We start from the raw sequence: 797,065 nt of genomic DNA on the forward strand, positions 1-797,065 counted from the left end.
CCATTATGCAAGTTCGTCAGGGCCTGGCAAAAGGTCTGGGACACGCGGTGCTTTGCGCCCATCCGGTGGTGGGTGATGAGCCGGTCGCAGTTATTCTGCCAGACGTTATTCTGGATGAATATGAATCCGATCTGAGCCGCGATAACCTCGCAGAGATGATCTCTCGTTTCGATGAGACCGGCGCCAGCCAGATTATGGTTGAGCCTGTCGACGACGTGACCGCTTACGGTGTCGTTGACTGCAAAGGTGAATCTCTCAAGCCGGGAGAAAGCGTGCCGATGGTAGGCGTGGTCGAGAAGCCAAAAGCTGACGTTGCGCCGTCCAACCTGGCGGTGGTGGGGCGCTATGTCCTCAGCGCCGATATCTGGCCGCTGCTGGCGAAGACTCCTCCGGGTGCCGGTGATGAAATTCAGCTGACTGACGCGATTGATATGCTGATCGAAAAAGAGACGGTCGAAGCTTATCATATGAAAGGCAAGAGCCATGACTGCGGTAATAAGCTTGGCTACATGCAGGCGTTCGTCGAATATGGTATTCGCCACAAAACGCTGGGTGACGATTTTAAAGCCTGGCTGGAAACCGCGGTTGCGAAGTAATCCGCAGCGCTGCTGAAAGCACAAAACCGGGAGTCGCAATGCGCTCCCGGTTTTTTATATCGGCCCCTGGGGGCAAAAAAAATCCCGCCGCAGCGGGATTTTTTATATCGTAACAACGGAGATTAGATCAGGAAATCGTCCAGTGATTTACCTTGCTCATCCATTGCTTTTTTGATCACCGCCGGGGTACGGCCCTGGCCGGTCCAGGTTTTGGTTTCGCCGTTTTCGTCGACATAGCTGTATTTAGCCGGACGTGCAGCACGCTTGGTTTTGGTACCGGCTTTAACGGCTGCCATGGTGCTCAGCAGTTCATTCGGATCAATACCGTCAGCGATCAGCATTTCACGATATTGCTGCAGCTTACGCGTACGTTCTTCAATTTCTGCCGCGGCGGCGTTTTCTTCTTCACGGCGCTCGTTAACAACGACTTCTAATTTTTCCAGCATTTCTTCGAGCGTTTCCAGGGTGCATTCTCTTGCCTGCGCACGAAGAGTACGGATGTTGTTCAAAATTTTAAGTGCTTCGCTCATTGTAGTAATCTCAAACTTATATTGTGGGGTGGTTTGTTGAACTAATAATAGAGCGATAAAATGCGTTGTGCAATAGGGGGGAATGTAAGGAATTCAAAATTACTGGTTATTTGTCGCGAGAATTAATTAATTTAAGTTAAAATTCCCGTGCCGCTTCACATCTTTCATCCTTATAGCGATGAGCAGAAGGTAAGCTAAAACACTGAGACGGTATGCTTTTTCTGAGGTTCGGTGAGAAAAATTATCCTTTACATGGGTAAATAACCCTTGTCAGTATTAGCGCATTTTTGGTTATGAGGCTTAATATAAAACAACGCGCGGCGCCGCTTATAGCCCCATAGGTAACCGCCCTATAAGCACGAAAAGACAATGGTTACCCCGCCAGTAGCGTAACGGGGCGTACAAATAATGGCCCTGAAAATTCAATTCATCCTCTTAATCCTTTGGCTTTGCAGGCTCTTCAGCTGCGATACAATACCCCTGTCGAATGGGCGGCTGTACGCATAAAATATGGTACAATCGCCGCCGCGATAAAACACTTTGATTGGGGTCACGCAGCCGATGGCACAACTTTATTTCTACTACTCTGCAATGAATGCAGGTAAGTCGACCGCTCTGTTGCAATCTTCGTACAATTACCAGGAGCGGGGGATGCGTACCGTCGTTTATACCGCTGAGATTGATGACCGCTTTGGCGCCGGAAAAGTCAGCTCGCGTATCGGTCTCTCCTCGCCGGCCCGATTGTATAATCCACAGACGTCGCTATTTAACGATATTGCCGCAGAGCACAAGCTAAAGCCGATTCACTGCGTGCTGGTGGATGAAAGCCAGTTTCTGACGCGCGAGCAGGTTCATGAGCTGTCTGAAGTTGTCGATACGCTGGATATTCCTGTGCTTTGCTATGGCTTGCGGACAGACTTTCGCGGTGAGCTCTTTACCGGCAGCCAGTATTTACTGGCCTGGTCAGATAAGCTGGTGGAGCTGAAAACCATCTGTTTCTGCGGCCGGAAGGCCAGTATGGTGCTGCGCCTCGATCAGGAGGGGCGTCCTTACAACGAGGGCGAGCAGGTCGTCATCGGCGGCAATGAGCGGTACGTGTCAGTTTGTCGTAAGCATTATAAAGAGGCGCTGAGCGTCGGCTCGTTAACTCAGGTACAAAACCAGCACCGCCCCAGCTAATACGCGCAGAAGCTCGTCCAGGCGCCTGTGGGCGCCTTTTTATTGCCTGCGCTCCGTTGGGCCAGCAGGCGTTAAAGCTTGGCTGTCGGTGGGCAAAAAAAAGCCCCGTCAGATGACGGGGCTTGCAGAACGTTTATGCTTGTCGATTAAGCGGATTTTTTCGCTTTTTTCTCAGCTTTCACCGGAGCTGCTTCGGCTTTCGCGGCTGCTTCGCCTTCGACGAACTCGCGACCGTAGTAGGTATCCAGCAGGATCTGTTTCAGCTCGGAGATCAGCGGGTAGCGCGGGTTAGCGCCGGTGCACTGGTCATCGAATGCATCTTCAGACAGCTTATCAACGTGGGCCAGGAAGTCAGCTTCCTGAACGCCAGCTTCGCGGATAGATTTCGGAATACCCAGCTCAGCTTTCACGCTTTCCAGCCATGCCAGCAGCTTCTCGATTTTCGCTGCGGTACGGTCGCCCGGTGCGGAGAGACCCAGGTGATCGGCGATTTCAGCGTAGCGACGGCGAGCCTGCGGACGGTCGTACTGGCTGAACGCAGTCTGCTTGGTCGGGTTGTCATTCGCGTTGTAGCGGATAACGTTGCAGATCAGCAGGGCGTTGGCCAGACCGTGCGGAATATGGAACTGGGAACCCAGTTTGTGCGCCATGGAGTGACACACGCCGAGGAAGGCGTTAGCAAACGCGATACCGGCGATGGTGGCGGCACTGTGTACGCGCTCGCGGGCAACCGGGTTCTTGGAACCTTCGTGGTAGGAAGCCGGCAGGTACTCTTTCAGCAGTTTCAGCGCCTGCAGAGCCTGGCCGTCAGAGAACTCAGAAGCCAGCACGGAAACGTAAGCTTCCAGGGCGTGGGTCACGGCATCCAGACCACCGAACGCACACAGCGATTTCGGCATATCCATCACCAGGTTGGCATCGACGATGGCCATATCCGGGGTCAGCGCGTAGTCTGCCAGCGGATATTTCTGACCTGTCGCATCATCGGTCACAACGGCGAACGGCGTAACTTCAGAACCGGTACCGGAGGTGGTAGTGATCGCCACCATCTTGGCTTTAACGCCCATTTTCGGGAACTTGTAGATACGTTTACGGATGTCCATAAAGCGCAGCGCCAGTTCTTCGAAGTGGGTTTCCGGATGTTCGTACATGACCCACATGATTTTTGCCGCATCCATCGGGGAACCGCCGCCCAGCGCGATGATCACGTCTGGTTTAAAGGAGTTCGCCAGGTCGGCGCCTTTGCGTACGATGGTCAGCGTCGGGTCAGCTTCAACTTCGAAGAAGACTTCAGTTTCAACACCCGCTGCTTTCAGTACGGAGGTGATCTGATCGGCATAGCCGTTGTTGAACAGGAAGCGGTCAGTCACGATCAGCGCGCGTTTGTGACCATCAGTAATCACTTCATCCAGTGCGATAGGCAGGGAGCCACGACGGAAGTAGATAGATTTCGGAAGTTTGTGCCACAACATGTTTTCAGCTCGCTTAGCAACGGTTTTCTTGTTGATCAGGTGTTTCGGACCAACGTTTTCAGAGATGGAGTTACCACCCCAGGAACCACAACCCAGAGTCAGGGAAGGAGCGAGTTTGAAGTTGTACAGGTCACCGATACCACCCTGAGAAGCCGGGGTGTTGATCAGGATACGCGCCGTTTTCATCATCTGGCCGAAGTAAGCCACGCGAGCCGGCTGGTTATCCTGGTCGGTGTACAGGCAAGAGGTATGACCGATACCGCCCATGGCGACCAGTTTTTCAGCTTTGGTCACGGCGTCTTCGAAATCTTTCGCACGGTACATCGCCAGCGTCGGAGACAGTTTTTCGTGAGCAAACGGCTCGCTTTCGTCAACGTCGGTGACTTCGCCAATCAGAATTTTAGTCGTGGCCGGTACGGTGAAGCCTGCCAGTTCAGCGATTTTCGCCGCAGGCTGACCAACGATAGCGGCGTTCAGCGCGCCATTTTTCAGGATAATGTCCTGAACGGCTTTCAGCTCTTTACCCTGCAGCAGGTAGCCGCCGTGGCTGGCGAAACGTTCGCGAACCGCGTCATAAACGGAATCAACCACCACAACGGACTGCTCAGAAGCACAGATAACGCCGTTATCGAAGGTTTTAGACATCAGAACGGAAGCAACGGCGCGTTTGATGTCAGCCGTTTCATCAATCACCACCGGGGTGTTACCGGCACCTACGCCGATAGCAGGTTTACCGGAGCTGTATGCTGCTTTCACCATGCCTGGACCACCGGTCGCAAGGATCAGGTTGATGTCCGGGTGGTGCATCAGGGCGTTAGACAGTTCAACAGACGGCTGATCGATCCAGCCAATCAGGTCTTTCGGCGCGCCGGCAGCGATGGCAGCCTGCAGAACGATGTCAGCCGCTTTGTTGGTGGCTTCTTTAGCACGCGGGTGCGGAGAGAAAATGATGGCGTTACGCGTCTTCAGGCTGATGAGCGATTTGAAGATGGCTGTTGAAGTCGGGTTAGTGGTCGGTACGATACCGCAGATGATGCCGATAGGTTCAGCGATAGTGATGGTACCAAAGGTGTCGTCTTCTGACAGGACGCCACAGGTTTTTTCGTCTTTATAAGCGTTGTAAATGTATTCGGAAGCGAAGTGGTTTTTGATCACTTTGTCTTCAACGATGCCCATGCCGGATTCGGCAACGGCCATTTTGGCGAGAGGGATTCGAGCATCTGCAGCGGCCAGCGCGGCGGCGCGGAAGATTTTGTCGACTTGTTCTTGAGTGAAACTGGCATATTCACGCTGGGCTTTCTTGACACGCTCAACAAGCGCGTTCAGTTCAGCGATATTAGTAACAGCCATAATGCTCTCCTGATAATGTTAAACTTTTTTAGTAAATCAGTCGCTCGATTCGACATTATAGACAGGCTGTAAACAGCTTGCATGTAAATGTTTATGTAGGAAAATCAGGACGCTGTTTTACCGATTTACTAAAAAAGCTTTCTCTTTATAACTTTCAGGTACTGCTGCCTTCCACTCTGTTGGTGTCATCAAGATTACTCACTTCTGAGTACAAATTACGTGATTTAGATCAAGTATTGGCACTGCTGATACCTTTCAGCTGGCTGCTTTTTGACCGGTTCGATCAAGTGTAATGGGAGGGTTTTGAAATTAAAAAAACGATTAGCATTAAAACTACAAATAGCTAACATTCGATACATATCACCGGGTTATGCATATTTATAATGAATATTGCATGCAAAAAGCGTATGTTTCGCGCAGTTATTTTATGCTGTTAACAGTCAACCGCCAATTTTGATGATGCTGCGGAGCCCATTGTGACTCAATCACTGTTCGATTTTTCTGCATATTTCAAGTTTTTCATCGGCTTATTTGCCCTGGTTAACCCGGTGGGCATTATTCCGGTATTCATTAGTATGACCAGCTACCAGCCGGCAGCAGTGCGCAATAAGACCAACCTGACCGCCAACCTGTCGGTGGCGATCATCCTCCTGACGTCACTGTTTCTCGGCGATGGCATTCTGCAGATTTTTGGTATCTCCATTGATTCCTTCCGTATCGCCGGCGGCATCCTGGTGGTGACCATCGCGATGTCGATGATCAGCGGTAAGCTCGGCGAAGATAAGCAGAACAAGCAGGAGAAGTCGGAGACGGCGGTAAGGGAGAGCATCGGCGTCGTTCCTCTCGCGCTACCGTTAATGGCCGGACCGGGGGCAATCAGTTCCACTATCGTATGGGGTACGCGGTATCACTCCTGGGTGCATCTCGTCGGTTTTTCACTGGCGATTGCGGTCTTTGCCCTCTGCTGCTGGGGGATTTTCCGCATGGCGCCATGGCTGGTGCGTCTGCTGGGGCAGACAGGGATTAACGTTATCACCCGTATTATGGGCCTGCTGCTGATGGCTCTCGGCATTGAGTTTATTGTGACGGGGATTAAAGCGCTCTTCCCGGGGCTGCTGAGTTAGTTCGTTGCCACGCAGGCGGGGAGGCTCCCTTCACGCCTGCGCGATTATTAGCAAAACCTATTAACCAGCGCGGAACCGGCGGTAGGAATACTATTTTGCGATATTGCTATTAATTTCATGTTTTTCATTAAGATATGAAATATTTCTCTTAACATTCCCCTCACGTCTCTACCTCCTGTGATGTTATTTTCTTCACATCATTCTCTGGCGCTTGCTGTCGGATCATCGAAATGATATTAGTAATTTTAACAAGGCTGCAGATGAATGTGCTAAAAAGTAATCTATTGTTAAATTTTTGTACAAAAAATCATCTCGCGGTCACTGCTCAGTATCATGACTGATGGAAATTTAGTAACTATATGATTAATAAAAACATTTTTCTGTCGGCATATTGTGGCAACCGCTAGTGACGCTGGCAAAGCCGGCAATAAAAGAGAATCCGGTAACATATTTGCAAATTGCATTGGCGGAGGTGTTTACCTTTTGGTACTTTCCGCCGTTATCGTCTGCTGAATTATGCGTGTAAATGAGAATCATTTTTAATCGTCTCATTGCGCCTGAACTGCCCTCCAGCGAGGGGGAACGAATCGACGTTAAGACTGCCGTTCGAGCGGTCGTAATAAATAAGTCGGTGATAGCAATCTGCCAATCGCAAACACTCCTGCGTTGGACAGATCCCGAAAACGGGGAAAAAAACAGGCTGGTTAAAAAACCAGTAATTATAATGACTGGAGTTACAACACAATGACCATCATCACTAAAAAACGTTTGATCGCCGCAGGAGTGCTATCCGCGCTCATGGCTGGCAATATGGCTATGGCAGCGGATGTCCCGGCCGGTGTGCAGCTTTCGGATAAGCAAACGCTGGTGCGAAATAGCGGCGCCGAGCCGCAATCGCTGGACCCGAATAAAATTGAAGGGGTGCCCGAGGCGAATATTAGCCGCGACTTGTTCGAAGGCTTGCTGAATACCTCGCCGAAAGATGGCCACCCGATCCCTGGTGTGGCAGAGAGCTGGGATAATAAAGATTTCAAAGTCTGGACCTTCCATCTGCGTAAAGATGCGAAATGGTCTAACGGCGAGCCGGTTACCGCCCAGGATTTCGTTTATAGCTGGCAGCGTCTGGTAGACCCGAAAACAGCGTCTCCTTATGCCAGCTACCCGCAGTATGGTCATATCCTCAACGTTGATGAAATCATTGACGGCAAGAAAGCCCCAGGCGAGCTGGGCGTAAAAGCCATTGACGACCATACGCTGGAAGTCACCCTCAGCGAGCCGGTACCCTATTTTTACAAACTGCTGGTTAACCCGGCGATGTCTCCTGTCTATAAACCAGCGATTGAAAAGTTTGGCGAGAAGTGGACGCAGCCTGGCAATATCGTCACCAACGGCGCCTACACCCTGAAAGACTGGGTGGTCAACGAACGTATCGTGATGGAGCGCAACCCGCATTACTGGGATAATGCCAAAACCGTTATCAACACCGTCACCTGGCTGCCGACCTCTTCTGAAGTGACCTATGTTAACCGTTATCGCAGCGGTGAACTGGATATGACCTATAACCAGCTGCCGATCGAGCTCTTCCAGAAACTGAAAAAAGAGATCCCGAACGAGCTGCACGTTGACCCGTATCTGTGTACTTATTACTACGAAATTAACAACCAGAAAGCGCCGTTCACCGACGTGCGCGTGCGTACCGCGCTGAAGCTGGGTCTGGATCGCGATATCATTGCCAATAAGGTGAAAGGACAGGGCGATCTGCCGGCCTACGGCTACACCCCGCCGTATACCGATGGCGCGAAGCTGACCGAGCCGGAATGGTTTACCTGGTCGCAGGAAAAACGGAATGAAGAAGCGAAAAAACTGCTGGCCGAAGCCGGCTATAGCGCCGATAAACCGTTGACCTTCAACCTGCTGTATAACACCTCTGATTTGCACAAGAAGCTGGCGATTGCCGCCGCCTCGCTGTGGCGTAAAAACCTGGGCATTGACGTGAAGCTGGTCAACCAGGAGTGGAAGACGTTCCTCGATACCCGTCATCAGGGCACCTATGACGTGGCGCGTGCGGGCTGGTGCGCTGACTATAACGAGCCAACCTCTTTCCTGAACACCATGCTTTCTGACAGCTCAATGAACACTGCGCACTATAAGAGCCCGGCGTTCGACAAAATTATGGCTGAATCCGTAAAAGCATCCGATGAAGCACAGCGCACGGCGGCCTATGCGAAAGCAGAGCAGCAGCTGGATAAAGACAGCGCGATCGTACCGGTCTATTACTATGTTAACGCCCGCCTGGTGAAACCGTGGGTCGGTGGCTACACCGGTAAAGACCCGATGGATAACGTCTATACAAAAGACCTTTACGTTATCAAACATTAATGGCAATACGTGGAGCGGGCCAGTGCTCGCTCCATCGTGTCTTATTTGAGAGCAGTGCAAAGGCACACGCCAGAAGGTACGGGCAATGTTAAAATTTATCTTACGTCGCTGTCTGGAAGCGATTCCGACGCTATTTATTCTTATTACCATCTCATTCTTCATGATGCGTTTGGCTCCGGGAAGTCCTTTTACCGGGGAACGCACGCTACCGCCGGAAGTCATGGCGAATATTGAAGCAAAATACCATTTAAACGACCCCATCATGACGCAGTACTTCAATTACCTGAAGCAGCTGGCGCATGGCGATTTTGGTCCCTCCTTTAAATACAAAGATTATTCGGTCAACGATCTGGTGGCGGCCAGCTTCCCGGTTTCAGCGAAACTGGGCTTCGCCGCCTTTTTGCTGGCGGTTGTGATCGGTGTCGCTGCGGGCGTTATTGCCGCTTTGAAGCAGAATACCCGCTGGGACTATGCGGTGATGGGGGTAGCCATGACCGGCGTGGTTATTCCGAGCTTTGTGGTGGCGCCTCTGCTGGTGATGATCTTTGCCATTACCCTGCACTGGTTGCCGGGCGGAGGCTGGAACGGCGGGGCGCTGAAATTTATGATCCTGCCGATGGTGGCGCTTTCCCTGGCCTATATCGCCAGTATCGCGCGTATTACCCGCGGCTCAATGATTGAAGTGCTGCACTCTAACTTTATCCGCACCGCGCGGGCGAAGGGGCTGCCGATGCGCCGCATTATTTTGCGCCATGCGCTGAAGCCGGCGCTACTGCCGGTGCTCTCCTATATGGGACCAGCTTTCGTGGGCATCATTACGGGCTCAATGGTCATTGAAACCATTTACGGCCTGCCGGGGATTGGCCAGCTGTTCGTTAACGGAGCGCTTAACCGTGACTACTCGCTGGTGCTCAGCCTGACGATCCTGGTTGGCGCCCTGACTATCCTGTTCAACGCCATCGTTGACGTGCTGTACGCCGTTATCGATCCGAAGATTCGCTACTGAAGCCGGAGTTCGCCATGATGTTAAGTAAGAAAAATAGCGAGGCGCTGGAAAACTTCAGTGAGAAGCTGGAAGTGGAGGGGCGTAGCCTCTGGCAGGATGCGCGTCGCCGCTTTATGCACAACCGCGCCGCGGTCACCAGCCTGATTATGCTGGTGCTTATTGCGCTGTTCGTGACCTTCGCGCCGATGGTGTCGTCATTCTCCTATTTCGACACCGACTGGGGCATGATGTCTAACGCCCCGGACATGGCCTCTGGCCACTACTTCGGGACCGACTCCTCCGGTCGCGATCTGCTGGTGCGCGTGGCGATCGGCGGGCGTATTTCGCTGATGGTCGGGGTGGCGGCGGCGCTGGTGGCGGTGATCCTCGGCACGCTGTACGGTTCGCTTTCCGGTTATCTCGGCGGCAAAGTGGATTCGGTGATGATGCGTCTGCTGGAGATCCTCAACTCCTTCCCGTTTATGTTCTTCGTTATCCTGCTGGTGACCTTTTTTGGCCAGAATATCCTGTTGATTTTTGTCGCTATCGGCATGGTCTCCTGGCTGGATATGGCGCGTATCGTACGCGGACAGACCTTGAGCCTGAAGCGCAAAGAGTTTATTGAGGCGGCGCAGGTCGGCGGGGTCTCCACAGCGAGCATCGTGCTGCGCCATATCGTTCCTAATGTGCTGGGCGTGGTGGTGGTGTACGCCTCGCTGCTGGTCCCCAGCATGATCCTCTTTGAATCCTTCCTCAGCTTCCTGGGGTTGGGGACGCAGGAGCCGCTCAGCAGCTGGGGGGCATTGCTCAGCGATGGCGCCAACTCAATGGAAGTCTCGCCCTGGCTGCTGCTGTTCCCGGCGGGTTTCCTGGTGGTGACCCTGTTCTGTTTCAACTTTATCGGCGATGGTCTGCGTGATGCCCTCGACCCGAAAGACCGCTAAGGAGCGCTGCCATGACCATGATTGAAACGGCAAAAGCGCCGCAAGCGCAGAGCCACAGCGGCCTGCTGCTGGACGTGAAAGATCTTCGCGTCACCTTTAAAACGCCGGATGGCGATGTCACCGCCGTCAATGATCTGAACTTCACCCTGCAGGCGGGGGAGACGCTCGGTATTGTCGGGGAGTCCGGCTCCGGTAAATCGCAGACCGCCTTCGCCCTGATGGGACTGCTGGCGGCCAACGGCCGAATCGGGGGTTCCGCCACCTTTAACGGTCGGCAAATCCTCAATTTGCCTGAGCGTGAGCTGAACAAACTGCGCGCCGAGCAAATCTCGATGATTTTCCAGGATCCGATGACCTCTCTGAACCCGTATATGCGGGTGGGCGAGCAGTTAATGGAAGTCCTGATGCTGCATAAAGGGCTGAGCAAAGCCGAAGCGTTTGAAGAATCGGTGAAGATGCTCGACGCGGTAAAAATGCCGGAAGCGCGCAAGCGCATGAAGATGTTCCCACATGAATTCTCCGGCGGGATGCGCCAGCGCGTGATGATTGCCATGGCGCTGCTCTGCCGGCCCCGGCTGCTGATTGCCGATGAGCCGACCACCGCCCTGGACGTCACCGTGCAGGCGCAGATCATGACGTTACTGAATGAGCTGAAACGCGAATTTAATACGGCCATCATTATGATCACCCATGACCTCGGAGTGGTGGCGGGGATCTGCGATAAAGTGCTGGTGATGTATGCGGGCCGCACCATGGAGTACGGTCAGGCGCGCGATGTCTTCTATCAGCCGTCTCACCCTTACTCTATTGGGCTGTTGAATGCGGTTCCTCGTCTGGATGCCGAAGGCGATGCGTTGTTGACCATTCCGGGCAACCCGCCAAACCTGCTGCGTTTGCCGAAGGGCTGCCCATTCCAGCCGCGCTGTCCGCACGCAATGGAACAGTGCAGCAGCGCGCCGCCGCTGGAGTCGTTCGCGCCAGGCCGCCTGCGCGCCTGCTTTAAACCGGTGGGGGAGCTGCTATGAACGCCGTAACTGAACAACGAAAAGTCCTGCTCGAAATTGCCGACCTGAAGGTGCATTTCGATATTAAAGATGGCAAACAGTGGTTCTGGCAGCCGTCGAAAACGCTGAAAGCCGTAGATGGCGTGACGCTGCGTCTCTATGAAGGTGAGACCCTCGGCGTGGTGGGGGAGTCCGGCTGCGGTAAATCGACTTTCGCCCGCGCCATTATTGGTCTGGTGAAGGCTACCGATGGCAAAGTGGCCTGGCTGGGTAAAGATCTGCTGGGCATGAAGCAGGAAGAGTGGCGCGACGTGCGCAGCGATATCCAGATGATCTTCCAGGATCCGCTGGCCTCGCTGAACCCGCGTATGACCATCGGAGAAATCATCGCTGAGCCGTTGCGTACCTATCATCCGAAGATGCCGCGTCAGGAAGTGCGCGATCGCGTGAAGGCGATGATGATGAAAGTCGGGCTGCTGCCTAACCTGATCAACCGCTATCCGCACGAGTTCTCTGGCGGTCAGTGTCAGCGCATCGGCATTGCGCGGGCGCTGATCCTCGAGCCGAAGCTGATTATCTGCGATGAGCCGGTGTCCGCGCTTGATGTGTCCATCCAGGCTCAGGTGGTCAACTTGCTGCAGCAGCTGCAGCGTGAAATGGGACTGTCGCTGATATTTATCGCCCACGATCTGGCGGTGGTTAAGCACATCTCCGATCGCGTACTGGTGATGTATCTGGGCCATGCGGTGGAGCTGGGAACCTACGATGAGGTGTACCATAATCCGCTACACCCCTATACCAAAGCGCTGATGTCGGCGGTGCCGATCCCCGATCCGGACCTCGAAAAAACGAAAACCATCCAGCTGCTGGAGGGCGAATTACCCTCGCCGATTAATCCGCCGTCGGGCTGTGTCTTCCGCACCCGCTGTCCGCTCGCCGGACCGGAGTGCGCCAAAACCCGCCCGGTGCTGGAGGGCAGTTTCCGCCATGCGGTTTCCTGCCTTAAGGTAGACCCGTTATAATCTCAGGGGCTGACGCAGGTCAGCCCTTTTTTTTGCGAGGTTAACGAAGTGGGTATGCTTTCTGCCGCTCGCCTGCGGCTTTATCATTTGCTTTTCGATCAAAACCGACGTTCCGGCCGCCGCTTCGAAGGGCTGTGCGGACTTTTCGCCTTGCTCAGCGTGGTGGTGATATTTGTCGAATCGGGGCTGGGCACGCAATATCATCTGACATTAGATGAATGGCATTTATTCGTCTGGCTGGAGCTGATGGTGACCGCGGTCTTTACCCTGGAGTATCTGCTGCGTATTGCGACATGGCCCAATCCGCTCCACTACATTTTCAGCTTCTGGGGGTTTATTGACTTAGCGACCATCCTGCCGCTATACGTGATGTGGCTGTGGCCGGAAATTAGCCTCAATTATGTTTTTGCCTGGCGGGCAATGCGGGCGATCCGCGCGTTGCGTATTCTCAAACTGTTGCGCTTTATGCCTTCGCTCAATGTGTTCTGGCGGGCGATTGTCAGCGCGCGCCATCAGCTGATCCTGTTCTATTCGTTTATCGCCATTGTGATGGTGATTTTCGGCTCGTTAATGTACCTGATAGAAGGGCCAGAGTATGGTTTTACCACGCTCAACGCTTCGGTCTATTGGGCCATTGTGACCATCACCACCGTCGGCTACGGGGATATTACGCCGCACACGCCGCTGGGCCGCATCCTGGCCTCCATTCTCATCCTGATCGGCTACTCCATTATTGCCATTCCGACCGGGCTTATCACCACCCATATGACCAGCGCCCTGAACCGGCGGCGCCAGCAGCGGGTATGCCCGCAGTGCCAGCAGGGCGACCATGACGATAACGCCCGGTTTTGCCACGCCTGCGGTCATGTCTTACCGAAGTAAACTCTCGGCATAAAAAAAGCCTGCCGGGTGGAACGCGGCAGGCTTTTCACTGACGGGTCAGCGTTATTCACGCCACAGAATATGACACAGCTTGTGATCTTTCTCGCGGCACAGCAGCACGCGGGCGAAGATATCATTGATTTCCCCGCCGTCGGTATCCGCCAGGCCAATCACCACTTCGGCGAAGAAATCCGGGTTCAGATCGTAATCCACATGCTCTTCCCAGTCTGCGGATGGGTCGAACAGCTCGGCGCCGCCGCGCTCCTCAAACTGCAGGTTAAACAGAATGATGTCCGCCGGGTCGAGGTTATCGGCCGCCAGTTCGAGGAAGATGTCGTATGCCTGCTCAAGCGTTTCGTCTTCGGTCAGGCGGTTGTTTAAATCCATATCCATGATTGCTACTCATTCGGTATCTGATGGGCACGTTTTACAGCAACGGGCTGAAGAAGTAAAACAGTCGCTCGGCGATCCGCTGCCACAGCGGACGTTTTAACCAGAGACGGGCGTCCAGCAGGCGCGAGCGCGAGATATAGTCATCCTGAACCGCCGCCAGATCGCTGCCGAAGCCGGCGTCATCAATGACCAGCGTGATTTCAAAATTGAGCCACAGGCTGCGCATATCCAGATTCACGGTTCCCACCAGGCTCAGTTCGCCATCGACCAGCACGCTCTTGGTATGCAACAGGCCGCCTTCAAACTGGTAAATCTTCACCCCTGCCGCCAGCAGCTCGGTGAAAAAGGCCCGGCTGGCCCAGCCCACCAGCAGCGAATCGTTCTTGCGCGGTAAAATAATACTCACGTCCACGCCGCGCTGGGCGGCGGTACAGATCGCGTGCAGCAGGTCGTCGCTGGGTACGAAGTAGGGCGTGGTCATGATCAAATGCTCTTTCGCCGCGTAGGCGGCGGTGAGCAGCGCCTGATGGATCAGATCTTCCGGAAAGCCCGGACCGGAGGCGATCGTGTGGATGGTATGCCCACTGGCCTCTTCAAACGGCATGATATTGACGTCCGGCGGCGGTGGCAGAATACGCTTTCCGGTCTCGATCTCCCAGTCACAGGAGTAGACGATGCCCATCGAGGTCGCCACTGGGCCTTCCATGCGCGCCATCAGGTCAATCCACTGCCCGACCCCCGAGTCCTGCTTAAAGTAGCGGGGATCGACCAGATTCATGCTGCCGGTGTAGGCGATATAGTTATCGATCATCACCATTTTACGATGTTGGCGCAGGTCCATCCGGCGCAGAAACACACGCATCAGATTGACCTTGAGAGCCTCGACCACTTCAATGCCGGCGTTACGCATCATCGCCGCCCATGGGCTACGGAAAAAGGCCACACTGCCCGCGGAGTCGAGCATTAACCGGCAGTGAACCCCGCGACGGGCGGCGGCCATTAGCGATTCGGCGACGCTGTCGGCCATACCGCCTGGCTGCCAGATATAGAAGACCATCTCTATGTTATGGCGAGCCAGTTGAATATCGCGGATCAGGGCCTGCATGACGTCGTCAGATTCCGTCAGCAGCTGCAGCTGGTTGCCTTTTACGCCGCCAATGCCCTGGCGCCGTTCGCAAAGCTTGAACAGGGACTCGGCCACCGGGCTGTTATCTTCGGCAAAGATATGTTTGCAGGCTTTGAGGTCGTTTAACCATTTGGCCGTGGAAGGCCACATCGCCCTCGCGCGTTCTGCCCGCCGCTTGCCAAGATGCAGCTCGCCAAAGGAGAGATAGGCGATGATCCCCACCAGCGGCAGGATATAAATGATCAATAACCATGCCATGGCGGACGGCACAGCGCGGCGTTTCATTAGAATTCGTAATGTTACACCGGCGATCAACAGCCAGTACCCCAGAATGACCAGCCAGTTCACCACCGTGTAAAAGGTTGTCATAGATGTAAAATCCTTTTGAATGACGTTATGTGATGAGTTTACGCATCAGTATTTTTCTGGCAAATAAAAACGCAGCGAAAGCGGTGGTCAGTCGCCGGCAGAGGTTTATAATGGGGGCTGTTTTCACTCGTAGAGTCGTTGCAATGAAGCGTAGTAGAACGGAAGTAGGGCGCTGGCGCATGCTGAGACAGGTGAATCGCCGTAAAGCGCGCTGGCTGGAAGCCCAATCACGCCGCAATATGCGGATCCTCGCTATCAGGAAGGGACTGGTGAAACGGCAGCGTCATGCTCTGCTGTTTATCTTCCCCGACTGTTAAACGAGCAGAACAACGGCACCGAATGCGGTGCCGTTGTCGTTTTCCCGCTCTGCGCGGCATTCCCTTTTAACATCGCCAGATCGCCTATTGAAGTATCTATGCGATGCCTGTCAGGGTATGACGGGGGATTATCGACAGAACGCCTTTTTCCGCAACAGGTATTCACCGCCGTGTAGAAGTCCGGACAGGGCGTGGGGTCGTCGATCGTTTTTCAATGTCATGCTCACTATCAGGATATCCACCCTGAATAAAACGCACCGCTTTTGCGGGCGGTAATTTATTTGGCATAGGCTTCCGTGGATAACGTGATAGTCACGTTATCACTCACCGCCGGAACATATTTATCAAGCTTGAAGTCTGAACGTTTTATTACCCCTGTGGCATCAAAACCAATGGCCTGTTTTTTCACCATCGGATGCATATCCTGTTTATTCAAAGTGGCATGCAATACAACCGGTTTGGTGATGCCCTTAATGGTCAGGTTACCTTCAACATCATATTTATTGCCGCCTTTACTTTCCACTCGGGTGCTCTGAAAAGTGGCCTCAGGATACGTGTTGACATCGAAGTACTCTTTGCCTAAAAACTCATCCGTTAACGCTTTGACATGCGTGTCAATGGTTTTGACTGGCAGCGTGACGTGCACAGAGGATTGCTCCGGGTTGTCTTTGTCAAAAGACAGTTTACCTGAAACATCAGAGATATACGCTGTAGGGTTAGAGAAGCCAAAATGGTTCCAGGCAATAACAACGGAAGTATGCTGCGGATCCAGACTATATTCTGTCGCTGCGGCTTGTGACACAGGAATATATAAGGCAAGCAGAGAAAGCAATGCGGTTTTTTTCAGGGTATTCACACAAAAATCCTCATAAGCGTCAGGTACATAAATGGTAGCCCAAAAAAATGCGGCACTTATTGAAAACATTTGTTATTCCCGTTCAATTTTTTTAATCAACCTAAAATCACCCTACAATTACTCTGCGTGAAGTTTACCCAGCGAAATTAATCGACTTTAAAAAATGATCATCTGCAACGTAAATCTGGTTGCGTAGTTTTATACGTTCATTCCATATTGATATGTGCCTGTATCAGCGCACTCCATTTATTTTCAGACGCTTTCAAGCCACCGCGTTTCTGAATGCAGTAAGATGGTGATATGGGGTCCCATACCTACGGAACGGGATATGCATGCTTATTTACTCCAGGCCTTTATATCTGTTGATCAGCATCTATCTCTCTTTAACGATCTTCTTTCAATTGTGTTTTGGATTTACCGGGCGATGTCAGGATGTGCTGGCTTGTAAAGCAAGCGCTAAATCCAATGCAAGACCTCTGTTGCAGACTGATTCAATACATTAGCAATTCAAAATCATGCCCGGCGTCGACGTTTGGTCAGCATTTTCTATGGCCGCAGAAGGCGAGGTGAGGGTCGATGATGTCGTCGAAGGAGAAGGGATGTGCTCATCTTCATGGCGTCTCCGGCGGATAACAGACAACGCTTGCGTGCGGTTAAAAAGGGCGACATTTTAATGTGATGTAGCAAAATGCGCCCTTTCATCTGATGGCCTGGTGCGTTGTTGTTAACCAGAAAAATCGAAGGGAATATTTTTCAAAACACTTTTTTGTACGGCTTCACCGAGACCTGGCGGTAGACGCCGGCGGCGATATACGGATCGTCATTAGCCCAGGCCTGAGCCGCTTCCAGCGATTCAAACTCAGCGATCACCGTTGAGCCGCTGAATCCGGCTGCGCCCGGTTCGTTGCTGTCAACGGCCGGCATTGGCCCGGCGGTAAGCAGCCGACCTTCATCATGTAAAAGTTGTAGACGCGCAAGGTGCGCGGGGCGAACCGAGAGCCGCTTTTCCAGAGAATCGGCGATATCTTCAGCGTAGATAACGTAAAGCACGGCAAAGCTCCTTATCATTAAACAGGCGAATTACGTTAAGTTAAACGACGATGGACTGCAATGCAAAGATGCGCCCCGGCGTCGAATGCCCCGCTGACGCGGCTTTTTTCCGCAAATGGTGGCAAAAATTGACTCAGGTTAAGACGGCTTATTGAATATGATTGCTATTTGCATTTAAAATCGGAGCATCATTTTTCAACAGAAACGACTATGAGCGCAATGACCCTTGATTTACCTCGCCGCTTCCCGTGGCCAACGCTGTTATCCGTGGCTATCCACGGTGCCGTTGTGGCGGGGCTGCTTTATACCTCGGTACATCAGGTTATTGAACAGCCTTCCCCGACGCAGCCGATAGAGATCACGATGGTGGCGCCGGCCGATCTTGAGCCGCCCCCGGCGGCGCAACCCGTCGTGCAGCCCGTTGTTGAACCTGAACCGGAGCCGGAGCCTGAGGTGGTCCCGGAGCCGCCGAAAGAGGCGCCGGTGGTGATCCATAAACCAGAACCTAAGCCGAAGCCCAAACCTAAACCGAAGCCCAGGCCGGAGAAAAAGGTTGAGCAGCCGAAGCGGGACGTCAAACCGGCCGCGGAGCCGCGTCCGGCTTCACCGTTTGAAAACAACAATACGACGCCAGCGCGCACCGCGCCGAGCACCTCCACCGCAGCGGCCAAACCCACCGTCACTGCCCCGAGCGGCCCGCGGGCGATCAGCCGCGTTCAGCCGACCTATCCGGCGCGCGCTCAGGCGCTGCGCATTGAAGGAACGGTGCGGGTGAAGTTTGACGTCACGCCTGATGGCCGAATTGATAATCTGCAGATCCTCTCCGCCCAGCCGGCGAATATGTTTGAGCGCGAGGTGAAAAGCGCGATGCGCAGATGGCGTTACGAGCAGGCAAAACCGGGAACCGGCGTGACGATGACCATTAAATTCCGTCTCAACGGCGTCGAGATTAACTGATAATGCAGGGCGGCGGACCGGGGAGGTCCGCCGTAAACCTTGTCTAACGCGTTTTTTCCATCAAGACATCGTCCAGCGCCTGCTGGACCGTCACCAGGTGCTGGCCACCGAACAATATCGCCCGGTTCAGCAGGGTATAAAGCTGGTAGATCGGCTGACGCTCGAGAAAACCAGCCGGCAGCGGTGAGACGGACTGATAGCCGTCATAGATCTGCGGAGGTTGTTCCGGGTGCATCGGCAGCATAGCTAAATCACATTCGCGATCGCCCCAGTAGCAGGCCGGGTCGAAGATGTAGGGGCCATCCGGCCCTAAGGCGCAGTTGCCGGACCACAGGTCCCCGTGTAGCAGCGAAGGTTGCGGCTGATGGTTGGCCAGCCGCTGCTGTACCACATCGACTAAGGTATCGATATCGCCAAAGCGCAACCCTTTCTCCGCCGCCAGCTCCAGCTGCCAGCCGATACGTTGCTCGGCGAAAAACACCGACCAGCGACGTTGCCAGGCGTTGGGCTGCGGCGTGGTGGAAAGATCGTTATCAAAATCCAGACCGAACTGCGGCTGATCGCTCCACTGATGCAGGTGGGCTAACTGCTGGCCAAGCAGGAAAGCGTTATGCGCATCCAGCGGACGGGGAGGGAGGTATTCCATGACCACGAAGCTGTAGTCGCGATCGCTGCCGACGGCAAATACCTGCGGTACGCGAACGGTTTTGCTTCGCGACAGCAGCTCCAGCTGATCGGCCTCGGCGGTGAAGATAGGCAGGAGTTCCCGTTCGTCGCATTTCACGAAGTAATCTTTGCCGCCGAAACGCAAATGCCAGGCGGAATGGATCTCTCCGCCGGGCAGCTCGGTTTTCAGTTCGATTTCAGCGTCTTCGGTATGCCAATCGCGTAAAAGAGTACTGATTGCTTGCCACATGCTGTCTCTCCCCATGTTTTCCACCATATCATAAGGTTAGCGCATTACTACCGGGTAAACCTGGAACTGACGCACAACTGACGCTTTACGTTGCGCTAAACGCACTTATTGAGCTTTTAACCATTCAGCGAATGTGCTGACGGCGATCTCCGCAGGGCGGCCAAGGGCCGCTTCCGCCAGTCCGGCGCTAAGGGCCTTCACTTCCTCGGCTGCCTGGGCGCTCAGCAGGCCAAAGGTATTGGTGCCCAGCTCATGGGGAGTGCCCTCTTCATCATTGAGCGTCAGTACAAACCCTGCCCGGGTAAAATGGTTGCTGACCTCATTGATCTCCGTTAGCGCCTGTTCGTGGAAGTTCACGCTGACGACCCAGGCGGTAATATCATTGCTCATTTCTACACCCCGTTGTTATGCATGGCCTTTCCAGCATAGACCATCCTGCAAATATCGTGGTTCCCCTCCGCCAGCGCGGAGGGGCAGGGGAGATCAACGCCCGCAGAGATAATCGTAGATTTTTTGCGTATTGGCCTGCGAGCAGAGGCGGGTGCCCTGGTTGATGGTCGCGGCGCTACCGGCGGCAACGCCAAAGCGTACCATGTCTTCGAGGCTGGCGTTCTCCGCCAGACGTAAGGTCATGGCGCCCACCATGCTGTCGCCGGCGCCGACGGTGCTCTGGCTTTTCATTGGCGGCGGCACCACCTGAACACTGCCGCTGGCGTCAACCCCCAACGCCCCCTGCGGACCAAGGGAGACCACCACCCGGCGAACTTTACCGGACTGGATCAACGACTGAGCGGCAAGGCGAACGTCATCGGGCTGGCTCAGATCGCGCTGCACGAGGGCGCTGAGCTCTTTCTGGTTTGGCTTCACTAATTCAATATTGCCGACGTCCAGCGCGGCGGCCAGCGCGTCGCCGGAGCTGTCGATAATGCAGCGCAGGCCCTGCTGTTGCGCATGCTTAACCAGCTGCATCAGATTTTCGACGCTGATACCTGGCGGCAGACTGCCGCTGATCACTAGCAGAGAGCCGGGATCGATGGTCAGGACTTTCTCTTCCAGACGGCGGAATTCATCGTCTGTCAGCGCGGCGCCGGGCATCACAAAGCGATACTGTTCGCCGCTGGCGGCTACGTGAACGTGCAGGTTCTGTCGCGTCCAGTCGCGGGTTTCGACGGTCTCGACCGGCACCTGCTCATCGGCCAGCAGGGCGGCAAGATGCTCGCCGGTGGCGCCGCCAATAGGGAAAATGGCGGTAGCTTTCCCGCCGAGAAAGGTCACGGCGCGGGCGACGTTGATCCCGCCGCCGCCGGGTTCAAATACCGGCGCGCTGCAGCGGAGTTTCCCTTCCGGGTAGATCTGCGGGGTCTGGGTGGCGCTATCCAGCGAGGGGGCCAGCGTGAGCGTATAAATTTTGGTCATTCCTTCTCCTCCTTAATACGGCGACTGTACTTTATTTAAGCATGGCACGATGATCCAGGGAGGGAAAGTGCTGTCCCTGAGAGATTTGCAAAGAAGCCTGTATTTTCATTATGAAATAAAGATTGTTTCCGGAGCTGTCTTATTCAAAAAACGAAAGAGTAAGTGATTGCTATGTTATTCGTGCTTTTTTATAATTTGCTACCTTTCTTAGGACCTGCACTCCGCGATCCTCGCGAAAGTTTCCGGGACCCACAGGTCTCTTTTATGTTGTACGGACGCTAAATTCAATGAGCCGGCAAAGTGACGCCTGTTCATCATTTGTACTGTCCTAAAAAATGTATTTTAGAGAGTTATAATGAAGCTTTTAAAGACAGTACCCGCAGCGGTCATGCTGGCGGGGGGGCTTTTTGCGTCTGTTGGCGCAATGGCCGATGATTCTGTATTTACCGTCATGGATGACCCTTCCGCTGCCAAAAAACCGTTCGAAGGAGTGGTCAACGCAGGTTACCTGGCGCAGTCCGGCAACACCAAGAACTCCTCAATGACGGCCGATTCCACCCTGACCTGGTATGGCAATACCACCGCCTGGTCGCTGTGGGGCAACGCCAGCAACACCTCGTCCAACGATGAACGCTCCTCAGAGAAATATGCTGTCGGTGGCCGTAGCCGCTATAACCTGACCGATATGAACTACGTCTTTGGGCAGGGCAGTTGGCTAACCGACCGCTACAACGGCTATCAGCAGCGCGATGTTCTGACGGCGGGCTATGGTCGTCAAATCCTCAACGGACCGGTGCATAGCCTGCGGTTCGAATTTGGTCCTGGCGTCCGCTATGACGAATACACCGACGGGGATACCGACACTCAGCCGCTGGGTTACGCCTCCGGAACCTGGGCCTGGCAGATGACCGACAACGCCAAATTTACTCAAGGGGTATCGGTGTTTGGCGCCGAGGACACCACGGTCAACTCAGAGAGCGCGTTAAACGTGGCGATTAACGCCCACTTTGCGCTGAAAGTGGCGTACAACGTCACCTGGAACTCGGAGCCGCCTGCGTCTGCGCCGGAGCATACCGATCGCCGGACCTCGCTCTCCCTCGGGTATAAGATGTAATATTTTCAGGCCGGGTTTCCCGGCCTGATCGTTTTAGATTTAGCAATAAGTGACATTATTTTTTCTGGCAATTCGTTTTAGTTTTTATAAAAAGAAACGGGCCTCCATCTTTTCTCCATTATTCTCCGTTTGCTGACAAATATTCATTCTATTTGACACGAAAAGCTAAATATTCGACGGACAAATATGTGATCTGGATCTATACTAAGAGTCACTGACCGAATGGCGACATTGTTCGGTCCGTCTTCCGAAATAAGAGAATAAACATCATGAAAAACAGCCAATTTACCATCGCAGCCCTGGCGCTGTGCGTGCTTTCCTTTGGCGCATCAGCCGCCACGCCAGTTCCGCCGTCGGGTAACCAGGACCATGCACAGGTAGGTATCGCCAAAGCAACCGACGTTGAGGCCGGTTCGAATATTGCCCCCGGTTCCCATAGCACCGGACAATCCATGAGCGATGCCTTTAATGTGCATACGCTGGTAGCAGGCGAGTGGTCTTAATATCGCAGGCTACTGCTTCACGGGCAGACTATTAAGCCGGGTAGAGTGGTACCGGTTTAACGACCCGCGCTAAACATCACGCAGGCAATATCAAGGCGTCTCTTTTAGTTTGTCCGCATAATATCATCCGGCTTCGCTGGTGATTATTTTCGCGTCTTCCTGGCGGATATTCTGCTTTTATCCGCGCGGCTCTTGTTTTCTCCACATTCCGCCATCATTTATGCTATTACGGCTTTAATCACGTACCAATGATGTGTAAACTACTCCCCGGTGTTATCAGCAGGCGGCAGCAGGCGGGAACGATCGCTCCGGTCGTGCTCCTCTTTTCGCAGAGTGAAGCGGGAACTGCGCCTTAACCTGATGATAATGATGATTATATAGTTTTGTATGTGCTCTTTCGTGCGGGGCACCACTGCAAATAAGGACATAAAATGCCTGTAATTACGCTTCCTGATGGCAGCCAACGCCATTTTGATCACGCTGTCAGCCCGATGGACGTCGCGCTGGATATCGGCCCGGGCCTGGCGAAAGCCACCATCGCCGGGCGGGTAAACGGTGAACTGGTAGACGCCTGCGACCCGATTGAAACTGATTCCACCCTCTCTATTATCACAGCTAAAGATGAAGAAGGGCTGGAGATCATTCGTCACTCCTGCGCGCACCTGTTAGGTCATGCCATCAAGCAGCTGTGGCCCAACACCAAAATGGCTATCGGTCCGGTTGTTGATAATGGCTTCTACTATGACGTAGACCTCGACCATACCCTGACTCAGGAAGATATCGACGCGCTCGAAAAACGTATGCATGAGCTCGCCGAGAAAAACTACGATGTCATCAAGAAGAAAGTGAGCTGGCACGAAGCGCGTGAAACCTTCGTGAAGCGCGGCGAAAGCTATAAAGTTTCTATTCTTGACGAAAACATTGCCCATGATGACAAGCCTGGCTTGTATCATCATGAAGAATATATCGATATGTGCCGCGGTCCGCACGTGCCGAACATGCGCTTCTGCCATCACTTCAAGCTGATGAAAACCGCCGGTGCCTACTGGCGCGGCGACAGCAACAATAAAATGTTGCAGCGTATCTACGGTACCGCGTGGGCAGATAAAAAAGCGTTGAATGCTTATCTGCAGCGTCTGGAAGAAGCCGCCAAGCGCGACCACCGTAAAATCGGTAAGCAGCTCGACCTGTATCATATGCAGGAAGAGGCGCCTGGGATGGTGTTCTGGCACAACGACGGCTGGACTATCTTCCGTGAACTGGAAACCTTTGTCCGTTCGAAACTGAAAGAGTATCAGTACCAGGAAGTCAAAGGTCCGTTCATGATGGACCGTGTGCTGTGGGAAAAAACCGGCCATTGGGACAACTACAAAGATGCGATGTTCACCACCTCTTCTGAGAACCGTGAATACTGCATTAAGCCGATGAACTGCCCGGGCCACGTGCAGATCTTCAACCAGGGGCTGAAATCCTACCGCGATCTGCCGCTGCGTATGGCGGAGTTTGGTAGCTGCCACCGTAACGAACCATCAGGCGCGCTGCACGGTCTGATGCGCGTTCGCGGCTTTACCCAGGATGATGCGCATATCTTCTGTACTGAAGATCAGGTTCGCGATGAAGTGAACGCCTGTATTCGTATGGTTTATGATATGTACAGCACCTTTGGCTTCGAGAAGATCGTTGTCAAACTGTCGACTCGCCCGGAAAAACGTATCGGCAGCGACGAGACCTGGGATCGCGCGGAAGCGGATCTGGCGGTGGCGCTGGAAGAAAATAATATCCCATTTGAATATCAACTGGGTGAAGGGGCGTTCTACGGCCCGAAAATTGAATTTACCCTGTATGACTGCCTCGATCGTGCATGGCAGTGCGGTACGGTACAGCTGGACTTCTCTCTGCCGCAGCGTTTAAGCGCCTCCTATGTGGGCGAAAACAACGAGCGTCAGGTGCCGGTCATGATCCACCGTGCGATTCTCGGTTCTCTGGAGCGCTTCATTGGCATCCTGACCGAAGAGTTCGCTGGCTTCTTCCCAACCTGGATTGCACCAGTGCAGGTGGTGGTCATGAATATCACCGATTCTCAGGCTGAATACGTTAACGAATTGACGCGTAAACTACAAAATGCGGGCATTCGTGTAAAAGCAGACTTGAGAAATGAGAAGATTGGCTTTAAAATCCGCGAGCACACTTTACGTCGTGTCCCGTATATGTTGGTCTGTGGCGACAAAGAAGTCGAAGCCGGCAAAGTGGCCGTGCGCACCCGTCGCGGGAAAGACCTCGGCAGCATGGACGTAAATGAAGTGATCGAGAAGCTGCAACAAGAGATTCGCAGCCGCAGTCTTCAACAACTGGAGGAATAAGGTATTAAAGGCGGAAAACGAGTTCAAACGGCACGTCCGAATCGTATCAATGGCGAGATTCGCGCCCAGGAAGTTCGCTTAACAGGTCTGGAAGGTGAGCAGCTGGGTATTGTGAGTCTGAGAGAAGCTATCGAAAAGGCTGAAGAGGCTGGAGTAGATTTAGTTGAAATCAGCCCTAACGCCGAGCCGCCAGTTTGTCGTATCATGGACTACGGCAAGTTCCTTTATGAAAAGAGTAAGTCTTCTAAGGAACAGAAGAAGAAGCAGAAAGTTATCCAGGTTAAGGAAATTAAATTCCGCCCTGGTACTGATGAAGGTGACTATCAGGTAAAACTCCGCAGCCTGATTCGCTTTCTCGAAGATGGCGATAAGGCCAAAATCACGCTGCGTTTCCGCGGTCGTGAGATGGCCCACCAGCAGATCGGTATGGAAGTGCTTAACCGCGTGAAAGACGATCTGGTTGAACTGGCAGTAGTCGAATCCTTCCCAACGAAGATCGAAGGCCGCCAGATGATCATGGTGCTCGCTCCTAAGAAGAAACAGTAAGGCCATCAAGAAACATTCCGGTGGGCTTCGGCTCACTGGTTTTGTTCGCCTTTGTTTCGTTTATTAACAATGCGAAGTGGAAGTTATTAAAATGCCAAAAATTAAGACCGTACGCGGTGCTGCTAAGCGCTTCAAAAAAACCGGTAAAGGTGGTTTTAAGCACAAGCACGCTAACCTGCGTCACATTCTGACTAAAAAAGCTACCAAGCGTAAACGTCACCTGCGTCCGAAAGCCATGGTTTCCAAAGGCGATCTGGGCCTGGTTATCGCGTGCCTGCCGTACGCATAAGTCGTTAACGTTTAACTTTTTTAACTTAGAATAGATACAGGAGAGCACACATGGCTCGCGTAAAACGTGGTGTAATTGCACGTGCACGTCACAAGAAAATTTTGAAACAAGCTAAAGGCTACTACGGTGCGCGTTCTCGCGTATACCGCGTTGCCTTCCAGGCTGTTATCAAAGCTGGTCAGTACGCTTACCGTGACCGTCGTCAACGTAAACGTCAGTTCCGTCAACTGTGGATTGCACGTATCAACGCAGCAGCACGTCAGAACGGTATTTCTTACAGCAAATTCATCAATGGCCTGAAAAAAGCCTCTGTTGAAATCGACCGTAAGATCCTGGCTGACATCGCCGTATTCGACAAAGTAGCGTTCACCGCTCTGGTCGAAAAAGCGAAAGCAGCTCTGGCATAAGCCAGTTGAAAGAGGGAGCTTGTCTCCCTCTTTTCGTTTCAACACCATCAATACATTGACTTTTATCGGCGCAGGCTTTTCAATACAGGTCTGACGTTTCTTACCAGACAAGGTAATGCAAGCATGAATGCTGCTATTTTCCGCTTCTTTTTTTACTTTAGCACCTGAACTCAGGAGGCTAGCGCGTGAAAGAAGAAACGGAAAACAGCGCCAGAAAGCCTCCCCTGTGGAGGCTTTTTTCGTATATGGATTCGGAATATTAATTTCACTATAACCGGTGTCTGCACCGACATAATGAGGAAAACCATGTCACATCTCGCAGAGCTGGTTGCCAGTGCCAAGGCAGCCATTAACGAGGCATCAGATGTTGCTGCGCTGGACAACGTCCGCGTGGAATACCTGGGTAAGAAAGGGCATCTGACCCTGCAAATGACCACCCTGCGTGAGTTGCCGCCGGAAGAGCGTCCGGCAGCCGGTGCGGTCATCAACGAAGCGAAAGAGCAGGTACAGCAGGCGCTGAACGCGCGCAAAGCCGAACTGGAAGGCGCGGCGCTGAATGCTCGTCTGGCTGCAGAGACCATCGACGTTTCGCTGCCGGGCCGCCGCATTGAGAATGGCGGTCTGCATCCGGTCACCCGCACCATCGACCGTATTGAAAGTTTCTTCGGTGAGCTCGGCTTTACCGTGGCGACGGGCCCGGAAATCGAAGATGATTACCACAACTTCGATGCGCTGAATATCCCTGGCCACCATCCGGCGCGCGCTGACCACGACACTTTCTGGTTCGATGCCACTCGCCTGCTGCGCACCCAGACCTCCGGTGTGCAGATCCGCACCATGGAAAACCAGCAGCCGCCCATCCGTATTATCGCGCCGGGCCGCGTCTATCGTAACGACTACGATCAGACCCACACCCCGATGTTCCACCAGATGGAAGGTCTGATCGTTGATAAAAACATCAGCTTCACCAACCTGAAAGGAACCCTGCACGACTTCCTGAACAACTTCTTTGAAGAAGATCTGCAGGTACGCTTCCGTCCGTCCTACTTCCCGTTCACCGAGCCGTCCGCGGAAGTTGACGTGATGGGTAAAAACGGCAAATGGCTGGAAGTGCTGGGCTGCGGGATGGTGCACCCGAACGTGCTGCGCAACGTGGGTATCGATCCGGAAGTGTACTCCGGCTTCGCCTTCGGCATGGGCATGGAGCGTCTGACCATGCTGCGCTATGGCGTCACCGATCTGCGCGCGTTCTTCGAAAACGATCTGCGTTTCCTCAAACAGTTTAAATAAGGGCAGGACAGAACAATGAAATTCAGTGAACTGTGGTTACGCGAGTGGGTTAACCCGGCGATCGACAGCGAAGCGCTTTCCGATCAGATCACCATGGCGGGCCTCGAAGTGGACGGCGTTGAGCCGGTTGCCGGCAGCTTCAACGGCGTCGTTGTCGGTGAAGTAGTGGAGTGCGGTCAGCACCCGAACGCCGACAAACTGCGCGTCACCAAAGTCAACGTCGGCGGCGAACGCCTGCTGGACATCGTCTGCGGCGCGCCAAACTGCCGTCAGGGGCTGAAAGTCGCCGTGGCGACCATCGGCGCGGTGCTGCCGGGCGATTTTAAAATCAAGGCCGCGAAACTGCGCGGCGAGCCGTCAGAGGGGATGCTGTGCTCCTTCTCCGAGCTGGGCATTTCCGATGATCATAGCGGAATTATCGAGCTGCCGGCGGATGCGCCGATCGGTACCGATATTCGCGAATATCTGAAGCTTGACGATAACACCATCGAAATCAGCGTCACCCCGAACCGTGCCGACTGCCTGGGCATCATCGGCGTCGCGCGCGATGTGGCCGTGCTGAACAAGGCGCCGCTGAACGCGCCGGAAATCACCCCGGTAGCCGCCACCATTGACGATGTGCTGCCGATTCAGGTTGACGCCCCGCAGGCGTGCCCGCGCTATCTGGGCCGCGTGGTGAAAGGCATCAACGTCAAAGCGCCGACGCCGCTGTGGATGAAAGAGAAACTGCGCCGCTGCGGGATCCGCTCCATCGACGCGGTGGTTGACGTGACCAACTATGTGCTGCTTGAGCTGGGCCAGCCGATGCACGCCTTTGACCGCGACCGTATCGAAGGCGGGATCGTGGTGCGCATGGCGAAAGAGGGCGAAACCCTGGTCCTGCTCGATGGCTCCGAAGCGAAGCTCGACAGCGATACCCTGGTCATTGCTGACCACAACAAAGCGCTGGCAATGGGCGGGATCTTCGGCGGGGAACACTCCGGCGTTAACGACGAAACCCAGAACGTACTGCTGGAGTGTGCCTTCTTCAGCCCGCTGTCCATTACCGGCCGCGCGCGCCGTCACGGCCTGCACACCGATGCCTCTCATCGCTATGAGCGCGGCGTCGATCCGGCCCTGCAGTATAAAGCGCTGGAGCGCGCCACGCGTCTGCTGATCGACCTCTGCGGCGGCGAAGCCGGCCCGGTGATTGACGTGACCAACGAAGCGACCCTGCCACAACGCGCCACCATCACTCTGCGTCGTAGCAAACTGGATCGCCTGATTGGCCACCATATCGACGACGCGCAGGTCACTGACATTCTTCAGCGCCTCGGCTGCGAAGTGACGGTGGGCGAGGGCGAATGGCAGGCGGTGGCCCCGAGCTGGCGTTTCGACATGGAGATCGAAGAGGATCTGGTCGAGGAAGTGGCTCGCGTTTATGGCTACAACAACATTCCTGATGAGCCGGTGCAGGCGGGTCTGATCATGGGTACCCACCGTGAAGCCGACCTGTCGCTGAAGCGCGTGAAAACGCTGCTGAATGACAAAGGCTATCAGGAAGTGATCACCTACAGCTTCGTCGACCCGAAAGTCCAGCAGCTGATCCACGCCGGTGAAGAGGCGCTGATCCTGCCAAGCCCGATCTCCAGCGAAATGTCGGCCATGCGCCTGTCGCTGTGGACTGGCCTGCTGGGGACCGTGGTCTACAACCAGAACCGTCAGCAGAGCCGGGTTCGCATCTTTGAGAGCGGTCTGCGCTTTGTGCCGGACACCAATGCGCCGCTGGGCATTCGTCAGGATGTGATGCTGGCCGGGGCGATCTGCGGCAACCGCTACGAAGAGCACTGGACACTGGCGAAAGAGACGGTCGATTTCTATGATCTGAAAGGCGATCTGGAAGCCGTTCTGGATTTAACCGGAAAATTAGCGGATATTGAATTCCGTGCTGAAGCGACCACCGCGCTGCATCCGGGGCAATCCGCAGCGATTTATCTTAAAGGTGAACGCATTGGTTTCATTGGGGTTGTTCATCCTGAGCTGGAACGTAAACTGGATCTGAACGGTCGCACTCTGGTGTTTGAACTGGAGTGGAACAAGCTCGCAGACCGCGTGGTGCCTCAGGCGCGCGACATTTCCCGCTTCCCGGCGAACCGTCGCGACATCGCGGTGCTGGTCGCGGAAAACGTGGCTGCCGCCGATGTTTTAGCCGAATGTAAGAAAGTTGGCGTAAATCAGGTAGTTGGCGTAAACTTATTTGACGTGTACCGTGGTAAAGGTGTGGCGGAAGGGTATAAGAGCCTTGCGATTAGCCTGATCCTGCAGGATACCAGCCGTACACTCGAAGAAGAGGAGATTGCCGCTACCGTTGCCAGATGTGTAGAGGCATTAAAAGAGCGATTCCAGGCATCATTGAGGGATTGAACCTATGGCGCTTACAAAAGCTGAAATGTCAGAATATCTGTTTGATAAGCTTGGGCTTAGCAAGCGGGATGCCAAAGAACTGGTCGAGTTGTTTTTCGAAGAGATCCGTCGTGCTCTGGAAAACGGAGAACAGGTCAAACTCTCCGGGTTCGGCAACTTCGATTTGCGGGATAAAAACCAACGCCCGGGACGTAACCCGAAGACGGGGGAGGATATTCCCATTACAGCCCGGCGCGTGGTGACCTTCAGACCCGGTCAGAAGCTGAAAAGCCGTGTCGAAAACGCGTCGCCTAAAGACAAATAATCTGAACTAATTAAAAAGGCCGCATTGCGGCCTTTTTCTTTTCTGTCGAATCTTACGCTTTAACGGCGGTGAGCATGATCTCCACCAGGATGTCTGGTCGCGCCATCTCCGCCTGCACGGCCGCGCGCGCCGGGCTATGGCCTTCCGGCATCCACTCCACCCACGCCTCATTGAACGCGGCAAAGTCACGCTTGATATTTTTCAGCCAGATCTGCGCGGAGAGAATGTGCCGCTTATCGCTCCCGGCCGCCGCCAGCAGGGCGTCGATTTTCTCCAGCACTTCGCGGGTCTGCAAGGCGATGTCCTCCTCGTTGCTTTTCGGCGTCTGTCCGGAGAGGAACAGCAGATTGCCATACGCAACGCTGGCGGAAAGACGAGGTTGAGGATGATTGCGAATGACTGTCATGCGGTTTGTTTCCATGTGAGACCTTCTAAAGAAATGTCTGGCATCTGATTGTCGATTAACGCGCCCAGCACCACCGCGCTGCCGGCGGCGAGGGTAAAACCGAGGCTGCCCTGGCCGAGATTCATCCACAGGTTGGGGTAGCCGGCGCGTCCCAGTAGCGGTGGCCCGGCTGGCGTTGAGGGGCGCATGCCGGTCCAGGCTTCGGCCTGGTCCAACCCCTCGAGTTCGGGAAAGCTGCGGGAGACGATTTTTTTCAGCGCCTGAATGCGGCTCTCGCGCAGTTTGTCGCCGTCGTAGCCGATGTCCACCATCGCCGCGATGCGCAGCTGCTGGCCCAGGCGGGCATAAACGATTTTGTGCCCGTAATCGGTGACGCTGATGTCCGGCGCAATGCCCGCCTGCTGCGGATAGGGAAGGGTCAGGCTGTACCCCTTCAGGGCGCAGAGCGGCACGCGAACGCCCATGTGCCCCAGCAGCGGACCGCTGCCGTTGCCGGCGGCGACGACGTACTCATCGCCGGTGATGGTCCCGCGGCTGGTCTCCAGGGCGCTGACGCGTCCGCCGCGCCTGGCGAGCCGCTGCACCTCACAGTGGGTCAGCAGGCTGAAGCGGCTGCTGGCGGTGAGCTTGTCGATCAGCGCAAGGCAAAACTGATGGCAATCCGCCGTTTCATCCCCCGGCGAATAAATTCCGCCCTGCAGCGAAGGGCTGATATGTTTTAGCGCCGGTTCCAGCTGCAGGCAGGCTTCAGCATTCAGCGCCTGCTGATACTGAGGATCTATCCCTTTTGCCGCTTTAGTAAAATCATATTCCCGGCGATGGATAATTAATTTTCCGCTGCGCCGCCAGTGAAAATCGGCAAGATTATCCTCTTCCCGCCACGACTGCATGACCTGCCGGCTGAGCAGCGACAGACGCAATATATGAGCGCCGTTTATTTTATTGGTCTGGCTATTACAGGCGCGCAGGAACTGCAGCAGCCAGCGCCACTGCTGTAAAGAGATATTGAGACGCATATTGAGCGGCGAATCGGCTTTGCCCATCCATTTTATCCCCTGCAGGGGAACGCCGCTGTCGGCAAGGGGGGCGACGTAGCGGTAACTTAATTGTCCGCCGTTGGCAAAACTGGTGGCGCTGGCCGGTTCGCCGTTGCGCTCCAGTAATTGCACCTGATGGCCGCGCTTGATCAGTTCCCAGGCCGTGGCCAGACCGACCACGCCGCCGCCGATAATGACAATGCGTTTGTTCATAACCCGATATATCCACCGCTGTTCAATTTATCGGGTTATGTCAAAGCATTTACCCTGGCGGCGCAATTGACTTTTTATGGTCAGGGTATAACCGCAGGTTAATCTCCTTGAGCTGCTGGCGCAGGCGCTGGCAGAGAAAATCGACGAATTTTTGCGCCATCGGGCTCAGGGAAACGTCGGCCCGACGCAGCAGGCAGAGGTTAATGGCCATCGGCGGCGTAATGGGATGGATCATCTCGGGAGCCAGGTTGTGCTGGGCGGAAAAGATATCGGTAATGCTGCAGCCCATGCCGCGCTTCACGAACTCGGTGGCCATGTAGTAGGTCTGGACATTCAGCCGGGTAGTGGAAAAGTCGCGACGGGTGGCGATGGCGGCGGAAAGCGAGTGCGGCCCCGGCGAGATCCAGCGCTGCTGGTCGATCTGGCTGATATCCACCGCTCCCTGACGATAATGACGGTCGATATAGACCAGCGGCACTTCGGCAATCAGGGTGGTAAGGATCTCTCCCTGCTGCACCGGCTGCAGCGTCAGCGCTAAGTCTATCTCGCGTAAATCCAGTTTTCTGACCAGCGTCTCGGTGTGCTCGGTGGTGAGCGTCATCACCAGGTTGCTGTTTTGCTGATAAAAATCGGTCACCAGCTCCGGCACCAGGCTTAACCCCAGGCTCGGCAGACAGCCTAAGGTGATTTTGGCGCGCGGATCGCGGGCCAGGTTATCGGCCAGCAGGCGCAGGTTATCAAGGTCCTGATAAATAGTCTGCGCTTTTTCGAAAAGTGTGATCGCCTCGCTGGTCGGCAGCAGCTTGCCGCGCACCCGCTGAAACAGGGTAAAGCCCAGCTTCAGTTCGGCGCTTTTTAACGCTTTGCTGGCCGCTGGCTGGGAGATATTGAGCGATTCCGCCGCCCGTGACAGAGAGCCGCAGGTCATGACGGCATAGAAGATTTCCAGATGACGCAGTTTCATGAACAGTTAACTCAGGGTTATAGCCTACCGATAAAAAGTCATTTTCTACTAACACTAAGTTAACATAAATTTAATCACCAATCAGCGCATTGGTTACATATTGTGCTGCTGGCCCCGCCTGATGGCGGAATAAAACGCTCTCAGAATCGTTTCCTTTGTACCCCAACAGACCCTCAGGCCGCGGCCAATAATGAAAAAGAGGGAGGATATTTTCTGAGCAGGCCCCCATACACCACCTGACCATCATGGTCGGATTGATTGGCATTAAGGAGTGTTATGAGTGACTCAACGCTCGCAGGCAATACGCCTGTCAGACGAAATATCACGCGAAAAAACGTTATTACCGGTCTGTTATTGCTGCTGTTCGTGTTGATTGCGCTGTGGTGCCACGGTCGACCGGGCAGCGAGCTTGGCCTGCTGGGATTTACGCCGCTGGTGGCGTTAGCGATATTATCGCTGATCGGCGTCGATATAGTGCTGGCGGTCATCTCCTCGATTATTATCGCCATGATCATGACCTCGACCGGTCTGCCGGAAATGGGCGCGATGCTGGCGAAGTCCACCGGGTCATTTATTGCCACCGTCGGGCTTATCATTATGCTCGGCGCCGGCGTGGGGGAAGTGGCCACCCGCACCGGCGCGGCGGTTGAACTGGTGAAATTCGTGGTCCACCGTATTGGGCTGTCGAGCCAGACGCGGGTCAAGTTCGGCATTGTGGTGTCATCGATTTTAATTTGCGGTTCGCTGGGCACCATGGCCGGCGGCAATGCGATTATTGTCGCAGTGATTATCCCCGTAGCGGCGGCGGTACGCTTAACGCCGCCGACGGTAGCCGCGCTGATGATGACCGCCGGTTCCGTTGGACTCTTTACCGGGCCCTTCACCCCCAGCACCGTGACGATCCTCAGCCTCGGCGGTCTGAGCTATCCGGATTATCTGCTGTTTGTCGGCCTGCCGATGAGCGCCGTCACTCTGTTAGCCGGCTGGATCATGGCCGGACGGATCCAGAAGATGACCGAAGGCAAACTGCGCTATGAGGTCGATCTCTCGGAAAAGCCGCAAGAGGACCTTAGCGCCGCGCAGCAGCGCCGGCGTAAATTAAGCGCGCTGGCTTTCGCCGCGACCATCATCGTGATGGCGGTGGTTGGGGTGGTGATTAAAGCCGGCTTCAGCTTTGCGATTATCGTCATGCTGCTGGTGGCACTGATGACCGGGCTGGTGGGCGGCCTGCGGCCGACGCAGATCCTGCAGGCGCTGTATCACGGCTGCGGTCGTCTGGTGTGGATGTTTATTCTCTACTGGCTGTATAACCCGATCCTTGAGCTGATGGATGGCCTGCACGCCTATCAGGGGCTGCTGGAGTATACTCAGCCGCTGCTGGAGGGGATCTCCCCGGCCTGGCTGTGCTTTAGCATCTTCGCGTTCAATATTATCGGCCATGTGCCCGGCGCGGCGGTAGCCCAGATGACCTTTACGCATAAAATCTTTGGCCCGATGCTGATGGCCGCCGGCGTGCCGCCGCAGGGGACCACCGCGGTGCTGCTGGCTTCGTCTCAGGTGGACTGGTTCGGGCCGTTCCCCTCATCGGACATGTTCGGCCAGATGGGGTTGGCGCAGTCTACTCATCTGAAGTATATGCTCTATAACGGCTGGGCAATCGTGGTGGCGAACATCATTCTCTTCGCGCTGCTGTTTCAGATTCTGGTGTAAAGCGGGATGGTCGACGGGGGGGAGTGTCCTCCGCGTCGACGTTTGGTCGTGAGGTTTTCCTTTTCTCACCGCGACACCCACCGTAAAATCAGCCTCTTGTTCCCACTGCGTAATGGAATCTATGCTGACTCTCGCCCATCTTCAACAGCGCCGCAGCCGGCGTTGGCTCCTTGGTTTAACGCTGTTGCTGCTGGTCACCCTGCTGATCAGCCTGTGCGCGGGGGATCAATGGATCCCGCCCGGCGAGTGGCTCAGCGCCAAAGGTCAGCTGTTTATCTGGCAGATCCGCCTGCCGCGGACCCTGGCGGTGCTGCTGGTGGGGGCGGCGCTGGCGCTCTCCGGGGCGATAATGCAGGCGCTGTTTGAAAATCCGCTGGCGGAACCGGGTCTGCTGGGCGTCTCCAACGGCGCGGGCGTCGGGCTGATTGCCGCCGTCCTGCTGGGTAAAGGCCTGTTACCGGGCTGGGCGCTCGGGCTGTGCGCGATCCTGGGCGCGCTGCTGATCACCTTTATTCTGCTGCGTTTTGCCCGCCGCCATCTTTCCACCAGCCGCCTGCTGCTGGCGGGGGTGGCGCTGGGGATCATCTGCAGCGCCCTGATGACCTGGGCGGTCTACTTCTCCACCTCTTTTGATCTGCGTCAGCTGATGTACTGGATGATGGGCGGGTTTGGCGGCGTCGACTGGCAGCAGCTGTGGCTGATGATAGCCCTCCTGCCAGCGCTCTGCTGGGTCTGTCTGCAGTCGCAACCCCTGAATTTACTGGCGCTGGGCGAAGTCTCCGCCCGTCAGCTCGGGCTGCCGCTGTGGCTGTGGCGTAAGCTGCTGGTGATGGCGACCGGCTGGATGGTCGGCGTGAGCGTGGCGCTGGCGGGGGCGATTGGCTTTATCGGCCTGGTAATTCCGCACATTCTGCGGCTATGCGGCTTGAGCGATCACCGGGTCTTGCTCCCGGCCTGCATGCTGGCAGGGGCAAGCGCCTTGCTGGGGGCGGATATTATCGCCCGGCTGGCGCTTTCCGCCGCTGAGCTGCCGATTGGCGTGGTGACGGCGACGCTGGGCGCGCCGGTCTTTATCTGGTTGCTGCTGCGCTCGCGGTGACGGGGATAGCGCGACGCCGTCTGCAGGGACGGCGCCGGCTCGGGCTTACCAGCCTTTGATCGCGTCACCTTTGTAGACTTCCTTCGCTTTTTCCGCGACCTCACTGGTCTGGAAGGCGGCTTTCAGTTCCTGAATTTTCTTGCTGTCCTTGTTATCCTCGCGGGCGACAATCGCATTCACGTAAGGGGAATCTGGTCCCTCCATGAACAGGCCGTCGCGGGCGGCCGACAGGCCCGCCTGGGCGGAGAAGTTGGTGTTAATGATTGACAGGCTGACGTTCGGGTCATCCAGGGTGCGGGTCAGCTGCGGGGTATCCACCTCCACAATCTTCAGCTGTTTCGGGTTGTCGATGATATCCAGCGTGGTGGGTAAATAGCCGACGCCCGGTTTCAGCTTGAGCAGCCCCTGCGCCTGAAGCAGCAGCAGGCTGCGGCCCAGGGTGGTGGTTTCATTAGAGATGGTCACCGTCGCTCCCTCGGGGAGCTCGCTGATATTTTTGATGCGATGTGAATAGGCGGCGATAGGGAAGACAAAGGTTTTACCGACCACCGCGAATTTATAGCCGCGCTCTTTCGACTGCGCCTCAAGGTACGGCAGGGTCTGGAAGGCGTTGGCATCCACATCTTTGTTGTTCAGCGCTTCGTTAGGCAGCACATAATCATTGAAGGAGACCACTTCGACGTCGAGGTGATATTTATCCTTCGCCACTTGCTCCACCACTTTCCAGATGGCTTCGTCCGGCCCGGTATTGATAGCGACTTTCACTTTATTATCTTCATCCGGAGAGCAGGCGCTCAGCAGGGCGACAGAGGCGGCGATTAACGCCAGGCTAAACAACTTCTTCATCAACAAAACTCTCTTAAATTAACAAGTAACGAAACCATATTACATTCATGGAACACTGTACACGTAAATAGGTGCCTGCCCAATTGAGAGGATTTCATGTTGCCGACGGGCAGCGAAGCGCTGTTACATCATGCGACAACTCGCGGGGATTGGCAGTAGAATGGCGGGCGCTGAATCCGCTACAGTAGATAGGGATCACCTTCACCGGAAACCGGTTTATCCATTGAGGACAGGCTATGCAACATGACATTCTGAATACTGAAGTGACGACCATTGATGGCGAGAAGACCACCCTGGCATCCTTTGCCGGCAAGGTACTGCTGATCGTCAATGTGGCCTCCAAATGCGGCCTGACGCCGCAGTATGAGCAACTGGAGGACCTGCAAAAGCAGTTTGCCGGCGAGGGCTTCAGCGTGCTGGGCTTCCCCTGCAACCAGTTCCTCGGCCAGGAGCCTGGGAGTGAAGAAGAGATTAAGACCTTCTGTAGCACCACCTACGGCGTCACCTTCCCGCTGTTCAGCAAGATTGACGTCAACGGCGAGCATCGCGCACCGCTCTATCAAAAGCTGGTTGCCGCCGCGCCGAAGGCGGTGGCCCCGGAAGGTAGCGGTTTTTATGAGCGGATGGCCAGCAAGGGCCGCGCGCCGCTGTACGTGGACGACATTCTGTGGAATTTCGAAAAATTCCTCATCGATCGCCAGGGCAACGTCATTCAACGCTTCTCTCCGGATATGACGCCGGACGATCCGCAGCTGGTGGCGGCGATTAAAGGAGCGCTGGCGAAATAATGTCGTTTCTGATGCAGCTACAGGATGTAGAAGCGGCGGGGCGTCTGGCCCCGTTTTCTGCGGCCTTTCGCGCCGGGGAGATCGTCCACCTGGTGGGACCGAACGGCGCAGGGAAGAGCACGCTGCTGGCCCGCATGGCGGGGCTGTCCGACGGTCCCGGCACGATTCATTTTAACGGACGGTTGCTTGACGAGTGGCCGGCGACGGAGCTGGCGCGCCGCCGCGGATACCTGTGCCAACAGCAGACCCCGCCGTTCGCCATGCCGGTGTGGCACTATCTGGCGCTGCACAGGCAGCAGCAGGGCGACAGCGCCCGGGTGAACGATATCGCGGCCAGGCTTGGCCTTGACAATAAGCTGGGCCGTCAGGTCAATCAGCTGTCGGGCGGCGAGTGGCAGCGCGTGCGGCTGGCGGCAGTGATCCTGCAGATCGATCCCTTAAGCAATCCCGCGGGTCAGCTGCTGCTGTTGGATGAGCCGATGAACAGTCTGGATGTGGCCCAGCAGGCGGCGCTGGATCGGTTGTTACGCGAGCTGAGCGCGGCGGGAATCGCGGTGGTGATGAGCAGTCACGATCTCAACCACACTTTGCGCCATGCCGGACAGAGCTGGCTGCTCTGCCAGGGGGAAGCCATCGCCTGCGGGGAGACCGCCGAGGTGCTGAACGAGGAAAATTTAACCGCTGCCTATGCGATCCCGTTCCAGCGCGTGGAGGTGGCCGGTCATATTATGCTCATCGCGTCACAGTAGCACGCAGTTATCTTGTCACTATATTGATAAACAAGCTAAATTATTGCGATAAAGAGACTAGGGACAGAGGGATCATCTGAAATGCGCTTCTGGTTCATGTTGGCGGCGGCGTTAATTTTAGCCGGCTGCAGCAGCCATCGGGCACCGCCGCCGAATCCTCGGCTGGCTGACTCCATTACGGTGGTGGCGAATCTGAACGAGCAGCTGCGCAGCTGGCGCGGCGCACCGTATCGCTACGGCGGCATGACGCCGCGCGGCGTCGACTGCTCCGGCTTTGTGGTGCGCACGTTTCGCGATAAATTTGCCCTCCAGTTGCCGCGCGAAACCCGCGAGCAGGCGGAAATCGGCACCCGAATTGATAAGCGCGATCTGCTGCCCGGCGATCTGGTGTTCTTCAAAACCGGCTCAGGCGAAAGCGGCCTGCACGTCGGCATCTACGATACCGATAACCAGTTTATTCATGCCTCCACCAGTCAGGGCGTCACCCGTTCCTCGCTGGATAACGTCTACTGGAACAAAAAATTCTGGCAGGCGCGGCGTATCTGACGTCATTCAGCGGCCGGAGGGAAGCGAGCGCTTCCCTTTTTTTATGCCGATAACCCTGCACTCCGCCCGTGTTAATCCGCTGTTCCAGGCACTACACTGGAAAGAGGAGGAACCATGACCCTTTCTTTTACCACCCACTGGCGGGATGAACTGCCGGACTTTTACACTTCCCTGTCACCGACGCCGCTCGATAACGCCCGACTCATCTGGCGCAACGCTCCGCTGGCGCAACAGCTGGGCGTCCCTGACGCGCTGTTTGCGCCGGAAAGCGGGGCCGGCGTCTGGGGCGGCGAAGCGCTGCTCCCGGGCATGTCGCCGCTGGCGCAGGTCTACAGTGGCCATCAGTTTGGCGCCTGGGCCGGCCAGCTGGGCGACGGACGCGGGATCCTGCTCGGTGAGCAGCAGCTGGCGGATGGCCGCCGTTACGACTGGCATCTGAAAGGCGCCGGCCTGACCCCCTATTCACGGATGGGGGACGGCCGCGCCGTGCTGCGCTCGACGATCCGGGAAAGCCTGGCGTCGGAGGCGATGCACGCCCTGGGGATCCCGACGACGCGCGCCCTGGCGATGGTCACCAGCGATACCCCGGTCTACCGCGAGCGCGTGGAGCCTGGCGCGATGCTGATGCGGGTGGCCGAGAGCCATGTCCGCTTTGGTCATTTCGAACATTTTTACTATCGTCGCGAGCCGCAGAAGGTTCAGCAGCTGGCCGATTATGTCATTCGTCACCACTGGCCGCAGTTGCAGGATGAAGCGGACAAGTACCTGTTATGGTTCCGTGACGTTGTCACGCGTACCGCGCAGACCATCGCCAGCTGGCAAACCGTGGGCTTTGCCCATGGGGTGATGAATACCGACAACATGTCAATTCTCGGTTTGACCATCGACTACGGGCCGTATGGCTTCCTTGACGATTTTCAGCCGGACTCTATCTGCAACCACTCCGATTACCAGGGGCGCTACAGTTTTGAAAACCAGCCGGCGGTGGGGCTGTGGAATCTGCAGCGTCTGGCCCAGTCGCTGTCGCCGTTTATCAGCGCCGAAGCGCTGAACGCGGCGCTGGATGAGTATCAGCACGCCTTGCTGACCGCCTATGGCCAGCGGATGCGCGACAAACTTGGCCTGTTCACTCAGCAGAAAGGGGATAACGATCTGCTCGACGGTCTGTTTGCCCTGATGATCCGCGAGAGAAGCGACTATACCCGAACGTTCCGCCTGCTGAGCCACAGCGAACAGCTCAGCGCGGCCTCGCCGCTGCGCGACGAGTTTATCGACCGAACGACATTCGACAGCTGGTTCGCCGGATATCGCGCGCGGCTTCGTGATGAACAGGTGGAGGATGCCCAGCGCCAGCAGCGGATGCAGGGCGTCAACCCGGCGCTGGTGTTACGTAACTGGCTGGCGCAGCGGGCGATCGAGCAGGCTGAGGCTGGCGATATGGGGGAGCTGGAGCGTCTGCATGCCGCGCTGGCCGATCCCTTCACCGATCGCGAGGACGACTACGTCCGCCGGCCGCCGGACTGGGGTAAACGTCTGGAAGTCAGCTGCTCGAGCTAACTCGCCTCGCCCCGCGCGCTGCGGGGCGATTATTTGGTCAGGATCAACTTCCCGGCGTGGGTCTGGCGCAACAGATAGCGCTGGCCGCCATGCTCAATGACTACCCGTCCTTCGCTGCCTAACAGAACCCGACTGCTGATCTGTCTGTCCGTCGCCACGGGATAGGGGGCATTGTCTTTTGGTTTTTCAGCTGTGGCAGTGTTATCCATACGCGTCATAGCTCTCAAAATAAAAATCAAAGCAACAATGATAATCATTATCAATAATGTTGTTTTTGACGGCAAGCGTTATTTATCGCGTTACCGAATTTGGTAGGGGAATGGCAGAAGGGGATCGCCCACCGCAGGCGCGGCGGGCGGAGCGGTCACAGACGGGTGGCCGTGGCGGCCGCCAGTTCGCTCAATAAACGTTCGCTGTCTTCCCAGCTCAGGCAGGGATCGGTGATCGACTGGCCCCAGGCCAGCGGCTGGCCGGGAACCACTTTCTGGGTCCCTTCCTGCAGGAAGCTCTCCGCCATAATGCCGGCGATGGCGGTAGAGCCCGCGCGAATTTGCTGACAGATATCGGCGCACACCTCCAGCTGACGGCGATGCTGCTTCTGGCAGTTGCCATGGCTGAAGTCGACCACCAGCTGCTCCGGCAGGTTGAATTCACGCAGCGCCTCGCCGGCGGCGGCGATATCCTCGGCGTGATAGTTCGGCCGTTTGCCGCCGCGCATAATGATATGCCCGTACGGGTTGCCGCTGGTCTGGTAAATCGTCATCTGCCCCTGCTTGTCCGGAGAGAGGAACATATGGCTGGCGCGGGAGGCGCGGATGGCGTCTACGGCGATGCGCGTATTGCCGTCGGTACCGTTTTTAAACCCGACCGGGCAGGAGAGCGCCGAGGCCATTTCACGGTGGATCTGGCTTTCCGTGGTGCGCGCCCCGATGGCTCCCCAGCTGATGAGATCGGCGATAAACTGACCGGTCACCATATCGAGAAACTCGGTGGCCGTCGGCACCCCCAGCTCATTAACCTGCAGCAGCAGGCGCCGTGCCAGTTCAATACCGTGGTTGACCCGATAGCTGCCGTTGAGGTCCGGGTCGGAGATTAAGCCTTTCCAGCCCACCACGGTACGGGGTTTTTCAAAGTAGGTGCGCATCACGATCTCCAGCTGCGGCTGGTAGCGCTCGCGCATGGTCTGCAGGCGGCGGGCATACTCCATCGCCGCGTCGGTGTCGTGAATGGAGCAGGGGCCGATAATCACCAGCAGGCGGCGGTCTTCGCCGTTGAGGATTTTTTCAATGCGGCGACGGGAGGCCGAGACGTGGGCGGCCACGTCGGCGGTGACGGGATGGCGCTGGGCCAGCTCCGCGGGCGTTACCAGGCTTTCAATGCGCGCGGTACGCAATTCGTCTGTTTTATTCATTGGGGTCTCAAAAATCTGTTTCTTCGCCAGCGAAAATGCCGGGAAGTGATGCGCATCACGATAAACCAATCCCTGCTTATTGCAAGAGCAGGGCATGATCCTGTATAGGCCACGGGTGATAGCATAAACAAATTTTTAATAATGTACTAGTGTATTAGTACATCCTGCGATTCAGCCCCATGATGTCCATGATTTTTGTCGCTATTTCCTCAACGGAATAGTTGGTGCTGTTCAGGCAGGGAATTTTATTCTTACGATACAGCGCCTCCACTTCGGTCACTTCCATCCGACACTGGCGCAGCGAAGCGTAGCGGCTGTTCTCCCGGCGCTCCTCGCGGATCGCCGCCAGACGCTCCGGATTGATGGTCAGGCCGAACATCTTATGCTGCAGGGGTTTCAGCGACGCCGGCAGAACCAGATTGTCCATATCGTCGGCGATAAACGGATAGTTGGCGGCGCGAATGCCGTACTGCATAGCGAGGTACAGACTGGTGGGCGTCTTACCGCAGCGCGACACGCCGAGGAGGATCACCTGCGCCTGGTCAAGGTTGCGCAGCGAGATGCCATCGTCATGGGCGAGGGTGTAATCGATGGCGGCGATGCGCGCATCGTATTTGATCAGGTTCCCGGGGTTCAGGCCGTGGGTGCGGTGGGCCACTGGCGTCGGGTCGAGGTTGAGCTCCTGCTGCAGCGGGGCCACCAGCGCCTGAACGATATCCTGACAAAAGCCCTCGCTTTGCAGAATGATATCGCGGATCTCCGGAATAACGATGGAATAGAACACCAGCGGGCGGATGCCCGTTTGCTGATAAATGGCGTCGATCTGCTCTTTCACCGCCCGCGCGCGGCTGATATTTTCCACAAACGGCAGGGTCACGCTGCTGATGGCGACCGGGAATTGCGACATGACGGCATGCCCCAGCACCTCCGCCGTAATGGCGGTACCGTCAGAAATATAAAATACGTGGCGATCTACAGCACTTTCCATTTTGACCATCCGGTATAATGAGTTTAATTGCCTGAAAGCAGATATTAAATTTAAGCATATCCCTGTTTGATTTGTCTCTTCTTAAAATTGAAACACTATTTTTGTTTTTTATGAAAAGGGTGGTTCATTTTCTTTTTTTTGCCGTAATTTCCAGCGTTTTTTGTCATAATTCCTAAAAATCATTGAGTTATCTATATCGGGGGAACAGTCCGAAAAAAGAAAAAATAATTTGCTTGAACGATTCACCGTTTTTTTCAGCACCATAAATATGTCAGGATAATCTTGCAGTCGATCGTGAAATTTTTTTCACTGGTATTAAATCACAAAAGGATTGTCTCGATGTCCAACAATGGCTCGTCACCGCTGGTGCTTTGGTATAACCAACTCGGCATGAATGATGTAGACAGAGTTGGGGGCAAAAATGCCTCCCTTGGTGAAATGATTACGAATCTGTCCGGTATGGGTGTGTCCGTACCTAACGGGTTTGCCACCACCGCTGATGCTTTCAATCAGTTCCTGGACCAAAGCGGTGTTAACCAGCGCATTTATGCGCTGCTGGATGAAACCGACATTGACGACGTTTCCGCATTAGCGAAAGCGGGCGCGCAGATCCGACAGTGGATCATCGATACCCCCTTCCAGAGCGAACTGGAAAACGCGATTCGCGATGCTTATGACCTGCTGTCCGCCGATGACGCCGAGGCCTCATTCGCCGTGCGCTCTTCCGCCACCGCGGAAGATATGCCGGACGCCTCCTTCGCCGGGCAGCAAGAGACATTCCTCAACGTGCAGGGCTTTGACGCCGTGCTCGTTGCCGTGAAGCACGTGTTTGCTTCACTGTTTAACGATCGCGCGATCTCCTATCGCGTGCATCAGGGTTACGATCACCGCGGCGTGGCGCTCTCCGCCGGGGTGCAGAGGATGGTCCGCTCCGATCTGGCCTCCTCCGGCGTCATGTTCTCCATCGATACCGAATCCGGCTTTGACCAGGTGGTGTTTATCACCTCGGCGTGGGGGTTGGGCGAGATGGTGGTGCAGGGCGCGGTGAACCCGGACGAATTCTACGTCCACAAACCGACGCTGGCCGCTGGCCGCCCGGCGATCGTGCGCCGCACCATGGGGTCGAAAAAGATCCGCATGGTTTACGCGCCGACTCAGGAGCACGGCAAGCAGGTACGTATCGAAGATGTGCCGCAGGCGCAGCGCGATATCTTCTCGTTAACCAACGAGGAGGTGCAGGAGCTGGCGAAGCAGGCGGTGCAGATCGAGAAGCACTACGGCCGTCCGATGGATATCGAGTGGGCGAAAGATGGCCACACCGGTAAGCTGTTTATCGTCCAGGCGCGTCCGGAAACCGTGCGTTCCCGCGGCCAGGTGATGGAGCGTTATACCCTCCACGCTCAGGGGCAGATCATCGCCGAAGGGCGCGCCATCGGCCACCGCATTGGCGCCGGTCCGGTGAAGGTGATCCACGATATCAGCGAGATGAACCGCATTGAGCCAGGCGATGTGCTGGTTACCGATATGACCGACCCGGACTGGGAACCGATCATGAAGAAAGCCTCGGCGATCGTCACCAACCGCGGCGGACGTACCTGCCACGCGGCGATCATCGCTCGTGAGCTGGGTATTCCGGCGGTGGTCGGCTGCGGCGATGCCACCGATCGCATTCAGGAAAACCAGAACGTGACCGTCTCCTGCGCCGAAGGCGACACCGGCTATGTCTACGCCGAGCTGCTGGATTTCAGCGTCAAGAGCTCCAGCGTCGGCGACATGCCGGATCTGCCGCTGAAGGTGATGATGAACGTCGGCAACCCGGATCGCGCCTTCGACTTCGCCTGCCTGCCGAACGAAGGCGTGGGTCTGGCGCGGCTGGAATTTATCATCAACCGCATGATTGGCGTTCACCCGCGCGCGCTGCTGGAGTTTGACGACCAGGAGCCGGGCCTGCAGAACGAAATCCGCGAGCTGATGAAAGGCTACGATTCGCCGAGAGAGTTCTACGTTGGCCGCCTGACCGAAGGGATCGCCACCCTTGGCGCCGCGTTCTATCCGAAACGGGTGATTGTGCGCCTCTCTGACTTCAAGTCGAACGAATACGCCAACCTGGTGGGCGGCGAGCGCTATGAGCCGGAAGAAGAGAACCCAATGCTCGGCTTCCGCGGCGCCGGACGCTACGTTTCCGAAAGCTTCCGCGACTGCTTCGCGTTGGAATGTGAAGCGATGAAGCGCGTGCGTAACGACATGGGGCTGACCAACGTCGAAGTGATGGTGCCGTTCGTCCGTACCGTCGCCCAGGCGAAAGCGGTTGTCGAAGAGCTGGAGCGTCAGGGGCTGAAGCGCGGCGAGAACGGGCTGAAGATCATCATGATGTGCGAGATCCCGTCGAACGCGTTGCTGGCCGAGCAGTTTCTCGAGTACTTCGACGGCTTCTCCATCGGCTCGAACGACATGACCCAGCTGGCGCTCGGTCTGGACCGCGACTCCGGCGTGGTCTCTGAGCTGTTTGATGAACGCAACGACGCGGTGAAAGCGCTGCTGTCGATGGCGATCCGCGCGGCGAAGCAGCAGGGTAAATACGTCGGCATCTGCGGCCAGGGGCCGTCTGACCATGAAGATTTCGCCGCCTGGCTGATGGAGGAGGGGATTGATAGCCTGTCCCTCAACCCGGATACCGTGGTGCAAACCTGGTTAGGTCTGGCGGAACTGAATAAATAAGTTCGCCCTGACAGTACATATCCCCGGCAGCGATGCCGGGGATTTTTTTTGTTGGTGTCAGGCCGCCCGGCGTCGCGATGCGCAGGACAAAAAAAAGCCCATCGTGGGAGATGGGCAAAGACTACACACAGCAATTCGTTGTTTCACTCAGGGGATTTCCATGCTTATAAATCAAGGTGTTGATTTATAACCGTGAGCTAATAGTAGGCAGCGGGGCCTTTGCCGTCGATCAGATTCCTCTCAATAGTTAAATTGTTGTGAAGGACCGGGAGGGTAAAAGCGGGTGAGGGGCGTACAAGGCTGGCGTTTTGCCGCCGATCAATAAATTTTGCTTAACAATTGTCCAGGGGGGAGACAGGCGGGTCCCCCCGCCTGACAGGGCATTACTTGCGCCCGGCCTCCAGCTCGCTGAGCTCTTCGAGCACGACATCGGGGTCTTTCGGCGGCGGCGGCACTTCGTGCACCCAGGCGTCATACAGGCGCCAGGAGACGGCCAGCAGCACCGGACCGATAAACAGGCCGATCATGCCGAAGGCGATCAGGCCGCCAATGACGCCGGTAAGAATGAGGATCATCGGCAGGTCGGCGCCCATACGGATAAGCACCGGACGGATAACGTTGTCCATGGTGCCGACCACGCAGCTCCACACCAGCAGCACGGTGCCCCAGGTGGTGTCCCCGCTCCAGTAAAGCCAGATAATCGACGGCACCAGAACCAGCAAAGGCCCGAGCTGGACCAGACAGGTAAAGATCATCACCACGGTCAGCAGGGCGGCGTAGGGCACGCCGGAGATGGCAAGGCCGATCCCGCCCAGCACCGCCTGAGTGAGGGCCGTCACCACCACGCCCAGCGCCACGGCGCGCACGGCCTGGCCGGCCAGCAGCACGGCGGCGTCACCGCGTTTAGCCGCCAGGCGCGTGGCGAAATAGCGAAAACCGTAGGCTACCTGCTCGCCGCGCCAGTAAAGCAGCGCGCTGAACAACAGCATCAGGCCGCAGTAGACCAGCAGCTTGCCGATGTGCGCCGCCTGACCGACAAACCAGCTGGTGGTGGTGCCAATGTAGGGGCGAACCTTGGCCATAATCGCCGAGCCGCCCATATCCAGCAGGCCATGCCAGGCGGCGTAGAGCTTATCGCCGACCAGCGGCACGCTGTTGAGCCAGGCGAAATCCGGCAGCGTCACATTTCCGCTGCTGATGAGTTTGATCAGCGGAACGCTGTTATCCACCAGGCTGTTGACCAGCAGAGCGATAGGAATCACGAATAGCAAAAACAGCAGCAGGGTCATCGCCAGCACCGCCAGCATCCGTTTGCCGAACAGCACGCGCTGCAGACGCAGCAGCACCGGCCAGGTGGCGATCACCACGGTGCCGGCCCAGGCGAAGGACAGAATAAACGGCTGCACAACCCACAGGCAGGATATGATAATCAGGGCCAGGAACAGCACCGACAGCAGTATTTGCGGTATGTCCCGAGGCTGATGGGGGTTAATCATAGAGAATTTTTACCTTTCCAGTCGCGCCAAAAAGCTGGCGCCGCGTAAATCCATGTACTGATAATAATATCAATAATTTTGCCGGGCTGATTTTGCACAGAAAACACGTGGGCGCATATGAAAAAAATGTGATAAAAAGTTGAATGCGCTACGCAAACGTTTAGTTAGCACCAACACAATATTTTCAAACACAACATAGTCAGGCAGGGTCAAGTGTGATGATCCCACAAATTTCTCAGGCGCCAGGGGTAGTTCAACTGGTGCTGAATTTTTTGCAGGTACTGGAGCAACAGGGTTTTACCGGCGATACCGCCACCAGCTATGCCGACAGGCTGACGATGGCCACCGACAACAGCGTCTATCAGCTGTTGCCGGATGCGGTCCTGTTTCCACGTTCCACGGCAGACGTAGCGTTACTGGCGCGGGTCGCCGCCGAACCACGCTTTAAATCGCTGATCTTCACCCCGCGCGGCGGCGGCACCGGCACCAACGGCCAGGCGCTGAACGGCGGAATTATCGTCGATATGTCCCGCTATATGAACCGCATTATCGAAATCAACCCCGAAGAGGGTTGGGTGCGCGTCGAAGCCGGAGTCATCAAAGATCAGCTAAACCAGTTTCTTAAACCCTATGGTTACTTCTTTGCGCCTGAGCTCTCCACCAGCAACCGCGCCACCCTGGGCGGGATGATAAACACCGACGCCTCCGGTCAGGGATCGCTGGTGTATGGTAAAACGTCGGATCACGTGCTTGGCCTGCGGGCGGTGCTGATGGGCGGGGATATCCTCGATACCCAGGCGGTGCCGGTGGCGCTGGCGGAGACGCTTGGCAATACGCCCTCGACGATAGGGCGGATTTACAATACGGTCTACCAGCGCTGCAAGGCGCAGCGCGAGCTAATCATTGATAAGTTTCCCAAACTCAACCGCTTCCTCACCGGATACGATCTGCGCCACGTCTTTAACGATGAGATGAGCGAGTTCGACCTGACCCGTATTTTAACCGGTTCGGAAGGGACGTTGGCGTTTATCACCGAAGCGCGGCTGGATATTACCCGCCTGCCGAAGGTACGCCGGCTGGTCAACGTCAAATATGACTCCTTTGACTCTGCGCTGCGAAATGCGCCCTTTATGGTGGAGGCCAAGGCCCTGTCGGTGGAGACCGTCGACTCTAAAGTCCTCAATCTGGCGCGCGAGGATATCGTCTGGCACTCGGTGAACGAACTGATCACCGACGTACCGGATAAAGAGATGCTCGGGCTCAATATCGTCGAATTCGCCGGGGATGACGCGGCGCTGATTGACCAGCAGGTCGCCACCCTGTGCCAGCGTCTGGACGAGCTGATGGCTCGCAGCGAGGCGGGGGTCATCGGCTGGCAGGTTTGTCACGATCTTGATGGAGTGGAGCGCATCTACGCCATGCGCAAGAAGGCGGTAGGCCTGTTGGGCAATGCCAAAGGCGCCGCCAAGCCGATCCCCTTTGCCGAGGATACCTGCGTCCCGCCCGAACACCTGGCGGATTATATCGTCGAGTTTCGCGCGCTGCTCGACAGCCACGGCCTGAGCTACGGCATGTTTGGCCACGTCGACGCCGGGGTGCTGCACGTGCGCCCGGCGCTGGACATGTGCGATCCGCAGCAGGAGGTGCTGATGAAGCAGATCTCCGACGATGTGGTAGCGCTGACGGCGAAGTATGGCGGTCTGCTGTGGGGGGAACATGGCAAAGGCTTCCGCGCCGAGTACAGCCCGGCATTCTTTGGCGAGGCGCTGTACGGCGAGCTGCGGAAGATCAAAGCGGTCTTTGATCCGGATAACCGACTGAACCCGGGGAAAATTTGTCCGCCGGAAGGGATTGACGCGCCGATGATGAAAGTCGACGCGGTGAAGCGCGGCACCTGGGATCGGCAGATCCCTATCGCGGTGCGCAGCGCCTGGCGCGGGGCGATGGAGTGTAATGGCAACGGGCTGTGCTTCAACTTTGACGTAAAAAGCCCGATGTGTCCGTCGATGAAGGTGAGCAACCAGCGCATCCACTCGCCGAAAGGGCGGGCGACGTTGGTCCGCGAATGGCTGCGTCTGCTGGCGGATCGCGGCGTCGACCCCAATCAGCTGGAGAAGGCGTTGCCGGAGCAGGGCGTTAGCCTGCGCTCGCTGGTGGCGCGCACGCGCAACAGCTGGCATGCGCGCAAAGGGGAATATGATTTCTCGCACGAGGTCAAAGAGGCGATGTCCGGCTGTCTGGCCTGCAAAGCCTGTTCGACCCAGTGCCCGATCAAAATCGATGTCCCGGAGTTCCGCTCACGCTTCCTGCAGCTTTACCACAGCCGCTATCTGCGGCCGGTGCGCGATCATCTGGTGGCGTCGGTGGAATCCTATGCGCCGCTGATGGCCCAGGCGCCGAAGACTTTTAACTTCTTTATGAACCAGCCGTGGCTGAAAAAGCTGTCGGAGAAGCATATCGGGATGGTCGATCTGCCGCTGCTCTCGGCGCCGTCGCTGAAGCAGCAGATGGCCGGCCACCGCTCCGCCAACATGACCCTTGAGCAGCTCGAAGCGCTAAGCGCCGAGCAGAAAGCGAAGATGGTGCTGGTGGTACAGGATCCCTTTACCAGCTATTACGACGCCCAGGTGGTGGCTGACTTTATCCGTCTGGTTGAGGCCTTAGGCTATCAGCCGGTGCTGCTGCCGTTCTCGCCGAACGGCAAGGCGCAGCATATTAAAGGATTCCTGACCCGCTTCGCGCGCACCGCGCAGAAAACGGCAGACTTCCTTAACCGCGTGGCGCAGCTGGGTATGCCGCTGGTCGGCGTCGATCCGGCGCTGGTGCTCTGCTACCGCGATGAATACAAGCAAACGCTTGGCGACAAGCGCGGCGATTTTCAGGTGCTGTTAGTCCATGAGTGGTTGCCGAAGGTCCTGACCGCCGACGCCCGTCCCGATCCGGGCGGCGAGCCCTGGTACCTGTTCGGTCACTGTACGGAAGTGACCGCGCTGCCGGCGGCGACGAAGCAGTGGGCAGAGATTTTTGCCCACTTCGGCGCGAAGCTGGAAAACGTCAGCGTCGGGTGCTGCGGGATGGCAGGCACCTATGGTCATGAAGTGAAAAACCATGCCAACTCGCTGGCCATTTACGCGCTCTCCTGGCAGCAGGCGATGCAGCGGCTGCCGCGTAACCGCTGTCTGGTGACGGGCTACTCCTGCCGCAGCCAGGTGAAGCGCATTGAAGGCAGCGGCGTTCGCCATCCGCTGCAGGCGTTACTGGAGATAATCGGATGATTTGGAAACGTCAGGCCACGCTGGAGCAGCTCAACCGACTCGGTGAGGGAAACATGGTAGGGCTGTTGGATATTCGCTTTGAGACCTTTACCGACGATACGCTGGAGGCCACCATGCCGGTGGATGGGCGCACACAGCAGCCGTTTGGCCTGCTGCACGGTGGGGCGTCGGTGGTGCTGGCGGAGACGCTGGGGTCGGTGGCGGGTTATCTGTGCAGCGAAGGCGAACAGAAGGTGGTGGGGCTGGAGGTTAACGCCAACCACATTCGTTCGGCGCGCGGGGGCCGGGTGCGGGGCGTGTGCAAAGCGCTGCACGTCGGGACTCGCCACCAGGTCTGGCAAATTGAAATCTTCGACGAACAGTCGCGATTATGCTGTTCATCGCGGCTAACCACCGCGGTAATATAAGTCATGACCGGGAGGCGAATAGCCTCCCTTTTTTCAGGGGAATAAGCGGGGGCGGGGCCGCCAGCGCGAAACATCAGGCCAGCAGCGCTACCGCGCGGCGGCAAGAAATTATCTAATAAATAGATTATTACCGATCCAATCTCGTTATATATGCTACTCTTTTCAATACGAAATGCTTAAAGGTAACAAGAGGACGGTTAACCATGGGTATTCTTTCCTGGATCATTTTTGGACTTATTGCCGGTATTTTAGCCAAGTGGATTATGCCGGGGAAAGACGGCGGCGGGTTTATTGTAACCATTATTCTGGGGATCATCGGCGCCGTGGTCGGCGGCTGGATCAGTACCTTCTTTGGTTTTGGCAAAGTCGACGGGTTTAATTTCGGCAGCTTCGTGGTGGCGGTAATCGGTGCGCTGGTCGTGCTGTTTATCTACCGTAAAGTGCGCAGCTAATTTTCAGCATTCTGTTTTATTCAAGCTAACAAAAGCTGCCGCGATAAGCGGCAGCTTTTTTATTATCGCAGGACTCATGCAGAGCGCCCACGCCAGGGCTATTTCCCGTCGGCATCCTCCGCAACCGGCACCACCTCAACGTGAACTTCGTAGTGCTTCGCCTGACCGGTGGGGATCAGGGCGGTCAGTTTGTTAATGGTTTCCGCCGGCGTATCGGTCGCGACCGTTGCTGAAAACAGCACCGGCTTGCGCGGCGGAAACGGTGGCGGGAACGGCGGTTGGGGGCCATGACCCATCTCCAGCGGAGGACGACCGCCGTTGTCGACAACGGGCGTCGGGGCGTCGGTTTTATCGGCGGCAAACGCGCTGGCGGCGGCCACGGCGGCGATAGCGAACAGGGCAAGGAGAGCTTTTTTCATCTGGTATTCCTCGATTAACAAGTACCAAAAGAGTAGAGGGCAGCGGCAGGCGGGACAATCCCGTGCGGCGCGAATCCTCTGAATCTCCTTTATTCCTCGCGAATGTGAAGGTCAGATGAGAGCGGGTGTCATTGTGTTCGGGAGCCTCTTAATTCAGCAGTACGCTCATAATCAGCAGCACGGCCATGCACATCGACATAATACTGATATCAACAATCATTCTGTACGACAAAAGCTCCAGCTAAACGGGTACGACGGCTATGTTAAAGCACGTATTATAGTGGTTAAAGATTGTACCCTGGCATACATTCACACCACAAACGTTTATTAGGCTGACGTGGCCTGAACTGCCGCCCCTGATCATGGCATCATGACGATACCTCGAGTACACCTGGCGCTTAGCGGAGCAACATGAGGATAGCTCATGTTGCAATGAATTTAAGTCGCTTTCCCTCCATCACCGACTCTGGCAAAAATAGACCCATTAACGAATCAACAACATTTACCGGTTGAAGCGCGCCAGGTCTGACTCTGCGTCGCCTGTGGAAAATACTCCGCTTATTCCGCTTTATGCCCGACACCAGGATGGACAATCGCCATGAATAACGAATTTACCTATACGATTAAGCGCAGCCGGTTTGATGAAAATTATAACCCTGCGGAAAATACGCGTATTACCACCAACTTTGCCAATTTGGCCAGAGGGGAGAGCCGTCAGGACAATCTGCGCAATACGTTAATCATGATGAATAACCGGTTTAATACCCTGGCGCACTGGGATAATCCCTACAACGATCGCTATGCGGTGGAACTGGATATTATTTCTGTCGAGATGAATATTGCTCAGGATGCCGCCAGTTTTCCGGTGATAGAGATCCTGCAAACGCATATTGTCGATAAAAAAACCGGTGAGCGCCATGCCGGTATCGTCGGCAATAACTTCTCTTCGTATGTGCGGGATTATGATTTTAGCGTGCTGCTGCTGGAGCATAATAAAGACCAGAACCGCTTCAGCGTGCCCGAAAACTTTGGCGAGCTGCACGGCAATATCTTTAAGGATTTCGTGCAGTCCAGCGCCTATAAGACCAGCTTCAGCAAGGCGCCGGTGATTTGCCTGAGCGTATCCAGCAAAGATGTTTACCGTCGCACTGGCAACGAACATCCGGTCCTCGGCATTGAATATGCCCAGGAAGGCGTCTCGCTGACCGAGCGCTATTTCAGCAAAATGGGGCTGCAGGTGCGCTATTTTATGCCAAAACATAGCGTCGCGCCGTTGGCCTTCTATTTTTCCGGCGATCTGCTCAGCGATTACACCAGCCTGGAGCTGATCGCGACCATCAGCACGATGGAGACGTTTCAGAAAATATACCGACCGGAGATCTACAACGCGAATTCTGCGGCGGGGCAATACTATCAGCCCAATCTCAATCACCTGGATCATTCCGTCACCAAAATTGTTTATGACCGGGAAGAGCGCAGCCTGTTGGCGATAGAGCAGGGTAAATTTACACAACAACATTTTATCAACCCGCACAAGACGTTGCTTGAGCAATGGTCTGCTAACTTCGCGCTTTGCTAAACCAAAATAAAAGGCTACTGATTATGAAAACATGGCTTCCGACATCGACCGCCGGCAGTTTACCGAAACCTTCCTGGCTGGCGCAGCCAGAGACCTTGTGGTCGCCCTGGAAACTGTCCAGCGAAGAATTACTGGCCGGCAAGCGCGACGCCCTGCGTTTGTCCCTCGACGACCAGCTGCGGGCCGGGATCGATATTGTCAGCGACGGCGAGCAAACGCGGCAGCACTTTGTCACCACCTTTATTGAGCACCTCAGCGGCGTTGATTTTGCCAAACGCGAGATCGTGAAAATTCGTAACCGCTATGAGGCCAGTGTTCCAACCGTGGTGGGCGCCGTGGAGCGCCAGAAACCGGTCTTCGTTGAGGACGCGCGCTATCTGCGTCAGCTCACCAGTCAGCCGATTAAATGGGCGCTGCCGGGCCCAATGACCATGATCGACACGCTGTATGACAACCACTATAAAAGCCGGGAAAAGCTGGCCTGGGAGTTCGCCAAAATCCTCAATCAGGAAGCGAAAGAGTTAGAGGCCGCCGGGGTCGATATTATTCAGTTCGATGAGCCGGCCTTCAACGTCTTCTTCGATGAGGTGAACGACTGGGGGATCGCCGCGCTGGAACGAGCCACCGAAGGGCTGAAGTGCGAGACGGCGGTGCATATCTGCTACGGCTACGGCATCAAGGCCAATACCGACTGGAAAAAAACGTTGGGCTCTGAGTGGCGTCAGTATGAGGAGGCCTTCCCACAGCTGCAGAAATCGTCCCTCGATATTATCTCTCTCGAGTGCCACAACTCGCGGGTGCCGATGGATCTGCTGGAACTGATCCGCGGTAAAAAGGTGATGGTCGGAGCCATCGATGTGGCCAGCCATGCTATCGAAACCCCGGAAGAGGTGGCCGCTACCCTGCGCAAGGCGCTGGCGTTCGTCGATGCCGACAAGCTCTATCCGTCCACCAACTGCGGTATGGCGCCGCTGCCGCGCCAGGTTGCGACCGGCAAACTTCACGCCTTAAGCGCCGGCGCCGAGATCGTTCGCCGCGAGCTGGCGGCACAATAAGGCGGGCTGGCCTCCGTGCGCTTCTCCCGGTTAACTTCCTGAGCGGGCCGTTGCCCGCTCAGCGTCAGGTTGCCGCCAGCGGGCGGCAGATCGCCCGCAGGGCCACGGCGCTGCACAACGGAAACAGCGCCAGCAGAAGCCAGGGATAGACCGCCTGCGGCGTGGGGGTGAGCGCCTGGTCCAGCATATGGCCGAGCAGCAAATTCCCGGCTAACACCGCGCAACCCCCCGCCGTGGCGAGCGCCCCGTAGTGGGCGCCCAGCGTCGACTCCTCGGCGAACAGCGGGATCAGGTCCTTGGCTGAGGGGACCAGCAGCATCTGGCCGAGGGTGAGCAGCGTGACAAAGCAGGCCGACGGCAATAATCGCAGCCAGCCTTCGGCGGGCGACGAGGCGGCGAATAACGCCACGCTGACAAAAGAAGCCGACAGCAGCAGAAAGCCCACCGGCAGAATGCGCACGGCGCCAATACGTCGGGCGAAACGGGCGAGAGGAAGCTGCAGGGTAATAATCAATAGCGAGGCCAGCATAAAAAGCGGCGCCAGATCCTGCTCACGGCCGCCGGCGCGTTGGATCTCCACCGGCAGGGCGAGGTACAGCTGGTTATAGCTCAACAGCCATGAGCTGTAGGCGATAATAAACGCGACAAAGCGCGGCTGACGCAAAGGGGTCCACCACGGCACCCGGCTGCGCGTTTGTGTCCGCTGCCCGTCGGCGGGCAGACAGAAAAAGAGCACCAGCAGCGCCAGAAGAAACAGCCCCGCGCCGGCGAGGGCGATATGCCGAAAGCCGATCCCGCTCAGCAGCCCTCCGGCCACCGGGCCGATAACCGCCCCCAGTTCACCGCACACCGCAAACAGCGCAAACCACTCGGCGCGGCTGCGGTTTCCGTTGGCCTGGCTGTGGGTACCGGTCCGCGCCAGCAGAGCCTCGATCGACGGGGAAAACAGCGCTCCGCCGACGCCGGTCAGGCAGGCGCCGAGGATAATAGGCTCCAGCGTTGTGCCGCACGCCAGCAGCAGATAGCCGGCGACGCGAACCACGCAGCCGGCGAGGATGATCGCCTTAGCGCCACAGCGGTCGGCCAGCGTCCCGCCGATGATAAACATGCCCTGCTGGGAGAAGGTGCGCAGCCCGAGGATCAGGCCGATAAGCCCGCCGGAGAGCAGCATCTCGTCGCGCAGGAAGAGGGCAAGGAAAGGGACGACCGCATAAAAGCCAATATTAAAAACGAACTGGCTTCCCAGTAAAACGGGAGGCCAGAGGGTCGCCGCAGGGCGCAGGGAGAAGAGAGGCATATACGCCAAACCTAAACGATGAAATGAATGTGCTTTTTACCGTGGTACGGGGAGATCTCGATTTTGGTTTTCACCCGGAAAACGTCCCACAGCAGCGCTTCGGACAAAATCTCCTCCGGCGTCCCGCTGGCGAGGATCTGCCCCTGCTGCATCACGATCAGCGAATCGCAGAACATCGCGGCATGATTAAGATCGTGAATGGCCACAATGCTGGTCACCGGCAGCTCGCTGATCAACTGCATCAGCTGCATTTGATGGTGAATATCCAGATGGTTGGTGGGTTCATCCAGCAGGATCTCGCTTGGGTTCTGCGCCAGGGCGCGGGCGATATGCACCCGCTGCCGCTCGCCGCCGGAGAGGCTCAGCCATCCCTGGTCGCTTTTCTCCAGCATCGCCACCCGCTGCAGCGCGGCGGTGACCGCCTCGTCATCCTGAGCGCTCCAGTTTGAGAACGGTGAGTGATGCGGAATACGCCCCAGGCGCACGACGTCGCGCACCCGCATATTGGCCTCGGTCATGCCGTGTTGCTCGACGAACGCCACCCGGCGGGCGAGCTGCTTTTTCGCCATCCTGGCGATGTCCTGGCCGTCGAGGGTGACGCGACCCGCATCCGGGCGGCGCAGGCCCGCCAGAACCCGTAGCAGCGAGGATTTGCCGCAGCCGTTGGGCCCCAGCAGTCCCACCGTTTCGCCGCGCGACACCCGCAGCGAGACCGTATTGACGATGACCTTTTTGCCTGCCTTCCAGGTGATATTTTCAGCGCAAATACTCATCACTTATTCCTTGAGCGGTAGATAATCACGGCGAAGAAAGGCACCCCAACCAGAGCGGTCACCACCCCGACCGGCAGACTTTGCGGGGCAATCAGCAGGCGCGAGGCAATGTCCGCCAGCACCATCAGGATCGCCCCCGCCAGCGCGCTGGCGATCAGCAACGTCCGGTGCAGCGGGCCAAAGAAGAAGCGCATCACGTGGGGCACCACCAGGCCGACAAAGCCGATCGAGCCGGCCATGCTGACGATGGTGGCGGTGATCACCGCCGCGGTGGTGAAGAGGATCAGGCGCACGCGCGGCACGGCAATGCCTAGCGAAGCGGCGGCATCGTCGCCGAAGGTGAACGCGTCCAGCGCCCGGGCATACCACAGGCAGACCGCCAGGCCCGCGAGAACCACCACCAGGACCAGCTGGAATTCGGGCCAGCGGACGCCGCTGAAGCTGCCCAGCAGCCAGAACATCACATCGCGCGCCTGCTGCGCGCTGGCGGAGGTGCTGATGGTGTAGGCCGTGAGGGCGTTAAATAACTGCGAGGCGGCGACGCCCGCCAGGATGGTGCGCTCATTGCCGCCGCGCGCGCCGTTGGTCAGAAAGGCGACAAAGGCGAAGGCGGCGAAGGCTCCGGCAAACGCCCCGGCGGAGAGGGAGATCGCCCCGGCGCCAAGGCCCAGCACCACGATTGATACCGCGCCGGTGGAGGCCCCGGCGGAGACGCCGAGGACGTAGGGCTCCGCGAGGGCGTTCTTCAGGAGGCTTTGCAGCACGGCGCCGCAGATAGCCAGGCCGGCGCCGCAGCAGGCGGCGACCAGGGCGCGGCTGAGGCGGAAGTCCCAGATGACGCTCTCGTAGATACGATTGAGAGGCACCGCGGTTAAGCCGGTTTTATTGCTGATAGCGTAAAAGACGTTGTGCAGCGGGATGGGCAGTTCGCCAACGCTGACGCCTACCGCTATCACCAGCGCCAGCACGAACACTGCCACGACGCACCAGCCGGTGAGCAGCATGCTGCGGCGCGTCTGAAGCACGGCGACGCTCATCAGTTAAGCCCCATTTTTCTCAGCTGTTCGCCCACCTGTTCCGCGCCGTAGAGGGTGCGGATGGTCGGATTCATCGCCTGGCCGTCCATCACCACGATATGGCCTTTTTTCACTGCCTCCAGCTGGCTGACGGCGGGATCGCTTTTGAGGAATTTGATCTTCTCCTCGGCCTTATCCAGCGCCCAGCGGTTACGATCCAGGCTTGAGACCACGATCACGTCCGGGTTGGCGGCAATGATGCTCTCCCAGCTCACCGTGGGCCATTCGGTCTCGGCGGTAATGGCGTTATGTCCGCCCAGCACGCTGGCGATAAAGCCGGAGGCGCTGTTTTTGCCGCCGACATAGGCATCGGCCGACGGCGAGGCGCTGGAGAACCAGAAGACGAAGGAGAGATCTTTTTTGCTTTTACCGAACTCCTGACGCAGGTCGGCTTCACGTTTTTTGAAATCGGCGATCAGCGCCTGGCCACGATCTTCCACGTTGAAAATGCGGGCAAAATCGCTAATTTCCTGATACAGCCAGGTCATGTCCCACAGCTTCTGCCGGCTGCCGTACATATCGCCGGTAGCCTTTTTGGTGGCGCACATCCCCGGCGACACGTAGCTGTTCACGCCGACGGTCGCGAGATCTTCACGCTTGGCGACTTTGCTTTCCGGCCCCAGCAGCAGCGGCAACTGGGCGGGAACGAAATCGGGATTTTGCGCCAGTACGGATTCCAGGCTCGGGATTTCCACCGTCAGGGTTTTAATCTTCGCGTTTTGCTCAGCCAGCTGCGGTAATACCCTGGTCGGCCAGAAGGCGCTGGCCACCACCTGCTTTTGCAGCCCAAGCAGCAGCAGGATTTCGACCGTATTTTGCCCCAGCGCGACCACGCGCTCCGGCGGCCGGGTGAAGGTCTCCTGATAGCCACAGTTTTCAATCGTCAGGGGGTAGGTTGTTGCCAGCGCGGAACTGACGGCGGTGAACATCAAGCCTAACGCGCAGAGGACCTTCTTCATTAAACGCTATCCTTGTAAACAGGCGAGTGGATGACCAGCAAATGGAAGTAATGCAAATGAAACTCATTATTGAGGCGGGGTTTTATACAATGCCGTATTTACAGTGTCAATGAGTGACTATTTCAGCAGGGAAGGAGTTACCCGCGAGGCGGGTGGCTCAGCGCGCCAGTGGGCCGCGAATATACGCCTGCAACCCCTCGGCGAGGAAATCAAATACTCGCTTACAGGCGGGGCTATGGCGCAGGTCCTCATGCATCACCAGCCAGGTCTCGAGATACAGAGAAAAGTCGGCCGCCAGCACTCGCCGCAGGGGAGTGATGCCGTCGGCAAGGGGCGCCTGGCAGATGCCGATCCCCGCCCCGGCGCGGATCAGGCTCAGCTGGGCGAGGTCGCTATCGGTGCGCATCGCGAACGCCTCGCGCTGGAAACGGGGGTAGCGCTCAAGCGCCCGGCGAACGAGGGGCGTGGCGCTGTCGAAACCAATCAGCGCGTGACCGTCAAGCTCCTCAGGCGTAGCGGGCCGACCCCGGCGGGTCAGATAGGCATCGGCGGCATGCAGCCCGAGCTCGATCCTGCCGAGACGCCGCGCGATAAGCTGCTCCTGCTGCGGAGCGACCATCCGCACCGCGATATCCGCCTCCCGGTGAAGCAGATCCTGAAACCGATTGGAGAGCATCAGTTCGATGACGATATTCGGGCACGCCTGCCTGAGCCGGGCAATCAGCGGCGGCAGCACCTCGGCGCCGACCACCTCGCTGGCGGCCACGCGCACCACGCCACGCAGATCGGTTCTGTCGCGACTAAAGTTGGCCGCCGTGCGTGCCAGCGCCCGGGCGGTGTTGGCCATCGCCTCGGCGTGCACCCGCAGCGCCAGCGCCGCGTCGGTCGCCAGCAGGCCGGTCTGCGAACGGGTAAATAAGGCCTGGCCGAGGGCGGCTTCCAGCCCGGCGATATGGCGCCCCGCCGTCGGCTGGGTGATGTTCAAAGTGCGCGATGCGCCCGATAAAGAGCCTTCCTGCAGGACGGCGAGAAAGGTTCGGTACCACTCCCAGGGAATAGAGGTATTCATACAAAAATGTATAGCCGCTCGATGATGATATGCAATTTCATTTGATATGAGCGGCAGGTAGGCTGTCAAGCATCCATTAGCGAACGGGGAAAGACGATGAACAGCAGCGGCAAGGTCCTTATTCTGGGAGCAAGCGGGGGCATCGGCGGGGAAGTGGCCCGCCGGCTGGCGGCGGACAACTGGCAGGTTCGGGCGCTGAAGCGCGGCGCCCAGGTGTGCAGCCCCGAAGAGGGGATGCAGTGGATAGCCGGCGACGCGCTGGATGCCGGGCAGGTGGCGGCGGCGGCTGCCGGTTGCGACGTGATCGTCCATGCGGTCAATCCGCCGGGCTACAGGCACTGGCGGCAGCAGGTACTGCCTATGCTGCGCAACACCCTGCAGGCCGCCGAACAGCAGCGGGCGTTAGTTGTCCTGCCCGGCACGGTCTATAACTATGGACCGGATGCCTTTCCGCTGATTGCGGAAGAGGCCGCACAACAGCCGGTGACCCGCAAAGGCGCCATCCGGGTGGAGATGGAGCAGGCGCTGGAGGATTATGTGCAGCGCGGCGGCCGGGCGTTGATTGTCCGGGCGGGGGATTTTTTTGGTCCGCGCGCCGGGAATAGCTGGTTTTCCCAGGGGCTGATCAGGCCCGGTCAGCTTCCCGGCGTCATTCGCCGCCCGGGGGGGATCGGCGTGGGGCACCAGTGGGCCTGGCTGCCCGACGTCGCCGCCACCATCGCCGCGCTGCTGGCCCGCAGGCATGAGCTTGAGCCGTTTGCCCGCTTCCATATGCAGGGCCACTGGGACCCGGACGGCAGCGAAATGAGCCAGGCGATCCAGCGGGTGGTCGCCCGCTATGGCGGCAGGGCGGTAGTGAAGTCCTTTCCCTGGTGGCTGGTGAAGCTGGCGGCGCCCTTCAACGCCACCTTGCGCGAAATGGTCGAGATGCACTATCTCTGGCGTCTGCCGGTACGCCTGCGCAACGATAAGCTGGTGGCCTTTTTAGGCGCGGAGCCGCATACCCCACTCGATCGTGCCGTACATATGACGCTGCAAGGCCTGGGCTGTCTGCCTGCCGGCGCGATAAATAATGAGGCGCGTGAGGCGTAACGCGGCGAGAGAGAGGATCAGGGCGGGGCGTTATTGTGACCAAATCATAATAACGTCACTCGTTGTCAAACGATAGCGATCGCATTAAGCTAAACGGATGACGAAAAATACCTCCACCCCAGCAAGCCGTGGCCCCCTTGACCACAGCGTTCGCGACCAGATACTTGACGCGGCCATGGCGCATTTTAGTCGCTATGGCTATGAAAAGACCACGGTCACCGATCTCGCCAAAGCAATAGGCTTTTCCAAAGCCTATATCTACAAGTTTTTCGACTCCAAGCAGGCGATTGGCGAAGCAATCTGCGCCAGCCGGCTGGAGAAGATCATGGTGGCCGTCAGCGAGGCCATCGCCGATGCGCCCTCCGCCAGTGAAAAGCTGCGCCGACTCTTCCGGGCGCTGACCGAGGCCGGCAGTGAGCTGTTTTTCGAGGATCGCAAACTGTACGACATCGCCGCCGTCGCGGCGCGCGATAAATGGCCCTCAACGGAGCAGTATGCCGGTCATCTGCAGCAGCTGATTGGTCAAATTCTTGTCGAAGGCCGCCAGGCGGGCGAGTTCGAGCGCAAAACTCCGCTGGATGAGGCGACCCTGGCGGTCTATATGGTGATGTGTCCTTTCATCAACCCGGTGCAGCTGCAATACAATCTCGACACCGCGCCTACCGCGGCGGTGCTGCTTGCCTCCCTGATCCTGAGAAGTCTCTCCCCCTGATTAGTGACTATTGACTTTATTGGTCACTCGTCTGAGAATGCGTTCACCAACCGGTCTTTTCATTAAGGTGACCCATGCTCAGGCTCAACGCCGTCCATTTTGCCGTCTGCCTCCTGCCGTTGGCCCTCACGGGCTGCGGCGAACCTGCCGACCATGACGATCCCCGCACGCGGCCGCCGCTGGTGCGGGTGGCCACCGTCGAGCGCGCGGAGGCCAGCTCGCGGGCCTTTACCGGCGTGGTGGTGGCCCGTACCCAAAGCGACCTCGGCTTCAGGGTGGCGGGAAAAGTCCTTGAACGGCTGGTAGAGACTGGGCAGAGCGTCCGGCGCGGTCAACTGCTGTTGCGCCTGGATCCGGCTGATCTTGCCTTGCAGGCGCAGTCCCAACAGCGGGCGGTCGACGCCGCGCGGGCACGAGCCAAAAAGGCGGCTAACGATCTGGCCCGCTATCGCGGCCTGGTGGCCAGCGGCGCCGTCTCGGCGGCGGAGTTCGATCAGATCAACGCGGCGGCAGAGGCGGCGAGAGCCGACCTCAGCGCGGCCCAGGCGCAGGCAAACGTGGCGCAAAACGCCACCGGCTATGCCGGACTGCTGGCGGACGCTGACGGTGTGGTAGTGGAAACGCTCGCCGAGCCGGGGCAGGTGGTCAGCGCCGGGCAGGTGGTGATCCGCCTGGCGCGGGCGGGGCAGCGCGAAGCCCGGGTGCAGCTTCCGGAGACGCTGCGCCCGGCGGTCGGCAGCGAGGCGCTGGCGACACGCTATGGCAGCGAATCTCAGCCGGTCACCGCAACCCTGCGCCTGCTTTCGGACGCGGCTGACGCCGCCACTCGCACCTTTGAAGCGCGCTATGTGCTGAACGGCGCGCTGGCGAACGCCCCGCTGGGGTCTACCGTAACCCTGCGCATCGGCAACGACCAGAGGCCAGGCGAGGTGCTGGAGGTGCCCCTGGCGTCGGTCTACGATCCGGGCAACGGCCCTGGCGTCTGGCGCGTTGCCTCCCGCCCGGCCACCGTCTCCTGGCAACCGGTGACGGTGATCGGCCTGAATGATGAAACGGCGCGGGTGACCGGTCCGCTGAAGCCCGGGGAGCCGATCGTCGCTCTGGGCGCCCATCTTCTGCACCAGGGCGAGACGGTGCGGCTGGCGGAACGACGCGAGCATACTGCCGCCGGGAGCCAGCCATGAGCGACGGACGTTTTAATCTCTCCGCGCTGGCCGTCCGCGAGCGGTCGGTGACCCTGTTTTTGATTATCCTTATTTCGGTCGCCGGGCTGGTGGCCTTCTTCGGGCTCGGGCGGGCGGAAGATCCGCCCTTCACGGTCAAGCAAATGACGGTCATCACCGTCTGGCCGGGCGCCACCGCGCAGGAGATGCAGGATCAGGTCGCCGAGCCGCTGGAGAAACGGCTCCAGGAGCTGAAGTGGTACGATCGCACCGAGACCTATACCCGCCCCGGGATGGCGCTAATCACCTTATCGCTGCAGGATCAGACCCCGCCTTCCGAGGTGCCGGAGCAGTTTTATCAGGCGCGCAAGAAGCTGGGCGATGAGGCGAAAAACCTGCCTGCCGGCGTCTCCGGTCCGATGATGAATGACGAATTCGCCGATGTCACCTTTGCCCTTTTTGCGCTGAAGGCGCGGGGAGAGCCGCCCCGGCAGCTGGTGCGTGACGCCGAAACCCTGCGCCAGCAGCTGCTGCATGTTCCCGGGGTGAAAAAAGTGAATATTCTCGGCGAACAGGCGGAGCGCATTTATCTCGCGTTTTCTCATGACCGTCTCGCCACCCTGGGGCTCTCGCCGGAGGCGATTTTTGCCGCGCTGAACAGTCAGAATGTGCTGACCGCGGCCGGGGCTATCGAGACCCGCGGCGGGCAGATCTTTATCCGCCTCGACGGGGCGTTCGACCGCCTGCATCAGATCCGCGACACGCCGATAATTGCCGGGGGCAGAACGCTGAAGCTCGCCGATGTCGCCACGGTTGAGCGGGGGTATGAAGATCCCGCCACCTTCCTGATCCGCAATCAGGGCGAACCGGCGCTGCTGCTCGGCGTGGTGATGCGCGAGGGCTGGAATGGACTGGCGCTGGGGAAAGCGCTGGACGCCGAAACGGCCAGCATCAATCAGAGCCTGCCGCTCGGCATGTCGTTGACGAAAGTGACCGATCAGTCGGTGAATATCAGCGCCGCGGTCGATGAGTTCATGATCAAATTCTTTGTCGCCCTGCTGGTGGTGATGGCGGTGTGCTTTGTCAGCATGGGGTGGCGCGTGGGGGTGGTGGTCGCGGCGGCGGTGCCGCTCACCCTGGCCGTAGTGTTTGTGGTGATGGCGGCCACCGGCAAAAACTTCGACCGCATCACCCTCGGGTCGCTGATCCTCGCCCTGGGGCTGCTGGTGGATGATGCCATTATCGCCATCGAAATGATGGTGGTCAAAATGGAGGAGGGGTACGACCGCCTCAAAGCCTCGGCTTATGCCTGGAGCCATACCGCGGCGCCGATGCTGGCCGGCACCCTGGTGACGGCGGTGGGCTTTATGCCCAACGGGTTTGCGCAATCCACCGCTGGGGAGTATGCCAGCAATGTGTTCTGGATCGTCGGTATCGCGCTGATTGCCTCCTGGATTGTGGCGGTGATTTTTACCCCCTGGCTGGGCGTGCACCTGCTGCCGGAGAGGAAGTCCGCGGCGGCTGGCCACGCCGCGTTGTACGACACCCCGCGCTATCAGCACTTTCGCCGGCTGCTGACCCGGGTTATCGCCCGCAAATGGCGCGTGGCCGCCGGGGTGGTGGTGCTGTTTATGGTGGCGTTACTGGGAATGAGCGTGGTGAAAAAGCAGTTTTTCCCCACCTCCGATCGCCCGGAAGTGCTGGTTGAGGTGCAGATGCCTTACGGGTCATCGATTATCCAGACCAGCGCCGCGACGGCGAATATTGAGCGCTGGCTGCAGCAGCAGCCGGAGGCGAAGATTGTCACCAGCTATATCGGCCAGGGCGCGCCGCGCTTTTACCTGGCGATGGCCCCGGAGTTGCCGGACCCCTCCTTTGCCAAACTGGTGGTATTGACCGACGGTCCGGCCTCTCGCGAGGCGCTTAAGCTGCGGCTGCGGGAGGCGGTGGCTAATGGCCTGGCGCCGCAGGCGCGGGTGCGCGTCACGCAGCTGGTTTTTGGTCCTTATTCGCCGTATCCAGTCGCCTGGCGGGTGATGGGGCCCGATCCGCATACCCTGCGCGACATCGCCGATCGGGTGAAATCGGTGCTGCAGGCCAGTCCGCTGATGCGCACCGTCAATAGCGACTGGGGTTCGCGCGTGCCGGTGATGCATTTCAGCCTCAATCAGGACCGGCTGCAGGCGAGTGGGCTCAGCTCCCAGGCCGTCGCCCGGCAGCTGCAGTTCCTGCTGTCAGGGATCCCCATCACCACCGTCCGGGAAGATATTCGCGCCGTGCAGGTCATCGGCCGCGCGGCGGGGGATATCCGTCTGGATCCGGCGAAAATCGCCGATTTCACCCTGGTGGGCAGCGACGGGCAGCGAGTTCCCTTGTCGCAGATCGGTGAAGTCGAGATCAGGATGGAAGAACCCCTGCTCCGTCGTCGCGACCGCACGCCGACCATTACCGTCCGGGGCGATGTCGCGGATAACCTGCAGCCGCCGGATGTCTCCACCGCGCTGATGACGTCGCTGCAGCCCATTATCGACTCCCTGCCGCCGGGGTATCGCATCGAGACGGCGGGGTCAATCGAGGAGTCCGGCAAAGCCACCCGGGCGATGGTGCCGTTATTTCCGATCATGATCGCCCTCACGCTGCTGATCATTATCCTGCAGGTGCGCTCCCTGTCGGCGATGGTCATGGTCTTCCTGACCGCCCCGCTGGGGCTGATTGGCGTGGTGCCGACGCTGCTGCTGTTCAATCAGCCGTTTGGCATCAATGCCCTTGTGGGCCTGATCGCCCTGTCGGGGATCCTGATGCGAAATACGCTGATCCTGATTGGTCAAATCCACCATAACCAGCAGGCGGGGCTCGATCCGTTCCACGCGGTGGTGGAGGCGACGGTGCAGCGAGCCCGTCCGGTTCTGCTGACCGCGCTGGCGGCGATCCTGGCGTTCATTCCGCTGACGCATTCGGTTTTCTGGGGGACGCTCGCCTATACGCTGATTGGCGGGACGCTGGGGGGAACCATCATGACCCTTATCTTCCTGCCGGCCATGTATGCGATCTGGTTCCGCATCCGCCCGGAGCGCCCGGCTGACGCAGCGCAACGGCCGGCGCTGGACCCGCAGGGGTAATTTCGGTTGCCGGGCCAAGGCACGCGGTCAGGCCCGGCCCCGGGCTGCGTCAGGCAGATAAGGATACCGGGACCGCACGGCTGCGCTGTTGATCTTTTTCCAGCCGGTCGAGGCAATCGAGGCTGATGGCCGAGGGGGAGGTGGCGCCGGTGAGGGTCATGGTGACCTTCATATCCTCGGCAAATAAGCGCAGCAGGTGCGCCACGCCCGCTTCGCCCGCGGCGGCCAGGGCATAAATATAGGCTCGACCAAGCAGGACCCCCTTCGCGCCGAGGGCGAGCAGGCGAATAACGTCCACGCCGGAGCGCACTCCGGAGTCGGCAAGGACCGTCAGATCGTCGCCGACCGCCTCCGCCACCCGCGGCAGCGCCCGGGCGGTGGGGATGGCGCCATCGAGCTGTCTGCCGCCGTGATTGGAGACCACAATGCCGTCGGCGCCCAGCCGCACGGCATTGCGCGCATCCTCGGCATCGAGGATCCCTTTGATGATCAGCTTTCCTGGCCAGCTGTCGCGGATCCACTCCAGATCGTGCCAGGCGATGGACGGGTCGAAGTTGTTGCTGATGAACCCCATATAGTCGTCCATGGTCATTTTGTGGCCGGTATAGGCTTCGATATTACCGAACGACAGAGGCCTGCCCGCCAGGCCGACGTTCATTGCCCAGCGCGGGTGGGTGCAGGCCTGAAGATACTGTCGCAAGGTGGCGTGCGGCCCGGACATTCCTGAGCGGTTGTCCCGATATCGTGAGCCGGGGATCGGCATATCGACAGTGAATACCAGGGTTTTCATGCCGGCGGCCCAGGCGCGCTCCAGCGCATTACGCATGTAGCCGCGATCTTTCAGGACGTACAGCTGGGACCAGAGTGCGCCGCTGGCGTGGCTCGCCACCTCCTCAATGGAGCAGACCGACACGGTGGACAGCGTGTAAGGGATCCCGGCGCGGGAGGCGGCGCGGGCCGCCTGGACTTCGCCGCGGCGGGCATACATGCCGGTGGCGCCGACCGGCCCCAGCGCCACGGGCATCGCCCATGGGGCATCAAGGATGGTGGTGGCCAGCGTCGGTTCACCCGCCCCGCACAGCACGCGCTGGCGAAGGGCGACCGAGGCAAGCTCGGCGGCATTGGCGTTCATGGTATTTTCCGCCACCGCGCCACCGTCAATATAGTCAAAAAGGAAACGGGGCAGACGGCGACGAGCGGCTTCGCGATAATCGCTGGGGGCTGAAACAATCATAATTATATCCTTATGTCTTTTAACCTAAGTGGATGTTCTGCAGGCAAAAAAACTATAGGCTTCTTAAAATCGTTGGGGAAATGAAATATTAGCATCTCAGCCATTCCCTAATGGAATAATCTGGATTTGTCGCTTAAATAGTTATTTCTTTTTTTGCCTCAGGCACGCGCGTTATTTTTATTTATTTCCGCGAAGCGTGAATTCGGCCAAATAAAAGACCCGACGTGGTGCGACAGCGTTATACGCTATCGCCATAGCAAGGAAGCGTGGTCAGCGCGGCGCCTGCCTTTTCCAGCAGGCGTAAAGAAAGTGAATTTGAAATGGAGCAGTGGCTATCTTTTGCTAGCCTTTCTGAGGAGGACAGACGGAGCGACACCATGAAAGATAAAGATGAACAAACGGCATTGATTGGCATGGCTATCGGCGCGGCGGTCATTAGCTTAGTGGCGACCCAAAAGCAGATTAATCAGGGGAGTATCGTGGATGAGCTGGTGCGGCTGGGCAGACAGAAGGGGGATGGGGTGGAGGATGAGGTCTTTGTCCAGGCCGCCCGCCTGGTGAGAAAAGGGACCTAGCCAACCGATAGCCTTCCTGACTACCCGTTTCATCGCGGTTTACATCCCCCCGATCGCGGCCACGTCCCCGCCAGGCCGCGACCGCCCCTGCCGAAAGCGTCGCGCCTTGACGCTTTCTTCTCACGCTTTCTCATTCCGCAGGCCAGCGCCTGTTCAGCGCGCATGGCCGCTTAGTGACGCCGTCACCAGATGCGAAGCCCGAAGAGGTAATCGACGAGCTGCGAAATCAGCAAGTCGCGCTGGCCGGCGGACTGAGTAACCCGGGTGGTGCAAATGGCAACGGTGAATGAAAAGCTTCAGGATTAATCGATAGCGCATGCGATATGGATAGCCGGGACATAATTACCGCGGCGACGAAATGCCTCGATGCAGTCTGGCGAGACGGGCATCGCTATCAGAAAGCAGGCGTTATGCTTGGGGAATTCTACAGCCAGGGCGTAGCGCAACTTAACCTCTTCGATGATAACGCTCCACGGAGGAACAGCGAGAAACTGATGAAAGTTCTCGCCCAACTCAACGCAAAGGACGGAAGGGGAACGCTGTATTTTGCAGAACAGGGGATCCAGGCTGCCTGGCAGATGAAGCGAGAAATGCTCTCGCCTCGATATACGACAAGATTTGCCGATTTACTTAAAGTGTGATGAGTTAATGTGCCCTCTAAAATTAGAATTATTATTTAGCACTCAGGATTGAGTTTTCGATATTCATTTGCCTCAATATCGTAGCGCTTTAATTTATTGTAAAGTGCTCCACGTGAAAGATTAAGTGCGATAGCAACCTGTCGCAGATTACCTTTTTTCTCTATCAGACAGCGTTCAATGATCATTTTTTCACTATCCTTAAGATTATAGTTTTTTGTGCGTCCATCATGAACAGCCAAAGCATTACAGACAGAATTCTGTAATTCATCGGGTAAGTCTTTATCATTTATTACCTCAGCTTCTGTGAGGTTTATTGTTCGTTCGACGATGTTCTCCAGTTCTCTAACATTACCTGGCCAGTCGTAGTTTTCCATATGACTAAGGGCTGAATCTGAAAATTTCACGCAGTTTCGATTGAATGCTCGACTGATTTTTTCGCAAAACCATTCTACTAGTTCTCTAAGATCTTCTTTTCTTGCTCTTAATGGTGGAATAGGCAAGCTAATAACATTAAGACGAAAATAGAGGTCACGGCGGAAGGAACCATGTTCGATATCTTTTTTTAGATCCCGATTGGTTGCAGCAATAATTCTGACGTTAACCTTCATCGGACGCTTGCCGCCTATACGCATCACTTCACCTTCTTGCAATACTCTCAAAAGGCTAGCCTGCGCTTCAAGTGGCATATCGCCTATTTCGTCCAGAAATAGTGTACCACCATCAGCAAGCTCGAATTTCCCCGCTGCACCACCTCGCTTTGAACCAGTATATGCACCATCCTCATAGCCAAATAATTCACTCTGCACGAGATCTCGAGGAATAGCACCACAGTTAACCGCGAGAAAAGGTCCTGAATTACGATGACTACCGTTATGAATTGACTGAGCAAAAAGCTCTTTTCCTGTTCCGCTTTCTCCAGTCAGGAGAACAGTACTATCGCTTCGCCCGACGCTTCGGGCCTTATTGCGTGTATCCTGCATCACACGTGACTCACCGAGGATCATATCGAAGTTGTAGATGGCGGTACTACCAATAACACGATGAGCCATGTCGCGTACGCGTCGGTTGTCACGCATCGAAATCACTCGACCACCTTCAGGCGTGATGACTACAGAGATCACACATGAAATACGAGAATCAGATACGGGGCAGAACGTAATATTACGGTCTTTACTGGCTGGTAATGCTTTAACTGAACAGCCATCTGGGCATAATACTTCGTCAACATCGCGAAAAAGGACATCTTCCTGAATACCTAATACCTTACGGGCATAACAATTTAACTGACGAATCACCCCCAACTCGCTGATAACCAAAACCCCTTCATTAAGTGACTCCATCACCGACTCCTGCTCGTTTACCAACCGACGCAGAATAAGTTGCTGAGATATCGCTTCTGCGGCAGCCTGAACTGTGCCTAACGTATGGTAATGGAAACAACCAGGATCAGCAGTAAGGGTCAGAATGCCAAGCATTCCACCGTTTTCATCTCTGATGGGAGCTGCCGCGCAATGTTTACCTCGTACGCGTAGCGCTTCTTTATAGTTCTCAGCGCTCAGCAAATAGACCAGCCGGTTCTCTTTGAGACAACGTCCAGTACAGTTTGTACCTTGTACCGTTTCGCAAAGAATACTACCGATCGGCGTCAAGTCCTGGCCGCAATAATGTAGGGTCACTCCGTTAGCATCTGTCAGGTTGATATGTCCATCAGGGTTGTAGGCCAGCAAGTTACGCATGATTTCACGAGCGATGGAAATCAGTAGTGAATTTCTCGCCATTATTCGGCGCAGTTCCCCCTGTTCGCAAAATTGATATTCGAAGTGATGCGCATCTATGCCATTGGTATGGCTTCGTAGCCATGATGCATGAACAACAGAGCGTAATCCTTTAGGTTTTTCCCCCTTTTCGAACTCTGCCCAGGCTCTATCCAGTTCATCGGTGTACTGAGCAAAACCTTGTTCATGGTTAAGCCGGGCAATCCGCTCGCATTCTTCATCCCAGATATCACTGATGCTTTGGCTCATCTATTTCATTCTCTGTAAATTTTAATATGTTCATTCTATATACATGTTGTGTCATTGTGTCTTTTTTATGAACATATTGTGATCGTTATCTATTTTTATTTCTTTATGAAACATCGAGATGCGATTTGGCACATCTGTTGCTATTAGAGCAGTGTCTCCCTACAAAGACATAAACTAGAAAAATCAATATGGAGTAAAATGAAATGTCTACACGAAAGCACAACGTGCCTTACCTCATATTCATATGTGCCATTGCATCTATTAGCGGGATCATACTCGGTTACGATGCTTCCGTTATTTCTGGCGTCATAGATCCGCTTACTGAACATTTGTCACTCTCACCAGCGGAAAGCGGATGGGCAGTTTCAAACGTCATTCTGGGTTGTATTGCGGGTGCCTGGGGGGTCGGACGCTTCACAGACCGTTTTGGCCGCAAAGTAACCTTGATCGTCACAGCTATTCTGTTCACCATTTCCGCTATCGGGTCGGCATTAGCCAATGATCTCACCTGGTTTGTTATCTACCGTATGATTGGCGGATTGGCCGTGGGTATGGCATCAGCTGTTACCCCTCTCTATATCGCGGAAGTATCCCCGAAAGACCTTCGTGGTCGGATGCTGGGAATGCAGCAGATGCTGATGGTAGGCGGTCAATTAGTTGTTTACATCGTAAATTACCTGATTGCCAGAGGAATGGCGCATGAATGGGTCGTGTCTATGGGCTGGCGTTGGATGCTGGCATCTGCACTCATTCCCTGCGTGCTATTCCTTGTGATGGCTTTCTTTATGCCAGAATCGCCACGCTGGTATGCGATGCGCAACCAGAGAGAAAAGTCACTGAAGGTACTGACCTCGCTGTCCAACCCAGGACATGCCGAGCGCTTATATGCTGATATTCGCATCTCCATCGCCACCGATTCTGCTTTGCAGAGTACACCAACATCTCATGGCATTCTGCGGGATAAAAAATCGTCTTTCATCCTGTGGATAGGCTGCGCTATCGCCGTCTTACAGCAGGTCTCCGGCATCAATATCCTGATGTACTTTGCGCCTTCACTTCTACAAAACGTTACCGGAAACACACAGGATTCCCTCTTTCAGAGTATTTTCCTTGGCCTCGCACTATTGGCTGGAGTGAGCATTGCGCTGGTGGCCTTTGACCGCGTCGGACGAATCCCGTTGCTACGCTGGGGGGCATTGGGCTGTGCTGCCTTCCTGTTATTCACCTCATGGGCCTTTATGAGTGAAGCAAAAGGATATCTCCCGGTCTTCGGCTTAGTCGGATTTATTTTTGTGTTTGGTATGTCCTGGAGCCTCGGAGCCTGGTTACTGATATCTGAGATCTTCCCTAATCGCATGCGGGCCGTTGCCATGGGTTATGCGTTTTGCTCCCTGTGGATTTCGAACTTCATCGTTACTCAGAGCTTCCCGATGATGAACCGCAATCCTGTATTAATGGAGCATTTCCATGGGGCATTCCCTCTGCTGTTATGCAGCGGATTCAGCATTATCGCTTTTTGGTTTGTTGGCCGTTTTCTGCCGGAAACCAAGGGTGTTTCGCTGGAACATATCGAACCGTTAATGCTTTCAAAATCCCGTCGGTTTGGCGGCGAGCAGGAGATGCTCGTCACGCCAAAATCTGTTTCGCAAAAATAATTAACCAATACCCTATATCTAAGGAGAATGAGATGTCAGTTAAAAACATTGTACGCATCGGTCTTATTGGCGCAGGTCGTATGGGCAGTTTTCATGGTGAAACTGTTGCTCAACGTGTACCAGGCGCAACTCTGATTGCCGTTGCCGATCCGGTTCCGGGCGCAGCAGAAAAATTAGCCGCCAGACTGGGAGCAAAAAAATCGTATACGGATCCGCAAGATCTGCTGAACGATCCTGAAATCGATGCCGTTGTGATCGCTTCTCCGGCACGTACCCACGCTGAACTGGTCGTCGCCGCAGCCAAAGCGGGTAAAGGTGTATTTTGTGAGAAGCCAATGGCAGTCACCCTGGAAGATGCAGATAAAGCCATTAATGCGGCTAAAACAGCCGGAGTTGCTCTACAGGTAGGTTTCAACCGTCGATTTGCTAGTGGTTTTGCTACAGCGTATGAAGAGATAAAAGCGGGTAAAATTGGCGTACCACAACTGTTGCGTTCAACGACTCGCGACCCCGGTCTGGGGGATCCAACGCCAATCCCGCACTGGACCATTTTCCTTGAAACACTGATCCACGATTTTGACATCCTGCTGCACCTTAATCCGGGCGCGAAACCCACCCGTGTTTATGCGGTTGCCGATGCATTAGTGCGGCCCGATTTTAAAGATCGTGGCCTGCTGGACACCGCAGTCGTGAATATTTGCTTCGACAATGGTGCGTTCGCCACTGCTGAAGCTAACTTCCAGGCAGTGTATGGCTATGACGTTCGTGGTGAGGTTTTCGGTAGTAAAGGTATGTTACAGGCAGGAAATATCAATATGAACAACTGCGTGCGTTACACCGCTGACGGTATCTCTATTGACACAGCACGTCGTGATACTGACCTACTTCATGATGCCTATGTTGCAGAAGTGACCGACTTCGTACATTGCGTTGCAACGGGCGCCACGCCGAAAGCATCCGGTGAAGATGCACGTAATGCATTGGAAGTCGCGCTGGCATGTATCGCATCTGTTCAACAGTCTCAGCCGATTAAGCTCTAAGGATTAAAATATGTCTACTTACTCACTGTCGGTCTGCGCTGAAATGGTATTCCTTGATCTGCCATTCATTGAGCGCGTTGAACGCATTCACGCTATGGGATTTGGCGTGGAGATTTGGGACTGGACCCAAAAAGATATTGATGCGCTGGTGAAAACCGGTGCCCGCTTTACCTCAATGACAGGCTACATCTCTGGCAACCTGACCGATGATGAAGCAATTGATCACCTGCTTTCCAGCGCCAGTCAGTCACTCGAGGCCGCTCGCCGCCTTGGCTGCCCGTCTCTCAACTTGCACGGCACAGGACTGAACAATGTTGGTCTCCCGGTGAAACCAGTTGAAATTGTAACGGGTGAAATGTGGCTGAAAGCGAAAAAGACGCTGGATGCCCTTGCAGCTATGGGGGAGAAAACAGGCAAGGTATTCACTTTGGAAAACCTGAATACCGCCGTTGATCATCCGGGAACACCTTTCGCTAAAGCAGAGGATACTATGGCCCTGGTGAGCGCAGTGAACAGCCCATACCTGAAAATGAATCTGGATATTTATCACGCGCAGATCGGTGAAGGTAACCTGGTCGAGCTTATCCGCAAATGTGAGAAACATATCGGTGAAATTCAAGTTGCCGATGTTCCGGGCCGTAAAGAACCGGGTACCGGTGAGATCAACTATAAGGCTGTAGCCCGCGCATTGAAAGGGATTAACTATCAAGGCGTGGTCGCGATGGAAGGTTGGGCATCGGGTGATTCCGTCGTCGCACTTGAAGCCTTCCGCGAAGCGTTCACGCTATAAGAGTTAACATCCTTAAGCGCTCATTTTGCATCGTTTCTAAGCTAAGGAAGCGATGCATTTATTGTAAAGGATAGAATGATGAACGTATCAACACGTATTCATGTTGGCGTTAGCCCGCTCTCCTGGACTAACGATGTACTCGAAGATCTTGGTGGCGACATCCCACTGGAAACCTGTCTGGCAGAAGCGGCGGTGGCTGGCTACAAAGGAATTGAACTTGGCCGAAAGTTTCCGCGATCCATCGACACACTTGAGCCATTACTGAATCAAGCTAAGCTGAAGCTTGCCTCTGGTTGGTATAATGGCCTGATGGCTGAACGAAGTTTTGAGGATGAGTTAGCAGCGGTACACGATCATGCCATGTTATTGAAATCACTGGGTGCAAAAGTCATGGTATATGGTGAGTGCGGCGCAATGCCCGGACTCACGCCACTCGATGAGCCCCTGTCGAAATCTCCTGCCTTAGGACATATTAATCTGCCTCAGTACGCAGAAAAAGTGAATAAGTTGGCCGTCTCTTTATTGAAGAACTATGGTTTACGTCTGGCTTATCATCACCATTTGATGATGGTTGTTGAAACCGACGATGAGCTGAAAGCCTTCCTGAAAGCGACTCATGACTTAGTCGGCATCGTCCTGGACTGTGGGCATGCAACCGCGGCAGGCGTAGATATCGAATGGGTACTTGAAAAGTATGGCAACCGTGTGGCACATGTCCATCTAAAAGATGTTCGTGGTGAAGTACTCGATAACGTCATTAACAATAACCTGAGCTTCAATGATGCAGTAAGAGCCGGTCTTTTTACTGTGCCAGGCGAGGGGATAGTTAATTACGCTCCGGTTATTCATTTTCTTAAAAACTCAACCTACGAAGGCTGGATTATCATAGAAGCCGAACAGGATCCTGAAAAAGCACCACCTTTAGAGACAGTAAAAAAAGCGCGCGCATGGGTTAAAAGCGAGCTGGGTATTTAGCATTTGAACAGGTTTGCTGTAGGTTTTTGGCGCTCGTTGAGCGCCTTTTTTGACCTTTGGCCACACCCACCCGTATTTCATTATGTTGAACCGACTAGTTTGTAATAACGATCCCACTGGCCCGGAGGCTGCGACGGGTTGAATTAATTGATTCCAGAAAACGCTTACGACTGTCGCTCAGATCTCGGGAAAGTAATGCTGCCGCTTTATCTGTTTCCTGATCCCTGAGGGCGCTAACAATCTCTACGTTCTCTTTCCAGGCTGGGTTAGTGGGCTCTTTATCCTACCATCCTGGCGCGTAGCCCCATTGGACCGGATCGAGGTGCAGCTGTTCATAGCGTTCGTTCACGAGCAAAACTTTAGTCCCCGGCGCCACGTTGTAACGCCCAATCGGCTCAGGTCGTATGCAATGTCGCGCTCGGCTTCATCCGCCAGGTATGCAAGATATTCTTCACGGGTTTGTGATTGAGCAAAGCGTCCGCGCATGGTTACCTCCAGTCTTCAGACTGAAAGTATAGATGTTGGAATAGAGTCGGACAGTACAGCAGTGGTTTATGACGGAATCACATCCCCGGTAGAAAAAAAGTGGGCGTCAATCAGGCTGTTTTTCGGGGCATAACGGGGGCAGCAGAGTTGATGGGGACACATTTGGGGACACCAGAATGTCCATTCACGGCCTTGATCGTCCGTCTGTGTAATAGTGTAACTCATTGAATATCCGCTAAGTCACTGAAAGGCGGTTTTTTTCATCTCCTATCTCATAAATCGGTATTTTCGATACATCTTTGCCATTGCGTGCGGTAACGGAACAATATCAGAATAACATATTATAAATCATATGATTAGGTTCGACTTGCGTACCCTGATAATCCCCGGGCAAGGGTCTATGCTTATAAAAAGCGCTAAATGAGGCAATACCCCTGCTGCAGAAGGGTTGAAGTGATAATCATTATCATTAACATGGCGGTATGCCTTGATGGCGCCAACCTGGAGGTCTATCGATGGAAGTACAAGCAGGAACCTTTAATCCCGCCGATTTCAGCTGGCAGGGACTGACCATGACGCCGGCCGCTGCCGCGCATATTCGCGATCTGATGCGTAAGCAGCCGGACAAAAAGGGGCTACGGCTGGGTATCAAAACCAGCGGCTGCGCCGGTTTTGGCTATGTGCTCGAAATGATTGCCGAGCCGGCGCCCGACGATCTGCTCTTTGAATCTGACGGGGCGAAGCTGTTTGCGCCGCTGCAGGCGATGCCGTTCATTGACGGCACGGAGTTGGATTACGTCCGGGAAGGTTTAAATGAAATCTTTAAATTTCATAACCCGAAAGCGCAGCACGAGTGCGGCTGCGGCGAAAGTTTTGGGGTGCAGGCGGAGTAACTATGTCGCGTAATACTGAAGCAACAGACGATGTCAAAACCTGGACCGGCGGCCCGCTCAATTATAAAGAGGGCTTTTTCACTCGCCTGCAGACCGATGAGCTGGCCAAAGGCATTAATGAAGAGGTGGTTCGCGCCATCTCCGCCCGTCGCAATGAGCCGCAGTGGATGCTGGAGTTCCGGCTCAATGCCTACCGGGCGTGGCTGGAGATGGAAGAGCCGCACTGGCTGAAGGCGCATTACGATAAGCTGAATTATCAGGATTACAGCTACTATTCCGCCCCCTCCTGCGGCAACTGCGATGAGACCTGCGCCTCCGAGCCCGGCGCGGTGCAGCAGACCGGGGCCAACACCTTCCTGACCAGCGAGGTGGAAGAAGCCTTTAACCAGCTGGGCGTGCCGGTGCGCGAAGGGCGCGAGGTGGCGGTGGACGCGATATTCGACTCGGTGTCGGTGGCGACCACCTACCGTGAAAAGCTGGCGGAGCAGGGGATCATCTTCTGCTCTTTCGGCGAGGCGATCCACGACCATCCGGAACTGGTGAAAAAGTATCTGGGGACCGTGGTGCCGGGCAATGACAACTTCTTTGCCGCGCTGAACGCCGCGGTGGCTTCGGATGGCACCTTTATCTATGTGCCGAAGGGCGTCCGCTGTCCGATGGAGCTGTCGACCTATTTCCGCATCAACGCCGAAAAGACCGGCCAGTTCGAACGCACCATTCTGGTGGCCGATGAAGGCAGCTACGTCAGCTACATTGAGGGCTGCTCGGCGCCGGTGCGCGACAGCTATCAGCTGCACGCCGCGGTGGTGGAAGTCATCATCCATAAAGACGCGGAAGTGAAATACTCCACGGTGCAGAACTGGTTCCCGGGGGATAACAACACCGGCGGGATCCTCAACTTTGTCACCAAACGCGCCCTGTGCGAAGGGGAGAACAGCAAAATGTCATGGACCCAGTCGGAAACCGGCTCGGCCATCACCTGGAAATACCCCAGCTGCATCCTGCGCGGCGATAACTCAATCGGCGAATTCTTTTCGGTGGCGCTGACCAGCGGCCATCAGCAGGCGGACACCGGCACCAAAATGATCCATATCGGCAAGAACACCCGCTCGACCATCATCTCGAAAGGGATCTCCGCCGGACACAGCCAGAACAGCTATCGCGGGCTGGTCAAAATCATGCCGACCGCGACCAACGCCCGCAACTTCACCCAGTGCGATTCGATGCTGATCGGCCCGGACTGCGGGGCGCATACCTTCCCGTATGTGGAATGTCGCAACAACAGCGCCCAGCTGGAGCACGAAGCGACCACCTCGCGGATCGGTGAGGACCAGCTGTTCTACTGCCTGCAGCGCGGGATCAGCGAAGACGATGCCATCTCGATGATCGTCAACGGCTTCTGTAAAGACGTCTTCTCCGAACTGCCGCTGGAGTTCGCCGTCGAAGCGCAAAAATTGCTGGCCATTAGCCTTGAGCATAGCGTCGGCTGATAATTAAGGAAAAAAGATGTTAAGTATTCAAGATTTACACGTCGCCGTCGAAGATAAAGCGATCCTGCGCGGGCTGAACCTTGAGGTGCGTCCGGGGGAGGTCCACGCCATTATGGGGCCGAACGGCTCGGGGAAAAGCACGCTTTCGGCCACCCTGGCCGGGCGCGAAGATTACGAGGTCACCGGCGGCAGCGTCGAATTTAAGGGCAAAAACCTGCTGGAGCTCGCCCCGGAAGATCGCGCCGGGGAAGGCATCTTTATGGCCTTCCAGTATCCGGTGGAGATCCCCGGCGTCAGCAACCAGTTCTTCCTGCAGACCGCGCTGAATGCCGTGCGCAGCTATCGCGGCCAGGAGCCGCTGGATCGCTTTGACTTTCAGGATTTAATGGAAGAGAAAATCAGGTTGCTGCAGATGCCGGAAGATCTGCTGACCCGTTCGGTGAACGTGGGTTTCTCCGGCGGCGAAAAAAAGCGCAACGACATTCTGCAGATGGCGGTGCTTGAGCCGGAGTTGTGCATTCTCGATGAATCGGATTCCGGGCTCGACATCGATGCCCTGAAAATCGTCTCCCAGGGCGTGAACGCGCTGCGCGACGGCAAACGCGCCTTCATCATCGTCACTCACTATCAGCGCATCCTTGACTATATCAAGCCGGACTATGTCCATGTGCTGTATCAGGGGCGGATTGTGAAGTCGGGGGATTTCACTCTCGTCAAACAGCTGGAGGAGCAGGGCTATGGCTGGCTTACCGAACAGCAGTAATGCGCTGCAGCAGTGGCACCATCTGTTTGAAGCGCAGGGCGACCAGCGTACGCCGGAGGCCAGCCAGCATCTGCAGCAGCTGTTGCGCCTGGGTCTGCCGACGCGCAAGCAGGAGGACTGGAAATACACCCCGCTGGACGCGCTGATTAACGGCCGCTTCGTCGCCGATGAGGGAGCGTCGATCAGCGCCGAACAGCGTGACGCGCTGGCGCTGCCGCTGGACGCCTGGCGACTGGTGTTTATCGACGGTCGCTATCATCCTGAGCTGAGCGACGATCTCGCCGCCAGCGGCGTGGAGGTCAGTGTCGATAACCAGCGCCAGCATCTGCCGGATGCCCTCCAGCCGGAGGTGTTTCTCCATCTGACCGAAAGCCTGGCGCAGACGGTGACCCGCCTGCGCGTGCCGCGCAACCGCCGCCTGGATAAGCCGCTGCTGCTGATGCATATCACCCGCGGCCTGGCCGGCGATGCGCTGAATACCGCCCACTATCGTCACCATCTGGCGCTGGAGAGCGGGGCGGAGGCGACGATTATCGAGCACTATCTTAGCCTTGATGAGCAACCGCACTTCACCGGCGGGCGGCTGACCATGACGGTGGCGGACAACGCGCGCCTTCAGCACATCAAGCTGGCGTTCGAGAACGCGCACAGCTACCACTTCGCCCATAACGACCTGCTGCTGGGCCGCGACGCCTCGGCTTTCAGCAGCAGTTTCCTGACCGGCGGTCAGGTGCTGCGTCATCACACCAGCACGCGTCTGGGCGGTGAAAACAGCGACCTGCGTCTTAACTCGCTGGCGATGCCGGTGAAAAATGAGGTCTGCGACAGCCGCACCTGGCTGGACCACCAGGTGGGGTACTGCACCAGCCGCCAGCTGCATAAAACCATTGTCAGCGATAAGGGCCGGGCGGTGTTTAACGGGCTGATCAACGTCGCGCCGCATGCGCTGAAAACCGACGGCCAGATGACCAACAACAATCTGCTGCTCGGGCGGCTGGCGGAGGTCGACACCAAACCGCAGCTGGAGATTTACGCCGATGACGTGAAATGCAGCCACGGGGCGACGGTAGGGCGCATTGACGAAGAACAGCTGTTCTATCTGCGCTCGCGCGGGATTGAACAGCAGGCGGCGCAGCAGATGATCCTCTACGCCTTCGCCGCCGAGCTTACCGAAGCTATCCACAGCGACGCGCTCAGAGAGCAGGTGCTGGCGCGGATTGGAGAGCGTTTGCCGGGAGGCACAGCATGACATTTTCAGTAGAACGGGTTCGCGCCGATTTTCCGGTACTGAGCCGGGAGGTCAACGGCCAGCCGCTGGTCTATCTTGACAGCGCCGCCAGCGCCCAGAAACCGGAGGCGGTGATTGGCGCCGAAGCGGAATTCTATCGCCACGGCTACGCGGCGGTGCATCGTGGGATCCATACCCTCAGCGCGGAAGCCACCGCGCGGATGGAGGCGGTGCGCCAGCAGGCGGCCATCTTCCTTAACGCCGGCTCGGCGGAGGAGCTGGTATTCGTGCGCGGCACCACCGAGGGCATTAACCTGGTGGCCAACAGCTGGGGAAATGCCAACGTCGGCGCCGGGGATAACATCATCATCAGCGAGATGGAGCACCACGCCAACATCGTACCGTGGCAGATGCTCTGCGCCAGGGTAGGGGCTGAGCTGCGGGTGATCCCCCTCAACCCGGACGGCACCCTGCAACTGGACGTGGTTCCCGGGCTGTTTGACCAGCGTACCCGCCTGCTGGCGATAACCGAAGTCTCCAACGTGCTGGGGACGGAAAACCCGCTGTCGGCGCTGATTGCCCTTGCGCATCAGCATGGCGCGAAAGTGCTGGTGGACGGCGCCCAGGCGGTGATGCACCACCCGGTGGACGTTCAGGCGCTGGGCTGCGATTTTTATGTCTTCTCCGGCCATAAACTGTACGGCCCGACCGGGATCGGCGTGCTCTACGCCCGGGCCGAGCTGCTGCAGACAATGGCGCCATGGGAAGGGGGCGGGTCGATGATCGCCACCGTCAGCCTGACGGAGGGCACCACCTGGAACCTGGCGCCGTGGCGCTTTGAGGCCGGCACGCCGAATACCGGGGGGATCATTGGCCTCGGCGCGGCGCTGAGCTACGTCAGCCAGCTGGGACTGACCCAGATCGCCGAATACGAGCAGACGCTGATGCGCTACGCGCTGGAGGCCCTGCGCGCGGTGCCGGATCTGATCCTCTACGGTCCGGCGCAGCGCAAAGGGGTGATTGCCTTTAACCTCGGCCAGCATCACGCCTATGACGTCGGCAGCTTCCTCGATAACTACGGGATCGCCGTGCGGACCGGGCATCACTGCGCCATGCCGCTGATGGCCCGCTATCAGGTACCGGCCATGTGTCGGGCGTCGCTGGCGATGTACAATACCACGGAAGAGGTGGACCGCCTGGTGGCCGGCCTCCAGCGGATCCACAAACTATTAGGGTAAAGGACGTGACGATGGCGGCATTACCGGACAAAGACAAACTGTTGCGCAATTTTAGCCGTTGCGCCAACTGGGAAGAGAAGTATCTCTATATCATTGAGCTGGGCCAGCGGCTGCCGCCGCTGAGCGCCGAGGAGCACAGCCCGCAGAACATTATTCAGGGCTGTCAAAGCCAGGTGTGGATCGTGATGGCGCAGGATCCTTCCGGCGTTGTCACCCTGCGCGGCGACAGCGATGCGGCGATTGTCAAAGGGCTGATTGCGGTGGTGTTTATCCTTTATGACCGGATGACCGCCCAGGACATCACCGAGTTCGACGTCCGCCCGTGGTTTGAAAAAATGGCCCTCACCCAGCATCTTACCCCCTCCCGCTCGCAGGGCCTCGAAGCCATGATCCGCGCGATACGCGCGAAAGCCGCAAATATTAGCTAGAATAAACAGGTAGATTTCATTCTGTTACGTCCGGCAGGGCGCTGACCCTGCCGCCGTTCAGTCTCCTGGCGTTTTATCAGCGAAAGAAGGAATCTCAGTATGAAACGCAAAACGATGATCGCTTTAGCCCTTCTCGGCGCCCTTGGCGCCACCCCGGCCGCCTGGGCCGTCGATTACCCGCTGCCTCCGGCCAACAGCCGGCTGATTGGCCAGAACCAGTACTGGACGGTTCAGGAGAGCGATCGCAACCTGCAGGCGATTGCCCGCCATTTCGATACCGCGGCGATGCTGATCCTTGAAGCCAACGATACCATCGCGCCGGTGCAGCCGAAGCCCGGGACTCAGGTGCTGATCCCTTCCCAGATGCTGCTGCCCGACGTGCCGCGGGAGGGGATTGTCGTCAACCTCGCGGAGCTGCGGCTGTACTACTTCCCGCCGGGAGAGAATCAGGTCCAGGTTTATCCCCTGGGCATCGGCCAGTTAGGGCTGGAAACGCCGGAGATGACCACCCGCGTCGGGCAGAAGATCCCTAACCCGACCTGGACACCCACAGCCGGCATCCGCGCGCGCTCGCTGGAGAAAGGGGTGACGCTCCCGGCGGTGGTGCCGGCCGGGCCGAATAACCCGCTGGGCCGCTATGCGCTGCGTCTGGCCTACGGTAACGGCGAATATCTCATCCACGGGACTAACGCGCCGGACAGCGTTGGGCTGCGCGTCAGCTCGGGCTGTATGCGGATGAACGCCGATGACATCAAGGCGCTGTTCAGTCAGGTGAAAACCGGGACGCCGGTGCGGATCATCAATCAGCCGGTGAAGTTTGCCGTCGAGCCGGATGGTAAACGTTATGTAGAGGTCCACAGGCCGCTGTCGCAAACGGAAGGGGAAAACACCCGGACCATCGCTTACACGCTGCCAGCGGCGTTTCACGCCTTCGCAGAGGATAAAGCGGTGGATGACCTGCAGCTGAAAAAAGCGATGTCGAGAAGGGCGGGCTATCCGGTGGTGGTATCGACGGGGGCGGGTAGCGCGGCGACGTCGCTGTCGGCGCAGAACAGTTCGTCTGACAACGGCCTGCTCACCCAGTAGCCCTCAGCGCGAGGGCAAAAAAAATGGCGCACAGAGTGCGCCATTTTTATTACCAGAACTCTTACTTACGGTAAGAGTGAGCCTGGTTGTCCAGACGCTGGTTAGCGCGAGCTGCGTCGTCTTTAGCAGCCTGAACGTCGGAACGCATTGCGTTCACGTCGTTGCTCAGCTGGTCAACTTTAGCGTTCAGAGTCTGAACGTCAGAAGACAGCTGATCGATTTTAGCATTGCTGGAGCAACCAGCCAGCAGAGTAGAACCCAGGATTACCGCGCCCAGTACCAGTTTAGTACGATTCATTATTAATACCCTCTAGATTGAGTTAATCTCCATGTAGCGTTACAAGTATTACACAAACTTTTTTGGGATGAGAATATTTTTTTTACCTGAACGCACTTATTTTTGATCGTTCGCTCAAAGAAGCATCGAATTGGTCAAAATCGCTGAAAAAGGCGAGTGAAAACAGCACGCTTCCATCGGATTCATCTTAGATAATCTCTTATTAAATAGTAAATTCCGATTTGCATTTTTAATAGGAAGAGCTAGTCGATGAATAAAAAAAAGCGCCCCGAGAGGCGCTTTATTAAAAAAAAACCAATTAACCTGTAAATTATTACAGCACGTGCACGGAAGCGGTATTAGTGGTGCCGCTCGGGACTAATGCGCCAGAGACCATCACCACCACGTCGCCTTTGCGCGCGAGGCCGCTCTTCAGCGCCAGATCTTTACCCAGGTGATAGAAATCATCCGTAGAGGCAATCTCTTCCACCAGCTGCGGCACAACGCCCTTGCTCAGCACCAGCTGGCGAGCAGTGGTTTCGTTGGTGGTCAGCGCCAGGATGGTGGCATCCGGGAAGTATTTGCGCACAGCGCGTGCGGATTTACCGCCCTGGGTGGCGACCACGATCAGCGGCGCTTCCAGTTTCTCAGCGGTTTCTACCGCGCCGCGGCACACCGCTTCGGTGATGCGCAGTTTACGGTTGTCGTTGTTGAAATCCAGACGGCTGGTCATGACGCGGTCGGTACGTTCGCAGATGGTCGCCATGATGGTGACCGCTTCCAGCGGGTATTTACCTTTCGCCGATTCGCCGGACAGCATTACCGCATCGGTGCCGTCGAGGATGGCGTTGGCCACGTCGCCGGCTTCAGCGCGGGTCGGACGTGGGTTTTTGATCATGGAGTCCAGCATCTGGGTCGCGGTGATAACCACTTTGCGCGCGCGGATACATTTTTCGATGATCATTTTCTGCGCGAAGATAACTTCTTCAACAGGGATCTCAACGCCCATGTCGCCACGAGCAACCATGATGCCGTCAGAGGCTTCGAGGATTTCGTCGAAGTTGTTCAGGCCTTCCTGGTTTTCGATTTTGGAGATGATCTGGATGTTTTCGCCGCCGTGGGCTTTCAGGTGCTCACGGATCTCGACGACGTCGGAACGCTTACGGATGAAAGAGGCCGCGACGAAGTCCACGCCCTGTTCGCAACCGAAGATCAGGTCCTGTTTGTCTTTTTCCGCCAGCGCCGGCAGGGCGATAGAGACGCCCGGCAGGTTCACGCCTTTGTTCTCGCCAAGGTCGCCGTTGTTCAGCACTTTACAGATAACTTTGTTGCCTTCGATAGCGGTCACTTCCATGCCGATCAGGCCATCGTCCACCAGAACGGTGTTGCCGACGCTCAGGTCGGAGGTGAAGCCTTCATAGGTTACCGCAACGATTTCGCTGTTGCCGATGACCGATTTATCGGTGGTGAAGGTGAAAGTCTGGCCCGCTTTCAGGGAGACGTCGTTGCCGCCTTCCAGCTTGATGGTACGAATTTCCGGTCCTTTGGTGTCCAGCAGAATAGCGGCTTTCTTACCGGTTTTGCTCATCACATTGCGCAGGTTCTGGATGCGCTGACCGTGTTCCGCATAGTCACCGTGGGAGAAGTTCAGACGCATCACGTTCATGCCGGCTTCCAGCATTTTGGTCAGCATCTCTTCAGATTCGGTTTTCGGACCGATGGTGCAAACAATTTTGGTCTTTTTCATGACAGTTTTAGTCTTTAAGTTGTGAAGGATATGGAATTCTCGCTCCGCGGGCGCACTGCCGGGGAGCCAAACCTGTATTACGAAAGTTGCTAAGCCACGCCCTAAGGATAGGTGACAACCCCGAAGCGTGCAGAAGAATGTGTGCTGGCGGTTCAGCCCATGAAATGTGGCAAGGTGTTATGCGTTTTATCATGCAGTCCAATGCGCTGAAACCATTCAAGAAAGAATCGAAGCGCATTATACGCTGGCGAAATCAAAAAGGAAAATAAAAACCTCGTTTCAAATTATGGACAAAACGCGTAACAAAACCGGCACGTTATGCATAAAACTATGCAACACATTTTTTCATCAGGCGGGATGAAAAGGGGCGGCGGAAAGGGAATTTTCTCCCGTCATGAGGCGGTAAAATGCGCCATTGACCCGGTAACGGGAGGATGATTTGCGTTGCCGGAAAAATCTATCAATAATGATTTGATTGATAATGAGAAAATGCGAGCCAGACTCAATGGGAAATAAAGCGAAAGACGACGAGCTGTACCAGGAAATGTGCCGCGTGGTGGGCAAAGTGGTGCTGGAGATGCGTGACCTTGGCCAGGAGCCGAAACACATTGTCATCGCCGGCGTGCTGCGCACCTCGCTGGCGAACAGCAAAATCCAGCGTTCACCGCTCACCGAGGAGGCAATGGCGAAGGTCATTCACGCCCTCTCCGGACACTGACGCCTTTCGCCGGCGGGTCAGGAAATCACGAAGCGGACCACCGCCCGGACGGCAATGTCGCAGTGGTGGGCCACCATCGCTTCATCGTCAATGGCGGGCAGCGGATCGTCAAGGTACAGACTGCTGAAGGTGTAGAAATTCGACACCTGATAAAAGCTAAAGCTGCTGATTAACCGGTGAACATCGCGCGCTTCCAGCCCCGCCTGAAAGACCCCCTGCTGCTGGCCGCGCTGCAAAATGTCTTCCAGAATCGACAGCGCGGTACGATTCAGCGGCTTCAGCTCTCCCGAGGTCTTCAGCCACTTGCCGCGCTGCATGTTCTCCATGCAAATCACCCGCATATAGTCCGCGTGGGTGGCGTGATAGCGCACGCTCCAGCGCACCAGCCGCACCAGCGCCTCTACCGGCGGCACATTCTCCAGCCCCAGCTGCTGCTCGGTTTCGCGGATCCGCGCATACACATGCTGCAGCACCTCCTGATAGAGCTGCTCTTTGCTTTTGAAGTAGTAGACCACCATGCGCTTGGTGGTCTGCGCCTCGGTGGCGATCTGCTCCATGCGGGCGCCTGAAAGCCCGTGTTCGGCAAAGACGGCGATAGCGGCGCTGAAGATCCGCTCCTTCAGCGATTGTGCTTCATCATGAGCAACGGCGGTCATGGCAACTCCTTTTTCTTGGGTGACAAAAAATACACATAATGATCACAATTTAGCAACCTGGTATGGCGCAAATGAACCAAATGATACATATTCAAGGCTCACGTCAGCTGTTGACCCGAGGACCTTATGCTGCGCTCTATCGCCACCGTTTCGATTTCCGGCACCCTGCCAGAGAAGCTGCACGCTATTGCGGCGGCGGGGTATCAGGCTGTGGAAATTTTCGAGAACGATCTGCTCTATTATACGGGGACGCCGGCGGAAATCCGCCAGCTGGCCGCCGATTTAGGGTTAAAAATCACGCTTTTTCAACCCTTTCGCGATTTTGAAGGTGCCAGCCGGGCGCAGTTTGCGGCCAATATGGCCCGCGCCAGACGCAAATTTGCGCTGATGCGCGAGCTGGGCTGCGACACGCTGCTGCTGTGCAGCAATGTGCAGCCGGACTGCTCGGCGGATAGCGAACTGCAGGTGGCGGACCTGCGGGCGCTGGCCACGCTGGCGGAAGAGGAGGGGATCGCTATCGGCTATGAGGCGCTGGCCTGGGGAACCCATGTGAACCGCTGGCAGCAGGCCTGGGAGCGGGTGCAGCGGGTGGACAGCCCGGCGCTGGGCCTGGTGCTCGACAGCTTCCATATCCTGGCCCGGGGCGACACCCTCGACGCGCTGCCATCGGTGCCGGTGGAGAAAATCACCTTCGTTCAGCTCGCCGATGCGCCGTATATGAAAATGGATCTCCTGGAGTGGAGTCGCCATTTCCGCTGCTTCCCCGGGCAGGGGGAGCTGCCGCTGGAGGCGTTTGCCGAGCAGATCACCCGCTGCGGCTATCGCGGCCCCTGGTCGCTGGAGATCTTTAATGACGGTTTTCGCGCCTCGCCGAACGGCGCGACGGCCAAAGATGGCTATCGTTCGCTGCTGTGGCTGGAGGAGCAGACTCGTCGCCGGCTCCCGGCGTGCGATGCCGATCTGTTTTCACCGCCGCCACCGCCGGTCTGTCACGGGCTGGAGTTTATCGAATTCGCCGCCAGCGTCGCCGAGGCGCAGCGCCTGGGGCAGCACCTGCAGGCGCTGGGTTTTCAGCACGAGGGAAGCCACCGCTCCAAACAGGTCACGCTGTGGCGCAACGGCGGGGCGCGGATCGTGATTAACCATCAGCCGCACAGCTGGGCCGATCACTTTTATCAACGCCACGGGGTATCGCTCTGCGCGATGGCGCTGCGGGTCGACAGCAGCGCGCCGATTGTCGCTCGCGCCCGCGCGCTGGGGTATGCCACCTGGCAGGGCGACGCCGGGCCGAACGAAACGCCGATCCCGGCGATCTGCGCCCCTGACGGCAGCCTGGTCTATCTCATCGATGCCGGGGAGGCGATCTACGAGCGCGACTTTCTCCTGCGCGATGGCGTGACGGTGCGCGAAGATTACCTCGGCATCGACCATCTGGCGCTGGGGATGGAAGCCGACAGCCGCGACAAATGGGTGATGTTTTTCCGCACGGTGTTTGGTTTTACGCTCGAACATGAGCAGACGCTGCCGGATCCCTATGGGCTGGTGCGTAGTCTGGCGGTGCGCAGCCCGCAGGGGGAGATCCGCCTGGCGCTGAATATCTCCCAGAGCCGGGCGACGCAGATCGCCCGCTCGGTCGCCTGCTACCAGGGGGCGGGGCTGCAGCATGCCGCCTTTGCCTGCCGCGATCTGCCGGCCACCTGCGACCAGCTCGCCGCGGTTGCCGATCATGCGCTGCCGATCCCGGCCAATTACTATGACGATCTGCTGGCGCGCTTTGGCGGCGAGCTGGACGTCGGGCAGCTCCAGCGGCGGCAGCTCCTCTACGACCGCGATCCGCAGGGCGGTGCGTTCCTGCATCTGTATACCCGGCCCTTCATCGCCGGGCGCTTCTTCTTTGAATTAACCGAACGACGGGCAGGCTACGCGCTCTATGGCGCGGCGAATGCGGCCGTCCGTCTGGCGGCGATGCAGTATTGTTAGCCTGAATCAAATGGTTCATTATGCCTGAAACACAATAACAACACCCTCTGTACCCGAGACAGGAACCGACTATGAGCTCATATAGCCCTAACCCGACGGCCGCCGCCCAGCCAGCCGTCACCGCGCGCCGCTCCCGGCGGCGCATCGGCATTCTTGCGCTGCTGGCCATCGGCACCATGATCAACTACCTCGATCGCACCGTGCTGGGGATCGCCGCCCCAAAGCTGACCGGTGAGCTGGGGATCGACCCTGCGCTCATGGGGATCCTCTTCTCCGCTTTCGCCTGGACCTACGCTCTGGCGCAGATCCCCGGCGGGCTGTTTCTCGACCGTTTTGGCAACAAAGTGACCTATTTTCTGTCGCTGACCCTGTGGTCGCTGTTTACCCTGTTCCACGGCATGGCGGTGGGGCTGAAGACGCTGCTGCTGTGCCGTTTCGGGCTTGGCGTCAGCGAAGCGCCGTGCTTTCCGGTGAACAGTCGGGTGGTCAGCGCCTGGTTCCCGCAGCAGGAGCGCGCGAAGGCCACGGCGGTGTACACCGTGGGGGAATACCTTGGGCTGGCCTGCTTTGCCCCGCTGCTGTTCTGGATCATGGACGGCTTCGGCTGGCGGGTGCTGTTCGTCAGCGTCGGCGTGGTCGGCATTCTGTTCGCCCTGGTGTGGTGGCGCTGCTACCGCGAACCGCATGAAGACCCTCGTCTCAGCCAGCAGGAGCGCGAGCATATCGAAAACGGCGGCGGCCTGAGCGCCCCAGCCGACCAGCAGGTGGCGTTCAGCTGGCCGCTGGTCCGCCAGCTGCTGAGCAAACGTCAGATCATCGGCGCCAGTATCGGCCAGTTTGCCGGCAATACGGTGCTGGTGTTCTTTCTCACCTGGTTTCCCACCTGGCTGGCCACCGAACGCCATATGCCGTGGCTGAAGGTCGGTTTCTTTTCCATCCTGCCGTTTGTCGCCGCCGCCGGCGGGGTGATGTTTGGCGGCTGGATCTCCGACAAGCTGCTTAAAGCCACCGGGTCGGCCAATCTGGGGCGTAAGCTGCCGATCGTCGCCGGCCTGCTGATGGCCAGCTGCATCATCTCCGCCAACTGGCTGCAGAGCGACCTGGCGGTGATCCTGGTGATGTCGTTTGCCTTTTTTGGCCAGGGGATGGTGGGCCTCGGCTGGACGCTGATCTCCGACATCGCCCCGAAGGGGCTGGGCGGGCTCACCGGCGGCCTGTTCAACTTTTGCGCCAACCTCGCGGGGATCCTCACCCCGCTGGTGATCGGCTTTATCGTCGCCGGGTTCGGCAATTTCTTCTACGCGTTGATCTACATCGGCGGCGCCGCGCTGCTGGGCGTGGCGGCCTATCTGTTTATCCTCGGCGACGTCAAACGTATCGAGTTATCGCAGTAAGCAAAGGAGCAAGGCATGGTGATTAGTGGGAATACGCGGCTGATAGCGCATCTTGGCTATCCGACCGCCAGTTTTAAGGCGCCGATGATCTACAACCCGTGGTTTGTCGACCAGCAGGTGGACGTGAAGGTGGTGCCAATGGGCGTCAGGCCGGAGGACTATGCCGCGTTTATTCCGCCGCTGTTTACGATGACCAATATCATCGGCGCGCTGGTGACGATGCCGCATAAAATCGCCACCTGCGATCTGGTGCAACGCCTGAGCCCGACGGCGGCTATCGCCGGCGCCTGCAACGCCATCCGTCGCGAGGCGGACGGCAGCCTCTCCGGGGACATGTTCGATGGCGACGGCTTTGTGCTGGGCCTGCGCCGTAAGGGATTTCAGCCTGAGGGGACGCGGGCGCTGGTGGTCGGCAGCGGCGGGGTGGGGTCGGCTATCGCCGCCTCCCTTGCGGCTGCAGGGGTCAGCGCCCTGACCCTGTACGATACCCGTCCCGAGGTGGCGCACGCTCTCGCTGGACGGCTGCATCAGCACTATCCCCAGCTCGATATCACTCTGATGCAGCACGATCCTGCCGGACACGAGCTGGTGGTCAACGCCACGCCGCTGGGGATGAAGGTCAGCGATCCGCTGCCGCTGGACGTTGACCGCCTGGCGCCAGGCACCTGGGTGGGGGAGGTGGTGATGACCCAGGAGTATACTCCGTTGCTGAGAGCCGCCCAGGCGCGACAGTGCCACATCCAGCGCGGGACCGACATGCTGTTTGAAATGATCCCTGCCTATCTGCGCTTTTTCGACCTGCCGGTAGCCACCCCCGAACAGCTGCGGGCGCTGGCGGAAATTCGCTACTGACGCGACGCCCATCCGGCCGCACCGCGCAGTGTGGCCGGGTTTATCATCACGTTATCTGCAGGCGGTTTCTCACATGCCAGCGGACGTTCAGGGCATTTCGTACCACACTTCTTCATCCTCCATGCGGGCTTCTATCTGGCCCGCCACCCTCTGCAGCGCGGAGAGATGCTTCTGCGCCGCCTGCTCAATGGTCATGGCGCTGGCGATATAGACCAGGTTGAGGCAGCCGATGACCCGCTGCTGGCTGCAGACCGGCACGGCGATAGAGGCGATTTTCTCCTCCTGCCGCCAGCCGCGGAAATTTTCGCCATAGCCGTTCTGGCGGGTGCGGGCGAGGAGCGCCGCCAGCCGTTCCGGTTCGCGAGCCAACTGATATTCCGCTTCCGGACGGGCGGCCAGCATGCTGAGTATGGCGTCGCGCTCCGCGTCGGGGGCAAAGGCCAGCCACGTCAGACCGGAGGCGGTGAGCAGCAGCGGCAGTCGCCGTCCGACCATCGCCCGGTGAAACGACAGCCGACTGAAGCGGTGGGTGGTTTCGCGCACCACCATGGCGTCGACGTCGAGGGTGGTGATATCCGTCGGCCACTGGACCTCGCGCAGCAGCTCCCCGAGCAGCGGCGTGGCGAGGGCAGAAATCCAATGTTCGTCACGAAATCCGTCGCTCAGCTGGCGGACGTTAATGGTCAGACGAAAGCTGTCATCGGAGCGGCTGCGGCGGACAAAACCTTCCTCCTGCAGCGTCTCCAGCAGCCGGCGCACGGTGGTGCGATGCAGGCCGCTAAACTCCGCCAGCAGGCCGGGCGTCGCGCCGCCGTCGAATTTATTTAACAATTTTAATAACAATAAACCCCGGCTTAATCCGCGCACCGTTTTGTACTCAGTGGCCCCATCATCACGCATAAATCCTTCCTTAAAATGCTTTATAAACAGCGATGTGCACCTGATGCACATTCAGCGATGTTTTGATTGTAGCCGAAAACACCCGCCCTATACTCAGCCCATTATAAAAATACGTTTACACATGATTAACAAATTGCCTGTCAGCCGGGCAGTTTCCGAGTCGTGAGGTCGCTGAGAATGACAACATCTACACCCGATATTCAACCCGCCGTGCAGCATACCGCCCAGGTCGCCATCGCCGGCGCCGGTCCGGTAGGCCTGATGATGGCCAACTACCTTGGCCAGATGGGCATCAGCGTGCTGCTGGTGGAAAAGCTCGACAAACTGATCGATTACCCGCGGGCCATCGGTATTGACGATGAATCGCTGCGGGCGATGCAGGCGGTGGGGCTGGTGGATGACGTGCTGCCGCACACCACGCCGTGGCACGCCATGCGCTTTCTGACCCCGAAGGGCCGCTGCTTTGCCGACATCCAGCCGATGACCGATGAGTTTGGCTGGTCGCGGCGCAATGCCTTTATTCAGCCGCAGGTGGATGCGGTGATGTATCACGGCCTGCAGCGTTTCCCGCAGGTCCGTTGCCTCTTTTCCCGCGAGGTGGAAGCCTTTAGCCAGAGCAGTGACAGTGTCACGTTAAATATCAAAGGACCGGACGGCGAGCGGGAGACGGTGCGCGCTGACTGGCTGGTGGCCTGCGACGGCGGCGCCAGCTTTATTCGCCGCACGCTGAACGTCCCTTTCGAAGGCAAGACCGCGCCGAACCAGTGGATCGTCATCGATATCGCCAACGATCCGCTGGCCACCCCGCACGTCTACCTGTGCTGCGACCCGGTGCGGCCCTATGTTTCCGCCGCGCTGCCCCACGGCGTGCGCCGCTTTGAATTTATGGTGATGCCCGGGGAAACCGAAGCCCAGCTCAGCGAGCCGCACAATATGCGCCGTCTGCTGAGCAAAGTGCTGCCGGACCCGGATCGCGTCGAGCTGATCCGCCAGCGGGTCTACACCCATAACGCGCGCCTTGCCGAGCGCTTTCGCATTGACCGGGTGCTGCTGGCCGGCGACGCCGCGCACATCATGCCGGTCTGGCAGGGCCAGGGATACAACAGCGGCATGCGTGACGCCTTCAACCTGGCGTGGAAGCTGGCGCTGGTGGTCAACGGCAAAGCGGGAGAGGCGCTGCTTGACAGCTACCAGCAGGAGCGTCGCGACCACGCGAAGGCGATGATTGACCTGTCGGTCACCGCCGGTCACGTGCTGGCGCCGCCGAAGCGCTGGCAGGGCGCGGCGCGCGATGGCCTCTCCTGGCTGCTGAACTACCTGCCGCCGGTGAAACGTTACTTCCTCGAAATGCGCTTTAAGCCGATGCCGCAGTATCGCGAAGGGGCGCTGCTGACCGACGGCGCAGGCAAAGCCTCGCCGGTGGGCAAAATGTTTATTCAACCGCAGGTGACGCTGGAGAACGGCGAGAGTCTCCTGCTCGATGAGGTTATCGGGGCGAATTTCGCCATTATCGGCTGGGGCTGCAACCCGCAGTGGGGGCTCGACGCCGGGCAGATCGCCCGCTGGCGCGCGATAGGGGTGCGCTTTATCCAGGTCGTGCCGGAGGTGCAGATCCATCGCGAGCAGGATAACGCCCCGGGCACGCTGCGGGTGGGGGATAAGCAAAACCGTCTGAAGAGCTGGTTTGCGCAACATAACACCGCCATCGCCGTGGTCAGGCCGGACCGCTTTGTCGCCGCCCTCGCTATCCCGCAAACCCTCGGCGCGCAGCTGACCGCCCTGGCGGAAAAAATGACCCTTGCGGCCGGGGATACCGGCCACGCTGAAGAGAAGGTGGCCTGATATGCATGCCTATTTACACTGTCTGTCGCACACCCCGCTGGTGGGATTCGTTGACCCGGAGCAGGCGGTCCTTGATGAGGTGAACGGGGTGATTGCCGACGCCCGGCGGCGGATCGCTGAATTCGATCCCGAGCTGGTGGTGCTCTTCGCCCCCGATCACTACAACGGTTTTTTCTATGACGTGATGCCGCCGTTCTGCCTGGGCGTCGGCGCCACCGCCATCGGCGACTTCGCCAGCGCCGCCGGCGACCTGCCGGTGCCCACCGAGCTGGCGGAAGCCTGCGCCCACGCCGTGATCAACAGCGGTATCGACCTGGCGGTGTCGTACAACATGCAGGTGGACCATGGCTTCGCCCAGCCGCTGGAGTTTTTGCTGGGTGGGCTGGATCGCCTGCCGGTGCTGCCGGTGTTTATTAACGGCGTCGCCGCGCCGCTGCCGGGGTTTCAACGCACCCGGCTGCTGGGCGAGGCGATGGGCCGCTTCCTCAACACCCTCAATAAGCGGGTGCTGATCCTCGGCTCTGGCGGGCTTTCGCACCAGCCGCCGGTGCCGGAGCTGGCGAAGGCGGACGCCCATCTGCGCGACCGCCTGCTCGGCAGCGGCAAACAGCTGCCGCCGGACGAACGCGAGCTGCGCCAGCAGCTGGTGATCAGCGCCGCCCGACGGTTTACCGAAGACCAGCGCTCGCTCCATCCCCTCAACCCGGTCTGGGACAACCGCTTTATGAGCCTGCTGGAGCAGGGGCGGCTGAGCGAACTGGACGCGATCGGCAACGACGAGCTGTCGGCGATGGCCGGCAAATCGACGCACGAAATTAAGACCTGGGTGGCCGCCTTTGCCGCGCTATCCGCTTTTGGCCACTGGCGCAGCGAAGGCCGCTATTACCGGCCGATCCCCGAGTGGATCGCCGGATTCGGCTCGCTGAGCGCCACCACCGAGATTTGATTAACCGGGAGACTAACATGAGCTATCAACCGCAAACCGAAGACGCCACCAGCCGATTCCTCAACGTCGACGAGGGAGGCCGCACGCTGCGCATCCATATCAATGACTGCGGCGACGGGAAAGAGACCGTGGTGATGCTGCACGGCTCCGGGCCGGGGGCCACCGGCTGGGCCAACTTCAGCCGCAACATTGACCCGCTGGTCGAGGCGGGCTATCGCCTGCTGCTCCTGGACTGTCCGGGGTGGGGGAAGAGCGATTCGATCGTCAACAGCGGTTCGCGTTCGGATCTCAACGCCCGCATTTTGAAAAGCGTGGTCGATCAGCTGGGGATCGATAAAGTCCATCTGCTGGGCAACTCGATGGGCGGTCACAGCGCGGTGGCCTTCACCCTGAGCTGGCCGGAGCGGGTGGCGAAGCTGGTGCTGATGGGCGGGGGAACCGGCGGCATGAGCCTGTTCACGCCGATGCCGACGGAAGGCATCAAACTGCTGAACGCCCTGTACCGCGAGCCGACCATTGAAAACCTGAAGAAGATGATGAGCATTTTCGTCTTCGACACCCGTGACCTCACCGACGCGCTGTTCGAGGCGCGGCTGAACAATATGCTGTCGCGCCGCGACCATCTGGACAACTTCGTCAAGAGCCTCGAAGCCAACCCGAAACAATTCCCTGACTTTGGCCCGCGGCTCGGCGAGATCGCTGCGCAAACTCTCATCGTCTGGGGACGCAATGACCGCTTCGTGCCGATGGACGCCGGACTACGCCTGCTCGCCGGGATCGCCGGCTCTGAGCTGCACATTTACCGCGACTGCGGCCACTGGGCGCAGTGGGAACATGCCGACAGTTTTAATCAGCTGGTGCTCAATTTCCTCGCACGGGCTTAAGGAGTGATGATGACTATTTCTCTTGACGCGCTGGCGCAGCAGTTGCGCGACGCCGAACGGACCGGCCAGGCGATCGCCCCGCTGCGCGATATCCTCGGCGTCGACAACGCCGACGCCGCCTACGCTATCCAGCGCCTGAACGTGCAGCACCATGTGGCCCATGGCCGACGGGTGGTGGGCCGCAAGGTAGGCCTGACCCATCCCAAAGTGCAGCAGCAGCTGGGGGTCAACCAGCCGGATTTCGGCACCCTGTTTGCCGACATGTGCTACGGCGACAACGCCGATGTGCCGTTTGGCCGCGTGCTGCAGCCCAAGGTGGAGGCCGAGATCGCCCTGGTGCTGAAACATGATCTGCCCCATGCCGATACCACTTTTGATGAGCTGTATAACGCCATCGAATGGGTGCTGCCGGCGCTGGAGGTGGTGGGCAGCCGCATTCGCGACTGGTCAATCGGCTTTGTCGACACCGTCGCCGATAACGCCTCTTGCGGCCTGTACGTCATCGGCGGCCCGGCGCAGCGACCGGCGGGTCTGGATCTGAAAGCGTGCGCCATGCAGATGACCCGCAACCAGGAGCTGGTCTCCAGCGGCCGGGGCAGCGAGTGCCTGGGGCATCCGCTGAACGCCGCGGTGTGGCTGGCGCGCAAGATGGCCAGCCTCGGAGAACCGCTGCGGGCGGGGGATATCGTGCTGACCGGGGCGTTAGGCCCGATGGTGGCGATTAACGAGGGGGACAGCTTTGTCGCCCATATTGAAGGTATTGGCTCAGTCGCGGCACGCTTCGTCGCCGCCGGAGAAGGACATCGTGATGCGTAAACGTAAAGTCGCCATTATCGGCTCCGGGAATATCGGCACCGATTTAATGATTAAAATTCTGCGCCACGGCCAGCAACTGGAGATGGCGGTGATGGTCGGCATCGATCCGCAGTCGGATGGCCTGGCCCGCGCCCGGCGCATGGGCGTCGCGACCACCCACGAAGGGGTCGGCGGCCTGATGCAGATGGCGGAGTTTGCCGATATCGACTTTGTCTTCGACGCCACCAGCGCCGGCGCGCACGTCAAAAACGATGCCGCGCTGCGCGAAGCGAAGCCAGGGATCCGCGTCATCGACCTGACGCCGGCGGCGATTGGCCCGTACTGCGTGCCGGTGGTCAACCTTGAGGCCAATCTCCACCAGGGCAACGTCAATATGGTGACCTGCGGCGGTCAGGCCACTATCCCGATGGTCGCCGCGGTCTCGCGGGTGGCGAAGGTGCATTACGCGGAGATCGTGGCCTCCATCGCCAGTCAATCCGCCGGGCCTGGGACGCGAGCGAATATTGACGAATTCACTGAAACCACCTCGCAGGCGATTGAAAAGGTCGGCGGCGCGGGCAAGGGCAAGGCGATTATCGTGCTGAACCCGGCGGAGCCGCCGCTGATGATGCGCGATACCGTGTATGTGCTGAGCGAGATGGCGTCCCAGGAGGCGATTGCCGCCTCGATCGCCGAGATGGCGGCGGCGGTGCAGGCTTACGTGCCTGGCTACCGGCTGAAGCAGCAGGTGCAGTTTGAGGTTATCCCCGAGGATAATCCGGTCAACCTGCCCGGCGTGGGCCGTTTTTCCGGACTGAAAACCGCGGTTTACCTCGAAGTGGAAGGGGCGGCGCACTATCTGCCGGCGTACGCCGGCAACCTCGATATTATGACCTCGGCGGCGCTGGCGACGGCGGAGAAAATGGCCGGGGCAATGAACAGCGCGGCGGGAGCGACAGCATGAACGGTAAAAAACTCTACATTTCGGATGTGACGCTGCGCGATGGTATGCATGCGATTCGTCACCAGTATACCCTGGCGCAGGTGCAGCAGATTGCCGGCGCGCTGGATAAGGCGGGGGTGGACTCCATCGAAGTCGCCCACGGCGATGGGCTACAGGGATCGAGCTTCAACTACGGCTTTGGCGCCCACAGCGATATCGCCTGGATTGAAGCGGCGGCGGAGGCGGTCAGCCAGGCGAAAATCGCCACCTTGCTGCTGCCGGGCATCGGCACCCTGCACGACCTGAAAGCCGCGTATCAGGCCGGGGCGCGGGTGGTGCGGGTCGCCACCCACTGCAGCGAAGCGGACGTCGCGGCGCAGCATATTGCCTTTGCCCGCGAGCTGGGGATGGACACCGTCGGTTTTCTGATGATGAGCCATATGATCTCCCCGCAGGCGCTGGCGCAGCAGGCGCTGAAGATGGAATCCTATGGGGCGACCTGCATCTACGTGGTGGATTCCGGCGGGGCGATGAACATGAACGACATTCGCGATCGCTTCCGCGCGCTGAAGGCGGTGCTGAAGCCGGAGACCGCCACTGGGATGCATGCCCACCATAACCTGAGCCTCGGGGTGGCTAACTCTATCGCCGCGGTGGAAGAGGGCTGCGACCGGATCGACGCCAGCCTGGCCGGGATGGGGGCGGGGGCGGGCAATGCGCCGCTGGAGGTGTTTATTGCCGCCGCCGACAAGCTCGGCTGGCGGCATGGCACCGACCTCTACGCGCTGATGAATGCCGCCGACGAGCTGGTGCGGCCGCTGCAGGACCGCCCGGTGCGTGTCGACCGCGAAACGCTGGCGCTGGGCTACGCCGGGGTCTACTCCAGCTTCCTGCGCCACAGCGAAGCGGCGGCGGCGCGCTATGGCCTCAGCGCGGTGGATATTCTCGTCGAGCTGGGCAAACGGCGGATGGTCGGCGGCCAGGAGGATATGATCGTCGACGTCGCGCTGGATCTGCTTAACCGCCAAAAATAACAACGGGCGGCTGACCATGCATCAGCCGCCCATCACCTGCTCCGCTTGTCCGGCTATCGCAAAGGTACCCTATGACCAAGATAACGACCGCAAACTCCTCGCGCCTGGTGGCCACCATCGGGCTCTGTTTTATGGTGGCCCTGATGGAGGGGCTGGATCTGCAGGCGGCGGGGATCGCCGCCGTCGGCATGGCGCAGGCCTTCGCGCTGGATAAAATGCAGATGGGCTGGATCTTCAGCGCCGGGATCCTCGGCCTGCTGCCCGGCGCGCTGGTGGGCGGCATGCTGGCGGACCGCCACGGGCGCAAACGCATCCTGCTGGGCTCGGTGCTGCTGTTTGGCCTGTTCTCGCTGGCCACCGCGGTGGCCTGGAGCTTCCCGACGCTGCTGCTGGCGCGCCTGCTCACCGGCGTCGGGCTGGGGGCGGCATTGCCGAACCTGATTGCCTTAACCTCGGAAGCCGCTGGCCCGCGTTTTCGCGGCCGGGCAGTGAGCCTGATGTACTGCGGGGTGCCCATTGGCGCCGCGCTGGCGGCGGCGCTGGGGTTCTCTGGCCTTGCCGCGGCCTGGCAGACCATCTTCTGGATTGGCGGCGTGGTTCCGCTGCTGCTGATCCCGCTGCTGATGCGCTGGCTGCCGGAATCGCAGGCGTTTCAACGCGTGGAGACCAGCGTGCCGCTGCGCACCCTGTTTGCCCCGGGGCATGCCGCCCCCACGTTGCTGCTGTGGCTGGGCTATTTCTTCACTCTGCTGGTGGTTTATATGCTGATCAACTGGCTGCCGATGCTGCTGGTAGGCCAGGGATTCAGCGCCAGCCAGGCGGCGGGGGTGATGTTCTCTCTGCAGATCGGCGCCGCCTGCGGCACCCTGCTGCTGGGGGCGCTGATGGATAAGCTTACTCCGTTGCGCATGTCGCTGCTGATATACAGCGGCATTCTGGCGTCGCTGCTGGCGCTGGGCAGCGCGTCGTCGCTGAGCGGGATGCTGCTGGCGGGGTTTGTCGCCGGGCTGTTCGCCACCGGCGGCCAGAGCGTGCTCTACGCGCTGGCGCCGCTCTTCTATCCCGCGGCGATCCGCGCCACCGGGGTCGGCACCGCCGTGGCGGTGGGACGCCTGGGGGCGATGAGCGGTCCGCTGCTGGCCGGCAAGATGCTGGCCCTCGGCACCGGCACCGTCGGGGTGATGGCGGCCTCAGCGCCGGGCATTGTGCTGGCCGGCGTGGCGGTGTTCTGGCTGATGCATCGCCAGCAGCGCGCGGCCATTGTCTGAAGCCTGTCCGGCGGTCCGGCGAAAAAATGCCGGGCCGCCGCCTTGCCTCTGCGCGTGCCCTGGCCTAAGGTAAGACATCATTCTCTGTCGCTTATCGTCTCTATGGCTTACCGCTCCCGCTTGCTCGACGCTATCCCTGGCATCCGCCACGCGTTTCTCGATGTCCACGAAACCGCCGCCTTTCCCTATGCCGAAATGGCGCCGGTGAAGCTGGTCCATGGCAATGAGGTTCATCATTATCAGCAGCCGCTGCCGACGCGCCCGCATGCCGACGCGGTGTTTACCGCCGTCGCCGGGCAAAAGGTGGGGGTGGTAACCGCCGACTGCCTGCCGATACTGATCGCCTCGCGCGACGGTCGCTTCATCTGCAGCGTGCATGCCGGCTGGCAGGGGCTGGCCAGCGGCATTGTCGACAACAGTCTGGCGACTTTTCGCCAGCAGGGGGCGGCGCTGGCCGATCTGGTCATCGCCGTGGGGCCGCATATTCACCCTTGCTGTTACGAAGTCTCCGCCGGATTTTATCAGCAACTGCTGGACCAGCCCGGCGGTGACCGGGTGGCCCGGCACCGCCAGCGGCTGTTCCATTCCCGTTCTGGTCCGGTCAGCGATCCGCTCAAAGCCGCGGCGCGCGGCAGCGATAATCTGTGGTTTGATCTGCGCGCTTTCGCTGAAGCGATCTTCGCAGAGGCGGGGGTGGCGTCAACGAGCGTTGAATGGCTGGGGAGCTGCACCTATTGCACGCCGCAGTCGCTGGGCTCCTACCGGCGCCGGACCCATTTTCCGGCGCCGAAGAGCTTTCAGTACTCGTGGATCATGCGTGAGGCCTGAGTCGCGCTGGCGTTAGATCACCCGAAAACCGTGGGTGCCGTCGCGGGCAAGCTGATCCACCAGGCCGTACTCCCACTCCAGATAGGCCTGCATGGCCTCTGCGGAATTATCGGTCCCTTCATAGGGTCGGCGATAGCGGTCCCGGCGCTCGACAGCGAGGCCGGCGTCGCCATGGGCCAGCGGCAGACCGGCGGCGATCCACGCCAGCGTCCCGCCGCGCAATATCTGTACCGGCTTACCGGTTAAGGCCGCCACCTCGGGCGCCGCGTAGCGGGCCAGCAGGCTGCTGCCGCAGGTCACCACGTAACGTTGAGCGGGAGGGATCGCGTCCAGGGCCTGGCGCAGATGCGAGCGCGTCAGCCACCACGCGCCGGGGATATGGCGGGCGACAAAGTTGGCGCTGGTGGTGAAATCGAGCACCACCGTACCGGGGTCGTCCAGCTGTTGCGCCAGCTGCGCCGGGCTTATCTCCTCCGCCTGCGGGGCGGGGGGCACTTCGGCGGCTGGTACCCCGCGCTCGCTCAGCTGGCTGGCCGACAGGGCGCTCAGCCGCGCCGTCTCCCAGCCCATCTGCGCCAGCCACGAGCCGGTTATCGCCGCCCGGACGCCATCGTCATCCAGCAGCACCATTCGCGCCCCTCGTACGCTGGCGAAGTGATCGGTCTCCTGCACCAGCTGGCCGCCTGGCGCGCTCAGGCTGCCAGGATAGTGGCCCGCCGCGTACTCCTCAGGGCTGCGCACATCAAACAGGAAGGTGGTGCGGTCGCTCTGCTGCAGCCAGCGTTGCAGGGTCGCCTCATCGATGACCGCCACCCCGGCCCGTTCGGCGAGATGCGCCACCTCGGCGGCCCGGGCGCCAGAGGCGCGGGCGGAGGGATCGTATTGCCGCTGCTGCTGGTGCGCCAGCGTCTGGCCGGCCAGCGTCCAGCCAATAGTGCCATTGCGCAGGGCATGGACCGGGTTCGGCACGCCGGCGTTGATCAGCGACTGGGTGCCGATGATGCTGCGGGTGCGTCCGGCGCAGTTGACGATCACCGGCGTTTGCGGGGAGGGCGTCAGGCTCTCCACCCGCTGGGCCAGCTCGCCGCCGGGCACGCTGATGCTGCCGGGGATGCTCATGGTCTGGTACTCATCGAAGCGCCGGGCGTCGACGATCACCACCTCCTGTCGGCTGTCGATGAGCGCCTGAACCTCCCGGGCGCTGAGCGACGGCGTGTGACGCACGCTTTCCACCAGCTCGCCAAAGGCTTTACTGGCGGAGTTGACGTCCTGAAACAGCTCGCCGCCGCTGCGGCGCCAGCCGGCGAGACCCTCGGCCAGCAGGGCCATATCCTGATAGCCCCAGGTCCGCAGTCGTTCGACGGCGATCTCCGCCAGCCCTTCGCCATTGTCGTAGACGGTGATCGGGGTGGTGAAGCGCGGTATCCGCCGGCGCACCTCCAGCTCCAGTTTGCTGAGCGGCAGATTGACGGCAAACAGCGGATGAGCGGTGGCGAAATCGGCCTCTTCACGGACGTCGATCAGCGCCAGTTCACGACGGTCGAGCAGCGCCTGGCGGATCCCGGCGGCCTGTCGGTAAGCGTAAGTGGACATAATGGTTATCCTTGGTGTTCGCGGGAGGGATCCCAGATATTGGGCACATGGCGGTTGGCGTAGCCGGAGATAAACGGTTTTTGCTGGCCTTCCGGGGTATACACCGCGCGCTTCACCGCGCCGATGTTGCCGCCGTAAACATGAATGCTGATGGAGACGCGATCCGCCAGCGCATTGCTGACGCGATGAATATCGCCATCGTCAACGGAGACTTTCTCCACCTGGCCTGCCTGCAGGAGCGTGACGGCGCCCAGCGGCCGCGGTATGCCGTCTGCATCCAGCTGGTAGCGTTGATTCTCCTCCGCGCCGCGCAGCATACCAATGGCCCCCCATACCCGGTGGTCATGGATCGGCGTCGCCTGTCCCGGCCCCCAGACGAAGCTGACGATCGAGAAGCGCTCCCCGGAGTCGGCATGCAGCAGATACTGCTGGTAATGGTGCGGGTGCGGCAGGGTGTACTCTTCCGGCAGCCAGTCGTCGTGACGTACCAGCGCCGCCAGCCGTTGGGCCACGGCGTCAAGCAGCGGCGCGGTCTGGTGGTGTTCACGGTGCAGGCGATCAACCGCATGAATAAAATGGCGTAATTTTTCCAGTCGTGGTCCAGTCATGTGCGGTTCCTGTAAGAGGGACTGGTCAAAACGCTAACAGAGGCGTTAATATTATTTAAATGCAATTTACGCATATATTAATATGCAAATTACACATAAGGATCCTATGCGCATCGACGATATTGACGCTCTGCTGGCCACGGTGCAGTTTTCTTCCCTTAATCAGGCGGCGGACTATCTGGGGATCACCCAGTCGGCTATCACCCGGCGCCTGCAGCGTCTGGAGCAGGAGCTGAACGTCACGCTGTTGGCGCGTCAGACCCGCCCGCTGACCCTGACCGCCGCCGGTCAGCGGGTGTACGAGCAGTGCCTGAGCATTAAGCGCGAGACGAAAAAGCTTTACAGCCTGTTGGATCCGGAAGGCGAGCCGCGCGGCGCGCTGCGTCTCGGTGTACCGCAGAGTATCAGCGAGATCGCGCTGCCGGCGGCGCTGGCGGCGCTGAGCCAGCAGTTTCCCGCACTGTCCCCGCAGGTCGCCTGCGGCTGGAGCGGAGAGCTGCAGCGTCGGCTGGAAAACGGCGAACTGGACGGCATGCTGGCGATGGGCCCCGCCCAGCAGACCCTCGCCGAGGGCTACAGCGGGCGGCTGCTGTGTCCCCTGGAGGTGGTGCCGATTGCCGCCCGGCGTCTGAATTTGCGGGCGTCGTCGCTGCGGGAGTGCGTCGAACAGGGCTGGATCCTTAACCCCGACGGCTGTGGACTACGCGCCGGGCTCATCCGCGAGCTGCAAAGCCAGGGTCTGCGCCTGAAGCTTAACGTCGAGAGCGCGGGCGCCCAGCTGCAGATGGCGCTGGTGGCGCAGGGACTGGGGCTGGGTCTGGTGCCGCGGGCGGCGCTGGCGGCCAGCCCGTGGCGGGACGAGCTCGAGGTCGTCAACCTCAGCGACTTTCAGCCTGCGGTGTCGCTGTGGCTGATCCACGCCCGGTATCTGGCAAACCTGCAGTCGCCGCTGACCTTTTTCGCCAGCAAAGTGGTGCAGCAGCTGACAGTATCCGACTGAAAGTACTATGTATTTTTGTTTAATGCCAGTCTTGCATATTAAGATATGATAAAAATGCATTTTGTTCATTAACACACCCTGTATAGGGTAATGAGCAGCGCCGCCGTCGCGGCCACTCCATTACCCTGACGCAAGGAGTTGTTCATGAGCATTCAGTTTCTCGGCATGATTGGCCATCGCCTCTCTTCCGAAACGATTGCCCCGGTGGGGCCGATCTTTGACCGCGACTATATCGTTCGCTTTGCGCAAACCCATGAAGCCGCCGGGTTCGATCGCCTGCTGGTGGGTCACTGGTCCGATCAACCCGACGGCTTTCTGGTGACCGCCCTGGCCGGACTGTCGACGCAGAAAATTCAGTACCTGCTGGCCCATCGCCCCGGTTTTGTCTCGCCGACCCTTGCCGCGCGCAAATTCGCCACCCTTGAGCATCTGCTGGGGGGCCGACTGGCGGTGCATATCATCAGCGGCGGCAATGACGCCGAGCAGCGCCGGGACGGCGATTACCTCGATCACGACCAGCGCTATGCCCGCACCGACGCCTTCCTTGACGTCGTACGCCGGGTGTGGACCAGTGAGCAGCCGGTAGATATTCACAACGATTTTTATCAGGCCGAACAGGCCTGGTCAGCCATTCGTCCACTGCAAAAGCCGCACCTTCCCATCTACTTCGGCGGTTCGTCGGAAGCGGCCATCGCTGTCGCTGGCAAACACGCTGACGTCTTCGCCCTGTGGGGCGAGTCGCTGGCGCAAACCGGGGAGACCATCCAGCGCGTGCGCGCCGAAGCGGCGAAACACCAGCGTGATATTGGCTTCAGCGTCTCGTTCCGGCCGATTATCGCCGACAGCGAAGCCGAGGCCTGGGAGAAAGCCGAGCATATCCTGCACGTCGCCACCGAGCAGGCGGCGCAGCGCGGGGGCGGGTTCAAGGCCAAACCGGACAGCATCGGCGCCCAGCGGCTGCGGGCCACCGCCGCGCAGGGCAGAGTGGTGGACAAACGCCTGTGGACCGGCATCGCCCAGCTGGTGGGCGGCGGGCATAACTCCACCGCGCTGGTAGGCACCCCGGAGCAGGTGGCCGATGCGCTGCTTGACTACTACGACCTCGGGGTGCGCAACTTCCTGATCCGCGGATTCGACCCGCTGAACGATGCGGCAGACTACGGCCGGGCGCTGCTGCCGATCGCTCGTGAAAAAGCCGCGCGGCGTGCGGTGGCGGAGCGCGCATCGTGATCCATCCTGAGCGCGACGACTGGGCGCAGCAGCTGACGGCGGTACGCCAACAGATGGCGGAGCAGGCGGCCAGCCTTGACGCCAGCGGCGACTTTCCCTGGCGCAATATCGACCCGCTGCGCGCGGGGGGCTGGTTAAGCCTCGCCGTGCCGCGTGCATACGGCGGCGCGGGCGCCAGCCTGGCCCAGCTGCAGCAGGCCATCGCCGCCATCGCCTGGGGTGAGCCGGCGACGGCGCTGATCGTCTGCATGCAGTATCTGCACCATTTGCGGCTGGCGGAAAACGACGCCTGGCACGCGCCGCTGCGCCAGCAGGTTTTTCATGATGCCGTCGAACACGGCGGCCTGATCAACAGTCTGCGCGTTGAGCCGGATCTGGGCTCCCCGGCGCGCGGCGGCCTGCCGGACACCGTGGCGAGCCGCCGCGCGGACGGCTGGGACATCAACGGCCATAAAATCTATACCACCGGCATTGAAGGGCTGCGCTGGCTGGCGGTTTGGGCGAGAAGCGATGAGAACCCGCCGCGGGTGGGCACCTGGCTGGTGCCTGGCGACAGCCCGGGGATTAGCGTGGTGAAAAGCTGGGATCACGCCGGGATGCGGGCTACCGGCAGCCATGAGGTGATTTTTCGCCACGTGCGGGTGGCGGCAGAGCATGCGGTGGATGTCTGGCCGGTCGATGCGCCACCCGCCGCCCAGGCGGAACCGTTGCGCCTGTTCGCCAACCGACAGACGGCATTGCTGGCGGCGATCTATGACAGCATCGCCCGCGCCGCTCACGACTGGCTGGTGGGGTGGCTGGCGGGGCGGGTGCCCGCGGGTCTCGGCCATCCGCTTTCCCGCCTGCCGCGAGTGCAGGAGAAGGTCGGGCAGATCGCCGAACTGCTGTTGGTTAACCGCAGCCTGCTGGAGCAGGCCGCCGCGCTGCGCTTTTCCGCCATCGAGGCCAACCTGGCAAAAGTCACCATCACCGACAACGCCATTCAGGCGGTGAATATCGCGCTCGAGCTGACCGGCAATAATGGCCTCAGCCGACAAAACCCGCTGGAACGCCACTACCGCAATGTGCTCTGCGGCCGGGTGCATACCCCGCAGAGCGACAGCGCCTGGCTGGCAGCCGGCCACTTCGTCTTTCAATCACAAGGATAATCACGATGCGTCTATCATTCTCAGGCCGGGTGGCGGCAGCGCTGATGCTGCTGGCGCTGGGCGGTTACGCGACGGCGCAGGAGCGGCTTACCCTGCGCATCGCCGATCAAAAAGGCGGCATGCGTTCGCAGCTGGAGGCGGCCAACGCCCTGCAAAACCTCCCCTACGACATTAAGTGGGCCGAATTTCCGGCCGCCGCGCCGCTGGCGGAAGCCCTTAACGCTGGCGCGGTGGACGCGGGGATCATCGGCGATGCGCCGCTGCTCTTCGCCCTGGCTAACGGCGCGCCGGTAAAAGCGATCGCCGTGGACAAAAGCAACCCGGCGGGGACCGCGGTGCTGGTTTCTCCCGGCAGCGCGATAAAAACCGCCGCCGGGTTAAAAGGCAAGCGCATTGCCACCGGCAAAGGGTCGATTGGCCATTTCGTGGCGCTGAAAGCGCTCGAGCAGGCGGGGATTTCACCGAAGGAGGTGCAGTGGGTGTTCCTCGGTCCGGTTGACGCCAAAGTGGCGCTGCTTAACGGTTCGGTGGACGCCTGGGCGACCTGGGAGCCCTACACCACCCAGATGGTGAAGACCAACGAGGGGCAGATCCTGGTGAGCGGCAAAGGGCTGCTGCCGGGGAATACCTTCCTTGCGGCAACGGATTCAGCGCTTAACGATCCGCAAAAGCGCGCCGCGCTGCAGGATTATCTCCAGCGCCTGGCCGGCGCCGAACGCTGGGCCTACGCCAATCTCGACAGCTACGGCAAAACGCTGGGGGAGATCATCCGCTTCCCGGCGGAGATCGCCCGCGCGCAGTTTGCCAACCGCCAGTCGCAGTGGCAGTCGCTGGCGGAGGAAACGGTGACCCAGCAGCAGGCGACGGCGGACTTTTATCTCGCCAACGGCCTGATCCGCACCCGGCTGGACGTGAAGCCGACCTTTGACCCCAGCTTTAGCGTGCCCGCCGGGCCGGCCCACGCGGAGGTAACGCCATGACCCCGTCCGCTTTTTCCCGTCGTCGTTTTTTAAAGCTAAGCGGTGGCCTGGCGCTGGCCGGGGTTTCCCTGCCGCTGTGGGCTCACGATATGGCGGAAATGGCCAGCGGCGATGCTCATCCGGCGCTGCGCCTGCCGCAGCCGTACAAGATCAAGCTGGCGATCAACAAAAGCGCGGTTTGCCTCGCGCCGGTCGCCGTCGCCGAGCAGCAGAAGATTTTCAGTAAATATAACCTCGACGTTGAGTTTGTTAACTTCGGCAACTCCACCGATGTGCTGCTGGAGGCGATCGCTACCGGCAAGGCCGACGCCGGGGTGGGGATGGCGCTGCGCTGGCTGAAGGCGCTGGAGCAGGGCTTTGACGTCAAGCTCACCGCCGGGACCCATGGCGGCTGTCTGAACCTGCTGACGGCCAAAGCGTCGCCGTTCAACGGCCTTGAGAGCCTGAAAGGGCAAACCATCGGCGTCACCGACATGGCCGGGCCGGATAAAAACTTCTTCGCCATCCTGCTTAAGCGCCACGGTATCGATCCGATAAGCGACGTGCAGTGGAAAGTCTACCCGGCGGATCTGCTCAGCGTGGCGCTGGATAAGCGCGAGATCGCCGCCATCAGCGGCAGCGAGCCGTTCAGCTATCGGCTGCTGGAGACCGGCAAGTATCAGCTGATCGCCAGCAATATGACCGGGGACTATGCCAATCTGAGCTGCTGCGTGCTGGGGGTGAGCGGGAGCCTGGCGCGGGACCATAAACCGGCCGCCGCGGCGCTCACCCAGGCAATCCTTGAAGCGCACAGCTATGCCGCCGAACATCCGGAAAGCGTGGCGCAATCTTTCCTCGCCCATGCGCTCAACACCAGTGAAGCGGAGGTAAGCGGCATTCTGCACGGACAGGGGCACGGCCACCACGCGGTGGGTGAGGCGTTTGTGAAAGAGCTGACGCAGTATGCGGTCGACCTGCAGCGGGTGCAGGTGATCAAACCGGGCACCGATCCCCATCAGTTTGCGGAGAGTATCTATGCCAACGTATTCGCCTGAGCAGGCGCTGGCGCGCCCAACCGGCCGCGCGCCGCTGTGGGGAGAAGGGCTGCTGGCCGCCGCGCTGTGGCTGCTGGGCGGTCTGTTCACCCTGGCCTGGCCCGATGCCGGGCGGCGCTGGCCGTTTAGCGAGGGCTGGGCGCTGGCGCAGTTCGCCTTCGGCGGCGGCTTGCTACTGCTGGCGCTGAGCTATCGCTACTGGCGAGCGCGCGGCGCGCGCGTGCTGCATGCCGGCAAGTGGCTGGCGCTGCTGCCGGTGCTGTTCGCTGCCTGGGAAGGGCTGACCGCCAAGAGCGGCGTGCTGCCGGTGCCGTTTTTCGCGCCGCCGCAGGCGCTGATCGAGGTGCTGCACGACGACTGGCCGCGTCTGCTCGACAGCCTGCTGCACTCCCTGGGGCTGCTGGGGCTTGGGGTGCTGCTCGGCACCAGCAGCGGGTTCGTCACCGGTCTGGCCATTGGCTGGTCGCAACGGATAGGCTACTGGGTCCATCCGGTGTTACGCCTGCTGGGGCCGGTGCCGTCCACCGCGCTGCTGCCGCTGTGCCTGTTTATCTTTCCGTCAAGCTTCGGCGCCAGCGTGTTTTTGATTGCGCTGAGCACCTGGTTCCCGGTCACGGTGCTGACCTGGTCCGGGGTCATCGGCATTGACAAGGCGTGGTACGACGTGGCGCGGACCCTCGGCGCCAGCCAGCGTTTCCTGATCCTGCGGGTAGCGATCCCCGCCGCGCTGCCGAACGTCTTTGTCGGCCTGTTTATGGGGCTTGGCGCGTCGTTTTCGGTGCTGATTGTGGCTGAAATGGTGGGGGTGAAGTCGGGGATCGGCTTTTACCTCCAGTGGGCCCAGGGCTGGGCGGCCTATCCCAATATGTACGCCGCGCTGCTGGTGATGGCCTTGCTGTGCTCCGGCCTGATCAGCGGATTATTTATGCTGCGCGATAAGCTGCTGAGCTGGCAGCGGGGAGGGATGCAATGGTAACCGCGACGTCAGGTTCGCAGACGATAGCGCGCGGCGCGGCGGTATCGATAAGCCATCTTCATCACGCGTTTACGCTCGGCAAACAGGCGGTGCCGGTGCTGGAGAATATCAGCCTGCAGCTGCGGCCAGGGGAAAGCGTGGCGCTGCTGGGCCCTTCCGGCTGCGGTAAATCCACCCTGCTGCGGCTGCTGGCCGGGCTGGAAGCCCCGCAGAGCGGACAGATGCAGTTCGACGGCGCGCCGCTCGGCGCTCCGGGGCCGGAGCGCATACTGGTGTTTCAGGACCCGACGCTCTATCCGTGGCTGACGGTGCGGCAGAACGTGCTGCTGGGCCCGCAGGCGCAGGGCAAAAGGGGGCTGGAAGCAAAGGCCGACGCGCTGATTGACCGCATCGGTCTGCAGGCCTTCAGCGAAGCGTGGCCGCGGCAGCTGTCAGGGGGGATGGCGCAGCGCGCCGCGCTGGCGCGCGCGCTGTTGAACGAGCCGCGCCTGCTGCTGCTCGACGAGCCGCTGGGCAAGCTTGACTCGCTGACCCGCATCAGCATGCAGCGGGAGCTGATCGCCCTCTGGCAGCAGCAGGGGTATACCAGCCTGCTGGTGACTCACGATATCGAAGAGGCGCTGCTGCTGTGCGAGCGGGTGCTGGTGATGTCGCCGCGTCCGGGGCGGATTATCGCCGAGTTCGCGCTGCCGCTGGCCTTTCCCCGCCACCGCGATAACCCGCAGCTGCTGCAGCATCGTCAGGATATATTGCGTATCCTCGGCCAGGAGGAGGACTGGTAGGGTAAACGCACTCCCCGGTGGCGGCTGCGCCTTACCGGGCCTGCGAGCTCCACAGAAGGGGAAGGACCGTAGAACGTAGGCCGGTGCAAGCGCAGCGCCGCCCGGCAATGGGCATCCGGCGCCATGCGCCACGTTTTGCCCGGTGGCGGCTGCGCCTTACCGGGCCTGCGAACTCGACAGGAAGGGGGAAGGACCGCAGGCCGGTGCAAGCGCAGCGCCGCCCGGCAATGGGCATCCGGCGCCATGCGCCACGTTTTGCCCGGTGGCGGCTGCGCCTTACCGGGCCTGCGAACTCCACAGAAGGGGAAGGACCGCAGGCCGGTGCAAGCGCAGCGCCGCCCGGCAATGGACATCCGGCGCCATGCGCCGCGTTTTGCCCGGTGGCGGCTGCGCCTTATCGGGCCTGGGAACTCGAGAGGAAGGGGAAGGACCGCAGGCCGGTGCAAGCGCAGCGTCGCCCGGCAATGGACATCCGGCGTCATGCGCTACGTTTTGCCCGGTGGCGGCTGCGCCTTACCGGGCCTGCGAGTTCGAGAGGAAGGGGAAGGACCGTAGGCCGGTGCAAGCGCAGCGCCGCCCGGCAACGGGTATCCGGCGCCATGCGCCACGTTTTGCCCGGTGACGGCTGCGCCTTACCGGGCCTGGGAACTCGAGAGGAAGGGGAAGGACCGCAGGCCGGTGCAAGCGCAGCGCCGCCCGGCAATGGGCATCCGGCGCCATGCGCCACGATTTTGCCCGGTGGCGGCTGCGCCTTACCGGGCCTGCGAACTCCACAGAAGGGGAAGGACCGTAGAACGTAGGCCGGTGCAAGCGCAGCGCCGCCCGGCAATGGACATCCGGCGCCATGCGCCACGTTTTGCCCGGTGGCGGCTGCGCCTTACCGGGCCTGCGAACTCCACAGAAGGGGAAAGAACGTAGGCCGGTGCAAGCGCAGCGCCGCCCGGCAATGGACATCCGGCGCCATGCGCCGCGTTTTGCCCGGTGGCGGCTGCGCCTTATCGGGCCTGGGAACTCGAGAGGAAGGGGAAGGACCGTAGGCCGGTGCAAGCGCAGCGCCGCCCGGCAATGGACATCCGGCGCCATGCGCCACGTTTTGCCCGGTGGCGGCTGCGCCTTACCGGGCCAGCGATCTCTACAGAAGGGGAAAGAACGTAGGCCGGTGCAAGCGCAGCGCCGCCCGGCAATGGGCATCCGGTGCCATGAGAAAGATTAAAAATCCATCTTCACCGTGAACTGTACCTCACGCGGATCGCCAATCTGATTGCCGAGGTTATTGGTGCCGATGGAAGAGGTGTAATAGGTCTTATCAAACAGATTCTTCACATTCACCTGCAGCGTCACCGGATACTGCAGCTTCATCTTATAGGCGGCGAACACGTCCGCCACCGCATAGCCCGGTAGATAATAATCCGCGCCGTTGGTGCCGGAGCGCTTGCTGAGCGCATGGCCGCCGCCGCCCACCGTCAGGGTGTTGCTGTTGTAGACGTTATGAATGTCATAGGTCAGGAACAGCGAACCGGTGTGTTTCGGTACGTTCGGCAGCGGTTTCCCGGCGTAATCCGGATCTTCCAGCACTTTGGCGTCGGTGTAGCCGTAGCTGGCGATCACGCTGAGGTTATCGGTGATGGACCCCGCCAGATCCACTTCCACGCCCTGGGAACGCACCTTGCCCGCGGTTTTGGCCACCGTCTCATCGCCAATGCTCTCGGTGTACAGCACATTGCGCTTATGAATATCAAACAGCGCGATATTGGCGGTAATGCCCTCCAGCAGGTCGAATTTGGCGCCCACTTCGTAGGAGGTGGACTCTTCCGGCGGCAGCTCGCCGATATAGCTGGCGATCGACGACTGCGGCATAAACGACTGGGCGACGTTGGCGAACAGCGACACGTTCGGCGTCACTTTGTAGACCAGGCCGGCTTTCGGCGTCCATTTCTCATCGCGGCTGTCGGTATTGACGTTAAACGGTCGGCCTTTACCGGCGTACTGGGTGTAATACTGGTAGCGCACGCCGGCGACGGCGATCCAGTTGTCGGTCAGGTACAGCGCGTCCTGCACGTAAGCGGCATAGCTCTCCTGCTGGATCCGCTGATCGCTGTCGGACGCGGAGACGGTATTGCAGGTGTCGAGGGTGCCGTAGACCGGATGATAGATATTAAAGCCTTTCACGTTCTTGCAGCGCAGCATATCGGTGCGCAGCAGATCGTAATTCTCATAGGCGACGCCGGTCAGCAGTTCGTTATAAAAGCCGCCCACCACCACGTTGCCCTGCAGGTCGGCGCGGGTCGAGTGCATCTTCTGCGTGGAGCCATGGGTTCCATCGACCCGGCGGGTCAGGTTGCCGGTCGCCGAATCATAAGCCATTACTCGCGCCTGGTTATCGTTATAGTGATCCTGGCTGTAGCTGTAGTCGAAGCGCGCGGTCCAGGCGTCGTTCAGGCGATACTCGGCGTTGAGCTGGGCGAGGTCGGAATAGCCATCGGTAATATTAAACGCTTCATCGAAGCGGGTTTTGCGATCGACGTTCACCGCATGGCCGGTATTCAGATCGAAAATAGTGCCGCGGTCAAAGGGCGCGCTGTAGTCGCGGTGCGAATAGGACGCGGTCACCGTTGCCCGGTCGCCAAACCAGGTCAGGGAAGGGGCGATAAAGCGGCTTTTGTTTTTACCGAAATTGCGCCAGTAATCTTCATTCTGATAGTCCCCAATCAGCCGGTACGCCAGATTTGTGCCTTCGATGGGGCCGGTGACGTCGACGCTGCCGGTACCGCCGCCAAAGCTGGTGGACGTCGCGGAAACCGAACCGGAGAACTGCCGCTCCGGACGTTTGGTGATGACGTTGATCAGCCCGCCGGGGTCGAGAATACCGTACAGCGTCGAGGCGGGTCCCTTCAGGACTTCCACCCGTTCGGTGGCGGCGTTAAAGCTGCGCGGCAGAACGGTGCGCAGACCGTTGGTCATGATCGAGCCGTCGCGGTTAGCGCCGAAGCCGCGGCGGGTAAAGGCGTCCTGGGTGCCGCCGAGGGTGTTGGTTTGCACCACGTTGGCGACGTTATACAGCGCCTCGTCGAGCGAGGTGGCGTGCTGATCTTCGAGAACCCGGTCGCTGACGGTATTCACCACCTGCGGAATATCCAGCAGCGGCATCGCGGTCAGCGTCGCGGTAGAGGAGCTGAGCGGTTGATAGCCGCTGGTGGCGCTCTGCTGGGCGCCATCGGCCACCACGGTGATGGTCTCTTCCGCGTCGTTGTTACCTTTCGCCGCGTTATTTTCCGCGGCCATTAATCCCGGTGAGGCTAAAAAAAGAAGCGAAAAAAGCGCCCGCCCTTGCAACGAGGTGAAGGCGACATGGGGTTGAGTCATTATCTTTTTCTCGTGAACGAATCTGCCTTTGCGGTCAGATAAAGCCAATAAAATCATTGCCCTGAATAATAAAAACACGCGATTTAGCGTCTGAACGCGCCTTTATGTGTGTAATTGAGAATCATTCAACCATGAAGGAATGTAGTAGTAAACGTTATGCAAGATAAAAAATCAGCGGCGGGGTACAGGGCGTTTTAAACACCTCCATCAGGGAATATCCTGTGGTTATCTCTTTGATATTATTTTATTTTGATTCTATTGCGTTGGCGCGGCCTCGCTGTAGTCATCGTCCGCGCCAGAAGACGATGGCGACTATTGACTACTACATTCATCCCCGTCATGATCAAAAGAGAATGAGATTTATTTTGATTTGACTGCAGAATGTCCAGCCATCGCCTGGAACGCTGCGGCGCAGGAGCGAGTTATGCCACAGCGGGTGACACCTGCAGAGCAGGGGATCGTACTGGATGCCCTGTCGGCCGGCTACGGCCAGACCCTGATCGTTGACGACATCAACCTGACCATCCCCACCGGCAAAATGACGGTGCTGGCCGGGGCGAACGGCTCCGGCAAATCCACGCTGCTGTCGACCATCGCCAGGATGCTGAAACCGCTCGGCGGCTGCGTGCGTCTGGACGGGCAAGCCATTCATCAGATGCCGACGAAGGCCGTCTCGCGCCAGCTCGGCATCCTGCCGCAATCGCCGCTGACGCCGGAAGGGTTAACGGTTTTCGAACTGGTCTCGCGCGGTCGCTTCCCGTGGCAGGGGCTGATGCGCCAGTGGTCCGACGCCGATGAGCTGGCGGTGGAAGAGGCGCTGCGCTTAACGGGCACCCGCGAGTTCGCTCATCTGCCGGTGGACAGCCTCTCCGGCGGCCAGCGTCAGCGCTGCTGGATCGCCATGGCGCTGGCCCAGCAAACGGCGACCATTCTGCTGGATGAACCGACCACCTGGCTCGACCTGCGCTATCAGGTCGATATTCTCGAACTGCTCCAGACCCTGACCCGCGAGCATGGCCGCACGGTGGTGACGGTGCTCCATGATCTTAACTTTGCCGTCAACTATGCCGATCTGCTGGTATTCCTTAAACAGGGGCGCATCGCCGGCACGATTAGCGACGGTGAAGTCTGTAGCCCTGAGCTGATTAAACGCGTGTTTGACGTTGACGTGCAGATGTCGATTAACCCGCAAACCGGCAAACCGTTCTTTATGCCGTTTCGCGCCCGCCAGGCGGCGGCACAATGAGCGTGGTTAGCCTGCATCCCGCGCGGCGGCGCGCCCGTCCCCGGCTGGCGCTGCTCCTGCTTACGCTGCTGCTTATTGCCGGCTCGCTGGTGCATCTTGGCCTGGGCGCCCGCTGGATCGCCCCGCAGACGGTGCTGCAGGCGCTGCTGGAGTACAACCCGCGTAACTTCGATCAGCGGATAATCGTCGAACTGCGCCTGGTGCGGCTGGCGGCGGCGCTGCTGACCGGCGCGGCGCTCGGCGTCGCCGGGCTGCTGCTGCAGACGGTGATCCGCAACCCGCTGGGCGAGCCGCATATCCTCGGCCTTAACGCCGGCGCGTCGCTGGCGGTGGTGGCGACCTCTGCGCTGGGGCTCTCCTTCGGCGCTTTCCCCGCCGCGCGGCCGCTGACCGCCGCCTGCGGCGCGGCGCTGCTGTTCGGCGGGGTGATGGCGCTGGCCTCTGCCGGTCGCGGCGGAGCGACGCCGCAGCGCATCACGCTGTGCGGGGTAGCGCTGTCGGCGTTTGCGTCGGCGGTGACGGCGGCGATATTAATTCTCGATGAACAAACGCTGCTGGCGATGCGCACCTGGCTGGCGGGCGATCTGGCCGGGCTGAACTGGAGCACGCTGCGGACGGCGCTGGTCCCGGCGCTGATCGGCCTTGGCGTTGCGCTGTTCCTTGCCCCGCGCCTCAACGTGCTGGCGCTGGGGGATAAGGTAGCGCTGGGCCTCGGCGTGAACCTCGTCCAGACCCGGCTGCTGGGCCTGCTGGCGATTGCGCTGCTCTGCGGCGCGGCGGTGGCGGTGGCCGGGCCGATCGGCTTCGTCGGACTGGTGGTGCCGCACGTGGTGCGCCGTCTGGTGACGGAAGATATCCGCCTGGCGCTGCCCCTGGCGGCGCCGGTGGGGGCGCTGGTGCTGCTCCTGGCGGATATCGCCGCCCGGACGCTGGTCGCCCCTCAGGAGCTGGCCACCGGGGCGATGACCGCCCTGGTGGGCGCGCCGCTGTTTATCTTTATCGCCGCGAGGTTTTTTAAATGATGCGCGCCGTCCATCGGGCCGGCTTTAGGCCGCTGGTTTTCGCTTCCCGCCAGCTGCTGCTGCGCCCGGCGGCGCTTAACATTGCTGCCTTAATGCTGCTGATGCTGCTGGCGCTGGGGCTGTACAGCCTCAGCCGCGGCAGCTATCCGCTGCCCGCGTCGACGCTGGCGCGGGCCCTGCTGGCGCCGCAGGAGATTGGCGAGCAGCCGCGCTTTATTCTGTTTGATATCCGCCTGCCGCGGATCCTGATGGCGCTGCTGTGCGGGGCTATGCTGGGGCTGGCCGGCGCGGCGATGCAGAGCATCACCCGCAACGGGCTGGCCGACCCGGGGCTGATCGGCGTCAAAGAGGGGGCCAGCATCGTGGTCCTGGCGCTGGTGCTGTTTTTCCCGGCGGTAGGCCTGGTCTGGCGGCCGCTGGCGGGAATGGTCGGCGGCGTGGCGGTGGCCCTGCTGGTCCTGACGCTGGCGCGCGATTGCTCGCGACCGCGCTTTATTTTAATTGGCGTCGGCGTCTCCTGGACCCTGGCGGCGGCGGTCGGCATCTTTATGACCACCGCCGACGTTCGCGACGTGCAGACGGCGATGATCTGGCTGGCGGGCAGCCTGCAGGCCGCCACCTGGCCGCTGCTGGCGGTGGCCTTTTGCTGGGCGCTGCCCGGGGCCATCATCCTGTTTTGTACCGCCCGGGCGGCGGACGCGGCGCTGCTGGGCGACCGGACCGCCATCGGCCTTGGGGTGCGTCTGCAGCAGCTCACGCTGCTGCGCTTTTTCGCCCCGGTGCTGCTGACCTCGGCCAGTGTCTCCTGCGTCGGCAGCCTGGGCTTTGTTGGCCTGATGGCGCCGCATATGGCGCGTTTTGTGCTGCGCGGCGGCCAGGTATCGCTGCTGAGCGGTAGCGCGCTGATTGGCGCCTTGCTGGTGCTGATGACCGATACCCTTGGCCGGCTGGCGTTTGCGCCGCTGCAGATCCCGGCGGGGATTGTTATTGCCCTGGTGGGCTGCCCGTTTTTTGTTGTCTTGCTCTGGCGTCGCCGCGATGCCCTTTAACCAGGAAGGTATTATGCGTTGGTTCGTCTCATTGCTGCTGTTGCTGACGGGGGCCGTCAGCGCCGCCGACCCACAAACTCAGACTTTTACCGATGATTTAGGCCGCACGGTCACCGTCCCGCTCCATCCGCAGCGTATCGTTTCGATGCACGATCTCGACATTACCATTCCGCTGATTGAGCTCGGGGCGCCGCCCATCGCCAGCCACGGCCGGACGCGGCCGGACGGCAGCCACTATCTGCGCTCCAGCGCCCAGCTCACCGGCGTCGATTTCGACAATAGCGGTATCCGCTTTATTGGCACCGCCGATATCGATCTGGAAGCGGTGGCCGCCGCCAGGCCGGATCTGATCATCACCGAGCCCAGCCGTCACGTGTCGGTGGAGCAGCTGGAGAAGATTGCCCCGACGGTGAGCATCGACCATCTGCAGGGCAGCGCCCCGGAGATTTACCGCAAGCTGGCGCAGCTGACCGGCACCCAGCCGCGGCTGGCGATCCTCGAGCGTCGCTATCAGGAGCAAATCAAGCAGCTGAAAGCGATGGTCAACCCGTCGCAATACAGCGTCTCGGTGATCCAGGCGAACAACGGCAAGGTCACGGTGCATCATTCTTACCACGCGCTGGGCAGGGTGCTGCGCGACGCCGGGTTCCGCTTTCCGCCGTTGATTGAGCGGATCCCCGACGGCCAGCGAATTGACGTCAGCGCGGAACAGCTGCCGGAGCTGGACGCCGATTTTGTCTTCGCCACCTGGCGGTCGGATACCGGCGGTAAGCCGCAGGATGAGCTGCAGGCGATGGAAGGCGTGATGCCCGGCTGGTGCGACTTTATGCGCGCCTGCCGCACCGGGCGCTATATTTTGCTGCCGCGGGAGGAGGTGATCTCCAACTCCTACGCCGCGCTCTCCCTGATGGTGGCCCAGGTGCAGTCGCATATTGCCGGCAGGCCGATCCCGGCGGAGGCCAAATGAAAAGCGCGGTAAAAAAAGAGAAGGGGCGGGTCGACCTGTTCGGCGAACGCTATCGCGCCCGGGCGCATCAGCTCTCTCCCCGCCTGCGGGCCGTGGTCAGCTATATCAACGACAACCGCGAGGTGGTGCTGGAGCAGACGGCGATGGAGATCGCCACCGCGACCCAGACCTCTGACGCCACGGTGGTGCGCGCCATCCAGGCGCTGGGCTTCGCCGGGCTGCGCGAACTTAAGCAGACTATGGAGCGCTGGTTCGGTACCTCGGTCACCTCGGCGGAAAAGATGCGCTCGACGGTCACCGCACTCGCCAGCGACGTCAATTCCAGTATTGATTTTGTGCTTGAAGGGCACCAGCGGGTCTGCGAGGTCCTGTCGCGGGCCGACAACCGCGCGGCGGTGGCCCAGGCGGTGGCGTTGCTCAGCGACGCGCGCCAGGTGGGGATTTTCGGCATTGGCGCTTCGGGGATCCTCGCCGAGTACACCGCCCGGCTGTTCAGCCGCATTGGCCTGCCGGCTTACGTGATGAACCGCACGGGCTTTAGCCTCGCCGAACAGCTTATCGGCCTGCAGCGCGGCGATGTGCTGATCATGATGGGGCAAAAATCCCCCCATCGCGAAGGGATGACCACCCTGCGCGAGGCGAAGCGGCTGGGAATTCCGACCATCCTGCTGACCCAGGCGGTGGACTCGCGCTTCAGCCAGGAGGCGCAGGTGGTGATCGACGTCCCGCGCGGCGGGGACAGTAGCCGGATGCCGCTGCACGGCACGGTGCTGGTCTGTCTGGAGATGATTGTCCTGTCGGTGGCCTCGACCACGCCACAAAAAACGGTGAAATCCCTGAAGCGAATCAACGACCTGCACCGGGCCATCGGTAAATCCGGCGGTAAACGGGCCAGTTGATAAGATAATTCACCAGCGGGAAGGTTTCCGGTTGCATACAAAAGTAAGTGTGTGTATTTTTATGCAAAATAAATGCATAAAAAGGATATCTCATGGTTAAGAATTTGCTCAAAGCGTGTTTCATGATGGCCGCGCTGACGGCTGCCGGACAGGCGGCTGCGGAAACCTACACCGTCGGCTCCGGCGGCACCTACCGGCCATTTGAATTTGAAAACAGCCAGAAACAGCTGGAAGGTTTTGATATCGACATCATCAAAGCCATCGCCAAAGCCGAAGGCTTTGACGTCAAACTGGTCAATACCCCATGGGAAGGCATCTTCGCTACGCTGAACACCGGCGACCGCGACATCATCATCTCCGGGATCACCATCACCGATAAACGCAAACAGATGGTCGATTTCTCCGCGCCGTACTTCCCGGCCGAGCAGTCTATCGTCGTCGCCCAGGATTCGCAGGTCGATTCCCTCGCGGCCCTGAAAAACGAGAAGGTCGGGGTGGTGAACTCCAGCACCGGCGATATCGTGGTCTCTGAGGTACTGGGCAAAAACAGCACGGCGATCAAGCGCTTCGACAATACCCCGCTGATGCTCCAGGAGCTGTTCGAGGACGGCGTCAGCGCCGCGGTGGGTGACGTCGGGGTGGTGAAGTACTACATCAAGCAGCACCCGGAGAAGCAGTTCAAGCTGGTGCCGGATGCCAAATTTGAACGCCAGTATTTCGGCATCGCAGTGGCGAAAGGCAACAGCGAACTGCTGGGTAAAATCAACGCCGGTCTGCAGAAGATTGTTGCCGACGGAACTTACGCCAAAATCTATAAAAACTGGTTCGACGACAACGTGCCGACGCTGCCAGCGCAATAACCCACCTTTTTCAGTGACCACGGCTATCGCCCAGGCGATAGCCGTATTTTTTAGGGAAGGACTATGACGGGATTCCGTTGGGAGATCATCGAGGAGTACGGCCCGCTGTTTGTGGACGGCGCCCTGATGACGATTAAATGTACCATTATCTGCGTGATCCTCGGGACGCTGTGGGGGTTAACCCTCGGTCTCGGACGGATGGCGAAGGCCGAGCACGGGCCATGGAAATATATTCTCCGCTACCTGGTGCAGTTTCCGGTGCGCTTTTACGTTAGCGCCTTCCGCGGTACGCCGCTGTTCGTGCAGATCATGGTGGTGCACTTTGCGCTGGTGCCGCTGTTTATTAACCCGCGCGACGGCCTGCTGGTGACCAGCGGCCTGATGAGCGCCGACTTTGCCCGCGAGCTGCGCGCCAGCTACGGGGCGTTCCTCTCCTGCATTGTGGCGATCACCCTTAACGCTGGCGCCTATGTGTCGGAGATTTTCCGCGCCGGCATCCAGTCGATCGACAAAGGGCAGATGGAGGCCTCCCGCGCGCTGGGCATGCCGTGGTGGAAAACCATGCGCAAGGTGATCCTGCCCCAGGCGTTTCGTCGCATTCTGCCGCCGCTGGGCAACAACGCCATCGCCATAGTCAAAGACTCGTCGCTGGCCTCGGCGATAGGCCTGGCCGATCTGGCCTACGCCGCGCGCACCGTCTCCGGCGCCTACGCCACCTACTGGGAACCCTACCTGACCATCTCCCTGGTCTACTGGGTGATCACCTTCCTGCTGGCGCAGCTGGTTAACCGTCTGGAAAAGAGGTTTGGCAAAAGTGATTCACATTAATAACTTACATAAGCGCTTCGGCGACAGCCACGTGCTGCGCGGCATCAGCTGCGACATTAAACCGCAGGAAGTGGTGTGCATCATCGGCCCCTCCGGATCGGGGAAAAGTACCTTTCTGCGCTGTATGAACGCCCTCGAGACGGTCAGCGAAGGCGAGGTGGTGGTCAACGGCTTTGCCGCCCACGACCGCACTACCGACCTCAACAAGATGCGCGAAAGCGTCGGCATGGTGTTCCAGCGCTTTAACCTGTTCCCGCACATGACGGTGCTGGAAAACCTGATTATGGCGCCGATGAATCTGCGCAATATGCCGCGCCAGCAGGCGGTCGACCTGGCGGAAGCCTTGCTGGCGAAGGTGGGCTTAAGCGATAAGCGCGACGCCTGGCCCTCGAGTCTGTCCGGCGGCCAGCAGCAGCGCGTCGCGATTGCCCGCGCGCTGGCGATGAAGCCGTCGATTATGCTGTTCGATGAGCCCACCTCGGCGCTGGATCCGGAGCTGGTGGGCGACGTGCTGGAGGTGATGAAAAACCTCGCCAGCGAGGGGATGACCATGGTGATCGTGACCCACGAAATGGGCTTTGCCCGCGAAGTGGCCGACCGGGTGATCTTCATCGACCAGGGCGTGATTCAGGAAGAGGGCAAGCCGGGGCAGATCTTTAGCGCGCCGACCAATCCGCGCACCGCCGCGTTCCTCAGCAAGGTGCTGTAAACCGGGCGGGCTGGCGCCAGGCCAGCCCGCTGAGCTCTGATCAGAAATGCATCACCATTATCGGGTTACAGAGCTTCCATTTTTGCCACAATCCGCATTTCCACAAGGGCATTTTCTGGAATGAACTCTGATACACCGATGGCGGTCCATGCCGGGTATGGCGCTTTTATATACCTATCTTTTACCTTAGAAAAAAGGTCTATATGTTTTTTTAGGTCAATATGAAAAGTCGTCATTTCAAGTATGTTTTCATAAGTTAATCCGGCAGCTTCTAAATAAACCCCCAGCTTATAAAAAGCATCATGAAATTGTTCTTCAGGATGCTGACTAATCGGTTTGTCTTTACGCGCGGCGGTAACGCCTGAAAGGTACACTGTGCCATCTGATTCGATGATGGGGGAGAAGTGCCAGTCATTAAAGTAATGTTGAAACTCTTCAGGAACTATCGACTTTTTCATGATTTTTCTCAAATGGATGATTTAAAAATGACAGCGTGCTCGAAGCGGTGATGTCCAAAAATACGGTTAAACAAGCTTAAACTATCTCTGCGGTCAGGGAGGCTGTTTGAGCATCGCGCATTCAATCAGCCACCTGCCCGTTGCTTTTGCTGCCAGGAAGACGGGCCGCAGTTGAAAATAAACCGGTGGAGCGTCTGATAAGCCGGATACTTAGCCCGGCGCCCATGGCGAGACATACCGCCATCGTTAGCAGGGCGACGATAAAGGCATGCGTGATGTTTGCGCCACTTCTCCCGTTTTCCAACATGCTGTAAAAAATGCCGCCGATGATGGCGACGCTTAGCGCCGTGCTGATCTGGAGCGTCGAGCTGGTCACGCCAGCAATCATCCCTGAAAACTCTGGCGCAACGCGGCCTGTCACCATCCGCACCAGCGTAGGCATCGCCAGTCCCTGGCCAAGTCCGGTGACAAAGAGCAGTAGCGCGAGAGGCAGCATGGGCGGAGACGTGCCTGTCATTGTGTTGGCAATCAACCCTGCAAGGCCTGCTAGCCCGGAAGTCTCGCATCCCATCCCTATTGCACTCAGATAATTTCCGGCAAAACGTCTCAGGAAAGGGGTCAGCAACGGACCGATAAGAAAGCCGACGCCAAAAGGCAGAAAAATCAGGCCCGCGTTCAGGGCGTTTAAATGTAGCGCGTCCTGGAGATAGACAGAAAACAACAGAAAAAAGGCGCCGATGGAATAAAACAGCAAAACGATCGCCAGTCCCTGGCCCAGGCCTGGGGCACGTAACACCGTCGGATCAAGCAGCGGAGAACCGCCATGCTGGCTAAGGCGACGTTCATAACGCCATAACAATGACACCAGTAACGGGAAGGCCAAAAATGACAGCCATGTCCACCAGGGCCATCCCGCCTCACGGCCTTCAATCAGTGGCACAATCAGCGTGCTCAGCATGCCGGTTGCCAGCAGCATACCGACCGGGTCGAGTTTCTGAGCAGATTGCGCCCGTGTCTCTTTTACCAGCGGCAGGCCACAGAGAATGACCAGCAGCGCCACCGGCAGGTTAACGAGAAAAATAGCTCGCCATCCCAGGTGAAACAGGTTCACTGAAATGAGAATGCCGCCCAACACCTGCCCGATAACCGACGCCAGACCAAATACTGCGCCATAGATACTCAGTGCTAGCGGTTTTTCCGCCTCCGGGAAAATAGCCTGTACGGAAGCCAGCGCCTGGGGTGCCATAATCGCGGCCGTGGCTCCCTGTAACACCCGTCCGGTAATCAGTACCCATGGTGACCAGGCTAAACCGCACAGCAGCGATGCGGCAGCAAAACCGACCAGCCCAAGAAAGAACATCTTTCCACGACCATATATATCACCCAGGCGGCCGCCGGTAATTAATGTGACCGCGTACACGGCAGCATAGGATGAAATGACCAGTTGTTCAGCGGAGGATGAGGCACCCAGCTCACCCTGAATGGCAGGCAGCGCAACATTGACTATAAAAAAATCGAGCGGCGGCAAAAACGCGCCGACCAGCAGGATGACAAACATTGCCCAGCGACGCGGCTCGGCTTGCATGATGGTAGGTGTCGACATTGTACACTCCATAGTGAATGGCCGCCGTCCTCGGTAAGAAACGGCTGTCGTGAGGGTGGGGTCAGCGCATGCCGCCAGAGGCCAGAATCACCTCGCCGGTGACCCACCCCGCGTCGTCTGATGCAAGAAATGCGACAATTGGAGCAACATCCTGCACCTGGCCGATGCGTCCAAGCGGCGTCTGCTTTTCATTCCATATCTGAAAATCCGAGTTCATTGCGCCCGAAATATGGCTACCTTCCGTTTCGATAAGTCCTGGGTTGACCGCGTTGACGCGGATTCCTCGTGGGCCGAGTTCTCGTGAGAGTACACTGGTGATGGCGTCAATTGCGCCTTTGGTGCCGCTGTAGATGGCGCTCTCGGGGATAGCGACGCGAGTGACGAACGAACTGATGTTGATTATGCTGCTGCCCTTACCCAGATGCGGGGTGGCGGCGCCAACCAACAGCAGCGGGCCGAGAACATTGATGTCAAACTGCCTGCGATAGAGTGCTTCCGTACTATTTTCAATCCTGGCGAACTGATAGATACCGGCGTTGTTCACTACAATGTCGAGGCGCCCGAAGTTGCCAATGGCTGAGTTAACCAGCGCCTCGACCTCGGATGGATTGGTGACATCTGCCGCTACCGCCACGGCCCGTCCTCCGGCAGCTTCAATATCTGCAACAACCTTATCTGCACTGCTTCTGTTTGACGCGTAGTTGACGATGACCCTCGCGCCGTCAGCCGCCAGCTGACGGGCAATACCTGCTCCGATCCCACTGGATCCACCGGTCACAATGGCCACTTTGTCTTTTAATTTGTTCATATCTAAGCCTCCTGGAATTGTCGCCCTGAGCGGTATGGCTGAGGAGGCTATAGTGATATCGACAAAGTTGTTTTAGAACTGACGATTTTGTATATTCGATGTTCATTTTTGAACGGCGAGGCAATGGCATGGAATGGGGCGACGTCCGGGTGTTTCTTGCTGTCATGCGTAAGGGGTCTTTCGGAGAGGCGGCCCGTAGCCTTGGCGTAAGCCATCCGACGGTGGGTCGGCGAATAAAGGCGCTTGAGGCTGAGGCGCAGCAGGCACTGTTTCGCCGGACAAAGGAAGGGCTGGTGCTGACGGATGCTGGTGACAGAGTGTTGAAGCTGGCAGAGGCGGTCGAAAACTCCGCACTGGCGATGGAGCGACGCCTGGCAGGGAATCACGAACGTCTCGAAGGGATACTGCGGATATCTTGCGCTGAGTGGTTTGCTAACTATGTTCTGGCGCCGGTTCTGAGCGAGTTGACGCGCCGCCATCCAGCGATTGTACCGGAGATAATCGCGAGTTACCGTTTGCTTAATCTGTCGCGCCGTGATGCCGACATCGCGTTTCGCATCGTGCCCTTTACCGAACCGGATATTGTCCAGCGCCGCCTGATGACCATTCCCTATGCGCTGTATGGAACGCCGGATATGGCCGGGATCGCGCAACACGACCCGGCTGCAGTGGGGCTTATTCTGATGAATACGGCGCAATCCCATTTCTCTGACGTCGCCTGGCTGCTCGACAGGTTCCCTCAGTCACGGCGTGTGTTTACCAGTACCAGCCGGGCCGTACAGGCGCAGATGTGCCAGCGGGGGATGGGGATTGCCGTGCTGCCGCGGCCGCTTGGCGATGCCATCACCGGTTTGCAACCCATCAGCATGCCAGAGCCACCGCCATCCAAAAATATATGGGTGGGTTATCACTCTGACCTCCGGCATATGGACCGCCTGCGTGTCATGCTGGATATTGCCGATGTGTTGCTTGCGGATCCCGGGACGGCCGCAACGTGAGCTTACGGTTTACGGATGCCAGTCATGCTGTTGAACACGCCGTCACGTAGCACGAAAGCATGTAGCAACGCAGCCGCCAGGTGAAGCATCACTGTCGCGAATAATGCCAGAGCCACCCAGGTGTGAAGAGGCCGTAGTTCCGCATACCAGTCATTATTGACTCCCAGGATGGGGGGCAGGACGATCCCGTAACCAAGGGTGACGGGATATCCTGCAGCTGAAAGCATGGCCCAACCTATTAACGGTTGGACCAACATCATCAGATAGAGTACCCAGTGCGAAAGGTGGGCAATGCCACGCTGCCAGGCAGGGATGGTGGCGGGCAAAGAGGGAGTAGGCGTGGTTAATCGCACCCACAAGCGAACGATAACCAGGAGCAATATCATCACCCCCAGAGGCTTGTGGATCGACACCAACAGGCTGTGCAAGGAGGATACGGTCGAGACCATCGCCACGCCGATAAATAACATACTGAGGATCGCAGCGGCCATCAGCCAGTGAAGGACGCGCAGAGCCGGATGAAAGTAAGCAACCTGTTTCATAAATGCTCTCCTGCTTGTTGTGCCTGTTCATGCGTACGCAGATTGTAAGATTTGGCATAAGCCGATGAGCGTGCGTTAAGTATCGGGTCATCAGACGCGGCAATGCCATCAGGCAAGATCAAGGGATCGTAGTTAATGTCATTACAGGGTCCTTGCTGTTGAGGGATGGCCTTGTTTAAGACTAACGTTCCGGCATTAATCGTTTTCCGGTCTGCGGGCCAGGCTTTGGTGGAATCGTTACCTTTGTCATCCGCCTGAGCCAGCGTGAAAACTAAATCCCACTCCAGCGCGCCCTGTTCCAGACGTTGCTGAAGATCCTGTTGCAGAAAATCTTTGTTCTGTTTATCGATATCGCTTATGGGGACAAACCTGGTGTGCGGCACCATACTCCAGCGTACCAGATGTTCATTGCCAGTCTGATCGATCAGGCGAAAAGCATTCAGGCTGTTAAAGCGATCGCTGGCCCAGCTTGAAGAGGGGATGTATTGCTTTGCCCAGGCAAAAAAAGGCTTGATTTCCGGATGGCTCATGACAAAAGCATTTACTTTTTCCGGATTCGGCTTGCCGGTTTTGGCGTCTGGCAGCGTCGCGGTTTGAAGCTCATAGAAACTTTCGACGGAACTGACGGGGAAAAATGGCATGGCGTTCATCCCGGTTCGCCACTGTTCACCATTGGCCTGTGTAAAGGACAGCGCCATACTCCTGACAGGCACGGTATAATCCGGAGCTGCCGGATTACCTCCTGCAATAGCCAAGCGTCCTGTTACCGCGGTTTCGCCTTTGCTGAATAGTAAGGCGCGCGATAGCGTGCTGGCATTCCCGTTTGAGATAAAACTCCCCAGCACGCACATGCCTTTAGCATGATTCCGCCGATAGCCTTGATGAACGCCACCCGACTGTTGTAATACCGTGACAAGCTTATCCGACGTCAGCCTTTCAGGCGTAAGCCATCCACCAGCCCACAGGAATAATAAAATAAGGAACAGTGGAATAATGCCGACCAGCGCCAGACGCACTACTGTCTGTTTGTTTACCTGTACTTTGATATTCATAGTGTTAACTCATTCTGTCCACGATTTTTGCTAAACGAGAAGTGCATTCAGCCTGGTTGTTGTGCTTCTCTTTTTTGTCGAACGGTTAGCGACACGGTTGAAATACAAAAATAGAAAGCCCCAAAGGCCGCATAACCAACAATGTTGTCTACAGACGGTGGTTCTATTGTTCGGGACTGAAAAAGAAAAAAAGCACCTGCTAACGTAGACTGGGCGCCACTTAATATCATGCTCCATTGCGCACGATAGTTTTTCCAGCGCTGAACCGCTGCGCCCAACTGTAGTAGGCCTGATAATATTGCCCAGCAACCGAATATCCGAATCACAACATTTATGCTGCTATTGATAGCCAATATCACCGCCAGCGTTGTGACGGCGCTTACGATAATATTGACCGTCTGCATCCGGTTACGGCCGAATCCACCGTTTCTAATCGCATCAATGTAATTCGCTATCGCATCCCAGGCGGGATAAAGAATTAACAAAAATGAGACCCAAAAATAAGAATGCCGGGCAGCGATAAATGTGGAAACAGCCCATAAAATCGAGAAGATGGTGCGGGAAAAATAATACTGTCTGAGCCAGCTCTGCTGATTCCCCTGATGAATACTGTCGGTCATTTTAACCCTCTCAAGCTGGCATGTTGGACAAGCGAAGCATCGGCGTGAGCTTCTTCCTGTTAGTAAACCTACTAGTAGGTAGGTAAAAGATCAACATGTTTTGATGCAATCCAGGTGAGGTCATCAAAGCGGTATCGAGGTGTGAGAGGTAAGGGACCGTTTTGCAACAAGTGTTGCCCGGTAAGTCACCGGGCAATCGTCAGGCGACTTTTATGATTTTGTTTATCAGAGGCCAGGCAATCTGATCAAACACCAGCGGATTATTGAATGCCCGCGCTGCCAGCATGGCACCATGTATACCAGCCATCAGGGCTCTGGCTTCTACTTCCGCCGTTTCATTAAGTTTGAAAACGCCCTGGGTTTCACCCGCCCTAAGTAACGATGCCAGCCAGTCAGTGAGATCGCTGAAATGGCCAGTGACCTCAGCGGCAATATCGGCAGGTAATGTCGGAAGCTCAACGGCAAGCATTACACAGATGCAAAATGACGAAGTACCATCCTTGATACAGGCTGACCAGAAATCGGCGTACCTTTTCACTTTGATCAGTGGATCGTGTATTTGCTGATCCATGGCCTCCATGCCCGCCCGGGCTTCTGCACGGTACTCCTGTACAACAGCATGAACTAAATCTTCTTTGCTGGGAAAATGATGATGGATACTGGCTTTACGAATTCCCACGCGCTCAGCAAGATCGGCATAGCTAAAACTTTTATACCCTCCGACGGTGAGCAGCTGTCTCGTATTTGCCATAATTTCTCGCGCTTTCGGCGAACGTTCGATCATTTCACGCTCCAGCAATCATTGCGGTGAAAAAGTGCGCTATCTACAGCGGGTTCTATTCAGCCGGGACAACCTACTGGTAGGAAGTGAGATTGTCAAATTTCCTCTCCTGCCAGCAGCCCGCAAGCTCCTCAGATCTCAACGTTCAAGCTGCCGAAGCATAATAAACAAACGCCAGCTTATTGCCGTCGGGATCGCGGACGTAGGCGCTGTGAAAGCCGTCGCCATACTGCGGTCGGTGACCGGGCGCGCCTTCGTCACGCCCGCCGAGTTGCAGGGCGAGGGCATGCAGTTCCGCAATATGTTCGACGGAGCGGGCGTTAAGCGCCACCATCGTTCCATTGCCCACCCCGGCAGGCTGCTGATCAAAGGGGACGCCCACGCACAGCCCGCAGGTCTGGTTGCCGTTGAAGGTGCCCCATGAGGCGCCTTGTTCGTTACGGCCGGCTTTGGCGTGCCCCAGCAATGCCATTAACGGGTCATAGAACTCGATGGCGCGTGGTAGATCGTTCGTTCCCAGCATAATGTATGAAAACATAGTGTCCTCCTGTTGCGGGCAAAAAGGTGACTTTCGCCTGCTTACTGCCTGAAGCGGATGGCAACAGACCCGGCGCTGCGCTCAGCCTCGCCATGGTACACCGCCTCAATATTATTCCCCTGCGGATCCAGCACAAAAGCGGCATAGTAACCAGAATGATAGTGTCGTTCGCCAGGCGCGCCGTTATCGCGGCCGCCATGGGTCAGCGCCGCATGATAAAAAGCGTCCACCATGTCGCGATCTCTGGCCTGGAACGCCAGATGGTGGCGCCCTGTCAGTTTCCCGGCGGCCTCCGGGCTGTGGCGTGAGGCCACCACCAGTTCGTCGGCCAGCAAGTATTCATTGGCGGTGGCGATCGCCGGGATCTCCAGCGCCGACAGTACGGCGGTATAGAAGTTTTTGCTTGCCTCAAAGTCTTCGACAACCAGCAGAATATGATCGATCAATCTGCCACGATGTAACGTATTACTTTCCATATGATTTCCTCCTGGCAGGGGGGCCGGCAATGGTTAACAGCAGTGAGCCAGCAAAAACAGGATACCCTCCGGTAAGGGCCATAAAAAAGGCTGGCGCCAGGCCAGCCGTCAGGACTACTGCGCGGACTCCGTCGCTTCGTCCATGTCCTCTTCCTGCTCGCTGGCGAGCAGGGTTTTCTCGTTTTTACACAGACACTGGATCAGCAGGAACAGCCCGCCGCTGGCCACCAGGGTGGCGATCAGGCCATCGTAGCCGGTGATGCCGATCAGCATGCCGCTGACTACCGGTCCGGCGACGCTGCCGGCGGACCAGAAAAAGCCGAACAGGGCGTTAATCATAATCAGCTTCTGTCCGCTAAAGGTTTTCCCCGCCCGCACCAGCGACAGGGTATACAGCGCCCCCGCCGCGGCGCCCAGCAGCAGACAAATGGCCATCAGCTGAATGCGTGAGCCGAGCATCAGCGGCAGGGCCAGCAGCGACAGGCTGAAGACCACCGCGCAGGCCAGATGCACGCGGCGAATGCCGACCCGGTCGGCCAGCCAGCCGAGCGGGGTCTGGAACATCGCATCCCCGGTAAGCACCACGGTCACCAGCAGCACCGCCATTCCTTCATTAAGCCCCTTGTCCATGCCGTACAGCGGCAGCAGGGCGAGGATGCTGGCGTCGAAGAAGGCGAAGCAGAAGACCCCGGAGGCCAGTACCGGCAGGAAGGCGCCGAGGCTGCGCCAGCTGGCGCGCTCCCCAAGGCTTTCTCGGGTGCCGGTGGGCAGATGGCGCAGCATCAGCAGGCAGACGGCGGTGACCGCGACGATCGCCATCAGCGCCGAGGCCTGCCAGGCGGGGCCGACGGAGATCAGCAGCGGCCCGGCCAGCTGACAGCCGGTAAAGGCCGAGGCGTAGATGCCGGTGAGGGTGGCGCGCTGGCTGCCCGCCGCGCCGCCGGTGATCCAGCTTTCGCCCAGTACGATAATGACCCCGGAGGCCAGGCCGGTCAGCAGGCGCGGCAGCAGAAGCAGCGTCATATCGGTGGTCATGCATGAGGCGATGGTCGCCAGCGCCAGCAGGATCAGACTGCCGCTCAGCAGTACGCCCATCTCAACGCGCCGGCACAGCGCAGGAGAGAGGAAAGAGGAGATCATCATACCGGCGGGCGGCAGGGCGGCCAGCAGGCCGACGTACAGCGGCGCAACCTGCTGCTGCGCCAGCTCAAGACTGATTAACGGCACCGTATAGCCGGTGATAAATCCCACGAGCGACGCGGCCATGATCATCGCCAGCGTGGGGGCAAGACGATTCTGGTCTGGGTTAAACATTTTATTTCCGATGACGGAGAGGTCAGTAGTGGATCCTTCGGCAAATTGCCGTCCTGAGTTGCATAATAATTAATCGCCTGGCCGTTGTCACCGTTGAAATCACTACCAAAAAAGGTCCGCCCAGCGGCGGCTGGCGTGTACGCCGCGCCGCCGCCGCATTTCGTGACGTTGTCAGCGTGTTAACGACAGGATATAACGGAGGGAGCGGCAGCGACCCGGCGCCGGTGAGCGACGGGGAAAAACGCAGCGCATGACCCAATTATTCAGCATTACGCTATGCAGGAAAGGAGTAATACATGGCCGTATCGCCGTCACTGATCGCCGAAGCCACAGGCTGGCGACGTGAGTTTCACGCCGCGCCTGAGCTCGGATATCAGGAGCAGGAGACCTCGCGCCGCGTCGCCGAGCTGCTGGTCTCGTTTGGCCTGCAGGTTCATCGCGGGCTGGCCGGCACCGGCGTCGTGGCGACGCTGGAAAACGGCCCCGGGCCGGTCATCGGCCTGCGCGCCGATATGGACGCCCTGCCGATCACCGAGCTGGGGAGCGTCAGCTACCGTTCGCGACGCGCCGGGGTAATGCACGCCTGCGGCCACGATGGCCACACCGCGATGCTGCTGGCGGCCGCGGCTCATCTGGCGCAGACCCGCCAGTTCAGCGGTACCGTCCACTTTGTCTTCCAGCCGGCGGAAGAGAACCTTGGCGGCGCGCGCAAAATGGTGGAAGAGGGGTTATTCGAACGCTTCCCGATGGATGCGATTTACGCGCTGCATAACTGGCCGGGGATCCCCCTCGGCGAAGTGGCGCTCAGCGATGGCGCGATGATGGCTTCCCTCGACGCCTTCGAGATCACCCTGCGCGGCAAAAGTTGCCATGCGGCGATGCCGGAGAGCGGGGCCGATCCCATCGTCGCCGCGGCGCAGCTGATTATGGCGCTGCAGACCATCCCCTCCCGTCGCCTGTCGCCACAGGATTCCGCAGTGGTCAGCATCACCCAGATAAACGGCGGCGAGGCGATCAACGTCCTGCCGGACACCGTGGTGCTGCGCGGCACCTTCCGCTGCCTGAGCAATCGCGTTCGCGCCCGCGTGCGGGAGCTTATCGAAAGCTATGTGGCCACCCAGCCGCAGGTGTCCGATGTCCGGGGCGAGATTAGCTGGTTTCCCGGGTATCCGGTGACCAAAAACCATGCGCCGCAGGCGCAGCTGCTGCGCGAGGTGGCGGTCGCCACCCTCGGTGCGGAAGCGGTGAGCTGGAACCAGGCGCCGTCGATGGCCTCTGAGGATTTTGCCTGCATGCTGGAGGTCTGTCCGGGGGCCTATTTCTGGATCGGCACCGATGGCGAAACGCCGTCGAAGCCGTTGCATAACGCCAGCTATGACTTTAACGACGCGCTGATTAGCCACGGGGTGGCGATGTGGGTGGCGCTGGTGGAGAAACAGCTGCCGGCGGCGTAACCCGCCGGCAGCGGCAGGAGGGAAGGGAGCGCGCGCGCTCCCTGAGGTCAGACGTCGGCGGCGGCTTTCAGTCGCGCCTTCATGTCGCTGTAGGCGGTCCAGGCATAGCGCTCCGCCCACTGCTGGTCGGCAATCGCTTCCACTTTCACCGCACAGTATTTGGTCTCCGGCGTTTTGGAGATTGGGTCCAGGTTATCCTGGGTCAGCTCATTACAGGCGCCCACCCACCACTGATAGGTCATATAGACCGCGCCCGGGTTGATGCGATCGCTGAGGTCGGCGCGGGTGATGATCTTTCCGCGCCGGGAGCTTACCCACACCAGCTGTTTGTCGGCGATCCCCAGCCGTTGCGCATCCACGGGATTCATCTGCACCCGTCCCGGCTCGTCGGCCAGCGACTGCAGCGCGGCGCAGTTGCCGGTCATCGAGCGGCAGGAGTAGTGCCCCACCTCCCGCACCGTGCAGAGCACCAGCGGCCATTCATCATCCGGACGCTCCGCCGGCGCGCGCCAGGCGGTGGCGAACAGCTGCCCTTTACCTGATGGGGTGTCGAAGCGGTTGTCTTTATACAGCCACGGCGTGCCGGGGTGGTCAAGGGTCGGGCATGGCCACTGAACATGGCCCATATCGCCCATTTTCTCCCAGGTCACGCCGTAGAACAGCGGGCAGAGCTCGCGCATCTCGTCCCAGATCTGCTGGTTGCTCTCATAGTGCATCGGATAGCCCATTTCGCTGGCCAGCAGACTGATGATCTCCCAGTCGCGCTTCACATTCCCCGCCGGCGGGATCGCCTGTTCAAACCGCTGAAACCCGCGGTCGGCGCAGGTGAAGACGCCGCCGTGCTCGCCCCATGAGGTGGCCGGCAGCAGGACATCGGCAATCTCCGCCGTTTTGGTCATGAAGATATCCTGCACCACCACGAAGTCCAGCGCCTCGATGCCCTTGCGCACCAGGCCGAGGTCGGCTTCGGTCTGCAGCGGATCTTCGCCCATGATGTAGTAGGCTTTGATCTCGCCCGTCAGCGCCTTATGCGGCACCTCGGTGATGCGGGTGCCGACCTGGTCATCCATCTGCGCCGGGTCGATCCCCCAGGCGGCGGCGAATTTCGCCCGCACGGCCGGGTCGGTGACCTCCTGATAGCCGGGGAACAGGTTCGGCAGCACGCCCATATCGCAGGCGCCCTGTACATTGTTTTGCCCACGGACCGGGCCCACGCCGACGTTCGCCCGTCCCAGGTTGCCGGTGAGCAGCGCCAGGCTTGCCAGGCCGCGCACCACATCCACCGCCTGGCCAAACTGGGTGACCCCCATGCCCCACATAATGGTGGCGGAAGGGGCGGCGGCAAACATGCGCATTGCCTCGCGGATCGCCTGCGCGCTGACCCCGACAATCCCTTCCACTGCTTCCGGGGCGTAATCTTTCACCGCCTCGCGGTAGGCATCCAGCCCTTCGGTATAGCGTTCGACATAGGCTTTGTTGTACAGCTCTTCTTCCAGCAATACATAGCCGAAGGCGTTCACCAGCGCCATGTTGCTGCCGTTGTTAAGCTGCAGATGACGGTCGGCTATGCGTGCGGTTTCAATGCGTCGCGGATCGCAGACGATGATTTTGGCGCCGTTTTCCCGGGCTTTGATCACCCGGCGGGCGACGATGGGATGGGAGTCGGCGCAGTTGTAGCCAAAGACCAACAGGCATTTCGAGTTTTCGATGTCGCTTATCGAGTTGCTCATCGCCCCGTTGCCCAGCGCCTGCTGCAGCCCGGCGACGGAAGGGCCATGGCAGACGCGGGCGCAGCAGTCGACGTTGTTGGTGTTCAGCACCGCGCGGGCGAACTTTTGCATCACATAGTTGGTTTCGTTGCCGGTGCCGCGCGAGGAGCCGGTGGTCATGATGGCGCGCGGGCCATGCTTCTCTTTGATCTCCCTGAGCTTGCTGGCGGTATAGCGAATCGCCTCCTGCCAGCTGACCGGCGTGAAAGCGCCGCCTTTCTGGTAGCGGATCATCGGTTGTTTAAGACGGGGCGTCAGGAGCTGCGTGTCGTTAAGAAAATCCCAGCCGTAATAGCCTTTCAGGCACAGCTGGTTCTGGTTGGTGACGCCGTCGGCGGCTTCCGCGCGAATGATTTTATTGTTGTCGACAACCAGTTTAAGTTTGCAACCCGCCCCGCAGTAGGGGCACACGCTCGTGATTTTTTTCATCAGTAACAGACCTGTTAACAGTGAACAGAGGATCGCTGTCGCGCCGGGCCCGACGGGCAACGATCGCGGTATCGCCTGGTGGTGATGCGGACGCAGGCCCGCTGCGCTATGCAGGTCTCGTGCCAGAATTTAATTTATTGATTTACAATGAAAAATAACAGAGGAAGGATGACGGGAGCGTGACCTCGTCACTAATGACGATGACGCAGAGCGCCGACGTCAGACGCTCTGCAGGGGATAATGCCGCTACGCGAGAGGGCGGCAGCGGGCGATATGCGACTCGCTCAGGCCGACGTCGCGCGCGGCGGCGCAGATTGCCTGCCAGCTGCCTGCATCCAGCGGGATCCCCTCGGCCAGACGCGCTTCGCGGTTGGCGGCCTCCCATTCGCCGGGGGCCAGCACCGGGGCATCGGGATCGTGCGGCGACTGTTTACACCATGCGATAAAGGCCTCCGTCTGCGCCTGGCTGTCCGGGGCATCGAACGCGTCCGGTCGCAGGATCACGGTGGTCATGCAGTTAAAGATGGCGTCGACGCTGGTCTGCAGGCTTTCCTGATGGGTGGTTTGCCCCCCGGAGAGCGCGCCGCCGAGCACTTCGCACAGTGTCGCCAGGGCATAGCCTTTGTGCTGGGCGAAGGTGAGCAGGGCGCCCAGCGGCGAGGTCTGCATCACCGCCGGGTCGGTGGTGGGCAGCCCCTGGGCGTCGATCAGGCAGCCGGGCGCCACGGCTTCTCCTTTGTGCCAGGCGACGCGGGTTTTACCAAAGGCGATGGCGCTGGTGGCGTAGTCCAGCAGCAGCGGCGGATGGCCCGCGCGGGGAAACACCACGCACAGCGGGTTAGTGCCGAAGCGGCTGTCTTTTCCGCGGAACGGGGCGACCATCGGGTCGCCGATCACGCTGACGAAGTGAATGGAGATCAGCCCGGCGGCGGCGCACTGCTCCGCCCAGTAGCCGATGCGTCCGACGTGATGCGCATTGCGCAGGGCGATAGCCGCCATGCCGTGCTGCTTCGCCTTTTCGATGCCTAACAGCATCGCTTCGTGGGCGACCACCTGGCCGAAGCCGGCGTTGCCGTCGAGGGTGACCACGGCGCCGGCGTCTTTGGTGACCGTGGCGTGGCGGTTGAGCTGCAGAAAGCCGCCGGCGTGGGATTTGACATAGCTTGGGATCATCCCGACGCCATGGGAGTCATGCCCGGCCAGGTTGGCGGCGATCAGATGGTCGGCGACCAGCGTCGCTTCTTCTGAGCGGCTGCCGAGATGGGTAAACAGTGAGACGACAAACTGATGCAGATCCGTCGCCAGAAAGCGGTGTCCTGTTGGCACTGATTCTCTCCTGTAGTCTGTTGTTATTTTGTTATGTTTGCCGTTTTATGCTGCGCCGCCCGGCGCAGAAGGTCAAGGGCGGACTCTCCCGGCGACAGGCCACTGCGCCAGCGCCTGCGTTATACGACAGACGATAAAAAACCGGTCCGGGATCGCGTTTTAATTAACGTCATAAACACCACATTTTTAAATTCTGCCACTGTCACAAAAGCCAGAAAAAAGCCAGCCCCGGCGTTGCAAGGGGAGCTGATACCACTATATGTTAAATTTGTGTTTATTAATTGATGATTAAAGGTTGGTATCATGTATAAGAAAATAAGTGGTTTAGTGGTTTCACTGACGGCCGTTTTCGCCTGTGCCGCCTGGGCGGAGGTGCCTGCGGGTTATCCGACGGATTATCAAAAAACGGTTGATGCCGCCGTCAAAGAGGGCAAGGTGGTGATCTATTCCACAACCGATACCAAAGCGGCCGGGCCGTTAATTAAAGGATTTGAAGCGCAATATCCAGGCGTAAAAGTCGAATATAACGACATGAACAGCACCGAGCTGTATAACCGCTATATCAGCGAGCAGGCCGCCGGGGGCGGCAGCGGGGACGTGGTGTGGAGCTCATCGATGGATACGGCGCTGAAATTAGCCACCGAGTATGCGGAACAATATGCCTCGCCGGAGGTGAAGCAATTACCCGACTGGGCGGTGTGGCAGCAGAAAGCCTATGGCACCACCTACGAGCCGGTGGTATTTATCTATAACAAACGGCTGATCCCGCAGAATGAGGTCCCGGACTCGCACACCGCGCTGGCCAAATTGATCGCCAGCCAGGCCGATAAATTTAAAGGCAAAGTCACCACCTACGATATCGAAAAATCGGGCCTCGGCTTTATGCTGGCGGTCCAGGACAGCCAGGCCGACGCGAACTATTTTACCGACCTGGCGAATATCGCCAAAGGCGGCCTGACGGTGCAGTCTTCCACCGGCACGATGATGGAGCGCGTCTCCTCTGGCGAAAACCTGATCGGCTATAACATTCTTGGCTCCTATGCCGAAGCGCGGGCGAAAAACGATCCCTCTTTAGGCATCGCCTATCCGAAAGATTACGTGCTGGTGCTCTCCCGCGTCTCGTTTATTAGCCAGGAGAGCGAACATCCCAATGCGGCGAAATTGTGGCTGGATTATGTCCTGTCGGAAAAAGGCCAACAGATCCTCGCCAGCCAGGCGGATATTCCCTCTCTTCGTCGCGATATTGAAGGCAAAAATGATATCGACGGCATGACCACGCTGCTGGGCAAAGCGTTAAAACCGATCCCGGTCAACGAAACGCTGCTGGATTATTTACAGCCGCAAAAACGTCTGCAGTTTATTAAACAATGGCGCAGCGCCGCCGCGAAATAATCCTCCCCCGGGGCATCGCCGATGCCCCTTATTCACACCCGGCGGGTTTATTCACCTGACCAAAGGGATGAACCATGAATGTATTACGCAGAAAGTGGCAGGGGCTGCCGCGCGGCGTGGTGGTGTGCATCACGGCGCTGGTGATTTACGTCCCGCTGTTATTTATTGTGGTGCAGAGTTTTCTCTCCGCGCCGTTCTTTTCCCGCTCCAAATCCTGGAGTCTGGAAGCCTTCGCCTTTATTTTTACCGACCCGGATTTTTATCTGGCGTTAAGGTCAGGGTTTATTCTGGCCTTTGGCCTGGTGATTATCGCCATTCCGCTGGGCGGTATTTTGGCCTTTCTGATGGTACGCACCGATTTACCCGGCCGGCGGTTCATTGAGCCGCTGATCCTGGTGCCGATCTTCGTCTCGCCGATGGTGCTGGGCTTTGGCTACGTGGTGGCCGCCGGGCCGGTAGGCTTCTTTTCCCAGTGGGCGCAGCAGCTGATCGGCTTTGTGCCGTGGAATATCTACTCGATGTTCAGCATTGTGGTCATCGCCGGCTTAACCCACGTGCCGCACGCCTATCTCTATATCTCCTCGGCGCTGCGCAGCGTCGGCTCGGATGTGGAAGAGGCGGCGCGCACCGTCGGCGCCACGCCGCTGCAGGTGATGACTTCGGTGAGTCTGCCAATGGTGCGGCCCTCCATTCTTTACGCCTGCGTGCTGCTCTTTTTCCTTGGTCTGGAAGTCTTCGGTCTGATGCTGGTACTGGGCGACCCCGAGGGCAACATGGTGCTGGCGACCTATCTCTACAAGCTGACCAATAAGCTTGGCACCCCCTCCTACCATCTGATGGCGGCGGTGGCGGTGGTGCTGATCTGCATCACCATCCCGCTGGTCATGCTCCAGCGTCGGCTGATGCGCACCGCCAACCGCTTTGTCACCATGAAGGGCAAGGCGTCGCAGGCGCGGGCGCTGCCGCTGGGCAAATGGCGCTGGGTGGCCGGGGCGGTGGTGGTGGCCTGGCTGACGGTGACCATCGGCGTCCCGCTGCTCGGCGTGGCGCTGCGCGCCTTTATCTCCAACTGGGGCGTCGGCGTGTCGCTGTGGGATGAGCTGTCGCTGACGACGTTCCACAATATCTGGCAGCAGCCCAACCTGCTGCGGGCGATCGTCAACTCGATGGCTATCGGCATCGTCGGCGGCGCGCTGGCGGTGATCTGCTATCTGTTTGTCGGCATCGCCATGCACCGCAAAGCGGACAACGTCACCCGCTTTCTTGACTACAGCGTGCTGGTCCCGCGCGCGGTGCCGGGGCTGCTGGCCGGTCTGGCCTTCCTGTGGGTGTTCCTGTTTGTGCCGATGTGGCTCGATCAGTCGCTGAAGCATGGCTGGCTCTCGGCGCTGCCGGTAGCGGACTGGCTGCGGGAGCACCTTATCGTGCAGCTGCGCGCGCTGCGCAATACCATCTTCAGCGTCTGGCTGGCCTACACCGTGGTATGGATGGCCTATGGCCTGCGGCTCATCTCCTCGACGCTGCTGCAGGTGGGCCCGGAGCTGGAGGAGGCGGCGCGCAGCACCGGCGCCTCGCGGGGGCAGATCACCCGCCACGTCACTGTCCCGCTGTCGCGCTATGGGCTGATTGGCTCCTGGCTGCTGATGTTTCTGATCTTTGAGCGCGAATATTCCACCGGCGTCTATCTGCTGTCGCCGGGTACCGAAACCATCGGCTCGATGCTGGTGTCGCTGTGGGCGGCGGGGGCCATCGATATCGTCGCGGCGCTCTCCTTTATCAATATTCTGCTGGTGGTGATTGGCCTTGGCATCGCCCTGCGCTTTGGAGTGAAATTACATGATTGAGTTATCGGTAGAAAATCTGCATCTCACCTATGGCGACAACCCGGTGCTGAAAGGGGTGTCGATGACGCTCGGCCGGGGAGAGGTGGTGTCGCTGCTGGGGCCTTCGGGAAGCGGCAAAACCACGCTGCTGCGGGCGGTGGCCGGGCTGGAGAAGCCGACGAGCGGACGGATCGCCATCGGCAATCGCACGGTGTACGACGGCACGCCGCGCAGCGAAATCCCGGCCGAAGAGCGTAACCTCGGCCTGGTGTTCCAGTCCTATGCCCTGTGGCCGCACAAAACGGTGTTCGACAACGTGGCCTATCCGCTGAAGCTGCGTAAAGTCGCCGCCGGGGAGATAAAAGAGCGGGTGCAGCGCGTGCTGGATCAGCTGGGGCTGGGGCATCTTGGCAACCGCCATCCGCACCAGCTCTCCGGCGGCCAACAGCAGCGGGTGGCCATTGGTCGGGCGCTGGTCTACAACCCGCCGGTGATCCTGCTGGATGAGCCGCTCTCTAACCTCGACGCCAAGCTGCGCGAGGAGGCGCGGGTGTTTCTGCGCGAGCTGATCATCAAGCTGGGCCTCTCGGCGCTGATGGTCACTCACGATCAAAATGAAGCGATGGCCATCTCCGATCGTATTCTGCTGCTGAACAATGGCGTCATCGAGCAGCAGGGGACGCCGCAGGAGATGTACGGCAGCCCGGCGACGCTGTTCGCCGCCGAGTTTATGGGCAGCAATAACCGCCTGCACGGCAAGGTGATGGCGCTGGAGAACGGCAGGGCGCGCATCGAAGGCGCCAGCTGGAGCCTGTGGGGGCGAGCGGGCGAGGGGGTCAGCGTCGGCGAGCCGGCGACGGCGGTGATCCGCGTCGAGCGCCTGCGTCTTGACGGCGCGGCGCAGGATAACAGTCTCCAGCTACCGCTGCTGACCAGCATGTACCTCGGCGACCGCTGGGAGTACCTGTTCCGCACCGAGGGTGACGACTTTCCGCTACGCGCCTACGGAACCGCGCTGCGCGATGCTGAACACTGCCATCTGACGCTCCCGGCGGAGGATGTGTGGATTTTTCCGCAGCGGTAACCGTTTGTTAAGACGCCAGATGGCACACGGCTTCAATATTGTGCCCGTCTGGCGCAATCACAAAGGCGGCGTAGTACCCGGCGTGGTAGTTGGGCCGTAACCCCGGCGCGCCGTTGTCCTTTCCTCCGGCGGCCAGCGCCGCCTGCCAGAAGGCATCCACCTGCTCGCGGCTGTCGGCGCGAAAGGCGATATGCAGCGGCGCCGGTTTGTCCGCACTTTGATAGAGACACAAAGAGACATCGCCGCTGCCCGCCAGCTCTGCGCCGTAGGTCGGCTCGCCTTCATCGACCAGCGTTACGCCAAGCGGGGCCAGAGCCTGTAAAAAGAACGCTTTGCTGGCGGCATAGTCGCTGACGCCGAATTTCACATGATCGAACATCTCTTCTCTTCTCCTGTGGACGGGTATCGCCAGCCGAACGCGTTAGCCGGGAAATAGATGCAAAATAGTTAACAACGGGTAGTAACTTTTTTAACAGCTCAAAATGTTTAATTATTCCTAATACGAGTATTTACAGACGTTTAATCTGCCATGTACCATAAACAAAAAATAACATTTGTGATACAAGTCACTCTTTTTTGGCGCATGGGTAAGCTCAGCGCGGTGTGAACGCCGCCGGTTTACCGCCTCAAGGTTATGGCAGCACCCTTCTCACGATGACATTCCGGTGAATTTCTCTCCGATTTCCCGCGTTTCGTTGAGAATCGTCTACTATCCAAACGATAACCCTATAAATGATATCGCCTCTGGCGATGTTTTATCCGACTTGCCGGTCCGGGCCAGACGCTAAGCGGTTTAAAAGCGCAATGGTATCGGTTCCGGCACGACATTCACTGGTTTTGTCAGCGACAAAAACAGTAATTTTCAATGACAGGAATGTGATGATGTCGAGCGAGAAAACTAACAATTCCAGGCGTGATTTCCTGGTGAAATCGATGGCGCTGATCCCGACGGTGGTGATCGGCGGCGCGGGAGCAGGGGCCATTGGCGTGGCCACCAGCGCGACCGCGCAGGCGGCCCCCGCTTCAGAGCCAGCCTCCGGGAACACGGCGGCGGCCAGCGACTGGAAGCCGCAGTTCTTCAACGATCGTGAGTGGGCGTTTATCAACGCCGCTGTCGCTCGCTTAATCCCGGCGGATGAACTTGGCCCCGGCGCTAAAGAGGCCGGCGTGCCGGAGTTTATCGACCGCCAGCTCAATACCCCTTACGCCACCGGCTCCATCTGGTATATGCAGGGGCCCTTCAACCCCGACGTGCCGAAAGAGATGGGCTATCAGCTGCCGCTGGTGCCCAAACAGATCTATAACCTCGGGATCGCCGATGCCGAGGCCTGGTGTCAGGACAAGTATCACAAGACCTTTGCTGAACTGAGCAGCGAGCAGCAGGACGAGGCGCTCGGCCTGTGGGAATCGGGCAAAGCTGAGTTCAAACAGCTACCGGCTTCGCTGTTCTTCACCTATCTGCTGCAGAACACCCGCGAAGGCTTCTTCAGCGACCCGATCCATGGCGGTAACAAAGGCATGGTCGGCTGGACGCTGATTAATTTTCCCGGCGCGCGCGCCGACTTTATGGATTGGGTTGAACGGGGCGAACGCTACCCCTTCCCGCCGGTATCAATTAATGGGGAGAGGGCGTAATCATGGCCACCGTATTGAAAAAAACCGATGTCGCGATCGTCGGCTTCGGCTGGGTTGGGGCGATCATGGCCAAAGAGCTGACCGAAGCCGGGCTCAACGTCGTGGCGCTGGAGCGCGGCCCGATGCGCGACACCTGGCCGGACGGCGCCTATCCGCAGGTGATTGATGAGCTGACCTACAACATCCGCCGCAAGTTGTTCCAGGATCTGTCGAAAAGCACCGTCACCATCCGGCATAACACCAGCCAGCAGGCGGTGCCGTATCGCCAGCTGGCGGCCTTCCTGCCGGGTACCGGCGTGGGCGGCGCCGGGCTGCACTGGTCCGGCGTCCATTTCCGCGTCGATCCCATCGAACTGCGGATGCGCAGCCACTATGAAGAGCGCTACGGCAAAAACTTCATCCCCCAGGATATGATCATCCAGGATTTCGGCGTCACTTACGACGAGCTGGAACCGTTCTTCGATAAAGCGGAGAAAGTTTTCGGCACCTCCGGGACCGCCTGGTCGATCAAAGGCAAGGTCGTCGGTAAAGGCCGCGGCGGCAACGCCTTCGCCCCGGACCGTTCAGATGACTTCCCGCTGCCGGCGCAGAAAAACACCTGGTCGGCGCAGCTGTTTGAAAAAGCGGCGCTCGAGGTGGGCTACCATCCCTACAACCTGCCGTCGGCCAACACTTCCGACTCCTATACCAACCCGTACGGCGCGCAGATGGGCCCGTGCAACTTCTGCGGTTTCTGCAGCGGCTACGCCTGCTACATGTACTCCAAAGCCTCGCCGAACGTGAACATTCTGCCGGCGCTGCGCCAGGAAAAACGCTTTGAGCTGCGGACCAACGCCAACGTGCTGAAGGTCAACCTGACCGACGACAAATCCCGTGCCACCGGCGTGACCTACGTCAACGGCCAGGGGCGCGAAATGGAGCAGCCGGCGGACCTGGTGATCATCGGCGCCTTCCAGTTCCATAACGTGCACCTGATGCTGCTCTCCGGGATCGGCAAACCCTACAATCCGGAGACCGGCGAAGGGGTGGTGGGGCGTAACTTCGCCTACCAGAACATGACCACCATTAAGGCCATTTTCGACAAAGATACCTACACCAACCCGTTTATCGGCGCGGGCGGCAACGGCGTCGGCGTCGACGACTTCAACGCCGACAACTTCGACCACGGCGCGGCGGGCTTTGTCGGCGGTTCGCCGTTCTGGGTCAACCAGGCCGGGACCAAGCCCATCTCCGGTTTCCCGGTACCGCCGGGCACCCCGGCGTGGGGCAGCAAATGGAAAGCGGCGGTGGCCGATACCTACACCCATCACCTGTCGATGGATGCTCACGGCGCGCACCAGTCCTATCGGCAGAACTACCTCGATCTTGATCCGAACTATAAAAACGTCTTTGGCCAGCCGCTGCTGCGCATGACCTTTGACTGGCAGGAAAACGACATCAAGATGGCGCAGTTTATGTTCGATAAGATGGCGCCGATCGCCAAAGCGATGAAGCCGAAATATATCCTCGGCAGCCCGAAAAACGCCAACAGCCACTTTGATACCACCACCTACCAGACCACCCATATGAACGGCGGGGCGGTGATGGGGGAAGATCCGAAAACCAGCGCCGTTAACCGTTATCTGCAAAGCTGGGACGTGCATAACGTCTTCGTCATCGGCGCCTCCGCTTTCCCGCAGGGGCTGGGCTATAACCCAACCGGCACGGTGGCCGCGCTGGCGTACTGGTCAGCGAAGGCGATCCGCGAGCAGTATCTGAAAAATCCGGGTCCCCTGGTGCAGGCATAAAGGAAGGCAGATGATGAAAATGCAATGGTTATCGGCCCTGGTGCTTGGGGCATTGAGCTGCGCGGCCTTCGCCGAAGAGGCGCCTGCGGACAGCAATCTGATTAAGCAAGGGGAGTATCTGGCGCGGGCGGGGGACTGTGTCGCCTGCCATACCAACGGCAAAGCGGGCAAACCTTTCGCCGGCGGTCTGCCGATGGAGACGCCGATCGGCACCATCTACTCCACCAATATCACGCCGGATAAAGAACACGGCGTCGGCGGGTACACCTTCGAAGAGTTTGACGACGCGGTGCGCAAGGGTGTGCGGAAAGACGGTTCCACGCTCTATCCGGCAATGCCGTATCCCTCATTCGCGCGGATCAGTGAAGCGGACATGCGCGCCATGTACGCCTACTTTATGCATGGCGTGGAGCCGGTGAATGTCGCCAACAAGGACACCGACATCCCGTGGCCGCTGTCGATGCGCTGGCCGCTGGCGTTCTGGCGCGGCATCTTCGCCCCGACGCCGAGCGACTTTGTCGCCAACCCGCAGGTTGACCCGGTGCTGGAGCGCGGTCGCTATCTGGTGGAAGGCCTGGGCCACTGCGGCGCCTGTCATACCCCGCGTAGCCTGACGATGCAGGAAAAAGCGCTCAGCGAAAGCGAAGGCGATGATTACCTGGCGGGCAGCAATGCGCCGATTGACGGCTGGGTCGCCTCCAGCCTGCGCGGCGAAAATCGCGACGGTCTGGGGACCTGGAGCGAAGCCGAGCTGGCTGAGTTCCTGAAAACCGGACGTAACGATAAATCGGTGGTCTTCGGCGGCATGAGCGATGTGGTGGAGCACAGTCTGCAGTATCTCTCTGATGACGACATCACCGCCATCGCCCGCTATCTGAAGTCGCTCCCGCCGCGCGGCGGCAAACAGACCCCAGCCCCGGTGGAAGACAGCGTGGCGAAAGATCTGTGGAAGGGTAACGACAGCAAAACCGGCGCCGCGCTGTATGTCGATAACTGCGCCGCCTGCCACCGCACCGACGGCGCGGGCTACCAGCGCGCCTTCCCGTCGCTGAAGGGCAACCCGGTGGTGCAGACCGAAGATGCCACTTCGCTGATCCACATCGTTCTGACCGGGAGCACCACGCCGGCGGTGAAAGATGCGGTCTCCAACCTGACCATGCCGTCGTTCGGCTGGCGTCTGGACGACCAGCAGGTGGCGGATGTGGTCAACTTCATCCGCACCAGCTGGGGCAACAACGCGCCGGCGGTCAGCGCCAGCGATGTGGCGAAGGTGCGTAAGGAGACCGCGGCGCACGATGAGAAGGCGTTAGGCAACGCCGATATCTCGAAGCTGCCGGGGGCCGGACAGTAACCGTCAGGGTTGCGTCGCCCGCGCGACGCAACCCTGACTTAGCCAGGACGTAAAATACTGTCTGAATCAAGGAGTTTGCCTTCATGCTGCATGCAGAGCGACTGACCTGCATCGTTGACGATCGACCGCTGTTTGCGGAGCTGACGCTGTCCCTTGCTGCCGGCGAGCTGCTGCAGGTCGCCGGTGATAACGGCGCGGGGAAAACCTCGCTGCTGCGGATCCTTTGCGGCCTGGCGCGCCCGGAAAGCGGGGTGGTGAGCTGGCAGGGCCAGCCGCTGGCCCAGGTGCGGGAGTCATTTCACCGGCAGCTGCTGTGGCTGGGCCATAAGCCCGGCGTCAAAGCGGCGCTGACCGCCGATGAAAACCTGCGTTTCTTCTTTCCGGCCAGCCGCCTTCAGCAGCGGGAAAGCGCCCTCGCCGCCGTCGGCCTGGCGGGCTATGAAGATCTCCCCTTAAGCCAGCTCTCCGCCGGGCAGCAGCGCCGGGTGGCGTTAACCCGCCTGTGGTTAACCGATGCGCCGCTGTGGATCCTCGATGAGCCGTTCACCGCCCTCGATGCCACGGCGATAGAAACCCTGACCCGTCGCCTGGAGCAGCACGCCCGGCAGGGGGGAAGCGCGATCCTCACCACCCATCAGCCGCTGCGGCCGCTGGGCTGCCCGTTGCGCACCCTGCGCCTCGGCGACGACGGCGGGAGGCGGCAATGATGAGAGCGCTGTTGGCCCGGGAACTGCGCCTGGCGTGGCGCAGCGGGGCGGAGATCCTCAATCCGCTATGGTTCTTTCTGATCGTCATCACCCTGTTTCCGTTCGGCGTCGGCGCCGCGCCGCAGCTGCTGGCGCAGATTGCGCCGGGCGTGGTGTGGGTCGCCGCGCTGCTGGCGGCGCTGCTGGTGATGGATCGGTTGTTTCGCGACGACTGGCAGGACGGTTCCCTGGAGCAACTGATGCTTCTGCCGACGCCGCTGGTGGCGGTGGTGCTGGTGAAGGTGGTCGCTCACTGGATGATGAGCGGCCTGCCGCTGCTGATCGTCTCGCCGCTGGCGGCGTTGCTGCTGGGGATGAATCTGCACGACGCCGGCGTGCTGGCGCTGACCTTGCTGCTTGGCACGCCGACGCTCAGTTTTCTTGGCGCGGTGGGAGTTGGCCTGACCGTCGGCCTGAAGCGCGGCGGCGTCCTGCTGAGCCTGCTGGTGCTGCCGCTGGCGGTGCCGCTGCTGATTTTCGCCACCGCGGCCTGCCAGGCGGCGGCGGCCGGGCTTCCGGTCGGCGGCTATCTGGCGATGCTGGCGGCGTTCTTAACCGCCAGCGCCACCCTGTGCCCGTTCGCCACCGCCGCCGCGCTGCGGCTGACCGTGCAATAATTCGCTGCGCCTGCGGGCGCGGCCATCATAACCGTGTGAGTAAGCGTCTATGTGGAAAGCGTTACATCAACTGGCGATCCCCGAGCGGCTGTACCGCCTGTGCGGATGCTGGATCCCCTGGCTGGCGGCGTTGAGCGCGCTGTTGCTGGTCATCGGCCTGGGGTGGGGCTTTGGCTTCGCCCCCGCGGACTATCAGCAGGGGGAAAGCTACCGGATCATGTATCTTCACGTCCCGGCGGCGATGTGGTCGATGGGGCTGTACCTGGCGATGGCCGTCGCGGCCTTCGTCGGGGTGGTGTGGCAGATCAAAATGGCCGACCTGGCGATCGCCGCCCTGGCGCCGGTAGGGGCGGTCTGCACCCTGGTGGCGCTGGTCAGCGGCGCGGCGTGGGGCAAGCCGATGTGGGGGACCTGGTGGATCTGGGACGCCCGCCTGACCTCGGAGCTGGTGCTGCTGTTTCTGTATGCCGGCGTCATCGCCCTGTGGCACGCCTTTGACGACCGCCGCCTGGCCGGGCGCGCGGCGGGGATCCTCGTGCTGGTCGGGGTGGTCAATCTGCCCATCATTCATTACTCGGTTTACTGGTGGAACACCCTGCACCAGGGCTCGACCAACCTGCAGCAAACCATCGACCCGAGCATGCGTCTGCCGCTGCGGATCTGCATTTTTGCTTTCCTCGCGCTGTCGGTCACCCTGACCCTGATGCGCCTGCGTAACCTGATCCTCCAGCTGGAACGTCGTCGGCCGTGGGTGATGGCGCTGGCTAACAAAGGAGCCGCCCGATGAGCCCCGCTTTTTCTTCGTTCGCCGCCTTCCTGAATATGGGCGGCTATGCCCTGTACGTCTGGCTGGCGGTGGCCGTGGCCATCGCCGCCTTTGGCCTGCTGACGGTTCATACGCTGTGGGCGCGGCGGGCGCTATTCCAGGAGGTGCGACGCCAGCAGGCGCGCGAGCGGCGGATCGCGGCCGCTCGCGAACATGACAAGGAGGCCGCGGATGCAAGCGCGTCGTAAAACCCGGCTGTATATCGTGCTGGCGGTGCTCGCCGGCCTTGGGCTGACCATCAGCCTGACGCTGTACGCCCTGAGCAGCAATATCGATCTGTTCTACACCCCGGGAGAAATTATCTACGGTAAAACGGAAACCCGGGCGCTGCCCCATACCGGGCAGCGCCTGCGGGTGGGAGGCTACGTTCAGCCCGGCTCCCTGCAGCGCGACCCGCAAACCCTCGACGTGCGCTTTAAGCTGTATGACGCCCGCGGGGTCGTGGACGTCAGCTATAAGGGCATTTTGCCGGACCTCTTCCGTGAAGGACAGGGCGTGGTGGCCCAGGGCGTTCTGGACGGCGAGCGGCATATCACCGCTCAGCAGGTGCTGGCCAAGCATGATGAAAATTACACCCCGCCGGAGGTGAAAAACGCCATGACGCCGGCGAAAGCGGAGGCGCAGCCATGATGCCGGAGCTGGGCAACTTTTTATTGTGTCTGGCGGCGGGGCTGGCGCTGCTCCTGAGCGTCTATCCCCTGTGGGGCGCGGCGCGGCAGGACCGGCGGCTGATGGCCCTGGCCCGGCCGCTGGCCTGCGGGCTGTTCGCCTGTATCGGCGGCGCCTTCCTGCTGCTGGTGCACGCCTTCGTGGTCAACGATTTTACCGTCCGCTACGTGGCGGAAAACTCCAACAGCGCGCTGCCGGTGTGGTATCGGGTGGCGGCGACCTGGGGGGCGCACGAGGGCTCGCTGCTGCTGTGGGTCCTGCTGCTCAGCGTCTGGACCTTCGCCGTCGCCCTCTTCAGCCGCCGGATGCCGCTCGACGCCGTCGCCCGGGTGCTGGCGGTGATGGGGATGATCGCCTTTGGGTTTCTGCTGTTCATCCTCTTTACCTCCAACCCGTTCAGCCGCGGCCTGCCGCAGTACCCCATTGACGGCCGCGACCTTAATCCGCTGCTGCAGGATATCGGCATGATTTTTCATCCGCCGATCCTCTATATGGGGTACGTCGGCTTCTCGGTGGCTTTCGCCTTCGCCATCGCCTCGCTGCTGGCGGGGCGGCTGGACACCGCGTGGGCGCGCTGGTCGCGTCCCTGGACCCAGGCGGCGTGGATGTTCCTCACTCTCGGCATCGTGCTGGGCTCGGCGTGGGCCTATTACGAACTGGGCTGGGGCGGCTGGTGGTTCTGGGACCCGGTGGAAAACGCCTCGTTTATGCCGTGGCTGGTAGGGACCGCGCTGCTGCACTCCCTGGCGGTGACCGAGAAGCGCGGCAGCTTCCGCGCCTGGACGGTGCTGCTGGCCATCGCCGCCTTCTCCCTGTGCCTGCTGGGCACCTTCCTGGTGCGCTCCGGCGTGCTGGTCTCGGTGCATGCCTTTGCCTCGGATCCATCGCGCGGGCTGTTTATTCTGGCGCTGCTGATTGTCGCCATCGGCGGGTCGCTGCTGCTGTACGCCCTGAAGGGTGGCAGGGTGCGGGCGCGGGTGGAACATACGCTGTGGTCGCGCGAGTCGTTCCTGCTTGGCAACAATATTTTGCTGATGGCCGCGATGCTGGTGGTGCTCCTCGGAACGCTGCTGCCGCTGGTGCATAAAGAGCTGGGCCTCGGCAGCATCTCCATCGGCGAGCCGTTCTTTAACACCATGTTCACCGCCCTGATGGCGCCGTTTGCGCTGCTGCTGGGGCTGGGACCGCTGATCCGCTGGCGGCGCGATGACGTCGCCAGGCAGATTAAGCGCCTGGTGAACGCCCTGGTGGTGACGTTGTCACTTTCTCTGGCGCTGCCGTGGCTGCTGCAGGATCGTATCACCGCGATGGCGGTCATTGGCCTGATGATGGCCCTGTGGGTGCTGATCTTCGCCCTGATGGAGGTTCACGAACGGGCCACCCATCGCCACGGCTTCTGGCGCGGCCTGCGGACGCTGACCCGCAGCCAGTGGGGGATGGTGCTCGGTCACGTCGGCGTGGCGGTGACCGTTATCGGCATCACCTTTAGCCAGAACTACAGCGTGGAGCGCGATGTACGGATGCGCCCCGGCGACAGTATCGATATCCACCGCTATCACTTCGTGTTTAACGGCGTGCGCAATATTGTCGGCCCCAACTGGACCGGCGGGGAAGGCATCATTGCCGTGACCCGCAACGGCCGCCCGGAAGCGACGCTGTATGCCGAGAAACGCTTTTATACCGCCAGCCGGATGATGATGACCGAGGCGGCGATCAGCGGCGGGCTGACCCGCGATCTGTACGCCGCGCTGGGGGAAGAACTGAGCGACGGCAGCTGGGCGGTGCGTCTGTACTACAAACCGTTCGTTCGCTGGATCTGGTATGGCGGGGTGCTGATGGCCCTCGGCGGTCTGTGCTGCATGCTCGACCCGCGCTACCGGATGCGTAAGAAACTGCAGGAGGCCTCATGAACCGGAAGCTGCTGTTTATCCCGCTGGTGCTGTTTCTGGCGCTGGCCGCCGCGCTGTTCTGGCAGCTGATGCGTAACGCCGATGGCGACGACCCGACGACCCTCGAGTCGGCGCTGATTGGCAAACCGCTGCCGGAATTTCGCCTTGAAGCGCTGGATACCCTCGGCCAGGCGCTGGACCGACGGACGCTGATTGACGGCAAGCCGCTGCTGCTTAACGTCTGGGCCACCTGGTGCCCAACCTGTCGCGCCGAGCATCAGTTTCTCAACGGCCTGGCGCAGCAGGGCGTGCGGGTGGTGGGGATGAACTACAAAGACGATCGGCAGAAGGCGATCAGCTGGCTGCAGCGCCTGGGTAATCCGTACAGGCTGAGCCTGTACGACGGCAACGGCATGCTCGGCCTGGATCTGGGGGTTTATGGCGCGCCGGAGACGTTTCTCATCGACGGTCAGGGCATTATCCGCTGGCGGCACGCCGGCGACCTGAACGACCGGGTGTGGCGCGAGGAGCTCCAGCCGCTGTGGAATCAATACAACCGGGGGGCGGGCTGATGAGAGGTGTCATAGCCATCCTGCTGGCGCTGATGCTTACCGGCCAGGCGTGGGCCGCCATCGATACCTGGCAGTTTAAAGACGAGGCCCAGGAGCAGGCGTTCCGCGAGATCACCTCCCAGCTGCGCTGCCCGAAATGCCAGAACAACAGCATCGCCGACTCGAACGCGATGATTGCCGCCGATATGCGGCAGAAGGTGTACGAGCTGATGCAGCAGGGGAAAACGAAAGGGCAGATCGTTGACTATATGGTGGCCCGCTACGGCAATTTTGTCAGCTACGAGCCGCCGCTGACCGCGGGCACGGTGCTGCTGTGGCTGGGGCCGGGGCTGTTCGTCCTGGCGGGCGCGGGGGTGATTATCGCCCGCGCGCGTCGTCGCGACATCCCTGACGCGGCGCTCAGCGTCGAAGAGCGCCAGCGGCTGGCGGCATTATTGAAAGAAGGAAAAGAACGATGAGCCTGTTGGTGGTTATCGCCGGGCTGCTGCTGGCTGGCGCGCTGGGGCTGCTGTACTTCCCGTGGTCGGGCAAAGGGGCGGTGGACCGCGATACCCTCAACCGCGCCCTGTATCAGTCGCGCCTGCAGGAGCTGGCGCAGGAGCGCGGCGAGGACAACCCGGCGCTGGTCGTCGAGCTGCAGCGCACGCTGCTGACGGATATCCCGCCCCAGGCACAGCCTGGCGAACGGCCGCTAAGCCGCTGGGCGCTGCTTCCGGGCGCGCTGCTGCTGGTGGTTCTGAGTCTGGGCCTGTATCTGAAAACCAGCGATATTGGCCAGGTGCTGCTCTGGCAGCAGGCGGAGCGGCATTATCCTGCGCTGTTACAGCAGGTTAAGGACCCGACCGCGCCGCCGCTGCGTATGGATGAGCTGGCGGAGCTGCGGCTTGGCCTGCGCAGCCATCTGCAGAATACTCCGCACGACCTCGCCGGCTGGCAGTTGCTTGGGCGGCTGGGTCTGCTGTTGAACGATGGCGAGACGGCGATCGGCGCCTTTGGCCGGGCGCATGCGCTGGCGGCGGACGACCCGGCGGCGGCTTTCGATTATGCCAGCGCGCTGGTGCGGGCGGGGGATAGCGGTCAGGTCCGGATGGGCGAGCTGCTGCTGCGCGACCTGCATCAGCGACAGCCGACCAGCCTGCCGGTGCTGGAGATGCTGGCCCTGAGCGCGGTGCGTAATGAAGATTACCCCGAGGCCGTGGCGGCCCTGCAGGCGTTGCTGGCCCGGCTGCCGGAAGGGGATGCGCGACGCGAGGCGATTGTCCGCCAGCTGGCGCAGGCGCAGCAGCAGGCGCAGTAACTGCCCGGCGGCGCTGAACGTGGGGTCTGCCGCGAGGACGGTACGGACAGCCCTGGTTTTGTAGGCCGGGTCAGGCGCAGCCGCCACCCGGCACAAAATCGGCTCCGTGCCCGCTGTCCTTGCCCGGCGGCGCTACGCTTGCGCGGGCCTACGAAGGGCGTGAATAGAGCGCCAAATCGCGGGCAGCCTTTGTAGGCCGGGTAAGCGAAGCGCCACCCGGCAACATGTTGAGCTCGGAGCCTGATACCTTCCCTGCGGCGCTGCGTTAGCGTGGGCCTGGGGATATGAGCTGACGGGAGGCCTTTGTAGGCCGGGTAAGGCGCAGCCGCCACCCGGCAACATGGCGGCCACGGTGCGATATCTTGCCCGGCGGCGGGGGAGACTGTTATCGGTTTTACAGGTTCTCAGCCCGGGGAAAGCGTTTATCACGCGTGACTTCAGCGTAGTTTGCGCTCCCGGTTAGTCTTCTGCGTTATGTCAATCATGGCGCAGGGAGCGCACAGGGGGCGGCCAGTCGCCGCCGCTCCCTGTACCCCCGGGCTCCGGCCAGCAAAATCGCCACTGCGTGGTCCCTTCGACTTATCCCTGCAGGCTTCGGGTCGGGCCGAGGCAGCGTCCGTGCAAAACACGGCCCTCAGCCCGCATCCATGCGGGCTGCCCCGGCCTTCCGGGAACGTCTCAGCGATTTTGAGGCCGCCAGCACCGGCAGTTTCAGTAGCCCCAGCGCCAGCGGTGATTTGGGGCTCCAGGCCGGGTAAGGCGCAGCCGCCACCCGGCACAAAATCGGCTCCGTGCCCGCTGTCCTTGCCCGGCGGCGCTACGCTTGCGCGGGCCTACGAAGGGCGTGAATAGAGCGCCAAATCGCGGGCAGCCTTTGTAGGCCGGGTAAGCGAAGCGCCACCCGGCAACATGGCGGGCACGGAGCGATAGCTTGCCCGGCGGCGGTGGAGACGGTTATCGGTTTTACAGGTTCTCAGCCCGGGGAAAGCGTTTATCACGCGTGACTTCAGCGTACTTTATGCTCCTGCTTCGTGTTGCTGCACCCGGTTTTCCGTGGCGCAGGGAGCAGTATGGCAGCGGCAACGACTGCCGGACGGTTCCCTCTCCCTCCGGGAGAGGGCCAGGGGCGGGAAAGTACTGCTGGGAAGTCTTTTATGTTATCTGTGGCTTCAGCGGGTATTGCGCTCCCGGTTAATTGTCTGCGTTATGTCACTCATGGCGCAGGGAGCGCACAGGGGGCGGCCAGTCGCCGCCGCCCCCTGTACCCCCGGCCTTCCGGGAACGTCTCAGCGATTTTGAGGCCGCCAGCACCGGCAGTTTCAGTAGCCCCAGCGCCAGCGGTGATTTGGGGCTCCAGGCCGGGTAAGGTGTAGCTGTCACCCGGCAAAAATACGGCACAAGAGCGGCACAAATACGGCCCAACAGCGTAGCCGGGATAAGGTCTCACGCATCGCTCTCCGGGATTCTCCCTGCTGGCGCTATGCGCAGCCGCTTCCGTGTTAAGCTCCCAGGTGTCGCAGGAATGACTGAAGAATCTCCCCCTTAGCATCAGCAGCAGGCTGCCGCTTAGGCCCCGGAGATCACTCCATTAACGTTGCAAGCGCGGTAGATCCCGAGCACCGGAGTGAAAAAGGATTAGCTGAACGTCTTCAGCGCGGGACGCGAATCCATGCTAATCACCTGAGGGGGTTAGCTCGCTCATGTTCCCCGACGAGCCGGATAGCGCTGCCGACAACTGGCAAAAGAGTCGTTGATATAGTCGCTCAGCGGCCACTTGTCCTGATAGCCAAACGTCCTCGGGAATGGATGCAGTACGAAGCGCCAAGTAAGGAGTTCAATGTGATTGCCGCTGAAGACGCGGTGTTCACGGATCATCTCATCTGGTAACCTGTCACGCGCGCCGTTGGTAACGTGAATATTCATGGTTAACTTTGGAACTCAGACGATTAATGAAAACTAGCAGACTATTCACTTTAATTTTGCCATTGTTACTGACACTCTGCGTTGGCACAGAGGCCAGCGCCAGCACACCTTCAGGCAGCATTTCCTCTGCAAACACATCAATTACCACTCGTGATAAGAACGGAAACCTACTGCCGAGTTTCCTGCGGATTCAGTACGATGTTGATTCAGATGGCAGAGTTCAGAATGTAAAGATACTTGAATCGACAACGACTCCGGAGTTGGAACATCAAGTCATTGATAAAATGATTAAAAAATGGCGTTTTGAAAAGGGCAAGCCGGGAATAGCTCAAAGATTAGTCGTCAAGATCCAACCCAAATCAGACGGCGGTCCCGCGAATAAGCAGTAAGCACTTTTGAGGATTAATAGCCTGACGCATCATCTACGCCGGTAAAGTCCCCTGGGTGCAAGGAGCGGATAATGGTCCGGATTAATTTCTGTTAATAAAGAAGCATGTCGCTCCATATACTCTCCATGATTTGCAAAAAATAAATCAACAAACCTCTGTCAGAATTTTCTTTCTGAACAGGAGGTACTATGAACAAAATAAACTATCAAATCAAATACATTGAATATTTGTTGAGAAAATGCAGAACCATTTTGACTAATGACATTTCATTTCATGCAGACAGGTTAAGAGAAATATCTGGCACATATCCGGATTTACTCAATCCTGTGACGCTTAATGAGAAAATCTGCCATCGCATTTTATTTATCCACAACCCATTTTATACGATGCTTGCTGATAAACTTCTGGTCAGGGAGTATGTTGAGAAAAGAACTAATTTAATCAAGCTTATTCCTTTAGTAGGTGTTTATAACAGAGTTGATGATATTGATTTCGATAAACTACCCCCTAAATTTGTTTTGAAATGCAATCATGATAGTGGAAGCGCGGTCATATGCACGGACAAAACGAATATTGATCCCGCTAAGGTTAAAAGCAGATTAAAACTATCTCTTAAAAAGAACATGTATTATACGACCCGAGAATGGCAGTATAAAAATATACCACCTGTGGTCCTATGCGAAATGTATCTGGATCTATTTTCCAGTAAACACCGGAGTATAACTCCGGAAATGCTAAGAATACATTGCTTTCACGGTGTGGCATGTTTTATCGAGGCAGACTTTACTGACAGCGATGGAAACGAATTCATTAACGTTTATGACAGAGCGTGGAATTTGCAACCCTTTCAGATGGAATACCCAAATATGCCATTGCCGGTTGATGAACCAGAATCATTTCATAAGTCCGTTATTGCCGCCCAGGACTTAGCAAAAGAAATAGACTACTGCCGCGTCGATCTTATGCTAAAAGGAGAAGATATCTATTTCAGCGAAATAACACTAAGCCCCAAAAGAGGCAAACTTAAAATCACCCCATCAATTTGGGACGCCAAAATCGGCAGTATGTGGGATCTGTCTGTTGCTAAAACAAGTTCAATCGAGCCTGTATATTCATGCCCTTAAACAGGCCATGAGAGTTTGAAAAGTGAGCCATTTTCTGGTGTCATACTATAGCTAACGTCTCCGCCGTGGGCGCACATAATGGCTTTAACTACCGACAACCCCAAACCACAGCCCTCTGGATTAATATTTTTGGCGTATTGTCCTCGCTGAAAAGGCTGGAATAAGGACTTCTGGAGTTCTTCAGGAATTCCAGGTCCTTTGTCCTGAACGATAATAAAATTATCGTTTCCTGTAATACCATTCTTTATTAACAGCGTTTGTGATGTGGAATATTTTAAGGCATTGTCAAAAAGAACGGTGAGGCACTGAATAATGCGTAAGGGATCGCAAACGCAATACTGATGGTTAATCTCAGTGACAATTTTGAAATGCTTTTTATCAAAATCCGGCCAAAAGGTATCAAGCGCATTTGAAATCGTGGACTTGAGATCGACTTCACTCAGCATCAAGGAGTACCCAGCGCCTCCTGACGAACTCACGACGCGGAGATCCTCAATTAAGTTGGTCAGACCTTCAGTTTGTTTAAGAAGGTTCCTGAATAACGACGGTTCTGGTTCGAAAACGCCGTCAACCAGTCCTTGAAGCCTCCCACGTAAGATAGTCACCGGCGTCCGGAGTTCATGAGCAATTGCAGCATTCCATAAATTTCGCTGCGCATCCAGCGTCTGTAATTTTTCAGCCATCTCATTAAAGTCATTGACGAGCCTATTCATCTCTCCCAACTTAGAACTGCTGTTAAATGCTCTGGCACTAAGGTTTCCCTGAGAGATTTGTTTCAGGCTGTATGCGACGTCATTCAGTGGGTTAAATATTCTGGCAGACAGCTTTACGGTAAAGAAAAGTGCAACGACCAGACTGGTAATGGACGCCATCAGAATCCACATCCAGTCAAGGAATGTCATAGCATCTTCACTACCTTCGTTCATTCCACCCGGCAGGTAATAAATCAGGAAACTATAAAATAAGTAGGAACCGAGTATTGCAATGGCAATAATAACAAACGTTAACAATAACATATATGTCAAAATCTGACGGCTCAGAATCGTTTCTTTGGTCATTTTTTGTCACCCAACCGGTAGCCTAATCCTCGGATGCTTTCCGGAATGCCCTTCAATCCGGCATGCTCAAGCTTTTTCCGAAGTTTACTCATATGACTGTCTACAGTACGATCCAGCGAGTCTCCCTCAGGTAAACACGCATCGAGTAACTCTTCACGTGAACAGACTTTTCTCGGGTTTCTCGCCAGATAGGTTAAAAGCTTAAACTCAGTGGTGGTTAATACTGGCGTGGAAACCTCACCTTGTGCAGTGATTTCAACGTAAAACTCATCAGGATAAATCGTTAAAAAAGGCGTTCTTAAAGGCCGTGAATGTGTAGACTCTGCAACCGGTCTGGTTCTGCGAAGCACAGCTTCAACCCGGGCAATAACCTCAGATGGATTAAAGGGTTTTATCACATAGTCGTCCGCCCCGAGTCGTAGCCCCATCAATTTATCAACGTCTTGATCCAGTGCTGTCACCATGATGACCGGTACATTCGTTTCCTTTCTTAACGTGGTGAGAACATTCCAGCCATCGTACACGGGCAGGTGGATGTCCAACAGCAGGAGATCAGGCTTGTTCAGACGGGTAAGATTGATTGCCTGCTCACCGTCTTCAGCTCTTAAGGTTTTCATACCTGCCTTACGTAAATAGCCTGTCAGTATGGCAGCGATGTCATCATCGTCTTCTGCGACGATAATCAGATTGTTGTTGTTCATATTTTCTTCCACAGTGCTGATGACAACATGCATTTTACCCTGAAAGCACTTTTATCGTCATGCTTAAAGTTCTTTAACTCAATTACAAACATGAATTTTCAATTTGATGTTTTTGGACAGATATTTTTTGGAAAAGTTCATCAAGAAATTTTCTTAAAATTTTACCAGCCACGCTCTCCATATTCACTACACATTTTATAAATAATTAATCAACATCGCTAAGTGATAATCTCCAACCAGGTTAAGTGTTGCATGCAATATGTACTTTGTCTTAGGAGGTTTAGGGTGTTGACTAAATGTTTTTTCCGGCGCGAGAATTTGATGGCCTCACTTTTATTTTGCATCGTTTCATATGGGTTGTTATCTACCTGGCTTTACCTTATGCATTCAATTAATGAAAAAGTAGAATCCACATTACCCTCATCTTTACTGATTCGTGTTTTGATAATCATTACAGCATTATCATTTATCATTCAGAAAAAAGCTGGAGTTATTAAAAGCTTCATTGCAATAACATTCGGTCTGATTTTACTGTTTATACACACCATCATTGTATTGCATCTGCTTTTGAATACTTTTCCAGATATTTATGATTTTGTTTTTTATTATGAATTTTTTTTAATGGTTTTCTTTTGCGGACTACCTTTATGCTTATGTATAAGAATGGTTTGATATTATGCAATGTCAACATGATACATAACCTCAGGAGTGAGTACACATATCCTCCATAAAACATCCATTCACGATTGACATCATCACGTTACACTTAGCCCATTGATTTATGACTGCTCTGTTATGCTGTCTCGTTTCATTTAGCTAAAAAATAAACCAACGGCAGAACCTTTTACACCCAAATGTTTAATACAAATTTATCATGATTCATAAAGGCAACAACAAACCTATGGCCCCCGGGGTTGCTATCTCACTTAAGACACTTGCCTGGCGGTACAGAAAGAAATTGTGCATTACTTTCATGCTGGTTATTGCTGAAAACGTTGCATTCCTGCTCTACCCCGTTCTGGCGGGCATGGCGATAAATGCCATCCTGGGCGGACAGCCGTCACATGCGGCCCTTTATGGCCTGATGGTTCTGTTCATGTGGTGCATGGGAGCCACCAGACGTAGTGTCGATACGCGAACGTTTGCACGTATCTACGCAAGTCTTGCTGTGACTGTAGTATTAGCTCAGCGAAAATATTCACTTAATCACTCGACTATTGCTGCGAGAGTCACTCTGTCCCGTGAATTTGTAGATTTCTTCGAGTTGCACCTGCCGGTCTTGATCACCTCAATCATTTCCCTTTTCGGCGCAGCAATTATGCTGTTATGGATTGAGTTCTGGACAGGTATAGCCTGTTTGATCATCGTGGGAATACTGATGTGTTTTGTCTCAAGCTATGCCAGCAAAAATGAGACATTCTACAGACGGCTGAATAATCGCCTTGAGAAAGAGGTCGATTATGTTAATAAGGCGCCTTTTAGTGCTCTTAAGCGACATTATGACACACTTGCCCGTCTGCGCGTGGTGTTATCCGACAGAGAGGCAAGGGGATATTTATCAATAGGCCTTCTGGTTTCGGCTCTCTTTTCCATGACCATTATCAGGATGAGCATGGAATCCGGAATTAATGCCGGACATATTTATTCCGTCATGACCTATACGTGGATGTTTGCAACAAGCCTGGATGACGCACCACAACTTCTTGAGAAATTTTCCCAGCTCAGGGATATCGGTAAACGGGTTTCGACAGACGATGAGACCTCTTTATCAGGATAACCATGCTGAACTTTTACCCTTTGTATGTTGACTGGAAGTACACCTGATGCCGCACTTTTTCATTGAGCGCCCCATCTTCGCATGGGTTATTGCCCTGTTTATTGTTCTGACGGGACTGTTGTCCATACCTCGTTTACCGGTTGCGCAATACCCTGAAGTTGCGCCACCCGGTATTATCATTTCAGTGAGTTACCCCGGAGCCAGCCCGGAAGTGATGAACACATCCGTCGTGTCTCTGATCGAGCGTGAAATTGCGAGTGTTGACAATTTACTCTATTTTGAATCTTCCAGTGACACGACAGGGATGGCGTCAATTACGGTAACTTTCAAACCCGGCACCGACATCAAACTCGCCCAGATGGATCTGCAGAACCAAATTAAAATTGTGGAATCCCGCCTGCCGCAGTCGGTCAGACAGAATGGGATAAATGTTGAGGCAGCTAATTCCGGTTTTTTAATGATGGTGGGGTTAAAATCGCCAAACGGAGACTATCAGGAAGCTGACTTAAGCGATTATTTTGCAAGGAATGTTACTGATGAACTCCGTCGCGTACCTGGTGTAGGTAAAGTTCAGCTTTTTGGCGGAGAAAAGGCACTCCGCATATGGCTGGACCCGATGAAATTACACAGCTATGGGCTCTCTGTTACGGATGTATTAAGCGCCATCAGTCAACAAAACGTGATTGTTTCACCGGGCAGAACCGGAGATGAACCCGCGACGAGCAGCCAAGAGGTGACCTATCCAATAACGGTAAAAGGGCAGCTCTCTTCGGTTGAAGAATTTCGCAATATCACGATTAAATCACAGGTCTCAGCCGCCCGGGTGACACTGGCAGACGTTGCCCGCGTGGAATCAGGGTTGCAAAGTTACGCATTTGGCATCCGTGAAAATGGCGTGCCTGCAACGGCAGCCGCCATTCAATTGTCTCCTGGCGCAAATGCGATTAGTACTGCGTCGGGTATCCGCGCGCGGTTAACAGAACTGTCCGGTGTGCTTCCCGAGGGAATGACATTCACCGTGCCTTTCGATACGGCTCCATTTGTAAAGCTATCGATATTGAAGGTAGTTGAGACATTTGTTGAAGCCATGGTTCTGGTCTTTTTCGTGATGCTGCTTTTCCTTCACAAGATACGCTGTACGCTTATTCCTGCGATTGTGGCACCCGTGGCGCTGCTCGGCACATTTACCGTAATGCTATTAAGCGGTTATTCCATCAATATTCTAACCATGTTTGGAATGATACTGGCCATCGGGATTATTGTTGACGATGCTATTGTTGTGGTAGAGAACGTCGAACGACTGATGGAAGACAAAAAAATGTCTCCACAGGATGCAACGCGAGAAGCGATGCGTGAAATTACGCCGGCAATCATTGGTATTACGCTGGTGCTCACTGCGGTGTTTATACCAATGGCCTTTGCCAGCGGTTCTGTGGGTATTATTTATCGACAGTTCAGCATTTCGATGGCGATATCCATTTTACTGTCGGCATTCCTGGCGCTGACGTTAACGCCTGCGCTTTGTGCAACCCTGCTCAAACCACATGGTATTCATCAGGGTAAAAGCAGCGCATTTTCAGCGTGGTTTAACGCTCACTTTCATCGCCTCATTGCGTTTTACGCCACTGGTCTTGGATTTGTACTGAAGCGTACTGGCCGTATGATGATGATCTACGCTGCATTATGTTTGGCATTGTTTGCCGGGCTGTCCTCCTTACCCTCATCATTTTTACCTGATGAAGATCAGGGTTATTTTATGTCCTCAATCCAGCTTCCTTCTGATGCCACGATGCAGCGGACGCTTAAGGTCGTCGATACATTTGAAGAGGAGATCGCTCATCGGCAGGCGGTAGAAAGTAACATTATGATCCTGGGATTTGGTTTCTCAGGGTCAGGCCAAAATTCGGCCATGGCATTCACCACCCTCAAGGACTGGAAACAACGCAAAGGAACCACGGCACAGGAAGAAGCTGACCATATTCAGTCCCAAATGGCAAACGTGCCGGACGCCGTAACAATGAGTCTGCTGCCCCCGGCCATTTCTGATATGGGAACCTCATCCGGGTTCACTTATTATTTACAGGACAGAGGGGGGAAAGGCTATCAGGCACTCAAAAAGGCGGCCGATGAGCTTATTGTACAGGCAAATCATAATCCTCACCTTGCCGATGTCTATATTGATGGACTTGGTGAGGGAACAAGCCTTTCCCTGCATATCGACAGGGAAAAAGCGGAGGCCATGGGGGTATCGTTTGATGAAATAAATCAAACCATTTCCGTTGCAGCAGGTTCCAATTATGTGAATGACTATACCAATAATGGTCGGGTTCAGCAGGTTATCGTCCAGGCGGACGCGCCATACCGGATGCAGCCTGAACAACTTTTGGTTTTGTCTGTCAAAAACCGTCTGGGGCAGATGCTTCCATTATCCACTTTTGTGTCGCTTTCGTGGAATGTTGCACCGCAGCAACTGATACGCTATCAGGGATATCCTGCCATACGCCTAACCGGGAGTGCCGCACAGGGAAAATCGTCAGGTACCGCAATGGCGGCAATGGACAATCTGGCTAAGCACTTACCACCGGGGTTCGCCGGTGAGTGGGCGGGAAGTTCGTTACAGGAAAAAGAGTCTGCATCACAGCTTCCGGGTCTTATTGTGCTCTCGGTACTGGTGGTATTCATGGTGCTGGCTGCTCTATACGAAAGCTGGTCCATTCCCTTCGCGGTCATGCTCGTTGTTCCTCTGGGGCTGCTCGGCGCTGTGCTGGCCGTATCCGTTACGAATATGACGAATGACGTCTTTTTCAAAGTGGGTCTGATAACTCTGATTGGACTTTCCGCCAAGAATGCGATTCTGATTATCGAGTTCGCGAGACAATTGCTGAAAGAAGGAAAGAGCCTTATTGACGCGACATTGACGGCTGCAAAGCAACGCTTACGGCCAATTCTGATGACATCTCTGGCTTTTACATTAGGTGTTGTTCCGCTGATGCTTGCCAGTGGAGCCAGCGACAGCACACAGCATGCGATTGGTACCGGTGTATTCGGCGGGATGATTAGCGGAACGCTACTGGCCATTTTCTTTGTTCCGGTATTTTTCGTGACGATCACACGATTTACTGGCATGCGAAAAGACAGACCGGGGAATAGCCGGAACGGCTAATCTCAGCCCTGTGTTCCGGCCAGTTTAAAACAGACTTTTACTGAACTGGCTGGCATTACATTTTCAAGGACATTATGAACATTATTACCACGCAAAGGTTAATCATTCGCCATTTTAAGAAAGAGGATGCGCCAGCACTTTTCGATTACCTCTCTTCACCACGTACTCCTTGCTTTAAGGATGAAAAGTTACATTCACTCGCTGAGGCAGAGGTCGACGTGGCTAAACGAGCCTCTGACCCAGCACAGTATGCCGTTTGTCTAAAAGAAACCGATACCGTAATCGGACATCTTTTTGCGGACAATAGCAACGAGCCAGACAGCAATACCTGGTCAGTAGGCTGGCATTTTAATCAACGTTATGAACATCAGGGATATGCAAGCGAGTCAGTTGCTGCACTGTTTGATTATTTATTTAAAGTAAAAGGTGCCAGACGTTTGTACGCCTGGGTAGAAGTTTACAACCTGGCCTCTCAAAAACTCTGTGAACGTTTGCATATGCGACAGGAAGGTTGTTTTAAAGAGTTTGTCTCCTTTGAAAACGACGATGGTAAGGCAAGGTATGACGACACATACATCTATGCGTTACTGCATAAAGAATGGACGAAGTAGAGGGTGAAGAAAAATACATGCTCCTCGCTCAAAGCAGGCCTTCAACCCAGTCAGATTGCCCACGTCGTGCCAGAGACCTTCAAATATCGTTGCTGCGTTTTGCACGATGCTCACACCCAAACCAAAAAAAGCCCCTGCATATCAGCAGGGGCAAGCCATGTCAGAGCTTATTATTTATTAGTTAAACACCATCCCGCCGTCGATCAGCAATGACTGACCGGTCATATAATCAGAATCCGGGCTGGCAAGATAGGAGACGCAGGCGGCGACATCTTCCGGTTCGGACAGACGACCGAGGGTGATGCGTTTGGCGAACTCGGCGGTACCGTAGCCCAGCGGTTTACCGGCAGCTTCGGACACCTGGCGGTCAATTTCGGCCCACATCGGCGTTTTGACGATCCCCGGGCAGTAGCCGTTGACCGTGATGCCCAGCGGCGCGAGGTCGCGAGCGGCGGTCTGGGTTAAGCCGCGTACGGCGAATTTACTGGAGCTATACACCGCCAGCTCCGGGTTGCCGACGTGGCCGGCCTGGGAACAGGCGTTAATGATTTTCCCGCCGTGACACTCTTTCTTAAAGGCCTCAACCGCCGCCTGAATGCCCCAGATCACCCCTTTAACGTTGATATTGTAGACTTTATCGACAATCTCCGGGGTAATGGACTCGATCGGCGTGGACGGCGCCACGCCGGCGTTGTTGACGATGACGTCGAAGCCGCCCAGCGTTTTGCGCGCCTGTTCGACGGCGGCAAACACCTGATCGCGGTCGGAGACATCCACTTTCACCGCCATGGCGCGGCCGCCGGCCTGGTTGATTTCGGAGGCGACCGCTTTGGCGGTGGCGTCGTTATAATCGGCAATGGCCACGGCAAATCCATCCTTCACCAGACGAAGGGCGATAGCTTTACCAATCCCCTGGCCGGCGCCGGTAACAAGTGCGACTTTTTTCATTTTCCTTTCCTTATTGTGATGACTTACAGAATCTGACTCAGATGCAGCTGGCCCATCAGCAGCGGGTTATCGCGATAATCCACCGGGATGGCCACTACCGCCGGGCCGTCGACGTCCATCGCCGCGCGCAGGGTCGGCTCCAGCGCCTCGGCGCTTTCCACGGCAAACCCTTTGGCGCCGAAGGACTCGGCATAGGCTTTAAAATCCATCGGCCCGAACTCGACGCCGGACAGGCGCTGGTATTTTTTCTCTTCCTGGATGGCCACCATGTTGTAGCCGTTATCGACCCAGATCAGGTGCAGCACGTTGGCTTTCAGGCGGACGGCGGTCTCCAGCTCCATGCTCGACTGCAGGAAGCCGCCGTCGCCGGAGACGGAGACCACTTTGCGCTCAGGATTGACCAGCCAGGCGCCGATGGCCCAGGGCAGGGCGACGCCCATGGTCTGCTGGCCGTTGGAGATCATCACCTGACGGGCGCGGAAGCTGTACAGGTAGCGGGCGATCCAGATATGGAAGCTGCCCATGTCCACGGTCAGCGTGACGTCGCTGTTGACGATATCCTGCATCGCGCGAACGATACGCAGCGGATGCAGGGCAAACTGATTCAGCTGCGCGCCGCGGCGGTCCAGCAGTTCGCGCTGGTGCTGGCGGTCGCGGAGGATCTCCGCCGCCTGTGGGGAGAGCACCAGCCGGCGATCGATATTTTGCGCCAGCTTGCTGAGGGTGCCGGCGATATCGCCCACCAGCTCGACGTCCGGGGTATAGTTGCGTTCTTCATAGGCGGGCAGGACGTCGATATGCACCAGCGTCGCGTTGCCGCTGTTCCACATCGCCGGTTCATATTCCACCGGGCTGTAGCCGATGCAGATCACCAGGTCGGCGAGCTGCAGCAGACGGTCCCCGGCCTGGTTGTTAAACAGCCCGACCCGGCCGGCGAAGCGAGAGAAGTTATCCTGATTTACCGCCCCGGCGGCCTGATAGGTGCTGGTGACCGGAATATGGCTGGCCTCCAGCAAACGGCGTAGCGCCGCGCTGTTTTCCGGCTGGCTGGCCATCAGGCCGAGCAGGAAGATCGGGTTCTTCGCCTGAGCGATAAGCTTCGCCACCTGGTCGATGGCGGCATCCGGCGCGGCGCCCATCTGCGGGGCCCCGCTGGCCGGCAGCACTTTGCCGCTGACCGGGCCATCGACCACATCCTGCGGCAGACTGACGAAAGCGCTGCCCGGGCGGCCCTGCTCGGCGGCGCGGAAGGCGTTGGAGACCACTTCCGCCAGCGCGTCCGGCGCGGTCACCTCGACGGCGTATTTCGTCACTGGGCTGAACATCGCCACCGTATCCATACTCTGGTGGACCTGTTTGGCCTTATCGGCGCGTTTCACCGCGCCGCCCAGGGCCACCACCGGGTCGCCTTCGCTGTTGGCGGTGGCCATACCGGTGATCAGGTTGGAACAGCCTGGACCGGAGGTGACTAGCGCCACGCCCGCTTTACCGGTAATGCGCCCGACGGCGGCGGCCATAAAGGCGGCGTTAGCTTCGTGGCGTACCGGAATAATGCGAATGGAGGAATCCAGCAGTGAGTCGAATACCTTGTCGATTTTGGCGCCAGGGATGCCGAACACCTGACGTACCCCCTGGGCTTCCAGCTGGCTGACGACGAGATCGGCGCCGTGCGCCCACTGGCGTACCGGATACTGTTTGTCCATGTGACCCCCTTAACTTTCTACGGAACGGATGGCGGCATCGAGATTATCGGGATGCAGATTGGCCTGCAGGAACGCGCTGTCGGCGGGCAGGTCGATCATCAGCTTGTGAATTTCGCCGAAGGTCAATACCCCGTGGTCGAGCTGGTAATCCAGCAAGTGACCGCCGCCTTTGCGGTCATCGGTAATAAAGTGCTCGTGATACCCGGCGACGTTGATCCCCTGCATATGCTGCGGGGTACGGAAGCCGACCAGCACCCCTTCGCGCTGGTTAAAGCGGAACACCGGCTGATCGTCGAGGACGTCGGTCATCGCCCGGTACGGCGGCGTCTGGCGCGGCACGGTGCGGGTATGGGCATGGCGGAAATGGCCGTCGATGCGCAGGGCGCAGAACAGGTTGTCAGAGGGGATTTGCTGGTCGATCACCTCGTGCAGCTGCTGGCGGCTCACCGGATGGTCGAAGGTTTTCCGGTATTGCGGCTGGAACCAGGTCATCACCGCGAACGGCGTTTTCTGCTCCGGCTGGGCTTTGCGCGCGCTGCCGTCGGCCCGCAGCTGATAGACCTGACTGCTGAAGGCGATCAGCTCCCCGTCCAGCTCATTAAAGGTGCCGAGACCGAAATCGCCGTGCTTCAGCAGGTCCGCGATGGTGGTGCTGCCTTCGTAAACCCCGCTCAGCAGGGCGCTCATGAGCGATGTCTGATAGAGCACGCTCTCGGGATGCTGCGCGGAAAACGCCCGCAGGGTTTCGCACAGACTCTCTTCGCAGGTGCATTCAGCAGAATGATTCATATACCACTTCCTCGTTCAACAAATATAAGAAAGGTTAAATAAATGTTGACCCGATTCAGCTCACAGTTCCAATATAGAAACCATGCTGGTTTGAGACGTTTTCGATATGGAACTTCGTTATCTTCGCTATTTTGTCGCCGTCGCCAGGACGCGGCACTTCACCCAGGCCGCCAAGGAACTGGGTATTTCACAGCCTCCGTTAAGTCAGCAAATTCAGCGGCTTGAGCGCGAGGTGGGGACCCCGCTGTTTCGGCGTTTGACCCGCGGGGTGGAGCTCACCGAGGCCGGTGAGTCGTTCTATGAGGATGCCCGCCAGATCCTCGCCATGAGCGATGCGGCGCTGGAGAAGGCCAAGGGCATTGCCCGCGGGATGAACGGCAGCCTGTCGCTAGGCATTACCAGTTCTGATGCTTTCCACCCGCAAATCTTCACGCTGCTGCACCGTTTTCAGCTCGATCACCCCGGGGTGACCCTGCACCAGATGGAAGACAATATGGCCAATCTGATGACCGCCCTGAGCGAGGCCGAGCTGGACATCGCCTTCGTCCGTCTGCCGTGCGAGAGCAGTAAAGCCTTTAATCTGCGGATTATCGATGAGGAGCCGATGGTTATCGCGCTGCCGCGCGATAACCCGCTGGCGACGCAGCCGACCCTGGCCCTGGAGCAGCTGCGCGACGTGGCGCCGATCCTCTTCCCGCGGGAGGTGGCCCCGGGGCTGTATGAGCTGGTGTACAACAGCTGCCTGCGCGCCGGCATCGATATGGAGCGCGCCTGGCAGTCGTCGCAGATTTCGTCATCGCTGAGCATGGTCAATGCCGGGTTCGGCTTCGCGCTGGTCCCGCAGTCGATGACCTGCATTCAACAGCCGAACGTCAGCTATCACCCGCTCAGCGGGGCGCCGCTGAAGACCGATATCGCCATCGCCTGGCGGCGCTTCGAGCGCTCGCGCACGGTGAAACGCTTTCTGGCGATGTTCTGATCGTCGCGACGCCTGCGGTTTACTGCGCCACCCAGCCGCCGTCCATGTTCCACGCCGCGCCGCGCACCTGGGCGGCGGCGTCGCTGCACAGAAACAGCGCCATTTCGCCCAGCTGCTGCGGGGTGACGAACTCCCCGGAGGGCTGTTTTTCCGCCAGCAGCTGCGCGCTGGCCTGCTGCGGGTCGACCCCTTCGGCGATGCGCTTATCGATCTGCTGCTGCACCAGCGGGGTCAGCACCCAGCCGGGGCAGATGGCGTTGCAGGTGATGCCGCTGCGCGCGGTTTCCAGGGCCACGGTTTTGGTCAGGCCGACCACCGCGTGCTTGGCGGCGACATAGGCCGATTTCTCTTTCGACGCCACCAGACCATGCACTGAGGCAATGTTGATGATGCGCCCCCAGTTGCGCTGGCGCATGCCCGGCAGCGCCAGGCGGGTGGTGTGGAAGACGCTGGAGAGATTGATCGCGATGATGTCGTTCCATTTGTCCACCGGGAACTGCTCCACCGGGGCGACGTGCTGGATACCGGCGTTATTGATCACGATATCGACGCCGCCGAAGGTGCTTTCGGCATAGCGCATCATCGCCTCGATCTGCCCGACGTCGCGCAGGTCGGCGTCGTGATAGCCGGGGATCTTGCCCAGCGCGGCGACTTCAGCCCGGGCGTGGCTGCTGTCGCCGAAGCCATTGAGCACCAGCTGGGCGCCTGCCTGCGCCAGCACTTTGGCGATCCCTAAGCCGATGCCGCTGGTGGAGCCAGTGACCAGCGCCGTTTTACCGTCTAAATTCATTTTATTACTCCTTCAATCTGGTCTCAGACAATGCCGGTCACATAGAACGTGGCAATGACAAACAGCACCGCGAGGCTTTTGATCACCGTGATGGCGAAAATGCCGCCGTAGGCCTGGCGATGGCTCAGGCCGGTGATCGCCAGCAGGGTGATCACCGCCCCGTTATGCGGCAGGGTGTCCATGCCGCCGCTGGCCATGGCGGCGACGCGGTGCAGGACCTCCAGCGGAATATTGGCGGCGTGGGCGGCGGCGACAAAGGTCTCGGACATCGCCGCCAGGGCGATGCTCATTCCCCCGGAGGCCGAGCCGGTGATCCCGGCCAGCACCGTGACGCTGATCGCCTCGTTTAACAGCGGATTGGGAATGGCCGCGAGGGCTTTCGACAGCACCAGGAAACCCGGCAGGGCGGCGATAACTGCGCCGAATCCGTACTCAGAGGCGGTGTTCATCGCCGCGAGAATCGCCCCGCCCACCGCCGTTCGGCTCCCCTCCGCGAGCCGGCCGCGAATATTGCGATAGCCGCAGACCAGCACCAGCACAATGCCGGAAAGCAGCGCCGCCTGCACCGCCCAGATGGCGGTGATTTTCCCCACCTCGGTGACGACAGGCTTCGCCAGACCCGGCAGGGTGAGCTCATGGCTGGCGCCGTACCATTGCGGGATCCAATGGGTAAACAGCAGATTCAGCACCCCCACCAGCAGCAGCGGGGCGATTGCGATCAGCGGATGCGGCAGGTCGATGTCATCCGGGGTCTCCGGCTCATTTTGCAGATCGGTCCCATAGCCTTCGCCGCTGGCCTGCGCTTTGCGGCGCTGGCGCTCCAGCCACAGCAAACCGAAGAGGATAATGAACAGCGAGCCGATAAGCCCCAGCCACGGGGCCGCCCAGGCGTTGGTGCCGAAGAAGCTGGTGGGAATAATATTCTGGATCTGCGGCGTGCCGGGCAGGGCGTCCATGGTAAACGAGAACGCGCCGAGGGCGACGGTGGCGGGGATCAGCCGTTTGGGGATCCCGCTCTGGCGAAACAGCTCGGCGGCGAAAGGGTAAACGGCAAAGGCCACCACAAACAGCGACACCCCGCCGTAGGTCAGCAGGGCGCACACCAGCACGATCACCGGGATCGCGTGGCGGCGGCCGAGGATGCGGATGGCGGCGGCGACAATCGACCGTGAGAATCCCGACAGCTCAATCAGCTTGCCGAACACGGCGCCCAGCAGAAACACCGGGAAATAGAGCTTCACAAAGCCGACCATTTTTTCCATAAACAGGCCGGTAAAGGCCGGGCCGACCGCGCCCGGGTCGGTGAGCAGCACCGCGCCGAGGGCGGCGATCGGCGCAAAGAGGATCACGCTGTATCCACGGTAGGCTGCCAGCATCAGTAACGCCAGCGCGGCCAGGGCTATTATCACACTCATCACGACGTCTCACTCTCATTGTTATTGTAGGGGTACAGAACGCGATACTAGGGTTTCAGGGCGAAGCGCAGCTGGTGTTCCCGGCGCGACTGGATGCGCTGGCGCCGCGCCTCGTCCCAGCGGTAAAAGCCTTGCCCGCTGCGGGCGCCGGTGTCGCCTTGCGCCACTTTCTCCGCCACCAGCGACATCATCTCCGTACCGCTGGCCAGCTCCGGCAGCAGGTGCTGGCAGATATCCTGGACCGTCGCCAGGCCGGTCATGTCCGCCGCCTCCAGCGGGCCGACCATCGCATAGCGACGGCCCAGCGAGGCGCGCATCACCTGGTCCACCACCTCCGGGGAAGCGATGCCGCTGTGGACGATATGCAGCGCTTCGCGCAGCAGGGCGAACTGCAGTCGGTTGCCGACAAAGCCCGGCGCGGCGCGGTTGAGCACCACCGCTTCCAGCGCGCAGCCGGCGCAAAAGTCGCTTACCTGGCGCGCCAGATGGGGCAGCGTGGCGCTCCCGGGCACCACTTCCACCAGTGGGATCAGGTGCGGCGGATGCCAGAAATGGGCGATCAGCAGGCGTTCCGGAAGGCGCATGCCCTGCGCCAGCCGATCCGGCGGCAGGCCGCTGGTGTTGCTGGCGATAATCGCCTCGTCGGCGATCAGCGTTTCCAGTTCGGCATACAGGGCGTGCTTCAGCGCCAGCCGTTCGGGGATCGCTTCAATCAGCAGCGTGGCGTCGGCCAGCGCCTGCAGCGCCGGGGTGGGGATTAAACGGCTCAGCACGGCGTCGCGGTCGGCGGGATCCTGCTGACCGCTCGCCTCCAGCTCGCGCAGGATCGCCCCGGCCACCGTGGGCACCTCGGCAAGACGTTGCGGATCGGTGTCATACAGGCGGACGGCGTGACCGTGACGGGCGAAATGGCAGGCAATGCCGACGCCCATCAGTCCCGCGCCGAGTACCGCCAGACGTGGTGTAAACATAGTGGCTCCTGTTAACGTTGAAGGGTCATGGCGATGCCCTGGCCGCCGCCGACGCACAGGGTGGCCAGCCCTTTACCGGCGCCCCGGCGCTGCATCTCATGCACCAGGCTGACGAGGATCCGGCAGCCGGAGGCGCCGATGGGATGGCCCAGGGCGATGGCGCCGCCGTTGACGTTGACTTTCTCGCTGTCCCATTCGAGCAGCTGACCGACGGCCAGCGCCTGGACGGCAAAGGCCTCGTTGGCTTCGATAAGATCCACTTCGTCCAGCGTCCAGCCGGCGCGCTGCAGCGCCTGGCGGCAGGCGCTCACCGGGCCGATGCCCATCACCGACGGGTCGACCCCGGCGACCGCCGCGCTGACGATGCGCGCCAGCACCGGCAGCCCAAGCTCGCGGGCTTTATCGACGCTCATCAGCAGGACCGCCGCGGCGCCGTCGTTCAGGGATGAGGCATTCCCGGCGGTGACGCTGCCGTCAGCCGGGCGAAACGCCGGGCGCAGCTGGGCCAGCTGCTGCTCGCTGGTCTCCGGGCGCGGTTGTTCATCATCGGTCACGACACGCGGCGGCTTTTTGCCCTGCGGAACGCTGACCGGGACGATCTCCTCGCGAAAGCGTCCGGCGGCGATAGCGGCCGCCGCTTTGCGCTGGGAGCTGGCGGCGAAGGCGTCCTGGCGCTCGCGGCTGATATCGAAGGCATCGGCGAGGTTCTCGGCGGTGATGCCCATGTGGTAGTCGTTAAAGGCGTCCCACAGGCCGTCCTGGATCATGCTGTCCTGCAGGCTGGCGTGGCCGAAACGCAGGCCGTCGCGGGCGCCGTGCATCAGATAGGGAGCATTGCTCATGCTCTCCTGGCCGCCGGCGATAACGATCCCGGCGTCGCCGCAGCGGATCGTCTGCACCGCCTGCTGAACCGCTTTCAACCCGGAGCCGCACACCAGATTGACGGTGACCGCCGGGGTGTCCACCGGCAGGCCGGCCCGCAGCGCGGTCTGGCGCGCCGGGTTCTGCCCGCAGCCGGCGGTGAGCACCTGGCCGAAAATCAGTTCATCGACCGCCGCGGCGGGCAGCTGGCAGCGTTCAAGCAGGCTGCGCACCACCGTCGCGCCGAGGTCGACGGCGGAAAGCGGGGCGAAGGCGCCGCGAAAGCTGCCGACCGGGGTGCGTACTGCAGCAACAATGGCAATATCGGTCATGGTCTCTCCTTAGCTGAAGCGCATTTCGCGCACGTCGTCGGCGACGATCAGCCGTCCCGCTGTTTTACGCATCACCTCGTCGGGGCTGACCCCCGGAGCCACTTCGCGCAGGACAAACGCCCCGTCGACAATGTCCAGCAGGGCCAGGTCGGTGAGCACCCGGCGAATGCAGCCCACGCCGGTGAGCGGCAGGGTGCACTGCGGCAGCAGTTTGGATTCGCCGTTCTTTGAGGCGTGGGTCATCACCACGATGATGTTCTGCGCGCCGGCCACCAGGTCCATGGCGCCGCCCATCCCCTTAACCATTTTCCCGGGGATCATCCATGAGGCGATATTCCCCGCGACGTCGACCTCAAAGGCGCCAAGAACCGTAAGATCGACGTGGCCGCCGCGGATCATGGCGAACGACTGGGCGGAATCGAAGATCGCCGCCCCGGTTTGCGCGGTGACGGTCTGTTTGCCGGCGTTAATCATGTCGGCGTCGATGGTTTCCTCATCGGGAAATTCGCCCATCCCCAGCAGGCCGTTCTCCGACTGGAGCATCACTTCAATACCAGCGGGGATATAGTTGGCCACCAGCGTCGGGATACCGATCCCGAGGTTGACGTAGTCGCCGTCGCGCAGCTCCTGGGCGACGCGCATCGCCATTTGTTCACGGGTTAGCATCTCAGTGCCCTCCGGCGCGCAGGGTGCGCTGTTCAATACGTTTTTCGAATTGCCCGACGATCAGCCGGTCGACATAGATCCCCGGGGTGTGAATGGCGGAGGGCGGCAGTTCGCCCGGCGGCACGATCTCTTCCACCTCCACCACCGTAATGCGCCCGGCGGTGGCCATCAGCGGGTTGAAATTCTGCGCGGTGTGGCGGTAAACCACGTTGCCGTACCAGTCAGCTTTCCAGCCCTTCACGAGGGCGAAATCGCCGCGAATGGCCTGTTCGAGAATGTAATTTTTACCGTCGAACTGGCGCACCTCTTTGCCTTCGGCGACCGGGGTGCCGTAGCCGGTGGCGGTGTAAAAGCCGGGGATCCCGGCGCCGCCGGCGCGGATTTTTTCCGCCAGCGTTCCCTGCGGGGTGAGCTCTACCGCCAGCTCGCCGCTCAGCACCAGCTGTTCAAAAAGCGCGTTTTCCCCGACGTAAGAGGCCACCACTTTGCTGACCTGGCGCGATTCCAGCAGCATGCCGAGACCGAAGCCGTCGACGCCGCAGTTGTTGGAAACCACCGTCAACCCCTGCACCTGGCGGCGCTTCACTTCGGCGATCAAATTTTCGGGTATACCGCACAGGCCGAAGCCGCCGGCGAGCAGCGTCATGCCGTCCGTTAACCCTTCCAGCGCCGCTTCGTAGCTGGCGACGCGTTTATCAAGTCCTGCCATCTTGTCTCTCCTGCCTTGCGATAGCCTTATCATTGGCGCTGGCGACTGATTTGATAATTTTGAATTTATGACCCACTCATTTGGAAATTTTATTAATTTCCTGTTAACTAATTTCTTTCAATTAGTTAACAGGATGAAAAATGAGAATGAGTGTCAAACAGTTACGCGCGTTTTTAGCGGTAGCTCACACTCTCAATTTCGCCCACGCCAGCGAAAGGCTGAATCTGTCGCAGCCAGCTCTCAGCCTGACCATCAAAGGGTTGGAGGAGGCGCTGGGGGGCGCGCTGCTACAGCGCAGCACCCGCAAAGTGACCCTCACCCAGGAGGGGGAACTCTTTCTGCCGATGGCCCGTCAGCTGCTGGCCGACTGGGATAACGTCGAGGAGGCGATGCGTCAGAGCTTTACCCTGCAGCGGGGCAAAATCTCGGTCGCCGCGATGCCGTCGTTCGCCGCCAACGTTCTGCCGGAGGCGCTGAAAGCCTTCCGCGACCGCTATGCCGGGGTGAACGTCACGGTGCATGACGTGATAAATGAGCAAGTGATCGAGATGGTGCGCGAGGGGCGGGTGGAAATGGGTATCGCTTTCGAGCCATCGCCCAGCCACAACCTGCTGTTTACCCCGCTGGCGGTGGACCGCTTCGTGGCGATCGTTCCCCGGCAATCGCCGCTGGCGAAGAAAAAAAAGCTCACCTGGCAGGAGCTGTTAACCCTCGACTTTATTACCCTCCAGCGCCCTTCGGCGGTGCGCCTGATGCTGGAGGAGGCGCTGGCGCGCAGCGGGCGTCAGCTGGACGTGGCCCTGGAGAGCCACCAGCTGGTGACGGTGGGGAGAATGGTGGCCAGCGGGCTGGGGGGCAGCGCGGTGCCAGCGCTATGCAAAACGCAGATGGCCTCGCTGGGGGCGGTGTGCATTCCGCTTAGCGATCCGCCGATTGAAAAGTGCGTTGGGGCGATTTATGCCGGACATCTGCCGCTGTCGAAGGCGGCGCAGGCGCTGCTGGATACGCTGAAAGGGTTTTTACCCAGCTGAGGCGGGCGGGAGGCAAAAAAAAACCGGCCCGCGGGCCGGTTTGATAATCAGATTTTGCAGGCGTCGCCGCAATCGTCATCGGCAACGATCGCCTGGGCTTTTTTGTCCGCTTCTTCCAGACGCTCCGCGTTGCGCTCTTCCGCTTCATCCAGGCCGCTGAAGACCAGGTTGTCGAGATCAATTTCCATAAGTTACCTATCGTTGCTGGTTTTGGATCAGCGTCAAGTATAGGGTAAAACCGCCCGCGGATGTACCCGCGCTTCGCGCCGAACGCACAGAGCGTTAAGTCGCTGGGCGGCGGGCATCACCTACCATAATTAACCGTTGACAGGATGGCGTTAATTTTAATTATCGTCGGCAGAACAATTTCCTGCCGCAATATTAAATGAAAGGACAACGAAGGTGTAATTAAGCGTTGACGAATATCTTTTATGTTAATATGGCCGCGATTATGGATGAATCTATGGATCTTAATCAATGGGACATACTGTTGCAGGCGCCATCAAAGAATGGCGTAAACATAATAAAGTGATCGGTCAGGTCAAAATAAACTATAAAAAAATTTTACGAAAATGCAGAGAGCTCTCGCTCGCAGGAGGTAAGTACAGAGAATATCAAGGACTTTGCGCCAAATATCAGTGCGCGCGGTTGACCGCCGTAACCCAGGGGCTGGTGCCTTTCGAGGATAAACCCTTTAAGGCCTATCTTAATAAACGGATGTCAAAACGGCGCAAGCTGGATATTGCCCACGGTTCGCTGAATTTTATCGAGAAAACATTTCAGCCGGATGTGCTGCCGCAGCTCTATAACGTGGCGGATTTTGGCCGGGCGATGTTTGCTATTCCTTTGAAAAATGGCGATAAGCTTGACGTTAAGCTGCTGGCGTCGCCGTTTCAGGAGGAGGGTGAACTGATGCTGCAGCTGTTTATCGGCGACCGTCGCGTCTATAGCGTCTGTTTTTCCTGTACCGACGATGGCCGCGCCTATATCGGCGGTATTCAGGGCGGGAAAGATATCACCAATGAAGAGGTGAAGGCGCTGACCAAAGAGCTGCATGGCGCGCGGCCGAAAAATATCATCATGAGCGTGCTGTATGGTTTCTTAGGCTATTTCAACATCACCACGGTCTACGCGATCGATTCCGATTACCACGTGAAAAGCGATCTGGTGAAAGCCAGTTACTCATCGCTGTGGCTGGAAATGGGCGGTGAGAAACAGGCTCGCGGCTGGTATAAACTGCCGGCGCAAGAGATCAAAAAAAGTATTGAAGAGGTGAAAAGTAAACACCGCAGCCAGTTTATTAAGCGCGAAGGCATTAAAGAGCTGATTCAGCTCGATATGGCCAACGCCCTGCGGCAAATCACCTTGCGTTCGCGGGTGAATTAACGCCTCTTATACGTCAGGCGGACAGCAGGGGGCTGTTGTCCGCCTGACGATATCCTCTCTTTACTGGCCGCTTTCGCCGACCGGTGGCGACGCGGAGGCGGCGAGCAGCGGGGCGCTGCGCCACCACACCATCAGCGCGACCAGCGCGATAACGCTCAGCACCCCGAAGGCGGTGGCAAAGGAGTAGCGTCCGGCGATAGCGCCGGTTAACGCCGGACTCATTGCCGCCCCGGCCCCCTGCATCAGCATCACCACGCTCTGTCCGGCGTTGACGTGCCCGCTGCCGCGCAGCAGCGAGACGATAAAGCTGGGCACCGCCACCCCCAAAATCCCTGCCGCCAGACCATCAAGAATTTGCACCGGGACCATCATCGCCGGGGCGTCGCTGGAGGCCGCCAGCGCCGCGCGGATGGGCATGATCAGCAGCGCCAGCAGAATGCATCGCCAGTAACCATATTTGTCGATGCTGCCGGCGACCCGAATGGCTACCGGGATCATCACCACCTGCGAAATAATCACCGTAGCGGCGGCAAACAGCCCCGGATTGAGGTGTCCCGGCGCGGCGGCGATCCGCATGCTCAGCATCGGCAACAGCGCGGCGTTGGCGAGATGGAACAGCATCAGGGTCACGCCGGCGATCAGCAGCGGCGTATGGCGGAACAGGATGGCAAACCCAGGCAGAGAGGGCGGGACGGCCGACTCGAGGCCGCGGGCGGCGTCATCGTCGATATCGCTGCCGCGGATCGCCAGCAGGGCGATGAGGGTGAACAGGGTGGTACCGGCCATCAGAATGAAAATGCCGCCGATGCCCCAGTACCAGGCGATGGCCCCGGCAATCAGCGCGGTGAAGAAATTCCCCGCGTGGTTGAAGGCTTCGTTTTTGCCCATCTGGGCGCTAAAACCGCGCTGTCGGGTCAGCCCAAGGGTGATCCCGGCGATTAACGGTCCGACAAAGGCCGCGCAGATCCCGCTGGCGACTTGCGAAAGGGCCACCACGCTGGTCTTCTGACTGAACCAGAGCAGCAGGGTGGTCAGGGTTATCACCAGGCAGACCACGGCCAGCAGCACGCGCTTATGCCGCGAGGTGTCGGTGATGAAGCCGGCGGGCAGGGTCGCCAGCAGGCCAGCAACGCCGCCGATGGTCATCAACAGGCCGATGTCCTCCGCCTGCCAGTGACGCTGGGTGAGAAAGATCCCCAGAAACGGCCCGAGGCCGTCGCGAACGTCGGCGATAAAGAAGCTGGTCAAACATAAAGCCCGCAGTGAACGAAGCGACATTTTCTACCTTTAGCATGAGCGATCCGCGGATCAGCGGCGGACCAGGGCGGTCATGGCATGCGCCACGGATAATGGCCGGGAACGGACCCGGCAGAGAGCGTCATCCTTTATCGCACCGTTCGATGAAAGCAAAATGTCCCGCTGTCTTCGGGTAACGTGGCAATGCAACATACCTGCTCGTCGCGGCTTCCGCCAGAGGTCTACGAAAGTTCTGTAACGGGGCAACCGCGCCGCAGCCTGCGCCGCGGGGCTATCAGCGTTCGTCTGCTTTAACGATCTGCAGCGCGGCGGGATTCGCCACGCTGCCGCTGGCGGTGACGAACCCCGGATGGACGGCCTCGCCGCTGACGCTATCCACCAGCGCAATATGCGGCGCGCTGTGCAGCACCTGCTGGTGGCCCCATTCCATCAGGGCGAACAGCACCAGCGCCAGGCTACGGCTTTTATCGGTGAGAACATATTCATAGCGCTCGCGAGCCCCCGCTTCCCGGTAGGGGACTTTGCGGAGCAATCCCATTTCGGTCATCGTTTTCAACCGGGTGGTGAGCGTCTGGCGGGTGATATGGGTATGCGTCTGCATCGTTTCAAAGCGCGTCACACCGTAAAACGCCTCGCGGAGGATCAGCAGCACCCAGCGGTCGCCGAGTATTTTGGCTCCTTCCGCCAGGCCGCACAGCTCCGGATCGAGGTAGGGCAGTGATTTATTTTTTGACATCGCGAGATTGACCTTCTACTCTGAGTTTGAATTTTAGACTTAGATGCTAAGGAGCATAGCGTGCCATTTGTTAACGTGCAAACCATTAAAGGGATCATGACCGCGGAACAGAAAAGTGAGCTGCTGCGGCGGATGACCGATCTGCTGGTGGAGATTGAGGGGCAGGGCGATCCGCAGTTCCGCCAGTCGGTATGGATCCGCATTGATGAACATGACCCGGAACAGTGGAGCCTGGGGGGCGTCCAGCCGACGGCCGCGATGATTGCGGCTAAATTCGCCGCGGCGCGGCGCGACTGATCCCCTGAATAAACCGGGCTGCGAAGCCCGGCCCGGCGATCTGGCGCAGAAGAGGAGTCAGATCGCCGGGTAATATTGCTATTTGCTATGGTGCAAAAGCGTATTTTGCGGCTAAGGTAACGGTCAGGGAACCCAACAAACAGGGCGCGATGCCAGACGGCCAGCCTGGCGCCACTCTCACACCGGTGAAAACAACGGATGTCTACAGAACAGATGCTGCCGCTGGCGGCGCAGAATAAAAATATCATCCGCCTGGCCGCCGCTCAGGCGCTGGCCGGCGCCAACTCGGTGGTGTTCTACGCCACCGGCGCTATCGTCGGCAATACCCTCGCCCCCAGCCCGTCGCTGGCCACGCTGCCGATCACCCTGTTTGTGCTGGGGATGGCGGCCTCGATTTTGCCTTTCGGCGCGCTGGCGCGAAAGCGGGGCCGCAAAGCCGCGTTTATGGCCGGTACCGGCGCCGGGGTGGTCACCGGTCTGGCGGCCGCTCTGGCGGTGGTGCTGGGCTCTTTTCTGCTGTTTTGCTTCGCCGCGATGCTCGGCGGCGCCTATGCCGCGGTGGCGCTCAGTTTTCGCTTTGCCGCCACCGACGGCGTCGCTCCGGAACGTCGCGCCCGCGCGCTGTCGCTGGTGATGGGCGGCGGCGTGGCCGCCGGGATCATTGGCCCGATGCTGGTCACCGGCACCATGCACCTCTGGCCGACCCATACCTTCGCCTTCACCTTTCTTGCTCAGGCGCTGGTGGCGGCGCTCGCCGCCATTCTGCTGGCAGGCGTGACGTCGGCAGAGCCCGCGGCGGCCAGCGTGCGCGGAGGGCGGCCACTGCGCGAGATTATCCGCCAGCCGGGCTTTGCCACCACGGTGTTCAGCGGGGCGGTGGCCTATATGGTGATGAATTTTCTGATGACCGCCGCGCCGCTCTCCATGCATATGCACGGTCTTTCCCAGCAGGCCGCCAACCTCGGGATCCAGTGGCATGTGATGGCGATGTACGGCCCGGGATTTGTCACCGGCCGGTTGATCCAGCGCTTCGGCGCCGTGCGCATGGCGGCGGCGGGATTGCTGATCACCGGCGCGTCGGTGGCGGTCGGTCTCAGCGGCGTCGGGGTATATCATTACTGGCTGTCGCTGATTTTGCTCGGCATCGGCTGGAACTTTGGCTTCACCGGCGCCTCGGCGAAAATCATTGATTTCCACCGCCCGGAAGAGAAGACCCAGGTGCAGTCGCTCAACGATTTTCTGGTCTTCGGCGTGATGATCGTGGGTTCGTTTTCGTCCGGCGTTCTGCTCAACGCCTTCGGCTGGAACGCGGTGCTGTGGGGCTCCCTGGTGCCGGTGGGGCTGGCGCTGTTCACCCTGCCGCTGCGCCCTTTATCGCCACCCCGCGCTTAGCGCCAGGTCTGCCGCTGCGCGGGCCGTCTTTTTGCGCTTTTCGCAAATGCGTTGCCGAACTTCATCAAAGCCAGCGCGTGGGAAAACGTCACATACGCGACATGCTGTAGTAATGTCTACAGCATGAGAATGCATCTCCTGACCCTCAACCTGACGATGTCTCAAGCCGCTGAACCCTGAAGAGCACGTCGGCACGCGGGTGACCTTCGACGTTCTGGCCCGACGCAGTGCTCTGGAGGCCGCGATCCCCGATACCCTGGGGCGGCTTATCCACTTCCTGGACGTCGGTGGGGAACCGACCCCGGAGGCGGCGGGGGGAGAAAGCATTCTTGCAGGGCTGCGGGAAACCATTACGGACGATGACCAACTGCTGGCGGCAGCCTGCTCGCTGTTCGACGGCCTACTGAGATCCTGTGAAATGAGGTCTGGCAATCATGAGCAAAACGGTGGTTCTTCCGCAGAGTGACAGTCCTTCCGTCGTCGCCTCCGTCTCCTTCTGGCAGGCCTTTCGCTTCTGGCTGAAGCTCGGCTTTATCAGCTTCGGCGGGCCTGCCGGGCAGATCGCCATGATGCACCAGGAGCTGGTGGATAACCGCCGCTGGATCTCGGAAGGACGATTCCTGCACGCGCTCAACTTTTGTATGGTCCTGCCCGGCCCGGAGGCGCAGCAGCTGGCGACCTATATCGGCTGGCTGATGCATAAAACCTGGGGAGGCGTCATCGCCGGGGTGCTGTTTATTTTGCCCTCGCTGGCGTTACTCATCGCGCTGGGGTGGATCTACCTCGTCTGGGGAGATGTCGCGGTGGTGGCGGGGATTTTTTATGGCATCAAACCCGCCGTGGCGGCGATCGTGCTGCAGGCGGCGCACCGCATCGGCTCGCGGGCGCTGAAAAATGGCGCCTACTGGGCCATCGCCGCCGCTGCCTTTGTCGCTATTTTTGCGCTGAACGTTCCTTTTCCGCTGATCGTCCTGACCGCGGCGATCGTCGGGTTTATCGGCGGACGGATGGCGCCGGCGACATTCGGCAAAGCGGACACCCACCGTGCGCAGAGTCACCCCGGCGGGGCCGCCATCATTGATGATGCGACGCCGATCCCGGCCCATGCCATTTTCAGCTGGCGGCGTACCGCCCAGGTACTGATCGCCGGGATGCTGCTGTGGCTGGTGCCGATGGCCGCCCTGGCGCTAATGCTGGGCTGGGCGCATCCGCTGACCCAGATGAGCGGGTTCTTTACCAAAGCCGCCCTGATGACCTTTGGCGGGGCGTATGCCGTCTTACCTTACGTTTACCAGGGGGCGGTAACCCACTATGGCTGGCTGACCGCAGGGCAGATGATGGACGGCCTCGCCCTTGGGGAATCCACCCCCGGGCCGTTGATCATGGTGGTGACCTTTGTCGGGTTTGTCGGCGGCTACACCAAAGCGGTATTGGGCGTCGATGATGCGCTGCTGGGGGGCATCGTGGCGGCGTGCCTGGTGACATGGTTTACCTTTTTGCCCTCGTTTATCTTTATTCTCGCCGGCGGGCCGTTTATTGAAACCACGCATAATAAAGTGGGATTTACCGCGCCGTTGACTGCTATCACCGCCGCGGTGGTGGGCGTTATCCTGAATCTGGCGCTGTTTTTTATCTGGCATAGCGTCTGGGGACCGTCCGGTTTCGACCCATGGTCTGCGGCCATTGCCCTCGCCGCCGCCGGGCTGCTGTTTCGCTATAAGTGGAAGCTGACCTGGGTGCTGGCCGCCGCCGCCTCGGTGGGGCTTATCGTCCATATGGCGGGACTGTCCGGCGCAGGATAAGGTCGGCGTCGGGCTGAAAAGGCCGGAGGCAGGGGCGGTATGGGGAAAGGGGCCGATGTCTGGTGAAACAGTCGTCGGCCGGAAGGTGTGGTAATGGCAATGCCTCTATTTCTCAAATCATCTTTAAGACTTCGCGTTACCAAAAACGAGCTGCGTAAATAAAATGCTTCATCTGATGCTCATCGACATATGAGCTAGTTTCATCGGTGACTACAGGATTTGTGGAGACGGTATTACCTGAGATATATAACGGGATACCTGCCTTATTTTTACCTGTGTAAATCCCAGCGTGATCTCCTGGCTTTTGGCCTTTAGACTGGACGGGATAATCAACTCTTAAAACGATATCGCCAACGGCAATGTCAGATATGGCTATTATTTTCCCGAGCGCTAGTGACGCCTGATAGAATTTCTCTACGCTGGCGGTTTTAGGCAGGCCGGGAATACCAGCCTGACAGCTACACCAGTAGATAAAAGCCATACACCATGGTGAGCCAGGTGTGCTGCCCGCTGATTTGAGATAGGTATTTACCATTGGGCCAGAGTTGCTGTTAAGCGGCTGCTCTTTGACATTAAGCTGACTTCTTGCTGTGTTTATTAAGTCGTTACCATTAGGCATGGCCTTATCCTCATCAGGTAGATTGTTAAATTGTGGATGGAAGAGAATGATTTCCTCGAGTTTCGCTCCTTATCTGGCTGGACTTTTCTAGTTTTTATCTTTGCAGTATTTATTTATTCTTGAAGTATCTATTTAATTTTGCAAGGGGAAGGCTTGTCTGATAAGCGGAAGTAATATCTCGCCTGATTTTTTTGTAATTTTGCCAATCAAAATTAATAAGAAATTGATAAGCTGTTTCTGCGCCAAGTCTAAAAAGTTTAAGTTTGTTGGCGTCGCTCATGCTGAAGTCTAACCAGCCGATGTCTCCAGTGTCTATGAATGATACTAGCTTATTGTAATCAGGGTTTTTTTTAATGAAATCGTAATTCATGGCATGTCTGGCGGTGTTGAAAGATTGAGCAAATATATCAAGGATACTGTTAATTTCGTGACTGTGATCATCAAGTTGCAGTTTGACACCAAATGTGGGTCTTGCTGGAATTTTTGTGGGGTTGTGAAAAACATCAATCGGAAAGTTTGACATGATTCCGCCATCAACAAAACAAGCGATAGGTGGCGGAAATCGAGTCGCTAATCTGCTTTGAAAACTAATGCCGGTATACTTTTGCCATTTCAATTGTAGATTATTATCCATATGAGGTATTTTTACCGTGTAGGGCTGAAAGACAAAAGGGATAGACATAGAGCAGCGGCAGAAGACCGCGGGATTTACATCTTTCGGTTTTTCCCAATATAGATCTGCCATGACAGGAAGTTCAACCTTGTATTCGGTGGCCAAATCCGCCGTTATCAAGCATAAATAGTCATGATTAACATCTAACTCATCAAGGTAAAGTTTACCTTCAAGCTGGGATGCTTTATCGATACTGGTGCTTCTAAGCTTCCATCCGGGTGGAGTTGTCGCCATTCTTTTTCTAAGGTCGCTGACAGTATAAATATTAAAAGATGATAGCTGTTTTTTAAGCCAGGACTCGAATTCATCACCTCTATTAAGTCCATGCATTATTTTTAAGTTGTCCGTTGTCGAAAGGAGTCTCAAAAATGCACGAAAGTATTTAAACCCTGATTTGTTTTCAGCATTCATTAAGCCAGTTGCAGTATCCATAAATTTCTTTGGATCATAATCTCCGTCTTTTTTCCCATCAATAAATGTATTTATAGGCATATTGGCGATCATGTTTATTAACTGCTCGCTTTTTTCTTTTTCAGGTATATCTACTGCAGATAATAGTAAGGCGGCAATTGAACCGGCTGAAGTACCTGCGATACCAATGAATCTTATCCCTGCTTTCTCTAAAATATATATGTAACCTACAAGGGCTAATCCGAGGACGCCGCCACCCTCCATTACCAGATCAACGTATTGATGGCCATTTTCATCAATAGTGTCACTGAATTCTTTATTGGACAGGGCGGTGGCTTTATTTTTTATTTCTTCAACTTCTTTTAGGTAACTATTCACGGATAATGACATTTTAATTTCCTTAGCAACGGATCTGAACATTGTTGGTCATACAAGGGAATTTATTGGCCGTTATCAGAAGACCTCTTTTTTTGCTCAAAGAGAAAATTTAGAAAATGCTGTGAACAATTTTTTAACGACCGTCTCGTCAGCTAAAGAAAAGTATAACGGAGGAAACAGAGACGCCACTCATTCATATGAATGAGTGGCGTAAAAAAACTCGCCGTGCGGGTAGGGGGAAGAGAGACGGGCCCGCTCCGCGTTAGCCTGCACGCGGAGCGGAGCGGGGCGATCAGGTCGCGGGAGTTTCGCGGGTGGCCCGCGCCAGCGGGTTGCTGTCCAGTTCCAGCTGGTCGCGCAGCGCCCAGCCGCGCAGCTTGCCGGGGTTAAGCAATCCCGCCGGGTCGAGAGATTGTTTCACCGCCACCACGTCAGGGCGAATCACCCCTTGTTTGCCGTCCTCAACCTGCAGCACGTGGGGGTTGTTAATTTTGACGTCGTTATCGCGAAATATCTGCATGATCGCGTTGAGACGTTCGGGCGTGGTATAGCGCACCAGCTGCAGACCGCTGGCGGTGAGGTTGCCTTCGATATCGCGCAGAAATTCAATATGAGACATCACCTCCCCGGCGAAATGCTGTTCCATCTGTAAAATTTGCTGCGGATAGCGCTGCGGATCAAACGCTGTCTGCAGATAGGTCAGCGTATTGTCCACCTTGAGCGCATGCAGGGTGGTGTGGTTCCAGCAGTATTCCATTAACGAGCCATTGCGCGCCCGGGCCTCATCGCTGGCCTGGCGGATGGCGTTGGCCCCGCGATGGCGCTGTAACAGGCTGGCGCACACGCCTTCGCTCTCTTCGGCGATCAGGCTGATAACCGCATGCTGCCCGGCGCGGTAACGATCGTTGAGGTGGCTAAAATAGTCAGCGATCGGGGTGGCCAGCAGCGCGACCTGGCGCTTCACCAGCCCCGGCGAGCGGACGCAGGCGTTGGCATAGTTCAGGGCATCGGCGAAATCGTCAAACACGTCCAGGCGTTCTATCCACTGGTGCAAGGGAGCCAGCGCCAGCTCAACCTCAAGAATGATGCCGTTGGTGCCGTAGGCGTGATGTAGCAGCAGCGCTTCGGGAGCCGGGACGGTCAGTACGCGAGGGACCGGCTCGACGGTCATCACTTTGACGCTGAGCACATTGCCTGGCGCCGCCAGCGGCCCATAGTTGATGGAGCCGATGCCGCCGAACCCGCCGCCGTAAAGGCCGCCCAGGCTCGCCAGTCGATAGGTCGACGGCATACAGCGCAGCTCCCAGCCCGTCGGGCGGGCGGCGGTTTCGATGTCCGCCAGGCGAATGCCGGCCTGGGCCCTCACCGTGCCGTTGCCGAGGGCGACGATCTGGTTGAGCCCGGTCATATCCACCAGCATCCCTCCTTCGAGAGGGACCAGCTGTCCATAGTTGCCGGTGGCGCTGCCGCGCAAGGTCAGCGGCAGCTGATGCTGCGCGCAGGCGGCGACCAGCTGGCGCAGCTCCTCTTCATCGCGCGGGCGAACCACCGCGTCCGCCTGTTTTCCCGCCAGCTGCTCGGCGAGTACCGGACTGAACCAGTGAAAATCGCGGGAAAGCCGTTTGAGTTTCGCCGGCTGCAGGGTCCACTCCAGCGCCGGGAGTGCCTGCTGGATCGCCGCGACCGCTTGTTGACGCTGTTCATCAGTCATCATTCTTTTTCCTGTTCGTCAGCAAAACATTAATGAGATTGCACGGCTTCGCTTTCATGCCAGGCGCTGAGCGCCCGGCGCGAGACCCAGGACATCACGCCGAACAGCGCGATCCCGGCGAGAGAGATCAGCAGCAGCGCGGCAAACATCAGCGGGATATCCAGCTGGTAGCCGGCCTGCAGGATCTGATAGGCCAGCCCGGTATTGGTCCCGCCAGTGCCGGCGACAAACTCCGCCACCACCGCGCCAATCAGCGACAGCCCGCTGGAAATACGCAGCGCGCCGAAGAAATAGGGCAGCGCCGAGGGGATACGCAGCCGCACCAGCGTTTGCCAGCGGCTGGCGTGATTGAGGCGGAAATAGCTCAGCAGGCCGGGGGAGACGCTGCGCAGTCCCTGGGTGGTATTGGAGATGATGGGGAAGACCGCCATCAGGGTGGCGCACACCACCAGCGAGAGGGTGGCGTCCTTCACCCAGATGATGATCAGCGGGGCGATGGCGACGATCGGCGTCACCTGCAAAAACACGATGTAGGGAAACAGGGCGGTCTCCACAAAGCGGTTCTGCACCAGGATAAACGCCACGGCGGCGCCGATGACAATCGACAGCAGAAACGAGACCAGGGTGATCTTGAGGGTGAACAACAGCGCCAGCAGCAGCGGCGTGAGATGCGTCCACAGGCTGTCCAGCATCACCAGCGGCGACGGCACCAGAAAAGCCGGGATGCGGAAATAGCTTACCGCGCCCTGCCAGAGGAGCACCACCGCCACCGCGACGAGGGTCGGATAGAGAATTTTGAGAAAACGCGGATGCTGGATCCACGGCGTTGAGGTTGTGGTCTTCATATTATGGCTCCATACCGGACTGGCTGGCCTGCAACAGACTGTCCTGCAGCTGACGGGCATACAGGGAAAATGCCGGACTGACGCGGAACGCCTCGCTGCGCGGGAACGGCTCCCGGATGGCGATATCTTCCACCACCCGTCCGGGACGGGCCGCCATCATGATCACCCGCTGCGAGAGAAACACCGCTTCGTGGATCGAGTGGGTGACGAAGACCACCGTCAGATTCTGCTCCTGCCACAGGCGTAGCAGATCGCTGTCGAGCTTGTTCCGCGTAATTTCATCCAGCGCGCCGAAGGGCTCATCCATCAGCAGCAGCTTTGGCCGGGTGACCAGGCCGCGGGCGATGGAGACGCGCATTTGCATGCCGCCGGAGAGTTCGCGCGGCAGGACGTCGGCGAACTTGCCGAGCCCCACCAGCTCAAGGACTTCACTCACCCGGGTGTTGCCCTCCGCGCGCGGCACGCCGGCCAGATCCAGCGGCAGCCTGACGTTATTGCGCACGCTGCTCCAGGGCATCAGGGTGGCCTCCTGGAAGACGAACGAGAGCGGATGCTGCGCTTTTTCCCGGCTGTCGCGCCGCCACAGCATCAGCTTGCCGTCGCTGGGCTCCACCAGGCCGGCGACCATCTTCAGCAGCGTACTCTTACCGCAGCCGGACGGGCCGAGCAGGGTAATGAACTCCCCCTGGTTGATGGTCAGATTGACGGGCAGCAGCGCCCGGGTGCCGTTGCTGTAGATCTTCTCCGCCGACAGCACCTCGATGGCCGGCGTGGCGGAGGCGGGTATAAAGCGGGTGTCGCTCATCACGGTCAGTTTCGGGGCGGTATTCATGGCATCACTCCGGCGTCTTTGACCATCTCCAGGGTATATGTCTGCTCAAACGGCACCTTGCTGGCGTCGATCAGTTTGTTTTTCACCAGCATGTCCCAGGTTTTCTTCAGCCGCGGCTCGGTGATGATGCCGATGCCGCCGGTCATGGCATCGCCGCCGGTCACCAGCTGGTACTGCTTCATCTGGGCAATGCCAAAGGCGATCTGCTCGGCGCTCATTTGCGGGTTCGCTTTGCCGATCAGGTTGTTGCCGGGGCCAGGATCCTGCAGGTAGCTTTTCCACCCTTCCATGGAGGCTTTGACGAAGGCCGCCACCGCCGCCGGACGTTTGCGGATGGTGTCCGCCATACAGATAATCGAGTTGCCGTAGGGCGGGTAGCCCCAGTCGCTGAGCGGATAGACATAGAACGGCTGCCCGCCTTTGGCGACGGAGAACGGCTCGGAGGTCACGTACCCCTGCTGCACCAGATTTTTATCGGCGAGGAACGGCTGAACGTTAAAGGTATAGGGGCGCACTTTGCTGCCAGCCAGACCCAGCTCGCTCTTCGCCCACGGCCAGAAGGAGGTATAGGCCTCGGTGGCGAGCAGGAAGGTTTTGTCTTTAAGCTGCGCCGGGTTGCTCACTTTGTCATGAGTGATAAACACCGTCGGCGAGTGCTGGAACACGGTGGCGACGGTTACCGCATGCACCCCGGCCTGCCAGGTCTCCAGCGCCTGGCCGTTGTCGCCAAGGGTGCAGTCCGCCTGGCCGGCCGCCATCAGCTGCATGACGTTGATCTGCGGGCCGCCCATTTTAATCTCGACATCAAGTCCGGCGTGCTTATACAGCCCGGTGGCCTGGGCCTGGTAAAAACCGCCATGCTCCGCCTGGGCATACCAGTTGGTGAGAAACGTGAACTTCTCCGCCGCGACGCAGGAGGCTGAGGCCGCGAGGGCGGCCACGGTCAGCAGGGTAAAAACTGGCGTTGATCGGGTATTCATCAGGGCTCCTTGGATTCAGCAGCGAAAGAGGGTGGTAGGGACTGCACAAAGCCGTGCCAGTGCTGTTTGCCCCAGGTCGGTTCGCGACGTTCGACCCAGGCCATGCGGTGGATCTCGATGATTGCCTGCGCCCAGCTGGCGGCGAGGGAGTCGAGAAGCCCTTCGCCTTGCTCCCGCGTCGCCGGGGTTGGGTCGCCAATCACCCCGCTGGGGCCAAAGTCATAGGACGCCCACGCCGCCGCCGGGCGGCCTTTCGACAGGGTCGGGCAGGGGAATTCCGGCGGGAAGTTGGCGACCGCCCGCTCCATATGAACGCACTCCGGCGCCAGCGCCAGCATCAGCGCCGTTTCGCTATGCCCGGCGTGCATTGCCATCCGCTGTTCATGCGGGCTGAGGAACTGTTTTTCGCAGTTGGGCACGTTGAACACGTCGTGCGGGATGGCGATGAAATCCCCGTGGCGCAGGCGCATTTCCCGGCAGGCGATCTGCAGGATCTGCGGCTGGCCGCCGTGGCCGTTGATCATCAGCAGCTTGCGAAAACCGGCCCGATAGAGGGATTCGGCGATCTCCAGCAGGGTATGCAGCAGGGTATCGCCGCTGAGGGTCAGGGTGCCGGGAAAATGCAGATGCTCCTCTGACTTACCGTAGACGATCGGCGGGATGGCGTAGGCCGGGATCGCCGCCGGCAGCCGGGCGAGGGCATGGCCCGCCACGCCGGAGGAGATCACGCTGTCCACCGAGCAGGGCAGATGGGGGCCGTGCTGTTCGATCGCCCCGGTGGGGAGGACGATAACCGTATTGCTTTTATCCGGCAGGGCGGCCACGTCCGTCCAGCTCAGAAAAGGGAGAAAGCGCGCTGCAGGAATGTAACCGTTAATCATCGCGGTGCCTCGGAGTGAATTGGCTGGGGTAACCAGACGGTTGCTTCGACTTCAATCAATACCGTGGCGTCGGGCAGCATTTCGCTGACCTGCACCACGGTGGATACGGGCGGCTGGTCGGGATAAAACAGCTTCCTGACCCGGCTGTAATAGGGAAAATGGTCAAGGTTGCGAAAGTACTGCACCAGCTTGATAACGTCGCTCATCTGCCCCCCCGCCGACGCCACGGTGCGGCGGATGCTTTCCAGTACGTACCAGCTCTGGGCGAGGATCGGCCCCTGCTTCGCATCGGTTGAAAATTCCCCGGTCGCCCCCAGCAGCTCCCGCACCGGCTCAGGCACATCCTGAAAGCCGTTGACGATGGTGCCGGTCAGGGGATTGACCGGAATAATGCCGGAGAGAAAAATAAAATCGCCGGCTCTGCGCCAGGCGGCATACCGCGCCAGCGGCGCCCCCGCGCCTGCTTCAAGACTCATGTGCCATCTCCTCCTGCCACACTCGCCGGTGGGTTAACCTGCCGTGGTTAACCACCAGACGGGCGGCGCTGTTTAAAGGCCAGGTAAAACGGTCGCTACCCGGGAAAATCACCACGCTGGCCGCCGCCCCGACGGCAAAAGGGGCCGCGTCTGCCGGCGAACCGGTTAGCGCCGCGCGATCGCAGATCAGCCGAGACTGCCGGTCGAACGGGTCGCTGAGCTGGGCGCTGAACAGGCCGCAGGCCAGGGTGTCCAGCGGGTCGTAGCTTCCCGCCGGACAAAAAGCGTCCTGCACGTTGTCGCACCCAAGCAGGGTGGCCACGCCGGCGGCCTGCGCCTCGTGCAGCAGGGTGATCCCCCGCTGGCGCGGCGTGCGGCCGAACGTCGCATCCTGCAGCAGCAGGTTGGTCATCGGCAGGGCGATAAGGGTGACGCCGTGCGCCGCCAGCTGGCGCAGGATCAGCGCCGCCTGCGCGTCGCTGCCGGCGGCCAGCGCGCAGCCGTGGCTGCAGCAGATATGCCCGGGGAATGGGTGGCGGGAGAGATGATCCGCCAGCCAGGTCAGCCCCTGAGACACCTCGCTGAGCTCCTCATCGATATGCAAATCCAGATCCAGTTCCCAGCGGGCCGCGCTGCGCAGCAGGTTTGCCATGGCGGCGGCGTCCCAGTTGGAGGAGTGAATGAAGCCCCCCAGCAGGCAGCGCTCCCCGCTGTTGGCGACTGTCCTGGCAATGGCCTCGGCGTCCGCCGGATCGCGAAACAGGGGCAGCGGGACCAGCGCCACCCGTTCCAGGGTGATGCCGCCGGTATCGAGACGGGCGATCTCCTGCCAGGCGTCCGGCGCGTCGGCGGTAAACCAGTCGATATGGCTGCGTAAATGGGTCACGCCATTTGCTGCCGCCCGGGCCAGCGCGGCGGACGCCCGACGTTGAATATCCGCCCTGGTCCAGTGTCGGCGATCCTCGTGCATGGCGTGGATCGCCGCCAGCAGCCCGGCCTGCGCCGGACGGCAGCGTTCAAGGGTAAAGGTTTTGTCCAGATGGGCATGGGGTTCCACCAGGCCGGGGAGCGTCAGGGCCCCCGCCAGGTCCCACAGGCCGGGAGCCGGCTCGACGGACGGCGTCACGGCGGCGATCCGTCCATCGCGAAAGGCCAGGTCCGCCAGCCGCGGTTCATCGTTGGCCTGCGTCGGCCAGCCGTCGGGCAGCGCCCAGGCCGGAAGTCGGGCGCGGCTGATGCCGGCGAGCGGCGCGCAAGAGGAGGGGAACGTCATCGTCAGTCTCCTCACAGATCCAAAACCAGACCCGGCGATTTCGCCCGCGAACAGCAGAGCGTGATCTGGTCGTTGCCGGCTTTCTCTTCCGCCGTCAGCACGCTGTCCCGGTGCTCGGGGAGCCCGTCGAGAACCCCGGTAATACACGATCCGCACATTCCCTGTTCGCAGGAGAGCATCACTTCCACCCCGGCGTGCTGTAATACCTGAGCAATGGTTTGATCCGCGGCGACCTGCAGACGCTGCCCGCTGGAGGCCAGCTCAATATAAAATGCGTTGTTCGCCGCGATATTATTTTCCGCCGCGGGAGTAAAGCGCTCGAATACGAATTGCGACGGCGACCAGCGATATTCCTCCATGACTGACCGCAGTCGCTGAATAAAGCCCTCCGGGCCGCAGGCCACCACTGCGGTATCAGGGTGGGGCGTGGTTAAGCATTCGGGGATCCGCTGGCGAAACGACGCGCTTTCCTCGCTGCAGTGGATCGCCACCGTGCCGCTCGCGGCCAGCTGGGCCAGGCGCGATGTGAAGGCCGTCTGGCGCGAGCTGGCGACATAATAATGCAGCTCCAGCGCCCCTTTTCTGGCGGCAATCGCTTCGGCCATCGCCAGCAAAGGCGTGATGCCGATGCCGCCGGCAAACAGCAGGTAGCGCCTGGCCTCCGGCAGGGGAAAATGGTTGCGCGGCGACGAAATGGAGAGCCGATCGCCGTGTTTGAGCTGCTGGTGCAAGTAGCGTGAGCCGCCGGTGGACGCGTCCGTCAGCCGGACGCAAACTTCATAATGATTACCGCGGTCAGGCATGCCGCACAGGGAATATTGCCGCGGGCCAACGCCGGGAATAATAATATCGATATGCGCCCCGGCGGAGTAGGCCGGTAATATTTCCCCGGCCGCCGCCTGCAATATTAAAGATAGATTTCCCTCGCCGTTGGGGCGTATTTCCCCCACCGAGACCGAAATAAGATCGTGGCTGTGCATTACCGTTTTCTCTCCCTCAATCCGCTGTCTGCAGGGCGGCCAGGGGCAGCGAAGGGATACCCGCTCCTTCGCGGTGACTGTCCGGCGTGCAAAAATGGATGAAACGATCGTTTCTCCGCTATGAATGCTACGGTATTGTGATAAAACTGTTGCGTCCAGAGCTTTGATTCGCACAACCCGTTGCAAAAAAGAGAGCACCCAAACGATGTTTGCCTTCTCCCGATTTCTGCTCTATTTCACCGAAGTGGCCCGTCAGGGGTCGTTTCGTAAAGCGTCAGAGGCGCTGCATGTGTCTGCGTCTTCTATTGACCGTCAGATTTTGCGCGTGGAACAGGAGCTGGCGATGCCGCTCTTCGAGCGCCATCCCACCGGGCTGCGGCTGACCGCCGCCGGGGAGCTGCTGCTGCACGCGGCCAATAACTGGAAAAAGGACTTTACCCGGGTCTGCGAGCAGCTGGATGACCTGCGCGGACTGCGGCGGGGGCATGTGCGCATCGCCACTATCGATGCCATTAACCGGCATTTCTTTTCGACGATGCTTAAAGAGGTGCATAAACATTATCCCAACATCTCTTTTACATTGACCACCATCAACAATATCCACATCCAGCAGGCGCTGATCTCCGGCGAGGCGGATTTCGGCATCATGCTCAATCCGCAGACCTCCCGCGAACTGCAGGTGCGGGCGTTTGCCGAAATGAATATGGGGATCGTAGTGCCGACCGGCCATCCGCTGGCCAGCCGCAGCGCTGTGCGTTTTAGCCAGTGCATCGACTACCCGTTTATCCTGCCATCCGCCCCGTTGATGATCAGCGAACCGGTGGAGGCGCTGGTGAACATCAGCGGCAACGAGGTGAAGGAGGTGGCGGTATCGAATAACATCCACATGATCCGCACCCTGATCAAAGAGCAGATGGGCATCGGCATCCTGTGCCGGCTGGATATTCTCGATGAGATCGAGTCCGGCCAGCTGGCGTTTGTGCCGCTAACCGATCCGCAGCTTAAGCCTTTCACCCTGGCGCTGTGCGTTTCGCCCGCTCGCCAGCTTTCCCTTGCCGCGTCGATGATGCTGAACCAGCTGGAGATGCTCTTCAGCCAGCTGTGAGAGACCGGGCAGGCACTAAAATCATTCATCAACGCACCAAAGTGGTGCATTTATTGTGTGCATGAATCAAAGGTTGCATGCCCATGGGCGGCGGCGCAGGCGATTTTTCGCGGCCGCTCGCGGGCCATCAAATCTGGCATTGTTTTTGTATAGCTGAGTGTGAGTAGAAGCGGTCAGTACGGGTTATCCATACGGGACATTGCTCAGTCACCATGTCGCGGTTCAATGTTGACCGGGATGGGAGGCTGAGCCACATTCGCTCGCTCCCCCTCCCGGCGTAAAGAGGAGAGGGATAATGAAAACAGGCGCACGCCTTCCCCGGGGCTTACGCTGGCTGGGCCTGATGGCCCTCGGCGGTGTCTCGCTGGCCGTTCAGGCCGAGGAAAAAATCGTTCTGCTGACCTCCTGGTACGCTCAGGCGGAGCAGGGGGGTTATTATCAGGCTCAGGCCACTGGGCTGTACAAAAAATATGGTCTCGACGTCGAGATCCGCTCCGGCGGACCGCAGGTCAACGGCATGCAGTTGCTGTTGTCCAATCGGGCCGATGTGATCATCGGTTACGATCTGCAGCTGCTGGAAGGCATTCAGCGCGGCTTCCAGGCGAAAGCCATTGCCGCGCCCTTTCAGTACGATCCCCAGGGACTGCTGACCCACGCCGATGTCAGCTCCCTGCAGGGGCTGAAAGACAAAACCATTCTGGTCTCCAGCTCCGGTCAGGCGACATGGTGGCCGTGGCTGAAGGCGCAATACCAGCTGAGCGACGCTCAGGTTCGCCCCTATACCTTCAATATTCAACCCTTTGTCGTCGACGACGCTGTCGCCCAGCAGGCCTATGTCAGCTCCGAGGTGTTCCAGGTGCAGAAGGCCGGGGTGAAGGCGAACTTCTTCCTATTTTCTGAGCATGGTTACCCTCCCTATGGCGGCATTCTCATCGCCCGCCCGGACACCATCGCTGAGCGTAAAGCGGCGATGGCGAAGTTTGTCCGTGCCTCAATGGAGGGTTGGGTGAGCTATCTCAAGGATCCGGCGCCGGGAAATGCGTTGATTAAGCAGGACAACCCGAAAATGACCGACGATCTGCTCGCCTGGGGCGTGACCCAGATCCGTGAGCATCATCTGATCGACGGCGGGGATGCCGCCAGCCAGGGCTGGGGGACGATGACCGACGCCCGCTGGCAAAAGACGCGCGACTTTATGGTCAGCGCCGGTCTGCTGGCGGCGGCCACCGACTGGAAACAGGCCTATACCACCGACTTTGTCCAGACCATGCAGGTAAAACCCTGAGGAGCGACGCCATGTCATTCATCATTAAAAATGCCCATGCCATCCTCAGCGGTCTGTCCGGAGAGGCGGCGCGGCTGGCCGGGCCGGATATTCGCATCCGCGACGGCAAGATTGCGGCCATCGGCAGCCTGACGCCACTGCCGGAAGAGCGACTGATCGACGCCCGCGACTGCGTGATCTATCCGGCATGGGTGAATACGCACCATCATCTTTTTCAGTCGCTGCTGAAGGGCGAGCCGCAGGGGCTGAACCAGAGCCTGACGGCCTGGCTGAGCGCCACGCCGTACCGCTTTCGCGCGGCTTTCGATGAACATACCTTTCGTCTGGCGGTGCGCATTGGTCTGGTGGAGCTCCTGCGCTCGGGCTGCGCCAGCGTGGCGGATCACAACTACCTGTACTGGCCAGATATGCCTTTCGATACGTCGGAGATTCTCTTCAGCGAAGGGGAAGCGCTGGGGATGCGCATCGTTCTGTGCCGGGGTGGGGCGACCCAGGGTCGGGCGGTGGAGCAGGATCTGCCGGTGGCGCTGCGTCCGGAAACCTTCGACGGCTATATGGCGGATATTGAACGGCTGGTCAGCCGCTATCACGACCCGCGGCCCGACTCGCTGCGCCGGGTGGTGATGGCGCCCACTACCGTCCTGCACTCCGCGCCGGGCGCCCAGCTGCGGGAGATGGCGAAGCTGGCCCGCCAGCTGGGGATCCGGCTGCACAGCCATTTATCGGAAACCGTCGATTATCTTGACGCCGCGCGGCAGAAATTCGCCATGACGCCGGTGCAGTTCTGCGCGGAGCACGACTGGCTGGGAAATGACGTGTGGTTTGCCCATCTGGTGAAGCTTCTGCCGGAGGAGATTGCCCTGCTGGGCCGCACCGGTACCGGCATTGCTCATTGTCCGCAAAGCAATGGCCGGCTGGGCAGCGGCATCGCCGATCTGCTGGCGCTGGAGCAGGCCGGGGTCCCGGTCTCGCTGGGGGTGGACGGCGCTGCCTCCAATGAAGCGGCGGATATGCAAAGCGAAGCCCATGCCGCATGGCTGCTGCAGCGCGCGCGCAAAGGGATGCTGGCGCAGCCGCGCTACGCCGGAGGCACCTTCGAGGGCGGAGCCGATGCGGCCACGGTGGAGGATGTGGTGCGCTGGGGCAGCGCCGGCGGGGCGCAGATCCTTGGCTTAGCGCAGAGCGGCACCCTGCAGGTCGGGATGCGGGCGGACCTCGCCATTTACCGGCTGGACGATCCGCGCTACTTCGGCCTGCATGATATGGCGATTGGCCCGGTGGCCTGCGGCGGCCGCGCCGCGCTGAAGGCGCTGCTGCTGAATGGCCGGCCCATCGTGGAAGATGACGCCATTCCCGGTCTCGACCTTGACGCGATGCGCCACGACGCGCTGGCGGCAGTCCGTACCCTCCAACAGCGCGCCGCTGTTTAACTGATCACAGGATAATGACGATGAACGCAACCACCCAAAATCAAGGCTATGCCTTACAGGAACTGGAAAAAGAGGCGCTGATGGGCGCCCAGGGCGAAGAGACCTTTGCCCGAGAAGTGCGCTGTATCGACCTGTCTCACTTTGCAGAAAGAAAAAATGACATTGCCGAACAACTGTGGGAGGCGGCGGTGGAGATCGGTTTCTTCCAGGTCAGCCACCACGGTATTCCGCTGGCGGCGATCCGCAAGGCGTTCAGCACGACCGAGGCGTTTTTCGACCTGCCCGACGAGGTGAAGCGCCAGTATCCGCTGGCCGGCAACGCCGGCTGGGAGAGCAAGGCGCAGGTCCGGCCATCGACCCGCACGCCGGATCAAAAAGAGTCATATCAGATAACCCGTCCGCTGATGGACGGGCGCTGGCCCAGCGATCGGGAGCTGCCAGGCTTCCGACAGACGATGCTCGGATTTGAATCGCAGTGCTGGCAGCTGGGGATGAAGATCCTCTCCTGCTTTGCTTTAAAGCTCGGTTTTCCGGAATCGTTTTTTACCACCGCGCACGATCCGCAGCGTGACACCTATCAGAGCACCTTGCGCATGCTGCACTACTATGCAACCGAGCAGTCGCAGCAGGGGATGTGGCGGGCCGGCGCGCATACCGATTTTGACTGCCTGACGCTGCTGTTCCAGCGCCCCGGTCAGGGCGGCCTGCAGGTCTGCCCTGGCAAGGACCGCGAAAGCCAGCAGTGGACCAGCATTGAGCCAAGGGAAGAGGTCATCACCTGCAATATCGGCGATATGCTGATGCGCTGGAGCGACGACCAGCTGCCGTCTAACTTCCACCGGGTGAGAAACCCGCAGCCCCACGAATATCAGGGGCCGCGCTACAGCCTGGCGTTTTTCTGCCAGGCCAATAAAGATATCGAGATCCTTGGGCCGCAGAGGAAGTACCCGCCCATCAGCGCCGAGGATTATCTGCAGCAGCGGATCCAGGCCAATTTCGCCAAAGGGTAGGATGTACTCTTGAGTGGTTTTCCTGTCGCCGGCTTTCGCTGGCCGCGCGGCAGGATATCCGGCGCTGGGCTTTTCAGGAGGTCGGTATTGGCGATGCGGGCGACAAGGGTATCTCTGCCGCAGCCATAAAATCGATAAAACAGCGTATTCGCGGCGACAGGTAGCGGCTGGCAGGCCACAGGACGGAGAAATGCCCATCCTTGACGCAACAGCCGGGCAACACCTCCTGCAGGTGTCCCTCATTGATGGCTTCACGCACAACAAAATCAGGGACATAGGCGATACCCATCCCCGCCGCGCTTAAGCGAATGGCAGCCTCAATGTTATTGACCCTCATCACGGAAGCGGCCCTGAAATCCCCCGTCAGCCGCATATCGCGCAGTTCCCAGGGCTGGATCAGCCCCGTCGAAGGGAAGCGAAAAAAAATGCACTTGTGCGCCGCCAATTCCGCTGGCGAGCCGGGAACGCCGTATTCCGCCAGATATGCCGGGCTGGCGCAGAGCACAAAACGAAAACCCCCCAGCTTTCTGGCGATCAAGCGGGAGTCCGCTAGTTCACCGCTGCGGATAGCGATATCAAATCCCTCATCGATCAGATTGACCAGCCGGTCACTAAAATCGAGATCCAGTTCAACCTGCGGATAAAGACGGCTAAAGGCGGTGAGGGCAGGGAGCAGCAGGCGGTAGCCGATGACAGGCAGTGAAATTCTCAATTTGCCGGAGGGCTGTGAGAGACTGCTCGTCAGCTCAGACTCGGCCTCCTGGATCTGCTCCAGGATACTCTGGCAGCGGGTCAGAAACGCGGCCCCCTCCGCCGTCAGGCTGACGTTTCTGGTGCTGCGGTTAAACAGCCGGACCCCCAGCTTATGCTCAAGCCTGGCGACATTCTTACCCACCGCCGAGGCTGAAATGCCCAGCAGCCTGGCGGCCTGAACAAAGCTTAGCGTTTCGGCGGTGCGGACAAAGGACGTTAGCGAGGTGAGGCTGTCCATCGATTATAAACCTTATGTCTCTTAATAAGATATTTTCAGTCTATTTATCGGCATTAACATCCGCAATAGGATGGCGGCAGTTTATTCATTCCTTCCTTGCCGACTGATGAGGGCCGCCTGATGTTACTCACCGCCAGAACACATTGCCGATCCGCCAGCGCCCTGGCCGCGCTTTCTGTCTTTATGGCGGCCATGCTGCTGCCGTTAAGTTTTACCGGCGGCGTCATGACCACCCCGGCGATACAGCAGTCGCTGGGCGGCTCTCCCGCTGCGCTGTCGTGGCTGACCAATGGCTTTATGCTGACCTTCGGCAGCTTTTTGCTGGCCGCAGGCGTGACGGCGGATGCCATTGACAGAAAACGCATCTTTCTCGCCGGCGCCGCGCTGTTTTGCCTGAGCAGTCTGCTGTTTTGCCTGACGGACGATCTCTTCCTGTCAGGCGCGCTGAGGGCTCTGCAAGGTCTGGCCGCGGCGATGATTTTAGCCAGCGGCAGTGCGGCGCTGGCCCAGTTGTATGACGGCGCTCAGCGGACGCGGGCATTCAGCATCCTGGGCACGGTGTTCGGCGCCGGCCTGGCGTTCGGTCCGCTGCTGATCGGCTTCATGACCGACGCGGTGGGCTGGCGCGGCGTATACGCCCTGTTTGCGCTGCTCTCGGCGATGGTTCTGCTTATCGGTCTGGCGTATCTGCCCGCGGCAGAAAAAAGCGAGCCGCGGACACCCGACAATCTCGGCTTAACCCTGTTTACGCTGGCCCTGATGCTGTTCACTGCCTCGCTGATGGTCATTCCGGCCCGCGGTTTTTTATCGCTGACCACGCTGGCCTTGTTCATCGTATCGGGGGGGCTGTTCGTTGCGTTTGCCGTGCGCTGCCGAAGAGTGAACAACCCGGTGCTGGAACTCTCCCTGCTGCGCCATCCGCGTTTTGTCGGCGTACTGTTGCTGCCTGTCGCCACCTGCTGTTGCTACGTTGTCCTGCTGATTATTGTTCCACTGCATTTTATGGGCGGAGAGGGGATGAGTGAGCCGCAGAGCGCGCTGTATCTGATGGCGCTGACCGCGCCGATGCTGATTTTCCCATCCGTTGCGGCCCTGCTCACCCGCTGGTTTTCACCTGGGCAGGTGGCCACGGGGGGGCTGATGATTGCCTCCGTCGGGTTGCTGTTGCTGGGTGATGCTTTTCACAGCCACCGCCTCCCGCTGCTGGTGCTGGCGCTGATCCTGTGCGGGGCGGGGGCGGCGCTTCCCTGGGGATTGATGGATGGCCTGGCGATATCCGCAGTGCCTGTCGCCAAAGCCGGTATGGCGGCAGGCCTGTTCAACACCGTTCGCGTTGCCGGCGAGGGGATCGCCCTGGCGGTCGTCACCGCGGTATTAACGGCAAGCAATAACCTGACTCTGCAGAGTCGCGTTCACGGGTATGCGCCCGAGGTGATTCACCGCGCCGCAGGCTGGCTGGGGGCCGGTAATATGCCGCAGGCGGCTGCGCTTTTGCCTGACTTTTCCCTTCGGGCGCTGCGCGAGAGCTATGACACTGCTTATACGGTACTGTTTAGCGGGCTGGCGGTCGTCACCCTGCTGTGCGCCCTGATGGTCTGGCGGACGCTATGCCGCAAGGGGGGCGCTATCCAGACCCGCAACAGCGGATCCTGAACCCCCATGACGGTGCATTGGCGTCACGCTCCCGGCAATCGCCTTTTCAGGTCTGCTCAGCGCACCGGGACTGTCATTGTTTCGCTGGCGGAACTATGCTGATTAGGGCGGCCACATGCGCCGCTCCGGCAGCGGAAACAGTGACTCACAGGTGGCGGTATGGCGAGCGATCCGGAACTGATTTACATCGAGATCCTTGAAACGGTGCTGATGGCCACCCTGGATCCTGATTTGTGGAAATCGGCGCTGCAGAAACTGGCGTTCCTCACCGGCCATCAGTACGCGGCATTTCTGTTCTACGATAAAGGCAACGCGCACCTGCTGACCGATTCACTCCTGCTGGAGGAGAAGGTTTTCACCGCCTATCGCGACGTGTTTCTGGCCATCGATCCCGCCGAAAAAATACTGACCGCGTTACCGGTCGGGCAGATGTACCGGGACCGCGAGTATTTAGGCGATAAGTTTATTGCCGGCAGCGTCTATTACAATGAGTTTCATCACCCCAACGATCTGAATAATCTTACCAGCGTCAAGCTGTGCACCCTCAATGGCTATGCCACCTATCTGTCACTGATGACGGCCAATACGGCAGCTTATCCGCAGCCGGCGCAGTTTGAGCTGTTCAGGCGCGTGATCCCGGCGCTGAAAACCGCCTGCCAGCTACACGCCCGGTTTGAACAGCTGCGGGACACCATAAAATACCAGAGCGCGGTGATGGACAATGGGATCTACCCGGTATGGCTGGTGGATCATGGCGGTAACATTCTCTACGCCAGCGCGCATGCCGAACGCTACCTGCGCGCCAACGCCCGCCTCTCCTGGTACAGCGGGGGCGATACGCTGTGCCTTGATACCGACAGCAAAAAACTGAAACGGGCTATCGAGCAGGCCACCCGAACGGCAGAGCCGCCAAGGGCAGGGCTGTGCTATACCGCCGGCCGCCAGCCGAAACCGATCCTGGTGATCCCGGCGGCCCGCCTTGCCGGGGTGGCCTGCGTGATTATTCCTGAGCCGTTTCTCACCGGCAGCGCCGTGATGGAGCTGTTTAACGTCAAGCCTGCCGAGAACGCAGTGGCGGAGCTGCTGGTGCGGGGCATGACGCCGGATGAGTGCGCCTTACATCTGGGCGTATCTATCGCCACCATCAGAACCCACCTCAGCGCCCTGTACCGGAAAACCCACACCCGTAATCAGGCAGAACTGTTGCTGATCATCCGCGCGATCCACGGCTGACAGCTTGCTCAGGAATGATGGTCGCGCAGGAAAACGGTCAGCACCTCTTTCGGCGGCACGCCGCCGCATTCGCCAATCATCCAGCCTACCGCGCCGCGGTGATAGGCGCCGTGAAAGAGCATGTGGTTGAGCATCTCCATCGCGGTCATATTGCCGTCGCCGCCGTCGACAAATTTGAAGGCGATACGTTCGTGGAAATCGGCGGGCGTCATGGCGCTGACGTACTGAATGTATTCGTCCGTACAGGCGGTCATGGCCGTTTCCAGCTCATCAACGGTTGGCGTCTCGGGGGTATTCAGCGCGGTGTAACCGTGCGTCTTGCCGCGCAGATTCGCCCGGAAAATCATGTCAACGACATGGATATGGTTCATTAGCCTGAGGGTCAGGTGACGCTTTTCGCCATGTACTGTACCGTCTATCGCGCGGATCGCCTGCAAGGTGGCAAGGTCAATCCAGCGCTTGTATTTCAACAGCGTCACTACGGTGTCTTTGTCCATTGTCGGTCCCGGGTTGGTTGAGCCATTATCTTAGCGATGATGCCAGCGAGTTGTCACTCTCCCGCGCCAGGCACAAAAAAGCCTCGCCGGGGCGAGGCTTTTTAATCAGCAGGCGATTTAGTCAAACACACCGTTAATCACGGCGGTAACGATGGCGGTGCTCAGGGCGACCAGCACCAGATCATCGCCGACCGCGCGCCATTCATAGCCCGGATAATAGGGCAGGTCGTTAATCATAGAAGCGGGCAGGGTCTTTTTCGCGATACCCGGAGGTAACGGTTTGCCGCGGGCGACATTTTTGGCGATACCCGGAGGCAGCGCCTGATAACCGACCAGACCGTAGTTCACCGCAAGGGAGCGCGCCCGTGAGAAGCTAATATCGCTGTCGACGTGGTCGGGCTTGCCGTAGTTTTTGCGGTTGCCATGATCGTCATTGGACTGACCTTTATTTTGTCCTTTATTACCATGGTCGCCGCTGTTACCGCTGTTACCATGATTGCCGCTATTGCCATGGTTACCACTGTTCCCGTGATTACCACCACCGCCGCCATTGCCATTGCCGTTACCCGGGTTGGCATAGGCCGGAGCCGCCATGACGGCGAGAGAAATAACCGCCGCCAGTGCTGTTTTAATAGTGCGACGCTTAAGCATGATCTTGATTCCTTAATGTGGAGTACACGCATAAAAAATAAGATAAAGCTATGCCCCAGGCAATCTCATATAGTCTTATTTTTTGCCGGGCTTTCACGGGAAGGTCACAAAGGGATAGCGGGGCGCGGACGAGCAGTTCCATTGCTGCGTTTTGACAGACGGGCGACCGCGCCCCGCTAAATGTGTCGCCGGCAGGATCGCTCCCGGGCGTGTCGCAAAAAAATGCCCGAAGCCATCGGGCAAAAATGAATAAAAATATTACGCTTCATTCATAACGCGTCTCACAAGACGGAGCGGATAGTAAATCCTGGCGCCGCTGTGCACAATCGGCCGGTTGTTTAGAAATAAATTACCCCCGCCGACCGCGCTCAGGACGCGATCCAATGGCAGGCGACCCGATGGCCAGGGGCTACCTCGCGCAGCGCCGGCGCTTCTCTGCGACACCGCTCGCCGACCTGCGGGCAACGGGATGAAAAACGGCAGCCGGCGGGAGGATTGACCGGATCCGGGATCTCGCCTTGCACCAGCGCCTGCGGTTCGCTGTGCGGGTCGAGGGTCGGCACCGCGGCCAGAAGCGCGCGGGTGTAGGGGTGGAGGGGGCGGCTGAACAGCGCATCGCGGCTGGCGCTTTCCACCAGTTGCCCGAGATACATCACCGCCACATCGTCACATAGATGCTCCACCACCCCGAGGTCGTGGGAGATAAACAGAAACGTGACGCCGCGGTCGTCGCGCAGGTCGGAAAACAAATTGATGATCTGCGCCTGAATGGACACATCGAGGGCCGAGATGGGCTCATCGGCGACGATAAAATCCGGGTTGAGGATCAGCGCCCGGGCAATACCGATCCGCTGGCGCTGGCCGCCGGAAAACTGATGCGGGAAGCGGGCGTAGTGTTCCGGCGCCAGGCCGCAGATCTTCATCACGTCGATCACCCGGTCATACAGCTCATCGCGGGCGCAGAGCTTGTGCTGCAGCATAGCTTCGCCTATCGCCTCGCCAATGCGCAGCCGCGGGTTCAGCGAGCTGTAGGGATCCTGAAAGACCAGCTGCATCTTCGGCCGAATGGCGCGCAGGGCAGGCGCGGTCAGGTCGGCCAGCTCCTGACCGTGAAATTTCACGCTGCCGGCGCTTTTCTCGTGCAGGCCAAGCAGGGTTCGGCCGACGGTGGTTTTCCCGCTGCCGGACTCGCCCACCAGGCCAAAAATGGTGCCCGGACGGATGTTAAAGCTGACGCCGTCCACCGCGCGAAGCACGCCGGTCTGTTGACCAAACAGGCCGTCGCGCAGCGGAAAATATTTTTTCAATCCATCCACTTCAATAACATAGCGTTCGCTCATGCTGTCGCCTCCGCAAATTCGCTGTAAAAGCAGGCGGCCCGCTGGCGCTCGCCGAGCAGCGGTGGAATCGCCTCCCGGCAGCGCGCCGTCGCCCGCTCGCAGCGCCCGGCAAAGGCGCAGCCCGTCGGCAGGGCGGCCAGATCCGGCACCTGCCCGGGAATCGAGTACAGCCGCCGACGCCGCTCGCCCGGCACCGGGCGGGAGGCGATGAGCCCACGCGTGTAAGGGTGCTGCGGATGGCGTAACACCTCCGCGGTGGCGCCCTGTTCCACAATCCGTCCGGCATACATCACCACTACCTGCTCGGCCATCTGCGCGATCACCCCCAGGTCGTGGGTAATCAGCATCATCGCCATCTGGCTGGCCCGCGCCCGGTCCCGCAGCAGGCGCAGGATCTGCGCCTGCACGGTGACGTCAAGCGCGGTGGTGGGTTCGTCGGCGATCAGCAGTTTGGGCTGACAGCTCAGCGCCATGGCGATCATCACCCGCTGCAGCATGCCGCCGGAAAGCTGGTGGGGATAGCTGACCATCAGGCTGTCGCCGCGCGCCAGGCCGACCTCGCTGAGCAGCCGGGTAGCCTGCTGCCAGGCGGCTTTCGGCGAGGCGCCGAGGTGGCGGATCGCTGGTTCGCACAGCTGCTCTCCGATGGTCAACACCGGGTTCAGGGCCGACATCGGTTCCTGAAAGATCATTGCCAGCTGGTGGCCGCGCAGGTCGGCCATCTGTCTGGCTTTTAGCCGCAGCAGATCGCGGTCCGCGAAACGGATCTCGCCGCCGTCGATGCGCGCGGCCTGCGGCGGCAGGAGGCCCATCAGCGCCATCGCGGTGACGCTTTTGCCGCAGCCGGACTCGCCCACCACGCCAACGGTTTGCCCGGCCTGAATCGTGAAAGAGACGTCCTGCACCGCGCGCACGCGATGGCGTTCGCCAGCGAAAGAGACGGAGAGATGATTAAAGGAGACTAACGGTATGCTCATTTCAGCCTCGGTTTCATATTGGGATCCATGGCGTCGCGCAGGCCATCGCCCAGCACGTTAATGGCGATCACGGTGATAAAGATGGCGATCCCTGGCGGCATCCACAGCCAGGGACGGCGCTGGAAATCGATCAGGCTATTGGCGGCGTCCATCATATTGCCCCACGACGGCGTCGGCGGCACCACGCCGAGGCCGAGATAGCTCAGCGCGGATTCGCTGAGGATGGCGTTGGCGACAGCCATGGTCGCCATCACCACCAGAATCGGAATGGTATTCGGCAGCAGGTGGCCAAACAGCCGGCGACGCGCCGACAGGCCCAGCACCTGGGTGGCCAGCATAAAATCGCGTTCGCGCAGGGAGAGACATTGTCCGCGCACCAGCCGCGCCAGTCGGGGCCACTCCAGCAGGCTGAGCATCACCACCACCATATAGATGCGCGAGTCCGGAGAAAAATCGAGCTCGGAAAGCATCGCCCCGGCGACGATCAACAGCGGCAATCCGGGGATGGTCATCACCAGGTCGGCCACGCGCATGATCACTCTGTCGGTTAACCCGCCGACATACCCCGAGAGAGCGCCGAGCAGATAGCCCAGGAACACCGACATCACCATGGTCAGCAGACCGATAATCAGCGAGATGCGCCCGGCCAGCAGCAGGCGGGTGTAAACATCGCGGCCGAGGAAATCGGTCCCCAGCCAGTGTTCGGCACCGGGCGGTTGGTTGATGCTCAGGGCGTCGGTGGCATCCTCTTTCCACGGCGACCAGACGGGCCCCAGCGCGCACCACACCGCCATGACCGCCAGCAGGATCAGGCAGAACATGGCCAGCCGGTTACGGCGCAGCTGTCGCCACCCCTGGCGCCAGGGAGAGGGGGTAATGTGCGCCAGCGCCGGGATAGCCGCCTGCCGCTGGCGACGACGGGTAGCAAAGTAAGACAGAATCATCATGACCTCACCCGAATACGCGGATCGGCCCAGGCGTACAGCACGTCGGCGAGCAAATTACCGACGATCGTCAGCACCGCCAGAAACAGGGTGAACCCCATCAGCACCGGATAGTCGCGGGCGGCCAGCGAGTCGATATGGATGTGGCCCGCCCCCGGCCAGTTGAATACCTTTTCGGTAATGATCGCCCCGGAGAACAGCCCCGGCAGCTCGAAGCCCAGCAGGGTGATGATCGGCAGCAGGGCGTTGCGTAGCGCATGTTTGAGGATCACCGTGCGCTCCTGCAACCCCTTGGCGCGGGCGGTACGGATAAAATCCATTTTCACCACGTCGAGCATACTGGCGCGTACATAGCGCGTCAGGCTGCCCGCCTGCAGCATCACCAGCGCCAGCACCGGCAGCGCCAGGTGGGCCGCCACCTGCAGCACATACTGCCAGCCGCTCTCGTCGCTGCCGGTATTGGTCATCCCGCCTACCGGCAGCCAGTGGAGATCGACGGCAAACCATTTAATCAGCAGCAGGCAGAGGAAAAAGGTGGGGAACGACATGGCGGCAAACACCGCGACGCTCACCAGATGATCAAACCAGGAGCCGGGTCGCAGGGCTGACACCACGCCGACCGCCAGGCCAATGCCCCAGTAAAAGACCAGCGCGACGCTGGCCAGCAGAAAAGAGTTCCAGATGTACTGGTTGAGCAGCTGGCTGACCGGGATCTGATACTGCAGCGAAAAGCCTAAATCGCCGCGCAGCAGATGTCCCAGCCAGTGGACATAGCGGGTGAACAGCGGCTGGTCGAGGCCATAGATCGCCTTCAGCTCCGCGGCGCGGGCGGCGGTCAGGGTGATATTGCCATCGATAAAGTCGCCGGGGGTTTTGGCAAACAGCATAAAAATAATGAACGAGGCCAGCAGCAGCATCGGCAGCGTTTGCAGCAGGCGCCTCAGGATGAAATTTTTCATGACGATCTCGCATCAGCCGCCGGTTAACCCGGCGGCCAGGGGATTTACTTGACGATTTTCACATCCGGCAGGCTGCCGGTCAGGCCGTTGTAGATATCCGGTTTAAAGCCGGTGACGCGGGCGCTGCTGGCGGAAAGAATGTTGCGATAGCCGAGCAGGATCACCGGTGGATCGTCGGCCAGCACTTTGTACAGCTGGTGATAGATCGGCTTGCGCTGTTCGATGTCGAGCACTGCGTTGCCGGCGTTAATCAGCTTATCGACCTCCGCGTTGTGGTAGCCGGACGCTTTCGCTTCGCTGCTGTAGAAATCCCATACCCCATCGTGCGGGTCGTTGAGGGTGCTGGTGCTGAACGAAGCCAGATCGTAATTTCCGGCTTTGCGCTGCGCCATCAGGGCGTTGAAATCCACCACCTGCGGCTTAAGCAGCACGCCGATCTGCCGCCAGTTCTCTTTGGCGATAGGGATCAACGCATCGTTGAGCACCTTCTTGCTCACCAGCAGGGTCAGCTCCAGACGCTGGCCCTCTTTGACGCGGATACCGTCGGCGCCAGCTTTCCAGCCGGCCTCATCCAGCAGCTTTTTCGCCTGCGCCGGATCGTAAGGGTAAGGATTGACGCCTTCTGCGTTAAAGGCCCAGGAGATAGGGGCGATCGGCTCGATGGCGACTTTGCCGTACCCCTGATAGACCACGTCGATCAGCTTTTGCCGGTCCAGGCCGTAAATCAGCGCCTGGCGCACCCGCTTATCCTGCAGCGCCGGGCGATGAACGTTGAATTCCACCTGGCTGTAGTCGCTGGAGCCGTAAAGGTTAATGTTGGCGAAGCCGAGCATCTTCAGCTGTTCGATATCGTCAGGACGTGAGGTAAAGGCGTCGTAGTCGGTCTCCCCGGTCTGGAACAGCTGGAAGTTGGTCGACGGATTGGTTACGCGATAGATAAAACGCGGCGTTGGCGGCGTCCCACGGTAAAAGTGGCTATTGGCATGGAAACGAATTTCCTGACCGGGAATATAGGTATCGTACACGTAAGGGCCGTTGCCCAGTGGCTTGCCGTGCAGTGAGCGCAGATAGTCGAGATTTCCCCGCTGATATCCTTTGCCGTACCAGGTTTTCGACAACACCGGCCCGCCAATTTTGGCCAGCGTGGTGGCGCCTGGCTGGGTGGTGGTCACCTGCAGGGTGAGCGGGTCGATGACCTTCAGACCGCTGACGCGGTCAGCCTTGCCGGCTTTGTATTCTGCGCCGCCGGCGATATTGGCCAGAGTGATGTCGGTATCGCCATCATATTTGGGGTCGAGCAGGACCGTCAGGGTAAAGGCGACATCTTCCGCCGTCAGCGGTGAACCGTCGCTGAAGGTCAGGCCAGGGCGCAATTTGATGGTATAGACTTTATTGTCCGGGCTGACCGTCCAGCTCTCCGCCAGCCCCGGGACCAGCTTGCCCTGGCTGTCCCAGTCGATCAGGCGTGAAAAAATGACGTTAGTGACGTTTTCATCCCAGCCGTTGACGAAAAAGTAGGGGTTGAAGATCCCCTGCGGCTCGGCGATCCCGGCCACTACCGTGTCTTTGCGCAACTTAGCGCTGGCCGGGATCTGACTGGCGTCGGCGGCCGGGGTGATGCCTTCTTTCAGAAGACCCTCAGCAAAGACGGCAGAAGAAAATGCTACCACGCCGCCGAGCAGGGCCACTTTTAGCGCCAGGGCAAAGCGGGTTTTTCTGGTTTTTAATCCTTGTTGTAATCTGGACAAAAGTGCTACCTCATCAAGTGATTGCGTGGTGATTTACAATTCATGACGAAAGATAAGAGGCGCACTTCGCCCTGTCTAACACTGAAACGCTATGATTTATAACCAATTATCCTTAGCAAAGGATCGGCAATATAATCCCATTCTATGGCTATGAAGCAGTGGTTTCCGCTGCCCGATGAGAGTGGGCCAGCATGCTGTCCGCGACCCAGCCTTTCCATCGCGAGGTTCTGAACAGGCGTCACACCTGCGCGGTATTCGCCGGCTGGGCGAGACGATGAGAGTGGACCCGTACCGACCGCCGTGTACGGCGTAAGGCACCGTGACGGTCGGTTCCGGGCAGACGTTAACGCTCCTTCGCCGCAGGGGGAAGCAGTGAGGGGGCGGTTGCGGCTAGCGGCTGCCAGAGCCGCTCGGGGTCGCGAAACCCCTCTTCGATGAGGGCATAAAAGCGGCTGGCGTGGAGACCGTCGACGAAGGCATGGTTAAATCGCCCGGCCACCGGGATCACGCCGTTCTGCAGTTTCCCCCATGTGAGCGCCGGAACCGCGGCGCCCACCGCGTATTCCGCATGGGTCATCGAGGTGAAGTGGAGCCACGGCAGACAGCTGGCGCAGATAAAATGTTCGCCATCGACGATGAGCGGCGCAGGCGATGTCTCTCTTGCCGCGACGATCTTTGGCGTTGCCGCGGCGCTGAAGGTGGTGAACTCGGGGGCGTTGTCGCACCATACCTGGCGGAAGCCCTCCTCGACGGTCATCACCGGCGTCATGACCGCCAGACTGTCATATTCAATCACCTCGCCATTGCGCATGCGCTGTCGGAGCTGCGGGACCCCGTTGGCCGCGCGCAGCAGGGCATAGAGCGCGAGCTGAAAAAACGAGACCCGACGGTCCTTCGCACATTCGTACAGGCGCTGCGCCTCTATCGGAACGCAGAGATTAAAGCTGGGGTTGGCAAATTGTCGGTAAAAGGTGAAATGGTCCCGGCGGGGCCAGGCCGCGGTGTCGATGATCCGGTAATGTGCCATGGATGCCTCCTTATGGCTGGCGGTCTGCTGACTATGCGACGATTTCAATCAGGTTGCCATCGGGATCGGCGATCACCGCCTCATAATAGCCGTCGCCGGTGGTGCGCGGCGGTGAAACCAGTATTCCCGCCGCGCCGGCGCGCTGGGCAAGGGCATCGACCTGTTCTGCGCCGCCCACCGAGAGGGCCAGGTGCGCCCAGCCGGTATGGTTATTATCGGCGCTGGCCTGCTGCAGGCCAGGCTTGGTCATCAGCTCGATCACCACCTCGTCGTCGATGGTGACAAAATAGGAGGCAAAGCCGGGATTGGTCTGGCTGAGGTATTTTTCATTGATGCTGGCGGCAAAGAACTCGACCCAGAAGCGGGCCTGAGCCTCAAGCCGTTGGGTCCACAGGGCGAAATGGGCAATTTTCATGGTAAACCTCCGGGCAGGAACATTGACAATCACGGCAGGGCAGACGATCATGCTTGCTGTTGCTCGTTTATGATGATTTAAGGAGTTTCTTTGCTCGATTATGCTGCTTTTCCTCAACAGCGACAAGCGCTGATTTGCCAGATCCTGCAGGAAAACGGCAGGGTGGTGTGTGCGGAGCTGGCGGCGCGTCTTCAGGTGTCTGAGCATACCATCCGCCGCGATCTGCATGAGCTTAGCCGCGAAGGCGTCTGTAAAAAAGTCTACGGCGGGGCGGTGTTGAGCCTGCCGGAAGCGGGAGATTACAGTGAACGGAAAGATAAAAACCGAGCAACAAAACTCAGGATCGCGCAGCAGTGCGCCCGGCTGGTGAAACCCGGCGGCATCCTTTTCATTGATACCGGCACCACCAATCTGGCGATGGCCGAGGCGCTGCCCGCCGAGCTGGCGCTGACGGTGGTAACGAACTCTCCGGAGATCGCCGCGGTACTGGTGAAAAAGCCGCTCTACGAGGTGGTGATGCTCGGCGGCCAGGTGCAGCGGGCGAGCGGGGGCTGCGTTGGGGCCGCGGCGGTGGCTCAGGTGCAGGGAATGTTATTCGACCAGGGGTTTATCGGCGGCTGCGCCATGGCGCCAGAGTCGGGCCTGACCGGCTTTGACTATGCCGACTGCGAGTTTAAGAAAGCGGTGATTAAGCAGTGCAGCGAAATTATCATCGGCCTGACCTCGGATAAAATTCCGGCGGTGGCGCGATTCGTGGTGGCCGCGAGCAGCGATATCGATGTGCTGGTGGTGGAGGAGAACATCAGTCGCGAATATCGCGTTGCCTTTCAGCAACACGATATTCGCATCCATACCGTGTAGCCGCTAGCGGGTGAGGGAGGTGGCGATAAGCCGCAGTCCCAGCGCCCCCAGCACCGTCGCGGTGGCGATATCGATTCGCCGCTTCAGCCGCAGGTAGACCCGACGCGGACGATCAGCGGAGAGCACCAGCGCCACCAGCGAATACCAGCTGACGTCAATCAGGAAACTCATCAGCGGCACGATGTAATAGAAAGCGGTGGGGATCTGCGCCGGCAACACGGCGGTAAAAATCGAGGCAAACACCAGCGCGGTTTTGGGATTGCTCAACTGAGTATACAGCCCGTCGCGGAAAGTCTTCAGCAACGAACGGTTGCCGTCCATGCCGCTGGCGGAAAAATCCATCGGCTGCGCCGAACCGCGGAAAATCTTATAGCCCAACCATAACAGGTAGAGCCCGCCCGCTACTTTCAAGCCAATAAACAGCTCCGGCACCGCGGTGAGCACCTTCTGCAGGCCCAGCATCGCCATAATAGAAAAAATGGCGGCGCCGGCGCCGGTGCCCAGGGCGGTCACCAGACCGTGCAGACGCGAGCGGGCGACCGCATTGCGCGCGACAAAAATAAAGCTCGGGCCGGGACTGATCACCCCCATGATCAGCACCGCGGCAAGGGCCATCAGGCTGGATAAGAACATAGCAACTCCTGGTATGTCCGCCGCCGGCAGGCGGTCGGCAACGTGGGGACGGTACGAGCAAACAGAGTAACAAACTGGCTCAGGAAAGCACGTGAAAACCCTGTGGAAAAGGCGATGCTGAACGGGCATCCGCGGCGCGCGTTTTCTGCGCAACTGTTTGAATAACGATTCCCATTCCTGTCAGCGATGGTAAACTGAATAACTGTGATCTTTGTCATACCGTAATAACTACAGAGAAGAGACACTGCTATGCAACATATCATTGAGGGCTTCCTCAACTTCCAGAAAGAGATCTTCCCCCAGCGTAAAGAGCTCTTCCGTAGCCTGGCCTCCAGCCAGAATCCCAAAGCGCTTTTCATCTCCTGCTCTGACAGCCGTCTGGTGCCGGAACTGGTTACCCAGCAGGAGCCGGGACAGCTCTTTGTTATTCGTAATGCCGGGAATATCGTGCCGTCTTTCGGGCCGGAGCCGGGCGGTGTATCCGCGACCATTGAGTATGCCGTGGTTGCGCTGGGCGTGACGGATATCGTAATCTGCGGCCACTCTAACTGCGGGGCGATGAAAGCGATCGCCACCTGCCAGTGCCTGGAGCCGATGCCGGCGGTGTCTCACTGGCTGCGCTACGCTGATGCTGCGAAAGCGGTGGTGGAAAAGAAAACCTGGGCCAGCGAAACCGATAAGGTCAACGGCATGGTGCAGGAAAACGTGATCGCTCAGCTGAACAACATCAAAACCCATCCGTCGGTGGCGGTCGGTCTGCGCGACCAGACCCTGCGCCTGCACGGCTGGTTCTATGACATTGAAAGCGGCGAGATTCAGGCGCTGGATAAAAACACCAAATCCTTTGTTTCGCTGTCAGAAAATCCGGACGTCTTTTTCGAATAAAGCCGTTCCCAGGGCATGGAGGCCCTGTTCATCTCATCTCCTCACCACTACCACTCCACGCAAATTTTGCCGAAATGGGCGCCGCTTTGCAGATAGCGGAAGGCGTCTGGTAAGGCAGCAAAATCAAACACTTTATCGATGACTGGCCGCGACGCCTGCAGGTTCAGCGCGTTGACGTAGTCCTGTTGTTGCCGGCGATGACCCACCACCAGCCCCTGCAGTCGGGCCTGTTTACTCATCAGCAAATGGGTGGGCACATGACCTTCGAAGCCAGTCAGGACGCCGATCAGCGCGATGTGTCCGCCAACACTGACGGCCTCGAACGACTGGCCCAGGGTGCCCGGTCCGCCGAGCTCCAGGATAATATCGGCCCCGCGATGACCGGTGATGTCCTGCACCGTCGCGCCCCAGGCCGGGGTGGTGCGGTAATTGATGAGATGGTCAGCCCCCAGGGCGCGCGCGCGGGCGAGCTTTTCATCGGATGAGGAGGTGACGATGACCTGCGCGCCCATGCTTTTCGCCAGCTGCAGGGCGGTTATCGACACGCCGCCGGTGCCGAGCGTCAGCACCGTATCGCCCGCTTTTAGCCGTCCCTCCACCACCAGCGCGCGCCAGGCGGTGAGGCCGGAGGTGGTGATCGTCGCCGCCTCCCTGAAGCTCCATCCGTCAGGCGCATGGGTAAAATGACTGGCCGGTCTGACCACATACTGGCAGGCGAACCCCTCGGCGCCGTCGCCCGGCGTCTGGCTGAAGTCCTTCACCTGCGGGCCCGGACGGCCATCCAGCCACTGCGGGAAAAAGCCAGCGACCACCCGGTCGCCTGGCTGAAACTCGCTGACCCCGGCGCCAACCGCTTCGACCACCCCCGCGCCGTCCGCCATCAGGATCCGCCGATCGGCTGTGGGAATCACCCCCGTCGCTACCAGCAAATCGTGATAGTTCAGGGAGGTGGCGTGTAGCGCTACGCGGATCTCGCCTGCCGCCGGCGCGCCGGGGTCGGCAAGATCGACAAGCTGCAGATTATCCAGCGAACCGGGTTTGTTGACGATCCAGGCTTTCATCATGGGGCTCTCTTTATCCAGGGGATGCGCTAAGTATTGGCCCGTCATCGGCTGAACGCCACAGCGCGCCGGTCAGGAAATCACTGCCCGGAGAAAGAGGCGAAAAAAAAGCGCCGTTTTTGACGGCGCTTTTTTAATCGCGAAAGAGGGAAGAGATTATTTGCTCAGCTCAGCCGTCATATGAACGCGATTATTAAACTGGGCGCTGGTGATTTTATAGGACGCTCCCTGCTCAGCGGCCTGGGCGGCGATTTTGGCTTCTGCACGGTCCAGGGTGGAAGCGGTGGCGCTGACGCTCTGGGCGAAGCTGACGGAAGAGAACAGCGACAGTGCAGCAACAGCAACGAAAGTTTTGATGGATTTCATGGTCATATTCCTTAATCTGGTGTCTGATATAGGGCTTGTCGCCCTGATGTGATAAAGAATACGCGCAAAGCCTGGCGGTTAAAATCAAAACAATTTGCGAAACTCATTCAAATAATATGAATGATTTTCGGCCGGTCGCGATGCAGCACGTCGTTGCCGGGCTGGCCGTACCCCTGGTCTATAGCAACTCAGATCGGCGCAGAGGCGGCTAAACGTGGCCTCCGCGGTCATAAAATGATGAAAATGGGTATGGCTGACGAGGCGAAAATTACTTTTGATCCGCTCCAGTCCGTTGTAAACCCGCTTGCGATTGACGCCCAGCGTGTCTGCCATCTGATTAGTCGACTGTCCGCCGACCACGCCACGGATCATCTGCATCTCCAGGTCATTGAGTGGGGCTCGCAGCCGGGAGGAGCGACTCTGACGCTGATGGCGCGGCGCGAAAGGGCGGCTGCGATCTGCCAGACGGAGCAGAAGGCGGCGGATCTCCTGGACGCTTTCCCGCTGGCTGACCCACAGGAGGGTATCCGCGTAAAAGGCGCGTCCGCGTTTGACGTTGTTGGCGGAGGTAAATCCGACCACCAGGCCGGGATAGCGCTGGGCTAATTCAGCAGCGGCCTGATAATCGTGATAGTTTTCCAGCGCTAAAATAATCACATCCAGCCCGGCCGGATCGGGCAGATGGCTGAGCGGCAGTGAATGAATAATGTTCAGACCGGGCAAGGTTTCCTGAATATCTCTGAAACACTGGGCGAGGCCGATATTAAAATAAATATTATTGCTGTGAATTAAAATATTCAAAGAATAAACCCTGTTACAAGCGATCTAAACGGCGCGGGAAGGAGATTAGCTGCGAACCAGAAGTTTATTCATATCAGCAGGCGAGGTGTTTATATAATTCATCATGCCCGGCGGTTTGAAGGAATAAATTTCGGCTACACAAGCAGGATTAATATAATACCCTGCGCACTTAACGCGGATAATTAACACGCTTTCGACCCCCGCCTGGTTTAAGCGAGATTTTAAGGTCTGAATGACCTGCCATAATCGCTGCGCGGACGGACGGAGATTATTTTTCTCCCAGACGTTAATCATTAACTCTTCATCACTGACCAGACGTTCTCTGCCATGCGCCAGCAAATATTCCAGTAAACACGCCATGGTGCTGCGCAGCTGAACTTGCGTTCGCGTCCCACGTAACGCGATAATTTCCCGATGATGCAGGCAGTAGAAAATATTATCCGCTAACTTATAGCCAAGTAGTTTATAGCCTGTAGTCATCCACCACTCCCTGACAAATCCCCGTATTGCCGGTGCAGAGTACCCGCCTGCGGCGGTCTGACCAAGTGAATTTTATGAGCTAGAATAATCAAAACAATTAACCACATTAGCATACATAACTAGAATAAAAATCTGATAAAATCGCTCACTTCTGTTGGATTATGTGGTATAGGAAAAGTCTTAATCAAGAGGTGTGCGAAGTTAAACGGTTGAAAATATAGGTGGTGGAAACAAAAAATTGCATTTACCTTGATCTAGATCAATTTTATGCCTTTCAGGTGGCAATCACCATTTACATAGCAAAACAAAGATTGAAATAACAACGTTTAAGTGATGATAAGCTGATTCTGAACTTATGGAATTACCCAGGGAACTGTTCATTACTTTTCAGGAGCGTTTTTATGGTCATTGCAACTCGTAAGCCTCTGTGCAACAAACGCTGGGCCGCCAGCCCGGCCTCTCAGGATCTTCAGTTGACCCAGCTGCGTCACCCCTGGGTCGCCACCACAGCCAGCTGCAAAAGTAAAAAAGGCTGGAAGCGCCGCGGTTAACGGCTAATCCACTTCCCCAGACACCACGCCCCGGTCGCGTTAATGCCACGACCGGGGTTTTGCTGTGATCGGTGTTCTGCGTGAAGGTCACACCGGGCGCAGGCAGAAGCCTGAGGCGGTATTCTCCACGCTGGCGAAGCCCGGCAGGCCAAGATGCATACCGCCGACGAGCCACCGCTCGCTGGCGGCCTGGCGCAGGAGACTTTCCCGTGTACGCCGCGCCTGGTCAGGATCGACGTCAAAGGCCACCGATGCCTCTGGCCGGGCGCTCTGGATCGAGGGAAAGTGGACGATATCCCCCCAGATCAGCAGCGACGTTCCGCCCGCCTCGAGGCGATATCCGGTATGCCCCGGCGTATGGCCGGGCAGGGGACATGGTCGGATCCCGGCGATCCGCTCATTTTCATCGATAGCACGAATTTGCGTCGCGCAGATCGCTATTACGCGCCGGACGAGCAGCACGTTGCGTTGTCCACGCTCGCTGGCGTTGTCCAGTGTCGACGGCGCCAGCCAGTAAGCGCTTTCCCGCGAGGGCAGGAACACCGTGGCGTTGGGATAAGCCGGTGTACCGGCGGAGGTCAGCAGGCCGCCGATATGGTCCGGGTGCGCGTGGGTGAGGAGGATGGTGTCAATGTCCTCAGGGCGGACGCCGAGCAGCGCCAGATTGGCGATAAGCGCGCCGCCGACGCCGTTGGCCCCGCCGGTGCCGGTATCCACCAGCACCGTATGCCCGCGTCCGCGGATCAGGTAAGCGCCGATCTCGATGGTTTCCGGCGAGATTACCCCGGCCTGGCGCTGCAGACGCGCCGCCTCTTCAGGGGCAATCCCCGCCAGTAACGTCAGCGGCGCCGTCATCTGGCCATCACTGATGGCGCTTATCGTCAGGTCGCCTGCTGTCAGGGAATAAAAGGGAGCTGGTGTCATGTTGACCTCACGCTTGCTCCGCCGGGTGACGCAATCGGGCGGTAATGGGCTGATAGACAAAGACGGCGGCCGTGGCGGCGTGGTGATGCAGGTCGTCACGCGGGACGATGGCGGCATAGCGGGCATGCCGGGTGGCCAGACCGCCGGGCTGCAGGACGACCGGCGCAGCGACGGGCAGGGCTTCCGCGGTATCGCTCAGCAGCAGCACCTCGTCCGGAGCAACCTCCCGCAGCGCGTTAGTTGTGAGATAGAGGTGGCGATGCCAGTCGGCGATCGCCGATTGCCAGCGGGCAAAATGACCGCCGCCGTTGCGGCGATAGGCGTCGCTGTCGATGACGGCGGCATCGCGGATATCGTGTAGCGCCAGGTAGCGAGGGCAGCCCTCGCTGAGCGCGCAGAAGCGCTGCGAGGCATGAAAACCGGGCACTGAGACCAGCGCCGGTAATTTTTCCAGATTGTAAAAGGTATTCCACGCCGCTTCGCTTTGCGGGTCGGTGTAGGCGCATTCGACGACATAGAGCATAGTGACCTCGAGAGACAGATGATTGAGCGCATAAGGCGCTTCAGTGAATTTACTTCATCCTATCTGGCGAAAATGGCGCTGAAAAACGATGTTTATTCAAGCCTCAGTGATATTCTGTCACTGATTTTCAGTCAGCCCGCACAAGGAGCATTGGCTATGCGTCGTAAAATACCCAGCAGCGCTGCGCTACTGGCCTTTGAGGCCGCCGCCCGCCACGGCAACTTTGCCCGCGCGGCGGCGGAGCTCGCGTTAACGGAAGGGGCCATCAGCCGGCAGATCGCCCGTCTGGAAGCGCTCCTTGACAGCAAACTATTCGACAGAATCGGGAGCCGGGTACGGCTCAATCCGGCAGGCGCCCGCTATGCCAGACAGGTCCGCGAGATCCTCAGCAGGCTGGAGCGGGAAACCCTCGACGTCAGCGGGATGCCGGCCGATGGCCGCAGTCTGGAGATCGCCGTGCTCCCCACCTTCGCCAGCCGCTGGCTCATCCCCCGCCTCGGGCAGTTCACAGCGCAGCATCCGCATATCGTGGTCAATATCGCCGCTCGCAGCGACCCCTTCATTCTGCCGGGCAGCGGATTTGATGCGGCTATCCATTTTGATCACCCGGCGTGGACCGGAATGGATGTGACGTTTTTGTTTGCGGAGTATCTGCTGCCGGTCTGTCATGCTGCGCTGCTGACGGATAACGATCTCCCGGGGCTGCTGAACCGGCTGCCGCGCATTCATCGGCGGCAAAATCCGGATGCCTGGCTGCACTATGCCCGGGAGTGTGGTCTGGCGCTGGATAACCCGGCGCAGGGGCCGCGCTATGATCTGCATGAGATGGCGATCGCTGCGGTACTCAGCCAGCAGGGCGTGGCCCTGGTGCCGAAGATGTATGTGGAGAGCGAGCTGCGTAACGGGACGCTGGTCGCCCCGTGGCCGGGCTCCCCGACGCTGGCCAAGCGCTTCTGCCTGATCAAACCCGGCGGCGGCGAGGGGGAGCCTGCGCTGCAGGCGTTTGAGCGCTGGCTGCAGACGACGATTGCGGCAGGTTAGCTTAAGGCGGGCCCGGGCGTACGCTGCGCCGCCCGCTGGCGGGCATATTTGCCCGGCGATGTCCCGGCATAGCGGGTAAAAGCCACGCTGAACGCGCTGGCCGAGCCATAGCCGAGGCGCTCGGCGATATCCGCCATGCTGATGCCCGACTCTCCCAGCCACCGCATCGCCAGGGTCATGCGCCAGTTCAACAGATAGCCCATCGGGGTCATTCCGGTCAGGCCGGTAAAGCGTTCAAACAACGTCAAGCGAGACAGCGCGCAGTCGGCGGCCAGGGCGTTGACGGTCCAGCGTCTGGCGGGGGCCTCATGCAGCAGACGGATTGCCTGGGCGATCCGCGGGTCGCTCAGGCCGCGCACCAGGCCTGGGGTGGCGAGTGTTTCGCAGGAGCGGATGGCCTCGATAAACAGCAGCTCAACCATCCGCGCCAGAACGAAAGATTTACCTGCGCGATCCGCCTGGGCTTCCTCTTTCAGCAGTCCGACAAAGGTGGCCAGCCGCGGCTGGTCGCGAACCACCACCAGGGCGGGCAGCAGCGAGGTCAGCAGGCTGGCGTTATCCGAATCGGCAGCGCAGTGGCCAATCAGCGCCAGCATCTCCGCCGGCTGGTCGAGGGCTCCCAGGCGAAAGTGTTCCTCCGCCAGTTTCACCGGGGTGGTCTCCAGCGCCGGTGAAGGCGGCGGGGTCAGGCTGGTAAGCGCGAAGCGGTACGCCGCCGGGATCAGCATAAAATCCCCGGCGCGCAGGGTCTGCGGCGGATGCTGGTCTATTTCCAGCCGACAGCCTCCTTCCAGCACCACGCCATAGAACGACATGCCCTGGTCCGAGCGAATGACGCGCCATTCTCCCGCCCCCTCAATGGTTTTGGTCAGCACCGCTCTGAGATTTAGCATCGCAATGATTTCCGCCAGCGGGTCGCTCATTTCCGGACTCCTGCTAAAGAATGATGGATTATTGACCCTATATCGTCCGGAGCGGGCTGTCTATGATGAAAAGGAAGAAGCCAATCGGAGACAGAGAGATGCAAACGATTATGATCACCGGCTGTTCATCGGGTTTTGGCCTGGAGACGGCGCGTTATTTTCTTGAACAGGGCTGGAAGGTTATCGCCACGATGCGGGTTCTGCGAGAGGATCTGTTGCCAGCCAGCGACCGTCTGCGGCTGGTGCGCCTTGACGTCACCTCAGCGCAGAGTATCGCCGAGGCGATTGCCGAGGCCGGAGAGATTGACGTTCTGGTCAATAACGCCGGAGTGGGGATGCTCAACGCCCTGGAGGGGGCGTCGCACGAGGCGATAGCGAACCTGTTTGCCACCAATACTCTTGGGACTATCGCCATGACCCAGGCGGTACTTCCCCGGTTCAGAGCGCGCCGTAGCGGGACGATCGTGAATATCACCTCGGCGGTCACCCTACAGCCGATGCCCCTGCTGGCGGTCTATACCGCGAGTAAGGCGGCGGTGAACGCCTTCACGGCATCCCTGGCGCTGGAGCTGCGGCCCTTCAATATTCGCGTCGGGGTGATCCTGCCGGGACGCGATCCCCAGACCCGCTTCGGGGAAAACGCGCGTCGAACGATGGGCCAACTCCCGGAGAGCTATGCGGCGCTCGGCCAGCAGATCCTCGACAGCATCCAGGAAAACGCCAGCGTGACGCGGGCTGTCGATGTGGCTCAGGCCGTCTGGCGAATGGTGAACGATCCTGATGCCCCTTCGCGGCTGCCGGCAGGGGATGATGCCCTGGCGATGGCGCAGGCCAGTCGGAGTCGCGAATAATCGGCTTTAGCTTTGTCGTTGGCAGGGTTCAATAACGTTCAGGCGGGAAGCGCAGAAGGCGTGCGTTTTCCGGTCAAGATGCTGCAGGGTAATGTTGAGAGGGAATGATAAGAAACAAGATTGGTGCGTCTGAATGGACTCGAACCATCGACCCCCACCATGTCAAGGTGGTGCTCTAACCAACTGAGCTACAGACGCATTATGGTGCGTTTAATTGGACTCGAACCAACGACCCCCACCATGTCAAGGTGGTGCTCTAACCAACTGAGCTATAAACGCATAATGGTGCGTTCGATTGGACTCGAACCAACGACCCCCACCATGTCAAGGTGGTGCTCTAACCAACTGAGCTACGAACGCAATGTTGTGGTGACAACGGGGACGCATATTAGCGGCAGGCAGGGGATGTGGCAAGAGGTAAACGTCACTTTTCTTGTACATTGCTTGCGATTGCGGATCTTTTACCCATTCCGGCGATATTTTACTGAACCACAAGGATATTTCTTCGCCAGCAGGCGCCTCGCCTCTCTATTCTCCGCGGGTCTCAACCTGCGCACAAAGGTTGCCGTTGTGTTAAATTATCGCCCACCAGAAGAGAGGAGTAATAACGAAGATGAAATCGATAGGTATTTTCTGCGGTTCTTCAGCTGGCGAACATCCGCTGTATCTCGACACTGCCCGACGGGTTGGCCACACGCTGGCGCAGCAGGGACTGGCTGTTGTCTATGGCGGCGGCAAAGTTGGCTTGATGGGGGCGGTTGCCGATGCGGCGCTTGAGGCCGGGGGCGTGGTGATTGGCGTGATGCCGCGCGGCCTGGTGGAGCGGGAAATTGCCCATCGCGGGTTGACGGAGCTGCATGTGGTTGAGGATATGCACGAACGGAAAACCAAAATGGCGGCGCTTGCCGACGGCTTTATTGCTCTGCCGGGCGGAGCGGGGACGCTGGAAGAGATTTTCGAACAGTGGACCTGGGCGCAGTTGGGCATCCATGAAAAACCGTGCGCATTTCTGAATATTAAAGGGTATTACGATCCGCTGCAGGCGATGGTCAATAACATGGTGCGGGAAGGGTTTATGCACCCGCGCTACGCGGAGATGCTGCCGTTTGCTGCCTCGGCAGAGGAGATTATCGCCGGTTTTCGCGACTATACGCCGCCGGCGCGTAAATGGGTTCAGCAGCCCGCTATTTAAACATCAAGCGAAGGGTAAACAGCGCGCAGACGATGAGCAGAACCAACAGCAATTCGAAGCGATAGCGTTGCAGCATGATGTCCTCCTGAAAAAAAACCGGCGCTATTCAGCGCCGGTTTATCACCTTAACGCTCTGACCGTTATGCCGCCGGTTGTACCGCCGGTTTGGCTGCGTGGTGCGCCGCTTTGTGGTGCTTCTTCGCCGCCTGGGCTTTCTGCGCTACTGCCGGTTTCGCTGCGGCTTTGTGGTGTTTCTTCGCCGCCTGGGCTTTCTGCGCTACTGTCGGTTTCGCTGCGGCTTTATGGTGCTTCTTCGCCGCCTGGGCTTTCTGCGCGGCCGTCGGTTTCGCTGCGGCTTTGTGGTGCTTCTTCGCCGCCTGGGCTTTCTGCGCTACAGCCGGTTTCGCTGCGGCTTTGTGGTGCTTCTTCGCCGCCTGGGCTTTCTGCGCTACAGCCGGTTTCGCTGCGGCTTTATGGTGTTTCTTCGCTGCCTGGGCTTTCTGTTCGGCTGCTGGTTTCGCCGCCGCTTTATGATGTTTCTTGTGATGAACGGTGGTGTGGCTGGCTGCGGCAGCCGGGGTGGTGGTCGCGGCATCGGCGGCGAAAGCAACAGATGACAGACCCATAGCAGCGGCAACAACCAGAGCTAATACTTTTTTCATGCTGTAATCCTCGAATTGGTTTCCTGAGTAACCCCACTGCGGGGCTGTTGGCCACACTATATGCATCTCCGGGGCGCTCATCAGTGAGTCTTTGGTGTCGGGGAGTAACGGAATGTACAACGCCGGAACAAAACTGAAGAAAGAAAAAGCCCGCCGGGGTGGCGGGCTTTGGCAGGGTTAGCGCGCGGCGCGCTGTAAGATACTGCTGGAGGGCTGGCGCTGCAGAAAACGCATCCGCAGCATCATCATAATGGCGGCGGAGGTCAGGCCGATGATAAATCCGCACCAGAAGCCGGCGGGCCCCATGCGGGGGACAATCACGTCGGTCAGCGCCAGCAGGTAGCCGCTGGGCAAACCCAGCACCCAGTACGCGGTAAAGGTGATAAAAAAGATAGACCGCGTATCCTTATAGCCACGCAGGATACCGCTGCCGATCACCTGAATGGAGTCGGAGATCTGGTAGATCGCCGCCAGCAGCATCAGATGCGAGGCCAGCATCACCACCTCAGGGTTATCGTTATACAGCAGGGCAATCTGCTTACGCATCAGCACGGTAAAGATAGCGGTAAATACCGCCAGGCAGACGCCCACGCCCACGCCCGTGCGGGCGGAAACCTGGGCATCGATCGTTGAGCCCTGGCCGAGGCGGAAGCCGACGCGAATGGTGACCGCGGCCGCCAGCGACAGCGGCAGAACGAACATCAGCGAGCTGAAGTTCAGCGCAATCTGGTGGCCGGCGACGTCAATGATCCCGAGCGGAGAGACCAGCAGCGCGACGACGGCAAACAGGGTCACTTCGAAGAACAGCGCCAGGGCGATGGGCAGCCCCAGCTGCACCAACCGCAGCAGAACGGCGAAATCGGGGCCGCTGAAGCCCTCGGCGCAGCGGATATCGCGCATCGAACGCGCCCGGCGCACCCACCACAGCATGCTGGCGAACATCACCCAGTAAACGGAGGCCGTCGCCACGCCGCAGCCGACGCCGCCCAGCTCCGGCATGCCAAAATGGCCATAGATAAAGATGTAGTTCACCGGAATGTTGACCAGTAAACCGATAAAGCCCATGACCATCCCGGGCTTGGTTTTCGCCAGCCCTTCACACTGGTTACGGGCGACCTGGAAGAACAGGTAGCCCGGCGCCCCCCACAGCAGCGCGCGCAGATAGCCAACCGCTTTCTCCGCCAGCAGCGGATCGATGTTGTGCATGGAGCTGATGATATACCCGGCATTCCACAGCACGATCATGATCAGCACCGAGACCAGCCCCGCCAGCCAGAAGCCCTGACGCACCTGCGGCGCGATACGCTCCCGGCGCCCGGAGCCATTGAGCTGCGCCACCACCGGGGTCAGCGCCAGCAGCAGCCCGTGGCCGAAGAGAATGGCCGGTAGCCAGATGGAGGTCCCGATGGCCACCGCGGCCATATCGGTAGCGCTGTAGCCGCCCGCCATCACGGTATCGACAAAACCCATCGCCGTCTGCGCCACTTGCGCAAGAATGACGGGTATAGCCAGAGCTAATAACTGACGCGCTTCAATGAAATACTTCTGCACGTGAACACCTTTGTATTGTTGTTTTTTTGAGACTAAAAAAGCCGCCGTAACTGGCAGCAAGGGGATAAAAATGAGGAAATTCCAGTCTATTGTAGCGAGGATTAGCCATTAAGCCAGTGAAAAAAGAGTCGAGGCACGAAGCGCGCTGGCAACCGCTCAGCCCTCCTGTTATTGTTCCCGATAGCGAAAACGGTAATGATACCGTCATGATTTTCAACAGGAGCCAAACATGTTTACTGGTATTGTTCAGGGAACCGCGAAAGTGGTCTCCATTGATGATAAACCCAATTTTCGCACCCACGTGGTGGAGCTGCCGGCGCATATGCTGGAGGGGCTCGAAACCGGGGCATCGGTAGCCAACAACGGCTGCTGCCTTACGGTGACCGACATCAACGGCGCGCGCATCAGCTTCGATCTGATGAAAGAGACGCTGCGGATTACCAACCTCGGCGATATTCAGGTCGGGGATGAAGTCAATGTCGAGCGGGCGGCGAAATTCAGTGATGAAATCGGCGGGCATTTGATGTCCGGCCATATTATGACCACGGCGGAAATCGTGAAGATCCTCACTTCCGAAAATAACCGTCAGATCTGGTTTAAAGTACAGGATCCGACGCTGATGAAATATATCCTTTATAAAGGATTCATCGGTATCGATGGCATCAGCCTGACGGTAGGCGAGGTGACGGCAACCCGATTCTGCGTGCATCTTATTCCGGAGACGCTGCAGCGGACCACGCTGGGGGCGAAGAAGCTGGGCGACCGCGTCAATATCGAGATCGACCCGCAAACCCAGGCGGTTGTCGATACGGTTGAACGCGTGCTGGCGGCGAAAGAGGTCGCGGCTAAGGTCAGTGAAGCCTGACAAAAAATCCCCCGCCGGTGAGCGGGGGAGTGTTTTTTAACGGGCGACGCGCAGTCCGTGTTCAATCCCGCGCGAGAACACCACCTGCCAGAGCTGAATGTCGCGGGCGCGGAAGGCGCCGGCGCAGGCGTTCAGGTAATAACTGAACATGCGTTTGAAACGCTCAGAATAGTTATCGGCAATTTCCGGCCAGCTGGCGAGGAAACGCTCATACCAGGCCATCAGGGTGGTGTCATAATCGGCGCCGAAGTTGTGCCAGTCTTCCATCACAAAGTGCTTCTCGCTGGCATCGGCGATCTGCCGTACCGACGGCAGGCAGCCGTTAGGGAAGATATATTTATTGATCCACGGGTCAACGTTATGGTCGGTGACTTTGGAACCGATGGTGTGCAGTAAGAAGCGGCCGTTGGGTTTCAAATTACGATCGGCGACCTCAAAGTAGGTGGCGTAATTTTTGGGACCCACGTGTTCGAACATGCCGACGGAGACGATGCGGTCGAAGCTGTCGTGCAGATCGCGATAATCCTGAAGACGAATATCCACGTCAAGGCCATCGCAGCGCGCCTGGGCCATCTTTTGCTGTTCGGCGGAGATGGTCACGCCGACAACGCTCACCTGGTAATTCCGCGCCATATATTCGGCAAGACCGCCCCAGCCGCAGCCGATATCCAGCACTCGCATGCCTGGCTCGAGCTCCAGCTTACGGCAGATGAGATCCAGCTTATCCTGCTGCGCGGCTTCGAGGGTCTGCGCCTCTTTCCAGTACCCGCAGGAATATTGCATGTAGGGATCCAGCATCCGGCTGAAAAGATCGTTGCCGAGGTCATAGTGCTCTTTGCCGACGATCCAGGCGCGTTTTTTACTTTGCAGGTTAAACAGGCGAGCGCCTGCGATGCGGAGTGTGTCTTTGAAATGGTGAGGGAGTTGTTTTTCCAGCCCGGCGCGGAGCACTTTATGGAAGAATATATCCAGTCGCTCGCAGTCCCACCAGCCGTCCATATAGCTTTCGCCTAAACCCAGCGACCCCTCCTGCAATACGCGTTTAAAAAAAAGAGGGTTTTTAATCCGCAGGTCTGACGGCGCGGAGCCATTGATTTCAATTCCCGCACGGCCCAACAATTCAGCTGCAATCCGGTACCAGTCATTATTTGGTACACTTACTTCTTCTATACACGATGAACTCATAGCTTCTCCATCACGCCCAAGTGATCAGAACCTTAAAACAGCGTAGACGCTTTTTTGGCTTTGTGAGAAATCTCACGGATAATCCGTGAAGTCGCTATCCGACGTAGAACAGAGGAAGGGAGATAACCCTTGCCGAAAGGCCTTCCATGGTGAAACGGAGGCATCCTGCATCCGTTAATCTGTTAAATATTTTTTATTTATGTGAACCCGGATCCAGTATAGGACGCTAAGTACTGGCTTTCAATAAAAATATCTTAGCGTGCTAACCACTGGTCCGGGCTCTGGCGACGGGCGTCAGGCGTGGGAAGAGTGGGCCGCCAGCGCTGGCGTCTGCTGCAGGCGATAACCCACTCCGGCTAACAAAATAGAGACCAGCATCACGCTGGTGGTGGTCAGCAGCGGCGTGGCGATCAGCGCGGAGACTAGCAGGCTGGTCAGGAAGCACAGGCCAAGCTGGAGGGTGTTCTGCAGCGCCGCCGCGCGGCCGGTTGCCTGCGGGAAAGGCTTCAGCGCCTGAGCGACCACGATGGGGTAGATCCCGCCGTTGACCACCGCCATCAGGCAGAACGGGATCATTAACGCTACCAGCGAGGCATGCGTTTGCAGACCCACCAGCCAGGTGGCGGCGACGCTGACGGCGAAGACCACCAGCAGCCACGGGAGCATCTGTTGCCCGGACCATTTTTGCAGCAGCGCGCGACAGCCATAGCCGCCCACCAGAAAAGCGATGGTCTGCGGGATATAGCTCAGGCCGATGGCGGTCGGGCCGTAGCCCATCTCATGTAGGATAAACGGCGAACCGGTAAGCCAGGCGAAGAAGCTGGCGGAGCAGGCGGCGTAGATCAGGACGTTGCCGCTGTATTCCCGGGAGCGCAGCAGCGCCAGAAAAGTGATTTTCTTTTCAGCCACAGTGGCCGACTTAGCGGCGGCCTTCAGGCGCAGGGCAGGCAGCATCAGCAGCAGAGTGATGGCAAACAAGGTGGCGAAGATGGCTTGCCACTCGAAGTGTACCAGCAGCCAGCTGCCCAGCAGCGGGGCCAGCGCAGGGGACAGTCCTACCAGCGGCATAATAGTGGCGAAGATGCGGTTGGTGCGCTGGGCGGGATAGTAATCGGTCACCATCGCCTGCCAGGTGACCGCCGCGGCGCAGACGCCAATCGCCTGCAGAAAACGCAGCGCCAGCATCAGCGTGGCGTTCTGCACCCACAGCATTCCCAGGCAGCCGACCGCGAAAATCGCCAGGCCGCTCAGCAGCACCGGTTTGCGCCCGTAGCGGTCTGACAGCGGCCCCCAGAAGAGCTGGCCCAGCGCGAAGCCGGCGAGGAACAGGCTCAGGCTGGCGCTAATGGATGCGGCGGAGGTGTCGAGATCCTGCTGCATGGCGGCAAATGCCGGCAGGTACATATCGGTGGCCAGAAAGCCCAGCACGCTCAGGCCGGCCAGCCAGACTAAAAATCCTTTCCCAGGTTGTGACATAACGTTCTCATTTTTGGAGTACAGGTACGATGCCGCAGAGTGTAGGGAGTGCATTGTGGCTTGTGAAACGCTAATATTTGTCACATGCATTCAAAAATTTTGCAGGCAGAAAATGTGGTCTGAATACTCTCTGGAAGTGGTTGATGCCGTCGCCCGTAACGGCAGCTTTAGCGCGGCGGCGCAGGAGCTCCATCGGGTGCCTTCCGCCGTCAGCTATACCGTGCGTCAGCTCGAAGAGTGGCTGGCCGTCCCGTTGTTTGAGCGCCGTCATCGTGATGTGGAGCTGACCCCCGCCGGGGTCTGGTTTTTACAGGAAGGGCGCTCTGTTATCAAAAAAATGCAGATCACCCGCCAGCAGTGCCAGCAAATTGCCAACGGCTGGCGCGGGCAGTTGTCGATCGCGGTGGACGATATCGTGAAACCCGCGCGGATGCGCCAGATGATCGTGGATTTCTATCGCCATTTTCCCGACGTCGAGCTGATCGTTTTTCAGGAAGTGTTCAATGGCGTATGGGATGCGCTGGCCGACGGCCGCGTGGAGCTGGCGATTGGCGCAACGCGCTCTATTCCGGTTGGGGGCCGCTATGCGTTCCGCGATATGGGGATGCTGAGCTGGGACTGCGTGGTGGCGAGCGCTCACCCGCTGGCGAAGATGGCGGGGCCGCTGAGCGACGATGTCCTGCGCAACTGGCCGTCGCTGGTGCGGGAAGATACCTCGCGTTCGTTGCCCAAACGGACAACGTGGCTGCTGGATAACCAGAAGAGGGTGGTGGTCCCCGACTGGGAATCGTCGGCAACCTGTCTGTCGGCAGGGCTCTGCGTCGGCATGGTGCCAAGCCATTTCGCCCGGCCATGGGTGGATCGCGGCGAGTGGACCGCGCTGGCGCTGGAAAATCCGTTTCCGGATGCGGCCTGCTGTCTGACCTGGCAGCAGAATGATGCTTCGCCGGCGTTAAACTGGATGCTGGACTACCTGGGGGACAGCGACACGCTGAATCGGGAGTGGCTGCGGGCGCCGGAGTGATCCGCGCCCGCCAGTGCTTTAGCGACGATAGTCGACAAACGGGCCATCCGCCACCGAGCGGCGTTCGACCAGCCGAGGGTGCACTTCAATAGACTGCGACTCTTCGCGCTTGTTGACGATACGATCCAACAGCATATTGAACGCGGCTTCGCCCAGCGAATCTTTCGGCTGATGAATGGTGGTTAACGCCGGGCTGAAATAGCGGGCGTTGCGCACATTATCATAACCGATCAGCGAAATGTCCTGCGGCACGCGCAGCCCCATTTCATCCGCGGCGCAGATAGCGCCCATCGCCATAATGTCGCCGCCGCAGAAGACCGCCGTTGGACGGTGTTGTTGGCTCAGGATCTGCTGCATGGCGCGGTAGCCGGACTCCGGCTCGAAGTCGCCCTGTACAATCCAGTTTTCCGGCACGCTGATATGCGCCTCTTTCATCGCCTGCATGAAGCCGGCCAGTCGCCCCGCGCCGGTGTTGCGCTCCAGCGGGCCCGGGATCACGCCGATTTCGCGGTGACCGCGTTCAATCAGGTAACGTCCGGCGATATACCCGCCCTGGAAGGCGTTATCGATTACCGCATCGGTAAAGTCGGCTTTTGCTTCGCCCCAGTCCATCACCACCATCGGAATATGGCGATACTCTTCCAGCATGCTCAGGACGGAGTCCGGGTATTCGGAACACATCACCAGCAGACCGTCGACGCGTTTTTGCGCCATCATCGACAGATAGGCCCGCTGTTTTTCCGGGTCGTTCCAGGCGTTGCCGAGAATCAGGGTATAGCCCTTCTGGAAGCAGCTCTTTTCAACGGACTCAATGATTTCAGCGAAATAGGCGGCTTCGCTACTGGTCGCCAGCAGGCCAATCGATTTTGTATGATTGACTTTCAGGCTGCGGGCCACGGCGCTCGGCGAGTAGTGCAGCTCTTTAATCGCCGCCCATACCGCATTGCGCGTCTCTTCGGCAACGAAACGGGTTTTGTTAATTACATGTGATACAGTTGTAGTGGAAACGTTTGCGCGCTTCGCTACATCTTTAATAGTTGCCATTACATCTCACTCCATGCCTTGACCTGATCGCCTGATCATCGATACGTAAACGTTTGCCTACACACACCCTGAATACAATTTTCAACATTGCATCACGTCGGGAAAACGACACAGAACGACAGGAAGGGGTCAATGGCCGATACGCTTTTAAATTAGCGTGGGATTTTGTCCGATCTTGGGGCAAAGTGGAAGAGCAAAAATGTGCATCGCCCTAAATCCCGGAAGATTTTTGCGATTTTTTGTGCAAAAATGAGCAAGCTCACTTTTGGTGTGGGGATAACAAGAGGGAAAAATGATGGATACCAATTTAAAGTTTTCGCTGATCACCACGATTATTGCCCTCGGCGTGATCGTCGCATTCAGCCTGACCGCCATACTGCACTAATGTTCCGATGAGGGAGGAGCGCGGCCTCCTCCCCGTATCCCGCCATTATTATCAATTCTGCAAAAATCTTTTGTCATTTCGTTCACTTTTGTTTTTTTGTGATTGATGTCATGCTTTTGGCTTCTGATGTTACGCCGTCCTCCCTGACGGTCTGATGGAGTCATTGAATGAAAATCAACTTTCCTTTACTCGCGCTGGCGATCGGCGCCTTTGGCATCGGGACCACCGAGTTCTCCCCGATGGGATTGCTGCCGGTGATTGCCAAGGGCGTGGACGTCTCGATACCGGTAGCGGGAATGCTGATCAGTGCGTATGCCATCGGCGTCATGGTCGGCGCGCCGCTGATGACCCTGCTGCTGTCCCATCGCGCCCGACGCAATGCGCTGATTTTTCTGATGGGGATCTTCACCGTCGGCAACCTGCTGTCATCCATTGCGCCGGATTACACCACGCTGCTGCTGTCGCGCATTATTACCAGCCTCAACCACGGCGCCTTTTTTGGCCTGGGGTCGGTGGTGGCGGCCAGCGTGGTGCCCAAGCACAAGCAGGCCAGCGCGGTGGCCACCATGTTTATGGGCCTCACCATCGCTAATATCGGCGGCGTGCCTGCCGCGACCTGGCTTGGAGAAACCATCGGCTGGCGGATGTCCTTCCTCGCCACCGCGGGGTTAGGCCTGCTGGCGATGGTGAGCCTGTGGTTCTCCCTGCCGAAGGGCAGCGCGGGCGAACGGCCGGATGTCAAACAAGAGCTTTCGGTCCTGTTACGGCCGCAGGTGCTTTCTGCCTTACTGACCACCGTGCTGGGCGCCGGGGCGATGTTTACGCTGTATACCTACATTTCGCCGGTACTGAATTCGCTGACCCATGCTTCATCGTTGTTTATCACCGCGATGCTGGTGCTGATTGGAGTTGGTTTTTCGCTGGGCAACTATCTGGGCGGTAAATTCGCCGACCGGTCGGTCTCCCGCACGCTGAAAGGCTTTCTGCTGCTGCTGATGGCGATCATGCTGGCGATACCGCTGCTGGCGCAATCCCAGGCGGGTGCGGCCATCAGTATGATCGTCTGGGGCGCAGCCACCTTTGCGGTAGTGCCGCCGCTGCAGATGCGAGTGATGCGCGTGGCGCATGAGGCGCCGGGTCTCTCTTCTTCGGTGAATATCGGGGCGTTCAACCTGGGCAACGCGCTGGGCGCCGCCGCCGGCGGGGCGGTGATCTCCGGCGGACTGGGATATGCGTTTGTGCCGGTGATGGGCGCGATTATTGCCGGTCTGGCGCTGCTGCTGGTCTGGTTTAGCGGACGAGCGCAGCCGGAGGAGGCCTTTGCCAGCCAGTCATAAACGGTGGGGAAGGGGGTAAAAAAAACCGCAGCAGGGGTCACTCTGCTGCGGTTTGTCGTTTATGCGGCCAGGTTAGCGGCAACAAACTTCCAGTTAACCAGCGCCCAGAAGTGGTCCAGATAGCTTGGACGGGCGTTGCGGTAGTCGATGTAGTAAGCATGTTCCCAGACGTCAACGGTCAGCAGCGGCTTCGCGTCGGTGGTCAGCGGGGTACCCGCGTTGCTGGTGGAGACGATAGCCAGGCTGCCGTCGGCATTTTTAACCAGCCAGGTCCAGCCAGCGCCAAAGTTTTTCGCCGCGGCGTCGGTAAATTTGGCCTTAAACTCTGCGAAGCTGCCGAAGGATTTGGCAATCGCGGCCGCCAGCTCGCCTTCCGGTTCGCCGCCGGCGTTCGGCGCCAGGCAGTTCCAGTAAAAGGTGTGGTTCCAGACCTGCGCCGCGTTGTTGAAAACGCCGCCTTCAGAGGTGCGCACGATCTCTTCGAGCGATTGACCTTCGAACGCGGTGCCTTTGATCAGGTTGTTGAGGTTAGTGACATACGCCTGGTGGTGTTTACCGTAGTGGTATTCCAGGGTTTCTGCGGAAATGTGCGGCGCCAGGGCGTCTTTTGCATATGGTAATGCAGGTAATTCAAACGACATTGCTACTCTCCTTATAACTTTTTTGTTTTATCTCACATTGACAAGATGAGGTTTTCACCTGAATCGCGTTCTGACCGCCCGACGCTGTCGCGTCCCGGGCCTGTTATTGTATTGAGAATGTTAACATTTGCCGCAGGCAGTGAAAAGCCTTACAACGATAAAGGCTATTATCGCCGGCGCAACTGCCGAAGGCTTAACCGTTTTCTGCGGAGCGGCGCGTTAATATGCCCGCAGATGTTGCAAAAATGTATAAGTAAAAGGAGGCTGGGTCTCCAGCCTCTCACCGCGATGGTTAATTTCTCAGCAGGCCATCTTAAGGCCCCGCAGCACAAACGACTGAGTGAAAATAAGCATTTTAAATCAAATAATTAATGACGCTATGCTTTCAGGCAATCGCCGCTATGCCAATAATTCATTGTCTATTTTGATATTTGTATGACAAATATAGCCGCCGGCAGTAATTTCCACAGGATGGCTACGATGGCAAAAACAGATGAAGTGGTAAGCCCGAAAATGATCCCGGTCGTGCAGGGGATCGTTGACTGGATCGAAGCACATATTTTTGACACCCTGCCGGTAAGCGCGATAGCGAAAAAGTCCGGCTACTCGCACTGGTATTTCCAGCGGCAATTCGCCATGGTGACCGGCTGCACGCTGGCGAGCTACGTCAGCCGCCGGAAGATGACCATCGCGACAATCTACTTAACGCAGACCGAGGCCTCCATGCAGAGTATTTCCCAACGTCTGGGGTACGACGGGCAGGCGGCGTTCTGCCGCACCTTTCACCGTCACTTTGGCATGTCGCCCACCCGCTATCGTCGGGAAGCGCCGGTCACAGAGGCGAATATGCAGTTTCCCCTGACGGTGGGGGCGGAGAACGCGCAGGTGAAGAGGGCTGCCGCCGTAGCGGCAGACCGGGATCAGCGAATGGTTTTCGGGGTCATGACGCGACGGGCGCCGACGTAATGACGTACCCAGTAATCTTCGCTCAGGGAGGTGATTTGAATATCGCGCCCCGTGCGCGGGGACTGAATGAATTTCCCGTTGCCGACGTAAACGCCAACGTGGTCGGCAGTGCCACGTCCGCGGGTGCGGAAGAAGACCAGGTCGCCGCTCTGCAGTTCGTCACGATCGACCGGACGCGCATCGCGCAGGTGGTACATTTCATTGGCGGTACGCGGGATATGAATCTTGACCAGATCTTTGTAGGCGTAATAGACCAGCCCGCTGCAGTCGAACCCGGTGCGCGGCGAGGTGCCGCCCCAGCGATACGGTTTACCCAGCTGGCCCATCAGTTTGTTCATGGCGGTACTCTGCGCTTTTTGCACCCGGACTTTATGCGCGTCGGCGATCGTCAGATTCGCTTCGCTGGCCTCGGGTTTACAGCGTTTTTTATAGCCCTTACGCACCACGCATTTGCTTTTGACTCTGTTCAGCGCCAGGGTCGGCTCGGCGCTGGCGGCCACCGTTTTTGCGCACTGCTTTTTATACCCTTTACGCAGCACGCATTTTTTCGTGGCGCCGGCGGCCTGACGATGAAGCGCGGTTTGGCTTGCTGCGGTAGAGCGGGTAGGGAGCCGGGTGCTCGAGGATTTTTTACTGGTGGTTTTAGCGGTGGTTTTACTTTTTTGACTGGTTGCTTTTTTCTTGCGCTCTGAGCCGCTTTTCGCGGGCAACGCCTTTGGCGAGGCGGAGGCGTGCGTATGCCCTGAAGCCTGAGCCAGTGGCGTGAATGAGATAGATGTGAACAGTAATGCACAGAGCGATATCGCGATTTTGTTTAGCCGCGCCACTGAGCAATCCCCTGATTAATTACAGACATGTACAAATGCCTGACGATGAATGACAAACCGGAACGATTCTAAAGCATAAAAACCCGGAAAGTTAATATTCTTTTGTATCAAAAATGTCGATTGGTTAACGATTGCAAGAAAACGCGTCAGACATTGACCGCCTCGCACAGAAAATGCGCAACGCGCGCCTGCCCGCGACGGCAAAATGATATTTTTAAGGCAACTTCGCGCAACAGAAGATAAAATATGAATAGTGAAAAAAATGTTATTATCGGTCCTGCCCTCGGGACGCTACAATGACAAGTTACTGCCGTAGAAAGAAGTTTAAGGAAGCACGACAATGAGCTCGACTTTAGAAAAGATCCAACGCCAAATCGCTGAAAACCCGATCCTGCTGTACATGAAAGGTTCGCCGAAGCTGCCAAGCTGCGGTTTCTCCGCTCAGGCCGTTCAGGCGCTGTCCGCCTGTGGCGAACGTTTTGCTTACGTTGATATCCTGCAGAACCCGGATATCCGCGCCGAGCTGCCAAAATATGCCAACTGGCCGACCTTCCCGCAGCTGTGGGTGGACGGTGAACTGGTGGGCGGCTGCGATATCGTCATCGAGATGTACCAGCGCGGTGAACTGCAGCAGCTGATCAAAGAGACAGCGGCGAAATACCACACTGACGAGCCGAAAGCGGAATAATTCCCGCGGTCAGTAAAAAAGCGACTTCCTGGAAGTCGCTTTTTTTTATCACTCCGGCGTCGCCACCGGCAGCGGCCAGCCGCCCAGACGCTTCCAGCGGTTCACTATCTCGCAAAACAGCTGTGCCGTCTGCTCGGTATCGTAGAGGGCGGAGTGGGCCTGCGCGCCGTCGAACGGCATACCCGCGGCAATACAGGCTTTCGACAACACCGTCTGGCCCAAAGCCAGCCCGCTCAGCGCGGCGGTGTCAAAGGTGACAAACGGATGGAACGGGTTGCGTTTTAGCCCCGCCCGTTCGGCGGCGGTCATGGTGAAGCTGTGGTCAAATGTGGCGTTGTGCGCCACCATGATAGCCCGACTGCAGTCGCTCTCTTTCATCCCTTTGCGTACCATTTTGAAGATGGCATGCAGAGCGTCGTATTCGCTAACGGCGCCGCGCTCTGGATCGTGCGGGTTAATCCCGTTAAAGGCCAGCGCTTCGGGCTGAAGGTTGGCGCCCTCGAAAGGTTCAACATGGAAATGCAGCGTTTCATCGGGCATCAGCCAGCCTTGCTCATCCATCTTCAACGTAATGGCGGCGATCTCCAGCAGGGCGTCGGTTTTGGCATTAAATCCTGCGGTTTCAACATCAATCACCACTGGATAAAAACCGCGGAAACGGTCGCACAGACCATTCAGTTGAGCGTTCTCGGACATCAGATTCTCTTAGCTGGAAAAAAGTAGCGCGCATTATGGCAAATTTTGCCACGGCTTGCAGCAGGCAGGGGTGAAAACAACGGGCGCCGCAGCGCCCGGGCGAACGAGGATAATAAAGTCGCTATGGTCGGGGGGGTTAGTTGCCCAGCCCTTTGCCGGCGTCTTTCTCTTCAATCAGCTCGATTTTGTAACCGTCAGGATCTTCCACGAAGGCGATAACGGTGCTGCCGCCTTTTACCGGCCCGGCTTCGCGGGTAACGTTGCCCCCGTTCTGGCGGATCCGCTCGCAGGCTTCGGCGGCGTTGTCGACGCTCAGCGCGATGTGACCGTAGGCGGTGCCCAGCTCATAGCTGTCCACGCCCCAGTTGTAGGTCAGTTCGATCACCGCGGTATCGCTCTCTTCGCCGTAGCCGACGAAGGCGAGGGAGTATTTGTACTCCGGGTTTTCGCTGGTGCGCAGCAGCTTCATGCCCAACACATTGGTATAGAAGTCGATAGAACGTTGCAGGTCGCCAACGCGCAGCATGGTGTGGAGTAAGCGCATAATGTCCCCTATGCAGTTTATTTGATAGATCAGAGCCTTGAGTATAGCGGCGATACGTCGCCGCTATCAATGGAGGGATTACAGCGTAGGATAATCGGTGTAGCCTTCCGCGCCGCCGCCGTAGAAGGACTCCGGGCGCTGCGGGTTGAGCGCCGCTTTTTTCTGCAGGCGGGCCACCAGATCCGGGTTGGCGATGTAATCGCGGCCAAAGGCCACGGCATCAATCAGCCCTTTGCTGATCAGGTCGTTGGCTTTTTCAACGGTGTAGGCGCCAGCGCCAATGATCACGCCCGGGAAGCGGTCGCGAACTTTCTGACGGAAGGCTTCGCTGTACGGCTTGCCGCCCGCCCAGTCCGGCTCGGACATGTGCAGATAGGCGATACCGCGTTTCGCCAGCTCGCTAATCAGATACAGCGCGTCTTCTTCTTCGTTCGGGCCATTATCTACATTCTGGAAGCTGCCAATCGGCGACACGCGGATGCCAATCCGGTCGGCGCTCCACTCTTTGCTCACGGCGTCAACCACCTCCAGCACCAGACGGGCGCGGTTTTCCACGCTGCCGCCATACTGGTCGGTACGCTGGTTTGCCGACGGCGAGAGGAACTGGTGCAGCAGATAGCCGTGAGCCGAGTGCAGTTCAACCAGATCGAAACCGGCGTCACGGGCATTGCCCACCGCCTGACGGAAATCATCGACGATCCCCGGGATCTCTTCGGTTTCCAGAGCGCGAGGCATCGAGGTGTCGGCGCGGATGGCGTGGCCGTTTTCGTCGCGCAGCGAGGTACGGGTGCCGGCGCTCAGCGCAGACGGCGCTACCGGGGCGGCGCCGCCGGGCTGCAGGCTGCTATGGGAAATTCGCCCGGTATGCCACAGCTGCACGGCGATATGGCCGTTTTCCGCGTGAACGCCGGCGGTGATTTTCTGCCAGGCGGCAATCTGCTCCGGGCTGTGCAGCCCTGGCGCGCCGGCATAGCCTTTGGCCTGGGCGGAAATCTGCGTCGCTTCGCTGATGATCAGCCCGGAGCTGGCGCGCTGACGGTAATATTCGCCCATCAGCGGGGTAGGGATATCGCCCGGCTCGATGCTGCGCAGACGCGTCAGTGGAGCCATAAATACGCGATTAGGGACGGTGACGGCACCGACTTTCAACGGGGTGAATAATTTTGATTCCGACATAATGACTCCTGAGTAGACCGGTCGTCTAGGAACTGATGAAATAAAAACGCCTGTTAAACAGCAGGCGCCGCAATAATCTGTTTCGCGTGGGCAAGGGCGCTCTCCAGCGGCGTTGCGCTACGCGTTATTTTGGCCTGCAGGTTGGCGCCGAGCCACAGGGAATAGAGCACCTGCGACAGGGTCATGGCCTCGCCGTCAAATGTCAGACTGCCTTCCTGGCGTCCTTTCTCCAGCGCGTCGCCCAGCAGGGCGATGATCTGGCTGGCGCCGTGGTTCATGGCGGTGCGCATGTCTTCCGACAGATCGCAGACCTCTGCCGACAGCTTGACGGTAAGACACCCGCTAATAATTCCCTGCTGGTAAAACTGATTCAGCGTGTGCTGATAGTAGGCCAGCAGCCGATCGCGATAGTTGCCGTCGCCATGGGCGAAATGCTCGACCAGGCGCTGCAGATATCCGGCGAAATGGTTTTCCAGCAAGGCGACGCCGAAGGCTTCTTTAGAGCGAAAGTAATGATAGAAAGAGCCCTTGGGCACTTCCGCCGTCTTCAGGAGTTCGCTCAAGCCCATGCCGGTAAAGCCGCGATGCATGCAAAGCCGCTCGCCGGTGGCCAGAATATGTTCTCGGGTATCGCAATCGCTGTGTCTGTTCATGGGGCACACTGTAGTAGACCGATTGGTCTAATGCAAGACCCGGCGCAAAAATGTTAGCTGGCGCAGCACGTAGTGAACAAAATTTGCGTCAGCGCGGGGAAACGTCTTCAATGAAAGGAGATGAGGGGACAGGAGGCGTGTGGTGGCAGAGCAGTTAGAATTTTTCCCGGTGCAGAGCCCGTGCCGGGGAATTTGTCAGACCGATGAGCGCGGCTACTGTCGCGGCTGTTTCCGTAGCCGTGAGGAACGTTTTAACTGGCAAACGATGAGCGATGCGCAGAAACAGGAGGTATTGCGTCTGTGCCGTCAACGCCTGCTGCGCAAAATCCGCGCAAACAGGCCAGAGGCGGCGGAAGAACCGCAGCAACCCTCACTGTTTTAAGCCAAAAATTACGTATACTCAGAGCACTTTTTTATTGAGGAAGCGGTTATGGTTCAGCGTATTGCTATGGCTCCCCAGGGGCCGGAATTTTCGCGTTTTGTGATGGGCTACTGGCGTCTGATGGACTGGAAAATGTCGCCAGGCGAGCTGGTCGGCTTTATCGAACAGCATCTCGATTTAGGCATTACCACCGTCGATCACGCCGATATCTATGGTGATTACCAGTGCGAGTCCGCTTTTGGTGAAGCCCTGAAGCTGGCGCCGCATCTGCGTAGCCGAATGGAAATTGTCAGCAAATGCGGCATTGCCACCCGGGCGCGCGCTGAAAACACCATCGGTCACTACATTACCGACCGGGACCACATCGTGCTCAGCGCTGAGCAATCGCTGCGTAATCTGGCGACGGACCATCTCGATCTGCTGCTGATCCACCGGCCGGATCCGCTGATGGACGCCGACGAGGTGGCTGAAGCCTTCCTCGCGCTGCATCACAGCGGCAAAGTACGTCATTTCGGCGTCTCGAACTTTACCCCTGCCCAGTTCACCCTTCTGCAGTCGCGCCTGCCGTTTACGCTTGCTACCAACCAGGTGGAGATCTCGCCGGTGCATCAGCCGTTGCTGCTCGACGGTACCCTCGATCAGCTGCAGCAGCTGCGTATTCGCCCGATGGCCTGGTCCTGCCTCGGCGGCGGCCGCCTGTTTAATGAAGAGGGCTTTCAGCCGCTGCGCGACGAGCTGGCCCAGGTGGCCCACGAGCTTAACGCCGACAGCATCGAGCAGGTGGTTTATGCCTGGGTGCTGCGCCTGCCATCGCAACCGCTGCCGATTATCGGCTCGGGCAAAATTGAGCGCGTGCGCTCGGCGATTGTGGCTGAAAAACTGAGTATGACCCGTCAGCAGTGGTTCCATATTCGCAAAGCCGCGCTCGGTTACGACGTGCCATAACCGGCATTTCGCCTCCGGAAACCTGTTCCTGGTTTACACTTAACAGGGAGACAGCCATCCGGAGGTGTTATGCAACGATGTATTCTCGCTATCCTTTCCCTCGCATTTTGCGCTGGCGCGCAGGCCGTCAGTGAAGATGTGCAACTTAATCTCGTGACCAGCCAGGGCGTTGGTCAATCCATCGGCAGTGTAAAAATCACCGAAACCGACCGCGGACTCGAATTTGCTCCCGATCTGCGAGCGTTGCCGCCGGGCAAGCACGGCTTTCATATCCATGCTGAAGGTAGCTGCCAGCCGGCGATGAAAGAGGGCAAAGCCGTAGCCGCCGGAGCGGCGGGCGGACATTACGATCCGCAACATACCGGTAAACATGAAGGGCCGCTGGGCACCGGACATCTTGGCGATTTGCCCCTGCTGGTGGTCAACGACGCGGGCGTGGCTGACCAGCCGATTATCGCTCCGCGTCTGAAAACGCTGGCGGAAGTGAAAGGCAAAGCGCTGATGGTTCATGTCGGCGGCGATAATATGGCCGACAGTCCGCAGCCGCTGGGCGGCGGCGGCGAACGGTTTGCCTGCGGGGTGATTAAGTAATCTTTTCGCCAATCGTTCCGGCGACCGGAGCCTGTTCCAGCTGCGATAGCGCGCAATACAGTCGCCAGATCGCGGCGGCCAGCTCCCGGGCCGCCGGCTGATGATGGTGGTTCAGAACCTCGCAGATCCGCAGCAGCTCCTGCAGCGTGGTGGCCAGCGGCCGCTGCTGCACGCCGCGCTCGCTCATGACATCGCGCAGCAGGTTGATACACAGATCGCGCACCTGGGCGAGCGGATCGGAGCGGGTTTCCCACTCGCGAAGCTGCCAGACCACGTGGGAGCAGTTCAGCAAGACCACCCCCCAGCGCAGTAGCCAGCGGCGGGCCAGCGCATCCTGGCTCTGACTGAGCTGGCTGACGTGGTGATATACCAGCGATTCAAATTCGTGCTCGCTGTGCTGGGGGCGGCGGCTGAGCTGATCGACAAAGTGACGCCGTAACGCTCTGATGTGCCGTCGCCCTTTGCGGGCGTCCGAGCCGGGACTGAGCACCGCAAAAGCCAGCCACGCAAAGCCCACGCCGACAATCTTGCTTAAATTGTCATTGAAAAAGGCCGCATAGTCGTACACCGGTGGGTTGGTGACGGAGATAAACGAGCCCATAAAGACGATAAGCTGCCCCCACAGGCCGGCAAATTTTGGCCACTGCAGCTTGAGTAACTGCATGGTGGTCAGCAACGGGAACAGAAACAGCAGGAACTGCCACAGGTCGGTGATCTGCACCATCAGGCCAAATTTCACCACAAAACTGAACAGCGACAGCAGGACCAGGGTCTGCATCAGCAGGGTCAGCGAGCGAAACGGCGAGGCCGACACCGAGTAGAGTACGCAGCAGATGGAGGCCAGGGTCAGGGCCGCCGCGCAGCTGGTCCACTGGGTACTGATCCCCCACGCGCCTATCGCCACCAGGGCGCAAAAGGTACGAATGCCGTTGAGCAGGGCTTCCGCCTGGTCCGTGTGGCGGGTCAGCGCGGGTGCGGAAGGAACATTGAACTCGGCGATCGCTGAGGCATTTTCAACCCGGCGGATCCAGCGGCTGCTTTCCAGATAAATGCGACAGAAATAGCGTAACCGCGCCCAGAAGGCGAGGTGGCGGTAATCCGCGCCCGGCGGCGGCGCCAGCGGCGCCAGAATGCGGGCGACGTGATAGCTGTCAGCATTGGCGGTGGCGAGCTCCGCAAGCAACGACTCCAGCACCTGGCGGGTATTGGCCGGGGCGTCAGGCCAGTTCAGCAGCATACGCCGCAGGCTGGAAATGACGCTGGTCATTCGGAGCTGTTGGTGCAGCAGGTAGTTCAGCAGGGGATTCTGCCGACGGAAGCGGTAGTGGCTCCAGAAGGCCTGGATGCGCAGCAGGTTCATGGTCAGGATCTGGCCAATTACGCTTTCATGGGCGGTGCGGATAGCATCCGTCGTTTCCGGTACCCACAGCAGACTGGCGTGCTCCAGCAGGCGGGCGTGCATGGTTTTCAGAGCCGTCAGCAGGTTGCTGCCATCGGAGGTGCTGGGCAGGATCATCATCATCAACCCGCCGCACAGGATCCCGACGATGACTTCGCAGACGCGCGACTGGGCAATCACCCATAGCTCGTAGCTGTCGCTGATATTAATCACCGGAAAGGCGATGATGGCGCAGGTATAGCCCGCCAGCTGAAAGGCGTAGGCCACGTTGTTGGTGAACAGGGCGCAGGCCCAGGTGCAGAGCGCCAGCCAGCCGGAGATACTGAACAGGAACAGCCAGGGATCGTTGAGCGTATGGCCCGCCAGCAGCAGGGCGGCGCAGGCGCCGAGCAGGCTGCCGGCAATGCGGCCGAAACTTTTACTGATCACCCCGCCGACGGTGGGAAAGCTGACCACCGCCGCGGAGGTCATCGCCCAGTAGGGCTCATCCAGATCCAGCGCGTAGGCGATGCTCAGCGCAAGACACATGGCGATGCCGTTACGCAGCGCGTATCGCCACTGCGGTCGGGTAGCTTTAACCCAGGGCAGCGTGCGCCATGACAGGGTCTGCAGATTCATCACTGTCCGCCGATCGAGACGGTGCAGGTGGTGCCGGAGACCAGAGTGACATCGGCCGGCAAGCTATCAAAGGCAATCCGCACCGGGACGCGCTGGGCGAGGCGGACCCAGGGGATATTCGGTTTGATATTGGCCACCAGCCCGGTTCCCTGTTCCACGCTCTGGTCGACAATCGCGCGACCGATGCTGGCGACATGCCCCTGCAGCGTCTGCTGATTGCTGTAGAGAATGATTTGCGCCGGATCGCCGATGCGAATATGGCGCAGTTTGGTCTCTTCAAAGTAGCCCAGCACATAGAACGAATGGCTGTCCACCAGGGCAAAAACCGGATGGCCGGTGGTGGCGTAATCGCCGACCCGAGTGGAGAGGTTAGTCACCCAGCCGTCCACCGGCGCTTTGACTACCGTCTGGCTGAGCTGCCACTGCGCATGCTTCAGCGCCGCCTCGGTGACACCGACTCCCGCTCTGGCGGCCGCCAGGGTGGTGGTGGCGGTATTCAGGGCGGTATTGGCGTTTTCAAGGTCTTCAGCCGAGATGGCATTCTGCGACAGGTTTCTGCGACGGCGGGCCTCGCTGGCGGCTTTGCTTTGCTCCGCCTGCGCTTTCGCCACCTCAGCTTGCGCTTTCGCCAGCTGAGCCTGGGCGTTCAGCACCGCAATGCGGTAGGGGGTGTCGTCGATGGTAAACAAGACTTCACCGGCCTTGACTCGCTGGTTATCGGCCACGTTAAGCTGCAGAATACTGCCGGAGACCTGAGGGGTGATCCCGACCTGCTCGGCGCGCACTTTCCCGTCGCGGGTCCAGGGGGACTGAGTGTAGAAATTCCATAACAACCACGCGGCAACCAGTGCGATGGCCGCCACCAACAGCGTTGACAAATATTTTAATTTTTTCATAGCAGGTAGATCACCAGGCAATCAATAACAGCAGGGCCAGACAGACCGCGAGCGCGAACAGGGAGAGATCCATCAGCAGGGGATGCCAGATGTCGCCCGCATACATCCAGTCACGCAGCTGGCGATGTAAAAACAGCCAGATAAAGAAGCCCAGCAAGACGGCTTTGAACAATGGAGGGAAATAGACGGATGCGCCGAACATCAGGTCCTGCAGCGGCAATCCGGATGAATTAAGACTCAGTTTCACAAGCAAAAATCCTTTGCCATAACAGGGATAACCTCAGGACGTGCTACTCTTTAACAGTGTAAATCATTGTTTTGGTTTTTGTTGAATCAAGTAATTCATTTGTTTTGATTATTCAAATGCTGCACACTATTCTAAAATCAGTATAATAACTTAGCAAGCTAATTATAAGGAGATGAAATTGGAATCGCCACTTGGTTCTGATCTGGCACGTTTAGTTCGCGTCTGGCGCGCGCTAATCGACCATCGCCTGAAACCTCTGGAGTTAACGCAGACCCACTGGGTCACGCTGCATAACATCCACCAGCTGCCGCCTGAGCAGTCGCAGATCCAGCTGGCGAAAGCCATCGGTATTGAACAACCGTCGCTGGTGCGTACGCTCGATCAGCTGGAGGAGAAAGGGCTTATTTCTCGCCAGACCTGCGCAAGCGATCGGCGGGCCAAACGCATCAAGTTGACTGAAAAAGCCGAACCGCTGATCAATGAGATGGAAGAGGTGATAGGCAAGACCCGCGATGAAATCCTCTCGGGGGTCTCGAAGCAGGAAGTGGAGACGTTGCTCCACTTAATTCGTAAACTTGAACAAAATATCCTCGATCTCCAGGCAAAAGATTAATCCTTTTGCGGCCCGGGCTATCCCGGGCCTTTTTTTACCCGCCCTGGCGTCGCCAGATCACCACCCGATTACGTCCGCTGTTTTTTGCTTCATACATGGCTTCGTCCGCACGCTGGACGCACTCCTCCGCCGTCACACTTCTGTCATGGGTGGTATACACCCCCATGCTGATGGTCATCCGCTCTGGCAGAGCGGTCTGCTCGGCGCTGACCGCCAGACGGATGCGCTCGGCGATCGCCTGCGCCTCGTTCTCTGAGGTGTTGACCAGCAGCAGGGCAAACTCCTCACCGCCGATGCGGGCGGCGACATCATCCTTGCGCGAATGGCTGACCAGCACCGAGGCGGCAAATTGGATCACCTTGTCGCCGGCGATGTGGCCGTAGTTATCGTTGATGCGTTTGAAATGGTCGAGGTCGCTGATAATCACCGACAGCGGATGCTGGGCCTTCACCTTCGCCAACTGCTGGTTTAGGGTGTCATAGAAGAAGCTGCGGTTATAGAGGCGGGTTAGCGGGTCGCGGATCGAATTCTGGTAGGAGTTGACATACTTGTGGTTAGACTCCCGATAGAGGATAAAGACGTCGACCAGCAGCACCAGGATCAGGAACAGGGTGCACAGCGTTTCAAAAAAACGCGCCTGATACCAGGCCTGATCGAGTTCCCCAACGGTAGAGAGCAGCCGGAAGAGGGTGAACAAATATGCGCTACAAAAAAAAGCGCCGCTATACCAGAAAATATTGCGCAGTTTGCTCAAGCAAATTATTAATATTAGCGTGATAAACCAGACTGCCATCAGCAGCCAGCTGATAATACTTTGCCACAGCGGGGTGAAAGTATGATTCAGGTCGTCGATAAAATTGATGCTCAGCTTCGGCGAGTGGCTGGAGTACAGCCATGATAAAAAAATAATGGTTAATACAAGAACAATACATGCCGCGAAAGTCATTACATGGGCTTTCCAGGAATGCATGATGCGCCGGCGGAAGTAATACAAAATAATTGATGACATGAATAAGATAGCCATCATTATATTGCGAAAGAAATAATATATGACGGCGTCATTTTGTTTCACCACCGGCGAGGGATTGCAGCTGAGCCAGTCCGGATAGCTGCTGAGCGTGCCCAGCATCAGCAACGCCGAACAGGCAAAGCCGAAAGCGACAGGGGTCAGATACAGGCGACGCTTGCTGCTCCAGTATTTCATGCCCATAAAACAGGCAATAGTGATATGAAACACCATCAGAAAACTGGTCAACAGAGGAAATAGTGTAGATGAAGTGCTGTTAAATCTGGTGTGAAAAAAGTCCGTCAACCCGGTCATGCCGACCCCGGCCAGTAAACAAATACAAATATAAACGATAAGACGTTTAACGATATGATTCATGTGTTTGGGCATAGACAATATTCCACAGGGAAAAGCAAGGGCAACGATATTGCGTCGACATAAAAAGAGTAATGTGCAGAAGAGTAGTCGGGGATGACTGATAAAATATTGCGCAGGCGCAATGATTAATGCAATTCAAAAATTAAGATGTCTGAATGCTAATGCGCAGCTATTAGGGTGTAATAAATGCAGAGGAAAAATACGATGCGGCATAACTGGCCGCATCGTCAGAGGGATTATCGAGGAGAGACGGTGACCTGGCTGCCGCTGCCGGCAATCGCCACGCGCTGACCCACGGAGAACGGGGTGCTGCCCTGTTTCTGCACCACCATAATGGTATTGCCGTCATCCTTACGGATTTCCAGTTCCACGCCCTGGGTTTTATTCATCGCACCCTGCACGCCCTGACCGGCTACGCCGCCCGCGACCGCACCTGCCGCTGTGGCCAGAGAGCGTCCGGTACCGCCGCCGATGGTGTTCCCGAGGAACCCACCCAGCACCGCACCGCCAATCGCCCCGATGGCATTGCTGTCGTCGCCGCTCTGGATCTGTACGGCGCGGGTATGCACGATGGTACCGTATGTCACGCTCTGCACCTGTTTGGCTTCAGATGCGGAATACACATCGCCGGACAGGCCGCTGCTGCTCACGCAGCCTGCGAGCGTGAAACCAATCATCGATACAGCCAAAACACGTAAAATCATTTATGAATCTCCTGTTCACCGAAGGTGTTCAATTGAACGTCCATGCGGTTAATTATATGGCATTTAGTCGTCGGCGGGCATAGCTTCTCTCCGGACTATACAAAAAATAATAATTAATGGTGCTTCAACCTTAACTAAACGCCGGTTCTTTACGATGTTCTCTGAATTGTCGCTCTATTGTTAAAAAGTATTATTACAACATAGCATTAGCGGACACTTTATGGTGGAGTGAAGGATATACAAGGGTCATGGAATGAAGGAACAACGTATGAGATCGGGTCGCTTTATTGGCGTTATGTCTGGTACCAGCCTTGATGGTATCGATGTCGTTTTGGCTGCCATCAATGAAAACATGGTGGCGCAGCAGGCCAGTCTCACCTGGCCCATCCCACACGCCATAAAAGAAGAGATTCTGGCGATTTGCCAGGGCCAGTCATTGACCCTTTCACAGCTAGGTCGTCTGGACACCCGACTGGGGCGGCTGTTTGCCGATGCCGTGCTGGCGCTGATGCGTCAGGAAAAGCTCAAACCCACCGACGTTATTGCCATCGGCTGCCATGGACAGACCGTATGGCATGAACCGCAGGGCGACGCGCCGCATACGATGCAAATTGGCGATAACAACCAGATCGCCGCCCACACCGGCGTCACCGTGGTGGGGGATTTTCGTCGCCGGGATATGGCGCTTGGCGGGCAAGGGGCGCCGCTGGTGCCGGCATTCCATCATGCGCTGCTGGCGCACCCCGTTGAGCGGCGGATGGTGCTCAATATCGGCGGGATCGCTAATGTATCGCTGCTGGTGCCGGGCCAGCCGGTGCGGGGCTATGATACCGGACCGGGAAATATGTTGCTGGACGCCTGGATCTGGCGCCAGCAGGGCAAACCGTACGATAAGGACGCCCAATGGGCCAGCGAAGGCAAAGTGCTCCTGCCGCTGCTGCAGGATATGCTGAGCGATCCATGGTTTGCCCTGCCGGCGCCGAAAAGCACCGGTCGGGAATATTTCAATTACGGCTGGCTGGAGCAGCATCTGGCTCGTTATCCGGGGCTGCGCGGGCAGGATGTGCAGGCAACGCTCGCAGAATTAACCGCCGTGACCATCAGTGAGCAGGTATTGTTAAGCGGCGGCTGCGAGCGTTTGTTAGTGTGCGGCGGCGGCGCGCGTAACCCATTGTTGATGGCGCGCATGGCGGCCCTGCTGCCAGGAACCGAAGTCTCCACCACCGATGAGGCGGGGATCAGCGGCGATGATATGGAAGCGCTGGCCTTTGCCTGGCTGGCCTGGCGCACGATCGCCGGCCTGCCGGGTAATCTGCCCTCCGTGACCGGCGCCAACGAAGCCACGGTGCTGGGCGCCATTTTCCCTGCTAACCCGCCGAAGAATCGGAGTTAACTGAAATCTTAAAGACGACGCGACCGGTAAACTGGACAAGTTAAGCGGAGGGCGGAGTGCCCTCCGTGACCGGGAAAGTCGAAGGCAAACGAATGAAAAAAATTCTTATCGCAGTTGTACCTTTTATGTTGGCGGGCTGTAGCTACTACAACCAGTTTGTCGAGCGGATGCAGACAGACACGCTGGAGTATCAATGCGACCAGAAACCGTTGACGGTCCATCGCAATAACCAACGCCAGCAGGTTAGTTTTATCTATGACAATCAGCAGCTGAATCTGTCAGAGGGGCTGTCGGCTTCCGGCGCGCGCTACACCGACGGCGTCTATGTCTTCTGGTCGAAAGGCGATACCGCCACCGTCTATAAGCGCGACCGCATCGTCCTCGATAACTGCCAGCTGCAGACCGCCAAACGTTGAGATTTCTGTCCGGGGGGCGCACAATAACGCCACCTTTTGACTATATCCTCAATGGCCATGTCTGATAACGACGAACTCCAGCAAATCGCGCACTTGCGCCGTGAATACACCCGTGGCGGTTTGCGTCGCCACGATCTTCCTGCTGAACCTCTGCCGCTGTTTGAGCGCTGGCTGCGTCAGGCTTGCGACGCGAAACTCGCCGACCCAACGGCCATGGTGGTTGCCACCGTCGATGAGCGCGGCCAACCCTATCAGCGCATTGTGCTGCTTAAGCATTACGACGAAAAAGGGCTGGTGTTTTATACCAACCTCGGCAGCCGCAAAGCCCATCAGATTGAAAATAACCCGCAGGTCAGCCTGCTGTTTCCGTGGCATATGCTGGAGCGCCAGGTGATGGTGATCGGCAAAGCGGAACGCCTGTCGACGCTGGAGGTGGTCAAATATTTCCACAGCCGCCCGCGTGACAGCCAGATCGGCGCCTGGGTCTCGCAACAGTCGAGCCGGATCTCTGCCCGCGGTATCCTGGAGAGCAAATTTCTCGAGCTGAAGCAGAAATTCCAGCAGGGTGAAGTGCCGCTGCCGAGTTTCTGGGGCGGATTCCGCGTCAGCATCGAGCAGATGGAGTTCTGGCAGGGGGGCGAACATCGCCTGCACGATCGCTTTTTATACCAGCGCGATAACGGCGCCTGGAAAATCGACCGCCTGGCACCGTAATTGCCGAAATTAGTTATCGAAGCGCTGGCGCTGAAAGGGCCGGCGCTTTATTCTATGTACTTTTCGCATCTGGCGAAAAGTCGTGTACCGGCAGAGGTGCAGTCGTTTATACATGGAGAATTTGATGGCAAGCAGTAACTTGATTAAACAATTGCAAGAGCGGGGGCTGGTAGCCCAGGTGACGGACGAGGAAGCGTTAGCAGAGCGACTGGCGCAAGGCCCGATCGCGCTCTATTGCGGCTTCGATCCTACCGCTGACAGCTTGCATTTGGGGCATCTTGTTCCATTGTTATGCCTGAAACGCTTCCAGCAGGCAGGTCATAAGCCTGTGGCGCTGGTGGGCGGCGCTACCGGTCTGATTGGCGACCCAAGCTTTAAAGCCGCTGAGCGTAAGCTTAATACCGAGGATACCGTGCAGGAGTGGGTGGATAAAATCCGCAAACAGGTAGCCCCGTTCCTTGATTTTGACTGCGGCGACAACTCGGCGATCGCGGCGAACAACTATGACTGGTTTGGCAGCATGAACGTGCTGACCTTCCTGCGCGATATTGGTAAACACTTCTCTGTTAACCAGATGATCAACAAAGAAGCGGTGAAGCAGCGCCTGAATCGTGACGATCAGGGCATCTCCTTTACTGAGTTTTCTTACAATCTGCTGCAGGGTTACGACTTCGCCTGCCTGAACAAGCTGCACGGCGTGGCGCTGCAGATTGGCGGCTCCGACCAGTGGGGCAACATTACCTCCGGTATCGATCTGACGCGTCGTCTGCACCAGAACCAGGTGTTTGGCCTCACCGTGCCGCTGATTACCAAAGCGGACGGCACCAAGTTCGGCAAAACCGAGGGCGGCGCCGTGTGGCTGGATCCGAAAAAGACCAGTCCGTATAAATTCTACCAGTTCTGGATCAACACCGCGGATGCTGACGTCTATCGCTTCCTCAAGTTCTTCACCTTTATGGACATCGCAGAGATCAATGCCCTGGAAGAAGAAGATAAAAACAGCGGTAAAGCGCCGCGCGCCCAGTACGTGCTGGCAGAGCAGGTGACGCGTCTGGTGCACGGCGAAGAGGGCCTGGAAGCGGCGAAACGCATTACCGAGAGCCTGTTCAACGGCAACCTGAGCGACCTGAGCGAAGCTGACTTCGAACAGCTTGCTCAGGACGGCGTGCCGATGATTGAGATGGAAAAGGGCGCCGATCTGCTGCAGGCGCTGGTGGATTCCGAGCTGCAGCCGTCCCGCGGTCAGGCGCGTAAAACCGTCGCCTCTAACGCAGTGACCATCAACGGTGAAAAACAGGCCGATCCGGAATATGTTTTTGCCGACAGCGATCGCCTGTTCGGCCGCTACACCTTGCTGCGCCGCGGTAAGAAGAATTACTGCCTGGTCTGCTGGAAATAAAAAAATACTACCAGGGCGTGGGAAACCACGCCCTTTTTCTTTTTAGGGTTGTGGTAAGAAAATGAAGAACATCCTCGCCATTCAGTCTCACGTTGTGTTTGGCCACGCCGGCAACAGTGCCGCCGAGTTCCCGATGCGCCGCCTGGGCGCCAATGTCTGGCCCCTCAATACCGTACAGTTCTCTAACCACACGCAGTACGGCAAATGGACCGGCTGTGTGATGCCGCCTTCGCACCTGACGGAGATCGTCCAGGGCATCGCCGCTATCGATAAGCTGCAGACCTGTGATGCGGTACTGAGCGGCTATCTCGGCTCTGCTGAACAGGGCGAGCATATCCTGGGCATCGTGCGTCAGGTAAAAGCGGCCAATCCGGCGGCGAAGTATTTTTGTGACCCGGTGATGGGCCATCCGGAGAAGGGCTGCATCGTCGCCCCGGGCGTGGCGGAGTTCCACGTGCGCTATGCGCTGCCGGCCAGCGATATCATTGCGCCTAATCTGGTGGAGCTGGAGATCCTCTGCGGTCATCCGGTCGCCAGCGTGAGCGAGGCGGTGGCCGCCGCGCGGGAGCTGATTGCCCAGGGGCCGGAGGTGGTGCTGATTAAGCATCTTTCCCGCGCCGGCATGAGCATGGACCGTTTTGAGAAGCTGCTGGTGACCGCAGATGAAGCCTGGCATATCAGCCGGCCGCTGGTGGATTTTGGCCTGCGTCAGCCGGTGGGCGTTGGCGATGTGACCAGCGGTCTGCTGCTGGTGAAACTGCTGCAGGGCGCCAGCCTGCGCGACGCGCTTGAGCACGTCACCGCCGCAGTGTACGAGATCATGTTGACCACCAAAAACATGCAGGAGTATGAACTGCAGGTGGTGGCGGCGCAGGATCGTATTGCTGTGCCGGAGCACTGCTTCAGCGCCACCCGACTGTAACTTTCCGACTCTGCCCGGCAGAGCGCCGGGCAGTCTCTGGTCTTACTTTAAGCCTTCCGCTGCCAGTGCGTCAGCCACTGCCGGACGCGCCGCCACCTGCGCCATCCAGCTGCCGATATGACTACAGGCGGCCATATCCAGTTTAATCGCATAGCCCCAGCGCAGCACCGTGAACAGATAACCATCGGCGATAGTGAAGCGATGGCCGGTGAGCCACTGTTTATCCGCCAGCGAGGCATCCACGTACTGCAGTTTCTTCTCGAGCAACGCGCGCGCAACGGGCTTATAGTCCTCCGGGGTGTCCGGGCGGAACAGTGGCGTAAAGCCTTTATGCAGTTCGGTAGCGACGTAGTTCAGCCATTCCAGGGTCTGGTAACGGGCAACGGAGCCCACGGGCGCCAGAAGATGGCGGTCCGGCACCTGATCGGCGATGTACTGCATAATAGCCACGCCCTCAGTAAGCAGGATGTCATCATCCAGCAGCAGCGCCGGCACCTGACCTTTCGGGTTGATCAGCAGATAATCTTCCCCGTTTTCCAGCTGTTTCCTTGCCAGATCCACGCTCTGCAAAGTGAAATCCAGGCCGCTTTCGCGCAGGGCGATGTGTGAGGCGAGGGAACAGGCGCCGGGTTTGTAGAACAGTTTCATGCGATACTCCTCGTGGCTGCAGTTTTCTGTATGTTAGTCCCGCCAGGGGTAAAAAAAAAGCCGCTAACCTAACGTTAGCGGCTTAAAAATAATTGGTTTTCCCTGCGGCGTCAGGCTGCCGCGGTTTCGCGTGCTTTTACGTCCGCGCTGTCGTCCTGAGTCATTCGGTTCAGCTTCGGCGCGGTCAGCAGCATCAGGGCGGCGATGACCGCGGTGACGATACCGATCTGCAGGAACACGTGGCCATACACTTCCAGCGACACCAGCGGATCGGTGACGTTTTCCGGTACCGCCATCAGGTTGGCGATTTTCCCGGCGATGATTGCCGCACCGGCGGTGGTGAGGAACCAGCTGCCCATAATGAAGCCCATCAGACGCTGGGGAACCAGCTGAGCGACCATCGCCAGGCCGAGGCCGGAAATCATCAGCTCACCGATAGACTGCAGCGCGTAGCTCAGAATCAGCCAGTTAACCGAGACGATACCGGCGTCGCTGGCGAACTTCGCCCCTAAAGGCAGGACGAGGAACGCGCCGGAGCACAGCACCATACCGATAGCGAACTTGTGCGGCATCGGCAGGCGGTCGCCCATCTTGTTATAGATGGCGGCCAGAATAGGGCTACCAATCATGATCCAGAACGGGTTCAGCGCCTGATACTGTTCCGGCTCGAAGGCGAGGCCGAGGATCGAGTGCTCCACGTTGCGGATAGCAAAGAAGTTCAGAGAGGTCGGCATCTGGCTGTACAGTACGAAGAAGACGATCGCTTCTACCATCAGCAGGAAGGCGACGATCATTTTGCGACGCGCGGCGCCTTTCAGGCCCATCGCCTCTTTGGCGAAAATCACCACGATACCCAGCGCGATGACGCCCAGCGCCATGCGTGCGATACCCTGGTTGTGCAGCAGCCAGGTAGCGATAGCGACCAGCACCACCACGCCAGCGATGGTCGCCAGCAGTTTACCCATATGCACCGGGGCAAAGTCCGGTTTCGAACCGTACTGTTTCACCCATTTCTGGCAGAAGGCGAAGTTAATGATGGTGATCACCATCCCCACCACGCTCAGGGCGAAGGCGACGCTCCAGCCGAAACGCGCGGCCAGCCACGGAGTTGCCAGCATCGAGAAGAACGAACCGATGTTGATGGACATGTAGTACATGGTAAATGCACCGTCCAAACGCGGATCGTTTTTGTCATAGCAGGTAGAAAGCAGGGAAGACGGGTTGGCTTTAAACAGGCCGTTACCGACGGCGATAGTCGCCATACCCATATAGACGATAGCGGCGTCATGACCGGACCAGGCGACCAGCGCATAGCCGATGGCCAGCACGATAGCGCCCAGCATAATGACGCGTTTGGTACCCAGCACTTTATCGCCCAGCCAGCCGCCAATGGCGACCAGGCCATAAACCAGCGCGCTAAAGGAGGAGAACAGAGTAATGGAATCCGCTTCCGACATACCCAGCTGTTTTACCAGGTAAACGGCCATGATCCCTTGCAGGCCGTAGTAACCAAAACGCTCCCACAACTCGATCGAGAAAATGAGATAGAACGCGCGTGGTTGTTTGAAAGCGTTCAGACTCACGCTTTCTGCTGGTTTATTGTTTGCAGTAGACACATATACCTCTTTTTTTACATCCCATATTTACTGGGGGGTGTTCGGGGCGCAATCTCGTTGGACCGCCGCCTTTATAGTTATTCTTGGAGGGAAAACGGCAGGTAATGTTCACTATCCTGGCGCATCAGGCAAGGCTTTTGTAATAATCTGTTACACATAATCAGGGCGGTATAATGCTCCGGTCATATGAATGTTATCCAGAGTTAAATTTCACCGTTACGTTATCGCTGCTATTTTTATCTTTTTGATTCGCCCATTTTTCCCGTAAAGGCGATATATTCTACTGATTGCGCAATAAAGCAGTGATATGGTCCATTATCCTAAAAATTCATGGCTTATTATCCTGGTGATCTTTGATCAGCCGTTGTATTGCCTGACTTTTATTTCCATTTTAATAACATTCTTTCAACATCGAGTTGCGAGCATGATCTGGATCACAAATGCATAGAAATTTTGCGACGCTAAAAAATGAATGAGCTGGTTGTTTGTTATATAACCGGATAATAGCCCATGAAAATGCGGTTTATGTGGTGTTAACGGCGGGTTAAATAGCTAAATGCGGACCATAACCTAAAGTTAGGCTATGGTCGTGAGTAAGACGATCAGGCGTAAACTTTGTCTTTGAATTCGCAAAGGTCTTCAATCAGGCAGGAGCCACAGCGCGGCTTGCGAGCGATACAGGTGTAACGGCCGTGCAGAATAAGCCAGTGATGGCAGTCGACCTTAAACTCGGCGGGAACCACCTTCAGCAGCTTCTCTTCCACCTGTTCGACGTTTTTCCCTGGGGCGAATTGCGTCCGGTTGCAAACGCGGAAGATATGGGTGTCTACGGCGATCGTCGGCCAGCCAAAGGCGGTATTTAGCACCACGTTGGCGGTTTTGCGGCCCACGCCGGGCAACGCCTCCAGGGCCGCTCTGTCCTCCGGTACCTCGCCGTTGTGCTGCTCCAGCAGGATCCGGCAGGTTTTGATGACGTTTTCCGCTTTGCTGTTAAACAGGCCGATGGTTTTGATATAGGATTTCACGCCCTCCACCCCCAGCGCCAGCATCGCCGCAGGCGTATTGGCCACCGGGTAGAGTTTGGCTGTCGCTTTATTGACGCTCACGTCGGTCGCCTGCGCCGAGAGCAGGACGGCAATCAGCAGCTCAAACGGCGAGCTGAAGTGCAGCTCGGTGGTGGGGTGGGGATCGTTGTCCCGCAGCCTGGTAAGGATCGCCAGGCGTTTGGCTTTGTTCATATTACGCTTTCCCTGTCGCGTCAGACGGTGCGACAGAGTCGGCCCGGGCCGCCTGCGCCTTCCGCTGCTTGCTACGTTCATCGATAAGGTATTTTACCGCCAGCATCATGCCGAGGCCAATAAAGGCGCCTGGCGGCAGCATAGCCAGCAGGAAAGGAGTGTCTGTATGGAAAACCTCGATGCGCAGGACCTTTGCCCAACTGCCAAGCAGGCTGTCGGCACCGTCAAACAGCGTGCCATTGCCTAGGATTTCGCGCAGGGAGCCCAGCACGAACATCGCGCAGGTGGCCCCCATACCGATAGAGAAGCCGTCCAGCGCCGACAGCGCCGGTCCTTTTTTGGCGGCAAAGGCTTCGGCGCGGCCCACCACGATGCAGTTGGTGACGATAAGCGGGATGAAAATCCCCAGCGACTGATACAGACCGAACGCATAGGCGTTGATCAGCATCTGCACCACGCTCACCACCGAGGCGATAATCATCACGTAGATCGGGATCCGGATCTCCGCCGGGGTCCAGCGGCGCAGGCTGGAGATGGTCAGGTTGGTCAGGGTCAACACCAGGGTCGTCGCCAGACCCAGCCCAAGGGCGTTGGTGGCGGTTGAGGTGACCGCCAGCAGGGGACACATCCCTAACAGCTGAACCAGAGCGGAGTTGTTTTTCCACAGACCCTGGACGATGACGTCTTTAACTTCGCTCATGGTTACTCTCCACAGGCGCTGAATTCAGGAAGTTGCGCAGGCAGCGTTTGTGCATACAGGCCTGCGCGCTTAACGGCATTGACCACCGCCCGGGGGGTGATGGTGGCGCCGGTGAACTGGTCAAAATCGCCGCCGTCTTTTTTGACCGCCCAGTGGCTGTCGCCCTGGCCGTGGATGACTTTCCCGGTAAAATGGGTGATCCAGTCCGACAGGCGCAGCTCGATTTTATCCCCCAGACCCGGGGTTTCATGATGCTCGGTCACGCGGGTGCCGAGGACCGTGCCGCTAAAATCGGCGGCCACCAGCAGCTGGATCGCTCCGGAATAGCCATCCGGCGCGGTGGCTTCCATGACCGCGCCGATCGGCTGGTCGTTATTTTTGGCTATCCACACTTTATGCTGGCCTTTGCCCAGCGCCGGGGCGCTGACCAGATAGCAGCTCTTGAGCAGATCGTTATTATAGCGGTCGGCAGGTAAAACCTGGTCGAATAACGCTTTCTGCTGCTGTGCCGCCTGCTGGTCGATGGTGCTTTTGGTCAACTCATTGATCGCCGCCGTTAGCCCGGTGGAGCCGGCGGCAAACAGCGCCAGCGTGACGCCGTGTTTTCGCATGGTTTTTAACATCTTCGCTCTCTCAACGGTGGCCATACGCGCGCGGACGGGTGTAGTAATCGATCAGCGGCACGGTAATATTCGCCAGCAGAACGGCAAACGCTACGCCGTCCGGGTAACCGCCGAAGCTACGAATAAGCCACACCAACAGGCCGGCGAGGGCGCCAAAGATCAGACGGCCGCGGTTGGTTGTCGAAGCCGTCACCGGGTCGGTCAGAATAAAGAAGGCGCCAAGCATGGTGGCTCCGGAGAGCAAATGCATCTGCGGTGAGGCCAGACTCTGCGGCGAGAAGATCCAGCCGAGGGTCGCGCACAGGCCAAGGCTGACGAGGAAGCTGACCGGGATATGCCAGCGGATCGCTTTCTGCCACAGCAGAAATAGTCCGCCCGCCAGCCAGGCGATATTCACCCACTGCCAGCCCAGGCCCGCCAGAACGCCGCCGTAAACCGGCAACTGCAGTACCTGCTGGACGCTATGTCCGGCATGCAGGGAGGTTTTGAAGGTATCCAGCGGGGTTGCCTGGCTGATGCCGTCGATACCCAGCCGCAGGCTGGCCATGTCGCCTCCGGCGGCGGTATGACCGGTAAAGATCATCTGCAGCGTATCGCTGAACGCCGGGATATGGGCGGCAATCTCGTATGAAGGCAGCCAGGAGGTCATCTGCACCGGGAAGGAAATTAGCAGCACGACGTAGCCGATCATCGCCGGGTTGAAGGGGTTATGGCCGAGTCCACCGTACAACTGCTTGGCGATCACTATGGCAAAGGCGGTGCCGAGCACCACCATCCACCAGGGGGCCAGCGGCGGAATACTCACCGCCAGCAGCAGGCCAGTGAGCAGGGCGGAGTTATCCCTCAGGGTGGACGCAACAGGCTGTTTGCGCAGTTTGAGAATAGCGGCTTCCATTGCCCAGGCCGTCAGAGCGGCGAGGACAATCTGCAGGACGGTGCCCCAGCCGAAAAACCATGTCTGGACCACAATGCCAGGTACGGCGGCGAGCAGCACCAGCAGCATAATGCGCGAAGTCTGCCGCTGGTTATGGGTATAGGGGGAGCTTGCGATTCTGAAAACCATTTATTCCTCGTTAACTGCCTGCTGTGTTGCTTTGCGCGCCTGAACGCGGGCGATCGCCGCGGCGACGGCCGCTTTGCGTGGGTCGTCATTGGCTGCGGTTGACGCGATTTCCGCCTGGGCGGCCTGCTGTTCGGCTTTGCGCGCTTTGGCGCGGGCGATAGCGGCTTCCACCGCGGCTTTACGCGGGTCGGCCGGCTCGGCCGACGGGGCTTCCGCCGGCGCGGCCTGCTGTTCGGCTTTGCGCGCTTTGGCGCGGGCGATAGCGGCTTCCACCGCGGCTTTACGCGGGTCGGCCGGCTCGGCCGCCGGGGCTTCCGCCGGCACGGCCTGTTGTTCGGCTTTGCGCGCTTTGGCGCGGGCGATAGCGGCTTCCACGGCCGCTTTGCGTGGATCGGCAGCGTCGGTCGACGGAGTTTCCGCCGGCGCGGCCTGCTGCTGCGCTTTACGCGCCCGGGCTTCGGCCTTCCGCGCTTCGCGGGCGGCGATCGCCTCGCTGTTGTCCGGTCTGGCGCCGGCCTGAATCACGATAGGCTGCGCGGCGTCGCGCTGTTTATCACGTACCCGGGCCAGGGCGGCGTTAATCGCATCCTGATCTTTGGCGGCAGGCTGGACGGCGGCTTTTTTATGCCGCTCGGCGCGGGCCGCTTTCTCACGCTCCAGGCGCGCCTGTCGGGCCTCGAATCGCGCTTTGGCTTCCGCAGCGCGCTGCTCTTCCTGACGAATCGCCGCGATCTCGGCTTTCTCCTGACGGAAGTACTGCACCAGCGGAATATTGCTTGGGCATACCCACGCGCACGCGCCGCATTCGATGCAGTCCGCCAGATTGTGGGCGGTGGCTTTATCGTGCTGCTGGCCTTTGCTGAACCAGTAAAGCTGCTGCGGCAGCAGATCGGCCGGGCAGGCGTCGGCGCAGGCGCTGCAGCGAATGCAGCCTTTCTCTTCCTGCGGCTCGCCCATCTCGCTGGCGGAGGGGGCTAACAGACAGTTGGTGATCTTCACCACCGGGACGTCGAGCCCCGGCAGGGTAAAGCCCATCAGCGGCCCGCCCATGATCACCATCGGCTCGGCGCTGGCGCAGAAGCCGGCGTCGTTCAGCAGATGGCGCACCGGCGTGCCAAGGCGCGCCCAGACGTTGCCCGGCCGGGTTACCGCCTCGCCGGTGAGGGTGACTACGCGCTCGGTTAACGGCTCGCCGTCAATCACTGCGCGTTTCACCGCATAGGCTGTACCGACGTTCTGCATCAGCACGCCAATGTCCGAAGAGCGACCACCGTGGGGTACCTGTTTGCCGGTGAGAATTTGGGTGAGCTGCTTGGCGCCGCCGGAGGGGTATTTGGTGGGGATCACGCGCAGCGAAATGCCATGGGCGTCGCAAAGCACCGCCCGCAGCATCGAGATGGCCTGCGGCTTATTGTCTTCAATGCCGATCAGCACCTCGTCAGGCTGCAGAATATGGGCAAGGATGCGGATCCCTTCGACAATCTGCGCCGCGCAGTCCTGCATCAGACGGTCGTCCGCCGTGATATAGGGCTCGCACTCGGCGGCGTTAATGATCAGCGTTTTAATTTTATCGCCGCCGCCGCGCAGTTTACTGCCGGTGGGGAAGCCCGCGCCGCCGAGGCCGGCAACGCCAAACTGGTGGATGCGCTCAATCAGCGCTTCACGGGTGCGGGTCTGATAGTCGCTCCAGCCGTCGCGTTCGATCCAGCGGTCTTCGCCGTCGGCGTCAATGATCACGCTCATCTCCGCCAGCGCGGACGGATGGGCAGTGGTGTGCGGGGCGATAGCGGCAACGGTGCCGGAGGTGGGAGCGTGAACCGGCAGCATTCTTCCCCAACCGCGGGTCAGCGGCTGGCCGCGCAGCACCCGGTCGCCGACCTTGACGCACAGTTCGCCTTCGGCGCCGATGTGCTGCTTTAGCGGGAGCACAAAGCGCTGCGGCAGGGAAACCTGGCGCAGCGGGGTGCCGTTAGACTGGGTTTTCATCTCCGGCGGGTGAATACCGCCGTTAAAATCCCAGACTTTATCTTTTCGGAAAGCGGAAAATAGCTTAAACATGTTGTTCCACAGGAATATTTCGCACCGGGATCGTATTCAGATCCCATTTCCAGGTTTCCGGGGTCGTCGCCACCGGAACGAGTGAAATGCACTGGGTCGGGCAGGGGGCAACACACAGGTTGCAGCCGGTGCACAGGTCGCTCATCACGGTATGCATGGCGCGGGTCGCCCCGACAATGGCATCCACCGGACACGCCTGAATACATTTGGTGCAGCCGATGCAGTTCGGCTCGTCAATCACGGCGAGCATGCGGGCCGGCTCGGCTGCCTGCTCGTCGCCGTCGACGGGCTGCGGGTCGACGTTGAGCAGGGCGGCGATTTTTAACATCACCGCTTCGCCACCCGGCGCGCAGCGGTTAATTTTCTCACCCTGCACGCCCACCGCTTCCGCATAGGGGCGGCAGCCAGGGTAGCCGCACTGCCCACACTGGCTCTGCGGCAACAGTTCATCAATTTTTTCCACCACCGGGTCGTCCTGCACCGCGAAACGGCGCGACGCGTACCCCAGTATTAAGCCGAAAATCAGCCCTAACAGGCTGATGGCGATCACGGCTATCCAGACTGCGCTCATTACAACTTCACCAAACCACTAAAGCCCATAAAGGCCAGAGACATTAAACCGGCGGTAATCAGCGCGATGGCATTACCGCGGAACGGCGCGGGGACATCGGCCACCACCAGACGCTCGCGGATCGCCGCGAACAGCACCATCACCAGCGAGAAGCCGACGGCGGCGGCAAAACCGTACAGCGCCGACTGCAGGAAATTGTGGCCCAGATTGATGTTCAGCAGCGCCACCCCAAGCACCGCGCAGTTGGTGGTGATCAGTGGTAAAAAGATCCCCAGCAGGCGATAAAGCGCCGGGCTGGTTTTACGCACCACCATCTCAGTGAACTGAACCACCACGGCGATAACCAGAATAAAGGCCAGGGTACGTAAATAAACCAGATTTAGCGGGATAAGGATCCAGGTATCAATCAGCCAGGCGCAAATAGAGGCCAGGGTCATCACGAAGGTGGTCGCGAGCCCCATTCCCATTGCGGTTTCCAGCTTTTTGGAAACACCCATAAACGGGCACAGGCCAAGGAACTTCACTAAAACGAAGTTATTGACAAGGACAGTACCGATAAAGAGCAGTAAATAATCAGCCATCATGCGACCTGAAACGAAAAAAAGCCGCTTATTATCGAATAAAACGATACCGGCGACAACAGGTTAAGTGTGGGGTTTTTACGGATTAACAAAGGTCCGTTTGACCCGCTGTGAACGGCGAAAATAGGGCGCCAGCAGCGCGGCGGCCAGCAGCGGAAACAGTAGCTGACGCAGAGCAAGGGCATCCGAAACGGGGGAGAAGGCAAACGCCTTTATCGCCAGCAGCAGCGTAATGAGCAGCCAGATAATATAGTGTTTCGGCACCAGCGAGCGCCGCTTGAAAAAGGCGATGGTCAGCCAGAGCGTATAAAACCACATGGCGATGGCAAACAGCAGCGAGGCGACCCACAGCGCCATGTGTCCGGTGCTCATGGCGCGCAGCAGGGCCCAGGTCTGCGGCGACATGAGGGCATTGGCAAAAAATAGCAGCGATAACGAGGCGCTCAACAGCGCCAACAGCAACCAGGCCAGCGGTGCCAACAGCCAGCCGCCGATGCGCTCCGCAGATTGAGACGTCATGTTTCTCCCCTATTCAACGCCAGTATATAAAAGCAGGCCGGGAAGTATAAGCAACTGGCGTGAAGGATGACAGCCTTACTGCACGAATCGCCAAACGGATTTAGGCACCTGGCCCACATCGAACAATTTACCACCGGAAACCAGCTCTGCCCGGCGATGGTCGGCGGCGCGATACATATTAACGATCTCTTCGGTGTCAGTCAGGGAGTAGTTAAGGTGATCAAATAGTTTTTCAAGACTTTCCAGCGAACTGATTTTGCGGAATTTTAATAAATAGTCCAGAACGGTCATTTTCGTATCCATTTTATAATCGGAATAATTACGTTGAATATTATCAGCATTCACTAAACCTACTCTCAACCAACGGCGCCTTCTGCCGGGGCCGCGTGGAATAATTCAGGTTATAAAAACCCATGACAAGGAGCAAAGCCAACCTTGAAGAGCAGGGAGATGTTTAAGAATATTCTAAATCAGACCGGGCGCCGAATGGCGCCCGCAGGAGAAGATTAACGCTGTTCGCCGCGGCTGGCAATAACAGATTTGTACCAATAAAAACTCTTCTTTCGTTTGCGTGCCAGATTTTGCTGGTGGTCCACATAGACAAAGCCATATTGCTTTTGATAACCGTTGAGCCAGCTCAGCAAATCGATAAACGACCAGGGATAATAGCCGCGGACGTCCGCTCCCTGCGCCAGCGCCTTTTCCAGGGCGCCAATATGGCTGCTCAGATAGTCGATTCGCGGATCGTCGACCACCTCACCGGCAATAATCGGGTCTTTCGCCCCAAGGCCATTCTCGGTGATATAGATCGGGATATCGCCATAGCGCGCCTTGATCATCATAATGCCGTCGGTCAGCCCCTGCGGCCAGATCTCCCAGCCCCATTCGGTATAGGTGCTTTGCGGATTACGCACGAAATAGAATAACCCCTCCACGCCAGGCTCGCCGCCGGTGGGGATTTCGGGCGGCTGGGCGGATACCGTTTCCCTACGATAGTAATTCAGACCGATAAAGTCGCAGCGGTTGTCTCGCAGCAGCGCGTCGTCCTCTGGAGCAAAGCGCGGTACGCCCCACAGCGCTTGAGTCTGCGCCAGCAGGGCAGCAGGATAGGCGCCTTTTAGCACCGGATCGTACAGCCAGTGGGTATGGATGGCGTCAGCCAGGTCGGTAGCCTGCCGGTCTGCCTCGCTGTCGGTGAGTGGGGTATGCGGCTGCAGCACATTGACGAAACCAATCTCGCCCGCCACGGCCATCTCGCGAAAAGCCTTCACCGCCAGCGCATGGGCGATAAATACGTGATGACAGGCCTGGATGGCGCGCGCCGGATCGCGAACGGCCGGGGGATGCAGGCCGTTAATGTAGCCGTGGCCGATGAAGACAATGGTCTCGTTAAAGGTTGCCCACAGCTTCACCCGCGAACCAAAGCGCGCGTAGCACAGGCGGGCGTACTCGGCGAAGGCCTCGGCGGTGCTGCGTGCTTCCCAGCCGCCCTCATCCTGCAGGGCCTGCGGCAGGTCCCAGTGATAGAGGGTGATCATCGGCTCAATATTATGCGCCAGCAGTTCATCGATCAGATCGCTATAAAACTGCACGCCTGCTTCATTAACCTCGCCGCGCCCGGAGGGCAGCAGGCGGGGCCAGGAGATGGAAAAGCGATAGCTCTGCAGACCCATCTCGGCCATCAACGCCACGTCTTCGCGAAAACGGTGATAGTGATCGACGGCGATATCGCCGGTGGTCCCTTCAAAGGTGGTTCCCGGCAGGTGAGAGTAAATATCCCAGATTGACGGTCCTTTACCGTCAGCGTCGTGCCCACCTTCGACCTGATACGCTGCGGTAGCGGCACCCCATAAAAAATGTTGCGGAAAAGCGGCCATGAAAAAGCTCCCAGTCTGATGATAGAGGGAGTGTAATCAAAGCAAGGAGAGCTGTGCAACCGGTTTCTGAAACCGGTTGCACAGTTGCGAAGCAGGTCACTGTTTTACGGCGGCGCTACTTTGTCTGCACCACATCCGCTGGCGGTGGCGACTGGTAATTATCAATATGGTGCGCGATAACCAAAAGCAGTGCGGAAATCCCAAAAACAATCCAGCCAATAAGTTCTACAATACGGGTAAAAACAGTCGTCATAACACTTCAATATCCTTTGAACACAGTGGGAAATGTTACTCCATGGTCAGCAGATCACAAGGGGTATCTGTCTGATTTTGCACGCATGCGGTAAAACCGTAAGTGGAAAAATGATAAGTTTGAGTCGCGTTTTGTAAGAATATTCTCATTAACCAGATATTAACATCAGCTGAATAAGCGAGGCGGTAACATGAGTGATGCGATCCGGGTGGGGCTGGTGGGCTATGGCTACGCCAGCAAAACGTTTCATGCGCCGTTAATCAGCGGCACGTCGGGCCTGGCGCTGACGATGGTCTCCAGCAGCGACGCGGCCAAAGTTCATGCCGACTGGCCTGGCGTGAAGGTGGTCAGTGCGGCGAGTGAATTGCTGAACGACCCGGAGATCGATCTGGTGGTCATCGCCACGCCGAACGACACGCACTTCCCACTGGCGAAAGCGGCGCTGGAGGCCGGGAAGCACGTGGTGGTGGATAAACCCTTTACCGTGACACTGTCACAGGCTCGCGAGCTGGAGAGCCTGGCGAAGCACTGTGGTCGGGTGCTGTCGGTATTTCACAACCGGCGTTGGGACAGTGATTTTTTAACGGTCAGAACGTTGATCAACGAAGGCCAGCTGGGAGAGGTGGGTTACTTCGAATCACATTTCGACCGTTTCCGGCCGCAGGTGCGCCAGCGCTGGCGGGAGCAGGCGGGCCCCGGGAGCGGAATTTGGTATGATCTTGGACCGCATCTGCTCGACCAGGCGGTGGCGCTGTTTGGTCTGCCGGTGAGCATCACGGTCGATCTCGCTCAGCTTCGGCCCGGCGCGCAATCCACTGACTATTTTCACGCGGTGCTGGCCTATCCCCAGCGGCGGGTGGTGCTGCACGGCACATTGCTCGCCGCCGCGGAGAGCGCGCGCTTTATCGTCCACGGCTCGCGGGCCAGCTATATCAAGTACGGTCTCGACCCGCAGGAGGAGCGGTTGAAAAATGGCGAACGTTTGCCGCAGGAGGACTGGGGGTATGATATGCGTGACGGTACCCTCACTCGCGCCGAAGGCGACGAACGCAGCGAGGAGACGTGGCTGACGCTGCCGGGCAATTATCCCGCTTACTATGCCGCTATCCGCGATGCGCTCAACGGGGTGGGAGAAAACCCGGTCCCGGCCAGCGAGGCGATTCAGATCATGACCCTGATTGAGCTCGGTATCGAGTCGGCCCGGCACCGCGCCACGCTCAGCCTGGTGTGAAAAAAGCCCGGCAGCGCGGCTGCCGGGCCGGTAATCAGCCTTTGGCCACCCGCTGAATGAGCGCGGCTTTTTCCTGTTCGCTGAGAAACGCCTGAGTCAAACCGTTGATCTGTGCCTGGCGGATCTGCTCCCGGCTCAGGCCCGCCGCCGGTGCCGCCACGGTATATTCGTGGATAATGTCGACCCCCTGGACCGCCGGATCGTCAGTGTTGAGGCTCGCCAGCACGCCGTGCTCAAGGAACTGCTTCAGCGGATGCTGGGCCAGAGAGGGCACGGTGCTGGTTTGCACGTTCGAGGTGAGGCAGGATTCAATCCCGATGCGGTGCTCGGCCAGATAGTCCATCAGGGCGGGATCCTGTACCGCTTTTACCCCATGGCCGATGCGCTCGGCGCCCAGTTCACGGATGGCCTGCCAGATACTTTCCGGGCCGGCCGCTTCGCCAGCGTGGACGGTGATATGCCACCCGGCATCGCGGGCCTGGTTAAAATGACTGAGGAACAGCGCCCCCGGGAATCCCAGCTCATCGCCAGCGAGGTCGAGGGCGGTGATGCCATCGCGGTGGGCGAGCAGGGCCGCCAGCTCTTCCTGACAGGCCGCTTCGCCAAAGGTGCGGCTCAAAATGCCGATCAGGCGGGCATCGACCTGGAAATCGCGGCACCCCTCACGTACCCCGGCGATCACTGCCTCTACCACGCCGTCGACCGGCAGCTGGTGGGTCATCGCCATATAGCGGGGGGAGAAGCGCAGCTCCACGTAGTGCAGGCCATTGCGCGCCGCGTCTTCGACGTTCTCATACGCCACGCGACGGCAGGCTTCCAGCGAGGCCAGGACTTTCACCCCCCAGTCGAGCTTGGCGAGAAAACTGACCAGATCGGGCTCCAGGCTGGTGACCTGGACGTGGGGACGCAGCGTGTCAAGGGTGGTAGCGGGAAGGGTGATGTTAAACTCGCGGCCAAGATCGAGGATGGTTTGGGCCCGGATGTTACCGTCAAGGTGGCGGTGAATGTCGGTTAATGGCAATGAGGAATCAATCATGGTCGCACTCTTTTTTTAGTTAAAGTGCACGTCATTATACAACAGATACCTAACGCTTTAAAACGATTGAAAAAAGACAAAAGAAACAAACGCCTGCGCCAGGCCCGGCCGGCGCAGCAGAATGCGGCGCATAATCATTTACATTTATATTTTATTTGAATGTATTCATGTTACATATTAAATTCTGCTTACTTTATCGACGATGAGGCAGGGATGCGGATGTGGAAAGCGTAATCCATAATAATATTGAGGGTTTTCTGCTGTTATTATTAAGCATGTGGCCCATTCTGTTGGTGGTATTCGTTGGTGTCGCCATCTCCTTCTATACCATGCTGTTACGCAAAACGGCGCTGGCCTGCCTGCTGTTCGCCGTCGCCATCGGCGCCGCAGGCTGGAGCTTTGCCTGACGCCAGGCCTCAGGGTTTATCCAGCAGGCTCATACTGGAGGTGGCGGCGCCATCATTCAGATTGGACGGCGAATGCCAGTCGCGGCCCGCCAGGGCGCTGTCTCCCTGACCGCTGCTGGCGACGCTGTCCTGCTGCGTCGACAGCGTTGACCCTTCAAGCGCTTCCTCTGCCCCCGACTGGTCGGGCAGAGAACTGCTATACCCGCCATTGTTCGAATACGTATCCATACCGTTGACTTCATTCGGCACCGTGTCGGTGGTGGTCCCGTCATCGTTAATGCAAAATGAGCCGCCGATGCCGTTAGGCTGACAGTCCGCGGCGAAAGTCGGGCTGGCCAACGCGGTCAGCAGCAATAGCGGTAAGCTAATTTTCTTCATTTTTTATCTCCATACGCAGCGTGGCCGACAGATGTTCTCAACTATAGAGGGGAGAGCGCGGCGGCAGGTAACAAAACTGTTTAATTTTGTAATAGCTCATGGTATCCGGCGCCCGTTCGCGTGGCCCGGGCGCAGCGGCTCGGCACAATGCGGTAATCATTTGTTAATTCAACGTAAAGGTTAATGAAAATTTAAGGGAAGGCCGCTATGTTGGCAGCATCACACTTTCCATTAAGGATATTCCATGCGCGATAAATATTCCGGCCTGCAGATTGGCATCCACTGGCTGGTCTTCTTGCTGGTGGTGGTGGCCTATGCGGCGATGGAGCTGCGCGGATTTTTCCCCCGCAGCGATCGGCCGCTGATTAATATGATTCATGTTTCCTGCGGGATCGCCATTTGCGTGCTGATGGCGGCGCGTCTGCTGGTGCGGCTGAAAACGCCGACGCCGCCGATCGTGCCGAAGCCGTCGCCAATGATGACCGGTTTCGCCCATCTCGGCCATCTGGTTATTTATCTGCTGTTTATTGCCCTGCCGCTGATCGGCATGGTGATGATGTACTGGCGCGGGAATCCCTGGTACGCCTTTGGCCTGACGATGCCGTATGCCCCGCAGAGCGATTTTGAGCGGGTGGACACCCTGAAAGCGATCCATGAATGGTTAGCGAATGCCGGTTACTTCGTGATTGGCCTGCATGCCTTTGCCGCGCTGCTTCATCATTACTGGTGGAAAGATAATACCCTGCTGCGAATGATGCCCCGTAAGCGCTGAATCACTCGCTTCAACATTCAGACCCCGTCCCGCGACGGGGTTTTTTTTGCCTTTGCGGCTAATAAAATATAGTATACCCCCCTATATGATACGGAGGCGTTATCGTGCCACATTCACCTGAAGATAAAAAACGGGCCCTCAGCCGCGTACGCCGCATCCGTGGCCAGGTTGAAGCCCTTGAACGCGCGCTGGAGTCAGGCGAACCCTGTATGACTATCCTGCAGCAGATCGCCTCGATTCGCGGGGCGGCAAACGGTCTGATGGGCGAAATGGTGGAGATCCACCTGCAGGACGAGCTGGTTAGCGGCGACACCACACCGGACCAGCGGGCCGCGAGAATGGCAGAGGTCGGTCATCTGCTACGATCTTATTTAAAATAACATCACGACGAGGAAGAGACAGTTATGAAATCACGCGCAGCAGTGGCCTTTGGCCCCGGTCAGCCGTTAAAAATCGTAGAGATTGACGTCGCGCCGCCGAAAAAAGGCGAAGTTCTGGTGAAAATCACCCATACCGGCGTGTGCCATACCGATGCCTTCACCCTTTCCGGCGACGATCCGGAAGGCGTCTTCCCGGCGGTGCTGGGCCATGAAGGCGGCGGCGTGGTCGTGGAAGTGGGCGAGGGCGTCACCAGTCTTAAGCCGGGCGATCATGTCATCCCGCTGTATACCGCCGAATGCGGCGAGTGCAAGTTCTGTAAGTCGGGTAAAACCAATCTCTGTCAGGCGGTGCGCGCCACCCAGGGCAAAGGGCTGATGCCGGACGGCACCACCCGTTTCTCGTATAACGGCGAACCGATTTATCACTACATGGGCACCAGCACCTTCAGCGAATACACGGTCTGCGCTGAGATCTCGCTGGCGAAAGTCAATCCGCAGGCGCCGCTGGATAAAGTGTGTCTGCTGGGCTGCGGCGTGACCACCGGCATCGGCGCGGTGCATAACACGGCGAAGGTTAAGCCCGGGGATACCGTCGCGGTCTTTGGTCTGGGCGGCATCGGCCTGGCGGTGATCCAGGGCGCCGTGCAGGCGCAAGCCGGGCGCATTTTGGCGGTCGATACTAACCCGGATAAGTTCACTCTCGCGAAAGAGATGGGGGCTACCGACTTTATCAACCCCAACGACTACGATAAGCCCATTCAGGATGTGATCGTTGAGCTGACCGACGGCGGGGTGGATTTCAGCTTCGAGTGCATCGGTAATGTCAATGTGATGCGCGCGGCGCTGGAATGCTGCCATAAAGGCTGGGGCGAGAGCGTCATTATCGGCGTGGCCGGCGCCGGGCAGGAGATCAAGACCCGTCCGTTCCAGCTGGTGACTGGCCGGGTGTGGCGCGGCTCCGCCTTTGGCGGCGTGAAAGGCCGTAGCCAGCTGCCGGGAATGGTGGAAGACGCGATGGCGGGTAAAATTCGCCTCGACCCGTTTATTACTCATCGTCTGCCGCTGGCGCAAATTAACGAGGCCTTTGACCTGATGCATGAAGGCAAATCGATTCGCACCGTGATCCACTTTGGCGACCAGTAATCGCTAACGCGCAAGGCGTTTCGTCAGCAGCAAAAAAGGGCCCGAATGGGCCCTTTTGCTTAGGTCAATCAATGATGGTCAGGAAGCGCGTAGGCGATAATGTAATCCCCGCGATCCGGAGACTGACGGGCGCCGCCCGCATTGATAATGATGTACTGCTTACCGGTTTTCGGCGACACGTAGGTCATCGGGCCGGACTGACTGCCAACCGGCAGACGGGATTTCCAGATCTCCTTGCCGTTAGCGGTATCAAAGGCGCGCAGGTAGAAATCCTGGGTGCCGGCGAAGAACAGCAGCCCGGACTGCGTCGCCAGCGACGCGCCAAGGGTCGGCATACCGATCGGAATCGGCATATGCATGCGGATCCCCAGCGGCCCGGTATCCTCTACGGTGCCTACCGGCACCTGCCACACCAGTTTCCCGGTTTTCAGATCCACAGCGGACATGGTGCCGAAAGGCGGTTTCTGGCACGGAATGCCCAGCGGCGACAGGAAACGTTCGCGCATGGCGCCAAACGGCGTGCCTTCCATCGGCACGATGCCCATCTCAATGCCGCTGGCGTCTTTCGCTACCTTTTCGCGCGGCACCATATAGTTGGCGAGACCGAGACGCATATCGTTAACGAACATCAGGCTGTTGTTGGGATCCACCGAGACGCTGCCCCAGTTCATGCCGCCGAGCGAGCCCGGGAATTGCAGGGAGCGGTCTTCCCCCGGCGGGGTAAAGACTCCCTGGTGGCGCATCTCTTTGAACTGGATACGGCACAGCAGCAGGTCGATCGGCGTCGCGCCCCACATATCGGACTCGGTCAGCGTCTGGTTGCCGATCATCGGCATTCCCACCGAGTAAGGCTGCGTCGGCGAGTAGCGCTCGCCTTTGACGTTGCCCACCGGCACCGGTCGCTCTTCCACTTTCGCCACCGGCTCGCCGGTTTCGCGATTGAGCATAAAGATCATACCCTGCTTGCTGGTCTGCACCAGCACCGGGGTGGTGCCGCCCTTGCCGTCAGGCAGATCGTACAGCAGCGGCTGAGACGGCAGGTCAAAGTCCCACAGGTCGTGGTGGGTGGTCTGGAAGTGCCAGCGTACCTGGCCGGTCGCGGCATCCACAGCGACGATAGAGGAGCTGTATTTGTCGTCCAGCGCGGTTCGTTCGCCGCCGAAGAAGTCTGGCGTAGCGTTGCCGGTCGGCAGATAGATCAGGTTCAGCTTCGCGTCGTAAGACATCGCCGACCAGACGTTCGGCGTGCCGCGCGTATAGGTCTGGCCCTCCGGCGGTACGCCGGTCAGCGCCGGATTACCCGGATCCCACGCCCAGGCCAGTTTACCGGTATGGACGTCAAACGCGCGGACCACCCCCGGCGGTTCGCCGGTAGAGTAGTTATCCGCGACGCGGCCGCCCACCACCACCACATTGCCCGCGACCAGCGGGGTGGAGGTCTGTTGATAGTAGCCCGCTTTGACTTCGCCCATTCCGACGCTGAGGTCGACAATACCGCGATCGCCGAAGCTCTCGCACAGTTTGCCGGTGTCGGCATCAATGGCGATCAGGCGGGCATCGATCGTCGGCAGGAACAGACGACGGGAGCAGGCGGCAGGCTGGGCGCCTGACGCTGGCGTCGTCTGCGCCTGGCTATCTTCGTAATAGCCTAAGCCGCGGCAGCGCTGCCAGTTAGGCGAAGAGGATTTGGAGTCATAGCGCCATTTCTCTTTGCCGCTGTCGACATCCAGCGCCAGCACTTTGCTGTATGGGGTACAGACGTAGAGGGTATCGCCAATCTGCAGCGGGGTATTCTGATCTTCCGCGCCGGAGCCATTGCTCTGCGGAATATCCCCAGTATGCGCCACCCAGGCTACCTGCAGCTGGTTGACGTTGTGCTTGTTGATTTGATCGAGAGCGGCGAAGCGGTCGCCGTGGGTGGTGTTGCCCCAGTGCGCCCAGTTTTTCTGCTCTTCGCCCGGTGCGACGGGTTTCACCGGTACCGCTTCCGTGGCGCTGACCAGCGGTTCGGATTTAAACATCCAGCCAAAGCTTCCCGCCAGCGCCACGGCGAGCACGGCGGCGATGGCAAAAGCCGGGCCTTTTTTCGCCGGCGGGCTGGCGAGGAAAGGCCACACCAGGGCGGCGAGAAAGGCCAGCACGGCAAGGGCGAACAGGCGCGAGAAGAGCGGCCAGAAGTTCCAGCCAGCGTCGCCGATCGCCCAGATCACTGAGGCGATAAACGCCACGGCGTACAGCAAAATCCCGCCGCGGCGGCGACGGAAAATTAGCACTGCCGCGATAACCATCACCACGCCCATCAGCGCAAAGTACAGCGTGCCGCCGACGAGAGCCAGTTTTGCCCCCAGAATACCGATAGCCAGACCGATGATCAGCATCAGTCCGGCGAGAAGCCACTGCAGGATCCGGGGGAATCCGCGCGGCGCGTTGCCAGTTGTCATGAAATCTCCTTAACCACACCAGCCACCTCATTACGAACCAAATGAAACAAAGTTATTTTGTTTTATTTTTGAATGAAGTGGTTTTTATCTTCATAAAGCCAAATTTATTGCCTGCTTTGATTTCATATGAACCATTTGGTGAAATCGCGATATGATAGATCTGTTAAAGAAATTTGCGCAAATGTTAATAAATAATTTCGCACTAAATGATTATTTTGCTGAATGTGTCTCAGTCGGCGTCGGCTCCCCGGCCGCGACGGGCCGGGGGAGCGGCGGATCAGGCAGGCATTGATTTACGAATAGCGCTGAGCAGGGTGTGCGTCCCGGGGGTCAGCGTCGCATCGACGCGGGTTAAAATGCCGATGGGCTCCCCGGCGCCCTGGGTGGCAATCGGCAGGGCGGTCAGTACGCCACGGCGAAGATCGTCTTTAACCGCCCCGGAAGGGACGAACCAGACATAGTCAAAATCAACCGTTAGCTGGCGCGACAGGGAAGCGGACAGAGTCTCGATGCAGCCGGCGGGCATTTTACACCCCTGGCTCTGGAGCAGCGCTTCGGCGTTTTGCCGCGGCACGGTGCCCTTTGGCGAGACCACCACCGGCCACTCCATCACCCGACTGAGGGTCACCGTCTCCTGCAGCAGGGGATGTCCCGGACGAACCACCAGCTTAAGGGATTCCAGGAACAGCAGTTCGTAATGCAGGCCGCTCATCAGCTCCGGATCGGACATCCGTCCGATGCCGATGTCGATCTCCCCGGACTTTAACCCGGCGAGCAGCATGGTGTTGTTCATGGTGGCGACCTGCAGCGTGATATCTTTTTGCTGCTTATGGAACTGGCCGATCACCGTCGGCAGGATCCCCAGCGCGGCGGTAGGCAGCGCGCCGATGCGTACAATATCGTTATTCAGGCCCTCTTTACGATTCAGCGCCTGGCCCGCCGAGTTAAGGGCATCAAGCACCTTCACGGCATGAGTCAGAAACTGTTCCCCGACCAGGGTCAGCTGCGCCCCCAGACGTCCCCGCTCAAACAGACGGGTACCGGTCAGCTGTTCAAGCTCGTTAAGCGTTTTTGAAAGTGCTGGCTGGCTCAGATTTAAAGTTTCAGCCGCGCGCCCCAGCGTTCCCTGTTGAGCGACGGCCACGAAGGTGTGTAGATGGCGCAAGCGAATGCGCTGACTGAAGAGACCATTTTTTTCCATAGTAAGATGATGTTAAAAACACAGCGGTGAAAGAGACAAGCGGCCTTGTTTAAATTTGATAACCAGATAGCAAAATATTTTTAACATTTGAGCTGATTACATTACAAGATCTTTCCCTATGGTTTAACACGCCGCCGCCCCGGCTGTGCGGGGCGACGGCGGTGGTCTGCATGGCCGCTAGATATCGAAAAAGACGGTTTCGTTCTCGCCCTGCAGATAAATGTCGAAACGATAGACCACTTCCGCACCGCGAACTTCGCGCTCAGCGATTAAGGTTTTGCGTCTCACCTCCCACTCGATGAGATTCAGTACCGGGTCGCTGGCGTTGGCCTCGTGCTCATCGGCAAAATACATCCGCGTATTGAGGCCAATATTGATCCCCCGGGCCACCACCCACAGATTGACGTGCGGCGCCATCAGACGGCCATCGCGGCCAACCACCGCGCCGGGCTTGATGGTTTCAAAGCGCCAGACGCCGGAGGTGAAGTCAGAGCAGGTGCGCCCCCAGCCGCGAAAGCCCGGGTCGACCGCTTTCTGCTGCTGACGATCGTCAGGATGGTTATAGCGTCCCGCGGCGTTGGCCTGCCAGATCTCCAGCAGCACATCGCGGACCGGGGTTCCGGAGCCGTCGATAACCCGGCCTTCAATGGTGATCCGTTCCCCGACGGTATCGGCGGTGGTGAGAACCGGACCAAAATTTTTCTCAAAAATATGGAAACCCGCGGCGTCCGGCGCCAGACCGATATGAACATAGGGTCCCGCGGTCTGCGAGGCGGTTTCAGGCAGATACTCTTTCATCGGGCGGCCCCCTGAGTGCGATTTTCAAACAGCGTGGCGCGATGGCCGCGCAGAACAAGGTCGAAGCGGTAGGCCAGACAATCCAGCGGCACGGCGGCGTGCATGTCCAGCTCGGCGATCAGGGTGCGCACGGCGTCGTCATTATTAATGGTTCTGACGATCGGGCACTGCTTGATCAGCGGGTCGCCTTCGAAATACATCTGGGTGATCAGGCGCTGGGCCCAGGCGTCGCCTGAGAGCGAGAAATGAATATGCGCCGGACGCCAGTCGCTGGCCTGGTTGCGCCAGGGGTACGGGCCGGGCTTGATGGTGCGAAAACAGTAATAGCCGTTCTCGTCGGTCAGCACCCGGCCGCAGCCGCCGAAGTTCGGGTCAATCGGCGCCAGATACTGATCTTTTTTATGTCGATAGCGGCCGCCGGCATTGGCCTGCCAGACTTCCACCAGGGTGTTTTTCATCGGTCGGCCGAAGCCATCCCGCACGTAGCCGTGCACAATGATCCGCTCGCCAATCGGCAGGCCTTCTTTGGCATAGTTAAGGATAAGGTCATTATCCAGCGGACCCAGGTCGTCGCGGCTAAACACCGGGCCGGTGATCTCCGACAGCGAGTTCTGCAGGGAGATCAGGGCGTTTTTCGGGGAGCGCAGGACGCTGGTTTTATAGCCCGGGGCGTAAGCGGGCGGGTGACTACTGTAATCGCGATGGATAACCTCGCGCGGGGACCATTTATCGTTCATCGGGTACTCCGTATAGAGGGTAGAGGGGCATGTTGTTGTAATGTCGCCAGAAACAGTGTGTGTAAATGTATTGTTAATTTAAAGTGAAATTACCGGGTGTTTTTCATAACCATCGGTTATGTTCTGCGCTATGCCCGTGACCGGAAGCAGGTTATCGCCATCACAGTTTGTAAATTCTTCCCCCCGCCGGGAGGCAGCTTTCCTACACTCCAGGAAGTATTCACTGGAGGTAACACATCATGGCGAACACCATCACGGCTGATGAGATTCGGGAGCACTTTTCGCAGGCCATGTCGGCCATGTACCAGCAGGAAGTTCCGCAGTACGGGACGCTGCTGGAGCTGGTGGCTGACGTCAACCTGGCGGTACTGGAAAATAATCCGAAGCTGCATGAACAACTGGCCAACGCCGACGAGCTGGCGCGTCTGAACGTTGAGCGCCACGGGGCGATCCGCGTGGGCACAGCGGAGGAACTGGCGACGCTGCGTCGCATGTTTGCCATTATGGGGATGTATCCCGTCAGCTATTACGATCTCTCGCAGGCCGGCGTGCCGGTTCACTCCACGGCGTTTCGTCCTGTCGACGATGCCGCGCTGGCGCGCAATCCGTTTCGGGTATTTACCTCGCTGCTGCGTCTGGAGCTGATCGAAAACCGCGCTCTGCGCGAGCGGGCCGAGGCGATCCTCGCCCGGCGCAACATATTCACTCCCCGCTGCCTGGCGCTGATCGCCCGGCACGAGGCCGAAGCGGCCTTCACCCCAGCGGAAGCCCGCGAGTTTGTGCAGGAGGCGCTGGAAACCTTCCGCTGGCACCGGCATGCCACCGTCGATGAGGAGACCTACCACGCGCTGCATCGCGAGCATCGCCTGATTGCCGATGTGGTCTGCTTCCCTGGATGCCATATCAACCACCTCACGCCGCGGACGCTGGATATTGACCGCGCGCAGGCCCTGATGCCGGAGTGCGGTATTGAGCCAAAGGCCCTGATCGAAGGTCCGCCGCGCCGGGAGGTACCGATCCTCCTGCGGCAGACCAGCTTCAAGGCGCTCGAGGAGCCGGTGATGTTCGCCGGCGAACACCGCGGCACCCACAGCGCCCGCTTTGGCGAAATTGAGCAGCGCGGCGTGGCGCTGACGCCGAAAGGGCGCGCGCTGTACGACCGGCTGCTGCAGGCGGCAGGGACCGGCAAAGACAATCTCAGCCACCAGCTGCATCTGCAGGAGGTGTTCCGCGAATTTCCCGACAGCGAGTTTCTGCTGCGTCAGCAGGGGCTGGCCTGGTTTCGCTACCGCCTGACGCCGGCTGGCGAGGCCCATCGCCAGGCGTTTCGCCCGGGCGACGATCCCCAGCCGCTGATCGAGCGCGGATGGGTGGTGGCCCAGCCCATCGTCTATGAGGATTTTTTACCGGTCAGCGCGGCGGGCATTTTTCAGTCCAATCTGGGTAACGAAACCCAGGCGCGCAGCCACGGGAATGCCAGCCGCGAAGCCTTTGAGGCGGCGCTGGGCTGCCCGGTGCAGGATGAGTTTGAACTGTACCGGCAGGCGGAGGAGCGCAGCAAACGACGTTGCGGTCTGCTGTAAAATCAGTACCCTGCTGGCATCAGCCTTACAGGGAGCAGGTTATGCAACATCCGTCGAAACCGTTGGCGAAAACCCGGCAGGGCACGCTGGCCGGGAGCGCAGAGCAGGGGATCCATATCTGGCGCGGCATTCCGTACGCCGCGCCGCCCGTGGGGCCGCTGCGCTGGCGCGCGCCGCAGCCTCCCGCCCGCTGGCATGGCGTGCGTCAGGCCGACGCCTTTTCCGCCGCCAGCTGGCAGGACATTGACTACTGCCGCGAACTTGGCGGCGGGGATCCCGGCCGCTTCAGCGAAGACTGTCTCTATCTCAACGTCTGGGCCCCCGCCAGCGCAGCGCAGCCGCTGCCGGTGATGGTCTGGCTGCACGGCGGCGGGTTTACCATCGGCGCCGGCAGCCTGCCGCCTTACGATGGCCTGGCGCTGGCCAGCCGCGACGTGGTGGTGGTGACGGTCAACTACCGACTGGGCCATCTTGGCTTTTTCGCCCATCCGGCACTGGAGGAAGAGGCGGGCGAGCGTCTGTATAACTTCGCGCTGCTCGACCAGATCGCCGCCCTGCAGTGGGTCCAGGAGAATATTCACGCCTTCGGCGGCGACGCCGCCAACGTCACGCTGTTTGGCGAATCCGCCGGGGCGCGCAGCGTGCTGTCGCTGATGGCCTCGCCGAAAGCGAAAGGGTTGTTCCATAAAGCGATAATTCAGAGCGGGTATACCTTACCCGACCTGCCGCGAGAAAAGGCGCTGGAGAAAGGCCGCCTGCTGGCGGAACGCTTCGCCTTGCCGCAGGCCAGCGCCGAACAACTGCGGGCGATCCCGGCGGAGGCCTTCTGGTCGCTAACCGCCCCGCTGAATATCGGGCCAGCGCCCATCGCCGGCGATGTGGTGCTTCCGCAGCCGATGCTGGAGACTTTTTTTGCCGGGCGCCAGCATCCGATGCCGGTGATGATCGGCTCCAATAGCGATGAAGCCAGCGTGATGGCGGTGTTTGGCGTCGATATCGCCGGGCAGATCCAGAAACTGCGCCGCGAGCGCCGTCTGGGGCTGGGACTGATCAAACTCCTCTATCCCGGCGTCAAGGGGGATGAAGCGCTGGGGCGGGAAGTCTGTCGGGATATGGCGTTTACCACCCTCGGCTATGTGGTGATGCAAGCCCAGCAGCGCGTGGGCCAGCCATGCTGGCGGTACTGGTTCGATTATGTGGCGGAAGCGGAGCATGATGTCTATCCGCACGGCGCCTGGCACGGCAACGAGGTACCCTACGTGTTTGATAACCTGCGGCTCACCGACCCGGTGCGGCAATATGCCAGTGAAGCGGATCTGGCCTTCGCCGCTCAGGTCGCTGACTACTGGGCCCAGTTTGCCCGCGTCGCCAGCGGCGAGCAGGTGCTTGCCGGCGCGGTGCGCTGGCCGGCGTGCGTGCGCGGACGGGATCGTCTGCTGCGCATTGGCCTGCATAAGCGTGCCGGCTTTAAAGTGGAGAATCGCTTTATGCGCGCCCGGCTGGCGCTGTTTCGCCGGGTGATGAAGCATCACGTGACCCTCGAATAAAAGGGATGGGTCGCGGCTCAGCGGGGCGCGGCCCTGCTGCAGGCCGCGGGCGGCTAAGAAACGCCCCGGCGATGAGACAGGATGAGTGCTGTCCGCTTTGTTTGCAGGCGGGCCCTGGGCTGGATATTGCGCTCTCCCTCCGCCGGTGATGAAAAAACAGCCTGTTCTGGTAGACAGGGCTTTTTTACCGTTTTTCTGCGGGCAACAATTGGATTATTAATCGTTTTTGTCTAGAGTGGGCGGAAATTATCACGCAGCGTGATGACGCGTTGCGAATCAATTCACCCGTGCAGAAGGACGCTTTCTCAGGCATGAACCGCAGACGTTTTCTTAAATCTTCCATGGCTGTTGCCGCCGTATGCGGAACGTCAGGAGTCGCTTCCTTATTCAGTCAGGCCGCGTTTGCTGAAGACGCGGGCATTGCCGACGGGCAGACACGCCGTTTTGATTATGCCGTGCTGCAGGCGATGGCTCACGATCTGGCGCGCCAGCCGTGGGGCGGCGCCCCGCGCGATCTGCCGCCGACGCTGGCCAATCTCACCCCGCAGGCTTATAACAGCATCCAGTATGACGCCAACCACTCGCTGTGGAACAATATTGAAGAACGCAAACTGGATATCCAGTTTTTCCACGTCGGGATGGGGTTCCGTCGCCGCGTGCGAATGTTCTCTTTAGACGCCGCCACCCAGCAGGCGCGCGAGATCCACTTCCGGCCGGAGCTGTTCAAGTACAATGACGCCGGGGTGGATACCCGCCAGCTGGAAGGGCAGTCCGACCTCGGCTTCGCCGGGTTCCGGGTATTTAAAGCGCCTGAGCTGGCGCGCCGGGATATCGTGGCGTTTCTCGGCGCCAGCTATTTCCGCGCGGTAGACAGCACCTACCAGTACGGCCTCTCGGCCCGTGGGCTGGCGGTGGATACCTTTACCGATACCCCGGAAGAGTTCCCCGATTTCACCTCTTTCTGGTTCGAAACGGTCAAAGGAGACGCCACGGTATTTACCGTTTACGCTCTGCTGGACAGCCCGAGCATCACTGGCGCCTACAAGTTCACCATCCACTGCCAGGATACCCAGGTCATTATGGACGTGGAGAACCATCTCTACGCCCGCAAGGATATCAAACAGCTGGGTATCGCGCCGATGACCAGCATGTTCAGCTGCGGCAACAACGAGCGTCGGATGTGCGATACCATCCACCCGCAGATCCACGACTCCGATCGGCTGTCGATGTGGCTGGGCAACGGCGAATGGGTCTGCCGGCCGCTGAACAACCCGCAGAAGCTGCAGTTCAACGCCTTCCAGGACAAGAACCCGCGCGGTTTTGGTCTGCTGCAGCTGGACCGCGATTTCTCCCACTACCAGGACGTGATGGGCTGGTATAACAAGCGTCCCAGCCTGTGGGTGGAGCCGCGTAACCAGTGGGGCAAAGGGGCGGTCAGCCTGATGGAGATCCCGACCACCGGTGAAACGCTGGATAACATCGTCTGCTTCTGGCAGCCGGAAAAGGCGGTGAAGGCGGGCGACGAACTGGACTTCCGCTACCGTCTCTACTGGAGCGCGCAGCCGCCGGTGAGCACCCCGCTGGCGCGTGTGCTCGCCACCCGCACCGGGATGGGGGGCTTCCCGGAGGGATGGGCGCCGGGGGAACACTACCCGGACAAGTGGGCGCGTCGTTTTGCCATCGACTTTGTCGGCGGCGATCTGAAAGCGGCCGCGCCGCGCGGTATTGAACCGGTGATCACCCTCTCCAGCGGCGAAGCGAAGCAGATTGAGATCCTCTACGTCGAGCCGTTCGATGGCTACCGGATCCTCTTCGACTGGTATCCGACCTCCGACTCAACCGACCCGGTGGAGATGCGTCTGTTCCTGCGCTGTCAGGGAGAAGCCATCAGCGAAACCTGGCTCTATCAGTACTTCCCGCCGGCGCCGGATAAACGTAACTACGTCGACGACCGGATCATGAAATAACCCCGTGACAGCCGTGGCCCCCAGGCACCCCCTGCGGGCCCGTAGAGAGCCCCATGACCACAGACATTCCAGCAGTACCTGAGTCGATCCCGGTGACCGAGGGACTGACGCTTACCGCCATTGATGAGCGTTACGTCAGCGACCTGCACCAGCTGGTGGTGAAAAACCAGCGCTGGCTACAGCAGTCGCTCAGCTGGGCTGGAGAGGTGCGCAGCGAAGAGGAGACCCGCCGCCATGTGCAGGGTAACGTGATGCTGCACCAGCGGGATTACGCCAAAATGTTTTTGCTGTTTCTCGATAAGCGGCCGATTGGCGTTCTGTCGTTCAACCAGATCGAGCCGCAGAATAAGACGGCCTATATTGGCTATTGGATCGATGAAGATTGCCAGGGGCAGGGGTATCTGTCCCGTTCCCTGCAGGCCTTTATCCACTATTATGCCCGCAGCGGGCTGGTGCGCCGGTTTGTGATCAAATGTCGGGTGGCGAATACCCGCAGCAACCAGGTGGCGTTGCGTAACGGGTTTGTTCTGGAAGGCTGTCTCCGCCAGGCCGAGTATCTGAACGGCAGCTATGACGATCAGAATATCTACGCCCGCATTATTGACCGCGACGAGGCGCTACAGGGCGCCTAACAGCGGCGTTCGGGTGATCTGCTGCTGGCCGTCGAGGGTCTTCGGGCCGCGCAGGTGAATGGCTTCTCCTTCCCGCGCGGCGATCTGCACCTCGTCCCCAAGCGTGACCTGGTGCTCAACGATCACATCGCCGACGATAACAGCCCGACCCTGGATCAGCACGTCGTCGTCAAGCAGAATCGGTCCACCGCGCAGCTGCGCCTCGCCGCCCACCATCGCCCGGTGCTTTAGCAGACAGTTACCTTCAATCACCGCATTCTCCGCAACCTGGGAACTGTAGCGCACAGTGGGAATGGCATCTTCGCCGCGACCCGCGATCAGACGGGCATGCCCGTAAATCCGCGCGTTATCGCACACCCAAACGTCATTCTCCTCGTTTCCCTCAAGCCTGGCGTGGTCAAAGACTTCCGCCCGATGTTCGACAAAAGCGTGCTCAACGTAGGCCTCGCCATAGATCTGCGCCTGATGGAGAATGCGCGACGCGCTGACGGTGGCTCGCTGATAAATCTGCAGCACTTTGTCGCGGTCGGCGGTCAGCCCGCGGGCGGCAATCACCTGACAGTGGGGCAGAAGACGCGCCTCGTCGGCGAGGCGACAGTCACCGCGCACCGTACTCAGGCTAATCGTGACGTTGTCACCAATCTGCGCGTGATGGCTGATCTGCGAGGCGTGAATGGATGCCCGTCCGCTGATGATAGCCCCATGGCTGACCTCGCAAGGGCCATGGAGTCGGGCATCGTCGAGGATGCGCGCCCCGGCGAAGACCACGCTGTTGGCATCGTAGATCCAGCACTCTCCCTGCTGGCTGAGAGCGCTTTCCTCCTCCACCCAGCCGCCTTCGCTGCCCGCTTTGACGTCAGCGAAATCGATAAGCGCCACGATCTGGCGCAGGATGACGCACTGCTTGCCATCCTCTGCCTGGTAACAATACTGCCGGGTCTGTTCGCTGAGACGGTATTTACGCATTCCCGATCCTCATTACTTATGGTTAACATAAACATAGCAAAGATCGCCGTAGCGCGTGGGATAAGGTTCCTTTAGAATGCAACTTCAAATTAAATTGATATCATCAATAAAATGAACAAAACGCATACGTCGCGGCAGGTGCTGAACCTGCCGGCGGGTTACTTTGGCATGGTGCTCGGCACCATCGGGATGGGCTTTGCCTGGCGTTACGCCAGCACCCTCTGGCCGGTCAGCCGCAGCATTGGTGATGGGCTGGTGACGCTGGCGATGGCGATGTGGGTCCTGCTCAGCATGGCGTTTATCAGCCGGGCGATCCGCTTTCCGGCGAGTGTGCTGCAGGAGATGCGACATCCGGTCAGCAGCAGCTTCGTCAGCCTGTTTCCCGCCACCACCTTGCTGGTATCGATTGGTCTGGTACCCTGGTGCCGGCCGCTGGCCATCGGGCTGTTTGTGCCGGGCGTGGCGCTGCAGCTCGCCTATGCCGCCTGGCAAAGCGGCGGCCTGTGGCGGGGAAACCATCCTCGCCAGGCCACCACGCCGGGGCTGTATCTGCCCACGGTGGCGAATAATTTTATCAGCGCGATGGCCTGCGGCGCGCTGGGGTTTACCGACGCCGGACTGGTGTTCCTTGGCGCCGGGGTCTTCTCCTGGCTGAGCCTTGAGCCGGCTATCCTCCATAGGCTGCGCAGCGCAGGCGAACTGCCGACCGCGCTGCGCACGTCGTTGGGGATCCAGCTGGCGCCTGCGCTGGTGGCCTGCAGCGCCTGGCTCAGCGTCAACGGCGGGGAGGCTGATACCTTTGCTAAGCTGCTGTTTGGCTACGGTCTGCTACAGCTGTTGTTTATGCTGCGTCTGATGCCCTGGTATCTTCGCCAGCCGTTCAATGCTTCTTTCTGGAGCTTCTCGTTCGGTATATCCGCACTGGCCACTACCGGCCTGCATCTGGGCCAGGCTAAGGCGGACGGCTTTTTTCATCATCTGGCGCTGCCGCTCTTTATTTTTAGCAATCTGGTCATCGGCCTGCTGCTGCTGCGCACAGGGCTGCTGTTGGTTAGCGGGAAACTGTTGCTACAGGTCGACCGGGAAACACTCCTGAATAAGAAGGAAGGATCATGACAACGCGTGACGCGGACTATTTTAGTGAAAAATATGGCCTGACCCGCACCCACTCCGAGGTGCTGCATGCCGCGACGATGGTGCCGCCGGGGCGGGCGCTGGATCTGGGCTGCGGCAACGGACGTAACAGCCTTTATCTGGCGGCGAACGGCTTCACGGTGACGGCGTGGGATAAAAATGCGATGAGCATCAATAATCTGGAGACTATTCGCGCCGCCGAAGGGCTGGATAATCTGCAGACCGCGGTGAAAGACCTCAACAGCCTGACCTTTGACGGCGAGTATGATCTGATCCTCTCCACCGTGGTGATGATGTTTCTTGAGGCCGGCGCTATCCCGGGACTCATCGCCAATATGCAGCGTTGCACCGCCGCCGGGGGCTATAACCTGATTGTCGCGGCGATGGACACCGAGGACTATCCCTGCACCGTCGGCTTCCCGTTTGCTTTTAAACCCGATGAACTTCGGGAGTACTACCGGGGCTGGGAATTACTGAAATACAATGAGGACGTCGGTGAGCTGCATCGGACCGACGCCAGCGGCAACCGGATCAAACTGCGCTTCGCCACGCTGCTGGCGCGCAATCCCGCATAATCCTCAGCGGCGCGTGAAATGGCTGAAATTGACCGCGCCGCCTTGCGCTAATACCCATCGGATAAAGACGCGCGAAAAGCCTCGCTGAACAGAGGGTTAAAGGCGACCTGTTCATCTATTAAGTAATTATTTAATAACGTAATGTTGATCCCATCAATATTTGTATATCTTCCTTGACGAAGCCCTCATTTTGTCACAAAACTACTGGGTCTTATCTGCTATAACGTCTGCCGAAAAAACTGCATTTACAGGGATCTCTTTATGCGTACTCGCGTGTTATTTAAAGTCGCCGCTCTGGCGGGGATGTTAGCGTTGACGGGCTGTGCGTCCAAACTGGCGCAGCCGAATCAGTATTCGGGCTTTTTAAAAGATTATTCCAACCTGAAAGAAGCCACCACGGCCTCCGGCAAGTCGGAGCTGCGCTGGATCGACCCAAACTACAATCCGGCTAATTACGATAATGTCGTCTACCATCCAGTAACGTACTATCCGGTACCGAAGCCGACGACCCAGGTCGGTGAAAAGGCGTTGCAGGATATTCTTAATTACACCAATAAACAGCTCAAACAGGCCATTTCCGAGCGTAAACCGCTGGCTACCACCGCCGGTAAGCGTAGCCTTATTTTCCGCGGGGCGATCACCGGGGTGGACTCCAGCAAAGAAGGGCTGCAGTTCTATGAAGTGGTTCCGGTCGCGATGATTGTTGCCGGTACTCAGGCCGCCACCGGCCATCGTACGATGGACACCGACCTCTATTTTGAAGCCGAACTGATTGACGCCAGCACCAACAAGCCGGTGATCAAAGTGGTTCGTAAAGGGGAAGGAAAAACCCTGGCCAATGAAAACACGCCGCTGACCATCGAAACCATGAAGCAGGTGATCGATGATATGGCGGTCGACGCCGTCAAATTCGACCCTTCCCAGCGGTAATCTCGCCAGCGCCGTCTGTCGACGGCGCTGTTTTATCTTCCGCCGTTTCAGGCCAGCTTTCGGCGCAGCAGCAGCTGTTCCGGTTTGGCAAACATCACCAGATTACCCAACAGGATCAGCGCCAGTCCGATAACGGCGTTGCTGTGCCATACATAGCCTTCATAGACGGTGGAGATGGACAGGGCGACCAGCGGAAACAGCAGCGTACTGTAGGCGGCTTTGCTGGCGCCGATGCGTCCCACAAGGGTGAAATAGGCGCCGAAGGCGACAACTGAGCCGAACAGCGCCAGGTAAAGCAGGGCGCCAAGATAGCTGACGGTCCACTCCGGCATAAAATTATCCCCGCGGAGGAGTGCGATGGCGCCCATCACCAGCGTGCCGTACAGCATCGCCCAGCTGTTGGTGGTCAGCGTCTCCAGCCCCCGCCGCTGGTGACGAATACTGAACATATTGCCCAGCGAAAAGCCGTAAGTGCCCAGCGCGCTCAGACCGATCCCCCACAGTAGCGAAGCGTTCAGCCCGTTGGCCAGCAGGTCATCCCAGAACAGGGTGACGATACCGGCCAGACCGAGCGCGGCGGCAGCCCAGAAGCGTCCCGGCGGCTGCTGACGGAAGAAAAGAAAGCTGTTGATGGCGTTAAACAGCACCGCCATGGAAAAGATCACCGATTCCAGACCGGTGTTGATCCAGGCGGCGGCGGTATAAAAGCACCAGAAATTGAAGCAGAAGACGCAGCAGCCCTGCAGCAGGCAGCAGAGATGGTCCTTCGCGCCCAGCGGCCGCAGACGTCGCGTGACGAGCAGAATCGCCAGCATCGTGACGCTGGCCACGGCGAAACGCCAGAAAATCGATACCGGCGCCGCCACCGGCCCCTGCTGTAAAAAAATCGCAATCCACGTTGTTCCCCAGATAACGACAACGAGTGCATAAAGTAATGCGTTCACCTTGGTTCTCCTCTGCCTGTTGAAGGGAGGAGTATGCCGCCTGCCGCAACCTGCGGCTTTCACCCGCTTGTTGTCGGCTTGCAAATTCTTGCGCTTATTTGTCTTTCGCCGGCGGTGAGGACTGGAAACCGCGTCGCAGTCTCCCTAGACTAGAGTTTTTCCAGACAGGACAGATGCGTGAAGGCGATGGGTTACGGGACGTTTGAAACATTACGGCGACAGAACGCGGTGCTGAAGGGCTCCGTGGAGCTGAATTCCGGTATTCAACTGGCCGCCTGGTATAACAACTGCGATACCGTAACGGTACGCAGCGATCATCATACCTTAAGCCTGTACGTCGCCGATGGTTATGAAAGCTATCAAAAGACGCCGCACGGCTGGAAGAATGGCGGCGGCCCGGATCGCTTTTGCCTGATGCCGAAAGGCGATGAAAGCGTCTGGGATATCCGCGGCGATCTGTCGTTTGTCCATCTCTATTGTACCGATGCGCATCTGCGCCGCGTCGGGGAGGAGGTGTGGGATCGCAGCCCGGCGAACTTCACCCTGCAGGAGAAAACCTTTGCCAGCGATGACAAAATCACCACCGTGTATCGTCAGTTTTTGCTGGCTAATGACTGGCGACAGCCGGCGAACCAGCTGACCCTTAGCGCCGCCAGCAGTTTATTGCTCACCCATCTGATCCAGCACTATTCCACCGTGCAGTGGCGTTTGCCGTCGGTCACCGGGGGACTGGCGCCGGGGGTGAAGCGTCACGTGCTGGCCTGGATCGACGCTCACCTCGATCAGCCATTGACCCTGGCCGACCTGGCGCAGCAGGCGGGATTGAGTGAATTTCATTTTGCCCGTATGTTCCGCCAGTCGCTGAATATGGCTCCGCATCAATATGTGATGCAGCAGCGAATGGCGAAGGCGCAAAACCTGATCTGCCACAGCGCGCTGCCGCTCACCGAGATCGCTCTGGCCTGCGGTTTCAGCTCCGCCAGCCATTTCAGCCATCGGGTCAAAGCCGCCACCGGCCTGACGCCGTCCCAGCTACGGGCGGCGCAGCGCGGATAGCACGCCGTAGCTCACTCCGCCGAGCACCACGCCCCAGAATGCCGAGCCAATTCCCGCCAGCGTCACGCCGCTGGCGGTGATCAGAAAGGTCAGCACCGCCGCGTCGCGCTCACTGGCCTGATGTACCGCCTGAAACAGACTACCGCCGATGGTGCCGAGCAACGCCAGGCCGGCCAGCATCTGGATCCACGCTGGCGGCAGGGCCGACATCAGCGCGGTGATCGATCCCCCGAACAGACCGGCCAGCAGATAAAAACCGCCTGCGGCCATGGCCGCCAGCCAACGCTGCTGCGGATCCGGGTGCGCCTCCGGGCTCTGGCAGATGGCGGCGGTGATCGCCGCAATACAGATGGAGTAGACCCCAAACGGCGCCAGCAGTAGCGCCAGCCCCCCGCAGACAACGATCAGCGCGGAGACCGGTACGGCATAGCCTGATGCCTGCAGGGTAGCGAATCCGGGCGCGTTCTGTGAGGCCATGGTCACGAGGAAGAACGGCAGGCCGACGCTGAGCAGCAGCGCCGGGGTAAACTGTGGGGCGATCCATTCCGGCGCCACAAACGTCAGCGGCACAGCGGCGCTGGCCACCTCCCCGGAGGCCGCGGCAATCAGCGCCCCGGCAACCAGCGCGGCGACCACGGCGAAGCGGGGCCACAGCGCCTTACACAGAAGCCAGGCGGCGAGCATGCCGCCGCACAGCAGCAGATGATCCTGGAAGCCGGCGAAGGCCTGCAAACCGAAACGCAGCAGAATGCCGGCCAGCATCGCGGCGGCCAGCGAATGGGGAATGATTTTCATCAGCCGGGCAAACAGGCCGGTAACGCCGCAGAGGACGATCAGCGCATTGGCGAAGATAAATACCCCCACCGCCTCAGGGAGGGTCACCCCCTGCAGGCCGCTGACCAGCAGGGCGGCGCCCGGCGTTGACCAGGCGGTGAGCACCGGCACTTTTCGCCAACCGCTCAGCGCGAGGGTGCTGACGCCCATGGCGAGGCCCAGGGCCGTCATCCAGCCGGCGATCTGCCCGGGCGTGGCGCCGGCGGCAGCGGCAGCCTGCCAGATGATGGCGGCAGAGCTGGCGTAGCCCACCAGCACGGCGACGAAGCCGGCGAACAGGGTGGGAAGCGGAACGGTAAACGAGCGCATAGTTTTCTCTTGTGCGTTATAACGTCCGAATACTCTATCATTGTGCGTTTTAGCGCACAAGGTTCCTGCGTGGTGAGGGCTGCGCACCGAGGCTCTTGTCGCAAACGGCCCGCGATGCCGCTAATCGCCCTGTTGAATCAGGCAAATGGAGGTATACTCTGGGCTGAAAAATCAGGAGGTAGGATGAATATTGCGCAACATCTGGCGGCCACCCTCAAAAATCTGCGTCAGCAGCGCGGCTGGAGCCTGTCGCGTCTGGCGGAAGAGACCGGGGTGTCGAAAGCCATGCTCGGGCAGATTGAGCGGAATGAATCGAGTCCGACGGTCGCGACGCTGTGGAAGATTGCCACCGGGCTGAACGTGCCGTTTTCGGCGTTTATCGTTCCGGATGACGGCGCGGCGCCCTCCGCGTTTGACCCGCAGCAGCAGGCGATGGTGGTGACCCCGGTCTTCCCGTGGGACCCGGAGTTGCGCTTTGATCATTTCTCGATAACCCTTGCTCCCGGGGCGCTGAGCGAATCGACGCCGCATGAGCAAGGGGTGATTGAGCATGTTGTCGTGATTAGCGGTACCCTGGATCTCTGCTTACAGGGGGAGTGGCACTCGCTGCAGGCGGGTGAGGGTCGGCGCTTCGCCGGCGATGCGGCGCATGCCTACCGGAACAGCGGCGCCCAGGCGGCTCATTTCCATTCGCTTATCCACTATCCAAAAGAAAAAACCGCGGGCGAACCCGCGGCCAGACAAGATGACTGATGATAACCACTCACAACGTGACGAGGAAAATCCGGAATACGTGATGACAGTACTCTGTCCGGTGATTTGAGGGAAATATCCTTTCCTTCAATACTTTGCTGAAAACTGAAAATTCGTCGTCCCGCGACGGCGGAAAAGGTTTTCGTCTGCGCCCGGTTCTGACTACAATAGCCGCCATTTCGACCCCCTTATACTGGATAACAACACGCGTATGCGCCTGCACAATCATCGTCTTGAACTTCTTAGTCCTGCCCGCGACGCCGGTATCGCTCGCGAAGCGATCCTTCACGGCGCCGATGCCGTTTATATCGGTGGACCTGGCTTTGGCGCCCGCCACAACGCCAGCAACAGCCTGAGCGACATCGCCGGTCTGGTGCCTTTCGCCCATCGCTTTGGCGCCAAGGTCTTTGTGACGCTGAACACCATTCTGCATGACGATGAGCTGGAGCCGGCGCAGCGGCTGATTACCGACCTTTACGACGCGGGCGTCGATGCGCTGATTGTCCAGGATATGGGGATCATGGAGCTGGACCTGCCGCCGATCGAGCTGCACGCCAGCACCCAGTGCGACATCCGCAGTGTGGAGAAAGCAAAGTTTCTCTCAGACGCCGGTTTCAGCCAGATCGTGCTGGCGCGCGAGCTGAACCTCAGTCAAATCAAAGCCATCTACGATAATACTGACGCCACCATCGAATTCTTTATCCATGGCGCGCTGTGCGTGGCCTATTCCGGCCAGTGCTACATTTCCCACGCCCAGACCGGACGCAGCGCCAACCGCGGCGACTGCTCGCAGGCCTGCCGCCTGCCGTATACCCTGAAGGACGATCAGGGGCGAGTGGTGGCCTATGAAAAACATCTCCTGTCGATGAAAGACAACGATCAGACCGCCAACCTGGCGGCGCTGATCGATGCCGGTGTGCGCTCCTTCAAAATCGAAGGCCGTTATAAAGACATGAGCTATGTGAAAAACATCACCGCTCACTACCGCCAGATGCTGGACGCCATTATTGAAGACCGCGGCGATCTCGCGCGCGCCTCGGCAGGGCGCACCGAGCATTTCTTTATCCCGTCCACCGATAAAACCTTCCACCGCGGCAGCACCGATTACTTCGTTAATGCCCGTAAAGGCGATATCGGCGCCTTTGATTCGCCAAAATTTATCGGACTGCCGGTGGGCGAAGTGCTGAAGGTGGGTAAAGACCATCTCGACGTCGAGGTCAGCGAACCGTTAACCAACGGCGATGGCCTTAACGTGATGATTAAGCGTGAAGTGGTGGGCTTCCGCGCCAATACCGTGGAAAAAACCGGCGAAAATCGCTATCGGGTGTGGCCGAACGAGATGCCTGCGGATCTGCACAAAGTGCGCCCGCATCAGGCGCTCAATCGCAACCTTGATCACAACTGGCAGCAGGCGCTGCTGAAGACCTCCAGCGAACGCCGCATCGCCGTAGACGTCACCCTAAGCGGCTGGCAGGAGCAGCTGGTTCTCACCATGACCTGTGAAGATGGCGTCAGCGTGACCCACACCCTTGACGGGGAGTTCGCCGAAGCTAACCAGGCGGAGAAAGCGCTGGCTAACCTGCGTGACGGTGTCACAAAACTGGGGCAAACCATTTACTATGCGCGCGAGGTGCAGGTCAATCTGCCGCCGCTGTTTGTGCCCAACAGCCTGCTCAACCAGCTGCGGCGTGAAACGGCCGAAATGCTGGATGACGCGCGGCTCAACGCCTGGCAGCGCGGTACCCGTAAGCCGGTCTCTGTGCCGCCGCCGGTCTACCCTGAGACCCATCTCTCCTTCCTCGCCAACGTCTATAACCACAAGGCGCGGGCGTTCTACCAGCGCTATGGCGTGCAGCTGATTGACGCCGCCTATGAAGCGCACGAAGAGAAGGGCGATGTGCCGGTGATGATCACTAAACATTGTCTGCGCTTTGCCTTCAACCTCTGTCCGAAACAGGCGAAAGGCTCCATCAAGAGCTGGAAAGCCACGCCGATGCAGCTGATCCATGGCGATGAAGTGCTGACCCTGAAGTTTGACTGCCGTCCGTGCGAAATGCACGTGGTCGGCAAGATCAAAAACCATATCCTCAAAATGCCGCACCCGGGTAGCATCGTGGCCTCCGTTAGCCCGGACGAGTTGATGAAGACCCTGCCGAAGCGCAAAGGGGCCTGATCCGCGGCGACGCTACTGGCTGTGTGATGCCCGCGGTTTGCGGGCGTCCTGCCAGCGGTGATGCTCGCGCAGGTCGGCGGCGTTCTCTTCGCACCGGCTGCGAAGCTCATCGCTATCCGCCTCGTGCAGCAGCTGCTGCTCGAGGCTCTGTACCGGAAAGTAATCGTGCCCCTGACGGTGGGCCAGCAGATGCCCGGAAAAAAGCGCGCACAGCAACAGCAGGGCGCTCATGCTTCTCCTCAACATATCTTTTCTCTGTGAATCAATGGCGTGGGCTTACTATGCCAGGCGCTGTGCAGGTTTTTTTCCCGGTTTATCAAAGAAGGGCAAGGGTTTGTCAATGTCTGCTGAAAGAGGGTGAAAAAAGCCTGGCGCAGAAGGCCAGGCGTGAGGGATTACGCTTTTGGCGGCAGTGGTTTCCCGCTGTGCTCACCGCCTTTTGGCGGCTGCTTACCACCATGATGCGGTTGTTTGCCGTCTCGTTGCGGCTGCTTGCCGTTGTGTTGCGCTTGCTTACCGTCGTGCTGGCCGTTTTTCGCCGCCGATTTACCCTGATGCTGCGCGCTTTTTTCTGGCGGCGGCGGGTTGTCGGCAGCGAAAGCCCATGACGATATTCCCAGCGTCATCGCGGCAGACAGTAAAGCTAACTTCTTCATAGCAATATCCTTTCTTCTGATGTGTCCGCGTATTTCAGCAGGTAAAAGTGAAGACAAGATGGAGAGCTCCGGATCCGGATGACTCTGCATCCTGGTTCAAACTTTAAGACCTGCGGCGGTCATCAGCAGGCGAAACAGCAGGCTGATGGCGGCCAGCGTCAGCACGCTGCCTCCCCACAGCGCGATCAGCCACAGCAGACGTTTGGACCAGACGGTTTTCATCAATGATAACCCTCCCCTGGCTGGACTTTGCCGCGGAACACGTAATAGCTCCAGCAGGTATAGCCAAGAATAACCGGAATAATCAACAGCGCGCCCACCAGCATAAAGCCCTGGCTTTGCGGCGGGGCGGCGGCCTGCCACAAGGTAATCGATGGCGGAATAATATGCGGCCAGATGCTGATCCCCAGGCCGCTAAAGCCGAGAAACACCAGGCCCAGCGTTAGGGTGAAAGGCGAGACATGGCGGTCGTGCAGAGGCAGTGTGCGCCACAGCCAGGCGCTAATCAGGAGCACCAGCAGCGGCACCGGCAGCAGGAAATAGAGATTCGGCAGGCTGAACCAGCGGGCGGCGATCGCCGGGTGCGCCAGCGGCGTCCACAGGCTGATGACGGCAAACACCGCCAGCAGGGCAACCAGCAACTGTCGCGACGCGCTGCGCATCCGCTGCTGCAGCGCGCCTTCGCTCTTCATCACCAGCCAGGTAGCGCCGAGCAGCGCATAGGCCACGCACAGCCCGAGTCCGCAAAACAGGCTGAACGGGGTCAGCCAGTCAAACATGCCGCCGCTGAAGGCGCGACCGCTGACGGTAAAACCGTCGATCACCGCTCCGACCACCACGCCCTGGCTGAAGGTCGCCAGCAGGGAACCGCCAAAAAAGGCGCGGTCCCAGAATGGCCGGTGCGACGGCGTGGCCTGGAAACGAAATTCAAAGGCCACGCCGCGAAAGATCAGGCCGATCAGCATCAGGGTCAGGGGGATCGACAGGGCGTCGATTATCACCGCGTAGGCGAGGGGAAAGGCGCCAAACAGACCGGCGCCGCCCAGCACCAGCCAGGTCTCATTGCCATCCCATACCGGGGCGACGCTGTTCACTATCACGTCGCGCTCAGTGCTCCCCCGGACCGTGCCGAACAGCATGCCAATGCCCAGATCAAAGCCGTCCATGACGATGTACATCAGCGTGGCAAAGACGATAATCACGAACCAGATCACCGATAATTCGATACCCATTAGCGGGACTCCTTCTGCAGATAACCTTCAGTAGCGGCGGACAGCGGGCGGGCTGGCGTACCGGTTGTCGCGGGTTGCACCTCCTGCGGCCCCTTGCGGATCAGGCGCAGCATGTAGCTGTAGCCGACCCCGAAGACGGCGCTGTAAACCACAATAAAGGTCAACAAACTGACCGACATATGCAGATCGCCGTGGGCGGAAACCGCCTCGGCGGTGCGCTGAACGCCATACACCACCCATGGCTGGCGGCCCACTTCGGTAGTCACCCAGCCGGCGAGAATGGCAATCAGTCCTGAGGGGCCCATCCACAGGGCAAAGCGCAGAAACGGCCGCGAGTGGTACAGCCGGTCGCCGCGGCGCAGCCACAGGGCAAGCGCCCCGAGCAGCAGCATCAGCATGCCGAGACCAGCCATCAGGCGAAATGACCAGAACACCACGGTGGAGTTTGGCCGATCCTCAGGGGCGAACTCCTTCAGCGCCGGCACCTGTTTATCCAGGCTGTGGGTGAGGATCAGACTGCCCAGCGCCGGGATCTCAAGCCCGTAGCGGGTGCGCTCCTGTTCCATATCTGGCCAGCCAAACAATAATAACGGCGTCGGCTCGCCGGGCGGGTTTTCCCAGTGGCCCTCAATGGCGGCGATTTTTGCCGGCTGGTGTTTCAGGGTGTTCAGGCCATGCATATCGCCGATCAGCGCCTGGACCGGCGCGACCAGCAGCGTCATCCATAGCGCCATGGAGAACATCTTGCGGATCGCTGGCGACTGATTGCCGCGCAGCAGATGCCAGGCCGCCGAGGCGCCGACGAACAGCGCGCTGCTGAGAAATGCCGCCACCGTCATATGCAGCAAGCGGTAGGGGAACGACGGGTTAAAGATCACCGCCAGCCAGTCGACGGGCACCACCTGGCCATCGACGATCTCAAACCCCTGCGGGGTCTGCATCCAGCTGTTGGAAGCGAGGATCCAGAAGGTCGAGATGATAGTCCCCAGCGCCACCATGCAGGTGGCGAAAAAGTGCAGCCCCGGCCCCACGCGGTTCCAGCCGAAGAGCATGACCCCGAGAAAACCGGCTTCCAGAAAGAACGCCGTCAGGACTTCATAGGTCAGCAGGGGGCCGGTGATGCTGCCCGCGAACTGCGAAAAACCGCTCCAGTTAGTGCCGAACTGATAGGCCATCACCAGCCCGGACACCACTCCCATACCGAAGTTGACGGCGAAGATCTTCGACCAGAAATGGTACAGCGAGCGCCAGGTGGGATTTTTGCTTTTCAGCCACAGGCCTTCGAGAACCGCCAGGTAGCTTGCCAGGCCAATGGTGATGGCGGGAAAGATAATATGAAACGAGACCGTAAAGGCGAATTGAATTCGCGCCAGATGGAATGCATCAAGACCGAACATGCAGGACTCCACAACAAAATTGATTCAGCGCAATTTTAGGCAGGGTGGCGGCAAGGGGGGCAGAGGCAGTCGGTTCATTTTTTATCATAACAGTTGGCGGCTGTTATGATCTTTTTGCCGGTCTCCGGGGACCGCCAACATGGAAATCCCCCAGGGGAACAGCGTCATTTTTAACGCTGAAAGCAAAGCCAGATTGTTGGCCAGGAAAATATTAATAATCTATTTCACTGTATTATCGTAGTCTTACGGATCAGCTTAGACCTGTAGCTGCGCGGGAAAGCGCGGTCGTTTAATTTTTGTGAGCAATATCCTCTGATTACGACAGATATAGCATTTTATTATCTGTTCTTTATTAATGAATTTAACGTCTGCACACGTTTGTTAGTATGAGAATCAGTAAAAAGGATGAGTCAGTTAATTATGAATTAAATAATTTTAAATTGTCGTGTTTAGCCGTGCTTTGTATTTTATTCTCAGGATATCAATAAAAGGGAATGGTCATGTCAGAAAAAGGATTACATAGCTTATGTATTACCATCGGTATCATGTTCATTTTTTGGTTATGCATCATATCGTTTTTTTGGACAATTTTCTCGTGAACCTTTCCTGCGGGCGTTCTGTGTGACCGGGTTGCGCTGTTTTACATAACAGTTACTTAAAAGTGTTAATTTATAACAACTGATATATGATAAAGGGAGGTTGCAGCAAGGAAAGGGTGACAATGAAAAAGTATCAACAGCTGGCGCAGCAGCTGACCGACCAGATCGCGCTTGGCGTCTGGTTGCCGGGCGATCGGCTCCCCTCGCTGCGCGAGCAGGTGGTCAGCAGCGGCATGAGCTTTATGACCGTCAGCCATGCCTATCAGCTACTGGAAAGCCAGGGGCGCATCGTCGCCCGACCGCAGTCGGGATATTACGTCGCCCCCCAGCCGGTGAAGCTTCGTCAGCCGGCGCCGCCTGCTCAGGTGACCCGCGATGAAGCGGTCGATATCAATACTTACATCTTTGAGGTGCTCCAGGCCAGCCGCCAGGCGTCAATGCTGCCCTTTGCCTCGGCCTTCCCGGACCCGCGTCTCTTCCCACTCCAGCAGCTTAACCGTTCGCTGGCGCAGGTGAGTAAAACCGCCACCGCCATGAGCGTGATTGAGAACCTGCCGCCGGGCAACGCGGAGCTACGGCACGCCATTGCCCGGCGCTATGCCCTGCAGGGGATGAACGTCTCGCCCGACGAGATCGTCATTACCGCCGGAGCGCTGGAGGCGCTAAACCTCAGCCTGCAGGCGGTGACCGAGCCCGGCGACTGGGTGGTGGTGGAGAATCCCTGTTTCTACGGAGCCCTGCAGGCGCTGGAGAGGCTGCGTCTGAAGGCGCTGTCGGTGGCCACCGACGTCAAAGAGGGCATTGACCTGACGGCGCTGGAGGCGGCCCTGCAAAACTATCCGGTCAAGGCCTGCTGGCTGATGACCAACGGCCAGAATCCGCTCGGCTTCACCCTCAGCGCCGAAAAAAAAGCAGCGCTGGTGGCGCTGCTGGCGCGCTATGACGTGATGCTGATTGAAGATGATGTTTACAGCGAGCTCTACTTTGGCCGCGAGAAGCCGTTGCCGGCGAAGTTCTGGGATCAACAGGATATGACGCTGCACTGCAGTTCGTTTTCAAAATGTCTGGTGCCCGGCTTTCGCATCGGCTGGGTGGCGGCCGGGAAACAGGCGCGGCGGATCCAGCAGCTGCAGCTGATGAGTACGCTCTCCACCAGCTCGCCGATGCAGTTAGCCCTGGTGGATTACCTGTCGACCAAACGCTATGACGCCCATCTGCGCCGTCTCCGTCGCCAGCTGGCGGAACGTAAACAGCAGGCCTGGCAGGCGCTGCTGCGCCATCTGCCGCCGGAGGTCACTATCCATCACAGCGACAGCGGCTATTTTCTGTGGATCGAACTACCGGAAGGGGCCGACGCCAGCGTGCTGAGCGCCAGGGCGCTGGCGTCGCACATCAGCATCGCCCCGGGAAAAATGTTCTCCACCTCCGCCAGCTGGACCTCGTTTTTCCGCTTTAATACCGCCTGGGGCTGGGGAGAACGCGAAGAGCAGGGGGTGAAGCGCCTGGGCGAGCTAATTCGTGAGCAGCTTTCCTGATCGCTTTGACTATTTTTCGCCGCGATAAACAATCGCTAAAAATAAACGAAGATGGATTTTTATCGAGGCCGGTCATTATTTTACCGGCGCTCACCATAGGAAATACGCATACCCCTCCTTTTTCTCTAACTCGTTGTCTATAATCCATAAAGTCAGTCTTGTGTTGGCGATTTTTGCGTAATGCGTCCCGGGTCACAACCTGAATAAATTCCCCCGAGGGCGTTAATCCGCTGACTACCCTTATTTCAGGAGATATTTTTACGGCACGGCTGCCGCTAATTCCCTTGTGACAGGAGTAACACCTGATGAGCAAAAAATTGGCCCGTTGCAGCCTTTATGTGCTGGGGATGGCCTGCCTGACCGTCCAGGCGGCTGAGCCACTCACCTCGCTGGATAAACCGGAAGGGCGGCTGGATATTATTGCCTGGCCGGGGTATATCGAACGCGGTCAGACCGACAAGCAGTACGACTGGGTCAGCCAGTTTGAAAAGGAGACCGGCTGTCAGGTTAATGTGAAAACTGCCGCCACCTCTGACGAAATGGTTAGCCTGATGGCCAAGGGCGGCTACGATCTGGTGACTGCCTCGGGCGATGCTTCTCTGCGTCTGATCATGGGCAAACGCGTTCAACCGATTAACACAGCGCTGATTGCCGGGTGGCACACTCTCGACCCGCGCATTGCGCAAGGGGCATGGTTTAACGTCGGGGGCAAAGTTTACGGCACGCCGTATCAGTGGGGACCGAATCTGCTGATGTACAACACCCGCGTATTCCCGACGCCGCCGGACAGCTGGAGCGTGGTCTTCGTGAAGCAGGATCTTCCGGATGGCAAAACCAATCAGGGGCGGGTGCAGGCCTATGATGGCCCGATCTATATCGCCGACGCTGCGCTGTTTGTCAAAGCCACCCAACCGCAGCTGGGGATCGAAGATCCCTATCAACTGACCGAAACCCAGTACAACGCGGTGCTGAAGGTGCTGCGTGACCAGCAACCGCTGATCCACCGCTACTGGCATGACGCCACCGTGCAGATGAACGACTTCAAAAACGAAGGGGTGGCCGCCTCCAGCTCGTGGCCCTATCAGGCCAACGGCCTGAAGGCGGAAGGCCAGCCTGTCGCTACCGTATTTCCGAAGGAGGGGGTGACCGGCTGGGCGGATACCACCATGCTGCACAGCGAGGCGAAGCACCCGGTCTGCGCTTATAAATGGATGAACTGGTCGCTCACGCCGAAGGTGCAGGGCGATGTAGCGGCCTGGTTCGGCTCGCTACCGGTGGTGCCTGAGGGCTGTAAAGCCAGCGCGCTGCTCGGAGAGAAGGGCTGTGAGACCAACGGCTATGACCAGTTTGCCCGCATCCACTTCTGGAAAACGCCGGTTGCCGAGGGGGGGAAATACGTTCCCTACAGCCGCTGGACGCAGGACTACATTGCGATAATGGGCGGCCGCTAAGGATCGGAGGCAAACAATGACGTACGCGGTCGAGTTTCAGAATGTATCGCGCCTGTATGGCGATGTGCGGGCGGTGGACGGGGTCAGCATTGGTATCCGCGACGGCGAGTTTTTCTCCATGCTGGGACCTTCGGGCTCGGGGAAAACCACCTGCCTGCGGCTGATTGCCGGTTTTGAGCAGCTCTCCGGCGGCACCATCCGGATCTTCGGTCAGCCGGCCAGCGAGCTGCCGCCCTGGCAGCGGGACGTCAATACCGTGTTCCAGGACTATGCGCTGTTTCCCCATATGTCGATCCTCGACAATGTCGCTTACGGCCTGATGGTCAAAGGCGTGGCGAAGAAAGCGCGCCATGCCCGCGCCCAGGAGGCGCTGAAGAAGGTGGCCCTCGGTTTTGCGCACCATCGCAAGCCCTCCCAGCTCTCTGGCGGTCAGCGGCAGCGGGTCGCCATCGCCCGGGCGCTGGTGAACCAGCCGCGGGTGCTGCTGCTCGACGAGCCGCTGGGCGCCCTGGATTTAAAGCTGCGCGAGCAGATGCAGGTGGAGCTGAAAAAGCTGCAGCAGTCGCTGGGGATCACCTTCATCTTCGTCACTCACGACCAGAGCGAAGCGCTGTCGATGTCCGATCGCGTGGCGGTGTTTAACAACGGGCGCATTGAGCAGGTGGATGCCCCGCAGGATCTTTATCTGCATCCGAAGACTGCCTTTGTCGCCGGTTTTGTCGGCACCGCCAACGTCTTTGAGGCCGAGGCGGCCCGGCGGCTATGCGGCCTGGCGGGCTGCTGGTCGCTGCGCCCGGAACATGTTCGCCTGCAGGGCGGCGGCGAAGTGCAGGTGCAGGGCGTGGTGCAGGCGGTACAGTATCAGGGGGCGGCAACGCGGATCGAGCTCCGGCTGGCGGATGGCGACAAGCTGCTGGTCAGCCAGGCCAATATCGACGGCGCGGCGGCGGCGAGCGTTCCGCGAACCGGGCAAACGGTGCAGGCGTCATGGTCGCGCGCGGCGATGACCCCGCTGGAAAGCGGAGGCTGAGATGACCATGGCGATTGTTCCTGCGCAGGCCGGACGCGTATCGGGGATCTTCTGGCGCCGGCCGGCGCTGGGCCTGTTTTTGCTGCTGCTTGGGCCGTTGATGTGGTTTGGCATCGTCTATCTGGGATCGCTGCTGACCCTGCTGTGGCAGAGTATCTATACTTTTGACGACTTCACCATGTCGGTGACCAGCGACTTCACGCTGGCCAATCTGCAGGCGCTGTTCAACCCTGCCAACTACGACATTATCGTTCGCACCCTGGTCATGGCGCTGTGCGTGACGCTGGCCAGTGCCCTGCTGGCGCTGCCGATGGCCTGGTATATGGCGCGCTACACCAGCGGAAAAATGAAGGCCTTCTTTTATATCGCGGTCATGTTGCCGATGTGGGCCAGCTATATCGTCAAAGCCTACGCGTGGGTGCTGCTGTTAGCCAAAGATGGCGTGGCGCAGTGGTTTCTCGGCCATCTCGGGCTGGAAGGGGCGCTGAACGCTCTGCTGACCGTCCCGGCGGTGGGCGGCAACACCTTATCCACCTCCGGACTCGGACGCTTCCTGGTCTTCGTCTACATCTGGCTGCCTTTTATGATCCTGCCGGTGCAGGCAGCGCTGGAGCGTATCCCGGGCTCTTTGCTGCAGGCCTCGGCCGATCTTGGCGCCGCACCACGGCAGACCTTCCGCTACGTGGTCCTGCCGCTGGCTATTCCCGGGATTGCCGCCGGGTCGATCTTCACCTTTTCGCTGACGCTGGGCGATTTTATCGTGCCGCAGCTGGTCGGCCCGCCGGGGTACTTTATCGGCAATATGGTTTACTCGCAGCAGGGGGCGATCGGCAATATGCCGATGGCGGCGGCGTTTACCCTCGTGCCGATCGTGCTGATTGCCCTTTATCTGGCGTTCGTGAAACGTCTGGGAGCCTTCGATGCACTCTGAACGCGCACCCTGGTATCTGAAACTGGCGACATGGGGCGGGGTGGTCTTTCTCCACTTTCCGCTGCTGATCATCGCCATCTATGCTTTTAATACGGAAGATGCCGCCTTCAGTTTTCCGCCGCAGGGGCTGACGCTGCGCTGGTTCAGCGAGGCGGCAGGGCGCAGCGATATTCTGGAGGCAGTGACGTTGTCACTTAAAATTGCCGCCCTGTCGACGGCCATCGCCTTAGTGCTTGGCACGCTTGCTGCAGGAGCCCTGTGGCGGAGCACCTTTTTTGGTAAGAACGCGGTGTCGCTACTGCTGCTGCTGCCCATCGCCCTGCCGGGGATTATTACCGGCCTGGCGCTCCTGACCGCCTTTAAAGCGGTCGGCCTTGAGCCTGGGCTGCTGACCATCGTGGTGGGGCACGCGACCTTCTGCGTGGTGGTGGTGTTTAACAACGTCATCGCCCGCTTCCGCCGGACCTCCTGGAGCCTGGTGGAGGCCTCGATGGATTTGGGGGCGACCGGCTGGCAGACCTTTCGCTACGTGGTGCTGCCCAATCTGGGATCGGCGCTGCTGGCGGGCGGGATGCTGGCATTCGCCCTGTCATTTGATGAAATCATCGTCACGACTTTTACCGCGGGGCATGAGCGAACTTTGCCGCTGTGGTTACTGAATCAGCTGGGGCGGCCGCGAGATGTGCCCGTCACCAACGTTGTCGCGCTGTTGGTGATGCTGGTAACAACGATACCAATCTTAGGGGCCTGGTGGCTCACCCGCGACGGCGATAACGTCGCCGGAAACGGGAAATAAAACCATGAAACAGGATAATGCTATGCAACACAACCTCTTGATAAACGGTAAGTTAGTGGCAGGTGAAGGCGAGAAGGTGCCGGTATACAACCCTGCGACCGGCGATGTGATCCTGGAGATTGCCGAAGCGACAGCGGCCCAGGTGGATGCCGCCGTTGAGGCGGCGGATCGGGCGTTCGACGCCTGGAGCCAGACGACGCCGAAAACGCGCGCGGAATGTCTGCTGAAGCTGGCGGATGCCATCGCGGCGCAGGCGGAGACCCTGGCGCAGCTGGAGTCGCTGAACTGCGGCAAGCCGCTGCACTGCGTGCTTAACGATGAGATGCCGGCCATTGCGGACGTTTTCCGCTTCTTCGCCGGCGCCGCCCGCTGCCTGCCGGGAATGGCGGCCGGAGAGTATCTGGAAGGGCATACCTCGATGATCCGTCGCGACCCGGTGGGCGTGGTGGCCTCCATCGCGCCGTGGAACTATCCCCTGATGATGGCGGCCTGGAAGCTGGGCCCGGCGCTGGCGGCAGGCAACTGCGTGGTGCTAAAACCCTCAGAGATCACCCCGCTGACGGCGCTGAAGCTGGCTGAGCTGGCAAAAGATATTTTCCCGGAAGGGGTGGTCAACGTACTGTTCGGCCGCGGCAAAACGGTGGGCGATCCGCTGACCGCCCACGCGAAAGTGCGAATGGTTTCCCTGACCGGGTCGATTGCCACCGGCGCGCATATCATCGGCCATACCGCCTCGTCGATTAAACGTACCCATATGGAGCTGGGCGGTAAGGCGCCGGTCATCGTCTTTGACGACGCGGATATCGATGCGGTGGTGGATGGCGTTCGGACCTTCGGGTTTTACAACGCCGGCCAGGACTGTACGGCCGCCTGCCGGATCTACGCCCAACAGGGTATTTATGAGCAGCTGGTGGAGAAGCTCGGGGCGGCGGTGGCCAGCCTGAAAATGGGGGCGCCGGAGGATGCCGCCACCGAGCTGGGACCGCTGAGCTCGCTGGCCCATCTTGAGCGCGTTAGCGCCGCGGTGGAAGCCGCCAAGGCGCTACCGCATATTAAAGTGGTGGCCGGCGGCAATCGGGTGGACGGCGCGGGCTATTATTTCCAGCCGACGCTGCTCGCCGGCGCCCGGCAGGAAGACGCCATCGTGCAGCGCGAAGTGTTTGGCCCGGTGGTCAGCGTGACGCCTTTCAGCGATGAAGCGCAGGCCCTGAGCTGGGCAAATGACTCCCAGTATGGTCTGGCCTCTTCGGTGTGGACGAAAGATGTTGGCCGCGCCCACCGGCTCAGCGCCAGGCTGCAGTACGGCTGCACCTGGGTCAACACCCACTTTATGTTGGTGAGTGAAATGCCGCATGGCGGCCAGAAGCTGTCGGGCTATGGGAAAGACATGTCGATGTATGGCCTTGAGGATTACACCGTGGTCCGCCATGTGATGGTTAAACATGGCTAACGGATTGACCCATAAGCGGCAGCGAATGATTACGCAATGGGTGTGTTAGTTCGCTAATAGTCACGATGGCAAAAATAGTTAAAACTCGCGGCGGGGAATGTGAGATTATTCTGATACCCCTTCAAGAGCTAAGCCATCGTGAGTGCCGGAGATAAGCGCCGGATGGGGTTCGCCAGTCACCCTGGGCGCGTCGCGCCCGGCGGGTGAGGCGGCAACGTCGCGGTTTGCGACCCAATACCGGCCCCTGCCTGATGGCAGGGGCTTTTTTTATGTCCGCACTAAGCCAGGAAGAGGAGTCTGCCAGCGATGCTGGCGCAGGAAGGAAATCGCGTTAACCGTGTTCAGCGCTTGGTTTTTTTGCTCGGCAAGCTGGCGCTGCGACGGTCCCGTATATAGGAAATAAGATTATACACCGCCGCGACCAGCAGGATCAGCGCGATGACCAGGGTGATGATTCCGGACATATCCACCTCGAAATAGAAAAGCGCACAGCGCTAAAAACATTACCAATAGTTATGAATGTAAGTATTCTCTGAAGAGAAGGCAAATGATATTTGTTGTCATTTAGCGCTATTGGGGGCCCTCGCCAGCGAGGCCTGACATGAAAAGGTTAAGTTACAACGGCTTGTAGCCGCCTTTTATCTTATTAAGATCCAGCGCCTGCGCGGTATATCGCATTTTCGGCCAACGCGCGATAATCTTTTGGTTTGCGATTGGCGAAATATTATCTTTATCAGACGAATCAGATTGCGCTGAACAGAAACTATTTCACGACGATAAATAAGGCTTTTATATTTACGGTTAACGGGTAATATTTATTCGCAATATTTAATAACCGGCGCGTCAATCCGCCATACGCGCCAGCGCGGTGGCGCACGCTCCCGGGTTTGACTTTCCGCCGCCGCTCATGCGATCATTTCACGCATATTCGGTTTTAACGTTGATGTCGCTGTGAAAATTTTTGCTTTTATTCTGCTGGCTGTCGGCACCGTGGCGCTGAGCTATGGTAACGCGCCGGCAAAACGTATTCAGGGCTGTGAGAGCGCGGGAGTGGGGCAGGCCGTTTGCGCCGCCGCCGAATGGGATAGTGAGAAAGTGAATGTTTTGCCTCATTATAACCCTGCGCTAAACAAGGTTATTATCGCAGGCCACTCAGCCCGTATTGTTTATGACCCTAATATAGGCGCGAGCCTCCGCACGTAAAAAAGCAGCCCAGAGGGCTGCTTTTTTAGGTTTCGTTGCTGAGTAAAATGATTAAAACCAGCCAAATCTCACTGACAGCAGGCTGATAAGCGCGAACGCGGCGCAGACATTAATCATAACGACGGTCTTGCTGGAGACATCCATAACGCCACCTTAATGAGTAAGTCCCTAAAGGTATAGTACGGCGGGCGCGGTTGCGCTATCGGATTAAGACGAATCGGGCTTTGTTCTGAATATTCAGCCCGATTCTGAATTTGTTATACAGGTATCTCTGAATCACGACGTCATGGCAGATAATTATCCCACCATGGAACGCTCCTCAGGGAAGGAAAACGAAGAATGACGTTATATCAAAAAATGTTGGTGTTTTACGCCATTATGGGCGTGATCTGCGCCGTAATTAGCTGGTTTTTAACCAAAGAGAGCCGGGTGATCCGCCTGCTGGCGGCCCTGTTGATCGGCGCCACCTGGCCGTTCAGCTTCCCGATGGCGCTCCTCGTCTCGCTGTTTTAACGCTCCGGCGGCGGACGACAGAAAAGGGTGGCGGCATGGATAAGGTTACTGTATAAAAACACAGTAACTTTATCATGGAGGCAAACAGGTGAACGGTTTCTTTTCGTCCGTCGCAGGCGCCACATTGCGTTGGCTCGATCTTCCGGGAGAGGGGCTTCCGCTGGTGTTTATCCACGGCCTCGGCTGCGCGTCATCTTACGACTACCCCCGCGTCGCCAGCGCCCCCGCGCTCAACGGGCGGCGCAAAATACTTATCGATCTACCGGGCTTCGGCTACAGCGATAAACCGCACGACTTTAGTTACAACATACATAGCCAGGCGCAAGCGGTGGAGCAAGTCCTCGACCACCTGCGCCTGCAGCGCTTCGCGCTGTACGGGCATAGCATGGGGGGAAGCATCGCCATCCAAGCGGCAGGGTTGCTGGCGGAGCGGGTGACGACGCTGCTGGTTTCTGAACCCAACCTGTTCGCCGGAGGCGGCGAGTACAGCAGGCGCATAGCGGCGCAGTCAGAGGCGGCCTTTATCGCCGAATGTTACGCCAGGATGCTGGCGGAAGAGCGCTCGCCCTGGGCCGGCTGTTTGCAAAACAGCGCCCCCTGGGCCGTCTGGCGAGCCGCCAGCAGCCTGATACACGGCAGCGACACCCCCTGGTTTACCCAGCTCTGCCAGCTGCGCTGTCAGAAGATGCTGATCGTCGGCGAGCAGTCGCTCCCTTATGCGGATATCGAACGGGTAGAGGCGCAAGGGATCCCGGTCGGGATTGTGCCCCACGCGGGACACTCGATGGCGTGGGAAAACCCGGAAGGGCTGGCGCAGCTCATCGCCAGCCACGGCTAAGGGGGAGTCAGCGTCAGAATGGCAGTTCGCGAGGCTGGGTCTGGAGCGTTATCCAGCGCAGCTCGGTAAATTCCGCAATCCCGGCCCGACCGCCGAACCGGCCATAGCCGGAGGCTTTGCAGCCGCCAAACGGCATTTGCGCTTCATCATGAACGGTTGGACCATTGATATGGCAGATGCCGGTTTGCAGACGTTGCGCCAGGTTCCACGCTCTGGCGCTGTCGCGGCTGTAGACCGCAGCGGAAAGGCCATAGTCGCTGTCGTTGGCTACCGCCAGCGCCTCTTCATCGTTATTAACGCGAATAATCGCTTTTACCGGGCCGAAGGACTCTTCGTTCCACAGCCGCATCTCGCGGGTGACGCCGTCCAGCAAGGTAGGCGCCATGTGGGTATCACTGGCTTTGCCGCCGGTCAGCAGGCGGGCGCCTCTGGCTATGGCATCGTCGATTAACGCGTTGCAGCGGGTGACGGTGTTCATGTCGACCACCGGGCCGGTCAGGCTGGCGGGGAGAGAAGCGGCGCGCCTGGTCAGCAGAGGGATAAAGCGCTCCGCCACGGCGTTGTCGACAATAATGCGCTCGGTGGACATGCAGATCTGTCCGGCGTTGGCGAAGGCGCCAAAAATGGCGCCCGCCGCCGCCTGCTCAATGTCGGCATCGTCGAGGACCAGCAGCGGCGCTTTGCCACCGAGCTCCAGCACCGCCGGTTTCAGATACTGCCCGCAGGTGCGGGCGATAATCCGCCCCACCGGCGTGGAGCCGGTAAAGTTGACGCGCCGCACCGCCGGATGGGCGATCAGCGACTCCACCAGCGCCGGCGCGTCTTGAGGCGCGCAGGTAAGATAGTTCACCACGCCCGGCGGGAAGCCCGCCGCGTCGAGGGCGTCGATAATCAATCCTTGTGTAGCCGGGGAGAGCTCAGCGCCCTTGAGGATCACCGTGTTGCCGCAGGCCAGCGGCGTCGCCAGCGCCCGGGTGGCAAGGATCAGCGGCGCGTTCCACGGCGCCATGCCCAGCACCACGCCGGCACCCTGGCGGACCCCCATCGCCAGATTGCCCGGCACGTTGGATGGAATGATCTGCCCTTCGATCTGGGTGGTCAGCGCCGCCGCTTCGCGCAGGATATCGGCCGCCAGATGGACGTTAAATCCCGCCCAGTGGGCGGTGGCGCCGGTTTCCGCCGCCATGGCGGCGATAAATTTAGCTTCCCGCAGCAGCATATGCTCCGCCGCGTCGAGCAGTAAGCGTCGCCGTTCCGCCGGGGATGTATCGCGCCACTGCGGGAAGGCGCTGGCCGCGGCCTCGACGCAGCGTTTACCGTCGACGAGGCTGGCGGCAGCGGCAACCGAGGCGACGTCATCGTGGGCAGGGTGGCGCCGGGTAAAGGTCCGACGGTCTTCGGCATCGTGCCACTGGCCGGCAATGTACAGATTGCAGGTGATTGTCATGGAGGTAACCTCTTATTCTGCGGTTCCTCCAGTGTACCGGTCGCGGCTGGCGGCGAGCGTGAGCGGGGCGGTTATCGCACATTTTTTTGCCGGAATTGTGCGTAGCTCACAACATCCCAAGCGTACCTGGCGCAAAAAGCAGCGCGACGCCGATTAAACCAGCAAATTCAGCGCGATTGGCATAAGGTGATAGCCATTGATTATTTGCCGGGGGCCAGGGGCTGTGCTGTTATTACGGTTCTTATAATCAATAATCAGGACTTATAACCATGTCTACAGGGAAAACCACGCTGGCGCTGCTGCTGAGCGCGCTGCTGCCGGTCAGCGCCGCATGGGCCGCGGGCAATGACACGCTGGTCTATTGCTCAGAGGCCTCCCCGGAGTCCTTTAACCCGCAGATCGCCAGCTCCGGCCCCTCGTTCGTCGCCAGCTCGCAGGTGCTGTATAACCGCCTGGTCACCTTTGACCCGGTGAAGAACACGCCGATCCCGTCGCTGGCCACCGAGTGGCACGTCTCTGAAGATGGCAAAACCTGGACCTTCACGCTGCGTCAGGGGGTGAAGTTCAACAGCAATAAATTCTTCAAACCGACCCGCGATTTTAACGCCGACGACGTCCTGTTTTCGGTACTGCGCCAGATGGATCCTCAGCATCCTTATCACAAGGTGTCGCAGGGGAACTATGAGTACTTCCACGACGTGGGCCTCGATAAGCTGATTAAGTCGGTGAAAAAGGTCGATGACTATCACGTCCAGTTTGTGCTCAATCAGCCGAACGCGGCGTTTCTTGCCGACTGGGGAATGGACTTCGCCTCTATTCTGTCGGCGGAATATGGCGAGGCGATGCTGAAGAAAGGAACGCCAGAAAACGTCGATAACTGGCCTGTCGGCACCGGACCCTATGCTCTGCAGCAGTATAAAGTGGATTCGCAAATCCGCTATATCGCCAATCCCCACTACTGGGAAGGCGAGGTGCCGACGAAGCACCTGATCTTCTCCATCACGCCGAACGTCGAGACCCGGCTGGCTAAACTGCAGACTAACGAGTGCCAGATTATTCCAGCGCCTTCGCCGGTACAGTTCCCGGTGATCAAGGGCAATAACGATCTGACGCTGCACGCCGTCGAGGCGCTGAACGTCGGCTATCTGGCGTTCAACACCGAGAAGAAACCGTTTGATAATGTGCTGGTGCGCCAGGCGTTAAACTACGCCACCGACAAACAGGCCATCGTCAGGGCGGTGTTCCTCGATTCCGGTACGGTGGCGAAGTCGCCGATCCCATCCACCATGCTCGGGTATAAAAAAGACCTCCCGGACTACGACTACGATCCGCAGAAAGCGAAGGCGCTGCTCAAACAGGCGGGTCTGGAGCAAGGGGCGGAAGTGACCCTGTGGTCGATGCCGGTTCAGCGGCCCTACAACCCGAACTCAAAACGCATTGCTGAAATGATCCAAAACGACTGGGCGAAAGTCGGGGTGAAAGCGAAGATCGTCAGCTATGAGTGGGGCGAATACCTGGCCGGCATGCGTAAAGGCGAACACGACAGCGCCCTGTACGGCTGGATGTCAGACAATGGCGACCCGGACAACTTTGCCGGCACGCTGCTCAGCTGTGATAATATCCAGACCGGCTCTAATGCCGCCCGCTGGTGCGATAAGTCGTATGACGCGCTGGTGAAGAAAGCTCTGCTGGTGAGCGATCCGCAGGCGCGCGCCAAACTCTACGAACAGGCGCAAGAGATCTTTTACCAGCAGGCGCCGTGGATCACCCTGGCGACCGGCAAGACCTTCTATGCCACCCGCAGCAACGTCAGCGGCTACACTGTGAGCATGATGGGGAGCGATTTTTCCAAAGCGAAGCTGAATTAAGTGAAAGGAGAACAGAATGGCACATCTGGATGAGGTCATCGTTAAAGTCGATGACATCCTTGCCGAGGGCGTTATCGCGCATATGAATGAGCTGCTGATCGCCCTGAGCGATGATGCGCAGCTCAGTCGTGAGGAACGCTATACTCAGCAGCAGCGCCTGCGCACCGCCATCGCCCACCATGGGCGACAGCATCAGGAAGAACAGGACGCGCGCCGCGAGCAGTTGACCAAAGGCGGCGCGATCCTCTGAACAGGCGCTCAGAACTGGCGTCTGGCCACCAGCCAGGCGCCCACCACCAGCATCACCGCGCCGCATAATGGCCCGATCAGCGCCCGCAGCGGTACGCCGTGGGCGCGAATTAAATCCATGATCAACCCGCCGACCAGCTGGCTGGCCACCAGTACCGCGATGGTGGTGGCTGCGCCCACGGTCTGATAGCCGCTGATGCTGGCGAAGACGAAAAAGGATCCCAGCATGCCGGGGATCAGCGTCCACCACTTCACGTTCAGGGCCAGCTCATGAAAGCCGGCGACGCCCTGGCGCAGCAGCAACAAGGTCACGAAAATAACGATACCTACCAGCGAATTGAGCAGCATGGCGATGAGGATCGTCGACACCGACTGGGTGATGCGCACCATCAGAGTGTTCTGCACCACCAGCCCTACGCCGGCGGCCACCAGAAAGGCGAGGGTAAGCGACCCATTCATGCCTGGCCGTCCGGGTCCTGGCGCGCATCAAGCTGCAGCTGCATAAAGGTCAGATCCAGCCAGCGACCAAATTTGGTTCCCACCTGCGGCATCTGCCCGGTGGTGATAAAGCCCAGCGTTTCATGCAGGTGCAGCGAGGCGTGGTTCTGCGACTCGATCCCGGCGACCATCACATGTTTATTCAGCCGACGCGCTTCGGCGATCAAGGCGACCAGAAGTTTGCGGCCCAGGCCTTTCCCCTGGTGCTCGGGGTGAACGTACACCGAATGCTCCACGGTGTGGCGAAAGCCGTCAAACGCGCGCCAGTCGCCAAAGGAGGAATAGCCGGTGATGACGCCGTTTTCCTCGCTCACCAGCACCGGAAAGCCTGCCAGCTGGCGGGCTTCAAACCATGCGATGCGGTTGTCGGTATCCACGGTTTTGTCATTCCAGATAGCGGCGGTATGCACGACGGCGTGGTTATAGATCTCGGCGATCGCCGCGCAATCGTCTTTAATGGCAGGGCGGATGGACATAGCAAACCTCAGTTTTCGTACACTATAGTAGTACGATATTATTACAATAATGAACGCCACGCTGTCATCCGTTTTCAGCAAATTTTTTCCTGATGGGCCAGGGGTTATGCGGCCCGACGGGCGGTTGTGTAATGCCTGCGCGCACACTATAGTGTTACGTTATGAATACTATAGAAGACAACCTCAATCAGCGTATCAGCGCGCGCATCCGCATCGAGCGCGAATCCCGTGGCTGGTCGCTGAACGACCTGGCCGAACGGGCGGGCGCCTCGCGGGCGATGATCCATAAAATCGAGCGCGGCGAAAGCAGCCCGACGGCGTCGATGCTGGGCCGCCTTTCCGGCGCCTTCGGCATCAGTATGTCGACCCTGATCGCCAGGGCGGAAATGCAGGAAGGCAAGCTGCTGCGTTTTGCCAGCCAGCCGGTATGGCACGACCCGCAAAGCCACTATCTCCGCCGCCACGTTTCGCCGCGCAGCGATCTGCCCATTGACCTGGTGCAGATCGAGCTGCCGCCCGGCAGCGATGTGCCGATGCCGGCTTCGTCCTATGCGCTGGCCCGCCAGCTGATCTGGCTGCAGCGGGGCGAGCTGGTGTTCCTGGAAGGGAATACCCGCCACGAGATGCAGACCGGGGACTGTCTGGAGCTCGGCCCACCGAACGACTGCCGCTTTATCAATGAATCCGCAGTGACCTGCGTCTATCTGGTGGTGCGCCTTAATCAATCGCCATCCGGCTCTTAATGATAAAGCGCATTGCGCATAAAGCAGCTAGCCTCAGTACTGTCTGCTAACAAGAGGAGTTTGCTATGTCAGAACAACCGCAACGCCATCGCCGCTGGGTACTGGCTTCCCGTCCCCATGGTGAACCGACGGCAGAGCATTTCCGCCTGGAAGAGCGCGAGGTGCCCACCCCGGGGCCGGGTCAGGTTCTGCTGCGTACCGTTTATTTATCGCTGGATCCCTATATGCGCGGGCGGATGAGCGACGCGCCGTCCTATTCACCGCCGGTGGCCATCGGCGCGGTGATGGTGGGCGGGACCGTGAGTCGCGTTGTGACCTCGCAGCATGATGATTTTCAACCCGGCGACTGGGTGCTGGGCTACAGCGGCTGGCAGGATTATGAGCTTTCCGACGGCAGCGGGCTGGTGAAGCTGGGGGACAACCCGCAGCACCCGTCCTGGTCGCTGGGGGTGCTGGGGATGCCGGGCTTCACCGCCTACATGGGATTACTGGACATTGGCCAGCCGAAGCCGGGTGACACGCTGGTGGTCGCTGCGGCCACCGGGCCGGTGGGCGCTACGGTCGGACAGATCGGCAAAATTAAGGGCTGCCGTACCGTCGGCGTCGCCGGCGGCGCGGAGAAATGTCGCTATGCGGTTGACACCTTAGGCTTTGATGTCTGCCTTGACCATCGCGCGGCGGACTTTGCCGAACAGCTGGCCCAGGCCTGCCCGCAGGGCATTGACGTCTACTACGAAAACGTCGGCGGCAAGGTTTTTGACGCGGTGCTGCCGCTGCTCAACACCGCGGCGCGGGTTCCGGTCTGCGGGCTGGTGAGCGGCTATAACGCCACCGGTCTGCCGGACGGGCCGGACCGTCTGCCGCTGCTGATGGCGACCATCCTCAAGAAACGCATTCGGATGCAGGGCTTTATTATCGGCCAGGATTATGGGCATCGGATCGCGGAATTCCAGCAGCAGATGGGGCGCTGGGTGCAGGAGGGTAAAATTAAATATCGCGAACAGCTGATCGACGGTCTGGAGCAGGCGCCGCAGGCGCTGATCGGCCTGTTGAAAGGTGAAAACTTTGGTAAGGTGGTGATCCGCGTGTCGGCGGACGACTAATACGCCGGGTATAGCCTGAACGCGCCTCTCTCCCGGCCGGGAAGAGAGGCGCTGCATCAATATCAGGCGTAAAAGGCTAACCGCTGGGCGAGCAGATCGACAAAGGCTTCGCGGTCCACATCCAGCATCAGGGTGGTATTGGGCGGATTGCCGGTCAGATGGTAGTAATCGACCACCGTCATCCCCTGGGTATATTTGCCTTCCGTTTCCACGCTGACCCAGCGCTCGATAGTGGTAAAGAGCTCCGGCTTGAGGAGCCAGGCGATGGTGCAGGGGTCGTGCAGCGGCGCGCCGTCGAAGCCCCACTTTTCGTCCTTGTGGTAGGCCATAAAGAAGTCGAGCAGTTCGGCGACGATGGTTGATACCGGATTGCCAATCTGGCGGAATCGCTCAATATCCGCAGGAAGGATCTGCGCCCGGTGGGTGACATCCAGGCCTGCCATCACCACCGGGATCCCCGACTGAAAGACCATCTCCGCCGCCTGCGGATCGACGTAGATATTAAACTCCGCCGCCGGCTGCCAGTTGCCCAGCCCCATAGCGCCACCCATGATCACGATGCGGGCGATCTTCGCGTGCAGCTCCGGATGGCTGGCGAGCAGCAACGCCACGTTCGTCTGCGGCCCGGTGGCTACCAGCGTCACCGGCTCCTGACTTTCGCGCAGCACCCTGGCCATCAGCTCGACGGCGGTGCAGTTTTGCGGCGCAAAGGCCGGCTCCGGCAGGTTCGGGCCATCCAGTCCGCTTTCCCCGTGCACGTTATCGGCAATGATCAGATCGCGCATTAACGGCTTCCACGCGCCGCCGGCGACCGGAATATCCGCGCGGTTCAGCAGGGTCAGCATACGCAGCACGTTGCGCAGGGTCTTCTCCGGGGTCTGGTTGCCTGCGGAGGCGGTGACGGCTTTCACCTCCAGCTCCGGCGAGGCGAGGGCGAGGACCAGGGCGATCGCGTCATCATGTCCCGGATCGCAATCAATCATTATCGGCAGTGCCATAGCAGCTCCTTGTTGGCGTTGTTCTGTGACCAGACTAACGCTGAGGCGCGAGGCAGACGAGAAAGTGTGCAGAATAGTGTGATGGCTAGCACGGTTGCAGGGGTAATCGCGCGCTGAGTCGCGGCGGTTCTGCATCATCATGCCTCGCCTTGCGGTGGCGCAAGCTAGCGTCCGGCGCGACGCGATAGAATAAAAATCGCTAATCCTTACGGATATTAATGGTTTGCTTTTCGGCGAGCGGATTCTTATCCTTAAGAAAACTCAAGAGGTTATGACGATGAAAGATGTAGTAGATAAATGCAGCACCAAAGGCTGCGCCATTGATGTCGGGACAATTATTGATAACGAGGACTGCGTCTACCGGGCTGAGAAATTATTCCCGAGCCGCGAGGAAGCGGAGTCAACCGTAGCCGCCGTTCGCGAGCGTGCCGCCGCGGCGGCGCCGGCCAGTGAACCACCGCAGGTTGACTACACGCTCGCCGCCGCCGGCGACGAGGTGAAACTCGATCTGTCCATCGCCTTCTCCTGCCAGGCGGAAAAGATCATTTTCGAATTGTCCCTGAGAAACCTGCTGTAATCAGCGCCCCGGGCGCCAGCGCCTGAGGGTAACGCCTTCGCCCGCCGGTCCGCGGGCGAAGCCGGGCGTTACTCGAAGCGCCAGGCGAGGTTCAGCCCGATACCGTAGTTGCGTCCCGGCGCGGGCTCGTAGTAGCGTCCGTTGGACTCGTTAACGATGACGGACCCGACGTATTCGCGGTCGAACAGGTTGTCGACCCGGCCGAACAGATCCATATCCATCCTGCCATAGCTCCACTTATAGCCGGTCGTCAGGCCGACCACCGTCCAGGAAGGGGCTTTGGCGGTGTTTTCGTCGTTCGCCATGATGTCGCTCATGTAGCGAATATCGCTCCCGGCGTACCAGCCCTGCTCCGGCTGATAGCCGAAGGAGGCGTAACCCATATTGCGCGCGATCCCCGGAATACGGTTGCCGTTGCAGCTGGCGTCGCCGCAGACGTTGGTGCGATAGGTCGCGTCAAGCCAGGTCCAGGCCGCCTTCAGGCGCCAGCTCTCGCCAAACTGCTGATCCAGTCCCAGCTCTATCCCCTGACGACGGGTCTTGCCGGCGTTTTTATAGCTGGTGCGCCCGCCGCTGCTGCTGTCGACCACGATCTCATTATCGGTATCGGTCTGGAACAGGGCGGCGGTGAGCAACCCATTGCCAATCCGCGTCTTGCTGCCGATCTCCACCGTGTCGTTGGTGGAGGGCTTCAGGCCGAAGTTGAGACCGCTCTGGTTATCGGCGCGGTATGACAGCTCGTTAATGGTCGGCGTCTCGAAGCCGCGGCCAGCGGAGAGGTAGACGTTCCAGGCGTCGGTCAGGGCATACTTCAGCGAGCCTGCGGGCAGCCATTTGTGATAGCTGGCATCGCCGCTGTCGTCGCCATTGCCTGGGGTGATGTAGTAATCATTCGAGTCGAACCATACCGAGCTGTAGCGCACCCCGGCATCGAGCGAAAGTTTGTCGGTGAGCTGCCACTGGGTTTGCAGGTAAGGGTCGACGTTCCACATCAGGTTACGTTCGTTACGGCGTAGCGCGCCCTGTTCGCCATACTGCGGCGCGCCGTTGACCATCACAAAGTTTTCATAGCCCTTGCGGCGCTCGCTCATGTTCTCGTAGTCAAGACCGGCGGTCAGGGTGACCGGCACCAGCAGCTCGCCGCGATGGGTCAGCCGGGTATCGATCCCCTGGTAGTGGCGGGTGAGGTCGATCACCCCGCCGGCATGGCTCGGCTTCAGCTGCGGCGCGCGCGGGATCGACTGGTACTGGGTGGTTTCGCGTTCCCCGGCGTACATCATGACGCTGAGATCGTCCTGGGCGCTCAGCTGGCGCTCGTAGCGCAGGCCAGCCTGGGTCTGCCGGGTATCCTTGCGGGTATTATACTGGTCGCCGCGCGGCGACTGGCGCGGGTTATCGCGCCATTCATCGGCGGTTAAGCCGCCGGCGTCATTGGCTTTGATATCAACGCTGTTCAGCAGCAGCGTCAGCTTACTGACGTCGTTGATGCGCACCCCCAGCCGGGCGTTGGCCAGATTTTTGCGCGCGCCGCTGTGATCGCGATAGCCATGGGTGGTGAAGCGGTTAGTCGACACCGTGTAATCCACATCGCCTGCGTGGCTGCCGTCGCCAACGGCGCCGGTGGCTTTCATCCCGTAGTGCCAGGTGCCGAAGCTGCCATAGTAACTGCTGGCTTCCACGGTGGGCGGCTGGGTGCCGGTCTGGCTGGTGACATTGATCACCCCGCCGGACGAGTTACCGTAGAGGGCAGAGAAGGGGCCGCGCAGCACCTCGAGGGTGTCGACGCTACCGATATCGATATTGGAGGTCTGCCCCTGGCCGTCGGGCATGGTCGCCGGGATGCCGTCCACATAGATGCGCAGCCCGCGCACGCCGTAGGTAGAGCGGGAGCCAAAGCCGCGAATCGACAGCTGCAGATCCTGGGCATAGTTTTGTCGGTTCTGCACCTGCAGGCCCGGCACGGCGCCCAGCGATTCAGAGAGGTTGACGCGCGGCGCGGCCTGGCGCATCTCATCCCCATTGACCACGCTGACGGCGGCGGGGGTATCCAGTTCAGAAACAGTGGTTGGCGCAGCGGTCACCACCATGGTTTGTTCATCGGCGGCCTGGGCGGCGGCGATGAGCGGCAGCAGCAGGGCCGGCAGGGCCGCGTGTTGCACGGATAGGATTTTCATCGATAGTACTCGGGAGACGAACCAAATGGAACATATGTATATATGTTACCCCGTTTGTAAAATATTTGAAAATTATTAACTGCCGTTGGTTAACGGATAGTGCTCCAGGCTGACGAATTTACCGGGCAACAACAATTAGCGCTCCACTTTGAGATGATTAATGATTACTATTCGCATTCAAAATAAGGCAGAGCCATGACTTTGCCGCCGGAAGCGATGTCGGGTCAGCACATACAGGTTCATCAAAGGGAGTCGTCATGTCATTACGTCAGTTTGCCGCGCCGCGTCTGCGCCATTCACTGTTATTCACTTCTCTGCTGCTGGCAGGCAGCTTTAGCGCCCACGCCGCGGAAGAGATGCTGCGCAAGGCCGTCGGGAAAGGGGCCTACGAAATGGCCTACAGCCAGCAGGAGAACGCGCTGTGGGTCGCCACTTCGCAAAGTCGTTCGCTGGACAAAGGGGGGATTGTTTATCGTCTTGACCCCACCACCCTCGACGTGACGCAGATTATTCACAACGATCTGAAGCCGTTTGGCGCCGCTATCAACCATGCCACCGGTACGCTGTGGTTTGGTAATACCGTCGACAGCACCGTCACCGCCATTGACGCCAAAACCGGCGCAGTGAAGGGCCGACTGGTGCTGGACGAGCGTCAGCGCAGTGAAACCGTGCGCCCGCTGCAGCCGCGCGAGCTGGCGGTCAATGAGCAGACCAACACTATCTACATTACCGGTCTGGGCAAAGAGAGCGTGATTTGGGTGGTGGATGGCGCTACCCTGAAGCTGAAAACGACGATTACCGGCACCGGGGCGATGGCCACCGGCCTGGCGATCGATCCGCAGGCGAAACGCCTTTATACCACCAATGCCGACGGCGAACTGCTGACCATCGACAGCGAGAGCAACACCATTGTGTCGCGCAAAAAATTGCTGGATGACGGCAAGGCGCATTTCTACCTTAACCTGAGCCTCGATACCGCCGGCCACCGCGCCTTTATTACCGACAGCAAGCAGCCGGAAGTGCTGGTGGTCGATACCCGCGACGGCAAAGTGCTGGAGAAAATCACCGCGCCGGAATCGCTGGCGGTGCTGTTTAACCCCACCCGCAACGAAGCCTATGTGACGCACCGTAAGGCGGGGGAAGTGAGCGTTATCGACGGCAAGAGCTATAAGGTGGTGAAGACCTTTAAAACGCCGACCCATCCCAACAGCCTGGCGCTCTCTGATGACGGCAAAACGCTGTACGTCAGCGTGAAACAAGCATCCAGCCGTGAGAAAGAGGCCACGGCGCCGGACGATGTGATCCGCATCGCCCTGTAAGCTCCCGGGCGCGACGACCATCGTCACCGGTGGTTGCGCCCGGCATCTCACCCTCTGTTACAAACGCGTATTGGCCTGATAAACCTGAAGGTTATACACTTAACGCTTTCCCGCCTCGCGCGGGCAGTGGTAATCAGTGGAGATAAAATGAAAAAACCATTCATGGTGATTTGCGCCGGCGCGATGCTGGCGCTGCTGGCCGGCTGTTCGTCCAACTACGTTATGACCACCAAAAGCGGACAGACGATCGTCACCCACGGCAAGCCGCAGCTGGATAAAGAAACGGGGATGACCAGCTATATCGATGAGTCTGGTAATAAGCGGGAAATTAACAGCAGCGACGTGTCGCAGCTGGTTGAGGATAACTAAGTCCTGACCTCCCGGTTTGCCCGCGATGGACAAACCGGGAGTCCTGCCATTTACTGCTTGAGCGTCGGCGCTGTGCTGTGAATCGCATGCACGCGCTTACGCACGCCAAACCAGCCCGCCACCAGCAGCACCGCCAGCAACGGGATGGAGCCAATGGTATAGGTGCCGTTCGGATAATCGAAGGCCATCAGCACCAGCACGCTAAACAGGAACAGCAGCGTCAGCCAGGAGGTGAACGGCGCCCCAGGCATTCTGAAGCTCACCTGAGCCGCTTTCCCTTCCTTAATCGCTTTGCGCAGACGCATCTGACACACCACGATGAAGCCCCAGGACGCAATGATCCCCAGCGAAGCGATGTTGAGGACGATCTCAAACACCTGCGACGGCACCAGATAGTTGAGGAACACCCCGACCACGTACACCGCCAGCGTTGCCAGGATCCCGGCGTAAGGGACGTGGTGACGGCTCATCTTCGACATGAACTTCGGCGCGGAGCCCCCCATCGACATAGAGCGCAGAATACGCCCGGTGCTGTAGAGGCCGGAGTTGAGGCTGGAGAGGGCGGCGGTTAACACTACGATGTTCATCACGCTGCCGATATACGGTACGCCCAGTTTTGAGAAGAAGGTAACGAACGGGCTCTGTCCCGCCTGGTAGGCGTTCCACGGCAGCAGCAGCACCAGCAGCACTACCGACCCGACGTAGAACAGGCCGATACGCCAGATCACGCTGTTGATGGCCTTCGGCACCATCGTCTCCGGATCCTTACACTCACCGGCCGCGGTGCCCACCAGTTCAATGGAGGCGAAGGCGAAGACCACGCCCTGCACCAGCACCAGCGCCGGCAGAAGGCCGTGCGGGAAGAAGCCGCCGTTATCGGTGATCAGGTGGAAGCCGGTGGCATTACCGTCCAGCGGCTTACCGGAGCCGAGGAAAATGGTGCCAACCACGAGAAACGCGACGATCGCCAGCACTTTGACCAGCGCGAACCAGAACTCCATCTCGGCGAACCACTTCACGCCGATCATGTTCATGGTGCCGACGATGGCCAGCGCGCCGAGGGCGAAGACCCACTGCGGCACATCGCCAAACGCGCCCCAGTAGTGCATATACAGCGCCACGGCGGTGATATCGACGATCCCGGTCATTGCCCAGTTAACGAAGTACATCCAACCGGCCACGTAGGCGGCCTTTTCGCCGAGGAATTCCCTGGCATAGGAGACGAAGCTGCCGCTCGAGGGGCGGTGGAGAACCAGTTCGCCGAGGGCGCGAAGAATAAAGAAAGAGAAGATGCCGCAGACCAGATAGACCAGTGCGAGCGCTGGCCCTGCCATTTGTAAACGTGCCCCGGCGCCGAGGAACAAACCGGTACCGATGGCGCCGCCGATGGCGATCATCTGTACCTGACGGTTGCCCATCGCTTTGTGATAACCCGCTTCATGTGAGTTGAGCCAGTGGCGTTTTGCAGCATGGTGCTCCGCTGCAGTGTCGTGTTTCGTATTCATTGATGTATCAGTTTCCTGTCAATGCCCATGTTTGCAGCCGGCGTGGAGGACGGCTGGCACATTATGCTGGCTTTCTCATCATTCTGACGTAGGAGATAAGCTCAGACATGGCGCTGAATCCTACACGTAACCTAATAGTTACGCACCTAAAACATTTACCGATAGCATTTGACAGATTTATCAATGAGATCAGCGTCGCAGAGTTTCCCGCAACAGAATGAAAGCGCTGGTATGCTGGCGTCGACTGGGGTAAGCGCGAGGTTGTCAGGGGACGGCGGGGGGGCAGTTCGCTGCTTTTGCATCCGTTATCCACGGGCGATGGCCACCTGCTCGCCGGGTCGCAGCCCGGCGTTTAACCGGTCACCCACGACCATTTTTTAGCCATTATCATCAGTGATTTTGATGTTAATATCCGGTTATTCCAGCATAAATGGCTTCCGCGTCGGTCACGGCGCCGCGCAGGCTGAGGAAGCGTGATGCCTGCAGGGGAGCAGAATGAACAGAGCGGTTAACCCTGATTGTTTAATTCATTCTGCCGGGGCAGGTATTGTAAGATGGAAAAACATACCCGTAGCGCCAGGCGACCCCACACAATGACCCCCTTGCACTTTCATAAATATCACGGACTGGGTAATGATTACCTGGTATGCCATCGCGCCGTTGCCGACCAGCTGAGCAACGAGCATATTCGAATTCTGTGCCATCGCCACTATGGCGTCGGTTCTGATGGTCTCCTGATCGACAGCGGCGATCGAACCCACCCCACCCCACGCTGCGTATTATCAATCCGGACGGCTCCGAGGCGGAAAAAAGCGGGAATGGGCTACGGATCTATGCGCGCTATCTGTTTGATATCGGTCGTGTCGGGCATGAGCCCTTTTTAGTGCACACCGCGGGCGGAGACGTCTATTGCACCGTGGAGAGCGATTTTCATCAGATTAGCGTCGACATGGGGCGGGCGAATTTCAATCCGGCGGCGTTACCCGCCCTGGTGAATTTGCCCGAGGCGGTGAATTATCCCTTGCCGCTGGCGGATGAAACCCTGTCCGTCGTGCTGGTCTCTATGGGCAATCCCCACTGCGTTGTCCTCGTGGATAAGCTCGACCTGGAACAGGTTCATCGCTTAGGGCCGCAAATTGAACATCATCCCTTGTTCCCCAAACGCTGCAATGTGCAGTTCGTGGAAGTTGTCAATCGCCATACGCTGAAGATTGGTATCTGGGAGCGGGGCGCCGGGTTTACGATGACCTCCGGGAGCAGCAGCTGCGCGGCGGCCAGCGCCATGCGCCGGTTAGGGAAGGTGGACGATCGGGTGGAGGTCAACATGCCAGGCGGCCAGCTGCGCATCACCTTCGGCGCGGATTTTCAGGTACTTATGCGTGGCCCGGTGCATAAGATCGCCAGCCTGACGCTGGATAAAGACTGCTTTGTCGGCGGCGGCGCTATCTCCACTGGCGCGGGATGACAGGTGGGGCGATCAGCCGGAAATTTTTTGCCTTTCGCTTGCTGGCGTAAGCGGCTGTACATACTGCCTTTTCCCATCCGGGCAAAGGCGGCAAACAACGGAAATGGCTACCTGGGAGAAACAGAGATGAACATCAATGTGGTCGGCACCAGCGGCTCAGGCAAATCCACCCTGGCTCGTCGCCTGGCGCACAGGCTGGGGCTGCCGTGCATCGAACTGGATCGCCTGTACTGGCGGCCGAACTGGCAGGGCGCGCCGGATGAGGCGTTTTTCGCCGCCATTGCCGCCGCGACGGCCACCCCGGGTTGGGTATTGGATGGCAACTACAATCGCAGCCGCGGGGTCAAATGGCGCGAGGTGGATCTGGTGATCTGGCTGGATTATGGCCTCTGGCGCACGCTGCGCCAGGCGGTGTGGCGGGCCGCGAGCCGGGCGTGGCGCCGTCAGGAGCTGTGGCCGGGAACCGGCAACCGCGAGAGTTTCCGCCGTTCGTTCTGCAGCCGGGAATCCATCATCCTCTGGACGCTGAAAACCTGGCGGCAGAATCGCCGACGCTATCTGGCCGATATGCAGGATCCGCAATATCGTCATATTCGCTTCGTCCGGCTACGCAGTCCTCGGCAGGCCGAGGCGCTGCTCCGCGAGCTGGAAGCGCAGCGGTCAGGCGGGCATATCTAATTTTCAGCAGTACACATGTGAATTAATTGTTTCTCAATAGTTAGCAGAGATTTTAATAATGCAGGCACGTACTTTCATATGAGCCTGCGAAATGTCTTATCGAATCAGTATCCTGGATAAAAGTCCGCTTGCCGCCGGGGAAACCGCCGCGCAGGCGCTGGCGCGTACATTAACGCTGGCGCAACACGCCGAAGCCTGGGGCTATCACCGCTTCTGGGTCGCCGAACACCACAATACCGATCAGCTGGCGAGCCCCTCGCCGGAGCTGGTTATCGCCTGGCTGCTGGGCCACACCCGGCGGATCCGCCTCGGGTCCGGCGGCGTCATGCTCCAGCACTATAGCCCCTATAAGGTTGCGGAAAACTTCAACCTGCTGGCCGCCCTCGCGCCGGGCCGCATCGATCTCGGGGTCGGCAAGGCGCCTGGTGGCCTGCCGCTCTCCACCCGCGCCCTGCAGCAGGGCCTGCATCAGGAAGAGAAAGGCGCCTTTGCCGACCAGCTGGCGCAGCTGGATAACTGGCTGTCGCTGACTGAGCCCGGAGGGGAAGAGAGTCTGCGCGCCACGCCGATCCCGCCGCGCCGGGCAGACGGTTTTCTGCTCGGCGCCAGCCTGGAGAGTGCTGAACTGGCGGCCCGCCTTGACTGGAACTTTGTCTTTGCCGCCCATCTCAATGGCGACAGCGCGCTGCGCCGCACGGTGCTCAACCGCTGGCGCGAGCTGAGCCCGCGCGAGGCAATTGTCGCCGTGCAGGTGGTGGTCGCCGACGATCCCGCTACCGCCGCCGCGCTGGCGCAGCAGGTGGAGGCGTGGGGCGTTGAGCTGGAGAACGGCCAGCGGGTGACCGTCGGCAGTGAGGCGCAGGCCGTCGCTTTTGCCCGCCAGGCCGGTAGCCGTCCCACCCGTATCGCCCGCCGCGAATCTTCGCTGATATCGGGTACCCCCGAAGAGGTGAAAGCCCGGCTGGACGCGCTGCAGGCGGAAGATCAGCTGGATGAACTCATCATTGATACCCCCATTAGCGACGGGCCTGCGCGCCTGCGCTCCCTGCGCCTGCTGGCGCAGGCTCACTACGGCAAGGCGGTGCTGAATGTCCTTTGAACAACAACTGATTAGCTGGCGGCGCGAGCTGCACCAGAACCCGGAGCTCTCCCTGCAGGAGGTGGCCACCACTGCGCGGATCCGCGACTGGCTGCAAAGCGGCGGGTTGACCCTGCTGCCCTACGATCTGAAAACCGGGCTGGTGGCCGAAGTCGGCAGCGGCGACAAGGTGATAGCCCTGCGGGCGGATATCGACGCGTTGCCCATCGAGGAGGCGACCGGTCTGCCTTACCGCTCGCAGAATCAAGGGGTGATGCATGCCTGCGGGCACGATATTCACACCAGCGTAATGCTGGGAGCGGCGCTGCTGCTGAAGGATCGGGAAGCGGAACTCCCGGGGCGGGTGCGGATCCTTTTCCAGCCGGCGGAAGAAAATTTCGGCGGGGCGAAAACCCTGATCCGCGCCGGGGCGCTGGAGGAGGTGTCGGCGATCTTTGGCATGCACAATGAGCCCGGCCTGCCGGTGGGTGAATTTGCCACCCGCGGCGGCGCGTTCTACGCCAACGTCGACCGCTTCGTCTTCAAAGTGACCGGGAAGGGCGCGCATGCCGCCCGCCCCCATGAAGGCAAGGATGCGATCCTGCTGGCCAGCCAGCTGGTGACGGTGCTGCAGAGCGTGGCCAGCCGGGAAGTGAACACCCTCGACTCGGTGGTGCTCAGCGTGACGCGGATCCAGGGAGGCAATACCTGGAACGTGCTGCCGGAGAGCGTCGAGCTGGAGGGGACGTTGCGCACCCACAGCAGTGAAGTGCAGCAGCGGGTCAAGGCCCGGGTCAGCGAGATTGCGGCCGGTTTCGCCAGCGCCTTTGGCGCGCAGATTGACGTCTTCTGGTATGCCGGCCCGACGGCGCTGGTCAATGACGCCCGCTGGGCCGACTTCGCCAGCGAGGTAGCGGCCCAGGCCGGGTACCGCACCCACCACGCCGATCTGCATCTCGGTGGTGAAGATTTTGCGGTCTATCTTCAGCATATTCCCGGGGCGTTCGTCAGTATCGGCAGCGCCAGCGAATATGGTCTGCACCATCCGGCATTTAATCCGGACGAACGGCTTATTGCACCCGCAGCGCACTATTTCGCCCGTCTGGCGGAGCAGGCATTACAACACATTTAATGGATGACAGGGGAAGGGGTAGCTATGTCTGAAAATCGACAATTGCGTCTGGGGACGATATTACATGGCGCATCGGGAAATATGTCCGCCTGGCGTCATCCGGCGGCGCAAGCGGACGCCAGTATTAATTTTGATTTTGTTACAGAGACGGCGTTAAAAGCGGAAGCGGGAAAACTGGATTTTATTTTTGTCGCCGACGGTTTATATATTAATGAAAAATCGATTCCCCATTTTTTAAATCGCTTCGAACCTTTAACGGTGCTTTCCGCGCTGGCCGCGGTCACCCGGCGGCTGGGGCTGGTGGGGACCTTATCCACTTCGTACAGCGAGCCGTTTACCACCGCCCGCCAGTTCGCCAGCCTCGACCATTTAAGCCAGGGGCGGGCGGGCTGGAACGTGGTCACTTCGCCGCTGGAAGGGTCGGCGAAAAACTTCTCCCGGGCCCAGCATCCGGATCATGCGCTGCGCTATCGCATTGCCGATGAATATCTGCAGGTGGTGAAAGGCTTGTGGGATTCGTGGGAAGAAGATGCCTTTGTGCGCAATAAAGCGACCGGTCAGTTCTTTGACAAAAATAAGCTGCATACGCTCGATCATCACGGGGATTTCTTTAAAGTGGCCGGACCGCTGAATATTGCCCGCACGCCGCAGGGACGACCGATTATTTTCCAGGCTGGCGCGTCGGACGACGGCAAAAAATTAGCCGCACGCCACGCCGATGCCATTTTTACCCATCAGGAATCGCTGGCCGAGGCGCAGGCATTTTATCAGGACGTGAAAAGCCAGCTGGCGGCCTGGCAGCGCACCCCGGATCAGCTGCATATTTTCCAGGGCGTCAGCGTCATTGTCGGCGATGACGCCGAAGACGCGGAGCGCCAGTACCAGACCACCGCGGCGCTGGTCTCCATCGAGGATGCGCTGAACTATCTGGGGCGGTATTTCGAACACCATGATTTTTCGCAGTATCCGCTTGATGAACCGTTCCCGGATATTGGCGACCTCGGGCAAAACAGCTTCCGCAGTACCACCGACGAGATTAAACGTCACGCCCGCGAGCGCGGATTAACCCTGCGCCAGGTGGCCCTGGAGGCAGCGAGCCCGCGTCCGCGCTTTACCGGCACCGCCAGCGATGTCGCCGACGGGCTGCAACTGTGGTTCGAACAGCGCGCGGCGGACGGATTCATTATTCAGGGCGGCACGCCGGAAACCTTTCCGCGCTTTGTGGATGAGGTGGTGCCTCTGTTACAGGCGCGCGGCCTGTTCCGTCGCGACTATCCGGGCGCCACCCTGCGGGAAAGTCTGGGACTGGCGCTACCCGCTAATCAATTCCAAAAATAAGAAAAGAGAATCACGCTATGCAGAAAACAACACTCTTGCTGGCCGTCGCGTTGGCATTTAGCGCCTCGTCGTGGGCACAGGACGTCAAGATCAATGGCACCGGGGTAAGCCTTGAGGCCAACAAAACGCCCATTCACACAGCGAAAAACCCGCAGGCCATTGCCCTGTTGCCGAAAGATCTGCATCTGGCGGTGCCGGGGAAATTTACCGTCGCGGTGGCGGCCCTGAACTCACCCCCGCTGACGGTCTTCGCCGATGACAACAAAACCCTGCTCGGCAGCGAGGCGGATATCGCCCGGCTGGTGGCGGAGAGTCTCGGGCTGGAGGTGAACGTGGTTCCCACCTCCTGGGAAGACTGGCCGCTGGGGGTCACCTCCGGCAAATATGATGCCGCGATCAGCAATATTACGGTCACCAAAGCGCGGAAAGAGAAGTTCGATTTCGCCACCTACCGCAAAGACTCGCTGGGCTTCTACGTCAAAAGCAGCAGTCCGCTGAGCAAGATTGACAAGGCGGAAGACATCGCCGGGCTGAAGATTATCGTCGGCTCCGGTACAAACCAGGAGGCGATCCTGCTGGCGTGGAACGCGGAGAACGTCAAAAAAGGGCTGAAGCCGTTTACCCCGGTCTACACCAAGGATGATGCCGCCCAGACTCTGGCGCTGCAGACCGGACGAGCCGATGCCTTTTTCGGCCCCAATGTGATTGGCGCGTGGAAGGCGGCGCTGACCGGCAAAACCAAACTGGTGGGCAGCGTTGACGGCGGCTGGCCGAAAGCGGCGCATATCGCGGTGACGCTGAAAAAAGACAGCGGGCTGGTGAATGCCGTCCAGGCGGCGCTGAACGGCGCTATCGCCAGCGGGGACTATGCCAACGTGCTTAACCGCTGGGGAGAGGGAGTGGAAAGCATTCCGCAATCGGAGATCAACACGCCCGGACTGGGCGACTGATAGGAGGCGCGATGAGCGAAGCATTCCGCGATATATCTCCGGACGCACCGGAGCTGCAGCCGATTATTAGCGGGCTGTTTGCCGAATACGCCGCCCGCTACGGTGACTATTTTTCCCGCGATGCGGAAGTGGAGTTGAGCGAGTGGTATTTGCCGCCGCAGGGGCTGTTTATCGTCCTTGAGCGTGAGGGCGAAATTATCGCCACCGGCGCTTATAAGCCGAAGGATCGCCACACCGCAGAGATCAAACGTATCTGGACGCACCGCCGTCTGCGCCAGCAGGGGCTGGCGGCGAAAGTGGTTCAGGAGCTGGAGCGGCGGGCGGTGCTGGCCGGGTACAGCCATATCTACCTGACCACCGGCTTTCGTCAGCCGGAGGCGGTCAAGCTCTATCTCAGCCAGGGGTATGAGGCGCAGTTCGACCTCGCGCGAGACCCCGAAGAGTACAGTCAGCCGCCCTACGATGGCCGACTGCGGTTCACTAAAGCGCTGGCGGTGAGCGCCTTCAGCCACAGCGCCTGAGGAGGCATGATGCATTCATCTGAAACGATCAAAGTGGTGCCGGCGCGCTATCCGCTGCGGGTAGTCGGGGCCCTGGTGGCCCTGCTGGTGCTGGCGGTGGTGATCCAGTCGGTGGCCTTTAACCCGCGCTGGGAGTGGGGCGTCTTCGCCCGCTGGTTCTTCGACCCGGTGATCCTCGAAGGGCTGGGGCAAACCCTGCTTCTGACCCTGCTCGGCACGGTGCTGAGCGTGATCTTCGGCGGCCTGCTGGCGCTGGCACGCTTGTCCTCATCGTGGCTGCTCAGCAGCCTCGCCTGGGGCTATATCTGGCTGTTTCGCTCGCTGCCGCTGATTGTCGTGCTGATCATTCTCTACAACTTCTCCTATCTCTACGACACCCTGTCGCTGGGGATCCCGTTTACCGGCGTCACCTGGGCCAGCTACCAGACGATAAACGTGCTGGGGCAATTCTCCACGGCGGTGGTGGGCCTGACCCTGGTGCAGAGCGCCTATACCGCGGAGATTATTCGCGGCGGCTTCCTCGGCGTTGACCACGGGCAGTATGAAGCCGCCGCCGCGCTGGGGCTACCCGCCTGGCGACGCACGCTGCGCATTATTCTGCCGCAGGCGCTGCGCACCATCCTGCCATCCGGCTTCAATGAGATCATCAGTCTGGCGAAAGGAACGGCGATGGTGTACGTCCTGGCGATGCCGGAGCTGTTCTACACCATCCAGATGATCTACAACCGTACCCAGGAGGTGATCCCGCTGTTGATGGTCGGCGCCGCCTGGTATCTGGTGATCACCAGCGTCCTCTCCGCCATTCAGTACCTGGTGGAACGTGGCCTGGCGCGCAGTGAGCGCCGCTCGGCGGTGAACAGCGCCCGCGGCAGCCGTCTGAATCAACCCGCACGTCAACCACAGCCCCAGGAGGCCGTCCATGCCCAGCTCTCGTAATGGCCATATCTCTATCACCGGGGTCAGCAAATACTATGGCCGCCACAAGGCGCTGGACGATGTGTCGCTGGAGATACCTCCGGGCACGGTGACGGTGATCCTCGGCCCTTCCGGTTCGGGCAAGTCCACGCTGCTGCGCACCATTAATCACCTCGAGCGCGTCGATGAGGGGTTTATTCAGATTGATGGCGACTATATTGGCTATCGCCGCAAAGGCGACAAGCTGTATGAGATGAAAGAGAAGGAGATCCTCCGCCAGCGGATCAACGTCGGCTACGTGTTCCAGAACTTTAACCTGTTTCCGCACCTGACGGTGCTGGAGAACCTGATAGAGGCGCCGATCGCCCACAAGCAGGTCACGCGCAAAGAAGCCATTGCCCGTGCCTGGGAGCTGCTGGACGTCGTCGGACTGCGCAATAAAGCCGACGCCTGGTCGCGGCATCTCTCCGGCGGCCAGCAGCAGCGTATCGCCATAGCCCGGGCGCTGGCGCTGGACCCGCGGGTTATCCTGTTTGATGAGCCCACCTCGGCGCTGGATCCGGAGTTGGTGGGCGAGGTGCTGGATGTGATCAAGAAGCTGGCGCGCTCTGGCACCACGCTGGTGGTGGTCACCCACGAGGTTGGCTTTGCCCGCGAGGTGGCCGACCAGGTGGTGTTTATGGTCGACGGCAGGATCGTCGAGCAGGGCAGCAGCGACGAGGTGCTCAACCATCCGCAGCATCCGCGTACCCGGCAGTTTTTATCCAGGGTGCTGCCGTCATGAACAGAGCGATAGCGACCCTTGTATTCAGCGCCCTGGCGCTGGACGCTCACGCGGCGCTGGATCTGCGCGCCAATGAGCAGCCATTGCCGGTCACCCGCGACCCGCAGGCGATAGCGAAAATTCCACCGGGCTACCGCTTCGTGGAGCCGGGAACGCTGACGGTGGCGATCTCGGCGCTCAATTCGCCACCGCTGGCGCTGCTGGCCAGCGACAACCGCACGCGGATCGGCAGCGACCCGGATATAGCCCGCCTGCTGGCCGGGAGCCTTGGCCTGAAGCTCAGGCTGGTGCCCACCGCGTGGGAGGACTGGCCGCTGGGTATCGCCGCCGGCCGCTATGACGTGGCGCTGATTAATATTGCGGTAACCGAGAAGCGCAAAGAGAAGTTCGATTTCGCCACCTATCGGGTGGACTCTCTGGCCTTCTCGGTGAAATCCACCAGCGACATCGCCGCGGTGCATGGACCTGCGGACCTTGCCGGGCGCAAAGTGATCGTTGGGTCCGGCACCAATCAGGAGCGGATCCTGCTGGGCTGGAATGAGGACAACCGGGCCGCCGGGCGGCCGCCGGCCCAGCCGGTCTACCTGACCGATGATGCATCTGGCAACCTCTATATCCAGTCCGGGCGGGCGGATATTTTTTTCGGCCCGCAGTCGGTGGCCGCCTATAAAGCGGCCCTTAACGGCCAGACCCGGGTGGTAGGCCTGGGGCCGAAAAAAGCGTGGGTGGCGACGACCACTAAAAAAGGCAACGGACTGGTCTTTGCCCTGCAGGCCGCCCTCGACGGGGCGATCGCCCGCGGTGAATATCAACAGGTGCTGGCGCGCTGGGGAGAGCAGGGCGAAGCGGTGGCGCAGTCGGTGGTCAACCCGCCGGGGATCACCTACTAACCGCCAGGGCCAGGGTATGCCGGGTGGGTGAGCGGCAATTTTCTGCCTACACTTAGGCTTTACCCTGGAGGCAGACCATGATTACCGTTTATGGCGTGCCGGGATGGGGCTCGACGATTAGCGAGCTGATGCTCTCCCTGGCCGATATTCCCTACGAGGTGGTTGACGTCGAGGGCTTTGACCAGCCCGGCCCGGCGCGCGAGCGCCTGCGGCAGATTAACCCTCTGTGCCAGGTGCCCACCCTCAGGCTGGCCGACGGCAGCATCATGACCGAAACCGCCGCCATCGCGCTGATGATCCTCGACCAGCGCCCCGATCTGGCCCCCGCGCCGGGGACGCCGCAGCGTCAGCAGTTTCAGCGTCTGCTGATCTGGCTGGTGGCGAATGTCTATCCCACCTTTACCTATGCCGACTACCCGGAACGCTGGGCGCCCGCCGCGGCGGAGCAGCTGGTGGAAAATTGTCGCCAGTACCGGAACAACCTCTATCTCTGGTTCGAACAGCAGCTGGTCGCCGGGCCATGGGCGCTGGGCGCGTCGGTTACCCTCCTGGACTGCTATATCGCGGCGATGTATAGCTGGGGGCCCAGGCAGGCGTGGTTTAACGCCCATACGCCCAAATTTGCCGCCGTCGCCCTGGCGGTCTATCAGCGACCGGAGCTGGCCGCGGCGCTACGACGTAACAAGCTGATTTAACGCACGCGATGCCAACCGCAACCGCCATTCTGTGGTAGCGTTATGGCCTTCACCACAAGGAGTCTTTGCTATGCCGCATGTTGATATTAAATGCTTTCCCCGTGAACTGACTGACGAACAAAAAACCGCGCTGGCCGCCGATATTACCGAGGTGCTGATCCGCCATCTGAACAGTAAAGAGGGCGCGGTCAGCGTCGCGCTCACTCAGGTTGAGCCGGACGCGTGGCAGGCGGTGTGGGACAGTGAGATCGCCCCGCAGATGGCGCAATTGATTAAGAAGCCGGGTTATAGCATGTAACCCGGCGCCCCGGAGGCGATGCTGCGCATCTGTCCAACGGACAAGGTGCTTTGCGCCGCCTCCGGCAGGGGCTTCTCCGGCTACGCACTGAGAGAAACATCATGTTCATCTATCCTTAGCGCCAGAGAGCCAACTGAGGTGTATGTGAAAGACGAATTGTTTGCCGATCTGCTGGCTAGTGCAGAAGAAATGGTCAGAATTGAGAAGGGTGAACAAACGCCGAAGGTGCACCACGTTCATACCTTCAGCGAAGTTGATGTGAAAGCAATACGTGAAGCCACAGGTTTAAAACAGCAGGACTTTGCAGCGGCCGTTGGCGTTAAGTAACAGCGTGTATTTAAATCAACCCGTCCAGGCGTTTGCCCCGGACGGGCTACTTTATTAAAACCAAATCTCCGTCTGCACGCCAAAGTTCCAGTTTCCTCCGGCGGTAAAGCCTTTACTGCCGAAATCATCGTTTATCGCATAGCGATCCAGGTCTTTATCCCAGTTCATCCACGTGACAAAGAAGCGGATCTCCGGCCTCGCTTTGATATCAAACACATCGCCCACTTTGAACGTCGGGGCGAAGGTCAGCTTGTAAAAATCGCCGCTCACCGCCTGGTATTGATACACGTTGTCATTATAGCGATAGGTTCGGCCGTTGGGATTCAGGTCCATATATTGCCAGGACGCTTCGTATAGCAGGGCGAAGTTGCGGGTGATCCCTTGGGAAACCCGCAGGTTAAAGGTTGCCCAATCGTAGCGGTCGCCATCGCGGTAGCGATCTTCGCTATGCTGGGCGATAACCGATGGTGCAAGCTGCCAGTTTTTCCCCAACGGCAAAATGCCGTAGGACGCAAAACGCAGGGACTTAGCGTTCTCGGTAAGATCGCCATCGCTACCGGGCTGGCGCGCCTCGGCGCCCAGCCCGCCGCCATACTGCAGGGCGCTCTCAGATACGCCCGGCGCGAGGCCATAGAATTGCTGTTTGTCGTGATATGCCAGCATCGCGTAGTAGCCGTTTTTCGCCGTATTATCGCTGCGCAGAGCGTAACTGCCGGTGGTCGAGGTATTATCTTTCAGATCATCATTGCCCTGGGCGGTCATCGCCGTGGTCATCAGCTGCCAGTTGTTCCAGAAGTGGTTGGCGGTGAACATCAGGTTCTGTATATCGTTATCCTGGTAGTTATCGCTACCCAGATCGCCGAAGTTACGCGCATAGACCGAGTAATCGCCGCGCAGCGTATCCCCCCACTTCACGTCATTGATCCCGCCGCCGGTACCGCCGAGGAACATAATATCGCTATCGGTAAAGTGGATATCGAAATTATCGCGGTCGAAACGCTTGCCCGCCCAGATGGACGCGCTCCTGAACGGCCCGGAAAAATCGGCGAAATTGCCCATCTCGACGTACAGCTGACGCACGTTCAGGTGGTGGCTGTCGTTATCCTGTACCCATGGATCCGGGTTGGTTGCCCCGTCGGCAAGCATGGTTTTAAAGTGCGCCCATGACCCGTCGCTGAAGGTCATTTTTTTGCCGAAGCTGAGCTCCACGTAGTTATCTTTCTCGTTGCCGAGACGGCCAACGTGGGCATCGCCGTTGAGCGAACTGGCCGGGGAGATTCCCGGCCCGCCGCGCGCGCCTTTACCATGACTGTCAACCAGCATCCCGGAGCGCGCGTAGGCGTTGAACTCGAAGCCATCGCTGAGGCTGCTTTTCGCCAGCTGTTTGTCGGCAGCCTGCTGCTTTTGCTCGGTCGCTGCGGTGCGCTGACTGAGGGTCTGCACCTGCTTTTCCGCTGCCGCCGCGCGTTGTTCCGCGGCGCTGGTGCGCAGCTCCGCCTGCTGCGCCCGACGTTTGGCCTCTCCGGCCTCCTGCTCCGCATGATTAAGCCGGGCCTCCAGCTGCGCCAGCCGTTGTTCGACGGTGAGCGGGGCCGCACTCGCGTCGTAAGCCGAAAAAAGGACGCAGCAAACCGCTGCGCTAATCAAAGAGATACGCATATCAATCCTTATTTTTTTCAGAGGTATGTAGGGGGTGCTGCGCCTTACAGGGCGTGGTTTTCTCCAGCAACGGGCGATGGGTTCGACGGCGCACGGCGTCCAGCGTCAAGGTCGGCGCGGATCTGCTCGTACTGGTCGTCGAGTCGGTAGAAGCGACCCATCCACAGCATTGAGGCGACAATCAGCAGCGCCGGGATATAGAGGTAGCAGGCTTTTATCGCCAGCATCGCGCCGTCGCTTTGCGTCTGATTAGCGATATAACCGCCGGATGAGAGCAGGACCCCGGTAATGGCTCCCGCGCCCGCCATCGCCACCTTGCCAAGAAAGCCGTTGATGGAGGTTAAAATGCCGGCGGTATTGATGCCGGTTTTCCATACTCCGTAATCCACCGGATCGGCTTGCATAGAGAAGTAAATTGCCGTGCGCTGTCCGGCGCCAAGCGAGAGTACGACCGCTCCGGCAACCAGACCCCAGCTGTTAACGCCTGCCGCCATCATCATGACCATGCCGACCAGGTTGATCGCGCTGGCGACCAGATAGACGTGGCGCTTTTTCATCTGGCTGGCGAGCAGCGGAACGGTGAGGGTACCCAGCAGAGGAACGAAGGTGGAGATCCCGGCGACGATCGCCGTGAGATCGTTATTACCGACGTAATAATGGAAGAAGTAGACCAGCGCCCCGGTCTGGAAGAAAAACGCGCCCCACATCAGGAAAATATTGATGGCGAAGACGAACCATGGTTGGTTGGCGCGCAGGCTGACCCAGGCGCGTTTTAAGGTCATGCGCTCCTGAGTAATGCTGATATTTTCCTTAACGTTCCGGAAGCTCACCAGCAGAAAAAAGGTGGCAATAACGCCGAAAACCACCGCAGTATAGAAGAAGCCGTGCTCCTGATTGCCTTTCCCCAGCGCGCCAACCAGCGGCAGCGTGGCGACCGCGACAATAGTCGCGCCGAGCGAGCCGAGCAGAATACGTACCGCCGACAGCGTCGTGCGCTCCCGCGAGTCGTTCGTCAGAAACGGCAGCATGGCGCAGAATGGAATATTAACGAGGGTATAGAGAAACGACAGGCACAGATAGGTGACAAAAGCGTAGATCAGCTTACCGGTGGTGCCGAAATCAGGCACGTAGAAGGCCAGAATACACAGCAGTCCGAAGGGGATCGCGCCAATCAGCAGATACGGACGGCAGCGCCCCCAGCGGGTGGAGGTATTGTCGATAACCAGCCCCATTAGCACGTCGGCAACGCCGTCCACCAGGCGCGTCACGAGGAACATCAGGCCTACGTAATAAGCGGGCAGGCCCATCACGTCGGTGTAAAAGAACATCAGATAAAGAGAGATCATCTGCCACACAAGGTTGCAGGAGAGGTCGGCGATGCCATAGCCAAGGCGCTGCCGCCAAAGGGTAAAGGTTGTTTCTGCCATAAAAGTAAACTCGCTTATCGTTGTTGTTAAAGTCCGTACTGGCGAATAAACCAGGCCGGGGTGCAGCTCCACGCATGGCAATAACTGTTTATCAGCTTGCTGCCATAAGGGGAAAAATCAGGATGCGCCGGGTCGAAGATTTCCCAGAAGGTATCGGCGCCGTAGTCGACCATTGCTCCCCAGTAGGCTTTGATCTGCGCAATAGCGTCGTCGCGCAGCCCGCACTGCAGAAGAGCGGCAATATAGTGGTGACGCAGGTATGGCGTGTTCATGGCGATCGCGGGGGGATTTTGCTCCAGATTATGCATGATCTCCCGGCGCTGCTGAGGAGTACCGACTTCCGCCAGTACCAGCCAGATTTGCGATGCCCATGAGACCTGCCGCTGCTCGCCGCTGATGTAGAAGCCTTGCTGCTCGTCCCATAAGACATCGAGGGCCGCAGCTTTAAGCTGCTGTAAACGCTGGCGATAGCGGACGGCCAGCTCAGGTTCGAAACGCTCCGCCAGCCAGACGGCGCGCTGCAGGCAGTAAATCAGCACGCCCTGCGCTGCAGCCTGTTTATTCAGCGATGCCTGCCAGTCGATAAACACCCACCAGTCGTCGCTATCGCGCACAACCCCGGAGGCGTCGCAGCGTTTCAGCGCCAGTTCAATCTGACGACGGGCCGTGGGCCACAGCTCGCGGGCCGTAGCAATATCCTCCGCGCTTTGCAGATAGTTGTAGAGAACGTCAACAAAAAACAGAGAATAATCAAAAAGAAAGGTATCGTCAGCAATGACATCCGGCTGCACGAACACGTTGGCCGATACCATACCGTCCTCACGAGTATGCCCGGCGAAAAGGTACAGGCAGCGGCGTACTAAATCGTGACGGGCGAAGGTCACATCGTTCACCAGCGCCTGCAAACGTAAATCGCCGAGCCACAGGCGGCGGTCGCGTTTGGGGCCATCCTCAAACACCTCCTGCATGCAGTTTTGCAGGGTCAGAACGGCAACGCTGTCGATGGCCTTGAGCTGCGGGTCGGCGGTTGTCGCTGCCGGGCATGCGCCGCTGGCGGAGGTAACGGCATTCACCTGAATCTGGTTGAATTGCAGACGAAACTTGCGCGACACGGCTTTGACCTCCACCTTCAGATAGCGGAAGCAGTAGCGGCGCGGCAGATCAACGTTGGCCGGCAGGACATCAAGCCACAGATCCTGCTGCTGCAGCCAGCTGCTGCTGAGCCAGCCCTGGTAATCGCTGAACGGCTCACATACTTCGCTCAGCGTTTCGCCGAAGGTGAACTGCAGATGGGCCGGAGCGTCCGGCGGGCTCCCGACGCTCTGACAGAGAAAATGCAGGTAGCCAACAAAGTGGCTGCCAAAATCAATAATGACGCTATCGCCGCTGCTCAGCTCGCGCTGATAAAACGCGGCCAGGGAACTTACCGGCTCAGCGCGCCAGCCAAACAGCGCCGTGGCGTCGGCGTGGGCTTCCACCACGGCGATCGGCGGGTACGCCTGGCGGCGTAGCGCGGGCCGGAGCGTCTCGGCGGTGCGTAGAAAATCCGGGTGGCGGGTCATCGAGACCTGAGAATTATGCTGAATTGCCTGTGACATACTGCGTCCTCTGTATTTATTTGTCCGCAGCATAAGATGCCGGCCAGGGGGGCAACCACTCTGGCAATGCCAATGCATTTGCCAGATTGGCACTGATAATGAGATGGGCGGGTTGCCGATCACAATTCCAAAAATCTTGCTCGTGGCGGTCGGGAAAATGCATTATCTTGCCTCTGCGCCGTAAGCCGTTTTGGACTTTATAGATGATGATGTTGACCGTTGAGTATTATTTCACCCATCCGCAGGATAAGCTGGGCATGTATGCCAGCGATCCGGAAGATAATAGCCATGAACATTGTCATGAATTTGCTGAGCTGGTGATCGTTGAGGAAGGGCACGGTTTACACGTTATTAATGGCAGGCCACTATATATTCAACAGGGCGACGTTTTTTACGTTCAGCCTGGTGACGTTCATTATTATGATGAGCTGGGAACGCTTAAGTTAATTAATGTGCTGATTAATCCGTTGGTAGGCTTTCATTATTTACAGCCTCTCGATACCTTATTACAGACTTTCTCTGCGCAGAATGCGTCCTGCTACGGTTGGCTGGCGCCGGACACCCGCCATATCTGCAAGGAACTGGTGGATAAGATATTTTCTGCCGAGCTGCGGCAGGAGCAAAATATTGCTCTGCGCGAAGCCGCGTTTTTCCAGCTGGTGACGACGATTCTGCATGCCGAAACCGAAGCCGAATATAGCACCACCAAATATAAGCTGCATAAATTGCTGACCTGGTTACAGGAGCACTGTTTTGAAGAGCATAACTGGCAGCAGCTGGCGGAGAAATTCCATCTGACCACGCGTACCGCTTTTCGCCATATTAAAGAGGCGACGGGATTGACGCCGGATAATTATTTAAAGCGTCTGCGATTAGTTTCGGCGCGCGTAAAATTACGCGAGACCGATATGACGATTACCGAAGTGGCCTATCTATGCGGCTTTGCCAACAGTAATCACTTTACCACTTTATATAAAAAGGTTTTTGGCCTGACGCCCAGCGAAGACCGGCGGCGTTTGCAGCGCTAGTTCTCTCCCCGGAGGCGATGCTGCGCATCTGTCCGGGCTACGCGTCCTCAGCGGTCTGCGGCCCGGTAGCCCGGGCAAGGCGCTGCGCGCCGCCCCCGGGAGAGACGCGCAGGGTGGTGAAGGATTGCCCCGGAGGCGAGGAGAGCTACTCTTCCGGAGTATTGGCCCGCACGTGCCGGCCGCTGGCGACAAAATTGCCGGTTCCCAGATGATGCAGGGTATTGATCTTATCGTCATCGAACTGCCAGCGTCCGGTGACAAACGCGCGCTCATCGGCGGCGGCGGAAACCACTTCGCCAAACAGCGTATCGTACTGCTCCTGGGCCGCCGTCGCCGGCAGCAGGCGGCACTCCATCCATGCCAGACACTTCTCCTCGATCAGCGGCAGTCCCAGTTCCGGACCGCTCACCACCGGAATTCCGTAAGCATTGAATTTGTCTTCATCGCGGCCGCTGACGCTGCCGACCGCGTAGGTCCAGCTGGCGGCGGCCACGCCGGGAACCACGATGCCGAAGGTGCCGTTGCGCTCGATGATTTCCCGCGTCCAGGTGCTTTTATCCACCACGATAGCCACCCGCGGCGGGGCGAATTCCACCGGCATCGACCAGGCGGCGGCCATGACGTTGCGCCGGTCGGAGGCAGCGTCGTAGCTGGTGATCAAAATGGTCGGGCCGTGGTTGAGCAGGCGGCTGGCATACTGCAGTTCCACGTGGCGAAAGCGGCTCATAGGCGTTCCTTGAGTAATGGGTCGGTTGGCAGGTAACACGTTAAGCCGCAATGAAAATGTAATCAATACGTCATCTCGTCTGACTATAGTCGCCAGCACAAAGTCCCAAAGAGGATCACAATATGTTGGCTCCCCTGATGTTATCCCAGGTGAGCGCGCCCCGTCGGATGTCGACCGCCGGGCAGGGGTTGCTTTCCCGCAAGGGAGGGCGACAATGCGCGCGCTGACCCCTATCACTCTGCAGGCGGTCTCATTCGCCTTCGCAGAGACCTCCATTCTCGATGGCTTCTCGCTGCATATCGAACCCGGCAGCATTGTGGCGCTGCTGGGCCCGTCCGGCTGCGGCAAAAGCACCTTGCTGCGCCTGCTGGCCGGGCTGACCGTGCCGGCCAGCGGTGAAATCCGCTTTGGCGATCGGCTGGTCGCCCGCGCAGGATGGGGATTGCCCCCGGAACAGCGCGATATCGGCATGGTTTTCCAGGATTACGCCCTCTGGCCGCATATGAGCGTGGCGCAGAACGTCGCCTTTCCGCTGCGCATGCGCGGCGTTGCCCGCGCCGAACGCGAGCGCCGGGTGAGCGAGGCGCTGGCGCGGGTGGGCCTCCACGGCTTTGCGGAACGTAAACCTTCAGGCCTTTCCGGCGGCCAGCAGCAGCGGGTGGCGCTGGCGCGGGCGATCGTCGCCGAGCCGCGGGTGCTGCTGTTTGATGAGCCGCTCTCCAACCTGGACAGCGAACTGCGCGAATCGCTGTGTGGCGAAATGAGCCGTCTGCTGCGACAGCTCGGCACCACCGCCGTGTATGTCACCCACGACCGCCGTGAAGCCGACCTGTTAGCCGACCGGATCGTCCACTTATCCGCGGGCCGCGTGGCCGCTGTCCGCGCCGTTACGCCAACCTCAGGGGAAGTTGCATGAACACCGTTATGACCGTTAAGAAAGGAGTGGTACTCGCGATGGCTCTCTCCGCCATGATGCTCTCCAGCGCCCATGCGCTGACCGTTTACACCGCCGGCCCCGGCTCGCTGGCGAAAAACCTGGCCAGTGGTTTTGAACAACAGACCGGGGTGAAGGTGACCGTTTTCCAGGCCACCACCGGCAAAGTGATGGCCCGTCTGGAGGCCGAGCAGGCCAACCCGCAGGCGGATGTGCTGATCTCCGCTTCATGGGATACCGCGGAGGATCTGCACAACCGGGGCTGGTTGCTGCCTTTTCACAGCGCCAACGCCGACAAGGTACCGGCTAATCTGAAATCGGCGGACTATATCGCCCAGGGAGTCTCGGCGCTTGGCATCGTCTGGAACAGCAAAAGCGGCACTCCGGAGCCGAAAGAGTGGCGCGACCTCACCCAGCCGGCGTTTAAAGACAAGGTGACCACGCCCGACCCGTCGCTCTCCGGCGCGTCGCTGGATCTGTTGATTGGCCTGCAAAACAGCATGGGCGACCAGGCCTGGCAGCTGTTTGACGATCTGAAAAAGAACGGCATGGTGGTCAGCGGCCCCAACGCCCAGGCGGTGACGCCGGTGATGCAGGGGGCGAAAGCGGCGGTGTTCGGCGCGGTGGATTATGTCTCCTACGGCAATATCCAGCAGGGCGAGTCGCTGAAGGTGATTTTCCCGGCCAGCGGGACGGTGATCGCCCCGCGCCCGATGATGATCCTCAAAACCAGCCGTCATGCCGACGAGGCCAAAGCCTTTATCGATTACGTGCTGTCGCCGGAAGGTCAGGCGCGGGTCGCCGACGCCTGGCTGATGCCCGCTCGCCGCGATGTGGCCGCCAAACGCCCGCTGCTGGACGCGCTGAAGGTCTTGCCCACCAGCGGCGAGGGGAGTAGCGAGCGTAGCGCCGTCCTCAGCCGCTTCAGTCAGCTGTATGCCCACTAATTGACACGGTTCTCCGGCGCTGGCCGCCGGAGAACGCTTCGTTTCAGGAACCGCTGTGAAACAAAAATTCCTTTCCGGCGTGACGCTTGCCGCCCTGACGCTGCTGGTCGCGTTACCGCTGTTGTTTATTCTGCTGCAGGCGATTTTCCCCCATTTTAGCGCCGGTTCGCTCCATGACGTCTTTGGAGGCGTCTGGCCGCTGCTGGCCGACCCCCAGCTGCCGTCGATGCTCGGCGGTACGCTGTGGATTGCCGGCGGCGTGGCGCTGGCCAGCGTGATGATCGGCCTGCCGCTCGGTATTCTGCGCGGTATGTTTTCGTTGCCGCTACCCCGGCTGTGGGACCTGTTGTTTTTGATCCCCTTTCTGACGCCGCCCTATATCTCGGCGCTCTCGTGGATGCTGGCTCTGCAAAGCCAGGGCTATCTGCAGCAGCTGACCGGCTGGCAGCTAAACGATCTGCTGTTCAGCCGCAGCGGGATCGTGCTGGTGATGACCTTTAACATTTTTCCGGTGGTTTACTTTGCCGTCTCCCGCAGCCTGCTGGCGAGCGGGCAACGGCTGGCGATGGTCGCCCGGGTCCATGGCGCCAGCGCCTGGCGCGCCTTCTGGCACGTGACGCTGCCGATGCTCTCCCCGGCGCTGGCGGCGGGGATGCTGCTGGCCTTTACTCTCGCCATCGAGGAGTTTGGCGTCCCGGCGGCGCTGGGCAGTCGGGCGGGAGTAGTGATGCTGACGGTGGGCATTGAGAAAAAGCTGGCCGACTGGCCGGTGGATCTCACCGGCGCTGCGCTGCTGTCGCTGCTGCTGATGGCGGTGGCGTTGTTCGCCTGGTGGCTGCAAACGCGGCTGGTGGGTGAGAAGGAGGTCACCAGCGTCACCGGTAAACCGGGAGAAAACCGCGGAGCGTCGCTGGGCTGGATGACGCTGCCCGCGCTGCTGGTGATGGCGGCCGTCGGCGGCCTGGCGGTCGGGGTCCCCGCCGTCTCGATGATGCTCACCAGCCTGATGGGCACCCTCTCGGGCGGGGTGAGCCTGGAGAATGTCACGCTGCGTCACTTCGCGGCGCTGTTCGACCAGCAGGGCGACGCCCTGTCGGCCCTCGGCGTCAGCCTGTCGCTGGCGTTAGGTTCGGCGCTGATCGTCGGCGCGCTGGGGCTGCTGGCCGCCTGGCTGGTAATGGTGCAGAAGATCAAAGGGCGCGGGGTGGTGGATGCGCTGTCGCTGATGCCGGCGGCGCTGCCCGGCGTGGTGGTGGGGGTGGGATTGATCCTGCTGTGGAATCAGCCCTTCTGGCCGCGCTCGCCCTACAACACGCTGTGGATGCTGATGCTCTCCTATTGCTGCCTGCTGCTGCCCTGGCCGGTGCGCTATGTCGGCAGCGCGCTGCGCCAGCTGGGCCCGAACCTTGAGCCCGCCGCCCGGGTGCACGGCGCGTCGCCGCTGCGGGCGCTGCGGTTGATTGTCCTGCCGCTGGTCTTTCCGGCGCTGCTGGCGGCGATGCTGATGGTGTTTGCGGTGGCGTCCCGGGAGCTGGTGACTTCGCTGCTGCTGTCGCCCGCCGGCACGCAGACCGTGGCGGTGTTTATCTGGCGCCAGTTTGAACAAGGATCCGTTGGTCAGGGCATGGCGATGGCCAGCCTGACGCTGTTGACCGGTCTGGTCCTGATGCTGACGGCGCTGGCGCTGATGCAGCGCAGCACGCGCGGTTAACGGCAAGCGCACAAAAAAGAGGGTCGGCGCGGAAAAATAGGCTATAAATGTCGGACACCTACAGCTGGAGACCCTGATGAGTCCCTTTTTACGCGCCTATTTTTCCCGTCTGGGCTGGACGGGCGAACCTGAAGTTTCCATTGATACCTTGCGCCAACTGCATCTGCAGCATAACAGCGCCATCCCCTTTGAAAACCTCGACGTCTTGCTGCCGCGCGAGATCCATCTTGACGACCTGGCACTGGAAGAGAAGCTGATCGCCGGCCGCCGCGGGGGGTATTGTTTTGAACAAAATGGCCTGCTGGAGCGCGCGCTGCGCGAAATAGGCTTTAACGTTCGCAGCCTGCTTGGCCGGGTGGTGCTGGCCAATCCGCCGCAGATGCCGCCGCGCACTCACCGTTTATTGCTGGTGGAAGTGGCGGGCGAGCGCTGGGTAGCCGACGTTGGCTTCGGCGGCCAGACGCTGACCGCGCCGATCAAGCTGCTGGCCGATATCCCGCAGCATACGCCGCACGGCAGCTATCGTCTGGTGCATGAAGGGGATGAGTGGACGCTGCAGTTCAACCATCACGAGCACTGGCAGTCGATGTACCATTTCGATTTAGGCCGCCAGTATGCGTCTGATTATGTAATGGGAAACTTTTGGTCGGCGCACTGGCCGCAGTCCCACTTCCGTCACCACCTGCTGATGTGCCGTCATCTGCCTGACGGCGGCAAAATGACCCTCACCAATTTCCACTTTACCCACTGGGAGAATAACCACGTGGTGGAGAAGGTCGATTTTGCCGATGTCTCCGCGCTGTACGAAGGGCTGCAGACCCGCTTCGGCCTCGGCGTGGACGATCCTAAACATGGCTTCAGCGAAGCGGCGCTGGCGGCGGTGATGGCGGCGTTCGATACCCATCCGGAAGCCGGGAAGTAAATCTCCTCATGCCCGGCGGCGCTGCGCTTGCGCGGGCCTACGGGGTATGAGCTCTGTGAGAGGGCCCTGTAGGCCGGGTAAGGCGACAGCCGCCACCCGGCGAAATTACAGGTACTGAGCCTGATATCTTGCCCGGCGGCGCTGCGCTTGCGCGGGCCTACGGGGTATGAGCCCTGTGAGAGGGCCCTGCAGGCCGGGCAAGGCGACAGCCGCCGCCCGGCGAAATTACAGGTACCGTGCCTGATATCTTGCCCGGCGGCGCTGCGCTTGCGCGGGCCTACGGGGTATGAGCTCTGTGAGAGGGCCCTGTAGGCCGGGTAAGGCGACAGCCGCCACCCGGCGAAATTACAGGTACCGCGCCTGATATCTTGCCCGGCGGCGCTGCGCTTGCGCGGGCCTACGGGGGATGAGCCTGTGAGAGGGCCCTGTAGGCCGGGTAAGGCGACAGCCGCCACCCGGCGAAATTACAGGTACCGTGCCTGATATCTTGCCCGGCGTCGCTGCGCTTGCGCGGGCCTACGGGGGATGAGCCTGTGAGAGGGCCCTGTAGGCCGGGCAAGGCGACAGCCGCCACCCGGCGAAATTACAGGTACCGCGCCTGATATCTTGTCCGGCGGCGCTGCGCTTGCGCGGGCCTACGGGGGATGAGCTCTGTGAGAGGGCTCTGTAGGTCGGATAAGGCGACAGCCGCCGCCCGGCGAAATTACAGGTATCGTGCCTGATATCTTGCCCGGCGGCGCTGCGCCTGCACGGGCCTACGGGGGATGAGCTCTGAGAGAGGGCCCTGTAGGCCGGGCAAGGCGACAGCCGGCACCCGGCGAAATTACAGGTACCGTGCCTGATATCTTGCCCGGCGGCGCTGCGCCTGCGCGGGCCTACGGGGTATGAGCCTGTGAGAGGGCCCTGCAGGCCGGGTAAGGCGACAGCCGCCGCCCGGCGAAATTACAGGTACCGTGCCTGATATCTTGCCCGGCGGCGCTGCGCTTGTGCGGGCCTACGGGGGATGAGCCTGTGAGAGGGCCCTCTAGGCCGGGTAAGGCGACAGCCGCCACCCGGCATAACGGCTGGAGCCGGGTCGATAACTACCCGGACTCGCGCGAAGGCCGCGTCCGGGCTACCGGTTAGGATGAAGGATAACAGCCGCCAGCGCTCAGCGTCGGGAGCGCACCACCTGGTAGCGGCGGGTGAAATATTCCACCGGCGCGCTCCAGACGTGAACCAGACGGGTGAACGGGAAGATCAGGAAGATGGTCATCCCCAGCACCAGGTGGACGCGGTAAATCCAGGCCACGCCGTCCAGATGCGCCGAGGCGCCGCCGTGGAAGGTGACCACCGCCTGCGCCCAGTCCACCAGCTTGAGCATTTCGCTGCCGTCCGGATGCTGGGCGGAGAAGGGGATCGTCGTCAGCCCCAGCGCGCACTGAATCAGCAAAATGCACAGGATCAGAATATCTGCCGTGGTGGAGGTGGCGCGAATGCGCGGGTTGGTCAGGCGGCGAGCCAGCAAGCCGATGCCGCCCACCAGGGTGAGCACCCCACACACGCCGCCGAGGATCATCGCCATCAGCTGCTTCTGCGACATCGGCAGGAACCACGAGTAGACCCAGTGCGGGGTCAGCATGCCAAAGAGATGGCCGAAAAAAATGCCGAGAATGCCGATATGAAACAAGTTCGACCATAGCACCATCCCGCGTTTATCCAGCATCTGGCTGGATGACGCGCGCCAGGTATACTGCCCATAGTCGTAGCGTAGCCAGCTGCCAAGCAGAAACACGGCGCCGCAAAGGTAAGGGTAGATATCGTAAAAGAAGACGTTCAGATACTGGATCATTTCGGGCCTCCGGCGCGGATGTCGACGTACAGCGGCGCCACATCCTGGCTAAAGCGTCGTTGATAAGCTTGCATAGGCGAGCTGTCGCAAGCGGTCGCATTATCTTCAATAAACTTCACCTGCTCTTCTTCCCACACTTCGTCCAGCGCCTGAGAGGTATCGTCGCGCTTTTCTCCCGCCACCTGTTTGGTGACGCTGTCACTGGTGAGCGGGCTTATTGCCAGTTCCAACAGGGCGTCAAATAGTTGATAATACGAGCATTCTCGTTGCTTCAGGCGGCCGCCGATCAGCGCCAGAATCGGCGCGATATTCTGGAGCCCTTCGCGGGCGTCGGCGAGGGGTAAAATACTGAGATACTCCAGATACAGCGGCAGATAGTCGGGCAGTTCACGGCAATCGATCAGCAGACCTGCCTGCTGATACTGATTCATCAGGTCCACCATCGCCTGGCCACGGTCGCGGGACTCAGCATGCACATGTTCAAACAGCAGCAGCGAGGTGGCGCGCCCTCGCTCGAACACCTCGCACCAGTCGGCCTGGCGATCCAACAGCGGCGCCGCCAGCAGCTCCCCGACAAAGGGCGTCAGGGAAGGGATATCGGCGCTGACCAGCGCCAGGGCTTCGTCGCGGTTCTCCCACAGCACCTCGTCGGGATACTCCAGCAGCAGACCGAGCACTTTCAGGATCCGCATCACTCGCCCTCCCCATGCTTACGCACGCCGCTGACGTCGATGGCGTCAATCCGCCGGCTGTTAAACAGGTTGAATTTCGTATCTGACCCGTGGCAGCCGTCGCCGAAGGTAAAGCCGCAGCCGTTGCGTTCCGGGAAGGCATCCTCCGCCAGTTCGCGATGGCTGGTGGGGATCACGAAGCGGTCTTCGTAGTTGGCGATCGCCAGATAGCGATACATCTCTTCGACCTGCTCAACGCTGAGTCCCACCTCTTCAATTGCCCGGGTATCGGTCACGCCCTCGACGGTTTGCGAGCGCTTGTAGTGGCGCATCGCCATCATCCGTTTCAGCGCGCGCAATACCGGTCCGGTATCCCCGGCGCTCAACAGGTTCGCCAGGTACTGGACCGGAATGCGCAGGCTCTCCACCGCCGGCAGGATGGCGCCGTTGTTGGGCAGGCCGCCGGCGTCGGCAACCGACTGGATCGGCGACAGGGGCGGCACATACCAGACCATCGGCAGGGTGCGATACTCCGGATGCAGCGGCAGGGCCAGCTTCCAGTCCATCGCCAGCTTATAGACCGGCGATTTCTGCGCCGCCTCAATGACATTGTGGGGGATGCCTTGTTTTAACGCTTCCTCGATGACCGCCGGATCGTTTGGATTAAGGAATACCTCGCACTGGCGCTCATAGAGGTCGGTTTCATGCTCGGTGCTGGCAGCTTCTTCGATACGGTCGGCGTCATACAGCAAGACGCCGAGATAGCGGATGCGCCCGACGCAGGTTTCGGAGCACACCGTTGGCTGCCCGGACTCAATGCGCGGATAGCAGAAGATGCATTTTTCCGACTTACCGCTCTTCCAGTTAAAGTAGATTTTTTTATATGGACAGCCGCTGATGCACATCCGCCAGCCGCGGCATTTGTCCTGGTCTATCAGCACGATGCCATCTTCCTCACGCTTGTAGATGGCGCCGCTCGGGCAGGTGGCCACACAGCTCGGGTTGAGGCAGTGCTCGCACAGGCGCGGGAGGTACATCATAAAGGTGTTTTCGAACTGGCCGTACATCTCTTTCTGCATGGCTTCGAAGTTACGGTCGCGGGCGCGTTTCTCGAACTCACCGCCGAGCAGTTCCTCCCAGTTCGGGCCCCAGTCAATTTTATCCATCCGCTCGCCGCTGATCAGCGAGCGTGGGCGGGCGGTAGGCAGATATTTTCCCTCCGGCGCGTTGTGCAGATGCTGGTAATCGTAGGTGAAGGGTTCGTAGTAATCGTCAATCGCCGGCAGCACCGGGTTGGCGAATATCTTCGACAGCACGCTAACCCGATTGCCGAGGCGGGGCGTCAGTTTACCGCTGATGCCGCGGATCCAGCCGCCTTGCCACTGCTCCTGGTCTTCCCAGTTTTTTGGGTAGCCAATGCCCGGTTTGGTTTCCACATTATTGAACCACGCGTACTCCATGCCCTCCCGGCTGCTCCAGACGTTTTTACAGGTGACCGAGCAGGTGTGACAGCCGATGCATTTGTCCAGATTCAGCACCATTCCAACCTGAGAACGGATTTTCATTTTTTCGCCTCCTGTACCTGATCGCGACCTTCGTCATCCAGCCAGGCAATATTTTTCATTTTGCGGATCATGATGAACTCGTCGCGGTTGGAGCCGACGGTGCCGTAGTAGTTAAAGCCATAGGCCAGCTGGGCGTAGCCGCCGATCATGTGCGTCGGCTTCGGGCAGACGCGGGTGACGGAGTTATGAATGCCGCCGCGGCGGCCGGTCACTTCCGAACCCGGGATGTTCATAATCCGCTCCTGAGCGTGATACATCATGGTCATCCCCGGCGGCACGCGCTGGCTCACCACCGCCCGGGCGGTGAGGGCGCCGTTGGCGTTGAACGCTTCAATCCAGTCGTTATCTTCAATGCACAGCTCTCTGGCGTCAGTTTCACTGAGCCAGACGATCGGCCCGCCGCGCGACAGCGTCAGCATCAGCAGGTTTTCGCTGTATGTGGAGTGGATCCCCCATTTCTGGTGCGGGGTCAGGAAGTTCAGCGCTTTCTCCGGAAAACCGTTCGGCGGCACGGCCTTCATCTGGCTGACGCTGCGGGTATCAATGGGCGGGCGATAAGCCACCAGGCTTTCGCCAAAAGCCCGCATCCACGGATGGTCCTGATACAGCTGTTGCCGCCCGGAGAGGGTGCGCCATGGGATCAGTTCGTGCACATTGGTATAACCGGCGTTGTAGGAGACGTGCTCGCTTTCCAGTCCGGACCACGTTGGGCTGGAGATGATCTTGCGCGGCTGCGCCTGAATATCGCGGAAGCGGATCTTCTCATCCTCTTTATTCAGCGCCAGATGAGTGTGGTCGCGACCGGTAAATTCTCCCAGCGCCTGCCAGGCTTTCACCGCCACCTGGCCGTTGGTTTCCGGCGCGAGGCTAAGAATAACTTCGGAGGCGTCAATGGCGCTGTCGATCCGCGGCCGGCCTTTGGCCGGACCGTCCTGCTTGAGGTAGTTAAGCTTGCCGAGGAAATCGACTTCGCTTTGCGTATTCCACGAGATGCCTTTTCCGCCGTTGCCAAGCTTATCGAGCAGCGGACCGAGAGAGGTGAAGCGTTCCCAGGTGGCGGGATAGTCGCGCTCCACCAGGGCAATCGACGGAGCGGTTTTCCCGGGGATCAGATCGCATTCGCCCTTGCGCCAGTCAAGCACCTCGAACGGCTGCGCCAGCTCTGCCGGAGAGTCATGCTGCAGCGGGACCAGCACCACGTCGGTCTCTTTCCCGAGATGGCCGACGCAGACCTGCGAGAAGGATCTGGCGATATCTTTGTAAATCTCCCAGTCGCTCTTTGCCTCCCACGCCGGGTCGACGGCGGCGGAAAGCGGGTGGATGAACGGATGCATATCCGAGGTGTTCATATCGTCTTTTTCGTACCAGGTGGCGGTCGGTAGAACAATATCGGAAAAGAGACAGGTACTGGACATGCGGAAATCCAGCGTCACCAGCAGGTCGAGTTTGCCCTCGATAGCCGCCGTCTGCCACTCGACTTCCTCAGGTTTCACCTCATCGCTGGCGCCCAGTTCATCCCCCTGAATACCGCTGTCGGTCCCGAGCAGGTATTTCAACATGTACTCATGCCCCTTACCGGACGATCCCAGCAGGTTAGAGCGCCAGATAAACAGGTTCCGCGGATGGTTTTTGCCGCTGTCCGGCTGCTCGGCGGCAAAGCGGATCTCGCCGGATTTTAGCGACCGCACCGTGAACTCCGAAGGCGATAGCCCGGCGGCCTCGGCCTGCTGCTTGATGGTCAGCGGGTTGACGTTGAGCTGTGGCGCAGAAGGCAACCAGCCCATCCGTTCCGCGCGGACGTTGAAGTCGATAAGGCTGCCGCTAAATTTGCTGGCGTCGGCCAGCGGCGACAACAGCTCCTGCGCGGTCAGTTTTTCATAGCGCCACTGGCTGGCGTGATTGTAGAAATAGGAGGTGCTGTTCATTTGCCGCGGCGGGCGGTTCCAGTCCAGCGCGAACGCCAGCGGCAGCCAGCCAGTCTGCGGGCGCAGCTTCTCCTGACCAACATAGTGCGACCAACCGCCGCCGCTCTGGCCGATGCAGCCGCAGAACACCAGCAGGTTAATCATCCCCCGGTAGTTCATATCCATGTGGTACCAGTGGTTTACCCCGGCGCCGAGGATAATCATTGAACGGCCATGGGTTTTATGCGCCGTATCGGCGAACTCGCGGGCGATTTGTTCGATATGCTGGCGCGGCACGCCGGTGATCTGCTCCGCCCACGCCGGGGTATAGGCTTTAACCTCGGCGAAATCTTTCGCCGCATTGACATCATCAAGCCCTCGGTCCAGGCCGTAGTTAGCCAGAATCAGGTCATATACGCTGACCACCAGGCCGCTTTCGCCACTGGCCAGCGTCAGCTGTTTCACCGGGAGCGGATGAAGGGTTACCGGTGCCTGCGGCACGCTGCGGAAATGCGGGTTTTCATTGCCGCCGAAGTAGGGGAAGGCGACTGACGCCACGCTGTCGCGAATATCCAGCAGAGACAGCGTGAGCTCCACCTTTTTGCCGTCAGCCAGCGGTTCGAGATTCCATTTCCCTTTTTCGCCCCAGCGAAAGCCGATGGAACCGTTTGGCGCCACCAGTTCGCCGTCGGCGGTGCAGGCGACGGTTTTCCATTCCGGATTATTCATTTCGCCCAGTCCATCCAGCAGATCGGAGGCGCGCAGCATGCGGCCTGGCACATAGCTGCCATCGTCGCGCGGCTCAAGCATCACCAGCATCGGCATGTCGGTATAGGTGCGGCAGTAGTTAAGAAAGTAATCGCTCGGGTTATCAAGGTGGAAGGCTTTGAGGATGACGTGGCCCATGGCCATCGCCAGCGCGCTGTCGGTACCTTGCTTCGGCGCCAGCCAGTGGTCGCACAGTTTGGCCACTTCCGAATAGTCCGGGGTGATGGCGATGGTTTTGGTGCCTTTGTAGCGTACTTCGGTGAAGAAGTGGGCATCCGGGGTCCGGGTCTGCGGCACGTTGGAGCCCCAGGCGATAATGTAGCTGGCGTTGTACCAGTCGGCGGATTCCGGCACGTCGGTCTGCTCGCCCCAGGTCATTGGCGAGGCCGGGGGCAGATCGCAGTACCAGTCGTAGAAGCTGAGGCAGGTGCCGCCGATAAGGGATAAATAGCGGGTACCCGCCGCGTAGGAGACCATCGACATCGCCGGGATCGGAGAGAACCCGGCGACACGGTCCGGGCCGTAGTGTTTGATGGTCCAGACGTTGGCGGCGGCGATGAGCTGATTCAGCTCTTTCCAGCTGGAGCGGACAAAGCCGCCTTTGCCGCGCGCCGCTTTATAGCTGGTGGTTTTGGCCGGATCCTGCATGATGCTATCCCAGGCCTGCACCGGGTCGGGAAACTGCGCCAGTGCTTCGCGCCACAACGCAATCAGCCGTTTACGCGCCAGCGGGTACTTCAGACGGTTGGCGCTATAGAGATACCAGGAGTAGCTGGCGCCTCGCGGGCAGCCGCGTGGTTCATGGTTCGGCAGATCCGGGCGGGTACGCGGATAATCGGTCTGCTGGGTTTCCCAGGTCACCAGACCGTTTTTGACATAAATTTTCCAGCTGCAGGAGCCGGTGCAATTCACGCCGTGGGTGGAGCGGACAATTTTGTCGAACTGCCAGCGTTGACGGTAACTGTCTTCCCAGTCACGGTTGTTGTTGTAGACCTGACCGTGGCCGTTGGCAAAGGTTTCGCCTTTCTGCTTAAAGTAGCGAAAGCGATCCAGTAGTTTACTCATGACATTTCTCCTGCTCCGATGATGTCCGGCATCGTGCCACCCGGCCGGATGAGCGAACGAACGCGTACGCCGGATAAGGCGGAAGCCGCCATCCGGCAGATAAATCGTTATGGTTAAGCGGGTTTACGTCGGCCGTAGACCAGCCAGGTCACCAATACGCAAACCACGTAAAAAACGAAGAAGACCTTCATCGCCCCGACCGGCGAACCGGTCATCGCCAGCGAGGTGCCGAAGGCTTTCGGGATAAAGAAGCCGCCGATGGCGCCAATTGCCGAGATAAAGCCCAGCGCGGCAGCGGTATCGGTTACGGCTTCATGCTGCGCTTCTTCTTCGCTGCCGCCGCGCTGCCTCACGCTCTCGATGGTGAGCTGACGGAAGATGACGGCGATCATCTGGAAGGTGGAGCCGCTGCCGAGCCCGGCGGTTAAGAACAGCCCCATAAACACCACGTAGAAGGCGAGGAAGCTACCGGATCCGCTGCCCGGCAGGGTGAGGAACAGCAGACCGGTAAAGAGCGCCATCAGCACGAAATTGACCAGCGTCACCCGCACACCGCCCAGACGGTCGGAGATGATCCCGCCGAATGAGCGCGCCAGCGCGCCGATAAACGGTCCAAAGAAAGCCAGCTTGAGAATGTCGACCGCAGGAAACTGGGTTTTCGCCAGCATGGCGAAGCCGGCGGAGAAGCCGATAAATGAGCCGAAAGTCGCCAGATAGAGCAGGCTCAACAGCCACATATGCGGACGCTTGAGTACGGGAAGCTGATCGCGAATCGAGGCCTTCGAACTGGCGATATCATTCATACCGAACCAGGCGGCAGCGGTGGCAAGCAGCAGGAGGGGTACCCAGACGAGCGACGCATTACTCAGGGCCATGGTCGAGCCATCGGGCTGGGTGACGCCATGGACGCCGAGGAAGGTGAAGATCGGCAGGAAGATCACCGCCGGGGCGACCATCTGCATCACGCTGACCCCGAGATTGCCCAGGCCGCCGTTGACCCCCAGCGCGCTGCCCTGTTTGGCTTTGGGAAAAAAGAAACTGATATTTCCCATACTGGAAGCAAAATTAGCCCCGGCAAAACCGCACAGCAGCGCAATAACAATAAATACCCAGAATGGAGTAGCACTATTCTGGATCGCCACGCCTAACCAAATACAAGGCACAATTAGGATCACTGTACTTAATACGGTCCAGTAGCGCCCGCCGAAGAGGGGTACCATAAAGGAGTAGGGGACCCGTAATATCGCGCCGGAAAGTGAAGGAAGTGCGGTTAATAAAAAAAGCTGGTCGGTAGTGAAATGAAAACCGACCTTATTAAGGTTGACCGCCACGGCGCTGAATAACATCCATACGCAGAAGGCAAGTAGTAAGCAGGTGACTGATATCCAGAGGTTTCTTCTCGCAATGGCCTGACCCTTGTTTTCCCAGAAGGCCTTATTTTCTGGCCGCCAGTTTTTCAAAAGGTAATGATTATCTTTCTCATTTTGTACCGACATATTGCCCTCTAATTGCCCGGAATGGAGTAAATAAATAAGGTCAACAGCTGAATACAAGGTGACGGTGAATAACCCTTAATTGGCGTTATCTAAAAAGCGTAGATAAAAAAAACGTGCTGTCGGAGAGCACGTGGAGAGCGTAGCGGGATTAATTGTTACTAAATGTAAAATTTAACTAAAATAACTCCAGCGTAATCATCTTATTGACGTAACGGCTAAACGCCGTCTCGTCCAGGGTTTGGGTGCCGAGGGCGTAAATCCCGTCGAGGCCGCACACCAGGGCGATAAAACGCCAGGCGATATCCACCGGCGGCTCGCTCGAGTGAAACTCTCCGCAGGCGAGGCCCTGTTCCACGATCGCCACGGTCTCGGCATGCCACATGGTCATGGTCAGCAGGTAGGCCGCTTTGATGTCCGGGTCGCTGTCGGCCAGCACCTGGCCCTCCCGCCACAGGCGGATATAGGGTTCCAGCCGGCCATCCTCGCTGCCGATCATCGAGAATAACCGCTCGCGCCAGCTGGCATCCTCCGCCACCAGCGGCATGTCGAGCATCTCGCGGATAAGACGGATGAACACCTGGGACTTCAGCTCGCCGATGGAGGCGAAGTGGTGGTGCAGTTGCCCGGCGGCCACCTGCGCTTCGCGGGCGATCTGCCGGACGGTCATGGCGCTGAAGCCGCCACGCAGCGCCAGGCGCATGGCGGCCTGCATAATCCCTTCCCGTCGCTCATCCCGCTGTAAATAGTGCATAGAACCCCGCTGATATCTGGCTTTAACCGAGTGTAACAAAAAGTTGGACATGTGTTCAACAATCCGGCAGGATCGCCATCCTGGACATGTGTCCAAGTTCTAACATTGAGGTACACGCTATGTCACGGCAATGGATGACGCTGATGGCGATTTTGCTGGTTTATATTCCGGTGGCGATTGACGCCACGGTGTTGCATGTGGCCGCGCCGACCCTCAGCGTCGCGCTGGGCAGCAGCGGTAATGAGCTGTTGTGGATCATTGATATCTATTCATTGGTGATGGCCGGGATGGTGCTGCCGATGGGCGCCCTTGGCGATAAAATCGGCTTTAAACGTCTGCTGCTGCTCGGCAGCGCTATTTTTGGCATCGCCTCGCTGTGCGCCGCGCTGTCGCCGACCGCCCTGACGCTGATTGCCTCCCGCGCCCTGCTGGCGGTGGGGGCGGCGATGATCGTTCCGGCGACGCTTGCCGGGATCCGCAGCACCTTCGCCGAGGCCAGCCAGCGCAATATGGCGCTGGGGCTGTGGGCGGCGGTGGGCTCCGGCGGCGCGGCCTTTGGCCCGCTGGTGGGCGGCATGCTGCTGGAGCATTTCTACTGGGGATCGGTGTTCCTGATCAACGTGCCGATTGTGCTGGTGGTTATCGCCATTAACGCGAAAGTGGTGCCGCGCCAGCCCGCGCGCCGCGACCAGCCGCTGAACCTGCTGCAGGCGCTCATTTTGATTGCGGCGATCCTGATGCTGGTGTTTAGCGCCAAATCGGCCCTGAAGGGCCAGCTGGCGCTGTGGCTTACCGCGCTGGTGGCGATCGGCGGGGCGGCGATGCTGACCTGGTTTATCCGCAAACAGCTGTCGGCGGCCCGGCCGATGGTGGATATGCGCCTGTTCACCCATCGCATTATTTTAAGCGGGGTGATGATGGCGATGACGGCCCTGATTACCCTGGTGGGTTTTGAGCTGCTGATGGCGCAGGAGCTGCAGTTTGTGCATCAGAAAACGCCGTTCGAGGCGGGGATGTTTATGCTGCCGGTGATGGTGGCCAGCGGCTTTAGCGGGCCGATTGCCGGGATGCTGGTGTCGAAGCTCGGACTGCGCGAGGTGGCTACCGGCGGGATGTTGCTGAGCGCCTTCAGCTTTCTGGGCCTGGCGCTGACCGATTTCAGCACTCAACACTGGCTGGCCTGGGGGCTGATGACGCTGCTGGGCTTTAGCGTCGCCAGCGCGCTGCTGGCCTCCAGCTCCGCCATTATGGCGGCGGCGCCGAAGGAGAAAGCGGCGGCGGCCGGGGCGATCGAAACCATGGCCTATGAGCTGGGCGCCGGACTCGGCATTGCGCTGTTCGGCCTGATCCTCACCCGCAGCTACAGCGCCACCATTGTGCTACCGTCCGGGCTGAATGAGACGATGGCGCAGCAGGCGTCGTCATCGATCGGCGAGGCGGTCAGCCTGACCCAGGCGCTGCCCGCCGGGGTGGCGGAGGCGCTAATGGCGGCGGCGAAGGCGGCCTTTACCCAGGCGCACAGCCTGGTGCTGGCGACAGCGGGGGTCATGCTTCTGCTGCTGGCCGCCGGGATCTGGCGCAGCCTCGCCACGGCGACGAAGCCGCCGTCGGCGCTATAGCTGTAGCGACAGGTCCATCGCCGCGCGGCGTAGCGGGGCGAGGGCCTTCTCTTTTAACGCCGAGGCGCTGACCGTCGCGGCCGGCACCCCGACATTCAGCGCGGCCACCACCTGGCCATGACGCGACAGCACCGGCACCGCCAGCGAGCACAGGCCCACCTCTATCTGGCGGTCGGCGAGGGCATAGCCCTGCATGCGCACCCGATCAATCTCCGCGCGTAGCCCGGCCATATCGCACAGGGTGTGTGGGGTGTAGCGAATGAGCACGGCGCGTGACAGTGTCACCTCCAGCTGCTCCTCCGGCAGCGCGCTGAGCAATACCCGACCCATCGACGTCGCCCACGCCGGCAGACGGCTGCCGCGTCCGAGATCGACGCTCAGTAAATTATTCACCGCGGCGCGGGCGATATAGAGCACGTTATCCCCATCGAGCGTCGCCGCCGAACAGGATTCGCCGAGGGCTTTGCCGAGGCTATCCAGCGCCGTCTGCGCCACTTTCGCCAGCGGAGTGCCGGCGAGATAGGCATGGCCCACCGCCAGCACCCGGGGCAAGAGCTCATAATGGCGGCCATCCGGGCTATGGACCATGCCCAGCGCGGCGAGGGTATACAGGCAGCGGCGTACCGCCGCGCGGGAAATTTGCGTTTTCTGGCTTAACTGGGAAATGGTCAGCCGCTGACGCTGCGGGGTAAAGGCGTTAAGCACCTCCAGCCCGCGAGCCAGAGACAGCATAAAGTTGGGATCGTGCTCGGCCTGCCTGGCGCTTAGGGTGGTGGGGGTATGGTCACGCATGGATTCCCTCTCCGTTGCATTGCAAAGCTCACGGGGCATCACTATACCGTGCGCAAACCGCACCGTCCTGAATTGTGCCGGTTTTACCACCGCGATCACATTATTAACCGCCTTTTAACAAACGTGCCGATAATCGCACAACATTTCGATTATCGCCGTTGACCACCCGCCAGACCGAACCCTATTGTCAATGGCACAGCCCTCCCCGTTATGGATGTGGGTACAAAAAGTTATACATCTCATCAGGAAGCGAAAATGACTGCCACCGTAGAAGGTATTGAGAGCTGGATTGTGGATGTCCCAACCATCCGGCCACATAAATTGTCGATGACCACCATGGGATGTCAGACGCTGGTGATTGTGCGCCTTACTCGCTCCGACGGCATCTGCGGCATTGGCGAGGCCACCACCATCGGCGGCTTGAGCTATGGCGTCGAGAGCCCGGAGGCTATCTCGTCGGCGATAACGCATTACCTGACGCCGCTGCTGCTGGGGCAACCGGCCGATAACCTGAATGCGCTGACCGCCCGCATGAACAGCGCCATTAAAGGCAACACCTTTGCGAAGTCCGCCATTGAAACCGCGCTGTTGGATGCGCAGGGCAAAGCGCTGGGCCTGCCGGTGTCGGCGCTGCTCGGCGGCGCGCTGCAAACGTCCTTGCCGGTGCTGTGGACGTTAGCCAGCGGCGATACCGCAAAAGATATTGCCGAAGGGGAAAAATTGTTAGCAGAGGGCCGCCATCGGGCATTCAAGCTGAAAATTGGCGCCCGCGAATTAGCTACCGACCTGCGCCATACCCGCGCCATTGTGGAAGCGTTAGGGGATCGCGCCAGCATCCGCGTCGACGTCAACCAGGCCTGGGACGCCGCGACCGGCGCGAAAGGCTGCCGCGAGCTGGCGGCGATGGGCGTCGACCTCATCGAACAGCCGGTCAGCGCCCACGACAACGCGGCGCTGGTGCGGTTGAGCCAGCATATTGAAACCGCGATCCTCGCCGACGAAGCGGTAGCCACCGCTTACGATGGCTATCAACTGGCGCAGCAGGGCTTTACCGGCGCTTACGCGCTGAAAATAGCCAAGGCCGGCGGACCGAATAGCGTACTGGCGCTGGCTCGCGTCGCCCAGGCGGCGGGGATTGGCCTGTATGGCGGCACCATGCTGGAGGGGACCGTGGGGACTGTCGCCTCGCTGCATGCCTGGTCGACGCTGCCGCTGCAGTGGGGCACCGAGATGTTCGGCCCGCTGTTGCTGAAAGACGATATCGTCCGCGTACCGCTCTCCTTTGCCGACGGCGAGGTGGCGCTCCCGCAAACCCCGGGTCTTGGCGTCGAGCTGGATGAAGACAAACTGCGTTTTTACACCCGCCAGGCGTAGCGGGTAACAGGAGAAACACATGCTATTTAAAGTGGAGATGACCGTGAATATTCCGCTTGGTTTTCCCGTCGCCGAAGCGGAGGAAATAAAGCAACGCGAAAAAACCTATTCACAACAATTACAGCGGGAAGGCAAATGGCGACATATCTGGCGCGTCGCCGGTCTTTACGCCAATGTCAGTATTTTCGATGTCAACGATGCCGAAGAGTTACATCAAATATTAATGGGATTGCCGCTGTATCCTTTTATGGATATTCACGTCGAGGCGCTGTGCCGTCATCCCTCGTCTGTTCGTGACGACGATAGCTAATAATAATAACACCTGACCTCATGCCGGGGTGACCCGGAAAATACCCTACAACGATAAGAGAGAATAATGATGAGTAATGCTTTCGTACAACAAGAAGCCGTGCAGAAATTATTACGTGAAGGCGCGGGTTTACATGTCCCTGGCGGTAACGAACGTTTTAAAGCCATTATTCACCGTCTGCTGGAGAATATCTGTACGCTGATCGACGACTATAACGTTACCGAAGAAGAGTTCTGGCATGCGGTGAACTATCTGCATGCGCTGGGCGGCCGTCAGGAGGCGGCGCTGCTGGCGGCGGGACTGGGTCTGGAGCATTTCCTCGACCTGCGTCAGGACGCCATTGACGCGGCGGCGCGCCGGGAAACCGGCACCCCACGCACCATCGAAGGGCCGCTGTATGTGGCTAATGCGCCGCTGGCCGACGGCCACGCCCGGATGGATGATGGCGCCGACGCCGGGGAAGTGATGTGGCTGCATGGCCAGGTCAACGATACCGAGGGCCGGCCGGTGGCCAACGCCATTGTCGATATCTGGCACGCCAATACCCTCGGCAATTACTCCTTCTTCGACCCGAGCCAGAGCGAATACAACCTGCGCCGGCGGATCCGCACCGGCGCCGATGGCCGCTACAGCGTGCGCAGCATCCTGCCATCCGGCTACGGCTGTCCGCCGGATGGCCCGACGCAGAAGCTGCTGGATCGGTTAGGCCGCCATGGCAACCGTCCGGCGCACATTCACTTCTTCGTCTCCGCGCCGGGGCATAAACATCTCACCAGCCAGATCAACCTCAGCGGCGATAAATACCTGTGGGATGATTTTGCCTTTGCCACCCGCGACGGCCTGATTGCCGACCCGATCAAAGTGACGGACCGCGAGACTATCGCGCAGCGCGACCTTGAGGGAGAGCACACTGAGGTCTGTTTTGATTTCACCCTGTGTAAAGCGCTCAGCGCCGACGAAGAGCAGCGCGGCGCCCGCCTGCGCGCCAAAGCGTAATCTGCTGTAACGGCCCCGGGCATGCGGTTGCCCGGGCCAGACATTGCACCTGAAAGCAAACAATTCACCCGGTTTCTTTCATCCTGAATACTGCAGGAGGGACTGACTCATGCAAAAAACGCTATCAGCGCTTAAAAACAAAATTAACAACGCCTTAATTGTCGATCGTGAAAACCATATTTACCGCTGCCACCGTTCGATATTTACCGACCCGCAGCTGTTTGAATTTGAAATGAAGCATATCTTTGAAGGTAATTGGGCGTTTCTTGCCCATGAAAGCCAAATAGCCGAGCCGGGGGATTATTATACCCTGACGCTGGGGCGTCAGCCGGTCATTATTACCCGCGATAAAAAGAACGAGCTGCATGCGTTAATTAACAGCTGCGCCCATCGCGGCGCCATGTTATGTCGACGGAAAACCGGGAATAAAAACTCATTTACCTGTCCGTTTCACGGCTGGACCTTCAGCAATAATGGCAAACTATTAAAAGCCAAAGATGAAAGCACCGGCGGCTATCCTGACACTTTCAAACAGGAAGGATCGCACGACCTGCAAAAGCTGCCGCGTTTTCAGTCCTATCGCGGTTTCTTATTCGGTAGCCTCAATGCCGACGTGCAGCCGCTGGAAGCCTATCTCGGGGAAACCTGCAAAATCATCGATCTGATCGTCGACCAGGCGCCGGAGGGGCTGGAGGTGCTCAAGGGATCGTCGAGCTATGTGTACGAGGGCAACTGGAAGCTGGGCGCAGAGAACGGCGCTGATGGCTACCACGTGAGCGTGGTGCACTGGAACTATGCCTCCACCATGTCGCGGCGCAATTATGAAGCGGAAGGCACCCATGCGGTGGACGCCAACGGCTGGTCAAAAAGCCTCGGCGGCGGCTACGGATTTGATAACGGCCATATGCTGCTGTGGACCCGGGCGCTGAATCCGGAGGTGCGCCCGGTGTATGCCCACCGCGAGCGCCTGCAGGCGGAATTCGGCGAACTCCGCGCCGACCAGATGGTCAACGAAACCCGCAACCTGTGCCTGTACCCCAACGTCTATCTGATGGATCAATTCTCCACCCAGATCCGCGTCATTCGTCCGCTGGCGGTGGACAAAACCGAAGTCACTATCTGGTGCTTTGCGCCGAAGGGGGAATCCGACCAGGCGCGGGCCCTGCGCATCCGCCAGTACGAGGATTTCTTTAACGTCAGCGGGATGGGGACCCCGGACGACCTCGAAGAGTTCAGCGCCTGTCAGCGCGGCTATCTCGGCGAAAACCTGGCGTGGAGCGATCTCAGCCGCGGCGCGCTGCGCTGGGTCGACGGTCCGGATGCGCATGCGCAGCACGCCGGATTTCATCCGCGCTTAAGCGGCGTGAAATCAGAGGACGAGGCGCTGTATATCGCCCATCACCATCACTGGCAGACGCTGATGCTGGCGGCGATTGAACAAGAGCAGCAACGCTATGACCAGTCGATCACCCAGCGCGTGGAGGTGGCCTGATGCTGAACCTCGAACAGGTACGCCAGTTTCTCTATTACGAAGCCCGTCTGCTGGATGATCGTCAGTGGGATGAATGGCTCAGCTGCTACAGCCCGCAGGTCGTCTACTGGATGCCCGCGTGGGGCGACGATGACCAGCTGACGCGCGATCCGCAAAAAGAGATTTCGCTGATCTACTATCCCAACCGCGAAGGGCTGGAGGATCGCGTCTACCGCATTAAAACCGAGCGGTCCGGGGCCAGCACGCCGGAGCCGCGGACCACCCATATCATCAGCAACGTCGAGCTGCTGGGGGAGAACGATGAAGGGCTGGAGGTGCGTTACAGCTGGGTGACCTGGAGCCACCGCTATCAGCACACCGACGCCTTTTTCGGCGCCACCTGCTGCACGCTGACCGAGCAGGACGGCAGACCGCAGATCGTGCGCAAAACCGTGCGCCTGAATAACGATTATATCCGTCAGGTGATCGACGTTTACCACATTTAAGAGGCGCTTATGACCTTCACTATTGCTCTTAATTTTGAGGACGGTATTACCCGCTTTATTCAATGCCATGCCGGAGAGAAAGTCCTGGATGCCGCCTATCGGCAGAAGGTGAATTTGCCGATGGACTGCTCGGACGGCGTGTGCGGCACCTGCAAATGCCACTGCGCCAGCGGGGAATACGCTCTCGGCGACGAGTATCTCGACGAAGCGCTAAGCGACGCGGCAGCGCAGGCCCGCCAGGTGCTGACCTGTCAGATGGTGCCCACCAGCGACTGCGTAATCGATGTGCCAGTGGCTGCCGCCCAGTGTAAAACCGCCCTGACGAACACCGGGGCGCAGGTGCGGCAGGTGAATTGTCTGTCCGATACCGCCGTCGAGCTGGTGGTCGCCCTCGATGAACCGCTGGACTTCCTGGCGGGGCAGTACGTCAACATCCAGGTGCCAGGCACGCCGCACGTTCGCGCCTATTCCTTCAGCTCCCGCCCAGGCTCGGCAGAAGGACGTTTCCTGATCCGTAACGTGCCCGGCGGCATGATGAGCCAGTGGTTAACCCGGCAGGCGCGGCCCGGCGATCGCCTGATCCTCAGCGGCCCGATGGGCAGCTTCTATCTGCGTCATGGCGAACGTCCGCTGCTGATGCTGGCCGGCGGCACCGGGCTGGCGCCGCTGCTCTCCATGCTCGAGACCCTGCAGGCGCAGAACAGCTCGCGCCCGGTGACCCTGCTGTATGGCGTCACGCGCGACGGCGACCTGGTGAAGACCGAGGCGCTGGAGGCATTCCGTCAGCAGTTAACCCACTTTCGCTGGCTGCCGGTGGTGGCGGAGGAAAACAGCGCCTGCCCACAGCGCGGCTTTGTCACCGATCATCTTGACGACGCTATGCTGAATAATGGCGAGGTCGATATCTACCTTTGCGGCCCGCCGCCGATGGTCAACGCGGTCGCCACGGCGCTGCGCGAGCGAGGGATCGCCCCGGCGGGCTTCTGGTACGAGAAATTTATCGCCAGCCAGAGCGCGGCGGCATAAGGAGGAAGTATGCGTTTTCGCGATAAAGTGGTCGCCATCACCGGCGCGGCCCAGGGCATTGGCCGCCAGACCGCGGAGCAGGCGGCTGCGGAAGGCGCGGCTCTGCTGCTCATCGATCGCGCGCCCTGGGTGCGCGAGCTGGCGGCGACCCTGGCGCAGTCCGGCAGTCAGGTGCTGGCGCTGGAGGCGGACCTGGAACAGTGGTCGAGCGCCGAGCAGGCATTTTCCGACGGGGTCGCGCATTTTGGCCGCATCGATGTGCTTATCAATAACGTCGGGGGGACCATCTGGGCGCGGCCGTTTGCCGAATACCAGCCGGACCAGATCGAGAAAGAGATCCGCCGCTCGCTGTTTCCCACCCTGTGGGGCTGTCGCGCGGCGCTGCCCTGGATGCTCAAGCAGGGCAAAGGCAGCATCGTCAACGTCTCATCGGTGGCGACGGCGGGGGTCAACCGGGTGCCTTACTCGGCGGCGAAAGGCGGCGTCAATGCGCTGACCCGGTCGATCGCCATGGAGTACAGCGGCAGCGGCATCCGCATCAATGCCGTCGCGCCGGGCGGGACGGAGGCGCCGCCGCGCCTGACGCCGCGTAACGACGAGCAGCCCGATGAGCAGGAGAAGGCGTGGTATCAGCAGGTGGTCGATCAGACGGTGGCCAGCAGCCTGATGCACCGCTACGGCACGCTGGCGGAACAGGCGAATGCGATCCTGTTCCTCGCCAGCGATGAGGCCAGCTATATCACCGGCGTGACCCTCCCGGTGGCGGGCGGCGATCTCGGCTAACGGCGGGTCGCGTACCAGCAGAGCAGGGAGCCGAGACACACCATCCCGGCCCCCTGCCAGAAGGGCCACGATAGCGTGGCGCTAAGCAGGATCGCCGCCAGCGCGGAGGAGAGCACCGGCGTGAAGTAGGAGGCCGCCGCCAGCAGGCTGACGTTGCCGTGGAGGATCCCCACGTTCCACGCGGTGTAGGCCAGACCGAGCGCCACCGCTACCGTCAGCAGCTTGATGCTGACCGGCCAGCTGAAGACCATCGGCGGCTGCGGCGTGGCGAGAAACTTCAGCCACAGCGTCAGCGCGGTTAACAGGACGAACAGGGTAATGGCATTTTTGCCGCGGGCATATTTGGCCGTCACCGTGCAGTAGGCCGCCCAGATAAAGGCGCCGATAAAGGCCAACAGATAGCTGAGCGGACTGGAGATGACGTTGCTGATAATCTCGTCCAGCTGCAGGCCGTGCTCACCCCCCAACACCCAGCCGACGCCAAGCAGGGCGAGAAGCAAACCGGGGATCACCAGCCAGCTGCTTTTCTGACCATTAAACAGGATGGCGAACAGGATGGTCAGGCTGGGCCACAGGTAATTGACCATCCCCACTTCAATGGCCTGCTGACGACTGGCGGCATAGCCCAGGGATAGCGCGAGGCAGATTTCATAGCTGACGAACAGCGCGCTGCCGGCCAGCAGATAGCGGCGCGGGATCTGGCGCAGGTTAGGGAAACCGACGGTAAAAATCAGCAGCAGGCCGCTGAGGCTGTAAATCATCGCCGCGCCGCCGACCGGTCCCAGTCCTTCGCTGACGCCGCGAATCAATCCGACCATGGTGCTCCATAAAATAATGGCGGCGAAGCCGATGGTCGTGGCTCTCTTTTTCTCCATGCTTATCCTGAGGGTTACGCAAATGCAGCCGGCATATATATCATCTTTTTACCGCCGCGGGGCGAAATTTTCCGCCATGGGTAACCCCTAGGGATTAGTGAAAACGGCCGCGGCTGGCGATTAAGGGGGCGTTGGTTTTGCTCCTTGATTTGACGCAAATTTTCCCGGGATTTTGCTGTTAGTTTCCTCCGCGCGATGAATCAACATCCTGCATGGAGGAATGCAATGGACGTCAGCCGCAGAAAGTTCTTTAAGATCTGCGCAGGCGGTATGGCCGGAACCACAGCTGCCGCCCTGGGCTTTGCCCCCAAAATGGCGCTGGCTCAGGCACGCAACTACAAATTGCTGCGTGCGAAAGAGATCCGCAACACCTGCACTTACTGCTCCGTTGGCTGCGGGCTATTAATGTATAGCCTCGGCGACGGCGCGAAAAACGCCAAAGAAGCGATTTACCATATTGAAGGGGATCCGGACCATCCGGTGAGCCGCGGCGCGTTATGCCCGAAAGGCGCCGGCCTGCTGGACTATGTCCACAGTGACAACCGCCTGCGCTACCCGGAATACCGCGCGCCGGGATCTGATAAATGGCAGCGACTCTCCTGGGATGAAGCCTTCAGCCGCATCGCCCGGCTGATGAAAGCCGACCGCGACGCCAACTTTATGGAAAAGAACGAACAGGGCGTGACGGTTAACCGCTGGCTTTCCACCGGCATGCTGTGCGCTTCGGCAGCAAGTAATGAAACCGGCATGCTGACGCAAAAATTTGTGCGTTCGCTCGGCATGCTGGCGGTAGACAACCAGGCACGCGTCTGACACGGACCAACGGTAGCAAGTCTTGCTCCAACATTTGGTCGCGGTGCGATGACCAACCACTGGGTGGATATCAAAAACGCGAACGTCGTGGTGGTGATGGGCGGCAACGCCGCGGAAGCCCACCCGGTGGGATTCCGCTGGGCGATGGAAGCGAAAAACAACAACGACGCCACGCTTATCGTTGTCGACCCGCGCTTTACGCGTACGGCGTCGGTGGCGGATATCTATGCGCCGATTCGCTCCGGTACCGACATTACCTTCCTGTCGGGAGTCCTGCTGTACCTGATCGAACATAACAAAATCAATGCCGAGTACGTGAAGCACTACACCAACGCCAGCCTGCTGGTGCGGGATGATTTTGCCTTCGAAGAGGGGCTGTTCAGCGGCTATGATGCGGACAAACGCCAGTATGATAAATCGTCCTGGAACTACCAGTTCGATGAAAACGGCTACGCCAAACGCGATGAGACGCTCAGCCATCCGCGCTGCGTGTGGAACCTGCTGAAGCAGCACGTTTCCCGTTACACGCCGGAGGTGGTCGAAAACATCTGCGGTACGCCGAAAGCGGACTTCCTCAAGGTGTGCGACGTGCTGGCCTCAACCAGCGCCGCCGATCGCACCACCACTTTCCTGTATGCCCTGGGCTGGACGCAGCACACCGTCGGCGCGCAAAACATTCGCACCATGGCGATGATCCAGCTGCTGCTCGGCAATATGGGCATGGCCGGCGGCGGCGTGAATGCCCTGCGCGGTCACTCTAATATTCAGGGACTGACCGACCTTGGCCTGCTGTCCACCAGCCTGCCGGGCTACCTGACGCTGCCTTCTGATAAGCAGCCGGATCTGCAGACGTATCTGACGGCCAACACGCCAAAAGCGACCCTGCCGGACCAGGTGAACTACTGGAGCAACTACCCGAAATTCTTTGTCAGCCTGATGAAGTCCTTCTACGGCGAGGCGGCGCAAAAAGAGAACGACTGGGGCTTTGAGTGGTTACCGAAGTGGGACCAGGCTTACGACGTGATCAAGTACTTCAACATGATGGATAACGGCAACGTCACCGGCTATATCTGCCAGGGCTTTAACCCGGTGGCGTCGTTCCCGGATAAAAACAAGGTGGTTCGCAGCCTGAGCAAGCTGAAGTATATGGTGGTTATCGACCCGCTGGTCACCGAAACCTCGACCTTCTGGCAAAACCACGGTGAGTCGAACGATGTCGACCCGGCAGCCATTCAGACCGAAGTCTTCCGCCTGCCGTCCACCTGCTTTGCCGAAGAGGACGGTTCGATCGCTAACTCTGGCCGCTGGCTGCAGTGGCACTGGAAAGGTCAGGATGCCCCAGGTGAAGCACGTAACGACGGCGAGATCCTGGCCGGGATTTACCATCGTCTGCGCGAACTGTACCGCACCGAAGGCGGTAAAGGCGCTGAGCCGCTGCTGAAGATGGGCTGGAACTACAAACAACCGGACCATCCGGAATCGGAAGAAGTTGCCAAAGAAAACAACGGCTACGCGCTGGCGGATCTCTACGACGCTAACGGCGCGCCGCTGGCGAAAAAGGGCCAGCTGTTGAACAGCTTCGCGCTGCTGCGCGATGACGGCACCACCGCGTCGTCTTGCTGGATCTACAGCGGCAGCTGGACGGAGCAGGGCAACCAGATGGCGAACCGCGATAACGCCGACCCGTCGGGTCTGGGCAATACGCTGGGATGGGCCTGGGCGTGGCCGCTCAATCGCCGGGTGCTCTATAACCGCGCGTCAGCCGACATCAACGGCAAGCCGTGGGATGCGAAGCGGATGCTGATCCAGTGGAACGGCAGCAAGTGGGTCGGGAATGATATTCCGGACTTCAATACCGCGCCGCCGGGGAGCAACACCGGGCCGTTTATCATGCAGCAGGAGGGGCTGGGTCGCCTGTTCGCACTGGATAAGCTGGCGGAAGGACCGTTCCCGGAACACTACGAGCCGATGGAAACCCCGCTTGGCACTAACCCGCTGCACCCGAAGGTGGTCTCCAGCCCGGTGGTGCGTGTGTATGAAGAGGACGCCATTCGCTTAGGTAAGAAGGATAAGTTCCCGTACGTCGGGACCACCTATCGTCTGACCGAACACTTCCATACCTGGACCAAGCATGCGCTGCTCAATTCCATCGCGCAGCCGGAACAGTTTGTCGAAATCAGCGAAGGGCTGGCAAAAGCGAAAGGCATCGCCAACGGCGACCGGGTAAAAGTCAGCAGCCAGCGCGGCTTTATTCGCGCGGTGGCGGTGGTGACGCGCCGTCTGCAAACTCTCAACGTCAACGGCCAGCAGGTGGAGACCGTCGGGATCCCGCTGCACTGGGGTTTTGAAGGCGTGGCTCGCAAAGGCTATATCGCCAACACCCTGACGCCGAACGTCGGCGATTCCAACTCGCAAACGCCGGAGTACAAGGCGTTTCTGGTCAACATCGAGAAAGCGTAAGGAGCGATTCAATGGCGATGGAAACACAAGACATTATTAAACGCTCCGCGACCAACCCGATCACGCCCGCGCCGCGCGCGCGGGACCATAAGGCGGAAGTCGCCAAGCTTATCGATGTCTCCTCCTGCGTGGGCTGTAAAGCCTGCCAGGTGGCCTGCTCCGAGTGGAACGACATCCGCGATGAGGTGGGGCACTGCGTCGGGGTGTACGACAACCCGGCGGATCTCAGCGCGAAATCCTGGACGGTGATGCGCTTTAGCGAGACCGAACAGAACGGCAAACTGGAGTGGCTTATCCGTAAGGATGGCTGTATGCACTGCGAAGAGCCGGGCTGCCTGAAGGCCTGCCCGTCCGCCGGGGCGATTATTCAGTACGCCAACGGCATCGTCGATTTCCAGCAGGAAAACTGCATCGGCTGCGGCTACTGTATTGCCGGGTGTCCGTTTAACGTCCCGCGTCTCAATAAAGAGGATAACCGGGTCTATAAATGCACCCTGTGCGTGGACCGGGTCAGCGTCGGTCAGGAACCGGCGTGCGTGAAAACCTGTCCGACCGGCGCGATCCACTTCGGTACGAAGAAAGAGATGCTGGAGGTGGCCGAGGAGCGGGTGGCTAAGCTGAAAAAACGCGGCTATGCCAGGGCCGGGATTTACAACCCGCAGGGCGTCGGCGGCACCCATGTGATGTACGTCCTGCATCATGCCGACCAGCCCGAGCTTTATCACAAGCTGCCTGCTGCGCCGAAGATTGATACCTCGGTGGAGCTGTGGAAAGGGATCCTGAAGCCGCTGTCGGCGGCGGGCTTTATCGCTACCTTTGCCGGGCTTATCTATCACTACATCGGTATCGGGCCAAATAAGGAAGTTGACGACGACGAGGAGGAGCATGATGAGTAAATCGAAGATGATAGTGCGCACGACCTTTATCGATCGCGCCTGTCACTGGACGGTGGTGATCGCTTTCTTCCTCGTGGCGCTATCGGGTATTTCGTTTTTCTTCCCGACCCTGCAGTGGCTGACGGAAACCTTCGGTACCCCGCAGATGGGGCGTATTCTGCACCCCTTCTTCGGAGTGCTGATTTTTATCGCCCTGATGTTTATGTTCGTGCGTTTTGTCCATCACAACATCCCAGATAAACAGGATATCCCCTGGCTGAAAGGCATTGTGGAGGTGCTGAAAGGCAACGAGCATAAAGTGGCGCGGGTCGGTAAATATAACGCCGGGCAAAAGATGATGTTCTGGACCATCATGAGCATGATTTTTGTGCTGCTGGTGACCGGCGTGATTATCTGGCGTCCCTGGTTTGCCCACTATTTCCCGATTCAGGTGATTCGCTACAGCCTGTTAATTCACGCGACGTCGGCCATTATTCTGATCCACGCGATCCTTATCCATATGTATATGGCGTTCTGGGTGAAGGGGTCGATTAAGGGGATGATTGAAGGCAAGGTCAGCCGCCGTTGGGCGAAGAAACATCACCCGCGCTGGTATCGCGATGTGGAACGTCTGGAGGCGATCAAAGAGAGTCGCGAAGGGATGAAGTAAGCCGTCTGGCCAGGAGGCCCGCTCCAGTTTTGCTGGAGCGGGTTTATGTGTTAGTGATTAATGCGTCCATCGCTGATATCACGGTCGTTCTTTCTTTAGCCAAATTGCAGATAAAATATTTTTTATCCAGCCTTTGCTTTGCCACGCTGGTGATTGCCGGCGTGTTGATGAACAGTTTCTCAAACTCCATATTAATAACCGGGGCGGCAGTATGATAATGGCCGGTCAAATGAGAATGATAGCTCAGCGGCACAATTAAACGTGTACCAAGGTCATTAAAATAATCATGTTGGATTACCATTAAATAAGGTTGAAACGCATTGGTTCTCGATGATGGGTTACGAAAGATATCAAATTGTGCCGCCATTAAATCCCTCCGAAAAAAGGATCCTCTGACAACAACCCTGCACGGGCAGTAAACTCATTCAGTGCCTTAATGAATTCCTGGTCTTTTCGGCGTTTGTCCGCATCGACGATGGTAAGTGCCTGGTTTTGCGGGTTAACCGTTGTTGTACGATCGCGAGTCTGTGACTTGTTAACGGCATTCTGTTTCATTATCTGCTCCTTGTTGTTGGCGAGCTGATTATCACGCGGTGTGCGATGAAAAGAAATACCTGGTTCGGATTTGTTTTTTATTTTGCGAAGCAACTTCCAGAGGAAAGCAACCGCATGAAATATTCATGGTTATGGTAATAAACCCGGCGCTGGCGTTAGCCAGCGCGGCGGGAAATAATCAGAACTTCTCCGGAATAAAGCGGAAGGGGAAATTGGTCTGTTTCATTTTGCTCATTTTGCGCTTCGGCAGCGTGACATGCTCCACTGGCAAGGCTTCGTAGGGGATCTGCGACAGCAGGTGGGTGATGATATTCAGACGCACCCGCTTTTTATCTTCGGAGCGGGCGACGAACCACGGCGCCCAGGCGGTGTCGGTGGCGGCGAACATGGCGTCGCGGGCAGCGGTATATTCATCCCAGCGGTTGAAAGACTTGATGTCCATCGGCGAGAGCTTCCAGATCTTGCGCCCGTCGTCGATGCGATCCCGCAGGCGCCGCTCCTGCTCCTGCGGAGAGACCTCCAGCCAGTACTTGAGCAGGATAATGCCCGACTCGACCATGCCGCGCTCCACCATCGGCGCGCCGTCGAGGAACTTCTGCACCTCCTCCGGGGTACAAAAGCCCATCACCCGTTCGACGCCGGCGCGGTTATACCAGCTGCGATCGAAAATCACGATTTCGCCAGCCGCCGGGAGGTGCTTGATATAGCGCTGAAAATAGAGCTGACTTTTCTCGCGTTCGGTGGGCGAGGGTAAGGCGACGACCCGGAAAATCCGCGGACTGACGCGCTCGGTGATCGCCTTAATCGTGCCGCCTTTGCCGGCGCCGTCCCGGCCTTCAAAGACGATGCACACCTTCAGCCCTTTATGCACCACCCAGCGCTGCAGTTTTACCAGCTCAACGTGGAGCTTGCGCAGCGCCTTCTCGTACGCTTTATTGTCGAGCGGGGCGATCTTCACCGCCGCGTCGACAGGATGACCGCTTTTCTTATTACCCATCGCCATGCTCCGTGTTGCCGAGGTATCCCTTTGAAGTGTAATCCTTCACTGGCGTGGCGGTGGAAAATATTCGCGCCCGGGACGGGCTAGCTGACGTTCCCCGCGGCAATGACTTCCAGCCCCACCCGATGCCCCCATGACAGCTCCAGGGTGTTACCGTCCGGGTCGGCAAAGAAAGCGAAATAGCCCACAGGATCGCCCAGCTGCTCCGGTTCCCGGCGCAGAACGCCTTCCCGCCGCGCCTGGGCGACCTTCTCATCGATCTCCGCCTGGGTGGCGCAGGCGACGCCGAGATGGCCGAACGGACCCAGCGGCGTGTCGGCAGGGTCATCACTTTGCACCAGCACCAGGGCGAAAGGTCGGGTGCGATCGCTGAGCCACGCCACTTTACGCGCCGAGGGGAGGTTGGGTTCGCGCTGGTGAATAACGGTCATCGCCGTGTAGCGGGTATAAAAATCGATGCTGCTGGCCAGACAGCGGACGGTAAAGGCGACATGGGTAAAGCCAACATCAACATTTTGCATGGATGATTCTCCCGAGGTGAACGATGTCTCGACTTTACAACCTCAAGTTAACTTGAGAACAATCCACAATGTGTCCCTGCGTGCCCACCAATTTTTACAGGGAATTATCCACCGCCAGGCGCCTCTGCCGCCAGCAGGACCGCCAACGGCGGCGCTGGCGAGCGCATGAACGAATCAGGCCGTTGTATGGAGGATACTGTCGTCGGGCGTTTTTAGCTGGTGTGGCGAGGCGGGATGGTCAATAATGCCGGCCGTCTCTCAATACCCCTATAAGATGTATGAAAAAAACGATTTTTTCACTGGCGCTGGGCACTTTCGGACTCGGCATGGCGGAATTTGGCATTATGGGCGTGCTGCCGGACATGGCGCGCGATGTCGGGATTTCAATCCCCGCCGCCGGCAATATGATTGCCTGGTATGCCTTCGGCGTGGTGATCGGCGCGCCGATCATGGCGTTGCTCTCCAGTCGGTTTTCGTTGAAATCGGTGATGCTGTTTCTCGCCGCCCTGTGCATTCTCGGCAATACCCTGTTTACCTTCTCGAGCAGCTACGCCATGCTGGCGCTTGGCCGGCTGGTTTCCGGGTTTCCCCACGGGGCTTTCTTCGGCGTGGGGGCGATCATCCTGTCGAAAATCGCGCCGCCGGGGAGGGTGACCGCCGCGGTGGCTGGGATGATCGGCGGCATGACGGTGGCTAACCTGGTGGGCGTTCCCGGGGGCACCTGGCTTGGGCATCATTTTAGCTGGCGCTATACCTTCGCGCTTATCGCGGTGTTTAACGTCGCGGTGTTTATGGCCATCTTCTGCTGGGTCCCTACGCTGTATGATCGGGCCACCACCCGGCTGCGCGAGCAGTTCCGTTTCCTCGCTTCCCCGGCGCCGTGGCTGATTTTTGCCGCCACCATGTTCGGCAACGCCGGGGTGTTCGCGTGGTTCAGCTACATTAAGCCCTTTATGCTCAACGTTTCCGGCTTTGCCGAAAGCCGGATGATGCTGATTATGATGCTGGCGGGGCTGGGGATGGTGGTCGGCAACCTGTTCAGCGGCAAAATTTCCGGGCGCTACAGTCCGCTGCGCATCGCGGCCATCACCGACGGGGCGATCGCTGTGACGCTGCTGCTGATCTTTGCCTTCGGGGAGCATAAAATCGCTTCGCTGACGCTGGCGTTTTTCTGCTGTGCCGGGCTGTTTGCCCTGTCGGCGCCGCTGCAGATCCTGTTGCTGCAGAACGCCAAAGGCGGCGAGATGCTGGGGGCGGCAGGGGGGCAGATCGCCTTTAACCTCGGGAGCGCCATCGGCGCCTTCTGCGGCGGAATGATGATTGCCCAGGGCTTCGGCTGGAACAGCGTGGCGCTCCCCGCCGCCACGCTGTCGTTTCTGGCGATGAGCGCCTTGCTCATCTACGGCCGCCATCAGCGCCGACAGGCTTGCTAACGACGCTTACTCACGCCAGGGCTCGCCGAGCGTCAACATCAGCCGGTTGGCCCAGGCGAAAAAGGCCGCTGACTGCAGCAGATCCAGCTGGGCCAGAGTATCTAAGCCCTGTTCATCAAGCGCTGCCAGATGGCTGGCATTCAGCGCGGGCGGCGTCACCGATAGCGCGGCGGCGGCGTCGATTTCCGCCTGCCAGCGCGGCGACTGCCCACCGCGCAGATCCTCTCCCGGCGTCACCGCCAGCAGCGTGTCGACGGCGGTCTCGTCCTTCGCCAGCTGCGCCGCTTTGCGGGCATGCACCGAGGCGCAGTAAATACAGCCGTTGATTTTACTGGCCACCGTGGCGGCCAGTTCACGTTCGGCGCGCGGCAATCCCCCCGGGGTATAGAAAATACCTTTATCGGTCAGCGTCCGCTGCTCCAGCACCGGCTGGTTGCGCGCCAGCAGGCGGAAGTAGGGCGAATCGCTATGGCCATATTTGGCCAGAATCGCCTGTTCTTCAGCGCTAAATTCCACCAGCGGTTTATCCGCCAGCCAGGGTTCCCAGTGCAGCTCCTCGCGGGTGAAGCGCACGGGGGCCGCTTTGCCGCTCTGCGCGTGCGGGGTGGTGTGCCAGTACCCGGCCACCACCGGCGTATCGGCGCTGACGATGGGCTGGTGGTTGAGCGCCCGCAGACCCAGCAGCAGGCGGCTCTGGAAGCTGACAAAGGCCACCAGCTGCGCCAGGGTGACGATGCCCCGCAGGCTCCAGCCCGCGTTTGTCAGAGCCTGCAGCGCGCCGGGTGTCGCTTCGACGGGGGTGAAGGTCAGCAGGCGGGCAAAGGCCAGCGCCGGAACCAGACGATCCGTGGTCGGATCGGCCAGGCCGAAGCCGGCATAGTGCGCCGCCAGCGCGTCCGCCTGATGGAGCTTCGCCACCTTTGCCGCCACCGCGAAGCGTTCATCGAGGGGAAAGTCGGCGTCCTGCTGGCTGAACAGCATTTCATAACTTCCCTGCGCATGTCGGGTAGCGGCATCGCGGACTGCGCGCGCCTGGTCGAGCGGGGAACCGGCGGCGATCTCCGCCAGTTCGGCCAGAATATCCTGACTCAGCGTCATGGTGACTCCTTATCTGATGTGGGGGGCAATATGCTGAGCGATCAGCTCAATGGAACGCAGCGTATCCCGGTGCGAAGGCTCCACCGAGTGCACCTGGAACGAAACATCGGTGGCGCGGGCCAGCACGCTGTCCTGCGCCAGGGAGGCAACAACATGCTCAGGATCGCCCACGTGGGCATCCAGCTGTTGCAGATAGTCAGTGACACTGTCACCTTCTATCAGATGACCCGCAGCCCGGTGCTGTGCCGCCTGCTTGCGCAGGCCGGGTTCGGCGACCTGCAGGGCGTGGGCGCGACTGTCGGCGACGAAGGCGGTGCGCGAAGCGAGGATCCGCGGCGCAACGCCGTCCGGCAGCGCCGCCAGATAGGCGTCGACGATCGGGTTCTGAATGGCGTCCAGCGGCAGGCGTGGCTCACCGGGCGGCCGGGGCTGCGTGCGCGACAGCATCAGCCCGTGCCCCGCCTGACCGGCGCGGATGGCGCCTTCCACCGAGAAGGTGGCGATCCAGATGCGCGCCGCCAGCTGCGGCGCGGGCGGATAGAGACGGTTGTCCGGGTGGCTGAGGGTGTCGCCGCGCCAGGCGCTGTGGATCAGGTGCAGATGGTCGGCAAACACCGCCCCGCGCTGCTCGCTGGTCAGGCCGAAGGGCAGAAACGACGTTGGCGTGCCGCCGGAACCAAATCCCACCTCCAGACGCCCGTCGGTGAGTAAATCCAGCACCGCCGCGTCTTCGGCGACGCGCAGCGGATTCTCCATGGGCAACGTGATAATCGCTGTGCCGAGGCGAATGCGGTCAGTCTGCGCCGCCACGTGGGCGAGGAACACCAGCGGGGAAGGCAGGCCGCCTTCCTGTTCATGAAAATGGTGCTGTGCAATCCATGCGCTGTCGAAGCCGACGCGCTCCGCGTGGCGGATCTGTTCGGCCGCCAGCCGGTAGCGCGTTTGTGCGGAGCCCTGATCGAGCAGACGGGTAAAAAAGCCGAGGCGTTTAGGCATTATGCGTTCTCCATGTGGGCCTGAGCCAGGCGTGGGGATACCTGGGGAATGGCGGCGATCAGTTCGCGGGTGTAGGCCTGCTGCGGAGCGGCGAACAGGCGCCCAACGTCGCCATGCTCCACCACCTGGCCAGCGCGCAGCACCGTGACGCTGTCGGCAATCCGCCTCACCGTCGCCAGATCGTGGGTAATGAACAGGTAGCTCAGACCAAGCTGCTGCTGTAGCTGCTGCAGCAGGGCGAGGATCTGCGCCTGAACGGTGACATCGAGCGCCGAGGTCGCTTCGTCAAGAACCAGTATCGCCGGCTCGAGGATCAGCGCCCGGGCAATCGCCACCCGCTGCCGCTGGCCGCCGGAAAGCTCCCGCGGCGTCCGCGACAGTAGCTCCGGGGCCAGCGCCACCCGGGCGGCGACGCTCTCCACACGCTGGCGACGCGTCGCCGCGCTGAGGCGCTCAAAGTTTTTTAACGGCTCTTCGATAATCGCAAACAGCGTCTGGCGCGGGTCGAGCGAAGCGAAGGGGTTCTGGTAGACGAACTGGATTTTGCGCCGCAGCTGACGCTGCGCCTCGCGGCTGAGATGCCCGGCGTCAATACCGTCGATGGTCACCTGTCCGGCGTCGGCGCGCTCGAAGCCCAGCAGGATCCGCGCCAGGGTGGTTTTCCCGGAGCCGGATTCGCCCACCAGCGCATGGGTGCTGCCGCGTCTGACCTCAAAGCTGACGCTGTCGAGCGCCTGCAGGGCCTGTTTGCCCAGCGAGAAGCGTTTGCTGATCCCTTCGACGCGAATGGCCGGCGTGGCCAGCGGACGGTGACGATCCGCCGTCAGCCTCAGCGGCGCGTCCTGCAGATCGTGGAGCAACTGGCGGGTGTAAGGGTGCTGCGGACGCCGGATAATCGCCTCGGTGGCGCCCTGTTCCTGAATCTCGCCCTGGCGAAACACCATGATCCGGTCGGCGCGTTCGGCGGCCAGCGCCAGATCGTGAGTGACAAACAGCACGGCGGTTCCCGACTCGCGCCGCAGGATGTCGAGCAGATCGAGAATGCGCTTTTGCACCGTAACGTCGAGGGCGCTGGTGGGCTCGTCGGCAATAATCAGATCCGGCTGCAGGGCGATGGCGATGGCGATCAGCACCCGCTGTTTCATCCCGCCCGACAGCTGATGCGGGTACTGTTCAAAACGCTGTTCCGGGTGGCTGAGCCCGACTTTAGCGAGCAGGTTGAGGACCTGCTGCCGGCGTTCGGCGGCGGAAAGGGACTGATGCAGCCGCAGGATCTCTTCCACTTGCTGACCAATGGTTTTTACCGGATTAAGCGAATTGCCGGGGTCCTGCGGCACCAGGCTAATGCTCACCCCGCGCAGGCGGTTCAGGCGTTTTGCCGACCAGTCGCTGATCACTTCGCCATTGAGGATAATCCGCCCGGCGTCGCGGCGGGCGTTATCCGCCAGCAGGCCGATAATGGCCTGCGCGGTCGTGGTTTTCCCCGAGCCGGATTCACCGACGAAGGCCAGCATTTCGCCGCGCTGAATGGAAAAGCTGACGTTATGCACCACTTCGCGCCATTCGTCCCGCGACCGGTAGCTGATGCGTAGATCTTCAACAGAGAGAACGTTCATGGGCGTACTCCACTCCACTGGCGGCTAAGACGATTGGCGGCAAGGACCACCGCGACCACGGCGAGGCCGGGGAAGGTGGTCAGCCACCAGGCGGTCGACAGGTAATTACGACCTTCGGCGATCAGTAATCCCCACTCCGGGACCGGCGGCGGGGTGCCGTAGCCAAGGAAGCTGAGGGTGGCCAGCGCCAGCATCGCCTGACCAAACTGCAGCGTGGCGAAGGCGAGTACCGCGGTGAGCGAGTTGGGCAGGATATGACGCCAGAAGATGGCGAGAAAGGTGCCGCCGCTGCCCCGGGCCGCCTCGACGTAATCACTGTGGCGAACGCGCACCACCTCCGCCCGCGCCAGGCGCGCGAAGCTGGCGATGGCCGCCACGCCGACCGCCACCGCCGCATTCACCGTGCCAAAACCCAGCAGAATGATCACCGTCAGCTGCAGCAGCAGGGAAGGGATAGCCAGCAGGACATCCACCAGGCGCATGATGGTTGATTCCACGCGGCCGGCCAGCGCCCCGGCGAGGGTGCCAAGGGCGGTGCCCACCACCAGACCGATGGCGACGGCGATCAGCGCCGCCGACAGAGAATGTACCGCGCCGTAAACCACCCGCGTCCACAGGTCGCGGCCCAGCTGGTCGGTACCCAGCCAGTAGTGCGCCTGCGGCGCCAGGCGCTGAGCGCCGGGGATCCCTTCCAGCGGGTTAGCGGAGGTAAACCACTGTGGGGCAAGGGCCATTAACAGGGCGGTGATCATCACCGCCCACGCCAGCCACAGGCCTGGCTGCAGACGCACTTTGCGCCACTCCGGGCGGCGGCGAGCCGCGATGGCATAGTCGACCAGGCTCATTTCGCACCTCCGGTCTGTAATTGGAGTCGGGGATCCAGCCGCGGCATGACCAGGTCGACCAGCAGGTTGATCAGGACGAAACCGAGAGCTGAGATCATCACCACCGCCTGCAGCACGGCGATATCCTGGTTATTCACCGCCTGCTGGGTCAGCTGGCCGAGGCCGCTGCGGCCGAAGACGGTCTCGGTGATCAGCGCCCCGGCAATCAGCTCGCCCAGCAGCAGCCCGGCTATATTCAGCGCCGGCAGCAGGGCGTTACCCATCACATGGCGCCAGAGGACGCCGGTCTCGCTCATTCCCTTGGCGCGGGCGACCGCGACGAAGGGCTGAACCGCCACCTGATCCATGCTGCGCATCAGGATCTGCGCCAGCGGGGCGGAGATGGGCAGCGCGACGGCGATAACCGGTAAAATCAGCCCCTCCAGCGGACCGGGGTTAATCACCGGGATCCAGCGCAGCTGAAATGAAAAGAGCTGGATCAGGGCGATACCCAGCCAGAAGGTGGGCAGCGAGATAAACAGCACCGGCAGCGACTGCAGGAGGTTGCTGAGCCAGCGCAGCCCCGGCAGACGTGAGGCGAAAGCGAGGGCAAACGCCAGGATCACGGCCAGCAGGAAGGCCGGCAGGGCGAGGCTTAAGGTATCCGGCAGGTTGCTGGCAATCAGGCTACTGACCGCCAGACCCGCCTGCAGGGAATAGCCAAAGTCGCCGTGCAGCATCGCCAGCAGCGTGTGCAGGTACTGGCGCCACAGCGGGCTGTCGGCGCCGTAGGCCAGCCGCATGTCGGCGATTTGCGCCGGGCTCAGACCGAGGTCCGGGTTCTGAAACTTGATCAGCACCGCATCCCCCGGCAGCACCTGCAGCAGGAAAAAGGTGAGGGTAAACGCCGCCCACAGGACCAGCAGCCCCTGGCCGAACCGTCGCAGAAGATAAGCGCTCATATCCGGCCTCTTAGTGTTTATCCAGCCAGGCGCCGTAGAACGACGGACGCCCGACGGCTTCGAAGCTGACGCCTTTCACCCACGGCGCGCCGGCGAACACCTGCGGTTCTTCGAAAATGGGGATCACATAGGCGTTATCGATCAGATAGCGCTGGGCATCGCCGGTTAACTGCAGGCGCTGCTGCGGCTCCACCGCCGCGGAGATGCCGGTCAGCAGGTTGTTCAGCTTATCATCGCGAAAGTGCTGCACTTTATCGCTGGAGCCGCCTTTCTGCAGCAGCGCGTCACGGTTGTTAGGAAAGAACATGCTTTTCACTACATCCGGGTCGGCGCAGCCCACTTCCGAGACGGTGAGCGGGGTTTTCTGCGGGTCGAGGTTGTCGAGCGTACGGCTGCCGGCGTCCCCGGCTTTGACCGTTAACGCTACCCCCACCTGGCGCCATTGCTGGGCGATCAGCTGCAGCACTTCTTTATTCTGCGGCTGCGGGAGCGACTCATAGACCGTCAGCGCCAGCCGCTGCCCGTCTTTGCTGCGAATGCCGTCGGCGGCGGGTTTCCAGCCGGCCTCATCCAGCAACTGCCGGGCTTTGGCCTGGTCGAAGGTGAGCTTATCGCTCAGATTGACATAGCCGGCGGCGGAGCTGGCCAGCACGGAGGTGGCTTGCGGGTAGTTAGCGGAGAACAGCGTCTCCACCACCTGCCGGGCGTTGGTGGCATGGAGCAGGGCCTGGCGCACCCGCAGGTCGGCGACCAGTGGGTTATCCGGGCGGAAGCTGAGGCTGTCGTTGACCCCGCGGGTAGGCGCGGCGTAGACCGTAAATCCCTGATCGGTCGCCTGCTTTTCATCGTAGGCCTGCACCTGGCGAATAAAGCCCGCCTGGCCCGCCAGCAGCGCGCCGATGCGCACGCTGTCTTCCGGGGTGACAATATAGGTGATGCCGTCGAGGTTAGCGGGGCCCTGCTGGGCGATGTTTTTCGGCCCCCACTGATAATCCTTGCGCGCCACCAGCGTCAGCTCGCGACCCGGTTTTTCATCCTGCACCACGAAGGGACCGGAGCCGATGATGTGCCGGGCATCGCCCAGCTCCTCGAAATTGCGCTGCAGGGTGCTGAGGGAGACCAGGCCGGAGCCGATGGTGGCGGTCCCCTGCAGGAAGCCCGGCGACGGCTTGTTGAAGTAGAATTTCACCGTCAGCGGGTCGATCACTTCGCTGCGCTGGTAGTTATTGATCACCTCCGAGACGGGCAGGCGATGGGCTTTATCCCCCAGCCCATAGGTGTCGAAGTTTTTGGCGACCGCAGCGGCGTCCAGCGGCGTGCCATCCGAGAAGGTGACCCCTTTTCGCAGGTGGAAAGTGTACTCGGTTTTATCGGCATTGCTGGTCCAGCTTTCGGCGATCCACGGCTCAATCTCCAGCGTTTTCGGGTTCTGCCAGGTCAGCTTGTCGGTGATCTGATTGAGTATGCCGCCATTGGGATAAAAGCCGCCGGCGGGTGGATAGAGATTGGTGTGCGGTTGCTGCTCCAGATAAATCAAGGTACCGCCTTTAACCGGCGTGTCGGCGGCCCAGACGGAAAAGGCGCCGGAGAGAAACAGCGCGGCCAGCGCGGGCAGGCGAAAATGACGATGCATGGTGAATTCCTTTGTTATCTATTGTGTTGCCATCATCGGGCGCGGCTAAAAACAAAGGAACCAAGGAATTGCGCTAAGCATTTGCGGAAATTGCATTTACTTTACGCGGCGGGAAGCGAGGGGAAGCGCGAAAGGAGAAGCGCCTCGCCCGGGCGGGAGAGGCGCTGGCGATTAGCTACGCAGATCGATAACCATACGGCCGCGGATCTGACCTTGTTCCATCTCTTTGAAGATGGCATTGATATCTTCCAGCGGACGCAGGGTGACTTTCGGCACCACTTTGCCTTCGGCGGCGAACTGGAACGCTTCCACCAGATCCTGACGGGTGCCGACCAGCGAGCCGACCACCTCGATGCCGTCAAGTACCAGACGTGGAATATCGAGGCTCATCGCCTCTGGCGGCAGGCCTACCGCCACCACGCGGCCGCCGGCGCGAACGGCATCCACCGCCGAGTTAAAGGCCGCTTTGGCCACCGCGGTCACCACCGCAGCGTGGGCGCCGCCGGTTTTTTCCTGAATCACTTTCGCCGCATCTTCATTGCGCGAGTTGATGGTCAGGTCAGCGCCCATCGACGCCGCCAGCTCCAGCTGGCCGTCGTTGACGTCGATAGCGATCACTTTGGCGTTAAAGACATTCTTGGCATACTGCAGCGCCAGGTTGCCCAGCCCGCCGAGGCCGTAGATAGCGATCCACTGGCCCGGCTTGATGTGGGAGACCTTAACGGCTTTGTAGGTGGTGACCCCAGCGCAGGTAATGCTGCTGGCGGCGGCGGAGTCGAGGCCGTCCGGGACTTTAACCGCATAGTTGGCGGTGACGATGCACTCTTCCGCCATGCCGCCGTCGACGGTATAGCCAGCGTTTTTCACCGAGCGGCACAGCGTCTCGTTGCCGCTGTTACAGTAATCGCAGTGGCCGCAGCCTTCGAAGAACCACGCCACGCTGGCGCGATCGCCCGGCTTCAGGGAGGCGACGCCAGGGCCGACTTTTTGTACTACCCCGATCCCTTCATGACCGAGAATAACGCCGGTTTTATCGCCAAAATCGCCGTTTTTCACGTGCAGGTCAGTATGACACACGCCGCAGCATTCCATTTTCAACAGCGCTTCGCCGTATTCCAGCGGGCGCAGCGTTTTTTCCGTAACGTTAACCTGATGGTCGTGAGTAACAACAGCTGCCTTCATGCCTGTCTCCTTGAGAGGGGATTGATTAATTTTATTAATGCAATATTACCCAATAAGGATTAGACGCTATGGAGAAAAAAACAAGGCGCTTTAGTACAGGATGTGGTTTTTTGCTACAGCCGTAGCACAAAATTCAGACAATACCTCTAATTTTGGTAGGTAATAATAGTGTCACGGAATGGTCATGTTTTCTTCATCACCCAACTTTATTGTTTTGCGCATCAATTTCTTATAACAACAGAGTGATACAACAATGCATCTGGTCAAAACGCTCCTCACCGCCGGTCTGCTTTTCTCCGCCGCCGCGCAGGCTCACAATGTGCTGGAATTCCCGCAGCCGGAAAACAATCCGGAAGAGTTTTACGCAGTCACCGAGATCCCGGCAGGCGGGATCATTAAGTATGAAACCGACGCTAAAACGGGGTTTATCGTCGCCGACCGCTTTCAGTCGATGCCGGTGGCTTACCCGGCGAACTACGGTTCATTAACCCAGTCGCTGGCCGGGGATGGCGACCCGCTGGACGTGGTGTTTTACACCCGCGCGCCGATGGCCCCGGGCACGCTGATTAAGCTGCGGCCGATCGGCGTCCTTAAGATGATAGACGGCGGTGAGAAAGACGACAAAATCATCGCCGTCCCGGCCAGTAAAATTGATCCGACCTATGACGACATTCTGACCATCACCGATCTGCCGAAAATCGAGCAGCAGCGGCTGGAGGCCTTCTTCCGGGTCTACAAAGAACTACCAGAGGGGCGGAAAAAGGTCGAGCTGGCCGGTTTTAATGATGCCGCCGCCGCGAAGCAGGAGATCAAATCGGCCTGGGAGGCCTGGAAGGCGAAGAACCCGCAATAATACTTATCGCGGGCGCAGTCCGGCGCCCGCGGCACGCCATCATCCGATACGCTACCTTGCCATGCTGAATAGTTTACCCTCTTGACGCGGACTGAAGTATATGGTTGTATAATACAACTATCTACTTCACTGGACGCCTCACGATGTCTGACACGCCTTTAATCCAACAAATTCGTACTGCCTCGCGGTTAATGGTGCGCGAGCTGGGTTTTATGAACACCACGCTGGCCGCCACCCACTATTCACCCTCGGCGGTGCATACCCTGCTGGAGGTGTCGGTCAGGGGGACGATAACCGCCGCGCAGCTGGTCACATTGCTCGGGCTGGAAAAATCGAGCGTCAGCCGGATGGTCGCCCGTCTGCTGGCCGCCGGAGAGCTGGAGGAGCGCCCCTGCGCGGAGGACGCGCGGTCTAAATCGCTGGCGCTGACCGCGAAAGGGCACGACACGGTGGCAACGATTAACGCCTACGGTACCCGCCGGGTGGTGGAGGCGTTAGCGCATCTCGATGAGACGCAGCAGCGGACCGTCGCCAGCGGACTGGCGGCCTATGCTCAGGCGCTGGCGCAGTGTCGGGATGCTGCGCTTGCGGAAACGACGCCGCAAATTTCGCTGGTAACCGGCTATCAGCCAGGGGCGATCGGCCGGATAGCCCAGATGCACGGGGAGTATTACGCCCGGCACCATGATTTCGGCGCTTTTTTTGAAGGCAAGGTTGCCGGCGGCGTCGCGGAATTCGTCACCCGGCTTTCCTCGCAGGTCAACCAGATCTGGCTGGCGATGCGCGAGGGGAAGATTGTCGGTTCGGTGGCGATCGATGGCGAGGATCTCGGCCAGCAGCAGGCGCATCTGCGCTGGTTCATTCTCGATGACAGCTGCCGGGGAACCGGCATTGGCAGGCGGCTGCTCAGTGAGGCGATGGTTTTCTGCGACAGTCGTCAGTTCAGCGCCGTTCAGCTGTGGACGTTTAAAGGTCTGGACGCGGCCCGCAAACTGTATGAGTCCTTTGGCTTCACGTTAACCCGCGAATGGCAGGGGGACCAGTGGGGAAAGATGATGACCGAGCAGCAGTTTACCCGGCCAGGAAACGCCGGCTAAGGGCGTGGTGCCTTAGCCGGCGGGGAGCGCGAAGATTACGCCAGCTGGTTAAGCAGCCGGGCGATCTCCTCTCGCCACTGGGTCTGCAGCGAGGGCTTTTGATGTTTCGGCTTACGGGCCATATCGTCCGCCAGCCATTGCTCCAGGGCTATCAGGCGCGTCAGCAGCGCCTCTTCATCATCAGCCGCGTGTGACGGCTCCTGGGGTGAGGAGGCCGCCGTCAGGGTGGGGGTCTGCGCCTGCAGACGGGCATAGACCTCCTCCAGACTGTGCCACTCCGTTAACCCGGCGCTGTCGATCAGCCAGAAGCGGTTACAGCTTTCGCTAATAAGCTGGCGGTCATGACTGACCAGCAGCACGCCGCCGGGATAGTCGCGGAGCGTCTGCGCCAGCGCCGCTTTGCCCTCCATATCCAGATGGTTGGTGGGTTCATCCAGCAGCAGCAGGCTGTAGCGCGCCAGCGACAGGCCGACGAACAGCAGCCGCGACCGCTCGCCGCCGCTGAGGGTGCAGACCTTCTGTCCATGCCTCGCCCAGCCAAACCCGGCGGCAATCAGCGCCCGTTTACGGGTGTCCGCCGACGGGGCGAACGGCGTCAGGGCGTCGAGCAGGCTGGCCTCGTCCGGCAACTGCGCCAGGGTCTGGTCGTAGTACCCGGGGTGAAGCCGGGGGTGCAGACGCAGCCCCGGAAGCGGCGATGCGTCGTTCATCTGCTGCCACAGCAGGCGCAGCAAGGACGATTTACCGCCGCCGTTGCGGCCCATGATGGCCACGCGATCGCCGCTGCGCAGTCGCGTCACGCCGGTGGTGAACAGGGCCGGTAGTCCCGGCGCGGGAGCCACCGGTAGCCTGTCCATCTCCAGCAGGCGGTCCGCCGGCAGGGCGTCCCCCTGCAACACCAGGCGCCACGGCGGGCCGATGCTGAGCTCGGTCTGCTCGTCTTTCAGGCGGGCGACCTGCTTCTCCATCTGTTTGGCTTTGCGGGCGAGATCTTCGTTGTCATACACCCGCCCCCAGGTGGCCAGCCGCCGGGCGCTGGCGCTGACCCGGTCGATCTCTTTTTGCTCCGCCTTATGACGTAACGCGGCGCTCTCATCCTGCTCCTGCAGTGCCTGACGGGCAGCGCTGCAGGGCAAGGCGAAGCTGTGCAGCGTCTGGTCGCGGAGGATCCAGCTGGCATTAGTTACAGCATCCAGTAAAGCGTTGTCGTGTGACACCAGCACGAAGCTCCCCTGCCAGGTCTGCAAGAAGCTTTCCAGCCACAGCAGGGTGGGCAGATCGAGATGGTTGCCGGGCTCATCCAGCAGCAGCAGGTCAGGCTGGCGGATCAGCGCCCGGGCCAGCAGCAGGCGCGTATGCTGTCCGCCGCTCAGGGTGCTGGTTTGCTGCTCCATCACCGCCGGCGTGAAGCCCATCTGCGCCAGCAGGCGTTCGGCCAGCCAGCGCTGTGCTTCCCGCGCGTCGGCGGGTAACAGGGCCAGCACCGCCTGCAGCAGCGACTGCGAACGCAGCGCCTCCGGCAGATGCTGTTCAACGCGGGCCATCAGACACTGACCGGCGAGTGAGACGCTGCCCGAGGTGGGCGCGAGGGTGCCGTCCAGCACCTGCAGCAGGGTGCTTTTGCCGCAACCGTTATGGCCGATGAGACCGATGCGGTCGCCTTTCTTCAGGGTGAAGGAGAGGGTATTAAACAGCGGCCCAAAGGCAGTCTCCACGTGGAGCGCATGGGCAGTTAGTAATGTACTCATAGTCAACTTACTCAAGAGTTACAGGCATGCGAATGCCTCGTCAAAACTCGCTGACGATAACCCGGTAAGCCGGAGAGAAGGGATTCTGTGAAGGGTCTTCGCTCAAGCCAAAGTTATCGCAGCACGATACCGATAACGCTTGAGCTGGCGCCATTGCCTAAGGCATGTGAAACAATAAACATTTCACAATACAGCATGGGGGGCCTCCTTTTATATTCAGTAAGTGAATGGGTGATGGCAGTGTAGTGGGGAAAGGAAAAGCGCGCCAGTGACAAAACTGGCAGGGTGTGGAGAAGCGTCGGATATCGATTGTCCCGCCACGCGCGGCTGCAGTTTCTGCCTGCGGATTGTCTGCTAGGGGGCAGAGGCCATGATGTTGCGTGGCACAGGGCGCGCGGCAAATGCTATCTGGTTTCTATTTTTACGATAAATGAATATGGGCGAAAAAGGCGTTTCAGTGGCGGGGAATATTATCCGGACGCTAATAATAACCGGGCCGATCGTGCGGCCCGGTGAGCGCGATTAAATTGAGGTGCGGCGGTAATTACGATATTCCGGCAGCCAGAAATTATCGCTGATGGACTGCAGCAGCGCTTCCGCGGACGTTTTCACCGCCACGCCCTGCTCCTGAGCCACCTTACCGACCGCGAAGGCAATCGCCCGCGAGACGGTCTGGATATCCTTCAACTCCGGCAGAACCGGACCTTCGCCGTTGTTCACCAGCGGCGAGTGTTTCGCCAGGGTTTCGCTGGCGGCCATCAGCATCTCGTCGGTGACCCGCGACGCGCCGGAGGCGATCACCCCCAGACCAATGCCCGGGAAGATATAGGAGTTGTTGCACTGGGCGATGGGATACTGTTTGCCTTTCACGGTGACCGGGGCAAACGGACTGCCGGTGGCGACCAGCGCCTCGCCGTCGGTCCAGCTCAGGATATTCTGCGGCGTGGCTTCCACCCGTGACGTTGGGTTGGAGAGCGGCATCACGATCGGCCGCGGGCAATGCTTGTGCATCTCGCGGATAATCTCTTCCGTGAACAGCCCCGGCTGACCCGAAACGCCGATCAGGATGTTCGGTTTCACGTTGCGCACCACGTCCAGCAGGGACAGGACATCGTTAGTGGTATCCCAGCCCTGCAGATGTTCACGCTTCTGCACCAGCTTGTTCTGGAACGGCAGCAGATTAGGCATGCCGTCGGTTAACAGGCCGAAGCGGTCAACCATAAATACGCGCTGGCGGGCCTCTTCTTCACTGAGTCCTTCGCGGACGATCTGGGCGATAATTTGCTCGGCGATGCCGCAGCCGGCGGAGCCCGCCCCGAGGAAGACGATTTTCTGTTCGCTCAGCTGGCTGCCGGCGCCGCGGCTGGCGGCGATCAGCGTCCCGACGGTGACCGCCGCGGTGCCCTGAATATCGTCGTTAAAGGAGCAGATCTCATTGCGGTAGCGGTTGAGCAGCGGCATGGCGTTCTTCTGCGCAAAGTCTTCAAACTGCAGCAGCACGTCCGGCCAGCGGGCTTTAATCGCCTGGATCACGTCGTCAACGAACTGATAGTACTCGTCGTCGGTAATACGCGGATGACGCCAGCCCATATACAGCGGATCGTCCAGCAGCTGCTGGTTGTTTGTCCCGACGTCCAGCACGATGGGCAGGGTGTAAGCCGGGCTGATGCCGCCGCAGGTGGTGTACAGCGACAGTTTACCGATTGGGATCCCCATCCCGCCGATCCCCTGGTCGCCGAGGCCGAGGATACGCTCGCCATCGGTCACCACAATCACTTTGACATTATGGTTCGGGACGTTTTGCAGAATGTCGTCAAGGTTATGGCGATTCTGGTAGGAGATAAAGACGCCGCGGGCGCGACGGTAAATCTCGGAGAAACGTTCGCAGGCGGCGCCCACCGTCGGGGTATAGATAACCGGCATCATCTCTTCGAGATGGTTGCCAATCAGGCGATAGAAAAGGGTCTCGTTGGTGTCCTGGATATTACGCAGGTAAATGTGTTTGTCGATTTCTGTTTTGAATCCCTGATACTGGATCCAGGCGCGTTCCGCTTGCTCTTCGATGGTTTCAACCACTTCCGGCAGCAGGCCAAGCAGGTTGAAACTGCTGCGCTCTTCCATACTGAAGGCGCTGCCCTTGTTGAGCAGAGGGAATTCAAGCAGAACGGGGCCCGCGTAGGGGATGTACAGGGAACGGTTTTTCTTATGGGTAAATTGCATCGCACTAACTCCTTGATCGTGTCCACAGTCCCGGCGCGGCGATAAGCGAAGGGCGGGTGGAAAAGCAGCGGGCAGAGTATAGAGCAGAAGGTCTTCAAGCGGGTAAACAAGCCGTCAATTGCCATAAAAAAACACCATCCTGGCAACAGGACGGTGTTGTTTATCATCACTCAGGCTGAAAATTAACCACCGCGGCGTTTGCGGCCGGTAGCATGGATATGGTTGAGGGTGGTTTCTTCATCGCCTTCCAGCACCACTTTTTTCTGCTGGGAAAGCTTGTAGTTCAGACCGAGAAGATGACGTGCCTGATGGTTCGATTTCATTCTGACTCCTTTATCCTGTTCTGGTTTCAAGGGCAAACCCGGTGGTGACCGGATGAAATGTAACCCAAAGTTGGCCGCACGTTTTTTATGCGGCCTCAGGTAGGGTGGTCCATTTTCAGGGCAATAGCAACCTTAGCGCGCCAGATTAAGAACAGTCTCCCTCGCGCAGCGCCGGCATTACCACTTCATCTCGCCGGTGTTAACTTTGGCGCTAAGCTCCAGCGAGCTGGTTTCCGCCAGCCCCGGCCACTGCGTCTCCATTGCCTTGATCACCCCGGCGGAATCCTTATGTGTCTTCAGCGCCTGCTCAAACTGCTGGAGGTAGGTTTTTGTAAAGCGCACCGCGCGGTCACCCTCCGGCGGCGTGCCGAGGTAATGCCCCGGGATCACCTGCTGCGGGTGCAGGGCAATCATCTGCTCCAGCGTAGTGCGCCACTGCTGGCGACTGGCCGGCGTCTGGGTGTCGGCGGTCCAGAGATGCATGCCCCACGCCACGCCGGTGCCGCCGAGGATCGTTTTGTTCGCCCGGATCCAAACGAACGCCGCGTAGTCATGCGGCTGCATAATCGTCACTGTTTCGCCATCGATGGTAAAGCTGTTGGCTTTCAGCGCCTGCGGGACGTATACCTGCGTCGGCGCGCCGTCTTTCATCTGCGGGCCCCAGTACGCCAGCTTTGCCGCTTTGGTGGCTTCAATATGTTTAACCACTTCCGGCGTGGCGACCACTTCCGCCTGCGGGAAGGCTTTCACCAGCGGCTCAAGGCCAAAGTAGAAGTCAGGATCGCCGGAGGTGATCACAATCCGCGACAGCGGTTTGCCGTTTTTCTTGATCATGTCCACCAGCTTTTCGCCGTCTTTGACGCTGAACTGGGCGTCAAACAGCACCGCTTCATGCGGGCCGGAAACGAGGGTGGAGTTGACGGCAAAAATACCTTTCTCCTGAGGGTTGTAAGTCTGCAGCGTCAGCGGCGCCGCGAAGACCGCGCCGCTGAACAGGGCGGTGGCAATAGCAAGGGCAGATAATTTCATCATTCATTCTCAGTCACAGGGGAATGCGTAGCATTGTACGGATTTCGCTATTTGATAGAATTCCTGAAATAAGAGATGCTGAGTTTCATAAATCGTGCAGATGAAGGGGGCGTGATGGACAGGGTGATTGCGGCGCAGGTATATCTGCGCATTTGCGAACTGGGAAGCCTCAGCGCCGCGGCGCGCGCGCTGGGGATGTCGCGCCCGATGGTCAGCCGCTATCTGGAACAGATGGAGAGCTGGGCCGGCGCCCGGCTGATCCATCGCTCAACCCGGCGGCTGACGCTGACCCCGGCGGGGGAGACGGTGTTGCTCAAGACCCGCGGGTTGACGCGGATCGCCGATGAAATCGCCGGCGAGCGCCAGCGGGCCGACCCCAGCGGCACGCTGCGGGTGGCGTGCGCGCATTTTACCGCGATGCAGCTGATCTCCCCGCTGCTGCCGGACTTTCTCGCTCGCTATCCGCTGTTGCGCCTGGAGCTGGATATCAATAACCATCCGGTCAGCCTGATCGGCGAGCGCATCGACGTGGCCATTCGCATTACCGATAATCCGGAGGCCGGGGCTATCGCTCGCCGTCTCGGCGTGTGCCGGTCGCTACTCTGCGCTGCGCCGCGCTGGCTCCGCCAGCATGGTCCGCTGACGACGCTTGACGATCTGCAACAGCATAACTGCCTGTTATACAGCCATTTTTCCGGCCAGCGCTGGCAGTTCAGCGATGCGCAGGGGCAGGAGGCGTCGGTGTCGGTGAACGGTAATCTGAGCGCGGGGATCTCTTCCTTGCTGCTGGAGGCGGCGGTCGCCGGGTGCGGTATCGCGATGCTCCCCGAACTGGAGGCGCGGGGCGCGATTGCCAGCGGCGCGCTGGAGGTGGTGCTGCCTGACTGGACGCCGAAGGCGCTGAGCGTTTACGGCATCTATCTTTCCCGCGACTATCAGCCCGATGGGCTGCCGCTGTTTCTGGATGCGCTGCAGCGACGTCTGGGGGAGACGCTCGCCGATGCCTGAGCAACGGCGTCGCCTTCAGCGGCAACACCGGCGGGCGGCGGCCCTGCCGGTGAGCTGACGATAAGACTTACTCGTTGCCCCACTGATTGAGGAAGTTAGCGATATCGTCAATACGGCGCTCGTCAATGGCCGCCTCGCGGGCCATCTCCTGCTGCGCTTCTTCGTCGATCTCTTCGTTATGGGTTAACCGCGCGATCAGCAGCTGAAAATAGCGCGCCAGCGCATCGCGTTCCTCATCCTTAACCGGGGCAGCCGCTTCGGTCTCGTATTCGTCCACGATGTCATAAAATTTCAGGGGGATGTCATTACTCATCTGTCGTCCTCAGGATTGGCGTCAGGGCCGGGGTTAGCGCACAGCGGCGGGCGAGTATCATAGCATGCGGCCGGTAGGCTGCAGGAGAGGAAAAATCGCCGCGCCGGCGAGGCGAGAGGGCAGATACCAATCCCCGGGGCGGAGGGTAAAACCGGCGCGCGATGTCGCACGCCGGTCTGCCGGGAGGCTTAGACTACCCCGTCCCCACCGTCAGAGCACCAAACCTGGCCGGAGGTATAAGAGCAGGCATCGGATGCCAGGGTGACGTACAGCGGGGCGATCTCGACCGGCTGTCCCGGACGCCCCATCGGCGTGTCTTTCCCGAACTGTTTCACTTTCTCGTCCGGCTGACCGCCGCTGGACTGCAGTACCGTCCAGTAAGGGCCTGGCGCCACGGCGTTAACGCGAATGCCGCGTTTTGCCACCTGTTTGGCCAGCGATTTAGTGAAGATCGCCAGGCAGGCTTTGGTCTGGGCGTAATCGAGCAGGATCGGACTGGGTTTATAGGCCTGCACCGAGGTGGTGTTGATGATCGCGCTCCCGGCCTGGAGATGGGGCAGCGCGGCGCGGGTGATCCAGAACGGCGCGTAGACATTGGTTTTAAAGGTGGCGTCAAAGTCTTCGGTGGTGAGCTCCTCGAGCGTCTCACAATATTGCTGACGCCCGGCGTTATTGACCAGGATGCTCAGGCCACCCAGCTGTTCCACCGCATCGGCCACCAGCGACTGACAGAAGGACTCGGAGCGAATATCCCCCGGCAGGGCCACCGCGGTGCGGCCTTCGGCTTTAATCAGGGCGATGACTTCATCGGCATCCTCTTGCTCTTCCGGCAGATAGCTTATGGCGACATCGGCCCCTTCGCGGGCAAAGGCGATCGCCACCGCGCGGCCAATGCCGGAGTCACCGCCGGTAATGAGCGCTTTCTTACCGGCCAGCCGCCCGGTGCCGGTGTAGCTGGTTTCCCCATGGTCCGGTGACGGCTCCATTTCAGCATCCAGACCCGGCGGGTTTTGTTCTTGCTCCGGGAACTCCGGACGTGGAGCCGTCTCTTCTGGCAACATGGAGGTGGGTAATTTCTTCATTGGCGGTTTTTCATCTTGCATAGTCATCTCCTTCAGACAGAACGGGCCAGCTGTAAGGATAGGTCAGGTTCTCCCATCGCCAGACCCCGGGCGACTCGCCCAGGGCCAGTGAATGCCCGGGAAAAGAGGTACTGTTATTCCTTAACCGACTGATCCCCGGCGTATTTAAGTGAATAGCGCTGCGTTAATATCGCTGGGGTGAAATTAGGATTATTCCATCAATATTTAACGTGGCTGGGCTATTTTTCTCCCCGGGAAAAATTTTTTAAAGACGGAGAGGAAGACGCGTCGTGAAAAAGGGAATATTAAGTTAACCCGCTACGCATGGCTAATAACGCCATGCCTCTTAGGTGGTATTTTTTGTAAGGGTGGCTGTCCGGGAGTGGAAGAAATATTTATTCATCACTTTATTTTCATTTGTTTACAAACGAGGATCGCTGTCCGCAGAACAGACCATAATGGGCATATAATCCAAAGCGAAGAAGGGGTTGCGGAAAGATTAATTTTTAGTGCCGCTTCGCTGTGGTTAATTTATTTATTGGTAACGCTGATTAATGGCCGGAATTAATTTGACTCCTGCGGGTATTCCTCTAGTGTTAGATATCGAGGGCGATGATTTGTAACAGGGTCATTTTCCATTTACCAACCGATATTGATCAAACCAAAGGTGAACATTATGGCAGAGCATAGAGGCGGTTCAGGTAATTTTGCAGAAGATCGTGAAAAAGCATCCGAAGCCGGGCGTAAAGGTGGGCAGCACAGCGGCGGGAACTTTAAAAATGATCCTGAGCGTGCATCCGAAGCCGGTAAAAAGGGTGGTAAGAACAGTCATGGCGGCGGCCGTAAAGCCGGCGACAGCTAGCGACTGATGACCCGTGACGCCGTTTCGACGGCGTCAGGACAGAAACCTGTGGGCCTGGCGGTCCGCAGGTTTCTGTTTATTTGCGAACGCTTTCACTTACCCATCGTCTATTGTCCGCGACGGAAGAAAAGGAGCAGGATAATTAAATTATAGCAACCTTAATTATTAAGCGCTGTTTACCGCAGCGGCAATGTACCGGCGAAGCGGTAAGGGCGAGTAAATGACGGCACTGTTTTTATGGCTGTGGAAAGGGAAGATATTGTCAGCCGGGTATTAACCGCCGGATGCCAGGGGGTGGGCAGCAACACATCCGCTTGCTAAATATTGTTCAGATCTAAGGTAATAAAATGAAACTGACGCCGGTATTTATTAAGCGTTGTCATCTTGTGGCCGCCGTTATGTGGGTGGGTCTGGCGATACCCTCGTTAATCTGGTGGAAAGACAGCGTCCTGTGGGTCATTCTCATCAGTATTTACGCTAATATTGTTGGGCATTTATCCGGATATAGCGCAGCGCGAGCTGACCAGGCGGCGGAAGAGAATGAAGATTCCCCGTCAAAATAAAAAATTAATGATCAGAGGTGGATATGACGGATAGTGAAAATTACCATAACTGGCTTCGCGATGCCCATGCCATGGAAAAACAGGCCGAGTCACTGCTTATGGCCACCATCAGACGCCTCGATAATGAACCGCAATTACGGACCCGCCTTGAACAACATCTCTATGAAACCCGTCGGCAACTGTCGGCCCTGCAGGACCTTATCGCCCGCAACCACATTTCCCGCTCGGCGCTGAAGGATGCGATGAGCCGGGTCGCAGCCCTGGGCCAGACTATTGGCATCATGCTGCCCGGCGATGAGCTCATTAAACTTCTTATCACCGCCTACGTTTTTGCCCATTTTGAGGTCGCCTGCTATACCGCTTTATTAACGGCGGCGAAGCGAGTGGGGGACCATAGTGCGATGCCTACTCTGGAAGGGATCCTTGCCGAAGAGAGAGGGATGGCTGACTGGCTGCTGCATCATCTGCCGGCGCTGACCGGGCAATATCTGATGCATAACAATCTGCCTGGCGTTGAGGCCGGACAATAAGCCGCCGGAGTCAATTATGGTTAAGCGCCACACCATCGCGCTGCTCGCCACTGAGAAAGCGGTTCCGCTGAAATTAACCGCCAGGCAGCTGGCGCTGGTGGACGCGGTGGCGAACAGGGCCCCTCCTGCAGAGCCCGATCCCGTACCGCCTGTCGGCAAAGCAGACGTCAGGAACAGGAGGGCGCGCTGAGGAAGCTGACAGTGGCGGGCAGAACGCAAGGTGATAGTGATGCAACAGGAAGAGTGGTTTCACAGAGCGGTCATCTATCAGGTGGACAGTTCTCTGTTTTACGATGCCAATGGCGATGGGTTTGGCGATCTTGCCGGTATCCGCCAAAAGCTGCACTACATTCGTAGTCTGGGGGCGACGGTGCTCTGGCTGACCCCTTTCTATCTCACCCCACTGCAGGATGATGGCTATGATATCAGCGACCATCTGCAGCCCGATCCCCGCTTCGGGACCATCGCCGACGTGATTGAGCTGATTGCCCGCGCCCGGGAGCTGGGACTGCGGGTGATCGTTGAGCTGGTTATCCAGCACACCTCCGCCCGGCACCCGTGGTTTCAGGCGGCGCGACGCGATCCCCGCTCGCCGTGGCGGCCATACTATCTTTGGGCCGATCGGCCGCCGGAGAACGACGATCCGCCCATGTTTCCCGGCGTCGAGGAGAGCGTCTGGAGCTGGGACGACCAGGCCGGACAATACTATCGTCACATGTTTTATCGGCATGAGCCCGACCTGAATCTCGCTCATCCGCCGGTGCTCGCCGAAATAGAAAACATCATCACCTTCTGGCTGCAGGCCGGGGTGTCAGGATTTCGCCTCGATGCGGCGTCACATCTGGTGAAGCAGGCCGGGAAGGGCGAAGAGGCGCGGGGCTACCCGCTGCTGACGCATCTTCGCCAGGTCGTGCAGCACCTCAACCCCGACGCGATACTGCTGGGTGAAGTGGACGTGGAGGTGGAAGCGTATCGCCATTATTTCGGCCGCGGCGATCGGCTGCAGATGGTGCTCAATTTCTGGCTTAATAAATACCTCTATGTCAGCCTGGCGCAGCAGCGCGCCACCCCGGTGGTGAAGGCGCTGCAGGCGATGGTGGCCCCGCCGGACGGATGCTGCTTCGTCAACTGGCTGCGTAACCATGATGAACTGGACCTGGAGGGGATTGGCGAACGCAACAAGCGCCAGGTTATCCGTACCTTTGCCCCGGATAAATCGATGTCGGTTTACCAGCGCGGCGTGCGCCGGCGGCTGGCGCCGATGCTGGGTGGCGATACCCGACGCATCGCGCTGGCCCATGCTATCCTGCTGGCGCTGCCTGGCGTGCCGGTGATGCGCTATGGCGACGAGATTGGTATGGGCGACGATCTGCGCTTACCGGAGCGCTACGCGGTCCGAACGCCGATGCAGTGGTCGGCGGCGCCCAACGGCGGCTTCTCCCGGGCGGCGCGGGAGGATTTGCCGGTAAAACCGGTGGCCAGCGGACGGTTTCGCTACCAGCGGATCAATGTCGAAGCGGCGCTGCGCCACCCCCGCTCGCTACTGCATCGGGTGCGCAATATGGTGCTGGCGCGCACGGAATATACTGAACCGGGATCCATCCCTTTTACCCTCCTTACGGTGAAGCCTGCCGCGGTGCTGGGCTTGTGCTATCGCAGTGAATCGCGGGAGGTGTTGATGCTGGCGAACTGCGGCCAGCAGGCGGTAGAGGTGCAGCTCCCGCCGCTGGCCGAGGGCTACTGGAGCCCGATTCTGGAAGATAAGTTCTACCAGGACGGGCTGCATGGCGGGAAAGAGGCGCGGCTGGCGCTCTCAGGGTATGGATACCGCTGGTTCAGCCGCAGCCTGCCTTAGCGCCGTCTCCCCGGTCGACGGAACAACGCCCGCAGGGCCATCGTCGCCACCGCCACGCCGACGCCGGCAGCTACTTTTCCCGGGAGATCGGCGCTGATGGTCACTGCTTTACGCCGCGCGCCCTCGTTAAAAGGGCCGTGTCCGGGATGATTGCCGCGCACCGGCGTGAACAGGTCGTCCTGGTGCTCTGCCGGCTTCGGCTGGCCGGTAAACTGTCCCTCCCACGCTTTCTTCACCATCAGCCGATCGAGCAGACGAGGGAAGAAGACCTGGCCGAGGATCGACTGGATGGTGCTTTTCCCCACCCACAGCTCGTTCACCGGCCGCTGGATCACGCTGTAGATAGCCTCGGCGGCGACCTCCGGCTGATAGACCGGCGGTACCGGCTGCATGGCCTGATCCATTTTGTTGCGCGCCCAGCCAAACTGAGCGGTGTTCATCCCCGGCAGCTGGACCATGGTCAACTGGAGGTGGCTTTTCTCATGCATCAGCTCGGTGCGCACGGCATCGGTGAAGCCGCGAATGGCCGCTTTGGCTCCGCAATAGGCCGACTGCAGGGGGATCGAGCGCCAGGCCAGCGCCGATCCAGCCTGAATAATCACCCCCCGATCCCGGGGCGTCATCACCTCCAGCGCCGCGCGGGTGCCGTTGACATAGCCGAGATAGGTCACCTCCGTCACCCGGCGAAATTCGTCGTCGCTCATCTGACGAAAGGGCGCCAGCACGGTGGTCATGGCGTTGTTGATCCAGACGTCTATGGCACCGAGGGTGGCTTCCACCTCGGCGGCGGCGCGCTGCACAGCCCCGGCATCGGCAACATCGGCGCTAATCGCCAGCGTTTTGACGCCAAACCGTTCGCAGGCCTGCTGCGTCTCCTGCAGACCCGTTTCATCGCGGGCGATCAGCGCCACGTGATACCCTGCGCGGGCGAAACGCAGCGCGGTGGCTTTTCCTGCCCCGGCGGTTCCGCCGGTAATAACCATCACGGACATAGTGACCTCATTCATTTTTTCGCTATCGTAAATTTAAGCTGCACGGATCGAATAATTATTAAGCACCAATAACAACGGTGAGGTGGGAAATATCCTGGAATAAGCGCAGTGTGAATCAGGCGACATATCCTGATGACTCTGGCCTGTTTCTGCATAAGCAGGCGTTGAGGTTCTATAATCTGTAAGGTCCCTGACAACCCGCGAGGAGGAAAAATGTTGACATTAAACACGCGTAGCGTTGAAAAAGAAGAGGATGACGCCACCCGCGCCCCGGAATCGGGGGATAAACAACCGGAGCGCGATAAATAGCTATTCCGGTGTTATTCCTGTTGCGGAATAATGGATATCTGGCCGTTACGTTCGAGAATAGCGAATTTGATCGCTTTCAGTTCATAAATCCCATGGTGCTGCCTGGCCGCCAGCAGGATATCATCGACAGAAATATTGACGAGCTTGATTTTCTCATCGATGACAGCACCATTTTCCACCACGATAACCGGCGTGCCATCAAGGAAATTTTCCGCCTGGGCAAATTTTTTCTTAATATAACCAAATAAAATATCAATACTGACCAGGGTGACGATAGTCAGCATCGAACCGGTGACGGAATAGTCTGTGCTGAGCATCGCCTGCTGGGTAGCTTCGCTGATAATCAGCAGCAATATCAGGTCAAAATTCGTTAACTGCATCAGGGTTCGTCTGCCGGCAATCTTGAAAATAATCAGCAATATCAGATAGATTGCTGCGGCTCTAAGGACCATTTCCATCGCGACTCCTACGGATAGACAAACTGCTGCCAGCTGACGGCAGGGCGATCGTTGACGGCCGCCTGCAGGGAGAGCGTGCCTATGGTTTTGGGGGTAATCGCTAACCACACCGAGAGCGGCGAGCGGCTGGTCGTCCGCTGATACACCAGATATAATTTCCCGTCGGCACTGTACATTTTATCCGGCTGCGGGCGGATATCGCCAAGCTGGTAGCGAGTTAATAACGTGGCGGCGAAGCTGATCGTGGTGTCATTTTCCTGGGTGGGTTTGATCTGAATATTCAGTTCGGTTTCACTCATCAGTCTGGCATAACGCTGGTAATCGACGATTAATTCACCTCCGGCGCTTTCCCGGTGCGCCTCACTGAAATAACCAGAGGACCACAGGCCGCTTAACGCGGTAAGGATAATGAGGCTGAGTGCAATTATCCCATAGCGCCTGAAGCGATATTCAAAGCGGAGGGCTCGTTCATTTTCGTCGACGATAGGACAAGGCTGTTGATTCTCAATCATTATTATTTTCCCCGCGTTTCGTTTCGGCATCAGCGCAACGATAAGGACATTCTTATATTAGACGATATCAGAACAATTGACTTTGTAAAAATGGCCAGCCTCAGCCAGGCTTTATTCTGTTCATCAGCAAAAACAAGGAGGCATGATGAAAAAATTAGCCTTGGCCATGGCCTGTTTGTTTGCCGCCGCTGTCGCGCAAGCGGACGATAAGGGCGGTTTTAGCCAGGATGCCGCGCCGCCGCCGCCGCACAAACTGGATGACGGCTATCGCGGCGTCGAGGAGGGGCGGATCATGACCGTTGAGCAGGCGAAAACCATGCACGACGGCGCCACGATTTCGCTGCGCGGCAATCTGCTGACCCGGCAGGGAGATGACCGTTATCAGTTTCGCGATAAAAGCGGCACCATCACCGCCATTATTCCGGTTGCCGCGTTTAATGAACAGCATGTAGAGCCTGACGATCTGGTCAGTATTAACGGTAGCCTTGATCGCAAAATGACGCCGCCGGTAGTGCGTATCGATCGCCTGCTCAAACAGTCGCCTAAATAAGGGGAGCTTGCCGGTATGAGCATAACATCTCACCCGCACGGCGAGGAGCGCGGGAAGCATCCTGCGCGCGAGGCGCCGGGCGAACAGGGCGAAGTGCCGCGTAAACGGGACGACAGCGAGGATGACAAAACCGATCCTTATCATCCTCACGATGGCCGTTAGCGTCACCCGCAACGGGTACTTTTCGGGAACGCCGGGGTGGCGGGCCGCAGAATAGACGCAGGTTCGGCATCAGGCACTATACTTTTTGTTCGACATCATCACAGGAGGAGTCATATGGCGATTCATAAGAAAGGGCTGGCGCACTGGGAAGGCGATCTCAAGCATGGCAAAGGCACCGTGTCGACGGAGAGCGGGGCGCTGAGCCAGCAGCCCTACGGCTTTAACACCCGTTTTGAAGGGGTGAAAGGCACCAACCCCGAGGAGCTGATCGGCGCCGCGCATGCCGCCTGCTTCTCGATGGCTCTGTCGCTGATGCTCAGCGAAGAGGGCTATACTGCGACGTCCATCGACACCACCGCGGTGGTCACCCTCAATAAAACCGACGGCGGGTTTGCGATAACCGACATCGCGCTGCAAAGCCAGATTGTCCTGCCGGGCGTCGCGCCGGCGGCGTTCGATGAGATCATCCAGAAAGCGAAGGCCGGCTGCCCGGTATCGCAGGTGCTGAAAGCCAATATCACCCTCGACTACCAGCTCAATCCGTAAGCTGTCGTGCCCGCACTCTGCGGGCACCGTTCCCGCGATCTCTTTCCCCGCCACTGCCTCCGCTGCGCAATAGTGGTATCTTTGGTCCTTTCGCAAACGTAAAGGACTCCATCATGATCGGCATTCGCGGGATGATCGAGGCGCAGGTGCTCGGCCTGACCGGCATGGCGCTAAAAGAGATTGATTTTGAACAGCCCAAAGGGGAGCCGGGGCTGTTTGGTCCGCAATCAGCCATCTGGCAGGTGCATGGCGATTTTACCTCTATGTTGTGCGGCGGCATTAGCGCGCTGCTGCTGCAGATGCTGCATCCCCTGGCGCTGGCCGGCGTCTGGGACCACTCCCGTTTTCGCGAGGATATCTTTGGCCGCCTGCGCCGCACCAGTCAGTTTATCTCCGCCACCACCTTTGCCGCCACCCCTGACGCGGAGCGGCTGATCGCCAAAGTGCAGGGGATCCATCAGCGGATCGCCGGGGTGGATAAGGACGGCACGCCGTATCAGGCAAGCGACCCGGCGCTGTTGACCTGGGTGCATGTCGCCGAGTGCAGCCGCTTTATGGCCTCCCACCTGCGCTATAAGCGCACGGTGGTCAGCGTCCAGCGCCAGGAGGACTATTTTCGCGAGTCGGCGGAGATCGCTCGCCGGCTGGGGGCCGAGGATATTCCCCGGACGCCGAATGAGGTCGCGGACTATCTTGAGGCGATGCGCCCGCAGCTGCGCTGTGACGAACGTACCCGGGAGGTGGCCGAGGTGCTGCTCACCACCCGTCTGCCGGGTCGCCTGAGTCAGCCGGTTGGCCAGGTGATGATGCGGGCCGGGATCGATCTTCTGCCGCCATGGGCGCAGGAGATGCTGGGACTGTCGCTGACGCCGCTGCAGCGGCGTACGACGCGTCTGATGGTGCAGGCTATCGCCCGCGTGCTGCGCGCCTCGGTACGCAACGGCGCCTGGCATTGCGCCATGCGCCGGATGGCAGAGGCGTGATTCAGCCCGCCTCGCTCAGGTGCCGGGCAATCAGCGCCTCCAGGCTACCGTCCGCTCGCCATTCGTTCAACGCGTCGTTCACCGCGCTAAAGCGGGCCACGTCTTCCCGGGCGACGCAGATGGCCTGCTGGATCTCGGTAAAATTATCCGCCAGGACCCGCACCCCCGGATGGCGGCGCGCTGTCGCCTCCAGTGGCTGACGGATGCCGGCGACCATATCCCCTTCACCGGCGAGGAAGGCGTCGATGGCCTCCTGCGAGGAGGGGAGACGATTCAGGCTGGCGTGCTGCAGATGGCGGGTTAGCCACAGATCGTAGGCGGCGTTTTGCCCGACGTTAATCGTGGTTGCCGGGCGATCCATATCGGCCACGCTCTGGCAGGGCGAACCGGCTCTCACCAGCGCGGTTCCCTGGATGGTGATATAGGGAGAGGTAAAGCGCAGGGTCGCCTCCCGTGCCGGATCGATGGCCAGAAAGGCAATATCCCAGCGTTCGCCGCCGGCGTCGGCCACCACTTTACCGGCGGCAGGATAGGTGACGAACTCGGCGGCGACGCCCCAGCGCTTCGCCAGTCGATGGCTGAGCTCGGGGGTAATGCCTGTCGGCACGCCCCTTTCGCCAGGATGGGCCAGTACCGCATTGCCCAGATTAATGGCAAAACGCAGCCGGGAGGGTGTGATATCTGACATCGCTGACTCCTGTGGTGGCTAAGAGAAGGCGGCCCGACCTGTCGGCGCCAGTGATAAGATAGTCCATCCGCGCGCGGTTGTACCTCTCCGGCCACACTTTCAGAATCTATTCATTAACGACCGCAGCGAATTCGTTAAACCGCAAGGCAATGGCTTTTATATTGTTAAGCATAAACTTAGCTTGTCAGTTTATTCTTCCCGCTCACTGAGGGAGAGAAATAATGACACAACATAATTTTGAAAATGATAATAAATATCATCAGCGTTCGGAGCAGGCGCGAAAGAGTACCCTGGTTAGCGTGGTGGTCAATATTTTTCTCTCCGCGTTGCAGATTGCGGTGGGAATATTCTCGGGTTCCCAGGGGTTAATTGCCGATGGAATGCACTCTTTTTCCGATCTGCTCGCCGATGGCGTTGTGTTGGTGGCGAATAAAAAGAGTCGCCGGCCCTCTGACCACGATCACCATTATGGCCACTGGCGCTATGAGAACGGCGCCTCTCTGATCCTCGGCGCGATCCTGGCGCTGGTCGGGGTCGGTATGCTGTGGTCTGCAGCGGGTCATCTCGCGCAACCGCAGACGATTGCGCCGGTGCACAGCGTGGCGCTGTGGATGGCGCTGACGGCGCTGGTGGTCAAAGAGGGACTGTTTCGCTATATGCTGGCGGCCGCCAGGCGGCTGAACTCCTCGTTGCTCATCGCCAACGCCTGGCATGCCCGCTCGGACGCCGCGTCATCCCTGGTAGTGGCGCTGGGGATTATCGGTAATCTGGCCGGGTTTGCCTGGTTCGATCCGCTCGCCGCGCTGGCGGTGGGGCTGGTGATTACGCGGATGGGCTATCGTTTCGCCGCCACCGCGCTGCACGATTTAATGGACCGCGCCGTCGATGAAGAGACGCAGCGGGCGATCGCCGGCACGCTGCGGGCCACGCCGGGCGTGGCGGGTCTGCACGATTTGAAAACCCGTAAGGCGGGGGATCTGGTGCTGGTGGATGTCCATCTCGAGGTGGCGGGAGAGCTGTCGGTAGCCGAAGGGCATCAGATTGCCCGGCAGGCGCGGGCGCGGGTCATAGCGCACCATCCGGTGCTCAATGTGATGGTGCATCTCGATCCCAGCGCGGCGGTTGCCGGTTCGCCGGGGGAGGCAAACTGTCTGACGTCATAAGCGGAAAACAGACTGGCTCAGCGGTTATTTAACCTCTGAGCCATTATTCCTCGCGCCACCCGTTCGCACTTTGATTGCCCGAACGATAAATAAGGCTCATACTGAGCCGGCCATGACCATCGCTAAATTATGGCGCAGATCTGCCCGTTGCAGTTAACGATAAAATAAACCAATCGGTTCATCGATACTCTCTATTTTTTATTTAGAGATAATAACCAGAGCGGTAATTCAGGAAGTCAGACAATGATCATTCGGCCAGAACAACACTGGTTTCTTCGCCTATTTGACTGGCACGGCTCCGTGCTGTCAAAAATCATCTTTCGTCTGCTGCTTAATGTGCTGATGTCCATCATCGCCATTATCAGCTATCAATGGTACGCGCAGTGGGGGATCCACTTAACGGTGGCGCCGTTCAGCCTGCTGGGGATCGCGATAGCGATTTTCCTCGGCTTTCGCAACAGCGCCAGCTACAGCCGCTTCGTCGAGGCGCGCAATCTGTGGGGGACGGTGCTTATCGCCGAACGTACGCTGGTTCGCCAGTTGCGCAATATCCTGCCGGCCGAACACGATGCCCATCGCCGCATCGTCAGCTATCTGGTGGCTTTTAGCTGGAGCCTGAAGCATCAGCTGCGCAAAACCGATCCGACGGCTGACCTGCGGCGGTTGCTGCCGGCGGACCAGGTGGCGGAGATCCTCGCCAGCTCAATGCCTACCAACCGGATCCTGCTGCTGGTCGGCAACGAAATCGGCCAGCTGCGCGAGGCGGGCAAGCTTAGCGACATCACCTATGGGCTGATGGACAACAAACTCGATGAGCTGGCGCACGTGCTGGGCGGCTGCGAAAGGCTGGCCAGCACCCCGGTGCCGTTCGCCTATACCCTGATCCTACAGCGCACCGTGTATCTGTTCTGCACGCTGCTGCCGTTCGCCCTGGTCGGGGATCTGCACTACATGACGCCGTTTGTCTCGGTCTTTATCTCCTACACCTTTTTGTCGTGGGATTCACTGGCGGAAGAGCTGGAGGATCCCTTCGGCACCGCCGCCAACGACCTGCCGCTGAACGCGATGTGCAATACCATTGAGCGCAATCTGCTCGACATGACCGGTCAACATCCGCTGCCGGAGACGCTGCGTCCGGACCGGTACTTCAACCTGACCTGAGCCCCTGCGCACCGGGCAGTTTCCGCTGCCCGGTCATCACTTTCCCGCGCCCATGCGACCCGCCGCGCGGAGGGGGCGATAAAAGCAAAATTTGCAAATAAGTTAAATTTAACACCCGATAGATAACATCAATTATACAGATTTGTGGTGTATGTTATTATTCGGTTAACAAACGCAGTACCTACGCTTTCCCATCGTACTATCCTTGAGAAACAGCATTCTTATCAGGTGACGCCGCGCACACCACGCCTCGTCGCCGGGGTCGTCGCACGCTTTTTTTCCGCCGGCGGCGGCCAGAACAGAGCAGCAGGAGTAAAAAGATGACCAATAAAAGACGCGCGGTTCCCGGTGTTCACCCTTATGACGGTCCGGCAGGCGGGTGGGGCGCGTTGAAGGCGACGGCCATCGCCGTGCGTACCCAGATGGATGCCTTTGAAGCGCCCGCCACGCTGCTGCGAACCAACCAGCCTGACGGCTTCGATTGCCCGGGCTGCGCCTGGCCGGATAAAGAGCATAAATCCACTTTTCAGTTTTGCGAAAACGGCGCCAAAGCTGTGACCTGGGAGGCGACCACCAAACGGGTGACGCCAGCGTTCCTCGCGGCTAACACCGTGACCTCCCTGCTGGCGAAAAGCGATTTTGAACTGGAGGGCTATGGCCGCTTAACCCATCCTTTGGTTTACGACCGCGCCAGCGACACGCTGCGCCCGGTGGCGTGGGAAGAGGCTTTCGCCCGTATCGGCGAGATCCTTCGCGGCCTGCAGCCGGATGAAGTTGAATTCTACACCTCCGGACGGGCCTCCAATGAAGCGGCATGGCTGTTTCAGCTTTTTGCCCGCGAGTATGGCACCAATAACTTTCCCGACTGCTCTAACATGTGCCATGAATCCACCAGCGTGGGCCTGCCGCAGTCGATCGGCATTGGCAAAGGCACCGTTTCCCTCGACGACTTTGACCAGACCGAGCTGGTGATCTCTATCGGCCATAATCCGGGCACCAACCACCCGCGGATGATGGGCACCCTGCATGAGCTTTCCCGCCGCGGCGTGCCGATTATCGTTTTTAATCCGCTGCGTGAGCGGGCGCTGGAGCGTTTTGCCGACCCGCAGAACGTGATGGAGATGGCGACATATCGCTCGACGCCGATCGCCTCGACCTACTACCAGGTGCGGGCCGGCGGCGACGCGGCGGCGCTGAAAGGGATCGCCAAAGCGCTGCTGCAGCTGGAGGAGGAGCAGGGCCAGGTGCTCGACCACGCGTTTATTGCGCAACATACCCAGGGGTTCGCCGCCTTCGCCGAGGATCTGCACGCCACCCGCTGGCAGGACATTGAGCAGGAGTCCGGCCTGACGCGCGAGTCGCTGACCCAGGTCGCCGTGGCCTACGCCAAATCCAGGGCCACCATCGTCACCTACGGCATGGGGATCACTCAGCATAATAAAGGCACTTCCAACGTCCGGCTGATTGCCGACCTGCTGCTGATGCGCGGCAATATCGGCAAGCCGGGGGCCGGCATCTGTCCGCTGCGCGGCCACTCTAACGTGCAGGGAAACCGCACCGTTGGGATCAGCGAAAAACCTTCCGCGGCCTTCCTCGACAGCCTGCAGCGGGTGATGGGGATCACGCCGCCGCGGCATCATGGTCACGATGCGGTGAAGGCGCTGGAGGCCATGATCGCCGGCGACGCCAAAGCCCTGATCTGCCTCGGGGGCAACTTCGCCGTGGCGATGCCGGATCACGAACGCGCCTTCCCGGCGATGCGCGGCCTTGAGCTCAGCGTGCACGTCGGCACCAAGCTCAACCGCTCGCACCTGCTGACGGCGAAAGAGACCTTTATTCTGCCGTGCCTTGGCCGCACCGAGCTTGACCTGCAGGCCAGCGGTCGACAGTCGATCACCGTCGAGGATTCGATGTCGATGGTGCATGCCTCGTCAGGCAAGCTAAAGCCCGCCTCGCCGACGCTGCGTTCGGAGCCGGCGATTGTCGCCGGTCTGGCGAAGGCCACTCTGCCGGCCAGCAAAGTGGACTGGCTGTATCTGGTGGAAGATTACGACCGTATTCGGGAGCTGATCGAACAGACCATTCCGGGGTTCGAGAAATATAACCAGCGCATTCGCCACCCCGGGGGCTTTCGCATGCCGCTGCCGCCGACCGAGCGCATCTGGCCTACCGCCACCGGCAAAGCCATGTTCTCGGTTTTCAAAGGTGTGCATGAGAACGTGGTGGTGGAGGGCGAGGAGGTGATGCGCTTAGTGACCCTGCGCAGCCACGACCAGTACAACACCACCATCTACGCTATGGATGACCGCTACCGCGGCGTCTTCGGCCGCCGCGACGTGCTGTTTATGAACGAGCAGGATATGGCCGACCAGGGTCTGGAGCATGGCGATCGGGTCGATATCCACACTGCGCTGCCGGGCAGCTCGCTGACGCTCAGAGATATCACGGTGGTGGCCTACGGCATCGCGCCCGGCACCGTCGGCGCCTATTATCCGGAAGCCAACGTGCTGGTGCCGCTGAACTATCTGGATGAAGAGAGCGGAACGCCCTCCTATAAGTCGGTCCCTGTCCGCCTGACGCTGCGCTCGAAAGAGATCCGCCCGCTGTCCGGTGTGCGTTAAAGAAGGAGGGCGTTGGGCGGCGTCGCGCCGTCCTGCGCCCGTCGCCCCCTCGTCTCCTCGCTTGAATTTATCGGTTATGAAACTAACATTCTGGTAACCTGTGCGCGGCCCCGGGGGTGAACGGCGGGGTTCAAACGGGAAAAAGAATGGACATTAAGCAACTCAAATATTTGATCGCGCTCGATCAGACGCGCCATTTTGGCCAGGCGGCGGCAGCCTGCCATATTACCCAGCCGACCCTCTCCATGCGCATTCGTAATCTGGAAGAGGAGCTGAACCTGACCCTTATCCAGCGCGGCCAGCGCTTCGAGGGTTTTACCCCGGAGGGGGAGCGGATCCTGGCCTGGGCGCGGGCGGTGCTTGCCGCCCATGACGGTCTGGCGGCGGAGGCGGCCATTTGTCGCGGACAGATGGTCGGTCAACTGCGGGTTGGCATGGTGCCGCTGGCGAGCCTCAATCCGATGCAGCTGATTAAACCTCTCGCAGAGAAATACCCGGCGCTGCAGTTCAGCCTGCTGTCAATGACCTCGGAGCAGATTATCGATGGCGTCAGCCGCAACCAGCTGGACCTGGGGATCTGTTACCTGCAGCATCTGGATGAACGTCTGTTTAAGATCGCCCGGCTGCCGCAAACCCGGATGGGACTGTTGCACGATAAACGCCATTTCGACTTCAGCGACGGGACGCCGGGGTGGGATACGCTGGCGACGCTGCCCCTTGGCTTTCTGACCAAGGGAATGTACTACCGGGAATCCATTGAAATCAGCTTTAAGGCCAAAGGGCTAACGCCGAAGTCTGTCTTTGAAAGCGATTCGACGTTTCAGATTATCCAGGCGGTGCAGGCGGGGATCTGCTGCGCCATCATGCCGCTCAACAACGGCCTGGAAGCCCTCAGCGACAATCTTGACATCCTGCCCATCGCCGAAAGCCAGGTCGATTCGCAGTTGGCGCTGATTATGCGCCAGCAGGAGCCGGTCTCGACGCTGGCGGAAAAATGCTTCGCCGAGGCGCAGGGGATTTTTGGCTGAGGCCAGCCTCAGATATTCTCCAGTCGAATGCCCCGGGTTCTCGGGCCGAAGATCCCCACCGACAGCATCACCATCAGCATACTGACGACGATAAAGCTAATCACCCCCGGCGTGCCGGCATATTGCAGAATAATGCCGATCAGGATGCTGGTCACCGCGGTCGAGAGCCGGCTGAACGAGTAGCAGAAGCCGACGGCGCGGGCGCGAATATGGGTCGGGAAGACCTCGGCCTGGTAGGCGTGGTAGCTGATGGTCAGCCAGGCGTTGGACCAGGTGATCATAAACCCGCAGATCACCAGCAGAACCGGACTGTTCTGCAGGGCAAACAGGGTGCCGAAGATCACGGTCATCAGCGCGGAGAGGACGATCTGCCACTTGTTCTCAAAGCGATGCACGAAGCGAGTGCAGAACAGGCAGCCCAGCGGATAGGCGAGGGTGATAAAGAAGGCGTACAGCAGACTGTGGGTAATGCTGGCGCCCTGACCGGAGAGCAATGCCGGCAGCCAGTTGCCAAAGCCGAAGAAACCGATCGCCTGGAAGAAATTCATCACCATCAGCATCAGGGTGCGCTGCCGATACTGCGGCGCCCAGATTTCGCGGAAGGTGCCGCGTTTGACGACGCTCTCCGCCGCCTGCGCATGCTTCGGCGACGGCGTCAGGCCGCAGCGGGCTTCCATCGCGCACATCACCGCATGCGCCTCATCATGCCGCCCTTTGGTTTCCAGCCAGCGGGCTGACTCCGGCAGTTTTTTGCGGATAAACCAGATTGCCAGCGAGAACAGCGCGCCGAAGATGATCACCCAGCGCCAGCCGCTGAGGCCGAAGAGGGTGGTTGGCACCAATATCCAGGACATCAGCGCCACCGCCGGAACCGACAGAAACTGGATAAAGAAGGCAAAGGCGAAGGCTTTATTGCGCAGGTGGGTAGGGACCCATTCGCTGAGGTAAGTATCAATGGTCACCAGCTCAATGCCGAGGCCGATTCCCACCATAAAGCGGAAGAAGATCACCCCTTCCGCGCTGCTCTGGGTCGCCATCAGCAGCGAGAAAAAGCCGTACCAGGCGAGCGCCACCATAAAGGTCAGGCGGCGTCCCAGCTTGTCCGCCAGCGGCGCCAGCAGGCTCGCGCCGATAAACAGCCCCATAAAGGTGGCGGAGGCAAAGGCCGCCTGATCGGCGATGCCAAAGATCCCCGCCGCGCCGGTGTGGAAAATACCCTCCGCCAGCAGGCCCGCGCTGATGTACCCGGTCTGGAACAAGTCGTAGAGCTCGAAGAAGCCGCCGAGGGAGAGCAGGGTGATAAACGACCATAACCCGAAGGAGGCGGGCAGCGCGTCAATGCGTCCGGTTAAGCTGGCGTGCGGTTGTCCTGGCGAAGCATAGGGCGTTTCGCCGAGAACCTGGGTGGTAGACATGGTGTTGTGTTCCTCAGGAAGAATGGTTTGCCTGCTAATGTTAAGTGATTGTTAATAGTTTTAAATTTTTAATCTTCAGCGTTAACGGCAATCTTTAGCGCAAGATCGCGCCGTACAGGAGGAAAGTTGAGATTCATGCTGCTTTTCGCCGCACGCCAGGGGAAGAATTGAAGTAAATCACCGTGGGCGGCAATGTTCCCCGCCTGGCGTTATCGCGCTGCCCAGGGCCCAGGCCAGACAGAGTAAACGAATCCTCACCGGCGGCGTTTTCCCGCTTTACCCGCTATTACGCCGGGCTATAATGTGCCCACTTTCATACAGGAGTCATGCGTTGGACAGTCATCCTTATTGTTATTCTCCGGCAAGCTAACGCGACTGTTTTCGCTGCTTGCCGAACCGGCGGGCAGCAATCTTTGATTATCGGATTGCCTCCCTTAATGTAGTGATTCGCGACCGTACGCGAGAGGCACCGTTATGTTTCTGTTTCCCACCAGCTTATTTCCTCCACCATCACCCGCCCGCTAATTGCCCCGCGTGGCTGAGCGCGACATCAATAATTTTTGGATTTCTGTTATCTGGAGGAAGGCGCGATGGTATTTCCTTATATGACACATTTACTTGCGGCGATGCTGCTGGGAGCGCTGATCGGCGCGGAAAGACAGTGGCGGCAACGTATGGCCGGCTTGCGGACCAATGCGCTGGTGGCCACCGGCGCGGCGGTGTTTATTCTTAGCGCGATGTCGGCGTCGCCGGACAGCCCAGGGCGCATTGCGGCGCAGATCGTCTCCGGTATCGGCTTCCTTGGGGCGGGAGTGATTATGCGCGATGGCATGAACGTTCGCGGCCTCAATACCGCCGCCACCCTGTGGTGCTCGGCCGGTATCGGTGTCCTCTGCGGCCTGGGACAGTTCTGGAACGCGACGGCGGCGACGCTGATTATTCTGTGCGCTAATATCCTGCTCCGCGAAGCGGCGCAGCGCATTCATGCCTTGCCGGGCGCCGGAGACGAAGAGAAACGCTATATCTTGCGCGTCACCTGTTTACGCGAGCATGAAAAAGCCGTGCGTCAGCTGCTGCTGAATATTGCTCAGCAGCAGAGGTTCACCCTGCAGGGGGTGCAGTCGGCGGCGGCAGATACGGCGGATCAGCTGGAGATTTGCGCGGAGCTGATTAGCAATAAGCAGCATCACAAAACGCTGGCGCAGATTATGGCGCAGGTGGCCGGCCAGCAGAACGTCACCTCGGTACACTGGCGCGTCGGAGAAGCGTAGAGACAGGCGGCGGGGCAGCAGACATGGCCGCTCGCCGCGCGATTCGCCAACCCGCGGGAAAGCGGCTAGAATGGCCTCCTGCCGGAGGTTATAAGAATGTTAAATAATGGATGTGTGTCGTCGGAATCTGGCCAGACTATGACGACGGCTGATTTTCGCTTTACCCGCGTGATGGCCGAGCAGGCGGCGCGTGCCCGTCTGACGCTGGACGACGATCAGCTGTCGCTCATCGCCCGCCTCGACGCCCTGGGTCAGCAGCTATTGTCCGCGCCCGGCACGCCGCAGGGACTGTACGTTTGGGGACGCACCGGGCGAGGGAAAAGCTTTATTCTCGACCACTTTTTTGCCAGCCTGCCGCTCGCCGCCAGGCGTCGGGTCCATTTTCATCACTTCTTCCGCGAACTGCATCAGCGGCTGAATGCCCCCGGCGCGCCCGGCCTGCAGGCGGTGATGATGCAGATGACCTCCGGCTGCCGTCTGCTGTGCTTTGACGAATTTCATCTTCACGACCCCGGCGACGCCATGCTGATAAAGGCGCTGCTGGAACACCTTTTTCAACGGGGCATCGTGCTGCTGGCAACCTCTAACTACCCGCCGGAGATGCTGCTGCTTAATCCGCTGTATCACGATCGCTTTTTACCGTCGATCGCGCTGATCCGCGCCCACCTGGCGGTCGTCGCGCTTAACGGCGAGGAAGATTATCGCGAACGGCACCTGAGCCAGGATAACGCCTTCTGCAGCGGGCGGCTATGGGTTAACCCGAGCGAACAACAGCGTCAGCTGTACGATCTGCCCTCGCTGCCTGCCGAACCGGTTCCGCTGGCGGTAGGCTATCGCACGCTGCAGGCGGCCGCGGCGTCACCCGACTTGCTCCATTTCTCTTTTGCCCTACTCTGCCAGGCCGCCACGGCGGTGATGGACTATCTGGCGCTCAGCGAACGTTATGCCGTCTGGTTGCTGGACGAGGTGCCGCCGCTGGCCACGGTAGGGCCGGCGGCCCAGCAGCGCTTTATCAACGTGATTGATGTGCTGTATGAAAAGCAGATCCGCCTGCTGCTGGTGACCCGCTGCGACCTGGAGACGCTGGTGGCCGGGGTGGAACTGGAGGATATTCAGCGAACGCGGAGCCGCCTGCAACAGCTGCCGCGGGCGGTATAAAAAAACGCCCCGGCGGGTGCCGGAGCGAGGGGATCACAGGTCGAAACGGTCGAGGTTCATAACCTTGGTCCAGGCGGCGACAAAGTCATGCACCAGCTTCTGCTGCCCGTCGGCGCAGGCGTAGACTTCCGCCAGCGCGCGCAGGACCGAGTTGGAGCCAAACACCAGATCCACGCGGGTGGCGCTGTACTTCGCTTCGCCGGTTTTACGGTCGCTGCCGGTAAACAGCTCCGCCCGATCATCGGCCGCTTTCCAGACGGTGGCCATATCCAGCAGGTTGACGAAGAAGTCATTGCTGAGCACGCCGACGCGGTCGGTAAACACCCCGTGTTTGCTGCCGTCGTAGTTGGCGCCCAGCACGCGCAGTCCACCCACCAGAACCGTCATCTCCGGAGCGGTTAAGGTCAGCTGCTGCGCTTTATCGATCAGCAGCGTTTCCGTCGACACACCGCCCTCGATGCGACGGTAGTTGCGGAAGCCATCCGCCAGCGGCTGCAGCAGGTCAAACGACTCGACGTCGGTCTGCTCAGGCAGGGCGTCGACGCGGCCTGGAGTAAACGGCACGTTGACGCTGACGCCGGCCGCCGCCGCCGCCTGCTCCACGCCGACCACGCCAGCCAGCACGATGATATCGGCCAGTGACGCTTTGCCGGAGGCGCGCTGGATCGCCTGCAGGGTCGGCAGCACCCGACTGGCGATAGCATTGACCGGCCAGTCTTTCTGCGGGGCCAGCGCCAGACGCGCGCCGTTGGCGCCGCCGCGCTTATCACCGCCGCGGAAGGTGGAGGCGGAGGCCCAGGCGACCGACACCAGTTCACTCACCGACAGGCCGGCGCCGGCGATGGCGGTTTTCAGGCTGGCGATGTCGTCCGCGCTCGGCTGATGGGTCGCCGCCGGCAGCGGATCCTGCCAAATGAGATCTTCTTTCGGCACTTCCGGCCCGAGGTAACGGGATTTCGGCCCCATATCGCGGTGGGTCAGCTTGAACCACGCCCGGGCGAACGCCTCGTTAAAGGCCTGCGGATCGTTGAGGAAGCGACGGGAGATCTTCTCAAACTCCGGGTCGAAGCGCAGGGTCAGGTCGGTGACCAGCATGGTCGGTTTGCGCTTTTTACCCGGGTTAAACGGATCCGGGATAATTTCCGGCGCGTCTTTGGCTTCGAACTGGATAGCGCCCGCCGGGCTGCGGGTCTGCACCCATTCGTATTTAAACAGGTTCTCGAAAAAGTAGTTGCTCCACTGGGTGGGCGTCTGCGTCCAGACCACTTCCAGACCGGAGGTGATGGCATCCGCGCCTGCGCCGCTGCCGTAGCTGGAGTGCCAGCCCAGACCCTGAGCTTCCAGCGGGGCGGCTTCCGGCTCGGCGCCGACGTGGCTGGTCTCGGCTGCGCCGTGGGTTTTACCCAGGGTGTGGCCGCCGGCGATCAGCGCGACAATCTCTTCATCGTCCATCGCCATATTGCCGAAGGTGGCGCGAATGGCCGCCGCGGCGGACAGCGGCTCGCCGCTGGCGTTAGGGCCTTCCGGGTTAACGTAGATTAGCCCCATTTCGGTGGCGCCGATGGCCTGTTTCGCCAGGCTTTCCGGGTGACGGTGGGCCAGCCACTCTTTCTCATCGCCCCAATCGACGTCCAGATCCGGTTCCCAGACATCTTCACGGCCGGCGCCGAAGCCAAAGGTGCGGAAGCCGGCGTTTTCCAGCGCCACGTTACCCGCCAGCATGTAAAGATCGGCCCAGGAGATTTTCTGGCCATATTTCTGTTTCACCGGCCACAGCAGACGGCGGGCCTTATCGAGGCTGACGTTATCAGGCCAGGAGTTCAGCGGCGCAAAGCGCTGCTGTCCACGACCCGCGCCGCCGCGACCGTCAACGGTGCGGTAGGTGCCGGCGCCGTGCCAGGCCATACGAATAAACAGACCGATATAGCTGCCCCAGTCTGCCGGCCACCACTCTTGCGAATCGGTCAGCAGCGCTCTGAGGTCAGCCTTCAGCGCGGAGTAATCGAGCTTTTTAAACTCTTCCCTGTAGTTAAAATCCTCACCCAACGGGTTGGAACGACTGGAGTGCTGGTTTAGCAGATCGACACGCAGCTGGTTAGGCCACCAGTCGCGGTTGCCGGTGCCGCTGCCGGCGCTCTGCTTGGGCGTCTCGGCGTGGAAAGGGCACTTTCCGGCGGATGCGTTGTTGGATGGGTCGTTAGACGTGCTCATATCAGGCTCCGTTTGCTTTTGTGAATGCCGTTACGATATACACTGCTACCAATAAGCGATATTTGAATGAGTCTACGGATTTAATAGCTAATTCCGTTCAACGAAGGGCGAAACACCCTCTTATATGCCCTGGCGGTCCAGGGGTAAAAAATAAACCTCATCATTAACCATAGTCGTAACGAGACGGCAAAGGAAACGATCTGTGTCAAACGGGCAGAAGGAATGCTAATTGTTTGAGATATGACAATTTTACTATGAGAAAAGGATGAGGGTTTTCCGCTGCGCGAGCGTAACGAATGCCCGACGCAGGGGTTGTTGGCAAACGCAGAATAAGCTAATACTTAGACACCATGTGACTGGCGCTAAAGACAGAATACTGTTGGGGAGCATGGTCAACGTCGCCGCGCGCCTGGGCATTACCGCTATCTGGAGATAAGTTATGCCTGAATTAGCTTCTTTAATGGCCTTTGCCGCGGTGGCGCTGGGGTTAGTGTTAACCCCTGGCCCCAATATGATGTATCTCACTTCGCGTTCGATTTGCCAGGGAAAACGTGCTGGCTTTATCTCCCTTGCCGGGGTGGCCGTGGGTTTTTTCTTCTATATGTTGTGTGCCGCTTTCGGCATTACCGCGTTGGTTTTCGCGGTCCCTTACGCCTACGATGCATTGCGTTTGTGCGGGGTCGCTTATTTGCTCTATCTGGCGTGGCAGGCGATTAAACCGGGAGGGCGGCCGATATTCGCGGTGCGCGACTTACCCGCCGACAGTGGACGTAAGCTGTTTCTGATGGGATTTATCACCAGCCTGGCGAACCCCAAAGTTGCCATCCTGTATTTGTCCCTGCTGCCGCAATTTATCACCCCCGGACTCGGCAGCGTGCTCAGCCAGTCGTTGATATTAGGCTGTACCCAGGTATTAATCAGCGTGGCGGTGAACGGCCTGATTATCTTGCTGGCCGGGCAGGTGGCGCTTTTTCTTGGTCGGCGGCCGGGCTGGCAACAATTTCAACGCTGGCTGATGGCGACGGTACTGGCCGGGATGGCGGTTAAGATCGCTTTTGAGGCCAGAAAATAACCGGGTTTACCGGGGAAAGGGGAGCCAGCGAGACCTGTCGCTGGCCAACCTCGCGCCCTGATGCCTTTCTCACACTGCGCAAGGCTCTCCACGCTCTAACATGCTGAAACATTTCTGCCAGATCATTAGCAACCTTTCAGTAGGGCTAACGCCGCGATAAGGCTATGCTTCCCGGCCGTTACGCCGTTGGTTTTTCCCGTGATCCAGGTGATGTACCGCTAATGCCCCTTTTGAGAGATGAAATTCGCGACCACTCCGCGGAAGAGATGCTGTTTATCCGCCGGGCCGCAATCGCCTTTCTGCTGGTGGTGGTCTGCTTTGGCGTGCTGATTTTCAACCTCTACCATCTGCAGGTGGAGCAGCACGATTTCTACCAGACCCGCTCCAACCAAAACGATATCAAAATGTTGCCCATCGCCCCCAGCCGCGGGCTGATATTCGATCGCAACGGCATTCCGCTGGTGCAGAATATTACCCTGTATCGCCTGCAGGTGATCCCGAGCAAAATTCCCGATATGGCCGCGCTGCTGCAAAGCCTGACGCCGATTGTCGACCTGACGCCGGACGACATCGCCAGTTTCCGCGACGATATGCACCACAGCAGCCGCTATAAAGCGGTTACCCTCAAGTCCGACCTCAGCGACGTAGAGGTGGCCCGCTTCGCGGTCAACGAATTCCGTTTCCCCGGGGTGACGGTGGAGAGCTACCAGCAGCGTGAATACCCCTACGGCGCAGAGCTGGCGCACGTGGTGGGCTATGTGTCGAAAATCAACGACAGCGACCTGCAGCGGCTGGCGAAAGACGGTGAAGAGGAGAACTATGCTGCCGACCACAATATCGGCAAGCAGGGGATCGAAGGGTATTACGAAAAAGCGCTCCACGGCACCACCGGCTACCAGGAGGTGGAGGTGGATAACCACGGCCGGGTGGTACGTCTGCTGAAAGAGGTACCGCCGGTGGCCGGGAAAAACCTCTACCTGACCCTTGACCTGCACCTGCAGCAGTATATTGAGTCGGTGCTGAAGGGGCAGCGCGCGGCGGTGGTGGTGGTCGATCCTCGTGATGGCGGGGTACTGGCGATGGTCTCCAGCCCCAGCTACGATCCTAACCCGTTCGTCAAAGGCATCGGCTATCAGGCCTATAAATCGCTGCTGGATAACCCCGACCGACCGTTAATCAACCGTGTCACCCAGGGGCTGTATCCCCCGGCCTCGACGGTGAAGCCCTATATGGCGCTCTCGGCGCTCTCCGCGGGCGTGATCACGCCGAATACCACCTTCTTCGGGGCGCCGACGTGGACGCTGCCGGGCACGCAACGCCGCTATCGCGACTGGCTGAAAACCGGCCACGGCATGCTCAACGTCACCAAAGCCATTGAAGAGTCCGCAGACACCTTTTTCTACCAGGTTGCCTTCGAGATGGGTATCGACCGGATCCATGAGTGGCTGAGCAAGTTCGGCTACGGCCAGTCTACCGGCATCGATCTCAATGAGGAGTATGCCGGGGTGCTGCCGAGCCGGGCGTGGAAGCAGCGGGTGCATAAAAAGCCCTGGTATCAGGGGGATACCATCTCCGTCGGCATCGGCCAGGGATACTGGATCGCCACTCCCATCCAGATGGTGAAAGCGCTCACCACGCTGCTTAACAACGGCAAGGTGCAGGATCCGCATCTGCTCTATTCGATGAAGCAGGGCAATCATGTGGAACGTTATCAGCAGCCGGCGAACCTGCCGCAGGTCGGCGATCCGAAATCCCCGTACTGGGGCATTGTGCGCAACGGCATGTATGGGATGGCGAATCTGCCCAACGGCACCGGCTATAAACTGTTCCATACCGCGCCGTATCAGATTGCGGCAAAGTCCGGGACCTCGCAGGTGTTCAGTCTGAAGCAAAACCAGACCTATAACGCCAAAATGATCCCGGTGCGTCTGCGCGACCACATTTTCTATACCCTGTTTGCCCCTTATCAGCATCCGAAGGTGGCGATGGCGCTGATCCTGGAGAACGGCGGCGGGGACGGGGTGGTGGCCGGACCGACGGCGCGCGCCATCCTGGACCATATTTTTGTCCCGCAGCAGGCGCCGGCGGCGGCCGCCGACGTGCCGCAGCGGGAGAGCGCGGACGCCCAGTAAGCGGCAGGACTTATTCCGCAGGCGCATCGTTCATAGAAATTGGTTATTTGTCCCCTTATCTTCCCGGCGGCATAGTATTTTTAAGGAACATGACGAGTGAGGAGGAAGGGTGACACGTAAGCGATTATTGCTGGTTCAGACCGGGACGCCCCCGGCAGCCATCCGCGAGGAGCATGGCGATCTGCCGCGCTGGTTCCGCACGCTGCTGGCGCCATGGCAGGCGCAGCTCACCGCGGTACGGGTGTTTGAGGACGAGCCGCTGCCGGCGCCGGATCGCCAGACGGTGGCGGTGCTGACCGGCTCCTGGGCGATGGTTTCCGACCGCCTGGCGTGGAGCGAACGGACCGCCGACTGGATCCGTCAGGCGGTGGCTATCGGCATGCCGCTGTTCGGCGTTTGCTATGGCCATCAGCTGATGGCTCATGCCCTGGGTGGCGAGGTGGCGTATCATCCAGCCGGACGGGAAAGCGGCAGCCAAACCGTTTCGCTATCGCCGTGGGGTGTCGACGACCCGCTGCTCCGGGACCTGCCGGCCGCCTTTCCCGCGCATCTGAGCCATATGCAAACCATTACCCGCCTGCCGGAGGGGGCCACGGTGCTGGCCGCGTCCGCACACGACCCCCACCAGATCGTGCGCTACGGGCCGCATGCGGTCTCCACGCAGTTTCACCCGGAGTTCACCGCGCCGATTGCCCGCACGCTGATCCGCTACCGGGAGGCGGTGCTGCAGGCAGAGGGCATCGACCCGCAGCGGTTATACGATGAGGTTCAGGAGAGCCCGCAGGCCGCGGCAATCCTCACGCGCTTCGTCAGCGCCTTTCTGCCCCCTGATGCACCCGGCCATTAATCCCCTGCAGTGAACAGCACCCGCCAGCGGCGACGCCGGCGGGACATCTCGTGGGCCAGGTCAACGACCGCTTCGACGCGCAGCGCGTCAGCCGCCTGCGCCGTCAGCTCCGGTAAAGCATACTTCTGACGCAGGGCGACCAGCGCCTGCGCCTCGGGCGGCGTCCGGGCGCGGACCTGTGCGGCCAGGCGCTGCTGTAGCGGCCTGAAGGCCGCCTCATCCAGCGGCGGCAGCTGGCGCAGAAAGGTTTTGCAACAGCGCAGCAGTTCCACGGCGCGGCGATCCGGGGACTGGAGCGCCATCAGCAGCCCGTCGCGATCGGCGACGCGCTGATAGCGGCAGCTCACCACATAGCCAATCTGCTGCTCTACCCGCATGCGCTGGAAGAAGAGCGGTTCACAGCGCTGCGCCAGCACCCGCAGAGCCGCCAGCGAGGCGCCATCCGGCAGCGGAATAAAGACCAGCAGCGCCGTATCGCCCCCGGGGAAAGCCAGCCGTTCGACGCCGCGCCGGCAGGGGCCGGGGAGGCTGCCCGGCGGGTTGACCGGGACGGTAAGCAGGCTCAGCTGGCGCGCGACCCACCGCGCATCCTCCGCGCTGCCGCCGGCCAGGGCCGCCAGCCAACCAGCCTGATGCTCTGATGTGGCCAACCGTTCGGGGAGCTGGGCCATGAGATGACGGATAGCAATACTCTCCGGCGGCGGGGTCAGCGGGTCGGCCGGGAGCGCGAGCTGCCGCACGATGGCCTGCAGAATAGCCTCCGGCCGCCGGCCGGCAGCTGGCAACTGCAGGAACAGCTGCCAGCTGCCGTCGAAGCGATGCCACTCGCCGTGGCCCCCGGCGTGGCGCAGCGCGGCGAGCAGCGGGCGCAGCTGTTCCCCGCGCGCCAACCCCTCGGCCTGAGTGGGCGAGCAGGAGAAGGGCGGTCGGAGCAGGAGCCTCGGCGGCTCTCCCGGTGACGGGAGGTGGAGCAGCGGCGCGGCTTGCGCCGGACTTTCGGCCACGAGGCCGCCAGCCGCTTGCGGATAAAAAGCGAATTTCAGCGCAGGGGCAGTGACCGGGCGGCGGCACCAGCGGCTGAGCGGAAGGCTAAAGCCCTGGGTGGCAACAGGCTCCCCTGGGGAAAGGGTCTGGCAGGCCAGGCTGACCGTAGGGGCGGCCTGCAGGGCGGCGCAAAAATCGGCGAACCCGACGGGCGGCGCGCCGGGGGCAAAGCCGAATGCCCGCTGGCGCAGCTGATCGAGGGGCGACAGCGCCTGAAAACGGCGCCGGGACAGCTGATAGTAGTGTTGCTGCTGGTCTGGCGTCGTCCGCTGTAGCGTCTGCAGCCAGTGGGTTATCTGCCGGTCGACCTGTTCCGGCTGGTCGCTGGCGAAGACCAGCGCCAGCCAGCCGAGGTGCCGATCCTGATACAGCCAGTTCAGCGCTACCTCTTGCGCCTGACCACGCTGGCGCAGCCCGGCCATCAGGCTGCCGGGGGCTTCATCGAGCAAAAACTCGCGCAGTAAGGTGACGTTGTCACTTAAGGCGATCAGCGGACAGCGCCACAGGGCGGGCCGGGCGTCGACCGCCAGCTGCAGTTCAGTGGTCTCGTCCAGGCGCAGCGGCGGCGCCGGCGGCGGAGCCTCGCCTGCGGCAAGCCCGGCGGCGAAACGGACCGCCAGCTCGCCGAGCGCCTCCAGCGACTGCGGCCCCTGCAGCCAGAGCTGCATCCGCCGGGCGACGTAATGGGTGTGGTGAAAATCGCGTAAGGCCGCCTGCAGCGCAGGGAGATCGCCCGCCAGCGCGTCGGCGCTGCCTACCTGAAAGCGGCGAAACGCCGCGGGCGCGCTGGCGGCGTGACGAACGGCGGCTTCCCGGCGCGACGGCTCATGCTGGTGGATAAGGCGGTACTCGGCGTCAATCACCGCCACTTCGCGCTGAATATCTTCCCTGAGCAGCCGCGGCGCCTGCAGCATCTCCTGTAGACGCGCGACACCGTCAGCCAGACCATCGGCGGCGACCTCGAAAAAGAACGCGCTATGGCGGGCCAGGGTGGTGGCATTCACGCTTCCGCCCTGGCGCTGCACCCAGCCCATCAGCCGGTCATCATCCCGGTAGCGCTCACCGCCGTAAAACAACAGGTGTTCCAGCAGGTGCGCCAGCCCGGGGAAGCGCGAGGGGTCGTGGTGGCTGCCGGCGGCGACCCGCGCCAGGGCCGCCGCGCGTTCGGCCTGCGGCTGATGGACCAGGGTGGCCTGCAGGCCGCCCGGCAGCGTGACGGTGCGGGTCGCCAGCGTCATTACAGGTCCCGGGTTTTGTAGATCAGCTGCGAGCTGGCCCGGTTGCGGAACTGCAGCTGGCTGACTTTTATCTCGCTGCAGGCCGCTTCGCGCCGGGCGTCGAGGATTTTGTGATGATGCGGGGATTTGCTGCACACCGGGTCGGCGTTATCGGCGCTGCCGGTCAGCATAAAGGCCTGGCAGCGGCAGCCGCCGAAGTCTTTCTCTTTTTCATCACAGGAGCGGCACGGCTCCGGCATCCAGTCATACCCGCGGTAGCGATTGAAGCCGAACGAGTCATACCAGATCGACTCCAGACTCTGCTCCAGCACCGACGGAAACGTAACCGGCAGCTGGCGCGCGCTGTGGCACGGCAGGGCGGTGCCTTCCGGGGTGACGCTGAGGAAAATCGATCCCCAGCCGCCCATGCAGCCTTTCGGCCGCTCTTCGTAATAGTCCGGGGTGACAAACAGCAGGTTGGTGAGGTTGCCGCTGGCGGCCATTTTCTGCCGGTAGTCGGCGACCACCTGTTCGGCGCGGGCGATCTGCTCCCGGGTCGGCAGCAGCCCCTCGCGATTGAGGAACGCCCAACCGTAGAACTGGCAGGTGGCCAGCTCAACGTCATCCGCTTCCAGCTCAATGCACAGCGCGATAATTTTATCCAGCTGATCGATGTTGTGCCGGTGCAGAACGAAGTTGAGCACCATCGGATAGTCGCGCGCTTTCACCGCTCTGGCCATCGCCAGCTTCTGCTGGAAGGCTTTTTTGTTGCCGGCCAGCGCGGCGTTGAGCACTTCATCGCTGGCCTGGAAGCTAATCTGGATATGGTCCAGCCCGGCCTCGCTGAAGGCGTCGAGTTTGCTCTCCGTCAGCCCTATCCCGGAGGTGATCAGGTTAGTATAAAACCCGAGGTCGCGCGCGGCGCGGATCAGCTCCGGCAGATCTTTACGCGTCAGCGGCTCGCCGCCGGAAAAGCCCAGCTGTACGCTGCCCATCGCCCGCGCCTGGCGAAAAACCTCGATCCATTGTTCGGTGGTCAGCTCTTTTTCCTGTTGGGCGAAGTCCAGCGGATTCGAACAGTAGGGGCACTGCAGCGGGCAGCGATAGGTTAGCTCCGCCAGCAGCCACAGCGGCGGATTGACGGCGGGTTTACGCTGGCTCACGGCAGGTGATCCACTTCTGTTGACAGGCTATCTGCAGGAACTCGATGACGTCGTCATCAACGCCCCCGGCTTCCGGGAAGCGGTCGTTGAGCATGGCGATAATCGCCGCGACGTCGCGCCGGCCATCCACCAGCTCGAGGATCGCCGCGGCGGTCTCATTGAGTTTGGCCATTCCCTCCGGATAGAGGATCACATGGCTCTCCTGGGCGGCTTCCCACTGCAGGCGGTAGCCGCGACGAAAGGCGACGATGGAGGTATTTTGCATGATTACACCAGTCGGGTCGTGTGCCAGGCCGCCTTGTCGGTGACCGTATGATAGGGCGGGCGCTGCAGGGCATAGGCCATGGTCATGGCGTCGAGCATCGACCATAAAATGTCGAGCTTAAACTGCAGGATCTCCAGCATCCGGTTCTGTTTTTCAGCGCTGTCGCAGTAGGCCTTCGCCAGCGCCAGGCCATGCTCAACGTCGCGGTTAGCCTGGCTCAGACGGCTGCGGAAGTAAAAATAGCCTTCCTCTTTGATCCACGGGTAGTGCTGCGGCCAGCTGTCGAGGCGCGACTGATGGATCTGCGGGGCGAACAGCTCGGTCAGGGAGCTGCAGGCCGCCTCCTGCCAGCAGGCGCGACGGGCGAAGTTGAGATAGGCATCCACCGCGAAGCGCACGCCGGGCAGCACGTGGCGCTCGCTGAGCAGATCGTCGCGGCTCAGACCGACCGCTTCCCCCAGCCGCAGCCAGGCTTCAATCCCGCCGTCCTCGCCGTGGCTGCCATCGTGGTCGAGGATCCGCTGCACCCATTTGCGCCGGGTCTGCGCGTCCGGGCAGTTGGCCATGATCGCCGCGTCTTTCAGCGGGATAGTGGTCTGGTAATAAAACCGGTTCGCCACCCAGCCCTGAATTTGCTCGCGGGTCGCGTCGCCGTTATGCATGGCGATGTGGTAAGGGTGGTGAATATGGTAGAAGGCGCCTTTAGCCCGCAGGGCCGCTTCAAAGGCCTGCGGCGACAGCGTGTCGGTGATCAGCATGCGATATCCTGAAGGGTGATAGCCATCCCGTCCCAGCTCACTTCAATCCCCTGCTGCGTCAGCGCCTGACGCTGGGGAGAGCGCTCGTTAAGGATCGGGTTGGTGTTATTGATATGAATAAGAATTTTGCGTTTTGCCGGCAGGGAGGCCAGCAGGGCCATCATCCCGTGCTCATCGCCGAGCGCCAGGTGGCCCATATCGCGGCCGGTATTGCGCCCGACGCCGGCGGCCTGCAGTTCGTCATCCTGCCAGACGGTGCCATCGATCAGCAGACAGTCCGCTTTTTGCAGCCAGGGCAGAATGGTCTCATCCGGCTCACCGAGCCCCGGAGCGTAGAACAGCGTCTGCCCGTTGCGGCGGTTTTCGATAAACAGCGCCACGTTATGGCCCGGCAGCGGCCGGTCGCGATACGGCGAATAGGGCGGCGCGTTGCTGGCGATAGGCACCGCGGTAAACCGCAAATCAGGACAGGCGTCAACGGTAAAAGGCTGCTGCGGCGCGATGGGGTGATGCACCAGGCCGCCGTTCCAGTGGCGCAGCATGGTAAACACCGGGAAGCCGGTGGAGAGATCCTCATGGACCTCCGGGGTGCACCACACCTGGTGCGGGCAGCCTTCGCGCAGGCTGAGTAACCCGGTAGTGTGGTCGATCTGGCTGTCGGTGAGAATAATGCCGCCGATATGTGTTCCGCGCAGCACGCCGGTTTTATTTAACTCGGGCGTGTGGGCAATCTGCTGGCTGATATCCGGCGAGGCGTTGCACAGCACCCACTCTTGACCGTTATCGCTGACGATGATCGACGACTGGGTGCGGGCGCTGGCCTGGATCGTGCCGTCGCGCAGACCCTGACAGTTGGCGCAGTTGCAGTTCCATTGCGGGAAACCGCCGCCGGCGGCGGAACCGAGGACTTTAATGAACATGAAGACGGACCGGGTAATGAAAAAAGAGGCCCGCGCGAACGGCGGGCGGGGCGATTAGCGGTTAGAAATGTACAGCGTCACTTCCAGACCGAGACGTAAATCGATAAAAGCAGGTTTCTTCCACATGTTTTGTTCCTCTTAAAAATGACGACAGGCCTCACGGATAATGCAGGATCTGTGACGGCCGCCGCATATTGCGCTTCACCGGGAGAGAGATCAACCCGGAATCTGTAAGGATTTAACTTTATGTTTACAATATAACCTATTGTTGCCAAACATTTTTTAATACCCGCAGCCAGTTACGCCACAGCAGCTTATCCAGCACCAATTGATCATAGCCGCTGTCACGCAAGGCATTGATAAGCCGCGGTAAGCCGGCCACATCCCCCAGCGCGTCCGGCAGGGTGACGCCGTCAAAATCCGAACCAAGGGCCACATGATCCTCACCCATTATGTTAATAAGATAGTCGATATGCCGGATGATGGTGGCGAAGGGCGTGTCGCTATCGCGCCGTCCGTCGGCGCGCAGGAAGGCGTTGCCGAAATTAACGCCCACCACGCCGCCGCTGTCGCGGATCGCCCGCAGTTGCCGATCGGTCAGGTTGCGCGGCTGTGGGCACAGGGCGTGGGCATTGGAGTGGGTGGCCACCAGCGGGGCGGTGGAGTGACGGGCGGTATCCCAAAAGGCCTGTTCATTCATGTGCGAAACATCGATCTGCATCTTCAGGGCGTTGGCCTGGGCAATGAGCGCGATACCCTCGCCGGTAAGACCCGGCCCGCTGTCCGGACTGCCGGGAAAGGCGCCGGTGACCCCGCAGCCGAAGCGATTGGCGATGTTCCAGAACGGACCTATGCTGCGCACCCCGGCGCGATAAAAGTCCTGCAGATCTTCGCCCTGGGCGTCGAACCCGCCGGCGCCTTCGATGTGCGCCACCATCGCCAGCGCCTTATCCTGACGGCAGCGTTCGATATCCGCCGCGCTCAGGCACAGCCGTGCGCGGCTGGCGTCATGGGCGCAAATCGCCTTGAGGATAGCCAGCTGCTGCCAGAGGATCGTTAATGGGTCCCACGCCTGACTGGCGTACTGGGGCGCCACGCGGGCGATATACTCCTGCGGCGGTACAAAGAGGGCGAACAGGCCGCCGGCCAGACCGCCCTGGCGAATACGCGGATAATCGAGGTGGCCGTTCTCTATCCCGGCAAAGAAGGCGGTCACCGGATCCTCGCGATGGTGAAGCCAGAGATTCAGCAGCAGGTCATTGTGACCATCAAAAATCGCCACAGCGGGCTCCTGGGTTATCAGGTGGTAAAAATGGCTGTCACGGTAGCGGATTTATGCCCGGGGGCAAGCAGAAATTCACAAGCCAGCAACAATTGCCAACATTGATTATGTATCACACTGTATCCCGCGGCGGATCGCTGACATGAAGAGATAAAAACGGCCCCTGTCGGGCACACGGCGGATACAAATTTCCGCTTAACTGGTTACGTACTCTCTTGATGACGATAAAAGGTGACAAAGCGATGAACAGATTATCCCTGATCCGGTATACCAGCGCCGCGGCGCTGGGGTTATCCACCCTGTGGTCCGCTGCCGTTTGCGCCGCTGAAGACGCGGGGGCGTTCGACAAGATCCACCAGATCCACGCCGGCGATCTGAATATTGGCTACGTGGATATCGGCCCGCGCGACGGCCAGCCGGTGATTCTGCTGCACGGCTGGCCCTACGATATTCAGAGCTATGCCCAGGTGGCGCCGGCTTTAGCGCAGAAGGGCTACCGGGTGATTGTGCCGTATCTGCGCGGCTACGGCACCACCCGTTTCCTCTCCGCCAGCACGCCGCGTAACGGTCAGCCGTCGGCGATGGCGGCCGATATTGTCCATCTGATGGATGCCCTGAACATCAGGCAGGCGGATCTGGCCGGCTTTGACTGGGGGGCGCGCACGGCGGATATCGTCGCCGCGCTGTGGCCGCAGCGGGTGAAATCCCTGGTCTCGGTGAGCGGGTATCTGATCAGCAGTCAGCAGATTGGCGAAAAACCGCTGCCGCCGCAGGCGGAGCTGTCGTGGTGGTATCAGTTCTATTTTGCCACTCCGCGCGGGGAAGCCGGTTACCGGCAGAACACCCATGACTTTGCGAAATTTATCTGGCATCAGGCGTCGCCGCAGTGGCCATTCAGCGACGCAACCTTTGCCAAAACCGCCCGGGCGCTGGATAACCCGGACCACGTGGCGATCACCATCAGCAACTACCGCTGGCGCCTGGGGCTGGAGAAGGGAGAAGCGAAGTATGCCAGCTATGAACAACGGCTGGCGGCGCTGCCGCCGATTACGGTGCCCACCATCACTCTGGAAGGGGCGAATAACGGCGCGCCGCATCCGGCTCCCGCCAGCTACCGGGCCAAATTTACCGGTAAATATGAGCACCGGGATCTGCAGGGGCCGGTGGGCCATAACCCGCCGCAGGAGGACCCGACGGCGTTTGTGCAGGCGGTGGTGGACGCCGATCGTTTGTAACCCGCGCCTTGCCGGCGGCGCGACGTTGCGCTTCCGGCAACACGGCTTATGCTTGTGAAGAGTCTATTTTGCCGCAGGAGCAGCCTTTGGAGCGTATTGACCACATCCTGGTCGTCGATGACGACCGCGACATCCGGGAACTGATTGTCGACTATCTGGAAAAATCGGGATACCGCGCCAGCGGCGCGGCGAACGGCAAAGCCATGTGGTCGGTGCTCAAAAACCATCAAATCGACCTGATTGTGCTGGATATCATGATGCCGGGGGAGGATGGCTTAACGCTCTGTCGCCAGCTGCGCGCAAACCCGCAACAGGATATCCCGGTGCTGATGCTCACCGCCCGCACCGACGACAGCGACCGGATCCTCGGACTTGAGATGGGGGCTGACGACTATCTGGTGAAACCCTTTGTGGCCCGCGAACTGCTGGCGCGCATCAAAGCCATTTTACGCCGCACCCGGGCGCTGCCGCCCAACCTGCAGATCACCGAGGCGGGCAGGCTGATCGCATTTGGCGACTGGCTGCTCGATACCGCCGCCCGCCATCTGCTGGACGACAGCGGGGCGATTGTCGCCCTCAGTGGGGCGGAGTATCGACTGCTGCGGGTGTTTCTCGACCATCCCCAGCGGGTGCTGAACCGCGATCAGCTGCTCAATCTGACCCAGGGACGCGACGCCGAACTGTTTGAACGGTCAATCGACCTGCTGGTGAGCCGACTGCGTCAGCGCCTGCGGGAGGATGCCCGGGAGCCGGCCTACATTAAGACGGTGCGCAGTGAAGGCTATGTGCTGTCGGTCCCGGTCTCCATCCGCGAGAGGCATGAATGAGGTTCTGGCCCGCCTCGCTGCAGTCGAGGCTGATGGCGCTGCTGTTTCTGGCGCTGCTGCTGGCGAATACCTTAACCCTGTCGCTACTGTTTTATGAGCGTATGAGCAGCGCCCGCAGCGTGATGCTGGGCAATCTGGCGTCGGATGTCGCCACCAGCGTGGCGATCCTCGACCGTCTGCCGCCCGCTGAACGCCCGCAGTGGCTGCCGAAGCTGGCGCGCGGCAACTACCGCTATCAGCTGGACGCCGGCGAGCGCGGCGACTACCCGGACAGCTGGCGCGCCCGGGACGCGGCGCGCTCCCTGCAGGAGGCGTTGAGCGCGCAGTATCCGGTGAGTATTGTGGCGATCCCCGGTCCGCGGCAGCATATCCAGGCCCATATTACCCTCCACGATGGCGCCCCCTTAACCCTCGACCTGTGGCCGACACTACCGCCCATCGCCCGCTGGCTGCCGGTGGTGCTGATCGCTCAGTTTGTCCTCCTGCTGGCCTGCGCCTGGTACGCGGTTCGCCAGGTTCTGCAGCCCATCACTCGCTTTACCCATGCGGTGAATGCGCTTGAGCCGGCCAGCGGCACGGCGGGAACCATGGCCGAGCAGGGGCCGGAGGAGGTGCGCCGTGCCGCCCGCGCGTTTAACGCGATGCAGACCCGCATCCACGATCATCTGCAGGAGCGGGCGCGGATCCTCGCCGCCATCTCCCACGATCTGCAAACCCCGATTACCCGGATGAAGCTGCGGGTGGAGATGGCCGACCAGCCTGAACTGCGCGACAAACTGCTGCAGGATCTCGACAATATGACCCGCCTGGTGCGCGAAGGTATCGCCTTCGCTCGCACTTCGCAGCCGCTGGAGGAGGCGCGCCAGCGGCTGAACCTTGACGCCTTTCTCGACAGCATCGCCTGCGATTATGCCGATGTCGGCCGGCCGGTGCGGTTTTGCCCCGAGGCGCGCGCCGGAGTGGTGTGGATCCCACCGCAGGCCCTGCGCCGGGTGATGACCAACCTTATCGATAACGGGCTGAAATTCGGCGCCACGGTAACGGTCGCCCTCAACCGCGACGCCGCCGGGGATATCATCATTCATGTGCTGGATGAGGGGCCGGGGATCCCTGAGGCGTCGCTGCAGGCGGTGCTACAGCCCTTTTTTCGCCTGGAGGACTCGCGCAATCGCGATACCGGCGGCACCGGCCTGGGGCTGGCGATCGCCGCGCAGCTGGTCAGCCAGATGAACGGCACGCTGCGCCTGGCCAATCGCCCGCAGGGCGGTCTGGATGCCAGCGTGCGTCTCACCGCGCAGGGATTGTATCCTGCTGTATCACCGGCGCAGATAGAAAACTAAGCCGACAATTCTCCCGCTTTCCCGACACATCCGCCCTACATCCCCTTGTTGTAATGTCGTGGCTGCCACCTTCGGCAGCGATGGCATAATGAGGAGAAGGCGATGTCGATATTCATTGCATTTTTGGGCGGGATGTTAACCCTGCTAAGCCCCTGCACGCTGCCGGTGATCCCGCTGCTGTTCGCCAGCGTCCGGGGCCGACGGGGGCAACTGGCGATCATGCTGGCGGGCATGGCGCTGATGTTCGGCGCTGTGTCGTGGCTGGTGACGGTCGCCAGCGGTTGGGTCGTGAATCTGACGCTGGCTGGGCGCGGCCTGGCGCTGGCGTTCTTCGCCCTTGTCGGGCTGAGCCTGCTTTCGCCGCGCGTCGCGCAGCGGCTGACGTCACCCCTGGTGGCGCTGGGGAATCAGCTTAACGACGCCAGCTCACGCCAGCGCGGCTGGATCGGTTCGCTGCTGGCCGGGCTGGCGGTGGGGCTGCTGTGGGCGCCATGCGCCGGGCCGGTACTGGGGGCGATACTGAGCCTGGGCTTTGTGCATCCGGGCCAGGCGACCACCGGCGGGTTGCTGTTGGCCTACGGCGGCGGCGGGGCGCTGATGTTATTCCTGCTCGGGTGGTGCGGCGCGGCGTTGATTGCCCGTCTGCGTCGCGGGCTGGCGTTCGGCGAACGGCTGCGCCGGCTGGCGGGGGTGGCGATGCTGGCCTCGGTGGCGCTGATCGCCAGCGGCGGCGACCGCTATTTGCAAAGCGCGGGAGGATGGAGTCAGGCGCTGGAGCAGCGGCTGGCCGCCCGTCTGCCGCAGCCAACGCAGAAAACGGTTCTGCAACCGATCGCGACGCCCGAGCCCAGCAGCGCGATGCCTTCGCTGGCGGGAGGCAGCGCATGGCTCAATAGCCCGGCGTTAACCCCGGAGAGTCTGAAGGGCAAAGTAGTGCTGGTGGACTTCTGGACCCGGGAGTGCATCAACTGTCAGCATACCCTGCCTTACGTGCGCGACTGGGCGAACAAATACCGCGCGGCCGGGCTGGTGGTGATTGGCGTCCATACCCCGGAATATCCCTGGGAGCGCTCTCTACCGCTGCTGCGCCAGGCGGTGAAGGACTGGCGGATAACCTACCCTGTGGTGGCGGATAATGAGTACGCCATCTGGAACGCCTTCGGCAATCAGTACTGGCCGGCGCATTACATTTTCGACGCACGTGGGCAACTGCGCTATACCGCCTTCGGCGAAGGGGATTATGCCCGCCAGGAGCAGGTGATCCAGCAGCTGCTGCAGGAGAGCAAAGCCTGACCCGTGGACGCCGGTAACTGCCGGACGGTTCCCTTTATCCCTTATGCCCATTGCCGGGCGGCGCTGCGCTTGCCCGGCCTGGGGGGTTACGGTGCCGGGTGCAGGCCCGGTAAGGCGGGTTACGTAGCGGGTGGAGACAGAATCTTGGCCGGGGTAACAGACGTTGCCGAACGGTTCCCTCTCCCTCCGGAAGAAGGTTAGGGTGAGGGAAACTGGCGTGACACTGTCACCGAACAACCCACTCCTGCAGGGCCTCGGACATCAGTTCGCCGAGCAGCGTGACCGCGGCGGAATGGGGTTCCTGACGCGGGGGTTGTTGCAGACTGACGGCCAGGTTGCCGGGGGATGGCAGTGATCCGCCGGCGGGGCGCAGATTGCCTGGCATGCCGATGCGGCTGCGTACCGTCAGCCCCAGGCCGGCCTGCACCGCCGCCCAGATGCCGCTCAGGCTGTGGCTGACGAACACCACCTGCCAGGGGATCCCTGCGGCATCGAGACAGGCAATAGCGCGGGAACGCATCAAGCACGGGCTGTCGAACATCACCAGCGGCAGCGGCTCGCCGGACGCCAGCCACGCGCGAACGTCAAAGTCAGGATGCGCAATCCACGCCAGCGGGCAGCGGCCCAGCCCAGGGCCCTGATCTTCGGTTTGCCACAGCAGCGCCAGATCCAGCGTCTGCTCCGCCAGCGCCTGGCGCAGCGGGCCATTGCGATCCACCCTGGCGACGATCCGCACCTGCGGATGGTGGCGGGTAAACTGCCCAAGGATCCCCGGCATTAGCGATTCGCCAAAATCTTCCTGCATGCCAAGGTGAATTTCGCCAGTGAGCCGTTCGCCCTGCAGCGCGCGCAGGGTTTCATCATTGAGCGCCAGCAGCCGTCTGGCGTAGCTCATTAGCTTTTCGCCCTCCGCGGTCAGCGCCAGGTGACGCCCCTGTTTAACCACCAGCGCGGCGCCGCACTGACTCTCCAGCTTTTTGAGCTGGGCGCTGACGGCGGAGGTGGAGCGCGCCAGACGCTGCGCCGCCAGGGCGAAGCTGCCGCACTCCATGCCGGTCACAAAGCTGCGCAGGGCGTCAAGATCGAGGCCGGGTAAGCGTTTCTCCATTATCATCCTTATTACCGGGACGTTGGATTCTGGCGATTGCCATTATCGGGACCTTACTGTGGCATCGCGGCGGGCAGGCGTCAACGGACCCTGTGGCGAGAAGCGTAGAAGCGCGCGCCAGTCGCGCAGGCAGGCAAAAAAAAAGCCGATAAGGGAACTTATCGGCTTAGTGCAGGCAGGGCTGGCCGCTGAGCGGGGCGACAGGCGCCGCCTCGCTCAGGCAGATTATTGCGCCAGCAGCTCCTGAGCGGTGCGCTCCACCAGGCTCAGCAGGACCTTCACATCATCCAGCGTCACCACCGGGTTCAGCAGGGTCAGCTTCAGGCAGGTAACGCCGTTGTGCTCGGTCACGCCAACGTTGGCGCGGCCGGAAGCCAGCAGGGCGTCGCCGACGCGCTGGTTGAGCAGGGCGATAGCCGCCGCGTCGCTCTGCGCCATCTGCGCCGGACGAGAACGGAACAGCACGCTCGCCAGCTGCGGCTGCATCACCAGCTCCAGCGTCGGCTGCGACTTCACGTACTCCGCGACGTTTTTCGCCATGGTGACGCCGTGATCGATGATCGCCGCATACTGTTTCTGCCCCAGCGCTTCGAGGCCCATCCACAGCTTCAGGGCATCGAAGCGGCGGGTGGTCTGCAGCGATTTAGAGACCAGGTTCGGCACGCCGTGTTCTTCATCGAACTCGGAGTTCAGATAGGCCGCCTGATAACGCATCAGCTCGTAATGGCGGGCATCCTTCAGCAGGAAGGCACCGCAGCTGATGGTCTGGAAGAACTGCTTGTGGAAGTCCAGGGTAACGGAATCCACTAGCTCCAGACCGTCAAGATAGTCGCGATACTGCTCAGACAGCAGCAGCGCGCCGCCCCAGGCCGCGTCAACGTGCAGCCAGATCTGATGCTCCGCGGCGATACCAGCGATGTCGCGCAGCGGGTCGATAGCCCCCGCGTCGGTGGTCCCGGCGGTGGCGACGATCGCCATGATCTGTTCGCCGTTAGCCTGCGCCTGCGCAATCTTCGCCTTCAGGTCGGCCACGTCCATCCGCGCGAATTCGTCGGTTTTCACCAGCGTAACCGAGCGGTAGCCGAGACCCATCAGCGCCATGTTCTTCTGCACCGAGAAGTGGGCGTTTTCCGAGCACAGCACTTTGTACTGGCGGATATCCCCCGGCAGTCCATCCTGCTGGATGGAGTGTCCCTGACGGGCGAAGAAGGCGTCGCGCGCCAACATCAGGCCCATCAGGTTGCTCTGGGTGCCGCCGCTGGTGAAGACGCCGGCGTCGCCTGCCGGATAGCCGACCCGGGCGCGCAGCCACTCGATCAGCTTCATCTCAATGATGGTCGCCGACGGGCTCTGATCCCAGGAGTCCATGCTCTGGTTGGTGGCGTTGATCAGCACTTCCGCCGCCTGGCTAATCACCAGACTCGGGCAGTGCAGGTGCGCCACGCACTGTGGGTGATGCACCGACAGGCTGTCTTTCAGGAAGTACTCGATCGCACGATCAATCGCCGCCTGGTTACCCAACCCCTGTTCGTTAAATTCAAGGGAGATACGCTCACGCAGTTCGTCAACGCTTTTCCCCTGATACATCTCAGGTTGCTTCAGCCACTGCACAACGGCCTGACTGGTCTGCTCGATAACCTGCTGATAGGCCTCAACGCTCTGCGCCGAACCAGCAAGAATCGGATTCAATGTGGACATGGTGGTCACTGACTCCACTCAGACCGGTTTCACACCGGCGGCCAGCAGGGCCTGTTCAAATTTGTCGAGGAACACATTCAGTTCCGCGTCGCTGATCAGCAGGGACGGCAGCAGGCGCAGCACGCAGCCGTGACGGCCACCGCGCTCCAGAATCAGGCCCGCTTCGAAGCATTTCTTCTGCAGCAGGGCAGAGAGTTCGCCGTCAGCCGGGTAGCAGCCCATGTGATCCTGCGCGTCGTTCGGCTTGACGATTTCGATACCGATCATCAGACCGAGACCGCGAACGTGGCCAATGACCGGGTAGCGCTTCTGCAGCTCCGCCAGTTTGCCTTTCAGCCACTCGCCCTGGGCGGCGACTTTGTCGGCAATGTTGTTGTCGCGCAGGTGACGCAGGGTGGTCAGGCCGGTAGCCATCGCCAGCTGGTTGCCGCGGAAGGTGCCGGTGTGGTGACCCGGTTCCCAGGCGTCGAACTGCTTTTTAATGCCCAGCACCGCCAGCGGCAGACCGCCGCCAACCGCTTTCGACATCACGATGATGTCCGGCTGAATACCGGCGTGTTCGAAGGCGAAGAATTTACCGGTACGGGCAAAGCCGGCCTGCACTTCATCGACGATCAGCAGAATGCCGTGCTCTTCGGTCACTTTGCGGATGCGCTGCAGCCACTCGACCGGCGCCGGGTTCACGCCGCCTTCGCCCTGAACGGCTTCGAGGATCACGGCCGCCGGTTTACGGACGCCGCTCTCCACGTCGTTGATCAGGTTTTCGAAGTAGTAGGTCAGGGCTTTGACGCCGGCTTCGCCGCCGATGCCCAGCGGGCAGCGGTACAGGTGCGGGTAAGGCATAAACTGCACTTCCGGCATCATGCCGTTGACCGCCGCTTTCGGCGACAGGTTGCCGGTGACCGACAGCGCGCCGTGGGTCATCCCGTGATAGCCGCCGGAGAAGCTGATCACCGACGTACGGCCGGTGTATTTTTTCGCCAGCTTCAGCGCCGCTTCCACGGCGTCAGCGCCGGAAGGACCGGTGAACTGCAGGCAATACTCTTTCCCTTCGCCCGGCAGGCAAGAGAGCAGGTATTCGGAGAAACGATCTTTTAACGGGGTAGTCAGATCGAGAGTATGTAACGGCAAGCCGCTGGTAATGACACTTTGGATGCTCTGCAATACATCAGGGTGGTTGTGGCCCAGAGCGAGAGTACCGGCGCCGGCGAGGCAGTCCAGGTACTGTTTGTTATCCGCATCCGTCAGCCACACGCCTTCAGCTTTAGTGATAGCCAGCGGTAACTTACGCGGGTAACTCCTGACATTCGATTCGAATTCGGCCTGACGGGCCAAAAAGGTTTCGTTGTTTGCGTCTAATAAATCGGCACGTAAAGTATCAATACGGACTTTATCCGTCATCATATCACTCCCACAACCAGCATTGCGGTTGAACGCTGGTTGAATAATTGGTGTAAGGAATTGAATTGGCATTCATAAAGCGCGCACAATATATGGCTTTTTAAATCCGCATTCAACGTTTTATTGATTGCGTTATTTTGACGTTATTCTTACCGGGGTAAAAATTAACGTAACCTGCTGAATTATAATAAAACAAGCCAAGGTAACGATAACCCTTTAAAGTGTAATTATTAGTGAGAAAGTCTCTATATTTTTATTGCCGCTGCGTTAAAGCGCTGACGGAAAGCCTTCCGTCAGCGATAGCAAGAGTCAATGCAGCTCAACCGCATAATTTGTTAAAGGTGTAACTTTTTTCACCAACTTATTGTTATATAAAAACTGTTCGTAAGTGTCGTAGCGCGCTTTATCCAGCGCCGCCGGATCGGCGGCGAACAGCGGCACGGTTTGCAGCCACGCCTGATGGTTAAGCTCGGTCTTCAGCTCCGGATGCGCGGCGGCGAACGCCTCCCAGCTCTCCTGCGGATGCGCGCGCAGGTAGCTGACCCCGGCCTGCAGGGCGGTGAGGAATTTACGGATTTTCGCCTCATGAATCGCGTCGCGGTGGGCGACAATCACCAGCTCGTCATAGGCCGGTACGCCATAATCCTCAACGTTCATCACCACCGGGGCTTTGCCCTGCAGCTTCAGCTCCTGCGCTTCTATATTACGATAGCCGCCGATGACCGCGTCCACCTGGCCCGCCAGCAGAGCGCTGGTCAGCTGAAAATTGACGTTGACCAGCTTGATACTGGCCGGATCGATCCCCGCATGCTGCGCCATGGTCGACAGGGTGGCCTGCTCAATGCCGCTGACCGAGTAACCCACCTTCTTGCCTTGCAGATCCGCCGGGGTTTTGATCTGCTTATCCAGGGCGATCACCGTGTTCAGCGGCGAGCCGATCAGGGTGCCCACGCGCACCAGCGGTAACCCTTCGTCAGCGAAGAAGTGCACCTGCGGCTGGTAGGTGATGGCCAGGTCCGCCTGACGGGCGGCCACCATGCGGGGCGGCAGCGCCGGATCCGACGGGGGGACAATCTTGACGTCCAGACCCTGGGCCTTAAAGGCGCCGATCTGCTCGGCCACCATAATCGGCGCATGGTCGGGGTTAATATACCAGTCCAGCACCAGGGTGAGCGGTTCATTGGCCAGCGCGTGACCGCTGAGCAGCGCCGTCAGGGTTGCTCCGGCGAAAAGCGACGTTTTCATCTGTTTTCCTTTATTACTTCATGATTATTCCGGCGACCAGTCGATCAGCCGGTGCAGCAGGGTGTCTACCGCCAGCCACAGGAAGAGGGTCAGCAGTACTAAAATAAACAGCGCGGCGAAGCAGATATCGGTTTGCAGCCGCGCGTTGGCATTGAGCATGACGTAGCCCAGCCCCTCGGCGGAGCCGACCCATTCGCCGATAACGGCGCCGATGGGGGCCACCGCCGCCGCCATGCGCAGGCCCGAGCCCAGCGCCGGCAGGGCGGCCATCAGGCGGACATGCCGCAGCTGAGCGCCGAAGGAGGCGTTCATGCTGCGCGCCAGATCGAGATACTCGTGGTTGACCCGTCGCAAGCCGTCAAAGAAGGCGGACGTGACGGGAAAGAAAATCACCAGCACCGCCATCGCCACTTTGGCGCTCATGCCAAACCCCAGCCACAGCACCAGCAGCGGGGCGAGGGCAAAGACCGGGATCGCCTGGCTGGTGAGCACCAGCGGCATCAGCCAGCGCTGCAGGCGCGGGGAGAGGATCATGCCCAGCGCCAGCGTGACGCCGAGCGCCACCCCCAGCGCCAGGCCGCTGAGGATCTCGCTGAGGGTAATCAGCGTGTGCCAGCCGAGATAGGCGCGATTGACCCACAGCGCCTCGGCGACCGCCGCCGGGGAGGGTAAAAGAAAGTGCGGAATGCCGCTGCGGCTGGCCAGCCCCCAGAGAAGCATCAGTCCGCAGAACACCATGCCGCCGCGCCAGAGACGTCCAGTCATGAGTGGGCCCTCATCAGCTGCTGCAGCAGCGCCGCCTGGGCGTTCAACAGCTCGGGCGCATCCGGCGCGCGCGGAGGCGCGCCGGTGAGGTGATGGCTGTCGTCGATCTCCCCGTCGGCGGCCGAGAGGACCAGCAGACGATGGCTCAGCCGGCAGGCTTCCAGCGGATCGTGGGTGATCAGCACCACCGTGCGCCCCGCCAGCAGAGTGGCTGCGAGGGTCTGAATGCGCGTGCGGGTGAGGGTGTCCAGCGCTGAGAAGGGCTCATCCATCAGCACGATGGGCCGGTCCTCATACAGGGTGCGGGCCAGCGCGGCGCGCTGACGCATCCCGCCGGAGAGCGTCGCCGGCCGGGCGTCGGCGCTGGAGGCGAGCCCCACCTGTTCAAGCAGGGTGGCGACCCGGGCGTGATCCACTTTCTCACCGCGCAGCCGCGCGCCGAGGGCGACGTTCTCTCGAACGCTCAGCCAGGGGTAAAGCAGGTCTTTCTGCCCCATCCACGCCAGGCGGCCGGGTATCGGCTTTCCGTCGCTGGCGACCACTTCCCCGCGGGTGGCGGGGGCCAGGCCGGCCATGACCCGCAGCAGGCTGGTTTTACCGGCCCCGCTGGCGCCGAGCAGCGACACCCACTGGCCGCCGGGGACCGTCAGCGACAGGTTGTCGAACAGGCGGCGGTCGCCGAAATGGAGGCTCAACTTACGGACCTCGATACCTGGCGCCGTCACGCCCGGGACTCCGCCGCGGCGTTAAGCCCCATCTGCCAGAACTGCGCCTCCAGGCGGGTGGCGGTGGTGAAGATGTCGCTCAGCCCGGCGAGGCGGGCCTCGCTTCCGCGCTGTTGCCACACGGTCTCCAGCAGCGCCAGCGCGGCGCTGACGCCCTGCAGATAGCCTTCATCGCCATAGTTTCGGATCCACGAGGCGTAAGGATTATCCTCCAGGCGGGTGGCGGGGTGATGCAGCAGGCCCAGACCGATTTCGGCGTAACCCGCCACGCAGGGCATCAGGGCGACCAGCAGATCCAGCGCGTCGCCTGAATGACCGATATCCAGCACGTAGCGAGTGTAATTGATGGTTTCTGGCGCTTCGGGCTGGGCGGCCATCTCCGGTTCGCTAATGCCCCACTGGGCGCAGTAGCCGACGTGCAGCGGCACTTCGTTAAGGATGGCGTTCATGGAGGCGGCCGCGGCGCGCATCTCCGGCAGCGTGCGCAGTTTACTCACCAGCAGCGCGTAGCTGCGGGCGAAATGGATCAGAAACAGATAATCCTGGGTCAGATAGCGACGGAACGCGCTTTTCGCCAGGGTGCCTTCGGCAAGCTGCTGAACGAAAGGGTGCGCCACATAGTGCTGCCAGTCAGCGGCGGCCAGCTGGCGTAAACGGCCATAAAGACCTTGGCTAAACGCGGGAACAATCACAGGACCTCCATTTATGCAGGGGAGATCCGGGCGTGCAGGGGTGTGAACAGGCAATGGCGGTAATGCTGGCAAAATTGCCGACCCGTCCCTTCGCTGGCATGACCCAGATCAGGTTCAAAGGGTTCGGCTTGCGCCATCTCAGCCCTCACGGGACACCCCTCGGTAGCGCTATGTTATACGACATTCACCTTATGAATACAATCATCGCGCCGACCGGCGGCGCGAAGGCGTTTTTCTGTGACGGCCAGCTCTTTTTTGTACAAAAATACCCGAAAAACAGGCCGCTGCGCGTTGGTGAGGGTTCTCCGGTTACGTTATATTTTCATTATTCCGATGTAATAATCCTGTTCGCCACGCGTGTCGTGCGCGCCCCAACGCCCTGGAGTGAGCATGAAATTCCCGCTGTCCGCGCTGGCGCTTCTGTTCCTGTTGTGCCCGCCTGGCGATGCCGCCGATCTCTTCGATGCGGAAGATAGCATGCTCGACATGAGTCAATATCTGGCGGAAAACCGTTACGGTTTTCTGCCGGTGCCGCTGGCGATAACCGAGCCGGCGATCGGCTATGGCGGCGGACTGTTTGGCCTGTTTTTACACGGTAAAGGCAGCCGGGAGGGCGGGCAGTTTATTCCTCCGCCGCTCACCGCTTTCGGCGGGGCCGCCACGCAGAATGGCACCTGGTTTATAGGCGGCGGCCATCGTCACACCTGGCGGCATGATCGCATTCGTTACCTGGCGGGAGCCGGCTACGCTAACGTCAATCTGGATATCTATTCCGGCGATACCGGCGGCTTCAGCCATGCTAAACCGGTGCAGACGCAGACCAAAGGGGTCGCCGCGCTGCAAAAGCTGCTGTTTCGCGTGGGCGATACGCCGGTGTTCCTCGGGGCCTCCCAGGTGTATGCCCGGGCGGATGTCGCTTTCGATAATCCGCGGGTCAACCGGGTCTGGCAGCAGGTGCTCGGGCAAAACAGCACCTCTTCGGCGCTGGGGGTGGTGGCGGAATATGACACTACCGATAATATTTTCTATCCTCAGAGTGGGTTAGCGCTGAAGGGAGAATATCGGTTTTTCCGTTCGCTGCTCGGGGGCGATTATCACTACAACACGTTTTCGCTGGACGGGAAGGTGTTTATTCCGCTCAGCCAGACGCTGACCCTGGCGGTCGCGGGCAATTATCAGTCCTTAACCCACCATGATAAGCACCTGATGCCGATGGCGCGTCCTTACATCGCGCTGCGTGGGATTTCGCGCTACCGCTATCAGGGCGACTACGTGGCCACGGCGCAAACCCAGCTGGCCTGGGCCGTCACTCCGCGCTGGATCCTGCAGGGATTCGTTGGCGCCGGGAGCGCGGCGGACGCGGCGGAAACGCTATGGGAACAGTCAGAGGTGGCATGGGGGGCCGGTTTTCGTTACCTGATCGCGCGACAGTACGGTTTGCGTACCGGGATTGACGTGGCGTTCAGCGAGCATGAGCAGGCGGTCTATTTCAATGTCGGTTCGGGTTTATAACTACACATGAGAACAAAAATGAGAACATCCGGCGCGGTGTTAACGCTGCTGTTAGCGACCTGGGGCACGTCGGCTGCGGAGCCGGACGACAGCGACAGCTATTTTCCGATCTGGGGCGATGAGGCTCGCGCCAGAGGATATTCCATTCCGTTACCCTACGGCGTCAACCTGAGCTATATGAATATCCGCCAGGATATCATGGTCGACAGTATTACCTTTTCCGGGCTTAAGCTCGGCAATCATCCCATTCCCAGCGATATGTTCGCCATCGATGCCGGACACACCCGCGAGAAAAGCAAAACCGAAAACCTGCGCCTGGATATGTGGGTCTTTCCGTTCCTCAACGTATACGGACTGGTGGGGCATACCCGCGGGTCGTCCGTCTCCCAGGTTTCAGTGGATTCAGATCCGTCGCAGTTTCGCGGCCTGGATCGGGTCATCGCCGGCGCGGTTCACCAGCTTTATCAGAGCGGGAAGTTGCAGGATATTGATTTTACCCTTGATTTTAAAGGCACCACCTGGGGGGCCGGCTTTACGCTCGCCGGCGGCTACGGCAACTGGTTTGGGTTAGTGGATACTAACTATACCCGCACCGACTTCGATATCCTCGACGGCAGCATTTCGGCGGTCACCGTCTCGCCGCGCGTCGGCTACCGTTTCAGTTTTCAGGGGATCGACGGGCCGTCCCATCTCAGCCTGTGGGTCGGCAGCATGTATCAGGACGTGCAGCAGGAGTTTAAGGGCGATCTCGCCGACCTGCACATGCCGCCAGAGCTGCAGCCCCTTATTGCTGCGGTCAATAAAGACGGCGAGGGCAAATTCGACGTTAAGCAGAAGCTGACCTCGCCGTGGAATATGCTGATTGGCGCCCAGTATGAGGTCACCAAAAACTTTAACGTGCTGACTGAATTCGGTTTTAACGACCGCAACAGCTTCTTTGTCTCCGGTGAATACCGTTTTTAACTAAAACTGCAGGCGCCGTCTGCCGGTAAGATGCGCGCTCTTTTGTTGCTGTGGAGAGGCTGTTGATGCGTAAAGCCTTATGGCTGTTATTCGCGCTGGCGCTGCCGGCGCTGGCGCAGGACCCGGTGTTGCCCGCCGTGACGGCGATCCATCCTGCGCCCACCCTGGGCGAGCTGTCGCCGCCGGAATCGCTGCGGCCATGCTGCGCCTTTGGCTACGACCTGCACGTGCGGGCGGTGGGCATTCCGATCCCGGTGTATCAGATTGGTAACGTGCTGACCCTGGATACCCTGGGCAAGCACCATTACAACGACAGCGCGCTCGGCGCGGTGAAAAATCTGCTGGGGCTGAGCGAGGAGCAGAACGGGCTTATCTATACCCGTCGCGGCGGGTTTATCGATATTGCCCATGTGCGCGACACGGCGGATTACACCTTTTATCTGTTCAATCGCATTTCGCCGACGCTGGGCCAGGCGGGGCGCATATTCTACAGCGAAGAACTTGGCGTGCGCCGCGTTCAGCTCAATGCCTTTACGCCGCCGGCGGGGGTCAGGCAGCGCTATCAGCTGGCGGCCTGGCTCGCCGGGCATCTGGCCTTCGAAATCGCCCAGTGGCATGAGATCGCCCAGTGGTATGGCTTCCAGTCAGTGCCCGGGTTTTCAGAGGAGATCTCCGCGTTTTCGCCGGAGGATCTCTACTCCAACTTACTGGGCGCCAGGCTGGCGATTAACGTCATCCTTAGCGGCCACGGCGGGTCTGTGGAAGCGTATAACCGGGCCATGGAGGCGGCGCTGAAAAAGGCGCTGACCCGGCTGATGGTGGCCACGCGAGGGGAGACGGAAGCGATGTTCCAGTGGATCGATGGCGACTGGTGGAACAGTCGCCGCCGGGTGCCGGATAAGTTTCTGGTGCTGAAGCGTAATTACGATCTGCAGGAAAACCGGCTGCCGACGCCGGTCCCTTTCGAAACCATGCCGCCATATCGCCTGACCATGCCGGCGCAGGTGGGGGGATTCCGCTTGCGCGACCTCGGCGAGCTGCAGATCTATCCGGGGCACGATATGCAGGCGCTGCCGGTTCCTGAGCAATACTATGGCGCTGCCGCGTTTCAGGGGCTGGCCGATCGCGCCCGCGAGGCCGATAAAACCCAGCTGGCGCGCATTGAGAAGTAGCGAGAAAGGCTCAGGGCGAGGCCCTGAGCCGGCGAATTAGCGGAAGTTGACCCAACAGGCGCCGTTGTCGGCAGAGCGTACGCAGTTTTCCACCCAGCGGACGCCGAACGCCCCGGCGCGGGCGTCCGGATACCAGAAGTCCGCCAACAGCGCCTCGTCACGCCGGTCTGCGGCGTCCATGGCGATGGCGAAGCGGCGATAGAGATTCGACCAGGCGTCGAACAGCCCCTCCGGGTGGCCACCGCCGATGCGATCGTCCTGGCGCGCCAGCGGATCAAGATAGCCCATGCCGCGCTCCAGAACGCGCGCCGGTTCGCCCTGCACCTCGTAGCGCAGCTGGTTGGGCTGTTCATCCCACCATTCAAGACTGGCTTTTTCCCCCACGATGCGCACCTTTTGCCCGTGCATGGAGCCGCAGTTAACGGCGGAGCTCCACAGCGAGCCGACGGCGCCGTTGTCATACTCCATCAGCACATGCGCGTTATCTTCCAGCGGGGCGCGGCTTTTGACGAAGCTTTGTCTGGCGCACATCAGCCGGGCGATCTTCAACTGCGGGGCCATGGTTTCGACCAGAAACAGCGGATGAGTGGCAAGATCCCCCAGCACATAGCTGGGGCCGACGAAGCGGGGATCGACCCGCCAGCGGGTACTGGCGTTTTCCTGCTCCACCGGCTGGGCGTGGAAGCCATGAGCAAACTGCATATTGACGATACGGATGTCGCCCAGCAGTCCGTCGGCGATCATCTGCCGGGCCTGCAGGATCATCTGATGGCCGGCATAGCCGTAGGTCACGCCGATGATCTTACGCTGCCGCTGGCTGAGGGCCATCAGTTCGTCCGCCTCTTCGCTGCTGAAGCACAGCGGCTTTTCACATACCACGTGCAGCCCGGCCTCCAGCGCCGCCCGACAGATGGCATAGTGGGTGTTATTCGGCGTGGCAATCGATACGGCCTGAATACCGTCCGGGCGGGCAGCCTCGCCGCGAAACAGACTCTGGTAATCGGCGTAACAGCGTGCGGGATCCACCCCCAGCTGTTGGCCGAACTGGCGCCCGCGATCGGCATCAATATCAAAGGCACCGGCCAGCAGCGCAAAGGTGTTATCGCGCAGGGCGGCAGAGCGGTGAATATAGCCGATTTGGCTGCTGCCGCCGCCGCCGACCATGCCCCAGCGCAGGGTGCGGTCGAGCGGTCTTAAACCGTTAATCATGGGGTTCTCCTGTCAGAATCCAACGCCGCGCAGATAGCGCAGGCTCTCCGTGACCGCCTGCAGGCTGCCTGCGGCATGGCGCGGATCACGCTCTTGTTCAATGGTTATCCAGCCCTGATAGCCGCGGCGGGCAAGAAAATCGTTAATGGCCGGGTAGTCAATGGCGCCGCTGCCGAGCGGGCACATCACCCCTTCGGCGCAGGCGGTGAAAAAGTCGATGCCTTCGGCGACGGCGCGCTGGTAAACCTGCGGATCCACATCCTTGAAGTGCAGGTAGTCGAGCCGCGCGTAATAGCGATCCAGCCAGGTGAGCGGATCCATTCCGGCGTAGTAGAGATGCCCGGTATCCAGACACAACCCTGCCACGTCGTGCGGGATAGCGTTGGCCAGCCGCTCGATTTCATCGGCAAATTCGATGCAGCCCCCGGCGTGGGGATGGATAACCGCCCGCACGCCGTACTCCCGCCAGGCGAGGGTGCTGAGGGCGGTAATGTGCGCGATCATCCGCTGCCAGTCTGCGTCATTGAGGCGCGGAGCCAGCGCGCTGCGTCCGGCAAAGCGCGCCCGCTCGGGGTTGCCGAAGTCGATAATCACCAGATAGGGCGGCTGGAAAGGGTGCCCCGGGATGGGGGCGACGGTCGGAACCTGCGACAGATTGCGGCAGATTTGATGGGTCAGCGCCTCCAGAGTGGGATAATGGTCTTCGCTCACCAGATCGTCAAAGATCGTCCCGGCGACCAGCGACAGCTGATGCTGCTCCAGCGCCGCGCGCAGGCTGCTCGGGTCGGTGGGCAGGTAGCCCCACGGGCCGAGCTCGATGCTGCGATAGCCGGCCTGCGCCGCCTCCTTCAGCACGGTAGTCCAGGCGGGAAGGTCAGGGTTTTTCGGGTCATCCACGCCCCAGCTGCAGGGGGCGTTGGCGATAGGATAGGTCATGTCGGCTTCCTTTTATCACAGGGGATGCCGCTGAGTATTGAATGAAAATTTCATAGCCAACAATGTTGGAATGATAATTTTATGATGGCCGTCATGATTTGTATTGAGGTTGTTTTTGATAGTTATTTATCAAAATGAGTCCAGGCGTGGTCCAGGCGTGAGGCCGCCCCGTCGGCGACGGGGCGGGCGTTTACATATTTTCTTTGGTGATGATATCGAAAGGCTGAGGGTGCGAAATCACTTCGCTGGGCGGCCGCGAAACGGCTTCCGTCATGGCGCGCAGGGTGGCGGCGGCAAAGTCATCCAGCCGGTGGTTGAGAATGACATCGATGGTGCCATCGATCAGCGCCAGTTCACTGTCGCTTAGCGGGCCATGGCAGACCAGGGTGACGGCCTGCTGGCGGCCGCTGTCGCGCAGCGCCCCGACAATCCCTTCAATGCCGCCGCAGGGAGCATAGATCGCCTGCAGGGCCGGGTACTGGCTGAGCAGCTGTTCCGTTACGCTTCTGGCGATATCCGCCCGTTCATGGCTGCGAACCGGCTCAAGGATCTGCTGCCCTTTACCCTGCTCGCGCAGACAGGAGCGGAAGCTGATCTCACAGCTTTCCTGACAGGTAAAACGATTATCGCCAATGATAATGGCTATTTCGCCTTCGCCACGGCATAAGCGGTCGATAAACCAGGCGGCGGTGCGCCCGGCTTTTTGGTTATCGAGGCCGATATAGCCGCTGCGCTGGGGAACCGACAGATCCGAAAGCAGGGTGAATACGCGAACGCCGCGGGCGGCGGCCCGGCCCACCGCATGGCGGATCAGCGGGTGATCCAGCGCCACCAGGCCGAGCACCTCCACCTCATCGCTGAGCCGGTGAATAGCCTGGGCCATCGCTTCCACGGCATCAATGGCAAAATGCAGGATCGCCGGCGTCTCGCCCGCCGGCAGCCACGGCGCGGCCTCTCTTGCGAGCGCCCTCGCCAGCGGCAGGTAGAAGGAGTGGGTCTCCTGCAGCAGAATAAAGCCCATCCTGACGGTAACCGGCGCTTTGCCGGCGGCCAGGCGATAGTGCGGCTGTTCGAGCGTAAACCCCAGCCGTCGGGCGGCCTCCAGCACGCGGTACGCGGTAGATTCCTTCACCGCCGCGCGTTTGTTGAGTACCCGGTCGACGGTGGCCACGCCGACGTTGGCTTCGCGCGCAATGTCGGTAAGCGTGATTTTGCTGGCGGATTTTTTCACTGTGATGACCATTGGAAATGAGCGTTATGATAGAAACTATCATGGTAACGCTGAGCAGAACAACGGCCATCTGCGTGCCACGGCACAAGCCTGCGCCCCTGCAGCGTAAAGTGTGACGGGTATACACAGTCTGTGATCAAAAGCGACTACCCGTTCTGGCATTGCTGCTATGCTATTGAAATAAAATTAATAATAAAGGCAGTGTCTCCTCTGTCGGTTAAACCGTGCGCAAAGTCGCTCCGGGTGGGCGTCGCTGGGCCAGGAACCGACTATACTTGCCGCGCATGCGCGTAATGACGGTTACTCGATTATTTTTGCTATCACTTTATGCCAGCGTCAGGGCTGCACTGAATGATGTGCCGTTCCGCGCCGGGAGTGGGTCGGTTTGGGGCCTGTATGTTATTAAAAGAACTGGCTGTTTTTGATGTATTAAGCACCCCGATCTGGGTAGTCCATCCTTTTACAGAGTGTGTGGTCTATGCCAATCAGGCTTCCCGGACGCTGAGCGGCGATATGTCGCTGAATGAGATGCGCAACGGTATCTATTCCACCTGCCCGGAAACGCAGCTTCAGCATTATTTGCGCTATCTCGACGCCATGACTGAGATATTTGAAGTCTGGACGCTGCAGACCGCCAAAGGGTTGCAGTCGGTATATTGTAAAACCACCCTGGTGGAGACCGAGGACAGCGGCACCTTACTGTTATTCGAAGCGGTGAAGCTGCTCGCGCAAAATCAGTCGATTCATACCGGCTCCCGCCGCTACCAGCGGCGGAACAATGGCTTTTTTGCCCGCTTTTTTATGACCAATACCGCGCCGATGCTGTTGATCGATCCTCAGAAAGAGGGCCGGATTGTCGATGCCAATATTGCCGCGCTGCGCTTTTATCATTATTCCGATGAGGAAATGCGCACCAAACATACCTGGCAAATTAATACCCTGGGCCGGGATGTGATCCCCATTATGAATAATATTGCCAATATGCCCGGCGGGCATAAGCCGCTTAATTTTACTCATATTCTGGCTGACGGTTCGCTGCGCCATGTTCAAACCTATGCCGGGCCGGTGGTGCTGTATAATATCCTGCTGATGTTATGCATCATTCACGATATCACCGAAGAAGTGCATCTGAAAAAAGAGCTGGAATTTTCCGCCGCCCACGATCCCTTAACCGGACTGTTAAATCGCCGCGAATTTTACCGGCTCGTCGACGCGCCGTCGTTTATCGCCCATGGTTTTTGTCTGTTGTTAATCGATATCGATCATTTCAAGAGTATTAATGATATTCACGGTCATCAAAAAGGCGATGAAGTTCTGCTGGTGATCTCCCGCATTCTGGAAACCTCGGTGGACCGTGAAGATAAGATATATCGCTGGGGAGGCGAGGAGTTTCTGCTCTTTTTGCCCCATTCGCCGATCGCCCGCGCGCTGATGGTGGCGGAGGCGATCCGCCAGGCGGTCAGCGAATATCAGACGCTGTCGGTCACCGTCAGCATCGGCGTCGCCGAGCATCATGATGGCGAAGCGATTGATCAGCTGTTTTACCGCGTCGATAAAGCGCTGTATGCGGCGAAAAATGACGGGCGCAACCGGGTAACGCGCATGCCTTTTGACAGTGCGGAACTGTTGCGCAATAGCGGTGGCGCAGCCTGATTCGCGCTCGCCGACTATACTGAGGATGAGCCAGCCTGCTGTAACGGGTGGTAATAAGATTAGCCTGTGTTTGAGGTGGCAAACAACGTATGGTGCGTCTTCTCGTTCTGCTGTCGGTAGTCTCTCTTTCTGCGCCGACGACGCTGGCGGCGGACGGGCACGCGATTAAACAACGTGCCGATGCGGTATTGACCTTGATGAGCTATACCGTGGTTCCCGACGTGACCGCCAGCGATCTCAACATCGGTTCCGGGAGCAACGATAAACACAACCTGACCATCACCCAGTTTGGCGGCGGAGCGACCCTGAGCGAGTCGTTTCCTCTTTACCTCGAAGGCACAATGGGCTACAGCCGTTACGACCCGCGATTCGTCGTCAGCAATGGCCAACAGACGCGGAATGTGCCGACCAAATGGAACAGTCTGACCACCACCGGCGGCGTCGGTTGGGATTTTTCGCTGCACCGGGACAGCCTCGGAGGCAACCTGGTGCTGCGGCCGATCGTCAATGTGATGCTCGGCACCCTGGCCAGCGATGTACGCCTTGGCCGCTGGGTCATAGAGCGAAAAACCAACGCCGATCTGCAGTTTCTTGACGGCGGACGCTTCAACGCCTGGGGGCTGGGCGGGGCGCTGATGCTGGATTATGAACGCTTCTCCGCCACCCAGGATATTGATGCCGAACTGCGTTACTCCTATATGCATCTGCAAAGTTTCGGCAGCAGCGCCGAGGTGGTGCAGGGTGAAGCCAGCGCGGAGAATCTCGGTCTGTATCTGCGCCGCCGCGCACCGATCGCTGACTGGACGCTGCTGGGCAACCCGCTGCGCTACGTGCTGGAGGGCGCGCATACTGAATTTATCGGCGACCAGCGAGGGGCGCTGGGTTTTACCGGTTTGACCTCCCTGGGGGTTGGTCTCGAACTGGACAGCAGTAAATACCCGGTCTTTATCACCCGCACCCGGCTGGTGGCGCGCTATATGTTCGGCAATAACACCACGGGCTATGGCCTCGGCCTGGCGATGAGTTTTTGAATGCCACTAACCCAGCCAGCGCCTTCTCCCTTTTGAAGAGGGCCAGGGCGAGGATCAATCCTGACACCACACCCGCTCGCCGTTCACCCACGTCTCGCTGATATTGCGCTCATCGCCCAGGGTCATCAGTACGAACAGCTGCTCATAAATATCATGGCAGCGGCCCATCCGCAGACGCTGCAGCGGAGTGACCGCCGGGTCAATGACCACAAAGTCGGACTCTTTGCCCGGCTGAAAATTGCCAATCTTCTCTTCCAGCCGCAGGGCGCGCGCCCCGCCGAGAGTGGCGTGATAGAAGGCCTCGCTGGCGCGCAGGCGATAGCTCTGTAGTTGTCCTACCTTGTAGGCCTCACCCAGCGTTCGCAGCATGCTGAAGGTGGTCCCGGCCCCGACGTCGCTGCCGATGCCCATCCGCACCCGGTGCTGCCAGCAGGCGGGCAGGCGGAACAGCCCGCTGCCGAGGAACAGATTCGAGGTCGGACAGAAGGCAACGGCGGACCCGGTGTCATGCAGGCACTGCCACTCGGCATCATCAAGATGGATCCCGTGAGCAAATACGCTGCGTTCGCCGGTGAGCTGGTAATGATGATAGACATCCAGATAGCGTGCATGCTCCGGCCAAAGCTGTTTAACCCAGGCGATCTCCTCCCGGTTTTCACTGAGATGCGTCTGCAGCCAGGTATCGGGAAACTCGGCCCGCAGACGCTGCACCGCCTCCAGCAACGCCGGCGTCGAGGTGGGGGCAAAGCGCGGGGTGATGGCATACCCCAGCCTGCCGCGCTGATGCCAGCGGCGGATCAGCGCCCGGGTCTGCTCGTAGCTTTCCCCGGCGGTTTCGCACAGATAGTCGGGCACATGGCGATCCATCATCACCTTTCCGGCGATCAGGCGCATATTAAGGCGCAGCGCTTCGCTGAACAACGCCTCCACCGAGGCCGGATGCAGGGTACAAAACACCAGCGCGGTGGTGGTGCCATGGCTAATCAGCTGATTGACAAAAAACTGCGCTATCTCCTGGGCATACTCCGCATCGGCAAACTGGCTCTCCACCGGGAAGGTGTAAGTGGTAAGCCACTCCAGCAGCTGTTCGCCAAAGGCGCCGATCATCTCAGTCTGCGGATAGTGGACATGGGCATCGACGAACCCCGGCAACAGCAGCTTACCCCGCAGGTCAACATAGCCCTTCAGCGGATGCAGAAAGGCTTCACCCTCCTGCCATGGCAGCAGCGTAACAATTTTCCCGTCCTGCAAGAACAACAGGCCATCATTGAGATAGCGGGCCTGGGCGGCCACCTCATCCGGCGTCTCCGCCACGCCGGCGATATCAAAAAATGCACCGCGCACCGCGGTCTGGTAATCCATCATCGAACCTGCCTTCTCTTAACGCTCAGGGAATAGTGATAAACAGCAAGATTGGTGCCAGTTTGCAGCCTGCCGCGGCCAGTCGCCGCGGCAGAAGGGGAAGGTTACTCTTTTTGCGCCACCGCGCCGGAGCGGAAGGCGGCTTTCGCCTCCACTTCACGCTCGTCGCGAGCCAGCCAGCGGTAGGTGGTCGCGCCGAGGAAGACGCCGATAAACCAGCTGAAGTTCGCCACTTCGTGCAGGGCCGGAATAAAGCTGATAATCAGCCCCAGGCCCACCGACGGCAGCAGGGCGGCAATGGCTTTCGGGTTAAAGCCGTTGCGGTACCAGTATTTACCCTTCGGCGTATCGTCAAACAGGTCGTCCACCGACACCCGGCCGCGTTTGATCAAATAGAAGTCGGCGATCAGGATGCCAAACAGCGGGCCAATAAAGGCGCCCAGCACGTCGAGGGTATAGTGGATCAGTTCCGGTGAGTTAAACAGGTTCCACGGCGTCAGAAGTATCGACCCCACCGCGGCGATCATCCCGCCGGCGCGGAAGCTGATTTTCTGCGGCGCGCAGTTGGAAAAATCGAAGGCCGGCGAGACAAAGTTAGCCACGATATTGATGCCGATGGTGGCGGTGATCATGGTCAGCAGGCCGATGGCCACCGCCAGATCGTTGCCCACGCGGCTGACGGTTTCAATCGGGTCGGTGATCATTTTGCCGAACAGCGACTGGGTGCCGGAGACAATCACCACGGTGACCACCGAGAACAGCAGGAAGTTAAACGGCAGACCCCAGCGGTTGCCGCGGCGGATCTCGCCCATGCTTTTGCCGTAGCGGGAAAAGTCGCCGAAGTTAAGCAGCGGCCCGGAGAAGTAGGAGACGACCAGGGCCGTGGCGGTGATCATCTGCCAGGTCTGCTCTCCGGCGCTCAGGGATTTACTGGCGAGGGTAAAGGAGATCCCGTCGAGACCGGTCTTGTATACAATCCAGCCCGCCAGGGCCAGCATCACCACATAAACCGCCGGACCGGCGATGTCGATAAAACGCTTGATGGCGTTCATGCCGTGCCAGAAAACCATCGCCTGCAGCAGCCACATGGTGGCGAAGCACAGCCAGCCGAGCGTTGACAGCCCGAGGAAACTGCTGCCGGTCAGCGAGGCAAGGGAGGGCCAGAACTTGAGCAGGACTAGCATCAGGGCGTTTGCCGCCAGATAGGTCTGAATACCGTACCAGGCGAAGGCGATCAGCCCGCGGATCACCGCCGGGATATTGGCGCCGAAGACACCGAACGCCTGGCGACAGATCACCGCGTAAGGCACCCCGGCCATCTGGCTGGGCTTCGCCACCAAGTTAGCGCACAGCTGCACAATACAGATGCCCACCAGCAGGCAGAGCAGAACCTGCCAGCTGGCCAGCCCAAGCGTAAAGAAGCTTGCCGCCACCACGTAGCCGCCCATGCTGTGCACGTCCGACATCCAGAATGAAAAGATATTGTACCAGCTCCAGTTCTGGTCGCGGGTGGGCGCCAGATCGTCATTACATAGCCGCGGACTGTAGCCGGCGGCCGCCTCGTGAGTCTTAGTCTGCTGCGTGTGGGATGAATGTGGCATGAAACCTGCTCCTCTGAATGAAAACCCTTTTGATATGGATTGCTGAGGCTATTGCAGGATCCAGGCCAGAATGATGAATCTTGTATACAAAAAATAAATTTTATGTATACGATCTGCTATCGATAAGTGAAACCGGAGTGGGTTAATGAATAATGAACATCGTCTCCAGGCCGCGCCAGCGCTGCAGGATAAGGACGAAAGCATTTACCAGGCGCTGATGACGGCTATCGTCGAACATCAGCTGCCGCCGGGCAGCAAACTGCCGGAAGAGGCGCTGGCGGAAGTATTCGCCGTGAGCCGCACCGGCATCAGAAAGGTGCTGCAACGACTCGCCGCTGTGCAACTGGTCACGTTAACGCCCAAACGTGGTGCACACGTCACCAGCCCGAGCGTGGAAGAGTCCCAGGCGATCTTTCGTACCCGGGCGCTGCTTGAGGTCGCTAATCTGCCCGATGTGATCGCGCGCTGTCAGCCGCCGCATCTGGCGGCGCTGGAGAACATTATCCAGCGTGAACAGCAGGCCCATGAGGCGCACGACGGCCCGGCGGCGATCCGCCACTCCGCTGACTTTCATATTCAGCTGCAGGCTATCTCCGGCAACCCGGTACTCACCGAGATGGTGACCCGCCTCAGCCAGCGCTCCTCGTTAGTGATTGCCGCGTGGGGCGCACCCTGGCGCCAGGGCTGCCGCTGCGACGATCACCAGCAGCTGGTCGGTTTGCTGCGGGATAAAGCCCTGCAGCCGCTTAGCGAGGCGCTGATGCACCATTTTGATCATATTGTCGCCAGCCTGTGCTTCGAGCGCGATGGCGTCAGTCTGCCCGATTTTTCCCGGCTGTTCGCCGGCCACAAGGAGTCGTGATGTCTTCCGTTTGTATACAAGTGATCAACCCCAACACCAGCCTGGCGATGACCGAAACGATAGGCGCCGCCGCGCGTGCGGTCGCCGCGCCGGGCACCGAGATCCTTGCGGTCTGTCCCCGCGCCGGCGTGCCGTCAATAGAGGGCCACTTTGACGAAGCCATCGCGGCGGTCGGCGTGCTGGAGCAGATCAGGGCCGGACGCGAGCAGGGAGTGGATGGGCATGTGATCGCCTGCTTCGGCGACCCGGGGCTGCTGGCGGCGCGCGAGCTGGCTCAGGGGCCGGTGATCGGCATTGCGGAAGCGGCGATGCACATGGCGACGATGGTCGCCACCCGGTTCTCCATTGTGACCACGCTGCCGCGCACGCTGATCATCGCCCGCCATTTGCTGCACCAGTACGGCTTTCATCAACACTGCGCGGCGCTGCACGCCATTGATTTACCGGTGCTGGCGCTGGAAGACGGCAGCGGCCTGGCGCAGGAGAAAGTGCGTGAGCGCTGCATCCGCGCGCTGAAAGAGGATGGCAGCGGGGCGATTGTCCTTGGCTGCGGCGGGATGGCGACGCTGGCGCAGGAGCTGACCCGCGAGCTGCGGGTGCCGGTGATCGACGGCGTCAGCGCGGCGGTGAAGATGGTCGAGTCGCTGGTCGCGCTGGGCCTGGCGACCAGCAAGCACGGGGACTTAGCGTTCCCGGAGAAAAAAGCGTTAAGCGGACAGTTTCAGTCGTTAAATCCATTTTAAAAGGGGCAGGTGATGGTTGAGAACCAGGAACACTATCCTCGCGATCTGCGAGGTTATGCAGGGCAGCCGCCGCACGCGCGCTGGCCGGGCGGGGCGCGGATCGCGGTGCAGTTCGTCCTTAACTATGAGGAAGGCGCTGAGAACCACGTCCTGCATGGCGATGCGGGTTCGGAACAGTTCCTGTCCGATATTATCGGCGCCGCCAGCTACCCGGCGCGCCATATGTCGATGGACTCGCTCTATGAATACGGCAGTCGGGCCGGGTTCTGGCGCATCCATCGCGAGTTTAGCCAGCGCGGGCTGCCGCTGACGGTCTTCGGCGTGGCGATGGCGCTGGCGCGGCATCCGGAGATTGTGGCGGCAATCAAGGCCGCGGATTACGATGTGGTCAGCCACGGCTGGCGCTGGATCCACTATCAGCACATGGATATCGCCGAGGAGCGCGAGCATCTGCACAAAGCGGTGCAGGTGCTGACCGATCTGTTCGGCAAGCCGCCCACCGGCTGGTATACCGGCCGCGATAGCCCCAACACCCGCCAGCTGGTGGTGGAGCACGGCGGCTTTAACTACGACAGTGATTATTATGGCGATGATTTACCTTTCTGGAGCGAAGTGGCCTGCAGCGACGGCAGCCGTCGACCGCACCTGATCGTGCCTTACACCCTCGACGCCAACGACATGCGCTTTGCCACCGCCCAGGGGTTCAACACCGCGGAGCAGTTTTATACCTACCTGAAAGACAGCTTTGACGTGCTGTACGCCGAGGGGGAAACCGCGCCGAAGATGATGTCCGTGGGGATGCATTGCCGGCTGCTGGGGCGTCCGGGCCGTTTCCGCGCGCTGCAGCGTTTCCTTGACTATATCCAGCAGCACGACAAGGTATGGGTCTGCACCCGGCAGCAGATCGCCGACCACTGGCGCGAGGTCCATCCGTATCGCGGGTAGCTTGCTGCCACTCATCAGGCCCTCTCCCCGGGGAGAGGGCATCGCCCGGTCGCGTCTCTCGCACCGATAAAACCTGAAAGACGCCGTGATGAATCTGCGTCCTCTTTCGCCACTATGTTCCGCCGCGTGACCGGGCAGCCGCCATCGTTTTATCACCCAGCCTGATGCGTCGGGGAAGGGGACTCCGGCAGCATAGGTCGGAAATGAATGTCATTTTTATGGCGTTGCTGTGCGTTAACATAGTCATAAGACAGACAATCCTGGAATGCCTGGCTTGCGTCTTCAGGTACCCCTACATTTAGTGGTGGCTGCCTCCAGGCGGTTTCTCTATTCTGCCTGTAACCGTGAGAAGACCGGAGTCTCTCTTTGTGAACCATCTTATCGTTGAAAAAGTCATCATCATCTTTCTTCTCATCCTGTGGGGATTCGATACATTCAGAACCAGGAAAAGAAAACGTTATGATCCCGCGATTGAAGCCGCTGATGCCAGCGAACGCCATCAATGGCGCTATCTGAGATGGGGGTTTCGGATCATACAGGCGGTAGCGGGAGTGTATATCGTCGTGCAGTTAATTCGCGTATTACTGAGATAGCGGCCGCCGGCAGGGGCGACTGAACATAACCCTTGTCAGCGACACGTGTTCCTGTTTTTCATCGAGAGCTGAGAACTTGCCTGCATATAAACGGGGTGTTTTTAGTTTGTAACATTTCCAACAACAGCATACGTGACCTTTCAATGATGCAAGTGATACTGGTTCGACACGCAGAAACAGAATGGAATGTAAAAGGTAGTATTCAGGGACACAATGATAGCGCATTGACGCTTCGGGGGGAGCGTCAAACATCAGCCTTACTGGCGGCGTTTGCAGCGAGTAATTACCGGGTAGAATGTGTTTACGCTTCTCCGCTTGGCCGGGCCTGGCAAATGGGACAGCGCCTGGCGGAGAGTTTTTATTGTTCACTGATAGCTGAACCAGCTCTGAAAGAACAGGCTTTTGGTCAGTTTGAGGGCATGACAAGCGTAGAGCTCCTGCAGAATAATCCAGACGCCGCAGAAGCGTTATTCAACCTTGATGCAGAGTATTGTCCGCCAGGGGGGGAGTCTCTCTCACATGCTTCGCAGCGAATTATGCATTTTTTATCCAATCTGGAAAAAAAACATCATCATCGAACAATATGTCTTGTCTCTCACGGGCAGGTCATTCAGGGCGTGCTTGCGATGCTAACAAGCGGAGCTGTGGATGATTTTCACAGGTATGCGCAACCCAACGCGAGTTACTCCGTTTTCGAGTTGGTTAATGGAAGGTGTACCGCCCTTAGATGGGGGATCGCGACACATTTACGTCACCTGGATTGAACAGTCTGACTTACCCCAAATTAATATACTTCACTTCACGTATATCCCAGCTTTGATACAGATAAATGCCCCAGGAAGCGGCAGGCTGAGTAACCAGGAACCCCTTAGAATACAGGATGATTTGTATCGGCACTTATTACACCATGCGTTCCGATTAACGCCGCATAGCCAGTTGAACTTTGCTACTCTGTGAAAGGTAGTGCTGTCTATCCAGTGCGGATTTAATTAATGGAATAAATGATTATGAGTGATAATGATACAACCCCGAAGAAGTCTACAAGCCAGATTAACAAAGCGGTATTCTTTACATCTGCTTTGCTAATTTTCCTTCTTGTCGCCTTTGCCGCCGTATTCCCGGATGTCGCCGACAAAAATTTTAAACTACTACAGCAACAAATCTTCACGAATGCCAGCTGGTTCTACATCCTTGCTGTGGCCCTGATTTTACTAAGTGTCACCTTCCTTGGACTCTCACGCTACGGTGATATCAAGCTGGGCCCGGACCATGCGCAGCCTGATTTCAGCTACCACTCCTGGTTTGCGATGCTTTTTTCGGCAGGGATGGGGATCGGCCTGATGTTCTTTGGCGTTGCCGAACCTGTAATGCATTATCTTTCGCCTCCCGTTGGCACGCCAGAAACCGTTGCGGCAGCCAAGGAAGCAATGCGTCTGACCTTCTTCCACTGGGGACTGCACGCATGGGCAATTTATGCCATTGTGGCGCTGATTCTGGCGTTCTTCAGTTACCGTCACGGTCTGCCTTTAACTCTGCGCTCCGCACTCTATCCCATTATTGGCGATCGCATATACGGGCCTGTAGGCCATGCGGTTGATATTTTCGCTGTTATAGGCACGGTCTTTGGCGTCGCGACATCGCTGGGTTACGGTGTTTTGCAGGTGAATGCCGGTTTGAACCATCTTTTCGGGGTGCCCATCAATGAAACGGTGCAGGTCATTCTGATCGTGGTCATCACGGGGTTAGCGACGATTTCAGTGGTGTCCGGCCTGGATAAGGGAATACGTATCCTGTCTGAGCTCAATCTGGGTCTGGCGTTGTTGCTCCTGGCGCTGGTTCTGTGTCTGGGACCAACCGTGCTTCTGCTGAAGTCATTTGTGGAAAATACGGGCGGTTATCTTTCGGAACTGGTGAGTAAAACGTTCAACCTTTACGCGTATGAGCCTAAGTCGAGCAACTGGCTGGGGGGCTGGACATTACTGTACTGGGGATGGTGGCTTTCATGGTCGCCGTTTGTGGGGATGTTCATCGCCCGGGTCTCCCGCGGGCGAACCATTCGCGAGTTTGTCACCGGCGTGCTGTTTGTTCCCGCGGGTTTTACGCTAATGTGGATGACGGTGTTTGGTAACAGCGCGATCTATCTCATTATGAACCAGGGGGCCACAGACCTCGCCAATACTGTTCAGCAGGATGTGGCGCTGGCCCTGTTTAATTTCCTGGAGCATTTCCCGTTCTCTTCCGTGCTGTCATTCATCGCAATGGCGATGGTCATCGTCTTCTTTGTCACGTCTGCTGATTCGGGGGCAATGGTAGTTGATTCTCTGGCATCAGGTGGAGTGGCAAACACACCCGTCTGGCAGCGAATATTTTGGGCCTCGCTCATGGGCATTGTCGCAATTGCGCTTCTCCTTGCCGGAGGGCTAAGTGCGCTGCAAACAGTGACAATAGCGAGTGCATTGCCTTTCTCAGTGATCTTACTGATATCCATATACGGACTTTTAAAAGCTTTGCGCCGGGATTTGACCAAGCGTGAAAGCCTGAGCATGGCGACAATTGCTCCTACGGCTGCACGTAACCCAATTCCCTGGCAGAGAAGGTTGCGCAATATCGCGTATCTGCCGAAGCGATCTCTTGTGAAACGTTTTATGGACGACGTCATCCAGCCCGCCATGACGCTGGTTCAGGAAGAGCTGAACAAGCAGGGGACGATAAGCCACATCAGTGACACAGTCGAGGATCGTATTCGTCTTGAAGTCGATTTGGGTAACGAGCTGAATTTTATATATGAAGTGAGGCTTCGCGGGTATAGCTCACCGACCTTCGCGCTCGCCGCGATGGATAATAATGAGCAGCAGACTGAACAACATAGATATTATCGCGCTGAGGTTTATCTCAAAGAAGGCGGTCAAAATTATGATGTGATGGGCTGGAACCAGGAACAGCTGATTAATGACATACTGGACCAGTACGAAAAACATCTGCACTTCCTGCACCTGGTTCGTTAATAGCAACATGCCGTCCTGGGGGCGGCAATTATTTATCCCGGCCGCAATATGAGGAATGCAGAATGATTTCACGCTGGAAATGGATTCTGAAGCAGACATTTAAAAAGCTATGGTTCAGGGCAACGTTATTCGCCATTGTCGCGATAATAACGGCCCTTTTATCAATTCTTTTTAAATCAATGATACCTGAGTCGGTTTCCGTGAAAGTTGGTGCGGAAGCAGTCGATAACATTCTGAACATACTGGCATCGAGTATGCTGGCAGTGACCACTTTTTCGTTGAGTATCATGGTCACAGCCTACGGTTCAGCCACTACTAATGTGACTCCCAGAGCTACGCGTTTAGTTGTTGAAGACGTAACCACACAAAATGTACTGGCCACCTTCATCGGTTCTTTTCTCTTCAGTCTGGTAGGGATTATTGCCCTCAATATGGGAGCTTATGGAGAAAGGGGGAGAGTCATTTTATTCATTGTCACACTGGTTGTCATTGCCTTAATCCTCATCACATTGCTTCGCTGGATACAGCATTTGACCTCGCTGGGGAGGGTAGGTGAGACAACGGCAAAAGTAGAACAGGCGGCCATCGAATCATTTATTGCGAGAGCAAGAAATCCCTTTCTCGGCGGATATCCATGGCTTGAGAACAATGAACAGCCGAAAGGAACGGTTGCCGTTTATCCGAAGAAGATTGGCTATGTTGAATATATTGATATGGTGAAACTTAGCAAACTGCTGACCAATGATCCCCGTCATGTATACCTCGTGGCGCAGCCAGGCAGTTTCATACATCCATCCATGCCAGTTTTGTACCTGAGTCAAGGCCAGGAGTCATCAATCAGCGCCGATTTACTTGAGACGATTATTGTCTCGGATGTACGTTCATTTGCTCAGGATCCGCGATTTTGTCTTAGCGTCATGGCCGAAATAGCCTGCCGGGCCCTTTCCCCCGCAGTGAACGATCCTGGAACCGCCATTGATGTCATTGGCAGAGGTGTTCGTATACTTTCCACTTACGCGCAGAATAAATCTGATGAAATAGAAGTGAAATATCCTTCAGTTCATGTTGCACCACTTCAGAATAACGATCTACTGGAAGACTTTTTCTCACCTGTCGCGCGCGATGGTGCCAGTATGAGGGAGATTCAGATAAGAGTCCTTAAAGGACTGTCTATGCTGAGTAAGGGTTGGCCTGGAATATTTTCTGAGGCCGCGCATAATTTAGCATTTGAAACATTAGAGCATGCAACACGTGCTGACCATATAGATTCTGACAGATGTCTAATAAAATCAATTTATTATAATTTATTTGGTGGCGAAGATTCTAATAAAAAACCATAGTTGCGGAGCAAGCGATTCGGTTGTTGGCAAGTAAAGGGCAAAGCATTCGCGTGAGAATGGGCGTCTGCTTTGTGCCAGGGTCGGACTTTTACAAAATCTCGCTAAGCTCAAACTCCTCAAAGACAAGTTCCATTTCCTCAGAATAAGTGCCTTCACGCTCAAAATAGCGTTTGTGTCCTTCCTTCCAGTACTCCAGACTTAAATCACCTTCACCTTCTTTGCTGGCGAGTTCGCTTGTCATTTCACAAAAGCGAATGACCTGCAACCTGACAGTCTGAATCACGCACATTGGCTGTCCTGTTCCGTCGAGAATGATATTGTCACTTCCAGCGCAGGGAGCTTCGCCTCGTTCATATTCACGCTGAAAAGAAGTTTTCGAACAGCAGGTTGCTGTTTTAATCCCACTTAGAACCAGTTGTTTGCGCAGAGTGAACATCAAGGGTTCACAATTCGGTTAAGTACCAATCGCTCAAAGTAGATAATTGAAGGATGAAGTGCTTTATTAACCGGCTGTACGATTAATTACAGCCGGCCAAAGAACCGTCGGGAATCAGACAGCCAATGATAAGTCCTCTACTAACGGTGGTTAAATTTTCCTTCTTACTCCGGCAACATAACACCTGAAAGCTCAGCACAGATATGAAGCAGCCGATCCTGCAGTGCAACATCATTGGCCTGTGGATTCGCGGTCATGCGCTTGAGGTGGTAGAAATATTTACCTGTTACCTTTGCCTGCGGATCATCACTGGCGACAAGCCAGGCCTGAGTCAGATGCGCCTGGTCCATATCATCGGGCGCACCCGGGCCGCCCATTCTGGTGGGCACCCAGCCGGGCTCCAGAGCGTTGACGTGCACGTCCCGCCAGCGACGCGCCACGGCAAACGCCAGCATCGCGTCATGCAATTTACTCTCAGCGTAGGCGTCGGCGCCATTCCAGGGCCGCTTGCGCCAGAGAATATCGTCCAGACAGGCTCCGACATGATGATGCATACCAGAACTCAGATAGACGAGGTGCTGCGGACGCGCGATCAATGCGGTTAGTATGTAAGCGGAAAGCGTATTAATTGCGAACACATGCGGCAGCCCGTCCCGGGTGACACGGCTGGCTTCACGATAGCCCACTGCGGCGTTATGGATCACAGCATCGAAATGCCCGAGATCGTTAACGCGTGATGCGGTTTCCTTCGCCCCCGCAATCGTTTCGAGGTCGCCGACGACGACCGCTTCGGCCTGCGGTAAAGCGCGCCGGGCATCTTCTGCACGGCTGCTATTACGCGCGTGCAGCACAACGTCATGCCCCTGCTGAACCAGCAGTTCAGCCGTCATCAGGCCCAGGCCGGTGGACGAGCCGGAAATAAAAATACGAGACATAGAACTTCTCCAGAGTAGTGCGCCGCCAGACACGACTGACGGCACTGCGTGATATTCAGAATTGGGCGCGGCGGGAGACACTCGCGAGCAGCGCACCCAGCAGTGCACACAGCGCGCCAGAGAGATAAACGGCGGCATAACTGTAATGACCGGCGATAAACCCCGCAGCCGGGCCAGAGAGGCCATAGGCGATATCAAGAAAAGCGACGAAGGCGCCCATTGCACTACCACGATTGGCCGGTGGCACCCGCCGGAGTGCTTCGACACCCAGCGCCGGGAAAACCAGCGCACAGCCCAGTCCGGTCACCAGCGCACCGGCAAGCGCCGTCCATTCATTTGTGCCCAGCCACAACATGGCCTGGCCGATGGCTTCAACCGTCAGCGACCAGATTGCCACGCGATAGCCTCCCATCCGATCGGGCAGATGGCCGAAGACAAGGCGAACGAAAATAAACCCGAGTCCAAAGGCTGTCATGACCAGACCGGCGTTCTGCCAGTGGTGTGCCGCAAAGTACAGCGAGGCAAAAGCGGTGAGTCCGGATAAGCCGACTCCCTGCAGCATCAGCCCCAGCCCTTCGCGCCAGATGCGTCCGATCACCTGATAAAATGGCAATCGCGTGCCTCCCGGCGACAAATAAGCAGAAGAGCCCAGCGCGATCAGCGCAGCCAGGACCGGTGCAGCAATGCAGGCCATCATGGCTACCGCGAGGCTGTAATGCTGATACAGCGCCATGCCAACCGGCGCGCCAATTGACAGGGCTGCGAACATGGCAATGCCGGTCCATGACATCGACATTCCGGCCCGCTGTGGGCCAACCGAAGCAATCGACCAGGAGACACACCCCGTGACGAACTGGCTTTCGCCAAAGCCAGCCATCAGACGACCGGCAATGACGATGCCGAGGCTGGCGGTGGGCGATAGATCTGACGCGGAAGCGGTCAGATACAACCCACCCGCCAGCGCCGAAAGCAGTGCCCCCTGCAGTGCAGAACGCTTGCCGCCCAGCTGGTCGGTTACCCGTCCGGCATAGCCACGTGTGAGCACGGTGGCCAGAAACTGAATGCCGATCACCAGTCCCACGACGAGGTTACTGAAACCGAGGTGACCATGTATGAATAACGGAATCACCGGCAATGGCAGGCCAACCGCCAGATAGCCAAAGAACAGTGCGGCGATAACGCCCGAAGCCGGGCGGGGAAGCAGCGCGGGCGGGTTGTTTTCCTGCATGCTTCGCTTTATAGCGAGATCTGGCATGTAAATCTCCTGTGCGAGAAAGGCGTATAAGTGTGATACGGCCCGCTGCGACGGGCCGCTCTGTCATCAGGCTGCCGTGAAGCGATCGACATGCCAGCCGCTGGCTTTGAGCAGGTAATCACGGGACGCTGTGGTATCCGCCTCCAGTGCGGCCAGATCCACGTCAATCAGTTGGCCCGCGCGCTTACGTAACTGTCCCGCCACCATTACCGTGTCCACATCCGCGCGTTCAATCGCCTGCACCACCGTTCCGGTTACATTCGTGACCGGGAAGACGGCGACGCCGCTGGTGCGTACCATGATGATGTCAGCCTGCTTACCTGGCGTAAGGGTGCCAATCTGATCCTCCAGTCCGGCCGCGCGTGCGCCATTGACGGTTGCCGCCTTCAGTACCGCTGCGACCGTAATAGGTGCCGGTACACTCTCTTCACCACGGAAGCGCCGGTAGCGCATCGCTGAGCGTTGTTGTCCAAACAGCGCATGCATTTCTCCGAACATATCGCTGCCAAACGCGGTATCCAGATCAATGCCCAGCGCTGGCGTCAGACCATAATTAACGGCCTTCTGATAGGCGAAGCTCTCATCGTCGAAGCCAAACAGCGCATCTGAACGCGGATTAACGGTGACGTTAACACCTGCTTCGGCCAGTAGCTGCCATGTCTCATGCGGAACCCGAGAACAGTGGTTAAATATATTGTGCGTACCCAGCACACCCGGTTTGGCAAATTCCGGGCCGAGCTTCGCCAGATCGCCGATGAATTCCGTTAGAATCCGCATGTCGAGATCACGCGCGACCTGCCACCAGTCCAGATTAAGTTGCCCGAACAGGCCCACGCGTACCCGGCTTTCCGGGGTATTCCAGCGCTGCGCCAGCCGCGGCAGATCGCCCGGCAGATGCGCGGCTGAGGCTTGCTTGTCCATCGCCGCACCCACCATGTGTAATGCGCGAATACCGCTCTCCTGCAGGGCATCCAGCGCGGCATCAGTGTGGGCCGGGCTGCGCGCGTTGTGGCAGGCATCAATAACGGTAGTGATACCGGCGTCCAGACAGGCGGCCGCGGTCAGTCTGGTACTCAGAAACATGTCCAGCGGCCGATAGTGGGCACCCAGTTTTTCAGCGACAACATCAATGTAAGCAAACAGATCGTCCACATCTGGCATCATGCGACGCATGACACCCAGCCACATGTGATGATGAGCATCAATCAGTCCTGGCATAACAATATGATGAGTGGCATCAATCACCTCAGCGTCATCCGCCTGCAGAGCCGGACCAACAGCCGCGATCCGATCGTCCTCGACAAGGACATCGCCGACGTCAAGATTAGGAACATTGGCATCCAGCGTAAGGATAATGCCGCCTTTGAAAAGAGTGCGCTTTGTTGTCATGTCGTATTCCTCAGAATTAAGGGGGGCCGTTCGTTGCGGAATTACCCGGCCTGAACCAGGTAAACTGCGAGTCGCAACGATGTGGACGACACAATAGGTTGCGCACCATCTTTGATAAAGGTAGTTTTATTCAAATTATTTTTGCTAAAAATCAAAGATGGGTGCTTATGAGTTTTGACGGACGACTTCTCTCGGGGCTAAGTGTGTTGGCAGCTGTCGTCGAGGCTGGTAGTTTCAGCCGCGCTGGCGAGATACTGGGACTTTCAGCTTCCGGCGTAAGCCGATCTATTGATCGGCTTGAAGCACGTCTCGGTGTACGTCTGCTGAACCGCACCACGCGCACCCTGAACCTCACCAGCGAAGGCAGGGCTTTATATGAGCGCGCTGCGCCGCATCTGGAAGGTATTGAAGTAGCGGCAAGCTATGTTTCTGGTGCTGCCGTGGCGGTGCGTGGTGCATTGCGCGTTAGCGTGAATCCCATCTTTGCTCGTTACATTCTGGCACCCAAATTGCCGCTGTTACGCCAGCGTCATCCGGATCTGAAACTGACGGTGGTGCAGCAACCCGATGTCGGCGATCTGGTGACGGAGGGGATCGATGTCGCAGTGCGCTTTGGGCCTCAACCTCCCTCTACCATCACATCAAAGCTGCTGCTGAATACGCGCGTGCTGACGGTAGCCGCGCCGGCTTATCTGGCACAGCACGGAAGACCACAGAATCCCCAGGATCTTACCAGGCATGAATGCATTCAATATATTGATCCGCGCAGCGGTAAACCGTTCAGTTGGGAATTTCGGCGCGGTCGGGAATGGCTGTCTGTAGAGACACAGGGGCATCTGATCACTACTGATGTCGATCTTATGGTGCAGGCCTGCGTGAGCGGCACCGGTATTGCGCAGGTGTTATCACTGAGTGTCGCGCACCTGATAGCAGACGGGAAGCTCACAGAACTGTTTCCGGAATGGCCGGATGAAACCTATCCACTGTACGTTGCCCGCCCATCGCGTCGTCTGGCACCAGCGGCTGTCGAGGCCTTTTTGAATTTTTGCACTGAAATCAGTGACGATTTTGAAGAGTTCCAGCCCAGCGCACAGCGATGACAAGCATATATTCAGTCTGCTTCGGGGAAGAAAGCTATTTAGCCGAAGTGTCGGGAGATTGAAGGTCCGCTCCTCGCTCATAGCGGACCTTCAAATCAGTTAGTTCGTCCGCTCTGTGCCAGGAGCGGACATGACAATCTCAACCCGATGGCAAGCTCACCGGGCATGACATTATGCTTGAGCGGCGTTGTAACGTGCTTCCAGCTTATCCAGAAAGCCAAAAAGCACTTGATTCATTTCACTGTAATCCTGGGCCCGGAGCACTTCAGGCGTGTCAACGAAACGGTAGTCTGCTGCACGGCTCAGGTCTTGCTCAGAATGGGCGATCAGCCGTTCTACAACGTCCAATGTGAGCTCCATATGGCACTGGAAACCAAAGACGCGGTCTGAATAGGCAACGATCTGCCGGGGACAGCCTTCGCTGTAAGCGATAATCTTAGCCTCCGGCGTCAAGCCTGGCATATCGTTATGCCAGTGACCCACTTCCAGTGTTTTCCCAAAGTGAGAGAACATTTCATCCTTTCTGCCGTCTTCGGTCAATGTGATCGGGAATTTACCAATCTCTTTTTCCGGGCTATGAGAGAACGGCGCGCCCAGCGCTTCACCAATGAGCTGTGAACCCAGGCAGATACCGATCACCGCCTTACCGGTTTTAACCGCGGAAGCAATCAGCGCCTGTTCCGCTTTAGCATTAAAGTGCGGGCACGCTTCAAGCGTTGTGTCCGGATCTTGCGGACCGCCCATCACGATAAGAAAATCGATGCCTTCGGCGTCAGCAGGTAGCCGATCGCCTGCATAGACGCGTGAGTAAGTTACATCATGACCTTGGTTTATTGCCCAGGTTTCATATGCGCCCGGGGCTTCAAAACTTTCATGTACGATAAAGTGTACACGCATGAGGTTAAGCTCCTGTAATATCTTTGACGATCAGAATGATAAGTCACGCACCCATTGCCTAAGGCTCTACTCCGGGTGGTTCCAGTTTCGATATGATAAATGCAGGGGCTAAATCTGAAATGCCAGGTAGTATAGATAAAGCGCCAAGACATGATGAAGCCACAGGCTGGTCCAGTACTGCGATAAGCTATCAACGCGGTGAGGTCGATCCTCCCCATCATCATGTTGAGGGGCAGCTACTCTTCGCCACCAGAGGGGTGATGCTGGTGCAAACAGAGAGTGACCGTTGGGTGATCCCTCCTCAGCGGGCATTATGGCTACCGCCTCTGCATATCCATAGTTACCATCTGCTTTCACAAACCGATCTCAGGGCGATCTATTTCAGCAGTAGCCTTATCGCAGAATGTATGAGCTTTACGAAGAGTCATCAGGTGCATGTGATCACGGCTACGTCGTTAGTCAAAGAACTTATCGCAGGCCTGTTCAGTGAGGACTACGCCACACCGATTCAACGGAAGATAGCGTTGTTGCTTCTGGAAATTCTCAGCGAGGCGCCACCTTTAACGATGGCGCTACCCATGCCGAATGATGAGCGATTATTTAGCGCGGCCAGATCGTTACTGGTCAATCAGCGCTGGGAAGCATCGCTGAGCGAGCTGGCTTTTATGTCGGCCATGTCGGAACGGACCTTTTCCCGATTGTTTATGAAGGATACAGGCTTTAGTTTTCGAACATGGAAGCAGAGAGCCAGAATTTATGCTTCGTTGGATCTTCTCGCGAACGGCGTTCCAATCAAACAGGTCGCTTACCAGCTTGGTTTCTCATGCCCGGCGGCATTTACCGCTGCTTTTCGTTCCATTCTTGATTCAACGCCGCGCGATTTTGTGCCTTAAACCGGGAAACCATAACCGCTTTTTGCTCATCGCAGCCGTTCGGATATTTTGCACGACAAAGAGGGGATGGCAGGGGAGCCATCTGCGAGGAACAGAATCACCGTAAAATCCCTGGGGAAGAGAATGATATTTACCCCAGTAATCCTGTACACGGGCGGCCTGGCCTGCGCCTGCCAGCGCGGTGGTGAGCAAAAAGCGCCCAGCAGAAGATAAGGTGAATAACTGGCTGCCGGCACCGGACGGTAAGTTATCACTGTATATTCGCGCTTATTGGGGTGAGCAGTCGATTTTGGACGGGACCTGGCAGCCGCCGAAAATTGAAACCGTGAAATAAGCGAACCAAGTGGCCCTCTGTTTATGAAAGGGGGCTTTTTCTAACTCCTTTTGACCGTTTGTCCCTCGCGCACTGCACACCTTTTGCTCGATAGCTTGTCCGCTCCGCGCCAGCATCGAATATTGTTATCAAAGGCGCTTGATAAAACGTCAGCCCGTTAACCTTGTCTCACAGCACCTCAACCACTTCAAACTCTTCTGCGATCAACTCCATATCCTCAGAAAAATGACCTTCACGAATAAAAAAACGCTGATGCTCTTGCTGCCAGTATTCAAGGCTTAAATCGCCTTCACCTTCTTTGCGGGCGAACGCTTCAGTCACATCACAAAAACGCACCAGCTGCATCGAAACCAGTCTGATCACGCAAACTGGAACATTCTGGCCATCAAGAATAATGTTATAATCCCCAATCCTCGGGGCAGACGCTTCCTGCTGATAAGAGGCAAAAGATCCGCAAGAAGCCGTTTTGATCCCTTTTTTAATCAGCTCCGCAAGCTCGCTTGCCAGTTCCGGACCGTCACCCATTTGCCAGGCCCCTGCGCCTGGATATTTCCTTTTTATTTCCTCAACTTCAACCATGAAAATTCCTTCGTTATCGTCAATGAAAAGAAAGTTATACCTTTTTTAACCTGAGCGGTCCCAACATTATCAGCGATATCTTTCTTTAGATAGTGTGGTCCGTTCTTCGCTCAAAACGGACCCCAAGGGCATTTAACTCGTTGGCTCTGTGCCAGAAACGGAAATTAACTTCAGGACGAGCAATAACATCGCCTGTCTTATTCAGACTGCCAGTAAAGCGGTGAACCGAACGCGTCCAGGTAGTAATCGATAATCGCCCGAACGTTCAGAGGAGGGTGGCGGGCATTCGGATAGATTGCCGCGATATGCTGTGGCTCCGTTTTTATGGACGTATCCAGCTCCGGCAGAAGTTCGACAAGCTCGCCGCGCTTCAGCCGGTCTCCAATCAGCCAGTCAGGAAACAGCACAATCCCCATTCCCCCGAGCGCGGCAATCAGCAGAGTTTCAGCATTATTCGATGACATCAGGGGCGAGACGGGGTAGTGCACCCATTCTTCTCCGTGCCTGCGCAGCAGCCATTGGTTTGGTCCTGACGAACCGCGATAGACCAGGCATTTATGCCGCGCCAGCTCTTCGGGTGATCCCAACATGCCGTGCCGGCGGATGTAATCCGGTGACGCGGCAAGATGATAGAACTGCTGGCCAAACACGCGCGCATGAAAGGCGGAATCCGTCAGCACGCCAATGCGGAAAATTACGTCAGCCGGCTCGCGGTGCGGATCGATGTAATCATCAGTCAGGGTAAGCTCAATGCTGAGCTTCGGATATCGCGCCGTCAGGCCGGGTAACGCGGGGGCGACATGGCGCTGTCCAAAGAACACCGGTGCGTTTATGCGCACCATTCCGGAAGGCTCAAGGGTTCTCTCGTTGAGTTCCCGCCGCGCCTCCTCCATGCTGCCAGTCATGGCTCGCGCATAGCGGATAAAAAGATGGCCGCTTTCCGTCGGAATTATCGCCCGGGTATTGCGGTAAAAAAGCTGCTGCCCGAGCACATCCTCCATCTGATGGATGATGCGCGAAACCTGAGAGGCAGATATCCCTTCCCGCCGAGCTACCACAGAGAAATTCTGCGTCTCATAAACGTCAATAAAAATCAGCAGGGCGCGAATACTGATGTTCCCAAGCTCATTCATTAATGCATATCCTGCACAGGTGTTTATCTCATTATGGCATTTTTCTCATCCATGTTAAGTCGTAATCTTCTCCGCCTGGACTTTGGGAGACTGATTGCTATGCAACTCATATTGATTTTTATCGTCATTGCCGGAGGCATGGGACTGTCCATAGAGGCAGGATTGCTCGGGCCACTGGGTGGGGAGGTCGGTGACCTCAGGGCTACCTTCAGCATATTTGGCGTGGGCGCGGCGCTGACCTTTCTGCTGATGCTTTTTTTCAGCCCGCGCAACAGCCCGTCATTCTTTGCGCAACCAGCGTGGCAGCTGCTTGGCGGCGTGCTTGGGCCGATCTACGTCATCATCCTCACCGTGGTAACGCCGGCAATCGGCATCGCCATGACGATGATCGGCATTCTGGCAGGCCAGGTGTTCAAGAGCCTGATGATTGATCACTTCGGCCTGCTCGGTACGTCGCGCCGGAAAATTGACAGTAAGCGTATCATTGCGCTGATTTTTATCATTGCAGCGCTGGTTATGGTTGCCCAGGGGTAAAGTAACGTTATGACAATTATCATGATTCTTCTCGCCGTCGCCGGTGGCGCCATGCTGAGTATCCAGGCGGCTATCAATGGCCAGCTGGGCAGCAAGGTCGGCGTATTCAAAAGCGCGTTCCTGACATTTTCTGTCGGCGCGCTGGTGACGGGATTGCTGATCTTCTTCTTCGAACCCAAACACCCCCTGACGCTGATGGACGTGCCTAAATGGCAGCTGCTGGGCGCAATGTTTGGCGTACCGTATATCGTCATTATGGTACTGGCCGTCCAGCGTATTGGCGCTGCAGTGGCTACGGTCGCCGTCATTTTTGGCCAGTTAACCATGAGCATGCTGATCGATAACTTCGGTTGGCTGGGCAATGCGTCGATTCCATTCTCGCTGAGCCGAATCGGCGCCATTGTCTGCCTGGGTATCGCGCTGTTCTTCATTTACGCCAGCAGCAGGTCAAAAGCCGCAACGGCGACACCCCCCCGGCAGCAGGAAAACGCTAACACATAAGCTCAGGTCTTCGTCATTAACATCGGTTTTGGTCTACAGGACGCCATAACCCCAACGCACCCGTTTTCGCAGCAACGCGTCAGTGGCTCCCATTTTTTGACCTTAAGAGAAAGGGGCCGCTCACCCGGCTTCAGCGGTGGTAGCGAATTTTTCAGCTTCAGCAGAGAACACAGGAGCAAGGTGGACAAGTGACACCCGCGACAGCGTAGGGTGTCCGGGTGGAGCTCCCTCGCCAGCCAGCGCCGGCGGGGGAGTTGACGATTATTCCCAGCGTTTCAGCAACAGGCTGGCGTTAACCCCGCCAAAGCCAAAACCGTTCGACAGCGCATAGCGCATCTTCTGTGGGCGGGCCTCCAGCGCCACCAGGTTAAGACCTGCCGCCTCTTCATCGGGGTGATGCAGGTTCAGCGTCGGCGGCACCATCTGATCACGCAGCGCCTGAATGGTGAAGATGGCCTCAATCCCGCCTGCCGCGCCTAACAGATGGCCGGTAGCGGATTTCGTCGAGGTAATGGCGACAGGATGGGCGCCAAACAGCGTTTTAATCGCCGCCAGCTCGCCTTTATCGCCGACCTGGGTCGAGGTGGCGTGGGCGTTGATATGGTCAACCTCTTCAGCGGTCACTCCGGCCTGGCGAAGGGCGGTTTCCATGGCCCGACGCGCGCCGTTACCATCTTCCGGGCCCGCGGTCAGGTGATAAGCATCTGCGCTGGTGCCGTAGCCCACCAGCTCGGCCAGCGGCGTGGCGCCGCGCGACAGCGCGTGCTCAAGCGACTCGATCACGATAAGCCCGGCGCCTTCTCCCATCACAAATCCATCGCGGTCGCGGTCAAAGGGGCGGGAAGCGGCTTCCGGCTGGTCGCTGGAGGCGCTGGAGAGCGCCCTTGCCGCGGCGAACCCGGCAAGGCTAACGCGATGTATTGCCGCTTCCGCGCCGCCGCAGAGGGCGATATCCGCCTCGCCGCTGCGGATCATCCGCGCCGCATCGCCAATGGCCTGGGCGCCCGCCGCGCAGGCGGTGACCGGTGCGCCGATGGGGCCCCGGAAACCGTGAGCGATAGACACATGCCCGGCGGCCAGGTTGGCCAGAAAAGAGGGAATGGTGAACGGGGAGAGGCGACGCGGCCCGCGCTCGTCGGTGGTATGTACCGCATTGGCGATCTCGCTGAACCCGCCGATCCCGGTGGCGATCACCGTGGCGGTGCGTTCCTGTTCGGCCGCTGATGCCGGCGACCAACCGGCCTGAGTCAGCGCTTCACGCGCGGCGACCAGCGCAAACTCGATAAAACGATCCATCTTTTTGCGCTCTTTTGCCGGGATGATCGCCAGCGGGTCGAAGCCGTGCCGCGGATCGCTTTCAATGGACGGCACCTGGCCGGCCACTTTGCAGGGAATATCCGCGACCAGCTGCTCGCTGAGCCGGGTAATGCCTGATTTTCCTGCCAGCAGCGACTGCCAGACGTGCTGTACGCCGCAGCCCAGCGGGCTGACAATCCCCATCCCGGTGACGACAATGCGTTTAACGGAAACGCCCATAGTTAACTCTCCTGTAGTATCAGTGTGCCGGCGGCTTTTTCATCAAGGGAACCAGCTGCGCGGCAGGCAAAAAACCAATCATGATGAGGTAGAACGCATCGGAAAATGCCTGGGTTCGCGCCTCCCGCAGCGCCAGCGCGGCATCCGGCGAGATCCCCGCGTGGCGAAGTTTGCCGCGCTGCGCTGAACAAAATCCTGGCGTTATTCAGATGGCCGCCAGAACGAGGACGCTTTTCTTACTGGCCGGATTCATTGCCGGCATCTCTGTAGGGTTCAGGCTGGAATTTTTGCCCGTTATCGCCTTCGCGTTTGCGCAGCAGATATTCATGACGATATTGCATCAGCGGCGAGGCGGCGGGGCCCGGCACCATGGCGTATTTACCCGGAATAATCTCTTCCCCGGTCGCTTTATCCACCATGACTGGCTCCACGCGGCGCTGGGTAGCGGTTTCCACCAGCTGCATCTGACGGCCTTCGGGAGCGAAGTGGCGATTACCCCATTCCGCCAGCGCCAGCAGCACCATGCGGAAATCGCGGCCGCGCGGGGTGAGGTGGTATTCGTAGCGCGGCGGCGTGCTGCTATAGCAGACCTTCTCCAGCAGCCCGTCGTCGACCAGCGCCTTCAGGCGGCGCGACAGAATATTGGGCGCGACGTTGCTGCTTTTCTGAAATTCGTCGAAGCGGGTAAAGCCCGCAAAGGCGTCGCGCAGGATCATGATGCTCCAGCTGTCGCCGATGCGGCCCAGGCTACGGGCGATGGGGCAGGGAGCGTGGCAAAGCGGTTCATTTTTCATGGGCGGTCCAGGGAGCAGGTGGCTGTTGCCAGCAAATTGACATAGTTACTATCAAAATGCAAGTTACTATTGATAACTGTCAGGGGAGCAGCCGCTGGCGTTCCGCTACGTCATTTCTTCCTTTGAATGCTGAAAGCGGGACAGTCTCCGCCGCCTGCTTATTTCTGCTTTACCGTAATAAGAGATAAAAACCGCTGATGGCAGATGAAACATTTTAATAATCATAGAAATCAATGTGGTGGGTAATGACCTTTATTGGGGGATACGATATAAGGTATGGCGAACACAAATTAATATTCTCATAACTTTTTAAGGTTAAATAAATGAAGCAGGTGGGTATTGTTGGCTGGCGGGGCATGGTTGGCTCAGTATTGTTGCAGCGAATGATCGAAGAGAATGATTTCGACGATATTTCAGCGCATTTTTTTAGTACCTCCAGTGCGGGTGCCGCGGGCCCGGTTATTAATGGTAAAAGCGACAGACTGAAAGATGCGAATTCCCTGAGCGCCCTCGCCGAAATGGATATTATTATTACCTGTCAGGGCGGGGATTATACCAAAGCCATCTATCCGGCGTTAATTCACTCGGGCTGGCAAGGGTACTGGATCGACGCCGCTTCGGCGCTGCGAATGGATGAGAACGCCTGCATTATTCTCGACCCGGTCAATCGCGATAATATCGATCGTGCGGTGAAAGCGGGAGTGAAACTGTTTGTCGGCGGCAACTGCTCCATTACGCTGAGCCTGATGGGGCTGGCCGGGCTGATCAAGGCTGATCTGATCGAATGGATGAGCGTCATGACCTATCAGTCTGCCTCCGGGGCGGGCGCTAAGCAGGTGCGGGAATTGATCGCGCAAAGCGCGTATATCAGCCAGCATTTGTCCGCTGATGAACTGGCGGCATCAGGTTCCGTGCTGCCTTTAGTCAATAAAGTGAGTGAGCTGATTAATAGCGCCGGCATGCCGGTGGAGAATTTTGGCGTCCCGCTGATGGGCAGCATTATTCCATGGATCGACAGCGATTTAGGCGATGGAAATAGCCGCGAAGAATGGAAGGGTGAGGCGGAAACCAATAAAATACTTGGCCTTGCGCCCGGCACCATCCCGGTTAATGGTTTATGTATTCGGGTCGGCGTGATCCGCTGCCACAGCGCTGCCATTACCCTTAAACTTAAACGTGAGGTCAGCGAAACGGAATTCACAGAGTTAGTGACCTATTCCCATCCGTGGGTAAACTATATCCCCAATAATAAGCCAGAGAGTGTCAGTAAACTGACCCCGGCTGCTATTAGCGGTTCGCTGCAGGTGGGTATTGGCCGCTACAAGAAAATGTCGCTAAATAATGAGCCGATCTACTCGGTGTTGACGGTGGGCGATCAGCTGTTATGGGGCGCGGCGGAACCCTTGCGCCGTATGTTAAATATCCTGCTTGGCAAAGTGTAATGACTGTTGCTGCCTGACAGGCCTGCGGCAGAAATGACCTTTTCAGCGCAAGACTATCTGCTGATTCAGCAGCCCTCAATCATCCTGACCATCGTCAATAACTCCATTTTTACCGGTTCGGGAATGGCCAGGGGAGACGGTATCCACCTGGCCATAATCGGTATTGTTCCCCTCAGTCCATCAGACTGACCTGGGCGGCGACAATCCGCCAGCCATAGGGAAAACGCACCCACGTCTGCTGCTGGCGTCCAGGGCGGGCGCTGCCTTCGCGGGTGAACTCGGTGCTGCACACCGCCATGTCCGCGCCAAAGGTGGTGATGATGGTATGGCGCAGATCGCGGGCCAGACCGGCGGCGGGGCGGGCGGCGCGAAAGGCGCGGATCGCCTCGATGCCATACAGATTTTCACCGGCCCCCAGCCGTACGGTGCGCGGATCGTGCCAGAACAGCGCATCCAGCGCCTCGATGTTATTGCTGACCAGCGCCTCTTCATACTGATAAAACGCCGCCGTCACCTCGGCGAGGATCGCCGGGCGGTCTATATTATCCAGATTGATCATGCTGCACTCTCCGCCACTCGGGCATCGGTAATGCCCATCGCTTCCAGCGCCCGCGCGGCGCGAAGACAGGCTTGTTCGTTAAACGGCGCGGCAATCAGCTGCAGGCCAATCGGCTTGCCGCTGGCGGTACGCAGGGGCACGGTCGCCACCGGCAGCCCGAGGAAGGAGATCGGCTGCGTCAGCATTCCCATGCTGGCGCGCACCGGCAGCGGCTGGCCGTTAATCACCATCTCCTCGGCGCCAATCGGCGTGGCGCTGCATGGGGTGGCCGGGGCGATCAGCACATCGGCCTGACTGAACAGGGATTTCATCGCCTGACGGGCATGGCGGCGGAAGCGCTGGGCCTGCAGATACCATGCGGAGGGGATCATCGCCCCGGCCAGCAGCCGCTCGCGGGAGTGAGGCTCAAAGCGCTCGGGCGAGTGGCGAAGATCCGGCAGATACTGATTGCCGCCTTCGCTGGCGCTGATGATAAAGGCCGCCGAGCGGGCCAGGGCGGCATCCGCGAACTGCAGCTCGCTGTCGGCGCCCAGCGCGTGGGCGACCCGATCCACGGCCGCCCGGGCGTCGTCATCGCACCAGGTGGTGAAATAGCCCCCCAGCCGCGCGCAGCGCAGACCCTCCAGCCCGCGCTCCAGCAGGTTGCCGGTGCGCTCGCTGGCTTTATCGGCCTGAAAGTCATCGGCCGGGTCGCGCCCCTGCAGGGCGTCATACACCGCGGCAAGGTCGGCCACCCGGCGGGCAAAGGGACCAATATGATCCAGGCTGGCGACAAACGGATGGCTGCCGGAGCGGGAGAGGCGGCCGAAAGTGGGTTTCAGGCCAAAGATCCCGCACAGCGACGCGGGGACGCGGATCGAGCCGTTGGTATCGCTGCCGAGGCTGAAATGGACCAGCCCGGCCGCCACCGCCGCGGCCGAACCGCCGGAAGATCCGCCGGCGATCCGCGACAGATCGTGCGGGTTATGCGTCGCGCCATAGTGGCTGTTTTCGGTGGTGAAGCCGTAGGCGTAGGCGTCCATATTGAGCATCCCGCTGAGCAGGGCGCCGGCGCTATGCAGCTGGCGCACTGCCCAGCTGTCGCTGGCTGCCGGCGGCCGGTCGCTCAGCAGTTCCGCTCCGGCGAGGGTGGTGTGCCCGGCGACATCAAACAGATTTTTCACCGCGTAGGGAATGCCCGCCAGCGGCGGCAGGGGGCGCTTTTCCCGGCGCAGGGCGTCGATGCTGTCGGCCTCCGCCAGCATGCGCTGGGCGGTGACCTCGGTCCAGGCGTTGATCTGCGGATTCACGCGGGCGATATCGTCCAGCGTCTGGCGGGCGATCTCCCGGGCGCTCAGTTCGCCCTCGTGCAGCGCACGCTGGATCTCGGCGATGGTGAAATGGTGAAGTGTCATGCTTTATACACCCCCGCAATGTCGTCGCGCGGCCCGAGGGGATAGTCCATCAGCGGCTGCGCCATAGCGGCGATGCGGGCAAACTGGCGCTCCAGCTCCTCACGGCGCGGCGCATCCAGCTCCAGGCGCAACAGGTGGGTCATCTGCGTCAGATACTCGCTCCAGTCTGGCTGTGTGGTCATGGTCTGCTCCTTAGTATCCGGCGGCGGCGCCGTTGCTGCGTGGATCGGTAGCCCCTTCAAGCAGGCCGTTGGGATGGCGGACAATGGCCCCGGCGTGGCCCATCGCCTCGCTGAAATCGGCCAGCACTTCCACCTCGTGCCCCAGCTCGCGCAGGCGAGCGATGCAGGCGGGGGCAAAGCGTCCCTCCAGCTTCAGTGAATCCGAGGACTGGCCCCAGGTGCGGCCCAGCAGCCAGCGCGGCCGGGAGATGCTCTCCTGCAGCGGCGCCCCCTGCAGGATATAGCGGGTAAACAGCGCCGCCTGGGTCTGCGGCTGACCGTCGCCGCCCATCGAGCCATAGACCATCACCCGGCCATCGTTCAGGCGCGCCGCGGCGGGGTTGAGGGTATGGAACGGCTGTTTGCCTGGCGCCAGCGCCAGAAGATGCTGCGGATCGAGGCTGAAGGCCGCCCCGCGGTTTTGCCAGACGATCCCGGTGTCCGGGATCACCACGCCGCTGCCAAACTCGTGATAGATGCTCTGAATGAATGACACCGCCAGGCCGCTGTTATCCACAACGCCCATCCAGACGGTATCGCCCGGACCTTTGCCGCCGCCCCAGGGCGAAGCGCTGGCGTCGTCGATGCTGTCGGCCAGCGGCTGCAGCGCCTCCGGAGTCAGCAGTTGCTGAACGTCGACATCCAGATGGCGCGGATCGGTGATATGCGCATCGCGCAGGGCAAACGCCCGCTTGGTGGCTTCGACGATGCGATGCACCGTTTGCGCCTCGTCGGCGTCGGCCATGTTCAGACGGTCAGTGATGCCGAGGATCGCCAGCGACACCAGCCCCTGCGTCGGCGGGGCGAGGTTCCACAGCGTGCCCTGTCGGTGCTGGAGCGTCAGCGGCGCCGGGCGCCGGGCGCGGTGGGCCTGCAGGTCGCCGAGGGTGACGGGCATCCCCAGCGCGGCCATCCCCTGGGCGAGACGTTCGGCCAGCGGGCCGCGATAGAAACTGTCGAGACCGTCGCTGGCCAGCATGCGCAGGGTTCCGGCGAGGGCGGGCTGGCGAAAGCGGCTGCCGGCCCGGGGGGGCTCGCCTGCCGCCAGCCAGGTTTCGCTGAAGCCCGGCTGGTGGCGCAGCTCTTCCAGTTTGCTGGCGGTGGCATGGGCCTGGGAGGCGGTGACCGGAATGCCGTCTTCGGCATAACCGATAGCATCGGCCAGCAGGCGCGCCACCGGCAGCGCGCGGCCGGTTAAGTCCCGTGAAATTCGCAGCGCCTCGTCCCAGCCGCTGACGGTGCCGGCGACGGTCAGCGCAGCCTGCGGCCCCCGGTGGGGGATATGCCGCTGACCGGCATAGGCCTCGAGGGTGGCCAGCGAGCCGGCCGCCCCGCTGGCGTCAATGGCGATGGGATCCCCCCCGGGAGGCACGATCAGCCAGAAACCATCCCCGCCCAGGCCGTTCATGTGCGGATAGACGACGGCGATGGCCGCGGCGGCAGCCACCATCGCTTCAATGGCGCTGCCGCCCTCGCGCAGGATGGCCAGCGCGCTCTGGCTGGCGAGGTGGTGGGGAGCGACCGCCATGCCGTGGGTCGAAACGTTGCTACTGTGCATAAATTATCCTTTCTGAACGAATCACCCGCAGAACACTGCAAAAGCTGTTCCATCTCTGAACGTTTCGTTTCATTGATAAAAACAATGACCGGAATTTTCCCGCTGGCACGCTATGTGTAAGGCATAGCAGATACAGTATGATGAGGGATGGATGATGAAACGAAAGTTACAGGGGCGCTATGCAACAACTCGATGAACGACTGAAAGGGCAATACGCCTCGCTGTCGCCGCAGGAGCAGCGGGTGGCGGATTTCATCTTTGACCACTTTGATGACCTGATAAGCTACAACAGCGCCGAGCTGGCGCAGCTGAGCGGCGTGTCGAAAGCCACCGTCAGCCGGCTGTTCAAGCGCCTGGGCTATGACAAATATAAGGACATGCGCGATGAACTGCGCACCCTGCGCCAGAGCGGAATGCCGCTGACCGACCAGCGCGACGCGGTGCAGGGTAACACGCTGCTGGCGCGTCATTATAAGCAGGAGATGGCGAACCTCACCCAATGGGTCAATGCCCTTGACGCTCACCAGTTCGCCGAGGCGCTGACGGCGATGGTGGCCGCGCGCCGCATTGTGGTGATTGGCATGCGCAATGCCTATCCGGCGGCGCTGCACCTGCGCCAGCAGCTGCTGCAGGCTCGCGGTCAGGTGCTGGTGCTGCCCCAGCCGGGGCAGAGCCTCAGCGAAGAGCTGGTCGACCTGACCGCCGATGACCTGGTGGTGATGATGGCGTTTCGCCGGCGGCCGCGGATCGTGCGCCCGCTGCTGCAGCAGCTGCAGCGCGACGGGGTGCCGGTTCTGTTAATGTGCGAGCCGCAGGCCCACAGCCTGTTCCCGCTCTCCCGCTGGCAGCTCTGCGCGCCGCTGGACAGCGTCTCGGCTTACGACAGCTATGCCTCGGTCAACAGTTTGATCAATCTGCTGGCCAATGCCTTTCTGCATGAAACGCTCGACAGCGGTCGTCCGCGGATCCACGATATCGCTACGCTTTATCAGCAACTGGACGAGCTGGAACAACGCTGATGGGGCGCCAGCGTGGTGCTGTGCATCAATATGGTGCATTTGGTTCCGCGTTCTGGCGCCGTCGATTTTTACTCTTCTGCTCCTTACTCCCTGTCCGTTCTCGCTTTTTGCCTTAATTCCTCGCCAACCCGCGCATCGACCGTATCTGGCACATTAGTTGCAAAAACAGATTCAAAGAATCTTTTGTTTCATGCTAACGTAACGGGTAAACATCATGAAGAAACTGTTGATCGCACTGGCCGGGGCCGCTTGTCTCCTTTCGTCTGTTTCCGCCGCTCAGGCTGACCAGCTCCAGGATATTGAAAAACGCGGCGTCATCCGCATTGCCGTACCCCAGGATTTTCCGCCATTCGGCTCGGTGGGGACCGACCTGCAGCCGCAGGGGTATGACATCGACATGGCGCGCTATCTGGCGAAGTCGATGAAGCTCAAGCTGCAGCTGGTCCCGGTAACCAGCGCCAACCGCGTGCCGTATCTGCAGACGGATAAGGTGGACCTGGTGATCTCCAGCCTCGGCAAAAACGCTGAGCGTGAGAAAGTGATCGACTTCAGCCGCGCCTACGCGCCGTTCTTCCTCGGGGTGTTTGGCCCGAAAGGGGCGGAGCTGAAGGACGCGGCCGCGCTGAGCGGTAAAAGCGTCGGCGTGACCCGCGGGGCGGTGGAAGACATGGTGCTGACCAGCGTGGCGCCGCAGGCGGCGCAGATTAAGCGCTACGAGGACAATAACACCACCCTGTCGGCCTACCTGTCAGGCCAGGTGCAGTATGTCGCCACCGGGAACCTGGTGGTGGCGGCCATCGCCCGGCAGAATGCCGACAAAGCGCCGGTGCCGAGCTTTATGCTGAAGGACTCGCCGTGCTTTATCGGGCTGAAAAAGAACGAACCGGCGCTGAAGGCGAAAGTGGATACCCTCATCGAGCAGGGCATTAAGGACGGCACCCTCAACGGTCTGTCTGAGAAGTGGCTGAAAGCGCCGCTGCCTGCCAGCCTCGGCGCGTAAGGTCTGTGGATGACGGAGCAACTTCATTTTTCTGAGCTCTGGCCGCACTGGCCGGAGCTGCTGGCCGGCCTGTGGGTGACGGTGCAGCTGACGGTGCTGGCGACGATCGGCGGACTGGCGATCGGCATCCTCGGGGCGGCGATCCGCAGCGGCCGCCCGGGCGTCCTCAGCCGGGTGTGGGGCGGATATGTGGAAATCATTCGTAACACGCCGTTCGTGGTGCAGCTCTTTTTTATCGTCTTTGGTTTACCGAACCTGGGACTGAAGATGACCGCCGGCGAAGCGGCGCTGCTGGCGATGGTGGTGAACCTTGGGGCCTACAGCACCGAGATCGTGCGCGCCGGCATTCAGGTGACGCCGAAAGGCCAGTGGGAGGCCGGACGCGTGCTCGGACTCAGCCGGACGCAAACCTTCGTTCGCGTCGTGCTGCCCCCGGCGCTGCAGCGGATTTATCCGGCGCTGGTCAGCCAGTGCATCATCGTGATGCTCGGCTCGTCGGTGGTGTCGCAGGTCTCCTATGAGGAGCTGACCTTCGCCGCCAACCTGATCCAGTCGCGGACATTTTTGAGCTTTGAGGTCTATCTGGTGACCACCGGGATCTACTTAGCGTTATCGATAGCGATGCGTCAGCTGCTGATGGCGGCGGGGCGTAAATGGCTGGGAGTGCAGGCATGATGACCACCTTTACCGACTGGGACATTATCCGCAACCTGCTGCTGGCCGGTCGCTGGACGGTGCTGCTGTCTCTGGTCGCGTTTACCGGCGGGGCGCTGGTGACCTTACCGTTGCTGCTGTTGCGCCTGACCGGCGGACGGCAGGTGAAACGACTGATCCGCGGCTACGTCGAACTGTTTCAGGGGACGCCGCTGCTGATGCAGCTGTTTCTGGCATTTTTCGGCGTGGCGCTGTTCGGCATCGACGTCTCGGCATGGACCGCGGCGTCGGTGGCCCTGACGCTCTACACCAGCGCCTTTCTGCTGGATATCTGGTTCGGCAGCATTCGCGCGCTGCCGAAAGGCCAGTGGGAAGCCTCGCGCTGTCTCGGGCTGAGCTTCGGCCAGACCCTGTACCGGGTGGTGGCGCCGCAGGCGCTGCGCATCGCCATCGCGCCGACGGTGGGATTCGCCGTACAGGTGATCAAAGGCACGGCGCTGGCCTCGATTATTGGCTTTGTGGAGCTGACCAAGGCGGGAACCATGCTGACCAACGTCACTTACCAGCCGTTTAAAGTATTTGCCCTGGTGGCGCTGGGCTATTTCATTCTGTGCTATCCGCTGTCCCGCTACAGCCGTTATCTGGAGAACAAATTCAATGCCTCTCATCACCATTAATCAGATGCAGAAGTACTACGGCGACAACCATGTGCTGAAGGGCGTCGATCTGGATATCGACATGGGGGAAGTGATCTCGATCATCGGCCGCAGCGGCTCGGGCAAAAGCACTCTGTTGCGCTGCATCAATGGCCTGGAGGGGTACCAGGAGGGGAGCATCAAGCTCGGGGGCATGACCATCACCGACCGCGATTCCCAGGCCCGGGAGATCAGCCGCTCCATCGGCATGGTGTTCCAGAACTTCAATCTCTTTCCGCACATGACGGCGCTGGAGAACGTCATGCTGGCCCCGCGGCGGGTGCTGAAGAAGTCCCAGGCCGAATGCCGCGAGCTGGCGCAGCGGATGCTGGAGAAGGTCGGGCTCGGCGACCGTCTGGATTACTACCCGGCAAACCTCTCCGGCGGCCAGCAGCAGCGCGTGGCCATCGCCCGGGCGCTGGCCATGTCGCCAAAGGTTTTACTTTGTGACGAAATTACCTCGGCGCTCGACCCGGAACTGGTGGGCGAAGTACTGAAGGTGCTGGAGCAGCTGGCGGCGGAAGGCATGACGCTGATCCTCGTCACCCATGAAATGAATTTTGCCCGCGAAGTGGGCGACCGCGTGGTGTTTATGCATCAGGGGCGCGTCTGGGAACAGGGTGACAGCAAAACGCTGTTCGCCAGTCCGCAGACAACCGAACTGAAACAGTTTATCTCCTCGGTGCGCGGTCTTAACTAACGTAAGGAATGGCAGATGGATATCACTCAGTTTTCGCAAATTAACCCGCCGCAGCGCCTGCTGATGGGTCCGGGGCCGATCAACGCCGACCCGCGCGTTCTGCGCGCCATGGCGAGCCAGCTGGTGGGGCAGTACGATCCGGCGATGACCCACTATATGAATGAAGTGATGGCGCTCTACCGCGGCGTGTTTCGCACCGAAAACCGCTGGACGATGCTGGTGGACGGTACCTCCCGCGCCGGTATCGAAGCGATCCTGGTGTCGGCGATCCGTCCGGGCGACAAGGTGCTGGTGCCAGTGTTCGGCCGGTTTGGCCACCTGCTGTGCGAGATTGCGCGCCGTTGCCGGGCAGAGGTACACACCATCGAGGTGCCGTGGGGGGAAGTCTTTACCCCGGACCAGGTTGAGGACGCGATCAAGCGCGTGCGCCCGCGCCTGCTGCTTATCGTGCAGGGCGATACCTCGACCACCATGCTGCAGCCGCTGGCGGAGCTGGGGGAGATTTGTCGTCGCCACGACGTGCTGTTCTATACTGACGCCACCGCGTCGCTCGGCGGCAACCCGCTGGAAACCGACGCCTGGCAGCTGGACGCGGTGTCCGCCGGGATGCAGAAGTGCCTGGGCGGCCCCTCCGGCACCTCGCCCATCACCCTCAGCCCGCGGATGGAAGAGGCGATCCGCCGCCGCCGCTGCATTGAGCAGGGGATCCGCACCGACGCCCACCACGATGGCGTCGACGAGATGATCTACTCCAACTATTTCGATCTCGGCATGGTGATGGATTACTGGGGGCCGGAGCGCCTTAACCACCACACCGAAGCGACCTCGGCGCTGTTCGCCGCCCGGGAGTGCGCGCGCCTGATCCTTCAGGAGGGACTCGACAACGGCATCGCCCGCCACAAGCTGCACGGCGATGCGCTGCTGAAAGGGATCCAGGCGATGGGTCTCGAGACCTTTGGCGACCTGCGGCACAAAATGAATAACGTGCTGGGGGTGGTGATCCCCAACGGGGTCAACGGCGACCAGGTGCGTAAGCTGATGCTGGAAGATTTCGGCATTGAGATTGGCACCTCGTTCGGCCCGCTGCACGGTAAAGTCTGGCGCATTGGCACCATGGGCTATAACGCGCGTAAAGACTGTGTGATGCAGACCCTCAGTGCGCTGGAGGCGGTGCTGAACTACCTCAAGTTCACCACCACCCAGGGCGCGGCGATGCAGGCGGCCTGGGATCACTACCGCACCGAGGGCAACCTATGAGTGATACCATCCGCCAGCAGGCGGAGAGAGAGGCGGCCGCCAGCCGGGTAATGGCGCGGGCCGACCAGCTGGCCGCCCTCAGCGAAACCGCCGACGCCCTGACCCGGGTCTATCTGTCGCCGGAGCATCTGCAGGCCAACCAGCTGGTGGGTCAGTGGATGCAGGCCGCCGGTATGATGGTGTGGCAGGACAGCGTCGGCAACATCTGCGGTCGCTATGAAGGCGTGCAGGAGGGCGCGCCGGCGGTGCTGCTGGGCTCTCATCTTGACACCGTGCGCAACGCCGGGCGCTACGACGGCATGCTCGGCGTGCTGACGGCGATTGAGGTGGTGCAGCGTCTGCACCAGCAGGGGCGACGGCTGGCAAAGGCTATCGAGATCGTCGGTTTTGGCGATGAAGAGGGCACCCGCTTCGGCATCACCCTGCTTGGCAGCCGCGGCGTCACCGGCACCTGGCCTGAAAGCTGGCTGTCGCAGTGCGATGCCGACGGGGTGAGCGTCGCCCAGGCGCTGGTGAATGCCGGGCTCGATCCGGCGCGGATCGCCCATGCCGCCCGCCGCCCGCAGGATATCGCCGCCTATCTGGAACTGCATATCGAGCAGGGGCCGTGCCTGGAGCAGGCGGGTCTGGCGCTCGGCGTAGTGGAGGCGATTAACGGCGCCCGCCGCCTGAACTGCCGCTTTACCGGCGAAGCCGGCCATGCCGGCACGGTGCCGATGCTCCATCGTAAGGACGCGCTCGCCGCGGCGGCGGAATGGATGGTGCAGGTGGAAAGCCTGACCCGGCAGCGCGGCGGCAATCTGGTGGCGACGGTCGGCACCCTGCGCTGTGCGCCGGGCGCGGTGAACGTGATACCGGGCGAGGTGCAGCTGACGCTGGATATTCGCGGCCCGCAGGATGCGCTGCTGGCGGCGCTGCTGGAGGAGTTGCTGGCGGAGGCGCAGGCCATTGCCGGGCGCCGCCAGCTGAGCTTCAGCGCCGAGGAGTATTATCGCATCGCCGCCACCGCCTGCGACAGCCAGCTGCAGGCGGTGCTGAGCGAGGCGGTGGTGGCAGTGCAGGGGCGGTCGCTGACGCTGCCGAGCGGCGCAGGGCATGACGCCATCGCCATCGCCGAGCGCTGGCCATCGGCCATGCTGTTTGTGCGCTGCCTGGGGGGCGTCAGCCATCACCCGGCGGAATCGGTCACCACCGCCGACGTCGGGCTGGCCATCGACGCGTTCTCCCGGGCGGTAGAGCAGGTGGCCGACGCCTGATCGCGCCGGTTGCCGTACCCCGGCTGGCGGCGTTACACCGCCAGCCGGTTGACCACCTCGGCGACGGAGGTGATGGCATGGATATTGCCGATCCCCGCCCCCAGCGAGATATACCCCTCATCAGTATTCCCCTCCAGCATGCCCAGCCGCATTCCGCGCAGACCGCCCATCGCCTGAGCCAGCTCGGCCTTTGAGGCGCCGGCCCGGTCCATGGCTACCAGTTTGTCGCTCAGTTTGCCGGGCAGAGCGCGGTAGTAGTCCGGCAGGGTGCGGAACAGCCGCAGATCCAGGCCGTTGGCGGCGACAATTTTCGCTTTCACCGAGTCGGGAACCCGGCTTTCGACAGTGCTGATGAATACCGAACCGGCGAAGACGCCTTCCGCGCCGAGGGCGTGAGCGGCACGCGCCCCTCGGGCATCGGTTATCCCCCCCGCGGCCATTACCGGAACCCGCTGTACCGCGTCAACAATCAGCGGGACGATGGTGAAGGTCCCCAGCGCGGTGCCCGGCAGCGTGCCGCCTTCGTCAAAGCCGGTGGCGACGATAATGTCCGCTCCGGCCTGCTCCGCGCGGCGGCTGTTCTCAGGCGTCGGGTTAATATCGCGGTAGATAATGGTGATCCCGGCGGTTTTCAGCTCATCGAACAGCGCCGGTTTTAACGAACCGTCGCCGTAGCCGGTGTAGACCACCACCTTAACGCCTTCCGCTTTGATCACCGGCAGGATCGCCGGCGTCCAGATGTCGTTTTCCGCCGTCGGGATCAGATTGACGCCAAAGGGCTTCTCGGTCAGCTGTTTGGTTTTGCGGATCTCTTCGCGCATTTTCTCAGCCGTCGCTTCCGGCGTGGAGACGGCGGTTGCCGCCGTCAGCCCGGCGTTCGGGCCCAGTACCCCGAGACCACCGGCGTTGCCGACGGCCGCCACCAGACGCGCATCGGTCAGCCAGGAAAGCGGCCCCTGGACCACCGGTTTTTCAATACCCAGAATGCGGGCAACGCGGTTAGGTTGCATGATATTTTTCCTTTTATGTTAACAAGTTATCTTTTTTTTTGCCCCAACGATGCGGCAATGAGAGCAGTGTAGGCGCCTTTATTGTTTTAAAAAATGAGCGAAAACTTTCAGCACTATTATTAATTTAGTAATAATTACGGCAGGCGATGAGATAGGGGATGGGCCGTTATGCAGATGAATCTGTTTGAAAATATTAAAATCTTTATTGAAATCGTCGACGCCGGCAGCTTTTCCCAGGCGGCGGAAAATTTGCAGATCCACCGGCCGGCGGTGACCAAAGCGCTGCAGCAGCTGGAGCGGGAGAGCGGGGTCAGGCTGCTGCAGCGTACCACCCGGCGCCTGTATCTCACGCCGGAGGGAGAAGAGTTTTATCGCCGCAGTAAACCGCTGCTCTCCCAGGCCGACGATCTGCTGGAGTCGTTCGCGCCGGACCGGCCGATACGCGGCCAGCTACGTGTCGATATGCCGATCGCTTTTGCACGGCTGCTGGTGATCCCGCATCTTGCGGATTTTTATCAGGCCCATCCGGAGGTGGAAATTGTCCTCAGCAGCTCCGATGTGCGCCGGGATATGCTGCGCGATGGCCTGGATTGCCTGCTGCGGGTGGGTGAACTGGAGGATGGCGACTATGTGGCGCGCTCGCTGGGGGAGGTGGCGTTAACCACCTGCGCCAGTCCGGAATATCTGGCGCGCTATGGGGCGCCCGCCACGCTGGAGGACCTGCAGTCGCACCTGGCGGTGAACTGGGTGAACAGCAGCAGCCGGCAGATTATGCCCTGGCGATTCCAGACCCTGGAGGGCGTCCGGCAGGTCGCCATTCCCGGCAAGCTGGTGCTGGACAACTCGGAAGTCTTTACCGCCGCCGGACTGGCGGGGCTGGGGATGCTGCAGGGAATGCGCTTCTTTTTACAGCCCTACATCGACAGCGGCCAGCTGGTGGAAATTCTGCCGGACTTCCCGGCGCCGCGTCGGCCGCTGTCGCTGCTCTATCCGCACCGGCATCTTTCGCACAAGGTGCGGGTCTTTGCCGACTGGCTGCAGGGGCTGGTGGCGACCCTGGCGCGGACGCCGCCGGCTTGACTCTGCTGGCTGAGCGTTTATATATAAAATGTGAATGCTATTAAAGCAATAAATCACAAGGCTGGATAATGACTCAACCTGTAAGGGAATGCTGATGAAACTCTGGAATAAAACACTGCTCGCTTCCGCACTGTGCCTGACCCTGTTTGGCTGCGACGATGCGTCGAAAGTAGATAACAAACTGGATAAGGCGAAAGATAATGCGGAGCAGATGAAGGATGCCGCGGCGGACAAAGCCCAGGCGATTAAGCAGGATGCGGATAAGCAAATTGATACGCTGAAAAGCCAGGCCGACGCCGAGGCCGATCGCCTGAAGGATCAGGCCAGCGCCATCAAGGCGGAGGCGGACAAGAAAGCGGATGCCATCGCCGAGCAGGCGAAAGCCCAGGCCGATGCGGTGAAGCAGAACGCAAAGCAGGAAAGTGACCGCATCGTCAAAGAGGCGGGTCAGATCAAAGACAACGCCATCGGCGATGCCAATCAGCTTTCGGCGGAAGCGGCGAGCAAAACCAAAGCCATTCAGGACAGTATCGCGAAGGATAAACAGAACGCTACGCCACCGGCCGCCCAGCAGTAACTCGCGGTGTTTGCCTGGCCAGCCGCCGTCCGTAAAAACAGAGCGTGGAGCCTGATATCGCGCCCGACGGCGCTGCGCTTGCGCGGGCCTGCAAGGGGGCGAGTTGGCTGCGCAATGATCGGGTATTGTAGGCCGGGCAAGACGTTGCCGCCGCCCGGCACATAGAACGGCAATAACATACTGCTCAGGGGTATCTTACGATACCCCTTTTTTATGCCCGTTCCGGGTTCAGCGGTTTGGAAGCAGGGTGCCTTTCAGGCCGTGCGGCTCGGAGCGCAGATATTGCGAAGGTACGCGAACCTGGGCGCCAAGGCTGGCCGCGGCGTGCCATGGCCAGTGCGGATCGTAGAGCACCGCGCGGGCGAGGGCGATCAGGTCGGCATCGCCATTCTCCAGCGCCGCTTCCGCCTGCTGCGGGTCGGTGATCAGTCCCACGCCAATCACCGGGATGGCTACCTGCTCGCGAATGTCGCGGGCGAAAGGCAACTGATACCCCGGCCCGACGGTGATTGCCTGCTGCGGCGACAATCCGCCGCTGGAGACATGGATATAGTCGCTGCCCAGCGCTTCCAGCTGCTGACTGAACTGAATGGATTGCTCGCCGTCCCAGCCGCCTTCGACCCAGTCGGTAGCCGACAACCTGACGCCCACCGCCATGGCGTTGCCCACCGCCTCGCGGATTGCCTTAAACACTTCCAGCGGATAGCGCATGCGGTTTTCCAGCGAACCGCCATACTCGTCCCGGCGCTGATTGCTGAGCGGTGAGAGAAACTGGTGCAGCAGATAGCCGTGGGCGGCGTGCAGCTCAATCAGCTCAAAGCCCAGGCGTTGGGCGCGCAATGCGCTGGCGACAAAGGCCGCTTTGATGCGCGCCAGATCGGCATGGCTCAGCTCGGCCGGGGCGCGATCGCCGTCGTGAAACGCCACCGCGGAGGGGGCGACGGTCTGCCAGCCGCCCTGGTTGAGCGCCAGCTGATGGCCACCCTGCCAGGGGGCCGCGCAGGAGGCCTTGCGCCCGGCATGCCCCAGCTGGATCCCCAGAGGGATCGGTGACCAGGCCCGGATATCCTCCACCACGGCGCGCAGGGCGTTTTCGGTTTCATCATCCCACAGCCCCAGATCCCCCGGCGAGATACGTCCCGCCGGCTCTACTGCCGTGGCTTCCAGAATTAACAGGCCGGCGCCGGAGAACGCCAGCTGCCCGAGATGGATCCGGTGCCAGGACGTCGCCTTCCCCTCGTCGGCAGAGTACTGACACATGGGGGCGATAACGATACGGTTATCCAGCGTCAACTGACCAATACGCGTCGCGCTAAAAAGATGACTCATGAGTACCTCGTAAATGTTAGACGTGGTCTTGCTCGGGGGCGAACAGCCACTGTTTATAGCACGCCTGCCAGCCCCCCTTTATTCGGATATTGCGTTTAAACGTCCCGCTAGTCGATAAACCAGAGACGGCGCCGCCGGCCGGTTGCCTGCTGTGACACCGCGCGGGCCATTGCGCTGCCAATCTCGGCGCTGGCCGTCAGCCCCTGGACAAAGGGGCGATCGTGCATCAGCCAGGGAAGGGCGCCGAAGGCGACCCGGCCGCGCACTGCCTCCGGCGCCTGCAGCGTGTAGTCATCACCAACGTCCGGAATAGCGTCGCCGCAGGCCAGCAACTGCTGGCGCAGTGAAGGAAAGGGCAGATCCCGGGTTTTGAGCGCTTTCTGTCCGCGGGCATCGATAAAGACATCGAATTCACAGCGCTGCTGATGATGGACAATCAGCGTCCGGTCAGACTCGCGCTGCAGATCGTAATCCTCACCCAGCGCCACAATGCGCAGAATGCCCGCCCGGTGCAGGGCCAGCAGGCGGCGAATGGACTCCGGCGGGATCGCGGCGTAGTTATCGATAAACACGCGGGCGAGCCCCTGGCGGAAGCGACGGCTGTCCTCGTCGTTGAGCTGCGGCACCACGGTTTCAATCGCCTCGTGCAGGCGGAGAATGGCATAGCGCCAGGGCACCGTGTGGCGCTCGCGCTTATTGCGCTCCACCTCCTGCAGATTGCGCTGCGCCCACTGGAAGGGGTCATGGGTAAGACGGTCGGCAAACCAGGCGTCGGCGATGCTGTCAGGCGTCAGCTGGCGCAGCCCCATCGCCTGGCACCAGGCCGGGGCGGCATATTCCAGCTCCTGGACGATCAGCTGAAACACCCGCTCCAGCAGGCCGTCGCTGCCCTGAGCGACGGCCGCCTCAAGGGCGGCAGAGGTGGCGATCTCCAGCGGCTCCCACGGGATCGGGCAGTAGAAATCGGCCTCCGGCAGCACGCCGTTGCGTGACATCAGCGTGATCTCCAGCGCTTCGCTGCCGGGATGCAGGGAAAAATGGGTCGTTTTGTCGTGTTCAGTATGGAAAACGCCGTGGCGGGCTACAACCGCCACGGCGGCATCAATCGCGCTTAAGGAGGTCCCGAGGATCCCGACCCGACAGGGGGCGATGCGGGCCTCCATCAGGCCGGTCCACGGGCTGGGGAAGTACTGCCGGCTGGCGCGTTCTTCTTCAGGCCACAAATGGCCGGTGGCTATCACCACCAGATCGACGATAACCGGCTGCGCCGCGCTGTCGGTGTGGATGGCGATCCCGACGGGCTGCACCGCAATATCCGTGACCTCACAGGACTCGCAAACGTTCACCACGAAGCCGGCGTCTCTGGCCCGTTGGACAAGATACAGAAAGCGGTCGCGGTAGTACTCGCCGAGGATCACCCGCGGCAGAAACTGGCGCTCATGCAGCGCGTGCCGTTCAAGACCGCGCGCCGCCAGCCAGTCATCGCTCTGCTGCTGCAGCCATTGCAGATAGGTCAGGTCGATAGGGGGGATCTCAATGCTGGCGATGTTGGCCAGCATCTGCGCCGCGGTATTATCGTCGCTGTAGGGCATACCGACCCCGGCCTGCGCCTCTTTTTCAAACAGCGCGATCGATAGCGGCTCACCGCGCTTAACCAGTTCATACAAGGTGTAAATCCCCGTCGGCCCGGCGCCGACGATGGCGATTCTCTTCATGATTCTCTCCCTTCCTGTGGGTGGATACGGCATCGGGGCGGTGCACTGAAGCCAGCCTGCCCTTAATTCTGGTCGAAAATTAGCGAACCGGTGGGCCGTCGCACGCAATTTGAAACAAATTAGCGTGCTAATAAACTTGCCGACGGCCGGAAAAGGGGTGTAATTAACAAAAGAGCAACTTTCTATACAAACAATTTACACAAGCGGTGACACCAGCCTGCTCTGCCGGACGCCGCGCAAGCTCCCGGCAACGCCGTCGGGATAGGGATGACAAGATGCACGGCTGGACTTCACGACAGCGCAATGCGGCGATCGCCAGTTTTTTAAGCTGGACGCTCGATGCTTTCGACTTTTTCCTGTTGGTTTTTTTACTGAGCGATATCGCCCACTCCTTTCACGTCGACCTCGAAGAGGTCACCCTGGCGATTCTGCTGACCCTGGCCGTGCGGCCCGTCGGCGCATTGATCTTCGGCAGGGCGGCGGAAAAGTTTGGCCGCAAACCGATTCTGATGCTCAATATCGTTTTCTTCTCCGCCTTTGAGCTGCTCTCCGCCGCGGCGCCGTCGTTGATGCTGTTTTTTCTGCTGCGCGTGCTGTACGGCGTGGCGATGGGCGGGATCTGGGGCGTGGCTTCGTCGCTGGCGATGGAGACGATCCCCGACCGCTCGCGCGGCCTGATGTCCGGTCTGTTCCAGGCGGGGTATCCCTTCGGCTATCTGCTGGCGGCCGTGGCCTACGGGCTGCTGTTTGCACAGCTCGGCTGGCGCGGGATGTTTGTCATTGGCGCCGCCCCGGTGCTGCTGTTGCCGTTTATCTATTTCTGCGTCGAGGAGTCCCCGGTCTGGCTGGCGGCCCGGCAGAGTAAAGCGATCACGGCTCTGCTGCCGGTGCTGCGTAGCCACTGGAAGCTGTGCCTGTACCTGGTGGTGCTGATGGCGGCCTTTAACTTCTTCTCCCATGGGACGCAGGATCTCTACCCGGTATTTTTGAAAGTCCAGCACGGGTTTGCGCCGGAAACGGTCAGCATTATCGCGGTGTGCTACAACATCGCCTCAATCATCGGCGGGGTGTTCTTCGGCTCACTGTCGGAGAAGATTGGCCGGCGCAAAGCGATTATGATCGCCGCTCTGCTGGCGCTGCCGGTGATCCCGCTGTGGGCTTTCGCCAGCGGCTCGCTGGCGCTGGGGGCCGGGGCGTTTCTGATGCAGTTTATGGTGCAGGGCGCCTGGGGGGTGATCCCGACCTGGCTCAACGAACTGGTCCCGGCCAACACCCGGGCGGTGCTGCCCGGTTTCGTCTATCAGCTGGGGAATCTGCTGGCCTCGGTGAATGCCACCCTGCAGGCCTCCATTGCGCAGCACCACGGGCATAACTACGGCCTGGCGATGGCCCTGGTGGCCGGGACGGTGGCGATCGTCATTACCATTCTGACCTTCTTTGGCCGCGAGGGCCGGGTGGCGCAACCTGCCGGAGCGGCGCGTCACCAGCCGCTCTCCACCAGCCGTTAAGGGCTGACGCCGGGCGTAATCAGGCGCCCGGCAGACACGCTAACCGCGCAGGCGAACCGTCGCCGCCTGGCGTTTTTCCAGCGAGCAGATGCCAATCCCCAGCATAATGAACAGCGCGCTGAACAGGTGCCAGGCATGGGGCTGGGTATGCAGGAAGAGGATGCTTAACACGCCACCCGAGAGGGGGATGATGTGGGTGTAAATCTCCCCCCGCGTGGCGCCGATGGTGGCGATCCCTTTATTCCAGAACAGATAGGCCAGCCATGACGGAAAAATCACCAGATAAGCCAGCCCGCTGAGGAAAAACGGCTCGCGCCAGGCATCCCAGTCCTGCGCCGGGTGGCGCATCAGCCAGAAGGCGACGATCGGCAGCAGGAGCAGGGCGCCGAGCAGCGAGCTGACGGCGACAAAGCCATTCGCCGGGATCCGACGGTCCTTCAGACGTAACAGCGAACAATAGAGCGCCCAGCTCAGCGCCGACCCCATCGCCCACAGATCGCCGACGGAAAAGGTATGCAGCGAGGCGGCATGCAGCGGGTTGCCCTGGAATAAGAGGATCATCACGCCGAGGGTGCTGAAGACCACCCCCAGCCAGTTGCGGGCCGATACCGGGTCGCGAAAAATCAGCCGGTTAATCAGCAGCACCATGCTCGGCGTGGCGGACATATAGATGGCGGCGTTGAGGGCGGAGGTGGTTTGCAGACCGATATAGAGCGTGAGCGGGAAACTGACCTGACCGCAGAGGGTGAGCACCAGCACCGCCGGGGCGTTTTCCCGCAGCAGGTGACGACTGCCGGCAATCTGCCGGCGGTAGAGCAGGCCCAGCAGCAGCGCCGTTAACGCCCACCGCGCTTCGGTCATCAGGATCGGATCCACGCCCTGAACCAGCACGTGACCGACAACGTAATTCCCACCCCAGAACAGGGCGGCCAGCGTCAGTAACAGATAGGGCATCGTGATTCCTTGCGTCGTTTGTCACTGTACTGAATGGTAACGTTATTATTTTTATAATATCAACACTATTTTAGTGGCTTTTGTTCTTTTTATTTAAAGTAGTTAATAAACAGCATATTAACAATGTGGTTGAAATTTCCGTTGCCGCATTGTGAGCGGTACTATACCGTATAGTCGCCATGCATTTCACAGGGATAAATTCATGCGTAATACCGACAATGGGGTCATTGGTAGTGACCAAACCGCGGTGATGGCCAGGCTGGCGCTGGATGAGTTAATTGACCAGCTTCTGCACAGCAACGCGCTGTCGCTGAAGCTGACGGCCAATCCGCTGGTCGCCGACAGAGCCTGGCATCTGACGGAGAATACCTGCATCCGCGCCCTCTCCGCTGACGATCCGCAGGCCAAAAAGCGCGCGCACCATGCGCTGTTCATCCTTTATCAGTCCTGGCTTGCCGACCCGCTCTCGCCGGCGGCTGCCAATCAGTTTCATCCACTGCTCTCCGGGATCCGAAATTACATTGAGTCTGAGTGGCTGCGGGCGGAAAGCAAACGTTTCCACCGCCAGAGGCCGGTGCTCAATGCCGGCAATATCGTCGACGAATTGCGTGCCTTATGCCAGCAGCACCCGGCGTCTCATCATCCGCTGTTCGATTTCCTTGCCAGCGAGGCCTCCGCGGCGCAAATCGACTATTTCTTCAAAAGCGACAGCGCGCTGAATCTGCTTTTCTTCGATCTGGTGGCGATGGGGCTGGTGGGCTCGTTGCCGGAAACCCGCGCTGAGATTGCGCAAAATCTGTGGGATGAGATAGGCCAGGGCAGCACTGAGATCACCCACGTCAATCTGTATAAGGATTTACTGAAGCGGCGGAATATCGCCTTACCGGACAATCATTTTGCCCATCTTTATGAGTGGCAGGGGCTGGCCGGGTATAACGCCTTTATGCTCGGCGGCGTAAATCGTCAGCATTACTACAAATCGCTGGGGGTGATGGCGATGACCGAACTGCTCGACCCGCCGCAGTATGAAAAACTGGTGGCGGGCTGTCGGCGGATTGGGCTTAGCGATCGCGACGTGCATTACTATGCCGAACATATCACGGTCGATATCGGCCATGCGGACGGTTGGCTGAACAATGTGATTGTGCCGATTGGCAAAAAACATCCGGCGGCGATGGAGGAGGTCTACTTTGGCGCCGCGCTGCGCCTGCAAACCTGCAACGATTACTATGATGGTCTGCTGGCGGCGCTGCAGTCGCTGGACGGCAGCATGAGCTCACAGCGTACCGCCTTCTGAGTAGATCAGCGCTTTGGCCGCGCTCCAGGCGGTCGTCCCCGGCGGGATCTCCCGGCATTCGGCTGACTCGGCCTGCTGGGCGGCGATGGCGCCATCGATGAGCATCACCATCATCATGGCGACCCGTTCGGCAGGCTCTGGTTTTAATACCCGAGTCAGAATATCGCGGAAGAACTGCCACAGGCGCGATTTGAACCGGGAGCACTGCTCCCGGATCGCCGGCGATGACGCGCCATATTCAAACAGCGCGCGGGTAAACATGCAGCCGTGGAACGTTTCGCAGGTCAACCAGCACTGATAGTAGTCGAACACGGCGAACAGCTTCTCCCGCGCGGTGGCTTTATCCGCGGTGATCTGCGTCAGATCCTGCATAAACTCGCTCTCTTTCTGCCGGAGGATAGCCAGAATGAGCGCCTCTTTATCGGCATAGTAGCGGTAGAAGGTCATTTTGGAGATGCCGGCATGCTCAGCAATCCGCTCGATGCTGGGCGACTGATATCCTTCGCGATTAAACAGCGCGCTGGCGTGGCGGAGAATGTCCGCTTGTTTTGGCTTCATGCGTTTTCCTGTCGAATGGTTCGCTGTCATGACTGCCGGTGACCCGGTCGTCCTGCGACAGCGGTGCATTATGCCGGATCTTGCCGCCAGGCGGGCAAAAAGTAAATCAGCCGCGCCTCGCGCGGCGCCGGTATTGGTGTATAAGGTGACAAGGATGAAGAAGAACATTGCCTTTTTTGACTTCGATGGCACGATAACCCACGAAGATACGTTTACCCCTTTCATTTATCAGTCCCTCGATGCGAAAGCCATTCGTCGGGGCAAACTGCGGCTGTTGCCCTATATTCTCGCCTGGAAAATGGGCTGGCTTTCAGCCTCTGCCATCCGGCAAAAAGTGTTTCATTATGCTTTTGCCGGGAAATCGCAACCTGAGATCCTGCAGCGTGGGAACGATCATAGCCAGGCGTTTATTCCCCGCACGCTGCGGGAGAACGCGATGCAGCGTATAGCCTGGCATCAGGCGCGAGGGGACACCGTGGTGGTGGTCTCAGCCTCGCTGGATGTCTACCTTCGACCGTGGTGCCAGCAGCATAATCTTGAGCTGCTGTGCAGCGAAGTGGAATTTCAAAACGGGGCAGCGACCGGAAAGTATCAGGGTGGAGACTGCAGCGGCCTGGCCAAAAAGGCGCGTATCCTGGCGAACTACGCCCTGACCGATTACGAAGCGATCTTCGCTTACGGCGATACGCCGGAAGATTTCGCCATGCTGGCGCTGGCCACCACTCAAATCTATCGCTGGGAGGAGGCACCGCCATGCGGCTAGCGGCGTCAGGCTGCGCAGGTTAAGATGGCGCGCTATTGCCCCACTCACCAGGAAGAAGAGATGTTGCTACCCCTGACCACGCCCCGGCTGCTGCTGCGTCGGTTCAGAACGGAAGATCTGCCGTCTTTCAGCCGCTATCGCAACCTGCCGGAAGTGGCCCGCTTTCAGAGCTGGAGCCATTACGGTATGGCAGAGGCAACTGCCTTCTATGAACAACAGCGTTCCCTGGCCTTTGCTGAGGATGAGAGTTGGTTCCAGCTTGCGGTAGAGATCCAGGCCAACGGTGCGCTGGCGGGAGATGTGGGGATCCACTTTTTCGATCAGGGCAGACAGGCCGAGCTGGGGATGACCTTTTCCCCGGCGTATCAGCATCAGGGGTATGCCCGGGAAGCCATACAGGCGGTGATAGCCTTACTCTTTGAACCGTTGGCCCATCACCGGCTGATCGCGGTGGTAGACACCCGCAATACCGCCGCGATCAAACTCCTGGAAGGGCTGGGCTTTCGTCGCGAGGCGCATTACCGGCAGAATATCTTTTTTAAAGGCCAGTGGGGCGATGAGTATCTGTACGCGCTGCTGCGCAGCGAATATCAGTGAAGTGACGGCCTGGCCGTCACTTCTGCCAGGCTTGTCGTTAGCTATGCTGGCGGATAAAGCGCGCGCGCCACGGTTTTAGCACCCACAGCGCGAGGGCGGCGGTGACAAAATCCAGGCCAATGGCGCAGCTGAAAACCACATGCCAGCCGTGGGTGTACTGATAGAGCAACGCCGCCAACGGGCCGCCGAAGATTGACCCGATGCCCTGAGAAATATACAGCCAGCCATAGTTGCTGGCGGCATGTTCGCTGCCGAAGGTATCGGTGAGCGTCGACGGGAAGAGGGAGAAGATTTCCCCCCAGCCAAAGAACACCACCCCGGAAAGCAGGACAAACAGCAGCGGATCTTCCCGGCACGCCAGCCAGAGCGTCATCGCCACCCCCTCCAGCGCAAAGGCGATAAACATGGTTTGCTCGCGGCCGAAGCGGTCGGAAATAAAACCAAACAGCGGCCGGGTTAAACCGTTGGTGAAGCGGTCTATCGTTAACGCCAGCGGCAGCGCCGCCATGCCAAACACCACCGCCTGGCTAATGCCGAAGTCCTCGGCGAACACCGCCATCTGCGAAGTGACCATCAGCCCGGAAGTCGACATCATCGCCATCATGGCAAACATCAGCCAGAACAGCGGTTGGCGCAGCATTTCCCGGGAGGTAAACGATCTACTGCTCTGCGCCACCGTCTGGCTGACGGGCAAAGAGACAGCAGGCGGCGGCAGCTTCAGTCCCTGACTGGCTAGGAAGCCGACGAGCGCGAAGAGGACCCCGAAGGTCGTCATCGTGTGTTCAAGGCCGTTGGTGGTCAGCGACAGGGAGATGGGGAAGGTGGTTAGGATGGCCCCCATCCCGTAGCCCGCCGCCACCGCGCCGGCGGCGAACCCCCGCTGCCGCGGAAACCATTTGACCATCAGGCCGACAACGCCGATGTAGACGATCCCGGTTCCAAGGCCGCCCATGCAGCCATAAACCAGCCACAGCGTCGCCAGGCCATTCACCTGTGCGGAAAGCACCCAGCTCATCCCCGCCATCACCGTGCCGATAGCGATTAGCCGCCGTGGGCCAAATTTCTCCACTAACCGCCCCTGAAAGGGCGAAAAGAAGGTCTGGAGGATGATCAGCAGCGAGAAGGTGACCTGCAGCTCGGGCAGACCGACGCCCAGCTTTGCGGCCAGGGGTTTCGTCAGCAGCGTCCAGACATATTGCGGACTGGAGATGGCGGCCATACAGATCAGGCCCAGCACCAGCTGGCGCCATTTGCCATATTTCGGGGTAACCAACGGTTCGCTGAGTGTCGTCATGTTGTTCTCCGTTTTCAGTTAACAGGTTTCCGTGAAACGCATCCGCCCTGGAGGCTTCACGGAGAGAAGAAGGCGTTGGCGTCGCGACCGCAGGTGGCTATGGGTTGTCGCCTCCTGGCCTGAGATCTTGTCAACATCGCTGTATACAACCGCAGAGCATTAAACGTGCCAGTTAAAATAGTTCTTTATATACAAACAGTTAACATGGAAGTGTGGGAGGGGATGGGATTCAGTATGGTGAACAGGCGGCACTGAGTCGGTGCAAATGGGTCATCGCTGTGCGCTTCACTTATTGACTGGCTCAAGGCCGATGGTAGGTCCAATGGAAAAAGAGGCATGGCATTCAGGCGGGGGACAGGCACCCACCTGTTTATCCTCTTCCTGATCGAGGATTATATTCACGCTATAGATACAGGAGGCGCTAACCTGGTCGGTGCGAACGGCTTTAAATCGCATGCTGATGAAGTTGAAGATAAACCCTGCTTAAACATGATGCAGAAATAAGTGAAAAATAAGTTACAGTTAACAATTTATTAAATTTACATTAGAATTATTTTAATGTTTATTTTCTCAATGCACTGATTTATAAGTTTAAATATAATGACAGACTGGATTTTCATCAAATAGTGATGACGGAGAATATCATTGATAATACCAATATCATGATCTATGGTAGCGTTCACTTAATAGTAAATTGAATGAGGTGGGAAATGCATAATTATATTGCCAAAGGTATTGCGCTGGCTGTAGCCATCGCTGCCTCAGGAACGGTGCAGGCTATTGATAAAAAGAATCCTGATCCTTATTTTTCAGGGGTCAAGATTTTTGCCCTAAAGGAGGCCGCCGGAAGTGAATGGGATAGCGTGACCGGCGAGGCGAAGTATCTGGTGACCTATAAAGTTACGCTTGATAACTTCTCTGATAAAAGCATTGAACCTGGCAAAGATAACAAAATGTGCTTCTTTTTGTATGATAAAAATGGCAAGTCATTTATGAGCACGGGTATTGAAATGGAGATGCTGAAAAAATACAAACCCATTGAAAGCCGAACAGGTAACGTGTTCTTCAGCAGCGCCGATCCTGAAATACTGAATATACCTTTTGTCCGTCTCGCTTTCGGTAAAGACTGCTTAACAAAATAACCACCATCCCGAGTGTGGATGATCTGCCTTATATGACGTTAGCGTAACACCAGGCGTCCGTCAGGTGTTACGAGATGAACATAACATCTGGATGATGAGGAGGCATGCGCGGCAGACATCAACCGTGTCAAGCACCACGCTCATCTGAAGTAGGTCACTCGTATTTCATTTTACGGGGGAGGTGCGTCTGCCGGGAGGGGGATACACTGGCCAGCTATTGGACAATCTTTACGCGTCTTTTTTTGCGTCGCTATCCGTGACGCTCCTGATGATTTTTCTCAGTTGGCAAATGCCAAAACTCATCGCTAATTTATTATGGTGCTTCGCTTTGCTTACGGTGCCTGAAAAAAGAGAGTGCCCGACAAAACGGCTATCCTGATAAAAAACAGTATCAGCGTGTAACTCGCCAGAAATCACCAGCACTGCTATTAGCAAAAGGAGAGAGGTTTTCATCATTCGTTTCTTGTCAGCTTAACTCTGTCTCTGGTTATTCGGGCATTATGTACACCGTTCAGCAATGGTAGTGACCGACCGATGTATATCCGGGGCATGCGGCGCATAATAAAATTCTACCGAAGTCTGCCTGCCGTTGAAGTTACTGATTTCCACCCACGCGACAGTCGTGTTTTCAGTATTCATCAGGTTGTATTTATCGATGTTTTCAGGAAGAGTGTCATCATATTCCAGCGATAAATTCGCTTTAGAAGCGGCATAATGAAGGCAATCGATCACCTGATGTTTTCCCTGATTAACGTAATAGGTTTCTTCTTCCGGGTGTATGCCCACATCCCCCAGATCCACACAACCACTTAACAGAAAAAGGGTGGGCAACATCAGCAATATTTTCATGGAACCTCTCTGTGTTAAATAACATTGGCGTGATTTTAACTTGTATTTAACAGGCCAAGCATTCTGAGTTAACGAATGGTGAATTTATTCCACCCCTCTACTTAACGTGGCGCAATATTATCACCGTGCGTTAAAACGCACAACCCTGCGATTTAGCGTTAGTATGTATTCAACATTTAAATGCTTTACCGTCAGGCGGGTAAAACAGGCGGTAAAAATATGATGCCCCCTGGCGACGGGACAGGGAAGAAGCGCCTGCGACATCCCCCCATGTCGAAGCGGCGTAATGGCAAACATTTACCCCGCGCCATGATAATTAGCTACAGGATTCATCCCCCATGACCCACGGCCGGTTGTTGGCCAGAACGCGGTGGGCTTTCCCTTTGCACCAAAGCCATGCAATGCCCCACTTTTACTCCCCATTTTTGGGAGGCGATGCGCCGGTTGGCGGTAAATCACTGAAAGCACGGCTGTCTGGCTCCTGGCATGGCGCTTGCAAGACCATCAGCAGAAAGCAGCGCAACAGACAATTTAGATCACACAATAGCTGGCTAGGGTTCCGGTTCACCGCGGTGAACGTCTGGTCCGAGAGCTGGCGACCTCGGCGAGGTTACACGGCGGGATAAAAGCCCGGGAGACAGCAGCACCGTTGGGTGTCGCGCTGCTCCGTTTCTCGTGCTAACCAGAGGTCCACCATGAAAACATCGCCGCTCCTCCGCTCACTTGTCCTGTCACTGACGCTATTGACCAGCGTCCCGTCCTTTGCCGCCGTCAAGAAAGAGTTCAACGTCTGCTGGACCATCTACGCCGGCTGGATGCCCTGGGGCGCCATCAGCAATGAAAAGATCATCGATAAATGGGCCAGCAAGTACGGCATCAAAATCAATATTGTTCAGCTCAACGATTACATCGAATCCATCAATCAGTACACCGCCGGGCAGTTTGACGGCTGCACGATGACGAATATGGACGCCCTGACCATCCCGGCGGCCGGCGGTGTCGACAGCACGGCGCTGATCACCGGCAGCTACTCCGATGGTAACGACGGGGTGGTCCTGAAAGGGGCGGATAAAAAGCTCAGCGACCTGAAAGGGATGTCGGTGTATCTCCCGGAGCTGTCGGTCTCCCACTATCTGCTGGTGCGCGGCCTGGAAAAAGCCGGGCTGCAGGAAAAAGACGTCAAGGTGGTGAATACCTCCGATGCCGATATCGTCTCAGCCTTCGGCACCAGCGGCGTGCGGGCGGCGGTGGCCTGGAATCCACAGCTGTCGGTTATCAAAAAGACCCCGCAAACCAGCGAAGTGTTTAGCTCCTCGCAGGTGCCGGGCGAGCTTATCGACATGATGGTGGTCAATACCCAGACCCTGAAAGATAACCCGGCGCTGGGCAAAGCCCTGACCGGCGCGTGGTTTGAAATGATGGGCAAAATGAAGGCCGGCGATACCCAGGCGCTGAGCGCTATGGCCGCCGACTCTGGTACCGATCTCGCCGGCTACCAGGCGCAGCTCAAAACCACTCATCTTTTCTGGACGCCTGCCGACACCCTGGCGTTTATCGCCTCGCCGGATCTGGCGAAAACCATGCAGCGTGTGGCGCAGTTCTCCTTCGATAAAGGTCTGCTGGGCGAGGGGGCGCAGAGCGCGGACTTTATCGGCATGACCTTCCCGGGCAATGTCACGCTCGGCGATGCCGCCAACCGCAAACTGCGCTTTGACGACAGCTACCTGAAGCTGGCCGCCGCGGGCCAGCTGTAATGATTGCCGCCGGGAGACCACGCCATGCGCCACATTAACCGATATCCCCAAAAGGGGATGCGCCTGACGCTGATGCTGCTGCCGTTTGTGCTGCTGATCGCCGCCTGGTTTATGGGATCGGCGGTGCGGCTGGAAGCCAATCCGCAGGACAAGTTGCTGCCAGGCCTGTCGCAAATGGCGGCGGCCATTGACCGGATGGCGTTCACCCCGGACAAACGCAGCGGCGAGTATCTGCTGTGGGCCGACACGCTGATCAGCCTGAGCCGTCTGCTGACGGGCCTGGCCGTCTCGTCGCTGATCGGCCTCGGCATCGGTATCGCCGCCGGCGTCTTCCCGATGTACCGCGCGGCGCTGTCGCCGCTGATGACGGTGGTGTCAATGATCCCGCCGCTGGCGATCCTGCCGGTGCTGTTTATCGTCTTTGGCCTGGATGAGCTGTCGAAAGTGATGCTGATCGTCATCGGCATTACGCCGATGCTGGCGCGCGACCTGGAGCAGCGGGCGCGGGAGATCCCGGCGGAGCTGTTTATAAAGGCGCAGACCCTGGGGGCCAATAGCTGGACGGTGGTGCTGCGGGTGGTGCTTCCTCAGCTGCTGTCGCGGCTGATCGCTTCTCTGCGCCTGCTGCTGGGCTCTGCATGGCTGTTCCTGATCTCCGCCGAGGCCATCTCCGCCACCGCCGGGCTGGGGTATCGCATCTTCCTGGTGCGGCGCTATATGGCGATGGACGTGATTATTCCGTATGTCATCTGGATCACGCTGCTGGCATGGCTGATGGATCTGGCGCTGCGTCAGCTGCACAAAGCCTGTTTCCCGTGGGCGGAAGGAGGCCGGGGATGAGTTTTATCGACATCAAAAACATCTGGCAGGAGTACGGCGACCACGTGGTGCTGGAGCGCATTAATCTGCAGGTGAAAGAGGGCGAGTTTTGCTCAATGGTCGGCGCGTCCGGCTGCGGTAAATCGACCTTTCTGCGTCTGCTGCTCGGTCAGGAGCAACCGACCCGCGGCGCCATCCTGCTCGACGGCCAGCCGCTGGCGGCGGAGCCGGACCGCAGTCGCGGCGTGGTTTTCCAGCGCTATTCGGTGTTTCCGCATCTCAACGTGCTGGATAACGTCGCCATCGGCCTGGAGCTGCCGGCGTCCCCGCTGCTGGGGCGCCTGTTTGGCGGCAGAAAGCGCGAGGCCCGGCAACAGGCCCAGCGAATGCTGGAGAAAGTGGGCCTGGGACACGCCCTGGATAAATACCCGGCGCAGCTCTCGGGCGGGATGCAGCAGCGGCTGGCCATTGCCCAGGCGTTCGTGATGCAGCCGCGGGTGCTGCTGCTGGACGAGCCCTTCGGCGCGCTGGATCCCGGCATTCGCAAGGATATGCATGCGCTGCTGCTCCAGCTGTGGAGCGAAACGCGCATGACGGTGTTTATGGTCACCCACGACCTGGCCGAAGGCTTCAACCTGGGCACGAGGCTGCTGGTGTTCGACAAAGTGCGCATCGACCCGCAGGCGCCCAACGCCTGGGGAGCGCGTATTACCTACGACATCCCGCTCAATGAAGCGCGGATGGCGCAACTGGCCACCGGTAGCGACACCAACGTTTACGCATTAAGGAGATAAATTGATGACTGAACTGTTTCACTCCACCCCCAGCCTGCGCGAAGAGCGGCTTCCCGGCGGGGCGCACACCTCGTTGATTTTGCGCAAAGGGCAGATCCTGTGCCTGACCGATCTCGACGGCGGGGCAAACGTCAGCATGATGATGCTCAATCCCCATGAGAAAAGTGAGCGGCTCAACCTGCCGGATACCCTCAAAGGACAGCATACCGCGCGCCTGACCGCCGGGCATTGTTTCTACTCCGATATGGGCCGGGTGCTGGCCGGGATCGTCGCCGACAGCTGCGGCTGGCACGATCCGTTCGGCGGGGTCCTCAACGCCGGGGAGACGCACGACAAATATGGCGCCGGACGCTACCAGGAATTACGCAATGGCTTCTATCGCAACGGCGTCGATAACCTGCTGGTGGAGATGGGGAAATGGGATCTCGGTCTGGAAGATCTGCTGATGGTGGTCAACTTCTTCAGCAAAGTGACCGTCGATGACGAGGGGCGCTTTCACTTTGTCTCCGGCAACAGCCGCGCCGGGGACTATGTGGAACTGTATGCCCCGATGGACGTCCTGCTGGTCCTCACCGCGCTACCGCATCCTCAGGATCCGGCCACAGAGTATGCCCCCCGTCCGGTACAGCTGAGCTGGTATCAGGCCGACGATGAAGACGCGGCCACTCAGGCGCTCCTGACCCGCGATGAGAACCTGCGCGCGTTCCGCAATACCCAACTTTTTGCCCTGTAAGGAGGCGTTTATGACCCTTATCACCAGTCACCGACGTCCGGAAGAGGCCGTCTATCGCCATGTGATCCCCGCCGGGGAGCCGTGGCTGTTCGAGGTTAAACAAGGACAAACCCTGCGTCTGCTCGATCTCGAAGGCAACCAGGCGATTGATACCCTGTTTTACAACGCCGACAACCCGCGCGAGCGCTACGATGCGCAGCGCACGCTGCGCCGCCAGGGTAACGCCTACCTCACCGCCGGCAGCGTGCTCTATTCCAACCTTGGCCGTCCGCTGATGACCATCGTGGCCGATACCTGTGGGCGGCACGATACCCTCGGCGGCGCCTGCGCCCAGGAGAGCAACACCGTCCGCTACGCCCTCGACAAGCGCTACATGCACAGCTGCCGGGATAATTTCCTCTGCGCCTGTCTGCATGATGGCCGTCTGCATAAGCGCGATATCGGCGCCAACATTAACTTCTTTATGAACGTGCCGGTGACGCCGGAGGGCGGTCTGACCTTTGCGGATGGCATCTCGGCGGCGGGAAAATACGTGGAACTGCGCGCGGAGTGTAACGCCATGGTGTTGATCTCCAACTGCCCGCAGCTCAACAATCCCTGCAATGGCTGGAACCCGACCCCCGCCGAGGTGCTGGTATGGAACTGACCCGCTGGCAGCGCTGGCGTTTACTGGCCTTTCGGCTGTTCGCCGTTCGCGCCGACCGCCTGAACCACACGCCGACGCGCCACCTTTAAGCGCCGGTTCTCCCGGGGACGACCTCAGGGGAAGACGAATTGTTGCGGGACGACCCGCTTCGCTGTGAGTTCCGCTTATGTTTGATACCTTACTGATTGCCAACCGCGGGGCGATTGCCTGCCGCATTCTGCGCACCCTGCGCGCCATGCAGGTGAAGGGCGTCGCCGTTTACGCCGAAGCCGACCTGAGCAGTCTGCACGTCCGCGAAGCGGATGAGGCGCTGAGCCTTGGCGAGGGGCCGGCAGCGCAAACCTATTTAGTCGTAGAGAAGATCATTGCCGCCGCGCGGCAGAGCGGCGCCCGCGCCATCCACCCCGGCTACGGCTTTCTGTCGGAAAACGCCGCCTTCGCCGAGGCCTGTGAGGCGGCGGGATTGGCGTTTGTTGGCCCGACCCCGCAACAGCTGCGAACCTTCGGCCTGAAGCATACCGCCCGCGCGCTGGCCAAAGCGGAGGGCGTTCCGCTGCTGGAAGGCAGCGACCTGCTGGCCGACAGCGAAGAAGCCTGCCGGGCGGCAGAGGCGGTGGGCTACCCGGTGATGCTCAAGAGCACGGCGGGCGGCGGAGGGATTGGCATGCGCGTCTGCCGCGACGCCCGCGAACTGAGCGAGGCGTTTGCCACGGTGCAGCGGCTGGGGCAAAACAACTTCAGCGACGCCGGGGTGTTTCTCGAAAAATATATTGAACGCGCCCGCCATCTCGAGGTGCAGATCTTCGGCGACGGGAAGGGGGCGGTTATCGCCCTCGGCGTGCGCGACTGCTCGCTGCAGCGGCGTAACCAGAAAGTGATTGAAGAGACGCCGGCGCCAAATCTGCCGGACGGGATGGCGCAGGCGCTGTGTAGCGCGGCCATTGCCCTCGGTAAAGCGGTGAACTACCGCAGCGCCGGGACGGTGGAGTTTGTCTACGACAGCGCGGCGCAGCGCTTTTATTTCCTCGAGGTCAATACCCGGCTGCAGGTGGAGCACGGCGTCACGGAGCAGGTGTGGGGCGTGGACCTGGTGCGCTGGATGATCGCCCTGGCGGCAGGGGATTTACCGCCGCTGAGCGAGCTGGCCGCCGGGCTACAGCCCCGGGGGTATGCCATTCAGGCGCGAATTTACGCCGAAGATCCTGGCCGCCAGTTTCAACCTTCGCCCGGACTGTTAACCGACGTCTGGTTTCCGCCGGCGGACGGCGCTACCCTGCGCATCGACCGCTGGGTCGAGGCCGGCTGTGAAGTGCCGCCGTTTTTTGACCCTCTGCTGGCGAAAGCTATCGTCTGGCGCCCCAGCCGCGATGAGGCGATCGACGGCCTGGCGCAGGCCCTGGCGGAGACCCGCCTGTACGGCGTCGAAACCAACCGCCAGTACCTGCAGCAGATCCTTGGCTTTGCGCCGTTCACCGCCGGGGAACCCTGGACCCGCTGTCTGGAGCAACTGCGCTACCGGGCCGATACCGTGGAGGTACTCAGCGCCGGCACCCAGACCAGCGTCCAGGACTACCCGGGACGTCTGGGGTTCTGGGCGGTGGGCGTACCGCCCTCAGGCCCGATGGATGACCGGGCGCTGCGCCTGGGCAATCGTCTGCTGGGCAATGCCGAGGGCGACGCCGCGCTGGAGATCACCCTTAGCGGACCCACGCTGAAATTTAATACCGCGGTGCAGGCGGTGGTCTGCGGCGCGCCGCTGCCCGTAACGCTCGACGGCATCGACCAGGAGATGGACGGCGTCTTCTCTGTTCCGGCGGGGGCGACCCTCAGGCTGGGGGCGATAAGCGGGCCAGGCGTCAGAAGCTATCTCTGCCTGCGCGGCGGCATTCAGGTGCCGGACTACCTGGGCAGTAAAAGCACCTTTACCCTCGGTCAGTTTGGCGGCCACGGCGGACGGGCGCTGCGCGCCGGCGACGTGCTGCATCTTGCGCCTCCGGCTGAGACCATAGAAGGCGCGGCGCTTCCCGCAGGGCTGCGCACTGCGCTTGCGGAAGTACGAACGCTGCGGGTGATTTATGGCCCCCACGGCGCGCCGGAGTTCTTTGCCCCGGCGTATATGGCGACCTTTTTTGCCACCGACTGGGAAGTGCATTTTAACTCCAGCCGCACCGGCGTGCGCCTGATCGGGCCCAAGCCGGTCTGGGCCCGCGACAGCGGCGGCGAAGCCGGGCTCCATCCGTCGAATATTCATGACAACCCCTACGCGGTGGGGGCGGTGGATTTTACCGGCGATATGCCGGTGATCCTCGGGCCGGACGGCCCAAGCCTCGGGGGCTTCGTCTGCCCGGTCACGGTGATCGAAGCCGATCTCTGGCAGCTGGGCCAGCTTAAGGCGGGGGATAAGGTGCGCTTTGTGGCGGTTGACGTCCCCACCGCCCGGCGGCTGGCGGCAGGCCGTCGCGCAGAGCTGGCGACCCTGCAGGCGCAGGACGTTGCCTGGCAGCCTGTGCCGCTCACCTCGCCGGTGGTGATGACCAGCGGCGACGCTGACAAACGCCTGGTGGCGCGCCTCTCCGGCGATACCCATCTGCTGCTGGAGGCCGGTGAGGCGGAGCTGGATCTGGTGCTGCGCTTTCGCATCCATGCCCTGATGCAGGCCCTTGAGGGGCAATCCCGGGACGGGATCATCGATATCACGCCGGGGATCCGCTCTCTGCAGCTCCATTTCCAGCCGGAAACGCTGGCGCTGGAGACACTGCTGGCGTGGGTCCGCGAGGAGTGGGCCACGGTCTGCATGAGCGACGATCTGCAGGTTCCGACACGGGTGGTGCATCTCCCGCTCTCCTGGGACGATCCGGCCTGCCGCAAGGCGATCGACAAATATATGACCACCGTCCGCCCGGACGCCCCCTGGTGCCCAAGCAACCTCGAGTTTATTCGCCGGATAAACGATCTCCCGGATGAGCAGGCGGTGTGGCAAACGGTGTTTGACGCCAGCTATCTGGTGATGGGTCTCGGCGATGTCTATCTCGGCGCGCCGGTGGCCACGCCCCTTGATCCGCGCCATCGGCTGGTCACCACCAAATACAACCCGGCGCGAACCTGGACGGCGGAAAACTCGGTGGGCATCGGCGGAGCGTATCTGTGCGTTTACGGCATGGAAGGCCCGGGCGGCTATCAGTTTGTCGGCCGCACCCTGCAGATGTGGAATCGCTATCACGAGGTGGCCGATTTTGCCGGCAAGCCCTGGCTGCTGCGCTTTTTCGACCAGCTGCGTTTCTATCCTGTCTCGGCGGAAGAACTGCTGGCTATTCGCCGCGATTTCCCGCTCGGACGCTACCCGCTGCGCATCGAGCACAGCACGCTGCGGCTGGCGGAGTACCAGCAGTTTCTCTCTCGCGAGGCGCAGAGCATTAGCGCATTTCGCGACCATCAGCAGCGGGCGTTTAACGACGAGCGCGAGCGCTGGATCGCCAGCGGCCAGGCCCATTTCGACAGTCAGGAGAGCGCGACAGAAGAGGCGGGCGATGCGCCGCTGCAGCCGGGGGAGCAGGGGGTGGAAAGCCCGGTATCCGGTAATCTGTGGCAGGTACAGACCGCGGCCGGCAGCCAGGTACGCGCCGGCGATGTGCTGGTGGTGCTTGAGTCGATGAAAATGGAGATCCCGCTGCTGGCGCCGTGCGATGGCAGGGTTCAGCAGGTCAATGTGCAGCCAGGCAGCGCGGTGCGTGCCGGGCAGCGGGTGGCAGTGATTATTGAGGAGAAGGCATGATGCAGCAGACGTTTGATTTACGCCTGGCGACTCTGGCGGCGAACTATCGTAATGGCCACACCACCCCGCGCGCGCTGCTGGCGGGGATCCGCCAGCGGGCGCAAGCGCTGGATCCCGAGTTTAATCTGTTTATCCATCTCCTGAGCGAAGCGGAGCAGGCGCCGTTTCTGGCGGCGCTGGAAGGCCATTCGCCAGACACGCTCCCTCTGTACGGGGTGCCGTTCGCCATCAAAGATAATATTGACCTTGCGGAGATCGTCACCACTGCCGCCTGTCCGGCGTTTGCTTACCGGCCGACGCAAAGCGCGACCATTGTCGCACAGCTGATTGCCCTGGGGGCGGTGCCGGTGGGCAAAACCAATCTCGATCAGTTTGCCACCGGCCTGAACGGGACTCGTTCGCCGTATGGTCGCTGCCGCAACGCGTACCATCCCGCTTATCCCTCCGGCGGCTCCAGCGCCGGCTCAGCGCTGGCGGTAGCCCTGGGCGTCGCCAGCTTCGCGCTGGGAACCGACACCGCCGGCAGCGGTCGCGTCCCGGCCGGGTTGAATAACCTGGTGGGCCTGAAAGCGACGAAAGGGGTGATCTCCACCGCCGGGGTGGTACCGGCCTGCCGCACGCTGGACTGCGTGACCTTTTTCAGCGCCACCGCCGACGAGGCCAGCCAGCTGCTGGCGCTGGTTGCCCGGGCCGATCCGCAGGATAGCTACAGCCGCCGCAATCCTCAGTGGAACAGTCGTCAGGCCTTCGGCAGGCCGTCCGCCGGGTTTCGCTTTGGCATCCCGCGGGAGCTTAACTTCCTCGGCTGCCGCGCCAGCGAAGCGCTGTTCGCCCAGGCCGTGCAGCGGCTGACGGCGCTCGGCGGGGAAGCTGTGGCGATCGATTTCGCGCCTTTTCTCGCCGCCGCCCGCCTGCTGTATGACGGGCCATGGGTCGCTGAACGCTATGCGGTGGCTGGTCCGTTGATTGAGCAGCAGCCGGACGCCGTGCTGCCGGTTATTCGCGACGTGCTGGCGAAAGCGCCTGATATCGACGCGACGGCGACCTTTAAGGCGATGTATCAGCTGCAGGAGTATAAAGCGCAGTGCGATGCCATCCTCGAGACGCTGGACTGCGTGCTCACGCCAACCTTACCGCGGCCGGTAACGCTGGACGAGCTGGCGGCGGAGCCCATCGCCCGTAACGCCGACCTGGGCTACTACACCAACTTTATGAACCTGCTGGACTATGCGGCGGTGAGCGTGCCGTGCGGATTTATGCCCGACGGACTGCCCTCCGGCGTCACGCTGTTCGGCCGGGCCTTTACCGATCAGTATTTGCTGAGCCTGGCCGACGCCTTCCAGCGCGCGGAGCGGCTGCCGCTGGCAGGCGGCGTGTGGCTGGAGAGCCCGCCCCCTGCGCGCCCCGCGGGCCATGATCGGATGGCCCTGGCGGTATGCGGCGCCCACCTGACCGGCCAGCCGCTGAACGGTCAATTGCTGGCGCGGGGCGGCCGGCTGCTGCAGGCGACCCACAGCGCGCCGCGCTATCGGTTGTATGCCCTCCCGGATGGCAAGCGCCCGGCGATGGTGCGTGACGAGCCAGAGGGGGCTGCGATAGCGGTGGAAGTCTGGGCGATCCCCAGCGCTGAGGTGGGGTCGCTGCTGGCCGCCATCCCCGCGCCGCTGGGGCTGGGACAGATTGAGCTGGCGGACGGCCGCTGGGTGACAGGCTTTATCTGTGAAGCCGGGGGGCTGGGCGCGGCCACCGAGATCACCGCCTGGGGCGGCTGGCGTCAGTGGCTGGCCAGGTAAACGGAACACCCTCTGAGGTAGCGCCGCAGAGGGAACCCTCGCTTATAGCGGGCTGTTCTCATCGAGCCGGGTGACGCTCCAGACGCGGGCGTGCGTGTCATCAATGCGATAGTAGCTTTTCACGCTTGCCGTACCGCCGATGGCGTAGCCCACCAGAGCCACAATGTTGAGCTGATGCCCCTGCTTATCGGTAAACGCATAATATTCATCCAGCACATAGCCGCTGGCGCTAGCCGCTGATTCCAGACGATCGTCCCTGGCTTTCAGGTCCGGGGTATAGTCCGCGATGGTTTTCCCCACAAAGTTTTTGGCGACGTCCTGCTTTTCGTCAACGCTGACGATAAACGCCGCGCTGGCAGGAAAGTGCTGAACCACGTCAGCCAGGGTCGGTTTCGGCGCGGCAGAGGGGAATAACGTGTGATCGATAGTGTAGGCCTGTAGCCAGCAGGAGAATAACGCCGCTTCCGCCGCACGGCCATCCGGGTCAGAAAGTCCGGGCAGCGCATCGACGGTCTCTCCCGCTTTACGCAGCGCAATGAAATCGGCACAGGAAGAGACCCGTGCCTGATTCTGGTCACTCAGCACCAGCGTCAGAGGAGACTGGTTTATCTCAAGCTCGCCCGCCGCCAGCACCGGCGTGCTCAACAATAACGTCACCGCCATACCGATAAAATATTTCATCACATAGCCTCCATGAATATCGACGTATCCTGATCCGAGGTGACAGGGAAAGCAAGCGATGGATGATGTCTTTTCCACATGTCCGGCCGATGCCTCCCTGACGCCGAGCGACGGCCGGGGAAGGTTACTGATGGTGTAGGGCGGGATAAAACGCTTCCGCTGTCCATTGCGCAGATGGCTGGCGGTATTGCTGCCAGAACAGTTCGGCAATCTCCCGGGCTTCGGCGGAACCCGGCGTGACGTACGCCCCCACCGTCACGATGGAAAGATGAATATTCTGCGCTTTTAATAACGGAAAAAGGCCATGCGTCAGGTTAAGCAGCCCGGCTTTGCCGACGCTTAGCGTCAGATACTCCGGATGAGGCTGAGTGGCAAACATCCCGCCAGTCAGCAGGATCGCGCCTTCTCCACGCGCGGCCATCCGAGGAGTGACCGCTTTGATGGCGGCATATACCGCGCCAATATTGGTGGTGAGATCCTGGATGAAGCCTGCCACCGACTGGGTCTCCAGATTACCGTCATGTATGGCCGCGGCGTTGAAGTGCAGCACATCCACGCCGCCGGTCTCCACCTCTACCTCGCGAATGAGTTCCACGATACTGGTGATATCGCTGGCGTCCGCTACGCGGCCTTCCGCGGCTAATCCAGCCGCTCTCAGTTGGTCGGCCTGCGCCGCCACATAGTTTTTATTGCGTGAGGACAGCACCACCCGGAATCCCTCACCAGCAAATCGTGAGGCCGTCGCCATTCCCATCCCAGGACCGGACCCGATACTCAAAAACGTTTTCATGTGCTTCTCTCACTGTAGTTTGCAGAGCCGCTATGTTAATACCCTGGCAGATCGCTGATAATCAGCCTTATTTGCAAATGATTAATGTGCTGGGTGCAGGAATCATGTTCGATGATTTTGAAGAGCTGATGGCGTTTGTCTGTGTGGCCGAGACAGGGAGTTTTATTGGGGTCAGCCGCAGGCTGGCTCGGGATGCGTCGGTCATTTCCCGCCGGGTTAGCCACCTCGAGAAAAAACTGGGCGTCCGGTTGCTGGTGCGCACTACCCGTAGCGTAACGCTTACCGAAGCCGGAACCTGGTTTTTGCAGCGCGCCCGCGCGGCGCTGGATGAGCTCAGCGCCGCCAGCCGCGAGGTGGGGGACTTTGCTGCCACCTCGCAGGGAACGTTGCGGGTTTCGCTGCCGGTGACCTTTGGCCGGGAGCTGATTGCCCCGGTGTTTCCTGATTTCCTGCAGGCGTATCCGGATATTCGCCTGGATGCCCATTTTCTCGATCGACGGGTCGATATTGTCGCGGAGGGGTTTGATGCGGTGGTTCGCCTGGGGAGCGTGCGGGACAGTACCTTAACCGGGCGCGAGCTGGGGGCGTTTAGAAGTCAGCTGATTGCTTCGCCGGTCTATCTGCAACGCTTCGGTGAGCCGACTCATCCTGAGCAACTGGCAGCCCATCGGTGTCTCGGCTTTACCCACCATCCGGACTGGCCCTACTGGATCCTCGAAAATGGTCGGGAGCATATCCAGGTGACGCCAGCCGGCCCCCTCACCACCAATATCAGTGAAGCGCTGCTGACGGCGGTGATTCGGGCAACCGGGATCGCACTGCTGCCGGGGTGGATGGTTTGCCAGGCGGTGCAGCGCGGGGAACTGGTCCGCGTGCTGCCCGACTGGCGTAGCGCGGCGAAGGTCAGCGTTTATGCCCTGATGCCGCCCGGCACGCTGGTTCCCGCCAAGACCCGGGTATTTATCGATACGGTATGCCATCAGCTGGCGTCATCCCCGCTGTGGCAGGACGAATTGAAGCGATAAGCAGGGGGGGCCGATTGCGCAGATCGTTGATGGAGAAGGGCCTCGAAGTGTTCCTGCTGAATGTACGGAGCAATAAATTTATCCTCGGACAGATAATGCCCTGGCGGACTTTCTTCGTGCAGTGAGAAGGTTTAATCACTCGAATTAATAGTGAATATCAAATGCCAAATTGATATTAACGTTTATCAAGAAAGCCATTAATATCACCAGTATGGAGGGATTATGAATTTAATTGATAGCGCTAAGAATGAAGAGCTATGGAATATTCGTTTTGTTTTAACTGATATGGATGAAACGCTGACCTATAAGGGCAGACTGCAGGCCAGAACCTATCAGAGTCTGGAAATGCTACAACATGCGGGCATTAAGGTTATTCCGGTAACGGCGGCCTCTGCCGGGTGGGCCGATCAGATGGCGAGAATGTGGCCTGTTGATGGGGTCATCGCTGAAAATGGAGGATTATTTCTTATCAGAAATAACGTCGGTGAGGGTATTAACAGGTATTTCTGGCATGAAGACAACTATCTTCTTAATCGAAAAAACATCAGCCATATTCTTTTCAAGATTCGCCAGAAATACCCCTGGGTTGAGGTTTCTGACGATCAGGATTTTCGCCTGACGAGTATTGCTTTCAAACTTCCCAAAAATCATGAACAGACCAAACAACTTATTGACGAATTAGTGGAAAATAAATGCAGCTATACCATTAATAATTTATGGGTACTGGGGTGGTTAGGGGGATATGACAAACTCGTCATGAGCAGAAAGGTGTTAAAGCAGTTTTATGCACTGGAAGAATCTGATGAACAAGCATCGGTTTTCTACAGTGGTGATTCGCTCAATGATGCACCTATGTTCAGTTACTACAGCAAAACGTTGGGAATGAACACGATCAATGACATAGCGCAAGTTATATCATCATTGCCTCGCTGGATAAGTCAATTTCCAGGTGGTGAAGGGTTTGTCGATGGCGCGAACAGAATTTTAAATGCTAAAAGGGCAAGCATCAGTTAAGTTGCCTTCTCCGCTCTGACAGAATTAAACCGGCTCCGTTCGTTGCAACAGGTCCGGTTGTTGTATGCGTTAGATAGAGAGCTTCATGTGGGGTACTTCCCGTTATCCAGGCGGAACGCCATTCACCTTGAATGGCTCATCATTTATGTTGCAAAAATGTGAACGCTTCAGTAGCCTTGTCTCTTTCGGAGACAGGAAATGCTCGTCACTGATTCACTTCTGGCTTACACCCTCGCTGCCACTCTGCTTACCCTGACGCCAGGTCTGGATACCGCGCTTATACTGCGCACGGCGACCGCTGAAGGCGGGCGCAAAGCCTTGCATGCCGCGTTAGGCATCGATCTCGGGTGCTTTATCTGGGGCGCGCTGGTGGCCTTTGGTTTGGGCGCGCTGCTGGCGGTTTCTGAGCTGGCTTATACCTTGTTGAAATGGTGCGGCGCGGGCTACCTTTGTTGGCTGGGCATCCAGCTGCTTCTGCGTCCGCGCCAGCAATTTAACAGCAATCCGGCAGCGGCAACCGCCACGAGCAACTGGTTTCTGCGTGGGATGCTGGGAAATGTGCTTAATCCCAAAATGGGCGTCTTCTACGTTTCGTTTTTACCTCAGTTTATCCCGGCGGGGCATTCCCCCATCACATGGACCTTTCTCCTGGTTACTATCCATGTATTGATTGGTACGCTGTGGTCGTTAACGCTGATTACCGCCACTCGCTATGCCGCCGGTATCCTGAAAAAAACGGCGGTAGTGAAATGGATGGATCGAACGACCGGCTGCCTGTTTCTGCTTTTTGCGGCGAAGCTGGCGATGAGCCGCCGGTAATAAAACAGGGGCCTTTGCCCCTGTTTTTGCGCTTTGCTCAGCTATCTTGAGGTACAGGCTCTACGATCCCGGCTGGGTCACACACTGTGCCGGATCAAACACCGTTTTCCAGTCTTGCTTCATATCAACGACGGTCCAGCCATGCGCTTTTGCCTGCGTTAATCCATCAATCAGCTTTCCGCTGGCTGGAGGATGACTATCATAGGCATATTCACGCACGGAATCCGTATGATGCACCAGAAGGCCAAAGGGTTTGACGTCAGGATTGGCGGCGGTGTACTGCAGCATGGCGAGATCGCCATCGCTATTGCCAAATGCCGCGACAGGGCGCTGGCCCATGAAAAGGTGGATCGCCACGGGTTTATTGGCTGCATCGTCATTGAAGGCCCCCGACATTGTCTTGGTAATTTTTGTCCCTTCATCAGATAACGCGAATTCGCCAAGCGAAAACGACCCGATCACTTGTTCAGGTGGAATGCCGTACATTTTTTGCGACAGTACGCGCATAAAATCGATACCGCCGCCGGAGACAATCCAGGTTTTGAAACCGTTGGCCCGCAGATATTCCAGTAGCTGACGCATCGGCTGATATCCCATCCGATCGTACTGGCAGCCAAAACGCGGGTCCTTATGCGATGAAACCCAGTTAGCAACGCGCTGATTAAAGTCATCTGTCGTCATGCCGCTGTGCGTCAGCGATAAAAGATGAATAAGCCCTTTTTCGCCGGAAGCGGCGACAGTTTTGATATCGTCTTTCAACACGGCCTGCACCAACGCGTCGCTAGACCACTCCTGGTGTTGCGGGGCCAGACGTTTGATCTCATCCAGCACGAACCGGATCTGAAACGTCAGCGGCGCTTCTGGCCACAGGGTGCCATCATTATCAAATACGACGTAGCGTTTTTCGGCCGGAATAAACGTTGAGCGGTCTGGGTTGGTGGCACCTTGCACCCATTCTTCAATGGCGCGCTTGGCTGCCGTATCGTTCCATGCTGAGAGTGGATCTGCCACTGCGTTGCCGCAGAGGGCGAATAAAGTCAGAGCGATTAACGTACGCTTCATCGTGAACTCCTGTTATCCGGGGTCTGTCCCGGTAGCGAAAGTGGCTGCCAGAATCGGCGCCAACGGTGAGATAAGTAACGCGCGCTACGCAGCAAAGTGCGGCGGAAAATAAACATCAGCATGAGTAACGCGAGGCCGCCTGCGAGCATTAACGCATTCTGCCGGGTCAACGTGCCACGATCGCCCTTTAACGAAGATTCCGCACCGGCCGAGCGCGAAGCGGCAATCCGGTAGGTGCTGCCGGGGAGTTCAGCGGTTTGCCACTGCTGATGGGTTGTATCCCACCACCGCAATTTGATCGGCGGCAGCGTGACTTCCCCCGCAACAACAGGCAAATAGCGGAGCGTTTCCACGCGTTCCGCGCCTTCAAGATCCCCCCGGCCCGAAGTCAGCAGACGATTTTCAGGCGGCAGACGCTGGGTATGGGTGCCGCTGATGGCATAGAGCAGCGGTGGGATTTGGGCGGGCATCACCTCCGTGGCTCGGACGGTGACGACGCGTTCAATAACGTCGCCGGCACGCAGCGTTTTATCTTTACCACTACGGTAAATATTGACCTTCTGGCTGAGCGAGAGACCTGAAGCGGGCAGGAAACGGTCTGGCTGTTCAATTCCTTGCGGCCAGTTAACCTGCGTTTCCAGCGCCGGTAGTTTGACCGTCACGGGCGCCTGTCCGGAGGCGGTTAACGTCATTTCAAAAGCCGGTAAACGCAGCTTACCTGCATCCCAGGCAGTGAGCTGGCGTTCCATGCGCACGCCGCTCCAGCTGGTTCCCTCGGCGTGACGGGTCAGAAGCTGATTGGGTTCGGCTTTGCTCGAGATATCGCCATTTTCGACCGGGAAACCGGGCCACTGCGGCGGCGGATTAAACCATGAATCCGTCCAGAACGTCACCGCCACGCGCACCGGTTGGCCTGGGACAACGTGTTCTGGAGCAACCAGCTCGCGCGTGACCGTCATGGCTGCCTGACAGGGAAGCGCCGCCACCAGAATTAACCAGATAAGTTTCATTGGCCTTCTCCTGACTGAGTCCGGTAGAGACTTTCCAGCAGCCCCGAAGGCGAAACGGTCAGATTTTCGTACCACTGATTCACCTGCGGATTCCCTCCAGCAATGGGCTGAATGTCCTTTTGTTCAACGCCATCGTCGGGTTTCAAATCATGCTTAATTTCATCAGGTTTGTAATCGGCTTCTTCACCTTGCGCCGACTTTTTCTCGCGTTCTTTTTGCCGCAGTTGCATGATGATCGCGGCGATTTTGGCGCGGTTCCCCTGGGCCAGCTTCCAGTCCGGGCGCAGACTTAACGCCCGGTCATAGCTGTTTAGCGCCTGCTGCCACTGTTTTTGCTGGGCATAACTATTGCCTGTCCAGAGCAGGGTTTCCGGGGTTTGTTGCGCCTGGCGGAACGCGGCGGTAGCGGCGGGGTAATTGCCCGCCCGATACCATGCAATACCTTGCCGGAGCGGGTCGCTATAATGCTGGGCCGCGCGGGCATAATCCCCCTCGGCAAAAGCACGCTGACCCTGCACATCGGGGCTTATCCAGGCATCCAGCCAGGCGGCATGGCCGGATGGCTGCCAGAGCAGCAGCGGCGCGATTAAAATCCAGCAAAAGAGCTGGCGTCGCCAGATAAACAGCATGACGAGCATAGGTATCGCCAGCATCCAGCCATCGTTACGCCAGTGTAAATCACTCCGGGCATTGTTCTGTGCGGTGACACTTTGTTGAATATGGCTCTGTATCACGGGCAGATCGTCATCATCGGTGGTCACCAGCGTGACGGGGATCCCCTCGTCTCGCACCTGCTCGAAGCGTTTAACATTCAGTCGCGTATCGGTTTCACTGGCGGCATATTTTTCAGGCAGCGCGCCCCCCTGAGCGGTTCCCGGCACCCAGATCTGCAGCGGTGTCTTTTGTGTGCCTAGCCATCTGGCGTCATCCGCACTAAGGGTATCCGCCACCAGAATAATGCTGCGCGGGGCGGTGGGCATATTATGCATGGCCAGTGAGATGGCATGCTGAAGTCCGGAACCCTCGCCAGACGGTAATAACGCGGGGGTTTGCGCATGCAGGAATAGCGAATAAAACGCCGTATCGACAGTGAGCGGGGTGGTTAGCCAGGCACCGGAGTTATACACCACCAGGCCAAATCGGGTACCCGGCATGCGCTCCATGAGGGACAGGATTTTGGTCTGCATCCTCTGATGGCGGCTGGGAGGCAGATCGCTGGCAAACATGGCGGTATCCTGTTGCAAAATCACCATCACGTTACTTTCCGTCGTCAGCGCGGCGGGAAGCTGACGCTGCCAGCTTGGGCCAGCCAGCGCGATGAGGCCAAGCATCGCCAGCCATGGCAGTACGCGGGTGAGCTTGCGCTGCCGCCCGACGATCAGCGCTTTCGCCAGCGGCTTGTCCATGATGCGCGACCAGGCGCTATGCCCGGCGGAGGGTAACCACCACAGCGCGATGGCCGGGATCAGCAGCAGCAAACGCCAGGGGTATAAAAAGTGAAAATCACTCATGCCGCTCTCTCCCTGAACGCGCGATACAGATTAAAGGTCAGCAACAGAAGCAGTGCGGCGGCAAGCGGCCAGGCAAAAAGCGGTATACGCCACGACCAGCCGATGCTTTTTACCTGCACTGGCGTAATCGCGTCAATTTCTTGCCAGACCGCATCCAGCGAAGCCCCGCTATTCTCTGCCGTCCAGGCGCGCCCGCCGGTGGTGCGAGCTATATCCTGTAAAAGAGCGACATCCACTTTGTCATCGCCGCCGCTGTTCACGTCGCCAAAGGCGATGGTGTGAACCTGTACGTGATGACGGGCCGCCAGCTGTGCGGCGAGGCGAGGGGTCAGTTGTGACGCGGTGTCGTTACCATCGGTCAAAAGGATGGCTAATTTACTGGCGTCAGTATCGCCGCTGGAATCCAGCAGTTTCACCGTGACGCCCAGCGCGTCGCCAATCGCCGTCTGTTGTCCCGCCATGCCAGGCGCAAGCTGATTGATACGGGTTTCCAGCGCCTGTTTATCCTCACTGACGGGCGCGAAAGGCCAGGCGCTGTTGGCAAAAATCACCAGCCCGATACGATCGGATTTACGAGCCGCTACGAATTTTTTAACGGAGCTCTGTACCGCCTGCAGACGGGTGATACCGCCCGTGACGTCGTTTTTCTCCATAGAGCCGGAAACATCAAGAATCAGCATAATATCGCGCATCGGTTTTTCAGTATGCTGCGGCGGGGCAAGCAATTCCGGGCGGGCGAGGGCGCAGACCAACAGCGACCATACCAGCCAGAACAGCCAGGTGGATAGCTTCCCGCCATGTGCAGGTTGGTTGTTAAGCTGGAGTTCGTTAATCAGCCCAGGCAAAAAAGGAACCCGGACATACTCTTTCAACGAGCGCTCTTTGGCCATCACAAAGCGACTTGCCAGCGGCAGGATCAGTAGCAGCCAGGCCCACGGCCAGGCGAACGCCAGACGTGAGAAGAAGTCAGACATGGGGTAATCCTTCAAGCCAGGAGCGAAGCTGCATACGCAGCCGTTCGGTATCGCCATCACTGAGCTGGTTCTCTGGCTGACAGTAGCGTTCGCACAGCTGCTGGCGTAACGCGTCATCCAGCGGGACGTTTTGCAACCATTGGGCAGGATCCAGCGCGCCGCTCACTTGCTCCCGCGGCTGATGCACCAGCAAAATACGTTTCATCAGCAGCAGCCAGCTGTCTACCGTTTGCGGTTGAGCGAGAGCCGCCAGCGCCTGGCGACGCCACAGGTTTCGCCGCCATCTGGCGATGCGGATGATGAGATAAATGAGCAACAGGGCGAGCAGGATACCGCCCAGTACAAACCATCCCGGCGGTAGGGGAAACCATGACGGTGAATCGGGAAGAACCGGTTCCGCCAGTTCGGGTACCGTAAATCCTTTCTCCAGCATCTATACCTCTTTTTGAAGCTGTCTGAGTAGATCTCCGGCGACGACAATCTGCTTCACCTGCACGCCAAGTCGCGTGAGACGAGACGCCTGGGCTGAGAGTCGCGCCGTGATGCTTTGTTTGATGCCGTCCTGTAGCGCAGGCGAGAGCGAAAATGCCGCCTCTTGCCCTTCATACCGAGCGGCCAGCCGCCCGTGTGCAGGCAGGCGCAAATGCAGATCGTCGAGGATCACGAATGCACTCACTTCCCCTCGACGGCGCAGGGCTGCCAGCAGCGCATCGCACTCGTTATCCAGATCGTGAAAGTCGCTGATTAACGCGACCCAGCAGCCGGTTGGAATTAACGGCAGAGAGTGGCGCAGAATGGCGGCCAGCGAAAGTGGGTCAGGCGTTTCCCGCGGATAATTATCCGCCACGGCGTGGTTGTACTGCACAATATCGTCGAGAAATGCGGGAAGCGTACCGTTTGGCGCGCGGCATTTACGCAGAGAAAAGTCCCGATCGCCAAAGACAATGCCGCCTAAACGATCGCCGTCGTGCCAGCTGCGCCACGCCAGCAATCCGGCAGTTTTCGCTGCCGCGACGGATTTTGTCTGAACGCGCGTGGAAAAAAACATATCCCGTCGTTGATCAACCAGCAGAAAGACGGGGCGCTCTTTTTCTTCGTTATAAAGTCGGATCCACGGCGTACGCATGCGGGCAGTAGCCTGCCAGTCAATCAGCCGGACGTCGTCGCCGGGCTGATAACGACGCAGGCTGTCAAAGTTCAGCCCGCGGCCCTGCTGGCGTGATGTACGTTCACCCCCAAGCGCGCCAGGCGGGATCTGCCCTGGCGGATTGGCGATGGCTCGCGCCTCTGCGGCGAGCTTCAGCAGCGTTTCCCGGTCAATGCGAACGGCGCTACTCATTATGCCACCACGGCATCAAGCAGCATCCGCACGGCATCGTCCGGTGTGCAGTTATCCGCGCTGGCCTGGTAGCTGAGCATCAGACGATGACGTAATACCGCTGGGGCGATCTTTTTAATGTCTTCGGGCAGCACCGCGTCCCGGCCTTCCAGCCAGGCCTGCGCTCGCCCGCAGCGCTCCAGGGCCAGCGTGCCGCGAGGACTGATGCCAAACGTCAGATAACCGGCCAGCGTATCGCTCACCGACTGTGGATGACGACTTAAGTCTACCAGGTTGACGATATAATTTTCGACGGTCGGGGAGACGTGAATAGCGGAAATCGCCTGCCAGCATTCAGCGATTTCCTGCTGACTCAGCATGAGCGTATCGGTCTGTTCTGGCTGTGCTGATGCGGTACTCGTCAGTTGTTGATACTTTTTCTGCTGCTCGGCGCGCACCAGTTGCATCACTTTCTGTTCATTGTCTTTTGACGGATAGTGCACCAGTACCTTCATCAAAAAACGGTCCAGCTGGGCTTCCGGCAGAGGCCAGGTACCTTCCTGATCCACTGGGTTTTGCGTGGCCAGAACCATAAAAACACCGGGTAAAGGCCAGCTTTTGCCCGCCACGGTGACGTGACGTTCTTCCATGGCTTCGAGCAGCGCGGACTGCACGCGGGCCGAGGCGCGGTTGATTTCATCGGCGAGGATGATATTGCCGAACACCGGGCCGGGACGGAAGCGGAACTGATCCTCTTCACGGGTGGCGTTTTGCTGATAAATTTCGCTGCCGGTGATATCTGAGGGCAGAAGATCAGGCGTGAACTGAATACGACGGTAATCCCCCTCAACGTGGCGGGCAAGTTCGCGTACCGCGCGCGTTTTCGCCAGGCCCGGTAAACCTTCAAGCAACACGTGTCCGTCGCACAACAGGGCGACTATCAACATGCGCACCAGTTCTTCCTGACCGAGAACCTGTTCGTTCATGCGTTGCTCAAGCTGCAATAACTTCTCTCGATTTATCATCGGCGTAGCCCTGCAAAATCACGTTTAATTAAAGTGGCGATGCCCACCAGGATCGGCTCGGCATAGTTGAAAAAGGCCTTAATGCCCGGGCAAAGATAATTCAGTCCCAACTCGCCGTCCGGTGCGCGCACCAGGCGGTTTTTCGGGCATTCGCCCCAGCACAGCTTCAGATAAGGGCAGGCTTTACAGTAGTTGGGCAGCGTGTCGCGCTTGCCCATGCCAAACGCTTTCTGCCGTTCGGAGAAAGCCAGATGCGAAAGCTGAGCATGCTCAATGTTGCCGATCTGATATTCCGGGTAGACATAGTGATCACAGGAATAAATATCGCCGTTTTTCTCAATCGCCAGCCCTTTTCCGCAGAATTCTGAGTGGGTGCAAATTTGCGCCGGCATTCCCATTGTCTGGGCGACCGCCGTTTCAAACAGATTGACCTGCACGCGGCCCAGGTCGTTATTCACCCACTCTTCAAAAACGGCAATCAGAAACGTGCCCCAGTCTTCCGGGTCAACCGACCAGTCGGTAACAATGGAGTCGAGGTCGCCGGGACGCGCGCGGCGGCTACCGGTGAGCGGGATGGCGTCATCCTGCCAGAATTGCGGCGCGGTTTGTTTGAAATCAACAGGTTCGACGCAGGGATTAAACTGTACATAGGTCGCACCCAGTTCGCGGGTGACGAAGCGGTACACTTCCAGCGGAAAGCGGGCGTTGGTCCGGTTTACCGTTACCAGCGCGTTAAATGGGACGCCGTGACGCTTCAGGGCCTCAACGCCCGCCATCACTTTGTCAAATGTCGGTTTGCCGCTACGGGTCACGCGATAGCGGTCATGCAGTTCTCGTGGGCCATCAATCGAGAGTCCCACCAGAAATTGATGTTCTTTTAGAAATTCAGCCCATTTATCGTTTAACAACACGCCATTGGTTTGTAAATCATTCTCGACACGCTGTCCGGGCTTCTGGTACTGCTTCTGAAATTTCACAACCTTCTGGAAAAACGCTAACCCCATCAGCGTGGGTTCGCCGCCTTGCCAGGAAAATACCACCTGGTCACCGTCCTGGCCGTCAATATACTGGCGAATGAAATTCTCCAGCACCTCGTCACTCATTCCGGTATGTCTGTCCTGATGCAGAAGCTCTTCTTTGTGCAGGTAAAAACAGTAGGAACAATCGAGGTTGCAGGTTGAGCCGGTTGGTTTAGCCATGACATGAAAGCGGCGCTTGTATTCTGGCCCTTTGCCGTCATATTTTTCCGCCGACGGAAGCGCCTTAACGGGTAGTGTGGTGCTGTACTTCATATAGCAGACCCCTGAACAGAAAAACAAACAAAGCGCAGATTGACTGCTCTTCAAAGCACGAACAGACTGCCGGGGCAGTCTGTCCGCAGGCTTTCATCATTTATTGATATTAGAGCCTTGTTCCAGCATTGCCGAAGCATCAGAGATCGTGAATGAACCTGGCTTCTGACGTGGCGGGAACTCCTTAAAGGTGGCCAACATTTCTTTGGCGTACTTCTGCGCGCCGCCCATCAGGAACATACGATCGTAGAACCAGGAGTTGTATCCCATACCGTCGCTGCCTTTCTCCAGCGGGTCAACTTCGAGATCAAAGATCATTGGCGCACGCAGTTTGGTGAACGGATAACGCCACAAATCAAGACCGGTATGCTCCTGAATCATGAAATGCGCTTTCCAGCGTCCATAGCGCATAGCCAGCAGATCGCCGTCATCGCTCCAGTAGAAGAATTCTTTACGCTGATCCTCGCCTTTGCCCTGCAGGAAGTCGAGCTGGTTATAGCCGTCGAGATGAACTTTATAAGTAATAGATGGCGTTTTATAACCTTTTAAAAGCTCTTGTTTGATATTAGGGTTACCCGCTGCGGCAATGAGGGTAGGGAACCAGTCGTAGCTGGCAAAAATATCATTAATTAGCGTGCCTGGTTTAATATGACCTGGCCATTTGATCATCGCAGGGACGCGGAAACCGCCTTCCCAGCCCGTATTCTTCTCGCCACGGAACGGTGTGATACCGGCATCTGGCCAGGTCGCGGTCATGGGGCCGTTGTCAGTGGTATAAATGACGATCGTATTGTCTTCAATGCCGAGATCTTTAATTTTCTTCAGCACTTCGCCAATCATTTTATCGTGTTCCACCATGCCATCGGCATAGGTCCCAAGGCCCGTTGCACCAATGCTGGCATCTTTCAGGTGGGTTTTATTGTGCATCCTGGTGGTATTGAACCAGGTAAAGAACGGTTTGTTGGCCTTAACCTGGCGCTCCATGAAGTCATTATTCGCAGCCAGGGTCTCTTCATCCACGGTGCCCATACGCTTCACCGTTAATGGACCCGTATCTTCAATTTTGCCGTCTGCGGTACTCTTAATTACGCCGCGCGGACCAAATTCCTTACGGAAGGCAGGATCTTTCGGATAGTCTGAGTTTTCTGGCTCTTCTTCGGCATTCAGGTGGTAAAGGTTACCCAGGAATTCATCAAAGCCGTGAGCGGTCGGCAGGAATTCATCGCGATCGCCCAGGTGGTTTTTACCAAACTGACCGGTAGCGTAGCCCAGCTGCTTAAGGATGTTCGCAATGGTTGGATCTTCTTTTTGCAGACCCTGAGGAGCGCCCGGCATTCCGACTTTACTCATCCCGGTGCGGAAAGGCATCTGGCCGGTAATAAACGATGAGCGTCCTGCGGTAGAGCTTTGCTCAGCGTAATAAGAGGTGAACTTGGCGCCTTCGGCAGCAATACTGTCGATATTTGGGGTTTTATATCCCATCATGCCCTGGTTATAGGTACTCAGGTTCCAGTAGCCGATATCATCGCCAAAAATTACCACAATATTTGGTTTAGCGGGATCTTGTTTCGGGGCATTCTCTGCGGCGGTCGTTGCGGGTGCTGCATGGACTGTGGAAACCACGCCAGCCGCTAACGTCAGCATGCTGGCAATCACGGTCCTTCTAAAAGGGACACTTTTTTGCATTAGGGACACTCCAGTCTTTATGATGGCAAGTTGAGTATAGACGGGTAAAAACGCTTACATTAATTTTAGTAATAAAATTAATAGGTTTGACGAAAAAATCAAGTATCGTCAATGAAATATTACTAGCGGTTATAGTGAATTCTCTGTCACACATCGGAATACCAGATTAATTCAAAAGCGCGACTATATAAAAGTAAATGTTGTTTATTAATAAATTAGCGACGCTGCGGCATCCCGTGTCAGTTACGAAGCATCACTTTCATCGTTGTGTCAAATAAATGGAAGGAAAATCCGAATATCCCTTTAACTTATTCTCATGCAAAAGTTTAGTGTATTCATGCTGAATCGATTAACCAATCGTATTATTTTATAGACTACGAATTATGCATTACTGGTGAAAAATGTTATCCTTTGGGCAATATTGATGTGAACTCACTTTTAACTTCGAAATAGTCGGTTGTATCCGTTAGTCGGCGGGGGAGAGATATAAGATAGACGAACAATATCTTCTGGTGCGTATTGCAGAAGCGAACGGCTAGTCTATGCTCAATTATTAAAGAGAAATAGTTCAGAACTTTTCAGAACAATAACAACAATGTTTCGTGGGTTGAGGGTGGAAATGAAGCAAATTCTGTTCATTTGGCTGGCGAGCTTGTTCACGATAACAAGTTTCATTTCGCATGCCGCAGAGCCACGACAGGAGGCGACGCCGCAAGAGCGTGCCCGTACGGTATATATCTTTCATCAGCCGATAGTCATGCTACAGGCTAAATTTGGACTTACTACGCCGGAAGAGCGGGTATTGCGAATTAGAAATACGCTGCGGAATTTCACTGAGGAGGATGTTCGCCAACCTCTCAAACTGGTATCTGTTACCCGTTATAACCAGCCTGGAAAACTCATCGTGATGAACGGTAAGCCAGTTATGCTGCTTACCGAAGGTGATCTTGACGAAGGGGATGACCTCACGCTCGATCAGGCCGCGCAGCGGGTTATGGCGCGTATGGAGGCGCAGAGAACCGCTCTGCGCGACCAGTATAACCGCAGCTGGTTGGTGCTTTCCGCCATAAAAGCCCTTGGAGGTCTGCTTGGGCTAGTCGCGCTTTGGTACGGTGCATACCGCTCATGGCGCAGGGTAAAACAGCTATTTCGGCGACGTATCATTGAGAATCGTAGCTGGATCCCCCAAAGCTGGCGACGCTTTATCGGTGCTATCGAAGCGCGACTTTATGCCACATTGATGATCTTGCTGGGCGTCATAGTACTGTATGTCTGGCTGAGCTGGGTATTAAGCCTGTTCCCATGGACACGCGTATGGGGCGCCTCACTGGGCGATTGGTCTGTGCGCGCTTTTCAGGGCATAGCGCTTGCTGTGGTATCTGCCTTGCCGGGCCTGATGATCGTGCTGATTATTTTTATGCTAACCGCTGTGATTTTGAAACTGCTTAAAGTGGTTCTCAATCAGGTGGCAGCAGGACGTTTGCAACTTCCTGGCATTCATCCGGAAACGGTCGGGGCGACTCGTAAACTGATCGCAGTGGTGGTATGGCTGTTTGCGCTGTCAGCAGCGTACCCCTTTTTGCCTGGCGCTAACTCGCTCGCGTTTAAAGGGATCAGCGTCTTCTTTGGTCTGATGTTGACGTTAGGGTCCGCCGGAGTGATGAACCACGCCATGAGCGGTCTTGTACTGATTTATTCCCGTGCGCTGCGCAAAGGCGATGTCATACGCGTGGCCGATAACGAAGGGCTGGTGAGTGAAATTGGTATGTTGGCCACCAAGATCATTACCCGAGAAAATTACGTGGTCACGGTGCCTAATGCGGTGGTTGTGAGTGGAAAAATCACCAATTTGAGCGCACATGCTCACGGTGGTGGCATCAACCTGACCATCAGCGTGACGATTGGTTATGACACACCCTGGCGACAGGTTCATGCCATGCTAGAGCTCGCCGCCAAACGGGCAAGCTCAGTCGATCCGGCTCAACCACCGCTGGTACGCCAGCTCAGTTTGATGGACTGGTATATCGCCTACGAATTACAGGTACAACTGAAAGCAGGGCAATCATTAGCCGCAGCTCGCAATGAACTTTATAGCCATATTCAGGATGTATTTAACGAATTCAACGTACAGATTATGTCCCCGAATTATGTTATGCAACCCGAGGGTTCAGTCACTGTTGCCAAAGAAAACTGGTATTCAGCCCCGGCGGTTCCTCCTGATGGCAGTAAAAATGTGAGTGCGTAACTTATTTCCGTCCTTCCTGATAGGGAGGGACATTTTGTAATATAAATTGGCAGATAGCGCATGAAAAAAAAATTGATACTGGTATGTTTTGGGCTCCTTATTTCGCAGACCACGCAGGCGAGCGCACTCTACTTCTACGAAATTGGCACAGAAGATACGGCACTGGCAGGCGCAGGGCAGGCTGCTCGCGCTCAGGATGCATCAACGATTGTCACCAACCCGGCCGGGATGACCCGTTTGCCTGACCATATGTTTACCGGGGGAGTTCAGGCGATGGACGGTGATGTATCTTATTCACTTAACGATGACGCCGGACGTAAGAGCCCTGGGGATATTATGCGCTTCTTCCCTAATGCCAGCGCATTCTATGCGCAAAAAATCAATGATGATCTCTATGCTGGCCTCGGCATTTACGGCAACTACGGCCTGGGGATTGACTTTGGTCAGTGGGCTGGGGACAGATTAATCAAGAAAAGCACCATGGTGGCGATGACACTCAGCCCTTCAATCGCTTACAAATTAAGCGATAGAGTGTCTGTGGGCGGCTCTGTAAACATCAACTATGGCTTCCTGTCATTAACACGTAACGTCGATAATACTGATGAAACGCAGAAGGATCACGACTGGGCGTTAGGGTATCGTCTTGGCTTGCTGATGCAACTGACGGAACAGACCCGGCTTGGTATAGCATGGACGAGTAAGACAGAATACGATTTTGATATTGATGGTAAGGCGCGCTTGCCGAATTTAGCCAACGTTGAGTACGAGCTTCCTGTCTCAGCGCAGGTACGCGCGCCTCAGCAAATTATGCTGAGCCTGGTGCATGATATCAATAAACGATGGTCGGTGATGGGCGATCTCGGTTGGCAGGACTGGAGCCAGTTTGGCGCCCCACAAATTGCGGTGGTGGGGCAGGAACTGGAAAAAAATAGCCGTCTGAAGGATTCCTGGCATACGGCATTAGGCGTGCAGTACCGTCCTATCGAACAATGGCGTCTCAACGCTGGTGTTGCCTTTGACAGCACGGTATACAATTCGCAGAGTGACGTAGCGCTGACCTTACCGACGGGTGATGAATGGCGTTTTGCCACAGGTGCCCAGTACCAGATTACACCGCAGAGTAATATTGGCGTCGCCGTCTCCTACTTGCATATGCAATCGTCTCACGTTCAGTCGCCTGCTATCTATAGCGGTAGCTACAACCACCCATATTTATGGTTTGCTAATGTAAACTATAGTTATCAATTCTAATGGGCTGATGTCTTTGCCGTTCAGTGAGCGCGGGGAGGGATGCACAGATGATTTTTTGTGCCCTCGTAAAGGGACATCACCGCCTTTGTACGGTGGGTGTGGCGTTTATCCTGAATCAGTTTGATTAATTCGCCTGTATATCCTGAGCGCTGGTTATCCACGATCCCTCGGGTCTTTCTTTTAGACCCGGGGGCGATGGTAAGTGGCGCAGGGAAGACGCCCGGCGGTCTGTTTCTGTGACTTGCCAGCTATCATTAATTTACATTTATAAAGCCCTTGGGCCAGTCGCTATTTATTGTCAGTTTATTGAGCAGGAGCATTAACTCATAATCGCTATGTAAGTTAAATTTCCTCATCACCATATATTTATGCGTATAGACCGTTTTCTCACTCACCATCAGTTCTTCGGCAATTTGCATGACTGACATCCCCTCATTTAAATAGCTCATGATGCGGATTTGCTGTGGCGACAGTTTGGTAAGCTGGCAATCACAACATGATCCGGTTGAGTGCCGATAATTTGTCTGCTGCAGCCGCTGCCAGGCGGTATGCATTGCTGTACGTAACTGCGTCACGGAATGTCGGCGAGAGAGAAAGATAATATCCTGAAAGCAAGAGGGTAGCGCTGAAACACGCATGTCATCATCAACAATACCAATCACAATGCTTTTTTTTCGACTCCGCAGCTCAGGGCGGCAAATAAAATATTCTCCTGGGCATAATGCCAGCACAATAACGTCCGCTACCTTCACGCTTTCTGAGGTAAAGTTAAAGCTGAAATTAACTTTAGTGTTGTGCTGAGAAAAGAAATCATTAAAAAAAAAGGTCAGCCCACGCCTGAAGAGGGTATCCCACTCTTTTATTACAATGTTAACCATTTACTATACCGAAACATAATTATTAAGCGCAGCTGCATTGGGGGAATAATAGACGCAGCTTTTTTACCCTGTTAGCTTCCTGAAGGGGATGACGACTCACGTGCCTATGACCCGCTATAGCCAGCGACCCGTCAGTTGTATTGCATTGTCAAAACGACAACGGCATGAATGGAACCTGGTGTCGGCCTTCCCGCCACTGAGGTCACCATGGCGCTCATCGGAATCGTCGCCGTTCTGTCTGCGGCAATATTTTGCGTGATGCTGGATCCGCTGCCCATCAACAAACCTGTAGTAGCATCAGACATCGCAATGGCCACACGGGTTGCCGTGCCACTGTTTTGGTAATAATTCATGCCCGCTTCCGGGTCAGGCGTTCCGCTAAAACGGGTTGTCACGCTTAGCGTACCCGGCGGACAGCGGGTAAACAGGAGATTAAAGGTAACCGGATCGGAAGATGACCCGGGGGTGAACATGTTTGTTGCCTGGATATTACCAAGATCAACATTCATATTTTCACTCCCCCCGTTAAAGACGCAGGGCGCTGCGATAATACGACCTGTGACTTTGATATCGACGTTGTCTGCCGACAACGCAGGCAATACTATTGCGCATGCCATCAGCAACACGAGTTTATTCATTTTCATTTAACAGCCCTTATTGATAGGTAAGACTCAGCGTTGCGGAGGCATTGGCGATGCCGGTGGTTACCGTTGTATTGGTCTGATAGTAGCGTGCGGTTAACGGAAACATCTCCTGGCCGCCATTGGTTCTCTTCAGAACAAGATTATTGCCAAGGATGAGAGGGGTATTGTTATAAACCAGCTGCACGCCAACCCCCTGTGCGACGCCTGCGCTTCCCTGACCGGTTAACGCCAGCACGGTATTATCGCTGACGTCTGGATTTTGTGCCCCGGAGAGCATGACGTTAATATTGGCTCCGGCATCACAGTCCAGAATGAGATTCTGCGTTTTCTGCGCATTAGCGGGGGTTGATCCCACCGCAGTACCAAACTCGCTGACCAAAACGTCCCCCAGTTCAAATACCATATTCGACGTTGTCACCGCGCATGCCACCTGGGTAATAGATCCGGCCCCCGCATTGACGGGGATCTCAGGAGCTTGTTCTCCGCCAAGATATTGCATCGTAAAGGCGACAAACGATGCCAGTTGCCCCGTTACTGAGCCAGATGTAATATCACCAATCTTCCAGAATTGTATAACCGGCTGATAATCATGAATAACCAGCTCGCCTGGGTTTGAAGACCAACTGGACATTGAAGCGTTACCGCGGTCAATATAATCGGTGCCGCTATACGTCGACGCGCCTGCTTTGGAGTTCATGTAAAAGCCAAAAGAAATACCCACCCCAGGCACATTGGTTTGATAAACGCGCCGCGCGCCGTACGTCGCGACATAGGGTAAAATAGCGCTTTTCATTCCTGAGCTAGACCCTTCATTGCCGGTTGTGACGCAGGTATAAGCATGTGCTAAAGAGCCATATATCTCATTGCTTATCGCCTGGCCAACGGGAACATCGCGCTGAACGATAATATTGCCATAATCCACGGTATAGGGAGAGCCGATGTAAGTATAATCACAACAGAAGCCACTCAATGGAAACAACACAGCCAGCATTAATAATGCAGATCGGAAAAGTCGCATACCTATGCACCTGATATAAAAATTCATTTCAACGTTATCGGCAAACAGCATTATCGATAATCACATCGTTATTCAGCTTCGTCATGTTTATCGAGTAATGAACCCTGCAGGTGTTTGCGGATTGATTTCCCCATTTCACGGTCAGGTTTACCTCGGGATCGAGACCCGTCAAATAGACCTGTCCGCTATCACCCACGATAAAACTGTTATGATCTGTTCCATCAACGCTGGCCATTGCGCCAAACGGCACTACCTGGCCGTTTCGCTGGCTCAAGGTCATCAACATGCGAACGCCTACGCTTGCCCGATAATTCGCCCTGACAATCGCGCCACGCGTAGGAACCACGGTTTTAACCGTTTGCTCTAACTCAACGTTAGCCGGTAATGTATCGGTGATTAATGACACATCATTTTTGCGATAAGCCATTAAGTTAGAGGCAACCGTATATCCGCGATAATCGGTTGTCGCTCCGGTCATATTCTGGATGCCTACGCCGGCAGCCCCGGGGGCGGCAATCAGCACGTTGGTTTCACCCAGGGGCTGAGAAAACGTCACGCCATTGGCATGCGCAACCACACCTCCCTGAATCCCATAATTCAGACGATCGGTATTTTTGTCATAGCTGTACCCGGCTGTGATTTCGCCATAGGTGCCGCGATAATCACCATTCATATTGCCGGTGTAGGCCGCATCGTGAGTGCCGAAACCCTGTTGAATATTCCAGTTGAGCGCATTATTCGGCAAAGCAACGCCATTTAACCCAGCGCTGTGTGTCGTACCGTTATTCTTGCTGGTATTCATGCCATAGTTTGCCCATGTCTGCGGCAACAGTTTTTCCAGGGGAATGCTGATATTCAGCGCCAGCATCTGGTTTTTATCGTCGCTCTGGGGTGAGCTGTACGATCCCGCGCTCCCATTCTTACTCAGCGTCCAGGTCAGGCCATAACTGATACTGTGCCAGTAGTTGTTATACCCAACGCTCCATGATTCCATCGCCTTACCCGAATTCCAGTAATCTTCACGCGCGGCGTTCAGCATCAACGATCCCAGATGGTCTCCCAACCCCTGGCTCAACGTCAGCTCAGCACGGTTGCGGCGTCGGTCCTGAAGCGCCTGACTGTCACCGTAAGAATCCAGGACCTCTTGCATGCCATAGTAGCCGCTGGTCGAATAGCGGTAGCCGGCAATCGCGAAGTTGGTGCCCGTTGCGGCAAAATTTTTACTGTATCGAGCCCGCCATGATTGCCCCCTGGATTTCGGCATATTTTGCGGCGTAGACCAGCCCTGGGTGATATCGCTGGAGATTGCGCCAAAGTTACCCATGTTTTTACCGACGCCCGCGGCGAGGGACTGGTACTTACTCGACTCCTGTAATCCGCCGTAAAACGTAAAGCCATAGGGCAAGCCGAGAATAACGCTCATCTGAGCAAAGGGCGTTTTGTCCACGCTGCCGTTGTAAGAACGATATTGGCCGCCCGTTAACGCATATTTTATTCGGCCTTCACGCTGAAATACGGGAAGGGAGGCAAATGGCACGCTAAAGTGCTGCTCACTGCCATCAGCCTCTTTAATAGTGACATCAAGATCGCCGGCGCCGCCGGTAGGATACATATCCGTGATTTCAAAAGCCCCCGGCGCCACAAAGCTCTGGTATATCTGATAGCCATTCTGGCGAATTATCACCTGGGCATTGGTCCGGGCGATACCACGCACCACTGGGGCATAGCCCTTGAGGGAGTCGGGCAGCATGTCATCATCGGAGGCAAGTTGTCCTCCCCGAAAAGGCATGCTGTCGAAGACATCTGCCGGGGCAGAGCTATCACCCAGCGTGAGCTGCGACTGTAACGGGATTATCGTACGCTGAGCATAGGTATAAACCGTCTTCCAGGCATCGTGACCCTGTGAATCGCGCGACCAGGTGGTGTAATTTCTTAACCGCCAGGGGCCAATATTCACGCCAGGACGCAGGTTGGCATACTGATTATCGCTGGTGCTGCTGTTGCTATTTTTGGCCCAGTTATTGGCCCCACTCAGACTGTAGTTGAGCAGGGCGGCGTTAATCCCTTGATCCCAGCGTTCCGGCGACACCGCTCCGCGCGCTTGCGCTGATAGTGCCGCTTGCGGAATGCTCAATACCAGACGCTGCATGGCAAACTGGAAATCCGTACTGGCCTGAGGGATCGCGGACAGGTTCGCACAGGATGTTTCGCCTTTTAACGCGGGAAAAAGTCCAGTCTTCACTCCCCAGCTTTCTAATTGCTCAATGGATAAACAGGGGACTAATTTGTCATCACCGCCAGGCTCTTTCAGCAACACAAACCTGATATCGCGGGTATCAACTAACCGATCGTCCAGGACGACATCAACATGATAATCCCCGGGAGCTTGCGCGCCCGATTCAAAACCAGAAAGATCGACTTTTTCTGTCCCCGGATTATCCAGTTCAACCAGTTCTGGATTAAAAAAATCGCGACTATAGCTATTTTGCGTATTACCGAAGAGCGCGATGGTTATCAATAATGCCAACCGTGGAGAACGTGCTTTTATATAATCCATTGCCATCATCATAAATCCCACTCAGTGTCTTTTCGCCGGTCTACAGACTGGCTTTGTGTTCTGCCCCGGGACTGCCATAATCATTGATAATTTTGAATGTCACTGGCCCGCCCGTTACGCCGGAGGGTAAATCGAACGTCGCTGTGCTACCGGGTAATACATAACTGACATCGGGTAATTTTTTACCTGATAGTGAAATTTCGTTAAAATTCATAACATGCCGAGTCGGATTGTTTACCTGTATCTTATTACCGACGCGTTGCCAGCGTAATTTATCGACCTGCTCTTCAGGGGATGCGCCTTTCATCGCCGCCGGACGGTAGATGAGCTTGATTCTGGTTTTAATGGCAATTTGCAACGTATTGTCAACTTTAGCTGCAGAGGGTATGGCTTTTATATTAAGCCAAAACAAACTCTCTTTATCCTGAGGTAATGCTCCGGTGGCAACAATGCGCTCGACGTTTTGTTGGCCATTATTCAGTCGATATAACGGCGGCGTAATGATGAAAGGCGCCTTTTCGGCACCGCCACCTGGCGTTTCGATCCAGGACTGGATCAGGTAGGGGGTTTTATCAGGATTATTTATGCCAATTGAGGCTTCTTTTTTATTACCATCAAAAATGACCCGCGTACCACCAATAACGACACCGGCCTGAGCAGCGGATAAGCCAATACTCAATATCGTGGTGGTAAGCAAGATACTGCGAAGAACATTCATTTTAGACCTCTGAAACATGGGGCCGTATCGACCCCATCAGCTTTTCTGGACAGAAAATCAGTTATATACAATGGAGAAGTTAGCAACAGAATTGGCCGTACCCGGCGTTACTGATGCCGTGGTGGAGATATATTGCGCGTAGAATTTCAGCGTATTGTCCTGGGTGCTGCTAAGGGTGTAGTTATAGCTGTTCTCACCGTGTAAAGGCAGGTCGACTTTATCGGCGGTCATCAGGTTAATCGCCACCCCTGACGCCGCACTGGAGGTTGAGGTATCAATAGCCAGCAGGTTAGGGTTGGTCAGATCGGGGGTGCCATCAAAGCGTACTTTTGTCGAAGTCACTGTGGTTGGGCAGTTTTTAAGCACGATATTAAAATCCTTTGCAGCCGCTTTTGCGCCACTGTTCGGAAATTCAGTTTTATAAAAGTTACCGAGATTGACCTGCTGGTTTTGCGATGCCACATCGACTTCACAGGCAGTATCAAGAATATTGCCGACGAAATTCACGGTGCCAGCGGCAGCAAAAGCGTGAGACATAGACAGCGCTGCAGTTGCGGTCAAGGCAACTAAAACAAGACTTTTTTTCATTACGTTGTTTCCTTATTAACTTGGTTTGCCACTTATATTCAGGCAATAGGGTGCCGATGAGCGTTACACTCTTTTTGTACCAGCGCCTTATTTATTACTGTGCAGCATGGCAGCCATAATTAATTATGGTAAGATCATGAACTGTTCTGCTGGCTGGCTAAAATTTATCTAATCACTTTCTTAAACTCAAATGATTTGTGGGTCTATAAGTAGACTCTCACTTAACGAATAAGTAACATTCCTTTTTTTATTGTGTTTATTAAGGCCCGGTCTATTTTTAGACTCAAAGGTCATGAGGCACAAAATCAATTACTTAGAGTACATCTTTAGCACGGTCTACTTTTGGACCCTAAACCAATATTTCGCGGTTTCTTCATTTTTAAGATAATTCGTCGGGTCGATCAATAAAGCGATCACCGTAAAGGAATTGAGGCAGCATATGAACACGCGCTTAACCCCCCCGGAAAACCAGGACAAATCAATTGCCCTGGAATTAAAACCATTTCGGCACATCGAGACTCTGATAAATCATGTGTTGCCAGCAGCAGAAAGAGTAGTGATCGGCAGAGGTGAGGTCGTGCATTATTATAAAGATGATATCCGGCAATGTTTTTTACTATTGCAAGGTAGCGTCGCGCTGCACCGTCGCGGCGATGGCATTGTTTTAAATTCTGAATCATCACCCTTTATTCTGGGCGTCAGTAGTCAGTTTTCCTCAGAGCATCTCTATGTGAGAGCACTGGAGACGTCAGAGATCGCCCGGGTGTCACTGGATTGTTTTAATCACATCGTGGCGCAACTGGATCTATGGGAGCATTTTTCGAAACTCCTGATTTACACGGCCTCCCGGGTGTATGAGCATTGCGCACAAATCTCGCAGATGTCGGCTTATGACATCATCCGCTTTCAGCTTGTTGAACTGATGCAAGAGCCGGATGCGATACGGCAACAAATTACGGCTGCAGCCTATATTAAGAGCCGAACCTATCTTTCACGGAGCGGGATTATGCGAATTCTGGCAGAGCTGCGAACCGGGAACTACATCACCATGGAACGGGGTATACTTCTTGATATCAACCATTTGCCTCGAAAATACTGACGATGAGGATACCCGCAACAGGAAGCCAGGCTATAATCAGACAGGTCAATCTAAAGGTTATCGGTTATGTCCTCTTCAGCAAAACCTCACAGAGGTTCACCCTACGCGCAAGAGTTGATGACGCATTTACAGCCGTATTGCACGCCACGTAAAACTGAAAGGGGGGAGCAACTGGATTTCAAGGTGAATGGCCAGGGGATGTGTTACCTCATCCTTGAGGGAACCGTAGCGGTTTATCGCCGAAACGATAATATGATGCTGTCCACTGCGCGCAGTCCCGCCGTGTTTGGTCTTGCCAATCTGACGGATATTTACTTCGATGATTACATTAAAACTATCAACTCCTGCGTGATTGGCGAGATCTCCACCGCTCGTGTTCATGACATTATTAAAGAAAAGTCGTTATGGGGGCTGCTCTCAAAGCAACTGATGTTTGTGTATGGCCGACTTTACAACAATGTGATGCCGCAGGGCGCACCGACGGCGTACGAGATGATCCGCCAGCAGTTGCTCAATTTAATCGAAGAAGATGAGAGTTATCGCGCCGCAGTCACAGCGGAACTCTACATCCGTGAGAAAACCCATCTTTCTCGCAGCGGCGTCATGCGCATTCTTGCAGATTTAAAAACGGGTGGTTTTATCGAAATGGAAGAGGGAAGACTCATTAAAATCCATAAGCTTCCCGCCAGGTACTAAATTCAGACACCGTCAGACAAAAAAACGCCCCTCATCTCCATTTAGCGACCACACCAGGGTCAATGATAATTTTTAATGCCCAGGGCAGGGCGCGCCATGTTCTAGCCAGTGGTGCACCGATCGGGCGGGATCGTCCGCTTAGCCAGTTTCTTTTGCGAAATGATGATAATAATTGGGGATCCTGATGCGGAAATTGCACATACCGCCAGCAACGTATCCATATTCTGGAGCGCCATGCGATGGTCAGGTAACAGAAAAGCGGACAGGAAAAATGCGGCAGTCGTCATCAGATACATCATGGACGTCTGTAATGAAGAGAATCCCGCTCGTTGGTTGTTATCAGGAAACTGAATCGTAACCGCCGAAGATGAAACCAGACGACTGTAAGCTGCGCCGAGAAATAACGTCATAAACAGCGCCGGATGCGGATAGCCCAGGAAGGGTATCAGCAAGCTCAGAATAAAAACGAGGGTTGACCCGGTCGCCAAACTCAATGCAGAAAAACGAGAGGTTAATGCCCCTGTCATTCTTGTAGACAAATACCCCGCCAGTCCCCCGCCGAAGAACAGCCAGGGCAGCAGGCTTTCAGAAGCCCCCAACAGCTGCGTCATTAACGGCGCCAGAACAGGAATGATCAGCATTGGACTAAACTGTACCAGCGCATTACCGGAAGCAAACAGTAAAGTATCAACATCGAGGGGCAGCGCGTGAGGCGTGTCGAAAGTGACGGGGTCCTGAGGGATGACAGTGACGATCAATGGCAATGCCAACAAACAGAGCGTGCTGATTAACCACAACGCGACATGCCAACCGTAATGAGTACACAAAATTAATATAGCGGGCATCCCCACAACGCTTACCAGCGAAAATGACGCAATCACCGTCGCCAACATTTTTCCGCGCAAGTCAGCCGGCGTGTGGTTAATCAAAATACCGATCCCCACCCCCATTGTCGTCCCTCCGACCAGCCCTGCGAAGAATCGCAAGGTAAGAAGAAGAGGAAAACGGGTTATGAATGTCGTCAACAGTGTCGCCATGGCTAGCAGCACCATATTAGCGATAAGAAAACGCTTCTTATTGCAACGGTCAACCCAGTAAAAGGCGATAATTCCCGACAGGACGGCTCCAGAGGTGTACATACCGGATACATAGCCTGAGAAGGAGACGGGAACAGCGAAATCCGCGGCCATAAATGTAAAAACAGGACTGAACATCATATATTCCAGCGCATTAGTAAACTGCACAAAAGCGATGACCAGCGCTATCCGTATCAGCGCCTTTTGATTAAATGTTGTGGTGACCCGTGGCATAGCAAGCGACCTGTTGATGAAAGATAACCTAGCTTAACTGCTATCAAACTTATCGATTAGATGGTAAAAATGGCACTCATTATTATCATATGTGGGATGGTTGATGCGGCCAGTTCTTGATTTTAATGCGCTGAAAGTCTTCATCGCTGTGGTTGAAAGAGACAGTTTTGTGGGGGCTTCGAAAGCCCTTGAAATGCCGGCATCAAATGTGAGCCGTTGCATTGCTCAGCTAGAAGACAAACTGAATCTTCAGCTTATTGAACGCAGTACCCGACATATGAAACTCACTCAGGCGGGGCATCTACTCTATACCCGGGCGAAGCCATTACTGGAAGCGCTTGAGCAAACTGAAACCGAATTAACGTTGCGGCAAATGCAATTCAAAGGGCCATTACGTATCTGTATTCCCAATGAAATCGGTCCTGCACTGCTGGGCGCTGTTGTTGCCGATTTCGCCTGTCAGCATCCGGACCTGGAGATAAGTTGCGTCACCAATTTGTCTGGTTATGAATCCCTGCGCGATGATCTGGATCTCGCTGTCATTGTGAGTCGTGGTCAGATGGATGACAGTGACTACATAGCCCGTCATCTGGTGACCATCCCTTGCACCATCGTTGCGGCTCCCTCCGTTATCCAGCGTTATGGCACGCCTTCTCGTATACAGCAATTTGAAGAATTGCCCTGTATTACAACGGTAAATGCGCTTAAAGGCGCTCCCTGGCAGTTTGTGAATAAAAAGGGCGGATTCGAGACGATTAAAGTGAACGGTCGTTATCGGGTCAACAGCGGGGAGATGGCAGGGCGAGCGGCCATCTCAGGCGTCGGTTATGCCATCCTGTCGAAACAAGCCTGCCAGCCCTATATTGACGATGGCCGGTTAATCGAAATTGAATTTGAACAATCGGCGGCCCCCTTGCAATTGTTCGCCCTGTATTCCGATCGGCGTTATTTGCCGGCAAAAACAAGAGCGCTTATTGATTTCATGCATCAGAGATTGAGTCATGAATAAGAGGCCATCATCAGCGCACCTGGATGCGCTGTCCCGTTCAGCCGGCGCTCTTGCCGCTCATCACCTCGACTCAAGCACCATTGAATCATTCCTCACTGATCGCCAAAAAGCGTCTGTTAGGCAGGCTGTCAGCTTAACTTTTTAGTCATTGCCCTGGCGATGGCCGGGGCGCTTTCTACGGGCAAGCTCAGGCCTTCAAGTCCAGAACGACATGGCTGAATGTTTGATAGGTTTTTTCATCTGGCGCAGGCGGAATTTTGGCGACTTTCAGCGCGGACATCACCTGCGCGCAGAATGGACGATCGCCGTTCTCGACCGCCGGATCCTGCACCGTCCCGTCACGCTGCAGGGTAAAGCGCACCGAGCATTTTTGCCCTTGCCAGGAGTCCGGCTGGTCTATGTTAGCGAAGATAGCCGCCTGGATCCGCGCCAGATAGCGTGAGGCATTGGCCTGCGGTGACGTGTCTGCACCCGTTTGATAATCGCGAAGTATCTTATCCACTTCTGCCGATATTTGAGCGTCTTCGGCGCTGTCCGGCGCAGAAGCATGACCCGAACAGGCGGAAAGGAGTAAAGAGAGGGTGCAAACGAGCACGGCGTTAATTTTCACGGACATGGTAAGCCTCCTTGCTGGTGGTGAAACATTTCGTGTACGAGGCGGTTATCCTCTGTTATTCCGCGAGATTATTCAAATGCTGAATGCATGGCGCTCGCTTTAAGTGACACTGTCACACATTTTGGGCTTTCGTCGCGGACGGTTAGGCCATCCAGTCGCGGATCAGGTCACCGTATAGCCGTTCTGCCTCCGCCAGCCGGCTGAGCAGGCAGTACTCGTCGGTTTGATGAGCCATCGACGGCTCCCCGGGGCCGAGAATAATACAGGGCGGGTCGCCCAGGGCAGGCAGCAGCAGCGAGGCGTCGGTAAAGTAGGGCACCACGCGCGGCGTAATCGGCTCAGCGTGCAGCGGCTGACAGCGTTGGTAAACCTGCTTAATCCATGCATGATCCTCCCGGCTCAGGACCGCAGGCAGGTCGACCAGCGTGGTGACCGTAACGCTTTCGCCCAGCAGCGTCGTCAAGCGCTCCCGGATAGCGGCGTGCTGTAAATTGGGCGCGCTGCGGATATCGACATCAAAACGCGTGCGGTCCGGTACGGAATTAATATTGAGTCCGCCCTCTATGCGGCCGACGTTGAGGGTGGGTTGCTTCATCAGCGGATGCGGCGCGCCCGGCGAAAAATGCTGGATCTTACCCAGCGCATCCGCCGCAAGATAGATAGCATTGATCCCCAGCTCCGGCATCGCGCCGTGGGCGGTTTTTCCCCGCGTTTCGCAGCGTAGCCAGAGGGCGCCTTTATGGCCGATAACCGGGTAGTTGGCGGTGGGCTCACCGACGATCAGCGCGCCCACCTCAGGCAACGTCTCGGAGGCGATCAGCGCCCGCGCGCCGTCGCAGCCGGTCTCCTCTCCGCCGGTGATCAGCAATAGTGCGCCGCGCCCGGCGCAAATCGTTTGCTGCTGATGAACGCATGCGACGGCAAATGCCGCTATCGCCGCTTTCATATCGCTCGACCCGCGTCCATAAAGACGCCCGTCTTCCATCTGCGCACCGAAAGGATCGTACTGCCAGCGGGCATTTCCCAGCGGGACGGTATCCAGATGTCCGGTAAAAGCCAGCGGTTTACCGCTCTTCGACCCGGGCAGCCTGGCGATAAGATTGCAGCGTCCCTCGCCGAATGACGACAGCGACACCTCAAAACCGCTATCGGCAAGCCAGTCGGCGAAGAACCGCATGCAATCGGCTTCGCTGCCCGGCGGGTTGATGGTGTTAAAGCCCAGCAGCTGCCGGGCGAGCTCAAGGGTAGCGGTCATCAGCGGCGTTCCGTCAGCCAGTCGAGGCAGTTAATCCACAGCTGGCGATAGCCGGGCCATTTGGCAAACTCTTCCGGCAGCCAGTGCGCCGACATGTCGCTGGTCCACACCAGCGAGCGCCCCCGCTGATATTCGCGAATGGCCAGTAGAGGATGATCGGTACCGGCCACGGTCGCCAGCAGTTTACCTTCCGGATGCATTTCAACCTCGTTATAGCCCAGCAGCCACGGCCATTCGCCCGGAATATCGTTAAACAGGGGGTGAGAGCCCGCCACTTCAGCAAAGCAGCCTTCCGGGGTTTCAATGCGATCGTCCCAGGCCAGGCAGCGAACCGGCAGCACTTTCTCTACCGCGGTATTACGGTAGCGCGCGCCGCCGTTGATCCCCTGGAAGCTGTAATAGCCGCCGATCATCATCAGCGCCCCCCCGCCGGCCACGTAATCATGCAGGAGCGTTAGACGGTTGGCGGTGCGGCGGCTCTTCAGCCAGGTGTCCGGATGCAGCAGCAGCGTATTGGCGCCGATATCCGAAAGGATGATCGCATCCCAGTATTCCAGCGCTTCCAGCGTCAGCGGAAAGTCGGTCGCCGCCGCGTGGGCGGGCATATAGGTAATGGCATAGGGACTGTCGGCGAGCGCGGCCAGAAAATCCGTTGCGCCGGTGTGCCAGGTGGCGGTGGCAAACTGGTCGAAGCCTTTAACGTGCGTTGAGGTGCTGGTCCAGGACTCACCGACCAGTAAGATTTTTTTCTGCATGATGACGTTTCCTTTTATCCGCCAAAGACCCGCTGGGGGTTTCCAATCATTAAGGTTTCAAGCTGTTCGCCGCTGACGCCGTGGCGCCGCAGACGCGGAACAAAATGCTTGAGTATGTAGCCGTAACCGTGGCCGCCGTAGCGGGTGAGCATGGTTTTCAGGAAGACATCCTGCGACAACAGAATGTGCTGGATATAGCCGTCGTCAATTAACTCGCGGATCGCACGGGCGTTCTCCTCGTCGGAGGGCGACTGCGCTGACTCGTCGGCGTAGTAATAGCTCATGCCAATCATGTCGTATTCGAGGAATGCTCCGCGCTGGGCCAGTTCGCGCTGGTAGCGCTTATCGGCAAAGCTGGGGTTCATATGGCACAGCACGGTATGGCGTAAATCGGCGCCTTCCTGCTCGAGAATATCCAGCACCCGATGACCCAGCCGCTCCCAGCCCGGCAGATGGACCTCGATCGGCACGCCGGTCGCGGCGCTGGCCCGACCCGCAGCGCGCAGGGATTTCTCCTCATCCGGCGTAAAACGGCTGGAGATACCGATTTCGCCGATAAGCCCGGCGAGTACCTCCGGTTTCTCCTCCGCGCCGCCAAGATCGTAAATCAGCCGTTCGGTCAGCTGTTCAACGCTGCTGGTCCTTACCCACTCGGGGTGCGAGGGCTCCAGATAGAGGCCGGTACCCATAATAATGTTCAGACCGGTCAGACGCGCGATGCGCGCCAGCGCTTTCGGATCGCGGCCAATACCGATATTGGTCGGGTCGACCACGGTTTCGCCGCCAAGGGCGCGATATTTAGTGAGTTCCTCAATCGCAACGTCGACATCAAACAGCTGACAGTTATCGCGGCTCATCAACGGATTCAGCGACAGTTCGCCAAGGTTTTCCATTTTCACCGGCATTTCGGCAAGATGGCGATCGCTACAGCAGCAGGGCGGCACCCATTTGCCGGAGGCATCCAGCAGAATATGCTCATGCATCAGGGTGACGCCCATTTCGTTAATCGGCAGCGGGCCAAGCACTGTCATTACGTAACCGCTGCTGACGCCAACCGGCAACGGTGAGGGATGACGAAAAATTGAACCGTTCATCAGCTATCCTTTTGCCGCGGAGCGCGTGGGGTTGAGAATGCGGGTGTTCAGCCAGATAGCCAGCAGGATAATGGTGCCGGTAGCTATCTGGGTGTAAAACGGCGAAATATGCGACAGGATCAGCCCGTTCTGAATGACCGCAATCGACAGCGCGCCCAGCAGCGTGCCGATAATGGTACCGAAGCCGCCAAACAGGCTGGTACTGCCGAGCACCACGGCGGCAATAACCTGCAGTTCAAAGCCTTCACCCTGGTTGGAGGAGCCGCTGCCGAGGCGAGCGGTAATGATCATTCCCGCCAGCGCGGCGGCCATGCCGCTGAGGATATAGACCTTCATCGTGACGGCTTTGGTGTTAATCCCGCTGCGTCGCGCGCCTTCGGCGTTGGCGCCGATAGCGGTCACGTAGCGACCAAAACGCATGTGATTAAGAACGATATGCCCGATCAGCAGAATCAGAATGCCGAGCAGCGCGGGCATGGGGATACCGACTACCCACGCGCGTCCGATAAAGGTAAACAGGCTGTCAGCCGGAACCGGAATCGAATAACCCTGAGTGATCAGCAGCGCGATGCCGCGAACCACTGCCAGAGTGGCGAGGGTGACGATAAACGCCGGAATCCCTTCATAGGCAATAAAGAAGCCGTTGATGGCGCCAACGACGCCGCCGAGCAGCAGGCCGCCGAGCAGTACCACCGGCCACGGCAGCCCCCAGCTATTCAGGGCGATAGCGGAGAGTGCGCCGACCAGCGCCAGGGTAGAGCCCACCGACAGATCGATACCGCCGGTGGTAATCACCAGGGTCATCGCCGTCGCGACGATCAGCAGCGGGGCGCTCTGACGGATGATATTCAGCCAGTTGGTGCCGGTGAGAAAGTTGCTGGTGATCAGCGAAAACACCACGCAGCAGAAGACGAAAAAGAGCGCGATGCTGACTACGCCTGAGTGGTTATGCAGCAGGCGGCGCGGCAGCGAATGCTGGATCATGCGGGAGCTGCTTAAGTTCATGATACTCATCCTGTTACCTCAATGTGCAGCCGCAGAGCGGGCGGTGAATTTTTCGCCCACAATCAGGTTAACGATATCGTTCAGGCTGGTGTCGGACACCCGCCTGTCAGCGACATTGGTACCTTCATACATCACCATGATCCGGTCACACACCAGGAACAGGTCCTGCAGGCGGTGGGTAATCAGAATCACGCTCACCCCGCGAGCGGAAACGCGGCGAATGAGTTCCAGAACCGCTTCGACCTCCGCGACGGCCAGCGCGGCGGTGGGTTCATCCATAATCAGCACTTTCGGGTCAAAGGCCGCCGCGCGGGCGATGGCAATAGCCTGGCGCTGGCCGCCGGAGAGATTTCGCACCAGCAGGCGGGTATCCGGAATAGAAATCCCCAGCCCTTTAAGCATCTCTCTGGCATCGGCGTGCATTTTGGCCTCGTCGAGAAAGGGAATACCGAGGACCGATTTCATCGGCTCACGGCCCATAAACAGATTGCCCGCGACGTCGACCGTGTCGCAGAGCGACAGATCCTGATAGACCATCTCGATATGACAGCGGCGCGAATCGGCCGGATTGGTAAACTGCTGCTGTTCACCGTCGATACGAATCGTGCCGCTGGAAGGGATCACCGCCCCCGAGAGTACTTTGGTCAGGGTGGATTTCCCCGCGCCGTTATCGCCCACTAAACCCAGCACTTCGCCCGGGGCCAACTCGAGGTTAACGCCGCGCAATGAACGTATCGACCCGTAGGTCTTGGTGATATTGATCATCTCCACCCTTGGCGGGGTAGTTTGTGGCTGCTGCATCTGATAACTCCCATCGCTATTGCCGGGAAAATGTTCGCCATCCTGCGGGAGAGACTCTATCCGTCACGGTTTACAATCTAGTAAACCGGTTTACCTGCGGATCAGAGCCCTCGCCAGTACAGTCAGGACAAACGCTATGTAAGATATTTGTTCGCCAGTAAGAACATTGCAGCATCCGTGCCAGGGCAGGAACAACACAGCAGCCCTGTGACTTAACCTTATGTATTCAATAGGTTTTATTGATTACAATCCGGTAAACCGGTTTACTGATTATAGTGAATAAATTGTTAATTGATCGTTTTTTGCGCCAAAAGCGGGCACTTTTGCGTCATTATGGGACATGCTTAACAGATCTTGATCGAGTCGCGACCAATCCATTCAACCGGCAGGCGGGTTTCCGCTGGGATATCCGGATCGTCGTTTAGCAGGCGCATCATGATGTGCACCGCGGTGCGCCCCAGTTCCCGGGCGGGCTGGCGGATAGTGGAGATCCGCGGCTGGGTAAAATCGGCGTAATTGGCGTCATCGAAGCCGACTAGCGAAAGCGCCTCCGGCGCCTGGAGCCCGCTGGCGCGTAGACCGTCAAGCAGACCGAGCACCAGATAGTCGCTGGCCGCGAAGACGGCGGTAGGGCGAACCGGTTGGCTGAAGAGGTGCCGCAGCGCCTGCTGGCCAAACTCGCGCTGATAGTCGCCGTACATCACCCATTCGGGCGGCCAGCTCAGGCCGGCTTGCTCCATCGCGGTGCAAAAACCCTGATAGCGCTCACGGACGCTCATCAGTTTGTCCGGGCCGCCGACGAAAGCGATATGACGATGCCCGGCGGCGATCAGTTTTTCGGTGGCGATGCGCCCGCCCTGAACGTTATCAGCAAACACTTTTGGAACCTGACTCCCGGGAATATCTTCATCCAGCAGGACAATGCGTTCGTGACGCTGGATCTCCTTGCGCAGCAGGCCGTTATCGGGGCGGTTTGTGGTGAACAGCAGGCCGTCTACCTGGCAGGTATCCAGCCAGCGGATGAACTGGCACTCTTTTTCCGGGTTGTTGCGGGTGATACACAACACCAGGCTGTAGCCGCTGGCAGAAGCGGCCTCTTCGGCAGCGTCGGCCAGCTCGGCAAAGAAGGGGTTGGTAATGTCGGGGAGCACCAGGCCAAGCGTCTCGCTGCCGCCTTTGCTCAGACGGCGCGCCAGGCTATTCCCGCGATAGTCCAGTTCGCGAATGGCGGTTTCGATACGGTCGATGGTGTCCTGCGGCAGCACAATACTGTTGTTCATATAGCGCGACAGGGTCGCTTTCGACAGCCCCGCCAGCTTTGCCACATCAGATAACAATACGCGTTTTATACTCATTTCCTGCGCCATCTCTGCCAGAATCGGCTATCTGTAACATAGTTAAGCGCGGTGGATACAGCAATTTCTCTGTGCGTAATAACCGAAAATAAATGCTTGACAAATTTTAATCAGCAGAGAATTGTATAGGCAGTTTACCGCATCATCCGGGAAGTCATTCCCAAACCCGTTTAAGTCATTCCAGTCGCGCACCGACACGGACCGGTTGCCGGGATGACATTAAGCAGGTATCCGCCGAACGATCGATGATTGTTCTGGCCATATAGACGATATTTGCCCGCCAAAAAAACAATCCTTCTGCGTTCGCATGCGGCGCGGAACTCTGCTGGCTATCAACTATTCCCGACGAGGATACTGATGATGTTATTTCACACCGGAAAACTGCGTTTACTTGCTGTCGCCACGACCATGCTGGCATCGATGAGTTTTATTTCTGCCGCCAGCGCTGCCGGTCCGACTTATGCGCTGGTGCAAATCAATCAGCAGGCGCTGTTCTTTAATTTGATGAATAAAGGCGCGCAGGATGCGGCTAAGGCCAGCGGCAAGGATTTAGTAATTTTCAACTCTAATGATAATCCCGTGGCGCAAAACGACGCGATAGAAAACTATATTCAGCAAGGCGTTAAAGGCATTCTGGTCGCCGCTATCGACGTTAACGGAATTATGCCAGCGGTAAAAGAAGCCGCCGCCGCTAACATTCCGGTGATTGCGATTGATGCCGTATTACCGGCCGGACCACAGGCGGCCCAGGTCGGCGTGGACAATATTGAAGGCGGCAGAATTATTGGTAAATATTTTGTGGACTACGTGCAGAAAGAGATGGGTGGCAAGGCGAGGGTGGGGATTGTCGGCGCGCTGAATTCGGCCATCCAGAACCAGCGGCAGAAAGGGTTCGAAGAGACGCTGAAAAGCAATCCGAACATTACCATCGCTAACGTGGTCGACGGGCAGAACGTACAGGATAAAGCGATGACCGCGGCGGAAAACCTGATCACCGGCAACCCGGATCTGACAGCAATCTATGCCACCGGCGAACCCGCGCTGCTCGGCGCTATCGCCGCCGTAGAAAACCAGGGGCGGCAGAAGGATATTAAAGTGTTTGGCTGGGATCTGACGGCGAAGGCGATTTCCGGTATTGACGGCGGCTACGTGACCGCCGTCCTGCAGCAGGATCCGGAAAAGATGGGCGCCGAGGCCCTGAATGCGCTGAACAGCATCACGTCGGGAAAAACCGTGCCGAAAACCATTCTGGTTCCGGCGACGGTGGTGACCAAAGCAAACGTCGATGCTTACCGTCCGCTGTTTAAGTAGGTCAACGCGCGCCGTCCTGGGTTAACAGGGCGGCGAGCTCATGGCTGCCGGGAAACGCGCTGAGCGTTCCCCGGCGGCTAACGGTTATGGCGGCAGCGCGGCTGGCGTGCGCCAGCGCCAGGTCATCCGGCGCGACGCCGCGCAGCAGGGCGGAGGCCAGCATGACGGCGAGGAACGTATCGCCTGCGCCGGTCGTATCAATCGCCTCGGCGGGCACGGCGGGACAAAACTGGCGCTGTCCCGCCTGAACCAGCCAGGCGCCAGCGGCGCCCTGGGTTATCACTAAGGTTTTCACCCCATAGGGCTGAAGCAGCTCGGCCTCGGATTCATTGACTACCGCGATGTCGATGAGCGGCCACAGATGGCAAAAGTCAGGATTGACGGGCGAGGGGTTGAACACCGTCGTCATGCCGAGATTTTTGGCGTACTGGAACAGCGCCCGGGTTTTATCGAGTGAGAAATTGCCCTGCTGTAGCAGAATATCGCCGGCAACGGCGTCCGCCATATGCGGAATAATGTCCTCAAGGCTGAATGCGTCGGCAGCCGCCGTCGTGGTAATGATGGCATTGTCGCCATCAGCGCTATTTAAAATAATCGAGGTGTCGCTATGTTGATTGAAAGGGTCGTCGGGAAGTAAGGTCAGTGGTTCATTTTTTATCTGCTGGCGGATCCAGGCGCCGTTGCTGTCATTTCCCGTGGCGGCAATTAAACGCGTCTCTATTCCACAGCGGGATAATATAATCGCCTGATTCGCGCCTTTACCGCCGATATCCTGCGAAACTTTAACGCCGTGAATGGAAGTGCCTTTTTTCGGTATATCCGGAATGGACCAGGTTTCATCGACGGCAATATTACCGGTAACGTAAACACGCATAGTGTTCCCTTAACAGGATGGATAAGATGGTTGCTATCTCAGCAGAAAAAACCAATGCAATACAAGCTATTTTTTCACGTAACAAAGCTGTTATTGGTGTTATTCATTGCGATCCTTTTCCTGGCGCACCTAAATATCGAGGAAAATCAGTCTCCGATATTGTTGAGCGTGCGCTTCGCGATGCTGAAAATTATATTTCAGGCGGTGTTCATGGTTTGATTATTGAAAACCACGGCGATATTCCGTTTTCCAAACCTGAGGACATCGGCCATGAAACCTCCGCGCTGATGGCGGTCATTACCGAGAAAGTTCGTGAACGGTTTGCTGTCCCGCTGGGTATTAACGTCCTGGCTAACGCGGCGATCCCGGCGATGGCCATCGCGCTGGCGGGCGGCGCCGATTTCGTCCGCGTCAACCAGTGGGCTAACGCCTATATCGCCAACGAAGGATTTATCGAAGGGGCGGCCGCAAAGGCGCTGCGCTACCGCAGTATGCTGCGCGCTGAGCATATTCGCGTTTTTGCCGATAGCCATGTCAAGCACGGTAGCCATGCCATCGTCGCCGATCGTTCGATTCAGGAGCTGACGCGCGATGTTGATTTCTTCGAGGCCGACGCGGTGATCGCCACCGGCCAGCGCACGGGCGATAGCGCCACAATGGCGGAAATTGACGAGATCCGCGCGGCGACGGCGCTACCGCTCCTGGTGGGCTCCGGGGTAACGCCGGCTAACGTGAGGCAGATCCTCGGGCGGACCCAGGGGGTCATTGTGGCCAGTACGATGAAGGTCGATGGCGTCTGGTGGAACGATGTTGAGCTGGCCCGGGTGAAGCATTTTATGTCGGTCGCTCAGGCCGCGCTGGAGGAAGCCTGATGGAAGCGTTTAGCGAACGCTTGCTGCGCGAACATCAACCGGCGTGGCAGGCGATGCAGCAGCACCCGTTTGTCACTGATATTGAACAGGATCGACTGCCGACAGCGGTCTTCAACCGCTATCTGGTGTTTGAGGGCAATTTTGTCGCGACGGCCATCGCGATTGTTGCCCTCGGGGTCAGCAAAGCGCCGGGTATTCATCAGCAGCGCTGGCTGATTGGCGTACTGAATGCCCTGGTTGATACGCAGATCGCGTGGTTTGAGCAGGTGTTGTCAGCGCGGCAGATCGATCCCGCTGAGTACCCGGATGATTTGCCCGGGGTACGGCGTTTTCGCGACGGTATGCTGCGGACCGCCCGCGAGGGCAGCTATGAGCAGATCGTGACCCTGATGTTCGGTGCGGAGTGGATGTACTATCGCTGGTGCCGACGGGCGAGCGATCATCGACAGAGCGATGCTGATTTACGACGCTGGGTGGAAATGCACGCGGAGGACGAATTTTATCAGCAGGCGCTCTGGCTAAAGAACGAACTCGACCGTTGCGCCATGGCGCTGAGTGAAAAAGAAAAGCAGGCGCTGTCGGCGCTTTACGGTGAAGTACTGCAGTGGGAAATTGATTTCCATCACGCTGCGTACGAGGAATAGCCGCGAGGTGAATCACAGGAGGCGCCGGAAGCGGCGTCTTCTGAAATCTTGCTCAGGTAGTCCGCGTCTTATCCGGGCATTGCCTCTCCAGCCATTGTACGACGAGGGGCCATAATTTCTCTGCATGCCGCGTACGGAAAAAGCCCATATGACCAATGGATGAAAGATCGTAATCCGTCAGGCGTATCTCTCGGCGCTCTATTTTTGCGTTTTGCGCTGGAGCAAGCAGGCGCGTGATGGCTTCTGTATTAGCCCAGGGATCGTCATCAAAACCCAACACCAGAATGGGTAGTGTAATCTTACCTGCCCGCTGGCGCGCATCCCAGTCCGGGTCGTCATAAAAATATTCAGGCATCGCGCTCCAGCGTCCCCACTGAAGCATCGCCGAGGCTGGTAAATCTTCACCCAGCCCGAGACGTCTGGCTGGCATATACCCAAAGAGGCGGCAAAGTGCCGGGGCCAGAACGCGCAGTAAGCACCATACTCGCAGCTTTTCCTTCGTTTGGCTGATCGTGCTTGTCACGCCTGCGTGTGAGGCTATCATGACGGCGGCCCGCAGGTCGGTGGAGGCTGAAGACAACAGAACGGCATGCCCGCCAATACTGTGCCCAATGGCCAACAAACTAAGGCCAGGGGCTCGAGCTTTCGCCCACGCGGTTATGCTTGCGACGTCCTGCTCGATCCAGTCGGACATAGTGACTTTGTAGTGACGGACCCTCCCGGACTTCGAACGGCCCGTGCCTCGGTAATCATAAGTGATAACACTAAACCCACTTTTAAAAAGGTATTCCGCGAATCCTTTATAAAATCCCTGTACAACGGCCGTTGCCGGGTGAAGCATAACCAATGCTTTGGCTTCGTTTCTGTGCCAGAGAGTGGCGGCGACAAAGCCGCCCTGGTCTACGGGGATGATAACAGACTCCATGAGTGTCGCCCTCTATGTGGTCATACCAGTTATAGTCTGAATTTACTGTAGCTGCTGTGACAGAAATCAGCGAATTTTTTAAGAGGGTCTCAGTAAGAACAACGTCCTCATAGCATTGGCGTTCAGAATCCGGGGGGCTATGTCCGCTTCCATTTCGTGTCACCTTGCCGGAATACAGACTTTCCTGCCGTAGTGGGGCAAATATCCTGCACTTTGACGCTTATTGATTATACTTTGATGGTGGCTTGTGCTGCTTCAGGCAGTTGACGCGAGGGCGGGTAGCAAACCAGCCCCCTGACATTGGGTCAACAGGTCCGATGATGATGTGATCATGTAACAGTCGAGGAGGTATGGAAAGATGGGATTATTAAGTTTTGTGAAAGAAGCGGGCGAGAAAATATGGGACGCCGTCTCCGGCGACAGTAAAGAAGAGCGGGCCGATAAACTGAAAAAACATATCGATGGTCTTAATCTGCCTGGCGCCGAAAAGGTCAATATTGATGTTGCGGACGATGGCACCGCCACGGTCACTGGCGATGTTGCTTCGCAGGAGGATAAGGAAAAAATTCTGGTAGCGGTCGGGAATGTCACTGGCGTAGGTCAGGTCAGTGACGGCGTTAAGGTGACGCAAAGCGGGGCGGAAAGTCGTTTTTACACGGTCAAATCCGGTGACACCCTGAGCGCTATCTCCAAAGCGATGTATGGCTCTGCCAATGATTATCAACGTATTTTTGAAGCCAATAAACCGATGCTGACGCATCCCGATAAAATCTATCCGGGTCAAGTGCTGATTATCCCGGCGAAGTAGGCCGTTCATTCCACTCAGCAGTAACATCAGTGATGGCAGGGGTACTTGCTTTATACCGTCGTCGGGAGCAGCTGCGGACATCAATTCCTCTCTCAACGGCAAAAGAGCCAGCAAGCTGGCTCTTGTTTCCCCGGGTTCAGGCGCTTACTGTGCGTCAGCCAGCGCCAGCCGGGCCTCTTCCTGCTCGCTGTTTTTACGCTGTTGCTCAAGCTCCAGCGCGCCGCGATGAGAAAGATAGCAGAACAGGATGCAGCAGACGATCCCGCCCATCAGCAGATAGAACCCGCCGTGCCAGCCCATTTTATCCACCATCACGCCGAACAGGCTGGTGCCTAACGAGGCGCCAAAGATATAGCTCATAAATCCGCGCAGGCCCACGGCGGAGCCAACGGCAAAGCTGGGGACGATCTCCATGGTCTGGACCGAGGCCAGAAACTGCGGGACGTAAATCAGGCAGCCCACAATCGCCGCAAATACCGTGACCATCAGCAGTGATTCGCTTTTCCAGTAGCCGATCAGACAGATGAAGATCAGCGCCATGCAGATCATGGCTAACGGCATCCGGCGGCCTTTGAACAGCTTGTCGGAAAGCCAGCCGGCCAGCAGGGTTGAAGGAATCGCCGCCCATTCAAAAAACAGGAAGGCGACGCTCATCTGCTCTTTAGAAAAATGTTTCACCGTCAGCAGGTAGATTGGCAGCCAGCTGATCATGCCGAAACGCACCATATAGACAAACACATCCACAAGGGAGACATACCAGGCGTTTTTGTTACGCAGGACGTAGGTGCAGAAGATCTGGAATGCGCTCATGTTCTCCGGCGCTTTCCGGGCGTGTTTGGTCTTCAGCACCACTTTCTCTTCCGGCATCATCTCTTCCAGCGAAGGCAGGCCTTCCTCGCGCGGCGAACCTTTACCCAGCACCAGTACGCTGATGGCGAATACCACCGCCACGCAGGCCGGCACAATGTAGCTGGCGCTCTGCCAGTGCTCGGTACCGAGAATCGCAAACGCGGCGCCGACGATCGGGGCGACAATTCCGCCGCCGACGTTATGGGAAATATTCCAGAAAGCTCCTACGCGGCCACGCTCCCGGCGCGGAAACCAGTTCGCGATGGTAATGAAAGAGGGGCCGACCCCCATCCCCTGAAACAGGCCGTTCAGGACAACCAGCGCAGCAAAAACCCAGAATGCGGTGCTGAATCCTAACCCGACGTTGACGATGGCGCACAGTACGAGACCGCAGGCCATAAACACTTTCGGGCTGGCTTTATCCGCGAGGCTGCTCATCACCCCTTTACTGATCCCGTACGCGATGAGCATACAGCTGCTGAGCAAACCGATCTGCGTGGCGCTAAGGTCTAACTGCTCTTTCAGATAGGGCGTGGATAAGGTGAAGTTATTGCGCACGATATAGTACGCCAGATATCCCAGAAATACGCTTAGCAGCGCCTGCATACGGTATCGACCATACGTTGCCTGAATTTTTTCAGCAGGAACTGTATTCGCCGACGGCCCTTTTTTTAATAATGATAACATGTCGTCACCTGTATTTTATATTGATGTGAACATCAGGAGCATTCGGCCTGAAGGGTGAAATAAGCGGCCGTAAAATACAAATCGTCGAAATGAGTCAAAACTGACTCAAACTAATGAATTGATGGGTTGATTTTGACTCATATTGAATGAACGAGAACCTGCGGAATTAATGTTGCGCTGATTTTATGTCCGGCTTGTGCGGACTCTAACAAATTACCCAATCATTATCTGGTAATCTTTAGCGATATTCCCGGGCGGCCGTTTGGCTATTTTTCCGCTCGCGGTGATTAATTCGCCAGATTTCATAAACGGGTAAGTTTTGTCTCAACGCTATTTTTACGGTATTTCAATATTTATGAACGGGATCACAAACATGTCTCTTCGTCGGGGCGGGATAGTGAGCAAAATGCTCGCGCTGATGCTGCTGACCGCCTGGCTGAGACCCTGTGCGGCGCAAAGCAATGAGCTGGTAATGGCGACGACATTTTCTCCCAGCGCCACCGTGTGGATTATCGATCGCTGGCAGACGGAGCCGGGGTCAGTGATGATCAGGACGCTCAACCGCACCAGCGCCTCGCTGGAACAGCTGCTTGATACGGCAAATGCCGAAAATGTCGATTTGATCCTGACCTCGTCGCCGATGCTGCTGCAGCATCTTCAGGAGCATCAAAAACTGGCGCCGTTCAGCGGTGCGCCGGCAGTCAGCCAACATCTGGTGCCGGAATCTATCCGCTCCACCTCCGTGGCCGTGGCGATTTCCGGGTTCGGTTTGCTGATTAATCGCCCGGCGCTGATGACACGGCACCTGCCTGCGCCAGCGGACTGGGATGATCTGACCGATCCTCGCTATCAGGGGGCGCTGCTGATGAGCAGTCCGTCGCGTTCGGATACCAACCATCTGATGGTGGAGTCGCTGCTGCAACAAAAAGGCTGGATTAAGGGATGGGCAACGCTGTTGATGAGTGCGGGAAATCTCGTGACCATTTCATCCCGCAGTTTTGGGGTGGCGGATAAGATTAAAAGCGGCCTGGGCGTGGCCGGTCCGGTGATTGATAACTACGCCAATCTGCTGATGAACGATCCGCACCTGGCTTTTACCTATTTCCCGCAGTCGGCGGTTTCGCCGACCTATGTCGCGGTGCTTAAAAACAGCCAGCACGCCAGCGAGGCGCGGCGGTTTATTCGCTATCTGTTAAGCCCGGAGGGCCAGACGATCCTCGCCGATGCCAATACCGGGAAATACCCGGTAACGCCCCTGGCGGCGGGCAATCCGCGGGCGGCGCAGCAGGCGGTGCTGATGAATCAACCGCCATTGAACTATCGGCTGATCCTCAAACGCCAGCGCCTGGTGCAACGGATGTTCGATACGGCGATCAGCTTTCGTCTTGCTCAGCTAAAAGATGCCTGGCGAGCGCTGCATAGCGCGGAGGCCCGTCTCAAGCGTCCGCTGCCCGAGATTCGCGCGTTGCTGACCCGTGTGCCGGTCGATCCGGCCAGCAGCGAGGATGAAGCCTGGCTGGCTCAGTTCGACAATAAGAGCTTCGCGGAACAGCAGATGATGGAGTGGCAGCTCTGGTTTCTCAACAATCAGCGGCAGGCGATTAATAAACTGGAAGAACTGAAATGATGGGCAGGTCCATGCTGCAACGTCTGCGGCAAATCAGTATCAGTAGCAGCCTGCGCGGGGCTTTTCTGATGGGGGCGCTGCTGACGCTGATTGTCAGCAGCGTCAGCCTCTATTCATGGCATGAGCAAAGTTCGCAGATCCGCTATTCGCTGGATGAGTATTTTCCGCGCATCCATTCGGCTTTTCTGATTGAAGGTAATCTCAACCTGGTGGTCGATCAGCTCAATGAATTTCTGCTGGCGCCGAATACCACGGTACGGCTGCAGCTGCGCAACCAGATTATCCAGCATCTGGATAAAATAGAGCGGCTGAGCCAGGGGTTGTCGCCGGCAGAACGCCAGCAGCTGGCGGTGATATTGCAGGACAGCCGCGCGCTGCTGGCGGAACTGGATCGCGTGCTCTACAACATGTTTCTGGTTCGCGAAAAGGTGGGAGAGCTTTCGGCGCGGATCGACTGGCTGCACGATGATTTCACCACCGAGCTGAATTCGCTGGTGCAGGATTTTACCTGGCAACAGGGAACGCTGCTCGATCAGATTGAAGCCCGACAGGGGGATGCGGCGCAGTACCTGAAACGCTCCCGGGAAGTACAGAATGAACAACAGCAGGTCTATACCCTGGCTCGTATTGAAAATCAGATCGTTGACGACCTGCGCGACAGGCTCAATGAACTGAAATCCGGGAATGATGACGGCATGCTGGTGGAGACGCATATCCGCTATCTTGAAAACCTGAAGAAAACGTCGGATGAAAATATTCGTGCGCTGGATGACTGGCCGAGCACCATTACCCTGCGACAAACGATCGATGAGCTGCTGGAAATTGGCATGGTGAAAAATAAGATGCCGGACACCATGCGCGACTACGTTACTGCGCAAAAAGCGCTCGTGGAAGCCAGCCGGGCCAGAGAAGCGACGCTGGGACGCTTCAGAACGCTGCTGGAAGCCCAGCTTGGCAGCAGTCACCAGCAGATGCAGATGTTTAATCAACGTATGGGGCAGATTGTCCGGGTCAGCGGCGGGTTAATCCTGGTGGCGACGCTGCTGGCGCTGCTGCTGGCGTGGGGGCTGAACCATTATTTTATTCGCTCGCGGCTGGTGAAACGCTTTACCGCGCTGAATCAGGCGGTGGTGCAGATTGGTCTGGGCCAGACCGAGGCGACCATTCCGGTTTACGGGCGCGACGAGCTGGGACGTATTGCCGGTTTGCTTCGCCATACCCTGGGTCAGCTTAATGCGCAAAAACAGCAGCTTGAACAGGAGATAGGCGAGCGGAAAGCGATTGAGGCCGATCTGCGTGCCACTCAGGACGAGCTGATCCAGACTGCTAAACTGGCGGTGGTGGGGCAGACGATGACCACCCTGGCGCATGAGATCAATCAGCCGTTGAATGCGCTGTCGATGTATCTTTTTACCGCAGGAAGGGCAATCGAGCAGGGACAGACGGAGCAGGCGCGGACGACGTTAAGCAAAGCGGAAGGGCTGATCAACCGCATTGACGCGATTATCCGTTCCCTGCGCCAGTTTACCCGCCGCGCAGAACTGGAAACGCCGCTGCACCCGGTCGATTTGCGCCAGACATTTACCGTGGCGTGGGAACTGCTGGCGATGCGCCATAAACCTCAGCAGGGGACGCTGCTGATACCGGATGACGCCGTCTGGATCCTGGGAGACGAAGTGCGTGTTCATCAGGTGCTGGTGAACGTGCTGTCAAATGCCCTTGATGCTTGCCCGCACGCAGCGCAAATCACCGTGAGCTGGCACATCCAGGGCGAAAGACTGTGCGTGTTGATTGCCGATAACGGCCCCGGCTGGCCTGCGGCCTTACTTCCTTCGCTGTTAAAGCCGTTCACTACCAGCAAAGCCGTGGGGCTGGGAATAGGGCTTTCGATAAGTGTTTCGCTGATGACGCAAATGGAAGGGGCGTTGCGCCTGGCGTCGACGTTTACGCGCAGTGCCTGCGTGGTGCTGGAATTCAATTTGACGGATGTAAAAGATGTTGAGTAATCACTGTTCGATTCTGCTGATTGATGATGATGCCGATGTGCTGGATGCCTATACGCAGCTGCTTGAGCAAGCGGGGTATCAGGTCAGTGCCTGTAATAATCCTTTTGATGCGCGGGAGCGGGTGCCGAAGGACTGGCCCGGCATTGTCTTAAGCGATGTCTGCATGCCCGGCTGCTCCGGAATCGATTTAATGACATTGTTTCATCAGGATGACGATCTGCTGCCGATTCTGCTTATCACCGGTCACGGCGATGTGCCGATGGCGGTGGAGGCGGTGAAAAAAGGGGCCTGGGATTTCCTGCAAAAGCCGATCGATCCGGGCAAGCTGCTCACGCTGGTGGATGCCGCGCTGCGTCAGAGGCAATCGGTGATCGCCCGTCGCCAGTATTGTCAGCAAAAATTACAGGTTGAACTTATTGGCCGCAGCCAATGGACGGATCGGTATCGCCAGCGCCTTCAGCAGCTGGCAGAGACGGATATTGCGGTATGGCTTTACGGCGAGCCGGGAACCGGCCGCATGACCGGCGCGCGTTACCTGCACCAGTTAGGGCGTCACGCCGAAGGTCCGTTTATCTCCTGCGAACTCAATACGGCTAACGCCCACACGCTGAATGAACTGATCGCGCAAGCCCAGGGCGGGACGCTGGTCTTAAGTCACCTGGAGCATCTGACTCACGGGCAACAGCATCATCTGGTACAGCTGCAGAGTCATGAGAAACGGCCTTTTCGCCTGATTGGTATCGGTAATGCTTCGCTGGTGGAGCTGGCCGCCAGCAGCCAGATAGTGGCGGAACTCTATTACTGCTTCGCGATGACGCAAATTGGATGCCAGCCTCTGTCAAAGCGACCTGATGATATCGAGCCGCTGTTTCATCACTATTTGCAAAAAACCTGTCAACGGCTGAATCATCCCGTCCCGGAGGTGGATGCCGGTCTGTTGAAGGGGATGATGCGGCGAGTGTGGCCAAATAACGTTCGCGAACTGGCGAACGCCGCCGAGCTGTTTGCGGTGGGGGTATTACCGCTCGCGGAAACGGTGAATCCGCAGATGCTCGTCGGCGAACCGACGCCGCTGGATCGGCGGGTTGAGGAGGTCGAGCGGCAGATCATCACCGAAGCGCTGAATATCCACCAGGGACGTATCAATGAGGTGGCGGAGTATCTGCTGATACCGCGTAAAAAACTCTATCTCAGAATGAAGAAGTATGGCCTGAGTAAAGAGCACTACAAAGGGGTTTAGGCATGGCGCCAGACGATGGTTGATAATATCCTGCATGGTTCCTGTGCCGGAAAATAACGATGTTTTTACGCTAAAGGGGGCAGGGAAGGGTGAACCCTTATGAATACCTGAAATATACTCATGCGCTGCGCGGCCATCTGAGTGGTCAGACGCCGGTCGACAACGTCCTGAATGATTTTGAGTCGGTTAACTTCGTTCAAAGTGAAAACGTCCGCTGCATGAGCCGTTATCAGAATCTATCGATGGTGAATCTACGTTAACTTATCCCAGTGAAAATCTTACAACTCAGCTACCACACCATTTGTCAAAGCTAAGTTCAGATGTCCGGGGGGTGGCAAAGCTGAAATGTCCGTAAAGTACATAAATAGGTATTGGTTAGACAATCCATAAAATTGAATGAAGGCAATGGGTGGAGAGCATATATTTTCAAAATATGAGTCAAACTGCATATGCCCATCATTATCGCTATATGAAACCGTTCCCAGAATTATTCTTCAGGATCGCCAATCCGTTTTTTTAATCTTGCGAGTAAGTAAGGCGCAGTGATGCTGTTACCTGCATGACTGACCTCCTCCGGGGTACCAGCCGCAACGATTTCCCCGCCGTCCTCACCCGAGCCAGGACCGAGATCGAGGATCCAGTCAGCTTCCGAGGCAATCCGCATGTCGTGCTCTGCCATCACAACCGTATCCCCGCGCTGAACCAACCTGTCCAGTACCCGCATCAGCTTATCCATATCCGCAGCATGCAGCCCTGTGGAAGGCTCGTCGAGTAGATAGAGTGTCGTACCCCGCTGCACCCGTTGAAGCTCCCAGGCAAGCTTAATGCGCTGGCATTCTCCTCCTGATAACTCCGTGGCTGGCTGGCCTAACGTCAGGTAGCCAAGACCAAGTGAGACAAGCGCTGCCAGAGAACGCTGTATGGATTCATTGTTCCTGAATACGGTGATGGCTTCGTCTACGGTAAGTGCCAGTACATCGGCTATGGTTCTGTTATTCCAGCGAACCTCAAGCGTTTCGTCATTGTAGCGATGCCCACCGCAGGCAGAACATGGTGCACTTGCCTGAGGCATGAACATCAGTTCAATGGTTATCTGCCCCTGACCCTCGCAGGCGGGGCAGCGACCGGCGGGGAGATTGAAGGAAAATCTACTGGCGTCAAAGCCGCGTTTCTTCGCTTCATCGGTTTCAGCAAAGAGCTTACGGACTGTGTCAAAAAAACCGGTATAGGTCGCCAGATTCGAACGCGGTGTGCGTCCTATAGGCCTCTGATCGATACGGACAAGTCGTTTGAGAGAGGTTCCTCCAGCCGTGATATTCCCCTGAACATCCAAAGATACGGTTTCTTCTTCCGTGTCCTCATCTGCCGGGGTTTTATCGAGCCGCTGTAGCAACGTCGGAAGCACCCGGGCCAGAAGCGTTGATTTACCCGAACCGGATACACCGGTGATCACGGTCATCCGCTCAAGGGGGATTTGGACATCATCCATATGGATATTATTACACATAACCTGCTCAAGCTTCAGCCAGCGCTCCGGAAGTCTGCGTCGGCGCAGGCCCGTATAGCGCTGGCCGAACAGATAACCTGCCGTAGGCGATCGGGAAACCTGTCCAAGCCCGGACGGTATGCCGTTATAGACGATTTCTCCACCCAGTCGGCCCGGTCCTGGCCCGACTTCTGTCAGCCAGTCTGCTTCGGCGATAACGTCCAGGTTATGCTCAACGATGACCAGAGAGTTACCTGCCTCCAGAAGAGAACGTAAGGACTGAATCAGCGCCCGCACGTCATCCGGGTGCAATCCGGCCGCAGGTTCGTCAAGCACATACAGCACGCCGAAAAGGCGGGAGATGAGCTGGGTTGCAAGCCGGATACGCTGGAGCTCCCCTGAAGACAACATTGTGGTCCGGCGACCGAGAGACAAATGACCAAGGCCCAGTTTTTCAAGTTGTTCGAGACGCTCGCAAATGTCGGTCGTCATTCTGATAGTGGCTTCCCTTAATGCAGCCTCGCCAGGCAGAGACTGAGAGTGCCCGTTGGCAAAGGGTAAAAATAAAGATTTCAATTGCGTTATCGTCAGCTCACCGATTTGAGCAATATCATGCCCGGCAAAAGTCACAGACAATGCATTCTGGTTGAGCCTTTTACCGTGGCATTCGGTGCACGGTGCCACGGTAATAAAACGTGAAAGACGTTTTTTTACAGATTCTTTCCCACCGGAATAGCTTTGCAGGACGTATTTCCGGGCACTGGTATAAGTACCGGTATAAGAAGGTTCTGTTCCGGCTGCTATCGCTTCCTGACGCTGCTCTGCATTGAGACCCATAAAGATAGGTACAGAAGGCTGTTCATCGGTAAACAGGATCCACTCTTTGTCCTGTTCTGACAGAGTATTCCACGGAGCATCAATGTCGTAGCCAAGCGTATCGAGGATAGAACGAAGGTTCTTCGCCTGCCAGCCATTCGGCCAGGAGGCGATAGCACCTTCACGGATGCTCAGCGTACCGTCCGGAACAAGCGCATCGGCGTTCACTTCATGAACCATTCCCATCCCCTGGCAGGCCGGGCAAGCCCCCAGGGGATTATTGGGTGAAAACGACTCGGCGGGCAGAAACGGGATCCCCTCGGGGCGAATACCTGCGCGGGAAAACAGTAGCCTTAAGGTGACGGAAATTCGGGTCAGGCTACCGACGGTTGAGCGCTCCTGAGCCCCGGCCCGACTCTGTTGCAGGGCAACGGCAGGCGGCAGGCCATCGATACCATCAACATCCGGTGTGGACGCCTGCTCAATAAGACGCCGTGCATGAGGGGCAATAGATTCCATAAAACGCCGCTGGGCTTCCGCATAGAGGGTATCAAAAGCCAGTGAGGATTTACCCGAGCCCGATATCCCGGTAAACACTACCATTGCGTCGCGGGGGAATGTAAACGTAATGTCCCTGAGGTTATGTGTTCTTGCTCCGTGTACGCTTACGCTTGTACTGATGTCGTGATGTGGCATAGTGATGGCCTTTTGTTGTTTGTCTGACGACATAGTTTCCCCTAAAAAATGAGTGAGCCTGCTGGTCAATGCTGTCCTGTCTGAAGCGGTGGTGGCCTATACAAATATACAAAACATTCGGAGAACGGGAGCTCAAAGGGTAGCCCTGAGATCGTAATCAAACAATTCCCTCTTCCGGTATTTCAGTCATGACGGAATGGCATGAGTGGTTACGATAAGATGTATCAGGCGCGCGTTTTCAGCGGTATATCATGAAGGAGAAGAAGATGAACCTTGTTGACGGTATGGAGGCATTCGTAAAGATTGCAGACCTTGGCAGCTTTGCCGCAGCGGCACGTGAGCTTAATATCTCGCCCTCAGCCGTAAGCAAGCTGGTTGGTAAAACGGAGGAAGAGCTGGGAGCACGGCTTCTCAACCGAAACACCCGTGGATTAAGCCTGACACAGGAAGGGGAGATGTTCCTTGAACGCTGCCGGATGATCCTCAATGAACTAAAATCTGCAAAAGAAGAGCTTTCATCTATATCGAGTGAACCAAGGGGAAAGTTACGTGTAAGCATGCCTAATATGCCTTCGTTCTTTGTGCCCCTAATCAGTCGATTTATCGAGCTTTATCCAGCTGTTATGCTGGAAGTAAATCTCAGCGACAGGCTGGTTGATGTCGTGGATGAAGGCTTTGACGCCGTAATCCGTGTCGGACATCTCTCCGATTCCCGCTTAACGGCCCGCTCGCTCGGTAACTGCCCCATGAATCTGGTGGCATCACCGGAGTATCTGAAGAGATACGGTACACCTTCCTGCGTGGATGACCTCGGCTCACACAGTTGCATCCAGTACCGGTATCCTTCCAGCGGCAGAACAGAGCCCTGGCCGTTACTGAATACCGGGGCCGGGGACATCAATATCATCCCCGCTATTATATGCAACAATACTGATGTTCGCCTGGGACTGGCCCTGAACGGAAAAGGAATTGTTTTTATGCCCGGGTTATTGACAGAAAAATATCTTGCGTCGGGAGAATTGGAGATTGTACTGGGTGATAACGTTGGGCGAAGTTACGATATGAATATCGTCTGGCCGATGAATAGATATACAACCCCAAGGCTAAAATCTTTTGTTAGTTTTATGGTTGAATATTTTAACCTGTCGTGAGCGTGATTAATAATGACATGACTCTCACTTTCAGACAGCATGTTTTTTAATACCGTTTGAAAGTGAGTCGTCTGAATTAAACCAGCTTCAGCATGATCGCACTGAAAATAATGAGAAAGATACTTACCCCCTTGAGTAGACGGATTTTATCTCCGTTAATAAATACGCCTACCGCGACGGCACCGATGGTACCCACCCCCGTAAAGATGGCATAAGCCACTGAAAGGGGGATCTCGCGCATGGAGATACTCAACGAGCTGAGCGCAATGGCAAAGAGTACAATGGTGGCCAGAAGGAACCTGACCTTACGGCGTACGGGTCGGGCATTGGCATAGCCATTCAGTGTGGAGATACCGGCAACCTCGAAGCACCCGGCAATAAACAGAATGAGATAGGAAATCATGATTTAGCTCCTTTGACTCCAATGACGCCCAGCATTAGGGTAACAACAAATACGATACGGAGAATTTCTGGCTGACCTCCGTGAGACAGGGTGTCAGTCATTTCGACAAGCACCACAAACAGGGTACCGAGACCGGTATAAACCACATACGCAATACTCGCACCTACGTATTTGAACGAAAGCATGAAGATGTCGAAACTAGCCACCACGCAAACAACTGTCAGAAATATTTCAAATGAGCCTTGTGCGTGTTTAAGGCCAAATGCCCAGGCGCATTCAAACATTGCACCGATAATTATAAGGATAAGACCTTTGGTGTTCATAACAAATTTCTCTTCAGATACAATAGTGAGTTTAAATATTACTGACGACACTGAAAAACCACGTCAACTTTCGTTAAGCCAGAAGCAATGAATAAACAGCAAGGTTAAGCAGAGGGAATTATTATTTGTTTCTCGCTGGAATGAATCAGATATTAAAACTCTCACTCACTCTAGACAATACACTGCATTAGTACTTCAGAAGTGACAAAATGGAAACAGTCGCTTCTATAGCGCTCTGGCAGTGGGAGTAATAAGCTTGATTATTGTACGCCCGAGGCGCTTGTTGTCCACGATAGCCCCCTGGTCGATTTCCTGGAGTCGATCATAGGTGGAGTAGGGAAGAACAGCGCCATTAAAGCGGAGTTCTTTACGACCATCCGGGTAGTGCCAGACCTCTATATTTCCCGATAGCCCAGCGGCTTAACTCATTATCTTCAATCAGATAAAGCACTTTGTCATACTGTACCGTCAGGGATTTTGAAACACGGCGCGGCTCCCGTCACGTGAGAAACGCTGTCAGGCCATCATCAGCTTCAAATGGCCGGTGAACATCAAAGTCATGCCAGGGCGCTTTCGCAAAGCGCCGGTTGTAATCAGACATAAACTCATCAGCAAATTCATTGGCTGCATCCACGGAAGAAATCCCCCTGAGACGGAGCTCCTTGGATCAGTTCGCCGCAGCAGGCCCGAAGATAACGTGACTGCTGAATTTTCGGCGCACGTTGTTTGCGGGGGATCCAGAGACCGGCTTTAACCATGAGTGAACGGACAGTCTCTTTGGACAGATGAACATCATGCAGTTCTGCGAGTTTCTCACACGCCAGCGTAGACCCAAAGTCGGTATAGCGCTCGCGGATAATATTGAGCGCGTACTGTGCAAGGTCATCTGGCAGCTGGTTATTGCTGAGATTTCAACAACGGCGGTTAGCGATATCTGGCGAGCCTGATTCACGGCAGTGCAACAGAAGGCGTCGGTACTGGCGATCAGATATACTCAGGCGCTGTGTGGCCATCAAGTGTGGTCAGGCTCCGGTCGACAACGTCCTGAATGATTTTGAGTCGGTTAACTTCATCCAAAGTGAAAACGTTAGCTGCATGAGCCGTTATCAGAATCTATCAATGGTGAATCTACGTGTCACTTATCCAGGAGCAGGCCTTACAACTCAGCCACCATAATCTATGTCAAAGCTAAGTTCAGATGTCCGGGGCAGGGCAAAGTTAAAATGTCCGCTCTGTGCCAAAAGCAGACATTGCATAAAACATCCTTTAACCTTGGCCTGCAAATTTTCACTACATTAGCAGGCTCTGTTTTAACTACCAGACTCTGTTAGGAGGGGGTTATCAGGCATTTAGCCGACAGCAAGCCAATGTTGTCACTGCAAAAATCAATATAAGCTCTGGCAGAGGCTGAGATATGTCCTTGCCTTTTATAGACCAGATGTAATGAAGAATAAGGCAGTGGATAAGCTGGAAGCAGCTCGATTAACTTTCCATTATTTATATAGTCAGCTGCAAAGAAAACCGGCAACTCTGTAATGTATTCCCCCTCAAGTGCTCCTGCCCGCAAATGAAGATAATCATTTACCGTTAAGGTGGCAGGAACGTCATAGGCATGATTGCCCAGCATCCAGACGGGCCGTGCCCCTGTCACCGATCCCCAGGCCGCACAGGGATAGCCCGTAAGATCGGACGGTTTTACAGGAAGCGGTGCTGAACTGAAAAGAGCAGTGCTGGCGACCAGAATATGACGAAAATCCATAAGATGGCGAATAACCACGGAGTCGTCAGCGATAGTTCCGACTCTCAACGCAACATCAACGCCTTCAGCGATGAGATCCACACGACGCTCCGTCGTATGAACGCTGATAGCAATATCCGGATAAGCCTTCTGAAACTGCCTTATAAGCTGCCACCACACCTCAAGTGACTGGGGTATTGTCAGACGCAGATGTCCTGTAATACGGGGCGATGCTGTCAGCAGAGCCTGTTCGGCATCAGTCAGAATATCCATTGCTGAGCTTGCATAATTCATTTACTTTTGCCCGGCCTCGGTTAACCTGCAACCTGTGAAAGTCCTTTCGAGCAACACGGAGTTCAGCTCCTTTTCCAGCTCGGCTATTTTGCGGCTGAGCGTGGGCAAAGGAATATTGTTGTTACGCGCAGCAGCGGAAAGACTACCGCCACGTACGGCAAGAACAAACATTTTTAAAGCATTAAGATCCACCGAACCCCTCTCATTAATGAAAGTCCCATTCCCATTCTCAGGACTGCATCTTACTTAACTCAGCTCTTAAAATGTACCCGTTATGCTACAGCTTGTTGTTAAATGAGAGGGGAAAATGATTAAGACCGCATTAGAATATTTTGGACATGATTATGAATTCGCACACAGCATCCCAGGCCTGCCAACGAAGCTCTCAGATGTGAAAGGCCTTGAGATAGGATCTTTTCAGACTAACGATGGCGTGAAGCTGACTTACTGGAAAGCGGGAAAAGGCACCCCGTTAGTATTTGTTCCCGGCTGGTCTTCAAACGGAGCGGAGTACATCAACCTTATTCATCTTCTGAAAGATAAATATGAAGTCTATGTCCTCGACCAGCGCAACCACGGGTTGTCAGATAAGGTGACTTTTGGCAATCGGATATCACGCCTTTCAGCCGATCTCAACGATATGCTGGTTTCGCTGGACATTCGCAAAGCACACCTTTGTGGCTGGTCGATGGGATGTTCTGTTATCTGGAGCTACATTGACCTGTTCGGTAACGAGAAAATCGAAAAACTGGTGTTTATCGACGAGGCAGCATCTATTTACTGTCATAGCGACTGGACTGAAGAGCAGCGTATTAATGCCGGTGCCTTTACAACATCAGCGGAAGCGATGATCTCAATGTATTACGGTAAAGGTCCCTCAAACAGGCTGGTTGTGAATACGGATATCATGGATTTTTACACCGTCACAGGCGCGCCCGCTTTTGAAAACTCACATACTTTTGCAGAAGAGATGGTGCCGCCTGATATGGTAGCCCTGGAGCTTGTGCTTTTCGACCATATTCTTAACGACTGGCGTGATGTCCTTACTCAGAAAATTTCAAACCCCGTGCTTGTCGTATCTGGTGAACACAGTAACTGGGTGGAAAGCCAGCGCTGGATTGCAGAGACCGTATCTGACGGACGGGTCATTATCTATGATAAAAAAAATAATGGTGACCATTTCCTGCATCTCAAAGAGCCGCTGACGTTTACCCGGCAACTCCATGAATTTCTGAGCAAATAAACCTAGATAGCTGTCCATTAAGGTCCTGAAGACCGTTTCCGATAAGCAGGATGTTTCAGGCGCAGCGGTGACCATAAAGATAAGCTCGATGGATTATTGACCGATCATTCCATAATTGATAAGATGAAGTCGGTTTCTTCAGCAGGAGTTAATGATGGCAGGCAGACCAAGAGAGTTTGACGACGAGCTGGTAATACAGGCCGCCATGGATGCGTTCTGGCGTAACGGCTTTGAGGCAACTTCAGCTCAGGCGCTTGTCGAGAGTACCGGGCTGGGCCGGGGTAGTCTCTATGCCGCTTTTGGTAATAAAGAAAACCTTTACCATGAAGCACTGCGTCGGTATCACCGCTCCAGCATTGAGTTTCATCAGGAAGTTTTCCGACAGCCTGGAACAGTCAAAGATCGGCTGCGCATCCTGCTTGAAAAGGGCATTGAACTAGATTTCAGCGAAATAGAGCGTAACGGCTGCATGGCCATATTCTCGCCGCTTGAGAGAGCAGCTAAAGATAAGACCGTTGAGGATCTGAGCCGCAGTTATATCAAAGAGCTGGAAGCCTTATTTGTAGCGCTTTTCGCCACTGGTATTGCTTCCGGAGAGTTTGCAGCAGAGCGTGAACCAGAGAAAATGGCAAAAGCATTTATGTGTGCCTACTTTGGCTTTCGGGTGTTCGGCAGGATCGTGCATGAGGTTGATTACCAACAGCATGCAATTCAATCGCTTATCAGCAGCATTCAGTAAAAGGCCTGACGGCCTTTTTATTTAATCAATTATTGAATGATCATTCCAGTTTTAAGGAAACAAATTATGACTGACAATTTGCAAAAAGAACAACTGATTACAGCTCGCTATGGTGAGAAAAACCGCCCCGAAAATATTATCTGGAATGCACAGATAGAAGGGCTGCTCCGACACCGTTCGGTTAGAAATTTCTCGCAGCAAGCTCTGCCGGAACACTGGTTTGAAACTCTGGTGGCAGCCGCGCAGTCTGCTTCCACATCTTCAAACCTTCAGCAGTGGAGCGTGGTAGCCGTTACCGACCCTGAGCTTAAGGCAGAAGTCAGAAGGCTCTCAGCCGGAGATAATGGCCTGGCTAATGGCTACATTGAAGAAGCACCGGCAATACTGTTATGGGTTGCCGATCTGTCGCGTAATCATGATATGACTGTCGCGGATGGGCTTAACCCGGGCGTGCATGAATATCTTGACTCGTTCATTATGGCGACCGTGGATGCCTCTCTTGCTTCACAGAACGCCACGGTTGCAGCCGAATCGATCGGGCTTGGAACAGTTTATATTGGCGCTGCACGAAATAAGGCCAAAGAACTGGCCGAGCTTATACAGCTACCGCCGCATAGTTACGTAGTATGCGGACTGGTTGTCGGATGGCCTCATCCGCAAAGTAACGCCAGTATCCGCCCGCGCCTGCCACAAAGTGTAGTAGCGCATCGTAATCGCTATAACGCAGCCGACTTTGAAGCGCATGTTAAAAGCTATGAAGAAGCGTTCCACGCATTTCGTGAAGGACTGGGAATGAAAGACAAAACCTGGAGACAGGCCGTGCAAAGTTCAGCAACCAGCATGGCTTATATGGACGGACGTCAGAATCTTCGCGCTACTCTTGAGGGACGTGGTTTCGGTTTTAAGTAAGTTTTCCTTTGCGGCTGCCTATGCAGCCGCCAGAGAGCTCAGAAAAAAATATTTCCAAATGAAATAAACGCGATGTCTGCTATTCGCTCAAAGCGGACGTTAGATACCGAAGCATTGCTGTTTATCATGGGATTCAAGTCATCTCCTTGGGCCAAAAATTTCTCCAGAACGTAATTGCAACGTCTTCAATGCTTCCAGCATATCGTCGCCATTCAGAGAACGTTGAGATTTTTTCTGTGTGGGTTTTCTGCGTCTACGCGAGGGGTCATCTCCGGCAGGGAGAGCCTGTGACCGGTTGTTGTCGCGTTTATCCTGAACCAGTTTGATAAATTCAAGTGTCCGCCCGAGGCGTTTATTGTCCACAATAGCCCCCTGGTCGATTTCCTGGAGTCGATCATAGGTGGAGTAGGGAAGAACAGCGTCATTAAGGCGGAGTTCTTTACGACCATCCGGGTAGTGCCAGACCTCGATATATTTCCCGATAGCCCTGCGACTTAACTCATTATCTTCAATCAGATAAAGCACTTTGTCATATTGCACCGTCAGGGATTTTGAAACACGGCGCGATTCCCGCCATGTGAAAAACGCGGCAAGGTCATCGTCAGTTTCAAGTGGCCGGTGAACATCAAAATCATGCCGGGGCGCTTTCGCAAAGCGCCGGTTGTAATCAGCCATAAACTCATCAGCAAATTCATTGGCTGCATCCACAGAAGAAATTCCCCTGAGACGGAGCTCCTTTACAAGGCGATCCTGAAGCGTCAGATGGGCGCGTTCCACACGGCCTTTGGCAGAGCTGGTATTAGCGCAGATAGTCTGGATATTCAGCTCATGCATCGCACGGCCAAACTGGGTATAACCATCGCCGCCGGTGGCATTTTTATTGTTGATTCTGAAGACGCTGGCTTTGTCACTGTACAATGCCAGTGGTTTGCCATGCTTTTCCAGATAGCCCCTGGTGGCTTCAAAATAGGTGAAGGTTGATTCCGATTTCACAAATCGAAGCTGCATCAGGCGGCTCGTCGCATCGTCGACGTAGACCAGTGCGGTACAGGCGGGCGCTCGGTTCTCGAACCAGTGATGGTCGCAACCATCAATCTGGATCAGTTCGCCGCAGCAGGCCCGACGATAACGCGGCTGCTGAATTTTCAGCGCACGTTGTTTGCGGGGGATCCAGAGACCGGCTTTGACCATGAGTGAACGGACAGTCTCTTTGGACAGGTGAACATCGTGCAGTTCTGCGAGTTTCTCACACGCCAGCGTAGGCCCAAAGTCGGTATAGCGATCTCGGATAATATTGAGCGCGTACTGTGCAAGGCCATTAGGCAGCTGGTTATTGCTCGGTTTGCCGCGACGGCGGTTAGCCATACCAAGTGGTAACGCGACAGAAGGCGTCGGCACTGGCGATCGGAAATATCCAGGCGCTGCGCGGCCATCTGAGTGGTCAGACGCCGGTCGACAACGTCCTGAATGATTTTGAGTCGGTTAACTTCATCCAAAGTGAAAAACTCCGCTGCGTGAGCCGTCATCAGAATCCCTCGATGGTGAATCTACGTGACGGACATCTTAACTTAGCCCAGAGCGGACATTACAACTTTGCGGTTACAATCTAAGTGCGCATAATGTATATTATGTTAAATGACGTATAGTGCCCAATAACTTCATATTTGACAGCGGCCTCTTAACAAATCAACACGGTACTTATTTATGACTGACATCCCTTTTCTTGCGTTATGTTCATAGTACATGTTCGCCCTGTCATCTGATATTCAAACTCCTACCTTAATGGACAATGCTTCCTGAAGATGAACTTTCACCGGACCAGAAACTGGCGGTTGTGTATGTTTCATACATGCCTCCAGTTTCCGGGAAATTAAAGTTAAACAGGCAGATTTTGTCTCACAGAACACCCAGTATCACTTTGACAGGAAATCACGAAGGTAAAATCTCAATCGTGGCCGCTCTGGCGCGTGTCCCTGTCATTGCTGAAACATAGCTGCTGCTGGAGTACTTTTTCTGATAAGCCTGATCAATTTTACTTTCAAGCTCAGGGTCTGATGGTTTTGCGAACAGGACGTCGAACTCCTGTCCAATAGCCAGTATCTTACCCGCCTGCTGGGACAATGCAGCCTGATACCATTTTGAACGGGTACCACTATAGGCTCGGACGAAAAGTCTGTTCTCCACCTTCACTTCCCAAATCCACGTCGGCGTACCGGTCGTATTCATATCGGGATGATACGGAGCGATTTTCAGGTCGTCGGCCGCATCTATTCTTGTTAATAATTCAGGGTTCCAGAACATAAACTTCTCCTCTTTCAAGAGCAGTGTCTGTCGTTTGTCGCACAGACACTGCATCTGAAAGCACCGGACGGTGCTATGGCTTACTTATTAAAATTTTTGTTAAAAAATGCAGTGATGTTATCGAACGGGATCTTATCCATACGATCATATAAATCGACATGTGTGGCATCTTTAACAATCAGAAGCTCTTTGGGTTGATTTGCCGCTTCATAAGCCGTTTTAGAGAAGTAAAGCGAATGCGCTTTTTCGCCATGGATGAACAGGATCGGACGCGGAGAAATTTCCTTGATATAGGTCATGAGCGGGAAATTCATGAAGGCCATCGGCGTTGTCACCGACCATGAATTGCCAGAGTTGACGGCTCGTGGATGATAACCGCGTTTGGTCATGTAGTAATCCGCATAGTCCACGAGGAACTGTGCTTCCCCGCCCTTCAGTTTATTATAGGCTGGCTGGTATGCAGGTTTGCCGTTTGCCGCATCTTCCCAGCGCTGAAGACTCATCTTCTCCAGCGCCTGCTCGCGTTGCTCCGGCGTTACGCTGTCATTGTAGCCTTTCGACATCACGCGGCTCATATCATACATGGTGCTGGCAACGACCGCTTTTACGCGTTTATCCACTGCAACAGCGTTCAGGGCTATCCCTCCCATGCCGCAGATACCAATGACACCGATACGTTCACGATCCACATAAGGTTGCAGTCCAATGAAATCGACTGCGGCCATAAAGTCTTCGGTATTGATATCAGGGGAAGCAATATTGCGGGGTTCACCACTGCTTTCACCGGTATAAGACGGATCAAATGCCAGCGTCACGAATCCGCGCTCTGCCAGGGTCTGAGCATAAAGACCTGAAGCCTGCTCTTTTACCGCGCCAAATGGCCCGGAAATCACAAGCGCAGCAAGCTTCTTGTTCCCGAGATCTTTAGGAAGATACACATCTGCGGCCAGCGTAATACCGTAACGATTTTTAAAAGTAACTTTTTGATGATCCACTTTTTCGCTCCTTGGGAAAGTTTTATCCCACGTCTGAACCAGATGGATTGAAGAATCTGCTGTGCCTGGTGCCGGCTGGGCGACCGCAGCTTCTGTTGAAATCAGAGCCATCGCTCCGGCGATGAGTGCGCGATTAAAAAAGCGCGTTGAAGATTTTAGCGTCATGATATTAAAACCTTTCATTGGATATTGAGGGATAGTTTCAGACAGCATGCATGAGTATTTCAGTTACAACTCTCTTTTCCGGAACCGAATTCGATTCGGGTTGGGTTGTAGAAAGTAAACTCTTTCACGTAATTCTCCTCCGGATAACCTGTCTGGCAGTTAAAAATGGCTTTAACCTGAATGGTTTAAATTGGCTCGCTGTGAGACCTGACTGACAGGTCACAGCTTCATTTCAGTGTTGTTATTTTGAGTGCCTTAAATGAAAGTTGTTATTAAAATACTCTGCATTATTTGCCTGATCCTCTGAAACTGAATTCAAAGCGTATATTTCAATTTCCATCGCTGCTAAGTTGTTAACGTCAAAAACCGCAATAAACGTGAGGTATTACAGAATGATTTCTGACAAGACGGTTGAAAAACGACTCGGCGTGCTTTCCCGGGATATTGCTCAGCGCACCCCAGGTACCGGTGATTTCCCAACAGCGGTAGAAGGACTCGAACTGTTCCGCCGAAACGAACCCGCTCCTCCGGTGAGCTGCCTGGTCCCTCCCAGTATCGTTCTGGTGGCCGATGGCGCGAAGATCATGTGGGTTGGTGGTGAACCTTACGAATACAATGCGGAAAAATTCCTGATCACCTCCCTTGACCTGCCAGCCAGCTCGGAGGTTTTACAGGCTTCGACATCCCGGCCCTGCGTCGGCGTAGCCTATAAACTTGACCAGCGCGTGCTGATGGAATTAATTGCCCAGGGAAGCCTGCCGCCGGTCAAAAAACGAGACGCGGGAACGGGTGTCGGTATAGGAACGGTTACTGATGTTTTGCTGGAACCTTTCTGCCGTCTGCTTTCTTTGCTTGACGAGCCTGAAGCTATTCCTGTCCTCGGGCCGCTGATTCAAAGGGAGATACATTACCGGCTTTTGATGAGCGATCAGTCCGATCATCTCAGACAGATTGCAGCAGTAGACGGCCATGGCTACCGTATCGGTAAAGCTATCGACTGGTTAAAAACCAATATTGCGTCACCCTTACGCGTAGAGGAACTGGCAAGTCGGGTGCAAATGAGCACGCCCTCTTTTCACCAACACTTCAGGCAGCTTGCGGGAATGAGCCCGCTCCGGTATCAGAAATGGCTGCGCCTCAATGAAGCCAGGCGACTGATGCTGAATGAACATTACGATGTCACCACAGCAGCCTATGCTGTCGGTTACGAAAGCTTATCCCATTTCAGCCGGGAATATACGCGGATGTTCGGGGAGTCACCCAAGAGGGATATTACTGTGCTGAGAAAGTCAGCTGGTAAGCTTCAATAAATTCTCCACAGCCACAAGTGAAATCGGTAGTGAATTATATTACTTCCGCCCGGGGTGGCCGCTTCGAAATAAAGCTAAGAGGCATTACGGTAGCGTAATATCGAGATAACTTCAGCAAGGGCGGGTGACAGTTGATGACGGCTGGGGTAATAAAGATGATAACCTTAGAAAAGCGGATTGGTGTTGTTATTGGTGGATTCGGTGTTCTCATGCCGACGAACGACGTGACCGAAAACTTCCCGACAAACCAGCTATGGCGTTGTTCATAAAACTCCTCCGGCACGTTTGTGGCGCTCTCGATCGTCGTTGGGTTCATCAGGCGAACGCACGTCGGCGACACAAGGACCGCACCAGGTCTGCCGGCGCGGTTAACAACATGTTTCGCTTCTGGTTGCGTATCTGCCAGATAATGCTGACTCACTCAATTTTAACCGTTCCCGGCAAACCGCACGCCGCACTTTCTCCGCCCTAAAATGTCCAGGTAACTGCTGCTGCCAGTGCCGCCTCGTTACGTCGTAACACGATCGGGCTTTGATTGGCATGCTCCCCAAGCCAGGTATAGTCAGCGCTCAGAACTGTGCCCCAGTGGGCATCAAACTGGTGACTCCAGATCAGACTGTTGTCTATGCCATAAAATCCCCCCGGTGCTGAATAGCGGCTATAACCTGAACGCCGGCTCTGCTCCGGATTCACGCCATACCAGGTATTCAGGTAACGGTTGTCGCCAAACAGGGCCGCCGTTTGAAAGGCGATCGTGTCCTGATCGGTTTGTACGGGAATCAACGTGAAGGATGCCTGGTAGCTTACCCCCTGGCTGTCCGTTAAAGGCAGCGTCGCTTTACCTTCAACACTGAGCCACGAAAGCGCCTGCCAGCCAACGGCAAGGGCCGTATTCAGTGAGACGTCAATGTCTCCCATCCCTTTCAGATTATTTGCCCCTGCCCGCCAGCTGGCGTTTTTATCCGTCCTTCCCAGATCGTATCCCAGCGTATGTTCGAAGTACCAGCCGCTGGCGTTCTGCAGGTCATACCCTACCCCTTTCTGCGTATCAATAAAGAAAGCGCCGTTACGACCCTGAAGCACCGGAACCACCTGCCATACCTGCTTGTCTGAACCTGAGTATCGCGGAGCGTAGCGCCCCCCCAGCCCGATAGTGAAAGAGCCGTCATCATTTGCCTGTACACAGGATGTGATGGCCGTCAAAAGCGGTACGGTCATATACAGGGCTTTTTTTATCGCTATCATACTGTTCTCCTCACGGATGCTGGTTTCTCCTGAGGCAGGAGCTGCCACAAAATGTTGGCGCAGTATGATTTGGCAAAATCAATGAATCGTCGGGATAGTGTTAAGAATCGGTCAAGGTGAACGGATGTTGTCCAGAAGAGTGCTGATTATTGAAGATGACGCCGATGCGGCTGGCGTGCTCGAAGCCTATTTACGCCGTGAAAATTACGATGTCGTCATTACCGGAGATGGACTTTCCGGGCTGGATATGGCGCACCGGTGGAAACCCGATCTGATCCTGCTGGATGTGATGCTTCCGGGGCTTAACGGCACCGAAGTCCTGGCTGGCCTGCGTCGTAAAAATGATGTTCCGGTGATCATGGTCACCGCCATGGGAGATACTCCCGATCGTATTGGCGCTCTGCGCTATGGCGCTGATGATTATGTTGTTAAGCCTTACCATCCGGGAGAAGTTGTGGCCCGGGTGCAGGCGGTATTGCGTCGCAGCAATAAAACTGAAACAAAGGAAGAGATCCTTCGCTGGCAATCACTTGAAGTGGATGTTACGGCCATCGTGGCGAGCATTATCGACGGGGACACCACACCGCGGACGTTGGATCTGACCCCAACCGAATTTTCACTACTGACCACGCTTATGCGCTCTCCTTCACGACCTTTTTCCCGCCAGCATTTACTGGAGCACTGTTTGCCGGAAAGTGAAGCCCTGGAGCGTGTGGTGGATACCCATATTTATAACCTGCGTAAAAAACTCGAAGCGGCGGGTATTTCCGGCGTGCTGGTTAACGTTCGCGGCGTAGGCTACAGGTTCAGACAACCATGACAAAAACCCGCTATTCCTCCCTGTGGCGCTGGATTTGCGCACGTATATTAGCGCTGGCCATCGGAAGCGTAATTGTCATAGCGACCTGTATGTGGCTACGTTATGCGGTGCAGAATTACTGGATCATGAGCAGAATGCCGGCATCGGTCCGACAAGAGTTTCTTGCGCTCAGCCAGAACCCGCAGGCGGACCCGGCGCGCTTCCATCAAATCGTCGATACCTGGTGGGGGTTGAGTTATTCAACACCCTCCATCGCCTCGGCAGACTGGGTCACCGTGGCGTTACTGGTCCTGGTCATGATCCCTTTTATTGTGGTGATGGGGTTGAGATATGCCAGGCCACTGGCGCTGCAGTTCAGCCGGTTGCGTGATGCGGCAAAGGACGTCGCCGAAGGGCAATTTGGCCGCCAGGCAGAGCTCATCAGGAATGCGCCGGCTGAAATGGTCAGCTTTGCCAGTGACTTTAATACCATGACGGGGAAACTGGCCCGCTATGAAAAAGAGTTACGTACCTCTCATGTGGCCATGGCGCATGAGCTTCGCTCCCCCCTGACTGCCGCTATCGGACGTTTGCAGGGTATGCTGGATGGCGTGTTTGATGCCAGCCCGGAACAACTGGCAATGGTAATGAAACAGCTTCAGCACCTGAATCGCCTGACCGATGAACTTCATCTGCTCTCACTGTCTGATGCCGGGAATCTGGTTCTGGAAAACGAACCCTTTCGTCTGGATGAGCTGCTTAAGGAACGGGCGACATGGATCATGCCCCAGGCTGATGCACATCGTTTTACCATCAGGCTTCATCATTCTCAGGCATGTCCTTTCAAAGGCGATACTTTCCGTATGGGCCAGGTGTTTACTATCCTTATGGAAAATGCCCTCCGTTACGGGCGTGATGGCGGCTATCTTGATGTCACGCTGCACTACGCCAGCCGGCAATATTGCCTCGAATTTCGCGATGACGGCCCGGGGGTATCCTCCCGGTTCCTGCCGGAAATGTTTAACCGTTTTAGCCGGGAGGAGCAGTCGCGTGCCCGCCACTCCGGCGGCAGCGGTCTCGGTTTGTCGATTGCTCGCGCGATTTGTCAGGCCCATGGTGGCAGTATCAGCGCGTCGTTACCTGAAACCGGCGGACTCGCAGTCAGCATTTTGTTACCCTGGACGTCGTCTGAGATGGAAAATAGCCGCTCTTGATAATACCTTGACGAAACGTCGAATCTTTCTCGACTAAGCGCGCATTTAATAACGCCATAACCTTTATGGAGCGGCGTTATGTCAGATGAATTTTTACTCTCCCTCCGCCACAGTCTGCACCATTTGTACGACGTGGCGCGCACCCTTTCCTGGCTGCACTTTCTTCCCCTGACCCTTCTTTCGGTGGTGATTTTTCTGCTGCCCGGATGCGGGGACAACCAGGGTAATACGACTGATCCTGTGCGAACGGTGCGCTACGTTGTTGTTGGCTCAGCGCAAACCCTTCCCGCCCTGGAAAGAACCGGAGAGATCCATGCGCACGATGAAACGATTCTGAGCTTTCGTACCAGCGGCCGGATAGTGACGCGTAGCGTCGATATTGGCGATCGGGTCAATGCAGGGCAACTGCTGGCCACGCTTGAAAATACAACCAGTCAGAATCAGCTCGATGGCGCACAGGCTGATTATGAAGGAGCCAAAGCCGCTGCTCAGGTTGCTGCACTTAACGTCAACCGAATGCAAAAGCTCATGCCAACAGGCGCGATTGCCCGCACGCAGCTCGATACCGCCCGCGCAGACTGGCTTGTCGCCCGCGCGCGTTTAAAAAACAGCGAGTCCGCGTTGCGTAATGCCCAGGAAAGCCTTGGCTGGACGCGTCTGATGGCGCCGCAAAGCGGCGTGATCACCGAAGTAAGCGCCTCTGCGGGTCAGGTGGTCAGTGGTGGTCAGTCGGTGTTGACGCTGGCGACCGGTGAAGCCCGCGATGTGGTGTTTGATATCGCTAAACCCGAGGCGATCCCGCCACAGGAACAGGCTGGCTTGCGAGTTTCCCTCCTCAGCGACCCGTCGGTGCAAGCGTCCGCCGCGGTAAGAGATATTAGCCCGCAGGCCGATCCTCAGACCCGCACGTGGCGCGTCAGGGCTACCCTGCAAAACCCACCGCTGGCAATGGCGCTGGGCGCCAGCGTTACCGTCACGTTACCCGCAACGGGTCCGCATGGATACGCCCTTCCCGCTTCAGCGCTGAGCCGCGTCGACGACAAACCGGCGGTTTATGTGATTAACCCACGGTCGCAGGCCCAGCTTCGCGTGGTGGTGCCAGCATACTATACCGCCACCGCGGTTATTATCTCCGGCGGCCTTGAACCAGGCGACCGGGTGATTACCGCCGGCGTGAGTAAATTACGCTCCGGCGAGCCGGTGATTGCCGGGGAGTGCGAATCATGAAACCCGTATTGGATGAGAAATTTAACCTGTCCGCCTGGGCGCTAAATAATCAACAGATGGTCAGTTTCTTCATGCTGCTGATCATGGCTATGGGCGCGTTCTTTTATGAGAACCTGCCACGTAACGAAGATCCGGCGTTTACGATTAAAACGGCCGTTGTTTCTGCGCAATGGCCCGGGGCATCCGTAACGGATACCACCCGACTGCTGACCGATACGCTGGAAAAAAAGCTGCAGGAAATCCCCTGGCTTGATTATCTCGAAAGTGAAACCCGTGCCGGGAGCTCCGTTATTCATGTCAATCTCCGTGACGATACCCCGCCGCAAAAGGTGCCGGATATCTGGTATCAGGTACGTAAGAAAATGCAGGATATTGCCCCGTCGTTGCCAGAAGGCGTTCAGGGCCCCGCCGTCGACGACGAATTTGATGATACGTTCGGTACGATCTATGGCTTTATACCTGAGGGCTATACCCTGCGGGAGGTCCGGGACCGTGTTGAGACCATCCGCCGGGAACTCATGTCGTTACCGGATATCGGAAAAACCAGCCTGCTGGGTGAGCAGCAGGAACAGATAGTTCTCTCTTTTTCTCCAGCGCGTCTGGCAAGTATGGGGTTGAACATCCAGCAGGTAGCGGATGCCCTCAGAGCACAAAATGCGGTTGTCCCGGCAGGTATGATCCGCACCGGACAGGAAAATATGGCGATAAAGGTCAGCGGGGAACTGACTTCTGAAGCTAGCTTACGTGCTGTCACGCTGCGTATTAACGATCGTTACCTTCCTCTGACGGATATTGCCACCGTTAGCCGGGAAAACACCGAACCTCCCCAGCCGGTTTACCGGGTCAACGGCAAACCCGCCATCGGGCTGGCTATCTCGATGGCGCCGACGGGTAATATGCTGCGTTTCGGCGCCGCGCTGAATGCAAAAATGCATGCCATCAGCGTCACGCTGCCGCACGGTATTGAGATGGTCAAGGTTGCCGATCAATCAGCGGTGGTCAGCGATGCCGTAAGCGGGTTTATCCGGGTGCTTATCGAAGCCGTGGCGATCGTCCTGGCCGTTTCGTTTGTCTCGCTGGGTTTACGAGCCGGACTGGTCGTGGCTGCGGCCATCCCACTGGTTCTGGCCATGACCTTTACGGGAATGATGCTGGCAGGAATAGGTCTGCAGCGTATTTCTCTCGGCGCATTGATTATCGCACTGGGTCTGCTGGTCGATGACGCCATGATCACTGTGGAAACCATGGTCTCTGGTCTGGAAGCCGGGGATTCCCGCCGGCAGGCGGCTACCCGGGCTTTTAAAACGACCGCATTTCCGATGCTGACGGGCACCCTTGTGATGATTGCCGGATTTATTCCCGTGGGATTTGCTGCGTCCAGCGCCGGTGAATATTGCTTTTCCCTGTTTGCCGTGGTGCTCATCGCCCTGCTGTGCTCATGGGTTGTCGCGATCCTGTTTTCACCGTTAACCGGGACGTGGCTGTTATCTGACAACATCAGACAGAAGGCGAAAGGGCCTGGACGGATGGCCCGCGGATACCAGTGGCTACTGCGCAAGGCGTTGCGTCACCGCTTCGCCACCGTGTGTATTGCTCTCATTGCGCTTGGTCTGTCCGTTTACGGAACAACCTTTATGCAGGGGGAGTTTTTCCCCGCCTCCGACAGGCCTGAATTGCTGATCAGCCTGACGCTACCGGCCAATGCCTCGCAGTCGGAAACGCAAAATAGGGCTGAACAGCTGGAGAAGGCCCTGGCAGGCAACCGCAACGTTGAGCGCTTTTCGACATACGTTGGGTCGGGAGCGATTCGTTTTTACCTGCCTATGGATGTGCTTCTGGCAAATGAAAATATCGCCCAGATGGTGGTGGTGGCTAAAGATCTTAAAGCGCGGGATCGTCTTCATCGACAGTTAAACAGGATACTGGCTACGCGCTTTAGCGACATCATCACTCGCGTATCGCCCCTGGAACTTGGGCCCCCCGTCGGCTGGCCAGTCAAATACCGGGTGAGTGGGCCAGATTATCTGAAGATCAGGTCGATCGCGAACCGCCTGAGCGATGTCATTGGCCGGTCACCCTCCTCCCGCGAGGTTAATCAGACGGCAGGCGAACCGGAGAGAGTCATTACCCTCAAGGTCAATCAGACCGCCGCCCGGGCTGCGGGCGTGTCGTCAGAAAGTCTGGCCCGGATGCTCAATACCGTCTGGTCCGGCAGTATAGTCACGTCGGTTCGCGATAATGACCGTCTTGTCGATGTGGTGCTCCGGGCCAGGGACAATGAGCGTCTTAACCTCGCCACCTTCTCTTCGCTGACTATTCAGGGGAATGACGGTAAACAAATCCCCCTCAGCGCCTTTGCCACGCCAGTCTGGGGCGTGGATGATCCGGTTATCTGGCGTCGACAGCGTTTGCCTTTCATCACCGTGCAAACTGACCTCGCCCCGGGACTTCGCGCCGAAGCAGTATCCGCAGCGTTGAGACCAGCGGTAGACAGGTTGCGCGCGGAACTGCCTGAAGGCTACAGCATTGAAGAAGGGGGCGCGGTTGCTGAATCTGAAAAAGGTAATAGTTCGGTCTATGCGGTTCTGCCGGTGACACTGGTCATCATGCTCTTGCTGTTGATGCTCCAGTTGCGCAACTATTCCCGTATTGTGTTGGCTATACTGATGGCCCCGTTTGGTTTACCGGGTATCGTGCTGGCTATGTTACCTGGCGGAACACCAATGGGATTTGTCGCTCTGCTTGGCGTGATTGCGCTCGCTGGCATGATCATTCGTAACGCCGTCATACTGATTAGCGAGGTTGACAGCAATCTTGCTCAGGGGATGGCAAGCGATGCCGCCATTATTGCGGCCGCAGAGCATCGTGCGCGCCCCATCTGCCTGACTGCCTGTGCAGCCATTCTGGGAATGATCCCCATTTCTCATCAGGTATTCTGGGGACCGATGGCCTATGCGATTATCGGGGGACTACTGGTTGCCACGCTGGTTACACTGACCGTTTTACCTGCATCGTTTAGCCTGTTGCTACACCTGAGAATGACTTCCTCCGGCGAGATTCATGAAAAATGAGTGGCGTGCCGTCGTATCCTCGTCTCAGGGGTCTGCCAGGTTATACGCTGCAAGATAAAGAACTTGCTCACCTGTTGCTGCAACGCTTGGGTAACAGGAAACCTAATAAAAAGTAAACCTTCCCTGACCATGATTATTTATACTCAGAAAACAGGTCATTAAGAAAGGAAGCCACGCGTTGAAATGGGTAACCTGGTTAAAACGTATCGTGTTGTCCCTGCTGCTGTTGATTGTTGGCGCTCTGGGACTACGCGTTTATGACATTCAGCGCGGGCCCGAACTGCAGCTCTGGCATACCTGGGTTCCGCATGAAATGGGCGCGGATGAAATCGACGATGCTGACTGGAACGATTACCTCCAAAAAGAGAATGCGCTCTTCGGTGAGGTAAAACGCCAGGTTTCCGATAAGCTGGACGCTGAACAGCAAACCGAACTTAATCGTTACTACAGTCACAGCCCCATCTATCCGGACTCGTTTCCCACCAACTGGAATCGGTCATACATTATGATGCCGGATGGCAAACCGAAAGGCGCTGTGGTGTTGCTGCATGGTCTGACGGATACACCCTACAGTCTGCGGCATATCGCCGAAAATTACCGGCAACAGGGTTATGTCGCCATCGGTATCAGGTTACCGGGCCACGGGACGGTACCCGCCGGGCTGACCGACGTGGACTGGCAGGACTGGCTGGCCGCCACGCGCCTGGCGGTGAGAGAAGCAAAACGACTGACGAGTCATGATGCGCCCCTGCATATCGTCGGATTTTCCAACGGCGGCGCGCTGGCAATGAAGTATTCGCTGGACGCGCTGGATAATGCCGGACTGGCAAAACCCCAGCGGGTGATCCTGATTTCTCCGATGATCGGTATTACCCGCTTCGCGCGCTTTTCCGGCCTCGCGGGCTGGCCCGCGTTTCTTCCCGCCTTCTCGAAAGCCGCATGGTTAAACATCATGCCTGAGTTTAATCCGTTCAAATATAACTCCTTCCCGACGAACGCCGCCCGTCAGTCGTTTCTGCTGACCAAAGCGCTGCAAAAGCAGATTGTGACGGATTCGAGAAATCATAGGCTTAACAGCTTACCGCCGGTATTGACCTTTCAGTCCGTTGTGGATTCAACGGTCAGTACGCGGGCGATCGTGACGGCGCTGTATAACCGCTTACCGGATAATGGCAGTGAAATTGTCCTCTTCGATTTAAATCATACGGTCAGGTTTAATTCATTATTACGCCGGACGTCTTACACCGCGCTGGCGCGGTTGCTGCCCGCGGCGCCGCGGACTTATCAAACCACGATCATCACTAACGCCAATTCCGCCAGTACAGAGATGGAAATTCGCACCACCCGCGCCGGGAAAACAGACACCACGGTGGAAAAACTGCAGGGAATGCACTATTTACCGGACGTCTACTCTCTTTCTCATGTCGCGCTCCCCTTCCCCTTGAGCGATTCGCTGTACGGGCGCTATCCCCATCCGCTGAATCAATACGGGATCAGCCTTGGCACGTTTGCAGCTCGCGGCGAGCGTTCTGTGCTGGTTGTGGGTCTGGACTCGCTGATGCGCCAGTCTTCCAATCCGTTCTTTCCCTATATGATCAAGCGCATTGACGAAGGGATCGACACTCGCCCGGCGCTCTCCGGAAAATAACTCCCCTCTGGATAAGTGGCCACCGAGGCCACTTTTTCCTGAGGGCGCTACACTATGCTTTCGCCGACGTCGACAGCCACTGATATATCGAGGACAGATCCTGCCCGGCAAATCCCGCATCCGCCGCCTGCTGCCACAGTTCGGCGATGTTATCCAGCCCCGGCATGGTGTGCGGCTCGGACAGGGACAAGGCCAGCCGGGCATCTTTCAGCGCATGCGCCAGCTGCATCTGCGGCGCGAATTGCTCATTGGCGATGGCGTCCAGTTTGACTTTGACATAGGGCGCCGCCAGCGGGCCGCCCTCCAGGGCGCTCCACAGCTGGTCGGGGGTAAAGCCCAGCGTCTTCGCCAGCTGTGCGCTTTCCGCGATGCCCTGCATCATCGCAATCAGCCAGGCATTGAGGACCAGCTTCATTTTCTGGCTGTTGCCCGCCTCGCCAAACCACTGCGTCCCACGTGAGATAGCGGCAAATACCTGTTCCGCCGGGCTACACTTTTCACGATCTCCGCTGGCGAGCACCAGGATCTGCGCCTTCTCCGCCGGGGCTTTGGTCCCTGAAACCGGGGCATCGACGAAGGTCATCGCCGGCTGACGCTCCCGCAACAAAGCGATAGCCTCCTGGGTCTCCGCCAGGCCGATGGTGCCCATCTGGCAATAGATCGCCTGCGGCTGACAGGCAGGCGCTATTTGCGCCAGTACCTGCAGGGTAGCCTGACCATCGGCGAGCATACTGATGATCACCTCGGCATCGGCCACCACCTGCTGCGGCGTGGCGTGCAGGGATAATCCCTGCGCCTGTAAATCCTCGCCGCGCGCTGGCGAACGGTTCCAGCCCGCGACGGTAAAGCCCTTCTTCAACAGATTGCTGGCAAAAGCGTGTCCCATGGCGCCGAGTCCCAGCACCGCGACTTTTGGTAATGTACTCATCTTGTCTGTCCTGATTCGCGTGTTAATAAATGGCGGACGTCTACTATCGCATCTCTGGCACGGATGTCAGTAGCAATAACCGCCATATAAAGTGACACTGTCACTATATGATAGCCACGTTTATCGCGGCTCAGGGCTGGCGGAGCCACTCCAGCAAGCGGCGCATCGCTGGCGACAGGCGTTCGTCATCCTGATAGCACAGGCACAGCCGACGCAGCGCCCAGCGATCCTGCAATGTGATAACGGCGAACCGGTAGCGCGGCAGGTAGCGTTCGGCAATAACGCGCGGCAGGATCGCCCCGCCGGCGCCGTGAGCCACCATCTCGCAAAGCCCTTCAAAATGGCTCATCCTGATGCGGACGTTCAGCGCCTGGCCGACTCCGGCGGCCTGCTCTTCGATATGCTGCTGCAGCGCGCTGGTCTGATAGAGCGCGACCAGCGGCTCATGGATGATCGTTGCGAAAGCCACCTCGGCGGCGTCACTCAAGGCATGGGCCGGCGGCACGATCAGCACCAGGGGATCCTCCGCGACGGGCTCCAGGCGCAACGGCCCGGGGTCGACCGCATCGGACACCACCCCGGCCTGCGCCACGCCAGCCAGAATGATGCTGACAATATCCGCGCTGGTGCGCTCTTCGGTGTCGATCTGTATCCCGGGATGCGCGGCCATCCACGCGGCGAGCTTGCCCGGCAGAAAAGCCGACATCGCCGAGGTATTGGCAAACAGGCGCAGCGTGCCCTGCTGACCGCGGGCGAAGGCGTGCATCGCCTGGCACAGACGCCGCTGCTGCTCTAACAACGGACGAGCATGGCGCGCCAGCACCTCCCCGGCCTCGGTCGTTGTCACCCCCCGGGCATGACGGTGCAGCAGCGGCACACCGACCTCCGCCTCCATTTTGCGCAGCCTTTCGCTGGCGGAGGCCAGCGCCAGATGGGCCGCCGCCGCCCCGCCGGTAATGCTGCCGCTATCCACGATGGCGATAAACAGTCGCAGATCGGCGAGATCCAGTCGCATAACGCCCTCCTTTCCCTTCGGTTTTACCGTAGCCTGCGGGCAACATACCGCATTGTCCCCCCGGCGACCAGCTGTTTCAATGCCCTTCTCTGACCCGATAAGTGAGCCATGATGTTTGATCTTCACACTCTCTGTTTACTGCTGATCTTTATCGCCGCCGGGCTGGTCAAAGGGGTGACCGGTATGGGACTGCCCACCGTGGCGATGGGCCTGCTTGGCCTGCTGATGCCGCCACCGGCCGCGGCGGCCCTGCTGGTGCTCCCCTCGCTGTTAACCAATCTCTGGCAACTGCTGGCAGGCCCCGCGCTGGCGCAGATTGTGCGTCGCCTCTGGTTAATGATGACCGGGATGATTATCGGCACGCTGGCGGGGTCATCACTGCTCATCCACCTGAACCCGCGGTGGTCGGCGCTGGCGCTGGGCGTCGTGCTGATAGCTTATGCCGGATACGCGCTCCGTGGTCCGGCGGTGCAGGTTTCCGCCCGCGTGGAAAAGCGCCTGTCGCCGCTGATGGGCGGACTGACCGGACTGATCACCGGGGCGACCGGGGTATTCGTTATTCCGGCGGTGCCCTGGCTGCAGGCGCTGGGCTTTCGTCGCGACGAGCTGGTCCAGGCCCTGGGACTGTCGTTCACCCTCTCCACTCTGGCGATGGCGGCCGGCCTCTCCCTGCACGCTGGCTGGCGCGCAGAGTCGCTGCTGCTGTCGGCGCTGGCGCTGTTGCCCGCGCTGCTCGGCATGTGGCTGGGACAGCGGATCCGCTCGCGTCTCAGCCCGCAGCGCTTTCGTCAGGGCTTTCTGTTGTTCCTGCTGGCGCTGGGGCTGGAACTTGTCCTCCGGGGCCTGCAGGGGGGATCGGCCTAGCGGCGGGTAATGTGCTTCACATTGTATTTACTGGTGTTCTGGTAGATCTCTGAGAAATCAACGATCGCCCGGTTCTGGGCGTAGCTGACAGACTGTACCCGTAGCAGGAGGCTGTTAGGCGCCACCTGCAGCAGCTCCGCCTGCTCGCGGGTCGCCAGCACCGGCGTATAGCTGCGGTGGCTCTCGATAATGGTGATATGACACTCTTTTTTGAAATAGTTGAACTTAGATTGCTCAAGGTTACCCACGCTGAGCCACGGAAAAGCGGCGTACGGAATGTAGCTGTTCTCCACCAGGATCGGGACCTCATCAATCAGGCGCAGCCGCCTGACGTAGTAGACTTTCTCTCCCGGCTGGATCTTTAACTGCTGGGCAATGGCCGGCGGGGCGTCAAGCAACGTGAACTCAATGACCTTATTACGGTAGTTGGTAACCCCCACCACCTGCATCTGGTAGTTAAACCCCTCCAGCTCGCCGCCATGATAGTTACTCTTACGCACAATGCAGGTTCCGCTGCCGTGCCGTCGGGCGATCAGCTTTTCCTCCTCCAGTAGCGCCAGCGCTTTGCGCAGCGTCATCACCGAGACCTGCAACTCCGCAGCCAGCGCTTTTTCGCTGGGCAGCATATCCCCGACGGCGTAGTCGTCGCTGTTGATACGGGCCTTCAGTTCGGTGGCAATCTTTTTATAAATCACTTTTAGATGTCTCGTTGAGATGGAGGGTGTGGAAAAGAACGACAAATAACGTATTGTATTTACAGATAATAGTTAACTTTTACGCGAGAGATTAGACGTTAACTCATCTATAAAAATGGCTATATTTATATATCTCTCCTGCAACAATATATATGACTTTCGTCACAGATGGCCTTTTTCCTGCTCGGGATCCCGGTGGTCTGCTCCTAGTCTGATAAGCCTATTGATCAGGTGATGACAGCAGGCTATGAAGACGAGAGGACAACCATGATTGGCGTGAAAAAGCTTCAGGACTTTTCCAAGGCGATGATCGGGCCGGTGCTGTATCTGCCGGCTATCGGCCTGTTGATCGCCCTGTTCAGCATGACCACCAACCGGCTGTGGGTGGATGAAAGCAGCGGGATCTATCTGTTAGGGAAATTCGTCTCCAGCATGCTCTGGGCGCTGATGAACAATCTCGGGTTTCTGTTCTGCCTCGGGCTGGCAAGCGGTCTGGCGAAAACCCGCAAAGCCGAAGCCGCTTTCGTGGCGGCCATGACCTGGCTGGTCTACCTGGCGGCGAACAACAGCTGGCTGACCCTGACCCATCGCCTGGCGACCGGGGCCACCAACGCGCAACTGTATGGCAGCGGACAAACCTACATCTTCGGTTTTCAGGTTATCGATATGGGCGTGTTCCTCGGTATTATCCTTGGCTGCGCTGTCGCCTTTGTTCACAATCGCGTGGTCGGCATCGAATTTCGCGGCGCGCTGTCGATCTACGGCAACAGCAAGCTGGTGCTGATCGTGATGCTGCCGCTGGTGGGCCTGTTTGCTATCGCCACCGTCTATCTCTGGCCGGTGGTGGAGATGGGCATCTCGGCGCTGACCGGCTTTATGAAATCATTTGGCGCCATCGGGGTCTTCCTGTACGGCTTTCTCAACCGCTTCCTGATCCCCACCGGGCTGCATCATCTGATCTGGTCGCCGTTCGTCTTTACCTCTATCGGCGGTCAGTTGCTGATTGATGGCCAGACCGTCATTGGCGCCAAGCCTATTTTCCTCGCCGAAATCGCCCGTCATCCCGTTGACGCGCTCAGTGATTCCGCCCGCTTTTTAACCTATGGGATGGTGAAGATTTTTGGCACCGCCGGTATGGCGCTCGCCTTCTACCGCACGGCGAAACCGGAGAATAAACAGCGACTCAAAGTCACGCTGATCCCCTTAATTGTCACCTCAGTGCTGGTGGGGATCACCGAACCGTTTGAGTTTCTCTTTATCTTCACCGCCCCGCTGCTGTGGCTTATCTACTCCCTGCTGGACGGTTTCTTCCAGATGCTGGCCTGGCTGCTTCACGTGCGGGTCTGCGCCACTAACGGTCTTATCGATTTTGTCGTCTATAACCTGCCCGCCGGCGCCAGCGTGACGCGCTGGCCGGTATTTGTCCTGCTCGGCCTGCTGGAAACCGCCACCATGTACCTGGTCGGCACCTTCTGCATTACCCGCCTGCGAATGCTTACCCCGGGGCGCGAAGCCGCTGCCGATGCGGCGTCTTCCCCACAGACGGATCAGGCGCATGGCGATTCAGGCAAAGGCGCGCTGGTGATTGCGGGGCTGGGCGGTAAAGAGAATGTTTGTACGGTGGAAAACTGTTTTACCCGTCTGCGGGTCGATGTGCGCGACCCCACTCTCATCCAGCAGACGCTGTTGAAAGAGAGCGGCGGGAGCAGCGTGCTGATTAAAGGCAATCATGTCCAGGTGATCTATGGCCTGGGGGTTAACAAAATTCGAACGGCGGTCAACGCCAGTCTGGATGTAACTGAATAACGAGGTGGTAAATGAAAGATAACTTTGTGGTCACGATTGCCGGCGGCGGGAGTACCTACACGCCAGGGATTGTCATGATGCTGCTGGAAAATATGGCGCGCTTTCCCCTGCGGGAGATCCGTCTGTACGATAACCATCACGAGCGTCAGAAAACCATCGGCGACGCCTGCGCCATTCTGGTGGCTGAACGCTTCCCGCAGGTGAAGTTCAGCTATACCACCGATCCGCAGGCGGCCTTCACCGACGTTGATTTTGTGATGGCGCATATTCGCGTTGGCCTGTATGAGATGCGGGAAAAGGATGAAAAGATCCCGCTGAAATATGGCGTGCCGGGCCAGGAAACCTGTGGGCCGGGGGGGATCGCCTACGGTATGCGTTCGATTGCCGGCGTACTGGAGCTGGTCGATTATATGCAGCAGTACGCCCCGGGGGCGTGGATGCTCAACTACTCCAACCCGGCGGCCATCGTCGCGGAAGCGACCCGTCGCCTGCGTCCCGACGCGCGCATTATCAACATCTGCGATATGCCGGTGGCCATCGAGGGGCTGTTTGCCGACATCCTCGGTCTGCCGTCCCGCAAGGCACTGAACGTCCGCTACTACGGCCTGAATCATTTTGGCTGGTGGACCAGCATCACCGATAAAGCCGGTAACGATCTGATGCCGGCGCTGAAGCGTCACGTGGCGGAGCAGGGTTACAGTAGCCCAAAAGAGGATTTTCAGCATAAGGCGCCAAGCTGGATCGAGACCTTTAAAAAGGTGAAGGATGTGTTTGCCCTTGATCCCCTGACCCTGCCTAACACTTACCTGAAATACTACCTCTACCCTGACTACGAGGTGGCGCACTCTGACCCGGACTTTACGCGGGCCAACGAGGTGATGGCCGGGCGCGAAAAAGAGGTCTTCGATATGGCCCGGGAGATCACCCGTCGCGGCACCGCGGAAGGCGCGCATTTCCACGCCGGGGCCCATGCCACTTTCATCGTCGACCTCGCCTGCGCCATCGCCTTTAACACCCAGGAGCGGATGCTGTTGATCGTGGAGAACAACGGGGCAATCGCCAACTTTGACGAAACGGCGATGGTGGAAGTCCCCTGCCTGGTGGGCGTCAACGGCCCGGAACCGCTGGCGATGGGAAAAATCCCTTTGTTCCAGAAAGGGTTGATGGAGCAGCAGGTGGCGGTGGAGAAGCTGGTGGTTGACGCCTGGATCGAGGGCAGCTACCAGAAACTGTGGCAGGCCATCACCCTGTCGAAAACGGTCCCCAGCGCCGCGGTGGCGAAAGCGATCCTCGATGAGCTGATCGTCGCCAACGAAGGTTACTGGCCCGCGCTGCTCTGATTTTTTGCCGCAACCCTGCCGGGAGACCTTCTCTCCGCAGGGTTATCAGCGGCACCCGTCCCGCGATGCCTGCCTCATAGCCTTCCTTTGGCACAGACGCGACAATGGCCTGCGCAACCTCCTCCACACCGATGCCCCAGAGCCGCCAGCCACGCTTTTCCCTAATCGGAGTAATGAAATATAAATTCTATTCTTCGATATTATGGCGTAAAAATGTGATCTGCGTTGTATTCTTTGAGTTACATTAACCCACTGAAAACAACATCATTATTACTCACTCGCAAAATTAACCCCCTTTTCATGGGGATATCGCGCTGCATGCCATTGTGATTGGCTTCATGTATTTACCTTCCTGCAACACTGATTTGAAATTAAATTTTCATAATGTGATCTTGTAGCATGCTCGTTCCATTTCTTTGTGCCATATTCTTATCACAGTAAATCGCCGGAACGACAGCAACATGCCACACCAGGGCGCTGTCCTGCCGACGCACTGAAGACCGCTAACCCCGAAAAGGAGAACGGATATCGACAACATCCATATCACCACCAAGCCGTAAACCTCTTTGACCGCCATTGCTTAGCGTACCCTGCCATGTGCTGAGCAATTACACAAAGAAGAAAATCATTTAATTCAGTTAGATACGACAACACAGGCGTGATAAATCCTGACTGGGGAGATGTATTTTTATCTTGTGTCGTTCAACAAAATAAAGGGACTACCATGTCATTTATAACAAACCTGAACCAGCAACAGAGAAAACGACTTCATCAGATCACCTTAGTGGCCACCTTCGGCGGCCTGCTTTTCGGTTACGACACTGGCGTTATCAACGGCGCCTTTTCCTCACTGAAGCAGTACATGGCGCTGACCCCGACCACCGAAGGGCTGGTGATGAGCGTCCTGCTGGTCGGCGCCGCGCTGGGCAGCGTGTTTGGCGGCAAGTTTGCCGACTACTTCGGCCGGCGCAAATACTTACTCTTCCTCTCCTTTATCTTTCTCATCGGCGCCCTGCTTTCCGCCGCGGCTCCCGATATCACCACCCTGCTGATTGCCCGCGCCCTGCTGGGGTACGCCGTCGGCGGCGCCTCGGTTACCGCTCCGACCTTTATTTCTGAAGTGGCGCCCACCGAGATGCGCGGCAAGCTGACCGGCCTGAATGAAGTCGCCATCGTTATCGGCCAGCTGGCGGCGTTTGCCATTAACGCGATCATTGGCATCATCTGGGGCCATCTGCCGGACGTCTGGCGCTATATGCTGTTAGTGCAGGCGATCCCCGCTATCTGCCTGTTTGTTGGTATGTGGCGCGCGCCGGAAAGTCCGCGCTGGCTGATCAGCAAAAACCGCCACGAAGAAGCGCTGCATATTCTCAAACAGATCCGCCCGGCGGAACGCGCACAGAAAGAGTATGACGACATCTCCACCCTGATCAAAATTGAAGCCGGCAATAAGTACAGCACTCAGAACACCTTCACCACTATCCTCACAACGCCATGGATCCTCAAAATTTTGCTGGTGGGCATTACCTGGGCCGCACTGCAGCAAACCACCGGGGTGAACGTCATTATGTATTACGGTACGGAAATCCTGAGTGCCGCTGGCTTCTCAGAGCGTACCTCGCTGATCTGTAACGTGCTGAACGGTGTCTTCTCCGTCGGCGGTATGCTGATTGGCGTGCTGTTCCTTGTCGACCGCTTCAAACGTAAGACGATCATCATCTACGGCTTCGCCATTATGGCCACGCTGCATCTGATTATCGCCGCGGTCGACTACACCCTGGTGGGCGATCTGAAAGCCACCGCTATCTGGCTGCTGGGCGCGCTGTTCGTCGGCGTGATGCAGGGCTCGATGGGCTTTATCACCTGGGTGGTATTAGCTGAGCTGTTCCCGCTGAAATTCCGCGGACTGTCGATGGGGATCTCGGTATTTTTCATGTGGATCATGAACGCGGTAGTCAGCTACCTGTTCCCGCTGCTGCAGGCGAAACTGGGCCTGGGGCCGGTCTTCTTCATCTTCGCGGCCATCAACTATTTGGCGATTCTGTTCGTGGTGTTCGCCCTGCCGGAGACCTCCAATAAATCGCTGGAGCAGTTAGAAGCAGAGCTGTCAGCGAATCATGAGGATAAAAAATCCACTCGTCTCACCAGGGAGGTTGGCTATGATCGATAACATCACGCTGGATAATCTGCACATCGGCTGCAAGGCCAGTAATAAAGCGGAAGTCATCGCCATGATTGGCGCGGAGTGTAAAGCCAAAGGCTATGTCAATCAGGAGTGCGTTCACTTTCTGCTGGAGCGTGAACATCAGGTTTCCACTTTTTTGGGCAATGGCATCACCCTGCCGCATCTGCCGAAATCAGCGACGGATATCATCCTTAAAACCGGGATTGAGATCTTTCAGTTTCCTGATGGCGTTATCTGGGATCGCGGCAACGTGATGTTTATTGCCATTGGCGTGATTGCGAAAGAGAAAGAGCATATTGACGTGCTCAAAGAAATTGCCTCGATATTCAGCGATGAGCTGATCGCGAATGCGCTGTCATTAATCTCTGACAAAAATGACTTCCTGAAGATCCTCCAGCATAACGCACTGCCCCATTAAGTGCGCCACCGGCCGGGGCGCAGCCCCCGGCCCTTCCATTTATTGGTCTGGCAGCAAACAGACATTGCGAAAAATCTAATTTTCCCCGTTATCACGTCAATCACAATAATAACCGGGGAAATTAACGCATATTAAATTGCTATCATATCTATTTATTATGCGTCTCCTCTTATTCGATACACTAAAATAATCAATAAAAACAAAATGTTAAGAATTTAATCAGTGTTTTACCCTCTGTTTTGTCAATCAGGCCGCGAGTACCGTGCGCCAGTATTTCCTGCGCTATCCCATTAGTTTTGATTTATATCAATACCTCTTCCATGGTTAAAATGCATTTTACAGCGCGATTATTTTGGCAAGGTGTATACGACATTGGTCTTACGATTTGGATATTTATTTAGCCGGCCCGCAAGCCTGTGGGGATGGCTGATGTGTAACGCGCTTAACGGTATCGCCATCGTCCTTTGCTTTCGCGGGATAAGCGTCGTGACAGGCTATCGTCAAGCGGTCTGGCAGGTCATCATCACGCTGGCTATTATTATATCGACCTGGTATAGCGCTAATTATTTCGCCGCCCTGGAAGCGCGGCGCGACAGACGACGCTTTCTGCTGCTGGCCTGGGTGGTCATGACCATTCTGTTGAATTTCATTCACCTGAGCGGTGGCGAATACGGTTATTAAAGGAGCATGCCCATGACGCTGGCGATGCTGTGGGTGCTTATCACTCACCATAAAGGGCTCGCGCTCTTGCTGGTCGTGATAATTGCACTGCTGTTTATTGCGCTTACCCCGCTGGTCAAAAAAGTGCTGAGCACCCTTCACGATCGTTCCTGACCTTTCTCCCATAGCCGCCAACAGGCGGCTATCTCTCCTCCTGATGGACTGAATCCGCCACCAGCCTCAGCGGCATGCCACCTGCTACTGCGCGCATAAAAAGAAATGAGAACCATTATCAATGAAGCTATACTAACGTGTCAGCCCAGGCAAAACGCCAGATGACAGAGAACAGGAGGACAGACGAGGTGAAGCAGGATTCAGGGATCATCACAGCGCGGCAGACGCACGGATTGCTGACGCTGGCGATAGGCGCGCTATTTTACAGCAGCGGCAGTTTCGCCCGGCCGGATCTGCAGCCGCTGGGACCGAATATTGCGGATAAAGGGTCAGCTTTCTATCATTTTACCCAGCGCCAGTACGACTCTGCCGATGGCGAACGCCATTACCGGGTGTGGACCGCGGTGCCGGATAAAGCGCCGCCGGACGCCGGTTACCCGGTGCTGTATATGCTGGACGGCAATGCGGTGATGGATAAACTCAACGACGCGTTTCTGCAACAGCTCTCCGCCAGTTCCCCACCGGTCATCGTCGCTATTGGTTACCAGACGGCGCTGCCCTTCGATACCGCCGCCCGGGCCTGGGATTACACTCCGCCGCTGAAGACGGATGAACCTCGCGCCGGGAAAACCGCGCTGCCGCCGCGAAAAACCGGGGGTAATGATCTGTTTCGTCAGCTGCTGAGCGAAACGATGGTTCCGCAAACAGAAGCTAACCTGAAAATCGATCCTCGCCAGCGCGCTATCTGGGGCCACTCTTACGGCGGACTGTTTGTACTAGACGCGTGGCGAAACCACTCCCTTTTCAGGATCTACTATTCTGCCAGCCCGTCGCTTGGCCAGGCGCAGACGTCTCCCCTGAAGGACACCCAGACCCTTGATGCCACCGCGTTTACCGGGACGTCCCTGTATCTGCTGGAAGGCGACGGAAAAGCCGCTGGCGAGCCCTCCGGGCATGAAACCTCCCTGGGCGTACTGCGTCAGACCCAGCAGCAGCTGGCCAGCAACGGTCTGACGGTGCAATTCTGGCGCTACCCTGGCCTGACGCACGGTCAGATGTTCGAGGTCTCCCTGCGCGCGGCGCTGCTGCACCTCTCCGGGCAGCCTACTTTAGCTCATCAGTAACGATCCCGCGCCCACCAGCCCACGGCGGGTGCGTTAATTCTGCCGTGGCAGATGTTTAACATCGACCGGTTCGCCGAACAGAAAGCCCTGCATTTCGTCGCATCCCTCTTCTTCGAGGATTTGCCGTTGCCCTTCGGTTTCTACCCCTTCGGCGATAAGCGGGGTATTGATTGAGTTGCCCAGCGAGATAATCGCCCGCACGAACGAGCGAACCTGAGGATTGCTCTCCACATCCTGCATAAAGCTACGGTCGAGCTTGATGACGTCGAAATGAAAATCGCGCAGCATGCTCAGGGAGGAGTAACCGGTGCCGAAATCATCCAGCGCAATACTGATGCCCATCTTTTGCAGATGATGCAGCACGCTGAACGCCAGCTGTTTATTGATGATAAACGCCGTCTCCGTCACTTCAAATTCCAGCAGGCTAACCGGATAAGCGGTTCGCATCAGGATCTCGCGGACTTTTTCGATAAAGCTGCGGTGACGTAACTGTACCGGTGAGATATTGACAGAGATTTTTTTATTCAGCCGATTATCCAGTGATTCGCTGCACACCTGCTCCAGTACCCAGTAGCCTAATGGCACAATAGCGCCACTCTCTTCGGCGATGGGAATAAACACCTCCGGCGGGATAGCCCCCAGCTGCGGATGCTGCCAGCGCAACAGCGCCTCATAACCGGTGATGCGACGATCTTTAATGTTGCGGATCGCCTGATAGTGAAGCGAAAACTCCCCCGCCTGAATACCGCGGCGGATGTCGGCGGCCATCATATTCCGCTGCCGCGTCTTGTCGTCCATCTCACGTTCGTACCAGCAAATCTTGTGGTCGAGACTGCTCTTTGCCCGATACATGGCCAGATCGGAATTGCTCAGTACCGTATTAATATCCGTCCCGTCCTCCGGGTAGACGGAGATACCTATGCTGGCGGAGAGGATCACTTCCGTCGCGGCAAACGTCTGCTTACCGCTGAAGCAGTGCCAGAGACGGGTGGCAAAGGCGTCCACCTCGCTTTCATCGGCAAAAGGTTTGACGGCCACAAACTCATCGCCGCCGAAGCGGGCGACCATCTCCTCCTTCTGCAGCGTTTTCAGCACGGCGCCTGCCACGCGCTGCAGCAGCTGATCGCCAATAAGATGGCCCTGCAGATCGTTAATCTCTTTAAACTTATCTAAATCGATGGTGAAAACGGCAAAGCGGCGGGCGTCATTACCGGTGATCAGCTTTTCCACCCGCTCAAAGAACTCCACCCGATTGGGTAAACCGGTCAGCGCATCGTAGCGCGCCATCCACGCGATGCGGTCATTGATCGCCTTCTGTTCGCTGATGTCGCGGGTAATTTTGGCAAAGCCCAGCAGGTTATGTTGTTCATCGCGGATGGCATTGATCATGACATGCGCCCAGAACCGGGAGCCATCTTTACGATACCGCCAGCCTTCGCCTTCGAACTGGCCGCTACGCAGGGCAATTTGCAGATTTTTTGCCGGCACCCTGGAGAGCTGTTCGGCTTCGCTATAGAAGAGGCCGAAGTAGCGACCGACGATCTCGTCGCTCAGGTACCCTTTTGCCCGGCGGGCGCCCTCGTTCCAGCTGATGACCGTCCCATCGGCGCTCAACATATAGATGGCATAATCTTTAACACTTTCAATAAAGTGGCGATAGGCAATGTCCGTCAGGTGATCGTTACTCATGGTACAGCGCTCTCTGTGGCTCGGTCGTGGCAAAACGCATTAGATATAACAGAATCACGCCCATAATGAATACAAGGTTAAGGTGTTTTATGGTCGGCTTTCCGGCCCGGGCATGCGCCGACCGCGCGGTGCATACGCCTGTTAAGCGTAGTGGACCTGGCCATCTTCGGGAGTGACAAACTCGGCGATTTTCGCACTTAGGTCGCCCACTAATAGTTACTTTTATTGATTAAAAAGTTTGATTGAAAGAATAAATAAAAGGAGTAATGTTAATAATACTTTCTATGGAGGTTAAATATGTTGCGTGATTATTTAAAAGTGGAAAAAGAAGATCGCCTGGTTGAACAACAGAGTCGTCATGACAATAGTCAGCATTATTCTTCGGTGACCGAATGGGTTATTTTAAGTAAAGATGGCCAGCGTAAAGGTCGGGTATCCCTGTTTGACCGCTTCACCACCCGCCGCTCCTGGAGCGACAGCTTCCGCATTACGCAGTTCGATAATGCGGGTAAAGTGGTGGTGGATAAACTCACTGACGCGCTGTAAATCCCCCGGATTCCCGGCCTGACGGGAGAATATTCATACGCAAAATTAACACCTGCATAAAATATATTGATGCGTCGCCATCATGTTATTTTCATTCCGCATACTGATAACCTAATGGGTAATTTTCGCCATGGCAAACAGCGCGAATTTTTAACCCGAACACATGCTGAAAAATAAGCCCGCCGGTCGGGCTTTTTTGCATGGTGTTCGCCGCCCAGTCCACTAAATGCCAGGGACATTCCGCGCTGGATGGTATACGATACATATACGAATCATATATGGGTTGTTGCTATGGGAATCGTCAAAATCTCCGATCTGCTGCACGATGACATTCGTGATGCCAGCAAAGCCATGTCCCGCTCCGTCAATGCGCAGGCGGAATACTGGATCCGTCTGGGCATGATGAGCGAACTCTACCCCGAGCTTAACCACCAGCAGATCAAACTGCTGATGCTGAAATCCGGCTCTGACCGTCTGCTGGAGGTGATCAATGCCATCAATAATCATTAAAACCGCCGATGAGCTCGCGCGCCAGCGTCATGCCGGCCAGCTGCTGGCATCGGTGTTTGCCATGCTGGATACCTTTATCGTTCCCGGCGTGACGACGATGGAAATCAACGATCGAGTGGAAGATTTTATCGTCAACCAGCTGCACGCCCGCCCTGCCAGCAAGGGGCAATACGACTTTCCCTATGTGTTGAACACCTCGATTAACGACGTGGTCTGCCATGGCATCCCAAAGGCGACCGAGCATCTGCGCTCCGGGATGATCGTTAACGTCGATATTACCCTCGAGAAAGCGGGCATGATCGCTGACTCCAGTAAGATGTACCTGATAGGCGACGTTTCCCCGCTGGCGCGCCGGCTGGTAAAGACCACCTATGAAGCGATGTGGAAAGGCATTGAGGTGGTGAAACCTGGCGCGACGCTGGGCGACATCGGCCATGCCATTCAGCGCTGGGTCGAGGACCATGGCTACAGCGTGGTCAGAGAATACTGCGGTCACGGCGTCGGTCAGGAAATGCATGAAGAGCCGCAGGTGCTGCACTACGGCAGGCCCGGGGAAGGCGCCGTGCTGCGGGAAGGCATGGTATTCACTATTGAACCGATGGTGAACCAGGGCGACAGTCGTATCAAGACCAAAAAGGATGGCTGGACGGTGGTCACCCGCGATAAAAAACTCTCCGCGCAGTGGGAGCACACCGTGGCGGTGACCGCCAACGGTTTTGAGATACTGACGCTGCGCGACGACGAGCAGTCGCGGATCCGCTGAGTTACCTGTTCGCTTTGCCGAGGCGCCCATAACGGATAATCCTGCCCGGGGCCGGGAATGCTGAGGTACCTTCTGGCGGGGCAGCCCGACTGACGCCTCTCTCTTGATGGCCGCAGTCCGAACAAGGAATTGCTCTGACCGGCGAATCGTAAGAGAATAGCGCCTACACGCGACGATCTGATTACACGGGAGTTCATCATCAGCCATTCTCGTCGATTCCCCTTAGCCAGCAAAGTGGCGCTGGCAGGCGCGGCGCTCATCGCCGCCGGCATGCTGTTCAGCTGCACCAGTAAGGCCCCGAAATCCCTCGTCACGCCGCCGAAGAGCGCGACCGTTAAAGCCGGTCAGACGCACCGGGAGCCGGTACGCGGCATCTGGCTGACCACCGTCTCGCGCCTTGACTGGCCGCCGGTCGGGTCGATTATCGCCAGTACGCCGGAAAGCCGCATCACGCAGCAGAAGCTGGCGCTGATCGCCAAACTCGATAATCTGCAGCGCCTGGGGATCAACACCGTCTTTTTCCAGGTGAAACCGGACGGTACGGCGCTCTGGCGGTCGGATATTCTACCGTGGTCCGATATGCTGACCGGCAACATCGGCGAATATCCCGGCTACGATCCGCTGCAGTTTATGCTGGATGAAGCGCACAAGCGCGGCATGAAGGTTCACGCGTGGTTTAACCCTTACCGCGTCTCGGTCAACACCAAACCGTCGACCATTGCCGAGCTGAATAACACCCTCACTCAGGTACCGGCCAGCGTGTTTGTCCTGCACCGTAACTGGATCCGCACCGCCAGCGACCGCTTTGTTCTCGACCCGGGTATTCCCGAAGCGCGTGACTGGATCACCAGCATCGTCGCTGAAGTGGTGCAGAACTACCCGATTGACGGCGTGCAGTTCGATGACTATTTCTACACCGAAACCGCCGCTTCCCCGCTTAACGACAACGAGACCTTCCGCCGTTACGGGCAGGGCTATGCCTCGAAGGGCGACTGGCGGAGGCATAACACTCAACAGCTTATTGCCCAGGTCTCCGCGACCATTAAAAAACTCAATCCGAACGTCGAGTTTGGCGTAAGTCCGGCCGGGGTGTGGCGCAACCGCTCCCACGATCCAGTGGGGTCTGATACCCGTGGCGCGGCCGCCTATGATGAATCCTATGCCGATACCCGCAGCTGGGTGCAGCAGGGACTACTCGACTACATCGCCCCGCAGATCTACTGGCCATTTGCCCGCGATGCGGCGCGCTATGATGTGCTGGCCAACTGGTGGGCCGAGGTGGTTAAGCCCACCCATACCCGGCTGTATATTGGCGTGGCGCTGTACAAGGTGGGTGAACCGTCCAAAAATGAGCCTGACTGGACGGTGGATGGCGGCGTGCCGGAGCTGAAAAAGCAGCTCGATCTCAATGAGTCCCTGCCGCAGATCCAGGGCACCATCCTGTTCCGCGAAAACAACCTCAATCAGCCGCAGACCCGCCAGGCGGTTAACTACCTGCGCAGCCGCTGGGGGCAGCCGCAGAGCTAACCGCCACTCGGCTTCGCTATCGCGCCTGCAGCCCTTGCTGCAGGCGGGCGTGCAGTTTCAGCATGTTCTCCGTGATCGCCCGCCAGACGTGGGCGGAAAAGTCCGCCGGCAGCGTTCGGCGGGCGCTTTCGATGGCCTGCGGCACGCGGTCGGCAAACTCGTCAAGGATCGCCAGCATCTGGTCCCGGGGAAAGTTAACCGCTTTGGCGGTCGCCAGAAAATGACGCGGATAGATGGCGTTAATCTCCGTTTTCCGCCCTCGGGTGGCGTTGAGCCCCATCGACAGCTTCAGATCGCGCAGATGCAGTCCCGTCCCTCCCAGCACCGGAAATGCCGAAATAATGTCGTAGAACGGCGTGAGCCGGTAGCTGCCGCCGGGCAGCAAAAAGAGCGAGAAATTCTTCGCATGCCCGTCCGTTGCCCCGGTTAGCCACTGGAACACCATGAACTTCATAAAGTCATAGCGATCTTTCAGGGCTTCACTGGAGCCCAGCAGAAAGGTCATGATCGCGGCGATACCCGGCCCGCCGTCAGACTCGTATTTCATCGACGACGGGATGCCGAATGCCTGACACAGATCCTCCTGCGGCAGCCGCAGCAGCACGCGCCCCTCCTGCGCCCAGCGCCGGTCGAAGCGGGTCACCGCCAGCGCACGGATCCGCGGGGTGGTGATAATCTCCGCCTCCGGCACCGCCAGGCCCAACGCCCTGGCCAGCGCCAGGCACAGATATTCGTTATCCACGCTTTCGCGCAGATCCAGCGTCGCATTGGGCTGCTTTATCTCGCCAATGGGCAGTTTAATGATATGGGTGGTCGGGGTGGTGCCCTGCGGAATACACCAGTGCTCGCCCATTCGCAGCAGCGCGGTTTTCTCCTGAGCGCCGGCCACCGAGATACGAAAATCGTCCTGGCCGGTCACCATCCCGAGCGGAATATCCGACTGGTAGGCGGTCAGCAACGCGGTCAGTTGCGCCTCATCCAGCGTCTGCCAGCGCAACGCTGCAAGATGCGCCTCTTCCCCCGGCGGCAGCAGAGTCACCGCCCCTACGCTATCCCGGCCGACCTCGGCCAGCAGATCGAACGGCTGTTTCGAGCGCGCCTGATAGCGCCTGACGATCCGGTCGCGGACCTGGGGGCTGTCGGGCAACAGGTTATCAAAATAGTGATACACCGCGTCGGCGGTGATATTGCCATACTGCAGCGGCAGCGAGAGGGAGAGCGGCCTGGCGCGCGGGCTGCGCAGCCACTCGTCATCATAGCGGAAACTGTGCGCCCCGTTGGCCTGGCGGGTTAAGGTTCCCACGCGCACATTGTTCATCCAGGTAGTGAGCGTCGCCATTACCAGTCCAGATCCGTGGTGTTATCGGGGGCCGTCGCCGTCTCGGCCGGCTTGGCGTTCAGGGTCATCACCACCCCCAGCGACTGGAGGATCTTGAACAGGGTGGTCAAGGTGGTTTTGTCCGGGTGATTTTCAAAATTGGACAGCGTCGCCTGTTTAATGCCGATCCGGCTGGCCAGCGCCTCCTGAGTCCAGTGATTTTGCTGGCGCAGCAGTTTCAGGTAATTGGCCAGCTGAACGGGACTGTATATCTGCGGGGAATTCATCGCCTTGTTCCTCACCATCGTTTATCCCCCCATCGGGATAAATCTGCTTTTATACCCTACAAGGGATAATGTCAAGGTTATCCCCTGGTGGGGATAGGAGAATACTTATCCTTGTGTGGGGATAAAACAGGAAGAATGGTGGCCGGAGACACCTTTACATGCCCGGTGGCGGCTGCGCCTTACCGGGCCTACGGGCTGACTCTCCCCGCTCCGTAACGATCCAGGCCGGGCAAGCGCAGCGCCGCCCGGCAATGGGCAGCCGGGCTTAGCTGCCGCGGTAGGTCGACCACCCGCCCGGGGCTATCAGAAACGGCAGATGGAAATGGTCATCTGTCGCCTCGCCAATGACAAAATCAATCTGCGCCCGGGTAAAAACGCTCTCGCGCCCGACGCGGGTAAACCACGCCCCCGTTTCCGCGGTTAAGCAGTAGCGCCCCGCCGGCAGCGGCGCGGCGCTGAAGGTGGCGATACGCCCCTGGGCGTTAGTTACCAGGTTCGCCAGCGTCTCGCCCTCCCGGCTCAGGCTGACCGCCACGCCTTCCGCCGGCGTGCCGGTGGAAATATCCAGAATATGGGTGCTCAGGGTACTCATTCGCCAATCGCTCCTTCCAGTCTTAACATCGTAATTTCCCGCAGCTGGGCAAGCGCCTCAGCCACTTCTTCGTCGGCGGTATGCTGCAGCCGGCGCGTCAGCGCCTGCAGCATCTCTTCGCCGCTGCGCCCTTTGGCGCGGATTAAAAACACCCGGCCAAAACGAGCCTCGTAGCGGGCATTCCCCTCCCGCAGGGCCTGCGCCAGCTTTTCATTATCGCTGTCCACCGCCGACTGCTCCTGGCGCGACATCGTCGCATGCGCCTGGCTGCCGGTCGGTTTTTCGCCGATCCGCGGATGGGCGCTGAGCGCCGCGTTCAGATCGTTCTCCCCCCAGTCGGCCATCGCTTCCCGGGCGACCTGCAGCAGCGCTTCACGGCAGGCGAAGGGTCGCAAGCTCACCAGCGTATCGCTCCAGGCCGGGATCGCCACGCAGGGGGCCAGCAGCGCCACTGCTTCATCATGACTCAGACGGTTAAACTGTCTCAGCGCGATCATCCTGACTCCTTATCGTTTTCGTCGCCGCCTGCTCCTGCGGCAGAACAAGGTTCAGCGCTATCGCCACCAGCCCACCGCTGGTGGCCGCCGAACCGAACAGATCGCCGACCATCGGCGGAAAATGGCTGAGAAACGCCGGCACCGACTCCACGCCAAGGCCCGCGCCAAACGCCAGACCAACGATCAGCACATCGCGTCGGGTGAGCGGGTTCTGGGTAATGATCCGGATCCCGGCCGCTACCACACAGCCAAACATCACCATCGTGGCGCCCCCCAGCACCGGCGCCGGGATCTGCCGCAGCAGTTCGCCCACCGGCGGGAACAGCCCAAGCAGGATCAGAATCACGCCAATGTAGCGCCCGACATAGCGGCTGGCCACCCCGGTCATCTGGATCACGCCGTTGTTCTGCGCGAAAGTCGTGTTCGGAAAGGCGCTGAGCATCGCGGCCACCATGCAGCTGACGCCGTCCGCCAGGATACCGCCCTTCAACCGGTTGCGGAAAGCGCGATCGTCAACAGACTGTTGCGAAATCAGCGAGTTGGCTGTCAGATCGCCCACCGCCTCCAGAATACAGACCAGCGACACCAGCGCCACCGGCAGAAAAATCGCGCTGTTAAACTGAAAACCGAACGGAAACAGCGTCGGCAGGCGAAACAGGGTGTCGCCCAGGCTGTGAAGGTGGAACTGACCGCTCAGCCCTGCCGCCACACAGCCCACGGCAATGCCCACCACCACCGAGGAGAGCCGCAGCCAGCGGTTTTTGGCGCAGCTCAGCAGAACGATAACGCCAAGGGTACCCGCCCCGAGCGCGATATTGCTCATGCTGGCGAAATCCTGCGCCTTTTCGCCACCGCACCAGTTAATGACGCTGACCTTGATCAGGCTGATGCCGATCAGCGCAATCACGCTGCCGGTAATGATGGGGGTAAAGATTTTCTTCAGCGGTTCAATAAAGCGGCTGACAATCACCGGCACCAGGGCGGCGACAAAGTTAACGCCAAACAGCATCGCCATAATATCCTGTGGCCCGCCGCCCTGCGCTTTCACCCACATCCCTCCGGCTACCGCCACGCCAAGAAAGGCGAAGCTGGTGCCCTGCATGCAGATCATCCCGGCGCCAATGCCCCAGACCCGGTTGGACTGCAGAAAGGTACCGATACCCGAGGCCAGCAGCGACATACTGATGAGATACGGCAGCCAGTCGCCAAGTCCGAGGGTGGCGCCGATAATCAGCGGCGGCGTGATGATCCCCACCAGACCCGCCAGCACATGCTGGAGGGCGCTAAAAAAGGCCGCAAGCGGTGGGATCCGCTGTTCAAGGCCGTAAAGCAGGCCGCTGTGATGTTCGTCAGACATGGTGTTATCCCGTAGCAAAGAGAAGTGCAAGAGCTTCTGCACAAAGCAGGCCAGAGACGACCAACGCGAACGAATAAATTTATTAATACTTTAAAATCATTTAGTTAAATCACTCCAGTCATGCCTCGCTCCCCACCGCTGCGGAACCAGAGTACTGAAACGATAGATTCTTAATGCAACATAAAGAAACTTTTGATTCATAAAAAGGCAACCAATGCGTCACATTGCACCGATGTGGTGCGTCATGACCTATCGCTGTGCCTCAGGCCGGCGGTTTTCCTCCCTCCGGCGAACTGGTACGCAAATTGCTGTAGTCAGTCACAACATCGGGAGAAGGAGAAAAAAATGAAAGCAATCGTGATTGGCGCCGGCATCGGCGGCTTAAGTGCGGCAGTGGCGCTCAAACAGTCGGGGATCGACTGCGAAGTCTATGAAGCGGTGAAAGAGATCAAACCGGTCGGCGCGGCGATTTCCGTGTGGCCCAACGGCGTGAAGTGCATGGCCCACCTCGGTATGGGCGATATCATGGAAACCTTCGGCGGACCGCTGCGCCGCATGGCGTATCGCGATTTCCGCAGCGGCGAGAACATGACCCAGTTCAGCCTCGCGCCGCTGATCGAACGTACCGGCAGCCGCCCCTGCCCGGTCTCCCGCGCAGAGCTGCAGCGGGAAATGCTGGATTACTGGGGACGGGAAAGCGTGCAGTTCGGCAAACGTGTCACCCGCTGTGAAGAAAACGCCGACGGCGTGACGGTGTGGTTTACCGACGGCAGCAGCGCCAGCGGGGATCTGCTGATTGCCGCCGACGGCAGCCATTCCGCGCTGCGTCCGTGGGTGCTCGGCTTTACCCCGCAGCGCCGCTACGCCGGCTACGTCAACTGGAACGGTCTGGTGGAAATAGATGAAGCGCTGGCGCCCGGCGATCAGTGGACCACCTTTGTCGGCGAAGGCAAGCGCGTCTCGCTGATGCCGGTCTCCGCCGGCCGGTTCTACTTTTTCTTTGATGTGCCGCTGCCGGCGGGTCTGGCGGAGGATCGTGACACCCTGCGCGCTGACCTCAGCCGCTACTTTGCCGGCTGGGCGCCGCCGGTGCAGAAGCTGATCGCCGCCCTTGACCCGCAGACCACCAACCGTATTGAAATCCACGATATCGAACCATTCAGCCGCCTGGTCCGCGGTCGCGTCGCGCTGCTGGGCGACGCCGGACACAGCACCACCCCGGATATTGGCCAGGGGGGATGCGCGGCGATGGAAGATGCGGTGGTGCTGGGCGCCGTTTTCCGCCAGACCCGCGATATTGCGACCGCCCTGCGCGAGTATGAAGCCCAGCGCTGCGACCGGGTCCGCGATCTGGTACTGAAGGCGCGCAAGCGCTGCGATATCACCCACGGAAAGGATATGCAGCTCACTGAAGCCTGGTACCAGGAGCTGCGGGAGGAGACCGGCGAGCGGATTATCAACGGCATGTGCGATACCATCCTCAGCGGGCCGCTGGGCTGACGGTCGCCATGGATTCAATCACCGCGCTCAGCGTCTGAATGGCCATCTGCGCAGGACGCGATAGCTGACGCGAAGGCGCGGTGCACAGCGCCAGGGTCAGCGGCCGCAGCAGCGTACTGCGCAGCGGGACAAAGGCCAGCTGGCCGCGCTGAACCTCGTCCAGCACGTCGAGCAGGCTGAGGAGCGTCACGCCGCTGCCGCGCAGCACCAGCGACTTAATGAGCCGGATATCATTGCAGCTGATGGTATTCTCCGGCGCAAAGTCATGGTGGCGATAGAGAAGCGCCACCCGCTCATGAACGATCAGCGGCGCGCCGGGCACAATGTGCCGCTCGAGGCTGAGCTCACCCAAAGACAGGGCCCTCGCCCCCGCCAGGGGGTGGTCCGGGCGCATCACAATCCCCACCTCCAGTTCGGCAAAGGCCAGCACGCTGAGTCCGGCCTGCCCCTGCGGATCGAGGATCAGACCGACGTCCAGATCCGCCTGACGCACTTTCTGGCTGACGGTGTGGCTGTCGGCCACCTGCAGATCCAGCTCCAGCCACGGCCAGCTGGCGATAATCTCCGCCAGCGCGGCGGCGAAGCCACCTTCCGCCAGCGCCTGCACCATACCGACGCTGACGCTCCCGCGCTTCATCCCCTGCAGCTCATCAAATTTCTGCCGGGTCTGGCGAAACTCCTTCTGCCAGCGCAGCAGATTGTCATACAGCAGTTCGCCCGCGGTGGTCATCCGCAACCCCTCCGGCAGCCGCTCGAACAGCGGTGTGCCGAAAGCCTCCTCGGCCTGCAGGATCTGGCGGTTAATCGCCGAGGCGGAGATATGCAGCTGCTCGGCGGCCCGGCGCAGGCTGCCGCAGCGGGCCACGGCGATGAAATAGTGGGCGAAACGGGAAAATGGACTCATGGCGACCCTGTACTCTTTTTTGCAACAGCAGAGTGAATTAATGGTGATGGATGTGAACACCCTAATATGACAACAATAATCTCACAACAATAAAACAATCACCGATGTGAGCAGGAAGAGAAATCATGAAGAGAACCGTCCCGACGCCCCCCGCCCATTGCACCTTTGATCCAGAGGACTGGCTGCGGCTGGCCCGCTGCTGGCACCCGGTGGCCCGCGCCTGCGATATTGGCGGCGCCCCGGTGAAAGCCACCCTGCTGGACGAACAGCTGGTTATCTATCGCATTAAAGGTCAGGTGGTGGTCGCCCGCGACGTCTGCCCGCACCGCGGCGTCCCGCTGACCCTGGGGTTTCATGAAGAAGAAGGCATCGTCTGCCCCTATCATGGCCTGCGCTTTGGCGAGGATGGCCGCTGCAACCGCATCCCCTCCAGTCCGGGGCAACCCATTCCAGCCAAACTGCATCTCACCAGCTTCGCCGTGGAGGAGCGCTACGGGCTGATCTGGACCTGTCTGGCCTGCGATCCGGACAATCCGCCGCCGTTACCGACCATGCCGCACTGGGACGACGCCGGCTTTCAGCAAATCAACTGCCCGGCCTTCGAGGTGAAGGGCTTTGCCGGCCGCCAGGTCGAAGGCTTTCTCGATGTCGCCCACTTTGCGTGGATCCACACTGATACCTTTGCCGACCCGGACAATCAGCAGGTGCCGGACTACGCCCCGCAGGAGACACCGTTCGGTTTTGTTGCCGACTACTGGAGCTCGGTGGGCAATTACCCGGCCAGCTCCGATTTCCGCGCGCCGGAAGGGTTCCAGTGGCTGCGTCACTTTGAAATGCATCTGCCCTTCACCGCCACGCTGACCATCCATTTCCCTGCCGATGCGAAGCTGGTGATCATGAACGCCGCCTCGCCGGTGTCGTCGCGCGTGACGCGGATGTTCGCCCCTATCGCCCGCAATTTTGACCTGCATGTGCCGGTGGAAGACGTTCATGCGTTCAACCTGCGGGTGTTTGAGGAGGATCGCCTGATGGTTGAGACCCAGCGCCCGGAGCGGCTGCCGCTGGATCTGACCCTGGAGGCGCATATTCCGGCAGACCGCAGCTCTATCGCCTACCGGCGCGGGCTGAAGAAGATGGGCTTTGGCGATTTCTTTCTGGTATGAGTGGAGGTCTTATGCGCGACATACTCCCGGTGGTGGTCGATGGCCTGTGGCGCCAGGGCGCGAAAAATCTGGCCGTTCGTCTGGTGAGCGCCGATGGGCAACCGCTGCCGGCGTGGACGCCCGGCGCCCATATCGACCTCCATCTCCCCTGCGGGCTGATCCGTCAGTATTCGCTGACCGGCAGCCCGGCCGGGCGGGATCACTATCTGCTCTGCGTCGCCCGCGAGGCGCAGTCGCGAGGCGGCTCCCGTTATATTCATGACACCCTGCGTCCGGGGCAGCCCTTGCTGATCTCTGCCCCGCGCAACCACTTTCCCCTGCGCGGGGGCGGCCACGTGGTGCTCCTCGCCGCCGGGATCGGCATTACGCCGCTGCTGGCGATGGCCCACGCCCGGGCGGCGTCCGGCGCCAGCTTTACGCTGCACTACTACGTCAGCCGCGCGCAGGAGGCCGCCTTCGCCACCGAGATCGCCAACCAGCTCACCGGCGGAACCTGCCTGATCCACTGCTCTGCCGACGGACAGAGTCCGCGCCTGCGGCTGGCGCAGGATCTGGGCGCGCCGGACGCCGACACCCGGGTCTATTTCTGCGGACCGGCAGGGTTTATGAGCCAGGTGCGCGACACCGCGCTGGCTGCCGGCTGGGCGGAGGCGCAACTGCACAGCGAAGCGTTCCAGCCGCCCGCCCCGACGGCGGCCTCGGCGGCGGACGGAACCTTCACCATCACCCTCGCCTCCACCGGGGAGCGCTGGCCGGTACCGGGGGACAAAACCATCGCCCGGGTGCTGCAGGAGCATGGCGTCGACGTGCCGCTCTCCTGCGAGATGGGGATCTGCGGCGCCTGCCTGACGCCGGTGCGGGAGGGAACGGTCGACCACCGGGATACCGTGCAGTCGGAGGCGGAAAAACAGGCAGCGGAGCAGCATATTGCGCTGTGCTGCTCCCGCAGCCTGTCGGCCAATTTAGTTATCGATCTCGCGGGATAAGCGACCGGTCTCCGGCTGTTCGGCGCGGGCGACCGGTTTCACCCGCACGGCGGTGAAGACCACGACCATCGCGGTCAACAGCAGCACACCGCTGCCGGTGAAGACGCCGCTGGCGCCGTGCAGATCGAACACCGCCCCGCCGCCGGCGGCGCCGGCGCTGATGGCCAGCTGAATAGAGGCCACCAGCAGACCGCCCGCGCTTTCCGCCTCATCCGGCACGGTGGTGGCCAGCCAGGTGGACCAGGCCACCGGCACCAGACCGAAGGCAAACCCCCAGAGGGCGACCAGCAGCCCGTCGAGCACGCTCAGATGACCAAACGTCACCATCAGCAGCGCCAGGACGCTCATCATCAGCGGCACCAGCGCCAGGGTCAGACGCAGGCTGCGGCTCAGCAGATAGCTCGCTACCGAGGTGCCGATAAAGTTAGCGATACCGAAGCCGAGCAAAATCAGTGAAACGCCTTCAACGCTGGCCTGCGCGACGGTCTCAAGGAACGGACGCAGGTAGGTGAAGAAGGCGAAATGGCCGCTGAAAATGAGGATCGATGCCAGCATGCCGCCCAGCATACCGGGACGGCGCAGCACCCTGAACAGCGTGGAGAAGGTGCCAACGCTTTCCGGGCGCATGGAGGGCAGCACCCACAGCTGCCAGAGCAGCGCCAGCAGGCTGGGTATCGCGCAGAGAATAAACACGTTGCGCCAGCCGATCAGCTCCCCGAGGTAGCTGCCGAGCGGCGCGGCCACCACCGTGGCGACAGACACCGCGGAAAAGATGATCGCCAGCGCCTTCGGCACATGGGCCGCCGGCACCAGACGCATCGCCGTGGCGGTGGACATCGCCCAGAAACCGCCGATGGCGATCCCCAGCAGCAGACGACCGAGCAGGAGAAACGCCAGCGAACCGGCAAAAGCGACCATCAGGCTGGAGACAATCTGCAGCACGGAAAAAAACATCAGCACCCAGCGGCGGTCGATATTGCGGGTGGCGGTGGCGATCAGCAGGCCGGTGACTAACGCCACCAGCGCCGTGGCGGTCACCGCCTGCCCGGCCATCCCTTCGCTGACGCCGAGGCTGCTGGCCATCGGCGTTAACAGGCTGGCGGGCAGAAACTCGGCCACGATCAGGCCGAACACCCCGAGGGCCAGGGCATAGACGGCACGCCAGGCAGGCCTGACGGGTGTCAGGCTTGCGTCAGCAGCTATGCAGGAAGTCATATACATCTCTCCAGGTTTATTAACATCCTGGTCATCTTAGGGGCTTACCCCTGGACGATATATGATGCATACTCTTCAGTTATTGATTATTCGTCCGGAATTACCATGAGCCAGCCTACTATCGACCTGACCAGCGAACTGCTGCGCGGTATGCGCCTCTCCGGCGTGAATTACCGGCGCATCGAAACCTCCCGCCCGTTTGGCGTCGGCTTTAGCGCCGTGGCGGGCAAAGCCCAGTTCCATTTCATCAGCCGCGGACCGGTGCTGCTGCGCATGGCCAGCGGAGAACAGTTCACCCTGGAGAGCGGCGACGCGCTGTTTATTCCTAACGGCGACGGACACGCCCTGCTCTCCGATCCGCAGGCCGCGGTGGTGAATGTGGCGCAGCTGAACAGCGAAACGGTGTGCAGCACGGTAAGTTGCATCAACGCTGGCGGCCAGCCTGACTGCCCGGAGCGTGCCGTGATTTTCAGCGGCTGCATGGACTTTGAGCTCGGCGGCATGCAGCCGCTGGTGAAGGCCATGCCCGAGGTGATGCGGGTGAGTTGCCTGCTCCACACCTGGCCGGAGATCCAGCCGCTGCTGGCCGCAATGGAGCGGGAGTCGCTCACCCGCCAGGCGGGCTATGCCGGGATCCTCGCCCGGCTGGCGGACGTGGTGGCCGCGCTGATTGTCCGCGGCTGGGTGGCATGCGGGTGCGGTAACGCCACCGGCTGGGTGCAGGTCCTGCGCGATCCCCGGCTGGCGAAAGCGATCTACGCCATGCATCAGCGTCCGGGCGTTAACTGGAAAGTGGAAGATCTGGCGCGGGAAGCGGGGCTGTCGCGCTCTCTCTTCGCCGAGCGTTTTCTTGCCGCCACCGGCACCACCCCCGCCCGCTATCTGACCGAGCTGCGTATGCGGCTGGCGGTGCAGTACATCACCCACGAAGGCCAGGCGCTGGAAAAGGTGGCCTTCCGCCTCGGGTATCAGTCGCTGGCGGCCTTCAGCCGGGCTTTCAAACGCATCACCGGCCAGCCGCCGGGGGCCCTGCGCGCCACGACACGCTAGAGTCAGCCTTTATATAAAGCGATACACGCCGTTGCCAACGCGAAAGCGTTGCCCCTTAAGCGCCGGGTTGGCGACGCGAAACACCAGTTCGGTCAGCTGGTTGGCGGCTCCTTCGCGGAAAGTAAACCACTGGCCGCCCACGTCCAGCCCCTGCTCCCCCTGTGGCGGGAAGCCCAGCAGCGCCTGCCAGCGATCGCGCACCGCCTGCGGATTGTCCACCTCGAACACCGCCTGCTCGAGTACAATGTCGCCCAGCGGATGAGGCACGTCCAGCCCCTGGTCGCGCAGCCGCGCCAGCCGGGTCTCGTCGTCTTCTCCCCACTGCAGCACAAAAGGATAGACCAGTCCGTCGGTGTCGCCATCGATGGTGAAGATCCGCCAGCGGATGACATTGCCCTGCGGATCGTGGCGCTGGCCATCGACGATCGGTGACACCGCCAGCCCCTTGCGACGCAAGTGGTCATGGGTGGCGTCGATGTCGTCGCTGCGCAGCGCGACGCGAAACAGCGCTTCGTTCTCCGGCAGCAACCGCGCGGCATCCCGCGAGAGCAGAAACCTGTCCGTCGCGGCGCGCAGTTCGTCCGGGTCGGAAATGGCGAGGAATTCGATATAGGTCAGGCCAAAATAGCTCAGCGCATTGCGGGTTCCCCACCCCGGATGGCGCCCGCCGGCCACCGCCCGCAGCTGCTGTCCGGCAAAGGTTTCAATTGCCGCTTCCGGCTGATTCACAAACTGTACTGCGTGGTCCCACTGCAAGGTTGCCATGATCTCTCCCGCGGTTGTGCCTGTTCAGGCGTCTGCGGCAAAAGATAGTGCTGGGGTGAAGGGAATGGCAAACAAGAATTAAGTATATCGAAAGCTGGATACGTGATTTATATCAACGCGGTATATGGAGTCTGGCGGGCGATGAAACGGCGGACTAACGAATGGCCCGCCGGCGGGATCAGACCGACCCTTCTTTCTCAATCACCAGAATACGCGCCGCCCCCTGGGGATGAGCGACATGCTCGCATCCCACCTCGGCGTAGAAGATATCGCCGGCGTTCAGCACGATCACCTGCTCCTCGCCGTTGACTTTCACATGCATCGCCACCTGACCATCCATGACGGCAAACACCTCCTGACCGTCGTTGATGTGCCAGATATAGGGTTGGTCGGTCCAGTGCAGGCGCACGGTGGTGCCGGAAAAATTGGCGATATCCAGTGCGCCCCACGCGCGGTCGGCGGTGAAATCTTTACTGCTCCAGCTCTGCATAATGATGTCCTGTGATAAGGGTTATTTTTTCTGCCAGTTTGCCCATGGATCCGCTTTCTCTGCCGGCGCATCGTCGTCGAGCGAAGCCAGATACATCGCCTCCACCTCTTTGCGCGCCCACGGCGTCCGGCGGAGAAATTTCAGGCTGGACTTGATGCTGGGATCGCTTTTAAAGCAGTTAATATTGACCTGGCGGGCCATTTCCGCCCAGCCGTAGCGCGCGACCAGGGCATTGAGCAGCGCTTCCAGCGTCACGCCGTGCAGGGGATCTTTTGAACTGTGCATGAGGATACATCCGTTCCGCATTAAAAAAGTGCGCCCACCTTACTGGCTCTCGGTGACAGGCGCAACGGCTTCAGTTCGCCCTTACGCCTTTATCTATTTAACGCAAAAGCACTGAACCCCGCGCGAACATAAATTAGAAAATAACGTTATTGGTTGATTATCTGGCCCTGAGGCAAGCTGTGCTCAGCCCCGAACAGAGGAAATCACCATGCGCTGCTGTTGTGCCCGAACCCTGAACCTGAATCGACCCATAACATATTATCCCGTTTTCGGAGAACACAATGAACGCGACAACCCTGCCGATTCTCGATCTGGCCCGCTACGCGGACCCCGCGGATAAAGCGGCCTTCCTGGCCGACCTGCGCCACGCCGCCCGCGACATCGGCTTCTTTTATCTGATCAACCACGGTGTCGACGACGCGCTTCAATATGAAGTTCAGCGCCAGTCCCAACGCTTTTTTGCCCTCGATGAGGCGCAAAAACAGCAGGTGGCGATGATCCACTCCCCCCATTTTCGCGGCTATAACCGCGCGGCCTCTGAGCTGACGCGCGGCCAGCCTGACTGGCGAGAGCAGTTTGATATCGGCGCCGAACGTCCGGCGCTGACCCTCAGCGATGACGCCCCGCGCTGGCAGCGCCTGCAGGGTCCGAATCTGTGGCCTGCCGCCCTGCCGTCGCTTAAACCGGTATTACTTCACTGGCAACAGCAGATGACCCAGGTGGGGATCCGCCTGCTGCGCGCCTTTGCCGAAGCGCTGCAGCTCCCGGAGAATGCCTTTGACCGGCTCTATGGCGACAAACCCAACGAGCATATCAAACTGATCCGCTATCCCGGCCAGCAGGAGACGCAAAGCAGCCAGGGCGTCGGCGCCCATAAAGATTCCGGTTTTCTCAGCTTCCTGCTGCAGGACGAACAGAAAGGGCTGCAGGTTGAGGTGGCGCCCGGGCAGTGGATCGACGCTGTGCCGCTGGCCGGCAGCTTTGTGGTCAATATTGGCGAACTGCTCGAGCTGGCCACCAACGGCTATCTGCGCGCTACCGTTCACCGGGTGGTTTCGCCGCCGGCGCAGCAGCAGCGCCTCTCCATCGCTTTCTTCCTTGGCGCCCAGCTTGACGCGGTGGTGCCGGTTTATACCCTGCCGCCCGAGCTGGCGCGTGAGGCGCGCGGTCCGGACAGCGACCCGCTCAATCCGCTGCTGCGCGATGTCGGCTGGAATTATCTCAAGGGCCGTCTGCGTTCCCATCCGGACGTGGCGGAACGCTACTATCAGGACGTGTTTCGCGAACGCGCCGAGCAATTGATCGTTTAACCATAACTAAAAAGGAACACACCATGAAATATGCCGCTTTTAAACTGGCAGGGGTCGCACTGTCTCTTTCTCTGGCATGGACGTCTGCCCAGGCCGCCGCGCTGCGCGTCGCCGCGGACCCGGTTCCCCACGCGGAGATCCTCAACTACATCAAAAAAATCGATCCCAGCCTCGATCTGAAGGTGGTGGAGCTGACCAGCGGGGTCAACGCCAATGAACTGCTGGCCAGTGGCGACGTGGATGCCAACTACTTCCAGCATGTTCCCTACCTGAAGGATCAGGAAAAAGCGCTGGGTAAAACCTTTGCCGTCGCGGCCACCGTGCACATTGAGCCGCTGGGGATCTACTCGCATAAACATAAAAATTTCTCGTCGCTGCCGGACAACGCCACGGTGGCGGTGCCGAATAACACCACCAACCTGAGCCGTGCGCTGTTCCTGCTGCAGGCGCAGAAGCTTATCAAGCTGGACCCTAAATTTACCGACCCGGCCACCACTCTGGCGACGCCGAAGGATATTGTCGAGAACCCGAAACACCTGAAGATCCTGGAGATTGAATCGCCGCAGATCCCGCGCTCCCTCGACGATGTCGACCTGGCGGTGATTAACGGTAACTACGCCCTCGAAGCCGGGCTGGTGCCGGCGAAAGACGCTCTGGGGCTGGAAAGCGCCGAGCATAACCCCTACGCCAATATCCTGGTGACCACCCCAGCCCTGGCCAATGACCCGCGCATTAAGGCGCTGGCGAAAGACCTGACGTCGCCGCAGGTGGCGGAGTTTATCCGTAAAAACTACAACGGCTCGGTGATCCCGGTGGCCCCTCAGTCATGATAACCATCGAAGGGCTGAGCAAAACCTACGCCGGAACCGGCCGACCGGCGCTGAACGATATCGCGTTACAGATCCCGAAAGGGGCGATATACGGCATTCTCGGGCGCAGCGGCGCCGGCAAAAGTACGCTCATCCGCTGTCTCAATTTGCTGGAGCGGCCCACCTCGGGCCGCATTCTGGTGAACGGACAGGATATTACACAGCTGAACAAGGCGGCGCTGCGGGATTATCGCCTGCGTACCGGGATGATTTTCCAGCACTTCAATCTGCTGCATGCCCGCACCGTCGCCGACAACATCGCGGTGCCGCTGGAGATAGCCGGGGTGCCGCGGGCCGCTCGCGAAGCGCGGGTGCGCGAACTGCTGGAGCTGGTGGATCTCAGCGACAAGGCCGCCGCCTTCCCGTCTCAGCTTTCCGGCGGGCAAAAACAGCGCGTCGGCATCGCCCGGGCGCTGGCCGCCCGACCGGAGGTGCTGCTGTGCGATGAGGCGACCAGCGCGCTGGATCCCGAGACCACCGCCTCGGTGCTGGCTCTGCTGGCGGATATTAACCAGCGGCTCAATCTGACCATTGTGCTGATAACGCACCAGCTGGAGGTGGTGAAAACCATTTGTGACCACGCGGCGCTGCTGGAACAGGGCGAAATTGTCGAAAGCGGCAAACTCGCCGACCTGCTGGTGACCCCGTGGTCGCGGCTGCGTCAGTCGCTGCTGCACGACCCGCAGGCTGAACAGGATTTTCTTACCCGTCACGGCGTTCAGGGGAGGCCATTATGCGGAGTAGCATGAGCTGGGAAGATTTGTGGCCGTTATTACTCGACGGCACGCTGGATACGCTCTATATGGTGGGCCTGGCGGCCCTGTTTACCGTGCTGATCGGGCTGCCCACCGGTGTGTTGTTATTTATTTCCCGCGCCAACGGCCTCGCGCCGATGCCGAAACTGAACGCGCTGCTGGGGGCGGTGATCAACATCGGCAGATCGTTACCGTTTATCGTGCTGCTGATCGCGCTGATCCCTTTTACCCGCCTGATCGTCGGCACCACGCTGGGCAGCACCGCCGCTATCGTGCCGGTGACCATCGGCGCCTTTCCATTCTTTGCCCGCCTGACGGAAAACGCGCTCGACGAGGTGGATTACGGGAGAATCGAAGCCATTCTGTCGATGGGCGGCAACGTCTGGCACGTGATTTTTAAATCTCTGCTGCCGGAAGCCCTGCCGACGCTGCTGGCCGGGATTACGCTGACCATCGTGATGCTGATTGGCTTTTCGTCGATGGCCGGGGTGATCGGCGGCGGCGGACTCGGCGACCTCGCCATCCGCTACGGCTATCAGCGGTTCAATAATGAGGTGATGTTTGGCACGGTGCTGATCCTGGTGGCGATGGTTCAGGGCGTACAAATGGCCGGCGATCGGCTGGTGCGCCGCCTGGCACACCGCCGCTAACCGTCAGACATTAATTCCAGCCGCACTCAGCCGCCAGCTGGCGGACCAGACTGGCGGCGTCACACTCGCGGATCAACCCCACACCCTGCCCGGCCCAGTGCGCGCCATACTCATGGACGCCCTGGGCTTTCGCGGCGGCGGCGAGCGCTTTGCCGATATCATATGCCAGCGGATAATCCGGCACAGCGCTCGCCGGACAGGCTTCCCCCACTGCGCAGAAGGTATTCGCCAGACAACGTGCCGGACGCCCGGATATCGCTGAGGTCAGTACCGTACGCCCGTCAATGCTGTTAGCGATCGCCGCGCGGTAGCCGGCGTCGGCGGCCGATTCCGCACAGAGTAAAAACGCCGTGCCGAGCTGAGCGCCCTGCGCCCCCAGCTGCATCACGCTGGCGATCCCCGCGCCGTCCATGATGCCCCCGGCGGCGACCACCGGGATGGTCAGCCGACGCCGCAGATGTTGCACCAGAATAAAGGTGCTCATCTGCGCATCTGGCTCCTGCGGGTCGAAGATCCCCCGGTGCCCGCCCGCCTCAACGCCCTGAGCGACCACCACGTCAATCCCCTGCTCTTCAATGACCTGCGCCTCCTTAAGCGACGTCGCCGTGGCCAGAGTGACGATCCCCTGCTGTCGCAGGCGCTGGATCGCCTCGCGCTCAGGAAGGCCGAAATGAAAGCTCACCACCGCGGGTGAGAGATCGAGAAGCAGCTCCAGCATGGCGGTGTGGCCGATAAACGTCTGGTATATCTCCCTAAGCGACGCCGGAGGGATACTGCCAAAGCGGGTAAAATGGGGGCGCAGCGTCTCAGCCCAGTCCGCCTCCCGTCGAACGTCGCGCCGGGGCGGCGCATGGCAAAACAGATTGACATTGAACGGCCGGTCCGTCAGCTGGCGGGTGGCGACGATCATCGCTTCCGCCTGGGCAACGGTTGAAGCGCCCAGCCCCAGCGAACCCAGCGCCCCGGCATGACTCACCGCGGCAGCCAGCGCGGGGGTGGAGACGCCCGCCATCGGGGCCTGGATCAGGGGGTAGTCAATATCAAGAAGCGAAAGCAGTGAATTTTGCATGGGTTCCTCGTACATGAGCGATGCCGGAGGCTTACCATCTCTTTTAAAGATGATAAGATCAACATCATTATCATATTGAGAATAAAAATATGAACCACAGCACACTGCAGATTTTTATCCAGGTGGCCGACACGCAAAGCGTCACTCTGGCAGCAAAACGGCTTGGCCGCGCCCAGTCCAATATCACCACCCGTATTCAGCAACTGGAGGAGGAGCTTGCCGTGGAACTCTTCGTCCGCGGCAACAAAAAAATGGTGCTGTCGCCGGCAGGCGTTCAGTTTCTCAGCTATGCCCGGCGGATCCTGAGCCTGGCGGAAGAGGCAAAGCAGAGTCTGCATCCAACCACGCCCGGCGGCAGCCTGCGGCTGGGCGCGATGGAGGCGACCGCCGCCAGCCGTCTGCCGCCGCTGCTCACCCGCTTCCAACAGCGGTGCCCGCAGGTGGATGTCACGCTCAGCACCCGGCCGACCCGCCAGTTAACCGAGGGGGTATTAACCGCCGCCCTTGATGCCGCGCTGGTCTGCCTGCCGCCAGGGACGGATGGCCAACCGGCTTGCCCGCCCGGCCTGGGATCGGTCCCGGTGTTTCAGGAAACCCTGATGCTGGTCCGTCCGCAGAGCGCTGGCCCGCTGCGGTTCGCGGCATTTGCCAGCGGCTGCAGCTATCGGGCGCTGGGAGAGCGCTGGCTGGCGGAACAACAGGCGGCCGTCGAGGTGCATGAGGTGAGCTCCTATCACAGCATGCTGGCCTGCGTGGCCTCCGGGCGCTACGCCTGCCTGTTGCCGCAGAGCGTGCTGGCGCTGATGACGCTTCCCGAAAACAGCTTAAGCGAACCGCTGTGCGAGGCGACCACCCAGCTTATCTGGCGCCAGGGGTTCAGCACCTCCGCCCTCAGCGAGTGGCGCATCCTGTTGCAAAGCGCCGCGAACGGCTAAGCTAAAAGAGGAAACCGCGACGCACTCGCCGGAGGCGAACCTGAGCTCTTACCGACAAACGCAGAGGCGTTTTGCCGCTACAGTATCCATCCGAGCGACAAAATCGTTTTCGCCAGGTCGCGGCCATGATGCCGCTTTTTTGCCGGGTGGCGGCTGCGCCTGACCCGGCCTACATGGCGGCGCTTAGCCGGCTAAAGGGATCCTCCGCTCCGTAGGCCCGCGCAAGCGCAGCGCCGCCGGGTGCCAGTTCGCAGCCATGATGTCGCTTTTTTGCCGGGTGGCGGCTGCGCCTGACCCGGCCTACTGGCGGCGCTTAGCCGGCTATAGGGGCCTCCGCTCCGTAGGCCCGCGCAAGCGCAGCGCCGCCGGGCGACGGGTCGCGGCCATGATGCCGCTTTTTTGCCGGGCGGCGGCTGCGCCTGACCCGGCCTACATGGCGGCACTCAGCCGGCTAAAGGGATCCTCCGCTCCGTAGGCCCGCGCAAGCGCAGCGCCGCCGGGCACCAGGTCGCGGCCATGATGTCGCTTTTTGCCGGGTGGCGGCCGCGCCTGACCCGGCCTACTGGCGGCGCTTAGCCGGCTAAAGGGGCCTCCGCTTCGTAGGCCCGCGCAAGCGCAGCGCCGCCGGGCGACGGGTCGCGGCCATGATGCCGCTTTTTGCCGGGCGGCGGCTGCGCCTGACCCGGCCTACATGGCGGCGCTTAGCCGGCTAAAGGGCTCCTCCGCTCCGTAGACCCCGCGCAAACGCAGCGCCGCCGGGCGCCAGGTCGCGGCCATGATGCCGCTTTTTTGCCGGGTGGCGGCTGCGCCTGACCCGGCCTACATGGCGGCGCTTAGCCGGCTATAGGGGCCTCCGCTCCGTAGGCCCGCGCAAGCGCAGCGCCGCCGGGCGACGGGTCGCGGCCAATATGCCGCTTTTTGCCGGGTGGCGGCTGCGCCTGACCCGGCCTACGCCTTTTGGGAGTCATTATGTCGTTCTGCCACATGCGCATCGCCAGACCGGTCAGCGAACTGGAGAGCACCGCCAGCATGTATTGCGCCGGGCTGGGGCTGCAGCAACTTGGAAGCTTTACCGATCATGAAGGATTCAGCGGGATGATGATCGGTTCGCCGGATGCCAGCTGGCATCTGGAATTCACCCACTGCCGCCACCATCCCGTTACCCCCTCGCCAGGAGATGAAGATCTGCTGGTGCTGTACTATCCGCAGCCTGAGGCCTGGAAGGCACAATGCAGCGCCATGGACGCCGCCGGGTTTCTGCGCGTCACGGCATTCAACCCCTACTGGGAGGTCAACGGCGTCACTTTCGTCGACCGCGACGGCTATCGCACCGTGCTGCAAAACCGCGCCTGGGGGGAAGTGCGAAACGTTTTACATCACGAGGAGCCTCAATAACCTCCCTGAGGTGACCCGCACCGCGCCCGGCGGGGGCGTTAAGCCTGTTCCGCCCGCAGCCACGGCGTCACGGTAAGCCCGGCCAGCAGACCTTCCGGACTGAGCAGGCGGGTGACGGTCTGCCCCCACGGCTCGTCGCGCGCGGCAACAAGGAGATGGTACCCCTGCTGCTGCAGCCGCGCCGTCGCCGCGGCAAGGTCGCGGACCTCAAATTCAATCCACGCCTGCGGCACCGGCTCCGTCTCCGGCCACTGCTCCTGACCAAAACAGGACTGCGCCGCCTGCGCCAGCGGCCACAGCGCAAAATGCTTCACCCCGCCGATGGCATCCTGCTCGCTGAGCAGATACGCCTCGTTACCCGGCATCGGCTTCAGCGGTAATCCCAATGCCTGACAATAGAAATCACGGCTTTGCGAGGTGCTTTGGGTAATAGGGCCGAAGCCCGCAATGAACATAACGTCAATATCGGCGAATTCCTGGGACATATTCTCTCCTCAAGGCGGCGGCAAGATACCGTCATCATGCCCCGAAGCCGGCGTCAGCGGCAACACCGTTAATGACGGCGGCGAGGCCATCGATCACGGATAAAACGCCCTCGCCACTCGCCAGCCTCTTCGCGGCGCGTTATGCTAAACATCCCTATGTATTAACCCTTTATCCCTATGAGCACTTCCGTCAGCACCACGCAACTTAATCTGCGCATCATTTCGATCGTTGTTTTTACCTGTATCTGTTACCTCTCCATTGGTCTGCCGCTGGCCGTTCTGCCGGGTTATATTCACTATCAGCTGGGCTACAGCACCTTTGTCGCCGGGATCGTGATCAGCCTGCAGTACATCTCGACGCTGATAAGCCGGCCGCACGCCGGGCGCTACACCGATATCTGGGGCCCGAAAAAAGTGGTTAGCCTCGGGATCGTCTGCTGTCTGCTCAGCGGCGCCTTCACGCTGCTGGCGGTAATGTTGCAGGCGATGCCGATGCTGGCGATTGCCGCGCTGTTGGCGGGCCGGGTGTTTCTTGGCGTCGGCGAAAGCTTTACCGCCACCGGCGCCACGCTCTGGGGGATCAAAACCGTCGGCGCGATCCATACGTCGCGGGTGATCTCCTGGAACGGCGTGGCAACCTATGTGGCGATGGCGGTCGGCGCGCCGCTGGGGGTCACCCTGAACCAGTATTTCGGCATCAGCGGCTTTGCCACGGTGGTGGTGCTGGTCGCCGCCATCGGCCTGCTGTTCGCCCGCTCGCGGCAGGACGTCAGCGTGACCGCCGGCGTCAGAGCGCCCTTTCACGCGGTGGTGCGCAAAATCTGGCCTTATGGGCTGGGGCTGGCCTTTGGCACCGTCGGTTTCGGCGTTATTGCCACCTTTATCACCCTCTACTTTGCCGCGCACAGCTGGCAGGGCGCCGCGTTTACCCTCTCGCTGTTCAGCGTCGGCTTTATCTGTGCTCGCCTGGTGCTGGGGAACACCATCACTCGCTATGGCGGGGTCCCGGTGTCCCTGGCCTGCTTCGTCATCGAATGTCTCGGCCTGCTGCTAATCTGGCTGGCGCCGTCGGCCTGGGTGGCGGGGATCGGCGCCTTTCTCACCGGCTCGGGTTTTTCGCTGGTCTTCCCGGCGTTGGGGGTTGAGGCGGTAAAACAGGTGGAAGAGCAAAACCAGGGGACCGCCCTTGGCACCTACTCGGCGTTCCTTGATCTCGCGCTGGGGCTGACCGGGCCGCTGGCCGGCTGGGTCGCCGGTTACTACGATCTCGCCACCCTGTATCTGCTGGCGGCAATCGTCGTAGTGTTCGCTTTCCTGCTGATTTTACGCGTATATCTGCAACAGCGGGCCGCGGTCAGGACGTAGCCAGGCCCGGCTCGCGGAACGCCGCGGGCCGCCGACACCGGCAAAAAACGAATCGGCAATTGACGACGATTCGGCTTCCGTGCCAACATCCCCTTCAGCGTTTGGCGACAGATGCAAGGACGGTGGCGGAAAACAACAGAGATCGCGCAACGATCCGGCCCGCCGCCGTAGTCCAATCCGAATCACTGACCCACACGGTGAATTCCTGATTCTGGCGGGAAACACAGACATGCACCAAAGTTTTAATCAGCGCGTTCATTTCTATTACTGCGTCCTGGTCGCGCTGAAGATGCACGGAAAGTCGAAAAAGTCGGGCGGTATCAGAGGAAAGAACAACTTTCTGCTGAAATGGCTGCGCCGGGCGCAGGATAACAACATTTTCCCTCCCGATATCACCAGTGAAATAGAATGGCTGCGCGGGAAGATTATTCAGGCCGGCTACGATACCGATCTCGAGCCGATGCTGGATTTTGTTTACGCCACCGCCAGCCGCGCCGAAGCGCTCAAGAACGCCGAATAAGCCACTGCGCCCGCTGCGGGCGCAGATGCTGCCCAATCCGCTTACTCCCTGACAATGTGCCCATCACGCACGGGATAGCCTGCTGAGGTTATTTTATCGGTGACACTGTCACGCAAGGCAGATGCTGCAGTGGATCATTTCCCCCTGACAGGCGGCCCCGGGCGTTCTATGCTTTGCCCTGTCTCCCTTACACAGGACAACGCCCGATGGCCGACTGGAACCCCACGCTGTATCTGCAGTTTGACGCTGAGCGCACCCGCCCGGCGGCTGACCTGCTTTCCCGTATCGCTCACCTGCAGGTCGAGAGCGTCGTTGACCTTGGCTGCGGGCCGGGCAACAGTACCCGCCTGCTGCGTGCCGCCTGGCCGCTGGCGGCGATCGTCGGTATCGATAACTCCCCGGCCATGCTGGACCAGGCGACGCAGGCCTTACCTGACTGTGAGTTTATCGAGGCCGATATCGCCAGCTGGCGGCCTGCGCAACCGCCAGACGTGATCTATGCCAACGCCTCGCTGCAGTGGCTGGCGGATCATGAGACGCTGTTTCCGCATCTGGTTAACCAGCTGGCGGAGAACGGTACGCTGGCGGTGCAGATGCCGGATAACTGGCAGGAGCCCTCCCATACTCTGATGCGTCAGGTCGCCAGCGAGCTGGGATTACCGGACCGTGGTCGCCAGCCCTTGCTTCCGCCGGACGCCTGGTACGATCTGCTCACCCGTCAGGGCTGTGAAGTTGATATCTGGCGCACCACCTATTTTCATCCGCTCGCTTCCCATCAGGCGATCGTCGACTGGCTGCAGGGCACCGGACTGCGACCTTATCTGACGGGCCTCGATGAACCGGCCAGGAGCGCCTTTCTGACACGCTATGTGGCATTGCTGGCCGACCACTATCCGTTACAGTGTAACGGAATGGTGCTTCTGCGCTTCCCACGTCTGTTTATCGTGGCGCGAAAAAGAGCCGCCTGAGGGTTGGCCTGAGCAAGTCGTAAAACATAACCAACACAAAAATAAGAGCGGGCCAGCTGACCATCCTGATTTTCAGGATTAACTATCCTGAACATTGCGATATTCAACACATTCCTCAGCGTGCGACAGTGACGACCACTTCAACCTGTAACGGGAGTCACTATGCATACCCCCTCTGTCGATCGCCACACGCTGGCCGCCATTGCGCCAAAACTGGCCGAACTGACCGAAACGGTGCTGTTTGGCGATATCTGGGCGCGCAGCGAGCTGTCGCTCCGCGAACGCAGCTTAATCACCCTCTCCGCCCTGACGGCGCTGGGCAAAACGGAGCAACTGCCCTGGCATATCGCCTACGGCTATCAAAATGGCCTGAGCCAGGAGGAGATGGTCGAATTGTTTACCCACCTGGCGTTCTATGCCGGCTGGCCGGCGGCGGCTAGCGCCCTGACCTGCCTGAACGCGCAGGAGGCGCCATGCCTCTGACGCGTATTTCGCTTGGCGCGGCCTGGCGCCCCGCGGAGTTTGCTCAACTGTCGGCGCTATTCCATGAATGCCTGGTGGCGGAGTTTGACGTGCCGCCGGCGGACAAATTTCAGTTTATCGAGCAGACCGCCGACGGACAGCGTATTTACGACCCGCATTATCTCAGCGGCGGGCGCAGCGCCCGCTTCGTGCTGTTTCATATTTTCGCCGGGAAGCCGCGCCGCCGGGCGCAGAAACAGGGGCTCTACCGTCGGCTGTGCGCGCGGTTAGCCGATGAGATGGCGGTCAGCCCGCAGGACGTGATGGTGGTGATCCAGTTTAACCAGCTGGAGGACTGGAGTTTCAGCGCCGGCATAATGGCGGGTGAATAAGACAGGCGGCGCCTGCAGGGCGCCGCGATTCAGGCTATTTTGTTGCTACCAGGCGAGATGATGCACCAGTGACAGATCCCAGGCCGTCGCCAAGAGCGAAAGAATCATTATCAGATTGACCACTGTTTCGAGACGTTTTTCCATCGTTGCTTCTCCTGAGCCTGTTTCCCCTGTTATAGCGGGAAAAGCTTAACAACATCTTATCGCTTCAGGAGTCGAGGGTGATCCTGTAGCGCACATAATCGTCAGCCGGGGTGAATTCATCATACAGGTGGCGGGCGGGATTATCACGGCGAGTATGCCAGTACAGACGTGACCAGCCTTTCTCAGCCCCTTCGGTTTGCAGCGACTTAATCAGCGTTCTGGCAATGCCTTGTCCGCGGAAGGCAGGATCGACGAACAGATCCTCCAGATAGCAGATCGGCGTGGTAACCCAGGTTCCTTCGTGCAGAATGCAGATAGCGAACCCCACCACGGTATCATCCACCACCGCGACTCTGCCCAGCACCGGTGAGTTCACCTCCAGCATCCGCTGCCAGGTGCATTCGGTCACCTCTTCCGGCTGCGGGCTGCCGTAGAAGCGGGTATAGCCTTCCCAGAGCTGAAGCCATTCGGCTTTGTCATGCGGCCGAACTTCCCGGATATCGATGACCATGCGAGTTTCCTTACAGATGAATGAATTAGCCTGCGAACATTGGCAGGAAATATGTGTTAAGGCCATTATTTTCCTGCGCAGGTATTTGTTCAAGCGGCTTAACCACAATTCTCCCCCTGTGCAGGGCGATTTGGCACTAAAAAGCCTTTTGCAGCGAGGCTGCCGACCGGCTTAATCTGGTTAATAAAAAAGTATGTTGTAACTAATTCGAGTGCGATTAAACCCGGCCGCAGCCGGGTGAATAGACTCCGCTATCAGCAGAGCGGCCTGACGGCGTCGCGCATACCGCGGGTCAGGATAGCGTCAAGGTCAGCGGCGACCTGCTCCACCAGGCCGGGGATCTGGCTGAGATCCTGCTCCCAGTGGGACTCCACGCTGAGCACGGCGGAAACCAGTTCGCGGGTGCATATCTGGCCGTCACGATGGCGCGCCCAGAGCGTCTGGTAGCGCGTCAGCCATTCCGCATCATCCTGTACCGGATAGCTTGTCCCCTCCCGCTCTCCCCGGTAGAAGGCGATCAGCGCCGCCAGGGCGAAGGTCAGGCGCGGCGGCAGCGCGCCATGCACCTTCTGCCCTGCCAGCAGCTGCGGCAGAATACGGGTGCGATATTTGGTCATGCCGTTGAGAGCGATCGAGAGCAGCTGATGTTTGATATAGGGATTACGGAAGCGCCCGGTCACGGCGCTGGCGAATGACACCAGCTCATCGCGCGGCAGATCCAGCACCGGAATAATCTCGTCATAAATCGCCTTTTCGACAAACGCGCAAATCTCCGCATCGTTCATCGCCTCGCCGACGGTGTCGATCCCGGCCTGGAAGGCCACCGGCACCAGGGCGGTGTGCGCCCCGTTGAGGATCGCCACTTTGCGCTCTTTATAGGGCTTGATATCGTCCACGATGCGCACATTGAGCGGCAGCTTATCGAGTCGCAGCTCGCTGGCTAATGAGGCGGGCCCCTGAATAACGAACAGATAAAAGTGCTCGGCAGTATCGAGGAAAGCGTCCTGATAGCCGGTTTGCGCCTCCAGAGCCGCCACTTCATCGCGCGGGTAGCCGGTCACTATGCGATCCACCAGCGTGGAACAGAAGGTATTTGCCGACGTCAGCCAGTTGATAAAGGCCTGCGGCAGCTGCCACTCGGAGGCATAGCGCAGCACCAGCGTCTGCAACGCCTCGCCGTTATAATCGATCAGTTCGCAGGGGATGATCACCCATCCCTTATCGGCTGCGCCGGCAAAATACTGGTAGCGTTCAAACAGCAGGCGGGTCAGTTTTGCCGGATAGCTTACCGGCGGCGCGTCATCAAACCGATCCCCGGCATGGTAGCTGATGCCCGCCTCAGTGGTATTGGAAAAGACAAACCGCATCTGGGGGTTATGCGCCAGACGTAAAAAAGCGTCGTAGTCAGCGTAAGCGCTGATTTCCCGATTGACCGAGCGGATCAGCCGCGCGTCGCTCACCGCTTCGCCCTGCTCGTTGAGACCGCGAATGATGGTGGTATAGAGGCCGTCCTGGGTATTCAGGGAGGGTGGGAAATCGGTGGCAATAGGACGAACGACCACGATGCCAGCATTCAGGTCGGTATGCGTGTTGAGCAGGTCAATCTGCCAGTCAACGAATGCGCGCAGGAAGTTACCTTCTCCAAACTGGATGATACGGTCAGGGTACTGCGCGCCGGGGAAATCACGACGGTTTAACGTTTTCACAATGGGTTCCCTCTAAGAGTAGTCATACAACCTGAGTAATTGGTCCAATAACTTATCAGGTTTTACTACCAGTGAAACCCTGTTTTGATCAAAGGATTCTGTAATAACCGCCGTCAGGGAAGAAACTTATAGAACAGTGAAGTGGCGGTCATCGCACCGTCAGGCATCAGCGCATAGCGCGGAATTTCGCCCACTTTTTCCCAGCCACAGCGGACATAGAACTGTTCCGCCCCGCTGCCGGTCGCCGTGTCCAGCACCAGCACCGTCTTACCTACCCGCCGGGCGGTTTGCTCCAGCTCCGCCATCAGCGCGTTGGCAATCCCCAGGCGGCGGGCATTTTGGTGAACCAAAAGTTTGGCCACGTCCGCACGATGGGGCTGGTTTTCCGGTTGGCTGGTGATAAGTTGCACGGTGCCGACGGGACGTTCCTCTGCGTCAAGGGCGGCCAGCACGATGCGCTCCCCGGCCGCCACGCTGTTGGCGACATGTTGCCAGAAGGTCGTCGCCGTCTGCTGACTGAAAGGCAGCATAAAGCTCACCGAGGCGCCGCCGTTCACGCAGCTCGCCAGGATATCGCTTAATGCCGGAAGGTGATGAAGAATATCGTCATGCGATAACGTGCGCAGTGAAAATGATGCGATCATACTAGCTCCTTGTTTTTGACCACATCACTATATTTTAACCAATCATTAACACAAGCATAACATCTATAGGATTTTCTTATGGCGCGCTTTCCGTTAGCGTCGGCATACAGATGCGGTTACGGCCTGTCTGTTTGGCTTTGACCATTTCATCGTCCGCCGCCAGCAGCAGCTGGTTAAACAGCTCGGTAATACGGGCCTGGCCCACCTCGCGTGTCTCCAGTCCCATACTGATGGTCAGGTGGATCGGGTTATGTCCCCAACCGAAAGCTTGCGACTCTACGCCGTGGCGGATCTTCTCCGCCAGCAGGTAACCCTGCTGGGTACTGTCGACCACGGCGGCGACCGCAAACTCCTCGCCGCCGATACGGGCGACCATACCCTGCTCGCCCACCAGTTGCCTGACCTGCTGGGCAAACTGAGTCAGTACGCAATCTCCGCCCTCATGGCCCAGGGCATCGTTCACCCTTTTGAAGCCATCGATGTCCAGCACCATCACCGTCAGCAGTTTATCGGCCGGCAAGGCCTGACGTTTCAGCGCCTCGCTCAGCCCGGAACGGGAATAGACCCGGGTCTGGAAATCAAAATCGGCGCGCAGGGCCAGCTGTTTCACCAGCATGTTGATCGCCTCGACGCTGGAGGCGACGATCACCGGACTTATCAGCATCGCCGCGATCCCCAGGCGAGTGGAGAACAGCTGCCACGGCTGCATTCGCGTATCCGGCGCAAAGTGAATTAACGAGTTGGCCACCAGCAGTATCTCGCCGATGCCGGTGAGAAAGGTCAACAGGCAGGTCAGCGGCAGCGGATAGCGCACGGCGCACCAGATCAGGGCCGGTAACGGGAAGGTAATGCTGCCGGCGCCGCCCACCGCCACGCCGAGGGCAATCGACAGCACCAGCGCCAGCGCGGGCAGCAGCTGGCGAAAGCGAAAACCGCTTAACGCGGAGGGCAGCGTCAGGGTCAGAATAAACGGCAGAATAAGCACCGCCGTCGAGAACTGCTCGCTAAACCAGTCCGCCAGCTGGGGAATAAAGGTGGCGCGCTCGACGTCCACCGACCCCAACGCGCCGACCGCTGCGCACAGCAGCGCGGCTAACAGACAGAAACAGAATAAATTAAGCGCGTTAATCGGGCCGGGCATCGAGTCGGCGCGTCGTTTATCCCACAGCACCAGCTGCGCCAGGGTCACAATAAAGACAATATTGGAGAAGTTAATCAGCAATGAGGCAAAGCCCATTCCCCAGCGCGAAGTTAATCCGTCATAGACCAGCATTGCCGCAAAGCAGACGGCATAAAAATAGCTGCGATTAAGCCATACGTAGCGCGCAAAGATCCCGGCCATCACTGCGTTGAGCGGCCAGAAGAAAGAGAGCTCCTGCACCAGACGCAGCATCGCGCCCAGAAAATGCAGCAATAGCGTTAACGTAAATAAGACCAGTGCATCGCGCACGGGTTGTTCTTCACGAAACAGCGTAAATGACCGAATCGACAGTGAAGACATTCAGTAATTATCCGTCTAATTGTTTCAGGCAATTATTATGTTAATAGTTAGTTAGCGGATTATCATAACATGAGAATATTTATCAGGCATACTCCGGCGCCGATCAAATGCAAATTAGCGCACAGACGGGCCATTCATCTGCAGCACCAGCCAGCGGTGGATCACCTGCACAATATAGCGCTGCTCCTGCTCGCTCAGCGCGCGGCCGTGGGGAATGGCGTGCCATTTTTCCAGGCAGCCGCGACAGCAGGTGGCGGTCGCGTGCTGGGCGATAAACACCGGGTGACCGCGCATCGGCGTCTGCTTGCCATCATTGGCCGGCGCGGCGGACGCCAGCCGCTGACGGATAAAATCGGCGGCATGCTGGTCGATGACCTCCGGCCCTTTATCGAGGCAGTATTGCCGCTCTTTCATCCCCAGCCGGAAGCGTGAACGAAACGTCGAACGCGCCAGGCGAGCAAACAATCGATCCTGATCGACCATCAGAACACCGACCTCCCCAGCCGCTGAGTCAGTTTCTCCAGCAGCGCCACGCCGGCCAGGGAGTTCCCCGCCTCGTCAAGCTCCGGGCTCCAGACCGCGATCGCCATCTCCTGCGGCACAATCGCCACAATTCCGCCGCCGACGCCCGATTTCGCCGGCAGACCGACGCGCCAGGCAAACTCGCCGGCGTTCTGGTACATGCCGCTGGTCATCATCAGGGCATTCACCTGGCGGGACTGTATCGGCGCGATAACCGGCGTTTCGAGATGCGGGGCGATGCCGCGGTCGGCGAGAAACAGAAAGGTTCGCGCCAGCTCGACGCAGCTCATCTCCAGCGAACAGTAGTGGAAATAGTTCTGCAGCACGGTGGCGACATCATTATGGAAGTTGCCGAAGGATTTCATCAGCCAGGCGATGGCGGCGTTGCGCGCCGAATGCTCAAACTCAGAGCGGGCCACCAGCGGATCGTAGGCGATATCGGCCACGCCGCTCAGGCGGCGGACAATCTCCAGCATTCGCTGGCGCGGCGCGCTGAGCCGGCTCTGAAGCATGTCGCAGACAACCAGCGCCCCGGCGTTGATAAACGGGTTGCGCGGTTTGCCCTGCTCGATCTCGAGCTGCAGAAGCGAGTTAAAGGGCTGACCGGAGGGATCTTTCCCCACCCGCTGCCAGATCTCCTCTTCCTGATAGTGGTTCATGGCCACCACCAGACTCAATACCTTGGAGATCGACTGGATGGAGAATCGTTCATGGGCATCGCCGGCGGCAAAATGTTGCCCGTCCACCGTACAGATAGCGATGCCAAGCTTATCGCCGCTGACGCTGGCCAGCGCCGGAATATAATCCGCCACTTTACCGCGGCCAATCAGCGGCCTGATTTCTGCCAGAATGGCTTCCAGCATTGCGTTATTGATCACCGTCGCCACACGCGGCTCCTTGCCCACCGTCGAATTTTGGTGGGCGAGTATAGCAGACGAGAACGACGGTCGTCAGGGGCAAACGCAGATTAGCGACGGTCTTTCCAGACGGTCTGCGCATTGCAGAACTCATGCAGGCCAAAATGCGACAGTTCGCGACCAAAACCGCTCTTCTTCACGCCGCCGAAAGCCACCCGGGCGTCGCTGGCGCAGTAGCCGTTAAGGAAGACACCGCCGCACTCCAGCTCGCGGGCAAAGCGCTGGGCCTGCGCCTCGTCGGTGGTGTAGACCGTTGCCGACAGGCCAAATTCGCTGTCGTTGGCGAGGGCCAGCGCATGGTCTGCGTCACGGGCGGTGGTCAGGGTCGCGACCGGACCAAACAGCTCCTGGCGGAAGCCGGTCATGCCGGCGGTGACGTTGCCCAGGACCGTTGGCGCATAGTAATTGCCCGCCCCTTCGATTTTTTCCGCCCCCAGCAGCAGGGTTGCGCCTTCATCGAGGGTCGCCGTTACCTGCTGGTGCAGTTCATCGCGCAGATCGAATCGCGCCATCGGCCCGACGTAATTCTGCTCGTCGCGCGGATCGCCCATCTTCAGCGCCGCGACGGCGTCGACAAATTTGCGGGTGAAGGCCTCGGCAATGCCGGCTTCGAGGATAAAGCGCTTCGACGCGGCGCACACCTGGCCGCTGTTCTGATAGCGGCCGGTGACGGCGGCCTTCACCGCTTCATCCAGATCGGCATCGTTCAAAACGATAAAGGGATCGGATCCCCCCAGCTCAAGCACGCATTTCTTCAACGCTGCGCCCGCCTGAGCGCCAATCGCTTTCCCGGCGCGGACGCTGCCGGTGACGGTCACCGCCGCGATGCGGTCGTCATTGATAATCTGCGAAACGCCGTCATTGGTGGCGTTGACCCAGCCAAACACGCCCTCCGGCAGGCCGGCGGCGGCAAAAATCTCGCCCAGCAGGCGGGCGCTGCCCATCACGTTCGGGGCGTGCTTCAGCAGGTAGCTGTTGCCGGCCAGCAGGATCGGCACCGCGCCGCGCAGCACCTGCCAGACCGGGAAGTTCCACGGCATCACCGCCAGAATGGCCCCCAGCGGACGATATTCGATCACCGCCTGGTTATTTTCCACCAGGGTGGCTTCGGTCGCCAGCATCGCCGGGCCATGTTCGGCATACCAGTCGCAGAGATTGGCGGATTTCGCCACCTCGCCGCGAGCCTGAGCAATCGGTTTGCCCATCTCGAGAGTGATCGTCTGGGCCACCTCTTCACCGCGGGCGCGCAGCTCGGCCCCGATGCGGCGCAGCGCGTCGGCGCGTGCGGCGAGCGGCGTCTGACGCCACTGGCGATAGCCCGCCGCGGCGAGAGCGATAGCCGCGTCGACCTCGCGTTCGCTGGCCCACGGCAGCGAGGAGACCACCTCGCCGGTAGTCGGGTTGACGGAGACGGCGTGCGTTGCAGATAAATTCATCGTTATTCTCTCTCTCGTTGCTTGCGAAGTGAACGTATTCTGGCTTACCTTTCCATTCATTGAAAATGAATAATATTAAGCAACGCATTCACAAAAGAAGAATAGTATGGACCTGACTCAGCTAGAGATGTTTAACGCCGTCGCCAGCACCGGCAGCATTACCCAGGCAGCGCAGAAAGTGCATCGCGTGCCGTCCAACCTCACCACCCGCATCCGCCAGCTGGAGGCGGATCTTGGCGTTGAGCTGTTTATCCGCGAGAACCAGCGGCTGCGCCTCTCGCCCGCGGGCCACAGCTTCTTACGCTACAGCCAGCAGATCCTCGCCCTGGTGGACGAGGCGCGAATGGTAGTGGCGGGCGACGAACCCCAGGGACTGTTCTCTCTCGGTTCGCTGGAGAGCACCGCGGCGGTGCGGATCCCCACCACCCTGGCCCACTTTAATCAGCGCTACCCGAAAATTCATCTCGCCCTCTCCACCGGCCCCTCCGGGACGATGATCGACGGCGTGCTGGAGGGAGCCCTGAGCGCCGCGTTCGTTGACGGACCGCTGGTGCACCCGGGCCTGGAGGGGCTGCCGGTGTTCCCTGAAGAGATGATGATCGTCGCCCCCTACGGCCACGCGGCCATCGCCCGCGCCAGCGAAGTGAACGGGGCTAATGTCTACGCTTTTCGCGCCAACTGTTCCTACCGCCGGCATTTTGAGAGCTGGTTCCATGCCGACAGAGCCACTCCGGGCCGGATCCATGAGATGGAGTCTTATCACGGGATGCTGGCCTGCGTGATCGCCGGCGCCGGGCTGGCGCTGATCCCGCGCAGTATGCTGGAGAGTATGCCGGGCCATCAGCAGGTTTCCGCCTGGCCGCTGGCGGAAGAGTGGCGCTGGCTCACCACCTGGCTGGTGTGGCGCCGGGGCGCCAAAACCCGCCAGCTGGAAGCGTTTATAGCGCTGCTGAACGAAGATCGGCAAACAGCGGTTTCTCCATAAAGACGCTGAGCGGATCGGGCTGGTAGGGAGCAAACGCGCAGCGGGTCTGATAGCCGTTGCGCGTATAGAGGGTGATGGCCGCATGCTGATGGATGCCGGTCTCCAGGCGCAGAGTATGGCAGTCGCGCTGGCGCGCTTTCGCCTCCAGGGCCGCCAGCAGCTTTTCTCCCAGCTGTTGCCCACGATGCTGCGGATCAATATAGACCCGCTTCATCTCGCCAAAACCTTCATCGCTGAGGACGATAGCCCCGCAGCCAACGGCTTCGCCCTGCGGACTGCGGATCGCCATGGCGATCACTGTCTCCGGCGGCAGCTGGCCGAGGTCCAGCAGATGGTTGCTCTCCGCCGGGTAGAGTGTCTCCTGCCAGGCGTCGAGGGCGGCAATCAGGGCGGTAAATTCGGCGTCGGTGGGGGCGATGTCGGTGATGGTATACATAGGTGAGCTCCTTTTTTTACGCCACTGTAGCGCGCCCCGGAACGGTTTCCGCCATAGCATTAACTTATATTGCCGCCCGCCACTTGCGCTAACTAACTGAAACGCAGTAACTTTATCCCCTGCCGTCCGTTTTTGAGACCTGAATATGCGCACCAAAACCCGTAAAGTGATGATTATTGGCGCCGGTAACGTCGGCGCGTCAGCGGCCTACGCCCTGCTCAACCAGAGCATTTGCGAGGAGCTGATCCTCGTCGACCTTAACCAGCCGCGCGCCGAGGCCCACGCTCAGGACCTCAGCGATGCCGCGGCCTATCTGCCGGGGATGATGACCATCTCCACCCGCGAGGCCAGCGACTGCGCCGATGTCGACATCGCGGTGATCACCGTCTCCGGCGGCGCGCTGCGCCCCGGCCAGAGCCGTCTCGATGAACTGACCACTACCGCGAAAATCGTCAAGAGCATCGTGCCGACCATGATGGCCAACGGGTTTAACGGCATCTTCCTCGTGGCCACCAACCCGTGTGACATCATCACCTGGCAGGTATGGCAGCTCTCCGGCCTGCCGCGCAGCCAGGTGCTGGGCACCGGCGTCTGGCTGGATACCACCCGCCTGCGTCGTCTGCTGGCGCAGGAGCTGAACATTGGCGCCCAGAGCATCGACGCTTTTATCCTCGGCGAGCACGGCGATACCCAGTTTCCGGTATGGTCGCACTCCTCGGTATATGGCACGCCGATCGCCGACCTCTATCAGCAACGCACCGGCCGGCCGCTCGACCGGGAGGCGATGGCCGACAAAGTGCGCAAGCTGGGGTTTGAGATCTACGCCGGCAAAGGCTGTACGGAATATGGCGTGGCAGGCACCATCGCCGAGATCTGCCGCAATATTTTTACCGGCAGCCACCGCGCGCTGGCGGTCTCCTGCATTCTTGACGGTGAGTACGGGGTCAGCGGCGCGGCGGCTGGGGTGCCGGCGGTGCTGGCCCAGGGGGGCGTGGAGCAGATTATCGAACTGCGGCTGGCCGGCGAAGAACAGACGAAGTTCAGCCAGTCGGTTGCGGTGATCAAAGCCAATATCGCGCGTCTGCCCTGACGGCAGACGGCGGCGTCTGGATCAGTCGGCAATGATCAGCTGAGGGGAAAGGGTCACCAGCGCCTCGCGGGTCGCTTCCGGCAGGTGGCCGTCGGTGACGATATCGGTCAACGACTCCAGCGGGGCAATGTTGAAGAGTGACCAGGCGCCGTATTTGGAGCTGTCCGCCAGCAGAATGCGCCGGCGGGCATTGGCCATCAGATCGCGTTTCAGGGCGGCCTTCTCCTCCGTCGGGGCGGTGATCCCTTTCTCAAGGTCCCAGCCGTTGCAGCTGACGAAGGCGAGATCGGGCCAGATGGTCTGCAGCAGGCGGCGGCCGTGATCGCCGATGCACGACTGGCTGCTGTCATCGATGCGCCCGCCGATAATCGTCACTTCAATCTGCTTAAATTCCGACAAAAACAGGGCGATATGTAAATCGCTGGTGATCACCCGCAGCGGCAGATGGGTGATCTGCCGCGCCAGTTCAATCATGGTGGTGCCGGCATCAAGCACAATGGCGTCGCCGGCTTTCACCAGCGCTGCCGCCGCGCTGGCGATCGCCTGCTTTTCCAGCGGGCTGCGCTGGGCTTTCTCCAGCGTCGTCGGCTGGGCAGGAATAAACCGGTTCAACGTCACCCCGCCATGCGTGCGGCTGATCACCCCTTCCTGATCGAGTTTGATCAGGTCGCGACGAATGGTGGCTGGCGAGGCGTTGGTCGCCGCCACCAGCTGGTCGACAGTCACCAGATTATGGCTTTTCAGGAAGTCCATAATCTGCTCTAACCGGTTATATCCCTTCATGTTATTCCTGCGCGATGTGCATGGCGAGCTCAATGGAGGTTGCCATGCTCTCAGACTTCGCTTTACCTGTCCAGGCAATATCAAACGCGGTGCCATGATCCGCAGAGGTGCGGATAAACGGCAGCCCGGCGGTGATATTGACCCCATCATAGAATCCCAGCAGCTTCAGCGGAATATGCCCCTGGTCGTGATACATCGCCACGACCATGTCGTACATCCCCTCATGACACTGCATAAACACCGTGTCCGGCGGACAGGGGCCGGTTACCTCCACTCCCTGCTCCCGCATGGCGGCAACCGCGGGGGCGACGATGCGGATCTCTTCATCGCCAAACAGGCCGTTCTCCCCGGCGTGCGGGTTCACGCCGGCGACCGCAATGCGCGGACGCTGATAGCCGACCCGGCGCAGAAAGCGATCCGCCACGCCGATCACTGTCTCGATCCGCGGTTGGTTGAGGGTGTCAAGGAACTGGCGCAGGGCGATATGGGTGGTGATATGGATAACCTTAAGCTTTTCGGTATACAGCACCATGGCGTAATCGGTGGTTTGCGTCAGGTGGGCCAGCAGTTCCGTATGGCCGGGAAAAGCATGCCCCGCCAGATGCAGCGCCTCTTTATTCAACGGCGCGGTGGCGATGGCCGCGACGGCGCCCTCCAGCGCGAGGCGGGTCGCCCGCTTAATGCAGCGAAACGCCAGATCCCCGGCCTGGGCCTGCACTTCGCCAGGACGCAGCCCCTGCGGGTCGCTGAGCGGCTCATCGATGACGTTAATCGTCGCCGGGGCAAAGCTTGCCTCGGCGGGATGGTCAATGATGCGCAGTTCCGCCCGCGGGGTGATGTTCAACGCCAGGATACGCCGCAGCGTCTGCGCGCAGCCCACCACCACCACCGGCGCGCCGCTCAGCGCCCCTTCGGCGAGGGATTTGATAATAATCTCCGGACCAATCCCTGCCGGGTCGCCCATTGTGACTGCAATGATGTTAGACACTCAGTTTCTCCTCAATAAAATTCACAACATGTAATAGCGTGGTGTCGGTGCCGAATCCTCCGGCTTTAGTCATCACCGGCCGCGACCAGCGGCCGCCGAGGAAGTATCCGTATGGGACGCACTCCGCGACCCGGCCGCGGATTTGAAAACCGGTGGCGCCGAGCGCCTGAGCCACGGCGATGGCCACATCGCCACCGGAGAGGTACAGCGCGCCAGGGGGACACAGCGCCACCGCCTGTGCCGTAACGTCGGCAAGCCAGGCGCAGATGTGCTCCCCGTAGGCCGCACGGCTGAGACCGCGTTCGCGGCACTGGGCTTCAATCCCGTGCCGGACGGCGTTATTCGGGCGGGTGGTCACCACGCAGTGATCCCCCTCACGCAGCACCTCTGCGATCCGCGAGGCTTCCTCCTTCGGCGATCCGCTAAAGGCCTGTTCGACATCCATTTCGATCTTTCTCACTCGGGAATGAGCCTGCAGCGCAGCGACCTGGCGCTGCGCCATCTCGCTCATCGAGCCGACCACCGCCAGCAGCGGCCCCTGCTCGCTGCGGCGCAGGCGGCGCGCCAGCGCCTCGCAAAGGCCTGCCGAGCCGACCAGCAGGGTCTCCTGCGCATGAGGAGCGACGGCGTCAATGACCTGATCCAGATGACGCTCTTCCCAGGCGTCGATAATCAGTACCTGCCTCGCATCGCCCGCCGTCGCTAACGCTCCCGGAAGCTGGTCGGCGCTCAGCGACCGGCTCGGCAGCCGGCTCTGCATGGCGAGAATGCCGGCAATATCCGCCCGACTAACCGGCGTCTTCGGATCGCTGGCAAATTCGGTGTGATCGAGGGGTATCCCGTGTACATAGCAGCGTCCGTCCCGGGTATGCCGCCCGGCCGCCGGGTAAGCCGGCGCCACAACCGCCACCCGGCAGCCCTGCGCCGTCATCATCGCTTCCAGTTCGGCGCCGGGGTTGCCGCGCAGCGTGGAGTCGATCTTCTTTATCTGCCAGCGCGGGGCGAATCGCGCCGCGCCGCGCAGCAGAGCGGTGACCTTGTCGGCGGCCGCGCCGGCGGTCATCGCCCGGCTGTCGCTGTTGAGTATTAACGCCCGGGCGGATGACGCCTGCCCGGCGGAGAATGCCACTTCTACCGACATACCCGCCTCCGCCAGGCTGACCCCGGCGTCATTGGCTCCGGTAAAGTCATCTGCCAGCACCAGCACGCTGTTATTGCCGTCTTTCATTGTCCTGCCTTGTGGTCGTTGTAAACGTTGCAAACCTGAAATTGATTATATTCAATCATATTTGATTAAATGTGAGCAAGCTCAAGTTATTAAACCGCCGTATAAATTATAACTTTTCCCCACCAGACGAGTAGAACGACTCGTGAATGATTGAATTCAATCAACCACTACCAAGGAGAAACGCGTGGCGACGATACACAGCACGATCATCAGCGGGGCTGGCGCCTCATCGGCCCTGCTCCCGCTGCTGGCAGATAAAACCCGTATCCTGCTGGTGACCGACAAGAACGTCGGGGCGCTGGAGGCGACCCGGGCGATCCATCGCCTGCTGGCGGCTGACGGGCGCCAGGTTGAGGTCATTAACAGTGTGCCTGCCGAGCCCAGTCATCAGGATGTGGCGGAGATCGTCAGCCAGCTGGGCGCTTCTCAACCGCAGATGGTCGTCGGCATTGGCGGCGGGAGCGTGCTGGACGTGGCGAAACTGCTGTCGGTGCTGCTGCATCCGCAAGCCCCCACTCTGACGGCCCTGCTGGCGGGTGAACAGCCGCAACGACGGCTATGCTCCCTGCTGATCCCTGCCACCGCCGGGACCGGCTCCGAAGCAACGCCGAACGCTATTCTGGCGATCCCCGAGCAGCAGACCAAAGTGGGGATCATCTCCCCGGTGCTGCTCCCGGACTACGTCGCCCTGCTGCCGGAGCTGACCACCAGCATGCCGGCCAGCATCGCAGCCTCGACCGGGATCGATGCTCTGTGCCATCTGCTGGAGTGTTTCACCTCCACCGTGGCCAACCCGGTAAGCGATAACGCGGCGTTAATCGGTTTACACAAGCTGGTGCGTCATATCGAACGCTCGGTGGATCAGCCGCAGGATCTGACGGCGAAGCTGGAGATGCTCTGGGCCTCGTGGTACGGCGGCGCGGCGATCAACCATGCCGGCACCCATCTGGTGCATGCGCTCTCCTATCCGCTCGGCGGCACCTGGCACCTGCCGCACGGGGTGGCCAACGCCATTCTGCTGGCGCCCTGCATGCGGGTCGTCCGCCCCCACGCGGTGGCGAAGTTCGCTCAGGTCTGGGATCTGATCCCCGACGCGGACCTCACCCTCAGCGAGGAAGAGAAATCCCATGCGCTGGTGGCATGGCTGGCGGCGCTGGTCAAACGCTTACCGCTGCCCGATAACCTCGCCGCGCTCGGCGTTCCCGCAGACAGCATCCCCGCCCTCAGCGCGGCGGCGCAGAACGTTAAACGCCTGATGAATAACGCCCCCTGCAGCGTCAGCCGTGAAGAGATCGCGGCTATCTACCAGACGCTGTTTCCGGAACATGCCTAACAGGAGAAAATCAAATGAGGAGAGCCATTAGCGGCGTACTCACCGCCATCGTTACCCCCTTTACCACCGAGGGAGCCCTTAACCTGCCAGCGCTGCAGCAGCAGGTGCAGCGCCAGATCGCCGCGGGCAACGGCATATTCTGCGGCGGCACCAACGGCGAGTTTTTTGTCCTCAATGAGGAAGAGAAGATCGCCGTCGCCAGAACGTGCGTGGAGGCGGCCGCCGGTCGCGCGCCGGTGGTAGCCCACATCGGGGAGGTTTCCACCCGGGAGACCCGCCGGCTTGGCCAGCAGATCGCCCGCCTCGGGGTTGACGCGGTATCGGCCATCACCCCGTGGTTCGTGCCCCTGAAGCAGGAAGAGCTGATAAACCACTATACGGCGATCGCCGACGCGCTGAGCGTCCCGCTCTTTCTTTACAACATTCCCGCCCGCACCGGTAACACCCTTGCGCCGGAGACAGCGCGTAAGCTGGCGCAGCACGACAATATCATTGGCATCAAGGATAGCGCCGGCAGCTACGACAGTCTGAAAGGCTTTCTTGACGCGGTACGCGACATTGACGGTTTCGACGTTCTCAACGGCCCGGACTCGCTTATCCATCAGGGGTTTGTCGACGGCTGCTCAGCCTGCATCTCGGGGCTTGCCAACGTCGCGCCTGCCGAGATCAACGCTATCTGGTCGCTGTTCCATGCTGGAGATATCGCCGGATCGCGCCAGGCGCAGGAGCGGGTAACGGGCCTGCGCACCGACCTGTACAAGGTAGCGTTCTCACCCGCGGCGGTGAAAAAAGCGCTGCAGCTGATGGGCCATGAGGTGGGCGACAGCCGCTACGCGGTGCAGTTTAGTGACCAGCAGCTGCAGCAGATTAAAAATATCATTAACACCTACCTTCACTAATTTACGTATCCGCCCCGACCATCACTGGTTGGGGCAAGGTCTTGTATTTGCGACGCTCATTGTCGCCAGTAAACAGGAAACGGTTATGAAAGTAATTTGCACCTCGCCCTCATTCGCCAAATACGACGACGCGCCCATTTCGGCACTGAAAGAGGCCGATCTGGAACTGGTCATGTTGCCTGCCGATGCCTCTATAGAGTTGCTGGCTCAGCATCTACCTGATGCCATAGCGATGATTGTCGCCTTCACCGACATCAATGAATCGCTGCTGGCAAAGGCCCCGAGGCTAAAAATTGTCTGCAAACACGGTGTTGGTGTGGATAACATCGATCTTAACGCTACACGTCAGCGCAAAATTTTTGTCACTAACGTTCCTGATGCCAACAAACATGCGGTGGCCGATTTTGCTTTTGGCTTAATTCTCAATACTGCCCGCCAGATTTCTCAGGCAATCAGTGAAACGAAAGCAGGCAACTGGCCTCGTATTTTTGCCACTGATGTTTATGGCAAGACCCTGGGGATCGTCGGTTTAGGCCATATCGGTAAGGAAGTGGCGCGACGTGCGCGCGGATTCAATATGCGAGTGCTCGCCACGGACGCCTGGCCAGACAGAGAATTTGCACAAGAACACCAGATTGAATATGTCTCACTGGATACCCTGACGGCACAAAGTGATTTTATTAGCCTGCATACCCCTTTAACCCCGGAAACTGAAAATATGTTTAATGCCGCCCGGCTACAGCAGATGAAATCAGGGGCATTCCTGATCAATGTTTCCAGAGGCGGTATTGTTGATGAACAAGCGTTGTATGAAACATTGAAATCAGGACACCTCGCCGGAGCCGCAGCTGACGTTTTTCTCGAGGAACCTTGCGCTACGCACCCTTTATTTACCCTAGCGAATTTTGCGCCAACATCTCATATTGCTGGATATACGGATGGCGCAATTAGCGATATTAGCGCGCGCTGTGTCAACAATATTATTACTTGCGTCTGTCACGGTGAACGACCTGAAAACATTATGAATTCGCTGTAAATAACGAGGTGGGAAGCTTGCCATTCCCACCAATATAACGAACATCTACTCAGAGCCGAATATATGAACACGACAGCTAACACTACTCGTATTCGCTGGTGGATAGCCGGGTTAATGTGGTTGGCTATTGCCATCAACTATATCGACCGGACAGTATTATCTGCCGCAGCCCCACATTTAATTGATGAACTGAAACTCGACCCCGAAATGATGGGGTTTATCATGGCTGCTTTTTTTTGGTCATACTCGTTATTACAGATCCCCGCCGGATGGTTCGCCGATCGTTTTGGTCAGAAAAAAGGTCTTGGTTTAGCTGTCGCCTGGTGGTCAATTGCCACCTCGATGATGGGGGTTGCTACGGGTTTTAAATCACTTCTGGCACTGCGTCTGGCTTTAGGTGTTGGCGAGGCCGCCGCCTACCCCAGCAACGCTGGGATCGCCGCACGCTGGTTTCCGGATAAAGAACGTGCCACCGTATCCGGACTCTTCGATAGTGCGTCAAAATTTGGCGGGGCGATTGCCATGCCGCTTATCGTCTGGATGATCTACACATTTGACTGGCGACTGACCTTTTTGATTATCGGCAGTGTGGGCATTTTATGGGTTATCGCTTGGTATTTTATCTATGCTGAAAATCCAGAAGAACACAAACGCATCAGTCCTTCAGAAGTGCGTATTATTCGCGATGGACAAAAACAACATCACGGCGACAAAACTGTATTGCCCATGAAATGGTATAAGCTCTTGCGTTATCGTAACATTTGGGCAATGTGTATCGGCTTTTTTACCATCAATTACACCTCCTATTTTTTCATTACCTGGCTTCCTACTTACCTGGTAAAAGAAAAAGGTATGGATTTTATTAAAATGGGAATGGTAGCCGCTCTGCCTTTATTATGCGGGATGGTGATCGAAGTTTTTGCTGGCTGGGCCTCGGATCGTCTGGTACATAAGAAAGTACTGTCTCTCACAGCGACCCGTAAACTGTTTTTGACTATCGGCTTGCTCATGGCACTTTGTATCGGCTTTGCACCATTTACCGACTCCGTGTTTATGACCGTCTTTCTCTTGTGTGTCGCCAAATCAGGCACGACGGTCGCCGCATCACAGGTTTGGGCCTTACCGGGTGATGTTGCACCCAAAAATAGCGTCTCAATTGTCGCTGGGCTGCAAAATACAGTTTCGAATATGGGAGGCGCAGTCGGTCCTATCATTACGGGTGCGATCGTTGCTGCGACAGGCTCATTCAACTGGGCTCTGATTTTCTCGGCCATTCTTGTCGTGATCGGGATAATCAACTACCTGTTCCTGATGGGTAAAATAGAACCTATCAATGACAAAGGTGGAAAATCATCCGTCCTTAATGCCGCAGAACAACATTAAGTCCAATCCGCCCGGTAGAGGACGCCACCGGGCGTAAACACATTGTTAACCTCGCAGGTAAACCGTTCCGCGCAGATAGGTAGTGGCCTGGCCGCCGATCAGCACCCGGTCGCCCTGCCACTGGCAGCGCAGATCCCCGCCGCGGGCGGAGACCTGGCGCGCCATCATGGTGGTTTTCCCCAGCTTGTCGCCCCACCAGGGGATCAGCATGCTGTGGGCGGAGCCGGTCACCGGATCCTCCGGCACCCCTTCTCCCGGGCAGAAGAAGCGGCTGACAAAGTCATATTCCTCATCCGGCGCGCTCACGCAGATCATTTTGCCGAGCGTCTGCAGGCGCGCCATGTCCGGTTGCACCGCTTCAACCTGCCGGCGATCCGCCAGCAGCACCAGATAATCGCGCCCTTCCCGTACCTCGACGGCCGCCTCGAGGCCCAGCCCGGCCAGCAGGTCCGCCGGCGGATTGGCCACCGGGGTGGTCGTCCACGCCGGGAAGTCGAGCGTCAGCCAGTCGCCGCTGCGGGTCACCCGCAGGTCGCCGACAAAACGGGTGCTAAAGGTAATCGTCGCCGAGGGATGGTCGAGATATTCAAAAATAACGTGCGCCGTCGCCAGGGTGGCGTGGCCGCAGAGGTTGATCTCGCCAAGGGTGGTAAACCAGCGCAGCTCATAGCCTTCGTCGGTGCGGACGAAGAACGCCGTTTCGGACTGGTTATGCTGTTGGGCCATTTTCAGCAGCACATCGTCGGCTAACCACTCGCTGAGGGGGCAAACGGCCGCGGCATTGCCGCCGAAGTTTTTATCGCTGAAGGCATCGACCAGATAAAATTGTATTTCCTGCATACACTGTCCTTATTTTTTTTACTTTCCTTCAACATGACATAAAAGCGCCCCCCTGACACTATCCATAGCAAAATTAATTGCTTAACCGCACCTGGGTGTTTGCAGTGAAATGAGATGCAGATCACAAAATGATTGTCTTTTCGCCAGCAAACGTTTTAAGATCAGCGTCACATCTTCCCCTGAATCACCAGTCCAGAGCTTATGACTACGAATACGGTCTCACGCAAGGTAGCGTGGCTACGTGTCGTGACGTTGGCCATCGCCGCGTTTATTTTTAACACCACAGAATTTGCCCCGGTCGGTCTGCTGTCGGATATTGCCGACAGCTTCGGCATGGAAACCGCCCAGGTGGGCATGATGCTGACCATCTACGCATGGGTGGTGGCGTTAATGTCGCTGCCGTTTATGCTGCTGACCAGCAAAGTGGAGCGTCGGCGGTTGCTCATCGGCCTGTTTATTCTGTTTATCGCCAGCCATGTGCTGTCGTTCTTTGCATGGAATTTTGACGTGCTGGTCATCAGCCGCATCGGCATCGCCTTCGCCCATGCGGTGTTCTGGTCGATAACGTCGGCGCTGGCCATCCGCATGGCGCCCCCGGGCAAACGGGCGCAGGCGCTGAGCCTGATCGCCACCGGTACCGCGCTGGCGATGGTGTTTGGCATTCCGATCGGCCGCATCATCGGCCAGTATTTTGGCTGGCGAATGACCTTCCTGGCGATCGGCCTTGGCGCCTTAGCCACTCTGGCCTGCCTGGTGAAACTACTGCCGACGCTGCCGAGCGAACACTCAGGCTCGCTGAAAAGCCTGCCGGTGCTGTTCCGTCGCCCGGCGCTGGTCAGCGTGTACATTCTGACCGTGGTGGTGGTGACCGCCCATTATACCGCCTACAGCTATATCGAACCCTTCGTCCAGACGGTGGCGGGTCTGAGCGGCAATTTTGCCACCGTACTGCTGCTGATCCTCGGCGGGGCCGGGATTATCGGCAGCATTCTGTTCGGCAAGCTCGGTAACCAGCACGCTTCGGGGCTGATAAGCCTCGCCATCGGCCTGCTGCTGGCCTGTCTGCTGCTGCTTTTGCCGGCCTCGCATAACCCGCACCACCTGATGCTGCTCAGCATCTTCTGGGGGGTGGCGATCATGATTATCGGTCTCGGCATGCAGGTGAAAGTGCTGGCCTCCGCCCCGGACGCCACCGACGTCGCCATGTCGCTGTTCTCGGGCATCTTTAACATCGGCATTGGCGCCGGCGCGCTGGTGGGCAGCCAGGTGAGTCTGCACCTCTCTATGGCCTCCATCGGCTACATCGGCGCCATCCCGGCGCTGGCAGGCCTGATCTGGGCCCTGCTGATCTTCCGTCGCTGGCCGGTATCGCTGGAAGAGCACCAGCCGCACCACTCTTGATTGAGCCGCAAAAAAAAGCCCGTCGGTATCGCTCCGGCGGGCTTTTGTCTCTCTGCGCATCACCGCGGTCAGGGATGCCAGGTCGAAATGATCTCCAGCACGCCGTTAATAATGAACTGCACGCCCATGCAGACCAGCAGGAAGCCCATCAGCCGCGAAATGGCCTCAATGCCGCCTTTGCCTACCAGACGCATAATCGCCCCCGAACTGCGCAGGCAACCCCAGAGAATGATCGCCAACAGGGCAAAGATAATCGGCGGCGCCGCCAGCACCACCCACTCCGGGAAGTCCACGCCGTGCTTCACGGTTGAGGCGGAACTGATGATCATCGCGATGGTGCCCGGACCGGCGGTGCTTGGCATCGCCAGCGGCACAAAGGCGATATTGGCGGTTGGCTCATCCTGTAGCTCTTCCGATTTGATCTTCGCTTCCATCGAATCGTGGGCTTTTTGCTGGGGGAACAGCATGCGGAAACCGATAAAGGCCACAATCAACCCCCCGGCGATACGCAGCCCAGGTATTGATATGCCGAATGTATTCATCACCACCTGGCCGGCATACCACGACACCATCAGGATGGCGAAGACATACACCGAAGCCATCAACGCCTGTTTGTTCCGCTCGGCGTTGTTCATATTGCCCGCCAGGCCAAGGAACAGCGCCACGGTAGTCAGCGGGTTCGCCAGCGGTAACAGCACCGCCAGGCCGAGCCCTATCGCTTTAAACAAATCAAACATAGTTAAAAAAGTCCCGTAAATATTCATTTTTTAAGGATGGTTTCACGCCGTGAGTATACCGGCTTCAACAATTCCAACGCCAGCCTGCTGATAAATCACCTTCGCCAAAAATTAACAAGCGTTAGAAAATTCACAAACAGTGACCCGTGTCGAATTTTCTTGTTTTAGCAAATCGTGGCATCGGCCAATTCATAATGTTGACTTATGATTGCCTGGGCAATAGTATCACTCGCAACTAAATCATTGCCTGGGCAACCATCATGAAAAGTACCAGCGACCTGTTCAACGAGATGATCCCGCTGGGCCGCTTGATCCAGATGGTTAACCAGAAAAAAGATCGCCTGCTCAACGACTACCTCTCACCCATGGATATTACCGCGACCCAGTTCCGGGTGCTCTGTTCCATTCGTTGCGAGGTATGTATTACCCCCGTTGAGCTGAAAACCGTGCTTTCCGTCGACCCGGGCGCGATGACGCGTATGCTCGACCGCCTGGCGTGTAAAGGCTGGATTGAACGGTTACCCAACCCCGCTGACAAGCGCGGCGTGCTGGTGCAGTTGACGCCAGACGGCGCAGCCCTTTGCGAGCAGTGTCATCAGGTTGTGGGTCAGAAGTTACACCAGGAGTTAACAAAAAATCTGTCGGCGGACGAAGTCGCCATGCTTGAGCAACTCCTCAAGAAGGTCCTGCCGTAAAAATAAGAAGAGGTAAGATGATGTCCAGACGTAATAATGACGCCATCACTATCCATAGTATTTTGTCGTGGATCGAGGATAACCTGGAATCGCCCCTGTCGCTGGAAAAAGTGTCTGAGCGCTCAGGTTACTCCAAGTGGCACCTGCAACGTATGTTTAAGAAAGAGACCGGCCATTCCCTCGGCCAGTACATCCGCAGCCGTAAGCTGACGGAGATTGCGCAAAAGCTCAAGCAGAGCAATGAGCCAATCCTGTACCTGGCGGAACGCTACGGTTTCGAATCGCAGCAGACCCTGACGCGAACGTTTAAAAACTATTTCGATGTTCCGCCCCACAAATATCGCATAACGAATGTACCTGGCGAATCCCGCTATCTGCATCCGCTAAATAACTGTTGTTAATCGCCTGCATTATTAAAGACGTATTGAGGAAATCATGAAACTATTCGCTGCCGCAGCCATCGTCGTTATGTCGCTGGCATCCAGCTTCAGCTATGCGGAGCAAACCACCACGCCGGTGCGGCAAAACCAGCGTGACACAATGATTATCCCTTCGGAACATAACGACTCGCCGTTTGATTTCAATCATATGGCGGCCGGCAATGATAAATCTGACGAACTTGGCGTGCCGTACTACCAGCAGCACGACCTGTGATGCCATTACACGCATACTTGTGTATAGCCCCGTCTCCGGGGCTTTTTTTTACCCGCGCGCCATGCCCGGCCGCACCAGACGCAGACCGAAAACGTTGATATAGAGCCCGGCCATGATCAGCGCCGCCCCGGCGAGCTGCAGCCCGCTCAGCGTCTCTCCCAGCAGCAGCGCGGCGCTGGCCATCCCCACCACCGGCACCAGCAGCGACAGCGGCGCCACCCGCCAGGTTTCATACCGCCCCAGCAGCGAGCCCCAGATACCGTAGCCGACGATAGTGGCGATAAACGCCAGGTAAAGCAGCGAGAGAACCGTCAGCACATCGATCTGGCGCAGACTCGCCAGCATCAACTGCGGGCCATCGATCAGCCACGAGGCGACCATAAACGGCAGCACCGGGATCAATGCGCTCCACACCACCAGCGACATGATCGGCGGCCGGGTCGCCTGGGACATGATTTTTTTGTTAAAAATATTGCCGCAGGCCCAGCTGAGCGCCGCCGCCAGGGTCAGCATAAAGCCCACCAGCGGGACATGTTCCCCTCCGAGGCTCCCCTCCACCAGCACCAGCACGCCGAAGATCGCCAGAGCGATCCCCGCCAGCTGCTTGCCCTGCAGGCGTTCGCCAAAGACGAAGGCGCCGAGGATGATGGTAAAGAAGGCTTGCGCCTGCAGAACCAGCGACGCCAGCCCCGCCGGCATGCCCAGGCCGATAGCGCAGAACAGAAAGGCAAACTGGCCAAAGCTAATGGTCAGGCCATAGCCCAACAGCAGGCGCAGCGGAATCGCTGGCCGGGCGACAAACAGCAGCGCCGGGAAGGCCACCAGCATAAAGCGCAGGCCCGCCAGCATCAGCGGCGGCATATTGTGCAATCCCAGCTTAATCACCACGAAGTTAAGCCCCCACACCACCACTACCAGCAGCGCCAGCAGTCCATCTTTCCTCGTCATACCCCTGCCTCTGTCGTTATTAGAATTTTTGTGAACAAAATCAAAGTAGCGAAAAAGCGGCCGCCAGGATAGATCATTATTTTTGGCAGGTTCAGAAGTGCCGATCGCGACCGGGGCGACCTGTACAAGGCGTGATGACCGTGTTATTTGTGATCGAAGACATAAAATTATAACAACATGACAGGCAAGGAAATCATGATCACCACACTCCGGCGCTCCACCATCGCGCTGCTGGCATCGTCGTTACTGTTGACTATCGGCCGCGGGGCCACACTGCCGTTTATGACCATCTACCTCACCCGACGCTATCAGCTGGAGGTGGATGTGATCGGCTACGCCCTGTCGCTGGCCCTGGTGGTCGGCGTGCTGTTCAGCATGGGCTTTGGCATCCTCGCGGACAAGTTCGACAAAAAGCGCTATATGGTGTGGTCAGTGCTGGTATTTATCCTCGGTTTCAGCGCGATACCGCTGGTCCATAACGCGACCCTGGTGGTGATCTTCTTTGCGCTGATCAACTGCGCCTATTCGGTCTTTTCCACCGTACTGAAAGCCTGGTTCGCCGACCGGCTGACGGCGGAGAAAAAAGCGCGCATCTTCTCGCTGAACTACACCATCCTCAACATCGGCTGGACCGTCGGGCCGCCTATCGGCACGCTGCTGGTGATGCACAGCATTAATCTGCCCTTCTGGCTGGCGGCGGCCTGCGCCGCCTTCCCGCTGGTGTTTATTCAGCTGTTTCTCCAGCGGGATGGGGCCGCCGCCGCCCAGCCGGGAGCTGCCGCCTGGACGCCTTCGGTGCTGCTGCGCGACCGCGCGCTGCTGTGGTTTACCTGTTCCGGGCTGCTGGCCTCCTTCGTCGGCGGCGCCTTCGCCTCCTGTATCTCGCAGTACGTGCTGGTGGTCGCCAGCAGCGACTTCGCCGAGAAAGTCGTGGCCGTGGTGCTGCCGGTTAACGCCGCGGTGGTCGTCGCCCTGCAGTACGCCGTTGGCCGGCGGCTGAGCGCGAGAAATATCCGCCCGCTGATGACCTTCGGTACCGTCTGCTTTGTGATCGGCCTCGTGGGCTTTATGTTCTCCGGCGCCAGCCTGTGGGCGTGGGGGATCTCGGCGGCGATCTTCACCCTTGGCGAGGTGATTTATGCCCCCGGCGAGTATATGTTGATTGACCATATCGCCCCGCCGGGAATGAAGGCCAGCTACTTCTCCGCTCAGTCGCTGGGATGGCTGGGGGCGGCCTTCAACCCGATGTTCACCGGGTTGATCCTCACCCATCTGCCGCACTGGTCGCTGTTTGTCATTCTTATCGTGGCTATTGTCGCCGCCTGGCTGATGATTTTCCGGGGGATCAATGCCCGTCCCTGGCAGCCGGATTCTCCGCTGGCCAGGGCCTGACGCCAGCTGACATGCGGCTGTCAGGTTACTGTCGGGCCGTTGTCGGGTCGCTGTCGTGGTGGCTGGCGGCCCGCTTTTCCATACTCCATCACAGGTTTACATCCGCAGAACGTCATGGAGCATATGAATATGAACAGCATCAATCAGGTCAAACAATTACGGCTGCAGCGCGCCTGGTCCCAGGAACAGCTGGCCGAAATGGCGGGGCTCAGCGTCCGCACGATCCAGCGCATTGAGAATGGCGAACGCCCGGGGCTGGAGACCCTCAGCGCCCTCGCCGCGGTCTTTGAGGTGACGGTGGCCGAGATCGGCGGCGAAGCCTCGCGGGAGGGCGCGCCGGGTCCGCAAGCTTCGCTGGATCTGCGTATAGAGGAAGCGAAAGCGCGGGTGCAGCAGGAGAGTCGCTTTTTTCGTTCGCTGTCGGTGGCGCTGGTGGTCTGCGTGCTGCTGGCGGTGCTCAACCGGTACACGAACCCGCAGTACTACTGGTCCGGCTGGGTCGCCCTGATCTGGGGCGCTCTGCTGGTGGTGAGAGGATTACGTCTGTTCGTCTTTGGCGAATGGATCAAAAACTGGCGCCAGGCGCGCCTGCAGCGGCTGCTGCGTAAATAGCATGGAAACCGGCGGCGCGCGCCGCCGGCCCGATCAGATAGTCACCAGGGCGCGCACGCCGTCGGTTTCCATATCTCCGCCCTTTCCCTGCTGGACGATGGCGCCGCGCGACATCACCAGGTAGTGGTCCGCCAGCCCGGCGGCAAAGTCATAGAATTGCTCCACCAGCAGAATGGCCATATCCCCGCGGCTCGCCAGTTGACGGATCACCTCGCCAATCTCTTTGATGACCGAGGGCTGGATCCCCTCGGTGGGCTCATCGAGGATCAGCAGCTGCGGACGGCTGGCCAGCGCGCGGCCGATCGCCAGCTGCTGCTGCTGACCGCCGGATAAGTCACCGCCCCGCCGCTGCCTCATGGTTTTGAGCACCGGGAAAAGCTGGTAAATCTCCTCCGGCACCTGCTGCGCCTCGCGGGCGGGAAAGCGCGACAGCCCCATCAGCAGATTTTCTTCCACCGTCAGGCGAGGAAAAATCTCGCGTCCCTGGGGGACGTAGGCCACCCCGGCCTGCACCCGCTGGTGCGGTTTACGGTGGGTGATGTTCTGATCCTGCCAGCGCACCTCGCCGCTGCGCGCCGGAATAAGCCCCATCAGACATTTCAGCAGGGTGGTCTTACCGACGCCGTTGCGCCCCAGCAGGCAGGTGACCTCGCCCTGACGGGCGGTAAAATCCACCCCGCGCAAGATGTGGCTCCCGCCGTAGTACTGATGTAACTGACTCACCTGTAACATTGGCGCTCCTTAACGTCCCAGATAAACTTCAATGACCTGCTCATTGGTCTGCACCTCCCGCAGCGACCCCTCCGCCAGCACCTGGCCCTGATGCAGGACCGTCACCCGGTCGGCGATGGTCTCGACAAACCCCATGTCGTGCTCCACCACCATCAGGGAGTGCTGTCCGGCCAGCGTGCGAAACAGCTCCGCGGTATATTCGGTTTCCGCATCGGTCATGCCGGCCGCTGGCTCATCAAGCAGCAGCAGATGCGGCTCCTGCACCAGCAGCATGCCGATCTCAAGAAACTGTTTCTGGCCATGGGACAGCAGACCCGCCTGGCGGTAGCGTTCGCCGTCGAGGCGCAGCAGGCGCAGCACCTCATTCAGCCGATCGTCTTGTTCGCTGCTCAGCCGGGCGCGCAGGCTGGCCCACACCGATTTATCCCCCTTCATCGCCAGGGCGAGATTTTCCGCCACCGTCAGCGCTTCGAAGACCGTCGGCTTTTGAAACTTGCGCCCGATACCCTGGCGGGCGATGGCCACCGGGTCGAGAGTGGTCAGATCCACCGACTGGTCATAGATCGCTTTGCCGCTCTGCGGCCGGGTTTTGCCGGTGATCACGTCCATCAGGGTGGTCTTGCCCGCGCCGTTGGGGCCGATCACGCAGCGCAGCTCGCCGACGCCTATCGCCAGCGACAGATCCGTCAGCGCCCGGAAACCGTCAAAGCTGACGTTAATGTTCTCCAGCTGCAGTACCGGGTCGGTTTGCGCACGGAAGCGATCTCCGGGCAGCTGGCGGGTAAACAGTCCTTCATCCGGTTGCATTAGCGGTCTCCTCGACGCAGCAGACCCATCACCCCGCGGGGTAGAAACAGGGTCACGATGATGAACATGAGGCCGAGAAACAGCTGCCAGTACTCCGGCATCGCCACGGTGAAAATGCTTTTCGCGCCATTGACCAGTCCGGCGCCAAGCACCGGGCCGATCAGGGTGCCGCGCCCGCCGAGCGCCACCCAGATGGCGGCCTCGATGGAGTTGGTCGGCGACATTTCGCTGGGGTTGATGATCCCCACCTGCGGGACGTATAACGCCCCCGCCAGGCCGCAGAGCACCGCCGACAGCGTCCACACCAGCAGCTTGAAGCCGCGCGGGTCGTACCCGCAGAACATCAGGCGGTTCTCGGCATCCCGCACCGCGGTGAGGATGCGGCCAAACTTACTCTGCGCCAGCGCCGAGCCCAGCCACAGGGTCAGCAACAGCAGCAGGACCGTGGCCATAAACAGCGCCGCCCGGGTGCCGGTGGCGGTGACCGGAAAGCCCAGCAGCGTGGTAAATCCGGTGAAGCCGTTGTTACCGCCAAACCCGGTCTCGTTGCGAAAGAACAGCAGCATACCGGCATAGGTCAAGGCCTGGGTCATGATCGAGAAATAGACCCCTTTGATCTTCGAGCGGAAGGCGAACCAGCCGAAAACCAGCGCCAGCAGGCCGGGAACCAGCACCACCAGCGCCATCGCCCAGGCGAAATGCTGCGTGCCCCACCAGAACCAGGGCAGCTCGTTCCAGGAGAGAAAAGACATGAACGCCGGCAGACCGTCCCCCGCCGCCTGGCGCATCAGGTACATGCCCATGGCGTACCCGCCGAGGGCAAAGAAAATCCCGTGGCCAAGGGATAGCATACCCGCGTAGCCCCAGACCAGATCCAGCGCCACCGCCACGATGGCGTAGCAGAGGATTTTACCGCTCAGGGTCAGCAGCCAGCTCGGCACCGCCAGCGGATGGGAGGCCGGCAGCAGCGCCAGGAATGGCATGCTCAGCAGCCCCAGCACTAACAGGATCCCCAGCCAGCGCAGAGGCCGCGGCGCGCGCTGCGCCAGCGTTAAGGTAATGGGTTGGCTCATCAGTCAATCACCCTCCCTTTCAACGCGAACAGGCCCTGCGGGCGTTTCTGAATAAACAGAATAATCATCACCAGGATCAGGATCTTGCCAAGCACCGCGCCCATCTGAGGTTCAAGAATTTTGTTGAAAATGCCCAGCCCAAAGGCTGCCGCCACGCTGCCGGCCAGCTGGCCGACGCCGCCCAGGACCACCACCAGGAACGAGTCGATGATATAGCCCTGACCCAGCTCCGGGCCGACGTTGCCAAGCTGCGACAGCGCCACGCCGCCCAGCCCGGCAATACCGGATCCGAGACCAAAGGCCAGCATATCCACCCGCCCGGTAGGCACGCCGCAGCAGGCGGCCATCGCCCGGTTCTGCGTCACGGCGCGGACGTTCATTCCGAGGCGGGTGCGGTTCAGGATGAGCCAGGTGAAGCACAGCACCAGCAGGACGAACGCCAGTACCGCCAGCCGGTTCCACGGCAGGATCAGGTTCGGCAGGACCTGCACGCCGCCGGAGAGCCAGGCGGGGTTCGCCACCTCCACGTTCTGCGCGCCGAACAGCATCCGCACCAGCTGAATAAGCATCAGGCTGATCCCCCAGGTGGCGAGCAGCGTCTCCAGCGGCCGACCATACAGATGACGAATAATGGTGCGCTCGAGCGCCATGCCGATCCCGGCGGTGACCAGGAAGGCCACCGGCAGCGCGACCAGCGGATAAAAGGCCAGCCACTGCGGCGCGAGTTGCGCCAGGACCTGCTGTACCAGCCAGCAGCTGTAGGCGCCGATCATCAGCATCTCGCCATGGGCCATGTTAATCACCCCCAGCAGGCCGTAGGTGATCGCCAGCCCCAGCGCGGCCAGCAGCAACACCGAGCCCAGTGACAGCCCCATAAAGGCCTGGCCCAGCAGATCGCCGAGCAGCAGACGATGTTTGATCTTTTGCAGGCTGTCGCTGGCCGCCTCGCGCACCGCCGCATCCGGCTCATTCTGGGCATCGGTAAAGGGGATCAGCAGCGCCTGGGTTTCCGGGTCCGCAGAATGGCCGAGCAGCGTCACGGCGGACAGCCGCGCGCTGGCCTCAGGCTGAGTCAACTGCAGGCGCGCCAGCGCCACCTCCAGCAGGCCCCGCACATTATCATCGCTCTCCGCCTTCAGCCGCTGCTGCAGCAGAGCGGCCATGGCCGGGGTCGCTTCCCGCTGCAGGGTGCGCGCCGCGGACGCTCGCTCTGTGACGTTGTCACTTAAAATAAGATGGCTGGCCAGCGCGCCGGCAGCCAGATTGCGCAGGCGGTTGGTCAGACGGACCGGCCGGGTGTCGCCCTGCGGCGCGGCGGCGGCGCCCAGCGGTTGTAAGCCGCCCTGTCGGGCGCGGAAGGCATGTTTTCCGTCGTCCATCACCAGGCTCTCGCTGGTTAACGCCCGCAGCAACGGCAGGCGATCCGCCTGCGGCGCTGCCGCCCACTGGGTCAACAGCTGCGCCTGCTGGCTACGGCTGGCGGCGACGAAATCATCCGCCTCCGCAGCCTGCGCCCGCCATGGCAGCAAGCTCAGCAGCAGCGCCAACACACTCATGAGACGCAATGCGTTCATGTCGTTCTCCTCTGGTCAGCGGCCGACGGGCGCGACGCTCCCGCCCCGTCGGCCCTGGCGCTTACTGGCTGACGGTTTTCACCGGATGGTCAGGTTTCTTATCATTACCGGGGATCCACGGGCTCCACGGCTGCGCGCGGACGGGCTCATCGGTCTGCCAGACCACATTGAACTGGCCGTTGCCTTCGATTTCACCGATCATCACCGGCTTATGCAGATGGTGGTTGGTGGCATCCATCGTCAGGGTAAAACCGGACGGCGCTTTAAAGGTTTGCCCGGCCATGGCGTCGCGCACTTTGTCCACGTCGGTGGTGCCGGCTTTGGTCACCGCCTGCGCCCACATATGCAGACCCACCCAGGTCGCCTCCATCGGGTCGTTGGTCACCACCGTATCGGCATTCGGCAGCTTGTGCGCTTTGGCGTAAGCGCGATAGTCGGCGACAAAGGCTTTATTGGTCGGGTTATCCACCGACTCAAAGTAGTTCCATGCCGCGAGGTTGCCGACCAGCGGTTTGGTATCGATGCCGCGCAGCTCCTCTTCCCCCACCGAGAAGGCCACCACCGGCACGTCGGTCGCTTTCAGACCCTGGTTAGCCAGCTCTTTGTAGAAAGGCACGTTGGAATCGCCGTTGATGGTGGAGACCACCGCCGTTTTGCCGCCGGCGGAGAATTTTTTGATATTGGCGACGATGGTCTGGTAATCGCTATAGCCGAACGGGGTGTAGACTTCTTCGATATCTTTGTCCTGGATCCCTTTGGCATGCAGGAAGGCGCGAAGGATCTTGTTGGTGGTGCGCGGATAGACGTAGTCGGTTCCCAGCAGGAAGAAGCGTTTGGCGCCGCCGCCGTCCTCGCTCAGCAGGTATTCCACCGCCGGGATGGCCTGCTGGTTAGGCGCCGCGCCGGTATAGAAGACGTTGGGGGACATCTCTTCCCCTTCGTACTGTACCGGGTAGAACAGCAGGCCGTTCAGCTCCTCAAACACCGGTAGCACCGATTTACGCGAGACCGAGGTCCAGCAGCCGAACACCACCGCCACCTTGTCCTGGGCCAGCAGCTGGCGCGCCTTCTCGGCGAACAGCGGCCAGTTGGAGGCCGGGTCGACCACTACCGGCTCCAGCTTTTTGCCCAGCACCCCGCCTTTGGCGTTGATGTCGTCGATGGCCATCAGGGCGACGTCCTTCAGCGGCGTTTCGGAAATCGCCATCGTCCCGGAGAGCGAATGCATAATCCCGACTTTAATGGTGTCGGCGGCATAGGCCTGGAATGAGAGACCCATAGCCATTACAGAGGCGGAGAGTGCAAAAGCTTTTAATAACGTTCTTCGTTGCATGATTCACTCCTGAGTAGCGCAAAAATAAAGAATTAACAGCTAACCAGAGGTGATAAGGCAAAAACGGTGCCAGGTTGTGAGAACAACGGGATGCGGCGCAGGCGGAGGGCGGAGACGAAGGAGATGGCAGCGTTGCCTCATCACGGTGCAACGCTGCGCTAAGAAAGGCATTACCAGACGTCGGCGGCGATGGCGGTCACCAGACGAACTTTTTGCCACTGCTGGTCTTCGCTGAGGGCGTTACCCTCTTCCGTGGAGGCGAAACCGCACTGCGGACTCAGGCAGATCTGCTCAAGCGGAACATACTGCGCCGCCTCGGCGAGACGCGCTTTGACCCCCTGCGGGTTCTCCAGCTCGCCGTTTTTGGTGGTGATCAACCCGAGGACCACCTGCTGATGGCCGGGACGAATAAAGCGCAGCGGCGCGAAATCCCCGGAGCGGTCGTTGTCATATTCGAGGAAGAAGGCATCGACATTGACGCCGCCAAACAGCACCTCGGCCACCGGCTCATAACCGCCCTCCGAGATCCAGGTTGAGCGGAAATTACCCCGGCAGACGTGGAGGCCCACCGTCAGATCGGCCGGTTTGCCCTCCAGCGCCTGGTTCAGCACCCGGGCATAAATGCGCGCCAGCGCATCCGGATCGTCGCCGCGCTCGCGCACCTGCTGACGCTGGGCATCGGAGCACAGATAGGCCCAGACGGTATCGTCCAGCTGCAGATAGCGACAGCCGGCGTCATAAAAGGCGCGGATCGCGTCGCGCCAGGTGGTGGCCAGGTCGTCAAAGTAGTCGCTGAGATCCGGGTAAACGGTGGCATCAATATCTTTCCGACCGCCGCGGAAGTGCAGCACGCTCGGGCTGGGAATGGTCATCTTCGGCTGCGCGTCGCCGCTGATGCTTTTCAGATAGCGGAAATCCTCCAGCATCGGGTGGTCGCCGAACGCCAGCTTGCCGGTAACGCGCACGCCGTGGGCTTTGGTCTGCACGCCGTTGAACTGGATCCCCTGCTCGGCATCGTAACGCTCAACGCCCTGCAGGCCGTCGAAGAAATCGAAATGCCACCATGCGCGACGAAACTCGCCGTCGGTGACCACGTGCAGGCCGCAGTCGCACTGCTGCTGGACCAGATGACGGATAGCGTTATTCTCAATTTCGCGCAGCTGACCGGCGTCGATCAGCCCCTCCGCCAGCTGCTGACGCGCCTGTTTGATACTGTCCGGACGCAAAAAACTGCCGACGATGTCTGCGCGGAACGGGGCCTGTTGACGTTGCATGCTGTCTCCTTAGCGGTGGGCGCGTTAGTTGCCCACCGTGATAGTTCATTATTTGAATTTTTAGACTTCTGGATGGCTATATGTCCAGATACTGGCATGCAGGTCGACGGGCCGCAAACGAGAATATTTCATGGTACATGAAAAATATTCACTTACCGGCGACAAACGCATAACCCTCATCTTCCCAGCCGGTGATCCCGCCGAGCATCATTTTCACCGGCCGCCCCAGTTCGGCCAGCTTCAGCGCGGCTACGTCGGCACCGTTGCAGTGCGGCCCGGCGCAATAGACCACAAACAGGGTCTCCGCCGGCCAGGCCGCCATTCTATCGGCGCTGATCTGGCTGTGCGGAAGATGCAGCGCGCCGGGCAGGTGACGCCTGGCGAAGGCCTCCTCGCTGCCGACCACGTGCAGCAGGACAAAGTCGACCTCGCCGGCACGCTGGGCGCTGTGCACATCGGCGCAATCGGTCTCGAGATGCAGCTTATGGCGGAACCAGCGGATAGCCTCGGCGGAGGTGGCGGGGGTAAATTGGCTTACTACACTCATGGCGTCTTCTCCTTGTCTGTGATAACACTACTTTACTGACGCCCATCACCCTTATCTGCCGGCAACCATGACAGAAAACGCTAACATCCTGACAACCCCTTCGGTGACACCGTCACCTCACCACGTGGTGGCCCTCGCCTACGATGGCCTGTGCACGTTTGAGTTTGGCGTGGCCGTGGAGATCTTCGGCCTGCCGCGCCCGGAAATGGGCGAGCGCTGGTACCAGTTCGCCGTCGCCGCCGTCGATGAAGGGCCTCTGAGAGCCACCGGCGGGGTCCGCCTGATGACCGACGGCGGCCCTGAGCTTCTCGCCCAGGCGCAGACCATCGTGGTCCCGGGCTGGCGCGGCATCGACGCCCCGGTCCCCGAAGCGCTGTGCGCCGCCCTGGCCGCCGCTCACGCCCGCGGATGCCGAATAATCTCCATCTGTTCCGGAGTGTTCGTTCTCGCCGCCGCCGGGCTGCTCAATGGCCGCCAGGCGACAACCCACTGGCGCTACACCGCGGCGCTGCAGTCCCGTTTTCCGCAGATCCAGGTGGTGGAGGATGTCCTTTACGTAGGCGATGATTTGCTGATGACGTCCGCCGGCAGCGCGGCGGGGATCGATCTCTGTCTGCATCTGGTGCGCGAGGATTTCGGCAGCGAGGCAGCGAATGTGGTCGCTCGCCGCCTGGTGGTCTCTCCCCATCGCGATGGCGGTCAGGCGCAGCAGGTCCTGCGTCCGGTGGCCCGCAGCCGGGAGAGCCTGCGCCTTGGCCAGCTGTTTGATTATCTGCACCAGCATCTCGCCGCCAGCCACACCGTCGCCTCCCTCGCGCAGCGCGCCGGCATGGGGACGCGCACCTTTTTGCGCCGCTTTGAAGAGGCCACTGGTAAAACCCCCGCCCGCTGGCTGCTGGAGGAGCGTCTGCTGCGCGCCCGTCAGCACCTGACGGAGAGCACGATGGGCATCGACCAGATCGCTGAGCGCTGCGGATTTGCCAGCGCTGGCACCCTGCGCCACCATTTTCGCCTGCGCTTCGCGCTAAGCCCGCTGCAGTACCGTAAACAGTTTGCTACTTCTCCGATTGCAAAATCCTCGCAGCCACGGACAATAGACGGCCACAGTAAACCGGTCGCCAGGATGGTCGATGATGAAGAAAGAGTGTCGGGTAGTGATCTATAAAGAGGGCCTGCTGGGCAGCCTGTTTTTTGGCGAAGCCAAAGCCGACCCTGACAAAATGAGCCAGTTTCTCAGCAGCTATACCCGCGAGGGCTGGGAGGTAAAAACCATGTCGGTGGAGCGCCGCCGTACCGCCCTGTTCTGGTCGCGGGAAGCGTATCTGTTTGTGCTTGAAAGGCCCCTGTAACGGAGCCTGCGCCTGGTTTACACGCTTAAGCCAGGCGTTGCCCGGCATCCGCGCTCAGGGCTGGCGAATATAGCCCTGCTCGTGCATTTTGCGCATGCCCTCCTCGCCAGCGCAGACCATCCCGGTGGTCAGCATGGCAAAACCAAAACGCTGATAGAACGCGATTTTATCGGCCACCGCATAGATAAAAATTTTGCCAAAGGGCAGCAGCTGCTCCCGGACCGCCTGCATCAGCTGTTGTCCGTAACCCTGCCCCTGTCGGTCGGGGACGATCGCCACATCCGATAAGTAGCTGCTCCAGGTGCAGTCGCTGATGGCGCGCGCCACGGCAATCAGCTGACCGCTCTCATAGCCGAACCAGCAGAAGGTGCTCTGGCGAAACGCCTGCTCCAGTTGCTGAACATCACGTTCATTCAGCCCGGCCTCGGCGACGATGGTCCGCACCCGCCGCCAGTCTACCCGCGCAATCGCCTCTTTGCCCTCAATCACCATCATGACCTTGTCTCCCGCCGTGTTCGGCATCTATCCCGGAAGAAAGATGTAGCATGCCGCCGCCGGGGATGCCAGGCGAAAAATCCAACGAAAGAACGCGGAAAACGGGGGTGAGGCAAAAAAAAACCGCCATGTGACTGGCGGTAAATCAATGCTTGCATGGATAGATTGTATTTTGCATTTTTCGCAGGCAGAGGATCCTGACCTCTCTACGTTTGATCCCGAGGTTAGCATGGTCAACCTCAATAAATCCTCAACGGCCTGCGGCTAAAGCTTCTCCACCAACGCTTTCAGCTGCGCCAGGGTCTGCTGCCGGTCCTCCGCGGCGGCGAGCGGCCACGCCGACTGGCGCACGATGAGCCGGGTCGGCAGCAGCTCGCGGATCCGCATCTGCGGGGCCGCCATCAGAGCAATCAGCCGCTCCACGGCCCGTTTGCCCAGCAGATCAAAGTCCTGCGCCACCGTGGTGAGCGGCGGCTGAAAGTAGAGACTGTCGGCGGTGTCGTCATAGCCGGTCACCGATACCGCCTGGCTGCCGCTGCGATTGAGCTGGGCCAGCGCGCTGAGTACCCCGAGCGCCATCTGATCGTTGGCCACCACAATGGCGCTGATCCGCGGCTGGAGGTGCAGCAGTTCGAAGGTTTTCTGCCAGCCGCTGGCGGCGCTCCAGTCACCGAACACCGTGGTTGAACGGGCAATGTTCAGGCTGTGCAGCGCCTCGCGCCAGCTGGCGAGACGCAGTCGGGCGGAAACCGAACTTTCCGGCCCCGCCAGCAGGCCGAATTCGCGATGCCCGAGCTCCCACAGATGGCGCACGCAGGCTCCGCAGCCGTCGCGATGGTCGAAGCGCACGCAGCAGACATCGGCCTCCGGGGAGACGTCAAGAAACAGGCAGGCCATATCCGGGTTCTCTTTAACCAGCCGCTCGGCGGTGGCGCTCTCCAGCGGCAGGCTGACGATCACCCCGCGAATATGCTGGGCGCGCAGTTCGTCCAGCCGGGCCTGCAGCGCGGCGAAGTCGGCCTGCGCTGGCATCGCTATCGCCACCTCCAGCTGGTGCAGGCTGGCATGGCTCTTTACCGCGGCGGCGATCTGCGAGGGGGCATGCAGGGTCAGCGAGGCGGTAATCAGCCCAATGGAGGGCGCCGCTTTGCCGGCGAGCAGCTGCGCCGAGCGGTTAGGCACGTAGTGCAGCGTCTGCATCGCGCGGATCACCTGCTCGCGGGTGCGGGCTGACACCACTTCCGGACGGTTCAGAACCCGGGAGACCGTCTGTTGGGAGACGCCCGCCGCGCGGGCGACATCCTCCAGGGTTGCGGTACGACGCGGCATAGTTTCTCCTCATCGACAAAATGTCGTGCGCTAACATTTTATGTTTAACGCACGACAAAAAACAGCGCATTACCCCCGCTTTCGTGATCGTCTGTTAATTTCATTTCCGCCGTCGTTGCTGGAAAAAACAAATTACCCGATAACGTTCTTCATCCTGTTTAGCGATCGACATTTTCTGACTTACCGGGGATTACTATGCCAATAAGCGATACCAGTCGCCGCCACGCGCCTGACTTCCACGCCGTCCTCGCCCGCGAAGACTGGCAGAACCAGACTATTACCCATCTCAACCGCCTGCCGGCCCATCCTGCGTTCGCCAGCTGGCGCGATGAGCTTGCCGCCCGCGATAATCATCCTTCGCCCCATCGTCGTCAGCTGGACGGCGAGTGGCAATTTGCTTACGCCCGCAGCCCGTTTGCCGTCGATGCGCAGTGGCTGACGCAGGACCTGCCGGGCAGCCGCGGCACGCCGGTGCCCTCCAACTGGCAGATGGAGGGCTATGACGCGCCGATCTACACCAACGTCCGCTACCCCATCGACACCACCCCGCCGCGGGTGCCGGAGGATAACCCAACCGGCTGTTACTCCCTGCACGTTGCGATCGATGACGCCTGGCGCGCGGACGGGCAGACGCAGATTATTTTCGACGGCGTTAACTCGGCCTTTCATCTCTGGTGCAACGGCGCCTGGGTCGGTTACTCCCAGGACAGCCGCCTGCCGGCGGCGTTCGATCTCAGCCCCTTTCTGCGTCCGGGCGACAACCGCCTGTGCGTGATGGTCATGCGCTGGAGCGCCGGCAGCTGGCTGGAAGACCAGGATATGTGGCGGATGAGCGGTATTTTCCGCTCGGTGTGGCTGCTGAATAAGCCGCACCAGCGGCTGAGCGACGTCCAGCTGACGCCGACCCTTGACGCCCTCTGCCGCGACGGCGCTCTGCAGGTCCAGGCGACCGTCGAGGCGACAGAAGCGGCGCTTGCCGGGCTCAGCGTCGGGGTTAGCCTGTGGCGCGGCGAGCAGCCTGTCGTTGCCCACCGTCAGCCGTTAGGCACCCCGACGGTGGATGAGCGCGGCCGTTACGCCGAACGGGTCGATTTCTCCCTGGCGGTGGCGGCGCCGGCGCACTGGAGCGCGGAAACCCCGGATTGCTACCGGGCGGTGGTCACCCTGTGGCGCGGCGAGGCATTGCTGGAGGCAGAGGCGTGGGATATCGGTTTTCGCCGCATCGAGATCGCCGACGGCCTGCTGCGCCTTAACGGCAAACCGCTGCTGATCCGCGGCGTTAACCGCCATGAACACCACCATTTACGCGGTCAGGTGGTCAGCGAGGCGGATATGGTGCAGGACATTCTGTTGATGAAGCAGAACAACTTTAACGCCGTCCGCTGCTCGCACTACCCCAACGCCCCGCGCTGGTATGAGCTGTGCAACCGCTACGGTCTGTACGTGGTCGATGAAGCCAATATTGAAACCCACGGCATGGTGCCGATGAATCGGCTGTCCGACGATCCGGCGTGGCTGCCAGCCTTCAGCGCCCGCGTCACCCGGATGGTACAGAGCAACCGCAACCATCCGTGCATTATCATCTGGTCGCTGGGCAACGAATCCGGCGGCGGCGGCAACCACGAAGCGCTGTACCACTGGCTGAAGCGTAACGACCCGACCCGTCCGGTGCAGTACGAGGGCGGCGGCGCGGATACCACCGCCACCGATATTATCTGTCCGATGTACGCCCGCGTCGAACGCGACCAGCCGATCCCGGCGGTACCGAAGTGGGGGATCAAAAAATGGATCAGCCTGCCCGGCGAGCAGCGGCCGCTGATCCTCTGCGAGTACGCCCACGCGATGGGCAACAGCCTCGGCAACTTCGCCGATTACTGGCAGGCCTTCCGCGAGTATCCGCGGCTGCAGGGCGGGTTTATCTGGGACTGGGCCGACCAGGCGATCCGCAAAATCTTTGACGACGGCAGCGTCGGCTGGGCCTACGGCGGCGACTTTGGCGATAAGCCGAACGATCGCCAGTTCTGTATGAACGGCCTGGTGTTCCCCGATCGCACGCCGCATCCGTCGCTGGTCGAGGCGAAGCACGCCCAGCAGTATTTCCAGTTCGCCCTGCTGTCGACTTCGCCGCTGCGGGTGCGCATCGCCAGCGAATACCTGTTCCGCCAGACCGATAACGAAGCGCTGCGCTGGCAGGTGCAGGCGGCCGGTGAAACCCTGTACCACGGCAACCTGACGCTGGCGCTCCCGCCTGAGGACAGCGACGAGATAACGCTGCTCGACAGTCTGATCCTGCCGCCAGGCGCCCGCGCCGTGTGGCTGACGCTGGAGGTGGTCCAGCCCCAGGCGACAGCCTGGTCCCCGGCGGATCATCGCGTCGCCTGGCAGCAATATCCCCTGCCGGCGCCGCTGGCGCTGCCTGCGCCCACGGTGCCAGCCGGCGCCCCGGATCTTATCGTCAGCGATGAGGCCTGGCAGATCCGCGCCGGCACGCAGTGCTGGACCGTCGATCGCCGGACCGGTTTGCTGAGTGGCTGGTCGGTTGCCGGTCAGGAGCAGCTGCTGACCCCCCTGCGGGATCAGTTTGTCCGTGCGCCGCTCGACAACGACATCGGGGTCAGCGAAGTGGAGCGCATCGACCCCAACGCCTGGGTGGAGCGCTGGAAAAGCGCCGGCCTGTTCGACCTTGAGGCACGCTGCGTGCAGTGCGACGCCCAGCGTCTGGCGAATGAGACCCTTGTCGACAGCCGCTGGCACTACCTGCGCGGCGACGAGGTGGTGATTGTCAGCCACTGGCGCCTGCGCTTTACCGCGGACGGAACGGTGCGGCTGGCGGTGGACGGCGAGCGCGCGGAAACGCTGCCGCCGCTGCCGCGGGTCGGGCTGCACTTCCAGGTGGCGGATCAGCAGGCGCCGGTGAGCTGGCTGGGGCTGGGGCCGCATGAGAACTACCCCGACCGGCGGAGCAGCGCCTGCTTCGCCCGCTGGGAGCAGCCGCTGGCGGCGATGACCGCCCCCTACATCTTCCCGACGGAAAACGGCCTGCGCTGTGATACTCAGGCGCTGGACTGGGGACGCTGGCACGTCAGCGGTCATTTCCACTTCTCCGTTCAGCCGTGGAGCACCCGTCAGCTGATGGAGACCGACCACTGGCACAAGATGCAGGCCGAAGACGGCGTGTGGATCACCCTTGACGGCCTGCATATGGGGGTGGGAGGCGATGACTCCTGGACCCCAAGCGTGCTGCCGCATTGGCTCCTGACCCAAACGCGCTGGCAGTACGAGGTCTCATTGCGTTGCCTTTAATCCGTGGGGGCGGCAGCCCCCACCCTACAAACAGAATAACAAGGGATCATGGTGATGAAATTCTCTGAACTGGCGCCGCGAGAACGGCATAATTTTGTCTATTTCCTGCTGTTCTTTTTCTTTTACTATTTCATTATGTCGGCCTATTTTCCGTTTTTCCCGGTGTGGCTGGCGGACGTTAACCATTTAACCAAAACGGAAACCGGGATCGTCTTCTCCTCCATCTCGTTGTTCGCGATTATTTTTCAGCCGGTATTTGGTTTAATGTCGGATAAGCTCGGCCTGCGCAAACATCTGCTGTGGACTATTACGGTGCTGTTAATTCTGTTCGCGCCGTTCTTTATTTTCGTTTTCTCCCCGCTGCTGCAGATGAATATTATCGCCGGTTCGCTGGTGGGCGGGATCTACCTGGGGATTGTTTTCTCCAGCGGCTCCGGGGCGGTGGAAGCCTATATCGAGCGCGTCAGCCGGGCAAACCGCTTTGAATATGGCAAAGTGCGGGTCGCTGGCTGCGTCGGCTGGGCGCTGTGCGCCTCGATAACCGGCGTGCTGTTCGGCATCGACCCCAATATTACCTTCTGGATCGCCTCCGGCTTTGCGCTGGTGCTGGGTCTTCTGCTCTGGCTGTCGCGTCCGGAAAGCAGCAACAGCGCCCAGGTTATCGAGGCGCTCGGGGCCAATCGCCAGGCCTTTTCGCTGCGTACGGCGGCAGAGCTGCTGCGTATGCCGCGCTTCTGGGGCTTTATCGTCTATGTGGTGGGGGTCGCCAGCGTCTACGACGTGTTTGACCAACAATTTGCTAACTTTTTCAAAAGCTTCTTCGCCAGTCCGCAGCGCGGTACCGAAGTGTTTGGCTTCGTCACCACCGGTGGCGAGCTGCTCAATGCCGTGATCATGTTCTGCGCCCCGGCCATCGTTAACCGTATCGGGGCCAAAAACGCCCTGCTGACCGCGGGGATGATCATGTCGGTGCGTATTCTCGGGTCGTCTTTTGCCTCATCGGCGGTGGAAGTGGTGATCCTCAAGATGCTGCATATGTTTGAGATCCCCTTCCTGCTGGTCGGGACCTTTAAATATATCTCCTCCGCCTTTAACCCGCGGCTCTCAGCCACCCTGTTTCTGATCGGCTTTAACCTGTCGAAACAGCTCTCAGGGGTGGTACTTTCCGCCTGGGTGGGCCGGATGTACGACACCGTCGGCTTCCATCAGGCCTATCTGATCCTCGGCTGCATCACCCTGAGCTTTACCCTGCTCTCGTTCATCACCTTGCGCGGCGGCAAAAGCCTGCTGCCGGCAGCGGAGACGCAGACCCCCGCCTGACCGGGCGCGCCCGTCAGGGATGACGGGGTTCACTCCACAATGCGCGTCTCTCCGCCGCTATTCTCCAGCGCATAGCGCTGGCAGGCAGCCCCGGCGGCGATAAGATCCGCCAGCTCTGCCGAGTGGCTGGTCAGCCAGATCTGGCTGTAGCGGGAGGCCTCGACGATCAGCCTGGCCAGCGCCGGGAGCATGTCGCGATGCAGGCTGTTTTCCGGTTCATTGATCGCCAGAAAGGCCGGCGGGCGCGGGCTGAGCAGCGCGACGGCGAGGCAGAGAAAACGCAGCGTGCCGTCGGACATCTCCGCCGCCAGCAGCGGGCGGCGGATCCCCTCCCGGCGCATTTTCAGCGCGAAACGCGAGTGTTCGTTTTCACAGTAAAACTGGCAGCCGGGAAAGGCGTCGGCGAGGATCTCGTGCAAAATCTCCTCCGCGCCGATCTCGACAATGGTCTGAAAGGCGGCCGCCAGATTATGGCCGTCGCTGTCGAGCACCGGCGAACGGTAGCCGACGGCTGGCTGGCGCAGCGGTGAGTGGCGGCCGATAGCGAATTCATGGTAAAACCGCCAGCGGCGCAGGGTCTCGCGCACCCGCGACACCTCAGGAAAGCGGTGCGGCTCGCCAAGCTGACCGAACACCGACTCGTTTTCATAAATACTCTCGGTGAAGGTGCTTTTCTCCCCGGCGACATCGACGAGGAACGCCGCCTGATTCTTACGCTGCAGTACGCGGGAGGAAGGCCGACGGGAATAGCCCGCCAGCCAGATGTTCTCTTCTTTGACGATGGGATCGAGCATGAACTGCGTCGGATAGGGCAATTTTTCCGGGAAACCAACCTGCAGTTCATAATCAAAGCTCTCCGTCCGACAGGCGATTTGCAGCCGGCGGGGATGGCGATCGAGGGGAGAACGATCTCCGGACCACATCATATTTTCAAGGCCCCCCTCTTCGCTGATAAATCCCGACAGCCTGCCGTCGGCAGCCGCGGTCAACAGATGGATAGCGTTGTAAATATTGGATTTGCCGCAGCCGTTAGGGCCGAAGACAATGTTCAGCGGCCCCAGCTCCAGCGCGATATCCCTGACTGAGCGAAAGTTTTGAATACGGATGTACTGAATCATGATGCGTCCTGGCCCGGAGAGAGAAGGCTGCCACAGTAGCAAAGCCGCGGCAGGGATACTATCGCCCCCTCTCTCCGACCGGGTTTAACAGAACATTTTTTTCATTCCGCGGGTCAGCGCCACCCGCGTCAGCTTGTCGCTATCCTGATGGGCGTCACTGAAAACGCCAAAGAAATAGCGTTCATCGTCAATGGTTTGACTCACGATACGATAGCTGAGCGGCTGGCCGGACGGCGCACCGTATTGCGCAGGCGTCACTGAGACCTCGGTCGCATCGTCGGCGACGCTGACCAGCAGTCCATCCGCCTTACCGCCCACCAGCATGACCTTAATTATCGGGTGCACCAGTTCCTCCCGGGATGGCATAGATCATTGGCAAACCGCGCAGCGCGGCGGGCGTATCGTCAGCAAACAGCGGCGCCAGCCAGAGTGCGGTCTTAAGTACTTTCTTATAGTTCATTGCGGCCTTGAGTCAAAAAATAGCGTGCTTAGGCTGAGCTAAATATTGATTATTCGAAATAAAAGATGACAAATGATGAAGGAAAAAAGAGGAATTGTGAATCAGCAAAACGCCAGGTTATTCTATTTTGTCACTCCTCTACTCGCCTTTAATGGCCCTGATTCAAGGAAGTATTGCGGTTATGCGTTATGTTCGCCTGTGCCTTTTCTCCCTGATTGCCGCCCTGCCACTGGCGGTATTCGCCAGCCCTCCGCCACTTGAGCAAATTACACGCAGCGAAAGTCAGCTGGCGGGCCGCGTGGGCTATGTTGAAATGGATCTGGCCAGCGGCCGCACGCTGGCCGCCTGGCGCGCCAGTGAGCGCTTTCCGCTGATGAGCACCTTTAAAGTGCTGCTCTGCGGCGCGGTGCTGGCCCGGGTGGATGCCGGAGACGAACAGCTGGATCGGCGGATCCGCTACCGCCAGCAGGATCTGGTGGACTACTCCCCGGTCAGCGAAAAACACCTTGCCGACGGGATGACCGTTGGCGAACTCTGCGCCGCCGCCATCACCATGAGCGACAACAGCGCCGGCAATCTGCTGTTGAAGAGCGTTGGCGGCCCCGCGGGATTGACCGCTTTTCTGCGCCAGATCGGTGACAACGTCACCCGCCTTGACCGCTGGGAAACGGAGCTCAATGAAGCGCTTCCCGGCGACGTGCGCGACACCACCACCCCAGCCAGCATGGCCGCCACCCTGCGCAAGCTGCTAACCAGCCACACTCTGAGCGCCCGTTCGCAGCAGCAGCTGCTGCAGTGGATGGTGGACGACCAGGTAGCCGGTCCGCTGATCCGCGCCGTGCTGCCGGCGGGCTGGTTTATCGCCGATAAAACCGGGGCCGGCGAGCGGGGCTCACGTGGCATTGTCGCCCTGCTCGGCCCGAACGGCAAAGCGGAGCGCATCGTGGTGATCTATCTGCGGGATACGCCGGCGACCATGGCCGAGCGTAACCAGCAGATCGCCAGAATAGGCGCGGCGCTGATCGAGCACTGGCAGCGCTAGCCCGGTGAAGGCCGCATGCCTTACCCGGCGCGCAGCACCTCGCAAGCGTGCCGGGCGATATGTGTGGCGGCAGCATCGGAGAGATGCCGGTCGGTAATGATGGTGGTAAAGCGGGTCAAGGGTAACGCCATAAACGTGGCCACCTGATTATATTTCGAACTGTCGCACAGCAGGATGCTTCTGGCGCTGACCTGGCTGACGGTCTCCTTGACGGTGACCTTGTTCTCATCAGGGGTGAAAATCCCGCGGCTGTCCCAGCCGCTGGCGGAGATAAAGGCCGTATCGATAGCCAGGTGGCGCAAGGTCCGCGCCGCCGACTCGCCGACGCAGGAGCGGTTCTCCCGGCACAGGGTGCCGCCGGTGTGGATCACGCCGCACTGGCTGGCATCGATCAGCAGCTGGGTTATCTCAAAATCGTTGGTGACCACCTGCAGGTCGTCCCGGTCGAGGATCGCCCGCGCCAGCGCCAGGGTGGTTGTGCCGGCATCGAGATAGATGCAGCTGTTTTTGGCGATGTGACTGGCCGCCAGCGCGCCGATGGCCTGTTTCTCTTCACTCTGTAGAGTGCTTTTCACCAGATGACTGGGCTCTGCGGCCAGACGGCTGACGGCGCGCACGCCGCCCGAGACGCTGACCAGCAGCCCCTGTTCTTCCAGCTTACTGACGTCGCGACGGATAGTCATATGGGACACGCCGAGGATCTCCGTCAGCTCATTAATGCTCACCGCCCCACGCTGCTCCACCAGGGCTAAAATACGCTGATGACGTTCTATTGGAATCACCGCTCTCCCCTTACCATTTTTTCACACCAGAGCTTACCACTCACGCCGGGAACCTGAAGATCCCCTGTGCTGTTATCGCTGCTTGACCGCTGTTTTTACGCTATTTTAGGGCAAGAATCGCCGTCGCGCAGCCACTTTCCGTCTGTGAATTTTTTATATTCATGTGGGTTATTCGTGATAATTCTCACATAATTTCACATGACAACGCTTTATTCTATCATTAAATCACATTAATTAACGAATATTCACAAGGAGACCGGCATGACTGCACACACTAACGTCTGCGTGATTGGACTGGGTTCGATGGGCATGGGCGCCGCCCGCGCCTGCCTGCAGGCGGGCCTGAACACCTGGGGGGTGGACATCAATCCCGACAACTGCCGCGCGCTGCTGGAGGCGGGCGCCAAAGGCGCAGGCCCCAGCGCGGTGCCTTTCGCCGCTGAACTGGATGCGGTCGTGCTGCTGGTGGTCAATGCCGCCCAGGTTCAGGGGATCCTGTTCGGCGAGAGCGGCCTCGCCGCCCATCTGAAGCCGGGTACCGCGGTGATGGTGTCGTCAACCATCGCCTCCGCCGATGCCCAGGCGATTGCCGCGGCGCTGGCGGAATACCACCTATTGATGCTCGACGCGCCGGTATCGGGCGGCGCGGTGAAAGCGGCCGCCGGCGACATGACGGTGATGGCCTCCGGGAGCGATGCCGTCTTCGCCCGCCTCGCGCCAGTGCTGGACGCGGTGGCCGGCAAAGTCTATCGCATCGGGAGCGACATTGGCCTCGGTTCGACGGTAAAAATCATCCATCAGCTGCTGGCCGGGGTGCATATCGCCGTCGCCGCCGAAGCGATGGCCCTCGCCGCCCGCGCCGGCATCCCGCTGGAGACGATGTACGACGTGGTGACCCACGCGGCGGGTAATTCGTGGATGTTTGAGAATCGTATGCAGCACGTCCTGGATGGCGATTACTCGCCAAAATCCGCCGTCGATATTTTTGTCAAAGATCTCGGCCTGGTGAATGACACCGCCCGGGCGCTGACCTTCCCGCTGCCGCTCGCCACCACCGCGCTGAATATGTTCACCTCCGCCAGCAACGCCGGATTCGGCCGGGAAGATGACAGCGCGGTGATCAAGATCTTCAACGGCATTACCCTGCCGGGCCATAAACAGTGAGGAGAGACAAGATGCAGCTTGGTGTCATTGCCGATGACTTTACCGGCGCCACGGATATTGCCAGCTTCCTCGTACGCAATGGCATGCCGACGGTGCAGCTAAACGGCGTACCGCCCCACGAACTGCCGCTGACCAGCGAAGCGGTGGTGATCAGCCTGAAAACGCGCTCCTGCCCGGTGGAAACCGCCGTCAGCCAGTCGCTGGCGGCCCTGCGCTGGCTGCAGGCCCGGGGCTGTCAGCAATTTTATTTTAAGTATTGTTCCACGTTCGACAGCACCGCGCAGGGCAACATTGGCCCGGTACTGGATGCTCTGCTGGCAGAGCTGGGCGAGACCCGGACGGTGATTTCCCCGGCGCTGCCGGTAAACGGCCGCACGGTCTATCAGGGGTATCTGTTTGTCGGCCAGCAGTTACTCAATGAGTCTGGGATGCGCCACCATCCGGTGACGCCGATGGAGGATGCCCACCTGGGCCGCTTAATCGAGCGCCAGGGCGGCGGAAAAGCGGCGCTGATCGCCTGGCCGATTATCGATCAGGGGCCGGAGGCGGTCGCTGCAGCGCTGGCGGCAATCAGCGACCCGGCGGTGCGCTATGTGGTGCTCGACGCCCTCAGTGAACAGCATTTGCTGACCCAGGGGGCGGCGCTGCGGGAGATGAAGCTGGTCTCCGGCGGCTCTGGTCTCGCCATCGGCCTCGCCCGCGACTGGGCGCAGCGCCACGGAACCCAGGGTGAAGGATCCCAGGCGGGCATGCCGCTGCCCGGCCCGGCGGTAGTGCTCTCGGGCTCCTGTTCGCTGATGACCAACAGCCAGGTGGCGGCCTATCGTGAACAGGCTCCCGCCCGCGCCGTCGACTTAAGCGCCTGCTTTACCGATCTGGAGGGCTATGCCGGGACGCTGGCGGCCTGGGTGGACGCAAACCGCGATTCGCCGCTGGCGCCGTTGGTCTATGCCACGACTGAGCCGCAAACGCTGCAGCGGATCCAGGCGCAGTATGGCGACAAGGCCAGCAGCGAACGGGTGGAACAGCTGTTCGCCTCCCTCGCCGCCGCGCTGAAGGAGAAAGGATTCACCCGGTTTATTGTGGCCGGAGGGGAAACGTCGAGCATCGTGGCGCAGACGCTGGGGGTCGAGGCGTTCCATATCGGGCCGACGATCTCCCCTGGGGTTCCCTGGGTGCGTGACACCCGCCAGCCGCTCTCCCTGGCGCTGAAGTCAGGTAATTTCGGCGATATCCAGTTCTTTGCCCGTGCCCAGCAGGAGTTTTGTCATGACTGAGCAACAGCTGCGAGATGAGATGGTGCAGATTGGCGCCTCGTTGTTTAACCGCGGTTATGCCACCGGCTCCGCCGGCAATCTGTCGCTCCTGCTGCCGGACGGCAACCTGCTGGCGACGCCGACCGGCTCCTGCCTGGGCGAGCTGCAGGCCCAGCGGTTGTCGGTGGTCACCCTGCAAGGCGAATGGATCGCCGGCGACAAACCGTCGAAAGAGATCGCTTTTCACCGGGCGGTCTATTTGCATAACCCGGCCTGCAAGGCGATCGTCCACTTGCATAGCCACTATCTGACCGCGCTCTCCTGCCTGCAGGGGCTCGATCCGCACAATTGCATTCGCCCCTTTACTCCCTACGTGGTGATGCGGGTCGGCGACGTCCCGGTGGTTCCCTACTACCGACCGGGCGACGACCGCATTGCCGAGGCGCTGGCCGGCCTGGCGCCGCGCTATAACGCCTTTTTACTGGCCAACCATGGTCCGGTGGTCACTGGCTCATCGCTGCGCGAAGCCACCAATAATACCGAAGAGCTGGAAGAGACCGCGCGGCTGATGTTTACCCTCGGCAATCGCGAGATCCGTTACCTGACCGCTGACGAAGTGGATGAACTGAGATAAAACCATGCCAAAATTTGCTGCAAATTTATCCATGCTGTTTACCGAACTGCCGTTCCTGGACCGCTTTGCCGCCGCCGCCCGCGCCGGTTTCGAAGCCGTGGAGTTTCTGTTCCCCTATGAGTATGCCGCCGGGGAAATTAAACAGCGCCTGGAGGAAAACCAGCTGCAGCTGGTGCTGTTCAATACCCCGCCCGGCGACGTTAACGCCGGGGAATGGGGACTCGCCGCCCTACCGGGCAGGAGCGCTGAGGCCCGGCGTGATATCGAGCTGGCGCTGGAGTATGCCTGCCAGCTGGATTGTCCGCAGGTGCATATTATGGCCGGCGTGGTGCAGCCGGGGATGGATCGCGCGGCCTGCGAGGCGGAGCTTTTCGATAACCTGCGCTACGCCGCCGGGCGCTTTGCCCGCCACGGCAAGCGGGCGCTTATTGAAGCCCTGAATCCGCAGACCAAACCGGGCTATTTCTATCACAGTCAATATCAGACGCTGGAGATAGCGCAGCGGGTCGACCGGCCAAACATCGCCGTGCAGTTAGATCTGTTTCATGCGCAGAAAGTGGACGGCAATTTAAGCCACCTTATTACCGAGTATGCCGGTCAGTACCGCCATATTCAGATAGCCTCCCTGCCCGACCGCCATGAACCGGACGAGGGCGAGATTAATTATTCATGGATCTATGCGTTGCTGGATAACGTCGGCTATGACGGTTGGATCGGCTGCGAATATATCCCCAGGGCGGATACCCTTTCCGGACTGGAATGGTTCTCGCCCTACCGGAAAAAATAAAGCGCGGTTCTAAAAATATAACTCTCTGTACACCTGTTAATACCCGAGGCAAAACTATGTCAACATCGGCGCTGTTACTTATTGCGTTAGCCAGCGTAGTGCTGTTGCTCCTGCTGGTGATCAAAGCGAAAGCGCATCCTTTTGTGGCGCTGCTGATCGTCAGCCTGCTGGTGGCGTTCGCCACCGGCATTCCGGCGGATAAAATCATTACCACCATTGAAAAAGGCATGGGCGGCCTGCTCGGCCACATCGCCAGCATAATTATTTTGGGATCAATGCTGGGGGTGCTTATTGAAATATCCGGCGGCGCCGAATCGCTGGCGAAAACGCTGACCGGCGTGCTGGGTTCTAAACGGACTATTGCCGCCTTAACCATCGTGGCTTTTATTCTCGGCACGCCAGTCTTCTTTGAAGTCGGCTTTATTATCATCATTCCGTTAATTTACGGCTTCAGTAAAGTCGCCCATCTGTCGCCGCTGAAATTTGGCCTGCCGATGGCCGGAGTGATGTTAACCGTCCATGTGGCGTTGCCAACCCACCCTGGCGCGGCGGCGGCGGCAGGTATTCTGCATAGCGATGTCGGCTGGTTGATGCTGGCGGGAATTGGAGTGTCGATCGTCGTGGGTATCGTGGGCTATTTTGTCGCCCGGTCTATCAATCAGCGCCATTATCATCTGTCGATTAACGTGCTGGAACAGCAGCAAACGGCCGAGGTGCCCGACCTCTCCGTCAACGCCCAGCAGACCCGACTGGCGCCGCCGAATGCGCTGGTTATCGGCGGGCTGATCGTGGTGCCCATCGTGCTGATTGTTTCCGGAACGCTGTGTCAGGCCCTGCTGCTGCCGGATAACGCGATTCGCCAGCTGATGACCGTCATTGGCACCCCGCCCGTCGCCCTGCTGATCTCCCTGGGGCTGGCCAGCTGGACGCTGGGCATCCGGCGGGGGATGAACCTGAAAAAGTTGGGAGAAGTCACCGGCAGCGCGATCCCCTCCTCGGCGGACGTGATCCTCGTCGCTGGCGCCGGCGGCGCCTTTGGCGGGGTGCTGGTCGCCTCCGGCATCGGCAATGCCTTAGCCGAGGCGCTGGAGACGATTCATCTGCCGCTGATGCCCGCCGCTTTCCTGCTGTCGCTGGTGCTTCGGGCCTCGCAGGGCTCGGCCACCGTGGCGATCCTCACCACCTCCGGCCTGCTGTCACAGGCGGTGGTCGGGCTGGAGCCGCTGCAGCTGGTGCTGGTGACGCTGGCGACCTGTTTCGGCTCGCTCGGGTTATCACACGTTAACGACGCCGGGTTCTGGGTGGTCACGCGCTATCTCGGGCTCTCGGTGCCGGACGGACTCAAAACCTGGACCGTACTGACCACCATCATGGGGGTGACGGGCTTCCTGATCACCTGGCTGCTGTGGTTTGTACTGTAATATTCACCCGGGTGGCTCCGGCCACCTTATCGTGTCCCCTTCGCGGGGACTAACTCATTATCGCTTCCCGGCAGCTGGCCTCCCGCTGACAGCGTCACCGGTATAAAATAGCGTACGTGATAGCGCTTCTCCTCTGCCTCTCCTCCTTCCGCATGACGGGTCATGAAGCATTCAATGTCATGCCCATCCCGACGGCTTACCCCCAGCGTTGGCAACTGATTCAGATAGAGATCGCTGGACAAACGGGCATAGCGTGACCAGCTGCCGTAGAATTCAACCCCCACATACAGCCCCGACCGGGTGGTCAACGCGGACGACGGCTTTCGCGCCTCGTGACAACCGACGAAGGCGTTAACCTCGACGTTAAGCTCATTTTGACTCGCTGCGGCGTAATCGGAGAGTATGGAAAGCGAACCGACTCCAGCGGCGAAAAAACGGTCAACCTTTTGCCTGATTGCCGTCTTGGCGGTACTTTGCAACACCATATCCGACAGGCGCAGTTCATACTTCATCGGGTAGCCATAATAGACCCGCTCCGGCAGGGAACAGATCCGAGCCAAAGGCAGGCTCTCATCATCCGTGGGGAATTTTTTTAACAGTTTTGCCGTGTCCCAGTGCGCCGCGCAGCGGTACTCCCGTGGCGAAAGCGAGAAACGTTTCTTAAACTCCCGGGAGAAGGTCTGCGGCGAATCGTAACTTAACTGCCAGGCTATGGCGGCGATCGGTTGCCGCGTTAAACGCAGACTGACCGCTGCGATGGTCAGCCGCCGCAGGCGAATATACTGCCCGATGGGTAACCGGCCATATTGATAAAACACCTCGTACACAAACCGACGCGAATAGCCCATATACTGCGCCAGGTCATCGATCGCCGGGTTACAGTAGATATTATCCTCCAGCCACGCCAGCATTTTTAAATAGAGCATCTGCTTCATAAGCACCGCATACTTCCTGTAATCTTGTCCTCCGCTAATTTTAGCAACAGATACTGGCTACCACTAAGCTTTTTATGCATCGCAAAAATAAAAAATTATTAAAGTGCTTAAAACGGCATCTAATATAGGCTTATCATTTTGTTTATTAGGAACTTTCGCATACCAACACACCGTTATCTCACTTTTCCTGGCAGATATTGCATTAATGAAAAACATCCCTTAGATTACCCCAGCTAAAAAAGACCTGCGCATCACCATTATATTCTTTAATTTATTCTGACACCTTTTTCATACCCCACAGGGAAGTTATATGACGAATTTTTTGATCAATATAAAAAATCACTATTTGCGAGTCGCTATTGCGGAGCTGGTGGATGAAGCGATGAAGACCTACGGGGGATCAGCCTATCAGTTTTCTGAACAATGGGACCTGGAGTCGATAGCGCAATCTCAGGTGTTCTTCACGGAAATGGTGGCGGGAGAATGGTACCTGTGTCATGACCTGTTTCAGCATGCCCCAGAGCAATACACGCTTTTTATTTTCCAGGACAATGAACAAGCTACCGTCGAAGAGGGCTTACCCAACTGTCTGCGGCAGGCGGTGTTTATACCTCCCCATGCTCCCGTTCAGCATCTTAAAGATGAGATAGTCAGCGCGATTCAGCGCCCCTTGCCTCCTCAGCATGACCCGTCCTTCAATCGACTGCGGCGTTGCATCAATTGCGCCTGCAAGTCGGTCAGCGATGCGCAAACCAAAGTCATTTACGCGTTCAGTATTGGTCTGAGTCCGCATGAAGTCGCGGCGGCGCTAAAAATTAGCCACAAAACCATTCATTCACATAAAAAGAATATTATGAGCAAGTTCAATTTGCACAGCCGCCAGCAATTTAACAACCTCGTAAAACTACTCGCCAGACGTTAATGCAATCGTCATTATATTACTTCTGCAGATTATCTTCTGGAACGGAAGACGTAGCGTCTTTTGCGTCTTTCCTGAATATAAGAAAGACCACTCCATAAAGAAATGACGGGACAAAAAATCAGACACAAAATAATAAATAAGTCGCTCATATCAGACCTGAAAAAAGGAATTAAACTTACGTTGATAATATGGATTTGCTTTTAATCAGGCAAGACCAGCGTCTCTTTTTGAGAGCGGGTAATATAATGGCAGGATAATTCCTGGTGGCGAATGTTAACCGATAATTTAAGACGGTGGATCAATACCGCAGGCGGAATGAGCGGCCTGTTTCCCCCTTTTGCATTGTAAATGAGAAAAAGATAGCTAAACCTCAGATTCCCTGTAGAGTGAAGGTAATCACAAAGTGAAGCTCCCGTTCCGCGTAGCGGACATCACGGTTGGTTAAATGTCATAAAAAAACCGCCTCCTTCTCCGAGGGCCTGGCCATACCTCCCTCAATACGCGCTGTGCGGACCATCACGCGCTGCCGCAGCGACCGGAATGATAATGCTAACCACCCTGATATACCGCAGCCAGGTTAATCCTGCCCGCCCGCCCACCGATCTCGACGCTTTAATTCATCGCGCCAGCGGGAAAAATATGCCTCTTGGCATCACTGGTATTCTGCTGTTTAACGGCCTGCAGTTCTTCCAGGTGCTGGAGGGAAGCGAGGAAGATCTTGAGTCGTTATTCCACGAGATACAGAGCGATCCGCGCCATCGCGACGTGGTGGAACTGATGCGCGACTATTCGGCCTACCGTCGTTTTCACGACACCGGAATGCGCCTGCTGGATCTTCGTCTTTTCGAAGCCGACAGCGCGCTGGAGGAGCTCCTGCGCTTTAGCTCGTTTGGGGTCACCGAGCCGGTCAACGACCGGATGTTCCGCCTGATTAGCGCCTTTATCGCCGACGGTGGGCGCTATTGTCTGCCCGAGCCGCTGCAGCCTTCTCGCTGGACGATGATGCCTGCCCCGGCCACTGCCACCGCGCGCCACCTGCCCGATCAACCTTGCCAGTTTGCCCTGCAGGCCATCGTCGAGCCGGCCAAAAAGCGGGTCTCTTCCTTTGAAGCGCTGATCCGCAGCCCCACCGGCGGATCTCCTGTGGAGATGTTTGCCGCCATCCCGGCGGAGGATCGCTACCGGTTCGACCTCGAGAGCAAAGCGTATGCCTTCTCTCTCGCCGGTCAGTTACCGCTTGGTAAACACCAACTGGCCATTAACCTGCTGCCCGGTTCGCTGTATAACCACCCTGACGCCGTAGGCTGGCTGATGAACAGCCTGCTGGCGGCCGGCCTCCGGCCGGACCAGGTGCTGATAGAGGTTACCGAAACGGAGGTGATCACCTGCTTTGACCAGTTCCGCAAGGTGCTCAAAGCGCTGCGCGTCGCGGGCATGAAGCTGGCCATCGACGACTTTGGCGCGGGTTACTCCGGCCTGTCGTTACTGACCCGCTTTCAGCCCGATAAAATCAAAGTGGATGCGGAGCTGGTGCGCAATATTCATATCAGCGGCGCCAAGCAGGCGATTGTCGCCTCGGTGGTGCGCTGCTGCGAGGATTTGGGCATCACGGTGGTGGCGGAAGGCGTCGAAACCCTGGAAGAGTGGTGCTGGCTGCAGTCGGTGGGCATTCGCCTGTTTCAGGGGTTCCTTTTCTCCCGACCGTGCCTGAACGGCATCGGGGAAATTTGCTGGCCGATAGCGCGTCAGGCCACGGATCTGTAAGGCCGCGGTAGTCGGCAGCGTCACTGCCAGTGGGGGAGCTTTTCGCCCAGCGCCGCCAGAGCGAAGCGTACTGCTTTCGCCACCACTGTCTCGCAGTCGCCGGTAAAGCGCAGCCGTTGAGTTTCGATCTGGCCGCGAAAGTTCCAGGCAAACCATACCGTGCCGGCGGGGGTTCCATCCTCTCCCCCCTCCGGTCCCGCATAGCCGCTGATGGCAATGGCGATGTCGGCCCCGGCTATCGCCAGCATACCGCTGGACATCTCCTTCACGCACGCTTCGCTGACAGCGCTGTGTTCCGCCAGGGTTTCCGCGCGCACCTGCAGCACATTGCGCTTGGCTTCATCGCTGAAGGTGACCACGCCGGTATCATAAAAGGCCGCGGTATCAGCCTGAGCACAGAGCGCTGCCGCCAGATTGCCGCCGGTGCAAGATTCCGCAGTGGTGAGCCGCCAGCCGCGCGCGATAAGCGCCCGGGCCACCTCGGCCGTCAGTTGATGAGTATGTTGTGCGTCTTTATCGATCTCGTCAGCCATTCTCACTCCTCGCCGAATTTGAAAAGTATCACCGCCTCACTACCCTGTTAACAGGATAGCATAGTGATTTCTCTCGTCGCCTGGAGGCCGTTTACGCCACCCTGAGTGGATAAAAAAAGGCCCGCAGCGCGGGCCTTGAAAGGAACTCCCTCGGCACAGAAGCGGAATCACACTTTGTGTTCGATCACCCGCCCCTGGTTCTCAATGGCAATTTTGCGCGGTTTTTCGCTCTCGGGGATCTCCTGATGGATAGCAATTTTTAAGATCCCGCTCTCCAGCTGCGCCTGATTAATCTGGGCGTGTTCGGGAAGCGAAAAACTAAGCTGGAAATCAGCCCGGCGAATGCCTTTATAAATCCAGCCCTGGCTGTTTCCGGAATGATTTTCGGTTTGCGCGCGTTTACCGGTAATATGCAGATTACCGCCTACGGTCTCTATTTCCAGTTCATCATCTTTCCAGCCAGGCACGCTGACGCTGAGCAGGAAATTACTGTCATCCACTTTCTGTAAATCGTAGGCTGGTAAGGTCCCCACCGGCGTATCGCCCGTTAACTGGCTGAAAAGACGGTCGATACGGTTAAAACGATCGGCAAAAAGGGAATCAGCAAATACCGGGAGTGCTGACAAGGTTTTGAGTGCCATAATTAACCTCCTGAATATCCATTCAAAAGCTCAACATGAAGGCAAGCATTGCTTGTCCGCTTTATGAAATAATAGCTAAAGCGCGTTTTTCAAGACCTGAAATAAAAAAATTTCTTCGTCAGTCACAGAAAGAAATAACCAGGTCAGGTGGGAAAGTGACCCCCGCCAGACGGCGGGGGCTGGGGTGCTTCTGAGTCCCATAACTGATGCTGTTTAACATTCAATAAACAGAAGCGTCATGTATATATTACTTGTTCAAGGGGATGTCAACGCCCGAATCGCGCCCCCTCACCCGTCGCCCTGCAATAGCGCCACGAGAAATGCGGTTCTCCTGACGATCGTTTCGCCAACAGCGGCGGCCTCGACATCACTTTGTCCTCGCTGGCGCCAGCCGGAAGACCCTGGCGAAAATTTACGCCGTCAGGGAAGGAACCTTTCTCATCCCTCCGTGCCTAATAACCTGCATACGCACTTTCTGAGGCATCACTATGACCGGCATTTTTATCTCTACCACCCTGTTCGCCCTCTTCGCGTCGATGTTGATCGGTCTGGGGATGGTATGGAAAGGCATCTCCAACAACCCGGATAACTAATCCCTTTTGGACGCCGTTGCCATTCACCTGATGCAGCGGCGTGATAGCGCCCTCTACCGGCATCCGGTCAGGACCACTTCTGCTTCCGCTCAGGCATTATTGACAAGAGTATGCCCTAACCGAACCGTTTTTGAATAAATGATTCATGCACTAAATACATCACTTGAATTAATACATTCCAATCCAGAATTAATGTTTGTTATATGTACAATTTAAGCAGTTTGTGCCAAATCACCGGCTACATCAGGGCAAAAGCAAAAATTAAGACCTTGATTTATATGATTTTTCAAGTCTTTCCCAGATAAAGTCTCAAAAATGGATTTATTGATTTTATTAGCTATTAGAAATATCCTAATCCCATATACTGTAAATGCTCTCCCCCTTAAAAAATATTAATATTTTGACGATCGGCATTACTATGACTAATATTTTCATTAATACTGAAAACATATTTCTTAATCGAGGTGTTTGTGAACTTCTTATCGAGGTCGCAAAGGAAGAAAACATCTGTACACCTTTTTCCATTTTGCAATACTCACCAGATACTCTCGGTCAGATAGATATGCTGTTTACGGAAATGACGACCGGTGAACATTATCTATGCCACCCGGTTTTCAAAAAAATCCCCGAACACACATCTATTTTTATTTTCGTTCCTACCGATAGTGCTGTGCAAGTTGATCGGATACCGTTTTGTCTACGTGATGCTACTTTTATTAGTATCAACACCGGATTGCACCGTATAAAAAATCAGATTGCGAAACATCTGATGGAGTCAACAGCGTCGATTGCTAGTAGCCAGGTAAAAGACAGCAGACGCTGTGTAAAATGCCCTCGATTAACATTGACCAAATCACAACTTTATATTATCGATGCAATCAGAACGGGAATGAATAATCAGCAGATAGCGCAAGAACTAGGTATCAGCCATAAAACGGTCTTTTCCCATAAAATCAATATCATGAAAAAATTCCAAATAGCCACCAAACAAGAGTTGACGAAATTCTCATCCGTTGCTCTTGCGCTTTCCTCAGGAAGGATCGGTTAACGTCGAGTTTTGTTAAATCGCATCTTCATTTTTCTTCTATCTTTAACATAGGAGAGACCAAAAAATAATGATGTCAATAATAATACTACCGCCAGGGATAATAATAGCCAGTTACTCATAAACAACCTTTTCAAAGTAAAAGATGATTTTTAAATAATAAGGGGTAAAAGTTTTCAAACACAACCAAACGCCAACCATTTCAGACAAAGGTAAAGCCACATACGATAATTCTGAAAAGCAATAAAAAGAGAAGAAGCCTTCTCTCTAGCCCCGGTTATTAGGGTAATAAAGATTACTCGTAAAGAGAAAAAGCCAGGTACCACACCGAACGGTTATTGCAGAGACGTCTGGCAATATGATGGCCTGAAATTATAGCCTCTCCCTGTGGAATGATTGTGGTTTTTGGTAAGGCGTCCCTTTTTTCTGCTGTTCTATACTTTTAGTCAGACATCTGGCTGGAGGTGGCGATGTGCGGACGTTTTGCGCAAGCGCAGACGCGTGAAGCATACCTGGCCTTTCTCGCAGAAGAGGCCGAACGCGATATCCCCTGGGACCCGGAGCCCATTGGGCGGTATAACGTCGCGCCCGGAACAAAAGTGTTACTCCTGAGTGAAAGGAATGAGCAACTCCACCTCGACCCCGTTCACTGGGGCTATGCGCCGGGATGGTGGGATAAATCACCGCTGATTAATGCCCGGGTTGAAACCGCTGCCACCAGCAGGATGTTCAAACCGCTGTGGCAGCACGGGCGGGCGATCTGCTTCGCCGATGGCTGGTTTGAATGGAAAAAGGTCGGAGACAAAAAACAGCCCTACTTCATCCAGCGGAAGGATGGCCAGCCGATATTTATGGCCGCTATTGGCAGCACCCCCTTCGAACGCGGGGACAGCGCCGAAGGATTTTTGCTGGTGACCGCTGCCGCCGATCGCGGTCTTGTCGATATACATGACCGCCGGCCGCTGGTCCTGACGCCGGAAGCCGCCCGGGAATGGATGAGGCAGGATCTCACCGGCGCGGATGCGGCGGAGATTGCCAGGGACGGAAGCGTCTCCGCCGACGATTTCACCTGGCACGCGGTATCGCGGGCGGTCGGCAATGTGAACAATCAGGGGCCAGCGTTAATTGAGCCAGTAGAATGAGCGCATAACTCTGTGCCGATCCCCCGCCAGATTCGCCGGCTGCGGTGCGATCCAGCCTTGCGAATAAGCCCCCGCGAGTTACCCCGACTGGCTTAACCACTCGCTTAAGGTCAACGAATAAAGCAGACTCGGCGGCGCATTTTCTATATCGGCAATCTCGTTGATAAACCTCAAGCCTGCTTTCTCGAGCACTTTTCGCGAAGCCAGGTGATTCGCCCTCACCACCGCTGAAATCTCCGTGAGTTTGATCGCCTCGAAGCCATATCTTACCGCCGAGGTCGCGAGGTCGGTGGCCAGCCCTTTTCCCCATGCCTCTGTTGCGAATCGGTAGCCAAGATTGTTGAGAATGACATCGTTATAGCGGCGAATACTTAAGCCACCAAAGCCAATGATTTTTTCCGGAGCATCACGCGCCGATATGGCCCAGTTGCCAAACCCGCGATCGTGCCAGTGGGCAAGCCAGCGCTGGAGAACCGTACTGGCAAAGTCAATATCCGGGTAGGGTCCTGCGGGGTTAAAGGTATTGGTCGCCGGATCGCCATAAATTCGGTAAAGATCGGCGACATCTTCAGCCATGACAGGGCGAAGCCGCAGGCGATGAGTCTCAATATGCAAACGTATCTCCTTGACGAGTGAGGTGGCCCGCGACGCTTCGCGAACCCTCCCTGCCGTTGTGGATGCCTGGGACTCGTTCAAGCGGACCTGAGAAGCGCGATTAAACAGATACTTCCGGCAATAAAAATAGGATATGGTAATCCGGAAACGGGATCCCTTTTTGTCGGCGCCACGCATATCGTTACCGAGTGAACACAGGACTGTAAATGATCGATGACATCCGCTACCTGATAGTCTTTGCCAAAATTGTCGAGAGCGGTTCTGTTTCAGGCGGCGCCGCGGCGTTAGGGTTGTCGACCGCAACAGCAAGCGCACATTTATCCAGGCTTGAGAAAAACCTTAACAGCGCTTTGCTCTACAGAAATACCCGAAAGTTTTCTCTAACACAAGATGGCGAAAGTGTGCTGGAGACCGCCAGGTCGATGCTCGAGCTTTATGAAAAAGGCGTCATTGAGTTTAAGCAACGTTCGGTATCCACAGCCGGTAAGCTGCGTATTTCCATACCTGCCGTTTTTTTAAACAGCCCATTCACTCACCATCTTGCAAATTTCATTAAAGAGAACCCGGATATTGCTCTGAGCATTTCTTATAGTGACCTGCGCGAGGACATTATTGCCGACAGTATTGATGTCGCCTTTCGCATTGGCGAGCTCCCCGATAGCGCTCTCAAGGCCCGGCACCTGTTTGTTCTGCCGCGAAAGCTGGTGGCAGCAAAGGGCTTTCTCCTGCGCTATCCCCCCATTGATCATCCCGCTATGCTTGAATCAATGCCGTGGATTGGGCTGACGATGAGGGAGAATGTGCGCGAGTTCAGACATCGCAACGGCGAACGGGCGATAATAAAGTATACACCCGGCGTGTATGTCGATAGTGTTGAGGCCGCCTATGCCCTTGCCAGACAACAAATTGGCCTGGCCGCTCCGCCGCGTTTTCTCTGCGAAGAGGATATCCGCCGCGGCGACATGCAGGAACTACTTCCTGACTGGTCATTAGCCCCGCTAAAAGTGTATGCCCTTTGGCCAGGCAATATTTCAGTTAGCGGCGCGGCCTATAAACTGATTAATTATATCTATAATGCCATTGAACATCAGCCGCTATGAATAGGTAATATACTGCGAATACAGTATGTAACCCGCAGTCATGCACAATAATCCGCCCATCACCAGATTAAACAGGCGGATCTGTGCTCTGCTTTTGAGAATCGCTGACATTTTATCACCGAATATCGCCCAGGCCGCCAGGGACAGATAGCAGACAAAAAAGTAGATGATAATAAATAGCGATATACTCAGGCGCGACGAGGGTTCAGAAAACAAGGCGACGCCAGAGGCACAGGCAGCCCAGGCTTTAGGATTGAGCCATTGCATTAAAAAACCCTGCGCAAACCCCGGCGCCTGTGCTTTTTTCAGTGACCATTCCGGATGTGAAGTAGCAATTTTATAGCCCTGAAACAAGATAAATAACGAACCAACGATATTCAGATAGCTAAAAAACCAGGGGTGCGTTGCGATGGCCGCGTAGAGTCCAAAACTAATTAAAACCAGTAACAATGTAAAACCAATAGTGGCGCCCGAGACGAAAGAAAATGTTTTTCTGAATCCATGCGCAGCGCCGGAAGAAATAATAACCATATTAACCGGACCTGGCGAAAATGACAGGGCCAGCGCAAACATAAGCATAGTAACGATCAAAACCATTTATTTATCCGTTTTCCAGGGAGAGATATCGTGGCAGGTGGTTTTATTACCACCTGCATGACGTTATTGAAAGACTACCTCGATATCGCAACGGGATTAAGTGGCTTTTCTCTAAATGTGTATTTGATTATTTTCGTGCTATTTCTCCTGACCGGCGCCAGGCGAAATCTCCTGCGATCAAAGCATGGCCAGTGAAAAGCGCCTGATAATGAAAACACCCAATCGATCGCTTCTCACCGCCCGATGGCCTATGCGCTCAAACCACGATTTTCCAGCATCGGCTCAATCTGTGGATCGTGCCCGCGCCACTGGCGATAAAGTTCAGCTAAATCAGTGCTATTGCCGCGCGACAAAATCGCGTCGCGGAAGCGCTGACCGTTCTCACGGGTCAAACCGCCCTGCTCCACGAACCACTGATAGCCGTCGTCGGCCAGCATCTGGGTCCACAGGTAGGCGTAATAGCCTGCCGCATAGCCGCCGCCGAAGATATGGGAGAAGTAGCTGCTGCGATAGCGCGGGGGAACGGCCGCCAGATCGAGGTGTTCTTCCCGGAGTACCCTCTGCTCAAATGCATCCACCTCGTCCGGAAACGCGGTGGTCGACAGCGTGTGCCAGCGCATATCGAGCAGCGCAGCAGCTAGCAGCTCGCTCATGTCGTACCCTTTATTGAAGGTTGCCGCACGCAGCATATTGTCGCGCAGCGCCTCCGGCATCGGATCTCCGGAGCGATAGTGCTTCGCATAGTGGGCGAATACCTGCGGATGGCTGGCCCAGTGTTCGAAGATTTGCGACGGAAACTCGACAAAATCCCGCGGGGTATTGGTCCCGGAGAGGCTGGCATAGCGCTGGCTGGCGAACAGTCCGTGCAGGGCGTGGCCAAACTCATGGAACAGGGTGATCACCTCATCCCATGACAACAGCGCGCTCTGTCCGCTCTGCGGCCGGGCATAATTGCAGACGTTGTAGATAACCGGGCGCTGCTCCCGCAGGGTCGACTGTTCGACAAACACGTCCATCCAGGCGCCGCCGCTCTTTGAATCGCGCGCGAAATAATCACCGTAAAACAGCGCCATCCCTTCGCCATTGTGGTCGAAGATCTCCCAAACCCGCACATCCGGGTGGTACACCGGGATGTCAAAGCGTTCCACGAAGCGGAGTCCAAAGAGCTGCGATGCCGTCCAGAAGACGCCGTACTGCAGCACGCGCTCGAGGGCAAAATAGGGTTTGAGCTGTGCGTCATCAATGGCATAGGCAGCCCGCCGCACCTGCTCGCTGTAGTAGAGCCAGTCCCATGCCTGCGCGCGAAACTCCCCGCCTTCGTTGTCGATCACCTGCTGGATGTCCGCCAGCTCACGTTCCGCCCTCGCCCGCGCCGCCGGCGCGATCTGGCGCATAAAGCCCAATGCCTCCGCCGGAGAAGCCGCCATTTGATCGGTCAGCGCCCAGCTGGCGTAATTTGTCGCCCCCAACAGTTCCGCCTGCTGCGCGCGGATCGCCGCCAGCCGCAGCACCAGACTACGGGTATCATGCTCATCGCCCTGTTGATTGCGCGTCCAGCCGGCGGCTAAGAGATTCTCCCGCGTTTGCCGGTCGCGCAGCGCAAGCAGCTGCGGCTGCTGGGTGGTGTTGGTCAGCGTCAGCAGCCAGCGATCGCCGAGCCCTTTTTCGCGCGCCGCGTCGGCCGCAGCCGCTATCTCCTCATCGGTCAGGCCATCCAGTTGATGCCGGTCATCGACCACCAGGCCACCGCTTTTCGCCGCCCCCAGCAGCCGCTGCTGGAACTGACTTTGCAAAGTGGCCGCTTCGGTGTTCAGGGCGCGCAGCACCGCCTTCTGCGCCGGGGCCAGCGTTGCCCCGGCGTGAACAAAGCGTTGCCATGTCAGGGTCAGAAGACGCCGGGATTCGCCGTCAAGCGAGAGCGTCTCGCGCTGCTCGTAGACGCTGTTCACCCGCTGGAATAAAGCCTCGTTGAGCCAGATGTCATTCCCCAGCCCGGCGAGCTCGGCGGAAAATTGTTCATCCAGTGATTGCAGATAAGGGTTGGTATGGGCGCTGGCCATGGCGAAAAAGACCCGCGTCACCCGCGCCAGCAGCTGTCCGCTCTGCTCCAGCGCCTCGAGCGTGTTGGCGAAACTGGCAGGCTGCGGATTGTCGATAATGGCGCGGATCTCCTCGCGCTGCTGCCGGACGCCCTCATCAAACGCCGGCCGATAGTGACTGTCTTCGATCAGATCAAACCGCGGCGCCTGGTAAGGCAACAGACTGACGCTAAAAAAGGGGTTTTGTTCGGACATCTTTCTCTCCTGTACAGGCTTATCCTGTAAGATTAGGCTTCTCCTTAAGGGGTCGCAATGATTTCCGTTACCGGTCGCCGCCTGTGCGTGCTATGGTATGAAAACACAAAAAGCGTTGAGGAACAGTAAGATGATTATCATGGTCACCGGCGCCACTGCCGGTTTTGGTGAAAGTATTACTCGCCGTTTTGTCGCTAACGGTCATAAAGTGATTGCGACCGGACGTCGCGAAGAGCGCCTGAAGACGCTGAAAGACGAGCTGGGCGATAATCTTTATATCGCGCAACTGGACGTTCGCAACCGCGCCGCTATTGAGACGCTGATTGCCGACCTGCCCGCCGAGTGGCAGGCAATCGATGTGCTGGTGAACAACGCGGGTCTGGCGCTCGGTCTGGAGCCGGCGCACCGCGCCAGCGTGGAAGACTGGGAAGATATGATCGACACCAATAATAAAGGGCTGGTGTACATGACCCGCGCCGTCCTGCCGGGCATGGTGGCGCGCAATCGCGGCCACATCATCAACATCGGCTCCACGGCAGGCTGCTGGCCTTACGCCGGCGGTAACGTCTATGGGGCGACCAAAGCCTTCGTCCGTCAGTTCAGCCTCAATCTTCGCACCGACCTGCACGGCACCGCGGTGCGCGTCACCGACATCGAGCCGGGTCTGGTGGGCGGCACCGAGTTCTCGAACGTCCGCTTTAAAGGCGATGACGCCAAAGCCGGTAAAACCTACGAGAACACCGAAGCCCTGACGCCGGAAGATGTGACCGAGGCGGTCTGGTGGGTGGCCACCCTGCCGAAACACGTCAACATCAACACCCTGGAGATGATGCCGGTGAGCCAGAGCTTTGCCGGACTCAGCGTTCACCGCCAGGGCTAACCGTCAGCCACCCGGCCTGCTGGCCGGGTATGGGCGGAACCGCAAAAAACGCGTAAAATAGTGCGCATAACCCCATAAAAAGTAACCATCAATGGCCGCAGAATCGCAACTGAATCCGACGCAACCCGTCAATCAGCAAATTTATCGCATCCTCCGCCGGGATATCGTTCACTGCCTGATCCCGCCTGGCACGCCGCTGTCGGAGAAAGAAGTCTCCGTGCGTTTTGCGGTATCTCGTCAGCCGGTGCGCGAGGCCTTTATTAAGCTGGCGGAGAATGGGCTTATCCAGATCCGTCCCCAGCGCGGCAGCTACGTCAACAAAATTTCCCTGTCTCAGGTGCGCAATGGTTGCTTTGTCCGCCAGGCGATTGAATGCGCGGTGGTCCGCCGTGCCGCTGGTATGATTAACGATGAGCAAGTCTATCAGCTGGAGCAGAATCTTCATCAGCAGCGTATTGCCGTCGACCGCCAGCAGTTAAACGACTTTTTCCTGCTTGATGATGAATTTCACCAGAAGTTGTCAGTTATTGCCGATTGTCAGCTGGCCTGGGATACGGTGGAAAACATCAAAGCCGCTATTGACCGCGTGCGCTACATGAGCCTCGACCATGTCTCCTCCCCGGAGATGCTGCTGCGCCAGCATCATGAAATTTTCACCGCGCTGGAAAAACGCGACGCCGAGGCGGTCGAGAAAGCCATGAGTATTCATTTGCATGAAATCAGCGAATCCGTGCTGTTGATCCGCCAGGAGAATCGCGACTGGTTTAGCGAAGAGTAAGGATCAGACGGCTGCGAAATAAGGCAGACGCAGCCGTCGTAATGGAAAGGATTATCTGACCACCAGCACCGGCGTTTTGGCGTAGCGCAAAATGGATTCGGCGTTGGAGCCCAGCAGATGGGTGGAGATCCCCGGTTTGCGGGAGCCAATCACTATCACATCGAACGCTTCGTTGTTACTGATAGCCAGAATTTCATCGCGCACGTTACCAAAGACGACCCGGGTATGGATCCGCGACATCGGCATGTCGAACAGTCGCGCCACCTCGCGCATCTTTTTCTCCGACTCTTCCTGCATATAGGCTTCGAATTTACGAATATCCGCGGTAAACCCGCGTAATAACGAACGACTGCTGTTCGGCAGAACGTTGAGCAAGGTGATTTCGCCATTTTCCGCCGACGCGAGAAATGCCGCGTGACGCACTGCCTTATCGCTTAAATCCATTTCAAAAACATCAACAGGCAATAAAATCTTTTTATACATGGCCCGCACTCCTTTTCCAGAGAAAGTGATTTTTCAATAACTTAACTATGCCATTTTTGCGGTGAATGACCAGCCTTTATTCGGAAAAATAACAGCTAATTATCTTTAGTAAATCAGGGAAATATAGAGTTATGTAAGGACATTGCGTTCGATCATATTTTTAGTCTGCTAAAAGCGATCGACAGCAAAAAATGAAATATCAGCGGAACCGTGCGGAAACAGCAGAAGAGCCGGTGTCGACCCCATGACCGACACCGGGAATAAACGATTATTGCGCCTCAGCCCATGCGGCAACGGTGGCTTTGGCCCCCTGACGCTGCAGCGCAACATAGGCGCGGGTCACCGCCGAAACGAACCGCGCTTCCTGCGGCAGCTCACGGCCGAAGATGGCCTCAATGCCCAACAGCGCTTTGACGCGCGCTTCGCCATCGGCGCTGGCGGCTACCGCCTCCTTGATCACCGGCAGCAGCGGATCGCAAATTTCGATCGCCTGGCCGGCGTCGTCAACACCGCCGACATAGCGCATCCAGCCCGCCACGCCCAGCGCCAGCAGCGTGAAGTCATGCTGGTGCGCCAGGTGCCAGCGTACCGAGTCCAGCATGCGCTGCGGCAGCTTCTGGCTACCGTCCATGGCAATCTGCCAGGTACGGTGTTTGAGCGCCGGATTGCAGTAGCGGTCAATCAGCAGACTGGCATAGTGTGACAGATCCACCCCCTGCACTTTCAAGGTCGGAGCCTGCTCGTCCAGCATCAGCGCCAGCGCCGCGCGGCGGTAGTTGTCATCCTGCATACAGTCGTTGATATGCTGATAACCGGCCAGATAGCCGAGATAGGCGAGGAACGAATGGCTGCCGTTGAGCATCCTCAGCTTCATCTCTTCGAAAGGCACCACATCGGCGACCAGCTCCGCCCCCGCTTTCTCCCACTGTGGACGTCCGGCGACAAAGTTATCCTCAATCACCCACTGGCGGAAAGGCTCGCAGGCCACGCCAGCCGGGTCGCGCACGCCGGTCAGCTGTTCAATTTTATCGAGGGTTTCCGCCGTCACCGCCGGGACAATACGGTCCACCATGGTCGACGGAAAGGTGACATTCTGTTCTATCCATGCGGCGAGGTCCGCGTCCAGCGCCCGGGCGTAGGCGCAGACGACGTTGCGCATCACATGACCGTTTTCCGGCATGTTATCGCAGGACATCACGGTAAAGGCCGACAGCCCTGCCGCCCGGCGACGCGCTAAGGCCGCCACCACCACACCCACTGCCGATTTCGGCTGGCGCGGTTTAGCGAGATCGGCGGCGATCAGCGGGTGATCGAGCTGCAGCTCGCCGCTGACTGGCGAATGGCAATAGCCTTTCTCGGTAATGGTCAGGGAGACAATGGCCACCTGTGGCTCACACATCGCCGAAAGCACGGCCTCGAGACCATCGACCTGGGCGTGCAGCGCCTGCTTCACCACCCCGACCACGCGCGCGGTCCACGCGTCGGCGGACATTTCTGCCACGGTGTACAGCAGATCCTGCTGCCGGAGATCGGCGATCTGCTGCTCGCCGCCAATCAGGTTGACTTCAGTGTAGCCCCAGTCGCTGCCGTGCTCGCTGGCCAGTATATCGGCGTAGACCGCCTGATGGGCGCGGTGGAACGCGCCGAAACCCAGATGGACGATACGGGGAACCAGCGCGCGGCGATCGTAGTCCGGCTGTATGGCGTTAGCGGTTAAGAGGGTGTTTTCCATGATGACTCTCGTTGTTATGTGGCTCATCAACCATTCTCTGGGAGAACTCTCGAGGAGAATGCCTTTGTGCCTCAACCATCTCACGCAATTGGTATAACATCTTTGATTTCTGTCAACTACCATACAAGAAGCTTTTGCCGGGTTGTGGTCGCTGGCGAGCGATCACAAAATCTCTGGGATGGCAGGTGAAAATTCGCCGCGAAGCGGTAAGAGAAGATGGAGCATTGCGCAGGCCGCGCCTCCCTGCGGGCCTGTTGCTTCCTGGTCGGTTAATCGATGCGGGTTTTGACGATAAAGAAGTAGCACAGCGCCCCGGCGAAGGTCACCCCGGCGGCGATCACCAACGCCAGATTGAAAGAATGGGTGGTATCCACGACCCAGCCGGTGACTATCGGCGCGAAGGAGGCAAACACAAAACTGCCAAAGTTCTGGATCGCCGCCACCGACGCCACTTTATGCTCCGCCACCAGCACCTGTACCAATCCCCAGGCCGAGGTGCCAGCGAAATGGACGCAGAACAGCGCCATGGAGATAAACGCCACCGCCTGGGTCGGCGTGGACGATTGCACCACCAGCAACGTTCCCAGCGCCGACAGCACCAGACCGGCAACGATCGCCGTTTTGCGGGTTTTCGCCAGATCGTAGCCTCTGCGCGCCAGGGCGTCGACCACCAGACCATTGACCCACATCCCCACCGCCGCGGCGAGGAACGGGATCGCCGCCACCCAGCCGGTGCGCGCCAGGCTTAACCCCTGCTGAGCCTGCAAATAGCCGGGCAGCCAGGCGATATACAGCCAGCCGGTATAGTTCACCCCGGAGAAGCCGAGGATCATCCCCCAGGTAGTACGCCGTTTAAACAGCGCCAGCCATTCGCTCAGTTTCAGCGCCGGCCGGGCCGCCTCCTCGCTGGCCAGATAGCGTTGCTCCTCCTCCTGGAGGGTAAATTGCCGTCGGTTACGGTATCCCACATACCAGCACAGGCCGACCAGAATACCGGCTAAACCAATCACCACAAACATTGTCCGCCAGCCCCAGGCCAGCTGCATGATGACCAGGGCCGGCGGGGCGATGGCTTGCCCCAGCACCGTCGAGGAGTTAAATATCCCCACCGCCGTGCCGCGCTCTCTTTGCGCATACCAGTCGTTGATCGATTTCACGCCGGCGGGCATAAACGGCGCTTCACCGATCCCGAGGCCAATGCGCAGCAGAATAAAATGCGAGAAGGAATTGACCATCCCGGTCAGGGCCTGCATCGCAGACCAGAATATCAGCCCGGCGCCCAGCACAACCCGCGGTCCGAGGCGATCCAGCAAAATGCCCGAGGGCAGTTGCGCGAAGCCATAGGAGAGCGAAAAAGCGGAGAGCAGCACCCCGAACTCGGTGGCGCTCAGACCCAGATCGGCGCGTATCGCCTCCCCGGCGACGCTCAGGGAAGAGCGGTCAAGAAAGTTAACGATCCCGGCGATAAACAGCAGCGTCAGGGTGATCTTCTGCACCCGACGGATGCGCAGCGGCGTCGCGCCCGCCTGTGGGGCAAATGTCTCAATAGCCATCGTGATTCCTTACAGAGTCATAACCCAATATGATGTCTGATAAGTAAGGCAACAGGTCGACTACCATACAAGAATTAGGGTTTAAAAAAGTGGCAGGGATCACATAAGACGGGCTTACGCTCGTCCCCAGCCCGCCACGATAATCAGCATGCCGCACAGGGCGATGGCCGCGCCCGCCCAGTCATAATGGGTTAATTTGACCCCATCAACGACCCGCAGCCAGAGCAATGCGGTACAAACGTAGACGCCACCGTAGGCGGCATATACCCGCCCGCTGGCGGTCGGATGGAGCGTCAGGAGCCAGACGAACAGCCCCAGCGCCAGGCCGGCGGGGATCAGCAGCAGCGGCGTGGCCCCGCGCTTTAACCATAGCCACGGCAGATAGCAGCCGACGATTTCACACAGGGCGGTGGCAAAGAACAGCAGCGTTGTTTTGAGCATTAAAAGATTCGTAAAAGAGACAAAGCGTTGAACTATTCTACGCGATAATAGCCCTTTCCCTACGCTGTTTCGTCGGCTATGCCCGGCAAAAGAGCTGTAGTAAACTTAACCTGAGGGTTAACCCATCACTTAAAGGAAATCGTGATGAACATGACACTGAACAAACGCTGGTGCCTGACCGCCATTCTGGCGTTAAGCGCCGTCGTCTATACCTCCAGCTCGTTCGCGGCCACCGACCGGCTGGTGATTGAGTCCGGCGACAGCGCGCAAAGCCGTCAGCAGGCGTCGATGGAAAAAGAGCAATGGAACGATACCCGCAGCCTGCGCCAGAAGGTGAACAAACGGGCGGAAAAAGAGTGGGACAAAACCGATGTCGCCTTTGACGCGCAGGATAACTGCCAGAAGAGCGCCAACGTCAATGCCTACTGGGAACCAAACACCCTGCGCTGCCTTGACCGCCGCACCGGCCGGGCGATCAATCCCTGAGCACGCTGGCGCCTGCGGGCGCCGCCTTTCAGTCCCCTCTTTTCCGCTTTGACCACAGGAATTCCCATGACCGACGCGCTACACGTCAGACTCCGCCCCCTTGAGCGCGAAGATTTGCGCTTTGTTCACCAGCTCGACAACAATGCCAGCGTGATGCGCTACTGGTTTGAAGAGCCCTATGAAGCCTTCGTTGAGCTTTCCGATCTGTACGACAAGCATATTCACGATCAAAGCGAGCGTCGCTTTGTGATCGAATGCAATGGCGATAAAGCCGGACTGGTGGAGCTGGTGGAAATCAACCATGTGCACCGCCGGGCCGAATTTCAGATCATCATCTCACCCGACTTCCAGGGAAAAGGCCTCGCCACCCGCGCCGCACGGCTGGCGATGGACTATGGCTTTACCGTGCTCAATCTGTATAAGCTGTATCTGATTGTGGATAAAGAGAATGAAAAAGCGATCCATATTTACCGCAAGCTCGGCTTTATGGTCGAGGGTGAACTGATCCATGAGTTTTTCATTAACGGCGAGTACCGCAACACCATCCGCATGTGTCTATTCCAGCATCAGTATCTGGCGGAACACAAAACGCCGGGCCCGTCTCTGCTGAAGCCGACGGCTCAGTAATAATCAATGCGGTTTTTAATCGTATAGTGACGGGTCAGCGGCGGCTGGACGCTTTCATCGATCACCTGCAGCTCACAGCTCAGCGGATTGTCATGGCGATCGTAGTCGCAGGTCTGGCGCACCGTGCCCAGCGTGCGGTCGTTGAAGGTGCTGATGGCGGTATAGTCCATTTTCTTGCGCGGATCCTTCGACGGCGTGGAGGCGACGGTAAATCGCTCCTCTTTGGCGGTGGTGGTTTTCCCCAGCGGATAGCCATCGCTGTCGTAACGGTAGGTGGCGGTAGTCTCTTTGCCGCGGGCGCTGATAATAAAGCCGTTATCATCCGTTTCCCAGCTCACGCCGGTGGCGGGCATCTCCGCCAGCTGACATTTCCCCTGCAGACGCAGCCGCTTTTCATGGGTGCGGCCATCGACGTAATAGTTGGCGTCCAGCAGCAGCGTGGCGCCGGTGTTATTCTCCACATCCTCCAGCGTCAGCAGATCGAAACATCCCTCTTTTGACAGCTGCGCGCTCACCTTCTTGACCACCACATCGTGTTCGTCCAGTAACGTCTGGCTAAAATCCTTCACCGGACCGCGCAGCGGATCGAACTCAAACTCATTGGAAAAACTCGCCATCTCCGGGGTGAAGGCTTCCGGGGCGCTTTCGCGGTCGCACGCCGTCAGCAGCAGCGCGGTCGGGATTAGCCAATACAGTCTTTTCACAGATGATTCCTTTTGTGTACATCCAATCATATTAGCAAATACAATTGTTTACACCAGTTCTGCTATGCTTAAATCTGGATACCATCGATAAGGAGCGTAAGATGAAACTATCCCTCTGGACAGGCGCCGCGCTGCTGCTGTGCTCCACGACCGTGCTGGCGGCCCCCGACTCCTGTGAACGGGTCAAAAATGATATTCAACAGAAGATCATTAACAATGGCGTACCGGAAACGGCCTTCAGTCTGGCCATTGTGCCAAACGACCAGGCGGACCAGCCCGGCGCTCAGGTGGTGGGTCATTGCGCCAACGACACCTTCAAAATCACCTACACCCGTAACAGCGACAGTCCCGCCGAAAACGACGCTCAGTAAGCCCGCCTCGCTTTCAAACGAAAGATCTTATCCCTGCATTGACCAGGGATAAGATCTGCCGGCTACCCATAACGTATTATCGCTCACCCCGGCGTCTGTTAAAGACGCGGCGGCCCTTCTCCGCCCAGCATAACTATCATGGAGTGAGCAATGTCGAATCAGGAATCTTCCGGCGGCGTCACCCGACGCGCGCTACTTAAATCCACAGCCCTCGGTTCTCTGGCGCTGGCCGCCGGCGGGCTTCCCCTGCCCTTTACGCTGCGCAGCGCCGCGGCGGCGGTCCAGCAGGCTGCCGGCGACAACACCCGCATTGTCTGGGGCGCCTGTTCGGTCAACTGCGGCAGCCGCTGCGCCCTGCGGCTGCACGTGCGTGATGATGAAGTGGTCTACGTGGAAACGGATAACACCGGCGACGACCGCTACGGCGATCATCAGGTCCGCGCCTGCCTGCGCGGGCGTTCGATTCGCCGGCGCATCAACCACCCGGATCGCCTTAACTATCCTATGAAGCGCGTCGGCAAACGCGGAGAAGGCAAATTTGAGCGTATCAGCTGGCAGGAAGCGCTGGATACCCTTGCTGACCGTCTGAAACGCGTCGTCGCGCAATATGGCAACGAAGCCGTGTACATTAACTACTCATCAGGAATCGTCGGCGGGAACATGACCCGCTCCTCGCCTTCCGCTTCGCCGGTGGCGCGGCTGATGAACTGCTACGGCGGCTCGCTTAACCAGTACGGTACCTACAGCACCGCGCAGATCGCCTGCGCCATGCCCTACACCTACGGCAGTAACGACGGCAACAGCACCTCGGATATTGAAAACAGTAAGCTGGTGGTGATGTTCGGCAACAACCCGGCGGAAACCCGCATGAGCGGCGGCGGCATTACCTGGTATCTGGAACAGGCCCGCGAGCGCTCCAACGCGCGGATGATCGTTATCGATCCGCGGTACACCGATACCGCCGCCGGTCGCGAAGATGAGTGGATCCCCATTCGCCCCGGCACAGACGCCGCGCTGGTCGCCGGTATCGCCTGGGTGTTGATTAACGAAAATCTGGTGGATCAGCCGTTCCTTGATAAATACTGCGTCGGCTACGATGAGAAGACGCTGCCGGCCGGGGCGCCTGAGAATGGCCACTATAAAGCCTATATCCTCGGCGAGGGCGACGACGGCGTCGCCAAAACGCCGCAGTGGGCTTCGCGTATCACCGGCATCCCCGCCGATCGCATCATTAAGCTGGCGCGCGACATCGGCATGAGCAAACCGGCCTACATCTGCCAGGGCTGGGGGCCGCAGCGCCAGGCCAACGGCGAACTCTCCGCCCGGGCGATCGCCATGCTGCCGATTTTAACCGGCAACGTCGGCATCAACGGCGGCAACAGCGGCGCCCGAGAATCGACCTACACCATCACCATCGAGCGTCTGCCGGTGCTGGAAAACCCGGTGAAAACCGCCATCTCCTGCTTCACCTGGACCGACGCCATCGCTCGAGGCCCGGAGATGACCGCCACCCGCGACGGCGTGCGCGGCAAAGAGAAGCTGGATGTGCCGATCAAGTTCCTGTGGAACTACGCGGGCAATACCCTCATCAACCAGCACTCCGACATCAATAAGACCCACGAGATCCTGCAGGACGAAAGCAAGTGCGAAACCATCGTGGTCATCGACAACTTTATGACCTCGTCAGCGAAATACGCCGACCTGCTGCTGCCCGACCTGATGACCGTTGAGCAGGAAGATATTATTCCCAACGATTACGCCGGCAATATGGGCTATCTGATTTTCATCCAGCCCGCCACCTCGGCGAAGTTTGAACGCAAACCGATTTACTGGATCTTAAGCGAAGTGGCGAAACGGCTCGGCGACGATGTCTACCAGCGTTTTACCGAGGGACGTACTCAGGCGCAGTGGCTGCAGCATCTGTACGCCAAAATGGTGGCGAAAGATCCGGCGCTGCCGGCCTACGATGAGCTGAAGCGAATGGGCATCTACAAGCGCAAGGACCCGAACGGCCACTTCGTCGCCTATCGCGACTTCCGCCGCGATCCTGAAGCGCATCCGCTCAAAACCCCGTCCGGCAAAATTGAGATCTACTCCAGCCGGCTCGCCGAAATTGCCGCCCGCTGGCAGCTGGAGAAAGACGAAGTCATCAGCCCGCTGCCGGTCTATGCCTCCACATTTGAAGGCTGGGACGATCCGCTGCGCAGCCAGTATCCGCTGCAGCTGTTTGGATTTCACTATAAGGCGCGCACCCATTCCAGCTACGGCAACGTGGACGTGCTGCAGGCCGCCTGCCGTCAGGAAGTGTGGATCAACCCGCTGGACGCGGAAAAACGCGGGATTAAAAACGGCGATCTGGTGCGGGTGTTCAACCAGCGCGGCGAAGTCCGGCTGCCGGCGAAAGTGACGCCACGCATCATGCCGGGCGTGTCGGCGATGGGCCAGGGCGCGTGGCACGACGCCAATATGGCCGGGGACCGGGTTGACCATGGCGCCTGCATGAATACCCTGACCACCCATCGCCCCTCGCCGCTGGCGAAAGGGAATCCGCAGCATACCAACCTGGTCGACATCGAGAAGGTTTAAGGAGTAAACCATGAGCACGCAATATGGATTCTTTATCGACTCCGCTCGCTGTACCGGGTGCAAAACCTGCGAGCTGGCCTGTAAGGACTATAAGAACCTGACTCCGGAAGTCAGCTTCCGTCGCATCTATGAGTACGCCGGCGGCGACTGGCAGGAGGACAACGGCGTCTGGCAGCAGAACGTGTTCGCCTATTACCTCTCCATCGCCTGTAACCACTGCGCCGATCCGGCCTGCACCAAAGTCTGCCCGAGCGGGGCGATGCACAAGCGAGAAGACGGTTTTGTGGTGGTGGATGAAGAGGTGTGCATCGGCTGCCGCTACTGTCATATGGCCTGCCCGTACGGCGCGCCGCAATACAACGCCGACAAAGGCCATATGACCAAGTGCGACGGCTGTTATCAGCGCGTCGCCGAGGGGAAAAAGCCGATCTGCGTCGAGTCCTGCCCGCTGCGGGCGCTCGATTTCGGCCCCATTGCCGAACTGCGCGCTAAGCACGGCCAGCTGGCGGCGGTGGCCCCGCTGCCCTCCGCGCACTTCACTCAGCCGAGCATCGCGATCAAACCTAACCGCAACGCCCGGCCGTGTGGCGATACCACCGGTTATCTGGCAAATCCGAAGGAGGTGTGAGATGGGAAGCGGATGGCAGGAATGGCCGCTGGTGCTGTTTACGGTACTGGGGCAATGCGTGGTCGGCGCGACCCTCGTCAGCGGTCTGGTCTGGCTGGCGCTGGCTGACCAGCGCGAAGCGCGGCAGCGGCTGGTGCGCAGCATGTTTTTTATCTGGCTGTTGATGGGGATCGGTTTTCTCGCCTCAGTGATGCATCTTGGTTCGCCGCTGCGGGCGTTTAACTCGCTGAACCGCATCGGGGCCTCGGCGCTGAGCAACGAAATCGCCAGCGGCGCCTTGTTTTTCGCCGTGGGCGGATTCTGGTGGCTGCTGGCCGTGCTGGAAAAAATGCCGGCGGCGCTGGGGAAAGTCTGGCTGGCGATCGCCCTGCTGTTGGGGCTGGTGTTTGTGCTGGCGATGACCCGGGTTTATCAAATCGATACCGTGCCGACATGGTACACTGGCTACACCACCAGCGCCTTCTTCCTGACGGTACTCCTCAGCGGGCCGCTGTTCGCCGCCCTGCTGCTGCGAATGGCCAAAGTCGACGTTAACGTCTGGTTTATTGCCGGGCTGAGCGTGGCCGCGCTGGTCATCAGCGCCGCGATTATCGTGATGCAAAGCGCCGGGCTCGGCGCCATTCACAGCGCCGTTCAGCAGGCGGCCACCCTGCTGCCGGATTACGGTAGACTGCAGGCCTTACGTCTGATCCTGCTGGCGCTGGGACTCGGCTGCTGGCTGTGTCCGCTGATCCGCCGTCAGCCGCCGCGCGCTGCGGGGCTGCTGGCCGGTCTGCTGCTGGTCTTGATCGCGGAATGTATTGGCCGCGGCCTGTTTTATGGGCTCCATATGACCGTCGGTATGGCGGTTGCCCGTTAATGAGACGGCGCGCCGGCGCGCGCCGCAGAAAGGAATAAGTGATGATGCCGTTCCCTCACCGCGACGCTGTCGCCTTAAGCGCCCGTACCCTGGGCGCGTTGTTCTCTTATGCGCCGAATAGCCCGCAAATCGCGCCGCTGGTGGCCGCCTTCCAGGACGGCAGCTGGCAGCAACAGTGGCCCTTCCCGGTTGCCGCCCCGCTGGCATCGGGGTTTGCCGCGTCGGTGGAAGAGTCGTTGCCGGAAGCCTGGCAGCGCCTGTTTATCGGACCGTGGGCCCTGCCGGCGCCGCCATGGGGATCCGTCTGGCTGGATAAAGAGTCGGTGCTGTTCGGCGAATCCACACTGGCCCTGCGCGAATGGATGCGCGCGAACGGCATCGCACTGGACTCCGAACGCAACGAGCCGGAAGACCATTTCGGCACCCTGCTGCTGCTGGCGGCGTGGCTGTGCGAAACGGAACAGGAGGCGTTGTTTGCCCAGCTGCTGGCCTGGCATCTGCTGCCGTGGTCCGGGCGCTTCCTGAGCGTCTTTGTCGAACATGCCGCCCACCCCTTCTACCAGGCGCTGGGCCAGCTGGCGCAGGCGACCCTGGCGCAGTGGCAGGCAGGTCTACCCCTCGCGGTGGCGGAAAAGCCGCTCTATCGCTAATCCCTTTGCCGCGCCGGGAGTCGGCGCGGTTTCCTTGCTGGCTCCCCTCTCCGTAACCCGCACTTATCGCTTTTGCATATAAGTTTATTCCCTATCACAATAAGTCCATGTTTTCCCAATCTCGCTGTGACCGATGCACCGTCTTCATCCCTATCCAGATGTGCAGGTGATGTTTCGTCGCCTGCTGATCGCCACGCTGATTGGCCTTCTCGCCGCCCTGGCGGTGGCCCTGTTTCGCCATGCCATGGTAGTGCTGGAAACGCTGTTTCTCGGTAACGACAGCGGGAGCCTGGTCAACGCCGCGCAGTCGCTGCCGGCGTGGCGACGGCTGATTACCCCGGCGCTGGGGGGACTGGCGGCAGGGGCACTTCTCTGGCTGTGGCAACGACGCCGCGTTGCCCGTCCGCACGCCGCCACCGATTATATGGAAGCCCTGGAGACCGGAGACGGTTGCTTCGATACGCCGGCAAGCCTGGTGAAGTCGCTGGCCTCGCTGCTGGTGGTGGTCACCGGCAGCGCGATTGGCCGGGAAGGCGCCATGATCCTGCTGGCCGCGCTGGCGGCCTCGCTGTTCGCCCGCCGCTTCACGCCGCAGGCCGAATGGAAACTGTGGGTCGCCTGCGGCGCCGCCGCCGGGATGGCCAGCGCCTATCATGCTCCACTGGCCGGCAGCCTGTTTATCGCTGAAATTCTGTTTGGCACGCTGATGCTGGCCTCGCTTGGGCCGGTAGTGATCTCGGCGGTGATCGCCCTGCTGCTGACCCAGTTTCTCAACGGCGGCGCCGCGCCGTTGTACCATGTCGTCCTGCAGCAGGATCTCAGCGCGCTGCACTATGGCCTGATGCTCGCCACCGGACTGCTGGCCGGACTGTGCGGGCCGCTGTTTATCTGGCTGATGGAATACAGCCACCGCGGGTTCGTCAGGCTGAAACTGGCGCCGCCGTGGCAGCTGGCGCTGGGCGGTCTGATCGTCGGCGGCTTATCGCTCATCACGCCGGCGGTGTGGGGCAACGGCTACAGCGTGGTGCAAAGCTATCTGCTGCTGCCGCCGCCCGGCGCGCTGCTGGTGGCGGTATTCCTGTGCAAACTGCTGGCAGTGCTGGCCAGCAGTGGCTCCGGCGCGCCGGGCGGGGTGTTTACCCCCACGCTGTTTGTCGGCCTGGCGATGGGCATGCTATTGGCCCGCTTCAGCGGGCTGTGGCTACCGGGGGGGCAGGAGATGGCTATGATGATGGGACTGACCGGCATGGCGGCGTTTCTTGCCGCCACTACCCATGCGCCAATCATGTCGACTCTGATGATTTGTGAGATGACCGGGCAGTATGTGCTGCTGCCCGGCCTGCTGATCACCTGCGTGGTGGCGTCGGTGCTGTCGCGGACGTTACGCCGGGATTCGATCTATCGCCATCACGTTGCCGAGCATGTCTAAGTCGACGTAGCGGCTTAGCTCACGCTGTTCGGCGCGCGGCAGATACGGCAGCTCGCCAATGAGCGGCGCCGGCAGCTTTTTGCTGAGCACATCAATGATTTCGGCGTAGTGCGCCAGACCGGGATTGATGCGGTTGGCCACCCAGCCGATCAGCGGCAGCCCGTCATTGGCGATCGCCTGGGCCGTCAGCAGCGCATGGTTGATGCACCCTTCCTGGATCCCCACCACCATCAGCACCGGGAGCTGCTCCTGTACCACCCATTCGGAGAGCGGTCGCAGGTCGTTCATCAGGCTGCGCCAGCCGCCGGTGCCTTCAACCACCACGTGTTCAACCTGCCCGGCCAGCCGCTGCAAACCATCCGACAGCAGACCGTAGTTGATCGGGCAGCTGTGCGCCACGCTGCTTTCGTCTTCGCTTAAGGCGATGGGATTGACAGCCTCATAGGGTAACGCCAGCGTGGAGACGCTCTGCAGCACCAGCGCGTCTTTATTACGCAAACCGTCCGGCGTCTCTTTGCTGCCCTTCGCCACAGGCTTGTACCCGGCCACGCTTTTGCCTCTGGCAGCAAGTGCCTGCAACAGCGCACGGGAAACCACTGTCTTCCCGACAGAGGTGTCTGTACCTGTAATAAAGAAACGCTTAAACATCACTAACCCCACAGTTTTGTCGATGAAATATACGGGAGAGAAATAATCAACAGTGGGCAAAGTCTACGTGAAGCCGCTGGGGGTCAGCTTGAGATAGCGCAATTTTTGGTGTGACTATGAAAAAATGTTAACCCTGTAACAGTCGTATGAGTAAGGATCCGTTATAGAGCGCATCCTTGACCAGCGCCGCGCCAGCCATCGTTCCGCGGTTGGAGAACTGGGTGCTTTCAACTGCGATATGCTGGCTGTAGGCCGGGAGTGATTGTTGCCGAATGCAGCTGGAAATTGCCGGAAAAAGAATGTCTGCCGCCAGGTTAAACGGCGAGCCGATCAGGATTTTCTGCGGGTTAAACAGATTGACCATGATCGCCAGAATGCGACCGACGTGATGACCGACGCCGCTAATAATGTCCCGGGCCAGCAGGTCGCCCTGCAGCGCCGCCTGGCACAGCCACTCCACGCTCAGCGGACGCTGATGCAGCAGCGAGCTCATCGACTGCGCCATCCGCATCTGCGCCAGCTCCAGCACGCTCTCCACGCTGGCGATCGTTTCCAGACAGCCGTGGTTGCCGCAGTAGCAGCGTTTGCCGTAGGGGTCGACCTGGGTATGACCGATCTCCACGAGGCTGCTGCTGCCGGCGTGCAGCAGACGTCCGTCGGTGATAACCCCGGCGCCGACGTTATGATCGATCACCACCTGGATGACGTCCCGGGCGCCGCGCGAGGCGCCAAACAGCGATTCCGCCATGGTCCAGGCGCTAATGTCATGCTGAATATAGACCGGCACCCCGGTATGGTTGGCCAGCGTTTCGCCCAACGGGACGTCTTTGACCTCTTCATAAAACGGCATGCGATGAATAATGCCGTTTTCGGTATCAATGATACCCGGCATCGTTATGGCGATGGAGGTGAGACGTTCCAGCTTCTTCTGGTGGCGAATAAAGAAGCGATCGATATGGTCGATAATCCGCGTCAGAAACGGCGTGCTGTCGGTAAGGGCCAGCTCCAGCTGCTCCTCCACCACCAGCTGGCTGCTTAAATCGCGCAGCGAAAGGTGGATCTCGCCGCGGCTGATGCGCACCGCCAGATAGTGCCAGGCCTCGGTTTCCACCATCAGACCCACCGCCGGGCGCCCGCGGCTGCCGGGCTCCTGAATCTCGGTCTCCTGCACCAGATGCGCTTCCAGCATCTCGCGGACAATTTTGGTGATGCTGGCGGGCGCCAGTTGCGCAAATCGGGAGAGGTCGATACGCGATACCGGGCCGAGCTGATCAATCAGGCGATAGACGGCGCCCGCATTGGTCTGCTTAATTTGATCGATATGGCCTGGTTGACTATCCGCTACCACCATTGACTCCCTTTATTTTCGCGCTTCGAAATAAACTTTCGGCTATGGTGAAGCACTTCGATGGTGAACGTCAAATTTTTGCTTAGCCTTGTGATTTACCGCACATTTCCAGCCCCTTTTTGTCTCAATTGCGCTCGTTTTTCCAGGCCAGCAGCGTGTCACGAAAGCGTTTTGCCAGCGCCCCCTGCTCATGGTGTTTCGACCACACCAGCCACATCTCCGACACCGCATCCTGTTCGTCAATCGGCAGCCAGCGCATTTCGCTGAGCTGCACGCGCTGAAAGGAGGCCGGCAGGATCGACACCCCCAGCCCGGCGGCCACCAGGCCAATAATAGTCATCGCCTCCCCCACCTCCTGGGCAATCACCGGCGTATGACCGTAGCGGCGCAGCAGGCCAAGGATATCGTCATACAGGCCGGTACCGACGTGCGGGTCGAAAAAGACGAACGGCTCCCGCGCCAGCGCCGCCAGGCTGACCGAGGGCTGGCGGGCCAGCGGATGGTCCGCCGGGACCATCGCCAGCAGCGGCTCGCGCAGCACTCGCTGCCACGCCAGGGTGTCCGGCAGTTGGGTATTGCGCAACAGGCCGAGGTCGAGGGCTCCCTCGCTCAGCGGGACAATCTGTTCGCGGGTATTGGTCTCGCGGGTGAGAATATGCACATCCGGGTAGCGCTGACGAAACAGGGACAGCGTATCGGATACCGCCTTGATAAAAGGGGCCGAGGAGGTAAAGCCGATACGCAGTTCGCCCGTTTCCCCATGGTGCAGACGGGCGGCGCGGGCGGCCGCGTCCTCCACCTGGGCGAGAATTTGTCGGCTGTCGGCGAGAAACTGTTTCCCCGCCGCCGTCAGGCTGACGCTGCGGTTGGTGCGGGCGAACAGTCGGGCGCCGGTCTGCTGCTCGAGGATCTGAATTTGCTGACTTAACGGCGGTTGAGAGATGTTCAGTCGCGCCGCGGCGCGGCCAAAATGCAGCTCCTCGGCGACGGCGACAAAGTAGCGCAAATGACGCAACTCGATATTCATATTTAAAACGTCTTATTTGAGATTATTAATATATTAGACAGAATATTTACATTTTCATACCCTAAAAATGTGAGCTGAATGGTCACAACACTCTGTTGGTAAGCAGCAACTTCTACCCAAGGAATTCTCTGTGAGTCGTACAACAACCGTTGACACCGTGCCGGCGGGCGAGGTCAGCGTCGCTGGTGCATCCCGCCCGGATCCGTTTATTAAGCGCGGCACCCCGCAGTTTATGCGCGTCACGCTCGCGCTGTTCTCCGCCGGTCTGGCCACCTTCGCCCTGCTCTACTGCGTGCAGCCGATCCTGCCGGTGCTGTCGAACGAGTTCGGCGTATCGCCGGCCAGCAGCAGTATCTCTCTCTCCATTTCCACGGCGATGCTGGCGGTGGGCCTGCTGTTCACCGGCCCGCTGTCGGACGCCATAGGCCGCAAGCCGGTGATGGTCACCGCGCTGCTGCTGGCCGCCTGCTGCTCGCTGTTGTCGACCATGATGACCAGCTGGCACGGCATCCTGATTATGCGCGCCCTGATTGGCCTGTCGCTGAGCGGCGTGGCGGCGGTCGGTATGACCTACCTGAGCGAGGAGATCCACCCCAGCTTTGTGGCCTTCTCTATGGGACTTTATATCAGCGGCAACTCCATCGGCGGCATGAGCGGCCGCTTGCTCACCGGGGTCTTTACCGATTTTTTCGGCTGGCGCGTGGCGCTGGCGGTGATCAGCGGCTTCGCCCTGGCCGCGGCGATTATGTTCTGGCGAATCCTGCCCGAGTCGCGCCATTTCCGCCCGACCTCGCTGCGGCCAAAAACGCTGCTGATAAATTTCCGCCTGCACTGGCGCGATCGCGGCCTGCCGCTGCTATTCGTCGAGGGTTTCCTGCTGATGGGGGCCTTTGTCACCCTGTTTAACTACATTGGCTACCGTCTGATGATGTCGCCGTGGTCGTTAAGCCAGGCGGTGGTGGGTCTGCTGTCGGTGGCGTATCTCACCGGGACCTGGAGCTCGCCGAAAGCGGGCGCCATGACCGTACGCTATGGCCGCGGTCCGGTGATGCTCGGCTTTACCGGCGTGATGCTCTGCGGCCTGCTGATGACGCTCTTTTCTTCCCTGTGGCTTATTTTCATTGGCATGCTGCTATTCTCCGCCGGCTTCTTCGCCGCGCACTCCGTCGCCAGCAGCTGGATTGGCCCGCGCGCGCGCCGCGCCCGCGGTCAGGCGTCATCGCTGTATCTGTTCAGCTATTATCTTGGCTCAAGCCTGGCGGGGACATTAGGCGGGGTGTTCTGGCATCGCTACGGCTGGAACGGCGTCGGCGGATTTATCGCGCTGCTGCTCCTTGCCGCGCTGTTGACCGGCACTTGCCTGTATCGGCGACTAAAATAATCGCGCGTGACGTGGCCTGCGGGCCACGTTTCACCACATGCCCATGATAGATGACAAGCCCATCAGCTCTCTGACGGCATCAACGGACAGTAAGGCAATAAACAGCCAGGTGAACGGATTCATAAACCACCCCCGAACCTCCAGACTTGCGTTATCGATCACAGTTTAGTCACGATGCGTTACCGATTTCTGCAATACTGCTCACAGAGCCACGCTTTTTTTCCTGCTATCACGCGGCTAATGCTTTACCCCGCCCTCTGCGCGCCACGCTCGACCCGCCAGGCGTATCAGGATACTGTAGAGGCATACCGATAATCTGTTCATTCACCTGTCACGGACCGAACGCTACTATGACTGAAAATACGCCTTATCAGCAGCTTACCCGCACCTTTCAGCGCCTGTCGCGCTTTTCGCATCTCTCCGCCATCGCCGGCTGGGATATGTTCGCCATGATGCCTCCGGGCGGTAGCGCCGCCCGCGGCGAAGCGCTGGCTGAACTCGGCGTGCTACAGCATCAGATCCTGACCGATAAAAAAGTGGGCCAATGGCTGCAGGCGGCCCGCCAGCAGGATCTCAACGACCTCGAACAGGCCAACCTGCGGGAAATGCAGCGCCAGTACGATCAGGCGGCGCTGCTGCCGGAGAGCCTGGTGGAGGCCAAATCGCTGGCCGGTAGCCGTTGCGAACATGCCTGGCGCAGTCAGCGGCCGGCTAATGACTGGGCTGGCTTTGCCGAGAATTTGCGCGAGGTGGTCAGGCTGAGCCGCGAGGAAGCGCAGATCCGCGCCGACGCCCGGGGCGGCTCACGCTATGACGCGCTGCTGGATATTTTCGAACCGGATATGACCAGCGCCCGGCTGGACAGCCTGTTTGCCGATCTCAAGTCCTGGCTGCCTTCCCTGCTGCGACAAGCGGTCGATAAGCAGGCGACGCGAACCTTGATCGCCCCGCAGGGGCCGTTCCCGATCCCTGAGCAGCGCGAACTGGGTCTGCAGGCGATGCGCATCCTCGGCTTTGACTTTGACGGCGGGCGTCTGGACATCAGCGCCCACCCGTTTTGCGGCGGCGTCCCTCAGGATGTGCGCATCACCACCCGCTACAACGAAAACGACCTGCTCAGCGCTCTGTTCGGCGTGATCCACGAGACCGGCCACGCCCGCTATGAGCAGAATCTGCCTCGCCCGTGGGTCGACCAGCCGGTAGGACTGGCCCGCTCTACTGCTATCCATGAGTCGCAGAGCCTGTTCTTCGAAATGCAGCTGGGACGCAGCGAGCGCTTCCTGAAACGCCTGCTGCCGGCGGTGCGCGAACGCTTTGGCGATCGGCCGGCCTTTAGCGAGGAGAATTTCATCGCCTGGAACCAGCGGGTGAAACCAGGCTTTATTCGCGTTGATGCCGATGAGGTCAGCTATCCGGCGCATGTGATCCTGCGCTATGAAATTGAACGCGCGCTGATCGACGGCGAGATAGAGGTGGAAGATATTCCGTCGCTGTGGGATGAGAAAATGCAGCACTGGCTGGGACTGTCGACCACCGGCAACTACCGGGACGGCTGTATGCAGGATATTCACTGGACCGACGGCGGCTTCGGCTACTTCCCTTCCTACACGCTGGGGGCGATGTATGCCGCGCAGCTGATGGCCGCCGCCCGTCGCGCGCTGCCGACGTTAGACCGCGATATCGCGGAAGGGGATTTCAGCGCCCTGTTTGACTGGCTGCGGCAGAATATCTGGCAGCATGGCAGCCGCTTCACCACCTCGCAGCTGATCCAGCAGGTCACCGGCGAGGATCTTAACAGCCGCTACTTCCGCGACCACCTTACCGCCCGCTATCTGTGATCGTCCGCGCCGGGCTGCCCGGCGCGTCCTTCCACTCCCCGCCTTGTACATTCGGTTACACGCCGATACCAAACACTCACGGAAAGCCCGAAAAGACAAGCATATAGTGATTTCACCGGCCCCGCAGTGGGGTTGAAATTAAGAAAACTTTTCGAGGATATCAGAATGAAAAAAGTATTAGCTCTGGTCGTTGCCGCTGCTATGGGTCTCTCTTCCGCCGCTTTCGCTGCTGACGCAGTAAGCACCACTCAGGCGCCAGCTGCTACCCACAGCACTGCTGCCAAGACCACCCATCACAAAAAACACCATAAAGCCGCGGCCAAACCAGCTGCAGAGCAGAAAGCTCAGGCTGCCAAAAAACACAAGAAAGCAGAAGCTAAACCAGCCGCTGCCCAGAAAGCCCAGGCCGCTAAAAAACACAAGAAAGCAGAAGCCAAACCAGCCGCTCCGCAGAAAGCCCAGGCCGCGAAAAAGCACCACAAAGCTGCCGCTAAACCGGTAGCCCAGAAAGCTCAGGCAGTGAAAAAACACCATAAAACCACCAAACACCAGGCCGCTAAACCTGCTGCACAGCCGGCAGCCTAATTCCTCCCGGTGAACCAACCTTCTTAAATAATCGGCGCTGCTTCAGCGCCGTTTTTTCTGGAGAGCACTATGCTGCGGCGTTATCGTTTTGAGCTCATCCTGATCCTGTTAATCATTTGCGCAGTGGTTGCGACCCGCTTTTTCCTCTATTAATCATTTCGTCTTTCTCTCCCGTTTTGCCGCCTGGCTCAGACTTCACGGAAGGTGAATGTCGCGCAAATATTGTTGCCCACCCTTATCACTCTCTTTTACCCTGCCGCTGCCAGCGGCGCAAATCATGCCCGGCGCCCGAAGACGCCAGACACGTTAGCAATAAACCATCGCGCGCCTGGCCCCCACACGGCGGCCAGACTCATCACAACGCACGTACCGCTTCCATCACCAGATAGCCGGTTGCGCCCCAGATGGCCACCGAGACCAGGGAAACATAGACCAGTGCGCGAATACCTTTTTTAGACATATACCCTCCGAACGCCGGGGAAATAGAATTCAGGCTATCATCGCCGGTATTACCTCTCTATTTACTCAACGGCCGGGTGACGGTAACAACGTTTTCGGTGAGAAAATGTTTCGCATTGAAAATAATTACGTGAGGCGTAAAGAAGTGCGAATTCTGGTGAAGTTCTGGCGGGGAAAAGTATTATTTTTGCGCATTATGCTGCCAAACCAGGAATAACCTCAAAGAGGTATTGCTGCATTATTCGCCAATTTCAGTACGTTCTGATACACGAATGTGCTTGCGCCAGACCGTGCTTTCTGCGGAAATAGCAGCAGAAGGTTAATGGTATTAACCGATTGAAATCAGAAGGTTTTACCCGCGCCAGGGCCCGCCGCGCGCAGATGAGACATGCCGTTTGGCCTGATTAGAATTATTGTTTACTTTCAAAAACTTAAATCTCCTGCTACTGTCAATAGACATCATAGCCTCCCCCAGAGAGTGATATGCGTAGAGACGTTCTGTTATTACTGTGTTCATTTTATCTGTTACCTCTGGGCGCACATGCCGAAGATAGCGGACTGAGCGCCAAAGATATTAAGACGTTGTTTTTCGGCCACGATGAGCGTAAAGCGGTGAGCCGCCCGGAGGAGAGTCCGTGGGACGCGATTGGCCAGCTGGAGACCGCCAGCGGCAATCTGTGCACGGCGACGCTCATCTCCCCCAATCTGGCGCTGACCGCAGGCCACTGCCTGTTAACGCCCCCGCGCGGCAAGCCGGACAAAGCGGTCGCTCTGCGCTTTATTTCCCGCAAGGGCAACTGGGTGTATGAGATCCACGGCATTGACGGACGCGTGGATCCCGGATTAGGCAAGCGTCTGAAAGCCGACGGTGACGGCTGGATCGTTCCCTCCGCCGCGGCGCCCTCGGATTTTGGCCTGATCGTGCTGCGCTATGCTCCCTCGGGCATCACGCCGATCCCGCTCTTCCCCGGCAGTAAGGCCGATTTAACCGCCGCGCTGAAGGCGGCGGACCGGAAAGTGACCCAGTCAGGTTATCCTGAAGATCATCTGGACAATCTTTACAGCCATCAGGATTGCATCGTCACCGGCTGGGCGCAAAACAGCGTCCTGTCGCACCAGTGTGACACCCTGCCCGGCGACAGCGGCTCGCCGCTGCTGCTGAAAACCGCGGACGGCTGGCAAGTGATCGCCGTGCAAAGTTCGGCTCCCGGCCCGCAGGATCGCTGGCGGGCGGACAACCGCGCCATCGCGGTGACCGGCTTTCGCGATAAGCTGGAGGCGCTGGCCGGAGAGTAATTACCCCTGCTGCTGACGCCGCTGCAGCAGGTCGGCGATCGGCATCGGTTTACTGAAGTAAAAGCCCTGTAGCCGGTCGCAGCCGGCCCGCCGCAGCAGCGCCAGCTGTTGCGGATCTTCAACCCCCTCCGCCACGACCGTCATCCCCAGCGCGCGGGCGATGCGCACCGTGCCGCGCACCATCTCCGCCGCCTGCGCATCGCAATCCACCCGCCCGGCGAGGGATTTGTCAATCTTCAGGCTGTCAAAGCGAAAGCGGCGTAAATAGCCGATGCTGGAGTAACCGGTGCCAAAATCGTCCAGCGCCACGGCGATGCCCTGGGCCTTCAGATTCTCCACCACCGCCTGCGAACGTTCCGGATTTTCCAGCACATAACTCTCCGTCACCTCCACCTGCAGGCGCGACGGCGGAAAGCGGCAGGCAGCGACCGTTTCCATCACCCGGCTTTCAAACGCCGGATCGCGAAATTGCGCCGGCGAGATGTTCACCGACAGCAGCAGATCGCCCACCGGCTGCAGGTCGCTGCAGGCGCGTTGCAGGACGAACTGGCCGAGGGTGTCAATCAGGCCGCTACTCTCAGCAATGGCGATAAACGCATCCGGCGCCAGCGCACCCTGCGGGCGACGCGGCCAGCGCAGCAGCGCTTCAACGCCGGTCATCGCCAGCGTATCGGCATCGACCACCGGCTGATACCAGACCTCAAATTCATCCTGCTCCAGCCCCTGACGGATGCCATTCTCAATCATCAGCTGATGACGTCGCACAGCATCCAGCGCATCGTCATACCAGGCCGTCCGCCCCTTGCCGCTCTTCTTGGCGTGGTACATGGCGATATCCGCCCGGCGAAACAGTTCGGTACTGGAGCATTCCGCCGGAGTACCGCTGGCGATGCCGATGCTGGCGCCGATATAAATTGTGCGTTTGCTCAGCGCCACCGGCGCTTTAAGCAGCTCCAGCGCCGCCCACGCGAACGCCGCGGCCCGGTCGATCGCCTGTTCGCCGCTCACCGCCATGGCGAACTCATCCCCGCCCATTCTTGCCAGCATGGCCCCCGCCGGCACCCGTTTTTGCAGCGCGCTGGCGATATGGCGGATCAGAGTGTCGCCCACATCGTGGCCATAGTTATCATTCACATCCTTAAAACCGTCCAGATCGATAAACACCACGCATTGCATATCGTGCTTACTCGTGTCGCACACCTGGCTGAGCCGCAGCAGCAGCGCACGCCGGTTGGGCAGGCGGCTAAGCCAGTCAATCAGGGCGATCTCCCGCGCCTGACGTTCGCCGCGGGCCAGCTTATACATGCCGAGGCTGCTGAACAGAATAAACAGCAGGATCAGGCTGGCGGCCACCCCGGCGATCAGCCGCATACTGCCTGACGAGGCCAGGGCCGCTTCGGCGCCGGGCAGACGCGGCTGCCACGCCAGATAGCCCAGAACCTCGCCTCCCTGCGTGCGCAGCGGGATCCGGTGTTCGCCTGGGCCGTCGCTGAGATGCAGATGGCTTATCTGGAAGGTGTCGCCTAAACGCTCCAGCAGCTGAGGGCTGATGTGCCGGGTAATGACCAGATAGCGTCGGGTCTTGTCAGCCACCTGCAGCCGGCCGCTCGTCGGCCGTATCAGGCCGATGCCGACGAAAGCGATCCCGGCCTCGGTACGTGTGATGCCGGCGAAGGCGTTTCTCCCCTCGCGCAGAGCCTGTGCATGATAGCGGATCAGGCTGGTCAGCCCGGCGCCGAGAAATGCGAGGTCTGCCCGGGGCATGACCTGACTCTGAAAGGCGCCCCACAGGATGTGATAATGTTCATCAAGGACAAAGGTGCCGTCATACAGGTTGTTGATTTTGAAGCCGGATCCCCAGGAGTCGTACAGCCATTTTTGATCCAGGCTGGGAGCGTAAGTCTGGGTCACCGCATCGTCCCAGATGGCATTGTCCAGCACCAGCGACAGCACCCGGTTGACCGAGGTCTGCACCGCCCCTTCCACCGACAGGACCGAGCGCTGCTGATCAATTTCATTGGATTTGCTGGCAATGAGGTGTTGCGAGAGGTAAAGCAGTGAGATCACCGACGCGGTGAGGCCGAGCCCGGCGAGAAAAATCATTATTGACAACGTCCTGGCGGAAGGAATTTTCCGCCAGCCGAAAGCTGTGAGCATGCGCAGTCCTCATCGTCACCGGGCACAATACCTGCGGGGCCGGTCTTGAGTAAGCATACTACAGCGAACCCGTTTTGCCGCCTGGCTTTGCAGGCGGCGCGACATCAGGCGAGTTTAATTAACACCATGCCGGCAACCAGCAGGATGACTCCCGCCCAGCCTTTGTTATTCAGGCGCTGGCCAAACAGCACCCAGCCGGCGGCGATGGTCGCCGCGATACCGAAGCCGCCCCACAGCGCATAGGCGACCGACAGATCGATGCCTTTCACCGCCTGCGACAGGGCGCTGAACGCGCCCAGCACCGCCGCCAGCGACAGAATGCCATAGACCTTGCGGCGGAAACCGTCGGAAAACTTCAAAAAGACGTTGGCAATAATTTCCAGAACAATGGCGATAGCCAGCCAGATGGCGTGGATCCACTCAAACTGCTGCATGAGCCACCTCCGGCTTCGACGACGCTTTTTTCTGGGTGCCGGACTTAATTAAGACGATCCCCAGTACCAGGGTAGTCAGACCGGCTATTTTCAGCAGCGACAGGCTTTCATCAAACAACAGTACGCTGAACAGGGTGATCAGCAAAATACCAATCCCTTCCCATAACGCGTAGGCCACGCCGAGGGCAATTTTTTTAACCGCAAAGGCGAGAAAAATATATGACAGGGCAATCATGGCCAGCATTAAAATAAAGCCGGTATGCCCACCGCTAATGCTTGCCCATTTCATCGACAAGGTGCCGGTAATTTCAGCAATAATCGCTAAAGCTAATAAAATCCAATAAAACATGATCCCTTCTCCTGCTTGAGAATATAATCCATTACCGTTTACGCGACGCGTAAACAGGAAAATTTCTGACGTAGATTTCGCTGTGCGCTTGGCGCCAGCTCAGGCAGAAAGAAGGTGACTATAGCGCCGAATGCCAGTGCTGTTCGCCGGCAAAACGGGAAAAAGTGAGGGATACTGCGGGGTGATTTAAAATATACATCCTGAACTGATTGTCCATAAAATTACAATTATCCGCGGTGTTGCTTCTCGTCCGGTGCGGATGAAAATTGTCCTCAGTAGTTAAACACAGGTAGATTTGTAGCATAGTGCTACATTTTATTCAAAGACTTTGCAATTCTTTACGCCGCGGTTTTGCTGCAATGCGTTTTTTCTGAAAAAAAACGTCATTATGCTAATGTAACGCAACCTGTTAACAGGCAAGGAAGATTGAGGACGGGATCCTATGGCTAAACCTATTATTACACTTAACGGATTAAAGATGGTCATCATGCTGGGCATGCTGGTGATCATCCTGACCGGCATTCGCTTTGCGGCAGACATTATTGTCCCGTTTATACTCGCGCTTTTTCTGGCGGTGATTATTAATCCGCTGGTCCAGCTGCTGGTCCGCTGCCGGGTGCCACGCGTGCTGGCGATCTCATTGCTGATCGGCCTTATCGTCATGTTAGCCGTTGTGCTGCTGGCCTCGCTGGGGACTTCGCTTAACGAGCTGGCGCGCACCCTGCCGCAGTACCGCAACTATCTCTACGAACCGATGCAAACCATCGCTCCCTGGCTGCAGCGCCTGGGCTTTACCGTCTCGGTGGTGGAGCTAAACAAATATATCGACCCCAACGCCGTGATGACCCTGGTCACCGGTCTGCTCACTCAGCTGTCGAACGCCATGTCCTCGATTTTTCTGCTGCTGCTGACGGTGGTGTTTATGCTGCTGGAGGTTCCGCAACTGCCCGCCAAACTACAGCAGCTGATGTCCCGCCCGGTAGAAGGCATGGGGGCCATTCAGCGCGCCATCGACAGCGTGTCGCATTATCTGGTGCTGAAGACCGCGATTAGCCTGGTCACCGGGCTGGTGGTCTGGGGCATGCTGGTTCTGCTGGACGTGCGTTTCGCCTTTATGTGGGGGCTGCTGGCCTTCGCGCTGAACTATATTCCCAATATTGGCTCCGTGCTGGCGGCCATCCCGCCGATCCTCCAGGTCCTGGTATTCGGCGGCCTGTACGAGGCGCTGGTGGTGCTGGCCGGCTATCTGATCGTTAACCTGGTGTTCGGCAATATTCTCGAACCGCGGATCATGGGGCGTGGCCTGGGACTCTCCACCCTGGTGGTATTCCTGTCGTTGATCTTCTGGGGCTGGCTGCTGGGTCCGGTCGGTATGCTCCTGTCGGTGCCGTTGACGATCATCGTCAAAATCGCCCTCGAGCAGACCAGCGGCGGCCAGAGCATCGCATTCTTATTAAGTGATGTGAGCAAAGAATAACCCTTCCCCGGGCCGGCGACTGGCCGGCCCCCTCTCCCTGACACCTGTGGTAGACCACTACGCCTTTCGTATTATTGATCCTCATCACAAAGGGCCAATCACAATTGTTACTCTCAGGCTAACAATTGGCCGCCGTGCTTAATTGATGCTCCGCGCCTCGCATCGCACACTACCCTCCACCAGGACAAACAAAACGATTTGTCGAATCAGGAGGTTAATAATGAATGCCGAACAAACGACGGGGCGGGTCTGGAACCGTCGCCGGACGGAAAAGCAGCGGCGGCTGGCCGAGGCCAACATCCCGGGCAAAGTCATCCCCACTGACCAGCTGGTCAGCGTACTGGAAAACCTGATCGCCCCCGGCGACCGGGTGGTGCTGGAAGGCAACAACCAGAAGCAGGCCGATTTCCTCTCCCGCATGCTGGCGGAAGTCAATCCGCAGAAAATCCACGATCTGCATATGATCATGCCGAGCGTCGGGCGCAGCGAGCATCTGGACCTGTTTGAAAAAGGTATCGCCCGCAAACTCGATTTCTCCTTCTCCGGTACCCAAAGCCTGCGCATTTCGCAGCTGCTGGAAGATGGCCTGCTGGAAATCGGCGCCATTCATACCTATATCGAACTCTACTCCCGCCTGTACGTCGATCTGTCGCCCAACGTCGCGCTGATCGCCGGCTACAAAGCCGACCGTAAAGGTAACCTGTATACCGGGCCGAGTACCGAAGATACCCCGGCGCTGGTGGAAGCCGCCGCCTTCCACGACGGTATTGTTATCGCCCAGGTTAACGAACTGGTGGACGACGAGTGCGATCTGCCCCGCGTCGATATTCCCGGCTCGTGGATTGATTACGTGGTGGTCGCCGACAAGCCGTTCTTTATTGAACCGCTGTTCACCCGCGACCCGCGCCTGATTAAGCAAGAACACATTCTGATGGCGATGATGGCGATCAAGGGCATCTACGCCGAGCATCAGGTGCAGTCCCTCAACCACGGGATCGGCTTCAACACCGCCGCCATCGAACTGCTGCTGCCGACTTACGGCGAACAGCTCGGTCTGAAAGGCAAAATCTGTAAACACTGGACCCTGAACCCGCATCCGACGCTGATCCCGGCGATCGAGAGCGGCTGGGTGGAGAGCGTGCACTGCTTCGGCGGCGAGCTGGGGATGGAAGAGTACATCCGCGCCCGTCCGGATATCTTCTTTACCGGCCCGGACGGCTCCATGCGCTCCAACCGCGCCTTCTGCCAGCTGGCGGGGCAATACGCGGTGGATATGTTTATCGGTTCGACCCTGCAGGTTGATGGTCTGGCTAACTCCTCGACCGTCACCCGCGGCCGCCTTTCCGGCTTCGGCGGCGCGCCGAACATGGGCCACGATCCGCACGGCCGCCGTCATGCCACCCCTGCCTGGCTCAATATGATCACCGAGCCGGACCCCATGCAGCGCGGTAAAAAACTGGTAGTGCAGATGGTCGAAACCTTTCAGGCCGGGGTGAAGCCGACCTTTGTTGAGACTCTCGACGCGGTCGACGTCGCCAAAACCTCCGGCATGCCGCTGGCGCCGGTGATGATTTACGGCGATGACGTCACCCACGTGCTGACCGAAGAGGGTATCGCCTACCTGTATCGTGCGGAAAGCCTGGAAGAGCGCCGGGCGATGGTCGCCGCCGTGGCCGGGATCACCGACATCGGTCTCGGAGTGGACGCGAAACGCGTGGCTGCCCTGCGTCAGAGCGGCAAAGTGGTTTACCCGGAAGATCTCGGCATTCGCCGTAGCGAGGCCACCCGTTCGCTGCTGGCCGCCGGCAGCGTCGCCGACCTGGTGGAATGGTCCGACGGACTGTACAACCCACCGGCAAAATTCCGGAGCTGGTAATGAAAATTCTCTCCCCCCTGCACGCAGAAAGCCGCGTCAGCTGGCTAGCGGATACCGCCAGCGCCTGTCTGATTGACGAAGCCCGTCTGAGCCCGAAACCGGGTCTGGTCGACAGCCGCGGCAGCGGCGCGCATCAGGACCTCACGCTGGCGCTGATGGAACGCTCCGCCCGCAGCCTGCAGCCGACCTTCCACGCGCTGGCCCAGCAAAGCTGGCGCCGCCCGGCGGATATCGCGCTGCGCGAAACCGTCGGCCGCCTCGGCCGGGAAGGCGAAGCGCAGATGATGCAGGCCACCGGCGGGGTCAACACCCACCGCGGCGCCATCTGGGCGCTGGGGCTGCTGGTCAGCGCGGTAGCGATGTTGGGGGGAGTGGGTCATTCACAGGCGATCGCCGACACCGCCGCCGCCCTCGCCCGTCTGCCCGACGGCCTGGCGCCGAAAAGCTTCAGTAAAGGGCTACGCGCCAGCCGCCGCTGGCAGGTGCCGGGCGCGCGCGAAGAGGCGCAGCGCGGTTTCCCGCATATCACCGCCCTGGCGCTGCCGCAGTTACAGCAAAGCCGCGCCCGGGGCGCCAGCGAGCCGCAGGCGCGACTTGACGCGCTGATGGCCATCATGACCTCGCTGAGCGATACCTGCGTGCTGTCGCGCGCCGGCATGACCGGCCTGCAGACCATGCAGCAGGGCGCCCGCGCGGTGCTGGCGGCCGGCGGGTGCGCCAGCGTCGCCGGACGCGCCGCCCTGGCGCGGCTTGACGCGCAGATGCTGGCGCACAACGCCTCGCCGGGCGGCGCCGCCGATCTCCTTGCCGCCACCCTGTTTCTCGACCGGGTTGCCGGCTAACGCATTCAGAGGATGTTATGGAACAGATTACATTGTCATTTCCTGCCAGCCGCGCCCTCCGCGGCCGAGCGCTGGCAGGGGTTGTAGGTTCAGGCGATATGGAAGTGCTCTATACCGCCGCCGGAAGCGATACGCTCAGCGTGCAAATTACCACCTCGGTGGATAACAGCCAGGCGCGCTGGCAGGCGCTGTTCGACCGGCTGAGCCTGATCAACGGCCTGCCCGCCGGGCAGTTGGTTATTCACGACTTCGGCGCCACGCCGGGCGTCGCCCGTATTCGTATCGAACAAGTCTTTGAGGAGGCCGCTCATGCGTAACGATCGCAGCTTTATCGAACTGCGCGCTCGCGAACGCGCCCACGCTCTGCTGGACGACGGCAGCTACCGCGAACTGCTGGATCCGTTTGACGGCATTATGTCGCCGTGGCTCGGGGCGCAGGGCATTGTCCCGCAGTCCGACGACGGTATGGTGGTAGCCAAAGGCACTATCAACGGCCAGCCGGCGGTGGTGATTGCCATCGAAGGCACCTTCCAGGGCGGCAGTATGGGCGAAGTCTCCGGCGCCAAAATGGCCGCCGCGCTGGAGCTGGCGGCGGAGGATAACCGCAACGGTATTCCGACGCAGGCGGTCCTGTGCCTGGAAACCGGCGGCGTCCGGCTGCAGGAGGCCAACCTTGGCCTGGCCGCCATCGCCGATATTCACGCCGCGATTGTCGATCTGCGCCGCTACACCCCGGTAGTCGGCATCATCGCTGGCACCGTCGGCTGCTTCGGCGGCATGTCCATCGCCGCCGCGCTGTGCAGCTATCTCATCGTCACCCGAGAAGCCCGTCTCGGCCTCAACGGACCGCAGGTTATCGAGCAGGAAGCCGGCATTGAAGAGTACGACTCGCGTAACCGGCCGTTTATCTGGAGCATGACCGGCGGCGAAATTCGCGCCGCCAGCGGCCTGGTCGACGCGCTGGTTAACGATGGCGTCAAGGCCGTCAAAACCGCGATGAACGAAGCGATCGCCAAAGGCGTACCGGCGCAGCACCGCAGCGACAATTATGACGACTATCTGCGCCGTTTGAGCCAGTTCGACACCCGCCAGCAGGCGGATACCGCGCAGATTAAACAGCTTTTTGCCCGGGAGGAAAAATAATGAGTCAGTTCCCAAACCGCGCCGCGCTATGGCTGAACAAACTGGCGCCCGAGGCGCCGCTGATGAGCGGCCTGTGCCCTTCCGTGCAGGTGGCAGACGGCCAGCTTAATGGCGAAAAGGTGCGTTTTATCGCCGTAGTGCCTGACGCCAATAACCACTACCCGCGCGCCGCCGGTGGCGAAGTCGGCCTGCTCGAAGGCTGGACGCTGGCGAAAGTGGTCAATGAAACCATCGCCGCCGACGCCCACCAGGCCCGCAAACGGCCGATCGTCGCCGTGATCGATGTGCCGAGCCAGGCCTATGGCCGTCGCGAAGAAGCCTTTGGTATTCACCAGGCGCTGGCCGGAGCGGCAGGCGCCTACGCCAAAGCCCGTCTGGCCGGCCACCCGGTGATTGGCCTGATCGTCGGCAAAGCGATGTCCGGGGCGTTTCTGGCCCACGGCTACCAGGCCAACCGTCTGATCGCCTTTAACGACAGCGGCGTACTGGTCCACGCGATGGGTAAAGCGTCGGCCGCGCGCATTACCCTGCGCAGCGTGGAGGCGCTGGAGAAACTGGCGGCGACCATCCCGCCGATGGCCTATGACGTCAGCAACTACGCCACGCTCGGCCTGCTCTCCGCTCTGCTGGACATCAGCCATCCTGACGCCCCTGACGACCACGATCTGGCGCTGGTCAGCCACACCCTGCGCGACGCCATCGCTGACGCGCGCCAGGATCCCTCGCTGAAGTGCCGCCTGGGTGCGGAAAACCGCCGCAGCTCGCAGCGGGTCCGCGACCTGATGCGCGCCAGCTGGTAGCACGTTCGTACGTAAGTAGTAGAAGAAAACCTGCCGGAAGCCGTCCCCCGGAGCGCGTCATAACCGCGCCGGGTAGGGACGGCTTTTAGAAAAAATAACAATCGCGCCAGTACTCTATTTTATTTACAGGTGATTTATGACTTATGTGATTATTCATGCTCTTGCCCCGATTTTCGTCATTATGCTGCTGGGCTTCTGGGCCGGTAAGGCCGGGATGGTAGATAACAAAAATGTCTCCCTGCTCAATATCTTTGTAATGGATTTTGCCTTACCCGCTACGCTGTTCAGCGCCACGGTGCAAACTCCGTGGGCCGGTATCGTCGCCCAGTCGCCGCTGGTGCTGGTGCTCACTGGCGCGATGTGGATCACCTACGCCGGGATTTACTTCCTCGCCACCAGCGTCTTCAAACGCACCCCGCAGGATGCCGCGGTGCTGACCCTCACCGTCGCCCTGCCGAACTACGCCGCGCTGGGCCTGCCGATCCTCGGCAGCGTGCTCGGCGAAGGCGCATCGACTTCGCTGTCGGTGGCGGTCTCTATCGCCTGCGGTTCGGTACTGATGACCCCCTTCTGCCTGCTGATTCTGGAACGTGAAAAAGCCCGCGCCGCGGGGGAAACCACCGGTTCTACGCTGGCGATGCTGCCGGTGCTGATGTGGCGTTCGGTGAAAAAGCCGATCGTCTGGGGCCCGTTGCTCGGGGTGGTGCTTTCCGCTATCGGCATTAAAATGCCGGACCTGCTGCTGGCCGCCATCAAACCGCTGGGCCTGGCCGCCACCGCCGCGGCGCTGTTCCTCACCGGGGTGATCCTCTCGGCACGTAAACTGCAGCTCAATGCGCTGATCGCCACCTCTACCATCGTGAAACTGCTGGTGCAGCCGTTTATCGCCTGGGGACTGGTGATGCTGCTGGGTCTGCACGGCGCCATCGCCATCACCGCGATCCTGATGATTGCCCTGGCCGCCGGCTTCTTCGGCGTGGTCTTCGGCAACCGCTTCGGCGTGCAGTCCCCGGATGCTGAAGCCGTGCTGCTGTTGAGCTCGGTTCTGTGTATCCTGTCGCTACCGCTGTTTATCTCTTTGACTTCAGGACTGTAAACCATGTCATCAACGCCGCGTCCCCACGATTTAGTGTGGTTAAACCACGCCAGCGCCCTGGAAGATATTGTCGAGCCGTGGGTGGCTCAGCAGTGGCGAGCCGCGCTGCCGGTGGTGGTGAGGCGCGATGTTGACGACCAGGCCCGCATCCCGGTTGGGGTGCGGGGCATGAAGCGCGAACAGCGCGCCGCCGGCTGGGTACAGGCGCACAATATCGTGCGCAGGGTCACCCCGGAGATGCTGGTGGAGCGCGAGCGCCTGCTGGGCTCCCCTTTTGTTTCGCAGCCGCCGGTCCAGGCGGCTATCGCCCTGACGCTGGGCGACTGGCCCTGGCGCTGGGGCGTCACCGGCAGCACCGGCTACGCGCTGGCGACCGAAATCCCGGTACTCCATGCGGCAAGCGATCTGGATCTCCTGATCCGCGCCCCGCAGCCGCTGGCCCGCGAGGCGCTGCTGGAATGGCAGTCCCGGGTGGCCCAGCTCCCGTGCCGCGCCGATACCCAGGTCGAAACGCCATACGGCGCCTTCGCCCTCAATGAGTGGCTCCGCGATGGGCGAGCGCTGCTGAAAACGTCCCGCGGCGCGCGCTTAACCGCTGCGCCGTGGCGCAGGGAGGAATGATGAAGATTTTGTTTACTTTTCCCGGACAGGGTGCCCAGCGTCCCGGCATGCTGGCGGCTATCCCCGACCGCGAAGCGATCCTCAGCCAGGCGCGCGCCGTGCTGGGGAATGAAGTCGAGGCCCTCGATAGCGCCGGATCGCTAAAACATACCCGTGCGGTCCAGCTCTGCCTGCTGATCGCCGGGGTAGCCTGGGCGCGCGAGCTACAGCGCCAGGGCGTCAATCCGCAGATGGTCAGCGGCCTGTCCATCGGCGCCTTTCCCGCAGCGGTGATTGCCGGCGCGCTCGATTTCGCCAGCGCGCTGCGCCTGGTGGCCCTGCGCGGCGATCTTATGGAGCAGGCCTATCCCGAAGGTTACGGGCTGACGGCGATCATGGGCCTGACCCGCCCGCGGGTTGAGGCGCTGATGCAGGGCCACGAGGTCTATCTTGCCAACCTGAACGCTGACACGCAGATCGTGATCGCCGGACGCGATGAAGCCATGGCCGAGGTAGCGCAGCTGGCGCTGCAGGCGGGCGCCAGTAAGGCGCAGCGGCTGGCGGTCAGCGTCCCGTCGCACTGCGCGCTGCTGGATAAACCCGCCGCCGCGCTGGCAACAGCCTTTGCCGACGTGACCTTAACGCGCCCGCAGTGCGCCTATTTAAGCGGCTCGACGGCGCGCGTGCTGTGGGATCCGCAGCGGATTGCCGACGATCTGGCGATGAACATGGCGCGCACTGTCCACTGGCAGGAGGCGATGATCGCCGCCGATGAGCGCGACGCGCGCTTAGCCATTGAGATGCCTCCCGGCGGGGTATTGACCTGCCTGACTCGCCAGGCGGGCTGGCGCGGAGAGACCCTTTCGCTGGAACGCAGCGGCGTGGACGTCGCCCGCCATCTGGCGCAGCGGCTTAGCGATTAAGGCTCCGGGCGTACATTCTCCCTTCCGCCGCCAGCGCCAGCAGGTCGGCATCGCGTTCGCGATGGTGTGAATAGACAATCGAGATCAGCTGGCGCATCTGGTACGGTTCCGCCAGCTTTAACAGCTGTACATCTTTTTCATAGACTTTTTTCATCCGCCCCGGCAGCAGCGCAAACCCGACGCCCGCCTGCACCAGGCTAATCATCGAAAAGATGTCATTCACCCGGGTGACGATCGTCGGCTCGAAGCCAGCGATATGAAACGCTTCCCGGAACCCGGCATAGGTGGCGAACCCCTCCGCCAGCGAGACGAATTTCCGGTCGGCGTAATCGCGCAGGTCAGCAAGCTGTGTGCTATCCAGCTGCGCCGTCGCCGGGGCGGCGAGAAAGATATCGTCCTCAAACAGCGGCACCACGTCGAAAGCGGTATTGTTGAACTCCCCTTCATTGGTGGCGATCAGGATAGCGTCGAGGGCGTCGTCTTCCAGCATATCCAGCAGCATCTGGTTAGAGCCCATGGTCAAATCCAGCTCCAGCTCCGGGCGACGCAGCTTCATACCCATGATAATGCGCGGGACGGTTTCCAGGGTCAGGGAATAGAGGGTGCCGATGCGCAGCCGCCCCTGGCCGACGCCGGCGACTTTGCGCGTCGCCTCAAGGCCGCGGCTCATCAGACTCATCACATCCTGACAATATTCCAGCAGCGTCCACGCCGCCTGCAGCGGCAGCAGATTGCGCCCTTTATGGACAAACAGCGGGCAGCCCACCCCCTCTTCCAGGGTATGCAGCGCGCGGTGAACGCTGACGCTGCTAAGCTTCATCGCTTCGGCGGTTCTGGCGATATTGCCCTTCGCCATAAACATCATAAAGACCGACAGCTTGCGGAAGGTGATCTCCTGATTGATATCGTCTTGCATAGCCCTTCCACACTCCTGATTTGCTTTTCTTTTTTCAATTCAAATCAGTATATCGTTTATGACGGCAAAGTTGCAGGCAGAGAGCGGCTTAGGCCGGCAAGGAACGCAAAAAAGGGAAGACCGTGGTCTTCCCTTTTGTTCTCTATCGAGTTTGCTTTTACAGCGCCATATCGTGCTGCGGCGAGGCGTCGCGCTGCGGCTCCGCCGGCTTCGCGGTCGCGGTGGGCGCAGCCGCTGGCATCTGGATCACCGGCGGTTTCGTCAGCTGCAGGGTCGCGGCGGTATCATCCCAAACCTGCTGGGTCAGCGCCACGTTACCGTTCAGCTTCTGGCCGTAGCTCGGCACGATCTGGTGGATACGGGTCTGCCACTCCGGCGAGTTAAACTGCGTCGGGAACATCTGCTTGAGCACATTGAGGGTGATCGGCGCGGCGGTGGAAGCCCCCGGCGACGCGCCGAGCAGCGCGGAAATGGTTTTCTGCTGATCGACCACCACTTCGGTGCCCAGTTTCAGCACGCCGCCCTTCTCTGCGTCTTTCTTAATGATCTGCACGCGCTGGCCGGCCTGGATCAGCTTCCAGTCCTCTTTACGCGCGTCCGGGTAGTACTCTTTCAGCGCGGCGAAGCGGTCATCATCGCTGAGCATCACCTGGCTGACGAGATATTTCACCAGGTCGAAGTTATCGAGTCCGACGTGGGTCATCGGCAGCACGTTGTCAGTGGTGGTGGTGCTCAACAGGTCGAAGAAGGAACCGTTTTTCAGGAACTTGGTCGAGAAGGTGGCGAACGGCCCAAACAGCACCACGCGCTTGCCATCCAGGTAGCGGGCGTCAAGGTGCGGTACCGACATCGGCGGCGCGCCGACCGAAGCCTGGCCATACACTTTCTCGAGGTGCTGCGCGGTGACCGCCGGGTTCTCGGTCATCAGGAACGAACCGCCCACCGGGAAGCCAGCATAGTTGTCCGCTTCCGGAATACCGGTTTTCTGCAGCAGCTTCAGCGCGCCGCCGCCGGCGCCGATAAAGACGTATTTCGCGTCAATAGTCTGCGCTTCCCCGCTCTGCACGTTCTTAATGGTCACGTGCCAGGAGTTATCGGCATTGCGTTTGAAATCGGTGACCTCAGAGGAGGTTTGCAGGGTGAAATGGCTGTTTTTCTTCAGGCTGCCGATCAGCTGCCGGGTGATTTCGCCATAGTTAACGTCGGTACCTACCGGCGTCCAGGTGGCAGCGACTTTCTGCTGCGGATCGCGGCCTTCCATCACCAGCGGCGCCCACTGTTTAATTTGCGCGTGGTCGGTGGAGAATTTCATCCCCTGGAATAAGGTGGTCTGCTGCAGCGCGGTATAACGCTTCTGTAGATAGTCGACATTATCGCCCCAGACGAAACTCATATGCGGCGTGGAATTAATAAAGGAGTGCGGATCGTGCAAAATACCGCGCTTGACCTGTGCCGACCAGAACTGACGGGAGATCATAAACTGTTCGTTAATATCCAGCGCTTTGCTGACGTCAATCGATCCGTCCGACCGCTCCGGCGTATAGTTCAGCTCCATATTCGCCGAGTGACCGGTACCGGCGTTATTCCAGCCGTTGGAAGATTCCAGGGCCACGCCGTCCAGTTTCTCCACCATCGTCAGGTCCCAGTCCGGCTGCAGCGCCTGCAGCCAGGTGCCAAGCGAGGCGCTCATGATCCCGCCGCCAATCAGCAGGAAGTCAGTTTTTTTAGAGGTATCCGCTTCAGCATGCGTCGCCGCGCTGACGAACATCGCTAATGCGGTAAAGGAAATAATCGTTTTTTTCATTGCAGGCATAATAGAATTATCACGTAGCACACGGTAATAAGAGGCAGCATATTAACGCACTTTTACTTTATTTTAAAATATCATTTACACTCTCGCATTTTTAATCAAATAATTATTTAACTTAAAAAATCAGAACGACGAAAAAAAAATAAAAGTCGCCATAAAATTATGGCTGAAAATTCAGCGCAATTGCCGGGAAAAATAGAAAAGAGGGATTTCTTTAGTTAATAAAGTCCAGACGCGCACACCGTTGGTGCGCGCCTGGCGACAGGCTTAATGGGCGGGAGTGACAGCGCTGCGCTGGGCTTCGCGCAGGGCAAGACGCAGATGATCGTGATGTTTGGTCAGCAGCTCCCGCGCGTGCCAGGCGTCCAACCCGCTGAGCAGCATCAGGATCGCGGTGCGGCAATGGTGGTGGCAGCTGGTCAGCGCAGCTTTTGCTTCGCTGCGCGTGCAGTCGGTGGCCGCCATGACAATCGCCACCTGCCGCTCCGCCCAGTGCGGGGTGTCCGCCTGCAGATCCACCCGCAGGTTGCTGTACACCCGGCCGTCACGGATAGCGAGGCCCGTCGACACCATGTTAAGGATCTGCCGCTGGGCCAGCCGGGCCTTCGGATTGGTCAAACCCGCCACCGCTTCCGGCCCGGTCTGCGGAGCAATAACAATATCCGCCAGCTGCGCCGCCTCACTGGCCGCCTGCTGGGTCACCACCGCGATCGGGGCCCCCAGCGACCAGGCGTGGCGCATCGCCCCCCAGACCCACGGGGTCTTGCCGCTAACGGTCAGCGCCAGCAGCATATCGTGGCTGGAAAAGTCCAGCGACTGCAGCTCGAAGGCGCCAAGATCGTAATTATTCGCCGCCGTCTCCCGCTCGGCCATCGCCGCCGTCTGGCCACCGGCAATCAGCCCCACCAGCGCGTGTTTGCCTTCCGGAGAGTAGTCGCTGACCGCCTGGACTGCCGTGCGGCCTGATTCCCCGGCGCCGATAATGACCAGACGCCCTCCCCGGCTCATTGTCGCGGTGGCGATATCAATCAACCGGGCGATATCCGGCAGACAGGCGCCGACCGCCTCCGATATCTGCTTATCATCCTGATGCAGCATCGCCAGCATGTCGGCGGTGGCGAGGCGATCGATGTGGGTGGTATCCGGGTGACGACGTGCCTGCATTGACGCGGTTAGCGAACTGCTCATAACAACCTCCATTTACGACAGAAAAAGCGCATCTCGGCGAAATCAGCGGCCTGATGCATATCCTTATATTCATCAGGACTATTTAACCTCTGTCGCCACTATAAGGGGAATCTTCCGCGCTTTACCGCCGTCGGGGTCACAGTTTACCGTCCCGATCGCCCGTTCACGGGCAATTGCCGATTATCTGAGCAATCCTGTATCAGGTCTTATCTTCGCCTTCCGCCTGCATGGCCAGCCAGAAGGATTGCTGACAGAGGTTATAAAATTGTTTGCGCATTGGCTTCACCTCCAGGCCGGCGCTGTCGATAACCAGCCAGTCGATCCAGCACTCCGGGCAGGAGGCGGCATCCTGTTGCGGAAGCTCGAGCTCGTAGCGGTGCTGGATCACCACCCCGCTGCGATGCCGCCAGCGCGCGATCTCCCACTCTGCTTCCGCTTCACGGTCCTGTTCACGATGCTGCGTCAGTCGTTCAACGTGCTGTTGCCGGAGGATATCCCGGACCAGAGATGCCAGTTCCATCATGTCTGCCTTAAGCCTGTGGCGAAAAGCGACAGTTTATCGTGGACGGGCCGAGGCTACCGTAGCAAAAGCGGCCTTTTGCTTTGATTACACGGCTTTATGAATGCCGCGCTATCAGCGATAATAATCGTTCACTGAATCTATCCGGGATCGTCATGAAGGCATCAGAGCACCCGCCTCGCGTTCGTCAACGCGCCTTACCGCTAAAGCTGAGTACCGCCGTCTCCTTGATGATTGGCAGCGTGATCGGCGCCGTGCTGCTGCTGGTCTATGCCCTGTGGTATATGCAGATCAGCAATGCCACCCGCGACGGCCTGAAAGAGACCGCGCTGGCGGTGGCGCGTACCATGGCTGATATGCCGCAGGTGAAGCGCGGACTGGCGGCGCCGCCGCAGCAGCAGATTATTCAGCCGCTGGCGCAGGCCATCACCCGGCGCAACGACCTGCTGTACGCTATCGTCACCGATATGCACGGTATTCGCTATTCGCATCCGGACAGCTCAATTATTGGCAAACCCTTCATCGGCCACGATATCCAGCCGACGCTGCAGGGAAAAGAGAACGTGGCCATTAACCACGGGGTGCTGGCCCCGGCGCTGCGAGTGTTTACCCCGGTGTTCAACGACCAGCATCAGCAGATTGGCGTGGTGGTGGTCGGCATTTCGCTGAGTAAAGTGGACGAGCAGATCGCCAACAGCCGCTGGGACGTGCTGCTGACCATCCTGTTCAGCGCGCTGGTCTGCGCCATCGGCACCTGGAGCCTGGTGCGCGGCCTGAAGCGCGTCCTGCTGGGGCTGGAGCCGCACGAAATCTCCACTCAGTTTCAGCAGCGTCAGGCCATGCTTCACGCCCTCAAGGAGGGGGTGGTGGCCGTCGATGCCCATGGTGAGGTTAACCTGATCAACCCGGCGGCGCGCGAGATTCTCTTTTCCGGGCCGGACAAGACCCTCGCGCATACCCCGCTGCTCGCCGACCTGCAGACGGTTTTGCACAGCGGCGAGCCGATGTACGACCGCGAGCTGGGGTGCAATGGCCTGTTGCTCATCAGCAACACGGTGCCTATCCGCAGCCAGGAGGCGGTGGTCGGCGCCATCTGTACCTTCCGCGATAAGACCGAAGTCAGCCAGCTGCTGCAGCGGCTGGACGGCATGATGAGCTATGTGGATGCCCTGCGCACCACTTCTCATGAGTTTATGAACAAACTGCACGTGATCCTCGGCCTGCTGAATATGAAAAGCTATGGCAAACTCGAGGAGTACGTGCTGCAGACCGCCCACCGCTACCAGGCGGACATCGGCGATATTCAGCACCGCATTAAATCCCCGGTGGTGGCTGGCTTTCTGATAAGTAAAATGCAGCGCGCCACCGAGTGCGGCTTTACCCTTAAGCTGGCGGAAGAGAGCCTGGTGCCGGATTGCCCGAATGAGAAGCAGGTCACCGTGCTGGTGACGGTGCTGGGCAACCTTATCGAGAACGCGCTGGACGCCATGAGCGGTCAGGCGGAGGGCGAAATCGGCCTGCTGCTGCACTATCAGGACGGCTGGCTAAGCGGTGAAGTGAGCGACGACGGGCCGGGGATCCCGGAAAACAACATCGACGCTATCTTTAACAAAGGCTTCTCCACCAAAGGCGAGAATCGCGGCGTCGGGCTGTTTCTCGCCAACCAGCAATTACGCGAGCTGGGCGGCACCCTCGCCGTCGAGTCGGAACCCGGCGTATTTACCCAATTTTTTGTTCATCTCCCCTGGGATAGTAAAAGGAAACGTGCGTGATAAATGTGTTGATTGTTGACGATGATGCCATGGTGGCCGAACTGAATCGCCTGTACGTGGCAAGGGTTCCCGGCTTTCGTTGCAGCGGGAGCGCCTCGACGCTCAGTCAAGCCCGGGAGATGATTAACGATCCGCAGCTGGAGATCGATCTGGTGCTGCTGGATGTCTATATGCAGCAGGACAGCGGGCTCGATCTGCTGCCGACTATCCGTAAATCGGGGCGCGCCATCGATGTCATCATGATCACCTCGGCGGCGGATGCCGCCACGGTGCAGACCGCCATGCATTACGGAGTGGTCGATTACCTGATTAAACCTTTCCAGTTTCCCCGTTTTGAAGAGGCGCTCACCACCTGGCGGGAGAAGCGCAAGCTGATAACCGGCCAACCCTATTACGAGCAGGCCGACGTTGACCGCCTGCTGCACGGCGGCGCGCCGGAGGCCAGCGACGCGCGCAAGCTGCCCAAGGGGCTCACCGCGCAAACCCTGCGCACCCTGTGCCAGTGGATTGATGCTCACCCGGACGTTGAATTCTCTACCGATGAGCTGGCGGCGGCGGTGAATATCTCCCGCGTTTCCTGCCGCAAGTATCTGATCTGGCTGGCGCAGATCAATATTCTCTATACCACTATCCACTACGGCGCCACCGGGCGGCCGGTCTATCGCTACCGCCTGGTGGCCGAACAGTACAGTTTGCTTAAGCAGTACAGTCAGTAACGCGGTAGCCGCTGTCCAGCGACGCAAAGCGCAAGCGCTGCGGCGCTGACAGTATAATGTCGCGATTTTTGGTGACGAAAATCGCGTCGATATCCTGCCGCTGACGCAACGCTGCGCAGCCTTTCTCGACGCCGAGGCCGAACAGCAGCGTGGTCCAGATATCGCCGTCTAAAGAATCGCTGGAAATCACCGTGACGCTGTCGAGTTCGTTGTCCAGCGGGTAACCGCTGCGCGGGTCGAGAATATGGTGCCAGCGCTTGCCGTCCTGCTCGAAATAACGTTCGTAGGTGCCCGAGGTGACTACCGACTGTCCGTTGACCGTCAGGGAGCCGATCAGCGCCTGCGCATCGGCAAACGGTTTTTTCAGGCCAATAGCCCATTCGCCGAGGGTATGCACATTGCCGCCGAGGTTGATCAGCGCCCTTTCCACCTGCTGCTGACGCAGATAATCACGCACCCGGTCAGCGATATAGCCTTTGGCGATCGCCCCAAGATCCAGCTCCATCCCCGGCTGCTGAAGAAACACGCTGCAGGTTGCCTCATCAAGGATCACCTCCTGCGGGCGGGTCAGCGCCAGCCGGGCCCTGATTTCGCCGGCGTCAGGCACGCTGTGTCCCTGAAAGCCAATCCGCCACAGCTTCACCAGCGGCCCAATCGCGAGGTTAAAGGCGCTGTCGCGCACCATGCTGGCGGCTTTGGCGCACTGAATGAGCTGAAAGACCGGGCGGCTGACGGTCACCGGGTGACGTCCGGCGGCGTGGTTGATATCCATCACCTGGGACTCGGCGCGGTTAACGGTAAGCAGATCTTCGTAGCGCTTGATTAACTGAAATACGCGGGAGGCCAGCGCCTCATCATGGGAGCAGAGTTTGAGCAGGATGGGAGAACCCATCAGAACGGCGGAGTAGCTATAGACGCGGTTATCAGACATCGGGCTCTCCTTAGTAGGGATAAGCCGGGCGGCGAAAGCGCCGGCCCGGCATCAGCAATGACGTGTTATCCTCTGGCGCGTTTCGCCGCCTGGTGGCCCGCGAGGGTGCCGAAGATGATGATATCCGCCACCGCGTTACCCCCGATACGGTTGCCGCCGTGGATCCCGCCAACCACCTCACCGGCGGCGTAGGCGCCGCGGATCGGCTGCCGGGCAACGTTCAGCACTTCGCCATCGGTGTTAATGGTCACGCCGCCCATGGTGTGGTGCACCCCCGGGGCGATACGAATGGCGTGGAACGGACCTTCGTTAATCGGCGCGCGCAGCGCGGTGGTACGGCCAAACTGTTCATCATGCTGTTTTTCCACCGCCCCGTTGTAGCACTCGAGGGTGGCGAGGAAGGCATGGTAATCCATCCCCAGTTTCTCCGCCAGTTCACGCGGCGAGCTGGCGCTGGTGACGAAGCCTTTGGCGATGTACTCATCGGCGGCTTTGTTTTTCGCCCGTACATGTTCGTCAAAGACGATGTACGCATAGTGTTCCGGCAGGGCGATAATCGCCGCAGAGACTTTATCGCGGGTCTCCATTTCGTTGAAGAAGCGGTTACCCTGCTGGTTGACGAGGATCGCCCCACCGCCGCGAATCGACTCGGAAATCAGATAGGAGGTCTGCTGTTCAACGGTCGGGTGAATTTGAATTTCGCCCATATCCACCGTGTCGGCGCCGATACGCTCCAGCAGCGCGATACCGCTCCCGGTGGCCCCTTTGTGGTTGGTGGTGACGAACCCTTCGAGGTCAGGACGATACTTCACCACCATCGCGCTGTTGGCGCTGAAGCCGCCGGTGGCCACCACAATGCTTTTGCTCTGGACTTCAATGATCTCGTTTTCGTCGTTGATCAGACGCACGCCGCTGACTTCATCGCCGCTCATCAGGATCTCTTCCACCGAGGTATCCAGCAGGACGTCGATGCCGCGTTTGGTGATGTTGCGCACCAGGCCGCTAATCAGATAGCCGCCGACCGCTGACCCGTCGCGCGGACGGTGGGTGCGGTCAATGCTCATCCCGCCGGTGGTGGTGATATCGTTGAGCATAATGCCGCGGTCAGCCAGCCATTCAATGGCTTGCGGGGCATTCTCCACGAAGCGGCGCAGCAGCTGCGGGTTGTTTTTATTGTGCCCACCTTTCAGGGTTTCCTGATAGAACAGCTCTTTGCTGTCCTGAATGCCTTTCACGCGCTGGAAGCGGGTCTCCGCCGCGTTCATCCCGGCGGAAGCCTTGATGGTGTTCCCGCCAATGGTCGGCATTTTCTCGACGATCAGCACGCTGGCGCCTTCGTCGTGAGCCTGAATGGCGGCCGCCAGACCGGCGCCGCCGCTGCCGACCACCACCACATCATAGCTTTTCGGCGCGGCGTCATTGCCGCCCTCTTCCGCCGCCAGCGCTTTGCTCGATTTCAGCATCGCTTTGGCGACCGCTTTTTTCACCGCCTCGCTCTGGCTGGTGGCCCCGGAAATAGCGTCCACGTGCGGGGTATTGGCGGTCAGAATACGTTCGCGGATCTCTTCGAAGCTGGTGGTGAACTCCACGGTCTGCGCCGGGCTCGCCGCCAGTTCGATATCGGCGATATGGTCATTTTCGAGGCTGACGTTGATCACCAGCTCATTGGCGTCATCCTGAACGGTTTCAACAAACATCCCCGGCTTAAATTTGGCGTCGCCCATGCTCATGTCGCGGATCATCGCTTCCACCAGCGAGAAGCGCCACAGCGGTTCCGGAATGTGCAGCGCCTCGCGCTGGGTGCTGTCGATAAACAGCTCCAGCTCTTCACCCGCGGCGATACGAGCCGCCCAGTCCGGATAGGCGATGCAGGCGCGGCCCACGGCGATCAGGTCATAGCCGTGATCGAGGCCCAGCTCGGCATCGGCGACGTTAACCACCCCGCCGACGCCCATCACCGGCACCTGAGCCAGAGTGTCAGAGCGCATGGCGCAGTATTTCTCAATCAGCGGCGTTGGGTCGCAAGTATCAACGATAGATGGACGCAGAGTCGCGCCCACCGAGAAGTGCAGATAATCGACGCCGCGAGCGGCCAGTTTTTCCAGCAGATACATGGTGTCGTCGAAGCGGATCCCCGGGACCTCCATCTCTTCCGGCGAGAAGCGGTAACCGATGATAAAGGCATCGTCAGCGTACTGGCGGGCCATTTTATGGGTGATGTCGAGCACCGCCAGCGGGAAACGAGCGCGATTGTCGCGGCTACCGCCCCACTCATCGTCGCGCTGGTTGGAGTTCGGCGAATAGAACTGCTGAATGAGATAGGTGTTAGCCCCGTGAATTTCGACCCCGTCGAAACCGGCGAGGATAGCGCGACGGACCCCATCGCCAAACTTGGCGATCATGCCTTCCACTTCGTCTCCGCTCAACGCCCGCGGCATCGCGGCGCCCTCACGCGGGGCGGCGATAGCGCTCGGCGCCACCGGCTGGCGACCGCCGATCAGCTGCGGGTCGACCATGCGGCCGCCGTGATAGATCTGCAGAATCGCTTTCGAACCTTCCGCTTTAATCGCTTCGGCGATTTTCGCCAGGCCGGCGATTTTTTCATCGTTATCGATACCGATAGCACCCGGGAAGGCCAGGCCGTAGTCATCAATAAAGCAGCACTCGACAATAATGGTGCCGATGCTGCCGGCGCGAGCGCGATAGTACTCCACCAGCTCGCTGGTGACAGTCCCATCGAAATAACCGGTGCAGGTGGTCATCGGCGCCATGAGCAAACGGTTTTTCAGCTCCGTACCATTTGGTAAAGTAAATGGCTGCAGAATTCGTTCGTTACTGGTCATAAGTTACGCTCCAGATTTTAAAATATTAAAAATTCAGAATGGGGTGACGGAATCATTAATGGTTGTGGTTTTTTAATTCCTGTTGTCATGCCAATAATATAACGGGTTTTTTAGTTACCAAATCAATTACGTTAGTTATAAAACTATTTAACCCCAGCAATAACATCGCTACCTCTATTGTATTATTAAAATAATAAATAGCATTTACATAATACAAATGAACGATAACATTTCAGATACTTACGTTAACATTCACAACGACCAAACTCGCGCACATTACAGTTATTATTCAGCAACTTACAAAACACATGGAAAAATTAGCATTAATTGCTTATTTTTATTTTAACATTTACCGATATTTTCGCCAAAATAACACCTCATCACATAGGGTTATACTGATAATAAAAAAATAGTGAAATCACCTGCTTTTCTTGATCTTGATCAATTGCAACGGCCATTGAAAGCGCAATATATAAATAACCAATAAATTTAATTTAACGCCCATCAAATCGCGTTAAATAATCGCCCCAACGATACTCAGAAACGCAAAATAAAAACTAAAGAAACTTTTGTAATTAAAGAAACCACTGAGCGCATCGCTGGCGTAAACGTTATTTTCAACAACTTGCAGATACTCATTATGAAAGAGAAAAAGACAACCATACCGCCTGCCGGTGCAGTCAATCCAACGACTGCGAATAAAAAACGTCTCCTGATGATGGCGCTGCCGATTATCGTTGCCGTGCTGTTACTCTTCGTCCCGGTCCCGGACGGCCTGCCGCCGTACGCCTGGCACTACTTCGCTATCTTCGTCGGGGTGATCGTCGGGTTGATTTTTGAACCACTGCCTGGCGCCGTTATCGGCATCACCGGCGTGGTGGTCATCGCCCTGTGCAGTCAGTGGCTGCTGTTCAGCCCGGAACAGATGGCCGCACCTGGCTTCAAAATGGCCGGCGCCTCCTTTAAGTGGGCGGTGAGTGGCTTCGGCAACTCCACCGTGTGGCTTATCTTCGGCGCCTTTATGTTCGCCGCCGGCTACGATAAAACCCAGTTCGGCCGCCGCCTGGCGCTGATTCTGGTGAAATATCTCGGCCGTCGCAGCCTGACGCTGGGCTACGCCATCACCTTCGCGGATCTGCTGCTGGCGCCGTTTACGCCGTCGAATACCGCGCGCAGCGGGGGCACCATCTACCCGATTATCGCCAACCTGCCGCCGCTGTACGGTTCAAAACCAAACGATCCGAGCGCGCGTAAAATCGGTTCCTATCTGATGTGGGTAGCGATCACCGCCGCCTGTATCACCAGCTCGATGTTCCTGTCGGCACTGGCGCCGAACCTGCTGGCGCTGGCGCTGGTAAAAAGCATCGTCGGTATCAACATCTCCTGGGGCACCTGGTTCATCGCCTTCCTGCCGCTTGGCGTACTGCTGATCCTGACTATGCCGCTGCTGGCCTACTGGTTCTACCCGCCGGAAGTGAAAGTCAATAACGAAGTGCCGCTGTGGGCCGCTCGTGAACTGGAAAAACTGGGCAAACTGTCGCGCAATGAGATCCTGCTGCTGGTGTTCGTCTGCTTCGCGCTGATGATGTGGATCTTCGCCGCCGACTGGATTGAACCGGCTCTGGCCGCCCTGCTGGTTATCGTGCTGATGCTGTGGACCGGCGTACTCTCCTGGAGCGATATCACCAACAACAAAGCGGCGTGGAACACCTTTGTCTGGTTCGCCACCCTGGTGGCGCTGGCCGACGGCCTCTCCTCTACCGGCTTTATCGCCTGGCTGGGTAAAGAGGGCGGCGCGCTGATGAGCGGTATCTCCCCGGGGATGGCGACCATCGTCCTGCTGCTGGCGTTCTACCTGCTGCACTATCTGTTTGCCAGCACCACCGCGCACACTACCGCGCTGCTGCCGGCCATGCTGACCATCGCCGCCACCATTCCGGGGATGAATATGGAAGTGTTCGTTCTGCTGATGGTGACCTCGCTGGGCGTGATGGGGATCATCACCCCGTACGGTACCGGCCCAAGCCCGATCTACTACGGCAGCGGCTATCTGCCGACCAAAGATTACTGGCGCCTCGGCACCATCTTTGGCGCCATCTTCCTGGCCGCCCTGCTGCTGATTGGCTATCCGTGGATGTCCATGATGTTCTGATTCATAACCGCCGGGACCACCCCGGCGGTTTTATCTTTATGGAGTAAGTGATTATGTCGACTAAACCGTTTGTTTATCAGGATCCGTTCCCGCTGGCGCACGACGATACCGAATACTATCTGCTCAGCAAAGCGCACGTCTCCGTCGCCGAATTTGACGGCCAGGAAGTGCTGAAAGTGGAACCGCAGGCGCTGACCCTGCTGGCGCAGCAGGCCTTCCACGACGCCGCCTTTATGCTGCGCGTCTCCCATCAGCAGCAGGTCGCGTCGATTCTGCTCGACCCGGAGGCCAGCGATAACGATAAATATGTCGCCCTGCAGTTCCTGCGCAACTCGGAAATCGCCGCCAAAGGCGTCCTGCCCACCTGTCAGGACACCGGCACCGCCATCATCATGGGTAAAAAAGGCCAGCGCGTCTGGACCGGCGGCGGCGACGAAGCCGCCCTGGCGCAGGGCGTGTACAACACCTATACCGAAGATAACCTGCGTTACTCGCAGAACGCCCCGCTGGATATGTATAAAGAGGTCAACACCGGCACCAACCTGCCGGCGCAGATCGATCTCTACAGCGTCGACGGCGACGAATATAAATTCCTGTGCATGGCGAAAGGCGGCGGTTCCGCCAATAAAACCTATCTCTATCAGGAAACCAAAGCGCTGATCACCCCGGCGAAGCTGAAAAACTATCTGGTGGAGAAGATGCGTACCCTTGGTACCGCTGCCTGCCCGCCGTACCATATCGCCTTTGTCATCGGCGGCACCTCGGCGGAAGCGACGCTGAAAACCGTCAAGCTGGCCTCCACCCGCTACTACGACGGTCTGCCAACCGAAGGCAACGAGCATGGCCAGGCGTTCCGCGATGTGCAGCTTGAGCAGGAACTGCTGCAGGAAGCGCAAAACCTCGGCCTCGGCGCGCAGTTCGGCGGCAAATACTTCGCCCACGATATCCGGGTGATCCGCCTGCCGCGCCACGGCGCCTCCTGTCCGATCGGCATGGGCGTCTCCTGCTCCGCCGACCGCAACATCAAAGCCAAAATCAACCGCGACGGTATCTGGATCGAGAAACTGGAGAGCAATCCAGGAAAATATATCCCTGAACATCTGCGTCAGCAGGGCGAAGGCAAGGTGGTCAGCATCAACCTGAATCAGCCGATGAGCGAGATCCTGGCGCAACTGTCCGCCCATCCGGTTTCCACCCGCCTGAGTCTCAACGGCACTATTATCGTCGCCCGCGATATCGCCCACGCCAAGCTGAAAGAGCTTATCGATAATGGCGAGGAACTGCCGCAGTACGTGAAAGATCACCCGATCTACTACGCCGGCCCGGCCAAAACGCCTGCCGGTTACGCCTCCGGCTCCCTCGGCCCGACCACCGCAGGCCGCATGGACTCTTACGTCGATCTGCTGCAGTCCCATGGCGCGAGCATGGTGATGCTGGCGAAAGGCAACCGCAGCCAGCAGGTCACCGACGCCTGCCACAAACACGGCGGCTTCTACCTCGGCAGCATCGGCGGCCCGGCGGCAGTGCTGGCGCAACAGAGCATCAAGAGCCTTGAGTGCGTGGCGTATCCGGAACTGGGGATGGAGGCGATCTGGAAAATCGAAGTGGAAGATTTCCCGGCGTTTATTCTCGTCGATGATAAAGGCAACGATTTCTTCCAGCAGATCCAGAACAAGCAGTGCGCCGGCTGTAAACAGCACGGCTAACGCCCCCCCTCTGGCGCTAACAGCAGGCCGTCGCCGTTCAGGTGACGGCTTTTTTTTAGCCCGCGCCGCGCCAGCTTGAACTCACTTCCTGCCCGGCTATGCTCAACGACAAGTCGTCCCTTGAATGCTGAAAAATAACAATAATTCCCTTTCCCGGGTTGATGCTGACCCTCGGGTCGACCGGGACGATGCCCCAGCCGTCGCGCCGCAGGAGGGTGAGAAATAAGGATAACGTAGCGGCATTTCCGCCGGGTGGCGGCGTACGCCTTACCCGGCCTACAGGGGCCGTGCAGCCAGCCGTTAATTAACCCACTTGCGCGACTGAAACTGCCGGTGCTGGCGGCCTCAACATCGCTGAGACGTTCCCGGAAGACGGGGGCACAGGGGGCGGCGGCGACTGGCCGCTCCCTGCGCCATGAGTGATATAACGCAGAAGATCAACCGGGAGCGCAATCTGCCCGGAGTTAACATAGACGTTGTAACCCTGCCAACATAGTGCGAACAGGAACACTTCCGGTTGTGCCGTTATTTCGCCGGGTGGCGGCTGCGCCTTACCCGGCCGACAACGACTGCCGGGCAATCCGACCTGGACGACGACTCAACCCTGCGCGGCGTCAATGTCGTCAAACACCTGCTGCGCCAGATGCATCGTGGCATTGGCCGCCGGCAGTCCGCAGTACAGCGCAGAGTGCATGATCAACTCTTTCAGCTCATCGCGGGTCACCCCGTTGTTAAACGACGCGCGCAGATGCATCTTCAGCTCCGCCTCGCGATTGAGGGCAATCAGCATGGCAATGGTGATCATACTGCGGGTGTGGTGGTCGAGCCCCGGACGGGTCCAGGTCTCACCCCAGGCGTAGCGGGTGATAAAGTCCTGAAACTCTTCGTTCAACGGCGTCAGATGCTGCAGCGTACGGTCGACGTGGGCGTCGCCCAGTACTTTGCGCCGCACCGCCAACCCGTCCTGATAGCGCTGTTTATCCTCCATGGCGTTCTCCCTGGAAAAAGCTCAGCAGCGCTGAAGTAAAGCTTTTCGCCGCCTCAATGTTTGACAGATGCGATGCCGGCAGAACTACCACCTGGGAGGCGGGGATCTGCTGCTGCAGGAAATTAGCGTCACCGACCGTGGTGACAGGGTCACTTTCCCCGGCAATGATTAACGTCGGCAGCGGGATCTGCCCTACTTCGCCCCGCAGGTCGGCGGCGGCCAGCGCCTCACAGCAGGCGGCATAGCCTTCGGCGTCGGTATGGGTCAGCTGGTGACACAGGGCCTCCACCACCTCCGGCGCCTTCTGGCGAAACGCGTGGGTGAACCAGCGATCCGCCGCCCCGGCGGCCACCACCGCCATTCCCTCCTGGCGTACCGCCCGCGCCCGCGACAGCCAGCTGGCCTGATCGCCGATGCGCGCCGCGGTGTTCGCGACGGCCAGACCATAAAAACGCTCTGGCGCAAAGCGGCCCAGCCACAGACCGGTCAGACCGCCCATCGAGATCCCGCAGAACCAGGCGCGGTCGATATTCAGATGATCGAGCAGCGCAATCACATCTTCCCCCAGCTGGGCGAGGGTCACTTTGCCATTTTTCGTCGTTTTACCGTGGCCGTGGGTGTCGTAGCGCAGCACCCGGAAATGGGCGGTTAACGCCTCTGTCTGCGGCTGCCACATCGCCCGGGTGGTACCCAGCGAGTTGGAGAGAACGATAACCGGCGCACCTTCCGGTCCGTCGAGTTGATAATCAAGATTCATCATGTTGCTCCTGATAACGCGCCAGCACCTGGCGCACAAAGCGTTCGGCGCTGCCGGTCGCCGTTGCCGGGTCCAGCAGCGTGGTTAAGCGTTCGCGGGAGAGATACTGACTAACCTGCGGGTCTGCCGCGAGCAGATCGACCAGCGGGTAGTGGCGGTCCAGCGCCTGACGGCACAGCGCCTCAATATGATGGTGCGCCTCAGCTTTGCCGATGCATTCCGCCAGCGCCAGGGTCACCGCCTCAGCCATGATCAGCCCGTGGGTGATATCGAGGTCGGCACGCATCTTTTGCGGGAAGACCTGCATGTCGCGCACCAGCGCCTCGCTTTGCGCCAGCGCCCCGCCCACCAGGGTAATCAGCTCCGGCAGGGTCTCCCACTCCGCCTGCCAGCCGCCCAGCGCCCGCTCGTGCTGCTGAATCTGGCAGGCGTAGAGGGTGGCCATCATACCCGGGGTGCGCTGGGCGGCGGTCAGGATCGCCGCGCAGGCCACCGGATTGCGCTTATGCGGCATCGTCGACGAGCCGCCGCGCCCTTCCGCTACCGGCTCGCCCACCTCAGCCACTTCGGTCTGCATCAGCAGGGAGAAGTCGTTAGCGAATTTCCCCAGGGTGCCGCAGACGCCAGCGAACCAGGCGCCAGCCTCCAGCAGCCGATCGCGCTGGCTGTGCCACGGGGTATCCGGCAGCGACAGACCGAGGTTCTGCGCCAGCGCCTGGCCAACCGCCGGTCCTTGCGCTTTCAGCGCGTCCAGGGTCCCCGCGGCGCCGCCGAACTGCAGCACCAGCAGACGCGGACGCATCTCCCGCAGCCGCTGCTGCCAGCGCAGCAGCGCGTCGAGAGTGCCCGCCAGCTTCAGACCAAAGGTCACCGGCAGCGCATGCTGCATCCAGGTCCGGCCCGGCATCACGCTGTGGCAATGACGGTCGGCCTGCCAGGCGAGGGCCGCCAACAGTCGCTCGAGCAGTTGCTCGGCGGCATCCAGCGCCCCGCGCAGCTGGAGCACCAGCCCGGTGTCGATAGCATCCTGACTGGTGGCGCCCCAGTGAACGTAGCGCGCGGCGTTTGGATCCCGCGCTTTTACCTGGGCCGTCAGCTGTTTCACCAGCGGGATCGCCAGATTACCCGCCCCCACAGCCGCCTCGCCCAGGGCGGTAAAATCGATCGCCTCGTGGCGGCAGGCCGCGACAATCGGCCCGACCGCTGCCGCCGGCACCATCCCGCAGGCGGCCTGCGCCTGGGCCAGCGCCGCTTCAAAATCCAGCATGCCCTGCACCCGCTGCGCGTCGCTGAACCAGTCGGTGAGCGGACTGCTGCGCAGCATCGGGGTCAACAAACTCATTCTGGCTCCTTAAACACGTTCAATAATCAGGGCGATCCCCTGCCCGACGCCGATGCACATGGTGCACAGCGCGTAGCGGCCGCCGGTCCGTTTCAGCTGGTAAGCTGCGGTCATCGCCAGGCGGCCGCCGGAGGCGCCGAGCGGATGCCCCAGGGCGATCGCCCCGCCGTTGGGGTTCACATGGGCGGCATCGTCCGGTAAGCCCAAATCGCGGGTCACCGCCAGCGCCTGGGCGGCGAAGGCTTCATTCAGCTCGATCACGTCCATCTGGGCTAACGTCAGACCGGTCTGCGCCAGCACCTTCCGCACCGCCGGCGCCGGGCCAAAGCCCATAATGCGCGGCGCCACCCCCGCCGTCGCCACGCCGACCACCCGGGCCAGCGGCTGAAGATCGTTGGCCGCCAGCGCGGTTTCGCTGGCCAGCAGCAGCGCGCAGGCGCCATCGTTAACGCCTGAGGCGTTGCCGGCGGTGACGCTGCCGTCGGCGCGCACCACGCCGCGCAGTTTCGCCAGCGCCTCCAGCGAGGTGCTGCGCGGGTGTTCATCGCGGCTAAACCGCAGCGGCTCGCCTTTACGCTGCGGCACCTGGACGGCGATCAGCTCATCGGCAAAACGCCCAGCCTCCTGGGCCGCGGCGGTGCGCAGTTGACTGCGTAAGGCGAACGCATCCTGATCGGCGCGGGAAATGGCAAACTCATCGGCGACATTTTCCGCCGTCTCCGGCATGGAATGCACGCCGTACAGGGCTTTCATCTGCGGGTTAATAAAGCGCCAGCCGATGGTGGTATCCTCCATCTGCATGCTGCGGCTAAAGGCGCTCTCCGCTTTACCCATCACAAACGGCGCCCGGGACATACTCTCCACGCCGCCGGCGATCATCAGCTGCGTCTCCCCGCTTTTAATCGCCCGCGCCGCGACGCCGATCGCATCGAGGCTGGAGCCGCACAGGCGGTTGATGGTGCTGCCGGGCACGATCTCCGGCAGCCCGGCCAGCAGCAGCGCCATCCGCGCCACGTTGCGGTTGTCTTCCCCGGCCTGGTTGGCGCAGCCAAAGATCACATCGTCAATGCGCGAAGGATCCAGTCCCGGGTTACGCTCCAGCAGCGCTTTCAGCGGTAGCGCCGCCAGGTCGTCAGCGCGCATCGTCGCCAGGGTACCACCAAAACGGCCAAAGGGTGTACGCACCGCATCACAGATAAATGCCTGATTCATCATAGGTTCCTTACGCGCTTTCCGCCAGTTGTTCAAAGGTCAGCGTCACCGGAGTGATGCGCTGCAGCTCTTCAAAAGAGAGACCGTTAAAGATTTCCCGCACCACCGGGCCGCGGTCGGTAATGTCGATCACCGCCAGGTCGGTATAGATCCGGCTCACGCAGCCGACGCCGGTCAGCGGGTAGCTACACTGTTCCACCAGCTTGCACTCGCCGTCGCGGGTCAGATGGTCCATCATCACAAACACCTGGCGAGCGCCGATGGCCAGATCCATCGCCCCGCCGACCGCCGGGATGGCGTCCGGCGTGCCGGTGCTCCAGTTGGCGAGATCGCCGCTGGCGGAGACCTGATAGGCCCCCAGCACGCAGATATCGAGATGGCCGCCGCGCATCATGGCGAAGGAGTCGCCATGGTGGAAATAGCAGCCGCCCTGCAGGAGGGTGACGTACTCTTTACCGGCATTGATCAGCTCGGGATCTTCTTCTCCGGGCTGCGGCTTCGGCCCCATGCCCAGCAGGCCGTTCTCGCTGTGCAGGAATACCTCTTTGTCGGCAGGCAGGTAGTTGGCAATCCGGGTCGGCAGGCCAATGCCGAGGTTAACGTAAGCGCCTTCGGGGATATCGCGGGCCACGCGCTGGGCCATTTCGTCACGGGTCAGTTTTTGCATCTCGGGCTCCTCAGGCGCGTTGTGCGGCAGTCAGGTTTTCCAGCGAGAACACGCGCTGGACGAAAATGCCGGGGGTGATGATGTGTTCCGGGTCGAGGTCGCCCAGCGACACCAGCTGCGAGACTTCAACGATGGTGGTTTTCGCCGCCGTCGCCATAATCGGGCCAAAGTTGCGCGCTGCCTTGCGATACACCAGGTTGCCCCAGCGGTCGCCCTGGTGGGCTTTAATCAGCGCGAAATCGGCTTTGATCGGATACTCCAGCACATAGTGGCGGCCGTCGATTTCCCGTGTCTCCTTGCCTTCCGCCAGCGGCGTGCCGTAGCCGGTGGGGGTAAACACCGCGCCCAGCCCGGCGCCGGCGGCCTGGATCCGCGCCGCGAGGTTGCCCTGCGGCACCAGCTCCAGCTCCACTTTGCCGCGGCGATAGAGGTCATCGAAAATCTGGGAATCGACCTGGCGCGGGAAGGAGCAGATCATTTTGCGCACCCGGCCAGCCTTAAGCAGCGCCGCGAGCCCCACTTCGCCGTTGCCGGCGTTGTTGTTAATGATGGTCAGGTCGCGGGCGCCCTGGTCAATCAGGGCGTCAATCAGAAAGGTCGGCTGGCCGGCGGGACCAAAGCCGCCGATCATAATAGTCGCCCCGTCGTGGATCCCGGCGATGGCCTCGCTCAGCGTCGATACGCTTTTATCAATCATCAGGTCGCTCCAGTGATGTGCGGTAATCGCACTTTTATTCGTTGTTCGCACAAAATGTGACCCGCTTAACGATGTCGGTCAAGGGCGATAATCGAAATATGGTGCGATAATCGAACATCGGTTATCTTTAGCGAAAGAATGTGATCGATGGCAAATATGGGGAACAGAAATGGACAAGCATCCAGACGATTTACTGACCGGCGACGGCGATCCGTTTAAGGGCGATCCTAACTTCATGGCCTCGCTGGCGCGCGGCCTGGAGGTGATTCAGGCATTCACGCCGCAGCGGCCCCTGCTGTCTATCTCACAGATCAGTCAGAAGACCGGCATTCCGCGCGCAGCGGTGCGCCGCTGCCTGTATACCCTGAGCAAGCTGGGGTTCGTTTATGCCGAAGACGGTAAGCATTTTCAGCTGCGGCCGCGGATCCTGGCCCTGGGTCACGCCTGGCTGGCCTCGACGCCGCTGGCGCGTTCGGCGCAGCCGGTGCTGCGGCATCTGAGCGAAATGCTCAATGAGTCCTGCTCCATCGCCACCCTCGACGGGGACGATATCCTGTATATCGCCCGCGCTTCCAGCTCGCGGATCATGACCATCGACCTCGATATCGGCAGCCGCCTTCCGGCGTGGGCGACCTCGATGGGTCGGGTGCTGCTCAGCCATCAGCCGGAGGAGAAGCTCAACGACATGCTGGCCAGGGTAACCATGATCCGCTATACCCCGCAGACGGTGGATTCGGTGGCGAAGCTGCGCGCCGAGCTGAAACGGGTGCATCAGCAGGGGTATGCCCTCAACGATCAGGAGCTGGAGATGGGCCTGCGCTCCCTCGCGGTACCGCTGTTTAACGCCCAGGGGCAGGCGCAGGCGGCGCTGAACGTCGGGGTGCATGCGGGCCAGATGTCGGCCCGCGAGATGATCGACCGCGTGCTGCCGGAGCTGCAAAAAGCCGCCCGCGAGCTAACGCTGCTGCTGCGCTAACGGCTGCGCTTGGCGTGCCGCTCCCAGGTCTCCTGCTTCGCTTCGGCCGATTTACGCAGCGCGACATAGCAGGCACCGCTACCGCCATGATGTGGTAGCGCGGCGCAGAAGGCCTGCACCTCAGGCAGCTCTTCCAGCCAACGCGCCAGATAGCTGCGGATGATATTGGCATGGGACTGGTCGTCGCGGCCTTTGCCGTGAACGATCAGCACATTGCGTAACCCCTCTTTCTGCGCCTGCACCATAAAGGCGAAGAGCATCTGCCGGCACTGTTCCACCGGCTGGCGCAGCAGGGAGAGGCTCGCCTGCTGGCTGTATTTCCCCCGCCGTAGCTTATCCAGCACACCGCTCTGCAGCCCTTCGCGCTTAAACTCCAGCGGCGTGGCGAGCGGTACGATATCGAGATAGCCGGTAGTGAGAAAATTATCCAGTTGCAGGGTGTCGACGCGCTGCGGGGCGCGACTGTTGCGCCCGGGATGCCAGTGCACGTCATTGTTACGTTTCAGGGGCTGGACATCTTCCATGGCGTCAAGAAACAGGGATTTGTCATCAAGGTTCATGGTCTCTCCTCCAGCGGCTGTCGCCAGCTACTATAGCCGCCTCGCGCTCCCCCCTCAACGCGTTTAGCCCCGTCTGTTGGCAAAGTGAGCGCGACGGGCGGTTAAGGAAACAATTGTCGACTCTGGCGGCGAAACAGGGTGATTAATGACGCCGTTAGCGGCGTCTGCCGGGTGTCGCGCCGCTGGATCAGAAAATAGGCCGCCGTCGGCAACGCTTCACGGACGGGGATCATCATCAGTTTGTCCGCCATCATCGGATCGTTGCCGAGCTCCACCGGCAGGATACTGAGAAAATCGCTTTTCACCACCAGGCTGATGCACGACGAGAAGGTCTCGCACACAATATCCACCTTTGGCGCCAGTCCGGCCTGATTAAACCGGTCCTGCAGCTGTTTAAAGTAGCTGCCGCGCGGCGTCGGCATGGTCCAGTGGTGATCCATCAGCTCCACCAGCGAGGTGGCCTGCGCCGCCGGATGCCCCGCGCGGGCGAAGACCGCGAACGGTTTCTCAAACAGTTTTTCAAAGCTGAACTCATGGTCGTACGGCCCGGGATAGTAGGTGTTGATGGTGAAATCCAGCTCCCCCTGGCGCAGCTCATTGATCATCGCCAGCAGTTGGCCCTCCATGATCCGCACCTTCACCTGCGGATGCTGCTGATGAAAGCGGCAGATCACCGACGGCATCAGCGACCGGGCGACGCTGGCGCCAAGGCCAATATTGATCTGCCCGGCCTGCTCTCCCTGGCGCTGCAGCAGTTCATCCTGCGCCGCCCGCAGCTCCTCGAGGATCAGGCTCGCATGTTGATAAAAACTTTCGCCATCGTCAGTCAGCGCCACCCCCTGGCGGCGGCGGACGAACAGCTGAGCGGAAAGCCCCTCCTCCAGCTCTTTAATCGCTTTGGTCAGGGCCGGCTGCGAGACCGCCAGCGAGCGGCTGGCGCCGCGAATACTCCCTTCCCGGGCCACCTCGACGAAGGCGCGAATTTGATGAAATTTAATCTGAAATGCCATGCTTTTGGTGATAACCGTTGTTTATCAGACGGAAGAAAATGACATCTACTGTAATCCATCAGGCTGTGGCAGGTTAAGAGCGTTAAGGCCTGTAGCGCGTCAGTGATAAACAAAAGCTATCACATCGTGAACGCCGTCACATTTTTTACTTATGACAGGATAAGCTATGCCGCAACTTGATGAATACCTGCGCCAGCTGGCGCCAGCCATGACCCAATGGCGCCGCGATTTTCACCTGCACGCTGAATCCGGCTGGCTGGAGTTTCGCACCGCCAGCAAGGTGGCGGAGATCCTCGACGGACTCGGCTACCAGCTGGCGCTGGGGCGTGACGTCATCGATGCCGACAGCCGGATGGGGCTGCCGGATGAGGAGACCCTGACCCAGGCTTTCGAGCGCGCCCGCGAGCAAGGGGCGCCGGAACGCTGGTTGCCGGCGTTTGAAGGCGGGTTCGCCGGCGTGGTGGCGACGCTCGACACCGGTCGTCCCGGCCCAACCCTGGCCTTTCGCGTCGACATGGATGCCCTCGACCTCAATGAGCAGCACGATGACAGCCACCGCCCCCATCGCGACCATTTCGCCTCCTGCAACGCCGGCATGATGCACGCCTGCGGCCACGATGGACATACCGCCATCGGGCTGGGTCTGGCGCATGTGCTCAAACAGTATGCCGCCCAGCTCAACGGGGTCATTAAACTGATTTTCCAGCCTGCTGAAGAGGGTACCCGCGGCGCCCGCGCGATGGTGGCCGCCGGCGTGGTGGACGAGGTGGACTATTTCACCGCCATCCATATCGGCACCGGCGTTCCGGTCGGCACCGTGGTGTGCGGTGGGGACAACTTTATGGCCACCACCAAATTCGATGTGCAGTTTAGCGGCGTGGCCGCCCATGCCGGCGGTAAGCCTGAAGATGGGCGCAACGCGCTGCTCGCCGCCGCCCAGGCCGCCCTTGCTCTGCACGCCATCCCACCGCACAGCGCCGGCGCGTCGCGGGTCAACGTTGGGGTGATGCAGGCCGGCACCGGACGCAACGTGGTGCCCTCTTCGGCCCTGTTAAAAGTGGAAACCCGCGGCGAAAGCGAAGCCATCAATCAGTATGTTTTTGACCGGGCGCAGCACGTCATCGCCGGGGCCGCGGCGATGCATCAAGCCGGGTACGAGTTACGCATGATGGGCGCGGCCACCGCCAGCGCCCCGTCGCCGGCGTGGGTGGCGTACCTGCGCGAACAGGCCGCCCTTGTGCCCGGCGTGCAGCAGGCAGTGGATCGCATCGCCGCCCCGGCGGGATCGGAAGACGCCACCCTGATGATGGCCCGGGTCCAGGCGCGCGGCGGCCTCGCCTCGTACATGATATTCGGCACCGAACTGAGCGCCGGTCACCACAACGAGAAGTTTGACTTCGACGAGAGCGTAATGACGATCGCGGTCGACACCCTGGCGCGCGTCGCGCTTAACTTTCCCTGGCAGCGGGGGGTGTGATGGAACCCATCTTTCAGTTTGTGGACGAGGTGATTGAGGCAAGCCGCGAGAGGTATTGCGCTATCGCCGATGACATCTGGGATCACCCGGAGACGCGCTTTGAGGAGTTCTGGTCCGCCCGCCGGCTGGCGGACGCCCTGGAAGCGGAAGGTTTTCAGCTTACCCGGGATGCCGGCGGGATCCCCAATGCTTTTATCGCCAGCGTCGGCGAGGGCCAACCGGTTATTGCCCTGCTGGGCGAGTTTGACGCCCTGGCGGGTCTTAGCCAGCAGGCCCACTGCGCGGAGCCGACATCGTCGACGCCGGGGGGCAACGGTCACGGCTGCGGGCACAATCTGCTCGGGACGGCGGCTTTCGCCGCGGCGGTGGCCGCTAAAAAATGGCTGCAGCAGCACGGCGGCGCAGGCACCCTGCGCTTCTACGGTTGCCCGGGAGAAGAAGGCGGCTCGGGCAAAACCTTTATGGTGCGTGAAGGGCTGTTTGATGACGTCGATGCGGCCCTCACCTGGCATCCGGAGGCCTGGGCCGGGATGTTCAGCACCCGCACCCTCGCCAACATTCAGGCGGCGTGGCGCTTTACCGGCACCGCCGCCCACGCCGCCAATTCGCCGCACCTGGGGCGAAGCGCCCTGGACGCGGTCACCCTGATGACCACCGGCAGCAACTTCCTGAATGAACATATTATCGAGAAGGCGCGGGTTCATTACGCCATTACCGATACCGGCGGCGTCTCGCCCAACGTCGTCCAGGCCCAGGCGGAAGTGCTGTATCTGATCCGCGCGCCGGAGATGGCCGACGTGGAACAGATTTTCGCCCGCATTGAGAAGATTGCCCAGGGGGCCGCGCTGATGACCGAGACCCACGTCAGCTGCCGCTTTGAAAAAGCCTGCTCGGGCTATCTGCCCAACCGCACGCTCGAAGCGGCGATGTACCAGGCGGTATGCCATTACGGCACGCCGGCATGGAGCGACGACGAGCGCGCCTTTGCCGCGGCGATCCGCGCCTCGCTCAGCGACAACGATATCAACAACAGCCTGAACAATATCGCCGGCACCGGCGGCGAGGCGGGGAAAACCTTCGCTCGTCGCCACCGCGACACGCTGTTGATTGATGAGGTGGCGCCGTGGGCGGCCACGGATACGCTCCTCGCCGGCTCCACCGACGTCGGCGACGTTAGCTGGAAAGCGCCGGTGGCCCAGTGCTTCAGCCCCTGCTTCGCGGTGGGTACCCCGCTGCACAGCTGGCAGCTGGTGAGCCAGGGACGCACCGCCATCGCCCATAAAGGGATGCTGCTGGCGGGGAAAGTCCTCGCGGCGACGGCGATCCGCTTATTCAGCGACCGCGCGCTGCTGGAGGCCAGTCAGCGAGAGCTCAGGCAAGCGCTGGCCGAACATCCCTACCGCTGCCCGATCCCGGCGGAGGTGAGTCCGTCGGTTTTACGCTAACCATACAGACCAGACCGCTCCTGACAGACGCTGACCGGCATCGCGGCACGCACCGACCATAATAACCGCCGGCAGTACGGGAGCAGGCCTGCCTAACACAACAACGACAACAGAGGAACGCCCATGAGTATGTCATCCATACCGTCGCCTTCCCCCGCCGGAAAGCGCTATGGCTGGGTAGAGAAGATCGGTAATAAGGTCCCGCACCCGTTTTTGCTGTTTATCTATCTTATCGTGGCGCTGATCGCCGCCACGGCGATACTCTCCGCCTTCAACGTCGGGGTCCAAAATCCTGCGGACGGGTCGCGGGTGGTGGTCAAAAACCTGCTCAGCGTGGAAGGGTTGCACTGGTTTCTACCGAACGTGATTAAAAACTTCAGCGGTTTCGCGCCGCTGGGGGCGATCCTCGCCCTGGTGCTGGGCGCCGGCTTTGCCGAGCGGGTGGGCCTGTTGCCCGCGCTGATGGTGAAGATGGCCTCCCACGTTAGCGCCCGTTATGCCAGCTATATGGTGCTGTTTATCGCCTTTTTCAGCCATATCTCCTCCGACGCCGCACTGGTGATCATGCCGCCGCTGGGGGCGCTGATGTTTCTCGCCGTCGGTCGGCATCCGGTCGCCGGCCTGCTGGCGGCCATTGCCGGGGTGGGCTGCGGCTTTACCGCCAATTTACTGATCGTCACCACCGACGTGCTGCTCTCCGGGATCAGCACCGAGGCGGCCAAATCCATCGATGCCTCTCTGCACGTCAGCGTGATCGACAACTGGTACTTTATGGCGACCTCGGTGATCCTCCTGACCCTCGTCGGCGGTTTGATCACTGACAAGCTGGTGGAGCCGCGGCTGGGCCAATGGCAAGGCAGTCGTGATGACAAGCTGCAGACGCTGACCGCCGAGGAGCGTTTCGGCCTGCGCATCGCCGGCGTGGCGACGCTGGCGTTCGTGGCGGTCATCGCCCTGATGGTGGTTCCCGAAAACGGCATTCTTCGCGATCCGGTTCAGCACACGGTCATGCCCTCGCCGTTTATCAAAGGCATCGTGCCGCTGATCATCTTTTTCTTCTTTGTCGTGTCGCTGGCTTACGGCATCGCCACCGGCAAAATTCGCCGCCAGGCCGATCTGCCGCAGCTGATGATTGAGCCGATGAAAGAGATGGCCGGATTTATCGTGATGGTCTTCCCGCTGGCGCAGTTCGTGGCGATGTTCAACTGGAGCAATATGGGTAAGTTTATGGCCGTTGGCCTGACGGACCTGCTGGAGAGCGCCGGCATGAACGGCGTCCCGGCGTTTGTCGGTCTGGCGCTACTGTCGGCTTTTCTGTGTATGTTTATCGCCAGCGGCTCGGCCATCTGGTCGATTCTGGCGCCGATCTTCGTGCCGATGTTTATGCTGCTGGGCTTCCACCCGGCGTTTGCGCAGATCCTGTTTCGCATCGCCGATTCATCGGTGCTGCCGCTGGCGCCGGTTTCACCGTTTGTGCCGCTGTTTCTCGGTTTTTTACAGCGCTACCGACCGGACGCCCGCCTCGGGACATACTATTCGCTGGTGCTCCCTTACCCGCTGATTTTTCTCGCCGTCTGGCTGCTGTTGCTGGTGGGCTGGTATCTGGCAGGACTGCCCATCGGCCCTGGCATCTATCCGCGGCTTCCTTAAGCCGTTGAAGCGCCAGGGACGGCGGCTTACGCTTAACGCGGCACCTTCACTTTGACCTTGCGGGGGAGATCCGCGGCTCCGGCGAAGATGCCGAAAAGCGCGCGATACCCGCGTTCGAGCAACAGCGTGAGGCCATGGATAACCAGGCCGCTGAAGATCAATACGATTACGCCAGTCAGTATATATTGCATAGCCCCACCTCTGAGTTATTAACCGCGCCGCGCCGACGCGGCGGCACCTTCCCGGGCGCGCAAAGCTGCGCGGAGGACCGGCGTCGTCAGCTTAAAAGTAGCAAAAACCATGCCCGATAACCCGTCAGGATCGATCCAAAAATAAATCAACGTAACGGCCGGTGGCTGCCGGTCGATGATGCGGGTTTATCTTTTGGGAGTATAGTTGACCGCCGCCGGCGCGTGGTATCGTGTGGCCCTCGTGTACGATGGTGGATGACCGAAACGATGTTGACCTTGCTGCAGGATAAAATGGATACCCCGCTGGGGGCGCTGTGGGTGCTCTGCGACGAACAGTTTAATTTGCGCGCCGTCGAGTGGGACGAGCACCGCGATCGGATGGAAACCCTGCTCGATGTACACTATCGCCGGGAAGGCTATCAGCGCGTCGACTGCCGCAATCCAGGCGGTCTCAGCAGTAAGCTGAACGACTATTTTGCCGGCGACCTGGCCGTCATCGAGACCCTGCCTACCGCCACCGCCGGCACCCCTTTCCAGCGCCAGGTCTGGCGGGCGTTACGCGAGATCCCCTGCGGCCAGGTGATGCACTACGGTCAGTTGGCCGAGGCGCTCGGTCGTCCCGGCGCGGCGCGCGCCGTGGGGGCCGCCAATGGCGCCAACCCGGTGAGTATTGTGGTGCCCTGCCATCGAGTCATCGGGCGTAACGGCACAATGACCGGCTATGCCGGCGGCGTGCAGCGTAAAGAGTGGCTTCTGCGCCACGAGGGCTATCTGTTGCTTTGACTGAAAATGCGTTTTCGGAATTTTCAGGTAATTTTACAATCCAATGTGGCTGAATAATCTATTTTTAATCAAGCAGATATCAGCCTGTGTTGATTTACCCTGCTGATATTACGTGTTTCAGAGCCTGAAGACTTACCTGCTCATCAAAAAGATGTTAAAATTGACCAATATCAATTAAGGCCTGAGCAGACATATGATCCCTGAGAAGCGAATTATTCGACGCATTCAGTCTGGCGGTTGTGCTATCCATTGTCAGGATTGCAGTATCAGCCAGCTCTGCATCCCCTTTACTCTGAACGAGCATGAGCTTGATCAGCTGGATAATATTATCGAGCGGAAAAAGCCCATCCAGAAAGGTCAAACCTTGTTCAAAGCGGGTGATGAGCTGAAATCGTTGTACGCCATTCGCTCCGGGACTATCAAAAGCTACACCATCACCGAGCAAGGCGATGAGCAGATTACCGGCTTCCATCTGGCGGGCGATCTGGTGGGCTTCGACGCCATCGGCACCGGCCTGCACCCGAGCTTCGCCCAGGCGCTGGAAACCTCGATGGTGTGCGAGATCCCCTTTGAAACCCTCGACGATCTTTCCGGAAAAATGCCGAATTTGCGTCAGCAGATGATGCGCCTGATGAGCGGTGAGATCAAAGGCGACCAGGATATGATCCTGCTGCTTTCCAAAAAGAACGCCGAAGAGCGCCTGGCCGCGTTTATCTATAACCTGTCCCGTCGTTTCGCGCAGCGCGGTTTCTCTCCCCGCGAGTTCCGACTGACCATGACCCGCGGCGACATTGGCAACTATCTCGGCCTCACCGTCGAAACCATCAGCCGTCTGCTGGGGCGTTTCCAGAAGAGCGGCATGCTGGCGGTGAAAGGCAAATACATCACCATTGAAAACGGCGACCTGCTGGCCCAGCTGGCCGGTCAGGCGCGCAACGTCGCTTAATCTCCGCGCAACACCTGGTCAGGATCGGCATTTTTTTCAGATTTGTTGATCTGACCAGGCTCCTCCCCTGTTTCAATTCATCCATATAGGTTATCTTTTTAATAACTGACGGTAGCTGCAGTTGTAAGGAGACCCTGTATGGCGAAGTATCAGAGCATGCTGGTAGTAATCGATCCTAACCAGGACGACCAGCCGGCGCTAAGGCGAGCGGTGTACCTGCACCAACGGATTGGTGGACGCATCAAAGCCTTTTTGCCGATCTATGATTTTTCTTATGAAATGACCACCCTGCTGTCGCCGGACGAACGGACGGCGATGCGTCAGGGCGTCATTGCCCAACGAACGGCCTGGATCCGCGAGCAGGCGAAATTCTATCTTGAATCCGGTGTGCCGATTGACGTGAAAGTGGTGTGGCACAACCGCCCCTTCGAAGCCATTATTCAGGAAGTGATCAGTGAGAAACACGACCTGCTGCTGAAGATGGCCCACCAGCACGACAAGCTGGAAGCGGTGATCTTCACCCCGACCGACTGGCATCTGCTGCGTAAGTGCCCCTGCCCGGTCTGGATGGTGAAAGATCAGCCGTGGCCGGAAGGCGGTAAAGCGCTGGTCGCCGTCAATCTGGCCAGCGAAGAGAATTATCACAACACTCTCAACGAGAAGCTGGTTCGCGAGACGCTGTCGCTGGCGGAAGAAGTCAACCACACTGAAGTGCACCTTATCGGCGCCTATCCGGTCACCCCGATCAATATCGCGATTGAGCTGCCGGATTTCGATCCCAGCGTCTACAACGACGCCATTCGCGGTCAGCATCTGCTGGCGATGAAAGCGCTGCGGCAGAAGTTTGGCATTGACGAGAAATTCACCCATGTGGAAAAAGGGTTGCCTGAGGAGGTGATCCCGGATCTCGCCGAGCATCTGCAGGCGGGGATCGTGGTGCTGGGTACGGTCGGACGCACCGGCCTCTCCGCGGCGTTCCTTGGCAATACCGCGGAGCAGGTCGTCGACCACCTGCGCTGCGATCTGCTGGTGCTTAAACCAGAGGCCTATCAGACGCCGGTGGAACTGGACGACGACGACGACGATTAACCTTCCCTCCCGGAACGTTCACCTTCCCCCGCCTCGCGGGGGATTTTTTTGCCCGCTTTCCCTCAGGCACAAAAAAGGGCCGCTTGCGGCCCCGTCATTGCATGGCGATCATGAACGACTCAGTGGATACCCAGACGCCAGGCCAGATCGATCTCTTCTTTCAGCTCCAGCGAGGAGAGCGCCATCAGGTCAGCAAACTCCAGCTCCAGCAGTTTAAGTTTTTTCAGATACTGCGCTGGGGTCATGACGGTGGTGTCGCGGCGTAAGAATTCGATGGCCATCTGCGTTGGGGTTAACTCGGTATCCATAATATCCTCTGTCTGATGTAAGAACCGGAACATTATACCACCTCTCGCCGCTTATTTTATGAACAATTCCTGGCATCCTTCTGCATATAAAAAAGCCGTCTCACAGGAGACGGCTTATAAACAAACGTTGTAAAACAATAATGTTACATTACAGCGCTTTCAGGATCGCATCGACGCTGGCTTTGGCATCACCAAACAGCATATGGGTGTTCTCTTTAAAGAACAGCGGGTTCTGTACGCCGGCGTAACCGGTGTTCATCGAACGCTTAAAGACCACCACGTTCTGCGCTTTCCACACCTCAAGCACCGGCATACCAGCAATCGGGCTCTTCGGATCGTCCTGCGCCGCCGGGTTGACGGTATCGTTAGCGCCAATGACCAGCACGGTGTCGGTGTCGCTGAAATCATCGTTGATCTCATCCATCTCAAGCACGATGTCGTAAGGCACCTTGGCCTCCGCCAGGAGGACGTTCATATGCCCCGGCAGACGGCCGGCGACCGGGTGAATGCCAAAGCGCACCTTAATGCCGCGCGCCCGCAGCTTCTCGGTGATCTCGGCCACCGGATACTGCGCCTGGGCCACCGCCATACCATAGCCCGGGGTGATGATGACCGAGTGCGAATTTTTCAGCATCTCCGCCGTCTCTTCGGCGCTAATTTCGCGGTGCTCGCCCACTTCTTCATCGCCGCCGCTGGAGGAACCATCGGTGCCGAAGCCGCCGGCGATCACGCTGATAAAGGAGCGGTTCATCGCCTTACACATAATGTAAGAGAGGATGGCGCCGGAAGAGCCCACCAGCGCGCCGGTGACGATCAGCAGGTCATTGCTCAGCATAAAGCCCGCCGCCGCCGCCGCCCAGCCCGAGTAGGAGTTGAGCATAGAGACCACCACCGGCATGTCCGCGCCGCCGATAGAGGCCACCAGGTGCCAGCCGAAGGCCAGCGCGATCGCGGTCATCAACAGCAGGCACAGGACCTGGGTGCCGGTGCTGTCGGAGCGCACGAAAATCACCATCAGTACGAAGGAGACCACCAGCGCCGCCAGGTTCAGCTTATGGCGATTAGGCAGCATCAGCGGTTTGGAGGAGATCTTGCCGCGCAGTTTACCAAACGCCACCACCGAACCGGTGAAGGTCACCGCGCCGATGAAGATGCCGAGGAACACTTCGGTCAAATGGATATTGACCAGAATCTGCTCCATACCGGTTTCATGCTGCAGGTAGCTGTTAAACCCTACCAGCACCGCCGCCAGGCCCACGAAGCTGTGCAGGATGGCCACCAGCTCCGGCATCTCGGTCATTTCGACCTTCTTCGCCAGACGAATACCGATGGCCCCGCCGATCACCATCGCGAGGATAATCCAGCCGACGTTGCCGGCGTCCGGCCCCAGAATGGTGGCGATCAGAGCGATGGCCATCCCGGCGATGCCGAAATAGTTGCCCTGCTGCGAGGTTTCGTGTTTCGACAGACCCGCCAGGCTGAAAATAAACAGGATTGCAGCAACAATGTATGCAGCTGTAACTAATCCACCAGACATGTGCTACCCCTTATCCTTTGCGAAACATTTTCAGCATGCGCTGAGTCACGGTAAAACCACCGAAAATATTAATGCTGGCGATCAGTACCGCGATAAAGCTCAGGAAGCTGACCCAGCCGCCGTGGCCTATCTGCAACAATGCGCCAACCACGATAATGCCCGAAATGGCGTTCGTCACCGACATCAGCGGCGTATGCAGGGCATGGGAGACATTCCATACCACGTAGTAACCCACCACGCAGGCCAGCGCGAAGACGGTGAAATGGCCGAGGAACTCTTTAGGCGCCACGTTGGCCAGCCAGCCGAAGAGGATAATCGCCAGCGCGATCAGCGCATATTTGCGCCACGGCGACGCCGGTTTGACCTCTTCTTTCGGCGCTTCCACTTTTTTCGCCGCGGCCTGCGGCTGAGCGGAGACCTGAATCGGCGGCGCCGGCCAGGTGATTTCGCCTTCGCGCACCACGGTCACGCCGCGCACCACCACGTCATCGAAATCGATAACGATATTGCCGTCTTTCTCTTTGCACAGCAGCTTCAGCAGGTTCACCAGGTTAGTGCCGTAGAGCTGGGAGGACTGGGTCGGCAGACGGCCTGGGAGGTCGGTATAACCGATAATTTTCACGCCGTTAGCGGTGGTCACCACTTCGCCCGGCACGGTGTACTCGCAGTTGCCGCCGTTTTGCGAGGCAAGATCGACCACCACGCTGCCCGACTTCATTGAGTCAACCATTTCCCGGGTGATCAGTTTCGGCGCCGGTTTGCCCGGTATTAACGCCGTGGTGACGATAATATCGACCTCTTTCGCCTGGGCGGCGAACAGCGCCATTTCGGCTTTGATAAAGGCTTCGGACATCACCTTGGCATAGCCGTCGCCGCTGCCCGCTTCCTCTTTAAAATCCAGCTCGAGGAACTCGGCGCCCATACTCTGCACCTGCTCCTTCACTTCCGGGCGAGTATCGAAGGCGCGGACAATCGCGCCCAGGCTATTGGCGGCGCCAATCGCCGCCAGTCCAGCCACCCCGGCGCCGATAACCATCACCTTGGCGGGCGGAACTTTGCCTGCCGCCGTGATCTGGCCGGTAAAGAAACGACCGAATTCATGGGCCGCTTCAACGATAGCGCGGTACCCGGCGATATTGGCCATTGAGCTGAGCGCATCCAGCGATTGGGCGCGTGAGATACGCGGCACCGAATCCATCGCCATCACGTTGATATTACGGGCCGCCAGTTTTTCCATCAGCTGCGGGTTTTGCGCCGGCCAGATAAAGCTAATCAGCGTGGTTCCTGGGTTTAACAGGGCAATTTCATCGTCATTCGGGGCATTGACCTTGAGGATGACATCAGACTGCCACACCTCGTCGCCGGTCACGATTTCAGCCCCTGCCTGGGCAAAGGCCTCATCGTCAAAGCTGGCCAGCTTCCCGGCGCCGCTTTCTACCGCGACGCTAAAGCCGAGTTTGAGCAACTGCTCAACGGTCTTCGGCGTGGCGGCGGCCCGGGTCTCCTGGGCTAGCCTTTCTTGTGGTACACCAATACGCATAGTTTTCCCTTCCATCGGTTTTTGATGATGGTTTACTTTTCTGACCAACAGCGACAGGACGGCAAAATCATCCTCGCCATCTTTCGCTGTCTGCAAAATGAAACAGTAACAAACTTTTTATAACCTACTGAAAATAGCGATTGTGATCTACAGCGATAAAACAGAAATTTTGATTTTATTGCTTATTGTCAGCACAGATGGTTCCGGGCAGCAATATTTACCTGAATTTGCCTCTCAGGCCTGATAATCCGCTTATCCAGCGGTATAAAACGCCATTTATCGCCATTGAGATCATTGTATTAACATTACATTAACTAATAAAAGTGGTATCGATTATCGTTTTTGCTGGTCAAGCGGCTGTTTTTTCAACATATCGAAAAATGTTATCTTTCCGTAGTATACGATTCGGGCGGCACGCAAAAAATGACGCAGACAGTCACGGCGATTAAATGCAATAATCAAACGTTTTCAGTCAACAACAACACCAGTATATGGTTTGCGCAAGGCAAAGGATTATTTTTATGAAGCTTAAAAACACCCTCCTGGCGTCTGCTCTCCTGACAACCGCCACGTTGTCTGCCCACGCAGCGACCGAGTTGACCCCGGAGCAGGCGGCTGCGCTGAAGCCCTACGATCGCGTTGTCGTCACCGGCCGCTTTAATGCCATTGGCGACGCAGTGCAAGCGGTATCGCGCAAAGCTGACAAAGACGGCGCGGCCTCATTCTATGTTGTCGACACGTCGGATTACGGCAATGGCGGCAACTGGCGCGTCACGGCTGACCTCTATAAAGACGACGCGCCGAAAGCGGATGCGCCGAAAAATCGCATCATCAATGGCGTGATGGAGCTGCCGAAAGATCAGGCCGTTGAGCTGATGCCTTACGACACCGTCACCGTCCAGGGCTTCTATCGCAGCCAGCCGGAAGTGAACGACGCCATCACCAAAGCGGCGAAAGCGAAAGGCGCCTATGCGTTCTTCATCGTCCGCCAGGTGGACGCCAACCAGGGCGGCAACCAGCGCATTACCGCCTATATCTACAAAAAAGATGCGGAGAAACGCGTTCTGCAGAGCCCGGACGCTATCCCGGCTGATTCTGAAGCCGGCCGCGCGGCGCTGGCCAAAGGCGGCGAAGCGGCGAAAAACGTCGAAATCCCGGGCGTCGCCACCACCGCGGCGGTTGGCTCCGGCACCGGCGTAGGTCGTTTCTTCGAGACCCAGTCGTCAAAAGGCGGACGTTACACTGTCACGCTGCCGGACGGCACCAAAGTTGAAGAAGTGAACAAAGTGACTGCGGCGCAAATGGTGCCGTTCGATAACATCAAGTTCACCGGCAACTACGGCAACATGACCGAGATCTCCTATCAGACGGCAAAACGCGCGGCGAAGAAAGGGGCGAAGTACTATCACATTACCCGCCAGTGGCAGGAACGCGGCGGCAACATCACCATCAGCGCCGATTTGTACAAATAATCGCTGCTGACTGGCTAAAAAGGCGGCGCATTGCCGCCTTTTCATTTTTTTTCATCCCCCGCCATTGCATGGCCCCCGGACACTCCGTAAAATCCCGCGCCTTAGCGCAATCCTCCATTTTTATGCGATTTCGCAAAATAAATATTCTGGAACAGCCATTTTCACCTCGGGAATGCAATGGAAAAGAAACTGGGCCTGAGCGCCCTGACCGCCCTGGTCCTCAGCTCAATGCTCGGCGCTGGCGTATTCAGTTTGCCGCAAAATATGGCGGCCGTGGCCAGCCCTTCCGCTCTGCTCATCGGCTGGGCGATTACCGGCGTCGGGATCCTGTTCCTCGCCTTCGCGATGCTGCTGTTGACCCGTATTCGTCCCGACCTCGACGGCGGGATCTTCACCTACGCCCGCGAAGGGTTCGGCGAGCTGATCGGCTTCTGTTCCGCCTGGGGCTACTGGCTGTGCGCGGTGATCGCCAATGTCTCCTATCTGGTGATCGTCTTTTCGGCGCTCAGTTTCTTCACCGATACCCCTGAGCTGCGCCTGTTTGGCGATGGCAACACCTGGCAGTCTATCGTTGGCGCTTCAGTTCTGCTGTGGGTGGTCCACTTCCTGGTCCTGCGTGGCGTGCAGACGGCGGCGGGGATTAACCTGGTCGCCACCCTCGCCAAGCTGTTGCCGCTGGGGGCGTTTGTCGCCCTCGCCGCCCTGGCCTTTCAGCTGGATACGTTCCGCCTCGATTTCAGCGGCCTGGCGCTGGGCGTACCGGTGTGGGAGCAGGTTAAAAACACGATGCTGATCACTCTGTGGGTGTTTATCGGCGTCGAGGGCGCGGTGGTGGTCTCCGCCCGCGCGCGACACAAGCGGGACGTTGGCCGCGCGACGCTGCTGGCGGTGCTTTCGGCCCTCGCGGTGTATCTGCTGGTCACCCTGCTGTCGCTGGGCGTGGTGCCGCGTAGCGAACTGGCCGAAATGCGCAACCCGTCGATGGCGGGACTGATGGTCAGACTGATGGGCTCGTGGGGTGAAATTGTGATTGCCGCCGGGCTTATCGTGTCGGTGTGTGGCGCCTATCTCAGCTGGACGATCATGGCTGCCGAAGTGCCTTACCTCGCCGCCACTCACAAAGCCTTCCCGCGCCTGTTCGCCCGCCAGAACCGCAACAACGCCCCCTCCGCTTCGCTGTGGCTGACCAATATCAGCGTTCAGGCGTCGCTGGTCCTCATCTGGCTGACCGGTTCGGACTACGGCACCCTGCTGACCATCGCCTCAGAGATGATCCTCGTGCCCTATCTGCTGGTCGGCGCCTTTTTGCTCAAAATCGCCACCCGTCCGCTGCATAAAGCGGTGGGTATCGGCGCCTGCATTTATGGCTTATGGTTATTATACGCGTCGGGACCTGTGCATTTGCTGTTGTCGGTGGTACTTTACGCTCCGGGTCTTCTGGTCTTTTTGTACGCCCGACGTACGCACCAGCACGATCGTTCGCTCAAACGCCGCGAATTGGCGCTAATTGGTTTATTGCTGGTTGCCGCTGTGCCGGCAACGTGGATGCTGGTGGGGTAAGCGGTCGCCCTGCCGCAGAAATCAAAGGAGATACCCATGGCTGAACAACAGCCCCGCCCGGTTCTGATCACAGGAGGAGGCCGCCGCATCGGCCTCGCGCTGGCGCACCATTTTCTGCAGCAACACCAGCCGGTTATCGTCAGCTATCGCACGCCCTATCCGGCGATCGAAGACCTGCGCGAAGCGGGCGCCCTCTGTCTGCAGGCCGACTTCAGCAGCGATGACGGCATTCTGACCTTTGCCGAAGCGGTTAAATCGCATACCAGCGGCCTGCGGGCCATCATCCACAACGCCAGCGACTGGATGGCGGAGAAGCCGGGCGTACCGCTCAGCACGGTGATCAACCGCATGATGCAGATCCACGTCCATGCCCCCTATCTGCTCAACCACGCGCTGGAGGATCTCCTGCGCGGCCACGGCCATGCCGCCAGCGACATTATCCATATCACCGATTACGTGGTGGAGCGCGGGAGCGATAAACATATCGCCTACGCCGCCAGCAAGGCCGCGCTGGACAACATGACCCGCTCCTTTGCCCGCAAGCTGGCCCCGGAGATCAAAGTCAACGCCATTGCGCCGTCGCTGATCATGTTCAATGAAGGTGACGACGAGGCTTATCGTCAGCAGGCGCTGGATAAGTCGCTGATGAAAATCGCCCCGGGCGAGAAAGAGATCAGCGACCTTATCGACTATCTGTTTACCAGCCGCTACGTGACCGGCCGGTCATTCGCCGTCGACGGCGGTCGCCCTCTGCGTTAGTGGAAGCGGCTCCAGCCAACAATCAACAGCCACGCGCACAGCCCCCAGCACCCCACTGCGCCTGCCAGCGCCAACGGCAGGCGCATGATCCCGGTGAAGTACCACAGCGACAGCAGATAGATAAAATAGGGAACGATCGACCACATACCGAACACGATAGTGGTGCGCAGGGCTTCAATACCGCGCTCGCTGGCGACAATATAGTGGGCGATGAGCGCAAAGGTGGGAAACAGCGGAACAAGTCCGGCGATGGCGTAGTTTTTGGTTTTCGCCAGCACGCCAATCAGCACCACCACCAGCGCGCCCAGCAGCCCTTTGATTAACAGCCCCATGTCCTTATGCCTTAACAATGAATCAACAAGTTAGCGCAGCATAGCGGAATTAGCGCTGTTTATAAAAGAGGAATGGCGGGTAAAATAGGCGCGGTGTATGTTACTTCTTTTACTGATGTGCAATAGACATGAATAAAATCGTTTTTGTTGAGGATGACCCTGAGGTAGGGGCGCTGATCGCCGCCTATCTCGGCAAGCATGATATGGATGTGGTGGTCGAGCCTCGCGGCGACCGCGCAGAGGAAGTGATCGCGCGGGAGAAACCGGACCTCGTGCTCCTGGACATTATGCTGCCCGGCAAGGACGGAATGACGCTCTGTCGCGATCTGCGTGGGCAATGGCAAGGGCCGATTGTCCTGCTGACCTCGCTCGACAGCGATATGAACCATATCCTCTCCCTGGAGATGGGCGCCAGCGATTATATCCTGAAAACCACCCCGCCGGCGGTGCTGCTGGCGCGACTGCGTCTGCATTTGCGCCAGCATATCGCCCCGGCGGGAGCTGGCGCGCCTGCGACGCTCACCCCGCACAAGACCATCTCCTTTGGCTCACTGACCATTGACCCGGTCAACCGCCAGGTGCTGCTCGGCGGAGAAAGCGTCGCCCTGTCTACCGCCGATTTCGACCTGCTGTGGGAGCTGGCTACCCACGCCGGGCAGATTATGGATCGCGACGCCCTGCTGAAAAATTTACGCGGCGTCACCTACGACGGGATGGATCGCAGCGTCGACGTCGCCATCTCGCGCCTGCGCAAAAAACTGCTCGATAACGCCACAGAACCCTACCGGATTAAGACGGTACGCAATAAAGGCTACCTCTTCGCCCCCCACGCCTGGGACAACTGAGCGGTCCTTCTGCGGCCCTGAAAGGGGCCCGTTTACCGCCTGTTCCCCGGCGGCATGCGCATCGCATTTTCCGCCGCCTTCGCGCTGGCGGGCCGCCGCCAGTTTGTCATATTGAGTAAATCAATATGTTTCGCCGTACAGAAGCCCATCACATAACCCCTCAATATGATTGTGCTCAAGGACTTACCGTTATCAGAGTGGCATAAAGCCTGAAAACACAGGACTTTTGCATGATGAAATACGTTGTACTTTTGGCACTTACCCTCTTCACGTCACTCTCTGGCTGGGCTTTTTCCCTCGACAACGCCGATATCCGGCTCCTCTGTCCACAGCGCGGGCAAATTAAGGTGCTCCTCCACCGCTATCAACATACCCAGCAATCCTGGGGAGATCACCATTTCGAAACCGGCGGCGGATACGTGCGCCAGGGGCCGCTGCTGGTGATCCCGTTTGCTAACCTTGATCAGATGATTTACCACCAGACCACCGGCGAATTTGCTTACTGGTATGCCGAAGCAAAACAGCTGGTGCGCTGTCGACTGCTGAGCCTGGCCACCCTCTATCCGGTGGATATCCCCTACTATCGCGAGTAGCGCCCAGCGGCGCGCAGATGACACTGGACATAATCCTTGCCTAATGCAGAGGTAAGCTCGCAATAAGTGACACTGTCACATTTTCAACGACGTCGCTCCCCCCGGCTGGCTATTGTCAGGGGGCATAAACCCTGCTTTGATAGCGTATCGGTTACTCCCGCGCGGGCCTCGGCTCGCCCCGGTAAACCCGAGACGTTTCCGCCTCGCCGGGCAGATGGTCCCGAGGCGCCGGCAGGTTTCTCTTTTTGACTATGCGGTAATGTAATGAAAAAGCTGTTCGTGCAGTTCTACCTTCTGCTCTTCGTCTGCTTTCTGGTGATGACCATGCTGGTGGGCCTGGTCTATAAATTTACCGCTGAACGCGCCGGCCGGCAGTCGCTTGACGATCTGATGAAAAGCTCACTGTATCTGATGCGCAGCGAGCTGCGGGAAATTCCGCCTCGCGACTGGAGCAAAACGCTGAAAGAACTGGACCTTAATCTGTCGTTCGACCTGCACATCGAGCCGATGAGCAAATTCAAATTGTCGGAAAGCTCGATGCAGCACCTGCGCGCCGGGGATATCGTCGCGCTCGACGACCAGTACACCTTTATCCAGCGCATCCCCCGCAGCCACTATGTGTTATCCGTGGGCCCGGTGCCCTATCTCTATTTTCTGCATGAAATGCGTCTCCTGGACGTGGCGCTGATGGCGTTTATCGCTATCTCGCTGGCCTTCCCGGTGTTTATCTGGATGCGTCCGCACTGGCAGGACATGCTGCGCATTGAGACCGCCGCCCAGCGCTTTGGCGAAGGCCACCTCAGCGAGCGTATTCATTTTGACAGCATGTCCAGCTTTGAGCGGCTCGGGGTGGCCTTCAACCAGATGGCCGACAACATTAACGCCCTCATTGCCAGTAAAAAGCAGCTGATTGACGGCATCGCCCATGAGCTCAGGACGCCGCTGGTGCGCCTGCGCTACCGTCTGGAGATGAGCGAAAACCTCACCGAGGCGGAATCGCAGGCGCTGAACCGCGATATCGGCCAGTTGGAGGCGCTCATAGAAGAGCTCCTGACCTACGCCCGTCTCGACCGCCCGCAGACGGAGCTCAGCCTGACCACCCCCGATTTCCCCGCCTGGATCAGCGACCACGTCGAGGATATCCAGATGGTCAACCCGCAGCGCGAAGTCGGCCTGGCGACGCTGACCCGCGGCAACTATGGCGCGCTGGATATGCGGTTGATGGAGCGGGTGCTGGATAATCTGGTGAACAACGCCCTGCGCTACAGCGGTCAGCGGGTGGCGGTCAGCCTGACCCTGCAGGGTTCCCGCGCGTCGTTGCAGGTCGACGATGACGGCCCGGGCATTGCCCCCGAGGAGCGCGAGCGGGTGTTCGAACCTTTTGTTCGTCTTGACCCCAGCCGCGATCGGGCGACCGGAGGCTGCGGCCTCGGCCTGGCCATCGTCCACAGTATCGCCCAGGCGATGGGGGGCGACGTTCGCTGCGAGGCCAGTCCACTCGGCGGCGCCCGCTTCTGCTTTAGCTGGCCGGTCTATCATCAGTTGCCCGATTTTACCTCTGCCTGAATAAAACTTGCGCAGAGGCCGCGGGCTGGGTATGCTGCAAAAATCGAATAGTATGTTGTAACTAAGGTGAAGGCGATGGCCAGCTACGACCTCGTTGAACGTCTGAATGATACCTTTCGCCAGATCGAGCTGGAGCTGCAGGCGCTGCGCCAGGCGTTAGCGACCTGCCGGCTGCTGGCGGGCCGGGTGTTTGAGCTGCCGGCGATCAGTAAGGATGCCGAGCACGACCCGCTGGCGAACATTACGGTCGTCCAGCACACCGGCGAGGCGGCGCTGGATCTCGCCCTGCGCCACTACGGCCATCTGTTTATCCAGCAGCAGTCGGAAACCCGCAGCAGCAAAGCCGCCGTCCGCCTGCCGGGCGCTATCTGTCTCCAGGTCACCGCCGCGGAACAGCAGGTGCTGCTGGCGCGCATTCAGCAGATTAACGCCCTGAAGGCCACCTTCGAGAAAATCGTCACTGTCGACGCTGGCCTGCCCCCCACCGCCCGCTTTGAGTGGGTGCATCGCCATCTGCCTGGGTTAATCACCCTCAGCGCCTATCGCACGCTAACGCCCCTCCTCGACCCGAGCACTATCCGCTTCGGCTGGGCCAATAAGCACGTGATCAAAAATCTGACCCGCGACCAGGTGTTGATGATGCTGGAAAAAAGCCTGCAATCGCCGCGGGCGGTGCCGCCCTGGACCCGCGAGCAGTGGCAGAGCAAACTGGAAAGGGAGTATCAGGATATCGCCGCCCTGCCGCAGCGGGCGCGGCTAAAAATCAAACGGCCGGTGAAAGTGCAGCCGATTGCCCGCGTCTGGTATGCCAGCGAGCAGAAACAGGTGCAGTACGCCTGCCCCAGCCCGCTGATCGCCCTGATGTCCGGTAGCCAGGGGGTCAGCGTGCCGGATATTGGCGAATTGCTCAACTACGATGCCGACAACGTGCAATACCGCTACAAACCGGAGGCGCAGGCGCTGAGATTACTGATCCCTCGTCTGCACCTCTGGCTGGCTAGCGAGTAGCCAGGCTGCCGACCATCTGTTCCGGGCGCACCCAGCTATCGAATTCGGCTTCCGTCAGGTAGCCCAGCGCCAGCGCCGAAGCCTTCAGGGTCAGCCCCTCATGGTGCGCTTTTTTGGCGATCTCCGCCGCTTTATCATAGCCGATATGGGTATTCAGCGCGGTCACCAGCATCAACGACTCGTTGAGCAGTTGGGTGATCCGCTCACGATTCGGCTCAATCCCCACCGCACAGTGCTCGTTAAAGCTCGCCATGCCGTCCGCCAGCAGACGCACCGACTGCAGGAAGTTGTGAATGACCATCGGCCGATAGACGTTGAGCTCAAAGTTACCCGAGGCGCCGCCGATATTCACCGCCACGTCGTTACCCATCACCTGGCAGCAGACCATGGTCAGGGCCTCGCACTGCGTCGGGTTGACCTTACCGGGCATAATCGATGACCCAGGCTCGTTTTCCGGGATGGCGATTTCGCCAATCCCGCAGCGCGGCCCGGAGGCCAGCCAGCGGACATCGTTAGCGATTTTCATCAGCGAGGCCGCCAGACCTTTCAGCGCGCCGTGGGCATGGACCAGGGCATCGACAGTGGCCAGCGCTTCGAATTTATTCGGCGCGGTGACAAACGGCTGTCCGCTGAGCGAGGCCAGCTCGGCCGCCACCCGCACGGCATATTCCGGATGCGTATTCAGCCCGGTCCCCACCGCCGTCCCGCCCAGCGCCAGCTCGGCAAGGTGCGGCTGGCTGGCTTCAAGATGCTTCAGGCTATGGTCCAGCATCGCCACCCAGCCGGAGATTTCCTGGCCTAAGGTGAGCGGCGTGGCGTCCTGCAGATGGGTGCGACCGATCTTCACGATATCCCTGAAGGCCACCGCTTTTTCGTTGAGCGTGGCCCGCAGCGCCTGCAGCGACGGAAGCAATTTTTCCCGCAGGGCGACCAGCGCCGCGACGTGCATGGCGGTGGGGAACACATCGTTCGAGCTCTGGCTTTTATTGACATCGTCATTGGGGTGGATTTTTCGCGCCATCCCCCGCTCACCGCCGAGCAGTTCACTGGCGCGGTTAGCCAGCACCTCGTTCATATTCATATTGCTCTGGGTGCCGGAACCGGTCTGCCAGATAGCCAGCGGGAACTCCTGGGGGTGTTTTCCGGCCAGTACTTCGTCAGCGGCGGCGACGATCGCCCCGGCTTTCTCCGCCGTCAGCAGGCCAAGATCCTGATTGACCTTCGCCGCCGCCCGCTTGGTCAGCGCGAGGGCATATATCAGTTCCCCGGGCATTTTTTCGGTCGAGATGCGGAAATGCTCCAGCGAACGCTGGGTCTGGGCGCCCCAGAGTTTATCGGCCGGGACGTCGATGGCGCCCATCGAGTCTTTTTCACTGCGATGCGTTGTCATTACTTTCTCCTTGGATGAAAAGTGCGTCATAGCGACAAAGCTCACCTGCTTAAAAGAGTAAGTATTGGCCAGATTGATAAGTTGTTTTGGTGGTTCGTGCCGCAAAGCGGCATAAAAAAGCCGCCCCGAAGGACGGCCCGGAAGGCTGACAACGTGCCATCTTCAGGAATTGCCCGGCGGCGCTGCGGTTGCGCGGGCCGACAGGGAATGGCATAACCGGTTGATAGTGCTGTTTTCGTAGGCCGGGTAAGGCGAAAGCCGCCACCCGGCAGAAAGCGCGCACGATAACGAAAACAGGTTTGTCATCGGCCAGAGCCGCCCCGAAGGGCGGCCAGGTTTATTTCACGCAGCGGGCGCACTGCGACGTCTGGATCTGCTGGAAGAAGTCGTTGCCTTTATCATCGACGAGGATAAACGCCGGGAAGTCTTCCACTTCGATTTTCCAGATCGCCTCCATCCCCAACTCCGGATACGCCACGCACTCCAGGCTGCGGATGCTCTGCTGAGCCAGTACCGCCGCCGGGCCGCCGATGCTGCCGAGGTAGAAACCGCCGTGCTTGTGGCAGGCGTCGGTGACCTGCTGGCTGCGGTTGCCTTTCGCCAGCATGATCTTACTCGCGCCGTGAGACTGCAGCAGATCGACGTAAGAGTCCATGCGGCCTGCGGTAGTCGGGCCGAGGGAGCCGGAGGCGTAACCGTCCGGCGTCTTGGCCGGGCCGGCGTAGTAGATCGGGTGATCTTTCACGTACTGCGGCAGTTCCTCGCCATTATCGATAAGCTCTTTCAGCTTGGCGTGGGCGATGTCGCGGGCGACGATAATGGTGCCGCTCAGCGACAGACGGGTGGAGACCGGATACTGCGACAGCAGCGCCAGGATCTCGCTCATCGGCTGGTTAAGGTTCACCTTTACCGCTTCGCCTTCGCCGGCCTGGCGCAGATGCTCAGGGATATATTTCCCCGGATTGCTCTCCAGCTTCTCGATCCAGATGCCGTCGCGGTTGATTTTGGCTTTGATGTTGCGGTCGGCGGAACAGGAAACCCCCATCCCTACCGGACAGGAGGCGCCGTGGCGCGGCAGGCGGATCACCCGGATATCGTGGGCGAAGTATTTGCCGCCGAACTGCGCGCCGAGGCCGAGGTTTTGCGCTTCCTGCAGCAGCTCCTGCTCCAGCTGAATGTCGCGGAACGCCTGGCCGTGCTCATTACCTTCGGTCGGCAGACCGTCGTAATATTTGGTGGACGCCAGCTTGACGGTCTTCAGCGTCGCTTCCGCCGAGGTACCGCCGATGACAAAGGCGATGTGGTACGGCGGGCAGGCAGCGGTACCGAGGGTACGCATCTTCTCCACCAGATAGTTTTTCAGCTTCGCCGGGGTGATCAGCGCTTTGGTTTCCTGGTAGAGATAGGTTTTGTTCGCCGAGCCGCCGCCTTTGGCGATACAGAGGAATTTGTACTCATCGCCATCGGTAGCATAGAGGTCGATCTGCGCCGGCAGGTTGGTGCCGGTGTTGACCTCTTTATACATATCCAGCGGGGCGTTCTGCGAATAGCGCAGGTTGTCCTGGATGTAGGTGTTGTATACCCCCTGCGCCAGCGCGGCTTCGTCGCCGCCGCCGGTCCAGACGCGCTGGCCTTTTTTACCCATGATGATGGCGGTGCCGGTGTCCTGGCAGGTAGGCAGAATGCCTTTGGCGGCGATATCGGAGTTGCGCAGGAACTGCAGGGCGACGTATTTGTCGTTTTCGCTGGCTTCCGGGTCGTTAAGGATATCCGCTACCTGCTGCTGATGGGCCGGGCGAAGCATAAAGGAGGCGTCGTGGAAGGCATGTTGCGCCAGAAGGGTCAGCGCCTGAGGGTCAACTTTTAGCACTTCCTGGCCGGCAAATTCGGCGACGGAGACGTAATCACTGCTGAGGAGATAATACTCGGTGTCATCCTTTTTGAGGGGAAAAGGATCCTGGTAAACAAACGGTTTATTCGACATTGTACTCTCACTTACTGCTTTGGCTGATTATGTTTCAGGCAGGGACTCCATGTGCCTGTAGAAAAGCGAGTCGATCAATTTTACACAAATTTTTAACAAAAACTGAGACAGGGACGACTTTTTCTTTCAGCAGTTGCTTCTCCAGCGTTTGCTGGTTTAATAGGGCGATAAATTTTACTTTGATTGAAACAGGGATTGAGAATGCAAAAGCTGATTAACGCCGTGCAGAACTATGCATGGGGAAGCCACACCGCCTTAACTGAACTGTATGGCATCGCCAACCCGGACAACCTGCCGATGGCAGAGCTGTGGATGGGGGCGCATCCGAAGAGCAGCTCGCAGATCCTGGCGGCAGACGGCCAGCCGCGTTCGCTGCGCGAAGTGATTGACGCGGACAAAGCCGCCCTGCTCGGCGACAAAGTGGCGCAGCGCTTCGGTGAACTGCCGTTCCTGTTTAAAGTGCTGTGCGCCGCGCAGCCCCTCTCCATTCAGGTCCATCCTAACAAGCAGGCCTCCGAAGAGGGTTTCGCCCGCGAGAACGCCGCCGGCATCCCCCTCTCCGCCGCCGAACGTAACTACAAAGATCCGAACCACAAGCCGGAGCTGGTCTTCGCCCTGACCCCGTTCCTGGCGATGAACGCGTTTCGCGAGTTCAGCGAGATTGTCAGCCTGCTGCAGCCGGTGGCTAACGCGCACCCGGCGATCGGCGCCTTCCTGCAGCAGCCGGACGCGGCTCGCCTGAGCCAGCTGTTTGCCAGCCTGCTGAATATGCAGGGCGAGGAAAAAGCGCAGGCGCTGCAGGCGCTGCGCGAGGTGCTGGACCGCGAACAGGGCGAACCGTGGCAGACCATCCGCCTGATCGCCGAATTTTATCCCGACGACAGCGGCCTTTTCTCCCCGCTGCTGCTGAACGTGGTGAAGCTGAATCCGGGCGAAGCGATGTTCCTGTTTGCCGAAACGCCGCACGCGTATCTGCAGGGGGTGGCGCTGGAGGTGATGGCCAACTCGGATAACGTGCTGCGCGCCGGCCTGACGCCGAAGTACATTGATATCCCTGAGCTGGTGGCCAACGTCAAGTTCGAGGCCAAACCGGCGGGTGAGCTGCTGACCCAGCCGCAGCGGCACGGCGCGGAGCTGGACTTCCCGATCCCGGTGGAAGATTTTGCCTTCTCGCTGCACGATCTCTCCGCCGAAGCCAGCGATCTGGCCCAGTCGAGCGCGGCGATCGTTTTCTGCGTCGACGGCGAAGCCCTGCTGCGCAAAGGCGACCAGAGCCTGACCCTCAAGCCGGGCGAATCGGCCTTTGTGGCCGCCAATGAGTCGCCGGTGCAGGTCAGCGGCCATGGCCGCGTGGCGCGCGTGTTCAATAAGCTCCAGTAAACGACAGACCTTTCAGGTCGCGCTTACTGATTATGACAACTCAGCCAGGCGGTCTCTCCGCCTGGCTTCATTTATGGACAAATGCTATGAAAAAATCGCTGGTCGCAGCAGGAATCATCGTGGCGCTGGGCGTGGTATGGACAGGCGGCGCCTGGTACACCGGCAAACAGCTGGAAGGCCGGATTGCCGATATGGTGCAGCAGGCTAACGCGCAGTTACGCAGCAGCGCGCCGGAGTCAGGTCTGGAGCTGAGCTATCAGGACTACCAGCGCGGGCTGTTCAGCAGCCATCTGCAGCTGGTGGTGAAGCCGATCGCCGGTCAGGCTAACGGCTGGCTGGCCGCCGGGCAGAGCGTGGTGCTTGACGAGGTGGTCGATCACGGCCCCTTCCCGCTGGCCTCGTTAAAAACCTTTAATCTGGCCCCGGCGATGGCCTCGGTCCACACCACGCTGGTGAAAAACGACGCCAGCCAGGCGCTGTTCGAGATTGCCAAAGGCAATACCCCCTTTACTGTCGATACGCGCATCGCCTACAGCGGCGACAGCCAGTCGGCGATCGTCCTCAATGCCCTCGACTACGCCAAAGGGGATGAGAAAGTCACCTTCAGCGGCGGCGAGTTCCAGCTCGACGCCGACCGCGACGGCAAAAACATCAGTCTGAAGGGCCAGGCCGGCAGCGGCCAGATCGATGCTCTCAACGAATATAACCAGAAGGTGCAGCTGCGCTTCGTCAACCTGACCACCGACGGCGCCACCGAGCTGGCCAGCTTCAACGAGCGTATCGGCCAGCAAAAAATGACCCTCGATAAACTGGCCATCAGCGTCGAAGGCAAAGAGCTGGCGCTGGTTGACGGCATGGCGCTGGACGGCGGCTCCACGCTGACCAAGGACGGCAAAGGCGTGAACAGCCAGGTGAACTACACCGTCAACAGCCTGAAGCTGCAGGGTCAGGATATGGGTAGCGGCAAACTGACGCTGAAAGTGGATAACGTCGACGGTCAGGCGTGGCACCAGTTCAGCCAGCAGTACAGCGCGCAGTCTCAGGCGCTGCTGGCGAAACCAGAGCTGGCGCAGAACCCGGAGCTGTACCAGCAGGCGCTTACCGAAACCCTGTTCAATGCGCTGCCGATCCTGCTTAAGGGCAATCCGTCGGTGACTATCTCACCGCTGAGCTGGCGCAATGCCAAAGGCGAAAGCAGCCTCAACCTCTCGGTGCTGCTGAAAGATCCGGCCCTGGTGACCGCCCCGCCGCAGACCCTGGCGGACAGCCTGGATCGCGTGGTGCAGTCCCTTGACGGCAAAGTGGTGATCCCGGTGGATATGGCGACGGAGTTTATGACTAAGATCGCCGGTCTGGAAGGCTACCAGCCAGCCGACGCCGCCAAACTCGCCGATCAGCAGGTCAAAGGCCTGGCGGCGATGGGCCAGATGTTCCGCATCACCACCATGGAAGATAACGCCATCAGCAGCAGCCTGCAGTACGCGAACGGCCAGGTGACGCTGAACGGCCAGAAAATGCCGCTGGAGGATTTTGCCGCGATGTTTGGTCTCGAAGCGCCTTCGTTACCGGACAGCGCGCCGCAGGAGGGCCAGCCGCAGCAGGATGACGCCGCGCCTCAGCAGGACGACGCCGCCCCGCAGCCGTAATTTATCGGCTCAGGAGACGGCCAGCGCGCGCCGTCTCCGTCATTTTCTCGTCACCAGCCGCGGGGGCATGATCTGATTTCGCGTCTCGCCCGCGCCCTCCTCCAGCCGCCGCAGCATCGACTCCGCCAGCGTTTTCCCCATCTCGCGCGCCGGGGTGGTGACCCAGGTGAGCGGCAGGTCGTCAAGCGCGGCCTCAGGCACATCGGCGAACGCCGCCAGCGCCACCCGCTGCTCGAAGTAGCTGTCGACGCCATCTTCCCCGCTCTGCCTTCCGGCGCGCAGCAGACCGAACCACGCGCCGGTCGCCGGGCAGAAGGTGGCGATTATGCCGGGGTATACCTATGGTCCCGAAGGCAATGGCTTTCTGCGCCTCAATGTCGGCTGTCCACGCGAGAAGCTGGAGCGCGGTGTCGCAGGGCTAATAGCCGCCCTGCGCAGCCTTATCTGATGCGCCGGCAAAGTGAATTATCTGGTTGTCAAACCCTATCCTGCCTGCCAGATGGCTGGCAGGATGATCGAGGCTTTTCCCCTGGCGCAGGCAAACCCTGTAGCGGCCATGAATGACTCTCGCGCCCGGCTGATGTCGGCATTATTAAAATAATTTTGATATTCCTCAAAACTTTTTTAGGCAGGAAGCGGTATTAATTTGGCCGCTTAATCATTGCTTACACTGGTTTATTGAGGAGGAGAGCATGAAAACCTATGACCGTAATCGTAACGCTATTGCCACCGGCAGTATGGTCATGATCGCCGGTAACGGTACGACGGGCGTGATTAAAGCGATCCATGGCGAGGGGAAAACCGCCGAGCAGCTGCGTCGGGCGGACTGCGTGGAAATCGACGGCTGCGAGGGCCGCTTCTGTCCGTTAGATCTGATCCGTCTCGGTTTCCATTAATCCCTGCCGCCAGGGCAACATGAGCAGGCCACCCAGGGTGGCCTCTCCTTTACCGGCCTGATACAGGCGCTTAGCGAAAGCTCCACTGAATACTCATCACAAAGATCGCCGGGAGAATAATCCCGCCCTCGACGCCGAAATAATCGGTAAAGTTATACTGCAGACCATGATAGATATAGGGCGAAAAACCGACGCCGGTGATTTTTTTGGCGGTGCGGTAGGTGCCTGAATCGCCGCAGTGGCTGAAAGCGTCAAAGAAAAATTCCCCGGTATAGGCATACACCCCTTTCAGCAGCCAGCCGGTGTCGTTTTGCAGCCAGTCGCGGCGCACGCCGAGGGTCAGACAGCGATCGTCGAAGCTGTTTTTCATGGTGCCGACCAGCGCGCTGTATTTTGAATCCGCTGAAAACTTGCGCTCCACCGAGAAAAAGTTGTTGTTGAAATGCTCGTTATATTGTCCGTGGTTGCCGGTCATGTGATAAACATAGGAGCCGGTATTCATCGAATAGAGATTTAATTCCCCGGCCTGCGCCGACGGCATGGCAACCAACAGCAGCCCGGATAACACAACCCATAATTTATTCAACATTCAGTAACCTACGCCACACCCGTAAAAAAGAACCCGGCATACTATCACCGCTAAGCTAAACCAAAGGGCAATCAGATAAACCGGCGCTCGTCGCGGCAGGCAAACATGACGCTATATGCACTATAGCAGTCGCCCTCTCGCCTGGTGAGCGCCAGCGGCTATACTGCAGACACATTCATCTCATCGATTAAGGACTGCTGTGTTAGCCACTCTCCTCGTTGCGCTGGTCGCTATTATTCATCTCGCCATCCTGGTGCTGGAGATGTTTTTCTGGGAAGCGCCCGCCGGGCGCCGGGCCTTTAACCTCAGCGCCGATTTCGCCCGGGAAACCCGGGTGCTGGCGGCCAACCAGGGGTTGTATAACGGTTTCCTGGCCGCCGGCCTGGCGTGGGGGCTGTGGCTGGGGGAGTCCGGCGAGCCGGTGGTGATCTTTTTCCTCGCCTGCGTGCTGGCCGCCGGGATATTCGGCGCGCTGACCGCCAGCCGCAAAATTCTCTATATTCAGGCGCTGCCCGCGCTGCTGGCGCTGCTGGCGGTGCTGGCGCAGGGGTAGGGCCTTGATCTAAAACAGAGAAAGCTGGCGGTAAGGCGGATACTATGTGCCCCCTTCGGTCGGTCATCGACCTTTAATACCTTCTGAGTTCAGAGGCATTTTTATGACATGGCAATCCTTCAAACAGGCCTGGCTTATCCGGTTCTGGTCCCCCGTCCCGGCGGTCATCGCCGCGGGCATTCTCTCAACCTACTATTTTGGCATCACCGGCACCTTCTGGGCGGTGACCGGTGAATTTACCCGCTGGGGTGGCCAGCTGCTGCAGCTGCTGGGGGTCCACAGCGAACAGTGGGGCTATTATCAGCTGATCCATCTCGACGGGACGCCGCTGACCCGCATCGACGGCAGGATGATCATCGGTATGTTCGGCGGCTGCCTGGCCGCGGCGCTGTGGGCCAATAACGTCAAATTGCGCTTGCCACGCAGCCGGATCCGCATTGTGCAGGCCGTAGCCGGGGGTATCATCGCCGGGTTCGGCGCGCGGCTGGCGATGGGCTGCAACCTGGCGGCCTTTTTCACCGGCATTCCGCAGTTCTCCCTGCACGCCTGGCTGTTTGCCATCGCCACCGCCATCGGCTCCTGGTTTGGCGCTCGCTTCACCCTGCTGCCTCTTTTTCGCATACCGGTAAAAATGCAAAAGGTATCCGCTGCTTCGCCGTTAACCCAAAAACCACAGCAGGCGCGCCGCCGTTTCCGCCTGGGCATGGTGATCTTTTTCGCCATGATCGGCTGGGGCCTGCTCACCGCCGCAGACCACCCTGCGCTCGGCCTGGCGATGCTGTTCGGCATCGGCTTCGGTCTGCTTATCGAGCGCGCGCAGATCTGCTTCACCTCCGCCTTTCGCGATATGTGGATCACCGGCCGGACGGTGATGGCGAAGGCGATAATCTTCGGCATGGCGGCGAGCGCCATCGGCATCTTCAGCTATGTGCAACTGGGGATGGCGCCGAAAATCATGTGGGCCGGTCCCAACGCGGCGATTGGCGGGCTGCTGTTTGGCTTTGGCATCGTGCTGGCCGGCGGCTGTGAAACCGGCTGGATGTACCGGGCGGTGGAAGGCCAGGTTCACTACTGGTGGGTGGGGCTGGGCAACGTTATCGGCTCCACGCTGCTCGCCTGGTGCTGGGACGATATCGCCGCCCCGCTCGCCACCCACTGGCAAAAGGTCAACCTGCTGAACGCTTTTGGTCCCTTCGGCGGACTGCTGGCGACCTATCTGCTGCTGCTGATCGCCCTGCTGCTGGTGATCGCCTGGGAGAGACATTTTTTCCGCCGCCAGTCGGCAGCGGTCCGGACCGCGAAGGAGAGCGCATGAAGAACATCATCCCTGATTATCGCCTGGACATGGTCGGCGAGCCCTGCCCCTATCCGGCGGTCGCCACCCTGGAGGCGATGCCCTCCCTGCAAAAAGGCGAGATCCTCGAAGTGATTAGCGACTGTCCGCAGTCGATCAATAACATTCCGCTTGATGCCAGGAACCATGGCTATACGGTGCTGGATATTCAGCAGGATGGCCCGACCATTCGCTATCTGATCCAGAAGTAACCCCGTTTCCCCGCCGGCGACCTTCATCGCCGGTATGGGTTTCCCCGTCTCCCGTCACGCCATTTCCTCACCACCAGAGGGGCCGTGCAGGCAAACGATTGCAATACATTGTAACACTTGAAACGATGTTCCAGTTATCCAATAACCCTTAATATAACGCGCCTATATTATTAAAATACGAATAAGTAACTTCGTGAATGGTTTCTGCCGCTACCGGCCAAAGCCGCACACCGCAACACAATAAGGATAGAAATGGAACTGCTGGCCAGGCTGGGTCATTTTTTTGAGCAAGTGCGTGCAGATGCCGATTTTGCCACCTTCGCCAGTGAACTGCGTCGGCATCAGGTCTCGTGTTATATCTACTTTGTCTCTACCGGCAATATGAATTTTGTGATGGCCAACGACGAGGTGATCACGATAAAAAGCGCCCGCGGCCTGCTGCGCGTGCGCAGCGCCCCCAGCCATCGGCTGACCTCGGCCGCGGTCATCCGCCATTTTGCCGGCGCCATCAACTTTGAGCAGTACTGCAGGGATCTCGCCAGCGCCGGGGTGTTTAAGTGGAGCGTCGACCTGGACGAGGAGACTCGCCACTACTGGTCGAAGGAAAACAGGCTGCTGTATAAAGAGAGCCTGATTCCCCCCTGAGCGGGTCCCAGGGGGAAGCCTGGCCTGAGGGGTCAGCCCTTAATCGCGGGTCTGCACCCAAAAGGCGTGGATCAGGCCTGGAATATAGCCCAGCAGAGTCAGAATAATGTTGAGAATAAACGCCCAGCCGAAACCTTTCCCCAGCAGTACTCCCAGCGGCGGCAGAATGATAGTAAAAACGATTCTCCAGAATCCCATAAGCTCTCCCTTTATCTAACGGCAATATTTTACTAAGTTATTCAATAGTTAAGCATAGACGCTTTTCATCGCTTCGCCAGCAGGCGGCCCCCTCATCTCCGGTAACAAAAATTATTCCCTGCCGTCACGGATAAAAAAGCCCGCCAAAACATCCACTTTTCTGGCTCATGCTGCGGGCCCGGCAGCGAACCGCACAGATTGTCAGTTGACCTGGCTGCGAGTCAGGACTAAGCCTGGAGGAGTTTTATCACATCGAGTCGTTTTACCAACCGGAGAATATCCATGAGTAAACTTGGGATTAATGGATTTGGTCGTATCGGACGTCTGGTGTTACGCCGTTTATTAGAAGTCGACAGCAGCCTCGAGGTGGTGGCTATCAACGACCTCACCTCGCCAAAAGTACTGGCCTACCTGCTAAAGCATGATTCAAACTACGGCCCCTTCCCGTGGAGCGTCGACTTCACGGAAGATGCGCTGATCGTCAACGGTAAGACCATCACCGTGTATGCCGAAAAAGAGGCGCAGCATATTCCGTGGCAGGCGGCGGGCGCGGAAGTGATTGTGGAGTGTACCGGGTTCTACACCTCGGCAGAGAAATCGCAGGCCCATCTCCAGGCCGGCGCGCGCAAGGTGCTGATTTCCGCCCCCGCCGGCGAGATGAAAACCATCGTCTATAACGTCAACGATGACAGCCTGACGCCGGATGACACCATCATCTCCGTCGCCTCCTGCACCACCAACTGCCTGGCGCCGATGGCCAAAGTCCTGCAGGATGCCTTCGGCATCACCGTTGGCACCATGACCACTGTCCACGCCTATACCGGCACCCAGTCGCTGGTGGACGGGCCGCGCGGTAAAGATCTGCGCGCCTCCAGGGCGGCGGCGGAAAACGTCATCCCGCACACTACCGGCGCGGCCAAAGCTATCGGCCTGGTGATCCCCGCCCTGAGCGGGAAGCTGAAAGGCCATGCCCAGCGCGTACCGACCAAAACCGGCTCAGTGACGGAGCTGGTGTCGGTGCTGGAGAAAAAAGTGACTGCGGATGAGGTCAATCAGGCGATGAAGCAGGCGGCAGAGGGCAATGAATCCTTTGGCTACACCGAAGAAGAGATTGTCTCTTCCGATATCATCGGCAGCCATTTCGGTTCAATCTACGATGCCACCCAGCTGGAGATTGTGGAGGCCGGCGGCGTACAGCTGGTGAAAACCGTCGCCTGGTACGATAACGAATACGGCTTTGTCACCCAGCTGATCCGCGTGCTGGAGAAATTTGCCCGCTAAGTGAACGGCGGACAGCCTGCGCTGCCCGCCGATTCTGCATTGAGCGCCTCAGGCCTGCAGATAGACCACCTGAGTCTGCAGGTACTCATTCAGGCCATGGCGGCCATCTGCGCCGCCGATCCCCGATTTACGCCAGCCGGCGTGGAATCCCTGCATCGCCTCAAAGTTCTCGCGGTTGATATAGGTTTCGCCGAATTTCAGCCCCTTAATCGCCTTCATCGCCACATTAAGATCGCGGGTATAGATCGAGGAGGTCAGGCCATAATCGCTGTCATTGGCCATCGCCAGCGCTTCATCGAGCGTCGAAAACGCCACCACCGGCAGCACCGGCCCGAAGGTTTCCTCATGGATAATATCCATCTCCTGACGCACATCCAGCAGCAGGGTCGGCGGATAAAAATAGCCTTTCCCCTCCTGCGGCTGACCGCCCAGCGCGACCCGCGCCCCCTGCGCCACCGCCTTTGCCACTTTGCGCGCCACCTGATCCCGCGCGGCGGCGTTAATCAGCGGCCCCATGGCGATGTCATCCCGCGCCGCCGGGTCGCCATACTGCACGGCCTTCATCGCCTCGCCGAGGCGGTTGACGAAGCGGTCGTAAATCCCCTGCTGAACATAGACCCGCTCGACGCAGTTGCACACCTGCCCGGTGTTGATCACCCGCGAGTCCACCACCGCCTTCACCGCCAGCTCCAGATCCGCATCGTCCATGACGATGGCCGGCGCTTTGCCGCCGAGCTCGAGGCACACTTTGGTGATATTTTTCGCCGCGGCGGCCATGATTTTCTCCCCCGCCGCTACGCTGCCGGTCATGCTGACCATCGCCACCTTCGGATTGCCGGCCAGCTCCTGGCCGACGGTTTCCCCACGGCCGAGCACCAGGTTAAAGACCCCTTTCGGCAGCCCAACCTGGTGGACGATCTCGGCGAAAGCGATGGCGTTGTTGGGCGTGAATTCGCTGGGCTTAATGACGATAGTGTTGCCGGTGATCAGCGCCGGCGCCAGCTTGCGGGCGATAAGAAAGAACGGGAAGTTCCACGGCAGGATCCCGGTGGTCACCCCCAGCGCGCGTTTGAAGACGAGGATATTCTCCCCGGGACGGTCGCTCTGCACGATCTCCCCTTCATACCGCCGCGCCCATTCGGCCATGTAGTCGAGATAGTCGGCGGTAAACGCAACCTCCACCGCCGCCAGCTGCTGGATCTTGCCCCCTTCAGCGACGATCAGCCCGGCGATGTCGTCGGCACGCTGACGAATGCCAGCGGCAATTTTGCGCAGCCAGCCCGCGCGCTCAATGGCCGGCAGCGCCTCCCAGGCCGGCTGGGCGCGCTCTGCGGCGTCAATCGCCAGTCGCGCCTCTTCCGCGGTCCCGTCTGGGATCCGCGACAGCAGCGCTTCAGTCGCCGGGTTAAGCACGTCGATCCAGCCGTCGCCGCGACCGGTAACGAACTGGCCATCAATATACATTGGGTGTTGAACGGGTGCTGTCATGGCTGCTCCTGTGGTGCATTTGTATTTAACAAGTGATTTTTTTGTTAAATATCGGGCGGATAAGCCGTGGCTTCGCAGCACGTTGGCGCATTTCTGTGAGCTGATTCATAAAACCGGGCCTAAAATGGCCGGTTGAGGTTACATTTCAATAACACAAATTGCCCGTTTGCGATAAATCTGCCGCAAACGGGCATTTTTCAGCCGAGGAGGCGGGCCTGCAGCGCCCCGGCAAGCTGGTCATCCTCCCGCAGCTGTCGCCAGGCGTCGAGGATCGCCGGCGGGAAGGTCACGTGGCTGATAAAGTCTTTCCCCCGCGGACCGTACCCTTCAGGGGAATCCTGCAGGCGCGGCAGCTCGCCCAGCAGCAGCGCGAGGTAGCGGGTCACCGGCCACAGCCCCGCCCCGCCGCCCGCGAATCCCAGCTGGCCGTCGGTCTGCTCCAGCACCGGCGAGCAGCCGGGAAAGCTCAGCCACTGCGGCGGCGTCGTCGCCCCCTGCCAGACGCGGGCGAAGGTGGCCATCGTCCGCCGCTGCATGGTGGGGTCCTGAATGACGATCCCGCGACGATGGGGGATCCTCCGGCTCTCCAGCATTGTGCGGGTAAAGCGCGCGTTTTCCCCGCAGTTGGTCGACCGATCCTCCACCACCAGCCGCGGGCGAGGAATGTGCCAGAAGTCATGCGCAATATCCGCCAGAATATGCGCTTCCGGGCGGCCCTCCACCGCGAGCGAACGGTAGCGGGGATCCTCGCGCACCGCCTCATACAGAAAACCGGTGGAGTGTCCTATGCCGCCGCTGATCAGCAGCGGAACCGCCTGCTCCTTCGCCAGCCGGCAGGCGGCGTCGATGGTGGGGATCACGGCATTGCCAGCCAGCACCACCACATCCACTGCCGGCGGCGCGGTCAGCGTCGCCAGATCGTTCTGCGCCAGCCAGCCGCCAGTCAGGTTAGCCGCCGCCAGCGTCGTCGCCGACAGCGGGGGAAATTGTTCTGCCATTCTGATCTCCTTAATCACCTCTCAGCCGCGCAGAGAGGATAGTCCGGCCATCATAAACGCCGCCTGCCGGGGCGCAAAGCGACGTTGATTTGTAACCATTTTGAAATAACAAGAAACATCTAAAAACACGCAGGTTGCACCTGAATAACTGACCATGAAAATAACAAAAAACAGCAAAAACAGGTGGAAAATAAAAATTTACCTTGCGGTTATACCAGACAAAAGCGCGTTTTCTCGCCCGCGTTGCCGAGGGATAACTTGCCAATTGTAACCATCAACTCTAAGTTGCTTAACAATTACACAACCTTTTTTCACATCAGGTTGCACCCTGCACGCACAGAGTGACACCTGACCTTTTACCGTGGCGGGAGAACGTTTCGTAATGAGCAATCCAGAAAGCAACACTGCATCCATTCTGCAGAAAAACAAGAAGGTCCTGATCGCGAGCCTGACCGGCAGCGCCATCGAATGGTTCGATTATTTTCTCTATGGCACTGCCGCCGCGCTGGTGTTTAACAAAATCTTCTTTCCGATGGTCGACCCGGTCATCGGCCTGATCCTCTCCTGGCTCTCCTTTTCGCTCACCTTTTTTATCCGCCCCATCGGCGGGGTCATTTTCGCCCACATCGGCGATCGCATCGGTCGCAAGAAGACGCTGGTGCTAACCCTGTCGCTGATGGGCAGCGCCACGGTGGCCATTGGCCTGCTGCCCACCTACGAGATGGTGGGCCTGTGGGCGCCCGCCCTGCTGATTACCCTGCGCATTATTCAGGGCATGGGTATCGGCGGCGAATGGGGCGGCGCGCTGCTGCTGGCCTACGAATACGCCCCGGAAAAGCGGAAAGGCTTTTTCGGCAGTATTCCTCAGGCCGGCGTGACCATCGGCATGCTGATGGCGACCTTTATCGTCTCGCTGATGACCCTGTTCGATGAGGCGCAGTTTCTTGCCTGGGGCTGGCGCATTCCGTTCCTGCTCAGCTCCGTCCTCGTTTTCCTCGGCCTGTGGATCCGCAAAGATATCGACGAAACGCCCGCCTTTAAGCAGGTGAAACAGTCTGGCCAGGTGGCGAAGGCTCCGCTGCGCGTGACGCTCAAACACCACTGGCGGGAGGTGCTGATCGCCGCGGGTCTGAAAGTGGTGGAGACCGCCCCCTTCTATATCTTCTCTACCTTTGTGGTCAGCTACGCTACTACCACCCTGAGCTATCAGAAGTCGCAGGCGCTGGAATCCGTCACCCTCGGCGCGCTGGTGGCCACCGTGATGATCCCGCTGATGGGGCTGCTGTCCGACAAGGTGGGCCGGCAAAAGATGTACACCCTGAGCGTGGTGCTGCTGGGGCTGTTTATCGTTCCGTGGTTCCTGCTGCTCGACACCGGCACCAGCTGGGGCATTATGCTGGCGACGATCGTTGCCTTCGGCATCCTGTGGGCGCCGGTGACCGCGGTGCTGGGTACCCTGTGCTCAGAGATTTTCAGCGCCAATGTGCGCTACACCGGGATCACCCTGGGTTACCAGCTGGGCGCCGCGCTGGCCGGGGGCACCGCGCCGCTTATCGCCACCGGTCTGCTGGCGAAATACGATGGTGACTGGCGACCGGTGGCCATCTACCTGGGCGTTACGGTGGCGATTTCGCTGCTGGCGATATTCTGCGCCAGCCGGATGAAATCCGTCCCTGGCGCGGCGCGCCCCCGGGCGGAAAGCGCCTAACCGCAGCCGGTCCGGGTCGACCATCCTGCCCGGCGGCGCTGCGCTTGCGCGGGCCTACGGGGGATCATACCGCGGGTGAAACTGCACCCTTCCGGGCCCGGTAAGCATCCAGGCCCGGTAAGGCGCCAACCGCCACCGGGCAGTAAAGCCGCTGCGGAGCCGAGTATCCCGCCCGGCGGCGCTGCGCTTGCGCGGGCCTACAGGGAGTTCGCGCCACGTGGGAAACCGCTCATCCCAGGCTCAGTAAGACAGTAGGCCCGGTAAGGCGCCAGCCGCCACCGGGCAGACAAACGAGAACAACGGTTAAGACGACTTGTAGCCGGCCGCCAGGGCCGGCGGGTGTCAGGCGCTCTGATTGTCCAGCTGAAGCTGCCCCTCGCGCCGCTGCTTCAGCTTCCAGAAGGCCCACAGCGCGATAAACCACAGCGGAGAAGCCAGCAGCGCCAGCAGCGTGTCCGGGTCAAAGATCATGATGAAGATGGCGAACGCGAAGAACAGCAGGCTCACCCAGCTCATCGCCACGCCAAAGGGCATCTTAAAGATCGAACCGGCGTGCAGGTCCGGACGCTGACGGCGATAAACCAGATAGGCCACGAGGATCATCCCCCAGCTGAACACCACCATAATCGCCGCCAGGGTCGAGACGATGGTAAACAGGGTCATCACATTCGGCACCAGGAACAGCAGCAGCGTACCGATCAGCATACAGAAGCAGGAAAACAGCAGGCTGCGCACCGGGATGCGGGTGCTGCGCGACAGAATGCGGAACTGCCAGTGCGCATGCTTCTCCACCGACAGGCCGTACAGCATGCGGGTGCTGGAGAAGACCCCGCTGTTGGCCGAGGACATCGCCGAGGTCAGCGCCACGAAGTTAATCACCGCCGCCGCCGCGGGCAGCCCGGCTTTGGCAAACAGCGTCACGAAGGGGCTGGTCTCCGCCGACACTCCCGGCCAGGAGGCGACAGCGATGATCACCACCATCGACAGCAGATAGAAGATGATAATCCGCAGCGGCAGGGCATTGATCGCCTTGGGCAAAATGCGCTGTGGATCGCGGGTCTCCGCCGTCATCGTCCCCAGCAGTTCGATGCCGGTAAAGGAGAAGATCGCTATCTGGAAGCCGGCGAAAAAGCCGGTGATACCGTGAGGCATAAAGGCCGTCGGGTCGGTGAGATGGCTCAGAGAAGCCGTCACGCCGTCCGGAGAGGTCCAGCCGGTGGCAATCATCCAGCCGCCGGTGGCGATCAGGGCGATAATGGTGATCACCTTGATCAGGGCGAACCAGAACTCCGCCTCGCCAAACATTTTCACCGACAGCAGGTTGAGCAGGAACAGGATAGCGAGCATGCTGAGGGCCGGCATCCACGCCGACAGCTCGGGGAACCAGTACTGCATATAGCTCCCGCACACCACCACGTCGGCGATACAGGTCACCACCCAGCTCAGCCAGTAGGTCCAGCCGAGATAAAAGCTGGCCTGCGGTCCGAGATACTCGCCGACAAAGTCGGCAAACGAGCGGTAGTCATGGCGGGTGAGCAGCAGCTCCCCCATCGCCCGCATCACCATATAGGTAAAGAACCCGACCAGCACATAGATAACCAGAATCGAGGTGCCGGCGACGGCGATGTTACGCCCCGCCCCCATAAACAGCCCGGTGCCGATGGCGCCGCCGAGGGCGATCATCTGGATATGGCGGGCGCCAAGCCCGCGCTTAAGCTGTGACGCGCCTTCACCTCCGGCGGCAGATGGCGCCTGATGTTGATGTTCAGTCATGGTGTTTCCTCAGGCTGGTTGCGGGAGGCGAAGCGCCGCGGCGCGGAGCAGCAGCCCGGCGCGCTGGCCGGTGGCGACCCCGGCATTGGGAAAGAGGATATAGGGGGCCCGGGCCTGCACCACCCACCGTTTCTCTGCCTGGCGGGCGATCTCATACCCTGCCGGGAGCGCGGTGAAGTTCTCGACGTTGGCCGCCAGATTGAGCGTAAATTCCCCTTCGCGCTTGATGATGCTCTCCTCGACCAGGAAGTAATCCACCGGCGCTTTGTCGCGCGGGGGCAGCGGCGCGTCAGAAATCCAGGCCCGGATCGCCGCGTCGGCAGCGGCGAACAGGCTGAGATCGTTGGCGCCGAACGGCATCACTTTTCCCAGCTCAAGGGTGGCGCTTTGCGCGGCGAATTTTTCGCAGGTGAAATGAGTGAAGGTGCCGCCCGCTTCGGTATGGCGCACGATGGCGTCCATCCCGCTGGCCTGCAGCAGCTGGTAGAAGCCGGGCGAAAAATCCTCCGCGTGGGCCGGGAGCAACGCAAACTGGCGATACAGCGACCCGCGAATGGCGGTATGCATATCGAGATGGCTGCGGCTGACCGGCCCCGCCGCATCGGCGGCGCGATAGAAGGCTTGCACCGCCTGCTCGAGGGCAAAAGCCCGCCGCGACTCATTGCCCGGGGAGACCGCCAGATGGCGGCCGCCGAACAGGCGATTGAGGTCGTTGTGCAGATAGCGACGCGCGGCGCGGATCGCCGGCAGGTTACCAAAGACGATCAGCAGCGCCTGGGTGAGCGGCTGCCGCCCCTGGCTCAGATCGTGGGTCAGCTGCAGCAGCAGCTCGGTCGGCGCGGTCTCATTGCCATGGACGCCAGCGGAGAGGATCGTCGCCTGACGCCACGGCGTGGACGGCAGCAGCTGCAGGATGCCCTCGCCCAGCCAGCGGGCCTCAATGTCCGCCGGAAAGGTCCACTCCTGCAGGCGACAGTGCAGTAAATCGTTAACCAGATGCTCCATCTGCCGCTCCTTAACGCTGAAAATCATAGACAGGGCCCAGACGCAGGATCTGCGTCAGCTCATCCAGCGCCTGATAAACCTCGCGCAGCAGCTGCGGGTCCGCCAGATCGCGGGCGTGCAGCCGGTCACGGTAGTGTTTTTCCACCCACGCCGTCAGCTGCTGGTAACGCTCGTCGTTCATCAGGCTGTGGGCGTTGACCGCGTCGCGCTCCGCCTCGTTGAGCACCACCCGCAGCCGCAGGCAGGCCGGGCCCCCGCCGTTGCGCATGCTTTCCCGCAGGTCAAAAACCGCCACTTCATCGATCGGCGACGCGCTGTCGGCCGCCAGGTCGCCCAGGTAGCGCCAGACGTTTTCCCGCTGCCGGCACTCCTCTGGCACCACGATCAGCATCTTGCCGTCGGGTTTGCTCAGCAGTTGGCTGTTGAACAGATAGGAGGCCACGGCGTCATCGAGCGACACCCGCTCGTCCGGCACTTCCACGCTGGTAAACGGGATATCGAGACGGTCGCTTTTTGCCCGCAGCGTCGCCAATACTGTCGACTGATCGACAAACGCCTGCTGATGGTGGAACAGCACATGGCGATTGCTGACCGCGATAACGTCGTTATGAAACACGCCGCGATCGATAGCCTGCGGCGCCTGCTGGGCAAACACCGTATAGCGCGGATCCAGCTGGTGCAGACGGGCCACCGCTTCGCTGGCCTCCAGGGTCTGCCGCGCCGGATACTTCACCGGGGCGATGCCGCCGCTGGCGCGTCGACCGTAGACAAACAGCTGCACGCCCTGACGATCGTACTCCCGGCAGAAGCGGTTATGGTTGGCCGCCCCTTCGTCGCCGAGGTCGCCATGCTGCGGCAGCGCCGCGTGGTGGGCGAAGAAGCGCGGATCGGCGAAGGTGGCGCGCAGGATCGCCGAGGTGGTGGGCGCCTCCTGCATGCGGTGCAGCTTATTGTTCAGGTTGGCGACAGTGAAATGGACTTTGCCATCGGCGCTGTCCGCCGACGGCGAAACGGTCGCCGCGTTGGCGGTCCACATCGACGAGGCGGAGCTGAAGGCGGAGAGCAGCTGCGGCGCCGCCTGGGCCGCCTGGCGGATGACCTGCTCATCGCTGCCCTCGAATCCCAGGTCGCGCAGCAGGCGCAGGTTCGGCCGCGGCTGCGGCGGCAGGATCCCCTGCACGAATCCGCGATCGGCCAGGGCTTTCATTTTATACAGCCCCTGCAGCGCGGCCTTTTTCGGGTTAGAGAGACCATCGCGGTTATTTTGCGAGGCTTCATTGCCGACGGAGAGTCCGGCGTAGTGGTGCGTCGGGCCGACCAGGCCATCAAAGTTAGCTTCAAAACCAGACATATGTCCTCACAGGATCCGTTATCAGAATGGCAGGCCCGGCGATACGTTCGCCGGAAGCGTCAGCGTGTCGCTGACCAGAGAGGCCATCGGCCAGGCACAGTAATCGGCGGCGTACCACGCTGCCGCCCGGTGGTTGCCGGAGGCGCCCACCCCGCCAAACGGCGCTTTACTGGAAGCGCCGGTCAGCGGCTTGTTCCAGTTGACGATCCCGGCTCGCGCCTCGTCCGCCAGCTGGTCAAACTGCGCCGCATCGCAGGAGATCAGCCCCACGGCCAGGCCATAGCGGGTCTGGTTGGCGAGGCGAATCGCCTCCGGGAAGTCGTCGTAACGGATAACCGTCAGCAGCGGACCAAAGTACTCTTCATCCGGCACCTCGATACCGGTGACGTCGACGATCCCCGGGGTCAGCACCGTGGAGTGCGGGTCAGGCTGGCGCATACGCAGCAGCACCTTGCCGCCGAGCGCCTCCAGTTTCTGCTGCGCCGCCAGCATGCTCTGCGCCGCCTCAAGAGAAATCACCCCGCCCATAAACGGCGCCGGCTGGTCATTCCATTTCCCGGCGCGGATCTGCTCGCTGGCCTCCACCAGTCGGCGCAGCAGCGCATCTCCCTGCTCGCCGCGCTGAACGATCAGCCGGCGCGCGCAGGTGCAGCGCTGTCCGGCGGAGATAAACGCCGACTGGATAATCACATGCAGCGCCGCATCGACATCGGCCACGTCGGCCACGATCAGCGCGTTGTTGCCGCCCATCTCGAGGGCCAGCATCTTCTCCGGTTGACCGCCGAAGTAGCGATGGAAGTGGAAACCCGCCGCCGCGCTGCCAGTGAACAGCACGCCGTCGATATCGCGGTTTTCCAGCAGCGCCTGGCCGGTGGCTTTCCCGCCCTGCAGCAGGTTAATCACCCCGTCGGGGACGCCCGCCTGCTGCCACAGCTGGACCGTCAGTTCCGCAGTGGCCGGCGTCAGCTCGCTGGGTTTAAACACCACGGTGTTACCGGCGATCAGCGCCGGAATGATATGCCCGTTGGGCAGATGGCCCGGGAAGTTGTAGGGACCGAAGACCGCCATCACGCCGTGCGGCTTGTGGCGCAGCTGCGCTTTACCGTCCGGCAGGGTCGACTCGTGAAAGCCTGTCCGCTGGTGATAGGCCTCGACGGAGATGGCGGCTTTGCCGATCATCGCCTGCACTTCGGTGCGGGTCTCCCACAGCGGCTTGCTGGTCTCCCGGGAGATCAAGGTCGCCAGCGCCTCTTTGTGCGTCTCCAGCAGCGCGGCGAAACGCTGGACGACGTCAATACGCTCGGCCAGCGGGCGGTGCGACCAGGGATAAAACGCCGCCCGCGCCGCGGCGCAGGCCGCCTGGACGTCGTCGGCCCCCGCGCTGGCCGCCTGCCACAGCAGAGATTGATCCTCCGGGGCCAGTTTACTCATCGTAGCGCCGCTGCCCGGCTGCCACTGCCCGGCTATGAACTGTGCTTTTACCGCCATGATCTGTTTTCCTCTGGGTTCAGGGTTACCGTGTAAACGCGGTCGGTTTCAGTGACCTGCAGCGCATCCAGCGCGGCGGCGTCCAGTGAGACCTGCTCTTCGTGGGCCACCAGCAGCGCCCGAAAATTGTCGAACTGACCGTTGGCGACCAGCGTCGGCGCCGACAGCGTGCCCGTCAGCTGCTCAGCCGGCAGGCACTGGCAGTCGCGCACGGCGCGGATCTGATCGGTCTCCGCCTCCAGCACCGGACCGGCATCGAAAATATCCACCGAGCCGCGCCAGCTGAACCCCTCTTTCTCGAGGATCGCCCGCGCCGGGGCGGTGTTGGGATGCACCTGACCGATGACCTGACGGGCATTCTCCGGCAGCAGCGAGATATAGATCGGGTACGCCGGCATCAGCTCGGCAATAAAGGTTTTCATGCCGGTGCCGGTCAGCCGGTCGGCATCGGCGAACGGGATCTCGAAGAAGTGATGGCCCAGCGCATCCCAGAACGGCGACTGCCCTTGCTCATCGCTGCAGCCGCGCAGTTCGGCAAACAGGTGCGGCGAAAACCACTCGCGGAAGGCGGCGATAAACAAAAACCGCGCCTTGGAGAGCAGCAGACCGTTGCGGTTGCGCTGATACCCGGGGTCGAGAAACAGCGTACACAGCTCGCTGTGACCGGTGTGGTCATAGCTCAGATTGAGCAGCTCCTGAGGCTTATAGACCCCCAGCGCTTTCGAGGCGCGAACCGTTTTCTGAATGCGAAAATTGTAAAAGGGCTCGTCCAGGCCCACCGCCACCTCAATGGCGCTGACCCCCACCACCCGCTCCAGCGCGGTGTCTTCCAGCACAAAAAGAAAGCCTTGCTGGCCGCGCGGCAGCGCGCCGGCGAAAGTGTCAATGCTGCGGCGTATCCGGGCGGCCAGGCGCCCGGCATCATGGGGTAAAGAGGTCATGCCGACCCCCGCCCGCGCGGCAAGGCGGACGATGTCGTCAAGATCGTTTTCCCTTACGGGACGAAATAGCATCACAGGCCGTCCTCCCGGTTAGCGGGTTAAGCGGGCAACGGCGCGAGCAAGGCGCACGAAGGCTTGCGCAATATCCGCCAGCGGGATATTGAGCGCCGGCGCGAAGCGCAGCACGTCCGGACCGGCAATCAGGGCGATCACCCCCTCTTCCGCCGCCAGGTTGGTCAGGGTTTTGGCCTTCCCGCGCAGCGGTCCGGCCAGCTCGGCGCCGATCAGCAGACCGGCGCCGCGCACGGCGCTGAACGCATCGTAGCGGGCAGAGAGGGCATTCAGCTGGGCGACGATCAGCGCATGGCGCTCGCCGACGCCCGCCAGCAGCGGCGCATCCAGATGGGCCAGCACGGCGTTGGCGACGGTCGCCGCCAGCGGGTTACCGCCGAAGGTGGTGCCATGGGTGCCTGGCTGGAAGACCTGCGCCCAGGCCTCTTTCGCCAGCATCGCGCCGATCGGGAAGCCGCCCCCCAGCCCTTTGGCGCTGGTGAGGATGTCCGGGACGACGTTGTAATGCTGGTAGGCGTAGAGATGGCCGGTACGCCCGGCGCCGGTCTGCACCTCATCGAATATCAGGGTGGCGTGATGGCGATCGCAGAGGGCGCGCAGCGCCTGGAGGAACGCCGGGTCCGCCGGGATCACCCCGCCTTCGCCGATAATCGGCTCGACGATCACCGCGCAGGTACGTGAGGAGATCGCCGCGGTGACCGCCTCGATATCGTTATAGGGCAGATGGGTAATGCCCTGCGGCAGCGGCGCATAATCGCTGGAATATTTCGGCTGGCCGCCGACGGAGACGGTGAACAGCGTGCGGCCATGGAAGGCGTGGTTGAAGGCGATGATTTCGCTTTTTTCACCGCCGAACTTATCGTGGGCATATTTCCGCGCCAGCTTAAGGGCCGCCTCGTTCGCTTCAGCGCCGGAGTTGCAGAAGAACACCTTGTCGGCAAAGGTGGACTGCACCAGGGTTTTCGCCAGCTGCAGCACCGGTTCGTTGGTATAGCCATTGCCGATATGCCACAGTTTCGCCAGCTGACCCTGCAGGGCCTCAGTCAGCGCCGGGTGGGCATGGCCGAGGGCGTTCACTGCGATGCCGCCGGCCATATCGATATACTCTTTCCCCTGCTGGTCCCAGACGCGGGAGCCCGCCGCCCTCACCGGAATAAACGGCGCGGGGGCAAAACAGGGAACCAGGTAAGCGTCAAAATCTTCGCGAGTCATACTGCCTGACATCATTCATCTCCGGAACGTAAGACGACGGAAAACGCTCCCGCCGCGTTGGACAATCGACATTAACCCTGACCCTCGGCTTATTTTGGGCACGAGCGCGCCCGCTGCGATGGTAAAAATATTCACCACAGAAAACTTAAGCCCTATTCTTTTTACGGGTATTTGTTAATTCATGGTTAACGCCATGTTGTTGTGTGGGCTAATGCTGGCCTGTGAACAATAAGATTGTCAATATGGGGAAACGCAATTTATTCACTTTTTGAAGATCATCAAGATAATGAAAAACATAGAAAAAATATTTTCTTATGCACTTAAGTGAATAAAAAGTGAATTAAAATGCACAGCTTGCGGGTGGTTCTCGTGCGTAGTTATTCACTTAAAAAATAAAATTTCTAACAAAAATTTAAAAATCGGAATTGCCGTCAAATACCGCTTTATAAAATTGGTGATACCATTCATTGCACAGAGTTTACTGCTGTAGCTATTCCACGGTTTTACACGACATAAATAACACTGAGAAACAGGACTCTTATGGAAAAGTTATCTTACGCATCTGAAAGTAGTACATCTCCATGGACCACCTACCTGCGCCAGATCGACCGTGTCGCGCCTTATCTCGGCGATCTTGCCTACTGGGTGGAAACCCTGCGCCATCCGAAGCGTGCGCTGATCGTTGACATCCCTGTGCAGATGGACGACGGCACCATTCGCCACTTCGAGGGCTATCGCGTTCAGCACAATCTTTCGCGTGGGCCGGGTAAAGGTGGTGTTCGCTACCATCCGGATGTTGATCTTAACGAAGTCATGGCACTTTCTGCCTGGATGACCATTAAGTGCGCCGCGGTCAATATTCCTTACGGCGGGGCCAAAGGCGGCATCCGCGTCGACCCCTTCTCGCTGTCGGAAGGTGAACTGGAACGCCTGACTCGCCGCTATACCAGCGAAATCGGCATTATCATCGGGCCGCAGAAAGATATTCCGGCGCCGGACGTTGGCACCAACGGCAAAGTGATGGCGTGGATGATGGACACCTACTCCATGAACCATGGCACCACCATCACCGGCGTGGTCACCGGCAAGCCGATCCACCTCGGCGGCTCCCTCGGTCGTGAAAAAGCCACCGGACGCGGCGTGTTCGTCACCGGCCGGGAAGTGGCCCGTCGCGCCGGCATCGAAATTGAAGGCGCTAAAGTGGCGCTGCAGGGCTTTGGTAACGTCGGTAGCGAAGCGGCGCGCCTGTTCGCCGGCGTCGGCGCCCGCGTAGTGGTCATTCAGGATCACACCGCCACCCTGTACAACGAAGGCGGGATTGATATGGCCGCCCTCACCGCCTGGCAGGCGGAGAAAAAGCAGATCGCCGGTTTCCCGGGCGCCCAGGAGATCGATAAAGAGGCGTTCTGGACCACCCCGATGGACATCCTGATCCCGGCGGCGCTGGAAGGGCAAATCACCCGCGAGCGCGCTGAGAAGCTAAGCTGCAAACTGGTGCTGGAAGGGGCTAACGGCCCAACCTATCCGGAAGCGGACGATGTGCTGGCCGAGCGCGGGGTGATCGTGGTGCCGGACGTTATCTGCAACGCCGGCGGGGTGACCGTCAGCTACTTTGAGTGGGTGCAGGACATGGCCAGCTTCTTCTGGAGCGAAGAGGAGATCAACGCCAAGATGGACCGCATCATGACCGACGCCATTATTCACGTCTGCGATAAAGCGGCCGAGAAAGAATGTACCCTGCGTACCGCCGCCTATATCGTGGCCTGCGAGCGCATCCTGATGGCGCGTAAAGACCGCGGCATCTACCCGGGCTGATCCCCGTCAGGGAGTGAATCAGGGGTGGCATTGCGCCACCCCTTTTTTTTGCCGTCGCGCCGTCAGCCGCCGGTGGACCACAGCACTGGCCATCCCCGACGCTGCGCCTCCGCCAGCAGCCCCGGAGAGGGATTCACCGCGCAGGGGTGGCCGACCGCGGCGAGCAGCGGCAGATCCGAGAAATGATCGCCGAAGGCGTAGCATGCCGCCAGCGGCTGGCCCTGTTCCTGCGCATAGCATTGGGCATGCGCCGCCTTGTGTTCGCCGATGGCGGTCCGCCAGAGCTCGCCGGTATAGCGGTCATCCACCACGACCGGCTCTGAGCACAGGGCATGCTCCACCCCCAGCGCCGCCATCGCCGGCCAGAGAATGTCGGTCATCGACCCGGAGACAAACACCACGTCATCCCCCCGCGCCTGGTGCTGCCTGAGGCGCGCCACCACCTCGCGGTGAAAACCATATCCGCCTTCGCGATACAGGCTCTCGGCGACCGCCCGCACCCGGGGGCGCGACTCGTGGCGAAACAGCGAGTAATAGTAGCGGTTGATCGCCTCCCGCGGCTGACCTGCTTCGCTGAGCGCCTGCAGCTGCCGGACAATCGCCGCGGCCGTCAAACCGCACTGCAGCGGATATTCCGCGGCATAGCGGTGCAGAAACAGGAACATACTTTTGCCGGTAATCAGCGTTTCATCCACATCAAAAAAGGCGATGCTCATCCCCGTCCCCCTGCTCAATACTGACCAGATAATGTTGATGGCACTGCGCCGCCTGCTCGCACTCTTTGCGAGTGATGTAGTTAAGGTCATAGACGCTGAAGCTAAAGCCAACTTCCGCTTTGCGGGTGCCGGTCTGGTCAAACCCCACCGAGCATTCACAGGTGAAGCGGCCATGGGCTGAACTTTTGCGCGACACCACGTTGAGGACGATGGTCACCGGCAGCGGAAAAACAAAGCAGGAAAAGGCCACCTGCAGCGAGCTCAGGGTAAAGTACTTCTCCGCCATCGCCACGCCGGCCTCCGCCAGCAGGAATTTTTCCGTGGTGGCGATGATGGTCTGCCGCGCCGCCTCGATCAGCACCATCCCCTGAATATGTTGCCCGGTCTGGTGGTCGCAGAGCAGCTCCGAGGCATCCTGCAGGATCAGGCGCGCGCAATAGCTATCCTCATCTCGTTTTTCCGGCGAGGTGATGAGGATATTCGCTTTTTTACGTTTATGTACCAGCCGCTGATGATCGCGATTGTTTTGATAATAGAGATCCTGCAGATTGACGATCTGGCGCATTGTGTCCGGATAGTGCTGACGAATAATGCAGATGGTGCGGGAGATGTCGTCGAGCTGTACCCCCTGACCGATAACGATTTTATCGACCCCGGCCAGCTCGCCGCTCCAGACAAACCGCTCAAACTCATTCACCGTCAGCACATTCTCATGCCGCCGGGCAAAATCGGTAAATTTCTCACCCACTACAATTAATTTTTCCATGGCGCTTGTCTCCTCAGATCGTTTTCACCAGTAACGCAATCCCCATCCCGCCGCCGATGCACAGCGACGCCAGGCCGGTCGGTTGATTCTCCCGGCGCAGCGCGTGCACCAGGCTGACCACAATCCGCGTCCCGGAACTGCCCAGCGGATGGCCGAGGGCGATCGCGCCGCCGTGGACGTTCAGCCGGGAAGCAATCTCCTCCTCCGTCATCTGATGCGCTCTGGCCAGTCCCTTGACCACCCCCAGCACCTGCGCGGCAAAGGCTTCGTTGATCTCCAGCCGGGCCATATCGCTGAGCTGAAAACGCCCGCGGCGCAGGGCGCACGCTATCGCCGGCAGCGGGCCAAGCCCCATCATGGACGGGTCGACGCCGCCCTCGCCAAAGGAGACAATCTCCGCCAGCGGCTGCAGGCCATAGCGGGCAACGGCGCGCGCCGACGCGAGGATCACCGACGCGGCGCCATCGTTCAGCCCGGAGGCATTGCCCGCCGTGACGCTGCCGTCAGCGCGAAAGGCCGGTTTCAACGCCGCCAGCTGCTCGGCGCTAAGATCATGGCGGATCGGCTCATCCTCGCGGACCGTGCTGACGCCCCGCTTCGCGCTGACCGTCACCGGCACCATCTCATCGGCAAAATAGCCGGCGCGGCTGGCGGCGGAGGCTTTGTGATGGCTCTCCAGGGCATACTGGTCCTGCGCCGCGCGCGAGATCTGCTCCTGCGCGGCGATGGCCTCCGCCGTTTCCCCCATCGGGATCTGCAGCAGCGGATCGGTTAATCCGTCGCGCTGGATCACATCTTCACTGCTGAACGCGCCGAATTTCATCCCGCCCCTTATCTCTCCCCGCAGCAAAAACGGCGCCTGACTCATATTTTCCATTCCGCCGGCGACCACCAGGTCGGCATAACCGCTCTGGATATGGATCGCCCCTTCGGTCAGGCTTTTCATGCCGCTACCGCAGATCATATTCAGGGTGTAAGCCGGCTTTTGCACCGGGATCCCCGCCCGCAGCGCAACCTGACGCGCCGGTCCCATCCCCTGCCCGGCGGCAAGGACGCAGCCGCAGATCACCTCATCGATCCACGCCGGGTCAATGCCGGCCTGCTGCAGGTTGTGCCTGACGGTGAGCGCGGCCAGCTCCACCGCGGAGACCGTTTTCAGGGCGCCAAGAAAGCGCCCCACCGGCGTACGGCAGGCCGCGACGATATAGACTTTGTTCATGATTATTCCATTACGTAGAGCGAGGAAAGATACTGCCGTGTCCCGGCTTCGCTGCCGGTAAAGCCCACATAGCCATCGGGATTGACCACCGCATAGTCATCGGGGCCGATCTGTAGCGCTTCGAGAAACGCCTCGTCCGCCGGTTCGAGGGGGCAGAATATAAACCAGCCGGCCTGCTTCAGGCGGGACATAGGAGGACAAACGGCGCGGGCGGAAAAGATCACCACCTTACCGCTGGCGAAGACGTCATAGCTGTTGCGAAACATCGCCTGCGGCGAGGCAAAAACGTACCAGGGAACATGGTGCCCTGCCAGGCCGTCCGGGCGCTGCGCCTGCGTCGCGGTGAAACCGGCGTACTGCAGCGGCAGCTGGTGACGATAGTAGTGACGGTTGCAAAACTCCGGAAAGTAGACCCCGTCGATATGATTTCTCGGCACCAGACCGGCAATCAGGCCGGTATCGCGATCGGTGGAGCGCAGCACACCGCTCACCGCCGCGAAGCGCTCGGCGCGATAGGACGCCGGCAGTCGGTCAGTGGCCGCGCCGTGCAGATAGAAAGCCAGCTTCCAGGCGAGGTTCACCGCATCCTGGACGCCGGTGTTCATCCCCTGCCCGCCAATGGGACTGAACAGGTGGAAGGCATCTCCCGCCAGCATAATATGATGCTGCAGATTGTCATCGGCGATGCGGTTATAGAAATTGGCGCTGGAAGACCAGGTGAGCGTCTGCGCGGGCGGCACCTGAGGGCAGTAGCGCGCCAGCGCGGCGTTGATCTCTTGCAGGTCCGGCACCGGACGCGCCGTCGGCAGGCGCCCGGCTTTTTTAATCACGATCCTGACCTGATTGTCCGGCATGGGCAGGAAAATCAAAAAGCCCTGCTCATCAATATGGTAGGAGGTTCCCGGGAGCGCCGCCGCGCGGTCGAATTGCACGTCCGCCATCACAAAATGCAGCGGATAGTCATGACCGCTAAAGCCGATCCCGGCCAGCTCGCGGACGGTGCTGGCCGCGCCGTCGGCGCCGATAATATAGTCATAAGCGGCGGAACAGGCCCGGCGGGCATCGTCGAGCAGGGAGACGTGATAGCGTTCCCCCTCCCGGCGCCAGGAGACCAGCTGGTGCCCACGTTTTACCACCCGCCCGGCGTCGGCCAACGCCGTTTCGAGGATCTTCTCCGTCCGCGGCTGCGGGATACTGACATGGAAGGGGTAGCAGGTGGCGAGTCGGCGGTTATCGATATGCAGGAATTTGCGGTTTTTATAGTAAGCGTAGACTGACTGAACCTGCTTTCCCTGGGCGATCAGTTCTCCGGCAAGGCCTAAGCCGTGGAAGGCTTTAATGGTCGCCGGACTGACGCTCAGCGCTTTGGACCAGGTGGTGCTGTGGGTATTTTTATCAATGATATCAAAATCAATTCCATACTTATTCAGATAGCAGCCAATAATTAACCCTACCGGGCCGGCGCCAACAATGAGTACTTTTTTCACGATCGAGCCTCTCTGTATGCCCCGTGCGGGGCATACGCGTGTTGCCTGGGTGTAGGGTGATTAGGGATAGATATCATCGGCCAGACGACGATCGCCGGCGACATTGCAGATATGCCAGTAGGGGTATGGTTTCTCTTTCTCGCTCACGCTGTTGAGGATCGCCGTCTCCTCGTCGCTCAGCGTCCAGTTCAGCGCCGCCAGGTTATCCTCCAGCTGGGCCAGTTTGGTCGCGCCGATCACCAGCGAAGCGATCCCCGGACGGGTACGCAGCCAGTTGAGCGCCACCTGCGCGACGCTGGCGTTGCGCTGGCGGGCAATCTCCTGCATCACCTCCAGGGTCTGCCAGGCCTGCTCGCGGTTGGCGATCGGCGCGGATTCGAACGGCGTGGCGTTCGCCAGGCGACTGCCCTCGGGAAACGCCTGATTGCGTGGGTATTTGCCGGTGAGAAAGCCCCCGGCCAGCGGGCTCCAGACGGTGATGCCGACGTTCTGATCGACGCTGAGCGGGATAATCTCATGCTCCAGTTCACGCGCGGCGATATTGTAATAGCCCTGATAGACGCAGAATTTCTCCAGCCCAAGGCGCTCCGAGATCCCCAGCGCCTTCGCCAGCTGCCAGGCCGCGTAGTTGGAGACCCCGATATAGCGAATTTTCCCGGCGCGGATCAGCGTATCCAGCGTGCGCAGGGTATCCTCCAGCGCGGTGCGCGGATCGAACCCGTGAAGGTGATAGATATCGATATAATCAGTCTTCAGCCGCTGCAGGCTGGCCTCGACGGCATTGATGATATGGTAGCGCGACGCCCCCAGCGCGTTCGGGTTGGGGTCGGTTTGCCAGCGTCCTTTGGTGCCGATAATCACCTGCTGGCGTTTTCCCTTCAGCGCGTTGCCGAGCAGCTCTTCGCCCTGGCCGTTCTTATAACAGTCCGCGGTATCAAAAAAGTTAATCCCGGCGTCCAGCGCTTTGTACACCAGATCGTAGGCCGTCTGCTCAGGCACCACGCCGAATTCCGACCAGTTGCGCCCCGGCGCGCCGAGAAAGGCCCCTTTCTCGCCAAACGTCATGGCGCCAAAACAGAGCTCCGAAACCGACAGCCCGGTGGAACCTAAATATCGATACTTCATGCTTGACTTCCTTTTAAAGGTGACAACGTCACACTAGCGATAACCCATCCGCTGGCGGTCAGGCAAGCACCGGCCAGGGGAATGTGCGAGAGAGAAACGCCGGAGGCGAGCAGCAGCCCGCCAAACCAGGCGCCGCCGGCATTGCCGAGGTTAAAGGCGGCGATATTGCACGAAGAGACCATGCTTTTGCCGCTCTCACTGCTGTCCAGGGCCTGCATCTGCAGCGGCGGAATGGTGGAGAACATCGCCGCCCCCAGCAGAAACACCGCCGCGCAGGCGCCGGGCAGCGTCTGAATCGCCCACGGAAAAAGACACAGGACGACGCTCAGCAAGGCGAGAGTTAGCAGCAGCGCCCGGCGGACGCCGCCGTCGGTCAGTCGGCCGCCAAGATGATTCCCGGCGACCATCCCGACGCCGAACAGCATCAGCACCGGAGGAATAAGGTGGTCGCTCATCCCGGTGACGGTTTTCAGCATCGGCGCGATGTAGGTGAAGGCGGCGAAGACGCCGGAGAACCCGAGGGCGGTGATCAGCAGGCTGCGCAGCACCGCGGGATGACGGAGCACCTTCAGCTCATCGCGGATCCGGCTCTGGGCCGACGGCTGCGCCTGACGGCCAGGCACCAGGGCGATCACCGCCAGGGCGGAGAGAATGCCGATCAGCGTGACCATATAGAAGGTATAGCGCCAGCCAAGGTACTGCCCCACCCAGGCGCCGAGCGGCACGCCCAGAATATTGGCCAGGGTGGCGCCGAGAAACACGGCGGAGACCGCCGAAGCCCGTTTATCCACCGGCGCCAGTTCCGCGGCATAGACCGAGCTTATTCCGAAGAACGAGGCGTGAGCGAACGCAGTTATTACCCGGGCAATAATTAGCATGGTCATATTACCGGCGATCGCACAGCCTAAATTTCCAATGGAAAATAAGATCATTAAAAATAACAGCGCCGGTTTTTTGCGATAACGGCTTAATAGCGGCGTAAGCAGCGGCGCGCCAATCACCACCCCACAGGCATAAGCGGTAATAGACCAGGCGGCGAGCGTAATGGATATATGAAAGTCATGGGCTACATCGAGTAATAAACCCATAATCACAAATTCGGTGGTGCCAATACCAAATGAACCCACGGAAAGCGCATACACCGCCGCAGGCAATCCCGCCGGACGGGAAACAGCAATAGTCATAAGTTACCTTATCTCCCGCCAGACCGGCGGGAGGAGCGTATCAGGAGATTATTTATCGATTAAATTAAAGTCGCCCTGGTTATAGCGTAATCCGGCGACGTTTTCGGGAGCGAAAATATGATCGATGGCGAGAATATCCTCAGGGGAGAGCATAATATCGGCCGCAGCGGCATTATCGCGCAGATGGTTCATTTTTCGCGCCCCGGGGATCGGCACGATATCTTCCCCTTTGCTCATCACCCAGGCGAGGGCCATCTGCGCCAGGGTGGCCTCGTAGCGGCTGGCGACCTGCTGCAGACGGTCGAGCAGTTGCTGGTTTTTGCGCATGGTTTCGGCCTGGAAGCGCGGCAGATTGCGACGAAAATCATCGGCTGCGAAGACGCCGGGATCGGTGATCTGGCCCGTCAGGAAGCCGCGGCCCAGCGGACTGTAAGGGACAAAGCCCACGCCCAGCTCGCGGCAGGCCTTGAGGATGCCGCCCTCTGGCTCACGGGTCCATAGCGAGTATTCCGTCTGCACCGCAGCGATCGGATGCACCTTGCAGGCCCGGCGCAGCGTCTGGGCTGACACTTCCGACAGCCCGATATGGCGAATTTTACCCTCTTTGACCAGGTCGGCCATGGTGCCCACCACCTCTTCCACCGGCACCGCGGGATCGACGCGGTGCTGATAGAGCAGATCGATGGTCTCGATATTCAGCCGCTTCAGCGACCCTTCCACCGCCTCGCGAATATGTTCCGGACGGCTGTCGACGCCGGCCATCCGCTCCAGCCCCTGGCCGGTCGGCAGAATACGAAAGCCAAATTTGGTGGCAATCTGCACCTTATCGCGGATGCCTTTAATCGCTTTCCCAACAAGGACTTCATTGTCAAAAGGCCCATACACTTCGGCGGAATCCAGGAAGGTCACCCCCATGTCCACTGCGGCATGGATGGTATTTATCGCCTGCGACTCCTCAGCGCCGCCATAGGCGAAACTCATTCCCATACACCCGAGACCCAATGCGGAAACCTGGAACTTCTCTTTTCCGAGATAACGTGTTTTCACCTTATTTTCCTTACGTGCTGAATGTTATTAAATATATACTTCCCTTTTACATTGATAACAATTAATCTATTCCGAACGCGGTGTTAGCTGGAAATTAACAATGAAAACGTTGCCTGATTTGCAACAAATTGAAATATTAATACTCATAGTGAAACATGGCAGTTTTCGGCAAGCTGCCAGAGCATTAAATCTTTCACCGCCGGCCCTCACCAGCGCTATTAATCATCTGGAAGAAAAATTAGGCGTGCGCCTGCTCAATCGCTCGACGCGCAGTTTGTCTTTAACCGCGGTGGGTGAGGAATTTCTTAATAATATGACGCCGGTGGTGAATGATTATCGCCGGGTGGTCGACAGTCTGAATTATCACCGTCTGACCCCGGAAGGGGTGGTGAAAGTCAATTTACCGCGCATTGTTCTCGACCTTTTCTTTCAGCGCTATTTTATTGCTTTTAAAACCGCCTATCCTGACGTGACGCTGGAGCTGTTTACCACCGATCGGAAAGTGAATATTATCGAGTCCGGTTTTGACGCTGGCATTCGCTATTCCCGGGACGTGCCCAAAGATATGATTGCCATCCCCTTTGGCGAGAAGCTGTCGCTGATCCCGGTGGCCAGCCCGGACTATCTCCACGAGGCCGGAGCGCCCGACACCCCGCAGTCGCTGGTCAATTTCCGCTGCATCAACCGCTGTTTTCCCAGCGGCGAAAAGTACCGGTGGGAATTTATCAGCCCCGACGGCGAGCCAGGCGAAGTCGCCGTCAAGGGCGATCTGGTCGTCGATTCCGATACGGCGATGATCCAGTCGGCGGAGAGCGGACTGGGGATCGCCTTTGTCTATCAGTCGCTGGTGTCCGCGCAACTGAACGCCGGCAGCCTGGTTCGCTTATTACCCAGCTACCGCTACCCGGCGGATCATTTCTGCGTCTACTATCCGAGTCGCAAACATATTCCCGCGCCCCTGCGCGCTTTTATCACCTGGGTGATGGCGCAGAATAAGAGCATCCTCCATGAGTAAATGGCCTGAGGGGGTATCCTCCTGTCGCCACAATAAACGCACACACCGTTAACCCTTTTTTATCCTTTCCCTTGAATTCCGCCGGTTGTCAGACATAAACTCGTTAGAGCTCTAACGATTTTGGTAGACGACCTATGGACCATCGACAGCTTAACTTCTCCCATCTTTTATATCTGACCGCCCATCACTGGCGGCTGGCGGTTAATCGTCGGCTGAAAAACCTCGGTCTCAGCCAGGCCAGCTGGGTGGCGGTCGCCGCCATCGCCCGCCACCACCAGCCGCTGTCGCAAAGCGAACTGGCGCAGGAGCTGGGAGTGGAGAGCCCGACCATTGTGCCGCTGATCAACCGTCTGGTGGCCCTCGGCCTGGTGGAGCGCGTCACCACCGACCGCGATAAACGCAAGCGGCTGCTGGTGGTCACCGACCAGGGGCAGGCCCTCTTCGAGCAGGTCAAAACGGTGGCGGACGATCTGCGTGAAGAGATCCTGACGGCGATCACGCCGCAGGAGCGGGAACAAACTCAGCGGGTGCTGGAAAAGCTGTTGCGCGAAGTGGAGAAGAAATAATGCCCCGTCGCCAGAGTAACCCCTACGTCCCTCATGACTGGGCGCCGCATGAAAAACCGGCCCTGCTCGGCTCGCCATCGACGCCGCTGCACAGCCCGGCGAAGCGCCTGGCCTACGGGGTGGTCGGGCTGCTGGTGTGCCTCACCGGCGCGCTGGGCAACGCGGTGGTCACCGCCAATCTGCAGCTGCTGCAGGGCACCTTCGCCGCCTGGTCGACGGAGATCGCCTGGCTACCGGCGGTGTATGTCATGACCAATGTCTCCATTAACCTGCTGCTGGTGAAATTTCGTCAGCAGTTCGGGCTGCGCGCCTTTACCGAAGGCTTTCTGGTGCTCTATGTGCTGGTCACCTTCTTCCACCTGTTCGTCAACGATCTCAGCTCGGCGATGATGGTCCGCGCCGCCCACGGCATGGTGGCCGCGGCGCTCAGCTCGCTGGGGATCTACTATCAGGTGCAGGCCTGGCCCGCACGCCACCGCCTGAAAGGGCTGACTATCGGTATCACCGGCTCGTCGCTGGCCATTCCGCTGGCGCGCCTCTTTTCCACCGAGCTGCTGCAGATCGATGAATGGCGCGGGCTCTACTTCTTTGAGCTGGGGCTGGCGCTGGTGTCGCTGGCCTGCGTCATCGCCCTGAAGCTGCCGCCGAGCGATCGTAAAAAGGTGTTCGAGAAGAAGGATTTTATTACCTTTTTCCTGCTGGCCCCCGGCATGGCGCTGGTCTGCGCGGTGCTCTCGCTGGGGCGGCTCGAGTGGTGGTTCGAAGCGCCGTGGATCGGCTGGTCGCTGGCCGCGGCGGTGGTGCTGATCGTCGCCGCCATCGCCTTTGAGCATAACCGCAGCAATCCCCTGCTCAATACCAAATGGCTCTCCAGCGGCAGTATCCTGCGCCTCGGTCTGATTATGCTGCTGATCCGCATCGTGCTGGCGGAGCAGAATACCGGGGTGATCGGCTGGCTGCAGTACGTTGGCCTGCAAAACGAACAGATGATCAACCTCGCGTGGTCAATTTTCGCCGGCATTCTGTGCGGGATCATCGCCAGCTGCCTGACGCTTAACCCGCAGAAGCTCTACTGGCCGACCGCCACCGCCCTGGCGCTGATCATGGTGGCCTCGCTGCTCGACAGCCAGTCCAACGCCCTCACCCGTCCGGAACAGCTGATGTTCAGCCAGTTTTTGCTTGGCTTCGGCAGCGCCTTCTTTCTGGCGCCGGCGATGCTCGCCGGCATTGGCGGGGTGTTCGCCGATCCGCGCAACCTGGTGAGCTTCTCGGTGCTGTTCGGCATGAGCCAGAACATCGGCGGTCTGCTGGGGTCGGCGATACTCGGCACCTTCCAGACCTGGCGGGAGAAATTTCACTCCAGCCAGCTGGCGGACCAGATCACCACGCTCAACCCGCTGATCGTCGAGCGGCTGCAGCAGTACAGCCAGATGTACCAGAGCCAGATCGGCGACAGCACGCTGCTTAACGTTCAGGCCACCACCCTGCTGCAAAACGCCGCGACGCTGCAGGCCAATATTCTCGCCTGGAATGACACCTATCTGCTGACGGCGGCGATCTCCGCCGGGACGTTAGTGTGGGTTTTCTGGCGCTTAATTCGCTTACGACTGACCGCCCGTATCGCCTTAAAACGCGCCACCGGCAGCAAATAATTATCATCATTTCATCTCTGGAGTCGTTATGAGTCAGCAGGATGCGGCCAAACAACAGGCCAACACCCGGAACAACATTCGCGTGGTCTCCATTTTTACCGCCGCGGCGATAGGCCTCGTCGGCGTACTGGTGATCCTCTATGCCTGGCAACTGCCGCCGTTCACCCGCCATAGCCAGTTTACCGACAACGCCTACGTGCGCGGGCAGACCACCTTTATCAGTCCGCAGGTCAACGGCTACATCACTGCCGTCAACGTCAAGGATTTCGCCATCGTTCAGCCGGGCGAGGTGCTGTTCCAGATAGACGATCGCATCTATAAGCAGCGGGTGCACCAGGCCCAGGCCACCCTGGCGATGAAGGAGGCGGCGCTGCGCAACAACCTGCAGCAGCGCAAAAGCGCCGAGGCGACGATCGCCAAAAATGAAGCCGCGCTGCAAAACGCCCGCGCGCAGAATTTGAAAATCCAGGCGGATTTAAAACGGGTGCAGGAGCTGACCGCCGATGGATCGCTGTCGATCCGCGAGCGGGATTCCGCCCGCGCCAGCGCCGCCCAGGGAGCAGCGGATATTGAACAGGCGAAAGCGGCGCTGGAGATGTCGCGCCAGGACCGCGAATCGACCATCGTCAATCGCGATTCACTGGAGGCCGACGTGGCCAGCGCCAAAGCCGCCCTCGAGCTGGCGCAGATCGACCTGCAGAATACGCAGATCATCGCCCCCACCGGCGGCCAGCTGGGGCAGATTTCGGTGCGTCTTGGCGCTTACGTCAGCGCCGGAACCCATCTGACTTCGCTGGTGCCGCCGCAGCACTGGGTGATCGCCAACCTGAAAGAGACCCAGCTGGCCGATGTGCGTATCGGCCAGCCGGTTACCTTCACCGTTGACGCGCTCAACGGCGAGACCTTCCACGGCAAGGTGCAGAGTATCTCCCCGGCGACCGGGGTGGAGTTCAGCGCCATTTCGCCGGACAACGCCACCGGCAACTTCGTCAAGATCGCCCAGCGCATCCCGGTACGCATCACGGTTAACGAGGGGCAACGCAACAGCGAGCGCCTGCGCCCCGGCATGTCGGTGCAGGTGACCATTGATACCCGCGCGGAGAAGCAGCCATGATCCGCCCGGTCACCCTTGCCATCGTCCTGGCGCTGGTCGGCTGTCAGTCCGCCGATGTGCAGCGCGCCCAGCCGACGCTCGCCATCCCTGCCGCCTGGCGGGCCGACGTTGGCCCTGCCAGCCCGGTGGAAGGCGTATGGTGGCGCAATTTTCATGACAGCGCGCTGAATCAGTATGTCGACCGGGCGCTGCGCTATAACAGCGATGTGCTGATCGCCCGCGAGCGGGTGAATGAGTATCAGGCGCGGGCGTATGCCGCCGACAGCAGTCTTTTTCCCTCGCTGGATGCCAGCCTGACCGGCACCCGCGCCCGCGCGCAGTCCGCCGCCACCGGCCTGCCGATCCACAGTACGGTGTATAAAGGCGGCCTGACCGCCAGCTATGATGTCGATATCTGGGGCGCGAACCGCAGCGCGGCCAGCGCCGCCGGGGCCAGCCTCGAGGCGCAGAAAGCCGCTGCCGACGCGGCCAATTTGAGCGTCGCCGCCTCGGTGGCCGTGGGCTACGTGACGCTGCTGTCGCTGGATGAGCAACTGCGGGTCACGCAGCAGACGCTCCAGGCGCGGGAAGACGCCTGGCGCCTGGCCAAACGTCAGTATGAAACCGGGTATACCTCGCGCCTTGAGCTGATGCAGGCGGATTCGGAGCTGCGCTCCACGCGGGCGCAGCTCCCGCCGCTGCAGCACCAGATTGCGCAGCAGGAAAACGCCCTCAGCGTGCTGCTGGGGGATAACCCCGGCGCGATAAAACGCGGCGAATTCGCCGGGCTCACCCCGCTGCGTCTGCCCTCGCAGCTGCCGTCCACCTTGCTCAACCGCCGCCCGGATATCGTACAGGCCCAGCGTCAGCTGGTCGCCGCCGATGCCACCCTGGCCTCGTCCCAGGCGCAGCTGCTGCCGTCTATCAACCTGACCGCCACCGGCAGCCTGCAGGACCGGACGCTGCCGGATCTGCTGGACAACCCGCTGCGACTCTGGAGCATTGGCGGTAGCATCCTGGCGCCGCTGCTTAACCGCCAGGCGTTAAATGCCCAGGTGGATGTCTCGATGGCCCAGCGCAACCAGGCGCTGTACAGCTATGAGAAAACGGTGCGCGGCGCGTTTAAAGAGGTCAATGACAGCCTGGACGCCATTAGCCGCTACGGCGAACAGCTGACCGAACTGCAGGGGCAGGAGGCGGTGGCGGAAGAAACATTGCGCATTGCGCAGAACCGCTACCGTAACGGCTACTCTTCGTATCTGGATGTGCTTGATGCCCAGCGAACGCTGTTCTCCACCCAGCTTAGCGTGGTACAGGTGAAGAATAACCTGCTGCTGGCGCAGATCGATCTATACCGGGCGCTGGGAGGCGGCTGGTCTGACTCATCAGGGAGCTAAATGGGGAAGCGTCATATGCAACAACAGTGGTCTGCAGTAGACAATTATTTGATTGAGGCCTTAATTCCCAGCGATCCTATGCTCGATCGGGTACTGGAAAACAACCATCGTGCCGGGCTCCCGGCACACGATGTCGCCGCCAATCAGGGTCAGTTTCTCGCCTTGCTGGTACGGCTTACCCAGGCTAAGCGGATCCTGGAGATCGGCACCCTCGGCGGCTATAGCACCATCTGGATGGCGCGCGAGCTTCCTGCCGACGGCCAACTCCTCACCCTGGAGGCCGACGCGCATCATGCCCGCGTGGCGCGGGAGAATCTGCAGCTGGCGGGTGTTGACCAGCGGGTCACGCTGCGGGAGGGGCCCGCGCTACAGTCCCTGGAGGCGCTTGGCGAATGTCCCGCTTTCGACCTGATCTTCATCGATGCCGATAAGCCGAATAACCCCCATTATCTGCGCTGGGCGCTGCGTTATTCCCGCCCGGGAACCTTAATTATTGGCGATAACGTGGTACGCGACGGCGAAGTGGTCAACCCACAGAGCGCCGACGAGCGCGTTCAGGGCGTGCGTCAGTTCATTGAGATGATGGGCGCCGAGCCACGGTTGACGGCAACGGCGCTGCAAACCGTGGGCACGAAAGGCTGGGACGGCTTTACCCTGGCGTGGGTCAACGCTTAAGCGTGGACGCCTGGCCCGTCGCCCCGGTAAGCGCAGCGCCACCGGGGACAACCGGCCAGGTTACGGCGTAATCTGCTCCATCGCCTGTAGCACGCGTTTGTCCGAGATAGGGTACGGGGTCCCCAGCTGCTGGGCGAAGAAGCTCACCCGCAGCTCCTCGATCATCCAGCGGATCTCCCGGACATCGTCGTCTTCACGGCGGTTCGGCGGCAGCTTATTCAGCCACTGCTGCCACGCCTGCTGCACGCTCTCGATTTTCAGCATCTGCGCGCGGTCGCGGTGCGGATCGATAGCCATCTTCTCCAGACGCTTTTCAATCGCCTGCAGATAGCGCAGCGTATCGCCAAGACGACGGAAGCCATTGCCGGTGACAAAGCCGCGGTAAACCAGCCCCGCCATCTGCGCTTTGATGTCCGACAGCCCCAGCGCCATGGTCATATCCACCCGGCCTTTCAGCCGTTTGTTGATATTGAACACCGCGGTGAGGATCTGCTCGACCTGTTTGGCGATCTCCACGACCGTCTCGTTGAGCTCGGCGCGAACTTTATCATGCAGCTGGCTAAAGCCCTCTTCCGTCCACACCGGCCCGCCCGCCTCGTCGATAAGCTTATCAACGCCGCAGGAGATGCAGTCGTCAATCAGATCCAGCACTTTGCCGTACGGGTTAAAATAGAGCCCGAGCTTGGCTTTGTTCGGCAGCTTCTCGTGCAGATACTTAATCGGCGACGGAATGTTAAGCAGCAGCAGGCGACGCAGACCGCGCCACATGGCCTGCTGCTGTTCCTGTGGATTATCAAACAGCTTGATGGCCACGCTGTCGCGCTCGTCCACCAGCGCCGGCCAGGCTTTCACCTTATAGTTGCCGCGCTTCTGTTCGTAACTCTCCGCCAGGGTGCCAAAGCTCCAGATATGCAGCCCGCTCTGCTCGATGCCGTCATCAGCGACCGCCGACAGCGTCTCCTGAACTTTGCCCTTCAGCGCCTCTTTCAGCGCCTGCAGCGAGCGCCCTTCCTGCAGCTTCTTGTTTTTATCATCCACCACCCGGAAAGTGATTTTCAGGTGATCGGGCACCTGATCCCACTGCCAGGCTTCGCGGTCGATGGTCACGCCGGTCATCCGCCGCAGTTCGCGCTCGAGGGAGTCGAGCAGCGGCAGCTCGAGCGGCGTCGCCCGGCCAAGAAACGCTTCCGCATAGTTGGGCGCCGGAACGAAATTGCGCCGCACCGGCTTCGGCAGCGATTTTATCAGGGCGATAATCAGCTCCCGGCGCAGACCGGGGATCTGCCATTCAAACCCGGCCTCCTCCACCTGATTAAGCAGCGGCAGCGGAATATGCACCGTCACGCCGTCGGCGTCGGCGCCCGGTTCAAACTGATAGCTCAGCCGCAGCTTGAGGTTGCCCTGATGCCAGAAGTTCGGATAGTCCAGTTTGCTGACCTGCTCCGCCCCTTCCTTAATCAGCATGCTCTTCTCAAAGTTGAGCAGATCCGGGGTGTCGCGGCTGGCCTGCTTCCACCAGGCGTCAAAATGCCGGGCGGAGATGACGTCGTGGCTGATACGCTGGTCGTAGAATTCGAACAGGGTCTCGTCATCCACCAGAATGTCGCGGCGGCGCGACTTATGCTCCAGCTCTTCGATTTCCGCCCGCAGCTTCAGGTTCTCCCGGAAGAAGGCATGGCGCGTTTGCCAGTCACCCTCCACCAGCGCGTGGCGGATAAACAGCTCGCGGCACAGCGCCGGATCGATCTGGCTGTAGTTGACCTTACGCGCGCCAACGATCGGCAGGCCATAGACGGTGACCTTTTCCGTCGCCATCACCGCGCCCTGCGCCCGCTCCCAGTGCGGCTCACTGTATGAGCGTTTGATCAGGTGCTGCGCGACCGGCTCCACCCACTCCGGCTCAATGCGGGCGGCAATGCGGCCCCACAGCCGGCTGGTTTCCACCAGTTCCGCCACCATCGTCCACTTCGGCGGCTTTTTAAACAGACCGGACCCCGGGAAGATGGAGAAGCGGGCGTTACGCGCGCCGGTAAACTCCTGTTTATCGGCATCCTTCATGCCGATGTGCGACAGCAGACCGGTCAGCAGCGCAGTATGGATCTCGCGGTATTCCGCCGGTTCGCTGTTGATCGGCAGGCCAAGCTCTTTCACCACCTGACGCAGCTGGGTGTAGATATCCTGCCACTCGCGCACGCGCAGATAGTTCAGAAAATCGACCCTGCACTGGCGGCGGAACTGATTCGACGACAGCGCCTTCTGCTGCTCGCCGAGGTAGTTCCACAGATTGACGAAGGCGAGGAAATCAGACTCTTTATCGTGAAAGCGGCGGTGCTTCTCGTCGGAGGCCTGCTGCTTATCCATCGGCCGCTCGCGCGGATCCTGAATCGACAGCGCGGAGGTGATGATCATCGCTTCCCGCACGCAGCCGTGCTTCTGCGCCTCCAGCACCATCCGCGCCAGGCGCGGGTCCACCGGCAGCTGGCTGAGCTGGCGGCCCATCGGCGTTAGCTTATAGGCGGTGGCCTGCTCATCGGTGGTGATCGCGCCCAGCTCTTCCAGCAGGCGCACGCCGTCCTGAATGTTGCGCTTATCCGGCGCTTCAACGAACGGGAAGGCGGCGATATCGCCTAAGCCCAGGGCGGTCATCTGCAGGATGACCGACGCCAGGTTGGTGCGCAGAATTTCCGGGTCGGTAAATTCCGGGCGCGACAGGAAATCGTCTTCTGAATAAAGACGAATACAGATCCCTTCCGAGACGCGGCCGCAGCGGCCTTTACGCTGGTTGGCGGAGGCCTGGGAAACCGGCTCGATCGGCAGGCGCTGCACCTTGGTGCGGTAGCTGTAGCGGCTGATACGCGCGGTACCGGGATCGATAACGTACTTGATGCCCGGCACGGTCAGCGAGGTTTCCGCCACGTTGGTCGCCAGCACGATGCGCCGTCCGCTGTGCGGCTGGAAGACGCGGTTCTGCTCGCTGTTGGACAAGCGGGCGTACAGCGGCAGCACTTCGGTATGGCGCAGATCCAGCTTATTCAGCGCATCGGCGGTATCGCGAATCTCCCGCTCGCCGCTCATAAAGATCAGAATATCCCCTGGCCCTTCGCGCCCCAGCTCGTCGACGGCATCAAAGATCGCCTGCAGCTGATCGCGCTCGGTATCGTCCGCCTCTTCCACTATCGGCCGGTAGCGCACTTCCACCGGGTAAGTCCGCCCGGAGACTTCGATAATCGGCGCATTATTGAAATGCTTTGAGAAACGTTCCGGGTCGATAGTCGCCGAGGTGATGATGATTTTCAGGTCAGGACGGCGCGGCAGCAGCTCTTTCAGGTAACCGAGCAGGAAGTCGATGTTCAGGCTGCGCTCGTGCGCTTCATCGATAATGATGGTGTCATACTGCATCAGCAGGCGATCCTGCTGGATCTCCGCCAGCAGAATACCGTCGGTCATCAGCTTGACCATGGTGTTGTCGCTGACGTGATCGCTAAAGCGGACCTTATAGCCGATACAACCGCCCGGCTCCGTTTGCAGCTCCTCGGCGATACGGTTGGCGACGGTTCGCGCGGCCAGACGACGCGGCTGGGTATGGCCGATCAGCCCTTTCAGTCCGCGGCCCAGCTCCATGCAGATTTTTGGCAGCTGGGTGGTTTTACCCGAACCGGTCTCCCCGGCGACAATCACCACCTGGTGATCGCGTACCGCCTCGAGAATTTCTTGTTTTTTCTGGCTAACCGGCAGGTTTTCCGGATAGGTGATGGCCGGTCGCGCCGCTTCGCGCAGCAGGACTTTACCGGCTGCCTGGCTTATCTCCTGCGCCATCTCCTGGAGGATGGCCTGTTGCGATTCAGGATTTTTAACCTTCTTCACGCCGTGCAGACGGCGGGCAAAGCGCGTTTTGTCGCGCAGCATCAGGCCGTCGAGCTGTTGATAAAGCTGGGGGAAGGTGATTTTTTGTTGTTCTGTCATAGCGTTATCGGGCAGAGCTCTGCCGGGAAAATCTCTTTTGAAGTATTGCCTTAGAGTACCACATCTGTGTCATCCGTGCCTTGTTCAAAAAATCTGAACATAGGATTCGATATATTGCGCTATCTCTGTGGCGCGATTGTGAATACAGTGTCATCAAGCACCAGGGCACTGACCCGTCAATCACATTAAAAAAGGAAACACCCATGAGCAAAGTATTAGTTCTGAAATCCAGTATTCTGGCAGGGTACTCACAATCTGGTCAGCTTTCCGACTATTTTGTTGAACAATGGCAGGAAAAACACCCGGGCGACGAGATCACCGTGCGTGACCTGGCCGCTAATCCGATCCCGGTTCTGGATGGTGAACTGGTTGGCGCCCTGCGTCCGAGCGACGCGCCGCTGACGCCGCGTCAGCAGGAAGCGCTGGCCCTTTCCGACGAGCTGATCGCCGAACTGAAAGGCAATGATGTGATTGTTATCGCTGCGCCGATGTACAACTTCAACATTCCGACGCAGTTGAAAAACTATTTTGACCTGGTGGCTCGCGCCGGCGTGACCTTCCGCTACACCGAGAAAGGGCCGGAAGGTCTGGTGACCGGTAAACGCGCGGTCGTCGTGACCAGCCGCGGCGGTATCCATAAAGATACCCCGACCGACCTGGTCACCCCGTACCTGTCCACCTTCCTCGGCTTTATCGGCATCACCGACGTGAACTTCGTGTTCGCCGAAGGTATCGCTTACGGCCCGGAAGTCGCGGCCAAAGCGCAGTCTGACGCGAAAGCGGCCATCGACAGCGTGGTTGCAGCCTAATATTTCACTCCTCTCGCTTCCTGCGGGAGGAGTGTTTTACTTTTTCTCGTAGCGCAAATACCCCACCACGCCTCCGCCGCCATCGTTTGGATGATTCACCCCGTCGTTGACCTCCACGCAGGAAAAATCGAAAGGCGAAACGCCGTCAATGCAGGCCACATTCACCCCATACTCCTGTGGGTTTGAACGCCGTTGATGAAAGGTGTAGATCCCGCATACCGAGCAGAAAAAGTGCACGGCTTCACCTGTATTAAAGCGATACTCGGTGAGCTTATCCCTTCCGCGTACCACCTCTATGCCTGAACGCGGCGAAGAGACCGCGACCGCCCCGCGCATTCGACAATATGAGCAGTTACAGCGCCGAGCGGTATTGAAGCCGTCGCTGAGTTCAACGGTAAACGCCACCGCACCGCAGTGACAGTGAGCGGATAATTTCTCTGCCATATATTTCCCCCTCAGGTTGAGGATTTTGGCCGCAGGTTTTCATCAAATTCCAGCCGCTTACGCCCCTCTTCCACTTCCCGTAATGGCTCAACCTGATGCAGCGTCTGCTTACAGCGTTCCACCAGCACCTGGTATTCACGGGTACCATGCTTTTTCCACGCCAGCTCCTGTTCGCTCAGGACGCGAATCGCTTTTGCCGGGCTGCCGATGATCAGATGGTTGGCGGGCATCTCGGCGTTGGCTTTGACAAAGGCCGAGGCGCCGACAATGCTGTTTTCGCCGATGGTCGCCCCGTCGATAATCACCGCGCTCATCCCCACCAGCGCGTTGCGGCCAATCACGCAGCCGTGCAGAATAGCGCCGTGGCCGATATGTCCGTCCTCTTCCACCACCGTATCCTGGCCGGGGAAGCCGTGCATCACGCAGTTGTCCTGAATATTGGCCCCGTCTTTGACCACGATGCGGCCAAAATCGCCGCGCAGGCTGGCGTTGGGCCCAACATAGACCCCTTTGCCGAGGATCACGTCGCCAATCAACACCGCGGTCGGGTGGACGTAACTCTCCTCCGGCACCACCGGGGTCAGTCCATCAATCTGATAAATCGGCATGCAACCTCCTTATGCGCCCGGCAAACCGCCAAAGCGCTGATAATAGAGCGGGCCCGGCGCGGGAAGCTCGCCGACCGAGCTTTCACCTTTCTCGCTGACGAACGCCAGCGCGCCGGGACTCACCCGTTGGTAAATATTGATACACAGCTGGCGGGCGGTTTGCCCCGCCCAGTGCGCCGGCAGCAGCTCTTCCGGCAGCAGCGGATCTTTGAGCACCACCCGGCGATAGAAATGAATCAGCAGGAGCTGGATCTGAAAGCTGCGTTCCGGCGTTAACTCCGCGGGGTCACAGTCGCGCAGCAGCGGCAGTAACGGCCGGAATAACGAGATAAAAGCCTCATACATCTCGTTTTGTTCGGTGAGATGCCAGCACTCCTCCACCCGGCTGCGCAGCGCCGCCCGGGAGAGCGCCAGCGGCGAGTGGGCTTCAAAACAGATGACGTTTTCGGCGACCCCCGCTTCATGGAGCAGCGACTGGACATCCGCCAGCTTTTGCGACGGCGAGGCTAACAGGCTCGGCGCCAGCGCGCCAAACCCCTGCCACAGCAGCTGCTTTTTGACGTCGGCCAGCACATTTTTCTCCAGGCCTTCCGAAAGCAGCAGCAGCCAGGTGCCGTCCCATTCCGGAGCGTTCGCGCGATAAATTTTATGTTCCGCGCGTCGGGTCAGGCGCAGCCCTTTGTCGCTCAGACGATAGAAGCTGCGGCGGCCGATACGGACGACATCGAGCCACTCCTCTTTATTGAGGCGAAACAGCGCGGTGCGGACGAAACGCTCGCCGAAGCCTAATCCTTCCAGCAGCGCCGCGACGCTGCCCAGCCACACTTCCCCACCGCGTTGTAATAAGGCGTCGCCATACAGCGAGGCGATTAATGATGTGCCGCTGATCGGCGTCGCCGTCACCGCTTGTTGAATAAAGGCGTCGAGTTTACTCATCTGATTCATTCTGTTGTTATATTTTTCCTTTATGAATCATAGCACAGGAAATACCCGGCCTACGGCGTAAAGGCCTCAGCCGGGTTATCGGGGAGAGAATTAACCGCTGACCACCGCTTTACGCAGGTCGAATACGCGACAGGCTTTGCCTTCAGAGCGCGGAATGCTGCCGCAGTTGACGATGGTAATATCGGTGGAGATCCCGACCATCGACTTAATGCGGTGGCGCAGCTGGTGACAAATCTGGCAGCGCTGCTCGTGACTCAGCGCCAGCCCGCTCTCTTTCAGCTCCACGCGCACTGCCAGCGAATCGAGATGGCCGCGGCGATTCACCTCCAGCTGGTAGTGCGGCGCCAGGTGTTCAAACTTAAGGATCTCTTCTTCCAGCTGCGACGGGAAGACGTTAACCCCGCGGATGATCAGCATATCGTCGCTGCGTCCGCTGATGCGGTCCATACGGCGCATGGTGCGCGCAGTGCCCGGCAGCAGGCGCGTCAGATCGCGGGTACGGTAGCGGATCACCGGCAGCGCCTCTTTGGTCAGCGTGGTGAACAGCAGTTCGCCGTGTTCGCCATCGGCCAGCGGCGTGCCGTCGTCCGGGTTAACGATTTCCGGGAAGAAGTGGTCTTCCCAGATGGTCGGGCCGTCAACGGTTTCCAGACACTCCATCGCCACCCCCGGGCCCATCACCTCTGACAGACCGTAAATATCCAGGGCGGTGATCCCCAGCCGGCGCTCGATCTCCGCGCGCATCGCCAGGGTCCACGGCTCGGCGCCAAAGACGCCGACGCGTAATGAACAGCCGCGGGCATCGCCGGCCATCTGGCGCTCCAGCTCTTCAATCAGATTCAGACAGTATGAGGGCGTCACCATGATCATATCCGGCTGGAAATCGCGGATCAGCTGCGCCTGTTTTTCGGTCTGTCCGCCGGACATCGGGATCACCGTCGCGCCTAAGCGTTCCGCGCCGTAGTGCGCGCCAAGGCCGCCGGTAAACAGGCCGTAGCCGTAGGCGACGTGAATTTTATCTTTCGCCGTGCCGCCGGCGGCGCGCAGCGAACGGGCGACGATATTGGCCCAGTTATCAATATCGTTTTGCGTATAACCCACCACCGTCGGTTTGCCGGTGGTGCCGGATGAGGCATGAATGCGCACCACCTGCTCCATCGGCACCGCGAAGGTATCGAAGGGATAGTTGTCGCGCAGATCCTGTTTGGTGGTGCACGGGAATTTGGTCAGGTCGCTCAGTTCGCGGAAGTCGTCAGGGTGCACGCCTGCGGCGTCGAATTTACGACGATACATTGGCACATTGTTGTACGCATGATTCAGCGTCCACTTCAGACGCTGGGTTTGCAGGGCCTGCAGCTCATCACGCGAGGCGGTTTCAATCGGATCTAATTTTGTAGTAGTTATCATTGTAGGGTACTCGCAGGTAAATTAGCTCACACTCGCTCGAGGATCATGGCGATGCCCTGACCCACGCCAATACACATCGTACACAACGCATAGCGCCCGCCGCGGCGCTGCAGCTCAAGGCTGGCGCTCAGCGCCAGACGCGCGCCGCTCATGCCCAGCGGATGGCCTAAAGCGATGGCGCCGCCGTTGGGATTCACATGCGCCGCATCGTCCGGCACGCCGAGCTGTCTGAGCACCCCCAGCGCCTGGGCGGCGAAGGCCTCATTCAGCTCAATCAGATCCATATCGTTAATATTGAGTCCCGCCCGCTCCAGCACTTTACGCACCGCCGGTACCGGCCCCAGCCCCATCAGGCGCGGCTCGACGCCCGCCGTCGCCATCGCCACGATCCGCGCCCGCGGCGTGAGCCCCTGGCTAGCGGCCTGCTGTTCGCTGGCGATGATCAGCGCCGCGGCGCCGTCGTTGACGCCGGAAGCATTGCCCGCGGTAATGACGCCGCCTTGACGGAACGGCGCTTTCAGTTGCGCCAGCTGCTCAAGCGTGGTTTCCGGTCGCGGATGCTCGTCCTCGCGCACGTCGCTAAGCGCCCCTTTCCGGCCGACAACCTGCACCGGCACGATCTCCTGCGCCAGAATGCCGTCGCGCTGGGCCTGCGCCGTGCGCTGCTGGCTGCGCCAGGCGAAAGCATCCTGATCGGCGCGGCTGATATTTAACAATTCGGCTACATTCTCGGCGGTTTCCGGCATGCTGTCAGTTCCGAAGTGTTGCGCCATGAGCGGGTTCACAAAACGCCAGCCAATGGTGGTGTCGAACAGCTCCGCCTGACGCTGATACGGCGCGCTGGCCTTCCCCATCACAAACGGCGCGCGCGACATCGACTCCACGCCGCCGGCGATCAGCAGATCGGCATCGCCGGCTTTGATCGCCCGGGCGGCAAAACCGACGGCGTCCAGCCCGGAGCCGCACAGGCGGTTGAGGGTGGTTCCCGGCACGGTGTGCGGGTAGCCGGCCAGCAGCGTCGCCATATGCGCCACATTGCGGTTATCTTCGCCCGCCTGATTCGCGCAGCCGTAAATCACATCATCGATCGCGGTCGGGTCAAGCCTGGGGTTGCGGCTCAGCAGCGCACGCAGCGGGATCGCCGCCAGGTCGTCGGCGCGCACGCTGGCCAGCGCGCCGCCGTAGCGGCCAATCGGCGTGCGGATCCCGTCACAAATAAAGGCCTCGCGCATTACACTTCTCCTGTGATTGTGCCACCGATGCGGTGCGATTTGCCGCGAAAGAGGGCCACAATTTTTTGCTGTTGATTAACAATTTCAATGTCGTAGACCCCGGTCAGCTTGCCCTGCTGTTTGACTCTGGCGGTGGCGACCAGCCGGTCGCCGGCAAACGCCGGGCGGAGAAAATCAATGCTGGCCGCCGAAGCCACCGCCGCCAGCCCCTGGCTGTTACAGGCGTAGGCGAAAGCGGTATCGGCAAGGGTAAATAGCTGACCGCCGTGGCAGGTTTGATGGCCGTTAAGCATGTCCGGCGAGACGGTCATGGTCATCTGCGCAAAACCGTCGTCCATCTCGATGAGTTCGATCCCCATCGTTCTGGCGCAGGTATCTTTTTCGTACATCGCGCGCGCGTTGCGCCAGGCGTCATTGCTCATGGTGCTTCTCCATCAGCGCCTTCTGGCGCAACAGGGAGCCGGGGCGATAGCGCTCCTCGCCATAATGGTGGTGCAGGTTCTCCAGCAGGCGCAGCACGCGGCGCCAGCCGAGGCTGCCCCCCCACGCCAGCGGGCCCTGCGGGTAATTGACGCCCAGACGCATGGCGGTATCGATATCCTGTGCGCTGGCCACCCCTTTCTGTAGTGCATCCAGCGCTTCGTTAATCAGCATCGCCACCGTGCGCCACACCAGCAGGCCGGGATAATCGGCGATACGCAGCACGTTCTTGCCCTGCTGCTGGAAGTAGTGCACCGCTTTGTCCGTCGCCGCCGGCGCGTTAGTCGCCGCTGCGGCCAGCACCACCGTATCGCTGGCGCACAGGTCATACACCACCACCGGACGGCGATGATTAACGCTCAGCGCCAGGGCAGTCTCGCCTTCGGTCTCCAGCAACAGCAGCTCGTCCAGCTCGGTGACGCTGTCACTTATAGTGATGACGGATTGAGCGCCATGGGCAACCGGCGGCAGCGCCGCCGCCGTCCTGACTTCCGCAGGCCAGCGATAGACGCCATGGCCGCTCTTTTTGCCCAGCCGCCCGGCCAGCGCCAGCTCTTGCTGGAGAAGCGATGGCAGGTAACGGCGGTCCTGCCAGAAAGCGTTAAATACCGAGCAGGTCACGGCGAAGTTAACGTCCTGGCCAATCAGGTCCGTCAGCGCCAGGGGCCCCATCGGGAAACCGCCGCCGTCACGCAAAGCGGCATCGATAACCTCCGGGGCGGCCACCTGCTCCTCCAGCGCCCGCCAGGCTTCGGCGTAGAATGGACGCGCCACGCGGTTAACGATAAAGCCGGGCGTCGAGCGGCAGCGCACCGGCCGTTTCCCCCAGCCGCTCACGCACTGGCACAGCTGCTCCACCACTTCCGCAGACGTCGCCAGGCCGCTGACGACCTCCACCAGCTTCATGACCGGCGCCGGATTAAAGAAGTGCAGCCCGGCGACGCGTTCGGGATGCTTTACCCCGGCGGCGATGGCGGTAATCGAAATCGACGAGGTGTTGCTGGTGAGCAACGTTGACGGCGCGCAGATCGTCGCCAGCTGCGCGAACAGCGCCGTTTTTACCTCCAGGCGTTCAGAGGCCGCTTCGATCACTAAATCTGCGTCGGCCAGCGCGGCTAAATCGTGGCCCGGATGCAGGCGTGCCAGCAGCGCGTCGGCCTGCTCTGACGCCAGTTTGCCGCGCTCGACCCGTGAGGCGAGCCGCCTGGCAATACCCTCGATCGCCCGGGCGATGGCCTGATGATCGATGTCGTAAATCATCACAGGATGCCCGGCGGCAGCCGCCACTTCGGCGATGCCGGCCCCCATGGTGCCGCTGCCGATCACCGCCACGTTGGCTATGGATGTCGTCATTATCTATTTCCCGCTGAACTGTGGTGGCCGTTTGGCCAGAAATGCGCTGACCCCTTCGCGGTAATCATCGCTGCGCCCGGCGAGGCGTTGATAATCGCGCTCCAGGTCCAGCTGCGCGTCGAGACCGTTGGTTTCCGCCGCCAGCAGCGCCTTTTTAATCAGCCCAAGACCCAACGTTGGCTGAGCCGCCAGATGGCGCGCCAGCTGCAGACTGGTGTCCGCCAGTTCGGCATCATCCACCAGCTGCCAGATCATCCCCCACTGCGCGGCCTGTTCCGCGCTGAGGCTATCGCCCAGCAGCGCCAGCCCCATGGCGCGCGCGCGGCCGGCCACCCGCGGCAGGAACCAGCTGCCGCCGCAGTCCGGCACCAGCCCGAGCTTGCTGAAGGCCATCACAAACTTGGCCGAACGCGCGGCCAGCACGATATCGCAGCCCAGCGCCAGGGTGGCCCCTGCGCCAGCGGCTACGCCGTTGACCGCGCAAATCACCGGTTTCGGCAGCGCCGCCAGACGACGCACTAACGGGTTGTAAAAGCGTTCCACCGACAGGCCGAGATCCGGCGGCGGGCCGCTGGGGTCGACGTTGCGGTCGTTCAAATCCTGGCCGGCGCAAAAGCCGCGGCCGGCGCCGGTGATCAGCAGGCAACGCACGCCGTCGTCGCGCTCGGCCTGCTTCAGGCATTCCGCCAGCTGTTGATGCATCAGGTCGTTAAAACTGTTGAGGCGGTCCGGGCGATTGAGGGTAATGGTCATGACGCCCTGTTCCACTGCGCTGAGAATGAAAGCTTCCACGATTAGCGTCCTTTAAAGTCCGGGGTACGTTTTTGTAAGAAGGCGTCGATGCCTTCGCGGCGGTCTTCGGTGGCGCTCAGCAGAGTGAACAGCTGGCGCTCCTGCTGGAGACCGGCCTGCAGGCTCACCTCCTGCGACAGGCGCAGCGACTGTTTCGCCGCCCGGAGCGCCAGCGGCGCGTGGCAGGCGATGGTGGTCGCCAGTTGCAGAGCATATTCATCGGTTAACGCCGCCGGATAGATATCGCTTACCAGTCCGGCCTGCTGCGCCTGACGGGCGTCTATACTCTCGCCGCTCAGCACCATCCGGCTGGCCAGCGCCTTGCCAACGCTGCGGATCAGCCGCTGGGTGCCGCCAGCGCCCGGCATGATGCCGAGGGTAATTTCCGGCAGGCCAAAGCGGGCGTTGTCCCCGGCGACAATCAGGTCGCACAGCAGGGCCAGCTCGCAGCCCGCGCCGAGGGCGTAACCGTTGACCGAGGCGATCAGCGGTTTGGGGAAGGCATCGATACGCGCCCACAGCCGCGGGCGGATATCATCCAGGGTCGCCGGGAGATCTTTCTCCGCCATCTCGTTCAGGTCGGCTCCGGCGGCAAAGAAGCGCGGATTGCCGCTGATGACGCAGACGCTGACGTTGTCATCAGCGGCCGCGGCCTCCAGCGCCTCGGCAATCCGGGTTAATAAGGCATTGTTCAGCGCGTTGCGGGCCTGCGGACGGTTGAGCGTCAGCTGCAGCACCCGGCCATGGCGGTGGATCATCAGCTCGCTCATGCCATCCCCCGCGCGTCAAAGTCGACCACCACGTCGCCGCTGGTGGGCAGCGCCTGGCAGCTCAGCACGTAACCCGCCGCCAGCTCATCCGCTTCGAGGCTATAGTTGGCGGCCATCGCCACTTCGCCGCGCAGCACTTTGCATTTACAGGTGGCGCACACCCCGCCCTTGCAGGCAAACGGCAGGTCTGCCCCCTGGCGCAATGCGGCATCCAGAATGCTGTCGTCTTCGGCGCTGAGGGCGATCAGCCGATCGCGCCCGTCCTGGCGGATGGTTACCGTGCGCCCTTCCGCCTGCACCCCGGCGGCGCGCTTAACGCTGCCGCCCGGCGTATTGAAGCGTTCGAGATGAATGGCGTGCTCCGGCACGCCGAGCTCGCGCAGGGTCGTTTCCGCCTCATCCATCATTGTCGCCGGGCCGCAGATAAAGGCCTCGTCGAAACGGCTGAAATCCAGCAGATGGTCCGCGAGCTGGCGCAGTTTGTCGCCATCGATGCGCCCCTGCAGCAGATCGCTGTCCATCGACTCCTGGCTGAACAGATGCACCACCTGCAGGCGCTGCGGATAGCGGTCTTTTAAATCGGCCAGCGCCTGGCGGAACATCATGCTGTGGCTGCTGCGGTTGCCGTAGATCAGCGTGAAGCGGCTGTGCGGCTCGGTGGCCAGGGTGGCGCTAACGATCGCCATCATCGGCGTGATCCCGGAGCCGGCGGCGATCGCCAGATAGTCGCCCTGCCGTTCAGCCTGCGGCTGATAGCCGAAATGCCCCTGCGGCACCATTACCTCCAGCTCCATCCCCTGCTGGATAGCGTGCTGGGCGAAGCGCGAGAAGCGCCCGCCGTCGATGGCTTTGACCGCGACGCTGATCTCTCCCGGCGTAGGGCTGCGGCAGATGGAGTAACAGCGGCGCAGCTCTTCACCGCCCAGTCGGGCTTTCAGCGTCAGATGCTGGCCCGGACGAAAGCAGTACTCCGCCTGCAGGGCTTGCGGAATCGCAAACGTAATGGTCACCGCATCGCGGGTTTCCGGCTCGACTCTCGCGACCTTAAGCGCATGGAACGTCGTCATGGCAACCTCAAATACATTTAAAGTAATCAAAGGGTTCCCGGCAGCTGTCGCAGCGATAGAGCGCTTTGCAGGCCGTGGAACCGAATTCGCTAATCAGCGAGGTGCGGGTGCTGCCGCAGCGCGGACAGCTCACCTCGGCGGGCATTTCCGCATGGCAGGCGTGCCCCTGCGGCGGGCTGATGCCGTACTGGCGCAGGCGCTCGCGGGCCTCCTGGCTCATCCAGTCGGTGGTCCACGGCGGGTCCAGCTGCAGGACGATGTGGACCGGCAGATAACCATGCTCGCTCATCACCGCGCGGATCTCGCTCAGCAGATGCTCCGTCGCCGGGCATCCTGAATAAGTCGGGGTAAAGCCAATCACCCACCCGTCGCCGTGCCGCGCGACGCTACGCACCATGCCGAGATCGGTGATGGTGAGTACCGGCACTTCCGGATCCGGGATCGCGCTTAACACTCCCCAGATGGCGCGCACCTCGGCGGGAGCGATGTCATCTAAACGTTGCATCGTCCCCTCCCTTACCACTGCAGGCCGGGATGGGAACGCTGCAGATATTGCATCTCCGCCAGCAGCGGGCCGAGATGTTCACTGTGCAGCCCCTGTTTGCCGCCGCTGCGAAAGGCCGCTTCCTGCGGGACCGATAAGCCTGAGTCAAGCAGCGCGGTATGCACGGTGCTTTGCCATTCGGCCTGAAGCTCGCGCGGATCAACCGCAATGCCCTGCCCGGCCAGGCTGAGCTCCAGGTCATCGGCAAGGAACAGTTCGCCGGTAAAGCGCCACAGATTGTCGACCGCCTGCTGCATTTTGCGATTTGAAACCTCGGTGCCGTGACCAAGACGCTCCAGCCAGCCGCGGCTGAAGCGCTGGTGGTAGCGCACCTCTTTCAGCCCTTTGGCGGCAATGGCCGCCAGCTGCGCGTCACGGCTGTTCACCAGCCGGCTGTACAGGGCGACGTGCCAGACGTCGATAAAGAACTGGCGGGCGATGGTGTCGGCAAAATTGCCGTTCGGTTGCTCCACCAGCAGCAGGTTGCTGAACTGGCGCTCATCGCGGCCAAAGGCCAGGGTATCTTCATCGCCGCAGCCGTTAAGCTCGGCGGCATAGCTCAAAAAGTTGCGCGCCTGGCCAAGCAGATCGAGGCCGATATTGGCCAATGCGAGATCGATCTCCAGCTCCGGGGCATGGCCGCACCAGGCGCCTAAACGCTGGGCCAGCACCAGGCCGTTGTCGCCAAGACGCAGAGCATAGGCGGCTACAGGATTGGGGTTATTCATCGCCGCCTCACATGTGTTCCATGCCGTCCGGCACGGTATAGAAGGTCGGATGACGGTAGACTTTGCTTTCCGCCGGGTCGAAGAATTCGCCGCGCGCTTCCGGCTGCGAGGCGACGATTTCGCTGGCCTTCACCACCCAAATGGAGCAGCCTTCGCTGCGGCGGGTGTAGGCGTCGCGGGCGTTCTCCAGCGCCATTTGATCGTCAGCGGCATGCAGGCTGCCGACGTGACGATGGGAAAGCCCCTGTTTGCTGCGAACGAACACTTCATATAACGGCCAGTAAACTTTGCTCATGTTGTCTCTCCTTATGCCGCGCTGCGGGCCTGCTGTTTTTGCGCATGGGCCAGCGCGGCTTCGCGAACCCACTCGCCCTCTTCCCAGGCCTTACGCTTGGCGGCCAGCCGCTCGTGGTTGCACACGCCACGGCCGCTAATCACCTCGTTAAACTCCTGCCAGTCGATCTCGCCGAAGCGGTAGTGGCCGCTGGCTTCATCAAAGTGCAACTCCGGGTCCGGGACGGTCATGCCGAGGATCTCCACCTGCGGCACGGTGTTGTCGACGAAGCGTTGACGCAGCTCGTCGTTGGAGTGCAGTTTGATTTTCCACGCCATGCTGCGGGCGCTGTTCGGCGAGTTGTCGTCGTTGGGGCCAAACATCATCAGCGCCGGCCACCAGAAGCGGTTAATGGCGTCCTGCAGCATCTGCCGCTGGGCGTCATTACCCTGCGCCAGCGCCATGCAGGCTTCGAATCCCTGGCGCTGGTGAAAGCTCTCTTCTTTGCAGATTTTGACCATCGCCCGGGCATAGGGGCCGTAGGACGTCCGGCACAGCGCCACCTGGTTGACGATGGCCGCGCCATCGACCAGCCAGCCGATCACGCCGATATCGGCCCAGCTCAGCGTCGGGTAGTTAAAAATGGAGGAGTATTTCATCTGCCCGTCGAGCATCTTCTGATACAGATCTTCCCGCGCGCAGCCGAGGGTTTCCGCGGCGCTATAGAGATACAGCCCGTGGCCGGCCTCATCCTGCACTTTAGCCAGCAGGATCGCTTTGCGGCGCAGAGTGGGCGCCCGGGTGATCCAGTTGCCTTCCGGCAGCATGCCGACGATTTCCGAGTGCGCATGCTGACCAATCTGACGGATCAGGGTTTTACGATAGGCATCCGGCATCCAGTCCTGCGGTTCGATGGCCGTTTCCTGCGCGATGCGCTGGTCAAAGCGTTGTTCTTCTGTCACGTCATCACCTTTATGATTCCGATATTCACATCACAACCGTTTATGTGAATCACTTTGTTTATTGAAGGTTACATATTGGTTAAAGAAAACCACAAATTTTGTTTACTCTTTTTGTGATAGCCTCCGCAAAACCTTTTGTAAACCACAACAAATACAGTTAATTAGGCCGAAAACATAACGTCATCGCGATCACAATGTTAATAATTTATTAAATACGAGCTTGCATTTTATGATTCATAAAAGAACTATTTATAGACATTCCACGTAACATATTTGGAGATTCGCGATGCAGCAGTTAGCCAGCTACTTATCCGGCGCCTGGCAGACCGGCCGGGGCCGCGCCCGTACTATCCATCACGCCATCACCGGCGCGGCGCTGTGGGAGGTGACCAGCGAAGGCCTGGATATGGCGCAGGCGCGCCGCTTCGCAATTGAGCGCGGCGGTCAGGCTCTGCAAGCCATGACCTTTATTGAACGCAGCGCGATGTTAAAAGCGGTAGCGAAACATCTGCTGGAGCAGAAAGACCAGTTCTACGCGATTTCCGCGCAAACCGGCGCCACCCGCGCCGACAGCTGGGTGGATATCGAAGGCGGCATCGGCACCCTTTTCACCTATGCCGGGCTCGGTAGTCGCGAACTGCCGGACGATATCCTGTGGCCGGAAGACGAGCTGATCCCGCTCTCTAAACAGGGCGGTTTTGCCGCGCGTCACGTGCTGACCTCAAAATCAGGCGTCGCTGTGCATATCAACGCCTTCAACTTCCCCTGCTGGGGAATGCTGGAAAAACTGGCCCCCACCTGGCTGGCCGGCATGCCGGCGATCGTTAAACCGGCCACCGCCACCGCCCAGCTCACCCAGGCCATGGTGAAGGCGATTGTCGACAGCGGCCTGGTGCCGGAAGGCGCCATCAGCCTGATTTGCGGCGGCGCGGGCGATCTTCTCGACCATCTCGACAGCCAGGACGTGGTGACCTTTACCGGCTCAGCCGCCACCGGCCAGCAGCTGCGGTCGCACCCCAACCTGGTGGCCAAATCGATTCCCTTTACCATGGAAGCGGATTCGCTCAACTGCTGTGTGTTAGGCGAAGACGTCAAGCCGGAGCAGCCGGAGTTCGCGCTGTTTATCCGGGAAGTGGTCCGCGAGATGACGGCGAAAGCCGGGCAAAAATGTACCGCTATCCGCCGCATCATCGTCCCGTTGGCGCAGATCAATGCGGTTAGCGATGCGCTGATCGCCCGCCTGCATAAAGTGACCGTCGGCGACCCGGCGCAGGAAGGGATTAAGATGGGGGCGCTGGTTAATCACGAGCAGCGTCAGGACGTTCAGGAGAGCGTCAATAAACTGATTGCCGCCGGCTGCGAAGCGCTGCTTGGCGGACAGGCGGACCTCAGCGCGGCCGGGGCCTTTTTCCCGCCGACGCTGCTCTACTGCGCGCAGCCGGATGAAACCCCAGCGGTTCACGCCATTGAAGCCTTTGGTCCGGTGGCGACCCTGATGCCCTACCAGGATCGCCAGCATGCCCTGGCGCTGGCTCGTGCCGGCGGCGGTAGCCTGGCGGGAACGCTGGTCACCGCCAGCGGCGAACTGGCGCGCGAGTTTATCCTCGGCGCCGCCCGCGCCCATGGCCGTATTCAGATACTGAACGAGGCGTCCTCGGTCGAGTCAACCGGCCACGGTTCGCCGCTGCCGCAGCTGGTGCACGGCGGCCCCGGCCGCGCCGGCGGCGGCGAAGAGCTCGGCGGACTGCGTTCGGTGAAACACTATATGCAGCGCACCGCCGTCCAGGGCAGCCCGACGATGCTGGCGACCATTGGCCAGCAGTGGGTGCGCGGCGCCCAGGTGAGCGAAGACCGCATTCACCCGTTCCGCAAATATTTCGAAGAGATCCAGCCCGGCGACAGTTTGCTGACCCCGCGGCGCACCCTGACCGAAGCGGATATCGTTAACTTCGCCTGTCTGAGCGGCGACCATTTCTACGCCCACATGGACAAAATCGCCGCCGCCGACTCGATTTTCGGCGAGCGCGTGGTCCACGGTTATTTCCTGATCTCCGCGGCGGCCGGTCTGTTCGTCGATGCCGGCGTCGGGCCGGTTATCGCTAACTACGGCATGGAAAACCTGCGCTTTATTGAACCGGTCAAGCCGGGAGACACCATCCAGGTGCGTCTGACCTGTAAGCGGAAAACCGTTAAACGTCAGCGTAGCGCCGAGGAGAAAGCTACCGGCGTGGTGGAATGGGCGGTGGAGATTTTCAACCAGCACCAGCAGGCGGTGGCGCTGTATTCCATTCTGACCCTGGTGGCTCGCCAGCAGGGGGATTTCCCGGCGTAATGGCGGAAAATTGACCGCTGGCGCTCTGTTGGCCGTTTCTTGAGCCATTGAGACTGCAAGCGGTGTGCAACGGTTTCGCCGCGGGAAGTCCTTTATGTTATCTGCGGCTTCAGCGTAGTTTGCGCGGGCCTACTGGCAGTCAGACCCGGACAAGTAGGCCGGGTAAGGCGCAGCCGCCACCCGGCGACATCACGGCTACCGTACCTGATATCTTGCCCGGCGGCGCTGCGCTTGCGCGGGCCTACTGGCAGTCAGACCCGGACAGGTAGGCCGGGTAAGGCGCAGCCGCCACCCGGCACAAAATCGGCGCACGTGCCCGCTG

Annotated in this window: 760 protein-coding genes, 3 tRNA genes, 1 other RNA gene, 22 pseudogenes, 3 riboswitches and 1 other annotated feature (1 of these 790 cut by a window edge); of the genes and pseudogenes, 407 read left to right on the top strand and 379 right to left on the bottom strand. The window is 58.9% G+C overall.

Features of this window, described 5'->3' with window-relative positions; all coding sequences use genetic code 11:
- On the top strand, nt 1–596 hold the 3' portion of the coding sequence (gene galU, locus ACLH1U_RS01670) for a UTP--glucose-1-phosphate uridylyltransferase GalU (RefSeq protein WP_023290127.1). The gene continues 307 nt to the left of window position 1, outside the view; the window shows 596 of its 903 coding nt (coding positions 308–903); its start codon lies beyond the left edge, outside the window; its stop codon occupies nt 594–596.
- A 122-nt stretch (nt 597–718) separates the two neighbouring features.
- Here galU and hns read toward each other — a convergent pair whose 3' ends face one another.
- Both hns and ACLH1U_RS01680 read right to left on the bottom strand, forming a co-directional pair.
- Nucleotides 719–1,126 carry a histone-like nucleoid-structuring protein H-NS gene (gene hns / locus ACLH1U_RS01675; protein WP_002910103.1) on the bottom strand — a complete coding sequence of 136 codons (408 nt, stop codon included), beginning with the start codon at nt 1,124–1,126 and terminating at the stop codon, nt 719–721.
- 422 nt (nt 1,127–1,548) lie between these two features.
- Nucleotides 1,549–1,680 carry a hypothetical protein gene (locus ACLH1U_RS01680; protein WP_044523854.1) on the bottom strand — a complete coding sequence of 44 codons (132 nt, stop codon included), beginning with the start codon at nt 1,678–1,680 and terminating at the stop codon, nt 1,549–1,551.
- Nucleotides 1,681–1,687: 7 nt separating this feature from the next.
- Between ACLH1U_RS01680 and tdk the strand changes: the two genes are divergently transcribed.
- Nucleotides 1,688–2,305 carry a thymidine kinase gene (gene tdk, locus ACLH1U_RS01685; RefSeq protein ID WP_032429180.1) on the top strand — a complete coding sequence of 206 codons (618 nt, stop codon included), beginning with the start codon at nt 1,688–1,690 and terminating at the stop codon, nt 2,303–2,305.
- Between the two features lie 146 nt (nt 2,306–2,451).
- Here the strand turns inward: tdk and adhE are convergent, their stop codons facing one another.
- Complete coding sequence (gene adhE, locus ACLH1U_RS01690) at nt 2,452–5,127, bottom strand: bifunctional acetaldehyde-CoA/alcohol dehydrogenase (protein ID WP_023290125.1); 2,676 nt, start codon at nt 5,125–5,127, stop codon at nt 2,452–2,454.
- A gap of 77 nt (nt 5,128–5,204) precedes the next feature.
- On the opposite strand from adhE, the gene ACLH1U_RS01695 reads away from it, so the two are divergent.
- From ACLH1U_RS01695 to ACLH1U_RS01730, 8 genes are all read left to right on the top strand, one after another.
- The gene (locus tag ACLH1U_RS01695) at nt 5,205–5,420 is read left to right on the top strand and encodes a hypothetical protein (RefSeq protein ID WP_072419976.1); all 216 of its coding nucleotides are present in this window, start codon (nt 5,205–5,207) and stop codon (nt 5,418–5,420) included.
- A 183-nt stretch (nt 5,421–5,603) separates the two neighbouring features.
- Nucleotides 5,604–6,251 (top strand): YchE family NAAT transporter, encoded by a 648-nt coding sequence (locus tag ACLH1U_RS01700; RefSeq protein ID WP_002910095.1) that lies wholly within the window; start codon nt 5,604–5,606, stop codon nt 6,249–6,251.
- 744 nt (nt 6,252–6,995) lie between these two features.
- Nucleotides 6,996–8,630 carry an oligopeptide ABC transporter substrate-binding protein OppA gene (oppA, locus tag ACLH1U_RS01705; protein ID WP_023290124.1) on the top strand — a complete coding sequence of 545 codons (1,635 nt, stop codon included), beginning with the start codon at nt 6,996–6,998 and terminating at the stop codon, nt 8,628–8,630.
- 85 nt (nt 8,631–8,715) lie between these two features.
- Nucleotides 8,716–9,636, top strand: a complete 921-nt coding sequence (gene oppB, locus ACLH1U_RS01710; protein WP_002910089.1) for an oligopeptide ABC transporter permease OppB — start codon at nt 8,716–8,718, stop codon at nt 9,634–9,636.
- Nucleotides 9,637–9,650: 14 nt separating this feature from the next.
- A complete protein-coding gene (oppC, locus tag ACLH1U_RS01715) occupies nt 9,651–10,559 on the top strand; it encodes an oligopeptide ABC transporter permease OppC (RefSeq protein ID WP_004145396.1) in 909 nt (302 codons plus the stop codon).
- A gap of 11 nt (nt 10,560–10,570) precedes the next feature.
- Nucleotides 10,571–11,584, top strand: coding sequence for an ABC transporter ATP-binding protein (locus tag ACLH1U_RS01720; protein ID WP_023290123.1), 1,014 nt, complete (start codon nt 10,571–10,573; stop codon nt 11,582–11,584).
- Complete coding sequence (gene oppF, locus ACLH1U_RS01725) at nt 11,581–12,585, top strand: murein tripeptide/oligopeptide ABC transporter ATP-binding protein OppF (RefSeq protein ID WP_002910083.1); 1,005 nt, start codon at nt 11,581–11,583, stop codon at nt 12,583–12,585. Before ACLH1U_RS01720 ends, oppF begins: the two co-directional genes overlap by 4 nt.
- A 54-nt stretch (nt 12,586–12,639) precedes the next feature.
- Nucleotides 12,640–13,467: an ion transporter gene (locus ACLH1U_RS01730; protein WP_048297756.1), complete on the top strand. Its 828-nt coding sequence runs from the start codon at nt 12,640–12,642 to the stop codon at nt 13,465–13,467.
- Nucleotides 13,468–13,530: 63 nt separating this feature from the next.
- Here ACLH1U_RS01730 and ACLH1U_RS01735 read toward each other — a convergent pair whose 3' ends face one another.
- Together ACLH1U_RS01735 and cls are read right to left on the bottom strand one after the other, a co-directional pair.
- Nucleotides 13,531–13,860 carry an HI1450 family dsDNA-mimic protein gene (locus tag ACLH1U_RS01735; protein WP_002910079.1) on the bottom strand — a complete coding sequence of 110 codons (330 nt, stop codon included), beginning with the start codon at nt 13,858–13,860 and terminating at the stop codon, nt 13,531–13,533.
- A gap of 34 nt (nt 13,861–13,894) precedes the next feature.
- Nucleotides 13,895–15,355, bottom strand: coding sequence for a cardiolipin synthase (gene cls / locus ACLH1U_RS01740; RefSeq protein WP_023290121.1), 1,461 nt, complete (start codon nt 15,353–15,355; stop codon nt 13,895–13,897).
- A gap of 143 nt (nt 15,356–15,498) precedes the next feature.
- Here cls and ACLH1U_RS01745 point away from each other — a divergent pair, with 143 nt between their 5' ends.
- On the top strand, nt 15,499–15,672 hold the full coding sequence (locus tag ACLH1U_RS01745) for a YciY family protein (protein ID WP_023290120.1): 174 nt from the start codon (nt 15,499–15,501) through the stop codon (nt 15,670–15,672).
- Nucleotides 15,673–15,949: 277 nt separating this feature from the next.
- Here ACLH1U_RS01745 and ACLH1U_RS01750 read toward each other — a convergent pair whose 3' ends face one another.
- Nucleotides 15,950–16,597 (bottom strand): YceI family protein, encoded by a 648-nt coding sequence (locus ACLH1U_RS01750; protein WP_074186092.1) that lies wholly within the window; start codon nt 16,595–16,597, stop codon nt 15,950–15,952.
- Nucleotides 16,598–17,281: 684 nt separating this feature from the next.
- On the bottom strand, nt 17,282–17,578 hold the full coding sequence (locus tag ACLH1U_RS01755) for a YciI family protein (protein ID WP_002910042.1): 297 nt from the start codon (nt 17,576–17,578) through the stop codon (nt 17,282–17,284).
- 210 nt (nt 17,579–17,788) lie between these two features.
- Here ACLH1U_RS01755 and tonB point away from each other — a divergent pair, with 210 nt between their 5' ends.
- On the top strand, nt 17,789–18,535 hold the full coding sequence (gene tonB, locus ACLH1U_RS01760; protein WP_032453270.1) for a TonB system transport protein TonB: 747 nt from the start codon (nt 17,789–17,791) through the stop codon (nt 18,533–18,535).
- Nucleotides 18,536–18,578: 43 nt separating this feature from the next.
- On the opposite strand, the gene ACLH1U_RS01765 is transcribed toward tonB, so the two are convergent.
- The 3 genes from ACLH1U_RS01765 to pfkB all read right to left on the bottom strand — a co-directional run bounded on the left by ACLH1U_RS01765 (nt 18,579) and on the right by pfkB (nt 20,867).
- Nucleotides 18,579–19,451 carry a fructosamine kinase family protein gene (locus ACLH1U_RS01765; RefSeq protein ID WP_065805457.1) on the bottom strand — a complete coding sequence of 291 codons (873 nt, stop codon included), beginning with the start codon at nt 19,449–19,451 and terminating at the stop codon, nt 18,579–18,581.
- Between the two features lie 105 nt (nt 19,452–19,556).
- Nucleotides 19,557–19,841 carry a type V toxin-antitoxin system endoribonuclease antitoxin GhoS gene (ghoS, locus tag ACLH1U_RS01770; protein ID WP_023290116.1) on the bottom strand — a complete coding sequence of 95 codons (285 nt, stop codon included), beginning with the start codon at nt 19,839–19,841 and terminating at the stop codon, nt 19,557–19,559.
- A 93-nt stretch (nt 19,842–19,934) separates the two neighbouring features.
- Nucleotides 19,935–20,867 carry a 6-phosphofructokinase II gene (pfkB, locus tag ACLH1U_RS01775; RefSeq protein ID WP_023290115.1) on the bottom strand — a complete coding sequence of 311 codons (933 nt, stop codon included), beginning with the start codon at nt 20,865–20,867 and terminating at the stop codon, nt 19,935–19,937.
- A gap of 355 nt (nt 20,868–21,222) precedes the next feature.
- On the opposite strand from pfkB, the gene ACLH1U_RS01780 reads away from it, so the two are divergent.
- The 10 genes from ACLH1U_RS01780 (at nt 21,223) to ihfA (ending at nt 30,083) form a co-directional block, all read left to right on the top strand.
- Nucleotides 21,223–21,981, top strand: coding sequence for a YdiY family protein (locus tag ACLH1U_RS01780; protein ID WP_004203142.1), 759 nt, complete (start codon nt 21,223–21,225; stop codon nt 21,979–21,981).
- A 269-nt stretch (nt 21,982–22,250) separates the two neighbouring features.
- Nucleotides 22,251–22,484: a hypothetical protein gene (locus ACLH1U_RS01785; RefSeq protein WP_065805459.1), complete on the top strand. Its 234-nt coding sequence runs from the start codon at nt 22,251–22,253 to the stop codon at nt 22,482–22,484.
- Nucleotides 22,485–22,915: 431 nt separating this feature from the next.
- A complete protein-coding gene (thrS, locus tag ACLH1U_RS01790) occupies nt 22,916–24,844 on the top strand; it encodes a threonine--tRNA ligase (protein ID WP_017900777.1) in 1,929 nt (642 codons plus the stop codon).
- A gap of 3 nt (nt 24,845–24,847) precedes the next feature.
- Nucleotides 24,848–25,390, top strand: a complete 543-nt coding sequence (gene infC / locus ACLH1U_RS01795) for a translation initiation factor IF-3 (protein WP_004189469.1) — start codon at nt 24,848–24,850, stop codon at nt 25,388–25,390.
- Nucleotides 25,391–25,481: 91 nt separating this feature from the next.
- On the top strand, nt 25,482–25,679 hold the full coding sequence (gene rpmI, locus ACLH1U_RS01800) for a 50S ribosomal protein L35 (protein WP_001124225.1): 198 nt from the start codon (nt 25,482–25,484) through the stop codon (nt 25,677–25,679).
- A gap of 50 nt (nt 25,680–25,729) precedes the next feature.
- Nucleotides 25,730–26,086, top strand: coding sequence for a 50S ribosomal protein L20 (rplT, locus tag ACLH1U_RS01805; RefSeq protein WP_000124850.1), 357 nt, complete (start codon nt 25,730–25,732; stop codon nt 26,084–26,086).
- Between the two features lie 118 nt (nt 26,087–26,204).
- Nucleotides 26,205–26,329 (top strand) — a sequence feature (Phe leader region).
- Nucleotides 26,210–26,254, top strand: a complete 45-nt coding sequence (gene pheM, locus ACLH1U_RS01810; RefSeq protein WP_001386830.1) for a pheST operon leader peptide PheM — start codon at nt 26,210–26,212, stop codon at nt 26,252–26,254. It overlaps the preceding feature by 45 nt.
- A gap of 63 nt (nt 26,330–26,392) precedes the next feature.
- Complete coding sequence (pheS, locus tag ACLH1U_RS01815; protein WP_002909105.1) at nt 26,393–27,376, top strand: phenylalanine--tRNA ligase subunit alpha; 984 nt, start codon at nt 26,393–26,395, stop codon at nt 27,374–27,376.
- 15 nt (nt 27,377–27,391) lie between these two features.
- Complete coding sequence (gene pheT, locus ACLH1U_RS01820) at nt 27,392–29,779, top strand: phenylalanine--tRNA ligase subunit beta (RefSeq protein ID WP_060592527.1); 2,388 nt, start codon at nt 27,392–27,394, stop codon at nt 29,777–29,779.
- A 4-nt stretch (nt 29,780–29,783) separates the two neighbouring features.
- Nucleotides 29,784–30,083, top strand: coding sequence for an integration host factor subunit alpha (gene ihfA / locus ACLH1U_RS01825; protein WP_002909098.1), 300 nt, complete (start codon nt 29,784–29,786; stop codon nt 30,081–30,083).
- A gap of 52 nt (nt 30,084–30,135) precedes the next feature.
- Here the strand turns inward: ihfA and ACLH1U_RS01830 are convergent, their stop codons facing one another.
- The 3 genes from ACLH1U_RS01830 to ACLH1U_RS01840 are packed head-to-tail and all read right to left on the bottom strand — an operon-like array spanning nt 30,136 to nt 32,703.
- Nucleotides 30,136–30,489, bottom strand: a complete 354-nt coding sequence (locus ACLH1U_RS01830) for a RidA family protein (protein ID WP_074423155.1) — start codon at nt 30,487–30,489, stop codon at nt 30,136–30,138.
- A complete protein-coding gene (locus ACLH1U_RS01835; RefSeq protein WP_323808180.1) occupies nt 30,486–31,751 on the bottom strand; it encodes a D-amino acid dehydrogenase in 1,266 nt (421 codons plus the stop codon). Before ACLH1U_RS01835 ends, ACLH1U_RS01830 begins: the two co-directional genes overlap by 4 nt.
- 37 nt (nt 31,752–31,788) lie before the next feature.
- A complete protein-coding gene (locus ACLH1U_RS01840; protein WP_023290110.1) occupies nt 31,789–32,703 on the bottom strand; it encodes a LysR family transcriptional regulator in 915 nt (304 codons plus the stop codon).
- Nucleotides 32,704–32,979: 276 nt separating this feature from the next.
- Here ACLH1U_RS01840 and ACLH1U_RS01845 point away from each other — a divergent pair, with 276 nt between their 5' ends.
- Together ACLH1U_RS01845 and btuC are read left to right on the top strand one after the other, a co-directional pair.
- Complete coding sequence (locus tag ACLH1U_RS01845; RefSeq protein ID WP_411299003.1) at nt 32,980–34,413, top strand: gluconate:proton symporter; 1,434 nt, start codon at nt 32,980–32,982, stop codon at nt 34,411–34,413.
- Nucleotides 34,414–34,534: 121 nt separating this feature from the next.
- A complete protein-coding gene (gene btuC / locus ACLH1U_RS01850; protein WP_032453264.1) occupies nt 34,535–35,512 on the top strand; it encodes a vitamin B12 ABC transporter permease BtuC in 978 nt (325 codons plus the stop codon).
- A 45-nt stretch (nt 35,513–35,557) separates the two neighbouring features.
- Here the strand turns inward: btuC and ACLH1U_RS01855 are convergent, their stop codons facing one another.
- On the bottom strand, nt 35,558–36,358 hold the full coding sequence (locus tag ACLH1U_RS01855; protein ID WP_004203125.1) for a MetQ/NlpA family ABC transporter substrate-binding protein: 801 nt from the start codon (nt 36,356–36,358) through the stop codon (nt 35,558–35,560).
- 236 nt (nt 36,359–36,594) lie between these two features.
- Between ACLH1U_RS01855 and ACLH1U_RS01860 the strand changes: the two genes are divergently transcribed.
- The 4 genes from ACLH1U_RS01860 to selO all read left to right on the top strand — a co-directional run bounded on the left by ACLH1U_RS01860 (nt 36,595) and on the right by selO (nt 39,998).
- Nucleotides 36,595–37,146, top strand: a complete 552-nt coding sequence (locus tag ACLH1U_RS01860) for a glutathione peroxidase (RefSeq protein ID WP_072419983.1) — start codon at nt 36,595–36,597, stop codon at nt 37,144–37,146.
- Nucleotides 37,146–37,895: a vitamin B12 ABC transporter ATP-binding protein BtuD gene (gene btuD / locus ACLH1U_RS01865; RefSeq protein WP_032453263.1), complete on the top strand. Its 750-nt coding sequence runs from the start codon at nt 37,146–37,148 to the stop codon at nt 37,893–37,895. Before ACLH1U_RS01860 ends, btuD begins: the two co-directional genes overlap by 1 nt.
- An 81-nt stretch (nt 37,896–37,976) precedes the next feature.
- Entirely contained in the window at nt 37,977–38,441 is a 465-nt protein-coding gene (locus ACLH1U_RS01870; RefSeq protein WP_002909082.1) for an NlpC/P60 family protein, read from the top strand.
- A gap of 114 nt (nt 38,442–38,555) precedes the next feature.
- A complete protein-coding gene (selO, locus tag ACLH1U_RS01875; protein ID WP_411299004.1) occupies nt 38,556–39,998 on the top strand; it encodes a protein adenylyltransferase SelO in 1,443 nt (480 codons plus the stop codon).
- A 29-nt stretch (nt 39,999–40,027) separates the two neighbouring features.
- On the opposite strand, the gene hemP is transcribed toward selO, so the two are convergent.
- The 4 genes and pseudogenes from hemP to ACLH1U_RS01895 form a co-directional block, all read right to left on the bottom strand.
- Nucleotides 40,028–40,207, bottom strand: coding sequence for a hemin uptake protein HemP (hemP, locus tag ACLH1U_RS01880; RefSeq protein WP_023290103.1), 180 nt, complete (start codon nt 40,205–40,207; stop codon nt 40,028–40,030).
- Between the two features lie 155 nt (nt 40,208–40,362).
- A complete protein-coding gene (aroH, locus tag ACLH1U_RS01885) occupies nt 40,363–41,409 on the bottom strand; it encodes a 3-deoxy-7-phosphoheptulonate synthase AroH (protein ID WP_032453261.1) in 1,047 nt (348 codons plus the stop codon).
- A gap of 154 nt (nt 41,410–41,563) precedes the next feature.
- Nucleotides 41,564–42,397: a pyruvate, water dikinase regulatory protein gene (locus ACLH1U_RS01890; protein WP_002909061.1), complete on the bottom strand. Its 834-nt coding sequence runs from the start codon at nt 42,395–42,397 to the stop codon at nt 41,564–41,566.
- Between the two features lie 147 nt (nt 42,398–42,544).
- Nucleotides 42,545–42,661 (bottom strand): annotated as a pseudogene (locus tag ACLH1U_RS01895) (hypothetical protein); the annotation flags it as partial.
- Between the two features lie 75 nt (nt 42,662–42,736).
- Between ACLH1U_RS01895 and ppsA the strand changes: the two are divergent.
- Nucleotides 42,737–45,115, top strand: a complete 2,379-nt coding sequence (gene ppsA, locus ACLH1U_RS01900) for a phosphoenolpyruvate synthase (RefSeq protein WP_004203115.1) — start codon at nt 42,737–42,739, stop codon at nt 45,113–45,115.
- An 86-nt stretch (nt 45,116–45,201) separates the two neighbouring features.
- Here the strand turns inward: ppsA and rprA are convergent.
- Nucleotides 45,202–45,309: antisense sRNA RprA (rprA, locus tag ACLH1U_RS01905), an RNA gene on the bottom strand.
- A gap of 189 nt (nt 45,310–45,498) precedes the next feature.
- Complete coding sequence (gene ydiK / locus ACLH1U_RS01910) at nt 45,499–46,611, bottom strand: AI-2E family transporter YdiK (protein ID WP_023290101.1); 1,113 nt, start codon at nt 46,609–46,611, stop codon at nt 45,499–45,501.
- Nucleotides 46,612–46,829: 218 nt separating this feature from the next.
- On the opposite strand from ydiK, the gene ACLH1U_RS01915 reads away from it, so the two are divergent.
- The 3 genes from ACLH1U_RS01915 to ACLH1U_RS01925 all read left to right on the top strand — a co-directional run bounded on the left by ACLH1U_RS01915 (nt 46,830) and on the right by ACLH1U_RS01925 (nt 50,745).
- Nucleotides 46,830–49,886 carry an FAD-binding and (Fe-S)-binding domain-containing protein gene (locus tag ACLH1U_RS01915; RefSeq protein WP_194859929.1) on the top strand — a complete coding sequence of 1,019 codons (3,057 nt, stop codon included), beginning with the start codon at nt 46,830–46,832 and terminating at the stop codon, nt 49,884–49,886.
- On the top strand, nt 49,883–50,293 hold the full coding sequence (gene menI, locus ACLH1U_RS01920; RefSeq protein WP_023290099.1) for a 1,4-dihydroxy-2-naphthoyl-CoA hydrolase: 411 nt from the start codon (nt 49,883–49,885) through the stop codon (nt 50,291–50,293). Before ACLH1U_RS01915 ends, menI begins: the two co-directional genes overlap by 4 nt.
- Nucleotides 50,294–50,496: 203 nt before the next feature.
- Nucleotides 50,497–50,745, top strand: coding sequence for a GlsB/YeaQ/YmgE family stress response membrane protein (locus ACLH1U_RS01925; RefSeq protein ID WP_004203110.1), 249 nt, complete (start codon nt 50,497–50,499; stop codon nt 50,743–50,745).
- Between the two features lie 98 nt (nt 50,746–50,843).
- Here the strand turns inward: ACLH1U_RS01925 and ACLH1U_RS01930 are convergent, their stop codons facing one another.
- Nucleotides 50,844–51,164, bottom strand: a complete 321-nt coding sequence (locus ACLH1U_RS01930; protein WP_064154444.1) for a hypothetical protein — start codon at nt 51,162–51,164, stop codon at nt 50,844–50,846.
- Between the two features lie 598 nt (nt 51,165–51,762).
- Between ACLH1U_RS01930 and ACLH1U_RS01935 the strand changes: the two genes are divergently transcribed.
- Both ACLH1U_RS01935 and ACLH1U_RS01940 read left to right on the top strand, forming a co-directional pair.
- Entirely contained in the window at nt 51,763–52,743 is a 981-nt protein-coding gene (locus ACLH1U_RS01935) for a DUF1852 domain-containing protein (RefSeq protein ID WP_032453251.1), read from the top strand.
- Nucleotides 52,744–52,766: 23 nt separating this feature from the next.
- Nucleotides 52,767–53,798, top strand: coding sequence for a methionine synthase (locus ACLH1U_RS01940; protein WP_023290096.1), 1,032 nt, complete (start codon nt 52,767–52,769; stop codon nt 53,796–53,798).
- 64 nt (nt 53,799–53,862) lie between these two features.
- On the opposite strand, the gene ACLH1U_RS01945 is transcribed toward ACLH1U_RS01940, so the two are convergent.
- The 5 genes from ACLH1U_RS01945 to ACLH1U_RS01965 all read right to left on the bottom strand — a co-directional run bounded on the left by ACLH1U_RS01945 (nt 53,863) and on the right by ACLH1U_RS01965 (nt 58,972).
- A complete protein-coding gene (locus ACLH1U_RS01945) occupies nt 53,863–55,095 on the bottom strand; it encodes an MFS transporter (protein ID WP_411299005.1) in 1,233 nt (410 codons plus the stop codon).
- Between the two features lie 11 nt (nt 55,096–55,106).
- Nucleotides 55,107–55,868: an ABC transporter ATP-binding protein gene (locus ACLH1U_RS01950; RefSeq protein ID WP_023290094.1), complete on the bottom strand. Its 762-nt coding sequence runs from the start codon at nt 55,866–55,868 to the stop codon at nt 55,107–55,109.
- Nucleotides 55,868–56,905 (bottom strand): FecCD family ABC transporter permease, encoded by a 1,038-nt coding sequence (locus ACLH1U_RS01955; RefSeq protein WP_032453250.1) that lies wholly within the window; start codon nt 56,903–56,905, stop codon nt 55,868–55,870. The genes ACLH1U_RS01950 and ACLH1U_RS01955 overlap by 1 nt, the downstream gene beginning before the upstream one ends.
- The gene (locus ACLH1U_RS01960; RefSeq protein WP_032453249.1) at nt 56,905–57,903 is read right to left on the bottom strand and encodes an ABC transporter substrate-binding protein; all 999 of its coding nucleotides are present in this window, start codon (nt 57,901–57,903) and stop codon (nt 56,905–56,907) included. Before ACLH1U_RS01960 ends, ACLH1U_RS01955 begins: the two co-directional genes overlap by 1 nt.
- Nucleotides 57,904–58,060: 157 nt before the next feature.
- The gene (locus tag ACLH1U_RS01965) at nt 58,061–58,972 is read right to left on the bottom strand and encodes a LysR family transcriptional regulator (protein WP_087824091.1); all 912 of its coding nucleotides are present in this window, start codon (nt 58,970–58,972) and stop codon (nt 58,061–58,063) included.
- 96 nt (nt 58,973–59,068) lie between these two features.
- On the opposite strand from ACLH1U_RS01965, the gene ACLH1U_RS01970 reads away from it, so the two are divergent.
- The 4 genes from ACLH1U_RS01970 to ACLH1U_RS01985 all read left to right on the top strand — a co-directional run bounded on the left by ACLH1U_RS01970 (nt 59,069) and on the right by ACLH1U_RS01985 (nt 65,058).
- The gene (locus ACLH1U_RS01970) at nt 59,069–60,064 is read left to right on the top strand and encodes an NAD-dependent epimerase/dehydratase family protein (protein ID WP_411299006.1); all 996 of its coding nucleotides are present in this window, start codon (nt 59,069–59,071) and stop codon (nt 60,062–60,064) included.
- Nucleotides 60,065–60,161: 97 nt separating this feature from the next.
- Entirely contained in the window at nt 60,162–60,776 is a 615-nt protein-coding gene (locus ACLH1U_RS01975; RefSeq protein ID WP_065805468.1) for a TetR/AcrR family transcriptional regulator, read from the top strand.
- 74 nt (nt 60,777–60,850) lie between these two features.
- The gene (locus ACLH1U_RS01980) at nt 60,851–61,960 is read left to right on the top strand and encodes an efflux RND transporter periplasmic adaptor subunit (RefSeq protein WP_411299007.1); all 1,110 of its coding nucleotides are present in this window, start codon (nt 60,851–60,853) and stop codon (nt 61,958–61,960) included.
- Complete coding sequence (locus tag ACLH1U_RS01985; protein ID WP_411299008.1) at nt 61,957–65,058, top strand: efflux RND transporter permease subunit; 3,102 nt, start codon at nt 61,957–61,959, stop codon at nt 65,056–65,058. Before ACLH1U_RS01980 ends, ACLH1U_RS01985 begins: the two co-directional genes overlap by 4 nt.
- A 49-nt stretch (nt 65,059–65,107) precedes the next feature.
- Here the strand turns inward: ACLH1U_RS01985 and lldD are convergent, their stop codons facing one another.
- Both lldD and ACLH1U_RS01995 read right to left on the bottom strand, forming a co-directional pair.
- Nucleotides 65,108–66,292, bottom strand: coding sequence for an FMN-dependent L-lactate dehydrogenase LldD (gene lldD, locus ACLH1U_RS01990; protein ID WP_048297731.1), 1,185 nt, complete (start codon nt 66,290–66,292; stop codon nt 65,108–65,110).
- 289 nt (nt 66,293–66,581) lie between these two features.
- Nucleotides 66,582–66,671, bottom strand: a pseudogene (locus tag ACLH1U_RS01995) (hypothetical protein); the annotation flags it as partial.
- On the opposite strand from ACLH1U_RS01995, the gene ACLH1U_RS02000 reads away from it, so the two are divergent.
- Both ACLH1U_RS02000 and ACLH1U_RS02005 read left to right on the top strand, forming a co-directional pair.
- Nucleotides 66,670–66,867: a hypothetical protein gene (locus ACLH1U_RS02000; RefSeq protein WP_004203090.1), complete on the top strand. Its 198-nt coding sequence runs from the start codon at nt 66,670–66,672 to the stop codon at nt 66,865–66,867. The pseudogene ACLH1U_RS01995 and the gene ACLH1U_RS02000 overlap by 2 nt on opposite strands.
- A 326-nt stretch (nt 66,868–67,193) precedes the next feature.
- Nucleotides 67,194–67,508 (top strand): annotated as a pseudogene (locus ACLH1U_RS02005) (DUF4113 domain-containing protein); the annotation flags it as partial.
- A 35-nt stretch (nt 67,509–67,543) separates the two neighbouring features.
- On the opposite strand, the gene ACLH1U_RS02010 reads toward ACLH1U_RS02005, so the two are convergent.
- The gene (locus tag ACLH1U_RS02010; RefSeq protein WP_085550991.1) at nt 67,544–69,532 is read right to left on the bottom strand and encodes a sigma-54-dependent Fis family transcriptional regulator; all 1,989 of its coding nucleotides are present in this window, start codon (nt 69,530–69,532) and stop codon (nt 67,544–67,546) included.
- A gap of 203 nt (nt 69,533–69,735) precedes the next feature.
- On the opposite strand from ACLH1U_RS02010, the gene ACLH1U_RS02015 reads away from it, so the two are divergent.
- The 4 genes from ACLH1U_RS02015 (at nt 69,736) to iolE (ending at nt 73,992) form a co-directional block, all read left to right on the top strand.
- The gene (locus tag ACLH1U_RS02015) at nt 69,736–71,187 is read left to right on the top strand and encodes a sugar porter family MFS transporter (protein ID WP_411299009.1); all 1,452 of its coding nucleotides are present in this window, start codon (nt 69,736–69,738) and stop codon (nt 71,185–71,187) included.
- 32 nt (nt 71,188–71,219) lie between these two features.
- Nucleotides 71,220–72,227, top strand: a complete 1,008-nt coding sequence (locus ACLH1U_RS02020; protein ID WP_085550992.1) for a Gfo/Idh/MocA family oxidoreductase — start codon at nt 71,220–71,222, stop codon at nt 72,225–72,227.
- Nucleotides 72,228–72,237: 10 nt separating this feature from the next.
- Nucleotides 72,238–73,017 (top strand): TIM barrel protein, encoded by a 780-nt coding sequence (locus tag ACLH1U_RS02025; protein ID WP_023290081.1) that lies wholly within the window; start codon nt 72,238–72,240, stop codon nt 73,015–73,017.
- 78 nt (nt 73,018–73,095) lie between these two features.
- On the top strand, nt 73,096–73,992 hold the full coding sequence (iolE, locus tag ACLH1U_RS02030; RefSeq protein ID WP_023290080.1) for a myo-inosose-2 dehydratase: 897 nt from the start codon (nt 73,096–73,098) through the stop codon (nt 73,990–73,992).
- A gap of 286 nt (nt 73,993–74,278) precedes the next feature.
- On the opposite strand, the pseudogene ACLH1U_RS02035 reads toward iolE, so the two are convergent.
- Nucleotides 74,279–74,478: pseudogene (locus ACLH1U_RS02035) on the bottom strand (SOS response-associated peptidase family protein); the annotation flags it as partial.
- A gap of 515 nt (nt 74,479–74,993) precedes the next feature.
- Here ACLH1U_RS02035 and sufA point away from each other — a divergent pair.
- From sufA to ACLH1U_RS02070, 7 genes are all read left to right on the top strand, one after another.
- Nucleotides 74,994–75,371 carry a Fe-S cluster assembly scaffold SufA gene (gene sufA, locus ACLH1U_RS02040; protein ID WP_004143232.1) on the top strand — a complete coding sequence of 126 codons (378 nt, stop codon included), beginning with the start codon at nt 74,994–74,996 and terminating at the stop codon, nt 75,369–75,371.
- A gap of 2 nt (nt 75,372–75,373) precedes the next feature.
- Entirely contained in the window at nt 75,374–76,861 is a 1,488-nt protein-coding gene (gene sufB / locus ACLH1U_RS02045) for a Fe-S cluster assembly protein SufB (RefSeq protein WP_023290077.1), read from the top strand.
- Nucleotides 76,862–76,877: 16 nt separating this feature from the next.
- Nucleotides 76,878–77,624: a Fe-S cluster assembly ATPase SufC gene (gene sufC, locus ACLH1U_RS02050; protein ID WP_032453238.1), complete on the top strand. Its 747-nt coding sequence runs from the start codon at nt 76,878–76,880 to the stop codon at nt 77,622–77,624.
- Entirely contained in the window at nt 77,599–78,873 is a 1,275-nt protein-coding gene (sufD, locus tag ACLH1U_RS02055; RefSeq protein ID WP_411299010.1) for a Fe-S cluster assembly protein SufD, read from the top strand. The genes sufC and sufD overlap by 26 nt, the downstream gene beginning before the upstream one ends.
- Nucleotides 78,870–80,090, top strand: coding sequence for a cysteine desulfurase SufS (gene sufS, locus ACLH1U_RS02060; protein ID WP_023290074.1), 1,221 nt, complete (start codon nt 78,870–78,872; stop codon nt 80,088–80,090). The genes sufD and sufS overlap by 4 nt, the downstream gene beginning before the upstream one ends.
- Before the next feature lie 11 nt (nt 80,091–80,101).
- Nucleotides 80,102–80,518, top strand: a complete 417-nt coding sequence (gene sufE, locus ACLH1U_RS02065; RefSeq protein WP_023290073.1) for a cysteine desulfuration protein SufE — start codon at nt 80,102–80,104, stop codon at nt 80,516–80,518.
- 99 nt (nt 80,519–80,617) lie between these two features.
- Nucleotides 80,618–81,604: a L,D-transpeptidase family protein gene (locus ACLH1U_RS02070; RefSeq protein ID WP_023290072.1), complete on the top strand. Its 987-nt coding sequence runs from the start codon at nt 80,618–80,620 to the stop codon at nt 81,602–81,604.
- Between the two features lie 61 nt (nt 81,605–81,665).
- Here the strand turns inward: ACLH1U_RS02070 and ACLH1U_RS02075 are convergent, their stop codons facing one another.
- Entirely contained in the window at nt 81,666–81,902 is a 237-nt protein-coding gene (locus ACLH1U_RS02075) for a major outer membrane lipoprotein (RefSeq protein ID WP_002908860.1), read from the bottom strand.
- 313 nt (nt 81,903–82,215) lie between these two features.
- Nucleotides 82,216–83,628, bottom strand: a complete 1,413-nt coding sequence (gene pykF / locus ACLH1U_RS02080; protein ID WP_023290071.1) for a pyruvate kinase PykF — start codon at nt 83,626–83,628, stop codon at nt 82,216–82,218.
- A 137-nt stretch (nt 83,629–83,765) separates the two neighbouring features.
- Between pykF and ACLH1U_RS02085 the strand changes: the two genes are divergently transcribed.
- Both ACLH1U_RS02085 and fumD read left to right on the top strand, forming a co-directional pair.
- On the top strand, nt 83,766–83,897 hold the full coding sequence (locus tag ACLH1U_RS02085) for a hypothetical protein (RefSeq protein ID WP_032428887.1): 132 nt from the start codon (nt 83,766–83,768) through the stop codon (nt 83,895–83,897).
- A gap of 236 nt (nt 83,898–84,133) precedes the next feature.
- Entirely contained in the window at nt 84,134–84,346 is a 213-nt protein-coding gene (gene fumD / locus ACLH1U_RS02090; RefSeq protein WP_004203074.1) for a fumarate hydratase FumD, read from the top strand.
- A 17-nt stretch (nt 84,347–84,363) separates the two neighbouring features.
- Here fumD and ACLH1U_RS02095 read toward each other — a convergent pair whose 3' ends face one another.
- Nucleotides 84,364–85,002 (bottom strand): TetR/AcrR family transcriptional regulator, encoded by a 639-nt coding sequence (locus ACLH1U_RS02095; protein ID WP_023290070.1) that lies wholly within the window; start codon nt 85,000–85,002, stop codon nt 84,364–84,366.
- A 126-nt stretch (nt 85,003–85,128) separates the two neighbouring features.
- Here ACLH1U_RS02095 and ACLH1U_RS02100 point away from each other — a divergent pair, with 126 nt between their 5' ends.
- From ACLH1U_RS02100 to ACLH1U_RS02110, 3 genes are all read left to right on the top strand, one after another.
- Nucleotides 85,129–86,982: a bifunctional sugar phosphate isomerase/epimerase/4-hydroxyphenylpyruvate dioxygenase family protein gene (locus tag ACLH1U_RS02100; RefSeq protein WP_411299011.1), complete on the top strand. Its 1,854-nt coding sequence runs from the start codon at nt 85,129–85,131 to the stop codon at nt 86,980–86,982.
- A 71-nt stretch (nt 86,983–87,053) separates the two neighbouring features.
- Complete coding sequence (locus ACLH1U_RS02105; protein ID WP_023290068.1) at nt 87,054–88,376, top strand: MFS transporter; 1,323 nt, start codon at nt 87,054–87,056, stop codon at nt 88,374–88,376.
- A gap of 15 nt (nt 88,377–88,391) precedes the next feature.
- Nucleotides 88,392–89,228, top strand: coding sequence for a shikimate dehydrogenase family protein (locus tag ACLH1U_RS02110; RefSeq protein ID WP_032453232.1), 837 nt, complete (start codon nt 88,392–88,394; stop codon nt 89,226–89,228).
- Nucleotides 89,229–89,315: 87 nt separating this feature from the next.
- On the opposite strand, the gene ACLH1U_RS02115 is transcribed toward ACLH1U_RS02110, so the two are convergent.
- The gene (locus ACLH1U_RS02115; protein WP_237902591.1) at nt 89,316–90,128 is read right to left on the bottom strand and encodes a DNA-binding transcriptional regulator; all 813 of its coding nucleotides are present in this window, start codon (nt 90,126–90,128) and stop codon (nt 89,316–89,318) included.
- Nucleotides 90,129–90,305: 177 nt separating this feature from the next.
- Between ACLH1U_RS02115 and ACLH1U_RS02120 the strand changes: the two genes are divergently transcribed.
- From ACLH1U_RS02120 to ACLH1U_RS02155, 8 genes are all read left to right on the top strand, one after another.
- On the top strand, nt 90,306–91,970 hold the full coding sequence (locus ACLH1U_RS02120; protein ID WP_072419993.1) for a bifunctional 3-(3-hydroxy-phenyl)propionate/3-hydroxycinnamic acid hydroxylase: 1,665 nt from the start codon (nt 90,306–90,308) through the stop codon (nt 91,968–91,970).
- A gap of 1 nt (nt 91,971) precedes the next feature.
- On the top strand, nt 91,972–92,916 hold the full coding sequence (mhpB, locus tag ACLH1U_RS02125) for a 2,3-dihydroxyphenylpropionate/2,3-dihydroxicinnamic acid 1,2-dioxygenase (RefSeq protein WP_411299012.1): 945 nt from the start codon (nt 91,972–91,974) through the stop codon (nt 92,914–92,916).
- 17 nt (nt 92,917–92,933) lie between these two features.
- Nucleotides 92,934–93,800 (top strand): 2-hydroxy-6-oxonona-2,4-dienedioate hydrolase, encoded by an 867-nt coding sequence (mhpC, locus tag ACLH1U_RS02130; protein WP_411299013.1) that lies wholly within the window; start codon nt 92,934–92,936, stop codon nt 93,798–93,800.
- 9 nt (nt 93,801–93,809) lie between these two features.
- On the top strand, nt 93,810–94,616 hold the full coding sequence (gene mhpD, locus ACLH1U_RS02135; protein WP_023290062.1) for a 2-keto-4-pentenoate hydratase: 807 nt from the start codon (nt 93,810–93,812) through the stop codon (nt 94,614–94,616).
- The gene (gene mhpF / locus ACLH1U_RS02140) at nt 94,609–95,559 is read left to right on the top strand and encodes an acetaldehyde dehydrogenase (RefSeq protein ID WP_032453227.1); all 951 of its coding nucleotides are present in this window, start codon (nt 94,609–94,611) and stop codon (nt 95,557–95,559) included. The genes mhpD and mhpF overlap by 8 nt, the downstream gene beginning before the upstream one ends.
- Nucleotides 95,556–96,572 carry a 4-hydroxy-2-oxovalerate aldolase gene (mhpE, locus tag ACLH1U_RS02145; RefSeq protein ID WP_101977390.1) on the top strand — a complete coding sequence of 339 codons (1,017 nt, stop codon included), beginning with the start codon at nt 95,556–95,558 and terminating at the stop codon, nt 96,570–96,572. Before mhpF ends, mhpE begins: the two co-directional genes overlap by 4 nt.
- A gap of 71 nt (nt 96,573–96,643) precedes the next feature.
- Nucleotides 96,644–97,840 carry a 3-(3-hydroxy-phenyl)propionate transporter MhpT gene (gene mhpT / locus ACLH1U_RS02150; RefSeq protein ID WP_411299014.1) on the top strand — a complete coding sequence of 399 codons (1,197 nt, stop codon included), beginning with the start codon at nt 96,644–96,646 and terminating at the stop codon, nt 97,838–97,840.
- A 102-nt stretch (nt 97,841–97,942) separates the two neighbouring features.
- On the top strand, nt 97,943–98,668 hold the full coding sequence (locus tag ACLH1U_RS02155; RefSeq protein WP_032453224.1) for a polyphenol oxidase family protein: 726 nt from the start codon (nt 97,943–97,945) through the stop codon (nt 98,666–98,668).
- A gap of 12 nt (nt 98,669–98,680) precedes the next feature.
- Here ACLH1U_RS02155 and ACLH1U_RS02160 read toward each other — a convergent pair whose 3' ends face one another.
- Nucleotides 98,681–100,261 (bottom strand): rhodanese homology domain-containing protein, encoded by a 1,581-nt coding sequence (locus ACLH1U_RS02160; RefSeq protein ID WP_411299015.1) that lies wholly within the window; start codon nt 100,259–100,261, stop codon nt 98,681–98,683.
- Nucleotides 100,262–100,266: 5 nt separating this feature from the next.
- Complete coding sequence (locus ACLH1U_RS02165) at nt 100,267–100,869, bottom strand: cysteine dioxygenase (protein ID WP_374014615.1); 603 nt, start codon at nt 100,867–100,869, stop codon at nt 100,267–100,269.
- Nucleotides 100,870–100,975: 106 nt separating this feature from the next.
- On the opposite strand from ACLH1U_RS02165, the gene ACLH1U_RS02170 reads away from it, so the two are divergent.
- The 7 genes and pseudogenes from ACLH1U_RS02170 to ACLH1U_RS02200 all read left to right on the top strand — a co-directional run bounded on the left by ACLH1U_RS02170 (nt 100,976) and on the right by ACLH1U_RS02200 (nt 108,019).
- Nucleotides 100,976–101,869, top strand: coding sequence for a LysR family transcriptional regulator (locus ACLH1U_RS02170; protein WP_050533322.1), 894 nt, complete (start codon nt 100,976–100,978; stop codon nt 101,867–101,869).
- A gap of 144 nt (nt 101,870–102,013) precedes the next feature.
- Nucleotides 102,014–103,109 (top strand): annotated as a pseudogene (locus ACLH1U_RS02175) (LLM class flavin-dependent oxidoreductase).
- Entirely contained in the window at nt 103,096–104,247 is a 1,152-nt protein-coding gene (locus tag ACLH1U_RS02180; RefSeq protein ID WP_411299016.1) for an acyl-CoA dehydrogenase family protein, read from the top strand. Before ACLH1U_RS02175 ends, ACLH1U_RS02180 begins: the two are co-directional and overlap by 14 nt.
- A 5-nt stretch (nt 104,248–104,252) precedes the next feature.
- A complete protein-coding gene (locus tag ACLH1U_RS02185; protein WP_023290055.1) occupies nt 104,253–105,227 on the top strand; it encodes an ABC transporter substrate-binding protein in 975 nt (324 codons plus the stop codon).
- Nucleotides 105,224–106,261 (top strand): ABC transporter substrate-binding protein, encoded by a 1,038-nt coding sequence (locus tag ACLH1U_RS02190; RefSeq protein ID WP_044523770.1) that lies wholly within the window; start codon nt 105,224–105,226, stop codon nt 106,259–106,261. Before ACLH1U_RS02185 ends, ACLH1U_RS02190 begins: the two co-directional genes overlap by 4 nt.
- Nucleotides 106,242–107,237, top strand: coding sequence for an ABC transporter permease (locus tag ACLH1U_RS02195; protein ID WP_044523768.1), 996 nt, complete (start codon nt 106,242–106,244; stop codon nt 107,235–107,237). The genes ACLH1U_RS02190 and ACLH1U_RS02195 overlap by 20 nt, the downstream gene beginning before the upstream one ends.
- A complete protein-coding gene (locus ACLH1U_RS02200; RefSeq protein ID WP_017901271.1) occupies nt 107,231–108,019 on the top strand; it encodes an ABC transporter ATP-binding protein in 789 nt (262 codons plus the stop codon). The genes ACLH1U_RS02195 and ACLH1U_RS02200 overlap by 7 nt, the downstream gene beginning before the upstream one ends.
- Before the next feature lie 1,209 nt (nt 108,020–109,228).
- Here ACLH1U_RS02200 and ACLH1U_RS02205 read toward each other — a convergent pair.
- Nucleotides 109,229–111,301 carry a TonB-dependent siderophore receptor gene (locus tag ACLH1U_RS02205; RefSeq protein WP_072420003.1) on the bottom strand — a complete coding sequence of 691 codons (2,073 nt, stop codon included), beginning with the start codon at nt 111,299–111,301 and terminating at the stop codon, nt 109,229–109,231.
- A 505-nt stretch (nt 111,302–111,806) separates the two neighbouring features.
- On the opposite strand from ACLH1U_RS02205, the gene ACLH1U_RS02210 reads away from it, so the two are divergent.
- The 8 genes and pseudogenes from ACLH1U_RS02210 to ACLH1U_RS02245 all read left to right on the top strand — a co-directional run bounded on the left by ACLH1U_RS02210 (nt 111,807) and on the right by ACLH1U_RS02245 (nt 118,962).
- A complete protein-coding gene (locus ACLH1U_RS02210) occupies nt 111,807–112,628 on the top strand; it encodes an ABC transporter ATP-binding protein (protein ID WP_023290050.1) in 822 nt (273 codons plus the stop codon).
- A complete protein-coding gene (locus tag ACLH1U_RS02215) occupies nt 112,625–113,650 on the top strand; it encodes a FecCD family ABC transporter permease (protein WP_411299017.1) in 1,026 nt (341 codons plus the stop codon). Before ACLH1U_RS02210 ends, ACLH1U_RS02215 begins: the two co-directional genes overlap by 4 nt.
- Complete coding sequence (locus ACLH1U_RS02220; RefSeq protein ID WP_077271427.1) at nt 113,647–114,699, top strand: FecCD family ABC transporter permease; 1,053 nt, start codon at nt 113,647–113,649, stop codon at nt 114,697–114,699. Before ACLH1U_RS02215 ends, ACLH1U_RS02220 begins: the two co-directional genes overlap by 4 nt.
- Nucleotides 114,689–115,666: an ABC transporter substrate-binding protein gene (locus tag ACLH1U_RS02225; RefSeq protein ID WP_368764311.1), complete on the top strand. Its 978-nt coding sequence runs from the start codon at nt 114,689–114,691 to the stop codon at nt 115,664–115,666. The genes ACLH1U_RS02220 and ACLH1U_RS02225 overlap by 11 nt, the downstream gene beginning before the upstream one ends.
- Nucleotides 115,632–116,565 (top strand): annotated as a pseudogene (locus ACLH1U_RS02230) (MurR/RpiR family transcriptional regulator). The gene ACLH1U_RS02225 and the pseudogene ACLH1U_RS02230 overlap by 35 nt, the downstream one beginning before the upstream one ends.
- A 92-nt stretch (nt 116,566–116,657) precedes the next feature.
- Nucleotides 116,658–117,425 (top strand): basic amino acid ABC transporter substrate-binding protein, encoded by a 768-nt coding sequence (locus ACLH1U_RS02235; protein WP_072420006.1) that lies wholly within the window; start codon nt 116,658–116,660, stop codon nt 117,423–117,425.
- Nucleotides 117,426–117,488: 63 nt separating this feature from the next.
- Nucleotides 117,489–118,253 carry an amino acid ABC transporter permease gene (locus ACLH1U_RS02240; protein WP_004151161.1) on the top strand — a complete coding sequence of 255 codons (765 nt, stop codon included), beginning with the start codon at nt 117,489–117,491 and terminating at the stop codon, nt 118,251–118,253.
- Complete coding sequence (locus ACLH1U_RS02245; RefSeq protein WP_004189541.1) at nt 118,240–118,962, top strand: amino acid ABC transporter ATP-binding protein; 723 nt, start codon at nt 118,240–118,242, stop codon at nt 118,960–118,962. Before ACLH1U_RS02240 ends, ACLH1U_RS02245 begins: the two co-directional genes overlap by 14 nt.
- 65 nt (nt 118,963–119,027) lie before the next feature.
- Here ACLH1U_RS02245 and ACLH1U_RS02250 read toward each other — a convergent pair whose 3' ends face one another.
- The 3 genes from ACLH1U_RS02250 to ACLH1U_RS02260 form a co-directional block, all read right to left on the bottom strand.
- Nucleotides 119,028–119,420, bottom strand: coding sequence for a RidA family protein (locus ACLH1U_RS02250; protein ID WP_023290045.1), 393 nt, complete (start codon nt 119,418–119,420; stop codon nt 119,028–119,030).
- Between the two features lie 121 nt (nt 119,421–119,541).
- Nucleotides 119,542–121,023 (bottom strand): MFS transporter, encoded by a 1,482-nt coding sequence (locus tag ACLH1U_RS02255; protein ID WP_411299018.1) that lies wholly within the window; start codon nt 121,021–121,023, stop codon nt 119,542–119,544.
- A 61-nt stretch (nt 121,024–121,084) separates the two neighbouring features.
- Nucleotides 121,085–121,831, bottom strand: coding sequence for a glucose 1-dehydrogenase (locus ACLH1U_RS02260; RefSeq protein ID WP_023290043.1), 747 nt, complete (start codon nt 121,829–121,831; stop codon nt 121,085–121,087).
- A 128-nt stretch (nt 121,832–121,959) separates the two neighbouring features.
- Between ACLH1U_RS02260 and ACLH1U_RS02265 the strand changes: the two genes are divergently transcribed.
- A complete protein-coding gene (locus tag ACLH1U_RS02265) occupies nt 121,960–122,829 on the top strand; it encodes a LysR family transcriptional regulator (protein ID WP_008804510.1) in 870 nt (289 codons plus the stop codon).
- Between the two features lie 2 nt (nt 122,830–122,831).
- On the opposite strand, the gene ACLH1U_RS02270 is transcribed toward ACLH1U_RS02265, so the two are convergent.
- The 7 genes from ACLH1U_RS02270 to ACLH1U_RS02300 form a co-directional block, all read right to left on the bottom strand.
- Nucleotides 122,832–123,371 (bottom strand): cytochrome b, encoded by a 540-nt coding sequence (locus tag ACLH1U_RS02270; protein WP_102003282.1) that lies wholly within the window; start codon nt 123,369–123,371, stop codon nt 122,832–122,834.
- On the bottom strand, nt 123,368–124,423 hold the full coding sequence (locus ACLH1U_RS02275; protein ID WP_048335936.1) for a catalase family peroxidase: 1,056 nt from the start codon (nt 124,421–124,423) through the stop codon (nt 123,368–123,370). The genes ACLH1U_RS02270 and ACLH1U_RS02275 overlap by 4 nt, the downstream gene beginning before the upstream one ends.
- 47 nt (nt 124,424–124,470) lie before the next feature.
- Entirely contained in the window at nt 124,471–125,043 is a 573-nt protein-coding gene (locus ACLH1U_RS02280) for a DUF308 domain-containing protein (RefSeq protein WP_023290040.1), read from the bottom strand.
- Nucleotides 125,044–125,242: 199 nt separating this feature from the next.
- Nucleotides 125,243–125,827, bottom strand: coding sequence for a TetR/AcrR family transcriptional regulator (locus tag ACLH1U_RS02285; protein WP_023290039.1), 585 nt, complete (start codon nt 125,825–125,827; stop codon nt 125,243–125,245).
- A 142-nt stretch (nt 125,828–125,969) separates the two neighbouring features.
- The gene (locus ACLH1U_RS02290) at nt 125,970–126,362 is read right to left on the bottom strand and encodes a VOC family protein (protein WP_032453198.1); all 393 of its coding nucleotides are present in this window, start codon (nt 126,360–126,362) and stop codon (nt 125,970–125,972) included.
- A 41-nt stretch (nt 126,363–126,403) separates the two neighbouring features.
- Complete coding sequence (locus ACLH1U_RS02295; RefSeq protein ID WP_032453197.1) at nt 126,404–126,838, bottom strand: VOC family protein; 435 nt, start codon at nt 126,836–126,838, stop codon at nt 126,404–126,406.
- 114 nt (nt 126,839–126,952) lie between these two features.
- Nucleotides 126,953–128,152: an MFS transporter gene (locus tag ACLH1U_RS02300; RefSeq protein ID WP_044523748.1), complete on the bottom strand. Its 1,200-nt coding sequence runs from the start codon at nt 128,150–128,152 to the stop codon at nt 126,953–126,955.
- A 296-nt stretch (nt 128,153–128,448) separates the two neighbouring features.
- Here ACLH1U_RS02300 and ACLH1U_RS02305 point away from each other — a divergent pair, with 296 nt between their 5' ends.
- Complete coding sequence (locus ACLH1U_RS02305) at nt 128,449–129,606, top strand: M20 aminoacylase family protein (RefSeq protein WP_374014620.1); 1,158 nt, start codon at nt 128,449–128,451, stop codon at nt 129,604–129,606.
- Nucleotides 129,607–129,653: 47 nt separating this feature from the next.
- On the opposite strand, the gene fdhF is transcribed toward ACLH1U_RS02305, so the two are convergent.
- Complete coding sequence (gene fdhF, locus ACLH1U_RS02310) at nt 129,654–131,804, bottom strand: formate dehydrogenase subunit alpha (protein ID WP_072420010.1); 2,151 nt, start codon at nt 131,802–131,804, stop codon at nt 129,654–129,656.
- 246 nt (nt 131,805–132,050) lie between these two features.
- On the bottom strand, nt 132,051–133,130 hold the full coding sequence (locus ACLH1U_RS02315) for a malate/lactate/ureidoglycolate dehydrogenase (RefSeq protein WP_032453190.1): 1,080 nt from the start codon (nt 133,128–133,130) through the stop codon (nt 132,051–132,053).
- Nucleotides 133,131–133,433: 303 nt separating this feature from the next.
- Here ACLH1U_RS02315 and ACLH1U_RS02320 point away from each other — a divergent pair, with 303 nt between their 5' ends.
- The 3 genes from ACLH1U_RS02320 to ACLH1U_RS02330 all read left to right on the top strand — a co-directional run bounded on the left by ACLH1U_RS02320 (nt 133,434) and on the right by ACLH1U_RS02330 (nt 137,429).
- A complete protein-coding gene (locus ACLH1U_RS02320; protein WP_374014621.1) occupies nt 133,434–134,522 on the top strand; it encodes an ABC transporter substrate-binding protein in 1,089 nt (362 codons plus the stop codon).
- Between the two features lie 74 nt (nt 134,523–134,596).
- Nucleotides 134,597–136,366, top strand: a complete 1,770-nt coding sequence (locus ACLH1U_RS02325) for an ABC transporter permease (RefSeq protein ID WP_004189548.1) — start codon at nt 134,597–134,599, stop codon at nt 136,364–136,366.
- Complete coding sequence (locus ACLH1U_RS02330) at nt 136,359–137,429, top strand: ABC transporter ATP-binding protein (RefSeq protein ID WP_002908292.1); 1,071 nt, start codon at nt 136,359–136,361, stop codon at nt 137,427–137,429. The genes ACLH1U_RS02325 and ACLH1U_RS02330 overlap by 8 nt, the downstream gene beginning before the upstream one ends.
- A 7-nt stretch (nt 137,430–137,436) precedes the next feature.
- Here the strand turns inward: ACLH1U_RS02330 and ACLH1U_RS02335 are convergent, their stop codons facing one another.
- Nucleotides 137,437–137,808, bottom strand: a complete 372-nt coding sequence (locus ACLH1U_RS02335; RefSeq protein WP_048335932.1) for a VOC family protein — start codon at nt 137,806–137,808, stop codon at nt 137,437–137,439.
- 500 nt (nt 137,809–138,308) lie between these two features.
- Here ACLH1U_RS02335 and ACLH1U_RS02340 point away from each other — a divergent pair, with 500 nt between their 5' ends.
- The 14 genes from ACLH1U_RS02340 (at nt 138,309) to ACLH1U_RS02405 (ending at nt 152,254) form a co-directional block, all read left to right on the top strand.
- A complete protein-coding gene (locus ACLH1U_RS02340) occupies nt 138,309–139,064 on the top strand; it encodes a gluconate 2-dehydrogenase subunit 3 family protein (protein WP_004175724.1) in 756 nt (251 codons plus the stop codon).
- Between the two features lie 2 nt (nt 139,065–139,066).
- The gene (locus ACLH1U_RS02345; protein ID WP_102003965.1) at nt 139,067–140,851 is read left to right on the top strand and encodes a GMC family oxidoreductase; all 1,785 of its coding nucleotides are present in this window, start codon (nt 139,067–139,069) and stop codon (nt 140,849–140,851) included.
- A 10-nt stretch (nt 140,852–140,861) separates the two neighbouring features.
- Nucleotides 140,862–142,202 (top strand): c-type cytochrome, encoded by a 1,341-nt coding sequence (locus tag ACLH1U_RS02350; RefSeq protein ID WP_180812814.1) that lies wholly within the window; start codon nt 140,862–140,864, stop codon nt 142,200–142,202.
- Nucleotides 142,203–142,285: 83 nt separating this feature from the next.
- On the top strand, nt 142,286–142,909 hold the full coding sequence (gene ccmA, locus ACLH1U_RS02355; RefSeq protein ID WP_048297691.1) for a cytochrome c biogenesis heme-transporting ATPase CcmA: 624 nt from the start codon (nt 142,286–142,288) through the stop codon (nt 142,907–142,909).
- Nucleotides 142,906–143,565 (top strand): heme exporter protein CcmB, encoded by a 660-nt coding sequence (gene ccmB, locus ACLH1U_RS02360; protein WP_023290026.1) that lies wholly within the window; start codon nt 142,906–142,908, stop codon nt 143,563–143,565. The genes ccmA and ccmB overlap by 4 nt, the downstream gene beginning before the upstream one ends.
- A 49-nt stretch (nt 143,566–143,614) precedes the next feature.
- Entirely contained in the window at nt 143,615–144,352 is a 738-nt protein-coding gene (locus ACLH1U_RS02365; protein WP_032453186.1) for a heme ABC transporter permease, read from the top strand.
- Nucleotides 144,349–144,579 carry a heme exporter protein CcmD gene (gene ccmD / locus ACLH1U_RS02370; protein WP_023290024.1) on the top strand — a complete coding sequence of 77 codons (231 nt, stop codon included), beginning with the start codon at nt 144,349–144,351 and terminating at the stop codon, nt 144,577–144,579. Before ACLH1U_RS02365 ends, ccmD begins: the two co-directional genes overlap by 4 nt.
- On the top strand, nt 144,563–145,021 hold the full coding sequence (gene ccmE, locus ACLH1U_RS02375; protein ID WP_102002857.1) for a cytochrome c maturation protein CcmE: 459 nt from the start codon (nt 144,563–144,565) through the stop codon (nt 145,019–145,021). The genes ccmD and ccmE overlap by 17 nt, the downstream gene beginning before the upstream one ends.
- Nucleotides 145,018–146,970 carry a heme lyase CcmF/NrfE family subunit gene (locus ACLH1U_RS02380; protein WP_411299019.1) on the top strand — a complete coding sequence of 651 codons (1,953 nt, stop codon included), beginning with the start codon at nt 145,018–145,020 and terminating at the stop codon, nt 146,968–146,970. Before ccmE ends, ACLH1U_RS02380 begins: the two co-directional genes overlap by 4 nt.
- Complete coding sequence (locus tag ACLH1U_RS02385) at nt 146,967–147,521, top strand: DsbE family thiol:disulfide interchange protein (protein ID WP_411299020.1); 555 nt, start codon at nt 146,967–146,969, stop codon at nt 147,519–147,521. The genes ACLH1U_RS02380 and ACLH1U_RS02385 overlap by 4 nt, the downstream gene beginning before the upstream one ends.
- Before the next feature lie 11 nt (nt 147,522–147,532).
- The gene (locus tag ACLH1U_RS02390) at nt 147,533–147,979 is read left to right on the top strand and encodes a cytochrome c-type biogenesis protein (protein WP_074442570.1); all 447 of its coding nucleotides are present in this window, start codon (nt 147,533–147,535) and stop codon (nt 147,977–147,979) included.
- Nucleotides 147,976–148,818, top strand: coding sequence for a c-type cytochrome biogenesis protein CcmI (gene ccmI, locus ACLH1U_RS02395; RefSeq protein WP_049014466.1), 843 nt, complete (start codon nt 147,976–147,978; stop codon nt 148,816–148,818). The genes ACLH1U_RS02390 and ccmI overlap by 4 nt, the downstream gene beginning before the upstream one ends.
- Before the next feature lie 1,949 nt (nt 148,819–150,767).
- Entirely contained in the window at nt 150,768–151,130 is a 363-nt protein-coding gene (locus ACLH1U_RS02400) for a TonB family protein (RefSeq protein WP_074423151.1), read from the top strand.
- A gap of 188 nt (nt 151,131–151,318) precedes the next feature.
- Nucleotides 151,319–152,254, top strand: a complete 936-nt coding sequence (locus ACLH1U_RS02405; RefSeq protein WP_065805516.1) for an ATP-grasp fold amidoligase family protein — start codon at nt 151,319–151,321, stop codon at nt 152,252–152,254.
- On the opposite strand, the gene ccrB is transcribed toward ACLH1U_RS02405, so the two are convergent.
- Nucleotides 152,251–153,312 (bottom strand): HAMP domain-containing histidine kinase CrrB, encoded by a 1,062-nt coding sequence (ccrB, locus tag ACLH1U_RS02410; RefSeq protein WP_085551018.1) that lies wholly within the window; start codon nt 153,310–153,312, stop codon nt 152,251–152,253. The genes ACLH1U_RS02405 and ccrB overlap by 4 nt on opposite strands.
- On the bottom strand, nt 153,309–154,013 hold the full coding sequence (locus ACLH1U_RS02415; protein ID WP_004151175.1) for a response regulator: 705 nt from the start codon (nt 154,011–154,013) through the stop codon (nt 153,309–153,311). Before ACLH1U_RS02415 ends, ccrB begins: the two co-directional genes overlap by 4 nt.
- Before the next feature lie 252 nt (nt 154,014–154,265).
- Between ACLH1U_RS02415 and ACLH1U_RS02420 the strand changes: the two genes are divergently transcribed.
- The 4 genes from ACLH1U_RS02420 (at nt 154,266) to ACLH1U_RS02435 (ending at nt 159,564) form a co-directional block, all read left to right on the top strand.
- A complete protein-coding gene (locus ACLH1U_RS02420) occupies nt 154,266–154,685 on the top strand; it encodes a transporter (protein WP_194859605.1) in 420 nt (139 codons plus the stop codon).
- A 229-nt stretch (nt 154,686–154,914) separates the two neighbouring features.
- Nucleotides 154,915–155,790 (top strand): ABC transporter six-transmembrane domain-containing protein, encoded by an 876-nt coding sequence (locus ACLH1U_RS02425; RefSeq protein WP_411299124.1) that lies wholly within the window; start codon nt 154,915–154,917, stop codon nt 155,788–155,790.
- Between the two features lie 46 nt (nt 155,791–155,836).
- On the top strand, nt 155,837–158,953 hold the full coding sequence (gene kexD / locus ACLH1U_RS02430) for a multidrug efflux RND transporter permease subunit KexD (protein WP_411299021.1): 3,117 nt from the start codon (nt 155,837–155,839) through the stop codon (nt 158,951–158,953).
- A gap of 74 nt (nt 158,954–159,027) precedes the next feature.
- Nucleotides 159,028–159,564: a GNAT family N-acetyltransferase gene (locus tag ACLH1U_RS02435; RefSeq protein WP_048297679.1), complete on the top strand. Its 537-nt coding sequence runs from the start codon at nt 159,028–159,030 to the stop codon at nt 159,562–159,564.
- 177 nt (nt 159,565–159,741) lie between these two features.
- Here the strand turns inward: ACLH1U_RS02435 and ACLH1U_RS02440 are convergent, their stop codons facing one another.
- From ACLH1U_RS02440 to budA, 3 genes are read right to left on the bottom strand one after another with little or no spacing between them, the layout of a single operon-like run.
- Nucleotides 159,742–160,512 (bottom strand): (S)-acetoin forming diacetyl reductase, encoded by a 771-nt coding sequence (locus ACLH1U_RS02440; protein WP_411299022.1) that lies wholly within the window; start codon nt 160,510–160,512, stop codon nt 159,742–159,744.
- Between the two features lie 23 nt (nt 160,513–160,535).
- The gene (alsS, locus tag ACLH1U_RS02445; protein ID WP_023290012.1) at nt 160,536–162,215 is read right to left on the bottom strand and encodes an acetolactate synthase AlsS; all 1,680 of its coding nucleotides are present in this window, start codon (nt 162,213–162,215) and stop codon (nt 160,536–160,538) included.
- A gap of 9 nt (nt 162,216–162,224) precedes the next feature.
- Nucleotides 162,225–163,004, bottom strand: a complete 780-nt coding sequence (budA, locus tag ACLH1U_RS02450) for an acetolactate decarboxylase (protein WP_002908205.1) — start codon at nt 163,002–163,004, stop codon at nt 162,225–162,227.
- 106 nt (nt 163,005–163,110) lie between these two features.
- Between budA and ACLH1U_RS02455 the strand changes: the two genes are divergently transcribed.
- Nucleotides 163,111–163,983, top strand: coding sequence for a LysR family transcriptional regulator (locus tag ACLH1U_RS02455; RefSeq protein ID WP_004145376.1), 873 nt, complete (start codon nt 163,111–163,113; stop codon nt 163,981–163,983).
- 19 nt (nt 163,984–164,002) lie between these two features.
- On the opposite strand, the gene ACLH1U_RS02460 is transcribed toward ACLH1U_RS02455, so the two are convergent.
- Genes ACLH1U_RS02460 through ACLH1U_RS02485 form a run of 6 tightly spaced genes read right to left on the bottom strand, consistent with a single transcriptional unit; the run spans nt 164,003 to nt 169,727 of the window.
- Entirely contained in the window at nt 164,003–164,773 is a 771-nt protein-coding gene (locus ACLH1U_RS02460) for a 3-hydroxybutyrate dehydrogenase (protein ID WP_087775500.1), read from the bottom strand.
- A gap of 23 nt (nt 164,774–164,796) precedes the next feature.
- Nucleotides 164,797–166,191 (bottom strand): GntP family permease, encoded by a 1,395-nt coding sequence (locus ACLH1U_RS02465; protein WP_197743183.1) that lies wholly within the window; start codon nt 166,189–166,191, stop codon nt 164,797–164,799.
- 44 nt (nt 166,192–166,235) lie between these two features.
- Nucleotides 166,236–167,159 (bottom strand): 3-hydroxyacyl-CoA dehydrogenase family protein, encoded by a 924-nt coding sequence (locus ACLH1U_RS02470; RefSeq protein WP_085551024.1) that lies wholly within the window; start codon nt 167,157–167,159, stop codon nt 166,236–166,238.
- A gap of 11 nt (nt 167,160–167,170) precedes the next feature.
- On the bottom strand, nt 167,171–168,352 hold the full coding sequence (locus ACLH1U_RS02475; protein ID WP_255891189.1) for an acetyl-CoA C-acetyltransferase: 1,182 nt from the start codon (nt 168,350–168,352) through the stop codon (nt 167,171–167,173).
- Nucleotides 168,353–168,361: 9 nt separating this feature from the next.
- A complete protein-coding gene (locus ACLH1U_RS02480) occupies nt 168,362–169,018 on the bottom strand; it encodes a CoA transferase subunit B (RefSeq protein WP_021312467.1) in 657 nt (218 codons plus the stop codon).
- Nucleotide 169,019: 1 nt separating this feature from the next.
- Nucleotides 169,020–169,727, bottom strand: coding sequence for a CoA transferase subunit A (locus ACLH1U_RS02485; protein ID WP_023290007.1), 708 nt, complete (start codon nt 169,725–169,727; stop codon nt 169,020–169,022).
- A 140-nt stretch (nt 169,728–169,867) separates the two neighbouring features.
- Here ACLH1U_RS02485 and ACLH1U_RS02490 point away from each other — a divergent pair, with 140 nt between their 5' ends.
- Nucleotides 169,868–170,758, top strand: coding sequence for a LysR family transcriptional regulator (locus ACLH1U_RS02490; RefSeq protein ID WP_023290006.1), 891 nt, complete (start codon nt 169,868–169,870; stop codon nt 170,756–170,758).
- Nucleotides 170,759–170,805: 47 nt separating this feature from the next.
- On the opposite strand, the gene ACLH1U_RS02495 is transcribed toward ACLH1U_RS02490, so the two are convergent.
- Entirely contained in the window at nt 170,806–170,946 is a 141-nt protein-coding gene (locus tag ACLH1U_RS02495) for a hypothetical protein (protein WP_002908189.1), read from the bottom strand.
- A 289-nt stretch (nt 170,947–171,235) separates the two neighbouring features.
- Between ACLH1U_RS02495 and ACLH1U_RS02500 the strand changes: the two genes are divergently transcribed.
- Nucleotides 171,236–172,144: a DUF535 family protein gene (locus tag ACLH1U_RS02500; protein WP_101861696.1), complete on the top strand. Its 909-nt coding sequence runs from the start codon at nt 171,236–171,238 to the stop codon at nt 172,142–172,144.
- Nucleotides 172,145–172,204: 60 nt separating this feature from the next.
- Here ACLH1U_RS02500 and ACLH1U_RS02505 read toward each other — a convergent pair whose 3' ends face one another.
- A complete protein-coding gene (locus ACLH1U_RS02505; RefSeq protein WP_048297674.1) occupies nt 172,205–173,422 on the bottom strand; it encodes an MFS transporter in 1,218 nt (405 codons plus the stop codon).
- A 253-nt stretch (nt 173,423–173,675) separates the two neighbouring features.
- Entirely contained in the window at nt 173,676–174,137 is a 462-nt protein-coding gene (locus ACLH1U_RS02510) for a winged helix-turn-helix transcriptional regulator (protein WP_023290003.1), read from the bottom strand.
- Between the two features lie 60 nt (nt 174,138–174,197).
- On the opposite strand from ACLH1U_RS02510, the gene ACLH1U_RS02515 reads away from it, so the two are divergent.
- The 4 genes and pseudogenes from ACLH1U_RS02515 to chrA all read left to right on the top strand — a co-directional run bounded on the left by ACLH1U_RS02515 (nt 174,198) and on the right by chrA (nt 177,628).
- Nucleotides 174,198–174,434, top strand: a complete 237-nt coding sequence (locus ACLH1U_RS02515; protein WP_004202976.1) for a tautomerase family protein — start codon at nt 174,198–174,200, stop codon at nt 174,432–174,434.
- A gap of 198 nt (nt 174,435–174,632) precedes the next feature.
- Nucleotides 174,633–175,826 carry an MFS transporter gene (locus ACLH1U_RS02520; protein WP_226650512.1) on the top strand — a complete coding sequence of 398 codons (1,194 nt, stop codon included), beginning with the start codon at nt 174,633–174,635 and terminating at the stop codon, nt 175,824–175,826.
- 175 nt (nt 175,827–176,001) lie between these two features.
- Nucleotides 176,002–176,292: pseudogene (locus ACLH1U_RS02525) on the top strand (chromate resistance protein ChrB domain-containing protein); the annotation flags it as partial.
- Nucleotides 176,261–177,628, top strand: coding sequence for a chromate efflux transporter (gene chrA, locus ACLH1U_RS02530; RefSeq protein WP_411299023.1), 1,368 nt, complete (start codon nt 176,261–176,263; stop codon nt 177,626–177,628). The pseudogene ACLH1U_RS02525 and the gene chrA, both read left to right, overlap by 32 nt.
- A gap of 136 nt (nt 177,629–177,764) precedes the next feature.
- Here the strand turns inward: chrA and ACLH1U_RS02535 are convergent, their stop codons facing one another.
- From ACLH1U_RS02535 to ACLH1U_RS02580, 10 genes are all read right to left on the bottom strand, one after another.
- The gene (locus ACLH1U_RS02535) at nt 177,765–178,247 is read right to left on the bottom strand and encodes a hypothetical protein (RefSeq protein ID WP_411299024.1); all 483 of its coding nucleotides are present in this window, start codon (nt 178,245–178,247) and stop codon (nt 177,765–177,767) included.
- A gap of 109 nt (nt 178,248–178,356) precedes the next feature.
- Nucleotides 178,357–179,721: a patatin-like phospholipase family protein gene (locus ACLH1U_RS02540; RefSeq protein WP_237902610.1), complete on the bottom strand. Its 1,365-nt coding sequence runs from the start codon at nt 179,719–179,721 to the stop codon at nt 178,357–178,359.
- 280 nt (nt 179,722–180,001) lie between these two features.
- Nucleotides 180,002–181,423 (bottom strand): FAD-binding oxidoreductase, encoded by a 1,422-nt coding sequence (locus tag ACLH1U_RS02545; protein ID WP_072420038.1) that lies wholly within the window; start codon nt 181,421–181,423, stop codon nt 180,002–180,004.
- Nucleotides 181,424–181,449: 26 nt separating this feature from the next.
- A complete protein-coding gene (locus ACLH1U_RS02550; RefSeq protein WP_411299025.1) occupies nt 181,450–182,265 on the bottom strand; it encodes an ABC transporter permease in 816 nt (271 codons plus the stop codon).
- 1 nt (nt 182,266) lies between these two features.
- Entirely contained in the window at nt 182,267–183,097 is an 831-nt protein-coding gene (locus tag ACLH1U_RS02555) for an ABC transporter ATP-binding protein (RefSeq protein WP_023289995.1), read from the bottom strand.
- A complete protein-coding gene (locus tag ACLH1U_RS02560) occupies nt 183,094–184,077 on the bottom strand; it encodes an ABC transporter substrate-binding protein (RefSeq protein WP_101861694.1) in 984 nt (327 codons plus the stop codon). The genes ACLH1U_RS02555 and ACLH1U_RS02560 overlap by 4 nt, the downstream gene beginning before the upstream one ends.
- Nucleotides 184,077–184,958 (bottom strand): creatininase family protein, encoded by an 882-nt coding sequence (locus ACLH1U_RS02565; protein WP_032453162.1) that lies wholly within the window; start codon nt 184,956–184,958, stop codon nt 184,077–184,079. Before ACLH1U_RS02565 ends, ACLH1U_RS02560 begins: the two co-directional genes overlap by 1 nt.
- Entirely contained in the window at nt 184,955–185,434 is a 480-nt protein-coding gene (locus ACLH1U_RS02570) for a RidA family protein (protein WP_016161230.1), read from the bottom strand. The genes ACLH1U_RS02565 and ACLH1U_RS02570 overlap by 4 nt, the downstream gene beginning before the upstream one ends.
- Complete coding sequence (locus ACLH1U_RS02575) at nt 185,424–186,707, bottom strand: amidohydrolase family protein (protein ID WP_085551029.1); 1,284 nt, start codon at nt 186,705–186,707, stop codon at nt 185,424–185,426. The genes ACLH1U_RS02570 and ACLH1U_RS02575 overlap by 11 nt, the downstream gene beginning before the upstream one ends.
- Nucleotides 186,708–186,718: 11 nt before the next feature.
- Nucleotides 186,719–187,687 carry a PDR/VanB family oxidoreductase gene (locus tag ACLH1U_RS02580; RefSeq protein WP_374014632.1) on the bottom strand — a complete coding sequence of 323 codons (969 nt, stop codon included), beginning with the start codon at nt 187,685–187,687 and terminating at the stop codon, nt 186,719–186,721.
- 205 nt (nt 187,688–187,892) lie between these two features.
- Between ACLH1U_RS02580 and ACLH1U_RS02585 the strand changes: the two genes are divergently transcribed.
- The 4 genes from ACLH1U_RS02585 to ACLH1U_RS02600 all read left to right on the top strand — a co-directional run bounded on the left by ACLH1U_RS02585 (nt 187,893) and on the right by ACLH1U_RS02600 (nt 192,517).
- Nucleotides 187,893–188,792, top strand: a complete 900-nt coding sequence (locus ACLH1U_RS02585; RefSeq protein ID WP_004202952.1) for a LysR family transcriptional regulator — start codon at nt 187,893–187,895, stop codon at nt 188,790–188,792.
- Between the two features lie 295 nt (nt 188,793–189,087).
- Nucleotides 189,088–190,077 carry an ABC transporter substrate-binding protein gene (locus ACLH1U_RS02590; RefSeq protein ID WP_236947499.1) on the top strand — a complete coding sequence of 330 codons (990 nt, stop codon included), beginning with the start codon at nt 189,088–189,090 and terminating at the stop codon, nt 190,075–190,077.
- Nucleotides 190,078–190,088: 11 nt separating this feature from the next.
- Nucleotides 190,089–191,507, top strand: a complete 1,419-nt coding sequence (locus ACLH1U_RS02595) for an amidohydrolase family protein (protein ID WP_374014633.1) — start codon at nt 190,089–190,091, stop codon at nt 191,505–191,507.
- Between the two features lie 20 nt (nt 191,508–191,527).
- Complete coding sequence (locus ACLH1U_RS02600; protein WP_110212012.1) at nt 191,528–192,517, top strand: isopenicillin N synthase family dioxygenase; 990 nt, start codon at nt 191,528–191,530, stop codon at nt 192,515–192,517.
- A 73-nt stretch (nt 192,518–192,590) separates the two neighbouring features.
- Here the strand turns inward: ACLH1U_RS02600 and ACLH1U_RS02605 are convergent, their stop codons facing one another.
- Complete coding sequence (locus ACLH1U_RS02605; protein ID WP_374014634.1) at nt 192,591–193,508, bottom strand: LysR family transcriptional regulator; 918 nt, start codon at nt 193,506–193,508, stop codon at nt 192,591–192,593.
- Nucleotides 193,509–193,628: 120 nt separating this feature from the next.
- Here ACLH1U_RS02605 and ACLH1U_RS02610 point away from each other — a divergent pair, with 120 nt between their 5' ends.
- From ACLH1U_RS02610 to ACLH1U_RS02620, 3 genes and pseudogenes are all read left to right on the top strand, one after another.
- Nucleotides 193,629–195,161, top strand: a complete 1,533-nt coding sequence (locus ACLH1U_RS02610) for an MFS transporter (protein ID WP_374014635.1) — start codon at nt 193,629–193,631, stop codon at nt 195,159–195,161.
- 159 nt (nt 195,162–195,320) lie between these two features.
- Nucleotides 195,321–195,434, top strand: a pseudogene (locus ACLH1U_RS02615) (LuxR family transcriptional regulator); the annotation flags it as partial.
- Between the two features lie 822 nt (nt 195,435–196,256).
- Nucleotides 196,257–196,394 (top strand): hypothetical protein, encoded by a 138-nt coding sequence (locus ACLH1U_RS02620; RefSeq protein WP_229583961.1) that lies wholly within the window; start codon nt 196,257–196,259, stop codon nt 196,392–196,394.
- A gap of 8 nt (nt 196,395–196,402) precedes the next feature.
- Here the strand turns inward: ACLH1U_RS02620 and ACLH1U_RS02625 are convergent, their stop codons facing one another.
- The 9 genes from ACLH1U_RS02625 to ACLH1U_RS02665 all read right to left on the bottom strand — a co-directional run bounded on the left by ACLH1U_RS02625 (nt 196,403) and on the right by ACLH1U_RS02665 (nt 204,952).
- Entirely contained in the window at nt 196,403–196,891 is a 489-nt protein-coding gene (locus ACLH1U_RS02625; RefSeq protein WP_065805034.1) for a DinB family protein, read from the bottom strand.
- A 117-nt stretch (nt 196,892–197,008) separates the two neighbouring features.
- Nucleotides 197,009–197,542 (bottom strand): anti-virulence regulator CigR family protein, encoded by a 534-nt coding sequence (locus ACLH1U_RS02630; protein ID WP_023289974.1) that lies wholly within the window; start codon nt 197,540–197,542, stop codon nt 197,009–197,011.
- 368 nt (nt 197,543–197,910) lie between these two features.
- Complete coding sequence (locus tag ACLH1U_RS02635; protein WP_411299026.1) at nt 197,911–198,882, bottom strand: ABC transporter ATP-binding protein; 972 nt, start codon at nt 198,880–198,882, stop codon at nt 197,911–197,913.
- Nucleotides 198,879–199,859: an ABC transporter ATP-binding protein gene (locus ACLH1U_RS02640; RefSeq protein WP_023289972.1), complete on the bottom strand. Its 981-nt coding sequence runs from the start codon at nt 199,857–199,859 to the stop codon at nt 198,879–198,881. Before ACLH1U_RS02640 ends, ACLH1U_RS02635 begins: the two co-directional genes overlap by 4 nt.
- Nucleotides 199,856–200,806: an oligopeptide ABC transporter permease gene (gene opp4C, locus ACLH1U_RS02645; RefSeq protein WP_074423121.1), complete on the bottom strand. Its 951-nt coding sequence runs from the start codon at nt 200,804–200,806 to the stop codon at nt 199,856–199,858. Before opp4C ends, ACLH1U_RS02640 begins: the two co-directional genes overlap by 4 nt.
- Nucleotides 200,803–201,762: an ABC transporter permease gene (locus ACLH1U_RS02650; protein WP_110212018.1), complete on the bottom strand. Its 960-nt coding sequence runs from the start codon at nt 201,760–201,762 to the stop codon at nt 200,803–200,805. The genes opp4C and ACLH1U_RS02650 overlap by 4 nt, the downstream gene beginning before the upstream one ends.
- 44 nt (nt 201,763–201,806) lie before the next feature.
- Nucleotides 201,807–203,510 (bottom strand): ABC transporter substrate-binding protein, encoded by a 1,704-nt coding sequence (locus ACLH1U_RS02655; RefSeq protein ID WP_374014637.1) that lies wholly within the window; start codon nt 203,508–203,510, stop codon nt 201,807–201,809.
- A gap of 343 nt (nt 203,511–203,853) precedes the next feature.
- Complete coding sequence (locus ACLH1U_RS02660; RefSeq protein ID WP_065881485.1) at nt 203,854–204,537, bottom strand: CatA-like O-acetyltransferase, family 1; 684 nt, start codon at nt 204,535–204,537, stop codon at nt 203,854–203,856.
- A 31-nt stretch (nt 204,538–204,568) separates the two neighbouring features.
- Nucleotides 204,569–204,952, bottom strand: a complete 384-nt coding sequence (locus ACLH1U_RS02665; RefSeq protein WP_032453134.1) for a VOC family protein — start codon at nt 204,950–204,952, stop codon at nt 204,569–204,571.
- A 90-nt stretch (nt 204,953–205,042) separates the two neighbouring features.
- Here ACLH1U_RS02665 and ACLH1U_RS02670 point away from each other — a divergent pair, with 90 nt between their 5' ends.
- Entirely contained in the window at nt 205,043–205,813 is a 771-nt protein-coding gene (locus tag ACLH1U_RS02670; protein ID WP_032453133.1) for a DeoR/GlpR family DNA-binding transcription regulator, read from the top strand.
- Between the two features lie 3 nt (nt 205,814–205,816).
- On the opposite strand, the gene ACLH1U_RS02675 is transcribed toward ACLH1U_RS02670, so the two are convergent.
- Entirely contained in the window at nt 205,817–206,446 is a 630-nt protein-coding gene (locus ACLH1U_RS02675; protein ID WP_032453132.1) for a LysE family translocator, read from the bottom strand.
- 249 nt (nt 206,447–206,695) lie between these two features.
- Between ACLH1U_RS02675 and ACLH1U_RS02680 the strand changes: the two genes are divergently transcribed.
- A complete protein-coding gene (locus ACLH1U_RS02680) occupies nt 206,696–207,331 on the top strand; it encodes a carbonic anhydrase (RefSeq protein WP_023289965.1) in 636 nt (211 codons plus the stop codon).
- A gap of 47 nt (nt 207,332–207,378) precedes the next feature.
- Here ACLH1U_RS02680 and ACLH1U_RS02685 read toward each other — a convergent pair whose 3' ends face one another.
- The 4 genes from ACLH1U_RS02685 to ACLH1U_RS02700 form a co-directional block, all read right to left on the bottom strand.
- Entirely contained in the window at nt 207,379–208,395 is a 1,017-nt protein-coding gene (locus ACLH1U_RS02685) for a zinc-dependent alcohol dehydrogenase family protein (RefSeq protein ID WP_198046917.1), read from the bottom strand.
- 153 nt (nt 208,396–208,548) lie between these two features.
- Entirely contained in the window at nt 208,549–208,758 is a 210-nt protein-coding gene (locus tag ACLH1U_RS02690) for a YdgH/BhsA/McbA-like domain containing protein (protein ID WP_004202908.1), read from the bottom strand.
- 84 nt (nt 208,759–208,842) lie between these two features.
- Complete coding sequence (locus tag ACLH1U_RS02695) at nt 208,843–209,559, bottom strand: hypothetical protein (RefSeq protein WP_023289963.1); 717 nt, start codon at nt 209,557–209,559, stop codon at nt 208,843–208,845.
- Nucleotides 209,560–209,604: 45 nt separating this feature from the next.
- Entirely contained in the window at nt 209,605–210,039 is a 435-nt protein-coding gene (locus ACLH1U_RS02700; RefSeq protein WP_023289962.1) for a transcriptional regulator, read from the bottom strand.
- Between the two features lie 401 nt (nt 210,040–210,440).
- Between ACLH1U_RS02700 and ACLH1U_RS02705 the strand changes: the two genes are divergently transcribed.
- Entirely contained in the window at nt 210,441–210,590 is a 150-nt protein-coding gene (locus ACLH1U_RS02705; RefSeq protein ID WP_023289961.1) for a hypothetical protein, read from the top strand.
- An 87-nt stretch (nt 210,591–210,677) separates the two neighbouring features.
- Here ACLH1U_RS02705 and ACLH1U_RS02710 read toward each other — a convergent pair whose 3' ends face one another.
- Together ACLH1U_RS02710 and ACLH1U_RS02715 are read right to left on the bottom strand one after the other, a co-directional pair.
- Entirely contained in the window at nt 210,678–211,514 is an 837-nt protein-coding gene (locus tag ACLH1U_RS02710) for an MBL fold metallo-hydrolase (protein ID WP_032453131.1), read from the bottom strand.
- Nucleotides 211,515–211,521: 7 nt separating this feature from the next.
- A complete protein-coding gene (locus ACLH1U_RS02715) occupies nt 211,522–212,037 on the bottom strand; it encodes a hypothetical protein (RefSeq protein WP_032453130.1) in 516 nt (171 codons plus the stop codon).
- Nucleotides 212,038–212,193: 156 nt separating this feature from the next.
- Here ACLH1U_RS02715 and ACLH1U_RS02720 point away from each other — a divergent pair, with 156 nt between their 5' ends.
- A complete protein-coding gene (locus tag ACLH1U_RS02720; RefSeq protein ID WP_023289958.1) occupies nt 212,194–213,078 on the top strand; it encodes a LysR substrate-binding domain-containing protein in 885 nt (294 codons plus the stop codon).
- On the opposite strand, the gene ACLH1U_RS02725 is transcribed toward ACLH1U_RS02720, so the two are convergent.
- Nucleotides 213,075–214,001, bottom strand: coding sequence for an AraC family transcriptional regulator (locus tag ACLH1U_RS02725; protein ID WP_411299027.1), 927 nt, complete (start codon nt 213,999–214,001; stop codon nt 213,075–213,077). The two genes, ACLH1U_RS02720 and ACLH1U_RS02725, sit on opposite strands and share 4 nt — an antisense overlap.
- A 98-nt stretch (nt 214,002–214,099) precedes the next feature.
- Between ACLH1U_RS02725 and ACLH1U_RS02730 the strand changes: the two genes are divergently transcribed.
- Nucleotides 214,100–214,852 (top strand): SDR family oxidoreductase, encoded by a 753-nt coding sequence (locus ACLH1U_RS02730; protein WP_032453128.1) that lies wholly within the window; start codon nt 214,100–214,102, stop codon nt 214,850–214,852.
- A gap of 121 nt (nt 214,853–214,973) precedes the next feature.
- Here the strand turns inward: ACLH1U_RS02730 and ACLH1U_RS02735 are convergent.
- The 3 genes from ACLH1U_RS02735 to ACLH1U_RS02745 all read right to left on the bottom strand — a co-directional run bounded on the left by ACLH1U_RS02735 (nt 214,974) and on the right by ACLH1U_RS02745 (nt 215,212).
- Nucleotides 214,974–215,050: transfer RNA gene (locus tag ACLH1U_RS02735), tRNA-Val, on the bottom strand.
- 4 nt (nt 215,051–215,054) lie between these two features.
- Nucleotides 215,055–215,131 (bottom strand) — tRNA-Val (locus tag ACLH1U_RS02740).
- Nucleotides 215,132–215,135: 4 nt separating this feature from the next.
- Nucleotides 215,136–215,212 (bottom strand) — tRNA-Val (locus ACLH1U_RS02745).
- 253 nt (nt 215,213–215,465) lie between these two features.
- Between ACLH1U_RS02745 and ACLH1U_RS02750 the strand changes: the two genes are divergently transcribed.
- Nucleotides 215,466–216,044: a TIGR00730 family Rossman fold protein gene (locus ACLH1U_RS02750; RefSeq protein WP_049013570.1), complete on the top strand. Its 579-nt coding sequence runs from the start codon at nt 215,466–215,468 to the stop codon at nt 216,042–216,044.
- 140 nt (nt 216,045–216,184) lie between these two features.
- On the opposite strand, the gene asr (ACLH1U_RS02755) is transcribed toward ACLH1U_RS02750, so the two are convergent.
- Both asr (ACLH1U_RS02755) and mdtK read right to left on the bottom strand, forming a co-directional pair.
- Nucleotides 216,185–216,706 carry an acid resistance repetitive basic protein Asr gene (asr, locus tag ACLH1U_RS02755; protein WP_101861680.1) on the bottom strand — a complete coding sequence of 174 codons (522 nt, stop codon included), beginning with the start codon at nt 216,704–216,706 and terminating at the stop codon, nt 216,185–216,187.
- Nucleotides 216,707–216,883: 177 nt separating this feature from the next.
- Nucleotides 216,884–218,257, bottom strand: a complete 1,374-nt coding sequence (mdtK, locus tag ACLH1U_RS02760; RefSeq protein WP_411299028.1) for an MdtK family multidrug efflux MATE transporter — start codon at nt 218,255–218,257, stop codon at nt 216,884–216,886.
- A 229-nt stretch (nt 218,258–218,486) separates the two neighbouring features.
- Here mdtK and ACLH1U_RS02765 point away from each other — a divergent pair, with 229 nt between their 5' ends.
- Nucleotides 218,487–219,122: a riboflavin synthase gene (locus tag ACLH1U_RS02765; protein ID WP_023289947.1), complete on the top strand. Its 636-nt coding sequence runs from the start codon at nt 218,487–218,489 to the stop codon at nt 219,120–219,122.
- 36 nt (nt 219,123–219,158) lie between these two features.
- Here ACLH1U_RS02765 and cfa read toward each other — a convergent pair whose 3' ends face one another.
- Complete coding sequence (gene cfa / locus ACLH1U_RS02770; RefSeq protein WP_411299029.1) at nt 219,159–220,307, bottom strand: cyclopropane fatty acyl phospholipid synthase; 1,149 nt, start codon at nt 220,305–220,307, stop codon at nt 219,159–219,161.
- Nucleotides 220,308–220,601: 294 nt separating this feature from the next.
- Entirely contained in the window at nt 220,602–221,783 is a 1,182-nt protein-coding gene (punC, locus tag ACLH1U_RS02775) for a purine nucleoside transporter PunC (RefSeq protein ID WP_032453123.1), read from the bottom strand.
- Nucleotides 221,784–221,895: 112 nt separating this feature from the next.
- Between punC and punR the strand changes: the two genes are divergently transcribed.
- On the top strand, nt 221,896–222,807 hold the full coding sequence (gene punR, locus ACLH1U_RS02780) for a DNA-binding transcriptional activator PunR (protein ID WP_032453122.1): 912 nt from the start codon (nt 221,896–221,898) through the stop codon (nt 222,805–222,807).
- Between the two features lie 18 nt (nt 222,808–222,825).
- Here punR and purR read toward each other — a convergent pair whose 3' ends face one another.
- On the bottom strand, nt 222,826–223,851 hold the full coding sequence (gene purR / locus ACLH1U_RS02785) for an HTH-type transcriptional repressor PurR (RefSeq protein ID WP_004202888.1): 1,026 nt from the start codon (nt 223,849–223,851) through the stop codon (nt 222,826–222,828).
- 295 nt (nt 223,852–224,146) lie between these two features.
- Here purR and ACLH1U_RS02790 point away from each other — a divergent pair, with 295 nt between their 5' ends.
- Together ACLH1U_RS02790 and ACLH1U_RS02795 are read left to right on the top strand one after the other, a co-directional pair.
- Complete coding sequence (locus ACLH1U_RS02790) at nt 224,147–224,236, top strand: YnhF family membrane protein (protein ID WP_004152976.1); 90 nt, start codon at nt 224,147–224,149, stop codon at nt 224,234–224,236.
- A 167-nt stretch (nt 224,237–224,403) separates the two neighbouring features.
- On the top strand, nt 224,404–225,573 hold the full coding sequence (locus ACLH1U_RS02795) for an MFS transporter (protein ID WP_023289944.1): 1,170 nt from the start codon (nt 224,404–224,406) through the stop codon (nt 225,571–225,573).
- A 59-nt stretch (nt 225,574–225,632) separates the two neighbouring features.
- On the opposite strand, the gene sodB is transcribed toward ACLH1U_RS02795, so the two are convergent.
- The gene (gene sodB, locus ACLH1U_RS02800; RefSeq protein ID WP_023289943.1) at nt 225,633–226,214 is read right to left on the bottom strand and encodes a superoxide dismutase [Fe]; all 582 of its coding nucleotides are present in this window, start codon (nt 226,212–226,214) and stop codon (nt 225,633–225,635) included.
- A gap of 480 nt (nt 226,215–226,694) precedes the next feature.
- On the opposite strand from sodB, the gene ACLH1U_RS02805 reads away from it, so the two are divergent.
- Nucleotides 226,695–227,180 (top strand): helix-turn-helix domain-containing protein, encoded by a 486-nt coding sequence (locus ACLH1U_RS02805; RefSeq protein WP_023289942.1) that lies wholly within the window; start codon nt 226,695–226,697, stop codon nt 227,178–227,180.
- Here ACLH1U_RS02805 and ACLH1U_RS02810 read toward each other — a convergent pair.
- Nucleotides 227,135–228,007: a C40 family peptidase gene (locus tag ACLH1U_RS02810; RefSeq protein ID WP_411299030.1), complete on the bottom strand. Its 873-nt coding sequence runs from the start codon at nt 228,005–228,007 to the stop codon at nt 227,135–227,137. The genes ACLH1U_RS02805 and ACLH1U_RS02810 overlap by 46 nt on opposite strands.
- Before the next feature lie 340 nt (nt 228,008–228,347).
- Between ACLH1U_RS02810 and ACLH1U_RS02815 the strand changes: the two genes are divergently transcribed.
- Complete coding sequence (locus ACLH1U_RS02815) at nt 228,348–228,695, top strand: Grx4 family monothiol glutaredoxin (protein WP_002907768.1); 348 nt, start codon at nt 228,348–228,350, stop codon at nt 228,693–228,695.
- A gap of 48 nt (nt 228,696–228,743) precedes the next feature.
- On the opposite strand, the gene rnt is transcribed toward ACLH1U_RS02815, so the two are convergent.
- The 4 genes from rnt to ACLH1U_RS02835 form a co-directional block, all read right to left on the bottom strand.
- On the bottom strand, nt 228,744–229,391 hold the full coding sequence (rnt, locus tag ACLH1U_RS02820) for a ribonuclease T (RefSeq protein ID WP_004202881.1): 648 nt from the start codon (nt 229,389–229,391) through the stop codon (nt 228,744–228,746).
- A gap of 136 nt (nt 229,392–229,527) precedes the next feature.
- Nucleotides 229,528–229,935: a lactoylglutathione lyase gene (gene gloA, locus ACLH1U_RS02825; RefSeq protein WP_032453119.1), complete on the bottom strand. Its 408-nt coding sequence runs from the start codon at nt 229,933–229,935 to the stop codon at nt 229,528–229,530.
- A gap of 78 nt (nt 229,936–230,013) precedes the next feature.
- Nucleotides 230,014–231,111 (bottom strand): alkene reductase, encoded by a 1,098-nt coding sequence (locus tag ACLH1U_RS02830; RefSeq protein ID WP_044523573.1) that lies wholly within the window; start codon nt 231,109–231,111, stop codon nt 230,014–230,016.
- A 53-nt stretch (nt 231,112–231,164) separates the two neighbouring features.
- Complete coding sequence (locus ACLH1U_RS02835) at nt 231,165–231,764, bottom strand: TetR/AcrR family transcriptional regulator (RefSeq protein ID WP_032428869.1); 600 nt, start codon at nt 231,762–231,764, stop codon at nt 231,165–231,167.
- Nucleotides 231,765–231,903: 139 nt separating this feature from the next.
- On the opposite strand from ACLH1U_RS02835, the gene ACLH1U_RS02840 reads away from it, so the two are divergent.
- The 3 genes from ACLH1U_RS02840 to sodC all read left to right on the top strand — a co-directional run bounded on the left by ACLH1U_RS02840 (nt 231,904) and on the right by sodC (nt 233,682).
- Nucleotides 231,904–232,146, top strand: a complete 243-nt coding sequence (locus ACLH1U_RS02840) for a DUF1289 domain-containing protein (RefSeq protein WP_017901094.1) — start codon at nt 231,904–231,906, stop codon at nt 232,144–232,146.
- A 48-nt stretch (nt 232,147–232,194) separates the two neighbouring features.
- On the top strand, nt 232,195–233,091 hold the full coding sequence (locus tag ACLH1U_RS02845; protein ID WP_411299031.1) for an aldo/keto reductase family oxidoreductase: 897 nt from the start codon (nt 232,195–232,197) through the stop codon (nt 233,089–233,091).
- Nucleotides 233,092–233,160: 69 nt separating this feature from the next.
- Nucleotides 233,161–233,682 carry a superoxide dismutase [Cu-Zn] SodC gene (gene sodC, locus ACLH1U_RS02850; protein WP_023289937.1) on the top strand — a complete coding sequence of 174 codons (522 nt, stop codon included), beginning with the start codon at nt 233,161–233,163 and terminating at the stop codon, nt 233,680–233,682.
- Here sodC and ACLH1U_RS02855 read toward each other — a convergent pair.
- Genes ACLH1U_RS02855 through ACLH1U_RS02865 form a run of 3 tightly spaced genes read right to left on the bottom strand, consistent with a single transcriptional unit; the run spans nt 233,675 to nt 236,842 of the window.
- Nucleotides 233,675–235,699 carry an FUSC family protein gene (locus ACLH1U_RS02855; protein ID WP_085551043.1) on the bottom strand — a complete coding sequence of 675 codons (2,025 nt, stop codon included), beginning with the start codon at nt 235,697–235,699 and terminating at the stop codon, nt 233,675–233,677. The two genes, sodC and ACLH1U_RS02855, sit on opposite strands and share 8 nt — an antisense overlap.
- Complete coding sequence (locus ACLH1U_RS02860; RefSeq protein WP_023289935.1) at nt 235,699–236,595, bottom strand: HlyD family secretion protein; 897 nt, start codon at nt 236,593–236,595, stop codon at nt 235,699–235,701. Before ACLH1U_RS02860 ends, ACLH1U_RS02855 begins: the two co-directional genes overlap by 1 nt.
- A 10-nt stretch (nt 236,596–236,605) precedes the next feature.
- Nucleotides 236,606–236,842 carry a DUF1656 domain-containing protein gene (locus tag ACLH1U_RS02865; RefSeq protein WP_032453115.1) on the bottom strand — a complete coding sequence of 79 codons (237 nt, stop codon included), beginning with the start codon at nt 236,840–236,842 and terminating at the stop codon, nt 236,606–236,608.
- A gap of 172 nt (nt 236,843–237,014) precedes the next feature.
- On the opposite strand from ACLH1U_RS02865, the gene slyA reads away from it, so the two are divergent.
- Nucleotides 237,015–237,455 (top strand): transcriptional regulator SlyA, encoded by a 441-nt coding sequence (gene slyA / locus ACLH1U_RS02870; protein WP_004143833.1) that lies wholly within the window; start codon nt 237,015–237,017, stop codon nt 237,453–237,455.
- A gap of 34 nt (nt 237,456–237,489) precedes the next feature.
- Here the strand turns inward: slyA and ACLH1U_RS02875 are convergent, their stop codons facing one another.
- Nucleotides 237,490–238,851, bottom strand: a complete 1,362-nt coding sequence (locus ACLH1U_RS02875; RefSeq protein ID WP_085551044.1) for a GGDEF domain-containing protein — start codon at nt 238,849–238,851, stop codon at nt 237,490–237,492.
- A 224-nt stretch (nt 238,852–239,075) separates the two neighbouring features.
- Nucleotides 239,076–239,543 (bottom strand): outer membrane lipoprotein SlyB, encoded by a 468-nt coding sequence (slyB, locus tag ACLH1U_RS02880; RefSeq protein WP_002907749.1) that lies wholly within the window; start codon nt 239,541–239,543, stop codon nt 239,076–239,078.
- A gap of 268 nt (nt 239,544–239,811) precedes the next feature.
- Between slyB and anmK the strand changes: the two genes are divergently transcribed.
- The 5 genes from anmK to pdxY all read left to right on the top strand — a co-directional run bounded on the left by anmK (nt 239,812) and on the right by pdxY (nt 244,387).
- Nucleotides 239,812–240,936: an anhydro-N-acetylmuramic acid kinase gene (gene anmK, locus ACLH1U_RS02885; protein WP_085551045.1), complete on the top strand. Its 1,125-nt coding sequence runs from the start codon at nt 239,812–239,814 to the stop codon at nt 240,934–240,936.
- 92 nt (nt 240,937–241,028) lie between these two features.
- Complete coding sequence (gene mliC, locus ACLH1U_RS02890) at nt 241,029–241,352, top strand: C-type lysozyme inhibitor (protein ID WP_032428867.1); 324 nt, start codon at nt 241,029–241,031, stop codon at nt 241,350–241,352.
- Nucleotides 241,353–241,409: 57 nt separating this feature from the next.
- Entirely contained in the window at nt 241,410–242,066 is a 657-nt protein-coding gene (gene pdxH / locus ACLH1U_RS02895) for a pyridoxamine 5'-phosphate oxidase (RefSeq protein ID WP_032428866.1), read from the top strand.
- Between the two features lie 124 nt (nt 242,067–242,190).
- Complete coding sequence (tyrS, locus tag ACLH1U_RS02900) at nt 242,191–243,465, top strand: tyrosine--tRNA ligase (protein WP_004175868.1); 1,275 nt, start codon at nt 242,191–242,193, stop codon at nt 243,463–243,465.
- A gap of 61 nt (nt 243,466–243,526) precedes the next feature.
- The gene (pdxY, locus tag ACLH1U_RS02905) at nt 243,527–244,387 is read left to right on the top strand and encodes a pyridoxal kinase PdxY (RefSeq protein ID WP_411299032.1); all 861 of its coding nucleotides are present in this window, start codon (nt 243,527–243,529) and stop codon (nt 244,385–244,387) included.
- Between the two features lie 42 nt (nt 244,388–244,429).
- Here pdxY and gstA read toward each other — a convergent pair whose 3' ends face one another.
- The 13 genes from gstA to blr form a co-directional block, all read right to left on the bottom strand.
- Nucleotides 244,430–245,035, bottom strand: coding sequence for a glutathione transferase GstA (gene gstA, locus ACLH1U_RS02910; protein ID WP_032453112.1), 606 nt, complete (start codon nt 245,033–245,035; stop codon nt 244,430–244,432).
- 110 nt (nt 245,036–245,145) lie between these two features.
- Nucleotides 245,146–246,651 carry a dipeptide/tripeptide permease DtpA gene (gene dtpA, locus ACLH1U_RS02915; protein ID WP_023289927.1) on the bottom strand — a complete coding sequence of 502 codons (1,506 nt, stop codon included), beginning with the start codon at nt 246,649–246,651 and terminating at the stop codon, nt 245,146–245,148.
- Nucleotides 246,652–247,253: 602 nt separating this feature from the next.
- Nucleotides 247,254–247,889: an endonuclease III gene (nth, locus tag ACLH1U_RS02920; RefSeq protein ID WP_023289926.1), complete on the bottom strand. Its 636-nt coding sequence runs from the start codon at nt 247,887–247,889 to the stop codon at nt 247,254–247,256.
- A 1-nt stretch (nt 247,890) separates the two neighbouring features.
- A complete protein-coding gene (locus tag ACLH1U_RS02925; protein WP_023289925.1) occupies nt 247,891–248,589 on the bottom strand; it encodes an electron transport complex subunit E in 699 nt (232 codons plus the stop codon).
- Between the two features lie 2 nt (nt 248,590–248,591).
- Complete coding sequence (gene rsxG / locus ACLH1U_RS02930; RefSeq protein WP_032453110.1) at nt 248,592–249,212, bottom strand: electron transport complex subunit RsxG; 621 nt, start codon at nt 249,210–249,212, stop codon at nt 248,592–248,594.
- Between the two features lie 10 nt (nt 249,213–249,222).
- Nucleotides 249,223–250,275 (bottom strand): electron transport complex subunit RsxD, encoded by a 1,053-nt coding sequence (gene rsxD / locus ACLH1U_RS02935; RefSeq protein ID WP_032453109.1) that lies wholly within the window; start codon nt 250,273–250,275, stop codon nt 249,223–249,225.
- Nucleotides 250,276–252,333 carry an electron transport complex subunit RsxC gene (gene rsxC / locus ACLH1U_RS02940; RefSeq protein ID WP_411299033.1) on the bottom strand — a complete coding sequence of 686 codons (2,058 nt, stop codon included), beginning with the start codon at nt 252,331–252,333 and terminating at the stop codon, nt 250,276–250,278.
- Nucleotides 252,326–252,904 carry an electron transport complex subunit RsxB gene (rsxB, locus tag ACLH1U_RS02945; protein ID WP_023289921.1) on the bottom strand — a complete coding sequence of 193 codons (579 nt, stop codon included), beginning with the start codon at nt 252,902–252,904 and terminating at the stop codon, nt 252,326–252,328. Before rsxB ends, rsxC begins: the two co-directional genes overlap by 8 nt.
- On the bottom strand, nt 252,904–253,485 hold the full coding sequence (gene rsxA, locus ACLH1U_RS02950) for an electron transport complex subunit RsxA (RefSeq protein ID WP_002907658.1): 582 nt from the start codon (nt 253,483–253,485) through the stop codon (nt 252,904–252,906). The genes rsxB and rsxA overlap by 1 nt, the downstream gene beginning before the upstream one ends.
- A gap of 78 nt (nt 253,486–253,563) precedes the next feature.
- A complete protein-coding gene (locus tag ACLH1U_RS02955; RefSeq protein WP_023289920.1) occupies nt 253,564–254,004 on the bottom strand; it encodes a DUF2569 domain-containing protein in 441 nt (146 codons plus the stop codon).
- Nucleotides 254,005–254,079: 75 nt separating this feature from the next.
- Entirely contained in the window at nt 254,080–254,295 is a 216-nt protein-coding gene (gene ydgT / locus ACLH1U_RS02960) for a transcription modulator YdgT (RefSeq protein WP_004202843.1), read from the bottom strand.
- A 215-nt stretch (nt 254,296–254,510) separates the two neighbouring features.
- On the bottom strand, nt 254,511–255,881 hold the full coding sequence (locus tag ACLH1U_RS02965) for a GH1 family beta-glucosidase (protein WP_085551047.1): 1,371 nt from the start codon (nt 255,879–255,881) through the stop codon (nt 254,511–254,513).
- Between the two features lie 115 nt (nt 255,882–255,996).
- The gene (gene blr, locus ACLH1U_RS02970; RefSeq protein WP_012541534.1) at nt 255,997–256,134 is read right to left on the bottom strand and encodes a division septum protein Blr; all 138 of its coding nucleotides are present in this window, start codon (nt 256,132–256,134) and stop codon (nt 255,997–255,999) included.
- 190 nt (nt 256,135–256,324) lie between these two features.
- Between blr and ACLH1U_RS02975 the strand changes: the two genes are divergently transcribed.
- The gene (locus ACLH1U_RS02975) at nt 256,325–257,365 is read left to right on the top strand and encodes an oxidoreductase (protein WP_085551048.1); all 1,041 of its coding nucleotides are present in this window, start codon (nt 256,325–256,327) and stop codon (nt 257,363–257,365) included.
- A 34-nt stretch (nt 257,366–257,399) separates the two neighbouring features.
- On the opposite strand, the gene add is transcribed toward ACLH1U_RS02975, so the two are convergent.
- On the bottom strand, nt 257,400–258,401 hold the full coding sequence (gene add / locus ACLH1U_RS02980) for an adenosine deaminase (protein WP_004202835.1): 1,002 nt from the start codon (nt 258,399–258,401) through the stop codon (nt 257,400–257,402).
- Nucleotides 258,402–258,622: 221 nt separating this feature from the next.
- Between add and ACLH1U_RS02985 the strand changes: the two genes are divergently transcribed.
- Complete coding sequence (locus ACLH1U_RS02985) at nt 258,623–258,808, top strand: hypothetical protein (protein ID WP_004202827.1); 186 nt, start codon at nt 258,623–258,625, stop codon at nt 258,806–258,808.
- A gap of 9 nt (nt 258,809–258,817) precedes the next feature.
- Here the strand turns inward: ACLH1U_RS02985 and ACLH1U_RS02990 are convergent, their stop codons facing one another.
- Nucleotides 258,818–259,186 (bottom strand): hypothetical protein, encoded by a 369-nt coding sequence (locus tag ACLH1U_RS02990; protein ID WP_004202826.1) that lies wholly within the window; start codon nt 259,184–259,186, stop codon nt 258,818–258,820.
- A gap of 244 nt (nt 259,187–259,430) precedes the next feature.
- On the opposite strand from ACLH1U_RS02990, the gene cybB reads away from it, so the two are divergent.
- The 3 genes from cybB (at nt 259,431) to ACLH1U_RS03005 (ending at nt 261,481) form a co-directional block, all read left to right on the top strand.
- Nucleotides 259,431–259,958 (top strand): cytochrome b561, encoded by a 528-nt coding sequence (gene cybB / locus ACLH1U_RS02995; protein ID WP_023289917.1) that lies wholly within the window; start codon nt 259,431–259,433, stop codon nt 259,956–259,958.
- Between the two features lie 104 nt (nt 259,959–260,062).
- A complete protein-coding gene (locus ACLH1U_RS03000; RefSeq protein WP_004202822.1) occupies nt 260,063–260,338 on the top strand; it encodes a metal/formaldehyde-sensitive transcriptional repressor in 276 nt (91 codons plus the stop codon).
- Nucleotides 260,339–260,362: 24 nt separating this feature from the next.
- Nucleotides 260,363–261,481 carry an S-(hydroxymethyl)glutathione dehydrogenase/class III alcohol dehydrogenase gene (locus tag ACLH1U_RS03005; protein ID WP_023289916.1) on the top strand — a complete coding sequence of 373 codons (1,119 nt, stop codon included), beginning with the start codon at nt 260,363–260,365 and terminating at the stop codon, nt 261,479–261,481.
- A 68-nt stretch (nt 261,482–261,549) separates the two neighbouring features.
- On the opposite strand, the gene ACLH1U_RS03010 is transcribed toward ACLH1U_RS03005, so the two are convergent.
- The 4 genes from ACLH1U_RS03010 to pcaH form a co-directional block, all read right to left on the bottom strand.
- Entirely contained in the window at nt 261,550–263,922 is a 2,373-nt protein-coding gene (locus ACLH1U_RS03010) for a membrane-bound PQQ-dependent dehydrogenase, glucose/quinate/shikimate family (RefSeq protein WP_085551049.1), read from the bottom strand.
- Nucleotides 263,923–264,199: 277 nt separating this feature from the next.
- Nucleotides 264,200–265,123, bottom strand: a complete 924-nt coding sequence (locus ACLH1U_RS03015; RefSeq protein WP_023289914.1) for a LysR substrate-binding domain-containing protein — start codon at nt 265,121–265,123, stop codon at nt 264,200–264,202.
- 177 nt (nt 265,124–265,300) lie between these two features.
- A complete protein-coding gene (pcaG, locus tag ACLH1U_RS03020; protein ID WP_023289913.1) occupies nt 265,301–265,921 on the bottom strand; it encodes a protocatechuate 3,4-dioxygenase subunit alpha in 621 nt (206 codons plus the stop codon).
- Entirely contained in the window at nt 265,918–266,658 is a 741-nt protein-coding gene (pcaH, locus tag ACLH1U_RS03025; RefSeq protein ID WP_004202816.1) for a protocatechuate 3,4-dioxygenase subunit beta, read from the bottom strand. The genes pcaG and pcaH overlap by 4 nt, the downstream gene beginning before the upstream one ends.
- Before the next feature lie 239 nt (nt 266,659–266,897).
- Between pcaH and ACLH1U_RS03030 the strand changes: the two genes are divergently transcribed.
- The 4 genes from ACLH1U_RS03030 to rimL all read left to right on the top strand — a co-directional run bounded on the left by ACLH1U_RS03030 (nt 266,898) and on the right by rimL (nt 272,387).
- Nucleotides 266,898–268,241 carry a VOC family protein gene (locus ACLH1U_RS03030; protein WP_411299034.1) on the top strand — a complete coding sequence of 448 codons (1,344 nt, stop codon included), beginning with the start codon at nt 266,898–266,900 and terminating at the stop codon, nt 268,239–268,241.
- 41 nt (nt 268,242–268,282) lie between these two features.
- Complete coding sequence (locus tag ACLH1U_RS03035) at nt 268,283–269,788, top strand: carboxylesterase/lipase family protein (RefSeq protein WP_023289910.1); 1,506 nt, start codon at nt 268,283–268,285, stop codon at nt 269,786–269,788.
- A gap of 311 nt (nt 269,789–270,099) precedes the next feature.
- On the top strand, nt 270,100–271,755 hold the full coding sequence (locus ACLH1U_RS03040; protein ID WP_032453098.1) for a glucan biosynthesis protein D: 1,656 nt from the start codon (nt 270,100–270,102) through the stop codon (nt 271,753–271,755).
- A 53-nt stretch (nt 271,756–271,808) separates the two neighbouring features.
- Nucleotides 271,809–272,387, top strand: coding sequence for a 50S ribosomal protein L7/L12-serine acetyltransferase (gene rimL / locus ACLH1U_RS03045; protein WP_032453097.1), 579 nt, complete (start codon nt 271,809–271,811; stop codon nt 272,385–272,387).
- Here rimL and ydcK read toward each other — a convergent pair.
- Nucleotides 272,373–273,353, bottom strand: coding sequence for a YdcK family protein (gene ydcK / locus ACLH1U_RS03050; protein WP_032453096.1), 981 nt, complete (start codon nt 273,351–273,353; stop codon nt 272,373–272,375). The two genes, rimL and ydcK, sit on opposite strands and share 15 nt — an antisense overlap.
- Nucleotides 273,354–273,464: 111 nt before the next feature.
- Here ydcK and tehA point away from each other — a divergent pair, with 111 nt between their 5' ends.
- The 3 genes from tehA (at nt 273,465) to ACLH1U_RS03065 (ending at nt 275,992) form a co-directional block, all read left to right on the top strand.
- On the top strand, nt 273,465–274,469 hold the full coding sequence (tehA, locus tag ACLH1U_RS03055) for a dicarboxylate transporter/tellurite-resistance protein TehA (protein WP_087827049.1): 1,005 nt from the start codon (nt 273,465–273,467) through the stop codon (nt 274,467–274,469).
- Nucleotides 274,466–275,062 (top strand): tellurite resistance methyltransferase TehB, encoded by a 597-nt coding sequence (gene tehB / locus ACLH1U_RS03060; protein ID WP_032453094.1) that lies wholly within the window; start codon nt 274,466–274,468, stop codon nt 275,060–275,062. Before tehA ends, tehB begins: the two co-directional genes overlap by 4 nt.
- A gap of 261 nt (nt 275,063–275,323) precedes the next feature.
- Nucleotides 275,324–275,992 carry a DUF3313 domain-containing protein gene (locus ACLH1U_RS03065; protein ID WP_004202796.1) on the top strand — a complete coding sequence of 223 codons (669 nt, stop codon included), beginning with the start codon at nt 275,324–275,326 and terminating at the stop codon, nt 275,990–275,992.
- A 47-nt stretch (nt 275,993–276,039) separates the two neighbouring features.
- On the opposite strand, the gene ACLH1U_RS03070 is transcribed toward ACLH1U_RS03065, so the two are convergent.
- Nucleotides 276,040–276,936, bottom strand: a complete 897-nt coding sequence (locus ACLH1U_RS03070; RefSeq protein WP_023289904.1) for a DMT family transporter — start codon at nt 276,934–276,936, stop codon at nt 276,040–276,042.
- 186 nt (nt 276,937–277,122) lie between these two features.
- Between ACLH1U_RS03070 and ACLH1U_RS03075 the strand changes: the two genes are divergently transcribed.
- Entirely contained in the window at nt 277,123–277,992 is an 870-nt protein-coding gene (locus ACLH1U_RS03075; RefSeq protein ID WP_411299125.1) for an AraC family transcriptional regulator, read from the top strand.
- On the opposite strand, the gene ACLH1U_RS03080 is transcribed toward ACLH1U_RS03075, so the two are convergent.
- On the bottom strand, nt 277,969–279,135 hold the full coding sequence (locus ACLH1U_RS03080) for a benzoate/H(+) symporter BenE family transporter (protein WP_085551052.1): 1,167 nt from the start codon (nt 279,133–279,135) through the stop codon (nt 277,969–277,971). The genes ACLH1U_RS03075 and ACLH1U_RS03080 overlap by 24 nt on opposite strands.
- A gap of 183 nt (nt 279,136–279,318) precedes the next feature.
- On the opposite strand from ACLH1U_RS03080, the gene ACLH1U_RS03085 reads away from it, so the two are divergent.
- On the top strand, nt 279,319–279,888 hold the full coding sequence (locus tag ACLH1U_RS03085) for a helix-turn-helix domain-containing protein (protein WP_023289901.1): 570 nt from the start codon (nt 279,319–279,321) through the stop codon (nt 279,886–279,888).
- A gap of 10 nt (nt 279,889–279,898) precedes the next feature.
- Here ACLH1U_RS03085 and ACLH1U_RS03090 read toward each other — a convergent pair whose 3' ends face one another.
- Nucleotides 279,899–280,066 (bottom strand): hypothetical protein, encoded by a 168-nt coding sequence (locus ACLH1U_RS03090; protein ID WP_072420467.1) that lies wholly within the window; start codon nt 280,064–280,066, stop codon nt 279,899–279,901.
- A gap of 33 nt (nt 280,067–280,099) precedes the next feature.
- Between ACLH1U_RS03090 and ACLH1U_RS03095 the strand changes: the two genes are divergently transcribed.
- Complete coding sequence (locus tag ACLH1U_RS03095) at nt 280,100–282,061, top strand: peptidase U32 family protein (protein ID WP_032453092.1); 1,962 nt, start codon at nt 280,100–280,102, stop codon at nt 282,059–282,061.
- A 12-nt stretch (nt 282,062–282,073) separates the two neighbouring features.
- Here ACLH1U_RS03095 and ACLH1U_RS03100 read toward each other — a convergent pair whose 3' ends face one another.
- The 5 genes from ACLH1U_RS03100 to ACLH1U_RS03120 all read right to left on the bottom strand — a co-directional run bounded on the left by ACLH1U_RS03100 (nt 282,074) and on the right by ACLH1U_RS03120 (nt 285,346).
- A complete protein-coding gene (locus ACLH1U_RS03100; RefSeq protein WP_032428865.1) occupies nt 282,074–282,307 on the bottom strand; it encodes a DUF2554 family protein in 234 nt (77 codons plus the stop codon).
- Between the two features lie 149 nt (nt 282,308–282,456).
- On the bottom strand, nt 282,457–282,717 hold the full coding sequence (locus ACLH1U_RS03105; protein WP_085551053.1) for a hypothetical protein: 261 nt from the start codon (nt 282,715–282,717) through the stop codon (nt 282,457–282,459).
- Between the two features lie 96 nt (nt 282,718–282,813).
- Nucleotides 282,814–282,939 (bottom strand): DUF2474 domain-containing protein, encoded by a 126-nt coding sequence (locus ACLH1U_RS03110; protein ID WP_004202785.1) that lies wholly within the window; start codon nt 282,937–282,939, stop codon nt 282,814–282,816.
- Nucleotides 282,939–283,949 carry a cytochrome d ubiquinol oxidase subunit II gene (cydB, locus tag ACLH1U_RS03115; RefSeq protein ID WP_085551054.1) on the bottom strand — a complete coding sequence of 337 codons (1,011 nt, stop codon included), beginning with the start codon at nt 283,947–283,949 and terminating at the stop codon, nt 282,939–282,941. Before cydB ends, ACLH1U_RS03110 begins: the two co-directional genes overlap by 1 nt.
- Nucleotides 283,949–285,346: a cytochrome ubiquinol oxidase subunit I gene (locus ACLH1U_RS03120; RefSeq protein WP_004202782.1), complete on the bottom strand. Its 1,398-nt coding sequence runs from the start codon at nt 285,344–285,346 to the stop codon at nt 283,949–283,951. Before ACLH1U_RS03120 ends, cydB begins: the two co-directional genes overlap by 1 nt.
- Before the next feature lie 721 nt (nt 285,347–286,067).
- Between ACLH1U_RS03120 and ACLH1U_RS03125 the strand changes: the two genes are divergently transcribed.
- The 6 genes from ACLH1U_RS03125 to patD all read left to right on the top strand — a co-directional run bounded on the left by ACLH1U_RS03125 (nt 286,068) and on the right by patD (nt 293,138).
- Entirely contained in the window at nt 286,068–287,480 is a 1,413-nt protein-coding gene (locus ACLH1U_RS03125; RefSeq protein WP_032453089.1) for a PLP-dependent aminotransferase family protein, read from the top strand.
- Between the two features lie 305 nt (nt 287,481–287,785).
- Nucleotides 287,786–288,931: a putative ABC transporter substrate-binding protein YdcS gene (ydcS, locus tag ACLH1U_RS03130; RefSeq protein WP_023289895.1), complete on the top strand. Its 1,146-nt coding sequence runs from the start codon at nt 287,786–287,788 to the stop codon at nt 288,929–288,931.
- Between the two features lie 16 nt (nt 288,932–288,947).
- Nucleotides 288,948–289,961: an ABC transporter ATP-binding protein gene (locus ACLH1U_RS03135; protein WP_411299035.1), complete on the top strand. Its 1,014-nt coding sequence runs from the start codon at nt 288,948–288,950 to the stop codon at nt 289,959–289,961.
- A 1-nt stretch (nt 289,962) separates the two neighbouring features.
- The gene (locus ACLH1U_RS03140) at nt 289,963–290,892 is read left to right on the top strand and encodes an ABC transporter permease (RefSeq protein ID WP_004202776.1); all 930 of its coding nucleotides are present in this window, start codon (nt 289,963–289,965) and stop codon (nt 290,890–290,892) included.
- Nucleotides 290,882–291,688 carry an ABC transporter permease gene (locus ACLH1U_RS03145; protein WP_017900483.1) on the top strand — a complete coding sequence of 269 codons (807 nt, stop codon included), beginning with the start codon at nt 290,882–290,884 and terminating at the stop codon, nt 291,686–291,688. The genes ACLH1U_RS03140 and ACLH1U_RS03145 overlap by 11 nt, the downstream gene beginning before the upstream one ends.
- Nucleotides 291,689–291,710: 22 nt before the next feature.
- Nucleotides 291,711–293,138 carry an aminobutyraldehyde dehydrogenase gene (gene patD / locus ACLH1U_RS03150; RefSeq protein WP_411299036.1) on the top strand — a complete coding sequence of 476 codons (1,428 nt, stop codon included), beginning with the start codon at nt 291,711–291,713 and terminating at the stop codon, nt 293,136–293,138.
- A gap of 341 nt (nt 293,139–293,479) precedes the next feature.
- Here the strand turns inward: patD and ACLH1U_RS03155 are convergent, their stop codons facing one another.
- Nucleotides 293,480–293,602: a small membrane protein gene (locus tag ACLH1U_RS03155; RefSeq protein ID WP_004175940.1), complete on the bottom strand. Its 123-nt coding sequence runs from the start codon at nt 293,600–293,602 to the stop codon at nt 293,480–293,482.
- Between the two features lie 487 nt (nt 293,603–294,089).
- On the opposite strand from ACLH1U_RS03155, the gene ACLH1U_RS03160 reads away from it, so the two are divergent.
- The gene (locus ACLH1U_RS03160; protein WP_032428864.1) at nt 294,090–294,341 is read left to right on the top strand and encodes a hypothetical protein; all 252 of its coding nucleotides are present in this window, start codon (nt 294,090–294,092) and stop codon (nt 294,339–294,341) included.
- A 51-nt stretch (nt 294,342–294,392) separates the two neighbouring features.
- Here the strand turns inward: ACLH1U_RS03160 and yncL are convergent, their stop codons facing one another.
- Nucleotides 294,393–294,485 (bottom strand): stress response membrane protein YncL, encoded by a 93-nt coding sequence (gene yncL / locus ACLH1U_RS03165; protein ID WP_002906891.1) that lies wholly within the window; start codon nt 294,483–294,485, stop codon nt 294,393–294,395.
- Between the two features lie 195 nt (nt 294,486–294,680).
- Here yncL and ACLH1U_RS03170 point away from each other — a divergent pair, with 195 nt between their 5' ends.
- Nucleotides 294,681–294,854, top strand: a complete 174-nt coding sequence (locus ACLH1U_RS03170) for a GhoT/OrtT family toxin (protein WP_008804686.1) — start codon at nt 294,681–294,683, stop codon at nt 294,852–294,854.
- Between the two features lie 88 nt (nt 294,855–294,942).
- Nucleotides 294,943–295,692 carry an alpha/beta fold hydrolase gene (locus ACLH1U_RS03175; protein WP_411299037.1) on the top strand — a complete coding sequence of 250 codons (750 nt, stop codon included), beginning with the start codon at nt 294,943–294,945 and terminating at the stop codon, nt 295,690–295,692.
- Between the two features lie 13 nt (nt 295,693–295,705).
- Here ACLH1U_RS03175 and ACLH1U_RS03180 read toward each other — a convergent pair whose 3' ends face one another.
- Nucleotides 295,706–297,139, bottom strand: coding sequence for an aldehyde dehydrogenase (locus tag ACLH1U_RS03180; protein ID WP_101861665.1), 1,434 nt, complete (start codon nt 297,137–297,139; stop codon nt 295,706–295,708).
- A gap of 269 nt (nt 297,140–297,408) precedes the next feature.
- Here ACLH1U_RS03180 and ACLH1U_RS03185 point away from each other — a divergent pair, with 269 nt between their 5' ends.
- Both ACLH1U_RS03185 and ACLH1U_RS03190 read left to right on the top strand, forming a co-directional pair.
- Nucleotides 297,409–299,007 carry an ABC transporter substrate-binding protein gene (locus ACLH1U_RS03185; protein ID WP_117133185.1) on the top strand — a complete coding sequence of 533 codons (1,599 nt, stop codon included), beginning with the start codon at nt 297,409–297,411 and terminating at the stop codon, nt 299,005–299,007.
- Between the two features lie 16 nt (nt 299,008–299,023).
- The gene (locus ACLH1U_RS03190; RefSeq protein ID WP_023289889.1) at nt 299,024–299,257 is read left to right on the top strand and encodes a YdcY family protein; all 234 of its coding nucleotides are present in this window, start codon (nt 299,024–299,026) and stop codon (nt 299,255–299,257) included.
- Nucleotides 299,258–299,265: 8 nt separating this feature from the next.
- On the opposite strand, the gene ACLH1U_RS03195 is transcribed toward ACLH1U_RS03190, so the two are convergent.
- Together ACLH1U_RS03195 and ACLH1U_RS03200 are read right to left on the bottom strand one after the other, a co-directional pair.
- A complete protein-coding gene (locus ACLH1U_RS03195) occupies nt 299,266–299,715 on the bottom strand; it encodes a DMT family transporter (RefSeq protein ID WP_023289888.1) in 450 nt (149 codons plus the stop codon).
- Nucleotides 299,712–300,230, bottom strand: a complete 519-nt coding sequence (locus ACLH1U_RS03200) for a GNAT family N-acetyltransferase (RefSeq protein WP_023289887.1) — start codon at nt 300,228–300,230, stop codon at nt 299,712–299,714. Before ACLH1U_RS03200 ends, ACLH1U_RS03195 begins: the two co-directional genes overlap by 4 nt.
- Nucleotides 300,231–300,391: 161 nt before the next feature.
- On the opposite strand from ACLH1U_RS03200, the gene ACLH1U_RS03205 reads away from it, so the two are divergent.
- Nucleotides 300,392–300,973, top strand: a complete 582-nt coding sequence (locus ACLH1U_RS03205; RefSeq protein ID WP_121936011.1) for an XRE family transcriptional regulator — start codon at nt 300,392–300,394, stop codon at nt 300,971–300,973.
- A gap of 65 nt (nt 300,974–301,038) precedes the next feature.
- Complete coding sequence (locus ACLH1U_RS03210; protein WP_044523497.1) at nt 301,039–302,076, top strand: NADP-dependent oxidoreductase; 1,038 nt, start codon at nt 301,039–301,041, stop codon at nt 302,074–302,076.
- A 62-nt stretch (nt 302,077–302,138) separates the two neighbouring features.
- Here the strand turns inward: ACLH1U_RS03210 and rihA are convergent, their stop codons facing one another.
- Nucleotides 302,139–303,074 (bottom strand): pyrimidine-specific ribonucleoside hydrolase RihA, encoded by a 936-nt coding sequence (gene rihA, locus ACLH1U_RS03215; protein ID WP_411299038.1) that lies wholly within the window; start codon nt 303,072–303,074, stop codon nt 302,139–302,141.
- A 277-nt stretch (nt 303,075–303,351) separates the two neighbouring features.
- On the opposite strand from rihA, the gene ACLH1U_RS03220 reads away from it, so the two are divergent.
- On the top strand, nt 303,352–303,651 hold the full coding sequence (locus tag ACLH1U_RS03220; RefSeq protein WP_020481014.1) for a DUF406 domain-containing protein: 300 nt from the start codon (nt 303,352–303,354) through the stop codon (nt 303,649–303,651).
- 68 nt (nt 303,652–303,719) lie between these two features.
- Here ACLH1U_RS03220 and pqqU read toward each other — a convergent pair whose 3' ends face one another.
- Entirely contained in the window at nt 303,720–305,825 is a 2,106-nt protein-coding gene (gene pqqU, locus ACLH1U_RS03225; protein WP_411299039.1) for a TonB-dependent receptor PqqU, read from the bottom strand.
- A 257-nt stretch (nt 305,826–306,082) separates the two neighbouring features.
- On the opposite strand from pqqU, the gene ACLH1U_RS03230 reads away from it, so the two are divergent.
- Nucleotides 306,083–307,144, top strand: coding sequence for a YncE family protein (locus ACLH1U_RS03230; RefSeq protein WP_032453078.1), 1,062 nt, complete (start codon nt 306,083–306,085; stop codon nt 307,142–307,144).
- A 147-nt stretch (nt 307,145–307,291) separates the two neighbouring features.
- Nucleotides 307,292–307,513, top strand: coding sequence for a YgdI/YgdR family lipoprotein (locus tag ACLH1U_RS03235; RefSeq protein ID WP_002906779.1), 222 nt, complete (start codon nt 307,292–307,294; stop codon nt 307,511–307,513).
- Nucleotides 307,514–307,563: 50 nt separating this feature from the next.
- Here the strand turns inward: ACLH1U_RS03235 and ansP are convergent, their stop codons facing one another.
- Nucleotides 307,564–309,018 (bottom strand): L-asparagine permease, encoded by a 1,455-nt coding sequence (ansP, locus tag ACLH1U_RS03240; protein WP_023289881.1) that lies wholly within the window; start codon nt 309,016–309,018, stop codon nt 307,564–307,566.
- A 593-nt stretch (nt 309,019–309,611) separates the two neighbouring features.
- Between ansP and dapF the strand changes: the two are divergent.
- The 12 genes and pseudogenes from dapF to ACLH1U_RS03300 form a co-directional block, all read left to right on the top strand.
- Nucleotides 309,612–310,483 (top strand): annotated as a pseudogene (dapF, locus tag ACLH1U_RS03245) (diaminopimelate epimerase).
- 126 nt (nt 310,484–310,609) lie between these two features.
- The gene (locus ACLH1U_RS03250) at nt 310,610–311,161 is read left to right on the top strand and encodes a (d)CMP kinase (RefSeq protein ID WP_044523492.1); all 552 of its coding nucleotides are present in this window, start codon (nt 310,610–310,612) and stop codon (nt 311,159–311,161) included.
- Nucleotides 311,162–311,252: 91 nt separating this feature from the next.
- Nucleotides 311,253–312,260 carry an MsnO8 family LLM class oxidoreductase gene (locus ACLH1U_RS03255; RefSeq protein WP_023289878.1) on the top strand — a complete coding sequence of 336 codons (1,008 nt, stop codon included), beginning with the start codon at nt 311,253–311,255 and terminating at the stop codon, nt 312,258–312,260.
- A complete protein-coding gene (locus tag ACLH1U_RS03260) occupies nt 312,250–313,371 on the top strand; it encodes a M20 peptidase aminoacylase family protein (RefSeq protein ID WP_048297620.1) in 1,122 nt (373 codons plus the stop codon). Before ACLH1U_RS03255 ends, ACLH1U_RS03260 begins: the two co-directional genes overlap by 11 nt.
- 24 nt (nt 313,372–313,395) lie before the next feature.
- Nucleotides 313,396–315,659 (top strand): annotated as a pseudogene (locus ACLH1U_RS03265) (NtaA/DmoA family FMN-dependent monooxygenase).
- 11 nt (nt 315,660–315,670) lie between these two features.
- Nucleotides 315,671–316,180, top strand: a complete 510-nt coding sequence (locus tag ACLH1U_RS03270) for a GNAT family N-acetyltransferase (RefSeq protein WP_004202731.1) — start codon at nt 315,671–315,673, stop codon at nt 316,178–316,180.
- A 9-nt stretch (nt 316,181–316,189) separates the two neighbouring features.
- Complete coding sequence (locus tag ACLH1U_RS03275) at nt 316,190–317,116, top strand: amino acid ABC transporter permease (RefSeq protein ID WP_023289874.1); 927 nt, start codon at nt 316,190–316,192, stop codon at nt 317,114–317,116.
- Nucleotides 317,100–317,879: an amino acid ABC transporter ATP-binding protein gene (locus tag ACLH1U_RS03280; RefSeq protein WP_053810329.1), complete on the top strand. Its 780-nt coding sequence runs from the start codon at nt 317,100–317,102 to the stop codon at nt 317,877–317,879. The genes ACLH1U_RS03275 and ACLH1U_RS03280 overlap by 17 nt, the downstream gene beginning before the upstream one ends.
- Nucleotides 317,880–317,917: 38 nt before the next feature.
- Entirely contained in the window at nt 317,918–318,769 is an 852-nt protein-coding gene (locus tag ACLH1U_RS03285; RefSeq protein ID WP_072198978.1) for a transporter substrate-binding domain-containing protein, read from the top strand.
- A 77-nt stretch (nt 318,770–318,846) separates the two neighbouring features.
- On the top strand, nt 318,847–319,464 hold the full coding sequence (locus tag ACLH1U_RS03290; RefSeq protein WP_023289870.1) for a glutathione S-transferase family protein: 618 nt from the start codon (nt 318,847–318,849) through the stop codon (nt 319,462–319,464).
- 70 nt (nt 319,465–319,534) lie between these two features.
- Nucleotides 319,535–319,762 carry a tautomerase PptA gene (pptA, locus tag ACLH1U_RS03295; protein ID WP_004891592.1) on the top strand — a complete coding sequence of 76 codons (228 nt, stop codon included), beginning with the start codon at nt 319,535–319,537 and terminating at the stop codon, nt 319,760–319,762.
- 144 nt (nt 319,763–319,906) lie between these two features.
- A pseudogene (locus tag ACLH1U_RS03300) lies at nt 319,907–320,083 on the top strand (transcriptional regulator); the annotation flags it as partial.
- A gap of 60 nt (nt 320,084–320,143) precedes the next feature.
- On the opposite strand, the gene ACLH1U_RS03305 reads toward ACLH1U_RS03300, so the two are convergent.
- Genes ACLH1U_RS03305 through ACLH1U_RS03315 form a run of 3 tightly spaced genes read right to left on the bottom strand, consistent with a single transcriptional unit; the run spans nt 320,144 to nt 324,773 of the window.
- The gene (locus ACLH1U_RS03305; protein ID WP_102004067.1) at nt 320,144–321,748 is read right to left on the bottom strand and encodes a carbohydrate porin; all 1,605 of its coding nucleotides are present in this window, start codon (nt 321,746–321,748) and stop codon (nt 320,144–320,146) included.
- A 44-nt stretch (nt 321,749–321,792) separates the two neighbouring features.
- Nucleotides 321,793–323,175, bottom strand: a complete 1,383-nt coding sequence (locus ACLH1U_RS03310) for a glycoside-pentoside-hexuronide (GPH):cation symporter (protein WP_102004066.1) — start codon at nt 323,173–323,175, stop codon at nt 321,793–321,795.
- A 26-nt stretch (nt 323,176–323,201) separates the two neighbouring features.
- Nucleotides 323,202–324,773 carry a family 78 glycoside hydrolase catalytic domain gene (locus ACLH1U_RS03315; protein ID WP_102002918.1) on the bottom strand — a complete coding sequence of 524 codons (1,572 nt, stop codon included), beginning with the start codon at nt 324,771–324,773 and terminating at the stop codon, nt 323,202–323,204.
- Nucleotides 324,774–324,976: 203 nt separating this feature from the next.
- Between ACLH1U_RS03315 and ACLH1U_RS03320 the strand changes: the two genes are divergently transcribed.
- Nucleotides 324,977–325,801 carry a helix-turn-helix domain-containing protein gene (locus ACLH1U_RS03320; protein ID WP_110243342.1) on the top strand — a complete coding sequence of 275 codons (825 nt, stop codon included), beginning with the start codon at nt 324,977–324,979 and terminating at the stop codon, nt 325,799–325,801.
- Nucleotides 325,802–325,946: 145 nt separating this feature from the next.
- Here the strand turns inward: ACLH1U_RS03320 and ACLH1U_RS03325 are convergent, their stop codons facing one another.
- Complete coding sequence (locus tag ACLH1U_RS03325; protein WP_048297612.1) at nt 325,947–326,528, bottom strand: flavin reductase family protein; 582 nt, start codon at nt 326,526–326,528, stop codon at nt 325,947–325,949.
- 214 nt (nt 326,529–326,742) lie between these two features.
- On the opposite strand from ACLH1U_RS03325, the gene ACLH1U_RS03330 reads away from it, so the two are divergent.
- The 4 genes from ACLH1U_RS03330 to nhoA all read left to right on the top strand — a co-directional run bounded on the left by ACLH1U_RS03330 (nt 326,743) and on the right by nhoA (nt 331,042).
- Complete coding sequence (locus tag ACLH1U_RS03330; protein WP_411299040.1) at nt 326,743–327,444, top strand: ABC transporter ATP-binding protein; 702 nt, start codon at nt 326,743–326,745, stop codon at nt 327,442–327,444.
- Complete coding sequence (locus ACLH1U_RS03335) at nt 327,441–328,409, top strand: ABC transporter substrate-binding protein (RefSeq protein ID WP_411299041.1); 969 nt, start codon at nt 327,441–327,443, stop codon at nt 328,407–328,409. The genes ACLH1U_RS03330 and ACLH1U_RS03335 overlap by 4 nt, the downstream gene beginning before the upstream one ends.
- Before the next feature lie 55 nt (nt 328,410–328,464).
- A complete protein-coding gene (locus ACLH1U_RS03340; RefSeq protein ID WP_411299042.1) occupies nt 328,465–330,120 on the top strand; it encodes an ABC transporter permease in 1,656 nt (551 codons plus the stop codon).
- Between the two features lie 76 nt (nt 330,121–330,196).
- Complete coding sequence (gene nhoA, locus ACLH1U_RS03345) at nt 330,197–331,042, top strand: N-hydroxyarylamine O-acetyltransferase (RefSeq protein ID WP_102002927.1); 846 nt, start codon at nt 330,197–330,199, stop codon at nt 331,040–331,042.
- Nucleotides 331,043–332,192: 1,150 nt separating this feature from the next.
- Here nhoA and narI read toward each other — a convergent pair.
- From narI to ACLH1U_RS03375, 6 genes are all read right to left on the bottom strand, one after another.
- Nucleotides 332,193–332,873 carry a respiratory nitrate reductase subunit gamma gene (gene narI / locus ACLH1U_RS03350; protein WP_023289864.1) on the bottom strand — a complete coding sequence of 227 codons (681 nt, stop codon included), beginning with the start codon at nt 332,871–332,873 and terminating at the stop codon, nt 332,193–332,195.
- Nucleotides 332,870–333,565: a nitrate reductase molybdenum cofactor assembly chaperone gene (gene narW, locus ACLH1U_RS03355; protein ID WP_102004064.1), complete on the bottom strand. Its 696-nt coding sequence runs from the start codon at nt 333,563–333,565 to the stop codon at nt 332,870–332,872. Before narW ends, narI begins: the two co-directional genes overlap by 4 nt.
- Nucleotides 333,565–335,109 (bottom strand): nitrate reductase subunit beta, encoded by a 1,545-nt coding sequence (narH, locus tag ACLH1U_RS03360; protein WP_004202708.1) that lies wholly within the window; start codon nt 335,107–335,109, stop codon nt 333,565–333,567. The genes narW and narH overlap by 1 nt, the downstream gene beginning before the upstream one ends.
- On the bottom strand, nt 335,106–338,846 hold the full coding sequence (locus ACLH1U_RS03365) for a nitrate reductase subunit alpha (protein ID WP_411299043.1): 3,741 nt from the start codon (nt 338,844–338,846) through the stop codon (nt 335,106–335,108). The genes narH and ACLH1U_RS03365 overlap by 4 nt, the downstream gene beginning before the upstream one ends.
- Nucleotides 338,847–338,959: 113 nt before the next feature.
- Nucleotides 338,960–340,342 carry a NarK family nitrate/nitrite MFS transporter gene (locus ACLH1U_RS03370; RefSeq protein ID WP_411299044.1) on the bottom strand — a complete coding sequence of 461 codons (1,383 nt, stop codon included), beginning with the start codon at nt 340,340–340,342 and terminating at the stop codon, nt 338,960–338,962.
- 175 nt (nt 340,343–340,517) lie between these two features.
- Nucleotides 340,518–341,093, bottom strand: a complete 576-nt coding sequence (locus ACLH1U_RS03375) for a TetR family transcriptional regulator (RefSeq protein ID WP_032429166.1) — start codon at nt 341,091–341,093, stop codon at nt 340,518–340,520.
- Between the two features lie 119 nt (nt 341,094–341,212).
- Between ACLH1U_RS03375 and kmrA the strand changes: the two genes are divergently transcribed.
- Nucleotides 341,213–342,712, top strand: coding sequence for an efflux MFS transporter KmrA (gene kmrA, locus ACLH1U_RS03380; protein WP_072420103.1), 1,500 nt, complete (start codon nt 341,213–341,215; stop codon nt 342,710–342,712).
- On the opposite strand, the gene ACLH1U_RS03385 is transcribed toward kmrA, so the two are convergent.
- Complete coding sequence (locus ACLH1U_RS03385; RefSeq protein WP_072420104.1) at nt 342,707–343,543, bottom strand: IclR family transcriptional regulator C-terminal domain-containing protein; 837 nt, start codon at nt 343,541–343,543, stop codon at nt 342,707–342,709. The genes kmrA and ACLH1U_RS03385 overlap by 6 nt on opposite strands.
- Nucleotides 343,544–343,714: 171 nt before the next feature.
- Here ACLH1U_RS03385 and ACLH1U_RS03390 point away from each other — a divergent pair, with 171 nt between their 5' ends.
- The 7 genes from ACLH1U_RS03390 (at nt 343,715) to benD (ending at nt 349,970) form a co-directional block, all read left to right on the top strand.
- On the top strand, nt 343,715–344,878 hold the full coding sequence (locus ACLH1U_RS03390) for a muconate cycloisomerase family protein (RefSeq protein ID WP_172969387.1): 1,164 nt from the start codon (nt 343,715–343,717) through the stop codon (nt 344,876–344,878).
- 19 nt (nt 344,879–344,897) lie between these two features.
- Nucleotides 344,898–345,188 carry a muconolactone Delta-isomerase gene (gene catC, locus ACLH1U_RS03395; RefSeq protein WP_085551073.1) on the top strand — a complete coding sequence of 97 codons (291 nt, stop codon included), beginning with the start codon at nt 344,898–344,900 and terminating at the stop codon, nt 345,186–345,188.
- Nucleotides 345,189–345,257: 69 nt separating this feature from the next.
- A complete protein-coding gene (gene catA, locus ACLH1U_RS03400; RefSeq protein WP_048298680.1) occupies nt 345,258–346,184 on the top strand; it encodes a catechol 1,2-dioxygenase in 927 nt (308 codons plus the stop codon).
- 109 nt (nt 346,185–346,293) lie between these two features.
- Entirely contained in the window at nt 346,294–347,676 is a 1,383-nt protein-coding gene (locus ACLH1U_RS03405) for a Rieske 2Fe-2S domain-containing protein (protein WP_236948199.1), read from the top strand.
- Nucleotides 347,676–348,161 (top strand): benzoate 1,2-dioxygenase small subunit, encoded by a 486-nt coding sequence (gene benB / locus ACLH1U_RS03410; RefSeq protein ID WP_023289852.1) that lies wholly within the window; start codon nt 347,676–347,678, stop codon nt 348,159–348,161. Before ACLH1U_RS03405 ends, benB begins: the two co-directional genes overlap by 1 nt.
- 9 nt (nt 348,162–348,170) lie before the next feature.
- A complete protein-coding gene (gene benC, locus ACLH1U_RS03415; protein ID WP_411299045.1) occupies nt 348,171–349,187 on the top strand; it encodes a benzoate 1,2-dioxygenase electron transfer component BenC in 1,017 nt (338 codons plus the stop codon).
- Nucleotides 349,188–349,196: 9 nt separating this feature from the next.
- Nucleotides 349,197–349,970 (top strand): benzoate diol dehydrogenase BenD, encoded by a 774-nt coding sequence (gene benD, locus ACLH1U_RS03420; RefSeq protein ID WP_411299046.1) that lies wholly within the window; start codon nt 349,197–349,199, stop codon nt 349,968–349,970.
- Here the strand turns inward: benD and yddG are convergent.
- Complete coding sequence (gene yddG, locus ACLH1U_RS03425) at nt 349,967–350,845, bottom strand: aromatic amino acid DMT transporter YddG (protein WP_411299047.1); 879 nt, start codon at nt 350,843–350,845, stop codon at nt 349,967–349,969. The two genes, benD and yddG, sit on opposite strands and share 4 nt — an antisense overlap.
- 225 nt (nt 350,846–351,070) lie before the next feature.
- Between yddG and fdnG the strand changes: the two genes are divergently transcribed.
- From fdnG to fdnI, 3 genes are read left to right on the top strand one after another with little or no spacing between them, the layout of a single operon-like run.
- Nucleotides 351,071–354,118: a formate dehydrogenase-N subunit alpha gene (gene fdnG / locus ACLH1U_RS03430; RefSeq protein ID WP_411299048.1), complete on the top strand. Its 3,048-nt coding sequence runs from the start codon at nt 351,071–351,073 to the stop codon at nt 354,116–354,118.
- An 11-nt stretch (nt 354,119–354,129) separates the two neighbouring features.
- The gene (gene fdxH / locus ACLH1U_RS03435; protein WP_032453008.1) at nt 354,130–355,014 is read left to right on the top strand and encodes a formate dehydrogenase subunit beta; all 885 of its coding nucleotides are present in this window, start codon (nt 354,130–354,132) and stop codon (nt 355,012–355,014) included.
- The gene (gene fdnI, locus ACLH1U_RS03440; RefSeq protein WP_023289846.1) at nt 355,007–355,663 is read left to right on the top strand and encodes a formate dehydrogenase-N subunit gamma; all 657 of its coding nucleotides are present in this window, start codon (nt 355,007–355,009) and stop codon (nt 355,661–355,663) included. The genes fdxH and fdnI overlap by 8 nt, the downstream gene beginning before the upstream one ends.
- A gap of 43 nt (nt 355,664–355,706) precedes the next feature.
- Here fdnI and ACLH1U_RS03445 read toward each other — a convergent pair whose 3' ends face one another.
- The 4 genes from ACLH1U_RS03445 to ACLH1U_RS03460 form a co-directional block, all read right to left on the bottom strand.
- Nucleotides 355,707–356,030 (bottom strand): CcdB family protein, encoded by a 324-nt coding sequence (locus ACLH1U_RS03445; protein ID WP_101976428.1) that lies wholly within the window; start codon nt 356,028–356,030, stop codon nt 355,707–355,709.
- Nucleotides 356,030–356,218: a hypothetical protein gene (locus tag ACLH1U_RS03450; RefSeq protein WP_044523461.1), complete on the bottom strand. Its 189-nt coding sequence runs from the start codon at nt 356,216–356,218 to the stop codon at nt 356,030–356,032. The genes ACLH1U_RS03445 and ACLH1U_RS03450 overlap by 1 nt, the downstream gene beginning before the upstream one ends.
- 178 nt (nt 356,219–356,396) lie before the next feature.
- Complete coding sequence (gene ppk2 / locus ACLH1U_RS03455) at nt 356,397–357,215, bottom strand: polyphosphate kinase 2 (protein WP_104467159.1); 819 nt, start codon at nt 357,213–357,215, stop codon at nt 356,397–356,399.
- A gap of 86 nt (nt 357,216–357,301) precedes the next feature.
- Nucleotides 357,302–357,739, bottom strand: coding sequence for a VOC family protein (locus tag ACLH1U_RS03460; RefSeq protein ID WP_411299049.1), 438 nt, complete (start codon nt 357,737–357,739; stop codon nt 357,302–357,304).
- Nucleotides 357,740–358,017: 278 nt separating this feature from the next.
- On the opposite strand from ACLH1U_RS03460, the gene araJ reads away from it, so the two are divergent.
- Complete coding sequence (gene araJ / locus ACLH1U_RS03465) at nt 358,018–359,172, top strand: MFS transporter AraJ (RefSeq protein WP_023289841.1); 1,155 nt, start codon at nt 358,018–358,020, stop codon at nt 359,170–359,172.
- Between the two features lie 6 nt (nt 359,173–359,178).
- On the opposite strand, the gene ACLH1U_RS03470 is transcribed toward araJ, so the two are convergent.
- The 7 genes from ACLH1U_RS03470 to adhP all read right to left on the bottom strand — a co-directional run bounded on the left by ACLH1U_RS03470 (nt 359,179) and on the right by adhP (nt 367,483).
- The gene (locus tag ACLH1U_RS03470) at nt 359,179–360,270 is read right to left on the bottom strand and encodes an alkylhydroperoxidase domain protein (protein WP_285202583.1); all 1,092 of its coding nucleotides are present in this window, start codon (nt 360,268–360,270) and stop codon (nt 359,179–359,181) included.
- A gap of 9 nt (nt 360,271–360,279) precedes the next feature.
- Nucleotides 360,280–361,266 carry a putative FMN-dependent luciferase-like monooxygenase gene (locus ACLH1U_RS03475; protein WP_181403091.1) on the bottom strand — a complete coding sequence of 329 codons (987 nt, stop codon included), beginning with the start codon at nt 361,264–361,266 and terminating at the stop codon, nt 360,280–360,282.
- A complete protein-coding gene (locus tag ACLH1U_RS03480; RefSeq protein WP_255893053.1) occupies nt 361,266–362,882 on the bottom strand; it encodes a dipeptide ABC transporter ATP-binding protein in 1,617 nt (538 codons plus the stop codon). The genes ACLH1U_RS03475 and ACLH1U_RS03480 overlap by 1 nt, the downstream gene beginning before the upstream one ends.
- The gene (locus ACLH1U_RS03485) at nt 362,879–363,727 is read right to left on the bottom strand and encodes an ABC transporter permease (protein WP_117132234.1); all 849 of its coding nucleotides are present in this window, start codon (nt 363,725–363,727) and stop codon (nt 362,879–362,881) included. The genes ACLH1U_RS03480 and ACLH1U_RS03485 overlap by 4 nt, the downstream gene beginning before the upstream one ends.
- Complete coding sequence (locus ACLH1U_RS03490; RefSeq protein ID WP_023289836.1) at nt 363,724–364,668, bottom strand: ABC transporter permease; 945 nt, start codon at nt 364,666–364,668, stop codon at nt 363,724–363,726. Before ACLH1U_RS03490 ends, ACLH1U_RS03485 begins: the two co-directional genes overlap by 4 nt.
- A 10-nt stretch (nt 364,669–364,678) precedes the next feature.
- Complete coding sequence (locus ACLH1U_RS03495; protein WP_411299050.1) at nt 364,679–366,301, bottom strand: TIGR04028 family ABC transporter substrate-binding protein; 1,623 nt, start codon at nt 366,299–366,301, stop codon at nt 364,679–364,681.
- Between the two features lie 171 nt (nt 366,302–366,472).
- Nucleotides 366,473–367,483, bottom strand: coding sequence for an alcohol dehydrogenase AdhP (gene adhP / locus ACLH1U_RS03500; protein WP_255893121.1), 1,011 nt, complete (start codon nt 367,481–367,483; stop codon nt 366,473–366,475).
- A 253-nt stretch (nt 367,484–367,736) separates the two neighbouring features.
- Between adhP and ACLH1U_RS03505 the strand changes: the two genes are divergently transcribed.
- Both ACLH1U_RS03505 and ACLH1U_RS03510 read left to right on the top strand, forming a co-directional pair.
- On the top strand, nt 367,737–368,336 hold the full coding sequence (locus ACLH1U_RS03505; RefSeq protein ID WP_032452997.1) for an inorganic diphosphatase: 600 nt from the start codon (nt 367,737–367,739) through the stop codon (nt 368,334–368,336).
- A gap of 143 nt (nt 368,337–368,479) precedes the next feature.
- Nucleotides 368,480–369,433 (top strand): GNAT family N-acetyltransferase, encoded by a 954-nt coding sequence (locus ACLH1U_RS03510; protein ID WP_411299051.1) that lies wholly within the window; start codon nt 368,480–368,482, stop codon nt 369,431–369,433.
- A 35-nt stretch (nt 369,434–369,468) separates the two neighbouring features.
- Here the strand turns inward: ACLH1U_RS03510 and ACLH1U_RS03515 are convergent, their stop codons facing one another.
- Both ACLH1U_RS03515 and ACLH1U_RS03520 read right to left on the bottom strand, forming a co-directional pair.
- On the bottom strand, nt 369,469–371,181 hold the full coding sequence (locus ACLH1U_RS03515; protein WP_411299052.1) for an ABC-F family ATP-binding cassette domain-containing protein: 1,713 nt from the start codon (nt 371,179–371,181) through the stop codon (nt 369,469–369,471).
- A gap of 522 nt (nt 371,182–371,703) precedes the next feature.
- Nucleotides 371,704–373,401, bottom strand: a complete 1,698-nt coding sequence (locus tag ACLH1U_RS03520) for an NAD-dependent malic enzyme (protein WP_004202648.1) — start codon at nt 373,399–373,401, stop codon at nt 371,704–371,706.
- A 78-nt stretch (nt 373,402–373,479) separates the two neighbouring features.
- Between ACLH1U_RS03520 and ACLH1U_RS03525 the strand changes: the two genes are divergently transcribed.
- Nucleotides 373,480–373,587 (top strand): hypothetical protein, encoded by a 108-nt coding sequence (locus ACLH1U_RS03525; protein WP_032425875.1) that lies wholly within the window; start codon nt 373,480–373,482, stop codon nt 373,585–373,587.
- On the opposite strand, the gene sra is transcribed toward ACLH1U_RS03525, so the two are convergent.
- A complete protein-coding gene (sra, locus tag ACLH1U_RS03530; RefSeq protein WP_012541615.1) occupies nt 373,584–373,724 on the bottom strand; it encodes a stationary-phase-induced ribosome-associated protein in 141 nt (46 codons plus the stop codon). The two genes, ACLH1U_RS03525 and sra, sit on opposite strands and share 4 nt — an antisense overlap.
- 177 nt (nt 373,725–373,901) lie before the next feature.
- Nucleotides 373,902–374,753 (bottom strand): Vmh family MBL fold metallo-hydrolase, encoded by an 852-nt coding sequence (locus ACLH1U_RS03535; RefSeq protein ID WP_032452993.1) that lies wholly within the window; start codon nt 374,751–374,753, stop codon nt 373,902–373,904.
- Between the two features lie 114 nt (nt 374,754–374,867).
- Here ACLH1U_RS03535 and ACLH1U_RS03540 point away from each other — a divergent pair, with 114 nt between their 5' ends.
- Entirely contained in the window at nt 374,868–375,761 is an 894-nt protein-coding gene (locus ACLH1U_RS03540; RefSeq protein ID WP_411299053.1) for a LysR family transcriptional regulator, read from the top strand.
- Between the two features lie 67 nt (nt 375,762–375,828).
- Here ACLH1U_RS03540 and ACLH1U_RS03545 read toward each other — a convergent pair whose 3' ends face one another.
- On the bottom strand, nt 375,829–376,074 hold the full coding sequence (locus tag ACLH1U_RS03545; protein ID WP_048335843.1) for a YmjA family protein: 246 nt from the start codon (nt 376,072–376,074) through the stop codon (nt 375,829–375,831).
- A gap of 188 nt (nt 376,075–376,262) precedes the next feature.
- Entirely contained in the window at nt 376,263–377,177 is a 915-nt protein-coding gene (locus ACLH1U_RS03550; RefSeq protein ID WP_023289828.1) for an SDR family oxidoreductase, read from the bottom strand.
- A 655-nt stretch (nt 377,178–377,832) separates the two neighbouring features.
- On the opposite strand from ACLH1U_RS03550, the gene ACLH1U_RS03555 reads away from it, so the two are divergent.
- From ACLH1U_RS03555 to ACLH1U_RS03575, 5 genes are all read left to right on the top strand, one after another.
- Entirely contained in the window at nt 377,833–378,018 is a 186-nt protein-coding gene (locus ACLH1U_RS03555) for a general stress protein (RefSeq protein ID WP_008804757.1), read from the top strand.
- Between the two features lie 347 nt (nt 378,019–378,365).
- A complete protein-coding gene (locus ACLH1U_RS03560) occupies nt 378,366–378,581 on the top strand; it encodes a hypothetical protein (RefSeq protein ID WP_004202641.1) in 216 nt (71 codons plus the stop codon).
- Nucleotides 378,582–378,604: 23 nt separating this feature from the next.
- On the top strand, nt 378,605–379,111 hold the full coding sequence (locus tag ACLH1U_RS03565; protein ID WP_032452986.1) for a ferritin-like domain-containing protein: 507 nt from the start codon (nt 378,605–378,607) through the stop codon (nt 379,109–379,111).
- 16 nt (nt 379,112–379,127) lie between these two features.
- Nucleotides 379,128–379,301, top strand: a complete 174-nt coding sequence (locus ACLH1U_RS03570) for a hypothetical protein (RefSeq protein ID WP_032452985.1) — start codon at nt 379,128–379,130, stop codon at nt 379,299–379,301.
- A gap of 39 nt (nt 379,302–379,340) precedes the next feature.
- A complete protein-coding gene (locus tag ACLH1U_RS03575) occupies nt 379,341–380,966 on the top strand; it encodes an alpha-amylase family protein (RefSeq protein ID WP_411299055.1) in 1,626 nt (541 codons plus the stop codon).
- On the opposite strand, the gene ACLH1U_RS03580 is transcribed toward ACLH1U_RS03575, so the two are convergent.
- From ACLH1U_RS03580 to ACLH1U_RS03590, 3 genes are all read right to left on the bottom strand, one after another.
- The gene (locus ACLH1U_RS03580) at nt 380,963–381,958 is read right to left on the bottom strand and encodes an SDR family oxidoreductase (RefSeq protein ID WP_032452983.1); all 996 of its coding nucleotides are present in this window, start codon (nt 381,956–381,958) and stop codon (nt 380,963–380,965) included. The two genes, ACLH1U_RS03575 and ACLH1U_RS03580, sit on opposite strands and share 4 nt — an antisense overlap.
- Nucleotides 381,959–382,278: 320 nt before the next feature.
- Complete coding sequence (locus ACLH1U_RS03585) at nt 382,279–382,725, bottom strand: DUF421 domain-containing protein (RefSeq protein WP_023289822.1); 447 nt, start codon at nt 382,723–382,725, stop codon at nt 382,279–382,281.
- A gap of 8 nt (nt 382,726–382,733) precedes the next feature.
- The gene (locus tag ACLH1U_RS03590) at nt 382,734–383,237 is read right to left on the bottom strand and encodes a hypothetical protein (RefSeq protein ID WP_044523438.1); all 504 of its coding nucleotides are present in this window, start codon (nt 383,235–383,237) and stop codon (nt 382,734–382,736) included.
- Nucleotides 383,238–383,382: 145 nt separating this feature from the next.
- Between ACLH1U_RS03590 and ACLH1U_RS03595 the strand changes: the two genes are divergently transcribed.
- From ACLH1U_RS03595 to ACLH1U_RS03610, 4 genes are all read left to right on the top strand, one after another.
- On the top strand, nt 383,383–383,787 hold the full coding sequence (locus tag ACLH1U_RS03595) for a YdeI family stress tolerance OB fold protein (RefSeq protein WP_032452981.1): 405 nt from the start codon (nt 383,383–383,385) through the stop codon (nt 383,785–383,787).
- Between the two features lie 15 nt (nt 383,788–383,802).
- Entirely contained in the window at nt 383,803–383,949 is a 147-nt protein-coding gene (locus ACLH1U_RS03600; protein WP_180812791.1) for a hypothetical protein, read from the top strand.
- 114 nt (nt 383,950–384,063) lie between these two features.
- Nucleotides 384,064–384,495 (top strand): OsmC family protein, encoded by a 432-nt coding sequence (locus ACLH1U_RS03605; protein ID WP_004202630.1) that lies wholly within the window; start codon nt 384,064–384,066, stop codon nt 384,493–384,495.
- A gap of 113 nt (nt 384,496–384,608) precedes the next feature.
- A complete protein-coding gene (locus tag ACLH1U_RS03610) occupies nt 384,609–385,478 on the top strand; it encodes an oxygenase MpaB family protein (RefSeq protein ID WP_023289819.1) in 870 nt (289 codons plus the stop codon).
- 1 nt (nt 385,479) lies between these two features.
- Here ACLH1U_RS03610 and ACLH1U_RS03615 read toward each other — a convergent pair whose 3' ends face one another.
- A complete protein-coding gene (locus ACLH1U_RS03615) occupies nt 385,480–386,166 on the bottom strand; it encodes an ABC transporter substrate-binding protein (RefSeq protein WP_110212326.1) in 687 nt (228 codons plus the stop codon).
- A 221-nt stretch (nt 386,167–386,387) separates the two neighbouring features.
- On the opposite strand from ACLH1U_RS03615, the gene ACLH1U_RS03620 reads away from it, so the two are divergent.
- The 4 genes from ACLH1U_RS03620 (at nt 386,388) to ACLH1U_RS03635 (ending at nt 392,139) form a co-directional block, all read left to right on the top strand.
- On the top strand, nt 386,388–387,329 hold the full coding sequence (locus ACLH1U_RS03620; protein ID WP_121936034.1) for a cation diffusion facilitator family transporter: 942 nt from the start codon (nt 386,388–386,390) through the stop codon (nt 387,327–387,329).
- A gap of 243 nt (nt 387,330–387,572) precedes the next feature.
- The gene (locus ACLH1U_RS03625; protein ID WP_117132240.1) at nt 387,573–388,490 is read left to right on the top strand and encodes a bestrophin family protein; all 918 of its coding nucleotides are present in this window, start codon (nt 387,573–387,575) and stop codon (nt 388,488–388,490) included.
- Nucleotides 388,491–388,810: 320 nt separating this feature from the next.
- Nucleotides 388,811–391,111 (top strand): FdhF/YdeP family oxidoreductase, encoded by a 2,301-nt coding sequence (locus tag ACLH1U_RS03630; RefSeq protein ID WP_032452976.1) that lies wholly within the window; start codon nt 388,811–388,813, stop codon nt 391,109–391,111.
- 146 nt (nt 391,112–391,257) lie between these two features.
- On the top strand, nt 391,258–392,139 hold the full coding sequence (locus tag ACLH1U_RS03635) for a LysR family transcriptional regulator (RefSeq protein ID WP_023289814.1): 882 nt from the start codon (nt 391,258–391,260) through the stop codon (nt 392,137–392,139).
- 8 nt (nt 392,140–392,147) lie between these two features.
- Here ACLH1U_RS03635 and ACLH1U_RS03640 read toward each other — a convergent pair whose 3' ends face one another.
- Nucleotides 392,148–393,554 (bottom strand): MFS transporter, encoded by a 1,407-nt coding sequence (locus ACLH1U_RS03640; protein ID WP_023289806.1) that lies wholly within the window; start codon nt 393,552–393,554, stop codon nt 392,148–392,150.
- A gap of 590 nt (nt 393,555–394,144) precedes the next feature.
- Between ACLH1U_RS03640 and ACLH1U_RS03645 the strand changes: the two genes are divergently transcribed.
- A complete protein-coding gene (locus ACLH1U_RS03645; RefSeq protein ID WP_411299060.1) occupies nt 394,145–394,825 on the top strand; it encodes an MgtC family protein in 681 nt (226 codons plus the stop codon).
- 96 nt (nt 394,826–394,921) lie between these two features.
- Nucleotides 394,922–395,983: a cell division protein ZapE gene (zapE, locus tag ACLH1U_RS03650; RefSeq protein WP_411299061.1), complete on the top strand. Its 1,062-nt coding sequence runs from the start codon at nt 394,922–394,924 to the stop codon at nt 395,981–395,983.
- A 33-nt stretch (nt 395,984–396,016) separates the two neighbouring features.
- Here zapE and katG read toward each other — a convergent pair whose 3' ends face one another.
- Complete coding sequence (gene katG, locus ACLH1U_RS03655) at nt 396,017–398,194, bottom strand: catalase/peroxidase HPI (RefSeq protein ID WP_044523422.1); 2,178 nt, start codon at nt 398,192–398,194, stop codon at nt 396,017–396,019.
- A gap of 342 nt (nt 398,195–398,536) precedes the next feature.
- Nucleotides 398,537–398,616, top strand: a riboswitch (ZMP/ZTP riboswitch).
- Nucleotides 398,617–398,633: 17 nt separating this feature from the next.
- On the opposite strand from katG, the gene ACLH1U_RS03660 reads away from it, so the two are divergent.
- The 3 genes from ACLH1U_RS03660 to ACLH1U_RS03670 all read left to right on the top strand — a co-directional run bounded on the left by ACLH1U_RS03660 (nt 398,634) and on the right by ACLH1U_RS03670 (nt 402,245).
- Nucleotides 398,634–399,266, top strand: coding sequence for a LysE family translocator (locus ACLH1U_RS03660; RefSeq protein ID WP_023289802.1), 633 nt, complete (start codon nt 398,634–398,636; stop codon nt 399,264–399,266).
- Between the two features lie 221 nt (nt 399,267–399,487).
- Nucleotides 399,488–401,398: a penicillin-binding protein 2 gene (gene mrdA, locus ACLH1U_RS03665; RefSeq protein ID WP_032452966.1), complete on the top strand. Its 1,911-nt coding sequence runs from the start codon at nt 399,488–399,490 to the stop codon at nt 401,396–401,398.
- A gap of 109 nt (nt 401,399–401,507) precedes the next feature.
- On the top strand, nt 401,508–402,245 hold the full coding sequence (locus ACLH1U_RS03670) for a glutamine amidotransferase (protein ID WP_102002906.1): 738 nt from the start codon (nt 401,508–401,510) through the stop codon (nt 402,243–402,245).
- Here the strand turns inward: ACLH1U_RS03670 and pqqF are convergent.
- The 7 genes from pqqF to ACLH1U_RS03705 all read right to left on the bottom strand — a co-directional run bounded on the left by pqqF (nt 402,242) and on the right by ACLH1U_RS03705 (nt 408,894).
- Entirely contained in the window at nt 402,242–404,527 is a 2,286-nt protein-coding gene (pqqF, locus tag ACLH1U_RS03675) for a pyrroloquinoline quinone biosynthesis protein PqqF (RefSeq protein ID WP_411299063.1), read from the bottom strand. The genes ACLH1U_RS03670 and pqqF overlap by 4 nt on opposite strands.
- Nucleotides 404,527–405,669 carry a pyrroloquinoline quinone biosynthesis protein PqqE gene (gene pqqE, locus ACLH1U_RS03680; RefSeq protein WP_023289798.1) on the bottom strand — a complete coding sequence of 381 codons (1,143 nt, stop codon included), beginning with the start codon at nt 405,667–405,669 and terminating at the stop codon, nt 404,527–404,529. The genes pqqF and pqqE overlap by 1 nt, the downstream gene beginning before the upstream one ends.
- The gene (pqqD, locus tag ACLH1U_RS03685) at nt 405,656–405,934 is read right to left on the bottom strand and encodes a pyrroloquinoline quinone biosynthesis peptide chaperone PqqD (RefSeq protein WP_032452961.1); all 279 of its coding nucleotides are present in this window, start codon (nt 405,932–405,934) and stop codon (nt 405,656–405,658) included. Before pqqD ends, pqqE begins: the two co-directional genes overlap by 14 nt.
- Before the next feature lie 2 nt (nt 405,935–405,936).
- A complete protein-coding gene (gene pqqC, locus ACLH1U_RS03690; protein ID WP_023289796.1) occupies nt 405,937–406,692 on the bottom strand; it encodes a pyrroloquinoline-quinone synthase PqqC in 756 nt (251 codons plus the stop codon).
- Complete coding sequence (gene pqqB / locus ACLH1U_RS03695; protein ID WP_048297569.1) at nt 406,686–407,612, bottom strand: pyrroloquinoline quinone biosynthesis protein PqqB; 927 nt, start codon at nt 407,610–407,612, stop codon at nt 406,686–406,688. The genes pqqC and pqqB overlap by 7 nt, the downstream gene beginning before the upstream one ends.
- Before the next feature lie 54 nt (nt 407,613–407,666).
- A complete protein-coding gene (gene pqqA, locus ACLH1U_RS03700; protein ID WP_002905689.1) occupies nt 407,667–407,738 on the bottom strand; it encodes a pyrroloquinoline quinone precursor peptide PqqA in 72 nt (23 codons plus the stop codon).
- Nucleotides 407,739–407,874: 136 nt separating this feature from the next.
- Complete coding sequence (locus ACLH1U_RS03705) at nt 407,875–408,894, bottom strand: dipeptidase (RefSeq protein WP_032452959.1); 1,020 nt, start codon at nt 408,892–408,894, stop codon at nt 407,875–407,877.
- Nucleotides 408,895–409,136: 242 nt separating this feature from the next.
- Here ACLH1U_RS03705 and ACLH1U_RS03710 point away from each other — a divergent pair, with 242 nt between their 5' ends.
- The 4 genes from ACLH1U_RS03710 to ACLH1U_RS03725 all read left to right on the top strand — a co-directional run bounded on the left by ACLH1U_RS03710 (nt 409,137) and on the right by ACLH1U_RS03725 (nt 413,589).
- Nucleotides 409,137–410,129 (top strand): alpha/beta fold hydrolase, encoded by a 993-nt coding sequence (locus ACLH1U_RS03710; RefSeq protein WP_023289793.1) that lies wholly within the window; start codon nt 409,137–409,139, stop codon nt 410,127–410,129.
- An 86-nt stretch (nt 410,130–410,215) separates the two neighbouring features.
- Entirely contained in the window at nt 410,216–410,956 is a 741-nt protein-coding gene (locus ACLH1U_RS03715; protein ID WP_017900551.1) for a response regulator, read from the top strand.
- Nucleotides 410,953–412,296, top strand: a complete 1,344-nt coding sequence (locus tag ACLH1U_RS03720) for a sensor histidine kinase (RefSeq protein WP_255893199.1) — start codon at nt 410,953–410,955, stop codon at nt 412,294–412,296. The genes ACLH1U_RS03715 and ACLH1U_RS03720 overlap by 4 nt, the downstream gene beginning before the upstream one ends.
- A 102-nt stretch (nt 412,297–412,398) precedes the next feature.
- Entirely contained in the window at nt 412,399–413,589 is a 1,191-nt protein-coding gene (locus ACLH1U_RS03725) for a cytochrome c biogenesis protein DipZ (protein WP_105490630.1), read from the top strand.
- 226 nt (nt 413,590–413,815) lie between these two features.
- Here the strand turns inward: ACLH1U_RS03725 and ACLH1U_RS03730 are convergent, their stop codons facing one another.
- The 7 genes from ACLH1U_RS03730 to tenA form a co-directional block, all read right to left on the bottom strand.
- On the bottom strand, nt 413,816–414,709 hold the full coding sequence (locus ACLH1U_RS03730; protein WP_102002156.1) for a LysR substrate-binding domain-containing protein: 894 nt from the start codon (nt 414,707–414,709) through the stop codon (nt 413,816–413,818).
- Nucleotides 414,710–414,922: 213 nt separating this feature from the next.
- Entirely contained in the window at nt 414,923–416,404 is a 1,482-nt protein-coding gene (locus tag ACLH1U_RS03735; RefSeq protein ID WP_072413243.1) for a pyridoxal phosphate-dependent decarboxylase family protein, read from the bottom strand.
- A gap of 9 nt (nt 416,405–416,413) precedes the next feature.
- Nucleotides 416,414–417,799: a diaminobutyrate--2-oxoglutarate transaminase gene (locus ACLH1U_RS03740; protein WP_072096675.1), complete on the bottom strand. Its 1,386-nt coding sequence runs from the start codon at nt 417,797–417,799 to the stop codon at nt 416,414–416,416.
- Nucleotides 417,800–418,105: 306 nt separating this feature from the next.
- On the bottom strand, nt 418,106–419,041 hold the full coding sequence (locus tag ACLH1U_RS03745) for an ABC transporter substrate-binding protein (protein WP_032452954.1): 936 nt from the start codon (nt 419,039–419,041) through the stop codon (nt 418,106–418,108).
- A 24-nt stretch (nt 419,042–419,065) separates the two neighbouring features.
- Nucleotides 419,066–419,806 carry an ABC transporter permease gene (locus tag ACLH1U_RS03750; RefSeq protein ID WP_102003998.1) on the bottom strand — a complete coding sequence of 247 codons (741 nt, stop codon included), beginning with the start codon at nt 419,804–419,806 and terminating at the stop codon, nt 419,066–419,068.
- Complete coding sequence (locus ACLH1U_RS03755) at nt 419,803–420,531, bottom strand: ABC transporter ATP-binding protein (protein WP_048335802.1); 729 nt, start codon at nt 420,529–420,531, stop codon at nt 419,803–419,805. Before ACLH1U_RS03755 ends, ACLH1U_RS03750 begins: the two co-directional genes overlap by 4 nt.
- Nucleotides 420,528–421,223, bottom strand: a complete 696-nt coding sequence (gene tenA, locus ACLH1U_RS03760) for a thiaminase II (RefSeq protein WP_032452946.1) — start codon at nt 421,221–421,223, stop codon at nt 420,528–420,530. Before tenA ends, ACLH1U_RS03755 begins: the two co-directional genes overlap by 4 nt.
- A gap of 68 nt (nt 421,224–421,291) precedes the next feature.
- Nucleotides 421,292–421,393, bottom strand: a riboswitch (TPP riboswitch).
- 220 nt (nt 421,394–421,613) lie between these two features.
- On the opposite strand from tenA, the gene ACLH1U_RS03765 reads away from it, so the two are divergent.
- From ACLH1U_RS03765 to ACLH1U_RS03775, 3 genes are all read left to right on the top strand, one after another.
- Complete coding sequence (locus ACLH1U_RS03765) at nt 421,614–422,735, top strand: BamA/TamA family outer membrane protein (RefSeq protein WP_102002470.1); 1,122 nt, start codon at nt 421,614–421,616, stop codon at nt 422,733–422,735.
- An 18-nt stretch (nt 422,736–422,753) separates the two neighbouring features.
- The gene (locus ACLH1U_RS03770; RefSeq protein ID WP_085551103.1) at nt 422,754–423,698 is read left to right on the top strand and encodes a hypothetical protein; all 945 of its coding nucleotides are present in this window, start codon (nt 422,754–422,756) and stop codon (nt 423,696–423,698) included.
- Nucleotides 423,699–423,763: 65 nt separating this feature from the next.
- On the top strand, nt 423,764–424,870 hold the full coding sequence (locus ACLH1U_RS03775) for a DUF4056 domain-containing protein (protein ID WP_102002471.1): 1,107 nt from the start codon (nt 423,764–423,766) through the stop codon (nt 424,868–424,870).
- Between the two features lie 36 nt (nt 424,871–424,906).
- Here ACLH1U_RS03775 and ACLH1U_RS03780 read toward each other — a convergent pair whose 3' ends face one another.
- From ACLH1U_RS03780 to ACLH1U_RS03790, 3 genes are all read right to left on the bottom strand, one after another.
- Nucleotides 424,907–426,079, bottom strand: a complete 1,173-nt coding sequence (locus tag ACLH1U_RS03780) for a Gfo/Idh/MocA family protein (protein WP_072420133.1) — start codon at nt 426,077–426,079, stop codon at nt 424,907–424,909.
- 12 nt (nt 426,080–426,091) lie between these two features.
- Nucleotides 426,092–427,015, bottom strand: a complete 924-nt coding sequence (locus tag ACLH1U_RS03785) for a TIM barrel protein (protein WP_085551105.1) — start codon at nt 427,013–427,015, stop codon at nt 426,092–426,094.
- 190 nt (nt 427,016–427,205) lie between these two features.
- On the bottom strand, nt 427,206–428,246 hold the full coding sequence (locus ACLH1U_RS03790; protein WP_102002144.1) for a LacI family DNA-binding transcriptional regulator: 1,041 nt from the start codon (nt 428,244–428,246) through the stop codon (nt 427,206–427,208).
- 396 nt (nt 428,247–428,642) lie between these two features.
- On the opposite strand from ACLH1U_RS03790, the gene ACLH1U_RS03795 reads away from it, so the two are divergent.
- Together ACLH1U_RS03795 and ACLH1U_RS03800 are read left to right on the top strand one after the other, a co-directional pair.
- Nucleotides 428,643–429,899: a diguanylate cyclase gene (locus ACLH1U_RS03795; RefSeq protein ID WP_411299070.1), complete on the top strand. Its 1,257-nt coding sequence runs from the start codon at nt 428,643–428,645 to the stop codon at nt 429,897–429,899.
- Between the two features lie 89 nt (nt 429,900–429,988).
- Nucleotides 429,989–430,930 (top strand): hypothetical protein, encoded by a 942-nt coding sequence (locus ACLH1U_RS03800; RefSeq protein ID WP_072420135.1) that lies wholly within the window; start codon nt 429,989–429,991, stop codon nt 430,928–430,930.
- Between the two features lie 54 nt (nt 430,931–430,984).
- Here the strand turns inward: ACLH1U_RS03800 and guaD are convergent, their stop codons facing one another.
- Both guaD and ACLH1U_RS03810 read right to left on the bottom strand, forming a co-directional pair.
- A complete protein-coding gene (gene guaD / locus ACLH1U_RS03805) occupies nt 430,985–432,295 on the bottom strand; it encodes a guanine deaminase (RefSeq protein ID WP_102002142.1) in 1,311 nt (436 codons plus the stop codon).
- Nucleotides 432,296–432,396: 101 nt separating this feature from the next.
- Nucleotides 432,397–433,893 carry an NCS1 family nucleobase:cation symporter-1 gene (locus tag ACLH1U_RS03810; RefSeq protein WP_050534083.1) on the bottom strand — a complete coding sequence of 499 codons (1,497 nt, stop codon included), beginning with the start codon at nt 433,891–433,893 and terminating at the stop codon, nt 432,397–432,399.
- 145 nt (nt 433,894–434,038) lie between these two features.
- Between ACLH1U_RS03810 and ACLH1U_RS03815 the strand changes: the two genes are divergently transcribed.
- The 8 genes and pseudogenes from ACLH1U_RS03815 (at nt 434,039) to ACLH1U_RS03850 (ending at nt 441,381) form a co-directional block, all read left to right on the top strand.
- Nucleotides 434,039–434,755, top strand: a complete 717-nt coding sequence (locus ACLH1U_RS03815; protein WP_002905523.1) for a GntR family transcriptional regulator — start codon at nt 434,039–434,041, stop codon at nt 434,753–434,755.
- A pseudogene (gene hpxA / locus ACLH1U_RS03820) lies at nt 434,755–435,620 on the top strand (allantoin racemase). Before ACLH1U_RS03815 ends, hpxA begins: the two are co-directional and overlap by 1 nt.
- On the top strand, nt 435,544–436,443 hold the full coding sequence (puuE, locus tag ACLH1U_RS03825) for an allantoinase PuuE (RefSeq protein WP_223825671.1): 900 nt from the start codon (nt 435,544–435,546) through the stop codon (nt 436,441–436,443). Before hpxA ends, puuE begins: the two are co-directional and overlap by 77 nt.
- 90 nt (nt 436,444–436,533) lie before the next feature.
- A pseudogene (locus tag ACLH1U_RS03830) lies at nt 436,534–436,608 on the top strand (hypothetical protein); the annotation flags it as partial.
- A gap of 203 nt (nt 436,609–436,811) precedes the next feature.
- Nucleotides 436,812–437,036 (top strand): hypothetical protein, encoded by a 225-nt coding sequence (locus tag ACLH1U_RS03835; protein WP_048297556.1) that lies wholly within the window; start codon nt 436,812–436,814, stop codon nt 437,034–437,036.
- A gap of 143 nt (nt 437,037–437,179) precedes the next feature.
- The gene (locus ACLH1U_RS03840) at nt 437,180–437,800 is read left to right on the top strand and encodes a histidine phosphatase family protein (protein WP_085551109.1); all 621 of its coding nucleotides are present in this window, start codon (nt 437,180–437,182) and stop codon (nt 437,798–437,800) included.
- 243 nt (nt 437,801–438,043) lie between these two features.
- The gene (locus ACLH1U_RS03845; RefSeq protein WP_237902670.1) at nt 438,044–440,041 is read left to right on the top strand and encodes a BCCT family transporter; all 1,998 of its coding nucleotides are present in this window, start codon (nt 438,044–438,046) and stop codon (nt 440,039–440,041) included.
- Nucleotides 440,042–440,103: 62 nt separating this feature from the next.
- Nucleotides 440,104–441,381 (top strand): DUF2254 domain-containing protein, encoded by a 1,278-nt coding sequence (locus ACLH1U_RS03850; protein ID WP_101861623.1) that lies wholly within the window; start codon nt 440,104–440,106, stop codon nt 441,379–441,381.
- Between the two features lie 88 nt (nt 441,382–441,469).
- On the opposite strand, the gene ACLH1U_RS03855 is transcribed toward ACLH1U_RS03850, so the two are convergent.
- The 4 genes from ACLH1U_RS03855 to ACLH1U_RS03870 form a co-directional block, all read right to left on the bottom strand.
- Nucleotides 441,470–441,817 (bottom strand): ASCH domain-containing protein, encoded by a 348-nt coding sequence (locus ACLH1U_RS03855; protein WP_032452934.1) that lies wholly within the window; start codon nt 441,815–441,817, stop codon nt 441,470–441,472.
- A gap of 164 nt (nt 441,818–441,981) precedes the next feature.
- Nucleotides 441,982–442,752 (bottom strand): SDR family NAD(P)-dependent oxidoreductase, encoded by a 771-nt coding sequence (locus ACLH1U_RS03860; RefSeq protein WP_032452933.1) that lies wholly within the window; start codon nt 442,750–442,752, stop codon nt 441,982–441,984.
- Nucleotides 442,753–442,807: 55 nt separating this feature from the next.
- A complete protein-coding gene (locus ACLH1U_RS03865) occupies nt 442,808–444,007 on the bottom strand; it encodes an arabinose transporter (RefSeq protein ID WP_077253910.1) in 1,200 nt (399 codons plus the stop codon).
- Nucleotides 444,008–444,073: 66 nt separating this feature from the next.
- Nucleotides 444,074–445,396 (bottom strand): amidohydrolase family protein, encoded by a 1,323-nt coding sequence (locus tag ACLH1U_RS03870; protein ID WP_101861620.1) that lies wholly within the window; start codon nt 445,394–445,396, stop codon nt 444,074–444,076.
- 98 nt (nt 445,397–445,494) lie between these two features.
- Between ACLH1U_RS03870 and ACLH1U_RS03875 the strand changes: the two genes are divergently transcribed.
- Nucleotides 445,495–446,496, top strand: a complete 1,002-nt coding sequence (locus ACLH1U_RS03875) for a LysR family transcriptional regulator (RefSeq protein ID WP_197971423.1) — start codon at nt 445,495–445,497, stop codon at nt 446,494–446,496.
- Between the two features lie 171 nt (nt 446,497–446,667).
- On the opposite strand, the gene ACLH1U_RS03880 is transcribed toward ACLH1U_RS03875, so the two are convergent.
- Nucleotides 446,668–447,393, bottom strand: a complete 726-nt coding sequence (locus tag ACLH1U_RS03880) for a type 1 glutamine amidotransferase (protein ID WP_102002346.1) — start codon at nt 447,391–447,393, stop codon at nt 446,668–446,670.
- A gap of 92 nt (nt 447,394–447,485) precedes the next feature.
- Between ACLH1U_RS03880 and ACLH1U_RS03885 the strand changes: the two genes are divergently transcribed.
- Nucleotides 447,486–448,286, top strand: coding sequence for an AraC family transcriptional regulator (locus ACLH1U_RS03885; RefSeq protein WP_411299075.1), 801 nt, complete (start codon nt 447,486–447,488; stop codon nt 448,284–448,286).
- A 502-nt stretch (nt 448,287–448,788) separates the two neighbouring features.
- Here ACLH1U_RS03885 and ACLH1U_RS03890 read toward each other — a convergent pair.
- Entirely contained in the window at nt 448,789–449,145 is a 357-nt protein-coding gene (locus ACLH1U_RS03890; protein ID WP_180812812.1) for an ASCH domain-containing protein, read from the bottom strand.
- 251 nt (nt 449,146–449,396) lie between these two features.
- Nucleotides 449,397–450,332 carry a LysR family transcriptional regulator gene (locus ACLH1U_RS03895; protein ID WP_102003961.1) on the bottom strand — a complete coding sequence of 312 codons (936 nt, stop codon included), beginning with the start codon at nt 450,330–450,332 and terminating at the stop codon, nt 449,397–449,399.
- 99 nt (nt 450,333–450,431) lie between these two features.
- On the opposite strand from ACLH1U_RS03895, the gene ACLH1U_RS03900 reads away from it, so the two are divergent.
- Together ACLH1U_RS03900 and ACLH1U_RS03905 are read left to right on the top strand one after the other, a co-directional pair.
- Nucleotides 450,432–450,866: a DMT family transporter gene (locus ACLH1U_RS03900; protein ID WP_102002529.1), complete on the top strand. Its 435-nt coding sequence runs from the start codon at nt 450,432–450,434 to the stop codon at nt 450,864–450,866.
- A gap of 9 nt (nt 450,867–450,875) precedes the next feature.
- Nucleotides 450,876–451,367, top strand: coding sequence for a DMT family transporter (locus ACLH1U_RS03905; protein WP_072420149.1), 492 nt, complete (start codon nt 450,876–450,878; stop codon nt 451,365–451,367).
- Nucleotides 451,368–451,628: 261 nt separating this feature from the next.
- Here ACLH1U_RS03905 and fabF read toward each other — a convergent pair whose 3' ends face one another.
- From fabF to ACLH1U_RS03920, 3 genes and pseudogenes are all read right to left on the bottom strand, one after another.
- Entirely contained in the window at nt 451,629–452,903 is a 1,275-nt protein-coding gene (fabF, locus tag ACLH1U_RS03910) for a beta-ketoacyl-ACP synthase II (RefSeq protein WP_411299076.1), read from the bottom strand.
- Between the two features lie 19 nt (nt 452,904–452,922).
- Nucleotides 452,923–453,098 (bottom strand): annotated as a pseudogene (locus ACLH1U_RS03915) (EmrB/QacA family drug resistance transporter); the annotation flags it as partial.
- A 41-nt stretch (nt 453,099–453,139) separates the two neighbouring features.
- Entirely contained in the window at nt 453,140–453,697 is a 558-nt protein-coding gene (locus ACLH1U_RS03920; protein ID WP_049014063.1) for a winged helix-turn-helix transcriptional regulator, read from the bottom strand.
- 323 nt (nt 453,698–454,020) lie between these two features.
- On the opposite strand from ACLH1U_RS03920, the gene asd reads away from it, so the two are divergent.
- On the top strand, nt 454,021–455,139 hold the full coding sequence (gene asd / locus ACLH1U_RS03925) for an aspartate-semialdehyde dehydrogenase (protein ID WP_085551830.1): 1,119 nt from the start codon (nt 454,021–454,023) through the stop codon (nt 455,137–455,139).
- Nucleotides 455,140–455,311: 172 nt separating this feature from the next.
- Here asd and hpxZ read toward each other — a convergent pair whose 3' ends face one another.
- From hpxZ to hpxW, 4 genes are read right to left on the bottom strand one after another with little or no spacing between them, the layout of a single operon-like run.
- A complete protein-coding gene (gene hpxZ, locus ACLH1U_RS03930; protein WP_032452923.1) occupies nt 455,312–455,698 on the bottom strand; it encodes an oxalurate catabolism protein HpxZ in 387 nt (128 codons plus the stop codon).
- Entirely contained in the window at nt 455,695–457,092 is a 1,398-nt protein-coding gene (locus tag ACLH1U_RS03935) for an AtzE family amidohydrolase (protein ID WP_044523349.1), read from the bottom strand. Before ACLH1U_RS03935 ends, hpxZ begins: the two co-directional genes overlap by 4 nt.
- Nucleotides 457,089–457,274: an oxalurate catabolism protein HpxX gene (gene hpxX / locus ACLH1U_RS03940; protein WP_023289758.1), complete on the bottom strand. Its 186-nt coding sequence runs from the start codon at nt 457,272–457,274 to the stop codon at nt 457,089–457,091. The genes ACLH1U_RS03935 and hpxX overlap by 4 nt, the downstream gene beginning before the upstream one ends.
- A 10-nt stretch (nt 457,275–457,284) precedes the next feature.
- The gene (gene hpxW / locus ACLH1U_RS03945) at nt 457,285–458,871 is read right to left on the bottom strand and encodes an oxamate amidohydrolase (protein WP_064157880.1); all 1,587 of its coding nucleotides are present in this window, start codon (nt 458,869–458,871) and stop codon (nt 457,285–457,287) included.
- A 179-nt stretch (nt 458,872–459,050) separates the two neighbouring features.
- Between hpxW and hpxU the strand changes: the two genes are divergently transcribed.
- From hpxU to hpxK, 7 genes are all read left to right on the top strand, one after another.
- Nucleotides 459,051–459,890, top strand: coding sequence for a MurR/RpiR family transcriptional regulator HpxU (hpxU, locus tag ACLH1U_RS03950; protein WP_023289756.1), 840 nt, complete (start codon nt 459,051–459,053; stop codon nt 459,888–459,890).
- Between the two features lie 214 nt (nt 459,891–460,104).
- A complete protein-coding gene (locus ACLH1U_RS03955; protein WP_023289755.1) occupies nt 460,105–460,890 on the top strand; it encodes a transporter substrate-binding domain-containing protein in 786 nt (261 codons plus the stop codon).
- A 9-nt stretch (nt 460,891–460,899) separates the two neighbouring features.
- Entirely contained in the window at nt 460,900–461,565 is a 666-nt protein-coding gene (locus ACLH1U_RS03960; protein ID WP_025712445.1) for an amino acid ABC transporter permease, read from the top strand.
- Complete coding sequence (locus tag ACLH1U_RS03965) at nt 461,565–462,221, top strand: amino acid ABC transporter permease (protein WP_002905295.1); 657 nt, start codon at nt 461,565–461,567, stop codon at nt 462,219–462,221. The genes ACLH1U_RS03960 and ACLH1U_RS03965 overlap by 1 nt, the downstream gene beginning before the upstream one ends.
- Nucleotides 462,202–462,939, top strand: coding sequence for an amino acid ABC transporter ATP-binding protein (locus tag ACLH1U_RS03970; protein ID WP_002905293.1), 738 nt, complete (start codon nt 462,202–462,204; stop codon nt 462,937–462,939). Before ACLH1U_RS03965 ends, ACLH1U_RS03970 begins: the two co-directional genes overlap by 20 nt.
- A gap of 15 nt (nt 462,940–462,954) precedes the next feature.
- Entirely contained in the window at nt 462,955–464,196 is a 1,242-nt protein-coding gene (locus tag ACLH1U_RS03975; RefSeq protein WP_411299077.1) for a pyridoxal-phosphate-dependent aminotransferase family protein, read from the top strand.
- Nucleotides 464,193–465,452 (top strand): allantoate amidohydrolase, encoded by a 1,260-nt coding sequence (gene hpxK, locus ACLH1U_RS03980; RefSeq protein WP_072421645.1) that lies wholly within the window; start codon nt 464,193–464,195, stop codon nt 465,450–465,452. Before ACLH1U_RS03975 ends, hpxK begins: the two co-directional genes overlap by 4 nt.
- A gap of 32 nt (nt 465,453–465,484) precedes the next feature.
- Here the strand turns inward: hpxK and ACLH1U_RS03985 are convergent, their stop codons facing one another.
- Entirely contained in the window at nt 465,485–466,462 is a 978-nt protein-coding gene (locus ACLH1U_RS03985) for an NAD(P)H-dependent flavin oxidoreductase (protein ID WP_374014665.1), read from the bottom strand.
- Between the two features lie 174 nt (nt 466,463–466,636).
- Between ACLH1U_RS03985 and ACLH1U_RS03990 the strand changes: the two genes are divergently transcribed.
- A complete protein-coding gene (locus ACLH1U_RS03990; RefSeq protein WP_074423676.1) occupies nt 466,637–467,542 on the top strand; it encodes a LysR family transcriptional regulator in 906 nt (301 codons plus the stop codon).
- A gap of 88 nt (nt 467,543–467,630) precedes the next feature.
- Nucleotides 467,631–468,119, top strand: a complete 489-nt coding sequence (locus tag ACLH1U_RS03995; RefSeq protein WP_032452914.1) for a hypothetical protein — start codon at nt 467,631–467,633, stop codon at nt 468,117–468,119.
- A 228-nt stretch (nt 468,120–468,347) separates the two neighbouring features.
- On the opposite strand, the gene ACLH1U_RS04000 is transcribed toward ACLH1U_RS03995, so the two are convergent.
- Together ACLH1U_RS04000 and ACLH1U_RS04005 are read right to left on the bottom strand one after the other, a co-directional pair.
- Nucleotides 468,348–469,448: an NADH:flavin oxidoreductase/NADH oxidase gene (locus tag ACLH1U_RS04000; protein ID WP_023289748.1), complete on the bottom strand. Its 1,101-nt coding sequence runs from the start codon at nt 469,446–469,448 to the stop codon at nt 468,348–468,350.
- Between the two features lie 107 nt (nt 469,449–469,555).
- Complete coding sequence (locus ACLH1U_RS04005; protein WP_064157871.1) at nt 469,556–471,163, bottom strand: FAD-NAD(P)-binding protein; 1,608 nt, start codon at nt 471,161–471,163, stop codon at nt 469,556–469,558.
- A 275-nt stretch (nt 471,164–471,438) separates the two neighbouring features.
- Here ACLH1U_RS04005 and ACLH1U_RS04010 point away from each other — a divergent pair, with 275 nt between their 5' ends.
- Entirely contained in the window at nt 471,439–472,671 is a 1,233-nt protein-coding gene (locus tag ACLH1U_RS04010) for an MFS transporter (protein ID WP_411299078.1), read from the top strand.
- Nucleotides 472,672–472,710: 39 nt separating this feature from the next.
- On the opposite strand, the gene ACLH1U_RS04015 is transcribed toward ACLH1U_RS04010, so the two are convergent.
- Nucleotides 472,711–473,625 (bottom strand): DMT family transporter, encoded by a 915-nt coding sequence (locus tag ACLH1U_RS04015; RefSeq protein WP_023289745.1) that lies wholly within the window; start codon nt 473,623–473,625, stop codon nt 472,711–472,713.
- A 202-nt stretch (nt 473,626–473,827) separates the two neighbouring features.
- On the opposite strand from ACLH1U_RS04015, the pseudogene ACLH1U_RS04020 reads away from it, so the two are divergent.
- A pseudogene (locus tag ACLH1U_RS04020) lies at nt 473,828–474,926 on the top strand (iron-containing redox enzyme family protein).
- On the opposite strand, the gene ACLH1U_RS04025 reads toward ACLH1U_RS04020, so the two are convergent.
- Nucleotides 474,902–475,480 carry a TetR/AcrR family transcriptional regulator gene (locus tag ACLH1U_RS04025; protein WP_023289743.1) on the bottom strand — a complete coding sequence of 193 codons (579 nt, stop codon included), beginning with the start codon at nt 475,478–475,480 and terminating at the stop codon, nt 474,902–474,904. The pseudogene ACLH1U_RS04020 and the gene ACLH1U_RS04025 sit on opposite strands and share 25 nt — an antisense overlap.
- Nucleotides 475,481–475,634: 154 nt before the next feature.
- On the opposite strand from ACLH1U_RS04025, the gene ACLH1U_RS04030 reads away from it, so the two are divergent.
- Both ACLH1U_RS04030 and ACLH1U_RS04035 read left to right on the top strand, forming a co-directional pair.
- Nucleotides 475,635–476,243 (top strand): HAD-IB family hydrolase, encoded by a 609-nt coding sequence (locus ACLH1U_RS04030; RefSeq protein WP_032452909.1) that lies wholly within the window; start codon nt 475,635–475,637, stop codon nt 476,241–476,243.
- A gap of 24 nt (nt 476,244–476,267) precedes the next feature.
- Nucleotides 476,268–476,840: a GNAT family N-acetyltransferase gene (locus tag ACLH1U_RS04035; RefSeq protein ID WP_168380147.1), complete on the top strand. Its 573-nt coding sequence runs from the start codon at nt 476,268–476,270 to the stop codon at nt 476,838–476,840.
- Between the two features lie 37 nt (nt 476,841–476,877).
- On the opposite strand, the gene oxlT is transcribed toward ACLH1U_RS04035, so the two are convergent.
- Entirely contained in the window at nt 476,878–478,134 is a 1,257-nt protein-coding gene (gene oxlT, locus ACLH1U_RS04040; protein ID WP_023289740.1) for an oxalate/formate MFS antiporter, read from the bottom strand.
- Between the two features lie 710 nt (nt 478,135–478,844).
- Between oxlT and ACLH1U_RS04045 the strand changes: the two genes are divergently transcribed.
- Nucleotides 478,845–479,276: a DUF4354 family protein gene (locus ACLH1U_RS04045; protein WP_032452906.1), complete on the top strand. Its 432-nt coding sequence runs from the start codon at nt 478,845–478,847 to the stop codon at nt 479,274–479,276.
- 228 nt (nt 479,277–479,504) lie between these two features.
- Here the strand turns inward: ACLH1U_RS04045 and ACLH1U_RS04050 are convergent, their stop codons facing one another.
- Together ACLH1U_RS04050 and ACLH1U_RS04055 are read right to left on the bottom strand one after the other, a co-directional pair.
- Complete coding sequence (locus ACLH1U_RS04050) at nt 479,505–479,729, bottom strand: hypothetical protein (protein ID WP_050534110.1); 225 nt, start codon at nt 479,727–479,729, stop codon at nt 479,505–479,507.
- A 45-nt stretch (nt 479,730–479,774) separates the two neighbouring features.
- Nucleotides 479,775–480,125: a hypothetical protein gene (locus ACLH1U_RS04055; protein ID WP_048335733.1), complete on the bottom strand. Its 351-nt coding sequence runs from the start codon at nt 480,123–480,125 to the stop codon at nt 479,775–479,777.
- 540 nt (nt 480,126–480,665) lie between these two features.
- Nucleotides 480,666–480,764, top strand: a riboswitch (guanidine-I (ykkC/yxkD leader).
- 56 nt (nt 480,765–480,820) lie between these two features.
- Between ACLH1U_RS04055 and ACLH1U_RS04060 the strand changes: the two genes are divergently transcribed.
- The 7 genes from ACLH1U_RS04060 to atzF all read left to right on the top strand — a co-directional run bounded on the left by ACLH1U_RS04060 (nt 480,821) and on the right by atzF (nt 490,436).
- On the top strand, nt 480,821–481,879 hold the full coding sequence (locus ACLH1U_RS04060; RefSeq protein WP_121936048.1) for a putative urea ABC transporter substrate-binding protein: 1,059 nt from the start codon (nt 480,821–480,823) through the stop codon (nt 481,877–481,879).
- Between the two features lie 24 nt (nt 481,880–481,903).
- A complete protein-coding gene (locus ACLH1U_RS04065; RefSeq protein ID WP_023289736.1) occupies nt 481,904–482,719 on the top strand; it encodes an ABC transporter permease in 816 nt (271 codons plus the stop codon).
- Nucleotides 482,716–483,492, top strand: coding sequence for an ABC transporter ATP-binding protein (locus ACLH1U_RS04070; RefSeq protein ID WP_072420163.1), 777 nt, complete (start codon nt 482,716–482,718; stop codon nt 483,490–483,492). Before ACLH1U_RS04065 ends, ACLH1U_RS04070 begins: the two co-directional genes overlap by 4 nt.
- Nucleotides 483,493–483,496: 4 nt before the next feature.
- On the top strand, nt 483,497–484,225 hold the full coding sequence (locus tag ACLH1U_RS04075) for an urea amidolyase associated protein UAAP1 (RefSeq protein ID WP_255893214.1): 729 nt from the start codon (nt 483,497–483,499) through the stop codon (nt 484,223–484,225).
- A 10-nt stretch (nt 484,226–484,235) separates the two neighbouring features.
- Entirely contained in the window at nt 484,236–484,871 is a 636-nt protein-coding gene (locus ACLH1U_RS04080; protein WP_023289733.1) for an urea amidolyase associated protein UAAP2, read from the top strand.
- Nucleotides 484,872–485,037: 166 nt separating this feature from the next.
- Nucleotides 485,038–488,643 carry an urea carboxylase gene (gene uca, locus ACLH1U_RS04085; RefSeq protein WP_411299079.1) on the top strand — a complete coding sequence of 1,202 codons (3,606 nt, stop codon included), beginning with the start codon at nt 485,038–485,040 and terminating at the stop codon, nt 488,641–488,643.
- Nucleotides 488,640–490,436 (top strand): allophanate hydrolase, encoded by a 1,797-nt coding sequence (gene atzF, locus ACLH1U_RS04090; RefSeq protein WP_411299080.1) that lies wholly within the window; start codon nt 488,640–488,642, stop codon nt 490,434–490,436. The genes uca and atzF overlap by 4 nt, the downstream gene beginning before the upstream one ends.
- Before the next feature lie 42 nt (nt 490,437–490,478).
- Here the strand turns inward: atzF and ACLH1U_RS04095 are convergent, their stop codons facing one another.
- Together ACLH1U_RS04095 and ACLH1U_RS04100 are read right to left on the bottom strand one after the other, a co-directional pair.
- Complete coding sequence (locus tag ACLH1U_RS04095; RefSeq protein WP_023289730.1) at nt 490,479–491,117, bottom strand: hypothetical protein; 639 nt, start codon at nt 491,115–491,117, stop codon at nt 490,479–490,481.
- Nucleotides 491,118–491,241: 124 nt separating this feature from the next.
- Nucleotides 491,242–491,907 (bottom strand): SDR family NAD(P)-dependent oxidoreductase, encoded by a 666-nt coding sequence (locus ACLH1U_RS04100; RefSeq protein ID WP_102002566.1) that lies wholly within the window; start codon nt 491,905–491,907, stop codon nt 491,242–491,244.
- A gap of 104 nt (nt 491,908–492,011) precedes the next feature.
- Between ACLH1U_RS04100 and ACLH1U_RS04105 the strand changes: the two genes are divergently transcribed.
- The 3 genes from ACLH1U_RS04105 to ACLH1U_RS04115 all read left to right on the top strand — a co-directional run bounded on the left by ACLH1U_RS04105 (nt 492,012) and on the right by ACLH1U_RS04115 (nt 494,765).
- Complete coding sequence (locus ACLH1U_RS04105; protein WP_411299081.1) at nt 492,012–492,932, top strand: LysR substrate-binding domain-containing protein; 921 nt, start codon at nt 492,012–492,014, stop codon at nt 492,930–492,932.
- 222 nt (nt 492,933–493,154) lie between these two features.
- Entirely contained in the window at nt 493,155–493,946 is a 792-nt protein-coding gene (locus ACLH1U_RS04110) for an HAD-IIB family hydrolase (protein ID WP_032452889.1), read from the top strand.
- 198 nt (nt 493,947–494,144) lie between these two features.
- Entirely contained in the window at nt 494,145–494,765 is a 621-nt protein-coding gene (locus ACLH1U_RS04115; RefSeq protein WP_023289726.1) for a LysE family translocator, read from the top strand.
- A 60-nt stretch (nt 494,766–494,825) separates the two neighbouring features.
- On the opposite strand, the gene ACLH1U_RS04120 is transcribed toward ACLH1U_RS04115, so the two are convergent.
- The 9 genes from ACLH1U_RS04120 to ACLH1U_RS04160 form a co-directional block, all read right to left on the bottom strand.
- Nucleotides 494,826–495,827 carry an HAD family hydrolase gene (locus ACLH1U_RS04120; protein WP_102002565.1) on the bottom strand — a complete coding sequence of 334 codons (1,002 nt, stop codon included), beginning with the start codon at nt 495,825–495,827 and terminating at the stop codon, nt 494,826–494,828.
- Complete coding sequence (locus ACLH1U_RS04125) at nt 495,824–496,837, bottom strand: BatD family protein (protein WP_072420173.1); 1,014 nt, start codon at nt 496,835–496,837, stop codon at nt 495,824–495,826. Before ACLH1U_RS04125 ends, ACLH1U_RS04120 begins: the two co-directional genes overlap by 4 nt.
- Nucleotides 496,834–498,348: a tetratricopeptide repeat protein gene (locus tag ACLH1U_RS04130; RefSeq protein WP_023289723.1), complete on the bottom strand. Its 1,515-nt coding sequence runs from the start codon at nt 498,346–498,348 to the stop codon at nt 496,834–496,836. Before ACLH1U_RS04130 ends, ACLH1U_RS04125 begins: the two co-directional genes overlap by 4 nt.
- Nucleotides 498,345–499,322, bottom strand: coding sequence for a VWA domain-containing protein (locus tag ACLH1U_RS04135; protein WP_032452885.1), 978 nt, complete (start codon nt 499,320–499,322; stop codon nt 498,345–498,347). Before ACLH1U_RS04135 ends, ACLH1U_RS04130 begins: the two co-directional genes overlap by 4 nt.
- The gene (locus ACLH1U_RS04140) at nt 499,315–499,755 is read right to left on the bottom strand and encodes a DUF4381 domain-containing protein (protein ID WP_032452884.1); all 441 of its coding nucleotides are present in this window, start codon (nt 499,753–499,755) and stop codon (nt 499,315–499,317) included. Before ACLH1U_RS04140 ends, ACLH1U_RS04135 begins: the two co-directional genes overlap by 8 nt.
- Nucleotides 499,756–500,661 (bottom strand): DUF58 domain-containing protein, encoded by a 906-nt coding sequence (locus ACLH1U_RS04145; RefSeq protein WP_072420175.1) that lies wholly within the window; start codon nt 500,659–500,661, stop codon nt 499,756–499,758. It abuts the gene before it with no gap.
- Nucleotides 500,661–501,665, bottom strand: coding sequence for an AAA family ATPase (locus ACLH1U_RS04150; RefSeq protein ID WP_049014087.1), 1,005 nt, complete (start codon nt 501,663–501,665; stop codon nt 500,661–500,663). Before ACLH1U_RS04150 ends, ACLH1U_RS04145 begins: the two co-directional genes overlap by 1 nt.
- Complete coding sequence (locus ACLH1U_RS04155; RefSeq protein WP_032452881.1) at nt 501,662–502,957, bottom strand: anaerobic sulfatase maturase; 1,296 nt, start codon at nt 502,955–502,957, stop codon at nt 501,662–501,664. The genes ACLH1U_RS04150 and ACLH1U_RS04155 overlap by 4 nt, the downstream gene beginning before the upstream one ends.
- 96 nt (nt 502,958–503,053) lie before the next feature.
- On the bottom strand, nt 503,054–504,643 hold the full coding sequence (locus tag ACLH1U_RS04160; protein WP_049014088.1) for an arylsulfatase: 1,590 nt from the start codon (nt 504,641–504,643) through the stop codon (nt 503,054–503,056).
- Between the two features lie 619 nt (nt 504,644–505,262).
- Between ACLH1U_RS04160 and ACLH1U_RS04165 the strand changes: the two genes are divergently transcribed.
- Together ACLH1U_RS04165 and ACLH1U_RS04170 are read left to right on the top strand one after the other, a co-directional pair.
- A complete protein-coding gene (locus ACLH1U_RS04165; protein ID WP_411299082.1) occupies nt 505,263–506,888 on the top strand; it encodes a mechanosensitive ion channel family protein in 1,626 nt (541 codons plus the stop codon).
- Nucleotides 506,889–506,948: 60 nt separating this feature from the next.
- Nucleotides 506,949–508,139 carry an OmpP1/FadL family transporter gene (locus ACLH1U_RS04170; RefSeq protein WP_275256707.1) on the top strand — a complete coding sequence of 397 codons (1,191 nt, stop codon included), beginning with the start codon at nt 506,949–506,951 and terminating at the stop codon, nt 508,137–508,139.
- Between the two features lie 254 nt (nt 508,140–508,393).
- Here the strand turns inward: ACLH1U_RS04170 and ACLH1U_RS04175 are convergent, their stop codons facing one another.
- The 6 genes from ACLH1U_RS04175 to ACLH1U_RS04200 form a co-directional block, all read right to left on the bottom strand.
- Nucleotides 508,394–509,017, bottom strand: coding sequence for a helix-turn-helix transcriptional regulator (locus ACLH1U_RS04175; RefSeq protein ID WP_411299083.1), 624 nt, complete (start codon nt 509,015–509,017; stop codon nt 508,394–508,396).
- A gap of 131 nt (nt 509,018–509,148) precedes the next feature.
- Nucleotides 509,149–509,661 carry a fimbrial protein gene (locus tag ACLH1U_RS04180; RefSeq protein WP_101976390.1) on the bottom strand — a complete coding sequence of 171 codons (513 nt, stop codon included), beginning with the start codon at nt 509,659–509,661 and terminating at the stop codon, nt 509,149–509,151.
- 10 nt (nt 509,662–509,671) lie between these two features.
- The gene (locus ACLH1U_RS04185; protein ID WP_060590615.1) at nt 509,672–510,679 is read right to left on the bottom strand and encodes a fimbrial protein; all 1,008 of its coding nucleotides are present in this window, start codon (nt 510,677–510,679) and stop codon (nt 509,672–509,674) included.
- 34 nt (nt 510,680–510,713) lie between these two features.
- Entirely contained in the window at nt 510,714–513,248 is a 2,535-nt protein-coding gene (locus ACLH1U_RS04190) for a fimbria/pilus outer membrane usher protein (RefSeq protein ID WP_411299084.1), read from the bottom strand.
- 28 nt (nt 513,249–513,276) lie between these two features.
- A complete protein-coding gene (locus ACLH1U_RS04195; RefSeq protein WP_049014138.1) occupies nt 513,277–513,954 on the bottom strand; it encodes a molecular chaperone in 678 nt (225 codons plus the stop codon).
- Nucleotides 513,955–514,011: 57 nt separating this feature from the next.
- Nucleotides 514,012–514,542: a fimbrial protein gene (locus tag ACLH1U_RS04200; protein ID WP_023289719.1), complete on the bottom strand. Its 531-nt coding sequence runs from the start codon at nt 514,540–514,542 to the stop codon at nt 514,012–514,014.
- Between the two features lie 439 nt (nt 514,543–514,981).
- Between ACLH1U_RS04200 and ACLH1U_RS04205 the strand changes: the two genes are divergently transcribed.
- Both ACLH1U_RS04205 and ACLH1U_RS04210 read left to right on the top strand, forming a co-directional pair.
- Nucleotides 514,982–515,641 carry a winged helix-turn-helix transcriptional regulator gene (locus ACLH1U_RS04205; protein WP_049014092.1) on the top strand — a complete coding sequence of 220 codons (660 nt, stop codon included), beginning with the start codon at nt 514,982–514,984 and terminating at the stop codon, nt 515,639–515,641.
- Between the two features lie 66 nt (nt 515,642–515,707).
- Nucleotides 515,708–516,337: a helix-turn-helix domain-containing protein gene (locus ACLH1U_RS04210; protein ID WP_032452873.1), complete on the top strand. Its 630-nt coding sequence runs from the start codon at nt 515,708–515,710 to the stop codon at nt 516,335–516,337.
- A 101-nt stretch (nt 516,338–516,438) separates the two neighbouring features.
- Here the strand turns inward: ACLH1U_RS04210 and ACLH1U_RS04215 are convergent, their stop codons facing one another.
- On the bottom strand, nt 516,439–517,647 hold the full coding sequence (locus ACLH1U_RS04215) for an MFS transporter (protein WP_411299085.1): 1,209 nt from the start codon (nt 517,645–517,647) through the stop codon (nt 516,439–516,441).
- 103 nt (nt 517,648–517,750) lie between these two features.
- Between ACLH1U_RS04215 and ACLH1U_RS04220 the strand changes: the two genes are divergently transcribed.
- Nucleotides 517,751–518,656 (top strand): LysR family transcriptional regulator, encoded by a 906-nt coding sequence (locus tag ACLH1U_RS04220; protein WP_023289715.1) that lies wholly within the window; start codon nt 517,751–517,753, stop codon nt 518,654–518,656.
- Between the two features lie 187 nt (nt 518,657–518,843).
- Here the strand turns inward: ACLH1U_RS04220 and ACLH1U_RS04225 are convergent, their stop codons facing one another.
- The 7 genes from ACLH1U_RS04225 to ACLH1U_RS04255 all read right to left on the bottom strand — a co-directional run bounded on the left by ACLH1U_RS04225 (nt 518,844) and on the right by ACLH1U_RS04255 (nt 525,549).
- Entirely contained in the window at nt 518,844–519,272 is a 429-nt protein-coding gene (locus ACLH1U_RS04225; RefSeq protein WP_102002882.1) for a cell envelope integrity TolA C-terminal domain-containing protein, read from the bottom strand.
- 142 nt (nt 519,273–519,414) lie between these two features.
- Complete coding sequence (locus ACLH1U_RS04230) at nt 519,415–520,527, bottom strand: M20 family metallopeptidase (protein WP_411299087.1); 1,113 nt, start codon at nt 520,525–520,527, stop codon at nt 519,415–519,417.
- Complete coding sequence (locus tag ACLH1U_RS04235) at nt 520,527–521,282, bottom strand: glutamine amidotransferase (protein ID WP_105490603.1); 756 nt, start codon at nt 521,280–521,282, stop codon at nt 520,527–520,529. Before ACLH1U_RS04235 ends, ACLH1U_RS04230 begins: the two co-directional genes overlap by 1 nt.
- Before the next feature lie 14 nt (nt 521,283–521,296).
- On the bottom strand, nt 521,297–522,376 hold the full coding sequence (locus ACLH1U_RS04240) for a phosphotriesterase (protein ID WP_044523249.1): 1,080 nt from the start codon (nt 522,374–522,376) through the stop codon (nt 521,297–521,299).
- A gap of 3 nt (nt 522,377–522,379) precedes the next feature.
- On the bottom strand, nt 522,380–523,381 hold the full coding sequence (locus ACLH1U_RS04245; protein WP_023289710.1) for an ABC transporter permease: 1,002 nt from the start codon (nt 523,379–523,381) through the stop codon (nt 522,380–522,382).
- Between the two features lie 18 nt (nt 523,382–523,399).
- Nucleotides 523,400–524,146 (bottom strand): ATP-binding cassette domain-containing protein, encoded by a 747-nt coding sequence (locus tag ACLH1U_RS04250; protein WP_072199055.1) that lies wholly within the window; start codon nt 524,144–524,146, stop codon nt 523,400–523,402.
- A 380-nt stretch (nt 524,147–524,526) separates the two neighbouring features.
- Entirely contained in the window at nt 524,527–525,549 is a 1,023-nt protein-coding gene (locus ACLH1U_RS04255; RefSeq protein WP_032428845.1) for a LacI family DNA-binding transcriptional regulator, read from the bottom strand.
- A 345-nt stretch (nt 525,550–525,894) separates the two neighbouring features.
- Here ACLH1U_RS04255 and ACLH1U_RS04260 point away from each other — a divergent pair, with 345 nt between their 5' ends.
- Nucleotides 525,895–526,848 carry a substrate-binding domain-containing protein gene (locus tag ACLH1U_RS04260; RefSeq protein WP_023289707.1) on the top strand — a complete coding sequence of 318 codons (954 nt, stop codon included), beginning with the start codon at nt 525,895–525,897 and terminating at the stop codon, nt 526,846–526,848.
- A 1-nt stretch (nt 526,849) separates the two neighbouring features.
- On the opposite strand, the gene ACLH1U_RS04265 is transcribed toward ACLH1U_RS04260, so the two are convergent.
- The gene (locus ACLH1U_RS04265; protein WP_072420187.1) at nt 526,850–527,722 is read right to left on the bottom strand and encodes a PfkB family carbohydrate kinase; all 873 of its coding nucleotides are present in this window, start codon (nt 527,720–527,722) and stop codon (nt 526,850–526,852) included.
- A 26-nt stretch (nt 527,723–527,748) separates the two neighbouring features.
- On the opposite strand from ACLH1U_RS04265, the gene ACLH1U_RS04270 reads away from it, so the two are divergent.
- On the top strand, nt 527,749–528,594 hold the full coding sequence (locus ACLH1U_RS04270) for a BtpA/SgcQ family protein (RefSeq protein ID WP_023289705.1): 846 nt from the start codon (nt 527,749–527,751) through the stop codon (nt 528,592–528,594).
- On the top strand, nt 528,594–529,238 hold the full coding sequence (locus ACLH1U_RS04275) for a TenA family protein (protein ID WP_072420188.1): 645 nt from the start codon (nt 528,594–528,596) through the stop codon (nt 529,236–529,238). Before ACLH1U_RS04270 ends, ACLH1U_RS04275 begins: the two co-directional genes overlap by 1 nt.
- Nucleotides 529,239–529,290: 52 nt before the next feature.
- On the opposite strand, the gene ACLH1U_RS04280 is transcribed toward ACLH1U_RS04275, so the two are convergent.
- Nucleotides 529,291–530,163 carry an alpha/beta fold hydrolase gene (locus tag ACLH1U_RS04280; protein ID WP_110211341.1) on the bottom strand — a complete coding sequence of 291 codons (873 nt, stop codon included), beginning with the start codon at nt 530,161–530,163 and terminating at the stop codon, nt 529,291–529,293.
- 358 nt (nt 530,164–530,521) lie between these two features.
- Between ACLH1U_RS04280 and lysM the strand changes: the two genes are divergently transcribed.
- Nucleotides 530,522–530,971: a peptidoglycan-binding protein LysM gene (gene lysM, locus ACLH1U_RS04285; RefSeq protein ID WP_023289703.1), complete on the top strand. Its 450-nt coding sequence runs from the start codon at nt 530,522–530,524 to the stop codon at nt 530,969–530,971.
- A 144-nt stretch (nt 530,972–531,115) separates the two neighbouring features.
- Here the strand turns inward: lysM and pgtP are convergent, their stop codons facing one another.
- Nucleotides 531,116–532,507, bottom strand: coding sequence for a phosphoglycerate transporter PgtP (pgtP, locus tag ACLH1U_RS04290; RefSeq protein ID WP_023289702.1), 1,392 nt, complete (start codon nt 532,505–532,507; stop codon nt 531,116–531,118).
- 406 nt (nt 532,508–532,913) lie between these two features.
- Between pgtP and pgtC the strand changes: the two genes are divergently transcribed.
- The 4 genes and pseudogenes from pgtC to ACLH1U_RS04310 all read left to right on the top strand — a co-directional run.
- Nucleotides 532,914–534,134: a phosphoglycerate transport regulator PgtC gene (gene pgtC, locus ACLH1U_RS04295; RefSeq protein ID WP_411299126.1), complete on the top strand. Its 1,221-nt coding sequence runs from the start codon at nt 532,914–532,916 to the stop codon at nt 534,132–534,134.
- Nucleotides 534,131–536,140 carry a two-component system sensor histidine kinase PgtB gene (pgtB, locus tag ACLH1U_RS04300; RefSeq protein WP_064154606.1) on the top strand — a complete coding sequence of 670 codons (2,010 nt, stop codon included), beginning with the start codon at nt 534,131–534,133 and terminating at the stop codon, nt 536,138–536,140. The genes pgtC and pgtB overlap by 4 nt, the downstream gene beginning before the upstream one ends.
- Nucleotides 536,130–537,380 (top strand): two-component system response regulator PgtA, encoded by a 1,251-nt coding sequence (gene pgtA, locus ACLH1U_RS04305; protein WP_139620321.1) that lies wholly within the window; start codon nt 536,130–536,132, stop codon nt 537,378–537,380. The genes pgtB and pgtA overlap by 11 nt, the downstream gene beginning before the upstream one ends.
- Nucleotides 537,381–537,469: 89 nt before the next feature.
- Nucleotides 537,470–537,589: pseudogene (locus ACLH1U_RS04310) on the top strand (hypothetical protein); the annotation flags it as partial.
- A gap of 278 nt (nt 537,590–537,867) precedes the next feature.
- Here the strand turns inward: ACLH1U_RS04310 and ACLH1U_RS04315 are convergent.
- Complete coding sequence (locus tag ACLH1U_RS04315; protein WP_411299088.1) at nt 537,868–540,411, bottom strand: excinuclease ABC subunit A; 2,544 nt, start codon at nt 540,409–540,411, stop codon at nt 537,868–537,870.
- A gap of 233 nt (nt 540,412–540,644) precedes the next feature.
- On the opposite strand from ACLH1U_RS04315, the gene ACLH1U_RS04320 reads away from it, so the two are divergent.
- Complete coding sequence (locus ACLH1U_RS04320; RefSeq protein WP_374014678.1) at nt 540,645–541,529, top strand: LysR family transcriptional regulator; 885 nt, start codon at nt 540,645–540,647, stop codon at nt 541,527–541,529.
- A gap of 76 nt (nt 541,530–541,605) precedes the next feature.
- On the opposite strand, the gene ACLH1U_RS04325 is transcribed toward ACLH1U_RS04320, so the two are convergent.
- The 5 genes and pseudogenes from ACLH1U_RS04325 to ACLH1U_RS04345 all read right to left on the bottom strand — a co-directional run bounded on the left by ACLH1U_RS04325 (nt 541,606) and on the right by ACLH1U_RS04345 (nt 544,479).
- On the bottom strand, nt 541,606–541,932 hold the full coding sequence (locus ACLH1U_RS04325; RefSeq protein WP_374014679.1) for a DMT family transporter: 327 nt from the start codon (nt 541,930–541,932) through the stop codon (nt 541,606–541,608).
- A complete protein-coding gene (locus tag ACLH1U_RS04330; RefSeq protein WP_374014680.1) occupies nt 541,929–542,255 on the bottom strand; it encodes a DMT family transporter in 327 nt (108 codons plus the stop codon). Before ACLH1U_RS04330 ends, ACLH1U_RS04325 begins: the two co-directional genes overlap by 4 nt.
- 261 nt (nt 542,256–542,516) lie before the next feature.
- Nucleotides 542,517–543,362 (bottom strand): annotated as a pseudogene (locus ACLH1U_RS04335) (ISNCY family transposase); the annotation flags it as partial.
- A 220-nt stretch (nt 543,363–543,582) separates the two neighbouring features.
- A complete protein-coding gene (locus tag ACLH1U_RS04340; protein WP_411299089.1) occupies nt 543,583–544,287 on the bottom strand; it encodes a substrate binding domain-containing protein in 705 nt (234 codons plus the stop codon).
- Nucleotides 544,288–544,479 (bottom strand): LysR family transcriptional regulator, encoded by a 192-nt coding sequence (locus ACLH1U_RS04345; protein ID WP_411299090.1) that lies wholly within the window; start codon nt 544,477–544,479, stop codon nt 544,288–544,290.
- Nucleotides 544,480–544,594: 115 nt separating this feature from the next.
- Here ACLH1U_RS04345 and ACLH1U_RS04350 point away from each other — a divergent pair, with 115 nt between their 5' ends.
- The 3 genes from ACLH1U_RS04350 to ACLH1U_RS04360 all read left to right on the top strand — a co-directional run bounded on the left by ACLH1U_RS04350 (nt 544,595) and on the right by ACLH1U_RS04360 (nt 547,178).
- Complete coding sequence (locus ACLH1U_RS04350; RefSeq protein WP_221813151.1) at nt 544,595–545,530, top strand: alpha/beta fold hydrolase; 936 nt, start codon at nt 544,595–544,597, stop codon at nt 545,528–545,530.
- A gap of 151 nt (nt 545,531–545,681) precedes the next feature.
- Entirely contained in the window at nt 545,682–546,269 is a 588-nt protein-coding gene (locus ACLH1U_RS04355; protein ID WP_221813153.1) for a TetR/AcrR family transcriptional regulator, read from the top strand.
- A gap of 66 nt (nt 546,270–546,335) precedes the next feature.
- Nucleotides 546,336–547,178 carry a nitroreductase family protein gene (locus ACLH1U_RS04360; protein WP_236947631.1) on the top strand — a complete coding sequence of 281 codons (843 nt, stop codon included), beginning with the start codon at nt 546,336–546,338 and terminating at the stop codon, nt 547,176–547,178.
- A gap of 138 nt (nt 547,179–547,316) precedes the next feature.
- Here the strand turns inward: ACLH1U_RS04360 and ACLH1U_RS04365 are convergent.
- Nucleotides 547,317–548,623: pseudogene (locus ACLH1U_RS04365) on the bottom strand (ISNCY family transposase).
- On the opposite strand from ACLH1U_RS04365, the pseudogene ACLH1U_RS04370 reads away from it, so the two are divergent.
- Nucleotides 548,576–548,680: pseudogene (locus ACLH1U_RS04370) on the top strand (hypothetical protein); the annotation flags it as partial. The pseudogenes ACLH1U_RS04365 and ACLH1U_RS04370 sit on opposite strands and share 48 nt — an antisense overlap.
- A 427-nt stretch (nt 548,681–549,107) precedes the next feature.
- Here the strand turns inward: ACLH1U_RS04370 and ACLH1U_RS04375 are convergent.
- On the bottom strand, nt 549,108–549,479 hold the full coding sequence (locus tag ACLH1U_RS04375; RefSeq protein ID WP_025999258.1) for a DUF2255 family protein: 372 nt from the start codon (nt 549,477–549,479) through the stop codon (nt 549,108–549,110).
- 80 nt (nt 549,480–549,559) lie between these two features.
- Entirely contained in the window at nt 549,560–550,657 is a 1,098-nt protein-coding gene (locus ACLH1U_RS04380) for an alpha/beta hydrolase (protein WP_121936064.1), read from the bottom strand.
- Between the two features lie 374 nt (nt 550,658–551,031).
- Here ACLH1U_RS04380 and ACLH1U_RS04385 point away from each other — a divergent pair, with 374 nt between their 5' ends.
- Entirely contained in the window at nt 551,032–551,949 is a 918-nt protein-coding gene (locus tag ACLH1U_RS04385) for an AraC family transcriptional regulator (protein ID WP_087776220.1), read from the top strand.
- A 468-nt stretch (nt 551,950–552,417) separates the two neighbouring features.
- Here the strand turns inward: ACLH1U_RS04385 and ACLH1U_RS04390 are convergent, their stop codons facing one another.
- The gene (locus ACLH1U_RS04390) at nt 552,418–553,194 is read right to left on the bottom strand and encodes a MipA/OmpV family protein (RefSeq protein ID WP_072420195.1); all 777 of its coding nucleotides are present in this window, start codon (nt 553,192–553,194) and stop codon (nt 552,418–552,420) included.
- 124 nt (nt 553,195–553,318) lie between these two features.
- Here ACLH1U_RS04390 and ACLH1U_RS04395 point away from each other — a divergent pair, with 124 nt between their 5' ends.
- The 5 genes from ACLH1U_RS04395 to ACLH1U_RS04415 all read left to right on the top strand — a co-directional run bounded on the left by ACLH1U_RS04395 (nt 553,319) and on the right by ACLH1U_RS04415 (nt 561,153).
- Nucleotides 553,319–554,014, top strand: coding sequence for a response regulator (locus tag ACLH1U_RS04395; protein ID WP_064154609.1), 696 nt, complete (start codon nt 553,319–553,321; stop codon nt 554,012–554,014).
- Nucleotides 554,011–555,207, top strand: coding sequence for a sensor histidine kinase (locus ACLH1U_RS04400; protein WP_085550871.1), 1,197 nt, complete (start codon nt 554,011–554,013; stop codon nt 555,205–555,207). Before ACLH1U_RS04395 ends, ACLH1U_RS04400 begins: the two co-directional genes overlap by 4 nt.
- A 78-nt stretch (nt 555,208–555,285) precedes the next feature.
- Nucleotides 555,286–556,434, top strand: a complete 1,149-nt coding sequence (locus ACLH1U_RS04405; RefSeq protein WP_374014163.1) for an efflux RND transporter periplasmic adaptor subunit — start codon at nt 555,286–555,288, stop codon at nt 556,432–556,434.
- Nucleotides 556,431–559,505: an efflux RND transporter permease subunit gene (locus tag ACLH1U_RS04410; protein WP_374014164.1), complete on the top strand. Its 3,075-nt coding sequence runs from the start codon at nt 556,431–556,433 to the stop codon at nt 559,503–559,505. The genes ACLH1U_RS04405 and ACLH1U_RS04410 overlap by 4 nt, the downstream gene beginning before the upstream one ends.
- Before the next feature lie 178 nt (nt 559,506–559,683).
- Entirely contained in the window at nt 559,684–561,153 is a 1,470-nt protein-coding gene (locus ACLH1U_RS04415) for an alpha/beta hydrolase (RefSeq protein WP_285202694.1), read from the top strand.
- Nucleotides 561,154–561,205: 52 nt separating this feature from the next.
- Here the strand turns inward: ACLH1U_RS04415 and ACLH1U_RS04420 are convergent, their stop codons facing one another.
- Nucleotides 561,206–562,081: an NAD(P)-dependent oxidoreductase gene (locus ACLH1U_RS04420; protein WP_411299091.1), complete on the bottom strand. Its 876-nt coding sequence runs from the start codon at nt 562,079–562,081 to the stop codon at nt 561,206–561,208.
- Between the two features lie 130 nt (nt 562,082–562,211).
- Complete coding sequence (locus tag ACLH1U_RS04425; RefSeq protein ID WP_411299092.1) at nt 562,212–563,096, bottom strand: LysR substrate-binding domain-containing protein; 885 nt, start codon at nt 563,094–563,096, stop codon at nt 562,212–562,214.
- A gap of 111 nt (nt 563,097–563,207) precedes the next feature.
- On the opposite strand from ACLH1U_RS04425, the gene ACLH1U_RS04430 reads away from it, so the two are divergent.
- Complete coding sequence (locus ACLH1U_RS04430; RefSeq protein WP_411299128.1) at nt 563,208–563,960, top strand: sulfite exporter TauE/SafE family protein; 753 nt, start codon at nt 563,208–563,210, stop codon at nt 563,958–563,960.
- On the opposite strand, the gene ACLH1U_RS04435 is transcribed toward ACLH1U_RS04430, so the two are convergent.
- The gene (locus ACLH1U_RS04435) at nt 563,957–564,655 is read right to left on the bottom strand and encodes a GntR family transcriptional regulator (RefSeq protein ID WP_004205898.1); all 699 of its coding nucleotides are present in this window, start codon (nt 564,653–564,655) and stop codon (nt 563,957–563,959) included. The genes ACLH1U_RS04430 and ACLH1U_RS04435 overlap by 4 nt on opposite strands.
- Nucleotides 564,656–564,922: 267 nt before the next feature.
- Between ACLH1U_RS04435 and ACLH1U_RS04440 the strand changes: the two genes are divergently transcribed.
- The 7 genes from ACLH1U_RS04440 to ACLH1U_RS04470 all read left to right on the top strand — a co-directional run bounded on the left by ACLH1U_RS04440 (nt 564,923) and on the right by ACLH1U_RS04470 (nt 572,362).
- Nucleotides 564,923–566,461, top strand: a complete 1,539-nt coding sequence (locus tag ACLH1U_RS04440) for a PTS transporter subunit EIIC (RefSeq protein ID WP_411299129.1) — start codon at nt 564,923–564,925, stop codon at nt 566,459–566,461.
- An 11-nt stretch (nt 566,462–566,472) separates the two neighbouring features.
- Nucleotides 566,473–567,801, top strand: a complete 1,329-nt coding sequence (locus ACLH1U_RS04445) for a 6-phospho-alpha-glucosidase (RefSeq protein WP_411299093.1) — start codon at nt 566,473–566,475, stop codon at nt 567,799–567,801.
- Between the two features lie 724 nt (nt 567,802–568,525).
- Entirely contained in the window at nt 568,526–569,971 is a 1,446-nt protein-coding gene (locus ACLH1U_RS04450; protein ID WP_032452833.1) for a sugar porter family MFS transporter, read from the top strand.
- Nucleotides 569,961–570,404, top strand: a complete 444-nt coding sequence (locus tag ACLH1U_RS04455) for a PTS sugar transporter subunit IIA (protein WP_032452832.1) — start codon at nt 569,961–569,963, stop codon at nt 570,402–570,404. Before ACLH1U_RS04450 ends, ACLH1U_RS04455 begins: the two co-directional genes overlap by 11 nt.
- A 429-nt stretch (nt 570,405–570,833) precedes the next feature.
- Nucleotides 570,834–571,085 carry a hypothetical protein gene (locus ACLH1U_RS04460; protein WP_065806201.1) on the top strand — a complete coding sequence of 84 codons (252 nt, stop codon included), beginning with the start codon at nt 570,834–570,836 and terminating at the stop codon, nt 571,083–571,085.
- 12 nt (nt 571,086–571,097) lie between these two features.
- Nucleotides 571,098–571,238, top strand: a complete 141-nt coding sequence (locus ACLH1U_RS04465) for a hypothetical protein (RefSeq protein ID WP_065806202.1) — start codon at nt 571,098–571,100, stop codon at nt 571,236–571,238.
- Nucleotides 571,239–571,426: 188 nt separating this feature from the next.
- Nucleotides 571,427–572,362: an alpha/beta hydrolase gene (locus tag ACLH1U_RS04470; RefSeq protein ID WP_411299094.1), complete on the top strand. Its 936-nt coding sequence runs from the start codon at nt 571,427–571,429 to the stop codon at nt 572,360–572,362.
- Nucleotides 572,363–572,395: 33 nt separating this feature from the next.
- Here the strand turns inward: ACLH1U_RS04470 and ACLH1U_RS04475 are convergent, their stop codons facing one another.
- Complete coding sequence (locus tag ACLH1U_RS04475; RefSeq protein ID WP_023289671.1) at nt 572,396–574,051, bottom strand: putative bifunctional diguanylate cyclase/phosphodiesterase; 1,656 nt, start codon at nt 574,049–574,051, stop codon at nt 572,396–572,398.
- 297 nt (nt 574,052–574,348) lie between these two features.
- Here ACLH1U_RS04475 and ACLH1U_RS04480 point away from each other — a divergent pair, with 297 nt between their 5' ends.
- The 4 genes from ACLH1U_RS04480 to ACLH1U_RS04495 all read left to right on the top strand — a co-directional run bounded on the left by ACLH1U_RS04480 (nt 574,349) and on the right by ACLH1U_RS04495 (nt 577,397).
- Nucleotides 574,349–574,597 (top strand): hypothetical protein, encoded by a 249-nt coding sequence (locus ACLH1U_RS04480; protein ID WP_004205912.1) that lies wholly within the window; start codon nt 574,349–574,351, stop codon nt 574,595–574,597.
- Nucleotides 574,598–574,888: 291 nt separating this feature from the next.
- Nucleotides 574,889–575,107 (top strand): ParD-like family protein, encoded by a 219-nt coding sequence (locus ACLH1U_RS04485; protein ID WP_002904808.1) that lies wholly within the window; start codon nt 574,889–574,891, stop codon nt 575,105–575,107.
- On the top strand, nt 575,088–575,870 hold the full coding sequence (gene map, locus ACLH1U_RS04490) for a type I methionyl aminopeptidase (RefSeq protein WP_048297502.1): 783 nt from the start codon (nt 575,088–575,090) through the stop codon (nt 575,868–575,870). Before ACLH1U_RS04485 ends, map begins: the two co-directional genes overlap by 20 nt.
- Nucleotides 575,871–576,104: 234 nt before the next feature.
- Nucleotides 576,105–577,397 carry a glycoside hydrolase family 10 protein gene (locus ACLH1U_RS04495; RefSeq protein ID WP_411299095.1) on the top strand — a complete coding sequence of 431 codons (1,293 nt, stop codon included), beginning with the start codon at nt 576,105–576,107 and terminating at the stop codon, nt 577,395–577,397.
- Between the two features lie 16 nt (nt 577,398–577,413).
- Here the strand turns inward: ACLH1U_RS04495 and ACLH1U_RS04500 are convergent, their stop codons facing one another.
- From ACLH1U_RS04500 to ACLH1U_RS04520, 5 genes are all read right to left on the bottom strand, one after another.
- Complete coding sequence (locus ACLH1U_RS04500) at nt 577,414–578,736, bottom strand: type II toxin-antitoxin system HipA family toxin (protein ID WP_044523012.1); 1,323 nt, start codon at nt 578,734–578,736, stop codon at nt 577,414–577,416.
- Entirely contained in the window at nt 578,736–579,002 is a 267-nt protein-coding gene (gene hipB, locus ACLH1U_RS04505; RefSeq protein WP_102002303.1) for a type II toxin-antitoxin system antitoxin HipB, read from the bottom strand. Before hipB ends, ACLH1U_RS04500 begins: the two co-directional genes overlap by 1 nt.
- A gap of 265 nt (nt 579,003–579,267) precedes the next feature.
- Nucleotides 579,268–579,594, bottom strand: coding sequence for a hydroxyisourate hydrolase (gene uraH / locus ACLH1U_RS04510; protein WP_121936072.1), 327 nt, complete (start codon nt 579,592–579,594; stop codon nt 579,268–579,270).
- Complete coding sequence (uraD, locus tag ACLH1U_RS04515; RefSeq protein WP_032452825.1) at nt 579,591–580,091, bottom strand: 2-oxo-4-hydroxy-4-carboxy-5-ureidoimidazoline decarboxylase; 501 nt, start codon at nt 580,089–580,091, stop codon at nt 579,591–579,593. Before uraD ends, uraH begins: the two co-directional genes overlap by 4 nt.
- Entirely contained in the window at nt 580,069–581,448 is a 1,380-nt protein-coding gene (locus tag ACLH1U_RS04520) for a nucleobase:cation symporter-2 family protein (RefSeq protein ID WP_032452824.1), read from the bottom strand. Before ACLH1U_RS04520 ends, uraD begins: the two co-directional genes overlap by 23 nt.
- A 345-nt stretch (nt 581,449–581,793) precedes the next feature.
- On the opposite strand from ACLH1U_RS04520, the gene hpxO reads away from it, so the two are divergent.
- Nucleotides 581,794–582,948 carry an FAD-dependent urate hydroxylase HpxO gene (gene hpxO, locus ACLH1U_RS04525; RefSeq protein WP_023289663.1) on the top strand — a complete coding sequence of 385 codons (1,155 nt, stop codon included), beginning with the start codon at nt 581,794–581,796 and terminating at the stop codon, nt 582,946–582,948.
- On the opposite strand, the gene hpxR is transcribed toward hpxO, so the two are convergent.
- Nucleotides 582,929–583,852: a LysR family hpxDE operon transcriptional regulator HpxR gene (hpxR, locus tag ACLH1U_RS04530; protein ID WP_023289662.1), complete on the bottom strand. Its 924-nt coding sequence runs from the start codon at nt 583,850–583,852 to the stop codon at nt 582,929–582,931. The genes hpxO and hpxR overlap by 20 nt on opposite strands.
- Nucleotides 583,853–583,977: 125 nt before the next feature.
- On the opposite strand from hpxR, the gene hpxD reads away from it, so the two are divergent.
- The gene (gene hpxD / locus ACLH1U_RS04535) at nt 583,978–585,015 is read left to right on the top strand and encodes a molybdenum cofactor-independent xanthine hydroxylase subunit HpxD (protein ID WP_411299096.1); all 1,038 of its coding nucleotides are present in this window, start codon (nt 583,978–583,980) and stop codon (nt 585,013–585,015) included.
- Nucleotides 585,016–585,026: 11 nt separating this feature from the next.
- Complete coding sequence (hpxE, locus tag ACLH1U_RS04540; protein ID WP_085550857.1) at nt 585,027–586,001, top strand: molybdenum cofactor-independent xanthine hydroxylase subunit HpxE; 975 nt, start codon at nt 585,027–585,029, stop codon at nt 585,999–586,001.
- Here hpxE and ACLH1U_RS04545 read toward each other — a convergent pair.
- A complete protein-coding gene (locus tag ACLH1U_RS04545; RefSeq protein WP_032452827.1) occupies nt 585,978–587,216 on the bottom strand; it encodes an MFS transporter in 1,239 nt (412 codons plus the stop codon). The two genes, hpxE and ACLH1U_RS04545, sit on opposite strands and share 24 nt — an antisense overlap.
- Before the next feature lie 105 nt (nt 587,217–587,321).
- Between ACLH1U_RS04545 and ACLH1U_RS04550 the strand changes: the two genes are divergently transcribed.
- On the top strand, nt 587,322–588,266 hold the full coding sequence (locus ACLH1U_RS04550) for an AraC family transcriptional regulator (RefSeq protein WP_065882393.1): 945 nt from the start codon (nt 587,322–587,324) through the stop codon (nt 588,264–588,266).
- Between the two features lie 9 nt (nt 588,267–588,275).
- On the opposite strand, the gene ACLH1U_RS04555 is transcribed toward ACLH1U_RS04550, so the two are convergent.
- The 3 genes from ACLH1U_RS04555 to ACLH1U_RS04565 form a co-directional block, all read right to left on the bottom strand.
- Nucleotides 588,276–589,031 carry a VOC family protein gene (locus ACLH1U_RS04555; RefSeq protein WP_072420219.1) on the bottom strand — a complete coding sequence of 252 codons (756 nt, stop codon included), beginning with the start codon at nt 589,029–589,031 and terminating at the stop codon, nt 588,276–588,278.
- Nucleotides 589,032–589,209: 178 nt separating this feature from the next.
- Nucleotides 589,210–589,521, bottom strand: coding sequence for a cupin domain-containing protein (locus tag ACLH1U_RS04560; protein ID WP_023289656.1), 312 nt, complete (start codon nt 589,519–589,521; stop codon nt 589,210–589,212).
- 21 nt (nt 589,522–589,542) lie between these two features.
- Nucleotides 589,543–589,806 carry a VF530 family DNA-binding protein gene (locus tag ACLH1U_RS04565; protein WP_004205937.1) on the bottom strand — a complete coding sequence of 88 codons (264 nt, stop codon included), beginning with the start codon at nt 589,804–589,806 and terminating at the stop codon, nt 589,543–589,545.
- Nucleotides 589,807–590,087: 281 nt separating this feature from the next.
- On the opposite strand from ACLH1U_RS04565, the gene ACLH1U_RS04570 reads away from it, so the two are divergent.
- Genes ACLH1U_RS04570 through ACLH1U_RS04585 form a run of 4 tightly spaced genes read left to right on the top strand, consistent with a single transcriptional unit; the run spans nt 590,088 to nt 593,390 of the window.
- A complete protein-coding gene (locus ACLH1U_RS04570) occupies nt 590,088–591,116 on the top strand; it encodes an isopenicillin N synthase family dioxygenase (RefSeq protein WP_165457943.1) in 1,029 nt (342 codons plus the stop codon).
- A 23-nt stretch (nt 591,117–591,139) separates the two neighbouring features.
- Nucleotides 591,140–591,946: a MetQ/NlpA family ABC transporter substrate-binding protein gene (locus ACLH1U_RS04575; protein ID WP_032452814.1), complete on the top strand. Its 807-nt coding sequence runs from the start codon at nt 591,140–591,142 to the stop codon at nt 591,944–591,946.
- The gene (locus ACLH1U_RS04580) at nt 591,943–592,734 is read left to right on the top strand and encodes a methionine ABC transporter ATP-binding protein (protein ID WP_023289653.1); all 792 of its coding nucleotides are present in this window, start codon (nt 591,943–591,945) and stop codon (nt 592,732–592,734) included. Before ACLH1U_RS04575 ends, ACLH1U_RS04580 begins: the two co-directional genes overlap by 4 nt.
- Nucleotides 592,731–593,390 carry a methionine ABC transporter permease gene (locus ACLH1U_RS04585; protein WP_021440109.1) on the top strand — a complete coding sequence of 220 codons (660 nt, stop codon included), beginning with the start codon at nt 592,731–592,733 and terminating at the stop codon, nt 593,388–593,390. The genes ACLH1U_RS04580 and ACLH1U_RS04585 overlap by 4 nt, the downstream gene beginning before the upstream one ends.
- 10 nt (nt 593,391–593,400) lie before the next feature.
- On the opposite strand, the gene ACLH1U_RS04590 is transcribed toward ACLH1U_RS04585, so the two are convergent.
- Nucleotides 593,401–594,459: an NAD(P)H-dependent flavin oxidoreductase gene (locus tag ACLH1U_RS04590; RefSeq protein WP_032452811.1), complete on the bottom strand. Its 1,059-nt coding sequence runs from the start codon at nt 594,457–594,459 to the stop codon at nt 593,401–593,403.
- A gap of 89 nt (nt 594,460–594,548) precedes the next feature.
- Between ACLH1U_RS04590 and ACLH1U_RS04595 the strand changes: the two genes are divergently transcribed.
- Both ACLH1U_RS04595 and ACLH1U_RS04600 read left to right on the top strand, forming a co-directional pair.
- Nucleotides 594,549–595,394: a LysR substrate-binding domain-containing protein gene (locus tag ACLH1U_RS04595; protein WP_049014133.1), complete on the top strand. Its 846-nt coding sequence runs from the start codon at nt 594,549–594,551 to the stop codon at nt 595,392–595,394.
- Nucleotides 595,395–596,363: 969 nt separating this feature from the next.
- Nucleotides 596,364–596,789 carry a VOC family protein gene (locus tag ACLH1U_RS04600; RefSeq protein WP_065806104.1) on the top strand — a complete coding sequence of 142 codons (426 nt, stop codon included), beginning with the start codon at nt 596,364–596,366 and terminating at the stop codon, nt 596,787–596,789.
- 38 nt (nt 596,790–596,827) lie between these two features.
- Here the strand turns inward: ACLH1U_RS04600 and ACLH1U_RS04605 are convergent, their stop codons facing one another.
- A complete protein-coding gene (locus ACLH1U_RS04605; RefSeq protein ID WP_032452804.1) occupies nt 596,828–597,274 on the bottom strand; it encodes a VOC family protein in 447 nt (148 codons plus the stop codon).
- Between the two features lie 177 nt (nt 597,275–597,451).
- Between ACLH1U_RS04605 and ACLH1U_RS04610 the strand changes: the two genes are divergently transcribed.
- The 5 genes from ACLH1U_RS04610 to ACLH1U_RS04630 all read left to right on the top strand — a co-directional run bounded on the left by ACLH1U_RS04610 (nt 597,452) and on the right by ACLH1U_RS04630 (nt 600,981).
- Nucleotides 597,452–598,639 (top strand): MFS transporter, encoded by a 1,188-nt coding sequence (locus ACLH1U_RS04610; protein ID WP_411299097.1) that lies wholly within the window; start codon nt 597,452–597,454, stop codon nt 598,637–598,639.
- 229 nt (nt 598,640–598,868) lie between these two features.
- The gene (locus tag ACLH1U_RS04615) at nt 598,869–599,159 is read left to right on the top strand and encodes a hypothetical protein (protein ID WP_008804940.1); all 291 of its coding nucleotides are present in this window, start codon (nt 598,869–598,871) and stop codon (nt 599,157–599,159) included.
- A gap of 206 nt (nt 599,160–599,365) precedes the next feature.
- Complete coding sequence (tam, locus tag ACLH1U_RS04620; RefSeq protein WP_411299098.1) at nt 599,366–600,127, top strand: trans-aconitate 2-methyltransferase; 762 nt, start codon at nt 599,366–599,368, stop codon at nt 600,125–600,127.
- Between the two features lie 162 nt (nt 600,128–600,289).
- Nucleotides 600,290–600,610: a carboxymuconolactone decarboxylase family protein gene (locus tag ACLH1U_RS04625; protein ID WP_044522959.1), complete on the top strand. Its 321-nt coding sequence runs from the start codon at nt 600,290–600,292 to the stop codon at nt 600,608–600,610.
- Complete coding sequence (locus ACLH1U_RS04630; protein ID WP_023289643.1) at nt 600,601–600,981, top strand: tautomerase family protein; 381 nt, start codon at nt 600,601–600,603, stop codon at nt 600,979–600,981. The genes ACLH1U_RS04625 and ACLH1U_RS04630 overlap by 10 nt, the downstream gene beginning before the upstream one ends.
- A gap of 208 nt (nt 600,982–601,189) precedes the next feature.
- On the opposite strand, the gene ACLH1U_RS04635 is transcribed toward ACLH1U_RS04630, so the two are convergent.
- The 7 genes from ACLH1U_RS04635 to sad form a co-directional block, all read right to left on the bottom strand.
- Complete coding sequence (locus tag ACLH1U_RS04635; RefSeq protein ID WP_032452801.1) at nt 601,190–601,636, bottom strand: GNAT family N-acetyltransferase; 447 nt, start codon at nt 601,634–601,636, stop codon at nt 601,190–601,192.
- Nucleotides 601,637–601,890: 254 nt separating this feature from the next.
- Complete coding sequence (locus ACLH1U_RS04640) at nt 601,891–603,342, bottom strand: tagaturonate reductase (protein WP_411299099.1); 1,452 nt, start codon at nt 603,340–603,342, stop codon at nt 601,891–601,893.
- A 113-nt stretch (nt 603,343–603,455) separates the two neighbouring features.
- The gene (locus ACLH1U_RS04645; protein WP_032452799.1) at nt 603,456–603,986 is read right to left on the bottom strand and encodes a GNAT family N-acetyltransferase; all 531 of its coding nucleotides are present in this window, start codon (nt 603,984–603,986) and stop codon (nt 603,456–603,458) included.
- 76 nt (nt 603,987–604,062) lie between these two features.
- The gene (locus ACLH1U_RS04650; protein ID WP_023289639.1) at nt 604,063–605,487 is read right to left on the bottom strand and encodes a GGDEF domain-containing protein; all 1,425 of its coding nucleotides are present in this window, start codon (nt 605,485–605,487) and stop codon (nt 604,063–604,065) included.
- Nucleotides 605,488–605,601: 114 nt separating this feature from the next.
- On the bottom strand, nt 605,602–605,970 hold the full coding sequence (locus ACLH1U_RS04655) for a DUF4186 domain-containing protein (protein WP_023289638.1): 369 nt from the start codon (nt 605,968–605,970) through the stop codon (nt 605,602–605,604).
- Nucleotides 605,970–606,896, bottom strand: coding sequence for a glutaminase B (glsB, locus tag ACLH1U_RS04660; RefSeq protein WP_023289637.1), 927 nt, complete (start codon nt 606,894–606,896; stop codon nt 605,970–605,972). The genes ACLH1U_RS04655 and glsB overlap by 1 nt, the downstream gene beginning before the upstream one ends.
- A gap of 80 nt (nt 606,897–606,976) precedes the next feature.
- Nucleotides 606,977–608,362 (bottom strand): succinate-semialdehyde dehydrogenase, encoded by a 1,386-nt coding sequence (sad, locus tag ACLH1U_RS04665; protein WP_004205961.1) that lies wholly within the window; start codon nt 608,360–608,362, stop codon nt 606,977–606,979.
- 106 nt (nt 608,363–608,468) lie between these two features.
- On the opposite strand from sad, the gene ptrR reads away from it, so the two are divergent.
- Nucleotides 608,469–609,347 carry a putrescine utilization regulator PtrR gene (ptrR, locus tag ACLH1U_RS04670; RefSeq protein ID WP_065806110.1) on the top strand — a complete coding sequence of 293 codons (879 nt, stop codon included), beginning with the start codon at nt 608,469–608,471 and terminating at the stop codon, nt 609,345–609,347.
- Here ptrR and ACLH1U_RS04675 read toward each other — a convergent pair.
- Nucleotides 609,301–609,783: a GNAT family N-acetyltransferase gene (locus ACLH1U_RS04675; protein WP_032452796.1), complete on the bottom strand. Its 483-nt coding sequence runs from the start codon at nt 609,781–609,783 to the stop codon at nt 609,301–609,303. The genes ptrR and ACLH1U_RS04675 overlap by 47 nt on opposite strands.
- Nucleotides 609,784–609,928: 145 nt before the next feature.
- On the opposite strand from ACLH1U_RS04675, the gene ACLH1U_RS04680 reads away from it, so the two are divergent.
- Nucleotides 609,929–610,873: an L-lactate dehydrogenase gene (locus tag ACLH1U_RS04680; protein WP_117132295.1), complete on the top strand. Its 945-nt coding sequence runs from the start codon at nt 609,929–609,931 to the stop codon at nt 610,871–610,873.
- Nucleotides 610,874–610,894: 21 nt separating this feature from the next.
- Here the strand turns inward: ACLH1U_RS04680 and ACLH1U_RS04685 are convergent, their stop codons facing one another.
- Genes ACLH1U_RS04685 through dtnK form a run of 3 tightly spaced genes read right to left on the bottom strand, consistent with a single transcriptional unit; the run spans nt 610,895 to nt 613,872 of the window.
- Nucleotides 610,895–611,656 (bottom strand): DeoR/GlpR family DNA-binding transcription regulator, encoded by a 762-nt coding sequence (locus tag ACLH1U_RS04685; RefSeq protein ID WP_023289632.1) that lies wholly within the window; start codon nt 611,654–611,656, stop codon nt 610,895–610,897.
- Nucleotide 611,657: 1 nt separating this feature from the next.
- The gene (locus ACLH1U_RS04690) at nt 611,658–612,644 is read right to left on the bottom strand and encodes a D-threonate 4-phosphate dehydrogenase (protein ID WP_032452794.1); all 987 of its coding nucleotides are present in this window, start codon (nt 612,642–612,644) and stop codon (nt 611,658–611,660) included.
- Entirely contained in the window at nt 612,637–613,872 is a 1,236-nt protein-coding gene (dtnK, locus tag ACLH1U_RS04695) for a D-threonate kinase (protein ID WP_411299100.1), read from the bottom strand. Before dtnK ends, ACLH1U_RS04690 begins: the two co-directional genes overlap by 8 nt.
- Nucleotides 613,873–614,056: 184 nt before the next feature.
- Here dtnK and ACLH1U_RS04700 point away from each other — a divergent pair, with 184 nt between their 5' ends.
- The 4 genes from ACLH1U_RS04700 (at nt 614,057) to ACLH1U_RS04715 (ending at nt 618,523) form a co-directional block, all read left to right on the top strand.
- On the top strand, nt 614,057–615,205 hold the full coding sequence (locus tag ACLH1U_RS04700; protein WP_049014016.1) for an iron-containing alcohol dehydrogenase: 1,149 nt from the start codon (nt 614,057–614,059) through the stop codon (nt 615,203–615,205).
- A gap of 14 nt (nt 615,206–615,219) precedes the next feature.
- Nucleotides 615,220–616,104, top strand: a complete 885-nt coding sequence (locus tag ACLH1U_RS04705; protein WP_121936079.1) for a dihydrodipicolinate synthase family protein — start codon at nt 615,220–615,222, stop codon at nt 616,102–616,104.
- An 85-nt stretch (nt 616,105–616,189) separates the two neighbouring features.
- Nucleotides 616,190–617,140, top strand: a complete 951-nt coding sequence (locus ACLH1U_RS04710; protein WP_085550842.1) for a phosphoglycerate dehydrogenase — start codon at nt 616,190–616,192, stop codon at nt 617,138–617,140.
- Between the two features lie 63 nt (nt 617,141–617,203).
- Entirely contained in the window at nt 617,204–618,523 is a 1,320-nt protein-coding gene (locus tag ACLH1U_RS04715; protein WP_085550841.1) for an MFS transporter, read from the top strand.
- 45 nt (nt 618,524–618,568) lie between these two features.
- Here ACLH1U_RS04715 and ACLH1U_RS04720 read toward each other — a convergent pair whose 3' ends face one another.
- The gene (locus ACLH1U_RS04720; protein ID WP_085550840.1) at nt 618,569–619,363 is read right to left on the bottom strand and encodes a PhzF family phenazine biosynthesis protein; all 795 of its coding nucleotides are present in this window, start codon (nt 619,361–619,363) and stop codon (nt 618,569–618,571) included.
- 201 nt (nt 619,364–619,564) lie between these two features.
- Here ACLH1U_RS04720 and ACLH1U_RS04725 point away from each other — a divergent pair, with 201 nt between their 5' ends.
- Nucleotides 619,565–620,764: a sugar transporter gene (locus ACLH1U_RS04725; protein WP_032452773.1), complete on the top strand. Its 1,200-nt coding sequence runs from the start codon at nt 619,565–619,567 to the stop codon at nt 620,762–620,764.
- 68 nt (nt 620,765–620,832) lie between these two features.
- On the opposite strand, the gene ACLH1U_RS04730 is transcribed toward ACLH1U_RS04725, so the two are convergent.
- Complete coding sequence (locus ACLH1U_RS04730) at nt 620,833–621,501, bottom strand: MarC family NAAT transporter (RefSeq protein WP_004205969.1); 669 nt, start codon at nt 621,499–621,501, stop codon at nt 620,833–620,835.
- 260 nt (nt 621,502–621,761) lie between these two features.
- Between ACLH1U_RS04730 and marR the strand changes: the two genes are divergently transcribed.
- The 3 genes from marR to marB are packed head-to-tail and all read left to right on the top strand — an operon-like array spanning nt 621,762 to nt 622,850.
- The gene (gene marR / locus ACLH1U_RS04735; protein WP_004143563.1) at nt 621,762–622,196 is read left to right on the top strand and encodes a multiple antibiotic resistance transcriptional regulator MarR; all 435 of its coding nucleotides are present in this window, start codon (nt 621,762–621,764) and stop codon (nt 622,194–622,196) included.
- A gap of 20 nt (nt 622,197–622,216) precedes the next feature.
- Nucleotides 622,217–622,597 (top strand): MDR efflux pump AcrAB transcriptional activator MarA, encoded by a 381-nt coding sequence (gene marA / locus ACLH1U_RS04740; RefSeq protein ID WP_004205971.1) that lies wholly within the window; start codon nt 622,217–622,219, stop codon nt 622,595–622,597.
- Nucleotides 622,598–622,631: 34 nt separating this feature from the next.
- A complete protein-coding gene (marB, locus tag ACLH1U_RS04745; protein ID WP_032452772.1) occupies nt 622,632–622,850 on the top strand; it encodes a multiple antibiotic resistance protein MarB in 219 nt (72 codons plus the stop codon).
- Nucleotides 622,851–622,898: 48 nt separating this feature from the next.
- On the opposite strand, the gene eamA is transcribed toward marB, so the two are convergent.
- Nucleotides 622,899–623,798 (bottom strand): O-acetylserine/cysteine exporter, encoded by a 900-nt coding sequence (gene eamA, locus ACLH1U_RS04750; RefSeq protein WP_285202744.1) that lies wholly within the window; start codon nt 623,796–623,798, stop codon nt 622,899–622,901.
- 195 nt (nt 623,799–623,993) lie between these two features.
- On the opposite strand from eamA, the gene ydeE reads away from it, so the two are divergent.
- Together ydeE and ACLH1U_RS04760 are read left to right on the top strand one after the other, a co-directional pair.
- Nucleotides 623,994–625,190 carry an efflux MFS transporter YdeE gene (gene ydeE / locus ACLH1U_RS04755; protein ID WP_032452770.1) on the top strand — a complete coding sequence of 399 codons (1,197 nt, stop codon included), beginning with the start codon at nt 623,994–623,996 and terminating at the stop codon, nt 625,188–625,190.
- A gap of 129 nt (nt 625,191–625,319) precedes the next feature.
- Nucleotides 625,320–625,802 (top strand): helix-turn-helix domain-containing protein, encoded by a 483-nt coding sequence (locus ACLH1U_RS04760; protein WP_023289618.1) that lies wholly within the window; start codon nt 625,320–625,322, stop codon nt 625,800–625,802.
- Between the two features lie 33 nt (nt 625,803–625,835).
- Here ACLH1U_RS04760 and urtE read toward each other — a convergent pair whose 3' ends face one another.
- The 7 genes from urtE to ACLH1U_RS04795 all read right to left on the bottom strand — a co-directional run bounded on the left by urtE (nt 625,836) and on the right by ACLH1U_RS04795 (nt 633,142).
- Nucleotides 625,836–626,534, bottom strand: a complete 699-nt coding sequence (gene urtE, locus ACLH1U_RS04765; RefSeq protein WP_032452769.1) for an urea ABC transporter ATP-binding subunit UrtE — start codon at nt 626,532–626,534, stop codon at nt 625,836–625,838.
- A 9-nt stretch (nt 626,535–626,543) separates the two neighbouring features.
- A complete protein-coding gene (gene urtD, locus ACLH1U_RS04770) occupies nt 626,544–627,341 on the bottom strand; it encodes an urea ABC transporter ATP-binding protein UrtD (protein ID WP_411299101.1) in 798 nt (265 codons plus the stop codon).
- Nucleotides 627,341–628,414, bottom strand: coding sequence for an urea ABC transporter permease subunit UrtC (gene urtC / locus ACLH1U_RS04775; protein WP_044522890.1), 1,074 nt, complete (start codon nt 628,412–628,414; stop codon nt 627,341–627,343). The genes urtD and urtC overlap by 1 nt, the downstream gene beginning before the upstream one ends.
- Complete coding sequence (gene urtB / locus ACLH1U_RS04780; protein ID WP_411299103.1) at nt 628,414–629,988, bottom strand: urea ABC transporter permease subunit UrtB; 1,575 nt, start codon at nt 629,986–629,988, stop codon at nt 628,414–628,416. The genes urtC and urtB overlap by 1 nt, the downstream gene beginning before the upstream one ends.
- Nucleotides 629,989–630,049: 61 nt before the next feature.
- Nucleotides 630,050–631,321 carry an urea ABC transporter substrate-binding protein gene (gene urtA, locus ACLH1U_RS04785; RefSeq protein ID WP_004205981.1) on the bottom strand — a complete coding sequence of 424 codons (1,272 nt, stop codon included), beginning with the start codon at nt 631,319–631,321 and terminating at the stop codon, nt 630,050–630,052.
- Nucleotides 631,322–631,491: 170 nt separating this feature from the next.
- Entirely contained in the window at nt 631,492–632,595 is a 1,104-nt protein-coding gene (locus tag ACLH1U_RS04790) for a cobalamin-independent methionine synthase II family protein (protein WP_004205982.1), read from the bottom strand.
- Between the two features lie 148 nt (nt 632,596–632,743).
- Nucleotides 632,744–633,142, bottom strand: a complete 399-nt coding sequence (locus ACLH1U_RS04795; protein WP_411299104.1) for a rhodanese-like domain-containing protein — start codon at nt 633,140–633,142, stop codon at nt 632,744–632,746.
- Nucleotides 633,143–633,209: 67 nt separating this feature from the next.
- Here ACLH1U_RS04795 and ftrA point away from each other — a divergent pair, with 67 nt between their 5' ends.
- Both ftrA and ACLH1U_RS04805 read left to right on the top strand, forming a co-directional pair.
- Nucleotides 633,210–634,307, top strand: coding sequence for a transcriptional regulator FtrA (gene ftrA / locus ACLH1U_RS04800; protein WP_136071250.1), 1,098 nt, complete (start codon nt 633,210–633,212; stop codon nt 634,305–634,307).
- Nucleotides 634,276–634,491, top strand: a complete 216-nt coding sequence (locus ACLH1U_RS04805) for a DUF4177 domain-containing protein (RefSeq protein ID WP_004205985.1) — start codon at nt 634,276–634,278, stop codon at nt 634,489–634,491. The genes ftrA and ACLH1U_RS04805 overlap by 32 nt, the downstream gene beginning before the upstream one ends.
- Nucleotides 634,492–634,545: 54 nt before the next feature.
- On the opposite strand, the gene ACLH1U_RS04810 is transcribed toward ACLH1U_RS04805, so the two are convergent.
- Both ACLH1U_RS04810 and ACLH1U_RS04815 read right to left on the bottom strand, forming a co-directional pair.
- The gene (locus ACLH1U_RS04810; RefSeq protein ID WP_411299105.1) at nt 634,546–634,986 is read right to left on the bottom strand and encodes a GNAT family N-acetyltransferase; all 441 of its coding nucleotides are present in this window, start codon (nt 634,984–634,986) and stop codon (nt 634,546–634,548) included.
- Between the two features lie 264 nt (nt 634,987–635,250).
- A complete protein-coding gene (locus tag ACLH1U_RS04815) occupies nt 635,251–636,315 on the bottom strand; it encodes a LacI family DNA-binding transcriptional regulator (protein WP_065806123.1) in 1,065 nt (354 codons plus the stop codon).
- Between the two features lie 195 nt (nt 636,316–636,510).
- Between ACLH1U_RS04815 and ACLH1U_RS04820 the strand changes: the two genes are divergently transcribed.
- Nucleotides 636,511–639,618 carry a beta-galactosidase gene (locus ACLH1U_RS04820; protein ID WP_411299106.1) on the top strand — a complete coding sequence of 1,036 codons (3,108 nt, stop codon included), beginning with the start codon at nt 636,511–636,513 and terminating at the stop codon, nt 639,616–639,618.
- Between the two features lie 54 nt (nt 639,619–639,672).
- Nucleotides 639,673–640,938 (top strand): MFS transporter, encoded by a 1,266-nt coding sequence (locus ACLH1U_RS04825; protein ID WP_023289608.1) that lies wholly within the window; start codon nt 639,673–639,675, stop codon nt 640,936–640,938.
- Between the two features lie 29 nt (nt 640,939–640,967).
- Here ACLH1U_RS04825 and ACLH1U_RS04830 read toward each other — a convergent pair whose 3' ends face one another.
- The 3 genes from ACLH1U_RS04830 to ACLH1U_RS04840 form a co-directional block, all read right to left on the bottom strand.
- Entirely contained in the window at nt 640,968–642,056 is a 1,089-nt protein-coding gene (locus ACLH1U_RS04830) for an AAA family ATPase (protein ID WP_023289607.1), read from the bottom strand.
- Between the two features lie 84 nt (nt 642,057–642,140).
- Nucleotides 642,141–642,401: a hypothetical protein gene (locus ACLH1U_RS04835; protein ID WP_004205993.1), complete on the bottom strand. Its 261-nt coding sequence runs from the start codon at nt 642,399–642,401 to the stop codon at nt 642,141–642,143.
- Nucleotides 642,385–642,516 (bottom strand): hypothetical protein, encoded by a 132-nt coding sequence (locus tag ACLH1U_RS04840; RefSeq protein ID WP_023289606.1) that lies wholly within the window; start codon nt 642,514–642,516, stop codon nt 642,385–642,387. Before ACLH1U_RS04840 ends, ACLH1U_RS04835 begins: the two co-directional genes overlap by 17 nt.
- 181 nt (nt 642,517–642,697) lie before the next feature.
- On the opposite strand from ACLH1U_RS04840, the gene ACLH1U_RS04845 reads away from it, so the two are divergent.
- The gene (locus tag ACLH1U_RS04845; RefSeq protein ID WP_063860904.1) at nt 642,698–643,558 is read left to right on the top strand and encodes a broad-spectrum class A beta-lactamase OKP-A-4; all 861 of its coding nucleotides are present in this window, start codon (nt 642,698–642,700) and stop codon (nt 643,556–643,558) included.
- Between the two features lie 20 nt (nt 643,559–643,578).
- On the opposite strand, the gene ACLH1U_RS04850 is transcribed toward ACLH1U_RS04845, so the two are convergent.
- Entirely contained in the window at nt 643,579–644,340 is a 762-nt protein-coding gene (locus ACLH1U_RS04850) for a DeoR/GlpR family DNA-binding transcription regulator (RefSeq protein WP_023289604.1), read from the bottom strand.
- A 261-nt stretch (nt 644,341–644,601) separates the two neighbouring features.
- Here ACLH1U_RS04850 and ltnD point away from each other — a divergent pair, with 261 nt between their 5' ends.
- From ltnD to ACLH1U_RS04875, 5 genes are read left to right on the top strand one after another with little or no spacing between them, the layout of a single operon-like run.
- Nucleotides 644,602–645,504: an L-threonate dehydrogenase gene (gene ltnD, locus ACLH1U_RS04855; protein WP_085550835.1), complete on the top strand. Its 903-nt coding sequence runs from the start codon at nt 644,602–644,604 to the stop codon at nt 645,502–645,504.
- 11 nt (nt 645,505–645,515) lie between these two features.
- Nucleotides 645,516–646,781 (top strand): 3-oxo-tetronate kinase, encoded by a 1,266-nt coding sequence (otnK, locus tag ACLH1U_RS04860; protein ID WP_072420241.1) that lies wholly within the window; start codon nt 645,516–645,518, stop codon nt 646,779–646,781.
- On the top strand, nt 646,774–647,394 hold the full coding sequence (locus ACLH1U_RS04865; protein WP_065806325.1) for an aldolase: 621 nt from the start codon (nt 646,774–646,776) through the stop codon (nt 647,392–647,394). The genes otnK and ACLH1U_RS04865 overlap by 8 nt, the downstream gene beginning before the upstream one ends.
- 4 nt (nt 647,395–647,398) lie before the next feature.
- Entirely contained in the window at nt 647,399–648,181 is a 783-nt protein-coding gene (locus ACLH1U_RS04870) for an HPr family phosphocarrier protein (protein WP_085550834.1), read from the top strand.
- 56 nt (nt 648,182–648,237) lie between these two features.
- Nucleotides 648,238–649,602 (top strand): GntP family transporter, encoded by a 1,365-nt coding sequence (locus ACLH1U_RS04875; RefSeq protein WP_023289599.1) that lies wholly within the window; start codon nt 648,238–648,240, stop codon nt 649,600–649,602.
- A gap of 26 nt (nt 649,603–649,628) precedes the next feature.
- On the opposite strand, the gene ACLH1U_RS04880 is transcribed toward ACLH1U_RS04875, so the two are convergent.
- Nucleotides 649,629–650,537, bottom strand: coding sequence for a helix-turn-helix domain-containing protein (locus ACLH1U_RS04880; protein WP_085550832.1), 909 nt, complete (start codon nt 650,535–650,537; stop codon nt 649,629–649,631).
- Between the two features lie 310 nt (nt 650,538–650,847).
- Here ACLH1U_RS04880 and kbvR point away from each other — a divergent pair, with 310 nt between their 5' ends.
- Nucleotides 650,848–651,459, top strand: a complete 612-nt coding sequence (gene kbvR, locus ACLH1U_RS04885; protein ID WP_085550831.1) for a LuxR family transcriptional regulator KbvR — start codon at nt 650,848–650,850, stop codon at nt 651,457–651,459.
- Between the two features lie 29 nt (nt 651,460–651,488).
- On the opposite strand, the gene ACLH1U_RS04890 is transcribed toward kbvR, so the two are convergent.
- A complete protein-coding gene (locus tag ACLH1U_RS04890) occupies nt 651,489–651,608 on the bottom strand; it encodes a small membrane protein (protein WP_137910593.1) in 120 nt (39 codons plus the stop codon).
- A gap of 397 nt (nt 651,609–652,005) precedes the next feature.
- Between ACLH1U_RS04890 and ACLH1U_RS04895 the strand changes: the two genes are divergently transcribed.
- Nucleotides 652,006–653,223 (top strand): diguanylate phosphodiesterase, encoded by a 1,218-nt coding sequence (locus ACLH1U_RS04895; RefSeq protein ID WP_085550830.1) that lies wholly within the window; start codon nt 652,006–652,008, stop codon nt 653,221–653,223.
- Nucleotides 653,224–653,243: 20 nt separating this feature from the next.
- Here the strand turns inward: ACLH1U_RS04895 and ACLH1U_RS04900 are convergent, their stop codons facing one another.
- From ACLH1U_RS04900 to ACLH1U_RS04910, 3 genes are all read right to left on the bottom strand, one after another.
- On the bottom strand, nt 653,244–653,756 hold the full coding sequence (locus ACLH1U_RS04900) for a 2-oxo-tetronate isomerase (RefSeq protein ID WP_023289595.1): 513 nt from the start codon (nt 653,754–653,756) through the stop codon (nt 653,244–653,246).
- A gap of 167 nt (nt 653,757–653,923) precedes the next feature.
- The gene (locus ACLH1U_RS04905; RefSeq protein ID WP_023289594.1) at nt 653,924–654,397 is read right to left on the bottom strand and encodes an Hsp20 family protein; all 474 of its coding nucleotides are present in this window, start codon (nt 654,395–654,397) and stop codon (nt 653,924–653,926) included.
- 412 nt (nt 654,398–654,809) lie between these two features.
- The gene (locus ACLH1U_RS04910) at nt 654,810–654,935 is read right to left on the bottom strand and encodes a hypothetical protein (protein ID WP_369821819.1); all 126 of its coding nucleotides are present in this window, start codon (nt 654,933–654,935) and stop codon (nt 654,810–654,812) included.
- Here ACLH1U_RS04910 and ACLH1U_RS04915 point away from each other — a divergent pair.
- Together ACLH1U_RS04915 and ACLH1U_RS04920 are read left to right on the top strand one after the other, a co-directional pair.
- On the top strand, nt 654,886–654,990 hold the full coding sequence (locus ACLH1U_RS04915; RefSeq protein ID WP_022065603.1) for a YnaM/YnfT family protein: 105 nt from the start codon (nt 654,886–654,888) through the stop codon (nt 654,988–654,990). The genes ACLH1U_RS04910 and ACLH1U_RS04915 overlap by 50 nt on opposite strands.
- 412 nt (nt 654,991–655,402) lie before the next feature.
- Nucleotides 655,403–656,038 carry a helix-turn-helix transcriptional regulator gene (locus ACLH1U_RS04920; RefSeq protein WP_176221049.1) on the top strand — a complete coding sequence of 212 codons (636 nt, stop codon included), beginning with the start codon at nt 655,403–655,405 and terminating at the stop codon, nt 656,036–656,038.
- On the opposite strand, the gene ACLH1U_RS04925 is transcribed toward ACLH1U_RS04920, so the two are convergent.
- Nucleotides 656,035–656,157, bottom strand: a complete 123-nt coding sequence (locus ACLH1U_RS04925; protein WP_032452749.1) for a small membrane protein — start codon at nt 656,155–656,157, stop codon at nt 656,035–656,037. The two genes, ACLH1U_RS04920 and ACLH1U_RS04925, sit on opposite strands and share 4 nt — an antisense overlap.
- Before the next feature lie 348 nt (nt 656,158–656,505).
- Here ACLH1U_RS04925 and ACLH1U_RS04930 point away from each other — a divergent pair, with 348 nt between their 5' ends.
- Nucleotides 656,506–657,177 (top strand): SOS response-associated peptidase, encoded by a 672-nt coding sequence (locus tag ACLH1U_RS04930; RefSeq protein ID WP_085550829.1) that lies wholly within the window; start codon nt 656,506–656,508, stop codon nt 657,175–657,177.
- 78 nt (nt 657,178–657,255) lie between these two features.
- On the opposite strand, the gene ACLH1U_RS04935 is transcribed toward ACLH1U_RS04930, so the two are convergent.
- Complete coding sequence (locus ACLH1U_RS04935; RefSeq protein ID WP_101861563.1) at nt 657,256–657,792, bottom strand: GNAT family N-acetyltransferase; 537 nt, start codon at nt 657,790–657,792, stop codon at nt 657,256–657,258.
- Nucleotides 657,793–657,998: 206 nt separating this feature from the next.
- Here ACLH1U_RS04935 and ACLH1U_RS04940 point away from each other — a divergent pair, with 206 nt between their 5' ends.
- Entirely contained in the window at nt 657,999–658,892 is an 894-nt protein-coding gene (locus tag ACLH1U_RS04940) for a LysR family transcriptional regulator (protein WP_255893257.1), read from the top strand.
- Here ACLH1U_RS04940 and ACLH1U_RS04945 read toward each other — a convergent pair.
- The gene (locus ACLH1U_RS04945) at nt 658,887–659,489 is read right to left on the bottom strand and encodes a LysE family translocator (protein ID WP_032452745.1); all 603 of its coding nucleotides are present in this window, start codon (nt 659,487–659,489) and stop codon (nt 658,887–658,889) included. The two genes, ACLH1U_RS04940 and ACLH1U_RS04945, sit on opposite strands and share 6 nt — an antisense overlap.
- 248 nt (nt 659,490–659,737) lie before the next feature.
- Nucleotides 659,738–661,783 carry a peptidyl-dipeptidase Dcp gene (gene dcp / locus ACLH1U_RS04950; protein ID WP_411299107.1) on the bottom strand — a complete coding sequence of 682 codons (2,046 nt, stop codon included), beginning with the start codon at nt 661,781–661,783 and terminating at the stop codon, nt 659,738–659,740.
- A gap of 130 nt (nt 661,784–661,913) precedes the next feature.
- Between dcp and ydfG the strand changes: the two genes are divergently transcribed.
- The gene (gene ydfG, locus ACLH1U_RS04955; RefSeq protein WP_023289559.1) at nt 661,914–662,663 is read left to right on the top strand and encodes a bifunctional NADP-dependent 3-hydroxy acid dehydrogenase/3-hydroxypropionate dehydrogenase YdfG; all 750 of its coding nucleotides are present in this window, start codon (nt 661,914–661,916) and stop codon (nt 662,661–662,663) included.
- A gap of 91 nt (nt 662,664–662,754) precedes the next feature.
- Nucleotides 662,755–663,441, top strand: coding sequence for a GntR family transcriptional regulator (locus ACLH1U_RS04960; protein ID WP_004206025.1), 687 nt, complete (start codon nt 662,755–662,757; stop codon nt 663,439–663,441).
- Between the two features lie 51 nt (nt 663,442–663,492).
- Here ACLH1U_RS04960 and ACLH1U_RS04965 read toward each other — a convergent pair whose 3' ends face one another.
- The 4 genes from ACLH1U_RS04965 to ACLH1U_RS04980 form a co-directional block, all read right to left on the bottom strand.
- Entirely contained in the window at nt 663,493–663,924 is a 432-nt protein-coding gene (locus ACLH1U_RS04965; protein ID WP_044522819.1) for a universal stress protein, read from the bottom strand.
- Nucleotides 663,925–664,192: 268 nt separating this feature from the next.
- Nucleotides 664,193–665,656 carry a mannitol dehydrogenase family protein gene (locus tag ACLH1U_RS04970; RefSeq protein WP_411299108.1) on the bottom strand — a complete coding sequence of 488 codons (1,464 nt, stop codon included), beginning with the start codon at nt 665,654–665,656 and terminating at the stop codon, nt 664,193–664,195.
- Nucleotides 665,657–665,925: 269 nt separating this feature from the next.
- The gene (locus ACLH1U_RS04975; protein ID WP_023289556.1) at nt 665,926–667,209 is read right to left on the bottom strand and encodes an MFS transporter; all 1,284 of its coding nucleotides are present in this window, start codon (nt 667,207–667,209) and stop codon (nt 665,926–665,928) included.
- A gap of 114 nt (nt 667,210–667,323) precedes the next feature.
- Entirely contained in the window at nt 667,324–667,686 is a 363-nt protein-coding gene (locus ACLH1U_RS04980; RefSeq protein ID WP_072140454.1) for a YnfA family protein, read from the bottom strand.
- A 108-nt stretch (nt 667,687–667,794) separates the two neighbouring features.
- Between ACLH1U_RS04980 and ACLH1U_RS04985 the strand changes: the two genes are divergently transcribed.
- Together ACLH1U_RS04985 and speG are read left to right on the top strand one after the other, a co-directional pair.
- On the top strand, nt 667,795–668,136 hold the full coding sequence (locus ACLH1U_RS04985) for a DUF1283 family protein (protein WP_004206035.1): 342 nt from the start codon (nt 667,795–667,797) through the stop codon (nt 668,134–668,136).
- A 66-nt stretch (nt 668,137–668,202) separates the two neighbouring features.
- Nucleotides 668,203–668,763, top strand: coding sequence for a spermidine N1-acetyltransferase (gene speG / locus ACLH1U_RS04990; protein ID WP_004206037.1), 561 nt, complete (start codon nt 668,203–668,205; stop codon nt 668,761–668,763).
- Here the strand turns inward: speG and ACLH1U_RS04995 are convergent.
- On the bottom strand, nt 668,757–669,467 hold the full coding sequence (locus tag ACLH1U_RS04995) for a YnfC family lipoprotein (protein ID WP_023289554.1): 711 nt from the start codon (nt 669,465–669,467) through the stop codon (nt 668,757–668,759). The two genes, speG and ACLH1U_RS04995, sit on opposite strands and share 7 nt — an antisense overlap.
- A gap of 101 nt (nt 669,468–669,568) precedes the next feature.
- On the opposite strand from ACLH1U_RS04995, the gene ACLH1U_RS05000 reads away from it, so the two are divergent.
- The 6 genes from ACLH1U_RS05000 to clcB all read left to right on the top strand — a co-directional run bounded on the left by ACLH1U_RS05000 (nt 669,569) and on the right by clcB (nt 675,990).
- Entirely contained in the window at nt 669,569–669,838 is a 270-nt protein-coding gene (locus ACLH1U_RS05000) for a DUF1161 domain-containing protein (protein WP_004206039.1), read from the top strand.
- A 150-nt stretch (nt 669,839–669,988) separates the two neighbouring features.
- Nucleotides 669,989–672,424 (top strand): selenate/tellurate reductase subunit YnfE, encoded by a 2,436-nt coding sequence (gene ynfE / locus ACLH1U_RS05005; protein ID WP_102003959.1) that lies wholly within the window; start codon nt 669,989–669,991, stop codon nt 672,422–672,424.
- Nucleotides 672,425–672,434: 10 nt separating this feature from the next.
- Nucleotides 672,435–673,052 (top strand): DMSO/selenate family reductase complex B subunit, encoded by a 618-nt coding sequence (locus tag ACLH1U_RS05010; protein ID WP_032452738.1) that lies wholly within the window; start codon nt 672,435–672,437, stop codon nt 673,050–673,052.
- 1 nt (nt 673,053) lies between these two features.
- Nucleotides 673,054–673,911, top strand: a complete 858-nt coding sequence (locus ACLH1U_RS05015) for a DmsC/YnfH family molybdoenzyme membrane anchor subunit (protein ID WP_072420255.1) — start codon at nt 673,054–673,056, stop codon at nt 673,909–673,911.
- 41 nt (nt 673,912–673,952) lie between these two features.
- A complete protein-coding gene (dmsD, locus tag ACLH1U_RS05020; protein ID WP_411299109.1) occupies nt 673,953–674,561 on the top strand; it encodes a Tat proofreading chaperone DmsD in 609 nt (202 codons plus the stop codon).
- 133 nt (nt 674,562–674,694) lie between these two features.
- Nucleotides 674,695–675,990, top strand: coding sequence for a voltage-gated ClC-type chloride channel ClcB (clcB, locus tag ACLH1U_RS05025; RefSeq protein WP_023289549.1), 1,296 nt, complete (start codon nt 674,695–674,697; stop codon nt 675,988–675,990).
- Here clcB and bioD read toward each other — a convergent pair.
- From bioD to ACLH1U_RS05040, 3 genes are all read right to left on the bottom strand, one after another.
- Nucleotides 675,943–676,638 (bottom strand): dethiobiotin synthase, encoded by a 696-nt coding sequence (gene bioD / locus ACLH1U_RS05030; protein WP_023289548.1) that lies wholly within the window; start codon nt 676,636–676,638, stop codon nt 675,943–675,945. The genes clcB and bioD overlap by 48 nt on opposite strands.
- Before the next feature lie 127 nt (nt 676,639–676,765).
- The gene (gene mlc, locus ACLH1U_RS05035; protein WP_048298665.1) at nt 676,766–677,986 is read right to left on the bottom strand and encodes a sugar metabolism global transcriptional regulator Mlc; all 1,221 of its coding nucleotides are present in this window, start codon (nt 677,984–677,986) and stop codon (nt 676,766–676,768) included.
- A 124-nt stretch (nt 677,987–678,110) separates the two neighbouring features.
- Nucleotides 678,111–679,013 carry a LysR family transcriptional regulator gene (locus tag ACLH1U_RS05040; RefSeq protein WP_023289546.1) on the bottom strand — a complete coding sequence of 301 codons (903 nt, stop codon included), beginning with the start codon at nt 679,011–679,013 and terminating at the stop codon, nt 678,111–678,113.
- A gap of 130 nt (nt 679,014–679,143) precedes the next feature.
- On the opposite strand from ACLH1U_RS05040, the gene ACLH1U_RS05045 reads away from it, so the two are divergent.
- Nucleotides 679,144–680,394: an MFS transporter gene (locus ACLH1U_RS05045; RefSeq protein ID WP_086076196.1), complete on the top strand. Its 1,251-nt coding sequence runs from the start codon at nt 679,144–679,146 to the stop codon at nt 680,392–680,394.
- A gap of 30 nt (nt 680,395–680,424) precedes the next feature.
- On the opposite strand, the gene ACLH1U_RS05050 is transcribed toward ACLH1U_RS05045, so the two are convergent.
- Complete coding sequence (locus tag ACLH1U_RS05050) at nt 680,425–680,517, bottom strand: KPN_01571 family protein (RefSeq protein ID WP_004206050.1); 93 nt, start codon at nt 680,515–680,517, stop codon at nt 680,425–680,427.
- A 227-nt stretch (nt 680,518–680,744) separates the two neighbouring features.
- On the opposite strand from ACLH1U_RS05050, the gene ACLH1U_RS05055 reads away from it, so the two are divergent.
- The 3 genes from ACLH1U_RS05055 to ACLH1U_RS05065 all read left to right on the top strand — a co-directional run bounded on the left by ACLH1U_RS05055 (nt 680,745) and on the right by ACLH1U_RS05065 (nt 684,572).
- The gene (locus tag ACLH1U_RS05055) at nt 680,745–682,232 is read left to right on the top strand and encodes a carboxypeptidase M32 (RefSeq protein ID WP_101861557.1); all 1,488 of its coding nucleotides are present in this window, start codon (nt 680,745–680,747) and stop codon (nt 682,230–682,232) included.
- Between the two features lie 165 nt (nt 682,233–682,397).
- Complete coding sequence (gene asr / locus ACLH1U_RS05060; protein WP_153650047.1) at nt 682,398–682,817, top strand: acid resistance repetitive basic protein Asr; 420 nt, start codon at nt 682,398–682,400, stop codon at nt 682,815–682,817.
- Nucleotides 682,818–683,759: 942 nt separating this feature from the next.
- Nucleotides 683,760–684,572: a trypsin-like serine peptidase gene (locus tag ACLH1U_RS05065; protein ID WP_044522790.1), complete on the top strand. Its 813-nt coding sequence runs from the start codon at nt 683,760–683,762 to the stop codon at nt 684,570–684,572.
- On the opposite strand, the gene ACLH1U_RS05070 is transcribed toward ACLH1U_RS05065, so the two are convergent.
- Complete coding sequence (locus tag ACLH1U_RS05070; RefSeq protein ID WP_236947676.1) at nt 684,573–686,729, bottom strand: putative bifunctional diguanylate cyclase/phosphodiesterase; 2,157 nt, start codon at nt 686,727–686,729, stop codon at nt 684,573–684,575. It abuts the gene before it with no gap.
- Between ACLH1U_RS05070 and ACLH1U_RS05075 the strand changes: the two genes are divergently transcribed.
- On the top strand, nt 686,689–686,778 hold the full coding sequence (locus ACLH1U_RS05075; RefSeq protein WP_258315333.1) for an ArsR family transcriptional regulator: 90 nt from the start codon (nt 686,689–686,691) through the stop codon (nt 686,776–686,778). The genes ACLH1U_RS05070 and ACLH1U_RS05075 overlap by 41 nt on opposite strands.
- A gap of 55 nt (nt 686,779–686,833) precedes the next feature.
- Here ACLH1U_RS05075 and kpnF read toward each other — a convergent pair whose 3' ends face one another.
- A complete protein-coding gene (kpnF, locus tag ACLH1U_RS05080) occupies nt 686,834–687,163 on the bottom strand; it encodes a multidrug efflux SMR transporter subunit KpnF (RefSeq protein ID WP_023289540.1) in 330 nt (109 codons plus the stop codon).
- On the bottom strand, nt 687,150–687,512 hold the full coding sequence (gene kpnE, locus ACLH1U_RS05085) for a multidrug efflux SMR transporter subunit KpnE (protein ID WP_101861555.1): 363 nt from the start codon (nt 687,510–687,512) through the stop codon (nt 687,150–687,152). Before kpnE ends, kpnF begins: the two co-directional genes overlap by 14 nt.
- A gap of 442 nt (nt 687,513–687,954) precedes the next feature.
- Here kpnE and ACLH1U_RS05090 point away from each other — a divergent pair, with 442 nt between their 5' ends.
- From ACLH1U_RS05090 to mdcH, 9 genes are all read left to right on the top strand, one after another.
- A complete protein-coding gene (locus ACLH1U_RS05090; protein WP_023289538.1) occupies nt 687,955–688,989 on the top strand; it encodes an AI-2E family transporter in 1,035 nt (344 codons plus the stop codon).
- Nucleotides 688,990–689,209: 220 nt separating this feature from the next.
- Nucleotides 689,210–690,865: a malonate decarboxylase subunit alpha gene (mdcA, locus tag ACLH1U_RS05095; protein ID WP_023289537.1), complete on the top strand. Its 1,656-nt coding sequence runs from the start codon at nt 689,210–689,212 to the stop codon at nt 690,863–690,865.
- Nucleotides 690,865–691,707 carry a triphosphoribosyl-dephospho-CoA synthase gene (locus ACLH1U_RS05100; RefSeq protein ID WP_048334889.1) on the top strand — a complete coding sequence of 281 codons (843 nt, stop codon included), beginning with the start codon at nt 690,865–690,867 and terminating at the stop codon, nt 691,705–691,707. The genes mdcA and ACLH1U_RS05100 overlap by 1 nt, the downstream gene beginning before the upstream one ends.
- Before the next feature lie 17 nt (nt 691,708–691,724).
- Nucleotides 691,725–692,024 carry a malonate decarboxylase acyl carrier protein gene (gene mdcC, locus ACLH1U_RS05105; protein WP_023289535.1) on the top strand — a complete coding sequence of 100 codons (300 nt, stop codon included), beginning with the start codon at nt 691,725–691,727 and terminating at the stop codon, nt 692,022–692,024.
- Entirely contained in the window at nt 692,017–692,850 is an 834-nt protein-coding gene (locus ACLH1U_RS05110) for a biotin-independent malonate decarboxylase subunit beta (protein WP_032452728.1), read from the top strand. The genes mdcC and ACLH1U_RS05110 overlap by 8 nt, the downstream gene beginning before the upstream one ends.
- On the top strand, nt 692,850–693,650 hold the full coding sequence (mdcE, locus tag ACLH1U_RS05115) for a biotin-independent malonate decarboxylase subunit gamma (RefSeq protein WP_219803849.1): 801 nt from the start codon (nt 692,850–692,852) through the stop codon (nt 693,648–693,650). The genes ACLH1U_RS05110 and mdcE overlap by 1 nt, the downstream gene beginning before the upstream one ends.
- A 136-nt stretch (nt 693,651–693,786) precedes the next feature.
- Nucleotides 693,787–694,746, top strand: coding sequence for an AEC family transporter (locus ACLH1U_RS05120; protein WP_044522774.1), 960 nt, complete (start codon nt 693,787–693,789; stop codon nt 694,744–694,746).
- Between the two features lie 3 nt (nt 694,747–694,749).
- Entirely contained in the window at nt 694,750–695,367 is a 618-nt protein-coding gene (locus tag ACLH1U_RS05125; protein ID WP_072420262.1) for a malonate decarboxylase holo-ACP synthase, read from the top strand.
- A complete protein-coding gene (gene mdcH, locus ACLH1U_RS05130) occupies nt 695,367–696,269 on the top strand; it encodes a malonate decarboxylase subunit epsilon (protein WP_194859921.1) in 903 nt (300 codons plus the stop codon). The genes ACLH1U_RS05125 and mdcH overlap by 1 nt, the downstream gene beginning before the upstream one ends.
- Here mdcH and ACLH1U_RS05135 read toward each other — a convergent pair.
- The 4 genes from ACLH1U_RS05135 to ACLH1U_RS05150 all read right to left on the bottom strand — a co-directional run bounded on the left by ACLH1U_RS05135 (nt 696,259) and on the right by ACLH1U_RS05150 (nt 700,703).
- Nucleotides 696,259–697,185: a LysR substrate-binding domain-containing protein gene (locus tag ACLH1U_RS05135; RefSeq protein ID WP_023289529.1), complete on the bottom strand. Its 927-nt coding sequence runs from the start codon at nt 697,183–697,185 to the stop codon at nt 696,259–696,261. The two genes, mdcH and ACLH1U_RS05135, sit on opposite strands and share 11 nt — an antisense overlap.
- 157 nt (nt 697,186–697,342) lie before the next feature.
- Complete coding sequence (mqo, locus tag ACLH1U_RS05140) at nt 697,343–698,953, bottom strand: malate dehydrogenase (quinone) (RefSeq protein ID WP_285203589.1); 1,611 nt, start codon at nt 698,951–698,953, stop codon at nt 697,343–697,345.
- A 309-nt stretch (nt 698,954–699,262) separates the two neighbouring features.
- Nucleotides 699,263–700,183 (bottom strand): N-acetylmuramic acid 6-phosphate etherase, encoded by a 921-nt coding sequence (locus ACLH1U_RS05145; protein ID WP_023289527.1) that lies wholly within the window; start codon nt 700,181–700,183, stop codon nt 699,263–699,265.
- 199 nt (nt 700,184–700,382) lie between these two features.
- Nucleotides 700,383–700,703 (bottom strand): hypothetical protein, encoded by a 321-nt coding sequence (locus tag ACLH1U_RS05150; RefSeq protein ID WP_121936115.1) that lies wholly within the window; start codon nt 700,701–700,703, stop codon nt 700,383–700,385.
- A 155-nt stretch (nt 700,704–700,858) separates the two neighbouring features.
- Here ACLH1U_RS05150 and ACLH1U_RS05155 point away from each other — a divergent pair, with 155 nt between their 5' ends.
- Both ACLH1U_RS05155 and dcuR read left to right on the top strand, forming a co-directional pair.
- Nucleotides 700,859–702,475 carry a sensor histidine kinase gene (locus tag ACLH1U_RS05155; RefSeq protein ID WP_023289525.1) on the top strand — a complete coding sequence of 539 codons (1,617 nt, stop codon included), beginning with the start codon at nt 700,859–700,861 and terminating at the stop codon, nt 702,473–702,475.
- Nucleotides 702,472–703,191, top strand: a complete 720-nt coding sequence (dcuR, locus tag ACLH1U_RS05160) for a two-component system response regulator DcuR (RefSeq protein ID WP_023289524.1) — start codon at nt 702,472–702,474, stop codon at nt 703,189–703,191. The genes ACLH1U_RS05155 and dcuR overlap by 4 nt, the downstream gene beginning before the upstream one ends.
- Here the strand turns inward: dcuR and ACLH1U_RS05165 are convergent.
- Both ACLH1U_RS05165 and ACLH1U_RS05170 read right to left on the bottom strand, forming a co-directional pair.
- Nucleotides 703,172–704,122, bottom strand: a complete 951-nt coding sequence (locus ACLH1U_RS05165) for an FAD:protein FMN transferase (RefSeq protein ID WP_050534296.1) — start codon at nt 704,120–704,122, stop codon at nt 703,172–703,174. The genes dcuR and ACLH1U_RS05165 overlap by 20 nt on opposite strands.
- A 65-nt stretch (nt 704,123–704,187) precedes the next feature.
- Nucleotides 704,188–706,965 carry a flavocytochrome c gene (locus ACLH1U_RS05170; protein ID WP_101861553.1) on the bottom strand — a complete coding sequence of 926 codons (2,778 nt, stop codon included), beginning with the start codon at nt 706,963–706,965 and terminating at the stop codon, nt 704,188–704,190.
- Nucleotides 706,966–707,605: 640 nt separating this feature from the next.
- On the opposite strand from ACLH1U_RS05170, the gene ACLH1U_RS05175 reads away from it, so the two are divergent.
- Together ACLH1U_RS05175 and fumA (ACLH1U_RS05180) are read left to right on the top strand one after the other, a co-directional pair.
- On the top strand, nt 707,606–709,117 hold the full coding sequence (locus ACLH1U_RS05175) for an anion permease (RefSeq protein ID WP_049092623.1): 1,512 nt from the start codon (nt 707,606–707,608) through the stop codon (nt 709,115–709,117).
- 53 nt (nt 709,118–709,170) lie between these two features.
- Nucleotides 709,171–710,823: a class I fumarate hydratase FumA gene (gene fumA / locus ACLH1U_RS05180; RefSeq protein WP_023289520.1), complete on the top strand. Its 1,653-nt coding sequence runs from the start codon at nt 709,171–709,173 to the stop codon at nt 710,821–710,823.
- Nucleotides 710,824–711,421: 598 nt separating this feature from the next.
- Here fumA (ACLH1U_RS05180) and pcaC read toward each other — a convergent pair.
- The 6 genes from pcaC to ACLH1U_RS05210 are packed head-to-tail and all read right to left on the bottom strand — an operon-like array spanning nt 711,422 to nt 716,486.
- Entirely contained in the window at nt 711,422–711,811 is a 390-nt protein-coding gene (gene pcaC, locus ACLH1U_RS05185) for a 4-carboxymuconolactone decarboxylase (protein WP_023289519.1), read from the bottom strand.
- Nucleotides 711,801–712,568: a 3-oxoadipate enol-lactonase gene (pcaD, locus tag ACLH1U_RS05190; protein WP_032452712.1), complete on the bottom strand. Its 768-nt coding sequence runs from the start codon at nt 712,566–712,568 to the stop codon at nt 711,801–711,803. Before pcaD ends, pcaC begins: the two co-directional genes overlap by 11 nt.
- On the bottom strand, nt 712,558–713,910 hold the full coding sequence (locus ACLH1U_RS05195) for a 3-carboxy-cis,cis-muconate cycloisomerase (RefSeq protein ID WP_411299110.1): 1,353 nt from the start codon (nt 713,908–713,910) through the stop codon (nt 712,558–712,560). Before ACLH1U_RS05195 ends, pcaD begins: the two co-directional genes overlap by 11 nt.
- A gap of 9 nt (nt 713,911–713,919) precedes the next feature.
- Nucleotides 713,920–715,122 carry a 3-oxoadipyl-CoA thiolase gene (pcaF, locus tag ACLH1U_RS05200; protein ID WP_411299130.1) on the bottom strand — a complete coding sequence of 401 codons (1,203 nt, stop codon included), beginning with the start codon at nt 715,120–715,122 and terminating at the stop codon, nt 713,920–713,922.
- A 10-nt stretch (nt 715,123–715,132) separates the two neighbouring features.
- The gene (locus tag ACLH1U_RS05205; RefSeq protein WP_411299111.1) at nt 715,133–715,789 is read right to left on the bottom strand and encodes a 3-oxoacid CoA-transferase subunit B; all 657 of its coding nucleotides are present in this window, start codon (nt 715,787–715,789) and stop codon (nt 715,133–715,135) included.
- 10 nt (nt 715,790–715,799) lie between these two features.
- The gene (locus ACLH1U_RS05210) at nt 715,800–716,486 is read right to left on the bottom strand and encodes a 3-oxoacid CoA-transferase subunit A (protein WP_023289514.1); all 687 of its coding nucleotides are present in this window, start codon (nt 716,484–716,486) and stop codon (nt 715,800–715,802) included.
- A gap of 169 nt (nt 716,487–716,655) precedes the next feature.
- Between ACLH1U_RS05210 and ACLH1U_RS05215 the strand changes: the two genes are divergently transcribed.
- Nucleotides 716,656–717,462 carry an IclR family transcriptional regulator C-terminal domain-containing protein gene (locus ACLH1U_RS05215; RefSeq protein ID WP_023289513.1) on the top strand — a complete coding sequence of 269 codons (807 nt, stop codon included), beginning with the start codon at nt 716,656–716,658 and terminating at the stop codon, nt 717,460–717,462.
- On the opposite strand, the gene smrA is transcribed toward ACLH1U_RS05215, so the two are convergent.
- Both smrA and ACLH1U_RS05225 read right to left on the bottom strand, forming a co-directional pair.
- Entirely contained in the window at nt 717,459–718,022 is a 564-nt protein-coding gene (smrA, locus tag ACLH1U_RS05220) for a DNA endonuclease SmrA (RefSeq protein WP_032452707.1), read from the bottom strand. The two genes, ACLH1U_RS05215 and smrA, sit on opposite strands and share 4 nt — an antisense overlap.
- Nucleotides 718,023–718,123: 101 nt before the next feature.
- Nucleotides 718,124–719,032: a LysR family transcriptional regulator gene (locus tag ACLH1U_RS05225; protein WP_044522727.1), complete on the bottom strand. Its 909-nt coding sequence runs from the start codon at nt 719,030–719,032 to the stop codon at nt 718,124–718,126.
- A 166-nt stretch (nt 719,033–719,198) separates the two neighbouring features.
- Between ACLH1U_RS05225 and ACLH1U_RS05230 the strand changes: the two genes are divergently transcribed.
- The 3 genes from ACLH1U_RS05230 (at nt 719,199) to abgT (ending at nt 723,604) form a co-directional block, all read left to right on the top strand.
- Nucleotides 719,199–720,509 carry a M20 family metallo-hydrolase gene (locus ACLH1U_RS05230; protein ID WP_101861546.1) on the top strand — a complete coding sequence of 437 codons (1,311 nt, stop codon included), beginning with the start codon at nt 719,199–719,201 and terminating at the stop codon, nt 720,507–720,509.
- The gene (locus ACLH1U_RS05235) at nt 720,509–721,954 is read left to right on the top strand and encodes a M20 family metallopeptidase (protein ID WP_101861545.1); all 1,446 of its coding nucleotides are present in this window, start codon (nt 720,509–720,511) and stop codon (nt 721,952–721,954) included. The genes ACLH1U_RS05230 and ACLH1U_RS05235 overlap by 1 nt, the downstream gene beginning before the upstream one ends.
- Nucleotides 721,955–722,077: 123 nt before the next feature.
- Nucleotides 722,078–723,604, top strand: coding sequence for a p-aminobenzoyl-glutamate transporter (abgT, locus tag ACLH1U_RS05240; protein ID WP_044522707.1), 1,527 nt, complete (start codon nt 722,078–722,080; stop codon nt 723,602–723,604).
- A gap of 32 nt (nt 723,605–723,636) precedes the next feature.
- Here abgT and ACLH1U_RS05245 read toward each other — a convergent pair whose 3' ends face one another.
- Nucleotides 723,637–723,795, bottom strand: a complete 159-nt coding sequence (locus tag ACLH1U_RS05245; protein ID WP_023289507.1) for a hypothetical protein — start codon at nt 723,793–723,795, stop codon at nt 723,637–723,639.
- A gap of 267 nt (nt 723,796–724,062) precedes the next feature.
- On the opposite strand from ACLH1U_RS05245, the gene ogt reads away from it, so the two are divergent.
- The 3 genes from ogt to uspE all read left to right on the top strand — a co-directional run bounded on the left by ogt (nt 724,063) and on the right by uspE (nt 726,613).
- Nucleotides 724,063–724,578 carry a methylated-DNA--[protein]-cysteine S-methyltransferase gene (gene ogt, locus ACLH1U_RS05250; protein ID WP_023289506.1) on the top strand — a complete coding sequence of 172 codons (516 nt, stop codon included), beginning with the start codon at nt 724,063–724,065 and terminating at the stop codon, nt 724,576–724,578.
- Between the two features lie 193 nt (nt 724,579–724,771).
- On the top strand, nt 724,772–725,524 hold the full coding sequence (gene fnr / locus ACLH1U_RS05255) for a fumarate/nitrate reduction transcriptional regulator Fnr (protein WP_004887031.1): 753 nt from the start codon (nt 724,772–724,774) through the stop codon (nt 725,522–725,524).
- A 138-nt stretch (nt 725,525–725,662) separates the two neighbouring features.
- The gene (gene uspE / locus ACLH1U_RS05260) at nt 725,663–726,613 is read left to right on the top strand and encodes a universal stress protein UspE (RefSeq protein WP_004887033.1); all 951 of its coding nucleotides are present in this window, start codon (nt 725,663–725,665) and stop codon (nt 726,611–726,613) included.
- A gap of 119 nt (nt 726,614–726,732) precedes the next feature.
- Here uspE and ACLH1U_RS05265 read toward each other — a convergent pair whose 3' ends face one another.
- The 3 genes from ACLH1U_RS05265 to pntA all read right to left on the bottom strand — a co-directional run bounded on the left by ACLH1U_RS05265 (nt 726,733) and on the right by pntA (nt 729,998).
- The gene (locus ACLH1U_RS05265) at nt 726,733–726,921 is read right to left on the bottom strand and encodes a YdiH family protein (RefSeq protein WP_004887037.1); all 189 of its coding nucleotides are present in this window, start codon (nt 726,919–726,921) and stop codon (nt 726,733–726,735) included.
- A gap of 148 nt (nt 726,922–727,069) precedes the next feature.
- Entirely contained in the window at nt 727,070–728,458 is a 1,389-nt protein-coding gene (pntB, locus tag ACLH1U_RS05270) for a Re/Si-specific NAD(P)(+) transhydrogenase subunit beta (protein ID WP_411299112.1), read from the bottom strand.
- Between the two features lie 10 nt (nt 728,459–728,468).
- The gene (pntA, locus tag ACLH1U_RS05275; protein ID WP_048297428.1) at nt 728,469–729,998 is read right to left on the bottom strand and encodes a Re/Si-specific NAD(P)(+) transhydrogenase subunit alpha; all 1,530 of its coding nucleotides are present in this window, start codon (nt 729,996–729,998) and stop codon (nt 728,469–728,471) included.
- A 521-nt stretch (nt 729,999–730,519) separates the two neighbouring features.
- On the opposite strand from pntA, the gene ydgH reads away from it, so the two are divergent.
- From ydgH to folM, 3 genes are all read left to right on the top strand, one after another.
- A complete protein-coding gene (gene ydgH, locus ACLH1U_RS05280) occupies nt 730,520–731,470 on the top strand; it encodes a DUF1471 family protein YdgH (protein ID WP_004887044.1) in 951 nt (316 codons plus the stop codon).
- 177 nt (nt 731,471–731,647) lie between these two features.
- A complete protein-coding gene (locus ACLH1U_RS05285) occupies nt 731,648–733,030 on the top strand; it encodes an amino acid permease (protein WP_044522700.1) in 1,383 nt (460 codons plus the stop codon).
- Nucleotides 733,031–733,066: 36 nt separating this feature from the next.
- Nucleotides 733,067–733,789 (top strand): dihydromonapterin reductase, encoded by a 723-nt coding sequence (gene folM, locus ACLH1U_RS05290; RefSeq protein WP_048297427.1) that lies wholly within the window; start codon nt 733,067–733,069, stop codon nt 733,787–733,789.
- On the opposite strand, the gene ACLH1U_RS05295 is transcribed toward folM, so the two are convergent.
- Entirely contained in the window at nt 733,786–734,121 is a 336-nt protein-coding gene (locus ACLH1U_RS05295) for a GlpM family protein (RefSeq protein WP_023289501.1), read from the bottom strand. The genes folM and ACLH1U_RS05295 overlap by 4 nt on opposite strands.
- A gap of 128 nt (nt 734,122–734,249) precedes the next feature.
- Here ACLH1U_RS05295 and rstA point away from each other — a divergent pair, with 128 nt between their 5' ends.
- From rstA to tus, 4 genes are all read left to right on the top strand, one after another.
- Nucleotides 734,250–734,966: a two-component system response regulator RstA gene (gene rstA / locus ACLH1U_RS05300; RefSeq protein WP_023289500.1), complete on the top strand. Its 717-nt coding sequence runs from the start codon at nt 734,250–734,252 to the stop codon at nt 734,964–734,966.
- Between the two features lie 230 nt (nt 734,967–735,196).
- The gene (locus ACLH1U_RS05305; RefSeq protein ID WP_023289499.1) at nt 735,197–735,559 is read left to right on the top strand and encodes a hypothetical protein; all 363 of its coding nucleotides are present in this window, start codon (nt 735,197–735,199) and stop codon (nt 735,557–735,559) included.
- Nucleotides 735,560–735,823: 264 nt separating this feature from the next.
- Nucleotides 735,824–737,125, top strand: a complete 1,302-nt coding sequence (rstB, locus tag ACLH1U_RS05310) for a two-component system sensor histidine kinase RstB (protein WP_032452694.1) — start codon at nt 735,824–735,826, stop codon at nt 737,123–737,125.
- A 75-nt stretch (nt 737,126–737,200) separates the two neighbouring features.
- The gene (gene tus, locus ACLH1U_RS05315; RefSeq protein WP_032452693.1) at nt 737,201–738,133 is read left to right on the top strand and encodes a DNA replication terminus site-binding protein; all 933 of its coding nucleotides are present in this window, start codon (nt 737,201–737,203) and stop codon (nt 738,131–738,133) included.
- Here tus and fumC read toward each other — a convergent pair.
- Together fumC and fumA (ACLH1U_RS05325) are read right to left on the bottom strand one after the other, a co-directional pair.
- The gene (fumC, locus tag ACLH1U_RS05320) at nt 738,123–739,523 is read right to left on the bottom strand and encodes a class II fumarate hydratase (RefSeq protein ID WP_023289496.1); all 1,401 of its coding nucleotides are present in this window, start codon (nt 739,521–739,523) and stop codon (nt 738,123–738,125) included. The two genes, tus and fumC, sit on opposite strands and share 11 nt — an antisense overlap.
- Before the next feature lie 337 nt (nt 739,524–739,860).
- Nucleotides 739,861–741,507: a class I fumarate hydratase FumA gene (fumA, locus tag ACLH1U_RS05325; protein WP_085550812.1), complete on the bottom strand. Its 1,647-nt coding sequence runs from the start codon at nt 741,505–741,507 to the stop codon at nt 739,861–739,863.
- A gap of 201 nt (nt 741,508–741,708) precedes the next feature.
- Between fumA (ACLH1U_RS05325) and manA the strand changes: the two genes are divergently transcribed.
- Together manA and ACLH1U_RS05335 are read left to right on the top strand one after the other, a co-directional pair.
- A complete protein-coding gene (gene manA / locus ACLH1U_RS05330; protein WP_121936122.1) occupies nt 741,709–742,887 on the top strand; it encodes a mannose-6-phosphate isomerase in 1,179 nt (392 codons plus the stop codon).
- Between the two features lie 86 nt (nt 742,888–742,973).
- Nucleotides 742,974–744,533, top strand: coding sequence for a YdgA family protein (locus ACLH1U_RS05335; protein ID WP_044522689.1), 1,560 nt, complete (start codon nt 742,974–742,976; stop codon nt 744,531–744,533).
- A 39-nt stretch (nt 744,534–744,572) separates the two neighbouring features.
- Here the strand turns inward: ACLH1U_RS05335 and ACLH1U_RS05340 are convergent.
- Nucleotides 744,573–744,842: pseudogene (locus ACLH1U_RS05340) on the bottom strand (substrate-binding domain-containing protein); the annotation flags it as partial.
- Here ACLH1U_RS05340 and ACLH1U_RS05345 point away from each other — a divergent pair.
- A pseudogene (locus ACLH1U_RS05345) lies at nt 744,829–744,981 on the top strand (transcriptional regulator); the annotation flags it as partial. The pseudogenes ACLH1U_RS05340 and ACLH1U_RS05345 overlap by 14 nt on opposite strands.
- Before the next feature lie 244 nt (nt 744,982–745,225).
- Nucleotides 745,226–745,429, top strand: a complete 204-nt coding sequence (gene ydfZ, locus ACLH1U_RS05350) for a putative selenium delivery protein YdfZ (RefSeq protein ID WP_004151566.1) — start codon at nt 745,226–745,228, stop codon at nt 745,427–745,429.
- A 70-nt stretch (nt 745,430–745,499) separates the two neighbouring features.
- On the opposite strand, the gene ACLH1U_RS05355 is transcribed toward ydfZ, so the two are convergent.
- A complete protein-coding gene (locus ACLH1U_RS05355; RefSeq protein ID WP_275256723.1) occupies nt 745,500–745,979 on the bottom strand; it encodes a hypothetical protein in 480 nt (159 codons plus the stop codon).
- 238 nt (nt 745,980–746,217) lie between these two features.
- On the opposite strand from ACLH1U_RS05355, the gene ACLH1U_RS05360 reads away from it, so the two are divergent.
- From ACLH1U_RS05360 to ACLH1U_RS05375, 4 genes are all read left to right on the top strand, one after another.
- Nucleotides 746,218–746,571, top strand: coding sequence for a DUF1304 domain-containing protein (locus ACLH1U_RS05360; RefSeq protein ID WP_049013302.1), 354 nt, complete (start codon nt 746,218–746,220; stop codon nt 746,569–746,571).
- Nucleotides 746,572–746,674: 103 nt separating this feature from the next.
- Complete coding sequence (gene yedE / locus ACLH1U_RS05365; RefSeq protein ID WP_023289489.1) at nt 746,675–747,886, top strand: selenium metabolism membrane protein YedE/FdhT; 1,212 nt, start codon at nt 746,675–746,677, stop codon at nt 747,884–747,886.
- Nucleotides 747,883–748,116 carry a sulfurtransferase-like selenium metabolism protein YedF gene (yedF, locus tag ACLH1U_RS05370; protein ID WP_004204092.1) on the top strand — a complete coding sequence of 78 codons (234 nt, stop codon included), beginning with the start codon at nt 747,883–747,885 and terminating at the stop codon, nt 748,114–748,116. The genes yedE and yedF overlap by 4 nt, the downstream gene beginning before the upstream one ends.
- 252 nt (nt 748,117–748,368) lie before the next feature.
- Complete coding sequence (locus ACLH1U_RS05375) at nt 748,369–748,761, top strand: DUF1398 domain-containing protein (protein WP_032452685.1); 393 nt, start codon at nt 748,369–748,371, stop codon at nt 748,759–748,761.
- A 39-nt stretch (nt 748,762–748,800) separates the two neighbouring features.
- Here the strand turns inward: ACLH1U_RS05375 and ACLH1U_RS05380 are convergent, their stop codons facing one another.
- Nucleotides 748,801–748,959 (bottom strand): YqaE/Pmp3 family membrane protein, encoded by a 159-nt coding sequence (locus ACLH1U_RS05380; RefSeq protein ID WP_002903230.1) that lies wholly within the window; start codon nt 748,957–748,959, stop codon nt 748,801–748,803.
- 282 nt (nt 748,960–749,241) lie between these two features.
- On the opposite strand from ACLH1U_RS05380, the gene gap reads away from it, so the two are divergent.
- On the top strand, nt 749,242–750,240 hold the full coding sequence (gap, locus tag ACLH1U_RS05385; RefSeq protein ID WP_411299113.1) for a type I glyceraldehyde-3-phosphate dehydrogenase: 999 nt from the start codon (nt 749,242–749,244) through the stop codon (nt 750,238–750,240).
- 48 nt (nt 750,241–750,288) lie between these two features.
- Here gap and aldA read toward each other — a convergent pair whose 3' ends face one another.
- Nucleotides 750,289–751,728 (bottom strand): aldehyde dehydrogenase, encoded by a 1,440-nt coding sequence (aldA, locus tag ACLH1U_RS05390; protein ID WP_411299114.1) that lies wholly within the window; start codon nt 751,726–751,728, stop codon nt 750,289–750,291.
- Between aldA and ACLH1U_RS05395 the strand changes: the two genes are divergently transcribed.
- On the top strand, nt 751,727–751,864 hold the full coding sequence (locus ACLH1U_RS05395; RefSeq protein WP_048334914.1) for a hypothetical protein: 138 nt from the start codon (nt 751,727–751,729) through the stop codon (nt 751,862–751,864). The genes aldA and ACLH1U_RS05395 overlap by 2 nt on opposite strands.
- A 61-nt stretch (nt 751,865–751,925) precedes the next feature.
- Here ACLH1U_RS05395 and ACLH1U_RS05400 read toward each other — a convergent pair whose 3' ends face one another.
- Complete coding sequence (locus tag ACLH1U_RS05400) at nt 751,926–752,726, bottom strand: YdcF family protein (RefSeq protein ID WP_411299115.1); 801 nt, start codon at nt 752,724–752,726, stop codon at nt 751,926–751,928.
- A gap of 382 nt (nt 752,727–753,108) precedes the next feature.
- Here ACLH1U_RS05400 and ACLH1U_RS05405 point away from each other — a divergent pair, with 382 nt between their 5' ends.
- The gene (locus ACLH1U_RS05405) at nt 753,109–754,434 is read left to right on the top strand and encodes an MFS transporter (RefSeq protein ID WP_023289485.1); all 1,326 of its coding nucleotides are present in this window, start codon (nt 753,109–753,111) and stop codon (nt 754,432–754,434) included.
- A gap of 342 nt (nt 754,435–754,776) precedes the next feature.
- Here the strand turns inward: ACLH1U_RS05405 and ACLH1U_RS05410 are convergent, their stop codons facing one another.
- The 6 genes from ACLH1U_RS05410 to ACLH1U_RS05435 are packed head-to-tail and all read right to left on the bottom strand — an operon-like array spanning nt 754,777 to nt 762,288.
- Nucleotides 754,777–756,207, bottom strand: a complete 1,431-nt coding sequence (locus ACLH1U_RS05410) for an amino acid permease (protein WP_032452677.1) — start codon at nt 756,205–756,207, stop codon at nt 754,777–754,779.
- A gap of 9 nt (nt 756,208–756,216) precedes the next feature.
- On the bottom strand, nt 756,217–757,212 hold the full coding sequence (gene astE, locus ACLH1U_RS05415) for a succinylglutamate desuccinylase (protein WP_032452676.1): 996 nt from the start codon (nt 757,210–757,212) through the stop codon (nt 756,217–756,219).
- Nucleotides 757,213–757,222: 10 nt separating this feature from the next.
- The gene (gene astB, locus ACLH1U_RS05420; protein WP_032452675.1) at nt 757,223–758,563 is read right to left on the bottom strand and encodes an N-succinylarginine dihydrolase; all 1,341 of its coding nucleotides are present in this window, start codon (nt 758,561–758,563) and stop codon (nt 757,223–757,225) included.
- Nucleotides 758,564–758,584: 21 nt separating this feature from the next.
- A complete protein-coding gene (astD, locus tag ACLH1U_RS05425) occupies nt 758,585–760,051 on the bottom strand; it encodes a succinylglutamate-semialdehyde dehydrogenase (protein WP_374014183.1) in 1,467 nt (488 codons plus the stop codon).
- A complete protein-coding gene (astA, locus tag ACLH1U_RS05430; RefSeq protein WP_168443674.1) occupies nt 760,042–761,064 on the bottom strand; it encodes an arginine N-succinyltransferase in 1,023 nt (340 codons plus the stop codon). The genes astD and astA overlap by 10 nt, the downstream gene beginning before the upstream one ends.
- Before the next feature lie 18 nt (nt 761,065–761,082).
- Nucleotides 761,083–762,288 (bottom strand): bifunctional succinylornithine transaminase/acetylornithine transaminase, encoded by a 1,206-nt coding sequence (locus tag ACLH1U_RS05435; protein WP_374014696.1) that lies wholly within the window; start codon nt 762,286–762,288, stop codon nt 761,083–761,085.
- Nucleotides 762,289–762,457: 169 nt separating this feature from the next.
- Here ACLH1U_RS05435 and ACLH1U_RS05440 point away from each other — a divergent pair.
- Together ACLH1U_RS05440 and ACLH1U_RS05445 are read left to right on the top strand one after the other, a co-directional pair.
- Nucleotides 762,458–762,604, top strand: a pseudogene (locus ACLH1U_RS05440) (hypothetical protein).
- Nucleotides 762,605–762,816: 212 nt separating this feature from the next.
- Nucleotides 762,817–764,091 carry a Glu/Leu/Phe/Val family dehydrogenase gene (locus ACLH1U_RS05445; RefSeq protein WP_023289478.1) on the top strand — a complete coding sequence of 425 codons (1,275 nt, stop codon included), beginning with the start codon at nt 762,817–762,819 and terminating at the stop codon, nt 764,089–764,091.
- Between the two features lie 62 nt (nt 764,092–764,153).
- Here ACLH1U_RS05445 and ACLH1U_RS05450 read toward each other — a convergent pair whose 3' ends face one another.
- The 7 genes from ACLH1U_RS05450 to ACLH1U_RS05480 are packed head-to-tail and all read right to left on the bottom strand — an operon-like array spanning nt 764,154 to nt 771,635.
- Nucleotides 764,154–764,807 (bottom strand): HAD family hydrolase, encoded by a 654-nt coding sequence (locus ACLH1U_RS05450; protein WP_374014184.1) that lies wholly within the window; start codon nt 764,805–764,807, stop codon nt 764,154–764,156.
- Nucleotides 764,788–765,573, bottom strand: a complete 786-nt coding sequence (locus tag ACLH1U_RS05455) for an AfsA-related hotdog domain-containing protein (protein WP_023289476.1) — start codon at nt 765,571–765,573, stop codon at nt 764,788–764,790. Before ACLH1U_RS05455 ends, ACLH1U_RS05450 begins: the two co-directional genes overlap by 20 nt.
- A 13-nt stretch (nt 765,574–765,586) precedes the next feature.
- Nucleotides 765,587–766,792 carry an acetyl-CoA C-acyltransferase gene (locus tag ACLH1U_RS05460; protein WP_023289475.1) on the bottom strand — a complete coding sequence of 402 codons (1,206 nt, stop codon included), beginning with the start codon at nt 766,790–766,792 and terminating at the stop codon, nt 765,587–765,589.
- Nucleotides 766,793–766,794: 2 nt separating this feature from the next.
- Entirely contained in the window at nt 766,795–768,279 is a 1,485-nt protein-coding gene (locus tag ACLH1U_RS05465) for an FAD-dependent oxidoreductase (RefSeq protein ID WP_374014185.1), read from the bottom strand.
- Between the two features lie 60 nt (nt 768,280–768,339).
- Nucleotides 768,340–769,404, bottom strand: coding sequence for an aldo/keto reductase (locus tag ACLH1U_RS05470; protein WP_023289473.1), 1,065 nt, complete (start codon nt 769,402–769,404; stop codon nt 768,340–768,342).
- A complete protein-coding gene (locus ACLH1U_RS05475) occupies nt 769,401–770,588 on the bottom strand; it encodes an MFS transporter (RefSeq protein WP_023289472.1) in 1,188 nt (395 codons plus the stop codon). The genes ACLH1U_RS05470 and ACLH1U_RS05475 overlap by 4 nt, the downstream gene beginning before the upstream one ends.
- A 48-nt stretch (nt 770,589–770,636) precedes the next feature.
- A complete protein-coding gene (locus tag ACLH1U_RS05480; RefSeq protein ID WP_023289471.1) occupies nt 770,637–771,635 on the bottom strand; it encodes an aldo/keto reductase in 999 nt (332 codons plus the stop codon).
- 100 nt (nt 771,636–771,735) lie between these two features.
- Between ACLH1U_RS05480 and ACLH1U_RS05485 the strand changes: the two genes are divergently transcribed.
- The 6 genes from ACLH1U_RS05485 (at nt 771,736) to ACLH1U_RS05510 (ending at nt 778,033) form a co-directional block, all read left to right on the top strand.
- Complete coding sequence (locus ACLH1U_RS05485; protein ID WP_411299116.1) at nt 771,736–772,650, top strand: LysR family transcriptional regulator; 915 nt, start codon at nt 771,736–771,738, stop codon at nt 772,648–772,650.
- A 134-nt stretch (nt 772,651–772,784) separates the two neighbouring features.
- The gene (locus ACLH1U_RS05490; RefSeq protein ID WP_023289469.1) at nt 772,785–773,216 is read left to right on the top strand and encodes a MarR family winged helix-turn-helix transcriptional regulator; all 432 of its coding nucleotides are present in this window, start codon (nt 772,785–772,787) and stop codon (nt 773,214–773,216) included.
- The gene (locus tag ACLH1U_RS05495; protein WP_060590855.1) at nt 773,216–774,868 is read left to right on the top strand and encodes an MFS transporter; all 1,653 of its coding nucleotides are present in this window, start codon (nt 773,216–773,218) and stop codon (nt 774,866–774,868) included. Before ACLH1U_RS05490 ends, ACLH1U_RS05495 begins: the two co-directional genes overlap by 1 nt.
- 28 nt (nt 774,869–774,896) lie before the next feature.
- Nucleotides 774,897–775,982: an HlyD family secretion protein gene (locus ACLH1U_RS05500; protein WP_032452665.1), complete on the top strand. Its 1,086-nt coding sequence runs from the start codon at nt 774,897–774,899 to the stop codon at nt 775,980–775,982.
- Nucleotides 775,979–777,358, top strand: coding sequence for an efflux transporter outer membrane subunit (locus ACLH1U_RS05505; protein ID WP_065805697.1), 1,380 nt, complete (start codon nt 775,979–775,981; stop codon nt 777,356–777,358). The genes ACLH1U_RS05500 and ACLH1U_RS05505 overlap by 4 nt, the downstream gene beginning before the upstream one ends.
- A complete protein-coding gene (locus ACLH1U_RS05510) occupies nt 777,359–778,033 on the top strand; it encodes an O-methyltransferase (protein ID WP_072199069.1) in 675 nt (224 codons plus the stop codon).
- Nucleotides 778,034–778,093: 60 nt separating this feature from the next.
- Here the strand turns inward: ACLH1U_RS05510 and hrpA are convergent, their stop codons facing one another.
- Nucleotides 778,094–781,996 (bottom strand): ATP-dependent RNA helicase HrpA, encoded by a 3,903-nt coding sequence (hrpA, locus tag ACLH1U_RS05515; RefSeq protein ID WP_275257021.1) that lies wholly within the window; start codon nt 781,994–781,996, stop codon nt 778,094–778,096.
- A 203-nt stretch (nt 781,997–782,199) separates the two neighbouring features.
- On the opposite strand from hrpA, the gene azoR reads away from it, so the two are divergent.
- Nucleotides 782,200–782,805, top strand: a complete 606-nt coding sequence (gene azoR, locus ACLH1U_RS05520; protein ID WP_002902889.1) for an FMN-dependent NADH-azoreductase — start codon at nt 782,200–782,202, stop codon at nt 782,803–782,805.
- A 36-nt stretch (nt 782,806–782,841) separates the two neighbouring features.
- Here azoR and ACLH1U_RS05525 read toward each other — a convergent pair whose 3' ends face one another.
- From ACLH1U_RS05525 to paaA, 14 genes are all read right to left on the bottom strand, one after another.
- Nucleotides 782,842–783,249: a GFA family protein gene (locus tag ACLH1U_RS05525; protein ID WP_023289463.1), complete on the bottom strand. Its 408-nt coding sequence runs from the start codon at nt 783,247–783,249 to the stop codon at nt 782,842–782,844.
- A gap of 11 nt (nt 783,250–783,260) precedes the next feature.
- Entirely contained in the window at nt 783,261–783,857 is a 597-nt protein-coding gene (paaY, locus tag ACLH1U_RS05530; protein WP_023289462.1) for a phenylacetic acid degradation protein PaaY, read from the bottom strand.
- 9 nt (nt 783,858–783,866) lie between these two features.
- Nucleotides 783,867–784,793 (bottom strand): phenylacetic acid degradation operon negative regulatory protein PaaX, encoded by a 927-nt coding sequence (gene paaX / locus ACLH1U_RS05535; RefSeq protein ID WP_072199087.1) that lies wholly within the window; start codon nt 784,791–784,793, stop codon nt 783,867–783,869.
- Between the two features lie 99 nt (nt 784,794–784,892).
- A complete protein-coding gene (paaK, locus tag ACLH1U_RS05540; RefSeq protein WP_023289460.1) occupies nt 784,893–786,209 on the bottom strand; it encodes a phenylacetate--CoA ligase PaaK in 1,317 nt (438 codons plus the stop codon).
- A gap of 26 nt (nt 786,210–786,235) precedes the next feature.
- Nucleotides 786,236–787,441, bottom strand: coding sequence for a 3-oxoadipyl-CoA thiolase (pcaF, locus tag ACLH1U_RS05545; RefSeq protein WP_044522629.1), 1,206 nt, complete (start codon nt 787,439–787,441; stop codon nt 786,236–786,238).
- Nucleotides 787,441–787,863, bottom strand: a complete 423-nt coding sequence (gene paaI, locus ACLH1U_RS05550) for a hydroxyphenylacetyl-CoA thioesterase PaaI (RefSeq protein WP_023289458.1) — start codon at nt 787,861–787,863, stop codon at nt 787,441–787,443. The genes pcaF (ACLH1U_RS05545) and paaI overlap by 1 nt, the downstream gene beginning before the upstream one ends.
- Nucleotides 787,853–789,277, bottom strand: a complete 1,425-nt coding sequence (locus ACLH1U_RS05555) for a 3-hydroxyacyl-CoA dehydrogenase (protein ID WP_411299131.1) — start codon at nt 789,275–789,277, stop codon at nt 787,853–787,855. The genes paaI and ACLH1U_RS05555 overlap by 11 nt, the downstream gene beginning before the upstream one ends.
- Nucleotides 789,278–790,066: a 2-(1,2-epoxy-1,2-dihydrophenyl)acetyl-CoA isomerase PaaG gene (gene paaG / locus ACLH1U_RS05560; RefSeq protein ID WP_050534152.1), complete on the bottom strand. Its 789-nt coding sequence runs from the start codon at nt 790,064–790,066 to the stop codon at nt 789,278–789,280.
- A 2-nt stretch (nt 790,067–790,068) separates the two neighbouring features.
- Nucleotides 790,069–790,836 (bottom strand): 2,3-dehydroadipyl-CoA hydratase PaaF, encoded by a 768-nt coding sequence (gene paaF / locus ACLH1U_RS05565; protein ID WP_411299118.1) that lies wholly within the window; start codon nt 790,834–790,836, stop codon nt 790,069–790,071.
- Nucleotides 790,833–791,903, bottom strand: coding sequence for a 1,2-phenylacetyl-CoA epoxidase subunit PaaE (paaE, locus tag ACLH1U_RS05570; RefSeq protein WP_023289454.1), 1,071 nt, complete (start codon nt 791,901–791,903; stop codon nt 790,833–790,835). The genes paaF and paaE overlap by 4 nt, the downstream gene beginning before the upstream one ends.
- Nucleotides 791,904–791,910: 7 nt before the next feature.
- The gene (gene paaD / locus ACLH1U_RS05575) at nt 791,911–792,408 is read right to left on the bottom strand and encodes a 1,2-phenylacetyl-CoA epoxidase subunit PaaD (protein ID WP_023289453.1); all 498 of its coding nucleotides are present in this window, start codon (nt 792,406–792,408) and stop codon (nt 791,911–791,913) included.
- An 11-nt stretch (nt 792,409–792,419) separates the two neighbouring features.
- Nucleotides 792,420–793,175 carry a 1,2-phenylacetyl-CoA epoxidase subunit PaaC gene (paaC, locus tag ACLH1U_RS05580; RefSeq protein ID WP_112201634.1) on the bottom strand — a complete coding sequence of 252 codons (756 nt, stop codon included), beginning with the start codon at nt 793,173–793,175 and terminating at the stop codon, nt 792,420–792,422.
- Nucleotides 793,176–793,182: 7 nt separating this feature from the next.
- The gene (gene paaB, locus ACLH1U_RS05585) at nt 793,183–793,470 is read right to left on the bottom strand and encodes a 1,2-phenylacetyl-CoA epoxidase subunit PaaB (RefSeq protein ID WP_023289451.1); all 288 of its coding nucleotides are present in this window, start codon (nt 793,468–793,470) and stop codon (nt 793,183–793,185) included.
- Between the two features lie 11 nt (nt 793,471–793,481).
- On the bottom strand, nt 793,482–794,411 hold the full coding sequence (gene paaA / locus ACLH1U_RS05590) for a 1,2-phenylacetyl-CoA epoxidase subunit PaaA (protein ID WP_032452647.1): 930 nt from the start codon (nt 794,409–794,411) through the stop codon (nt 793,482–793,484).
- 286 nt (nt 794,412–794,697) lie between these two features.
- On the opposite strand from paaA, the gene paaZ reads away from it, so the two are divergent.
- A complete protein-coding gene (gene paaZ, locus ACLH1U_RS05595) occupies nt 794,698–796,743 on the top strand; it encodes a phenylacetic acid degradation bifunctional protein PaaZ (protein ID WP_065805966.1) in 2,046 nt (681 codons plus the stop codon).
- Nucleotides 796,744–797,065 lie beyond the last annotated feature (322 nt).

It is taken from the genome of Klebsiella sp. 1SOBk5mer (assembly GCF_046603115.1).
Lineage (GTDB): Bacteria > Pseudomonadota > Gammaproteobacteria > Enterobacterales > Enterobacteriaceae > Klebsiella > Klebsiella quasipneumoniae.

Bases quoted from the DNA above. Each gene is read 5' to 3' on its own strand.
- ACLH1U_RS04810 (WP_411299105.1), bottom strand. From the start codon at position 634,986: ATGATGGTGATTGAGGGCAAAGAGGCGATTGCGCGGGTAGACTGGCGG.
- ACLH1U_RS03725 (WP_105490630.1), top strand. From the start codon at position 412,399: ATGTCGATATTCATTGCATTTTTGGGCGGGATGTTAACCCTGCTAAGC.
- mhpE (WP_101977390.1), top strand. From the start codon at position 95,556: ATGAACGGTAAAAAACTCTACATTTCGGATGTGACGCTGCGCGATGGT.
- ACLH1U_RS04160 (WP_049014088.1), bottom strand. From the start codon at position 504,643: ATGCAAAAAAGTGTCCCTTTTAGAAGGACCGTGATTGCCAGCATGCTG.
- ACLH1U_RS03890 (WP_180812812.1), bottom strand. From the start codon at position 449,145: ATGGGTGACGGTCCGGAACTGGCAAGCGAGCTTGCGGAGCTGATTAAA.
- ydiK (WP_023290101.1), bottom strand. From the start codon at position 46,611: ATGATTAACCCCCATCAGCCTCGGGACATACCGCAAATACTGCTGTCG.
- punC (WP_032453123.1), bottom strand. From the start codon at position 221,783: ATGTCACAACCTGGGAAAGGATTTTTAGTCTGGCTGGCCGGCCTGAGC.
- patD (WP_411299036.1), top strand. From the start codon at position 291,711: ATGCAACACAACCTCTTGATAAACGGTAAGTTAGTGGCAGGTGAAGGC.
- gloA (WP_032453119.1), bottom strand. From the start codon at position 229,935: ATGCGCTTACTCCACACCATGCTGCGCGTTGGCGACCTGCAACGTTCT.
- btuC (WP_032453264.1), top strand. From the start codon at position 34,535: ATGCTGACTCTCGCCCATCTTCAACAGCGCCGCAGCCGGCGTTGGCTC.
- ACLH1U_RS02250 (WP_023290045.1), bottom strand. From the start codon at position 119,420: ATGAAAAAGTCGATAGTTCCTGAAGAGTTTCAACATTACTTTAATGAC.
- urtB (WP_411299103.1), bottom strand. From the start codon at position 629,988: ATGAACGCATTGCGTCTCATGAGTGTGTTGGCGCTGCTGCTGAGCTTG.
- ACLH1U_RS04045 (WP_032452906.1), top strand. From the start codon at position 478,845: ATGCATAATTATATTGCCAAAGGTATTGCGCTGGCTGTAGCCATCGCT.
- ghoS (WP_023290116.1), bottom strand. From the start codon at position 19,841: ATGAGCAATGATATTACCGCCTGGGTCGTCAGCGTGAACTTCCACGAA.
- ACLH1U_RS04570 (WP_165457943.1), top strand. From the start codon at position 590,088: ATGAACGCGACAACCCTGCCGATTCTCGATCTGGCCCGCTACGCGGAC.
- ACLH1U_RS04355 (WP_221813153.1), top strand. From the start codon at position 545,682: ATGATGGCAGGCAGACCAAGAGAGTTTGACGACGAGCTGGTAATACAG.
- ACLH1U_RS02830 (WP_044523573.1), bottom strand. From the start codon at position 231,111: ATGTCGGAATCAAAATTATTCACCCCGTTGAAAGTCGGTGCCGTCACC.
- ACLH1U_RS05305 (WP_023289499.1), top strand. From the start codon at position 735,197: ATGATGAAATACGTTGTACTTTTGGCACTTACCCTCTTCACGTCACTC.
- pqqC (WP_023289796.1), bottom strand. From the start codon at position 406,692: ATGCTGATCACCGACACGCTGTCGCCGCAGGCCTTTGAAGCGGCCCTG.
- ACLH1U_RS04395 (WP_064154609.1), top strand. From the start codon at position 553,319: ATGTTGTCCAGAAGAGTGCTGATTATTGAAGATGACGCCGATGCGGCT.
- urtA (WP_004205981.1), bottom strand. From the start codon at position 631,321: ATGCAACGAAGAACGTTATTAAAAGCTTTTGCACTCTCCGCCTCTGTA.
- ACLH1U_RS02805 (WP_023289942.1), top strand. From the start codon at position 226,695: ATGGCAAAAACAGATGAAGTGGTAAGCCCGAAAATGATCCCGGTCGTG.
- ACLH1U_RS02110 (WP_032453232.1), top strand. From the start codon at position 88,392: ATGGTGATTAGTGGGAATACGCGGCTGATAGCGCATCTTGGCTATCCG.
- ACLH1U_RS03765 (WP_102002470.1), top strand. From the start codon at position 421,614: ATGAAATTCCCGCTGTCCGCGCTGGCGCTTCTGTTCCTGTTGTGCCCG.
- ACLH1U_RS02925 (WP_023289925.1), bottom strand. From the start codon at position 248,589: ATGAGCGAAGTTAAAGACGTCATCGTCCAGGGTCTGTGGAAAAACAAC.
- ACLH1U_RS02235 (WP_072420006.1), top strand. From the start codon at position 116,658: ATGGTTAAGAATTTGCTCAAAGCGTGTTTCATGATGGCCGCGCTGACG.
- ACLH1U_RS02715 (WP_032453130.1), bottom strand. From the start codon at position 212,037: ATGCTCTATGTCGTCGAATGCGCCTACACCGACCCGCAAAGCGAAGCG.
- ACLH1U_RS02260 (WP_023290043.1), bottom strand. From the start codon at position 121,831: ATGAACAAATTAAAAGACAAAGTGGCCATTGTGACCGGTGGATCCAGT.
- ACLH1U_RS05400 (WP_411299115.1), bottom strand. From the start codon at position 752,726: ATGGCAGAACAATTTCCCCCGCTGTCGGCGACGACGCTGGCGGCGGCT.
- hpxU (WP_023289756.1), top strand. From the start codon at position 459,051: ATGCAACAACTCGATGAACGACTGAAAGGGCAATACGCCTCGCTGTCG.
- ACLH1U_RS03855 (WP_032452934.1), bottom strand. From the start codon at position 441,817: ATGTTCACTCTGCGCAAACAACTGGTTCTAAGTGGGATTAAAACAGCA.
- ltnD (WP_085550835.1), top strand. From the start codon at position 644,602: ATGACTGCACACACTAACGTCTGCGTGATTGGACTGGGTTCGATGGGC.
- ACLH1U_RS02325 (WP_004189548.1), top strand. From the start codon at position 134,597: ATGAATGTATTACGCAGAAAGTGGCAGGGGCTGCCGCGCGGCGTGGTG.
- add (WP_004202835.1), bottom strand. From the start codon at position 258,401: ATGATTGATTCCTCATTGCCATTAACCGACATTCACCGCCACCTTGAC.
- ACLH1U_RS04390 (WP_072420195.1), bottom strand. From the start codon at position 553,194: ATGATAGCGATAAAAAAAGCCCTGTATATGACCGTACCGCTTTTGACG.
- ACLH1U_RS04120 (WP_102002565.1), bottom strand. From the start codon at position 495,827: ATGAAGCGTACGTTAATCGCTCTGACTTTATTCGCCCTCTGCGGCAAC.
- rsxA (WP_002907658.1), bottom strand. From the start codon at position 253,485: ATGGCTGATTATTTACTGCTCTTTATCGGTACTGTCCTTGTCAATAAC.
- narH (WP_004202708.1), bottom strand. From the start codon at position 335,109: ATGAAAATCCGTTCTCAGGTTGGAATGGTGCTGAATCTGGACAAATGC.
- ACLH1U_RS05100 (WP_048334889.1), top strand. From the start codon at position 690,865: ATGAAAATTCTCTCCCCCCTGCACGCAGAAAGCCGCGTCAGCTGGCTA.
- aldA (WP_411299114.1), bottom strand. From the start codon at position 751,728: ATGACAGCACCCGTTCAACACCCAATGTATATTGATGGCCAGTTCGTT.
- ACLH1U_RS05070 (WP_236947676.1), bottom strand. From the start codon at position 686,729: ATGCTCACAGCTTTCGGCTGGCGGAAAATTCCTTCCGCCAGGACGTTG.
- ACLH1U_RS03505 (WP_032452997.1), top strand. From the start codon at position 367,737: ATGCATCTGGTCAAAACGCTCCTCACCGCCGGTCTGCTTTTCTCCGCC.
- ACLH1U_RS04420 (WP_411299091.1), bottom strand. From the start codon at position 562,081: ATGAGTACATTACCAAAAGTCGCGGTGCTGGGACTCGGCGCCATGGGA.
- ACLH1U_RS05285 (WP_044522700.1), top strand. From the start codon at position 731,648: ATGGAAAAGAAACTGGGCCTGAGCGCCCTGACCGCCCTGGTCCTCAGC.
- ACLH1U_RS03275 (WP_023289874.1), top strand. From the start codon at position 316,190: ATGCATTCATCTGAAACGATCAAAGTGGTGCCGGCGCGCTATCCGCTG.
- ACLH1U_RS03615 (WP_110212326.1), bottom strand. From the start codon at position 386,166: ATGTCAGATATCACACCCTCCCGGCTGCGTTTTGCCATTAATCTGGGC.
- pcaF (WP_411299130.1), bottom strand. From the start codon at position 715,122: ATGAATCAGGCATTTATCTGTGATGCGGTGCGTACACCCTTTGGCCGT.
- ACLH1U_RS03450 (WP_044523461.1), bottom strand. From the start codon at position 356,218: ATGAAACAGAATGCCGTTAACAAGTCACAGACTCGCGATCGTACAACA.
- ydfG (WP_023289559.1), top strand. From the start codon at position 661,914: ATGATTATCATGGTCACCGGCGCCACTGCCGGTTTTGGTGAAAGTATT.
- ACLH1U_RS04080 (WP_023289733.1), top strand. From the start codon at position 484,236: ATGACCCTTATCACCAGTCACCGACGTCCGGAAGAGGCCGTCTATCGC.
- katG (WP_044523422.1), bottom strand. From the start codon at position 398,194: ATGAGCACGTCTAACGACCCATCCAACAACGCATCCGCCGGAAAGTGC.
- ACLH1U_RS03920 (WP_049014063.1), bottom strand. From the start codon at position 453,697: ATGAAAAATGAACCGCTTTGCCACGCTCCCTGCCCCATCGCCCGTAGC.
- ccmE (WP_102002857.1), top strand. From the start codon at position 144,563: ATGCAAGCGCGTCGTAAAACCCGGCTGTATATCGTGCTGGCGGTGCTC.
- marA (WP_004205971.1), top strand. From the start codon at position 622,217: ATGTCCAGACGTAATAATGACGCCATCACTATCCATAGTATTTTGTCG.
- pdxY (WP_411299032.1), top strand. From the start codon at position 243,527: ATGAAGAACATCCTCGCCATTCAGTCTCACGTTGTGTTTGGCCACGCC.
- pgtP (WP_023289702.1), bottom strand. From the start codon at position 532,507: ATGTTATCATTATTAAAAAAAGGGCCGTCGGCGAATACAGTTCCTGCT.
- cfa (WP_411299029.1), bottom strand. From the start codon at position 220,307: ATGAGTTCATCGTGTATAGAAGAAGTAAGTGTACCAAATAATGACTGG.
- ccmD (WP_023290024.1), top strand. From the start codon at position 144,349: ATGAGCCCCGCTTTTTCTTCGTTCGCCGCCTTCCTGAATATGGGCGGC.
- ACLH1U_RS02095 (WP_023290070.1), bottom strand. From the start codon at position 85,002: ATGACCGCCGTTGCTCATGATGAAGCACAATCGCTGAAGGAGCGGATC.
- ACLH1U_RS03270 (WP_004202731.1), top strand. From the start codon at position 315,671: ATGAGCGAAGCATTCCGCGATATATCTCCGGACGCACCGGAGCTGCAG.
- sufB (WP_023290077.1), top strand. From the start codon at position 75,374: ATGTCGCGTAATACTGAAGCAACAGACGATGTCAAAACCTGGACCGGC.
- ACLH1U_RS02220 (WP_077271427.1), top strand. From the start codon at position 113,647: ATGATGCGCGCCGTCCATCGGGCCGGCTTTAGGCCGCTGGTTTTCGCT.
- ACLH1U_RS02720 (WP_023289958.1), top strand. From the start codon at position 212,194: ATGCGTCGTAAAATACCCAGCAGCGCTGCGCTACTGGCCTTTGAGGCC.
- ACLH1U_RS03375 (WP_032429166.1), bottom strand. From the start codon at position 341,093: ATGCACTATTTACAGCGGGATGAGCGACGGGAAGGGATTATGCAGGCC.
- ACLH1U_RS04325 (WP_374014679.1), bottom strand. From the start codon at position 541,932: ATGATTTCCTATCTCATTCTGTTTATTGCCGGGTGCTTCGAGGTTGCC.
- ACLH1U_RS02795 (WP_023289944.1), top strand. From the start codon at position 224,404: ATGAAAATCAACTTTCCTTTACTCGCGCTGGCGATCGGCGCCTTTGGC.
- fdnI (WP_023289846.1), top strand. From the start codon at position 355,007: ATGAGTAAATCGAAGATGATAGTGCGCACGACCTTTATCGATCGCGCC.
- ACLH1U_RS04360 (WP_236947631.1), top strand. From the start codon at position 546,336: ATGACTGACAATTTGCAAAAAGAACAACTGATTACAGCTCGCTATGGT.
- ACLH1U_RS03250 (WP_044523492.1), top strand. From the start codon at position 310,610: ATGAACATCAATGTGGTCGGCACCAGCGGCTCAGGCAAATCCACCCTG.
- ACLH1U_RS02595 (WP_374014633.1), top strand. From the start codon at position 190,089: ATGTCATTCATCATTAAAAATGCCCATGCCATCCTCAGCGGTCTGTCC.
- ACLH1U_RS02965 (WP_085551047.1), bottom strand. From the start codon at position 255,881: ATGGCCGCTTTTCCGCAACATTTTTTATGGGGTGCCGCTACCGCAGCG.
- astD (WP_374014183.1), bottom strand. From the start codon at position 760,051: ATGGCGGTAAAAGCACAGTTCATAGCCGGGCAGTGGCAGCCGGGCAGC.
- paaF (WP_411299118.1), bottom strand. From the start codon at position 790,836: ATGAGCGAGCTGATGATCCACCGCCATGGCCGGGTGCTGCAGCTGACG.
- ACLH1U_RS04880 (WP_085550832.1), bottom strand. From the start codon at position 650,537: ATGAAGCAGATGCTCTATTTAAAAATGCTGGCGTGGCTGGAGGATAAT.
- ACLH1U_RS02700 (WP_023289962.1), bottom strand. From the start codon at position 210,039: ATGACTACAGGCTATAAACTACTTGGCTATAAGTTAGCGGATAATATT.
- ACLH1U_RS05245 (WP_023289507.1), bottom strand. From the start codon at position 723,795: ATGCAATATATACTGACTGGCGTAATCGTATTGATCTTCAGCGGCCTG.
- ACLH1U_RS04165 (WP_411299082.1), top strand. From the start codon at position 505,263: ATGAAGCAAATTCTGTTCATTTGGCTGGCGAGCTTGTTCACGATAACA.
- ACLH1U_RS04650 (WP_023289639.1), bottom strand. From the start codon at position 605,487: ATGTCTTCACTGTCGATTCGGTCATTTACGCTGTTTCGTGAAGAACAA.
- fumD (WP_004203074.1), top strand. From the start codon at position 84,134: ATGGGAAATAAAGCGAAAGACGACGAGCTGTACCAGGAAATGTGCCGC.
- adhE (WP_023290125.1), bottom strand. From the start codon at position 5,127: ATGGCTGTTACTAATATCGCTGAACTGAACGCGCTTGTTGAGCGTGTC.
- paaD (WP_023289453.1), bottom strand. From the start codon at position 792,408: ATGCAACGTTTAGATGACATCGCTCCCGCCGAGGTGCGCGCCATCTGG.
- ACLH1U_RS02340 (WP_004175724.1), top strand. From the start codon at position 138,309: ATGATGTCGAGCGAGAAAACTAACAATTCCAGGCGTGATTTCCTGGTG.
- ACLH1U_RS04235 (WP_105490603.1), bottom strand. From the start codon at position 521,282: ATGCAGAAAAAAATCTTACTGGTCGGTGAGTCCTGGACCAGCACCTCA.
- ACLH1U_RS03840 (WP_085551109.1), top strand. From the start codon at position 437,180: ATGATGCAAGTGATACTGGTTCGACACGCAGAAACAGAATGGAATGTA.
- ACLH1U_RS04985 (WP_004206035.1), top strand. From the start codon at position 667,795: ATGAACATGACACTGAACAAACGCTGGTGCCTGACCGCCATTCTGGCG.
- cydB (WP_085551054.1), bottom strand. From the start codon at position 283,949: ATGGGTATCGAATTATCGGTGATCTGGTTCGTGATTATCGTCTTTGCC.
- ACLH1U_RS01780 (WP_004203142.1), top strand. From the start codon at position 21,223: ATGAAGCTTTTAAAGACAGTACCCGCAGCGGTCATGCTGGCGGGGGGG.
- ACLH1U_RS02565 (WP_032453162.1), bottom strand. From the start codon at position 184,958: ATGATTAACGGTTACATTCCTGCAGCGCGCTTTCTCCCTTTTCTGAGC.
- ACLH1U_RS04615 (WP_008804940.1), top strand. From the start codon at position 598,869: ATGCACCAAAGTTTTAATCAGCGCGTTCATTTCTATTACTGCGTCCTG.
- ACLH1U_RS04225 (WP_102002882.1), bottom strand. From the start codon at position 519,272: ATGTCCGTGAAAATTAACGCCGTGCTCGTTTGCACCCTCTCTTTACTC.
- mhpD (WP_023290062.1), top strand. From the start codon at position 93,810: ATGACTATTTCTCTTGACGCGCTGGCGCAGCAGTTGCGCGACGCCGAA.
- rpmI (WP_001124225.1), top strand. From the start codon at position 25,482: ATGCCAAAAATTAAGACCGTACGCGGTGCTGCTAAGCGCTTCAAAAAA.
- ACLH1U_RS04590 (WP_032452811.1), bottom strand. From the start codon at position 594,459: ATGCAAAATTCACTGCTTTCGCTTCTTGATATTGACTACCCCCTGATC.
- ACLH1U_RS04440 (WP_411299129.1), top strand. From the start codon at position 564,923: ATGATTGGCGTGAAAAAGCTTCAGGACTTTTCCAAGGCGATGATCGGG.
- ACLH1U_RS04205 (WP_049014092.1), top strand. From the start codon at position 514,982: ATGAACACGCGCTTAACCCCCCCGGAAAACCAGGACAAATCAATTGCC.
- tehA (WP_087827049.1), top strand. From the start codon at position 273,465: ATGAACAAAACGCATACGTCGCGGCAGGTGCTGAACCTGCCGGCGGGT.
- ACLH1U_RS02505 (WP_048297674.1), bottom strand. From the start codon at position 173,422: ATGTCGCTTCGTTCACTGCGGGCTTTATGTTTGACCAGCTTCTTTATC.
- ACLH1U_RS04565 (WP_004205937.1), bottom strand. From the start codon at position 589,806: ATGCACAGTTCAAAAGATCCCCTGCACGGCGTGACGCTGGAAGCGCTG.
- ACLH1U_RS01950 (WP_023290094.1), bottom strand. From the start codon at position 55,868: ATGAGTATTTGCGCTGAAAATATCACCTGGAAGGCAGGCAAAAAGGTC.
- ppk2 (WP_104467159.1), bottom strand. From the start codon at position 357,215: ATGGGTAATAAGAAAAGCGGTCATCCTGTCGACGCGGCGGTGAAGATC.
- ACLH1U_RS01730 (WP_048297756.1), top strand. From the start codon at position 12,640: ATGCTTTCTGCCGCTCGCCTGCGGCTTTATCATTTGCTTTTCGATCAA.
- abgT (WP_044522707.1), top strand. From the start codon at position 722,078: ATGAGTATGTCATCCATACCGTCGCCTTCCCCCGCCGGAAAGCGCTAT.
- ACLH1U_RS02580 (WP_374014632.1), bottom strand. From the start codon at position 187,687: ATGCACAGCCACGATCTTATTTCGGTCTCGGTGGGGGAAATACGCCCC.
- ACLH1U_RS03750 (WP_102003998.1), bottom strand. From the start codon at position 419,806: ATGACTGGACGTCTCTGGCGCGGCGGCATGGTGTTCTGCGGACTGATG.
- benB (WP_023289852.1), top strand. From the start codon at position 347,676: ATGCTGAACCTCGAACAGGTACGCCAGTTTCTCTATTACGAAGCCCGT.
- urtD (WP_411299101.1), bottom strand. From the start codon at position 627,341: ATGCAACCGGATGAAGGACTGTTTACCCGCCAGCTGCCCGGAGATCGC.
- ACLH1U_RS04075 (WP_255893214.1), top strand. From the start codon at position 483,497: ATGACTGAACTGTTTCACTCCACCCCCAGCCTGCGCGAAGAGCGGCTT.
- ACLH1U_RS04805 (WP_004205985.1), top strand. From the start codon at position 634,276: ATGAAGAAAGAGTGTCGGGTAGTGATCTATAAAGAGGGCCTGCTGGGC.
- ACLH1U_RS04795 (WP_411299104.1), bottom strand. From the start codon at position 633,142: ATGAGTGTAGTAAGCCAATTTACCCCCGCCACCTCCGCCGAGGCTATC.
- ACLH1U_RS02155 (WP_032453224.1), top strand. From the start codon at position 97,943: ATGGCTTACCGCTCCCGCTTGCTCGACGCTATCCCTGGCATCCGCCAC.
- ACLH1U_RS04410 (WP_374014164.1), top strand. From the start codon at position 556,431: ATGAAACCCGTATTGGATGAGAAATTTAACCTGTCCGCCTGGGCGCTA.
- ansP (WP_023289881.1), bottom strand. From the start codon at position 309,018: ATGAATACGAAACACGACACTGCAGCGGAGCACCATGCTGCAAAACGC.
- ACLH1U_RS02660 (WP_065881485.1), bottom strand. From the start codon at position 204,537: ATGGCACATTACCGGATCATCGACACCGCGGCCTGGCCCCGCCGGGAC.
- ACLH1U_RS04130 (WP_023289723.1), bottom strand. From the start codon at position 498,348: ATGAGTGATTTTCACTTTTTATACCCCTGGCGTTTGCTGCTGCTGATC.
- ACLH1U_RS04520 (WP_032452824.1), bottom strand. From the start codon at position 581,448: ATGTCTGACGAACATCACAGCGGCCTGCTTTACGGCCTTGAACAGCGG.
- ACLH1U_RS02345 (WP_102003965.1), top strand. From the start codon at position 139,067: ATGGCCACCGTATTGAAAAAAACCGATGTCGCGATCGTCGGCTTCGGC.
- paaE (WP_023289454.1), bottom strand. From the start codon at position 791,903: ATGACGACGTTCCATGCGCTTAAGGTCGCGAGAGTCGAGCCGGAAACC.
- ACLH1U_RS02705 (WP_023289961.1), top strand. From the start codon at position 210,441: ATGGTCATTGCAACTCGTAAGCCTCTGTGCAACAAACGCTGGGCCGCC.
- ACLH1U_RS01965 (WP_087824091.1), bottom strand. From the start codon at position 58,972: ATGAATACCTCTATTCCCTGGGAGTGGTACCGAACCTTTCTCGCCGTC.
- ACLH1U_RS04380 (WP_121936064.1), bottom strand. From the start codon at position 550,657: ATGAAAGGTTTTAATATCATGACGCTAAAATCTTCAACGCGCTTTTTT.
- ACLH1U_RS04600 (WP_065806104.1), top strand. From the start codon at position 596,364: ATGTCGTTCTGCCACATGCGCATCGCCAGACCGGTCAGCGAACTGGAG.
- ACLH1U_RS03485 (WP_117132234.1), bottom strand. From the start codon at position 363,727: ATGAGCCTGGTCGACTATGCCATCGCGGCTCGCCGCCGCCCGGAGTGG.
- ACLH1U_RS02160 (WP_411299015.1), bottom strand. From the start codon at position 100,261: ATGTCCACTTACGCTTACCGACAGGCCGCCGGGATCCGCCAGGCGCTG.
- ACLH1U_RS03595 (WP_032452981.1), top strand. From the start codon at position 383,383: ATGAAAAAATTAGCCTTGGCCATGGCCTGTTTGTTTGCCGCCGCTGTC.
- ACLH1U_RS03445 (WP_101976428.1), bottom strand. From the start codon at position 356,030: ATGGCGGCACAATTTGATATCTTTCGTAACCCATCATCGAGAACCAAT.
- folM (WP_048297427.1), top strand. From the start codon at position 733,067: ATGGCTGAACAACAGCCCCGCCCGGTTCTGATCACAGGAGGAGGCCGC.
- ACLH1U_RS04255 (WP_032428845.1), bottom strand. From the start codon at position 525,549: ATGGCGCAGGAAATGAGTATAAAACGCGTATTGTTATCTGATGTGGCA.
- ACLH1U_RS01855 (WP_004203125.1), bottom strand. From the start codon at position 36,358: ATGAAGAAGTTGTTTAGCCTGGCGTTAATCGCCGCCTCTGTCGCCCTG.
- map (WP_048297502.1), top strand. From the start codon at position 575,088: ATGCCATCAATAATCATTAAAACCGCCGATGAGCTCGCGCGCCAGCGT.
- tonB (WP_032453270.1), top strand. From the start codon at position 17,789: ATGAGCGCAATGACCCTTGATTTACCTCGCCGCTTCCCGTGGCCAACG.
- ACLH1U_RS01890 (WP_002909061.1), bottom strand. From the start codon at position 42,397: ATGGAAAGTGCTGTAGATCGCCACGTATTTTATATTTCTGACGGTACC.
- ACLH1U_RS04790 (WP_004205982.1), bottom strand. From the start codon at position 632,595: ATGCAACGTCAACAGGCCCCGTTCCGCGCAGACATCGTCGGCAGTTTT.
- ACLH1U_RS03895 (WP_102003961.1), bottom strand. From the start codon at position 450,332: ATGAATGAGCTTGGGAACATCAGTATTCGCGCCCTGCTGATTTTTATT.
- ACLH1U_RS03785 (WP_085551105.1), bottom strand. From the start codon at position 427,015: ATGACCTATCCTATCGCCAACGCCCCCTGCAGCTGGGGCGTGGATGAC.
- ACLH1U_RS03510 (WP_411299051.1), top strand. From the start codon at position 368,480: ATGTCTGACACGCCTTTAATCCAACAAATTCGTACTGCCTCGCGGTTA.
- ACLH1U_RS04065 (WP_023289736.1), top strand. From the start codon at position 481,904: ATGCGCCACATTAACCGATATCCCCAAAAGGGGATGCGCCTGACGCTG.
- ACLH1U_RS02610 (WP_374014635.1), top strand. From the start codon at position 193,629: ATGTTACTCACCGCCAGAACACATTGCCGATCCGCCAGCGCCCTGGCC.
- ACLH1U_RS01750 (WP_074186092.1), bottom strand. From the start codon at position 16,597: ATGTTTTCAATAAGTGCCGCATTTTTTTGGGCTACCATTTATGTACCT.
- ACLH1U_RS05490 (WP_023289469.1), top strand. From the start codon at position 772,785: ATGGACCATCGACAGCTTAACTTCTCCCATCTTTTATATCTGACCGCC.
- ACLH1U_RS01870 (WP_002909082.1), top strand. From the start codon at position 37,977: ATGCGCTTCTGGTTCATGTTGGCGGCGGCGTTAATTTTAGCCGGCTGC.
- ACLH1U_RS02285 (WP_023290039.1), bottom strand. From the start codon at position 125,827: ATGATCGAACGTTCGCCGAAAGCGCGAGAAATTATGGCAAATACGAGA.
- ACLH1U_RS04940 (WP_255893257.1), top strand. From the start codon at position 657,999: ATGATCGATGACATCCGCTACCTGATAGTCTTTGCCAAAATTGTCGAG.
- ACLH1U_RS05405 (WP_023289485.1), top strand. From the start codon at position 753,109: ATGAGCAATCCAGAAAGCAACACTGCATCCATTCTGCAGAAAAACAAG.
- otnK (WP_072420241.1), top strand. From the start codon at position 645,516: ATGCAGCTTGGTGTCATTGCCGATGACTTTACCGGCGCCACGGATATT.
- ACLH1U_RS04475 (WP_023289671.1), bottom strand. From the start codon at position 574,051: ATGAGTAACGATCACCTGACGGACATTGCCTATCGCCACTTTATTGAA.
- ACLH1U_RS04070 (WP_072420163.1), top strand. From the start codon at position 482,716: ATGAGTTTTATCGACATCAAAAACATCTGGCAGGAGTACGGCGACCAC.
- pgtB (WP_064154606.1), top strand. From the start codon at position 534,131: ATGATGGGCAGGTCCATGCTGCAACGTCTGCGGCAAATCAGTATCAGT.
- ACLH1U_RS02480 (WP_021312467.1), bottom strand. From the start codon at position 169,018: ATGCTAACCCGTGAACAAATGGCGATGCGCGTCGCCCAGGAGCTGCGC.
- mdcC (WP_023289535.1), top strand. From the start codon at position 691,725: ATGGAACAGATTACATTGTCATTTCCTGCCAGCCGCGCCCTCCGCGGC.
- dmsD (WP_411299109.1), top strand. From the start codon at position 673,953: ATGATGCCGTTCCCTCACCGCGACGCTGTCGCCTTAAGCGCCCGTACC.
- fumC (WP_023289496.1), bottom strand. From the start codon at position 739,523: ATGACAACGCATCGCAGTGAAAAAGACTCGATGGGCGCCATCGACGTC.
- pcaH (WP_004202816.1), bottom strand. From the start codon at position 266,658: ATGAACGATAAATGGTCCCCGCGCGAGGTTATCCATCGCGATTACAGT.
- ACLH1U_RS04030 (WP_032452909.1), top strand. From the start codon at position 475,635: ATGAAGAAGAACATTGCCTTTTTTGACTTCGATGGCACGATAACCCAC.
- ACLH1U_RS03985 (WP_374014665.1), bottom strand. From the start codon at position 466,462: ATGCAACCTAACCGCGTTGCCCGCATTCTGGGTATTGAAAAACCGGTG.
- ACLH1U_RS02555 (WP_023289995.1), bottom strand. From the start codon at position 183,097: ATGAATACCGCCCCGAAACTGACCGTGATGAGCGACACCCGCTTTATA.
- ACLH1U_RS05380 (WP_002903230.1), bottom strand. From the start codon at position 748,959: ATGGGATTCTGGAGAATCGTTTTTACTATCATTCTGCCGCCGCTGGGA.
- ACLH1U_RS04465 (WP_065806202.1), top strand. From the start codon at position 571,098: ATGACGCTGGCGATGCTGTGGGTGCTTATCACTCACCATAAAGGGCTC.
- pcaF (WP_044522629.1), bottom strand. From the start codon at position 787,441: ATGCGCGAGGCCTTTATTTGTGACGGGATCCGCACGCCGATTGGCCGC.
- ACLH1U_RS01930 (WP_064154444.1), bottom strand. From the start codon at position 51,164: ATGAAAAAAGCTCTCCTTGCCCTGTTCGCTATCGCCGCCGTGGCCGCC.
- smrA (WP_032452707.1), bottom strand. From the start codon at position 718,022: ATGAACCTTGATGACAAATCCCTGTTTCTTGACGCCATGGAAGATGTC.
- hpxZ (WP_032452923.1), bottom strand. From the start codon at position 455,698: ATGATCAATCTGGATAATATAGACCGCCCGGCGATCCTCGCCGAGGTG.
- anmK (WP_085551045.1), top strand. From the start codon at position 239,812: ATGAGATCGGGTCGCTTTATTGGCGTTATGTCTGGTACCAGCCTTGAT.
- thrS (WP_017900777.1), top strand. From the start codon at position 22,916: ATGCCTGTAATTACGCTTCCTGATGGCAGCCAACGCCATTTTGATCAC.
- ACLH1U_RS03040 (WP_032453098.1), top strand. From the start codon at position 270,100: ATGAACCGCAGACGTTTTCTTAAATCTTCCATGGCTGTTGCCGCCGTA.
- ACLH1U_RS05375 (WP_032452685.1), top strand. From the start codon at position 748,369: ATGGAACTGCTGGCCAGGCTGGGTCATTTTTTTGAGCAAGTGCGTGCA.
- mrdA (WP_032452966.1), top strand. From the start codon at position 399,488: ATGCCCCTTTTGAGAGATGAAATTCGCGACCACTCCGCGGAAGAGATG.
- paaK (WP_023289460.1), bottom strand. From the start codon at position 786,209: ATGATAACTACTACAAAATTAGATCCGATTGAAACCGCCTCGCGTGAT.
- pntA (WP_048297428.1), bottom strand. From the start codon at position 729,998: ATGCGTATTGGTGTACCACAAGAAAGGCTAGCCCAGGAGACCCGGGCC.
- ACLH1U_RS04545 (WP_032452827.1), bottom strand. From the start codon at position 587,216: ATGACTTCCTGCATAGCTGCTGACGCAAGCCTGACACCCGTCAGGCCT.
- punR (WP_032453122.1), top strand. From the start codon at position 221,896: ATGTGGTCTGAATACTCTCTGGAAGTGGTTGATGCCGTCGCCCGTAAC.
- ACLH1U_RS03800 (WP_072420135.1), top strand. From the start codon at position 429,989: ATGGTGCGTCTTCTCGTTCTGCTGTCGGTAGTCTCTCTTTCTGCGCCG.
- ACLH1U_RS05135 (WP_023289529.1), bottom strand. From the start codon at position 697,185: ATGCAAGACGATATCAATCAGGAGATCACCTTCCGCAAGCTGTCGGTC.
- ACLH1U_RS03145 (WP_017900483.1), top strand. From the start codon at position 290,882: ATGCACTCTGAACGCGCACCCTGGTATCTGAAACTGGCGACATGGGGC.
- ACLH1U_RS05090 (WP_023289538.1), top strand. From the start codon at position 687,955: ATGGCTAAACCTATTATTACACTTAACGGATTAAAGATGGTCATCATG.
- ACLH1U_RS02265 (WP_008804510.1), top strand. From the start codon at position 121,960: ATGGAATGGGGCGACGTCCGGGTGTTTCTTGCTGTCATGCGTAAGGGG.
- rimL (WP_032453097.1), top strand. From the start codon at position 271,809: ATGACCACAGACATTCCAGCAGTACCTGAGTCGATCCCGGTGACCGAG.
- ACLH1U_RS03745 (WP_032452954.1), bottom strand. From the start codon at position 419,041: ATGAAAACGTCGCTTTTCGCCGGAGCAACCCTGACGGCGCTGCTCAGC.
- yedF (WP_004204092.1), top strand. From the start codon at position 747,883: ATGAAGAACATCATCCCTGATTATCGCCTGGACATGGTCGGCGAGCCC.
- ACLH1U_RS04870 (WP_085550834.1), top strand. From the start codon at position 647,399: ATGCCAAAATTTGCTGCAAATTTATCCATGCTGTTTACCGAACTGCCG.
- pqqB (WP_048297569.1), bottom strand. From the start codon at position 407,612: ATGTTCATTAAAGTCCTCGGTTCCGCCGCCGGCGGCGGTTTCCCGCAA.
- ACLH1U_RS03780 (WP_072420133.1), bottom strand. From the start codon at position 426,079: ATGATTAACGGTTTAAGACCGCTCGACCGCACCCTGCGCTGGGGCATG.
- ACLH1U_RS03495 (WP_411299050.1), bottom strand. From the start codon at position 366,301: ATGCATCGTCATTTTCGCCTGCCCGCGCTGGCCGCGCTGTTTCTCTCC.
- ACLH1U_RS02575 (WP_085551029.1), bottom strand. From the start codon at position 186,707: ATGACGTTCCCCTCCTCTTGCGCGCCGCTCGCCGGCATCAGCCGCGCC.
- ACLH1U_RS01945 (WP_411299005.1), bottom strand. From the start codon at position 55,095: ATGCCTCTCTTCTCCCTGCGCCCTGCGGCGACCCTCTGGCCTCCCGTT.
- ACLH1U_RS05165 (WP_050534296.1), bottom strand. From the start codon at position 704,122: ATGTCTGATAACCGCGTCTATAGCTACTCCGCCGTTCTGATGGGTTCT.
- ACLH1U_RS05155 (WP_023289525.1), top strand. From the start codon at position 700,859: ATGAAGGCATCAGAGCACCCGCCTCGCGTTCGTCAACGCGCCTTACCG.
- ACLH1U_RS03660 (WP_023289802.1), top strand. From the start codon at position 398,634: ATGCCTGAATTAGCTTCTTTAATGGCCTTTGCCGCGGTGGCGCTGGGG.
- ACLH1U_RS02215 (WP_411299017.1), top strand. From the start codon at position 112,625: ATGAGCGTGGTTAGCCTGCATCCCGCGCGGCGGCGCGCCCGTCCCCGG.
- ACLH1U_RS02665 (WP_032453134.1), bottom strand. From the start codon at position 204,952: ATGAAAATTGCCCATTTCGCCCTGTGGACCCAACGGCTTGAGGCTCAG.
- ACLH1U_RS04550 (WP_065882393.1), top strand. From the start codon at position 587,322: ATGAGCCAGCCTACTATCGACCTGACCAGCGAACTGCTGCGCGGTATG.
- uraD (WP_032452825.1), bottom strand. From the start codon at position 580,091: ATGATCGCGCTGAGACAGTTTAACCGTCTGAGTCATGATGAAGCAGTG.
- ACLH1U_RS03030 (WP_411299034.1), top strand. From the start codon at position 266,898: ATGGCGAACACCATCACGGCTGATGAGATTCGGGAGCACTTTTCGCAG.
- ACLH1U_RS03405 (WP_236948199.1), top strand. From the start codon at position 346,294: ATGCAAAAAACGCTATCAGCGCTTAAAAACAAAATTAACAACGCCTTA.
- ACLH1U_RS05125 (WP_072420262.1), top strand. From the start codon at position 694,750: ATGTCATCAACGCCGCGTCCCCACGATTTAGTGTGGTTAAACCACGCC.
- ACLH1U_RS04200 (WP_023289719.1), bottom strand. From the start codon at position 514,542: ATGAAAAAAAGTCTTGTTTTAGTTGCCTTGACCGCAACTGCAGCGCTG.
- ACLH1U_RS04280 (WP_110211341.1), bottom strand. From the start codon at position 530,163: ATGGAGTCTGTTATCATCCCCGTAGACCAGGGCGGCTTTGTCGCCGCC.
- ACLH1U_RS04685 (WP_023289632.1), bottom strand. From the start codon at position 611,656: ATGAAGGGATATAACCGGTTAGAGCAGATTATGGACTTCCTGAAAAGC.
- ACLH1U_RS05455 (WP_023289476.1), bottom strand. From the start codon at position 765,573: ATGGAAAAATTAATTGTAGTGGGTGAGAAATTTACCGATTTTGCCCGG.
- ACLH1U_RS03180 (WP_101861665.1), bottom strand. From the start codon at position 297,139: ATGACAATCACCTGCAATCTGTACATTGCCGGCCAGTGGCACGATGCC.
- ACLH1U_RS05145 (WP_023289527.1), bottom strand. From the start codon at position 700,183: ATGAGCAGTTCGCTAACCGCGTCAATGCAGGCACGTCGTCACCCGGAT.
- ACLH1U_RS04725 (WP_032452773.1), top strand. From the start codon at position 619,565: ATGACTACGAATACGGTCTCACGCAAGGTAGCGTGGCTACGTGTCGTG.
- sra (WP_012541615.1), bottom strand. From the start codon at position 373,724: ATGAAATCGAACCATCAGGCACGTCATCTTCTCGGTCTGAACTACAAG.
- ACLH1U_RS02405 (WP_065805516.1), top strand. From the start codon at position 151,319: ATGAACAAAATAAACTATCAAATCAAATACATTGAATATTTGTTGAGA.
- sufC (WP_032453238.1), top strand. From the start codon at position 76,878: ATGTTAAGTATTCAAGATTTACACGTCGCCGTCGAAGATAAAGCGATC.
- ACLH1U_RS03850 (WP_101861623.1), top strand. From the start codon at position 440,104: ATGATTTCACGCTGGAAATGGATTCTGAAGCAGACATTTAAAAAGCTA.
- hemP (WP_023290103.1), bottom strand. From the start codon at position 40,207: ATGGATAACACTGCCACAGCTGAAAAACCAAAAGACAATGCCCCCTAT.
- ACLH1U_RS02240 (WP_004151161.1), top strand. From the start codon at position 117,489: ATGACGGGATTCCGTTGGGAGATCATCGAGGAGTACGGCCCGCTGTTT.
- ACLH1U_RS04925 (WP_032452749.1), bottom strand. From the start codon at position 656,157: ATGAGTAACTGGCTATTATTATCCCTGGCGGTAGTATTATTATTGACA.
- ACLH1U_RS04915 (WP_022065603.1), top strand. From the start codon at position 654,886: ATGACCGGCATTTTTATCTCTACCACCCTGTTCGCCCTCTTCGCGTCG.
- yncL (WP_002906891.1), bottom strand. From the start codon at position 294,485: ATGGATGTCTCCAGCAAGACCGTCGTTATGATTAATGTCTGCGCCGCG.
- fabF (WP_411299076.1), bottom strand. From the start codon at position 452,903: ATGGGCGTTTCCGTTAAACGCATTGTCGTCACCGGGATGGGGATTGTC.
- ACLH1U_RS04150 (WP_049014087.1), bottom strand. From the start codon at position 501,665: ATGATAAATCGAGAGAAGTTATTGCAGCTTGAGCAACGCATGAACGAA.
- asr (WP_101861680.1), bottom strand. From the start codon at position 216,706: ATGAAAAAAGTATTAGCTCTGGTTGTTGCCGCTGCTATGGGTCTGTCA.
- ACLH1U_RS04675 (WP_032452796.1), bottom strand. From the start codon at position 609,783: ATGTATACCATCACCGACATCGCCCCCACCGACGCCGAATTTACCGCC.
- ACLH1U_RS02350 (WP_180812814.1), top strand. From the start codon at position 140,862: ATGATGAAAATGCAATGGTTATCGGCCCTGGTGCTTGGGGCATTGAGC.
- ACLH1U_RS02860 (WP_023289935.1), bottom strand. From the start codon at position 236,595: ATGAAAAAATTAAAATATTTGTCAACGCTGTTGGTGGCGGCCATCGCA.
- ACLH1U_RS03900 (WP_102002529.1), top strand. From the start codon at position 450,432: ATGCAACTCATATTGATTTTTATCGTCATTGCCGGAGGCATGGGACTG.
- ACLH1U_RS02510 (WP_023290003.1), bottom strand. From the start codon at position 174,137: ATGTCAAAAAATAAATCACTGCCCTACCTCGATCCGGAGCTGTGCGGC.
- ACLH1U_RS02425 (WP_411299124.1), top strand. From the start codon at position 154,915: ATGGCCCCCGGGGTTGCTATCTCACTTAAGACACTTGCCTGGCGGTAC.
- pheT (WP_060592527.1), top strand. From the start codon at position 27,392: ATGAAATTCAGTGAACTGTGGTTACGCGAGTGGGTTAACCCGGCGATC.
- alsS (WP_023290012.1), bottom strand. From the start codon at position 162,215: ATGGACAAACAGTATCCGGTACGCCAGTGGGCGCACGGCGCCGATCTC.
- ACLH1U_RS02730 (WP_032453128.1), top strand. From the start codon at position 214,100: ATGCAAACGATTATGATCACCGGCTGTTCATCGGGTTTTGGCCTGGAG.
- ACLH1U_RS02750 (WP_049013570.1), top strand. From the start codon at position 215,466: ATGAAATCGATAGGTATTTTCTGCGGTTCTTCAGCTGGCGAACATCCG.
- ACLH1U_RS03310 (WP_102004066.1), bottom strand. From the start codon at position 323,175: ATGGCAGAAACAACCTTTACCCTTTGGCGGCAGCGCCTTGGCTATGGC.
- ACLH1U_RS03585 (WP_023289822.1), bottom strand. From the start codon at position 382,725: ATGGAAATGGTCCTTAGAGCCGCAGCAATCTATCTGATATTGCTGATT.
- ACLH1U_RS02365 (WP_032453186.1), top strand. From the start codon at position 143,615: ATGTGGAAAGCGTTACATCAACTGGCGATCCCCGAGCGGCTGTACCGC.
- ACLH1U_RS05510 (WP_072199069.1), top strand. From the start codon at position 777,359: ATGGGGAAGCGTCATATGCAACAACAGTGGTCTGCAGTAGACAATTAT.
- tyrS (WP_004175868.1), top strand. From the start codon at position 242,191: ATGGCAAGCAGTAACTTGATTAAACAATTGCAAGAGCGGGGGCTGGTA.
- ACLH1U_RS02875 (WP_085551044.1), bottom strand. From the start codon at position 238,851: ATGCCCAAACACATGAATCATATCGTTAAACGTCTTATCGTTTATATT.
- ACLH1U_RS03905 (WP_072420149.1), top strand. From the start codon at position 450,876: ATGACAATTATCATGATTCTTCTCGCCGTCGCCGGTGGCGCCATGCTG.
- ACLH1U_RS02835 (WP_032428869.1), bottom strand. From the start codon at position 231,764: ATGAACAGACACAGCGATTGCGATACCCGAGAACATATTCTGGCCACC.
- ACLH1U_RS02475 (WP_255891189.1), bottom strand. From the start codon at position 168,352: ATGACCGATATTGCCATTGTTGCTGCAGTACGCACCCCGGTCGGCAGC.
- ACLH1U_RS05040 (WP_023289546.1), bottom strand. From the start codon at position 679,013: ATGAATATCGAGTTGCGTCATTTGCGCTACTTTGTCGCCGTCGCCGAG.
- ACLH1U_RS04945 (WP_032452745.1), bottom strand. From the start codon at position 659,489: ATGGTTTTGATCGTTACTATGCTTATGTTTGCGCTGGCCCTGTCATTT.
- ACLH1U_RS03935 (WP_044523349.1), bottom strand. From the start codon at position 457,092: ATGACACTTCACCATTTCACCATCGCCGAGATCCAGCGTGCGCTGCAC.
- ACLH1U_RS02120 (WP_072419993.1), top strand. From the start codon at position 90,306: ATGACAACATCTACACCCGATATTCAACCCGCCGTGCAGCATACCGCC.
- ACLH1U_RS02790 (WP_004152976.1), top strand. From the start codon at position 224,147: ATGGATACCAATTTAAAGTTTTCGCTGATCACCACGATTATTGCCCTC.
- ACLH1U_RS04265 (WP_072420187.1), bottom strand. From the start codon at position 527,722: ATGCGTGTTTACGTTACCGGTAATATTGCCGTCGATGAAACCTGGTCC.
- ACLH1U_RS04100 (WP_102002566.1), bottom strand. From the start codon at position 491,907: ATGAAAACGTTTTTGAGTATCGGGTCCGGTCCTGGGATGGGAATGGCG.
- rsxG (WP_032453110.1), bottom strand. From the start codon at position 249,212: ATGTTAAAAACCATGCGAAAACACGGCGTCACGCTGGCGCTGTTTGCC.
- paaY (WP_023289462.1), bottom strand. From the start codon at position 783,857: ATGCCGATTTATCAGATTGATGGACTGACCCCGGTGGTGCCGGAGGAG.
- ydcK (WP_032453096.1), bottom strand. From the start codon at position 273,353: ATGCGTAAATACCGTCTCAGCGAACAGACCCGGCAGTATTGTTACCAG.
- ACLH1U_RS03095 (WP_032453092.1), top strand. From the start codon at position 280,100: ATGCGCCTGCACAATCATCGTCTTGAACTTCTTAGTCCTGCCCGCGAC.
- sad (WP_004205961.1), bottom strand. From the start codon at position 608,362: ATGAATTTATCTGCAACGCACGCCGTCTCCGTCAACCCGACTACCGGC.
- ACLH1U_RS03795 (WP_411299070.1), top strand. From the start codon at position 428,643: ATGTTATTAAAAGAACTGGCTGTTTTTGATGTATTAAGCACCCCGATC.
- ACLH1U_RS02195 (WP_044523768.1), top strand. From the start codon at position 106,242: ATGCCAACGTATTCGCCTGAGCAGGCGCTGGCGCGCCCAACCGGCCGC.
- guaD (WP_102002142.1), bottom strand. From the start codon at position 432,295: ATGATGGATTACCAGACCGCGGTGCGCGGTGCATTTTTTGATATCGCC.
- ACLH1U_RS04240 (WP_044523249.1), bottom strand. From the start codon at position 522,376: ATGAACGGTTCAATTTTTCGTCATCCCTCACCGTTGCCGGTTGGCGTC.
- ACLH1U_RS04175 (WP_411299083.1), bottom strand. From the start codon at position 509,017: ATGGTTAACATTGTAATAAAAGAGTGGGATACCCTCTTCAGGCGTGGG.
- ACLH1U_RS05495 (WP_060590855.1), top strand. From the start codon at position 773,216: ATGCCCCGTCGCCAGAGTAACCCCTACGTCCCTCATGACTGGGCGCCG.
- ACLH1U_RS05050 (WP_004206050.1), bottom strand. From the start codon at position 680,517: ATGAATCCGTTCACCTGGCTGTTTATTGCCTTACTGTCCGTTGATGCC.
- ACLH1U_RS04430 (WP_411299128.1), top strand. From the start codon at position 563,208: ATGTTTGATCTTCACACTCTCTGTTTACTGCTGATCTTTATCGCCGCC.
- ACLH1U_RS02590 (WP_236947499.1), top strand. From the start codon at position 189,088: ATGAAAACAGGCGCACGCCTTCCCCGGGGCTTACGCTGGCTGGGCCTG.
- ACLH1U_RS05015 (WP_072420255.1), top strand. From the start codon at position 673,054: ATGGGAAGCGGATGGCAGGAATGGCCGCTGGTGCTGTTTACGGTACTG.
- ACLH1U_RS02500 (WP_101861696.1), top strand. From the start codon at position 171,236: ATGGGACATACTGTTGCAGGCGCCATCAAAGAATGGCGTAAACATAAT.
- ACLH1U_RS05120 (WP_044522774.1), top strand. From the start codon at position 693,787: ATGACTTATGTGATTATTCATGCTCTTGCCCCGATTTTCGTCATTATG.
- pcaC (WP_023289519.1), bottom strand. From the start codon at position 711,811: ATGGAGGATAAACAGCGCTATCAGGACGGGTTGGCGGTGCGGCGCAAA.
- opp4C (WP_074423121.1), bottom strand. From the start codon at position 200,806: ATGATGATTCTGTCTTACTTTGCTACCCGTCGTCGCCAGCGGCAGGCG.
- ydcS (WP_023289895.1), top strand. From the start codon at position 287,786: ATGAGCAAAAAATTGGCCCGTTGCAGCCTTTATGTGCTGGGGATGGCC.
- hns (WP_002910103.1), bottom strand. From the start codon at position 1,126: ATGAGCGAAGCACTTAAAATTTTGAACAACATCCGTACTCTTCGTGCG.
- ACLH1U_RS02385 (WP_411299020.1), top strand. From the start codon at position 146,967: ATGAACCGGAAGCTGCTGTTTATCCCGCTGGTGCTGTTTCTGGCGCTG.
- mhpF (WP_032453227.1), top strand. From the start codon at position 94,609: ATGCGTAAACGTAAAGTCGCCATTATCGGCTCCGGGAATATCGGCACC.
- mdcH (WP_194859921.1), top strand. From the start codon at position 695,367: ATGAAGATTTTGTTTACTTTTCCCGGACAGGGTGCCCAGCGTCCCGGC.
- ACLH1U_RS03290 (WP_023289870.1), top strand. From the start codon at position 318,847: ATGATTACCGTTTATGGCGTGCCGGGATGGGGCTCGACGATTAGCGAG.
- cls (WP_023290121.1), bottom strand. From the start codon at position 15,355: ATGACAACCTTTTACACGGTGGTGAACTGGCTGGTCATTCTGGGGTAC.
- ACLH1U_RS04060 (WP_121936048.1), top strand. From the start codon at position 480,821: ATGAAAACATCGCCGCTCCTCCGCTCACTTGTCCTGTCACTGACGCTA.
- ACLH1U_RS04900 (WP_023289595.1), bottom strand. From the start codon at position 653,756: ATGGCTGACGAGATCGATAAAGACGCACAACATACTCATCAACTGACG.
- ACLH1U_RS02010 (WP_085550991.1), bottom strand. From the start codon at position 69,532: ATGAGCCAAAGCATCAGTGATATCTGGGATGAAGAATGCGAGCGGATT.
- oppF (WP_002910083.1), top strand. From the start codon at position 11,581: ATGAACGCCGTAACTGAACAACGAAAAGTCCTGCTCGAAATTGCCGAC.
- ACLH1U_RS02255 (WP_411299018.1), bottom strand. From the start codon at position 121,023: ATGTCGACACCTACCATCATGCAAGCCGAGCCGCGTCGCTGGGCAATG.
- ACLH1U_RS03090 (WP_072420467.1), bottom strand. From the start codon at position 280,066: ATGGCGGCTATTGTAGTCAGAACCGGGCGCAGACGAAAACCTTTTCCG.
- sufA (WP_004143232.1), top strand. From the start codon at position 74,994: ATGGAAGTACAAGCAGGAACCTTTAATCCCGCCGATTTCAGCTGGCAG.
- ACLH1U_RS04000 (WP_023289748.1), bottom strand. From the start codon at position 469,448: ATGAGTCATCTTTTTAGCGCGACGCGTATTGGTCAGTTGACGCTGGAT.
- ACLH1U_RS04050 (WP_050534110.1), bottom strand. From the start codon at position 479,729: ATGAAAACCTCTCTCCTTTTGCTAATAGCAGTGCTGGTGATTTCTGGC.
- ACLH1U_RS02765 (WP_023289947.1), top strand. From the start codon at position 218,487: ATGTTTACTGGTATTGTTCAGGGAACCGCGAAAGTGGTCTCCATTGAT.
- ACLH1U_RS03280 (WP_053810329.1), top strand. From the start codon at position 317,100: ATGCCCAGCTCTCGTAATGGCCATATCTCTATCACCGGGGTCAGCAAA.
- yedE (WP_023289489.1), top strand. From the start codon at position 746,675: ATGACATGGCAATCCTTCAAACAGGCCTGGCTTATCCGGTTCTGGTCC.
- ACLH1U_RS03605 (WP_004202630.1), top strand. From the start codon at position 384,064: ATGGCGATTCATAAGAAAGGGCTGGCGCACTGGGAAGGCGATCTCAAG.
- astE (WP_032452676.1), bottom strand. From the start codon at position 757,212: ATGGAGCATCTGGTTAACGATTTACTGCACTGTCGCCTGCAGGAGTGG.
- ACLH1U_RS05470 (WP_023289473.1), bottom strand. From the start codon at position 769,404: ATGAAGTATCGATATTTAGGTTCCACCGGGCTGTCGGTTTCGGAGCTC.
- ACLH1U_RS02625 (WP_065805034.1), bottom strand. From the start codon at position 196,891: ATGGACAAAGACACCGTAGTGACGCTGTTGAAATACAAGCGCTGGATT.
- ACLH1U_RS03600 (WP_180812791.1), top strand. From the start codon at position 383,803: ATGAGCATAACATCTCACCCGCACGGCGAGGAGCGCGGGAAGCATCCT.
- ACLH1U_RS04010 (WP_411299078.1), top strand. From the start codon at position 471,439: ATGCACGGCTGGACTTCACGACAGCGCAATGCGGCGATCGCCAGTTTT.
- ACLH1U_RS03230 (WP_032453078.1), top strand. From the start codon at position 306,083: ATGTCATTACGTCAGTTTGCCGCGCCGCGTCTGCGCCATTCACTGTTA.
- ACLH1U_RS04930 (WP_085550829.1), top strand. From the start codon at position 656,506: ATGTGCGGACGTTTTGCGCAAGCGCAGACGCGTGAAGCATACCTGGCC.
- sufD (WP_411299010.1), top strand. From the start codon at position 77,599: ATGGCTGGCTTACCGAACAGCAGTAATGCGCTGCAGCAGTGGCACCAT.
- sodC (WP_023289937.1), top strand. From the start codon at position 233,161: ATGCAACGATGTATTCTCGCTATCCTTTCCCTCGCATTTTGCGCTGGC.
- ACLH1U_RS03195 (WP_023289888.1), bottom strand. From the start codon at position 299,715: ATGAATGGGTCGCTTACCCTCGCCTTTCTGGTGGCCGCCGGCGTAGGG.
- ACLH1U_RS05150 (WP_121936115.1), bottom strand. From the start codon at position 700,703: ATGGAACTGGCATCTCTGGTCCGGGATATCCTCCGGCAACAGCACGTT.
- ACLH1U_RS04145 (WP_072420175.1), bottom strand. From the start codon at position 500,661: ATGAGTAGCGCCGTTCGCATTGACCGGGAAACGCTGCTGAAGCTCGCC.
- ACLH1U_RS04105 (WP_411299081.1), top strand. From the start codon at position 492,012: ATGTTCGATGATTTTGAAGAGCTGATGGCGTTTGTCTGTGTGGCCGAG.
- rplT (WP_000124850.1), top strand. From the start codon at position 25,730: ATGGCTCGCGTAAAACGTGGTGTAATTGCACGTGCACGTCACAAGAAA.
- ACLH1U_RS04155 (WP_032452881.1), bottom strand. From the start codon at position 502,957: ATGAAGTACAGCACCACACTACCCGTTAAGGCGCTTCCGTCGGCGGAA.
- oxlT (WP_023289740.1), bottom strand. From the start codon at position 478,134: ATGACGACACTCAGCGAACCGTTGGTTACCCCGAAATATGGCAAATGG.
- ACLH1U_RS01860 (WP_072419983.1), top strand. From the start codon at position 36,595: ATGCAACATGACATTCTGAATACTGAAGTGACGACCATTGATGGCGAG.
- ACLH1U_RS02690 (WP_004202908.1), bottom strand. From the start codon at position 208,758: ATGAAATCCATCAAAACTTTCGTTGCTGTTGCTGCACTGTCGCTGTTC.
- ACLH1U_RS02460 (WP_087775500.1), bottom strand. From the start codon at position 164,773: ATGAATTTAGACGGTAAAACGGCGCTGGTCACTGGCTCCACCAGCGGC.
- slyB (WP_002907749.1), bottom strand. From the start codon at position 239,543: ATGATTTTACGTGTTTTGGCTGTATCGATGATTGGTTTCACGCTCGCA.
- ACLH1U_RS04815 (WP_065806123.1), bottom strand. From the start codon at position 636,315: ATGCCGCGTCGTACCGCAACCCTGGAGGATGTCGCCCGCGCGGCGGGC.
- ACLH1U_RS03775 (WP_102002471.1), top strand. From the start codon at position 423,764: ATGCGTAAAGCCTTATGGCTGTTATTCGCGCTGGCGCTGCCGGCGCTG.
- ACLH1U_RS02335 (WP_048335932.1), bottom strand. From the start codon at position 137,808: ATGTTCGATCATGTGAAATTCGGCGTCAGCGACTATGCCGCCAGCAAA.
- ACLH1U_RS03120 (WP_004202782.1), bottom strand. From the start codon at position 285,346: ATGTTCGGTCTTGATGCATTCCATCTGGCGCGAATTCAATTCGCCTTT.
- rnt (WP_004202881.1), bottom strand. From the start codon at position 229,391: ATGTCCGAGAACGCTCAACTGAATGGTCTGTGCGACCGTTTCCGCGGT.
- ACLH1U_RS02085 (WP_032428887.1), top strand. From the start codon at position 83,766: ATGTGTGCTGGCGGTTCAGCCCATGAAATGTGGCAAGGTGTTATGCGT.
- ACLH1U_RS02630 (WP_023289974.1), bottom strand. From the start codon at position 197,542: ATGCTTAAGCGTCGCACTATTAAAACAGCACTGGCGGCGGTTATTTCT.
- ACLH1U_RS03205 (WP_121936011.1), top strand. From the start codon at position 300,392: ATGAATACTATAGAAGACAACCTCAATCAGCGTATCAGCGCGCGCATC.
- ACLH1U_RS04645 (WP_032452799.1), bottom strand. From the start codon at position 603,986: ATGATCGCATCATTTTCACTGCGCACGTTATCGCATGACGATATTCTT.
- ACLH1U_RS04595 (WP_049014133.1), top strand. From the start codon at position 594,549: ATGAACCACAGCACACTGCAGATTTTTATCCAGGTGGCCGACACGCAA.
- ogt (WP_023289506.1), top strand. From the start codon at position 724,063: ATGTTGACCTTGCTGCAGGATAAAATGGATACCCCGCTGGGGGCGCTG.
- ACLH1U_RS04275 (WP_072420188.1), top strand. From the start codon at position 528,594: ATGGAAGCGTTTAGCGAACGCTTGCTGCGCGAACATCAACCGGCGTGG.
- ACLH1U_RS03135 (WP_411299035.1), top strand. From the start codon at position 288,948: ATGACGTACGCGGTCGAGTTTCAGAATGTATCGCGCCTGTATGGCGAT.
- ACLH1U_RS04680 (WP_117132295.1), top strand. From the start codon at position 609,929: ATGCGCACCAAAACCCGTAAAGTGATGATTATTGGCGCCGGTAACGTC.
- chrA (WP_411299023.1), top strand. From the start codon at position 176,261: ATGAGCAAAACGGTGGTTCTTCCGCAGAGTGACAGTCCTTCCGTCGTC.
- speG (WP_004206037.1), top strand. From the start codon at position 668,203: ATGACCGACGCGCTACACGTCAGACTCCGCCCCCTTGAGCGCGAAGAT.
- tus (WP_032452693.1), top strand. From the start codon at position 737,201: ATGGCCAGCTACGACCTCGTTGAACGTCTGAATGATACCTTTCGCCAG.
- ACLH1U_RS04350 (WP_221813151.1), top strand. From the start codon at position 544,595: ATGATTAAGACCGCATTAGAATATTTTGGACATGATTATGAATTCGCA.
- atzF (WP_411299080.1), top strand. From the start codon at position 488,640: ATGATGCAGCAGACGTTTGATTTACGCCTGGCGACTCTGGCGGCGAAC.
- ACLH1U_RS04055 (WP_048335733.1), bottom strand. From the start codon at position 480,125: ATGAAAATATTGCTGATGTTGCCCACCCTTTTTCTGTTAAGTGGTTGT.
- ACLH1U_RS04110 (WP_032452889.1), top strand. From the start codon at position 493,155: ATGAATTTAATTGATAGCGCTAAGAATGAAGAGCTATGGAATATTCGT.
- ACLH1U_RS01735 (WP_002910079.1), bottom strand. From the start codon at position 13,860: ATGGATATGGATTTAAACAACCGCCTGACCGAAGACGAAACGCTTGAG.
- ACLH1U_RS03610 (WP_023289819.1), top strand. From the start codon at position 384,609: ATGATCGGCATTCGCGGGATGATCGAGGCGCAGGTGCTCGGCCTGACC.
- ACLH1U_RS02435 (WP_048297679.1), top strand. From the start codon at position 159,028: ATGAACATTATTACCACGCAAAGGTTAATCATTCGCCATTTTAAGAAA.
- ACLH1U_RS05525 (WP_023289463.1), bottom strand. From the start codon at position 783,249: ATGGCAGAGAAATTATCCGCTCACTGTCACTGCGGTGCGGTGGCGTTT.
- ACLH1U_RS05485 (WP_411299116.1), top strand. From the start codon at position 771,736: ATGAAAACGTTGCCTGATTTGCAACAAATTGAAATATTAATACTCATA.
- ACLH1U_RS03335 (WP_411299041.1), top strand. From the start codon at position 327,441: ATGAACACCGTTATGACCGTTAAGAAAGGAGTGGTACTCGCGATGGCT.
- ACLH1U_RS02455 (WP_004145376.1), top strand. From the start codon at position 163,111: ATGGAACTTCGTTATCTTCGCTATTTTGTCGCCGTCGCCAGGACGCGG.
- ACLH1U_RS03815 (WP_002905523.1), top strand. From the start codon at position 434,039: ATGAATAATGAACATCGTCTCCAGGCCGCGCCAGCGCTGCAGGATAAG.
- ACLH1U_RS02675 (WP_032453132.1), bottom strand. From the start codon at position 206,446: ATGTTCTTATCCAGCCTGATGGCCCTTGCCGCGGTGCTGATCATGGGG.
- ACLH1U_RS02550 (WP_411299025.1), bottom strand. From the start codon at position 182,265: ATGAAGACCACAACCTCAACGCCGTGGATCCAGCATCCGCGTTTTCTC.
- ACLH1U_RS03185 (WP_117133185.1), top strand. From the start codon at position 297,409: ATGTCTACAGGGAAAACCACGCTGGCGCTGCTGCTGAGCGCGCTGCTG.
- ACLH1U_RS03515 (WP_411299052.1), bottom strand. From the start codon at position 371,181: ATGAGTACATTACTAACTGCCCATGCGCTCCACGTGGAGACTGCCTTT.
- kbvR (WP_085550831.1), top strand. From the start codon at position 650,848: ATGACGAATTTTTTGATCAATATAAAAAATCACTATTTGCGAGTCGCT.
- ACLH1U_RS05450 (WP_374014184.1), bottom strand. From the start codon at position 764,807: ATGAGCATCGCCTTTTTTGATGTGGATGAAACGCTGATTACCGGCAAA.
- asr (WP_153650047.1), top strand. From the start codon at position 682,398: ATGAAAAAAGTATTAGCTCTGGTCGTTGCCGCTGCTATGGGTCTCTCT.
- ACLH1U_RS05065 (WP_044522790.1), top strand. From the start codon at position 683,760: ATGCGTAGAGACGTTCTGTTATTACTGTGTTCATTTTATCTGTTACCT.
- zapE (WP_411299061.1), top strand. From the start codon at position 394,922: ATGTTAAATAATGGATGTGTGTCGTCGGAATCTGGCCAGACTATGACG.
- lldD (WP_048297731.1), bottom strand. From the start codon at position 66,292: ATGATTGTTTCAGCCCCCAGCGATTATCGCGAAGCCGCTCGTCGCCGT.
- ACLH1U_RS04230 (WP_411299087.1), bottom strand. From the start codon at position 520,527: ATGACCGCTACCCTTGAGCTCGCCCGGCAGCTGCTGGGCTTTAACACC.
- selO (WP_411299004.1), top strand. From the start codon at position 38,556: ATGACCCTTTCTTTTACCACCCACTGGCGGGATGAACTGCCGGACTTT.
- ccmI (WP_049014466.1), top strand. From the start codon at position 147,976: ATGAGCCTGTTGGTGGTTATCGCCGGGCTGCTGCTGGCTGGCGCGCTG.
- ACLH1U_RS03860 (WP_032452933.1), bottom strand. From the start codon at position 442,752: ATGTCTCGTATTTTTATTTCCGGCTCGTCCACCGGCCTGGGCCTGATG.
- ACLH1U_RS04340 (WP_411299089.1), bottom strand. From the start codon at position 544,287: ATGAATTATGCAAGCTCAGCAATGGATATTCTGACTGATGCCGAACAG.
- ACLH1U_RS04005 (WP_064157871.1), bottom strand. From the start codon at position 471,163: ATGAAGAGAATCGCCATCGTCGGCGCCGGGCCGACGGGGATTTACACC.
- ACLH1U_RS02560 (WP_101861694.1), bottom strand. From the start codon at position 184,077: ATGAATACCCGATCAACGCCAGTTTTTACCCTGCTGACCGTGGCCGCC.
- iolE (WP_023290080.1), top strand. From the start codon at position 73,096: ATGAACGTATCAACACGTATTCATGTTGGCGTTAGCCCGCTCTCCTGG.
- ACLH1U_RS04210 (WP_032452873.1), top strand. From the start codon at position 515,708: ATGTCCTCTTCAGCAAAACCTCACAGAGGTTCACCCTACGCGCAAGAG.
- ACLH1U_RS02100 (WP_411299011.1), top strand. From the start codon at position 85,129: ATGCTGCGCTCTATCGCCACCGTTTCGATTTCCGGCACCCTGCCAGAG.
- bioD (WP_023289548.1), bottom strand. From the start codon at position 676,638: ATGTTTAAGCGTTTCTTTATTACAGGTACAGACACCTCTGTCGGGAAG.
- ACLH1U_RS05435 (WP_374014696.1), bottom strand. From the start codon at position 762,288: ATGTCAGGCAGTATGACTCGCGAAGATTTTGACGCTTACCTGGTTCCC.
- lysM (WP_023289703.1), top strand. From the start codon at position 530,522: ATGGGATTATTAAGTTTTGTGAAAGAAGCGGGCGAGAAAATATGGGAC.
- mqo (WP_285203589.1), bottom strand. From the start codon at position 698,953: ATGTTCGTCAGCGCGGCGACGCATGCTGAAGCGGATACCTCTAAAAAA.
- ACLH1U_RS03320 (WP_110243342.1), top strand. From the start codon at position 324,977: ATGATGATGTTGACCGTTGAGTATTATTTCACCCATCCGCAGGATAAG.
- ACLH1U_RS03315 (WP_102002918.1), bottom strand. From the start codon at position 324,773: ATGTCACAGGCAATTCAGCATAATTCTCAGGTCTCGATGACCCGCCAC.
- nhoA (WP_102002927.1), top strand. From the start codon at position 330,197: ATGAGTCCCTTTTTACGCGCCTATTTTTCCCGTCTGGGCTGGACGGGC.
- hpxX (WP_023289758.1), bottom strand. From the start codon at position 457,274: ATGACCACACAGCCAGACTGGAGCGAGTATCTGACGCAGATGACCCAC.
- yddG (WP_411299047.1), bottom strand. From the start codon at position 350,845: ATGGAGAAAAAGAGAGCCACGACCATCGGCTTCGCCGCCATTATTTTA.
- ACLH1U_RS02400 (WP_074423151.1), top strand. From the start codon at position 150,768: ATGAAAACTAGCAGACTATTCACTTTAATTTTGCCATTGTTACTGACA.
- ACLH1U_RS05445 (WP_023289478.1), top strand. From the start codon at position 762,817: ATGGAAAAGTTATCTTACGCATCTGAAAGTAGTACATCTCCATGGACC.
- ACLH1U_RS05460 (WP_023289475.1), bottom strand. From the start codon at position 766,792: ATGAACAAAGTCTATATCGTCGCGGCCTGCCGTACGCCGGTGGGGCGC.
- adhP (WP_255893121.1), bottom strand. From the start codon at position 367,483: ATGAAGGCAGCTGTTGTTACTCACGACCATCAGGTTAACGTTACGGAA.
- marR (WP_004143563.1), top strand. From the start codon at position 621,762: ATGAAAAGTACCAGCGACCTGTTCAACGAGATGATCCCGCTGGGCCGC.
- purR (WP_004202888.1), bottom strand. From the start codon at position 223,851: ATGGCAACTATTAAAGATGTAGCGAAGCGCGCAAACGTTTCCACTACA.
- ACLH1U_RS02420 (WP_194859605.1), top strand. From the start codon at position 154,266: ATGCAATATGTACTTTGTCTTAGGAGGTTTAGGGTGTTGACTAAATGT.
- sufE (WP_023290073.1), top strand. From the start codon at position 80,102: ATGGCGGCATTACCGGACAAAGACAAACTGTTGCGCAATTTTAGCCGT.
- ACLH1U_RS03520 (WP_004202648.1), bottom strand. From the start codon at position 373,401: ATGCAATTTACCCATAAGAAAAACCGTTCCCTGTACATCCCCTACGCG.
- ACLH1U_RS03770 (WP_085551103.1), top strand. From the start codon at position 422,754: ATGAGAACATCCGGCGCGGTGTTAACGCTGCTGTTAGCGACCTGGGGC.
- kpnF (WP_023289540.1), bottom strand. From the start codon at position 687,163: ATGCAGCAGTTTGAGTGGATCCACGCCATCTGGCTGGCTATCGCCATT.
- ACLH1U_RS03845 (WP_237902670.1), top strand. From the start codon at position 438,044: ATGAGTGATAATGATACAACCCCGAAGAAGTCTACAAGCCAGATTAAC.
- ACLH1U_RS03885 (WP_411299075.1), top strand. From the start codon at position 447,486: ATGATAAATGCAGGGGCTAAATCTGAAATGCCAGGTAGTATAGATAAA.
- ACLH1U_RS04180 (WP_101976390.1), bottom strand. From the start codon at position 509,661: ATGAAAATGAATAAACTCGTGTTGCTGATGGCATGCGCAATAGTATTG.
- ACLH1U_RS01720 (WP_023290123.1), top strand. From the start codon at position 10,571: ATGACCATGATTGAAACGGCAAAAGCGCCGCAAGCGCAGAGCCACAGC.
- ACLH1U_RS03640 (WP_023289806.1), bottom strand. From the start codon at position 393,554: ATGTCTACCACCCAGGTTCTCGGCGAAACGCCCTATGCTTCGCCAGGA.
- ACLH1U_RS03470 (WP_285202583.1), bottom strand. From the start codon at position 360,270: ATGACGCTGAGTCAGGATATTCTGGCCGAACTGGCGGAGATCGCCGCC.
- ACLH1U_RS03330 (WP_411299040.1), top strand. From the start codon at position 326,743: ATGCGCGCGCTGACCCCTATCACTCTGCAGGCGGTCTCATTCGCCTTC.
- ACLH1U_RS02545 (WP_072420038.1), bottom strand. From the start codon at position 181,423: ATGATGACTGATGAACAGCGTCAACAAGCGGTCGCGGCGATCCAGCAG.
- ACLH1U_RS03035 (WP_023289910.1), top strand. From the start codon at position 268,283: ATGCAACATCCGTCGAAACCGTTGGCGAAAACCCGGCAGGGCACGCTG.
- pcaD (WP_032452712.1), bottom strand. From the start codon at position 712,568: ATGAATCTTGATTATCAACTCGACGGACCGGAAGGTGCGCCGGTTATC.
- ACLH1U_RS03990 (WP_074423676.1), top strand. From the start codon at position 466,637: ATGAATCTGTTTGAAAATATTAAAATCTTTATTGAAATCGTCGACGCC.
- ACLH1U_RS02290 (WP_032453198.1), bottom strand. From the start codon at position 126,362: ATGTTTTCATACATTATGCTGGGAACGAACGATCTACCACGCGCCATC.
- pfkB (WP_023290115.1), bottom strand. From the start codon at position 20,867: ATGACCAAAATTTATACGCTCACGCTGGCCCCCTCGCTGGATAGCGCC.
- fnr (WP_004887031.1), top strand. From the start codon at position 724,772: ATGATCCCTGAGAAGCGAATTATTCGACGCATTCAGTCTGGCGGTTGT.
- paaX (WP_072199087.1), bottom strand. From the start codon at position 784,793: ATGAGTAAACTCGACGCCTTTATTCAACAAGCGGTGACGGCGACGCCG.
- ACLH1U_RS02025 (WP_023290081.1), top strand. From the start codon at position 72,238: ATGTCTACTTACTCACTGTCGGTCTGCGCTGAAATGGTATTCCTTGAT.
- ACLH1U_RS04450 (WP_032452833.1), top strand. From the start codon at position 568,526: ATGTCATTTATAACAAACCTGAACCAGCAACAGAGAAAACGACTTCAT.
- ACLH1U_RS03540 (WP_411299053.1), top strand. From the start codon at position 374,868: ATGGACAGGGTGATTGCGGCGCAGGTATATCTGCGCATTTGCGAACTG.
- ACLH1U_RS01785 (WP_065805459.1), top strand. From the start codon at position 22,251: ATGAAAAACAGCCAATTTACCATCGCAGCCCTGGCGCTGTGCGTGCTT.
- ACLH1U_RS04865 (WP_065806325.1), top strand. From the start codon at position 646,774: ATGACTGAGCAACAGCTGCGAGATGAGATGGTGCAGATTGGCGCCTCG.
- ACLH1U_RS04215 (WP_411299085.1), bottom strand. From the start codon at position 517,647: ATGCCACGGGTCACCACAACATTTAATCAAAAGGCGCTGATACGGATA.
- ACLH1U_RS02620 (WP_229583961.1), top strand. From the start codon at position 196,257: ATGACGCCGGATGAGTGCGCCTTACATCTGGGCGTATCTATCGCCACC.
- ACLH1U_RS04705 (WP_121936079.1), top strand. From the start codon at position 615,220: ATGAGGAGAGCCATTAGCGGCGTACTCACCGCCATCGTTACCCCCTTT.
- hpxR (WP_023289662.1), bottom strand. From the start codon at position 583,852: ATGAGTCCATTTTCCCGTTTCGCCCACTATTTCATCGCCGTGGCCCGC.
- ACLH1U_RS02520 (WP_226650512.1), top strand. From the start codon at position 174,633: ATGTCTACAGAACAGATGCTGCCGCTGGCGGCGCAGAATAAAAATATC.
- ACLH1U_RS03010 (WP_085551049.1), bottom strand. From the start codon at position 263,922: ATGACAACTGGCAACGCGCCGCGCGGATTCCCCCGGATCCTGCAGTGG.
- pheS (WP_002909105.1), top strand. From the start codon at position 26,393: ATGTCACATCTCGCAGAGCTGGTTGCCAGTGCCAAGGCAGCCATTAAC.
- ACLH1U_RS02650 (WP_110212018.1), bottom strand. From the start codon at position 201,762: ATGAAAAATTTCATCCTGAGGCGCCTGCTGCAAACGCTGCCGATGCTG.
- ACLH1U_RS02320 (WP_374014621.1), top strand. From the start codon at position 133,434: ATGTATAAGAAAATAAGTGGTTTAGTGGTTTCACTGACGGCCGTTTTC.
- ACLH1U_RS02275 (WP_048335936.1), bottom strand. From the start codon at position 124,423: ATGAATATCAAAGTACAGGTAAACAAACAGACAGTAGTGCGTCTGGCG.
- ACLH1U_RS03065 (WP_004202796.1), top strand. From the start codon at position 275,324: ATGCGTACTCGCGTGTTATTTAAAGTCGCCGCTCTGGCGGGGATGTTA.
- ACLH1U_RS04125 (WP_072420173.1), bottom strand. From the start codon at position 496,837: ATGAAACTTATCTGGTTAATTCTGGTGGCGGCGCTTCCCTGTCAGGCA.
- marB (WP_032452772.1), top strand. From the start codon at position 622,632: ATGAAACTATTCGCTGCCGCAGCCATCGTCGTTATGTCGCTGGCATCC.
- budA (WP_002908205.1), bottom strand. From the start codon at position 163,004: ATGAATCATTCTGCTGAATGCACCTGCGAAGAGAGTCTGTGCGAAACC.
- ACLH1U_RS02990 (WP_004202826.1), bottom strand. From the start codon at position 259,186: ATGAAGAAAATTAGCTTACCGCTATTGCTGCTGACCGCGTTGGCCAGC.
- pqqF (WP_411299063.1), bottom strand. From the start codon at position 404,527: ATGACGCTGGCGACCCGCACCGTCACGCTGCCGGGCGGCCTGCAGGCC.
- ACLH1U_RS05475 (WP_023289472.1), bottom strand. From the start codon at position 770,588: ATGACTATTGCTGTTTCCCGTCCGGCGGGATTGCCTGCGGCGGTGTAT.
- pqqD (WP_032452961.1), bottom strand. From the start codon at position 405,934: ATGCAAAATACCTCCATCGTCGCCTTTCGTCGCGGCTACCGCCTGCAG.
- gstA (WP_032453112.1), bottom strand. From the start codon at position 245,035: ATGAAACTGTTCTACAAACCCGGCGCCTGTTCCCTCGCCTCACACATC.
- fumA (WP_023289520.1), top strand. From the start codon at position 709,171: ATGTCGACTAAACCGTTTGTTTATCAGGATCCGTTCCCGCTGGCGCAC.
- cybB (WP_023289917.1), top strand. From the start codon at position 259,431: ATGCGCGATAAATATTCCGGCCTGCAGATTGGCATCCACTGGCTGGTC.
- ACLH1U_RS03235 (WP_002906779.1), top strand. From the start codon at position 307,292: ATGAAAAAACCATTCATGGTGATTTGCGCCGGCGCGATGCTGGCGCTG.
- ppsA (WP_004203115.1), top strand. From the start codon at position 42,737: ATGTCCAACAATGGCTCGTCACCGCTGGTGCTTTGGTATAACCAACTC.
- ACLH1U_RS01745 (WP_023290120.1), top strand. From the start codon at position 15,499: ATGAAGCGTAGTAGAACGGAAGTAGGGCGCTGGCGCATGCTGAGACAG.
- fdhF (WP_072420010.1), bottom strand. From the start codon at position 131,804: ATGAAAAAAATCACGAGCGTGTGCCCCTACTGCGGGGCGGGTTGCAAA.
- kpnE (WP_101861555.1), bottom strand. From the start codon at position 687,512: ATGTTTTATTGGATTTTATTAGCTTTAGCGATTATTGCTGAAATTACC.
- asd (WP_085551830.1), top strand. From the start codon at position 454,021: ATGAAGCAGGTGGGTATTGTTGGCTGGCGGGGCATGGTTGGCTCAGTA.
- ACLH1U_RS01845 (WP_411299003.1), top strand. From the start codon at position 32,980: ATGAGTGACTCAACGCTCGCAGGCAATACGCCTGTCAGACGAAATATC.
- ACLH1U_RS02600 (WP_110212012.1), top strand. From the start codon at position 191,528: ATGAACGCAACCACCCAAAATCAAGGCTATGCCTTACAGGAACTGGAA.
- ACLH1U_RS02540 (WP_237902610.1), bottom strand. From the start codon at position 179,721: ATGTCATTATCCGTGAATAGTTACCTAAAAGAAGTTGAAGAAATAAAA.
- rsxC (WP_411299033.1), bottom strand. From the start codon at position 252,333: ATGTTTAAGCTATTTTCCGCTTTCCGAAAAGATAAAGTCTGGGATTTT.
- ACLH1U_RS03635 (WP_023289814.1), top strand. From the start codon at position 391,258: ATGGACATTAAGCAACTCAAATATTTGATCGCGCTCGATCAGACGCGC.
- ACLH1U_RS04965 (WP_044522819.1), bottom strand. From the start codon at position 663,924: ATGTATAAAAAGATTTTATTGCCTGTTGATGTTTTTGAAATGGATTTA.
- aroH (WP_032453261.1), bottom strand. From the start codon at position 41,409: ATGAATAAAACAGACGAATTGCGTACCGCGCGCATTGAAAGCCTGGTA.
- ACLH1U_RS05205 (WP_411299111.1), bottom strand. From the start codon at position 715,789: ATGCAAAAACTGACCCGTGACGAAATGGCCCAGCGCGTGGCCCGCGAT.
- ACLH1U_RS03005 (WP_023289916.1), top strand. From the start codon at position 260,363: ATGAAATCACGCGCAGCAGTGGCCTTTGGCCCCGGTCAGCCGTTAAAA.
- catA (WP_048298680.1), top strand. From the start codon at position 345,258: ATGAGTAATGCTTTCGTACAACAAGAAGCCGTGCAGAAATTATTACGT.
- astA (WP_168443674.1), bottom strand. From the start codon at position 761,064: ATGCTATTTCGTCCCGTAAGGGAAAACGATCTTGACGACATCGTCCGC.
- ACLH1U_RS05210 (WP_023289514.1), bottom strand. From the start codon at position 716,486: ATGATTGATAAAAGCGTATCGACGCTGAGCGAGGCCATCGCCGGGATC.
- manA (WP_121936122.1), top strand. From the start codon at position 741,709: ATGCAAAAGCTGATTAACGCCGTGCAGAACTATGCATGGGGAAGCCAC.
- pykF (WP_023290071.1), bottom strand. From the start codon at position 83,628: ATGAAAAAGACCAAAATTGTTTGCACCATCGGTCCGAAAACCGAATCT.
- ACLH1U_RS02485 (WP_023290007.1), bottom strand. From the start codon at position 169,727: ATGGCAGGACTTGATAAACGCGTCGCCAGCTACGAAGCGGCGCTGGAA.
- pcaG (WP_023289913.1), bottom strand. From the start codon at position 265,921: ATGAAAGAGTATCTGCCTGAAACCGCCTCGCAGACCGCGGGACCCTAT.
- ACLH1U_RS04375 (WP_025999258.1), bottom strand. From the start codon at position 549,479: ATGTTCTGGAACCCTGAATTATTAACAAGAATAGATGCGGCCGACGAC.
- blr (WP_012541534.1), bottom strand. From the start codon at position 256,134: ATGACGACTGTTTTTACCCGTATTGTAGAACTTATTGGCTGGATTGTT.
- ACLH1U_RS02495 (WP_002908189.1), bottom strand. From the start codon at position 170,946: ATGGAAATTGATCTCGACAACCTGGTCTTCAGCGGCCTGGATGAAGCG.
- pntB (WP_411299112.1), bottom strand. From the start codon at position 728,458: ATGTCTGGTGGATTAGTTACAGCTGCATACATTGTTGCTGCAATCCTG.
- ACLH1U_RS04500 (WP_044523012.1), bottom strand. From the start codon at position 578,736: ATGGCGACGCTCACTACCTGGATGAACAATGTGCGCGTGGGAACCTTA.
- ydgT (WP_004202843.1), bottom strand. From the start codon at position 254,295: ATGACCGTTCTGGACTATTTATTAAAATTCCGCAAAATCAGTTCGCTG.
- mdcA (WP_023289537.1), top strand. From the start codon at position 689,210: ATGAATGCCGAACAAACGACGGGGCGGGTCTGGAACCGTCGCCGGACG.
- slyA (WP_004143833.1), top strand. From the start codon at position 237,015: ATGAAATTGGAATCGCCACTTGGTTCTGATCTGGCACGTTTAGTTCGC.
- kmrA (WP_072420103.1), top strand. From the start codon at position 341,213: ATGTCACGGCAATGGATGACGCTGATGGCGATTTTGCTGGTTTATATT.
- ACLH1U_RS05225 (WP_044522727.1), bottom strand. From the start codon at position 719,032: ATGGCATTTCAGATTAAATTTCATCAAATTCGCGCCTTCGTCGAGGTG.
- ydeE (WP_032452770.1), top strand. From the start codon at position 623,994: ATGATCACCACACTCCGGCGCTCCACCATCGCGCTGCTGGCATCGTCG.
- ccmB (WP_023290026.1), top strand. From the start codon at position 142,906: ATGATGAGAGCGCTGTTGGCCCGGGAACTGCGCCTGGCGTGGCGCAGC.
- ACLH1U_RS05265 (WP_004887037.1), bottom strand. From the start codon at position 726,921: ATGGATACCGAGTTAACCCCAACGCAGATGGCCATCGAATTCTTACGC.
- ACLH1U_RS03740 (WP_072096675.1), bottom strand. From the start codon at position 417,799: ATGATGACGGATAAAGTCCGTATTGATACTTTACGTGCCGATTTATTA.
- ACLH1U_RS03015 (WP_023289914.1), bottom strand. From the start codon at position 265,123: ATGGAAAAAAATGGTCTCTTCAGTCAGCGCATTCGCTTGCGCCATCTA.
- narI (WP_023289864.1), bottom strand. From the start codon at position 332,873: ATGATCCAGTATCTGAACGTCTTCTTTTACGATATCTACCCTTACCTT.
- ACLH1U_RS03260 (WP_048297620.1), top strand. From the start codon at position 312,250: ATGTCCTTTGAACAACAACTGATTAGCTGGCGGCGCGAGCTGCACCAG.
- ACLH1U_RS05335 (WP_044522689.1), top strand. From the start codon at position 742,974: ATGAAAAAATCGCTGGTCGCAGCAGGAATCATCGTGGCGCTGGGCGTG.
- ACLH1U_RS03575 (WP_411299055.1), top strand. From the start codon at position 379,341: ATGCAACAGGAAGAGTGGTTTCACAGAGCGGTCATCTATCAGGTGGAC.
- ACLH1U_RS04195 (WP_049014138.1), bottom strand. From the start codon at position 513,954: ATGAATGTTCTTCGCAGTATCTTGCTTACCACCACGATATTGAGTATT.
- ACLH1U_RS03880 (WP_102002346.1), bottom strand. From the start codon at position 447,393: ATGCGTGTACACTTTATCGTACATGAAAGTTTTGAAGCCCCGGGCGCA.
- sufS (WP_023290074.1), top strand. From the start codon at position 78,870: ATGACATTTTCAGTAGAACGGGTTCGCGCCGATTTTCCGGTACTGAGC.
- ACLH1U_RS04135 (WP_032452885.1), bottom strand. From the start codon at position 499,322: ATGTCTGACTTCTTCTCACGTCTGGCGTTCGCCTGGCCGTGGGCCTGG.
- nth (WP_023289926.1), bottom strand. From the start codon at position 247,889: ATGAACAAAGCCAAACGCCTGGCGATCCTTACCAGGCTGCGGGACAAC.
- ACLH1U_RS04845 (WP_063860904.1), top strand. From the start codon at position 642,698: ATGCGTTATGTTCGCCTGTGCCTTTTCTCCCTGATTGCCGCCCTGCCA.
- ACLH1U_RS03385 (WP_072420104.1), bottom strand. From the start codon at position 343,543: ATGCCCCGTGAGCTTTGCAATGCAACGGAGAGGGAATCCATGCGTGAC.
- uca (WP_411299079.1), top strand. From the start codon at position 485,038: ATGTTTGATACCTTACTGATTGCCAACCGCGGGGCGATTGCCTGCCGC.
- ACLH1U_RS03560 (WP_004202641.1), top strand. From the start codon at position 378,366: ATGAAACTGACGCCGGTATTTATTAAGCGTTGTCATCTTGTGGCCGCC.
- ACLH1U_RS03720 (WP_255893199.1), top strand. From the start codon at position 410,953: ATGAGGTTCTGGCCCGCCTCGCTGCAGTCGAGGCTGATGGCGCTGCTG.
- ACLH1U_RS04585 (WP_021440109.1), top strand. From the start codon at position 592,731: ATGAGCTGGGAAGATTTGTGGCCGTTATTACTCGACGGCACGCTGGAT.
- ACLH1U_RS03535 (WP_032452993.1), bottom strand. From the start codon at position 374,753: ATGAAATTATCTGCCCTTGCTATTGCCACCGCCCTGTTCAGCGGCGCG.
- fumA (WP_085550812.1), bottom strand. From the start codon at position 741,507: ATGTCGAATAAACCGTTTGTTTACCAGGATCCTTTTCCCCTCAAAAAG.
- oppB (WP_002910089.1), top strand. From the start codon at position 8,716: ATGTTAAAATTTATCTTACGTCGCTGTCTGGAAGCGATTCCGACGCTA.
- ACLH1U_RS02105 (WP_023290068.1), top strand. From the start codon at position 87,054: ATGAGCTCATATAGCCCTAACCCGACGGCCGCCGCCCAGCCAGCCGTC.
- ACLH1U_RS04895 (WP_085550830.1), top strand. From the start codon at position 652,006: ATGCTAACCACCCTGATATACCGCAGCCAGGTTAATCCTGCCCGCCCG.
- ACLH1U_RS05395 (WP_048334914.1), top strand. From the start codon at position 751,727: ATGGCTGCTCCTGTGGTGCATTTGTATTTAACAAGTGATTTTTTTGTT.
- azoR (WP_002902889.1), top strand. From the start codon at position 782,200: ATGAGCAAAGTATTAGTTCTGAAATCCAGTATTCTGGCAGGGTACTCA.
- ACLH1U_RS02210 (WP_023290050.1), top strand. From the start codon at position 111,807: ATGCCACAGCGGGTGACACCTGCAGAGCAGGGGATCGTACTGGATGCC.
- ACLH1U_RS02270 (WP_102003282.1), bottom strand. From the start codon at position 123,371: ATGAAACAGGTTGCTTACTTTCATCCGGCTCTGCGCGTCCTTCACTGG.
- hipB (WP_102002303.1), bottom strand. From the start codon at position 579,002: ATGAATTCCCCGCAGATATACAGTCCCGTTCAGCTGGCCAATTACCTG.
- ACLH1U_RS01830 (WP_074423155.1), bottom strand. From the start codon at position 30,489: ATGACAGTCATTCGCAATCATCCTCAACCTCGTCTTTCCGCCAGCGTT.
- ACLH1U_RS02975 (WP_085551048.1), top strand. From the start codon at position 256,325: ATGAGTGATGCGATCCGGGTGGGGCTGGTGGGCTATGGCTACGCCAGC.
- ptrR (WP_065806110.1), top strand. From the start codon at position 608,469: ATGGACCTGACTCAGCTAGAGATGTTTAACGCCGTCGCCAGCACCGGC.
- hpxE (WP_085550857.1), top strand. From the start codon at position 585,027: ATGCGCGACATACTCCCGGTGGTGGTCGATGGCCTGTGGCGCCAGGGC.
- ACLH1U_RS03365 (WP_411299043.1), bottom strand. From the start codon at position 338,846: ATGAGTAAACTACTGGATCGCTTTCGCTACTTTAAGCAGAAAGGCGAA.
- ACLH1U_RS04840 (WP_023289606.1), bottom strand. From the start codon at position 642,516: ATGAACTATAAGAAAGTACTTAAGACCGCACTCTGGCTGGCGCCGCTG.
- ACLH1U_RS04820 (WP_411299106.1), top strand. From the start codon at position 636,511: ATGCCAATAAGCGATACCAGTCGCCGCCACGCGCCTGACTTCCACGCC.
- ACLH1U_RS03155 (WP_004175940.1), bottom strand. From the start codon at position 293,602: ATGTCCGGAATCATCACCCTGGTCATCGCGCTGATCCTGCTGGTCGCG.
- ACLH1U_RS03625 (WP_117132240.1), top strand. From the start codon at position 387,573: ATGATCATTCGGCCAGAACAACACTGGTTTCTTCGCCTATTTGACTGG.
- ACLH1U_RS02470 (WP_085551024.1), bottom strand. From the start codon at position 167,159: ATGTTTACACCACGTCTGGCGGTACTCGGCGCGGGACTGATGGGCGTC.
- pgtC (WP_411299126.1), top strand. From the start codon at position 532,914: ATGCTCGCGCTGATGCTGCTGACCGCCTGGCTGAGACCCTGTGCGGCG.
- hpxW (WP_064157880.1), bottom strand. From the start codon at position 458,871: ATGCACAGTAGCAACGTTTCGACCCACGGCATGGCGGTCGCTCCCCAC.
- ACLH1U_RS04115 (WP_023289726.1), top strand. From the start codon at position 494,145: ATGCTCGTCACTGATTCACTTCTGGCTTACACCCTCGCTGCCACTCTG.
- ACLH1U_RS03710 (WP_023289793.1), top strand. From the start codon at position 409,137: ATGAACAGATTATCCCTGATCCGGTATACCAGCGCCGCGGCGCTGGGG.
- ACLH1U_RS03955 (WP_023289755.1), top strand. From the start codon at position 460,105: ATGAAGAAACTGTTGATCGCACTGGCCGGGGCCGCTTGTCTCCTTTCG.
- ACLH1U_RS04250 (WP_072199055.1), bottom strand. From the start codon at position 524,146: ATGATCAATATCACCAAGACCTACGGGTCGATACGTTCATTGCGCGGC.
- ACLH1U_RS02490 (WP_023290006.1), top strand. From the start codon at position 169,868: ATGAGAATGAGTGTCAAACAGTTACGCGCGTTTTTAGCGGTAGCTCAC.
- ACLH1U_RS03075 (WP_411299125.1), top strand. From the start codon at position 277,123: ATGGGTTACGGGACGTTTGAAACATTACGGCGACAGAACGCGGTGCTG.
- fdxH (WP_032453008.1), top strand. From the start codon at position 354,130: ATGGCGATGGAAACACAAGACATTATTAAACGCTCCGCGACCAACCCG.
- ACLH1U_RS01915 (WP_194859929.1), top strand. From the start codon at position 46,830: ATGATCCCACAAATTTCTCAGGCGCCAGGGGTAGTTCAACTGGTGCTG.
- ACLH1U_RS02710 (WP_032453131.1), bottom strand. From the start codon at position 211,514: ATGACACCAGCTCCCTTTTATTCCCTGACAGCAGGCGACCTGACGATA.
- ACLH1U_RS04405 (WP_374014163.1), top strand. From the start codon at position 555,286: ATGTCAGATGAATTTTTACTCTCCCTCCGCCACAGTCTGCACCATTTG.
- ACLH1U_RS02855 (WP_085551043.1), bottom strand. From the start codon at position 235,699: ATGAATCTGCAGACCCTGTCATGGCGCACGCTGCCCTGGGTTAAAGCT.
- ACLH1U_RS03220 (WP_020481014.1), top strand. From the start codon at position 303,352: ATGAAAGATGTAGTAGATAAATGCAGCACCAAAGGCTGCGCCATTGAT.
- rstA (WP_023289500.1), top strand. From the start codon at position 734,250: ATGAATAAAATCGTTTTTGTTGAGGATGACCCTGAGGTAGGGGCGCTG.
- ACLH1U_RS04170 (WP_275256707.1), top strand. From the start codon at position 506,949: ATGAAAAAAAAATTGATACTGGTATGTTTTGGGCTCCTTATTTCGCAG.
- rihA (WP_411299038.1), bottom strand. From the start codon at position 303,074: ATGGCACTGCCGATAATGATTGATTGCGATCCGGGACATGATGACGCG.
- ACLH1U_RS03870 (WP_101861620.1), bottom strand. From the start codon at position 445,396: ATGACAACAAAGCGCACTCTTTTCAAAGGCGGCATTATCCTTACGCTG.
- ACLH1U_RS04760 (WP_023289618.1), top strand. From the start codon at position 625,320: ATGAACAGCATCAATCAGGTCAAACAATTACGGCTGCAGCGCGCCTGG.
- ACLH1U_RS04890 (WP_137910593.1), bottom strand. From the start codon at position 651,608: ATGAGCGACTTATTTATTATTTTGTGTCTGATTTTTTGTCCCGTCATT.
- ACLH1U_RS04975 (WP_023289556.1), bottom strand. From the start codon at position 667,209: ATGGCTATTGAGACATTTGCCCCACAGGCGGGCGCGACGCCGCTGCGC.
- hpxD (WP_411299096.1), top strand. From the start codon at position 583,978: ATGAAGAGAACCGTCCCGACGCCCCCCGCCCATTGCACCTTTGATCCA.
- ACLH1U_RS03255 (WP_023289878.1), top strand. From the start codon at position 311,253: ATGTCTTATCGAATCAGTATCCTGGATAAAAGTCCGCTTGCCGCCGGG.
- ACLH1U_RS02015 (WP_411299009.1), top strand. From the start codon at position 69,736: ATGTCTACACGAAAGCACAACGTGCCTTACCTCATATTCATATGTGCC.
- ACLH1U_RS04220 (WP_023289715.1), top strand. From the start codon at position 517,751: ATGCGGCCAGTTCTTGATTTTAATGCGCTGAAAGTCTTCATCGCTGTG.
- ACLH1U_RS03125 (WP_032453089.1), top strand. From the start codon at position 286,068: ATGAAAAAGTATCAACAGCTGGCGCAGCAGCTGACCGACCAGATCGCG.
- narW (WP_102004064.1), bottom strand. From the start codon at position 333,565: ATGCGGATCCTGAAAGTGCTCGGTCTGCTGCTGGAGTATCCCGACGAG.
- ACLH1U_RS04140 (WP_032452884.1), bottom strand. From the start codon at position 499,755: ATGCTGGAGAAAGGATTTACGGTACCCGAACTGGCGGAACCGGTTCTT.
- ACLH1U_RS01940 (WP_023290096.1), top strand. From the start codon at position 52,767: ATGAAAACATGGCTTCCGACATCGACCGCCGGCAGTTTACCGAAACCT.
- ACLH1U_RS02585 (WP_004202952.1), top strand. From the start codon at position 187,893: ATGTTTGCCTTCTCCCGATTTCTGCTCTATTTCACCGAAGTGGCCCGT.
- ACLH1U_RS04025 (WP_023289743.1), bottom strand. From the start codon at position 475,480: ATGAAGCCAAAACAAGCGGACATTCTCCGCCACGCCAGCGCGCTGTTT.
- ACLH1U_RS05505 (WP_065805697.1), top strand. From the start codon at position 775,979: ATGATCCGCCCGGTCACCCTTGCCATCGTCCTGGCGCTGGTCGGCTGT.
- pqqU (WP_411299039.1), bottom strand. From the start codon at position 305,825: ATGAAAATCCTATCCGTGCAACACGCGGCCCTGCCGGCCCTGCTGCTG.
- ACLH1U_RS04960 (WP_004206025.1), top strand. From the start codon at position 662,755: ATGGCCGCAGAATCGCAACTGAATCCGACGCAACCCGTCAATCAGCAA.
- ACLH1U_RS02415 (WP_004151175.1), bottom strand. From the start codon at position 154,013: ATGAACAACAACAATCTGATTATCGTCGCAGAAGACGATGATGACATC.
- ACLH1U_RS03580 (WP_032452983.1), bottom strand. From the start codon at position 381,958: ATGTCCGTGATGGTTATTACCGGCGGAACCGCCGGGGCAGGAAAAGCC.
- ACLH1U_RS04825 (WP_023289608.1), top strand. From the start codon at position 639,673: ATGAAATTCTCTGAACTGGCGCCGCGAGAACGGCATAATTTTGTCTAT.
- ACLH1U_RS03170 (WP_008804686.1), top strand. From the start codon at position 294,681: ATGACGTTATATCAAAAAATGTTGGTGTTTTACGCCATTATGGGCGTG.
- ACLH1U_RS02440 (WP_411299022.1), bottom strand. From the start codon at position 160,512: ATGAAAAAAGTCGCACTTGTTACCGGCGCCGGCCAGGGGATTGGTAAA.
- paaB (WP_023289451.1), bottom strand. From the start codon at position 793,470: ATGAGCAAAGTTTACTGGCCGTTATATGAAGTGTTCGTTCGCAGCAAA.
- benD (WP_411299046.1), top strand. From the start codon at position 349,197: ATGCGTTTTCGCGATAAAGTGGTCGCCATCACCGGCGCGGCCCAGGGC.
- hpxK (WP_072421645.1), top strand. From the start codon at position 464,193: ATGAGTGATACCATCCGCCAGCAGGCGGAGAGAGAGGCGGCCGCCAGC.
- ACLH1U_RS04480 (WP_004205912.1), top strand. From the start codon at position 574,349: ATGTTGCGTGATTATTTAAAAGTGGAAAAAGAAGATCGCCTGGTTGAA.
- ACLH1U_RS01935 (WP_032453251.1), top strand. From the start codon at position 51,763: ATGAATAACGAATTTACCTATACGATTAAGCGCAGCCGGTTTGATGAA.
- ACLH1U_RS04710 (WP_085550842.1), top strand. From the start codon at position 616,190: ATGAAAGTAATTTGCACCTCGCCCTCATTCGCCAAATACGACGACGCG.
- urtC (WP_044522890.1), bottom strand. From the start codon at position 628,414: ATGAGCCAACCCATTACCTTAACGCTGGCGCAGCGCGCGCCGCGGCCT.
- rsxB (WP_023289921.1), bottom strand. From the start codon at position 252,904: ATGAGCGCAGTCTGGATAGCCGTGATCGCCATCAGCCTGTTAGGGCTG.
- ACLH1U_RS02815 (WP_002907768.1), top strand. From the start codon at position 228,348: ATGAGCTCGACTTTAGAAAAGATCCAACGCCAAATCGCTGAAAACCCG.
- ACLH1U_RS03370 (WP_411299044.1), bottom strand. From the start codon at position 340,342: ATGTCGGTACAAAATGAGAAAGATAATCATTACCTTTTGAAAAACTGG.
- ACLH1U_RS01765 (WP_065805457.1), bottom strand. From the start codon at position 19,451: ATGTGGCAAGCAATCAGTACTCTTTTACGCGATTGGCATACCGAAGAC.
- hpxO (WP_023289663.1), top strand. From the start codon at position 581,794: ATGAAAGCAATCGTGATTGGCGCCGGCATCGGCGGCTTAAGTGCGGCA.
- sodB (WP_023289943.1), bottom strand. From the start codon at position 226,214: ATGTCGTTTGAATTACCTGCATTACCATATGCAAAAGACGCCCTGGCG.
- ACLH1U_RS04330 (WP_374014680.1), bottom strand. From the start codon at position 542,255: ATGAACACCAAAGGTCTTATCCTTATAATTATCGGTGCAATGTTTGAA.
- ACLH1U_RS02640 (WP_023289972.1), bottom strand. From the start codon at position 199,859: ATGAGCATACCGTTAGTCTCCTTTAATCATCTCTCCGTCTCTTTCGCT.
- ACLH1U_RS02380 (WP_411299019.1), top strand. From the start codon at position 145,018: ATGATGCCGGAGCTGGGCAACTTTTTATTGTGTCTGGCGGCGGGGCTG.
- ACLH1U_RS03555 (WP_008804757.1), top strand. From the start codon at position 377,833: ATGGCAGAGCATAGAGGCGGTTCAGGTAATTTTGCAGAAGATCGTGAA.
- ACLH1U_RS04315 (WP_411299088.1), bottom strand. From the start codon at position 540,411: ATGTCGTCAGACAAACAACAAAAGGCCATCACTATGCCACATCACGAC.
- ACLH1U_RS01840 (WP_023290110.1), bottom strand. From the start codon at position 32,703: ATGAAACTGCGTCATCTGGAAATCTTCTATGCCGTCATGACCTGCGGC.
- ACLH1U_RS04605 (WP_032452804.1), bottom strand. From the start codon at position 597,274: ATGTCCCAGGAATTCGCCGATATTGACGTTATGTTCATTGCGGGCTTC.
- ACLH1U_RS04555 (WP_072420219.1), bottom strand. From the start codon at position 589,031: ATGGCAACCTTGCAGTGGGACCACGCAGTACAGTTTGTGAATCAGCCG.
- menI (WP_023290099.1), top strand. From the start codon at position 49,883: ATGATTTGGAAACGTCAGGCCACGCTGGAGCAGCTCAACCGACTCGGT.
- ACLH1U_RS03965 (WP_002905295.1), top strand. From the start codon at position 461,565: ATGACCACCTTTACCGACTGGGACATTATCCGCAACCTGCTGCTGGCC.
- ACLH1U_RS02115 (WP_237902591.1), bottom strand. From the start codon at position 90,128: ATGCGTGATGATGGGGCCACTGAGTACAAAACGGTGCGCGGATTAAGC.
- ACLH1U_RS03475 (WP_181403091.1), bottom strand. From the start codon at position 361,266: ATGCCTAAACGCCTCGGCTTTTTTACCCGTCTGCTCGATCAGGGCTCC.
- ACLH1U_RS04630 (WP_023289643.1), top strand. From the start codon at position 600,601: ATGCCTCTGACGCGTATTTCGCTTGGCGCGGCCTGGCGCCCCGCGGAG.
- ACLH1U_RS02020 (WP_085550992.1), top strand. From the start codon at position 71,220: ATGTCAGTTAAAAACATTGTACGCATCGGTCTTATTGGCGCAGGTCGT.
- ACLH1U_RS04385 (WP_087776220.1), top strand. From the start codon at position 551,032: ATGATTTCTGACAAGACGGTTGAAAAACGACTCGGCGTGCTTTCCCGG.
- uraH (WP_121936072.1), bottom strand. From the start codon at position 579,594: ATGAGTACCCTGAGCACCCATATTCTGGATATTTCCACCGGCACGCCG.
- ACLH1U_RS04095 (WP_023289730.1), bottom strand. From the start codon at position 491,117: ATGAAATATTTTATCGGTATGGCGGTGACGTTATTGTTGAGCACGCCG.
- ACLH1U_RS04400 (WP_085550871.1), top strand. From the start codon at position 554,011: ATGACAAAAACCCGCTATTCCTCCCTGTGGCGCTGGATTTGCGCACGT.
- ACLH1U_RS04425 (WP_411299092.1), bottom strand. From the start codon at position 563,096: ATGCGACTGGATCTCGCCGATCTGCGACTGTTTATCGCCATCGTGGAT.
- ACLH1U_RS04970 (WP_411299108.1), bottom strand. From the start codon at position 665,656: ATGGAAAACACCCTCTTAACCGCTAACGCCATACAGCCGGACTACGAT.
- ACLH1U_RS02845 (WP_411299031.1), top strand. From the start codon at position 232,195: ATGGTTCAGCGTATTGCTATGGCTCCCCAGGGGCCGGAATTTTCGCGT.
- ACLH1U_RS04485 (WP_002904808.1), top strand. From the start codon at position 574,889: ATGGGAATCGTCAAAATCTCCGATCTGCTGCACGATGACATTCGTGAT.
- ACLH1U_RS02535 (WP_411299024.1), bottom strand. From the start codon at position 178,247: ATGCCTAATGGTAACGACTTAATAAACACAGCAAGAAGTCAGCTTAAT.
- ACLH1U_RS03630 (WP_032452976.1), top strand. From the start codon at position 388,811: ATGACCAATAAAAGACGCGCGGTTCCCGGTGTTCACCCTTATGACGGT.
- ACLH1U_RS04190 (WP_411299084.1), bottom strand. From the start codon at position 513,248: ATGATGATGGCAATGGATTATATAAAAGCACGTTCTCCACGGTTGGCA.
- ACLH1U_RS03545 (WP_048335843.1), bottom strand. From the start codon at position 376,074: ATGAGTAATGACATCCCCCTGAAATTTTATGACATCGTGGACGAATAC.
- ACLH1U_RS03490 (WP_023289836.1), bottom strand. From the start codon at position 364,668: ATGAGCGCTTATCTTCTGCGACGGTTCGGCCAGGGGCTGCTGGTCCTG.
- eamA (WP_285202744.1), bottom strand. From the start codon at position 623,798: ATGACGAGGAAAGATGGACTGCTGGCGCTGCTGGTAGTGGTGGTGTGG.
- ACLH1U_RS01970 (WP_411299006.1), top strand. From the start codon at position 59,069: ATGAACAGCAGCGGCAAGGTCCTTATTCTGGGAGCAAGCGGGGGCATC.
- ACLH1U_RS03390 (WP_172969387.1), top strand. From the start codon at position 343,715: ATGGATGTGGGTACAAAAAGTTATACATCTCATCAGGAAGCGAAAATG.
- catC (WP_085551073.1), top strand. From the start codon at position 344,898: ATGCTATTTAAAGTGGAGATGACCGTGAATATTCCGCTTGGTTTTCCC.
- ACLH1U_RS02075 (WP_002908860.1), bottom strand. From the start codon at position 81,902: ATGAATCGTACTAAACTGGTACTGGGCGCGGTAATCCTGGGTTCTACT.
- ACLH1U_RS04320 (WP_374014678.1), top strand. From the start codon at position 540,645: ATGAACCTTGTTGACGGTATGGAGGCATTCGTAAAGATTGCAGACCTT.
- clcB (WP_023289549.1), top strand. From the start codon at position 674,695: ATGCACCGTCTTCATCCCTATCCAGATGTGCAGGTGATGTTTCGTCGC.
- ACLH1U_RS03305 (WP_102004067.1), bottom strand. From the start codon at position 321,748: ATGCGTATCTCTTTGATTAGCGCAGCGGTTTGCTGCGTCCTTTTTTCG.
- ACLH1U_RS01980 (WP_411299007.1), top strand. From the start codon at position 60,851: ATGCTCAGGCTCAACGCCGTCCATTTTGCCGTCTGCCTCCTGCCGTTG.
- ACLH1U_RS03140 (WP_004202776.1), top strand. From the start codon at position 289,963: ATGACCATGGCGATTGTTCCTGCGCAGGCCGGACGCGTATCGGGGATC.
- ACLH1U_RS02685 (WP_198046917.1), bottom strand. From the start codon at position 208,395: ATGATGAAAGCCTGGATCGTCAACAAACCCGGTTCGCTGGATAATCTG.
- mhpT (WP_411299014.1), top strand. From the start codon at position 96,644: ATGACCAAGATAACGACCGCAAACTCCTCGCGCCTGGTGGCCACCATC.
- ccrB (WP_085551018.1), bottom strand. From the start codon at position 153,312: ATGACCAAAGAAACGATTCTGAGCCGTCAGATTTTGACATATATGTTA.
- ACLH1U_RS04035 (WP_168380147.1), top strand. From the start codon at position 476,268: ATGGCGCGCTATTGCCCCACTCACCAGGAAGAAGAGATGTTGCTACCC.
- ACLH1U_RS04260 (WP_023289707.1), top strand. From the start codon at position 525,895: ATGATGTTATTTCACACCGGAAAACTGCGTTTACTTGCTGTCGCCACG.
- benC (WP_411299045.1), top strand. From the start codon at position 348,171: ATGACCTTCACTATTGCTCTTAATTTTGAGGACGGTATTACCCGCTTT.
- ACLH1U_RS02300 (WP_044523748.1), bottom strand. From the start codon at position 128,152: ATGTTTAACCCAGACCAGAATCGTCTTGCCCCCACGCTGGCGATGATC.
- tam (WP_411299098.1), top strand. From the start codon at position 599,366: ATGGCCGACTGGAACCCCACGCTGTATCTGCAGTTTGACGCTGAGCGC.
- ACLH1U_RS03865 (WP_077253910.1), bottom strand. From the start codon at position 444,007: ATGCCAGATCTCGCTATAAAGCGAAGCATGCAGGAAAACAACCCGCCC.
- ACLH1U_RS02280 (WP_023290040.1), bottom strand. From the start codon at position 125,043: ATGACCGACAGTATTCATCAGGGGAATCAGCAGAGCTGGCTCAGACAG.
- ACLH1U_RS03960 (WP_025712445.1), top strand. From the start codon at position 460,900: ATGACGGAGCAACTTCATTTTTCTGAGCTCTGGCCGCACTGGCCGGAG.
- ACLH1U_RS02680 (WP_023289965.1), top strand. From the start codon at position 206,696: ATGCAACATATCATTGAGGGCTTCCTCAACTTCCAGAAAGAGATCTTC.
- ACLH1U_RS05055 (WP_101861557.1), top strand. From the start codon at position 680,745: ATGACTGAAAATACGCCTTATCAGCAGCTTACCCGCACCTTTCAGCGC.
- ACLH1U_RS03210 (WP_044523497.1), top strand. From the start codon at position 301,039: ATGTCAGAACAACCGCAACGCCATCGCCGCTGGGTACTGGCTTCCCGT.
- dtnK (WP_411299100.1), bottom strand. From the start codon at position 613,872: ATGAAAGACGGCAATAACAGCGTGCTGGTGCTGGCAGATGACTTTACC.
- paaC (WP_112201634.1), bottom strand. From the start codon at position 793,175: ATGAATAACCCCAATCCTGTAGCCGCCTATGCTCTGCGTCTTGGCGAC.
- ACLH1U_RS04245 (WP_023289710.1), bottom strand. From the start codon at position 523,381: ATGAACTTAAGCAGCTCCCGCATGATCCAGCATTCGCTGCCGCGCCGC.
- ACLH1U_RS04460 (WP_065806201.1), top strand. From the start codon at position 570,834: ATGTGTAACGCGCTTAACGGTATCGCCATCGTCCTTTGCTTTCGCGGG.
- ACLH1U_RS03590 (WP_044523438.1), bottom strand. From the start codon at position 383,237: ATGATTGAGAATCAACAGCCTTGTCCTATCGTCGACGAAAATGAACGA.
- gap (WP_411299113.1), top strand. From the start codon at position 749,242: ATGAGTAAACTTGGGATTAATGGATTTGGTCGTATCGGACGTCTGGTG.
- ccmA (WP_048297691.1), top strand. From the start codon at position 142,286: ATGCTGCATGCAGAGCGACTGACCTGCATCGTTGACGATCGACCGCTG.
- ACLH1U_RS02225 (WP_368764311.1), top strand. From the start codon at position 114,689: ATGCCCTTTAACCAGGAAGGTATTATGCGTTGGTTCGTCTCATTGCTG.
- ACLH1U_RS03190 (WP_023289889.1), top strand. From the start codon at position 299,024: ATGGCACATCTGGATGAGGTCATCGTTAAAGTCGATGACATCCTTGCC.
- ACLH1U_RS03480 (WP_255893053.1), bottom strand. From the start codon at position 362,882: ATGAACGTTCTCTCTGTTGAAGATCTACGCATCAGCTACCGGTCGCGG.
- araJ (WP_023289841.1), top strand. From the start codon at position 358,018: ATGAAAAAAACGATTTTTTCACTGGCGCTGGGCACTTTCGGACTCGGC.
- ACLH1U_RS04875 (WP_023289599.1), top strand. From the start codon at position 648,238: ATGTCAACATCGGCGCTGTTACTTATTGCGTTAGCCAGCGTAGTGCTG.
- hrpA (WP_275257021.1), bottom strand. From the start codon at position 781,996: ATGACAGAACAACAAAAAATCACCTTCCCCCAGCTTTATCAACAGCTC.
- ACLH1U_RS04015 (WP_023289745.1), bottom strand. From the start codon at position 473,625: ATGCCCTATCTGTTACTGACGCTGGCCGCCCTGTTCTGGGGTGGGAAT.
- ACLH1U_RS03325 (WP_048297612.1), bottom strand. From the start codon at position 326,528: ATGAGCCGCTTTCGCCACGTGGAACTGCAGTATGCCAGCCGCCTGCTC.
- ACLH1U_RS03550 (WP_023289828.1), bottom strand. From the start codon at position 377,177: ATGCAAGATGAAAAACCGCCAATGAAGAAATTACCCACCTCCATGTTG.
- urtE (WP_032452769.1), bottom strand. From the start codon at position 626,534: ATGTTACAGGTGAGTCAGTTACATCAGTACTACGGCGGGAGCCACATC.
- rstB (WP_032452694.1), top strand. From the start codon at position 735,824: ATGAAAAAGCTGTTCGTGCAGTTCTACCTTCTGCTCTTCGTCTGCTTT.
- ACLH1U_RS03570 (WP_032452985.1), top strand. From the start codon at position 379,128: ATGGTTAAGCGCCACACCATCGCGCTGCTCGCCACTGAGAAAGCGGTT.
- ACLH1U_RS03565 (WP_032452986.1), top strand. From the start codon at position 378,605: ATGACGGATAGTGAAAATTACCATAACTGGCTTCGCGATGCCCATGCC.
- oppA (WP_023290124.1), top strand. From the start codon at position 6,996: ATGACCATCATCACTAAAAAACGTTTGATCGCCGCAGGAGTGCTATCC.
- ihfA (WP_002909098.1), top strand. From the start codon at position 29,784: ATGGCGCTTACAAAAGCTGAAATGTCAGAATATCTGTTTGATAAGCTT.
- ACLH1U_RS04610 (WP_411299097.1), top strand. From the start codon at position 597,452: ATGAGCACTTCCGTCAGCACCACGCAACTTAATCTGCGCATCATTTCG.
- ACLH1U_RS04185 (WP_060590615.1), bottom strand. From the start codon at position 510,679: ATGCGACTTTTCCGATCTGCATTATTAATGCTGGCTGTGTTGTTTCCA.
- ACLH1U_RS04905 (WP_023289594.1), bottom strand. From the start codon at position 654,397: ATGGCACTCAAAACCTTGTCAGCACTCCCGGTATTTGCTGATTCCCTT.
- ACLH1U_RS04270 (WP_023289705.1), top strand. From the start codon at position 527,749: ATGGTTGCTATCTCAGCAGAAAAAACCAATGCAATACAAGCTATTTTT.
- ACLH1U_RS02070 (WP_023290072.1), top strand. From the start codon at position 80,618: ATGAAACGCAAAACGATGATCGCTTTAGCCCTTCTCGGCGCCCTTGGC.
- ACLH1U_RS04575 (WP_032452814.1), top strand. From the start codon at position 591,140: ATGAAATATGCCGCTTTTAAACTGGCAGGGGTCGCACTGTCTCTTTCT.
- ACLH1U_RS01960 (WP_032453249.1), bottom strand. From the start codon at position 57,903: ATGAAGAAGGTCCTCTGCGCGTTAGGCTTGATGTTCACCGCCGTCAGT.
- ACLH1U_RS01955 (WP_032453250.1), bottom strand. From the start codon at position 56,905: ATGAGCGTCGCCGTGCTTCAGACGCGCCGCAGCATGCTGCTCACCGGC.
- ACLH1U_RS01925 (WP_004203110.1), top strand. From the start codon at position 50,497: ATGGGTATTCTTTCCTGGATCATTTTTGGACTTATTGCCGGTATTTTA.
- ACLH1U_RS02955 (WP_023289920.1), bottom strand. From the start codon at position 254,004: ATGACGTCTCAATCTGCGGAGCGCATCGGCGGCTGGCTGTTGGCACCG.
- ACLH1U_RS04625 (WP_044522959.1), top strand. From the start codon at position 600,290: ATGCATACCCCCTCTGTCGATCGCCACACGCTGGCCGCCATTGCGCCA.
- pgtA (WP_139620321.1), top strand. From the start codon at position 536,130: ATGTTGAGTAATCACTGTTCGATTCTGCTGATTGATGATGATGCCGAT.
- ACLH1U_RS03080 (WP_085551052.1), bottom strand. From the start codon at position 279,135: ATGCGCTCGTTTACCGTTCCGCTTCCCACCCTGTTCGCCGGCTTCGTC.
- ynfE (WP_102003959.1), top strand. From the start codon at position 669,989: ATGTCGAATCAGGAATCTTCCGGCGGCGTCACCCGACGCGCGCTACTT.
- ACLH1U_RS04455 (WP_032452832.1), top strand. From the start codon at position 569,961: ATGATCGATAACATCACGCTGGATAATCTGCACATCGGCTGCAAGGCC.
- rsxD (WP_032453109.1), bottom strand. From the start codon at position 250,275: ATGGTTTTCAGAATCGCAAGCTCCCCCTATACCCATAACCAGCGGCAG.
- ACLH1U_RS03105 (WP_085551053.1), bottom strand. From the start codon at position 282,717: ATGAAGAAGTTAGCTTTACTGTCTGCCGCGATGACGCTGGGAATATCG.
- mdcE (WP_219803849.1), top strand. From the start codon at position 692,850: ATGAGTCAGTTCCCAAACCGCGCCGCGCTATGGCTGAACAAACTGGCG.
- ACLH1U_RS05195 (WP_411299110.1), bottom strand. From the start codon at position 713,910: ATGAGTTTGTTGACCCCGATGCTGCGCAGCAGTCCGCTCACCGACTGG.
- kexD (WP_411299021.1), top strand. From the start codon at position 155,837: ATGCCGCACTTTTTCATTGAGCGCCCCATCTTCGCATGGGTTATTGCC.
- ydgH (WP_004887044.1), top strand. From the start codon at position 730,520: ATGAAGCTTAAAAACACCCTCCTGGCGTCTGCTCTCCTGACAACCGCC.
- ACLH1U_RS04560 (WP_023289656.1), bottom strand. From the start codon at position 589,521: ATGCAGAGCTGGAGCAGTAAAGATTTCACCGCCGACCGCGCGTGGGGC.
- ACLH1U_RS04655 (WP_023289638.1), bottom strand. From the start codon at position 605,970: ATGGTCGATCAGGATCGATTGTTTGCTCGCCTGGCGCGTTCGACGTTT.
- astB (WP_032452675.1), bottom strand. From the start codon at position 758,563: ATGTCTGGTTTTGAAGCTAACTTTGATGGCCTGGTCGGCCCGACGCAC.
- ACLH1U_RS03085 (WP_023289901.1), top strand. From the start codon at position 279,319: ATGAATATTGCGCAACATCTGGCGGCCACCCTCAAAAATCTGCGTCAG.
- ACLH1U_RS04720 (WP_085550840.1), bottom strand. From the start codon at position 619,363: ATGCAGGAAATACAATTTTATCTGGTCGATGCCTTCAGCGATAAAAAC.
- mhpC (WP_411299013.1), top strand. From the start codon at position 92,934: ATGAGCTATCAACCGCAAACCGAAGACGCCACCAGCCGATTCCTCAAC.
- ACLH1U_RS03200 (WP_023289887.1), bottom strand. From the start codon at position 300,230: ATGTCCATCCGCCCTGCCATTAAAGACGATTGCGCGGCGATCGCCGAG.
- ACLH1U_RS05215 (WP_023289513.1), top strand. From the start codon at position 716,656: ATGGACAAGCATCCAGACGATTTACTGACCGGCGACGGCGATCCGTTT.
- mliC (WP_032428867.1), top strand. From the start codon at position 241,029: ATGAAAAAAATTCTTATCGCAGTTGTACCTTTTATGTTGGCGGGCTGT.
- ACLH1U_RS02170 (WP_050533322.1), top strand. From the start codon at position 100,976: ATGCGCATCGACGATATTGACGCTCTGCTGGCCACGGTGCAGTTTTCT.
- ACLH1U_RS02190 (WP_044523770.1), top strand. From the start codon at position 105,224: ATGACCCCGTCCGCTTTTTCCCGTCGTCGTTTTTTAAAGCTAAGCGGT.
- tehB (WP_032453094.1), top strand. From the start codon at position 274,466: ATGACAACGCGTGACGCGGACTATTTTAGTGAAAAATATGGCCTGACC.
- ACLH1U_RS02000 (WP_004203090.1), top strand. From the start codon at position 66,670: ATGAAAGATAAAGATGAACAAACGGCATTGATTGGCATGGCTATCGGC.
- ACLH1U_RS04635 (WP_032452801.1), bottom strand. From the start codon at position 601,636: ATGGTCATCGATATCCGGGAAGTTCGGCCGCATGACAAAGCCGAATGG.
- ACLH1U_RS03995 (WP_032452914.1), top strand. From the start codon at position 467,631: ATGCTGATGAAACTCTGGAATAAAACACTGCTCGCTTCCGCACTGTGC.
- ACLH1U_RS02185 (WP_023290055.1), top strand. From the start codon at position 104,253: ATGCGTCTATCATTCTCAGGCCGGGTGGCGGCAGCGCTGATGCTGCTG.
- ACLH1U_RS03645 (WP_411299060.1), top strand. From the start codon at position 394,145: ATGGTATTTCCTTATATGACACATTTACTTGCGGCGATGCTGCTGGGA.
- paaI (WP_023289458.1), bottom strand. From the start codon at position 787,863: ATGAGCAATGACGCCTGGCGCAACGCGCGCGCGATGTACGAAAAAGAT.
- ACLH1U_RS02295 (WP_032453197.1), bottom strand. From the start codon at position 126,838: ATGGAAAGTAATACGTTACATCGTGGCAGATTGATCGATCATATTCTG.
- ACLH1U_RS02305 (WP_374014620.1), top strand. From the start codon at position 128,449: ATGGCCGTATCGCCGTCACTGATCGCCGAAGCCACAGGCTGGCGACGT.
- pptA (WP_004891592.1), top strand. From the start codon at position 319,535: ATGCCGCATGTTGATATTAAATGCTTTCCCCGTGAACTGACTGACGAA.
- ACLH1U_RS03620 (WP_121936034.1), top strand. From the start codon at position 386,388: ATGACACAACATAATTTTGAAAATGATAATAAATATCATCAGCGTTCG.
- ACLH1U_RS02570 (WP_016161230.1), bottom strand. From the start codon at position 185,434: ATGAGTCTTGAAGCAGGCGCGGGGGCGCCGCTGGCGCGGTATGCCGCC.
- ACLH1U_RS03460 (WP_411299049.1), bottom strand. From the start codon at position 357,739: ATGCAAAATGTTGATGTTGGCTTTACCCATGTCGCCTTTACCGTCCGC.
- ACLH1U_RS01975 (WP_065805468.1), top strand. From the start codon at position 60,162: ATGACGAAAAATACCTCCACCCCAGCAAGCCGTGGCCCCCTTGACCAC.
- uspE (WP_004887033.1), top strand. From the start codon at position 725,663: ATGGCGAAGTATCAGAGCATGCTGGTAGTAATCGATCCTAACCAGGAC.
- ACLH1U_RS04445 (WP_411299093.1), top strand. From the start codon at position 566,473: ATGAAAGATAACTTTGTGGTCACGATTGCCGGCGGCGGGAGTACCTAC.
- ACLH1U_RS05010 (WP_032452738.1), top strand. From the start codon at position 672,435: ATGAGCACGCAATATGGATTCTTTATCGACTCCGCTCGCTGTACCGGG.
- ACLH1U_RS02200 (WP_017901271.1), top strand. From the start codon at position 107,231: ATGGTAACCGCGACGTCAGGTTCGCAGACGATAGCGCGCGGCGCGGCG.
- ACLH1U_RS04730 (WP_004205969.1), bottom strand. From the start codon at position 621,501: ATGTTTGATTTGTTTAAAGCGATAGGGCTCGGCCTGGCGGTGCTGTTA.
- pdxH (WP_032428866.1), top strand. From the start codon at position 241,410: ATGTCTGATAACGACGAACTCCAGCAAATCGCGCACTTGCGCCGTGAA.
- dcp (WP_411299107.1), bottom strand. From the start codon at position 661,783: ATGTCCGAACAAAACCCCTTTTTTAGCGTCAGTCTGTTGCCTTACCAG.
- ACLH1U_RS05235 (WP_101861545.1), top strand. From the start codon at position 720,509: ATGGAACCCATCTTTCAGTTTGTGGACGAGGTGATTGAGGCAAGCCGC.
- ACLH1U_RS02330 (WP_002908292.1), top strand. From the start codon at position 136,359: ATGATTGAGTTATCGGTAGAAAATCTGCATCTCACCTATGGCGACAAC.
- ACLH1U_RS05170 (WP_101861553.1), bottom strand. From the start codon at position 706,965: ATGACCAGTAACGAACGAATTCTGCAGCCATTTACTTTACCAAATGGT.
- ACLH1U_RS03970 (WP_002905293.1), top strand. From the start codon at position 462,202: ATGCCTCTCATCACCATTAATCAGATGCAGAAGTACTACGGCGACAAC.
- ACLH1U_RS02165 (WP_374014615.1), bottom strand. From the start codon at position 100,869: ATGACTGGACCACGACTGGAAAAATTACGCCATTTTATTCATGCGGTT.
- ACLH1U_RS05295 (WP_023289501.1), bottom strand. From the start codon at position 734,121: ATGGGGCTGTTAATCAAAGGGCTGCTGGGCGCGCTGGTGGTGGTGCTG.
- ACLH1U_RS04715 (WP_085550841.1), top strand. From the start codon at position 617,204: ATGAACACGACAGCTAACACTACTCGTATTCGCTGGTGGATAGCCGGG.
- ACLH1U_RS03810 (WP_050534083.1), bottom strand. From the start codon at position 433,893: ATGCCACATTCATCCCACACGCAGCAGACTAAGACTCACGAGGCGGCC.
- ACLH1U_RS04580 (WP_023289653.1), top strand. From the start codon at position 591,943: ATGATAACCATCGAAGGGCTGAGCAAAACCTACGCCGGAACCGGCCGA.
- ACLH1U_RS03110 (WP_004202785.1), bottom strand. From the start codon at position 282,939: ATGAAAACCGTCTGGTCCAAACGTCTGCTGTGGCTGATCGCGCTGTGG.
- tdk (WP_032429180.1), top strand. From the start codon at position 1,688: ATGGCACAACTTTATTTCTACTACTCTGCAATGAATGCAGGTAAGTCG.
- ACLH1U_RS05500 (WP_032452665.1), top strand. From the start codon at position 774,897: ATGAGTCAGCAGGATGCGGCCAAACAACAGGCCAACACCCGGAACAAC.
- ACLH1U_RS05110 (WP_032452728.1), top strand. From the start codon at position 692,017: ATGCGTAACGATCGCAGCTTTATCGAACTGCGCGCTCGCGAACGCGCC.
- ACLH1U_RS05410 (WP_032452677.1), bottom strand. From the start codon at position 756,207: ATGACTGAACATCAACATCAGGCGCCATCTGCCGCCGGAGGTGAAGGC.
- ACLH1U_RS02635 (WP_411299026.1), bottom strand. From the start codon at position 198,882: ATGAGCGAACGCTATGTTATTGAAGTGGATGGATTGAAAAAATATTTT.
- oppC (WP_004145396.1), top strand. From the start codon at position 9,651: ATGATGTTAAGTAAGAAAAATAGCGAGGCGCTGGAAAACTTCAGTGAG.
- ACLH1U_RS04830 (WP_023289607.1), bottom strand. From the start codon at position 642,056: ATGATTCAGTACATCCGTATTCAAAACTTTCGCTCAGTCAGGGATATC.
- ACLH1U_RS05000 (WP_004206039.1), top strand. From the start codon at position 669,569: ATGAAACTATCCCTCTGGACAGGCGCCGCGCTGCTGCTGTGCTCCACG.
- ACLH1U_RS03975 (WP_411299077.1), top strand. From the start codon at position 462,955: ATGGATATCACTCAGTTTTCGCAAATTAACCCGCCGCAGCGCCTGCTG.
- ACLH1U_RS02205 (WP_072420003.1), bottom strand. From the start codon at position 111,301: ATGGCCGCGGAAAATAACGCGGCGAAAGGTAACAACGACGCGGAAGAG.
- paaZ (WP_065805966.1), top strand. From the start codon at position 794,698: ATGCAGCAGTTAGCCAGCTACTTATCCGGCGCCTGGCAGACCGGCCGG.
- ACLH1U_RS02605 (WP_374014634.1), bottom strand. From the start codon at position 193,508: ATGGACAGCCTCACCTCGCTAACGTCCTTTGTCCGCACCGCCGAAACG.
- ACLH1U_RS01985 (WP_411299008.1), top strand. From the start codon at position 61,957: ATGAGCGACGGACGTTTTAATCTCTCCGCGCTGGCCGTCCGCGAGCGG.
- ACLH1U_RS02725 (WP_411299027.1), bottom strand. From the start codon at position 214,001: ATGAGCGACCCGCTGGCGGAAATCATTGCGATGCTAAATCTCAGAGCG.
- ftrA (WP_136071250.1), top strand. From the start codon at position 633,210: ATGACAGAAAACGCTAACATCCTGACAACCCCTTCGGTGACACCGTCA.
- ydfZ (WP_004151566.1), top strand. From the start codon at position 745,226: ATGAAAACCTATGACCGTAATCGTAACGCTATTGCCACCGGCAGTATG.
- ACLH1U_RS05230 (WP_101861546.1), top strand. From the start codon at position 719,199: ATGCCGCAACTTGATGAATACCTGCGCCAGCTGGCGCCAGCCATGACC.
- btuD (WP_032453263.1), top strand. From the start codon at position 37,146: ATGTCGTTTCTGATGCAGCTACAGGATGTAGAAGCGGCGGGGCGTCTG.
- mhpB (WP_411299012.1), top strand. From the start codon at position 91,972: ATGCATGCCTATTTACACTGTCTGTCGCACACCCCGCTGGTGGGATTC.
- ACLH1U_RS05175 (WP_049092623.1), top strand. From the start codon at position 707,606: ATGAAAGAGAAAAAGACAACCATACCGCCTGCCGGTGCAGTCAATCCA.
- ACLH1U_RS03100 (WP_032428865.1), bottom strand. From the start codon at position 282,307: ATGTTGAGGAGAAGCATGAGCGCCCTGCTGTTGCTGTGCGCGCTTTTT.